The organism is Chitinibacter fontanus (assembly GCF_013423785.1).
GTDB lineage: Bacteria > Pseudomonadota > Gammaproteobacteria > Burkholderiales > Chitinibacteraceae > Chitinibacter > Chitinibacter fontanus.
Genome location: NZ_CP058952.1, coordinates 2,012,838 through 2,935,583, shown reverse-complemented (window position 1 = coordinate 2,935,583; position 922,746 = coordinate 2,012,838). Strand labels below are relative to the sequence as shown.

The following is a 922,746-nucleotide window of genomic DNA, read 5'->3' as shown; positions in this document are numbered from 1 at the left end:
AAAAAACACGAAATATAAAAAAATTTATCGTTACAATAACATTGATCTTATTAATCTTAATCTTGGGTTATTTGTGCAAGTTAGCACTGCTTCATACATCATTTTACAAATACGATACCCACAGCGATTACCAATATAATTTCCAATTTAGCAGAAAAGATAACTTGGAAATCGAAGATCACAGTATTAAATCCTTGCCATGGATACATGGAGCTACAAGCGCCTTCCTATCTGTTAAAATTAAATCCACGCTACTATCCAGAATATTCCCCCCCTGTATCACCATCCTAAGTGAATCCATACAAGATAAACAGTGCTTTGAATTTGGTGCCAGTGGAGTTCGTTACTTAAATCTATCTTCGTTTATTGGCCAGAGTAATCTACAATTTGAGGTTAACAATTTAACCCTGGACAATCAAAAAGTACAGTTGGCTCAAGATATCATTGGCGACTATACAACTAAAAATATTTTAATTTTGGCTCCCCATCCTGACGATGCAGAAATTGCAGCATATGGATTATATAGTAAAGCCAAAAATGCGTACGTAATCACCGTCACAGCTGGAGATGCGGGAGGAGAACTATATTCAGATCTTTTTGCGGAGCACGAACTGGCTGAGATCTATAAAGCAAAAGGAGAGTTACGAACTTGGAACAGCATCACGACCCCAATGCTAGCCGGTGTGAAGCCGCAGAACATGCTCAATCTCGGCTATTACGATGGAACATTAAAAATAATGCATAAGGAACCGAATGAGGTTGTTCACTCCTTACACAATAAAGAAATATTGATGAGTAACTATCGTAAATTCAATAATTCGGAATTGCTCACAAAGGGTGAAGCGACTGCGACTTGGGCAAATTTGATTAGCGACCTTCAAATCGTGCTGGATAAAACCCAACCAGATCTCATAGTTTCCCCCTATCCTGCTATTGACGCTCATGCTGATCATAAATTTACAACTGTGGCATTAATTGAGGCGCTGTCAAAATCAACTACTGCAGTTAAACCTAAACTTCTCTTGTACACTGCACATCTTCCTAATGCACCAAGTGAGACTTATCCATTTGGTGCAAAAGGAGATGGAGTAACTTTACCACCACTCGGCAAACAACTCTTCTTCCGTAAAATAATTTCAATCCCACTAGATGCTAACTTGCAGCGCAAGAAATATATTGCACTGGATTCGATGAGTGATTTAAGGCCTAGCGCAAGGAGGCAGAAAACCAGTAAATTAATATCACTTAACCTTAACCAGTTATTAAATGAGACAACGGGATCGGACTCAAGCTATTTTAGGCGTGCCGTTAGATCAAATGAGCTTTTTTTTGAGATTAATACAGAGGACGCACTTTCAGAAGTAACAAGAAAAAAAATATATGGGGATCTTGACTAACACAGTAATCGCCCTGCAGCGACTGAGCAGATTCCAATCAAATTGACCACGCAAATTGAACCAACTTAAACATTCAGTTGATTTTATCTTGCACACTAACTGTTTCTGTTTTGCATGAAAGCTCAGCAGTGCTTAATCCCAAATATTATTATAAGGGTTTTATTTCACTCAATTTGCATCACATTTAATTTGTGCATTAACTCTGCAATTCAATACACCACTTCCACCGCATATTCAATCTTCAGATGTTTAAAATATGATGTAATTCTATTCGGCCGCAATTGAAGTCGTTTCAATGCCGATTTTGACCACCTTTCCAATTCGTTCAACGACTTTGTTGTTTGGCCAGTGCGGATTTGTTGCATCTAGCTGCTCAATGCTAGTGAGGATTCAATCATGACGCACTGGCATGGAAAATTGATTTATTGCTGCCCGCTGAACGAATCATCCGAGCGTTAATCAAGTTCTCTAATGACGAGTTCAGCCCAAAGCCATCCGTTATGACAATGGTACAGAATAAATCAGCCAAAAGGTCAAAGACTGGGTGGAAAACTGGGCATACGACTGGAGTATATCCAGCTAAGGAATCCGCAAAAGAAAGCGTATGTGGTGAGCAACAATCACACGTTGCGATACGACTTACTGAATCACCGACCAATTTGAATCGGTCACTGACATGCAAGAGTTCGCCCCCAATAGGGCATGGAGTTGCAACACTGAGCGAGCAAATATGGCCTTTGAGAGTATTACCTAAAAACAAGAGTATGCATTAACTTCTTCTATTTGCAACCTCGCAAAAAACGCGGGGGTTGCCGTCAAATCCTTCTTCCGGCAACCCGAATGCGATTATACGAAAATACGACGTTACTCTCTAAAATATTAACTCTTTCAAAATATTAGAAGGATTTTTAAAAAACTAATCACGACCATATAAATCACGGGTAAATACTTTATCCTTGACATCATCAAGTTCATCAGACAAACGATTAGAAACAATAATATCGGACAATGCTTTGAATTCAGCCAAATCGGTATACACTTTGGAATTAAAAAACTCTGTTTCTTTCATCGCAGGCTCAAAAATAATGACTTCGATCCCTTTGGCTTTAAGCCGTTTCATAACCCCCTGAATCGCTGAAGCACGAAAATTATCAGAATCAGCTTTCATAACTAAGCGATAAATACCAACCACCCGTGGATCTTTACGCCAAATTTCTTTGGCAATAAAATCTTTACGCGTTGTATTAGAATCAACAATCGCACGGATAATATTATTAGGAACTTCCTGATAATTTGCTAAAAGTTGCTTAGTGTCCTTTGGTAAGCAATAGCCGCCATACCCAAATGAAGGATTATTATAATGATCGCCAATCCGTGGATCGAGCCCAACCCCTTCAATAATTTGTCGCGTATCCAGGCCATGACTAATTGCATAGCTATCGAGCTCATTAAAATAAGCTACTCGCATGGCTAGGTAGGTATTAGCAAATAATTTAATCGCCTCTGCTTCAGTGGATGCAGTATGCAAAACAGGAATGTAGCGCTTGATTGCCCCTTGCTGCAACAACTGAGCGAACTGAATTGCAGCAGGCGTCTGATCACCAACGACAATTCGCGAAGGATGCAAATTATCGTACAAAGCCTTCCCTTCTCGCAAAAACTCAGGAGAGAAAATAATATTTTGTGTGCCAAACTCTTTACGCATCCGCTCCGTGAAGCCAACCGGAATCGTAGATTTGATAATCATCGTTGCATTAGGTGCAAATTGCAATACATCACGAATCACGGATTCAACTGAGCAGGTATTAAAATAATTGGTTTCAACATCATAATCCGTCGGCGTAGCAATCACGACAAAATCAGCATCCGCGTAAGCATAAACCTTATCGGTACTAGCAATCAAATCAAGCCGCTTATTCGCTAGATAATACTCAATTTCGGTATCGATGATTGGGCTCTGCTTATTATTGATTAAATCAACCTTAACCTGATCAATATCCAAAGCAATCACTGTGTTATGCTGTGCCAATAAAATTGCATTAGAAAGCCCAACGTATCCCGTACCAGCTATTGTAATCTTCATTAAAGCACCCAGATGTAAAAAACATTAAACTATGAGATATTACAATTGACTAAATCAACAAAAACAAATACAACATTAAATAGACAATTAGCTATTGATAAATTCTGCTAGATTACCAATCAAATCAGCATTAGCATATTCAGTGAACCCATCACCAGACAGCAAAGAGTGACTACGATCTAAAAGCTCGATTAATTTAGCCTCATCCCATGCAACAAATATTGAAGCTTTCTTTTCTAACCAGCGTGCAGTTGCCAATTGATGCTCATTACGATGCTCACCTAAGGATGCTTTACGTGGGAAGATGATAATTGGCTTATGATATTTTAGCGCGGTTAAAACTGAGCCCATCCCTGCATGAGCTACGATAATGCGTGCATCTTTGAAATATTGGTTTGATAAATCAGGCGGTAAAAAATCGTGGCAATTTAAATAATCAAACATTGCATTGCTTGGACCAACCTGAGCGATAATTTTCTCACTTGGATTGATCTCAGCCCAATCATTGAGCACATTAATCATACGATCAAATGCCAATTGCGTGCCTACTGTAGCGAAAATCATAATACGCCCCCCAATAATGAGGACCCTCTGGTTTTGCTAAATGCTCCCACTGAGTCAGCCAAGCATGTGCGAAGCGCCCAGCTTGTTGGCCCGAACTAGAAAGTGTTTCTGAATTTGCAATGCTATCAATCCAAACTGTTTTAGCACCAAGTATGCGGCCAAACAATATTGCAGCAAAACCAGGTGCAGCTCCTGTTGTCACTACAACGTCGGGACGAACTTTAATCATTACCCACAGCACATCCAAAAACATACGGAGCAACTTAAATTTATTCCACATATTAGCATCAGTAACGACATGCAGAGGTGCATCAACTTCTTTTGCATAACCCGCGTTAGTACTCATAAACTCAACCAAACACCCCTCAAAAGCAGGTCGCAAGCGAAGTAATTGCACCCAATGCCCTCCACCGGACGCAACCGCTAAAACACGTTTTTTCTTACTCATTGAATACTCTTTGGCTTTGCGCCCAATTGACTATAAATACGACCTAAATCTGCTAGAACAACCTCCATAACAAATTCAGTATTAATTCGACCCAACGCAGACTGTATAATCCGATTTCGTAATGTAGAATCAGCAAATAATTTATCAATGGCCGCAGATAACCCGATTACATCGCCAGGTTCAATTAACAAACCATCGATACCATCACGACAAATATCTGGAATTCCACCTACTTTACTAGCAATTACAGGAACCCCTGCGCCATCGCTTCTAATATACACACTGGCAGCCCTTCAAAATAAGAAGGCAAAACAAAAATATCAGCGGTTCGCAATGCTAGCACTTTATCACCACCGGCAATCCAACCCGGCATTTCAATTTGCCTTTCAATACCCAATTCAATAGCCAAATCCCAAAACGGGTTTTGATCCCCATCACCAGCCAACACTAATTGTGCTAATGGGTATTTATCCACGATGCTTTTCCAAGATGCGATTAAATCATATACCCCCTTCTTCTCCCGTAAGCGCCCAAGAAATAAAACTCTGAATGGGATTGGGGTGGCTTCAAATTTTGAAGCCATAATTGGATTAGGCAAGGCGTAAACACGGCAATTAGGTTCAATAGTCAACACAGTCTCTTCCCAGCTACTTGTCAACACAATAACCTGATCAACCTGTCGTAAAATCCAACGAATATAGCGCTTCTGCCATGGTTTACATTCTCGATGATAAAACACAGGGAACTCACCACTGTGCAAATGAAATATTGTTTTTACCCCAAAAAAAAGAGCTAAACACAACAAGCCCGATTTTCGCCAAAAACTCGCACGAGAAGCCGAGTGGGCATGCACAACTGCAACTTGCCTTGTTACTAACCAAAAAAACAAAACTATATAGGCACGTAAAGCCATCAGAAGTTTGTTAATCAGTCGATCATTCTGATATGTTGCCAAAAAACGAATCGGCCATTTATCAAATAATCCACCGTCTTTATAACTTTTGATGACTGCGGTAATCCCTCCAAAGGCAGACCAATCAGTACCAATCATGACAATATGAGTCATCAATACCCCATTCCTAAGATCGACTATAATATCAATTAATGTTACGCATTAAATGTATTCACCGTTGAAACAAGCAAATTATAATATTCCAGCCCAATTTTTTGGACTGAAAAATCTTCAGCACGCTGTCGTTGCAATTTTGGATCAAAAGGATTATTGCTAAGTACCTCATCAATAGCCAACGCCATTGCTTCTGCATCTCCAACGGGCACTAATCTTCCAAATTGACCATTTTTGAGAATCTCAGCGGGACCTGAGTCACAATCAGTGCTGACAATTGGTAAGCCAAATGCCATTGCCTCAACGATGACATTTCCAAATCCTTCCCACGCAGATGAGAGCACGAAAAGATCGGCTTCTTGATAAAAAATTTCCGGGTTATTTGTATACTCAGAAAATGTCACGCGACCATTTAAATCATTAGCAGCAACAAAGTCAATTAGGAGTTGACTCTCTAACTTATCAGAAATCCCACCTAAAATAGTTAGCTTAGCATTTACAGTTTTTAATTTTTTAAATGCCATAAGCAAAGTCATGTAATCTTTTGCTTTGACAACACGACCCACTGCCAATATATTTGCTGTTTTTTTATCGTGTTTATACAATTGAACTTGCATACTTGCGTAACGTATCGGGTTATAAATTGCTCTAACCTTACTTTTCGACTTCATCAAACCAGATAATTCGAACTGAAGCCCTTTTGAGACGCAAACAACAGCATTTGCTAATAAATATAGATACGAAACAATAAAGTTAACAATTTGCCTTCTATGAAAACTACTTGCTTGAAAATGATGTTTGATAGAAGCGTGCTCACTAACAATAATTGGACACTTATGCTTGCTGAGTATTCGAGCAATCAGAACTGAACCGTTAGTATCAGGGTACGCAGACAGAACAATGTCTGGCTTGATGGACTCTAACACTTTTTTAAATGGAAGAATTGATTGAAGCGTACGATTAACATCAAGCGAAATCACTTGCAATCCTAAAGCCCGAGCATTAACATCATTTTCACCCGCTAAGCGGTCAACCACAAAAATAATTTCGCAATTGTGATGGCAATGTAGATATTCAGCGAGCGATAAAAATACACGCTCTGCACCACCGAAACCTAGCACCGAAATTCTAAAAATCACTTTAAGCGACATGCACAGCCCAATATAAATTTACTTTATTAATTTACGTTTTACATTAAAAATAAAATTAGACAACAATGGGAACATAAATATTCTTAACCTTCGAGCACCAACAGAAGTGTAGCGCCAAAACTTTAAACGCATAAATAACAAATCAGATTCAATTTTATTATCCAATTTTGAATAAGTATTAGTATTTTGCATACACCTGTGTAAAACATAAAAAACAGCTATTTTCAAAAGCTGCACATGGTGTTCCTTTCGATGCAACAATGTAATATAGAGATCTTGCAGTGGCTTAACGTAGGCCGCACTCATATTCATAGTCGCACCTAAAGCATTAATTCTATATGCATAAAGCGCATTTTTAATTTGAAATATATTTTCAGCCTTTTCATACAAGACATGCAACAAAATCAAATCCTCACAAAATCGGACACCAACAGGAAAGAAGTGACCATGCAATAAAGTCTTTTTAAAAAAACGAATAACTGGATACCAAATAGATGCAGCAAAAACATCCTCAAGCAGATCAACAGCAGGATGCATGCCAAAATTAGGATGAACATAATTTTCAACGGCAGATTCTATGTCCGCAACCTCAGAAAATGTTTTCCAGCCTATCTCAACAATATCAGGACTATTCATTGAGATCACAGACAAAACCGATGAGTAATACCCTGGTAGAATTAAATCATCGGCATCAACAAAACCTATATACTCGCCATGTGCATGTGCTATCCCCGTATTTCTTGCGACGCTAACGCCTTGATTTTCTTGTTCTAATAAAATCAATCGACCCATTAAAAGTTCTGAATTGAATTGAGCCTTAATTAAATCAACACTCTGATCTTTGCTTCCATCGTTCACTAAAACAATCTCAACATTTTCCGGTTTTTCAGACAATAATGAATCGACACACTGAACAATGTAGTTTTCAACATTATAAATTGGAACAATAATTGAGAGGGTAATTGGCATTACTTTGTACTCACGACATAAATAACAGATTGCCATGCCTTTTGAGGCATTATGAAAATATTTAATATTGACTTAACTGCGATAAAAAACACGTCACGAGTCGCCGGGAATATTCCATAGATAAAAAAATCCGCGATTGCGTACGAAATCACAGAGGACATCGCCGCTGCAACAATGCCAAACCGGGGTATTAAAGCAAAATTAAGTGACACGCTAGTGACTGCTACAACAACCGATTTAAATAATTCATATTTTGCCTGGCCACGCATAATGAGCAGTCGCGAGTATAAGGAGGCAGGGATTACAAATAGCCACACCCAAGCCAATACCCGCAAAGCTTCAGCACTCTCGGTAAATTTGGCGCCATACAAGAGAGCAATGATTTGCTCAGAGAAAATGGCTGTGATTAAGGCCACTGGAAACGCAAGCAGAAAAAAAATCGTGATCATGCCGCCAACCATTTGGGCAAATTCAACATGGTTCTCTAAACGCTGCGCCAAGGCGGCATAAAAAGTCATCGTAATAATTGGGCCAACAAAGTTAAACTGGATAATCAGCTTTGATGCTGCAGAATAAACCCCCGCTGCATGATTCGAGATTAAATGAGCAATAATTAAAACATCCGACTGCATGAAAATGGGAAAGATAGCTGCCGACAGGAGCGCTGGCGTTGCCTCTTTAACAGTTCGAAGCATTTGATGTGTATCAACTTGCCAATCACGCCAGCTGATTAAGCTTAATTTCTGATATTGCCAAAACAACATCGCACATTGGATCAGTGCTTGCAATGGCAAATAAGCAATTACCCATTCATAACTCCAGCCTAGGTAAATGGCCAAACCTAAATAAATGAGCGCACCGATGCGCGATACCATGGCCGATGCAGCAATTGCACGTGGCTGATTCGTTGCTTGAAAATACAGCTTCCCTAAAGTAGCCCGTGTAAATAAAGTAGTAAGAAGTACAAATAATACTATTATCACCATTTGCATTGATTCGAGCTTACCCATCCAGTACAAGCACAAAATCAAACACGCCGAATAAACTAGCCACCCCAAAAACTGCGCCATCATCACGCTGCCAATATATCGGCCATTATCACGGTCTTTAGCTAAATCACGTACGATAAAATGGTCTAGCCCCAATGTCGCCAAAAACATAAACAAGGCTGAAGTAGACTGCACTAAACTTAATTGTCCTAAATTTTCAGGACCAAAAAAACGAGCGACAAAAAAAACACTGACTAAACCAAAGAAAATCGTACTAAGATTTTCACTTGCATACCAAATGACATTACTAAGGTTTCTTTTTTTAGACATCGAAATCGACTGACATAATGTATATGTGGATTAAATATTCTTCTTAATTGCCGGCGTGGATAAATAGGCCGCCCAACCAAAACTCAACCATGCCATCCACGAAAATTTGGGATCTGTAATCACCGTTGAGCTAATAGTATTTAGTAACATATAAATTAAAATAGAAAACGCAGCTGCGCGGTGCGCTTTTGCATGTATCGTTGGTGTTTTAAGCTGATACGAATAGAGCAGAATTAAGCCAAAAATGAGCAGTAAAGCGTAAGCTGCAAATAGCCCCCCTTCGGCATAAATATTCGGCCAGTAGGTATCCATTAAAAACAAACCCTGCCGATACCAATAGTAATAGCGAGCAAAGCCCAAATCATCGTACAAAGACGGGTCAAACTTCATCGCCGCAACACCACCATAGGTTCCTAAACCTGCACCAAGTGGGAAATATTGCTGAGCGACTTCGTAGCCATGCACGGTCAGAGCAACACGATCTGTAAGCTGATACAGCGTACCCGTAATTCCCCACAATCTCAGTACTTCATCTAAATGCAATTTATCTGCTAATAAGTAAATTGTTAACCCTACTAAAATCAAGCCGAGTATTGAAAACAGCAGTTTTTGCCAAGTTGGTCGCTGCACATAAAGTAAAAAAAATATAACCACACTAATTATCAGTGCCATTAATTCATTTCTTTGCCCAGTACAAATCAAAACCAATCCAAAAGCAGCTATCCCATATATAAACACGATTTTTCTGTACCTGAGCCAACCAGCCAGTAAAAAGATGAATCCAACAGATGCCACTGCAGCTGTGTTCGAGCTTAATGTATAAAATCCACCGAGTCGTTTTATGAGCGGAATAAATGGATTACTTTCACCACCATAACTGTTATTTGAATAAGAGAAAAGGTTATTCAAAAGACTAGGCGCAAGAATTTGTAGCACTGTAAAAAAAAGCAGCACGAACGAAAACCCAAGCAAGACAATCCATACTTTGCTCTCTAATTTTCTATCCCAAACAATTGCAAAACCTGAAATGAACATCAACGGCCATTTCAAGTTATACCCAAATTGATACACCGCGGAAAACCACTCCGAACGACCATACAAACTTGACGCAAGCTGCAAGATCCACATCAAAATTAATATCAAAAAAGCAAAACATAATACTTTTGATTGCGAAATATACGGCCAGGCAGCAAATACAAAGCCTATCGCTGAAGTGTATAAAATCAGATCTGTAACATTCTGCAAGGCTAACGGGCTCATGCGCGCGAGCAATTGTGATATTACACTGCCAAAAAAAATTGCTAGTAAAAGCCAAGAGTAGCTACGTGAAAAAAACAATTCTTTATTTTTTAACACCAAAAAGAATACTACGGTGCCCGCTAACATAATAGCAGGAACCAAGAACATAACCGCCTTGAAAACGATGGCAATTGCAGAAAATACAGAACAAATTAGTGCCAAAACAAACATCATCGCCACAGGATAATTAATATGACTCCTGAATAAATCGATTTTTTGAATTAAAGCATGACCATGTTTTGTAAGATTAGCGTTCACCTTTTGCACCCAATACTCGCACTAATTTTAAATTAGCTATATCTTTCGTTGGTCCGGCAGCCATCACTATCCCCTTATGAAGTATTCTAAATGCTTCCGCCGAACTATCTCTATACGCGGGAGTATACACTCCGAATTTATATGCTGGTGCTAAGTTCTCATATATGTCGGCATTCGGAATTGTTTGCCCACTGTACTTCAAAACCAATTTATTATCCAAATAAAACTCCCAGTAGCCAGCACTTAACGCATCTGAATAATAATTTTTTTCCCATTTAGCTAATAATTTTACGGAATACCATTGCCCATAATTAATTTCAGTTTGAAAGGGTGAATTCACATAACTATATCGCGATACATGCTCTTCAATCGCCAATGTTAACTTTCCTGGTGTTGTAGAGCCATAAAGTGTTAAACCGATCGGTGGGGGACCATACTTACTTGCGTGCCATTGTGTAATCCACAATGGATTGCCAGGCTGTCTAGTATTCCCCATATAGTGTGTTGCTAATGTCTCTTCATTACTTACATTCACAAATGATGCAGCATTGAGCGGTGTATTAGTTGGTGAATATGTAAAGTTCTTTGGCACATAAAATGAAACCCAATATGCATAGTGGTTTTCTGGTTTTCTTTCCCACCATTTATCACGGCCCAACTCATTTCGCTCTGCTTTTCGATATTGATGCGTAAACTCAAATACAGGTTTATTACCTTTAACTGGGTCTACAACACGCTCTAAGGTGCCACTGTGCGTTTGAACGCCCATATTATCAGCTACATATTGCATCGTAACAGGCATGACTAAATCAAATACTGGATATGCATCCATGTTACTTCACTCCAAAGAAAATATTTTTCGCTTCCGGACTTAAACTTTTATAAAAATCATATGCAAATTCTTTCTGTATTCTGAATGAATTTTCATTATTTACATCGATTGTAGAAATGCGAAAAATCATACCATCCGGAATCATATCCTTGAAGCCATATTCAATCTGCTTCAATTTCTGTGCGAACTTATTCTCCACAATATCATTACCTACAGAAACCCAATAACTTAATGGTTCTTTTCTTTCACCCAGCTCGGTGACTAATTGGGTAACAGGAATATTGTGGCCATCCACTTTGAACTGTTCCGCCTGGCGTTTGACCACAGTAAAACCCTGAGCCGGATAACAGACTTCTGGACGATGCACATTGGCCGAATCTGATTGCTCCTTGCTATAAGCAATGGACAACATAACGACTTCACCGTGTGAATTTCTATATGTTTTAGATACTGTCTCGCTATAAATTTTATTTACGGTCGCTAATAACTCAGCCGGAACTTCAACGCTACTTCCATTTTTTTCTGCACGCCAGTCCCCAAAGTGTTCTGGGACAAGATCACCCAATTTGGTCTTTCTCGTTTCGTGCATATATTGTGTCGGTATTAAACACCAGGCACTTACAGCAGATAGAACCATAAGTAAAGTTAAAATCATCTGTAATTTTATTTTCATTTTCGAGCCTTCTTTTCTCGAAACATCAGACCAAGCACCTTATCAAGTGCGAACATACTTAGCAAAGCTATCGCAAACAAAGCAATACCCGCAAAATCATGAACAAAACCCTGCCCTGCCGCATCACCAAAATGATACGTAACTAAAATTAATGTCATTACTCGGATAATATTGGCAGCAAAGGCGATGGGGATAATCGCTAAAATCAATAAGGCATTGCGTAGCTTGCTACTGTGATCGGTGATATACACATACAAAGAACCCACTGCTAATAGGCTAAACATCGAATGCATGCCAGAGCATGCATCAGCCACGAGTAATTGATATTGCCCCACGGTAATCATTACGCCGCTACGCGCCACTGGATAGCCGACCGCATACAGCAATACTTCGGCAATGTGTGATACTTGCCCTTTTAATGCTCCAGTTAATGCATCCACTACTGAACCAGGTAGTGGTATCAAAAACAGCATAAATATAATCGCAAACCAAGCAATTGTAATCGCGCGCCAGCCTTTGCTAATCAGCAATAGCCCACACACTAATGGGATAAATGCCCCGATTTCAAACATCAAAATGGCTTGTGAGCGGCCAAGTACATAAAGTAATAGCGCCGGAATAATCAGCACATATGCAGCAGCTAGACTCGGCTTAGTTTCTAATTGAATGATTTGATCTTTCAGCTGCCAAAATAGCCAAATAACAATACCAAATATAATTGGGCCATGGGCTTGATCGTCACTTTGCCAAATGCCACTGGCTAATGTCATGATTGTTGGGATCGCCAAGGCCAACACACCGAACAAAATTAGTAGATTTTGCTGAAAAAAAACGGCCAAATTAAATTGGCCATTTTGATTAGCTAAATGCATATTCGCCATGGTTTATATATCCTGTGCGATAACGCAGCCTAAAATAGTTGAGTTTGCTGATTGCAATTGCTCTTTTGCTGTTTCTAACCCTTTAATCGGTGTTTGATTACGACTAGCAACCAGAATGCTACCTTTAACCCGTGATGCTACTAGTTGAGCGTCCACCGATAGCTGCAATGGCGATGTACTGTAAATGACTACGTCATACTCTTGTGCTAACTGCGCAACCGCATCACTAAATACATCGCGCGATAAAAGTTCTTGTGGATTTGGTGCTTTAGTACCCGCAGTCAAAATAGAAAGATCACGGAACTCACTAATTCGATGAACTGCATCAAGTTGGCTTCGGCCTGCCAGTACATCGCTAAGGCCTTTGCGGTTGTCTACTGCAAAATATTCATGCTGTTTTGGATTACGCAGATTGGCATCTACTAGCAATGTACGCTCGCCCAACTGCGAAAATACAACCGCCAGGTTGGCTGCTAACAGCTCTGATTGCTCATCAGCATCATACGATGTTAGTGCGACAGATTTATTGCCACCTTCGACCCAACGTAACAAGATCTGGCTGCGTAAACTGCGCAAAGCCTCCACTTGCGGATCAAATGGTGAGTATGCCGCCAAAAGCTTTTCACTAAAACGGCTTTGTCCTGATACTAGATATGGGTATTCAAACTGCTGCGCTAAAACATCCTGAATATCCTGTTCGGTGATCAAGCCGAGTTTAATCGCTGCTTCACCAAAACGCATACCTGTTTCTTTTTGTAGCAACAGTACTTTTTCAGCTTGGCTCGCACTGATCTTGCCACTATCGAGCAATTGCTGCCCTATATTGCCTTTTGCCATATGCCCCATTGGGTTTACATTTGCGTTCATGCTTTTGCTCCTGCAAAACGGCCAAATCTGCTGTTTTTGGTTGGTGGGGGTACAAGATCGGCGAGCACGCTTAAGCCAAGCATATTTTCAATATCCTCTTTTGAGCGCACACGGCGATCAATTAATTCGGCCAACATTGCAAAACCGACCGCCAACAAGCCGCCTACAAACACCGCTAAAACCATATTGAGCAATGTACGTGGACTGGAATGCTTGAGCGGGGCAACGGCTGATTTGATAATCGAGATATTGCTTTGGTCTGAGCGGCTTTCTAGCATGGTTTGACTAATACGCTGCAGAGCTTGATCGTAGCTACGCTGCGCATTATCGATGTTGCGTTGCAGTACATCGAGGGTTGAGCGTTCACTCTTGAGTTGCAATACTTTCTCTTTTTGGGCCTGGAGGGCAGCTTGTAATGAGGCTTGGCGTGAAGCCGAATTACCCGCCGCGCTGCTTAGGCCGCCGGCGTATTGGGACATCAATTCACCTAACTGTGCGCGAGTTGCGTTCAGCTCTGCCAATGCTTGTTGATTGTGTGGGTGATTAGGCCCATTCTTTTCAGACAATTCTTTGTATTTGGCTTCTTGAGTAGAAAGCTGCGCTTTGAGCTGCTGAATCAGTGGGTTATTAAGTACATCGGGGGCCACACTACCGCCACGGGCACGTGATTGAGCATCAAACGTTTGTGTCTGCGCGCCAACTAACTGGCTTGATAATTCATTCAGCCGCTGAGTTTCAATATCTAAGCGTTCATCGGAACCTACAATGCCTTTTTCTTGCTGATACTCTGATAATTTATTTTGTGCTTTTTCCAAATTAGCTTGCAAAGACTTTAGCTGCTCTTGGAAAAATGCGTTATTTTGTTGTGCCGCAGCAGCTTTAATTTCAACTGTGGTGCGAATATAAGCTTGGCTGAATGCATTGGCTAACGCAGCCGCAAAACCAGGATCTGTGGCAGTGTATTCCAAATTGATAACATTACTTTCGCGACTCGGTTTTACTTCTAGATTTTTAAGCAATGTTTCAGCAAACCAATTGCGAATATCGCCACGGCCTTGGGTTGCTTCTTGGAATTGTGCCTGTGCCTCAGGTAAACGCGTCAAGCCCAAAGTGTCGACCACTTTCAATGCCGCATTTTGGCTACTAATCATGTCAACCTGGGTTGCCATGAAGCTAGGTGCCATATAACCTGCAACAGGTTGTCCAGTGACAGGGTCGGCCGCCTTGATATCAATCGCAACTGTGGCTTCTGCGGTGTATTGCTTTGGTAAAATCAAGCTTACAACCAGCGTGGTCAGCAATACCGTTGCGAATACCGCAATGGCAATCCACTTTCTGGCTCGCAAAATATTTAGAAATTGTTCAAACGTCATGTTGGTTTCGCTCTAATTGATTAGCGCTCTACATTGACTCCCGCACCCGAGGTATAAGCTACAAACCCAACCCCAAAGGCACCTTTGTCAACATACCCATAGAAATATAAAAAATCTGGGCACAATAAATGCAGAGTTTAACTAATTGAACTCTGCATCAGTCTTTGGAAAGAAATTTTTAGAAAAAACTCTCTTCAACAAATATCGTATCGTTCTCACGAATTAGGTCGGTGAGCTTAGCTGGAACTTTTTCCAGTACCCCATCAGTGTTGACGCGGTGAATTTCCACACTGCGCTTCGATGCGCGTGGATTAAAGCCACCCGCCACTGCCAAGCCCTGCATCACAGTCATATTTGGCTCTAGCTTAAACGCACCAGGACGATTTACTTCACCATAAACATACATTTGCTTAGCGCGTGGTACGAAAACCGTATCACCGTTTTGAATCCGGATGATGCGTTTTTCTGGGTTTGAAAGTTGCGTTAATTTGCTAAGTAGATATTCGATCCGTTCCTCACCGCGCAGTACCACAACCGCATCGCCACCCGCACCACTGATGCCACCTGCTATAGCCAGCAGGTCAATCAAATCTGTGCTGCTGTCCAATGCATAGCGGCCCGGCTTATTCACTTCACCGAGAACGGCAACGCGTTGGCTTCGATATTGCACAATCAGCACATTAACGTTTGGCTTTTTGATAAATCCACCCGCGACCAGTTTTTTACTGATTAAGGCTTCTGCTTCGGTGTATCCAAGTCCGGCCAGTTTGACTTCACCAATGAGTGGGAAAGCCAAGCCACCTTCATTATTCAATTGCACTTCAGTGGTTAGATCGGGGTGATCGTAGACTTGGATTTTAACCACATCACCTGCGCCAAGAACGTATTCACCTTTTGGCGCAGCCAAACTGATGCCACTCAATAGCGCTAATGCACATAGCCACAAACAACCCATTAATTTGCGCATTATTTCAATCCTTTCAAACCAGCTTTCAAACTTTCATCTGTAGCAGACCCGGCCTGCGGAGCAGGCTTAGCTACAGCCACTTCCGAGGCAAAACGTTGCAAATACTCAACCTTGGCGGCCTCTCGTAGGGCTTTCATTTTGGCTTGCGCTTGTGTTTGAGCTTCATTGTTACTCAAATAACGCTTAATCAAAGGTTCCGCATCATGCGGTGAAATCGTTGCAGGCTGGGTAGCTTTTAGTTGCAGCAAAATCATTTTGTCGCCTTCTTGCAGCGCCATAATGTCACCGATATTCATCGCCGCAAATTTAGGCAGCATCGGCATAGGCAATTGTTCTGCGGTTCGCGCAGCATCACTAGTGCTGTATTTGATTTGCGCACCATCCAACGCCGACTTCACCAAGGCTGGTGTTGTGGCTGTATTTAAGGCATTTGCCAAAGCATCGTTGTAGGCAGATTTTTCAATCACAAAGGTGATAAATTCATAATTTTTACGCTCGGCAAATAATGCTGGGTTTTTGGCATAAAACTCATCAACTGCAGTTTTTGCAGGATCAGCAGGTTTGCCAATTACACGCTCTGCGGCAGCTTGTGCAAGAATTTGACGTTTGGCATTTTCAATGGCTTGCAAAACATTAGGCTCACGATCTAATTTCAGCTCAGCCGCTTTTTGCACTAGTAACTCTTGATCTACTAACTGATCTAATACTTGCTGTTTTTGCTCTGGCTGTGCATTTGGAATTTGGCCCAATACGAAATTGAGCTGATGCACGGTAATCTCACTATCATTGACCTTAGCCAACACTTGGCTGGGTGATTTTTTTTCTTCTTTGTCGCCACATGCTGTTAATGCAGACGCAATCAGAACCGAAAGGATCAGTGGTTTTAACTTCATTATTTCATCCTAATTAAAATGCATTCCGATCACGGAACATCATGGTTGCGGTTTTCCAAATAATTTTCAGGTCTAGCCACACGGTCCAGCTGCGTAGGTAATCCAGATCATACTCAACTCGACGCTGCATTTTTTCAAGCGTATCTGTTTCACCGCGGAAACCATTTACTTGCGCCCAGCCAGTAATTCCTGGACGGACCTTGTGCCGCATCATATAGCCGCGGATTAGCTTGCGATACTGTTCGTTGTGCGCATTAGCATGGGGTCGTGGCCCCACAATGCTCATCTTACCTTCGAGGACATTGATAAACTGCGGCAATTCATCCAATGAGGTCTTGCGAATAAAGCCACCAATTGGGGTTAGGCGCGCATCGTTGCGAGTTGCTTGGGTCACCTTATCGCCGTTTTCCATTACCGTCATTGAGCGAAATTTATATACCAAGACACTACGCCCATCTTCGCCATACCGCTTTTGTTTAAAAAATACCGGCCCTTTGGATGTTAATTTCACAGCAATCGCAACCGCCAGTAATATCGGCCAAATCAGCGCAAGTATGCACAGCGACAAAATAATATCGCTTGCGCGTTTGACTATGCCATTCATCCCAAGGAAGGGGCTTTCACAAATGGCAACTACCGGCATTCCGGCAACATTATCGAAGCGTGCATTAATCAAATCAAACACAAACAAATCGGGCACGAAGTAAATCGAAACGGTGCTGTCCTGCAATTCATTCAACAGCTCCACTACGCGTGGTTGAGCTGTCATTGGTAACGAGATATAGATCTGCTGAATATTGTTGTTTTTTACAAATTCAGCGACATCCTTTAAATTTCCTAGCAGCTTCTCTTGCCCCAGCTCAGGCAAGCGATCGGTCGTTCGATCATCAAAAAACCCGACAAAATCAAGCTTTAAGAACGGATGCATTCGCATATTCTGCGCTAATACTCGCCCGGGTTGATTGGCGCCGATAATAACCACTTTCTTTGCATCTGACCGAACATCTCCATCAGGGCGCAAAACCAGCCAGCGAAACAATGCATGGGTAAGCAGTAAAATTACTGGAGATGCTGCAAACCAGGTCAGAATGAACGGCGGATAGAAATAATCTGCAAAGCCAGACAAGCGCCCAAGTAACACTAGCGTTACAACGACGCAACCCCACTCTAGCGCAAAGCGCCCCACACCCAATAATGGCCGGGAATAACCTGGCACAAACAAAAAAACGCCATCCAGCATTAATGCAGTAAGCAAAAAGGCAAATGCCGCCAGCAATAACTCATGCCCATCTGCTGCAATTTCAAATGGTATGGTTAGTACGTAAAGCGTAGCGACAACCAAGATTGGGTCAAGAAACAACTTGAAAAAGCTCACCAATGGCGCTGCATTGGCAAATTCACGGAAACGATCACCAAGCAGGCTTGGTCTGTCCGCATAAGGCTCAAACCCAACTTCTGGGTCAACCCTAGTCAAGTTGATGTGATCATCTTGATGCAATTGTTAGGCCTTTTTTTTCTTACTAAAGAATAATCCAGCAAGACCCAGCGTCATTAGCGCATAGGTTTCTGGCTCGGGCACTGGAGGTGTAACCGGCGTAACCGGCGTAACTGGCTTAGGTGGCAATGGTAGAGTTACTTCTCCACTTGGCGGCAGCGCAAAAGCTTGAGCACTAGGAACACCACCTGCGGAGCCTGGCGATGGCTGAAAACTTCTTGAGCTACCAATTGGGCCTGATACGGGACTACCGCCCAAACCTTGAGTTACATTGGTAATTAATGCATCTACCTTAGAAACCCCGTTATCTTGCTCACCAGCACGCACAAAAATCACTGGCTCATCAAGCACGACTGGAGCCACTTCAAGCGCGGCATTTGATACCGCGGCCATGCTGAATAATGCAGAAGCGATTAGCAATTTCATCATCTGTATCCTTTAAAAATCGTAGCGGCCCGAGAGGCCAAACTGTGTGTCTTTATAATCTGCTTTGCCAATTTGATCATTGCGCTGCTCATACTTCGCAAATGGTTTAAGCGATAAATTACGCATGGCCTCAAATACCAAACTCAGACTAACGCTGTCGTACAACTCATCACGCAAAAGCAAACCTAAGGTCGTTTTCGTTTCACGTTGCCTATAACGGTATTCGGTATCCCAACGTACTTTATCGCTCATAGCCCAATTAGCTCCGATAAACGCGGTCCTATCCAAATCACGACCTGCTCCACTATTAAACTGATCGAAATTTTGGCCAATCCCGGCGCTCAATCGTGTTTTACCAGTAGCTTGCCACGTTACTGTTAAATCACCCTGTGGTGTGCTAGAGCTTTTTTGCCCACCAAAATTTGGCTTCCAACGGCTATAACCACCACTAGCCTGAACTTGCAGCTGTTGCGTCACTGGCCATAGGAATGCTAGCGATAAAGACTGCTCTTTATAACCACGAAGATCAGCCGGAATAATGCCGATATTCTTCAAATAATCATAATCTTGCCACTGATGTCGCAAAGTGATGCTGCTACCTTTGTCTGTCACATAGCGCAAACCCAGCCCATACGTCAGGCTACGTGCATCTTCAAATTGCCGCTCATCGTGATCTTCTCGCCTATACGCTGTATCGGCCACCAACAGCCAGTTTTTGCTAAGCAGCCAATTACCGCTCCAGCTCACGCCTTCTTGGCGCACCATATCAATCACATCTGGGCTGACTTCATCAAATGAGCTCATGCTCGAACTAGTGTTGGCGCTTAAATTGCCAAAAAACTGACTACCCGCCTGCCAATCCCAGCCTAGCCCCGCAGTCCATGCGGTGTGATTGAGCTCATCAAACTTGAAATATTGCTGACGACTCACATTTCCAAGTGCATAAAACGTTTGGCGCGACACAGGCACATCTATTCTGCCGCCGATTGCAGCTAATAGATTTGAATCTGCCTGCGTGCCATGACGCTTTGTTACTGTATTGTTTGCATTCTCTGCCAGCCGAAAAACATTATCGTCGTAACGATAAGCAAGCTCGGCATTGAGCTTGAGCGTGTCTTCCGCATCATAAGCACCCTGAACCACTGGCGCCAAAGTCAGCAACAGCAGACACAACCTTTTTAATTGCATTCAAAAACCCTAATATTGTTTTCGCAAGACTTACACGGCAAAACTTTACCATCTTTCAGCGGAAACGAGAATATCCTTTTTTACGCCATCGGCATTCTACCACTGCCTCAATTAAAATGTTGCTACAACAAAAAAGCAGCATATTCACAAATACTTATATATGGTTACTCCCATTTAATTGGCTCTGCCTCAATACTGACACCAAACTTTTGATTTATTTCGTCTTTTATTTTATTTTCCAGCCGTATGACATCATCTTGGATAGCGCCGCCATGATTAACCATCACCAGCGCTTGTCGCGCAAACATACCGACCACCCCTAACTCTCGGCCTTTCCACCCCGCCTGTTCAATCAACCAGCCCGCAGCAAGCTTGGTCGATTGCGCATCGACAGAGTACATAACCACTTCGGGATATTGCCGCTTAAGTGTTACAGCTTGTGTAGTCGGAATAATTGGATTTTTAAAATAGCTACCTGCATTACCAATTTCTGCCGGATCTGGCAATTTACGCTGCCGCACAGTAATCACAGCTTGAGCGACATTACTAGGCGTCTTTTCAAGCCCCAACTCAAGGAGCGCTTGCTCAATATCCCCGTAACTGGTTTTAACTTGATGATTCTTTGACAGGCGGAAAACCACCGAAATAATGCACCACACGCCTGCTTCTTCTTGCTTGAAAACACTATCGCGATATGAAAAACGGCAATCATGGTGAGCAAAAGTGTGTAATTCACCGGTCTTCAAATTAATGGCTTGCAGCTCATGAAATACATCTTTAATTTCGACGCCGTAGGCGCCGATATTTTGCACTGGCGATGCACCGACAGTACCAGGAATAAGGGAAAGATTCTCCAAACCACCCCAGCCCTGGCCCAAAGTCCATTGCACAAACTTATGCCAGTTTTCACCAGCACCCGCTCGCACGTACCAGGCCTTGTCATCTTCAGCAACCAGGTCTTTGCCCCGCAAGCTCACTTGCAATACAAGCCCATGCACTAAATCCGGTAATACCACATTGGAGCCACCACCCAGTATCCACCATGGCATCGTTCGTAATTGTGGATTGGCAATGCATTCTCGCAATTGTTCGAGCGATTCAATTACCACAAAGTACTCGGCCGCAGCAGTTAGGCCAAAAGTATTTAATTTAGTGAGAGAGTAATTGGTATGAATTTGGAGCATGGCGTCACACATTCAGACAAAAACGCCATTATCCCTTAGCAAGGAATTACTGGGGAGGAAAATATACTTCCGATACGTATTACTGCATAAATAAGGCTGTACTTTGATTAGATAAACATACCCCTAGGGACGATTACCCAAATGCCATCGGGCACAATACCATTTTGTCTCTTCCGGCCCAACCTCAACCAAGACGCTCCCAAATTTAGACAGCCAGCGTGGATAGGGGCCAGCTAGCGGGACGAAGTTAAACCCCATTCTTGATTCGATATTCTTTTTCACATCAGCCAGTGGCTTTTTGATTAACGCCCCCACCATCAATGCCCCAGAGCTGGGCACATTTACAAAAACCTCATCAGCAGGATTACCTGCCAATTCGGTTTTTTGCGCGTTAAACCATTCTGCTTCACCCCAAGTGCGGACAGGCTGCTGCAAATGCTGGCGAAAGTAGTTGCGCCAAAAATCAGTCGACCACTCGCTGCGGCAGGCCAAAGCGTTCTCAACTTTATCACCAAAATGGCTTGGCACTGCTGCCTGCGTGCAAGTCATAAAAAAAGCCACCGCAAAGCCGAGGAACAGCAGGATCTGTTTTCGACTCATTGGTGGCTCCTTACTCGTTGGCTTATTGCCAATGATGAACAATTAACCGCTATTACGCAAACCTGCAGCAACACCATTAATTGTCAGATGCACAGCATGACGCAGCTCTTCACTGTCATCACCGGCACGAATGCGTTTTAGTAGCTCAACTTGCAAATGATTGAGCGGGTCAAGATATGGCAAACGATTATCAAGGCTCCGCGCAAGCATTGGATTATCGCCTAGCAACTCTTCATGCCCAGTGATCGCCAATACAGCATCAACCGAACGCTGCCATTCATCTTTAATGCGGCCAAAAATGCGTTTTGCTACATCTTGGTCTTGTACCAACTCAGAATACCGCGCGGCAATTGCGATATCCGACTTCGCCAACACCATTTCCATATTCGAGATAGTGGTTTGGAAGAATGGCCACGTTGCATACAGATCCTGCAATGTTTTCAAGCCCTCTTCACCAGCTTCCGCCAAGTATTCACTAATTGCATTACCGAAACCATACCAACCGGGCAGCATCAGACGACATTGCGACCATGAAAACACCCAAGGAATCGCGCGCAGATCCGAAATACTGCTGGTATTGCGACGTGCAGATGGACGTGAACCGATATTCAGGTTTGGAATTTCCTTGATTGGTGTTGCTTCAAGGAAATAGGTAATAAAGTCTGGGGTTGCATACACCAAATCACGGTAGAAGCGATAAGCTGCATTCGATAGACGTTCCATCAAAGCGCGGCGGGCAGTCGGGTCTACCGCATATGGCAGCGGGAAACTTGCATCGAGCGTTGCGGCAACCAAAATCTCGAGATTGCGACGTCCCACTTCACGATCCGCATACTTGGCAGTGATCACTTCACCCTGCTCGGTAATGCGAATCTGACCATTTACGGAGCCAGCTGGTTGAGCCAAGATCGCATCATAAGCTGGACCACCACCGCGTCCCACCGTGCCTCCGCGGCCATGGAATAAGCGAAGTTTAACGCCAGCTTGTTTAAACACATCAACTAAGGTCAATTCAGCTTTATACAACTCCCAATTCGAAGTGAGGTAGCCACCGTCTTTATTGGAATCTGAATAGCCCAGCATTACTTCTTGCACATCACCGCGGCAGGTGAGCAATTGACGCCATTGCGGAATCGCAAACAAGGCCGTCATGATCTCACCGCTGGAACGCAAATCGCCCGTAGTTTCAAACAACGGAATAATGTTCACTTTGCTGCGCACGGTAGGTGCCAGAGACACCAAACCAACGTCGTTCAGCAATACAGCGACTTCCAACATATCGGAAACCGATGCACAGTTGGAAATAATATAGTTCGGTAATACGGCTTCGCCGTAGCGCGCTTGGATTTCTGCCGCTGCTTTCAGAATATCCAGCTCTTGCTGTACATCGGGGCTGTACGACACATCATGCGGACAAATCAGTGGACGTGGACTTGCCAACTCACGCAGCAACACCACACGGCGACTGTTTTCGTCCAGCGCCATATACTCTTCCAAACCTGCACGATTAAACAATTCGCTAATCATTTTTTCATGCAGACCGGCAAACTGGCGCATATCGATAGGCGCGAGATAAAAGCCAAATACCGACACAGCACGCTGCAAGCGACGCAGGCGACCACCAGCCAGCTTGGCTGCGCCATGCGCTTTCAGCGAGCGGGCGATAATGGCCAAATCAGCAGCCAATTGATCTGCATTTTCATAAGGCAGCGCGTGCGCCACATCATGCAACTGGTGGTGGAATGTACCAATCTGGATGGCTGTAGCAAAAATACGTGAAGCAATTGCAGTGACGGCCAAGCGATATGGCTCTTCGGTCTTACGCACGACATCGTCGGTAGCGGTCGCCGCCAAGGCCGACAAATCTTGGTCAACTTGCACCAAGCGAGTCGACATCGACAACTCGCTCTCTAACTTCAAACATTGCTGATAGTAATAGTCAAGCGCCACACCTGCTTGGCGAGATACGGCATAGCGCATTACGTCGGCAGTCACAAACGGATTGCCATCGCGATCACCACCGATCCAGCTACCTACCTGAATGAAATTAGGCAGAGTCACTTGCTCGCCAGTCATTTCAGTCAAGCGATCTTCGATATCCTGATAAAGCCGCGGAATTTCGTGCAAGAAAGTGTTACGGAAATACGTTGCACCATTTTCGATTTCGTCTTGAACAGTGAGTTTTACCGTGCGCACTTCGCGGGTTTGCCACAATGTGAGCATTACGCGCTCCATTGCCTCTTGATTGGCGGCGATTTCTTCCGGCGTCATCTGACTGCGATCACGTTGAGTCAGCAAATCGGCCAAAGCACGATGGCACTCAAGAATGGTTTTGCGCTTCACTTCGGTTGGGTGTGCGGTCATCACCGGTGCAATCAGCGTATCAGCTAACATTGCAAGGATTTCAGATGGCTTTACACTGCGATCGGTCAAGGTTTCAAGCACTGCAGAAATACTGCCACGTTGCGCTTTTGAGCCCGCGATTTTATGCGCACGGCGGCGGCGATTGTGGTGCAAATCCTCTGCTATATTGGACAGATGTGAAAAATAGCTAAACGCACGAACCAAAGCCATCGTCGTTGGCATATCTAGGGTAGATAATGAACGCGCCAGAGCTTTACCAGCATCAGGGTCATGAGCCTGCACATAGCGAACAGCAAGCTCACGAATTGATTCGATTTGCTCTGCGGTGGCCGAACCGGCCTGTTCGCGGATGGTGTCAGACAACAAGGCGGCGAGCAGATCCAAATCACGCTTGAGCGGTAGATCCTTTTCAGCAATAGGTTCGATCACAGACATGGCAATCCAATTTCGGCAAATTCAAGACAAAAAAATTTTGCGTATTCTAACAAAAACTCACGATCTCTGCCGCTGATTCATGCATAAACTTTTCTTGGAAATTTGATATGGCAATATATCCATTTTATTTGTGTAATGTTTTTGCCGAAAAGTCAGCCTCAGGTGATCCTTTAGTAATTTTCGATTTAGCCGATTGGCCAGATGAGCAAGTTTTGCAGACCTTGGCTTATCAAATCAATGGAAGCGAAGTCGTATTTCTGCATCGTTCCACTTCAGAAGTGCGGTTTTATCATCCGCAATTCAGCCTCCCCTTTTCAGGCAAAGGGCTTTTGGGCGCAGCAGCTCTTTTAGCCCAGCAGCAAACCGAAAATACCAAAATTCCACTGCATTGCTCCGCAGGAAACTTCGAATTAAGCAGACAGGGCGAATACCTAACGCTCAACACACCGGCGGGTAGGACCCGCCCCCCATCGCGTGGCCAAGTCGAACTGGCCTTTGCACTAGGTATTGAAAGCCATGAAGTACTTCCCCCTATCCAATTTGTAGATACCGGGCTTGAACAACTGATGGTTCAAGTGCGATCGCGACAAACCGTCCTGCAAGCCAAACCCCATCCCGCGCTTCTATCTGAGTATGCTGAAAGCCCGAAACAAATAGCACAAGCCGTAGTTTGGCAGCGTGAAGGTGACTTGATCACACTGCGCTGTTTTGCTGCAGACCATTTTTCGGTATATGAAGACTTTGCGGCAGGGGGAGCAGCGCTGAATATTGCTACCGCATATTTAGCAGCGGGCGGCCGATTACCATTAAATGTCAAGTTTGAACAAGGTCATACAATTGAGCGTTTAATCAGTCGCTTATCCCATTTGTATCTTCATATTGACTCTAAATTGGATCTTCACCTTAAAGGTAAAGTGCTGCTAATTGGCTCAGGTGAATTAAAAATATAAGACAATACTAATATTTAATTGTATCGTCTTAAAATCTTAAAGAAACATGAAGCAATTTGTACCTAGGGAGCAAAGTATGTCACTCAAAATTAAGGCTTGGGCCCTGTCAATTGGTGTATTGGTGGCCTTAATCCTCGTCATGTTCACTGGTCTGAATGTAATGCGCGATATGAGTGCAAAAGATAACCGCGCTCGTATCGAACAATTAATGACCAGCACTTATCTGAGTATTGTTCAGCTTGAAAACATGGCCGCCAGTGGCAAACTCAGCGAAGAGCAAGCCAAAGCAATCGCCACGCAAATCCTGCGTGAGAACAAATATCACAAATCAGAATACGTATACGTCACCGATGAGAAACTCAATTTTGTAGCAACCCCACTTGATCCACAGCTACATGGCACTAGCTTTAACGAATTTAAAGACGCCAAAGGTGGCAGTGTTGGCGCATTGGCAGTCGCAGCGCTGAATAAATCGGGTGGCGCACTAACTGAATATCCTTGGACATCAGAGCGCGAAGGCAAAGTAGTCGATTTATTATCTGTGGCCCAACGTACCCCACGCTGGGGCTGGATTGTGGGCAATGGTGTAAGTTTTGCGGAGGCCGATGCACGCTTCTGGGCGACCGCAAAATGGGAAGTTGTAATCTGTTTGGCAATTGCTGCAGTCGTGGCATTTTTGCTGCTTGGGACTGTGCGTAGCATTTTACGGGATTTGGGTGGTGAACCTGCCGAAGTATTGAAACTCGTACAAGCAGTAGCAGATGGTGATTTGCAAGACAAGCGTGAACAACATCAAGCCTCACAAAGCAGTATTTATGGATCGGTATTGCGTATGCGTAGTTCGTTACGCGAGGTGCTCACTCAACTATCACAGGCGGTAAATACATTGCATCACACCAGTGATGATATTGTGTCCCGCGCCCAGGACAGCAATCGCCTGATTGAAGCACAAGGCAATGCTGCTACGCGAATCGCACAAACCGCAGAAAGCTTTGCTGAACAAACCCGCTCCGCTGCAGATCAAGCGGCAACCGCTCGCCAGCAAAGTGAATCCGCCACCCAAATTTCAGCCAAAGGGCTTACGGTTATTTCTTCCGCTGTAACTCGCTTTGCCGATATTGAACAGGCAGTCGGTGACACACAAAGCAGCATTGATGACTTAGCACAACGGGTGGCGAGTATTTCTGCCGTAATCGCCGTGATTCGTGACGTCGCTGATCAAACCAACTTACTGGCATTAAACGCCGCTATTGAAGCTGCACGTGCTGGCGATATGGGGCGTGGGTTCGCGGTAGTAGCCGATGAAGTGCGCAAACTCGCGGAACGTACTAGCTCTGCCACCCAAGAAATCGGCCAGACTATCACCGCAGTCCAAGGTAGCGGCCAAAACGCCAAAAGTCGCATGGATGATATGTTTATCCAGTTGAAAGAAGGCATACGCCAAGCCAAGGAAGGCGGAGAAGCGGTTAAAGCGATCCGCCAAGAAACCGAGGCGACCTCAATCGTAGTTGGTGCGATCGGAAACGCTCTATCAGCGCAGGTTGGTGCAAGCTTGCAGATTCGCAATGATGTTGATGAAGTTGCACAGTCTTCAAGTGGAACCATGTCAGCCGCGCAAGGCACAGTTGGCGCGGCACATTCTATTAAATCGGTATCTACCCAGCTTGCGAGTTTGGTGCAAAAATTTAGGCTGTAACCCGATGAATCTCATCACAAAAAAGCCCGAATTATTCGGGCTTTTTTGCTGTCACATTATTCAGAAATTTTGGTAACTTCATCTGCTCGGCCAACTACTGCATCTGGCGGCAAAGCCATTGGGCGTAAAATCCAAGCTCGGGCAATCTCATAAAACACTGTTAGCAAAACTGGGCCAATGAAAACTCCTAACATGCCAAAGGCAATGGCACCGCCCAATACTCCGAACAGAATCAGAATAAATGGCAAATTACTGCCTTTACCAATCAACAACGGCTTGATCACATTATCAGCGGAACTCACAACCAAGAGCATCCACACTGCCAAAAAAATTGCCCAAGCAGTATCACCCTGATGGTACAACCACGCCGCAGCAGGCAAACCTAGCAAGACAGGCCCACCAGGCAGCAAGGCCATGATAAAGCTCGCAAACCCAAGAGAAAGCGCATTGGGCACCCCTGCAATCAAATACGCAATCCAAGACAGCAGCGCTTGTGCGATCGCGGTCCCTAAAAAGCCATACACAACGCCTTTGGTAGAGCCAACTGAGACAGCGAGCAATTCGGTGCTCCGCTCGCCAGCAACTCGCTCCATCAGCCCTCTTACCCAATCACGAATATGTTCGCCATCTTGATAGATAAAAAAGGCAATAAAAAGACTCATAAACATCAACACCATGCCACCACCAATTTCACTGGCGATAACAATCGCCCACTGTGTGGCGGGAGCAATCAGACCACGAATCATAGACATGGTTTTTGCGTCATGCGCAGCTAAGCCCGACCAAAACTCACTAATCGGCGCCCCTACCAAAGGTAGCTGTATTAACCAATCAGGCAACGATGGCCAACCCGACTCAAAACTGCTGCGAATTCCTGCAATAAATTCAACCCCCACATTCGCAAAATCACTCGCGGCATAAATGACCGGCAGTAAAAAAAACAAACACATCATGACCAGCAAAATCACCGCGGCAATGGCTCGCCTACCATTACATTTTTGCACCAACCAGATATATGGTTTCCAGGTACTCAGCACTAGAATGGCGGCCCACAAACTGGCGGCCAAAAAAGGTTTCATGATCGCATAAACAGTTAGCGACAATAAAAGCAAAGCCCCTAATGCAACCAGGGGCTCTATCAAATCGGAAGTTTTTAATTTCATGGCATGCTGTCGATAAGTTTACATAACAGCAAGGATAGCGGAAAAGCGAGCGTCCAACCTCACAAACGGATGACAATACAACAAAAAATGCATCATCCGCCTGCCGAACAGGATCAACGGCCTTGGCTTGCACTCATCTTGGCGCGATAAACCAGCAAGCCCATCATTTGTGAGATGTCTAAACGCACCTGAGCTGAGTCAACCCGCCCATAACGATCAGCCAGAGCTTCATGCACCTCACAAGCCAAATTAAACAACATTGCTTTTTCAGTCTCAGGTGCACGTCCGAGATATTGATTAATTTCATCAACAATCTGATCGGCTAATTCCTCAGGGTAAATCGCCTTTGCCGTTAAAATCCGATCTAAGAGGCGCACACCAATCACACCTAAACTTAATAATTGTATGGCCATATCAAGCTCCAAGCCGCATAAACCTTTAGTTCACTCTAGTGAGACGTCCTATCTTTAACAGTGCCATCCGTCTAACGGTAATGGGCATGTAAAAGTCCTTGCAATCGCCTATAAGGTGTTTTGTTTAGCGACATCGTCAGCTAAGTCGCCTACAGTCCACTGCTGCAATGCATCAATTAAGGAATGTGAACTATGTGTGGAATCGTTGGCGCAGTCTCTACCCGCAATGTGGTACCGATGTTGATTGAGGGCTTATCGCGCTTGGAATATCGCGGATATGACTCAAGTGGCATCGCGCTCATTAGCCAATCGGCTACTCAACCGTGTCTTGAACGCATTCGAGTTGCTGGCCGTGTAGCCGACTTAGCCCAAAAAGCCCAACACGCCAGTGGATTAATCGGGATTGCTCACACCCGCTGGGCTACACATGGCGCACCGACCGAAGCCAATGCTCACCCACATTTGGGTGGCGACAATGTCATGGTGGTGCATAACGGAATTATTGAAAATTTCGCCGAGCTAAAAGCCGAGCTAATTGAATGTGGCTTTGCTTTTAGCTCGGACACCGATACCGAAGTAATTGCCCATCTCATTGCCTACGAGTTGAGTAAAGCACCTGATTTTCTTAGTGCCGTGCAAGAAGCGATCCGCCAGCTAAAAGGTGCCTTCGCCATCGGAGTACTTAATATCAACTCCCCCCAGCAAGTTATTTGTGCACGTCAGGGTAGCCCATTAGTAATTGGTCTAGGTTTTCAAGAAAGTTTCTTCGCCTCGGATATTGCCGCCCTACTACCACTTACACAGAAAATGATTTACCTGGAAGAAGGTGATCTTGCCTTACTCAACGGTCAAGCCATTCAAATTTGGGATAGCAAAAACACACTCGTTGAACGCCCAATCCGTATGTTGGATGTTTGCAGCGATTCTGCCGAACTAGGGCCATATCGGCACTATATGCAGAAAGAAATTTTCGAGCAGCCGGTTGCGCTGGCCAATACGCTCAATCAAGCATTAGCAGCAGGCTTTGCACCAACGCTTTTTGGCGAAGATGCCGCCGCAATTTTCACCACCGCCACCGCCATCCGTATTATTGCTTGTGGCTCAAGCTACCACGCAGGCCTGGTTGCCAGATACTGGATAGAGGCATATACCGGTATGCCAGTCAGTGTGGACATTGCCAGCGAATACCGCTATAGCCAAGGTCTAGAACAACGTGGAACACTGATCATTGCGATCTCCCAATCTGGAGAAACCGCCGATTTACTCGCCGCGATTCGCAACGCCAAAGAGCGTGGAGAAGTCAAAATATTGGCGTTGTGCAATGTAGCGCATTCAACGCTGACTCGTGAAGCAGATCTCTCCCTGCTTACCCAAGCTGGCCTCGAAATCGGAGTAGCTTCAACCAAAGCCTTTACCACCCAACTGGCCGCACTTTATGTACTTGCTGGTAGTCTGGCAAACGCGCGGCAAACACTAAGCGAAGCACAGCTATTAGAATTAGCCAACTGGTTGCCACGCCTGCCGGCCATGATCAGTGCAGTTTTAAGCCAAGAAAGTGAAATGGAAAACTGGGCACAAGCACTCACCCACTTTGAACATGCTTTATACCTTGGCCGTAATACGCTTTTCCCAATCGCACTCGAAGGGGCGCTTAAGCTCAAGGAAATTGCCTATATTCATGCTGAAGGTTATGCAGCAGGCGAATTAAAACATGGGCCACTTGCGCTAGTAGATGAAGACATGCCAATCATCGTCTGCGCAGCAAATGACAGTTTATTTGAAAAATTGATGTCCAATTTGCGCGAGGTTGAAGCTCGCGGAGGCCAGATTTACTTAATCGCAGAACCTGGCTGCGAAGCGGCATTACCCTATGTAAAATCAGCGCTGATATTACCTATCAGTACTGGTCCACTGGCGCCAATTGTATTTTCAATACCTTTACAGCTACTGGCCTATCACACCGCACATCGCAAAGGCACCGACGTTGATAAGCCAAGAAATTTGGCCAAATCTGTGACTGTCGAATAAAAATTCAACGTGAAATATTTCATTATTTCAACCTATTAAAGTCGTGAATTGTTTAATAGAGTCGTGAAATTGAACCCAATAAAAATGCCCCTTGCAGCGAAGGGGCATTTTCTATGTCGTGAAAAAAGCTTACAAACCTACTTGATTGCAACCTAACTTCATATACCCTGCAAGTGATTCAGGATTGAAAAAGGCGGAAACATCAGTATTTCGACTGTTTAGACAACACATAGCAACGCAGAATGCGTTCTTGAAGTTTATACATCCGCTTGGAAAATTAGTCCAGACAAGCCGCAGGCTGTTGCTGTGGACTCATGCTGGAATAGTAATCTTACCCAATGTTCGTCCTTGTCATCGTAAGCGTTTTGACAAAACCAACACCCGCATTTCGCGCCAAACTTTCCAGTTGCTGCAGCGGTATACCAAATTGATCCGCAGACTCAGTCAATGATTGTTCTTCTAGATAAAATGCAGTAACAGCTTGATACAATTTGGGGTGCCAATGCCCAGCTACTAATGTATTTGAAGCATTTTCAAGTTCAGCTGGACTACTATTCTCAAGTACTGCCAGTGCTTGTTCTGTCGATTCAAACAACGTGCTAATTGCTATTAGATAGGCAAGCGTAGTTAACGTATCAACTTGGCAAAGCAAGATACCATCTATTGGCTTGAAAAACTCTCCAAAGGGCTTCTTCGCTAATCTTGGCAATAAAGGTTCAATCACTAGATCACTAAGTAAGTGCTGCTTCGCATCGCTCGTAAACGTTTGAAGACCTAAAGAGTTTGCTAGCTCAATCAGTTTGTTGTACTGGCAAACGGATTTTGATCTTCGATAAATAGAAATTGACTAGCGGCTTTGGCCGAATAACTCTGACAGAACCACAAAATAATGAAGGCCGCTACTGCTGGTTTGCGGCCTCATTTCATTGAAATTACAGAATCACAGTTAGACTATTGGCTTCTACCTGCTAAATACGCCATAGGACAACGCGGGCATAAATATTTAGGTTAGTTGCCAGAACGGCACTAATCTAGTTTTGCTTGGCACTAATTTGAGTTAGCTGCACCTTCAATTAATAAGGGTAAATTGGCGTTTGGTTCGCTAAATTGAGCCATTGACCGTTAGAGACTTGATTGTGTTTACCGAGCGCTAAGGCGTAGAACTCTTCCGGCAAGACTGGCAAGCCCAGCGCGGCAACCGAGTCGAGCGCCGTTTGCGAGACACTCATGCCATACATGGCAAATATCGCGCGTAAATCTTTGCCGATGATTTTGGAGCTGAGTACAAACAGCAGGTCAGGATTGCTGATGGTGTTATTGCTAAAACTGCCCATCGCATATTTGTCTTTACTATTGGCATCCCAAGCTTTGCTAACCAGTCGATCCCCTTTGGTGAGCAGCGTAAAGTAGTCCAGCGTGGCCTCCATGCTGGGGATGCTTTCCAGTGCGCGATACTTGCTGAACAAAAAGGCGAGCTGGAAATGCACCGCACGCATCGGGTCTTGTCCCTTATTCATATCCCACAGATTGGTTTGCATATCCAGTACTTTGGCATCACCCGTCATACCACTATTGCGGTTGGCGACGATGCGCTGATACAGGCCAGGGTGGTCGGTATTGTGGCCAGTGTCGATGCCCAGTGTTTTGAATTGGCGCATCATTTGAATGCTCGCCAGTACATTGTTATTACATTCAACAACGCAACCTTTGCCGTTGAAGGTAATGGTCATCACGCGTTGAACGGTATTGTGACCCAGCTCGTGGGCATGGCCCCAGCCTGTGCCACCAATGCCGGCAAAACCATCTGATGGATTACCCGAGCACAGGAAGCCACACTGCGCGATCCAGCCAATAAAGTGTTGTACGCCAGGCGCACGATGAATCGGCCCAGTGCAATCCCAACTAAACTGACTGCAGAGTGTTGAGACATTGTTGCTCAGCGGCATATTGTTGTAGCCGTTCGCGATATGGTTCGAATCAAACAGACTGCCTTTGACTTGATCGATAATCACTTTTTTCGGATCTGTATTACCGATGGCTTGTTTGGCGTAGTAAATCGTTTGCTGGATCTCACCACCGACGAATTTGGACGTTTGCCAGCCAAAGTCGGCACGGTTGAGCGCGGCAATCGCGTCGGCGATTTCGGCATCACTTTGTGGCTTGGTAAAGTCAAAGTGGGCATATTTGGCGGCGCCACGGATTTTCAGCGTCACGCTGCGTCCCGCGGTTGCACCACTGTAATTAAGAAATAGCGGGCCACCGAAAGGGGTGACAAAGACGCTTTCGCCACTGTCGGGTAAGGGAATCGGGAAAGACTGTGGCTCACGTGGACGTTTATAGCCTTCTTTCTCGTTATCTGTCAGCGGGTTGCCATAAGCTCGCACATAGCTAGTTTGTAAATTCAAACCGCTGGTACCGCCATCATCAACAACTTCGATATACACCGGTTGACCGGGAATCGCACCGCGACCAATTGCCGTTATCCCGGATGATTGGGCAATGGTGACTTCAATGGTTTCGCTAGCCGCACTCACGGGGATTGATTGGGCTGCCGCTGGCATGTAATCGCCTTGGCCAGTTGGGCTTACCATGGTGCTGCCTCGGTTATATGCCACCCATGAATCCGAAGCATAAGTGCGCAGAAACTTGGCTGGGTCTCGGCTGCGGAAGATGGTTCCATATTGAATGCTAGGTCGATATAGATCTGCCCAATTGATCAATAGCCGATGCAGTTCAGTGGTTGCGTTGGTAAGAATGTCAATACCGCGACGTTGCATCCATGCCATTTCATCTTGCAGCTGGGAAATAGCATTTGTAATGCCAACATTAGTATTGATGCTTGGATCAGGAGTATCCTTATCCATTAATATAAGCGCACTGACTAGCGCCCCCATTGAATCTGCTTTTTGGATTGAATCAGTGGCGGTCCTACTCGCACCGACCGAAACACCTGCTAAAGGTGCATAATAATTACCTGGGTAGCCCCCTAGCTCCATGCCTACGGCCTGCAACACCTTGCGACCGCCTGCTGAATCTCCCCAATTCGGGTGCATATAAATGATTGCTTTGCCACTCGCTTGATATTGACGCACCAATATTGCAAGGTCCGGATCATTTCTAACGGCTGAACCAAACACCAAAAGATCGGCTTCTTGCCAACAGCTATTATTTGCTGCGGTTAAATCACAGGTGATGCTTTCGGGCGCTTTGCCAAGTAAGGTGATGAATTTGCTTACTGTGGAAGCATCGTAGCCCGCTGTTGCGAACTTGATAGTTGCCGGCAATGGTCCGGTTGCTTTACCCGTCATGACCCAATTGAATGCCCGGGTGAACAAGGGTAAGTGCTGAGTTTCTCTAGATTGATTCGCCATCCAATTAAGCACATTAGCGCCATAGGCTAAGGCGCGGCCTTTACCATATGTGGAAATTGCTGCCATACCACTACCATCGTCCGCAACAATTAAGGGGATTGCTGACGTTGAATTTGATCGCTGAATTTCGATGCTATTTGTGGTGTGATTCAGCGTGAGATTAAGATCACTATCCCCATATATGTCGGATATAGCGGCAGATTGCGCCTGTTGGTAGCTTACCGCACGGGCAGTAGCCAAGCGAAGCGCTTGTTTTGCCAAGTCGATATTTGCAGGCGGAATATTGGGCGAGTCGGGCGGAGTTGTTGGTAAAGAATCAGGAGCATCGGTTGCGTTAGGAGCAAGAGTCACAATCGGATGACTTGTTGCCGTAGGAGCCAACGGGGAATTCGGTTGTGCAGTTGTAACCGGCTCATAACTTGCAACGGGCTTAACTGTTGCAACAGGTATGGCCGTCGCGGTGGGTTTGGTTGTGGAAACCGCTACAGGGGTTGGTAAAGCCACCATAACCGGCGGAGTTACTGAAGGTGCAGTGGTAGATACCCCTCCTTCGTGGCATAGACCCAGATCGTTCCAGTTTTTCCAATCTTTACGATGCTTCCAATACTTGATACTCAGAAAATTCGTACTAATTCGCTTCGGATTTTTATCTGTATTTGCTACTTTTGCTTGGTAGTTATGATTCCCGAGTGAAACCACATCCCCCTGTGAATATCGAGTCGACGACGACCATATTTCTTCGCATTTTGTAGTAATCACCGTTTGGGGGGGATTTGTAACAGAGATGGCTTCGCCAACCGTTTGCATCGACTTTGACGTCGACATAACTGTACCCGTTGTCGTGATGGACGAGTAATTCGGCATCTGTGTCGGTTGAGGCGTCACTTCCTTCGCTAGGCTAGAGTCTTGAAAGACCGCCCCAGATGCAACTGTTTTTGCTTGAATGTAAGTTGTATTTGCAATGCGCGAGGAGACTGGTAAACCCTTGGCGGATGGGGTGAATTGGGAGCCATGCACCTCAATCATCCTTGGGCGTGAATTATTGCTGATCGCGGATGCAGCGCCAACATCCTGCCAGAGCAAGCCCGATCGATTTGGGAGCCAGCTTGAATTAGCAATATGCGCTTTCAATGCTTTGTAATCACGTCCACCAAATGTCACTATGTCATTAGGTAGGTAGGCAGTTTCGCTTTGCCATAATGGGGCAGCGAGTATTTGATTCGAGATTAGGATTGTCCCAATCAAAAGAATAGAGTAACGATGGTATGAAGCCATTTGATATAGCCAATAAAGATAACAAATTAATTATTTTTCGAGTTGTAATAAGCGGGAGCGGATAGCCAATCTATTTTTTGAAAACTGGAAGCTCACAACTCGAAGAGTGATTACTCATAGAGCTTTTCTAGATATTTCACTATTGATAAATAGTGTTGGGCTTTTAACTGGCGAAAACATCAGAAAACACTAATATTGTTATTGTATTTGCTCTGCAGTGCGTTTTATATGACATAGGAGTACGATTCTATGACATTGGCACCCCGCCCCAGATTGATTAGCATCCTCCAGACGAGTTTCAACACTTCACCAATTAAGTCAACAGCCCTAGTCAGTCAGGACAATTACGAACTTGGTAACAATGTCCGCATTGCACGAACAGCAATGGCACGGGTGAAAAATAATAGAGGCCGCAACCTGATGGTTTGCGGCCTCTATTATTCAGGCATTGACTGCAACAGCTCGGCCTAGCGGGGCTTTGTTACCTAGCGCAATTGAAAAGCCTCTTGATGGAAATGGTGCTTTGGCATCCCCGCTTTGCGCAATTCCGCGAATAAATGGCTAGCAAAGGCTTGTGGGCCACAAAACCAAACACTTGGCCAATTTTCAGTATTGCTGCCCAAATGAAGGCTTTGCATCGACGCTCGCCCATCTCTTTCGCTCTGATGGATATGCAGGTTGATACTTGGCAAATTGGCGCAAAGCGCAGCAAGCTCTTGGCTGTAAATGGCTTCTTGCTCATTGCGTACACAGTAGTGCAATGTCACGCTAGGAGCTTGGTCTGGTGAATCTTTCATTTCATCTAGCCAAGCTAAAAATGGTGTAATCCCAATACCTGCGGCAATCCAAACCTGCCTTGCATCATTAGCGCGAGTGAAGCATCCATAAGGCCCTTCAATACTCACAACATCCCCTACTTTGACCGAGTACGGCAACCGGTGGGTATAGTCTCCCAATGCTTTGATTGAAAATCGTAATGTTTTTTGTGCATTAGCAGCGCTGGCGATGGTAAATGGGTGGGCACCTTCCCAGCCATTAAAGCGCAAAAAAGCAAATTGCCCGGCTTGATGCTTCCATTTGCCATCAGTTTTACACTCAAGCTCTAGCACATCTTTACCAGTATGTTCAATGGCAGTCACGATAGCTTGGTGGGTACGCTGGCGGCCAATCTGCCCGAATAATGAAATCAGCGCGCAAATGCTACCCACCGCTGCAGTGGCCGCAATCAGCCAGCCCATCGGTTGAGCCCAGTAAGTTTGTGGGGATAACACCAGCGCATGTAATGAGAGCACCACGAAAACCACTGCAAGGGCTTTGTGCAAATAGCGCCAAAATGAATATGGAAAGCGCTGCCATAGCGTCAGCACCAGCATGATGGCAAGCAGGTAAACCGACCATTCGCCCATATCTTTGACGGGGCTGCGCAGAAAATCAAACCATAATTGAGCATGTGCTACGCGTGGCGGGCGTTCAAAAAAATGTTTGAGCAGCCCACCCGATAGTTTGATGCCGTAGTGCAATATACCAAAGCTGATCGCCAAGATACCCGCCCATTTATGCACACGGTACATGCGGTCCAAACCACCAAAGGCTTGCTCCAACCAGACAGGTCGCACGGCTAATACCATAATCAAGCCCATCAATTCAAAGGATAAAATCCCGCTTAAATTGAGTGCCTCGCGGCGCAACCACCAAATATCCAGTGCAGCAGGCCAGCTGACCCACACCGTACTCGCCCAGGCCAGCAAAGTCAGTACGATCACTAGCAATAGCTTTTTCATGATCAACCTCATCTCAATCAGTTAGATGAGTCAATCTTGGCAGCCCACACTTAAGCCAGCATGAAGCTAGGTTGCGAACAGCTGGTAATTATTACCGCGCTAGTTCGCTTAGCTGCAGCGCGAAGCATTGCAGCGACCTAAGACGAAAAAGGTCGCTGCAATTTGCATCAAACATCTTCGGATGGCGTGCTGTGATGCACCCTTAGTTGCTCGGCAATGCGTTCGCGGGTCGCGGTATCAAGTGGGTAATCTACTTGGCTAAGCTCAGCAACATGAGTTTGCGCTAAGTAATGCCGAATTTGCTTTAATTGCCTGCGGTTGCGGCGGCAATTGTGGCAAATCGCCAGATGAAAGGTCACTGCGATGCGGCGAAATCGTCCTATTGCTTGCTCCGGCTCCAGCGTGAGCAAACGGCTTACTTCACGACAGGTCAGCATGGCGTCCTCCTTCGCTCAAACATAAGCGCAAACCCTGCCGAGCCCGATACAGCAGTTGATACAAGTTAGCGCTACTAATTCCTAACTGCGCACAAACCTGTTCCGCGGGCTCGTCGTTAAGCTCACGCAACCAGAATATTTGGGCCATCCGGCGCGGCAGGCGGGCCAGACATGCATCAATTTGCTGGCGGATTTGTTTGCTGTCGAGCAAACGAGCCGGATCTACCCATTCCACTGGTGGTACCGCCCAGTGCCCACTCTGATCAAATAAGTCATCCTCACTGACGGTGGTATGGTCTAAGCACTGCTCCATATCCAAGGGCGCGGTTTTTTGCTGTGCACGAAACAGATCAATAATTTTGAATTTTAAAATCCCAATCAACCAGGTACGTGGGCTTGACTCGCCGCCGTATCCTGCGGGGTTTTCAATCGCCGCGAGCAAAGTATTCTGCACCGCCTCTTCAGCCAAATGTGGGTCACGCAAGCGGCGTAAAGCAAAGCTATACAGTACGTCACCGTGCTCGGTTAGCCAATCGATCGCTTGTGTCATACCCCTACCTTTTCCTGCTGCATATTTAAGGATAGCCGACTACGGCTTGGCGCAATAATTGCTGGGTAAACAGTATATTCAGTGTGCTTTGAATATCGCAGGCTTCATCGATCTGCAGCGCATGATCAAGTGCTTCACCCACACAATGCCCTGCGCTTAAAGACTGCAAAAAAGTCCATTGCCCGAGGCTAATGACCTGCCATTGGCTTCGGCTGATCAATATCTGCTGCCCACCGCTAGCTAGCTGAGCTACTGTACCACCGGCGTGCATAGCCAGAATATCGGCAATGGGCCAGTGTGGAGATTGCACCAACTGCAAGCTCGGGTGAAAACGTAACTGCATACTCGCAAAGTCAGCGGCGGCCAACTGGGCCAACTCAAGCAAGCCCAGCGTGGCTTCATCCGGCGCTAAATACGCTCGCCAGCGCGCCCAATCCACCCTGGCAACATCGGCCAGATATGGCAAGTCAGCAGCAGGTGCGAACTGGCCGATAAAATCGGCAAAATCATCGCCCATCGCATGCAAATCAGCAGAGTTAGCTGGTGTCACATCAACGTACTCACGAGCCATAGCCGTAAAAAAATCCTCGCCCACCAACTGCGCTACATTGCTAAACACGCCCTGCAGCGCGGCAATGCGGTTAAGCCGGCAATTGGCGCGATAGTGGCGCATCCGCGCTGGAAAGTGCAAACCATCTTCAGCGGCCTGTGGGTCAAGCAATAAACTCGCAAACGCAGCAATACCCTGAGCGTAATTCATGCATACACCCCTGATGTATTGCTCAGTGATTTATTCACATACTGATCTAGGGAGCAATACTCTTCGAATAAGCTCGAAAAATCTGGCAGATTGGTATCGCGCTCTAACAACACTGGTTTTGCCCCCCAGCGTTGTAAGCTCGATTGCAACAAAGCCAGCACCTCGGTGCTGACCGGCGCACCGTGCGTATCAATGGCGGTGCCCTCAAACCATTCAAACCCAGCTACGTGGATTTCATACACCGAATTGCCCTCAATCCGCGCCAGTTCTTGCTCGGCATCGAGCCCCAGATTGAGGGCATTGACATAAAAATTATTCAAATCTACCAGCAAGCCACAACCAGTGCGACGCACTAGCTCTGCCATTAACTCGGCCTCTGACATTAGTTGACCGCTAAATCCAACATAGGATGACACGTTTTCCAGCAAAATCGGGCGCTGTAATACGTCTTGCACTTGCGCAATACGCTCAACCAAATGTTCGATCACCCCTGTCAGACGGGGAATCGGCAATAAATCATTAAAATATCGCTCGGCATGGCGATTCCAAGCCAGATGCTCTGACACCGCTGCCGGCTCAACCCGGGCAACTAATTGTTTTAGCTGAGCCAAATGTTGGGGGTTCAGCGGGCTTAGGCTACCAATACCTAGCCCAATACCATGCAAACTGACTGGATAATCCGCGCGCAGACGGCACAGCGCGGCCAGCGGCTCACCACCGCCAAAATAATTCTCACTATGGACTTCCCACCATGCTACGGCTGGGCGCTGCGCTAAGACCTCGACAACGTGGGGAGCGCGTAGACCAAGTCCAGTTGCGTTGGGTAAATTGCTAAGCATGGGGCTAATCACCAAAAAGAAATCAATGTGTGGCGAAACTGAGCTAGAGTTTCGCCACCCGGGGCCCAATTACATGGGTTTAAGCGTGCCTTTCATATCAACACAAGTACCCGACGCAACGTATTTCCATTCTTTGCCATGCATATCACTTTTGGCTTGCCCAGCGCAGGCGTGACCATTGGCCGCGCAATCGTTTTTACCGGCCATAGCGATGCCATAACATTTTTCTTTGTCGGCAGCGACCACGGTGCCTGAAACGCCAGCAGCCAGTACGGCGGTTAATGCGCTAGTGAGGATAAGTTGTTTGTTCATGATGCATGATCTCCAAAGTGGTTTAAGCGACACCGTCAGCGGTATCTGCAACTTAGTCGGGCCAAAGGGCAGGCTCTGACAAACAAAATGCAAAAACTGCCAAACAATTAAACAAGCCATTGATTTTTAATCAGATAAAACCAGCGCCGCGCTCACAAACCTAGCTCGCTCAGGCCAGGATGCTCATCAGGACGGCGGCCTTGGGGCCAGTGAAATAGCCGCTCATCTTCGCGAATCGGCAGGTCGTTAATGCTGGCAAAGCGGCGCTGCATCAGGCCATTGTGATCAAACTCCCAGTTTTCATTGCCGTAAGAGCGAAACCATTGCCCAGCGGCATCGTGCCATTCGTAGGCAAAACGCACGGCGATGCGGTTGCCGTCAAACGCCCACAGCTCTTTGATCAGCCGGTATTCATGTTCGCGCTGCCATTTACGGGTTAAAAATTCGACAATCTGCGCGCGGCCGCGCGGAAATTCGTGGCGATTACGCCAAACGCTATCCTCGGTGTAGACCAGAGAAACGCGCTCTGGGTCGCGCGAATTCCAACCGTCTTCGGCCAAGCGAACTTTTAAGGTGGCCGATTCCAAATCAAACGGCGGTAAAGGGGGACGAGCTGACATGGGTTTACTCCAAAAATGCGTTGAATGGATTGATTGCTTGATTAGGGCTAGGCAACTTTCCGCGTAATCCCGGGCATGGTCACATAGCCGGGCAGCGCCTCGATGCGCGCCAGCCACTGGCAAATAGCAGGGTATTGCGCCAGAGGCACTTTCCCTTCGAGGCTCAGCGCGATATACGGGTAGAGGGCAATGTCGGCAATCGTGATGTGAGGTGCAGCCAACCACGGTTGTGTGGCCAATGTGGTTTGCAAAACACCCAGTAATTGCTCGGTCAAGATTTCGGCCTCGGCCAGCGCGACATTACGACCCCATTTATGAAACAGCCGCAGCGCATTGGGCCCGCGCGTCACTTCATTGGCGGCGGTGGCGAGCCACGCCTGCACTTGCGCTTGCCCAACCGGATCATTCGGCAGCCAGAAATCAGCCTGCTCGGCGCCGTACTGGCGGGCGAGGTAAACCAGAATCGCCTGACTATCGCGCAGCACCACGTCGCCATCGACCAGCACCGGCACTTGGCCAAGTGGGTTTTTGGCCAGAAACTCGGCCGATTTATGCTCGCGCTCGACGCCATTCACGGCAATACTCTGATAGGGTATCTCCAGCAAAGACAGCATGAGTCTGACCTTATGGCAATTACCCGACAGGGCGAATTCATAGAGCTGGATCATGGTGCTTTCCTTTTTCAAATCAAAATCAATCGTTTTATAAATCCAGCTCTAGCCGTGCCGATTTCGCCCGCGAGACGCAAATGCACATTAGCCCGGCGCGCTCGCGCTCGTTAGCGTTCAGCGCGTGATCGCGATGCTCCACTTCGCCTGCCAGCACTTTCACCGCACAGGTGCCGCAATTGCCGACACCACAATCGAACAGTGTATCGACGCCCGCCGCTTGTACCGCCGCCAACACGGTTTGATCGGCGGCGATCGGGATCATCCGTTGCGAGCGGCGCAGCAGCACTTCAAAGGGCCGGTTGTCGCCATGAGCTGCGGCGGCAAAGCGCTCAAAATGGATACGCATTGGATCAATCTGTAATTGCGCGGCAGTATTGGCCACCGCATCAATCAATCCGCTAGGCCCACAAACATACACCTCGGTGGTATCGGCCATTTGGCTTAGTAGCTGTGGCAGATTCAGCCGCGCGCCTTCGGCGCTGAAATACACACTAATTTGCCCGGCCAGATCGCGCTGCAAGCGATCGCCATACGCCATCTCGCGGCGGCTGCGCGCAGCGTAGTGCAATTCAAATGTCCTCCCTTGCGCTTTGAGCTGTTGCGCCATCGCCTTGATCGGCGTAATACCAATGCCACCAGCAATCAGCAACACGGGCGCAGCGCTCTCGTTCAGCGCAAAATCGTTCTTCGGTGTGTTGCAATACAGCTTCATGCCCAGTTGATAATGCTGATGCACAAAGGCCGAGCCGCCCGTGCCGTCGTCCTGGCGCAGTACAGCGATTTCGTAAATATCACGGCGCGCGGGGTTGGAAGCGATGGAGTAATTGCGCACGCTCTGCTGGCCATTGGGCAGCTTCACTGGCACTTGCAGATGCGCGCCGGCTGTGACCGGCGGCAAGTCTTCGCCAGCCGGATGGCGCAGCTCGTATGCGCGCACCTGCGGCGTCAGCTGGCGCACGCCGCTGATGACTAATGCCAACTCACCGCTGCCCAAACGCTCAAGCGGCGCGGCGGCTAGCGGCTTGGCGCGCAGCGCGGCCAGCTCGCTCTGCAAAGGGGCGATCAGTTGCTCGATATCAGCATCGGTATATCGCGGCGTAATGTGCTGCGGGCAATTCCAATCCCACGCTTCAACCGTGATGACCATTGCGCGCTCGATGCGAGCGCGATAGGCCGGGCTTTCCAGCGCGGCGATCAGCGCTGGGTCATCAATTTCGTGCACGATGCGCACCCGGCCCCAGATTTTGAGCCGGCGGCGGTTGGGGTAATCCATCAGAATGATGGAGATTTTGTCGTTGGCATTCAGATTGCCCACCGACAAATACTGCACATTGCCGCGAAAATCGGCAAAGCCCAGCGTATGTTCGTCCAGCACTTTTAAAAACCCGGCCGGGCCGCCGCGATGTTGCACATAGGGCCAGCCGTTTTCGTTCACGGTGGCCATATAAAAGCTATCGCGCTCAGCGATAAACTCGGCCTCGCGCGGGGTGATTTCGCTGCGGCTATCCTCAGCCAGCTCAAAGCCCTGATTGCCCTCGCGGCTGTGATAGCGGGTTTGCGCCGCTTTGACACTGTCGGTAAAGGTGATGGCGGCAAAGGCGCGTGGCATGGGGAGCCTCCTGAGGCGTTCCAGTATGGGATGGCCTCAGTATGGCGCGCCGCCGCAGGCAAGAGAATCGCCATGGAGATGAATTGATTATTCCTTCAAATGCAATAATCACCACCAAGGCGCGGCAAAAACCACGTATTCTCATCACCACCAGCAGGTATTGGGCTGGCCGCCAGCTGCTAAGCGGCCTTCTGCCCGATACTGCGGTGGGTTTATAGGGTGCAGCTGGCTGCTGCAGGCTGCAGCAGCGCGCCGAGGAAGGATTTGCGCTGCTGTAAAAACGCCAGCAAGCGCTGCGGATAATCGGCCACCACCGCTTGCTGCACCGAAGGCCGCTGCGCCAGCGCGCGCCGCCAAGCTTCGATCTGCGGCCAAGGCGCCAGCGACAGATTCGCACGCAGCGGCGCTATCGCCTCAAAAGCATCGTAATAGCGAAACACCGGCGCAAACACCGCATCCACCAGCGTGAATTCGACCCCGGCAAAATACGGCCCGCCGCTCAGCGCGGCCTCAACTTGCGCCCATTTTTGCGCCAGCTGCTGGGCTTTGAGCTGCAAACTGGCTTCGTCCGGCGCCGAATACACCCCGGCGATGTCATTCAAAATCGCCGAGCCCAGCTCCATCCAGCCACGATGGCGGGCGCGCGCCAAAGGGTCAGCCGGGTGCAGCGGCGGCGCTTGGGTTTCATCCAGATATTCGCAAATCACCGCCGATTCAAAAATCGCCGCCTCGCCCACTTGCAATACTGGTACTTTGCCCAGCGGTGAAATGGCCAGAAACCAATCCGGCTTATTGGCCAGATCAATATTTTTGCGGGTAAATGGCACTCCTTTTTCCAGCAGCACTATCGCGGCGCGCTGCACATAGGGGCACAGCAAATGGCTGACCAAGGTAATAGGTTGCGACATATCGATTTCCTCCAGTAGGTAATATGCGCTAGTCTATGCTTGCTAATTTGCAATAAACATAAGCAGGATTGCACAGCATGCATGCAAAAACGCAATACCACCTTGGCGGTCAGGATCTGGAATTTTTGCTGGCGGTGAGCCGGGGCGGCACCTTGGCTGCGGCGGCCGAGCGGCTGGGTGTGGATGCCTCAACAGTTTTTCGCAGCATCCAGCGCATTGAAAAAGGGCTGGGGCAGCGATTATTCGAGCGCAGCAAAGCGGGCTATTTGCCCACCGAGCTGGCGCAAACTCTGGCCCAGCATGCCGAGCAAATGGAAATCGCGCTTGAATCAGCCCGCTCGGCGGCGCAACTGCAGCCCGAAGACGTGGCCGGCAGCGTGCGCATCACCACCACCGATTCGATTTTGCATGGGCTGGTGGCCCCCGAGCTGGATGCCCTCGCCCGCCTACACCCGCAGCTGAGTTTTGATCTGCATACCGGTAATGAGCTGGCCAACTTAACCCGACGCGATGCCGATATTGCGATTCGCGCCACGCGCAAACCGCCGCAACATCTGGTGGGCAAACATCTGGGCAGCATTAGCGTGGCGCTGTTTGCCGCACCGCACAGCCCGTGGGCCGATTTGGCCGCAGCTATCGCCCAGCAGGCACCGTGGATCGCGCCCGACGATGCCCTGCCCGATCATCCCACCGTGCTCTGGCGCAAAAAGCACTACCCGAAAATCACGCCGCGCTATCGGGTCAACAGCATTTTAACGGTAGTGGAATTGATTGAACGCGGCATGGGCGTGGGCATGGTGCCGCTGTTTCTGGCCGCCACGCGGCCCAATTTACGCCCACTTACTGGCGCGCTGGTCGAATGTGCCACCGATCTGTGGCTACTGACTCACCCCGAATCGCGCCACCTGCGCCGCGTGGCCACGGTTTTTAGCCATTTGGCGCAGCATATTCAATTGCGCTAAGCGCATCATCGAGTTAGCCCCCCTACGCAGGCCAAGCCTGCATGGCCAGATCGACCATCTTCAGTAAATCAGCCGTGCTGGCGCCATCAATAGCCTGCACCGACATGCCCTGAATCACCCCAGCATAAAACCCGGCCAGCGCCTGAGTATCTAGCTGCGCGGGTAACTCGCCGGCAGCCTGCCCTTGCTGCAGGCGCACCAGCATCATCGCGCGGGTGGTGCGACGGTGTTCGGCGGTCAGCTCGCCAATGGCTGCATTGGCCTCGGCGCAGCGCAGCACGCCGCTGGCGATCGGGCAGCCGGGCGGGTGTTCGGGGGCGGTAAATTGCACCGCCGCGCCGCGCAACATGGCCTCCAGCCCCTCCCGCGCGCTGGGGGCTGCGGCCAGCAAAGCGCCGATGCGCTCGTATTGCTGAGCCAAATACAGATCGATCGACTCACGATACAGCGCTGGTTTGGATTCAAACGCTGCATACAGGCTGGGCGCGTTGATACCGAGCGTACTGGTCAAGTCGTTCAACGACGTGCCTTCATAGCCTTTGGCCCAGAATAATTGCAGCGCTAATTCAAGCGCTTGTGTGCGATCAAACGCCCGTGGCCGCCCTCGCGTTTTTTTTATTTCCATATTGATCGCTACAAAATATGTTGACGACGTCATCTTAGCCTGATTATATTATTTATCGATCACTACATAAATAGGATTTAAAACGATGCAAGGCGTTCAAACCCAGCACAGCAGCCACTATCAGCTGCAGCGCAACAACAATACTTTTCAATTACAGCAGGTGCCCAGCCAACAACCAGCCTTAGCGGCTGATCAAGTGTTGATTCGGGTCGGCGCGATGAGCCTGAATTACCGCGATTTGCTGATTTTGCGTAATGCCGGTCAAGATACCGTCGATGGCCAGATTCCGCTCTCGGATGCGGCCGGCACGGTGATTGCAATCGGCAGCAAAGTGCAACGCTGGCAAGTCGGCGATCGGGTTGCGCCCAATTTTTTCCCGCAATGGCAGGATGGCAAATATCAGACCCAACATTATTCACACGGCGCGCTGGGCGGCGCGAATCTGGCTGGCGTACTTGCCGAGCATATCGTCGCCAGCGAAGACGCCATCGTGGCGATTCCAGCGCATTTGAGTTTGCAAGAAGCCGCGGCTTTGCCGTGCGCCGCGGTAACGGCTTGGCATGCGCTGTTTGAACGCGGCCAATTGCAAGCGGGTGAAACGGTATTGATTCAGGGCACTGGCGGTGTGGCGCTGTTTGCGCTGCAACTGGCCGCAGCGCAAGGCGCCAAGGTAATTATCACCTCATCATCCGATGAAAAACTAGCGCGCGCCAAAGCCTTGGGCGCTTGGGAAACCATCAACTACCGCGCGCAGCCGAATTGGGATGAAGTCGCGCTGGCCCTCACTGGCGGAATGGGGGTTGATCACATTTTGGAATTGGGCGGCCCGGAGACTTATGCGCGCTCGATCAACGCGCTAGCCTCAGGCGGACATATCCATCAAATCGGCGTGCTCACCGGCTTTGGCCCCACGCCCAATCTGTGGCCGCTACAATTTAAAAACGCCCATATCAACGGCATTTTGGTCGGCTCAGTCGCGCATTTTAATGCGCTCAATGCCTTCCTGAGCCAGCACCAAATCAGACCCGTGATCGATCAGGAATTTGCCTATGCGCAAGCCAGCGAGGCCTTCGACTACCTCGCAAGCGCACAGCACTTCGGCAAAATCGTGATCAACGTACAAGCTTAAACCCATAGGAATTTTCAAAATGACTCGCTTTCATACCCACACCATCGAAACAGCGCCAGAACACAGCCGCGCATTACTGAGCAACGCCAAAGCCAACTATGGTTTTGTGCCTAATTTATTCGCCAATATGGCCGAATCACCCGCCTTGCTGGAAGGCTATCTGACGCTCACGCAGATTTTTAATAAAACCGATCTGAGCGAAACCGAAAAGCAAATCATTATGATGACGGCCAATCGGCTCAATCGCTGCGACTACTGCATGGCCGCGCACACCACCATCGCTAAAGCCGCAGTACCTGCCGAGGTCATTACCGCGCTACGCGACAACACGCCAATTGCCAATACCAAGCTCGAAGCCTTGCGCCAATTTACCATCCAAGTTGTAGAAAACCGTGGCTGGCCTACGCAGCAAGAAATCGCCAAATTCATCAGCGCAGGTTATGGCCAGCAAACGGTGCTAGACGTCATTTTGGGGATTAGCTTAAAAATCCTCTCGAATTACACCACCAGCATGACCGATACCAAGCTAGACGACGTATTTAAAGCCGATCTCTGGCAGGCGGCCTAAAGAAAAAGGATAGCCATGCGGCATGCTGTGTGGCTATCCTTTGCTGAAACAAACCCAATCATGGGTAGCGCGGAGGCACATTGGAAACGCTTGATCAACTCAAAGGCCTAGGGCCCAAAAGCCGCGACATGCTGGCACAAATCGGCATCACCACCGCTGCACAACTGCGCGCAGCGGATGCGTTCGATATGTATGCGCAGCTGCAGCAAGTCATGCCGAATATCTCACTCAATATGCTGTACGCGCTGATTGGCGCGCAGGAAGATTTGCCGTGGCAGCAAATCAAACAAGAGCGCAAAACCGAAATCTTGCTGCGGCTTGATGATATGGATTTGGCACCAAGAAGAAAATAGTGATAGGTATATCGCTGAAAAATAATTATTTAAAACTCTATCGCAATATACCCATGAAATTACCCTTCATAACCACGCAAACTTCGATGCCACGCCCAGCCCGATTGTTCGTCACGGCTTAAGCCATTTTCGTTTCGTGCGTTTGCTCATACCCCCGCGGCAAATGGCCGAGCAAGTTTTCATATTGATTGATTAATTGGCGGTTTTTACGCCCCAGCTCGCCCTCCCCCAAGGCCGGTGCGCGGCTGGCATCAACTTCGTAATTATTGGCGCGGAAAATCTGCTCGAACTGCACATCGGCCAGATCATGCGCGTAGGGTCGCGTTTGCAACGATAAATCGGCAATGGCCTGAATTTGATTGCTGCGGCTAAAGCGCGCAAAGCCGCGAAAACGGAAAGTCTCATCCACATGCCGATCACTGTGCTCAATCAGCGCATCCATTAGCGCATACGGCAGCTCGTGCAAGCGCGCCGCAGGCAGCAACACGCACAACGCCAGTTGTTCAAATTCGGGAAAATCGCCTTCGAGCTGACGCGCCAGCGGCGCTGCACCTAACTGCACATCAATTAAAACGCGCCCAGCCGATAGCTCAAGCACTTGCACCAGCTCAATGGCGCGTTGGGCAAAGCGCAGCGACGCCAATTGATGCTGCACCGCCGCGGCGACATCCAGCGTGGCGACGCGATGATTGCCTGCTTGCAACTGATCGCGTTGCTGCGCCAGCAAGGGCAAATCATGATGATTACTAAACGCCGCGCTGGTTTTGCCATCGCGGCTACGCACCGTCAATAGCTCGCGCACCTCGTGCTCGCGCGCTTTTTTGATCGCCAGAAAAGCAGTTTGGATAATCTCGGAAGTCGGGGTATCGGCATCAATCCGCCATTTTCTGCCGTACACCAGCTTATGCACTCGTAGGGTATTGCTACGATCGTAATTCTCGCGCCCGATTAAGCCCACTTGCACATACACACCCTGCTCGTCCTGCCCGGCAAACAGCGGCGTATGCGCATCAAAATCGATCTGCGCGAGCAGCGCCGACACGCTCTCGACCGTATGCTGATAGCGCAAATAATGCTGCGCTACCCAGCGCTGGCCGTTACGCAAAGTCAGCGTGGGCGCCAAAGGCATCACCCGCTCGCCAAGGCCGTGCGGGGTAAGGTTTAGAGTATGTAGCGTCATCACAATAGCCATCCAGATCAATGACGTTATTGTGCTTGCTCACACCAAAAAGAAGAATCACCACAAAATACAATTGATTATTGCATTTTTCGCAATTTAGTGTGCCCGTGCCAGATCTCTAGCAACTCAACTCTGAAACAAAAATCAGGGGTATGGTGATACAGGCATTTGATCGATTAATTTATAGCCATATACCACATGATGTATCAGTGCTAAATAATTAATCAGATGGCCACTTCACACTGTATGTCGGTAAACACCGCCAGCACCGCGCGCAAGTTGGCGCATAGCTGCGGATCTCGCAAAATCGCCTCGGTCGTCGTCGTAGCGCCAATGACCGGCACGGTAATCGACGCCGATTCCAGCCATTGCGCCGACATCATCGTTAGCGTTTCTTTTAAGGCATCAAAAGCATGCTGCGCGCGCGGCGATGCATTCAGCGTGGCGACGGGTTTATTCACCAGCGCGGGGGTATTGACCAGCCAGTCGAGCAGATTTTTCATCACCCCACTCACACCATGCGCGTACTCGGGGCTAGCGATCAGCACACCATCAGCGGCGATAATCTGGTCGCGCAAGTCCGCCAACAGCGGCACCGATTCAATAACGAGATCGGGGTTAAACGGCGGCACTTGGGCAAGCTGCTCAAACAGTGTGACCCGAATCTCGTGCGGCGCAAGCGCTTTCACCGCTCGCAGCAAAGCCGTATTACACGACGCCGCACGCAAGCTGCCGGAAATGGCGATGAGATGGATTGATTGCGTCATGATGTGGGGTTCATTTTAGAAAGGTCAGTGGCTGTTTGCGACCCAAAGGAGCCATCCGAATTGCTCGAAAGCGGACACGCCCTCGGCTTCTCGACTAGCCCGCCCATGGTAGTTCTTTGATTAGGCTGTCTATGCTGTTCATGTCAGCAGCAGGAATCCAGCCACAACTGCCATCAGTATCCTCTACGCGATACCTCTCGCCAACAGAGTCGTAGAGCTTTACGCGCACAAATGCGCCTGGCTGAATCCACTTAGCGGGGCACTCTGCATCTTGCAATGAAAACGTTTTACCTACCACGCCAGCAGCTCCTACATCGTACGTAACGGCCTGTTCTTTAACAAGAGCGGTGCCCTCATTGTTAAGCCGATACCTATTCTCTTTCGCCCAGAACCCTTGCCAAGTGGAGACGCTGACTCGCCCGTTCCCCAGCGGTTGCGGAGCCTTGCAATCCGGTCCTGAATCGAAATTCAGGACCGGGAGAAGCTTGTGCCCCGCATACGCCAGCAGATGGTAGATACATGTACCTGCCTCTGGAGTTCCGAGGAGGAGTTGCCGCTGCGGGCGTTGGCGGTCAATGGAAACTACTCGGATGTCTGGCAAATCGGACTCCGCGGAGAAAAATTCAGTGGAATACTTCTCCGAGCCAATCTTCACGACAACTCGTGAGCGCCATTCTTCCCGAGCAGGGAAGGTCGCAACCTGAATAGCCTCCTGCTTTCCGTCTCCATCAATATCTACGCGCAAGCGGTACAACTCGCCAGCCAAGCCCGATATTGGTGCGACCGATAGAATCAATGCAATGACTGTCGTTCTGATTTGCATTTCAACACAGGATAAGCCTCATCCTTTAACAACGCGAAGGTTCATATAAACATCGTGCCACTATGCAAATTGGAAGGCAACTCCGAAGTTCCGGTTCTGGCCGACAACCGTCAGCTGACGGTTGATTGACATCCTGCGCGCAAGCTGACGCAAAAGTAAGATGACTGATGTGGCGGCAGAAGGACATCTGTGACCGCTAAGGCCGAACAACTCTGGCTTGAAGCAAGAGTAATGAAGGCCGCAACCTGATGATTAGCGGCCTTTCATTTTCCTAGCCCTTATATCAACACCTCGGCAAAGTGGTCAATCACGCTCATTTGTGAATGAGCCAAATTCAGTGCGCTACTACAAGTCACCGTTAAATTTTGTTTTGAGCTATTCTGAGTGATGTATATCCTCATCTGGAATCAAGCGGCTATGACCAATCGAGCAAGATATATTTATCGTTCTTTAGCGTATTACATTATTTTTGCTATGGCATGGATTTTTCTCTCGGATGACTTACTGCGTACCGTAGTTAGCCATGAGGCATTAATTTCTTTATCGACAACTAAAGGGATTTTTTTTGTATTTGTCTCCGCTGTTGGTTTTTTACTCACTTTGCGGGCAGTACCTGAGCTAGATGCGAGTAGCAATAAATTTAATGAAGATTCAATTTTTACCACAAAAAAATCCAAACGAACTTTAGCTTACCTATTCTCAATCCTAATTACCTTGATTGCTATTTACTTATACAACGAAATCTCTTCTGCTTTTGCCAATAAGTCACTATTCATTTTGCTAATGTTGCCAATTACTCTTAGTGCCTTAATTGGCGGGGTTGGACCTGGGCTACTATCTACACTCTGCGCGGCAGTTGGCTCATATTTCTTAATAAGATCACCTCAAGGCGCTTCTTACCCAGATGCATTTGAACAGTTAAAATGGCTTCTATTAATCATAAATGGTGTTGTTGTTAGTTTGATCAGTGAAGCGCTGCAGCGAACTTCTGAAAATTTAACTAAAAATAAGAGCTTGTTAAAATCGATAGCCGACAGTACATCCGATGCAATTTTTGTAAAAGATATAAAAGGACGGTACATTTTTGCTAATGAGGCAAGTGCTGATATTCTGAATACACCGATTAATAAACTAATTGGACTAACGGATGCAGATTTGTTTGATTTACAAACAGCTCAATTGCTGTCTGAATTAGATTCTGTGGTTGCTACAAAAGCGTCAGTTCAAACCCATGAAGAACATATAACTACTAAGCGTGGTAGCGAAATGATCTTTGGGGTGACCAAAGGCCCTATTTTTGATGATTTCGGTAAAGTCTGTGGCATCTTTGGGATTGCTCGAGATATAAGTGAGCAGAAACGTTCTGAGCAAGAGCTCATTAATAGAACAGCTGCACTTAATCAAGCACAGCAATTGGCCCATATCGGCAGCTGGGAGTGGAACTTAACTACAGGGCACCATTACTGGTCTGATGAAATTTACCGAATTTATGGCCGTGATCTTAGCTTACCACCCGCAATATACCCTGAAGTTAGTCAGTATTTTACTCATGATAGTTGGATCAAATTATCCGCCACCATAGAGCATGCATTGGCAACGGTTGAATCGTATGAGTGCGAAGCGCAGCTCTCGCGGGCTAGCGGTGAGCTCCGCTGGATATCGGCCCGGGGGGAGCCAGTGATTGCTTCCAATGGAGAAATCATCGCTTTTCACGGCACAGTTCAAGATATTACAGAGCAAAAACAGGCCCAACTATTACTCGAGCAACGTGAACAACAGTTAGAACGTGTGATCACGGGCTCAGATCAAGGGTATTGGGATTGGAACTTGTTAACCAACGAATTTAACGTCAGCTCTCGCTTTGAAACGATGCTCGGTTTTATGCCCGGAGAGCTTGATGTTCGAATCGAACGATGGTCTGAGATTGTTCATCCAGATGATCTAGTTGTGGCTCAAGAATCGATTAACCGCCATCTAAGTGGGCAGCAGACAAATCATGTCGCAGAAATTAGATGCAAAACCAAGCAAGGTAACTGGCTTTGGGTGCTTACAGCTGGTCGAGTAGTTTCATGGCATAACGATGGTACTCCTTGGATGATGTCAGGCACACACACTGATATTTCTACTCGTAAACATCATGAGCTGGCATTACTTGAGTCAAATGTCGTCTTTGAAAACAGTTATGAAGGCATCATGGTATTGGGGGCTAATCGACTAATCATCAAGGTCAACCCTGCATTTTCTAGGATAACTGGGTATAGCTCAGCAGAAGCCATTGGGCAATCTCCGCGATTATTGTCATCAGGTCAGCATGATGCATTGTTTTATCAAGAAATGTGGAACTCATTAAATAAGCAAGATTTCTGGCGTGGAGAAATCTGTAATCGGCATAAAAATGGCGAAATTTATATTGAATCTATCTCAATTTCAGTGGTGCGAGATTCACGTGCAGAGATTCAATACTATATAGGTATTTTTACCGATATTACGCAGCTTAAGGCACACCAAGCCGAGCTAGACCGGGTTGCCCATTATGACGTATTAACAGGACTACCAAATCGGCGACTTTTGTCAGATCGCCTGAAACGTTCCGTAAATCGTACGGAACGAAGTGGAAAATCCTGTGCAATTTGTTTTCTAGATCTTGATGGTTTTAAAGAAATAAACGATCGTTATGGACATGCAATTGGGGATCAGTTATTGGTTGGAATTGCCAATAATCTACAAGCAATTTTGCGTGTCGATGACACATTAGCACGAATGGGGGGCGATGAATTTGTATTGATTTTGTCTGAAATTGCTTCTGCAACAGAATGCAGTTTAATTCTTGATCGAGTACTAGTAGCCGTCAATAGCATTATACAAATTGCCGAAATAGAGGTCCGTACCACAGCTAGTATCGGTGTATGCATGTATCCTGAAGATCATGCCGATCCAGATACCCTATTGAGACATGCGGATCAGGCTATGTATCTGGCCAAAGATGCCGGTGGTAATCGCTATCAGATGTTTGATCCTGAGACGGAAAGACAATCACAAATTCATCGGAGGGCTCTCGAACTAATTGGTTTGGCACTGGCGCGTGATGAATTCGTGCTCCATTACCAACCGAAAGTAGATCTTTTAAGCGGTGAAGTCGTTGGTGCCGAAGCTTTAATTCGGTGGCAACACCCTGAACTGGGGTTGTTATTTCCCGGTGATTTTCTATCACATGTCTATGGCAGCAAGCTTGAGCAAGCCCTTGGTGAATGGGTTATTCATGCCGCGTTGAAGCAGGCCACTCAATGGGCTCAGTGTGGACTCAATGTAAAACTCAGTATCAATGTCAGTGCGAATCATCTGCTAAGAAGCGACTTTGCTGCGAACCTGCTAACCGCATTATCTAGTTACCCAGAAGTGCCTCGTTCAAGCTTTGAACTTGAAGTACTTGAAACGATGGCGATTGGGGATATGCAACAAGCGATTCAAACATTACAGCAATGCAAAGAGATGGGGGTGCGGTTCTCATTAGATGATTTTGGAACTGGTTATTCCTCTCTTACATATTTACGCAAATTGCCAATTGATACCTTAAAAATTGACCAAAGCTTTGTGCGGGACATGCTAACTGATCCAGATGATTTTGGAATTGTCCAAGGAGTTATTCAATTAGCTAAAGTCTTTAAACTTCAAGTAATTGCGGAAGGGGCAGAGACCGTGGAGCATATTGCCTTGCTGCGCCAATTAGGCTGTCATTTAGTGCAGGGATACGGGATTGCCAAGCCGATGCCTGCCAATATGTTCCCGATTTGGTGTAATGAATGGGAAAAACAGCGAGCTTAGCTGATTGTCTAACGCAGCAAACAACTTCGTACGGGGTGATTTGCTGGGGCATCGAAACAAAATTACTCCAGAGCTCGTAGGTCGAATAGAGGTATTCGTGCTGGAAGTACCTAGAAGATGGTCATACAAGGTATCAATACTGTAAGGCACGCATACAAGATGGGGGCGGACCGTCTCCGCTCTTGGCAGAAAACAGCCAGCAGCATTTCAATGATTGTAATGCTCTTAGGTGCCTGTTTCTGGGTCTCGTTCCTCCTTGCAGACAGCGGCTAGCTCGTCGGCCAAGCTTTGCCACTTTCGCCTGCATAGCACCAAAGGCTCGCACTGCGAGCCCCTTTCCTTCCTGTAGCTATTGCGACTTAGGCTTTAATTTGTTCCAGCAATTGCTGCAGCATTGCTTTTCCTACTACCCACTCGCCCAAATTGCTACTGCCATTGATATGCTCTGCGTCGCCAATACAGATAAATTGACTGTCCCAATCGCTGGCGCACTGCTTTGAAAACTCAATCTGTGCATAGGGATCATTTGCGCTGGCGATTAACATGCTTTTGAAATTAAGCGCCCTTCTCGGAAAATCGCTAAAACTCCGCGCCTCAACGGGAAAAACCTCAGCCATCGGATCAGGTGGCGCAACCAGTAGCGCGCCCTTGATCGGTAATGAGCTTGATGCGGCCCAGTGCGATACCAATAAACAGCCCAAACTATGCGCAACTAATATCGTATCGGGGCCGCTTTGCAGAATGGCTTCTTCTAAGCGCGCCATCCATTGTTGGCAATCCGGATTAGTCCAATCGTCTTGGATGACGCGGCTAAAATTTGGGCTCGATTGCTCCCATTGGGTCTGCCAATGGCTTTGATCTGAATCGCCAATCCCCGGCAAAATGAGGAAATTCATTTGTTCTCCACTTTCATTGTGCAATGAATGATTAACGTGTAGCCCGAGTGACTGTTTTGCCAACATCTGCCACTACAGTAGGTCAAGCATTGTAATGCGCTTGTACTCCGATCGTGTGCTGTTTTCCTGCTACTGCAATACATACTCACATAGGTATCTATCTGCGATCAAATTGGATATTGATCTTGATAAAGATACCCCTTAATTCAAAATCAACGTGCAAATCGATGTATTTGGCATTGCGGCAAAATTAGGCCAATTTCGCCTAATTATTTTGCAACGACGTCCAGATGTCATCCCAGTCCGCATCTTTGATCACGCCTTCGCGTTTAAGCGTGATTTCGCCGCTTTTGCCGATAACAAAGACCGTGGAATCGTTGTTCATGTCGCCAAAGCTATCCTGCTGAGCCAGATCGGGCCGCCACAGTAGCGGGAATTGCTCGTTTTTCGGTGTGGTGGCTCGCACTAGCTCGGCGTAGCTGCGAAAGAGTTCCGCCTTGCTGTCCAGCCCAACGCCGATCACGCCAAAATGGCTGGCTTTGTTCGCTTTATAAAATTCGCGGATCAGTTTGAAGTTGTACACACAGGTATTGCAACCAGCCTTAAAAAACACCAGCAATACGGTTTGATCTTTGCCGCGCACCTGAGCCAGATTCACGGCCTTGCCGCTAACGACGTCTTTACCCTGCAGCATGGGCGCTGAGTGGGCAGTTCCGTACAACAGGGCGCTACATACCAAGGCCAGCCAGATTTTTTGCATCTCAATTCCTTTTATTCAGTATGAGTTTGGCGAAACAGCAGGCGATCGAGCGCCCAGCGTTGCACCGGCACAGCAAGCAGCACCAGCAACATCAAGCCCCATTCGAGGTGATCTTGCAGCGCGGCGGGAATGTCTTTCAGGACGTGGTAGTAGGACAGCACGGCGAGCAAATTCAGCGCGAACAGGCCTAGGGCTGAAAGGCGGGTGAACAGCCCCAAAACGAGCAAGACCGGCAGCGCCAATTCGCCCACCGTGCCCGCCAGCGCGGCGAGCTGCGGCGACAGTAGCGGAACGTGGTATTCGTCGGTAAATAGCGCGATGGTGCTGCTCCAGTCGCTGATTTTGGTCAGGCCCGACAGAAAAAACACTTGGCCGATGTACAGCCGCAGCAGCAAATCGGCGAGTGGGGCAAGGGCATCGAGCGGTTTGGTGGCACTAAGCCGGGTAAGAATCGGCAACATGGTGAGTCTCTACACAGATTGGTTAGTGTTTAGTCGCTGCCAGCGTGTCGTTCTGACAGCGCAGGCGAAAAAAATCCCCTTTAGCGGTAACGGCAAAGGGGCAGAGGAAGAGAGACCGCGATGAATGACTACTGCGGCGTGAGCGAGCCTTGCAAATTCAGGCAAGTACCTTTGGCGACGAGTTTCCATTCTTTGCCATCACGGTCTTTTTTGGCCATGCCGGCGCAGGCGTGGCCGTTGGCGGCGCAATCGTTGCTCCCTGCTTTGGCAACACCAAAGCATTTTTCCTTCGTTGGGTCGGCTGCCAGCGTGGTTTGGCTGGCCAGTGTCAGCGCGGCGGCAACCGCGCTGGCTAAAATAATGTGCGTTGGGGTCATGCTGAACTCCAGAAGTAAAGCCAATCGGCGGTCGGATTTAGCCTTGCGCCAGCCATTGTGGCAACTGGCCAGATTGGTCGAGCGCGAGCAGATCGGTAAATCCGCCCACATGTTGCTCACCAATAAAAATCTGCGGTACCGAGCGGCGCGCGCTACGCGCGATCATCGTGGCAAATTCATCCGGATTTTGATCGACCAGAATCTTGTTCACCGCTAGCCCTTTGCGTGCCAGCAGGTTTTCGGCTTGCACACAAAATGGGCAGCTACGCGTGCTGTACATGGTAATCGTCGGCATGATTTATCCTTTGGTATATCGCTACAAGCTTTGCTTGATATGCGTTGTAGCGATATACCTTTTAGGTGTTGATGGGTTTACAGCTCTTTTGGCGCTTTATCTTTGATGCTTGGCCATTCCATATTGGCTTTTTTCAGATTACCCGCGACGTCTTCCAGCCATTTTTTCTGCACTTCTTTATTCACATTCAGGTACAGCTTGCCGCCGACGACTTTCCACACTTGCGGATCACCGTCGAGCTTTTTATCCAGCGCCACGCCCATCGCGCAGAAGCCACCAAACTGCGGCGCGTAATGCGCTGGGTTGGCATTGAATTTGTTCAGATTGGCTTTCGATGCGAAGTGGTAAGTCACGCCATCGTATTGCGCGCTGTAGGCGGCGTTACCGAGTGTCGGCGCTTTGGCGGTGAAGTAGGCGACCGGATCAAAACCTTTCAGGCCAACGCCTTGTTCGTCGATATTCACTGCGGCAGTCGATGCTTCGTCATACGCCATCGCAGTGCTGGGTAAAACGCCAATCATGGTTACTGCGGCGAGGATGGCGGAAGCTAAAACAGTGCGGCGCAAAGAGAAATTAGTCATGATGTTTTCCTGTTGAGTTTGGGGTGTTTCGCTGCGTTGCCAGCGAATGAATGCATTGTGCCCAAAGCCAAACAAAACAAGAATTACCACAAAACAGAATAAACTATTCCGTTTTTAACAATAATAGAACCGCAAAACACGCCGAACTAGCAATGGCAAAGGTCAATACAGATCAGTGAATTGGGGCAATAAAAAAGCCGCTACCCAATATAGGTAGCGGCGTATTGAGTGAATCGTGGCTTAGTTAAGTAGTGATTTGAATAGCATCGACTAATTGCTGCTCGTCAGGGCGTTCAAATTGCGCTTCCATCACGTCAAACATCGTCGTGGTCACCGTAAAAGCATAGGTTTCACCGCGTTGCTGATTGCGCTCGATCACCCGCTGGCGGCGAATGGCCAGCGGTGCATCGATAAAATGCCATTGCACTGGGCAATCACACTGCGCAGCCAAGCTCTGAAAGTGCAAGCGCTGACGGTGCTTTAGTAAGCCCAAATCCAGCACGGCTACACCGCCTAATTGCACGTGTTGGCGAACCATTGCCCAGATTTGATTTTCGCAGCGGCTCACCCGCGCCAGCACCCAGTTTAAATCGAGTGGCGTGGGCAAATCAGCGCCGTACAGCGTTTGCATCCAGGCATCAATAGAGAAGTACAAACCGCCCAGCTTGTTCGCCAATTGCTGTGCATACGCCGATTTGCCTGCGCCTTGCGGGCCAAATACAAAGTGAATATTCATGCGGCCCTCTCAAGTGCGAGCGCACGATGCAATGGCCTCGGCATCGGCGACAATCGCTTGCTGGCCAAGGCTGATCACCTTCCCGCCATGCTCGGCGACATACTGCGCGGCCGATTCGGTATCGCGAAACCAGAGCTTTAATTGCGCCGAACCGCTCGCCAGATATTGCTGCGCGGCGATGTCATCGGCGGGCATGTGCGCCAAAGCCGGACGCATCAGTTCCCAACTCGGAAAACCCGCTTCCACGGCCAATAGCAGTAAAAAGTGTTTGCGCTGTAATTGTGAGCGCGTGCGAAATAATTGCGGCAGCGGGGTTTGCCCCATCACGCCAGCTTGAAGCAGGCGGCGCAAAACCGGCAAGGCAATCGACGGTGAGGTAGATTCAACAGCGCGTTGCAAAAGGCGCGCTTGGCGTAAATAAAATTGAATTGAGCTAGGCTCTTGAGGAATAGACGGCATACCAACTCCAAATTTGGTAAGCATTCTCGCTATGGCTTACGGAGGGTATGCAAGCAAAGGGCTTGCGGGATTAAACTGGTGCTTGCACTTTCGCGAGTTGGGCGTCCAGTCAACCCAGCGCGTATGTTAATCAGTTTTGCGCGCAAAAGAAAGCCGCGTTTGTGCTTGAGCGCAACTCGGTTTGGATTGGGCACAAAATACCGTGGCAGGTATTGCTCTATGAGCACCTATAAATAATGCTTACATTTATATACCCATGTTTTATATTAAATAAAAAGCCGCGCCTCAAGTGGGCGCGGCTTTTTGATGGGTGACGAATGTGATGAATTAAGCCAAAGTTACTTTCGGGAAATCAATTTCCAAACGGCTGGCTTTGCCCAAAATATTCGTGAGCAAATTCATCCCGACGTGGGTGATGATCTCGACGATGTCGGCATCGCTAAAACCGGCGTTGCGCGCTTCGATTAGCTCGGCGGTGGTGATTTCGCCTTTATGCTCAGCCAGCGAGCGCGCCAGTTTCACAGCAATCGCGGCTTTGGCATCTTGGCTAGAGCCGGCGCGGTTGGCGGCGATTTCATCGCCATTCAAGCCAGCACCTTTACCTATGGCCGTGTGTGCTGACAGGCAGTATTCGCACGAGTTTTGCTGTGCCAAGGCCAAGGCGATACGCTCGCGGGTTTGCAGATCTAGGCTGCCTTCTTTAGCAATACCGTGCAGGCCGAGGAAGGCGCGCAGTGCAGCCGGTGAGTTGGCAAACACTTTCAAAAAGTTCGGCACAATACCCAGTTGGGCGTGGATCGCGTCAAACAAGGCTTGTTGTTCAGCGGTAGCAGTTTCAGTAGTGATGACGTTAATGCGGCTCATGGTGTTTTCCTTGTTTGGGTTACGTTGTTTCGCTCGGTATTGAGCGAATGAGTGCATTGTGCCGATCTCCACTTGAAAGAAGAATCCATATACCAGACAATAGATTGTTGCTAAAAATGGAATAAACCATGGATCGTTTTCATCAGATGAGCGTGTATGTGGCGGTGGCCGAAACCGAGAGCTTTGCCGCTGCGGCGCGCAAGCTGGCGATGTCGCCACCCGCAGTCACGCGCGCCGTGGCCGCGCTGGAAGAAGATTTAGGTGTGAAGTTACTGAACCGCACCACGCGCTATGTGCGCGTGACCGATGCTGGCCAGCGCTATCTGGACGATGCGCGGCGGATTCTGGCCGAGGTGCAAGAAGCCGACGAAGTGGCCGCCGGCATTAACGCCGAGCCACGCGGGCATCTCACCATCACCGCGCCGGTGCTGTTTGGCCAGCTGTATGTGATGCCGCAGGTCGTGAAATTTTTGCAGCGCTACCCGGATGTCGATGTATCGGCGATGTTTCTCGACCGGGTGGTGAATATGCTGGAAGAAGGTGTGGACGTGGGTATCCGCATCGGCGCCTTGCCAGACAGCACAATGCGGGCAATACGGGTGGGTCAAGTGCGGCGCGTGCTGTGTGCCTCGCCCGATTATCTGGCGCAATACGGCATCCCGCAAACGCCACAGGATTTGCTCAATCACCAAATCGTCGCCGCCAGCAGCATCAGCCCCACAGTGGAGTGGAAATTTGGCGACGATGAGCACAGCAAAGTCGTGCGCATCAAACCGCGCATTACCGTCACCAGCAACGACGGCGCGATTTCGGCGGTACGGAACGGCGGCGGGATTACGCGGCTGATGTCCTATCAGGTCGCGGAGCATTTACAGCGTGGCGAATTAAAAACGGTGCTCGGTGAGTTTGAAGCTAAACCACTGCCAATTCATATCGTTCACCGCGAAGGTCGCCACGGCTCGGCTAAAATTCGCGCCTTTGTCGATTTTATGGCGCAGGCACTGAAGGAAAATTCAGCTTTAAATTGAACTACGCCAAACTACACAAGCAGAAGGTGAGGATATGGCAACAAAAGCGACACGGTATTGGAAAACACGGATTGCTCTAGCGACAATATTTAAGCACAGTATGTCATTGTTCTGACTCATTTAGAGAACGGCGCAGCGATCGGCTAATTGCAAAGAGATTTTTATCCCCACCATGCATCCCTCCCAAGAAAACAGCAACATAACTAGCACCGTCAGTGATCACCGCCAGCGCGTGGCAGCCTTGCGTCGCGAGCGAACGCGCTCAATTTTACTGCGTGAGGCAGTTCAGGTTTTTGCTGAACAAGGGCTGGAAAACGCGGTCATTGGGCAAATTATTCAACGGGCAGGTGTTGCGCGAGGGACTTTTTATAATCATTTTTCCACCGATGAGGCTTTGTATATTGCCGTCGCCAGTGAAGTGAGTGATGAAATTCTGCGCTTAGTAGACCCATTTGTACTGCAAAAAACCGGGGCAGCTGCACGCGTCGCTTGTGGTCTGAATACAGTGCTTGCGCTGGCGCGGATACATCCAAAATTAGCGCGCTTCTTGGATCGTGGCGGGGTCAACGCCCTACGGCATGGCACCTTGGTCAATCAAATTGTGCCCCGCGACTTAATAGCAGGAATAGAAGATGGTAGTTTTGCTCCGCTATCGTTGCCACTGGCCATTGATTTATTGCTGGGGCCACTGCAAATGGCCTTTCACCAATTAGCACGGCAGGATCTGGGTATGAATTATGCTTTGGCACTTACCGCGGGAATTTTAAGGGCACTGGGAGTGCCAACTCTTGCATCACAAGAGTTGGCAACTACGGCAATCATCGTGCCGACTTTGCCCAGAACGAGCATTTTAAGCCTGCTAGCAGACTGATTACTTTACCTTAAGAGCAAGTACAGTCACTAGAACCGCAAGCCAATGCCTGCATATAAACCATCATTGGCCATATTGTAAGCAAAGTCGCCATCTGAATAGTCCATCTTCATATACCGATAGCCGATTTTTACTGTACTCGTATCTGAATATGCATACGATACCCCCGTCTGCACCTGCACCGCGTAATCCGAGCCTAAGCCAAAACCGCCTAAATCGAAACTAGCGTCAAGCTGCCACTTATCATTCAATGGTTGAATGACGCGCACACCCAAATAGGGGTCAAGCCAGCCCTTGTTTCCGGCACGATTAACGCGACCACTCAGACCTAACAGCTGTGCATCGATCTGAGTATTAACATCAATTTTGTTGTAGCGCAGGCCACCAATCACGTCTAAAGCTGTTTTTCCCGGCTCATCAAACACACGATAGGCTAGAGCAGCAGCAAGCATTGACTGCTTAATTCGGACATCCGCCGACAGATCCAGATTCGAACCGGGTAAACGGCTCGTCGCTGAATCAGATACCTTCATATACATCCCATCGAGCAGCACGGCCCAACGTTGCTTGCGAGCCTCAAAGGCTAACATCAGGCCAAAGTCCAAATTCTCCAGAATATCGGAAAACTGCATATCGACATTGGTAGTTGGCAGATTGCCAGCTGCCACTTGGCCATTCATTTTGGTAGCCCAAAGATAGGGGGTTAGCTCGTACTGCCATGCCTGCACTTGTTCGGCCTCTTCTGCCGCCCCCACTGGGCTACTAGACATACAAATCAATGCCAGTAGCGCAGTGGATGCGGCTAGTTTGCCCACAAACCCAGTACTTTGATTTTTTTTCATACTGTGACCTCAAAAAAGCGGCAGTTTGTAATTGCAATCACAAATCGATCCGATCAATTTGCCATTCAATTCCTTTGAAGTCTGGCATTTCACGCCCATCATCGGCGCCAAATTCAGCTTGAATCACCGCATTGAGCTTGGCATTCATCTGCAGCACCAACTCGGCATGCTGGCCTTTTTTGGGCGCCAAATTGTGCATTTCCTGCGGATCTTGCTGCAGATCGTACAGCTCAACATCGTTCCACTGATAAATCTCGTCCAGTGTTTGCGGCGTATTACGCTCTAACGGTGAGAAATAGCGGGTGAATTTGTAACGACCATCAAACACAGTACGTACACTACCCCGTTTTTTAAAATTAGGCTGATAGCCAGTGGCTTTGAGCGCGGTCATCGGGTCGGTTTTTTGCGCTACTGCTGCCGCAATTTGCCGGATCAACTCACTATCGTTAGTAGCCAAGCCACTATAGGTAAATAGCACGGACTCGCGAATCGCGTGCAAACCCGCTTTGCTTGGCTGCTTAAATAATGCCGAAATATCTTTGCCCGGCAGCTGGCGACCGGCGTATTCGGCAGCCTGTGGTCCAGTAACCCCAGCCATGCTCAGCAAGCTGGGCACAAGATCGATATGCCCGGTCAAGGCCTTACAGTGCTGCCCACCTTTGACCTGCGGATGCACAATATACAAAGGCAGGTGAATCACTTCCTGGTACGGCATCGGCCCTTTGCCACGCAAACCGTGTGCGCCACCCATTTCACCATGGTCGGACGTAAACACGATAATGGTGTTGTCATCCAGATTGAGTGCGGCCAGCTCGTCGAGCAAGATTCCCAACTGCTGGTCAACCATCTGCAGCGAGTTGTAGTAGAAATCATTAAACCGCTGCCAACGCTGCGGCTCGGCCGGAATCCGCCCCAGCGTATAGCCCCAGCAACGATCAAATTCGCCATGCGCTGCTGGGCGCCCTGCTGCATCAAACGGTTGCTGCCAATTACTCGGTAACTTGAACTGCCATTTACGCTGATAAGTAGCATGATCAGGTGCTCGCGCTGCATGCATCATCAACTGCCCATTATCTTGCACCTGTTCATCAGGCAAATCGGTATTGAAATACATAATGTCATGTGGGTTGACCAAGCTAACAAACAAAGCCCACGGTTTTTGTTCAGCATTCAGGCTTTGACCTTTGTCGCGTAGCCACGCCACTGCGCTACCCGCGATCATCTGGTCATGCTTATAGCCGCCCAGCGTATGCGCCAATACATCACCGGGCCAGACGAAATCGGAAAAGCCGTATTCATCCATTTCTTTGGTAAAGAGTTTGTCCGGCGTTTCCTGATCGAACTCTGCATTCAAATGCCATTTACCTTTGTAGGCGGTGTAATAGCCCGCTTTGCGCAGCATATGACCCACGGTTGGCACTTCAGTCGACAACGCTTTGACATATTTCATGTCGGCGTTTTCAAACATCTTGTTGTCGGCGGTTTGTAGGCCAGTCATCAGTACCGAGCGCGAGCTAGTACACATCACCGCTGGGCAATAATGATTGTGGAAAGTAATGCCCGCCTTTTGCAGCCGTTCATGCGCCGGCAATCGAAACCCGCGTGGCATATCTTTCAAGTAGCGCTCTTGATCGGTAAACACAAACAAAATATTCGGTTGCTGACCGCTGGCCGCCTTTTTTTTCAACGGTGCAGCTTGCGCCTGTTGTGCGGGCGATATACCCGGAACAGCATCAACAGCGGTAGCTGCAGCCACCGCGCTCGTTAAGGTCAAAAAACTGCGACGTGAGATTTCAGGTGTGCTGTTAGGGTTTTCTTTATTTGAGCTGCTCATCATGTTTCTCCAGGGTGTTCACTTCGCTTGTTAACGCGTGGCCAACAAGTCACTCTATGTGCGTCGATTGAAGTCAATATCATTATTATTAGTTTGCTAACTAAATAGCTTTTTCATAATGACACTTTGTTCAATCATCTACAACCTGATGAATTCAACACCCGACCTAAGGAGATTTTTTGCTACAACTTAGTCAAATAAGACAGTACTTACCTATGCACCCTCTGCTTTCATAATCGAACAACATGCCGACAAACCGCTAGCAGGCTCATCATTGGTTTGGGCGAGCAATTCCGGGCATTGCGCTAAATTGCCATCACAGCACTCTGCTGTTAAATAAGTAATCAGATCACGCATCAAGGCCAAATTGGCTCGATACCGCATATAGCGCCCTTCCTGCGCCACCATCAGCACACCAGAATGCACCATAGATTTAAGGTGAAACGATAAATTGCTCGCAGGCAGCGCCAGCGCTGCAGCAATTTCACCAGCCACAAGGCCAGCACTCCCCTGCCGCACCAGCAATCGATACACATCGAGCCGAACAGCAGAAGACAACGTTTCAAAAACACGGGTTGCAATCAATTTTTCCATTGGCCAACTATACAACAATTATTGAAATATTGAATTAGTATGATTACCATCTTGTCCTATCCAGTCAAACAGGCAATTGATGAAAGATTATTACAATGTGCTGTTCATCTGCACCGAAAATGCTGCTCGCAGCCAGATGGCTGAAGCCCTACTCAATCACATTGGCCGTGGGCGCTTTAAAGCCTATAGCGCTGGTAGCCAACCCAGCGGGCAAATTCACCCGATGGCACTAGCCGCACTAGCACATGCGCAGATTGACGCTCATGGTTTGTACAGCAAAAACTGGCATGAATTCACCAAGCCCACCGCCCCAGAAATGGATTTGGTCTTCACTCTGTGCGACCGTGCTGCCGGTGAAGTTTGCCCAGCTTGGCCAGGCATCCCGACCTTGGCTCATTGGAATATTGAACATCCCGGCTTGACGGGTGACGCAGAAGCACAACAGCACAGTTTTAATCACACCCTAGCCATTTTGCGACATCGGCTGGATCTACTGATTGCATTGCCATTTGAAAAACTCGATCAACTGGCACTGAAACAGCATCTCACTGACATCGGGCTTAGCCCACGCAAGGAAACACTATGAGTATTAAAGTCGGCATTAATGGTTTTGGCCGCATGGGTCGCCTCACACTACGCGCAGCGTGGGGTTGGCCGGAAATTGAATTTGTACAGATCAACGATCCGGCGGGCGATGCTGCCACTTTGGCGCATTTGCTCAATTTCGACTCGATTCACGGCCGCTTTGCACACGAAGCCAGTGCAGAGGGCGATGAGATCATCATTAGTAACTCACGTATCAAAACCACGCGCAACACTGCGATTGGCGATACCGACTGGTCTGGCTGTGATGTGGTGATCGAAGCCTCGGGCAAAATGCGCACCACGGCGCTGCTGCAAGCTTACCTCGACCAAGGCGTGAAACGGGTCGTTGTCACCGCGCCAGTTAAAGAGCCGGGCGTGCTCAATGTCGTGGTCGGCGTGAATCATCAGCTGTTCGACCCTGCGCTCCATCGCATCGTTACGGCGGCGAGCTGCACGACCAATTGCCTCGCGCCGGTGGTGAAAGTGATCCACGAGCAGCTCGGCATTCGCCATGGCAGCATGACGACGATTCACGATCTGACCAATACCCAAACCATCATCGACGCCCCGCACAAAGACCTGCGCCGCGCGCGTTCGTGCGGCACGAGTTTGATCCCGACTTCGACGGGCTCGGCCACCGCAATCACCGAAATTTTCCCCGAACTGAAAGGCCGCCTGAACGGCCATGCGGTACGCGTGCCACTGACCAACGCCTCGCTGACCGATTGCGTGTTCGAGCTCGAACGTGCGACCACGGTGGAAGAAGTCAACGGCCTACTGAAAGCCGCGTCGGAAACCTATTTGAAAGACATCTTGGGCTATGAAGAGCGCCCGCTGGTGTCGATCGACTACCGCGGCGACGCACGCTCAAGCATCATCGACGCGCTATCGACGATGGTGATCAACGGCACGCAGTTGAAACTGTACGCTTGGTATGACAATGAGTGGGGTTATGTGAACCGAACTGCCGAGTTGGTACGGCAGGTGGGATTGGCAGATCAGTAGCAAATTGATGGGTATATCCTCTTATCCCTTTTTAAATAAGGCTGGAGATGATATATCCATGGCCATTTGCGTCATAAGGCACGCCTCGTGGAGCGAAATCGCCCATCGATTAGGGTTCGAAAAGTCGCGATTAAGCTACGCTAATCGAAACTAATAGATTTGATTGCTCGTTGCATGAATCTAAGAAAACACAAAGGGAAATGAAATGAAAATTACCGTTGAAGCCAAAGTCGCAGCGCCGATCGAAACGGTGTGGCGCGCATGGATTACGCCCGCAGCGATTATGCAATGGAATGCAGCGTCGGATGATTGGCACACCACGTCGGCCAGTGTTGATTTGCAAGTGGGTGGCGCTTTTTCATCGCGTATGGAGGCCAAAGACGGCAGCATGGGGTTTGATTTTGCCGGTACGTACACCAAGATCGTTGAGCATGAATTAATCGAGTGCCAATTTGGTGATCGCAGTTTGCAGGTTGAATTTATCACCACTACTGATGGCGTGCTGGTGCGTGAGACCTTTGATGCGGAAAACGTGTTCCCTGCTGAGCAACAGCGTGCCGGTTGGCAAGCGATTCTCAATCGCTTTGCGAGTTATGTGGCTGCTGAGTTGGCGCACAATAATTAACCTGCGGTCATTGAAAATGAAACCATTCTATGAGTTGTTATCTCGATTGAGATTTTGGAATCGTATCGGAATGGTTTCATTGCTCTGTGTGCTACCAGCAACCCTGCTCAGTGCGCTTGTGTTGCCGAACATAGCGGCTGTCATTGAGTCGGACTTGATTGTCCTTATTGTGCCGACCGTTTTCTTTTCTTTTGTTGTTACTTATACCTACGCATACATTCAAATCAGAGCATTTAAGTGCCCTCGGTGTAAAAACTATTTCTCCCTGAAGCATCGATTTGCAACGTGCGGTGATGGCAGGTGTTGTGTTCATTGCGGATTGTCCGCATACGAAAAATAAAAACCAGATGATTGAGTATGCTCGCTAACTTCTCTCCTCAAATCCGCCAATACCTGATCATCACTGGCAACTACTGGGCCTTCACGCTGACTGATGGTGCTCTGCGGATGCTGATCGTGCTGCATTTTCATCAGCTCGGGTTTTCGCCGCTCAATATCGCTTTGTTATTCCTGTTTTACGAAGTGTTTGGTGTTGTCACTAATCTGGTAGGTGGCTGGCTCGGCGCGCGGATTGGCTTGAATAAAACGATGAATATCGGCCTTGGTTTGCAGGTGATTGCGCTGCTGGCGCTGACTGTGCCGAGCGCAATGCTGTCGGTGCCGTGGGTGATGGCGGCGCAGGCGCTGTCGGGGATCGCGAAAGATCTGAATAAAATGAGCGCGAAGAGCAGTGTAAAAGCGCTGATTCCAGCCGGTAGTGCCGCAGCCGAAGGCAAGCTGTATCAATGGGTGGCGCTGCTCACTGGCTCGAAAAACGCACTCAAAGGCGTGGGCTTTTTTCTTGGCGGCATCCTGCTCGCCAGCTTGGGTTTTGCGGGGGCGATGTGGGCGATGGCGCTGGTGCTGCTGGTGGTGTGGGTGGCTAGTTTGCTAAGTTTGAAGGCCGATTTGGGCAAGGCGAAAAATAAGCCCAAGTTTGGCGAGGTGTTTTCGACTAGCCGAGCAGTGAATGTGCTGTCGGCGGCACGGTTGTTTTTGTTCGGCGCGCGCGATGTGTGGTTTGTCGTGGCGCTGCCGGTGTTTATGGCGACGACTTTGGGCTGGGCGGATTGGGCGGTGGGCAGCTTCTTTGCTTGCTGGGTGATCGGCTACGGCATCGTGCAGTCGCTCGCACCGTACCTGACCGGCAAAAAAACCGGCAAAGTGCCCGATGGCCGTGCGGCGGTGGGCTGGGCTTTGCCTTTGTGCGTGTTAACTGCGGGTATTGCTCTGGGGATTAAATCTGATCTTAGTCTTGAGTTGATACTGGTGGGGGCTTGTTGCTGTTTGGCGTGTTGTTTGCTATTAATTCATCGTTGCACAGTTATTTGATTGTGAGTTACGCCAAGGAAGACGGCGCGTCGCTCGACGTGGGTTTTTATTATATGGCGAACGCGATGGGGCGGCTGATCGGCACGGTGTTGTCGGGCTGGGTGTTTCAAGTGGCGGGCTTGGCCGCGTGTTTGTGGATTTCCGTCCTATTTATTGCACTAGCTGCACTCATTTCACTGGGCTTGCCTCTGCATCGAAGCGCGGTCCGCACAAATCTCAGGTAATAAAAAACCGCAGCAGTGCTGCGGTTTTTTATGCCTTACTAATTTTGGTTTATTCTGCGGTCGCGAAATTGCCCAAAATGCGTAGCACTTCGGGTTTATCACGATGCTGATACAAAATCGTGCTATAGGTTTCAGGCAAATCCCAATGGCTGTGGATTGTCATCACATTGGTAATTTCGATGGTATTGGCTGCCCGCAATTCCTTGAGCGCAGCTGTGCCAAAGGCCGAACCATGACTCAATTGCAGCCATTCTGGGTTGTATTCCAATTGATAATGGGCATTGGCATCATCGGCGATCGCTTGGCGCAACGCGACCAATTCATCTCGATTACGTTTAAAACCAGTTGGTGTGCCCTGCTTTAGAAACAACACAATGGCTTCTACTTTATCTGGATCATTCTGAGCGACGGCATTGGCCGCTTCAACTGCACACAGCGCTAGCTCTTCCGGGAATGAAACGGCATTCGCATCAAAATGTTCAATTTCATAATCCAGCACCGCCAAGATCGCCGTGCGGGCAAACTTTGCATCAACCGTAACCCAATGTGTACCCATTACTGTCATGACTCCGCTCCTTGTAGTGGAATTCGTCCTTCAGTCTAGTGTGCCATGATTCACCAAGCATCACTATTGACTTGCGTCACCTGTACCGTCCACGACACTGCAACAAACACGCCGTAAGCGCTTTATTTTTAGCGGTTTTTCCATTGCGCATGACTGCAAGGTAAATAGTTGGCACTACAGCGAGCGCTTTTACGCTTGCCATCATGTAGTTCGCTGGCGCAAACTACAGCCAATGTTTAGTTATTTATTCATTTAGCTAAACATCATTTCAACCCCAAGGTGATCATGATGGCAGTGCTGGTTTTTTTTGATGAATCATTTCCCTCTGCAGGCGCACAACTTCCCCCCCTGCCTACTGAGCACAAACAATGCACTGCCGTGCAGCTAGCCAGCGCACTAGATTCACTCCCTAACCCTGCCGTATTGCTGCACCTGCATGGCCGTTATTTCCCGCGCACGGCGTGGCCTGCCCTGCAGCGCTTTCTGGCGCGCGGCGGGCATTTAGTCAGCTTGGGTGAACAGGCCTTTAGTGCGCCGGTGGATGAAGACGGCCACCGCCAGCCGCGTGCGGCGCTGTTTCGTCAGCTGGATATTCAGGAAATCCAAACCGTGGCGCTCGGTGCGGACTATCAGTTGGCCGCGGGCCACCCATTTAATTGGCTGAGCGAACATCTGGCGTGCTTTAACGCCGCCAATATCCGGCAAACCGATAGCTTTGTGCTGATGCCGACCAAACACAAAGATCAGCCGCAAGACTCCGGCTCGGCCGGGCCAATGGATGCGCGCATTTATAGCCTGCTGCAGTGCCAGCAAGCGCATCCACAGCTTGATTTAGCGGCGCAACACAGCGCCAGCCCGGTGGTAATGATCGAGCGTTTGCGCGGCGAGATGGCCGGGTCGCGGCAGATTTTTGTCAATCTAACGCCCAACGCCGCGTTTTGGCAGCACGGCGGGATGGCGATGCTGTTGCAACTGGCCCGCCATGCGCTGTGTGGTGTGACCGAATGGTGGCTCAAGCCCGATTTTGCCTGCTACGAGCCGGGCGAAATGGCCACGCTCACCTTGCAAGCCGAAGCACTGGGCGCGGCGCAAGCCGCCATATGGCAAGCCGACGTCACTGTGCACCACCATACTCAAGATGGGTATATCGCCAAAGCGATCTATCAAAATAGCGTTCAGCTTGATACCCATGGTGGCGGTATTCAATCGCTGCGCTTTACCCTACCCACGCCGATTCAAGCTGGCCGCTACAGCATCACGGTCGAGCTGAGCAATGACTTTGGCGACAGCCAAACTTTGCAGCAGGGCTTTTGGGGGCGTGATCAGGCTTTGCTCGCGCGCGGCAGCCAGCTGCGCGCCGGGCGCGATTATTTTGAACGCGATGGCGAGATCATGCCGATTGTTGGCATGACCTATATGGCCAGCGATGTGCATCGCAAATTTTTGCAGCTACCCAATGTGGCGCTGTGGCAGCAAGATATGGCCACGCTCAAAACGATGGGCGTGAACTACATTCGCACCGGCATCTGGAGCGCTTGGCGACAATTGATGTTTGTCGATGGCCACGCACAAGAAGCCTTGCTGCGCGCGATTGATGCCTTTATCCATACCGCCGCTAGCCTTGATCTGGAATGCTGCTTTACCTTTTTTGCCTTTACGCCCGAGGCTTGGGAAGGCCAAAACCCCTATCTCGACCCGCGTAGCCGCGCCGCGCAAAAGCGCTTTATTCGCAGCATTGTTGCACGCCATATCGACACCAAACGCGTGCACTGGGATTTGATCAACGAGCCTTCTCTGTTCGATCCGGCTCGCATTTTTGTCGGCCCGCGCAGCTTGGGCGATGCGGATGAAACCCGCGCTTTTGTCGCCTATCTGCAAGGCATTAACGCCGATATTCGCCACTGGCAATCCGCGTGGGATTTGAGCCCCAGCCAGCTGCCCGACTGGTCGGCCGTACGCGCACCGCAGCCCGACGACATTGGCATGAACACCACCGAAATCCGCCCCAAACAGCATGGCATTTGGCTCGATTACGCACTATTTACCCAAGCTGCCCATCGCGCATGGGCGGCCGATCTGGCCAGCAGCATCCGGCAAATCGCACCGCAAGCGATGGTGTGCGTCGGGCAGGATGAAGCGCTGGGGCAGCAGCGCCCTCACCCGTTTTTCTATGCCGATGTGGTGGATTACACTAGCGTGCATAGCTGGTGGCTGAACGACGCGCTGGCGTGGGATAGCCTGTTTAGCAAGACGCCACAGCGACCGAATCTGGTGCAAGAAACCGGCATTATGCACGTCGAGCGCGCCGATGGCCGCTCACGCCGCAGCGAGGCCGAGCTGATGCAGTTGCTCGAGCGCAAATATGCCTACGCCTACAGCTATGGCAATGCCGGCGCGGTGCACTGGATCTGGAATTGCAACTATCACATGGATAATCTGAACGAGTCGCATATTGGCGCCTGCCGCGCCGATGGCTCGCAAAAACCAGAAGCCGCGATCACCGCCGCCTTTGGTGATTTCTTTGCCAAGACAGGGGTATATCTGCAAGAGCGTTCTCTACCAGAGATTGCAGTCATATACCCATTTAATAATGATTACAGCAATCGCCGCAGCACGCTCGAGGCAACGCAAAATCTGGTGCGCCAATTCGGCTTTGAACTGGGCCACAATCTGCGCGCGGTCAGCGATCAGGATTTAAGCCATCTGCATGCCGCACCGCCCAAGCTGATTATTTGGCCTGCGCCGCAAAATATTGCGCCAGAGAGCTGGCAAGCACTGACCCAATTGCTGGCCGAGCAGCCGATCAACGTATTGCTGACTGGCCCGGCCACGCTGGATCAATATTTCCGCGCCTGCCCACGGCCAGAGCTTGCGCAAGCACAAACTCGCAATCTGAGCCGCGAAGAGCAAATCGACATCGCAGGGCAAAGCTATCGCGCCAGCTTTGGCGGCGAATGTATTGCGCGGCTCGATACCGGTTGCGGCGCGGCGGCCGAAGGCGTGCACGTACAGCGTATCGCAGTTGGGCGTGGGCAAATCATCTGGTGTCCATTGCCGCTGGAGCATAACGCGCGTCCCGAGCCATTACTGGCGCTGTACCAGCACGCACTGCAACTGGCCCAAGTCACGCCAGACTGGCAATGGCTGGGAGCGGCCCCGATCGGGGTGTTTTTACAAGCCCAGCATTTTGCCGCGCATACGCTATGGATTGCCGTCAATGAAAGCCAGCTTAGCCAAACCATTGCATGGCAAGACACGCGCACACAGCAGCGCTACCAAACTCAGTTACCCGCCGGCCGCGCCCGCCTGTGGCTGACCAACGTGCACGGCGCGGTTATTCATAGTCTGTGGCAACACCCAGTGGAGTGAATCGCATGAGTCTCAATCAACGCCCTGCCCGAGCGCAATTTAGCTCGCCCATCATCGAGGCCACACTGCGCCAGATTGCGGCGCAGATTAGCGATCCCGCGCTGCGCCAGCTGTGGCTTAATTGCTACCCCAATACGCTCGACACCACGGTGTTTTACCGTGAAGACGAACAAGGCCAGCCCGATACGTGGGTGATTACTGGCGACATCAATGCGCTGTGGCTGCGTGATAGCAGCGCGCAAGTCTGGCCCTACCTGCCGTTTGCCAGCCAAGATGCCGAGCTCGCTAAATTGATCGCAGGGCTGATCCGCCGGCAGGCGCGCTGTATTTTGCTCGATCCCTACGCCAACGCTTTTAGCTGGCCCAACGATTTTCCGCGCCCCAGGGCTGTGAGCAAAATCGACAGCGCACAAGCTGATCAAAGTGGCGAATGGCTGGGTGACCACACCACGATGTTGCCGGGTGCGCATGAGCGTAAATGGGAACTCGATTCGCTGTGTTACCCAATCCGCTTGGCGCACGGCTATTGGCAGGCCACGCAAGACGCCAGCGTTTTTGATGCCCACTGGCTGGCAGCGATGCGCTTGGCGGTCAGCACGATGCAGGCGCAGCAACGCAAACACGATGCCGGGCCGTATCGCTTTACCCGCACCACGCACTGGCAATCCGATACCTTGCCATGCAATGGCATGGGTAATCCGCTCAAGCCGGTGGGGCTGATTGCGTCGATGTTCCGCCCATCCGACGACGCCTGCATCTTGCCGTTTTTGGTGCCAAGTAATCTGTTTGCCGTGGTGAGCCTGCGCCAACTGGCGAGTTTACTGGACATTCATTTCCCGACCGCTCCGGCTACTGAGCACGACGATGGTACAACCTTGGCGCAGCGCTGCCGCGCACTGGCCGATGAAGTAGAAACAGCTTTGCACCAACACGCGCAAGTACAGCACCCCAAGTACGGCACGATCTGGTCGTATGAGGTGGATGGCTATGGCAATGCGCTGATGATGGATGACGCCAATGTACCTAGCTTGCTTTCGCTACCGTATCTCGATACAAGCCATAGCAATACTGAGGTCTACGCCAATACCCGTCGCTTTATTTTATCTAGCGACAACCCGTGGTTTTTCCACAGCGCCGATCAACAATTCGCCGGAGTCGGTAGCCCGCACACGCTGGCGCCGCGCATCTGGCCAATGAGCATCATTATGCAAGCGCTGACCAGCACCGATGCTGCTGAAATTTGCCGCTGTCTCGCGATGCTATGCGCCAGCGATGGCGGCACGGCGCTGATGCATGAGTCATTTCACCCCGATGCGCCCAGCGACTTTACCCGCGGCTGGTTTGCGTGGGCGAACACCTTGTTTGGCGAGCTGATTTTAAACATCGCTCAACAACACCCTACGCTGCTGGCCACGCCTGCGAAGGAGGCCGCATGAGCATTAGTTTACGTGAATTGGCTCAAGCCGCTGGCGTGTCGGTTGGCACCGCCTCGCGGGCGCTGAAACATCAGGCAGGCGTGTCAGAAGCAACGCGCCAGCAGGTGCTAGGGCTGGCGCAGAGCTTGGGCTACGATATTGCCCGGCTGCAAGCCAAACCGATTGAGCGGATTTTGTTTTTAATGCATGCCGATCACGCCACCGCCGCAGCCGCGCCGTTTTACGCCGAAGTGCGGTGCGGTGCAGAGATGGTCTGCGCCCAACAGGGTATTGAGCTAAAGCCTTTTAGTATCAATGCCTCCAGCTCAATACGCCGACAGGTATTACAGCAAGAGATTGATGCGATTTTGGTCGTCGGTTATATCGAGCCTGCCACACTGGCGGCGATTCAGGCGCTGGGCAAACCATTAACCATGGTCGATACCGCGGCACCGTTTGTGCCCAGCATCAACCCAGACAATCAGGCCGGTGCGCAGGCGATGACCGTACATTTAATCGCGAGCGGCCGCCAGCGTATCGCCTTTGTGTCGGGTTCGCTCGCGCATCACTCGATTCGGCTGCGCGAACGCGGCTATCGCATGGCGCTGTTTGCCGCGCAGCGTTTGGCCGACCCCGCGTTAGAAGTGCTGATCCCTGCTGGGCTGAGCTTACAGGCCGGGGTTGAACAGGCGCTGGATGAATTATTGAAGTTAGCAACGCCGCCCGATGCGATTGTCGCCTACAACGACTTGTGCGCACTGGAGATACTGGCGCAACTGCGCGCGCGTGGCGTGGCTGTGCCGCAGCAGATCGCGGTCGCCGGGTTTGACGATATTGCCGCCGCCGACGCATTGCAGCTCTCAACGATTGCCGTCGATAAAGCCGCGCTGGGTAGCGCTGGTATTACGCAATTGCTACAGCACGCCAGCCATCAAACTGTTCGCGATGAGCTGCACCCTATTGATCTGATTTTGCGCCACAGCACCGCCACAGAAGGAGCTAGCCATGCACTTGCCTGATTTCAAACAGCCCACCACCCTGCTCGATCATATCCGTCATACGCTGGGCTTTTACCACCCGCGCGCCATCGACGCGAGCGGCGGTTGTTATCACTTCTATCGCGACAACGGCACGGTGTATGACGCCAGCACCCGCCATTTGGTCAGCAGCACCCGCTTTGTTTTTAACTATGCAATGGCCTATCGGCAATTTGGCAATATGGAATATCTGGCGGCAGCTAAGCATGGTTTGGACTTTTTGCGCACAGCGCATCGCAATCCGCACACCGGCGGCTACGCATGGCAATTGCAATGGCAAAACGGCCAAGCGCAGATCGACGACGACACCAATCACTGCTACGGCCTCGCTTTTGTCTTGCTCGCTTATGCGCACGGCCTCATGGCTGGGGTGAGTGAGGCGAGCGATTGGCTAGAAGAAACCTGGCAAGTCATGGAAACACGCTTCTGGCAGCCCGAGTTTGGCCTGTATGCCGACGAGGCTAGCGCAGATTGGAGCCTAAAACCCTATCGCGGGCAAAACGCCAATATGCACGCCTGCGAAGCAATGTTGGCGGCATTTGAAGCGACGGGCGAGATGAAATACCTAGATCGTGCCGAACTACTGGCCGAGCATATTTGCAACCGCCAAGCGGCTTTAGCTGGCGGCCTGATCTGGGAGCATTACCACGCCGATTGGTCAGTGGATTGGGATTACAACCGCGATGATAAAACCAATATTTTCCGCCCTTGGGGTTTTCAGCCGGGTCATCTGACCGAATGGGCAAAATTACTGCTAATTCTGGAGCGCCATCGCCCCTTGCCTTGGCTGCTGCCGCGGGCTGAAGCACTGTTTACCACCGCGATGCAGCGCGCATGGGATACCGAACACGGCGGCTTGTATTACGGCTTTGCGCCCGACTTTAGTATTTGCGATAGCGATAAATATTTCTGGGTGCAAGCCGAAAGCCTCGCCGCCGCCGCCCTACTCGCGCAGCGCACCGGCCAGCCGACTTATTGGGATGATTATCAACGGCTGTGGGCGTATAGCTGGCAACATTTTGTTGATCATCAGCACGGAGGGTGGTGGCGGATCTTAACTGCTGACAATCGCAAATACAGTAATGAGAAAAGCCCAGCGGGCAAAGTGGATTACCACACGATGGGCGCTTGCTACGAAGTGCTCAATGTACTGGATCAATGAATTATTTGATTTTAATGAATCAGGGCATACTGGCGCCAAATCGATGCCATTATGCCCTAATAATTTTTTTAAAATTCAATTAAAAAACACATGACAAAAACATAAAGTAAATATTTACAAGCCAGCATTTAATACTTAACAAATTATTAATTAAAGTTCATGATTTACCCACACCATTTCTAAATCAAAACACAAAGTGGAGTCAAATCATGAAAATCAAACCAATTAGTTTTATCTGTGCAAGTTTATTTGCTGGCAGTAGTATTTCAGCCACAGCCGCAGTTCAGGTTGAGTTTTGGTCGCATGCATTAGGTGGCACTTATGATGCTTACCATCAGAAAATAGTCAATGATTTTAATGCATCACAAAAAGAAATTGAATTAGTTCACAAAGATCTCACGTGGGGCGGCATGAAACCTGCGATCGTTGCCGCGGTCGCAGAGGGCAAAGTACCTGGCTTGGTAATGGTGCCAGCCGAATGGATGAACGAAATGGCTCCTAAACTACTTACCCCAGTCACAAAAGAAATTGCACCATTTAAAAATCAATATACTGATGCCGCAATCCAAAACGCCAGCAAAAATGGTGAGATTTATGGTTTCCCTTCTTATCAAGTCACCGCAGTAATGGTTTACAACAAAGACATGCTGGCTAAGGCAGGGGTAAAGCCAGAATTTAATACCGTTGATGATGTATTTATTGCGGCGAAAAAAATAAAAGATAAAACAGGCAAACCGGGTTGGGCACCTAAATTGCAAGACGGTTTTCAAACCTGGTTTTTATTCCAAGGATTACCATTAGTCAAAGACAATAAAGCAGTATTTAATAGCCCAGCTCATATCGCTTTAGTGCAAAAATTTGCCGATGCTTATAAAGCAGGCATTATTGTCAAAGACACCAGCCTGACCTTTGATAAACAAATTGCTGGTTTTGCCAATAATAGTATCGGGATGTTTGCTGAAGGTGGCCATGCGGTTATCAAGATTAAAGATGCCAACCCACGCGCCTATGCTGCCGCTGGCGTAACCAGCTTCCCGCTCAATGATGCTAAAACCGCTTCATTTGGCGGCTGGAGCACAATGTATGTGGTACCGAAAGGCCAGAAAAATATGGCTGCGGTAGCCAAGGCGGCGCAATACATCACCAGCGATGCGGTACAGCTTGAGTTCTCGAAAGCGTCTAACACCTATGCATCCACTAAGAAAGCCAATGCAACACTGGCCAATGATCCGGTGATGAACGATCCGAATGATTTAGGCAAAGTTGCATTCAAAATGGGCGCACTCACCATTGATAAATCACGCCACTTCATGATCCGTGATGTGCCCGATGAAGCCATGATGCATAAATTGATGAACGATAAAATTGATGCCGCAATTCAAGGCCGCATTCCAGTCAAACAAGCGCTTGATGAAGCCGTTGCAGCTTGGAATAAACGGTTAGCGAAAAAATAAGTATTTGGGTTACGAGCAAAAGCGGGCGTCATGCCCGCTTTTGTCATTTCACCTACAACGCTTTCTTAGCAACAATAAAGAATGCATATTGAGCGTTTGAGGCTAAAAATAGAGCGTTCCGGCACAAACAGCTAATCAAGCACTTTGTATGATGACGGCTCACTTAGGAGAACCAGCCATGAAACAAATCGCACCTTTACTCATCAGCTTATTGTGCAGCTTTAGCGCGGTAGCAGCCGACTTCAAACTCACAAGCACTGACCTCATCGCCAATCAGCCCATGAATCAGCGCCAAGAATTTGCTGGTTTTGGCTGCAATGGTGGTAATCAATCTCCGCAATTGCAGTGGCAAAATGCACCGGCAGGGACGAAAAGCTTTGCCATTACGGTGTACGACCCTGACGCGCCAACAGGCAGCGGCTGGTGGCACTGGACAGTGGTAAATATCCCAGCGCAAATCACGTCAATTGCCGCCGGTACGGTGCCGCAGGGTGCACAACAAGGACGAACAGACTTTGGTACCGCAGCTTACGGTGGCGCATGCCCACCCGTTGGCGATAAGGCGCACCGTTATATTCATACGGTCTGGGCACTGGACGTGCCACAACTGCCACTCGATGCCAATGCCAGCGGCGCGCTAGTTGGCTATATGCTCAATCAGCATGCATTGGGTAAAGCCGAGCTGATTGCCACTTACCAACGCGCAAAATAAGCAGTGACTTGTTGCCGTCAGGCACCTAACTTGACGGCAAGCAGCTACCCGAGCCACTTTAGCAGCCGTATGATGATGCCTGCTTGACTTATTGGTCTATCTACATGAGCCAGATACAAATTCGCCAAATTCAGCAAAGTATGATTTACGCCAAATCCACTCAGCAACTCCGCCAAGTCAGCTGCTTGCAGCCCACCTTGATGCGAATTCGGCATGGTGAAAAACATATCTGGCTTAATGAACAAACCTATATCGCCCGCGCTGGCGATATTTTGATCGCCCCCGCAGGCCTGCAACTGACGCTGACCAATCAGCCTGATGTTCATGGCTACGCCTGTGAGGTGTTGACTATTGCACCAGGCCTGATCGAGCAATTTCGTCAAAACCATCCTGCTGCGGTGCAGACAGCGCTACAGCAAGCGCCCCGGCTGTGCGAGAAATTATCCGCGACCATGGCCCTGCTCTGGGATGAGCTATTTAATGCGATTGCCAACAATGAGCCCGTGGAACTAATCGAGCATCGCGCTGCTGGCTTATTGCTGGCGCTCACCTTATCTGGCTTTGCGACAGCACTGCTGAGCCATCGTGATGATACGGTGGCGCAGCGTGTGCAGATGCTGATTATGCTGGAGCCAGCGCGAGAATGGACGGTAGAGCTGATGGCCAAACAGCTCAATCTAGGCGCATCCACCTTGCGGCGGCAGTTACAACAGGAAGGCCAATCATTCCGTGAAATCTTGGAACGCATCAGACTCAATATCGGGCTTGGGCTGATCCAAACCTCCAAACACGCGATCGGCCAGATTGCCCAGCAGTGTGGATATCAATCGGCCTCACGATTTAGCGCTCGTTTTCAATTGCAATTTGGCATAAAACCGCTGCAATTGCGCGCCACAATCAACTAGTCAGTCGTGGCTATCAGCTTGGGTTGGCGAACTGATCCGCAGGCAGTTGCTGGCTTAAGCTCTGCTTTTGGCTCACTGCAGCTCCTAATAGGCCAAAACCCAGCACCGCCCCAGCGGCATCAACAAAGCGTGCGCTCATCCCCTGCGCATCCTCATCTATCTGCCATTCCCCTTGCGCCCCCATCGCGGGTGGTGCAAGCACAGCGGGGCACGCCGGAGTTTTCACCACAACAGGCATAGGAGGGTATTTCACGCTAGTGCTTGTACCAGCTAAGGTTGCAGCCAATGCCCTAGCCTGCTGCATAATCGGCATCACAAATGGCAGGCTTAAGCCAGCGACCTCGGCGCAATCGCCTAAGGCATAGATGTGTACCTGCGAGCTTTGCAATTGCCGATCAACCACCACGCCCCGATTCACCTGTAAACCCGCTGCTTGCGCCAATTGGGTCCGCGACCGCAAGCCCACTGCAGATAAAACCACGTCAGCACACATCATCGCACCATCACTCAAGGTCAATTGATAAGCATGCTTATGTTTATCGACAGACTGCGCTGCCACACCAAATCTGAACTCCACGCCTGCGGCACTCAGCCGCTGTGCGTAGTGTTTTCCAGCCTCAGCAGGTAACAGACGGGCTAAGGGCCAATGTGCGGGGTCTAACACGATCGGCTTCATTCCCAACGCCAATAAATCATTAGCAAATTCACAGCCAATTAAACCCGCGCCCAAAATAGCCACCGTCTTGGCGCCATGCAAGGCTTGGCTAAAGCGCACAAAATCGTCCAGATCGTTGACACTCAATACCTGATCGGCAGCATTACCCGCCAGCGGCAAGCGAATTGGATCGGCCCCCAGCGCCAACACTAAGTCTCGGTAAGCCAAAATAGTGTCATCGCACAAATGAATTTCTTTTAGCGCCGGATCAATACTGCGCACCTGAGTATGCGGAAAAATAGTCGCATCCAGTTCTGCCGCCATAGTCTCGGCCGATTTCATCAATAACTGAGCCGCTGATTTTTTATTGGCCAGCGCATTGGACAACATCGGCTTGGAATAAAACCCGGCATGATCCCGCGAGATCACCGTTAACGGCGTCGTGGTATCCAGCTTGCGTAATTCGCGTGCCAAGCTGTAGGCGGCCAAACCGCTACCGATAATGATGATGGGGGCAGTCATGAAAACTCCTTAATCAATGCCATGAACCGGCCACACTGCATGCAGCGAGCCGGGTCGCGCTTTATTCAATATCTGCAATTAGATTTCAATCATCTCGAAATCGGCCTTAGCGACACCACAGTCTGGGCAAGCCCAATCTTCGGGAATATCGGCCCAGGCCGTGCCGGGTGCGATGCCCTCTTCGGGCAAACCTGCTGCTTCGTCGTAAATAAAACCGCACACAATACATTGCCATGTTTTCATTGGATTACTCCTAAAGATTAAATATTGTTGAATTATTCAAACCGCTCATTGAGGCACGCTAGGCTATGCCGCAATTTGCCGCTTAGCCCGCCAATTTATCGAGCGCAGCCTGATAATGATTGGCGTGGCGCTCTTCGACTTTGGCGAGTGCAGCAAAGCGTTTAGCGGCTTTTTCCAAGACAGCTTTGAACATTTCGGCGTGCTCTTTCGATTCAACAATTTGTTCATCAATCTCGGCCACCGCATCGTGACGCCCTTCTTCTAGCGCAGCATGGCGAAAGCTGGGGTACATCTCGGTGTATTCGTAGGTTTCGCCTTCGATTGCAAATTGCAACGCTTTGGCCGGGGTCATTTTGTCTTTAGGGAATAAGAGATCAAGGTGTCCAAACGCGTGCATGACTTCTTGATCGACGGTGGCTTCAAAGGCTTCTGCGGTCGCAATATCGCCCATCTCACGACAGAGCTTGGCGAAATAGCGGTATTTGATATGTGCCATGGATTCGCCAGCGAACGCGGCTTCCAGGTTTTGGATAGTAACTGATCCAGCTTGATGAAATGGTGATGCCATAATTTAGCTCCTGTTAAATCAGTGCTTTAAGGGCTAGCGCCACAGCACTGGTGTCGATGAGCAAATCTTATGGCATCACATTAAATAGATCCAGTTAATTGTTTACATACATACGGTAGATTTTTACTATCAAACAATCTCGGCATCTTGCAGCCAAGTCACCTTGGGCATATTGGATTGCAATATCGCCGCGCGTAAAGCAGCAATCGCCGCAATGCGTGGGAAATTACGTCGCCAAGCCATCACGACACGCCGCGTCGGCGCAGGCTCGGCAAATGGGCGAATACTGAGCAAAGCATCATCAGCGGCACTCACCGAGGTAGCAGGCAGTACCGTTACCCCAATGCCACCGGCCACCATGTGGCGAATCGTGGTCAACGATGAGCCTTGCAGCGTGCGCTGCAAGCCACCACTACCAATACTTTCACGATTCAAATCTGGGCAGGTTTGCAATACCTGGTCGAGAAAGCAATTGCCTGGCGAGAGCAGCAGTACATTTTCTTCTGCCAATTGCTCGGCGGAAATTTCAGCAAATGCTTCCCAAGCATGCCCCCTAGGGGTAGCAACCACAAACCCTTCTTCATAAATAGCTTGCGTGGCAATACCACCCTCGTGAAATGGCTCCGCAACAATTGCCACATCAATCTCACCTTGCTTGAGCATTTCGGCCAAACGCGCGGTGTAGTTTTCTTCCAGCAGCAATTGCATTTGCGGCGCACGCTCGCGCAAGCGCGGAATTAGGTGCGGCAATAGATAAGGGCTAATGGTGTAAATCACCCCTAAGCGCAAACTACCAGCCAGCGGATCTTTGCCCTGCTCGGCTAATTGCTTCACCACTGAAACTTCTTCTAGCACTCGTTGAGCTTGTTCGACAATGCGCTCACCATTGGCCGTCAGTGTGACATCACCGGACGAGCGCTCAAACAGCGTGACGCCCAGCTCATCTTCGAGTTTTTTGACCGCCACCGACAAGGTCGGTTGTGATACAAAACAGCTATTAGCGGCACGGCCAAAGTGGCGCTCGCGCGCCACGGCAACGATATAGCGTAATTCGGTCAGGGTCATCGCCATTGATTCCTACGAATTTCAGACAACTGAAGGCGCAGCAAATACCATGTCATCGCGATCAAACCGAGGCTGGCCACCACAATCCAGATCGGCATCGTAATGCCGAGCAAGAGAAAATCAATATTTGCACAATCCCCCACTGGGCGAATCACCGCAGCAATCCAGCTCGGTAAGGCGTTTAAGTCAATCGGGAACGGCAGGCTAGAAGCGCAACTCACTGTAGGGTCTTTCGGGCCATATTGCATCCAAACATGGCGCAGGCCGGTAATGGCGCCAAAGCCCGCCCAAGCCGTGAGCAAAGCACCATAGACATACACCCCAGTTCGAGTGCGTGCGGGCCGCACCACTGCCAGCAGGGCAAACAGGCCAAAACCGATGATGGCGATACGCTCATACACGCACATCAAGCAAGGCATCAACCACTGATAAAATTGGTGGTACAGCGCAAAACCAATCATGCCGGCACACGCTACAAACAGCACGCCAAACCCGAGTCGCCAGCGTAGTAAATTCATGCCGGATCTCCGCGCAAATAGAAAAGAACTATTCTAACGCTTATTTAGAGTCGTTCGCAGCTAGAAAATCACGTAATTGTTGCTCTTTCTGCATTGCGTCGTGATAGCCCAAAGCAATCAATTTGCGCGAATACGGGCCACAAAAAAGTAAATAGCTCGCCAGCACCGAGCCTTGCCGGCGAAATGCGCCCAAACCACCCAGAAAAAATCGCATACCCAGTGAAAACTCACGGCGAAATGGTAAGGTCAGTTTTTCCAGTGCTTGTGATGGTGCAATGGTCAGCACTTCGACGGGCCGCAAATTAAGCTGGGCTTGTTCGCGCACTTCCGGTGCAATACAGGCAATGGTGCGATTGATCCGCGTAATACGCTCCAGATCGGTTTCTAGCGAATCCAGAAAAATACTATTCATCAACTGGCCGCTCACTTGCGCGAGAGTTGGGTAGGCGCTGCCATGCTGACGAGCCGGGTTTTCCGGTGCTTGTGGTGCCACCCCGATTACGAGCACTCGTCTGGCTCCCATGTGAATCGCAGGGCTCAGCGGGGCAATTTGCCGCACCGAGCCATCACCAAAATATTCACGATGAATATGCTCTGCGGGAAAAACCAGGGGTATCGCGCTGGAAGCCATTAGGTGCGAGATGTTGAGCTCGGTGCGTACCCCAATGCGTGAAGCGCGTTGCCAAGCCTCCACCTCCGGCGCCCCCTGAAAAAACGCCACGGATTGCCCAGAGCTATAACCCAGCGCAGAAATGGAAACTGCACGCAAAGCGCCTGAATCAATATTGCGCTGGATTTGCGTAAAATCGACGGTGCGCAACAAAAAATCACGCAGGGGTGAATTATCCAAAAATGAGCGCGGATTATGCTTACCCAAACCACCCAGCAACAAAGCTCCAAGCCAATGAGCCCCCGTTTTTAATAGGCAGCGCAGTGAGCCGTGGTAAATGTATTCCGGTTGCAGGTTTTGCCACATCCGCGCCAGCGAAAACACTGCATGGCGAAACTGCCCTGCCCCCATCGCCAAACCGGCAGCATTAATTGCCCCCGCCGAAGTACCACAAATAATAGGAAAAGGATTGGGCGCATGCTGAGGTAATAGTTTGGCGATCGCCAGCAAGACCCCTACTTGATACGCCGCCCGGGCGCCGCCACCGGATAAAATCAACGCCGTATCGGGTGCTGCATTAAAGGCTCTTTTCATGCTGGCTCCCCAGCCCACCTCAGGGACAGTGGGTTTATTACTTTCAAGCTAGCTGGCTATACTCGATTCATCAATCATGCAACGCAGCATTGACAATTCGATACACAAAACATCTTTTGTCATATTACAAGCCCATAGTCGAAAAACTTGCATTTCGGTATAATGCTTTTTTGGCGAAAAGGATTTAGCTCATGCGCATTGTGCAAAAAGCCCTCACGTTCGACGACGTTTTGCTCGTCCCAGCCCATTCAAACGTGATGCCACGCGATGTCTCGTTGGCAACCCAGTTCACGCGCGGTATCCGCCTGAACCTCCCCCTTGTATCTGCAGCGATGGATACCGTAACTGAAGCGCGCTTGGCCATTGCCATGGCGCAAGAAGGCGGCATCGGTATCATTCACAAAAACATGACCGGCGAGCGCCAAGCTCAGGAAGTAGCCAAAGTAAAACGCTACGAATCCGGCATTGTGAAAGACCCAGTTACCGTCGCGCCAAGCATGTTGGTGCGTGATGTCATCGCGCTGACTCGCCAGCACAAAATTTCCGGTCTGCCAGTGGTAGAAAACGATAGCGTAGTCGGTATCGTTACCAACCGTGACCTGCGCTTTGAAACGCGTCTGGATGTGCCTGTTTCTTCGATCATGACACCAAAAGATAAATTGGTGACCGTGAAAGAAGGCACCAGTATCGAAGACGCTCGCACGCTGATGCACGAACACCGCCTTGAGCGCGTATTGGTGGTGGATGACGCCTTCAAGCTCAAAGGCCTGATTACTGTTAAAGACATTATCAAAACCAGCGAACACCCACTGGCGGCGAAAGACGAGCAAGGTCGCTTGCGCGTTGGCGCTGCGGTTGGCGTAGGCGCTGGTACCGATGAGCGCGTCAAATTACTGGTAGAAGCTGGCGTTGACGTGATCGTAGTTGACACCGCCCACGGTCACAGCCAAGGCGTGCTTGATCGTGTGAAATGGGTTAAAACCAACTTCCCGCAAGTTCAGGTGATTGGTGGCAATATCGCCACAGCCGCTGCCGCATTGGCGCTGGTTGAAGCTGGCGCAGATGCCGTTAAAGTGGGTATTGGCCCAGGCTCGATTTGTACTACCCGTATCGTTGCTGGCGTAGGCGTACCGCAAATTTCTGCGGTGGCCAATGTAGCTGATGCACTGGCTGGCACTGGCGTGCCATTGATCGCTGACGGTGGTATCCGCTTCTCAGGTGATATCGCTAAAGCCATCGCTGCGGGTGCGCACATGGTAATGCTTGGCGGCTTGTTCGGTGGTACGGAAGAAGCACCGGGTGAAGTTGAGCTGTACCAAGGTCGCTCATACAAGAGCTACCGCGGCATGGGCTCGCTGGGTGCGATGGCAGGTGCAAACGGCTCATCCGACCGTTACTTCCAAGATAAAACCGCTGACGCGGATAAATTGGTACCGGAAGGTATCGAAGGCCGCGTACCGTACAAAGGCCCATTGACTGCGGTGATCCACCAATTGGTGGGCGGCCTGCGCTCATCAATGGGTTACCTCGGTTGCGCTACGATTGACGATGTTCACGCCAAAGCGGAATTCGTCCAAATCACTGCCGCCGGTATCCGTGAATCGCACGTTCACGACGTACAAATCACCAAAGAAGCGCCGAACTATCATCAGGACTAATCGTCTTGATCGCTTCGCCAAAAACCGCCTTTCGAGGCGGTTTTTTTATTGCCGGTATCGCCATCAAAGCCTGATTAAATAGACTCTAGCAGCATATACCCCACGTTAAAATCTTTCACCCCGCAACTAAAAAGCCACACGGATTAGTAATAAACTCGTCAACAAGCGTTTGCACTGACAAAAATACTGCGGCATAGTACGCCAAAGCTGACAACTTACCCACCATCAACTGACACGGAGAAATCCATGCGCAAATTGTCTGCACTACTACTTGCCTCTGCTATCGCAGCCAGTAGCCTCACCCCTGCATTTGCCCGCAATGAAGGCTCAGAAATTCTCCAAAGTGGCCTCGCGTCAATTATGCTATCTCCGCTGCTCTCGTTAGAAGGCAAACCAATCGAAGCATCAGGCGCACTCGGCGCTGGCAGCGCACTCACAGTCGTTGGCGTGAGCACAGTCACCACAGAAGCTATCGTCTTTACCGTAGAAAAAGCCAGCGACGGCAGCCGCTACATGATCAAACTAAGCGGCAAGGCAGCGCAAGAATTGGGACTGGCAATCGGTAGCTCGATCAAGGCTATCTCGGAAACGACCGGCTACGCACTAATAGCCTCAGGTAAATTGGTCGCGTTTATCCCCAATGAAATTGGTAATGCATTACTCGGCCAGAGCAAATTAAGTGCCAAATAAGGAGTAACAATGCGTCAAATCACACGTAGCTTCTGCCTAGCGCTAGCGTTAATTGCCAGCAGCAGCGCTTGGGCTGGCCGCACTTGCGAAGACAAAGCGCCCGATCCTGAAGTGTTTCGCAAAGCCATGGCGGCGGGTTATGCCAATATGCAGCAGCTAGACACCATCAAACCCAAAGTCGCGCTGATCGCACGCGTAGGGCAAGACTTATCGGAATACAAACTACGTTATTCGCACCTAGGCTACGTGTGGCAAGACCCGAGCCAAAATCAGCAATGGCGGGTGGTGCATTTACTGAATGAATGTGGTACCGCCAACTCTGACTTGTGGCGCGAAGGCTTAGCCAATTTCTTTATGGATGACCCATTTACCTACGATTCGCTGATTATCGTGCCGTCGAGCGCAGTGCAAGAGCGGCTGTATACGTTGCTACAAAATCGCAGTCAGCTCGAACAAATGCACGGCAGCTCCTACAATATGGTCGCCTACCCGTTTTCAACGCTACACCAAAACTCGAACCAGTGGGCGCTAGAAACGCTCGCGCGAGCCATGAGCAAAGACATTGAATTGCGCAACCGCGAACAAGCACAACAATGGCTCAAACTGGCGGGTTTTGACGGCACCGAACTCAAAATCAACACCTTCAAACGCTTGGGTGGCCGCATGTTCCGCGCCAATATTGCCTTTGACGATCACCCCACCGATCAGCGCATGGCAGGCAAAATCAAGACGATTACCGTCGACTCCATCGTCAACTTTATTACGCAAAATAACCCTGGGGCGCGGTATTATCCAGTCGATGCCAAACCCTTGCCTAAGCTGAATTGAGCCAATAAGGAGCACAGTGGCAATGAAACTCACCTTACTAATCTGCGCGCTTGGCACGGGCATCAGCCTAAATACTTGGGCTGAAATCCCCACCCACTGCACAGGCAATGAGTATGCAATTGTTAACGCATGGATGGGAAAAACCGTTGCCACCGAATCCGGCTACAAAAACACCCGGCAAGGCAAATTGCTCTCGCTATGCGCCGACCAGCCGCGCGAGCCATTTGGCCGAGTCAGTTACCGCTACGGCCTCCCTGGTCAAGTAGAAATGAACATCGACGCCACGAGCAAAGAGCCTTTTACCATCGCCAATTTCAGCACCAGCCCACACACAGGCATGGACGTGGTTGGCATTTATCGGGGCGAATTTAGCTACTATGTCGGCATCAACGGCGGCCAAGCCAGCGGCATTGAGCTAATGGTATTTAAGGGCGCGAAAAAAATCGTTGATCACTTTTCCGGCAATCAGGAAGGTGAGGATTTTCAACTTGGCGCGGCCGAGATTAATTTAAGCGGGAATAAAGCCCGCTCGGCAGTATTGAAAATGGGGAAATTGAAGCATTCGCTGTTTTAAGCAGCGAAGCTTATATATTTACAAGGCCTGTTAGCGCAGGCGGTGAACCAGCGTTCGAGCGCCAGACAAACAAGTCAGGTTTTATGCGGCTACGCCGTGACATTTGATGCGCGTTCCGCCGCGCAGGCAGGTTGAGGGCTTTGCTTCTCCAAAGCCCCCAACACCCCAAAGGAGCCCCCCCGCCTGCGGCCCTCCGGGCTTCCCTCAGTCGGTCGCGAGCCAAACGATAAGGCCATTTGTCTCACTCCACTCCCTCGGCGATGGGCGACAGGGGATTTCAAGCCCTAGCCCACAGAGAGCGAATAGAACAAGCATGGGTATATAGCCAAAGACCATATATAAATTAATCTACAGAGCAACACCTAGGCATGTATAGGCAAAAATCGTTGGGCGCATGGGATCCCCTGCATCAGCGCCGAGCGAGGAACAAGCGGCAAGGGAATTCGGCGGGCTCTGTTTTGTTAAAGCCCGCCGCCTTGCCGATTGTCCGCAGTCGAGGGAACGGGCGTAGCCCGCGAAGATGCCGGGGGCTGCTTTGGGGTGCAGGGGTATTTGCAGAAGCAAATACCCCTGCCCGTCTGCGTGGCGGAACGCGCATTGAAAACATCGCGCCAACGGCGCAAAAAACCACACAAAATGTAGGGCGGGTTAGCCACAGGCGTAACCCACCAATATGGCGATAAATCCAAGACAGCTAAGCTGCGGGTCACGAACCACCCAACATGGCTTTGTGGTAAGCTTTCCTGAAATCAAATCAGTGCTTAATCAACTATTACTCAGTGCGGGTTATCACCCGACCTGAATAGCTTCAAGTGGCGAACAGAATGTCATCATTAAAAGTAAATCAAATCAGAAGTAAACTGAAAAACATGTTTGAGCCATACTTAGATTTAAAAGACATAGCCGCACATGATTCAGAAAGAGAACAAAAAATATTAAGCCGCTGCTTAGCTGCATTTGCAATCTATTTATTATCAGGGGGTTCTGAGAAAGAAGCTGCTGAATCGGTTTGGGACGGCGTAGATGACAACGGAATTGACGCAGCCTTTTTTGATCCATCAGAAAAACGTGTAATTTTTGTCCAATCTAAGTGGATAAATAAAGGTTCAGGTGAACCAGAAGCTAAGGAATTAAGTACTTTTATTAAAGGAGTTCGAGATTCTATTGAGCAAGATTCAACCAACTTTCATACACGCCTACAGGGGCGTTTCAGCGATATTGCACTGCGCATTTCCACTCCGGGCACATCAGTTGAATTAGTAGTTATTTCTACTGGGGCCAGCACACTAGCAAAACACGGCTCGGCTGTGGTTGATGACTTTATAACGGAATTGAATGGTGATGACCCAGATGCTATAGCGAGCAAAACAATTATTGGACTTACTGAGGTCTACGCAGGCTTGGCCAATGATCTTTCGCAAAGCAATGTAGAAATAGATGCGACCATATTAGACTGGTCATACATTCCTTCACCCTTTCCAGCATACTTTGGGTTAATTGATGGCCTTTCTTTAAAATCATGGTGGATCAAACATGGAAAAAGCCTTGTTTCCTCAAACATCCGACATTCACTTGGCAGCACCGAAGTAAATAATGAAATAAAAAACTCTGCGATAACAGCACCACAAAAATTCTGGTATTTCAACAATGGAATTACCTTAGTTGCAACAGAGGCAGTAAAAGCACCAGCTGGCGCAGCGTCAAGATCTGCTGGTGTATTTTCCTTTAAGGGAGCATCGATTGTAAACGGAGCACAAACCGTTAGCTCATTAGCGAAGGTTAGCGAAGATGAACAACTAGGAAAAGTTAGGGTTCCAATTCGCATCATTCTATTAAAAGATGCCCCAGAAGGCTTTGGTAGCGAAGTAACTAGAACAAACAACCTTCAAAATAGAGTTGAACCACGAGACTTTGTTGCTCAGGATCTAGAGCAAAAACGAATTCGCCAAGAAATGGCAATTGAAGGTATTGATTACCAATTCGTCCGTTCTGACGACTCAACACCCACGGCAACTGCATGTGAGCTTGTAGAAGTAACCACCGCCTTAGCATGTGCGACAGGTGAATCTAGCCATGCCGTACAAATAAAAACCGGTATTGGTAGATTCTTTGCAGACCTCAAGAAACCACCATACAAAACCCTCTTTAATCCCACTACCAGCGGTGCAAAAGCTTTCAATGCAACGGTGCTACTCCGCGAAATTGAACGTTGGATTGATAAGAAGAAAGCCAACACTTCAAAAAAGAGTGGTGCTCCTTGGGGGTACTAGTCCACGGCAATCGGATTCTTGCTGCTGTGGTCTTTAAGAAGATTGGAATTGAAAAGCTTTCACAACCGATTTCAAGTTTTGAGAACTCAATAAATGCAACCGAAATTGCTAGCATTTGTGAGGATGTTCACGCGAACATGACGAAGACAATTGAGCTTTATTACTCTGGGAAGTTCCTTGCTGTCCTTTTCAAAAACCCAACAATGAGTAAAAACATATTTGATAAGGCTGCACAGTAGGCGATAGTTCCCAACGGCACTACACCACATCAACCACCACCCTCCGGCGTATTACCGCTCCGCGCCGAATACGCCCTACCCGTCACATACCGACCAATGTATACACACCCAGAGTAATGCAATCAATAGCTACAACCCAATACCCACAACAAAAAAAGACCGCCAAAGGCGGTCTTTTTTTGTCATCTCAAACTACAAATCCAATTACTCAATCACTGGCGGATTACGCAATTTGATGTGCAATTCGCGCAATTGCTTCTCATCCACCGCATTCGGTGCATTGGTCAACAGACACTGCGCACGTTGCGTTTTCGGGAAGGCGATGACGTCGCGGATTGATTCTGCGCCGGTCATCAAGGTTACCAAGCGATCCAGACCGAAAGCCAAGCCGCCGTGTGGAGGCGCGCCGAATTTCAGGTTGTCGAGCAGGAAGCCAAATTTGTTTTGCGCTTCTTCTTCGCCAATGCCTAGCGCGTCAAATACGGTTGATTGCACGTCAGCTTGGTGGATACGCACCGAGCCGCCGCCCATTTCCCAACCGTTCAAGACCATGTCGTAAGCGCGTGCTTTGCACTCGCCTGGGCTGGTTTTGAGCAATTCGAGGTGTTCCGCTTTTGGCGAAGTGAATGGGTGGTGGCAGGCGTTCCAGCGTTTGCCGTCTTCGTCGTATTCAAACATTGGGAAGTCAACCACCCACAATGGTTTCCACGATTTAGTGAAGTAACCGCCTGCTTCGCCGCGCTCGTGACCGATCTTGATGCGCAATGCGCCGATCGCTTCGTCAACGATTTTACGTTTGTCCGCACCAAAGAAGATGATGTCGCCGTTTTGCGCGCCAGTGCGCTCGATGATGGTTTTCAGCGCTTCAACCGACAGGAATTTCACGATTGGGGCTTTCAGGCCAGAGTCTTCGCCGTTGGTGATGTTGCTAACATCTTCCACTTTGATGTAGGCCAGACCTTTCGCGCCGTAGATGCCAACGAACTTGGTGTAGTCGTCGATGTCTTTACGGCTCATGACCGCGCCACCCGGTACGCGCAGACCGACTACGCGGCCGCCGTCCATGTCGGCTGCACCACGGAAGACTTTGAATTCTTCCGTTTTCATCAAGTCGGTGAGCTCGGTGAATTTCAAGTCAACGCGCAGATCGGGTTTGTCCGAGCCGTAGTAGAACATCGCGTCATCGTAAGCCATGCGCGGGAATTCGCCCAAGTCCACATTGATCGCTTCTTTGAAGACGTGGCGCGCCATTTCTTCGGTGATGCTCATGATTTCTTCTTCGTTCAGGAACGAAGTTTCAATATCGATCTGCGTGAATTCTGGCTGGCGGTCAGCGCGCAAGTCTTCATCACGGAAACATTTGGTGATTTGGTAGTAACGATCGAAACCGGCCACCATCAACAGCTGTTTGAACAGCTGTGGCGATTGTGGCAAGGCGAAGAATTGACCGTCATGTACGCGGCTTGGCACGAGGTAATCGCGCGCGCCTTCGGGCGTAGAGCGAGTCAGCATCGGTGTTTCGATGTCGATAAAGCCTTTGGTGTCGAGGAAGTTACGCACCAGCAATGCCACTTGGTAACGCAGACGCAGATTGCGTTGCATGGTTGGGCGACGCAGGTCGATCACGCGGTTAGTCAAACGCACATTTTCAGAGAGATTTTCATCGTCGATCTGGAACGGTGGCGTTTCGGCTTTATTCAGAATGATGATGTCTTTAGCCAATACTTCGATCTGGCCAGAGATCATTTTGCTATTGGTCGTGCCTTCTGGGCGCGCACGAACGATACCTTTGATTTCTAATACGTATTCGCTGCGTGAACCATCAGCAGTCGCGAATGCGTCTGGGGTATCTGGGTCAACGACGACTTGAACGATACCTTCGCGGTCACGCAAGTCGATAAAAATTACGCCACCGTGGTCACGACGACGATGAGCCCAACCTTGCAAAGTCACAGTCTGGCCGAGGTATTGCTCGTTAATCAGACCACAGTAATTAGTACGCATTCAATTTTCCTAAATGTATCAATCTAAAATCTAATCAATCATTGCTTGCAGCCTACGCTGCAGGGCTGTTTTCGCCTACTTTGAGGCTGCTTGCATCCGGGTAAGTAATGGCCTTGGCGGTCGGCATTACTACACCCATTGAAATTACATACTTGAGCGCTTCATCCACGCTCATATCCAGCTCTTTGACGTCGCTTTTGCGCGCCATAAACAAAAAGCCCGAAGTCGGGTTAGGCGTGGTGGGCACAAACACCGAAATCAACTCACCTTCGAGCTTCTCACCAATTTCCCCACCCGGTGTGCCGGTTTGAAAACCAACCGACCATGTTCCCTGATGCGGAAATTGCACCAACACCGCCTTGCGAAACGCTTGGCCTGAATCGGAAAACAGCGTATCGGAAACCTGCTTCACCCCATTGTAAATGGAGCGAACAATCGGGATCTGATTGAGTAAGCGCTGACCTAATTGCATCAGGCGACGGCCCAGCATATTCGTGGCGACCATGCCGGTGATAAACAGCACCAACACCGTCAAAATCACCCCAAAACCGGGAATATGATGCGCCCCATCCAGCACTGGAAAGGTCGTGGCTAAACCTTTGAGCAGCCAATAATCCGGACGAACTTCGTTGGGCAAAAATGCGCCCAGTTGATCCATAGTACCGATCAGCGTACTGAGTACCCACAGCGTGATTGCCATAGGAATCCAGATCAACAGACCGGTGAGCATGTAGCGCTTAAAGAAAGAGGTCACAACATTCCACAGAGTTAATGCCCGCACAGGCAAAAAAGGCGGTTCACCGCGCCAGCGCGCGGCTAGTTACCAGTGGCGGCAGGCTTGGTTTTAAAATCGGTCTGATACCAGCCATTTCCTTTCAATTGGAAACCGGCGGCAGTGACTTGTTTTTCGTATTTTTCAGTTTTGCAGACCGGACATTGCGTTAAAGCAGCGTCGGCCATTTTTTGCATGTGTTCATCGGAATGACCACAAGCAGAGCAACGATAAGCGTAGATAGGCATAAGTACTCCTTTCCAGAACACGGCATTATAACGGAGAACGGGGCGGAGAGTGAATGCGCTTATCGTGTTGCGCGGCCCATCAATGTATTACCGCCAGAGCAATCGCAGCAAACCAGATACCGACTAGGCGTATCCCTTCTTAAGGCATACCAAATATGAACAGAAGCGATATACCCATCAGCCGCGAAACATAAAATAGACCGCCCCTACCATGCATAATGCGGCGTATACGTAATTCCATGAGAATGGCTGCTTCATATACAGCACCGCAAAGGGAATAAACACACTCAGCGTAATGACTTCTTGCATAATTTTGAGCTGTGCCAAGCTGTATACTTGATACCCGATACGATTGGCCGGCACTTGCAACATATATTCAAAAAAAGCGATCCCCCAACTCATCAAAGCCATCAGCAACCACGGTTTACTGGCGCCATTTTTCAAATGAGCATACCAAGCAAAAGTCATAAATAAATTTGAGCAGATCAATAAAAGCACACTTGAAAGCGCTGGTGGGATGTTCATAAAGGCAAACACCGGTTTTTTTGCTAGAATCTGCGCAGTTTACCGTGACCACCCCAACCCTCGGAATACCAATGTCTGCATTACGCTCGATTATTGTTGCTCTACCTCTGCTTTTTTCCATGGCGGCCTTTGCCGGCGATAGTGAAGATATTCAACAATTGATTCGCGCCAAGCAATTTCCTCAGGCGCTAGATCGCGCTGAGAAAGCGCTGGTGAAAAGCCCTAAAGATGCACAATTACGCTTTTTACGCGGCATTGCGCTGAGCGAACTAGGCCGCACGGATGATGCGATCAAGACCTTTACGCAGATTTCCGAGGACTATCCGCAACTGCCCGAGCCTTACAATAATCTAGCGGTACTGTACGCCAATAAGGGCCAATTTGATAAAGCGCGTGGCGCTTTGCAGTTAGCGATTCAGACCAATCCAAGCTACGCCATCGCACACGAGAATATGGGTGATTTGTATGCCCGTCTTGCTTCGCAAGCTTATGACAAAGCTTTGCAGCTTGAAGGTGGTAATTCTCAGGTGCAAACCAAACTGAAACTTGTTGATTCTTTGTTTAGTCAGCAAGGGATTAAAGTCGCCGCCAAACCAGCAGCGACCAATGCGACAGTGGCGGTCAACCCGAAAGGTAGTATTACGCCGCAACCTACTTTAGCGGCAGTCACCACAAAACCGGTTGTGACAACGGCACCAACAAGCAAGCCAAGCGCAGCACCAACCGCCACGAGCGTCCCCAAAGCCAGCGCGACGCCAAAACCATCGGCAACGCCAAAAGCCACTGCGACACCGAAACCAACAGCAGCGCCAGACACCAGCAAATCGGAGAGCGCAGCTCGTCAGCAAGTGGTGGCGAGTGTAGAGAACTGGGCGAGCGCTTGGAGCCGTCAGAATGTGAATGGCTATATCAATAGTTATGCCAAGAGCTTTAAAGCACCAGGCGGTCGCGCAGCATGGGAAAAAGATCGCGAAGCAAAAATCAGCGCGCCCAAATCAATTGATGTCAATGTACGTGACATTAAAGTAGAAATGATCGACGAGAAAACGGCCAAAGTGCGCCTGCGTCAGGATTATAAATCTGACCGCCTCTCAAGCAGCACCGGCAAAACGCTGATTATGGAAAAAGCAGGCAACCGCTGGCTGATTCGTGAGGAACGGATTGGTGGTTAATCATGATGTTGCTGGTCTCTTTCACCCTGTCTGCGGTTAATTGAATGCTTAGAACAACACGTCGCGCCAAGCGTGCCATTTGCTTGGTGACGCTGCTGCTGCTCGCACCAGCGGCGCGCCCTTTGATGATTGATTCGCGCAGCCCGTATTTCACCTTAAGCTCGGATGAAGCGGGCTCGGCGGCCAAAGGTACGCCGGAGGAGCGCATTTTGGCGGCGCTCGATTTTATCCGTACCGGCAATATGGCCGATGCACGCGCCACCGTCGATGCGCTACTCGAAGAAAAGCCGAATTATCGGCTGGCCTACCTATTACGCGCCGATTTATATGCCATGCGCGCTATGCCACTCAATACAATTGGCGACGGAGCTACGCAGTTAGATCTAGCGCATCAACAAATGGCCGAACGACTTGCGGATCTGCGCAAAGAGGCACTAGTGCGGATGAACTACCGCAATATGCCAACGCCGCCCGATTTACTGCCAGCTAATATTTTGCAATTTACCCCGCAGCAAAAGTATGCGATTTTGGTCGATGCAGATACTTCACGGCTGTATATTTTCGCCAATGACAATGGCGTACCCAAAATGGTGAAAGACCATTACGTCACCGTTGGCAAATTAGGCGTCGGCAAATCAGTGGAAGGCGATCAGCGCACGCCAATTGGGGTGTATTTTGTCTATAAGCACCTACCCCGGCCACAGCTGGATAAAACCTATGGCCAGCTAGCTGACCTGTACGGCGTCGGGGCATGGCCGATTTCTTATCCAAACGAATTGGATAAAAGTAATCAGAAAACCGGCTCTGGCATCTGGTTGCACGGCAGCCCTGCGGCCACTTATGCCCGTGCGCCGCAAGCCTCGAATGGCTGCGTGGTGCTGACCAACGAAGAAATGCTCGATGTGGCGCAATATCTGCAAATTGGCACCACACCGGTCATTGTTACCCCCAAGGTGGAATGGCTAACCCGCGCCCAGTGGAAAGAACGCCACAGCACTGCAGCGTCAACACTGGGGCAATGGAAAAACGCCTGGGAATCGCTCAATACCGAGCAATACCTTAATTTTTACGGTAGCCAATTTATTAGTGGTGAAGGCCAGAACATTAACGCGTGGCGCCAGCAAAAAGCCCAAGTTAATGCGGGCAAAAAATGGGCCAAGGTTGAGCTAAAAGACCTATCTATTTTTGCGGTAACGGGTGGCACGCCACAGATGGTAGCTACTTTCGAGCAGGATTATCGTAGCGATAATTTAGAAAATAAGATGCGCAAACGGCTGTACTGGCAACCCGAAAATGGGCAGTGGAAAATCCGCTGGGAAGGCAACGCCATCAACTAGGTATTGCTTGCTAACCTTTTAGATAAAACAGCTAGCAAGCAATACCCCAATAAAAAAACCCGCCGCAGCGGGTTTTTTTATTGGGGTAAACTGCAGTGTAATTACAAAGTCAAACCACCAGTCACCTCAATGGCTGCACCATTAATATAGCTGGCATCATCCGAGGCCAGGAAGGCATACACACTCGCAATTTCAGATGGCTGGGCCAGACGTTTCATCGGCACTTTTTCTTCCATGCCCTGCAATACTTTTTCTGGCATGGCTTTTACCATTGGCGTTGCAACAAAGCCTGGGCACACCGCGTTGGCACGAATGCCTTTTTTACCCAATTCTTTGGCCCAAGTTTTCACAAAACCGATCACACCAAACTTAGTGGCTGCATAGTTAGTTTGGCCAAAATTGCCATACACGCCAACAACCGATGATGCATTCAAAATCACACCATAATTTTGTGCGATCATGGTATCTACTACTGCTTTGGTGCAGTTATATACGCCTTTCAGGTTGATATCGATAACGCGATCAAATTGATCATCGGTCATTTTATACAGCTGCGCATCTTGGGTAATCCCAGCATTGTTTACCAGAATATCCACCCGACCCCATTTTTCTTTCACTGCATCGACCATCGCCACAATCGTTTCTTGCTTAGTAACATCCACCACAAAACCAACTGCCTGCGCACCGCTCGCGGTCAAGCCGGCCACTACGGCATCTACCCCAGCTTGGTTCACGTCACAGACCACTACTTTTGCACCATCCGCAGCAAAACGAATTGCTGTTGCTTCACCAATACCACTGGCCGAACCGGTAATAATTGCAACTTTATCTTTGAGTTTCATGGTTTTCCCCTAGACAAAAAATAGACCCCGCCCATTGCGCGATTACTGTCTATCAGAATAAGCGCTGTGCTGCATTGCAGCAAGGAATAAAATGCCGACAAAAATTGATTAAACGCAAAAAAGCCAATCGGGCACGTTGTACCGGATTGGCTAATGAGTATGCAGAATCTTCGTTGCGGACAGATGTCGTCTTAGCGCTCTATGCCTTTGATCAGCGAGCGACAGTCCACTACTTGCAGATCATTATCGCGGGCAAAGGTCATGATAAATTCGAATACGCGCGGATCGATTTTTTCTAATTGCTTGTCCACCGCCACGCAGCGCACATTGTTATGCACCATTGGGCGCACAAACGGCGCATAAGATAATTTTTGATCAACACCGAATGTCGACAGAATACCAGACAAACGTTCCGCCCAATCACTGGGACGAAATTCACGACCAGAACTCGTGATTCCCTGAATGATAATTTCGTATGGATTGCAGATCATAAGGGGTGCCAAGCGTAAATAAATGAACGCGGTGAGCATTTACCGTCACCAATGCGGCGATTATAGCATTGCACGATGGTTTAAGGCTCACAAATGTAACAAGGGCTGACCTAGTACAAGTCACTATTGCCAATAGCTCCAAAAATGATCAGTACTTGCCAGAAATGGGTAAAACACTGAATAATGTTCGTTTTTTCAGCCGTTTGAGCCGTCACTTGAAAACACGGCTCGGGACCCAATCCGATGCGCCATTATTTGAAGTTCAGCGATTTTACTTTAGAAGAATATCAATACCTATTCGAACGTGCGGCAAAACTCAAAGCACGCTTGCGATCTGGTCAACTGTATCAGCCTTTGCCAGGCAAAGTGCTGGGTATGATTTTCGAGAAATCGTCTACCCGAACCCGCGTTTCGTTTGAAGCAGGCATGTTCCAGCTCGGCGGCCACGCAATGTTCCTTCAATCCAAAGATACGCAATTGGGTCGTGGCGAGCCAATCGAAGACGTCGCTAAAGTGATCAGCCGTATGGTGGATATCGTGATGGTGCGCACTTACGAGCAATCGATTATTGAACGCTTCGCGGAAAATTCACTGGTTCCCGTTATCAATGGCCTAACCAATGAATACCACCCATGCCAGATCATGGCTGATATCTTCACCTATGTAGAGCGTTTTGGCTCGATTGAAGGCAAAACGGTAGCATGGATTGGCGACTCAAATAATGTGTCACGCACATGGCTACAAGCGGCCAAAACATTCAATTTCAAGCTCAACCTAGCCTGTCCACCGGGCTATGAAATGACTGTATTGGATGGTGAAACCTACTCCAGCGATAACTTTGAAACCTTCCGTGATATTTACACTGCAGCGCGCGATGCCGACATCGTCACGACCGATGTTTCGACGTCAATGGGTTACGAGCGCGAAACGTTGCAACGCAAAAAAGACTTTTTGAACTACAAAGTTTCCGAAAAAGTCATGCTACAAGCCAAAGCAGAAGCGGTATTCATGCACTGCCTGCCAGCGCACCGCGGTGAGGAAGTCGATCCAGAGGTGATTGATGGCCCGCAGTCAGTAGTCTGGGAAGAAGCCGAAAACCGCATGCACGTACAAAAAGCGGTGATTGAATTCTTGTTATTGGGTCGGATTGACGACTAATCTCGCACTAGGAAATGCATAGGCCATGTTTGGCATCACCGATATTTGGGCGTATTTACTGGGTACAGTGCTGATCATCTTAGCACCGGGTCCTAACTCGCTCTTTGCCTTGACCACAGCGGCTACGCGTGGCCGTAAGGCGGGTTTTGCGGCGGCGGCGGGTATTGTGGTGGGTGATTTCATTTTAATGTTGGCGGCCGTGTTGGGCGTCGCCTCATTAATGAAAACCCACCCAGTTGCATTTGATGCGGTTCGCTATTTAGGTGCAGGGTATTTGCTCTGGATAGGTATTAAAGCTTTGCTAGCGCGCAATACCCCCTCGACCAGCCAAACTGAACCAAGCCGTGGCAACCCAGCCCACGCTTTTCGCTCTGCCTTGGGCATCTCGTTGATTAATGTAAAAGCCATTTTGTTTTTTATGGCTTTCTTCCCGCAATTTGTTGACCCCAACTACCCGCAGGTTTGGCATAGTTTTGCTGCCTTGGGGCTGATTGTGCAACTGGTTAGCATCAGCTACCTGACAACGCTCATTTTGGCTGGCAGTGCACTGTCGCGCCGTTTAGCGGGTGTAAGCTGGTTGAAAACATTACTAAATAAACTAATTGGGACACTTTTTGTGAGTTTTGGTTTGCGCTTAGCACTGGACTAAACCAGCCGCAAATAGCCCCTGCTATTGATTGTTATTTGAAGTACGTACTCGAGGATCTTTCATGTCTGATGTTAAAAAAGTAGTTCTGGCTTATTCCGGTGGTTTGGATACCTCGGTCATTCTGAAATGGCTGCAAGACACTTACCAATGCGAAGTAGTGACTTTCACCGCTGACTTGGGTCAAGGCGAAGAGCTGGAACCAGCGCGCCAAAAAGCACTTAAATTTGGCATCAAACCAGAAAACATCTACATCGACGACTTGCGTGAAGAGTTCGTGCGCGACTTCGTTTTCCCGATGTTCCGTGCTAACACGGTTTACGAAGGTGAATACCTGCTCGGCACCTCAATTGCTCGCCCATTGATCGCAAAACGACTGATCGACATCGCCCGCGAAACTGGCGCTGACACCATTAGCCACGGCGCGACTGGTAAAGGTAATGACCAAGTGCGTTTCGAGTTGGGTGCGTACGCTCTGATGCCAGAAGTAAAAGTGATTGCACCATGGCGCGAATGGGATCTACTGAGCCGCGAAAAACTAATGGCATACGCTGAAGCGAACGGCATCGAAGTCGACATGAAGCATAAAAACGGTGGCGCGCCCTACTCAATGGACGCCAACCTGCTGCATATTTCCTACGAAGGTCGCCACCTCGAAAATCCATCTGCTGAAGCTGAAGAAAGCATGTGGCGTTGGACGGTGAGCCCAGAGCAAGCACCGGATGCACCAGAATACCTCGATGTTGAATTTGAAAAAGGCGACATCGTTGCACTGAATGGCGTGCGTTTGTCACCTGCACAAGTTTTGACGCAGCTGAACCAATTGGGCGGCAAACACGGTATTGGTCGTCTAGACCTGGTAGAAAACCGCTATGTCGGTATGAAATCACGCGGTTGCTACGAGACCCCAGGCGGCACGATCATTCTGAAAGCGCACCGCGCAATTGAATCGATCACCCTCGATCGTGAAGTAGCGCATTTGAAAGATGATTTGATGCCACGCTACGCCAGCATGATTTACAACGGCTACTGGTGGGCGCCAGAGCGCAAAGTATTGCAAACGCTGATCGACGAAACCCAAAAAACCGTGAACGGCTGGGTACGCCTGAAGCTGTACAAAGGCAATGTGATCGTCGTGAGCCGCGACTCAAAAACCAATTCATTGTTCGACATGAATATCGCGACTTTTGATGATGATGGCGGCGCGTACAACCAAGTTGACGCTGGTGGCTTTATCAAACTGAACGCACTGCGCATGCGAATTGCGGGTCGTTTGAATAAATAATTTTCACGCAGGCTTGGTGAGCATGCCAAGCCCCTTACTGAAGTAGCGATATGTTAGAAGCCTTTATTCACATGGATGAAGAGACGTTTACCACGCTCTCGACCAGTATTTTATGTACCGGCTTAATTCTGTATATGGGCTTTATCATCTACAACCTGGCCAAAGAATCAAAAGCCGGTAAATACGGCACCCTCGTGCTGTTTTTTGCGCTGGGCTTTGGCATGGTGGGATTTATCGCCAAAACCATTTTGACTGAAGTACTCCAAAAATAAGGATAGCTTTGCAATGAGCCAATTTGATAATGTTTCGGTATTGAAACAAGGCAATGTGTACTTTGATGGCAAATGTGTGAGCCACACCGTTGTCTTTGCTGATGGCAGCAAAAAAACTGTGGGGGTAATCTTGCCTTCAACACTGACCTTTAACACCGGCGCGCCAGAAATCATGGAAGTGGTTGCAGGGGTATGCCGTGTTAAATTAGCAGGTGAAAGCACTGCAACTGAATACGGTGCAGGCGTATCTTTCAATGTACCAGGCAACTCTAGCTTTGAAATCGAAACCGTAGAGACTTTGCACTACGTTTGCCACTTCGGCTAATTGATTTTTCTATTGCAGTATTTTCAAAAGGCAGCGGTGCATCACCGCCTGCCTTTTTGTCATTTATTTTCCCGCAAGGAGTTCAAACATGCCTTCATTTGACATCACTTCAGAAACGGATATGGTTGCGCTCAAAAACGCCATTGATATTGCCGAAAAAACCATTATTAATCGCTATGATTTTAAAGGCACCAGCGCCAAGGTTGAGTTGAACGAAAAAGACAAATTAATCACCATCCACGGTGATTCTGAATTTCAGCTCGATCAAATCAAAGATATTGTCTTCCCTGCGCTGGAGAAAAAAGAGCCCGACAGTAGTAAACGTCTTGAGCAAGGCGATGTGCAAAAAGTATCGGGCAATAAAGCCAAGCAAGTGCTGACAATCAAAGACGGTATTGATCGCGAACTAGCCGCCAAAATTATCAAAGAAATTAAAGATGCTAAGCTCAAAGTGCAAACCGCCATTCAAGGTGATGAATTGCGCGTTAGCGGCAAAACCCGTGATGCATTGCAGGAAGTGATTGCGTTGGTACGCAGCAAAATCGATTTCCCGTTGCAGTTTCAAAACTTCCGCGACTAAGCTCACGAGTTTGGTAGCGATCAACTATAATTATTAGCAATTGCTACTAAACGTCGAGCCATGCGCTGGAATCTTAAATCTTCTTCTTTCAGCATCGTGTTGGCCCTGCTTGGCGGGCTAGGATTAGTATTCCTGCTCGCTTTTCAGGCCAGTAGCAATTATCGCGTTGCATTCGACTTAGCACGCAGCGATAACGCGCATAATGCAATCAAATTAGCCAATGAATTTAGCGGCATGATTCGCGAGGTTGATTTGTCGCTTGGCGATCTGGCTGAATATCCGAATATTGCTGCTGACGACGCAGATCGGGTGGTGCAGCGTTTTCAGACCCTGCAAAGACGGCTGCCACAAATTGATAATCTGGCAAGAATTAATGCCAGCGGGGTGTTAACGGCACAATTGCAGAACGCCCCCGATGCCAGCCTAGAACAAGATTATTTCGCCCTACTCGAGCAAGCAGCCCAGAGTGCAATTATTCATGACAGCAGCGCATCACATAAAGCCAATCTACTGATAGCACATCGTCTACCGAGTAGTGGTGAACTCGACGGCTTACTGGTTGCCCGACTGGATCAGCGACTGCTCACGCAAAAATTGAATGCTGCTGCACGCAATTCTGGCCAGCACATTTTTGTGATTGATAAGAACCTGCGCATACTGGCGCAATATCCTAGCGGCGGTACACTGCCTAATCTTTCCACACCAATACAGCACAAAATAAAGAACAACACCCAGCAAGAGCTCATTAGCGACGAAACCGCCGAATTACTGCTCAGCTTTCAGCCAATAACTAACAGCCCATTTTTTGTTGTCACCAGCAATAGCACCGAGTTTTATTTAGCGGAATGGAAAACCAGCATCGTTTATTATTTGCTGGCGGGGTTCTTGATGCTCATTCTGACAACGCTGATGGCCTACTATTTCTGGCGCTCACAGCGCTTAACTCGGAATCTGCGTGCGAAAGAATTGAAACTATCGGCCAGTGAAGCGCGTTTCCGGCAAATGATTGAAACCACTCCAGTCGGCCTGGTATTGGCCCGTATGCCAGATTTTTATATTACCTATATCAATCAACATGCAGCCAAGATGTTTGGTATGCCACAAGCAGCAGCGTTATCCAAACGGGCGCACGAGCTTTATTACGATCGAGTTGACTTCATCCATCACTCTAATGATGCATTAGCTGGGCAGTCGGTAAACAACGCGGAATGTATCTTGAAACACCGTGATGGGAACCCATTTTGGGCCAATGTATCGATGTCTGCGACTAAAGCCGCCGAGGGCACCACACTCGTGATTGGACTCAATGACATCACACAACGTAAGAAGCTGGAAGATGAGCTCAAACGACGCGCCACGACAGACAGCCTCAGCGGGCTGGCTAATCGTGCATACTTCATGGAATTAGCAAAACAGGAAATCGTCAGAGCAAAACGCTACCAGCACCCAGCATGTGTGCTGATGCTTGACATTGATTTTTTCAAGAAGGTCAATGATCGCTATGGCCATCAAACAGGTGACAGAGTAATTAAAACGATGGCTGATTTGTGCCGATCGTCTCTGCGAGATAATGACTTGCTCGCCAGAATTGGCGGTGAGGAATTTACCGCCTTCTTACCTGAAACCCCATTAGCTGAGGCGTTCGAAGTGGCAGAACGGTTGAGAAAAAATATTGAGCAGCATCGTCTTGAACTAGATGATGGGGGATTTATTCAATTTACCACGAGCATTGGACTCAGTGCGTTGCACCGTGATGATCCAAACGTCGAAGCGCCACTAAAACGTGCGGACGAAGCGCTTTACGTATCAAAACACAATGGCCGCAATCAAACGAGCTGTTATGAACAACTAAAAATGTAGCCTGCTACGCCTTACTACACAAATTTGACCCGCATCAAAACCTGTAAATGACAACCAGACTAAATTGGTTTCATCATTACAGGAGATGCATCATGGAAAACACACCTCTCAGCACTTTATTCTCATCGGAAATTGGTCTGCTCAGTGTCTTCACCATCGGATTTGTGATGTGTATGGCGGTCTATATTTATTTTTATGTTCGTAAACAAATCAAACACGACACGGAAGCCAACCAAGGCAAGGATTAATTATCCGCAAAAAAAAAGGCGCATCAAAATGCGCCTTTTATATTTGTTCAATTACATGCAATAAAGCTCGCTGTTATTTCAAATAGATAACAAAACTTTCTTTGCTCTCCCCTAGACGGCGCGCTTGAGCCAAGGCAGTCCAAGGTTGCTTTGGTACGTTGCTTGCCGCCCGGATGGCCATTGCACATTCGTTTGCAGGATCGGTCTCTAGCTTAGCAGTACCAAAGTAGGCAATTGCGCCAAGTGGTGCGCTAGGCAAACCAACTGCATCAATGCAGCCCGGTTGAATCTTACTAACTAAAATATGCACAGCATCTGCAACAGGACGGTATGTTTTCCCCGCATTAATCCAATCCTGAAATAGGCCAACGGTTACCGCCAGCACAAGAATAAGTCCACACCCCCAGTTAGTAAGTGCCTTACGCCCCATCGCGCGTCTACGCAGCAAAACGCCCCCCCAAAGTACAGTAGCAATGAACGCAAAAATAAACCCATACGGATCAACTGCAATACTTGCGGAGCTATAGCGGGAGAAATACTTAACCACTTGCGGTTGCTCGAAAAACAACATTCCCCAGATTAACCACAGTGTGACTGCACCAAGACCAAACGTTAGGATGGCAAATGAATTTAGTGCTGATGCTGCACCACGCCTTAGATCATCAACCCCTCGTGTAGCAATCAAACTAAACGCAATCAATAAGGGTAGTGCAATAGCTTCGCTGGTGTGGCCAGCAAAAAATACAAAGATGAATTGCGCGCTAGTAAACCAAAGCAATAAACTCCAGCGAGAATTGAACTGCAACTCAGCACGATTAATCCACAATGACCACATCGCTAGCGGCAATACAGGCCATGCAAACCAAGGCAATAAGCTAAGTAAATAACCAGGTTGCTGCAGCCACTGCACAGTTTGTGCACCACCATATGCCCCCCAAGCAAAGTTTCGCCACCAAGCTTGAAACAACACTGGCGATTGGCTCTGTAAGGCATAACCCCAGAGTGCAGCTAAAGGCAAAGCAATGATTATTGCAGTGACAATCGTTACCAGAGCAGTCGATTTTCGCCACTGCGGTAAAACCAAGATCCCCAGTGCAACCATTAGCCCCAATAGTGCATCTGCCCACGTAGCCCCCAGCAACATTACAAGTAAGCTTAAACCAAGTAATACACCTGCCCACAGAGGTTGGCGTAAAGACAGAGCAAGTGCATAGATCAACCACGCATTGGCTGCCACCAACAGCACCGCAGGTGCAATATGATGCCCCCATACCAACAACCCTAGTGAGCCAAGCAGTAGCACAACAGTCAGCCGACCAAAACGGTGCCCAAATATTTCACGGCCCGCTAATCCAGCCCCCCAAAACGCCATCCCCATCCACAGACCACTTGTTAGACGAGCAGCGTCATGCACAGCGATACCAAACCAGGTTAATGCATTAGCCAGGGAAGCCGCAATCCAGAAATATAATGGCGCAGTTTCAAAATAAGGCTGATCTGCTAAGTAAGGAACGACCCAGTTATTACTGCGCAAAAGACTTATCACTAAGGCTGCATTCTCATTTTCCTCAGGTTTCCAAGGATCATGTCCAACTAAACCTGGTAGCAACCAGAACAAGCAAAGTAGTACTAATAACCAAGGTTTGTCTTGCTCTTTAACTGGTGAATGAGCACTGGCAGACTTAGGAGTGTATGTGAGCATGAGTTATCTTCAGAACTTTTAACACCATTGTGGCATCACTAAAACAAAAAAGGCAGCCTATGGCTGCCTTTTTTAAATTCGCAATAAAAATTAACGTGCGAATTTTGCAAACTTATTGTTGAACTTCTCGATACGACCCGCAGTGTCAACGATTTTTTGTTTGCCAGTGTAGAATGGGTGACATTCTGAGCAAACCTCTACGTGCAGGGCTTTACCCAGAGTAGATGAGGTTTTGAATGAGCTACCGCATGAGCAAGTCACGTCGATTTCTACATAATTTGGGTGAGTATCTGGTTTCATAACTTTTCCTAAGTTGTCGGGCGCCGGGGTTTTGCCGACGCTACAAAAAGAGCATTATCGCTTATCAACAACGTCTCTGCAAGTTTAGCGACGCATTGAGTCGAAAAAATCTAAATTGGATTTCGTGGATTTGAGCTTATCCATCAAGAACTCCATCGCATCCAAATCATCCATCGGATAGAGCAATTTACGCAGCACCCAAATACGCTGCAACTGGTCTGACTTGATCAACAATTCTTCACGACGTGTACTTGATTTATTGATATTGATTGCAGGGAAGATCCGTTTTTCGGCCATACGACGATCCAATTGGATCTCGTTATTCCCTGTACCTTTGAATTCTTCGTAAATCACATCATCCATACGACTACCCGTATCGATCAATGCGGTTGCGATAATCGTCAGACTACCGCCTTCTTCAATATTACGCGCTGCTCCAAAAAAACGTTTGGGACGCTGCAAAGCATTGGCATCCACACCACCGGTTAAAACTTTACCCGACGCGGGGATCACAGTATTGTAGGCACGTGCTAAACGGGTAATCGAATCAAGCAAGATCACCACGTCTTTTTTATGCTCAACCAGACGCTTGGCTTTTTCGATAACCATCTCGGCCACTTGCACGTGACGCGTCGCCGGCTCATCAAAGGTCGAACTTAAAACTTCACCTTTCACCGAGCGCTGCATCTCGGTAACTTCTTCTGGGCGCTCATCGATCAGCAAGACAATCAGCACAACTTCAGGGTGGTTTGTAGTAATGGCATGCGCAATATGCTGCAGCATTACTGTTTTACCGGTTTTAGGTGGCGCAACCAGCAAGGCACGCTGCCCTTTACCGATTGGCGCCATCAGGTCAATCACGCGACCGGTAATATTCTCTTCCGCTTTGATATCGCGTTCGAGATTGAGGCGCTCGGTTGGAAACAGTGGCGTCAAGTTTTCAAACAGGATTTTATTCTTGGCCGCTTCCGGCGCCTCACCATTGACCTTGTCAACTTTCACTAAGGCAAAGTAACGCTCACCCTCTTTAGGAATGCGAATTTCGCCTTCGATCGTATCACCAGTATGCAAATTAAAGCGGCGAATTTGGCTTGGGCTGATGTAGATATCATCGGGCCCAGCCAAGTATGAGGTATCTGGGCTGCGCAAAAAGCCAAAGCCGTCAGGTAACACCTCGAGAGTACCTTCGCCAAAGATACTTTCCCCTTTTTTTGCACGGTTTTTGAGCAAAGCAAAAATAACGTCTTGCTTGCGCATGCGGCTAGCACCGTCAATCTCAGAAGCAATCGCCATATCGACGAGCTGAGAAACGTGCAGATGTTTTAATTCGGACAAATGCATAATGGATTACGCTTGATAGATAAGTAAAAGGGGAAAAGCGAAAGGATACAGCACGGGAAATGTAGCAACGATACCTAAGGTATCGTTGCTATAAAAATACTAGCAGCAGACTAAATCAAAACAAGGCAGGATGTCAAATATTACTATCTAAAAATGCAGTTAGCTGTGATTTTGACAATGCACCAACTTTTGTTGATTTCACTTCGCCATTCACAAACAGCATTAAGGTCGGGATGCCGCGAATGCCGAATTTAGGAGGCGTCGCTTGATTTTCGTCGATATTGAGTTTAGTGATTTTGAGACGACCTGCGTATTCCGTGGCCACTTCATCCAAAATTGGTGCAATCATCTTGCATGGGCCGCACCATTCAGCCCAATAATCAACAAGCACAGGACCAGCTGCTTGCAGTACTTCCGCATCAAAACTAGCGTCAGTTACGTGAACAATGTTTTCACTCATGTTTTATCTCCGAGGGTGGTATGTGCGTACTTAAGCCCAATGCTATCGAAAAATCGGCAATCACAAAAGCTCAATATAAAACATACATAAGGCCAAACCGAATAATTTCAAGCAAGGCTTCACACATACTCAATTTTTGCACTTAAATAACTTAGAAAGCAGCCTCAACGGCCTGCTCTAGACGATCGACTGCAACGATAACCATCCCCTCGATAGCTTGTTTAGGTTTATTCGCCTTGGGTACAATTGCATGGGTAAAACCGAGCTTGGCAGCCTCGCGCAATCTTTCCTGTCCACGCTGCACGGGTCTTACCTCCCCCGCCAAACCTACTTCGCCAAAAACAACCATTTTATTTGGCAATGCCCGATTCTTCAGTGACGACACAATCGCAATCAACATTGCCAAATCAGCAGCGGGCTCAACTATTCGTACACCGCCAACCGCGTTGATAAATACATCTTGGTCAAACGCGGCAATTCCTGCGTGTCGATGTAACACGGCAAGCAGCAAAGCTAAGCGATTTTGCTCAACCCCAACAGCAAGCCGTTTAACCTGCGCGGCATGCGCATCATCAACCAGCGCCTGCACTTCAACTAGCATTGGACGCGATCCCTCTTGAGTAACCATGACGCAAGACCCTGGCACCGGAGTGTCGTGTTGACTCAAGAACAATGCAGACGGATTGGCTACCTCGCGTAAACCTTTATCCGTCATGGCAAACACCCCCAACTCATTAACGGCCCCAAAGCGATTCTTGATAGCACGGATCAAGCGAAAACTCGAATGGGTATCTCCTTCAAAGTACAGTACGGCATCAACAATGTGCTCCAACACGCGCGGCCCGGCCAATGCCCCCTCTTTGGTAACATGCCCAACCAATAAAATCGAGGTGCCATGCCGCTTGGCAAAACGGGTCAATTGAGCTGAACATTCACGCACTTGAGCTACGCTACCAGGAGCACTGGTTAAAGCTTCGGTATAAATCGTTTGAATTGAATCAATTACAACGACTTTGGGTGACTCTTTTTCCAGCGCAAGCAAAATCTTTTCTAGGCTAATTTCTGGGTATAAACGAACTTTTGCCGCCGGAACCCCTAATCGTCGTGCCCGCAAAGCAATCTGCTGAGCAGACTCTTCACCGCTGACATAAAGCACAGCTAACGTCTCGGATAATTTAGCCAATGCCTGTAGCAATAAGGTTGATTTACCGATACCTGGATCTCCACCAATAAGCACAACACCGCCTGGCACCAATCCACCACCAAGTACACGGTCTAACTCTGCCAAATGGGTTGGAGTTCTAGGCAATTCCTCAGCCTCAACATCCGATAAATTCTTGATCGCGCCATCAGCAGCAAGACTTTGAAAGCGCCCCGTAGTCACTGCAGCCTGAGCTTGCTGCTCTTCCAGACTATTCCACTCACCACATTGCGGGCATTGCCCTTGCCATTTGGGAGACACACCACCACAAAGGCGACAAACAAATTGGTTTTTTGCTTTACTCATAGCTCACCACGAAAAACGGCTCGCAGTGCGAGCCGTTGGTTTAGCATCACTTACTCAAAATTAAATATATTTAAACAGACTCAAATCTTGCACCTGAGCAAATGACTTACGTGCAGCATCAAGAACCATCTGATTTTGCGCGAAATCACTAATCGCAGCGGCATAATCCAAGTCTTGTAGGCCAGAAAGCGTTTTTGCATACTGCAATTTCAAATCTTCAGTGGTGTCTTTCACTGAGTCAGTTTCGTTCATTCGCGCACCTAAGTACGCCTGAGTTGTCACCACATTACTTAGTGCGTTCGAAAGATCAGATAAAGCTGTATTCAGCTGATTTTGGAAAGATGCCTGCCCTTTGCCAGAACCATCGATCTGATAAGAGTTTAACGCGGTAGATAATTTACCCAAGGTGGTAAACAAATCAACATTAGTGCTAGGTTTAACTGAAAAATTATCAGCAGCACCCGGTGCCCCAGTTGGAATTTTTGTTGTGGGGTCAAGTGGGATCGGCGAGCCAGATACATTCATCTTAATCCCGTAATCCCACGCTGCGCCAGCAGGATCTGATGGCAAGCGTTTAAATTCAATATCTCCTCCCGAAGAGAATGTACGGGGGCCACTAGTATTTCCCGCGGTGGCAGCACCACTAATGAGTGAGACACCAGAGCTATCAATTAAATCATAAGTAATAATTGGGGCTTCAGGCTTAGTGGCATTAGGCTGCCAATAAAATTGCACCGAGAAATCACGCGGTGCGGGTGCCGCAGCCCATTTCTGTGGGTCAGTAACCTCCCCAGGGCTAACAATCCCAGAACCAACATTGGCTGAATTATAAGCAGTAACAAAGGTGCCATTACCGTTCTTGATCCGCTGAAATACATCCGCACCAGATTCTGAAATTGGAATTTGGCGACCATCTGATATTTGCACAATACGCTGACCATCATCACCAAAATAGCCAACGTTACCAAAGCTGGACTCGGTAAACGGCTTGGTATCGCCTTTAAATCCAGAGAATAAATAATTGCCCTGCCCATCCGTCGTATTTGCCAACGCGAGCAACTCTTGATAACGCCCTTTGAGCTCGGCTTCTTTCATCCGTTTTTCTTCAGGCCCTAAGGCCGGATTCCCAGCGCTCACCGCCAATTCCTGTACATTCTGAATGAGGCCGGTAACTTGATGCATGGTGCTCTCACTCAAGCGCATGAATGAATCTGCGGCACTGCTGTTGGTTGCATATTGCTCATTAATTGATTTAGCTTGGGCAATATCCAAAATACGCGCAGATGCAATTGGATCATCTGCTGGCGTCAAAATTTTTCGACCAGACGACAACTGACTTTGCAGCTTCGCTTGGTCTGCAATATGCCCCTGCAAATTGCTTGAACCAATATTAAATAAAGTGGTGGTAGCGATGCGCATATCCTGTACTCCTAAAACTGCCTAAATCAGCGGCCAATATTCATGATTTCTTGAAATGCACTTTGTGCAATTTGAATCACTTTACTTGCGGCTTGATAGGCTTGCTGGTAACGCAGCAGATTCGCGGCCTCTTCATCAAGATTGACGGCTGACACTGAGTCGCGACTACTTTCTGCATTTTCGAGTAATTTATTTTGGGCCTTACTCATAATGGTTGCCTCGTTGGTTTGCGTACCAATCGTGCTAACCATACGCCCATACGATTCTTGATAGGTGGCCGAACCACCTTCTAAAAGTCGAGTAGTCTGTAACTTGCCTAACGCCAAAGCATTACGGTTATCAGCCACGCCACCAATATTCGGTTTCACAGTAATGGTATCCCCAGTAGCAGGGGTGCCATCCATTTTCATGCTCCAACCATTGATTTGCAAAGTCATTCCCGCAGTATAGGTTTGTGCCGCAGAGGTAACCCCAGTCACTGTATCGGTATAGGTAAAACTTGTGGCACTCGTAAAATTAATCGTAACTTGATTTTTTAGCGCTGGATTTATCGCACTGTCGGTCGAGCTAATCGATGGAGTATCAACCGTATGCTGCACCACCTTAACCGAGCCGGTATTACTCGCCCCCAAACTAGAGACCACCGGCGCTGCAGCCGCAATTTCTTTGGGGTCTGTCGTGCGAACGGCCAAGCTGCCAATCATGCCTTCCAGTGGTTTGATCACAAAGCGATCGTTCGCATTCATCGCGCCAGAGTTTATGCGCAATGTCATGCCATCTTGGTTAATCCCCTGCGCCATTTGGGCCGCCGAATAAACCGTGCGTGCGCCATCACTCTGGCGATACATGGTGTAGTTAGTACCGTCATAACTTAATTCATAGTTACTAGCGGTCAATTGGCCCACATTCGAAATGTAACCACCCAACTGAGCATTACCTGTATTGCTGGTATTAAAGTTAATCTGGCTAATTGCAGGAGGGAACGAAAAGCCATTTTGATTTGGCAACACCGCCCCAGCAGGAGCTGCCGACAAAGTTAAACCGGTCACTGGATCGGTACTTCCCAGCGCAATAACCCCACTTGTGGCGTTATCGGATAACCGCTTGATGACGTACCCTGCCCCGCTTGGCGTAATCGAAAAATCACTATTTTCAGCGGTGCCATTCGGTGAGCTCACCCGAATATTAACACCAGGCGCAGTCCCAACATTCAAATCAACCACATTGCTGCGTTGGATATCAAATAGGTTTTTTCCCAAATTACCATTCAAATCCTGTCCGGCCTTGTGTTGCTGGTTAAACGTTTCAACCAAGCCTAGTGCAGTGCGCTCCAAACTATTTTGCGCCAAATCTAATGATTGATTACGATAATCAAGCAAAGCGCCTAATTGACCGCCAGAAAGCTGATTTTCCGGCAAAAAAATTGTTTGGTTATTTTGCTGATAACCCACAGTAATCCGTTCCGGATCAGCTGGGTTGGGCTGTGCTGTTAATTTATTCACAACGCCACCAACAACCAAGCCTTGGCCATTACCAATAAAGACATTAATACTGCCATCCGATAATGTCAGCGTATTAGCTTTTACTAGTTTATTGAGGTCTTTTACCAGCAAATCACGCTGATCTAATAAATCATTCGGCGGTTGCCCTGAAGACTGTGCAATAACAATTTTATTATTCAACTCAGCAATTTGTTCAGAATAGCCATTAATATTGCCGATGGTATTAGTAATCTCGCCATTCAGCGCACTTCTTTGCTCTTCCAAGCGCTGCGAGAAGACCTGAAAACGATTGACCAAAGTTTGTGCGCTGGCCAGCATAGCTTGGCGTGACGGTGGACTAGCTGGATTAGTCGCAACGTTTTGCACATTACTGAAAAAATCTTGCAATGCAGGTGACACCCCCGCAGTGGGGTCTGCCACGATATTATTAATTTCGGATAGATGCGACAGCCGCGTCGATTGATAGCTTGATTGGGTTTGCGCCACTTCAACCGCTTTGGTTAAAAAACGATCATACATCCGCGTGATTGAATCAACCTGCACGCCCAGACCATTAAAACCACTACCAGACAGCAATGGATATGGAGCACTTTGCGACAAGCGCTGGCGTGAAAAACCATCGGTATTCACATTCGAAATATTATGCCCGGTCGTCGTTAGCCCCAGACTTGCTGCATTTAAGCCTGATACGCCGATACCAAAAACGGATGATGCCATGATTTAACCCCTTGAATATATATCGGCTTTATGCGCTAACTCTTGAGAGACCTAATTGCTCTGCGACTCGATCGGCAACACGCGTTAATTTTTGTACATACTGCGGATCAGTGGCATAGCCTCCGGCCACCAAGGCTTTGGCAAAGCCAATCGCATCGCTACCTTGCGCTACCGCAGCGCCATAGCGGCGTTTAATTAAGCTGGCGTAATCAGCCATTGAATCGGCATACGAATCATAGGCGCGAAATTTCTCAATGCGCTTTTGTGCAATGCCATCAACGTATTCGGTGGTTAGGACATCAACGGTTTTACCTTGCCAGCCACTACCCGCTTTAATACCGAATAAATTGTGCGACTCAATCCCGTCGCTCGACTTGATACCTTTTTTACCCCAACCGGTTTCCAGCGCTGCGTGGGCAAGCAATAAATGCGGCGAAAGACCAAGATTGGCGGCAGTCGATTTTGCGGCATCGCCGAGCTTGCGCACAAAATCTGGCACCGCATCCAATTTAGCCTTGCTGTCGGCGGCAACACTCAACCCTTCTGCGGCAGGTTTTGCCGCTACTGCCGCTGCGTTAGCCACTAGCGGGCGTTTAATCGCGCCACGCACTTCGCTTAGCAAGGGTTGCTGCAACAGTGCTGGGTTATCCTGAATATTGAGCTGACGCACAATCAGCTTGGCAAAACCAATACCACCACTTTGAGCCCAATTTTGCGCTAGCTGCTGATCGCGCATCCCTTTAAAGGTTTGACTTGCTGCGCTTTGATCAAACTCATCAGTAGGCGCTGCCTTGCGCATTGCGCTGAGCATTTGCTGCAATAGCAGTGCTTCAAATTGCTGCGCGGCCCCTTGTGCTGCTGCGCCTTTATTATTCAGACTGCTCGCACGCAAACGATCCAAGCTGCGTGGATCAGCTGAAATACTTTGCGAATCAAGCGTGGCACGGGGCAACATGGCGATACTCCTGAAGAACTTGCCAGATTACAAGCAAGGAGTATGCCCAAAATAAAAGGCGCTCAAATCTGAGCGCCTTTTAAATACCTGATGGGGTATACCACTAAAAGCAAATCAATTTTTAAGCCAAATGCATATACCCATAGTTTGTTTGCCAAGCCATTAAATCACTTCCAATTCGGCATTCAAGGCACCGGCAATTTTCATTGCTTGCAAAATAGCCAACAAATCTTGCGGCGTAGCACCCACCGCATTGAGCGCCCGTACCACTTGATTGAGCGTAGCGGCCTTTGGCAAGCGCACCACTGGGCCTTTACCTACTTCAATATCAATATCCGCGTTTTGCACTTTAGCAGTTTGTCCATTGGCTAATGGTTTAGGCTGCTCGACTTTGTTATCCGCCAAAATAGTTACGGTTAAATTGCCGTGCGCAATCGCGCATGGATCAATCGTCACCGCCTGATTCATCACCACCGAACCAGTACGGGCATTAATAATCACCTTAGGCGAAGTTTCACCCGGCGTGACATTCACACCCTCAAGCTTGGCCAAGAAAGCAACGCGCTGATTTGGGTCGAGTGGCGCACGCACTTGAATCACCCGGCCATCCAGCGCGGCGGCCACTGGGCCAATTTGGCTATTGATGGCATTGACCACACGGCTGGCGGTGGAAAAATCAGTCTTGAGCAACTCCAATTGCACAAACTCGCCGTTGCCCAGCAAGGTCGGCACCGCACGTTCCACCGTGGCACCAGCAGGGATGCGCCCTGTTGCTAACTGATTGATTTGCGTACTCGAACCACCAGCAGATGCGCCCGCGCCAGCAACCACTAAATTACCCTGCGCCATGGCGTAAATTTGTCCATCGGCCCCCTTCAGAGGCGCCATTAACAATGTGCCACCCCGTAAGCTTTTTGCATTACCAATGGAAGACACCACGATATCAAGTGGCTGGCCTGGGCGAGCAAACGGCGGCAGCGTTGCTGTTACAGTCACTGCAGCGACATTTTTCAATTGCAAATTGCCGCCCGTTGGTACCTGAACCCCCATATTGGTGAGCATATTCACCACCGATTGCACGGTGAATGGCGTTTGCGTGGTCTGATCACCACTTCCATCAAGACCAACTACCAAGCCATAACCGACCAACTGGTTATTGCGCACGCCAGCAAAGCTAGCTAAATCCTTTAAGCGATCAGCATACACTGGCAAGGTATAGACACACAGGGCAATAGCCAAAATTAGTTTACGCATATACCCGCCCCATCAATTCAATTAAAACGGCCATACCGAGAGGAAAAACCGCTGCATCCAGCCCATCGTATTTGCATCGCTAATTGCGCCCTGCCCCACTTGCTCGATACGGGCATCGGCAACACGGGTAGAAGAAATCGTATTTCCAGCCTTGATGTCGTTAGGATTCACGACCCCGGTAAAGCGCAGGACATTGTTATACCCATTTACTACAACTTGTTTTTCACCACCAATCGATAAATTGCCGTTGGCAAAAACATCAATCACAGTCACCGCAATACTACCCTTGAAGGTGTTGGTGCTATTAGTCTCGCCTTTACCTGCAAATTTATTATTGGTACTTATATCGGCGGTGGCGTTAAATAGCTTCCCAAGCGCAGCTGGCATATACGGAATATCGGCCGAGCCGCTTAAAGTGAGCCCACCATCGCGATTCGTACTGCTATTGGCTTTATTAACTGCGGTTAGATTTTCTTCAATTGTCACAACCAAAATATCGCCAATACGGCGCGCCACCGGTTCTTCAAACAGCATTTTGGCGGTTGCCGCCTGAAAAATCGCGCCATTATTATTGCCAGTCAGCACGCTTGGCTGAGCGCGTGCGGAGGTTGGCTGAGTCACAATCGACTGTGGTGCCACACACGCAGTCAGACTAAGCAGCAAGAAACTCCAGCAAACTAAACGCAATTTTTTCATAGTCACCATCATGGCCAATTACATCTGCGACAATTTCGCCAGCATTTGATCGGTAGTTGTCACAGCTTTGGAGTTAAGCTCAAACGCACGCTGCGCCTGAATCATATTGATCAATTCTTCCGTTGCATTCACATTCGACGTTTCGGTATAACCTTGGTTAATCGCACCCAAACCGTTCGTGCCAGGCGTTCCCACTGTTGGCGCACCACTCGCAGAGGTTTCCAGATATAAGTTCCCACCGATTGATTCCAAGCCCGGTGGGTTAATAAAGGTGGCAGTCTGAATATTACCGACTTGAATCGGTGCTGCCGCGTTATTATTTACAATGGCCGACACCGTACCATCTTTGGCAAATGTGATACTGGTTGTGCCTTGTGGCACCTGAATTGCTGGCGACAACTCGTAACCGCTACTGGTTACGATCGTGCCTTGGCTATTGACCTGAAATGCACCATCACGCGTATAAGCAGTCGTACCATTAGGCAAAGCAATTTGGAAAAAGCCATCACCATTAATGGCTAAATCGAGCGGACCATCAGTTTTTTGCAGATTGCCGACCGAATGATTACGCACGGTGGCCACAATTTGCGTGCCAGTACCTACATACAGCCCGCTAGGTAATGAGGTTTGCTGACTCGTCGCACCGCCCGCCTGCCGCAAATTTTGATACATCAAATCTTCAAAAATCGCACGTTCGCGTTTATAGCCATTAGTGTTCACGTTGGCCAAATTGTGTGAAACCACATCGATATTAAACTGCATGGCATCCATGCCGGTTTTTGCAGTCCAAAGCGAACGCATCATGATGCTAAATCCTTGTTTTTATATGGCTTAACTATTTAATGAAAGCAGGGAGCTGGCCGAGCGGGAGTTTTGCTCTGCGGTCGTGAGCAATTTGATCTGCATATCAAAATGGCGCTGCGTTGAAATCATATTGACCAACTGCTCGACCGAATTGACGTTACTACCTTCTACGCCGCCACTGGCCAAACGCACTTCAGGATCCGCTTGCGCAGTTTCACCGTTACGTTGACGAAACAGGCCATCAAGTCCTTTTTCCATCTGCGCATCTGGCGGGTTAACCAATTTCAACCGCCCCACTTCCACCGTCTGAGTAGGATTGGCCATATCAATGGCCGTGACTGTGCCATCGGGCGCAATCGTTGCACGGTTGTTTTCAGGAATAGTGAGTGGACCACTTTCGCCTTGTACAATCTCGCCCGAATGGGTTTTTAGTAGGCCTGATGAATCAATCGCAAAGCTGCCATTTCGGGTATAAGCCTCACCACTGGAAGTCTGCACGGTCAGCCAACCGTTACCACGAATGGCAACATCCAAATCCCGTCCGGTTTGCTGGAAAATACCGGGGCTTAAATCTGCGGCTGCCGTTTGCTGCACAACATACGCCCGTGTACCCATGCCTGGACCGCCAAGCGCAGCAACCGCACGTGCCGATGCCAATTCAGCACGAAAGCCTGGTGTCGTTACATTTGCTAAATTGTTCGCAATCGTTGCCTGACGGGTTTCGCTGTTTTTAGCCCCCGACATCGCCACATAAATTAAACGATCCATACCTTAGTTATGACCTTTTATCAGCGCAGATTCACAATGGTTTGCATGATGGTGTCTTGCGCTTTCACCGTTTGAGCGTTGGCTTGATAATTGCGTTGCGCAGTAATCAAGTTCACCAGCTCAGAGGTCAAATCCACGTTGGAATCCTCAACCGCAGCGGCCTGCAAAAAGCCGGTATTGCCTTGCCCAGGGCCGTTTGTTAGGGGTTGGCCAGAGCCAAATGATTCAGCCCAACGGTTATCGCCCAAGGGTTGCAAGCCTTGTGGATTAGTAAACGTAGACAACACCACCTTAGCCACATTGCGGCTTTGACCATTGGAATAACGACCTTGCACTACCCCTTCTTTGCTCACCGAAATACCGGTTAAAACACCGTCGGTATAGCCATCTTGGGTCAAGGTATTCACATTGTATGGGCTACCAAATTGGGTCGATTTATCAAAATACATTTGGAAATTGAGCCCAGCCGAACCATTGTTCAGCGTTGCAGCAGTGACATTGAAAGTCGTTCCGCCAACGGGCAAACCCACCGGTTTACCATTGGCATCAAACGAGATGGTCGTACTTAACTTAGCCACTGCAGGCACTTGGGGACCTAAAGTACCATTAGCATTAACATCTTTACCATCCAGGCCATATTTAATATCCCAAGATCCAACCGTACCTCCTGCGGCGGGGTCTTGCTTGCGGAAATACATCGTCTGCGTATGCGCCACACCTAAAGAGTCAAATACGGTGGCCGACGTTGAATAATTATATGTGGTCGGGTCAGTGGACGAGAAAGCGGTACCGGCTGGAATCACTTTATCGGCCGCATTCAAATTCAAACCCAGATTCAAACCCGCGCCAGTAACCCCAGATGCGCCAGTTGCCCGTGCGCCGATATTGGAAAATTGCAGCTGAATAGGTTGTGGCGTTGAGCCTTCTAGGAAAATGCCGGTTCCTTGATCTACAGCCCAGCCGGTAAGAAATTGGCCGTTATTAACGATATAGCCATTCTTATCGAGCTGGAATTGGCCATTACGTGCATAGCTAATACTGCCAGTTGGATCTTGCATACGGAAAAAACCATTCCCGGTAATCGCAACATCCAGCGGATTATTCGTTGAGGTAGTATTACCCTGCGAAAACTGCTGGGCAATCGTCGTCACCTTGGCACCGATACCCGCAATATTTGAGGCGGTACCAAAGGTACTGGCATAAATATCGGCAAACTCTGCGCGCGACCCTTTGAAACCAACGGTATTCACGTTGGCGACATTATTACCAATTACGTCCAGATTTTTAGCTGCGGCGCCGAGACCACTTAAGCCTTGTTGGAAACCCATGATACGCTCCTTACCTTAACCGTTTGACTGCTGAATCTGGATAATGCCGCCAAAATTGGTTTTCTCACCATTGGCCAAATACACCCCAACACCATCGCTGCCAAATTCCACCGACTTAGCCACCTGCCAAGTCACCGTACTCAAAGCAATTTCCTTGCCATCTTTTTGTGCGGTTGCCGTTACCTTGTAATTACCAGCAGGAACTACAGTGCCATCGGCCTTCTTGCCATCCCAAGCGAGCTGCACCAAACCAGATTTAGCGGTCGTAACTGGCACTTTGGCTACTTCAGCGCCTTTGTCATCATAAATGGTCGCCATTGCATTGCTGGCACCATCTGGGATATTAAAACGCAAGTCGGCCGCTTTACTGCCATCAAAGCGGAAACCATTGCCGGGGCACAGGACTTCTTTGCCGATCAAGTTTGCCGCCTGCATCACTTGTGTACCCGCGTACAAACTGGTCATTTGCGCCATCGATGCATTGAGCTTTTCGATGCCGCTCACCGTATTAATTTGCGCGATCTGACTCGTGGTTTGCGCGTTATCCATCGGGTTCATTGGGTCTTGCGACTGCAATTGCTTAACCAACAACTTCATAAACCGATCTTGCTGCTCTTCAGTTTGCGTTTTAGTGGTGGTGGTTCGCGCGTTTAAAGAGCTGTAGTCAAATTGACCTGAAACTGGATTGGTTGCCATGGTGTATTACTCCTTAAACTTGACCGAGCGACAAGGTACGCAGCAGCAGCGTTTTGGCGGTATTCATCACATCAATATTGGTTTGGTACGAACGTGACGCGGAAATCATATTGGTCATTTCATCCACTACGTTGACATTAGGCATTGCCACGTAGCCATTCGCATCGGCAAATGGGCTTTTTGGATCAAACACTAATTTAGGAGGTGCCTGATCTTCGATTACACCAGCTACCTGCACGCCAACGGATTGCTTATTATTGGCCGTTAGCGGCTGCGCCTGAAACACCACTTGTTTCGCGCGATAAGGCTGACCATTTGAACTAGTCACCGATTCAGCATTCGCCAAATTACTTGCCACCGCATTCAGGCGCGCTGATTGCGCCCGCATGCCAGAAGCTGCTACATCAAAAACTCGGAACATCGACATCAGTTAATCCTTATTGGCCGGTCAGCGCGGTTTTCATCGATTCAATTCGCCGCTGCAAGAAGGTCACCGAAGCCTGATAACGAATGGCGTTATCGGTAAATTCTTTCATTTCGGTGTCCATTTCCACCGTATTGCCATCAATCGATGGTTGACGCTCATTACGGTATTTCAGTTCGGGAGCAAACAGATCAATCGTCAGTGATGGTTGCAAATGGCGAGCATTACTGGTGGCCAAAGTCGCCGTTTGCTGGCCTGCACGGGCGCTTTCATAGGCGGCTTTAAAATCGAAATCGCGGGCTTTGTAATTGGGCGTATCCGCATTGGCGATATTTGACGCCAAAATTTCCTGTCGATACGAGCGCATTTTCAGCGCAGTTTCCTGATTACGAAAATAGTCGTCGATTTTGCCCAGCATATCGCACTCCAAATGAATGCACAGATACAAGCACAATGTATGCCAGCAAGAAGAAACCGCTAGAGCCGCGGTTTTATTGACTTAGAGAGAGGGAAAACCGCTCAAAAGCGGCAAGGTTTGCCGCTTGAGTCGGCTGATCTGCCTGTGCAATCACTCAGACTAAAATGATGATGGGTATAGCTTTAAATACCAATAAATTTAAAGCCTAAGAGGCAATACCCTTAATACTTGAACGCCAAATCACTTGTTGGCTCGATTCTGCAGGTTGCAAGACTTGCTGCAACACAGCCAAAGCGGCGTCCGCGTTGGCCGCACCACACATAAACAGATCAATCGCTGCATAGCCATGCTCTGGCCACGTATGAATACTGATATGCGACTCGCGTAATAACAGCATACCGGTCACACCTTGCTCAGGACCAAAATGATGAAAATGGCGTTGCAGCACATGAGCCTGGCCAGCTTGGACTGCGGCCAGCATGGCGTTTTCAATCAAAGCAGGATCGGCCAATACCGTAGGTGTACAGCCTTGAAAGTCGGCAATTAAATGTCGACCAAGTGGCACGGGGTTAGTCATCGACAACTCTAGTAATGGCTCATGCTTCATTTATGCCCACCACCCGAACTCCAACCGCCAGAAGACGAACCGCTGCTCCAGCCACGACTACTCCCTGACGATGAACCTGAATTGCTGCATGACGATAAATTGAACAAGGTGCAAATCGTGATAATCGCGATGCAGTAAATTTTGTAAAAGCCGTTGCTCATTCGTCCGATTCGCTTTTATTAAGTGGCCAATGCAAAACATAGGCAGCCATACCAGTCCAGAACACGCCTTCCAACACATCATCGCCAAACAAGGCTAGAGGCAGGTTGATCGCCAGCAGAATCAGCGTATAACGCCAAGCCATACTTCGCTGATCGCCCGGTTCGGCATCTGATTTTAAGGTTTGCACATTGGTTTTATTAAACCATTGCTCGATTTGTCGGTTGGGAATTTTGCTCGCCAATGACCAAACGAGTTCAGCGCTATTTTTCTCTTTGCACAAGCGCTGTTGGCCTTGCTGATACTCCCATAACTGAACCCGATCGCCGACACTCACCCGCCAGTTAAACGCCCCCGCCGCGTATACGACTTTGGCGGTGTAACTGTCATACATTTTGCGAAAGCGTTGCCCTTGAAAATTGGCATGTGCATCGCTCCAACTCTCTGGCATTGCATTAAGCACCGCCACGCGCGACCAGCCATCTTTGGCTTCAACCAACCATTGAAAGCCCTGCTGCCAGTTATGTAGCAAGTATTCGGTCCAGTGCGAATCTTCATCATCGGTTTCGACCATTTCAATCAGGCCGATCACCGTCCATTTGGTGCCATCGATCATCGCGCTATCGCCGCAATCGAGCGTGGCATGATAGCGCTCGGCTTCGGTGTGCTTGGTCAGCACCAGCGCTTTGTCGCCCGAGCAATCCACTTCCGAACCACAGGCTGCACACACGATTTGCGTGGCAACTCCCGCACGGTATTGCAACTGATTGCCGCAACTAGGGCAATCGAGCACATTGGGCGTACCCTTGAGTCGTCCAGCGCTGCGCTGAATTTCCTCATCACTGCGCAGCAACTGCGCTTGCAGGTTTTTCAGCTCAACCGCTTCGCCGACATACAACTGCGGATTGGGTCTGGCTGCGTTTACATCGGAATAATCTATCGTTAGAAAACGCTCAGCGATACGACAATCAACTACTTTAGCAACATAACCATTACCCACCACAAACGGCAATTCACCTTGTCCACCCACACATTGTGCGCTGCGCTTATCGGTCACCACATAAGCCCGCCCACCATGTTCGTAGCGCATTTCGGGGGTTAAATATTCAAACTGTGGTGCATTAGCTGCCTCGCCGAGCGGCAGGGTAAACATATACTGCCCAGAGGTATCGCCCAGCCAGCCATATTTCCCATCATCAAACGAGACATACCACTCGTTCCACAATCCCGCATCGTAGCGCAACTGAATACGGCCAATCACGGTAAATGTGCGCCCAGCAAATAACCCTGACGTGCCGATCTGAATCGGCGAATAGTCTTCCAGCACCTTGCCGATTTTGCCAATGTCTTTGACCTCATCGGCGCTGCGTAGCACCGTAGACTGGCAATATTCGCAAACAGCAATCGCCGAAATCGTCGAGCGAAATAAAACCTCAGCGCCACACGAGGGGCAAGCGGTACGAAACATTAAAGGCTTTCCCAGCTAGGTAATTGTTTTTTGCGCGCAAAAGAGCGGATAGCCAGCGCTTGCAGCGCACTAAGAGTCAGAAAAAGCACGGAAAAACCAATGACTTTTTGAAACGAAATACCCGATGTCCACCCTACAATCACCAAGGGTAAAAGCGCTCCACAACTAGATAAGCCTTGAATCGTTTCCCCCATCAGTGTATTGAAATACTTTGGCTTTGTTTTTAAGCCTAATGCCCATTGCATCCTAAGAAACCAAGGCCACTGCACTAGATATCGCCAGCCCGTTTCTGAGGTTTTCGCTTGAAACACAGCTAAGGCCGCTATTTTCTTGCGCTCAAACTCAAGGTCGATCGCCATAATTATCCCCGCCCCGGCTGCCACTCGTCATACTCAGCCAATCCCTCGTACCCCAGCCAAGCCTTGCGATGCGAAGTCCAGATATGCATACCACCGCGAATCCCCGGATCATCTCGCAACGTGCCAACACGCACGATCAGGTTTTCCTGCCCCGCTTTTTTGCCATACAGATGCGTGCCGCACTCGCCGCAAAAATAGCGCGATTTGCCCGGTGATGATTCAAAAAATTTGAGCTTTTCCTGCCCAGCAACTACGCGAAAATGCGCGCGCTTAGCCCCCGCCACGCTATTAAACGGCGTACCCAGCACGCTGCGGCAGGTGTCGCAATTGCAATGAATCACTGGGGTAAAAAATTCATCGACTTCATATTGCACCTGACCGCAGGCGCAGGCTCCCTGTACGCTCATTGTTTATCCTTTTTATCTTTATTTGGATGACACACGCCAAAGCACTGCTTTACATCTCATACACATGACTTTTCGATTTATCACGCCTGGATTGAATGTAGGCAAATCAAGCTGTTGCTCGCCACCACATTTGACACAATGAGTTCGCTCCCCGTTGCAGGCTGTAGGGTGCCTTTGTCTATATTCGGATTCGGTCGGCAGCGCTAACCATTCTTGTTTCGTCCACGGCATAAATGGAAAGAAATAATTGAACAACAAAACTCCACCTACAATCGCCGCCATACCCAGCAGTAAAGTCATATTCAGCTCCATTTACGCCGCGAACAATTAACCAATCAACTTCTTCAATACTTCAGCTTTTGCACTGTCGTAATCGCCTTGGCTAATTAAGCCTTGATCTAGCAAGCCTTTCAGCTGGCCGAGTTTGGCTTGTGGGCTGTTTGGATCGGCGGCAGGTGCAGCGTTACCCTGCGTGGGTACTGGCTGCTGAGCGCCACTTGCCATTACACCTACGCCCATACCGCCATCCGCACCAATCACGACGCCTGTACCTGCTGGCGCAGCAACGCCGCCCAGCCCCAAGGCATTGGTCATCGCGCCGGCCATTACTTGGCCGACGCCCACCCCGGCGGCCATGCCGGCACCGATACCGGCAAGACCACCTTCATTTTGCGCTGCGAGCGGAATGGCGTTGGCGGCTTGGTATTGGGTATAGGTTTGCATATTGCCGATCATGCCCATCGTGATGCGCGTGTCGATGGCTTTTTGCAGTTCTTCAGGCAGGCTGATGTTTTCTACCGCGAAGTTATCGAGCTCAAGGCCGTATTTGGCAAACACCGGCGTCAGCGCTTCGCTGATTTTCTGGCTCATCAGGCCTTGATTGCCGGCCATATCGAGGAAAGGCACGCCAGCGCCACCCAAGGCGGAGGTCATCGTTGCGACGACGAGGTTGCGCAATTGCAGCTCTAAGTCGTCGCGGGTATAGACTTCACGCGTGCCGCTGATTTCGCTGAAGAATAATTTCGGGTCAACCAACTTATACGAATACACACCAAACGCGCGCATCCGCACCATACCAAAATCCGCATCGCGTATCGTGATCGGCTGCGGCGTACCCCATTTACGACCGAGCTGCAGACGCGTGCTAAAGAAATACACATCCGATTTAAACGGCGACTCGAACAGCTTGTCCCAGTTTTTCAGGTAAGTGAGCACGGGCAGCGTTTGCGTGGTGAGCTTATACATGCCCGCGCCAAACACATCGGCGACTTGGCCTTCATTAATAAACACCGCCGCTTGCGATTCGCGCACCGTGAGGCTGGCGCCGTACTGAATCTCGAAATCGGCCATCGGATAGCGATACGCCAACACACCATCGCTGTCTTCATTCCACTGCAGAATGTCGATAAATTGCTTTTTAATAAACGAACCGAGACTCATGATGTGCTCCATCTGCTAGGCAGAAAAAATGCTTAAAATAAACCGCTCAAAATATCCAAAATGACATCAAGGCCAAATTCCAAACCCCATTCCATCGCTTCTTCGAGTAACTCAGATCGCCATTGATCCTTATCATGCATATCCATAATCGACCCTCACACAGAATAAGGCTTTGCTTTATTTACGCGTGATGCGCCGGATTATGCTGACTGGCCATTTAGATTTGGGGAGGGATGGATTGGGATTGATTACTCGCAGGCCATCATCTTCTGGCTCGGCGTAAATCCTGCGCCCTAGCACAAACCCGTTGATGGCAAATTCCCCGCCCAAATTAATAACATTGCCGAACACAAAACCATCGACTTTAACCTTAGCGCCAGCTCGTATCGTGATTGAGCCAAATACAAAGCCATCCACTTTGCAGCTTTGCCCAGCTTTTACTTCTAAATCACCTAGATGGAAACCATCTATTTTTTGACGACTTTCAAATACCGACGACTGAAAAACCATTTTGATTCTCCAACAGGTAAATTAAGACAAACACCCTGCATTAATCACACCAACTGCCAACGATATACCTCCAGCCAGTACACCAACAGCTACGTTATTTTCTGCTATCTGCATGGGCATACCCTTAATGCATTTCACCGTAAATGCGTATGCCAGAATTTGCATCAGCCCAGCGAGTGCCCCCCAAATCAGGAAAAACTCCAACTGATTTAAATGCCATGCGCTGGAGGCTAACGCAAAGGAAAACCCGATTAATGCACCACCAAATGACAACGCTGCGGCCACATTGCCTTCGCGTATCAATTTGAGTTCGTCATATGGAGTGATCTTGCTGTACAGCATGGCAAACACCACCAACATGGCAATGCCGCTGGCAAGGTAGCTGAGGTAGCCAATTAATGGCGGTAGATAGCTGTCTAACATGCATATTCCTTACTGGGCTCAGGCATAATGCTGTCATTCTGAATCAATTCATCCGAAATATCCATGCGAGAAAAGCTGCTCATCCTTTCGGTTTTTATTGTGGCCTCCTGTGGGCTAGCGTATGAATTAATCGCCGGCGCCTTGGCTAGCTACCTGCTGGGCGACTCAATTTTGCAGTTTTCCTCGATTATTGGTTGCTATCTATTTGCCATGGGGGTGGGCTCACATCTATCCAAATATGTGTCGGATGAACGCACGCTGGATACCTTTATTGAAATTGAATTACTCGTAGGTTTGATTGGCGGGCTGTCTGCCACACTGCTGTTTATTGTGTTTGCTTGGGCCGCCGCGCCATTTCGTTCGGTGCTATATGCCTTAGTGTTTGTGACTGGCGTGCTAGTAGGAATGGAAATCCCGCTAGTAATGCGGATATTGAATCAACGCAAAAATGATTTTGCCGAATTAGTGAGCCGAGTGCTGACCTTTGACTATATGGGCGCTTTGGCTGTATCGCTAGTCTTTCCACTGGTACTGGCCCCCCATCTTGGATTGGCACGCTCGGCCTTATTATTTGGGCTGATCAATGTGGGCATTGCTCTGATGACCAGCAAAATTTTCCGCGCAGAGTTGCTCTACCCTCGGCAGCAATTATTGCGGGGGGCTGTGGCATTTATGCTACTGAGCGCGGGGATGTTAAGCGCTGACCACCTAACGCGCTGGAGTGAAAAAACGCTATATGGCGATGAAATCATTCACGCGCAAACCACGCCGTATCAGCGACTATTAATCACGCAGTGGAAAAACGATACACGCCTCTATATCAACGGTAATCTGCAATTCTCCAGTCGCGATGAATATCGATATCATGAAGCCTTGGTGCACCCAGTGCTGGAAAAACTGCCACAGGCTAAATCTGTGTTGGTGCTGGGCGGCGGCGATGGGCTGGCGGTGCGCGAGATTTTGAAATACCCGAATATCGAGCACATTACTTTGGTCGATCTCGACCCCGCAATGACCGATTTATTCACGCATAACGAAAGGCTGGTAGGGTTTAATCAACGCTCGCTGTCCAACCCGAAAGTCAAAGTCATCAATGCCGATGCCGCACAATGGATCGAGCAAAACCTGCAGGTTTTTGACGCGATCATCATCGACTTCCCTGATCCAAGTAATTTTGCGCTGGGCAAATTGTATTCAGTGCCGATGTATCGCTTGGTGAAAAAACACCTGAGTGCAAACGGCTTAATGGTGGTGCAATCCACCTCGCCACTACATGCCCCCCGCTCGTATTGGTGTATTAATGAGACATTAAAAGAGGTTGGGCTATATACCACCCCTTATCACGCATTCGTTCCTTCATTTGGCGAGTGGGGGTTCATTTTGGCGAGCCAGCAACCGGGCTATACGCCGCCGACGTCGTTCCGCGTGAAAACTAAGTTTTTGGATGCAGAAACCACGCGGCAAATGTTCTTTTTCCCGCCCGATATGCAGCCTGTCAAAGTTGAAGCCAATCGGCTTAACAACCAATCGCTGGTGCATTACTTCGAGCAAGATTGGTCGCAGGTCATTCGCTAATGTTTAGCCGTCGCCAATTTTTGCAAGCTAGTGCAGCGCTGGGTTTAAGCAGCGTACTACCTGCGTGTCGCGAGTTGAGCCATTTTGGCATTCCAATCATGGTGTATTTACCCGGAATGGAAGCTGGGCATAGGCTACGAGACCATACCCCCATAGCGCAGCCAAGCAGCACACGAAAAGTACGCGTGGCTATTTTAGGCTCGGGTGCAGCGGGTTTATTTGCTGCTTGGCGGCTGAGAAAATCGGGTCGATTTCAAAATCCAGACGATTTATTGGTCGTCACCGGCCCTGAGCGCTTTGGCAACGCCGCCGCAGGCAGCATGCAGGGCGTTGGCTATCCTCGTGGGGCACATTATTTACCGCTCCCCTCCCTCGCCTCGCGCCACGTGCGCGAATTGCTATTTGAAATGGGCGTCATCGAGGATAATCCGTACGGCGAAAAACCCAGTTATAACGAACAGGTACTGGTGCATTCACCGGAAGATCGGCTCTGGATCAATGGGCAATGGCAAGATGGTGTGGTGCCACACACGGGGATGCCGGCCGCAGATCAAGCACAGCACCAGCAGTTTTTTGCACATACACAGCAATTGCAGCACGCCACAGGCCACGATGGCCGCAAGGCATTTTGTATTCCGATCGCCCTTTCCAGCCGCGACCCGGCGTGGCTAGCGCTCGATCAAATCAGCTTTGCCACCTGGCTCAAGCAGCATGGCTACACCGCGCCAAGCTTATTGTGGTATCTCGACTATGCCTGCCGCGACGATTATGGCATCGGCCTGCAGGAAACTTCGGCTTGGGCGGGTCTGCACTATTTTGCCTCACGCGGTGGCGAAGCAAATAATGCGGCAACTGGCGCAGTCCTCACGTGGCCAACCGGACTTAACCCCCTGTTGCTACATCTGCAACAAGGCATCAAAACCATCGATGGCATCGCCGTCCACATGGCCGAACACGATAGCGAAGTGCATATTGATGTGGTACAGCAAGGGCAAACCACACGACTGATCGCCGAGCAGGTTATTTGCGCGATGCCGCTGCATGTCGCGGCTAAAATCACTGATCTACGACAATATGGCTTTGACCCCAGCCAGCATCAGGCCCCACATGCGGCATGGCAAATCAGCAATTTTCTGCTTAAACGCTTTCCTGATGAACCAGTCCATACTCCGCTCGCGTGGGATAACGTGGTGTACGGCAGCCATAGCCTGGGATTCGTCAATAGCACCCATCAACTCATCCGGGTAGCTAAACCCGCGGCGACAGTACTGAGCTGTTACCACGCGTATGCAGAGGAATCACCCAGCGCTGTGCGAGTACGATTGGAACACGCCAGTGCCGAGGCGCTGTATGAAGTTGCAATTGCAGATCTCGCCACCGTCTACGGTTGGGATAACCCACTGAAAGCACGGCATTATATTGAGCAGGTAGAAATCACCCTGCGCGGCCACGCAATGGCCAGCCCAACACCGGGATTTTTGAGCAATTCAGGAATAGCTGCACTGCAATCGCAGCAAGGACGTGTGCAATTTGCCCATAGTGATTTAAGTGGGCTTTCAGTATTTGAAGAAGCTAGTTGGTGGGGCGAGCAAGCGGCTCTCAAATTACTGCAACGCTAAATTATTAGCAGCATGTTGGGGTCAATAAAAAAGCCAGCCGAATCGGCTGGCTTTTTGTTATGGGCAGGTCAGATTATTTTTTGATCAGCCCGTTGTAAATCGTATCAACCAACTCGGCATCAGGTGTGTCTTGCGACAGCTCCCAAGCCATAATACCGCCGAGTTTTTTCTTCTTGGCAAATTCGATTTTATCTTTCAGCAATTGCACATCATCGAACACCCATACGTCTTTGCCATTCACTTTCCAAGCAGCGCGCGTTTTATCATCACGATACACGGTACCTGGTAGTTTTTTGATGTAAGAGTACGGTGCTGTACCTGCTTCAAGAGGGCCTTTAGCTTTTGCAATGGCGGGTTGATACAGACCATTATTTTCCATGCTGTTGACTGTCCAACCGTAACCATAGAATGGTACACCTAAGACAATCTTGCTCGATGGCACGCCACGACCTAGGTAATCATCAACGGTACTATCTACTGATACGCGATCTTTGGCTCCGCCAATCAAAGTGGCATGGTGACCGGTTGTCGCCGACCATGGGCCGGTAAAATCGTAGGTCATCAGATTGATCCAGTTCAGCGATGGCGCAATCTTATCCAGTTCGATTTTTTCCGATTTGCTCGCAGGAGCTGGAGCTGCAATCGTCAGCAAGAGGCCCGGCTTCACTGCGTCGATCTGTTTACGGAATTCAGCCAGCAGTGCAGTAAAGTTTTGCGTGTCTTCAGGGCGGACGATATTGCCATCATTACCTGCTGAGGCTGGATATTCCCAGTCGATATCAAAACCATCGAACACGCCCGCAGCCATACCAGGCACGACTTTGCCTGATTGATCTGGCACATTGCCTTTGATGTAGGCATCTACGCAAGACTTCACAAAAGCTTCGCGATTAGCAGGTAATGCCGCATCAGAGAAGTATTTAGACCACGTCCAGCCACCCAAGCTGATCACTACTTTCAGATTTGGATATTTTTTCTTTAGCTGTTTCAGTTGATTCCAGTGACCATACAAGCCGTTGTCACCTTTATCTTCTTGGCCATCCAGAGTGTGCTCTTTAGGTACTGGGTTCCAGTAATCATCGCTGGCAGCGCCAACACCGGCTTTATCAACCCCAACCACGCAGCGATTGTCTTTGACGTTACCAAACGCATACTCAAGTACCGTGATTTTGCCTGCGGCACCACTGGTATCCAGATTTTTGACGTAATAACCTTGGCCTTTACCCCATGCGGTAAAGTACATCACAGATTGTGGCGTAGTTGGCGCTGGAGCACCGCCCAACACAGGAGCAACCACTGCAGCCTTCGCATCTTCAGGTTGTGCCGCTTCCAAACTAACCAGTTTTAGGTTATCGATAAAGGCGTCTTTACCCTCGCCTTTAGCTGAATCCCACTGTTCCCACTTGATGTGAAAATCAAAGCGAGCTTTAAACTCCAGCTCATAGTGTTCCCATTTTTTGCTGTCTTTCAAGCGATTTGGGAAACCATTCGCAGTACTGGCAATCCAGTATTCCTTGCGGCCAGGCGTACCTTCATCAATCCCCAAGGTGCCACCGCAATTGCCGCCGCACATGCCTAGGTAGTCAAAAACAATTTTGTATTTGCCGGCAGGAAATTTGGTTTGGCTAAAGATGTCGCCAATATTGACTGGCTTGTTAAAACGCGCAGCTTTGTTCTCTGGGTTCAGTGGGTCTACTTCGATCGATGTATTCATCTTCGATGTAGCTTCCCCCCCTGACCTACCCATTTGCTCAAATCGGTATTGAAATCATCCTCGAACACTACGGTTTCTGCGTGCGCAAATGCAGAAGCCAGCAGCAATGGTAATAGTAATTTTTTCATTTTGACCATCCGCTCCATCGTAATTAAAACTTCGTAGAGAAGGGTAAATCAAGCCTGAAAAATAGACGAATATTTATGCCCAAGTGTCGGATTTGTAGCATGAGACATACTCGCTACATAGGGAGTTCATCGACACTTTTTCCGTTTAGGGCATTCAGTACAATCGCGCACTTCATTGAGCTTTTCTAAGCTTTGGCTCAAGGCACAGACCGAGCGGCGACATGCGACAAAGCGGACATTTTCTTCATTAGCCAATTCCCGATAAGCCTTCATCACGTTGTGGCTCAAAAAATCGGTAAACAAGATCAACAAATCAGCACCATTAAGACTAGGCGGTTTACGCTGATGGGCCACATTGCGTCCACTCACGTGTTTTTGTACCGATATCCCATGCTGAGCCAGCACTTGCGGAATATTGCCTAATACATCTGCCCCAACCAAATACGCATTCATTACCGCCACCTTGTAAGCTTTAAATAAGATGAGAATGATTATCATGCAAATGCGAATTATTATCAATACCATTGTATGAAGATTTGATGGCAAACAAATTCTTGCGGCAAAACAAAAAGTTTAGCTAAGGTTTTTCCCTGACTTGTCCTGCATCAAACAGCGCTCAGGCTAGATCGGGCTAAATGATTGCACTGTGCGAAGTGCACCAAAAGGCTTGCAGAGCCGACCTAAGCCGCGTCATTCAGCTTATTTATGAAGATGCTAATCACGCAGCTCTGGTGGCCCAAGTACTGACTTCCCAGTCCTTACATTGATTCTTGCCCTGCCCAGAAGGAAAGATAGCGATGCAGATCGTGATCCCGAAAGAGATACAGCCGGGGGAAACCCGGGTTGCCGCGTCACCCGATACGGTAAAAAAATTATGTCAGCAAGGCCATCAGGTATTGGTTGAACACAATGCTGGCCTCGCCGCCACGTGGTCAGATGCGCTGTATATCGAGGCAGGAGCACAAATTGCAGCTGATACTACCCAGCTGTATAGCCATGAAGCCCTTATTCTAAAAATAAACCAGCCCAATACCCAAGAAATCGACTTGTATAAACCCAAGTCAGCGCTGGTTGCGCAGATGAATATTCATCGCTTTGAATCGTTACCCGCCTTGGCTGCGAAAGCAATTGACACTTACGCACTAGAACTCATCCCACGTATTACTCGCGGCCAAAGCATGGATATTTTATCCAGTCAGGCCAATATTGCGGGCTACCGCGCGGTGCTACTCGCTACACAGTATTTCCCACGCTTTATGCCAATGTTTATGACCGCAGCCGGCTCGGTAAAACCTGCACGCGTATTGATTTTGGGCGCGGGTGTTGCGGGCTTGCAGGCAATTGCAACGGCCAAACGCCTTGGCGCAATTGTCGAAGTGTTTGACGTACGCCCCGCTACGCGCGAGCAGGTTGAATCACTGGGTGCGAAATTTATCGAAGTTGAGCTAAACGATGAAGAACGCGCCGCGTTCGAACACACCGGCGGCTACGCCAAAGAAATGTCGGATGACTACAAAGCCCGCCAAAGTGCGTTGATTGCACAGCAGGCCGCCAGTGCCGACATCATCATCACCACCGCACTGATTCCGGGCAAACCAGCTCCCGTGTTAATCACGCCAGAAACCGTCGCCGCCATGAAAGCAGGCTCCGTAATCATCGACCTAGCCGTGGCCGCAGGCGGCAATTGCCCACTCTCGCGTAGCGATGAAGTAGTGAAATCTGCCAACAGCGTCACCATCGTCGGCCACGCCAACGTACCGGTCTTGGTTGCCACCGATGCTTCGAGCATGTTTGCCCGCAATGTACTGACTTTCTTAGGCTTGCTGCTCAATAAGGAAGGTCAATACGCGCCGCAACTGGAAGATGAAATCATCAAAGCTACGCTCGTGACTCACGCTGGCAGCATCTACTTTGGCAGCGCGGCGGCCCCCAAAGCTGCACCAGCCAGCCCAGTCGCACAACCGGTTGCTGAACCAGTCCCAGCACCCGCTGCTGCCATTACTGAAACCGTTTAAGGAAGCATTATGTCGAGTTTATCTATCGCCGCTTCAGCGGTTGCCCAGCTCCCCGTTAGTGAACATGTGTCGAGCGATCCCTTTATTGCCAGCCTGACGATTTTTGTATTGGCGATTTTTGTGGGTTACCACGTGGTGTGGAATGTCACGCCAGCGCTGCACACGCCGCTGATGGCGGTCACCAACGCCATTTCCGGCATTATCGTCGTTGGCGCGATGTTGCAAGTCGTTGATATCAATGCGCAACAAATTACGCTGACCAGCGTACTGGGTGCGCTAGCGATTTTCCTTGCCAGTATCAATATTTTCGGCGGCTTTTTAGTCACCCAGCGCATGCTCGATATGTTTAAAGCCAAAAAAGGAGGCAAATAATCATGGCTAGCCTCACAGCCCTGCTTTACCTCGTCGCCGCCGTACTGTTTATTCTGTCACTGCGTGGTCTGTCGTCCCCCAAAACCGCTTTGCGCGGCAATCTGTATGGCATGGTCGGGATGGCGATTGCCGTTGCGACCACTTTTTTTGTTGCCAATAAACCCGTCGTCTGGCTGATCGTCGGCGCGATGGCTGCCGGCGCGATTGTGGGCGCTTACAAGGCGCGCACTGTCGCGATGACGGCTATGCCGGAATTGGTCGCCGCGATGCACTCGTTGGTTGGCTTGTCGGCGGTGTTGATTGCAGTTGCGGCCGTATTCCACACCGGTGTATCGCACACTGGCGCACAACAAATTGAGCTGTTTATCGGTGCATTCATCGGTGCAATTACCTTTACCGCTTCGGTGATTGCCTACGGCAAGCTATCGGGTAAATTTGGTGCGCGGGCGGTCAATTTTGGCGGCCAGCATTTGCTCAATCTGGTTTTAGCCTTGGCGATGGTTGGATTGGGATTCACGTATTACGCCACCGGCAGCCAAGCTGCTTTCCTCATGATGCTGGCGATTGCCTTGGTACTGGGCGTATTGTTGATTATCCCGATCGGTGGCGCCGATATGCCCGTGGTGGTGTCGATGCTGAACTCGTATTCAGGCTGGGCTGCGGCCGGGATCGGTTTTACGCTGGATAATCCAGTATTGATTATCGCCGGTGCCTGCGTGGGTGCTTCGGGTGCGATTCTGTCCTACATCATGTGTAAAGCGATGAACCGTTCAATCGTTTCAGTGCTGCTCGGTGGTTTCGGCGCTGAAGTCGCGGCCGGCGGCGCGAGCGATGGTAGCAAGAAAAACTATCGTTCCGGCTCGGCCGATGACGCGGCTTTCCTGATGGAAAACGCCGAAAAAGTCATCATCATCCCCGGCTATGGTTTGGCGGTATCGCGCGCGCAACATGCTTTGCAGGAGCTAACGGATTTGCTGACCGAGCGCGGTGTCGATGTACGGTATGCGATTCACCCCGTGGCGGGTCGCATGCCTGGCCATATGAACGTACTGCTGGCTGAAGCTGAAGTGCCGTACGAACGCGTCGTTGAGATGGAAGAAATCAATAGCGAGTTTTCCAGCGCCGATGTCGTGCTGGTGATTGGTGCGAATGACGTTGTGAACCCCGCGGCGAAGAACGACCCCAATAGCTCGATCTACGGCATGCCGATTTTGGATGCGTACAAAGCGCGCACCGTGATGGTGGTGAAACGCTCGATGAGTGCGGGCTACGCCGGTTTGGATAATGATCTGTTCTATATGGATAAAACCATGATGGTGTTTGGCGACGCGAAAAAAGTCGTCGAGGAAATGCTGCAAGCCGTACATTAGAAGAAGAAAAGTCACTCAGGGGACTTAGCCGCCGATTTGCTTGGCTGAATCGGCGGTTTTTTTTCTGCCTGGGCCACCAGAAAACCGTACGCAGGGCATTTAGCGCTGAAATTTCAGCGCTAAAGCGTTATCCTTGTGGATCTGAATGTTTCATCAAGATGAAGGTCGACGAATGAGCGAGCAACTCCCCGCAGCCACTGCCCAACCCTGCCCCAAATGTGGAGCCCCAGCCGAGCCACAAAAAGCTGGCTCCAATCGCTTTTGGGTGCAATGTAGTAAATTTGGCAAAAATGGCAATTGCAGCGCAATCAGCCAGCAAGGCAGCAATAAAAAAGAAGCCTTGGCAAACTGGAATAAATTGAAATAGGCAACAAGGGCAGGTATTGCCCTATAGCCCTTACAGGGCAATATTCACAAAGCCATACCCTCGTCATTTTCTACGGCAATGGATCGACGCAGATAAGTAGCAATACCCACCAGTAACAAAAATGCGCCTAGCGCACCCATTGGAGCCCACGGCATCCAGTCCAGTAAATTGCCACGCTGAACCATCGCATGTTGTGGCTGCTGGGGGTCATACAAAATATCTACGCTACTAGGCACTCCACCCGCGTATTCGCGACTGTTCCAATCAGTAAACTCAATTAACTGATCAGCAACCCGAAACTGCACCACAGCCTTAAACCAAGGCGCTTCACTCGAGCGCACAGGCGCAACAGCCACATAACGCACAATTTGCCCAGCAGTGCTCTGCCCCGCCATCAGTAAAGCGGATCGCTCAAACCCCGTGTGATATGCCACCACGAGCAGCAGAATGCCCACCCCCAATTGCAAATACATCACGATCCGCTGGTATGCTTGTCCAATACGGGCAATGCGGCCCGCAGTTGAGTTTTTTGCTCGCATGCGCATCTCCACTGAGTGTGCAGGCAGTGTGCCCCAAGCCATTGGGCTTGGCAAATCAGCGCAAACTGACATAAAAAAACCGCCCAAATGAATGGGCGGTTGCACTGTATCAAACACGAACTAAAGCGATTTACTGACAAGCACCAAGGTCAGCCCATACACCCCACTGCCCGGTCTGGCTTGGGTTTTCGTTCACAGTCCACCATTTCGACTGGTAGTTATGTTTGCCATACGAAACGATCGTACCGGCGATTGAATATGCAGTACTTGCTGACCATGCTGTTGCGCATGCGGTGATACCACCACTTGGTGTTGCAGTAGCTGCTGGCGTTGCAGTCGGCGCGACGGTTGGCGTTACACTTGGTTTAGGCGTCGCCGTAACGACTGGTGTCGCTGTCGGAGCAGGCGAAACAGTTGGCGCTGGCGTTGCACTCGGCGTAGCGCTAGCGGTGGCGATCGGTGTTGGTGTCGCAGTCGCTACTGGGCTAGGTGTTGGCGTGGTATTTGTAGTGGCTGCAGTACGCCAAACTTTACCGCTACCATCGGGGCCAGAGTTGGTCGCAGGATCATCGCCAACGGTATACCACATGGCCGTATAGTTCTGGCCGCCTTTAGATACGCAAGCGCCAGCCTGATACACCGAGGTTGCTTGCCATGCATTGCAGCTGCTGCCACCCACGGGCGTGGCTGTTGGTACCGGCGTAGGAATCGGCGCATTGCTGCCTGTACCATTATTAAGACCCAATGCTTTAATGCGACTCCACAACCAGCCACCGTCGTCGGCAACGTTATCGGTTCCTGCGATCGACGTGGTTGACCCACCACCCCAAATCACCGAAAACACATTCGCAGCTTTAAGCTGATTCAGATGCCCAGTCTGCCAGCAGCCAGTTTCGCTGCTTGGACATTTAAGGAAATCTTTTACCGTCACGGCTCCATTGAGCAGATACGAGCTATTGGTTGGCATGGCCAGATTGCCGTAATACGCCTGCAGATTGCTCGCCGCCGAGTCGACATTGGCATCGCCAAGGAAGTACGTCGCATCGCTGCTAGCATGATCAGCACGGGTATCAACATCGCCATTGACCTGCAAATGCCCGCCCGGAATTTGCCACAGCATCACGGGTTTATTACCCAACTGCTGCGATACTTGCTTAACGTACTCGGTGTACACGCCATATGTCGGCGCATTGTATAAATAGCCGCCTTGCAGGCCGTTTTGCGCCATTTTGGAGAAAACGTCCCGCTCCCACTTATCAAAGGCGATAAAGTCTGGGTTCATATTGGTTTCAGGGTTGCCGTAGACCTTCATTTGCAGCAAAAAATCTTTCACCGCTGTAGCATGTGGCGTAATCAGTGCAGCATTCTGGCTGGCTTGATGCAGCCAGCCATGCCCAGTTTGATCGCCAGCCCACACGTTGTAGTGCCAGCCATAGGGAATATCCGGGCCAAATTTACGCACCAGCCAATTGAGTGAGCGAATGTAGTTTGGCAGCGTCGTGCCGCCGGCCATGAATTCAGCTGGAATATCAGCCTTGTTAATCCCCAAATAATCAAATGCCTCGCTTAAACCGCTCGCCACAGGGACGGCATAATCAAATGGCGTTGGGCAATAGCCTGGCTGGCAGGATTTATGCATCTCACCCAAAAAATCTGGGTTGAGTAATAAAGTTGCAGGCACTGGATGCTTGGCATCTTTGTAACCTTGCAATTGCTTGAGCAAGCTAATCAAATTGATATAGTGGTTGCGCAGATAGTGTTTTTCACTGTCATTACTTAAATCGAGCTGAATCGTGTAATGGCTAGAGCTACCGTCAACGGTATAGAACACAATGGTCGGCATAAAGGTCTGGCCAGACAGATTGCTTTCCATTCCACGAATGTACTGCATCAGTTTGGCAACCTTAGTGTCGGTCGTGAGAATACTTTCACGGTCACCATCGCCGCCTTGACCGGCATATGTGAATAGCGAATCAACAGGACGCTGCTGCAATAACGGCAATTCAGACCCGCCGTTGATCACCCCGCCCATGGAAATCTTACTAGTAGACCAGCCAGGAACGGCGGCCAGTAATGGCGTAGCCAGTTGGCTGCTCAGTAAACAGCCCAGCACTGCAGTGCGCAGTATTTTATTGGTTTTGTGCATGTCTCATCCTTGAATTATTGGTTTTAGTTTGCTGGCCAATCAGCTGACGACTGGCTTTCAAATTGCGCTACATGCTAGATTTAAAGCCAAGATAAAAACCCGTTTTATCTATAAAAATCAAACATGTAAAACCATCATTCCGAGATCAAAAAAGGATGTCAAATTTATTGCACAGCACCAGCAGAGTGGTATTAGCCTCGGGTCTGTTTTGCGGTAAGCGCCCCTAGAACACAGCACCCAAAATGCATAATTGGTTGCTGCACATTTTTACGCCAATACCAGCCAACTAGGCTTTAACGACGACTCGATAGCATACTCCAGCAAGCACTGCTGCCGAGCAAATAGACAGCATAATGAAAGCATTAAATTAAGGAATTGGCACTATCACGACATGCGAGCACAAGCATCAAACTTCGTTGAGCATCGGCAACATGGGTATATCCGTAATGCCAACATCCACCCCCAATTGTTTCAGCAACGTGCCTACCTGACCACGGTGGTGCGTTTGATGATTAAACAAATGCTGTACCTGTACCCAGCGTGGAATCGTTTGGGTAAAACCATACATTTGGCTTGTCCATGTAATCGGCTCTTGCAACCATTCAAAAGTTAGCCCATCTGCCCAGTGCAATATCCGCTGATCCATGGCGATTCTGGCCTCATGCAACTGGGCAAAATCAGTAAATAATGGCTCACTTGCAGGTGAGCTCACTAATTTCTCGCCAGTAAATCGAGATAACCAAATTAAATCCCCCCACAAAATATGGTCTAAGGTGCGCTGAATCGAGCCAAAAAAAGCCCCCCGTTCAGCTTGCAACTGCTCTGCACTCAGTTGTGCTGCGGCCGCATAAACTTGCTGATTTTGCCACTGATTGTAAGCCGCCATCAGCTGCGGCATAGAGCCTTGAAACATTGCATTCCCTCCATCTTTTTGCGCTGGATTTGTCAGTTTTGGTGCTAAACCACAGCGATAAAGTGATACACAAAAATACCACTTTCCTAATTAAATCAAACTATTAGCCACTCAAACACCGCACATCAGCTTACATGATAATGATTATTAAATCTGCATATAATTCAGCGTGAAGTAAACAAAGCTGGAGTGCAAGATGAATCCAAAATCGCTAGAGCCACTTGAGTTGATCACGATCGAGGAACAAACCACGCAAGTGATGCAACAAGCTCAACCCCGTAGTTATTTGTATCAAACCGCTCGCCGTTTGCAGAGCATTATGCAGCTTGAACTGATTCGCCGTGGTTTATTCGAGCGGCAAATTGCTGCTTTGCGCAAAAATGCCACGCGCTAAGTAAAAGCACATAAAAAAAGCCATGCATACGCATGGCTTTTTTATTGAACTCATTTCACTGACAAAACAACACCACTTTGCCCAAATTACGATTCTGCGCCAGATATTCGTGCGCTTCCTGCGCTTGCGCCAAAGGGAAGCTGCGGTCTAGCGTCACTTTAAACTCGCCGTTCACCAAACTTGGCAATACATACTGAGCCACTGCGCGCGCCAATTCGGCTTTACGAGCTAACGGCAAGCTGCGTAGTGTCGAGCCCAGTACACGTTGACGCTTCATCAGCAACACGCCTAAATTCAGCGTGGCTTCCAGCCCGCCCAGCAAGCCAATCACAATCATCGTGCCGTCCAGATTAAGGCAGCGCTGATTGCCAGCCAGATAACTTGCACCGATGGTGTCCAGAATCAGGTCGGCGCCGCCTGCTGCTTTTACTTCAGTAGCAAAATCTTGCTGGCGATAATCGATGACTAAATCTGCGCCTAGCGCACGGCAAAATTCCTGTTTTTCACTGGAGCTGGTCGTCACAGCAACCCAAGCGCCGCGTGATTTAGCCAATTGAATAGCAGCAGCACCAACGCCGCTGGCACCGGCGTGAATCAGCACTCGCTGCCCAGCCTTTAATTGCCCTAGCTCGATTAAATTCAGCCACGCCGTTAGCCAGGCTTCCGGTAAACTTGCGGCAGCTTCACTACTCAGGGTATCTGGCTGTAACCAGCATAAATGTTGATCCAGCAGGCAATACTCAGCGTATGCACCACCCGCAACCAAGCCAAAGACTCGGTCACCAATCTGAAACTGCTCGACGGCAGCGCCGACTGCCACGATCTCGCCGGCAATTTCCAGACCCAAAATTGCTGATTCACCCGGCGGCGGCGGATATTTGCCCTGCGCCTGCACCAGATCAGCTCGATTCACCCCGGCGGCGGCCACTTTAACTAGTAATTGCCCCGGACCCACCTGCGGTTTGGGTTGCTCAGCCAGCACCAGCTGTTGATTAAGCGTCACAATAGCCTGCATATTTCCTCGCGAAGATAAGTTAAAGCCAATACAACATCATCAGCGGATTGCCCTGCAGATGCAAGTTGCCAACTCCCCGCAGCCCAGTACACGATTGAAAATACAGCCAATGAAAAAGGGGGCTAAGCCCCCCGTTTCAGATTCAAAGTTTCAGATTCAAGCTGCGCGAATCAATCAACCGTTGATTGACAAACCCATCTAGGCGGCCTCGGCCTGCGCTGCTGGCCGAAATTTGCGCGAAACGATGCCAATAGCAAAGCTACTTGCCGCCACAATAAGCATAACTGGCAGAGTGTTACCCAATACAAAATCCCAAGTCATCGAATAGCGGTACAAGGCAAAACCAGCGCACCACAAAGCCAAATTGCGCCAACAAACGGCTTGGCTGGTAACATCTGTTTTCAGCAAGAAGTAATCGGCACACATAATGGCAATCATCGGAGCGAACACCGAGCCAATTAGATACAGAAAAGCTTCAAAATTATTCACTGGGGCAAAAATAGCCAGCGCAGTGCCCAAGACTACGGCCACGATGCCAGCCCAGCGCTCGTTCAATTTTGGATTAATACTGGCAGCCGAAATACCCGCCGAGGCAGCATCCATAAAGGTGGTGGTTACCGTAGAAAACACCACAATCAAAATTGCCGCAACGCCTAAACCCGCCGCCGACATAATCGCCGCAATATCACCTGAGCCAGCATACAGCGTAGCACCCAAGCCGATAATGAACATCCAGCAACTGCCAATAAAATACGCCACGGTAGCCCAAGTCGTCCCCCAGCCTGCACGCTTAGCCGAACGGGTGTAATCGCTCACCAGCGGCAGCCACGACAATGGCATTGCTACCGCCAGCTCAACGGCGGCACCAAATGCCAGAGTCTGCCCGGCGTTGGGCGGCAAATGCACCGCTTGCGCGTTGAATACGACAAAGCTCAGCACAATAGTCAATAAAAACAGCAGCACCGCAGTTACTGACTGCAAGCGCGACATATTTTTAAGCTCTAATACAATCCACAGTGCTATCAAGACACCAATAATCAACGCCCACGCAGCAGTGCCCAGTTGCGGCACCAAAAATTGTGCGGCAGCCGCTCCTGAAGCCACCATAATGGCCGTCCAGCCAACCAGTTGCACCACATTCGCCAGCGAAAACAACATACTGCCGCGCTGCCCGAATGAGCGCTTGACTGTTTCCATGGCCGATTTACCGGTTTGGGCGCCGATGTAGCCAGCTAACCAAAACAGCACGCCCCCGATCAAGTGCCCCAATACAATCGCCAGCACGCCCTGCTCAAACCCCAAGGGTGCAATAAAAGAACCGGTTAAAATTTCGGCCAGCGAAACCGCAGCACCAAACCACAGCAGCGCCAAGGCTGGACCAGAAAGTGTAGAAGAGGAAGAATCTGCAAGCTTGCTCATAAAATCCCTATTGTTGTTATGGCCGGTCTGTTTGAATGCGAGCCGGCTCTGGTAAAACAGATCCCATCAAACGGCAAATGATGCCCAGATGAGACAACAGCCATCATACACTGCGTGCTCTAACCTGCCGTTGCTGATTGCAGCGCTTTGCATCTAGATCAAATTCACCCAATCTTTGCACTAAACAGAATTTGCCACATCGAGGCGCTTGCACATAAACAAGCTAAATTCATTTTCGCGATAATCAGCAAACGGGCCGCATTCGGCATAGCCGTGGCGCCGATATAACTGATGCGCGGGAATAAAATCGGGCGTCGTGCCCGTTTCCAGACTGATCCGCGCAATACCCCGCTCGCGCGCTTGGCGTTCGATCTCGCGCAAAATCGCCCCAGCCGCACCGCGCCGCAGGTAGCCCTGCGCGGTACGCATCGATTTAATTTCCGCATGTTGGGCATCGAGCTGCTTGAATGCACCACAAGCGAGCAGCTCGTCGCCGTCCCACGCTGTTAAAAAAGTAATTCCCGGCGCTTTCAGCGCAGTTAAATCGAGTGCAAACACGCACTCGGCTGGCGAGCTAGCGTACATCCCCGCCAAGTGTTCATTGAGTAAGTCTGCGACTTTGGGATGAGAAAGATCGTCGATGATAATGCGCATGGGTCGCTCCGCGAGGGGTAATCAGATCGCTAAAATCAGCAAAGTTCGTGCCTACCGACGTGGGCAGCAAGCGATGGTGGGCAGACAATGCCACTGGCGGCGGCTTAATCACAAAGCCTTTTTCAACGCCGCTTTTAAACCCGACCGACTCGTACACCGAATGCGCGGCGGTCAGCTGCTCGCCCGACAGCAGCATCACTTTGTAGCAATCCTTCTGCCACGCCAAGGAGAGCGCAAACTCCAGCACTTGGCGGCTCAGGCCACGACGGCGATAGGCGCTGGCGGTGATCACATGCTCGATGATGCCAAACGGTCTAGCGCCATTGGCGATGCTGCGATTAATACTCAAAGCACACGTCGCAGCCAGCACGCCATCGATCTCGGCCACGACAATCTGCGTGTTTGGATCAGCAATGATCTGCGCCCAACGTTCGATTGCCAAATCTTCGGGCAGCGTGGGGTCATGCGGGCGCAGCTCTTGGTACAAGCGCAGTACGTCGGCCAAGTCATCGTCAGTTGCGACTCTAATCATTGATTCAGAATCCAAAGCGAACCGCTTCCTATGCCTTGCTAACGGCATAATGACTCGATGCCCTTTTCAAAAAAAGAAAACTCTGCTTTCGCTACTTCAACAATATTGCTGAGCCTTTTCGGTGGTGTACTGGCAAATCTTTCAGCAAACGCTTTGAAATCTGGATTCTCTGAGCGAGCGTCATCAGGATAAGCAATCGCTTCAAGTGGGCCATGTCCACTTGCAAGAACCCAAAGATAATCAGAGAAATTTTGCGCTACAACACCCATTTCACCCTCTGAGCCAAAAAATACAATGGGTTGAGAGAGTAGGTCTTCGTTGTCCCGTATATGCCAAATTGCAGCAAGCCCACCCGTACCATCTTGGCCAAAAATCAGAAATTCAGCGCCAGATGCATCTGGACTTCCAGTCCATGCACGAAACCAGCTCTCGGTTTCAGCCACACTTAGAAAATCATCATATGGCTCAAAATCGATTCCTTCACCATCCGCATAATCGAATTCAAGCTTGTGAAGATCTCGCAAAATTTGTGGAAATGACCGTTGAATCAATTTAAGTTCCTCTCATTTATCACTAGTAATTCCAATCCACAGAATCAGGTACGAAATAATCAGCAACATTACTTATGTTTGCGTTAGAGCGATTGCTGCCACACTCACCCCGGCTGTACCCCCTCGTACCCCTCCACAATCACCAAATCAATCTCGCACGCGCCGTCGCGCAGGGCTTTGGCGTTTTGATACGGTACGGAATGGTAACAATCGAGTGCGGCTTGGTAAGTTGGGAATTCGACAATGGTATTGCGTGAGCGGGTATTGCCCTCTACGCACTGATATTGGCCAGCTCTAGCCAGATACTTGGCACCGTATTGCGCGAGCGCTGCGCCATTGGCGGCGACGTAGGCTTGAAAGGGTTCGAGATTACTTATGTCGAGGCGGACGATCCAATATCCTTTGGCCATGGTTTTGCTCTGATTGTATGTGAAAGCAAAACCTTAACACAAAGTAAGTTGCGACAGAGATCAGCTGCGTTTATGGCGCAAGGTATTCAGTGACCAGTTTGAACTGCCCGCCATCTTGCTGATAAATGTTTTGATCAAGCTGCTGCAATTGGCCATTGATCAAAGCGTATCGCATAAAGTAGTGGTTTTCTTGCTTAGCCGTTGCTGCATCCGCCCACTGAGGCCAAGCAACGAGCCGGACGTAGAACCAATCTGGCTCAACAAACATGACTATGCTGTCATCAATCTGCAACCATTTTCCACCGACCGCAATATGGCTCAACAAATCAAAGTGATTTTGCTGTGACTTCAATAGCAACATTTCAGTCGCCAAATTGGATCCGCCGCCACAAGCAGCGATGGTTGAAAAAACAATCCAGTACTCTTGTCGCTCTGCCACTGCTAAGGCAGGCGAGGTAGTCACTTCGCACGCTCTAAGGCGTTTCGGCACATTGGCTTTTGGTACATAGTTTTTTGCCACTAACTGAACACAAGCTTCAATAGATGCACAAGGCATAGCTTGTGCCATTGAACTTAAAAGCAGGAGGATTGCCAGCGCAAAGTGATACATCTTGCTAAGTCTCAATCACCCCAGCCTGCGCCTGCTCGACGCTTTGGTGCGCCAGCGCGAGGTATTCTTTCGATTGCATTTCGGTCATGCGGCTGGCGGTGCGGAAAAATTCGCTCGCTTGCAGGCCTTCCACGTAAACCTCTTCCACAGGCACATCAGCCGCGATGATCAGCTTAACGCGGTGGTCGTAAAACACGTCGACCAGCCACGTGAAGCGGCGCGCCAAATTACTTTGCTCGGGTTTGAGCTTAGGCAGGCCCGATAAAAACATGGTGTGATATTCCTGCGCCAAGGCCAGATAATCGGCCTGACCACGGCCATCGCCACACAGCACGGCAAAGTCGAACCAGATCGCGCCACCGGCACGGCGGCGCGCTTTGACTTTGCGCCCTTCGATGGTGACGTGTGAATCCTGATCATGACCAGTGCTCATTTTGGCAAACAGCTCGGCCATTTCGCGCTCGGTCTCGGCCGATTGCGGTTGCAAATAGGTACGCGCGGCGGTGAGCGTGCGCAGGCGGAAATCTTGCCCACCGTCGACGTTCAGTACGTCGAGTTTGGCTTTGAGTAGCTCAATCGTTGGTAGAAAGTTAGCGCGCTGCAAGCCGTTGGGGTACAGGCCATCGGGCGCATAGTTGGATGTCGTTACCAACACCACGCCGCGGTTAAATAGCTGCTCCATCAGCCGGCCCAGAATCATCGCATCAGCAATGTCGGAAACATGAAACTCGTCAAAACACAGCACACGCACGGCTTTGGCCCATTTATCGGCCACTTTAGCCAGCGGGTCATCACTGCCTTGCTGCGCGCGCAGCTCGCGATGCACTTCCTGCATAAAGTGGTGAAAATGCAGGCGTTTTTTGCGTTTGTATGGCAAGCCAGCGTAAAACGCATCCATCAAAAAACTCTTGCCACGCCCTACGCCGCCCCAGAAATACAAGCCGCGTGGTAAATCTGGTGTCGGCAGTAAAGTTTTGCCAAACAAGCGATTGCGCTTTTGCTTGAACACCACCAGTGCTTGCCACAAGCTTTCGAGTTTTTCAATCGCCGCAGCTTGCGATTGGTCCTCAATAAACCCCGTCTGAGTGGCTAATGAACGGTACCAGCTCAGTGGGCTAATACCAGATTGTGGTGGGGCAATAACGTGTTGAGACATGCAGTTTCTCGTAACTCACAATAAAGCAATTATAAAGCCAATAGATACAAAAAAGCCCTGCATTGCTGCAGGGCTTACTACTGCGCTAACGCGACCTTGCGTGGGCCGCACACTGGCAGAAGATTACAGCGCTTGCGCGTTGTTAGCCAGGTAATCAGCCACGCCAGCAGCGTCCGCTTTCATACCTTTTTTGCCTTTGTTCCAGCCAGCTGGGCAAACTTCGCCGTGCTCTTCGGTAAATTGCAGCGCATCAACGACACGCAACAATTCGTCGATATCACGACCCAATGGCAGATTGTTCACCACTTGGTGTTGTACCACGCCGTTTTTGTCGATCAGGAAGGTGCCGCGCAATGCTACACCGGCATCAGCCAATTCAACGTCGTAGGCTTTGCAAATTTCGTGCTTAACGTCAGCGACCAAAGTGTAACCAACTTGGCCGATACCACCTTTTTCAACTGGGGTGTTGCGCCATGCAGCGTGGGTGAATTGGCTGTCGATCGATACGCCAATCACTTCTACATTGCGTTTTTTGAACTCTTCCAGACGGTGATCAAACGCGATCAACTCTGAAGGGCAAACGAATGTAAAGTCGAGTGGGTAGAAGAAAATCGCAGTGTATTTGCCAGCAGTAGCGGCTTTCAGATTGAAGTTGTCTACAATCTCGCCAGAGCCAAGAACGGCTGCAGCAGTAAAGTCAGGGGCTTGCTTAGCAACGAGAACGGCCATATTCATACTCCTAGTGGGTTTTTAGACAAAACTTGCTCCACTCTAAAGATCAGGGCGAAGCGCGTCAAATCAAGAGTTTTCATCCACCTGATAGCTAATTTCTATTTGGCCGCAAATGTTGGCTAAAAACCTCGTTCATGGCACTAGGGAAAACTCCGTTTGCCTTTTTGCTTACAAATTGCCATGATCATTTCATTGCGAACTTTTCATGGGGAACTCCGATGCGCCATTTCAAACAGCTCGCAGCCTCGCTGTCCATCAGCCTACTCGCACTCAGCAGCCCCGGCATGGCTAGCGACAAAGTAATTACTATTCTGACGCAGCAAGATGTATTTAACGATTACCAAAAATTCATTGGCCAGCGCGACCCACTGACATTAAATAACTACGGTGGTACTGGTTCCCGGCGCGATGTCGTTGAATTGGTCTTGGTGCAACAAGCCCTAAAAGCCGGCGGCAATGAATTGCCAATCAAGATTGTTAAAGTCGATAACAGCAGTGACTCTTACAGCCGCTACATCAAGGAAATCACCACCGGTAGCGCCACAATGGGTGGCAATAGCGCTTGGCAAATTGATCTAAAACCACTGGCAGATAAAGTCTTTATTTCCGAGCCAGTGATTCGCAACGGTGAATTTGAAGCGGGCTTCTATACCACAGCTGACAATGTGGATGCGCGGCTAACCCGCACTTTGCCCGATTTACAAAAGCTCACCGCGGTGGTCGCCGAGAGCTGGAAGCCTGATGTCGCGACACTGGAAAGCCTGAAGTTTTCGAATTTACTCAAAACCCAGAGCTGGGACTCCATGGTCGGCATGCTGTTCAAAAAACGCGCCGATGTACTACTAGCCCCATTTCAACCCACGCCTGATTTATCCATGGATCTAGGGGGCAAGAAACTGGTTCCTGTGCAAAACGTCAAAGTGGGCTTGCAAGGCAGTCGACATTTTCTAGTGAGCAAAAGCGATCCGAACGGCGCTTTGGCGGCGAAGCAGCTGAACTTGGGCTTGGATAAATTGCGTGAAAAAGGCCTGATCGACAAAGCCTACCGTGATTCAGGTTTTTTCAATAACGCGACGAAAAACTGGAATCGACTCAATTAATTCTGCCAGCGAAACTTATCAATAAAAAAGCCGCACAATGCCAGTGCGGCTTTTTTATTGCTCACTAGAGGCAATTAATGCGCTTTGCCACCGAGCGGCAATACTTCACGTCCGTAGATTTCATTGAGCACTTGGGCCATCGCGGAATAAATCGCAGATGCGCCACAGATAATGCCCTCAACCCCTGCAATAGTCTTAATCGCAGCGCTGCCCGTAAAGTCACCAATCGCGAGCAGGAAGAACAGTACCGTTAAAGAGCCAAAAATAAACTGGGTAATGAAATTCATCCGCAAAGTGCCGATGAAGAGGAAGGCAGTGAAAATACCCCATACGAGTAAATACCAGGCCATTGCTTGTTCACTGGCTTTGGCAGCAATACCCAATTGAGGCATCACAATCAGCGCCACCAACGTCAGCCAGAACATGCCGTAGGACGTAAACGCGGTCATACCGAAGGTGTTATTTTTCTTCGATTCGAAAATCCCAGCGATTACTTGCGCAATCCCACCGTAGAAAATCCCCATCGCCAAAATCATGGCATTGAGTTCAAACAAACCCGCGTTATGCAAATTGAGCAAAACGGTGGTCATCCCAAAGCCCATCAGGCCCAGCGGCGCAGGATTGGCAGAGGTATCAGTGATGGTAAGTGTATTGGCAGCAGACATGTCGCGTCCTTGGCGAAACAGGAGAGGAGCGGCATTCTATACTGTGAAACCCCAATAAACACTTGGCTCTGATCAATATTTATTGCAGCAGCATGATATTTACGGCTCAGATCTGCCCTTTATCAAGCTTTGCAAGCTCTTAGGCAGAGCCAAGCCATGAAATTACCACCATTGCTGTCACGACTTCGCCGCGGTTCATCACAATTCATTTGGCTTGCGTCTTGTCTACTGACGCAAAAAAGCCCCACATAAAAACGCGAGTACGCTTTATATAGGGCGGAGAGAAAAATGACTGATCAGCAAACGCAATCACGTGGTGGCTATTGGCCGACTCGAATCGCTGCACCATTCGCTCCACGAGCCCGGATACAGTCGACCGCCAGATAAACCCGCTACTTCTAATGCCAGCAGATTATGGCAGGCCGTTACCCCACTGCCGCATTGATGCACAAGCTGTGCGGGGCTTAGGTCACCCAGCAATACCCCCCACTCTTGACGCAAAGTATCGGCAGCTTTGAAATAGCCATCTTGCAAGTTCAGCATAAAAAACCGATTTGCCGCCTCTGGGATATGCCCTCCAACCGGATCCAGCGTTTCGCCAATGCCGATAAAGCGCTCAGCGCTACGCGCGTCAACGACTTGGAATTCACCATTTTCCAAATTGGCCAGCACATCGTCGGCATTCACATGGCAAGCAGCGTTTAGCTGCACGTCAAAATTCACCGGCTTAATTGCGGCGATTTCGCTGAGCAACTCGCCGCCCACAGCTTGCCAAGCCGCCAACCCACCATCCAGCACTTGTACGCACTCTGCGCCCAGCCAGCGCAGCAACCACCACAATCTGGCAGCAAATGGGCCGCCGCTGCTATCGTATGCCACCACATGCGTATCGCGCGCGATGCCAAGGCCGCCCAGCTTAGTTGCTAAAGTGGCTGGATTGGGCAGTGGGTGGCGACCATTGCGGCCCGTTTTGGGCGCGGATAAATCCTCGTCCAAATGCAAAAATCGGGCACCCGGCAGGTGGCCAGCCAAATACGAAGCGCGGCCAGCATCAGCCTCGGCATTGCCCAATACATGGCGGCAATCGACAACTACGACCTTGCCTTGCGGCAAAATTGCTTTTAATTCTTCGGCGGAAATGAGGGGTTTCATTTGCGATCCTTCAGGGTATATGCTTAAACCTTGCTCATGATATTGAGTGCAGCCTGATACACCTCAGGGGTAGCTGCAGCAATCACGCGGCCACTACTCGTGCGGGTTAATGGCTCGCCTTGCCAGTCGGTCATAATGCCGCCAGCGGCAATCACCACTGGCGCCACCGCAGCAAAATCATGTAATTTCAAGCCTTCCTCAATAACCACATCGAGCCCACCAGTCGCCACCAAGGCATACTGATAGCCATCACCGCCATACACGGTAAAGCGGCCACCTTGTTGAAACTGCATAAATGCCTCACGACTAGCAGGGGCAAAATATTGTGGCCCAGTCGTGCCAATGCGCGCGCGTGATAGTTCGGTAATCTGACTCACCGTCACTGCTTGGTCGTTTAAAGTGCAACCTTGGCCCACGACCCCGATCCAGCGCTCGTTTGCGATCGGTTGATTCACCACGCCCAGCACGGGTACGCCGCGATACAGCAAACCAATCAAAGTCACAAATAAGGGGCGCCCGGTAATAAAAGCCTTGGTACCATCGACCGGATCAAGCACCCACACCCAGTCGGCATCATCGCGTTCAGCACCAAACTCTTCGCCAATAATGCCGTCTTGTGGGCGTTCCGCATTAATCAGTGCGCGCATCGCCAGCTCGGCCTCGCGGTCCGCTTGCGTGACGGGGCTGGCATCCGATTTATCATCAATGGTCAATCCACTGCGATAATAGGGACGAATCACCGCGGCGCTGGCATCGGCGAGTTTCTTGGCAAAGGCAATTTGTTCTGGGCTAACTAACACGAAATCACTCCACATAAAGGTGCATCCTATTTTACGGGCTTTTTATGACACTACCTATGTGATTAGTCTGGCTTGTACTTGGATGCGACGGCGTATCAAGAATTGTTTTTATTTGTATTTCTATTCAATTACTTGCTCTGAAATTATTCTTGATATTCCCGACTAAAAGAGTACACTTTTCTTAAAAATAACGGTCTTTGAATAAGGCCGTTTTTTATTCAACACAGATTGGCTAAGCCAACAGGAGAATACGATGCAAGGCGATAAAACAGTCATTGCAGCGCTTAATGGCATTTTGGCCAACGAGCTGATCGCAATTAACCAAACCTTTCTGCACGCCCGTATTTACAAGAACTGGGGCTTTAAACGCCTGAATGATCAGGTTTATCACGAATCAATCGATGCCATGAAACGCTCAGATAAATTGATCGAGCGCGTGCTGTTTTTGGAAGGGCTGCCTAATCTGCAAGACCTGGGCAAATTATTGATCGGCGAAGATGTTCAAGAAATGCTCGGCTGTGATTTACAGCTCTACACCGGTTTTTTAAGCAGCGTACGCAATGCCATCAAAACCTGTGAAACCGCCCAAGATTATGTCAGCCGCGATTTGCTGGCAGAAATCCTGGAAGACGAAGAAGAATATGTTGATTGGCTGGAAACTCAGCAAACACTGATCAAGGAAATGTCCTTGACCAATTACCTGCAATCACAAGCTTTCGGCGATTAAGCCGCCCGACTCAAGGAGCACCAATTATGCAAGGTAGCGCAAAAGTTCTCGCCGGGCTGTCAGAATTGCTGGCAGCCGAGTTAACCTCGGTAGATCAATATTTCGTGCATAGCCAGATGTATCACAACTGGGGCTATAGCAAACTTTACGAGCGCATCGATCATGAGCGCCAGGATGAAATTGGGCATTCCACTTTATTGATTGCGCGGATTTTATTTCTGGAAGGCATCCCGAATGTGGCCGCACGCACGCCATTGCGAGTGGGCAAAGATGTCAAAGAAATGCTCGAATTCGACTTGCAAACCGAATACGAAGTGGCTGCGGCATTGAAAAAAGTGATTGCCATCTGTGAAGCCGAGCAAGACTATGTCACCCGCGCAATGCTGATGACCTTGCTTGAAGACACCGAGCAAGACCACGCCCATTGGTTAGAGCAGCAACTTCATCTGATCAAAGCCATCGGATTGCCAAATTATCTGCAATCGCAAGCGTCCTAAGACGCAGGCAACGAGGTAGGCACGGCCAGCCTGTTGGGCAAGCCCAACCCTGACCGTAGTCCAAACAAAAAGCCCGAGTTAAACTCGGGCTTTTTGCATAGTCTGGATGGGTATACATCGCAATCAATCACGAGGCAATAAATCCAGTGGTATACCCCCAAAATTTAGGCGAAGGCTAAGTCTTCCAAATCGGCTAGCATCTGTGCTTCGTAGGTTTCCACCGCGTCTTTAAGCACTTGCTTAGCGCAGCTTGTACATTTGCCGCAGCAAGTGCCGGTTTGTGTGGTGCGTTGCAGTTGGATATAAGTACGCACGCCGTTTTGCTCTACGGCTTTGCGAATCGCTTTATCGCTAACGTTATTGCAGACACAGACAATCATAGTGAGAACCTAATTAATATCCGTTCTCATTATCTATAAATTTTTACTTGCTGACAACCCCAGCGTCACCCATACGACCAGCGGCGCTTTACAATGCTTATACCCATGTTTCAAAACAGGAATTATCATGTCCCGCATTCAAATCGAACGATCAATTGGCGCCGAACGACAAACTGAATTAGGCATTAGCGCTTGGCCGATCTGGGAGAAAAGTATCTCCAGCTTCCCTTGGCGCTATGATTGTGCTGAAACCTGCTACCTACTCGAAGGCGAAGTGATCGTCACCCCCGTCGATGGCGAAGCGGTCACCATTAGCGCCGGAGATTTAGCCACCTTTCCTGCCGGCATGCGCTGCACATGGCAAATTACCGCCCCGCTGAAAAAACATTACCAATTTGATTAAATCAACGAGGCGTTCAGATGAAAACTATCGGCCTGATTGGCGGCATGAGCTGGGAATCAACGATTCCTTATTACCGTGTGATTAATCAGTCAATCAAAGCACAGCTAGGCGGTTTGCACTCAGCCAAAATACTGTTACTTAGCGTTGACTTTGCCGAAATCGCCGCCCTACAAAGCGCGGGCGAATGGCACGTTGCGGGGGAGCAACTGGCGCAAGCGGCCAGAACGCTTCAATCTGCGGGCGCCGAATGTCTGGTCTTATGCACCAACACCATGCATAAGGTCGCCGATCAAATTACGGCGGCCACCGACCTACCGTTTTTACATATTGCCGACGTCACCGCGAGCCATATCAAACAGGCCAATCTCAGCAAAATTGGCCTACTTGGTACGCGTTTTACCATGGAGCAGGATTTTTATATCGACCGCTTAGTCGCCCAGCAGATTGAGGTCATCGTGCCAGAACTTAGCGATCGCTTGCGAGTGAATGAGATTATTTTCAACGAGCTGTGCCAAGGTCAGATTCATGAAGCTTCACGGCAAGTTTATCGCGAAGTGATGCACAAATTAGTGGCGCAAGGTGCGCAAGGGGTTATTTTGGGATGCACTGAAATTGCGCTACTGGTCAATGCGAGCGACGCTGCTGTACCGCTGTTTGATACCGCCGATTTACATGCCCAAGCTGTCGCCAATTTTGCGCTGAAATAGCCCCGCGAACGGGGCTATTCGTGCTTACACTACTTCAGCCACGCTTTGCACCAGATCCTCAATCGACAAGATTGGCAAGCGATGCCGCTGCGCAAAATCAATCAGATCTTGCCCGCGCATCATCGTGCCATCGGGCATCATCAATTCGCATAGCACCGCACTATCACCACAGTCGGCTCGCCGAGACAGCGCGAGCGCACCTTCGGTATGCCCGCGCCGTCCGTGCAACCCTGCCGGATTCTCCACGAGCGGAAAAACATGCCCGGGTCTGGCAAGGTCATCAGGTACTGCTGCGGGGTGTATGGCAGCAGAAATTGTTGCCAAACGATCAGCAGCAGATACCCCGGTAGTGACACCCAAGGCCGCTTCAATCGAAACCGTAAATGCGGTGCCATAGCGGCTTTGATTATCCGCGACCATCGCAGGTAATTGCAATTGCCTGGCCCGCTCGGCACTCAGACAAAGGCAAACGATGCCGCTGCATTCACGGATCAACATCGCCATCAGCGGCAAACTCAGCTGGCTAGCGGAACAAATCAAATCCGCTTCATTTTCACGGTCGATATCGTCCAGCAAAATTGCCGCCTCGCCTGCTTGAAATGCCGCGATGGCCTGCTCAACACGCTGCTGCGGGGTGGTGTTTTGGAAATACTGCTCAAACGTAGTTTTCATAGGAAACGCTCCTTGTTGGTTCAAGAAAGCGTTCAGGGCTATGCCTGCGTTGAAAACGCACGGCAGTACAGCGCCTCCGCCTTACGGCGAATCGCTGTATGTCTTCTTTCATCCGGACTATACCGTCGGCTCAGGCGTTTCACCTGATCTGCTGACCCCAAAAAAATATTGGGCGCTCGCGGGCTCATCAACTCACTAGGGTTAATTTACCGCCGGTGGGGAATTTCACCCCGCCCTGAAGACGCAAAATACAGATCTCTATCAATCTGCAAAAACCAGCTTAACATAAATGAAGCGGGCAATTGCGGGGCACCCTGCTCATACCGCGAGTAATGTAGTTCACAAAAAACAAAAGGGCTGCGCCTTCAACGCAACCCCCAAGAGCTTTAATACCAATTTGCGCAATTTAGCTGTAATTACAGCCCTTTTGGTGGCACATTTTTGATATCTGGCCAACGTACGTACGCTTGCTTAACGTAGCCATCCACATTAACCACCCAATCTTTGTAAGCGGGCTTCGCCGTCAGGAATAAATATCCATCCACAATTTTGTATGACAGTGGATCGGTATCAACCTTTTTCTCTTTGGCTACCCCCTGAGCACAGAAACCGCCAAAACGCGGCGCGTACTGGCCAGGATTGGCTTTGAACTTAGCTAGGTTTTCTTTATTGGCAAAGTAGTATGTAGCGCCTTCAAATGTGAATTTAATCTCTGCATCGCCCTGCACTGGCTTGCCAGAGAAATACGACATTGGGTCATAGCCACGTAAAGCTACGCCTTTATCGTCCACATTGACAGGTAGATTCGAGCTCGCATTAAACGCCAGTGCGACGGGGCTAGCCGACATAACAAGCAAGCATGAAGTCAGAGCTAAACCAGACATAGAACGCAAAAACATAACCAAATCCTTATATACGCAACAATTAAAAACCACAAAAGCTTACAACGATCATTAGGCCAGACGCTGTAAGATGTAGTCAATTTGGATTTGTTACATTTCGCAAGCTTAGCTTTACTACAACAGTATGACGTACCGAATTGGTATTAACCCCTATAAAGCAAAAAACCTCGCCAGTGGCGAGGTTTTTTATCACTCAATTAACCCAAGCTACTGCACTAAGGTGCAGACAGCCTTAATCGCGAGATGTAGCTTAGGGCAAGCTATCAACATGACTTAGCAAAATATAACCGCCACGCATACTCAGCCACCCTTGTGTCTCCCAGGCGCTTAACTGCTTATTCACGCTTTCACGGGTGGCGCCCACAAAATTGGCCAATTCTTGCTGTGTTAACTTCAGGTCAATACGTATGCCTTCACTCGTTTCATCACCATGGTTTTGTGCCAATTGTCGTAGTACTTTGGCCAACCGTTGCGGCAAGGGCAAAAATAAGGTGTCCTGCACCAGCTCATCGGCACTGCGCAAACGCTCACACAAGGTTTGAATCATTGAACGCATAACCAGTGGATGCGCATTCAAATATTGATCGACAGTAGCGCGTTGCAGCACCAGCAGCTCACAGTCTTCCAAGGCCTCAATCGTGGCCGTGCGTGGGCCACCATCGAGCATGGCCAGCTCGCCAAATACCTCGCCCGCCTCCAAAATGGCCAAAGTTAATTCGCGCCCTTCGGTATTGCTGCGCATCACTTTCAAACGGCCGTGAATCACCGCATACATTTCATCGCTGCGTTCACCTTGGGCGAGCACGACTTGCTTGGCCCTGACCAGGCGCGATTGTGCATGCTGTGCTAGCTCTGCCAGCGCCTCATAGCTTAGTTCGCAAAACAGGCTACTGCCCGAAAGTAATTTCGCTTTATCCATTTTCTTGCTCAATCTAAGGTAGCAATAACAGGGGTGTGGTCCGATGGACGCTCATGCTTGCGTGGTTCAACATCAATCACACAGGAGCTACAACGCGCCAGCAGTGCCGGCGACATCAAAATATGATCGATTCGCAAACCCGCATTTTTTTTGAATGAAAAGCCCCGATAATCCCACCAACTAAATGATTTCTCAGGTTGCTCAAAATGCCGGAATGCATCGCTCAAGCCCAAGGCAAGCATACGTGCAAAGGCCTCACGTTCCGGCGGTGATACTAATACACCACCCGCCCATTTTTTAATATCATGTACATCACGATCTTCGGGGGCAATGTTGTAATCACCGAGTAAAGCCAGCTGCGGATACTGCTGTAGCTGGGCTTGTAGCCACTGCAATAAAGCCTCAAGCCAAGCGAGTTTGTACGGATACTTATCTGACTCCAGATCTTGTCCATTGGGAATATATGCCCCAATGAGACGCACCCCATTAACGGTCGCAGTAATCAAGCGTTTTTGCGGATCATCAAATCCAGGGACATTGATCACCACATCTTCAATCGGTGCGCGGGCAATAATGGCTACGCCGTTATACGTTTTTTGCCCGGCAAAGGCGACGTGATAGCCCGCAGCCTCAATCTCGGCCTGTGGGAAAACCGGGTCATCCATTTTGGTTTCTTGCAAACACAGCGCAGTCACCTCAGGATTGGCCGCCATCCAATCGAGTACTTGCGGCAAGCGCACCTTCAGTGAATTAACATTCCAAGTTGCAATTTTCATGTAAAACCTAATCCAAAATAGAAAAACAAATATTAGCAAATACTACTTTAACCACTATTACAGATAGAGCCTATTAGTATATTCACCAAACCTATGTAGCTACTTAGCTGCTGCAACATACCCTTGCGTACTAATCCAGCATGCCAGCATTAATCAAACGCCGAGTGTAGTCAGACCGTGGTGCATCAAATAATTCCCCAACGCTGGCTTGCTCTTGAATCAGCCCATCTTTGAGCACTAAAACCCGGTGCGCCAATGCCCGCACGACTGCCATATCATGACTGACCAAAATATAACTGAGGCCACGTTGGCGCTGCAGATCAGCCAATAATTGCAGCACCTGCTGCTGCACCGTCGCATCTAGCGCTGAGGTGGGCTCATCCAGAATCAATATTTTGGGCTGCACAATCAAGGCGCGGGCAATCGCGATACGCTGTCTTTGCCCGCCTGAGAATTCATGCGGATAACGTCCCAGCATGTCCGCATTTAAACCCACCGCTTGCATCACCTCAATCACGCTTTGCTCGCGTTCGGTGGCACTCAGCTGTGGTTGATGCACCAATAGGCCTTCACCGACAATTTCACCGACGGTCATCCGCGGAGAGAGCGCAGAAAATGGGTCTTGGAACACAATTTGAATATCACGGCGAGCCAAGCGCAGGGCCGCGCCTTTGAGCTGGCTAAAGAGGCGCCCTCCCAACTGGATTTGCCCTGCCCCTCGCCCTGCTTGCAACAAGCGCAACAAAGCCAGCACCAGCGTGGTTTTACCGCTGCCAGATTCGCCCACCACAGCTAAGGTTTCACCCTGATGCAACTGTAAATCTAATGGGGACAATACTTCTTGCCAGTGATGCTGCCAGAAAAACCGTCCCGGCTGGGCATATTGGTGACTTAATCCGTGCGCCTGAAGGCATTGTGCCCCCTGCTCAGCCAACTCATCGGCAACACGCTGCGGCCGCGCGGCCAGCAATTGCTGCGTATAAGGATGTTGAGCATGGCTAAATAGCTGCAGAGTTGGGGCTGTTTCTACAATTTGCCCACGCTGCATCACCGCTACGCGATCAGCAAAATGACGCACCAGATTCAGATCATGCGAAATCAGCAAAACCGCCATCCCGCGCTCTTGCTGAATATCCGCCAACAAGCTCAGAATCTGGGCTTGTACCGTCATATCCAGTGCGGTGGTCGGCTCATCGGCAATCAATAATTCCGGCTCGCCAGCCAGCGCCATCGCGATCATAACCCGCTGTCGCTGGCCACCCGACAATTGATGCGGATAGCGGCGCAATTTAGCAACCGCATCGACGATACCCGTACGCTGTAATAGCTCTACCGCCCGTATCTGCTGTTGCTGCGGGCTATACCCCAGATGAAGCTGCAGTACCTCGCCAATCTGTTGCCCAATAGTTTGCAAGGGGTTAAGCGCGCTCATTGGCTCTTGAAAAATCATCGCCACCCGACGTCCACGAATAGTACGCAGCTGGGCGGGGCTGGCACGCAACAGGTCTAGCTGCTGCAATTGAATCGCTCCGGTGGCACACACCCGCTGATCCAGTTGCAAAATGGCGCGCGCCAACACGCTTTTACCTGAGCCCGACTCTCCGACCAAGGCCAGTTTTTCACCAGCGTATATTTGTAAATCCACCCCTCGCACTACCGGCTCGGCCCCCGGAAAACACAAGCTCAATTGTTCAATCCGGAGCAAAGCGGGGCTCATGTATCACTCCGTGCTTGGGTTGCAAAATCTGCGATCACATAGCGATTTCGGCCTGCTACTTTGGCTTGATACATTGCTTCATCCGCACTTTTCAACCAGCTAGCGGGTGAGCGCAAATCTGGCAACCAAGGTGCAATACCAATACTGCCACCGAGTGGCAACTGTTGCTGCTGATACCAGACCGGCTCGCTTAGTTTGGCCAAAATTTTATCGGCGACGGTGATGATTTCCGCCGGTTTGTTGAGCCCGCGCACCAAAATAACGAACTCATCGCCCCCTAGTCGGCACACCAGATCACCACGCCGCACCAACGCCTTAAAGCGTTGGGCAATTTCAATCAGCAAAGCATCGCCTGCCGCATGCCCGTATTGATCATTCACCGTTTTGAAAAAATCGAGGTCGATGAGAAATACCACGCTATTAGCGGCTTCAGATAAGGGGTTTTTCAGTGTTTGGCGCAACTGATTAATCAGGTGCAAGCGATTGGCCAAGCCAGTTAATGGATCCTCAAACGCCAACTTGCGCATTTTTTGATTGCGTTCGGCCATTTTTTCAGCATTTTCAGCCACCCGCTGGCGCATCACCAACATACGCTGCTGATTTTGCAATAAGTGCTGAGCAGTATTAATCCCCAGCACCGTCGCAAGCACCACCACTAATACGGCACTAACCGCAGGCAGAAATGTAAAGCTCGCACTCGCAATGATGGCGGTAATGAGCAGCAGATTTAATAAAGTGGCTGCAACATAGCGTAGCAAGGGTAAACCCGCCAACAGCAATAACATAGGTTGCAATACAAAGGGTAATACCAAACTAGAGGCGGGCAATTGTTCGCGCATCATCCATGCCCAAGCCGTCGTAAATAACGGCGGAATAAAGATCGCCAATACCGACGTACGCCATTCCCATTCCGAGTTACTGCGCCGCAATGCAAAGCTGGCATAAAAAAACACCGCAGCACTACCTAGCGGCAACAGCAATATTGGCCATACCATCCCGCCAGCATCTAGCCACAAGGCGCCGGATAATAATGACAAGCACGCCAAACCAAGCGCCAAACGTTGCCGCTGCCAGCGCCGCTCGCGTTTAATTCGCGCGGAGTGACGCTGCTGCACTGGGTCTAGCGGCTGTAGCAGCGATAATACTGTCGATGGTTCGGAAGTCGATGGCGACCACATGCTGTTCTACCCTTACGGCCTTTGCCTACGAGTGATGCCCAATTATCATGCAAATCGCTAGCACCTAGCAAAGCACAGTGTGAAAACTGCGCGGTATTTCACTGTTTTAGCACTACAACTTATTTTTATGTTCGCTGGCGGCAATATGCACTAGCTATAGTCAACCGGACCGCTTTGCCGTATGTTCCACCCATACTTTTGATTGGCCAACCATCATGACAGCCCCATTAGCTCACGCGCCCTATGCCCAACTCACCCCCGATTTGATCTTAACGGCGCTCGAACAGCTGGGTATTCGCACCTCCGGCCATTTACTAGCGCTCAATAGCTACGAAAATCGGGTCTATCAAATCGGGCTGGACGACGATCAGCAGTGGGGCAAATTCTTAGTCGCCAAGTTCTACCGCCCCGCGCGCTGGAGCGACCAACAAATCTTGGAAGAGCACACATTCAGTAAAGAACTAGCAGGGTATGAAGTTCCAGTTGTTGCACCCATTGAGCTTTCAGGCAATACCCTGCATAGCGAACAAGGTTTCCGCTTCGCGTTATTTCCACGTCGCGGTGGTCGCTCACCGGAGCTGGATCAGCGCGAAACCAGGGAATGGATCGGGCGTTTCCTCGGCCGGATTCATGCAGTGGGCCAGACTCAGTGTTTTAGCGAACGCCCTACTCTTGACATACAAAGCTATGGCCATGACTCGGTGGCATTTTTGCTTGGCCAGCAGTTTATTCCCAGCGATTTGCAAGCAGCCTATCAAAGCGTGACCGCGCAGGCCTTAGACGCGGTAGAGCATTGTTTTGCACGAGCAGGTAAAGTCGCCAATGTGCGGCTGCATGGTGATTGCCATGCCAGTAATATTTTGTGGACTGATGCTGGGCCGCATTTTGTTGATTTTGATGATGCCCGTAATGGCCCCGCTATTCAGGATTTGTGGATGCTGCTATCGGGGGAGAGGCACGAGCAACAAGCCCAGCTTAACGACATTTTGTACGGCTACGAAGATTTTATGGATTTTGACCCTAGCGAATTGCATTTGCTCGAAGCCTTACGAACTTTGCGCTTGCTGCATTACAGCGCGTGGCTGGCGCGCCGCTGGGATGACCCAGCCTTCCCTGCCGCTTTCCCTTGGTTTAATACGCCAATTTATTGGCAAAACCGCATTCTGGAATTGCGTGAACAAATTGCCTTAATTGCTGAGGGCCCACTGCAAAGCTCATCGGGCAATTTCTAGGCGGGCAGTTGCAAACATCCAGCAGTCAGCACGCCCCATTAAGTTTTACAAAAATTTCTTTGAATCGTCATCAAAAAATAACGTAAAAATGGATCTGTAAAGATTGGCATTTTGATCGGCCTCACTATATTGCAGTGGTAAGCCACCACTTTAATACCTTCGCCCAGCGTGGAGAGGAAACCGAAAAATGTCTATGCACTCACGCTACCGTCGGCTATCTATCCTGCTCAGCTGCTTCTTAATCGCCTGCGGAGGCGGCGGTGGAAGCGGAAGCACCAGCGCGGAATTGCAAACTCAGAGCAGCTCGCGGCAACTCAATTTGTGCGAGCAAATGCCTGCTCAAGCCAGCAGCCCGGTTCAGTTAGCGCCCAACGCTGGCAGAGCGAACCCCTATCAACGCAGCGGGAATCCAATTGCAGATTTAAACGGGTTTACCAATGGTATTCGCACAGAGCTAGGGCTTCCCACCTTGAGTATCAATGCCGAAATCAGTAACGCGGCGGCGGCACATTCAAGCTACATGGCCAGCAACAACATCCTGACGCATTACGAAACGGCGGGCCTACCCGGCTTTACCGCAGCTACACCGCATGAGCGGATTGACCTTAACTTCACACCAACGCTCAGCTACAGCGGTGAAATTGCCAGCTCGATGAGCGGGAATGGCAGCACTGCAGATAATGCCATTCGCGCCTTATTTGACGCGCCCTTGCATCGGATTGTGATGTTAAGCGAATACGAAAGCATGGGTAGCGGCTATGCTCGCAGCAGCACTGGGGTTGACTATGCCACGCAAGACTACGCCAACTACCAGCCTTCAATCGCTGATTTTGCTATCGTCGCCTACCCGTACGCCAACTCAACGCGCATTACTGCCGCTTGGGAAAACACCGAAACCCCAAACCCGATGGCTGATACTCCATTTAGCCGTGGCACGGTAGGCTATCCGATCACATTGCAGGGTAATTTTGGCAGCAAGTTAACTTTGGGGCAGTTTAAGGTTTATGCCAATTGCAGCAGTGAAGTTGCGCTGACCGTGCGCAGCCACGACAATGATCCTAGCATTGTGCAAGCCGAGAACGTTTTGCTAGCCGTACCCAATCAGGTTTTGAATCCCAACACGCGCTACACCGTATGGGTCACTGGCTACTATCTGAGTAGCTCGCAGTCGCTACAGCCATTTGATTTGCGCTGGAGTTTTAGTACCAACTAACGCAGAAAACAAAAAAGCCCTAGTCATTTGACTAGGGCTTTTTGCTAATTCTGGTGGGGGGAGAAGGATTCGAACCTTCGAAGGCTGAGCCGCCGGATTTACAGTCCGGACCCGTTGACCGCTGGGGTAATCCCCCCCTCAAGGCTGCGCATGTTACGGGATCGACTTTTTTTCGTCAAGCCCTTTGTGCGGTTTTTTCGCAAAAAATAATCCGCACGTTTTATTTCGCCCCGCCCAGCAAAGCCACCAGCGAGTCAAACCGTTGATAATATGACTTTTCTTGCGCCACTTTAGCTTCAGGGCTTAATTTGGTATTGAATGTCAGGCGGAATAAATCATGAAATAACTGCAAGTCCGTCACTTGCCGCAAACTACGATTATCTGCTTTCACAAAACCAGCCAACTGATCGGCATAGTACAAACGCTGCCGTGCCACCGCCGTATTTGCCCCAGTCTTGCCATAATTAATAAAAAACTGGCTAATTGCACTTTTTTGGGTTGCAGGCAGATCATTTCGCATTATCAAAGGATCGAAAGCAAACTTGGGCGACTCCCAAACAACGCGCATTTGCGAAAAATCACGTGGGTATTTTTCTTTGAGCTGCTCCAAGTCGAAACTATTGCTCACCGCCACATCGGCCTGACCTTGCGCCAATGCCACAAATGCCCCTTCGGCACTTAACTGCTGATATTGCTTGAAATAATTTTCCGGCAATACGTTGCGCTTGAAAAACAAGTGATAGTGCGGAATTAAATATTCAGCGGTTGCCCCGACCTTGCCACCCGCGTAACGCAATTGCTTAGGGTGATTGAGCAAATCATCGGCATTTTTAATCGGGCTGTTTTTTTTAACTAGCATCAGGCTGCGATAATCGTTGAGATTGCCAGTTTGAGTTAAACGGGCAAACACTTCGCTTTTTGCCGTTTCAACGGCATCGAGCGCCAGTTTGTTATCTACGCGGGCAATTTGCACTTGGTTCTTTTGCAATTTACGCAATAACTCTTCACGATCACTGATAACAACACCAGTTACTTTCTGCCCAGTAGCCTGCGCCAAATCGTTCAGTACGGGCTGCCAATCTTCCAAAGTCTGGTCCGAATTACGCGAGGTAAACAGTCCTACCGTGAGATCGGCATAACAGGGTGCCATCAGTAAAATCAAAATCAGCGCTAAAGATCGGTGTAACATCTGCCTATTCCACTCATGCAAATCAAGGTTGCATGATAAATTGCTGATGTGACGGTTTCGTTAAATGTTTGTAAGCATTAGGAGGCACTATGCCCTACATTAATATCCGCCTAGCTGGCGAACTCACGCGGGAACAAAAAAAGCAGATTGTTGAAGAAATGACCAGCACGATGGAACGTATCGCGGGCAAGCCGCGCGAATACGTGATTGTCAACTTTGACGAAACCCGAGAAGAAAACTGGGGCTGGGGTGGGCAATTACTCGACGAGCTATAAGTCGACGCACTGCCAAGCTAAGCCTATTACTGCAAAATACCCACGAAATAGGCTTAGCTCGTTACAGCTTACTGCGGCTGAACTTTGCCGATTTTGATGCTCATCAGCGGTGCGATTTGCTTTTCCAATACGTCGGCTAGCTGATTACCTGCTGCAGCCAGTTTCTTGGCCGCAGCCGGCTTCAGTGCTTGCTCAGAGGTGGGTAGAGCCGCTTCCAAAGCCTTGAGTGCAACATCGACCTGAGCCCATTTATCTTTATCTTCACGACTGAGCATAAAATCATCCAAACCAATCCCAGCTTGATTACCGGTTAATAAACCGCGAATGCCCGCCACATTAGCCCGCAAACCAACAACGGTCGCTCCGGCGCGCTGATCTTGCCAGCCACTTTGCGTTAAACCGACCTTTGCAGCACCGATCTCGCGTGCGCCCTCCACCAAGCGATTAAAATATTGCGTCTGATAGGTACGTGGATAGCTCAAATCATACGCCACCCCACGGTTTAAACCTTGCCAAGCACGCCGCAGTGTTTCAGTGTGATATGCCACCACCTGAGCTTGCCAACTTAGATAAGCACAAGCATCAGCTTGGCTTAAACGTTGCATACTCTTAGTGGGTTTATCCGTATAAAGCAATGATTCAATAGCTTTAAAGCCAATACCCCAAGCAGGCAATACCCGCGCCTCATACGCAGCCTGCCCATCCACCATCTCACCGGCAGGCCGCTGCTTAGCCAGCGTTAAAATTTGCTCAGGTGACTGTGCTGCGCCTTCCATTATTCGTCCTACTTCGGGTTCAGACGTCGGCCCCAATGGGGCAATTTCAATCGTGCGCCAAGCCGCCAGTGTATTTACATATTGCGCTTGCAAAGATGCAAAGCCACTCGCAACGGGTGCCGCACAGAATTTCCGGCTAGCCGCAGCCAAATCGGCACTGGCTTGTGCCAACTTGCTGTGAGCTGGCAGCAGAACCTCACTCAATTGTGAGCGAGTAAATTCCATATTGGAAATGGGTTTTAAGGCCATCGGGGTCGAAGCCGTTGCGGCCTCTTCAGCCTGAACCGTCGTGGCAAAACCAGTCACTAGCAAGGCTAACGACAGTTGGCGTAGGGCAAAAAACTTGCTCATAGGTGTTCGTCTCCGTTTTTATTCGCAATTGATAACACGCCCAACACAAAACGGGAAGTACAGGCTTGCTTTATATGCACTTTCCCGTAACATTGCCCGCCATTGCATATGATTTGGAACACAAGTAATGGCTTTTTATTTCCGCCCAGATGACGTCCCTGAATTAGCTGATTTAAGCCGCTGGGAACAACGTGTGCTATTGCGTGGCACCTTCCTGCGTGAACGGGCAATTTCTACAGTGGTACTTCTATTGGCTGTACTCGGTAGCGTGCAATTTGTGATCAATCCGCTGATTGAAAAGTTCCTGCCAACCGTGCGCACGGACAACATGATTTACGCTGCACTGCTGGTTGCTTGGTTGCTGTTGCTCATGAAAACCCGCGACATCATCTTAATGAACCAACTACGCCCAAAATTTGCCGCCAAACGCGCCGAGCAAAAAGCCGCTGAAATCGCCAAGCTTGAAGCCGAACGCGCCGCGCAAGCTGAGCAGCCTGCTGCTGAATAATCAGCTTAAATCGGTTAAAATACTCGGCTTCATTTGAGCTAGCCCTACTACACTGGATTACGCCACCATGCGCACCTCGCAATTATTCATTTCTACTTTAAAAGAAGCGCCTTCCGAGGCCGAACTGCTATCGCACAAGCTGATGCTGCGTGCTGGACTGATCAAACGTCTGGGCTCAGGCCTTTACACGTGGATGCCCTTGGGTCTGCGTATTTTGCGCAAAGTCGAAGCCGTTGTTCGCCAGGAAATGAACCGCGCGGGTGCGCAAGAATTGCTGATGCCAGCAGTACAACCCGCTGAATTGTGGCAAGAAACCGGCCGTTGGGATGTATTTGGCCCACAAATGCTAAAAATCACCGACCGCCACGAGCGTCAATTCTGCTTTGGTCCGACGCACGAAGAAGTCATCACCGACATCGCACGCTCGGAAATCAAGAGCTACAAGCAATTGCCGGTGAATTTCTACCAAGTCCAAACTAAATTCCGCGACGAAATCCGCCCGCGTTTTGGCGTGATGCGCGCGCGCGAATTTATGATGAAAGACGCGTATTCATTCCACGCTGATCTGGACTCGTTGAAAGCGACTTACGACGTGATGTACGGGGCATACTCCAAGGTGTTTACGCGCCTAGGCCTTAAATTCCGTGCGGTTGCAGCCGATACTGGCGCAATCGGTGGTGACGGCTCGCACGAATTCCACGTTTTGGCCGATGCGGGTGAAGACTTGCTCGCTTACTGCCCAACGTCTGAGTACGCAGCGAACGTTGAACTCGCTGAAGCCTTCGCTCCTGCGGCACCACGCGCCGCTGCTGCGCAAGCAATGACCGAAGTTGACACGCCAAAACAAACTGCGTGCGAAGATGTTGCGGCACTATTGGGCATCGGGATCGATCGCACTGTGAAAGCCATTGCTTTGGTAACGACGGCGGGTGAATTCGTGCTGGCGCTGTTGCGTGGCGACCATAATCTGAACGAAGTGAAAATCAGCAAAGTGGCAGGCATGAGCGACTTCCGCTTCGCGACTGATGAAGAAATTCGCAGCAATCTGAACTGCCCACCGGGCTTTATCGGCCCCGTTGGCATTAACGCGAACATTCGCGTAATTGCGGATCGCACCGTTGCCGCAATGAGCGACTTTGTCTGCGGCGCGAACAAACCGAAATTGCACCTGTCAGGCGTCAACTTTGGCCGTGACCTGCCAGAACCACACGTGGTGGCCGACATTCGCAACGTCGTGAATGGCGACGTGTGCCCAGATGGCAAAGGCGGCGTGCTCGAATTGTGTCGTGGTATCGAAGTGGGCCACATTTTCCAATTGCGCACTAAATATTCTGAAGCGATGAATTGCACGTTCCTGAACGAGCAAAACACACTGACGCCAATGGAAATGGGTTGCTACGGTATCGGCGTTTCGCGCATTGTCGGCGCAGCGATCGAGCAAAACCACGATGCACGCGGCATTATCTGGCCAGCGGCAATGGCACCATTCGCGGTGGCGATCGTTGCGGTCGGCTACCACAAATCTGAAGCCGTTAAAGCAGCTGCGGATCAAATGTACGCCGACTTCACGGCAGCAGGCATCGACGTCTTGCTCGACGATCGCAACGAGCGTCCAGGTTCGATGTTTGCCGATATGGAATTGATCGGTATCCCGCATCGCGTCACGATTGGCGATAAAGCCTTGGCGAACGGCGAAGTGGAATACGTGGCGCGACGTGCGGGTGAAATGCAGAAAATCGCGCTTGGCGAAGCACTGAGCTTTATTCAGCAACAAATCGCCTAAGCTGCAACCACGGGTATTTGCTTGCAAAGCACAATTTGAATCGCTTAGCGAGCAATACCCGGAAGAATTTAAAAAGTCCATTCTCGAATGGGCTTTTTTATTGCCGCGATAAAGTGCCGACGCTCACCTCCGAGCAGGCCAAATCGCTGTAAGGCATTGACCCTGCCGCAAGTAGCGGCCAAAATTACGGCTCAGTGCATACCCGCAATTTATACAAGTAGTTCAATATGTTGAAGTTTTTTGCCCCCGCCCTTCTTTGCCTAAGCCTAGTTAGCGCGAGCGCGCATGCAGGAGCGCAGCGTGAAGAATATCTATCGGATTCGGTCGCCAGCAGCCTGCGCCGCAGCATTGCTGATCGCATCGAACCCAGGTTGATGTTTGCCGATAAAGCGCAAGGCGAGGCATGGCTCAATGAGATGTCAGAGCGGCTAAAAACCCGTATCCCCGATGAGTTTGTACGGCGTAAATTGCTTACTTCAATTCACTATGAGGCCACTCGTGCGGGGCTTGATCCACAAATGGTGCTCGGGCTGATTCACATCGAAAGTCGCTTTAACCGCTATGCAATCAGCCCCGTGGGCGCGCGTGGCTTGATGCAAGTGATGCCATTTTGGCAGCGTTCCATCGGTAGCCCTGAGCAAAGCTTGTTCGATATGAACACCAACTTACGTTATGGCTGCTCAATTTTGCGCCATTATTTAGATATTGAGAACGGCGATCTATTTCGCGCTCTGGGCCGCTACAACGGTAGCCTAGGTAAAGCCGAATATCCGAATCTGGTCTATAGCGCATGGAAAGGCTATTACGACTGGAATGATGGCGTCGGCGAGAGAATTGCGCAGAAATAGCCATCGTGGGTATATTACCAAAGGCCAATTTTAAATTGAGTCAGATGGCAATACCCCATAGATTAACTCAATATAAAAAACCGACCATACAGGTCGGTTTTTTATATTCCGGTGCGGTTTGATTTTTAAGAGTGGCGGACTTCAGTTCTCATCGAGCCATCGCGGAAAACAGCGGCCCACGCTGAATATGACATCAAATACATCATTCCAATCCAAGGGCCAAAAATTGGCACCGCATAATAGCCCATCCTCAGTACCTCACTTGACATTTCAACACCTGTCATACCCTTCATTAAATTCCCCAGAGTGATTAAAAGCATCACCAGAGCAAGCGATGAGACAAACATGAGCATCAAAAGCATCAAGCATTGTGACCAATAACGACGTGCTGCACGCCAACTCAGTTTGGTGGCAGTCAACAACGATTGGTTCTGCAAAATAATCAAGCCATGTGCAAAGACAAAACCTATCGCAACAAAGGTTGTCCAGAGCATATTAAATGTTTGCTCCGCACCGGTTGGGGCTTCAGCCATATATAAGCCCATGGGTCGTCCAGCAATAAGATCGCAAATTGAATCCGAAAGCAGACTCAACCCGACCCACATGATGGCAAACCCGATTGCACGAATACATACTCTCGAAAAATGAACATCGTCCGCACCAAAATCGATGGTTTTTTTCATTTCAAAGCGCCACGCCAAGCCGACTACTAAAGAGGTCATTAGACTCCCGATAAGTGGCGAAAATATAGGAGAAAATCTAGCCAGTGAAGAATTAGCCACTAGCAAACCCATGATTGAGGTGAAAATACCAAGCAGCGAAAAAATAAGCGGAGCTTGCTTAAATGTATGCCATACGTGCCTGAACCATCTAAAGCCTGACTTTTCAGCAGTTTCAAATACTGGTGATTCATTGCTGATACGCACGGAACTACGAGTCAGGATTTCTGCGGCTAATTGCTTCGGTAAACCCAGCGCGGCGCAAAATTCAGCTTCACTGCGCCCATTTGCAATCGCTTCGGCGAAGTAATCTTGATACTCAGACGCAATATCCCGCACTTCAGCGGCGGGTAATTGGCGCAATGCGCGCTCTAACTGCGCGATAAATTCTTGTTGATTCATTTCGCGATTCCTTGCTGTATCACTTGTTCGACATCGCTGATAAATTCCAGCCATTCGCGCTGCATTTGTTGCAAAGCAGACCGCCCCAGTTCGGTCAGTTGATAATATTTGCGCGCCGGCCCACTACTTGATTGGCTCAAATAGGTGCTAACAAACTGCTCGGCCTCAAGCCGGCGCATCAGCGGGTAAATCGTGCCTTCGCTCATCTCCATCGTGCTCGATAAGGTGCTGACAATCTCATACGCATAACTATCTCCACGTGCGAGCACCGCCAACACACACATTTCCAACACGCCTTTTTTTAGTTGGGTTTTCATCCCGCCCCTTGCATGAGTAATACAAGCTATCGTGCAATACACAGTAGCAATCGGCAATAGTATAAGGAACAGCCTTTCAACACAACAACAAAACCTTTCAATCCATACAAACCAGTCAGAAAATGCCAGCTATACTAAATACTCAACCAAAACCCGAGGTTTATCATGCTATTACGTCAACTCTTCATCGCTGCCGCAGCAATGACGCTCAGCACTCCGATTTGGGCCGAAGGCAATGCGCCGGATAAAAGCCACGCAGAAAGCAAAGAGCAGCAAAAAACACCCGCCCAACGCCGTGCCGAGATAGATAAGGTAAGCCAACATTCATTGGCACAGATTTATAAAAAATACCCTGCCGCCAAAGCACAAATTGCCAAAGCAGCGGGTTATGCTGTGTTTAGAACAGGTGGGTTTACTGCGGTATTTTTAGGTGCAGGTGGCGGTGAAGGGGTTGCCGTTTCCAAGGGCAAAAAAACCTACATGACTATGGTGCAAGGTAAAGTGGGCCTTGGACTTGGCGCGAAAGAAACCCAAGAAGTCTTGGTATTTACCGAACAAACGGCGTTTGACAACTTCGTGAACAGTGGCTGGACTGCAGATGCGAATGCCACGGCCGCCGCCAAAGCCAGCGAAAAAGGTGTTGGCATAACGGGGGCAAAACAGGTAGCTCAAGGTATCTATGTCTATCAGCTCACGAAAACTGGACTTGTAGCCGAAGCAACAGTCGCAGGCTCGAAATATAGCGTAGATAAAGAGCTTAATAGCAAATAATCGCTACAGCGGCGCAAAACAACAAGGGGCCAAATTGGCCCCTTTATTTATTGCTTGGCTTTTGGGAGTGGATAACCGGCTTTACTCAGCTCAGCCTGCCACACTGGGCTATTCCATTCTTTAAGCACGTTTTTACCGATAATAAGTATCGGGGGACGCGCTTGCATGGTGCCAGCGGCATTAAAAAACCCAAGCATACTTTTTTCATTGCTGGGATCGGCGTTTTTAACCTCGTAACGTACATTGCGTTGATCCAAAATCGCCAAGGCTTGAGAACACGCCGGCTCGCAATTGGCGCTCACCCATAATACGATTTCATCTTCCGCTGCCACTTTGCTAGCTTTGCTTTGCGCCTGGCTGGCATTGCCGATGGTATTGGGGCGGATTTGGCGCTCTTTGGCTACGACTTGGGGTGGAGGCTGATCAGAGTAGTAAACCCGTCCATCCGCATCGCGCCATTGATAAACTTTGCCTGCGGTGGCAGTTGCGGCATATACCATTGCGAGCAGCAATAGTGCTTGTTTCTTCATCTAAAATCCTCCTCACTCCAGCTTACTAGTTTTTCACACAATTGCCAGCCTGTGATTAGCTAGCATCAGAGGATGTTTGAATCTGAACCTGAATCTGATCGATGTTTAAAATCAACAGCCAGTCTTGGCGTGACTGTGTACACATTGGTAACACCATCTTCGCCTGCCAAGCAGTATCGCCATTGGCAATAAAGCGGTAATTGTTTGGCCCCATTTCCATACCTTGCATCTGCCAGCTGCCCTCAACTCGCCCAGCTCGACCTTCAAGCTTCACTGTAAATGGCTTTGCCCCACTGATCCCTTCGTCGGCAATAATGCGATACTGAGTTTGCTCAATCGTAAACTGGCATCCCAATTGTAATTTGGGACAACTTAGATGCACCGTATTCTGCGCAGGTGTAGGCTGCAACAAAGACAACCATAACCCATCGCGCTGAGCCAGCACAACGAGCGCTCCTAGCAATAACAAAAAGATCAGTACATATTTGGAAATGAAGCGCTTTAGCATTGCCAAGCCGCTCGTAAAACGGCCACACCTTGCGCCCCATATGACTGTGCCAATGGCAAAGTCGCCACACTCTGCCCACCGATGGCAAAGCATGGGAAACTCCAGCCTTGCTTGAGTAAACAACCAAACTCATCCCAGCCGAGTGGGGGCTCATCTGGATGGCTAGCCGTGTTATTCACATGGCCAAGCACGGCGTAATCAAGACCCAGTGTTTGTACCTGCGCCAACTGCTGTTGGTCATGTGTCGAGGCACCAACCCAGTCAAACCCACGCGGTCGACTCGTGCAGGCCATGAGTTGCGTAGCACTTAAGTGAATACCATCCACTGGCAATTGTGAAGCCAATTCAAGGGAGCCATGCGCAATTAATTTGCCGCCATGCGGCCGTGGCAACTGTGTAATTTGCTGGCACAGCGCAGCATAACTATCAGCATCAAGTTGCGGCTCGCGCAACACAAACCATGCATCACTTTGCGCCCAATATTGCTTGATCTGGCTAACTAATGCCTCGTTATCCAGCAAGCCTGCAGGGGTAAACCTTAGCAACTGTGGCTGGCTAAGCCCTCGCAAAATCGGCCCATTGGCAGGCAAGATAGGCGACACTTGCAAATGCCCAGCTTGTTGCCACGCAAATTGCTGCCCTTCATGCGAGTGCATGGCCCCCTCCCAAGCGGTTACGCGGAAAAAATGCAACTCAACCAGCGCATGCGGGTAATCAAAACGTTGACATAGCCACGGCGTTGCGGCTGTAACATTAATACCCAACTCCTCTTGAAGTTCACGTTTTAATGCTTCCAGCGCGGATTCACCGGCTTCAAGCTTGCCACCCGGAAACTCCCAGTAGCCTGCGTATGGCTTCCCGGCAGGACGGCTCGCCATCAGAAACTGTCCATCAGGTTGCAGCAAAATGCCGGCCGCTACTCGCGTTATTTTTCGCATATTCATCGTTGATCGATTAGATGTTAATAGGAGGTTGATTTTTAGAATTTTTGATTAAAAATCAGGTTGGTACCACAGTGAAGCATGCATCGTGAAACGCAACCTACTGGAACTACAACATAGCCAGACCGCGCGAACTGTCGCCCAGTTAAACACGCTGATCAGTGAATCAAGCATGGTGTGCACCATTTTGGCTATTTCTCCACACAATACGGTGCGACAGCCCACACAAACAGCCAATTTCAATGCCCTTATTGTACATGAACACGACTGGTATCTATTACGTGGCGCCCCAATGACGGTATTGCATCAACTATTGCCCGAAATCACAACGGTACATCGTGTGTTTTTCATTGCCGAATTGATCAATGACCTCGCCAGCAGCAGCCTAGAAAATGCAGCAGATTGCCTTGTAAGCCTCCAACCATGCTTGTTGTGCAGTGAAAGTCGTGATCGTTTATACAGCCTCACTATGCCCTATCAAGGCTTTAGCGAAATCAAACTCAGTATCAGCTCACCACATTGATGAGCTACTTTGAATTTTATTTTCTTTTTTTACCGCCAGTGCTAGAGTGAATACGTTGCCTTAACATGGGGTTAGGGCAACACGTACGGTTGTGCCAACAGGCCGGTGCCACTGCGCCGGCGAGGCAGGAGACGACACTCCTGCAACGAGCTATCGCACCATGGGATAGCACCTGTCAGCAAAATCAGCGACGTAGATAGTGAAACCTTCAAGGAGTTCGCAATGCGATTTAACTTCATGGAAGGCTTAGCGAGTACGGTCAACGATGCGTTGATGAACTTGTTCCGGGCCTTTAAACACCCTATTAAATTGGATCACGACGACGCGAGGAATCTCGCACTTGAGATCGCTGAACCATTTCGGTAGGTGCGGCCAAAGCAAACTGAATGATTAAAACCACAACGGGGCTTATGCCCCGTTTAGTTTTTGTACTGCCCTCAATGCCGGAGCAAATCAAACTCTTGCGACGGCTCAGCAGGCGCCACAATAGGTAAACGCAACACAAACCAAACGCCCCCCGCTGGCCGATCACGAAGCTCAATCCCGCCGCCCAGCGTACCGGTCACCAGTGAATAAACCAGGTACAGCCCAAGCCCACTACCACCCTGGCCAAAACGCGTAGTGAAGAATGGATCGAACACTCGTTTTTTAATACTTTCAGCAATCCCAACACCAGTATCCCAATAGCTAAGTTCAATCTGTTCATCATTGATTTGCTGTGCACTGATATGGATCTCACCATTCGCATCCAAGCTAAACCCATGAATCAATGAATTATTAATAAAATTACTGATAATTTGCTCAAGAGAGCCAGGGTAGCTGTTGAGCTCAATATCGTCAGGCACTTCATTAAAGACATTCACTTTACGTTTTTTTAAACTCACAATTAGCGTCGCAACCGTTTCTTCAATCACCTGATGCAAATTAAATTGCCGCCGCTTACTCGATGCGGTATCGACTGCTACCTGCTTGAGGTTAGCGATCAAATTGCTCGCCCGCCGAGCATTCCGCTCGACTAATTCCGCAATCATGCTGGTTTCATCCAGATACTGTAACAAGATGGTTTTTTTCATTACCCCTGCATTGATGGTTTCCAGCAAATTGCGGTTTTTATCCAGCAAAGTGGTCGCAGCCGTTAGCGTGTTGCCCAGTGGGGTATTGAGTTCGTGGGCAAAACCAGCAACCAGATTGCCCAATGATGCGAGCTTTTCAGTTTCAATTAGGTGCTCCATCGCCTTTTGCAACTCAATGGTACGCTCAACAACCCTTGCTTCTAATTCATTATTATTTTGCTGAAGTTGCGCATTTAAGCGGGCGATATCCGCCTGAAAAATATGCCGCTCAATATTAGCTAACGCACGGGTGCCAATCATGGCGAGCTGATTCATATATTGAACTTCATCCGTGCTCCAGTTTTTGGTTTTTTCGGCATAGCCCACCTGTAAAACTCCATACAAACTCTCATTTAAACGCAGTGGAATCATCAATACAGATTGCAGCTTTTCAGGTAGAAGCAAGCGCTCATACAGCGACCATGTGTACTGATGGTGCTGTGCGTTATGGGCCACAATGGTTTCCCCACGTTGCAGACTTTGCAGCAAAGGTGGGTTAAAAGTCTCGATATTCACGTCCAGTTGCGGATGCACCTTTCTAAGCGCCTGCTGATCGGGTAGATACTCCCAATAGCTCGCACGAACTTGCCGGATAATCTGCCCAGCGGCATTGCACAGCATCGCGGCCAATTCGGCTAATGAGCAACGTTCCAGCAATGGATTATTCGCCAGCTCTAATAAAATACGACCAGAACTGGGGCGCAAGCCTGCCAAATCCTCCAACTCAGCCAACTGCTGGCGATGATCATGTGGGCTAATCTTGCTATTGAGCACGTTTGCCGCCCGAAAAGCCGCAAGGGTAAGTTCTGCATCGTGATTTTGTTCTGCCAATTGTGATTGCAACAGGCGTAACCGCATTTCAATATGTGCCGAACCCGAAGCGCTCGCGTAATCAATTCCATGCTGCACGTCCAGCAAAGCTTGGCTGATTTGATTTTGCACTTGGTAAATCTGTGCGCGAACACCATAGATATTGGCTAGCGCCCACATGTGGTGTGATTGCTCACAAATTTGTTGCGCTTGCCCAAGATGATCCAGCGCTTCAGTGATTTGCCCCTGCTCTAGCAAAAGCTGAGCAATGCGAAACAGCGTTTCGCCAATATCGTCCAGATGATTTAACTCACGCGCCAATGCCAATGACTCGTGGTACGTTTGCAGCGCGGCCTCAAATTGGCGCTCCTGAAATAAGTTAACTCCTAAATTGAGCAGGACATTGAGCAATAAAATGGGGTCATGCAAGTACACTGCCCGCTCTTGTGCTTGCTGCAGCAAGATCACGGCAGTGGCATGATCATCTAGGGCATCATAGATCTGGGCGATCCCCAGCTTAGCCCAAACCCAGCTCACCTGATCGTCAGCCAGAGTTGCCACTTCCAGACAATGCGCCCACGCTTGCATTGCTCGCCGATACTCGGCACGGGTATAGACCGCCCGCCCAATCACATTGAGCAAGCGTGCTTCATCATGAAAATGGTGGTAACTCTGCGCCAGCTGCAATGCTTCATACAGAATATTGATGCTTTCATCTGGATAGCCATGCTGATCAATCACTAATCCATACTGGATAGCAATCGCAATAAACGCAGCATCATCATGGGCGGCACGTGCAGCAGCAAAGCCGGCCTCGCAATAGGTAAACGCTTCATAACGGTCAGAGTTAGTCAGCTTGATAATTTTATCGAGCGTAGCTTGCAGTGGCGCGGAAATGGGGAGCTGGCTCATGCAAAATCATCTCGAAGGCGGGATGATTTCACTATAGCTACTACCCGCGCTTGTGCAAAACAACGGCCCAAACCTTATTGCCAGCTTAGATGGGTATTTGCATGAAAACCATACTCACAAATAAAAACAGCGATATACCACCCAAGGTATATCGCTGTTGGCATCAACAACTATGCAGTAATTAGCTGCGATATTCGGCGTTGATCTTCACATAGTCATACGAGAAATCGCAGCTCCATACCGTCGCCTTGTGTTCGCCACGATTAAGCTTGATATTGATCGCGATCTCAGCCTTGTTCATCACGGCCTGACCCTGCTCTTCGCGATAGTCTGGGTTGCGCCCGCCATTAATAGCGACCAGTACGTCATCCAAACGCACTTCGATGTTATCCACATCCAGATCGTTGATCCCTGCATAACCAATCGCAGCCAAGATGCGGCCCAAGTTTGGATCCGAAGCGAAAAACGCCGTTTTCACCAAAGGCGAGCGGCCAATTGCGTAGCCAACGGCTTTGCACTCGTCATAGCTTGCGCCACCTTCGACATTAATCGTGATGAATTTGGTCGCGCCTTCGCCATCGCGGACAATTGCTTGGGCAAGGAACTGCGATACCTGCAACACCGCCGCTTGCAGCGCAGCAAAGTCAGCGCTGTTGGCATCGACGATTTCATCGTTACCTGCTTGACCGGTCGCGATCAAGATAAAGCTGTCATTGGTGCTGGTATCACCATCGACGGTAATGCTGTTGAATGAGTGATCGGCGGCGTATTTGAGCATTTGCTGCAGCAATGGCTGGCTAATTGCCGCATCGGTCGCTACATAGCCCAGCATCGTTGCCATATTCGGGTGAATCATGCCCGAGCCTTTAGCGATACCGGTAATCGTCACGGTTTTGCCGCCGATTTGCACTTGAGTACTCGATGCTTTGGGCACGATATCAGTGGTCATAATGCTACTCGCCGCTTCAGCCCAATTGCTGGCCGAGAAATCAGCTTTCGCAGCTGGCAGAGCCGCAATAATTTTATCGGCCGGTAACGACTCCAAAATCACGCCCGTCGAAAATGGCAGCACCTGATTGGCCTCCACCCCCAACTCGACCGCCGTTGCGGCGCAAATTGCTTGCGCGCGCTGCATGCCATCAACGCCGGTACCGGCATTGGCATTACCAGTATTAATCACCAGAGCACGGATTTCATGACCTGCAGCCAGATACCCCTGACAAATACGAACCGGCGCTGCGCAAAAACGATTCAAGGTAAATACGCCAGCCACCCGTGCGCCCGGTGCAATGCGGAACAAAGTCGTGTCTTTGCGCCCTACTTTTTTGATACCCGCAGAAGCGATACCAATTTCTACGCCGGCAATCGGCAACAGAGCAGCAGGGTCCAGCGGGGCGATATTTACGGGCATGATGGCTCCAAACGAAATCTGAAAAATGCAGCAAAAGCGCATTGTAACTGATGCGCGATGACGATTTAAGGGCAAAAACTCAAAACATCCTGTTTCCAGCTCTGCACAATCGCCGTCCAGATAGTAAGCACTAGCCACAATTGAGCACAGTACACCGCAGCGGCATACTGCTGCGCTTTCTTGTGCCGGATCAAATCTGGCTGATCTGAGGCCGATTTTGGTATTTATCACACCAAATTGATTGCTCGATCATGGCACACTGAACATCTAATTATTCAGGTAAATCAATATGTCACGCGCAAACTGGGGCTCAAAACTGGGCTTTATTCTTGCCACTGCCGGCTCTGCCGTCGGCCTTGGCGCCATCTGGAAATTTCCGTATATGGCGGGGAAAAATGGCGGCGGCGCGTTTGTGGCCATTTATCTGGCTTGCGTCTTTACCGTCGGCATCGGCATGTTGCTGGCTGAAATGGCCATTGGCCGTGCCGCACAAAAATCGGCCACTACCGCGTATCGCGATCTGAAAGGGGGCCTGTGGCCGTGGGCGGGGCGACTGTCGGTATTGTGCTCGTTTGTGATTTTGTCGTTTTATTCCGTGGTAGGTGGCTGGACTTTTGCGTATCTGTATCAGTCGATCACCGGTGCGGCGATTACCAGCAATGTGACTGAGCTAAGTAATATTTTTAGCCAATTTATTGCCAACCCAAGCCTGGCGATTTTATACACCAGCTTATTTCTAGGCGTCACCATGCTGGTGGTGCTGGGCGGCGTGCAAAAAGGCATTGAGCGCTGGAGTAAAGTATTGATGCCGCTGCTCTTTGGCTTACTGATCTTGCTGATCGGCCGCTCCTTAACCTTGCCCGGGGCGATGGCAGGGGTGAGCTATTTCCTAACGCCCGATTTTTCGCAAGTGAATGCCTCGATGATTTTGGATGCGATGGGCTTGGCGCTGTTTTCGCTATCAGTTGGTTTGGGGCTGTTGATCGCGTATGGCTCATACGTCGCGCCCGATACCAATCTGGGCAAAACCTCAGTCTGGATTACCGTATTGGCCACCTTGGCCTGCTTATTGGCCGGTTTGCTGGTCTTGCCAGCCGTGTTTGCCTTTCATGTCGATCCAAGCGCCGGCCCCGGGCTGACCTTTATCACCATGCCAGCGATTTTTGCCCAAATGCCCATGGGACAATGGTTTGCGGTCGCCTTCTTCTTATTGCTGATTTTTGCGGCGCTCACTTCATCGGTTTCGATTTTGGAGCCTTTGGTCGCGTTTTTAATGGATGAATTTCATTTCGAGCGCAAAACCGCAACCTGGACCGCAGGGTTTAGCGTCTGGCTGCTGAGCATTCCAGCTGCGCTATCGTTTGGCGTGCTCAAAGATGTGCTGCTGTTTGGCAAAAACCCGTTTGATCTAATGGATTATGTCAGCAGCAATATCATGCTGCCTGCGGGTGGCCTGCTATCGGCGTTGTTTGTCGGCTGGGCCATTTGGCCGCGCATCACCCGCGATTTGCAGCTTGAGGGCTCGGCGCGCATTTTGCCCGCATTCCGTGTAATTTGCGCCTGGGTATCGCCGGTGCTCATTGGCGCGATCTGGTGGCACAGTCTGTAACATAATTACTGCGTTTGTCGTCCAATCTAGGCTGTATCAATCGGCCCAGATTGGGCACAATGCGTGCGTGAATACCGCTACTTACACCATTGAGCCACTTGGCTATTTGGCTACGCCATTTGCCGATAAGTTTGGCATACCGCGCCAGCCACGGTTAGCACCGCACGCCATTGGCACGCTCAAACTATTGCCGCCCTTTAACCGCGCCGAATGCGTGCGTGGTTTAAGCGATTTTTCGCACGTCTGGCTGCAATTTGTGTTTCACGAAGTCGCAGGTCAATGGTCACCCACGGTGCGCCCACCGCGCTTGGGTGGCAACACCAAAGTCGGTGTGTTTGCCAGCCGCAGTCCATTTCGCCCCAACTCGCTCGGCTTGTCTTTGGTCGAGCTCATCAAAATTGACGAGCAAGATGGCATCACACTGCACTTTGCTGGCGTCGATTTGGTCGATGGCACGCCGATTGTCGATATCAAACCGTATATTCCATTTGTCGAAAGCCTGCCCGATGCGCGCAGCGGCTTTGTCAGCGGCGCACCGGAGCAATTGCAGGTGGTGTTTTCAGCCGAGGCCGAACTGCAAATCAGCCACGCCGAAATACCCCATTTGCGCGAGCTAATAAGCGAGGTATTGGCTCAAGACCCACGCCCAGCCTACGCTAGCGACCCATACCGTATTTATGGTGTGCGCTTATACCACTTTGATGTGAAATGGCGATGTGATGGCGTTACCGCTTGGGTCGATTCGCTGACTCCGATTTACAAACCCGTAGCTCCTCCTGTTACCGAAGGTGAGTCATGATTAATCAATTCGCTTCAGCGACTAAATTTGGCGCATTGTGCGCCAGTGCCTTGCTCTTGAGTGCTTGCGTCACAACTGGCACTGCAAATCCTCCCAGCCCTAGCCCAGCACCGGTAGTCACCCCTGCCCCAGTCAAAATTGGTTTGGCCCTGGGCGGTGGCGCAGCCAAAGGCTTTGCCCATATCGGCGTGATCAAAATGCTCGAAGCCAATGGCATCAAAATTGATGTCGTCAGCGGCACCAGCGCGGGTAGCGTGGTCGGTAGCTTGTACGCCAGCGGCATGAACGCATTTACCTTGCAAGAACGCGCGGTGGCACTCGATGAGAGCCAGATTCGCGATGTGAATTTGCTCGGCGGCGGTCTGGTCAAAGGCCAAAAGCTGCAAGACTATGTCAACGCCCAAATCGGCAATAAACCATTTGAAAAACTCGCCAAACCCTTTGCCGCGGTCGCCACCAATCTGGACAACGGCAATCGAGTCGCCTTCAGCCGTGGCAATGTAGGCCAAGCAGTGCGCGCCTCCAGCAGTATTCCGGGCATTTTTATGCCCACCACGATTGGCAGTAATAAATTTGTCGATGGCGGCGTGGTAAGCCCAGTGCCGGTGGATGCAGCGCGCGAGCTGGGCGCGAATTTTGTCATTGCCGTGGATATTTCGGCCAAAGCCACTGGCAAATCATCGACTAGCACGCTGGGCATGATGAATCAGGCGATTGTGATCATGGGGCAAAAACTCGGTGAGCAAGAGCTAGCGCGTGCCGATATCGTGATCACGCCCAAAGTTGGCAAAATCGGCGCGGCTGATTTTGACCAGAAAAACGTCGCAATTTTAGAGGGCGAAAAAGCGGCGTTGGCCGCACTGCCGCTAATCCGCAAAAAACTGGCCGAGCGCCGCTAAGGGTATATGTCGCTAGATCAATCTCAATCGAATCCAGAGCAAGATACCCGCCGCTCCCATATCTGGGTCGACGCCGATGCCTGCCCGGTGGTGATCAAGGAAATCTTATTTCGCGCCGCCGAGCGCCTGCAGCTCCCCACCGTATTGGTCGCCAATCAATTGCTGCGCGTACCGCCGTCCAAAGTGATTCGCGCAGTGCAGGTGTCGCATGGTTTTGATGAGGCCGATCACTGGATTGTCGAGCAGGCGCAGCCGGGCGATCTGGTGATTACCGCCGATATTCCGCTGGCGGCGCGCACGGTGGAAAAAGGCGTCGCGGCGCTCAATCCGCGTGGCGAGTTTTACTCCGCGGAAAATATTCGCGAACGCCTGAATATGCGCGACTTTATGGAAGAGCTGCGCAGTACCGGCCTGCAAGCAGGAGGCCCAGCGCCATTTAGTCAGGCCGATCGGCAGGCATTTGGTAAAGCATTGGATCGATTTCTGGCCAAAATCAAACGTTAAAGCTGGCTGCAGATTGCAACGGTGAACTTTTGCCGCTACAGTGCCATCATTACAGAACGATTGTTCAATAGACTAATGATGCAAATGGGCCTAGGCCCATTTGTTTGAACTGATATGGACTTCGCCAAACTTCCCTCCCCACTGCAAGCCAAACTAGCCAAAATCGGTATTGCCCGACCTTTCGATCTGGTCTTGCATCTACCGATGCGCTACGAGGACGAAACGCATTTGTACGCGATTGCCGACGCGCCGCTGGGCGCGGGCGTGCTGATCGAGGGCGAAGTTTTATCGTGCGAAGTGAACTACAAGCCGCGCAAACAACTGGTCGCCCGCGTCAAAGACGCCAGCAGTTCGGTGATGGTGCGGCTGATGAATTTTTACCCCAGTCAGGCGCAGCAGCTTGCCGTCGGTAAACGCGTGCGCTTGTATGGCGAAATCCGCCGAGGCTATTTCGGCCCGGAAATGGTCCACCCCAAAATCCGCGTTGGCGGTGAGGTTAGCCTACAAGAAGCCCTGAGCCCGGTTTACCCGACCACCGCGGGACTTTCGCAAAACCAACTCGCGACGCTGATTGCCAAAGCACTCAAAGCCGAGCCGCTGCCCGACACGCTGCCAGCATCTTTACTGGACGAGCTAAATCTGCCCGACTTTGCCAGTAGCGTGAAATTGCTGCACACGCCAACGCCCGATATTCCACAAATCTTGCTCACTGCCCGCACGCATCCGGCGTGGCAGCGTTTGAAATTTGACGAGCTGCTGGCGCAGCAATTATCGCTGCGCTTGGCGCGCGCAGTACGTAGAGAAAAAACCGCGCCTCAAATCAAGCCCGATGGTCGCTTAGCTGCTCAACTGGTCGCTAATCTACCCTTTGGCCTCACAGGCGCGCAAAAGCGCGTACTGCTTGAAATTTGCCAAGATCTAACCCAAACACACCCGATGCAGCGCTTGCTGCAAGGCGATGTCGGTGCGGGTAAAACCATTGTTGCGGCCGTGGCTGCGTGCCATGCAATTGAAGCGGGCTTTCAGGTCGCAATGCTCGCGCCAACCGAAATTCTGGCCGAACAGCATTACCAAAAACTCAGCCAATGGCTGGCGCCGCTGGGCGTCAACGTGATCTGGCTGGCCGGTAGCCTAAAAACCAAAGCCAAACGCGAAGCCTTGGCTGCAGCAGCGGATGGCAGCGGGCAGCTGCTGGTGGGCACTCATGCGATTTTTCAGGCCAGCGTTGAGCTGAAAAATCTCGGGCTGGCGATTGTCGACGAACAACACCGCTTTGGTGTGGCGCAGCGGTTGGCGCTGCGCGAAAAAGGCGGCAGCCCGCATCAACTGATGATGTCAGCGACGCCGATTCCGCGCACGCTGGCGATGAGTTTTTACGCTGATTTGGATGTGAGCGTGATTGATGAATTGCCGCCGGGGCGCACACCGATTGTGACCAAGTTGATTTCAGACGCGCGCCGCGACGAGATTATTGAGCGCATCGCCGCCAAAGTCCTTGAAGGCAGGCAGGTGTATTGGGTGTGTCCGCTGATCGAAGAATCGGAAACGCTGCAATTGCAAACTGCCGTTGATACGCACGCGCAATTGAGCGAAGAGCTGGAAGGAATCCGCGTCGGCTTGCTGCATGGCCGAATGAAAGCCGATGAAAAAGCAGCCACCATGGCGGCGTTTTCGCGTAATGAAATTCAAGTGCTGGTCGCCACCACGGTGATCGAGGTGGGCGTCGATGTGCCCAACGCCAGCTTAATGGTGATCGAGCACGCCGAGCGCATGGGCTTGTCGCAATTACACCAGCTGCGCGGCCGCGTTGGCCGTGGCGCACACGCCAGTTTATGTATCTTGCTCTACACCGGCCCGCTGGGCGACACCGCCAAAGCACGGCTGAAAGTGATTTACGAGCACACCGATGGCTTTGAAATTGCGCGGCAAGATTTGCAAATTCGCGGCCCGGGCGAGCTGGCGGGGGTGAAGCAATCGGGCGTGCCAATGCTGCGCTTTGCCGATCTGGAGGCCGATGCGGACTTGCTGGAAGTCGCCCGCGAAACGGCCGAGCAAATTCTGGCGCACAATCCGCAACTGGCGCAGCCGCATCTGGATCGCTGGTTGCCAGGGCGCGAAGCCTTGCTGAAAGTGTGATCCGCCCAGCATTTCCCCGCATTTAGGCTACATTGGCAACAGATCAACCCTATTTGTGAAGGCGAACTTCCCCAATGCATCGGTTCTGGCTCTGGCTTATCTTTTCGCTGTTCTGCAGCAGCTGTATGGCCGCGGAGCGGGTATTACGGATTGCCATTGATTCGGCTTGGAATGCGCCACAAATAGTGTTTCAACATGACCAGCCGCACAGTGGCCTTTTTATTGAGCTATTCGAACAAATCGCCCGCAATAGTGATGCCAAAATCGCTTGGGTGATTTTACCCCGCAAGCGTCTCGTGGGCGCAGTGGAGAATAACGAGGCCGATCTACTCTGCCATTTGAATCCAAAGTGGCTCAATCTAAGCATCCCACCGGAGCGCTGGAGTGGCCTGTTCATTACGCAAGAAAACGTCATTATCCAAGCTGCGCAACACCCGCAACATGAAATCAATCTTGAGCAGGCCAGCTTTCTGAATCTGGGTACCGTGCTTGGCTATCATTACCCCAAATTAGCCGCGCAAATGCAGCGTGGTTTAATACGGCGCATAGATTCACCCAGCCAAGAGGTTTTGCTGAAAAATACTCAGAATGGCAAGCTGCAGCACAGTATTGCCAACCGCTTGAATGTGGAAGAGTTTAATCGCCGCAGCCCTAGCGGCCAGCAATTACGGATCGTTCAAACTGTGGATATTCAAGATACTTTTTGCCTGCTGGCACCACAACCCAATATCCCTGCGGCTCAACTCAAGGCGGCCATCGCACAGCTACATAGTGCCAAGCAGATTGATGCTATTCTGCATCGCTAACATGCACAACCCTAGGGTATATGCTCAGAACAAATACTGAATAATATCCAAAGGCAAATACCCCATGCCTTATTCTTTCTGCTGTGCCAAAGCGGCCGCTTCGCGCAATTTGTCTTTTTTGCTTTTGCGCTTACCCTTAATCCCGCCATGATCGTCGGCCACCAATACCGGAGCCGCCGCGCTGATCACTTCTTTAGGCTCAAAACCCGCAATTTGCTCCCGCTCGATTTTCAGCTTGAGCTGCTTTTCAATCACGCGAAAATGCGCAGCATAATCGGCGGTAATAAAACTCACCGCCTCACCGCGTTCGCCCGCCCTGCCGGTACGGCCAATGCGGTGCGTGTAATCGGTGCTAGAGCGCGGCAAGTCGTAATTCACCACCGCAGGCAATTGAGCAATATCGATGCCGCGCGCGGCCAAATCGGTGGCCACGACCACCTGAATGCGTGACGCTTTAATATCGCTAATCACCTGACTGCGCTTGCCCTGCTCAAAGCTGCCGTGAAACGCCTCAGCCTTGATGCCCGCACGTTTGAGTTTTTTCGCTACATGCTCGGCGGCGTATTGGGTGGCGACAAACACCAACACACGCTGCCAGCCTTGGCTTTGAAGCAAATGACGCAGCAATTGCGTGCGTGCACCTTCGTCTACCTCAATCGCACGTTGCCAAATATCCGGTGCCGCCACTGGCGTTGGGGCAATGTCGATACGCGCTGGCGACTGCAATAAATATTCGGCCAACGCTTGCACCGCAGGGGCAAAGGTCGCCGAGAAAAATAGATTTTGTCGCTGCACGGGCAACAAATTCAAAATGCGGTTCAGTTCATCGCTAAACCCCAGCTCAAACAAGCGATCGGCTTCATCGAGCACCAGATGCTTCACCTGCGCAATGCTCAATGCGCGCTGCTCGATCAAATCCAGCAAGCGCCCCGGCGTCGCCACCACGATATCAGCGCCGCCCCGCAGCGCCATCATTTGCGGATTAATCGACACCCCGCCGTACACGCAGGCGAGCTTAGGCAATTCGGGTAAATGCTTGGCCAGAGCGCGTATCGTCTCGCCTACCTGCGCAGCTAGCTCGCGCGTTGGCACCAAAATCAGGGTTTGCACCGCCTTTTGTTTGGGGCGCAAATCAGGGTCAAGGCTACCGAGTTGCGCGCGATACGCCTGATATTTCGCCAGTAAGGGCAGCACAAACGCCGCCGTTTTGCCCGAACCGGTTTGCGCGCAAGCACGCACATCTTGCCCAGCTAAAATAGCCGGAATCGCCGCCAACTGAATTGGCGTAGGCGCATGAAACTGCTGATCCTCGGTGGCACGAACCAGCTGATCAGATAAGCCAAGAGCGGAAAAAGACATAGCTACAACTATTAGAAATCAAACAAAGTGGCAGATCATGCCAAAGCCCAAGGCGAGTTGCTGCTTTACTTACTACGCACTCACCTTGAAAAGAGCTTGGATAGTACCACAGGCCACTTAGGGCTAATCGGCAGCGTGCCAACCGAGGTAGCTAGGCGGTTTACCAGTTGTAAGTGATCACAGCGGAGAGCTCGCTACTTTTCGTGGAGCCAGCCTCGGTTTTGAGCGGCAATTCGCCAATCAATTTCAAATTCACTTCCGGAGCCAGTTTGAAATAAAACATCGCGCCGCCAATCCAGTTATTTAGTGCATTATCGTCAGAACGCCCAGCCCGGCTAGTTGCACCCCCGGTGCGATACTCCAAAGTCAAACCACCATACATCGTGCGTTGTGAGCCATAGGTGGTAATGAGCTTGAAATTGTATTGCGTGTCTTGACTAAAACTAGTGCCACGATAGTCGTGATTTGTAGAAAACCAATTGAAGCTGGCCAAGCCTTCTAGCAGCCAATCGCCATGATTCCAGCCAATCTGACATTCCGGAATAAGCATCCAACGATTACCACCGGGATTACTCGCCCGCATGCCCTGATAGGAGCCAAGTGGCACTGAGATATGAAACTGGCAGCCACTACTAAACCCATCGTCGTCATAGCTGCGCAAGGCTTCACGACTTAAGGCCGGCATTCGATACAGTCCTAGCCCAAAGGCCAGCATTGGATCACCCATGCCAGTTTGATCGTCGCCTCGACGACGGCTATTTTTGAAATCCTGCTCGATACGATGATATGGAAGATTTAGCCCCGCGTAGGCTAGCTGCCCGGCCAGTGGAAAATATTGCACGTGCCGCACGGTGTATGACTGGCGGGTTTGGTATTCAATTTCGCGCGGACTACGCGGGGTTTCATTTTCTTGTACCCGGAAACGCAATGAAGTGCGCCGAGCATCTTCGGCGTTGACCGTAAACGAGCGTGGGTCAGTTGCATGCGCAAGCGCAATCTGGCCTAACAAGCCCAGCAAAACGAGAGAACGAAAACAAAATGCCATGAGTACCAACAAAATACAGCCAAAATGAGCTTGCCACTTTAACGCATTTAAATGACGAAACTGCGCTAGCGTGACAAGCAATTGCTTTTCAATTCACCAATTACATTACACCCCAAGGGTATACAAGCAAAACACAGATAATGATTGGCACTTAGCCACATACCCAAGCCTTAATTTCAAACAGAAAAACAACATTGCGCACTATACTGAAGGTTTGTGATGGCGTGCACAATGGCGACTTGGGCGGGCGAGGTTGGGATGGACAAAATCAATACTTGGCAGTGGATTTTGTTATTACTGGGGTTTCGCGCCCTATTAGAGTTTATTCCGCTACCTGATGTGCATGATTTATATGGGGTAATTCTAACCAGCACCGTGCTCATTCTGATCTGGCGTAAACTCAATTATCAAGAAGCATTGCTGCGCCCATTTATTGTCGGGGTACTCATTTATTGGTTCGGCTATATCTTTGATTACCTCGATGGTTTACTCAACGGCCAAGGCTACTGGGGAAAGTTTGCAGATACGGTGGACGATCTTTTATTTGCGATTGGTTTTTGCCTGATCGGCCTGACCTTTTTGCGAGTAATGAATAACCGCAATCACCTGATTGAACAACTCCACAACGAAAACGCTCGCAGCCGCGCACTACAACAATCGCTGTATCAACAGGCCTATACCGATGAGCTAACTGGTTTGGGCAATCGCCGCGCCCTGTTTGAATACCTAGCGCAAAAATTGCAAACCGGAGAAAGTGGCACGTTGCTTTACATTGACGTAAATAATTTCAAACCCGTCAATGATCAATTCGGACACGACGTGGGTGATCTGGTTCTGCAACGCTGCGCACGCAAGCTTAGCTATCAGGGGGCATTGGCGTTTCGTCTGGGTGGAGATGAATTTGTAGCTTTGCTCGAACAACAAAATCCACAGCAGTGGATTCGTGATTTAAGCGAACACGCACAACGCCTCTCAGCCGAATACGGCATTTCTTTCAGCGTTGGCATGGCGCATTTTTCCGCAGCGCACCCCGTTAGTACTGACGAATTACTCGCTCAAGCCGATCAGGCCATGTACAGCGAGAAAACCGCGGCCAAAACGCGCCAGCGTTAAGTATTTTCTGTTAAAAACCACGTAAAAATACCGCACAAGCCTTTGATTCCGCTATACTTCCGCCCCTTAAAGCTTCAACCTCGGAATACCCATGCTGCTGCCGCACCAACTCGAACTCCTCTCCCCTGCCAAAAACGCCGAAATCGGCCGCGAAGCCATTTTGCACGGTGCGGATGCAGTCTATATCGGGGGCCCGGGATTTGGTGCGCGCCACAATGCAGCGAACTCGATTGAAGATATTGCTGAACTAGTGAAATTTGCGCATCGCTACCATTCACGCATTTTCGTGACACTCAATACGATTTTGCATGACTCCGAGCTTGAACCCGCGCGCCAGCAGATTATTCAGCTCTACGAAGCCGGTGTTGACGCGCTCATCGTGCAAGACATGGGCGTACTTTCGCTCGATATTCCGCCGATTCAACTGCATGCCAGTACCCAGTGCGATATTCGCACACCAGAAAAAGCGGCATTTTTGGCCGATGTGGGTTTCTCGCAAGTTGTCCTTGCGCGCGAATTGGGCTTGGGTAAGGTCAAGCAAATCAGCGACTTCATGGGCGACAGAGCGACGATTGAATACTTTATTCACGGTGCACTGTGCGTCGCGTTTTCAGGCCAATGCAATATCAGCCACGCGCACACTGGCCGCAGCGCCAATCGTGGCGATTGCTCGCAAGCCTGTCGTTTGCCGTACACGCTGACCGATCAAAATGGTCGTGTGGTGGCGTTTGATAAACATCTGCTATCGATGAAAGACAACGATCAGACCAATAATCTGGAAGCGCTGATCGACGCGGGCGTGCGCTCGTTCAAGATCGAAGGCCGCTACAAAGACATGCAGTACGTCAAAAACATCACGGCGCATTACCGTTTGCTGCTCGACGAAATCATGGAAAGCCGCAGCGAATTTGCCCCAGCTTCGAGCGGCCGTAGTGATATTTTCTTCCGCCCAAATGTTGATAAATCGTTCCACCGCGGCCACACCGATTACTTTGCCACCGCGCGCAAAGAAGACATCGGCGCATTTGATTCGCCCAAATACGTCGGCGTGCCGCTGGGCACCGTCACCAAAGTGACCGACAAGTACTTTGAACTCGAAGTCGCCGATCAGAATGATGCGATGAGCAATGGCGACGGGCTGAACTTCATGAAAAAACGGGAAGTGATCGGCGTGCAAGCGAACACAGTGGAAGCGGCCAATAAAGCCGCCGGCATCTGGCGCGTGTTCCCGAATGAAATGATGAGTGAACTGGTCGGCCTCAAAGCCGGTACACCGATTCACCGCAACCGCGATCATGCGTGGGAGCAAGCGCTGACCAAAAAATCGGCCGAACGTAAAATCGGCGCTTGGCTGACCTTGAACGAAACCAGTTCAGGCCTCGCACTGACGATGACTGACGCAGACGGCTGTAGCGCGACGGCGCAAGTCGAGCTGCAGCTCGAAATCGCGCAAAACGCCGACAAAGCGTGGAGCACGCTACGCGACAATTTAGCCAAGCTCGGCAATACGATGTTCTACGCCGAAGACGTGGCGCTTAATTTATCGCAACCGTGGTTTGCACCCGCTTCGGTGATTAATGCGCTGCGTCGCGATGTCGTTGAAAAATTAGAAGCTGAGCGCGTTGCGGCATGGTATAGGCCTGAACGTAAAGCGCCTGTTGAGCCGCCAGCCCTATACCCTGATGAAACGCTATCATTCTTGGGTAATGTGTACAACGCCAAAGCGCGCGAGTTTTATGCCAAACACGGCGTTAAATTAATCGCTGCCGCGTATGAAGCGCACGAAGAAGCCGGTGAAGTGCCGCTGATGGTGACCAAGCATTGCCTGCGCTTTAGCTTTAATTTGTGCCCGAAACAGGCCAAAGGTGTGATTGGCGTGAAGGGCCAGATCAAGGCCGAATCGATGACGCTCAGCTCGGGCAGCGAGAGCTACCGCCTAGACTTTGACTGCAAACCGTGTGAGATGCACGTGGTTGGCAAAATGAAACCTCACATTTTAAAAGCCCCGCCACCAACAACCGCGAATGTACAAAAGATAGAGTTCTACCAAGCTAAACCTGATGGTTTTGCTCATTAAAATCAATAGTATTGCGACTGAATCGCGGTAAATCGGTTTTGTTTTTTCAATTTGGCAATTGCGCTATTGAGTGATTGTAAGGAAATGGAGCTTTTACGGCTTAAGGCGCAATAATTGTCATAACTACTGATACGCAGATAGTCGGGATTTAATTGCGCACGCATGGTGGGGTTGGATCGCAAATAAAGCCACTCAGCCTCGCTAATCAATAAATAATTATGCCGATTGGCAAGTAATTTGCGCAGATTTTGTGTTTCACTGAACCCGTCATCGCGGCGAAAAGCAGGCCCAAGCGTTTGCTCAAGTTCGGGATAGACATATCCTAGCACGGTGCCCAGGGGTTTCCCTTTCAGCTCGCCCAATGATTTGGGGGGCCGTGTATCGGCACGGGTGGCAATCACATCGTGGTTCCGAATGAGGGGTTGGCTCCACTGCACATCGGCGCTGAGCCATTTTGGCATGGTGTAGCAGTATAAATCTGCGCTGCCTGAAACCAACTCCTGCTCTAAACGCTTACGGGGCAAGACCTTAAATTGCGCTTGGCGATTTAGCTCGCTCGCCAGTGCCAGCGCGACATCTTTCAGAATACCCCGCTGCGGTTGGTCGTTTTTGACTTCCAGCATCGGCATACTGTTGCCGCTACTGAGCAAAAACACTGCGCGGGCTTGCGTCGTTGGCCATGCCATTGGCACGTAACTGAAGAGGCTTAACCCCAGTACCAGCCTCTGCATAGCTTTCATTTGGCCCCCTTTCGCTTGCCGATCAATCGCAAGCCAGAGCATATCTAAGCACAGTCCAGAGCAAAAGATAAGCAAATTGTAAGCTGTCGTAGGCTTATTGCATCAATGGGGGTTGAAGGATTTAACGCTGACGCCAAGGCGGCGGCTCATAAATCGCAATCAAGGCTTTTGCGCGCTCAACACCACCGGGGGTGCCGACTAAAATAGCTGGGGGCTGGCCATTCAAATCGGCATGCGGGCAAGTTAACCATTTCACTACAGTATCGAGATCACCCAATTTGCTCTCGGCATAATCGAGTAATGGAAGCCAAGCCAATAAAGAATGCGGCTCAAATTGCATAACCGCTTTCATATCGGCATAGAGGTCAGGCTGCTCGATCAATTCATGCTCAAGCAAACTTAGAAACTGCGGTATTCGATACATGAATCAGCCTCGCCTGAGGTATCTCGATTTAGTCAAAATGCAGAAAGCACTACAGCCCGATACCCAGCTTAGTATGTTGCCATTGCCGGATCAACCTGCTCTGCCCAAGCTGCGACGCCACCATCCAGATTAATCATATTTTCAAAGCCCTGCCGCTCAAGAAAGCCAGCCACCTGATAGCTGCGTACGCCATGGTGGCAAATCACGACATAAGTGGCATCTGGGTCTAGCCGCGCCTGATCTGCAGGAATATTACCCATCGGAATATGTTCGCTCCTGGGAATATGACACAAGGCAAACTCCCATGCCTCGCGAACATCCAGTAATTTCGGGGGAATCAAACTGCTGTCATCTAGCCATGTTTTCAGTTCGATGGCGCTAATGTGGTGCATCGGTCTACTACCTATTTTTATGATTTGCTGAGCTTTCATTTTACGTGCTCAGCACACGATTGATAGCTTTTTTCGAGCAAACTTATGCCTTGCCGCGACGTGAAAGCGGTAAAATCAGCCACCCCACCTACTATGGATGCCGTATGCAATCGTTTTATACGCTGTTTGCTTTGATTATTGGCCTGATCGTGCCACTTCAAGCCGCGGTCAATAACCAATTAAAGGCCGTAATTGGCGGTAGTACCCCGCTTGCGGCACTGGTGTCATTTGCAGTTGGCATGATTACCCTGATTCTGATGTCACTGATCACTGGGCAAAAATTTTCCGGCCTGCTCGCGCTGCCAAAAGCCGAACCGTGGATGCTGCTGGGCGGGATAATGGGTGCGATGTTTGTATTTGGTACGACCTTAATCGCGCCTAAGCTCGGTGCAGCCAGCATGATGGCGCTGATTATTGGTGGACAAGTTATTGCCTCCTTGCTGTTTGATAAATTTGGCTGGCTGGGCCTGCCTTTGCGCGAAATTAGCTGGCCAAGATTATTGGGCGCAGCCTTGATCGTGGTCGGCGTTTTGCTGGTCAATTTTGGCAATCAGTGGATCAATAAATCAACATGAGTCTCAACCCCGTGATTACCATCCTCGACATTCAGCCCGAGTTTATTGTGATCAATAAACCAGCGAATCTGGATTTTCACCACACTGCTGACCAGATCAGCCTGGTGGATTTGGTGCGTATTCAAACAGGCTTAACCGAGTTATTCACGGTACACCGGTTGGATAAAATGACCTCCGGCATCCTGCTCTTAGCACGCAGCAGCGAGTCGGCACGCTATTTTTCACAGTTGTTCGCCGAACATCGGATACAAAAATACTATCTGGCTTTAAGTGACAAAAAACCCAGCAAAAAACAGGGTTGGGTGAAAGGTGGCATGGAGAAAGGTCGCAATGGTAGCTGGAAACTAGTACGAGATGGGGGCCTGTCTGCGGTTACGCAGTTTTTTAGTTATGGCTTAGGCGAAGGTCAACGCCTGTTTGTACTTAAACCCTTAAGCGGCCGAACTCACCAACTGCGCGTCGCAATGAAAAGCTTGGGGAGCCCAATTTTAGGCGACGAGCGCTACGCTGGCACTGCTGCTGATCGAGGCTATTTGCACGCCTATGCCATCGAATTTATATTTGCCAACCAGCATTACCAATATATCGCGCCCCCTAATAGTGGTGATCTATTTCAAACTCCACAATTACTGAACACATTAACCCAGCTCGGTCATCCCTCCGAATTGGCATGGCCAAAATAACGTAAATAGAAGCCTGTTGAGTAGCTTAAATTAGAAAAATCTAACATATTGATATTTAAGCAGAAACGTAAATTTTGATTTAAATCAAACCAATAATGACAGGTGAATTTGATAGAAATTACATTTTTGTAATATTTATAAAATAGTGAAACAAAACTGCATCTGTGACAATCAGCACTAGTCAATTTCCCATGACCTTAGTTAGTATTGTGGCACGGCATATAGCCGTCGAAACCAATACGCTGTGCACCGGAATCGGCGACACACATAAGGATGGAGACTAGATTCATGTTCCAATTAAATCGTTGGATGTTGGCGGCTATTCCTGCTGCAATCTGTTCAGTGCAAGTAATGGCTGCAACCGCTTGGGATAGCAAAGCTGTCTATACCGGTGGCCAAGTCGTTAGCTATCAAGGCAATGATTACAAAGCTAAATGGTGGACACAAAATAATATTCCGGGCGCTGAGCAATGGGGCCCTTGGGAATTAGTTGGCGCTAGCAGCGGTGCAACCCCTGCCCCAACTGCCGTGGCTACCAGCGCGCCGACAACTGCGCCAACTGTAGCACCAAGCAGCAAACCGACCAGCGCCCCCACTGCGGCACCAACCAGCACGCCGACAATTGCGCCAACAACAGCACCTACTGCAGCACCTGCAGGCTGCAGCGCATGGGCTGAAGGCAGTACGTATAAGGCTGGAGACGTTGTTAGCTATAGCGGTGCGAGCTATACCGCCCTATCTGCGCACACTGCTTACGCCGGAGCCAACTGGAACCCAGCATCAACCCCGACCTTGTGGAAAGTAGGCGGCACTTGTAGCACTGGCGGCGTGACCCCAGCTCCAACCGCTAAACCTACGGCCACACCAATTATCACTGCAGCGCCAACAATTGTGCCGACTGCAGTGCCAAGCGCGACTCCAGTTGTTACAGTAAAACCAACGGCGACCCCAACAGCGAAACCGACCGCCACACCAGCTGTGACTGCTGGGCCGACTTCAACACCTGTAGTAACGGCAGTACCGACCGCTACGCCAAATAGCACAGTTGCGCCAACAGCGGCACCAACAACTGCACCAGCGTCGTACAAGCCACAAATCACTTACATCACCGCACCCGCAGGCTACCCAACGGATGCCCAGTTCACTGCAGCAGAGCAAGCGCTGTACAGCCAAGCTGGTTCTGACACCAAAACCATTGACCGTATCCGCGAAGCATTGCAAGTACGCCCAGATTCAGTGGTTGACGCAGTTACTGCTGGCGCCGCAGGCAATCCAGATAATGTGAAACGCGTTGAACGCGTGTTGCCAGAGTCGAAGTTTGATTACTTCTTCCCTGTGCGCAATGTGAAATACACGTATCTGAACTTGCTCAAAGGCGTAGCGAAATTCCCAGCGTATTGCCAGACCTACACTGATGGTCGTGATTCAGACCTGATCTGTAAAAAACTGCTGGCAACTTCGTTTGCTCACTTCGCGCAAGAAACTGGTGCTAACTGGCCGGCGCTGACACCTGCAACCGCACGTGGCTACGCAGACCAGAACAACGCCGTATTGGCCACAATGGAGCAAAACACCGCGATTCCAACCTTCCGCCAAGGCTTGTGGTTCCTGCGTGAACAAGGCATGGTCGAGGGCAGCGGCGTAGGTGGTTACCAAGATTGCTTTAACGGCGCAGGCGGCTCGATCTTCTCAATCTTCTACCCATGCGGTAAAAACGCGCAAGGTCAGTACTTCAGCTACTTTGGCCGCGGCTCTAAGCAATTGTCTTGGAACTACAACTTCGGGCCATTCAGCAAATCGATGTATGGCGATGTTAATGTCTTACTCGACAACCCTGGCTTGGTGGCGGACACATGGATGAACTTTGCTTCAGCCATCTGGTTCGCGGTTTACCCACAATCGCCAAAACCACCGATGACTTGGGTCGTAGATGGCACGTGGAAGCCAAATCAAGTTGACGTGGCCAATGGCATGTCACCTGGCTTTGGTGCTACCACTTACATCATTAATGGTGGCATCGAGTGCGGTAAGGGCTCTGAAGCATCGCAATCGCTGAACCGTATCGCGGCGTACAAAGAGTTCACGAAAGAGCTGGGCGTGGATATCACAGGCGAGCAACTCACTTGCGGTACATCGAAAGGCTTTACCGATGGCTCGGCTGCGGCGACTAAAACTTACCTAGATAAAGGGTGGAATTACAACCCGAATAATCCTGGTGGTGTGTCTTGGTCGTGCCAATTGGCGACTTACCAAACCCCATTTAGCTTAGCCAATACTGGCGATTACAAAGCTTGCGTGGATTACTTCTTCCGCGGCCAAGTTAAATTCAACGGCCAAGTGGTAGTGGATAACACCAAATAAGCAGTTACGGTTATCGCACCTCAGAACGGCAGCTTCGGCTGCCGTTTTTTATTAGTAGTGAGCATCAAATTGACTACACAAAATTGTGGGATAGATCACACCTCAGTGGCATCACTCTACAATTAGCTCCAACACCACCTACTTACTGAAGCTTGACGAACGAGCGCATCTATTAATGCTTACAAGGCATTCGAGTATTCATACTTTTAATGATACTAATGCCAGTTTGAACAACTTAGAAAAACGCTATCCATCTGATTTGACTACCATTTCCAATCCGGCAAAATACCGAATTGAATTAGTCCCAATTATAAAAAGGATGGAGAAGAGATGAGTAAATTACGGACCCGCTCTGCGGCCCTAATTTTGGCCTTGAGCATAGGCTCTGCTTTCGGCGCAACCTGGCAAGAAGGAAGCACCTATACCGCCGGCACCCAAGTCGATTATCAAGGTAAAACCTACGTAGCGCTTGTCACTCACACTGCGTATGTGGGCGCAAACTGGAACCCAGCGTCTACACCGACGCTGTGGAGTGTTACAACCAGCAGCACGCCAGCCCCAACCGCAGCTCCAAGCGCGACCCCGACGCCAACCAGCGCCCCAACCGCAACGCCAAAAGCAAGCGCTACTCCTGCTCCTACTGCGACACCAACGACATCCCCCTCCGCAGCTCCAACAGTTGCACCAACAGTGACGCCTGTAGCAACAGCAACACCAGCGACAAGCAGCTGTGCGGCACCAAGCTGGACGGCCAGCGTATATAGCGCAGGTTCAGTCGTTAGCTACAACGGGCATACTTGGAAAGCGCAGTGGTACGCTGCTGCATCGGATATGCCAAAGCAAGTGACCAATTCATGGGAATCTCCTTGGCTGGATCAAGGCACCTGCGCAGCCGGTGGCGTGACACCCGCTCCAACGGCAACCGTAACTCCAACAGCAACACCCACAATTAAACCAACCGCAACACCGATCGTTACAGCGGCTCCGACTGCGAGCCCAGTTGCAACCGCAAGCCCAGCGGCAACGGCCACTCCGGCGGCCACCGCAAGTCCAGCACCAGTAAGCGGCAATAAACCACAAATCATTTATGCTGCAGCCCCAGCGGGTTATCCAAGCGATGCTCAGCTCACTAGCTCAGAAAACGCTTTAATGAGTCAGGCAGGTACTGATACGCAAGCCATCGCACGTATTCGTGCCGCGTTGCGCGTACTGCCCGATACCCAAGTCGAAGCGGTTACCCCAGGCAACCCAGCCAACCCAGATAACGTCAAACGCGTTGAACGGATTATTTCGGTTAGCAAATTTGATAGTTTGTTCCCGGTTCGCAATGTGGCTTACTCATACACCAACTTGTTGCGTGCAGTCGCTAAATTCCCCGCTTATTGCGACAACTACACAGATGGCCGCAATGCCGATCAGATTTGTGCCAAATTGCTGGCGACTTCGTTTGCCCATTTCACGCAGGAAACCGGTGCCAGCTGGTCTACCCTCACCCCCGCTGGCGCGAAAGCTTACCCTGCCAATTACAATCCTATCCTCGATACGATGGAGCAAAACACAGTAATTCCAACATGGAATCAGGCGCTGTGGTATCTGCGTGAGATGGGTTATAACGAAGGCTCTGCTATTGGTGCCTACCAAGATTGCTTCACAGGTGCTGGCAGCTCGATCTTCTCAATCTTCTATGCTTGCGGACAGAACGCTCAGGGCAAAAATCTGGACTACTTTGGCCGTGGTAGCAAGCAATTGTCTTACAACTACAATTATGGCCCGTTCAGCAAGTCACTCTATGGCGACGCCAGCGTCCTACTCGACAATCCGGGTAAAGTTGCCGATACCTGGTTGAATTTTGCTTCAGCAGTCTGGTTTGCCGTTTACCCACAATCACCAAAACCACCAATGACGTGGGTGGTAGATGGCACTTGGGTTCCGAATGCGGTCGATATTGCTAACAATATGCAGCCGGGCTTTGGCTCCACCATTAACATCATCAACGGTGGCATTGAATGTGGTGGCGGCTCGGATGTTCAGCAAGCCAAAAACCGCATTGCTGCCTACAAGCAATTCACAACAGCACTGGGGGTCGATATCACTGGCGAGCAACTGAGCTGCGCAACTCAACGTGGTTTCCAGCCCGGCTCTGCCGCAGCGACGAAAACTTATCTGGATAAATCTTGGGGCTACAATGCCAACAATCCAGGTGGCGTATCGTGGGCGTGTCAGCTGGTTGATTACCAAATGCCATTTAGCCTAGCCACGCCAGGTGACTACAAAGCCTGCGTAGACTATATGTTCCGTGGCCAAGTGAAATTTAATGGTCAAATTGTGATCGATAACGCGAAATAAGCCAGCTTAGATCACTGCAACATCAGCAAAAACGGCAGCCTCGGCTGCCGTTTTTTCACGCTGCTCCACCTCTTTCTAAGAACCCATACTTGTTGACTGAATTTTCCATCTAATCAAGGTATCTATCTAGAATCAAATAAAATAAAAGCCTACAAGCATATACCCCAACAAGAAATACGAAAGACACGTTAGCATGGTGCAGATTGCCGATAGGTAGACATTACTTTATCAGTTAGAATCAGCCTACCGTCTACTTGGCCAGTAAGCTATGTTCGCTTTTTTTGAAAAACTGATTCATCCCTATCCCGATCAATTGCCACAACATCCCAAGCACTTTCTGCGCTTTGTATGGGGCTGCACACGTGGCATGCGTTGGTATATTGCTTTATTGGCCTTGTTTACTGCACTAACTGGTGCGTTTGAAGCGTTGCTCTACAGCATGCTGGGTAATGTCGTGGAATGGCTCAGCAAAACACCTCCTGCATTATTGTGGCAACACGAAAAGCACAATCTACTATTGCTGCTTGGCATTCTATTAGCCAGTCCGGTCCTGATTGCACTGCAAACCCTGATCAAGCATCAAACACTGGCGGGCAATTTCCCCATGCGGCTCCGCTGGCAGTTTCATCGCCAAATGCTGGGCCAGAGCATGAGTTTCTACCAAGATGAATTTGCCGGCAGAATCTCGGCCAAAGTGATGCAAACGGCCCTTGCCGTGCGTGATACGGTACTTACTACTTGCGATATTCTGGTGTTTGTCACCATCTATTTCGTCACGATGGCCTCGGTGGCGGGTGGTTTTGATTTGCGCTTAGTCGTGCCGTTTTTAGCTTGGCTGGTGCTATATATTTTAGCCATGGTGTATTTTGTGCCCCGCCTAAGCCGCGTTTCCCGCGCCCAAGCCGATGCGCGCTCGCTGATGACAGGTCGCATTACCGACGCCTACACCAATATCAGTACCGTGAAATTATTTTCACATACTCAGCGTGAAGCGGGTTTTGTCAAAGCCGCTATGCAAGAATTCATGCATACCGTTCATGGCCAAATGCGGCTGGTTAGCCTGTTTGAAATTGTGAACCATGTGCTTAGCATGCTGCTAATTGCCGCTACGGCAGGCGCCGTGCTGTATCTGTGGAGTATCTCGGAAGTCGGTCTAGGTGCAGTGGCAGCGGCTACTGCCATGTCACTGCGACTCAGTGGCATGTCGCACTGGATTATGTGGGAAATGGCCGGTTTATTTGAAAATATCGGCACCGTACAAGATGGCATTAATACGCTCGCTAAGCCATCAACCGTACTTGATACGCCAGATGCCAAGCCATTGCAAGTGCAACAAGGTTTGATTGAGTTTGATCAGGTTTGCTTCAACTATGGGCATGCCAATACAGGTAAAGCGGTAATCGATCAGTTACAGCTCACGATCGAGCCTGGTGAGAAGATTGGCTTGGTTGGGCGATCAGGCGCAGGCAAGTCCACCATTGTGAATTTACTGCTGCGTTTTTATGATCTGGAAAGCGGCCAAATTCGTATCGATGGCCAAGATATTGCGCAAGTCAGCCAAGACAGTTTGCGCCAGCAAATTGGCATGGTCACCCAAGATACCTCGCTGCTGCATCGCTCGGTACGGGATAATATTTTGTACGGCAAACCAGATGCCACTGAAGCCGAAATGATCCGGGCAGCCCAACGTGCAGAAGTACACGACTTTATCAGCCAACTGAATGATCCCAACGGGCGGGTTGGCTACGATGCACATGTCGGTGAGCGCGGCGTCAAACTCTCGGGCGGACAACGGCAGCGCATTGCCATTGCGCGGGTTATTTTGAAAGATGCGCCAATTTTATTATTGGATGAAGCCACAAGCGCGCTCGATTCGGAAGTAGAAGCCGCCATTCAGGCCAGCCTATATACGCTGATGGAAGGCAAAACCGTCGTCGCGATTGCACATCGGCTGTCAACCATTATGGCGATGGATAGATTGATCGTGCTCGATCAAGGCCACATCGTCGAACAAGGCACGCATGCCGAGCTGCTGGCGCAAGGCGGAATTTATGCGCGGCTATGGGCCCATCAGAGTGGTGGTTTTTTAGGCGAAGAAGACTAAGGTAGCGCTTAACCCAAATGGCCAAACCGAGACTTATTCGTCAAGCGATTTATGGGTGAACGTGTGGTGCATTTCGCTATACATTGCCATGTATACCGCTACATGCATTTTTAATACTAGCTCCTAGCGGCATACCCATTAATGTGTAACAGCAACCTCATCAACCGGGTTGAGCTCTAACCAATGTGTAATTTGGCTACAGGCCTCGGCCAGCAGCCGTTCGAGTTCCGATATCTGCGGTGTTAAATCTGTTTGCCCTTGATGCAAGGCTCGCTCTAATTGGGCAGCCACATGCATCACAGCAAGAGCTTCAACCTGCCCCGCCACTCCTTTGAGAGTATGCGCAAGCCGTTCTGCATCCGCCAATTGCCCGTTGCCAATCAGCACGCGCAATTGCTGTGCCGAGTCGGCAAACCGCTCGATAAAGCGCGGCAACATTTTTTTGAGCATTTTCATGCTGCCCATCCGCTGCAATGCGGTCAAAAAGTCGATACCCGCCCCAGGCAACAGCCCTCGTTCAGGCTCACTGGCCACAGCCTGCGGTGAACGGACGGCTTGCGGCCCTGTGGGCAGATAATTTTGTAGCACCTGCTTCAGTTTTTGCGCATCGATTGGTTTGCTCAGATGATCGTTCATGCCCGCTTGCAAACACAACTCCCGCTCACCTTCCATTGCATGCGCGGTTAAGGCAATAATGGGGAGCGCGTCAAACCCAGGCAACGCGCGAATGGCCCGCGTAGTATCACGACCATCCATTTCTGGCATTTGCACATCCATCAGCACCACATCAAAATGACTAGACATGACCGCAGCAATTGCTGCGTTGCCACTACTTACTGGTGTGACCTGCGCCCCCATATTGCTAAGCATCGTCAACCCAAGCTCAAGCAAGAGATCAGTGTCTTCCACCAGCAAAATGCGCAATCCTTGCAATGCCTCGCGTTCCGCCAAGGCTTGATTGCGAGCTAAATCGGCAGGTAAATCCAGTTTGAGCGTCTGGCTGACTACCGAGCGAATCAAACTTGGCACCAAAGGTTTGATGAGCAAAGGACAATCCCGCAAACTGCTATTTTGCGTGATTTCAACGTCATCCAAACCATAGCAGAGCAGAATCATCGGCAAACCAGTGGCATAAAGTTGCTGCATTTGTTCGCACAATTGCGCCTCTGAGCCATGGCACAGTTTTACTTCCAGCAGTAATAAGTCGATTTGATGTCCCGATTGCAGATACGCAGCCAGCTGAGCTGAGTTATTGAGCAATACACAGTCAAAACCCATAAATTGCAAATGCTGCGATAAATGTAGCGCATGATCTGGGCTGCTATCAGCGATTACTGCACGGCGCGGCACGACACAATCAATCCGATACTCTGCTTGTGCGTATTTTAGGAAAGACAACTCAAAACTAAATTCTGAACCAAAGCCGACTTCACTTTGCACGCGAATCTGTCCACCCATCAGCTGAATCAATTGCTGACTAATTGCCAACCCGAGGCCAGAGCCGCCAAAGCGGCGCGTCGTTGATGAATCTGCCTGACTAAATAAGCTAAATAGCCTTGACTGCGCTTCTTGGCTAATTCCGATGCCTGAATCTTCCACAACAAAGAGCAGGCCAATGTTTTGCTCATCTTCCCGCACACAGCGCACATGCAAATTCACATCACCCTGCTCGGTAAATTTGATCGCATTATTTAGCAAATTGAGCAGCACCTGACCCAAACGCAGCGCATCACCAACCACCCACGTTGGTACCTCTGGCGTAATTTCAAAACTAAGGCGCAAACCTTTCGCCTGCGCTTGAATCGCTACCGTACCTGCTAATTGGCTAAACAGCTGCATCAGATCAAATGGGCTGCTTTCGATCTGCAATTTATTCGCTTCAATTTTAGAAAAATCCAAGACATCATTCACCACGCCCAATAGCATCTGCGCCGCATTTTGTGCCCGGCCAATATACTGGCGTTGAATACCATTCAATTCGTGATCAGCAACCAAATTGGTGTAACCCAAAATGGCAGTCAGCGGGGTGCGTATTTCATGACTCATGTTGGCCAGAAATTCGCTTTTCATTTTCACTGCGGCTTGCGCTTCATCCCGCGCTAGGCGCAGCGCTTCGGTTTGTTCGCGCTGCTGCATTAACAAGGCGCGAAATTGCAATACACCTAATTCAATATCACTAACCTCATCGTGTCCTTGGACTTGTAAATCCTCACCTAATTGGCCTTGCGACAAGGAGCGCATTGAGCTCGCCAAGCGCTCTAAGCGATTACCTAGACTACGCGAGACATAAACCCAACCAACGAGCAGAGCAATCAAAATAGCCACAGAGGTGGCAATCATCATTAAATGAGTACTTTGCTTAATATCTGCGTCTAAGGTATTTACTTGGCCGCTTAAGTCACCTGACACGGATGAATTGAGGGCATGCGTGGTATCAAGCAATGCTCGAGTGACGTTGTGATTTTCTTTCGCCAAGCGGTCGAGTAGCTGCAACAGCATAATGCGTCGCTTGGTCAGCTCGATAATTTGCTTATGCTGCTGCTCCAGATCAACTAATGCGGCACGGCTATCAGCTTGGGCTTTTTTAAATAATGGATTATTAATTTGCTGAGTGATCACCAAGGCATTCTGATAAATACGCTGAAAGCTATCACTGTCCGTCTTCAGTGCAGCCTCGTTGGCTGACCACACCATTTTGCGCAGACTACTTGCAAGCTGATAGTAGCTGCTTTTGAGTTGCTCACTGGCGGTCAACGTTTGGACTTGAGTGTTCACCAGATTGACCACCGCATTGGTGGTATCCTGCGTGATCAGATCACCACTGCGATTCACTTCATCCTGATATTTACGCGTTAACCGGCTGGTGTCCCGATAAAAAGCCATCATTGCAGTTGATGCTTCACGCCCAACATTATTCATGGGTGAGCGTAAGACCTTGATCATTTTCATGCCTTCGGCACGAAACTCTGGCTCGGTTTGTGCGATGGCTTTTTCCAGCCGATCAATATTTTCACCACCCTTTCGACGAAAACCCTCTTCGCCCTCCGTGGCAATCAGCGTAATTAGACGAAAAGTCTCTGCGCGGATTTCGTTCATCCCCAAGCGCATGGCTTTTTCGTTCTCATTCATTCTGGCCCATTGCATTCCGGCCTGTGCTGACGTTTTGCCAGCTGCCAGCAATAAATCTTCTTTGGCATTATGTAATAAGGGGTCAATTTTCTTTTCAAACCCTAGTCGCATTTGTTCGACTTGCTGCACGATTTGCCGATTTTCTTTATCAATCGCAATCAAGTCGTGGACGATTTGATTAGTTTCCGCTGCTTGCTTGGTGATTTGAGCATATTGCGCAGCCAGCGCCTGATTTTCAGTGCTGTGCAATGATTCGAGTAGGCTTAAATGGGTGGGAGCTTGTTTAAGTAAAATATTAAGCTGGCGAAATGCATCTTCACGAGACATTTCATCATCTGCGCCCGACAGTAAATGCAAAGCTAACGCAACTTCAAGGGCATTTTTTTCCAGCCCGGCAATCGCTCGTGTTGCCGGATAGCTTTCATGGGAGATATTGGTATAAGTCTGATCAACCGAGCGAAAAACCCAGAGGGCGCCCAGACCGGCACATAGCGTAGTGGCTGCGACGATCAAAAACGCGATCCGCAATCTTAGCGTGATGGATTTCATCGCAACAAAGGGCATGAAAGCATCTCTTTTTCAGTTGGCGTAGTCACAATAGTCTTCTTGCAATTGGATATATCGACAAATCGGATCTAACACCTATGCAGTGTATTTATTAGCAATGCAGTAATACCACACTACCCTTTATATCTTTTCATTTATCTTACCAGACTCTTTACCAGCCTAATAAAGATGGTGATCACTGGTGAAGATTCGTGACTCCCTCACCACAACGCAACAAAAAATCATTGTAAAAACAGCTAATTCAATCTGCCAAGAATCGAGCTAAATCATAGCGTAGGCTTTGCCTTCGACCATCGTAAAAACCAAAAAGCCCACTCAAAAGTGGGCTTGTCACGACTTAGAAGCTATTGCGCCGGCAATCAGCTATGTAATACCAATGCGAGAACACGTCTATCCTCTGCCACCAATACATTAAAAGTACGGCACAAAGCACCTGTGCCCATCACATCCACCCCGATCAGTTTGGCGGACAAGGCAGCATAAAGCCGGGGGTGCGGAAACTGAATGGCACTTCCAGTTCCCAGCAAAATCAGTTCGGGCTGATACTCAAGCAACAGCTCAAAATCTTGCGCCTGTAAATCCGCAAATTGAGCTGGTCGCCAAGGATGCACCGCATCTGGCAATACAATCAAACTGCCAACGTAGTGCTGCTGATTGACGTCAACCGACTCCTGATCGTAAGCGGTAATTTGGTTCAAATGCTCAACTTTTGACTGATGCAGCTTCATGATGATCCCTAGTTTGGCGTTTTGCGTATTTTAAATCATTGCAAAAGCGCTGTGCTGTGCGTTTTGATACTTAATTGTTTGTTCCGAATAACGAATGTTTCGCTACAATACGGAGTTTCCCTGAAAAACCTTTGCGCGGACCACACCGATGGAAGCCATCCTTAAATCGAACAAACTACTCAATATCTGTTACGAAATTCGCGGCCCGATTCCGGAGCGAGCGCGGCAGATGGAAGAAGACGGTCACCGCATTATCAAGCTCAATATTGGCAACTTGGCGAGCTTCGGGTTTGATGCGCCAGAAGAAGTAGTGCAGGACGTCATTCGCAATCTATCGAATGCAGCTGGCTATGTGGATAGCAAAGGCTTATTTCAGGCACGTAAAGCAGTCATGCATTACACGCAGCAAAAAAACATTAAAGACGTTACCGTGGATGATATCTACATCGGCAATGGTGCATCCGAGTTGATCGTGTTGAGTATGCAAGCCTTGCTCAATAATGGCGACGAAGTACTAGTACCAATGCCAGATTATCCGCTGTGGACTGCGGCGGTGAGCTTAGCCGGTGGCAAACCGCGCCATTATCTATGTGACGAAGCCAATCACTGGTATCCGTCGATTGAAGACATGCGCGCCAAAATCACCGACAAAACGCGTGCGATTGTGGTTATCAACCCCAACAATCCAACCGGCGCCTTATATCCAGATGAATTACTGCTACAAATCGTCGATCTGGCTCGCGAATTTGGCCTGATTATTTATGCCGACGAAATCTACGACAAAGTGCTGTACGACGGTGTAACACACACATCGATTGCCTCGCTAGCTGATGATGTACTGTTTGTCACGTTTAACGGCCTATCGAAAAACTATCGCGCCTGTGGCTATCGCGCAGGCTGGATGATCGTATCGGGCAATAAAAAGCCAGCCAAAGACTATATCGAAGGCCTGAATATGCTGGCCACGATGCGATTGTGTGCCAATGTGCCGGCGCAATACGCGATCCAAACTGCGCTTGGCGGCTATCAGAGTATTAACGATCTGGTCTGCGAAGGTGGTCGTTTGGCCAAACAGCGCGATCTGGCGTATGAGATGCTCAGTAAAATCCCGGGGGTTAGCGTCGTCAAGCCCAAAGCAGCGCTGTATATGTTCCCACGCCTTGATCCGGCAATTTACCCTGTGAGCGACGATCAGCAATTAATGCTCGAGCTACTCACAGAAGAAAAAGTATTACTTGTGCAAGGCACTGGCTTTAACTGGCACCAACCCGATCATTTCCGCGTGGTATTCCTACCGAATATCGATGATCTAACTGAAGCCATCAATCGCGTCGCACGCTTCTTAGCAGGCTGGCGTAAACGCCATGCCACCGGTGAATTTGCCACCAAATAAATTGAGCATTGCAAGTTAAGTAACGAAAATTTGTAGTTAAAAATATCAATCAGGAAGATCAACATGAAAGCAATCAACGTAGGCCTATGTGGCGTGGGGACTGTAGGTGGCGGTACTGCCACCGTATTGAAGCGTAACGGCGAAGAAATCGCGCGTCGTGCAGGTCGTCCAATTGTGGTGACGATGGCCGCCAATCGTGATCTGGATCGCGCGCGTGAGCTCGTAGGTGAAGGCGTTGCCTTGACTGATAATGCGATGGATGTGGTGAACAACCCCGACATCGATATCGTCGTTGAATTGATCGGTGGCACGACCATCGCCAAAGACCTCGTTTTAGCTGCGATTGAAAACGGCAAACACGTTGTCACTGCCAACAAAAAACTGATCGCCGAATACGGCAATGAAATTTTCGCCAAAGCGCAGGAAAAAGGTGTGATCGTCGCGTTTGAAGCCGCAGTCGCTGGCGGCATCCCCGTAATCAAAGCGCTGCGTGAAGGCCTGACTGCGAACAAAATCGAATGGGTTGCTGGCATTATCAACGGCACATCCAACTTCATCCTGACCGAAATGCGCGACAAAGGCTCAGCCTTTGCCGATGTTTTGGCTGAAGCGCAACATCTGGGTTACGCCGAAGCAGATCCAACGTTCGACATCGAAGGCCACGATGCTGCGCACAAGCTCACCATCATGAGCGCGATTGCGTTTGGTATTCCGGTGCAATTCGACAAAGCCTATCTGGAAGGCATCAGCAAACTTGAAGCGGCCGACATTAAATACGCTGCCGAATTGGGCTATCGCATCAAATTGCTCGGCATGACTCGCCGCCGTCCTAATGGCATCGAATTGCGCGTATCACCCACGCTGATCCCCGCTTCACGCCTGATCGCGAATGTTGATGGCGTCATGAACTCGGTATTGGTCAAAGGCGACGCAGTCGGCGCCACGATGTACTACGGCCCAGGCGCTGGCGCTGAACCAACAGCGTCTTCAGTCATTGCCGACCTTGTTGACATCACTCGTCTGCACACCGCCGACCCAGAACATCGCGTTCCGCATCTGGCATTCCAGCCAACGGCAATGGCGAATCTGCCGATTCTGCCCATTACCGAAGTGGAAACCTGCTACTACCTGCGTCTGACTGTAAAAGATTTGCCAGGCGTGTTGGCCGATGTAACGACGATTCTTGCCGAAGGCCAGATTTCAGTCGATGCAATGCTGCAAAAACCCGCCGGTGATTCAGCCGAGATCGTGATCGTGACGCACACGGCAGTTGAGAAAAACGTCAATGCAGCGATTGCGAAAATTGAATTGCTGCAATCGACGATTGGCAAGGTCGTGAAGCTGCGTTTGGAACACCTGAACGGCTAAAAACCACGGCTGCAAGACGGGTTCCACTACGCGACCCCGCCCTACGCAGCCCAATACCCAAATGGGTATAAACACGCAGACCAATTAAATAAATATCTACGGGCCTATACCCATGAAATACATTTCTACCCGTGGCGGTGTTGCCGCCCAACAATTTAGCGATATTCTGCTTGGCGGCCTGATGGCTGATGGCGGCTTGTCGATTCCTGAATCGTACCCACAATTTTCAACTGAACAGCTCGCCGAGATGGCTAAGCTGAGCTACCCCGACCTTGCTTTCGCGGTGATTCGTCATTTCGTTGACGACATCCCTGCTGATGATCTGAAAGCGCTGATTGCCAAAACCTACACCGCTGCAGTCTATTGCAACGGCCGCAATCCAGCCGACGCAGATCAAATCACGCCGATCATCAAGCTCGACGACACCTTGGTGATTCAGGAATTGTCGAACGGCCCGACGCTGGCGTTCAAAGACATGGCGATGCAATTGCTCGGTAATCTGTTCGAGTACGTACTGGCCGCCAAAGGCGAGCAAGTGAATATCTTGGGCGCGACTTCAGGCGACACCGGCTCGGCAGCGGAATACGCAATGCGCGGCAAAAAAGGCGTGAATGTGTTCATGCTGAGCCCATTCGGCAAAATGAGCCCGTTCCAGCGTGCGCAAATGTTCAGCCTGCAAGACGAAAACATCTACAACTTGTCGGTGCACGGTTTCTTTGATGCCTGCCAGGACATCGTGAAAGACGTGAACAAAGACGCGGCTTACAAAGCCAAATACAAAATCGGTGCGGTGAACTCGATCAACTGGGGCCGTATCGTCGCGCAAGTCGTGTATTACTTCAAAGGCTATTTCGCCGCTGCGAAAAACGTCGGCGATGTGGTTGATTTCTGTGTACCGTCAGGCAATTTTGGCAATATCTGCGCTGGCCACATCGCGCGCCAGATGGGCTTGCCAATTGGTCAATTGGTCGTTGCCACCAATGAAAACGACGTACTCGACGAATTCTTCAAAACCGGCGGCTACCACCCACGCGGTCTGGATCGTACCTACGAGACATCCAGCCCATCGATGGACATTACCAAAGCGTCAAACTTGGAGCGCTTTGTATTCGATCTGGTCGGCCGCGATGCGAGCAAACTGGCCGCGATGTGGAAGTCAGTTGAAACCGGCGGCGGCTTTGAAATTAGCCCGACCGAGTTTGCGCAAATGCGTGATGAATATGGTTTTAAATCCGAGGCCAGCACGCACGAAGACCGCGTGGTAAACATTCGTGAAGTGTTTGAGAAATTCAGCGTGCAGATCGACCCGCACACCGCTGACGGCTACAAAGCTGCCAAGGCACACCGCCGCAACGACGTGGTGATGGTGATTATGGAAACCGCGCTGCCAGCCAAATTCGAAACCACGATGGTCGAAGCGCTGAACCAGCCACCAGCACGCCCAGCGGGTTTGGTTGGTCTGGAAGATTTGCCACAGCGTTTTGATGCAATCGAAGCAGATGCGGCTAAAGTAAAAGCTTATCTTGCAGAGCGTATCGCTCTGTAAATCAACAAAAACAAGCACCGCATGGCAATACCCAGTAAAAAGCCCGATTGCATAATCGGGCTTTTTACTGGGTACTATCTTTGCGTACTTATGACTATTGCGAGCCTTGGCGACTTTCAGCCAATATTTGTTTGAATTGCTCAATCGCCCCTGGCAAAGAACACGCCAAAATAATATTAAATCCCAGCAACAACCCAAAGGCCTTCCAGCGGGAGTCCAGATGCAAAATCCACACCTGATCAAGCAAATCCAGCCCGTATTCCATTAGCATATAAAACAGCAGCATCAATAACAGGGTGCGGAAAATGGCGAGAAAAGCTTTACGATAGCGAAACAATTATTAATCCATTGCTAAATCATTTGCGGATGCGAACCAGCACATCATTGCCGCAGCCTTGATATTCGACACTATCAAATGACATCATGCGAGCCATAGAGATACCACGCCCATGCGGATCAAAAGCGCGCTCAGGTGAGAACTCCAAAAACGGTTGCCAATCAAAACCGCTGCCTTGGTCTTTGATACGAATTTGCACCTCTTGCTCGGCGCTAGTAAAGCTAACGACAACCTTGCGGGTGTTATATCGAGGATCTAATAGGCGCGCTTCAACCTCATCCTGCCAGCGGCCCATTTGTAATAGCCGCGTTTTTTCTCCGTAGCTAATCGCCAAATTGCCATGCTCGACCGCATTGACCAGTAACTCCGACAAACCCAAGGCGACGCGCTGCGGATCTGGGCAAGCGCGGGACAACAAAAGCGTGAGCTGGCGAGCCTCATCTAAGGTGCGAAAATGAAATTGCCCATTGACCAGCAGCTTGTAGGAATCGGCGTGCTCAGAAATCTCGCGTTCCAGCTGGCTGCGCTCGGTGTGAAAACCCACCGCGGCAGCCACAATCGCCAGTAACATTTCACGCTGAAACGGCTTGATCAGATAGTAATACGCACCAGCAGCAAGTCCTTCCTGCACGTTTTCGGCGGCGCCTACTGCGGTTTGCATAATCACCGGAATATGCTGAAACTCGGGGTGCTGCTTGAGTTTAGCCAGCACTTGCATGCCGTCCATGCGCGGCATCATCCGGTCGAGCAAGATGGTGTCAAAGCCGATGCGATCAGCCTGCAGCACTTCCCACGCCTCTTCGCCATCCATCGCGGTAGCGGTTTCGTAGCCCGCATCATTCAGATGCTCGGACAAAATTTCTAGATTAAACGGTTCATCGTCAACAATCAGGACACGGCCAGTTTTGGTCGTTGGCGTCATATCTCGCTCATCCTCGATATTTATTTTGGTTTACTCAGCAATATACGCGTCTTGCGCCACACCTGACAATTCGCCATACAGCGCTGTGAATTCTTGTGCCAATTTATGCTTGGCATCGAGTGCAATCAGCGGCGCGGCCTTATCGTGCGATTCGCGCACTTTCACCGAGCTCGACAGCCGGGTTTTCAGCACCGGCAAATGCTGCGCTTCCAGCTCTTGCACCAAGCGCTGCGGCAAGCTGGCACGCGGCTGATATTGATTGACCACAATCCCTTCGATTTGCAACTCGGCATTATGATCCTGCCGGATTTCCTCCACGCGTGCGATCAACCCCAGTAGCGCATCACGTGAAAAAGTATCGCAATCAAACGGAATCAGGCAGCCGGTGGCGGCAATCAAGGCCGACAAGGTAAAGAAATTAAGCGCCGGCGGCGTATCGATATACACCTCGTCAAACTGGCCGGTCAGCTCAGCCAGCGTTTCGCGCAATTTGTAGATTTTGTAACGCGACTCTAGTTTAACTTGCAGCTCGGCAATCGCTGGGTGCGAGGGCATAATAAACAGATTGGGAAACGGCGTGGCATGAACAAACTCGGCGGGGCCTTTGGCATACAGCGAGAAATTAAGCACCTGCTCAAAAAAATCAGCCAGCGTCGGCGTGGCCTCACTCGCTGATGCACCCAGTAGGTAATGGCTGCTATTGCCCTGCGGGTCTAGATCTACGACCAATACCCGCTTGCCTTGCGCAGCAGCGACCGCCGCGAGATTAACCGTAATGGTTGACTTACCCACCCCACCCTTCTGATTAAACACCACACGACGCAACATACCGACCTCTGCCGTTTTCCCTGATTGACGACACTATAACAAGCTTTTGCTCACAACTCTTGTCAGTAAATCGCGAGTTAGCCACAAAACAACGTTTTAAATCATTTGCCTAACTCGCAATCGACCCAAATCAATCTCCCTGCTGCACGCAGGGTCTTGAAGAGCGTTAAAGCAGCCCCATTTATCCTCCATTGTCTGCAACCCACTTATTAGGGAAATAAAAACCATGAGTAAAGAAACCCTAGGCTTTCAGGCCGAAGTTAAACAACTACTGCAATTGATGATTCACTCTTTGTATTCCAACAAAGAGATTTTCCTGCGCGAGCTGGTCTCGAATGCGTCCGACGCGTGCGACAAGCTGCGCTTTGAAGCGATCAATAACGACAGCCTGTACGGCAACGATGCTGAACTCAAAATCCGCGTCTCTTTTGATAAAGACGCGAAAACCATCACGATCGCCGACAACGGTATCGGGATGAGCCGCGAAGAAGTGATCAAAAACATCGGAACGATCGCGCGCTCAGGTACTAAAGAATTCTTCAGCCAGCTCTCAGGCGACGCGCAAAAAGACGCGCATCTGATCGGTCAATTCGGCGTGGGTTTCTATTCGGCGTTTATCATTGCCGACAAAGTAACACTCACCACGCGTCGCGCGGGCGAAACTGGCGCAACGCAATGGGTGTCAGCAGGCGATGGCGAATTCACACTGGAAGATGTTGCTAAAGAAAGCCGCGGTACTGAAATCGTGCTGCACCTGAAAGAAGGCGAAGAAGAATTCCTCAGCGACTGGAAACTGCGTTCCATCATCCGTAAATATTCTGACCACATCACGCTACCGATCCTGATGCCAGCGCAAGCGGGCTACAATGAAGACGGCTCGATCAAACCGGCCGAAGGCGAAGAAACCGTTAACCAAGCCAACGCCTTGTGGACGCGCAGCAAATCAGAAATTACCGATGAGCAATACACCGAATTCTACAAACACGTTGCGCACGACTACGAAGCGCCATTGGCGTGGAGCCACGCTAAAGTCGAAGGCCGTCAGGAATACACCGAGCTCTTGTATGTACCGCAACGCGCGCCATTCGACTTGTACGACCGTGAGCGCCGTCATGGCGTGAAGCTCTACGTACGCCGTGTATTTATCATGGAAGACAGCGAAAAATTGCTGCCGCAATACCTGCGCTTTATCCGCGGCGTGATCGACTCGTCTGACCTGCCGCTGAACGTATCTCGCGAAATCTTGCAGCACAGCAAAGACATCGAGCAGATCAAATCCGGTTGCGTGAAAAAAGTCCTTGGCATGCTCGAAGGCTTGGCAAACTCGGAAGAAGCAGCAGATCAAGAGAAATACGCCACGTTCTGGCGCGAATTTGGCAAAGTGCTGAAAGAAGGCGTCGGCGAAGACTTCGCCAACAAAGAGCGCATTGCCGGTCTGTGCCGTTTTGCGTCAACGCACAATGATTCGGCCGAACAAACCGTATCGCTGAAAGACTATCTGGGCCGCATGAAAGAAGGCCAAGAGCAGATCTACTTCATCACTGCGGATTCATACGCCGCAGCGAAAAACAGCCCGCACCTCGAAGTCTTCCGCAAAAAAGGCATCGAAGTACTCTTGCTGAGCGACCGCGTTGATGAGTGGGCTTTCTCGGGTCTAACTGAATTCGAAGGTAAAAAACTGCAATCGGTTGCCAAGGGCGAGCTGGATCTGGAGCAATTTACCGACGAAGAAGAAAAGAAACAGCAAGAAGCTGCCGCGACCGAACTGAAAGACGTGCTGGAGCAAATGAAATCGGTACTCGGCGAATCGGTCAAAGACATTCGCGTGACGCATCGCCTGACCGACAGCCCAGCTTGCCTCGTGGTTGAAAACAACGACATGAGCGCGAACTTGGAGCGCTTGCTCAAATCAGCCGGCCAAGACGTGCAAGGTAGCAAACCAATCTTAGAAGTGAACCCGACGCACCCATTGGTCGGCAAACTGAAAGCCGAATCAGCGAGCGACAAGTTTGGTGACTGGACGCAATTGCTGTTTGACCAAGCGCTGCTGGCGGAAGGCGGCCAACTGGAAGATCCATCAGCGTTTGTTAAACGTCTGAATGGCTTGATGTTGGCACTGCATAACTAAGGGTATAGCGCCAAGCTCCTCGTTTAGTGAGTATCTGCAAGCAATACCCACAAAAACCGGCCTAAGGGCCGGTTTTTTATTGCTACGAAATATTGAGAAGCACCGACCATACGCCATAACTACCACTGCCAGGCTACTGGGGCTCAGTTATCAAATCTACTTTTCTGGTCTACGCTGAGTTTATTGCGGTTGAAACTAAGGAGTGAAGCATGAAACCTTGGGGCGTATTGATTTCAGCGTTGATGCTGGTTTTTTCCACCTATGCGGTTGCTCTCGATCCCCCCGCTGGTAAAGCCGTACTTACGCTCAGCGGGAAAATTAGCAATAAAAATCAGGGAAATCTGGCGGTACTCGATGCCAAACAACTGGATAAGTTACCCTGGGCTGAAATCAAAACCACCAACCCATGGTATCCGGGCGAAAGTGTCTTTCGCGGCCCATTGCTAAAAGATGTACTAGCCCTGGTCGGCGCAAGCGGTACGCAGTTGCAAATTAAAGCACTGAACGATTATGCCACCATGGTGCCACTTGAAGATGCGAGCAAGTATCGCCCGATATTGGCGCGTACCTTGAATGGCAAACTATTGATGCCGCGTGATAAAGGCCCACTGTTTTTGGTTTATCCGTACGACAGCAATAAAGCACTACAAAGCGAGCTATTTTATGGTCGTTCAGCTTGGCAAATTGCCACCATTGAGGTGCAATAATGCCGCGCAAGGATGATTAGACCATGCGCCAGCTATTAAATCGCTGGCGCCAAGCAGAGCGATCAATCCTGATCTCTGCGGCGATTTTTTTATTACTCACTTTCGTACTGATTGTGTTTTTTCAGTTACGGCAATTGAGCACCCTGCGCCAGTACGCGCCGGTTGGCGTGGATAATGCGGTGTGGCCCTACACGCAGTTGAGTATTGAATACCATCGCCTGCAAGCTCAGATTGACCGTACACTCCTCACGCAGGGTAATCCGGCGGAGCTTGAACGCTTGCAAACGCGGTATGACATGTTTGTCAGCCGTGTCGAAATCATCTTGCACGCAAAAACGGCTCTCCCCTTATCAAGCCAGCCAGCTAACCAGAAAACAGTGCAAGCCATCACTGAGCTAGTGAAATTCGGTGATGAGCGTCTTAATGGACAAACCATTCAAGACTACGATGCAATGTGGCTCAGATCGCTTCAGGCACGGCTGAATTTACTCGAAGAAGGCATCGGGCAGTTTTTGCTACAAGCAAATCTAGGTTCAGCTCACGAAGCCGATATCCGCTCGAAAACAGTGCAGCAACAAGCGCTGATTTCCACCCTGATTGCCGTTTTTCAGTTTATCTTGCTGATCGGGCTGATGATTATGATTTATCGCCAATATGCCTTAGCAAATAAGCGACAAATCGAATTAGAAGTCCTTAATCACACACTGGAACAAACCAGTCTGATGGCTCAGCAAACCAGCAATGCCAAAACCCAGTTTGTGACCAATATGAGCCACGAAATTCGCACCCCGATGAATGGCGTCGTCGGGATGCTCGATTTACTAGCAGATACCAGCTTAAACCCTCGCCAACGCGAATTAACCGACACGGCACGCAATTCTGCCCGCCACTTACTTGCCTTACTCAATGATATTTTAGATGTTGCCAAACTGGAGTCGGGCAAACTCACACTAGAAAACCAGCCCTATGATTTGGCACGCTTGCTCAATGAAGTGCAGCAGCTATTACTCGGCCAGGCACAAATCAAGCAAGTTGGATTACAACTGAATTTGCCGGATGATTTTCATCACTGGCAATTGGGGGATGAAGTCCGTGTACGGCAAGTCATGTTCAATTTAATTGGCAATGCCGTGAAATTTACGGAATGCGGACAAGTCGAGATTAGCCTAGAGGTTCAACCAGAGCATTTTCAAATTGCGGTGAAAGACAGCGGTATTGGTATGAGCGCCCAAACTTTATCGCAGTTATTTCAGCGCTTTAACCAAGGCGACACATCGACCACCCGCAAATATGGCGGCACAGGTTTAGGTCTGGAAATATCGCGCACATTGATGGAAATGATGGGAGGAGACATCAGCGTTGAAAGCACCTTGGGCCAAGGTTCGATCTTCACCGTTAATTTACCGCGTCATGATTGCGAGGCACCCGTTGCCACAAGCGCCGCTGCCGATCACGAACAGCTCTCTAGTCTCCGCATTTTAGCCGTGGATGATAATCCAATTAATTTGAAGGTGATTGGCGCCTTATTACAGAAACTGGGTCAACAGGTTTCTTTTGCCAATAATGGCGAAGAAGCCATCAATGCAGTACAGCAAGCGCAATTTGACCTGATATTAATGGATGGGCAAATGCCAGTCATGGATGGTGCGGAGGCCACTCGCCGGATTCGGCAATTGGGTGGCTCATTTACTCGTTTGCCTATTGTTGCACTAACTGCAGATGTGCTGAGCGAGGCTCGCGATCATTATTTAGCAGCGGGCATGAATGATTACTTAAGTAAACCAATCGACATGGCCGCCCTCAAACGCCTGCTCTATCTAGTAGGCCGCGGCGAGCCCTTAAGCCATCCCTAAGCCCAGATGGCATCTAGCATCATAATCACTCAATCACTCGCGCACTAATTTGGGCCAATTTTGCGGCCACCCATGGCATGTCAGGTCTTAAGCGCAGTTCTGCATTGCCACATTGCTGCTGCAATTCCCGCAAGGCAAGCCATTGCTGATGATCTGCCGCTACAGAACAGCGACTTAACAAATCATCAAGCAAACAGGAAAAAGCCCGCATTTCAATGGCCATTAACGCACTGCGATGTTCCGCTGGCATAAAAGATGCTGCGCCTAGATCACCCAACAAGCATTCGCCATCGACCCTATACAGAATATTATGCGCATATACGTCACCATGTATTAAGCCATGAGCATTGGTTTGCAATATTGCCGAGGCTATACCCTGCAAAATATTCAAAATCACGTGCAGTGTGAATTGCGTCTCAGGCGTAAAAATGTCGCGCGTACAGCTTGCCAAGCTAGGTGGCCCTGCAAGGATTTGATAGTCCTGATCGATGAGTCCCAGCACCAGCGCAGGCTTGCTTGCATCGTCAATCTGGGCAAGTACGGGGATTAAATTGGGGTGCGTGCCCGCGGCGATGCACGCATCCATTTCACAACGCGGCACACCGTCGCTGGTGACGGCCGATTTAAAGCGTTTGACCGCTACGCGTCGCCCTTGCTGCACGCCGTGTTCAAACCAATCTGCAGCAAAAATCTGCCCCGATGCGCCCTCGCCCAGCATATCGCCCAAGCGCAATTCGTTCCAACTCACCATTGGCACGGAGTACTTCGCCACCATCGCCGCTTCAACGCGATCGGCACACGGGTTACCCGCAAAGGCCAGCCACGCGAGTTTAGGCAAGTTGAGTAGGCATTCTGGGAGCGCTTCAAAGCGATTCGCGGCGATACGCACTAATTCGAGATTGTGGCAGTTGGCCAGCGTGGCAGGCAATTCGCTCAGTTGATTGCCCGCCAGCATCAGCTTTTGCAGCCGCGTAGCTTGACCTAATTGTTCCGGCAATTGCGTCAGTTGATTGTCGGTCAAAATCAGCCAACGCAATTGCACTGGCAAAGCAGCGGCAGGAACGTGGCTGATTTGATTGGCGCGAAAGCCCACCATTTCCAACTGCGCGCATTGCCCGAGCACGGCGGGCAGCTCGGTAAAGTGATTATCGGAGCAGAAAATGACCTTCAGCTTGTGCAGTCGTGGCAAATCGTCGGGCAAGCTGTTGAGCTGGTTGCCGGAAAGATTGAGGATTTCTAAGGTATCCGCCAGCTCAAAAATCTGGCGCGGAAATTCGCTGAGATTGGCCGACAAATCGAGGCGAGTGATACCGAGCAGCTGCCCGGTACACAGTTGTTCCAAAGTGTGCATGGGCAGCCCTGCGGTAATGAATGAAGTTCGGTGCGAATTACAGCGTGGCTAGTTTTTGCTCAATACTCGCTGCAATGCCCGTCGCATCAAGGCCACAGAGGGCTAGGATGGCTTTTTGCTCGCCATGTTCAACATAGCTATCCGGCAAGCCTAATTGCAGCACCGGTTTGCAAATGCCGTTCGCCATCATCGCTTCGATCACGGCACTACCCGCGCCACCCATAATCGCATTGTCTTCCACCGTCACGATCAGATCGTGACTTGCGGCCAGCGATGCCACTAGCTCAGTATCCAGCGGCTTGATAAAGCGCATATTGGCAACTGTGGCATTGAGCGCCTCAGCCGCTTTCAGAGCAGGCTCCAGCACCGTGCCAAAGGCCAAGATCGCGACTTTTTTGCCTTCGCTTGGCGCCGCTTCACGGCGAATTTCGCCCTTGCCCCAAGGCAGCGCGACCATATTGGCCTCAACCTTCGCACCCATACCGCTACCACGCGGGTAGCGTACACAGGCCGTGCCCGGGTATTGGTACGCGGTATACAGCATTTGTCGGCATTCGTTTTCGTCGCCCGGAGCCAAAATGGCCACATTCGGAATGCAGCGCAGATAAGACAAATCAAAGCTACCTGCGTGCGTTGGGCCATCGGCCCCAACTAAACCGGCGCGGTCAATAGCAAACGTGACATCGAGATTTTGTAGTGCAACGTCGTGGATGAGTTGGTCATACGCGCGTTGCAAAAATGTTGAATAAATCGCCACGACGGGTTTTAGCCCTTCACAGGCCAAACCACCGGCAAACGTCACTGCGTGTTGCTCGGCGATACCGACATCAAAATAGCGATCAGGATGCTCGGCATGAAAACGCACCATGCCGCTACCCTCGCGCATGGCTGGTGTAATGCCAATCAGCTTCTCATCGAGCTTGGCCATGTCACACAGCCAGTCGCCAAATACCTGCGTAAAACTTGGCTTGCCACCGCTCTTGCCCGCCGTCATACCGTCTTCAGGCGTAAAGGGGGTAACCGCGTGATACTTAACTGGGTCGGCCACTGCCAGCTTATACCCATTGCCTTTTTTGGTGACGACGTGCAAAAACTGCGGGCCGTGCAGCTCTTTAATATTAGATAATGTCGATACCAGCGTTTCCATATCGTGGCCGTCAATCGGGCCAATATAGTTAAAGCCAATTTCTTCAAACAAAGTGCCAGGGGTCAGAAAGCCCTTTACGCTTTCTTCACCCTTTTTCGCCAGCTCTTTGAGCGGCGGCATTGCATCGAGCACTTTGCCCGAAGCTTGGCGAATACCGTTATAAAATTTGCCCGACAACAGCTTGGCCAAATAATTATTAAACGCGCCCACATTCGGTGAGATCGACATTTCGTTGTCGTTCAAGATCACCAGCAGATCGGTTAAATCGCGATGGCCGGCGTTAAACAGTGCTTCAATCGCCTGCCCGGCCGTCATTGCGCCATCGCCAATCACGGCAATCGCTTTGCGCTTTTCGCCTTTCAAAAGCGCGGCTTCAGCCATACCGAGCGCAGCGCCAATTGAAGTCGACGAGTGGCCCACGCCAAAAGTGTCATATTCGGATTCATCGCGCTTGGGAAAACCAGCCAGACCGCCCTGTTGGCGCATCGTGTGCATGCGATGTTTACGGCCAGTCAGGATTTTGTGCGGGTAACTTTGATGCCCTACATCCCATACCAAACGATCGTGCGGCGTCTCAAACACATAGTGCAGCGCCACAGTCAGCTCAACCGCGCCCAAGTTGGAAGCAAAGTGGCCGCCAGTTTGGCTGACCGAGCCCAACAAAAACTGGCGCACTTCTTGCGCCACTTGCGGCAGATCTTTGCGATCAATTTTGCGCAGATCGTGCGGGCTATCAATCGAATCGAGTAAGGGATATTTCACAGGGCAATTCATTTCACTTCATCCCATCCACAGGGTATAAGCCTGAAGACAATATTAATACTTGCGATCAACAATATACCCAGCAAGGGCATGCAATAACTGGGCTTTTTCACCAAATGAAGCCAAGGCTGTAAACGCGGCTTGTTTCAACTCTTCAGCCTTCTGCTTCGCCCCCTTCATTCCAAGTAATGCCACATAGGTCGGTTTATTGTTTGCGGCATCTTTGCCCGCGGTTTTACCGAGGGTGGCCGAATCGGCTTCACAATCGAGAATATCATCAACCACCTGAAACGCCAGGCCAATACATTTGGCGTAATGATCCAAGTCAGTACGCTGCTCATCGCTGAGCGGCGTGCCACAATACGAGCCGAGCAACACGGCGGCGCGAATCAGCGCACCGGTTTTCAGAATGTGCATATGCTCTAGCTCAGGCAGGGTGAGCGCTTGCCCCACACTATATAAATCAATGCCTTGTCCGCCACACATACCCAGACTACCGGAAGCACGGGCCAGAATATTGACCATTTTCAATTGATCTTGTGGCTGATCTGCCAAAGTACTGGCTGTTAACACATCAAACGCCGCAGTTTGCAGCGCATCGCCCGCCAGCAAAGCAGTCGCTTCACCAAAGGCTATGTGAACGGTTGGCTTACCACGGCGCAATACGTCGTTGTCCATCGGTGGCATATCGTCGTGCACCAATGAATATGCGTGGATCATTTCCACGGCAGCGCCCACCGCTTGCAAGCGTTGCGGTTCGGCATCGACCAATTGCCCAGCCGCAAACACCAGCAAAGGACGCACGCGTTTACCGCCATCGAGCACGCTATACCGCATGGCATCATGCAGGCGCTCGGGAATATGGGTACTGGCTGGCAGATAGTGGCTCAAGGCACTTTCCATCTGAGCCTGCACTTGCCCCATCCAATCTTTAAATTGCAATGCAGTTGCTGTCATGCTTTATTACGCCCCTGTATCCGACATGGGTTTGAGCTCGCCCGCTTCCAGAATTTTAACTTGCTGTTCAGCGGCGGCCAGCTTGCTCTCGCAAAAACGTAGCAGCTCGGTACCACGCTGGTAAGCCGCCAGACTGGCCTCCAGCGGCATTTGCCCAGCTTCCATTTGGGCAATCAGCGCATCGAGCTCGGCCACGCCAGCTTCATAGCTTTCGGGCAACTGCGGTTTGCTCACTTTGGCCATTTGAATTCTCTATTTAATCAGACAATTAGCGCCACCCACATCAATCAGGCGGCAGCAGCTCGAATCTAAAGGTCGCTATTCTACCTCAGAGCACCAAATTTAGCCCTGCTCCAAACCCTAAGCGAGCCAAATTAGCGCTTTGCGCGACGTCAAGCGCCGACTAGGATATAAATATCTCAGAACAAAATTGAAGCCTACTTTCGATGAGCATATTGATCGGCGCCATTGCCACCCACGATGCCAGCGTAATTTTAAGCCACGCCATTAGTCAGCTCGGCCAACAGACTTACCATCTCAGCTACGGCTATGCACAAGGCCATCAAGTCACAATTGAACATCCCAACCGAGCCAGTGAGCTCAATGCCAGTGCTGCAGTTGGCTTGCTCGATTTGAGCCTTTATCCGCATAACAACAGCCCCATTGCATTTCGGGAGCGATTACTATTGGCTGTACTGGGCCATATTGAAAACTTAGCTCAATTAGTTAGCAAACTAGAAGCTCTGGGTTATGCGCAAAATCTGCAACGTAAAGAAGACGTTGTGGCCGCCTTAATCGATTGGCATAACCGTAAACATCGTAACCTGCGGCTCGCATTGCAATTAACTATGCAAGAGATCATCGGGTATTTCGCATGTTGTGTTGTTGAGGCGGAACAAGAAGATTGTTTGCTATGTGCCAGCAAAGGCCCGCTACTGTATATCGCTCAAACGCCCAATGGCTGCTACTTTTCCAATGAGCCCAATTTAATTCGTGAACATGCCGCATTATTAGTGCAGCTAGACAATTTGGAAATTGCCGAGCTAACTCCACATAAAGTCAGTTGCTATGGCGCCAATGCTGAACTCTTGCGTAAAGACCCCGTTCCGGCGCATATGGCTGGCCATTTTGCACATCACATGCTAGCCGACATCATGGGACAGCCATTAATCATGGCACAACTGATTAATCATTATCTTGATAATCAGTTGGCCCAATTTTTGAACCAGACCGGATCATCACATCGCTATCAGCGAGTATTAATGTTAGCTAGTGGCTCTAGCCATCATGCAACGGCCATTGCGCAATACTGGATCGAACAATTGGCAGGCATTCCCGTTAGAGTTGAATTTGCAAGTGAGTTTCGCTATCGGCAACAGACTCTCTTTGAACCAGACACCTTGGTTATTGCCGTATCTCAATCGGGTGAAACTGCAGATACGGTTGCAGCATTACGATTGGCGAAACAAATCGGCTATACAGAGACTTTACTGGTTTCTAATCAAAACACCAGCACCTTGGGTAAATTGTGCAAATATCACTTAGGGCAATTTGCAGGGAAAGAAATTGGCGCCACTTCAACCAAAACCTTCTCGACCCAATTGCTATGCCTCTATTTCGTCGCGCTAAAGTTAGCCGAGGGACGGCAACATTTTTCCAGCGCCGCCATTGCAGAACTCAATCAATTGCCCCGCGCAATAGCAGAAACGCTGCAATTGAGCCCCCAACTGAAATTATGGGCTCGCTCATTGGCACAGCTGGAAAATGTGTTTTTGATCGGGCGTAATATTCAATTACCTGTTGCCCTCGAGGCCGCACAGAAGATGAAAGAGGTTTGCTACCTGCATGCTGAAGGTTATCCGACTGGCGAAATCAAGCATGGCCCCGTGACCCTAATTAATCAAAATATCCCCGTACTGGCTTGCCTGCCATGGGATCAATATGCCGACAAAATGCTCGCTAATTTACAGGAGGTAAAAGCTCGGCAAGGTGAGATTTATCTGCTCAGCGACGTGGAGCTAAATTCCAGTGAGCATTTTCACTATATTAAAATGCCTCGCAAACTGCCGTTGTTAAACCCGATTTTATATAGCATAACCTTTCAGTTATTGAGCTACTTCACCGCACTTAGCCGCGGCAACAATATCGATACGCCGCGTAATTTGAGTAAAACGCTCGATAAAGAATAAAACACGCACCAATAAAAAACGCCGCAATCTGCGGCGTTTTTTATTGCATTAGCGCTAATTATTTCGATGAATTAATCATATACAGCGCTGCTGCCTTAAACTCTTCATCCGAGCCAGCGTAACCACCTTTAGGCGGCATTGCATTTAAACCTTTCACCCCAATGGCAATTGCAGCATCAACACCATCTTTCAAACGTGGAGCCCACGCCGCTTTATCACCAAATTTTGGTGCGCCAGCAGCACCCGAGCCATGACAGGCCACACAGGTAGAGCCATAAATTTCTTTACCTTTGGTGTTTGGATCAACCGCACCGCCAGCCGCAGCACCAGCGACAGGAGGCTCAGTAAATTTCGCACCACCCGCATTGGCCATATAGGCAACCGCGCGCTTAACTTCATCATCAGTCAAATCAGCTGCGCCGCCCTTAGCAGGCATCGCGTTAAAGCCACCCAGCGCGTGTTTAGTCAGCGTGTCAAAACCCTGAGCAATACGAGCGCCCCAAGCTCCAGCATCACCAAATTTAGGCGAACCGGCCAGACCAGCCCCGTGACAGGAGATACAAACACTTTCAAAAACACCTTTACCTGTACGTGAACCTGGCGCACCACCTTCAACGACTTTCACAACACCGACAGGCTGCAACCGTGCAGACACGGCTTCTGAGGTCATTGTCGAGCTAGTCAGATTAGTCGACATGCCAGATGTAAATAATTTAATCAGCAAATATACAACCAGTGGCACGCCAATCAAAGCTGCCAGAACCATACCAGCAACGCCCTTAGACGCAGTTGCGTTGGATCCGCTCATGCTGTCATCCCTTGTAGAAGTCGTTAATAATCGAGCTTATATAGCTTTTCTAGTGTGCAATTATACCGCTAATCCCCAGCACTACAAGCTCTAGCCTGCTAGACGCACAGTTCCAAAGCAGTTATTATCTGGCCTCTCTCGGCGTCCATAGCTCAGTTGGATAGAGTGTCAGTTTCCGAAGCTGAAGGTCGCAGGTTCGATTCCTGCTGGACGCGCCATATTTTAGATCAATGACTTACCGTCATGTTCATATCTGTTCATATCTCAAGCACATCCCTAGACATAACTCTCACCAGTTCTGCTAAACATTATTATGCAATTTTCGCACAGAAAATCTGTATTACTTCCGAATAGTCACCGAGGCTACTCAAAGTAGAATTTTGCTTGGTTTGACATAATTTTTGCGCTATCGCCATAACAAATAAAGGCAGCCAAAGCTGCCTTTATTCAATTGCACTCTACCCCAAACTAGAGCAAATCAGTATTCAACCCCACGCGGCAAGTCTTTTGCTTCAGCAATCCAGTTTGCCACTTGTGACTCGCTCGGCGTTGAGCCTGAGAGTTTTTTCTCTTCATTAGTTTTAGCCAATGCCTCGGCTAGGTTTGCAGCATTACGTCGAGCCAATTCTGCAACAGTATCCACTCCAGCCGCTTCGAGCAATTCGGCAAATTGGCCCGCCACCCCTTTAATGCGGAATAAATCAGCATGGTTTACCCATTTGAGAATGAGCTTGCCAGAAATACCAGTTGCTTCTGCTAATTCGTCGCGCCCTTTGGGGGTTTTGCCTTTTTCCAGCAAAGCCTCAACCGTGGCGATACCAGCATCTTTTAATTTTGCTGCATATGCTTCACCAACGCCTTCAATATCAACGATTGCAGTCATGCATTGCTCCTATCAGTTTAACGGTTTTACCACCCATTTAAGGCCATCATCATCTGGATGTGGCCCAATACTAAAGCCCAAATGTTTCATAAAGGCAAGCATGGTCTTATTACTACTGAGCACCTCGCCTTCAATTACTTTTAGATTCATATCACGCGCAGCATTAAATAGCGCATCCATCAATCTTACCCCAAGCCCCTTTCCTTGCCAGCGATCGTCAATCACAACCGCAAATTCACAACTATCGCGATCGGGGTTTGCGGTAAAACGCGCCACACCAATAATCATTTCACCACCGCCAGTTTCCACCGTGGCAACAATTGCCATTTCCCGCGTGTAATCGAGCTGAGTAAAGCGCGCAAGCAATGCCTGAGGCAAGGTTTTCAAGGTGCTCATAAAGCGGTTATAGCGGCTTTCATCAGAAAGATTACTCACAAAAGTCGCCACTAACTCTGCATCTTCTGGGCGAATTGGCCGCAAGGCCATGGGCATACCATTTTTAAGCTGCGTCACACTAGCCAGATGCGCCGGATAAGGGTGTATCGCCATATGGCTATACCGTCGTGCCTGCTCAGGAACGGGCGCGATAATGATTTTCGCATCGACGGCAACAACACCATTTTCATCAGCGACCAAAGGGTTAATGTCCATTTGCTGAATCTGCGGCAATTCGCACACCATTTCAGAAACACGCATCAACACCATTTTAACGGCAGCCATATCAACGGGCGGCTGATTACGAAATGCACCAAGCATTTTTTTGACACGTGTGCGGCGAATTAAGTTTTCTGCGAGGTATTCGTTCAGAGGCGGCAACGAGACTGCCACATCGTTAAATACCTCCACGGCAATACCACCAAAACCGAAAGTAATCACTGGACCAAAGGCGCGATCACGCGAGACACCAACCATCAACTCGCGGCCCGATTTTTTACCATGCATGGGCTGAATCACCAAACCACGAACGTGTTCCGAGCCGAGCCGGTCATGTGCACGAGCAAGCATTTTGTTCGACTCGGATGCGACTTGCACCAAACTATTGAGGTTGAGTACCACGCCGTCGATATCGGTTTTGTGCAGGATGCCTTCGGCATCGATTTTCAGCGCCACGGGCAAGCCCAAGCCCATGGCCGCAGTCACCGCGTCATCAGCGGTTTTAGCGCGCACCGTGAGGGTAACCGGAATATGGAAGGCACGCAGCAACGCTTTGGATTCGACTTCGTCGAGCACTTCGCGCCCGCTGGCTAAGACACCTTCAATAATCATGTGTGCCGTTTCAAAGTCGGGCTCTTCCATTTCGCCAATCGGTGCGGGCGTCTGTAGCAATAATTGTTGGTTGTACTGCCATGACGCCAGCGAGTAAAACACCTCTACGGCATTTTCAGGTGAACTAAAGTGCGCACACTGTGCTTTCGAGAGTAGTTTTCGGCTTCCTTCAACTTTTTTACCACCAATCCACGACAGTAAAATTGGCTTTTCAGTGGTTCGCCGCAAAGCAATCATTGCTTCTGCTGTAGCCATATCATCGGTGCCACTTTGTGGGGTGAACACCACCAGTACTCCGTCAATGTTGGGATCGTGCAATACGATCTCCGTCGCGATCTTGAAGCGTTCGGCACTAGCATCGCCCAAAATATCCACGGGGTTATGGTGCTGAGCTTGCGGCGGTAAGAAAGCGTCCAGCTTGGCAATCGTCTCGGCACTTAAGCGTGGCAATTGCACATGCAATTCATGAGCCCGATCGACCGCCATCATCCCAGCGCCTATCCCGTTGGTAATAATCGCCAGACGCCGCCCTTTGGTCTTATAGGAGCCATCCAAAACACGTGCGGCAGTAAATAATTGATTAATCGAGCGCAGACGCAATACCCCGGCGCGCTTGAGTGCAACATCGAATACGTCATCGCCACCGATTAGGCGTTCCGAGTGGGTACGCCCTATTCGATCATCATGATCAAATCGTCCAACCTTCAAGGCCAACACCGCTTTGGAGCGCGAAGCAGCTCGCAGCGCCGACATAAACAGGCGCGCATCTTTTAAATCCTCGATGTATAGCAAAATTGATTTGGTCTTCGGGTCGGCAACCAGATAATCAAGCACATCACCCACATCAATATCAGCGGCAGTGCCGAGTGATACAACCGACGAAAAACCCAAATCCTGTGATTCTGCCCAATCCAGAATCGCTGAGGTCACCGCCGAAGATTGCGACACCAAGGCCATGCTGCCATTTTTGACTTTGCCTTGATGATTACAGGCCAGTAATTTGCTAGGGGCACGAATAAAACCAAATGCAGTCGGCCCGAGAATACGCATGCCATATTGCCGCGCACGCGCGAGAATTTTATCGAGTAAGACTTTGCCTTTGGCGTCGGTGCCCACAAAGTCCCACGACATCACCATCACAAAACGAATGCCTTGCTTGCCGCAACCTTCGATTAACTCGGCCAGCGTTTTGCTAGGCGTGGTGAGAATAGCCAAATCCACTTTTTCCGTAACTTTGGCTATCGTTTTGACTGTTTCAAGCCCAAAAACGGTTTGATGGCGCAAATTAACCGGAAACACTTTGCCGGTATAACCCGAATCCACCAGGTTACGCATTACTTTTTCACCAACCGAGCCTGGTGTTTCAGAACCACCAATCACCGCAATAACGCGGGGATCAAATAGCGGGGCTAGATAATGTGGTTTCATTGGCTTAATCCAAATAATGCGGGCTTTTTAATTGTATATGCTGCCAGCAAAACACAATATATATTGCGATGCAAAATACATGAAAATGATTAGATAAAGTGATCTGACGCTATCAGTTTGGTGAGCTGGGCGTATATAATCGCGGGGTTTGTCAAACTAGACCCTCAGGATTAGAGCTCATGGACATCAGCAAAATTGCCGCAGGTAAAAACCTGCCGGAAGATTTCAACGTCATCATTGAAATTCCTGCCAATGCACCACCAGTAAAATACGAATTCGACAAAGAATCTGGCGCGATCATCGTTGACCGTTTCGTGGGTACTTCAATGTCTTACCCAATGAACTACGGTTTCGTGCCACACACCTTGTCACTGGATGGTGATCCTGTAGATGTGCTGGTTTACACCCCATTCCCATTAGCACCAGGTATGGTCATCAAATGCCGTGCAGTGGGTGTCTTGGGCATGGAAGACGAATCGGGCATGGACGCCAAAGTCATTGCCGTTCCTGTACCGAAAGTCTGTGCGATGTTCGCTCACATCGAAAAACTGGAAGACATTCCAGAATTGCTGCTCGCCCAAGTAAAACACTACTTCGAGCACTACAAAGACCTAGAAAAAGGCAAGTGGGTTAAAGTGACTGGCTGGGGCGACAAAGCCGCTGCCGAAGCTGAAATCATGACGAGCTACGAGCGAGCACAAAAAGCCTAAGCATTAAGGCTAAGCCATCCAAACCCGCCACGGCGGGTTTTTTTACGTCTTGGCATGATCTAACGCGGCATACTATGGCATGTATGGGCTATGAAGGCATATTAATAAATATCCGCAAGCACATACCCATTAAAACTATACAAACGGCATTCCTTCCTCAGCTAATTTGGTAGCCCTTCAGCTCAAACCTGCGCACCAAATTAACGCAAAGACCACGATCACACACCGCTCAACGCACCATAATCAAGCAAAGATATTCAACAGAGCACCAAACCGCCGACGAATATCTTCACTTCGCACCAGCTTTGAGCGCTGGCACGCTCTTTGCTAGTGCACATGCCATAAAAATGATCACACACGAGAGTACACATGGACGCTTTTCGCACCAGTACGGACGTACTGTTTATTTTATTGGGCGCGATTATGATTTTGGCAATGCATGCCGGCTTCGCATTTCTGGAGCTCGGTACTGTGCGCAAAAAAAATCAGGTGAATGCCCTAGTTAAGATCCTGACCGATTTTGCAGTATCAGCGATTGCCTACTTTTTTGTTGGCTATACCATTGCCTATGGCGTTCATATGCTTGTTCCGGTCAGCGAGCTCAATGCTGCCAGCGGCTATGGCATGGTGAAATTTTTCTTTTTACTGACGTTTGCGGCAGCTATTCCAGCGATTGTATCGGGCGGGATTGCAGAGCGCGCCAAATTTCATCCGCAATCAGCCGCTACATTCATTTTGGTTGGCCTGGTTTACCCCTTCTTTGAAGGGATGATGTGGAATAACAATTATGGTGTGCAGGATTTATTTAAAGCGTGGTTTGGCGCCACCTTCCATGACTTTGCGGGTTCGGTCGTTGTACATGCTGTTGGCGGCTGGATTGGCTTGGCTGCGGTGCTCCATCTTGGTGCGCGTCGTGGCCGCTACAGCAAAGAGGGTCGCGTTGCGGCACATCCACCTTCAAGCATCCCTTTTCTGGCCTTGGGCGCGTGGATTCTGATTGTTGGCTGGTTTGGTTTTAATGTGATGAGCGCACAAAAAATCGAAGGCATTTCCGGCTTGGTTGCGATGAATTCACTCATGGCCATGGTGGGCGGCACGCTAGTTGCAACGGTGATGGGTAAAAATGACCCGGGGTTTATCCACAACGGCCCTTTAGCTGGCTTGGTGGCAGTTTGTGCTGGCTCAGATATCATGCATCCACTTGGTGCGCTGGTCGTTGGTGGTGTAGCAGGCGGCATCTTTGTCTACCTGTTTACGGTCACCCAAAACAAATGGAAGATCGATGATGTACTAGGGGTCTGGCCACTACATGGCATTTGTGGCGCATGGGGCGGTATTGCTGCAGGCCTATTTGGCAGCAAAGCTTTGGGTGGCATAGGCGGAGTAAGTATTCTGGCACAACTCGTTGGGACGCTCTTAGGGGTGGTGATTGCTTTTGTCGGTGGCTATCTGGTTTATGGCCTACTCAAAAAAACGGTCGGTATCCGCCTCAGTGATGAAGAAGAATTCAATGGAGCCGATTTAAGCATCCACCAAATTTCAGCTAGCCCAGAGCGTGAGACCAACTGGTAAGCAAGTCCTTCCAATCAAAGCAAAGCCGTACCTTGATGAGGTGCGGCTTTTTAATTGATAACAGTAAAAAATGCCGCCGGATTAAACATCATTAATCAATGCATGCACACCGATAAATCACTGCGCAGCGCTTCACCTCCCGTATATACTTATGGACTTTCGTACCTCGTTGCATAAAGGTTTGTTCGTATGTTTGCACGTTTACACCCTGTATTGACTCTCGCATTTTGTGCCTGTCTTAGCCTGATGGGCTGCTCAGCCAGTGCTGAAAAGAACACCAATGCCAAAGCCGTACTTTGGAAAATCGAAAGCGCCAATACCAACCCCTCGTGGTTGTTAGCAACAGTGCAAACGCCGGAAGGTCACAGTGTTGAATTCAAGCCCGAGGTTGAGCCAGCGTTGCTCAATTCGCGCTTTATTGGCACCGAATACTACAGCGACATGAATTCTTCGATCCAACTCGCTCAGGCGATGGTCAGCAAGGATGCTCCACTTGCCAATGCATTAGGGGCTGAGCGCTACGCGAAAATCACACCGCTACTTGCCGCCCGCGGCTACCCAGCCAATGTATCGGCCAAACTGCACCCATGGGCGGCCACCATGTTGCTGTTCTCTCCGCGCCAGAGCAAAGAAAACGTGCCGATGGATGAGTACGTGTTCCAGTATGCGACCGAAACTAATAAGCCCTATTTTGCCCTCGAAAGCATAGAACAACAGCTCAACCCATTTCAGTCCATCCCCTTGGCGCGGCAACTGATCCTGATAGATGCCTTTATCGCCAATCAAGCCGCTCTAGAAGATGCCTATAAGAAAAACATGGCGGCTTATATCAAATCAGATCTCGAATCGATTGATCCATTGGCCCAATTTGAAACCATCGCCCTACCCAAAGCAGAACAAGCGTGGTTTAAAGAATGGCGCAAAAACCATAAAGCCAAACGCAATCAAGCGCTGGTCGAACGACTAAAAACTCCGTTAGGCAAAGGCGATGCGTTCTTTACTGTTAGTGCAGCACAAGTCAAAGGTAGCGATGGGCTCTTGGCGGCCTTGCGTGGCGCTGGCTACAAAGTGAGCGCGGTAAGTGCAGCGAGCAAAAAACCATGAAATACACCCAATTAGGCCGCTCTACGCTACAGGTTTCGCAGATTTGCTTAGGGACAATGACTTTTGGCGAACAAAATACTGAGTCGCAGGCCCACCAACAACTCGATTATGCCTTAGCACAGGGTATTAATTTCATCGATACCGCTGAAATGTATCCTGTTCCCGCCAAGGCGGGCACCCAAGGCGTAACCGAAAGCTATATTGGCACGTGGCTGCAACACCAATCCCGCGATAAGCTAGTCATTGCCAGCAAAGTGGCAGGCCCCAATCGTGGCATGGAATGGATTCGTGGTGGCCCACAATTAACACGCGAGCAAATCATCACTGCGTGTAATGCTTCTCTTCAGCGCTTGCAGACCGATTATCTCGATCTCTACCAAATTCACTGGCCTGCGCGACATGTACCGATGTTTGGACAAACTTATTATGAGCCCAGCCAAGAATACGCTAATGCGCCAAGCGTACAAGAGCAACTTTCAGCACTATCCGACTTGGTTCGTGCCGGCAAAGTGCGCTATATCGGGGTTTCTAATGAAACACCATGGGGCGTAGCTGAATTTATTAAAGTAGCGGAGCGCGAAAATCTCCCTACGATCCAAACGATTCAGAATGTTTACAACCTGATCAATCGAAATTTTGATCACGGACTCAGTGAAGCCTGCCATCGCGAACAAGTGAGTTTACTGGCGTATAGCCCGCTAGCATTTGGTTTATTGTCAGGTAAATATATCGACAATCCGCAAGCCTCAGGCCGGATGACTCAATTTGCTAATTTTGGTGTTCGCTACCTCAAACCGCATGTACCCGCTGCGATTAAGGCCTATCACGAGCTGGCTCACACACATGGCTTAAGCACCGCACAACTCGCCCTCGCGTGGCTGTATAGTCGCTGGTATGTCAGCAGCACTATCATTGGCGCAACTCAGATGGACCAGCTTGCAGAAAATATTGCAGCTCAAGAGATTCATTTAAGCGATGAGATCTTGCAACAAATCGAGGCAATCCATCGGCGCTGCACTAGCCCGGCTCAATAGGTATTTAAATTACCCTAAGTTTACAGCCCGCTAGCGCGGGCTTTTTCATATGTATGCCCGTAGAATGCAAGAAAACACTAGGCCACAAGGATATACCCAATAAAAATAAGAAGCGGCAGCCAGCCACGGCAATAAAAAAACCCGCCGTAGCGGGTTTTTTGAGACACTTAGATAATTAAGCACGAACACGTTTGAACGCGATACCTTCAGCATCAAACAACATGCTATGCGCTTCTGGGAATTTGATGCGTACTGAATCACCATATTTCAGGCCAGTCATATTTGATGGCAATTTCGCGCAAATGATTTCGTTAATACCTGGAATTTCAACGTAAGCCAATACGATATCACCCAAGTGCTCGGTCAAATCAACACGTGCTGGAATGCCTTCTGGATCATTGTCAGCGCACAATTGGATGTGCTCAGGACGAATACCCAAGGTCACTTTATCGCCTACTTTCGCAGTTGAAGCATTAACTGCCGCACGTACGCTAATGCCTTTTGGCAAACGAACAACCGCTGCATTTTGTTCTACGCCAACAACTTGCGCTTCAAAAATATTCATTTTTGGTGAGCCCAAGAAACCAGCTACGAACAAGTTTGATGGGTTTTCGTACATTTCCAGCGGCGTACCAACCTGCTGAATCACACCCGCATTGAATACCACGATACGGTCAGCCAAGGTCATCGCCTCAACCTGATCGTGCGTTACATACAGCATGGTGGTTTTCAATTCTTGGTGCAATTTAGACAATTCAACACGCATATTCATACGCAATGAAGCGTCCAAGTTAGACAATGGCTCGTCGAACAAGAATACTTTTGGATTACGTACGATTGAACGACCAATCGCAACACGCTGGCGCTGACCACCTGACAATGCTTTAGGTTTACGCTCTAGCAAATGAGTCATTTGCAATACTTCAGCGGCTTTTTTCACGCGCTGATCGATTTCGGCTTTCGGTGTACCAGCCAATTTCAGAGCGAAGGCCATGTTATCGTACACAGTCATGTGTGGGTACAGTGCGTAAGACTGGAACACCATCGCAATACCGCGTTTTGACGCGTGGATGTCATTCGACAATGTATCGCCAATGTACAACTCACCCGCTGTAATGTCTTCCAGACCGGCAATCATACGCATCAGCGTTGATTTACCGCAGCCAGATGGGCCTACGAATACAACGAATTCACCATCTTTGATCTCAAGATCCGCGCCTTTAATGACACATACATCTTTGGTGTAGTTCTTTTTGATGTTTTTAAGAGTTACGCTAGCCATTTTTAAATTTCCTTAATTCTCAAATTAGGTATGTAGTTACACCGATACATGGGCTACTGATTACTTAACAGCGCCATCCATGCCGGAGATAAAGAATCGTTGTGTGAAGGCAAAGAACACGAGTACTGGGATCACCGTCAAGACGATGGCAGCCATCAATGTATTTTGCGAGCCAGACAACGGGCCAGTTAAGTCGTTAAATACACCAACCGCCAATGGCTGCATGGTTTTTGCACGCATCACAATTGAAGACCAGATGTACTCATTCCATTGGTTAACCAAGGTGAAGATCGCCAACGCAGCGATTGAAGGCGTAGTTACTGGCAACATCACGCGCCACAGAATCTGCATTTCTGTCGCACCGTCAACACGGGCTGCGTCAATCAAATCTTGTGGAACCGCTTCAAACGCTTGCTTCATCAAGAAGATACCAAAAGCACCTGCGATACCTGGCAATACCACACCCAGATAGCTATTCATACCAATCAGCTTTTTCCACGTCGCAGCATCGCTACCAGTCAACGTTAATTGCAGCCAATCTGCAAAGTTACCCAGCTTTACGATGGTGATGTAGTTCGGTACCAAGGCAGTTTCTTGTGGCAGCATCAAGGTTGCAATAATGGCAACAAAGATGAAATTACGGCCAGCAAAACGCATCCGCGCTAATGGATAGGCCGCAAGAACTGAAATCACCACCGTACCCACTACGGCTAAGGTCGTAATGATCACAGAGTTTTTGAAATAAGTTGAAAATGGAATTTCAACGAATACACGCTCAAACCATACCAAGGTAGTACCAATACTGTAGGTACCATCACCGCCACTAACGTGCGGCACAAAACTTTGTGGGAACAAGTAGGCGTAAGAACCATCGCTCGACAAACCGAACGACACCGCCCACAACAGTGGAAACATCGTGAACAAACCGAACGCCATCAAGCTTGCATATTGCAGTGCCATCGTAACGAGGCGGTTCAATTCCTTACTCTTAAACATATTATTTTCTCCTAGTTGGCCGATTATTTATCGCCAAAGAAACGGAATTGGATAGCGGCCAAGATCATGCAGAAGAAGGTCACAACCAGACCAGCTGCAGCAGCAACGCCGAAGTCATAGTTGCGGAACGCTTGGTCATATACGTAGTAGAGCGCGGTATATGTCTCTGCTTTACCGTCTGTTAATACCAATACCTCTAGGAACACTTTCAACGCACCGATTGTTGAAAGCATGGTACACAGCAGAATGGTCGGTTTAACCATAGGAATTGTAATTTTCCAGAAACGCTCCCAAGCATTTGCACCGTCAAGGATCGCGGCTTCTTCCACCTCTGCAGGGATAGCTTGTAAGCCTGCGAGATACAGTACCATGTAGTAACCCAAACCTTTCCACAGCGTAAAAATCATGATCGAGTACATTGCGATATCTGGATCACCCAACCAATCGATATCAACAACTTTGTCTTGCGGGAAAATATGGAACAGATGAACGATGGTTGAAAGGAATGAGTTCAACATACCATCGTATTTGAATACGAACTGCCAAACGATACCGGCAATTGAAATTGCTGTAATAACTGGAATGTAGTAAACCGCACGGAAGAAGGTCATGCCAGGCATCTTGTTATTTACCAGCTTAGCAATCAACAGCGAAAGCAACTGGATAAATGGAACCACTAGCAAGAACAACAATGAATTTTTTACCGCTTGATGAAAAAGATCCTCTTCCCAAATGCGGCGGAAGTTATCAAAGTTATTCCACTCTACAGCTCCCCCTGCAATTTCATAATGATTAAAAGCCAAATAGGTGTTGAAACCCACGGGCCAAAATACAAAAACACCCATCAAGATCAAGGCGGGGGCCAAGAAGAAATAGGCCATAAAGTTGGAGTTTTTCACGTTTCGACTCTTCGGTGCGTTACAGACAAGGTAGATAATAACCCAATACTCAGCGTTTGTGACTTGATATTAACCAAACACGCACGCATTTACAGTGCCCGCATTATAACTTAGGCAATGCAAAAATTACATATTTGCATTACCCTTTTTGCGCAGCAAAACCTCACTTCGTTCCCAACAACACAACAGCAAAACCCTTACAAAATCAAACAGTTAAACTACAAAACTAAAATTTCAAATTAATATGAGCTTTATTATCAGATAGAAATTGCCAATTAGCCCACTACATAAATAATTAAATAATTATATTAGATCCAAAAAGCAAAAAGCGGTAAGTGCTATTCGCACTTACCGCTCTAATCTAACTAGCTAATATTATTTAGCAGACAGACGTTTGTTAGAATCAGCTACTGCTTCATCCAAAGCTTGTTTCACAGAAATACGGCCTTGCAAAGCAGCTTCGATTTTAGCGTCCATTGCTTTAGACAATGCGCCTTCATCAACGTTACCTGGCAAATCTTTCAGGAACAAGTGACGAGTTTTGTCGATAACCAAACCACCCATTTTGAATGCTTTTTTGCCTGGATCAGTCATGTCATTCAGAGCTGGGTCTTTAGCTGCAGCTGCATTTGCATTTTTAGTAGAAGCAAATGTGTAAGAAGCTTTAGCGAATTGCTCTTGAGCCCACTCACCAGTGATGAAGTTACCAACCACACCTACTGATTTCATGTCTTTCTGGCCTTTTGGAACTACGTACATAGTAGTCCAGCCGCCGAATGCCAACTTGCCGTTGTCACCCAATGGGAAAGTCGTTACGTCAGCAGCTTTGTAAGCAGCTGGGTTCGCGTCTTTAATTTTCTTAACTGCGTGGCCGCCTTCAGCGAACATAGCAACGCCGCCGTTTGCGAACATAGCGATTTGTTCGTCAAATGTCAGGTTAGTATCTTTAACGATAGTACCTGCTTTGTAAGCATCAGCAAATTTTTGAACCAAAGCTACGTGAGCTGGGCTGTTGTAAACAGCTTTGCCGTTTTGAATAACTGGCAGACCTTCAAACATGAACCAACCAGTGAAACCGTCTTGCAGTTTTGGCGCCCAACCTGGTTTACCAGTTGCAGCTTGGATTTTTTTCGCAGCAGCGAATACGTCGTCCAGAGTTTTGAATTCTGGTTTCACGCCAGCTTTAGCCAGCATGTCTTTGTTGTAAACCATTACGGCAGTAACTTGGTAAGAAGGGAAGCCGTAGATTTTGCCGTCAGTAGTCGCATTTGCCAAAGCAGCGCCAGTGAACTGAGCTTTATTGATGATGCTGTCAACTGGAGTCAACAGCTTAGGAGCCATTTCAACCATCCAGTTAGTTGGAACCAATGCCAAGCCTGGTACGTTACCTTCAGCAACTGCAGCAACGATAGCTGGCTTCATTGCGCCCCAGCCCAAATCTTTCTGAACAACTTCGATGTCTTTGTGTTCAGCGTTGAACTTGTCAACAACTTGCTTGTGGTATGCATCGTAAGTTGGAGCCAATGAATGAGACCAGAACTCAACTTTAGTTGCAGCTTGAGCAGACATGATTGATGCAGCGAATACTGCAGCACCAACGAGAACGGAACGCTTAAAGTTCATAACAACTCCTAACATGGACATGAGCAACACTGGGTCGCAAAAAAATACAGGATGTTTACAACTGCAAAACTACTTTAAAGCACAATAAATTTTCGAGTCAATATCTTTGTTAGATCTCATACAAATGCAGAAAGCACGTTCTAACTGTATGACTTGTTTGCGCCAGCTGACGCACTGCACTCTATCCAACTCCCTAAACGAGAAGCCACACAAAGTATGGAATTTGGTGCCGGATGTACCCTGACTCGTAAAACTACAGTGGCAAGATTACCGCAAATTAATGTGAGGGTGAACACAAGAAACGATGCAAATCCATCCATCGATAAGACCAAATCTCCGCGGCATAGATACCACTTGATGTTTACTAGCAAGGCGAAGCTTGGCCATATGTAGGCAAAAACCCGAATAGCGAAACTCAACTACATTTGGCAGAGCCCAAACTTTGTTTTTTCTTAGAAGAATCAGCGCAATAGCCTATCAAAGAGAAAAAATTTCGTAGGAAAAATGCCTTAATTGAATCGCCTCACCCACAAAAAGTACAAAAAAACCCTGACATTTTTACTGACAGCAACTGCAATCACAGCATCTACATACGAAAAATCGGCACAAATATTACATTTGCATTTGTGTGTTTTTGTATCATCAACGCAACATTTTGAAAAAAAAAGCGTGTCGGCCATGCCGATCACGCTTTTTGGTGTGCCGCTTCACAACAATTAACGATACAACTCCACCACAAAATCGTAGTAATCACTGCGAAACCAGGAATGTGTTAGCTCTATCGCACTACCATCTTCCAAATAACCCACGCGCGTTAGATGCAGCATAGCAGCGCCAACTTCAACGCCGGTTAGTTGAGCCAATTCAGCGGAGGCATTAACCGCCCCAATATTCTGTATTGCTCGTACAACAGTCAGGTTCGCATCACGCATGAAATCGTAGAGCGACTCGCCTATTTTTTCAGGATCAGGGACATAGTGATAAGGCAAAGACGTAATCTCGACCGCCATCACCACATCGTTAGCTAGGCGCAAACGTTCAAGATGGGCAACACGACTATTTGGACTTAAATTCAGGCGCAACAATTCTTCAGAACCAGCCAGACAAATCTCGCGCTTTAACCATTTTGACGCGGGCCTAAATCCACGTTGCTTGAGCATCTCAGATAGATTAGTTAAGCGAGTTAGTGGCTGCTCGAGTTTTGGTGTGATGTAGGTGCCAGAGCCTTGGCGGCGCAAAATGAGACCTTGCTCAAACAGCAGATCGAGCGCTTTTCGCGCGGTGACACGCGATATTCCTAGCACATCGCAAAAGGTACGCTCGGAAGGAAGGGGGTCATCTGCTTTCCAGAAACCTGCATGAATCGCAGCAGCCAGTTTGTGACCGAATTGCAAATACAAAGGCGTTGCACTGTCGTTATCCGGTTTTAACACCAATAGCTTATTTTGATTCTGCATTTCCCTTCCCCCTGCCTAGATCACAAATATTCGCGCGCAATCAAGATCAATGCACCGGCACATGAATCTTTTTGGGCTCGTGAAGTTGTAGCCAAAAAGTCGGCGGGTATATACGGGCGCAAAGCCTCTGACAGGCCACCACCACAGATTGCAATCGGCAAATCAGGTGCGGTCGCGCGCAAAGCGGCGGCGATATTAACAATTTCCTGCCCTGCATCAATCAGAAAACTACGAGCAACGGCATCCGTTTGACCAAACTCCATCACGATTGGAGAAAGTGAAGCGCATTCTGTCTGCTTCATTTTCCCCATCCAAGCAAAAACTTGCTCACGTGTATCACCAGTCACCGTTAGTAATTTGCGACCAAAATCAGTTAATGGCCGACGGCCATCCATAATGCGTTGCACATGATTAATTGCTTTTAAACCCAAATATGCACCAGAACCTTCGTCTGAGGTAGGGAATCCCCAGCCGCCAACCTCCAAGCGTTCACCGGTAGGTAGCCACGCCTCACCAATCGAGCCAGTACCAATCGCGATAATTGCACCATGCGCGCCGTTATGAGCACCGAGAAGGGTGGAATAGCCATCAGTCTCAACCACGATACGCGCAAAGCCTGGGTTTTTACTTTCAAACTCTTGGGCCCAAGCTTTGACTGTGACCCCTGAAAGACCAAAACCAACCGCACAACGCGCAAAGTCGGGCTGCTCAATACCAATTTTTTTAAAGGCTTCGATAATCGCTGCTGTGATATTGGCCCAAGCTTTATCGATGCCTTGGCCTAAAGCAGATGGACCAGACTCAGCACGCACTTTCTCAACGCCATCCATACCCGCAATTGTCACGCGAGTACCTGTACCGCCACCATCAACCCCAATCAAAAATTCGATTTGACTCATTTATTACTCCCTTTTAGCTTAAGGTTTGCATGTAACCCAGCTAGATATCAGCAAGCTTATGTTAGAAAAATCAGACCAGTTGATCCAAGCGTTGAATCGCACATCGGACCAAAGCAAGCAAAAATGCGGCGTTCATCTGCAAGATGCAAAATGTTACATTTCACAGCATCATACCAATTTAGAGATGCCAAGATAACGTGTCAATTGGGCAAGTATAAAAAAACGCCCAAATCTTTGGGCGTTTTGCTTTTTACCAAATTTGCGAAACCACTTTAAATTTTCTTTACATGCAGGCCGCACTCTTTGTTTTCTGGGTTTTCCCACCACCAGCGACCGGCACGCACATCTTCACCCATTGCGATCGGGCGCGTACAGGGCGCACAGCCAATGGATGGCACGTGTTGATCATGCAATTTGTTATATGGAATATTTTCAGCGCGGATATAAGCCCAAACTTCTTTTTCAGTCCATTCAATCAACGGATTGAATTTTTCCAGCCCATTACCAGCATCAAACTCTTGATAACCTAGATCTGTGCGCGTAGGTGATTGCTCGCGACGCAAACCTGTCACCCAAGCTTTTTTATCTTTTAGAGCACGTTGTAATGGTTCAATTTTGCGCACATGACAGCATGACTTACGCAATTCAACCGATTCGTAAAATGCATTGATACCATGCTGGTTGACGTATTGCTCAACTGCGGCAGTATTCGGGAAAAACACCTGAATCGGATGGCTTGGGTAGGCTTGCGCTACTTCCTGCATCAGCGTGTAGGTTTCAACCGGTAGACGCCCGGTATCCAGACTAAAAATATCAATACCCACTTTTTCTTTGGCCAAAAGATGCGTAATCACCATGTCTTCAGCACCGAAAGAATTGGCAAATACCGCAGGTGAGTACTCTGCCGCAATGCGGTGTAATAAAGCGATTGTTTCGCTTAATTTATGTTCAAAATCCATCATTTAACCTATCTCAGTTAGAACACCAGTTTCCAGCCAATAAAGACTAACATAGCAGCCAGGCAAGGTCTAAGCACCGTATCAGAAACTCGTCCCGAAAGATGGCTGCCTAGATAAATTCCAGGTAATGAACCTGCTAGCAAATAGCCTAGCAAGCTCCAATCCATATTGCCCATCCCTGCATGCCCCAAGCCTGCCACTAAGGTCAGTGGTACAGCGTGTGCGATCTCGGTGCCCACGAGGCGTTTCGTCTGCAACAATGGATAGAGGATAAACAATGCCACGGTGCCCAATGCACCAGCACCAATTGAGGTTAACGTAACAATCGCCCCAAGCAAAATACCTACGCACACAGTCATTAGATTCAGGCGTGGGCCCGCTGCATGAAATGCATCGCCAGCGTGTTTTTGCGCAACTGCAATCAATTGCTGTTTAAACACGATGGCCACCGCTGTAAACAGCAGCGCAACGCCTAGACCTTGTTTGATAATGCTGTTGAGCGCTTTGGTATCCGTGTGCAGATTATGCAAAACCAAAAGAGTGAGCGCCGCAGCTGGAACACTACCCAGCGCTAACCAGCCTGTAATTTTCCAGTCGATATTTTTATTTTTTTGATGTACATAGACGCCACCAGCTTTCGTAATTGCGGCATAGAGTAAATCAGTGCCCACGGCGGTAGCTGGATTGATACCGAAAAACAACAAAATCGGGGTCATCAGGGAACCACCACCCACCCCTGTCATTCCAACAATAAAACCGACGACTAGCCCTGCCACCACAAAGCCATACCATGCAACTTCCATGCTCTACCCTTTTAATTTTTACATTTGCATGCATGATAACTGCTGAAAATAGAACGCTTTATACTATTCTGTTATCATAATAGAAGCATTAGTTCTTTTGATGGGAGGGTGTGATGAAACTGCAGCAACTGCGTTATCTGGTCGAAGTCGCCAAACAAGGGTTGAATGTCTCCGAAGCGGCTGAAAAGCTGCATACATCACAACCGGGCATTTCCAAGCAAATCCGCCTGCTGGAGGACGAGCTAGGGGTGCAGATTTTTATCCGGAACGGCAAACGTGTAGTTGATATCACCGCTCCCGGGCGTGAAATTCTTCGAATTTCTGAGCGTATTCTAATGCAATCGCAAAATTTGAAGCGAATCGGTGAAGAATTTATTCAAGTAGAAAATGGTAGCCTGACTATCGCCACCACCCACACGCAAGCGCGGTATGCCTTGCCTAAGGTGATTCAAGCCTTTTTACAGCGTTACCCGAAAGTACGCTTGTCAATCAAACAAGGTAGCCCAACCCAGATTTCTGAAATGGTTGTCGATGGCAGTGCAGACTTGGCAATTGCCACCGAAGGGATTGATCACTATCCAGAGCTAGCGATGCTGAACTGCTATGACTGGAATCGCTGCATTATTGTGCCCAAATCGCACCCACTCACAACCTTAAATCGCCCTCTCACGATTCAAGACATTGCTGCTTGGCCACTCATTACCTACGATTTTGCGTTTACTGGCCGCTCGAAAATCAACCGCGCATTTGAAGAGCACAATCTAACGCCCAATGTAGTCCTCACCGCCATCGACTCCGACGTCATTAAAACCTACGTTGAACTTGGCCTCGGCATTGGTATTCTGGCTGGTATGGCCTACGAACCGGAACGCGATACCGCATTAACCGCTATTGATGCTGGCCACTTATTCGAGCCCTCTACCACTCATATCGGGATGCGCAAAGATGCCTACCTACGGGGTTATGCGTATGACTTTATTGCCTTGTTTGCACCTCACCTAACCCGAGCTGTAGTGCAAGACGCATTACTGTGCGAGGGAGAGGATGATTACGAATAATCTATGACGGGTATATGACTGTAGAGCTCTTGCTAAATGCTTTTCATTCATATACCCATAAAGATTACTTCAAGCCTTTTTGTTGTGCCCAGAAAATCCCGCTCACGGTTTTTGCATCGGTAATCGAGCCATCGATCACCCCTTCCACCAACTCGTCCATGCTCATGCTAATGCATTCTACAAACTCACCCGCATCGAGCTGGGCAACACCCGCTGTTAAATCCCGCGCCAGAAACAGCTTAATCTCTTCGTCTGTATAACTGATGATCGGGTGCAATACGCCGAGATATTCCCAACTTGCAGCGGAGTAGCCGGTTTCTTCCAGCAATTCGCGCTTAGCGCATTCGAGTGGATCTTCGCCGATTTCCAATTTACCAGCCGGAAACTCGATAAACACCCGATGTAATGGATAGCGATATTGACGCTCCATGAGCAGACGGCCATCGGGCAATTGCGGAATAATCATTACCGCACCAGGGTGCAAAATATACTCGCGCGTCGCCTCAGAGCCATCGGGCAAACGGATGGTGTCACGATTCACATGCAGTAAATTGCCATCAAAAACGCGGGCACTGCTGATGGGCTCTTCAAATAAATGACTATCCTGCTGGGGCTGAGTTTTGTTCATTATTCTTCTCAAATTTGGACTGATTAAACCAATAAAAACGGCAGCCCATGTAGGCTGCCGTGAGTTTACTGCAAAAAGTAAAATTAAAGTTTGACCGGGGTCGTGTGCCAAATTTTTTCGGCGTACTCGGCAATCGTGCGGTCAGACGAAAAATGCCCCATCCCTGCCACATTCAAAATTGCCTTTTTCGCCCATTCATCCGGCTTGGCGTACAAAGCATCGACCTTGTCTTGGGTAGCAATGTACGATTCATAGTCGGCCAAGAGCTGATAATGGTCGCCCCAATTGACCAGCACATCAAAAATCACGCGGTAGCGCTCTGGATCTTGCGGGCTAAAGAAACCATTGGCCAATTGATTAAGCACTTCACGCAATTCGCTATTGCCCTCGTAAATTGCACGCGGATTGTAGCCATTGCGGCGTAGCGCATTCACTTCCTCAGTGGTGTTGCCAAAGATGAAAATATTATCCGCGCCCACTGCGTCCAGCATTTCGACATTCGCACCATCAAGCGTACCAATCGTCAACGCGCCATTGAGGCCAAATTTCATATTGCCGGTACCTGAAGCCTCAGTCCCTGCGGTAGAAATTTGCTCGGATAAATCCGCCGCCGGAATAATGATCTCGGCCAAGCTCACGCTGTAGTTGGGGATAAACACCACTTTGAGCTTGTCACCCACGCGTGAATCATTATTGATTTTGATGCCCACATCATTAATCAGCTGAATCACCAGCTTGGCCATTTTGTAGGCCGAAGCCGCTTTACCGGCAAACACCACCACACGCGGCTGAATTTTGGCATCGGGGTCACGCAAAATGCGGTTGTAGCGCGTAATCACATGCAACACATTCAGCAGCTGGCGTTTGTATTCGTGAATGCGTTTCACCTGCACGTCAAACAGCGAGTCTGGGTTGATGACGCCACCTAAATTACGTGCAACATACTTGGCTAAACGCTCTTTATTTGCGTGTTTGGCTTCGCGGAAATCTTGCACGAATTTGGGAAAATCAATGTGTGATTTTAGCTCGGCCAATTCATTCAAACGCACACGCCAAGTCTGGCCGATTTCACGATCAATCAGATTCGACAATTGTGGGTTAGCCAGCGCCAACCATCGGCGTGGAGTCACGCCGTTGGTGACATTAGTAAAACGCTCAGGGAAGATTTTGGCTAAATCGGCAAAAATCGACTCGACCATCAAATCAGAATGCAACGCCGACACGCCATTAATTGTATGGCTCGCCACCACCGCCAAGTACGCCATCCGTACTTTACGATCACCGTGCTCTTCAATTAGTGATACCGAGCGTAATAAATCAGTATTACCCGGAAATTTGGCCGCCACTTCTTTGAGGAACATATCATTGATATCGAAAATGATCTTCAAATGGCGTGGTAGCAAATGCCCCAGCATATCGACCGGCCAGGTTTCCAGCGCCTCAGACATCAGCGTGTGGTTGGTGTAGCTAAACACCTTGCTGGTAATCGCCCAAGCCTCATCCCATTCGTAGCCCGCTTCGTCGAGCAACACGCGCATTAGTTCAGGGATCGCCAGTACCGGATGCGTGTCGTTCAAATGAATCGCCACTTTATCGGCCAGATGATCCAGATTATCGTGGGTCATGCGATAGCGGTGGATGATGTCTTGCACGCTGGCGGCAACAAAGAAATATTCTTGGCGCAAGCGCAGCTCTTTCCCGCTGTAGGTCGAGTCGTCCGGATACAAAACGCGTGAAACGTTTTCCGAGATATTTTTCTCGGCCACCGCCGAGAAATAATCGCCTTCGTTAAATTTGGAAAGATTAATTTCCCGCGTCGAGCGTGCCGTCCACAAGCGTAACGTATTAGTCGCCGTGGTATCAAAGCCAGGGATAATCACATCATGCGCCACGGCCAAGACATCATTTTGCGTATCGATCCAGCGGGTCTTCTTGCCATCGAGCTCTAAACGGCCACCAAAGCGCACGCGGTAGCATACTTCATCACGCGGAAAATCGAGAATATTGACCGAGCCCAACCAAGTATCCGGCACTTCAACCTGACGACCTTCGATAATGCGTTGCTTGAACATGCCAAATTGATAGCGAATCCCATACCCCATCCCCGGAATACCCAACGTTGCCATCGAGTCGAGGAAACATGCGGCCAAGCGACCCAAGCCACCATTACCCAGTGCGGCATCAGGCTCCATATGCACCAGATCATCGTAATCAATACCCATTTCATCCAGTGCAGCGCGTACTGTGCTTTCCATATCCAGCGCCAGCAAGGCATTGGATAAAGCGCGGCCAATCAGAAACTCCATCGAGAGGTAGTACACGCGCTTCACATCTTGCGAGTATTGCGCGCGGGTGGTTTGCATCCAGCGCTCGACCATCTGATCACGCACGGTTAGAAATGTCGCATCCAGCCAGTCTTTTGGCTGCGCGGCGATCGGATCTTTACCAATCGTATACATCAGTTTATTGGCGATGGCTTTTTTAATCGCCTGTACATCGTGGTGATCGGTTACATCGTATTGAAACGGCATACTCATCGAATGCACTCCAGGGTTTTAAATCTTGTTGAAGCGATTACGCACAGCAATCGCCTATTGTTCTAGATCTAAGCTTTGATAATCCAACACGGCAGCTCAGAAACAACCGAGAAACACGAATACAAGTCAAACTGTGCGCAGCAAACCAGCATATATTCACAGTACATGCGGATTTTCGCGCAGAGTTTGAGCCATGATCGTGCTTCGAAACCGTTGCCGCTAAGCGCCCAATGCGCGATATAACTGCATATACTGCTGCGCTGCAGCTTGCCAGCCAAAGTCGCAATTCATCGCGGTTTTACGTACCGCTTTCCATTCTTTCGGTCGCGCCCATAGCGCAAACATCCGACGGATACCCCGGGTGAGTTCTTCACCGGAGAATCCATCAAATATAGCTCCAGTCGCAATACCCTCTTGCAAATTTTCCAAACTACAATCGATAACCGTATCGGCCAGCCCGCCAACTCGCCGCACCAACGGCAGAGCCCCATATTTCAAGCCATAAAGCTGGGTGAGACCACAAGGCTCAAATCGGCTCGGCACCATAATCACATCGGCTGCGGCCATAATCTGATGCGAAAACACTTCGTCATAGCCAATTTTGACGGCGATTTGCGCTGGATTTTCAGCCGCCGCCACCCGGAAAGCGGCTTCCATTTGCGCATCGCCACTGCCCAGCAATACAAATTGCCCGCCACGCGAGGTAATTTCTGCCAAGCGCTCTAGCACCAAATGCAGGCCTTTTTGCTCGGTCAGCCGGCTCACCACCACAAACAGCGGCGCATCTGCGCTCTCTTGCAAGCCCAAGCTCTGCTGCAGCGCGGCTTTGCACTTGGCTTTGCCAGCGGGTTTATCTGCGGTGTAATTAGCTGCGATCAGCGCATCGGTAGCTGGATCCCAAATCGCCTCATCCACTCCATTCAGTACGCCCGACAGTGCCTCACCGCGATCACGCAACAAGCCATCCAAACCGCAACCTTGCTCATGGACGGTGATTTCATGCGCATAGCTAGGCGATACCGTCGTCACGCGATCAGCAAAATAAATGCCGGCCTTCATAAACGACAAGTGCCCATGAAATTCAACGCCATTCACGCTAAAGAAATGGGCTGGCAAATCGAGCGCAGCAAAGTCAGAAGGCGAAAACACGCCCTGATACGCCAGATTGTGAATCGTAAACACCGTGCGGGCAGGATGCCCTGCCGCGGCAATATAGGCTGGCGCTAAGCCTGCGTGCCAATCGTGCGCATGCACGACGCTGGGGCGCCAGAATGGATCAGCCCCTTCGGCCAAGCGCGCCGCCACCCAGCCTAACACCGCAAAACGCACATGGTTATCAGCATAAGGATGGTTATTGCCATCCTGATACGGATTACCGCCTCGCGCATACAGATGCGGCGCATCAATCACATACACGCCCACCCCTTGCGCCGTTTGCCCAAACAACACTTTGATCTGTCCAGCAAAGCTATTGAACGTGGCCACCTCACCACTGATTTGCAAACCAGCAAAAATCGCCGGAAAACCAGGCAATAGCACTCGAACATCTGCGCCTTGTTGCCCCAAAGCCTGTGGCAAAGCCCCGCTGACATCCGCCAACCCGCCGGTTTTGAGCAGCGGAAACATCTCGGCGCATACATGTAAAATCTGCATTGGCACTTCCTTTTTCTCGCATCAACGTTGATCTGATGTGGATTATTCAGTCACCAGATGACCCGCTGATGGCAGCGGACGATTATTTCAACTTGGCTAACATATCCTTAGTAATCAAGGTCACGCCGCCTTCCGAGCGGTAAAAGCGACGGGCGTCGTCTTCGGCGTTTTCACCGACAATCAGGTTTTCCGGAATCTCGCAGCCACGATCAATCACACAACGACGCAGGCGCGAGCCGCGGCCAATCGTCACCTGCGGCAAGATCACGGCTGAATCAATCGTGCAGAATGAATGCACGCGCACTTGTGAAAATAGCACCGAGTTGATCACCAGCGAGCCCGATACAATACAACCACCCGACACTAGAGAATTGAGCGTCATGCCATGGCTGCCATTGCGGTCTTGCACAAACTTAGCCGGTGGTAATTGCTCTTGCAGCGTCCAGATCGGCCAAGCTTCATCATAAACATCCAGCTCAGGCGTGACTGAGGCTAAATCAAGATTGGCTTCCCAGTACGCATCAACCGTACCGACATCACGCCAATAAGGTTGCGCGTTTTGATCTTCGAGCACGCACGACAAACCAAATGGGTGGGCAAAGGCTTTGCCTTCCGACACGGCTTTAGGAATCAAATCTTTACCAAAATCGTGTGATGAACCTTCAAGCTTGATGTCTTCTTCCAGCAGGCGCTCAAGATACGCCGTGTTGAAAATATAAATGCCCATCGAAGCCAAAGACACATCGTCTTTACCCGGCATTGCAGGGGGATCGGCAGGTTTTTCAACGAAAGCCGAAATCTTACGATCTTCGCTAATTGCCATCACACCAAATGCACTGGCCTCTTTGCGTGGCACTTCGATGCATGCCACGGTGACTTCGGCGCCGAGCAATACGTGATCGACCAGCATCCGCGAGTAATCCATCTTGTAGATATGATCACCCGCCAGCACCACGACGTAATCAGAGCGGTAAGTACGCAAAATATCCAAGTTTTGGTAAATCGCATCAGCCGTTCCGCGATACCAGTGCTCTTCATCAACACGCTGCTGTGCCGGTAGCACATCGACAAACTCGTTCATTTCATTGCGCAAAAACGACCAGCCACGTTGCAAGTGGCGCATCAGCGAATGTGATTTGTACTGCGTAATCACGCCAATGCGGCGAATACCCGAGTTAATACAATTAGAGAGCGCAAAATCGATAATCCGAAATTTACCGCCAAAATACACGCCGGGCTTGGCTCGATGATCGGTCAATGCTTTCAAACGCGAGCCACGTCCACCTGCCAGTACTAAAGCCACTGCACGGTTAGGTAATTGGCGGGCCAAGGTGGCTTTATCGATTAATTGAACTTCCATGATTCCTCTCCTGATTTTCTAGCCGTGGTCGGCTTTGCGCACTGCTAATTAGTCTTGTTGTAAATAGTTAGAATTAGGTCACAACAGTCGGCTGGGTACGCCCGCTACGCGTCGCAATTTGCGCCACTTCGCCTGCGATTTGGATCAAGTCGGCTAAAGCCGTTTGCGTTGCCACACCATGGCGGCTGGTATCAGCTTCAAATTTTTCCAAATACACGCGCAAAGTCGCGCCCTCAGTACCTGTGCCAGAAAGGCGGTACACCACGCGGCTACCGTCGGTAAAGATAATGCGAATACCTTGCTTCTCACTGCGTGAGCCATCCACCGAATCGTCATAGGCAAAATCATCGGCCAATGCCACGGTGTAGCTGCCAAAAGCTTGGCCAGCTAAACTCGCCAATTGGCTACGCAAATGCGTCATCAGACCATTGGCCGCTTCAATATCGAGCGCTTCGTAATCGTGGCGAGAATAGAAATGACGACCGTAAGTTTTCCAATGGGCTGTCACGATTTCTTCGACCGACTTGCCAGTGACCGCCAATAAATTCAGCCAGAACAGCACCGCCCAAACGCCGTCTTTTTCACGTACATGGCCAGAACCGGTGCCGTAGCTTTCTTCACCGCAGAGCGTCACTTTGCCCGCATCGAGCAAGTTGCCAAAAAACTTCCAGCCTGTTGGCGTCTCAAAGCACGGCAGACCGAGTTTTTTTGCCACCGCATCCACGGCGCACGAGGTTGGCATTGAGCGCGCCACACCTGCGATACCGCCCGCGTATCCTTTGACCAAAGTGGCATTGGCCGCCATCACCGCCAAGCTATCGGACGGCGTCACGATGAAGTTGCGGCCCAAAATCATATTGCGATCGGCATCGCCATCGCTGGCAGCGCCAAAATCGGGTGCGTCGGCAGCTGTTAAGTGCGCAACCAGATCGTCGGCATACACTGGGTTTGGATCGGGATGCAGGCCACCAAAATCTTCGAGCGGCACACCATTGACCACCGTGCCTTTGGGCGCGCCGAGCAGACCTTCGATAATGCGCGTTGCGTACGGGCCAGAAGCGGCGCACATTGCATCAAAACGCATGCGTTTGCCACTCGCAAACCAGGCGCGAATTGCAGCAAAATCAAACAGGCTTTCCATCAATTCGGCGTAATCGCTCACTGGATCAATCACCACCACCTGCATACCACCCAGCGTATATTCACCCAGCGCTTCAATATCAATATCTGCGGAGCTATACGTGTGATATTCGCTAATCGTCGTCGTACGCTGGTAAATCGCTTCGGTGATTTTCTCTGGCGCAGGGCCGCCGTTGGTGACGTTATATTTAATACCAAAGTCACCATCAGGACCGCCCGGATTGTGTGAAGCCGACAATACAATACCGCCCACTGCGCCATGCTTGCGAATCACGCAGCTCACCGCTGGCGTTGATAGCAATGCGCCTTGACCAACCAATACTTTGGCTACGCCGTTGGCTGCGGCCATTTTCAAAATGGTTTGTACTGCGGCGCGATTGTGGTAACGGCCATCGCCCCCCAGCACCAGCGTGCCACCTTTGAGCTCAGGCACGACATCAAAAATCGCCTGAACAAAGTTTTCTAAATAGCCAGCTTGTTGAAAAACGGTGACTTTCTTGCGCAAGCCCGATGTGCCGGGGCGCTGACCTGCAAAAGCCTGGGTTGCAACTGTGGTGATACTCATTACTTAACCTCAAATTGTGTTATGGCTGTAGTTCTAAAATCGTAATACTGCGTGCCGCAACGCGACAATCGCGGCCTGAAAAATCGGATTGTGTATCTCCCGTGCTGGCGAGCCGCATATTCCATGTGCCTTGCTCTAGCACGGGTAAATGAAAATGCACCTGATGCGCCGACGCATTCATCAGCACTAAAAACTGCTTGGATAACCACACCATCATTGCGCGACCACCATGATCTTCCCAATCGTGCGGCTGCATCGGGCTGGCGGATGGGTTGAGCCAAATCACATCAGTGATGCCTGCTGCATCGGGTTGGCTACTCCACCACTCATTTTGCATGAGCGCGCGGCATTCACGCCGGATCGCAATCAGCTCGGCAATGTAGTTGCAAAGTTCAGCGTGATCGTGGCTCCAATCGAGCCAAGTAATCGGGTTATTCTGGCAGTAGGCGTTGTTATTGCCTTGCTGGCTATGCGCCAATTCATCCCCCGCCAGCAACATCGGCGTGCCTTGGCTTAGCAATAAAGTTGCCAATAACGCTTTGCTAGCGCGCAGGCGCAGCAGGTTAATACCCTCGTCGGTCGACGGGCCTTCCAAGCCGCAATTCCAGCTCAGGTTATGCCCATGGCCATCGCGGTTGTGCTCTTTATTGGCGTGATTGTGTTTGTGGTTGTACGACACCAGATCACGCAGATTAAAACCATCGTGCGCGGTGATGAAATTAAGACTGGCCTCAGGGCGGCGACGCCCCGCTTGAAAGCGATCGCTGGATGCCGCAAAGCGCCGCGCAAACAGCGCACGTGTCACACCATCATGCAACCAAAACTTGCGCATCACATCGCGATACTGGTCATTCCACTCCACCCAGCCGGCAGGAAAATGCCCCAACTGATAGCCGCCAGTGCCGATATCCCATGGCTCGGCGATGAGTTTGACTTGGGATAGCAGCGGGTCTTGCGCCAAAGCAGAAAAGAACGGTGCAAAGTGGGTATAGCGCCCATCTAGTCGCCCCAAAATCGGCGCTAGATCAAAACGAAAACCATCAACATGACATTCATTCACCCAGTAGCGGAGGCTGTCCATCACCAGCTGCAATACGCGCGGATGGCTGATATTGAAAACATTGCCGCAACCCGTCCAGTTCTCGTATTGCTGCTGAGCATTGAGCACATAGTAAGTGGCATTATCAATACCGCGCCACGATAAGGTCGGGCCAAACTCGTCGGTTTCGGCCGTATGGTTAAACACCACATCCAGAATCACTTCGATCCCGGCTGCATGCAGCGCTTTAACCATGGCGCGAAATTCCGATAGCGGCGTTGTACCAGCGCGCCCCGACCAGTAAGTGGGCTCAGGAGCGAAAAAGCTCAGCGTGTTGTAGCCCCAGTAGTTTTCTAAACCCAATTTTTGCAAGCGCGGCTCGTCGGCGTGCAGATGCACGGGGAGCAATTCAATCGTAGAAATCCCAAGCTTTTGATAATGCGCCAGCATCACCGGATGCACCACGGCGGCGTAGCTGCCGCGTATGTCTTCGGGGATATCGGGGTGCAATTGCGTCAGGCCGCGCACATGCGCTTCATAAATCACCGTCTGCGCCCACGGTGTTTTCGGCGCGGCATCGGCACCCCAATCAAATGGCTCTAACACCACGATGGATTTTTGTGCCAGACGGGTATTATCTTGCAGACTAATCTGGCCAACATTCAGCGGATCATACCCCAAATGAGCATCATCACTCACATAGCGCCCCAGCACAGCTTTGGCGTAGGGATCAAGCAAGACTTTATGCGGGTTAAAGCGCTGCCCGCGCTCGGGTGCGTAATCGCCATACACCCGATAACCATACACCTGCCCGGGCTGCACATCGGCTAAATAGCCATGCCACACGCCATGCGTACATTCAGGCAAACTCAAGCGCGCCGTTTCGGTCTGGCCGCTAGCATCAAACAGACAAAGCTCAACCTGGCGGGCGTTTTCACTAAACAATGCAAAGTTAACGCCATCACCATCAAAGGTTGCACCCAACGGATAGGGGGTTCCCGCCGCAATCATCACTCGGCGCTCCAGCGCAGATACACGGCAGCTAATGGGGGTATCGTCATGCAGACCGAATCAGCTCTGGCATGGGCAGCAATACCCTCGCTTGCCAATTTGAGATTGCCGGTATTGCTGCCGCCGTAGTATTCCGAGTCCGAATTCAATACTTCGGTGTAAACCCCAGCGCGCGGTACGCCCAAACGATAGCCATGACGCGGCACCGGCGTGAAATTACTCACGACGATAATAAATTCATCTTCGGCTTCACCCTTGCGGATAAAGCTGAAAATCGAATTATCGGCGTCATCATGGCTAATCCATTCAAAACCACGATGATCAAAATCGATCTGATATAGCGCAGGCGAATCGCGATACACGCGGTTCAAATCGCGCACCAAATGCTGCACGCCGCGGTGCCAGCCATTTTCAGGATCATCGACCAGATGCCAATCAAGGCTGGTGTCGTGATTCCATTCACGCCCCTGCGCAAATTCGCAGCCCATGAACAACAATTTTTTGCCCGGATGCGCCCACATATAGGCGTAATAAGCGCGCAAATTAGCAAATTGCTGCCAGCAATCGCCCGGCATTTTCGCCAACATTGAGCCTTTGCCGTGCACCACTTCATCGTGCGAAATCGGCAGTACAAAATTCTCGCTAAATGCATACACCAAGCCAAAAGTCATATGGTGGTGATGGTATTTGCGATGCACCGGGTCTTGCTGCATATAGCGCAGCGTGTCGTTCATCCAGCCCATATTCCATTTGTAATGGAAACCCAGCCCGCCCATTGCTGGCGGACGCGACACCGATGGAAAAGCCGTGGATTCCTCAGCCAGCGTGATCGCTTCCGGCCGCTCAACGCCGACGACCTCATTCATCCGGCGCATAAAATCGATGGCTTCGAGATTTTCACGGCCACCAAACTGATTCGGAATCCACTCACCGTCTTTGCGTGAATAATCGCGATACAACATCGAAGCCACCGCATCGACACGCAGGCCATCAATGCCGTAGCGCTCGATCCAGTACAGCGCATTGCCGATCAGATAATTGCGCACTTCATTACGGCCGAAGTTGTAAATTAACGTGTTCCAATCCTGATGGAACCCTTCGCGCGGATCACTGTGCTCATACAGGTGAGAGCCATCAAATTGCGCCAAACCATGCGTATCCGTTGGAAAGTGCCCCGGCACCCAATCGAGAATCACACCAATGCCATTCTCGTGCGCAGTTTGCACCAAATGGCGAAAATCATCAGGGGTACCAAATCGGGACGTAGGCGCATAAAGGCCTAGCGGCTGATACCCCCATGATCCATCAAATGGATGCTCATTCACTGGCAGCAATTCGATATGGGTAAAGCCCATGTATTTCACATAATCGATCAGCTCCACCGCCAGCTCGCGGTAGCTCAACCAGCGATTCCCCTCTTCGGGGCGACGGCGCCAAGAAGCCAGATGTACTTCATAAATCGAAACTGGCGCATTGAGTGCATTCGCGTCTTTACGTGTTTGCGTGCCCTCAACCCAAGCGGGCAAACGCGCGACGCGCGATGCGGTGGCGGGCCGCATTTCAGCCGAAAAGCCATACGGGTCGGCCTTCAGTTGCAAGGCACCATGCTGATCAATAATTTCGTATTTATAGCCCTGCCCTTCGTGTACATTCGGCAGGAAAATTTCCCAAACGCCACATTCACGGCGCAAACGCATGACATGGCGGCGGCCATCCCAGTAATTGAAATCACCCACCACCGAAACACGGCGCGCATTCGGTGCCCACACCGCAAACGCCACGCCTTCTACACCATCAATGGTGCGAAAATGGGTACCGAGGCGCTCGTACGGTCGCAGCTGATTGCCTTCGCCAAGTAGCCACAAATCCATATCGCCAAGAACTGGCGGGAAACGGTAAGGGTCTTCGATATCGACCGTTTCACCATGCCAAGTCACCCGCAGGCGATAAGCAAAATGGTTTTTACGGCGCGGCACCACCACGGCAAAAAAACCGCGCTCATCAATACGCTCCAATTGCGCCAGCACCTTGCCAGTTTTCACTTCCAGCAAGCTGCATTCACTGGCAGCGGGCAACCATGCCCTTACTTGCAATTGGCCCTCATGCTGGTGCATGCCTAAAAATGAAAATGGATCTGCGTGTTGTCCTGCACAGACTGCGGCGATTTGTGCGGAATCGAGAGGAATCATTCAAGCCTCGTTGTGGGATTTGTTTTCTTGCGCAATTATTATTTATAGTCAAAGCTAATTAGCTTGCAGTGCACAAGAATCTTATTCGCATGGCTTACATTGACGCAAGCTATGTACGGAAAAACCCCAAGCAATTTGTAAATTGACACACATTCAGTGAGGAAACCTGAAGATGGCGAAGAAAAACCCCAACTGGTGGCGCGGCGCGGTGATCTATCAGGTATACCCCCGTAGTTTCCAAGATAGTAATGGTGATGGGGTTGGCGACTTGCCGGGTATCATCAGCAAGATCCCCTACCTTGCAGCGCTCAATATCGACGCAGTGTGGATTTCCCCTTTCTTCAAGTCACCGATGGCTGATTTTGGCTATGACGTCAGCGACTATCGCGACGTTGACCCTTTATTTGGCACGCTGGACGACTTTGATGTACTGCTCAAAGCCGCGCACAAAGCCAAGCTAAAAATCATCATTGATCAAGTGCTATCGCATACTTCAGACCAACATGCGTGGTTTAAAGAAAGCCGCAGCTCGCGCGACAATGCCAAAGCAGATTGGTACGTCTGGGCCGACCCCAAACCCGATGGCACACCACCGAATAATTGGCTATCGGTATTTGGCGGCAGCGCATGGCAATGGGACAGCCGCCGCTGCCAGTATTATTTGCATAATTTCCTGACTAGCCAGCCGGATCTGAACTTCCACAATAAAGCGGTACAAAAAGCCATCTTGGGCGAGGTGGAATTCTGGTTGAAACGCGGCGTGGATGGCTTCCGCTTTGACGCGTGCATTTTCCATTTTCACGATCAGCAATTGCGTAACAATCCCGCAGCCTTGGTCGCCGATACCAGCAGCGTGGCTGCCACCAATCCGTATGGCATGCAGCAGCATCTGTATGACAAATCGCAGCCCGAAAATATTAAATTTCTAAAAAAACTACGCAAATTATTAGATAAATATGACGCAGCCAGCGTCGGTGAAATTGGGGACGATGATTCACCCAGCCGGATGGCCGAATACACCGAGGGCGGCGATAAATTTCACCAAGCCTATAGCTTTGATTTGCTCACCGAAACCTTCACCGCGGCGCACATTCGCAAGCAAGTGCAAACCATGGAAGACAAATTCGCCCAGCTCGCCAAACCGGGCTGGATGTGCTGGTCGATCGGCAACCACGATGTCCCACGCGTGGCCACCCGCTGGGGGAAAAACCAAGGCGGGCCACAATTTGCCAAGCTAATGGTGGTGCTTCAAGGCAGCTTGCGCGGCTCATTCTGCATGTATCAGGGCGATGAGCTAGGTTTGAGCGAAGCCGAGATTCCATATGAATTACTGCAAGACCCGTACGGCAAAGCATTCTGGCCCGAGTTCAAAGGCCGCGATGGCTGCCGCACCCCAATGCCATGGGAAGCGGGTAAGCCACACGCAGGCTTTAGCAGCGCGACGCCGTGGCTACCCATACCGGCCGAACATGTCTTAGCCAGCGCCGATACGCAAGAAAAACCGCGCGACTCGATCCTGAACTTCACCCGTCGCTTTCTGGCCTGGCGCCGTAAACAAGAAATCTTGATCAAAGGTGACATTGAGTTTTTACCCGCAGCAGAGCCCGTACTGCTGTTTACCCGCAGCTTTGATGGCGACAAGGTTTTAATTGCCTTTAACTTGAGCGATCAAGCACAAACGATAGATCTGCCCAAACACTGGGACAAAATCACCGCAATGGATGGCCACGGCCTAATGGGCGGCGCGGTGAATAAAAAACAAATTGTGCTGCAACCGTGGGGCGGCTACTTTGGACAAAGCTAATTGCGTTTGATCGAAGTAAAGTTATTGCAAGCAACGGCATCACATCTTCTACCTACTAGTCATCGGAAGGCAGTACCCAGTACTGCCTTTTGCATTACCCACCCGATGTATCAACGCATAACCTTTTCCAGTAGAAGCCTACAACTACATACCCAAGCAAGTTAACACCAAATCTGCACACGACTTTCGGGTGGAACAGAAACCGAGTAAAATACTCAGTCTTTCCAGCCAGAACGAAGTTTGATCATGCTAGCCCGTTTGCGTGAAAATATCCGCGTGGTTTTTGACCGCGATCCCGCCGCCCGCTCGACACTGGAAGTTGTAACCTGTTACCCCGGTTTTCATGCCTTAACGCTGCACATGCTGGCGCACGGCCTATGGCTACGTGATTTCAAATTGCTAGCCCGCATGGTCTCGCACATCTCCCGCTTTCTCACCGGTATTGAAATTCACCCAGGCGCAACCATTGGTCGCCGGGTCTTTATCGATCACGGCATGGGCATTGTGATTGGTGAAACTGCTGAAATTGGCGATGATTGCACGCTGTATCATGGCGTGACGCTCGGCGGTACATCATGGAACCACGGCAAACGCCACCCAACGCTGGGCAAAGGCGTCATCATCGGCGCTGGCGCCAAGATTCTCGGCCCGATCACGCTACATGACGGGGCAAAAGTCGGCTCCAACGCGGTGGTCGTCAAAGACGTACCCGAAGGCGCGACAGCGATCGGCATCCCCGCACGGGTTTTGGCGGCGCAAATTGAACAAGCACGCGAAGAAAAAGCCGAGCAGCTGGGCTTTTCTGCCTATGGCGTTGGGGCGGATATGAATGATCCGATGGTCAAAGCCATTCACGGTCTGCTTGATCATTCAGTCACCACCGACAAACGCCTCGAAATGGTGCTCGCTCGTCTGGAAGCCCTCGGCGTTGATTGCGCCGAAGAGCGCGCAACGGCCGATAAGTTTGATCCGACTTACCTCAATAAAATTGTCGATTAAGCAGCAAAAAGCCCCTCGCAAATAGTTGACTGAACTAGTCGGGTTTTTACTTGACTAAAACACTAGGTTATTTTACGATTCGCCCTATGCTTTTCAACAAGGATGCACCATGCGCTTGACCACAAAAGGCCGCTTCGCCGTGACTGCGATGCTGGATTTGGCGCTACGCCAAGCCAATGGCCCTGTCACGCTGGCGGGCATTAGCGAGCGTCAGCATATTTCGCTCTCCTACCTCGAACAGCTGTTTGGTAAGCTGCGTCGCCGCGAACTCGTAGAAAGTGTACGTGGCCCGGGAGGCGGTTATTGCTTGGCGCGTGCCGCCTGTGAAATCACCGTAGCCGAAATTATCCAAGCAGTGGATGAGCCCATCGACGCAACGCAATGTGGCGGCCGCGAAAACTGTCGTGATGAGTCACGCTGTATGACCCACGACCTATGGACCGACCTCAATGCCACCATCCATGGCTTTTTATCTGAAGTGACGCTGGGCAGCCTGATCGAGAAGCAGCAGGAAAAAATCAAGCGCTGCGCCGACACGCTGAGCATTGTGAAAGATCAGCGTCCTTCATTACTAAACGCCCATTAATTTTATCGGCAAGCCATTTTTGTATTTGCCTATCGTTTCCGGAGCAACGTCTCATGACTCAGCAAAAACCAATCTATCTTGACTACTCAGCAACGACACCAGTTGATCCACGCGTTGCAGCCAAGATGATTCCTTACCTGACCGAAATGTTCGGCAATCCTGCTAGCCGTTCTCACCCATTTGGCTGGGAGTCGGAAGCGGCAGTCGAAGAAGCGCGTGAGGAAGTGGCCAAGCTGGTTAACTGTGATCCAAAAGAAATCGTCTTCACTTCAGGTGCAACTGAGTCAATCAACCTGGCACTTAAAGGCGCGGCGCACTTTTACCAAACTAAAGGCAAGCACATCATCACGGTAAAAACCGAGCACAAAGCCACGCTCGACACGGTGCGTGAACTGGAACGCGAAGGTTTTGAAGCGACGTACATGGACGTGCAAGAAAACGGCCTACTTGATCTGGAAGCACTGAAAGCGGCAATTCGCCCAGACACGATTTTGATCTCTGTAATGTCAGTAAATAACGAAATCGGCGTAATTCAAGACATCGCAACGATTGGCGAAATCTGCCGCGAACGTGGCATCGTGTTCCACGTTGATAGCGCACAAGCGACCGGCAAAATCGCCATTGATTTGGCGAACCTGAAAGTCGACTTGATGAGCTTCTCAGCGCACAAAACCTACGGCCCGAAAGGCATTGGCGCTTTGTACGTGCGCCGCAAACCGCGTATCCGTCTGGAAGCACAAATGCACGGCGGTGGTCATGAGCGTGGTTTCCGCTCAGGTACTTTGGCGACGCACCAAATCGTCGGTCTGGGCGAAGCGTTCAAGATTGCACGGGAAGATATGGTCGAAGAAAACAAACGCATCGGCGCGCTGCGTGATCGTTTGTGGAATGGCTTGAAAGAAATCGAAGAAGTACATTTGAACGGCGATATGGACAAACGCGTTCCGCACAATCTGAACGTCAGCTTCAATTACGTTGAAGGCGAATCGCTAATTATGGCGCTCAAAGACTTGGCGGTGTCATCAGGTTCAGCATGTACCTCAGCGTCGCTTGAGCCATCGTACGTGTTGCGCGCCTTGGGCCGCTCTGACGAATTGGCGCACAGCTCGATCCGTTTCACGATTGGCCGCTTTACCACTGAAGCGGAAATCGATTACGCGATTGAACTCATCAAAGGCAAGATCGACAAGCTGCGTGCACTGTCGCCGTTGTGGGATATGTACAAAGAGGGCATTGATATTTCGACCATCGAATGGGCTGCCCACTAAAAATTGACTGCGGCTCGTGACGCCATACGGCGTTGCGAAACCGCTTGTTTACAGCAGTAAACGGCGCGGCTCCGCGCCTTGTCTGGCATAACGATCCACGCCAATTTGCATGGACTTTTGCCAAGAAAAAAACGATCCACCCCTAAAGGTGGTTTGATTCTGGAAAGAATTTAAATATTCAAAAGTTTTCCAGCAAGGCACTTCAGGCGCAGACAGTACATCGAGTACGGCAAGCCGAAGTAACGCAGCTGGGGAACTTTTGATTTAGCTAAGAGGCACACGAAATGGCATATAGCGAACAAGTACTCGACCACTACGAAAACCCACGCAACGTTGGTGCGTTTGATAAAGGTGATGACACCGTTGGTACCGGCATGGTCGGCGCGCCAGCCTGTGGTGACGTGATGAAATTGCAGATCAAGGTCGGCGAAGACGGCTTGATTACCGACGCCAAATTTAAAACCTACGGCTGCGGCTCGGCAATTGCGTCATCTTCACTGGTGACTGAGTGGGTCAAAGGCAAATCATTGGACGAAGCTTTGGCGATCAAAAATACCCAAATCGCTGAAGAATTAGCTTTGCCACCGGTAAAAATCCACTGCTCGATCTTGGCTGAAGACGCGATCAAAGCAGCGGTTGAAGACTACAAGCAAAAGCACGGCAAATAATTCCCTAGGTATAGCGCCGCAGCCGATACGCAAGAATGGCTGTAGCAATATACCCCAATGGAGCAAGCAATGGCACTGACATTAAGTGAAGCGGCAGCCAATCACGTTGCTAATTTCATCAAAAAACGCGGCAAAGGCCTTGGTATTCGTCTGGCGGTTAAAACCTCAGGCTGTTCCGGCATGGCATATAAGCTCGAGTTTGTCGATGTGGAAAACGCAGACGATCTGGTGTTTGAAAGCTTTGGTACCAAAATTTATACCGACGCCAAATCGCTGGCGTATCTGGATGGCACCGAGCTGGATTACACCAAAGAAGGCCTCAACGAAGGCTTTAAATTCAACAACCCGAACGTGAAAAACGAATGTGGTTGTGGCGAGAGCTTTGGCGTTTAATTGTGGCCTGATGGCGCCCATGTGGTCGCGGCAAGTACTTGCCGCCCACCTTGGCTAGCCTTTCTAATTTGATTTTCACCTCCTGCGGCCACTCATGATCGACTTTAGCCAATCGCATTTCACCTTGTTCAGTTTGCCTAGCCAATTTGCGGTTGATGCCAAACAGCTCGACGCCCGCTATCGCGAGCTAGTCGCCTTGTATCATCCAGACAAATTTGCCACCGCGTCTGATGCCGAGCGCCGCGCGAGCCTACAGGCCGCCACGCACATTAACGAAGCGTATCAAACCCTGAAATCGGCGCTGCCACGGGCGCGCTATTTACTGCAATTGGCAGGCGTAGATACGCAAGAAGAAACCAATACGTCGATGCCGATGGATTTTCTGATGGCGCAAATGGAATGGCGTGAAAGCATTGGCGATGCAAAAGCAAGCAAAAACGTCGATGCGCTCGAAAACCTGGCGCGTGAAATGCGCGCAGAGATGCAAGCTTTAGAAGACAAACTCGCCACGCAAATCGACGCGCAGCAAGACTTTGCGAATGCGGCAATGAGCGTGCGAAAATTACGCTTTATGGAAAAGCTCGACCAAGAAATTGGCGATGCAATTGAGGCCGTTTTGTATTAAAAACCCATGCGGATATGGGGTGGGTTAGCCGCAATGCGGCATGCCCACGACTAAACTGTTGTATTTGTAGCAAGCTGGTAAACCTTGCTACATTTTCTAAGCAATAAGGGTATATCCCTGAATCTCTTTCCCCCAAAGCGCTTCAGGCATATACCTTAAAACATTTAATCGATTAGATTTTTAGGATTTAAGCCAATGGCTTTGTTGCAAATTGCCGAACCCGGCCTGTCAGCGGCCCCTCACCAACACCGCCTCGCGGTCGGTATCGATTTGGGTACGACCAACTCCTTGGTGGCTACCGTCAAAAGCGGTAGCGCAGTCTGCCTGCCTGATCACGATGGCCGCACACTGTTACCGTCGGTGGTGCATTACGGCAAGGATGAGCAATTACTCATTGGCCACGCCGCGCAAGCAAAGCAAAACGAAGACCCAAGCAATACCTTGGTGTCGGTCAAACGCTTTATGGGGCGCGGCATTAATGACATCGCCGATTTGGCGACGCCGTATCGCTTTGTTGACGAGCCGGGCATGCTCAAACTGGTGACGCGTGCAGGCGTGAAAAGCCCGGTTGAAGTCTCCAGCGAAATTTTAAAAACCCTCAAAACGCGTGCAGAAGAAAGCCTTGGCGGCGAGCTAGTTGGCGCAGTGATTACCGTACCCGCCTACTTCGACGACGCACAGCGCCAAGCGACCAAAGACGCGGCCAAACTCGCAGGTTTGAACGTCTTGCGCCTATTGAACGAGCCGACCGCGGCTGCGATTGCGTATGGCCTCGATAACGCAGCCGAAGGCACATATGTGATTTACGACTTGGGCGGCGGCACGTTTGATGTGTCGATTCTGGAGCTAACGCGCGGCGTGTTTGAAGTACGTGCGACTTCCGGCGATTCGCAACTGGGCGGCGACGATTTCGACCACCGTATTTACTGCTGGATTTTGGAGCAAGCCGATATTCATGGCCCGAATGCCAACGATCAGCGCCTGTTACTGACGCGTGCGCGTGAAGCGAAAGAGTCGCTCACCGACCGTGACACTACGCGCATCACCGCTGTGCTGTCCGATGGCGCGGTGATCGATTTGGAATTGACCGCCGAGCAATTCCACAAAATGACCGCGCACCAAATCAGCAAAACGCTGTTGCCAGTCAAAAAAGCGCTGCGCGATGCCAAATTGGCGATCGAAGACGTGAAAGGCGTCGTGCTCGTCGGCGGCGCAACGCGCATGCCCCACGTGCGCAAAGCCGTACGCGAATTATTTGGCCAAGAGCCACTGACCAACCTCGACCCCGATAAAGTCGTCGCGATTGGCGCTGCGATTCAGGCCAATGTGTTGGCCGGCAATAAGGGCGACGATGAATGGCTATTACTGGATGTGATTCCGCTCTCGCTCGGCCTCGAAACCATGGGTGGCTTGGTCGAAAAAGTCATTCCGCGCAATAGCACGATCCCAACCGCACGCGCGCAAGAATTTACAACGTTTAAAGACGGCCAAACCGCAATGGCGATTCATGTGCTGCAAGGCGAGCGTGAATTGGTCAGCGATTGTCGCAGCTTGGCGCGTTTTGAGTTGCGCGGTATTCCGCCTATGGTCGCTGGCGCGGCGCGGATTCGCGTGACTTTCCAAGTGGATGCCGATGGCCTGCTATCGGTTTCAGCGCGCGAGCAATCGACGGGGATTGAATCGAGCATTGCGGTGAAGCCATCGTATGGCCTATCAGACGACGAAATCAGCCGCATGCTGACCGAATCAATGACGCATGCGCAAATCGACGTACAGGCACGCAAACTTGCTGAGGCCCGCGTTGAAGCTGAAAGTATTGTCACTGCGGTATTGGTCGCACTCGATACCGATGGCGATCTGATTAACGCCGGCGAGCGCGCCAGTATTGATGCCGCGATTGCGGCCGTGCAAGCGGCAAGTGCCGCAGCGCAAGCCGATGCCATTATTGCCGCCACCGAACAGCTCAATGCCGCCACCGGCGAGTTTGCCAGCCGCCGGATGGATGCGGCCGTAAAACGCGGCCTGGCTGGCCACAAGATTTCCGATATTTAAGCGCGATTGATAAAAGAGATTAGCCATGACCCAAATTATTATTCTGCCGCATGCTTCGCTCTGCCCCGATGGCGCCGTGCTCGAAGTCGAACCGGGCACTACCATCTGTGATGCGCTGCTGGCCAATGACATCGAAATCGAACACGCCTGCGAAAAATCGTGCGCCTGTACCACTTGTCATGTGCTGGTACGCGAAGGTTTTAATAGTCTGAATGAAGCCGACGAGCTCGAAGAAGACCAGCTTGATAAAGCGTGGGGCCTAGAAGCCTGCTCGCGCCTGTCGTGTCAGGCCGAAGTGGCCGATACCGATTTGGTGGTTGAGCTACCAAAATACACCATCAATCACGCTCGTGAACATCATTAATCGGGTATAACCAGCTAGAACATAGCTCCACTTGCTCATCAAGCAATACATAGCAGGAGTATAAAGATGAAATGGACCGACACCCGCGATATCGCGATTGAATTAGCCGATAAATATCCCGACGTTGATCCAAAGACGATTCGCTTTACCGATTTGCGCGACTGGGTATTGGCGCTCGAAGGTTTTGACGATGATCCCAAGCATTGTGGCGAGAAAATCTTGGAAGCGATTCAAATGACTTGGATGGATGAAGCGGAATAACTGTATTCCGTTCTGCATCGAAATGGCATATTTTGTAACAGCGTGGGTACATACTCACGCTGTTTTTACATGTTATGGGCTAATATAGCCAATCTGATTGCATGCACTCAACTATGTCCACTTCATCTCCATCTTCTTTGCAACTGATTCGGCAAGCACGGCTGGATCTGGAGCAATTATTGCGCGACCCGCTGGCTGCGGAAAACTTCCCTGCCTCAGTGAATGCAATGGTTCAGATGATTCAGCTAGCCTGCCAGCAGTCGGCCGAAGTGGCTTTGGGTACCATTTTGCTTGAAATCGAAACGCCGTATCCGATTCGCCATGCGGTGGATGTGGCCATCGTGGCCGAATTAAGCCTGATCAATCTAGGGCAAAACACAATCCAGCGCGCCTCGGTGATTGCCGCCGCATTAACCATGAATATCGGCATGCATGCGCTAGAAAGCCTTTTGGCGGCGCAGGAAGGCCCGTTAAGCAACGAACAACGCGCACAAATGCAAGCTCACCCACAAATTGGTCGCGATCAACTGCGCATGCTGGGCGTGTCTGATATTCACTGGCTCGATTGTGTTGAACAACACCACGAAGCGCCTGATGGTAGCGGCTACCCACGCAAGCTGAAAGGCAGCGAGATTTTATTTGAAGCGCGGCTTTTGAGTCTGGCCGACCGCTATTGCGCCATGCTGTCCAACCGAGGCTACCGTCGGCGCCAACTGGCCGATGCCGCGATGTTTAGTGCGCTCAATAGTGATGCGGGCAGCTTAGATCAAAAATTGGCGCAGCTGTTTATTTCCACCCTGGGACTCTACCCCCCCGGCAGTGTCGTACATTTAATTAATGGTGAAACCGCGGTAGTCGTGCAGCGCGGCAAACTCGACAGTACGCCGCTGGTACTATCACTTTTTAATGAGAACGACCAACTCCTGCCAAAACCGGTACTGCGCAACAGCGCCGAATTTGATTGCTCGGTCATCAATCTGCTCGACAGCCGCATTATCGCGGGCCAGTTACCACTAGACCAAATTTGGGGAGATGTGGCTCGCGCCTAATCCGATAATCGGAATACGCCGCTGTTTGGTAGCAATAAAAAAGCGGCTTGCGCCGCTTTTTTATTGCCGATGCTCGCTTAGTTCACACCGCTGGCTTTACGGCCCATTCGATCTTTACGAAACTCTTCACGTTTAGCGCGCATTTGCTCATGTGCAGCCTTGCGTTCGGCTTCTGACAAAACACCATCTTTATTGGTATCCATTTTGTCAAAGCGCGTTTCCATATGCTTTAGAAAGTCTGCCTTGCTCACATCACCTTTAGGCATTCCTTCATGACCGGGGCCTTGGCCAGGCTCGGCCATCGCCAACGAAGCTGCGGTCAAAGCAGCCGTCATACACAACACTTTGAATGCACGAATCATGATTTTTTCTCCGATTGAGCGCACAGCGCGCTTGTATGCTATAACGCCTGACCCATTCCACTCGTTGACAAGGTGTCACCATGAATTTTGCCGAACAACTCGCCACACTGCCGACTGTTGAACATTTAAGCGCCATCGAATTACTCAACGGCGATGAAATTGTTGCGCGGATTGACAACAAGCCAGGACAAGCGGGTAGCGTGCGCGTGTATCACGCGCTGTATCAAGAATTTGGCGCTATCAGCGATATCGCAGCGCAAAAAGGTTTGCGCATCTACGCCGAACACACGCTGGATGCTGAAAAAAACCCTGGCAATCACCCCAATATTGATCGGCTATTTCCAATCGCCAATGGCGCGCCCCCACTGGCTGTGCGCTTGATCGCAGCAGAATAACGCCTTCGGCTGTCTCTTTAGCGGCGCGCTGTGGCAACCGCCCGCTGTGCCGCTAGCGCCATTTGTTACAATCAAGACATCAATCCAAGCACAGGGATACACAGAATGAGCCGTATCAATACACCCAAGGGTATTGCTATAGCCTCCATGCTAACCGCAGCATTGACGGCAATACCTACCAAGGCAGAAATTGATTTTGGCGCTCTGGATTCACTCTCGAATGGCTCCCCCACCAGCCCGGTGCCTAAAGGGCTGGTGCTTGGCGGCGTAGTGCTGGGTGGCAAAGCCCGCTACGCAGCGCAAGACAATTCGCATTACGTCATTCCAGGTGGAATATATTTTGGTGATCGCCTGATGTATTTGGGGGATCGCGCACGCTATTACGTTTACAAAGAAGGCGATCTGGCGGCGTATTTATATGGCCGGGTTCGTTTTGGCAACCTTGATCCTACTGAAACGCCCGCATTCGTAGGCATGCAAAAACGCAAATGGCAACTTGAAGGCGGAGTTGGTGCCAATCTAGTCACACCTTACGCGCTAATCACAGTACGCGCATCCAGCGATCTCACAGGCACCAGCAAGGGACAGGAAGCCTTGTTTTGGGCCGACTTTCCCATCGTCAAAGACAATTGGCTGATCATGCCGGGCGCTGGTGTGATGGTGCGTAGTGAAAATATGGCTAATTACTATTTCGGCGGCGTATCCAGTAGCGAAGCGACCGCCACTCGGCCGGCATGGAATACCGGCACTACGGTCTCGCCAATGGCGGCATTAATCGCCAGCTATCGCTTTAATAAAGACTGGATCGGCATGGCCGCAGTCAATTACGAGTTTTACGCTAGCGGGATTAAAAACAGCCCGCTGGTACAACACAATGGCGAGTTCTATGCGGGTCTTGGTCTGGGCTATCTCTGGTAGCTTGCGCGGGAAACGCCGGTTGTTTAGGCATTAAAAAAGGGCCTTACGGCCCTTTTTTATTGTTTACTCTTGAGTGAGCGGCGCGCGCTTAGGCAAGAATAACGCGGCAATTTGCGGAGCGCGTTTTGGTAGTTTCGGTAGATCACTAGGAAACGCAGGGATATCCATTGCATCGCGGGCAGCACGCGATGGCATACGATCACCCGTTGGCGCGCTTTCACGAACGCCTGCGTCGCGTTTGCCAAAACGATCGCGCTCACCACGGCCATTGCGGCTAGTACCGCGCTCACCACGATCTGAACCAATACGCTCGCGCGTCGATTCGCGCTCGTCAATAATCTGGATCGTACCTGGCGAGAAACCTGGCACCGGAATCAAGGGCAGGTCGCGCTTAAGCAAAGCTTTGATACCGTTGTAGGCTTTGTCTTCTTCAGGAGCGACCAGTGAAATCGCAATGCCTGTAGCGCCAGCACGCCCAGTACGGCCAATGCGATGCACGTAGTCTTCAGGATTGGTTGGCAACTCGAAATTCACCACAAATGGCAAATCGGTCACATCCAGACCACGCGCCGCCACATCGGTAGCGACCAAGACTTTGGTTTCACCCGCTTTGAATTTATTGAGTGCCTCGGTACGGGCTTTTTGATCGCGATCACCATGAATCGCCTCGCAATTAAAGCCAGCGCGTTTTAAATCGCGTGACACTTGCTCGGCGCCAATTTTGGTGCGGCAAAACACGATCACTTGGCTCATATCGTGCACGCGAATCAAATGGGCTAGCAAGGCACGTTTGCGGCCGGTTTCCACCGGATGCAGCTCTTGTTTGACGGATTCATTGGCCGAATTCTGGCGGGCGACTTCGATTTTGACCGGGTTATTCATAAACTCATTGCTGAGCTTGACGATTTCCGGTGCAAACGTGGCCGAGAACAGCAGCGTTTGTTTGCGATTGGTACACAGTTTGAAAATTTCGCGGATGTCGAGAATAAAGCCCATATCAAGCATGCGATCGGCTTCGTCGAGCACCAAAATCTCAACTTGCGATAAATTGATATTTTTTTGCTGAATATGATCGAGCAAGCGGCCAGGTGTGGCGACTAGTACTTCTACGCCATTACGCAAAGCTGGAATTTGCGCCTTGATATCGACGCCACCGTACACCACATGGCTACGCAGGCCAGTGTATTTACTATACGTTGCCACATTATCGTAGACCTGATCGACTAGTTCACGCGTTGGCGCCAAAATCAGCACGCGAATCGGGTGGCGCGCTGGCGATACGCTCGTGCTAGCGTGGCGGATAATTTTGGTCAGAATCGGCAAAGTAAACGCAGCGGTTTTGCCGGTACCGGTTTGTGCTGCACCTAATACATCTTGTCCGGTGAGGATAACCGGAATAGCTTGTGACTGGATCGCGGTCGGGGTTTCATAGCCCTGCTCGGCAACTGCCTTTTGAACTTCAGGCGCAAGGCCAAGCGTTGCAAACGTCATACCCATACCACTCCAATGTGCAATTTCAACTAAAGCGGCACTTTACACCAAGCACGCCGCGCTGGATACCGCCATGGAGGTTGAATTTACCCATACGGTCGGAGAAACCTTGGTTTTTCCCATATTTGGGAGATATTGAGGTGAATCAAGGCATTGCGAGCTCGAGCAGCTCACTCTGACAAGCTACTACTCGCTCGTTATGGAGTGCGGCCACACCCCTCACCCGTAGTGATGAGTCATGACAGAAAACCGCTTCGCGCTAACATCTGCGCACAGTCTGTGCAATTTTGCGTAAACTGGCGACCTAACACTCTGAACGGAGAATTCCCATGTACGAAACCGCCCGCGAATATCTGACCACAGTGCGCGACCTGCACCGTTTTGCCGTCAGCCGATTCAATGCCGCCGAGCTGTTTTATGGCCACGGCACCAGTGAAGCATGGGATGAAGCAGCGTATCTAATCTTGGCCACGCTGAAACTACCAATCGACCGACTGGAGCCGGTGTTCGATGCCCGCTTATTGCCAGAAGAAGTTGAGCTAGTACTCAATGTATTGCAAGAGCGGGTAGTTACCCGCAAACCGGCCTCTTACCTTACCAAAGAAGCATATCTGGGCGATTTCAAATTCTATGTGGACGAGCGCGTGATTGTGCCACGCTCATTCATCGCAGAAATCTTATTCAACGATGGCTTAGACCCTTGGATTGAGCACCCTGAGCTGATTCACAATGCACTTGATCTATGCACCGGCTCAGGCTGCTTGGCCATTTTGATGGCACATGCGTTCCCGGATGCTGCAATTGACGCGGTGGATTTGTCACCTGATGCACTGGATGTGGCCGAAATCAATGTGCTCGACTACAGCCTAGGCGATCGCATCGACCTGCTCGACTCGGATCTATTCGAAGCAGTGCAGGATATGAAATACGATTTGATTATTTCTAATCCACCGTATGTTGATGCCCATAGTGTTGAAGAATTGCCACCGGAGTACCTGCACGAACCAGTAATGGCGCTGGGTAGCGGTGAAGATGGGCTTGATATCACGCGTCAAATCTTGGCTCAAGCAAGCGCACATCTGAACCCACACGGGGTGTTGGTAGTTGAAATTGGTCATAACCGCGATGTGCTGGAAGAGCAATTCCCAACCTTGCCATTTGTATGGTTGCCGACAGAATCAGGAGATGGTTTTGTGTTCTTGCTCACTCGTGAAATGCTGGTTGAGGCTGGCTTGTAAGCATTAAGCTGGGTGTGGCCTACGGCCACACCTTATTCTACCTAGGGAAACCCCGTAGACCGTTAATCAGCCCAACAAACAATTTCTTTCTTATTCTGTATGTTTTAACCAATTTTTAACTCCACCTGCATTGCACAAGACCAAAGCTGAATTTATACTGACGCCAACTTAAATTCACGCCAAGAGCATTACATGCTGGAATTTCTGATCATTACCCTGATCGTGTTGGCCTGTTTACCATTTATCCCGTGGTCACGTTTTGGCAAAAAGAAATCGCTACTCGATGAACGCCTGCATCCGCTCACGACACAATCGGCAATCATGGATCATCAAGACAAGCACCTATAGGGTATTAGCGACTAGAGCTCATTAAAATTAGCGCCCAAACAAATACCCCTTAATTTTCTGAAATACCAAGCAGCACTTTACGCCCAGACGCGACGCTTGAGTTGAAGCGGCGTACAATACCGCTGCTTATGTCTAATCCTTCTGCATCCCACCCCCATTCTGCCTTGCATTACCTTGAGCACGTTTTTGGCTATCGTGCATTTCGTGGTATGCAGGAACAAATCGTTAATGCGCTGTGCGCAGGGCAAGATGCGCTGGTCTTAATGCCAACCGGCGGCGGCAAATCGCTGTGTTATCAAATTCCGGCCCTAGTACGTGATGGCTGCGCGATTGTGGTTTCCCCACTCATTGCCTTAATGCAAGATCAAGTCGAGGCCTTGCTGGAAATTGGCGTAGCGGCTGCATTTTTGAATTCGACCCTCGACGCCGATGCTGCACGGGATGTGGAACAGCGCTTGCTGAACGGCAAACTCAAACTACTGTACGTCGCGCCCGAGCGCTTAATGACGAGCCGTTTTCAAGCCCTGCTGCGCCAAGCGCATATTTCGTTGTTTGCAATTGACGAAGCACATTGCGTCTCGCAATGGGGGCATGATTTCAGGCCAGAATATCTGGCACTCTCGGTGCTGGCGGATGATTTCCCCGCAGTGCCCCGCATTGCACTGACCGCCACAGCCGATCACGCGACGCGTGCCGAAATGAAGCAGCGCTTGCGACTGGAAAACGCGCAGGAATTTGTCGCCAGCTTTGATCGCCCAAACCTGCGCTATACCATCGTCGAGAAAAAAACCGCCCGCGATCAACTGCTCACCTTTTTGCGCCGCGAGCATGAAGGCGATTCGGGCATCGTTTACTGTTTGTCACGTAAAAAAGTCGAAGACACCGCCGCTTGGTTGCGCACCAAGGAAATCAAAGCGCTGCCCTATCATGCAGGGCTCGATGCCAGTACCCGCGCCAAACACCAGCAAATATTTCTGCGTGAAGAAGGCGTGGTGATGGTAGCAACCATTGCTTTCGGGATGGGGATCAATAAGCCCGACGTACGTTTTGTCGCGCATCTGGATTTACCCAAAAGCATCGAAAACTACTATCAGGAAACCGGCCGCGCCGGGCGCGACGGGCTACCCGCGAATACCTGGCTCGCTTACGGCCTGAACGACGTAATGCTACTGGCCGAAATGATCGAGCAAGGCGGCAGCCCTGAGGAGCAAAAACATGTAGAACGCCGCAAGCTCGATGCGATGCTCGGCCTCGTAGAAGCCACCGAATGCCGCCGCACCGTGTTGCTGGGCTATTTTGGCGAGCAGACCATTCCGTGTGGCAATTGCGATAATTGCCTCAATCCGCCGCAATTGGTCGAAATGAGCCAAGCCGCGCAAAAAGCGCTGTCGTGCGTCTATCGCACCGGCAATCGTTTTGGTGTTGGGCATTTGGTCGACGTACTGCGTGGCAAAGTCAGCCCCAAAGTTAAAGAATACCTGCATGATAAAATCAGCACCTTTGGCATTGGCAAAGACATCGACGAAGCCAGCTGGCGTGCGGTGTTTCGCCAATTGCTTGCCAAAGGCGCATTGCAGCTCGCGCCCGAAGGGCATGGCGGGCTGCAGCTGACCGATACGGCGCGTCCCTATCTGAAAGGCGAAGTGCCCCTTTATCTGCGCGCCCGCACCGAAAAATTCAGCTATCGCGGCGATAAAGGCAGCGAATTTAGCAGCGAGGCCGATCAGGCGCTGTGGCAAGCCTTGCGCAAACTGCGTAAACAGCTCGCCGACGAAATCGAAGCGCCGGCCTACCATGTTTTTGGCGACGCGACACTCAAAGAAATGGTGCGCCTGCGCCCACTCGATCATTACGAACTCTCGCGCATCAGCGGCGTGGGTGATCGCAAGCTAGAAAAATACGGCGACGCCTTTTTGCGGGTATTGAACGAGAATTACCTTGGGCTTTAAGCTTTAATCCGCCGTTTGTGAACGACAGCTATTTCACAACACCTAGCTTCTGCAGTAAACTCTGCGAAATTTTCGACTGATTCATCATGCAATTACGCCGCTTCCAAACTGTTAGCCTAGTCTGCATCGCCCTCGTGGCGCTATGCATGCATTGGCTATTGCCGTTTGCGCATGCGGCGCAAATGCAAAGTAGTCAATCAGGACTCGATGGCCTCGTGCTGTGTAGTGTCGCTGCGGGCAAGCAAGCCACCAGTGCGCCAACACAGACCGCCGATACCGGCATGCTACCGTGTCCTATTTGTGTCAGCAGTGCAATTCAACATCTGGCGCCCCCCGTTGCGCCGTCGGTTTTACCTTCTGCTCGAGAGCACGCCAGCTCGTTCCGACTGGTGCGAAATGAAGGTTTTTTTATACCGACCGCCTCCTATACCCACCCCCAGAGTCACGCCCCACCTATTGAATAGAAACAGTCCTATCGCTATACCCTCTATATTCTATTTATTGGTCAATACCTATGCTTAAAAAATGCTTTATCAGCGCAGCGCTGCTGTGCCTGTCAGTGCTGTCTTTCGCTCACGAATACACCGTTGGAGAACTACAAATTAAACACCCTTGGGCGCGCGCTAGCGCCAGTGGCGCAAGCAATGCAGGGGCTTTTATGGTGATCAACAGCGCCAGCGATGATCAATTGGTTCAAGTCAGCGGCGAGATCGCCAACAAAGTTGAAATCCATGAAATGAAAATGGTCGATGGGGTAATGAAAATGCGCCAGATCAGCGCATTGCCGCTCGCCGCAGGCAGCGAGACCAAGCTTGCTCCCGGCACGTATCACATTATGTTAATGGGCTTAAAGCAGCCGCTGAAAGAAGGCGAAAAATTTCCACTGACGCTGACGTTTGCTAAAGCGGGCGTGGTCACCGTGCAGGTCAAGATCGAGGCGATGACCTATCAAGCCTCCTCAACTGCACACGCGGCTCACTAATAGTTCACAGGAAATACTGGCATGCGCATTACTCGAAAATACTTAGGTGCCGCATTATTCGTCGCTACATTATTTAGCGCCAATATGGCACTGGCTGATGATACTTCAGACATCATCCATAGCCTGAAAGCAACTTGGGATAAAGCCGACAACCCTCTTGCAGTCAAACCTGTCGTGATTGTTGAACAATATGCGATTGCTGGCTGGCAACAAGGCGGGCGCGGTGGTCGTGCCATATTGCAGAAATCTAGCCACGGCTGGCAAGCACAACTATGTGCGGGCGAAATCACAACTCACTTGCTATTGCAGGCTGGGGTGCCGGCAAATCATGCTAAACGCCTGCTGACAGATTTAAACGTGGCTGAAAAAGCCATGACATCCAAAGAAGTTGCCCAGATGTCGAGCTTTGAGGGCGTGATCAAAATGGATCAACACAGCCATCATCCCGCCAGCTCAAGCAGTGAGCACGCATCTCACCATTAAGCAATTTGACCATAGAAAAAGCCCTGATTACTTACCGCAATCAGGGCTTTGAATATTTTGCAGATTAAATCTTAAACCGCGCTAGCCAGCGCCGCCGCATCCAGTAGGCGCTGTACCTTGCTGATTTTGCGTAGCAAGGTTGATTCGTCACACACACCCGTTTGAGCGATCTGACGTATATCGCTGAACACCTCAAAGAATGAGAGCCGCAGGCGTATACCCGCATCGAAATCCGATTTATTCAGGTAATTACCCAGCAGTTTTAAATCTGGCCGTACGGTATCGAGCTGCACCAGATCAAGCTCGCAGTGGCTAAAGCGCACCATGCCCGGATCAATCACGCCGCACAGTCGGTGCGAATCAGGATCAACCAAGAAATTGGCCGCATGCGCATCACCATGGATAATGCTGCTGGTCTGACGATTTGACAGCGGCAACTGGTTAAATTTACCGGCCAATTCGATCAAATCTTCGCGCAGCGGTTTGCTGATCCATTGCGCCGCTGCAGCGCCATTGAGCCACGCCACACGGGCGTGCAGATCGGCCTGATAAGCTTCGGCAAACTGGCTATACCACTGCCCGGCCTCATCCTGAAAACCTTTTTCGCAACTAATCGCATGCAGGCCACGCAGCCAGTCGACAAAATCATCGGCAAAGCGATCGACCTCAATTGGCGACTCTAGCTCATGACTAGCGGGCGCGCCGTGAATGTAGGTCAGGATTAGCGCTTCGCCCGGTTGCCCCGGCTGATGCACCGCAATGACTTCAGGCAGCGCCAAACCATGCACGTATTGACGCAATTGATTGAGCGCCTGCGCTTCACGCTGCGCTTGATGAGGCTGGCGATAGCATTTGAGCACTGCGCGCAAACGACCTACTTGCACCAAATACACATCCGCCTGAAAGCCGGTAATTTTTTCTACGGAAGTCGCGTTTCCGCCCAGATAAGACTGGCACAAGCGCTCTACCTGCCCTTGCTCAAGAATAAACATGGCTCACCTCACATCAATATTAGCGCTGAGGATGCGCCTAGCAGGCCATAGATGTTTTGCGCTGGCACAAATCTCGCACAAATAATTGCGGTAATTAGTGCCACGCACCATTTTCGTGTTGGCAGCGCAACAGTTCATCGCTTTTTCGATGCAGCCCAATTAATCGGCTTGCAACATTAACAGTGGCGTGGTCCGTGCCAACACCATTAAACGCCGCCCTACCGTCAGCGCCGTTAGTAGCATGCCTGCTACAGCCGAATACAGCGGCAGCGCCCAATTTATCAGCCACGGCAAATTAAACACGCTGTAGGCCACATACCAAGCGCCCAGCGCCGCCACCAAGCCCGCCATCAGCCCAGCGACTGCGCCGAGGAACAAGCTCTCTAGCCACCAGATTTGCGCAATCCGGCGCGCGCCCGCACCCAAGGCGCGCAGCAAAGCTGCCTCGCGCCGTCTCTCAGCTTCATTCGTATCGAGCGCCGCCAGCAACACCGTCAAACCGGCCAGCACACACATCACAAACACCAGCCGCAACGCCGCTGAAGCTAGGCTAATCACCGATTCGACCTGCGCCAACACCTGCCCCACATCAATCACCGTCACATTGGGTAGCGCGTGAACCAAATTGGGAATCAGCTGCGCTTGTGTTTTGGGCAAATGAAAACTACTGATCGCACTGCTAGGCTGCTCGCGCATCATCACTTCAGAGCCAATCACAAAGAAATTAGCGCGAAACGAGCCCCAATTCACCTTGCGTAAATTGACCACCGGCGCGCTAAGGGGCACTCCGGCAATCTCAAACGTCAGCACATCGCCGATTTTAATGCCCAGCTGCTCGGCCAGCTCAGCTTCCACCGACCAGCCAGGCCGATTTTGATCTAAGGGCGGGCCTTGTACGCGCTGATTATCAGCGCGCTCGTCTTCACCCCACGATAGATTAAACTCGCGCTCAGACAGCCGCCGCGCACGTGGCTCGGAGTAGCTATCGGGCTTGACCGGCAGCTGATTATGCAGCACCCAGCGGCCACGAATCATCGGCTGCACTTTGGGCTGCGGCAATCCAGCAGCAACAAACAGCTGGCTAAATTGCGCCTGCTGCTCTGGCTGAATATTCACTGCAAAATGATTAGGAGCATTGGCGGGTACTTGCGCGCGCCACGCGGTCAGTAAATCGTTTTGCACCACGGTCAATAGCCACAAACCACACAGCCCCAAGGTCAGCGCCACCAGTTGTGCCAGCAGCAAGCCGGGTTGGCGCAGCATTTGGCGCAAAGCAATTTTGGGGCTGCCGCGTTTGAGGTAACGTTGCAACACCTGCAACACTCCATACGACAAAGCGGCGACCAAGACCAGCGCCAGCAAAATACCCCCACCAACTATTGCCGCTAACTTAATATCCTGAGCTACCTGCAACAATATACCCGCCATGGCGACGAGGGTAATGCCATACTGCCAAACCCATTGGACGTTCACGCTCATATCGCGGCGTAATACCCGCAGCGGCGGGGTTTTGACCAAACTGAGCAGCACTGGCCCAGCTGAGCCGAGCAACAAGACCAAGCCCAGCAAACTCGCCCAAGCCCACGGCCACAATGTGGCGGCGGGCAGGGGTGCCGGCAATTGCGCCGCAATCAGCCACACCAGCAGCGTTTGCGCCAACCACGCCAGTGCACCGCCCAATGCAGCGGCAAAACCAGCCAGCAATAACAACTGGCTAAGCAAAATCGCCCGCACTTTGCGCTGACTCGCCCCCAGCGTGCGCAGCAAGGCCACCGTGTCAAAATGCCGCAGCGCAAAACGTCGCGCGGCCAACACAATTGCGACGGCAGCCAGCACGCCAGCCAATAGAGCGGCTAAACGTAAAAACCGCTCGGCGCGATCAATCGCCTGCTTAAGCTCGGGGCGGGATTCGCGCACATTTTCAAGGCTCTCGCCGCGCCCCAGCTTGGGTTTCATGCTCGCCTGCCACTGCGCGACCTTGGCTTCGTCACCGGCCACCATCAGCCGGTATTTAACGCGGCTACCAAAGCCGAGCAAACCACTGGCGGCCAAATCGCTGTCACTCATCAACAGCCGCGCTTGCAGACTGGAAAAATCAAACGCCGCATCGGGCTCGCGCTCAATAATGCCGCGTACGGTCAGATTGAGCTGGCCCACTTGTATCGTCTGCCCAAGCTTGACGCCCAGCATGGCTTGCAAGCGGGCATCGATCAGCGCATCGCCACTGCGCAGCGTTGCATTTTGTGCGGGCGGCAGCAGAGCCAGTTTGCCGCGCAAGGGATAGCTGGCGCTGGCGGCTTTCACCGAAGCCAGACTCGTCTGCTCGCCAAAGCTCACCATCGATGGAAAAGTAGTCGTCGTCGCGGTTTGCAAGCCGAATTGCTGCGCCAGTTGCGCCGCAGTGGGGGCAATAGCGTGATCAGACACCAGCACGGCATCGGCGGCCTGCAATTGATTGGCCTGCCCGAGCAGCAAGCGCTGCACACGCTCGGTGAGCATACCCACTGCGGTCAACGAGGCAATCGCAATCACCAAGGCCAGCAGCAGCGTTTTGTATTCACCCGCCGCCATGCTGCGACTGAATAAGCGCCAGTGGAGGCGCAATGGTGCCCAATGCATCGCAAGCTTGCTCATCATCACACCGCCGTTGCGAGTTGCTCGCGTTCTTCAGGCGCCAGCCATTCGGTGATCTGCCCAGCTTGCAGCCGCAAGCGATGCGAGCAACGTGCAGCCAGCGTTTCGTCGTGCGTCACCAGCACCAGCGTGGTACCCATTTCGCGATTTAGATCGAATAACAAATCGGCCACCACCGCGCCGGTGGCGCTATCGAGGCTACCAGTGGGCTCATCGGCAAATAGCACCGCCGGTTTGGGTGCAAACGCCCGCGCGAGCGCCACGCGCTGCTGCTCGCCACCAGAGAGTTGGCGCGGTAAGTGATCAAGCCGATGCGACAGACCTACTCGCTCCAGCCAATATTGCGCTCGCTGCTCGGCATCAGGCGCGCCTGCGAGCTCTAATGGCAGCATCACGTTTTCCAGCGCATTGAGTTCGGGTAGCAATTGAAACGACTGAAACACAAAGCCCGCCAACTCGCCGCGAACTTTGGCTCGCCCATCCTCGTCCAACGCTTGCAGCGCCTGGCCTTGCAGCCTAATTTCGCCTTGGCTTGGCAAATCCAGTCCCGCCAGCAGCGCCAGCAAGCTCGATTTGCCCGAGCCCGAGCGACCAACAATCGCTAAACTGGCGCCAGCTGGTACACTGAAATCAATATCATGCAAAATTGTAAGTGCTTGTGCGTCGGTGGCAATGTGCTTGTGGACATTACGCACCTCAATCAAGCCAGGAGTTAGATCGGACATGTTCAAACGTATCCTTATCAGTATCGGTAGCGCCTTGGCTATGCACGCGGTGCAAGCGGCCGAGCCGGTTATTTTGGTGTTTGGCGACAGCCTGTCGGCCGGCTATGGTATTGCGGCCGAACAGGCATGGCCCAAATTACTGGAAAAAGAGCTGGCGCGGCAGGGTAAAAAGTTTCGTGTCGTCAATGCCAGCGTCTCAGGTGAGACGACAGCCGGAGGGCTAACAAGGTTCCCCGCCAGCCTCAAACAACATCAACCGCAATGGGTCATTTTAGCCTTGGGCGCTAATGACGGCTTGCGCGGCCTGCCAGTAGCGGGGATCAAAAACAATCTGGCCACGATGATTAGTCAGGCACAAAAAAGTGGCGCCAAAGTACATTTGATAGGAATGCAGATGCCGCCTAATTATGGCGCGAGCTATACCCAGCAATTTGCTGCGGTGTATCCCGCACTGGCCAAACAATACCAGCTCAGCTTAAGTCCATTCCTGCTGGCACCGATCATCGATCAGGATCGATATTTCCAAGCGGATCAGCTACATCCAACTGCCTCAGCCCAAGCACTGCTGCTGAAATACATCCAGCAGCAATTCAAACCATAATTCAATGGGTATATCTTTTTAGACCAATGCAGAAATGGTCGTTATTGATATACCCTAAAATAAAACGCCACAATGTGCTTGTGGCGTTTTATTTTATTGCGGTAGCGCCTGCAAAGGCTGCACCAGCTTCACAACCCGGCTTACCCCAGAGACCGAAGCGGCAATATTGGCCGCTTTATCGGCCAGAGCCGGTGGGCTCATTCCCAATAGATATACAACGGTGCGGTCAGTAATCACTTGAATATGCACCGCAGCCAGATCACCACCAGAAGCGAGCAAGGCACTCTTTACCCGTGTGGTGAGTTGCGCGTCATTAAAACGCTCGCCCGTGGTAGATAGCGCACCAACATACAAATCGTTGTATACCCGTTTGGTATCGGCAAACGAGCGAGCAAACTGCTCAGCCTTTGCCTTACTTGCCGCATCTGGAACTTCACCGGTTAACAGCACTTGGCCATTGAAGGTATTGACCGATACATGCACTTTCTCGTGCCATTCATCGCGAATTTTGGCGTCAATATTGGCCCCCAACTCGGTATCTTTTTTGATACTCGCCGTGGGGCGCGGATCCGATCCAAACCAAGCTCCCACTGCCACGCCGCCAACCACAACCAGTGGCACGCAAGCGGACAAACCCAAGCTGGCGGCCAGTAAAGCGGTACTAAGTAAACGCTTCATCAATCGCCCCCTAGCAACATAAAGTCAACCGCATCACACAAGGCGTGAATTGCGGTGATATGCACTTCCTGAATGCGGGCAGTACGCGGATGTGGCACACAGATATTGACATCATCACCAGTCATCAGATCGGCAATTTGCCCGCCATCGCGGCCCGTAAAGGCAATCACCGTCATTTGGCGATCGTGTGCAGCGTGAATTGCTGAAATCACATTGGCCGAGTTACCCGAAGTCGAAATCGCCACCAAAATATCGCCAGCGCGGCCCAGCGCATGCACTTGCTTGGAAAAAACCAAGTCAAAGTCATAATCATTGGCAATCGCTGTCAATGCAGACGAGTCAGTTGTCAGTGCAATCGCCGGCAAACCTGGACGCTCACGTTCAAAGCGGCCTACCATTTCGGCGGCAAAATGCTGCGCGTCGGCAGCCGAGCCACCATTACCACATGCCAAAATTTTGCCATCGGCAATTAACGTCTGAACAACTTTTTCGGCGGCCAGCGCGATTGCTGGACTGAGCACTTCTACTGCAGCCATTTTAGCGGCAATACTTTCCTCAAAGTGCTGCTGAACACGTTGAATCAAATCCATGTGGTTATCCTTCTTTTTAAAATAATTGCCTCAACTCCCAGCCTGCACGGCTAGGCACTGATGCAGTTTTTTAGCCAACTGATAGTCTGGCCATCAAAACAAATCGCATCAAATCGGCACGCAGGTGGTGATTTGATGCCTTGTAAATACAGCTGGGCACTCGCCCAAAGTTTGGCCTGCTTGGCTGGGGTGATGCTGGCGGCCGCGCCGCCAAACCGATTCGAATGTCGTAGCCGAACCTCAACAAAAACCAAGGTCGCACCATCTTGCGCGATCAAATCAATCTCACCGTGTTTGCAAGCCCAGTTTTTGGCCACAATACGTAAGCCGTGCTGCAATAAATACTGCGCAGCACGTTGTTCGGCGTCAGCGCCTTTATCATTCACGAGGTGTTTCCGTGCGGCCCATGGTGCGCACTGTCATTTCACGAGCCACAACATTATCAGGGCCAAGGCTGAGAGTACCGGTTAAACCTTCCAGCCGTTCCACAGTACCCCCTTTGGCTAAGATGGCGGCGATTTGCCAAGCATCAACCCCCAGCGCAAATAATCGTTCTAAATCGTTGGAAGTGGATCGAGTACGGTTATAAAGCTCGTAACCTTCTTGGTTGGGATTAGCCAGCCATGGCATGTCTAAATATTTAATGCCGGTCAAATCAACCAGCATTGTGGTCGGCAAGCGGCCAGGGTTGACCTGACTGGTCGCATAGACCGCGCGTTCATTTCCTAAGAATGGTCGAATAATCCGGGCTGCTTTGGCATCCATGGCCAGAAATATGGCGTCAGTTACAGCCTCAGCAAGCTGTGCTTTCAGCGCAGGCGCATCACGTTTGGGATTCGCGATGGTAACAATCACAGGCTCAGCCCCTGTTAGTGCACGCCAGCTCGCGACAAAACTAGGAGTTAAACGCTGGCCAGTTGAATCCGCAGTTTGTAGCACAATTGGCTGTTGCACGCCCTCCAGCTTCATCAGTTGTGCGGCAGCAATTGCATCACCTTCAATACCTAAGCCAAAACTATAAAGCTTACTTTGCGCCAAAGTGGTTTGATCAAAGCCGTTCAGCGCCAACACCGGCACAGTTAATTCGGTGCTATCGGCCAGATAATTTAACGCCGACTTGGTCAATGGCCCGATCACGGCTGACGCACCACCTGCTACGGCTTTTTTATACTGAGCCTGAATATCTTCTTCTTTATCCGTCGTATCAAAAACCCGCACCAAAGGAATATCTGCATCGCCATGCACACGCTCTGCAGCCAGCACACCGGTGCGAATATTATCAACCGCAGGCTTAAATGCCTTGGCGTTGCCCGGCAAAAGCAAGGCAATATAACCTTTTGGTTCCGGACTTTGCGTCTCCTCTGCCTGTGCAAGAGTGGCCGAGCAGGCCAGCGCCCCGTATAGTAGAGTGCTTAGCCCCATCATCTGGGCTGCACTGATCGATTTGTTCAGTGCCCATTTTGCCAAAGTAGCAGTGCTGCGAGGGGTTACTCGCCAGCCAAGGAGATTTTTCACGTGCATAAGCCTGATATTCCTGTCAGCAAGTCTGCATTATATGTGGTTGCCACGCCAATCGGTAATCTCGGTGATATTACCGAGCGCGCGCTGGCCGTTCTAAGCCAAGCAGATGTGATCGCAGCCGAAGACACACGGGTTACTGGGCAATTGCTCAAGCACTTTGGCATTAGCACTCCAATGATTTCCGTGCGCGAACACAATGAACGCGCCATGGCGGAAAAAATTATTGCTCGTTTAGCCGCGGGCGACACCGTAGCACAGGTGTCAGACGCTGGCACTCCCGCTGTTTCAGACCCCGGCGCAGTATTGGCCGCCGCAGTACACGCCGCTGGTTTTCAGGTGATCCCAGTTCCTGGCGCCTCAGCATTAACCAGCGCCCTATCAGCCAGCGGGTTTAGCTGCGCACATAGCTTGTTTTATGGCTTTTTGCCGCCCAAAAGCAAGCAGCGTCGCGATGAATTAGCCAAATTAAGCCAATTACCTTACCTCACCGTATTCTATGAAGCCCCGCACCGTATCGCTGAATGTGTGGCCGACATGGCCGCGGTGTTTGGCGACGAGCGTGAGGCAGTATTAGCGCGCGAGTTGACCAAAACCTTTGAAACCATTCGCCGTGCACCACTGGCCGAATTGGCGCAGTGGATCGCCAATGATAGCAATCAACAACGCGGCGAAGCAGTGATCGTGGTTAATGCCGCCGCGCCAGCTGAAAAAGCCGAAGGCAGCAGCTATGACAGCCTATTGACACCATTAGTTGCGGAATTACCGCTAAAACAAGCGGTTGCGCTAGCACAAGCGATCTCTGGCGCCCCACGCAATGCACTCTACGAGCGCGCACTGGCGCTTAAAAAAGCCGAATAGCGAAAAATATCGCAGAAAACACTTGCCAAACCGCGACTACATCTCTAATATGCGTGCTCTACACAGCACCTGCCCAGGTGGCGAAATGGTAGACGCAGGGGACTCAAAATCCCCCGCCGCAAGGTGTGTCGGTTCGAGTCCGACCCTGGGCACCATATGCCAAAAACCCGTTAAACTTCAAGAGTTTAACGGGTTTTTTCATTTCCACCCCCAACCTCATCATTCAAGCCAAACTTTTTGCTGTACACAGGTTCGTACACAGTTTGTCTCGCAGTGCCTCACCCCGCCGCACATGTTCTTCATCCATCGACCCCACCCATTTTTATTTTTTTCGCATCAAAAAATATTTTGATTGAAGGGCACACAAAGCCGTCATCACGCCCGCCCCACCCTCCTATACTTTTTCACGCGTCGTTTGACGCAACCGGATACCTGCGAGCAACCCAATCGTCGGCCGAGGAATACATGCAAAACAGAGGGCACATGACCGGATCATCCTTTGGGGTCATGGAAACAAGTAATGAACACCACAGATTCACTGTTACGCCTGCCAGAAGTTCTGGCCATCATTCCCGTCTCGCGGGCAACTTGGTATGCGGGCATCAAAACTGGCCGTTTTCCGGCTCAAGTTAAACTCGGCCTGCGCATCGCCGCGTGGCGGCGTAGTGACATCGAGTCTCTTCTCTCATCATTGAATACTCATTCGGGCATGCTGAAATAATTCAATTCTCACGCGTCGCTTCATCAACAGCAAAGGCATGAACGAGGAGCATGCCTTTGCTAATCCCTCAGGAGCAAGTCGATGTCACATACCGAAGCTAGCCGGATGATTGCCAATCTTAATTGCTTTCGCTTATAGTCTGCCCGCCACTGCCAATTCAGTGGTCGAGCGTGAGAACTCGGGAGATTTAGGCGCACCAGCGCTGCAATTCGTTTTGATGACGTTTTGCGGTGCGGTGCGAGCATTGCTACGCCTATGGGCGGGCTATGCGGGCAGCCATGTGCTGGCCGGTTCCTATATCCCGGTATTCTCACCCCGTATAGTCCCGCCCCCCCCTCCGTGAGAAGAGGGTTTCGGGATTTTTTATCTGATATAGGTCACCGCAATATGTCCAGCACATTACTTCAACATTTACCGTGTTTATCCCCAGAACTGGCAAGAAGCATCAAGCGACTGCCGTCAATTGAAATGCAGACTCAAGCTTTTTTTCTACAAGCCAAGCAAATAGGCGCCCAGTACCAGTCAATCAATCTGCAGTGGAATGGCTTTCGAGTACGACTAAGCTACTGGCGACATCAGCACGCTGAGTACACGCAGCACAACTTAGCGATTGACGATGCGTATGTCCCTTATCAATACCGCCACCGTGGCTGGTTTAGTCAATATCGCTATTTTTGCGCGAACTTAACTCGCCCCCTCGTTCACATTACTTACGAATAAGCCATTTCGGAGCAAAGGCATGGCGAGTACATGCCTTTGCTTGATATGCGCTTGAGCAATTCATAAAACAGTTTCACAGAGAGTGTCCAGTGTCCTAGCTGGCTCAGTATAAATACTCATGCGAGTCATATAAGGCAATGTCGGAACGGCGAGTTCTCCCAATCTAAATTTCAGACCCAGTTTTTTAGTTTCAGCGAACAACTTGAGTACCTGCCCGCGCACCCCACTAAATTGTGGCATGGCAGCCAGGGCCACCAATTCTGTATTCAGACCATCTCTATCACGCTGTCGGATAAGCTGGACGATAAATGCTTCGTGCTCTTTGTAGCGCTGCGGTGCAATTCGCCACGTCCATGTCGTGTCGCGAACTTGCTTGATGCGTTTTTCTGTATGCAGCAACTCATAGTGCTTGAAACGCAAATGCTGGCCGGCCAGACGCGAATCGTAAATCGTACCGATGTCTATCTGCTCAGGGTCGATTAAACCACCTTTCCCTGCTGTACCCACAAGTACCCAGAGCAGCTCACCATGACTCAGTTCGCACACGACAAGGTGCGTAGACGCTAAACCTTTTGCTTTGTCATAGGCTCGCCCTGGCGCATCTCGCGCAATCCGAAATGCATTCAATTTGACAACCAGACGATGCAATTTTGGCCGTGCGACAACCCCACTTATCCAGTAGTAATGGCCAGATTGCATATACAACTGCAGCAGCTGCATTGCTGCGGTCAGGTTTTTTGGGATTTTGATATTGAAAGCGGCAAGCATGGCGCTACACACAGAATTAGATTCTTTGTATAGCGCTAAACCCAATGGAGGTGCATGCGATTAGAAAGGGGCTCTGTGAATAAATGAACTGGGAATTTAGAAGCAAAAAATCAAATTTCCACGCAACGATCCGCAATGCGGCGCTATACCGAGCGTGGACAAACCAAAAGGAATCTGTAGCGAAGGATGCGCCAACATCATCGAACACTGTTCGACGAGGGGCGCGCCAACGCCCATCGTCAGTCATCTCCAGCCGTGCTGGAATCTGCTTGCCAGCAGAGAGTCTTGTAGCGCGTAGTGCTCGTAATGGAGCTTGCTGCGTGCAAGAGGGAGGCAATGGACTAATCCCGAATCATCGATTCGGAGTAACCCCATTGCTTTATCTCGTGAATAGCCGAGCAACACTCGGCGTGCCGGTGCGAACACGAAACGGACTCAGGGAGCAAATGCCCTGATATTCCTGTTCATATGAAAAGTGAGTGCGAGTCTCACCCAATTAGCCGCGAGAAAATCGCGGAAGTTGTGCCATCCAGGAGGGCTGCGTTACCGCATATCGTGAGGTATGCCTCGGTGCGACAAGACAAGTGTCTTGGACGCATCGGCCGAGCGTGTCAGTGACCATGAGTAGCGACATGGAAGCTGCAAGCTGGACTGAGAGCTTAACCCTGTAAACGGGCCGTATGGGTCCAAGATGGAAAGTGCAGAAGCTATATAGGGCCAACAGTGCCTGCAAATTGGTGGAAGCATCACGGAGCAACAATAACTTAAGGAGTAAGGGAGACGCTTTTCCCGGTTCGGTTCCCTGAAACGAGGTTTCAGCCCTTTGTTATTGCCGTAATGTGAGCCAGTAGCGTTCCTGCATGAACGTAAGATGTGAACTAAGTGGTGCGAAATGCTCTTGGAGGTCCGAATTGGGTGGCACCAATTCGGAACGGAAGTAACGACTCCGCCAATCCCGAAAGAGTATGAGCGGGTCTTTTCGGCCATGATGCCTGATCGAAAGTCAGGAAGAGCTGTGAAGACGACAAGACGCAAAGATGATGCAATGAACGGTGGAATGGCGATGTGCGTTGGCGCGCACATCGCATGGGGAAATCAGTTTGGCGACTGAAATCCTCCAGACGCTTTAATCGAGCGAAATACTCAATTGCGCTGACTGTGTCAGCCATCAAAAAGGAACATGATTTAGGGCAGAAACGAGGGGCATGCTTAACACAAAGGCCATACGGCATGCCAATTAACGCAGAGGCAATCACTCACTCGGCCCCCTTCTATGAAGGGGGCTGTTTGGGTTGCACATGGCAACCCAAAAATATCGATTGTTAGCCTCTAGTACAATACACGAGCAACAATGAGCATTTTTATGCCGATTAAAGCGAAAAATTGTCATTAAAGGCATAATAATGCCGCTAAAAGCTAAAATAATACTCTTACGCAGACATCAACAACATGATTTTGGCGTTACCGACGCTGAAGCAACGTGACAAAAACCCGAAAACCCAAAAGAACGCACTGCAACAAACAGCACATTTCTGCCTTTTATGTAACAATTCAAGCTTAAGAGGCACAATACAGCCCATTAATTTAAATGGGCTACGCAAGCCTTTGGCGCAGCCAACCAAGGATCAGCTCAAATGCAATTGACCTCGTATGAAATCGAAGCCGAGCTTGGAGAGAAAATCAAAAGGCTCAGAATTAGCCGGAACCTAGACCAAAAGACCGTTGCAGACCGATCTGGGATTAGCGTCCGAGCTTTGCGAAATTTGGAATGTGGCAACGGCTCGTCGCTACACACACTGGTTGTCGTGCTACGAACACTCGGCCGCGAAAAATGGTTCGATACTATCGCGCCCGTAGCAACTATTGATCCCCTGATGCTTACGCGAGAAGCTAAGCCGAGACAGAGGGCTAGCAAGCCAAGAAAACCGAAAAGCATAGCCTAATACAATGGCCGCAACCTGATGTGTTGCGGCCATTCAGACCTTGCACTCGACATCGGCACCTCGGCCAAAGCAGACTAAACCGGCTACGAAATTAGGGGCGATTCAATGTCATCACAGAATTATTTTGAGTACATTGAATTATTGATTTCTTTATTTAAATTAAAAACCCAGCGATTGTAATTAGGATGAATATTTGGAACGCCGTTTTCCACTTCATAATTCATATTAATGCTATCGACATAATTAATTTGATAGCCTTTCATGTCATACACAACCGCAATAGTAACCACATGTTTACCATTGCCCTTATTGTATTGAAGTGTAACCTTCCCTTCTTCACTCCCTATCACCATCCAACCGAATCGATTACCCGCTGACACAATATTCGATTTGATTTGCTCAGCACTCATGCCTGAACCCATTTTTTCAGTAAAAATTACGCGCGGGGGTTGTTCCATTGGCATTTGTCTCGCTTGAACTTGCAGACTAAACATTAGCGCTAAAATCAGTACAATCACTTTTTTCATCAATACAAACTCCATTCATCTAACGATTAAAAAGAACAAACTTAATACTAACTTGGAACACTACATGCATACAAATTCAATTCATGCCATAATTGTCTAGCTATAAATTTATGTATTTTTCACACTGCACAGATGGCTTTACCCGCAATGCGCACAGCACTTTGGTCAATCCAACTCAATATTTCGCGCACTAGGCATTGGCACAACGATAACGATACTACCCCGCGCCTTGATTTTATCCCTGCATTGCAACGCCGCCGTTTATCTGCTCTAGCGCGTATTAACCTAGAGTTGGCTCATCAAATCAATCCTGAAAATACACCAATACGATGCATATTTGCCTCGAGACATGGGGAAATACAACAAACTGTAGAGATGCTCAAAACCTTGGCGCATGGTGAGCTCATATCTCCCGCAATGTTTAGTCATTCGGTGCACAATGCAGCGCAAGGACTTTGGAGTATTCTGGCACAACAGAAAGATGAGTGTAGCGCAATCAGCGCCGGCCTAGACACATTGCCATTGGCCTTCGTTGAGGTTGCTGGCATGCTCTGTGACGCTCCAGAGCCTCAGGTCTTGCTGATGTACTCAGACGAAGCAGTCCCTGAGGTATTGAGCCCTGATGATTTGGAAACAAAACAACGCTTTGCCCTTTCCTGCATGATTGATACGGGTACAGCCAATCTGCAGTTAAGTGCAATCGCAAAATCTAGCGACCATCCCTCCAACCCAAGACATGATTTTTTCAGCTGGTGGCAATCTAGCCAGTCCCAATTAATCACGACTGGAAATGATTGTGATTGGGAATGGACCAAATTATGACTTGGCAACTGAAACTGAACTGGGTTCGACGCCTAGTGGGTACAGCAATTGCATTTAGCAGCTTTGGTATTGGTGGCTCTTTATTGGGTTTATTTTTCCCGTTGATGAATATGGCAACGCCGATTACGCGCCGCCAACAGCAAGCTAGGAAAATCATTCATTGGGTTTTTTACCAATTTTTATGCTGGATGCGCTTTTTGGGGATTATGCAATGGCAGATCGAAGGCCAGCATTTGCTCGGCCGGCCCGGCCAGCTGGTGATTGCCAACCATCCTTCATTGCTTGATGTCGTGTTTATGATGGCGCACATCAATGAGCCTAACTGCGTCGTCAAAGGCAGCCTGTGGCGCAACCCGTGCATGGTCGGCCCAGTGACGGCGGCAGGATTTATCCCGAATCACAGCAGCGAGCAAATGGTGCTCGACGGGGTGAACGCACTGCAAAACGGCGATTGCCTGATTATTTTTCCCGAAGGCACACGCACCACGCCCGGGCAAAGCCTGCAATTTCACCGTGGCGCAGCGACGATCGCGATCAAAGGCGCGCGGGTATTAACGCCAGTGCTCATCACCGTTAGCCCAACGACTTTGACCAAGAACGAGAAGTGGTACAAAATTCCGCCGCGCCGATTCGTCATGACATTAAAGGTCCTCGACGATATCGATTTAAGTCATTATCGCCAAGCCCATAGCGACCCCATTGCCGCTCGCCGCCTTAATAGCGACCTCACCGCACTTTACACTCAGGAATTAAACCGTGGACAACACGCTGATCAACGAAATTAAATTATTTGTTATTGAGACGCTGAATCTTGAAGACATTACGGTCGACGATATTGATACCGAAAGCCCCTTATTTAATGAAGGCTTAGGCCTTGATTCTATCGATGCGCTTGAATTAGGCGTTGGCCTACAAAAACGCTACGGCATTAAATTGCAAAGCGATTCGGCCGAAAATCGCCAGCATTTCGCATCAATTCGCAGTTTGGCTGAATTTGTCAGCGCGCAGCGCCAATAAAAAATAATAGAGAGAGAAACATGGATAAAACGGCGATTCACAGTGAAGTAGTCCGCATTATTGCCGAGCTATTTGAAATCGACCCAGCCCGCATCACCCCCGACGCGCAGCTCTACACCGATCTAGAAATCGACAGCATCGATGCCGTTGATATGGCGGCCGAATTAAAATCTTTAGTCGGCAAAAAAATCAGCCCTGAAGACTTTAAACAAGTGCGCACGGTGCAAGACGTCGTCGACGCAGTTTACAAATTACAGCAAGCCTAAATGAAAGCGGCACTGGCGCTGATCGGGGCGCTCTTGGCGCTGGCCTACCCTGCGCTGGTGTATTTTTCACTCGGACATGCAAGCACCGATGCCTTTGCCGCGCTGCTGCTAATGTTGGCAATTATGCGTGGTCTGAGCGCTTATCGCCAGCCAGGTATAGCGCTGCAAGTCGCTATTATTCTTGCGTTGGCAGGCATACTGTACATCCAAAAACAGGCCGACTTGCTGCGCTATTATCCGGTGCTAATTAATTTGGCGATGCTCGGCGTTTTTGCCAGCAGCCTATGGCGCGGGCAAAGCCTGATAGAACGCTTAGCGCGCCTGACCGAGCCCGACTTACCTGACAGTGGAGTCGTTTACACGCGGCGAGTCACGCAAGTGTGGTGCGGATTTTTCATCGTCAACGGCAGTATCGCGCTGTGGACGGCGCTGTATGCCAGTTGGGAAGATTGGACTTTATACAATGGCCTGATTGCCTATGTCTTGATGGGTTTACTGATGGCTGGCGAATGGATACTACGGCAGCGTATTCGCAAGAAGCAAATATGAATAAATGGCTAGATAGCAATACCCCTGCTTACGATTTTGCATTTCAACAAGATCGGCTTATTTCCAGCACCGAGTTTGCCGCGCAAGTGGCCGCTTTGGCGCACACTTTGGCCGCGCACGACGAAAACGCCATCTGCCTGTTTTGTCGCGACGCATACTGGTTTGCTGTCGCGCTGTTTGCAGCCTGGCAAACCGGCAAAATCGTGCACTTACCGGGCGATGAAACTCGCGTGCACGCTACGCCGTGTACGCTGCGCCTGTCGGACGACGAAGACTTTGGCCTGAACATCAGTGATCTGATTGTTGCCGCGCCCGCTGGGCATCAATACCTGCTGCAAGAAATCAATAGCACGGCGTGCCAGTTATATATTTACACCTCAGGTTCAAGCGGTGAGCCCAAAGCAATCCGCAAAAGCTATGCGCAATTGCTTGCTGAAGTGCAAGCACTGGAAAGTCTATTCGGCGCGCAAGTCGCTGATTCGGTGATTTTAAGCACGGTGAGCCAGCAGCATTTGTATGGTCTGCTGTTTCGCGTGTTGTGGCCGATTGCAGTCGGGCGGGTGTTTGCCGCCGAGACGGCGTTTTTCCCCGAGCATTTATTTGCGCTCAGCCTAGCGCACGCCAAAGTGAGTTGGGTCGCTAGCCCAGCACACTACAAGCGCATGGGCGAACACCTTGCTTGGCATGAAGTTGCACCACATTTAGCGGCCCTATTTTCATCTGCAGGCGTACTCGGCGCTGAAGTGGCGCGTGAAATCAGCCAGCGCAGCGCGCTACCGATTCAGGAAATATTTGGTTCATCCGAAACCGGCGGCGTGGCATGGCGCACGCAAGGCGCTCAATCGGCTGCTTGGCAAGCCTTGCCCGACGTCGCTTTGCGCGTCAATCAGGACGGCGCGCTGGAAATTTGCTCGGCGCATTTACCCGATACGCAATGGCATACGATGGACGACGCGGCCAATTTAGCCAGCGACGGCAGCTTTACCCTGCTGGGGCGGCTCGACCGGATTGTGAAAATCGAAGAAAAACGCATCGCCTTGGTTGGCGTCGAGCAAGCCTTAGCCCATTTACCCGAGGTGGACGATGCTGCGGTATTTGCCGCCAATGAGCAAGGTCGCCAGAGTTTGAATGCGGTGTTAGTGCTTAATCTGGCAGGCAACGCCCTCCTTGCTCAACTGGGTAAAACCGCGTTCATCAAACTATTGAAAAAACAGCTCACCGGGCAAATTGAAACCTTGGCGTTGCCGCGCCGCTGGCGTTTTGTTGCAGCCTTACCGATGAATGCGCAAGGCAAAACCACGCAGGCCGCACTCAGCGCGCTATTTATGCCCGCGGTGCTGCTACCGCAAATCGTCGCCGAGCAAGTCAACGGCGCACAATGCCAATTGCAGCTGCACGTTAAAGCCGACATTGCCTATTTTGCTGGCCATTTCCCGGGCACGCCGATTTTGCCGGGCGTAACGCAAATTCACTGGGCGGCGCAATTGGCGCGCCAGTATTTTGCGATTACGGGCCAATTTCAGCGCATGGACGTGATCAAATTCCAACAAATTATCCAGCCGGGCGCTGAATTAAGTTTGCAACTGGATTGGGATGAAACGCGGCAGCGCCTGAGCTTTGCGTATACCTCAAGCCAAGGCGCGCACTCGTCGGGACGTTTGGTGTTTGCCGCATGAGTCAATTCAAGCCTTGCATCGTCATTCCGGTTTACAACCACGAGCACGCGATTGGAGCGGTGCTCGAATCGCTGCGTGAATTTAAACTACCCTGCTTGCTGATCGACGACGGTAGCCACGCCGCGTGTCAAAGCGTGCTTGAACAATTAGCCCAGCAACACGCCGACTGGGTCAGCCTAAAACGCTTGGCGGTCAATCAAGGCAAAGGCGGCGCAGTCAGCGCCGGTTTATTCTGGGCAAAATCATTAGGGTATAGCCACGCAACTCAGATTGATGCTGACGGTCAACACCATACCCCAGATCTACCGCAATTTATTCGCGCAGCACAAACTCAGCCTGCTACGCTGATTGCCGGTCAGCCGGTTTACGACGAGTCGGTACCCAAAGGTCGGCTGTATGGGCGCTACGCCACGCATATCTGGGTGTGGATTAACACGCTATCGTTCGCAATTAAAGACTCGATGTGCGGCTTTCGCGTCTATCCGCTGGCGGCAACGTGTGCGCTGCTTGAGCGCGAAAAGCTTGGCAGCCGTATGGATTTTGACGTTGAAGTGATGGTGCGGCTGTATTGGTCGGGCATGCGGATTCTTCAATTGCCGACCCCGGTACAATACCCGCTCGATGGCGTATCGCATTTCGCCGTCTGGCGCGACAATGTGTTGATTTCCCGCATGCATGCCAAATTGTTTTTCGGCATGCTCTGGCGCAGCCCACGCCTGATCGCACGGTGGTTTCAGCGATGAATCCAAGCCAGCCAAGCACAGCGTGGAGTGTGCAAAAAGAACGCGGCGGCCAAATCGCGTATTGGGGCATGAAATTGATGCTGCACGCCTATGCACTCGGCGGTCGCCCCTTGTTTGCGCTGATTTTATACCCGGTGCTGGCGTGGTTTTTTATTTTTGGCCGACTTGCGCGGCAAGCCTCGCAGCAATACCTACAGAAGCTAGCGCAGTTCGCGCCACAACTTCATCTGCGAGCAACTTACTGGCTAAGCTGGCGGCATTTTTTAAGCTTTGCCGACACCATACTCGACAAATTTCATGCATGGTCGAACGACATCGATCACGCTCAAGTCCATTGCCTTGGCCGCGAAATGATGCTCGAACGGCTGACTCAAGGCCAAGGCGGCATTATGCTCACCGCGCATTTGGGCAATACCGAAGCGATGCAGGCGCTGTCAAAAGCCAATGAAAGCCTGCGTTTAAACATACTGGTACACACCCAACACGCCGAGCAATTTAACCGAATTTTGGCCGCGCGCGCGCAAACGCGAACAATTCGGCTAATTCAGGTTGAAGACATTAACGCAGCACTGGCCGCCGAACTTTCTGAGCGCGTCGAACGTGGCGAATGGCTGGTTATTGCCGCCGATCGCGTTCCAGTTCACAGCACAAATACGACCGCGACCGCTCGCACGCTAGACGTTAATTTTCTCGGCCAGCCAGCGCGCTTACCTCTGGGGCCGCACTTGCTCGCGCTGATGATGCAATGCCCGCTGGTGCTGGCCGTGTGCCTCAAACAAAGCGACGGTCTGCACCTGTATTTTGAAACTTTAAGCGAGCCTGAAATCGTCCCGCGCCAGCAGCGCGAGGCGTGGTTAAATCAATCTGCGCAACGCTACGCCGATCGACTCACCCATTATTGCCAGCTTGCCCCGTTGCAGTGGTTTAACTTTTACCCTTTCTGGAGCGAGCATGAATAAGATCGCCACACCGATAGAATTTGGCGCGCAGCGCCTGAGCATCGAAGACATCCTCGCGATTGCCAACGGCAGCGGCGCGCAACTCTCTGCCGACCCCGCGTTTCGCCGCCGCGTTCATGCCGGCAGCCAGTTTTTAGACAATCTGCTCGCCGAGCATGGCGAAATTTATGGCGTGACCACGGGCTACGGCGATTCGTGCACCGTTGGTATTCCGCAAAACTTGGTCGCTGAACTGCCCAAGCACCTCTACACCTATCACGGTTGCGGTCTGGGCGCGTTTTTCGACGCCTACACTGGCCGCGCCATTTTAGCTGCGCGGCTGCTCTCACTGGCGCAAGGCTATTCGGGCGTGCGCTGGGTTTTGCTCGAACAACTGGCAACCTTAATCAACCAGAATTTAGTGCCAGTGATTCCCGAAGAAGGCTCGGTCGGCGCGAGTGGCGATTTAACGCCACTTTCATACGTGGCCGCCGTATTGGCCGGTGAGCGCCAAATTTACAAGGATGGCACACCATACCCCACGAGTGATGCTTTTGCCGCTCTCAATATCGCGCCGCTGACGCTCGCGCCGAAAGAAGGCTTGGCCTTGATGAACGGCACCGCGGTAATGACGGGTTTGGCGTGCATTGCGTACAGTCGCGCTGAATACCTCGTTAAACTGTGCGCGCGCCTTACTGCACTGGCCTCATTGGCAACCGACGGCAATAGCTATCACTTTGACGCCAAGCTGTTCTCGGTTAAACCGCATCCGGGGCAAAATGAAGTAGCGGCGTGGATACACGATGATTTACTCGCAGGCGAAGCGCCGCGTGAAGGCTTGCGCCTGCAAGATCGCTACTCGATCCGCTGCGCGCCGCACGTGATCGGTGTGCTCGCCGACGCGCTACCGATGCTGCGATCATTCATCGAAAACGAGCTCAATAGCGCGAACGATAATCCGATCATCGACGGCGAAGGCGAACACGTGCTGCACGGCGGGCATTTCTACGGCGGGCATATCGCGTTTGCGATGGACAGCCTGAAAAACTGCGTCGCCAATCTGGCCGACCTGATGGACCGCCAGCTCGCGCTGATGGTCGATACTCGCTACAACCACGGTTTGCCGAGTAATTTATCCGGCGCCAGCGGCGAACGTCGCGCGATCAACCACGGCTTTAAAGCGGTGCAAATCGGTGCGTCGTCGTGGGCCGCCGAAGCGCTGAAACTGACGATGCCAGCCAGTGTATTTAGCCGCTCGACCGAATGCCACAACCAAGACAAAGTCAGCATGGGCACGATTGCCGCACGCGACGCGCTGCGCGTATTGCAACTGACCGAGCAAGTCGTCGCCGCGCATGCGCTCGCTGCAGTGCAAGGCGTTGAGCTCAGAATGGCGCAGGGCGAACTCAAAGCGTCGCAATTATCCAGCGGCGTTGGTGCGCTCATCACAGAAGTGCGCGCAATTTCAGCGCATTTATTGGAAGATCGCGCGCTCGACACCGATTTACGCGCGACGATCGCGGCGATTCAAGCGCAAAACTTCAGCGTGCCTGGTGGCAAAGCATGAGCGCAAACCTCACGCACAGCATTGAAGTCACGCCAGCCTTTCACGATATCGACCTGATGGAAGTCGTCTGGCACGGGCATTATGTGAAATATTTCGAGCTGGCGCGCTGCGCGCTTTTGCAGCGCTTTGATTATGATTACCCGGGCATGCGCGCGTCAGGCTATGCGTGGCCGGTAATTGACTTGAATATTCGCTATTCGCGCCCTGCTACTTACGGGCAAAAATTGCGCGTGAGCGCCAGCATCGTCGAGTGGGAAAACCGCTTAAAAATCAGCTACCGCATTCACGACGTTGCGAGCGGTGATTTACTCACCAAGGGCCACACCGTACAAGTGGCGGTCAATATGCAAACACGCGAAATGTGCTACGTCTCGCCCGCAGTGCTGTTTGAAAAACTGGGGCTACAACCATGAATCGACTGTCAACGAATAAAGTGTTTTCCCTCGTCCGTATTGGACTGCTCATCACGCTGCTGCTCACCAGCAGCGCCAAGGCCGCGCTGCTCGACGACGTTAAAGCGCGGGTGACGCTTAAAGACGCGCAACGCGGTGAATTTCGCCAAGAAAAACGCATCGCCAATTTAAACAAACCACTCATTTCAAGCGGTGAATTTGTCTACCTCAAAGACAAAGGTCTGCTGTGGCAAATTGCCAAACCCTACGCATCCGACGCGGTGATTACCAGCGAGACACTGATTCAACGCGTCAAAGGTAAAACCATCGCCCGTGTCGACGCAAAAACCCAGCCCGGCTATGGCGCAGTGTCGCGGATTTTTATGGCTTTGGTCGGCAATGATTGGGCGGTGCTCGAGCGCGATTTTACGATTAGCGGCAAAGTTGACGGGAAAAACTGGCAACTCGAACTCACGCCCAAAGGCGGCCTATTTGCCAGCTTTGCCAACAGCCTGACGCTCAGCGGTGCAGCGACGCTCAAGCAGCTCGATATCGCCGAAAAAAATGGCGATAGCACGCACTACACCTTCAGCAATGTCACCCCCGCCGGCACGCTCAGCGCCGACGAAGAACGTAAATTTATACTGCAATAATGTTAGGTATATCGCAAAAAGCCTTATTTAGAATATGGTGCGTGGCAATACTTATCATGAGTATTTTGCTCGCCAACTTATTCCTACGTGGTTTGCCAGTACAAACCAATTTGATGGCGCTGTTGCCAAGCGGCGAAAGCGATCCGGTCGCGCAACGTGCGGTGCGACAGCTTGAGCAGCAAATTGGCGAGCGCCATGTGCTACTGATCGGTGCCAGCACCGCGCCTGCGGCGATTGCCGCTGCCGATCAAGCCGCTGCGCAACTGCTGCAATCTGGCGCGTTTAGCCGCGTGACGCTGCGCCAGCCGCGCGGCGATGCTTTTGCAAGCGCCAAGGCCTTGCGTTACGCGCTGGCCAAGCCTGAAACGATAGCGCTACTCAAACACGGCGAGCTTGAGCAGTTTTTGCAAGATCAAGCCGCGCAACTGTATGGCCCGCTGGGCAGCTTGCGCGCAGCCCTATTAAGCCAAGACCCGCTATTTTTGGCCGGCGATTTAATCAGCCGTCGGCTCGCCGAGGGCATTGATTTTGACCCCAGCAGCGGCGTGGTGTTACTACACGGCGAAAACAAAGTCTGGGCGCTGATCGAAGCCAAAAGCAAAACCAAAGCCTTCGATGATAGTGGGAACGATGGCGGCAATGATGAAGGCAACAACGCCCAATCTGGCCCTGCCCCAACCGCACGTGCGATCAAGGCCGCACTGAGCTTTGCCAAACACACCCCCGGCGTCGATGCGCTGGCCGCCGGCGTGGCGCTGCATACCGATCTTGCGAGCAAAACCGCCAAAGCAGAAATCAACCGCATCGGGATAGGCTCGTGGCTTGGCGCGGTGCTCTTGATGTGGCTGGCGTTTCGCCGCGTCAGCGCAATCTTGTTTTGCCTGATTCCCCTGCTGGTCGCCACTGGCGTTGCGATTTTGGCCACGAGCTCTGTGTTTGGCAGCATTCATGTGCTCACCTTGGTGTTTGGCGCGAGCCTCATTGGCGTCGCGATTGATTATGGCACGCATTGCTTTGCCGATAGCTTGGGGGCGGATCGCAACTGGTCGATCGCTCATGCCGTGCAGCAACTCCGTCCAGCGCTGTTTTATGGCGTTGCAACCAGCGTGACGGGTTACTTGGCCTTGGCGATTGCACCGTTTCCGGGCTTGCGCGAAATCGCGGTTTTTTCATCGACCGGCTTGATCGCCGCCTACCTCACCGTAGTGATGGCGTTTCCGGTTTTACTCAAACACTACCAGCCCAACACCAAGGGTATGCGCTTAACCGAATCGATTATTAAGCTCTACGCACAAATACCCAGCAAAAAATATCTAGTTCTGCTGCTGATTCCAGCGCTATACGGCTTAAGCCAGCTGCGCGCCAACGACGATTTGCATAGTTTTTATACTGTTGATCCTGAGTTGGGCCAGATGGAGCAACGCATTAAAGCGCTGTTTCCGCACGCGCCCGAAAATCAATTTTTCCTCGTCGAAGGACGCGATGCCGAACAGGTTTTACAGCGTGAAAACGCGCTCCTTGCGCAGCTTAATCCGCTTTTAGCGCAACAAAAAGTCAGCTCGGTGCGCGCGATCTCGCAACAATTGCCTGATATGGCGACGCAAACTCGCAATATCGCCACCCTGCAACACGCGCTCGCTGCGCCGCAATACAGCGCGTGGCTACGCGAGTTGGGCTTGAGCGAAACGGCGATCAACGCCGATCGCGCGGCTTTGGCGGCGGCAAAAACGATTGATGTGCAAAGCTGGTTAGAACGTGATTTAGGCCGTGGCGATGCGCTGCTGTGGCTGGGTAAAACCGAGCGTGGCTACGCCTCGCTGGTGTTGCTGTCGAACATTAAAGACAAAAACGCTTTGGCGCAGATTCGCGTCGACGGCGTGCGCTTTGTCGATCGGGTCGATGATTTATCCGATTTAATGGCACGTTACCGTAATCTGGCGCTCGCGCTCACTGCGGCATCTTTACTGGCAATGCTCATGCTGATGGTGCCACGCCACGGCTGGCGCGGCGCAACGCTGATTATTGTGCCGTCGGTTTTAGCCTCGCTCGGCGCGCTGGCGCTGTTTGGCCTAATGGGTATAGCACTGAATCTCTTTTCAGCCTTTGCTTTGCTGATCGTACTGGCACTGGGTATTGATTACGCGATTTTCTTTCGCGAATCGGGAGAAGAAAGTCACTGCGCGATGCTGGGCGTCATGCTCGATTCGAGTACGACACTGCTGTCATTTGGGCTCCTAGCGATGTCCAGCCTTCCCGCCGCGCAATCGTTTGGCTTGATGGTGTTATTTGGCATTAGCCTTGCTTTTATTTTCGCCCCCTTAGCCCGCGTCCAATCATTAAGCACACAGCACCAGCAAACAATATGATCCATCATTTACGCAGCTTATTGCTCATCCTACTGTGCTCGCTTTTATTCGCATGCACCAGTTTCACACCTTTCGTGCAGCAGGCACCAATGCTTGAAGTCAGCGCTTTTGGCCCCTTGGCGCAAAGTGAATTGCTCACCCTAACGGCTGGCGAGCACGTCGTGGCGTTTACGGCGCGGGTTGAAAGCGATGGCGAGACTTTGCGCGTGGTTGCAATCACCCCCACCGGGCAAAGGCTGTTTAGCATTACCCGCCAAGGCAATCAGCTCATCACCGAGCCCGGCCCACTGTGGCCAGCGCAAATGCCCTTGGCGGCAGTGTGGCGCGATTTTGAGATGACGCATGCGCGCGCAAACGCCCAACTCGGCGCCGATTGGCGACGTATTGAGCAAAACGGTGGCGAAGAATGGTGGTTTCGCCAGCAAAGGCAGGCGCAGATCGTGCGCGAAGACGGTAAAATCACGCTCATCCGCCCTGAGTACCAGCTAAGCATCGAGGTATTGCCCGAGTGAGCGCCTATTTAAATCATCTGGGGCTGATATCCCCCTTGGGTATCGGTCTTGACGGCAACATCACGGCCCTACTGTCGGGCCAGCGCGGACTGACACCCGCCGACGCAGCGCTGATTGAACGCCCAACGTGGGTCGGCCAAGCCAAGGGCGAACTGCCGCAGCTGCCGCCCGCACTGGCGCACTATCACAGCCGAAACAATCAACAGCTGTACGCTGCAGCCTTGCAAATCGACGCGCCGATACAGGCCGCGCTAGCGCAATACGGCGCAGCGCGCGTGGCGATTGTATTGGGAACCAGTACGTCGGGGATTGCCGAAAGCGAGAGCGCGCTGGCGCAGCTCGAACAAGGTTTGCCCACTCAGCCCAACTACAGCTACCAGCGTCATGAAATGGGCGATCCGGCGCGATTTTTGGCCGAGCTTTATCAGATCAAAGGCCCGGCTTATACGATTTCGACCGCGTGTTCGAGCAGCGCACGTGCACTGATCACCGCGCGGCGCTTATTGAAAATGAACTTGGTCGACGTCGTGCTATGCGGCGGCGTAGATAGCTTGTGCCGATTGACCTTGAATGGTTTTGCCGCGCTCGAATCGGTCAGTGCTGCGCCGTGCAATCCGTTTCGCGCAGCGCGGGACGGCATCAATATCGGCGAGGCGGCCGCGCTGTTCATCATGAGTCACAACATCGGCCCAGTACGCCTCGCTGGCTACGGCGCGAGCTGCGACGCGCATCATATTTCCGCCCCGCACCCGCAAGGCCGCGGTGCCAGTGCTGCGATGCAAGCGGCTTTAGTCGATGCGCAACTAAGCCCCGCGCAGATTTCGTACTTAAATTTACACGGCACCGCCACACCGCTGAACGACGCGATGGAAAGCCAAGCCGTTGTAGATACATTTGGAGCGTATTTGCCGCCAAGCAGCTCTAGCAAAGCGCTAACCGGACATACCCTAGGTGCTGCTGGCGCACTTGAAGCGGCTTTTTGTTATTTATTACTGCAAAAGCAATTCAATCCAATGCAGCATTTGCCGCCGCAAATCGGCGATGGTGACTTTGATACGAGTTTGCCCGCTCTGCATTGGCCGCAGGCTGGGCAAAGCTACCCGCTCAAGACTGCGATGAGTAATTCTTTTGCGTTTGGCGGCAATAATGTCAGCCTGATTTTCCAAGGAGTTGAACCATGAGCCGCTACACTCCCGCCGAAGTTTTACCGCACGCCGCGCCGATGATTTTACTCGATGAAATCATCGAATTTGACGAACAAAACCTCACTGCGGCCTTAACCGTACCGTGTGATCATTTTTTTAACGATGCGGCGCTCAACGGCGACGTGCCTGCGTATGTGGCGATTGAATACATGGCGCAAGCGGTCGCAGCGCTCAGTGGTTGCCGCGCGCACGTGCGTGGCGAAGCGCCCAAAATCGGCTTTTTACTCGGCACCCGCGCTTTTGAGAGCAATGTCGCCAGCTTTAAACCAGGCACGCACTTAACCGTCAAGTGCAGCGAAGTGATTCAAGGCGACAACGGCATGGGTGTGTTTGAAACAACGGTCACGGGGCGACACAGCGACGGCAGCGAGATCGTACTCAGCGCCCGCATCAACGGCTTTCAGCCGCCTAACCCAGAGGGATTTTTAGCAGCATGAACGACACAATTTTAATTACTGGCGCGAGCGGTGGCCTAGGCCAAGCGATGGCGCGCAAACTGGCGCAAGACGGTTTTGATTTGATTTTGCACTATCGCAGCAATGAGGCGAGCGTGCGCCAGCTGCAAGCTGAAATCACCGAGCTGGGACGGCAAGCGCGGCTGATTTGCTTTGACGTTAGTGATCGCGCGCAAACCCGCGCGGCGATCGAAGCGGATATTGAAGCACACGGCGCACCGTATGGCGTGGTGATCAACGCCGGCATTACGCGCGACACGGCTTTTCCAGCCATGTCTGACGACGATTGGGATTTGGTGCTCGGGACAAATTTGGATGGATTTTATAATGTCGTTCATCCGCTCTCGATGCCGATGATCCGCCGCCGCAAAGCCGGTCGCATCGTCGCGATTGCGTCGGTCTCGGGCCTGATTGGCAACCGTGGGCAAGTCAATTACAGCGCCGCCAAAGCTGGCTTGATCGGCGCGTGCAAAGCGCTAGCGCTTGAATTGGCCAGCCGCAAAATCACCGTCAATTGCGTCGCGCCGGGTCTGATTGAAACCGAAATGGTCGACGATTTACCCGCGCTGGAAGAAATCAAAAAAATGATTCCAATGGCTCGCATGGGCCGCCCCGAGGAAGTGGCCGCCGCAGTGAGCTACTTGATGAGTGAAGGCGCGGCGTATACGACACGACAAGTGATTTCGGTGAACGGCGGGCTGTGTTAAAGCCGCGAACAGCTCTGATTGATCATCGCGCGGTAATGACCCCTCGCGCTCAGGTAAAATACCCTGCATAAAACAAAGCCACATTAAGCAAATATGAAACGTGTTGTTGTCACCGGAATGGCCGGCATTACTTCTTTGGGTTCGGATTGGGCTACGATTGCGAATGCCATGCGTGCGGGCCAAACTGGCATTCGCCGTATTGACGAGTGGGCGCAGTATCGCGACCTCAATACGCATTTGGCTGGCCCCGTACCTGATTTTGCGCTGCCCGCGCACTACACTCGCAAGCACACGCGCTCGATGGGCCGCGTTGCGCAGATGGCCGTGTACGCCACCGAATGCGCGCTAGCAGATGCGGGCTTACTGAATAATCCACAAATTCAGGATGGGCGAATGGGCGTCGCGTATGGCTCGTCGACCGGCAGTACCGAGGCGATTCAGGCGTTTGGCTATTCGCTGATTGAAAAAGACGTGAATGGCCTGAATGCCAATTCGTATTTGCGTATGATGAGCCACACGGCAGCGGTGAATATCGGCGTTTATTTTGGTTTGAAAGGCCGCGTTATTCCGACTTCGAGCGCGTGCACCTCAGGCAGCCAAGGTATTGGCTACGCGTATGAAGCCATTAAATATGGCCAGCAAAAACTGATGGTGGCAGGCGGTGCAGAAGAATTGTGCCCGACCGAAGCGATGGTGTTTGATACGCTGTATGCGACCAGCACCAAGAACGATACGCCGCACACCACGCCGCGCCCATTCGATAAAGACCGTGACGGTTTAGTGATCGGCGAAGGCGCTGGCACGCTGATTTTGGAAGAACTCGAACACGCCCAAGCGCGCGGCGCGCATATTTATGCCGAGATCGTCGGATTTGCCTGCAATTCGGACGGCGCACACGTGACCCGCCCAGAAAGTGCAACGATGGAAATCGCGATGCGCCTTGCGCTCGACAACGCCGATTTAAGCGCAAGTGACATTGGCTACGTCAACGCGCACGGCACAGCAACCGATCAAGGCGATATTGCTGAGAGTCAGGCAACACATCGCGTGTTTGGCGCCAAAATGCCTGTGAGCTCACTCAAAGGCTATTTTGGTCATACGCTCGGCGCTTGTGGCGCGCTAGAAGCGTGGATGAGCATTGAAATGCTCAATGGCGGCTGGTTTGCGGGCAATGTGAATCTCGACTCGCTCGACCCAGCTTGTGGCGCATTGGATTATCTGCCATTAGCTGGGCGTGAAATGCAATGCGAGTATGTGATGAGCAATAATTTCGCCTTTGGCGGCATCAATACTTCGCTGATTTTCCAGCGCTGGGCACAAACCGCGGCCTAGGCAAGCCTCAAAAACTGGCGCTTTATGTTTTAAGCGCCGGTTTTGTGAAATTGCAGCAAAGTATGCGAAATTCCCAAACCATCCCAACTTTGGCCCAGCACTAAACCTGCTTGCTCTGCGCAGGCAATATACTCAGTAGCACGATAAATTTTGCTGTTCCCGCTGGCCATGCAGGTGAAATAAGGCGAAGTATTGATCAGGCAATAGGCTGCAATATCAAATTGCTGTCTATCCCAAAACGTATCCAGAATATACAGCTTGCCGCCCGTGGGCAGCGCTTCGGCGGCTTTGCTTAATATTCGGCCAATATTGTCTAGCGAAAAACACGATAAAAACTGGCTCATCCAGATGACATCGTGCCCTTTTGGAAACGCCAGATCTGCCGAAAGTAAATCGCGCGGAGCTAAGGATACGCGGCCTAATAAGCCTGCAGCCGATAAATTGGCCTGCGCAACATTCAGCTGAATGGGTAAATCAACTAATGTGAGCTCAACGTCTGGATTAAAATCCAAGCACTGTTTCGCCCATTTACCAGTATTTGCCCCAATATCCATCAAGCGCTGCGGCGCTGATTTAAAGACTTTAGGCAAGGCTTCAGGAAAAGCTGAATCGGAATAATAATGGTCAAATTCAAACCATGATGTTTTGGCTGGCTCCGGTAAATCCGATAAACCTTGATAAATAGTTTGCCATGGCCCTAAATGCGCCAAACCCAAGGGTTGCTCGGCATCAAGGCATTTTTCTAAATCAAACAAACCTTGCCAGCATACATCGTGAACATAATTAAAATTAACCTGCGTGAGCTTATCATTGACCAGCATATAGCCGGTTTTTTCGAGCTGCCAGCAATCGTTCACTGACGCGACCACCCCTGCAGATAAGCAACTTTCAAGTAATACATTCAGTGCATAAGCGCTCATTTGATGCTTCGCCATCAATTGCTCACAACTCAACGCCCCTTGCGCTAGGCTGGCTAGCAAGCCTTTTTGCCAAGCAATTCGTACACACTGAAAGACCACAGGGCCGAAAGCAATTTTTTGCGCTTCGTATCTTGCCTGAAAAGCGGTCAAATCAGGGGCGAATCGTTTATTCATGATACTGAGCTGCTTCTTAAAATGAATCAATTGCGTCAATTATCTTACAAATTCGCTAATCAGATAATAGCGGGCACAAAAAAGCACTATGTATTTTTAAGAAGTTGTTCAATTATGGCGTTATCCTTAGTAATTTCAGTCTAAGCATCGAACGAGATTCTAGATACGTGATGCTGATTCAACCATATGGCAAGCACGCGAAAAGTCTTGTGCATTCACTAAACTTTCGGATTAAGTCTGAATTTCTACATGTCAGGCTTCTGCTTAGGCCGAGAAGCTGAAGTCCACAGGCGAGTATCTTGAGGCTGTAATCCTTAACTAAACGGACACTGAAAACACAGTTAGCATTGGATCAATTGGTGATGAACGGGGCTTTGTTGGACAAATCAGTTTGAGGATGAACTACCCCAAACCCCAGACAGATTTATCCCGCACGCACCGTCGTCGGGGAGCCCAATTGCGTAAAGCGGTTTAGGATCGCTGCACGTACTTGCAACTCAGCAACCTGACAATCAAAGTCCCGCGCCATCACGCGCTCTCCCAATAGTTTAAAGCAACACATTTTAGTTTCCACCAAGCTGCGCCAGTGATAGCTCGACCACTTTTTCCATATCCTCCGACCCAAGCGTTTGGTCGCTCGCAAAATCTCATTTCTAGCTCGCGCACCCACCGTATTTTCCTTTCGGAATTGTGCGTTCTTTTGCATGGGAATGATGGCAGTCGCTCCGCGAGCTGCAATGGCGTTGTGGCATTCCTTGCTGTCGTAAGCGCCGTCACCGTAAATCGCTGCTATCTCTTCAGACTCGGGGATCTGCTTCATACAGTTCTGGCAACATGGGCGCATCGCCTGTCTTGTTGTCAGTGACTTCAATCACATGAATTTCAAGGGTTTCGGCATCAATGCCGAGGTGAACTTTGCGCCATTGACGCCGATATTCAGCGCCATGTTTCTTGGTTTTTCATTCACCTTTACCGAGCATTTTGATCCTGTGCTATCGACGAGTAAATGCAGTCCCCCCTGACTTTGACGGGCAGGAATCGTGACTTTCAGCGTTTTTTATCGACGAGAGATCGTGCTCGAATCAGGAACGTTCCAATCTAAGTTGGCGAGCCGAAGTAGGCTTTCAACCATGCCGGTTGCTTGGCGCAATGCGAGGCCAAACAGGCATTTGATGGTGAGGCAGAATTGAATGGCAGCGTCGCTAAAAGTGGGGTTTCGTCCGCGCTTGCCAGTGGGCTCAGCAGCCCATTTCAGCATTGGATCAAGCCAAATCATTAATGCGCCACGCGATTTCAAAGCTGCGTGATAGCTTGGCCAGTTGGTGGTTTTGTACTTGTTGGACGCCGGTTTGCTCATGTAGCTATTCTACCAGCGGCACTACGCCGCGGATTTGTGCAACAAAGCCGCAACAAAGCCTACTAAATACATATATTTTTATATTAATCAAAAAAAACAGCAATAAACAAAACTTTAAAATTTATTATTAAAAATATATTAAAACATAATTTCATGACGCTTAAAATAAAACTAGAAATACTAGTTTACAATACCTAATCGGGGCAATAAAAATCCACCAAAGACGAAAAGCAAACATCAATGAAAACAGAATGTTTACCACCAGTAAAAAAGCCAGATATAGGCCGAAATATAATAAAAATGTACAACATTCCCACACCCAGAAGCTAGACAAATACAGCTTCACCAAAAACAGAAAATCATAACCCAGTTAAGAAATCAATTTTATAATTTAAAATATCAAGCAACCATTAAATGGAATCCATATAAATCATGATTTTCATTAATAACATTGATGGCACTATTTTTAAAAATAAAAACTATGTCTTATTTACTTCACCAACCATAATAGAATTAACATCAGGAAAATTAAGAGTTTTTGATTTATGTTCATCAAAAAACATGAGCCATGGAGAATGGATGTTTGTAAAAGCCGACACCTATTTATGGATAGAATTCGACTGCCACAACACTGAATTCAAAGCCAGATCAATAAGTTTCACAATTAATCCAGAATCAACAAGCAAAGAATGCTGCTTAGAAAAATATCTCACGCACAAACCAAGGTCTGAAGTTAAGCATTTTTACGATTTGATTTTCGAAATAAAAGAAAACAGCATCAACTTCGGAACATCAACAGAATTATTCTTAATAAAATCATTTTACGCAGAATTAAATAGAAACGGCCTACTTTCGGGATTGTTTCACAACAACACAATAAGACTATACCAGAGAATAAAGCACCTAATAGCCAAGAATCCTACTACTGATCATTCGTTAATCTCAGCATCGCATGAGTTTTCAATCACCACAACAAACTTAATAAAAAACCTTTCAAACGAAGGCTCAATCTTTTCTCATATATTAGATTCGGTTAGGTTGTTCTTTGTAATAAAGTTCCTTCTAGATGGAAAATCAATTGAATATGCATCAATACACTCAGGGTTCAATGACACTCAATTAATGTCAAGGAAATTTACCGATTTTTATGGGGAAAATCCTTTTTGCCATATAAGATCCTTAAAGGCCAAGCATGGCGATAATTACGGATATCAGATTGTTATCTAGTATAAAAAGAAAATGACTAAACCTGAAGATAATGTATTTTGCTACAAATGCGCAAAATGGGTTTCATTAAACTCAACAAAATCAATATTTGATGCAAAAAATCGTCAGCGTCACATATGTCTAACATGCGATTCGAAATGCATACGAAAATCGATAAAAACCCAAACATAAGCTTACATGCTTTATTGCGCCATCCATACTCCGCAATCAGGAAAATTGCCATAGACGTAAAAAATATTAAAGTCAAAAAATCAACATAACAACCTATTCAAAAAACAACATAACCACAAAGACCAAAAAATAAAATGCGGTCAATCATATTAGACACAGAAAAAAGAAAGCTTGTAGAAATAGATACAAAAAAACCAGAAAAGAAAGATGAAGAGTTGATTGTTAGAATAGTAGCCGTATCTAGCAACAATATTGACTTTAATGATCTTTACCATTCGAAAACGAACAATTTCAGAAATTATTTGCGCCCGGGTTGGGATGCAGTGGGGGTTGTAGAATCAAAAGGGACAAAAACAGATCGATTTGAGGTTGGGGATTTCGTATGGTATGCAGGGACAATATATAGACCCGGATGCTATTCCGAACTACAAGCAGTTCACCATTCACTTGCGGGTCATTTACCAATGAAAATGGGGCCAAAATCAGCAGCAGCACTTCCTTTAACAATAATATCTGCATATACAATTATGTCGTATATGAAAAACATCATAAATAACAAATTTAGGAAACAGAACAACATTCTAATTTTAGGTGGAGACTCTTATATTGGACACTGCCTTATTCAGCTGATTAAAAACTCGATAGAATTAGATATTTTCATATTAGCAACATGCAACACAAGCAGGAATGCATTATGGATTCAAAATCTTGGACTTTGTCAAACAGTAAGTAAAGATGTCACAGATTTGAAATATATAACCTCATCACTACTGAATGAAGACATAGTAATTGACCTTAGAAACAAGGAAAATCCGTTGAATGAAAGAATATTATTTAGCAACATGCGATTTAACGATATTTTTTTAATTGAGGCAGACCACCCTGGATCCGAGATAAAAATAATTAAGATGTACAGAAATAACTCCGGACTCGAGTCTGTTGTTTTAAAAAAAATAACTCCATTAGCATATGACTTCTTAAAATCAAGCGGCATAACTGCTGGGGAAATACTGAACTACACATCAAAATTAATTGACTCTAGCATGTTTTTCAGTACGATTTCAGTTGATGGAGGAATCTTATCTGCTGCAAATCTAAACAACTTAAAAGAAAAAGATTTAATTTCTTCAAAAAAATTTGTTTTTAGTGCCTTTGATCATCACTAACAAATACAAGTTATTTTTGATTAATTTAATGAGACAGGTAAATCTTTACCTTGCTGGCTTTGGTAAATTTGAAATCGCACTTGTCCATATATTCTTTAATTAATTATTTATTGTGATTAGATACTATATTTTCGTACTAAAGTACGGGGAGATTTACCATGCAGTGGTTGATGAGTTTAAAAATCAAAATACGTCTACAAATTTTGAGCTTTATAGCCCTTGGCGGGATGGCAATCCTGTGTGAGCTGCAATTAAGTACCCAACACCAAAATTTGCTCGACAGCCGTAAAGCCCAAGTTCGCAATCAGGTCGAAACCGCGGCAGCCATTGTGCAGCATTTTCGCGCGCAAAGTGTGCAAGGCAAAATGTCAGATAGCGTTGCCCAGCAAGCCGCCGTGGCTGCGCTGCGCAATGTCCGCTACAACAAAAGCGACTATTTTTTCATCTTCAACACCAAGCAGGTTTACGTACTACAACCGACCAAGCCTGAAATAGAAGGCCAATATAAAGGTGATCAACAAGACACTCAGGGCAAATATATTATTCGGGAAATGAGCAAAGTCGCCCTCGCTGGCGGCGGATTTGTCGATTATTACTTCCCCAAAGCTGGCTCTAGCACGCCGGAACCCAAGCTCTCGTACGCCAAGTTAATCGAAGGCTGGGACTGGATTTTAGGCTCAGGGGTATACATTGATGACATCGACCATGAATTTGAACGCAATTTTTGGCTTGGACTGTTGCAACTAGGGGTAATGGCGCTATTACTGAGTTTGCTGGCTTGGCAAATTACGCTCAGCATTGTGCGCCAGCTCGGTGGTGAGCCACAGGATGCCATCTGTATTATGCGCCGCATCGCCGATGGCGACCTGCAAGCCGATGTGGGGCAGGCCGCCCCCGGCAGCATGCTGGCCAACCTAGGAGAAATGACGCAAGGACTGCGCCAAATCATTCGCCAGATTCGCGCCGACGCTGAAAACTTGGGGACTCAAGCCAGCCAGATTGCCGGCTCCAGCAAAGAAATCTCACAAGCCGCCCAGCGCCAAGCCGATGCCACCACCTCGATGGCGGCGGCGATGGAAGAGCTAACAGTGAGCATCAACCATATTTCGGATAGCTCGCAGATTACACGGCAAACCTCGCAGCAGGCCAGCGAGCTGGCTAGCGCCGGTGTCGTACAAGTTACTGATGCCAGCACCACCATGCAGCAAATTGCCAGCACCGTATCGGATGCCACGGTGCAAATTCGCCAACTCGATAGCAAAGCACGCGAGATTTCCGGCATTGCCGCTGTGATCAAAGATATTGCAGGACAAACTAATCTATTGGCGCTCAACGCGGCGATTGAAGCGGCCCGCGCGGGCGAGCAAGGCCGCGGCTTTGCAGTGGTGGCCGATGAAGTGCGCAAGCTGGCTGAGCGCACTTCGCACGCCACCGTCGATATCGAACAGATGCTGACCGCAGTGCAAAATGACACACTCAGTATCGTCAATGTGATGGAAGGTGCGCTGCCACAGGTAGAACAAGGCGTACTGCTCAGCCAGCATGTGACTCAATCGTTGGAGCGCATTTGTGCTGGGGCGCAAAGCACCTTAAGCCACCTGAACGAAGTGGCTGATGCCACCCGGGAGCAAGGAATGGCCAGTAATAATATTGCCTCGCGTGTGGAGGATATTTCCCAAATGGTTGAGGAAACCAGCACCTCGATTGGGCATAGTGCCGAAAATGCGGCACAAGTGGATCATATTGCGCGCGGCTTAACGCAGCAGCTTAATCACTTCAAAACCTGAGGGCTTTGTTGCCCACAGGAATCATAACTTAGTGATTTTGCCTCCCAAAAATTTTCATGGCGACGGGAGCATTTCCTTCTATAGCAGCAAGCCTTCAGCCATACCAGTTGCGTGGTGCAATGCGATGCTGAATGCGCTCTTGGTAATGAAGCAAAACGGAATGATAGCGTCGCAAAAATGGGAGCTTCGTAAACCGGTAAGCCCAACGCGCCATTCCGTGGTTGGATCGAAACAGAACGTTGATGCATGCACCATGCGATTTCCACGCTATGTGATAGCTTGCATGTTGGTGGTTTTTTAGTGGATGGAGGCTGGTTTGTTCATGCTGCTACTTTCATAGCAACGACAAACCGCTGATCCATACCCTATTTATAAACTATTTCCCATGAAGCTCACGTATAAATTAATTATTTCCAATCCGGATACAGTTAGGTCCATCAAAATAAAGCTCTCACTAATTGTAACCCTTCGGTCAAAACAGTAATTTAGATATATTTAGTCTGAACTTCATTATGCCATCTTATAACTTTTCTGGGGCTACACCTATGGAGCCATTCATTCTAATTTCAACATGCATTATTCACCCCAACAAATATGAATTAGCCAGCGAAGCAGTAGTGAGTTTATCGGTTTTGATGCCAAATGAGCCAGGATGTATGCAGTATTTTATATATCAAAATGTGGATGATTTTAATAATTTAACTATTTTTGAAGAATGGTGTGATTTTCATTCATACATGTTATCAAGAGCATCTCTACGTTATCAGGAACTCGCCCAGCTGCTACATAAAAATATCGACTCTTTCTCGGTTAAACTAAAAAGAATAAATTCATCTGAAATTAATGGCCAAACAATACCGACGACTCTGAAACAAATAGACGACATTGTTTAGTTATTTAAATAGCCACCAATTTCCATTTGAAGGTGATCGCGAAATGACCGACCAAATTCATTGCCAAGTTTCTCAGCTGTGATCAAATTGATCGGTGCTTCTTCACCCGACCAATCGGGCAAAATTTGCACAAGAGTACCTTTCTTTAAATCATCCACTACGTCTAGATGAGATTTGTAAGCAATTCCTCGGCCTTGCCGTGCCCACTCTTTCACGACACAGCCGTCATTGGAAATAAACTCTGGATTTATAGTGACAGTGATTTTTTCTTCACCCTTTGAAAAAGACCAATTTTGTTGAGCTTTTCCTTTGATGTAATAGCTCAAGCAGGAGAATTTATTAAGTTCATTGGGATGAGTCACTTCGCCAATTGACCTTAGATATTCAGGAGACGCGCAAAGAATTCGTCGATTGCCAGGCATGATAGGAAGAGCGATTAAGCCAGAATCAGGAAGTAGACCACATCTAATAGCCAGATCCACTCTTGTTTGATAAAAGTCAACAATCTCATCCGTGAAGAATATTTCAAACTGGATTTGTTTATTCTCGTTTTGGTAAGTATCCAGAAACGAAAGTAATACGCTACGGCCCAGATCGGATGGCATTGTAATCCGTATCTTTTTCTTTATCTTGCTGTTTTTTGCAGTGATCTTATCGATGCCCTCCTCTAGTAGTTCTAAAGCCCTTTTGCTGTAATCGATAAAAATTTCTCCGCTTCCTGATAATCGAACATTACGTGTGGAGCGTACAAGTAAATTTACACCAAGCTCATCCTCTAGGCGTTTTATAGCCATGCTAACAGCCGCAGGCGAGAGATTCATCTCATTTGCTGCATCTGATAAATTTAATGTCTCGCTTACTTTGATAAGTAACTTCAAATCCTTAAGATTTTTCATTTTTCCTCAAAAGTGTTTTAAGCAAAGATGCTTGATATGAAATTGAGTATTGAAAATAATAGCACAACAAACATTAAAGAAAATTAACAATTGTTATTTTATGTTTCACCTTAAAACTAAAAAATATGGCAATGGAATTTTATGACATTAGCAATTGTATCAACCATAGTTCTAAAAGCTAACTCTTACCATCCAATTAAGAAAGCGTTAAAATCCATGGACTCTATTATTAAAAATGAGTATGGATGTTTGAAATTTGAGGTTCATGAGTATGGTGAGTCATGCCCGGTAATTGTCACCTTAGAAGTTTGGAAAAACAAAGATCAATTGAGAAAATATTTAAAGTCTGACTCATTTTTCTCAATTAAAAAATGCCTTAGCCCTCATGTTGAAGATATAAGCTTCAAGGCACTGGATTGTGAGCTTTAATTCACTTTAACTATTTCCATTTTTTATAATTTACTTAATTTTTAAATACGCCAAGCCTAGGAAGTAATGAATGGCAGCCAAAATTTAATATGCCCAATCATCGCAGGGAGATACCATGGATTTTCTTGAAGTAGAGAGGTACTTCTACAGCTTTCTGCATTCAATAATTTGCATTGTCGTAATTTGTTTTATATTTGTTTTTTCTACTAGGATAATTTCAGAACGGGACAAAATAGAATTAATCAACAGAATAGACTGGTCAGAGATAAGTGGTGTTTTTCAGCGTGCAAATGTAAGAATTTTATACTTGGCAGCACTTATTTCAAGTGAAAAAAATCAGGAAGATGATTCTGCTCACATCTACGCCTCAATAGAGGGTGATACCGCAAAAGAAAAAGCTAACTTCTTAGCACTTAAGAGCTTTTTCCCAAAAGGAAAATATTTGCATGAATATATTACTGAGCCAGATTCCATATCAGATGAACGATCGCAAAAATCACCAAAATTTAGTAATGACTCAGATTGTTATGTTGGCTCAGGGAGAATTTCTTTTTTAAAGAAAGGTGATTCATGCGGCAATGATTATTTTATGAAGATAAGTCTCCCTGTATCTTATAAATCCTCATCTCATAATGGTAATAGGCTAGGCGAACTTGGTGTCACTGTAAAAAATAGATTTTATGAAGCAGACTTACAAACCGAATGGAAAGGATTGTTGGGCCATCAGTTCGCCACTAATACTAGCATTAGCTTTTGGGACTTTGAAAAAAAACGATGGGATATCTTATGGTCAAACAATACCATAACAATGGCAGGTGAAAAACTATTTGTACGGACTTACGTAAAAACTGAGAAATTGATTGCCTGGGCTGCCAGTGATTTTATTGGCGATGCTATTGCTTTTATTTTAGCTTTGACTTTAATTTATATTTTTTTTAGGTTAGGACGAAGAAACATTAATTTAAAAACAATGGTTGACTATGATCATTTAACCGGCGCCTTAAGTAGATATCGAATTGAACAAATATGCAACATCGTTATTGACTTCAGTAAAAAAAACAATGTCAATTTATGCATAATAGCAATCGACATTGATCATTTCAAAAAAATTAATGACTCATACGGCCATGCAGTCGGTGATCGAGTATTGCATGAATTTTCTTCCATTGTTATTGGAAGCATTCATAATGGAGATTACTTTGCAAGAGTTGGTGGGGAAGAATTTATATTAGTAATCAAAGGAAACTCCATCGATGGAGAACGTATAGCTCTGCGCCTTAAAGAGTCTCTCAATCGTTATGATTGGAGTACGATTGGCGTGCTTAATGGTGGCGTAACAGCGAGTTATGGATGCACCAATTTGCATGAAAACGACGACTACCATTCACTCAAGGAAAGAGCTGACTCATTGCTTTATTTCGCAAAAAATTCTGGACGAAACTGCATAAAAACTTCGCAGATTTGATCATACTTAATGTATATTACGTAAATCATACCCGATGCTTCTTATTAAAATTGATTTTTGGCCTAGAAGAGGAATAGACTTTAAGGGATTTATTTCTGCTCTTGTATTTTATTTAGATCTATTAGACGTGATTAACTGGAGCATTTATCTCGACGAACTTAGGTACGGCCGAATAGTAGTAATAATTAACCAAAAATTCAGCGATGACGAAGGAAGCACAAAAAATAATAAAATCACACTATTGCTTAAATTTATTCTGAGATTTTCATTTTTTGATATTTCGGTATTGAGAGGAATCAGAAAGGACTTGCCGTGAATCGTATATTTGTAGCTCTTTGGTTTTTAATTTTGATAATGTATTGCATAGTCACCCCTCAGATACTAGTCCATTTTCTTAAAGATTTTCCACTTGTCAATTGGATTGACTATTTTATGTAGGTGCTAAACTTTAACTTGAATGCTTGAATTCATCGAAAGATTACTGTGTACCAAGTTCTGATAATCAGTGTCGTCTTATTTTTCACATCCTGCATTTGATTAATTTCACAATCTACTCATCCCATCTTCAATTCGATTATAATCCATCAGATACTAATGACATACAAATATGTCGCAATTCTACTAATATTATTTCACTATTTGTCTGTACGGCTTGCAAAATTAAGAGGATATATGCAAAAAAAATCGCTTAGAAGCTTTCAGTGATGGCGTTCTTGCCATCATTATTACTATTATGGTGTTGGAAATTAAAGTGCCACACGGTGAGAATTTTGAGACACTACGACCTTTATTACCTGTTTTCATATGTTACGTTTTAAGTTTTGTTTATGTAGGCATTTACTGGAACAACCATCACCATATGCTTCATGCTGCTCGAAAAGTTGATAGTAGAGTGTTATGGGCTAATCTTCACTTGCTGTTTTGGTTGTCACTATTGCCTTTTGCCACAGGATGGATGGGTGAAAACCATTTTGCTAAATTGCCAGTTGTACTCTATGGTTGTGTGCTACTAATGGCGGCCATTGCTTACTGGATTTTGGTGCGGGCATTTATCCATGCAGATGGGCCAGATTCCGTCCTCGCAAAAGCCATTGGGGTGGATCGGAAAGGCAACTGGTCAATCATCCTCTACGTCTTTGCTATCCCGTTAGCCTTTTATCAAGAGCTGTTCGCTGGAGCTCTTTATATTACTGTCGCGATTCTGTGGCTTATTCCGGATCAAAGGATTGAAAGGACGTTATCATAAGATGAATTCACCGCCCTGCTTCGCCTAGGTAATTTCTAATTTAAATACCTGCTAAAGTTTAAAAAGCTTTTACAAAGACTAGCAATGAATAAGGCCGCAACTGCATATTTAGCGGCCCTATTTTTAGCCGTCAGCATTGACACTTCTACTAAAGCAACGATTTTTATAACTTTGTTTAGCGGCCTAGTTCAGTATTCCGCAACAGCTTTGGTTATATTGGTGCGTAATATGCAAAGTATTAATGAGAATACATGCAAGCAGTTTATGCAGCCCAGCAAGCTACTCCTTGATCTGTAAAATACGCCAATCGAATCAGCGCGTAACATCAATTACAACACGTCCGCGCACTTTGCCAGCTAGCAGATCTTTAGCCACGTGAATCACCTCGGACAAGCTGATTTCTGTAACGATGGCATCAAGATTAACTCCGTTAATGTCTTGGGCCAACCTTTTCCAAGCTGCTTCGCGAATAGCCAACGGGGCCATTACGCTATCTATGCCGTAGAGCGTAATTCCTCGAAGGATAAACGGAGCCACAGATGCAGGGAAATCTAACCCTTGCGCCAGCCCGCAAGCGGCAACAGCACCGCCATAGCGGGTCATGGCGCAGGCATTTGCAAGAGTATGGCTGCCGACCGAATCAATCACCGCGCTCCAGCGCTCTTTGCCTAAGGCTTTGCCGGGCGCAGACAGTTCGGCACGATCAATCACTTCCGCTGCGCCTAGCGATTTGAGATATTCGGCGTCCGCCATCCGCCCGGTTGAGGCCACAACGCTGTAACCCTGAATGGCCAGCAAGGCTACGGCGAAACTGCCAACCCCGCCGTTGGCACCTGTCACCAGCACTGGGCCACTTTCTGGGCGTATTCCATGTTTTTCCAGCGCAATTACACACAGCATCGCGGTATAGCCCGCCGTCCCTATCGACATAGCTTGGCGAGCTGTGAGTCTATCGGGCAAAGCCACTAACCAATCGCCTTTTACTTTGGCCCGTTCAGCTAAACCACCGCAGTGAGTTTCCCCAACGCCCCAGCCGTTCAATAAAACCCGGTCACCAGCCTGCCAGCGCGGGTGCAGACTCTCGCTCACAACGCCAGCAAAATCAATTCCGGCCACCATCGGAAAGCGCCGCACTACTGGTGATTTGCCAGTAATTGCCAAGCCATCTTTGTAGTTAAGCGTGGACCATTCGATACGGACAGTCACATCACCTTCCTGTAGCACACCTTCATCAATCTCTTGGTATGCCGCACGGTACCCATTGTCATCCTTGCTGATCAAAATGCCTTTAAACATGCCTGTCTCCTTCTGAATAAATTAGACCAATAAACTATAAATAATTAAAAAAATTATGCGGGGGGTAGCGCCTGCATGAATAAATCCAAAAAAGCCTTCATTGGCCCGCAACTTCGAACCAGACGCGCGCGCAGAACTGCCCCTTCCCAGCCGATCCAGAAAACATGTGCCAACGCAGCGCAATCGGCTTCTTTGTCTAAATCGCCTGAGGCAATCGCCTCTTGCAGGCATTGTTCCAACCGATGCTCCCAGTCACAAAAAATATCTTCTAATCGCTGGCGTAAATTCGGGCTAAGACAACTGACTTCTTGCCCGAGATTGCCGACCAGACATCCACGCGTGAAATCATGGCGCTCGACCCCCGCGCAAGCTTCGTCAACAAACGCTGAAATGCGTGCCAACGGTGCCAGCTCTTGATTTTGGAAGTGACTATTTAACTTGCGGGCAAAATAGTCGGCATAGGCCTCAACCGCTGCGTCAACAAAAGCGTCTTTGCTTGCGAAGTAATGATAAAAAGATCCTTTGGGTACCTGGACTCGCTTGAGTACATCATCGATCACCGTAGCGCTCACGCCATATTGCGTGAGCAGTTCAACGCCACATCGAATCAGCAAAGCCTTGGTATCAGCATAATCAAGGCCATTGTGCGCTGGGCGGCCGCGTGGACGCCGTGGAAGATCGGAAATCGTAGTCATGCACAAATATTAGACCGATTAACTATAAATAACAACGGTCAATTTTTTAAAAAAAACACAAAAATTATGGTCTGTTACTCATCAGGGAGATGTCATTGGGAGCCGATATGCTGAACGGCTGTTTTGGCCGAATTGTCGACACTTCATCAAGCAACACAAATGCCTGCAAACCATCTGGTAGCAGACCTTAACAACTTTACGCCTCTGCTATTTAGAGCTAGTCACCAAGAAAGCATACATGTCTTCGAGGGCCTTTCGTTTTTCTTCGGCAAAGTCGTACATGTTGTAATGGCGCGCTTCCACTCCGTGCAAATTATGCGACTGAAGATGGTTGCGGATTTCGGCATTGACTTGCAGTTTGCTCAGCAAGGTCGTCACGCCAGAGCGAACCCGCTTGAGAGTGAAAGCAGGAATTTGCTCTCCGACGATGTTTTGCGCCCAAGTATTGACGGTTCTGGTGCTCAAGGGGCGACCAGGCGTAACTGATAGCGCGTATTCACCTTGCACTTGAAGCTCTTTCAGCGCTGCCAAAGCAGCAGGAATCAAAGGCACGACAATGGGCCTTACCGAGCCAGTGCGTCCTTTGCTATCCCACAGCACCAACATGTCTTCGTGCACGTCACAGTTTTTCAGGCGCACCAGCTGCTCAAGCCGCTGCCCACCCAACAGCAGATGCAGGCGCAGAAATGCAGTCTGCGCCCCTGCCTTGGAGATCACTTGCCAGTATTTGCGCATGTCGTCAGGCAACAGTGCATTTTTGTCGACGCCAGTATCTTTGGGCTTAACGCCTTCAATATCGGAAACTGGGTTCTGTTTGATTGCGAAGACTTTAAATTCTTCTGCCACGGTGGGGTTGTGATCCGCATTTTTAGCCATGGCATAGGCAGCGTGCAGGTAGGCTTTCAATTTGCGTGCGGTGTTGTATTTTTCCGCCGACCAGATATCACGAAGTACCGTGACGACCTGTTCTGAGCTCACTCGATTCGCCTGAGTATTAGCAATCTCCGGAAAGACCGCTGCCACATTCTTGGCAAACAGATTGCGGGCTTGCTTCGCTGTTTCATGATTGCGTGTGGCCAATGAATCAACATACAGCATGTACAGTTTTTCTAAGGAATGACCTGCCGCAGCATTTTCTTTGGCGAGTGCTTGTTCTTGCAGCTGTTGTTGCGCAATAACGGTCTCGTAGCCCCCATCAGACAGGGCGGCATAGTGCTTTTCAGCCATGCTCTCAGCCGCCATACGGGCAGCCCTGAGCGAGTAACCATTTGGCGTCGGCGATTTACTCAATGGAGGCGCTGAGGAGTCATACAGGCCAATTTGATAGGCTGGCGACTTGGAACCAATAGTCACCCGCCAATAAAACACGACACTACCCTTCCCTGTTTTGCGCAGCACCAAAGTCCCATAAGGGGCAATCGACTCGAGTTTAAGGAATTTGCGAGGCTGTAGCTTCGCAATCACTTCGCTAATGGACACATTGGTTTTCATCTCGGGCTCCACACAAAGGGCAATCACACTCAGAATGCTGTACACAGGATTGTACACAGTTATTTCAAAGATGCCATTAGACAACCCCAGACCCTAAAAGACCATAAACCCTTATAAATAAATGTTTTTATCCATTTTCATCGTCCAACAAAATACGCAAAAATCCAATTACAAGGGACTCAAAATCCCCCGCCGCAAGGTGTGTCGGTTCGAGTCCGACCCTGGGCACCAAACACTTCGGTGTTGATCAGATAACCCGCACAGCGTTAAGCCTGCGGGTTTTTTGTTGCCCGTCTAAAATACACCGGTATGGCATATGCATGTACGCCATACCTTGTCTAGGCTAACAGCGAATACCTCTCATGTTTTGAGCGACTCGATCAGCGCCATTTCGTCTTCACTAAAACCCGCCTCCAACCGCGCCAAATGATTGAATGTGCCACGAAACACTGGCGCATCATATTCACGCAATAGTGCAACAAAGGTCGCAATCGGTTCGAGACCGCGTTGCTCACAGCACCAGTGATACCAGTGATTGCCAATGCGTACATGACCGATTTCATCACGCAAAATAATGTCGAGAATCTCACAAGCACGTAGATCTTTGACCGTAGCTAGCTTTTCGCGGATCGGCGGCACCGCATCGAGCCCACGCGCCTCTAGGATTCGCGGCACCAAAGCCATGCGCACCATCACATCGGCGTCAGTACGCACCGCCATCTCCCACAAGCTGTTGTGCGCGTCAAAATCACCGTAATCAAAACCTAAACTATTTAAATGTGCGCGCAATAAATTAAAGTGGTAAGCCTCTTCTACCGCGACACGCAACCAGTCGGCGTAATACTGCGCGGGCATCTCTCGGAAACGATAAATCGCATCAAGCGCCAGATTGATTGCGTTAAATTCTATGTGCGCAAACGCATGCAATAAGGCTGCGCGGTTTTCGACTGCGCGCAAATTGCTCCTACGCGGCACTTGTGCTGGCGGCACCAGAGCGGGTTTCTGCGGCCGGCCTGGGCTTTCGACCTTGTTTATCGGCAGCTGGTCGATATTGGCAGATACGGCGGTCAAATCGATCTGCTCTAGTAATGCGATTTTGTGATTTGGATCGGTCGCCATCAGGGCGGCAAAAGCAGCAGCAAACACGGCTTATCTCATTATTGAAGTGAGCGAAGTATTCATTGCCATACCGCAACTGGCAAGCACAAAACCCATTAACACTGCGCCAGATTAAGTGCGCAAAATACCCGCCAGTGTATTTGTCGCAACTGCAAACACTCCATACCTTTCAAGGCTATACCCCTCCGAACTTTTACCTAGCACGAAGCGGGAGGGGTTTTATTCACTCTCAGCCTGCAATACATCAAACAAGCCAATATATTGCATTGCACAATAAACCCCAAAGAGCTAGGATCAATACATCTCGCATCGCAGCAAACCCTGTGCGGGTGAACTGCGATGCCTCCACTTTGATGATCGTGATGAGGCAGTAAAATGACCCAAGCTCTTGCAGGAAAATACGCGTTGATCGTTGGCATGGCCAATGCCAATTCAATTGCCTATGGCGTCGCTAAAGCGCTCAAAGAACAAGGTGTACAGCTCGCCATTACCTACCAGACCGACCGCACCAAAGACTTTATCGCCCCGCTGCTGGAAGAGCTTGAGCCTGCCATTGTGCTCAAATGCAATGTGCAGGAAGAAGGCGATCTGGAAGCAGTTTTTGCGCAAATCCAGAAAACTTGGGGTCGCCTTGATATCGGCGTACATTCAATTGCCTTTGCCCTCAAAGACGACCTGCACGGACGCGTAGTCGATAGCTCGGCTGCTGGTTTTGCACTGGCGATGGATGTCTCTTGCCACTCGTTTATTCGCATGGCCAAGCTGGCCGAACCGTTGATGAATAATGGCGGCACGCTGCTGACCATGAGCTATTTGGGTGCGGAAAAAGTGGTCCAAAACTATGGCGTCATGGGCCCAGTCAAAGCGGCACTTGAAGCCAGCGTGCGCTATCTGGCCAACGAGCTGGGTAGCAAAAAAATCCGTGTGCACGCCGTCTCACCCGGCCCGATTATGACGCGAGCCGCCAGCGGGATTCCTGAATTTAACGCCCTGCTATCTCAAGCATCGCAACACGCCCCTATGCGCGAACTGGTTGATATTGATGATGTGGGCGCCGCGGCAGCCTTCCTGTGTTCGGAAGGGGCCAAACGCCTCACAGGTTCAACATTTTATGTGGATGGCGGCATGAATATTATCGCCTGATCCTCTCACGCCGACTCGATCCAGCCGTAGGCTAGCCCCGCGGCGGTGGCCGGCAAATTATTGCCAAAGGAAGCATCATGAGCGTCGAAAATCTGTTGTTTGCTGATCTGAGCATAGGCCAGCAATATCACCGACAACATCTGGTACGTCGTAGCGATATTGATATGCTGGGTATGATGGCGGGAAAGAAGGAAATCGAGGGCGTGATTAAGGTACCCGCCACCGGTATTTTTCTGTTTCTCACTGCCACCGCAATTAATTCCTTTCCCGGCCCCGGCTCATTAATTCGCGAACACGGTTTGCAAGCACATGGCTGGATTGAACAAGACGATATTTTGTCGCTCACCCTAACGGTCAGCAGCAAACACGAAGAGAGCAATATTGTTATTCTGGATGCCACGTGCGAGAACCAGCATGGTGAGCAGCTATGTAGCGGGCCAATTCATGTCATCGCCCCAAGCTGTAGCCAGCGCAGCGAATATGCCGAAGCGCCACAATTTACGCTGCGTGCACATCATGTGTTCGCTAATCTGCGCGCCAAAACCGATTTATTGCCCCCCGTACCCACCGCCGTTGTACACCCCTGTGATCGCGACTCGCTGCTGGGCGCAATGCAAGCTGCGCAAGAAAATTTGATTATCCCAATTTTGGTCGGCCCGGAAGCCAAAATTCGCGCGTTAGCACAAACGGAAGGTATTTCAATCACCGGTGTGCGCATCGTGGGGGCTGAGCACAGCCACAATTCAGCGCAAAAAGCGGTAGAACTATGCCGCAACGGTGAAGCGCAAGCGCTCATGAAAGGCAGCCTGCACACCGATGAGATGATGTCGGAGGTGATGTGCTCGGCCACCGGCCTGCGCACCGCACGGCGCATCAGCCATGTCTTTGTGATGGATGTCCCCGCTTATGAGCGCGCACTACTGGTGACTGATGCGGCGATCAACATCGCACCAGGCTTGGCCGCCAAGGCCGACATCACACAAAATGCGATCGATCTGGCGCATATTCTGGGCATACCCTGCCCCAAAGTCGCACTACTATCCGCGGTAGAAACCGTCACGGACAAAATGCCATCAACAATGGATGCGGCATTACTGTGCAAAATGGCTGATCGTGGACAAATCCATGGTGCAATTTTGGACGGCCCGCTAGCCTTTGATAACGCAATCTCAATGGCTGCCGCCAAGACCAAAAAAATCAACTCACCCGTCGCTGGGCAAGCCGATATCTTGGTCGTTCCCGATATCGAAGCGGGCAATATGCTCGCCAAGCAAATGAGTTACTTTGCCGCCGCCGACTCGGCCGGCATTGTACTCGGCGCACGCGTGCCAATTGTGCTAACCAGCCGTGCGGATGACGTCAAAACCCGTCTGGCCTCTGCCGCCGTGATGGTGCTGGTGGCCCATGCCATCAAATAGGTGTCAACATTGACGCATGCAATAAAGCCTCGCAACTGCGAGGCTTTATTTTTAGTACAAATAATCTTGTTCCAGCTTGCGCGCAAGCACGCCCGCAAGCTCCTAGGCTGGACGTTTAGGCACCCAGACCAAGGCGTCGCCCGATAACACCACTACATCCCGCACCCAGCATTCAGTGATTAGTTTGGCGCGCTGCTTATCAGGAAACAACTCAACAATCCGCGCACGGGCACTGACCGTTTCACCAATGTGTACCGGATGCACAAAGCGGATATTTTGCGCCATATAAATACAACCCGGGCCTGGCAAGTGCATCCCGATGACGGTCGATAAAAAACTCGCCGTTAGCATACCGTGCACAATACGCTCGCCAAAGCGGGTTTGATGTGCAAATTCGGCATCAATATGCATTGGATTATTATCGCCAGTTAAGCCAGCGAACAGAACGACATCCGTTTCGGTCAGAGTTTTGCGATATTCTGCGGTTTGGTCGACTTTCAAATCTTCAAAATAAAACGCCATGCTAAGTCTCCAGATAGAGGTTGGCAGTACATTTCAAACAGAAAGTGAGGCTTGAGCTTTAGCCAAGATTAGGCTGTGAGGTCATCCCAGCATACCATGCTGCACAGCACAAAACCAGTGAATTGCAGGGAATAAAAAAGGCCACCTTCGCTTGGGTGACCTTTGCGCAAACAAGCCAGGGTATTGCCTCAAGAATCAGAAACAACAATACCTAGCAAGCAATACCATCAATTATTCAACCGAGAAAACCTTGGTTGTTTGCTGGTTCTGCAAAGCATAGATAGTCAAGCTACCCGGCTTTTCCGGCCCCATTCCCGGAGAATTGGCGGGCATGCCAGGCAGCGCAATTCCTACAATATCGGGCTGTTGCTTGAGCAGCTTGTGAATCGCTGCGACTGGTACATGCCCCTCAACGGTATATTGGCGCCCATTTGCGGCCGTAACACGCATGGTGTGGCAACTAGCTAGTTTATCCGCGCCATAGCGTTGCTTTACGGCACTCATATCATTGCTATTGATTGTTTTAACCGCAAAACCATTTTGCCCAAGATATTTTGCATAGGCTTCACAACAACCACAATTGGGATCTTTATACACCGTTGCGGCAAGCGCGGCCCAGCCTGACTGGCTAAGCACTGCCAACAGCAAAGCGAACGAGATTTTTTTCATCGCACTCTCCTTAGTGGTGTTGGCTATGATTGGCGGCCGGCTTAGCCGGCGCTTGCAGGTCAAATTGTGCTTGCTCACTGCGACCATCTGGGAAGGTTAGCTTCACTTCGAGCTGTGCATTTTTGCTTGGCTTGCGGCTTAATTGAGCACGGAGCTGATTCGGGGCCAGTGGCGTGAAGGTCACCTCCTGTTTTTGTGTGCCATCCAGTACGGTGACGGTGCCCTTGACGTCCTTACTCGGTTTAGGCGTACCCGCATGATCACTCAAATACAAATTCACCTGCTGGCCTTTGCTTACCAACTCGAAATGGTACCACCCCACCATTTTCAGCTGTCCACCATGGGGGGCCACCATCGCGGCCATCTCGGCTTCGGAATGAGCGTAGCTAAATGATGCAGTGAGCAGCATCAGTGAAATCAATAGTTTTTGCATGGAAAATACTCCTCAATTGCCAGTAATTAAAACATGATCAGCATGGCGTATCTATCAACGCCATTACTGCAGTGGGCAAAGCGCGCAGCTCATGCCCAATCAGTATGCAATCGAGGGGGTTTATCCAGTGGTACAAGTATAACCTCCGCTATCGCGGGCGGTAATGTACCGACTTTTACAGCAACAAAATGCCACCTCGCTGCAGCGGGGACATTGAGCATTGCCCATGGCGCGGCAAGTTGGCATATATCTGTGCACAGTGGGCTATTGCAGCGCATATCAGATTCAGCGCAGCAAGCTTTTACCTCTACGCAATGCGCGGCCTTCTTGCTGGCTAACGAGGCGCAGCGCTGCTGCGGCCAAACCGAACTTTGCTGTGCTTGCACCGCCATACTACTGCCCAGCATTAGCAGCACCAGCACGCTAAATAGCCAACGCAGACTTGCATGACGTAATAAGTGCATCGTCCGAATGAATGTCATTAATTTCATTAAAAGAAGTAAAACCAGCCACTTAACACCAGCGATAAAATCAGCGATGTCAGCACCCCGTTCAATCCCATCGCCAACCCAGCAAATGCTCCAGTTGTTTCAGACATTTGCAAAGCGCGAGAGGTTCCCACCCCGTGTGCAGCAATCCCCATAGCAAAACCTTGCGCAATTTCATTATCAACACGAAGTAATTGAAACAAAGGCACTGCTAATACGGCACCACAAATCCCAGTCAAGATCACAAATCCTGCCGCTAGCGACACATTCCCACCTGCATGCTGGGCCAAGGCCATTGCAATCGGGGTCGTCACTGATTTTGGCGCGATTGAAATCAAACTCGTCGGCGATAAACCGAGTGCGTGTCCGATCAATAAACCAGACAAAATCCCGAGCAGTGAGCCAACCAATAAAGCAATTAACAACGGAGCGAGGTATTCACGAACCCGCTGCAAATTGGCATACAAAGGGATTGCCAAAGCCACCGTAGCTGGGCCCAGCAATAAATGAATTGGCATCGCCCCCGCAAAATAAGTACCGTAGGATACTTGGGTGTAGTGCAACAATGTAATCAGCATGATCACACTCAGTAATACCGGATGCAGTACTGGCTGCAATTTCGGAAAACGCCCCGCCGCCAGATAAATCCCTTCGCTGATCACATAGGCGCCAAGGGTTAGCAGCAACCAGATAATTGGAATTTGCGTCAATGGCTGCCAAACAGTCTGCCAAGTCATGGCTGTACCTCCTGTGAGCGCGCTTGATTTTTTGCCGCTTGTCGCTTTAACAAGAACTGCAAAACCCACGCCGTCACCGCCATGGTGATCAGGGTAGAAAACACCATCGTCAATATCAAAGCCAAACCTTGACTACCAATTTTGTCGCTCAAGGTCATTAAACCTACGCCAGCGGGAATAAATAGCAGTGCTAAGTAACGCAATAAATGCGTGGCAAAGTGAGTAACTCGGGCATCAAAACCTTGGCGCCATAAAGCCAACAGCAACAATAGCAGCATGCCCATTACCGAGCCGGGCACCGGCAGATGCGCCAAACGCGACAGCGCTTCGCCCGCAAATAATGCTGCAAAAATGATGGTCACCCCATATAACATGGCTATATACCTCGGCTAAAACGCCTGATGAACTCAATGTCCGCACAGAGAAAAGCGGCCCGCCATTCATCTGTAGTTGCTTTAAAAAACCAAAAATTCGATTAACTTTCAAGAAAGCATTCGTCAAAAAGGTGTCATTTATGCACAGGCCCAGCATTGGCTCCGCGCCCTACGACTGGCTATATGAGCTGCCCGATAGCGAGCTGGAAACGCTAGAGCAAGGTTTACATGAATTAATCACGCAGCGGCCAAGCGCGTTTTCAACCTTCAAAGCCCATTCGATGCGCGAAGCTATCGAATGTATCCTGTTTGATCGGCAGCAAGCGCGTCGGCAATCGGCATAACATGCCGGTTGCGTAATTCATATTGTACGCAAAGCAAAGCCCGATGATTTCATCGGGCTTTGGTATTTTTGGTACTTTCCGGGGTTTAAAGCTGGGTTAGTTCAATTTTACCAAGGCTGCGCCCGAGGAAGCGCTCACCAATGGTTTGAAATTTCACCGGCAAATCAGTCACCACAAAACGATATTCCGGCATGCTGTGCGCGGGATTAGCTAAACCACTGCTTTGCAATATTTCGGCCGTTTGATCGGCGATCGACAAAGCCGAATCGACCAGCTGCATACGATTACCGCACACATCCAGCAATAAAGGCTTAATCAGTGGGTAATGCGTGCAACCAAGCACGAGGGTATCGATCGACTCCACAAACACCGGCTTCAAATATTCCTGCGCGGTAAGCCGCGTCACGGCATGCTCTAACCAGCCCTCTTCCACCAGCGGCACAAACAACGGGCAGGCTTGCGAATAAACACGGGTGGCCGGATTGAGCTGATGAATTGCGCGCGCATAGGCATTTGAATTAATCGTTGTTGGCGTGCCAATCACGCCGATGCCGCCGGTTTTGGTATGCGCCACGGCGTTTTTTGCGCCCGCTTCAATCACATCGAGAACCGGCACTTTGGCACTAGCGCGCACTTTATCCGCCGCCACCGCGGCCATCGTATTGCAGGCAATAATCAGCATTTTAACGTCTTGTTGCTGCAAAAAATCTGCAATTTGCTGTGTGTAATGCTCAATCGTCGCCACCGATTTCACACCATACGGCACGCGTGCGGTATCACCAAAATAGATGATATTTTCAAACGGTAGCCTATCCATCAAAGCCCGTACGACGGTCAGGCCACCGACGCCCGAATCAAAAACCCCAATCGGGTGCGAAGGCAAAGAGGCTGGAGAAATACGGGAAGCAGACATACACGCAGGGTCGCTAGAAGTAGGCAGAAAAACGCAATTCTACCCTGCGCACCGCGCGCTAGATAGGGCGCGGCGGGAGCAAAAAGGATCCCTGCTTGATATTTTTAGAATTATTTTGGCCCTTCTTGACACAGCGCATCAGCACGATTGATCGCTGCGGCAAAGCTAGGTAGCAAATTATCAATCTGAACGGTACTGGCAACCCCGGAACGATTTAGTTTTGCAGCCACCGCGCTATTGGCCTCGCACAAGATCACCACCACACCGCGTTTTTGCAGTGCGGCGATCACTTCGTCTAATGTTTGCAAGCCGGTCATATCCATAAACGGCACACGTTGCAGGCGGATAATCAGCACTTTGGGGTCGGTGTGCGTATCGTGCAATACACGCTGGAAATTCTCTACCGCGCCAAAGAAAAACGGCCCTTCAATTGCATACACCAGCACACCTTTCGGTAGCTCCACCATGCCTTGGCTGAGTAGGTCCATGGCCAGCTCTTTCTCATCTTGCGGGCAAACTTCGACCGACATCGACATGCGGCGCAGGAAATGCATCGTTGCCAATATCACACCGATATTCACCGCCACCACCAAATCAGCAAACACCGTCAGCACAAAGGTAATCAGCAACACCGCCACATCGGCGCGCGGGGCGTGCGTGGCCATATACCAGAAATGCTTCACTTCGCTCATATTCCACGCCACGACAAACAAAATTGCCGCCAATACGGCCAGTGGAATGCTCGCTGCCAGCGGCGCGAGAAACAGCAAAATCAGCAACAGCACCAGCGAGTGCACCACCGAGGACAACGGGCTGGTACCGCCATTGCGGATATTGGTCGCGGTGCGGGCAATCGCCCCGGTGGCGGCAAAGCCACCAAAGAGCGGAATCACCATATTGGCCAAGCCCTGCCCGATCAGCTCCTGATTTGAGTCATGCCGCGTACCCGCCATGCCATCGGCGACCACCGCCGACAATAGCGATTCAATCGCGCCGAGCATCGCAATCGTAAACGCCGGGCCGATCAGCTCGATCACCCGCGCCATCGTAATATCGGGCCAGGCGAAGCTGGGCAAGCCTTGCGGAATACCGCCAAAGGCCGAGCCGATGGTCGCCACACCAGCAAACTGGCCAAAATATTGAATCAGCGTCACCACCAGCATCGCCACCAAGGGGCCGGGCAGTTTATTTAGATACGGTACTTTGGGGGTGATTAACAGCAGACTCAGCCCCAAGGCCGCCAGCGCAGTGGTGGCCAGATGCAAACTTGGCAGGCTGTGCAGCATTAACCATAGTTTTTCGTGAAAATGCGTCGCCGCAGGGCTGGGAATACCAAAAAAAGCGGGCCATTGGCCGGTCCAGATAATCACGCCAATGCCCGCGGTAAAACCCACAATCACCGGCGCGGGGATAAACTTGATTACCCCGCCCAGCTTGGCCAGCCCCATCAGCAGCAAAATCACACCGGCCATCATTGTGGCGATTTCCAGCCCGACAATGCCATGCTGCGCAGTAATCGCCGCCAAAATCACAATAAATGCGCCGGTTGGCCCGGCGATTTGCAAGCGGCTACCGCCGCACAGGCCAACGACGATCCCGGCGATCAGCGCGGTATAAATCCCCTGCTCGGGTTTGGCCCCGCTGGCTATCGCAAACGCCATCGCCAACGGCAGCGCGACCACGCCCACCACGACTCCGGCGATTAAATTGGGTAAGATGTGCTGACGGCTAAATAATCCTGCCCGCTTAGCTTCAATTGCTGCGATCATAGTGTTGGGCCAACTTTAAGAGAGCGTCTTCAACATGATCAGTTTAGACCTCCCTGCCAATTAAACTTTGACCAAACTAGGATTTTTGTGACTTCAAGTAACACCAATTTTTTTAGCGACAGCTTTGCCGCACTGCTGCGCGAAACCGAGTCCGGTAAACCTTTTGTTTACGATGAAGGCGATGAAGTCTCGCTAATGTTTGATCTGGCCACAGTCCAGAGTCGGATGAAACGTGCCAAGCCCAATGATCTAATGCTTGGGTATACACGTGCAATGCTTGGCAGTGTTTTGATACAGGAACATACCCAGCAAATTGGCATGATTGGCATGGGTGGTGGATCGCTGGCCAAGTATTGTCATCACTACCTACCCAGTAGCCAGATTAGCGTGGCCGAGATCGATCAGCGCGTGATTGATTTGGGCCATCACTTCCAGATTCCATTTGATAGCCCGCGCCTGCGGGTGCATTGTGCCGATGGCGCTGATTGGCTCAAAATCTGCACCCAAGCTTTTGATGTGCTGATGATCGACGCCTACGGCCCGCAAGGCATGCCGGACAATATCGCCAGCAATGCGTTTTTTGATCTGTGCCGCACGCGGCTTAGCCCCCAAGGCATACTGGTCGTCAATCTATGGGGCAGTGATAAGCGTTTCGAGAGCTATTACCAGCGTATTCGCACCATTTTCGACGATACCGCGCTAGCCATCGGTGCCGATGGCTGCGCCAACCGGATTGTGTATGGCTTTAATAATTCGCGACTACCTGCGCAAAAAACCTTGCAGCACTATTGTCGCCTGCGTGCCGATCAGCACAGCATTGATTTGATGAATTTGGGTCAACGTCTATCGCGCGCGCTGCGCGCCGCCGATGGGCTGGAGCCCTTAACCCCTAAACGCAGTACCTAAGCCGAGATTGCCATGGCCTTCAGCCCGATCCAACTGGAATTACTGCATGTCCCCGCCCAGCATTCAACGCAAAGCCCCCCAATCCTGCTGCTGCACGGCGCATTTGCCGGCGCGTGGTGCTGGCAACAAGTGCAGCAAGATCTGGCCGCTGCGGGTTGGGAAAGCTACGCGCTGAGCCTGCGCGGCCACGGCCACAGCGAAGGCGCGCTGATGCTTGCCAGCGCCACGATCAATGATTATCTGGCCGATGTCGAAGCCACCCTCGCCACGATAGGCGAGCCATGTATTCTGATCGGGCATTCCTTGGGCGGCTATCTGGCACAACAAATTGCCGAGCGCCACACCATCGCTGGCCTCGCACTGATCGCCAGCATTCCACCGTATGGCTTATCGGGCTCGCTCAGCTATATGTCGGCGCTACACCCCAATTTGCTAATGGGGCTGCAAAGCTTTGCACTGGGCCATACCAGCAAGCCCGAATCGGCGCTACTACAACATCTGCTGTTCGCCAAAAACACGCCAATGAGCGTAGTTGACGATTTCGCCCAGCACGCACAGCTTGAATCCATGACGGCGCTATCCGAGCTATGGATGCCGCAATGGTGGAAAAACCTACCCCGCTTTCCAAAGTTTCCGGTGCTGGTACTTGGCGCAGGCGACGACAGCATCATCCCGTTTAGCGATGTACAAATCACCGCGCAAGCATGGGGAGTCAGCCCAATCATGCTGCCCGAAGCCGGTCACGCGATGATGTGCGATCGCACCCAACCACAACTGAGCGCAGCTTTGCTAGCTTGGCTGGATAAAATATAACCGTAGGGTATTGCCACAGAGCCAATATAAAAAATTAGCTTGATAGCAATACCCCATCAATCACTATCCAGCGCCACTTCATTCAAAGCCGGATCACCGACAATCGCGTCACGCGGATCATCAAAGGCGCTAATCCGAATTCCGGCGTTTTGTAATGCCGTGCGGATCGCTTGAGCTTGAGCGATGGCGGCAGGATTGTCGCCGTGCAGACAGAGCGAATCTACCCGCTGGCTGAGCGCTAGGGCTTGCACCACCACGTCGTCAATCTGTTCCAACACCGCACCGGGCTGATCACGCGGCATCAAGCTACCATCGGGCAAATAAGCGCGATCAGCAAAGCCTTCTTCGATCACTGTCAAACCTGCATTACGCCCTGCCAGCACCAGCTCGCTACCAGCCAGCCCCATTAGCGCTAGATCGGGGTCGATTTCGCGGATTAGTTGCGCGATTTGGCGCGCCAGTTCGGGATCGCGTGCGGCGTCGTTATACAGCGCGCCGTGTGGTTTAACGTAGGCCACCGACACGCCCTCTTCGATACTCACGGCTTTGATCGCCCACAATTGCGCGGTGAGGCTAAACACCAGCTGGCTGGGCGTCAGCGTCATGCTTTTGCGACCAAAGCCTTCGCGGTCGGGGTAGCTCGGATGCGCGCCAATGCGTACATGGTGCTGATGCGCCAAACGCACGGTGGCGCGGATGCTATCAACATCGCCGGCGTGACCACCACAGGCAATATTGGCCGAGCTAATCAGCGGCATGAGCTGCGCATCCAAGGGATAGCCTTCGCCCAGATCAGCATTTAAATCGAGATGAGTTTTCATGACACCATTGTAAGTGAGACAACCGCGCTTGCGCACTGCATTTAGACCTCTTCTATTTATGTTGGCTCGATTTATGCATGTTTGCAGTGCGCGGCCAGCGTAGCTGCCACACGTTTGAACCATGCTTGCTGCAAGGCCAAGGCATCGAGCGCAGTCGGCTGATCAACCGGCAGCAGATACACGCTCTCACCCGCGCGCAATTGCCCCAGTCGCCACAAATCAGCCTGAATAATTTGCGCAATCACCGGATAGCCACCAGTCACTTGCGCATCGCTGAGCAAAATAATCGGCTGACCACCACGCGGCAATTGCACCGTACCGGCCATTACTGCATGCGAGGCCATCTCTAGGGGTATCTCCATCTGAAGCATACTACCAGATAGCTTCAAGCCCATACGGTTACTCTGTATATCGATTTTCCAGCTTTGATTGCAAAACAACTTTTGCGCCTCACCACCCAATTGCTCCCACTGCGGGCCGGCAATAAAGCGCAACACTTCGCCGCGCTCGGGCATCGCAATCGCGCACTGCGGACGCGATTTATCCCGCCGCCGTGCGGCGAGTTGGTCGCCTTTGATCAAAGCACGTCCCGCCATGCCGCCCAAACCGGCCGCCAAGAGCGTCGAGCGGCTGCCCCATAATTCAGGCACCTCAATGCCACCGGGCAAGGTTAGATAGCTGCGCGCGCCATACAAAGGCGTGCCCAAACTCAACACCTGCCCTTTCACCCCGCGATAAACTGCATTGGGCAATAGGCGACGGCCATCCAGCCGCGCATCGCAATCGGCGCCCGCCAGTGCAAACGAGCTGGTGTGGGCAAAACGGGCGCGAAAACCGCCCAGCGTGATTTCCAATGCCGCCGCATCATGCGGATTGCCCAGCAGCAAATTCACCACTTGCAAAGCAAAACCATCCGCCGCGCCACCAACCGGCAGCCCCCAGCTGGCACCTTGTGGCCGCCCCAAGTCTTGCACCGTGGTTTGCACACCGGCTTTTTCTACTTGCAAAATTAATGGATGAGGGGCTTTCATACTCGCTCCTGGGGTACAAAGCGCACACAATCACCCGCCCGCAAGCGGCAGGGCTGGCTGGCGTGGCGATCAAATAATGCAAAATCAGTCCGCCCAATCAGCTGCCACCCTCCGGGCTAGCACACGGATAAATACCAGTTTGCGCGCCCCCAATCCCCACCGAGCCCGCGGGCACGCTCAAACGCGGCTCAGCGTGCCGTGGCGTCGCAATCGATGCTGGCAAACCGGCCAAATACGGAAAACCAGGCAAAAACCCAATGCACAGCACGTCATAGCTTGGCGTGGCATGCGCCTCGATCACCTGCTGCGGCGTCATGCCCGCTTGCTCGGCCACAGAGGCCAAATCAGGCCCGGCTTCGCCACCGTATTGCACCGGAATCTCGACGCAGGTCGGTGCAAATGCGTCGAGCTGATTGGCGGCCAGTTCCCATTGTTGCTGTAACCAGCTCAAGGCTGCTTCGGCTGATTGTTGTAGTGGATTAAAGCGTACGGTGAGATTGCCAACCCCCAAGATCAATTGATACAGCGCTTGACCAGTCTGGCGTGTTTCAAACGCGCGCACCATCGCAATCAACCGCGGCTGCGCACTAAGGTCTGCCTGAAGCACTAAGGCGGTTTCACCCAAGGGATAAATCATCAATGGCTGCATGCACAATCACTCTTCAAAGCCTACCAATTTATTCAAAATGCGCCATACTAGAAGCCGATTTCACAGGGTAAATGCTTTCGCTTACATGGCTTCAGAAGACACGGCTGTATTCATCTCACCCGATCAATTACAAATTGGGCTATTCATCCAACTAGATTTACATTGGATGGATCACCCATTTCCTTTCGGCAGTTTCAAGGTTAAATCTGACGAGCAGATTAATACGCTTAAAAAACTGGGTTTAAAGCAGATTCGCTACATTCCTGAAAAAAGTGATTGTGCGCCTAATGCTGCACCGATCGCCAGTCTTCCAGTCGTGGAAAATGAAACAGCAGCGCTTGAAATTGATCCGGTGATTGCGGCCGAACTTGAGGCAAAACGCCTGCGACAAGCCGAACAACAGCGCCGCAAAGCTCAGCTAGCCGAATGCACCAAAGCATTTAGCCAAGCAGCAGTGGTCGTGCGCAAACTAAATAAAGAAGTGCACAGCAACCCGCGTGAAAGCATCGCGGCCGCCGAGCAGCTAATTGGCACCATGCTCGACTCACTGCTAACCGACAATGACATTGCGATTCATTTAATGAATGAAAAAGCGATGGGTGATGATCTATATTTTCATACACTCAACACCACGGTGCTAGCGCTGTTGTTAGCCAAAGAAATGAAACAAGAACGCGCGACCATTGAGCGCTTGGGGCTGGCCTCTTTACTGCATGATATTGGTAAGGTTGAAGTACCTGATCGTATTTTATTAAAAACCGACACCCTAAACCGCGCCGAAAAGACCTTGCTAGAACAACACTGCCAATGGGGAGTTGATGCCGCAAAACGCGCCAACTTGCCCGCAGAGGTATTGAGCATCATCGCGCAGCATCACGAATTTTGCGATGGCACCGGCTACCCGAAACAACTTAAGCTGGAACAAATCGACCCGTTAGCGCGTATTTTGGTGGTCGCCAATACCTACGATAACTATTGCAATAAAATCAATCCGGGCGATTCACTCACCCCGCATGAAGGACTGGCACTGATGTTTTCGCATCAGAAAGCCAAATTTGACCCCGCGCCGATGAATGTACTAATTCGCAGTCTGGGGGTTTACCCACCAGGGACACTCGTACAGTTATCGAACGAGCATTATGGTCTCGTCGTGGCGGTGAACTCGTCGCGCCCGCTTAAACCACAAGTCTTAGTGCATGATCCGGCCATCGGACGTGAAGAAGCAATGGTGCTTGATTTGGAAAGGCATCCCGACTTGAATATCAGCAAGGCTCTCAAAGCCAGCCAGTTGCCACGGCCAGTGCTAGCCTATCTAAATCCTCGCAAACGGATGACGTACTATTTTAGCCCAAGCGAAAATTGCGCATGATCCCCACCCATTTGCTCAGTGACTTTTGTGCCACTGCCATCCTCGTCGTCGACCCAACGACCGAAACCATTGTGGCGGCCAACCCCGCTTGCGAAAGCTTACTAGGCTATCGGCAAAGCCAACTAATTGGTATGCCCATTTCGACGATTGAAGTGGGTCTACAGGATGTGTTTTTCTGGGAGGACGTCCGCAGTGCGGGTGCCCAGGAAATCTCGCAAGTTGAAAGTGAATATCGACATCAAAACGGGCACTTTGTTTATGTCAACAAAACCGTTCGCTTGGTCAAACAGGACGCGCAAACGCTGTGCGTAATCTCAGCTCACGATATCAGCGCCAGCAAACGGCTGGAAGATGAAAGTGCTCGCACCAGCGCTCTATTGGCGGCCACACTCGAATCCACGATCGACGGTATTCTGGTCACCAATCTAGACGGACACATTATTAATTACAATCACCGCATGACCACCATGTGGCCATGGCGGCACGAAGGAGAGCAAACCTTCCATCATCAGCTCGCCGACTTCAAAGACCTATTGGAAGATCGCGCTAGTTTTGAACGTTGGGTCACCGCCCTTTTTCACGACCCCTATATTGACGAGCAAAAAACCTTCACCCTGCGCGATGGCAAGGTATTTGAAGTGAGCAGCTGCCCGCTGCAATATCGTGACGCACCGATTGGTCGCTTATTTTGCATCCATGATATTTCCGCGCTAAAAGCCAGCGAGGCTGCTCTGCGTGAGGCTCGCGATCAAGCGCAGCAAGCCAATAAAGCCAAATCAGATTTTCTGGCACACATGAGCCATGAGCTGCGCACTCCGCTCAATGCCATTCTTGGGTTTGCACAAGTAATCGAAGCCGATGGTCAAGGCGACAATCAAATTCTGGGCGGCTATATCCACAAAGCAGGTCAGCATTTGCTTGATTTAATCAATGAGGTGCTCGATCTGGCCAGTATTGAAGCCGGTAAATTGGCGTTACGGCTTGAATCTGTTGATGTCAGCGCATGTATTCATGATTGCGTCGAGCTAACCCAAGTACTCGCCAAAGAAAAAGGCATCGCACTGCATCTGAGCCCCCCTACTATCCCCTGTTTTATCTGGGCGGATGCTCGTCGGCTCAAACAGATGCTACTGAATTTGATCTCCAATGCCATTAAATACAATCGAGCAGATGGCTCGGTTAGCATTTCGACGCAACGCGTCCCCAATGGTAGCTGGCGCATCAAAGTGGAAGACACCGGCTTGGGCATTGCCGAAGCCGATCAGCAACGTCTATTTACCGCCTTTAACCGGGTAGGTAATAGCCAAACTAGCGTGGAAGGCACTGGGATCGGGCTGGCGTTTACCAAAAAACTAGCCCAAATGATGCAAGGCACGGTGGGGATGAGCAGCGAGCTTGCGGTAGGTAGCTGCTTCTGGATTGAATTACCGGCTGCGGTTGCCCCAGATTTAAGCCCGAATATTGTGCCAATTGCGCAGGATGAAAGCTCACGTACGGTGCTGTATATCGAAGACGATTTGCTATCGCAAAAACTAATGCAAAATATTCTGGCCAAACAACGGCCGAACTACCATTTCTTTACCGCTCAAACTGGTCAAGAAGGCATTGCCTTAGCAATGCAGATTGCACCTGATTTGATTTTGCTTGATCAGCAATTGCCGGATGCCACCGGATCGATGATTTTTGAACAATTGCAACAACACGAACGCACCCGTCATACCCCGTGCATAGCGTTGTCTGGCAATACCCTCCCCGAGCAAATCAACGATGCACTCCGGTTGGGGTTTAGCGCGTATTTGAGCAAACCATTGCAAATTAGCCAGGCCTTGCTGACTATCGACCAGATTATCTCGCAGAAGCGCGACGCAATATACAGCAAGGTATAGCCCGCAATTCCTTGCTTGAAAAAGCCCAGCTAAATATACCCGCCATTCTTTAAGGCCCACGCCACATGCTCACGCACCAATTCACTCGGGTCTTGCTGGCGCGCCAATAAAGCGGCGCCAATCGCAGGATTTGGCGCGGCATTGCCCAAACCAATCGCCAGATTGCTCAGCCATTTGGCATAACCAATCCGATAAATCGGGCTACCCGCCATTTTTTGCATGAAATCTGCCTCACTCCAGGCAAAGAGTTCAAGCAAAGTCACATTATCGAGGCCGTGCCGAATCGCAAAATCAGTCTCCGGGCTTTGCGCAGCAAAACGGTTCCATGGACAAACCAGCTGGCAATCATCACAGCCATACACCCGATTGCCGATGGCCTTACGAAACTCAAGCGGAATCGCGCCTTTTAACTCAATCGTCAGATAGGAAATACAGCGGCGGGCATCGACCTGATATGGCGCAACAATTGCCTGTGTTGGGCAGGCATCGATACAAGCGGTACATTTGCCGCAATGCTCAGCAGGAAGCGGCAAATCAGCGGGGAGTGGTAAGTCAGTAAAAATTTCGCCCAGAAAATAAAACGATCCAAACTCACGATTAAGCAATAGCGAATGTTTCCCGCGCCAACCTAAACCTGCTTGTTTTGCAAGCTCCACTTCCAGCACCGGTGCCGAATCGACAAAAACGCGATGCCCATACTCACCCACAGCGACGGCGATCTGATCCGCCAATTGCTGCAGACGATTGCGCAAAACTTTGTGATAATCACGCCCTAAGGCATAACGTGAGATATACGCCTTAGATGTATCGGCCAGAACTGCATCTGGAGCTTGCCCTCCCGACAGATACGGCATAAAAATACTGATCACTGACACAGTATTTGGTACTAATTCCGCTGGTCGGGCACGTTTTGGCCCGTGCCTTGCCATATAATCCATTTCGCCATGAAAGCCCTTGGCCAACCAAGCGTTTAGGCCACTTTCGGCGTGGCTCAAATCAATGCCGGTAATTGCCGCACGTGCAAAACCCAAAGCTTGCGCCCAAGTTTTAATTGACTGTGCTAATTGTGGATAATCCGGTGCGGGGCGAGAGCCTGTGTGCGTCATGTATATCAATTTTAACCGCGGAAGATTGCGTCAATGCAGCCCAATGATAACGCCTTTTCAGTTTTTTTAAGCGACGAAGACGCCACGATCGCATTCGGGGCGCAATTAGCAAAAGCCATTCAACCCGGGCTTACTGTGTTTCTAGATGGCAATCTGGGCGCAGGAAAAACCACCCTGACTCGCGGCGTGTTGCGTGGGCTGGGTTTTACCGGACGAGTGAAAAGCCCCACATATACCTTGGTTGAACCTTATACTGTTTCTAGCTTATACTTTTATCACTTTGATTTATATCGGTTTAATGACCCTAGCGAATGGGAAGATGCAGGGTTTCGCGATTACTTCAACCCCAACTCAGTTTGCCTGATTGAATGGGCAGAAAAAGCACAAGGGCAGCTGCCACGCGCAGACTGGCTCATTGAATTAGCCCCCGAGCATGAGGGGCGCCGTTTGCAACTTAGCGCATTGACTCCTTTAGGTTTGGCATGTCAGAACACTCTAAAATCGCTCAGCATTTAATCGCCACCGCACCATCAAAACTCGGGCGACGCGATGTGTTGCGCGGGTTGGCGGGGACGCTATTGCTATCGGTTACCCCAGTGGGTTTAGCCGCAACGAGCGCCAGCGTGGTCGCCGTACGTGTTTGGCCTGCGAATGCCTATACCCGAGTCACCATCGAGTCGAGTGCTCCGCTAACCTTTAAACAATTTTCACTCAAAGATCCGGACCGCCTAGTCGTTGATCTGGAGGGCATTGATTTAAATAATGAATTGCAAAGCCTCGCCGGTAAAGTGGGTGACAATGACCCGTACATCAAGCTGCTGCGCGCCGCACGCAATAAGCCGGGCGTAGTACGACTGGTGTTGGATTTAAAAGCCGCAGTGAAACCCCAGATTTTTACGCTAGATCCTATCGCCGAATACAAGCACCGCTTGGTGATCGACCTGTACCCTGCGGTGCAAACCGATGAATTGCTCGCATTCCTCAATGACAACTCACAGCTAAAAATGGATGTGGTTCCCCCCGCCGTACCGGCAGAGAAAACCGCCAGCCAAGCAAGCAATGTCAAACCTGCCGAGGCCAAAGCCAGCGATCCAAACAAAAAACCAACCGAGAATAAACCCACCGAAACAGTGGATCGCAGCAAACTTAAAGTTGATCGCTTAATCACCGTGGTGCTCGACCCAGGTCACGGAGGAGAAGACCCTGGCGCGGTTGGCCCGGGCGGGAATCACGAAAAAGCGGTGGTCTTGCAAATAGCCAAACGCTTGCGTGATTTACTACAAAGCGAACCCAACTTCCGCGTAGTCATGACGCGCGATGCTGATTTCTTTGTTCCGCTGGGCGTGCGAGTGCGCAAAGCGCGTGCGGTGCAGGCCGATCTGTTTGTCTCCATTCACGCAGATGCCTTTGTTCGCCCCGATGCCAATGGCAGCTCGGTATTCGCACTATCGGAAGGTGGTGCTTCCAGCACGGCTGCGCGCTGGCTGGCGCAAACGCAAAATGATGCCGATCTAATTGGCGGAGTAAAGGTAAAAGGCGGCGAGGATTTACGTAAAACCCTGCTCGATCTAACCACCACAGCCACCATTAACGATAGCTTGAAGTTAGGCAAAGCCATGCTGGGGGAACTGGGAAGTATTAACCGCTTGCATAAACCGAATGTCGAGCAAGCCAGTTTTGCCGTTTTGAAAGCACCCGATATTCCGTCAATCTTGGTGGAAACGGCTTTTATTTCCAACCCCGATGAAGAACGCAAGCTGATCGATGACGACTATCAGCAAAAAATGGCGCAAGCCTTATTCAAAGGTATTAAGCGCTATTTTGCCAAAAATCCACCACTGGCCCGCACTCGCATTGCGCAAAACCCCTGATTTATAATTTAACCCCAACGGCTTTACCAATCGCATCAAGCAGGCGGGCTGGAGTAAATGGCTTGACCACAAATCCGCTCGCCCCAAGGCTCAGTGCCTCGCGCACACGCTCCCCCGTGGCTTCACCACTCACCATAATCACCTTGGGCTGTGGGGTGAGTTTGAGTAATTGCGGCAGTAACTCTAGACCATCTGATTCGGGCAAATGAATATCAAGCAAGACCACGGTGGGCGTGTGATCCATACACATTTTCAAGCCCTCGTGCGCGTGCCCCACCTCGCCAATGACTTCAAAGGCAAGCTGGCGCAACAAAGCTCCCATTAAATTACGGATAATCGCGTCATCATCGATAATTATGCAGCTGATTTTCTTGGTACCCATCAAATATCACCCTAGATCTCAAGAATCACAGGTCGACTGATATACTGACGACCTCACTTGTTTCATATTAGACCAAACTCAACCAATGCCACGTATTCAGTTGCTTTCCGATCACTTAGTGAACCAAATTGCCGCAGGCGAAGTGGTCGAGCGCCCCGCTTCGGCGTTAAAAGAGTTACTTGAAAATAGTCTGGATGCGGGCAGTAAAAACTTGCAGATCGAATTGCAAGCCGGTGGCACAAAACTACTCAAAGTCATCGACGACGGCTGCGGCATTGCCAAAGACGATTTGGAATTAGCACTGCACCGCCACGCCACCAGTAAAATCGCCAGCATGGAAGATTTGGCGCGCGTCGGTACACTGGGCTTTCGTGGCGAGGGTTTAGCGTCGATTGCTTCCGTTTCGCGCTTAAGCTTAACCAGTAGATTTAACGATAATGGACAAATCTCGCAGTACGCGTGGCGTGTTGAAGCTGATCATGGCCGCATGCTTGACCCAGAGCCAGCCGCACTCGCAGCGGGTACCACGATTGAAGTGCACGAGCTGTATCACCAAGTACCAGCGCGCAAAAAGTTTCTGAAATCCGACGCGACCGAATACGCGCATTGCGCTGCGATGATCGAGCGTTTGGCGCTGGCCAACCCGCAAGTGCAGTTCACCGTCATCCACAATGGCCGCGCGCAAAATCGCTGGCAAGCGGGCGATTTGAATAAACGCGCTGCGGCAATTATCGGCGAAGAATTTGTCAAAACTGGGATTCCGGTTGACGAGGGCTTTGGCAATCTCAGATTGTATGGCATCGCCGGTTCGCCGACCTTGGGCAAATCGAGCCGTGACGCACAGTTTTTCTTTGTAAATGGGCGCTTTGTGCGCGATAAAGTCGTCCAACACGCGCTGCGCGAGGCGTATCGCGATGTGCTGCATCACAATATGCACGCAGCGTTTTGCTTATTTTTGGAGCTCGATCCTGAAGGTGTCGACGTCAATGTCCACCCGACCAAAATCGAAGTGCGCTTTCGAGAAAGCCAAGCGATCTACCGTTTTCTGATCACCAGCCTCTCAAAAGCACTTGCCAAAACCACCGCCGGCGCTGCAACGCAAGATACCCCACAAAGTATCGACCCAGAAACCGGTGAAGTATTAAGCTCTGCGGCCATACCCCAAGGCGAACTCAAACCACAAGACTATGCACAGATGGCCTATCGCCATCAGCAAGCAATGCCCTTGCCAATGGCTAACGAACCGTTCGCCAGCTATGGATCAAGCTCGAACGAACCATTCTCCGGCACTGGAAAATACTCAAGCGAGGCGAATTCCAGTCATGGATCGGAATCAACTCAGCAGCGCAGTCACTTCAGCTACCGCGACAACGCGCCCTCGTCTGCTGCACCGATGGCGTTTTACGACACGCAATTTGGCGATCTACGCCGCGATACCCCAGCCAGTACTGGCACGCAGCCAGCTTGGATGAAGCAACTCGAAGCCATACGCCCAGTGCCAAGCCGTTCAGCCAATGATTATTTACCCGCCGGCAGCGCCAGCAACACCGCGCTGCCCGAAGCCGACGACGCGGCGATTCCGCCGCTGGGCTTTGCTTTGGCGCAGCTGCACGGCGTGTATATTTTGAGCCAAGTGGCTGACGGCCTGATTGTCGTCGACATGCACGCGGCGCACGAACGTGTGGTGTACGAAAAACTCAAAACCGCGCTCGATCTGCAAGCCATGCCAATGCAGCCCTTGCTGATCCCGCATGTCTTCGCCGCCGACAAGCTCGACGTCGCCACTGTTGAAGATCACGCCGAAGAGTTGGTTGGCTTAGGTTTGGAAATTTCAGTCTCATCGCCAACGCAATTGGCGGTGCGCGCGGTGCCGATGCTGCTGCAAAACAGCAATCCGGTGGAGCTCGCGCAAGCGATGCTGCGCGATATTCGCCAAGTCGGCGTTTCGCAAGTGCTGTCCGGTCGGCGCAATGAATTACTCGCAACGATGGCCTGCCACGGCTCGGTGCGCGCCAATCGCCAATTGACGATCCCCGAAATGAACGCGCTGCTGCGCGAAATGGAAGTCACCGAACGAAGCGGCCAATGCAATCACGGCCGTCCTACGTGGTTTCGCTTGAGCATGAATGATTTGGATAAACTCTTTATGCGGGGGCAATAAAATGACAAAGCATTCACTACCTCCCGCCATCTTCATCATGGGCCCGACCGCCAGCGGCAAAACCGCCGCAGCGATGCATTTGCTCGAATCGGGCTTACCCGTTGAACTGATTTCGGTCGACTCAGCCTTGGTGTTTCGCGATATGGATGTTGGCACAGCCAAACCCACGCGCGAAGAATTGCAGCGTGCGCCACATCATTTAATCGATATTATTGACCCAACCGAAGTCTATTCGGCCGCGCAATTTCGCACCGACGCCCGTGCGCTGATGGATGACATCACCGCGCGCGGTAAAGTACCAGTGCTGGTCGGTGGCACGATGTTGTATTTCAATACACTAGAACAAGGCATTCATGATTTGCCAGAAGCAGATGCGGCGCTGCGCGAGCAAATCCATACCGATGCGCTGAAATTAGGCTGGCCCGCGATGCACGAACGCCTCGTGGCGCTCGACCCGATCACCGCCGCGCGCCTGTCACCCAATGACTCGCAACGGATCGAGCGCGCGATTGAGATTTGCATTCTGGCTGGCAGGCCGATGTCGGCGATTTTAGCCGAACCAACACAAGACACGCTGCAATATAATTTGCTCAAAATTGCACTCTTGCCTAGCGATCGGGCGGTACTTCATCAGCGCATTGAAACGCGCTACGACACGATGCTCAGCGGCGGTTTGGTTGAAGAAGTAAAAATGCTGCGAGAAAAATATCCGCTCAATCTTGATCTACCATCAATGCGCTGCGTGGGCTATCGCCAGACTTGGGAATATCTCGATGGCGAAATCGACCTAAAAACCAGTAGAGAAAAAGGTATCGCGGCGACACGGCAATTGGCCAAACGGCAAATGACCTGGCTCAGGGGGATGGAAAATCTGACTACACTGGATTGCTTATCGAAAGACCTAACCCAAGTTGTGAGCAATCGGTGTGTAACTCAGATCACAACAAAATAACATACCTGATGCACTACAGTAATAATACAGAAAGAATTGGTGTTTTCCCTGATATGATATAAGGGCGCCGCTAAGCGCTTTTTATACTCATAATTCATAGGAAAACAAATGAAACTCAAACATTTGGCACTGGCATTCGCTTCTGCATTCACGTTTGGTTCCGCTCAAGCTGCATTTATCCCTGTTGGAGTTCAGAATGACCTGTCATTCACACAGGTTACTGGCAATTGGGGTTGGACATTAGCCTATAGCAATAGCTATAGCAGCACGGATTCAATTGATAATTTGTTCGCCAATGTAAAAGCAGGGCAATGGGTTATGATTGGAGCTCGAAAGCATGGCACTGATGTTATTGATGTTGCAGCTGCTGCCAAAATAGAAGATGTAAAAACATTTACCAGTTTGAATACTACCCATTCAGCAAATGGCAGCGAATGGTACTACAATAATTACTCAATCGGTTTTGCTGGTTTGGGACAAACAATTAGCCAAAACCAAGCAGATACAAACGGATCGAATGAACGCAGCCGCCTAAGTTGGCACACAGTTGGGGCTGGCGGCCCCAATCAAGTGCCAACAGCTCTAAATTATGGGGGCTGGCGTAGTGGCAATAACCTAAATCTTAATGGTTCAAATGCATTTGACCGCGTTATTTTTACAGCTAACGTAGCCCCTGTCCCAGAACCAGAAACCTATGCTTTGATGGGCATGGGATTGGTTGGTTTGTTGGCTGCACGTCGTCGTAAAGCAAAACAAGCTTAATTTGCTATCGCAGCAAAGACAAAACGGCACCTCGGTGCCGTTTTTTTATTGCACCGATTGAAGTTTTATTTCGCTAACGGCCAAAAAGCCGGGTCGTGCAGTAAATTGCCAATGCCGTTAATCACAAACTGCCCGCCAATGCAAATTAACATAAAGCCCATGATGCGCGAGATGGCGCTAATGCCATCTTCGCCGAGCAAACGGTACAGCTTGGTCGAAGCGCGTAGCGTGAGCCATGAAATATACGCCACCAGCAAGATGTCGATCACGACCATCAGATAACCAGCCAGACTGGTAAGACTTTTTGGAAATGGATGCTAGATGACATCGCGCGCGCCCGCGATTAAACCGGGACCAGAGAGCAAAGGCATAGCCAGCAATGTAGCAAATAACCGCACTACTGCAGTCTGATCGCGCCGTATTGCACCAAACTATGGCATACATTTAGACACAATACAGTCCGAAAGCTTGGTCGACAAAATCAAAACGCTACGTGAGAAATACACACTAAATTTTGTATGCCTGCAATGCACTGCGCTGGCTATCAACAGGCTTGGGAATATCTCGACGGCGAAATCGATCAAAAACCAGCTGAGAAAAAGTAATTGACACGACGTAGCGATTTGGCAAACGAAAAATGGCCTAGCTACGAGTGATGGAAAGCTCATATGCATTCAACGGGCTTAACACTTGAGCACTTCCAAAAAATTAAACACAAATTGAAAGTTACACAACTTTACAATAATTTAAAAATATACAAACAAACCCTTCAATTAATCTTTAATAAAATTACCATAAATTAATATAACAACAATCTGTGTACACACATCAACACAAACCAAACCAATTTGTCGCTTACACGCAAGATTAGAACTAGAATTCGTTCGCCATTAAGGCTTAACAGCTCTTTTTTTTGATTATTGTAGTTTTATATTGCAATAATTATTTTATAAAACTGCAATCATTCTAAAGATCAGCAAAGCTTCACGACCGAAATAGCACAAAACATTCTCTAACCAAATCCACTCAATGAGATATTAATGAATAAAACACTTATTGCTCTAGTTCTTGCCACGGTTTCAACACTTTCACACGCAGCAGTGTTTGATGGAAAAACAGCACAGTTCCAATACTACACCCGTAGCCTAAACAACCCAATTGGCGCTCCAACAGAATTAAGTTCAAACAAAACTATAAATTTTCAAAATGCATTTAATATCAGCTTAAATAAAAACAACATTATTATTAATTTCTTAACAACCAATAGATTTAACAGCAGCGGCACCTTCGGTGGATTTAAAATCTCAGACACAAAGAATCAGTTCAATGATTTTAAATCATTCACCGTACTATCAAACAATGGTATGACTCAACTAACAAACAACAACCTGAGTTTTGATGGTGACAACTTATTTGTCAATTGGAGAGGCTTATCGTTCACTAACGGTGGTACTGTGGAGTTGAGTGTGACTACAGTCGCTCCAGTCCCAGAACCAGAAACCTATGCTTTGATGGGCATGGGTTTGGTAGGTTTGTTGGCTGCACGTCGTCGTAAAGTTAAACAAGCTTAATTTCGTATCGGTTTAAATAAAAAACGGCACCACGGTGCCGTTTTTTATTGCGTCAATTTCAAATTTACTTCGCTAATGGCCAAAAAACTGGGTCGTGCAGTAGATTGCCAATGCCGTTAATCACAAATTGGACGCCAATGCAGATCAGCAAAAAGCCCATAATCCGCGAGATGGCATTAATGCCGTCTTCGCCGAGGACGCGATACAGCTTGGTTGAGGCGCGTAGCGTTAGCCATGAAATATACGCTACCAGCAAGATGCCAATCACCACAGTCAGATAACCCAGCCACACCGGCAAAGCGGTTTGCGTATGCACGCCCGACGACATCGAAATCACCACCGCAATCGAGCCGGGGCCGGATAGTGATGGCATCGCCAGTGGGGTAAACGAAATATCACGTTTGCTGCTATTGGGCGCATTGCTCGCATCGTGCGGCTCGCCAAACAGCATATCAAAACCAAAATAGCTCACGATTAAGCCCCCGGCGATGCGCAAGCCGGGAATCGAAATATTGAAAAAATCCATAATCAGCGCGCCAGCCAGCAGGAAAGTGACCAAAATCCCTGCCATATAAATACACGCACGTTTCACCTGGTTGTCGCGCTCTGCTGCGGATAAATGCGCCGCCATCCCTGGCAAAATCGATACGGTGATCAGCGGATTGGTAATCGGTAGCAAGGCCGAAATGGTTGCCAGCACGGTGGCAAATATTTCAAAAATGATTTTTTCCATGGGTATGGCTTTACAAGACTCAGAATAGAATGACTACAGCGCAATACATACAGAAACAGTACTAGCAATCTGGCTACACACGTGGCGAGTTCACAGCACAAATGTCGGCGTTGATGCATCTGCATTGCATGCTCAGTATACGCCGATTGCATGTGTCTTAATGGGTAATCCTGCCGCTAGAATAGGGGCTACAGCTCATGATGTGTCGATTAGCTATCCTGATCATGGGTATTTTTGAGAAAATCAAACATCGTTTTCTGCAAATTTGGCTCATTCTCCAACGCTTCAATCACCTTGGCCAAACTGGTGAGCTCGGCGTAGTCTTGCCGAATGTGCGGATATACAAAATCATAGTCACGAAAAAACATTGTCCAGAGCGGGAATCTCCGCTGCATCAACACTTCTTCGCTAATGAGCTCCACATTTTCATGGCGCGTATCTTGCATAATCCGCTGAAAAACCATGCGGATCATATCCGGCTGGCCTTCAATGTATTGCAGAAAATAGCCTTCTTGATACAGCAATAAACCACTCACATCGTTGTGCGCATTGCGCACCTGACACTCTCGCATCAATTGCATGCGCATATCTTCAGTTAGCTTGCGTTTGGAATGGCTGATATAGGTTAGGCCTAGAAACATCATGAAACTCCCGAATATTTCTAGTTTTAGCCCAATTCATCGCAAAACACAGCAATTCCTGTCGCGCGGACGGTCCCCATAAAAAAGCCGCATCATATTGATGCGGCTTTTTAAGTTGCGGTACGTAGATTTATGCGCCCAACGCCTTCAGGGTCTGGTCACGCACAGCTTCAACGGCTTGCGTGCCGTCGATTTTGATGTATTTTGGCGCTTTTTCGTCGCCAGACGCGGCCATTTTGCCGTAGAAGCCCACCAATACTTCGGTTTGCTCGTGGTAAACGCCCAAGCGTTTCAGTACCACTTCTTCTTTGTCGTCGTCACGCTGGATCAGGTCTTCACCGGTTTCGTCGTCTTTACCTTCCACTTTTGGTGGATTGTATTTCACGTGGTAAGTGCGACCTGAAGCCACATGCACACGGCGGCCGGCCATACGATCAACGATGGCGGCATCCGGTACGTCGATTTCCACCACGTAGTCGATATCCACGCCGGCAGCGATCATCGCTTCAGCTTGTGGAATCGTGCGTGGGAAGCCGTCAAACAGGAAGCCATTGGCCGCGTCGGGCTGCGCAATGCGCTCTTTCACCAAGCCGATGATGATGTCATCGCGCACCAAACCGCCCGCATCCATAATCGCCTTGGCTTCTAGGCCCAGTGGCGTGCCGGCTTTCACCGCGGCGCGCAGCATGTCGCCCGTCGAAATTTGTGGAATATTGAATTTTTCGCGGATATAGTTAGCTTGAGTGCCTTTACCAGCGCCTGGTGCGCCCAGAAGAATTAATCGCATTGCTCTGTTCCCCATCGTGTCATAAAAAATAAGTTTAAAACCCAAAGTTCCCCTGCTTGGCGACCTAGCCTTGCCTGAATACTTTTGTCTATCTACTTAAAACTGTGATCTGCTGCTGTTTTAGTTGTTTTTTACTTCATCACGCCTGCGCAAATACGGCACGCACTCGTGCTAAATCTTCGGGCGTATCGACACCTGCGGCGGGCGCTTGGGCCGCGCGGTAAACGCCGATTTTATAGCCATGCCAGAGCACCCGTAGCTGCTCAAGCATTTCAATGTCTTCTAATTTGGATGCAGCTAGCTGCGCGTAGGCGCGCAAAAATCCAGCCCTATAAGCGTATATGCCGATATGCCTTTGTGCATCTAGTTCAGCGGGCAATACCCAGTCTTCATCGCTATTGTCATCGGCAAAAGAATCACGATCCCACGGAATCGGCGCGCGGCTAAAATACATCGCCTCAGCAGCGGCATTGCAGACCACTTTAACCACATTAGGATTAAAAAAATCTTCGGCGTTATCAATAGAGTGGCTGGCAGTTGCCATCGCCAGCGCCGGATTGGCCACCAGTTGCGCCGCCACCGCGTTAATCAGCGCCGGATCAATCAGCGGTTCATCACCTTGCACATTCACCACAATCGCGTCATCGCTCAATGCCATGCGATCAACCATTTCCGCTAAGCGATCAGTGCCCGACGGGTGATCGGCGCGGGTCAGCATGCAGGCGTAATCCGCCGCGACCACCGCGTCTTGCACCGCCATATCATCGGTAGCAACGACGACCATTTCAGCGTCAGATTTGAGTGCTTGCTCAATCACACGCACGACCATTGGTTTGCCCGCAATATCGGCCAGCGGTTTATTCGGTAAACGGGTCGATTTAAGGCGGGCGGGGATAATGGCGATGAAGCTCATGGACGGCAATCTCTGTGCTGGGCGAGTGGAATTAAACTTCTTCGTCAGCGGCCAATTGGCGCGCTTCGCTTTCCAGCATCACAGGGATGCCATCTTTAATGCCAAAAGCGATCCGATCAGCTTTACACACTAACTCTTGCGCTTCTTTTTTGAACACCAAGGGGCCTTTGCAAACTGGGCAGACTAAAATCTCAAGCAATTTGGCGTCCATGATTTACCTTTTCTCTTTCAATGCTTTCAAATGAATATCGATGCGCTGCGCCAAGTCAGGGGAAATCACCGCTTGGACCGGCAAAACCCAGATTCTACCACCCCATACGTGCTCAGTGTCAGCCGAGCGGAGTAGCGCAGCAATTTTCACCGCGTCTTTTTCTGTGACAATGATCTCGCCCGTGGCGGGCAAATCGGCCAGCGTAAACGCATGATGATCAGGGAAAACATGCTCGATGTAGCTAAAACTTAGGCCTAATAGCGTGTTGAAAAAGCGTTGTGGATTACCGATGCCAACCACCGCGTGCAATGGCGCAGCAAAATCAGCCGCAGTGCGAGTGTCGTTACGATCATCCAGCCGATAGCAGCGCTCGGCCAGTAGCTGCATTTGATGGCGAGACACATACTCACCACCGTATTGCTTCGCAGGTAAATTATTATCTAACTCAGCGGGCAATACCCCATTAATCACCACCGCATTCACCGTAGCTAGCCGCGCCACACCTTCACGCAATGGTCCTGCAGGCAAACGCAAGCCATTACCCACCCCGCGCGTTGCATCGACGACACAAATCTCAAAATCACGCGCCAGCGCATAGTGTTGCAAACCATCGTCACACAGCAGCAGATTCACCCCCGGATAAGCCGCCAGCAACACCTTACCCGCCTCTGCACGGCGACGCGCGACAAAGACCGGCACATCCAGATCAGCGAGCGAGCGGCGCATCAACAGCGGCTCATCGCCCACATCGCGAGGCAAACTATCCAAAGCCACTGCACGCACCGCACCGTCATCATCAGCACGGCCATAACCACGCGAAATAATCCCCACCCGCCAACCGAGCGCACTCAAACCACGCGCCAATGCAATCGTCAGCGGCGTCTTGCCGGTACCACCCGCCGTGATATTACCCACCACAATGACCGGCACCGGCAATCGGGTGGATTTTTTAATCCCGAGTTTGAATAGCGCGGCATTGAGCGTAGCCAGCGCGGCAAACAGCAAGGAGAGCGGCCACAACAGCAGCGCCCCCAGCGAGAGCGAGCGACGATACCAGAGGCGATGGATCAGGGATTCGAGGTTCATAAATAATGTAAGGAGTATTCGCCGCGCAGCGGCAATACGCCGGAAGGTTAAGATCAATAATGGCGCAATACCTACGGCGATTGCGTTTATTCAGCAACGATTGTATGGCCTGCTCACGCAGGCGGTAAACCGGCGGTTTCGCCCGCCGGACGAGTTAGGGGTTGGTCTTGCCCAACCCCTAACAACCCCTGCGCGCCCGATCGACGCGAAACCCCGTCCGTCCGGCAATTGGCAAGGCGCCGCAAAACTCGCTGCGCGCTACCGTCGCGCAGCTCAAACAGGTTGCGGCTTAAAACCTTGCCAATCACCTCCCGAACGGTGCGTCTCCACGGGCAATCTGTACTAATTAGCACAGGGGTATATCAATCAAAGCAATAATTGAACTAGCTTTCAGAGCAACACCACTGCATGTATATGCGGTAATCGTCGGGCTGCGCCATCTCCCCTGCAGCAGCGCCGAGCGAGGAACAGGCGGGGCGGGAATTCGGTTGCGCCTGTTTTGTTAAGCGCAATCGCCGCCTCGACTGTCCGCAGCGAGGGCATCGGCGTAGCCGACGCAGATGCGGGGTCGCCTTTCTTTGCTGACTTTCTTTGGCGAAGCAAAGAAAGTCAGTGCCGCGGCGCACAGCCGCTAATCTCGGCTTATCAGTTCAACTCACCTAGGGCTGCTCTATCGCCTAACCTACGAAACTAAAGCTACCTGATGATAGTGGCCAAACAAATAAACTCCGCATCTACATCCGACTTTTCAAGAAGAAAAATCATTTCATTTGGAGGTATTTTCTCACTAAATCGAACTTCACTATAATTTCCATTTGCATCCCAAGACGTGGCGTATAAAAGCTTCGATGAATAGGTTCCGCACTCGTATTCATAGCGAGCATCATAACCATGTATCTGGATTGGGTCTAAAACAGTTCTTTTTACCCAAGCTCTTAGTTTGCCTCCGCTCATTTTCTTAATGCTATATGGCATTAATTCGGACTTTAAATGCTCATTTTGGAAAATAACCGCCGCAGTTTTTAACTCCCCTGCGATTGTTTCAGCTGCAATGAAAATTTGAATCAACAATACCGCGATTACAACTCTCAATACTAGACCCTTGTTAAATTCAATTGTCGAAACAAAAACGGCGCCTAAGCGCCGTTTTTGAAATCAATCCAATTACTTCCCTGTAGTCTGCGTCGCAAACGTCAACTTGCCATATCCGGCAGTTCTCGCCGCTTCCATTACATTGACCACCGACTGATGGCTGGTTTGCGCATCGGCATTGATGACAATCATCGGGTCGGCATTGTTGCCTGCGGCACGACGTAGCAGCACTGCAAATTCGTCTGGGCTGGCAAACGCAGTAGTGTCGCCGTTAATCGCGTATTGCCCATTGGCTGAAATGCCAACTTGAATAGTCTGCGGTTGCTCGACTTGCTTTTCCGCATCGGCCGTTGGCAGATTGATTTTGAGCTCGGCGAATTTGGAATACGTCGTCGTCGCCATCAGAAAAATCAAAATCACCAGCAAGACGTCGATCAACGGGATAAAGTTGATTTCGGGTTCGACGCGCGCGCGTCCTTTACGAAATTTCATATTTTCTAACCTCAACAGGCCTCAAGAACGGAGCGAGAAGCCTAAAGACAAGGTTGAAAGCGACGAAAAACCGGAATTTACATGTGGTAAATGAGGATTTTGAGCCGCTTTCCGCCTGCAAATTAAATCCAGTCTGCAGTATTTGGGCTTCGCAGCCCGTTCCCAGTGAATTAGTGGTGGCGCTCGCCGTGAACAACCTCTACGAGCTTGATCGCCTGCTGTTCCATTTCAACCACAAAGTCATCCACTTTGCTGGCAAAGTAGCGATAGAACATTAGCGCAGGTACCGCCACCATAATACCGAAAGCGGTGTTGTACAGCGCGATCGAGATACCATGGGCCAACGCAGCCGGGTTGCCGCCACCGCTCGGTGCTTGCGAGCCGAAAATTTCAATCATCCCGATGACGGTACCAAATAAACCTAATAATGGCGTCACCGCGGCCAGAGTACCAAGGGTAGAAAGGTAACGATTCAGATCGTGCGCGACAGCGCTACCAGTTTCTTCGATCGACTCTTTCATGATTTCGCGTGAGCTTTTCACGTTCTTTAAACCGGCCGCCAAAACTCGGCCTAATGGGCTGGAAACCGCCAGTTTATTGAGCGTTTCAGCATTAACCCCTTGCGCACGGTATTCTTGTACCACCTTGGCAAGCAAACCCGTTGGCAACACCTGGGATTTACGCAAAGAGAGCAAACGCTCGATGATGATAGTCACAGTGGCAACAGAGGCGGCGATAATCAGCCAAATCGGCCAGCCAGCAGCCTGAATGATGGCGTACATAGTGGTTTAAACCTTAGATGAAAAGTGGATCTGAAGTCTTGCGCGAAAACCGCGTAACTTTAGCCGCTATTTACCGCTTCGGGAAGAGGTTATCATTACAGCGCCCAAGCGCAGCCAAGCTATTTTGCCATCGTTTGCGGTGGCTTGTCGTACAAATCCGCAGGCGGCTCAACAACAGTGTGCACAGAACAAAAAGTGGCTTAAGCAGCAGATCTAATTATGTTTTTTTGTTTACTCACACTTCCTGTGGATAACTTTGTGAGCAAGTGCGTAAAACTGCGCTAAAAGCGGCATAAATGCTGCATATAATCAGCTTTTCACTGCTTATAGCAAAAATATATTATCTATAAAAATCAGCAACTTAAATCGTATTTATTAACTACAAGATTCAATTTACCCTGCAAAGGGCTTAGAAACTGGATTTTGTGGATTACTCAAGGTGTTTTCGGCGTGAATCTTGATTTGTCAAGTCCCTCAAAAGCTGTAGTGTCTGTCACACAACTGAATCGTGACGTGCGAATGTTGCTAGAAACCGGCTTCCCTAGCTTGTGGGTTGCGGGGGAAATTTCTAACTTTAAGCGTTATGATTCAGGCCATTGCTACTTCAGTTTGAAAGATGCGAATGCACAAGTGCGTTGCGTCATGTTTCGCGGCCGAGCAGCCCTACTCGACTTTGCTCCGCGCGAAGGATTGCAAGTAGAAGTGCGTGCGGTGGTGTCGCTCTACGAGGCGCGCGGGGATTTTCAGCTAACTATTGAGGCGATGCGTATGGCGGGTCAAGGCGCTTTATTTGAGCGCTTTGAGGCATTGAAAAAGCAATTGGCCGCCGAAGGGCTATTTGCGAATGAGCGTAAACAAGCGCTACCGCACTTTCCGCGTCGAATTGGGATTGTGACATCCCCTGCTGCTGCGGCACTGCGCGATGTCCTGACGACGCTAGCGCGCCGGATGCCCAATATTGAGATCATTCTCTATCCCACAGCCGTGCAAGGCGCTGATGCGGCCAAGCAGATTGCGCGCGCGATTGCGCAGGCCGCCAGCCGCAATGAAGTAGATACACTGATTATTTGCCGCGGTGGTGGCAGCCTAGAAGATTTGTGGTCCTTTAATGAAGAAATCGTTGCACGCGCGATTGCTGCTTGCCCAATTCCGACGGTGAGCGGGGTTGGGCACGAGACTGATTTTACAATGGCCGATTTTGTTTCCGACGTTCGAGCGCCAACGCCAACTGCAGCGGCCGAACTGGTCAGCCCAAATCGGGCAGAATTGCTACAGCGTCTAAGCCAACTTAAGCAGCGCCAACTGCGCGTTTTGCAATATCAGCTTCAACAACGGATGCAGCAACTTGATCAGTTGGCGCGACGCCTCATTCATCCGGGGCAACGACTGAGCCAGCAAAAAACTGACCTCCACAATCAAGCACGCCGCTTACAACAGGCCATGCGCTTTAGCCAGCAGCAGCGCACGCAGGCGCTGGCACGGCAAGCATTGCAGCTCAGCTACGCACGCCCCAATCCGACACTGATTCGCCCCGTTTTGCAGCAAAAACAGCAACGTTTACAGCGTGCAATCCAGCGTATGCTTGAGCAGCGCCAGCAATATTTGAAGCAAGCACAGTTGCAACTCATGCCATGGGACCCACAACAAGTCCTGTCACGCGGCTATGCTTTAGTCAGCCGCCCCAACGGTCAAATTGTGCGCAGCGCACTGGCCGTACGTGCTGGGGATGCCCTGCAAGTGCGCTTTGCCGATGAGCAGATTAGCGTGGAAGTACGGCAAGGAATTATTCAACAACCCGAGCTAGAGCTATAACATCAGCAATACTCCCAATGGGTGTAGGGTTGTAGATCAGCTTTAATGATGATTACCAATCAATACCCTACGGGAGATGGCATCAATGCACGATCGTGAATGGCTCAATCAGGCAATCCAGACCATCGAGGCTGACTACAATCGCTCGGCGGATACACACTTGATACCCGTGCATCTACCCGCCTACCCGAACATTGATTTTTATCTGAAAGACGAATCGAGTCACCCAACAGGCAGCTTAAAGCACCGCTTGGCGCGTTCGCTGTTTATGTATGCGCTGGCCAATGGTTGGCTACATCAGAAAAGTACGGTGATCGAAGCCTCTAGCGGCTCGACTGCGGTGTCCGAAGCCTATTTTGCTCGCCTGCTTAATTTGCCATTTATTGCCGTGATGCCGGCCAGCACCAGCCCCGAGAAAATTGCCGCCATCGAATTCTATGGTGGACGCTGTCATTTTGTGGCAAACCCCGGCCAAATCAGCGCTGAATCACAACGCTTGGCACAAGAAACCGGCGGCCATTTTATGGATCAATTTACCTATGCCGAACGCGCTACCGATTGGCGCGCCAACAATAATATCGCAGAGTCGATCTTTAGCCAGATGGCGCTCGAGCGCTTTCCGATCCCGAAATGGATCGTAGCCAGTTGCGGTACAGGTGGTACTAGCGCGACACTGGGGCGCTATGTGCGCTATCGCCGACTCGGCAGTGGTATTGCCTGCGTCGACCCGGAAAACTCAGTGTTCTTCGATGCCTACCAGCACCGGCGGCAAGATTTAACGCTAGATAAGGGCTCGCGCATCGAAGGCATCGGCCGGCCTCGTGTTGAAGCATCGTTTATTCCATCGGTAATCGATCGGATGTTGCAAATCCCCGACACCCTCAGCTTGGCTGCCACGCACTGGCTAAGCAAGAAAATTGGCAAAAAAGTCGGTGGCTCAACCGGTTGCAACTGGATTGGTGTTATGCAATTAGCCCAAGAAATGCATCAACGTGGTGAAGCCGGCAGCATTGTGACTTTGCTCTGTGATAGTGGGGAGCGCTATGCTCAAACCTATTTTTGTCCCGATTGGCTGACTAAAAATGACTTTGATCTTAGCGATGCTGGTTGGCAAATAATCGACTGTTGCGAGCACGGAAAAGCACTCCCTAAGCTCAAACAAAATTAGCACCAGCCCAACTGGCATTAACGAAACATTAATTGTGATACCAGTTATTTACTTTCTTTCTCCCTGAGCGCATGCTTCGTTTGCGTCCAACCTTACAAAGAGAAGGTGCGCACAACACCTAGCAAAAGGTGAGCACCAGATCTGAGGTAGCGATTATGGGCGCAATACAAATCAACGGAGAATGGAAGAGATGAATAAACTCACCAAAACGATCATCGCGGGTTCGCTCGTGATGATTGGCGGCCAAGTCATGGCTGCAGATTGCGCAGCACCATGGTCTGCCACCACCACCTATAGCGCTACTGGCACCACCGTGAGCCAAAACGGCCACAATTACACCAATAAATGGTGGACACTCAACGAAGATCCAAGCAAAGCTGGCGCGTGGGGCGTTTGGGCTGATGCAGGCATTTGCGGAACAGGTACAACGACTCCAGCACCAACCGCCGTAGTGACTGCCGCACCAACCGCGACTCCAGTTGTAACTGCGGTTCCAACCACCGCGCCGACCACAGCTCCCACCGCAAAACCAACGGCGACTCCAGTGGTGACTACACCACCAGCGGGCACATGTGCCGTATGGGCCGAAGGCGCCAGCTATAAAACCGGCGATGTCGTGAGCTACAACGGCGTAAGCTACACCGCCCTGAGCGCGCATACCGCCTTTGTGGGTGCGGGCTGGACTCCAGCAACCACACCAACTCTGTGGAAAGTAGGCGGTAGCTGCGGCGTTGTGCCGACGGCAGCCCCAACGGTAGCACCGACCACCGCACCAACTACAGCACCAACCGCCACGCCGAAGCCAACTGCAGCACCGACCGTAGCGCCGACAACCGCACCTACGACGGCCCCAACTACAGCACCGACAGCGACGCCAAAACCGACCACTGTACCCACAGTGGTTCCAACCACGGCACCAACAGCAGCCCCAACGGTAGCGCCAACCACTGCACCAACTACGGCGCCAACGGCAGCACCAACTCCAGTTGGCCCAACCCCGACACCAGCACCGGTGGGTAGCCGTGAAGTCGGTTCTTACTTCACGCAATGGGGTGTGTACGACAGCGCCTTCTTTGCCAAAGCGGTGCAAGATAGCGGCGCAGCGGCCAAGCTGACTTTCATCAACTACGCGTTTGGCAATATCTACAAACAAGCCGATGGCACCATCAAGTGTGATAGCGGCATTAATAAAGCCAACGATGGCAATACCGCCGGCGATGGTGGCGATGCCTGGGCTGATTACCAGATGGATTACGCGGCCAAAGACTCAGTCGATGGCGTTGCCGATACGTGGGAAAGCACGCTTAAAGGTAACTTTAACCAGCTGAAAAAACTGAAAGCCAAAAACCCGAACCTGAAGATCTTTATTTCTCTGGGTGGCTGGACTTGGTCGCGTTACTTCTCCACCGCAGCATCAACCGATGCCAACCGTAAAGCGCTGGTGGCTTCGTGTATCGATGTTTACCTCAAAGGTAATCTGAAAAAATCGGGCGGCGACCCGGCTGGTGGTGCTGGCGTGGCCAAAGGTATCTTCGACGGTATCGATATCGATTGGGAATACCCAGGCGTACAAGGGATTGGCAATAACGTGGTGGATGCGGTCAACGACAAGCACAACCTCACCTTGCTGATGGCCGAGTTCCGCAAACAGCTGGATGAATACGGCGCGAGCCAAGGTGGCAAGAAATTCTACCTCACCGCCGCCATTGGCGCGGGTAGCGAGAAAATCGACCAAACCGAGCCAGCGCAATACAGCAAATCGATGGATTGGGTGAATGTCATGACCTATGACTTCCACGGTGATTGGGATGACACCACCAACTTCCATTCACACCTGTATCCAGATCCAGCCGATCCAACCGTCGGCATCGCCCGCACCTACAACATCGACGATGCGCTGACCAAACTGATGGCCAATGGCATGCCAGCCGATAAAATCGTGCTGGGTATTCCGTACTATGGTCGCGGCTTTGGCGGGGTAGCGAGCACCAATGATGGTCTGTATCAGAAGAAAACGCGCGCTGCGGGTAAAGTCGGCGTACAAACCGAAGCCGGTTATGGTGATTACAAAGCGCTGAAAGATGTGGCTGGGGTCCGCAAATACCACCCAGTGACCAAACAGCTGTACTTGTACACCACCACGGGCGACTGGTGGAGCTATGACGACGTGCAAACCATCCGCCTGAAAAACGACTACCTGAAGGCCAAAGGTCTGCGTGGTAACTTCAGCTGGGCGCTCGATGGTGACGACGCCAATGCAACGTTAACCAAAACCATGGCTGAAATTAAGTAAATTTACAAGGCTTCGAGGTACCGAAGCTTTTCTCAAACCCCGCAGAATCTGCGGGGTTTTTTATTGGCCGACAAAGCTAGGGGTATACAAGCCAAGCACCAGCCCCAAAATAAAAAGGGCAACATACCCGAATAGGTATATTGCCCAAGCTGCTTTTACCATGACAGCATCCTGAAACGCTGCACTGGTATTAACTGGCTGCGTCTGCCCCCTTCTCAACCTGAGCGTAGCGCTCAGTTGGGCTAGACGAAAAGTGAAACACTACCGCATTGGCAAACATCGGATCAAAACCTTTCTCGATCATGATCTCCACGATCGATTGCGCCTGACAGCCGCGCTGCAGGTTTTCAATAATCCAATCCTGCCATTCGGGAGTTATTTGGGTAAAACCGCTCATTTAAATACGCCTCTCCATCCATTATCTTGCGGATCGCCATTGCACTTCATTGAGCTGCCAAGAATAGTACAGGGCTAGTTCGCCTCGTCGCCCTACTGATTAGTAATACTGGGTCGCGAGCACGTTGTAAGGTATTACCATTATTCATGTGAAAAGCCAGCTTGTCACTCTTTCTTACATGCCATCCGGCAGATTCGTCATGAACGTCACAAGCCTGAAAACAAATTGGGTTGATCACTGTTCGTGGCCGCATGATCGTGCTAAGTCAAACAAGACACATCGCCCAATCGCCAAGCTGTTGATTAGCCGCTAAAACTGTACCAGACGGCTGTCACGCAAACGCCAACATCGGCCGCGCGCTGTGATAGAATCTCGCCTTTGATCGACTTAAGACCTACGGACGGGTTGGCATTATGGAACTTTCTGCACTGACCGCGCTTTCGCCGCTAGACGGCCGCTATGAAAAACAACTGGCCGATTTGCGCGCCCATTTCAGTGAATACGCCCTGATTAAAAATCGCGTGACGGTAGAAGTGGCTTGGCTTAAAGCTTTGGCCAGCGAAGCTGCACTAGAAGAAATCAAACCATTCTCGGCAGCAACCATTGCCGAACTCGATGCCGTAGTTGCGCAGTTTAGTACCGAGCACGCGTTGGAAGTGAAAACCATCGAGCGCACCACCAATCACGACGTAAAAGCGGTTGAATACTGGCTGAAAGAACGTCTGTCGGGCAACGCAGAAGTCTCTGCTGCCAGCGAATTCATTCACTTCGCTTGTACATCCGAAGACATCAACAATCTGTCGCACGCATTGATGCTCAAAGGTGCGCGTGAAGGCGTGATGTTGCCAAAATTGGCTGAAATCATCACCAAGCTCAAAGAGCTAGCGCACGAATTGGCTGACGCGCCAATGATGAGCCGTACGCACGGCCAACCTGCAACTCCAACCACGATGGGTAAAGAAATGGCCAACGTGGCATTCCGTCTGGAGCGCCAACTGAGCCGCATCGCCAATGTTGAATTGCTCGGAAAAATCAACGGCGCGGTGGGTAACTATAACGCCCACCTCTCTGCTTACCCTGAACTCGATTGGGAAGGCTTCTGCCGCCGCTTTGTAGAAAGCCTCGGCATTACTTTTAACCCTTACACGATCCAGATCGAGCCACACGATTACATGAGCGAGTTGTACGACGACTTCGCCCGTGCGAACACGATTTTGATCGATATGAACCGAGACATCTGGGGCTACATTTCTTTAGGCTTCTTCAAGCAAAAAGTGAACAAAAACGAAGTGGGCAGCTCAACAATGCCGCACAAAGTGAACCCGATCGACTTCGAAAACTCCGAAGGTAACTTGGGTATTGCCAACGCAGTGTTGTTCCACTTGAGCCAAAAGCTGCCAGTATCACGTTGGCAGCGTGACCTGACCGACTCAACCGTATTACGCAATATGGGTGTGGGTTTGGGTTACTCATTGCTCGGCTACGTTGCAGCACTGAAAGGCTTGAACAAACTGATGGCCAATCGCGACGCCATGATGTTCGATCTGAACAATAACTGGGAAGTATTGGCCGAGCCGATCCAAACCGTAATGCGTCGCTATGGCGTGCCTAATCCGTACGAGCAATTGAAAGAATTGACGCGCGGCAAAACTGGCATCAGCAAAGAAGCACTGGCCGTATTTATTGATGGGCTCGAAATTCCACAAGACGCAAAAGATCGCCTCAAAGCACTGACGCCAAGCTCTTACCTTGGCACCGCTGAGGAACTTGCCCGTCGGATCTAAGTCTGATCCAAATAATCACAGGCGCTGCGGCGCCTGTTTTTATATCCTTCGGATATAATCTCAGTGATGGTAGACGTCAATCATTTTTAGGGGTTCACGGTGAATCGTAAAGTAATTGCAGGTAGTGCACTCAGTTTGCTCGTGTTGAGCGCAGGCTATTTGGGTGGCAGCTATTATGCCGGGCAAGCAGTCGAAACCACGATGCTCAAACAGCACGACTGGATCAGCAAACTGCCTTACTTTATCGTGAAGTCTCATCAATATCAGCGCGGCTGGCTTAGCTCGACTGAAACGACCACTTTGCAGGTTAACCCTGAACTGTATCGTTTCCTGCTCGAGAAAGAAGGTGAAAAGCTGCAGATGTTCGAGGTGACTTACACCAACCACGTTCAGCATGGCCCACTGCCCCTACTTGGCCAATTTAACCCTCTACCCTACAAAGCAGTAGTTCGTACCGAGTTTAAATATTCAGAAGATACCCAAAAATTCTTGGCAAAATTCTTTGGGGAACAAAAACCTATCTCCATCGAAAACCGCATTGCCTTCAATGATGATGGCGTAATGAAAATTACGGTACCCAGTTTTGATTATGAAGAAGCACTATCCGGTGTGAAGGCAAAATGGCAAGGATTAGATGCAACCCTTGATTATGGTGGCGATTTCAATCGAGTTAAATTTGATGCCACCATCCCAGGCTTATCGGGTGAAGCCAAAAATAAAGGCTCTTTTGCCCTTAAAGGTTTGAGCATCAACTTAAATCAAAGTAAAGGTGCCAATGGCATCATGATTGGCAGCAATATCGCCAAAGTGGCGCAATTTGACTTAAACATGCTCGAAGGTAATCCGCTCAAATTGCAGTTAGAAAATCTGATGTATCAAGGTAAAGTGAGCGAAGCGGGCGAATTTATTAACGGCAGTGCTCAACTGGATTTGAGCAAACTACTTCTGAACGATAAGCCTTACGGTCCAGCAGTCTTGATTGCTGAGGCCAATCATTTACATGGCAAAACACTGGCTAAAATCAGTGATGAAGTCACCTTGCTACAAAAACAAAAACTTACCCGTGATCAACTGACAGAGGCACTGACCAAATTAGCCAAAATTCATGGCTTACCACTTCTAAAGAACGATCCCGAGTTTGCAATCAAAAAACTCGAGGTGAAATTACCCAATGGGCAGATTCATTTTTCTGGCTCAGTCGGCTTAAAAGGTTTTGTTGAGGCCGATCTGGACAAACCCGTTGATTTAGTGAAAAAGCTCGATGCCAAAGCTGATTTTGCAATCCCACGCAAAGTAGTGGAAACCTTGGTGATGTGGCAAGCGCGCAATATGTTCAGCGGCTCGAACGGTGATGCTGGGGATGTTAACCACGCCGATATTGACTTCTTGGCTGCCCAATTTGTTGAAGGACAGATCAACAAGTTGGCCGATCAGAATCTAATTCGCGTCAATGGCGAACTGTTATCCGCCAAAGCCTCACTGAAAGGCGGCAAGTTTATTCTCAATGATATTGCCGTCCCGCTGCCTTGGGAGCAACAAGCAGAATAAGGCACTGTAGATACCTGCTGGACAAACAAAAAGGGGCTAAACGCCCCTTTTTGACTAATTAAAACCGCAACTTACTGTGCTCGGCGGCGACGAGCTGCCAGCAATCCTAACAACCCCATTCCTATCAAGGCATATGTTTCTGGCTCAGGCACGGGCGCTACGTTCTTTGCATTAATCGTGTATGAAGCACCACTTCCTGCCGAGCCAATTACTTGATAGTAATACTCACCAGAACCTAACTGATCAAATGCGCTCAAATCGGCTTTATCACCAGCCTTGAACGTTAGTACTGGCCCTTGATCACCTTTCTTAAACAAGCCGACAGAGCTAAATTCTAAGTTTTTAAAGGTGATCGAAGAATCAAAGCCCCATTTTTGGGCAGGCTTGGCAGAACCAGAGCCAGATCCACCATTACCTCCGCCATTGTGGTTGCTCGCAGCAAAAGTGAAGTTGAGCTGGTGGTTAAATTCGCCCGCTGCAACATTGATTGTGCGAGTAATTTGCTGACCCACATTCAAATAACCCAGATCAATAACTTCGACGACTGCGGCACTAGCATTCACCGAAGCAAAGCAAACAACCGCAGCAATAGGAGCAAACAATTTCATATGAATTAATCCTCAAATAGTTTGGCCGAACAAGCATCAGTAAAAGCTTAGATCCGGCATGAATATATCACCGACATAATACTTACCATATGAGTAATACACAAACAGGGTTTGCTTATATTGCAGAAAGAAATGACAAATAAATAAAGCCCGCAATTTGCGGGCTTTATTTATCTTAAACCAGCAGATTATTTAGCTTTACGACGACGTGCAGCTAATAACCCAACAAGACCCAGCCCCATCAAAGCGTAAGTTTCTGGCTCTGGTACTGGAGCAACATTCGCACTAGATGACAATGTGTAAGAGCCACCCAATGAACCATTGGTTACGCCTGAAACTTTGTAAAAGTAAGAACCGCTACCAAGACTTGAGAAGCTTTTTGCTTTTAGATCACCGAGAGCAAAACTACCGACAGATGTCGAACCAGCTTGTACATTGCCATTATTATCAACAGCACCTTTGTATAGGGTTACTGCGGCACTTTCCAGGCTAACAAAAGTAGGGATTGTAACTGACGTCAGCAAACCAGAAATATTTGAGGTAGCTGATAACGAAAAATTGAAGTAGTCAGTAAAAGAGCCATTCACTAAAGCAGACTTAGACTCCAAAGGACCATGTTGGCCCCATGAATATACTTGAGCTTGAGCTGATACAGCCGCAACAGAGAGTACTACACTTGCAATCAGAGTTTGAACCAATTTCATTTTAAAACTCCAGTGGTTTATGTGATAAGGCCATTATTGTAAGCACCTGAGTAATTAGGCACTTAGTGAGCTTATTATTCGGGTTGAATATTACAGACGGGTTCAGCTAAAAACAAACAGGGAGTACTAATATAGCCAGCCGTTCGTCGGTAGAAATGCAATATTCATATTGCAGTATTTTTGCTAGTCAAAAGAAAAAACCCGCAAAAGCGGGTTTTTTCTTTTGACTGATTTAGCAGTTTAGGCTGATTTGCGACGGCGAGCGGCAAAAAGTCCAACCAAACCTAAGCCCATTAATGCATAAGTTTCTGGCTCTGGAACTGGAGCAACCGTATTTAATGTGATATCCGCTTTACCCACACCACCAGTAAAATGAACAGCGTAGTCAAAGCTCTGGTTTTTCTTGGCTGTAAATTGATAAGTACTAGCCCAATTGCCGTTAGCGAGCTGAGTAAATGAATGATTAGTCCAACCTCCTGCAACGCTCACCTGAGCTTGCATTGACCCCAATTGCAAACTGCTACCTTGGCTGGGTGTGAAGACGGCACTAAAAATGTAATCTCCAGCTTTTTCAAACTTAAACTTATCTTTACTAGTAGTTGATGTAAATGTGGAGGCTTTGTTCGTTACATTCGCATCGTCAGAAAAGTAGTACAGCTTATCTTTTGGCAAAAAGATAGTTTTTGCTTGGGCTCCAACGGCAACACTCAATAATGCGGCAGTCAAAAACAGATTGATGATCTTCATGTTGTAGTCTCAAAGTATGTAGTTTTGAAAACAAATTATTGTGTGAGATATTTCACACCACGCTTTTATGACGGGATCTTAACAACAACTAGACAGGATCTCAAACAGCACACGCTAATATTGCCTACCGTTTGTCATAAATATTAAACCATTGATTGGTTTAATATTTTTGTAACTTTATAAAAACCAAAAAGCTCGGCAATGCCGAGCTTTTAAAGTCAGAACAGATACTAAACAGCTGTTTAGCTCAATTTACGGCGCCGTGCAGCTAAAAGCCCGAGTATACCCATCCCCATCAAAGCATAAGTTTCAGGCTCAGGCACCGGCGCAACCGTTGTAGCAAGCTGCCCGTTCCATGCCCCTTTAGAAACAAAATTAATATTAAACAGATACTTACCAGCTTTAGTGGCTTCAAATGAAATTAAACCACTGTCAAATGAATTGGCACCATGACTAGCTGTATTTGCGGAAAAATTAAATATTTTTCTGTAATCGCTAGTCGCCAGATTCCAGTTAACCGCAGTGATATTTGTAATGATGGACTCATTTACAGTCTTTGGAATCAACTTGAAGTTAAACGTGTATTTCCCAGGCCCAGCTATATCAAACTCCTGCACCGAGCGATCTGAAAAATAGTTATTCCATACCCCTATCGAATGAACATCAACAACAGCGGCTTGGGTTACACCTGCAGCGAGTAAGCTAAGGGCTGCAACAATCTGAATCATACGCATTTCAAAAATCTCCATAAGTAAATAATAAACTTCTAAAGCATTGATTTACTACGTATTTTTATTGTTGCGTCAATTAAGCCATCAAATTATGACATTGTAAAGTATGTTTTGTGTAAGAATTTATATTTAGGGTTACAGCGGCCTGGCACGCATCAGATCAGCGAGATTAATTACCCACACAAGCCTGAGTGCATAGAGATACACAGGCTGGTATATGAACGCACATCAATCAAAATAAGGCAAAATTGAATATACCTACCAACTAGCGCATAAATAAGCAGTTTTGCACATTGATTGAAGTTTGGGCGGAGATCTGCGTCAGCGTTGTTTGGCGCAATAGCGCAAGGGTTTCTGCAATACGTGGCAATTGAGCGGGCTCATTACGCTCTGCAGGTGGGCCAGCTAACCAGGCTGGAGGAATATCTGGGGCATCCGTTTCAAGCACGATCTGCTCCAGTGGGATTGATTGAGCTAAACGACGAATTCGCTGTGAACCGCTATATGTCATGGCGCCACCAAAACCAAGGCAAAACCCTAGCTTGATGAACTCGTCGGCTTGCTGCTCACTACCATTAAACGCGTGAGCAATGCCGCCTTTTACTCGCCACTTTCGCAAATACTTCAGCACTTGATCTTGGCTACGACGGATGTGCACAATTACTGGCAGGTCAAAATCGCGCGCAAGTCGTAATTGCGCTTCAAAAAAGAAAATTTGCCGGGCTGCATCAAGCTGCGGGAGATAAAAATCTAAACCAATTTCACCAACCGCAATAATATTGCCCAGCTCAAGTGCCTGCCGCAATTGGGTCAGATGCAATTCTTGATGCTGTGCTTCATAAATTGGATGCATACCAAGTGCAATATCCGCACCATAACGTTGCTGCATAGAGATCGTTTTTGAAAACGTCTGTGCCGTCACGGCAGGAACCAACCATCGCGTAACCCCCACTGATCGGGAGCGCGCAATAACTTCGTCACGATCGGCATCAAATTCAGTCGCATCCAAATGACAGTGACTATCAATGAAACTAATTGGCAGATTTATGCTCATAGTGTAAATCGCGGCAAACAACGCTATACATAGAAATATTATTAATATTGTAATCCCTAACAGGGTAAGGGCAGTTTATGGATTTATTGAGTGCATTATGGGTGGGTTATCCACTTTGGGTATGGCTGATGTTTTTTGCCTTGGTGATTGGCTTACTGGCCTTTGACCTTGGCGTACTACACAAGGATCAGCATGAAATCACAGTCAGTGAAAGCCTGAAGCTATCCGCATTTTATATTTTCATGGGCCTGGCATTCGGTGCTTGGTTGTGGTGGTATCGCGGGGCAACGGCAGGGATGGAGTACATCACTGGTTATTTGATCGAAAAATCACTGTCGATGGACAATGTTTTTGTGATCGCGCTGATTTTCAGCAGCCTAGGCGTGCCACGCATGTATCAGCACCGCGTGCTGTTTTGGGGGATTTTAGGCGTAATCCTGATGCGCGCAGTCATGATTGGTCTGGGCGCCGTTTTAGTCGCTAAATATCAGGGCGTTTTAGTGTTGTTTGGTGCATTCCTGATCTTCACTGGCGTCAAAATGCTGATTGCCGATGATGAACACGGAAAAATTGAAGACAATAAATTCTATCAATGGCTACGCAAACACATGCGTTTCACCCCTACCCTGCACAATGAAAAGTTTTGGGTACGAGGCGAAGATCACGGCTTGGCCAAAGGCTGGTGGGCAACCCCGCTTTTTTTAACCTTGATTTTGGTAGAAACGGCAGATTTGGTCTTTGCGGTCGATAGCATCCCGGCAATTTTTGCGATTACGCAGGATCCATTTATTGTTTACACCTCGAATATTTTTGCAATTCTAGGTTTGCGTGCACTGTACTTTGCATTGGCAGCTATGGTTCATCGCTTCCATTACCTGAAATATGCGCTGTCAGTGGTGTTGGTGTTTATTGGGGTCAAAGTTGGCTTGGTTTACTTTAACCACGAAGGCTTCACTGATTTCAAAATTCCAACCGCAGTATCTCTTGGCGTGACATTTGGACTATTGCTAGCTGGTGTTCTCTACTCCCTATGGAAAACTCGTGGCGAAACCGCGAACACTGAAACACACTAAGCATTGCTCAAGCAATAAAAAAGCCCACCTAGGTGGGCTTTTTTATTACTGCGTACTTATTTGTCGACCGGCTTATTATCATCTTCAAACTCAATATCATTGACAGCGAAGTCTAACTTTTCGACATCCGATTTATCTTCTTGTTCTGACGTCCGATTTGACAGTGGAGGAACAATCAAATTGTTATCCAGCACGTCCTCAGTCGCAGGTAAGACGGGAGCCCGCTGCTCGACAGGTTTGGCTGCTTGAAACATCTCAATCAAATTGATTTGTTCTGCACTATCAGCCTGTGGAGACTGCGACGAAGAACTGCTGAGATTCACAATTGCCAACTCAAGTGGCGTATCTGCAGATGGTGCCACGGTATGAGTTGGTATCGATTCTTCACGAGCGAATAGCTCATGCTCGGGCGCCAATTTAAAACCAATACTGCGAACCAACTCCCAATCGTCGGCAGCAGGCGCCGGCTCCTGAGCACGAAAACGATGTGCTAACTGAATATAATCGGATTTCATACCCTGTTGCCGATACACCCTAAATAGCATTAACCAACGCTCCACGTCCTGCGGATCAGCCTCAACCAGTTGCTGCAGCAACTCAATCGCCCGCAAGGTATCGCCATGAGCCAAGAAAAACTGCGCTTGTTCTAGGCTACTCGACTCACCATCCGTCACCTCGATTGCCGAATTAGGATGTTGCAACAAGGAAAATTGCGTAGCCCCCTGCCGCTGCGCGGCAACAGCAGGCGCAAATGCATTTACACTTAGCCCAAGATTAGCATTCGTGTATGAATCATCTTCGGCACGACGCCGTACCCACCACCAAACCCCACCGCCCAACAAGCCTAACAGACCAAGCGCTGGCCATTGCCAAGCAAACTGTGACTGTACCGTAGTACGCACAGGTGTTGACGCTGCAGCAACTACTGGTACTTGCGTAGCAGCTGGTGCGCTGCTGGGGATCGCAGCCACGGATTTAGCTAAATTGCCCGACTCGAGCTGCAATTGCTTGGAGTTTTGTGCCAACCGAGTGTCTAACGCATCGATTTCAGCTTGTAGCTTTTTTCTGAGATCACTTAACTCAGCAACTTTAGCTTCCAACTCTTTCACGTAGGCGTCAGCATTCACTTTGGCGTTAGTTTGTGGCAGGGTTCGCTCAGCACCTTCGAGCCTTAATTGACCATGCTCAGGAGATAAATTTGCTGCATTTTGAGCGGCTGGAAAATTTTCAGCTGCTGGGGACAGCTTTGCTTTGGGACGAGGTGGCAATACGATTGGCGAGCCTGCGGCAATGATGTCTTCAGGCCCAATGCCTGGGTTACTGCGCTGCAACTTTTCAAGATAGCGCGCAAACTGAGCAGAGGATGGTGAGTAATATCGCTGTGCAATTTGCGGCAGAGTGGTGTCTTTTTGCACGATGCTTGCCTTGCCAGCTGGGGCGGGCTCACGCGCTTTGGGCGCAACTAGTTTGAAATCTCGGCTAGACACGACCGGGGTTTCGACCACAGGAGCGGGGTCAAGGAAAACGGTAAAATCGCGCGTTAAATTGATATTCTCGCATTCCACATGCAAAGCAAACCCGATAATGGGTTCATCCGCAGGTTTTTGCGAGGTGACTCTGATGACCCCAGAGCTACCATCACCACTGGGTACAATTTGCAGGTTTGCAGGCCCCAGATAAGTTGAATCACTCTCGCTTGGGCGTAATTGATTGCAGTCTTCAAGCAGCCTTTCATCCCCATTGAGCCGATATGGTATCTCCGCCTTAAATCGCTGCCCAATGTGGGACTTGATCTGCAGCTCACCGATCGTCATTGCTTGCGCTGAAAAACTGATCATCGACAAGACAGCGGCAATGGGCGCTAGCGCAAATGGCAAGATATTATTTTTCATTTCAACCCCTCATCAGCAAATCTGATTTTCATTTGTTTTTAGCTGACTCAGCGCAAAAGCCAAAGCTCAAGTGAAGACAAATTTGTTTGAGTGGTTTGCCGCAGGCAAAATTTGGCGAAAAAAAACCACCGCAGCAATCGATGCGCGGTGGCAATAAGGTTGATAGCAATGTAATGCAAACTAGGTAAAGCTATTATGGGTATAACCCCGTAAAGCCTATCAAAATTGATCTACGAAGCAATACCCTACTAATCTTTAACCATCCATGAGTGAAGTGCCGCCAATATAATCAAACAGGCGGCCACGCCACCGGTGATAACTTCCGGAATATGAAAGCGCGCAGCCAACAGCATCACGGCCGACAAAGCACCAATGGCCCAGAATGCGCCATGCTCAAGATATTTAAATGCATTGAGCGTGCCTTTCTCCACTAACATCAAGGTGAAGCTGCGCACGAACATTGCCCCAATTCCAAGCCCAATGGCAATAAGGAAAATATTTTTCGTCAATGCAAAGGCGCCTAATACACCATCAAACGAGAAGGATGCATCGAGAATTTCCAGATAAATAAACCCTGCGATCCCTGTTTTTGCCGCAGCCCCCCCATCGCCGATCAAATCCCCCAAACCGTCGACAAGTACAAACACCACCACGCCCCAAATCCCTGCCACCAAAAAGCGCATTGCTTCCGCTTGCGGCATGGTAGCGGCTATTACTAACAGCAGCACTAAACTAATAAGCACAGCTGCCATTTCTAACTTACCTAACTTCGCTAAGGCTTTTTCCATCGGCGCTAACCAATGCGTTTCTTTTTCGTAATCAATAAAGAAGTTTAAAAAAACCAGTAGCAAAAATGCCCCGCCAAATGCCGTCACCTCGATATGAGCAGACGTCAATATCGCGGCATAGCGATCGGGATTGATAATCGCCAGTGACAAAACATCATGGGGTGGCCACACACCGGTATTGCAGTATTGCCATAAGGCCATTGGGCCAGGCATAGGCGCCATGCCCGCGATCACCGCGACAATAATCAGTGGAAATACAACGCGCATGCCAAATACGGCAATCAGCATGCCCCACAGCAGAAAACGCTGACGCCATTTTTCATCCCAATGCCGCAGTACCGACGCATTGACCACCGCATTGTCGAAACTCAAGCTGGTTTCTAACAAGGCCAGATTGAACGCAATCCACAACCCAGCCCAACCGCCAATCGCCCAAGCACCCGCCAAGCCACACAGGGTGACGATTAATGAAGAATAAAAATACCGCATGCTGCGAATTGATCCTTTCTGAAACACCGAAGCTGTACTTTTCCGGCCAACTCAGCATTATGCCGCAATCGAGTGAGAGCTTTTGTATCAAGGTGCGCACAAAATTCTGCGTTACATCAGAGCCCGTAGCGGTTGCAAGCAAAAGCACTTGGTCGGCTCGGGCAGAGCGCCTATACTCTTGCATATTCTGACGCGCCCCGCTTGGCCGCATATTGCCCGCAGGGCGTCATTTTCACTCACCTTTGGAGCGATCATCGAATGAGCAATCCTTACCTCGCACTCGTGCAAGCGCATAACGAGCTATTACAAAAAAAAGATGCACCTTTGTTTAGCGATTTAAGCACCCTAGGCAAAGCTGCAGCCCCTACTGTGGCTGCAGATGCGCCTGTTGCGATGATTTTTGCCCCGCACCCTGACGATGAATGCATTATTGGTGCCCTGCCGCTACGCTTGGGCCGTGAAGCGGGCTTTAAAGTAATCAACGTTGCGGTAACGCAAGGCTCTGGCCTTAAACGCCAGCCAGAGCGCTGGGTCGAAGTATCTAATGCCTGTGCATATCTGGGCTGGGGCTTGCTGGAAACTATCCCTGGCGGGCTGATGTCTGTGACTACTAAAACGCGTGATGAAGATCCTGCGGCATGGGCAGAAAAAGTAGCTGTCATCGCCAAAATCATCAGCGAACACAAACCAAGCGTTGTAGTTTGCCCGCACAATAATGATTACCACTCGGCTCACATTGGCACGCATTACTTAGTTGTTGATGCGCTTAAAGCAGCCAATCACAGCTGCACCATCGTGCAGAGCGAATTCTGGCGTCAAATGGATGCTCCGAATGCACTGATCGCGACCAATGAGCAAGATACGGCAGACCTGATCGCGGCCTTGGCGTGCCACGTTGAAGAAGTACGTCGCAATCCTTACCACCTGCGTCTGCCAGGTTGGATGGCGGATAATGTGCGCCGTGGCGCGGAAGTTTGCGGCGGGCAAGGTGCAGCGGCACCAACGTTCTCATTTGGTACGATTTATCATATCGGTCAATTTGACGGCAGCCAGTTAGTAGCCAACGCTAAAAAATATACCATCAGCGAAAGCGACGATATCAAAGCCATTCTCGCTTAAGTTTCCCAATGGGCAATAAAAAAGCCAAGCCGATTCAGGCTTGGCTTTTTTATTGCCACTAAATATTAGTTTATTACCAAATACCAATCTATTACTTACTTGAATAATTCAACTTGCTTTAGAGAAGAGAAATAATATACTTGGGGCGAACTTCCATACTAGGGAAAACCCTATGCTTGAAAAAATTAGCATACTACTAGCGGCTATTGCGGCCAGCACTGCGTTTGCCATGATGGTATCTATGCAGCCGCGGTCGATTCCGCGCCATACCAGCATAAGCCCCACGATTGTCTGCTGGCCCGATGAAGATGCCCGCACCTGCTGGCGACGCGCAGAATACCGGGTAGGGCAGTAATTTATTATGCCAATAGCTCGATCGCGGTTGCTGTACGCAGTTGTGCGCGGATCAATTTAGCCATATCCAGATCATAAGCAGGGTATGGGCTGGCAAGCAATTGAGCCAAATCACTTTGGTCATGTACCTCACCGAGGTATACCCACTGATCAAAGACATGCATTACTTGTGCCCACTCGGGACCTTCTAATATTCCAACTGCCCCAGCATACGGCCATTGCGCTAGCTTGTGTTTCGCCAGCGCAGCCAATAAACGTGCATGGTGCATACTCAGCGGTTCGCGCCCCACGCAAGCGCCACGACATTCCCCTTGAGCCAACGCAGCACAAGCCTGACCCAGAGTGCTCTTCTTGGGCTTTTCCAACCCTAAAACCACGCGGCATAAAGCCTGCCCTTTAATAATGCGGTTCAGTACGTTTTGTGCCTCACGTGCCCCACGAAATGGCCCAAATAAATCACCTTTGGCTTGCGCGATTTCACTCAGAGGCCGTAATTTGGGCTGCAGGGTTGCGGCTTGCTTAACCGCGCCCAACTCAGGCAACACAATTTCCCATACAGATTGAGTTTGATCGATCTTTTGCCGTACCGCAGGGTTAAAGCGCGGACGTAACTCGCTCAGCAAGCGGCGTTCAAGCAAAGCAGAGCCGAGATCCCCCGAGGTTTCGATCCAGTCAATCCGGCGCAGCGCTGCAGCCAACGATGCCCCCTGCCCTTCTTCTGCTTTTTTGCCAAAATGCTGCAATACACGGCGGCGCAGATTGCTATTGCTACCGACAAACAGCGCTTCGTCATGCTCGCCATAAAAAATATACACGCCAGCGGTATCGGGCAAATCGTCAATGATTTTCTCGTCGATTTGCGGCGGCAAGGCGGGCGGACGAATCAGCTCATCAATCGCCTGCTGCACACGCTCAGCACCCAAATCGTTTACCGCTGCGTTTAGAAACTGGTAAATCAGCTCAGCATCGGTCAGCGCACGATGGCGCTCGCCATGATATTCCAAGCCATGCCGCGCAATCAGCGCATCAAGGCTGTGTTTGAATTCATCCGGATACAGTTTGCGCGAGAGCTGCACGGTGCACAGTACTTTGGCGCGAAAAGTCATGCCAAGGCGCTTAAATTCATTGCGCAAAAAGGTGTAATCAAAGCGCGCATTGTGTGCAACAAACACGCGATCTTGTAGTTTTTCCAGCACCTGATCGGCGAGCTGCGCAAAGGTCGGCGCATCGGCCACCATCGCGTTATCAATACCAGTTAATTCCTGAATAAACGGGGGTATTACCTGGCAAGGATTAACCAAGTTACTCCAGGTGGCAATACCCTCCCCCTCGGCATTGACATGCACCAAACCAATTTCGGTAATCCGATCACTCGCCGGCTTGGCGCCGGTGGTTTCCAGATCGAGCAGCACCAGCGGCGCAGGGTAAAACGGATAGCTCATACCAAACTCAGCACTTACTTAGTAAAACGGAAGCACTGATGAATGCGCTTATTACGGAAGTCTTCCGGAATCGATTGCGCGGTCAGGTTTTCGCAACGACCGACAAACATCGGGTCCAGCTCGAAGCTGCGCAGATTATTCGAGAAATACAGTACGCCGCCGGGCGCGAGCATGCTCATACACGACTCAATCAAATACGCATGATCGCGCTGCACATCGAGTACGCCGAGCATTTTTTTCGAGTTGGAAAAGCTTGGCGGGTCCATCACGATCAAATCGTATTTTTGCGGGCTGCAGGTCGCCTCGCGCAAAAACTCAAATACATCGGCACGCACGCGCTGATGCTTGGCTGGATCCATACCATTTAGCGCAAAGTTGCGACCCGCCCATTCCAAATAGGTATTCGATAAATCCACCGTCAGCGAGCTTGCAGCGCCACCGGCGGCCGCGTACACACTGAACGCACCGGTATAGCTAAATAGATTGAGGAAACGCTTACCAGCAGCTTCGCCCATCACGCGTTTGCGCGTATTGCGATGGTCGAGAAACAGGCCGGTATCGAGATAGGCGTCGAGATTAACTTCGAATTTGAGGCCGTTTTCTTCAACGACAAAAAATTCGCCCGATTCTTCGTTTTTCTCGTACTGAGTCAGGCCTTTCATCCGCTTGCGGATTTTCAGCGATACATGCTCAATCGGCAGGCCGAGTACGTCGGCAGTCGCAGCGTGAATTTCGTCGATCCATGCCGAATAGTCTTCATCCGACTCCATCCAGCCGGTATCGTATTCCTGCAAATGCACGCGATCGCCATAGATATCAACGATCATCGGAAATTCGGGCACATCTCGCTCGTAAATGCGATAGCACTGCAAACCCTGACGACGCGCCCATTTGCCCCAGTGGCGGGCGTTTTTGGCAAGGCGATTGCGATAGCTGGTGAGATCCATGGAATTCAACTTTGACTGGTGTAGACGTACAAAGACCGCAGTGTATCAAACCCTGCGGCCTTCTCTGTGAGCTTTTAGTACAAAAATAATGCCAAATTGTCCAAACGGTTAATTACGATTCAACCACTACAGGTTGCACCAAACCCGCAGCCAACTTGGCGCGATCCCGCGCCACATCGGTATCACTGCCGGCAGCCAGCGCTACGCCCATACGACGACGTTCAAAGGCTTCAGGCTTGCCAAACAGGCGTAAATCACTGCGCGGCACAGCTAAGGCAGCGGCAACGCCATCGAAGGCGATACCAGCTTCTTCCATGCCACCATAAATCACGGCACTGGCAGCTGGTTCGCGCTGGCTCACATCGACTGGCAAACCCAAAATCGCGCGGGCATGCAGCTCGAACTCAGAGAAATACTGGCTCATCAAAGTCACCAAGCCAGTGTCGTGCGGGCGTGGGCTGACTTCCGAGAACCACACATCGTCACCTTTAACAAACAGCTCAACGCCAAACAGACCACGTCCGCCCAATGCGCCGGTGACTTTACGGGCAATCTCTTGCGCGCGCTCCAGCGCTTTTGGATTCATCCGTTGCGGTTGCCAGCTTTCGACGTAATCGCCCTTTACCTGTAAATGGCCTACGGGCGCGCAGAATGAAGTTTTGATATCGCCATCTTCGCCGAGCGAGCGCACCGTGAGTAGCGTGATTTCGTATTCAAAATCAACAAAGCCTTCGACAATCACGCGACCATGATCGACGCGACTACCAGCTGCTGCGTAGTTCCAAGCAGCCTCCACATCAGTTGCCGACTTCAACAACGACTGACCTTTGCCTGATGATGACATCACCGGTTTCACCAAGCATGGAAAACCGATTTCAACCGTCGCAGCTTGCAACTCAGCCAATGAGTTAGCAAACCGATAGGCCGATGTTGGCAAGCCTAACTCTTCGGCGGCCAGACGGCGGATGCCTTCGCGGTTCATCGTCAGTTGCGTTGCGCGCGCAGTGGGAATCACCGTGGCCAAGCCATCAGCCTCAATGCGCACTAGTTCATCAGTAGCGATCGCTTCGATTTCCGGCACGATGAAATGGGGGCGCTCCGCCTCGACCAGTGCGCGCAAAGCTTTTGCATCGCTCATATCGATCACATGGCTGCGGTGCGACACCTGCATCCCAGGGGCGTTATCATAACGATCAACACCAATGACTTCGACACCTAAGCGCTGTAGCGCGATAATCACTTCTTTACCCAATTCGCCGCATCCGAGCAGCATCACTTTCACAGCAGATTGACTAAGCGGCGTTCCAATTCTCACGACTGCATCCTTTCAATTCTTGGTTCAACATTCATTGGCTTGCACTTTAATAGTGCCGTGCAACGATGGTGCGGTTATTTTGCGACAGTTTTATGGCCATGCAATAAGCGCATAAACACCGGGTCTGGCACATACTGTTTCACCACCCCTTCCCATCCCTGTGGCCCAACCAAGCCTTTGACCATGGTTGAGCTAATTTCGGCAATTTCTCGCGGCGGCATTAAGAAAATAGTATCGATATGGGGCGCTAAATCCGCATTGACGTAGCGCATTTTGCGTTCGAATTCGTAATCTGCGGCTTCCCGAATCCCGCGCAGAATAAACTGAGCCCCTTGCTCACGGGCATAATCGACTAAAAAGCGGTTTTCAAACACTTCCACGCGCAAATTGGGCATTTGGCTGGTCGTTTCACGCAGCATGGCCACGCGCTCATCAAGCGAAAAGGTGTATTTTTTATCCGGATTTTCACCGATTGCGACGATCATCTCGTCAAATAACTTCACGCCATGCTCGATCATCCATAGATGACCTTTGGTTACAGGATCAAAACTACCTGCGTAAACGCCACGCCGCATCGCAAATTCTCCGCCAAATTCAGCGAACACTATACCACCAGCCAACATTAATTTAAGATGAGGCGCATCAATTCACATGCAAAGGGGAGAGTGCATCGTGTTAAAAAAACTCATCATCGCTGCTAGCCTCGCGCTAGTCTCACAGGCTTACGCGGATATCACGATTGGCCAATCGGTACCCACCACTGGTCTAGCTGCCGAAACAGGTAAAGCAATGGCCTTGGGCGCGTCGATTTATTTCAATCAGGTAAATGGCCGCGGCGGGGTGAATGGTGAATTGATCAATCACGTAGTCCGTGACGATGCAGGCAATCCACAAACCACGGTAAAAAATGCCCAAGATTTTATTGAAAAAGAAAATGCAACGGCGCTGATTTCGTTTTACGGCACCGATAATATTGCGGCGCTCATCAAATCTAAAGTGCTCGATACCAATAGCGTACCACTGGTGGGTGTGCACACAGGGGCCGACTCACTGCGTAACCCTGGCAGCCCTTATATTTTCCATACCCGCGCCAGCTACACCCAAGAAATCGATCGTCTGGTGAAATTGCTTAATGAAAACTTGGGCGTGACAAAGTTTGGCGTATTGGCGCAACAAGGTGGTTTTGGCGATGCTGGCGTAACCGCCCTTAAAGCCTCATTGGCAAAAAAACAGCTAAAAATTGCGGGTGAAGCCTGGTACGACGGCAAAACTGGCGATAGCAGCAAAGCGGCAGCAGAGCTGGCTAAAATCAACCCTGAAGCTGTAATTCTGGTTGCGGTCACCAAACCAGCGGCGACATTCGTGCAGGAATATAAAAACCATGGTGGCACTTCACAAATTTATGCACTCTCTGCAGTGCAATTTGAAGAAGTTGGCAAACAAATCGGTAAGAAAACCGCCCATGGCTTAGGTATCAGTCAGGTTATGCCTTACCCGTACAACACTCGCGCGCGTGTTGTGCAAGAATTCCAAGACGACGTGTATGCGGAATTGGGGTCTGGTTCTTCGGGTAAAAAAGAATCGCTGGCGGCCATCGCGAAATACCCAAGCTACGCCATGCTAGAGGGCTATATTGCCGCGCGTATTGTTGTTGAGGGGATAAAACGCGCTGGCAAAGCACCAAGTCGGGCCGCCGTTTATAACGCGCTAACCACACTGAATCGATTTGACCTCGGCGGTTTTGTGGTGGACTACAACGCCACCAAACGTGCTGGTTCAAATTTTGGTGAGCTAACCATGATTTCCCCTACCGGTGCGCTAACCCGCTAAACACAAATAGCTTGGAATGCAAAAAAGGCCATTCATTGAATGGCCTTTTTATTGGTATACATACAGAGCCCTTGCTATATATGAACCCTGTAAATATACCCCATCAAGTAGCAAAGAAATCCTTTACTTTATCCATGAACGATTTAGCACGTGGATTGTGTTTATCCGAATCGCCCTGACTGATTTCTTCAAACTCTTTCAAAAGCTCTTTCTGACGGCCTGTGAGCTTCACTGGTGTTTCGACCACCACATGACACATCAAATCACCGGTAATTGCGCTGCGCACGCCTTTGATACCTTTGCTGCGCAAACGGAACACTTGACCGGTTTGTGTCTCAGGTGGAATCGTAATCCGCGCTTTGCCAGACAAAGTCGGAATCTCAATCTCGCCACCCAAAGCCGCCACAGTAAAGCTAATCGGCATTTCGCAATGCAGATCATTGCCTTCACGCTCAAACACCGCGTGTTTCTTGATGTGCGTAACGACGTACAGATCGCCTGGAGGGCCGCCATTCACGCCAGCCTCACCTTCGCCCGATAGACGAATCCGATCGCCCTCGTCCACACCTGCAGGTATTTTCACTGCAAGCGTTTTGTGAGTGGCTACGCGGCCAGTGCCCGAGCATTTACGGCATGGGTCAGGTATGTACTTGCCTGTACCATGGCAGGTCGGACACGTTTGCTGAATGCTGAAAAAACCTTGCGCCACACGCACTTGGCCGTGACCATTACATGTATGGCAGGTTTTCGCCTCCGTACCTGGCTTAGCGCCAGTACCGTTACAGCTATCACACTCGTCATGCGATGGAATCTTGATTTGCTTCTCAACACCACGCGCCGCTTCTTCCAGCGTGATTTCCATGTTGTAACGCAAGTCAGCGCCACGGTACACATTGCTTCGACCACCACGGCCACCGCCACCACCAAAGATATCGCCAAAGATATCGGCAAAATCGCCAAAACCACCGCCACCAAAGCCACCGCCGCCCATACCAGCTTGCGGGTCAACACCAGCATGGCCGTATTGATCGTAAGCTGAGCGCTTCTGACCATCCGACAAAATTTCGTAGGCTTCTTTGGCTTCTTTAAATTTTTCTTCGGCATCTTTCGCATCCGGATTGCGATCCGGATGGTATTTCATCGCCAGCTTGCGATATGCCTTTTTGATTTCTTCATCTGAGGCGTCGCGATTAACGCCCAGAATATCGTAAAAATCTTTTTTTGCCATGATGCTTTTCCATGAGACAAAAAGGCACAGCCGCCCGCAATGCAAGCGCTGTGCCTAATGGTTATGCCAAATTACTTATCTTTAACTTCGGTAAATTCAGCATCAACTACGTTGCCGTCATCCTTAGCGTCGCTACCTGCAGCTTGTGCGCCAGCTTCTGGTGCCGCTTGCTCCGCGTACATTTTCTCAGCAACTTTGTGGCTTGCTTTCATCAGCGCTTCAGTTTTGGCTTCGATCGCTTCTTTGTCGTCGCCTTTTACCACGCCTTCCAGCTCAGCAATTGCGGCTTCGATTTCAACTTTCTCATCCGCCGTTACTTTGTCGCCCGCGTCAGTCAACATTTTCTTCACTTGGTGGATCATCGCTTCACCGGAGTTGCGAGCAGTCACCAATTCGTGCAGTTTTTTGTCTTCTTCGGCGTTCAATTCAGCGTCTTTCACCATTGCTTCGATTTCAGCTTCAGACAAACCTGAAGAAGCTTGGATCGTGATTTTCGCTTCTTTACCTGATGCTTTGTCTTTCGCGCCAACGTGCAAGATACCGTTCGCGTCGATGTCGAAAGTCACTTCAATTTGTGGCACGCCACGTGGTGCTGGTGGAATGTCGCCCAAGTTAAATTGACCCAGCGATTTATTCGCCGACGCTTTCTCACGCTCACCTTGCAACACGTGAATCGTTACCGCGCTTTGGTTATCATCAGCAGTCGAGAACGTTTGTGACGCTTTGGTTGGGATCGTGGTGTTTTTCTGGATCAGCTTAGTCATGATGCCGCCCAAAGTTTCGATACCCAAAGACAATGGCGTTACGTCCAGCAGCAAGATATCTTTACGATCGCCGCCCAATACCGAGCCTTGCAATGCAGCACCAACAGCCACCGCTTCGTCAGGGTTCACGTCACGACGTGGATCTTTACCAAAGAAGTCTTTTACCGCATCCATTACTTTAGGCATACGAGTCTGACCGCCGACCAAGATCACGTCGTCGATGTCAGAAGCTTTCAAGCCTGCGTCTTTCAATGCAATCTTGCATGGCTCGATTGAGCGAGCGATCAAGTCATCCACCAAAGACTCGAATTTCGCGCGAGTAATCTTCATTACCAAGTGTTTTGGACCGGTTGCATCCATGGTCACGTATGGCAAGTTGATTTCAGTTTGCGCGCTCGATGACAATTCGATCTTCGCTTTCTCAGCCGCTTCTTTCAGACGTTGCAATGCCATTACGTCGTTTTTCAGATCAATGCCTTGCTCTTTCTTAAACTCGGCAATAATGTAATCCATCAGACGTTGGTCGAAATCTTCACCGCCGAGGAATGTATCGCCGTTAGTAGCCAATACTTCGAATGCTGTTGAGCCATCAACGTCAGCGATGTCGATAATCGAAATATCGAACGTACCGCCACCCAAGTCGTAAACGGCGATTTTACGGTCGCCCTTAGCGACTTTGTCCATACCGAACGCCATTGCCGCTGCAGTTGGCTCGTTGATGATACGTTTTACGTCCAGACCCGCGATACGGCCCGCGTCTTTAGTCGCTTGGCGTTGGCTGTCGTTAAAGTAAGCAGGAACGGTAATCACCGCTTCAGTCACTTCTTCACCGAGGTAGTCTTCGGCGGTTTTTTTCATTTTGCGCAGGATCTCAGCAGAGATTTGCGGTGGCGCCATTTTTTTGTCGCGCACAGAAACCCAAGCGTCGCCGTTGTCGGCTTGTACGATGCTAAATGGCATTGAATCGATATCTTTCTTCACTTCTTTGTCTTCGAAGCGGCGACCGATCAAACGCTTAACAGCGTACAAAGTATTTTTCGGGTTAGTTACAGCCTGACGTTTCGCAGGCGCGCCAACCAAAATCTCACCATCTTCTTGGTAAGCGATAATCGACGGCGTAGTACGCGCGCCTTCTGCATTTTCAATTACTTTAGGTTGACCGTTCTCGATAACAGCTACACAGCTATTGGTTGTACCCAAGTCAATACCGATAATTTTGCCCATTTTATTTTCCTTCATCTCTAGTGCCTGCCACCTTGAATTGTTCAAGTTTTAAAGGCGGCAGTGTTTACAAATAACCATAACTACTAAGTGGGGATACCATTTATATTTTCAAGAGCTCAATCACACAAAAGTCATTGCAAGCTATTGAAAACGTGCAGCTTATTTGGCCGCCGCAACAACTACCATGGCCGGACGAATAGTACGACCAGAAAGCTCATACCCTTTTTGCATCACTTGCACCACGGTATTGGCGTCTTCCTCGCTTGGCACCGTAGAAATCGCTTGATGCTTATTAGGATCGAGCTTTTCGCCCATGGGGTTAATTTCACGCAATTCGAACTTTTCGAACACGGTAACCAACTGTTTGGCGGTCAAATCGACGCCCATTTTCAAGCCTTCAAAATTGCCCGATTGATCCAGCAGCGCCATGTCCATCGCGTCTTTCACTGAAATGATTTCACGTGCGAATTTTTCAACTGCAAATTTGCGGGCTTTTTCATTTTCTTCTAGCGCACGGCGACGAGCATTTTCTGCTTCAGCCCGTACATACAGAATATCTTGGCGAGCTTTTTCCAGATCCGCCAAGGCCTGCGTCAGTAGCTCATCGGTAGTCGGGGCAGCAACTTCAGCGCCCTCTTGCTCAACCGCTTGGTTTGCCAATTCTTCTTGAGTTTCTGGGTTTACTTCTTGATTCATGATGTCCTCCAACTGCGAATGAGCGATAGATGGGGATAAGCCACACCATTTCAAGGGCTTTTCTGCTGAAAAAGCAGCAGCGCTAAGTAATTATCCCAATGTGTAGTAAATTTTTTTCGACTACAATTTATTGTGCATCGCAATAATTGTTGCAATGCAAAATTTTCCTGCTTCAATAAAAACAGCTAGTTATTCTTGATTCGCCCGCTTTGAGAGATCACAGGGAGTATGCCATGAGTACCGCAACTGAACGCATCGCCGCACTTGAGCTTGATTGGAAAACCAACCCCCGCTGGGCAGGAGTTAAACGCCCGTATTCAGCAGCCGACGTTGAACGTCTACGTGGTAATTTATTGCAGGAATATACGATAGCGAAACATGGCGCGAATAAGCTGTGGAAACTCATGCATGAGCAATCTTATGTGCATGCTTTGGGCGCACTCACTGGTAATCAGGCAATGCAGCAAGTGAAAGCTGGCTTAAAAGCCATTTACCTCTCTGGCTGGCAAGTGGCGGCAGATGCCAATTTGGCGGGTGAAATGTACCCCGATCAATCGCTGTACCCGGCCAACTCCGTGCCGCAAGTTGTGCGCCGCATTAATAATACGCTGGCACGCGCTGACCAGATTCATCACGCCGAAGGCGACGATAGCATTGACTGGTTTGCACCAATCGTGGCCGATGCCGAAGCGGGCTTCGGTGGCGTTCTGAATGCGTTCGAGTTAATGAAAGCCATGATTGAAGCAGGTGCCGCTGGCGTGCACTTTGAAGACCAGCTCGCTTCGGTCAAGAAATGCGGCCACATGGGCGGCAAAGTATTAGTGCCAACGCGCGAAGCCGTGGAAAAACTGGTTGCAGCCCGTTTGGCGGCTGATGTGATGGGCGTGCCGACTATTATCGTCGCCCGCACCGATGCGGAAGCCGCCGATTTACTGACCAGTGATGTCGATGACAATGACAAAGCATTTTGCACTGGCGAGCGTACTGTGGAAGGTTTCTACAAGACGTATCCCGGTCTAGAGCAAGCTATCTCTCGCGGCCTGGCCTATGCCCCCTATGCTGATCTGGTGTGGTGTGAAACCGGTAAGCCCGATCTGGAATATGCACGCAAATTTGCCGAAGCGATTCACGCAAAATTCCCCGGTAAAATGCTGGCCTACAATTGTTCGCCATCATTCAACTGGAAGAAAAATTTGGATGATGCAACCATCGCCAAATTCCAGAAAGAGCTCGGCGCACTCGGCTACAAATTCCAGTTCATTACCTTAGCTGGTTTCCACGCCCTGAACTACGGTATGTTCAATCTGGCACATGGCTACGCACGCGAAGGCATGACCGCCTTTGTCGAGCTGCAACAGGCCGAATTTGCGGCGGCAGATCGTGGCTTTACTGCAGTGAAACATCAGCGCGAAGTCGGAACCGGCTACTTTGATCAGATTACACAAGTGATCCAACAAGGCCAGTCATCGACCACCGCGCTCAAAGGCTCTACCGAAGCCGAGCAGTTCCACTGATCAAGCGAGGGGGCAGCGCTTATGCTGCGATACCCTTCCCTGTTTTGTTAGCGAAAAATACACAGCCTAGCCCTGCTAGGCTGCAGGTACATGAAGGGAGCACACGATATGTCAACGACATTGGCAGGTATCCGCGTCAAAGGCCATATCAGCGCCGAGTTCGGGAAGATACTCTCCCCTGATGCACTCGCCTTTCTGGCAGAGCTACACCGATTATTCGAGCCGCGCCGCCGTGAATTAATGGCTGCCCGCCTAGCTCGACAAGTGTTGCTCGATCAAGGCGTCAAACCCGACTTTCTGCCGACGACGGCACACATTCGTCACGGCGAATGGAAAATCAGCACGCTACCAGAAGATTTGCAAGATCGCCGCGTCGAAATCACTGGCCCAGTTGAGCGCAAAATGATGATCAATGCGCTTAATTCAGGCGCCAAATCATTTATGGCCGATTTTGAAGATTCCAATACCCCGACCTGGGAAAACCAGATCGAGGGGCAAATTAACGTCTACGATGCCTATCGCCGCACGATTAGCTACACCAGCCCGGAAGGTAAAGAATACGCACTCAATAAAGAAATTGCCACGCTACTTACTCGCCCGCGTGGCTGGCACTTGATGGAAAAACACGTCGAAGTCGACGGCGAAATCATGTCTGGTTCGTTGTTTGATTTCGGCTTAGTGGTGTTTCACAACCTACAATATCGGCTTAGCCTCGGAAGCTCCTGCTACTTTTATCTGCCTAAAATGGAATCACATCTGGAAGCGCGCTTGTGGAATGATGTGTTCACGTGGGCCGAGGCCGAGCTGAAAGCACCGCATGGCTGCATCAAAGGCACAGTGCTGATTGAGACGATTCTGGCAGCCTTTGAGATGGATGAAATCCTGTACGAATTGCGCGAGCATTCTGCCGGATTGAACGCTGGGCGCTGGGATTATATCTTTAGCTGCATCAAAAAATTCCGCAGCAACGATGATTTCTGTTTGGCTGATCGCGGCAAAATCACCATGACAGTGCCATTTATGCGCGCCTATTCATTATTGCTACTCAAAACATGCCACCAGCGCGGAGCTCCGGCAATGGGCGGTATGTCGGCCTATATCCCCGTCAAAACTGACCCCGAAGCGAACGAGCGAGCCATGGCGCAAGTCCGTGCCGACAAAGAACGTGATGCCGGCGATGGCTATGATGGCGGCTGGGTGGCACACCCTGGTCTAGTACCTATTGCCAAGGCAGCTTGGGATTCTGTTTTAGGGCTATACCCCAATCAAATTCATAAGCAAAGGCTGGATGTGCAAGTTATGGCTAGTGATTTATTAGATTTCCAGCCGGAAGCGCCCATCACCGAAGTGGGTGTGCGCGGCAATATTTCAGTCGGGGTGCAATATCTGGCCTCATGGCTGGCTGGCATGGGGTGCGTTCCCATCCATAACCTGATGGAAGACGCCGCCACCGCCGAAATTAGCCGCTCGCAAATCTGGCAATGGATACGCTCGCACAAAGGCGTGCTCGACGATGGTCGCAAAGTAACCCGCGAACTTTTTGAGCAATTACTGGCAGAAGAAGTGGCAAAGATCGAGCAGCAAGGGCGTTATAGCGCAACGCTGAAAGAAGCCGCCCGCATGTTTGAGCAAATCACCACCAGTGATGACTTTGTCGAGTTCTTAACCTTACCGGGCTATCATCGACTGGCATGAGATTAAATAACTTCATTAAAAAACCGCAGGGCAAAGCTCTGCGGTTTTTTGTTCGATGTAACGCTTAATTATGACCAAATGTGCCTAACATTTTGTCCAACCATTTTGATGCCGTTAACCGTTGAGACATCGTCCCTTTGTAGAGCATTTCTTCTAATAACTTGAAGGCTTCTTTGCGCTGCCCCGCATCAATCAATTGCGCCACTTCCTGTAAAGCGGGATCGTCAGATTTAAAGCTGAGTTTTGGATCACGCTGCAAAGTGGAAAATAAGTTAGGAGCTGGTTTAATCTCCAGATCATCCACACTTTGCACTGCATCAATCTGAATTTCATCATCACCATTAAGCGAACGCAGCTCAATGGCCTCTTCCACAGCATGCTCATCCTGCGAGGCCACATCACTCTGACTGTAATAAATCAGCTCAGGTTCAGATTCGACTGGCTCTAGTTCAATATCTGGTTTACCTGCCAATTCCTCCGCCAGCAATGCATCAGTGTCATCGAGCATTTGACCCGGCATATCCAAACCAGCACCAGCGTGCAAAGCAGAAGCAAAAGCTAAGTCATCCTGATTATTCGTAAAGCCCACATCAAGCGCGGCGCCCGATTCTGCCTGACTCTCGATCGATTGATACAATGGGTTGGCTGGATCAATAGTTCGACCTAGTTCCTGCACATTTTGCCACAGGCCATCACTGGCAAATTGCAAACGGAAAGCCACTGCTTTTTCTTGAAATGCCTCAGGCATATTATTGCGCTGAAAGATTTCAAACAGTTTCATCCACAAGGCAAGCGCTGCTGGCATTTGCGCGATTTCATGATTGAGTAGATTAATAGCTTGCGGAACCAAACCGTGATCTAGTAATAGTTGTGCCTCTTCCGTTACATTGCCCGGCGAAACCACATCCATGTCAGAGTTATGCCAATCCTCATTACTGTGTTCACGATGAATCGGGGTACCAATTTCATTGCTGTCTAAGCCACCGAGAGTCACCCCTTGACCACGAATGTGAGGCTCAACTCCGGTGCGGGTACCCGCACTCAGATAGGCCGTAGATGGTGAAATAACGGTGTACAGCTCATCTTGCGAAGGCTCACTCTGCCAACGCCGCCAAGCCAAAAAGCCAATCGGAATCAGCAAAAAACCCAGCAAAGGCCAAAAGTCTAGCCAGCTTCGTTGGCTTTCTAACTGTGTACTACCATCATCATTAGCTGCAGCGGGGCCTGATTGCGTACGAGCCAGCTTTTTCTCCAGCTCGTTAATCTGGTATTTAAGCTGCAACATTTGGGCAGCCTGATCATCAGATTCGAGCGAGAGCAAACGCTCACGCAATTGCAGTGCCTGATCAGGTGTCAGCGTATTATTTTTTGAGGTATCTAAGGTAGCTTCAGACAGACGTAAACGAAATTCACCTGCCCCGCTAGATTCAGGCTGCGAGGACGACTCTGGTTTCGTTACTGGCAAGTCGGGAAGTTCGGCACCTAGAGTTAAACGCGGCAGTGCCTCTAGGTTTTTGGGGGCTACCGGTAAACGATCAACCCGTGCTATTGGCGCAGGAGCGACTTTCTCTGTTTTGCTAGCTGGCATGGGTAACAAAATACGCCAATCACCACCTAATTTAGCATTGGTATTCTGCGGCAAATCTGGGTTGATATCATAAATGGCCTCGACCATGGCCTGCTGCCGAGTTTTATCCCCCGGATAATAGCTGGCAGCGATGCGGGCTACTGAATCTCCCTCTTCGCTTAACCAAACCGTACCTAAGGCAGGTAATTTGCGGCGAGTCGAGCCACCTTTGCTTGCAACGGCTCCATTTGTAGCGGGCAAGACAATATTGGGCCTATATTCTGGTGGATCGAGCAAGATTCGATAATCACGCTGAAATACCCGCTCCTCTTCACCCGGGCACTTCACACGAATTCCAAGTGTAACTACGGGCTCATTAGCGGCTTCATCACCCTTAACAAGCAAGCGACCACCACCGACTTCATACTGATAAGTTAGTCGGGCACGACGCAACACTCCATTCGCATTCTCATCCTGCGGGGACACTAGGCGAAAACAATTGGCAGACAAATCCTCGTCTTCAGCCGCAGCCACGGTAATGGAGGCACTAAAACGCTCCCCCAACGCGGATCGCACCTGAATTTCCCCCAGCATCGCGGCGCTGGCAACACCAAAGCAGCCAGCACCAGCGAGGGCGAGCAAGAGCGAGCTGAGTTTGAAATTAAACGAAGGAGTTATTTTCATAAACAAAATGCTGCTTCGACCTTGCACCTAGACAATATCCAAATGATCGAGCCCAGCCAGTACATCCCGTTTTTTTGCATCCGCACTATTGAGCTTAATTTGCAGACGCAAATCATTTACCGAGTCAGCATTGCGTAAAGCATCTTCATAGGTAATTCGATCTTGCTCGAACAAATCAAACAAGGATTGGTCAAAAGTTTGCATCCCTAATTCACGCGATTTTTTCATGATTTCTTTGATTTCATGAACTTCGCCTTTGAAAATCAGCTCAGAAATCAGCGGCGAATTGAGCATCACCTCAACGGCTGCCACTCGCCCCTTACCCGAGGCATGAGGCACCAAGCGCTGTGAGACAAAAGCTTTCAAGTTTAAGGATAAGTCCATCAACAACTGCTGCCGACGCTCTTCCGGGAAGAAGTTGATAATCCGGTCCAGCGCCTGATTGGATGAGTTTGCATGCAAGGTAGCCATACATAAATGGCCCGTTTCAGCAAAGGCAATCGCATAATCCATCGTTTCACGGTCGCGAATCTCACCAATCAAAATCACATCGGGCGCTTGGCGCAAAGTATTCTTCAGCGCTGCCATCCATGAATCAGTATCCACCCCGACTTCACGTTGCGTGATAATCGAATTTTTATGTTCGTGCACATATTCAATTGGGTCTTCAATCGTAATGATATGGTCGTATGCATTTTCGTTACGATGGCCAATCATGGCTGCCAGCGAGGTCGATTTACCCGAACCGGTACCGCCTACGAAAATCACCAAGCCACGCTTGGTCATAGCAATGTCTTCCAGTACAGGGGGCAAATTTAACTCGGCCAGCTTCGGGATTTCCGAGTTGATGGTTCGCAACACCATACCCACGCGGCCCTGTTGCATAAATGCATTCACCCGGAAGCGCCCCATATTGCCCGGACTAATGGCAAAGTTACATTCTTTATTAGCTTCAAAGTCTTCCGATTGACGATCATTCATAATCGCCCGCGCCAACTCTTTGGTATGTTGTGCCGTCAATAATTGGTTGGACACAGGCGTCACACGCCCATCAATTTTCATTGCTGGTGGAAAATCCACCGTAATAAATAAATCCGAAGCATTCTTTCCACGCATATGGCGCAGTAAATCATGCATAAACTTCGCGGCTTGTTCTTTTTCCATTCTTCAACCTTCCTGCTAGCGGCTTAACCTTTGAAGTTATCCGGAATTGCGGCTTTATTGCGCGCCTCGGCTACAGACACAATATTGCGTTGCACTAGATTTTGCAGACATTGGTCCAGCGTTTGCATCCCATGCGCTGACCCTGTCTGAATCGCCGAGTACATTTGGGCAATTTTATTTTCCCGAATCAGGTTTCGAATTGCAGGGATGCCAATCATGATTTCATGCGCAGCCACCCGACCGGTGCCATCTTTGGTTTTCAGTAGCGTCTGTGAAATTACCGCGCGTAAAGACTCCGACAACATTGCACGCACCATTTCTTTTTCTGCGGCAGGGAATACGTCCACTACCCGGTCAATGGTTTTGGCTGCGGAACTTGTGTGCAGTGTACCGAATACCAAGTGCCCCGTTTCAGCAGCGGTCAATGCTAAGCGAATCGTTTCCAGATCGCGCATCTCACCCACCAGAATAACGTCTGGGTCTTCCCGCAATGCACTGCGCAGCGCATTGGAGAAAGATAAGGTATGTGGCCCGACTTCACGCTGATTCACCAAGCATTTTTTAGACTGGTGTACAAATTCGATCGGGTCTTCCACGGTCAGAATATGACCATATTCATTGTCGTTGATGAAGTTAATCATCGCCGCCAAAGTAGTCGATTTACCTGAACCTGTTGGCCCGGTAACCAGAACCAAACCACGTGGGTTCATGGCGATATCCTGAAACACACGCGGACAGCCTAGTTCTTCCAAGGTCAGAACTTTTGATGGAATCGTCCGAAAAACCGCACCAGCCCCTCGGTTTTGCACAAAAGCATTCACCCGGAACCGCGCCAGATTAGGGATTTCGAAAGAGAAATCGCACTCTAGGGTGTCCTCGTACACTTTGCGCTGACCATCATTCATGATGTCATACACCATGTCATGGACATCTTTATGATCCATTGCAGGCAAGTTAATGCGACGTACATCACCATGAACGCGAATCATCGGTGGCAATCCTGCCGACAGATGCAAATCGGATGCCTTATTCTTGACCGAAAACGCTAAGAGTTCCGAGATTTCCATTTATAATTCTTCCTCTCATTCACGAATCAGGTCTGCGGCGCCGTCATTGGCGGGTTCGTGAGCATCCTGACAAAGATCTGTTCATTATGGCAACGTTATTTGAAGCATGGCAAGGCGTACAAGGCAGGATAGACGCTGCATGCACAGCCTGTGCAAGAAATCCGGCAGAAATCAGCTTACTGGCAGTGAGTAAAACGTTCCCTGCATCAGCAGTAAGAGAATTATACATGTTGGGGCAACGTCACTTTGGCGAGAATTATGCCCAAGAATTAAGTCAGAAATATGCTGAGCTGGCAGACTGCACCGAGCTGCACTGGCACTTCATTGGCCCCTTGCAGAGTAATAAAACCAAACAAGTTGCCGAATGTGCTGACTGGGTACATGCAATTGACCGCAGCAAAATTGCCGAGCGCCTCAATCAACAACGCCCGGAACATTTGCCCTTACTCAATGTCTGCCTTCAGGTAAATGTCTCTGGTGAAGAGAGTAAGTCTGGGGTATCACCAGCGCAATTATTCGAGCTAGCCGCCGCAGTCACACAGCTACCTCGGCTAAAGCTGCGCGGCCTAATGTGCATCCCTGAGGCAACGGATGATGAAGTAAAGCTCGCCAAACAGTTTCAATTACTGAAACAATGTCAGGCTAAGCTGATTCAAGCAGGTTTTACCATGGACACCTTATCAATGGGCATGTCCGCAGATTTAGAATTAGCCATCGCAAATGGCTCAACTTTGGTTCGTGTGGGCAGTGCTATTTTTGGCGCCCGCCACTATTCACAGCAGGAAAAGCAATGATCATTACCTTTATCGGTGGCGGCAATATGGCCACAGCCATGATTGGTGGCATGCTGGCACAAGGTTTTAGCGGCAATGAAATTCACGTGGTCGAGCCTGATGCAGCCAAACGCCAAGCGCTTACCCAACAATACGGTATCGGTACATCCGCACCTAGCGAAGCGCTTCCCGCCAGTACAGCCATTTTATTTGCCGTTAAGCCCCAACAATTCAAAGCCGTCACCGCCGAGGTGCTACCGCAACTGGGCAATGCACTCGTCATCTCGATTGCCGCGGGTATTCGCATCGATACCCTATCTAAGTTTCTGGCTGGACATCAGAGAATCATTCGTGTGATGCCCAATACCCCCGCCTTAGTGCAAGCGGGCATTTCCGGCGTATTCGCTAATGAATCGGTGACCGCTGAAGATCGTGCGCTAACACAACGCATCCTCGCATCGATCGGCGAACAAGTATGGGTTGAAGACGAAGCGCAGATCGATGGCATTACAGCCATTTCTGGCAGTGGCCCCGCTTATATTTTCTATTTTATGGAAGCACTGCAAGCGGCCGCACGAGCCCAGGGTTTTGCTCCCGATGTGGCTCATCAACTGGCTTACCAGACCTTCGCCGGCGCCGTAAAGCTCGCCCTCAGTAGCGAGGATGATGCTGGCACGCTGCAGCAAAAAGTCACCTCAAAAGGCGGCACCACCGAACGTGCGATCAAGGCACTGGAGACCAGTCAGGTACGCTCGACAATTATTGCGGCCGCATCGGCAGCAGCGGCTCGTTCGCGTGAGCTGGGTGAAGAACTGGGCCGTGACATTGAGCCGTAATCAATTGAGTAGCAAACCTTTGAGAGGTGGCGCATGTTAACCAGCGTTCTGGATTTCCTAATCCGCAATTTGCTTGAATTTCTGATTTTGTTGCTACTGGCGCGGTTTTATTTACAAGCCGCCAAGGTATCTTTTCGACATCCACTCGGGCAGTTTGTATTAGCACTCACCAATTGGCTGGTTTTACCGGTACGCAAACTGATCCCGCCATTCAAAAGCTACGATAGTACTAGCTTGCTATTGGCATGGATCACCGCGCTGGGCATGCACTCACTGCTACTGGCCATTACCCCTTGGCCGTTTGATTTTTCTTCTGGTGCGTCGATGGTCGCTTTAGCACTCACGGCAACGCTGGAATTAATCAAAATGTCTTTATATTTATTGTTTGCCGCTGTTATTGGGCAAGCAGTAATGAGCTGGATCGCGCCCTACAATCCATTGATGCCCACACTAACCGGGCTGACTGCACCATTTTTGCGGCCGATTCAAAAGATTATCCCCCCAATTGGCGGGGTAGATATTTCACCATTGTTATTGATTTTGCTGATTCAATTGATACTCGGGGTGGTCATTGCTCAGTTAGAACCCATCATTTTGCAAAGCGTCAAAGTGATTGGCTAGCGCATGAGCGCATGGTTTAGCATCGCAGGGGATGAGATAACACTGCGCTTGCATATTCAACCCGGTGCCAAAAAAACCGAATGCGCGGGGCTGTATGGTGATGCGCTCAAAATTCGCCTCGCAGCCCCACCGGTGGATGGCAAGGCCAATCAAAATCTTATTGTCTGGCTAGCCGATTTTTTTGGCGTACCACAACGGCAGGTGAAAATAAAAAGCGGCGAAACCAATCGCCGCAAAGTCATCACCGTAACTGGCAGTACCGTATTGCCTGCCACACTGCTAATTTGCTAAGTTACTGGCCTATACGCTGCTGGGTATGATCAGTGCCGTGCTCTGCGGCTGGGTCAACACGGCGATACTCGCCATCAATAACGCCATCTTGCGGCGGCATACCGCCCGTCGAACCGACTGTTGGTGCTGACTTTCCCCATGGCAGGAGTAAAATCACCGCAATCACATCACCGATCAAGCCCGGAATGATCAATAGCACAGCTGCAATATAATAACGGGCAACGCTAAACAAACTATGCAAGCCCAAACGTCCCGTGCGAATATCATTCATTAATGTTAAGCCAATACCCAGCCGTTGATGCCGCAGCATCAACAGGCCAAGGCCAAAGCTGCAGAGCACATATAGCAAAGTGGCAAATGTACCGATCGTGCCTGATAACCAAACCAGTGACATGATCTCGAGAAACGGATATGCCAATAAACTGGCAAAAACTAAATACGGCATGAATACTCCTCAACAAGCGCTCGTAGTATGGTGCAATTGCCCCGATGAAACCAGTGCCGCTAAGCTGGCACAAGGGATTATTACCGCTCGGCTAGCTGCTTGTGTGAACCAAATGGGCGCGGTAAAGTCTACTTACCACTGGAATGATGGAATCGAAACGGCAACGGAAGTTCCTTTGCAGATCAAAACCAGCCAAGCTGCCTACCCTGCACTTGAGGCATGGCTGTTGGCAAATCATCCTTATGATGTACCCGAAATAATTGCGCTGCCGATTTTGCTTGGCGCGCCCAGTTACCTGCAATGGATTGCGCAGGAAACACGCAATTTTGAACAAGGCCAGACCGAATGATGTCGCGTTGTATTACTTGCTTGCTCATGTGCTTTTTTTCAATGCTGGCATGGGCAAATCAGGATTTTTTACCACCAGACCAAGCCTTCAAGCCTACGCTGGTGCAAATTGATGATAATACAATCGAGGCACGCTTTACGATTGCGCCTGGCTATTACCTGTACCGAGATCGTATATCAGCGACAGCAACCGGGCTAACGCTCAACACCCAGATGCCCAGCGGAGAAATAAAAAACGATCCAAGCTTCGGTAAGGTCGCCGTATTTCATAACCAGTTAATTGTTCGTTTAAGCAGCTCACAACCGATTGCCAAACAACAGGCGATTACCTTGAAGTTTCAGGGCTGTGCCGAAGCGGGCATTTGTTACCCCCCGCAAACGCAAACCCTGAAGATAGGGGAAAGCAAAAGCCCGGCGCTTAAACAACTTTTTGGCAGTTCAAGCAACCCAACCACCCCCGACCAGCAGTTTTTCGGGGGTAGTTTTTTTGGTACCCTCGGTATCTTTTTTATTGCCGGCATTGGTCTTGCCCTCACGGCCTGCATGTATCCATTGATCCCAATTGTCTCGGGCATCGTGATCGGACAGCAAGCTGCCAAACGCTGGCATGCGTTCAGCCTAACCTTGGTGTATGTACAAGGAATGGCCATTTCCTACACAATCATTGGGGTCGCAGCCGCCGCAACCGGTACGCTTTTAGTCGTCGCGCTGCAGCAACCTTGGGTAATTGCGTTGTTTGCGCTGTTCTTCGTGGCCATGGCTTTATCCATGTTTGGTTTGTTTAATGTGCAACTACCTAATTCATTGCAAAGCAAGTTAAATGAAGCAAGCATGAAATTGCCGGGTGGAAAATGGACTTCGGTCTTAGTTATGGGCTTATTGTCCGCCTTGATTATCGGCCCCTGCATTGCTCCGCCGTTGGCGGCTGCCTTGGCCTATATTGGCCAGACCGGCGATTTAATATTGGGTGGAGCGGCACTCTATAGCATGGCGCTGGGCTTGGGATTGCCGCTATTGGCGATTGGCGCTTTTGGCTCGACCGTGCTACCACGCCTATCCGGTCGGATCATGAAAGCAGTGAAAATTGTTTTTGGAGTGGTATTGCTCGCTATGGCAATCTGGGTTTCGCGTCCACTATGGGAACCCTACCTGGGTATGCAAGCAGAGCATGCCTTGCAATTTAAAACGGTTCGCAGTACCAGTGAACTGGATGCGGCCTTAATACAAGCCAAAGGCCGCCCAGTAATGATCGATTTTTACGCCGACTGGTGCGTAAGCTGTATTGAGTTTGAACGTGAAACACTAAGCCAGCAGCCAGTGCAAGCGGCACTGAGCCAATACCAGTTAATTCGAGTCGATGTAACTGACAATAATGCAGCTTCTGCTGCGCTATTGGCCAGATACCAGCTCTATGGGCCACCTGCACTGATTTTTTACACGCCAAGTGGTCAGGAAATCCAACAGCGAGTCATCGGCTTTCAAGCGGCAAAACCATTTTTAGCAACGCTAGCAGCTCATAAAGCCCTGATCTGCGCCAATCAAGTTTGCTAATTTGGCCCACATAGGACCTTACCTTATGAAAAAATGGCTACTTATCCTTGCCTTGTGCTCAACAGCCGCTAGCACGTGGGCTGCAGATCCATTCTGGGCTCAGAGTTTTCCGGATCTGACGGGTAAGGCGCAAGCAACTAAGCAATGGCAAGGCAAAATGCTGATCGTCAATTATTGGGCAACCTGGTGTGGTCCATGTCGGATTGAAATGCCGGAAATGGTTGCGCTACAAAAACAATATGCTAGCAAAGTGCAATTTATTGGCATTGCAATTGACGAACCTAGCCCCACCAGCCAATTTGTCAAACAAATTGGCGTCAATTACCCGATCCTAATTGGCAGTAATAGCGCAATGGATTTAATGCGCAGCCAGGGCAATAATTTGGGGGGATTACCCTTCACCGTATTCTTTGATGCCAAAGGCAAACTGGTGGGGAAACACATAGGAAAAATCAGCAAGGCCGAGCTCGACGCGCAGATAAAAAAATACGCCCCTTAGGGCGTATTTTTTAAATGCCACAATGCACGAAGTTGAAAGCTAAAAGCCACAGAACACATCGCGCATCATCGCCACCACCACCAGTGTGCGAATATCACCCACGCGGTAGTAAACCCGATTTGCATCCTTGCGAGTCCGCAACACACCCTTCTCGCGCATCAAAGCTAAATGCTGTGAAATATTCGACTGTGTGGTACCAACTCGTTCCACAATATCTTGTACGCTCACCTCTTGATCAGCCAAAACACATAAGATTTTCAGGCGTAAAGGGTGAGACATTGCTTTCATCGCCCGTGACGCTTGGTCGATGTGCTCATCATCCATCTCTTCAATTGATTCAATCATATTGATTTCTTTTATTTATTTTTTGGCTGTAGGCTTGAGCCGAATCAGCATTATGCCAAATTGCGACGATCTAACATCAGCTTGAGTTAGAATACTAACCGTGTTTGAAATCTATTCGCAACCGCAGACTGCAAATATTTTTAGGCAGCTCACCGCGAATCACCATAGGACTTTGTCATGCCACAACAAATCACTCCCGTACTACTTTTAATTCTTGACGGCTTTGGCTACCGCACCGGTGGCGATGACAATGCCATTTTGCATGCTCGCAAACATCATTTTGACCGCTTATTTAGCCAATATCCATTTACTACCATTAATGCTTCTGAACAATTCGTTGGGCTGCCAGCGGGTCAGTTTGGCAACTCAGAAGTGGGCCACCTGAACATTGGCGCAGGCCGTATTGTGCAACAGGATATTAGCCGGATTGACTGTGATGTGGCCGATAAAACGATTGGTGAAAACCCCATTTTCAAGCAAGCGATCGACGGCGTAAAAGCAAATGGCAAAGCGCTGCACATCATGGGCTTAATGTCCGATGGTGGCGTGCATTGCCATGAAAACCACGTATTTGGTTTAATCGAAGCTGCAGCAAAAGCAGGTGTCAGCGACATCCGTGTCCATGCCTTCCTCGATGGTCGTGATACGCCACCGCGCAGCGCTGAGCTCTACCTGCAACGCCTGCAAACTGTGTGTGATGCAAATCATGCGAAAATCGTCGGCATTGTGGGTCGTTACTGGGCCATGGATCGTGACACTCGCTGGGAGCGCGTTGAGCCAGCGTACAAACTGATCGTTGACGGTGTTGGCCTGTATGCCGCTGCAACGGCACTTGATGGCTTGAAAGACGCTTACGCGCGTGACGAGAACGATGAGTTTGTCTCAGCCACTGTGATCGGTACACCAACCCGCATGGAAGATGGCGATGCAGTCATCTTTATGAATTTCCGCGCCGACCGCGCACGCCAATTGACTACCGCGCTAACAGCGGCTGATTTTAATGGCTTTGAGCACCCACAACGTCAGCCGAAATTTGGCTACTTCTGCACCGCAACCGACTACGGTTCAGCCTACAGCCATCCAGTGGCCTACACCAAAGCAAAAGTGAAAAACGGCTTTGGTGAATACATCGCTGGCTTGGGTCTAAAACAACTGCGGATTGCCGAAACTGAAAAATACCCGCACGTAACCTATTTCTTGTCGGGCGGTGAAGAAAAAGAATTCGCTGGTGAAGATCGTATCTTGGTGCCATCGCCAAAAGTAGCGACCTATGATCTAAAGCCAGAAATGTCTGCGGCTGAAGTGACCGAAAAAATGATTGAGGCTATCAATAGCAAGCAATACGCCGCGATCATTTGTAACTACGCCAATGGCGATATGGTGGGCCATAGCGGTATTTTTGATGCCGCAGTCAAAGCAGTTGAAGCACTCGACGAATGCGTCGGCAAAGTGGTTGCCGCACAATTGGCTATCGGCGGTGAAGTCTTGATCACAGCCGACCACGGCAATTGTGAAATGATGTTCGATAAAAACTCTGGCCAACCACACACTCAACACACTACTGACTTGGTGCCATTCTGCTATATCGGCCGCCCAGCCCGCCTCTCACCTGGTGGGGCACTCAAAGATATCGCGCCATCGTTACTGGCGATGATGGGTTTAAACCAGCCAGCAGAAATGACCGGACAATCGCTGATCAATTTTCTGTAAATAGTATGAATTGGGTTTAGTGAATGCAGCGAATCAAGTAGAGTTATGCCATCTAACCGTATTTCGAGTTAATGCTGTGCATGTACGTCTACTTGTTTCGCTGATTATCACCAGCTTCAGCGCTGCCCATCCCGCACTCGCAGCCCCGGCTGCGAGTAAAGCGGTCAGTGTCAACGTGAAAGAAAAAGAAGCCAAACAAGCAGAGCTCAAAGATCTGCGTGGCCAAATCCAGCAATTACAGAAAGACCTTTCCGCCAACGAATCATCACGCAGTGAAGCGGCAGACGCACTAAAAGACTCAGAGCAATCCATTTCCGAAGCTAATCGGGTGCTTAGCGAACTCGCGCATGAGCGAGCCTTGACAGCCAACGAATTGGCCAAACTGGAAGCCGATATTGCGCGTACCCGCGTCAATATTCGCGCCAGCCAAAACCGCTTAGCCGCATTACTCAAAAATCGCTATAAATTAGGGCAACTCGAAGCGTGGCGCCTGCTCCTTAATCAGAAAGACCCCAACCAAGTCTCGCGAGACTTAACCTACTACAAACATCTCGCGCGTTCGCAACAACTACTGGCCACGCAGCTTGAAACACAGCTCAGTGAGCTCAATCAACTGTCAGAAGAAATCCAGCAAAAAAATGCTGAATTACAAGAAATTGCCCGCAATAAACAACGGCAGCGGGAACAATTAGTAAGCGAACAGCAAGAGAAAAAAGCGGTAGTTACCCAGCTTTCCAAAGAAATTGCGTCTCAGCGTAATCAAATTCAGAAGCTAGCGGCAGATGAGAAGCGTTTAACCCAACTCACTGAGCGACTTAATGCGCTGATCAAAAAACAGGAAGCAGAACAAGCACGCCAACTCGAACTGCAACGACAAGCAGCCAAAAAACGTGCCGAGCAACAAGCGAAAGCCAAAGCAGAACGAGCCGCCCGCCAAGCCAAGCTGGAGCAGCAGGCCAAAGCGGCTGGCCGGCCAGCTCCAACGGCCGAGCCTGAGCCAAAAGAGGAAGCCCCTAGTGTCAATAACAAGCTACCAGATCCCGCATTGGCAGGTGCCAATTTTGCATCACTGAAAGGCAAACTAAGCTTACCTGTTAAAGGCACTATTAGCGGCAAATTTGGTGCACCACGCGGTGAAGGTGGCACTTGGAAGGGTGTAATGATTCAGGCCAACAATGGCCAATCAGTGCATGCCATTGCCAGTGGCCGTGTTGTATTTGCCGATTGGTTACGCGGATTTGGTAACCTGATGATCATTGATCATGGAGGCGGCTATATGAGCCTGTATGGCGCCAATGAAAGCGTTCTCAAACGTGTTGGTGATAACGTCAAGCCAGGCGATGTGATTGCCACTGTCGGCAATAGCGGTGGCATGGCAGAATCTGGCGTATACTTTGAAATCAGACAGAATAGTCGCCCACTCGACCCCTTGCAGTGGGCCAAATAACAAGCACAAACAGGAAAACTCTGGATGTCCAACAAGCCTTACAGCCGCTGGCAAAAAATTAGTCTCTTGGCTGCAGGCGCCGGTCTCGGCGCCGTACTGAGTCTGTCATTTAATGCCACAGCGGACAAAGAAGCCAGCAGCAACCCGCTCCCCATTGATGAATTGCGCGCTTTTTCAACCGTTTTTGGTTTAATCAAGCAAAGTTACGTCGAGCCTGTTGAAGATAAAAAACTCATCAATGAAGCAATCAAAGGCATGGTTTCAGGCCTTGATCCTCATTCGAGCTATCTGGATGAAAACGATTTCAAAGATCTAAAAGCCAACACACAGGGTGAGTTCGGCGGCTTGGGGCTTGAAGTCAATATGGAAGATGGTCTGGTTCGAATTGTATCCCCGATCGAAGACACCCCTGCTTATCGCGCCGGCATCAAAACTGGCGACTACATCGTTAAAATTGACGACCTTCAGGTACAAGGCATTTCCCTGAATGAGGCCGTGTCTAAAATGCGCGGCAAAGCAGGCACGTCGGTCACCTTAACCATTTTGCGCAAAGGTGAATCAAAGCCCTTAGTACTGACACTAAAACGAGCCATCATCAAAACACAAAGTGTGAAATCTAAGCTCGCAGAGCCTGGTTATGGCTACATTCGTATCACACAGTTCCAAGAAAAAACCACCGAAAGTCTGGCTCAGGCTATCGATGCCTTGTACAAAGAAAACAAAGCGCCCCTGAAGGGTTTGGTGCTCGATTTACGCAATGACCCAGGTGGCTTGCTCGATGGTGCAGTAGGTGTTTCTGCCGCATTTTTGCCTAAAGATGCACTCGTGGTCTACACCGAAGGCCGCACTGCTGACGCGAAAATCAAATTAACTGCTAGCCCACAGTATTACCAGCGGGACTCAGGCAAAGATTACTTCAAAGCCACCCCTAAAGACGTGAAATCAGTACCGTTAGTGGTGCTGGTCAATGGTGGCTCTGCATCGGCATCTGAGATTGTCGCTGGGGCATTGCAAGACCATAAACGTGCACTGGTTGTCGGCACCCAAACTTTTGGTAAGGGCTCGGTACAAACCATTCTGCCAATTGATGCGAAAAGTGCTTTGAAATTAACTACAGCCCGCTATTTCACACCGAATGGTCGTTCGATTCAGGCTAAAGGCATTACGCCAGATATCATCGCTGAAGAAGCAACACTCAACGGTAAAGAAGATACTGGCCTACGCTTGCGGGAAGCCGATCTGGGACGTCACCTTGATAATCCGACTGACAAAGATGCGGGCAAAGCAACTCCAAGCCCTAGCGAAGCACCTAAAGTCACCAGCAAACCGAGTGTGAAAGCAGCAAGTACCGCCGAAAGCGAAGAAAATCCTCGCGAATTGGCATCCAAATCCGACTATCAATTGCAGCAAGCGTTGAATGTATTGAAAGTTCAGCAACTACTACTCAACAAACCGGCTACAAAATAAACGCCTAAGCTGATTGAGCTAATAAATACCCCTCAGTTGGAAACATCCACTGAGGGGTATTTCTTTGAAGCTCAGATTGAATAACACCTGCAAGGAAATACCCCATCACCACATCAGCTAACCATCCGAGCGATTTTTTTCTAGCTACAAATATCCGAAAGCAGCTGCATAAAACCCGAAAAAGGTTTAATCTAAAACTACGATAAGACTTATCGAAGGGGCTGCCATGAAACCACATCATGACGATATCAAGCATCGCGATATTGTATTTAGTGCGCTACCACTCGAGCAGGCGAGCCAAGCGGCGCGACTACTCAATCGGATCCCCGGCGTGGAAAGCCAAGTTTTTGCCAGCCAAAACCGCATTGCGGTGCAATATCATATTGATCAGCACACGCTGTTAGAACTAGAAACACGGCTGCAAGAAGCGGGCTTTCATCTGGATAACAGCATCATGCAGAAAATTAAACGTGCGCTGGTGCATTATTGCGAAGAAGTCCACTACGACAACCGCACTATCCCAGAGCACAATATCAAAAGCCGCGACGTTTATGTCCGTGTCTGGGAAAACCACCCGCATGGCGATCACGACGATACACCTGAAGAGTTACGGCGCTATCTTTAAGCAATCACCAGATACCCTATAGCCTTGATATGGCTTAAGCCAAGCACAGCCCTGATTGTTATAATCAGGGCTTCTACTTTTGTAGTGGCCCTCGCATCATGACAGCTTGCCCAACCCGCAGTGCCCATATCGAACTGGATGACGCAAAATTATTGCGTTATAGCCGCCATATTTTGCTGGATGAACTGGGCATCGAAGGGCAAGAAAAAATCAGTGCCGCGCATGTACTCATTGTTGGCGCAGGAGGCCTCGGCTCTCCCCTGTCGCTGTATCTGGCCAGCGCGGGCATCGGCACCTTAACCATCATTGATGACGATGAAGTTGATCTGACTAATTTACAACGTCAGATCGTCCATACCCAAGCACGCGTAGGCAGTAATAAGGCTGAATCGGCCAAAGCAACCTTGAGCGCACTCAATCCTGATATCACGATTAATGCCATTGGCGAGCGCGCCAACGATGCTCGCCTGCTCGATCTCATGCAAGCGGCCGATGTCGTTGTCGATTGTTGCGACAATTTTGAAACTCGCCATGCAGTCAATCGTGCGAGTGTACTGGCCCAAAAGCCTTTGGTTTCCGGTGCAGCGGTGCGATTTGATGGCCAAATCACCACCTTCGATCCTCGACAGCATGGAGCGCCGTGCTATCACTGTTTATTTGGCGATGAAGGCGAAGCGAACGATAGCCCCTGCGCAACCTTCGGCGTTTTTGCACCACTCGTGGGCATTATTGGTGCCGCGCAGGCTGCGGAGACATTGAAAGTGATTACCGGATGTGGCGACATTTTATTGGGTCGCTTACAGCTTTATGATGCGCGCAGTGCACGTTGGCGCGAAATGCGGTACAAAAAAGACCCCGCTTGCCCGGTGTGTAGCAAACAGGCGCAGGCATGAACGACAAACATCGGCGCCCTTCAATGCAGGATGTGGCCAATTTAGTCGGCACATCCAAAATGACCATCAGCCGTTATTTGCGCGCTCCGGAGCTAGTTGCGCCTGCCACGGCAGCACGTATTGCCGAAGTAATGACACAACTAGGCTACATTCCTAGCCGTGTTCCCGAAATGCTGGCTAACGATCGTAGCCGCGCCATCGGCGTATTACTTCCATCGATGTCCAATCAAGTATTTGCAGCCGTCGCGCAAGGTATTGAAGAGGTTACCCTACCATCAGGTTATCACGTGATGTACGGGCATTACGGCTACGACGCCGAACGCGAAGCCGAGCAGATTGAACAATTGTTGTCATTTCATATCGATGGGCTAATTTTGGCCGAATCGTTACACACCGAGCGGGCACTAAAAATGCTGGCTGTTGCGGCGATTCCGGTGGTTGAAATCATGGATTTACCCGCTACGCCGATTGATCAGGCGGTAGGCTTGGACCACACTGCAGCCGCCGCCGCAATGGTGAACGCGATGTTGGCGCGTGGCAAACGGCAGATTGTGTATCTCGCAGCCCGGCTTGATCATCGAACCCGCATGCGTGAAATCGGCTATCGGCAAGCGATGAGTGCTGCAGGCTTAAGCAGCCATGTAATCCACACCAATGCCCCTTCCACTTTCAGCCTAGGGGGCGAGCTATTAAAGCAAGCACAAGCGCAAGTGCCACAATTGGATGGCGTGTTTTGCACCAATGACGATATTGCCGCAGGTGCGCTGCTCGCGGCCCAAGCCCAAGGTTTAGCCGTACCAGCCAAGATCAGTATTGCAGGTTTTAACCATCTCGATATTGGACTCGCCCTGCAACCCCAGTTGGCCAGCGTGATTACCCCGCGCCACGAAATTGGCCGATGCGCTGCATTACGTTTGATCGCCCGCATAAACGGTGAAACATTTACCACCCCAAGCCAAGACCTTGGGTTTGAGTTATTTTTGGGCAGCAGTATTTAAGTTCATCTCACCCAACAGATATACCCAATACGGTATGTCGCTATAAACATTCACTGAATTAATCTTAAACAATATACCTCTAAATTTAAATTCTCAGACTAAACCCCAGCATAATCCCAAGCTGATTTAAATCAAAAATGTAGCAAAAGTGATTGCCACTACAAAGTAAAATGGCGCAAAATGTTACGCATAACATGTTACCTGTAACATTTCGAATGGAGTCGAATATGCAAGCAGCAAAATCTAAAATTTATGTCCTGATGGGCGTCTCGGGCTGCGGCAAATCCGCAGTAGCTACACATTTGGCACAGGCGCTGAATGCAGCGCTACTCGATGGCGATTTTCTTCATCCGCGCGCCAATATCGAAAAAATGGCATCCGGGCAGCCACTCAATGATGATGACCGTGCACCGTGGCTAGCCGCACTCAACGATGCCGCTTTTGCCATGCAACGCACCAATTCGGTCTCGCTGATTGTGTGCTCTGCGCTTAAAAAAGCCTACCGTGATCGACTACGTCTCGGTAATCCGAATCTATCGTTTTTATTTTTAGATGGTGAATATGATCTAATCGCCGAGCGTTTGCGCGCTCGACAAGGGCATTTTCAAAAAGCGGGCATGCTCGACTCGCAGTTTGCAACGCTTGAGCGCCCTGATGCCAGCGAAATAGATGTTGTACGGATTGATATTTCGCGGCCATTGCCCGAAGTCGTCGCTGCAGCCAAAGTAGCTATTGAGTCGGAGGAGTAAGCGCATGGATACCTTTACACTCATTTTCACCGCGCTAGGCTCGGTACTATTGCTACTGTTCTTGGTGATGAAAGCGCGGCTGCATGCTTTTGTTGCGCTGATGTTGGTGTCGATTGGCGCGGGGATTTTCTCTGGCATGCCAGTCGATAAAATCGCCGACACGATGCAAAAAGGGATGGGCGGAACGCTGGGCTTTTTGGCCATCGTCGTCGCCCTCGGGGCCATGTTTGGCAAAATCCTGCATGAAACCGGCGCACTCGACCAGATCGCTGTGAAATTACTGGAAAAATTCGGCCATAGCCGCGCCAATTATGCGCTAGGGATTGCCGGTCTGATTTGTACCCTACCTCTATTTTTTGATGTGGCGATTGTGCTGCTGATCGGCGTCGTATTTGCAGTTGCCCGTCGTACCGGTGGCAATGTGATCAAACTTGCGATTCCACTATTTGCCGGTGTCGCCGCCTCGGCCGCATTTTTATTACCCGGCCCTACCGCGATGCTACTCGCCTCACAGATGAAAGCGGACTTTGGCTGGATGATTGTGCTCGGTTTAGCCGCGGCCATCCCCGGCATGCTGCTAGCTGGCCCGATCTTTGGCAATTTTATTAGCAAGCACGTCACCCTCGCCTTGCCAGCCGATGTGAGTGAGCCGAGTTTAGGTAAGGGTCAGATGCCGTCATTTGGCTTCAGTATCTGCCTAGTGCTCTTTCCACTGCTGCTGGTTGGTCTGAAAACCATCGTGGCACGTTTTGTGGATAACGAGAGCGCGCTATACCCATGGTTGCAATTGATTGGTCACCCATTCACGGCCATTTTGGCAGCCTGCTTGTTAGCGATTTATGGTCTGGCCTTACGGCGTGGCATGAGCCGTGAGAAAGTGATGGAAGTCTGCAGCGCAGCCATCCAACCCGCCGGGATTATTTTGTTGGTTACAGGGGCTGGCGGGGTCTTCAAGCAAGTATTAGTCGATTCCGGCGTCGGCCCTGCGCTGGGCAATGCATTGATTGGTGCAGGTTTGCCTATTGCACTGGCTTGCTTTGTACTGGCGGCTGCGGTGCGGGTAATTCAAGGCTCGGCGACGGTAGCTTGCTTAACCACCGTAGGTTTGGTGCTGCCGGTGGTTGAACTGGCTGGCTACTCAGGCGCGCAGCTAGCTGCATTGTCGATTTGCATTGCCGGCGGCTCAATTGTGCTCAGTCACGTCAACGACTCAGGCTTTTGGCTATTCGGTAAATTTACCGGCGCCAACGAGGCGCAAACGCTAAAAACCTGGTCTGTGATGGAAACCATTCTCGGCACAACAGGGGCTGGCGTCGGCATGCTGGCATTTAGCTTGATGTAAATTGCACGCCATTAAAAAACGCCAGTCCTAACTGGCGTTTTTTATAGATTGCTTACCACGACCGCTTAAAAAAGTTCGATCTCACCATCGCTAATAGCGGGCGTAGCGAGGCGGACATTACCGGCTAATTCAATCGCTTCGCTGATTGAGACCCCTTTCAAAATCGCATCAAACAGCATTTTTTCCTGCTCCATCGTGTATTGCGAGCGGATGCGTTCCTGCAATTTAAGCCATTCATTCGGGATGAATAGTGCCTGGCGATCTGAAACCAATTCAGCCAGTGCGCTGACCGTGCCACAGACATGATCCAAGCGCTGCGATAGCCGATCAAAAAATTGAAACGCCATCACGGATTTGATGTTTTGTTCATTCATTTCCGCCACTCGGGTTTCAATATTTAATTCTGCCGGTAATTGCTGCCCCACTTCCAATAAGGCTTCTTTTAAAGCCTCAATATGACTGGCCGTCGCCGAAAAAGAATTGGCCAGCGTATTCAATGAAATACTACTGTCTTCCATAGCATGCCGAATTTGCGCGACCACAATACCCAACATCAGGATGGTTTCCTGCACCTGACTCCAGTTAAGATCAGGGTTGAGCGCCGCAGAGCCACCTTTAGGAATATCCACCATCATCACCGCCTTGCAATCCGATGAGTTATTTATAGAACTCAAAGTTCAAACATGCTAACGCTGGATGTCAACTAACTCTGGGTTTGCAGTATTAATTGCTGGGATATCTGGGAATCAGCTTGCAGCTGCCAAGTTTGTATCGTATCGCTAGCCACAGCAAGTAAGCTATTGTCATCCAACTGCCAAATTTGCACCTGCCAGCTACTGGCATCATCGACGACTAAACGCCACAGCCCTTCACTAGCTATCAATTGAAAGCGAGACAAGCCACCGACAATCCCGGTTCCTTGCGCCTTGAGTAGTGCTTCCTTGGCAACCCACAGCATATAAAACTGCTTGATTTGTTCTGGTGACGGCAAACTTAGTAGCATTTGCACTTCTGCAGCAGAAAAGTAATTTTTGGCAATCGCTAGCAGGTTTTTTCGTGGCCGAATTGTTTCAATATCTACCCCTACGCGCCCTATACCCAGTGCTGCAGCAGCCCACAGCTGAGTATGGCTCCAGGACAAACCATCTGCTGCTAACCAATTTACCGCTTGGGGGCGTCCGCTGGGCTGAGTGCATAAATTAGCTTGTACCCCCATCTGCTGCAATAAATCAATGGCCAAATAGCGGGCGGCACTAAATTGTAAGGCACGCTCTGGATGCGCTATTTGCAATAACCGAGCACGCTGTGCCTGATCCAGATAAAGGTCAATGGCAGGTAATGTCGTACTAGGCGGCAGCGACATGACACGCAAACTAGCCATTGCTTGCACTCCTTTAGCCATAAAAAAAGCGACCGCATGGTCGCTTTTCATTCAGCCCGATTAGCTTAAACCGAGAATGAAGATCCGCAGCCGCAAGTTGATTGCGCATTGGGGTTTTTGATCGTGAATTGAGAGCCTTCCAAGCTTTCTACATAATCAATTTCTGCACCAACCAAATACTGATAGCTCATTGGGTCTACCAGTAAAGTAACTCCGTTTTTAGTGATCGGCGTGTCGTCTTCATTCACAATTTCGTCAAAGGTAAAACCATACTGGAAGCCAGAACAACCGCCGCCAGTCACAAATACGCGCAGTTTCAGATCTGGGTTGCCTTCCTCGGCGATCAGCTCGCTCACCTTTGCTGCTGCATTGTCGGTGAAAATAAACGGCATTGGCATGTCGGTCTCGGTGGTCATTACAGCTCCGAAATTAATAGTTGACTAAAACACTATGGATTATCCGCTTCTGCAGCAGCAAGGTCAATCGACAGCTTGCCCGGCGCAGACAAATTTACGCTTTTTTTGGCTCAGTACGCGGCACATCTGCGGGAGAAACTTCTTCACGCTTCCCATTATGAACATGCACGAGGTGGCCCTCGATAACAGCGCCTGGGTGCATTTCCAGCGTTTTGTACGCCAGATCACCAACAATACGCGATTTTGCTTGCAGTTCTACATAATGACTTACTTCAATCGGGCCACGGATCTCACCATTCAAAATCAAGTGGCTGCATTGCACTTTACCTTCGATACGGGCTTTTTCACTAATCACCAAGGTACCGTTTTTTTCATCAGCCATGCTCACATTACCGAGAATAACGCCATCTACGCGCAAGCCACCAGCAAATTGCACATCGCCGGTTAAAGTAGTGCCATGCCCAATCAGGCTATCAATTTTGGTGCTGCCTTTTTTCTTGCTAAACATACTGTCTCCTTAGATTTTTTTCTGGCAACTGGCCTGTACTTGATTACCCTGTTCACCAAAGAACTGCACATCCATAAGCAAATTACTTGCTCCAGCAGGTGGTGCCAACTCACCTTCCAACTTGGCATAGTGCTTGGCTTTGACGGGGATTAGCGGATCAATACCGAGGCTAATTCTTCCCTTCTTACCCGCCTCTACAAATTGCAAATTCACTTGCAGCCGTCCCAAGAGCTCATCCGTGCGATTCATTCCTTGCACCAGCAACAAGCGATAGCGATATTTTCCAGGCTCAAGCAATTGCAGATCACAGGCCACAAAATTGGCAATGCGAGAGCGATCATTACTCTGCAGCAAGGATTCAAAAAAAGACACTGTCTCGCGCATCGCCGATATATCCTGCTGCGCCTGATTTTGTTGGCGCACCAGAGTATCGCGTTCTGACTTTAAAATGGTCACTTGCTGCGCCAACAACGCAGCATGCGCACTCAATGAGGCAATCTGTGCTTGTGATTTCTGCGCTGCCGAATATTGCTCAGATTGAACGAGGGCCTGAGAGGCAAGCAACTGCCGCTGCCCCTGCCAGTATCCCACTACAAGCATTGATAACAATAGCATAGCAAGCAATACCCACCGAATCAGCTTGCGGCGCCAGGTATCCTGCGGACGAAGAGCCAAAGGGGCGGCAGTCAGCCGCGCCCGATGGGCTCGATATAAACGCTTAATGGGCATGCCGGATTACGGCAACAAAGGCACAACATCCAGACCGTGTTGCTCTGGCAAACCGAACATCAGATTCATTACCTGCACCGACTGGCCAGAAGCGCCCTTCACCAAATTGTCTTCCACCACCAAAATCACCAGTAAATCTCCATTACCTGGGCGGTGAACAGCAATCCGCGCAGTATTGCTACCGCGTACTGAACGCGTTTCTGGGCATGAGCCAGCCGGCATTACATCGACAAAGACTTCGTTAGCAAAACGCTCTTCAAATAGTTTCTGAATGTCGGTATTTTTGCCTTCTTCGGTCAAACGTGCATAAATTGTTGAGTGAATACCACGAATCATCGGCGTCAAATGTGGAACAAAGGTCAGCTGCACCGGCGCACCGTGGATCTCACTCAAGCCTTGCATGATTTCAGGCGAATGGCGATGGCCTTTTACGCCATACGCTTTGAAGTTGTCTGCACTTTCGGCAAATAGCGTACCCACTTCGGCTTTGCGGCCAGCGCCCGATACACCCGATTTGCAATCGGCGATCAAACCCGTGGTTTCAATTAGTTTTTTGCCATTTTCCAACAGCGGCAACAAACCCAATTGCACCGATGTTGGATAGCAACCTGCCATGCCGATCAGGCGGGCTTGCTGGATCGCGGCACGATTCACCTCGGGCAAGCCATATACGGCCTCAGCCAGCAGATCGGTACAGCTATGCTCCATCGCATACCATTTGGCAAACTCAGCCGGATCTTTCAAGCGAAAATCGGCGGCCAAGTCGATGACCTTCACACCGGCATCGAGCAATTCACGCGCCTGCGCCATCGCTACGCCGTGGGGGGTGGCAAAGAACACCACGTCGCATTCGGTGAGCTTGGCTTCCTCAGGGGTAGAGAAGGCAATATCGACACGGCCACGCAAGCTAGGGAACATCTCCGCGACTTTCATACCAGCTTCTTTACGCGAAGTAACAGCACGCAGCTCTACATCGGGGTGACGCGACAACAGTCGCAACAATTCAACACCGGTGTATCCCGTACCGCCAACAATCCCTACTTTGATCATGCCTTTATCCTCAGTAAATGTCAGCATGATCATAAATCAAAATGCGCAAGCTAGGCAGATTTAGCCGTAAAAAAGAGCGCTAAATCGCCCTTTGCTATGATGCCAGACAATAAAAAAGCCACCCCGAAGGATGGCTTTTCTGTAGAACTCGAAAAACGAATTAACGTTTTGAGAACTGTTTGCGACGACGCGCGCCACGCAGACCGACTTTCTTACGCTCAACTTCACGAGCGTCACGAGTAACCAGACCTGCTGATTTCAATGCTGGCTTCAGAGCTGCATCGAATTCGATCAAAGCACGAGTAATACCGTGACGAACCGCACCAGCTTGGCCAGATTCACCGCCGCCTACTACGTTTACCATGATATCGAAAGCTTCGAGGTTGCTTGTGATTTCCAGTGGCTGACGAACGATCATACGGCCAGTTTCGCGAGCGAAATACTGATCCAGATCTTTACCGTTTACCACGATATTGCCAGTACCTTTGGTGATGAACACACGAGCAACTGAGCTCTTGCGACGACCGGTACCGTAGTTGTATTTACCTACCATGATGCAATTCCTTTAGTTCGCGATTGCTTAGATTGCAAGCGATTTAGGTTCTTGCGCAGCATGCGGATGTTCGCTGCCGGCATAAACTTTCATCTTCTTGATCATTGCGTAGCCCAATGGGCCTTTTGGTAGCATGCCTTTAACAGCAAACTCCAAAGCACGGCCTGGGAATTTATTTTGCATTTCAGTGAAGGTACGCTCGTAAATACCACCTGGGTGACCCGTGTGACGGTAGTATTTTTTCGATGTAGCTTTATCGCCAGTAACGCGGAGCTTGTCTGCGTTTACCACAACGATGTAGTCGCCAGTATCGACGTGCGGGGTGTATTCAGCTTTATGTTTGCCACGCAGGCGTTTGGCGATCTCGGCAGCGAGACGGCCCAGCACTAAGTCTGTGGCGTCCACAACGAACCACTCGCGCTTCACCTCGTGCGGCTTGGCAGAAAAGGTTTTCATGACTGCTAGTCCACGTTTTTGATTTTGAGAAAGTCGAGAATTCTAACGAAGAAGTGAACCCCCTGTCAAAGAGTTTATGCAATCAGTGTGCATAAGCCTGCTTGGAGTGCTTCTTAGGGTAAAAAAAACGCAATCTAGGGTAGCCCAGATTGCGCGAAATCCACCAAAAATGGAGGATGGAGGAGACGACACCAAGCAGGCTTGATGTCAGAAGCGATTATCTATGACATGCCCGTGTAAGGCAAGCAGATTTGGTGCAACGCGATAAACGGCCGCACCAAAATAAAACACCCTATTGAAATGGGCGTTGGCAGGCTTTTCCCGCTAAAATAGGTCACTTAAAGAGTTCAATGCGGCGTAAGGCCAAAAGGAGAAACAGGTGAAAGTTCGTGTCAAATGGGTAGAAGAAGTAAGTTTTCTTGCGACATCTGAATCCGGCCACGCCGTTTTGATGGATGGCCCTCCAAGTGGCGGTGGCCGCAACCTAGGGCCACGCCCGATGGAAATGTTATTGATGGGCATGACGGGTTGTTCAACTTACGATGTGATTCATATTTTGAAAAAAGGTCGTGCAGATGTGCGCGACTGCGTCGTGGAAGTGGATGCCGAACGCGCTGAAACCGACCCGAAAGTATTTACTAAAATCCATCTGCATTTCATTGTGACGGGCAAAGCGCTCAAGCCAGAGGTGGTTGAACGGGCGATTAAATTATCCGCCGAGAAATACTGCTCAGCATCGATCATGCTTGGTCAAGTTGTACCGATTAGCCACGACTTTGAAGTGCGCGAAGCCGATTAAAAATTCATTATTCTTAATTTCCGGCAACAAAAAGGGCTCACCAATGAGCCCTTTTTAAATGTATATTACCCTGCTTCAATAAAATTAATGGCTACAGGCAAATACCCCCCCCATCAAGCATCTTGCTGATACAGCCAAGCATAGGGCAAGCCAATTACCAAAGCACCCCCAACAATATTGCCCAGTGTTGCGGGCAACAAATTGTGCAATAGAAAATCACCCCAGCTCGCGTCAAGTCCAGCAAGCATTGCAGCGGGAATAAAGAACATATTCGCAATACTGTGTTCCATGCCCAGCGCCACAAAGGCCATCACCGGCAGCCAGATCGCAAACATTCGACCTAGCGTGTCTTTTGCTGAATAGGCTTGCCAAGCAGCAACACAGACTAAAATATTTGCCAACATCCCCTTAAAGAACGTGGTGACAAATGGGTTTTCTAGCTTGTGATGCGCCACGTTTAATAAATATAAAGTCGCAGGTTCATTAGGCTTAAATAGCCCAGTCATATAGGCAAAAGCCCAAGCTGTAAACAAAGCACCAATAAAATTGCCACCATAGGAAAGCAGCCAAACCCTAGCTACAGTCCCAGCGCTAATTTTGCGCCGTTGTAATGGCACCATTTGCGTTGCGCAATTGGAAGTAAATAAATCCACCCCGGTCAGCACCACTGCAATAAAACCCAAGGGAAACACCGCACCAAAGACAAACTTCAGCAAGCCCGGGTTACTGGCCTGCAAACCGGGTGAACCACCAGCGATCACTAAAGCTAACAGACCACCCAGAGAGATGAACATGCCACCGATGATGGCCATCACCAGCAAGCGATTAATGGGTAGTGCCACTTTATCGAGCGCACTATGCTCAACGTAATCCACAATTCCCGCAGGAGCTAACATGTTTGACATCTCGCCACACCTACTTATTTATTATTCATACGGGCTTTATATCGTTTTCGCTGGTACAAACATAGTCAGAAATTCACACGGCATACCTCTTTTTTGCCATGCTCTGATTTAACTCAAATCCGATAGCTCAAATGGGTCATCACTTTCGATGTTAGCGTCATCAACTGCTTCACTGGCGCAGGCAGTGGCGCTGCCCCGAGCGCAATAGCCTGCTCAGCGTGACTCGTTTCATCAATCGCCATCTGCGTCACAATGGCACGGCTTTTCGCGTCTTGCTCTGGCAGCAGTTCTAAATGGCTTTCCAAGTGCGCAGTCACTTGGCGCTCGGTTTCGGCCAGAAAGCCCAAATTCCATTTATCACCCACCACACCCGCAGTCACGCCCATGGCAAACGAGCCGGCGTACCACAGCGGATTGAGTAAGCTGCGATGGCTGCCCAATTCATCCAAACGCTGGCGCGTCCACGCCAAATGCTCGACTTCTTCGGCGGCCGCTTGTTTAAGGGCGTCGCGCGCGGCAGGATCACGGGCTATTAGCGCCTGACCTTGATACAAAGCTTGCGCGCACACTTCGCCGCAATGATTTACCCGCATCAAACCCGCGGCATGGGTCTTTTCCGCGTCATTCATCTCAGCTTCGGCCAGCTCACGATCTGGATGTGGGCGGATGCTGGCAGCTGGCGCAGCTAAAGTGCGCAGCACCGTATCGAATTCGCCAATAACTTGATCAAGTGTGGGTAATTTGAACATAAGAGAGCTCCATCAGACACACAATTCTACACCGCTGCCGTGGTATGATTCGTTGATATTTTTCATTCCGTCATCAAACAGCAGGAAGATCAATGAAACGCTTTGTTCTTGCCACCACACTGGCCATGTCAAGCATGATTAGTTTTGCAGCTACTGCAACTGCTACCCCAGCAGCCGCCACCACTAATCCGCAAGTTGAAATGATCACCTCCAAAGGTAAAGTCGTTATCGAGCTTTACCCTGAAGCAGCTCCAAAAACTGTAGCCAATTTTTTGCAGTACGTGAAAAGCAAACATTATGATGGCACTATTTTTCACCGTGTCATTAAAGATTTTGTTGTACAAGGTGGTGGTTTCACGCCTGAAATGGAGCAAAAGCCAACTAAAGCTGCCATTGAAAATGAAGCCAAGATGGCATTTGAGAAAGGTCTGAAAAATGATCGCGGCATGGTGGCTATGGCGCGCACTGGCGCTCCTCACTCCGCCACCAGTCAGTTTTATATAAATCTGGTGAACAACGATTCACTGAACTACCCTTCTTTTGATAAATGGGGCTATGCCGTTTTTGCCAAGGTAGTGAGCGGCATGGAAGTTGTTGATCAGATTGCCAAAGCACCTACTGTGCCCGGCGATCAGCCTGCCGAAAATATCATCCTACTCAGCGCCAAAGAGCTACCAGCCAAGGCGGATAAGGCAGCGACAAAAACTGCTTCAAAAGCGAGCAAGGCCAGCAAATAATTCAGTAGTGAAATCAATTAAATACACAGGAGAAAATCTCGATGTCTAAAGTAAAGCTCAGCACCAGCAAGGGTGATATTGTTCTGGAATTGAATGCCGAAAAAGCCCCTATTACCGTTGAAAACTTCCTGCAATACGTTAATGACGGTCACTATGACGGTACGATTTTTCACCGCGTGATTGATGGTTTTATGATTCAGGGCGGCGGTTTTGAGCCGGGCATGAAAGAGAAAAAAGACAAACGTCCAAGCATTCAGAACGAAGCGGACAATGGCTTGAAAAACGACATCTACACCATTGCGATGGCGCGCACACCTGATCCACATTCAGCGTCTGCACAATTCTTTATCAATGCAGCAGATAACGACTTCCTGAACTTCCGCAGCAAAACAGCACAAGGCTGGGGCTATGCGGTATTTGGTGCTGTGGTTGAAGGCCAAGACATCGTTGATGCGATCGAAAAAGTTAAAACCGGTAGCAATGGCTTTCATCAAGACGTGCCGAAAGACGACGTATTGATTATTAAAGCCGAAGTACTCGCTTAAGCTCATTCGCCGGCAGAACCTTCAATCTAAAGCACGGAGTTACTCCGTGCTTTTTTACTATGCCCCGACCCATGACTAGCCCTACGTTACTGATCTCTGACCTGCATCTCTCGCCTGCCGATCCTGCTACGCTCAGGGCATTCTTTACGTTTCTATACCAGCGGGCTCAACACGCTTCAGCACTTTATATTCTCGGCGATTTATTCGAATATTGGCTGGGTGACGATCAACTGGACGATCCGTTTTATGCCAAGATCGCCAACGCGCTGGCGGCATTGCGTCAGCATGGAGTCTCAGTCTATTTCATGCCCGGCAATCGCGATTTTTTACCCGGCCCGCGCTTTGCACAAGCAGCAGGCTTAAGCATTATCCCCGATCCAAGCATCATACAAATTGATGGTCTGCGAGTACTACTAGCACATGGTGATGCTTTTTGTACTGATGACATCGGCTACCAGCGTTATCGCAAACTCGCACGCAATCGACTTGTGCAATGGATTTGGCTCAATTTACCCCGCCGTATTCGCAATCGGGAAGCAGAAAAACTGCGCAATAAATCCAAAGCCATGAATCAACGCAAAGCGATGCAAATCATGGATGTTAATGCCGGCGCAATTCAAACCGCACTCCGAAAATACAATACCCCGGTATTGATCCACGGCCATACCCACAAGCCAGACATACACGAATACCCCGAAGGAATCCGCTACGTTTTGCCTGATTGGCATCAGGGGCAAGGCGGCTACGCGGCGATCTTGCAAGGCAAAATCCAACTATATCGTCAGCTTGAAGAAGGGCTAAGTCAACCCAGCAACATTCAGACTGACGATTGCTAAGTATTTAATATTTAAATAGTTTTAATTTTGTAAGGATTGACTACCGGCTGTCAGCTTTGCTTGAACTCGACAATACAGCGTCATATATTAGCAATCGCTAATGTATTTACTACTCCACACCTACAGGAGAGTTTAAGATGCGCCCAGCCCTGCTCTTTGTCTCAGCCATTCTGCCCCTTGCATTTAATCAATCGATTTATGCTGATGAGTTAGTCACGCAGACACTCGATCTACAACCCGAAGATATTTCCAACAATAAAACGCTGCCAACCGAGCTCAAAAATGGGTACAACTGGTGGCAAAGCAAGGTCAAACTCAACACCGCCTATTTAATGGGCGCACGCGGAGCGGGCGTCAATGTGGCAGTGGTTGATACTGGTGTTGATCTGAATAACACCAAATTCAAAGGGCGTATCTTAGCCGGCTACAACGCCTTTGCACCCGGTGCACTAGCCATGGATGACAATGGCCATGGCACGCATGTTGCAGGTATTATCGGTGCCGCTGCCGATGGCAATTTGATGGTAGGCGCAGCACCTGAAGTCAAAATTATTCCTGTCAAAGTGCTCAATGCAGCAGGCTCAGGTAATGAAGCGACCTTTAATGCCGGGATGAATTTTGCTTCAAAATCAAACGCCAAAATTTTAAGCATGAGCTTGGGGGCCAGCGGCCCATTTGGGCAAGCTGGGCTGCAACAAGCTGTCAATGCCGGCAAATTGGTAGTGATTGCGGCCGGCAATAGCGGGCTGGCCAATCCAGCTTGGCCTGCACGTTACGCCAAAGAGGCATGGGCCAAAGGGCAAGTGATTGCAGTCGGCGCGGTCGATGCCAATAACACCATTGCTTCTTTCTCCAACCGAGCTGGCGACACACGTAATTTCTACGTGGTAGCACCCGGGGTGAATATCGCCTCAACTTATCCGGGTAATCGATTTGCCTATATGTCGGGCACATCGATGGCCGCACCAGTCGTATCGGGTGTAGCCGCAGATATTTACAGCCGCTGGATGTACCTCACAGCCAATCAGGTCGCCACCATTATTTTCCGCACCGCAGATCATTTGGGTACATCCGCAGTGGGTACCCCTGATGCCGTCTACGGCTGGGGCTTAGTCAATGCCGATCGTGCCTTACAGCCAGTCGGCGCGCCCAAAGTGGCGGTGTATAACGCGGGCTACTACGCATTGGCACCGTTAGCGCTGAAAACCAATGCCCTGATTCAAAGCAAAGCTTTTTCGGGGATTGCTTTAACGGCGACCGACGATATTGGTCGTGCCTACGACTACGATTTTGCCGGGGTTACCGATCAGCACTCACAAACCGATTTGGATCACCTGTTTGGTAAAATGGACCGTGATCTCGCTTTGGTTGAGCGCAAAAACAGCCAAACCAGCTTGCAATACAGCATTGCAAATGATGGCGAAAAGACGGGCGTTCATGCATTTAATTTGATTCAAAATTTGTCGAACCAATGGCAAATTGCCACGGGGAACCAAGGCCTGGTTGAACGCTTTATTGGTGGCAGTGCCAATGCCGAAAATCTCCCCTTCACCACGCAGTTTTCTAACCCCTACTTTACCCTTAGTGATGACCGCCTCAGCTATGTTGGCCTAGGTTATCAGCTTGGTAATACCCAAGCGATGCGTTTTGCCTTAATCAATAACTTTGATATTGCCGCCAATGCCACGCAATACCATGCGCAAAACCAACAAAACGGCTGGGTCGCTGAATATCAGCAAGATATTGGCAAAATGCAGTTGAAATTAACTGTCGGGCAACTAAACGAATCCGGCGGGATGCTAGGCACTTACTCACGCAACTCAGGCGCCCTCGATTTTGGCCACAGCCAAACCTTATTTGGTGGCGTATCAAGTTTGATTGCACTGGGCAAAAACACGCATCTACTGGGGCAGTTTAACTTGGGGCGCAGCACATCTGACGGATCGGGTCTGATTGGCAGCACCCAAACCAATACAAACAACTGGAGCTTAGGTTTGTATCAGCAAAAAGTGATCGCCGACAACGATAGTTTGGGCTTGGCCGTTAGCCAGCCGATGCGGGTTAGCTCAGGGAAAATGAATTTACTGCTGCCACAGGTAGATCGTGAAACTGGCAACTCAAGCTATCAGAACCTTGCGATTGATCTGGCGTCACCTGCCACTGAAACAGATCTGGAATTGGCCTATTCCAATAAAATCAGCAATGGTGCTCGCCTAAGGTTTAATGCAGTTTACCGCCATAACGCCGATAACCAACTCGGCGATAAAACTCAGGTGGGTGTGCGTTACCAGCAATCATTCTAAATTCACCCCGCCACCCAGCAAGCCCAGGGTTGTCGCCAACACGCTGGGCTTGCTGCTTATAGCTCGATCTACTCGGTCGCTGATAGCAGCAAAACAGAATCGGATTTATGGTTTAAGATCACTGCATTGCTGATCGCCAAAATCCCTATGCGCCTGCCTTATTTGCCCCGCCCACTCTTATTTTTCATCCTTGGCTTAGTCACCCCAGTGGTCTTGCTGGCCATTGTCCGGGTCAAAAAACTGCCCGAGCTGTCGGTGTGGCATACGCATGTGCCAGTGGGTGATTACCGTGCTGAGCGCACTGATATTCAGCGGTTTTCGCAATATCAACAATTGGAAAAACAACTACTGGTCGATGTTGAAAGCCAGATTATTGCCCACACCAGCGCCGATCAGCAGCGATTAATTAATCGCTATGCCAAGACCTCGCTCACCAACCCGCTCAATTACCCGCAAAACTGGAATTTAAGCTACCTGTTGCCGGGCAAAGCTGGCGGCGAGGCTGTCTTGTTGGTGCATGGGCTATCGGATTCGCCCTACAGCTTGCGAGCCTTGGCGCTCCAACTACACGCAGCCGGTTACACCGTGCTCGGGCTGCGCTTACCTGGGCACGGCACGGCACCAGCCGCGCTGACCCAGTTTAAATGGCAAGATGCCGCGGGTGCTGTCCGCTTGGCAATGCGCGAATTGGCGCAAACACACCAGCGGATTCATGTCGTCGGCTATTCCACTGGCGCTACACTGGCATGTGAATATCAGCTAGCCCGCATGGGTGGTGAGCCATTGCCGGCAATTCGCAGCATGACGCTGATTTCACCCGCGATTGCGGTCACCTCTGCGGCCAAATACGCCAAATGGGTCAGCTATCTCGCGCCGATCAGCGGTGTAGGTGCCGCCGCATGGAGCGAGCTGGCGCCAGAATATAACCCGTACAAATACAATTCATTTCCGTTTAACGCGGCGGTGCAGATGCGCGAATTTACCCTATATCTGCACCAACAATTGCTTGCACGCGCGCCGCTGAACGACTGGCCTCCGACCAATGTGTTTCTCAGCGCCGTGGACAACACGGTGGTGGCCGAACCTGTGGTGACGCTATTGATGTCGCAGCTAAAGCCCAATCGCCATCAGCTGATGCTGTTTGACCTGAATCGCTACGCCGAATACTCACCATTACTCAATCCGCGCGCTGCCGACTGGGCACTGAAATTGGCCGACTCGCACCAGCCCCGCCCGTATCGGCTGCAGTTTGTGACTAATCGCCAGCAAAACCAAGGTTCAGTAGTGAGTATTGAAGACACCCCGGCGGGCGCGATGCAGGCTACGATTCACCCCACGAATTACCAATGGCCCAACGGGATTTTTGCGCTGTCGCATATCGCGCTGCCATTTTCCCCGCAAGACCCATTATTTGGCGATCCGGCACAGCAAGCGAATGATCACACGCTCAAGCTCAATCAAAGCCTGATTGGCGAGCGCGGGCTACTGCAAATCAGCGGCAATGAAATCTTGCGCCTGCGTTATAACCCGTTTTACGCGTTACAAGAGCAAGAAATCCTGCAATTTATCGCTCAGAGTCACTAAGGCGCCAAATCTACCTTCACCCACACCGTAAATCGGCTTTGATTCGATTGCTGGTCAACGCCGGCAATCCGACGGCGATCGTTCGAGCCCTCACTGCGCGTCTCACCAATCGGTAGCCATTCGCCGAGACGGCCTTCTAGCTCGCTATAGGTTTCATGTGCGTTTACGCTACCGTCGCGATTAAAACTGCTGCTTTGTGGCGCCAATTTTAAACTAACGCGCCCATCGCCCAATAAAGCCGGAGCGACATAAAAGCCAGTACCTGCCGCTTGCCAAGCACCACCGTGTTGCACAATCGTATACCCTGGCCGGTATATAAAACTGAGCTGCGGAATAAAGCGCTGCTGCCCCAGCATAATCATTGCATTACTACCTTCGAGTGTGCGCAAGCTTTGCCTACTGCTGACCTCGGACTGCTTTTGCTGCTGACTTAGCTCTAGCCCCAAATGGGCGGCACTGCCTTGATTACTGATCACGACCCCACCATTAACGTCTACTGCCTGTTGCTGGCTTTGTTGCATCGCACGTTGCTCGACCGTAATCGTTACACTGCGCTGTACGGTATCCAGTTGCTCGGCCAAGGCACGAATTTGCCGAAAGCTGGCCTCATCAGGCGCGTTAACTATAATCTGCCCCGAAAACGCTTTGATCGATGCCGTGGGAAACGCCGCCTGCAGGGCTGGGGCTAATTGGCTAGCCAGCTTATGGCGCGGCGCAAAGCTATCGACCACTTCCGCCTGAGCCTGCATTAAGATACCCAGATAGAGTATAAGCCCCCAAACTACATTAATAGATTTAGACACACTCATACCCCTTAAAATGTAAAAAAACGACAGCATGCTCATCGCGTGGCATTCTGCGCCAAGCAGCGTATTTAGCAAGCAGCTCAGCGCACAAGAGCTAGACTGAAATATCATACCGCGCAGAGTCTGTGCCATGCCTCGTCCCCCGTTACCGCATGCTAGCCCCGCGTTTAGTCATGCACATGCGCTCACCATCAGCGAAATTACGACCCGGCTCAATGTGAACACCGCCAGCGGGTTAGATTCCGCTGCGGTCAATCTGCATCGTAATACTTTCGGCAGCAACACGCTGGCACAAACGGCCAGCCGCAGTGGCTGGTTGGTCTTTCTTAGCCAATTTCGCAGTGCACTGATTTTGGTATTAATCGGGGCAGCTCTACTTTCGGCCAGTATCGGTAATTACAAAGATGCCGTCATTATTTTGAGTGTGGTGCTCATCAATGCCTTGGTGAGTTTTTATCAGGAATACCGCGCAGAACAAAGTTTGTCTGCGCTCAAGGCCATGTTACCCCCACAAACGCAGGTGCGGCGTCAAGGCAAGCTGCAGACACTTGAAGCGAGTGCGCTAGTTCCGGGTGACATTGTGCTGCTGGAGGCGGGGGATCGCGTCCCCGCCGATGGACGATTGATATTGGCCGCCAGCTTGGAAATTGACGAGTCCTCCCTGACTGGGGAATCACTCCCCTGCGCCAAACAGGTCGGCTCCGCACTTGCGGCCAATACCCCGCTGGCCGAGCGTCACAACATGGCTTATATGAATACCTTGGTGACGCGCGGGCGTGCAGAACTGCTAATCACAGCCACTGGCGCGCATACTGAAATGGGGCAAATATCCGCCTTATTAGCCAGTACCAGCGAAGCTGCCACGCCACTGCAACTACAACTAGATGTCTTGGGCAAGAAACTAGGGCTGATCGCCATCATCATGGTGCTGCTATTGGCAGGGCTGGAATGGCTACGCGGCGAAGCCTTGGCGCAAATTATGCTCAATGCAATCGCGCTGGGCGTGGCGGCCATACCCGAAGGCTTGCCCGTCGTTGTGACCGTTACTTTGGCGCTAGGCATGCATCAAATGGCCAAACAGCATGCCATTGTTAAACGACTGGCCAGCGTTGAAACGCTAGGCTGCACCACAGTCATTTGCTCGGATAAAACCGGCACGCTCACGCTCAATCAAATGACGGCCAAGATGGTGTACTTCCAGCAACGCTGGTTTGATATCAGCGGCGAAGGTTATCACCGCAGTGGTGATATCAGCGCACGGGATCAGCAAGCATTACCTGACTTTGCGCCGCTCTGCGCGCCATTAGTGGCCTGCAATGACAGCCGCTTGCTGCAGGATCAAATTATTGGCGACCCAATGGAGGCGGCATTATTGGTTTTGGCGCATAAATTGGGCAGCGAATCGGCAATCGCCAGCCGCCATACCGAAATCCCCTTTGATAGCGCACATAAATACATGGCCACTTTTCACCGAGTGGGAGACACACTGCATATTTTCGTTAAGGGTGCACCGGAGGTTTTGCTGGCACTCAGTAGCCACAGCTTGCATCCCGCAGGGTTAAGCACCATGAGCGAAACAGAACGACAGCACATCTTAGCGGCCTACACCCAAATGGCCGAGCAAGGCTTACGTGGCTTATTGATCGCCAGCCGCCAAATTTCAGCCAGCCAATTTGCTGCGGCCCCCTCGCTGCACCAACATATCAATGAGCTGACCTTTGTAGCGCTGCTCGGTTTACAAGACCCACCACGCCCAGAAGCCCGTACCGCGATTGCTCACTGCCAGCAAGCCGGGATTGCCGTCAAAATGATCACCGGAGATCATCAGGCTACAGGCATGGCCATTGCACAGCAGCTAGGGCTGGCTGGCCGCAGTATCACTGGCACCGAGCTGGAATTACTTAGTGAAACGCAACTGGCGGAGCAGATTGAGCAAATCGTTGTTTTTGCCCGAGTCTCACCCGCACATAAGGTCAAAATTGTGACCGCACTGCAAGCCAATCAGCATGTGGTTGCCATGACCGGCGATGGCGTTAACGATGCACCTGCCCTCAAAACGGCTGATATCGGCATCGCCATGGGCAAACAAGGCAGCGCAGTAGCTAAGGAAGCGGCCACCATGGTGCTGACGGATGACAATTTCGCCACCATTGTCAGCGCGGTACAACAGGGGCGTACTTTGTACGAAAACATCCTGAAGTTTGTGCGTTTTCAGCTTTCAACCACCATCGGCGCAGTGCTCACGGTATTTGCCGCCCCGCTACTGGGTTTACCCGCACCGTTTACCCCAATTCAAATTTTATGGATTGCCATCATCATGGATGGCCCACCGGCCATTTCACTGGCGCTCGACCCAGCACGCGCCGACATTATGGTACAAACCCCACGCAGCCGTGACGCGGCAGTACTCAGCACCAGCCGCCTGACCCGTATTGTGGCCTGCGGCGGCACGATGATGGTGGGTACTTTGGGCTTGCTCGCATGGTCACTCACACAAGGCAGCGCGGAGCGCGCAGCTACGATGGCATTTACCACCTTTGTGTTATTTCAGTTTTTCAATGTATTTAATGCGCGCAATGAGCAATCAAGTGCTTTTAACCCGCATTTTTTCAGCAATCGGATGCTGTGGTTATCACTCAGCGGCGTACTGGCATTGCAGATCATCGCCGTTCATTGGCCACCCGCACAGGCGCTGTTTGCCACCCACGGCATGAACTGGAGCGACTGGCCAATCTGTATCGCCATTGCATCGAGTATTTGGCTACTAGAAGAAGCAAGGAAATATCTCTATCCTTTTTTTCATAGGTATCTTGCCAGAAGTATTACCTAGTTTAACTCTCCAGCCAATACCACGGCACTGCATATCAAGCCTAGCAAGGCGTGGATAATAGCCAGCCCGGCCACGTGATCGATTTTCGCACTAGCTGGCAAGCAACCAGCTTTCTGACGCAAGCGCTCAAAATTTACGTGAACACCGATCACAATCTGGGTGCTTGGGAAGAAATCGATGTAGTTCAATTACAAGGCGTAGCACCGCTACCCGAACCAGAAACCTATGCTTTAATGGGTTTAGGTTTATTAGCCTTAGCAATGCGCCGTCGCAAACAAGCCGTGTGATCTAAACACGCGAGCCAAATAAAAGCCCGGTTAAACCGGGCTTTTATTTGGTTGCATTACTCGTTCATTGGTAGCAACAAGGCCACTGCTTGCGCCTCAACCGCATTGCCCTCACCCACTGGGCCGAGCTTTTCGTAAGTTTTGGCTTTGACATTCACACAACTTGGATCAATCGCTAAATCGGCGGCGATATTAGCGACCATGGCCGGAATATGTGGCGCCATTTTGGGCTGCTGAATCAAAATCGACGCATCCACATTCCCCACTCGCCAGCCCGCAATCCGAACGCGATCCACCGCTTCTCGCAGCAGCACGCGGCTATCGGCGCCTTTAAACTCGAGCGCAGTATCCGGAAAATGCCGCCCAATATCGCCCAAACCCGCGCCACCGAGCACGGCATCGGTAATGGCGTGCAGCAAAGCATCGGCATCCGAATGACCGAGCAAGCCTTTTTCATAGGGTATATGCACCCCACCCAGTATTAACGGGCGCTCTGTCACCATACGGTGCACATCCCAGCCTTGGCCGATTCGAAAAGGTAATGCCATACAATGTCCTTCAATCAATAATATATTGGTCAAGTCACCTAAATCTTATTAGTACTTGATGAGGAATATACTCATTCATTTTTTTGCTTGGCGTTTTCCAGTCTTTCCATTGATTCGTCTGCCTTGCCAACAAAATATTTAAACAACATGATAAATGGCAGCAAAACAATAAAACCAAAGAATATAAAACCCGCATAGACGGGTGCCGCCATTAATGAATAACCTGAATTTGAAATCAACACACCAAAAAAAGGAATTAATATCGATAAAACGATAGCGATTAACAAATACTTCCAGACTGCTCCAGCTGATTTGTTAACAGTGGCAAGCTTTTCTTGTTTTTCAAGTAGCTCATCAGATTGTTTGCTTTGTGTATTATCCGTTGTATTCATACCCACCCTTTTATAGCCAGTATTTAGTGTGCCAAGCTGGCACGTCACGCACTTTTTTCACCCATCGGCAAAAAATTAAGCAATACCAAACGAAGTGTTTGTAACAACGCAGCCGATAGCAGAATGCAAGGATAATTGCGTACAGCTAGAAATGCTATCGTTCAACTCTCAATAAAAGCCCAGCCAGCGTCAAATCCTGCGGATAAGTCACTTTCAAATTCCACGGGCTGCCCATGATGAGTTTTGGTGATTTACCCAAGCGCTCAAGCGCACTCGCTTCGTCGGTAATGTCGGCTACATGTTCTGGCAAAGCGTCTTGTAATGCAGCGAGAAGCTCGCCACGGCGGAACATTTGCGGGGTTTGCGCTTGCCACAGGCCATCGCGCGGCGTGGTGCGCGCAATGCGTTGCTCCGGCGCAGCGACCTTGAGGGTATCTGCCACCGGCACAGCCAGAATACCGCCTACCGCGTCATACTCCAACTCAGTAATCATGCCATCGACTTGTGCGCTAGTCAGGCAAGGGCGCGCAGCGTCGTGCACCAGCACCCAAGACTCATCGGCCGCGTCGATTGCCGCGAGGCCATTCATCACCGATTCGGCGCGACTCGCTCCGCCGACGCACAGTACTTGCAGGCGCTCCAGACTGCCCAACAAAGCCGCCCAATCATAGCTACCCCACCATTCGTCTTCGGGCGAGACCACGACGACAACCTGATCAATCTGCGCCGCACCGAGCAAGGCACGCAGCGTATGTGCAATCAGCGGCTGGCCAAGTAAATCGAGGTATTGCTTGGGCGTGGCGCTGGCCATCCGGCTACCGCTACCGGCGGCGGGAACGAGGGCGATTTTTTTCATAAGCGTTTTCGTAATAAGCCAGCGAACAAGGCTATCAAATCTGGAGTTGATTTTGGACTATGAATAATTTTGCGTTTTTTTAAACGCTTCAATAGCCGTGCCTTGGTGAAAAATCATTTGCCAATTTTCGGCTTCCAATTTCCAAATCGAACTGCGAACTGCACAGTTTGCTAACTGGTCATCGTCGAGCAATTTGGCAGACTTATAACGCAGCAACACCAGCTCAGGGCTAAAGACTTGTAACTCATAGTCTTGCGACCAAACTCGGTAAGGCGTTTCAACCTTGAGAGCCTCAATGATGTTAGCTCGATCAAATTGCAGCCCTGTGCGCCCTATTTCGACAAAATTGGCATGTAATAACTGACACAGTTGTTCATGGTCTTGCCGTATCTGCGTGCCATGCAATCTCACTTCCGCAGTTCGCAATTGATCGAGCAAATTGGCCGTTTGCATTTACTCTTCCGGATACGCCACGTAAACGTCGCGGATAATCACGTCGCTACGCGCGGTGAGCCATGCGGCGATCAGGTCGGCTACGGGTTGATCTTCGATTGCGGCGACGCCGTATTGGCGCACCACCAGCCATTTTGGCGCTTCGCTGGCGACGTTGAAGTCAAAATCAGCGATCGGCAGTTTCGCATCGGCTGCCACTTTAAACAGGGTATCTTGCGCAGATTCATCGGGCACTTCGGCTTCAATCACATACGTAGCTGCAGTATGTTGATAAATGCGTTCCAGCACTTCGTACACTGGGTAGCTCACACCATCGAGTTCACGCGCGCCGCGCGGTACGCCGTCGAGTAGCAGAATATCGCCGTGGCCGATTTCCAGATCGGGCAGCGGCACGCCATGGATGCGCGCTCGCGCCGGGTCTAGCCGCTCGCCCCAGATTACTTCTTGCTGCTTACCGATGCGAATCCGAATCGCGACGCGCTCGCTGCTGGTGCTGAGCGCAGCCAATTGCTCGGCGCTAAAGGTCTGATCAAACTTGGCCCATGCTTGCGCCGCCGTCGCCCAATCTTGATTGGCGGTGGCGGCAATGCCTAGATTCCACCATGCGGCCTCGTCGTCAGGCTTGATTTCGAGCGCACGTGCGTTGTGCTGCTGCGCCTTGGGCCAGTTGCTGGGCTCGCTGTTTTTATACAGCAGCGCCAGATCGTAATGCGTTTGCGCGTCTTGCTCGTCGATCGCCAGCGCGGCGAGGAAATGTTGTTCGGCCTGCGCTAGCTCGCCCTCTTCCCAAGCGGCGTGCGCGGCGGTTTTTAATTCGGTGGTATTCATGCAAACACTCATGATGTTAAGCCTCAGGTGCGGCAGGTTTAGGTTCTAAAGTACGCCACAGGCAATCGGCTTTATTGATTTTATCGAGTTCATCCAGATAGGCGTGGTGCAGCGCCAAATCCTCAGCACTAGGCTGGGTAATCATCAGCGGCGCGCGCATGCTACGGCGAGCCGCGTTGGCGGCAGCTTCTTCTTTGGTTGGTTCAAAATCGATCAGCAGGCTGTCTTGCCCGCGCGTCATCGCCATATAGACTTCGGCGAGCAACTCGCAGTCGATCAGGGCGCCGTGCAAAGTACGGCCAGAGCGATCGACTTCGTAACGGTCACACAAGGCATCAAGGCTATTGCGCTTGCCCGGCCACAGGTCTTTGGCCATTTTTAGCGTGTCGGTCACGCGCTCGACGTAATCTTCGATTTTGCCGCGCCCGAGCAGGCCTAGCTCCATATTCAGGTAGCCGACGTCAAACGGCGCATTATGAATAATCAGCTCGCTGCCACGAACAAACTCCAGAAACTCATCAACGATGGCGGCAAATTTGGGCTTGTCGGCCAGAAACTGCGTGGTCAGTCCGTGCACGTTCAACGCGCCCTCTTCCGAATCGCGCCCGGGATTGATATAGCGGTGCAAGTGTCGATCTGGGGCCGAGAGCTTGCGATCAATCATTTCAACCGCAGCAATCTCCAAAATACGGTTGCCGTCTTCCACGCGCAAACCGGTGGTTTCGGTATCGAGAAAAATCAGTCTTTGAGCCATGGTGAAACCGCTGCCTAACATCGAATAGGCCGCTATTGTAAAGGATGCCGCGCCTTACTACATGTTTTAGCGCAGCGTTTTAGCCCAATGGCGCTGATTCATGCCCTACAGCTAGTCGTTTAGCAAATGCGCGGCAGCTGCTCGCCATTGAGCCAATCCACCATCCGCCGCCCGCCAAATGCGGTTTCCATCTGCACAAAGGCGTGTTCATCGGCGATCACCTCGCCGATGATCGCCGCATCGCGCCCCAACGGGTGGCTGCGCATCGCGGCCAGCAGCGCGTCGGCATCGGCAGCGGCGCAATAGGCGACTAGTTTGCCTTCATTGGCCACATACAGCGGATCGAGCCCCAGCAATTCACAAGCAGCGGCGACTTCGCTGCGCACCGGAATGGCGGCCTCTCGAATCACCATGCCATGGCCGCTGGCGTGGGCAAATTCATTCAGCACGGCGGCAAGCCCGCCGCGCGTGGGGTCGCGCAGCGCGTGCAGCGTGGGCACGGATTCCAGCATCGCCACCACCAGCGTATGCAGGGCCGCGGTATCGGATTGAATGGTGGTCTCGAAAGTCAGGTTTTCGCGTTGCGACATAATCGCCACGCCATGATCGCCCAACATACCCGACACCAGTATCTTGTCGCCCACCTTAATATTTGATGCTTTTAGGTCAATACCCTCAGGCATCACCCCTACGCCAGTGGTGGTGATAAACACCCCGTCGCCCTTGCCTGCCTCCACCACCTTGGTGTCACCCGTGACAATCGGCACCCCGGCCTCGCGCGCCGCCGCCGCCATCGAGGCCACAATGCGCTGTAGATCGGCCAGCGGAAAACCTTCTTCCAGAATAAACCCGGCGGATAAATACAGCGGCCGCGCGCCCATCATCGCCACATCATTGATCGTGCCATGCACCGCAAGGCAACCGATGTCGCCACCGGCGAAAAATAGCGGCGACACCACATGGCTATCAGTGGCCATCACTAGCCGGCCATGGGCTGGCGGCAGCACCGCGCCATCACCCTGCTCGGCCAGAATATCATTGGCAAAATGGCGCGCAAACAGCTCATCAATCAACTGCGCCATCGCCCGGCCACCGCTGCCATGGCTCATATCAACGCGGCCGTTTTTCAAATCGAGGGGGCGGGTGTAGGTTTTCATGGTGGGCCTGCTGAGTGATTCATTGGAGTGTTGGGTAGGTTGAGCAAGGCGATACTCATCCTACGAGCTCGTCTCACCTATTCCAGTGTGGAATGAAAATAAACTCAATATCTGATCTTTCATTTAGAGCTTGCATCGCCTTACAAATCTTCGTCTTGATAATGTCTGGATTCAATTTACAATCATCACCCAATTTAAGAACTACAACATAATCAGGCTTTGCATCCTCTGGCACCAGCCAATGTTCCAAATGTCTCTGGGCGCAATAACGCCGCTCCAATATTTCAAAATAATATTTCTCGTTCTGATTTCTATTTAAAAGCACAAAAAGGCTTGGAACAGTTGGATCAAGATAATCTCGCCCTACGAAAAGCAAGCATTCAGAAGATTCAGCATCAACAACCCACATCTCGCGGTACGAAGCAATATGCAAGCGATACTGCTCTTTCACCATGGGCAATTCATCTTCCGGAATACGTAATAACTCAAAAGCCATATAAGCCACCAACCAATTTCGATAGCAATCGAAGATCTACTCAAGCAAAGTTCACTTGCCTAGTTTTTCCAGCAAAACACCAAAATCTACTTCATCCTCAGAAAAGCAATAATCATCTTTCGCTGTTTTGATATGCAAATATTGTTTTGCATCGGGCTGGCGCTTCTTTTTGCGTAGCCAAGTCGATACCACACCGGCAAGCAACAAACCAAATGGGCTACCGATGTAGTGATTACCCTGTTGCTCAAGCCGGATCGCGCGCTCTTTGGCTGATTCGTAATCCACCCAATGCTGCTTGATGTCACTACGTTTGAATTGAAGATTACCAATTTGAATGACTTCATCCTGCATTGCGATTCCTCTCAATGGCGATTTCGTGCGACCCAATGCCTAACGCGACTGGGCTTTACGGTGCGACCTGTGCATTTGCAATCATGCATGATGCGAAAAATTGACGACCTAAGTTTAGAGCCTCTTCATCTGACGTTGTTGCTAGCATCGCATCAGTGAATTTTCTAGCGTCCGCCATAGGCATTGAAGGTGGATTTTTAGCCAAGATTGCATACACCCTTTCTTTTGTTGCATTAATATCTTTTAGTATTTTGACCATCATAGGAAACTGCGAGTTATTGAAACAAATTTTCGCAACCTGCTTAAATTTTGCTTCAAACTCTTGGTTTTCTGTAGCAAGACAATTACCAAATTTACTTAGCGCAACACTTTCAGGACTGTGGGTATTACGCCAAATCTCTTCCTCATTCGCCAATTGAGCATCTAAAAGCTCGACGCCCGATTTTTGAAAAGCATAGTCATGTGCCTGCTCATCATTTTTTCGCGTCAGCCCTACAATCATCATGATTGCGAGTTTATTCAACCCACGATCAGTACAAAATTTCACAGGATTGTCTGTTGCGCTAACCATCAATTTTTCTAAGCGCAAAAAATCCTCCGCGCCAGTATCTGCGTGCGCCAAGCAAGAAATAAAAAACAAAAATAGCGCAAATATAAGTTTTTTCAATTTAACCACCTAAAAAAGATAAAATATACGCAAGATATATATGATATTTTCTAATGCTTTTTATACAGGCTTGCTTGTTTATCACCCCCCCCCCCTAAACCGCCCATAAGTATAATGCGCCGCGCACGCCCCCTCCGACGAAACCATGCACGCACCTAGCGGGTGATCCGGCGTGCAGACGGTGCCGAAGACTTTGCAATCGGCTGGGCGCTTGTGCCCGCGCAAAATCGCGGCGCATTCGCAGGCTTTGTGGTCGGGGACTTGCGCGTAGCCGACCTGATAGCGCAGCTCGGCGTCGAATTGGGCGAACTCGGGGCGGATTTTCAGCGCACTAAGTGGCACTTCGCCAAGCCCACGCCAGTCGAACCTATCGCGCAATTCAAAGACCTGCTCGCACAAGCCTTGCGCCTTGCGGTTGCCATCGCGCCTAACGGCGCGGGTGAATTCGTTTTCGACCTCGGCGCGGCCAGTGTTGATTTGCTGGATTAGCATCAAGATCGCCTGCATCACGTCCAGCGGCTCAAAGCCGGCGATCACCACCGGGCGCTGGTAGCGCGCCACAAAGCCTTCGTATTGCCCCGAGCCGATCACGGTGCTGACATGAGCGGGGCCGACAAAACCATCAATCGCCACCGCGGCGGGGTCTTGTTGCGATTCCATGATGTGCACCATCGCCGCCGGGGTGAGCACGTGATTGCACAGCACGCTGAAATTCGCCAGCTGCAGCCGCTGCGCCTGCAGGATGATGGCGGCGGTGGGGGGCGTGGTGGTTTCGAAGCCAATCGCGAAAAACACCACCGCGCGGCTGGGGTTGTCTTGCGCGATGCGCAGCGCATCGGCACTGGAATAGACCATGCGAATATCCGCGCCCTGCGCCTTGGCCTTCAGTAGCGATAGCCCACCGCTGGCTGGGACGCGCAGCGTGTCGGCGTAGGTACAGAGAATGACATCGTGCTGGGTGGCCAACGCAATCGCGCTATCAATGCGGCCAATCGGCAGCACGCACACCGGGCAGCCCGGGCCGTGGATCAGCCGCACATTAGCGGGCAACAAATCTTGCAGGCCATAGCGCGAAATCGCGTGCGTATGCCCGCCGCAAAACTCCATCAGCCGGTATTCGCGCGTGGGGTTGACGGTAGCGGCAATGGTCTTGGCCAGCCCGCGGGCCAGCTCGCCATCGCGAAATTCAGCAATGTATTTCATGCGCGCCTCACTGATACGGGACTGGGTTGGCGGGGTCGAGCTGTGCCATTTGCGCAAACAGCGCCAGCGTTTGCTCGGCCTCGGTGGGGTCGAGCTTGCCGATGGCAAAGCCGACATGGACGATCAGATAGTCGCCGACCGCGACCTCATCGACCAAGGCAATCGAGATCACCTTGTGCACGCCGCCCAATTCAATACGCGCCTGATCACCGTCAAGCAGCTCGGCAACGCGCGCGGGGATAGCCAGACACATAAAAGCTCCTTGCTGAAAGCTGTGCTTTGATGATTGAAGCACGGCCAGCTTGCAGGAAGTTTGATCCACATTCAATCGATGCAATAAGCGCTTAGAATTGCAACACCATAGCCATGCTGGTGAGCTGATCCAGTGGCAATTAATCCAAATTGCGTTGTGCGACCCACAGCTGCCCCAGTGCCAAACCACCATCGCCGCACGGCACCATCTGATTGGTATACAGCCGCAACCCGCGCTTGGCCAACGCAGCGCGAAGCCCGCGCACTAGCACTTGGTTAAACAGGCAGCCGCCACCTGCGACAACGGTGCGAATACCCTGCCGTTCGGCCGTGAGGCCCAGCCATTGCGCCAAGGCCTCGATCAAAACTGCATGAAATAATGCCGCCCCGTACGCGGCATCCGCGCAATCGGCTAATCGCGCTAACAAAGGCAGCAGATCAAGCTGGGTCAGCCCAGCCATCATTTGCTGCAATTTAAATAAATGAGACTCTTGCGAAGACAGCCGCATCGGCCCATATTGCGCGGCCAAGCCTTCGAGCTGCATCGCGGCCTGAGCCTCAAAACTCATCACCGTCGACACGCCCAGCAAACCGGCGGCGGCATCAAAATAGCGCCCCATGCTGCTGGTCTGCTGCGGATTGCGTGCTAATAACTGCACCAGCATGCCTGCACCAGCTTGCCCAGCAAAGCGCGTCGCAATTTCATCGCCCCGCCCCAATTGCGCCAACACGGCAGCCGCCATCCGCCATGGTTCGCGCGCAGCTTTATCGCCGCCGGGCATCGCCAATGGGCGCAAATGCCCCAGCCTTTGATAATGGGCATCATCAAGCAACAGTAGCTCGCCGCCCCACGCGCTATGCGCATTGGCACTCAATGAATCGTGAACTTCGCCCAAACCAATTCCATCCAGCGCCAAGCCCAATACCGGCCCTTCAAGCTGATGTTCGGCCATTACCGCCGCCAGATGGGCGTGATGGTGCTGCACCGCCAGCGTCGGTATTTGCCACTCTGCCGCCAAGCGCTGTGCCAGTTGCGTGCTAAAGAAATCAGGGTGCAGATCATGCGCAATCAGCCGCGGCTGCACTTGCAATAAATGCATCAAATGCTCTGTCGCCGCCTGTAGGGCGCGGCAATTGGCAACGCGATCTAGGTCACCAATGTACTGCGACAAAAAGGCCTGATCGCCTAGCGGGTCAGAGCGGCTTAGACACAAGGCACTATTAAAAAACCCACCCAGCGCCAAAATCGGCTCGGTGTTTTTCGCCAAGCGAATGGCCTGCGGCGTATAGCCACGCGCGCGGCGAATCATCTGCGGCGCACCGCCGGTATCAAGCTGCATGACGCTGTCGTCGCAGCGAATCACAATATCGCGGTTATGTAATAAATACGCGTCGGCAATGCCAGCCAACTGGCTCATCGCCTGCGCGTTTTCAATCACCAATGGCTCGCCATGCGAATTGGCGCTGGTCATCATCAGCATCAAGGCTTGTGGCTGTTGCAACCAGTCCAACCCCGCCGGGCGGCCTGCAGCTTCGTGAAATAGCAAATACTGAATAGGCGTATAGGGCAGCAATGCACCGATGGTATTGACCTGTGGGGCAATACCCTTCAGAAGATCATCGGCACCTGCTTGTTTTGACAACAACACAATCGGCCGCGCAGCGGATTCTAGCCATTGCTGCTCAGCATCACTGATCTGCGCCAACTCGGCCAGTGACGCCACATTGGCCACCATCACCGCGAGTGGTTTTTCTTCGCGCTGTTTGCGCTCACGCAGCCGCGCTACTGCGGCTGGGTTACGCGCATCACACACCAGATGAAAACCGCCCAAGCCTTTGATGGCGACAATCTGCCCAGTCTTGAGCAACGCCAGTGTTTGCGCAATTGCATCGCCCGTAATGCTGCCGCCTGCGGCATCAAGCAACTGCAGCGCAGGCCCGCAATCAGCGCACGCATTGGGCTCGGCATGAAAGCGCCGATGCGCGGGGTCGCGATATTCGTGTAAACACGGGGCACATTGGGCAAAACAGGCCATGCTAGTATTAGCGCGGTCATACGGCAGCCGCGACACCAAGGTGTAGCGCGGGCCGCAATCGGTGCAATTGATAAAGGCATAGCGATAGCGGCGATTGCTCGGGTCAAATAATTCGGCCAAACACTCGGGGCAAATGGTCGTATCGGCGCCAATGCTGGCCGCGTGCTGCGGGCTGGCTTCGCTGTGCAAAATATCAAATGTACTAAACGGCGTATCGGCATTGACTGCAGCAACGTCGATCGAATCAATCTGCGCCAACGGCGGTGCATCTTGGCGCAAGCGCTGCGCAAATTGCGTGAGTAACTCGGGTGCGCCATCGACTTCAATCGTCACCCCTTGCCCATCGTTGCGCGCCCAGCCTTTGAGCTGCAAGCCGTGTGCCAAGCGATACACAAAGGGGCGAAACCCCACCCCCTGTACCAGACCGCGCACCACGATGCGCTGGCGCTGCGTTGACATTTAAGCCTGCACAATCTGTGCTTGGCGGCAACCCGCTTGCAGCCAAGCCAGCCATTGATCCATGCCTTCACCCGATTTGGTCGATAAGCAAATCACCGGCAAATTGGGGCGCACTTGCCGCGCCATGCGGATCGCAGCTTCAACATCAAAATCCAGATATGGCAGCAAATCGATTTTGCTTAAGATCATCAGATCGGCGGCGCGGAACATATCGGGGTATTTCAGCGGTTTATCTTCGCCCTCAGTTACCGACAGAATGGCGACCTTATGCGCCTCGCCCAAATCAAAAGCCGCCGGGCAAACCAAATTACCGACGTTTTCGATCAGCAGCAGGCTGTTGTCGCGCAAGGCCTGCTCGGCATGGAGCGTTGCCAGTGCGCCCGCCACCATATGCGCATCCAAATGACAGCCTTTACCAGTATTGATTTGCACCGCCGGAGCGCCTGTGGCGCGAATCCGCTCGGCATCATTGGCGGTTTGCTGATCGCCTTCAATCACCGCCACCGCAGTGCGCTGCTGCCACTGCCGGATAGTTTCGACCAGCAGCGTGGTTTTGCCCGAGCCGGGGCTGGATACCAGATTGAGCGCAAAAATGCCTTGCGCCGCCAGCTGGGCGCGATTTTGCGCGGCCAAGCCATCGTTGCTGGCCAGAATATCGTGCTCAAGCCGCAGCGTGCGTTCGGGGTCAACCTCGGGCGCATGAGCTGCGCCCAATGGCCCGACCGCAGCACGCTCGACGTGCCCAGCCACGCGGTAACGCGGGCCACTGGGCAGTGTTGCAGCAGCCCGTTTGCGCCGCACCGGGCTAATTCCATTGATCGTTACGTCACCATGTCCGCAGCCGCAGGTGGTACACATCATTTAGCTCCTTGCATCAAGGAAACATCATTTAGCAATGGGGTATATTCGTAAATACAATGTCTATATTGATCTGTAAAAATATACCCATCAAGCTACAGTAATTTCCAATACCTGCATTTCCTCTCCCGCAATCACCTGCAGCTCAAAACCGCCGCAGTGCGGGCAGGGAAAACCAATCTGGTTTAATTCAACATCCAGCTGGCAACTGGCGCAATGCGCCCGCCCCGGAGTTTGTTCTATTTCAAATTGCGCCTCGGCTAAGAGCGTCTGGCGTGCGGCCAGAGTGCAGCAAAATTGCAGCGTATCGGCATCTACATGCGCCAGTGCACCAATCGCCAAGCGCACCCGGCTGACCCGCTGCGCTTTAGCACGCTGCGCAGCCGATTCAACAATACGAATCACATTCTCGGCCAGACTCAACTCATGCATAGCGCCTCTACCCCACACGCCCAACGATGGTTACAGGCTAGCAGCAATTTATAGCTTCACTGTTGAGGCAAATCAGTGTGTCGCAAGCAGGCGCAAGTACAGCACCAGCAGTTGCAAAATTGCGACAACCACTGCGCCGGCACCTTAGCAAGGCAATTTTCCCACGCTAGCTGGCATTTTATTTAGCCTTTGTGCTCATAAAAACCCGCGGCAACTGCGCACTGTTTGCCGACCAAATCCCCCCTCATCATCCCTCCCTTCTCGAAAACCAGATTGTTTGACATCGCACAACGTCTATCACTTTCGTAGTAATAGAATTTTTTACTACAAAAGCTGATTTCTGGCTAAGTACCGAAATCAACGCAACAACAGCGGAAGAGTATAAGCATTTGAAATAATAGGATTATTGCAATTGGTGCGACTCAATACCAATTGCAAACCATCCCGATGGTCGCGCCCGTAGCCCAGCTTGACGCTACAGGTTTTGCCTAGCTTTTCCGACAGCAAGAATCATTTTTTTCAGCCATGTCTCTGCGTAAAGGCTAGTGCACTTATGAAAGCGATGAACTACAAGGCGTGCGTATGTAACCTGTGCGGTACCGGGTGCGGGCAGTTTCTTAAAACCGATGGCCAAAAGGTCTTTGGTGTTGCACCACTGATCGCCCACCCAGTCAGCAAGGGCAAGCTCTGTATCCGCGGCTGGCATTCGAATGAATTGCTCAGCACCAACGAGCGCATCACGACCCCACTGATTCGCGAGCAAGGCCAGCTTCGCCCGGCTAGCTACGAGGAAGCCATTGCTTTGGTTGCTGAGCGCCTGACGCAATTGAATGGTGAAGCAGGAGAAATTGGGATTCTGGCTTCCGCCAGATCGTCCAATGAAGATAACTTCACACTGGCACGTTTAGCGCACGAGGTTTTTAACACCCGCATTCAAGGTATCGGCGCTGAGGCCGGGCATCGCAAAAGTATGGCCTCGCTTGAACATGCGTTTGGCTACCCGGGTGCGCATGGCAGCCTGACCAGCATCGATAAAGCCGATTATATTCTGGTAGTCGGCACCGATATCACCCGCCAGAACCCAATTATTGGCGGCAATATCCATGCCGCTCAGCGCCGCGGCGCGCGGGTGGTTACGCTATCGAGCTCGCGCACGCAAATCGCCAAGCTATCCACCAAGCATTATCAACAAAAACCTGGCACCAAAGGCCTGCTAGTGAATGCCTTGGCGAAAGCCTTGCTGGCGATTCGTACGGTTAATCATGATCGGCGTGCCAATATTGATTTGCTACCGGGCTACGCCGAATACGTGGCTTCGCTGCGCAGTATTTCCTCAGTGGCATTAGAGCGTGCCAGTGGTATCCGCTATGAGGAAATCGAGGAAGAGGCCAAACACCTTGAGCAAGCTAAATCGATTGTTATTCTGTTCTCTAGCGGCATTTCCGGGCTGGATCGCCCTACGATTGATGCCATTACCAATCTGGCGTTGCTCACCGACCGGATGGACAATGAAAACTCTGCCGTGATTCCGGTGGCTGGTATTAGCAATTTGCAAGGCAGCTTTGATATGGGCGTGTCGGGTGAATTAGGTAATAGCGTGTTCAAAGCGCTGGCGACACCCGATTCCCCCATCAAGGCCTTGTTTGCCATTGATCACGACGACGGCATTATTCGCGATAAGGCACGCATCGCCGAGCTGGATTTTGTGGTGTATTCCTGTGCCTACAAAAATGCCTTTATGGAACTAGCCGACGTGGTGTTTCCGCTACCGGCCTACAACGAAACCGATGGTACCTATACCGCGGCGGATAAACGGGTACAGATCACCCATAAAAATGTCGATAACCCGCACGGCGTCTTGGCTGGCTGGGCTCTGTTTCAGAAAATCGCCAAAACCATGGGGCATGATTGGCAGTATAACGATACAGCCAGCGTATTTAATGATTTAGCTAAACATACCCCAGGCTATCATGACTTAAGCCATGCACAACTCAGCAAAGGCTTTGGTCAGCACTGGAACCCCAAAGCATTTGCTGGCTATCGTCAGCGCAAATTTAACGCCATCAATATCGAATACTGGGAATCGCCCACCACCGCTGAATTCCCATTCGCGCTCATGATCGGCAAGGCGCAGCACTACTGGCATCAGAATAATTTGATGCGCAAAACCATCGTGCCACGCCGCGAATACGACCAAACGCTATGGCTCTACCCACACGGCTATATCGAGATATCCCCCGATGATGCGACGCGCCTGAAAGTCAAAGATAAATGGCTGGTGAATGTGCATTCCAGCATTGGCACGCACATGAAGATTGCGGTGAAGATTTCGCCGGATGTGCAAAACGGCACCGCCTATATCCCTTACTTCATCAAAAACATGATTTCCGATTTTCTACTGCCGTATGAGAACGCCTACGCCGCCGGTGAAGAAAGCGTGGTTCCGATCAAAATCCAAGAAGCATGAGCAGCGAGGCTAAGCACAGATGTCCATGTATATTTTATCCTCACACGAGATCAAGCAACTGGCCCAAGAGCTGCAGGCTTCGCATGAAGTGTATGGCCCGCAGGTTGACCCACAAACTCAGCAGGTGTTTTTTGATCAGCTAACTGATGTCGCCGCGCTCAATCTGGAAGCGCCGATTCCGTCGATGCCGGTAAAAGAAATTCTGTTCCCGCAAATGGAGCGAATTTTGAAATACCGCTATGACAGCGAAGCCCAAAGTGTGACGATGTCCAAACAATACTTTGAAAAACCGAAGGTCTTGTTCGGCTTACGTCCCTGTGATTTATCCGGCATTTTGGTGCTGGATCGCTTTTTCCTCGGGCAAGAATTTGTTGATGATGTGTATCTGGCACATCGCCGTCAATGCCTGCTGATCAGCAATACCTGCCTCAACCCCTTCCCACAATGTTTCTGCGTCTGTACGCACTCAGGCCCGGATGCCGATGAAGGTTTTGATCTGGATCTGACCAAACTGCAAGACGGTTATCTGGTTAAAGTGGGGAGCGAGAAAGGCCAGGCGCTGGCGGATGCCCATCAATGGCAACTAGCCAGCCCCGCTCAGCTTAGTGAGCAAAAAGCCGTCGTCGATCACTGCATTGATCTATTCCCCGAAATGGCCACCGACAATAAAGCGTGGATTTCCCGCGTAATGAATCGCATCACCACCGGTTTTGTAAAGCAGGAAACCTGGGAATATATCGGCGATCAATGCTTGGAATGCGGAGCCTGCTCTTTCGTTTGCCCAACCTGTAGCTGCTTCAATATTGAAGACACACAAACGGCATGCGGCGAGTGCGAACGGCTGCGCATGCGCGATTCGTGCTCGTTTGAAGGCTATGCCCGCATGGCTGGCGACCATAACCCGCGTCAGCCGGTGGAAGACCGACGCAATAAGCGTTTTTTCTGCAAGCTGTCTTACCCGCAATCGAAAAAATACCTGCGCCCCGGCTGTGTGGGCTGTGGCCGCTGCCAGTGGGTGTGCCCTGGCGATATTGGCCTGCCCAATGTTGTGCAATACATCCGCCGCGAAATCACCGGAGGGCAAAACTGATGGCCAATTGTCACGGCAATCACGAGCATGGCAACTGTAAAACCACCGGCCTGTGCCCGATTGTGACCTTCCCCGAGGTGGTGAATATCGACGAGATTCGCGACGAAATTCCCGAGGTAAAGACGTTTTATCTGTCTTTCACGAATAAAGACGTCGAGCGCGAGTTCCGCATCAAATCGGGCCAATTCATTATGTGCACGGTGTTTGGCGCCGGTGAATTTGCCGTGTCGCTACCGCCCAGCCCGGAAAACGATCGCTTTCATATTTCGGTGCGCGCCGTCGGGAAGGTAACTAACGCGCTACACGCGCTCAAACCCGGCGACAAACTCGGCGTGCGCGGGCCATTTGGCAATGGCTTTCCGTTTGAAGACATTAAAGGCAAAAACATCATTTACGTGGCCGGAGGCATTGGCCTGATTCCGCTGCGCAGCTCGATCGTGCATGCGCTGCAACACCGCGAAGATTTCGGCCGCATCATCCTTTTGTATGGCGCGCGCAGCAGCCAAGATCTGATGTACCAGCCGGATATTCGCGAGTGGCAGCAAAACGCTGGCTTCGAGACTTTCATCACCATCGACCGTCCCGAAGAAGGCTGGACGGGCGAAGTGGGCTATGTGAATCAGCTGATCGAAAAAGCCAAGGTGCCGGTCGATAACAGCGTGGCCTTTGTCTGCGGCCCGCCGGTGATGTTTAACAGCGTGATTGGCGAATTTTTAAAACGGGGTATGAGCGAAGACGCGATCATCTCGACGCTGGAGCGGCTGATGAAATGCGGCATTGGCAAATGCCAGCATTGCGCAGTAGGCCGCACGCTCGTCTGCACCGATGGGCCGGTTTATACCTATCGGCAAATCAAAACGCTGGGTGAACAGATATGAGCTTTACCCACGATTTGGCCCAAATTTTTAGCCGCCCCACGCAGATTGTGGGCATCGGCAACCCGCTGCGTAGCGACGATGGCGTGGGCTGCTATATCGCCGACACCTTGGCCCAGCAGTTACCCTCCGGCAGCCCGCATGCGGCGCTGAATGTCGAAGACGTGATCGAAAACCATGTGTTTGCGCTGGCCTCAGGCCCAGCCGAGCACATCTTACTGGTGGATGCGATTAGCGGCAGCGGGCAAACACCCGGCTCGCTGGTTTTGGGCAAGCTGCGCGAGCTGGAAACCGGCGGCGGCTATTCGACCCACAAGCTGGCGCTATCAATGGCCGCGCAATTACTCGAACAACAGGGCAAGCAGGTTTACCTGCTAGGCATCAGCGCCCACAACATCGACTTTGGCTTGCAGATGGAGCCAGCCATACAGGACAGCGCGGCGACAGTGATTGATCTGCTGTGCCAGCACGCCGGAAGGAGCCACTAAGATGGACACCACGATCTATCCGCATTTACAAACCGGCCTGGCGATCTTGCTGGGTGCGGGCCTGATTACCCCACTAATCGCCAGCAAACGCCAACTGGCAGGCATCGTTAACCTACTGGCCGTGGTGCTGGCCGGGCTGTTTTTCGCCAGCAGCGCTATCAATGTTCTGAGCGGCCCGGGCGCGCCGGCCAGCTTTGATCTGCAGCTGGCTGGGCTCACGATCCCGCTGCTGGTGGATGGATTTTCGGCGGTGTTTTTGCTGCTGATCGCGGTGATTGCCAGCGTGGTGGCGCTGTACTGCATTGGCTATATGCAGATGGACCATTACCGCCATTACAGCCTGCGCGGCTTTTATTTCTGCTACCCCGTGTTTATCGCCGGCATGATCGCGCTGGTGACGGTGGATGACCTGAGCACCGGGTTTACCATCGCCTGGCAGCTGATGACGCTGACCTCATTCTGGCTAATCCGCTTTGATCATCACGACCCGGTGATTGTGCGCAGCGCCAATAAATACCTGCTGCTGATGCAGCTGGCGTGGGCGACGGTGCTAACGGCGGGGCTGCTGGTTCCGGGCTGCGGCTGGGGTACGCCACTACATCAAATCGCCGAGCAGTTGGGCACGCTCGATGTCGGCCTGCGTACCTTGCTACTGGCGCTCACCTTCCTCGGCTTTGGCATGAAAGCGGGTATGTTTCCGCTGGGCCAGCTGTGGCTGCCCGATGCGCACTCGGTAGCGCCGTCACCGATTAGCGCGCTGCTGTCAGGTGTGATGCTCAAAACCGGCATCTACGGCCTGATCCGCACCCTGTTCTGGATGACGCCAGAGAGCATGCCCGCGCACGAGTTGCAGTACTGGGGGCTGGCGGTGGCGGTGATTGGTGTGGTGACTCTGTTTATCGGCACCTCGCAATCGCTGAAACAAGTCGATGCCAAGCGCCTGAATGCGTATAGCTCCATCGGCCAGATCGGCTACATCATTCTGGCGATCGGTGCAGCGCGCTATTACCTCGGCCCCAATGCCGCGCTGCATGCACTGGCGCTGCTGGCCATTTTGGGCGCGTTTTTGCATGTACTGAATCACGCCATTTTCAAAAGCTTGTTGTTCCTGTGTGTGGGTAGTGTGCAATACACCACCGGCACCAAAGATCTGGACAAGCTCGGCGGCCTGTTTGCGCTGATGCCGATCACTGCCATTATCGCCGGCATCGCCGCGATTGCCGTTTCGGGCGTGCCGGCCTTTTCGGGCTTTACCAGCAAGTGGGCCATCGTGGCAGCCACGTTGCTGTCGGGCAAAGCGGCTGGCATTTTTGTAATCTTCGGCGTGATTGCATTGGTAACCAGCGCGATGACGTTGGCCACTTACGTGAAGCTCTACGGCATGACCTTTACCTCGGTGGGGGTCGAGTGGAATGAAAAAACCAAGGTCCACGAAGTCAGCCAATTGATGCTAGCCCCTAAATTGATTTTGGCTGCCGTGTGTCTGGTACAAGGCTTCTTCCCTTACTTGTTTGTGCAACTGTTTGGGCGCGTGCTGGCGACTTCGGAAGGAGTGCTAACCCACACGCTGGGCACACCTGCAGTGCTCGCCTCCCTGTCGCAACACTATGCAGGCGTAAGCTTTGCTGCAACCAATGGTTCAGCCGTTGCCTTCTCGCTACCGCTAGTCATGATAGCCATGCTGGTGGTGGCGCTGCTCGCCGCACTGTGGCTACGCCGTGCTGGTGGCGCAGAAGAGCGCACAGCACCAGTATGGCTGTGCGGATACCAAACCCTAAATAATGCCAATCGTTACTTGAGCAGTCATATCTTTGACGCCTTTAAAAAGTTCATGAAATGGACTGGCGGCAATGTGCGCGGCGCCTGATTTTCCGGAGTTACCACCATGTCGATAAGAAAAGAACTGGAAGCCAAACTGATTGCCCGCCTGCGTGATGATGTGGTGTGCGTCGAAAAAACCGATGAGCGCACCATCTACATCGATGTAAAGCGCGCCGGTTTTCGTGAAGCAAGCCAGATCATCACCAACGCAGGCGCCCGCTATCTGTGCAGCATCGGTTATGACAACATCGAGCGTGACGGCACGCTAGCAATGGTGCATACCTATGCACTGGACGATAGCAACCGTTTTGTCTGCTGCCGTGCGTCTGCTCCTGTTGATGACCCGGTACTCGAATCCATTACGCCCGACCTGCCTTCTGCCGGCTGGTCGGAACGCGAAGTCACCGATTTGCTGGGCTTGCGCTTTGCTGGCCACCCCAAACCCAAAAAATTAGTGCTGGCCGATGATTGGCCAGAGGGCATCTACCCACTGCGTAAAGATGTTCCGCATGATTTCGTTCCGCAAGGCGCCGAGGATGTCGCGTATCAACTCGATGAAGCACCTCCCGGCACCAAGATCGTGCCAGTTGGCCCCTTTCACCCGAGCTTGCACGAGCCCGAACACTTTGCCGTGTATGTCGATGGTGAAACCATCAAGGGCTGTGACTATCGCGGCTTTATGACGCATCGCGGTATCGAGAAGCTGTGCCAGACTCAGGTGAGCTACAACGAAGTGCCATTTATTGCCGAACGCATCTGCGGTATTTGCGGCTCGGTGCATGCCACCGCGTTTTCGCAGGCAGTGGAATCGGCCGCGGGGCTGATTATTCCGCGCCGCGCCGAATTTATCCGCACCATGATGCTCGAAATCGAACGCATCCACTCCAACTTGCTATGGCTAGGCGTGGCGGGCCATTTGATTGGTTTTGATACGGTGTTTATGCAGGCGTGGCGCGTGCGCGAACAGATCATGTGGTTGTGTGAACGACTCACCGGCAATCGCAAAACCTACGGCATGATTTTAGTTGGCGGTGTGCGTCGTGACATTACGCCAGAAATTGCACAAGACATTCTGGATGTGATCAAAAAAATCGAAGACGAGCTGATGGTTATTTATCGCGCGATTGAAAAAGACACGTCCATCCATAAACGCACCAAAGGCGTCGGTACGATCACCAAGCAGCAGGCCATCGACTGGAATTTGATCGGCCCCGTGGCGCGTGCGCGCGGTGTCGATATTGATGCCCGTCGCGATCACCCCTATGCCGCTTACGACGAGATGAAATTTGAAGTACCGGTACTCGATGGCTGCGACGTTTGGTCCACATTAGTAATCCGGGTTGTCGAGACCTTCGAGGCGATCAAGATCATCCGCCAGTGCCTGGACAAGATGCCGGGCGGCGAAATATTTGTTGAAATGAAGGACAAAATCCCAGCGCAGCGACATGCAATTACCGTGGTCGAAGCACCACGCGGTGAATCGGTGCACTACGTTGTTACCGGTGAGGATAACCGCCCCGAACGCTGGCGGGTTCGCGCTCCGACCTTTACCAACCTACAGGCCGTGCCATTGATGTTGTTGGATGAGCAATTTGCTGACTTCCCCATCATCATGGGCAGTATTGACCCATGCTTTTCTTGCACTGATCGTGTGGCGGTAGTTGATCTGCAATCAGGCAAATCCAGCTCGGTTTCCAAAGCGGAGCTTGATGCGATGTCGAGAAAATATCTGCAACAGGTGAAAAAATGAGCTCATTCACTGAAATCACTATTGGCATTGCTCAGGTCTTTGGCAATCTGCTGCTGTTTCTGGCCGTTGCGCCTTTTTTGGATGGCGTGGTGCGGCGCGTTATGGCGCGGGTACAAAGCCGGCAAGGGCCTCCACTGGCGCAGTCGTACTATGACGTACTCAAATTACTGGGCAAGGAAAACATTGATTCATCAGGAATCCTACCATTTCGGTTAGCGCCGCTGGTGGCGTTTGCATCCATCCTATGTGTGATTGCGATCCTTCCCGTCGCAGGCCATGCCACAGCCTTGACGCCCTATGCCGACGCAATCTCGCTGGTTTATCTGCTGACCCTCGGCGGTGTGGCCGTGTTGCTAGGCGCGTTTGCTAGCAAAAATATCTACGCACTGATCGGCGCCAGCCGTGAAATGACCACGATGATTATGGTGGAGCCAATTTTATTTATGGTGCTGCTGCTGGGCGTACTGAAAACTGGCAGCCTCGATCTGAACGCTGTTATTTATGGCACGCCAATGGCCTCTTTTGGCCTGCCTGGCGTGATTATGATTGCGGTGAGCTTGTTTGGCCTGCAAGCCTTTGTAGCACGCCAGCCGTTTGACATCGCTGAGGCCGAGCAAGAGCTGCTGGGAGGCCCGTTTATCGAGTACAGCGGCCCCAACTATGCGCTATTTAAGTACTACATGATGCTCAAGCAGATGTTTTATGCCTACTTGCCAATCGCCATGTTCGTTCCATTGCTAGGCTCAGGTTTCTATCTAATCGATCTGGCTTTGCAGTTAGTGCTGACCGCCGTGGTATTCCTGCTGATCGGGCTTTTATCCGCCACCCACCCACGCTACCGGATCGATCAAGCGATTCGCTACTTCGGCGTGCTGTTTCTGATTGCGCTGGCAGCTATTGCCGCCGCCATCGTCTTCTAAGGGAGATCATCATGTGGCTAACCAGCAAAATCAAACAGCTTCTGATGGTAATGAAACCGGGGGTCGTAACGCTTGACTACCCAAATGAGCGCCCACCCGTACCTGCTAATTTGCGGGGGCAACCGGTGTTTGATCACCAGAAATGCATTGGCTGCGGCGGCTGTTCCGATCACTGCCCTTCGCGCTGCATTTTGGTCCGCGATGTGTGCCAGGAATTACGGGTGATGTTGTATGACGGCTCACGCTGCACTTATTGCGGGCGCTGTGCCGACATCTGCCCAGAGCAGGCCATCACGATGAGTAATAGCTTTGAAATCGCGTGCGATGATAAAGACGATATCACCACGCGCATGGAGCTATTTATGATGAGCTGCCAGCGCTGTGGTCGCTGCTACGAGATGGAAAAAACCAATGCCATTGATCGCATCAATCTAAAAGGCTTCCGCTACGACAACCTTGAGCAGCGGGCTCTGATCCGTAAAACCAGCGAGACCTTCTCGACAGAGCTACTCAAAGAATCCGACAACTACCAGCGCCCAAGCAAAAAATAGGAGCCGAACATGCTTAAAAATCTCTGCAAGCGGATGTTCAAAAAATCCATCTGGGTTTATCACTGCAACACCGGCGCATGTAACGGCTGCGACATTGAAATTTTGAATATTCTTACACCGTTTTACGATGTCGAGCGTTTTGGAATCAAGCTGGTGGCCTCACCTCGCCATGCCGATGCCATGCTGATTTCTGGTGCTGTCACCCGTCCTACGTTGCCACTGGTCAAACGGGCCTATGAAGCCATCCCAAACCCCAAGCTAGTCTTTGCGATTGGCTCGTGCGCCACAGGTGGTGGGGCTTGGTTTGATACCTATAACGTCACTGGTGGCGTGGATAAAGTACTAGGGGTGAATTACTACATCCCGGGTTGCCCGCCGCGCCCAGAAGCGATTTTGTACGGCGTCGCCCTTGCTCTGGGCTTAGTTGATAAGCAGGCCGCGCCAGTTGAACTCAAACAAATGGAGTTCCCGATCGATATGTATGAGCGCAACGAGGCGTGGGAAAAACGCAATGTGATTTACGAGCTACTGAAGTAATCCGAGGCCGATACCATGAGCAAAAAAATTCTGCTGATCGACAATGATGTCTCGCTCTGTGAACAACTTTCCACGCAATTAGCCGCCCACGGCTATGCCGTCATTTGCGCACATTCAGCCGTCGAGGGGCGAAAGCTGGCGCTAACCGAAAAGCCCGACGCGATTGTGACCGAAGCCATGCTGGAAACGGATACCGCTGGTTTCGAGTTGGTCTACCAACTCCGCGATGAACGTGCGGACTCGCGCTACGCCAGCATACGCTCAACCCCGATTTTATTACTCACGGGGATTGATCAAGCCACGCATTTTCGTTTTTCTCTGAATGAAAAACAGAGTTACCTACCTAAAATCAGCGGCATGCTCAGCAAACCAGTACAACTTGAAAACTTACAGGAAAAATTGCAGCAAATGCTCTGATTAAATTATGCCGCAACAAATACGGCGGAAACGAGCATGCTCATTTGCAAATGATAGGGAGTTCGCATGAAACACAAATATCTAATCGCACCATTGGCTTTGCTACCCATGTTTGCATTCGCACACCCACAAGGTCACGCAGATAGTCTATTACTGGGCTTTAGCCACCCTTGGGTAGGCATGGATCATTTGCTGGCCATGCTTGCAGTGGGTATGCTGGCAGCGGCACAAGCCGATTTAAAAACCAAAGTCATATTGATGCTATGTTTTTTATTGAGCCTAATTGCAGGGGTATATGCCCCAGTGCCAGTTAATTTGTTGACTAGTGTCGAATACATAGTAGCCCTATCTGTTGGCCTACTCGGGTTATCACTGCTAATCACCCCGCGTCTGCCTAGCGCCATTTGCAATTTTGTAGTTATTGCTAGTGGCTTGTTGCATGGCATCGTCCACGGCGCAGAAATTCCGAATAACTCACAATCAGATTCATTCGTAGTTGGCATGCTGCTCGCATCGATCGTGCTACATCTCGGTGGGTTTATTTGGTTTTCATGGGGAGTAAAACGCGCATTACCTTACTTCCGTTTCGCCTGCGCCGCTTGCTTGAGTGTGAGTAGTGCGATACTCATGCTCCACATCTAACCTGTTCGACCACCGAAATATCACCACATTTTGCTTTTTTTGGCATAGAAATGGCTTTGTTGCACAAATCAGCGGCTTCGCGCCGCTGATAGAATTGTTGTATGAGCAAACCTTTACCTAGCAGTTACAAAACCAACAACTGGCCAAAGTATCACGCGGCGTAAAAGTCACGTGGCGCATTGATGATTTGGCTCGATCCAACACTGAAATGGGCTGCGGAGCCCACAGGTAAACGTGGAAGAAACCCCACTTTCAGCGATGCCGCCATCCAGTTCTGCCTCACTATCAAATGCCTATCGGCCTCGCATTGCGCCAAGCCACCGGCATGATGGAAAGCATGCTTCGGCTCGCCAACTTAGATTGGATCGTCCCTGATTCGAGTAAAATTTCTCGTCGACACACTCAAAGTCATTATTCCTGCACGCCAAAGCCAAGGTGGATTGCATTTATAGGTCGATAGCACCAGCATCAAAATGCTGGGCGAAGGCGAATGGAAAACCTTAAATTAGTCCCAACTCTTTACGGATATTAAATCAGATTCTTTTTGCTCAACCCAAATAGAACTACTCTCGGTAATCTCTTTTTTCCAAAAAGGGGCATCGGTTTTCAAGAAGTCCATGATGTATTGACTAGATTCATAGGCCGATTTGCGATGTGGGCTCGAGGTTATTAGCAATACGATATTGTCATTTCGCGTCAACATTCCAATGCGATGAATTAAGGTAATGCTTGATAAATCCCAGCGGGCATGTGCGCGTGAGCATAGATCCGAAAGTACTTTTTCAGTCATTCCAGAGTAATGCTCCAAGAATATCGAATTAGCATGGGACGCAGGGGCTATATCTCGGACTTTCCCAATAAAAATCACAATTGCACCAACATCCCCCTGTTTTTTTGCATACTCAAGTTCAACATCAACATTGAAGTCTGCTTCTTGAATTAGCACTCTATCCATATCGCTATCCACCTGTGACTGGGGGGAAAATCGCCACTTCTGCACCAACCGGAATCAGATCGTCGAGTTGCGCCATTTCTTGATTAATGGCAACTCGAAATACCCTTGCCCCTCCGAGCTCCGCTTGCCACGCGCCGCCGCGCGCTACCAGTTGCGCAATTAAATCCCGCACCGTGGCTGGCTGTGCGTCCAAAATTTCTGATTGGCAGGCAAAGACTTCGCGCAACCGCGCGAAATACAAAATCGTTAACATTAACCCTCCAAGGCTGTAAGGGGCAAAAATTGCACTGTATCGCCGCGCTGCACAGTTGTGCCAGCTGGCACATCAACCAAACCCTCCGCCCAAGCCATCGACGTTAAAACGCCGGAGCCTTGATGTGGAAAGAGACTCACTTGCCCACTAGCGCTGACGCGCGCGCGAAAAAACTCGCGGCGATCACCAGCTTTAGACAGCTCAAAATCTGCCTGCAGCGGCAAACGTTGCGGCTCAAGCTGTGTCGCACCTTGGCGCGCAAGAATAAATGGTCGTACCAACAATAAATACGTAACCAATGCCGAAACCGGATTGCCTGGAAGGCCGATAAAATCCGCGCCACCAATGCGGCCATAGGCAAAAGGCTTGCCGGGCTTGATGGCGATTTTCCAGAGATTCAATTCACCGAGGTATTGTGCTGCAGCCTTTACGTGATCTTCCTCACCGACAGATACCCCTCCAGTGGTGATCAAAATATCACATTGTGCCACCGCCTCGGACAAGGCGTTCACTGTGGCATCGAATTGATCGGGAATGACTCCCAAATCCAATAACTCACAACCGAGCGCCTGCAACTGGGCAAACAAGGTATAGCGATTTGAGTTATAAATTTTGCCAACGGGTAACGGCAATCCTGGCTCGATTAGCTCATCGCCAGTACTAAATAGCCCCACGCGTAATGGCGCGAAAACCATCAACTGAGCAATCCCCAACGATGCGGCCAGACCAATCATCGCTGGGTTTAAACGCTGCCCCGCACTCAACACCACCTGTCCATGGCGGACATCTTCACCGGCGCGACGAATATTGGCCCCCAGTTTAACTGGATATGCCAGTTGCACTCGATCGCCAACAACGCTGCAATTTTCCTGCATCACAACTGCATTGGCGCCAAAAGGGATTGGGGCACCTGTAAAAATACGTGCTGCCTCGCCGGTCGCTAAGGCTTGCCCAACAGTTCCAGCGGTAATGCGTTGGGTAATTTGATATGAATTCACATCCAGATCACCATTGGGAATATGCAAGGCATACCCATCCATCGCACTGTTATCAAAGCCGGGGACATCCAGCGGCGCGATTACATCATGGGCTAAAATGCGGCCCAAAGCCTGCTTTAAATCCACCTGCTCGGTAAGCTGGGCGCGACGCGCTTGCGCCAGTAATTGCGCCAATGCGGCAGCAAAATCAAGCATGTTTTTTTTCCTGAAAATAATCGATGATAAAGTGCGCCACCGTGGCGCTGTCGTTCAAATCGAGTACGCGCAATGTGGTGGCTGGCAGTTGTTGCGGGCTGTCAGTGGCGATCGCAACGGTATGCGGGTCACTGCACAACGGTTTGCCGGTGCTGGCACGCCAAACTTCGATTTTAGCCACTGCCTCGTGTTTAAACCCTTCTAATAACACTATGTCAGCGGGACTCAATCGTGCCAGTTGCTCAGCCAGTGACGGCATGGTGGCATCGGGTAAATCGCGCATAATCGCCATTTGATATGGCGATATCACCATCACCTCAGCAGCGCCGGCCTTACGAAACTGAGCAGAATCTTTGTGCGGCGGTTCAAGTTCCAACGCATGATGCGAATGCTTAATTACATTGACCGACCAGCCATAAGCATTGAAATGTAGCAATAGCGCCTTGACCAAAGAGGTTTTTCCGCTACCGGAAAAGCCCGAAATTGCCATCACTCTTTGCATGGGCAAAGTCGCTCCAGTACTAAAAAAGGAAGGAAAAAGAAAAACCAATCCTACTTGGTTAGCCGCCAGTTTGCGACATAAAGCGGATTAATTTGGCAGGCTGCTCGTTGAACTCGTGACGCTCTGGTTTAAGCTCAATGGCCGACAAGATTGCAGCTTCCAACTCAGCATCCGATGCGCCGCCGCGCAGCAAAGGCCGAAACTCAAAGCTGCTTTCCTGCCCCAAACACATATATAAAGTGCCATCGACGGTGAGCCGCACCCGATTGCAGCTGGCGCAAAAATGTTGCGATAAGGGTGTGATAAAACCAATGCGGCCATTACCGGAGGGCGTTTTCCAATAGCGTGCTGGCCCCCCCCCAAGCTCGAGAGCCTCAGGAACTAACTGGTAGCGCGCCACAAGGCGTTCACGTACGGCACCAAGATCGAGGAATTGGGCGCTGCGCCCAGTATCGCCCATCGGCATGGCCTCAATTAGCCGCAGTATATAGCCATTGTTGAGGGCAAAATCAGCCATGGCATCAATTTCAGACTCATTGATGCCTTTCATGGCCACCATATTGAGCTTAATTGGACTGAGTTCAACTGCACGCGCGGCCTCCAACCCGGCCATCACTTGGTCAAAAGCGTCGCTGCCCGTGATTTGATGCAAACACTGCCGGTCAAGACTGTCGAGGCTGACATTGATGCGCGTCACGCCTGCAGCCTTCAAACCTTTAGCGTATTTGGCAAGCTGAGTAGCGTTGGTTGATAACGACAAATCGTTAAGACCCAAACCATTAAGACGACTAGCCAGCTCAGTCACATTGCGGCGCAATAGTGGTTCGCCACCAGTTAGCCGTACTCGCTTAACTCCGAGCCTAACAAATGCAGCCACAATGCGCTCGATCTCAGCAAAAGTTAGCCAGTGGCTGGGCTCTTCAAAGTTTTTAAAGCGTGCAGGCAGGCAATAGCTACAGCGCAAATCGCAACGATCTGTGACCGAAAGCCTCAAGTAATCAATGGCTCTACCAAAACGATCTTGCAACATTCCTAATATCGACTCATTGAGAAGCATAAACCTGGGTAAATCCCCTTGAATACTAGAGTTGGCTAGTTTCAAGGGGGCTAAAGGACATCTCACACGCTAACTATGGCCAATCGCAGCGAATTTCAAGCCAAACAAATAGGCAAGACACCACTGCTCCACAAAAATGGAAGCGCTTATTCGATACCCGCCATATCTTCGGCGACTATAGAGGCTGTATTGCTGGCGCCACTCCGAGGCGGGTGCATCACATCAGGACTCACCGCTTTGTCTACATCTCCAATATGCTGGTTAATATTTGGCAAATGGTGCGCAATCCCTTTATGGCAATCAATACAGGTCATTCCACTACTTAAGCCTTTCTGGTGCGCGTTAGCAGAGCGACGATTCTGCTCCATATAGTCAAAATATTCATAGTTATGGCAATTACGGCACTCTTGCGAGTTATTGGCCTTCATCCGTTTCCATTCATGCTGCGCTAATTCAATCCGCTTATCGAGGAATTTTTCTCGGGTATTAATAGAGCCAGTGAGCTTACCCCAAACCTCTTTGGAAGCTTGGATTTTCCGAATCATTTTCGGGCCCCACTCATGCGGCACATGACAATCAGGACAGGTCGCACGAACCCCAGAGCGATTGGTGTAATGTACTGTTTCCTGATATTCAGGAAATACATTGTCAGCCATCTCGTGGCAGCTTAAACAGAATTGCTCCTTATTCGTCATTTCCAAGGCGGTATTAAACCCACCCCAGAAAATAATCCCAAGCACAAACATACCAATTAAGCCCCAAAAACCAAGCCTTACGGCTCGGACCTTTTCCCATTTTGTCTTCATCCAAATCCACATGGTTCAGATCCTTATTTAACCAAACCATCGGCCGGTTTGAAGTTATTACCAATCAACGGTTTCGCATCTGTTTGCGGAACGTGGCATTGCGTACAGAAGTAGCGGCGTGGTGAAATATTTGTTAATTCCTTACCTTCCCGCGTTTTGAAATGAGTAACTGATACCCGTGGAGCACCAGAATCAGCTGCTCGATCCCAGCTATGGCAATCTAGGCATTTATTAAATTCTTTGGTGATTAAATAACCCTTCGTAGTATGAGGAATCACTGGTGGCTGCTGAACAAATTGCCTCTGCTGAGCTACTTTGTCGCGTTCATAGCGATAATTTTCCGAAGGCACATCCCCTTTAACTGCCTCGGTACCGCGCAGAGACTTTAATTCCTCGGCACTAACTGCACCGATTGAGCTTAATACTAAAGCGAATACCATACCCCACAGACAGGCCAGTTTTCTCATTTTTATCTCCTATTTGATTTCAATGTTTGAAGGTGAAATGTATTCAACCCTTGTATTAAATCGGTGGGTTATTTTAAAAACCTGTTCATCGCAAACCTCAATACAGCGACCACAATTAGTGCACTCGCCTGAAATGATCACTGGACTTCCCTCTCCTTTCAGTGCGGGACGAATCACTTGCGGCTCGGGACACACCTTAAAGCAATCCATGCAATCGTCGCAGGCTGGCCTGCGAGCAGCACTTACCTTGAGCAAAGAGAATCGTCCAAGCAGGCTATAAAATGCTCCGACAGGGCACCAATGCCCACACCAACCGCGATGCACAAGCAACATGTCGTACGCAAAAATTGCCAAAGCCAACAACCACGCTAACCCCATTCCGAACAACAGCCCACGTGTCAATCCAGTTACCGGATTAACCCACTCCCAAACCACGGTGTGAGTAAAGGCCGACAACAACAGCACTAGCGCAAGCACGTAATAACGCGTATTGCGTTGTACTTGTGCCCCACCCTTTAGTTGCAAGGTATTACGACACCAACGGGCAAAATCAGTCAGTACATTTACTGGGCATACCCAACTGCAAAATACTCGGCCGCCCACCAATACATAAAAACCAAGGACCAAAACAACACCAACCCACGACTCAAATAAGGGCCGATGCCCTGCCAGTAAGCTTTGTATCATCACCAATGGATCACTTAATGGCAGCCACCCAAAACTCAAACTCGAAGCCAAAGAGCCCTTGACCCACCAAACACCAGCAAGTGGTCCCAGTAAGAACAGCGTCAAGATGGTTAACTGACTAATCCGTCGTGCCAGCAACCAGCGATGGCTGAATAGCCATTTCATCTTGCTGGCTCTGCTTCAGGCGGAAGATTGACCTCAACCGCAGGCAAATCACCGAGTAATGAACCACCAGCTTTTGCTTTTTCGTCCCACCCCCTGCGGTAATGCTGCGCCGACTGAGCCTTACCAATGGATAATGGCAACACTCGAATTGCAGCTTCTGGCAATACACAGGATTTTTCACACTTTCCACAACCAGTACAGAATTGTGAATGTACGGTCGGCAACAACATTGCATGCCGATCAGATCGCGGGTTATGTACATTTTCCAAAGTAATTGCCTGATCAATTACTGGACAGACCCGATAGCACACATCGCAACGCAAACCTAAAAAATTCAGGCAATTTTCTTGATCCTGAAGTACAGCAATACCCATTTTTGCCTGATTAACATCCTTCAACGCATGATCGAGAGCTCCCGTTGGGCAAGCCTTTACACATGGAAGGTCTTCGCACATTTCGCAAGGCACTTGGCGCGCGGTGAAATATGGCGTTCCCCAACCAATACCTTCCCCTAAGGAAGCTAACTTTAAAGTGTCATAAGGACAGTCGCGCACGCACAAACCACAATGCACACAGGCCTGTTGAAATAAATCCTCGATTAATGCACCGGGCGGACGTAGCGCTTGCGCTGGTAATGCACTCGCCTGCTGGCTAGCCAAAATGGTTAAGCCGCTCCCCAGCAATACAGCACCACCACAGGCTGCTGCACTGTCTTTGAAAAATTGCCGGCGATTGATCGTAGCTTTCATAATTAGGGGTATAAGCCCAAAGGCCTTTCTGAATTTAACCTTCAGGCTTATACATCCATTAGACCTTGCTTACCTTTACCGCACATTTCTTGAAGTCAGTCTGCTTGGAGATCGGGCAGGTGGCATCAAGCGTTAATTTATTCACTAGACGCCCCTCGTCAAAAAACGGGATAAAGATCAAGCCTTTTGGAGGCTTGTTCCGACCACGTGTTTCAAGACGAGCAGTGATTTCACCCCGGCGGGACTTAACCTTGACAACCATGCCACGTTGTAACCCACGCTCTTTAGCGGCATCAGGATGCATAAACACCATTGCCTCAGGTACGGCCTTATGTAGCTCAGGCACACGGCGCGTCATCGTGCCGGTATGCCAGTGTTCTAATACGCGACCAGTACACAGCCACATGTCGTATTCTTTATCCGGCACTTCTGGTGCAGGCTGATACGGTAGCGCGAAAATATTGGCCTTGCCGTCCTTGTTACCATAGAAGCGGACGCCTTCGCCTTTTTTGACATAAGTGTCATAGCCTTCGCGATAACGCCATTTGGTTTCTTTGCCATTGACCACAGGCCAGCGCAAACCGCGCACCTGATGATACATATCGTACGGGGCCAGATCATGGCCATGCCCACGACCAAATTCAGCGTACTCTTCAAACAAGCCTTTCTGAACGTAGAAACCAAATGCTTTCGCTTCTAGGTTTTCAAAACCTTTTTGTAGTTGGTCGTTTTTGAATTTATTGACTTTGCCGTTGGCGTACAACACATCAAAAAGGGTTTTACCTTTGTAGTTCGGTTTTTTAGCGATCAATTCAGCCGGCCAAACTTCATCCACTTTGAAGCGTTTTGAGAATTCAATCAGTTGCCACAAATCAGACTTTGCTTCGCCCGGCGCATTCACCTGCTGGCGCCATACTTGAGTACGACGCTCGGCATTACCAAAGCCCCCCTCTTTTTCTACCCACATGGCTGTGGGTAGTACCAGATCGGCAGCCAGAGTCGATACTGTTGGGTATGGGTCAGATACCACGACAAAAACTTCTGGCCGACGCCAGCCTGCGTATAGCTCCTGATTAATATTCGGGCCAGCTTGCATATTGTTGTTGGCCATTTGCCAATATACTTTCACCTTGCCATCTTTGATGGCACGTGCCATTGCTACAGCGTGTAGGCCGATTTTGTCCGGAATCGTGCCATCAGGTAGTTGCCAGATTTCTTCGGCGTGATGACGATGTTCGGGGTTGGTAACGACCATATCAGCAGGTAAGCGATGCGCAAATGTACCCACTTCACGCGCCGTACCACAGGCAGAGGGTTGGCCAGTCAGTGAAAATGGGCTATTCCCTGGTTCTGCAATTTTGCCTACTAATAAATGGATGTTGTAAATCATATTGTTCGCCCAAGTACCACGGGTGTGCTGGTTAAAGCCCATGGTCCAGAACGAAGTGACTTTAATTTTTGGGTCGGCGTACATTTCAGCCAATTGGGTCAGTTTTTCTACCGACACACCGGAAAGCTTGCTGACTTTTTCTGCGCTGTATTCAGATACATACTTTGCAAATTCATCAAACGTGATCTCTTTGGCTTCAGTTGGCATAGTTTTGGGTTTGCCATCCGCGCCGGGGTAACCATTAGCTTTAGCGTTTACTTCCAGCGGATTATTGGGGCGCAAGCCGTAGCCAATATCAGTTTCACCGAGTTTGAAATTGACGTGTTTTTTAACGAAGTCTTTGTTAACGCGCCCCGTACTGATGATGTGGTGACAAATGAAATTCATCATCGCCAGATCAGTTTGTGGCGTAAACACCGCGCCCAGATCGGCTAGCTCGAAAGAGCGATGCTCATAGGTTGATAGCACAGCAACCTTGACGTGCTTATTAGACAAACGGCGGTCGGTAATGCGGCTCCATAGAATCGGGTGCATTTCGGCCATATTTGAGCCCCACAGCACAAAAGCATCAGCCGCTTCAATATCGTCATAACAGCCCATCGGCTCGTCCATGCCGAAAGTGCGCATAAAGCCAGTAACGGCAGAGGCCATGCAGTGACGCGCATTTGGATCGAGGTTATTACTGCGAAAACCCGCCTTCATCAGCTTGCTGGCGGCGTAGCCTTCGTGAATCGTCCATTGACCCGAACCAAACATCGCGATCGACGTTGGGCCAGTGGTTTTAAGTGCTTCTTTCCACTTTTGCTCCATGATGCCAAATGCTTCATCCCAGCTCACCGGCGTGAATTCACCATTTTTATCGTATTTGCCATCTTTCTTGCGCAGCAAAGGCTGAGTGAGGCGGTCTTCGCCATACATGATTTTGGAAAGGAAGTAGCCTTTGATGCAATTTAGTCCGCGATTGACTGGAGCATCGGGATCACCTTGCGTAGCAACTACACGACCATTTTGGGTTCCCACCAGCACGGCACAGCCAGTACCACAGAAACGACAAGGCGCTTTATCCCAACGTACAGAGTTATCGCCACCTTTCGCTACTGGCGCGGCTACTTTTTTAGGCGCAGCTTCCACCAAGGGGATACCAACACTGGCGGCGGCAGCGCTCACTGCTGTGGCCTTGATAAATTCACGACGATCAAAACTCATAGGATAAACCTCCCAGACACTCATTTGCTAAATTGGCGCAGCCCAATTACCGTTCGCTGCTAATCAAGAATTCGGACTAAAAACTAACTCATCATCACAATATTCATACGCTAACGTCGTCGAGATAATGCCATCCAAGCATTGAATCTCGACCAAAGCATCACTGGTCCGATACCCTGCCACATCTTCCACTGTCACAATAATTCGCCCTTCGTGCTCTTGATGTACTTCGAGCCCAGGGATCGTGATCAAACTTGCTTTAACTTCATCGACTCGCTCCGCCGCGACCCTAACCACCAGACTATAAATATTCATTTGAATTGATAACCCTATCGATGCTGTATGCTGATTGCCTGAACTGGGCAAGGCGCGATGCAAGCACCGCAACCGGTGCAAGACTCAGGATCAAGATGCGGCTGCGCGACCTGTCCTATTTGCAATCTAAAATTAATCGCAGCCGGCTCACACGATTCTCCGCAAACCCGACAGTCAACGCCTTGCTGGGCAATGCATGCCGAACTAATACTGATTGCTTGTGTCCATGTTTGAGGTGCGTTTAATGCGCCTGCAGTACAGGCGCTGCGGCAAAAGCCGCAAAATGTGCATTCACCTGCTTGAAAATCGACCTCGGGAAACCCACCATCTCCCTTGTGCAAGATTTGCGTCGGGCACACCTTCAAACAGTCACCACAACGGGTACATTGGTCCGTAAACCCTGTTACGGCCCAAGGCGGATAAAAATGAGCAACCTCGTCTAGCTTGGGTTTACGTCCAAACAAGATACTTCGTCTAGACAAATCGATACCCATAACGTCTCCTTGTATCCTTCACAAGATAGGCGTTCATACCCATTCTCACAATTACACCTAAGGGGTATGAATTACCGCTGCTACTCACTCAGAGGTATATAGTGAGTGGGCAGGTCACTGGAAAATACGGCTTTGCTATAAAGCGTTTTTTGTTCACTCTCGCTGGGGGCAATATTGTTGATTCGCCCGTTTTTTGCGCCAAGTTCAATCGTGGTGCGCCTGTCACTCGCATTATTATTACTTGTTACACCCAGTATTCTTAGCTTGCTGATTAGTAGCTGGATTGCCAATACCTCCTCTGGCGGGGCGGAGGCGATTAATATTGCGGGCTCTTTGCGTAAACAAGCCTATCTGATCACAGCCACGGCGCTAGCTCCTGCCGACCCGCTTCCAGGCACACACCCCAAATTAGATGACGTTGTGCTCGAGTTTGAACGACGGATGTATCATCCTAGTCTGCAAAATATGATTCCGCGTGAACTTAATAACCCGATTCGAATTCATTTCAATCAAATAGAATCACGCTGGAAAAACGAGATTCGCCCTAGTCTTGAACGTGATGATTCTCTGTACGCCAGCATACTATTGCCAAGCACTCATCAATATGTGAGCCAGATTGATCAATTTGTAAGCGAGCTGGAACGTGCGCACGAAAACAAGCTGCAAAGTCTGATTCGTTTTCAGTGGATTTCTTTATTGATCGTACTAGGGGTATTTACCACAACCCTATTATGGGCATACCGTAAACTAACATACCCCATATTTAAAATGGCACAAGTCGCCAACCAGGTTCAAGCTGGTGAATACCATGTGCGCGTTGAAACCCCTGCCAGTGGCGAGATTGAAATTCTCAAAACGGCGCTAAACCAAATGCTCGACGAACTCGAAACCAGCTATAGCGAACTAGAATCCCGAGTCGCCGAAAAAACCGCCGCGCTCGAGCAAAACCAAACCGCCCTGCAATTGCGTTATCGCATCAAAGCTTTACTGGCTGATCACGAGCCTGATCAGGCGATTTTTGATGCCGTTTTGAAGGTACTGGGCGAATTTATTCCACTACAAAATGCTGCGGTGTGCCTCACCGAAACCAACCCACGCACGATTCCGGTTAAATCTGCCTTTAAACTGGCGAACAACCAGCAAGAAGGCATCCGTTTGGGTTGTCTGGAGCAAGATTGCGCCAGCTGTGTAGAACACAGTGCCGATCAACCCAAACCGACGCATAAAGAGCTGGTTTTCCCGCTACTCGATAGCGGCATTACCTACGGCATTATGCCGCTGACGCTACCCGATGGCGTTACGCTGGCACCATGGCAAATCCAAGTATTAGAAGACGTGAGCCGCAACCTCGGCGCTGCGCTCGCGGGTTCGCGGCGTAAACAATCCTTGCACCGCTTGGCCTTATTTGAAGAACGCTCGGTGATTGCGCGCGAATTGCACGATTCGCTCGCGCAAGCGCTATCGTATTTAAAAATCCAAGTTTTGCGCCTGCAAAGCCAGATCAACGAAAAGCCTGACGATGCGCAAGCCACGCTGCAAGAGCTACGCGAAGGGCTGAACGCCGCGTATCGCCAATTACGCGAATTACTCACCACTTTCCGCCTACAAATCAATCAAGGTGGCTTAAGTAGCGCGCTCGAAGCCACAGTGAAAGAGTTTTCCGAACGCACCGGCATCGCAATACAACTGGCCAACCACCTGCTCGGGGTTGAACTGGCCGCCGAAGAAGAAATTCACGTCTTGCAAATCGTGCGCGAAGCGCTCGCCAATGTGCACCACCACGCCAAAGCAAGCAGCGCCAATGTGCATTTAGCATGGATTGGCAACGAAATCGTCGTCAGCATCTGCGACGATGGACAAGGTCTCGGCCCCAACCCAGAACGCGCGCAACACTATGGCTTATCCATCATGCGCGACCGCGCACGCAGTCTGGGGGGCAGCGTGAGCCTGCAAGCCAATCAGCCGCAAGGCACACAAGTGTTGCTGCGTTTTATTCCCAGCACGCCTTTTTCTAACCAAGCTTCCAGCGCTAGCGACACGACGGCGCAACAAACCCATCAGGAAAACTAAATGACGAACGACCAATATCGCATTGTCGTCATCGACGATCACCCGCTGTTTCGCAAAGGCGTCGTGCAACTACTTGGCCTCAACCCGCAATTTACCGTCGTCGGCGAAGCCGCTGGCGGCATGGACGGCGTGAAAGTCGTCGCCGAACTGCAACCCGATCTGGTGATTCTGGATCTGAACATGAAAGACATGGACGGGATTGCGACGCTAAAAGAAATCAAACAGCTCGATCTGGATAGCAAGGTGGTGATGCTCACGGTATCGGACGAAAGCCGCGATCTGGTTAATGCCGTGCGCGCCGGCGCCGATGGCTATTTACTCAAAGACATGGAACCCGAAGACATCATCGCGCGCCTATCGGAGGCGCTCGACGGGCAAATGGCGATCCCCGAACGCTTGGGCCGCGCGCTCGCCGTTGCGCTGCGCGAAGACGACACTACCGATCGCAACCAGCAAATCGCCCACTTGACCGAGCGCGAGCAAGAAATCCTGCAATGTCTGGCGCAAGGGCTATCAAACAAGCTGGTTGGCCGCGAACTCGGCATTGCGGAAGGCACCGTGAAAGTCCACGTTAAAAGCCTGCTGCGCAAACTGAACTTCCGCTCACGGCTCGAAGCCGCGGTGTGGGCAGTGGAAAATGGCATAAAAGACTAAACGAACCCCGTCTATTTGGCCGTTTACCGCTATTTATTGGCTTTTTGAGCCTCAGCCAACTCGTGTAACACGTTCTGTGCTTCTTCACTTGAGCTGTTGCGCAAAATGGCTTGCCCTGCTGGGCCGAGGCGGGCCAAAACCTCGGCGGTGGTCATGCGTTTGACGAGATCTGGATCGTTTAGCAATTGAGCCAAAATTGGCAAGTCACGCGGGGTGACTGCCGAATACAGGCTGTCGATCGTATACATATTCATTCCGCGCGATAAATGCGCGTAGCCTACATTCAGATTAATCACCCATTCCAACTGCGTTTTACGCATCGGCGTGGGCAAACCAGCAAACCATTGCGGAAAATGCATGGGGATAGTCAACACCAGCACCCCCGCCCAAAGCCATTTATTGTGCAAAAAACGCATCCTATTCCTCCATACGCGCCTAACGCCCACCATCCAAGCGCAGTGCGTTGATTCCTATCGCAGTATGAAACGCATCCAAATTAGCCGAGTTATTTTTTGTAACCAGCGCCCAAAGCGTGGAAAATCAGTGAGATGCATCACCTAAGCACCATGGGCTGATTGAATAGCGCCAAAAGAAAACATATCGTTTCCACAGCGCTTAAGCCCGCTTCAAAAAAGGCTTGGCCACGCAATCGGGAGCTCAAGCACCGAATAGATTATGTGAATGCGGCAACGCGGCGATGAACGCTTAATTGATTGAGCAACTCTATGGAGGATTGTCAGTGCACACCCAAATCGCAGCCATCGGCTATGTCAGCGCCATTCGAGCACACACCGAAGATGATTTTTGGGGTGGCGAGCAAGCGTGCATTACCCTCAGCGCAGGATTCACACCCGAGGCCTTGCAAGGGCTTGAGACGTTTTCGCACGTCGAAGTGCTGTTTATCTTCCATGAAGTCGCCGCCAACAAAATCACCACCACCGCCCGCCACCCCCGCAACAACCCCGACTGGCCCAAAGTCGGCATTTTTGCGCAACGCGGTAAAAATCGCCCCAACCGCATCGGCAGCACCATTTGCCGCATCAGCCGAGTTGAGGGCTCCAAGCTATACGTTACCGAGCTCGATGCGATTGATGGCACACCCGTGATCGATATTAAACCCGTCATGGCCGAGTTTTTACCGCGCCAAGAAGTGCTTCAACCGCAGTGGTCACATGAGCTAATGCGGGAATATTGGTTACAAAAATAGTCTGATGGCCTGCTGCGAGCACGATAAACCGACATTCGAGCGCTATGGGTGCTTTACACCCTAATGAGTAATCAGGGTATATCCACCAAAGGCCATTAAAGATTAATCTTTAGAGCAACACATGGGCATGTATGTATCGTAGATGGCATGCTGCGCAGGCACTAAACCGGCGTTCGAGCGCCGGATGACGTGACGGAGCTTGGCGGCTTGCCTCGCCAATCGCCGTCCGAAGGCGCGGCTCAAACGGGCTTTGCGCTCTAAACTGCGACAGGGGTATATCTACCAAAGCAAGAATTAGAATAACCTTCAGTGCAACACATAGGCGTGTATACGCCACGATGGTTAATCGGGGGCTTGATATCCCGTGTAGCGAAAACCGAGGTGAGGAGCGAGACCTAGGCTCGCGACGAGGTGAGGCTTGGCGCGGAGCGCTTTTCGCCCGGGGCGCCTTTGGGGTGCAGGGGGCTTTGGCGAAGCAAAGCCCCCTGCCTGTCTGCGCGGCGGAACGCGCAACAAAAAACAATGTGCCGTAGGCACTGAAAATCATTACAATCTTTGAAATGGAATTGACTGCAATCGGCCAGAAGCGTAAGTTCATGCAACCAGAGCAATCCGGAATGAAAAATATAATTGTCGTTAAATCCCCAGTTTTCTTTATGGTTGGAGTACTGGCCTTAGCGATTTATTCGTACTCTTATTTCACGACTATAGAGTTCAATTCACCTTATGGAATTGCGAAGAATATTCTTGGTGGTGCTGTGCTAGGTTTAACAACAATTTCCGTCGTATTACTTTCGAGAGTTATAAAGTTCGGCGATAGTACTATTGATGAGTATTTATTCTTTGGCCTCGTGTTACGAAAAAAATATCATTTAAGTTCATTAAAATCTATTGATTCGAATCCATCGATTTCAAGCAAACTGCCCAAGTTACTCATTACTTTTGAAGACGGCAGTATTTGCATCTATGAATTTCAAACAGGCTTTCGTGAGGCAACGCTGTTCTTCCAAAAGTCATACCCTGACTTCATTTTATAATGATGAAATAGAAGGTCTGCATTGGGTCCAGGCTGTGTAAAAACGCCAACTCCGACGAGGCTTATTTTGCCTAACCAATTTGAATCACGCTCGCGTTGCTCGAAGTAAACGTAAAACTTCATGAATAACACCGCTAAAAACAGCAAATAATAGGCCTTTTAGCCCTTCATTGCCGCCAACATTGCTTGATTTCCCATTATTTTCATTACTCGCTTCATGTTATACGCGAGTATGTGCAAGCTCATCTCTGTACTGACGTGCTTCAAGGTCTTCATTAGGAAATGCGTTGCCCCCATCCAGGCTTTTAGCGTCCCAAAGGGATGCTCGACGGTCTGCCGTCGAACACGCATTGCATCTGGTTGCAATTCCAGCCGCTGCTGCGCTTTTTCCAGTATGGCCTCATGCTCCCAGCGACTGACGCGCCGGTAATCACTCGGTGTACATTTGGTTTTGAGCGGGCAACGTGGGCAGTCAGAACTCCAATACCGGCTCATATAGCGCCCAGCTTCCAAGCTCACAAAACGATGAATGAGTCGGCTATTGCCTGGGCAGACATATTCATCGCGAACTGGGTCATAGTGGAATTCATCTTTGCCAAAGCGCCCATCTGCTTTAGCGCCTGAGGTTTGCGGCTTCGGCACCAACACCGTAATGCCCGCTTGTTCGCACGCCAGTATTTCATCACCGTTGTAATAACCTCGGTCTGCGACCACCTCTAGTGTTTCTTGTGCGAGGACTGCTTTGGCTTGTTGGGCCATATTGGCCAGCTGCGTACGGTCATGCCCTTGATTAGTGACCTGATGCGCAATAATTAAATGGTGCTTGGCATCGACAACGGTTTGCACGTTATAACCCACAACACCACTGCCACGGCCGCTGGTCGCCATAGAACGGGCATCTGGGTCGGTGAGTGAAATCTGTTTGTCTGGCGTCTTGGCGAGTTGAGCCTCGACCTCATCCAAGCGGGCCATCTGCGACTTCAGTCGTGCCAGCTTGTCCTTCAAGCGCGCGACCTTGGCTTCTGCAATATCGGGCTGTTGCCGGTCTGCAATTTCCATCTCCCGCAGGTAACTAGCAATATTGGCTTCGATTTGCTCGCGTTGCTTAGCGAGTTTGTTGTTGGTGTAGTTGCGGTCGCGATGATTAACGGCTTTGAACTTGCTGCCATCAATTGCCACAATGGCGTTACTAAATAAACTGAGTTGTCGACATAGCTGAACAAACTGCCCGCAGACCTTACAAATCGCAGGCCCATTATCTTTGCGGAAATTGGCGATGGTTTTAAAGTCAGGCATTAAGCGAGCAGTGAGCCAAATCAGCTCCAGATTCCGGTGGGCTTCACGTTCCAGGCGACGGCTGGATTGGATTCGGTTGAGGTAACCGTAGATATACAGCTTGAGCATCGTGCTGGGATGGTAGGCTGGGCGGCCAGTGGCTTCTGGCTCTACCCCATCGAAACCGAGTGCCTTTAAATCTAGGTATTCTACGAACTGGTCAACAACTCGGACGGGGTTGTCCGCGCTGACATAATCTTCCAAGCATTCAGGCAACAGCAATGTTTGGGTTCTGCTTTCACCTGCAATGAATCTGGGCATAGAATCATCCTTGGCGGGGAGTTCCAAGAATTATACCGGTCGAGTGTTGAAGCGTTTTTACACAGCCTGGGTCGCATGCAGCGGCTCAAGATGACAATAAAGCTCCTTATAAATTATTGAGTATTCAACTGTGAAATCAAGTAAATTATTTCGCGTGCTTTTGATGGTGGTGGCTATGTTGAATATCAATAGTAATGCTTATTCGCTTTGTCTTGACCCAGATACAAATATCTCAGGTTATAAAAAATCACTATCTAAAGAGGTTTCCGAACATGATTCAATAATCATTGGGGAGGTAATTGGCAACAATCCTCTGCAAGTAGATGGAAGTGACCCAGAAGGCGTAACTGCTATGATTTATACAGTTAAAGCAATCAAGCCTTTAAAGGGAAACACACCAAGAATATTTCGAGTACAAGTGGAAAATGACTCAAGTCGATACCCTATGAAAAAAGGGGAAAAACACATACTGTTTTTGTTGTCGGAAGACGAGCATTATTTAGTCGATTCTTGTGGAAATTCAACACCTTTGCCAGATGGTGATAAGGTTGTAAAGCAAGTGCAAAAGTTACTTGCCAATAAAGTGCATCACCATCCATAGGCTGCTTTGGGTTGAATACAGCCCCAAACTACAACAAAGCTACCAAAGAAAAAGCCGAATCTTAGATTCGGCTTTTTCTTTGGTATTGGAGCATAACCTAGGCAAAATATGGCCTGTGGCCAAATACCTTAACGATTTAACGAGCAGCATCACGGCTGATGCACACTTGCTGGTTTCGACGCGGCCTTCTGCGCGTCTTCTTTCACCATCCGAATTTCCTCAGCCAGCCATTTTTCGTCTTCCGAGCCCGGCTCAAGGAGCGCGAGGAGTTTGTTCCACCATGTGATTGTCGCGTCAAAGTCGCCGCGTTGGAGTGCGGCGCTGCCGGCAAGCATCAGCGCGTCGGGTTCGCTGGCGTTGAGTTCCAAGGCTTTGGCGAGTAGCTGTGTTGGTCGACCAGCGAAGCTGTTGTCGCGTGCCGCGAGCGAGCCGGCAAAGCGCGCCATTTCTCCGGGGTCTTTTTGGACTAAGGGCCACGCTTTTTCGTAGGCTTTGACCGCTTCGTCGTAGCGTGTCAGCGTGCGGTAGCTGCGCGCCAGCATCAGCCAGCCCTCGGCGTTATCGGGCTCGAGCGCCATTTTGGCTTCCAAGCTTTTGACCATGCCTTCGATTTTGGCTGCATCCATCGCCGCGGGTTGCGCGGCTTGGCGACTCATGGGGTTGAGTGCGGCGGGATTACCGAGTTGCAGATACATTAATCCGGCCAGCAAAGGCAGGCCGATCGCGATCAGTGCGACGGTGACTTTCTGGCTGCGCGTGGGCTGCGCGGCATCGGGCGCTTGCGCGTTGGCGCGCCCTACTTCGGCGATTAAACGCGCTTCGGCTTCGGCCAAACTGGCGGCGTAGGCCGCTTCACTGAGCCGACCGGTCGCGACGTCGGCTTGCAATTCGGCGACGATGCTGTCGTGCAATTGGTAGCGCGCGCGGCGCAAATCGTCTTGCTCGTTGCGGCGGCGAAACATCGGGTACAGCAACACCAGCAAACACAGCACAATCAGCGCCGCGCACCATAGGGCAAAGGTATTCATGATTCATTCTCGCTAAATTCTCGGCGCAATTGGGCTAGCTCGGCGGCATCAGGCTCTGCAATAGGTATTGCTTTGGGTGTTTTTCTCAATATGCCCCGCATAAACATACCCACCGCCAGTATCAATAAGGCTAGCGGGCCTAGCCACAGCAACAAGGTTTTGCCCGACCATGGCGGACGGTAGGTGACGAAATCGCCGTAGCGATCGGTCAGGTAGCTGACGATTTGCGGATTACTTTTGCCGCTGCGAATTTGCTCGCGCACTTCGCGGCGCAAGTCTTCGGCCAGCGGCGCGCGCGAGCTGGCGAGGCTTTCGTTTTGGCACACCAGACAGCGCAATTCGCTCGACAGCAACATCAGCCGCTCTTCGACTGCTTCGTCACTCAATGTATTACTCAGAGCAGATTCGGCGGAGGCTGAAGCAGCCGTATTGGCGTGCAAACTCATCAGCAGCAACCCCATCACGGCCAGTAGTTTGAATACGCTCATCATTGCGCCCCCGCTACCCGCGCCGATTGCAAGGCGGGTATGATTTTGTCTTTGAACACTTCATCCGTCACTGGGCCGGTGTGTTTGAGGCGAATAATGCCTTTGCCGTCAATAACAAAGGTTTCTGGCACACCGTACACGCCAAAGTCGATCCCAACGCGGCCGTCGCGATCGGCCAGCACTTGCGAATACGGGTTGCCGCGACCCGCGAGCCATTTTTTGGCATCGTCATCGGCGTCTTTGTACGCCAAGCCGACCAGCGGCGCGCCGAGTTTGTCTTTCCACGCATTCAGTACCGGATGCTCAACCACGCAGGCGGTGCACCACGAAGCCCAAACGTTTAGCACCCAAGGCTGACCGTTGAGCGAGGCAGTCGAAAACTGCCCAGAGTTATCGAGGCGATCAAGCGTAAATACCGGCGCAGGCTTACCAATCAGCGGCGATGGAATATCGCGCGGGTTTAAGCGCAAACCATACGAGAGCAAGGCGGCGAGCGCGACGAAAATAATCAGCGGTACAAAGCGTTTCATTGCGCGCCCTCCGCGGTGCTGGCGGTAGTCTTTTTGCCCCAGCGTGACAGACGATAGCGACGATCCGACAGCGCCAACACGCCACCCAGCGCCATTAAGATGCATCCGTACCAAATCCAGCCCACCAGCGGTTTGTAATGCGCGCGGATCACCCATGCGCCGGTAAACGGATTGGCGTCGAGCGGCTCGCCGAGCGAGACGTAAACATCGTACGTGGTCGTATGGTGAATCGCTGCTTCGGTCATTGGCATCGCGCTAGAGAAATACTGGCGTTTTTCTGGGCGCAGCACTTTAACTTCTGCGCCATTTTTCAGCAGCGTTAGCGTGCCTTTGAGCGCGGCGTAATTGGCTTGGCGCTCGGGGGTGATGCCGTCAAAACGAATCTGGTAATCGGCCACAGCGAGGCTTTGGCCATGCACCATTTTCACGTCAAACTCATGCTCATAGCTCGACACGACCGTGACGCCAGCGACAAAGACCGCGACGCCCAAATGCGCCAGATGCATGCCGCTAAACGCCGCAGGCAAGGCCCAAAATGCTGCCCACAGCGATTGGCCTTTGCGCAGATTCAAACGAATCCGCCCCAACCAATCGAGCAGCGCTGTTAAAGCTACCCAGAACGCAATACCCAGCGCGAGCGCAACGCCCCAACGCCATTGATTACTCCACAAGAACGGCGAAGCAATCCCAAAACCAATCGAGGCCACGGCAGGCCAGCGCAGGCTGGCGAAGATGTCATGTGGCGCGTGTTGTTTCCAGCGCATCGTGCCGGCCATCCCGATCAAGATCAGCATCGGCAACATCAGCGGTACAAATACCGAGTTAAAGTACGGCGGGCCAACCGATAGTTTGCCCATGCCGAGTGCGTCGATCAGCAGCGGATATAAAGTGCCGAGCATCACCGTCGCGCAGGCGACGGTAAACAGCACATTATTCAATAGCAGCAGCATTTCGCGCGAACACCATGTGAACGCACCACCGCCTTCCATCGCGAAGCCACCATCCATCAGTCGGGCGCGCCACGCGTACAGCGCCAGCGAGGTGCCGATCACGATGCTGAGCAAAATCAGAATAAACATCCCGCGTGTTGGATCGGTGGCAAAGGCATGGACCGACGTCAACACGCCTGAGCGAACCAAGAAGGTACCTAGTAATGAGAGTGAGAACGTCGCAATTGCCAACAACACCGTCCAGTGCTTAAACGCATTGCGTTTTTCGGCCACCGCCAGCGAGTGAATCAGCGCAGTTCCCGCCAGCCACGGCATAAATGACGCGTTTTCGACCGGATCCCAAAACCACCAGCCGCCCCAACCCAGCTCGTAATACGCCCACGCGCTACCGAGCATAATTCCCAGTGTTAGCGAAACCCACGCGGCGGCAGTCCACGGGCGAGACCAGCGCGCCCACGCAGCATCGAGTCGCCCAGTGAGCAAGGCGGCAACGGCAAAAGCAAACGCGACCGAAAAGCCGACGTAACCCATATACAGCAGCGGCGGGTGAAACACGAGGCCCGGATCTTGCAGCAAAGGATTCAGATCCTTGCCCTCTAAGGCCGCGGGCAACAGGCGCTCGAACGGGCTGGAGGTCAAAATCACAAATAGATGCAACCCGAGCGAAACCAAACCCAGTACGCCAAGCACCAAGGCGCGGATTGTTAATGGCAAACTACGCCCAATTAATGCAACCGCAGCGCTCCAGCCAGCCAGCATCCACAACCACAGCAGTAGCGAGCCTTCGTGCCCGCCCCACACGGCGGCGAATTTATAAATATCGGGCAGCAGGCGATTCGATTGCTTGGCGACATACAGCAGCGAGAAGTCGTTTTGTAAAAACGCGACGGAGAGCAGCGCAAACGAAGTCGTCAGCAAGGCCAGTTGCAACACCGCAGCGGGACGGGTGATGCGCATCAGCGCCTGATTGCGCCCATTTTGCCCGATCAGCCCGCCGATAATGCCGCTCGCGCCCATGATCAAGGCCACTAGCGTCGATAAAATTAAACTAAATAAACCCAGTTCACCAATCATGACTGACCCTTGCTATTCATCTTTACTTCCTTGATCGCAAGCGAGGGGTTTGCTCCCGTGCTTGCTGAATATATTCGCCTGCGACTACTGCGCAGCCTTCTTCTCGGCGGCACGCTGGTGCGCCTTGTTGACCGCTTCTTGCGCCTCAGGCGGCATATAGTTTTCGTCGTGCTTGGCCAAGACTTCGGTCGCAGTAAACACCGCGCCATCCCAACTACCTTGCGCAACGACGCCTTTGCCTTCTTTGAATAAATCGGGCAGCAGGCCTTTGTATTTCACCGTAATGGTTTTGTCGGTGTCGGTTACAGCAAATTGCATCGTGACCCCGTCACTTTCGCGCAGCAAGGAATTGGCAGCGACCATGCCACCGATGCGAAACGCGCGCCCTTGTGGCGCTTCACCAGCAATAATCTGCGTTGGGCTGTAGAAAAACACCAGATTTTCACGAAACGCGTTCACAACAAAGAAAGTTACCAAAGCCAAAGTCAGCAGCGCACCGCCGACCCACAGCATCCGTTTACGGCGCGGCGTCATTGGGCGGCTCCTTGCTCGGCGCGCATTTTGCTCAGCATGTGCGCGCGGCGAATTTGGGCGATGGTTTTTGCGCGCGCTTGGTGCAGCAATACCCCTTCAAGGCATAAGCCGATGGCACACACAATAAATGACCACCAGACATATACCCCGTAGCCACCCATCGCAAAAAACTCGGCCCAACTATTCCAATACAGTCCCCAATCCATTATTCAGCCTTTATTGTGTTGGCAATTTCGGGTAATTCTTGCACCCAGCGATTTGTTGATTCGCGCTGCAAAATCAGCAGGCGAACGCGGCGCAAGCAGGTGGCAATCGAATACATCCACGCCGCCAAACTCATCAGCAACATCGCGAGCAGCATCATCGCCGCCATGCTGCTGCCCTTGGTCGAGACCGACGCGCCTTGGTGCAGCGTATTCCACCAGTACACCGAGAAATAAATCACCGGCACATTAAACACGCCCACCAGCGCCAAAATTGATCCGGCTTGGTCGCTGCGCTCAGGGTCGTCAATGCTGCGCGTTAAGGCGATAAAACCCAGATACAAAAAGAACAGCAGCAACATCGACGTGAGCCGCGCGTCCCACACCCACCATGTGCCCCACATTGGCTTGCCCCACAGCGCGCCCGTCACCAAGGACATCAGCGCCATCCACGCGCCAGTGGGGGCGAGTGCCTGCGCCATCAGCGCCGACAGCCGCGTTTTCCATACGATATGGATCACCGACCAGAACGCCATCACGATGTAAATAAACATCGCCATCCAGCTTGTCGGTACGTGCAAAAAGATAATCCGGTAGCCTTCGCCTTGCTGCGCGTCGCCCGGCGCGACGGCCATGCCAAGCCACAAGCCTATCAGTGCCAGCAGTGCTGCCAAGCCGGTGAACCAAGGTATCGCCTTGCCCGCCAGCGGGTAAAACGTGCTCGGAGCGGCAAAGTGAAATAAATGCCAGCGTGAAGAAGGCGTTTGCTTATCCATATCTCTCATCTATTCAATCGCGAGTCGCAGGGCCTGCGCTGCCAGCCATGGCGCCAAGAAAATCGCCGCGCACGCCAATGCCGCGAGCAGCGACAATTCGGCCATGCCTGACTGCCCCGCCGCCACCGCAGCGACCGCGCCGCTACCAAAAATCAACACCGGCGCCAGCAATGGCAACACCAATAAAGCCAACAACACTTCGCCTTGGCGTAGGCCCAAAGTCAGTGCCGCGCCCACGCCGCCCAGCGTGGTAATAATCGGGGTGCCGACCAGCAAACTCGCCAACAGCATTAGCCATTGCTCGCTCGGCAGACCATATTGAATCCCCAGCAGCGGTGCGGCCAGCGCCAGTGGAATGCTGGTGGAGAGCCAATGCGCCATCATTTTTCCAGCCACCATGACGCCACTAGGGAATGGGGTGAGTAGTAATAATTCAAGCGATCCGTCTTGCCAATCGCCATGAAACAATCGCGGCAGTGCCAATAAATTGGCCAATAAGGCGGCAACCCACAGTACACCGGGGCCGATTCTTAGTAAGCCTGCTGGCTCAGGCCCGACGGCAAGTGGAAAAAGGGTAGCAACGAGGGCAAAAAACATTAAGCCCACCAGCACATCACCGCGCTGGCGCCATGACAGCAATAAATCACGCGCGACAATGCTACAAAAAAAACGCACTAAACCCATGCAGACTCCACACAAGGGGTTAGCGTCACAATCTGAGCATCTGCAATTGATCGGGGGAGATTTTGATGCGAGCTCAGCACTGCAATGCCGCCTTGTTGCAAATGTTCTGCAATCCAATCGCCCAGTTCGTGTTGGCCAGCCACATCTAGCGCCACTAAGGGTTCATCCATTAGCCAGATAGGGCGTGAAAAAGCCATAAAACGTGCCAAGGCCGCGCGCCGTTTTTGTCCTTGTGAGAGCCGACGTACCGGACTATCGATGCAGTACTCTAAACCTACGCGCACTAAAGTATTTAGGGCACGCTCCTCGCTCAAAATGACATTATGCATCTGAGCATACTGCAATAGGTTTTCCAGCGGGCTGAGTTGATCCTTCAACGCATCGCGATGCCCAAGGTAGTGTAATTGGGCGCGAAAATCATCCCCCCAATCCGCAGGGGATCGAGCTAGCCATGTCACGCTACCTTGTTGTATGGGGCGCAAACCAGCCAGCGTTTTGATTAAGGTTGTTTTGCCAACGCCATTGGGCCCCTGAATATGCAAACAGCATCCACGCGAAATAGCGAGTGTGAGCGGCATAAATAATGCTTTTCCAGCGCGACCAATCGATAGCTGTTGCAGCTCAAGCAAAACGAAAATCCTTTTTTACCGATGATAAATTTTATCGAATCTAGTAATTATATTTTAGGGTATTAACGGCTACCCCATTCGAGGTAGTATGAGTACCCACCAAAATATATACAATCAACGCCCATTTCAGACACAATTTTATGTGTCACGCACTGACTAGCCTGCTAGACAAGTCAGCAATTCTATTTTTCATACTAAGAATAATTCTGCATGCATTTCAAAGCGTTACTTCCTGCGGTTGCTGCATCAAATCAAAAAGATATTACTCTCGGGGTACTGGGTGCATTTCTTGGGCTTTTTGCTACCGAATGGGCGTGCCAATATTTATTGGGAATTCGTCCGCATTGGTTAATTGCACCAATGGGCGCCTCTGCCGTTTTGCTATTTGCTGCACCAGCCAGCCCTCTAGCACAACCATGGTCAATGCTAATTGGCAATTTGCTATCCGCGTTTGTGGGGGTGTGCTGCGCGAAGCTAATTGGAAATATCGCGCTGGCATCGGCGTTAGCTGTTTCGATTGCAATCGCGCTAATGCTACTCACGCGCAGCCTGCACCCACCCGGCGGCGCAGTTGCACTTACCGCGGTAATTGGAGGGCCAGCTATCAGTAGCCTAGGTTTTGAGTATGTTCTGGTACCAGTTGCAATTAATTCGATCGTCTTATTATTACTGGCTATCGCTTACGGTCAGTTAAGTGGTAAACGATACCCAAACTTTGCGGCTTCTACCTCATCGCATCGCACCCGTGACCCAGAACCCAGTCAGCGCCTGCAGTTAGATGCTAGCGATGTAACTTTTGCCGTCGCCCAACAACCCCATCTGCTGGATATCAGTCAGCAAGATCTGCAACAAGTGTTACGAGATGCGCAACTACACGCGCTTAAGCAGCAGATTGAAACAGTAAGATGTCGGGACATTATGTCGCAGGATGTCATTACCATTTCCGCACAAGACACTGGCGCCGTGGCTTGGCACAAATTATCGACCCATCGCATCAAAGCCTTACCCGTCATTGACGCCCAATCTGCTTTGCTTGGCATCATTACTTTGCATGATTTAATGATTGACCCTCTTACAGGTCAGCCTCGGGCTGCTAGCACTGCACAACGATTAGTGAGTGAGCTCATGACCACCGCTGTAACGACGGCCCAACCAGAGCAATCAATCCTTGATTTAGTGCCTTTATTTTCTGATGGCGGACTGCACCATTTACCGATTGTCGATCAATCTGGCTTAGTCGGCATCATGACTCAATCTGATATGGTCGCAGCTTTGTTCCAATGGGCGATTCGCGCTCAACATACCCAAGCAGAAACGCGAACCAAGGTCTAAGTACGTTTACCCATGATTCCCATCCACCCTAGCCTGCCAATACATCGGTAAATATACCTTCACCCATAAGATGATAGCCAATACAGCCAACAAAGCGGCAGCAAGATACAAACCATTTTGCCACGCTGGAATTAGCTCACCGAGTACGCGCGCTGCGGCCACACCATGCATCAACCAATATGTGGACCAAGCCAGTCCACCCGCCACTAAGGGACGACCCGAGTGGCCTAAGGTTACACGGGTCACAAAGGCCAACAGCATGGTGCAAAAAAAGCCCAATGTCAGTGCATGTAAAGGAGCAAAACCCAGCCCCCCCTGCCCCACCAATTGCATACCATCGCTTAGCGCCCACAACAATATCCCGATGCCTGCCCATGCAAAGGCCAGATGCAACATCGCTAGTAGCTTCACCGACCAAGCGGCCACCAGTTGCCAGCGCCAACTGGTGTAAATCAGCAGCACAGCCAATACCACACTAAATACAAAGGTATTGATATGTAAGCAGCGTAGTATGGCGACCACCCAGCAACACCCAGCCAGGGTATACAAGAGCCATAAAGGTCGCCACGCCGTATAAGCGCTAAGAACACTTTGGCTAAAAAATGGAATCATCCGATGGCTTACGGTTAAAAACACAGGAAGCAGTAAACCCCAAACCCCTATCTCAATCGCCCATAACCAAGCATTGTTCTGCTGCCCAAGCAACCAATACAACGCCGCCAGCATACCCAATGCGCCCAAGCTAAATGCCACACCGATACAATGGGCGTGTGCTTTGTCGAGCACATTACTGTTATAAATCGCTTGCCACCAAATCAATGCAGCACAACTCCACGCCAATACATGCAAGCCAATGCCAGCTCCCATCAACAGCACACTCCAGCGCCCAGCCAAGCAAAATAGCGAACCGACAGCGAAGCACAGCAAGACCATAGCATAGTGCAATAAACGCGGGCTATTCACACTCAACCAACGCGGGCCCGCTGTGTAAATAAACCCCAACATGAATAAGGGGAAAAAGCCATACACCATCACATAGCCATGCCAGAACATGGCCGGAATAACTGTCACCAGCGGCTGTGCGGCATGCCGGCTTAATAATTCCAGCCCCCATAACAACAAGCTGCCCAGTAGTAATAGCGCGCCCAGACTAAACCCCAATCGATGCGGCGCACTACTTAATATTTTTAAGGGGTTTTGCATTTGAAATTCTCCATTCCATCGGTACAAGCGCACTACTCACTCGAACAATCAGCCCTGCACTCATTCACACTACATCCCGACGCAGTAAACGTGGGAGCGTCATGCGTCCCTGCTAAGCCTGCACCTACTCAATCTTTCCCTCAATGCGCCAACTGTGTTTGCAAACTCGCAAGTAAGCGCAAATCTGGCTCAGCCGACAAGGTATCGCTGGCGCTCAGTACTTGCCCTTGCTGATCGAGCACGACAAAACGGGTGTTGTGGTTAATTTCACCCATGGCGCCGCGGCGATATTTCACACCCAGCGTGGCGGCTAACTGGCGGGTGTGGAAATCGTTATCACTGACGACAAGGCGATACACTCGGCCATCCATCTCGTGCATTTGGGCTAGCGCAGCCAAGCTTTTCGCATTATCGACACCGGGATTCAGACTCACCAACACCGCCTGCACTGCGCCGCGCTGCGCTGCAGGTAGTTGTGTAATCGTCCGTTTGACGTTCTCCAACACGATGGGGCAGGAAATATTGCAATCGCCATAAAACATCGTAATGAGTGTCGCTTTCTTGCCCGCCTGCCCCAGCTTGAATGGCTGATTGCTTTGATCGGTTAAAGGCACAGCCAGTTGAAACAAGGATTCGCCACTGACAGCCGCTGCCGCACTGGCAGTATGCTGATGTTCTTCGCACGCCCAGTTGGTGCTGATGCTGCCAAACAGCAGCACGGCAAATATCGCTTTGATGTTCATTTTTTATCCTTTCAATACGACTTTATTGTGCGGGTTTAGCACAGCGAAAACCCAAGCTGCCGACGCTGTCTTGCCCGTTGAGCGCAGCCAACAAGGCGATGCGCATCAGTACCGCGTAGTTTTCTTTGTCGCCCAAGCTCAACGAGGCCGCGCCACAGGTTTCAAATACTTTTTGCTCACCCTGCGCACGGCTATCAACGGTGACAAACAGCCCATTAAAATCATCGACCCATTCCCAGATCAGCTGATGCAGATCGTAAACGCCGTAAATATTGGCCGGATGCAGCCCGACATCAGGAAGGCGCTCGACGCTGGGTTTTTCGTACCAGCCCAAAATTTGCGCCCGCCACGCTGGATCATTGCGCGCGTCTTTGCGGCTTGCATCGGCCGCGGCGGCAAATTCCCATTGCGTCCAGCTCGGCAGACTCGCGCCTTCACTGGCGCAGTAGGCACTGGCAGCAAACCAGCTCACATTCGTCACTGGCGCATTCGGAGCATGCGGCGCAAAATCGCTCGCACTGTGCCACTGGCTCAAATAAGCACTCGTCGCGTACAGCGTTGCCGCTTTACCGCGCTGCCATTCGGGGTTGGCGAGAACAAAGCGTAAAAACTCGGCATTGGTTACGGGTTTGCTGCGCAGTTGGTATGCCGCAACCGGCACGGTCTCGCCATCCATCGGCAAGGCCGTGCGCAATGTGCCGCCAGCGATCGGAACGTAGTCGGCTGCGTGGAGACACCCTAGTACGAACGCAAAACAGGCGACAGCGGTTTTCATTTTGCGGCCCGCAGTTTTTTCACTTGCTCGGGTTTAAACGCCGCTTTACCACCATTGAGCGCGACGCTGACGTAATTGAGTACGTCGCTCATTTCCTGATCGCTTAAGTTTTGCGGCGGCATGGCGGAATTAAATTTCTGCCCGTTGACGGTTACTTCCCCAGTTAAACCATGCTCCAGAATTTTCACCACGGCGGCGGCTTGTGCTTTTTTAAAGTAATCCGATTGCTTCAGCGGAGGAAAAGCGCCCGGTAAACCCGCCCCATCGACCATATGGCACGAGGCACAGGTTTGCTGAAACACGGTTTTACCCGCCTCAAGTTCATTGGCAAACGCCGTAGCGGCAATCAGTGATAGCAATAGACAGATAGAGAAACGCATTTTGATGCTCCTTATGGTGTATATGGCCACAGCTAATTGACCTAGCCTGCTACAGCCATATACCCCGATGATTAGTGTTCAGCCTTTGCTGTTGCCGCTTTGCTGTAAATCTCTGGGTGCTCTTCGCCACTGACGCTCATAATGCCGATCGCACCTTTATGGAAAGCACGGCTGAGCGCGTGATCAACCAGCGTTAGATTGCCCGGCACCTTGGGCACAAACTCTACGATGGTCGAGCCGCCCGGTGGCACGGTCGTGGTTTGCACTTGTTCTTGGTATTTCAGGCCGCCTTCGTGGTAGACCTTGTCAAAGATCGCACCAATCACGTGGAAATTGGAAGCCACATTCGGCCCGCCCGAGCCAAAATACAGCCGCACTTTGTCGCCCACATTGGCGGTCAGCGCGTTTTTGCCGGTCAGCGAATTGCTTGCGCCGTTAAACAAGATGTAGCTCGCGTTTTCATCAATCGAGCGTTGCATATCAAACGGTTGCAGCCCGCCCGCACCAAACGCACCCGGCGTATAGAAATCGCCCTGCATCACGTAATACTCTTTATCGACCGGCGCCATGCCCGCTTCGGGTTCAACCAGAATCATGCCGTACATGCCGTTGGCGATATGCATCGCGACGGGTGCGGTCGCGCAGTGATACACATACAGACCCGGGTTCAGTGCTTTGAAGGTAAACGTTGCATCTTTGCCCGGCGCAATCAGTGTTTGCGGTGCCCCGCCACCGGGGCCGGAAACCGCGTGCAGATCGATGTTATGCGGCACTTTGCTGGTCGGCAGATTTTTCAGATGCAGCTCAACCGTATCGCCTTGGCGCACGCGTATCATTTTACCCGGCACGGTACCGCCAAAGGTCCAGAACATGTATTTGGTACCCGGTGTGATTTCACGGATCACTTCTTCGGTGGTCAGATTGACTATCACTTTGGCTGGCGTTTTACGCGCAATCGGTGCTGGCACCATGGGCGGTGCAGTCAATTCGGCTGTTTCGACTGGCAAATCTGCGGCGGCATCAGCCCATGCACTCATCGCAGCCAAACTACCGATGGCCAGCAGCAAACTCGACAGCAAGGCCCGATTGAAGCGGGGTTGAAACTGTAATTTCGACATCACATCCTCTCCTGTTAACACGCTTGTGTGATGTTATGTTGTAACTAATATACATATTAAACATTGACTAAAATCAATATGTATTTAATATACACATTAAGCACATTCAGCCCCAATATCACCCTGTTACGACCCAATGAAAACGGCGCTTAAAGCGCCGTTAGGTTTTGAAATACTTGATGTTTTTTTACATCAACATCACTTTATTGCCCACTGCAGCCACACCCGCCGCTGCCACACCCTTCACTGGCGGCTGCTTCAGCTACTTTCAGTGGCACAATTGCAAAATCAATCACCACCGCCTCCATATCACGTTGCACATAGCGCGCAACAACTTGCCCTTGATAACGCTGCTCGATCTGCGCCAACAGTGGCAAGGGGTCGTGATCGTTCACAAAACGCATGGTTTCGCCTTCAGTCAGCGATTCGAGTGCGCCGAAGATCGCCGCATGACGAAAACGTTTCGCAACACCACGTGCATCAAAACCATACACGCCATCCAGAGTTACATGAGAGCTGGCACAAGAAGACATAACATTTCCTTTCTAAGGGTATAGAACTGCATGCATTGATAAATAAAGCATGCAGGCCTATACCTATTTAAACTTAAGCTTGATTTTTGGCCAATTGACCATCAACGACGGGCACTGTTTTGCTGCTGTCTTTGCCTAGCAAACGTAATGCAAAGACCGCCAAATACAACACACCCACCGCAAACACGATGTCACCGGGTACACGCAACCACACCAGCGTTTCCATCACGGATGAGTGGATGATTTCAGCTGAGCGTGCATACCACAGACCATGCTCAACACTCGCCGCAGCCTGATAAATACCCGCCGGCAACAAGGACATAAACACCATCATAAAGAGGCCTATATTCATGCTCCAGAAAGCAGGTTTGAGCAGGCCATCATTCCACTTCGCTGCAGGTGCAAGACCACGCAGACAGAACAGCATCAGACCAATCCCCAGCATGCCGTACACCCCGAACAGTGCAGCATGACCATGGGCAGCGGTCATATTCAGACCTTGCACGTAGTACAGTGCGATCGGTGGATTAATTGCAAAGCCGAGCAGACCGGCACCGACGGTGTTCCAGAAACCCACCGCGACAAAGCACATGATCGACCAGCGATATTTCTCAACCCATGGCGCAGCTTGGGTGTGGCGATAAGTGTGATACGCCTCAGCCGCAATCAGCGCCAGTGGCACCACTTCGAGCGCAGAGAACATCGCGCCAACCGCAATCACCGAAGTCGGTGAACCGGTGAAATACAGGTGATGCAAAGTACCCAGAATACCGCCGAACAGAAAGACGATGGTCTCCAGCACAATCGCGCGGTTCGCAGAAGCAGTGCGGATCAAACCCAGACGGCTCAGTAGCAAGGCAATTACGGCGGTGGCGAATACTTCAAAGAAACCTTCCACCCACAGGTGAACCAACCACCAGCGCCAGTATTCGATCATCGCGTAGTGAGTTTTTTGCCCCCATACCAGTGACGAGGCGTAGAACAGACCAATACAGACCGCAGAAATAAACACCATCGCGATCAAGCCTTGAGACTCAGATGGTTTACGCAGCGCAGGCCACAGACCACGACCCAGCAAAGTAGCCCAAATCAGCAGACCAATAAACAGCAGAATCTGCCACACACGCCCCATGCTGGTGTATTCCAGCCCCTGATTACCGAGCCAGAAGCTGTAATTGCTACCCAAGCGTTGCATTGTGCCGATCCAGCCACACGCAATCGAGCCGACCACAATCAATAGCAAGGCATAAAACAGCGCATCGGTGCCCAGCTTCTGGAATTTCGGCTCTTTACCGCCCAATACAGGCGCCAAGAACAAGCCCGTCGCCAACCATGCCGTTGCAATCCACAACACGCCTAGCTGGGTATGAATCGTACGACTCACAGTAAACGGCAAGGCTTCAGCCAGCGGAATACCAAAGAAGCTTCCGCCCTCTACCTGATAGTGCGCGGAGATAATCCCCATCCCGACTTGAGCCAGCAAGAGGCCGATCACGACATAGAAATACTTGAACGTGCCCTTCATTGACGGTGTCAGTTGCAGCGAAATCAGCGGATCTTTATCGGGACAGACAGTCGGCTCTTCCTCGCGCTGCATATTGTGAAACAACACCATCGCCGCAATACCGCCAATCAGCAAAATAATGCTGGCGATCGACCATAAGCTCGTGCCCGTCGTGGGCGTGTTTTGCACCAATGGTTCGTGCGGCCAGTTGCTGGTGTACGAAATATGGTTTTCACCTGGGCGATTGGTTGCTGCCGCCCATGCTGACCAGAAGAAGAACGCGGGTAGCGCTTTCAGATCATCAGCATCTTTGATCGAGCCAGCGATCATCGCATATTGCTCGCGCAACTTGTCTTGCGCCGGATCAGTACCAAACAGACTTTCGTAGTGCTGCGCAACTTGTTGCATCGCCAGCGCACGATCAGCCTGAATGGTCACCGTATCTTTGGCTGCATCGTAGGTATTGCTGCGCATCACCGACACCACGCGCACATCAATCGGCGCCTGCTCTTCGCGGCTTAATTGCGCGTAGTCTTTTTTAAACTGCTGTTGCGCCCAGATATTGCGTAGTGCGAGCACCTCGCGATGCAGCCAGTCAGCTGACCAATCAGGCGCCACGTAGCTACCATGCCCCCAAACGGAACCCATTTGCTGGCCGCCCGCAGAGAGCCAAGCTTCCTGACCACGCTGAATTTGTTCGGCGGTATATAAGACCTGACCGCTACTGCTGACGATTTGTTGTGGAATGGGGGGTTTGTCGAGATAGATTTCCCTGCCTATCCAGCCTAAGGCGGCAAAAGACAGGAAAAACACAATCGCAAGCCAGCGCCAAAGCGTGCGCGTTTTTTGCATGATAGTTCTCCGTTGAGGGTGAAATGAGGTGTCAAGGCCGATAAGTTACATATTACATGCAACTTTTATAAACATGCAAACAGAATACATGTTAAAGCCTGTTTATGGCGCACGGTTTACTGCAGACTGCATCAGCAACGGAATTCATACATCAAGAAAAACCACGCAACATAATGGGTATATCGCTATAGGTCGATTTGAAATTGAACTATAGCGATATACCCAGCAGCGTATTTTTGAGAAGATATTTCAGGGACGCAAACCGGGCGGGTGAAGTTCGATGGTAAAGATGGCGCCCAACTCAACCGGATTGCTGACCAGATCAGCCAGCGTATAACGATCGAGTACGGCGTACAGCGCCTGCAACGCTTCGTTCAAAATAAATTTGAGTCGACAGACGCTGGCGATATTGCAGCTATTATGCTCGCGATCAAAACACTCGACGATCGGGCTATCTTCTTCACTCAGCCTCACTAAAGCGCCGATATTGATCGCCGCAGGCGGGCGCGATAGCAGCATGCCGCCGCCCTTGCCGCGCATCGTATCGATGAAACCCTGCCGCGACAGAAAATTAACAACCTTCATCAAATGATTATCCGAAATGCCATACGCTTGGGCGATTTCACTGCGTGTCACCACGCCGCCGTCTTTCATCGCCACATAAATGAGCGTTCGCAAGCAGTAATCGGTAAAGACATTTAGGCGCATAGACTGGTATCCTCTGAAAATACGCATTTTTAATGCATATTACCTCAAAATAGGTAGCGTGCAATCAGAGTTTGCGCCAATCAGGAATCTACCTCCAAAGGCAATACCTGACCGAGATCAAACCAGCAGCCCAAAAAGCTGCTTAGGCTGTATTTAATGACCGCAAGGAGAGACCACGATGAGCATTACCAGCGCCCTATTACAGCAGCATCGCCACTGCGATGAATTTCTCGCTCAAGCCGAACGCGCCGCACGCGCCGCGCAATGGCATGATTGCATCGCGGCCAGCCAACTATTTTGCCAAACCACCGAAGCGCATTTTGCACTCGAAGAAGAATCGCTGTTTCCCGCTTTTGAGCAAGTCACTGGCATGCGCAACGGCCCGACCGAAGTCATGCGCGGCGAGCACGCGCAGGCACGCGATTTGATGCAAGGCCTGCAAGAAGCCGCCAACAATCACGATGCCGATGACTTTATCGGCTGTGCCGAGACGCTGCTGATTTTATTGCAACAACATAATATGAAAGAGGAAAACATCCTCTACCCGATGTGTGATCGCAGTATTCCTGAATTTGCCGAGCAACTTGCGTAAACCATGGCCGATCTCCAGCTAGATTTGCGCGGCTTAGCGCCCCCCGAACCGATGGAGCGCATTTTGCAATGGCTGGATGCGGCCAGCGCAGGTGAAACGCTGCTGGCGCATCTGCCCCACACCCCTTACCCGCTGTACGATCATTTACGCCTGCGTCGCTGCCACTGGGAATGTGCCGAGCAAGCGGATGGCTCGGCGCTACTTTGTGTGCAGCGGGATTAGGCGATGTTCCAGCCTGAATTTAGCCTGCCTGTTGCGCTACCGCTGCGGTTCTTTCGCACTGCGCCGCTGTGGTTAGCCCTCGCTGCGCTGGCGGCCTTCGGTCTTGAGGCTGGTGAATGGCCGCAGCGCTACTCACCCGCGCTATTGGCCATTACGCATCTGCTGATGCTCGGGTTTATTGGCAATATCATGGTAGGCGCCTTACTGCAGGTCTGCGCCGTATTAACGGGGATCAGAGCACAACACCCCGAGCGCTGGGGCTGGATGCTGTGGCTTGGATTACAAACGGGTACAGCACTACTCGCGCTGGGTTTATGGCAAATGCAAACACATTATCTGCAAACCGCAGCCGTATTATTACTGCTCAGCTTAGGTGCCTTGGCGGTTTGGCTACTGACTATGCTCTGGCGTAGTCGCCAAGCCAGCGCCCTCGTTTACCCCATCGCAGGCTTGGCGCTCACCGTATTGAGTGGCGCCTTGCTAGTCGGCGTGCTGAGCGTCGCTTGGCCTGCTCTGCCACTGGCTGATCTGCTGCGCGCGCATATCACCTTGGGCAGTATGGCGTGGATTTTTGCGCTGATTATCGTCGTTGGATTAACCGTAATTCCAATGTTCTTGGTGGCCCCCAGCTGGCCTGCGCGGATCAGCCGCTATCTACCGGCGGGGCTGGCCATCGCCGTGCTCGGTGCAGTCATCAACGCCCAATTACTCGTTTTGCTGCTGATGCCAGCGCTGATCTGGTTGATTGCACTCTACCGTTTACTGCACCAAAGCCAGCGCCGCGCAGACCCTGCCCGCTATTTATGGGCGTGGGGCGGGTTTAATTTAATCGTTTGCACGGCTTTAGTGCCATGGCTCGATGGGCTCTCAACGAGTTGGCCAGCGCAAGAGGGAATCCCCGTGCTGCTTGCGCTGCACTTTATCGTGGCCGGCTTACTGCCGATTTTCACAGCAATGCAAGCCAAGATTATCCCGTTTTTGCTGTGGATGGATTACCGCTTGCAAGTACTCAGCGGCGGACAGTTGCGGCATATGGGGCAGTTGTGGCCAGAAAAACACTTAAAACGCTTAAGTTATCTAGTTTATCTGCTGGGTATTAGCCTATTGCCATTGTATCTATTCGCTTTCAAAGCAATACCCGCACTAATCATGATCTTCGCGGCCGCATTAAGCTATTGCCTTGAACGCGCAATTGTCCATAAAAAACGGGCTTGTGTGAGTTGATCATTTTCTGAGTAACTGACTCACGCAGGGAGAAAAAGCAGCAGGTACGTTGAGGCTTTGTTGCTCAAATCAGCTTGAAGACGAATTACCCCAAACCCAAGACGGATTTTAAAGCAGCGCATTTTGGTTTCTACCAAGCTACGCCGATGATAGCCTGAGCACTTTTCCCTGATGGATCGACCCAAGTATTGGGTCGCACGTAAAATCGCATTTTGAGCTCGTGCACCCGCGATATTTTCTTTCCGGAACTGTGCATTCTTCCGCATGGGAATGATTGTAGCCGCTCCATGGACCGCAATGGCATTGTGGCATTCCTTGGTGTCATAAGCGCCATCACCCTTAATCACTGCGATCTCTTCAAACGCCAGTATCTGATTCATCAACTCAGGCTACATCGGCGCATCACCTGCCTTGTTATCAATGACTTCTATCGCACGAATTTCAAGGGTTTCGGCATCAATGCCGAGATGAGCTTTGCGGGATTGTCGCGATGCTCATGGTAAAGCTCCACGAGAGTTGTTCGTTGGTACTCTGAGTCTGGCACCGTGAATCGCCCCAGGTTTCCTGGGCACCTAAAGAGCCTCAAAATGAGGTAACTAGGAGGTCTTGTGAGCAAGTCAAAACGCTATATCGAAGAGTTCAAAATCGAAGCCCGTTAAGCAGGTGACCGAGCGCAATTATCCGTTAGCAGAGATCGTCGAACGACTTGATGTTTCTTTCCACAGTATTTATAGCCGGATCAAATCTTACGCCAATCTTGCGAATATTTCAGGCCAAGCCAAATTTCAGCAAGATGAGATCCGGCAACTTAAAGCCGAGCTACACCACGTCACCGAAGAGCAAGATATTTTAAACTGGCCACCGCGTACTTTGCCAAATTGTCCGGGTAAGGTACGCCTATATTCGCGGTCACCGAGCCCAATCGGGTCTGGGTCATCGACATTATGTATATTCATACGCATGAAGGTTGGCTGTATCTGGCCGCCGTCTTGGATTTGTTCTCACGGAAAGTGGTGGGCTGGTCAATGGGCGCACGCATGGATAGCGAATTGGCTATCAAAGCACTATTGATGGCTGTTTGGTGGCGTAAACCGGATCAAGAAGTGTTGGTACATTCTGACCAAGGGAGCCAATTTAGCAGCTACGAGTGGCAAGATTTGCTGTGCGCACCAAATTTGAAGCCAAGCATGAGTCGACGCGGCAATTGCCATGACCACGCGGTAGCATAGCTTCTTCCAATTATTGAAGCAAGAACGAATCAAGCGGCAAACCTACCGAGACAGTGAAGAAGCCAGCCGTGATGTCTTCAATTACATTGAGATGTTTTACAACCCCAAGCGTCGGCACAGTTTCAATAATGGGCTATCGCCAGTAGAGTATGAAAAGAAGCATTTCGAACGGCTCGGAAGTGTCTATAAAACACGGAGCGATTCAGACAGCTTTATTGCTGCAATCTTATTGAAAACCAATATTACCGCGACCAAAAAGCCAATGATCTAAATCATTGGCTTTTTGATTGATGCACTAATCACTCAGCGACAATCTTTCGCGCGCGTATTCCAGTACGCTACATCAAATGTCGGCTCGCTATCGCTGCTTTCAACGGCTGGCACGCGAACATCCAGCACGCGCAAACATTCGCGCCAAGCTGCTTGTACGCCCAAATCGCCATCCGCTGGGATCGCTGAAATTTGCCCCAGACCATTGGAGAGTTGCACTTGCCCCTCGCGCCAAATCAACTGGCGCCCCGCAGCGAGCGAGCTGCCACTGCTCAACGCACTGGCCAGCAGCCAATGCTGCTCGCCCTGAGTCAAGCTTAAGCGCGTTTGCGGCCCTAGCGGGTGGGCCTGACGTAGCAACTGAACCTGAACGCGTTGACGGGGTAAGTGCAGCGGTGCGGCGAGCCCCCGAATGTCTATCGTTTGCCCCTGCACCTTCACGCGAGCCTGATCGCCCGTTTGCTTCACACTGCCCTGCCCTTCGAGGGTCTGCCCCAGCGCCAGCGTAGTCTCAATCTGCAACGGTGCCGCAGGTGCTTGTGCAGCCAGAGCGAGTCCCGCCACCAGCAGCGTGGCCTTAGTCAAATTGTGCATAAGGTGAGGCCTTTTTTAATTCATGGAAAAACTCGGCATGCGGTGCATCTTCAACCGAATGCTCGAACTTGTCATGCATAAAAGCGCGTGATTTTTTGGCAATTTGCCGCTCATTGCTCTCGGTACTGCGCAACATCGCTGCACCTGCGCTACCTTGGCTGGTGCGGGCAAAGCGCAAAGCAATATTGCCCCAATCATCATAATCCTGCAGATACCCGAGCGCACCGTCGCCATTGACGTCGAGTGCATACGTTGCAGTATTGAGGGCGCGACTATTATTCCAGTCGGCATAAATACCGGCGTCGACACCTCGACCAATGCTCAGTGCTTCATTCAGTGCATTTTCGTTCATCCGTTCGCTGCTGCCGTCGGAATAATCAATGCGATAAGTTGCGCTACATGCGCTGCCTTCCAATGCACAACTGCTCAAGCTGTAATAGCCTTTGTTCAGATAATAGCGCTGAACAGGGCCAATACTGCCGGCACGATCACCCAGCCCTTGCAACTGATACAGGTAATTCATAATGCTGTAGTAGTTGGGCTTGTAATTGGTGTTCTCAAACCCGCCATGACGCAGGCCGAGGTTATGCCCCAACTCGTGCATGATCGTACCCGCCTGGTAGTTGATCAGACGATAACGATTGCTGGCGGTACTGCTGTTCAAGCCCCATTTACCCAGCGAAACAATGAAATCATTGCCCCCGATTTCGGCCACGCCGGACGAACCCGAGCTACCGTCCAGATTGCGGCTGCTGGCCATCAGCAGGTAGTGGAAAATCTGACGGCGGCGGATATCCATGCTGCCAGCCTTGTAATCGGCGATACCGCTGCAGCCACTGACGGGTGCTAAATCGGCACACGCCGCAAACGCCACCGTTTTGCCGCCGCCCAGATTGAAGTTGACGGGGCTAAAGCTGGCCGAATAGAGATTACCAACGTCAAACAAGACGTCGATATTCCGGCGCGCAAAGGCATCAACCACCGCCTGCAAGGCTTCGCGCTGAGGTTTAACGCCTTCGTCGGTGCTTTGCATGCTATCGAGCTGGATCAAGACACTGGGTCGCCCAGCGCGCACGCCCATGGCATAGAGATCAAGCCCGGCATAAGTGCCGCCCGCGACTTTGGCCGTGCTGGGGATGCCATCGCCATCGTCATCGGTCGCCCCCGCAGGAACATCATTGCGCCCACCGGGGGTCGAGAACGCGACATTCTGCCAATCTGCAGCAGTATTGCTATCCGCGCTTTGTAAATAAGGGCGTACCAGTGCATACCCATAGTTATTACTTAAGGCTGCCGCATTGCTACCGCTCCATTGCCCCGCACTCAAAGGCTGATCACTGCTGCTACCAAAGCGGACGAAATCAGCCGTAACGCCATTTCGAACTAATTCGATCGCGCCACTATTGCTGGTCCAGCGCGGATAATTGCTACTTTGGCCCAGATAAATAATCTGGTTGGTATTGAGTTGCCCGGCTGCGCCCGTTTTGGCCGCCAGCACCAGCAATCCTTCATTAGCCAAAGTGCCACTGCCCACGGCAAATTCGCTGATCACATTGCTATTATTGCGAACACGAACTTTCAGCTCGGCCAGATTGACGCTGCTCCCACTCGCATTGCGAATTTCAAACCAGCTGCCTGTGCCATTCGGATCACTCGCCACCTCATTAATGACCAGCCCCAGCACCGGCGCAGCGCTCGCTTGCGGTGTCGGAGCAATGCTTGGAGTGGGGCTGGCCGTCGGCTTCACGGTCGGTGCGGCGCTCGGTGTAGCCGTTGGCACCGCACTCGGCGCTGGGGTCGCGCTTGGTTTGGGCGTCGGGCTGGCCGTAGGTTTTACCGTCGGTGTAGCGCTCGGTGTAGCAGTTGGCACCGCACTCGGTGTTGGGGTCGCACTTGGTTTGGGCGTCGGGCTGGCAGTGGGTTTTACCGTCGGCGTGGCGCTCGGCGTAGCCACAGGGCTTGGTGTCGGTTTAACAGTGGGCGTCGCCGTCACTGCAGGGCTCGCCTGTGGCGTTGCAGTGGGTGCTGGGGTATTGCTAACAGGTGTTGCGGTGGCAGAGCTTGCTGCACATACCCCCAGATCGAGCCATACGCCCCATTGCCCGGTGGTGCTAGGAATTTCACCCTTGGTCCACCACTTGGCTTGGTAATTACGACCGTTGTAGTTGACTTGATTACCCGCCACATAGATCGCACTACTACTCCATACGGCGGGACACGCGCTGGTGCCTGCACTCACGCCGGCATTCGTTGCTGGGCTGCTGCTCGTCGCTGCCGCACTGACTGGCAGCCATAAAGCAGCCGCCTGTTTTGGATTCCAACCCGCGCCGACGAGTGCCTCATGGCTAACTCTGGCCTGATAGCGTTGCCCTTGAAAAGTCACCTCAGCACCCGCTCGATAATGCTGCCCTTCTTGCCATGGGCTCGCGGCCCATAACGAGCTGCTGAGTACGACCATCCCAAGCAGACTCATTGCATGCTTTGGTAATTTATTTTTGCGCACTTTGTCTCTCTCTTATTTTTGTAAGCTAGGGATATTACTACATGATGACGACGGCATTAACATGCACCGATACTCGGTGCATTGTCAAAATACACCAGAGGTAGTTAGTACCCAATTCTGCTAGAAACCGACGTTCAAGTAGCAGATAGCAGCGAGTTTGGAGCGAGAAGGTAGCACGCCATCGACGTGGTAGCTTATTTAATGCCTAGTATTCGTGCGGAGCTCCCTAAGCAAATTCATAATTTTTCACGGCGCAGACACCACAACTTTGCAGGTTAAATTTAATCTTTCAAATTCTAACAACCTCCCTTTGGATTGAATCAAGCACCAGACAGGGTTATGGGCTGTCCTGAGGGAGCACTGAATTCACCCTATAAATTAGCAAACAAATCGGCTTGTACTGTTAATGCCGAAACAGATTCTGGTCGTTTTCGCCGCGAACCAGAATCACGACGACTTCCATGCTTCTGATATACGGCTTTTGATAATTCATCCATCTGAGGTTGTGCGCGCCGCCAATCACTGATCCGCTGTTTGGCCAGTTGCATTGAGCGGGCCCAATCCACCACCGGCCACGGATAATCGCGCCCCAGCATGCAGCCCGCTTCGCGCTGTATGCCTTCGGGCATCAGCCAGGGCTCGAAAATGCACCAATCGGGCACTCGCCGCAGTGCCGGTAACCAATGCCGCACAAATGCGCCGCGCGGATCATGCTCTTGCGCTTGCTTGATCGGGTTGTAAATGCGCAGCGTGTTAATGCCGGTGACGCCCGATTGCATTTGCACCTGCGGGTAATGAATGCCCGGCTCGTAATCCAAAAACAGCCGCGCCAGATGCGCCGCCGGCTGCGGCCAATGCAGCCAGAGGTTGTTGCTGGCAAAACTCACCAGCATGGCGCGCATGCGAAAATTGATCCAGCCAGTGTGCCGCAGCATCGCCATGCAGGCATCGATCAAGGGATAGCCCGTTTCGCCAGCGGCCCACGCCTGAAAATACGCGGGGTTAAATTGACTTTCCCGCAGGCCCAAATAGGCCGGATTTTGCGCAAATTGCTCAAGCTCAGGCTCAGATTCGAGCTTTTGCATAAAGTGGCAATGCCAGTGCAAGCGGCTTTCAAAGCTGCGCAGCGATTGCGTCCAGCGCGTTGGGCTGGGCGCTTCGGCTTTCAGTTGCGCCGCCCGCCGCCGCGTGGCCTGCACCACTTCACGCAGCGACAGGCAGCCAAAACTTAAATATGGCGATAAGCGCGAACAGGCCGATACAGCCTTCAGCGGGCTGGAAATCCCGCCGCGATATTGCCCGCCCCGCTCCAGCAAAAATGCCTGTAATGTGTTCACCGCCGCGCGGCGCCCGCCAGCCAGGCGCGCCGCAAAATCCTGGCCCTGCGCCGGCGTATCGGCCCAGAAATCGCCCGCCGCGCCCTCCTCACCAACAGGCCAGCTGGGCCAAGCCGCCAGTGCCGCATCTTGCGCCCATTTCAGTTTGGGCGCGGGGCTGGCCGCCATCCGCCCCTGCCAGTGGCGCTGCCAGTGATCACGATTAGCCAGCCGGCGCACAACCCCATTTTGCGGCCATTCTTGCCAAGGCACACCAGCCGCGCGACACCACGCGGCCACCGCCCGATCGCGAGCAAAGCTGGCGAGATTGCCGGTTTCTTCGTGCGAATACAGCCCAGCCAACGCCACCTGCTGCTGCAAAGCCTGTAAGGCCGGCACCACCTCGCCGGGATACACATACAGCCGCAAGCCAGCTCGCGCCAAATCATGCGCCAGTTCCGCCAAACATTCACGGGTAAACGCCCAATGCCCGGCGCTGTAATCGGGCTGCGCCTGCAGACTAGGCTCGCGGCAATACAGCACCACCACCGGCCCACGCTGACTGGCTTCCCATAATGGCCAATGATCGTGCAAGCGAAGATCTTTTTTTAGCCAAACCACATGAACTGGCATATTCATTACTGTATGCCCCCTCAACCTATCAGCGTAACCATCATTAAAGACCAGACCCGAATAAAAACCGCCTATGAATACCACAAAGCACAAAACAGTACCAATCGGTATCAATAGTACATTTGCATCACGCTGCAAAGCCGTCGTTCAGAATGCACAGCTTGATGATCGCGAATAAAGGCGTACTTTACCCAGACAACTTGGCAAAGTACGCGACGGCCTTTTTGAAAATATCTCACTCCTCGGTGACCCAGCGTAGTTCGGCTTTAAGTTGCCGAATCTCATCTTGCTGAAGATCAGTGTGAGCTGAAACAGGCACAGGATTTGCGTAAGGTTTGATCCAGCTATAAATACTGTGGCAAGAAACATCAAGTCGTTCGGCGGCCTCTGCGACGGGATAATTACGCTTGGTCACCTGTTTGACTGCTTCGATTTTGAATCACTTTAGTGTAGCGTTTTGACTTGCTCACAAGACCTCCAAATTACCTCATGTTGAGGCTCTTTAGGTGTCAAGGAAACCTGGGACGATTCACTCAGCTCAGTATCAGTGGCTTTATTACTATGTCAAATAAATGTGCTTATTCAAAAAAGCTTAATGAACCACTAGCCTTCGCAAAAGCCACTTGTACCGCCGTATCACTACGATTAGCCCACCGGATTAAATTGAGCTGCTGAGCTTGGTCGATATTCAACTGACCATTAAGCAAAGCTGATAGCGTCGCTTCGCTACTAATTAATACCACCCCGTCGGTTTTGGGGGTGATATGCGATTGCATCAACACGTTGCCACCCAAAACATCAAATCGAGTCCAAAGCTGCGAGTCAAATAAATACACGCTGAAATTGTTATCTAACTGTGCCAACTGCAGACGCCGACGTAACTGTTCCAACCAGCCAGTCACACGGGCCAAGCCTTCTGCCGCGACTAATGCTTTAGGCTCTGTGAGTTGCTTGCTCTCGACTGCTCGCTTCGTTGCCAGCGCCACCGATAAACTTCCTGGGTAGCCTTGAACAAAAGGATTGTTGACTTGCCCATCATAGCCGCAAGCATAAGCTAAATGTAGCGGAGCCAGTAAAGAACAGCCGACGATCAAGGCTGAAAATTTCATCATTATTGACCTAATAAAACGCCGATTAAACGACGTAAAAGCCCGAGCTGGATTGCTCGGGCTTATTTTTAAACCGCGCAAAACCGCGGCATTACAACCCAGACGGTTTAAGGCGTTACGATATTGAACCAGAATTTATAGGTATCAAGCATGCCCATAAAGTCTTCAAACGCTGCTGCATCACCATCTATTTTCACTTTGCCACCGGCAACGGCTTTTTCAAGCGTCGTAGCTCCCAGCTGAATATCGTCCAGCGTGGTTTTGCTCATCGTAATCGTGGCATCTGGTTTGGCTGCCTGTTTGCGGGTGTGGTTCAAAACAGCATTTTCAACGTACAAAGTGTGTTTCTCTTTGATGTCGGTGAAGTTGATGTTCAGCGCCAGTTTTTTGCCTGCTGCTTTCTCAGGCAAAATACGTACTGCGAGGTAATCAAACAGCATGTCGGGTTTCATCGCACGGATGGTATCTGGGCTGGCAGTTTGCGTACCACCAGTACTTGGTACGCCATTGCGCAACTCATACGCACCTTGCAAATACACACCACGCCATGGGCCAGATTCAGCTTGGTAACCGAGCTGCTCTAAAGCATCCGCCAGCAGTTCTTTCGCTGCAGTATTGTTTGGGTTAGCAAACACAGCATGTTTCAAGACTTCAGCTACCCAGCGGTATTCACCTTTGTCGAAAGAAGCTTGGGCTTTTTTAAGCAATTCTTCTTCGCCACCCATGAATTCAACGTATTTAGGGCCAACCATTTCTGGTGGCAAGTTATTAAGATTTGATGGATTGCCGTTGTACCAACCCATATAACGCTGATAAACCGCACGGCTGTTATGACGCAAAGTGCCATAGTAGCCACGGTTAGGCCAGAAGTTGTTCAGTTCTGGTGGCAAAGTGATGGTTTCAGAAATCTCTTCACCAGTCAGACCTTGGTTCATCAAACGCACAGATTGGTCATGCGTGTATTTGTACAAATCGCGTTGTTTTTTGAAGTAATCAACGATGTTGTCGTTACCCCAACGTGGCCAGTGGTGGCTCTGGAATTTAACGTCAACTTTGCCGCCCCAAGTCTCAATGGTTTCATTTAGGTAAGATGCCCATTTGAGCGCATCACGGACTTGCGCGCCGCGCAGTGTCAGGATGTTGTGCATTGTGTTGGTTGCATTTTCCGCCATCCACAGTGCTTTGTGTTGTGGGAAATAGGTATTCATTTCCGCTGGCGCTTCGGTGCCAGGCGTCATTTGGAACACCATTTTCACGCCATCAACGTCCACTTCTTGACCGGTTTTGGTCACAGTAATGTTTGGCAATACCAAAGTAGGTGAGCCTGTTGAGGTCGTTTGACCCAAGCCACCATTGACACCACCACGCTCATTACGTGGCAACAAAGCGCCATACATGTAAATCGCGCGACGACCCATTGCATTACCGGCAATCACGTTCTCAGACACTGCGTGTTCTGTGAAGTGCTCTGGCGCGATTACTTTTACTTTGCCTGATTTGAAATCGGCTTCTGAAGCCAGTCCACGCACGCCACCGTAATGGTCTACGTGGCTATGGCTGTAAACCACGCCAACTACTGGGCGCTTACCCAAAGTTTTGTTAATGAAATCCAGTGCCGCTTTAGCAGTTTCTGGAGAAATCAGCGGGTCAAAAACGATCCAGCCGGTTTTACCTTCGATAAACGTGATGTTTGAAAGGTCAAAACCTCGGATTTGGTAAATTTTGTCGCTGACTTTGTACAAGCCATATTGCATATTAAGCTGGGCATTGCGCCACAAGCTTGGATTCACGCTGTCCGGTGCTGGCGCGTCCAAAGTAATGTATTTTTTGTAGGCTTCCAAATCCCAAACCACATCGCCTTTGGCATTTTTGATGGTCAAGGTTTCTGGTTTAGCGATAAAGCCTTTGGCCGCATCGGCAAAGTCTTGTTTGTCGCTGAATGGTAGGTCTTTCAATACTTGTTGGTTTGCTGCTTTTGTAAATTCAGTCGCTGGTTTTGATTCGGTCGCGGCAAAGGTGGCAGTGCTGCCGATCAGCGCGATCAAGGTTACTAGGTGTTTTAGTTTGCTCATGTGTCATTCCCGTAGATTAATAATTTTATATTCAGTGCTTTAGATTTTTTGTCACTGAGCCACCCAAAAAAACGGACATAAATTACAAACAAACTATACTTTAGCAAGCGCAAAACAACAATTACCAACAATAAAATTTCATAATTCTTTCACAAAATAAATAAAATGATTTTATACGAACTTCAATGCAACATTGCGGCCATACTCTCATCGTCTGGCAAGATTTGATGCTTAATAAAAAAGCCAAATGTACATTTGGCTTTTTAGAAAACTAACTCTCGCATCACAAGTGGCAAAGCAACAAGATCAAGTTAGAGCGAGTTTGGCTCTGTAGCTCAAGCTTTACTCAGGAAAATGCCCTCCCAACGCCTGATGCAAGTTAATCCGATTATTCAGGCGCTCACTTTGTACACGCAGCAAATTCGCTTGCGAATTAGCGAGACTCAGTTGCTGCTGGAGTAATTGATAAGCATCTGCCTTCCCCACTTTTTGCTGCACTTGGGCAAAGCCTAGCGATTTTTCTAATTGCACGTTTTGACTATCTACTGCTTTTTGACGCTGAAGCAAACTACGCTCAGCCGCCAGTGCACCCTCTACCTCGTTAAATGCTGTGAGAGCTGTTTTGCTGTATTGCGCAATCGCTTCCTGCTGTTTAGCTGTTTTTGCTTCGATTTGAGCTTCAAGCACACCACCGGTAAAAATGGGAGCTAACAATTGCCCAGTCATCGCCCAAAGCGGATTTTTCAAGCTAGGATCAAGCACGATGATTGAATCTTCAATGTACGCAAACCCAGCACTGAGCTTCAATGATGGCAAGCGGGCACGTTGAGCCGCTTCAACATCCTGAAATGCCGCGCGAAAACGTTGCTCTGCGGCTAAAACATCTGGACGACGCGTCATTAACTCGGCGGGAATACCCGCAGGTAGCTCAGAACTGGCAAGTGGTAAAACGGATGTTGTTACAACTTCCGCAGCCGGATAGCGCCCCAGTAAAACCTCCAAACTTCGCCGGGCTTGATTCAGACTTTGCTCATTACTGGCCACTTGATTGCGATAAACCGCCACGGTGGCTTCATTGAGGGCAACGTCTTGAGCTGTATTCCGTCCAACTTTATGACCCGTTTGAATTAACTTTACTTGTTGCTCGGCCATCCGTTGCATTTGCTGCGCTAACTCTAGTTGCTGAGTCGCCTCGATGATTGAGATCCACGAGCGCGTTACAGCAGCAGCTATCGCTTGGCGACTGTATTGCAAATCAAGCTCACTAGCCTGAAAACGCGCGCCAGCAGCAGCCTCTTCAGACTTGAGACGCCCCCACAAATCAATTTCCCAAGCCGCCACCAAACCGATACCCGTAGTACTCATGCTGGATGTCGGAATCGCAGAATCCCCGGCCTGCGCGCCAATTGCCAAGCTAGGCAGCAAAGGGCCACCAGCGGCTTTGAGCGCGGCACGTGATTGCTCGATGCGCGATGCCGCAATACGCAGATCAGTATTATAGAGCCAGGCTTCTGCAATCAAGCTCTTGAGCACGGCATCTGGCGTAAAGCCTAAGGCCTTGACATCAAATTGCCCCGGCGTTTGTTCATGCCGCCATTGCACAGGAACACTAGCCTGACCCAGCGCCAATGGCATCAATTCGTGCTGACTCGGTGGGGTGCTCACTGCGCACCCCAACAAAACCCCTGCCCCCAGCAACACCGAAAGTAATGTGTGTGCTTTCAACATTCACCCTCCTTAGTGCAGCTTAAGCACAAGGTAATTCATCAACGATTGTGCACGTATCATCACCATCCGCAACAAATGCAGCGGCGCGAGCTTTTCGGTATATACCGCACCACCACCTCGTGACCCCATTGGGATAAATGGCAGGGCTGTCCCTTCTTTGGCAATCGGGATTAGTTTCACCGCATACTTTTGTGGAAGTGGAGCATGTGCCATTTCAACAGGGGCATTTGGAACGGCACCTGATTGCATAATTTGTCCTTGGCCATTTGCCCAGACAATTGAATCTACTTTGGCATACAACAAATCGCCCGGTAGTGTTTTCAAAGCAATTTCAGCCTTATCGCCAGGCTTAACATAACGCAATTCATTTTGCTCAAAGAAAGCCAGAATCCGTTGTTCATGCTCAACAAAACTCATCGCAGGTTTAAATGGCATCGACACCAAATAATTACCCGGACGTACCGCAACATTGATGGCATAGCCATCTGCCGGAGCACGAATCACCGTAGAATCCAAATCATACTGAGCCGCTTCTAGCTGCGCTTTAATTTGCGCAACACTGGCCAAATCAGGTCCTACAACGCCTTCGAGCTTAGTCATTACCCGCGCTTCAGCCGTCTTGGCACTGGCGACAGCCGACTCGGCCTTTTTCACTTCGGTGCTAAAGCTCTCAACATCGTATTGATTGCCAGCGCCCGCCTTAGCCAGTTCCGTGGCTTGTGCCAGACGTTTTTTCATCAAATCCAAATGTGCTTGCGCAGCGATCGTATTACTTTTCGCGCTATCCAAATCCTGCCAGAGCGTTTTGGCAGATGCTGTTGCATCGGCTAATTTGGCTTGCAATTCTTTCACTCGAAGCCGATATGGCGTACTGTCTATTTCTAAAAGTACATCACCTTTTTTTATCAGTGTGTTGCCTTCAACGGCTACCCGAGTTACGGTACCTTGTACTCGCGGTACAATTTCTGCCACAAAGTTAATGACCCGCACGTCACTCGATGATGGCGTTACCACATTGATCGTCAAAATAATCGTGGCAGCCAACACCAGCGCCCCTGTAGCGGCACCCACCTGAGTTTTAATATTCCATGGAAACCATTTTAATTTAATAAACACCAGCCAAATCAGCGCGCAGTAACCACCAATAATCATCTCAAGCATGGCTTTTCTCCTCCGCGGCTGGCGCAACGCTACTCGATTGCTTGCTGATAATGAGTTCGCGTTTATTGACTAAGCCGTCGAGCCGTTCTTTGAGTAACATGATTTCATCATCAACGATGGCCAAATCGAGTGGTTTGCTACCATGCTCACCGTCCGGCTTTAAGAAAAAATCATCATGTTTATCGGTGCCATAGGCCATTTTATAAGTGACAGGTTTGGTAAACGCCCATAGCCATGCAATCGGCCACAACAAACCGCCAAAAACCAAAGACAATAAACACAAAACTTGAATCGAATCTTTTTGTGGGTGATGCTTCTTTTCAGCAATCACTTCGGGCAAGACGTGTAATTTCCAGAAAATATAAATAGCCACCAGTGGTACCACAGCAATCACCACCCAGACCATTACATCGGCAATTTTCTCTTCCATGCCGGGCGCAAAGGCACACGCATAACTTGGTAACACCGTTGTTATCAACGCAGACAGTGCGACTGCGCACCTACTATTTAATTTCATATTATCTCCCAGACAAATTTTGACAAATACGATCAAAGCTATGTCAAAAATAAAGAAAAACGCCATCTAAAATAGCATAACTTAGCTGAATATACCTTGACATTTCCTGATGTCGCCCTAGCGCTTAGTTATTTTTGAATGGCCGCCAACAATCTGGTTGCGGGCTTTCATCTTTTTGATCGGCACTAGTACTGCTCGGCCTTAGTCGCCACTTGACTACGAATCTTGGACTGTCGACCGAGGGTCGATTCAGAGCATACCATTTGCAATGGAGCGACGCTGGTTGTCAATCGTACGATTCAAGCCAACCACAATGACATTGTGGTGGCGGCTATTGATGGCGACATTACAGTGAAGCGGCTGTTCCAACGTGGCAAATATTTAGCTTTGGTGGCACAGAATTCAGACTACTCACTGATTGTGTTCGGTGATGAGCATGAGTTATCGGTATGGGGCGTGGTCATTGCGTGGAAGTGCACCCAGAGTGATTGCACTAATCGATGTAAATAACTTATGTATGAGCTGCCAGCGGTTGTTTGAGCCCCAGCGGGAAGGCAAGCCCATGGCGTGTGTCAAATAACGATGGCGATGTGATTTCACGTTCAGCAAAGGTCAAAGCACTGTGCGTAAAGATGGGTGGGGCTTGGCATCAACTGCGTGAGTTTGCCAAAGAAATCTTTGATAGCCTATAGCAGTAACTATGCTTTATAAGCTGATATGAATGATCACGTGATACAGGTGCTTGGGATGCATTTCTTACCTAGCCCGGAGTGAGAATTTGTTAACGTCACTAAGACTTAGTCACAAGCACACTGAATTACTATTCTTGATTGGCTACCCCGTAAGTACAAACAGATGCGTACGATGAAGGTGGAAATTGTCAGGAAAGAACGACGACACTGCTGACGGAATAATTGCACTTTGTACGACAAGGGTTCATTAACGTACAAAGAAGTGTATTAGTAGCCAAGAGTTTTGTATGGTACGTAGACAAAAATAGAACCCGAAAAAGAAAGGGCTTATAATCTGACGATCATAAGCCCTTGATTTTATTGGTCGGAATAGCGGGATTCGAACTCGCGACCCCTTGCACCCCATGCAAGTGCGCTACCAGGCTGCGCCATATTCCGAGAGACTGCATTTTAACAGAGCTTACATTGCACCTCAAGATGCCACACCGACTTTTCTAGTGCTGCTACCCCTTGCACCCCATGCAAACTACTTAATTTTCCAGCCACGCCAACAAGTCTTCCAACTCGTGACGCACTTCGGTCAAGCTGACTTCACCGGTATCAAAATGGCCCACGTCGGCCAAATGTGCACCCAATTGATTACGCGCCCCGCTGATGGTGAAACCTTGCTCGTACAACAGCGAACGAATCCGGCGCACCAGCAGCACTTCGTGATGCTGGTAGTAGCGCCGATTACCACGGCGCTTAACCGGTTTTAACTGCGTAAACTCTTGTTCCCAATAGCGCAGAACATGAGGTTTGACACCGCACAAATCGCTGACTTCACCGATGGTGAAGTAGCGCTTTGCGGGTATCGACGGTAATTCATTGGTTGGAATAACGCTGCTGGAGTTTTGCATAGTGAACTTCAACCATACCTTTTAGTTTTTGGCTGGCGTGGAAAGTCACCACGCGACGCGCTGAAATAGGAATCTCTTCACCGGTTTTAGGATTACGACCAGGGCGCTGTGGTTTGTCGCGCAACTGGAAATTGCCAAAACCTGACAACTTCACCGTATCGCCTTCAGCCAAAGCACTACGAATTTCATCAAAAAACGCTTCCACCATATCTTTGGCTTCGCGTTTATTCAAACCCACCTTATCAAATAACATATCGGCCAAATCAGCCTTGGTTAAGGTCAAAGTACTCGCTTCGTACTGCATTATGTTCTCAAGATCGCGCCGCATGTTTCTGCCTTCTTAATCAATGCTGTAATCGCAGCATCAACTTCTTCATCTGTTAAAGTTTTGTGAGTATCTTGCAATAACACTTTGAATGCAAGGCTCTTTTTACCTTCTGGCAATCCTTTACCACGGTAAACATCGAACACATCAATGTTTGCCACAATAGCCTGTTTGGCACTTGCAAAAGCGGTTTTGAGTTGATCAACCGTCACGCTCTCATCCATCAGCAAGGCCAAATCACGGCGTACTGGCTGAAATTTTGACACCACGCCAGCGCTCAATTTCTGCACTTGAGTCAGTGCCGTAACATCCAATTCAAACACCACCGGTGCATTTTGCAGGCTGTATTTTTGTACCCACTGGGGATGCAACTCACCCAAGATACCGATCACCTGGCCATCAAGCACCACTTCAGCCGAGCGGCCTGGGTGCAACGCAGGATGTGCTGCACGGCGGAACTCTGCCACGCGTGGCGCAAGTAAGGCTTCAACGTCAGCTTTTACGTCAAAGAAATCCACGCGTTCTTTGCCCGCGCCCCACTGCTCAGCCACACGACCACCCCAAGCAAGGGCGGCGATTTTCTCAGGTTGCTGCTCAGCATTCAAGCCATTAAACACACGCGCCACTTCAAACAAGCGCACGCGGTCTTGCTTGCGGTTTTGATTATGCTGCAAGGCTGAAATCAAGCCACCGAGCAAGGTTGAGCGCATTACGCTCATTTGGCTGGCGATCGGGTTAATCAACTTGATCGGTGCATTATTCGCAGCGAAATCAGCTTCCCATTGCGCTTCAACGAAGGCGTAGGAAATTGCTTCCTGATAATCGCGACCGGCGATGATTTGTTTCAGTACATTTTTGCTACGCAAATGACCGGGCTGCGGCAGCATTGCGCTGCGCGCATTGCTTGGCTGTACTGGAATATTGTCGTAACCAAATACGCGCGCCACTTCTTCGATCAGATCTTCTTCGATCTCAATATCGAAGCGATAAGACGGTGGCGTTACGGTGATCACGTCACCCGCCAGTTCGCTATCCAGACCCAAACCTTGCAATAGAGCAACGATCTCAGCTGCTGGCAGGCTAATCCCCAGAACTTTCGCCACGCGTGATACGCGCAGTGCCACTGGTTGTCGTGCTGGCAGCTCGGCCAACGCTTCAGTCACCGGGCCAGCCTGACCGCCGCAGATTTCGATAATCAGCGCAGTTGCACGCTCAAGCGCTTCACGCACATTGCCGAAGTCAACACCACGCTCAAAGCGGTGGCTCGAATCAGATGAGAAGCCAAAGCGACGACCTTTACCGGCAATCACGTTCGGTGCAAAGAAGGCTGACTCAAGGAAAATATCGGTACAACCCGCTTCAACGCTCGATTCAGCGCCGCCCATAATCCCTGCCAGTGCGACAGGTTTTACATCGTCAGCAATCACCAACAAATCGTCAGTGAGTTCCAGCTCTTTTTCGTTCAGCAGTTTGATCTTCTCGCCCGCTTTAGCGAAACGCACATTGATGTCGCCCTGCAATTTCGCCAAATCAAAGGCGTGCATCGGCTGACCAAGCTCGAGCAACACGTAATTGGTCACGTCCACAATCGCCGAGATTGAACGTACACCACAACGCTCTAGACGTTGCTTCATCCAATCAGGGGTATGTGCCGCTTGATTAACACCAACAATGGCTCTACCCGCATACCGTGGGCAGGCATCACCTGCTTGCAAGTTAACCGCGCGAGTTTGACTCGCTGTAACCGCCACCGCAGGCGTTGCAACGACTTGCTGTTCGGTTTTAGTTAGCGCAGCCACTTCACGCGATAAACCACGGATCGACAAGCAATCGCAGCGATTTGGCGTGAGCTTCAGTGTCATTAAGCGATCATCTAGATTCAGATATTCGCGAATCGGCATGCCAACTGGCGCATCGCTTGGCAAAATCAATAGGCCTGATGATTCTTCAGCCAAGCCAATTTCTTGCTCGGCGCACAACATGCCCATCGATTCAACGCCACGAACTTTAGCTTTCTTGATTTTAAAGTCGCCCGGCAACACTGCGCCGACGCGCGCGCACGGTACTTTAATACCAACCGCAACATTGGCAGCGCCGCAGACGATTTGCAGTGGCTCAGCTTCGCCAACATTGACGCTACATACATTGAGACGATCAGCGTCGGGGTGCTTAGTCACACTCAGCACTTCCGCGACATACACCTCGGTAAATTCAGGTGCTGCAGGTTCATTCTCTTCAACTTCCAAGCCTGCCATCGTCAACAGATGAGCCAACTCGTCAGAATTGATCGCAGGATTTACCCAGCTACGCAACCACTGTTCAGAAAATTTCATAATTACCGGCTCGGCTTATTTGAATTGAGACAAGAAAGACACATCGTTTTCGAAGAATTGACGCAGATCGTTCACGCCGTAATACAGCATCGCAAAACGATCCAAGCCAATACCGAAAGCAAAGCCAGTGTATTTTTCAGCGTCAATATTGACGTTTTTCAGCACGTTCGGGTGCACCATGCCGCAACCACCGACTTCCATCCAGCCTTTTGACCATTTCACGTCGATTTCAGCCGATGGCTCGGTGAACGGGAAGAAAGATGGGCGGAAACGCACTTCAAGATCATCACGCTCGAAGAAGCGTCGCAGGAAGTCGACAATCACTGACTTCAGATCAGCAAATGACACATTCTCATCGACCCACAGACCTTCCATTTGGTGGAACATCGGGGAGTGAGTGGCATCCGAATCGACGCGGAATACACGCCCTGGCGCGACGATCTTGATCGGCGGCTCGTTGTTCAGCATGTACCGCACTTGAATCGGCGATGTGTGTGTCCGCAATACCAGTGGCTCGCCGTCATTTTCAACGTAGAACGTGTCCTGCATCGCACGCGCAGGGTGATTCTTCGGAATATTTAGCGCTTCGAAATTATGAAAATCATTTTCGATTTCTGGGCCATCAGCCACTGCAAAACCCATGCTGGCAAACAGCGTCTCGATGCGCTGCTGCACCAATGTTACTGGATGCAGACCGCCTTTCGCAGTACCGCGACCAGGCAAGCTGATATCTAATGCTTCGGCGGCCAATTGAGCGGCGAGCTTTTGGGCAGCAATCGAATCGCGCTTGGCATTGAGAGCAGCGTCGAAAGCTTGTTTGGCTTGATTTACCGTAGCTCCGAACGATTTTTTCTCTTCCGGTGGCAAACTCGCCAGTTGTTTCATCAGTTGGGTAATTTCGCCCTGCTTACCGACGTAATGGGCTTTAACATTTTCTAGCTCTACCGGATCATTGGTCGCATCTAATGCGGCCAAACCGGCTTCAAGTAACGTTTGCAGGTTCGCAACCATGGTTTTGCGCCCGATCTAAGTGAAATATAAGGGAAAATATTTAAGCAAACCAACTACCAAGCAATGAATTGCTTGGCAATTGTGTTGACGAAATACTTTCAACTGCTACGAAAATTTGAATAAAAAAGGGAGGCTAAGCCTCCCTTCTCATCAGCAGAACCGATTAGGCAGCGAGACTAGCTTTAGCTTTTTCAACAAAAGCAGCAAAAGCTGGTTTGTCGAATACGGCCAAGTCAGCCAACACTTTACGGTCAACCACGATGCCAGCCTTTTTCAGGCCATTCATGAAGCGGCTGTACGCCAGACCGCACTCACGTGAAGCGGCGTTAATACGCGCGATCCACAATTGACGGAATTGACGTTTTTTCTGACGACGGTCACGGTACGCGTATTGACCGGCTTTCATCACCGCTTGTTTAGCGATGCGATAGACGTTCTTACGACGACCACGATAGCCCTTAGCGAGGGCTAAAACTTTCTTATGACGAGCACGAGCGGTTACACCACGTTTAACGCGAGGCATGTTTCTTCTCCTTGGTTAAGCGTAAGGCAACATTGCACGAACGTGACCCATATTGGTCGCATCGACCATAGAGGTACCGCGCAATTGACGCTTGGTTTTAGTGGTTTTCTTGGTCAAGATGTGACGTTTGAACGCATGGCTGCGTTTAACACCACCACCGCCAAGCACTTTGAAGCGCTTTTTCGCGCTGCTCTTGGTTTTCATCTTTGGCATTGCATTGCTCCGATGAGCTATTAGATCAGGCGACAGGCGTCTAATAAAAATTAGAACTTAATACCCGCCACCCCGCTTTTGTTACGACTGTTAGCTCTGCCTCTCAGCAGGCCTTATACAGACACAGTCGCCAGTCTGTTATTTTTTCTTCGGTGCCAACATCATGACCATCTGACGACCTTCGAGCCTTGGATATTGCTCAACAACCGCCAACTCGGCCAAATCTGCCTCAACGCGTTTGAGCTGCGCCATACCAATTTCTTGGTGAGCCATCTCACGACCACGGAAACGCAAGGTGAATTTGCATTTATCGCCATCATTCAGGAAACGAATCGCACCACGCAATTTAACTTGGTAGTCATTTTCGTCTGTACCTGGGCGCAGCTTAATTTCTTTAACCTGTACCTGCTTTTGCTTGAGCTTGGCAGCGTGCTTCTTTTTGGCCTCTTCGTAACGGAATTTGCCGAAATCCATCAACCGGCAAACTGGTGGCTGTGCATTTGGTGCGATCTCAACAAGATCGACATCTGCATCTTCAGCCATTTGAAGAGCTTGATTGAGCGATACAATACCGAGTTGATCGCCATCCACACCTTGTAAACGAATTTCGCGCGCGGTGATCTCACCATTGATCCGCGGGCCTTTATCTTGAGCAGCTATTGTCATTACTCCAAGTCATTCAAAAACAAAACCGTGCATCGGCAAGCGTTAGACTTTCGGCAATTCTGACTGGATCAGCGCAACTAAGGCTTCCACTGTCATTTGACCTAGGTCTTCACCGCTGCGATTTCGCACGGCCACCAAACCTGCATCACGTTCTTTGTCACCGATAATTAATTGATACGGCAAACGTTGCAAGCTATGTTCGCGGATTTTATAGGTTATTTTCTCATTTCTCAAGTCGGCAATTGCACGAAGTCCGCTTTGATTGAGACGAGCGGTCACATTTTGTGCATATTCGCGTTGAGATTCAGAAATATTCATCACCACCAACTGCACCGGCGCGAGCCAAACAGGGAATGCACCAGCAAAGTTTTCGATCAAAATACCGATAAAACGCTCGAGCGAGCCCAACACAGCACGGTGCAACATAATCGGGCGGTGTTTAGCATTGTCTTCTCCGACATACTCGGCACCCAGACGTTCTGGCAGGTTCGGGTCAATTTGCAAAGTGCCACATTGCCACAGACGCCCTAAGCAATCTTTGAGCGTAAATTCGATTTTCGGGCCATAGAACGCGCCCTCACCCGGTAGATACTCAAACTCCAAGCCTTGTGACTGCAAAGCGGCTGCCAACGCAGCTTCCGCTTTATCCCAGCTCTCTTCAGTGCCCACGCGTTTTTCTGGACGAGTTGATAGCTTGACCAAAATCTCGCTAAAGCCAAAGTCAGCGTAAACTTCTTTGAGCAAATCAATGAAGGCTGCAGCTTCTTGCTGTACTTGATCTTCAGTACAGAAGATATGCGCATCATCTTGCACAAAGCCACGCACGCGCATAATGCCGTGCAGAGAGCCCGATGGTTCATTACGGTGACATGAGCCAAACTCCGCGTAGCGCAGCGGCAAATCGCGGTAAGAACGCAGACCTTGATTAAACACCTGAATATGACCAGGGCAATTCATCGGTTTTACCGCGTAATCGCGTTTTTCCGATTCAGTCGTAAACATATTGTCGTGGTAATTTTCCCAGTGACCGGATTTTTCCCACAAAGTACGATCCATCACCATCGGAGTACGGATTTCGTCGTAACCGTGTTGATTGAGTTTCCGACGCATGTACTGCTCAATCGTTTGCCACAGCGTCCAGCCCTTTGGATGCCAGAACACCATGCCCGGCGCTTCATCTTGCATGTGGAATAAATCGAGCTGTTTACCGATTTTACGGTGATCGCGTTTTTCTGCTTCTTCGAGCATGTGCAGGTATTGCGCCAAGTCTTCTTTCTTGGCCCAAGCCGTGCCGTAAATGCGCGTCAGCATTTCATTCTTGCTGTCGCCACGCCAGTAAGCGCCTGCCACTTTCATCAATTTGAAGACTTTCAGTTTGCCAGTCGATGGTACGTGTGGGCCACGACAGAGATCGGTAAAGTCGCCTTCACGGTACAGACTCAAAGTTTGGTCAGCAGGAATTGATTCAATGATTTCGGCCTTATAGACTTCACCGATACTCTTAAAGTACTCAACCGCTGCATCGCGCGACAATTCATAGCGCTCTACAGGAATATCTTGCCTAGCCAGCTCCTGCATTTTTTTTTCGATCAACACCAAATCTTCAGGTGTGAACGGGCGCTCGTACGAAAAGTCGTAGTAAAAGCCGTTTTCAATTGCTGGGCCGATGGTGACTTGAGCGGTAGGAAATAGTTGTTTTACAGCATAGGCAAGCAAGTGGGCAGTTGAGTGCCGGATAACCTCTAGACCGTCAGCATCCTTATCGGTGATGATAGCAAGGTTCACATCGCGATCAATCAAGTAGCTGGTATCAACCAACTGACCATCGATTTTACCGGCTAGCGCAGCACGCGCTAGCCCTGCGCCGATACTTGCAGCAACGTCAGCAATTGTGACCGCAGCTTCGAATTGACGTTGCGAACCATCAGGAAGAGTAACTACTGGCATTATTTCCGCCTTTACAAGTATCGGTATGCACCGAATACATCAGTTAAATTGGACAAAAAAAAAGTGCGGGCTTAGCCGCACTTATTAGAATCAGACTGTGAACGGCGACTTAACCTAAATAAGTAATAGTCTTGGTGCTCGTTCGTTGCATTTCTGATTCCTCTATATTGGTAGGCACGATTGGACTCGAACCAACGACCCCCACCATGTCAAGGTGGTGCTCTAACCAGCTGAGCTACGTGCCTAAAGAAGCGCAATCATAAACGGCTTACACCGCTTTGGCAAGCAAGTTAGTCTATAACAATCAAGCCATAAAAGCACTTAAAGCCCAGATTTTCGCCAGAAATATCGCCATACAAAACCTGGCCAAGCCAGAACAGTAAACAGCGCTAATGTGCTGGCGTAGAACTGCCAGTTTTGCTCATGCACAGGGCTTAACTGAGCCTCTAGCAAGCGCGCAATAAAACCGATCAATACGAAATATAATGCCAGCTCCAATAGACGCCAGACAAAATGTTTAGAAACGGATTTAGGCTGCCACACGAACAGCACTTTTTCAGAGAAAAAAGGCAAATTGGCGGACAAAGCCGCCAAAGTGCCAATTAAGAGCAAATTTTGCATTTAATTCGACTTAATGAATACCCGGAATGATCGAGCGCTGTACCGCATCGATCAACACTGTCATTAATGAGTTTGGCATCAAACCTAACACCAACAACAGCAGACAGTTAATCGATAAGATAACTTTAGCATCAAGGCTAGCTTCGAGCGACGCAGTTGTCTCAGCATCGTCAAAGTACATGACTTTTACTACCCGTAGGTAATAGAAAGCACCGATCAATGAGAATGCCACGGCGACCACAGCCAGCCAGACCATTTGCATATTCACGATTTCTTTCAAGACCGATAATTTGGCAAAAAAGCCAAGAAATACCGGTATACCAGCCATCGAGAACAAAGTGAAGAGCATCATCAGTGCAAACCATGGACTGCGCTGATTGAGGCCTTTAAGGTCAGTAATCTGATCTGCTTCGAAGCCTTCACGAGACAACAGCATCAAGACACCAAAACCCGCTGCGCCCATCAATACATAGCTGATCACATAGAAGAATGAAGCTGCATATCCATTTGGTGTAGCTACCAACAAGCCGAGCAAGACAAAGCCCATGTGTGAAATGGTCGAATAACCGAACATCCGCTTGATATTAGTTTGCGCAATCGCAGTAATATTACCTAGGCCAATCGACAACACAGCCAAGATCATCAGCATGCCACGCCAATCAGGCGCAAAACCCTCAAGGGCTTGAGCCAAAATGCGCAACGTGAATACAAACACCGCAACCTTTGGTGCTGTTGAAATCAACTGGGTCATAGGTGTTGGTGCACCTTGATACACATCCGGCACCCACATATGGAATGGAACTGCACCAAATTTGAATCCCAAACCGGTAACGACAAAAACCAAACCAAACACAACTAGCAGGTTATTTACATTACCTTGCTTGATTGCATGGGCAATCGCAAAAATATCCAAGCTGCCGGTAGCACCGTACAGCATTGACATACCGTACAGCAACATCCCTGAAGCCAATGCACCAAGTACAAAATATTTCATTGCCGCTTCAGTTGAAGCGAATGACTCACGGTTTAGAGCAACCATGGCATAGATAGACAAGGACATTAATTCCAAACCTACGTACAGCGTTAGGAAATTAACGGCCGATGCCATCACCATCATCCCTAGCAGGGAAAATAGTGCCAATGTGAACAACTCACCACGGTATAGCTTGCGCGCCTTTGCGTACGAACGTCCGTAGATCAACACCAAGGCGACGCCCAAAATCATACCAAGCTTGGCGTAATCTGAAAGTGCATCCGCCAGAAATGAGTTACTAAAACCTACGCGCGCTTCTGGCTGATGGCCGCTAACTACGAGTGCAGCAGTCACCCCCAACGTGAGCAAAGTTAATACGTAGGTAATGCCTCGTTTTGCATCACTGATAAATAAATCAATCAGCAGAATGGCACATACAGCGCAGAGCAAAAAGATCTCTGGCGTTGCCACCCATGGATTAAGACTGGTCCAGGTCATGGTTCTAGCCTACTTTTATAGTCGATTATTAGTGGAGCTTGGATTGTGAAACATGCCAGATCAGGTCATTTACTGACTGGTGCATCACATCAGTAAATGGTTTCGGGAACAAACCCATACCCAATACTGCTATGGCCAAAATAGCCAAAACCAAGAATTCACGTGCGTTGACATCTTTCAACTCAGCAACGTTGTCGTTTGCAACGTCGCCAAAAATCACGCGTTTATACATCCACAAGGTATATGCCGCACCGAAGATCAATGTGGTCGCAGCAGCTACGGCGTACCAGAAGTTCACCTGAACCGCGCCGAGTACGACCATAAATTCACCTGCAAAACCTGATGTTGCTGGTAAACCAGAATTGGCCATGGCGAACAACATCATAAATGCAGCAAAAATAGGCATTTTGTTAGCAACACCACCGTAATCGGCAATTTTGCGACTATGCACGCGGTCATACATCACACCGATACAGAAGAACATCGCGGCCGAAACAAAGCCGTGTGAAATCATCTGAACCAGCGCGCCTTCAACAGCCCAAGCATTCAGTTGGTTACCACTCACGCCACCGAACATAAAGAAGCCCAGCGTCACAAAACCCATGTGAGAGATTGATGAATAAGCCACCAGCTTTTTCATATCGGTTTGCACTAAAGCAACCATACCGATGTATACGACTGCAACGAGGGACAATGCAACGAATACCCACGCATACTCCCTAGAGGCATCCGGAGCAATTGGCAAGGCAAATCGCAAGAAACCGTACGCGCCGAGTTTCAGCGTAATCGCCGCCAATACCATCGAACCACCAGTAGGTGCTTCAACGTGGGCGTCTGGCAACCAAGTGTGAACGGGCCACATAGGGACTTTCACCGCAAAGGCAAAAAAGAACGCTACCAGCAACAACGTTTGCGCCGCCATACCCAAAGGCAGGCGATGGTATTCAGCTATTTCGAAGCTGCCACCAGTTTGGTAGTACAGATAGATAAATGCCACCAAAGTCAGCAATGAACCCATCAATGTGTACAGAAAGAACTTCACTGATGCGTACACACGGTTTGGACCACCCCACACACCAATAATCAGGTACATTGGGATCAACATGGCTTCGAAGAATACGTAGAACAGAATCGCATCTAGTGCAACGAACGCACCATTGATCAAGCCTGACATGATCAAGAATGCAGCCATGTATTGCGCTACACGTTTTTCAATCACTTGCCAGCCAGCCAATACCACCATCAAAGTGGTAAAGCTGTTCAATATCACAAAGAACATCGACAAGCCGTCAACGCCCAAGTGATAGTTGATATTCAAGCTTTGAATCCAAGGTTTCAGCTCTTCGAACTGCATACCACCATGGAATGTATCGAAGCCGGTGTAAAGCGGAATCGTTACAAGGAAAGAGGCCAAAGCGCCTAGAAGCGCCAGCCAGCGCGCAGCAGGAGCATTTTTATCGCTTCCTGTTGCGAGCACGACCAAGCCCGCCAAGATTGGCAGCCAGATCGCAAGGCTGAGGAGATTACCCGTCATAGTTAACCTACTTGTTAATAATTAAATCCGGCAATCAGTGAACCCACTGATTACTGCGCTTGCAGTAAAGAATTCGCCAACAAAGTCAGCAACAACAACACACCGACTATCATGGCAAACGCGTAATGATAGATATAGCCACTTTGAATACGACGAGTCAGATTGGAGAACAATCCAACCAATTTAGCCGTTCCATTCACAACTAAACCATCAATCAGCAGGGTATCACCCACTTTCCACAACACTGTACCTAGGGCACGGCCACCAGCGGCAAAACCGTTGATGTACAGGTGATCCATGTAGTATTTCTCTTCCAACAATTTTTTCACACCAATTGAAGTAAAGAAGCGATCCAAAGCGGCTGGAATTTCTGGCTTAACCATATAGAAGAAGTAAGCACTTGCCACACCCGCAACGGCCAACCAGAACGGCAGAGTAACGAAGGCATGCATACCCATGTGGTACCAGTCTTCTGCATGCTCACCGACAGCTTCCATCGCGCCATGGAGTTCATGATTAACAAAAATCACGTCTTTGAAGAAATCGCCAACCAGCATTGGGGTCATTGCCCAAGCACCGATAAATACTGAAGGAATGGCCAACAGTACCAATGGCAGCGTGACTACCCATGGTGACTCATGCGGTTTGTCGTTCGGGCCCAAGCCATGGTGGTGATCATGATCATCATGCGCGTCATGAGCATGGTGATGATCTTTCTTCTGCATCCATTGCTCTTTACCATGAAATACCAAGAAGTACATACGGAATGAGTAGAACGCAGTGACAAAAACACCAGCGATTACAGCGAATTGAGCAAAACCAGCGCCAGGCAATTTAGACGCTTCTACGGCCAAGATAATTGAATCTTTAGAGTAGAAACCCGACAGGAACGGCGTACCGATCAGTGCTAACGAGCCTAGCAGTGAGGTAATCCAAGTAAACGGCATGTATTTACGCAAGCCACCCATATTGCGGATATCTTGGTCGTGGTGCATACCCATGATGACAGAACCCGCAGCAAGGAACAGCAGGGCTTTAAAGAACGCATGCGTCATCAGGTGGAACACCGCGACTGAGTACGCAGACGCACCCAGCGCAACAGTCATATAACCCAATTGTGACAGGGTGGAATAAGCAACCACACGTTTAATGTCGTTTTGAATAATGCCCAAGAAGCCCATGAACAGCGCAGTAATCGAACCAATCACCAGCACAAAGTTCAAAGCAGTTTCTGACAATTCGAACATCGGAGACATACGCGATACCATAAAGATACCGGCTGTAACCATCGTTGCAGCGTGAATCAACGCAGAAATCGGCGTTGGGCCTTCCATCGAATCTGGCAGCCAAACATGCAATGGAAATTGCGCCGATTTACCCATCGCACCAATGAACAGCAAGATGCAGGTCGTCGTCATCAAAGACCAAGAAGTGCCTGGGATAATGCTAATCGTTGCATGCTCAAGTTCTGGCAATTTCGCGAAAACTTGGGCGTAGTCCAGCGTACCGAAGTGCGCCAATACCAAACCAATACCAAGCAGGAAACCAAAGTCACCCACACGGTTAACTAAGAACGCTTTCAAGTTGGCGAACGTCGCGGTTGGGCGCTTGAACCAGAAGCCGATCAACAGATAAGACACTAAACCCACTGCTTCCCAGCCAAAGAACAACTGAACAAAGTTGTTACTCATCACAAGCATCAACATTGAGAAGGTAAACAGTGAGATATAGCTGAAGAAACGTTGATAGCCTGGATCTTCATGCATGTAGCCGATAGTGTATACGTGCACCATCAACGATACAAAAGTCACTACACACATCATCATGGCAGTCAGATTGTCGACCAAAAAGCCAACATTCAGATCCACACCGTTGACGGTGAGCCAGGTATAAACCGTGCCATTGAACGATTCGCCACCATTGAGCAAATAGTTCAGTACGTAAGCTGATAAGCCAAATGCCGTTGCAACCCCTGCGATAGTAACGCAATGAGCTGCACGACGACCGATTAGCCAACCAAACAGGCCAGCAATCAGCGCGCCGGCTAGCGGCGCAAGCGGGATCAGCAGATAAATCGATTTCATGTCCATTGGTATTCTTGTCCGATTTAATGTTGTCCGGTTTAACCCTTCAGACTATCCAGATCTTCAACGTTGATCGACCGTAAATTACGGAACAGAACAACCAAGATCGCCAAGCCAATTGCTGATTCAGCAGCGGCAACGGTCAGGATAAAGAAGACGAAAATCTGACCCGCGGTATCGCCCAAGAACTGCGAAAACGCGATGAAATTCATGTTCACCGACAAAAGCATCAACTCAATTGCCATCAGCAATACGATCAGATTTTTTCGGTTCATGAAAATGCCAAATACACTGACGGCAAACATAATGGCGCCAAGTACGAGGTAATGTGTAAGCGTTAGCACTGTCATCCCCTATTATGCCGCAGGCTTATCTTCGGCAACCGATGCATCATCAGCGACGAATTTAGGCTCTGATTTCATTTTCACCATGCGCACACGATCCTCACGCTTAATACGGATTTGCTCACCCGGATTAATGTATTTCGTGTTTTTACGTTTACGCAGCGTCAACGCAATAGCGGCAACCATACCAACCAGCAGCAGTACTGCTGATAACTGGAACGGCAGGAAATACTGGGTATAAATCAATTTGCCCAATACTTCGGCTGAAGCAGTGTTAAACGATGGCTCAACCACATTATCGATTTTGGCGTAGCGATGCGTCAGAATCAGCACCATCTCAGCCAACATGATCACGGCAACAGTGCCGGCCACTGGTAAAAACTTCCAGAAGCTCTTACGCAGCGCTTCAAAGTTGATATCCAACATCATGACTACGAATAGGAACAGTACCATCACTGCACCGACGTAAATCACAATCAACGATACTGCCAAGAATTCCGCCTTCATCAGCATCCAAAGTACGGCGCTATTAAAGAACGAAAGTACCAAGTACAACACGGCATGAACTGGATTTTTTGCTGTGATCACACGGAATGCAGCAAACACCAGTACGGCGGCAAATACATAAAAAATCGCTAAACTCATATCCATAGCTCGGAACCCTTAGCGGTATTTAGCATCAGCGGCTTTACGCTCAGCGATTTCTTTTTCGTATTTATCACCCACCGCCAATAGCATTGGCTTGGTGTAATACAAATCGCCACGTTTTTCACCGTGATATTCATAAATATGTGTTTCAACAATGGCATCGACTGGACAGGCTTCTTCACAGAAACCACAGAAAATGCACTTTGTCAGGTCGATATCATAGCGGCTAGTACGACGCGTTTTGTCATCTTCACGCGCTTCTGATTCGATCGTAATCGCCATTGCTGGGCAAACTGCTTCACACAATTTACAAGCAATACAACGCTCTTCACCGTTGGCATAACGACGTTGCGCATGCAGACCACGAAAACGTGGGCTGTACGGCGTTTTTTCGTCCGGGAACTGCACGGTGATCTTGCGCTGAAAGAAGTGGCGGCCAGTAAGCTTTAGGCCGAGCACCAACTCCCACAGCAAGAAGGTTTTAAAGAAATACGAAATTTTTTCCACGGTCTCTGTCCTTTTCTTCTTACCAGATCGACCAAGGGGTCTGCATCCAAGCACCGACCACGATAATCCATACCAAGGTAACAGGAATGAAAATCTTCCAGCCCAGACGCATCAGTTGATCGTAGCGATAACGTGGGAAAGTAGCGCGGAACCACAAAAAGCAGAACAGCAAGAATGCTACTTTCAATACCCACCACAGTGGGCTTGCAGCGCCGAGTACCGGAATAGACGCAGGGAACGGAGACAACCAGCCGCCCAAGAACATCACCGATGCCATTGCCGAAATCAAGATCATATTGGCGTATTCAGCCAAGAAGAACAGCGCGAAACTCATACCCGAGTATTCAACCATGTGACCGGCAACGATCTCAGACTCACCTTCGGTTACGTCAAATGGTGCGCGGTTGGTTTCAGCCACGCCAGCAATGAAGTAAACAACGAACAGTGGCAGCAGTGGAATCAAGTTCCAAGACAAGATTGAACCGCCCATCGCACCAGCAGCCTGTTGCTCAACGATTTTCGTTAAGTTCAAGCTGCCCGACACCATGATCACGCCAACGAGCGCAAAGCCCATGGCTAACTCGTACGAGATCACCTGAGCAGCTGCACGCATACCACCCAAGAAAGCGTATTTCGAGTTAGACGCCCAACCAGCCAAGATCACGCCGTAAACGCCCATGGAAGTAATGGCCATCACGTAGAGCAAACCTACGTTCACATCAGCCAATACATACCCGGGGTAAAAAGGTACAACCGCCCACGCAGCTAGCGCAGGGACCAATACCATCACAGGCGCCAAGAAGAATAATTTCTTGTCTGCCGCTGAAGGTGCAATGATCTCTTTAAGCAAGAGTTTTACGCCGTCAGCGATCGGTTGCAGCAGACCAAACGGACCAACCCGGTTCGGGCCGATACGGATCTGCATATAACCAATTACTTTACGCTCAGCCAATGTCAGGTAGGCAACCGCCCCCATAATTGGCGCCACGATCAGAACGATCTTCAGCAAAGTCCAAACCAGGAATGCCACTTGATGTGCAGTTTCTGCGCTCAAGTACCCAGCGAGGATGTTTTGTAGAAATTCCATTATCTACCCCCTTATCCTTTGAGTACTTCAACAGCACCCACCATCTCGCCCAAATCGCGAGTCAGTGGATGAGAAGTTGCAACACGTACCACGTCGTCCAGCAAACCAGCGTCCAGTTTCACTGTCAGCTCAGCACTACCCTGCCCTTGTTTCACAATGGCTTTAGCACCTTCAACAAGACCGAGCTTAGCAATGGTTGCAGCATTCAGGCGAACAGTCGTTGCCAGAGCCGCATCAGCAGTAGCTTGCAGGCTTGGAGCACGACGAACGATCGCATCGCCTTGGTACACAGGTACTTCACCCAAACGAACCAGACCTTGAGCTGATTTAGCAGAAACTGCCACAGCAGAAGCCAACGTATTGTTCAAGCGAGCTGCGGTATCACCAGCGAGTGCTTCATCGCGGATTTCTTCAGACGAGTTGTAGTCAAAGCCGTTAAAGCCCAAGACATTACCCAAGACACGGAATACTTTCCAAGCTGGACGCGTTTCACCCAATGGGCGCACGACACCATTAAAGCTTTGCGCTTTACCTTCCATATTCACAAACGTGCCTGACGTTTCAGTGAATGGAGAGATTGGCAGCAAGACATCTGCGTAATCCATCGCACAGCTTTGGAACGCTGACATCACGACAACCATTTCAGCTTGTTTTGCCGCAGCCAAAGCTTGCGCGCCGTTGTGCGCGTCGTATTCAGGCTCAACACCAACGAATACATAAGCTTTTTTGCCAGCTGCGAAAACATTACCGCCCACATCAGCGCCGATCAATTCAGCACCCACGCTATTGGCAGCAACCGCAGGAACGCCCAACTTAGCACCAGTCAAGGCAGCAAATGCCGCAGCGGCAGCGTAGATTTCAGCGTACCGCTCCGATGTTTGTGCAATATTGCCCAGCAATACGGCTGCTTTTGCTTTGCCTTCGAAGCTAGTAGCAATTGCGCGTGCAGCATCGCTAACTTCAACGTTAGCCAAATCGATGCAAGCAGGAGCAGCAACTGATTTGAGTTCAACTACGGCTTTAACAACTTGCAGCAAGCCTTCTACCAATTGGTCTGGGCGAACTACAACTTCACCCGCCAACTTGGTCAGCAGATCATCAGCATGAACATTAACCAATGACAAGGCCATGCCTTTTTTCACTGACTGACGTAGACGTTGAGCCAACAATGGTTGCTCTTTACGTACAGTTGAGCCAACAATCAGCACCGCTTCATTCTGTGACAACTCTTCTAGCGACTGGCCTAGCCATTTCGCGCCTTGAGTTTTTACTGAGAAATCAGCGTTGCGAGCAAAGGCTTGAACGGCATCAACACCCAAGCCTGCCATCAACTTGCGCAGCGTGAACAATTCTTCAACGGTGCTGTTTGCTGAAGCAACTGCAGCAACACTGTCTTTACCGTGCTCTGCAACAACCTGTTTCAGGCCATTCGCCACGTATTCCAGCGCAGTTTGCCAATCAGCTTGTTGCCATACGCCGCCTTGCTTGATCATTGGCGTGGTCAAACGTTCTTGGCTGTTCAAAGCTTCGTATGAGTAACGATCGCGGTCAGATAACCAGCATTCGTTAATCGCTTCGTTTTCCAGTGGCAACACTCGCATTACTTTGTTGTTCTTAACTTGAACAACCAAGTTAGAACCCAAGCCATCGTGCGCACCCACTGATTTACGGCGCGACAATTCCCAAGTACGTGCAGTGTAACGGAATGGCTTGCTGGTTAAAGCGCCAACCGGACACAGATCAATCACATTACCCGAGATTTCTGAATTAACCGTTTTGCCAATGAATGGCATCACTTCGGTAAATTCGCCGCGGTTAGCCATACCCAGCTCTTGGAAACCTGCGATTTCTTCAGTGAAGCGAACACAACGGCTGCAATGGATACAGCGCGTCATGTCGGTAGAAATCAGCGGACCAAGGTCTTTATTGGCAACAACACGCTTCTCTTCAGCGTATACAGAGCCTGATTGGCCATAACCGACGGCCAAATCTTGCAATTGACATTCACCACCCTGATCGCAAATTGGGCAATCAAGTGGGTGGTTGATCAGCAGAAACTCCATAACCCCTTTCTGAGCGGTAACCGCTTGATCAGAATGGGTAAATACTTTCATACCATCCGTTACAGGTGTTGCACAGGCCGGTAAAGGCTTAGGTGCTTTTTCAACCTGAACAAGGCACATACGGCAGTTTGCGGCAATTGATAGTTTTTTGTGATAGCAAAAATGAGGGATATGCACACCAATTGAATTGGCTGCGTCCATCACAGTGCTACCACCAGGGACTGTCAATTTTTTACCGTCGATTTCGATTTCCAGCATGCTCGACTCGATTCAAAGGCAATAATTCAAAAGAAAACTCGACTAATACAGCGCGAAATTACAGACCTTTCGCTTTTTGTGCTTTATTGATCAAATCTTCGAATTCATGGCGGAAGTGTTTCAACATTCCACGCACAGGGAACACAGCAGCATCACCCAAGGCACAAATTGTGCGACCAGCGATATTGTCACCAACGCGTGACAACAAATCGAGGTCTTCTGGGCAACCTTCGCCTTTTGCGATGCGGTGTACTACACGATACAACCAGCCTGTTCCTTCACGACATGGGGTACATTGACCGCATGATTCTTCATGATAGAAATAGGATAAGCGCTCTAGCGCGCTGACCATACAAACTGTTTCATCCATCACAATTACCGCACCAGAGCCCAACATCGAGCCAGCTTTAGCAATTGAGTCGTAATCCATCGTGCATTGCATCATCACATCAGCCGGCAATACTGGTGCAGATGAGCCACCAGGAATCACTGCTTTAAGTTTTTTGCCGTCGCGCATACCGCCGCACATCTCTAACAATTCAGAGAATGGCGTGCCCAATGGAATTTCGTAGTTACCTGGACGATTGACGTGGCCTGAAACCGAGAACAATTTAGTACCGCCATTGTTTGGCTTACCCAGTTCAAGGAATTTCTGACCGCCTTCACGAATAATGTATGGCACCGAAGCGAACGTTTCAGTGTTATTAATCGTGGTTGGCTTGCCGTACAAACCGTAAGACGCAGGGAATGGAGGTTTAAAGCGCGGCTGGCCTTTTTTACCTTCCAAAGATTCGAGCAGAGCCGTTTCCTCTCCACAGATATAAGCACCATAACCATGGTGGCCATGCAGTTGGAAACAGAAATCTGAACCTAAAATATTGTCCCCCAAGAAACCCGCTGCGCGAGCTTCTTCGAGCGCTTCTTCGAAGCGTTGATATGCCTCAAAGACTTCACCGTGGATGTAGTTGTAACCTACGGTAATGCCCATGGCGTAACCGCCAATAATCATGCCCTCAATCAAGGCATGTGGGTTATAAACCATAATGTCTAGGTCTTTAAATGTACCTGGTTCACCTTCATCGGTATTACAAACCAAGTACTTTTGCCCTGGAAAACTGCGGGGCATAAAAGACCATTTCAAACCGGTAGGGAAACCTGCACCGCCACGACCGCGCAAGCTCGATGTTTTCATCTCGGCGATGATGTCATCTTGGGTAATTTTGTCGTTGATGATCTTTTTCAGAGCCGCATAACCACCGCGCTTAACGTATTCTTCTAAGCGCCAGCAGTTTGGATCTTCAAAATTCACGCCTTCAAAAACGACGCCTTTTACATAGACGGTCATTATTCAAGCTCCGCCAGTTTTTTATCGATTGCTTCTGGCGTCATGTGATTACACATGCTGTGGTTATTGACCAGCATTACTGGTGCATAACCACAGGCCCCCATACACTCTCCTTCTTTGAGAGTGAATTTGCCGTCAGCGGTCGTTTCATTAAAATCGATACCCAACTTCTGCTTTAAATAATCCGCAGTTGTGTAACCGCCAGACAAAGCACAGGGCAGATTAGTACATACAGTTAGCTTGTATTTACCTACAGGCTTTATGTCGTACATGTTGTAGAACGTCGCTACTTCGTACGCCATCATCGGTGCAATGCCGAGGTAGTTAGCGATGAACTCAATCAATTCATTCGTCAAATAGCGTTTTTCAGTTTGCGCGATACGCAAAGCCCCCATTACTGCAGAACGTGCTTGATCTGCTGGATACTTTGCCACTTCACGATCGATTAACGCCAAAGACTCAGCAGAAAGAAGATTGGTAGTAATCATTAGCGGTCAATCTCCCCGAATACAATATCCTGCGTACCGATAATCGCTACAACGTCCGAAATCATATGGCCACGAGCCATTTCGTCGAGCGCAGATAGATGCACATAACCAGGCGCACGGATCTTCAAACGATATGGCTTATTTGCACCATCCGAAATCATGTAGATACCAAACTCACCCTTCGGATGTTCCACTGCAGCATAAGCCTCACCTTCTGGCACGTGCATACCTTCAGTGAACAATTTGAAGTGGTGAATCAGCTCTTCCATGTTTTCTTTCATCGCTTCACGCGATGGAGGAGCAACTTTATGATTATCGGTAATCACTGGGCCAGGATTTGCTTTAAGCCAAGCAACACATTGCTTGATGATGCGGTTTGATTGACGCATCTCTTCAACGCGAACCAAGTAACGATCGTAGCAATCACCTGTTTTGCCAACTGGAATATCAAAATCCAATTGATCATAAACTTCATAAGGCTGAGTTTTACGCAAATCCCACTCAACGCCAGAGCCACGCAACATCGCACCAGTAAAACCAATGGCTTTTGCGCGCTCACCGTCAACCACACCAATACCTACGGTACGTTGTTTCCAGATACGGTTATCTGTTAGCAGCGTTTCGTACTCATCAATGTAAGTGGGGAAGCGATTGGTAAAATCATCAATAAAGTCGAGCAAACTACCTTGGCGGTTTTTATTCAGATCTTTAATCGCAGCAGCATTACGTACTTTCGATGCTTGATATTGCGGCATTTCATCCGGCAGATCGCGATATACGCCACCTGGACGGTAGTAGGCTGCATGCATACGAGCGCCAGAAACGGCCTCGTAGCAATCCATCAAGTCTTCACGCTCACGGAATGCGTACAGGAAGATCGTCATCGCGCCACAGTCCAGACCGTGCGCACCAATCCACATCAAGTGATTCAATACACGTGTAATTTCATCGAACATCACACGAATATACTGAGCACGAATTGGCACTTCCAATCCGAGCAATTTTTCGATCGCCATGCAGTAGGCGTGCTCGTTTGACATCATAGATACGTAGTCAAGACGATCCATGTATGGCAATGATTGAATGTACGTTTTATGTTCAGCCAACTTTTCAGTCGCGCGGTGCAATAAACCGATATGTGGATCTGCACGCTCAACCACCTCACCATCCAACTCCAAAACCAGACGCAATACGCCGTGCGCAGCAGGGTGTTGTGGACCGAAGTTTAAGGTGTAATTACGGATTTCAGCAGCCACCGTAGTTCTCCTCGCGGATAATGCGCGGTGTAATTTCACGCGGATCGATGGTCACAGGCTGGTAAACGACACGCGCTTGTTCAGCGTCGTAGCGCATTTCAACATAACCAGACAATGGGAAGTCTTTGCGGAATGGGTGACCAACAAAACCGTAGTCAGTCAAAATGCGGCGCAGATCAGGGTGACCCTGGAATACGATACCAAACAAATCGAACGCCTCGCGCTCAAACCAGTTAATCGCAGGCCATACATCCACCACAGAATTGATCACGGGGAATGCATCATCCGCACAGAATACGCGGACACGCAGGCGCACATTGTGCTTATAAGAAAGCAAATGGTAGACCACCGCAAAACGCGGCCCTTCCCACGCACCATCTTTATATTCGCTATAGTCAACACCACAGGCGTCAACCAATTGCTCAAAGTGCAGACCAGCGTCGTCGCGCAATTGCAGCGCAACTTCGGACCAAACCGCCGCAGGCACTTCGATTGTTACTTCGCCCAACGCATTTTTCAGCGAAGCAATTTTTGCCTCACCCAGAACAGTGCGCAAGCTTTCAATCAGTGTTTCTAGCTTATTTGCCATGGCTCACCTCAAGAACGCGCGATAGAGTTGGTACGTTTGATCTTGTTTTGCAACTGAATCAAACCATACAACAGCGCTTCAGCCGTCGGAGGACAGCCCGGCACATAAATATCAATCGGAACAATACGATCACAGCCGCGAACTACCGAGTAAGAGTAGTGGTAGTAACCACCACCGTTCGCACAGGAGCCCATTGAGATCGCCCAACGCGGCTCAGGCATCTGATCGTAAACTTTGCGCAACGCTGGCGCCATTTTGTTACAGAGTGTACCTGCAACAATCATCAAATCGGATTGACGTGGAGACGGACGAAATACGATACCGAAACGATCCAAATCGTAACGCGCCGCACCCGCATGCATCATCTCCACCGCACAACAGGCCAGACCAAACGTCATTGGCCACAAAGAACCAGTGCGCGTCCAGTTAACAACTGCATCAACCGTTGTCGTGACAAAACCTTTTTCGAGACTTTGAGCTTCCATTTATCTCACTCCCACTCCAGTGCACCCTTCATCCATTCGTAGACGAAGCCGACCACCAGAATGGCCAGGAATATCATCATCGATACAAAGCCGAACATACCCAATTCTTTGAGCACAACAGCCCAAGGAACCAAAAACGCGACTTCCAAATCGAACAGAATAAACAAAATCGCCACCAAGTAATAACGCACATCAAACTGCATGCGCGCATCCTCGAATGCTTCAAAGCCGCACTCATAAGGTGATAATTTTGCCGAATCTGGCCGAACCGTTCCCAAGACCTTACCGATCCCAGCACCGAGCAATAGCGGCAAAACGCCAACTACCAAACCGACAACCAGGAAAAGCAGGATGGGGAAATAGTCTTGCAGCATGAAAATCCCCAGTTCAGAAGTAATACAAAAAGACAGAATAGCAGTTATTTATACTGCTTTTTTTATATAAATAGCCGAGCCACTACCGTAACTCAGCTAAGTATTGTGTGCGACAGCTCTTGCAAGCCATCTAGCCAAACAACCCCAATAGATTGCTTAGTCAGGAATTTTTTGACCCGCAGCAGCTGAAGCCGCCGCAGGAGCAGAGGCGGTAACGCCAGACATTACACCAAGATCATGCTTGCTTGATTTTGGTGCAGTGAGCAACACCAAGGCCATGCAAGTCACAAAAAATACCGTTGCAGAAACACCAGTTGAGCGGCTCAAAAAATTTGCCGAGCCAGAAGATCCAAAAACACTACCGGCCGAACCGCTACCAAATGCAGCGCCCATATCAGCGCCCTTCCCGTGCTGCATCAACACTAAGACAATCACCGCCAAAGCAGAAATCACATTAACAATCAGCACTAAACTAGTAATAAAATCCATTTTTTCTCATTCCTATGGCGGCGTGAATTGTACCAATCAGCGCGCCGCTTGGCAAATTCCAACAAACTCAAAAGCCGAAAGCGCTGCACCGCCCACTAAAACACCATCGACATAATCCACCGCTAAAATTTCTGCGGCATTACCAGACTTCACGCTACCACCATATAAAACCTTAACCCGGTCATCGAGCTTCTCTTTAATCAGAGCATGCATTGGTGAAATTTGCTCACCTGAAGCCACCACACCACTACCAACAGCCCATGACGGCTCATACGCTACGGCAAACAAACCCATTGGCAAACCACGCAACACCTCAAGCTGGGCGGCCACTACTTTTTCTGCATTTCCCTGCCGACGCTCTTCAGCCGACTCACCGACGCAATAAACCCCAAACAACCCGGCATCCAAGGCAGAGCGCAATTTAACGCCAGCTTGCTCGGTCGTCTCCCCAAATAAACGCCGACGCTCTGAGTGACCGATGATCACCATTTCACACCCCACATCAGCCAACATGCCCGATGAAATTTCACCGGTATATGGCCCAATATGGTATTGGCTAACGTCTTGCGCGCCACACTGCACATGGGTATGCTGCAAAATCTGCTTAGCTAACATGATATAAGGCGCTGGTACACACACACCTACGTTGGCAGCGAGCCTCGCCTGGGCAACCTCACCCAACACAGACTTAATCTGCCCGATACTGCCGTGCAGTTTCCAATTCCCAATTACCATTTGCTTCGCCATGCAAACACTCCCTTGGCAAACATAGGGCGTGATGGTAACAACCCCACTCCCCCACCGTCAAACCTTGTTTTTTCAAGCCATTGTCCGCTTGCGCCGATTTGTAATAATTCAGAAACATTTCTCCACTATGATGCACTCCATCGAATCAACACATCATTGAAGTTCTGGAGATTAATTAGCATGACTTTAGCTCGTAAACTCATTATTAGTGCCGGCTTGGTAGCAGGTCTCTTTACTCACGCCATTGCTGCCGACATCACTGGCGCTGGCGCAACCTTCCCATACCCACTGTATGCAAAATGGGCTGAGCAATATAAAGCGAAAACTGGTACCGGCTTGAACTACCAATCAATCGGTTCAGGCGGTGGCATTAAACAGATTCAGGCCAAAACTGTTGATTTCGGTGCATCAGACATGCCTCTCAAACCAGAAGAGCTGGACAAAGCTGGCTTGATGCAATTTCCAACAGTAGTTGGCGGCGTAGTTCCTGTTGTAAACATTCCTGGCATCCCTGCTGGCCAATTGAAATTGACGCCACAAGTATTGACCGACATCTATCTTGGCAAAATCAAACGCTGGAATGATCCAGCTGTAGCCGCCATCAATGGTGGCGTAGCGCTACCAGACCAAGCTATTACTGTGGTTCGCCGCTCTGACGGCTCTGGCACTACTTTTGTATTTACCGACTACTTATCAAAAGTATCAGGCGAATGGAAAGAGAAAGTTGGTGCTAACACTTCTGTTCAGTGGCCAACTGGTGTGGGCGGCAAGGGTAACGAGGGTGTAGCTAACTACGTTCAGCGCATCAAAGGCTCTATCGGTTACGTTGAGTTTGCTTATGCCAAACAAAATAAACTGACCCACACTCAATTGCAAAACAAGGAAGGCGTATTTGTACAACCTTCTGAGGAAGCATTTATCGCATCACAAGCTGGCGCGGATTGGAAATCTGCTCCTGGCATGTACTTGATTACGACCAATGCTGCAGGCAAAGGCTCTTGGCCAATCGCAAACCCAACCTTCATCCTGATGCACAAAAAACAGGATAAACCAGCTCAAGCATTGGAAGTATTGAAATTCTTTGACTGGGCATACGGTGCCGATGCTGACAAAACAGCTCTGGATCTTGACTACATTCCAATGCCAGACAGTGTTGTCAATATGATCAAGGCGAACTGGAAAGCGCAAATTTCAGACGGTAGCAAACCAGTTTGGAAATAATCGCTTACAATTCGCAGCCTCGGCTGTGAATGCAACACCCAATCGCAACTCATAGGTGCGGTTGGGTGTTTGTTTGTGTATGAAGGTTTGGAGAGTTCGATGTCTTCTCAAAATGAGCGCATGAAAATTCAGCGCCTACAAGATGCGCTGTTTGTGAACAGCACGCGTTTTTTTGCCGCGCTAGTGTTGTTTACGCTCACCGCGATTATTGTTTCCCTGCTCTACGGCGCAATGCCCAGCATTAAAGCATTTGGCCTGAGCTTTATCACCTCCCACGAGTGGAACCCAGTTACCGAGCAGTTTGGCGCCTGGCCTTCGATTCGCGGCACACTGCTGTCGGCCTTTATTGCCCTGGTCGTTGCCGTACCAATTAGTTTTGGCATCGCCATTTTCCTGACCGAGCTATCGCCAATCTGGTTGCGCCGCCCCTTAGGTATTGCCATTGAACTACTCGCGGGGATTCCCTCGATTGTTTATGGGATGTGGGGTTTATTTGTATTCGCACCTTATTTTGCTGACAACATCCAACCTTGGATGATGGAAAAAAGCGCAGACATTCCGTTGCTAGCTGATTTATTTACTGGCGCCCCAATGGGTATCGGCATGTTTACTGCCGGACTGATTTTGTCGATTATGGTTATTCCATTTGTGGCATCAGTGATGCGTGACGTATTTGAAATCGTGCCAGCCATGCTCAAAGAGTCGGCCTACGGTCTCGGCTCTACACGCTGGGAAGTAATCTGGAATATTGTTGTGCCCTACACCAAAAACGGGATTATCGGCGGCATTATGTTGGGCCTTGGTCGCGCGCTAGGCGAAACCATGGCGATCACATTTGTGATTGGTAACTCTCAACAAATTTCAAACTCGTTGTTCGACCCTGCGACGACAATTTCAGCAACACTCGCCAATGAATTTACCGAAGCACACGGTGAGCTATACACATCTTCGCTCATTGAACTTGGCTTGTTACTGTTCTTTATCACCTTCGTGGTTTTGGTTCTGTCCAAATTGTTACTGATGCGCCTTGAATCTGGCGAAGGCACCCATTCTTAAGTGAGCAATACGATGAGTAATTTATACAAGCGTCGATTAGTGGCCAATAAAATCAGCCAGGTGTTGTCTTACGCAGCAATGGCATTTGGCTTGTTTTGGCTGGGCTGGATTTTGCATACCTTGTTTGCCAACGGTCTACCTGGCATCACACTGGCTACTTTCACCCAAGCGACCCCCGCACCGGGCAGTCATGGTGGCTTGGCCAATGCGATCCTAGGCTCATTACAAATGACCTTGGTTGCCGTGCTAATCGGCACCCCGATTGGCATTCTGGCAGGCACATATCTAGCCGAATTTGGCAATCGGGGCTGGCTTGGCCCGGCAACCCGCTTCATTAACGATATTTTGCTATCAGCTCCATCAATTGTGATTGGCTTATTCGTATTTGAAGTATACGTCGCTCAAGTTGAACACTTTTCTGGCTGGGCAGGCTCTTTAGCATTATCAATTTTGGTAATTCCAGTCGTGCTGCGGACGACCGAAAACATGCTACGCCTTGTGCCTACCGCAATGCGCGAAGCGGCCTACGCCTTGGGTGCGCCACAATGGAAAATGGTGATGTTCGTTACCCTACGAGCAGCCAAAACCGGCGTAGCAACGGGCATTTTGCTGGCAGTTGCACGTATTCTGGGTGAGACTGCGCCACTGCTATTTACCGCATTGAATAACCAATTCTTCTCAAATATGAATCAGCCAATGGCGAACTTACCAGTGGTGATTTTCCAATTTGCGATGAGTCCGTATGAAGATTGGCACACCCTCGCGTGGGCAGGTGCATTGTTGATTGGCTTGTTTGTACTGGGCCTGAATATTATTGCTCGCGTCATGTTACGCCAGCCAAAACAACACTAATTTGATTTGGAATATTTGATTATGACTTCTGCACATAAAGCGACGTTGGCCGTAAAAAACCTAAACTTCTACTACGGCAATTTTCACGCGCTCAAAAACATCAATCTTGATATTCGTGAAGGCAAAGTAACCGCATTCATCGGACCTTCAGGCTGCGGTAAATCGACCCTCCTGCGCACTTTTAACCGTATGTATGATCTCTACCCTAAGCTGCGCGCCGAAGGTGAGATTTTACTGAATGGCGAAAACATCCTGCGCCCAGGTATTGATCTGAATATGTTACGCGCGAAAGTAGGCATGGTATTTCAGAAACCAACCCCTTTCCCAATGTCAATTTATGACAACGTGGCTTTTGGCGTTAAGCTGTATGAAAACCTGAGCAAGTCTGAAATGGACGACCGCATTGAGTGGGCCCTAACCAAAGCTGCATTGTGGAACGAAGTAAAAGATAAGCTGAAACAATCGGGCTTAGGTTTATCTGGCGGTCAGCAACAACGTTTGTGTATCGCACGTGCCGTTGCGGTGAAACCTGAAGTGTTGCTGCTGGACGAGCCAACTTCGGCATTAGACCCAATCTCGACCGCTCACGTTGAAGAATTGGTACATGAACTGAAAAAAGACTACACCATCGCCATCGTGACGCACAATATGCAGCAAGCGGCGCGTATTTCTGATTACACGGCCTATATGTATTTGGGCGAGATGATAGAAATGGGTGAAACCGACACGATCTTCACATCGCCCACAGTCAAAGCGACCGAAGACTACATCACAGGTAAATTTGGTTAAGCATTTTTACCCAAATAAAAAGGACTGCGATTATGCAGTCCTTTTTTATTACCGCACTAGGTATTTAACTGCAGCTCAAATAACATCTTAGCTACAGGAAAATACCCCATTAGGCATCATGTAATGCAGCCTCAGCACTCACGACTGCTGCAATTTGATCCGCCCACTCGCGCGCCTGAATTGGATTAACATGCTCAACCATGACTCGAACCACAGGTTCGGTACCCGATGGACGTAACAGCACACGACCATCGGCACCCATCGCAACTTCAGCCTCGGCCACTTTTGCTTGAATTGCTTGCGATCCGTGGCAATCAAAGCCTTTGGCAATCCGTACATTTTTCAGCACTTGTTTTGATAACTGCAAATCTTTGCAAAAGCCTGCCAATGTTTGCCCACTTTCTTTCAGGGCTTGCATTACCTGCAATGCTGAAACAATACCATCACCAGTTGTGTGCTTATCAAGGCAGAGCAAATGACCTGAGCCCTCTCCACCGACTAGCCAGCCTTTAGCTTGTAGTTGCTCCAAAACATAACGATCGCCGACTTTAGCGCGCACAAAACCAATACCTTTGTGTTTGAGCGCATTTTCAACCCCCAGATTCGTCATTAAGGTGCCAACAACGCCTTCACCTAATGTGCCTTTTTGTTGCCGGTGTACAGCCAAGACATACAGCAACTGATCACCATCCACAATCGTGCCATCGCGATCAACCATAATCAGCCGATCACCATCACCATCAAGCGCAATACCAAAATGCGCCCCTTCCGACAGCACTTTTAACCGCAAAGTTTCTGGATGAGTCGCACCAACTTCTTCATTAATATTAAAACCGTTTGGCTGCACGCCAACAGTCACCACTTCGGCCCCCAGTTCATGAAAGACATGGGGTGCGATGTGGTAGGTTGCTCCATGCGCGCAATCGATCACTAACTTTAAGCCGCGTAAATCGAGATCATTCGGGAATGTAGATTTACAAAATTCGATATAGCGCCCTGCTGCATCATTGATGCGCCACGAACGACCAATTTGCTTGGAGGCAACGCATGGCTGTACTTCATCAATCGCAGCTTCAATCGCCAGCTCAACATCATCAGGGAGCTTTTTTCCGCCCGAGCCAAAAAACTTGATGCCATTATCGTGGTACGGATTATGTGATGCAGAAATCACCACCCCTGCAGAAAGCCGTAATGCTCGCGTGAGATAGGCGATCCCAGGCGTAGGCAGAGGGCCAGTCAGATGGCAATCAACCCCAGCCGCATTAAACCCCGCTTGCAGAGCGGCTTCAAGCATATAGCCTGAAACTCGGGTGTCTTTACCGATAAGCACCCCCGGGTGTTCTTGCATGCCTTTTTTAGCCGCTTCCGCAACTAAAACACGACCAGCTGCGTAACCTAATTTCATCGCAAAATCGGGTGTAATTGGAAACTCACCCACCAATCCGCGTACGCCATCCGTACCAAAATATTTCCGCGCCATCGCATCCTACCTATATCAATTTTCAGCTTATTTTAACCCGCGCCAAACCTTTAACGCATCCACTGTTTCCCTTACATCATGCACCCGCACAATCTGTGCCCCTGCTTGTGCAGCCATTAGTGCCGCAGTGACGCTAGGCACTACTCGTTCAGCAATATCCCTACCCGTCAATTCACCCAACATTCTCTTGCGTGAAACACCAACTAACATAGGAAAATCCAACTCTCGCAAGATTGGACCAATTGCACGAAATAAATCCGTGTTATGTGCCAAATTCTTACCAAAACCAAAACCCAGATCAACCAAGAGGCGATCTGCAGCAACCCCAGCTTGTTGCGCTACCTCTAGGCGTTGACCCAAATATTCGCGAACTTCCGCGACCACATCAGCATATTGTGGATCTGTTTGCATTGTTTGCGGATTACCTTGCTTATGCATCAAACAGATTGCGACCTCCGTTCGTGCTACCGCCTCAATCGCCCCTGGGGCTTCCAAACCCGCAATATCATTGATCATGTCAGCACCGGCATCTAAGGCCGCCAACATCACCTCTGTTTTGCATGTGTCAATCGATAACGGCACGTTAAATGTGGCTGCAGCCTTAATTACCGGCAACACGCGACGTAGCTCCTCTTCCACAGGCACCCGCGCGGCCCCTGGACGAGTTGACTCACCGCCAATATCAATAATATCCGCACCATCAGCGCACAGCTGCTCGATACGGCGCAGCGCAGCACTAGAATTTAAGAATGCCCCACCATCAGAAAAAGAATCCGGCGTGACATTCACAATGCCCATCACTAAAGTTTGATGCAGCGGCAGCTTAAACCTACCACATTGCAAAATTAAGTTCATGTACTTACCCGAAAACAATAAAGGCGGCCAAAGCCGCCTTTATTAGATTTAGTAAACAAATTATGCTTCAGCTGCTGGCGCATCTGTTGCCTCAGCACCACCACTCGGGGTATCAGTGTGCACTGGAGCTGGCTTACGAATCGGAGGCAGCTCTTTAGGTGGACGAGGTGTACGGCCAGCCATAATATCAAGCACCTGATCACGGTCAATTGTTTCCCAATCCATCAGAGCCTGAGTCATCACTTCAACTTTGTCACGATTTTCACTCAGAATCTTAACCGCTAAGGCGTATTGCTCATCGATGATACGGCGGATTTCAGAGTCAACTTGCTGCATAGTCGATTCAGATACGTTCTTGTGTGTCGTTACCGACCGACCCAAGAAGACCTCGCCATCATTTTCGGCGTAGACCATCGGCCCCATTTTCTCGGTCATGCCGTAGCGAGTAACCATATCACGCGCCATCGCAGTAGCACGCTCGAAGTCATTTGATGCGCCAGTCGAAATTCGATTGATGAACAAATCTTCCGCCACCCGGCCACCAAACAAGATCGCCAACTCATTGAGCATTTGATCTTTGTAATGCGAGAAACGATCACGCTCTGGTAGCTGCCAAGTCAAACCAAGAGCACGGCCACGAGGCATGATGGTCACTTTATGCACCGGATCAGTACCTTCTAGCATTTCAGCTACAACAGCATGCCCGGATTCATGGTAGGCCGTCGCACGACGCTCTTCCTCGGTCATTACCATGCTACGGCGCTCTGGGCCCATGTAGATCTTGTCTTTCGCCGATTCGAAATCAGCCATATCGACGAGGCGTTTGTTGCGACGAGCAGCAAACAACGCAGCTTCATTGACCAAGTTTGCCAAATCAGCGCCCGACATACCCGGTGTACCACGTGCCAGCACTGAAGCATCAACATCATTAGCGATCGGCACTTTGCGCATATGGACGCCAAGAATCTGTTCACGACCGCGAATATCCGGCAGAGACACCACTACTTGACGATCGAACCGCCCCGGACGCATCAAAGCGGGGTCCAGCACGTCAGGGCGGTTAGTTGCAGCAATCACGATAATGCCCGAATTGCCCTCAAAACCATCCATCTCAACCAACATTTGGTTCAATGTTTGTTCGCGCTCGTCGTTACCACCGCCCATACCGGCACCGCGCTGACGCCCCACCGCATCAATCTCATCAATAAAGATAATACAAGGCGCGTTTTTCTTCGCGTTTTCAAACATATCGCGCACACGCGCAGCGCCGACACCAACGAACATTTCTACGAAATCAGAACCTGAAATCGAGAAGAACGGGACTTTGGCTTCACCGGCAATCGCTTTGGCCAACAAAGTTTTACCAGTACCTGGTGAGCCCACCATCAAAATACCGCGCGGCATACGGCCACCCAAACTTTGGTATTTACTTGGGTCACGCAGGTAATCGACGATTTCGGACACTTCTTCTTTTGCTTCATCGCAGCCTGCGACATCTGCAAAAGTCACCGCATTATTGCTTTCGTCGAGCATTTTGGCTTTAGATTTACCAAAGCTAAAGGCTCCACCTTTGCCGCCGCCCTGCATCTGGCGCATGAAGAAAATCCACACCCCGATCAAGAGCAGCATTGGCCCCCAGTTCATCAGGAAGCTCATCAACAAGCTAGGCTCTGCCTCTGGCTTGGCTGCAAACTTCACATTGTGCTTGATCAGCGTATCGACCATACGGAAGTCAAACGGCGCCAAAGTTGCGTAATTACTGCCATCAGCTTTTTTACCGCGAATCCATTGCCCACGTAATGGATTACCTTCAATTTCAGCACTCGCAATCCGTCCCTGCTCCACTTCCACCATAAATTGGGAATAGGGAATTTGCGAGGCAGAGTCTTGACTCTTGGAGAACTGGTTAAAAATCGTCATCAGCACTAGGCCAACGATTAACCAAATGGCGACATTCTTGCCGAGATTGTTCACGGCTTTACTCCTGTATTTCCCGAACGCGGGAATGACAAATATATTTTACTCGGTTCAAGCGATTGGTTAAGCCTTTTTTTGCTTACCCAAGAGATAGACTTCCGAGCTGCGATCACGAGATGCTTTAGGTTTTCGAGAGACAACGGTGGCAAAAGTTTCACGCATTGCCTTCATATATTCTTGAAAACCACTTCCTTGAAACACTTTGACTAAAAAATGTCCACCCGGTTTGAGTTGCTCTTGGGCAAACTCCAGCGCCAACTCGCATAAATACATACTGCGAGCCTGATCTGTGACTGTATTACCACTCATATTGGGGGCCATATCACAAATTACAAGATCGACTTGTCGACCATTGAGCAATGCGTTAAAGCGATTGAGTACTTCTTCTTCGCGAAAATCACCTTGTACAAACTCCACATCGCGAATTGGATCCATTTCCAGAATATCAAGCGCGAACACTCGGCCATTCTTGCCAACCTTTTTCATTGCAACTTGGCACCAGCTGCCAGGGGCGGCCCCTAGGTCGGCCACCCACAAGCCGAGCTTGAGTAATTTATCTTTTTCATCAATTTCTAGCAGCTTATATGCGGCACGAGCACGATAACCTTCCTTTTTGGCCATTTGCACATACTGATCATTGACATGCTCGTGTAGCCAAGCACTACTGGAATTGATACCTGCCATCGGTTACACTACCCTGTTAGTTAAGAAGATTTTCAAGGATTCAATCATTATGTTAGAACTTACGCCGGATCAATGCCGTCATTTGCGCAGCTTGGCGCATCACCTAAATCCGGTGGTTATGATTGGGAATAATGGCCTTACCGACGCTGTGATGCGTGAAATTGCGGTCAATCTAGACGCGCATGAGTTAATCAAAATCCGTGTTCTTGGCGATGATCGTGAAGCTCGCGCTCAGTTTATGCAGCAAATTTGCGCCGATCTAGGTGCCGCGCCGGTGCAGATGCTAGGTAAATTACTGCTGATCTACCGCCCAAGCAATACTGAAAAACCTAAAATCATGCTACCTAAAAAGAAGAAAGCAGCTTAATAACAATAAGAGCCGCTACTTCACAATCTAAGGGCGCACTAAGCGCCCTTTTTTATTGCTGCAATTGATTAGTCATGACGCCAAATATAAATCAAACCTAGCACACTTTGTAGTAAATATATCAGGCTAGAAATCGTGTGCCACTGCGCCAAACCACCGCCAAACATTCCTTCCGCCGCATTGCTCACAGCAGGTTTGATTTCGGCAATCAATGGAAAAATGGCAAATTGATTGATCAGTGTGCATAGCAACATACCAACGATTAGCCATAATTTGGCGCCTTGAAATGCGCGCGCGCCTTCGTTCCATATCCACCAAATGAGCAGAAATACTCCTGCCACAATGCCTATCCAACCAATGGCATGAAACAATTTTCCTGCCACCATCCCTGCCACAGCTTTATCCAGATTACTGAACAGTGCCGGTGCAACAACCACCCCGATAATCCACATGCCACCAATCCATAGTGTGGTCAGCAGATTCTTGATTCCATTACCCATAAGATGTATCAAGGCAAAGCTCAGCTCAGTCAAAGCCTAGCCGGCAATACCCCCTCCCAATCTAAGATTCATGCAACCATGGCAGACTACTCCGCGCCGAGGTGCGCTGAACGTAATTAAATGTATTTCACTTCTAGAACTTCATACTCCCGAATACCACCCGGTGCCTGCACATCAGCAACATCACCTTCGTATTTGCCAATCAAGGCACGTGCAATTGGGCTAGAAACAGAAATTTTACCTTGCTTGATGTCGGCTTCATCATCGCCCACGATCTGATAGGTCACTTCAGCTTCAGTTTCCAAGTCTTGCAGCACGACAGTTGCGGCAAACACAATGCGGCCTTCTGCAGTATCGGCCATTTCTTTTGGATCGATGATTTGGCTGTTGCTTAATTTGCCTTCCAGCTCAGCAATGCGACCTTCGACAAAGCCTTGCTTTTCTTTGGCTGCATCGTATTCAGCGTTTTCAGATAAATCGCCATGGCTACGCGCCTCAGCAATCGCTGCAATCACAGCTGGGCGCTCTACGCTTTTCAAATGAGCCAATTCGGCTTTCAACAATTCTGCACCAACGACGGTCAGAGGTACTTTAATCATTTCTTTCTCCCAGCCCTATTTCTAGCGCTGCTAAAAATAATAGCCGCCCCATCACAGGGGCGGCTTTTTATCCGATATCAATCCGTAAAATATCAGTTATTGAGCTGCTGATGCAAGCCCTGCAGATCATAGACATCCAACTCTTTCATATCACGCAAACCAATGCAGGCGGCTTTCGCGCCGGCGATAGTCGTGAACACTGGCAGCTTGGCCTTCAGTGCTTCGTGACGAATCGAGTAGCTGTCTTGAATCGCTTGGCGACGCTCGTCCACCGTGTTAAAGATCATGCCGATTTCGCCATTCACAATCATATCAACGATATGTGGACGACCTTCGGTCACTTTATTAACCGCAGTGACTGCAACGCCAGCAGCATCAATCGCTGCAGCAGTGCCTTTGGTGGCCAATACTTTAAAGCCGAGCGATGCCAATACTTGCGCACATTCAATCGCTTGCGCCTTATCGCCTTCGCGCACAGAAATAAACACATTTCCGTTGGTCGGCAACACCGTACCGGCAGCCATTTGCGACTTCACAAATGCTTCGGCAAAAGTCGCCCCCACACCCATCACTTCACCGGTCGACTTCATTTCCGGGCCCAGAATCGAATCAACGCCCGGGAATTTAGCGAATGGGAATACTGCTTCTTTTACTGAGTAGTACGGCGGAATCACTTCTGACGTTACACCTTGCTGAACCAAAGTTTGGCCAACCATACAACGCGCAGCCACTTTGGCCAATGGCACGCTCGTGGCTTTCGACACATACGGTACGGTACGTGACGCACGTGGATTCACTTCCAACACGTAAACTTTGGCATCCGCGCCTTTCCCTTGAATCGCAAACTGCACGTTCATCAAACCAACCACGTTCAGGCCTTTAGCCATCAACACGGTTTGACGACGCAATTCGTCTTGCAACTCTTTGCTCAATGAGTACGGTGGCAGTGAACACGCTGAGTCACCTGAGTGAACACCGGCTTGCTCGATGTGCTCCATGATCCCGCCAATGATCACGTCGGTACCGTCAGAAACCGCATCCACATCGACTTCGATCGCGTCGTTCAAGAAGCGATCGAGCAATACTGGCGAATCATTCGACACTTTCACCGCTTCGCGCATATAACGCTCAAGGTCTTTGTCTGAATGAACGATTTCCATCGCACGACCACCCAATACGTAAGAAGGACGCACCACCAATGGGTAGCCCAGCTCACGCGCCAAGTGCAATGCATCTTGCTCATTACGCGCAGTCGCATTTGGCGGCTGGCGCAATGCCAAGTCTTGCAACAATTTCTGGAAGCGTTCACGGTCTTCTGCCGCATCAATCATGTCTGGCGTCGTACCAATAATAGGCACGCCGTTGGCTTCCAAAGCGCGCGCCAGTTTCAATGGTGTTTGGCCACCGTACTGCACAATCACGCCGATTGGTTTTTCAATTGCCACGATTTCCAGTACGTCTTCGAGCGTCAATGGCTCGAAGTACAGACGATCGGAAGTGTCGTAATCAGTCGAAACGGTTTCTGGGTTGCAATTGACCATGATGGTTTCATAACCATCATCGCGCAGCGCCATCGCCGCGTGAACGCAGCAGTAGTCAAACTCGATACCCTGACCGATACGGTTTGGGCCACCGCCCAAGATCATGACTTTTTTCTTGTCCGTGGGCGCCGCTTCGCATTCTTCTTCGTAAGTCGAATACATATAGGCGGTATTGCTCGCAAACTCAGCAGCGCAGGTATCTACACGCTTATACACTGGACGAATCGATAAAGCATGACGCGCTTTGCGAACTGCATTTTGATCGCAACCAAGCAATGTACCTAAGCGACGATCCGAGAAACCTTTGCGTTTGAGTTTGCGGAATTCTTCTTTGCTCAAGCTATCAACGCTACGGCCACGCAGTGATGCTTCATCGTTCAAGATGTCTTCGATCAACACCAAGAACCATGGGTCGATCTTAGAAATATTGTGAATCTCGTCGCGGCTCAAGCCAACACGGAATGCATCAGCCACATACCACAGACGCTCAGGGCCTGGATTGGCAATTTCTGATTCGATTTTGGTACGATCTGAACAGATTTCGTCAAAGCCTGACATGCCAGTTTCAAGGCCGCGCAGTGCTTTTTGCAACGATTCCTGCTGCGTGCGACCAATTGCCATCACCTCACCCACCGACTTCATTTGCGTCGTCAGGCGGTCATTGGCTTGCGGGAACTTCTCGAACGCAAAGCGAGGAATCTTGGTCACTACGTAGTCGATCGATGGCTCGAACGACGCTGGCGTTTTGCCGCCAGTAATTTCGTTTTTCAGCTCGTCCAGCGTGTAACCCACCGCCAATTTGGCGGCGATTTTCGCAATAGGGAAGCCCGTTGCTTTAGATGCCAAAGCAGAAGAACGTGATACACGCGGGTTCATCTCAATGACGATCAAACGACCATCTTTTGGATTCACCGAGAATTGCACGTTTGAACCACCGGTATCTACACCAATCTCGCGCAGTACGGCGATCGATGCGTTACGCATGATTTGGTATTCTTTGTCGGTCAGCGTTTGCGCTGGTGCCACGGTGATCGAGTCACCGGTATGCACACCCATTGGGTCCAAGTTTTCGATCGAGCACACGATAATGCAGTTGTCGTTACGGTCACGCACGACTTCCATTTCGTACTCTTTCCAGCCGAGCAGCGATTCTTCGATCAGCAATTCGTTGGTTGGCGACAAGTCCAGACCACGGGTACAGATCTCGATGAACTCTTGCATATTGTAGGCGATACCACCGCCCGAGCCGCCCATTGTGAACGATGGACGAATAATAGTCGGGAAGCCCACTTGCGTTTGCACCGCGAGCGCTTCTTCCAGGCTGTGAGCAATGCCAGAGCGTGCCGAACCCAAGCCGATTTTATCCATCGCAGCTTTAAATTTTTGACGATCTTCGGCTTTATCAATCGCTTCTGGCGTCGCGCCGATCAATTCAACATTGAATTTATCCAGCACACCATTGCGCCACAAATCGAGCGCGCAGTTCAGTGCAGTCTGGCCACCCATTGTTGGCAAGATCGCATCTGGGCGCTCTTTGGCAATGATTTTCTCTACCACTTGCCAAGTAATCGGCTCGATGTAGGTCACATCGGCCATATTTGGGTCAGTCATTATGGTGGCAGGATTGCTGTTCACCAGAATGACTTTGTAACCCTCTTCACGCAGCGCTTTACACGCTTGGGCGCCAGAGTAGTCAAACTCGCACGCTTGGCCGATCACGATCGGGCCAGCGCCAATAATCAGAATGCTTTTTAGGTCGGTACGCTTTGGCATGGTGTTCGTCCTTAGTGTTTCTTCTCAATTACGGTCTTGACGCCATCATCAGCGGGCTTTGATCCAGACGGGTGTGTCAGATAAAAATAGCCTGCCGCAATTGCCACAAGAAACACGCAGAAAAAGATCAGTTTCAGAATGCGGGTCATGAAAAAGTAGCCTAACGCTGCCAGCACCAGCGCCCCCCAGCCTATCGGCTGAGCGGCGAAAAAATTGCCAGTCTGTGCGAGCAGGCCATCCATGACTTAACCTTTTCGAGCGGTCATTGCATCAATAAATTTATCAAACAAGTACGCCACATCATGCGGACCAGGGCTCGCCTCAGGGTGGCCTTGGAACGAGAACGCGGGTTTATCCGTCAACGCGATACCTTGCACCGTACCGTCAAACAATGAGCGGTGAGTCACACGCACATTGGCCGGCAAACTGGTTTCATCCACTTGGAAGCCATGATTCTGGCTCGTGATCATCACGTGTTTGGTATCGAGATCTTGCACCGGGTGGTTGGCACCGTGGTGACCAAACTTCATCTTGCTAGTTTTACCGCCAGCGGCCAAACCAAGCAATTGATGACCCAAGCAAATACCAAAGATCGGCAAGCTAGTTGCCAGCAACTCTTGAATCGCCTTGATTGCGTAATCGCATGGTTCAGGATCACCAGGGCCGTTCGACAAGAACACGCCATCTGGGTTCAGCGCCAAGACTTCGGCTGCTGGTGTTTGCGCTGGTACGACAGTTAGTTTGCAGCCACGCTCAGCGAGCATGCGCAAGATGTTGTGCTTCACACCAAAGTCGTAAGCAACTACATGGAATTTTGGATTGCTTTGCACGGTGTAACCGACGCCCAATTTCCACTCAGCGGTCGTCCACTCAAAAGGCTTCTCGCAAGAAACCACTTTGGCCAGATCTTGGCCAGCCATTGAGCCAAATGACTTGGCTTTCTCAACGGCAGCAGCGGCATCGATATTGTGGCCGCTGACGATACAGCCTGGCTGCGCACCTTTTTCACGCAAGATGCGGGTGAGTTTACGGGTATCGATATCCGCAATAGCCACCACGCCGTTTTGCTTGAGATACTCTCCCAAGCTCATCGTTGAGCGGAAGTTAGAATGCAGCAATGGTAGATCACGAATAATCAGGCCTTCGGCAAACACGCCGCGGCTTTCAGCATCTTCGGCATTCACGCCGTAGTTGCCAATATGTGGGTAAGTCAGAGTAACAATCTGTTTGGCATACGATGGGTCAGTCAAAATCTCTTGGTAACCCGTCATCGAAGTGTTAAATACCACTTCACCAAGGGTTTCACCGTCTGCGCCGATGGAAATACCGTGGAACAGGGTGCCGTCGGCAAGTGCCAACAAGGCTGGAGTGGGGCTGGTGTGGACACTGGCGGCTCCAGGGCATTGCGCCCAATAAGTCAAAATCCGGGAGGTAGGCGTAGAAAAACGGGATTAGGTTGCCCCACCCCGTTTCACGCATACAAAATTGGCCGAATTCTACCGCAAAAGGCCTTACCCATCAATGCCAAAGCCGTAACATGTCAGCAGAAACTTTTGTTATTACAGCAAACTTTCTATTTTCTCAGCCAAAGTTTCGGGCATCGTGGTAGGAGCAAAACGCGCCACCACATGCCCTTGCCGATCGAGCAGAAACTTGGTGAAATTCCATTTAATGGCTTTTGTTCCCAAGCACCCTGCTTGGGCACGCTTTAGATAGCGAAACAATGGATGCGCGCGGCGCCCGTTGACATTGGTTTTGGCAAACAACGGAAACTGCACGGCAAACTGCTGCTGGCAAAACGTAGCAATCTCATCGCCATCAGCTGGCTCCTGCCAAGCAAATTGATTGCATGGAAAAGCCAAAATAGTAAAGCCACGAGTGTGATATTGCTGATAGAGCATTTGCAATCCGGCATATTGCGGAGTAAAACCACAGCGGCTGGCGACATTAACCACCAAGATTACTTGCCCACGGTACGCGGCCATACTAGTAGGTTCACCCGTAATGGTGAGCAAGGCAATCTCGTCCAAGGCCGACATCATTAGTTTTCCAGCAAATTTGATCGCTTATTCTATCGATTTACGACTTAAACATGAAACCTGCTAGTGGATATGCTTTTGGCCCCCGTGCCAGCACGCAAGTGGCCATTGCCGCCGTCAGTAGTGCTATGGCACGCGGCGGCATTACTCAGGCAGGCAAGGTGTTTTTGTTTTTATCGACTCATTTTCACCAGCAAATTGATGATTGCCTGCGTGCAGTTGTCGTCATTAGTGGCAGCATGGATGTGGTGGGAGCCAGCGCTGCTGGCGTCTTTAGCGAACAAGAGTGGTCACTCGACTCTCCGGCCGCCGCGGCCTTGGTACTGCCAGCGAACTACCCCACCCAACAAAGAAACTCCCACCTCGCCCTTGCCGCACCGAATGCGATCAATCAATTTTGGCTCAACGATGGCGCTATTAAGTTTGGCGCTATCGCAGGCGACGCAACCGGCCAAGGGCATTACGCGCTTTGGCAGGCGGCACAACAACGCTTTAGTTATATTCAGATCCCGCTAGAAGCACGCAGCATCATTGTTTCGGAAGGCACTCAAATTTTGGGGCCGCTACATACCATTACCCAAAGTCAGGGGTTGATGCTAGAAACACTAGATCATCATCCAGCACTAGCCACTCTGGGGCCACATCTAGCACGTTTTCCGCAAGAAACCTTGCTAGCGCAAATCTACCCGAGCACACCGAGCAGCCAGCCAAGCTGGGTACCCGTGATAGGCACCGACCTTGAGCGAGGCAGCATTATGCTGGCACATGAATTACCACTTGGCGCTGGTTTACGCTGGGGGCACTTTAATGCCAAGACGGCGAGCCATGAACTCGCCCAACAAATCATCCTCAGTTTGGCGGGCAAAACACAACCCAAATGGGCTTTGGCATTTTCCAGCCATCGGCGTGCCATTGCGGGAGATGGGATTAGTGAACCCGACTGGAATGTATTGCGCGCCACGCTGCCGGATGTGCCATTTGCTGGTTTTTATGGCAACGGACAAATTATTCCCCGCACCACAGGGCAAGGGCTAATCGACAAGGCCAACCGCATCGTCGACAATAGCGTTCTTTTGGCTTTATTTGATTGATCAATCATGCTGTTTAATCCAAGTCGTGACCAAGCGCGCCGCTTTTTTATCACTAGCTGGCAAAAGCATCAGCAAGGCCTAGCCTTGGCGGATCTGGAAGCCATTGTGATCGACGTGCTAATCGCCCACCCTGAATACCATCAATATCTAAGTGAAGAATACATTGATCGGGATTGGCCACCCGAGCATGGCGATAGCAATCCTTTTTTACACATCAGCCTGCATTTGGCCATTGCCGAACAGTTGTCAATTGATCAGCCAGCCGGAGTGCGTCAGCTGTACACTCAACTGCACGCTCAATATGGTGACGCGCATAAAGCGTTGCACGATATGCTCGAATGTCTGGGCGAAATGATCTGGCAAGCTCAGCGCCATAACACCGCGCCCGATCCCAATATTTATCTGAATGGATTACGGGCACGAGTCAAACTCAGCCGCTAAACTTAGCCCACGTATTGCTCACCAAGCCATAGCTAAACTGACTTGGCAAGCAATACCCCTGACTTCACTTTTTATCATCCTTGGTTGCATTTTCTATTTCACGAATTCTGGCCTCAATCCCTGATTGCAAATAAAAATCAGGGTTAGGCTGGCGCAAGGCCAGATTGAATTGCTCCAAGGCTGAGGTATATTCTTTCAAGCGTAAGTAATATTCACCCTGCATCTGATACTGCTGCACCAACTTACCCTGCTTGGCATACAATCTAGCCGCCCGCTGATAGAGCTGTGCATCGCTTGCGTACAGCGACAAGGCATCATCCAAGCCTGCCTTGGCTTGCGCAAACTGCCCTGCCTCGATCTGCGCATCAATCAGACCGTACAGCAAAGCGCGACTCGCCGGATAACGCAGACTCGCATCGCCAAGCAGCTTGACCGCCTCCACGTTATTCCCTTGCGCAAGGCGAATACTGCCAGCCAGGTACTCCAGCGCCGGATGCGATTTTTTGCCACCGCCAAAAACCTCTTTCGCCTTTTGCAGTGCCGACCAAGCCTGCTCGTATTCACGATTGAGGAAATAAGCCAAAGCCAAACCATAACGTTGCGCCGCTTCACTGGCATAACGCTTCTCAGCAATGGTTTTTTGGTAATAAGTAATGGCCTCACGTCCACCTAATTGCAAAGTCCGACATTTTTCCCGTACAAATAAAAACTCGGCCGAATCTGGCACTTGCCGATAGGTGGTTTCGCCCAAACGATTTTGCGCATCCGATATCCGCTTCATGGTCACTGGGTGCGTGCGCAGATATTCCGGGGCATTATTTTCGACAATGCGGTTGTAGTTTTGCAAACGCTCAAAAAACACGGCCATCGCCGCTGGATCATAGCCAGATTTTTGCAAGGTTTGCATGCCAATTCGATCAGCTTCTTGTTCAAATGAATACGTAAAGTCGAGCTGGCGCTGAATCGAGGCTCCAGTGGTAACCGCAATAGCCGCTGCTGCCGCATCCCCCCGCCCCATACTGCCAGCCACAATAGCGGCGGCAATACCAGCCAAACTCACCCAGGGACTAGCCTTCATCCCCTCAATCAGGCGCGCAATATGATTTTGTGTCACGTGCGCAATTTCATGCGCCAGTACACTGGCCACTTCAGATTCGTGTTGGGCTTGCACGATCAAGCCTGTATGCCCCCCCACAAAACCACCAGGAACAGCAAAGGCATTAACGGAGGAATCTAATAATGGAAAAAAGGTAAATTGGGGCTCGTAGACCTCCGCAGCATCGGTTAATCGATTTCCCATGGAGGCTAGAAATGCAATGATTTCCGGGTCTTCCACCATGCTGCCACTGCGACGAATTTGTCGCATGGCCGATTCACCAATTTCTCGTTCTTGTTGCTTACTCAACCCCTGTTGTGACACATCCCCCAAATCGGGTAATTTTTCCGCATATGCAGGCGGTAGCATCAGCAATAAAACCAAACTGGCCGAAATGATGTTTAGCTTCAAACGATACCTCCACCTAGTATATAAATACCAACGTTACTTAGATTAGCAGCCAGACAATTACCCCGTAACGAGCAATTTTACCAAGCGACAGGTATAACAATACGCTAGCTTGTGGCCAGCGCAACCACCCCGCCAATGCACACAACGCATCACCCAGCACCGGCACCCAAGAAAACAGCAAGCTCGCAGGCCCCAGACGCTGCGCCCAGGTCAAATAGCGCTGCAGCCGAGTCAATTGTGGGGCAGTAGAGAGCGCTCGCCCCATCCAAACAGTAATCATGCCACCCATAATATTGCCAATGGAGACGGTTAACCATGCCATAGGCCATAGCTGCGGCTGAAAATGCAGCGCGGCGGCAAACACCACTTCCGAATTACCTGGCAACAATGTTGCCGAGCTTAAGGCCGAAACCCATAAACCTGCCAACCAAACAAATGTTTCCACTAATCAGCAAACTCAAAACCTTGGCCCGCATGCGCACTAATGGCGGCCGCCAAATCGGCAAAAAACTCACCTTCACCCCGAGTATTGCGCCATACCCCATCTTGCTGGCGATAATGATAGCCGCCCGATTTAGCCGCAATCCATAATTCCTGATTCGGCGTATGTCGATTCACAATGACTTTACTGCCATCTTCAAATTCAATTTCCAACACATTGCCCGCACGCAATGGATCAACATCAAAGTCAACCTCATCGAGCGCGTGTTCAATCTGCGCGAAAATTGCGTCACTCGCGGTTAAGAATTCAGATTCCGTCATTGCCCTATCCTGTCATGTTAAACTGCAATTTTGCCACTGTTTGTTAATTCTATGCGTGCGCTAACTGCATTTATCTGCCTTGCTTCACTACTGACGGCCTGTGGCTTCAAAGGCCCACTGTACTTGCCTAAACCCACTGCACCAGCTCAGGTCAAAGCCTCAGCGGCCAGCAGCAGCGCGAACCAATAAAAAAGCGGCCCAAGGCCGCTTTTTTGCTGAACACCACGCCAATCAGAAGCGTTCAGGCAGTTTTTGCACGATGATGATGCGCTTATTTTCAAGGCGAATATAACCACCGAACACCAGCTCTTTCAAAATGCGTGCGATCATTTCGCGCGATGAGCCCACACGATCAGCAATCGCTTGCTGAGTCAAAGGCTGGCTAACCATTTCGACGCCATCTTCAACAATCAGCATTGACTCAAACAGCGCACGTACGCGGCCATACACATCAAGCAGCGCCAAGTTTTTCATCGTGGTCGATAAGTGACGCACCATTGCGGCCAAGTTTTGCACGACCAAATCTTTAACGTGCGGCTCGCGCTCCATTGCTTCACGGAACTCTTGCTTAGTAAACATCAGGAAACTGGAATCTTCTTCACACTGACATGACCAGCCGCGTGGCTCATGGTCGATCAATGAAATCTCGCCAATCGCATCACCGGGCTCAACCACCATAAACACAAACTCTTTGCCTTGATTATCGCTAGCAAAACAGCGTGCACGACCTTCGATCAGCACATACATTGACTCCGCGGGATCACCCTCACGGAATAAAAACGTGCCTTTAGGCATATTACGCTTCAGGCCCGTATTCAGAATATATTCCAGCTGGTCATCTGGGAAACCCTGCAACAAGGGAATAGCTTTTAGCATTTCCAACATAAATACACCTTTAATTGATCAAATTAATTGGGTTTCAAGCCGACTTAAAAATGTTCGGGGAGCTTTTTCAAAATCAAAATACGTCGGCGGCCAGTCTGAACATAACCACCAGCCACCAGTTCTTTCATCACTTTGGCAATCATTTCGCGCGATGCGCCCACCCGATCCGCCAAATCCTGCTGCGTGAGCTGATCTTCGATCAAGCCACCTTCTTCGGTAGGAACCGCCAAAGCTTCAAACACTTTGCGAATTCGGCCATAAACATCTTTCAGCGCCAAATCACTAACAGTTTTGGTTAGATGGCGAATCAAATTAGTCGCAGTAATCAACATATGGTCTTTCAACTGCGGGTGCTGCGATAGCAGTTGCAGAAAGTTAGCCCGTGACAAGGCCATAAAAACACAGTCTTCTTCCGCTTCCGCACTCACTGTACGTACTTCATCGGCAAACAGCGCCAGCTCACCAAAACAAACTCCGGCATCTGCAACGCCATAGACAAACTCACGGCCCGCGTCATTATTGTGAAAAATCCGCATGCGCCCTTCCAGCAATACCAGTAGATGATCAACTGGCTCGCCTTCGTTAAAAATCAGCATGCCTTTGGCAAAATGCCGACGCGTTGCAACGGTTTCCAGTTGCAGCAAATCTTCATGCGGCAAACTGGCAAATAATTCAACTTTTGCTAAAACGGCTTCTGCGCCCATGACTATTCTCTAGTTAGTGTTTTGCCGTTTCTTTACTGGGTTTCTCGCTGGCCGCCGCAGATGCTACGGCAGAAGCAGCGCTCTCGCCCTCTTCTTTTGGCGCCTCTGCGGGAGACAAGGTGCCGGTGGTGACGTCAGGTGGCGGTGGCACAATATCCATTTTCTTGCTTTGCATGTATTCGTTCATTTCTTTCCAGCCGGCGAAAATATCGGCTTTTGGAACTTTCGAATTGCGTCTAAAGCAATCTTCCAGAGCACGCCCGCTATGCCGACATGCGGCTCCAATGGCTTTACCGTTCGCTTTGGGCTTATTGAGCAGCTCCATCACCTGGTCACAACCACTCAGCGTCAAAGCCAACGGCAGTAGCAATAGCAGGGTTCTGAGCGCTTTCACATGCACACCTTCAAACAAGAAATCAAGGTAAATTGTAAGACAAAAAACCCGTTAAGTCGCAACAACCTAACGGGCTTTTGATCAATTACGACAAACTAGCACTTAAATTTGCTGAATACCTGCCAACAGCCAGCGAGGATCACCCTCAATTGGGCGCACAAAGTGCCAGATTTCTTTGAAGGGCACCGCAGGAGAATTCAGGCTCTCGCTCACACGACCACTAAATTCAACACTGGCCACCATACGGCCACCTTCATTTACGGCCTCGATGATTTGCAAATTCAGCTCAGGGAACTCAGCGACATCCTGATTGCTGCCAATTTCATCTTTAAGTTGCATAAACAACTCAGGCGTCATATAGCGGCGCATTTCTTCCGCTTGATCTGGCGAGTTAAGCGCTTGCATATGCAAAAAGCTAGCACGTGCCTGACGGAGAAAAGCAGCCGCCTCAGTGCCATCTGGCAAACGGCTAATCGGCGTGGCAGGAGCTGAGTAAGTGCCACCAGCTCCTTGCCCGATGCGGAATCCGCCACTCAAATCTTGTGGCTGTGGCGCTGACTCAAATGCCATCGGTTGTTGTGGTACAGGGCTCATTGCTGGTGTCGCACCAGCATAGTGATTAGCCTGTGCCACAGGGCGGGTATTACGGCGACGAAGCAACATTACGCCACCAGCAGTCAACGCCCCCAACAGCAACAAGGTGCCCCATGGAATACCACCATCACCCTGCGCAGTACCTGATGCATTGTGATTGCCCAGCATATAACCCAACAAGCCACCGGCCGCTAAGCCCCCCAATACGCCCCCCATCATGCCCATGCCACTTTTCTTTTGCTGCACGGGTACTGGTGCCATCGGCGCAGGTTGCTGAGGTGCAGCCTGGCGTTGCGGAGCAGGCGCGGCTTGACGCTGCATCCCGGCAGATCGGCCACCGCCGACACGTTTGGCCTCCGCAATGTGACTAGCAAACAATGTCGTGCTCATTAATACGACCATCAAAGTTTGACTAAAACGAGCCATAAAGTATTTATCCTGTCATTCGGGATGAGTTGATCAATGCCCTATTAGTATGGGCGAGGAGCAACAAGTTCAATCAAGCTGCAAAAATATCTGAATATCATGCAACAAAAAATAAGGGTATAGCGAGCGAAACCAGCTCTACCATACCCTACATTTAAATACATAGTACGTGTATTGAGATTTTAGCTACCGCGATGCCCACGCTCAATCGTGACACCAACGCGCCCAACGTCTTGCAAGATATTCAGTTTGGTCACCGACACCTTGATCCAAGGTGCGCCAAAATCATGGAGCAGAATGTGGGCGATATGCTCGGCCAAGGCCTCGATCAGCAAAAAATGCTTTTCGGCCATTACCGCGCGCAAATGCTTAACGACTTTGTCGTAGTCGATGGTATCGACCAAATCATCGCTCACACAGGCGCGTGCCGACGGCAGGCCGATTTCCAAGTCCAGCTCTACCGCCTGCGACTGGGTGCGCTCCCAGTCATACCAGCCAATCACCGTATCGGCGCGCACTTGCTGCAAATAAATAATGTCCATATTCGGATCGCCCTACCGCCGCCGCTACGCAGAACGCTTTGAGCAGGTGGCGGATTAGCTTAGAATCAAAAGCTCATGATTGTAGTGGAATTTGGGATGAACCTCACCTTAGTATTTTTCATCATCGCCGCCTATTTGATTGGGTCTTTATCTTTCGCCGTCATCGTTAGCCGTGTTATGGGTCTGGCCGATCCGCGCAGTTACGGCTCGAACAATCCCGGCGCGACTAATGTCTTGCGCTCAGGCAATAAAAAAGCCGCCGCCCTCACTCTATTGGGCGATGCACTCAAAGGCTGGGTCGCCGTTTTTGCCGCGCAGCAGTTTGCCCCCATCGCAGGCGTTAGTGCGGGCCTGCCATTCGATCAACTCATCGCAGCCGTGGCCTTAGCAGTCACCATTGGGCATATGTGGCCGGTGTTTTTTCAATTTAAAGGCGGCAAAGGTGTTGCGACTGCGGCCGGCATCTTGTTGGCATTGAATGGCTGGCTGGGTTTGGCAACCTTGGGGATCTGGCTGTTTGTGGCCAAAGGGCTCAAAATTTCTTCGCTCTCGGCCATTTGTGCTGCCATCGCTGCGCCGTTTTTATGCTGGCTATTTTTACCCGTCCCCGCCTACCTTGCCGCGGTCATTGCAATTAGCCTATTGCTGATTGTGCGTCATAAGCAAAACATCCTTGGTCTGCTCAGTGGTAAGGAAGGAAAAATCGGGGACAAAGCTTAGCTGAGTTGCACATTGTTTGTTATGTGGTGATGGAAACTCGTGCGGCATGCCAGCGACCAACAACAGGCAAAAGAATTAGCATTAGCTAATGAAAGTTTTTCGCAAAATTCATGTCATCACATACGCTTTCAGGGATAAAATACTACCCGTAAAAATAAAACACTAAGGGATAGCAATGAAAACAACTCACAAAATTTTAGCCTCTGCCTTACTCGCACTCAGTCTTACCCCTGCACACGCCGCATTCCAAAGTTATGTAGGCACTGATGTTACCTACAAAATTGACTGGAGCCAGAGCTGGCTCAGCGGACTGAGCGCCAGCCTGAATGGCAACACTCTGATGTTCACTAAAAGCGATGGCAGCAGCATTGCCAGCCAGAGTTCTTCAGGTAATGGCGATTTGACCAAAAATACAAAACCGGTCGATTTATATAGCTGGTTCACCGTTGAAGCGAACAAGGGTAAGCAGATTAGCGATATCCATGCGGAGCAAATTAGCGATATCAAACTTAACACTGCTGCAGGCAAGCAAAACTTAAACCCTGCCAACCCTTTCATATCTGCCGCGGTGAGCACCACGGTTGGGGTGCTGACGCCCGGCAATGGCTCAGGCTGGCAATGGGTGGGGTATAGCACGCTTACCGATAACAAATCGCTGCAATTTGCTCAAGTTGGAAATAAAGCTGTGCCTTTGTATTCTTCAATGAGCTTTGGCGATTCATTGATTGAAAACGGCGCGGTTATCCCACAAAGCCCGTGGCTCAACTTATCCTTCGATACTTATTTCTACGTTAACGGCCATAACTATGCCAACCTACCAAACACATTCGCCAACGTGGCTTTAAATGGTTTGGGTGTGACCGTTGATACCATCGCGGCTCCGGTTCCAGAACCAGAAACTTATGCGTTAATGGGTTTGGGCTTGCTAGGCTTGATTGCAGCTCGTCGTCGCAAAGTACACAACTAAGTCATTTGCCCCCCGAATAAAAAAACCGAGCAGCTAGCTCGGTTTTTTTATTCGGGCACTGAAAAATCAATTAGCTTGCCTGTTTGGTGTGATCCCGCACAATGCGCGCTTTTTCCCGCTGCCATTCGCGCTCTTTCTCGGTCTGGCGTTTATCGTGCTGCTTTTTACCTTTGGCCACGCCGATTTCGAGCTTAATATAGCCACGGGTGAAATGCATATTCACTGGAACAATCGTATACCCAGCGCGATCAACCTTCATCGCCAATTTTTCAATTTCGCGCTGTTTGAGCAGCAGTTTGCGAGTACGCACTACGTCCGGCAAGACATGTGACGAGGCATTAATCAGCGGTGAAATATGGCAGCCAAACAGCCAAAAATCGCCATTTTTATAAATCACGTATGATTCTTTGAGCTGAACACGGCCGGCGCGGATCGATTTGACTTCCCAGCCTTCAAGAACAATCCCCGCTTCGAGACGTTCTTCAATAAAATATTCGTGAAACGCCTTACGGTTGTCGGCGATAACCATGCCGTATCATCCTGTACTGCAAAAAGAAAGAATTCTAGCACTCCCAAGGCCCCACTGACCATGAAACGTATTTTTTGCCTGTATACCGGTGGCACAATAGGCTGCACAGATAGTCCTAATGGGCTAACCCCTCAGCAGGGTATCTTGATCAAGCCTATTGATGAATTGGCACAGCTGCATATACCCAGTGTAAAGATTGAATATTCAGAATATCCGGTCGCGCTCGATTCTTCGGCAATGACTCCAGAGCACTGGCGGCAAATCGCGCAAGATATCGCCGAGCGCATGGATCAATTTGATGGCTTTATCGTGCTACATGGCACCGATACAATGGCGTGGACTGGCGCGGCACTGCATTGGCAACTGGCCCATTTGGCCAAGCCGGTCATCCTCACTGGCGCGCAGCGCCCATGGGTACATAACGGTAGCGATGGGCCAGCTAATTTTCAGCTGGCGCTACAGGCTGCATCCAGCGAACAGGGTGGCGTACAGCTGGCGTTTGGCGGACTCGTCTTGCCCGCCTACTGCGTCAAAAAACTGGACGCTGATGCTGACACCGCGTATGGCGCACCTAACGCGCCGTTAGCCGCTCCGAGCAACTCACATCAGCCGTTTACACTGCACGCGCTCAATGCAGATCGGGCGATTTTGGCGCTAAAACTGTATCCAGGCTGCGAAACGGCCATTGCCGCGATGATCAATAGCCAAGCATGGCATGGCATCGTGATCGAGAGCTATGGCAGCGGTAATTTGCCGCAGCATCCGGCGTTGATTACTGCCTTAGCCCAACAAGCGCGCGGTGGCACCATTATCATTAATTGCACCCAATGTATCGCCGGAGAAGTGCGTCAAGGGCTGTATGCCGCAGGCGATATTTTTAACACGCTAGGCGCTTGGCCAGCGGGTCGGCGCAGCGTCGAAGCGGCTGGCACTTGGCTGTATACCCATTTAGGGCGGCAAGCGCCCGAAGTTTTACGCCAACAGTGGCAATCGGTCGCCAGTCTGTGATATAGTCGCGCCCTGTTGTGATTGAGGTGCAAACCAAACATCGCAACGCCACGATACGCTGATGCAGATCAGCGGCTTCGACGGCGGGTCTCCCCGCATAGCTAGAAGGTGAACTTGGTCAGGTCCGGAAGGAAGCAGCCACAGCTTTTGATGCTAGTGCCGGGGGTCGGGCTCGCCACCTCCTCCCCAAAATTCATTGCAATTGCTATTACCTAACGAGCTACTCTCTAGTTGCTGAACAGGTATATTCCGCCATGCAAAGACATAATTCGCTTACAGCCATATACCCCGCAAATACCATCAACCATATCGGCCAAACTCTCTTTTGGCATCAATGACAGCACCGATTTTCTCACACTAACACTCTGCAATAATTTTGCGCCACATCAAAGCACGCAAGGCGTTCAAGGCGCACTATACGTTTCGCAAGCTGATGCTTCGTGTATCTCCAGTGGTCATTGAGCGCCGATCTTTTGATCGGCGTTTTTTTTCGTCCGCTTTCTTGTCACACGCCCTGCCCCCCTGCATAATCGCCGCACTTAAAGTGGCGCAACTCAAGTGAATATCATCCTGAGTCAGACCGTACAATCACAATGCGGCAACGCCTCAAGCAGGGAAAAACCACTTTGATTCAAAAAATATTCTGGGGCTAACCGCATGAAATTTATCTTTGACCTTTTTCCGATCCTGCTTTTCTTTGGTGCTTATAGCTATACCGATGATATTTATATCGCAACAGGCGTCACCATCGCCGCCACGATTGGCCAAGTGATTTATAGCTGGGTACGACACCGCCATGTGGACAATATGCTGTGGATCAGCTTGGTGCTGATTACTGTCATGGGCGGCATGACTATCATTTTTCACAATAAACAGTTCATCATGTGGAAACCCACGGTGCTGTATTGGCTGTTTAGCGTAGTGCTAGTTGGCGCATGGCACCTCAAGCAGAATAACTTAATCGAAAAACTGATGGGCGCATCGCTTGAACTACCCCGCCCGATCTGGACCAAATTGATGTACGCCTGGGCCTTGTTTTTCTTGCTGATGGGCGCACTTAATATCTATGTGTTTCACAACTTTTCAGAAGCGCTTTGGGTCAAATTCAAAGTATTTGGTACTTTGGTACTGACATTGGGCTTCGTTGTAGCGCAAAGTGTCTACCTGTCGAAACATATGCAACCCGAACAGCAGGACAAACCTGCTGATTCTGAATAATTTTTAAGGATAAATGATGCCTTTATATGCGATTATCGGCACCGACAAACCGGACTCACTGACGGATCGCTTGGCGGTGCGTCCAGCGCATCTAGAGCGTATGGAAGTACTAAAAAATGAAGGTCGCTTGATTTTAGCAGGCCCGTTTCCTGCGATTGATAGCGTTGATCCGGGTCCGGCGGGTTTTAGTGGTAGCCTGATTGTGGCCGAATTTGACAGCCTTTCAGCGGCGCAAAGCTGGGCTAGTGAAGACCCTTACAGTACGAATGGCATTTTTACCGAAGTCGTGGTAAAACCCTTTCGTCATGTTTTACCTTAAGAGTCTGGTATCATGAACATCGCCGACGAAATCCGCAGCCGTTTGGCTGCACTAGAGTTTGAAAGTATTGAGCTTTTTGACGATAGCGCAGCGCATCTTGGTCACGCTGGCGCAGCCAGTGGCGGTGGGCATTTTGAATTAACGATTGTATCGAACGCGTTTATTGGAAAAAAGTCACTGGAGCGCCACCGTATGGTCTACCAGCCCTTATCTGATCTGATTCCGCATCGTATACATGCACTGAGTATCCGAGCTTTAACGCCGGATGAATTTTGATGTTGGCTATTTTGAACGAAGGAAATCGCATGTTTAAAGCAAACCGTTTGGCTCTGGCCATTGCTGCTGCTAGCTTGTCAGCTAGTGTTTTTGCTGCTCCGGCAGGTACTGTGGCCACCGTCAATGGCGTCGCTATTCCACAAGCTAAATCTGACGCATTCGTCAACGATTTGGCACAACGCGGCCAAAAAGACTCACCAGAGTTGCGCGCGAAAATCAAAGATGAACTGATCAAAAACGAAGTGGTTTACCAAGAAGCCATCAAAAAAGGCATGGATAAAAATCCAGAAGCGATGGCACAACTGGATATGCTGAAACAGCGCGTTGTGATTGGTGCTTTCATTAATCAGTACGTAAAAGCTAATCCAATCACCGACGCTGAATTGCGCAAAGAATACGACAAAATCAAAGTGAACTTCGGCGGCAAAGAATACAAAGCGCGCCACATTTTGGTTGCTACAGAAGCTGAAGCACAAGCCATCATCGCCGACCTAAAAAAAGGCAAAAAATTTGATGAGCTAGCTAAAGCAAAATCAATGGACAAAGGTTCAGGCTCACAAGGTGGCGATCTAGGCTGGGCAAATCCAAAGAACTTCGTACCTGAATTTGGTGGCGCATTGGAAAAACTGCCAAAAGGCAAAATTTCTGACCCTGTAAAAACTCAGTATGGTTTCCATGTAATCAAACTTGATGATGTGCGTGAAGCTAAAGGCCCATCGTACGAAGAAGTGAAACCTCAACTTGAGCAACAAGTTCAAGGCCAACGTATTCAGAAGATGGTTGATGACTTGGTGAAAACCGCCAAGATTCAGTAAACATTTATCGTGCCAGTCCGGCTTAGTGCGGCAGGCGAAAAAAAACCGGATCATTGATCCGGTTTTTTTATCACTGGCTGTTGGCTTATTTTTTAGCTGGCGCACTAGCCGCAACGGCTTTGGTCGCTTTAGCATCAGGCTTAGCAGTAGCTGCGGTCTTGGCATCGGCAGGTTTTGCTGATGCTTTTGGTGCTGCAGCTGGCACTGCCGCACTGGTTTTACCAGTTACAGTGACATCAGCTTTAATTTTTGCAAAGGTACCTTCTTTGATACCTGGTACTTTCATAATATCTTCTGGCGTTTTAAAGGCGCCATTTTTGGTACGATACTCAACAATGTCTTTGGCTTTTTCTGGGCCAATGCCTTTGAGTGCTTCCAATTCAGTTGCCGTAGCTGTATTAATATTTACTGCAGCAAATGCAGAAGCCGCCAATGCTAAGCTAGCAAACAAAGTCATGAGTAGTTTTTTCAACATTGCATTCCCCTAATTAGTTTTGAGATATTTGATACGTAAGCACTTACGCTCGATCACTATAGCATTCACAGCAAATAAAACCAGACTGAGTCAGTTGTTATTAAGGATTTGTCATGATCACCCCTGGGCAAACAGTACAACATTATGAGAACTTCCCGGTTGGCTCTTTACTACTACCAAAAGCATTCCGTCGCCCGATTGCCATCGTGTACCACATTGCACGTTATGCCGACGATTTAGCTGACGAGGGAGATGCCACCCAGGCAGAGCGCATTGCCGCACTGAATGAATGCAGCAATGAAATAGCGCGCATTGCCAACGGCACGCCACCAATAACCGCTCGCTTTCAGGCATTGGTTCCAATTGCACAGCAATATCAGATTCCATTGCAATTATTCGAAGATCTATTTTCGGCGTTTCGCCAAGATGTCGTAAAAACACGTTACGCCAATTTTGGCGAAGTGATTGATTATTGCCGCCGTTCGGCCAACCCAGTTGGACGCATCTTGCTGCATATTTTTGGCTATACCGATGCCAAAATGCTCGCACAATCGGATGGCATTTGCACCGCCTTGCAACTCGTGAATTTTTGGCAAGATGTCGCCATCGACCTAAAGAAAGATCGCATTTACCTGCCACAAGACGAGTTGGAAAAATATGGGGTCAATGAAGCCCAATTATTTGCTGGCCATAGCAACCCTGCGTTCAGTCGCCTAATGGCTTTTCAGTGCAATCGTACCCGCAAAATGCTGCGAGCAGGATCACCACTCGGTCGCGCACTACCAGGCCGCATCGGGCTTGAGATTCGTACCATCGTGCTCTCTGCCGATCGAATCCTCACTAAATTGCAACAAGTCAATTACGATGTCTACTCCGCTCGCCCCACGCTGGGCACATTGGATTGGCCAATTATCTTATATCAAGCCATCAAAGCTGGTTTTGCATCCACCCCCACTCAAACAGGTTGTCACTAAGCAGCATGAAAGTCACACAAACCCAACAACGTGCTTTACTTCGAATATTCACCGCAAAAACTTGGCCACAACGGCTGGGTGCATTACTCATCGTCGGGCTTGCCCTCTGGAGCTATCTCAAGCCTAGCCCACCGACATCGGGCGAATTACAACGCGGGATGCAGTTAAGTGCCCAAGTGGTAGGTGTGGCTGATGGTGACACGATCACGGTACTCAGCGATGATCGAAAACAATATAAATTGCGCCTCGCTTTCATCGATGCTCCCGAAAAAGCAATGCCATTTGGTCAAGTTGCCAAGCAAGCGCTATCTGATCTGATCTACCGGCAAACCGTTACAGCCTCCATCATTGATGTCGACCGCTACGGACGTGGTGTTGCCGTGATTGAGCACAATCAACGCGATATCAACCTTCAGCAGGTCACGGCGGGACTGGCTTGGCATTACACCCAATATACCAAAGGCCAGAGTTCGACTGATTTTGAACGTTATGAATCTGCACAGACTCAAGCAAAATCACAAAAGACTGGCTTATGGGCCGATCAGCACCCAACGCCGCCATGGGACTGGCGCAAAGCGAACCGCAATAACTAGGGAATTGAGTGATGAAAATCAGAATCGTGGTACTGAGCAGCCTGTTAATCATCACACTGGCGATCACCGCCGTATTTGTGATCCAGCAAGAACGCGAACGAGACGGTCATTGGCCTTGGCCATTGAATGGCCAAATCATCAACAACAGCAATCTAATAATTACGGTATGGGACGATGATCATGGCAATTACACGCTAGGCGCGCAACAACGCAGCAGCAAGGCATTAGATATTGATCATGCGCTAGAACCAAGCACCGGTCGCTGGTGCAAATTAGGAGCGCATACGCTGATTGTGAATCCGGATGGGCGCTTTGCCAATTGCAGCTGCTACTCGCTTAGCAAAGGCCGCCCCTGCATTCAGTTTTAATGCGCCATTTCGCCACCCAATAAAAAACCACGCCCAAGGGCGTGGTTTTTTATTCAATTGCAGCAGCTTATACGCGACGGAAAACCAGCGTACCGTTGGTGCCACCAAAACCGAAGCTATTGGAAATAGCCACGTTAATTTTCATATCACGTGCAGTATTGGCGCAGTAGTCCAAATCACAACCCGCTTCAATGTCTTGTTCAAACAAATTGATAGTAGGAGGCGACACTTGGTTATGTAAGGCCAAGATCGAATAAATCGCCTCAACACCACCCGCACCACCCAACAAGTGGCCAGTCATTGATTTGGTTGAATTCACCACGACTTTCTTCGCATGATCACCCAAAGCGATCTTCAGTGCGTTAGTTTCGTTGGCATCACCCAATGGCGTTGACGTACCGTGGGCATTCACATAATCAACAGCATCAGCGTTCAGACCAGCATCACGTAGAGCATTCAAGACTCCACGCGCAGGGCCATCAGCATTTGGCGCAGTGATGTGATGCGCGTCAGAACTCATACCAAAGCCTACCAGCTCTGCGTAGATTTTCGCGCCACGTTTTTTAGCGTGTTCATATTCTTCCAGTACCAAGACACCAGCACCTTCGCCCATTACAAAGCCATCACGGCCTTTATCCCATGGACGAGACGAGGTAGCAGGATCATCATTGCGTGTCGACAGTGCTTTCATTGCCGCAAAGCCGCCAATCCCCAATTTAGAGATCGCGCCTTCCGCACCACCCGCCACCATAATATCCGCGTCGCCGTACTGAATCATACGCGCCGAGTCACCGATACAATGCGCACCGGTGGTACACGCCGAAACGATACCATACGATGGACCTTGGTAGCCCTTGATGATCGATACGTGACCAGCAATCAGGTTTACCAAAGAACCAGGAATAAAGAAAGGGCCAATTTTACGTGGTCCACCATGAACCACGTCGACGCCAGTATTTTCGATCAGCGGCAAACCACCGATCCCCGAGCCAATGTTCACGCCAACGCGTGTTTTATCGAGACCCGCAATATCATCAAGGCCAGCATCTGCCACCGCTTGCAACGCCGCAGCAATACCATAATGAATGAATACATCCATACGGCGGGCATCTTTCGGGCTGATATACTGACCAATATCGAAATCTTTAACTTCACCTGCAATTTGACAAGCCAGATCGCTGGCATCAAATCGGGTGATCTTACCAATACCAGACTTGCCAGCAAGCAGGTTGGCCCAGCCAGTGGCAACATCATTGCCGACGGGGGAAACTTGACCCAAACCGGTAACAACTACTCTGCGTTTAGACACGTGGGGGTACTCCGCTTCAAAACCGGCGTCTAGCCGGCAGCGCTTCAAACAATTGTTTTAGCAGCGCCAGATAAAATAAAACCCCCGCTACAGCAAGCCATAGCGGAGGTCTGGAATCACCGAGATTACTTGTTCAGGTGAGCGTTAACGTAGTCAACTGCTTGTTGAACGGTAGTGATTTTTTCAGCGTCCTCGTCAGGGATTTCGCACTCGAATTCTTCTTCGAGAGCCATAACGAGTTCAACGGTGTCGAGTGAGTCGGCGCCGAGGTCGTTAACAAACGAAGAGTCAATCTTAACGTCAGTTTCTGGCACGCCCAGTTGCTCAGCAACAATCTTCTTCACGCGCTGTTCGATGTTTTCCATGGATTTAGTTCCCAAGCCTTTTTTAGCTTAATTTCTGAAAAGTGCGTTCGCATTCTACCAAAAAATTGGTCCTGCAAACAGTTACATGATGCAATAAAGCGCAAATTTACTATTTTTTGAGTAATTTTGCTACCGCCCAGACAGATTTTTATCACACCTTATCCGGCAATATCGCAACTTGGTCGCGATTTTACCCGATTAATTCATAAACATCCCACCATTTACATGGATGGTGTTGCCTGTGATGTACGCCGCTTTATCCGAAGCCAAAAAGCCCACGGCATCTGCGATATCTTGTGGATCACCCAAACGACCCAAGGCAATATTGGCCACCAAATGTGCCTTTTGCTCGTCCGGCAGACCTTTGGTCATATCGGTATCGATAAAGCCAGGTGCTACGGCATTCACCGTAACACCACGGCTGCCGATTTCTTTGGCCAACGATTTGGTAAAGCCAAACAAGGCTGCTTTGGCTGCCGAATAGTTGGTTTGACCAGCGTTACCCGTAGCACCAACGACTGAGGCAATATTAATAATCCGACCCCAACGCGCTTTCATCATATTGCGCATCACAGCTTTAGATAATTTGTACACGGGCTTCAGATTGGTATCCATAATGGCATCCCATTCTTCGTCCTTCATGCGCATTAAGAGGTTATCACGCGTGATGCCGGCGTTATTGACTAAAATCGCAATCGCGCCAAATTCTTTCTCGATTTGCGCCACGATCGCGTCACACGCGCCGTCTTCAGTCACATTCAAACGCAAACCCGCACCAGTGGCGCCTGCGGTTTTCAGATAATCGCCAATTGCAGCAGCGCCACTATCACTGGTGGCCGTGCCAATCACCGTTGCGCCCATGCTCGCCAATTCCAGTGCAATCGCTTGGCCAATCCCGCGTGATGCCCCAGTTACTAGCGCTACTTTACCTTGCAAACTCATACCTACCTCTCACTGAGATAAACAGGGTATACACCCAGAGAACGCATACAGCATTATCCACAAGCATATACCTCAATTAATACAAATGAATTAAAGCGCCGCTTTCAATGTTTCCAACGAAGCGCTATCAACCAAGGCCACAGATGGCAAATCGGCCGCAATCCGTTTATTCAAACCGACCAATACTTTGCCCGGACCGCATTCGGCCATCACAGTCACGCCATCGGCGACCATTTTTTGCACGGTTTCTACCCAGCGCACTGGCTGGTAAAGCTGGCGCACCAGCGCATCACGCACCGCAGCAGCGTCGCTGTATGCAGCGACATCAGCGTTATGCAGTACTGGTACTTTTGGCGCGTTAATTTCGATCGTGGCCAATTTGGCGGCTAATTTCTCTGCCGCAGGCTTCATCAGATCGCAATGCGATGGCACAGACACCGGCAGCAATAAGGCGCGTTTGGCACCGCGTGCTTTACAAGCCTCGCAGGCGCGCTCAACTGCGGCTTTCGTACCGGCAATCACCACTTGGCCCGGCGAATTAAAGTTCACCGCCTGCACCACTTCACCTTGCGCAGCTTCAGCACACGCAGCAATGATTTCTTCGTCAGCCAAATTCAAAATCGCCGCCATCGCACCCGTGCCCGCTGGCACGGCTTCTTGCATCGCTTCAGCACGCAGGCGCACCAAGGCCAACGCATCGCCAAAGCTAATCGCTTCGGCGGCCACCAGTGCCGTGTATTCACCCAAACTATGCCCAGCCATCACGGCCGGCATTTGGCCACCATTAGCCAAATAAGCACGCCATGCAGCCACGCCGGCCGCCAACATCACCGGCTGGGTATTGACCGTCGCGTTCAGCTCTTCAGCCGGACCTTCATTGATCATCGCCCACAAATCTTGACCCAATACACTGGATGCCTCGTCAAAAGTGGCTTTCACCACGGCGGAATCCGCCCAGCCATTCATCATGCCAATTGATTGTGAGCCTTGGCCCGGAAATACAAATGCTAACGACATTGCCAACTCCTTGTTAAGCGTGCGCCCTGAGCAGGCCCACATTCAAACAAATGTTTCAATACAGTAAAAACGGCGCATTGTGCGCCGTTTTGATTCAATCTCTTAAAACTTCGCGAGGATGGAGCCCCAAGCAAAACCGCCGCCAATTCCTTCCATCAGAATGGTTTGGCCACGCTGAATCTTACCCGACTTCACACCATGATCAAGCGCCAATGGAATCGATGCCGCCGAGGTATTACCCTGCTCGCCCAAAGTCACGATCACATTATCCATCGACATGCCCAAATGCTTGGCAGTCGACTCAATAATGCGCACATTGGCTTGATGTGGCACCAGCCAATCGATGTCGGTTTTTTCCAGACCGGCTTCGGCCAGCGTTTCTTCGGCAATATCAGCCAGCGCACGTACGGCAAACTTGAAGACCGCATTGCCTTCCATATAAATCCACGGCTCACCGTCGAGCACACCTTGTTTTGGGCGCGCAGCGGTTTTCAAAATGCCATTGTAGCGGCCATCCGCTTTGAGCTTGGTCGCCAAAATGCCCGGCTCTTCTGACGCGGTCAACACTACCGCACCAGCACCATCGCCAAACAAAATGCACGTGCCACGATCTTGCCAATTGATCAGGTTAGAGAGCTTTTCCGCACCAACTACCACCGCACATTTAGCAGCACCGCTTTTGATCATCGCATTGGCGGTAGTGAGTGCATACACAAACCCCGCGCACACCGCTTGCACATCAAAGGCAGGAAAACCATGCACGCCCAGCTTGTTTTGCAATAAACAGGCGGTCGACGGAAAAATATTATCGGGCGTCGTGGTGGCCACAATCAGTAAATCAACGTCTTCTTTGGCCACGCCCGCGCTTTCTAGCGCGCGCTCAACCGCAATCAGCGCCAAATCGGAAGTTAACTGCTCTTCAGACGCGATATGACGCGAAGAAATACCGGTGCGAGTCACAATCCATTCATGACTGGTATCGACGGTTTGAGCCAACTCATGGTTGCTTAAAATACGCTCTGGCAAATAAGAGCCAGTACCTGCAATACGAGAATAAATCACAACCCACTCCTTAGCCTGATCAACAATCTGCGCCTAGCGCATTCAATCAGGCGGACTGTTCCATTGCCGATTTTTCACCGGCATCTGTGGCTTCAAAATGCCGCAACTCATGCTGCACTTGATCGGTAATACGCTGAATCAGGCTGGAGCGAGCTTCCTCAACGGCCTGAGCCAACGCCCAGTAAAACGCAACTTCGTCTGCTCCGCCATGGCTTTTTACCACGATACCGCGCAAACCCAAGAACGACGCACCATTAAACCGGCGCGGATCCAATTTATGCTTAAAGCTTTTTAACACTGGCATTGCCACCAGCGCCAACAGCTTGGTAAACCAGTTACGCGTAAATTCAGCCTTTAAAAAAGTACTGAACATCTGCGCTACACCTTCTGAGGCCTTCAGTGTGATATTGCCGGTAAAGCCGTCACACGCCACTACATCGACCGTGCCTTTGTAGATATCATTACCTTCAACATTACCGACAAAATTCAGCCGCGTCTGACGCACCAGCTCTGCTGCCGCTTTAACGACCTCATTGCCTTTAATCTCTTCAGAACCCACATTCAGCAAGCCCACGGTAGGTGCATCTTTTTGCTTTAAGGCCCCAAACATCGCCGAGCCCATGATCGCAAACTGCGTCAGCTGCAGCGGCGTTGAGTCAACGTTAGCGCCTAAATCCAGCATCAAAGTTTGCCCCTTCATCGTCGGCATCAAACTAGCGATAGCCGGACGATCGATCCCAGGGATAGTTTTGAGCACAAAACGCGCCGTTGCCATCAAGGCGCCGGTATTGCCGGCCGATACGCACGCATTGGCCTCACCCGATTTAACGAGATTAATCGCCACGCGCATTGAAGAATCTTTTTTATTCTTCATCGCCAATTGCGGCGACTCATCCATCGCTACCACTTCGGAAGCGGCATGAATGCGTAAACGCGGGCCTGTTTGTGCCTGATGCGCTTTGAGTTCAGCCTCAATCGCATCCACCAGACCAACCAGCACGATATTCACATCGGGGTTATCGCGCAAAAAACGCAGGGCTGCTGGCACGGTCACATGAGCGCCGTGATCGCCACCCATGGCATCAACTGCAACGGTAATATCCATCTGAAATCCTAAAACGACGAACGGCGCAAGCGAGGGGTCTCACTTGCGCCGCAAGGCTAAGCAAAGCTTAGAGTGGCATTAAAGCGCGAATTACTCGCCTTTAGCCTTGATCACACGACGGCCTTTGTAAAAGCCGTTTGGAGAAATGTGGTGCGGGCGATGAACTTCACCAGTCGCAGCATCTACAGACAAAGCTGGTGCAGACAGGAAGTCGTGAGCGCGGTGCATGCCACGTTTCGAAGGTGATTTTTTATTCTGTTGAACTGCCATGTTAAAACTCCTTAATACTCAGTTGTCATTCCGCTTTCCTGGTTTTCAACTGAGCCAGGACTGCAAACGGATTAGGTTTATCGCTCGCCAATTTGGCTAGCGCTTCGTCGCCACCACATACTTCATGCGTCAGCGCTACGGGTAAAGCGAGCAAAATCTCATCTTCAACCAGTGCTTCAATATCCAGCTCCGGATCGATCAAAATACCTTCGAGGTCTTCGTCGAGCGCTTCGGCTTCGTCGATTTGTGTCTCGTCGGCAAATTGGGTCAACACGGTTTCACTGTGGAGCTGCCAAGGCGCGCCCAAGAGGCAACGCTGACACACCAGCTGCAGAGTACCCGTTACTTCTAAATAAAGCCAAGGGCGCTGCAGGCGATCTACGCCACTTTCGATATGCCAGAATACTTCACCTGACGTATCAGCCAACTGATCGGCAAGCCGGGAAAGTTGGGCAAGCGGTATAGAACCCTTAAGTTCTCTAGCTTCCTGCGCAAATTCCGCGCTATGTATCACAGTCATATTGGCTGCCGCGTAGAACCGGAAACCGCGCATGATATAATCTGCGACCTATGTCTGTCAAATGCGCGCGGTGCGCGGTAACTATTAAATTCTTATGAAAAAACAAGCCTCTCTGCCAAGCGATAAAAAAATACGTCTCGTGCTGGCCTCCACCTCGCCTTATCGCAAGGAATTACTGGAACGCTTAGGGCTAGAGTTCACCGTTGCCGCGCCAAATTTGGACGAAACCGCGCTTGCGGGCGAGAGCGCAGCACAAACCAGCGAGCGCCTCGCGATTGCTAAAGCGCGCGTACTGGCAGATCAATTTCCCAATAGTTTGATCATCGGCTCTGACCAAGTGGCGTTACTCAATGGTGAACAACTGGGCAAACCGGGTACACACGATAGAGCAGTCAAGCAATTACAAGCAATGCGCGGCCAAACCATCGCATTTCATACTGCGTTGGCACTGTACAACACCGCCAGTGACACGCATCAAAGTATCGTCGATGTGACCCGTGTAACGATGCGCAATTATACCGATGAACAAATCGAAACCTATTTACAGCGTGAGCAGCCGTACAACTGCGCGGGCAGCGCCAAGACTGAAGGCCTTGGCATTGTGATGATTGCCGCCATCGAAGGACGCGACCCAGCAGCCATTATTGGCTTGCCACTGATCGAGCTGGTTACCATGCTCAACAATGAAGGGATAGCTATTTTGTAATCAGCGCAACTGCATCGAGAGTATATCAATGCAGACCAATTTAATTATCATCGCTGGGCATATACCTAGCACCGTATCTAGATCGAGGTTGGCATGGCAGGCACTTTATATTTAATTCCCGTTCCGATGGGTGGCGACACGCTGAGCAATATTTTGCCAGCTGATGTGATCGACATCGCCAAACAGCTGACGCATTTTGTCGTTGAAAATGCCAAAACCACGCGCGCGCACCTGAAAATGCTTGGCACGCCGCACGAATTGCGCAGCTTGTGGATGCAAGAATTATCCGAGCACACTAAAGATCACGAAGTCTCGGCACTACTCAAGCCGCTGCTCGAAGGCCACGATGTGGGTTTAATGAGCGAAGCGGGCTGTCCCGGCGTGGCCGACCCGGGGGCGCGCTTGGTACAACTTGCACATCAGCGCGGCATCAAAGTCGCTCCGCTGGTTGGCCCATCATCTTTGCTATTGGCCTTGATGGGCTCGGGTGCAAATGGGCAAAAATTCCGTTTCAATGGTTACCTGCCCTCCGATACCGCCGGACGCTTACAAGCCTTGCGCCAACTGGAAGCGAGCTCAGCCAAAGAAAATCAAGCCGAAATCTTTATTGAAACCCCGTACCGTAATCTGGCACTGTTTCAAGCCCTGCGCGATGGGCTTAAAGGCAGCACTCGGCTCACGGTCGCCTGCGACATGACCTTGCCAGAACAGGAAATCTTGACGCTGGAAGCTGCACAGTGGAAAAAACGCGCAGAGCCTGATATCAATAAACGCCCAACGGTGTTTATTATCCAAGCCTAACCAAGGTATCTGCCTATAGATAAGCCCCCCTCAGGCAGATACCCAAGCAAGCCCGCAACACAAAATTCATTCAGCTGGCTTTTCGCCCACCAGCAATCAGCCGATAATGGCTGTTCTTTGGCGCTTTTGGAGCTTCAGATGAAAGTCACAGTACAGCAGCTACCCCCTACTCGCGTTGCCTATCTGCACCAGGTTGGCCCTTACGATGACAGCATTGGTCGTTTGTGGCAGCAATTTATGGGGCAACTTCAGGCTTTGCAACTACCGTTTCTGCAACATTTCGGCATTTCCTACGACAACCCACTGCAAACCCCACCTGAGCAATGTCGCTACGCCACCGCGACTGAAGTGGGGGCTGATTTTGTCGCTAGTGGCGAAATGCAGACGATGGAGATGCCCGGAGGCTTATATGCCTGTGCCGAATTTACTGGCTTACCTGATGATTGCCGCGCGGTTTGGCAAAACCTGCTCACCGAATGGTTGCCCAATAGTGATTATGTGTTTGATTGTGAACGTGCGGGCTTTGAGCACTATTTACCGACCGATTGTTTTGATCAGCAAACAGGGGCATTTTCTTGCCGACTGTGTGCACCAGTCAAAGTGCGCCAATAAGTACCTCTAGCCAAGCAGCGGCAGTCATATCTAATTGACCTACTGGGTATGACTGTATAGCCCTTTATATAGCAGCGCCACCAAGCTATACCCTAAAAAAATCATCTATGGCAATACTAACAATGCCATTCCCATACGCATTCGGTATCGTGCACGCCTTTACAAAATTAGATTAAATATGGCGATGCACATCAAACATCCTCGCGCCATAGCGGCGCTTTTCGCTTGCGCTATTACGCTGCTACTTTTGCTCCTGAACTACCCGCGACTGGCTCCGGTTGATTTGGCACTGGGGCAATGGGCTTACGCACACAGCGCATTCGGCATTCAACTAAGTATTTTACTCGGCCAACTCGGCGGCGGCGTGGGCAGCCTAATCATTGCAACAAGCCTGGCACTGATTCTGTATTTCCGTTTGCAAGACCGCATTGCAGCGGGCTTGATTGTGGGCGGCGTAGCACTGAGCTGGATACTGAATGCAATTTGCAAAGGGCTCCTTGGCCGTCCACGCCCCGAATTTGAGCATCTGGTTCACACCACGGGTAATTCGCTGCCGAGCGGACATGCGATGGCGGCACTCACTTTGGGCGTGCTAGTCTGGCTTATTTTCAGCCGCCATTTTCCAGCATCTCGTCGCGTGGGCCTGCTACTGGCGCTCACGTGGGTCGTACTCAGCGGGGCGGCTCGTTTGGTGCTGGGCGTGCATTATTTCAGCGATATTTTGGCGGGCTATTTAATGGCCAGCATTGTGGTGATTACGCTCGGGCTGATCTACAGCCAACTTAGCTCGCCCACAGCGGCAATGTCTCGCCCATAAGGCGTTTGGGGCGATCCGCAAAGCGTACGCCCACGCCTAACAATCGTACGGGCTTGGCGCCGCGCTGCCAGGCTTGGCTGAGCAGCGTTTCAAAAATGGCCGGCTCGGGTGATGGGCAAATACATTCCATCGTCGTTTGCGTAAAGTCGTGAAACTTGATTTTGACAAAGGCTTTATGGGGGGTATCTTGCTGCGATCGGCTCTGACGCTGAGCAAAATCAGCATACAGTGATGGCAGCTTGGCCATACAGGCTGCTAGGTCAGGCAAATCTTGATTGTAGGTATGTTCGACGGACAGTGATTTGCGCTTCTCGCTGCGCGCCACCGGCCGCTCGTCCACGCCGCGGCTTTGCCAATACAAGGATTCGCCCAAGCGCCCCAATACACGCAGCAAATCGGCATGTGACCACGCCTGCACATCACCGCAAGTATTGAGACCCAGCTTGGCTAGCTTACCCGCGGTTACTTTACCGATACCCCATAATTTGCCCACAGGCAAGCTTGGCATAAACGCGGCGACCTCGTCCGGCGTAATCACAAACTGCCCATTCGGTTTGCGCCAATCGCTGGCAATTTTGGCCAGCAATTTATTGGGCGCAATGCCGGCGCTGGCGGTAATCCCCACCTCTGCCTCAATGCGTGCGCGAATTTCCTGCGCCATTAAGGTAGCACTACCGTGACAATGTGGTAGATCTGTGACGTCGAGATAGGCTTCGTCGAGCGATAGCGGCTCGATGCGCTCGGTGTAATCGGCAAAAATGGCATGTACGCGGCGCGACGCATCGCGGTAACGCTCAAACGAATGCGGCAGCAACACCAAATTGGGGCACTGGCGTAGCGCCCATTTGGTCGGCATCGCGGAGTGAATGCCAAATTTGCGCGCCGGATAATTACACGTTGAAATCACGCCGCGCTGATCGGGCGCGCCACCAATCGCAATCGGTACATCACGCAGCTCGGGGCGATCGCGCATTTCTACCGCCGCGTAAAAGCAATCGCAGTCGATATGAATAATTTTGCGCACCACTCCCCTCCCCAATCACGGCAAAAACAAAGTGTACGTTCGTTCTACTTAACATGCAAGTGCAGCTGCCGTCTGTAAGTAAGAAGCCACGATTGAGCTACTCTGGCGCGCCGCCTCGGGCTAGATTGAGAATCCACCAGCAGACATATCACAATACCCCTTGGTGTATATGGAGCAAGATCATGACTATCAATCGCTTCATGAAGATACTCATCATAGGTTTATTTTTGGGTAGCCACTTCAGCTGGGCCAACCCCAATTGCAGCAAAAAAATCAGCGTAGCATTTTACGAGTTTGGCCTGCTTTATCATCAAGATGAAGGCATTGATCGCGCGGTGATTGATGAATTGGCACAACGAAGCCAATGCCAATTTACGATGGCGACACTGCCCCGAGCGCAAATCTGGTTGGAGCTGAGCAGTGGACAAACCATGCTCAGCGTATCAGCCATTAAAACACCAGAACGCGACATTTTTGCCTATTTCAGCGTGCCATATATCCGCCTCAAAAATATGGCGGTACTTCCCAAGGCCATTGCCGAAAAATACCCGAACTTTAATGCCTTTCTAGCCAGCCCGACGCTGCGCTGGGGAGTGGTCGCTTCATATCGGCACGGCGAAGTACAAGACGCGCTGATCAATCAACTCCGCGCACAAAGCCGAGTCGATGAGGCCAAAGACAGCGAGCAATTATTTCAATGGCTACGCGATGGTCAGATTCAAGGCGCGTTTGCGCAACCCACCGCCTATAACTTTTACTTCCGACGATTGCAATTTAATCAGCAAGCGGTCGCACGTGACTGGGCCCCCAGTGATCGTGGCGTAGAGGCAAGACTGGTTTTCTCCAAAAAACACTTTAGCGCCGCAGAAGTTCAGCAATGGAATAACTTGCTGCTGGCAATGCGACAAGATGGCACTCTGCAGCGCATTTTGGCGCGCTACCTGCCACAGAGTGAACTCAAACGCAGCTTGATTCAAGAATCAACCGCTGATCAGGCCAACAGCGAAAATCAAGCTAAATAATTGTTATTGCGGCACTTTTACGCTGATTTTCTCCGCCATTACGCCGATAATTATCTATATGGTTGTTTCGTGGAGGTGTCATGATGAATACGATGATTAGCAGTCTTGGCGTGAATGTCAGTAGCAGCAGCTCACTTAGCCTGCGCAGCAGCACCACACCAGCCCCCACGCGCAGCAATCCGAATGAGCCGGCCGCCAGTCAGGAAAAAGTTGATATCAGTGGCAAGGCCGATGAGGCCCTAACCTACACCAATCCAAAAAACACGCGCATCGTGCCACCCGACCTGGAAACCCTGCTAGCCGAGTCGCAAAAAAAGGCCGAAGGCCTGATTAATCTGGTGCGTAATCTGGTGCAAGAGCAAGGGCTAGATTTCAAACTGGTCGCCAGCGGCCAGCAAAAACTCACCGCCGACCCTGCCACTATTGACGCAGCCAAAGCAGCCATCAGCGACGATGGCGAATTTGGCGTGAAAAAAGTCGCCGAACGAATTTTAAGCTTTGCCAAATTTGCCATCGGCAATGATCCGGCGCAGCTCGATAAGATTCGCAATGCGGTACAGCAAGGTTTTGACTCGGCCAAAGAAGCACTCGGTGGGGCGCTGCCAGAAATCAGCCAGCAAACCTACGATGCCATCATGGGCGAATTTGATCGCTGGCAGAAAGAAGGCATCCCCACTGGCGATACCGTAACTCTAGCGCCAAGCCAGCCCAAAGCGGAAACTGGCAAGGTATAGCGCTACAGGTCTTTATTAATCGCAGCTACCGAGCAATACCCAAAACAAAAAGACCGCCTCGGCGGTCTTTTTATGTTTTATGTTGGTTTATAAAATCAAACCAAATTCACTTCAATATTATCGATCAGGCGTGTCGTCCCAATACGGGCGGCGATCAGGATCACCAGATGTTTGTCGGTACTGGCCGCCGGTTTGAGCGTCAGTGCATTGCGGGTTTCGACGTAATCAACCTCCAGCCAGCCGCGCACGCGCAGATCGGTGACGGTTTCAATCGCCAGCTTGGAATAATCGCGCTCACCGTTTTCGATGGCTTTTTTCATCCGGCTCAAATGGAAAAACAGCCGCGGCGCCTCCGCGCGCTGCGCTTCATTTAAAAAGCCATTGCGTGATGACAGCGCCAAACCATCGCTCGCACGGCCGGTATCAACCGGCACAATGCGAATCGGCACATTCAGGTCGGCAACCATGCCCTGAATCACCGCGAGCTGCTGGTAGTCTTTTTTACCAAAGCAAGCTACGTCAGCTTCGACGATATTGAATAATTTGGTCACCACCGTGGCCACACCGCGGAAATGCCCCGGACGGAATGCGCCGCAGAGCTCTTCAGCAATCGCCGGTGGGTTGACTTGATATTGCTGAATCACATTCGGATACAGCTCTTTTTCATCCGGAGCGAAAATCACATCCACGCCACCGTGAGCGGCAATGATGTCAGCATCGCTTTGCAAGGTGCGCGGATAGCGGTCAAAGTCTTCACCTTGGCCAAATTGCAAGCGATTAACAAAGATACTTACCACGGTATGTGCTGCCTCGGCTTTTGCAGCATGAATCAGCGACATATGCCCCGCGTGCAAATTGCCCATCGTCGGCACAAAAGCCACAGTGCCAACGGTTTTGCGCCATTCGCGCAACTCGGAAATGGTATGGATGATTTTCATTATGCGGTCTTTTTAATACCAATAGGCCAGCGCCACCCATCACAAATCGGGCGGCCCACAAGCTAGATCAAATCAGAATGAATGTTCTTCGGTAGGGAAGCTCAGTGCTTTCACTGACTTCACATAGGCTTCAACAGCCCCTTGGATGCTGGTAACGCCACCACCCATGAAGTTTTTCACAAAACGCGCCTTCTTACCTGGATACACGCCCAGCATATCGTGCAGCACCAGCACTTGGCCATCGACTTGTACGCCAGCTCCGATGCCGATGGTCGGCACCCATAGCGACTCGGTCACTTCAGCAGCAACACTGGCAGGTACCATTTCCATCAACACCATCGCCGCGCCAGCTGCCTGCAACGCCAACGCATCGCGCTTCAGAATATCGGCCTCGGTTTCAGTTTTGCCTTGTACTTTGTAGCCACCATAGACATGCACCGATTGCGGTTGTAGCCCAATATGCGCACAGACTGGAATCCCGCGTTGCACCAGAAAATCGACGGTATCGACCATCACTGCGCCGCCTTCGATTTTGACCATTTCAGCGCCCGCCGCCATCAAGCGCGCAGCATTTTCATAGGCCTGAATATGCGAGGCCTGATAGCTGGCAAACGGCAAATCGGCCAGCACCAGCGCTTTTTGCGTACCGCGCACGACGGCTTTGGTGTGGTACACCATATCGTCCACCGTCACCGGTAGCGTGGTGCTGTGACCTTGAATCACATTACCCAGCGAGTCGCCAACCAGCAGAATATCCACCCCTGCCTCATCAAGCAGAGTGGCAAAACTGGCATCGTAACAGGTCAGCATGGCGATTTTGGCGCCATCCTGCTTCATTTTCTTAAGCGTTGAAAGAGTCGTTTTCATGATGGGTAATCAAGCCGTCTTTAAAATGCGCACTCGTGGTGCAATGCAAAAATTAAACCAGTGTTGAGATGCTAAAGCAGTAGACCATTAAAATCGACTGTTTTTATCATAAATTGGCAATATTGAACGATCACATAGCAAGCAGTGCACGGCAGCAAGCAGCAAGTCAATCGAGAACCCAGCTAGGCTTCGATGCGATAGAGTTCCTGATCAATGACATCGGCAATAAACTGTGTCGCCGCACCACGCCCCGGAATCTGCGCATCGGGGGCTATCTCTAGCAAAGGCAATAAGACAAAGGCGCGCTGATGCATACGCGGATGGGGTATTTGTAGCTGTGGCAATTCGATGATTTCGTCGCCATACAGCACCACATCCAAATCCAGCGTGCGCGGTGCATTTTTAAAGCTGCGCTCACGCCCTTGCTGCAATTCCAACGCCAGCAAAGCAGCCAGTAGATCAGGTGCGCTTAATTCGGTATTCACCGCACAAACCGCATTCACAAAATCTGGCTGATCGGCGTAGCCCACTGGCGCACTGGCATAAAACGACGAACTAGCCAGCAATTGAGTGCGCGGCAGCTCGGCGATCAGGCGCAACGCATCGCGCAGCTGCGCGCTTGGGTCACCCAGATTGGCCCCCAAGGCAATGTAGGCTATCGTCATTATTCGCTTTTCGCTGCCGCTGATTTGGCTGATACCGGTTTACGGTGGCGCGAGCGTTTGCGGCGTTTGGATTTATCCACCTCACCGCCCTTGCCGGCAGCAATCGCATCACTGATTAGCACTTCACGCGTGCTGTCATCGCAAGCCTGAAATTGCGTCCACCAGTCAGCCAGCTCTTTTTCCACCAAGCCGCATTCAGCACGCAGCAGCAGAAAATCATACGCAGCGCGGAAACGCGGCTGCTCGATCAAGCGGAATGGTTTTTGTCCGGCACGCATTTCAAAGCGCGGCTGCAAGAGCCAGATTTCTTTCATCGCCGCACTATAGCGATTCGGAATCGCCAAGCGTTTGGTGACTTTGGCTTCCACATCATTCATCGCCTCAACCAAAGCAGGTACTTTATGCTCGCCAGCGGCGATTTTCTTTTGCCAATTGGCTTCGACTTCATGCCACAACAAAGCAGCAAACAAAAAACCTGCCGATACCGGCTTGTCATCGGCCAAACGCTGATCAGTATTGAGCAGCGCTTGCTTGAGAAACGCGGTGGTTTCTTTCTGGCTCATCAATTTATCGAGCAGCGGAAACAGCGGGCGATGCAGGCCATAGGCGCGCAAAGCTTGCAGACAATCCCACGCTTTGCCCGACAGCAAGAGCTTCATCATTTCATCAAACAGGCGCGCCGATGGAATATTTTCCAGCAAGGCGGCATGCTCTTTAATCGGCTTGGCCGTATCGCTGGCGATTTGCAAACCGAGCTTGGCCGACAAACGCGTAGCGCGCAACATGCGTACCGGGTCTTCGTGATAACGTTTGACCGGGTCGCCAATCATTACCAATTGTTGTTTTTCCAGATCTTCGGCACCGTGGTGAAAATCAATGATTTCATCACTATTTGGGTCGTAATACAGCGCATTCACGGTGAAATCACGGCGCGATGCGTCTTCTTCCAAAGTGCCATACACGTTATCGCGGATAATGCGCCCGCTGGCATCGGTCGGCGAATCGGCGCTGCCACGGAAAGTGGTCACCTCGATAATTTCTTCACCGCCACGATCATAAAATGGCACATGCACAATGCGGAAACGGCGGCCGATAATGCGCGAGCGGTGAAATACATGGCGCACTTGCTCAGGGGTGGCGCTGGTGGCCACGTCAAAATCTTTTGGCGATTTGCCTAACAGTAAATCACGCACCGCACCGCCCACGATATATGCCTCGTAGCCTGCGTCCTGCAAACGATCGCAGACTTTCAAGGCGCCCGAATGCAGTTGATCACGACGAATGCCATAGTGTTTGGCGTGCAAAATACGCTTGCCGGGGCGACGCAATACTTTGCCTATCAGTTTACGAATCATGAGTTTTATCGAAATAACGATGCGAAACCCTGCATTATACTAGGGTATCTTGACGTTGGGTTTGTCAATCGCATCGGCGCCCAATTTTGCCATAAACGCTCTAGTACGCTCGACGCCCGCGCAGGCTTTGCTGTAACCGTACAAATACCCGCCGACTGTATTTAGCGCCAAGGCTTTCTCGCGCTATGATCAAACCCCATACCCAATGCGAATGAGATACTTATGCCAAATCTGCAGTATCAATTATTGAATGTGTTTGTCACTGAAAACATCTGGTCGGGTAACCCGCTGGCGGTATTTAAGCTTGCAGAACCGATTAGCGACGAAACCATGCGTCGGCTTGGGCAGCAAATGAACTTGTCGGAAATCACCTTTGTGCAAGACAGCGCAGTTGCCGATGCTCAGGTCCGAATTTTCACCCCAAGTTACGAAATGCCTTTTGCAGGTCACCCTACGTTGGGTACCGCCTTTGCTGTGGCAGAGGGGCGTCAACAAGTTAGTTTGGCCATGAAGGCGGGCATCATCCCAGTCGCCGTGGACGGCGCACAAGTCACTTTGACCGCGAACGCACCAAGCTACCGTGCGGCGCCAGCCAGTACCGAGCTGGCGGCTGCGTTGAATATTAACGCCGAACAAATCGTGGGAACACCTCGGTTCGTCAATACGGGTAGCGAGCAATTAGTGATTCCACTCGATAGCCCGGCCAGTGTTGCAGCCTGTAGCCTGAATCTGGCGCAATTTGAACGCGTTGCTTGTAATCAGGAAGGACGCTCGGGCGCACTTGTCTGGGCGCGTGCGGGTGACACCATCATTGCCCGTTATTTTTGGTCACAACACGGGCAAGCCGCCGAGGACTTTGGCACCGGCTCGGCCTGCGCTAATTTGGGTGGTTGGTTACTGGCAGAAAATACGCAGCTACCGCTACAGTTGCAGATGGAGCAAGGGCATGCCATTGACCGTATTGCTCGCCTTACATTGACCATCAATACCGACCAGCAGATACAGGTAGGGGGTAAGGTAAAGCAAATTGGTGGCGGCCATTTTAATCTGCCTAGCGCTTAAGCTGCTTCGACCTGCAAGACTTGCTGCCATAAAGCTGGCCAGCAGGCATCGGCGGCTTCGGTCGATGTTTGCTGCGCCCACTGCAGTGCCGCATTCAGGTACGCATACTCTGGGCTTTTTTCTGCCCCCCACAAAAATAGCCGCCGGACAATCAGGTGCGGTACGCCCCAACTAGCCAGTAAAATCGCCGAACGTTGGCTGTAATAGGCCAAATCCATACCGGACGTGCCGCCAGCCAGCAAACAGAAAAAAGCCGCCCAATCGGCACTGAGCGCCTGATGCGGATCCAAACCTTGCTCGCGGCAAACCAGTTGCAGAAAATAGCTTGCACGCCACCGCTCGAACCCTACCTGGGTATCATCGGTGTAATCAACTCCTATCTGCCCCATGGCTGCATACCCTAGGCTTCGAACTAGCTCAGGCCCCAAACGGAGCAAGCCATGACTGATTTGCTCACAAGAGATGGCACCACATTCCGGTTGATTCAATTCAGCCAACAGCAAGGCACACAGCTTGGGATTGAGCTGCCACACCCCAGCCAAACTCGGTATATCCAGCTCTGGAGCTTGCAGCACGCGATGAATTGCAGCTTGCTGGCAAAGTGGAAACGGCCAGGCATGCGGTGAATCCCAGCATGGGAAATCAATCGTAGCAAATTGCCGCTGCAACTCGCGCCGGAACTGACTGGGGGTACAGGCAAACCAATTGCTAAATGCTCTTTCAAACGCACTGCGCTCGGTAAAACCGAGCTCCTGTGCCAAGACCTCCAAGCGTTGATGGCCCGATAACAAACGCCGCACGGCTTGTGAGCGCTTTAGCTCCAATTGAATTCGACTAAATGAGGTCTGCTCGGCGGCTAGCTGGCGCCGATACTGGGGCACGGTCAGATGCAAAGCACTTGCCACATCCGGCAGCTCGGCACAGGTGAGGCGCTGCTTTTGTAGAAGATAACGACAGGTCTGCTGCGCTAGGGTGTCATTAGCGAGCACGGTATCCAGAAAGCTAGCAAAGTGTGCACGCAAATTAGTAAATAAGGGCGGGTTGGCATTCGGTAACTGCACCTGCCATAGAGCAGCAGGCCAGCTCAGTACAAAGCTGTCCTCACCCCAACTGATCTGCGGCCCAAGATAAGCTTCTAACTCACGCGAGCCTCTATCTGCAGTCATCAAACCTGCGGCCAGTGGATATACCGCACTGCCTTGCAAATAATGCACCACTTTGACCAGCCAACAACTAATGGCTTCGTAGCGCAACAACATGCCCAGTCGCTCAGCATGCACCAGCGGGTACACTCGTAAATGCCATGCCTGTGCATCAGCGATTAATTCAATACTGCCATCTGGAAACAGCATCGGCCCCAAGCGCACTAACTCGGTAATGGCCTGACCAACGGTATGGGCGCTCCGTAAAAAATACACCAGGCCATCGCCCGCGCCCATGTCCAGCTGCATGGCCAGCCATGCCATTGCATGCCAGTCACCTTGCTCATAGAGAAACTCATTCAACTGCAGTGCCAATTCTGGACACTGAGTGCGTGACTCTGCGGGGTCGACCCGACTCAAGCCAAAGCGCTGTTCCATCTCAGATAGCAGTGCTGCCTGCTGAGCGTAGCGCTGATACAACGGTTGCAAATGGCGTAGCTCAGGGGCATGCATCCCCTTAAAGATGGACTAGCTCGGGTAAAGGAACGTGTGAAGTTCGACATAGTATTTTCTAATGTCATATTTTTGCGCACCCAGATCATATCAGCATTTGCTTATCAACTTTAGAATTCGCCACTTCTAGCGATCCGCTGACTGAACACGATCTCAATTTATGTCATTAAAAATAAAAGCGCAGTTTCTTATTCTCACCCTGGCATTGCTCAGCGGCTGTGGTGGCGGCGGTGGGGGCGGTAATGGCAATCCCTCAACCGACAGCAATCAGGGCAACAACGGCTCCAACACAGGGGGAAGCACGCAGCCTCCGCCCAAATTAGAGCAAGTTGATAACACAGGACTCAATAGCCCAAGCAGCAACACAGGTGCAGGCAGCACCAGCCCACTGATTTTGGCGCTCAAATCGGGTGATCCAAGCGGATTGAGCAGTGCCGATCGCCCGACATTACTCAAGCTTGCAACCGATTTAGCTGCGCGTTATCAGCAACAGCAAAATGCGGCAATTGCGGATATTTTTGGCGAAAATACACTCAATCTGAGCTTGAATCACAGTACCAATAGCAGCGAAATCGGCGTTGGTTTTCGCACCATCGCCACCCCCTTGCTCACCGCAGATGATGGCAGTGGCATGGCAGCGATTGCTCAGTATGGCAAAGGCCGCGGCTTAGCCTATGGCGCAGATGTACTGAGCTGGATAGCCAATCAATCCCGTGAAACCCAGCACACAGCACTCTTTACCCGAGCTTTTAATTGGGTGCTAACAAGCAAAGCTGCGGGCCCATTAGCAAGCACAGTCAAATTCGCCACCGCTGCGTATAGTGCAAGCGACGTAAGCAAAATGATCGCCAAGCAAGGTAAAACCGCACAGAGCATCAGCTGTGACATCACAGCAAGTGCTAACACCTGCTGGCAAGACGCAGATTTGCTGGTGTTTGGCAGTGGCAGCAAAGACGACCCTGCGCTAACCGAGTTAGTGCGCAAATACATGGAAAACGGCAAGGCGGTGATCTACATGCACCTAGGCTGGGGCGATTCAGCGGGTGGCCGCAAAGTACTGGCAGGTATGGGCATGACGCTGGGTGGCTATCCCGGCAACTACTTTGCCCCTGCCGCGGGAGTTTCGATTGGCAATACGCGCACTATTGCCGACAATATCAAACGCAGCGATCAAATGACAGCCTTGGTCAGTACACTCAATTTCATGGCGCAAGAGCAACCTGCACTTGCATTAAGCCAAGACAGCAGCCCGACCAACCCGATCACCCAAGTTCATAATGAACTCGCGTCCATGCAAGGCAATGGGATCAATATTTTTGCCGATGCTCGCACCGATTTGTATCGTTTGCTGGTGCTGTGGGCGGATATGTATCGCCCAGACATACAGTACGGAAAAATCAATCGTGATACGGCTCCGGGCACCTTCTTGCGCACCTTTGCTTCCGACTCTTGGCTGGCATTTAATCGTAGTACGACCAAGGTAGCCAGCACCGGTCAGGGTGATTACATGCCTGCTGTGGCGCAAAGTCTGCCAGTGAGCAGCAGCGCAGAAACCATTGAAGTCACCATCGCCCAAAGCGGTGGCATTACCGCAATTGGCCGCGCCGCCGTGCCCGGTAAACCGGTGTATATCGAGGTCGTTGACGCTGCGGGAGCAAGTAATCTCAAAGTGCAAACCAGTTATGTGCGTGCTTATGGCAACCCACTGACTGACGATGTGAAAGAAGGCTATAAACGCCCTCGCCGCCCACAATCTTTTGCCATTCCATTGCAAACAGGCACGGAAAATACATTTGTCACCCCATTTGGCGGGCCGCTATACCTGAACTATAGCGGTGCCACGGCCGGTAAATCGATCACCTTACGGATTCGTGGTAGCGCCAAATATGCGCACTTTGACTTTACCAAACCACAGTCACAAGCCGAGATTGACGAAGCAGTGGCAGCGATGAAACGCAAAGACTTTGGCTGGCAAACCGCCAAATTAGTCGGTGGCGAGATCCAGCAAACCATTACCTATGCCAATAGCGCTATGGGTAATAAAACGCCCGAGCAGTACATCGTGGGTGAAATCAAAGAGCTGCTGTTTGACTCAAACCACATCGCCAATGGCTACAACAATATGCCGCTGAGCAGCAATGTTGCGACACTGTGTACCCAATTTGGCTGGGATTGCAGCGGCCCGATTCACCGCGCACCAGGCGTCCAGCATTTTGTAGGCTGGATTGCCGCCTGTGGTTTCCTCTGCTCTGGTAATCCATCTGATGGTTTTGCCGGAGTGGGTGGTACTGGCTGGGGGCATGCACATGAACTCGGGCACAACACGGTACAACGCGTAATGCACATCGAGTTCAATGGCAAAGGCTGCGTCGTGGAGTGTGATAACAATATTCTGGCCAGCGCGCATATGCTGCGCCAATACGCTTTGCGTGGCATCGATACGGGTCACGCAACCGATCACCCGGGCTTATATCAGGATGTATTGAGTAACCGCAGTAGTGGTTTAAGCGGCGCGGCTAAAGTACTCGATATGCAAACCCGCTTATGGGATATGGCCAATGGGCAAGATCCAATGCGGGCGGTGCACTTCCAGCTTGGCTTCTTGTTTAGTAAATACCGTGCAGGCGAGGCCAAACCGAGTATGCAAAGCACGCTGGATTACTTCACGCTGCTGACCAAAGCCGATCGGCTTGTTGCGCAAGCGTGGGATGCCAATAACAAAGGTAAGTATGGCATGGCACGATTTGCGGATAATAAGATCAGCAACCCCGATCTATTATTCGTACTCAGCTCGAAAATCATTGGCAAAGATTTGCGCAATATCTTCGCAATGTATGGCATTACCCTCTCGGATAATGCGCTCAACTCGGTGAGCGATTTAAACCTGCCAATGGCACCAGAGCAGTTTTATGCTCTGGCAGCAGGCAAACATAATCAACTGGCCACAGGTCAGTGGCTAGACCTTGCGGCCAGCACACCAAGTTATCCATTCTAAATAGCACCAGCAACAGCGGGCCCACAGCAATGTGGGCCTTTTTATTTGCGGCGCGCAAGAGCAAACAATTACATCGTTTTTGCTGGAACAATTCATCGTTTGCGCAGTCTTTTAACACGGTTTGCCCGTATAATGAGCGGCACTAAAAACTTACCTTTCTTTTCAGCAAAGATCTCCATCATGCCTCGCCAAATTTTGAAAAGTAGTATTCTTGCCACTGCGCTGGTCGCGGTCTTTTCTAGCTCAATTGCTCAAGCTTTTGTGCCCCCAGTTCCTGAAATCGCGGCCAAATCATATTACTTATATGACAAGCAAAGTGGTCAAGTATTGGCCGCGCGTGACCCAGACATGAAAGTTGAACCCGCATCATTAACCAAGTTAATGACGGCATACATCACTTTCAAAATGGTGAAGCAAGGTAAATTAAAGCTTGATCAAACGCTTTTAGTTTCTGAAAAAGGCTGGAAAACCGAAGGTTCACGCATGTATCTGGACCCGAAAGTACCCGCAACAGTGGATGACCTGATCAAAGGCATGATTGTGCAGTCGGGCAACGATGCCTGCGTTACTTTAGCGGAAGCAATTGCTGGTAGCGAAGAAGTTTTCGCTCAAATGATGAATGCCGAAGGGAAACGTTTAGGCCTGCATGATTCACACTTCACAAATAGCACTGGCCTACCCGATCCGGCATTGCATGTCACTACCAGCGACTTGGCTCGTTTAGCGACGGCGATCATCAATGACTTCCCTGATTTTTATCACATCTATTCGATCAAGGAATTCAAATACAACAATATCAGCCAGCCCAATCGTAACCTGCTGCTATACCGCGACCCATTCGTTGATGGCATGAAAACCGGCCACACAGAAAGCGCGGGGTTCAATTTGGTTGCATCGACTCACCGCGACAACCGTCGCTTGATTTCAGTGGTCGTTGGCACGGCCAGCCCGGAAGTACGCGCGGCAGAGTCTTCCAAATTGCTCAATTGGGGTACGCAATTCTTTGAAACGCCCAAGCTCTACACAGCCCAACAAGCCGTTCAGCAAGTCCCCGTCTGGAAAGGTAAGGAATCGCAAATTGGGGTTGGCTTTTTGACTGATCAATTTATCACCGTGCCAAAAGGTGATGCAGCCAAGCTCAAAATCGACTTGACCACGCAACAACCACTAATTGCGCCGATCAAGGTAGGTCAGCAAGTTGGCACGATGAAAATCTCATTGGATGGCAAGGTGCTCAGTGAACGCGCCGTCGTCGCAGTAGCGGCGGTTGAAGAAGCCAGTATTTTTGGCCGTGCCTGGGATACGATCCGTCTGTGGTGGAAAGGCCTGTTTGGCTAAGCCCTACTCTGCTACAACAAAAAGCCCAGCAATTCGCTGGGCTTTTTGTTGGGCGCTTTAGACTTAATTTGGCAATGGTAAGATAGGATGCGTGCCTTGCTTGGCTGCGATCGCCGCCTCATAAAAGAACACCCCATTAATATCTTTACCGAATACATATGGCTTTTTCAACTGGGCGAAATTGGCCAGCATGGCCTGATCACTAGGTGCATTAATAAAACCTTGCTTAAGGCCCGCCGCTTTTAAAGCCCCCTCGGGTGAATTAGCATCAATAGTAACGGGTTGCTCGCCAGTATCCCAATAACGACTGACCTGCCCGCCCAACGGCGATAACTTGACGCCATACAGTTGTGGGCCCAATTGCGACTGCAAATGCCAGCCCATGGTGTGAATGGCCTGTTTGGTGTCGGGGTTGGTACCCGCAACCGCAGCTATACCGTGCGATGAATTAGTCCAGATAATGACCTTCTTGTCTTTCAATGGCTGATTAAGTAACCACTGAACATTGTCGGCCATCGCAGTATCGCGATAATCATAGTTTTTATCATCACGATGCTGCTGGCGAATCACGTTGGCAGAAATACCGCGCACCTGTCGGCACCACCAGCCAGCATCGGACCGCATTGCATTGCCAGTTGCAGCATCCTTACACAACTCGTTTTCCAATTGCGCTGACAGCTTGCTAAATTGAGCCAAATCCGCACCTTGGCTATTGAGTGAAATTGCTTTTTTCGCTACCTCTACATAGGCCGGCCATGCGGCATCGCTAAGCGCGGGGGAATTACGCTGTTGCAGATAGCTTTCTAAAGCCGGAATCAATTCATTAATCGACGTAGTGCCTGCCAATGGAATATCGAAGCCATATAATTGCAGGGGGTGAGCTGAACTACGCACGCTATCGGCGTATTGCAGCACTTTGCGACTAGCATCGGTTTGCGAGTACATATAAAACACTCGCCCCGGGGCCAGCTCAGTCAGGCTTGCGTCTTTTTCCATGGCACTGCGCCACATGGCCTCAACGTCAAACATGGCACTTTCGATCAGCAAGGCATCAAAGCCTTTATCCTGATGCAGATACTGTACCAGCCGATTCATCAACTCAAAGGCGTTAGCGTCGGCGTAGCTATCTTCGTTGAGCATCACTACGCGCGCATCGCCAATTGCCTCACCAAATGCCGCCAGATCCTGCCGATCAGCGGCTTGTCCGGCATCCAGTGCAGTCAGCGGTTTGGCATTAGTTTTGAGCCAGTCTTGCGCCGCGCTCAGCGCCGCCTGCACCGACGTAGCTTTGTCGCTTGCAGTTTGAGTCGTTTCTGTTTTCTCACCACACCCTACCAAGGCCAAGCCCAGCATCATCCCCAGTGCATATCGACGCATCACAATTCCCAAGTTAGCTGATTAAAAATGCCAGCATAAAGCAAATTATTAATTTGCATGCCGCGAAAATTACAAAAGATATAATCATAGCGAACAACTGTTAGCTGTTTCACTGTGATAAATCAGCATTCATTCAAATCAGTTGGCATACCAGCAACAAAACTCATACGGTATAGCGGTATCACCCTGCAGCAAAAATCAAACCGAGCCTACAGAGCAATACCCGTCAAATCATCCAACTAGCCAAAAGTGTTTTCTGGCTAAGCAAAAAACCCAGCGCAACGATGCACAACATCGCACTCGCCAGAAAACCAACCCGGAACGTCGTTTTCTGCGTTTTATGCCGCAAGGTTTGCTGCGCCAGCCAAGCGCCAGGCCAGCCGCCACACAAGCTCACCAGATGCAAATTCGCCTCGGGTACGCGCCAACCACCGTTGGCGGCCTGACGTTTATCCAGCCAATACATCGCAAATACCAGCGCACTGCTAGCCGCGCTAATCGCCAACAACAGCCAGCGCGCTGACGAGCTCAACACCATCAGCAAAAACAGCGGCAACAGGCCATACATCAAATAATCGATCAGGTCTTTTTTCGCGCCACTCGCGGCCGCAGGCTTGCCACCTTTTTTCGGGGCGACATTCACCGCTTGCACGCGCCCCTTGGCGTCGCTGCCTTGCTCAAACCACACCATATCGCCCGCTTTCGGGCGGAAATAGCCCGCGCGTTTCAAGGTGCTGATATGTACAAACACCCGCTCGCCCGCTTCTGACTGAAGAAACCCAAAGCCTTTTGAGCCATTCCACTGTACCAACTTACCCTGCTTCATTGCCTGTCCTTAAGTGCTAAACCAAAAGTCTTCACGCATCGTTGCTTCGCCTTGCTTGAAAACTTTTGTCCAATTACTTACCAAGAAAAAGGGGCGACAAGCCTGTCGCCCCTGTGGTGATGATTATTCCTACTCGATCAATTAGTGCATCAAGCCGAATACACGACCTTGCCTTTCACAATGGTTTTTGCCACTTTGCCAATCATTTCATGGCCGATAAATGGCGTGTTTTTGCCCTGTGATTTCAATTTTTCCGGAATCACATACCAGTTGGCTTGCGGGTTGAACAACACCAGATCGGCGCGGTTGCCTACCGCTAAACCGGCTTCAAAACCGAGCGCTTTGGCTGGGGTTGAGCTGATTTTCGCTAAGGCTTGTGGCAAAGCGACTTGATTGGCGCGCGCCCATGCCAACGTTAATGGCAGCAACAACTCCAAGCCCGTTGCACCGCGTTCAGCCTGTGCAAACGGCAGCAATTTGCCATCGTCATCCACGGGAGCGTGATCCGAGCAAATCATATCCACCGTGCCATCGTTCAGCGCGGCCACAATCGCGTCGCGATCGGCCACTGAGCGCAGTGGCGGGTCAAAACGATACTGGCTGTCAAAGAAGCCAATATCCAGATCGACCAAATGAATGTGGTTGATGCTCACATCGCAAGTGAGTTTCAAGCCTTCGCGTTTCGCAGCGCGAATCAGCTCCAGCCCAGCCGCGCTCGACACCCGCGCCAGATGCACTTTACAACCGGTAGCGCGCATCAATTGCGTGATTTGCGCAATCGCAATCGTTTCGGCCACCACTGGAATACCGGTCAGGCCAAGACGCGAAGCATACGGGCCATCGTGCGCCACGCCGTCGTTCACCAAAGAGGCTTCTTCCGGACGCAGGCGCAGCTCGAAACCGTAGTTTGCTGCGTACAGCATCGCGCGGTACAGCACTTGCAAATCGGCAATCGGCACATCGCCTTGCGAGAACGCCACGCAGCCGGCTTCATGCAGCTGAGCCATCTCGGTAATCTCAACGCCTTTTAAGCCGCGGGTTAAAGCACCAACTGGATAAACCCGCGCCAGATCAAGTGTTTTACTGCGCTGGCGCAGCATCGTCACCAAGCCGACCTCATCGAGCACCGGATCGGTATCGGGCGTACACACAACGCTTGAAATCCCACCTGCCACCGCAGCAGCCATTTCGGACGCCAAGGTGGCTTTGTATTCTTGACCCGGCTCGCGCAGACGCGCAGCAAAATCAACCAAGCCTGGTGCTACGACCAAGCCCGTTGCATCAATGACTTCATCGGCCACAAAACCCGCTGGCGCGTTAGCGACAGCAACAATCTTGCCATCAGCGAGAAATAAATCAGCCTTGTTTTCTGTGCCTGCCAATGGATCAACCAGCAGACCGTTTTTAATATGGATATTCTTCGTCATGTCTGGGTTTCCTTAGAGCAAGCCTTTCTGATTCGCTGTGACGATGCTCAATACCGCCATCCGTACCGCGATACCGAAAGTCACCTGCGGCAAGATCACCGCCTGATCACCATCGGCTACCGCCGAATCAATCTCAACGCCACGGTTCATCGGGCCTGGGTGCATCACAATCGCATCCGGTTTAGCCAGTGCGAGTTTTTCTGGCGTCAGGCCGTAATATTTGAAGAATTCTTGCGTGCTTGGCAGATAAGCCCCTGCCATGCGCTCATTTTGCAAGCGCAACATTGCAACCACGTCGACGTCTTTCAAGCCTTCGGCCATATCGTGATACACATGCACGCCCAGCTGCTCAACACCCGTTGGCAACAAGGTTTTCGGCGCAATCACGCGAATATCGGGGCAACCCAAAGTCGACAGCGCATGGATTTGCGAGCGCGCCACACGGCTGTGCAGTACATCGCCGACAATCGCAATGCGCAGATTGGTGAAGTCGCCTTTGTAATGGCGGATCGTAAACATATCGAGCATCGCCTGCGTCGGGTGCGCGTGGCGGCCGTCACCAGCGTTCACCACCGCGATGCCGGGCTTCACATGCTTGGCAATCAAATGCGCCGCGCCCGACTCCGAATGGCGCACGACAAACAAGTTCGCGCCCATCGCTTCGAGGTTATGTACGGTATCGAGCAGCGTTTCGCCCTTGGCTGTGCTGGACGCTTGAATATTCAAGCTCGACACATCGGCCGACAAGCGCTTGGCGGCAATTTCAAACGTCGTGCGCGTGCGCGTCGAGTTTTCGAAAAACAGGTTGAACACCGATGTACCGGCCAGATCGGCAAACTTCTGGTTCACCAGCTCGCCACCCGAGACAAACTCGGCGGCTTTATCCAAGATTTGATGCAAAATTCGGCGCGGCAGGCCTTCGGTCGTCAACAGGTGAATCAGCTCACCTTGGGCATTTAACTGCGGGTTATACATAGCATCCTCGCTGCGGATTACATCACATCATTACCGATCAAAACTCGCTTTGACCCCAATATCTACCGGGTATTGCCTTACAGCCAATATTGAATAAAGACTACAAAGCAATACCCCTTATTCGGTTATTACCCCTACCCCATCAAAGTAGGACTGCAAAATCTGCATTGCCGCCACCTGATCAAGCGCGGTTTTTTGTTTGCGACCGCGCACGCCAACTTCATTTAAAGCCTGCGTCGCACCGGCGCTCGACAGCCGCTCATCGACCAAATGCACCGGCAAATTAAATCGCCCCGTAAGGCGATTAGCAAATTTACGCGCAAGGCGCGATATTTCATGTTCTTGCCCGTTTAAATAGGCTGGCAAACCCACAACCAGCGCACTGGGCTGCCATTCGCGAATTAGCGCCTCAATGCGGGCGAACTTTTTGTCATTTTCTTCAAACGCAATCGTTTCCAGCGGATGCGCAATCCCCAACTCAGTCGAGCCCATCGCCACACCGATGCGCACTTCACCAAAATCAAAACCTAAAATCGTGCTCATGCCAGCCCACTTTTATTAGAAGAAAACGCCAAGAAGAAGCGTAGCGAGCCGCCAGTTAGCAAGGAGCCAGTAGCGCAGCAACCGGAATGGACACAGTGTCCATGAGGATTGCGAGCAACGCACGACAAAGTCTAGCGCTGGCGCAGTAGCAAAGCGCCCCAATTTCATGCGTGACCTGCGTCTTTCGATAGCATCGCCACATCAATACCGAGCAGCGCCAAAGCCGCCTCATAACGCTCGTCCGACGGCACTTCAAACAGGATTTTCATATCATCCATCGGCACCGTCAGCCATGAATTTTCGGCGATTTCTTTTTCCAGCTGACCCGCCTCCCAACCTGCAAAGCCCAGCGCCACCAGCATCTGCTCCGGCCCACCGCCTTCGCCAACAGCGGTGAGAATATCGCGCGAGGTCGTCAAACCCAGCTCATCGCTCACCGGCAACGAGGCCTGCCAGCTACCAAGCGGGCAATGCAGAATAAAGCCACGATCAGTCTGCACCGGGCCACCAAAATGCACCGGCAAATCGACCACGTCTGGGCGATGCAGCTCTAACTCGATCTGCTCGAACAGTGTTTGCAAATTCATCCCCAGCGGGCGATTCAAGATCACCCCCATCGCCCCGGCTGCTGTGTGCTCGCAAATCAAAATCAGCGAACGCGCAAAAATCGGGTCGGTCAAACTGGGCATCGCCACCAGAAAGTGACGCGAGAGATTCATTTCAGCGGTATTTTCCATAGCCATGATTATCGCACAAGGGATCAATTTCGCCTGCACCTTGTCAGGTGCTAAGCAAAAATTTCATTCATCCCCTTCATATGCAAAACCTGAACCAAGACTCGAAGACACAAACGCCAATGCCCAGCAGTCCTCAGATGCGCTACCATTCGGTATTGACTTAAAAGATAGAGAACACCATGACCACCACCGCGATTGTTTGGTTGCGCCGAGATTTGCGTATTTTTGATAATGCAGCGCTGTATACCGCGCTGAAAAATGCCGATCAGGTGGTGCTGGCTTTTGTGTTTGATACAACGATTTTGGCTGACTTGCCCAAGCAAGATCGGCGGGTTGAGTTTATTTGGGAAGCGCTGAAAGACATTAAAACCGCGCTGCGCCAGTACAACACCGATATCGTGATTCGCCACGGCGATCCACTCGTTGAAATCCCCGCCTTGGCCGAGCAGTACAATGCCAGCGCGGTGTACTGCAATCGTGATTACGAACCTGCAGCGATTCAACGTGATGGGTATGTGGCTGAGGCACTTAAACAGCAAGGCCGCTACTTCAATACCTACAAAGACCAAGTCATTTTTGAGCAAGATGAAGTACTCACGCAATCGGGTACGATGTATAGCGTTTTTTCGCCATACAAGCGCGCATGGCTCAATAAGCTTGACGGTAAGGCAATGAAATCTTGGCCGGTGAATAAATTTATTCACAAACTAATGCCAATGAAGATGCAGTATTTTCCGTCGCTCAAAGAGCTGGGTTTTGCCAAAACCAATTTATCGGAGTTAAAAATCCCACTCGGCATGGCTGGGGCAGAAAAGCTGTTTGAAGATTTTAAAAACCGTATCGACGATTACAAAGAAGCGCGTGATTTTCCAGCGGTAAAAGGCGTATCGTATCTATCGGTACATTTGCGCTTTGGTACGGTGTCGATCCGTGAGCTGGTCAATTACGCCTATCACCATGGCGGTGCAGGTGCAGAAACTTGGCTGTCTGAGCTGATATGGCGCGAGTTTTATCAGCAAATTTTGTGGCATCGCCCCGATGTGGTCGAACATGCGTTTAAGCCTGAATACGATGCACTCCCCTTTCCGAATCACCCTGAATTATTCGCGGCATGGTGTCGCGGCGAAACCGGCTACCCATTGGTCGACGCGGCAATGCGCCAACTGAATCAAACGGGGTATATGCACAATCGTCTGCGGATGGTCGTCGCCAGTTTCTTAGTCAAAGACTTGCTGATTGATTGGCGCTGGGGGGAGAAATACTTTGCCGAACACCTGCTCGACTTTGATCTTGCAGCCAATAATGGCGGCTGGCAATGGGCAGCGTCAACTGGCTGTGATGCACAACCCTACTTCCGCATTTTCAATCCGGTATCGCAATCCGAAAAGTTCGATCCGCAAGGTAAATTTATTCGCCGCTATTGCCCGGAGCTGGCTGATTTGCCCGATGCAGCCATTCACGCCCCCTGGGAGGCCAAGGCCAGCACGCGTCGTTCGGCTAACTTCCTGCAAGACACCGATTATTTCCCACCGATTGTTGATCACGCCGAACAGCGTGAGGCGGCGCTAGCGCTATTTAAAGCGGCAAAAGGGTAAATATCGAACTCCTCAAGTCGAGGCCATTTCACCCGCTGAGTGCGATGAAATGGCCTAAGATTAAGTCTATAGTGCGATCGCGCTCATCACGGACTTCGACTTATGCCTGAACTTATTGCCCTCATCGCACCACAGAATGTTTTACCCGCATTAACAGAACACCTTGGCGCACTTGGCACACAAGAAAACCAAGCATCAATATTGTTCGACAGTATGGATGGCATTCAACTGGAGCGGTTGACTCTGGAGCAGCCCGTTCAAAAAATTGCCCCCGGTGCCAATAGTCGCTGGGTTCTGAGCAGTGTTGGTACTACTCAGCAATTTCCCCCCTATTTGCATCAAAATCGTCTGGTAATTGCAGCGCTAGGCAGTTGTCACAACCATCAGGAACTGGCTCGGGAATACCGACTTGATAGCCATTGCCCTCTCAATCTGCTCCTAGCCACACTGCTACACCCACAATTGCAGCAAGGCATCAGCCTGAGCGATGCTTTAATCCAAACGAGCAAACTACTACGTGGAGATTTAGCGCTAATTTGCCAAGATACCCACGAGCCGCAGCACTGGTACGCTTGTAATCTGGGGTTGCCATTATCGATCGGAATGGAATCTGGTCTGCGCCAAATCTGTACCACTAGCACCCACTTGGCACAGCAGGTGGCCAACCCTATCCACCAAATCAAGCTAGGCGAAGTCATTCAATTCGGTTTAAGTGCACCTGCTCGCTGTAATTTCCGGCAAGCGCCTGAAACGCTGATATTAAGCCCTAATAAAGGGCAGCAAGTGCCGCACCATATGCTGGAAGAGATTGAAAGCCAGCCGCTGATTCTTTCTGCACTAGTTGATCGTTATTTTACCGATCGCACATTTCCATCCCCACTTTTGGCAAAACTAAGCGGGATCTGCAGCATCAATTTAGTGGCCAGCGGTTCAAGTTATCACGCAGCGCTCATCGCTAGTTACTGGTTTGAATCTCTTGCAGGCCTCAAGACTCAGGTAGATATTGCCAGCGAATATCGATATCGCGATATTCGCCCTGATAACAAAGAATTACTAATTGCGATCTCACAATCAGGCGAAACCACAGATACCGTTGAAGCCGTACGGCATGCTCAAGCGGCAGGGCATCCGTATTGCTTAGCACTGTGTAATGCCCCCCACAGTACTTTGGTCAGCATCTCAGACTTCACACTGCTAACACACAGCGGCACCGAATTATCGGTAAGTTCTACCAAATCATTTACGGCACAGTTGTTAGTGCTATTTCAATTAGCAGTTAAGATCGGGCAAATTCGTAATCATCTTGGCAGCGAACGCATCGCAGCTTGTCATGCTGAGATGCAAAGCCTGGGAGCGAAGGTACATGCCACACTGGAGCACAGCAAAGAACTACGCCGCTGGGCTGGGCAACTACACAATTATGAAAATTTATTTGTGATTGGCCGGCACGCCATGTACCCCGTGGCTCTGGAAGGCGCGTTTAAATTTAAAGAAGTTGCTTACCAATATGCAACAGGGTTCGCCGCTGGTGAATTGAAACACGGGCCTATCACCTTAATTAACGCCAACCTGCCAGTGATTGCATGCCTGCCTTGGAATCAGCATGCCGAGCGTATGCTGAGTAACCTGCATGAAATTCGAGCCAATCAAGGCGAGTTGTTTGTGCTATGTGATGGCGCCCTCGCTTCCAGCGATAAATTCAGCGTCATCCGCCTACCCGCCGGCTTGCTCGAGCTCGCCCCAATTTGCTACATCGCAGCATTGCAACTGCTGGCCTATCATTGCGCTGTGTTGCGCGGCAACACCATTGATAGCCATCGCTTATTGAGTAAAGCGCAAACCCGCGATGATCGACGGGTAGCCTTAGCAGATATTCAATAGGGGTAATTGGCTTAACCTTAAACTGCAGAATGGCATGTGACAAATACCCACCCCACCTTCATTCTGAATCCCTTTCCCCATTTCTCGCACACAGCAAAAAGCCCAGCTATTTCTAGCTGGGCTTTCTACTTACTTAGGGTAGTCTGGCAATGTCCTACTTTCACACGGGCAATCCGCACTATCATCGGCGCTGAGGCGTTTCACTGTCCTGTTCGGGATGGGAAGGAGTGGGACCACCTCGCTATGGTCACCAGACAAAACTGGGTGAGTTAGCTGTACTTGATGCACAACCACTCGAAATCAATAGAAGAAGTAATCTTGTTTCTCTTCACCAAACAATTTCTTTGGGTCAACTGTATCACGTCATATCAACGCGTCTCAGGTTATAGGATCAAGCCTCACGGGCAATTAGTATCGGTTAGCTTAACGCATTACTGCGCTTCCACACCCGACCTATCAACGTCCTGGTCTCGAACGATCCTTTAGAGGTCTTATAGACCTAGGGAAGTCTCATCTTGAGGCTAGTTTCGCGCTTAGATGCTTTCAGCGCTTATCTATTCCCGACTTAGCTACCCGGCAATGCCACTGGCGTGACAACCGGTACACCAGAGGTCAGTCCACTCCGGTCCTCTCGTACTAGGAGCAGCCCCCCTCAAACTTCCAACGCCCACTGCAGATAGGGACCAAACTGTCTCACGACGTTTTGAACCCAGCTCACGTACCACTTTAAATGGCGAACAGCCATACCCTTGGGACCGGCTACAGCCCCAGGATGTGATGAGCCGACATCGAGGTGCCAAACTCCGCCGTCGATGTGAACTCTTGGGCGGAATCAGCCTGTTATCCCCGGAGTACCTTTTATCCGTTGAGCGATGGCCCTTCCATTCAGAACCACCGGATCACTATGTCCTGCTTTCGCACCTGCTCGACTTGTCGGTCTCGCAGTTAAGCCGCCTTTTGCCATTACACTATCAGTACGATGTCCGACCGTACCTAGGCGACCTTCGAGCTCCTCCGTTACAATTTGGGAGGAGACCGCCCCAGTCAAACTGCCTACCATGCACGGTCCCCGATCCAGATAATGGACCTAGGTTAGAACCTCAAAGGGGTCAGGGTGGTATTTCAAGGACGGCTCCACAGAAACTGGCGTTCCTGCTTCAAAGCCTCCCACCTATCCTACACAAACCACTTCAAAGTCCAATGCAAAGCTACAGTAAAGGTTCACGGGGTCTTTCCGTCTAGCAGCGGGGAGATTGCATCTTCACAAACACTTCAACTTCGCTGAGTCTCGGGAGGAGACAGTAGGGCCATCGTTACGCCATTCGTGCGGGTCGGAACTTACCCGACAAGGAATTTCGCTACCTTAGGACCGTTATAGTTACGGCCGCCGTTTACTGGGACTTCAATCAAGAGCTTGCACCCCATCATTTAATCTTCCAGCACCGGGCAGGCGTCACACCGTATACATCCACTTTCGTGTTAGCACAGTGCTGTGTTTTTGATAAACAGTCGCAGCCCTCATTTCTCTGCGGCCTCATTGGGCTCCGGTTGTACACCTTCACCTACTAGAGGCACACCTTCTCCCGAAGTTACGGTGTCAATTTGCCGAGTTCCTTCTCCCGAGTTCTCTCAAGCACCTTAGAATACTCTTCCTACCCACCTGTGTCGGTTTGCGGTACGGTTCGATATTAGCTGAAGCTTAGTGGCTTTTCTTGGAAGCAGGGTATCGCTCACTTCGTCTACAAGTAGACTCGTCATCATGCCTCAGTGTTAAAGTAGCCCGGATTTGCCTAAGCTACACACCTACACACTTAAACCAACTCTTCCAACCGTTGGCTGAGGTAACCTTCTCCGTCCCCACATCGCACTAATACCAAGTACAGGAATATTAACCTGTTTCCCATCGACTACGCATTTCTGCCTCGCCTTAGGGGCCGACTCACCCTGCGCCGATGAACGTTGCGCAGGAAACCTTGGGCTTTCGGTGAGGGGGCTTTTCACCCCCTTTATCGCTACTCATGTCAGCATTCGCACTTCTGATACCTCCAGCATCCTTCTCAAGACACCTTCACAGGCTTACAGAACGCTCCTCTACCATATGTACATCGTACATATCCGCGTCTTCGGTTATCAATTTGAGCCCCGTTACATCTTCCGCGCAGGACGACTCGACCAGTGAGCTATTACGCTTTCTTTAAATGATGGCTGCTTCTAAGCCAACATCCTGGCTGTCTATGCCTTCCCACCTCGTTTTCCACTTAATTGATCATTTGGGACCTTAGACGGCGGTCTGGGTTGTTTCCCTCTTGTCCCAGGACGTTAGCACCCCAGGACTGTCTCCCATGCTCGCACTTGACGGTATTCAGAGTTTGCCATGGTTTGGTAAGTCGCGATGACCCCCTAGCCATAACAGTGCTTTACCCCCGTCAGTGATACATGAGGCACTACCTAAATAGTTTTCGAGGAGAACCAGCTATTTCCAAGTTTGTTTAGCCTTTCACCCCTATCCACAGCTCATCCCCTAACTTTGCAACGTTAGTGGGTTCGGACCTCCAGTGCGTGTTACCGCACCTTCATCCTGGCCATGGATAGATCACTTGGTTTCGGGTCTACGCCCAGCAACTGTGCGCCCTATTCGGACTCGGTTTCCCTACGCCTCCCCTATTTGGTTAAGCTTGCTACTGAACGTAAGTCGCTGACCCATTATACAAAAGGTACGCAGTCACGGAACAAGTCCGCTCCCACTGTTTGTATGCATCCGGTTTCAGGTTCTATTTCACTCCCCTCCCGGGGTTCTTTTCGCCTTTCCCTCACGGTACTGGTTCACTATCGGTCGATGATGAGTATTTAGCCTTGGAGGATGGTCCCCCCATCTTCAAACAGGATTTCTCGTGTCCCGCCCTACTTCTCGTACGCTTAGTACCACAATTGTGCTTTCATATACGGGGCTATCACCCACTATGGCCGGACTTTCCATTCCGTTCTATTAACACGACTGCTATCACGTACAGGCTCTTCCCATTTCGCTCGCCACTACTTTGGGAATCTCGGTTGATTTCTTTTCCTGCGGTTACTTAGATGTTTCAGTTCACCGCGTTCGCTTCACATGACCTATGTATTCAGTCAAGGATGACCCAAAAGGGCCGGGTTTCCCCATTCGGAAATCGTGGGATCAAAGCACTTTGCCAGCTCCCCCACGCTTATCGCAGGCTATCACGTCCTTCGTCGCCTATCATCGCCAAGGCATCCACCAGATGCACTTATTCGCTTGATCCTATAACCTCAAACACGTTTTACCGTGATCTCGGTTTAGAGTATCGGTATTTACGACTTGTTGAATAGTTTCTCAGGCTATTCAACGGCTAGTCTTTCGACTAGCAGATACAATCAACCCAATTTTTTTACTGTTCACATCAGTTTTACCTGATGCTCACATTGTTTAATTAGGAGATATTACTTCTTCTATTTTGTTAAAGAACGATACAGATGTCTTGCGACATTCCGATTTAAGAAACCAGAACAAAATCAATTACCCGAATCAAACGATTCGTCAATTGACTGAATTCTGAACTCTTGTGATTGGTGGAGGATGACGGGATCGAACCGACGACCCCCTGCTTGCAAAGCAGGTGCTCTCCCAACTGAGCTAATCCCCCAATCTGGCATTACTAAGCTGTTTCCACTTACAGGTAAGTGGTGGGTCAAGCTGGAATCGAACCAGCGACCCCCGCCTTATCAAGACGGTGCTCTAACCGACTGAGCTACTGACCCAGCTTTCCAACCGAGTAGTGTTCAAGTTCCCTTGAGCACTGTCTCTGTATCTTCAAAATCTACAGCCGATGAGTGTGAGTACTTGACCCGCAGGTCTTTCTCTTGAAAGGAGGTGATCCAGCCGCAGGTTCCCCTACGGCTACCTTGTTACGACTTCACCCCAGTCATGAATCCCACCGTGGTAAGCGGCCTCCTTGCGGTTAGCCTACCTACTTCTGGTGAAACCCACTCCCATGGTGTGACGGGCGGTGTGTACAAGGCCCGGGAACGTATTCACCGCGACATGCTGATCCGCGATTACTAGCGATTCCGACTTCATGCACTCGAGTTGCAGAGTGCAATCCGGACTACGATCGGTTTTGTGAGATTGGCACCCCCTCGCGGGTTAGCGACCCTCTGTACCGACCATTGTATGACGTGTGAAGCCCTGGTCATAAGGGCCATGAGGACTTGACGTCATCCCCACCTTCCTCCGGTTTGTCACCGGCAGTCCCACTAAAGTGCTCAACTGAATGGTAGCAACTAGTGGCAAGGGTTGCGCTCGTTGCGGGACTTAACCCAACATCTCACGACACGAGCTGACGACAGCCATGCAGCACCTGTGTTACGGTTCCCGAAGGCACTCCTCTATCTCTAAAGGATTCCGTACATGTCAAGACCAGGTAAGGTTTTTCGCGTTGCATCGAATTAATCCACATCATCCACCGCTTGTGCGGGCCCCCGTCAATTCCTTTGAGTTTTAGTCTTGCGACCGTACTCCCCAGGCGGTCAACTTCACGCGTTAGCTGCGTTACTAAGCTCCGAAAAGCCCAACAACTAGTTGACATCGTTTAGGGCGTGGACTACCAGGGTATCTAATCCTGTTTGCTCCCCACGCTTTCGTGCATGAGTGTCAGTATCAGCCCAGGGGGTTGCCTTCGCCATCGGTGTTCCTCCACATCTCTACGCATTTCACTGCTACACGTGGAATTCCACCCCCCTCTGCCGTACTCTAGTTAGCCAGTTCACAATGCAATTCCCAAGTTGAGCTCGGGGATTTCACATCGTGCTTAACAAACCACCTGCGCACGCTTTACGCCCAGTAATTCCGATTAACGCTTGGACCCTACGTATTACCGCGGCTGCTGGCACGTAGTTAGCCGGTCCTTATTCTTCAGGTACTCTCAAGAGCGATGGATATTAGCCACCACCTTTTGCTCCCTGACAAAAGCGCTTTACAACCCGAAGGCCTTCTTCACGCACGCGGCATTGCTGGATCAGGCTTGCGCCCATTGTCCAAGATTCCCCACTGCTGCCTCCCGTAGGAGTCTGGACCGTGTCTCAGTTCCAGTGTGGCGGATCGTCCTCTAAGACCCGCTACTGATCGTCGCCTTGGTGAGCCTTTACCTCACCAACTAGCTAATCAGCCATCGGCCGCTCCAATAACAAGAGGTCTTGCGATCCCCCTCTTTCCCCCGTAGGGCGTATGCGGTATTAGCTATCCTTTCGGATAGTTATCCCCCATTACTGGGTACGTTCCGATGTATTACTCACCCGTTCGCCACTCGCCACCAGACCGAAGTCCGTGCTGCCGTTCGACTTGCATGTGTAAAGCATGCCGCCAGCGTTCAATCTGAGCCAGGATCAAACTCTTTCGTTTAATCGCTATGCTATTTTTACTACTTGGCTTGTACTTCAATACTCAAAGAAAGAAACGAGAAAAACTTAAAAAGTTCGTCTTGTTTATTTCCTATCATCTGAGTGCAAGCACTTGTTTCGACTTACGAATCAAGCACTCACACTCATCGGCTGTATATTGTTAAAGATCGTTGCTGGCATCGCTTCGTTTCGTTGCGTCATCAGCAGAGAGGCCGAACTATACCCACCAGCCTGAAACACGTCAACACCTATCGACGAAGAAAAGCGAACAAAGGCGCTAAGTGGTTGATCGGAAAGGAAACGAAAATCGAAATATTTTGGCAAACAACGCCAAATGCAAACGCACAGCACCAGTGTAGCAACCAACAAAACACGCAAAAACTCAGAAAAACCGGTCCAAACCGCCAACAGCAAGAAGAAACAACCTGAATTGAACGCTCAAACCGAGCAAAAACCGAACTAAAAAGCACAAAGCCCGCTGGCGCGGGCTGAGTTTTCTGAATAAATCGGGATAAACCGGTACTTGATTAGCGCTTGGCCGAAGGAATCAGTGCGTTCAAGCTACCCATTAACATTGCAGCTCGGCTGGCGTGCTCTTTTTTGATTTCAGCCGTTGGTGCGTATTTTTCGGATAAGCGCCCACTGAAGTGCACATCACCAACTGACATTTCATCCAAAAAACGACTCGGACGAGTGATTTGCCATTCACCGGCACGACGACGCTTGCTGCAATAGGTAATCGTCAGGCTACGTTGTGCGCGGGTGATGCCCACATACATTAAGCGGCGCTCTTCTTCCACCATGCCTGATTCGATCGAGTTTTGGTGAGGCAAGATATCTTCTTCGCAACCAATTAAGAATACGTGTGGGTACTCTAGGCCTTTACTAGCGTGCAAAGTGGAGAGCCGCACCGCGTCGACTTCTTCTTCATCGCGGCCTTCGAGCATCGTGATAATCGCAATCGTCTGCACGATCTCAATCAGGTTTTTGCCATCCTCTTCGCCTTTCTTATTCACCCAGCCTGCCAGATCGAGAATGCTTTTCCATTTATTCTCGGCCGGTTTTTGTTCTTCGGTTTCGTACAGCCAGGCTTCGTAATCAATTGCACCCAATAGCTCTTGCAATAATTGCCCTGCCGGTTCGCGTTCGGCACGCGCTTGCAATTTGCCAATAAAATTACAGAAGATATGTAGCATCTCATTTTGCGCCGGCTGGATTTGGTGAATAAACCCCTCCTCGTATACCGCTGCAAATAAGGATATCTGCCTGCTAGCGGCATATGCCCCTAGCTTTTCTAAGGTGACATTACCGATACCGCGTTTTGGCGTGGTAACCGCGCGAATAAACGCCGGATCGTCGTTCTCGTTCGCGATCAAACGCAGGTAAGCCAAGATGTCTTTAATCTCGGCGCGATCAAAAAAGCTCTCGCCCGCCGCCATCACATACGGGATTTTGTCGTTGCGTAGCTGCGCCTCAACAATTCGGGCCTGAAAATTGCCGCGATATAAAATCGCGTAATCTTTATATGTAGTGCGATTGAGCAGCATATGCTGGCGCAAACGGTCGGCCACGCATTTGGCTTCGTCTTCGTCGCTCTTGGTTTCGACCACCTTGATCAAATCACCCTCGCCCAAATCCGACCACAGTTTTTTCTCGAACAATTTCGGGTTATTACCGATCACCGAGTTGGCGCAGCGTAAGATGCGCGCGACCGAGCGATAGTTTTGCTCGAGCTTAATCACTTCCAGCTTTGGGAAGTCAGTTTTCAGCAGATTTAGGTTTTCTACGTTCGCGCCGCGCCAGGCGTAAATACTCTGGTCGTCGTCGCCCACTGCAGTGAAATAGCCGGTGATGTCGGTGAGTAGCTTCACCAATTGATACTGCGTGGTGTTGGTGTCTTGATATTCGTCGATCAGCAAATAGCGCAGCTTATTGCGCCATTTCTTTAATACTTCTTCATTGTCTTCAAATAAATCAACCGGTAGACGAATCAGATCGTCAAAATCCACCGCCTGATAGGCAAACAGCGTGTCTTGGTAGGCGCGGTAAATTTTGGCCAGCTGCAATTCGCCCTCAGACGTCGCCATCGCCATCGCCTTATCGGGCGATATGCGGTCATTTTTCAGCATTGAAATATGGCTGGCCGTTTGGCGAATTAGCGCCTTGTCCGTGGTGACCAACTGATCGGCAATGATTTTATTGGCATCGGCTGAGTCCAGAATCGAGAATTTGGGCTTGTAGCCCAAGTGCGGCGCTTCTTCGCGCAGGATTTTCATGCCCAGACTGTGAAAGGTCGATACCGTTAGTCCGCGCAATCGGTCAGGCGGTAGTAACGTGGCCACCCGCTCTTGCATCTCGCGCGCGGCTTTATTGGTAAAGGTAATCGCCGCAATATTGCGCGCATCCATGCCTGCCGTTTCAATTAGATACGCAATTTTCTGCGTAATGACACGCGTTTTGCCCGAGCCAGCACCAGCCAGCACCAAACAAGGGCCAGATAAATACTGTACGGCAGCGCGCTGGGGGGCATTGAGTAGATGCAACATCGGCAGGAATAATCGCTAAAACCAGAAGGCGCAAATGGTATCACGTCACCAAACTGCAACGCAGGTCGGCTGACACTTGGCGGGTAGTAAGAATTAGATTACAACCTAAATTATCGACTTGCCTTAGTTGTTGGATGATGACCGATTCTTCTTTACTACCCGTGCGCAAGCAAGAGTTACAAATTGGCGTGCCACTGGCCCACCCGATTTATGATGGGCAAGGCATCTTGCTGCTGCGCGAAGGGCAAATCATCCAAAATGAAAAGCAGCTCGCCACCATTAGCGAGCAAGGCTTATTTCGTAATCCGCTGTGGCAGGCCACGGCAGCGGCCAGCCCGACGCGACCGAAAGCTACCCGCATCATACCTAGCGACACACCCGCGGCGCCTACCCCAAAAAAAGTCGCCAAACCACCTAAGCATTTTGCTCAAATCAAACTACCGCCCAATTCCACTTTGCACGTGCAATCGCTGGGCGACCCGCTCAAGCCCAAATCATCGATCAAACTGATCGGTTGGTTGGAAAAAACTGGCGTACTAATTAGCACGCTCAATCAACAAGGAGCGATTTTGCCGTTTCGTGAAGGCGAAACGCTGCAACTCAAAACCATCGCCGGTAAAGACGTGATTACGTTTCAGGGCACGGTCGAAAAGGTCTGCTTTACGCCGTTTCCGTATTTGCATTTAAGCTGGCCGGAGCGGCTAGATATTCACCAGCTGCGCAATAGTTTTCGCGTCAATGTCAATTTGATCGTCAGTATTAGCGGTGACGGGCTAAAACAGACACCCGCCAAGATCACCAACCTATCGGCCAGCGGCGCCATGCTGGAGGGCGGCAACCTTAAACTGGAATCGCAGCAGCAGATTCAGATCGCACTGCGACTGCCAGCGGCCGGTGAAGAACATACGATGACCATCGCCGCCACCGTACGTAATTGCCATATCGATCCACCAGCGGTAACGATGCAATATGGCATTGAATTTGAGCCTCTTGGCGTGGCCGAACGACTAGTGCTTGAGCATTTTATTTTCCACTCATTACTCGAACAGTAGACGTATACACCGCAAGGCCTTTACTAGCATAGGCCAGTACTTGATACCCTAACGTCCCGGCGGTGGGGTGAGCTGTTTACTGCGGTAATCGCACACATCGTTAACCACACAACGCCAGCATTCGGGCTTGCGCGCTTTGCAGATATAACGCCCATGCAAAATCAACCAATGGTGGGCGTTGAGCATAAATTCCTTCGGCGTAACCTTAAGCAGTTTATCTTCCACCGCCCGCACATCCTTCCCCGGTGCAAGCCCTGTACGATTACCAAGACGGAAGATATGCGTATCCACCGCAATCGTCGGCACGCCAAACGCAGTATTGAGTACCACATTCGCCGTTTTTCGCCCCACGCCAGGCAGCGCCTCAAGGCTTTCGCGATCACGCGGCACTTCGCCGCCGTGTCGCTCGATCAGTATCCGACAGGTTTCTAGCAAATGCTTGGCTTTGCTGCGATACAAACCAATGGTATTGATATAGGACTCAAGCCCTTCCTTCCCTAGCGCCAATATCCCCTGGGGGGTATTGGCCACTGGGAATAAAATCTTAGTTGCCTTATTCACGCCCACATCGGTGGCCTGCGCCGACAACAACACCGCAGTCAGTAATTCAAACGGCGTGGTGTAGTTCAGCTCGGTGGTCGGATTTGGGTCTAGCTCGGCCAAACGGGCATAAAAGGTGTAGCGGGTTTGTTTATTCATAGTAATCACAGCGGCGGCAATCAGAACGCCACTATCGCATCAAGCAAAATGTGCTGCAAGCCGCTAAGCCTACTGTGCCAACCCGCGCCGCCCCAAGTAATCACGCACAAACTGCCAAGCAATTCGCCCGCTGCGCGCGCCACGGGTATGCGCCCAGAGCAAGGCTTCGCGCTGCACCTCAGCATCCCACGGCGCAGGGCCCAGTACCGCCAGCCAGTGCGCTACTGCGCGCAGGTATTCATCCTGACTAAAACTACTAAACGACAGCCAGATGCCAAAGCGCTCGGACAAGGCGATTTTTTCTTCCACTGCCTCGGCAAAATGAATTTCGCCGCCTTCATAGCGGGTCGCGGCGTTTTCGCTGAAATACTCGGGTACCAAGTGCCGCCGGTTGGACGTGGCATAAATCAGCACATTGGCCGACGGGCCGGCAATCGAGCCATCCAGCACCGTTTTCAGCCCCTGATAGCCGTGATCACCCTCTTCAAACGACAAATCATCGCAAAAAATCAGAAACTGCTCGGGCCGCCCAGATACCAGCTCCACAATCTCGGGCAGATCATATAAATGGGTTTTCTCCACCTCAATCAATTTCAGCCCATCGGCGCGGCAGGCCTGCCACACCGCCTTCACCAAGGATGATTTACCGGTGCCGCGCGCGCCGGTGAGCAGCACATTATTGGCCGGCAAGCCGGCCACAAACTGGCGGGTATTGGTGAGCAGGCACTGCTTTTGCGCCTCAACATTCTTTAAATCATCCAGCGCCACTTGATGCGGCTGGCGCACCGGCTGCAAATAGCCGCCACCCATACGCGAACGCCAGCGCCAGGCCGACGCTTGCCAATCCGTCTCGGCACTACTCGCCTGCCCCTGCTGCCATTGCAGCAATGCCGCCTCGCCCAGCGCGACTAGGCGCTGCAATTGCAATTCCAACTCATTGGCCACGCTGAATGCCTCGGAAAAATAATAGCTAAGTTTAGCAGCTTCGTCCCCTTGTCGTGGCAAGGCAATCAGTGAACTCTACAACGAAACCTTTCCCGAAAATGACTTATTTGTGACTTATGTTACATATTATTTTGAATAAAAATGAAATATCGGTTAAAAAGTCGATCTATTGCCACCAGAGAATTGTCATGAATAAGCCAAAATTACTTGCACTTGCATTTGTTGCATTGAACTTAACTTCAGCAGCCCAAGCGGCCTTGTTAATCCCAAACCACAATAGTGACGTAGTTTTGACCGCACTTGGGGATGACTTCTCAACTTCCGCGCTCAATCTTAATTTCAATTTCAGCTTCTTTGGCAGCCAATTTAGCCAAACCTATATGGGCAGCAATGGCTACCTCACCTTTGGAAACAACTCAACAACCTATTCAAACGGCAGCAGCGCGTCACCAAACAATGGCAAAGCAATTTCTGCCTTGTTTGACGACTTACACGTCTACCACCCAGGAACACTACGCTACAACAACACACGTACGGCCGAGTTTTCAGCCACATGGGACAATATTGGTCAGCATAATCGCGGCACAGATAACGCAGCCAGCTTCCAAGTTGCCGTCTTTGGCAAAGGCAACCGCTTTGGGTATGCCGATGGCACGATTGCTGTTAGCTACGGCAACATCGATACTAAACTAGTTCAAGATGCTACCGCAGGGATCGCCAAAGACTCCACCACTACAATTGCTTGGAACCAAGGTAATAATGCTTACTTAGACTCTGGTGCCAAAGTCCAAGCGGCGCTAGCAGGCAAAACGTTCTACTATGTGCCAACTGGCAATAGCTACACGGTTTCTAATGTCGCCCCAGTACCAGAGCCTGAAACTTATGCCTTGATGGGAATGGGTCTGATCGGTTTACTGGCTGCCCGTCGTCGTCGCGGCCAATAAGCAAATCCATATACAGAAAAGGCGACCTTTGGGTCGCCTTTTTAATTTACGCGCCTCTGCTTAACGAGGTTTGTACTGCCCTGGGGCATAAGCGCGGCTAATCTCGGGTGAGCGCAGCGCCAGATGTTTGGTCGCTCGCCCATTGGTGCGCGCCCGCCATAGCCGAAAACTGCCGCCCTTAAGCTCGGCGCGCATCAGCCGGATAAGCTGCGGCTGGTTGAGGCCATACAAACGCTCAATCGCCTCAAACGGCGTGCGATCTTCCCACGCCATCTCAATAATTCGTGACAGATCACTAGGGCTGAAAGCATGCGCCATCAAGGCACCTCCACATCAAAGATGCGGCAATTTTGTCCATGCAGAGTGGCAAACGTCAAGCATCTACAGCTCACCCATTTCTGCGCACCATTTGCAACAAAATCCCCGCGAAAACCACGCGCGCAATACAACCTATCCAATTGACTAGGCAAAACGCACATACAGCTTTACCCTAAGTAGCATCCCTCGATTGGAATGGAAACATCGCAATGCCAAGCCGTGCCAATACTCGAATTTTACTACTCGACGCCACATTCACGGCACTTAGCTTGGGGGCTTTAGGCTACTACAGCTGGCTGGGCGATTTTTATTCGGCTAGCTTATGCCTGATATTACTAACGATTGCTGGCCGCCATCTGCTAAACGATTGGCAATCATTGCAAATCACCCCAATTAAACTCAGCCTGCGCACCACACGGCGAAGCTGGCGTATCGATACCATTACCTTATGCCTGCTATTGATCGCCACCTTGAACAGTTTGTTGCGCGGCGATCCTCTAATGCTGCCTCTGTTGACTATCGCTGGAGCAATCCTCACCGCTCGTCATTGGCTTAATGGATTCCACTCTCTACACAAACCACGCCATCTCGCAGACAACATGCCATCACCCTTTGGCGAGCTGGAAGCCGAAACTATCAACGGGCAACCACGCTGAACTCAACTGACACACCGAACATTTACAATAAATGAAATTTTATAGAAAATATAAAGGTAGGGAGCCCTCCCCAACTAAGTGCGGAGCGTCAAATGTTTGGCATCAAACCATTGGCTGTAGGATTTATCATATTGGCATCAAGCCAAGTGCAAGCAGCATTAACCACTTTTGAAGGTCAAAACGTCGTTTACCAGATCAATCTGGCGGCAGCCTGGATTAAAAATCTGGATATTGTAATTGAAGGCAACAATTTAAAATTCAACGGGAAAAATCAGCAGCCAATTATGAGCGATAGGCAGATTGGCAATGGCTCTTCCGCCTCCAGCCTCGAAACACTGGATGGCGATATCAAAGTACAAGCAAAAACAGGCTATCAATTAAGCGCAGCCACCGCATTCATGGCCACTAAAAAAGATGCTGAAGGCATCGGAAATCGGTACGCATTTACCCGCAACTGGGCATGGATGAGTACGTCCTTTTCTGCAGCAACAGGCGAGGTTTTAGGTACTAGCGATCATGTAATCAGCTTATTTCGCAATAACCAGCCACAAAATCCGAGCAATATTGTTGGGCCTTTCACACCTAAAGTTTCTGATACCAGAACGACATTCAGTGGTTTTACCAACCAAGCACTTGATACGCCATTTAACATTAATTTCTTCGTTGAAAATCTTGCAGCAGTAGTAGGTACTGATCCATCAGTCCCTTCCTATGCATATACAACAACCAATGCCCTTGGTATTGATCTGCAAGTCGCTCCCGTACCAGAACCAGAAACCTATGCTCTGATGGGAATGGGTCTGCTCGGCTTAGTGGCGGCACACCGCAGAAAATTCAAAGCATAAATCCGGCAGTCAACAGATCAAAAAGCGATCGAAATAGTCGCTTTTGACCGTTTGTACAACGATATCAAGCCTGCTGCGCAGTCGGTAAACCGGCGGTTTCACCCACCGGACGAATCAGGGACAATCTTGCCTTGCCCCTGATAACCCTAACGCGCCCGATCGACGCGAAACCCCGTTTGAAAAAGCCACAGCGAGGCGCCGCAAAACTCGCTGTGCGCTAGCGTCGCGCAGCTCAAACAGGTTGCGGCTTAAAACCTCGCCATGACTTTTTAAAGCGGCGCGGCTCCACGGGCAATTTATGCTAACTAGAAATGGGGTATATCAACCAGAATCAAATCTAGATTGATATATAGAGCAACACGTAGGCATGTATATACAACAATCGTTGGGCACATGGTCTCCCCTGCGGCTGCGCCGAGCGAGGAACAAGCGGCAAGGGAATTCGGCGGGCTCTGTTTTGTTAAAGCCCGCCGCCCTGCCGATTGTCCGCAGTCGAGGGCATCGGCGCAGCCGACGCAGATGCCGGGGGCTGCTTTGGGGTGGAGGGGTATTTGCAGAAGCAAATACCCCTGCCCGTCTGCGCGGCGGAACGCGCATTGAAAACATCGCGCCAACGGCGCAAATACTCCAACTCAAGCACATTCAATACCAATCAGTTAAACTCACACACTGAACTCATTCTGACTTTCAAGCCATGCCCCAACTTTCAGCTTTCTTAATCACTATACTCATTTGCATTAGCGGTGCAACGCTCGCGGGAACCAAACAACTGGCAACTTTTAGCGCAGAACAGCAACTTGAATTAGAAAAGCTAAAGAATGAGCTTTCCAGTAAACAGCAAGAAAATAGTGCAAAAATTGATCTTTTGCAGCAAAGCATTACCGCAAAAAAAGAATACGACAAAGATGTGCTGGAAGGACCAAGAAAATCAATTGATTGGTGGCTAACGGGTCTGACCTTGATTTTGGCTGGGGCAGCATTTTTTGTTTGGCGCACTAAAGAGAAAATCGAAAGTGAATGGAAAGAGCAAAAGGCAGAAATCACCTCGGCAAGTAATAAAGCGATTGCCGAGCTTGATAAAGCGCGCGCAGGACTTGAGCGCGAACTGCGTGATTCGCTTAAGCAATCACGTAGCAAAATTCAAGAGTTGCACCAAGCCGTTTTATATGCGCGACAAATGAGTGACCGAATTTCGGATGTCCATGATGAAGTAAAAGCAATGGTCGTATCATCTGAAGCTAGCCCCGATGAAAAGCAACAAGCGCAAAACTTCAATGAAGCACTGGGTAACACATCCCCACAAGCTGTTCTAATCAGCCATGCGATGGAATTAGAGAGAAAGGCTAAATGGGCAGAAGCAGCAGAAATTTGGAGAGTGCTAACCAAATTAAATGCGGATAACTATCAATTTTGGTTTAATTTGGGCTATTCATTGAATCTTTCCAATGCCCCCCTCCTTTCAGTACTCGAAGCATATGACCACAGCTTTAAAATAAACCCTAAAGAGCCAATGACCTTAAACAATTTGGCTAATACACTAATTCAACTGGCAAAAGAATCATACAACGAAGAAAAATGGAATTATTTCTATCAAGCAGAAGAAAAATTTATCAAAGCCATAGAACTAGAGCCACAACATCATTTTTTCAATGAAAACTACGGGGCACTTCTTTTAGAAATGGCTGCAGCAGCTTCGGGCGAAGATAGAGAAAAATACTTAGTACAAGCAGAAGAAAAACTTAGTGAGCCATGCAATGCAAGTGAAAACTACAAATATAATTTAGCTTGCTTAAGAACAATGCAAGGAAAAATAAATGAAACAAAGAGTCTACTCGAAGAAGCACTTGCTGATGGCAATTTACCTAGCCGAGAAACTCTAGCATCTGATGCAACCCTAACTAACATACAAGAACTAGATTGGTTTAAAAAAATTCTTGCTAGCCTTCCAAATGAAATTACATAGCCACATAAAAAAGCGACCTTCCGGTCGCTTTTTTGTTAATCAATCCAATTACATCTCTTCCAACACCGCAATCCCCAACAAACTCAAGCCCGCCTTCATCGTCCGCGCCGTCAATGCCGCAATCGCCAAACGACTATCACGCACTGCGCCCTCAGACGACAGGATCGGGCACGCTTCATAGAAACGTGAGAATTGCTGCGCCAAATTAAACAAGTAGCCGCACAGTTGATGCGGCTGGCAGGTGTCCGAAACCGACGCGATGATTTCGTCGAACTGCGCCAGTTGCAGCGCGAGTTGTTTTTCGGCTGGCTCGGTGATGACGATTTCGGCGGCGGCGTTGTAGTCGCCGACTTTACGGAATACCGACGCCACGCGCGTGTAGCTGTATTGCAGGTACGGCGCAGTGTTGCCTTCGAAGGCGAGCATTGTGTCCCAGTTGAAGATGTAATCGCTGGTGCGGTTTTTCGATAGATCGGCGTATTTCACCGCGCCAATGCCGACCGCTTGCGCGATACTGCGGCGGGTATCTTCTGCTAGATCAGGGTTTTTGCTACTCACCAGCGCATACGCCCGCTCTACCGCTTCGTCGAGCAATTCAACCAGTTTCACCGTGTCGCCCGAGCGGGTTTTGAACGGCTTGCCGTCTTCGCCCATCATCGTGCCAAACGCCACATGTTCGAGCGCCATATCGGCAGGCGCGAAACCAGCTTTGCGGCTCAGCGTAAACAATTGCTGGAAGTGCAGGCTTTGCCGCGCATCCACCACGTACACGACGCGTTTCAAATCCAGTGTGCGGTGGCGATAGCGGATCGCGGCCAAGTCGGTCGTCGCGTACAAATAGCCGCCGTCTTTTTTCTGGATAATCATCGCTTGTGGCTCGCCTTCCGGATTTTTGAATTCCGGCAGGAACACCACTTGCGCACCTTGGCTCTCTTCGAGCAAACCTGCAGCCTTCAAGTCCGATACCACAACGGGCAAGTCGTCGTTGTAGGCTGACTCGCCACGCACGGCAGCAAGGTCAAGGCCGACGCCGAGTTTGTCGTACACCGCTTGGCAATGATGCATTGAGACTTCAACAAACTGCTTCCACAGCGCGAGCACTTCAGGGTCACCACCTTGCAACTTCACCACATAATTACGCGCGGTATCGGCAAACGCGGCGTCTTCGTCAAAACGCACTTTGGATTTGCGGTAGAAGTTTTCCAGATCGGCCAATTCCAAATCAGCGTCGCCCGATTGACGCGTTTCAACCAGATACGCCACCAACATACCAAACTGCGTGCCCCAATCGCCAACGTGGTTGCAACGCTGTACGTCGTGGCCTGCGAATGACAACACACGGGCAATCGCGTCGCCAATGATGGTTGAGCGCAAATGGCCCACGTGCATTTCTTTGGCTAAATTGGGCGATGAATATTCAACCATTACCTTTTGCGGCGCTGGCTTGTTGATGCCCAAGGCTTCGTCATTGCGCGCGGCTTCAAGGCGCTGCGCTAGGAAAGCTGGCGCGAGATGAATATTGATAAAACCGGGGCCAGCGATTTCAACTTTGTCGGCGATGCCAGCCAGATCGAGTGCAGCAACGACTTTGGCCGCCAGCTCGCGGGGATTGGTTTTGGCGGCTTTAGCAGCGCCCATTACGCCATTGGCTTGAAAATCGCCAAATTCAGGTTTGCTGGATGCCTGAATCACAGCAGGTGCACCCACGGCACCAGCGGCAGCGAGCGCGGCTTCAACGCGTTGCGCCAAGAGTTGAGAAATGGTCAAAGATGCAGTGGTTTGGGTCATAAGAGCGCCTAAAGCTGAGTCGGTGCTTGGATGCGGAAAAACGTCGCATCGAGCCAAAGACGCTATTGTACCCGCTTGCGCGCTAAGCTCAAAAACCCGCCTGAAAAAGCCGCGTCGCGATTTGCTAGGGCTGTAAAGTAAATATGCCATTATCAAGCCCTTGCCTTTTTATCACGCCAAATCAGGGCTGAACGAATACAATTGGTTTGAGTCGTATTAAGGCATACCTTGCATTGTTTGACACCAACGACTGCCAACACAATTACAACCATTTAAAAGGAGCCACGATGCATCATGACACCCCGCTGCTAACCACCTTAGTGCTGGGCCTGGGACTGGCTTATTTATTCGGCATGCTCGCGCAACGCTGCCGGATGCCGCCGCTAATTGGCTATCTGTTCGCTGGGATTGTGGTTGGGCCATTTACCCCGGGGCCGATGGCCAATCAAGCGCTAGCCACCGAGCTGGCCGAGGTAGGTGTAATTTTGCTGATGTTTGGCGTAGGGCTACATTTTTCACTGAAAGACCTGATGAGCGTAAAACGCATCGCAATTCCGGGCGCAGTGATTCAGATTACGATTGCGACGCTGCTCGGGATGGGCTTGGCATGGCTAATGGGCTGGCCGTGGGGCAATGGGCTGGTGTTTGGTTTGTCGCTGTCGGTAGCCAGCACCGTGGTGCTGCTTAAAGCACTGCAAAAATACGAGCTGGAACAAACCGACGAAGGCCGCATTGCAATTGGCTGGCTGATTGTTGAAGACTTGGCCATGGTGCTGATTCTGGTATTGTTGCCCGCGCTGGCCGGCTTGCTGGGCGGCCATAATCCGTATGACACGGGCGATCACAGCTTGTGGAAATTGCTCGGCGTGACTTTGGCCAAAGTCGCCGCCTTTGTGGCCTTTATGCTGATTATTGGTCGCCGTGTTATCCCGTGGGTGCTGGAAAAAACCGTCTGGACGGGCAGCCGTGAGTTATTCCGCCTTGGCGTGCTGGCGATTGCGCTGGGTGTGGCCTATGGCGCTTCGCATCTGTTTGGCGTGTCGTTTGCGCTGGGTGCTTTTTTTGCGGGCATGGTACTGGCCGAATCGGAATTTAGCCACCGCGCAGCCGAGGAATCGTTGCCATTGCGCGATGCGTTTGCGGTACTGTTTTTTGTCTCGGTCGGCATGTTATTTGACCCAAAAATCATCATTGAACAGCCATTGGCCTTGCTCGGTACGGTGCTGGTAATTGTGGTGGGTAAATCGCTGGCGGCGTGGGCGATTGTGCGTGCTTATGGTTACAGCCACCGCGTGGCGGGCACGATCTCGGCGAGCCTCGCACAAATTGGCGAGTTCTCATTTATTTTGGCCACAGTAGGCATGTCGCTGGGGCTACTAAATCGCGATGCCAATGCGTTGATTATTGCCGGTGCGTTAATCTCGATTTTATTTAATCCACCGCTATTTTCGATTCTGGATCGTGCAATGAAAAAACGGGGTATCGCCAGCGAGAACAATGCATAAAAGATTTTGATAGATATACCCCCCAATAAAAAAAGCGCCCGAAGGCGCTTTTTTTATTGGGGCAGCTAGGCTTATTTCACCAAAGCTTTCGCACGCGCTGCTACGTTTTCAGCCGTGAAGCCGAAGTGTTTGAACAGCAATGGCGCAGGAGCTGATTCACCGAAGGTGTCGATACCAACTACATCACCTTCGAGGCCAACATATTTGCGCCAGAAGTCAGTTGTTGCCGCTTCCACTGCCAAGCGTGGTACGCCTGCTGGCAATACTGAAGCTTTGTACGCTGCATCTTGCTTGTCGAACACGTTGGTGCTTGGCATAGACACGACGCGAGCCGCTACGCCGTCAGCAGCCAAGGCTTCAGCTGCTTTCACTGCTACATCTACTTCAGAACCAGTAGCAATCAACACCACTTGTGGCTGAGCTGCATCGCGCAGTACATAAGCACCACGTTTGATGTTAGCGATTTGCTCTTCAGTGCGAGTCTGGAACGTCAGGTTTTGACGGCTGAAGATCAATGAAGAAGGCGTCGTGCGCTGTTCAATTGCATCAGCCCAAGCGACCACTGACTCAACGGTATCCGCTGGACGCCATACATTCATGTTCGGGATGCAACGCAGGGTTTGCAATTGCTCAACTGGCTGGTGCGTTGGGCCATCTTCACCCAGACCAATCGAATCGTGCGTGTAAACGAAGATATTGTTCGTTTTCATCAACGCAGCCATACGCAATGCATTTAGCGCGTATTCGCAGAACATCAGGAACGTGCCGCCGAATGGACGGAAGCCGCCGTGCAGTACCAGACCATTCATGATGTGGCTCATACCGAATTCGCGTACACCGTAGCTGATGTGGTTACCGCTGATTTGGCCGTTTTCTACTTTCAGGCTGCTAGAGCCTTTCCAGTTGGTCAAGTTAGAGCCAGTCAAGTCAGCCGAACCGCCGAGCATTTCTGGCAAGTTTGGTGCGAAGGCTTGAATCGCGTTTTGGCTGGCTTTACGCGTAGCGATGGTTTCTGCTTTGGCATTCACTTCAGCAACGGCAGTTTTCACCAGATCTTGCCAGTTTGCAGGCAATTCGCCTTTCATACGGCGGGTAAATTCAGCCGCTTCCGCTGGGTATTGCGCAGCGTATTTAGCAAACAGGCTGTTCCACTCAGCTTCTGCAGCAGCACCAGCAGCTTTTTTATCCCAACCAGCGTAAACGTCCGCAGGAATTTCAAATGGTGCGTGTGGCCAGCCGATGGCTTCACGAGTAGCAGCAATTTCTGCTTCGCCCAATGGCGCGCCGTGGCAATCGTGGCTAGCGGCTTTGTTTGGTGAGCCTTTACCGATGATCGTTTTGCAGCAGATCAGCGTAGGTTTGCTAGTTTGCGCTTTAGCAGCAGCAATGGCAGCATTCAATGCATCCACGTCATGGCCATCAACACCAGCAATTACGTGCCAGCCGTATGATTCGAAACGTTTTGGCGTGTCATCAGTGAACCAGCCTTCAACGTGGCCATCGATAGAAATACCGTTGTCGTCCCAGAAGGCGATCAGTTTGTTCAGGCCCCAAGTGCCAGCCAACGAACACGCTTCGTGTGAAATACCTTCCATCAAACAACCGTCGCCCAAGAACACATAAGTGTGGTGGTCAACGATGTCCAAACCTGGCTTATTGAACTGAGCGGCCAGCAGTTTTTCTGCCAAGGCAAAGCCCACGGCATTGGTGATACCTTGACCCAATGGGCCAGTCGTCGTTTCTACACCTGGAGTGTAGTGAACTTCTGGGTGACCTGGAGTTTTTGAATGGAATTGACGGAAGTTTTTGATGTCATCCATTGATACATCATAACCAGTGAGATGTAGCAGCGCGTATTGCAGCATAGAGCCGTGGCCGTTAGATTGCACAAAGCGATCGCGGTTAGCCCAAGCTGGGTTTTGTGGGTTAAAGCGCATATTGTTGCCCCACAACGCCAGACCAATTTCAGCCATCCCCATCGGTGCGCCTGGGTGACCTGAATTGGCTTTTTGCACAGCGTCCATCGCCAGTGCGCGGATTGCATTTGCTAAGTCAGTACGCGTTGCTGCCATCACTGTATTCCTTATTGTGTGAAAACGAATTCCTTGCTCAGCCACAGTTTGTCTGAAAACCGTGCTCAAACCAAGGTAAAAAATGGGTGCTGCATTATCGCCGAGCCTAAGCCCAATGGCATAGAGGCGAGATAAAAAAACTACACGCCAGCATTGTAGGATGCTGGCGTGTCATTGATGTTGCTTAAAAACAAACATTCATTGCCTAGGCAAGACGCTTATTCCAAGACATAAGTTCCGGGTGCTGCGCACAGTTTGGCGTGTTTACGGCTCGATAACTTCGGTTTGACTTGATTACCCGAATAAGGACGTAGCCACTCCACCCAATTAGGCCACCATGAGCCGGCCACTTGTTGTTTGCCTTGCAACCAAGCGTCGGCATCTTGGCCTGCGGTGGGAATACCTTGCCAGTAGCTGCGTTTACATTTTGGCCCGGGCGGGTTGATGATGCCAATAATGTGGCCCGAGGTCGATAAGGTAAATTGCACTGGCCCAGAGACCCGATTCACCAAAGTGAAGGTTTGCTTCCAAGGCGCAATATGGTCTTCTTCGGCGCTGACCATATAAATCGGCTGGCTAATCTGCGCCAAATCAATCGGCTGCCCCGCTAGGTGAAGCGCATCGGGCTGCACCAATTTATTGGACCAATACAAATCACGCAAATAGCTGCGGTGCATTTTTTTGGGCATCCGCGTGGTATCCATATTCCAATACAACACATCAAACGCCATCGGTGTTTCACCCAGCAGATAATTACTAGCCCAGTAATTCCAGATCAGGCTATTGCTGCGCAGCAAGCGAAAGCTCGCAGCCATCTCTTTACCATCCAGATAGCCTTTCTTATCCATGATGTTATCAATGAAATCGAGGCCATCTTGATCAATAAACACTTCAATATCACCCGGCCGGGCAAAATCGGTCAATGTGGTCAGCAAGGTAGCGGACTCAACCGGTACATCGGCTAGCACGCCAGCCGCCTTAGCACGATTAGCCCAAGCCAGATAAGTGCTCACTAAAGTGCCGCCAATGCAATAACCCAGCAGATTGACCTTCGGGCTACCCGAAATTTCGCGCGCTACTTCAATAATCTGCGCGACCCCATCGGTCAGGTAATCATCAAGGCTAACATCGGCCATGCTGCTATCGGGGTTTTTCCAGCTAGTCACAAACACCGAGAAGCCTTGGTCAACCAGATATTTGATAATGCTTTTCTGCGGATTGAGATCAAGCACGTAATATTTATTGATCCACGGCGACACCAGCACCAGCGGCACCTTATGCACCGTGGGGGTATTGGCCTCATAATGAATCACTTCAAGCAGTTTACCGCGATACACCACGGCACCTTCCGTAGTGGCCAGATTTTCGCCAACGGTAAACGCATCCAGATCGGTCATCGCAATATCGCCATTGGCCATATCACGCATGAAGTTGTCCAGGCCCTTAACCAGGCTCACACCCTTACTTTCCAATGCCGTGGCCAGCGCAGTTGGATTAGTCAGCAGGAAATTAGTCGGCGCCAGCGCATTAAGCACTTGTCGCAACCAAAAGGCAGAAATGCTGCGTTCTTGTTCATTCAAACCAGGCGTGGCATACAGATTATTTTGCAACCAGCGGGTGTTGAGTAAGTACCATTCTTTCAGGCTGTCCCAAAATGGTGAATCACACCAGATAGGGTCAACAAAGCGGGGATCATCGGGGTGCGGCACAATCACATCGGTATCCGGCTCACCCCAATAGCGCCGCAAGGTAAAACCCTGCAGCCGTACTAGATCATTGGCGTAGCTGGTATAAGCCTGATAGAGCTGGTCTGGGTGCTGTAGCCAGGCCTTTTGTGCTTTTAGCGTGGTTTCCCCTAAGCCAAAGGGATCGAATGTCTGACGCAATTGATGCTGTAACTGCTCAAAACGCTGTTGTTGCTCGGCATAAAACTGAGAAAAAATCGTTTCTGGCATGATCGTGCTCCCCGCAGGCGATATCTCTCAATCTACGCTGCAGTGCAGCATTTTTCAATGCACTTTTGCGAAATTATGCGCCTCGCCTTGCGTGCACGCTCAAAATGCCGCCACAGCTTAGCGGTTTTGCTGCCCAGCTATAGCGCGCGCCAGTTCTAGCCGCTCAACGGTCCCCACATCAAGCCACAAACCTGAGTGCACTGACGCGCTGACTTGCCCCTGCGCCATGGCAGCGCGCAGCAAAGGTGCCAATTTGGCAGGCTGCTCGGGTAGAGTATTGGCAAACAAGGCCGGATGATAAAGACCGATACCGCTGAAAGTGTATTTGATCGCCCCTTCCGACTGCGCCTTGCCGTTGCACAGTGCAAAATCCCCATCCGGGTGTTGCGGCGGATTGGGAACCAAAATCAAATGAGCCAAGATACCTTCGCCTAACGATTGCAAAGTGGCTTGCCCAAAATCGATATCGGTAAAAACATCGCCATTTACAACCAGAAACGGCGCATTACCCAGCAGCGGCAAAGCAGTGGCGATGCCACCGGCGGTTTCCAGCGCGCTGGTTTCGGCGGAGTATTGAATCTGCGCACCATAGGCCACCCCGTCTTGCAAAGCATCTTCGATCTGTTGACCTAGCCATGCGTGGTTGATCACGATCTGATCAATGCCCGACGCGACAAGATGCCGGAGATGCCAGCCAATCAAGGGCGTACCTGCAACATCAAGCAAGGGTTTGGGGGTGAAATCAGTGAGCGGGCGCATCCGCTCGCCCCGGCCAGCGGCCAGAATCATGGCTTTCATGCTTATATCCAGAACATTTGGCTGAGGCGCTTAATCGGCGCAGCCACGACTTAAAATCACCGTCACTTCGGCACAGGATTGGCGCAACGCTTTCCACGGGCGGTACTCGGGCGAATCGTACCAAGCGCGAAATTGAGCTTCGCTGGGAAATTCGTGCACCACCATCAAATTACTGGCAAGCGTACCTTCGAGCACCTCGCCCGCATCGCCTTTAACCAGAAAGCGCCCACCATATTGGGCAATCGAGGCCGCATGTCCAGCAACATATTCGGCAAATCGTGCTGAATCGTTGATTTTAAGGATATTTACGATGCAATATACTTTGGACATGCGGCGCCTCCGAGCATTTGGAACTAGTTAGAAACTAAACCCTGTTTCCACCGGCGTGCCGTGCAAATTGAGCAACAAACGCCCCAGTGGGGTTAGCTCGCGGTAGCGCAGACAAACTTGACGCACATACTCAAACACGCGAGGTTGATCGGCCAGATAGCGATCTTTGCCATCACGGTAATTAAGCCGCGCAAACAGGCCCAAGATTTTGATATGGCGCTGCAAACCCGCCCACTCGAAGGCGCGATAAAAGTCAGAAAAGTCTTCGTGCACAGGCAGGCCGGCATCGCGTGCCATTTCCCAGTAACGTATCACCAAATCCAGCACAAAGGCCTCGTTCCACGTTACATAAGCGTCGCGTAGCAACGACACTAAATCGTAAGCAATCGGCCCTTTCACAGCATCTTGAAAATCAATCACACGCAACTGATCATCTTTGACCATCAAATTGCGTGAATGGTAATCGCGATGCATGAAAACGGTAGGCTGTTGCAACACTTCCAGCGTAATCAGCGCACATGAGCGCTCCCAGATCGCCAACTCTTTATCGGCCAACTCGGTATTAAATTGTTTGCCAAAATACCATTCACGACAGATATCGAGCTCGCGCTGAATAAACGCGCCGTCAAATACAGGCAGCCCCTCATCGAGGGTATGTGCTTGTAGCTGAACCAGGTCATGGATTGCACGCAGATACCATGCTTTGGCATTCTCTTCGTTCAATACACTCGCCAGCGTGGCATCGCCCAAGTCTTCCAATGCCACCAGCCCCAAACTCAAATCCTGCCCCAGCAGCGCAGGCACTGCAGCACCTGCACCAGCCAATTGCGCCTGACGCGCTAAAAATGGCTGCGCATCAAAGCTGGCGGGGTCAAAGTCCATCACAATTAAACTACGATCACTCCAGCTGGCACGCCAATACTGGCGCACACTGGCATCCGCCGCTGCGAGGACGAGGGAAAGCGGAGCTGTACCTTGCTCAGCTTGCAACCAGTTGGTAATTTGTTCTTGTCGGTTCATAGGAAGAATTACTCTCAAATCTGCTAATATCACGCAATTCTACCAGTTAGCTGAACAAGGCCACATGCGGGTGCATCATTCACCACCATTTCACCTCACTATTTTAAAGCTCTCGCTAGCTGCGCTGCCGTGTTTTCTGGCCGCTCACAGCATGGCTCAAAGCCCTGCCGCTACGCCCGAGCCACCTATTTTCATCGAATCGGATCAAGCCAATGTGCAAGAAGGGGATTACACCGAGGCCAAAGGCAACGTCATCATTAATCGCGACGCGGTCGAGATTAAAGCGGACTGGGTGAAATACCAGCAACAGACCGATATGGTGCATGCCGGTGATAAGGTCACGATGGAAAAAGACGGCGATACCCTCACCGGTAAGCGCTTAGATATTGCAGTGACAGCGCGCGAAGGCGAACTGGAAGATGCAACCTACTTGATGGGCCAAGGCATGGCACGCGGGGAAGCGGTCAAAGTGTTGTTTGAGGGTAAAGACAAATACCGCATTCAAACGGGCTCAATGACGACCTGCACACCCGAGCAAAATGCTTGGTTTATGCATGCCAAAGAAATGCAGCTGGACTATACGCAAAACTATGGGCAAGCCTGGCACGGCTGGTTGGAGTTTCAATCTGTACCAGTATTTTATTACCCATGGATCGATTTCCCGCTCGATGGCAGCCGTAAAACCGGCTTTCTAATGCCGAACTTTAATTACAGCAATACCAATGGCTTTGAGTTCACCCAGCCGTTTTATTGGAATATTGCGCCCAATTACGATGCCACGATTTTCCCAAGCTACTTCAGCAAACGCGGGCTGATGCTGGGCGGCGAATTTCGCTATCTCCAGCCTGAATTTAGAGGTCAAGTGAAGCTTGAAGGCATTAACGATAGCATGACCGATGATCGGCGCTATAGCGTGCTATTTCAGCACAGCCAGCAATTGGCAGACCGACTGCGACTGGACTTGAACTACCAGCGAGTTTCTGACGATTACTACTTTAGCGATTTTGGTGATCGTCTAGCGGTTGCTTCGCAGGTGAATCTGCCGCAGGAAGCGGTGCTGTCTTATAGCGGCAGCAACTGGTCTACGTATCTCCGCGCGCAACAATATCAAACGCTGCAAACTAGTAGCACGTTAGTCGAAGAGCCGTATAAACGCCTGCCTCAATGGTATGGCAGCTATACTCCAAATCTTGGCGGCGGTACGCAAACCAGCGTCACAGCAGAAGTAACTCGCTTTGGCCATGACATCAAAACACAAGGCGACCGCAGCTGGATTTATCCAACAGTGAGCCTGCCTCTAGCCAATCAGTACAGCTTTATTACGCCCAAAATTGGCGTGCATGCGACGCACTATCGAAGTGAAACTGGGACTGGGCAAGACTTAGGTAGCGAAGACCGCGTATTACCGATCGCCAGCGTACACACCGGCTTATTCTTTGAACGCGAAGGCAGTTTATTTGGCAGCAATATTGTTCAAACTTTGGAACCACAACTGTATTATTTGTACGTACCATTCAAAGATCAGTCGCACCTGCCAAACTATGACAGTGGTGAAACCGATCTGTCTTGGTCATCGCTGTTTTCCGAAAACAAATATTCCGGCAACGATCGCATTAATGATGCCAACGAAATTACTTTAGCACTCAGCAGCCGAGTGTTTGATGATGATAACGGGGTAGAACGCTTTTACGCGGGCTTAGGACAACGCATTTACTTATCGTCTCCTAAGGTTGGCATTAGTACGACCAATAGCACTAATGATGTGAAATCATCGGATTTATTGCTAATGCTGGGTGGAACACTGCCGTATGACATTCGTGCAAGCTATACCCTGCAACAAGATTTGCGCAACGACCGCACGGTACGCGCGGATCTGAATTTCAATTGGTCACAAAGTGATTTTAAATCGCTAAATCTGCGTTATAGCGTGAACCGGATTAGCAAAACCGAGCAGCTGGATGCCAGCGGTCAGTGGCCACTGGGCGGCGGTTGGTATGGTGTAGCCCGCTACAACTACTCGCTCAAAGATAATCAATCGCTAGAGGCACTAGCAGGGCTTGAATATAATGCCGGATGTTGGGCATTGCGCTTGGCAACCCAACGTTATATCCGCACAGATCAAAAATACAAATTAAACTACTTCCTCTTATTGGAACTTGGTGGTTTGGCAGGGATAGGGATGAACCCAATCTCAGTATTGCGTCAATCCATTCCCGGCTACGCCGACACTTACTCTTCGCCCAAACTGCGTTAATAGGCATCGTATGACATTTAGTCTGATATCAGGTAAAAAACTCAGCGCCGTATTATTGGCAGCGCTTCTGAGCCACGTCGCATTGGCCGAGGTGGTCACCGTTGATCGTGTCGTTGCGGTAGTCAATCGCAATGCAATCACTCAAGTAGAGCTTGATCATAAAGTGGCAACGATCAAAGCTAACCTTGAGCGCCAGAAAATCAAACTCCCTCCTGACGAGGTACTGCAACAGCAAGTGCTGGATCGGATGATTCTTGATCAGGTGCAAGTGCAATACGCCGATAAAATCGGGCTACGGGTTGATGATAAACAGCTAGAAATGGCAATCAATAATCTGGCCGAACAAAACCAGCTCTCAGTGCCAGAGTTTCGCAAACGCTTGGAAAGCACTGGCGTGACTTGGCGCCAATTTCGCGATGATATCCGCCAAGAAATTCTACTTGGCCGCCTGAAAGAGCGTGAAGTTGACAGCAAAGTGGTGGTGACAGAATCGGAGATCGATGACTATCTGAAAGTCTCGGCCGGCAAGGCCAAGATGGAATATGATTTGGCGCAAATCCAGATCAACATTCCAGAAAATGCAAGCCCAGAACAAATTGCGGCTAAACGAGCGCGTATTCAGGCTGCTCGCCAAGAAATCGAGGGCGGCAAATCATTTGCTACCGTAGCGGCAAGTTACTCAAACGACCCGAATGCCACCAAAGGCGGTACCTTAGGTTGGCGTCCGGCGGGCTCTTTGCCACCAGCCTTCACGGCCTTGCTCGATAAGCTTCAGCCTGGTGAATACACCGATATTGTTCGTACCCCGGTTGCCTTCCATATTTTCAAATTGGTCGACAAGCGCAGTCAGGAAGAGCGTGTCATCGTCAAACAGACTCATGCACGACATATTCTGATCCGCAGCAATGAAGTCATCTCCACCACCGATGCGCGCCAGAAATTACTCCAAATGCGCGAGCGCATTGTTGCCGGGCAAGATTTTGCTGTGATGGCCAAATCATTCTCTGATGACACCAGCGCAAGCAAAGGTGGCGACTTGGGCTGGCTCAATCCTGGTGAAACAGTACCCGCGTTTGAAGAAGCAATGAATGCGCTAGCGCCCAATGAAATTAGCATGCCAGTGCAATCGCCATTTGGCTTTCACCTGATTCAGGTGCTTGAACGCCGCGATCAGGACGTCACCCAAGAACAGGCACGCTTTAAAATCCGCAAAGAATTGGGTCAGCGCAAAGCGGAAGAGCAATACGAAGACTGGCTGCGCCAATTACGTGATCGCGCACGCGTTGTCACCCGACTGAAGGACGAGTAATGTCACAGCAAGCACTGGCGATCACCACAGGAGAGCCAGCAGGTATCGGCCCAGAGATCACATTGCAGATGGCTCTAGGACAAATACCCTGCCCGATCGTCATTCTGGCAGATCGTCAGCTGCTATTCGCTCGGGCGGCACAACTGGGCTTGGATGTCGGCCGCGTCGCAGCGTGGCCCGACTACGACCCAACTCAGCCAGCCCTGGTTTCGATACTGCACATTGCGCTTGCCACTCCGAGCATCGCCGGCCAACTGGAGCCGCGTAATGCCAGCTATGTGCTCGCACTGCTTGATCGTGCGACCCAAGGCTGTGTAAACGGTGAATTTGCCGCGATGGTGACCGCACCAATCCACAAAGGCGTGATTAACGAAGGCATTCACGGTGATGGCAAGGGGTATTTCTCTGGACACACCGAATACCTTGCCGAGCAGACCAATACTCCGCAAGTCGTAATGATGCTCGCCGGTGAATATGGCAATCAACAGCAGATGCGCGTGGCGCTGGCCACGACACACCTGCCATTGAAAGATGTGCCCGCCGCATTAAATGCTGCATCACTCACCACTACTTTGCGTATTTTGGATGCTGATTTACGCAGCAAATTTGGTATTGCTGCGCCGCGCATTATTGTCGCGGGTCTCAATCCGCATGCTGGCGAATCCGGTCATATGGGGCGTGAAGAAATCGATGTGATTATTCCGGTGCTAGAGCAATTGCGCACCGAAGGCCTGCATTTGATCGGCCCACTCCCTGCCGATACGCTGTTTAATCCGCCCATCCTGGCGCAAGGTGACGCAGTGCTGGCGATGTACCATGATCAAGGTCTGCCGGTGCTTAAATTCGCAACCTTTGGCGCGGGCATTAATATCACGCTGGGTTTGCCGATTATTCGCACCTCGGTCGATCATGGCACCGCACTGGATCTGGCAGGCACAGGCAAGGCCGATATCGGCAGCCTGATCGCGGCGACCCAGCTTGCGGCACAATTATCAACTCATTCATTTGCATAGCCTGGCTACGACAGCGTGCCGTCACCAACGCACCGCTGCAAATCCAAGCACTGCCCATTAGGACAACATGGCACATATTCCACGCAAACGTTTTGGCCAAAACTTTTTGCAAGACCAAGGCGTGATCGCCAGCATTATCAACGCCGTTGACCCACACAAAGAAGACGCGATTGTCGAGATTGGCCCCGGCCTAGCCGCCTTAACCATTCCACTGATGGCGCGCGTACCACAACTGCATGTGGTGGAAATCGACCGCGATATCGTCGCACATTTGTCGGCGCGTTATACCCCAGAGCAGCTCGTGATTCACAATTGCGACGCGCTGATGTTTGATTTTGGCGCTTTGGCGCGCGAGATTGCGCCGGGTGGTCGGATTAAGCTGGTCGGCAACCTGCCCTACAACATCTCCACACCGCTGCTGTTCCATCTGGCCAGCTTTGGCGATGTGATTTACGACATGCATTTTATGCTGCAAAAAGAAGTGGTCGATCGCATGGTGGCCGAACCGGGCACGACCGATTACGGCCGCTTGTCCATCATGCTGCAATACCGCTACCTAATGGATCACATCATTGATGTGCCACCAGAAAGTTTCGATCCGCCGCCCAAAGTCGATTCAGCCGTGGTGCGTATGGTGCCTTATGATGTGTTGCCACACCCCGCCAAAGACGAAGAACATCTTCGCAATCTGGTACAAACAGCGTTTGCACAGCGCCGTAAAACCATCCGCAATAATCTGAAAGGCATCGCCAATGATGAAGTCTTGGCAGCAGTCGGCATCGAGCCGAGCATGCGGCCAGAGAATGTTAGCGTGGCACAATATGTCGCGCTATCAAACGCACTGAAAAACTAGGGTTTTCCCCGCTAGGCTTAGCCCCCAGAAGATTGCAGAATCAAAGGCTTGATTGATGAATACGAACACCAGCATGATCCGCTTCCAGCAAGTTAATAAATGGTATGGCCCCCACCACCATGTACTTAAAAACCTCAATTTTGAAGTTAAGCAGGGTGAAGTGGTTGTTGTGTGCGGCCCGTCGGGCTCGGGCAAATCCACGCTGATTCGTACCATTAATCAGCTTGAAGCGATTAATGACGGTGAAATCTGGGTCGATGGTATTCAGGCGAACAACCCCAAAACCGACATCAATAAACTGCGCGAAGAAGTAGGTTTTGTCTTTCAGCACTTCAACCTTTACCCGCATTTATCGGTACTGGATAACATCACGCTCGCGCCGATTCAGGTCAAGAAACAATCCGTTGAAGAGGCCAATAAAAAGGCGCTCGAATTACTCGAGCGCGTTGGCCTTGCCCATAAAAAAGAGGCTTACCCAAGTAATCTATCCGGTGGCCAGCAGCAACGGGTGGCGATTGCACGTGGTTTGGCGATGAACCCTCGCGTCATGCTGTTTGATGAGCCGACCAGCGCACTCGACCCGGAAATGATCGGCGAAGTGCTGGAGGTGATGAAGTCGCTAGCTGAGTCGGGCATGACCATGATGGTGGTCACGCATGAAATGGGCTTTGCGCGTGAAGTGGCTGATCGGGTGATTTTCCTCGATCACGGCGAAATTCTGGAAGACACCACGCCAGAAGCGTTCTTCACCGCGCCAAAAACCGAACGGGCGCAACAGTTCTTGCGCCAGATTCTGGCCCCGATGCATCAATAATACCCCCTCAGCGTATACACCCTAAAGCCAATCATTTGATTGGCTTTTTTAATATACCCATCACTCGAAAAGCATTCAGCGCCCATCTGATTTTGAACTAAAATCAAACAAAATTGCGGGAGTCCTTATGCAGATGCCATCCTTCATTGTGGCCATGCTACTTAGTTCGTTCGCCATAGCGAGCGAGCAGATCGTCATCTATTCACAATATGACTATCCCCCCTTCTGGTACCCCGATGGCAGAGGATTAAGTCAGGACCTGGCCAAAGCGCTCACCGAACATAGCAAAGGGCTGTATCGCTTTGAAGTGCAAATCCTGCCTCGCAAACGATTAGATAAACTACTGGAGGAGCCCAACTGGCAGGGCTTGATACCCTGGGTTTCCCCTGTCTGGTTTAGGGACGAAAGTAAATCTCGCTATGTTTGGACTAGCCCGCTGATGCAGGATGCGGATTTGGTTATTAGCAGTCACAGCGTGCAGTTTGATACCCCGGAAAGCCTGCAAGGGCTGACGCTAGGCGGGATTTTAGGGCATCGCTATGCGGAATTTGAAGCACTCATTAATGCAGGAAAAATACTGCGCGATGATGCGCCAAACCAAGAAATGAATTTTAAAAAGCTACAGGCAAAGCGCGTCGATTTTCTCTTTGCACCCCACAGCAGCTGGATTGAACTAAAGCTCAACAACCCTGCTACAGTTCAAGGCTTGCTCAGTGCCAACAAACCACGCAATCGCTACGAACGGCTAGTGCTGATCAGCCCTAACAATCCCGCCCTAAGCAAATATGTGGTTAAAACTGTAGATCAACTGAGCAAAGATCCAGTTTGGCAGGCAAAAATCCACCCGTATAACTACCAAAGCAAATAACTGCATACCTTACCAGCAGATACCCTACCCTAATAGCATTATAGTTTTCCGGTAAGCCCCAGACGCATCCACAGCTCAGCCACCCCGCAAGGAACTGGCTGGCTGAAATAGAAGCCTTGCATATAATTCACGCCCAAGCCTTGCAAAAAGCGGACGGTTTCCAGACTTTCAACGCCTTCAATCACCAGATCCAGCTGCAATCCTTGCGCCATTTGCGCAATGGCTTGCATCACCCGCCGCCCCTCATCAGTGTGGAGTCGCTGCGAGAATGACACATCGACTTTGAGCATTTTGGCCGGCATTTCATGTAGCTGGGATAGCGATGAGTAGCCGGTGCCAAAATCATCAATCGCCAGCACGAAACCCGCATCGCTAAGCTGGCGTAAATGGCGCATTTGCCGCGCATAATCGGTCAATGCCACGCTTTCAGTGACTTCAACGATCACATCACTGGGGCGCAATTTAAATTGACTGAGGCGCTCCACCAAGCTGGTAACAAAAGTGGGCAGATACAACTGGCTACGCGAGACATTAATCATCAGCTTTTGGCTTAGGCCCGAATCGCGCCAGTCGCGCAATTTGGCAAACGATTGCAGCATGATCTGCTCGGATAATTCCTGAATCAGGCCGACTTTCTCAGCCATTGGAATAAACAACTCAGGGCTGATCCAACCACTCTTATCGTCCATCCAACGTGCCAATGCTTCAACTGCAATAATCTCGCCAGTGCGGGCATTTACGATCGGCTGATAAAAAACTTGCAGCCCGCCATGCCGGATCGCGCTCGAAAGCCGCGATTGAATCGCAACATGCTCACGACCCAGCGCCTTGAGATGGACAATATCGCTGTAGAAACACACGCTATTACGCCCTGCATGCTTGGCGTGGTACATCGTATGGTCAGCCGCGGAGAGTAGCTCCTCGCCACTTTCTGCGTTATCAGGGTAAATGGCAAAGCCAACCGAAATGGTCGGCTGGGTTTCCATACCATTGATGATCATGCTCTGGCGAGCAGCCAAACGCAGCTGCTCGGCAATCCCCGCCAACTGCTTTTGGCTTTCAACATCGGGGACCAGCGCCACAAACTCATCACCGCCCCAGCGCGCCAGTAGGGCATTTTCTGGCAAGGCATCGCGTAAGCGTTGCGAGAGAAGCACCAGCAAATCATCGCCGGTTTTATGGCCAAAGGCATCGTTGATTTGTTTAAAATGATCCAAATCGACAAAGCCCAGCCCCACTTTGCGATGCTCACGCGCGGCCTCATCGATAGCACGATGAATCTCGTTATCCAGCAACAAACGATTTGGCAGATGCGTTAAGCCATCGTAGAGCGCCATATGCGTGATGTTTTGCTCATTTAAATGCGCCACCGTGACATCACGGAGCACGCCACGCAATGCCGTCGCTCGCTCATCAGGGCCAAAATGAGTAATCAGGCGCAGCTCAACCCAGATAAAATCGCCATCCGCACGCAAAAAGCGAAAACGCTCGCTGGTCGCGGTTTTGGATTTGAGTTGTTTCTCGATCAACTGGGTAACACGGGATAAATCCTCTGGAAATACCCAAGAACAAAGTGAGCGGCCTAAATCTTGCGTCATCGACCGCGGCTCAATACCACGCAACTGTGCCCATGCGCCGGTGGCCTCGATCAAACTACCGTTTGGCAATAAATCAACGATCGCCTCTTCAAGCAAATTCAGGGTTTCGAGCATGGTTTTCTTGCGCGCGGCATCATGCATCAAAGCCGAAACATCCTGCAACAACACCACGGCACTGCGCTTTTGCTCATCACCTAAGGGCTGAACTCGTACCAGCAGGCAAATATCGAGCTGGGAGAGCACGCAATTAAATTGCTTGCTCACCTGCCCTGACAAAATACTGGGTAGGTAACGAATCAATTCATGCGCCAATTCATATGGCAAAACAGCGGCCATTGGCCGATCTAGCAAGGTTTCGGCGGCCGGCAAGGCAGGATGACCCGACCAGACATGACGAATCACACCATGTTCATCCAGTTCAAACACCATATCCTGAGTTGCGCCGACCAACGCACGCAGGCGCTGCTGATTGGCCATGGCTTCAGCTTCTAGCTTGGCTTTACCCAGTGATTGCGCTACATGATTAGACAGCATAGCCAGCAAACGCAGCTCAATCGAATCGCGCGCACGACTATCATCATCATTCAAAAAGGCCAAAAACCCGAATAACTCACCGCGTTGCAGCAGTGGAATACACAGCAACTGCCGTATCCCCACCTGAGCCAGCAACATCTGCTCGGCTAACGGCAATTCCAGCAGTGATTTATTCAATACCATACCCACAGCAAGGGTATCTGCCAGTAGGGAATACTGGTCATAATCCAGTGACAAAAACGGGGTGGGGGTATATTCCAGCAAATGGAAATCGGCATCTCGCCATGCGGCCACTAATTTTGCCGATCGTCCTTGCTCATCGTTTAAATACAAACCAGTCATACTACTGCGCGAAGCAATGCCCAGCACTTGCAGCATTTCGACTAGGTACTCAGGGTTATCCGGATGCGCAAGAATGCTCACCACATTATCAAATGCGTTGAAATAGGTATGGTAGGTACCCAGCGCTTGCTGTTCAGAGCTGGCCAAACCAGAAAAAGCAATTGAATCAGACAACAAGAAGAAACCCTCGAGTCAAAATTTGGTCAGTTTTCGCTTAATGCAAACGTAAAACGGGAATTCATTCGAATTCCCGTTTTACTGGTCAAAACATTTTATTCTTTTGCTGGCGGTGGAATCAGCACTTCGCTGTAACCGCACTCTTTTTGTGGGCATACCTTTTCAGTACCGCGACGCTTAGTCACTTTGATCGTCATAATCGGCCATTTACATTGCGGGCAAGCCTCCGCCACTGGCGGATTCCACGTTGCATATTTGCAATCCGGATAGGTATTGCACGAATAGAACATTTTGCCATAGCGGCTCTTACGCTCGATCAGGCTACCTTTATGGCATTCCGGACATTCGATACCGGTGTCTTTGGGTTTTTCCAATGGCTCGATATGCTTGCACTTCGGATAATTGGAACAGCCAATAAACTTACCATAACGCCCCACCTTAATGTGCAAGGCTGATTCACATTTCGGGCAAGTACGATCGGGCACCACTTCGGGCTCGAGCGGCGCAGCGTTCGGATCATCGCCAATATTGCGCGTGTAATCACACTCAGGGTACGAGCTACAGCTAATAAAACGCCCACGACGACCCAAACGAATCGAAAGTTTATGCTTGCCACATTTCGGGCAATCTTCATCCATCGCTTCGTGCGTTACTTCGGCACGCGATAAAGCCTGCTTTTCTTCACACTGCTTATGGAATTTCTTCCAGAACTCGTCCAGTACCGGCACCCACTCACGCGAGCCAGTCGAGATCTCGTCGAGCTTGTCTTCCAACTTGGCGGTGAAGTTGTAATCCACGTATTGCGTGAAGTGCTCGGTGAGGAATTTATTCACCACTTCGCCAGTATCGGTCGGCGTGAAGCGCTTTTTGTCCAAGATCACATATTCGCGATCTTTCAGCGTATAAATAATCGATGCATACGTTGAAGGGCGGCCAATGCCGAATTCTTCGAGCGATTTGACCAAGCTCGCCTCAGTAAAGCGCGGAGGTGGTTGCGTGAAATGCTGCTCACCGAAGATCTTTTCGACCGGCAGCACATCGCCTTCAGTCAAGACCGGCAGACGCGCTTCGTCTTCATCATCCTCGACGTCATCTGCGTCTTCCTGATAAACGGCGATAAAGCCTGGGAATACCAAGGTCTGGCCAGTGGCGCGGAACAGGTTTTCTGCCGTCCCCACCGCAATATCAACCGCCACGGTATCAAACTTAGCGGGTGTCATCTGGCACGACAGCGTACGTTTCCAGATCATTTGGTAGAGCTTAAATTGCTCAGGCGACAGAAATGTTTTGACCGATTCTGGCGTGCGCAAGATAGAGGTCGGGCGAATCGCCTCGTGGGCTTCTTGCGCGTTTTTGGCTTTATTTTTGTAGGTAATCGGCGCGTTAGGCAGATATTCTTTATCAAAATTCGCCGAAATATAGTCGCGAATCTCGGCCAGCGCATCGTTCGACAAGGCCACCGAGTCGGTACGCATATAGGTGATCAAACCGACGGTTTCACCGCCTAGATTCACCCCTTCGTACAGCGATTGCGCCGTGCGCATCGCACGATCGGTGGTAAAGCCTAGTTTACGCACCGATTCCTGTTGCAATGTCGAAGTTGTAAATGGCGCAGTTGGGCTACGCGATTTCTTTTTCTTCTCAACCGCATGTACAACGGCATCTTTGCCTGCCAAGCCATTCAGAATCGTGGTTTGCTCAGCTTCATTCGGAATATCAAACTGGTCGAGTTTTTTACCTTGCCAAGTGGTGAGCTTGGCAGCCACTTTGCTACGGCCTTTTTTGGTATCGAGATGAATCGTCCAATATTCTTGCGCATTAAACGCGCGGATTTCGTTCTCGCGCTCACAAATCAGGCGCAGCGCCGGGCTTTGTACGCGACCAGCCGACAAGCCGGTACGCACTTTGCGCCACAGTAGCGGCGACAGATTGAAACCAACCAGATAATCGAGCGCGCTGCGTGCTTGCTGCGCATTGACCAGATTGAAATCCAAATCACGTGGATTGGCGACCGCATTGAGTACCGCCGACTCGGTAATCTCGTGGAACACCACGCGTTTAAACTGCTTTTCTGGTTTCAGCAGTTTTTTAGCTTTTAGGATTTCCAGAATATGCCAAGAAATTGCTTCACCTTCGCGGTCCGGATCGGATGCAAGGTAAACGTTATCCGCCTGCTCAACGGCATCGCAAATCGCATCGACGTGCTTTTTATTCTTGTCGATCACCTGATACTTCATTTTGAAGTCATTTTCAGGATCAACCGAACCATTTTTACGGACTAAACCGCGCACGTGACCGTAGGAAGCCAAGATCTGGAAATCTTTGCCTAAGTATTTTTGCAGCGTCTTCGCCTTCGACGGCGACTCTACGATTAAGAGATTTGCGGGCATGGTTCCCCGTTATTTAGATTCAATAGTTTTAATGGTCTTTGTGCCCAATGGTGGCGCTTTAAATTAATGCAGCGCAGCACCATCACGGCCAAAGAGGAGGTCTTCGATCAGGAGATTAGACAATGCGTCACGCTTTTGCCAAATCACCATCAATACAATCAGTTTAATTCGCTCGGCACTCACCTCGCCCTCAGGCTCACGCCAAACTCGATCGAGCACCAATTCACGTTCACCGGCAGTCAAAATTTTGGCTGCATCAAGTGAAAACAAAAATTGGGCGGCTTCATCGCTAAATCGGGCCAGCTCCATCGGTTGCAAACTACGCAATACACCTGAGTGTGAATCCAACGCACGATAAGGCGTGACATCAATCTGTTTTAATTCACCCAGCCACGCTAGCGCATCATGAATATCTTCGCCTTCGAATCCGGCCAACGACAGTTTTTTTGCCAATTGCGACACATCCGGCAGGCCATCGGCGTTGTAAAACTGCTCAAAAAGGTAGGCCAGCACTTCTAGCATAATCAGCTTCTCACAGCCCCTGCGAGCCTTTGGTAACGATTACCCGGCAAGCAAGACAACTGCCCTTCTAATTCCAAACCCAACAGAATCGCGCACAGCGCCTCGCTAGTCAAGCCAGTTAGCTCAATCAATGCGTCAAAATTGATTGGATCCCAGCCCATTTTGCTCAAGACAGGGTCATTGGAATGATTTTCTACTACTTCAGAATGGGCTGGTTTTTTGGTTAGATTAGGGAGTGAAAACAGACTCAGTGGTGCGGCAAGTTCATCAAAAATATCGGCCCCAGACTCAACCAATTTGGCACCATTCTTAATCAAATGATGACATCCTTTTGCCAGAGGAGAATGAATCGAGCCCGGAATAGCAAACACTTCGCGCCCCAACTCAACCGCCTGACGAGCGGTTATTAATGACCCACTCCCCAAAGCAGCTTCAACCACCAAACAACCCAGACCCAATGCTGCAATCATTCGATTACGCCGTGGAAAATGCTCAGCTTTGGGCGGAGAACCTAAAGCTAATTCAGACAGAATCAAACCATTATTAGCCAATTCATGTGCCAGCGTGCGATTTGTAGCTGGGTACACTCGATCTAAGCCCGTTCCAACAATCGCGATACTTGAGCCTGTATTTGCCAAACCGCCACGATGCGCAGCCGCATCTATACCACTAGCTAAACCACTAATAATGGTGATCGCGTGTAAAGATAAATGCTGCGCAAAAGCTTCCGCGTTTTGTATGCCCTGTGCACTGGCATTACGACTTCCAACGATGCTAATTGCTGGCCGATCCAACAAAGCTAGATTCCCCATGGCATACAGCAATGGGGGAGCATCGGGCAGATCAAGTAGTTTCTTGGGATAACGGTCATCCGCCAGAGTCAAAATGGCACAATCAGTTCGCTTTACCCATTCGATTGCAGCACTTAGTTGTGGCAGATCACGCTGCTGATTGGCGTGGATTTCAACCGCAAGCGGCCGTGGCACGTATTGCACCAAAACATCCAATGGTGCCGCCAAAATAGCAGCGGGCTCCCCAAGAGCCCGCAATAACTGGATCTGTCCCCGCGGGCCTAAGCCATTGACTAAGCTCAGGCGTAACCACGGGATCAACTCATCCATATCCAGCAAGGATTACTCCGTTGCTGCCGCTTGTGCGTTGACTAGATCCCCCGTATTCACTGGCATCGTGCTATCTAACACCAAGCCGTATGAAATATTCGGGAATACACGATAAATAAACAAGTTTGCGTTTTTGATTGGCGGAGTCATGCGATCTGGCTCTGACTTCTCTTCTTTTTTAACCATTCGCGGCGCTTTATAGGTAAAGAACACAGTACCGACATCCACACCATCGAGCGCACCTTTATTGATCACGACCGTCATCAAAGAGCCTACGTCACTTACACCACCATACGTCGAGGCGACTTTCCCTTCGATCGCCTGTTGCGGCAGGTGAGGAGCATAGTTGAGGAAAGTTTTTTCTGGCGATTTAACCATGCGATCGCCAATTTGGATCTCGCGGAATGATGTAGCCACCTGCAATGTTTGCACGTCTCCAACTTTACGCACCACCACATCGCCCAAGTAAATCACTTCCATACCTAATGACTCTTTTGGGTTGTCCGGGTTCATAATTTCTTTACCCTGACGGAATACTTGGTAGGTTTCACCTGCCTCAATATCAGTCAAACCAACCGCATAGATTTGATCATTGGTGGTATACATCACTCGATCATCTGGACCGGCTGCAATGCGTGGTGCCGCTTTAAAGCTAGCCATATCCATAATCAAAGGCTTGTAAAGGAAAGGCTCAATCGACGTCATTGCAATACTTGGCGTAGCATCACCTTCTAGGCTACTAATACGAACCCGCGGGCTTAACTTACCGTTACCGCCCCGTCCATCCGCTTTGGCATTTTTCAGTAGACGCAAACAAGGCTTGCCATTGCAATTACCGAGTACAATTACGTCACCGGGATAGATCCAGTGCGGATTTTTAATTTCTGCCTTATTGAGCTGCCAAATTTCCGGCCAGCGCCACGGCTGCTTCAAAAACTTACCCGAAATGCCCCATAGCGTATCGCCTTTTACTACCGTGTAACTTTCCGGTGCATTGTCCGCGAGCTTGAGTTCATCCGCGAATGCCGCGCCAGTCATGAAACCAGCGGCCAAAAGAAAGGATATAATTGATTTACGCATAGTGTGAGCCCAGTTCTCGCCGTAAGTGCAGCAAGTAAATTTTCGATTTGGATAGGTCCAGTGGATAATATGCAGCCCTATTCAAATTTCTATATGATGAATTAAGCTTAAGCAATAATTAACCGATTCTGCATCACAAACTTTTGGTCTAGCAAGCAAAGATGGCAATTCTTAATATTTTGCACTACCCCGACGAGCGTTTGCACACAGTTGCACAGCCGATTACCCATTTTGATGCGGCTTTACAACGCCAAATCAACGATATGGCTGAAACCATGTACGCAGCGCCCGGTATTGGCCTAGCCGCGACCCAAGTCGATTTTCATTATCGCTTGGTCGTGATTGATATTTCCGAAAACAAAGACGACTTGCTCGTACTGATCAACCCGGAAATTATAGAACGCGATGGCATCACAACCTATGAAGAAGGTTGCTTGTCAGTGCCCGGCATTTATGAAGAAGTTGAGCGCGCAGAACGCATTAAAGTCAAAGCCCTCGACGCACAAGGCCAGGCATTTGAATTTGATGCAGATGGCTTACTAGCCATTTGCGTGCAGCATGAAATCGATCACTTGGATGGCAAGGTTTTTGTTGAAAAACTGTCACGCCTCAAGCTCAATCGCATCGTACAAAAGCTCAAAAAACGCAAAGCAATGTAAATCCCTGCCGGCGATTAGCCTGCGACTTTTGATCGACAACGAGTGTCATTGAACTTATGAAAATAATCTTTGCCGGTACGCCCGATTTTGCTGCCAGCGCACTGCAAGCTTTAATTGATGCAGGCCATGAAATAGTCTTAGTGTTAACTCAGCCAGATCGCCCAAGTGGGCGCGGCATGAAGCTCACGGCCTCTGCAGTGAAAGAAGTCGCCATTGCCAACCAGATTCCAGTGTATCAACCAGAGAAGCTACGTACGGCTGAGCAGCAAGCGCCACTACAGGGTATTGAGGCAGACGTCATGGTGGTTGCTGCCTATGGCATCATACTCCCGCAAGCGGTGCTTAATTTGCCACGTTTGGGCTGCCTAAATATTCATGCCTCGCTACTGCCACGCTGGCGTGGTGCAGCGCCGATTCAGCGCGCTATCTTGGCCGGGGATGCCGAAACGGGCATTACGATTATGCAAATGGATGCCGGCCTCGATACCGGCGACATGCTGTCGATTCACCGCACCGCCATTGAAGCCACCGATAACGCGACTAGTCTGCACGACAAATTAGCCGTTCAAGGCGCGCAAGCCATCGTCGCTGCGCTGGCTGATCTACCGCACTTACAAGCCCATCGTCAGACTCAGCCCGAGCAAGGCGTCACTTACGCCGAAAAGCTCAAAAAAGAAGAAGCACAGATCGACTGGCAGCAAGACGCCAAGCAACTGGATCGCATGATCCGTGCCTTTAACCCCTTCCCCAGCGCACAAACCAGCTTGCAAGGCGTGGCAATCAAAATCTGGCAAGCCAGTGCGTGCGACAGGCAAGGCCAAGCAGGTCAGATTCTAGCGTTAGAAAAAGAAGCCATAGTGGTGGCCTGCGGCCACGGCGCGCTGCGGATTACTGAATTACAAAAAGCCGGTGGCAAACGACTGGGTGCGCAGGCATTTTTGGCCGGTAATGAATTAAGCGTTGGTCAATTTTTCGGCCAGTAAGCAATACAATCAAGAAGGGTATATTGATCAAAAGCAGATCATTATTAAGCCTTATCAACATACCCAAGCAACCGGATGTCTGAATGTTACTCACGCAAACCCTCGCCTGTGAAACCGTTTTTGCGGTGCTCTCAGGCCAAAATCTGACCGAAGCCCTGAGTACCACTTGGCGCCAAAATCCAAATATTACGCCCCAGCAACGCGGTGCGGTGCAAGACATCGCCTACGGCACCTTGCGTCATTTAGGCCTATTGGAAGCGCTGCTCAATACGTTAGCCAGTAAACCGCTGAAAGAGCTAGAGCTCAAAGTGCTGCTGCTCACCACGCTGTATCAATTGCAATTCACGCGTGCGGGCGCGCATGCGGTGGTTGATCACGCAGTCAATGTGGCGGCCAAGATTGGTCAGGGTAAAGGCAAAGGGCTGGTTAATGCAGTATTACGCAGCTTTTTGCGCCAAAAAGATGAGCTAGTGGCTGCCGCGCAAAAAAATGAACGCGCCAAGTTCAACCACCCGAAATGGTGGATGACCGAAATGAAAAACGCCTACCCCAAGCAGTGGCAGCAAATTTTGCAGGCGAATAATCAGCACCCGCCAATGACGCTGCGTGTAAATCGCCGCCATAGCAATGCCGAGCAATACCTAGCGCTCTTGAGCGAGCGTGGCATTGCCGCTCGTCGCCTCAGTGACTTTAGCATTCAGCTCGAAAAAGCCCAGTCGGTCGATGCCTTACCGCATTTCTTTGATGGTTGGGTGTCGGTACAAGACTGGGGTGCACAAGCCGCTGCGCATTTACTTGATGTCAAAGATGGCATGCGGGTACTGGATGCGTGCGCCGCTCCGGGTGGCAAAAGTGGTCATCTACTGGAGCTGGCGGATATCGCACTCACCGCGATTGATGCCGATTCAGGCCGTCTCAAGCGCGTCGATGACAATCTGGCGCGGCTCAATTTACGCGCAACCGTAATGACTGCCGATGCTAGCAACCCAGCAGCTTGGTGGGATGGCCAGCAGTTTGATCGCATTCTGGCTGACGTACCTTGCTCGGCCACCGGTGTCGCACGCCGCCATCCAGATATCAAATGGCTGCGCCGCCCCGAAGACTTTGCTGAATTCTCCCGTCAACAAGAAAAAATGCTAGATCAGCTTTGGCCACTCGTAGCGTCAGGCGGCAAACTACTGTACGCTACGTGCTCGGTGTTTCCGGCAGAAAACCGACTATCCGCCGAAGCCTTTGCCCGCCGTCACCCCGATGCACGGCGTGAGGCGCTAAGTTCCGAGCATATTCCAGCTGACTTAATTGACGGCCAGCTATTACCGAATTCTGAGCATGATGGTTTCTTTTACGCACTATTTACCAAAGCCATTTAAATTCATGGCTTTAAGCGGTTGGCGCCTAATAGGCGCCTGCGTGCTATTGCTTATTGCATTGCAATGCCATGCCGCTCAAATAAAAAGCGTAAAGGCCGAAGCCGAAGTGACGCCACAGCAAGTTGAGCTCTTCGCCAAATACAATGTCATACTCAACAGCGATTTAGAAGAAGCACTACGAAACGGACTAACCCTACCATTCATTTATGAGTTCAAGCTCACCAAGCCCAGAATCTACGCTTGGTATCGCCAAGTAGCAGAAGGCTTTGGCCCCAATGCCCACCTCACCCTGAAACTCAGCTATCAGCCACTAACCAAACAATATCGAGTTGCAACCACCAGTGTAACTCGGCACTTTAACAGCCTAGAAGAAGCACTTTCTGCACTTGGGCAGCTAAAAAACTGGTCAGTGCTAGAAAACAGCAATATCGACGCTGAGGATTTTGCTGGACGAATTCGCCTGCGCCTAGATGGCTCGCAATTGCCAAAAGCCTATCAACTAAGCAATCTTGGTAATGCCAATTGGCAATTAGAATCAAGCTGGACAGATCTGCTGTTACGTAAGCCCGTAGATACGGAGGCCACGCAGTGAAACGTTGGCTACTTGTGATTGGCTGCTTGGCCACGGTATTGCTGTTTTTGCTGGCGTCGGTATCTGGTAATACCTCGCATTTTTCCAACTATTACGGCTTGGTGCTGGGCTTAAATATCGCACTATTGCTTGGTATGGCGGCACTGGTTGGCACTCGCCTAACTCGGCTGATTAAACGAGTAAAACGTAAAGTATTTGGTTCGCGACTCACATTACGCATGGTTCTGATGTTTGCATTGGTCGCGGTGCTACCCGGTGCGCTGGTTTACACCTTATCGGTACAGTTTTTAAACCGCTCAATCGAGGCCTGGTTCGACGTTCGGGTCGACAATGCGCTCGATCGCGGCTTAAATCTAGGCCGCAATGCGATTGATTTTCAGCTTGATGAATTGGAACGCAAAGCAAGTGTTATTGCCTGGGATGTGCACGACAATTCTGCCAGCTCATTACTACCTAGGCTTTCCAAGTTGCGCGAACAAACTGGCGTACAGGAAGTCACGCTATTTGATGACAATAACCAGCTTTATGCGCACATTGGCAATGAAAATGCGACCTTAATCCCGCAACTACCCACCCGAGAGCTAGTTCGTGAAGCGCTACGCGGTGGCTATAAGGGGATTGAAAAATCGGACGCCAATGCGCTGATGATGCGCGTTATTGTCCCGATGCCGGACGGCGACTTTGGTCATCGGACTAGATTGCTGCAGCTAATGCAACCTGTACCCGCACAATTGGCACAAGATGCCGAGCTAGTGGAGCAGGTACGCAGTGACTACAAACAGCTTGCCCAGTCTCGACAAGGGCTTAAAATTATTTACAGCCTGACCTTAACGATTGCCCTGACCATTGCGCTATTGGGAGCCCTAGCCTTAGCCATCTATCTCTCCGACAAACTTGCCGCCCCACTTGGTGTATTGGCCGCAGGGACACGCGCAGTTGCACAGGGCGACTTCACCCAGCAGCATCCGGTTATTAGCCGCGACGAGTTGGGAATATTGACGCACTCGTTTAACCGCATGACGCGCCAGCTTGCTGATGCACGCGACAAGCTGGAAGAAAATCAGGCCGAGCAAGCCGAAGCCAAAGCGTATGTGGAGGCGATCTTAGGCTCGCTGTCTGCCGGAGTATTGTCATTTGATGAAGAATGGCAATTGCAGTCAGCCAATCAAAGTGCCTTGCGCATCTTGGGGCTCGACCCAGACCGGATCATGGGGCAGCCACTTTCACGCTGGAACGAAAGCTACCCTGCGCTCACCGCTTTTGCCGCTCACACCATTCATGGCTTTTTATCGGAAGATGAAGTCTGGCAGCGTCAAATTGATCTCGCCGATGAAAAACGCGTCCTACTGGTACGCGGAACCCGCCTAACTCAAATCATTAATGATGCGGAAGACCTGCACGGCTACGTACTGGTATTCGATGATATTACCGAGCTGCTTTCTGCTCAGCGGGATGCCGCCTGGGGCGAAGTGGCGCGCCGTTTAGCGCACGAAATTAAAAATCCGCTGACGCCAATTCAACTTTCCGCCGAACGGATGGAAATCAAATTAGCCGACAAGCTCGATCAAGCCGGCGCGGAGTTTCTCACCCGTAATACCCAAACCATTATCAAGCAGGTTGCGGCACTCAAACAGATGGTCGATGCCTTCCGTGATTATGCCCGCAAACCTTCTGGCAAAAAGAAACCGCTCGATTTTATGGAGCTGGTCAAAGAGGTATTGGTGCTCTACGAAGCAGCCCCAGTACTGCGCGAATTTAGGGTGCACGATTCACTCATGGTCAATGGCGATGCAACCCATTTACGCCAAGTTATTCACAACCTACTGCAGAATGCGCAAGACGCAATTGCAGAGGCCGAAGAAAAACAGATTTGCCTTATTCTCGAAAAAGACGAAAAATGGGCGCGTCTTTACATCGAAGATAGCGGCAAAGGCTTCCCAGCCGATCTGCTCCCGCGTGTTTTTGAGCCGTATGTCACCTCAAAAACCAAAGGAACTGGCTTGGGTTTGGCCATTGTGAAAAAAATTATTGAAGAACATCACGGGCGAGTTCAGGTGGGCAATGCCACAGGCGCTTACGTTCGGATCGAGTTGCCGCTCTGGGAGGAAACAATAAGTGGTTAATCAAGAAATTTTGATCGTTGATGATGAAGTTGGCATTCGCGAACTTTTATCCGAGATCTTACTGGATGAAGGGTATAGCGTTGCACTAGCTGAAAATGCTGAGGCTGCACGCCAATACCGTAACCAAGCCGAGCCTAAGCTCGTGCTACTCGACATCTGGATGCCAGATACCGATGGCGTAACCCTGCTCAAAGAATGGGCACGCAATGGTCAACTAACAATGCCAGTCGTCATGATGTCTGGCCACGCTACCGTTGATACGGCCGTGGAAGCAACCCGCATCGGTGCACTCGACTTTTTAGAAAAGCCTATTGGCCTGCAAAAGTTGTTGGCCGCGGTTAAACGTGCTTTTGCCCAACCTGCTAACACGGTAAAGCCGACGCAGGGCCTGCAGAGCCTCGGCAATAGCAGCACCATCAATGGGCTGCGTGAGGCACTTGACCAAGTTGCAAGTCAGTCCCTGCCTTTAATCTTAACTGGTGAACCTGGCGCTGGTTTTGAAGCGTGTGCTCGTCACCTCACCCGCGCGGGTGGTGGCTTTGTCGCACCAAACTCGAATGAAGAATTGGCTTTGCCACCGCAAGATATGCTTAATCGCGCTGCGGGCGGCACAATTTTTGTACGGGATATCGCATGGCTCGATCGCAAGGCTCAAACCGGCTTGCTCAATCTGATCCCTAAGTTGGAAAAGCATAAAATTCGTTTGGTAACGGCATCTACACGTCCGCTTGATCAACTGACAGGTCAAATCGAGCCAGAATTACTGCGCCAGTTGACACAAATCATCGTGCCAGTACCTGCGCTGCGCGATCATGCTGAAGATATTCCAGCGCTGGCTGAAAACCTGCTGTCGCAAACCGTTGCAGCCAACAAGCTAGGCGTGCGGCGCTTTTCGAAATCAGCGCTGCAATTACTTAGCCAACAAGATTGGCCTGGCAATATCGATCAGCTGGCGAATGTCGTGAAAAGCTTGGCATTAACTGGTCGTGATGGTGATATTGATATTTTGCCAGTGAGCCGTCTGCTCGCGCAGCTCTCGCCCGAATCGCAAGTGGCTACCACCGAGATTCAACAAGCGATGCCGTTGCCCCAGATTGATCTTGATTTGCCACTGCGCGAAGCACGTGATCAGTTTGAGCGCTTTTATCTGGAGCGTCAGATCGAGCTATCAAATGGCAATATGAGCCGAGTAGCCGAGCGCATTGGCTTAGAGCGGACCCATTTGTATCGAAAACTGAAGCAACTGGGGATTCAAATGCCCCGTAAATTACGCAACCTTGAAGAAGCGTAATAAAACCTAAGCAACGCCGACGAGCCCTCCCCTCGTCGGCGTTGTGCATCATTGCCCTTGATTTAACGCTGGAGTGTAAATTGCCCAATATCCTGATCCTCGGCGCAGGCCGGGTTGGCACTTCGGTGGCCGAGCAACTAGTCCACGAAAACTACAACGTCACCATCGTGGATGAGAACCCGCATAATTTACAGCCTTTAGCCGATAAGCTCGATCTGCGCACCTTAGTCGGTTATGCCGCGAATCCGACCACTCTCACCAATGCTGGAGCCGCTGACGCAGACCTACTGCTGGCCGTCACCCCGTCGGACGAACTTAATATGGTGGCGTGTAAAATAGCTCACACACTATTTAATGTGCCAACTCGGCTGGGACGGATACGTGATCAGGATTTACTGGCCCGCCCTGAGCTATTTAATACCGATGGCTTTGCCATTGACCACATTATTACCCCCGCTCAAATTGTCACCGATTTACTCAAGCGGCTAGTGGAAACACCAGAAGCCTTGCAAGTACTCGATTTTGGCCATGGCCGCGCCAAAATGGTGGCCGTCCGGGTTGAAGCTGGCGCACATATGGATGGCAAAGATCTAGCCACGCTGGCGCAGTATTTAGACAAAATTGATTGCCGCGTGGTGTCGATTTATCGCAAAAACAAACGTATTCAACCAGATGGCAGCACCATTCTTAGCGTAGGCGACGAGGTGTTCTTCCTGGCCGCACGTAAAGACATTCGCGCTGTCATCGGTCAATTGCGTGCCACCGAACGCGCCATCAAACGCATCACGATTTGCGGCGGTGGCAATGTGGGCTACCGTTTAGCCAAAGCACTGGAAAACGACTACCAAGTCAAAATCATTGAAGTGAATCGCGAACGAGCACAATGGCTGGCTGAGCAGTTACCGGCATGCCTCATTCTGCGTGGTGAAGCCACCGATGAAAACTTGCTCGACAATGAGCAGGTTGATCGCTGTGATTTATTTTTGGCGCTAACGTCCGACGATGAAGACAACATTATGTCGTCCTTGCTGGCCAAACAAATGGGCGCACGTAAAGTGGTCGCGATTATCAATCGCTCACGATACGTAGACCTACTGCAAGGCGGCAAAATCGATGTCGCCATTTCACCAGCGCAAGCTACCATCGGGGCATTGCTGGCTCATGTGCGCCAAGGCGATATTGTGGCCGTACATAGCCTACGCCGTGGCGAGGCCGAAGCCATCGAGTTAATTGCGCATGGAGATAGAAGTAACTCCCGCGTTGTCGGTCGCAAGGTCGAAGAAATCAAGCTCCCGCAAGGCGCCAATCTGGCTGCGCTGATTCGCGGTGAAAAAGTGATCATGGCGCACCACGACACCGTGATTGAAAATGAAGACCACGTCATCGTTTTTATTGATAACAAGCGCCACATTCGTGAAATCGAGCAATTGTTTGCTGTGAAAATCGGGTTCTTCTAATGACGCTGTCACAACGCCTGCTGCCCACGGTCAATGTACTGGCCCGTGTATCAGCCCTGTTCTCGCTCTCTATCATCGTGCCGATTGGCGTAGCCTGGTTCAATAACGACGCGGGTTTGTGGCCATTTGTTGACGCGTTAACTGGCTTGCTGATCGTCAGCCTGAGCACGATTGCACTCACCCACAAATACAAGCGTGAAATGCGCTCGCGTGATGGTTTCGTATTGGTCGTTGGGGTCTGGAGCTTGCTACCCGCCGTTGCCGCAGTCCCCCTGCTGCTGTTTAACCCGCAAACCAGTTTTACCGATGCCTACTTTGAAACCATGTCGGCGCTGACCACTACCGGTGCCACGGTATTCACTGGGCTAGATCACTTACCACCCTCGATTAATCTATGGCGACACCTGCTGAACTGGCTAGGGGGTATGGGTATCATCGTATTGGCTGTAGCCATTTTGCCGCTATTAGGTGTAGGGGGTATGCAGTTATTCAAAGCTGAAACACCTGGCCCGATTAAAGATAGCAAACTCACTCCGCGCATCCATGAAACAGCACGCAATTTATGGCTAATCTACGCAGGGCTTACTCTGGTCTGCACTCTACTGCTGAAATATCTGGGCGGCGTGAGCTGGCTAGATGCGGTATGTCATGCCTTTGCCGCCATGTGTCTGGGCGGCTTTTCTACGCACGATGCCAGCGTAGGGTACTTTAATTCGCCCGTTGTCGAAGGCATTCTGATTGTATTTATGGTGCTGGCCGCCACCAATTTTGCCACCCATTATTTTGCGCTGTCAGGTCGTAAATTGTCGGTTTACCTGAAGGACAGTGAGTTCAAAGCCATGCTGCTGCTGCTAATAACCAGCATCTTGGCCTGCGCGGGCTATTTGTACTGGCAAAACACCTACCCCGCCTATTTAACAGCTGTACGTCATGTGGCATTTAATCTGGTGTCTTTAGCGACTGATAGCGGCTTTGCTAGCGTCGATTTTGCCCAATGGCCTATTTTTGTCCCACTGGTGATGCTGTTCCTCTCATGTATCACTGCCTGCGCTGGCTCGACGGGCGGCGGGATTAAGATGATTCGCACCATCATTCAGGTGCGAGAAGTAACACGTCAAATGTCGAGCTTGCTGCATCCACAAGGCGTACATCCACTGCGCGTCAATGGGCAGATTGTGCCCAACTCGGTGCTGTTCTCGGTAATGGGCTTTGTGTTTATCTATTTTGCCAGCATCGTCGGGCTGACCTTCGTGCTGCTACTATCGGGGCTAGATTTTCTCAGCAGTTTTTCGGCCATTATCGCTTGCATCAACAATGCAGGCCCAGGCTTGGGTGTCGTTGGCCCCGCCAGTAATTATGGCGTACTGACCGACTTCCAAACTTGGGTATGCAGTTTCACCATGTTACTTGGTCGTTTGGAAATTTTTTCGGTGCTGATCTTATTTACCAGCGCGTTCTGGCGTAACTAAGGGTATACATCTGTAGCCATTACTAATAAATAGCCAAGACCACATACCCATCATAACTAGCCAAATCCCTAATATGGCCAGTCCGCCAAAATCTGTAAGCTATGCAGATGGATACAATGCTGACTGGTTTTTTATTGTCAATTTCACTATGCCTTGATATTGGCATTGTGAATGTGGCAATTATTGACGTAACACTCAAATATGGCCGCAAAGCGGGTTTGTGGATGGGCCTTGGCTCATGTTTTGGCGATTTGTTTTACGCGCTGCTCGCGATTGCTGGCATGAGCTTTTTGCTGCAGTTTGTCTGGGTACAATGGCTAACCTGGCTCGGTGGCGGCTCACTATTGCTGTGGCTGGCGTTCAAAATGGCGCGCGAAGCGCTGCGTGATGCGACCCAAACCGAAACCACTCACCCCGCGCTCCCCAGCCGCCGGCATTTATTTGGTCGCGGCTTAACGCTGGCAATGGCCTCGCCAACTTCGATTTTGTGGTTTGCTGCCGTTGGCGGCACACTGATTGCACAAGCCACCGATGGCAGTTGGCTCAGCACAGTTGATTTCCTGATCGGTTTTTTCGCTGGCGGCGTGGCGTGGACATTGTTTATCGCATTGGGCGCACATCACGGTGGCCAAACGATGGGCACACGTTTTAAACAGGGCTGCCATATTGTCTCGGCGCTGCTGTATATCTATTTTGCCTTTATCGTCATCCGCAATGGCTATCTGGCCTTGCTCAACTGATCCACATGAAAAAACCCAGCACTTTGGCTGGGTTTGACTTGCGACGATTGACCGCGCTCAATCGGCCATTTCGGTTTTACCCCGGCCACTGTTTTTTGCACGGTACAGCGCTTCATCGGCGCGTAGCACCATGGCACGGCCATTTTCATCGTTACGTAGTTGAGCAATCCCCGCAGAGAAGCGCACTTCAATCCGTTGCGCATGGTGCATATACGGCGTGCGGCCAGTCACTAGGCGCAAGCGGTCAATCACGTAAGCTGCACCTTTGCTATCGGTATCGACCAGCAAAATCAGGAATTCTTCCCCGCCGTAACGCACTAAAATATCTGATTCGCGCAGCACCGCCTTGGTCAAATTGGCCATGTGCACCAAAACCTGATCGCCCACCAGATGGGTAAAACGGTCATTAATCGCTTTAAATTCATCCAAATCAATAATCACCGCAGTCAGGCGCGCATCATTGCGCTGCGCCCGTTTAACTTCGCGCATCAACAAATGATCTAGCCCTTGGCGGTTCAGTGCACCGGTCAGTGCATCTTGCTCAAGCACTTTGCGGTTAAACGCGAGGTCTTCTTCAATATGGCGAATCGAATCACGGATAGTCTGCAGATCAGAGTGCGAGGTGGTTACAGTCGAATGAACATTGTGCGTGGTACTAATCACCACATTCAATAAATCTTCCAGCGTCGCATGGGTTTCTTCGGGTGGTACCGATTGGCTGGCGTGGGCCTCACGCACGGCTTGCAAACTGCCAAGGCTGTCTTGCATCACCGCAGTGGAACCCGATAAATTGCTCAGCAACCCCTCGGTCACTTCGCCCATATCGTGGGCCGCGTCGTCAAGTTTATACAGCACCTGCCAGGCCAGCTGCATTTCTGTCGCGGTTTTGCTTTCCGGTGCTTTGATGGTGACAATCGCGTTATAAAATTGCGCGTAATTCTCGGGAGTTGGCGGTAATCCACGTTCGGATAAGCGTTTGAGCGCGATACGGGCAATTTCAACCGGATTGACCGGTGTTGCTGAAGACATCTGAAAGCTACCTAAGCAAAAGCTAATACAAGAAAATCGATTGTAAGTGTTGGCGCAGACTACGCCAAGCAAGTTCGCTACAATGATGCACCTTTTTATTCAAAATCAATATTGCTGATTGCGCCAAGATGGGCTCGCACTCAGCAACCAGGATCGATCGATTATGCATATTCACATTTTGGGTATTTGTGGCACCTTCATGGGCGGCATTGCCGCGCTGGCGCGCGAGGCGGGCCACAAAGTCACTGGTTGCGATGCGAATGTGTATCCGCCGATGTCGACCCAATTAGAAAGTTTGGGCATCGAATTAATCGAAGGTTTTGGCGCCGAGCAACTCGAACTCAAACCCGACCTATTTGTCATCGGCAATGTCGTCAAGCGGGGTATGCCGCTGATGGAAGCGATTTTAAACGCCGGGCTACCCTATACCTCGGGGCCGCAATGGCTAGGGGAACATCTACTGCGTGATAAATGGGTATTGGCTGTCGCTGGCACGCACGGCAAAACCACCACCACCTCGATGCTGGCATGGATCTTGGAAGACGCGGGTTTAGCGCCCGGCTTTCTGGTGGGCGGCATTCCAGAAAACTTCGGTGTTTCGGCGCGCGCACCGGGTACGCCACGGCAAGATGCGGCCAGCACCTCGCCTTTTTTTGTGATTGAAGCTGACGAATACGACACCGCATTTTTCGACAAACGGAGCAAATTTGTCCATTACCGTCCACGCACGGCGATTTTGAACAATCTGGAATTCGATCACGCCGACATTTTTGCCGATCTCTCGGCTATCGAAACGCAGTTTCACCACTTGGTACGCACCATCCCCGGCCAAGGCCGCGTGATCGTCAACGGCAAAGAAGACAGCCTGCAGCGCGTGCTCGAACGCGGTTGCTGGTCCGAAGTCGAACAGTTTGCTAACTCCGCCAGCAACAACGGCTGGGCGTTAGGCGAAATCTATTCCGATGGTTTTGACGTGCTATTTAATGGCGAGCAACAAGGTCGTCTGGTTTGGAACCTGATGGGCGAGCACAATGCCCATAACGCACTGGCCGCGATTGCCGCCGCCCGCCACGTGGGCGTGACGCCGCACGTGGCAATCGAGGCGCTGGGTCGCTTTGAAAATGTAAAACGCCGGATGGAAGTAAAAGGCATCGTCAACGACATCACCGTGTACGATGATTTTGCCCATCACCCAACAGCGATTACCACCACCATCGCAGGGCTACGCGCCAAAGTCGGCAAGCAGCGAATTTTAGCCGTGCTGGAGCCGCGCTCAAATACGATGAAGCTAGGCACAATGAAAGCAGCGTTACCCGAGAGCCTCAGCGACGCTGATCGCGTCTTCTGCTACGGCGCAAATTTAGGCTGGGATACCGCCGAAGCGCTCGCGCCGCTGGGTAGCAAGGCACAGAGCTTTACTGAGCTAGATGCGCTGATCGCCGCCATCGTGGCCGAGGCGCACGCTGGCGATCAAATTCTGGTGATGAGTAACGGTGGTTTTGGTGGCATTCACGGCAAGCTATTAGCACAACTTGGCAATGTATAAGCCCAAAAGCCAAATAATCAAATGCATTAAAAGCAATACCGCCACATAGTATCTGCGACAGCGATAACCGTTAAGGTCGTCGCTGTTGCTGTTGGCTAGCTTCAGCGTTTGGACAAGCGCTCTGCCCACTCAAGCAGTTGAATAAACCGTGGACATCGCGCCCCATCTGTTGCCCTGCCTGCTGCAGTTGACCTAATAAGCCTGACTCACTGTGCGCAGCGGCAGTTGTAGTCACCTGCTCGGGGTGCTGCTCAGCTTGGCTCATTTTCACTTGTCGTAATGGTGGCGCAGTCAATTCTGGACTGCTTTGCCCCTCTTCCGACTCGGGGGGCTGCGCATACGCTTGTGCATCCCCCATTTTGGCAAGCAATTGATTACGTTGCTGTTGCTCTGCAGCCAATTGTGCATCGCCTAATTGCGGCGCATGTTCAGCCAAAGGCGCAGATTGCGCGAATTCAATTTCCGCCACCGGGCTGCGCGGCCATAAACCCCAGACCAAAACTGCACTGAGCACGATACTCGTAGCAATTTGCCCTCGCGGCGGCAAAGCGCGAAAACGGAGCCAACCTCGGGTCGCTGCGGCATTCACCCGCGGGCTGAGCTGTTGATATAGCGATTGCGCCTTGGCCCAGATCACCGGCGTCCAGCGCTGTAACCCTCGTGCGAGCACTTGCAAGCCACGCCACAGCCAGCGACCTAAACAACGAGCGGCTCGTAAACCATGTCGGCCCAGCCAAGCCAGCAATACCCCAGTCTGCGCCACCCACGGCCACAGCGGTGAATTGCTGCTTGGCGTCGCAGCCGTTGCGCCACTTTGTGTATCAAAGGCCTGCGTCGGGTCTTCCGGCGCACGCGATTGGCGCTGGGGGTCGGTTTCTCCGCCCAGCAAGGCGGCCAGTGCGGCATCGAGGCTGGCATAGCGCTGATCGGCCGATTTGGCCAAACAGCGCATCACCAGATCAGACAGCGCACGCGGCACTTCTGGGCGTACTTCATGCGGAGCGGGCGGATTGAAATGCAATACCTGATAGACGATATTCATCGTCGTTTCGCCATCAAATGGCGCTTTACCAGTCAAGCATTGGTAGAGCACCACACCAGCCGAATACAAATCAGCTCGGCCATCGAGCTTTTTACCGGCCAATTGTTCGGGCGACATATAACGAGGCGATCCCAGTACTGTACCGGTACGGGTTAGATCGCTTGCGGGCAACTGGGCAATACCAAAATCGGTGATTTTCAGCCGCCCTTCTTTGGTGAGCATCAGATTAGCCGGCTTGATATCGCGGTGAATCACTTTATGCCGATGAGCGTGTCCAAGTGCGGCAAACATCTGGCGTGCAATACTAATCACTTGGCGGATCGACAATGCACCACGCTTTTCCAGCCAGTCTTTTAGCGTAATACCCTGCACCAACTCCATTGCCAAATACGGTTTGCCACGCCATTCGCCACAGTCGTATACCGTGATAATGCCGGGGTGATTGAGCCGCGCAGCCGAGCGCGCTTCTTGCAATAGTCGGGCGGCATAGTCGGCCGCTTCGTTTTCGGCCAGATTCACTTGCAACAGTTTGAGCGCTACATCGCGCTCCAGCCGCTCATCATGCGCACGGAACACCACGCCCATCGCGCCTTGTCCTAGGCGGGATTGCAGTTGGTAATGCGCGATTTTTGGCTGGCTCATGGCAAAAAGTATCGGTGAATCAATCGCTTTGCATTGTACCGCGCCAGCCAAGCAACGCGCAGCAACAATCCCTCTATCGTGATCTTGCGCACAGACTTTTTGCGCATTATTCAAGCCAAGCGGCTCGACCAGAGCGCAAATACGCTCAGGCGCAGCCTAGGCTAGATTCTGGGGTAAAATAGTGTTTTTCTCTTCGTGTGAATTGCAGCCATGAAAATCGCCCTCGCCCAGATCAACCCGATTGTTGGTGACCTTGCCGGTAATACCGAGCTGATTTTGGCTGCCGCCCGCGAAGCACATGCCGCTGGGGCCGATATTTTGCTGACCCCAGAGCTGGCGCTAACCGGCTACCCACCCGAAGATTTACTGCTGCGCCCAGCGTTTTTGCAGCAGTGCAAACAGGCGATCGGCCGCTTCATCGATGAAGTAGACGGCATTACCTTGATCGTCGGCCACCCGAGCGGCGTGGCGGGCGATGAAGTATTCAACTCAGCCAGTGTGATCTGCGACGGTAATCTGCTGGGACGCTACGATAAATTACTACTGCCCAATAATGCGGTGTTCGACGAAGTTCGCTACTTTACACCGGGCTTTGCGCCACTGGTGTTTGAGCAAGATGGCGTGCAAATCGGCATCGCGATTTGTGAAGACATCTGGGACACCGAGCCAGCCGCCGCCGCACGCGATGAAGGCGCAGAGCTGTTACTGGTACTGAACGCCTCGCCGTTCCATCAAGCCAAACAGGAAACGCGCCGCGAGGTGGCACGCCAGCGCGTTGAAGAAAATGGCATTCCACTGGTGTATTGCAACTTGGTTGGCGGGCAAGACGAGCTGGTGTTTGATGGCCATTCGTTTGCCTTAAACAAATCTGGCGAGTTGGTGCTGCAAGTGCCCGCCTACCAAAACCAAATCGCCTACTGTGAGTATATCGACGGAGACATTGCCCGATCTGACGTTGCAGCCGATACCCCAATAGTAGAAAGCATTTACGGCGCGCTGGTGCAAGGCGTGAAAGACTACATCGGCAAAAACCGCTTCCCCGGCATATTACTTGGCCTATCCGGCGGGATTGATTCGGCGCTGACTTTGGCGATTGCCGTGGATGCGCTCGGCGCCGAGCGTTGCCACGCGGTGATGATGCCCTCGCGCTACACCGCCGATATTTCGGTGACCGATTCGCGCGCAATGATCGACATTTTGGGCTGCAAATATTCCGAAATCGAAATTTGGCCGATGTATGAAAGCATGATGGCCGGCCTAGCTGATGAATTCGCGGGTCGTGAAATGGATACCACCGAAGAAAATCTGCAAAGCCGTATCCGGGGTATGCTCTTGATGTCCTTATCCAATAAGACCGGAAAATTGGTTTTGACGACAGGTAATAAGTCGGAAATGACGACGGGCTACGCGACGCTATACGGCGATATGGCGGGCGGCTTTGCGGTGCTGAAAGACGTGGCCAAAACCATGGTCTATCGCCTGTCGAACTGGCGCAACGAACAAGCCATTGCCAACGGCCAGCCTGCGCCAATCCCTGAGCGCATCATTACCCGCCCACCGTCGGCCGAGCTGCGCCCCGATCAGAAAGACCAAGACAGTCTGCCTGAATACGAGATACTCGACGCGATTTTGGCGGCCTATGTGGAAGAAAACCTCAGCATCGCCGACATCATCGCGCGTGGCTACGCCGAGGCCGATGTGAATAAAGTGGTGCGGCTACTGAAAATCAACGAATACAAACGTCGCCAAGCACCGGTGGGCCCGCGCATTACCGAGCGCTCATTTGGTAAAGACTGGCGCATGCCGATTACGCAGCGTTTTACGCTTTAATCTTGGTGTTTTGTTACAAACGGCAGCCTGATCGACTGCCGTTTTTTAACTTTACCCCCCCTGCAAATAACTAAAATTTCCTTTAGAAACAGAGTCGTTGACCATTCAAGGCAAAATTAATTACTTATCCAAGCACTCGCAGTAACAAAAACGTAATCTTACACTGTTACCTTACAGTACTTATCGCCACACCGAAACTTTGGCATGCCACCCTCAAGTCATATCGAGCAATTGTATCCCCAAGTGCTAAATATCATTCAGGAGTCGAAACTGAGCCCCTTATTTCAGCCGATCGCTGCGCTGAAAGAAGGCCAGCCCTACGGCTTCGAAGGCTTGATTCGTGGCCCGGCAGATCACCCGCTGCATGCACCATTACAACTATTTCAAGCGGCAGAGCGCTGTGGCTTATTGGCTGAGCTCGATATCGCCTGCCGCAAGATCATTATTCAGGCCTTTGCCAACAGTGGGCTGCCCGGGCATTTGTTTTTGAATGTTTGCCCGACGAGCTTTACCCAGCCCAGCTTTCGGCCGGGGGCGACCTTGGAATACCTCAAATCCGTCGGGCTTACGCCGCAGCGCATTGTAATCGAGCTGACCGAAACACAAGCCATTACCGATTACGGGCTACTGGCCGATGCGATTCGGCATTACCGTCTGATGGGCTTTAAAATTGCACTGGATGATTTGGGCGAGGGTTTTTCCGGGCTGCGTTTGTGGTCCGAGTTACGCCCTGATTTTGTCAAAATTGATAAATACTTTATCAATGGCATTCATTTGGATGCGCAAAAGCGCCAGTTTGTGCGCTCAATTCAACAAATTGCGCTCAATACGCACACGCGAGTGATTGCCGAAGGCATTGAAAATACCGCCGAGCTCGATACTGTGCGCCGTATTGGCATTCAATATGCCCAAGGCTATCTGCTTGGACGCCCCGCGCGTCAACCGGCGACCCAGCTTGATATTCCACCACTGGAGCGCAGTTACAATGCGCAACCACTGCACGCAACTGCGATGTCTTTGCTGCAAGAAGTACGCCCGCTGTCGCCCAATGATTCCCACGACGATGTATGGCAACGCTTTAATGCGCAGCCCGACCTTAACGCCATCCCCGTGGTAGATAATGAACGGCCGATAGGTCTGATTAAACGCAATGCCATGCTTGAATTACTGGCTCGTCCATTTAGCCGTGAGCTATATGGTGCGCGTAGCTGCGCGCTTCACATGGATCAGGAGCCACTGATCGTCGAACAATCCATCAGTCTGACCGAGCTGGCACGCTTGATGACGGCGTGTGAGCGGCGACAGCTCGACGATGGCTTCATTATTACCGAACAAGGTTGCTATCTGGGTATTGGCACCGGGCGGGAGTTTATCCGCACCATGACCGAGTTACAGCTCAACGCTGCACGTCATGCGAACCCACTCACCGGCTTGCCTGGTAATGTGCCGATACAAGAGGCGATGAGTCAGCTATTGGCAGAACAGGAAGACTTTACCGTCGTGTACGCTGATTTAGATTATTTCAAACCGTACAATGATATTTATGGCTATGCCCGTGGGGATGAGCTACTGAAATGCTTAGGGCAATTACTGCAAAATCACTTCGACCCGGCGTGCGATTTTGTTGGACATGTTGGCGGCGATGATTTTATTTTAGTCCTGCGTAGTAGTGACTGGCAGCAGCGCTGCGAACAATTGCTGGCAGAATTTCAGCAAGAGATTCGCCATTTTTTCAACCCCGACGATATCGCAGCGGGCAGTTATCTGGCGCCCAACCGGCAAGGCGAATTGCAACGTCACCCGCTGGTTTCGCTATCATTGGGCGCAGCGCAAATCATTGCCAAATGGTATGAATCCCACCATGAAGTCGCCAGTATCGCCAGTACGGCGAAAAGTATGGCTAAACGCGAAAATGGCAACGCGCTATTTATCGAACGTCGCCAGCAAAAACCCAATGACCTGCATACACTAGGCAGGTATAACGCCAAAGAGCAGAATCAAATTTCGCTTTAGCCTTATACCCATCAATCCAACACAGATAAATCCCAGCCAAGATCAAGCTCTTCATCGGCCAATTGCAGTAGCGGTTTCAGATTATGCAACAAGGCCTTCAGATGTGGCCGTAGCTCCTCAACTCCGCCTTTGTGCAACATCACCAGCGCTTCGGAAATAAGCGGCGTTGGTGTTTGGGTCGTAGCCGGATCGGTCATAAACACATGATTGCTCATCGGATTGGCGTACAAGCGATCCTGCAGAATCGACATCATGCGCTCGGCAGAATGCACATCATCATGCCAGGAATTGGCCACCGCAATCGAGGCGGTGACGCGCAGCTGTTCACTGCGAAAATTAACCCGTGCGTTAGCGATCGTTTGACGTAAACGCTCTGCCACCACACGAGCCTCAATCAGTGGCGTAGCCGGCGAAACGACCGCAAACATCGAATCATTTAGCCGGGCCAGCGTATCCTCTTTGCGCAATTTGGCTTCGAGCAATTTAGCCAATAAACCCAGCAATTGCCCATGAACCCGATCGCCCAATTTGTGTTGCAAGGTTTGCCCGTGGTTGATTTCCAACAGCATAACCGTTACTTCGCTATTGTGTCGCAACGCAAAGGCCAGCGCCTGTTCAAGTTGTAAATTGAGTAAATGCGGGCTGCCTACGCCGGTAACAGCATCAGTGGTTGACGTTTGAATTTGCACTGAACGTGACTCGGCCAATTCACGGCGTGTCTCAGCCAGCTCTAGATTCGCTTTGACCCGCGCCAACATTTCGGTACGATCGGTGGATTTGGTGACAAAATCATTCGCGCCGCATTCAACACAGCGCAGTTTGGTGGCTTCGTCTTCTTCACCGGAAATAATAATCACAGGCAGGAAATTGAGCCTAGCTTCACCCGAAGCACGTACTCGCGCCAATAAACCCAGGCCATCGAGCTCAGGCATGGTTAAGTCTGATAGCAATAAACTAATCGAATCATCGCTCATCAGACGCCGCCAGCCCGCCTCGCCATCAGCCTCTTCGATCAAATCATAAAATTCGGACAAATGCTTTTTAATCGTGGCACGCACAATGCGCGAATCATCCACCACTAAAACTTTAGGTCGATTTGCTAATTCAGTGCTGTCGCTCATGGTATTAATCTGTACGTTTAAGCATTACCACTAGCCTAGCATAAGCTGCTATTAAACGTGTGAATCTGCCGCAGAATTGCGCAATAGCACTAGACAGTCTGGCCGTGGCGTGTAATAAATAAGCATCGCTGCTGCATCAACCTTGCAAGGTCAGACCGATGGCTAGCTCATACCGTTTACAAATTGGCTTATCGCCCCTTGCCCCGCAAGAGGCGGAAATTGCGCTGGCCACCATCCGCCGCATCTGGTGCATGCCATCATGGGTACGCAAACAACCACTTGGCGACGGCGTGTTGCTGCTCGAGCTACGACACGAAGCTGCTCTGAAGGCCGGAGAAAGCGCCGATTGGTTTGTTGAGCGCATCGCGGCCGCATTGTGGCAAGACATTGGCCGTTTTGTACGCATCGTCATCGACATTGCCCCACACGAAGCGCCCGATGGCCGTGTATTTATTCTCGAAGAAGCCGCCTACTGGCGCATCATGGAAAGCTTTCGCCTATCCCATCCGCATTAATTTGAAGCACTCGAAGACCAATGCGCCTCAATTTCTACGAAACAACCTGTGCTCTCTGAAATGCCCTCTCGCGCAGCGAGGCCCCCTCTCAAGGAGAGGGCGGGGGGTGTGGGTATAGAACATAAGGCGGCAATGCCCTACGAACTTTAAGGGCTCGGCTTTGCCGAGCCCCATTTGAAGCGTGATCAACAACAAAACCGCCGCCAACAAAAAAGCCCACTCGAAAGTGGGCTTTTCCGCGATTCGGGCAAAAACTTAAGCCATTGCTTTGATAGCAGCAGCCAGGCGGCTCTTATGACGAGCAGCTTTGTTTTTGTGGTAAATCTTTTTGTCAGCGATACGATCGATAGTGCTAACCGCTTGCTGGTAAACAGTAGCTGCAGCAGCTTTATCGCCAGCAGCGATCGCTTTCAGTACCTTTTTAACTGCAGTGCGGAACTCTGAACGCTGAGCGCCATTGTGTTCACGTGCTGCGGTAGCTTGACGAGCGCGTTTGCGTGCTTGTGCTGTATTTGCCATGTTGTAATGCTCCTAGTAGGTGTAACGGGTCTACTGCTTGGCCGGAGACACGGACTTTCGGCAGCACACACAACCCTAGAAAGCCGACGATTTTATTCGTTCTTCACGGGCAACGCAAGAGCGGCGTATCATTCGGCCACAGCAAAAAGAATGAGGGCAGCATGAATCTTTTAAAAGCGGTGGCGGCAGTCAGCTCGATGACATTAGTTTCGCGCGTTTTGGGCTTTGCGCGTGATGCGATTATGGCGCGCATTTTTGGTGCTGGCATGGCAACCGATGCATTCAACGTGGCCTTCCGCCTACCCAATTTATTGCGACGTATCTTCGCCGAGGGCGCATTTAGCCAAGCTTTCGTGCCGATACTGGCAGAATATAAGAACAAACAGGGCGATGAAGCGGCGCGTGAATTTATTGCCGATGTCTCGGGGATGCTCACACTGATTCTGGCTATTGTGACAGCACTGGGCGTCATTGCTGCGCCTTGGGTCATCTGGGCGACGGCGGGTGGTTTTGCCAAAAACCCTGATAAATTTGCCCTTACCGTTGATCTGCTGCGCGTTACTTTTCCTTATATTTTGCTGATCTCACTCTCCTCACTGGCTGGGGCGGTGCTCAATACCTGGAATAAATTCTCGGTTCCTGCCTTTGTCCCTACCCTACTAAATGTCTCATTCATTATTTTTGCACTCTTTTTAACCCCATATTTTGATCCGCCGATCATGGCCATGGCCGTTGCAGTAGTCGTTGGTGGCATTGCGCAATTGGCCTATCAACTGCCGCATTTGCGTAAAATCGGCATGCTGACCCGACCGAAGCTCAATTTCCATGATGCGGGCGTGTGGCGAGTGATGCGACAAATGGGACCTGCCATTTTGGGAGTATCGGTTAGCCAAGTTTCGCTCATTATTAACACCATTTTTGCGTCGTATTTAGTTTCTGGCTCGGTGTCATGGATGTACTACGCAGATCGGTTGATGGAGTTTCCAACAGGTTTGCTCGGTGTCGCTTTGGGCACCATTTTATTGCCTTCACTTTCGAAAACCTACGCCAGCAATGACACTGCCGAATACTCGCGACTGCTAGATTGGGGTTTACGCCTAGCCTTGCTGCTGGCGATTCCTTCTGCAGTCGCCCTGGCGATGATTGCCGAACCGCTGACGGTAGCGATGTTTCAATACGGTAAATTCAGCGCGCACGACGCGGCGATGACACAACAAGCACTGAGCGCCTACGCAGTGGGTTTAGTTGGACTGATTTTGATTAAAATTTTAGCGCCCGGCTTTTACGCGCGGCAAAACATCAAAACACCGGTCAAAATTGCGCTGTTTACCCTGACGGTAACCCAATTATTTAACTTGGTGCTGGTTGGCCCACTGCACCATGCGGGTCTAGCCTTGGCAATTAGCCTAGGGGCACTAACCAATGCAGGTTTGCTGTTTTACAACCTGCGCAAAAAAGATTTTTTCACCCCCCAAGCAGGCTGGAATAGCTTCTTAATCAAACTATTCATTGCAGTGACCGTAATGGCCGCCGCACTATTTGGCGTACAGCAGTGCATGCCAGCGTGGTCAGAGGGCGTGATGGTGATGCGCTTACTGCGCTTGGCGGGCCTCGTGACGGTTGGGATTGTGGCTTACTTTGCCACGCTAGGCATTCTCGGCTTTCGGCCGCGCGACTTTTCTCGTCGTAGCAGCTAAACCCCAAAATCCACACCCGTACGCGGGTGTGGATTTTTTTACTTGCCAACTAGACGACTGGTCTAATACAATTCAACCCACTCATTACTCACTAGGACATCACCATGAACGACACACTGAAACTAATGCACGAACATCGCAGCATTCGCAGCTATCAAACTAAAGCAGTGGATACTGCAACGCTGGATGCCATTTTGGATGCGGCCTATCGCGGCCCAACCTCGATCAATGGCCAACAAGTATCACTGGTTGTCACGCAAGACCCAACTCGCCGCGCCCAAATTGCCCAGATCGCCGGTGGCCAACCTTGGATTGCGCAAGCCCCGGTGTTTATTACGGTAGTGATCGATTTTTATAAAACTGCCCAAGCAGTTGCAAAAGCAGGTAAAGAGCAAGTCATTCACCAAAGCGTCGAAGGTTTTGCAGTTGGCGCCGTAGATGCCGGTATTGCACTGGGTAATTTAATGACCGCCGCGCGCGCGGCGGGCTTGGGTGTAGTACCTATTGGGGGTATCCGTCGCAGCCCACAAGCCATGATTGATCTGTTGCAATTACCCGCCAACACCTTCCCGATTGCGGGCGTGGCGCTCGGCTACGTGGAGAACGACAGTCCACTCAAACCGCGCCTGCCACGCGCAAGCTTTGTGCATCACGAAAGCTACCAAAGCGCCGATATACCACAGCACATTGACACTTACGACCAAGAGTTAGTGCAATTCTGGCAGGCGATTGGCCGCGACGATGGCAAAAACTGGTCTGATAATACCGCCCAGTTCTACCAAAACATTTACTTTCCAGAAGTCGCGCCCACCGCAATACGGCAAGGTTTCAAATTTGACGCTTAACTAAAGCATTTTCGGGCGCAGTTAAATTACTGCGCCTGATACCACCTAACGTATAAGCCGCAATAGCAGTAAAATCAATCACTTCAAAGCAATACCCGCAGTTAAAATTATCATCCACCGCAACTTGACCCACGACAATTCCTTCCAGACACGGACTACAGCGTAAGGTGCGCAGTCGTGCTAAAATCGACGCCGATCTTTTCTCACCACCGCGGCAACCGCACGTACTGGCCTTTGCCCGGAAACATTTCATTGATGGAGCATAGGATGACATCCTCGATTTTCGCCGCCGTAGAAATGGCACCTCGCGACCCAATTCTGGGCCTGAACGAAGCGTTTAATGCCGACACTCGTAGCACCAAAGTAAATTTGGGCGTAGGCGTTTACTACAACGACGAAGGCAAAATTCCTTTGCTCGCTGCGGTGAAAGAAGCGGAAAAAGTACGTTTGGCTGCGCAGCCACCCCGCGGCTACCAAGCCATTGAAGGCAATCCAGCTTACAACGCGGGTGTGCAAAACCTGTTGTTCGGTGCTGAAAGTGAATTGACTGCTGCGGGTCGCGTTGTCACTGCTCAAGCACTGGGCGGCACTGGCGCTTTGCGTATTGGTGGCGACTTCCTGTACCGCCTGAACCCAAATGCAACCGTTTACATCAGCAACCCAAGCTGGGAAAACCACCGCGCGATTTTTGAAGCTGCAGGCTTCAAAGTCGGCGACTATCCATACTACGACGCAGCGACACGCGGTGTTGATTTTGCAGCAATGAAAGCCTTCTTGTTGGGTCTGGAAGCTGGCTCGATCATCATCTTGCACGCTTGCTGCCACAACCCAACTGGCGCGGACATGTCTGACGCACAATGGGGCGAAGTGGTTGAAGTATGTCGCGAGCGCGGTTTGGTGCCATTCCTTGATATGGCTTACCAAGGTTTTGCTGAAGGCATCGACGCTGACTCAGTGGCGGTTAAAGCTTTCGCAGCTTCTGGCCTGCAATTCTTTATCTCTAGCTCATTCTCGAAAAGCTTCTCTTTGTACGGCGAGCGCGTAGGTGCTTTGTCGATCATTACTTCAAGCAAAGAAGAATCTGGCCGCGTATTGAGCCAACTGAAACGCGTCATCCGCACCAACTACTCTAACCCACCGATTCACGGTGGCGCGGTCGTTGCAGCAGTACTGGCAAGCCCAGAATTGCGCGCAATGTGGGAAGAAGAACTCGGTGGCATGCGCGTACGTATCCGCGCAATGCGCTCAGGTTTGGTAGAAAAACTGGCTGCGCGCGGCGTGGCGCAAGACTTCTCATTCGTAACGCAACAGCGCGGCATGTTCTCGTACACAGGCCTGACTGCCGAGCAAGTTGAAAAACTGCGCGCAGAGTACGGCATCTACGCCGTATCAACTGGCCGCATTTGTTTGGCTGCGTTAAACATCAACAACATCGATTACGTTGCTGACTCGATCGCTAAAGTATTGTAATTAGCGTTTCGCCAATAAAAAAGCCTGCTCAAAGCAGGCTTTTTTATTGCTATTTGATCCAAATTTTCATCCAAGGGGCAGCAAATAAGGCGCTAGATCAACCTCATCGATTTGCTCTACCCGCATAAAACGCTGGGCATATTCAATATGCAAGCCCTCACGCAAGAATAAGCGGAATAAGTCGGGGTCAATGTGCTGATCTTTGGCCATAAAACCCATGATTTTGATGGCCTCGGACAACGTCTTACCTTTCTTATACGGGCGATCGACCGCTGTGAGCGCCTCAAAAATATCGGCAATCGCCATCATTCTGGCTGGCCAGCTCATTTGCTCACGCGTCAGACGTTTCGGGTAGCCAGAACCATCCATCTTCTCATGATGGCCGCCAGCAATCTCAGGCACCTGTTGTAGGTGACGTGGGAAAGGCAATTTTTCCAGCATAATAATGGTCTGGATAATGTGCTCATTAATTTTAAAGCGCTCCTCTTCTGAGAGGGTACCGCGCGCCACGCTAAGGTTATAAAGCTCTCCACGGTTATACAGGTGCTCTGGCACCTTGACTTTAAAGCCCCACGGATTATTGTCCGCCAATTTATCCCGCTCGGAACGTAGCAAAATATGCTCCGGTTTATCAGCAAGCAATGCTTCCTGCACGGGCAAGACGGGCTCTGGGCTACGTTGTTTGCGCTCCTTTTCTTCATGAGCAATGCCAATACGATCTGACAAAGTTCGCATCCAAGTCCGCGTCGCGATTTGCTGCAGCCGAGCTATTTTCTCTGGCGCCATAAATTCACCACCTTCATTGCAGGTAGCGACAAAAACAAACTCATCATCCAATTGGGCCAACTCGCCGGCTAATTGCGCTTGGGCAACTGCAGGCTCGGCTCCTGAGGCAATCGCTTGCCAGCAGTTAATTTCGGCGTCACGCTTTAGCACCTCAAAACGCATGCGTACCTCATGAATCCGGTCGTACAGCGTTTCCAATTTAGTGGCTTTATCGACGACATATTCCGGGGTCGTCACCTTGCCACAATCATGCAGCCAAGCTGCGATGTGCAGCTCTTCCCACTGATCTTCACTCAAGCGAAACTCAGCCAGCGGGCCATCCAACTGCCGTTCAGCTGCGCGCGCCAACATCTTGGTCAACTCCGGCACACGCTGACAATGCCCCCCGGTATAGGGGCTTTTTGAATCAATCGCGCCAGCTATTAATTGAATAAAGGCTTCAAGCAATACTTTCTGTTCATTAATCAAACGCTGGCTATCGACCGCCACGGCAGCGGTGGCGGCGATTGTTTGTACGAAAGCCAACAAATCAGCACTTGGCTTTTTATTTTCATCAATCGCAAGGGCCAAAGCACCGACCAGTGCACCATCCCGATTGCGCAATGGCAAAGTCAATTGGGTCAGCGGCTCAGTCACCGCAGGCAATAAGGGAAAATTATGTGCAAACTCATCAACTGACACAGTGCGAAGAACCACATCATCGCGCAGCGCACGCGCAACAATATGTTCGCCATCAAGCGGGATTAATGGCGGATCTGAATCAGGCTCCTGCGCTTGGCTACGCCAGAAATATTGTGCAGACTGCAGTCGCTGACCATCGGCATGGGTAATATAAATCACCCCACCTTCTGCCCGACTTACTTGTCCCAACTCATCCAGAATTCGCGCCAGCAAACGGCTGAAGTTTTTTTCGGCCGCCAAGGCCTGCGATAGCTCCATAAAGCGCGAGATGGTGCTTTTCATCCCGCCAATTCCAGCTGCCAGTCTGGCAATTTCCAGAATATTGCTACGCACCCGCACTGGTTCATCAAATTGAAATTGCTCAATTTTTTGCACTTCATCGGTCAGCGAATTAATTGGCCGTGACGCCTTGTGCGACAACCAAACCGCCAAAATGACACCTACACAGATCAGCGCACTTAGTACCAACATGCTCTGGTTGCGCTCGGCAATTGCCGCACTGAGTAATTCACGGTGCGGCGCAGCCATGAGTAATTTAAATTGCAAACCACTATGCAAATTGATCGTTGCAACCCGCCCCTCCCAAGGCTCCCCTCCTTCGGCGGCAAAAGTACTCGCATTCCCAGCCTTTCCCTGCGGCAAACCCAGCAAGATTTTCAATACCGGCGAATCAAACGTCGCCAATTTAGGCAGATATTGTTGCCCATCCGCTTCGGTAACCAGCTCGGGAGAGCCATATTGACTCGCGACAACTCGCTCCTGAGCATTGACCAAAGCCAATCGGGTGCTTGGCGTAATACGATGCTTGAGTAGAAATTGATTCAAGCGCCCCAACTGGATATCACTGCCCACAACCCCACGCTGATTATCGGTTTGCTGTGAAAAGGTCACCCCCAATAAACCATCTGATGAGAAATAGTAAGGACTGCTGAGTAGCAATTCTCCAGGCTGATTTTTAGCCTTATACCAGTCCCTAACACGTGGGTCATAGCGATAATCAGCCACCACGCGATGTTCAAGTAACTGCAAAGCTTCGTCGTAAAACAAGAACTCACCACGCAGTTGCTCATGTGGGTAAGTAATACTTTGCACAATCCAACGTGTCTGCGCTGGGGGCTTAAAACGCTGCGCCACTTTTGGGTTATCTAAGTAGCGCCGCACCAGAAAGAAATCACCCGTATCGTAGCCAATATACAACGAGGAAATAATGGGGTCATACTTCAAGGCCGTAGTAACAAACTCAAGACTATCTAAACGGTCATCCAGTGTTTTAGCATTCATCAACCGCTGCTGGGATAGTAGCTGCACCGTACGTGCACCACTGAGATAAATCGCCTCGACTTCATCACTAGCGGATTTAACCGCCAACTCAAACTGCTGATCAGCCGACTGCTTCAAGATTAATCCAGTGGCGCGATACTGATTCCAGCCACTAATCACGGCAAAGCCAATCAGCAGTGCAATGAATAAATAGGAAATATGGATATAAAAGGGTACTTTACCGCCACTGGATTCACGCATCATGTCACCCTCATCCATTCATCATTACAAAGGTATATGCCTAAAAACAAATCTGGATATTGCTTTGACCAACATACCTAGTTATTTTTTCGACTTCTGCAAACACTCTCGCCACTTGTTTGCTGTCGTATTGGCTCCGCCATCTACTACACAATCCCCCGCCTTCAAACGAACATAATCAAGCCCCGCATCACCGGTGCTAGTCGGCTCGGCATGGCCTTGGGATGGCACAGCATGGTTACTAGGAGATGCTTCCGACTTCTCTGTTTTACGCTCAAGATCCGCGACTTTTTCTTCCAACTCAGTCACATGATCTTTTTTGGCACGCAAATCAATCTTTAGCTCCTGAATTTCCTTCGCTAACTCATCCTGCTTCTCAACCGATGCCGACAAAGTGGTTTTCAGGCGTTCGATTTGCTCAAGATAGAATTTTTTCTCGAAATTGCGCTTACTCATGCCAAGCACCACACCTGCCATGAAGAAAATAACAATCAAGACAACCGCACCAACTGCGATTAAATGCAGGCGATAGCGCTGTAAAAAACTGGGCGCAGCTACAGGGCTGGCGGCATGAGACTCGGAAACAGAGGAAGTGGCAACATCATCCGACATGCAAAACTCCACTAATAAAGGTATTTATTAATATCATTTAGCATAATCGCGACAGCAGCAAACCAACAAGAAGATTAAATTTGCTGTGGAAAAGAAAAAAGGCTAGCTTGGTAGCTAGCCTTTTTATTTGGCTCCCCGACCTGGGCTCGAACCAGGGACACACGGATTAACAGTCCGTTGCTCTACCGACTGAGCTATCGGGGAATTGATCTTTACAATCAACTCATTTAACTTGGCAGTTTGGGGCCAAATTAAATCGGTATTTTTGGCTCCCCGACCTGGGCTCGAACCAGGGACACACGGATTAACAGTCCGTTGCTCTACCGACTGAGCTATCGGGGAATCGGTATGGGGCGTATAATAGTCACCCCGAGCGCTGCAGTCAAGAAAAACCGTATAAATTTATCGACGAAAACGAAATCCATGTCTAAAAATATCCTGATCGGCTTAGTAGTCACGGGTGGCCTCATCGCTGGAGCCCCATTGATTTTCCCATACAGTTTTTTCAAAACTGATGTGGAATCAACACTTTCCAAGCTGACAAACACCAAAGCACAGATCGGCAGCATTCACTTTAACTACTCCCCAGTGCCGCAATTTACGCTGGCACAAGTTGTACTTGATTCTGCCGAGACTGCGGCAATCGAGCGCATCGAGATCCCTGTGAGTACGCATAATCTACTTAATTGGGGGCAATCTCTCCGCGATATCACGCTTGATCAGGCTCAGTTCTCACGTCAATTCGCGCTCGATATACCAAATAAGTTACAACCTAGAGCAGATAGCAAACTTAAAATTAGCCGGATTAATCTTTCGCAAGCCAGCGTCAAGCTCGAAACCAGTACCGTCGGGCCAGTCAATGGGCAATTGCGCTTCAAAGCCGACGGGAGTATTGATGATTTATTAATCACGGCAGACGAAGGCCGCGCGGAGTTACAGGTACAACCCGCTGAGGCGGGCACTTTCAAAGTGCAATTTAACGCCAAAGGGTGGACCCTACCACTAGGCTACCCGGTGCAATTTGAATACCTCAAATTGATTGGGCTCGCCAATGCCGAGGGAATCGATATTGCGGACATCCGTGCGGACTTATACAGCGGCTTAGTCACCGGCAATGCGCAATTAAAATGGAGTCAAGGATGGAGTTTATCTGGACAATTGTTTGGTAAAAACATTCAGGCCGAGCCCTTAATCAAAGTGTTTAGCCACATCACACGCACCAGTGGTCGTATGAATGCAGATGCTGTATTTAAATACACATCAGCCGATTATGCCTCGCTCTTTAAACAGCCTCAGATCAATGGTCGGTTTGTGGTTCAAGATGGCATGCTCAGTAATTTTGATCTAGTTACGCCGCTAAAATCACAAAGCCCAACGGTACAAAGTCGAGGTGGCCAAACTAACTTCAACACCCTTTCGGGCGGAATCACGATTGCCAACAAGGTAGTGCAGTTGCGCAGCCTGTCACTGGATGCGGGTAAATTTCGCTCACGTGGTGAAATTGTGATTCGTGACAATGCCATAGTTGGCAATGTAGCTTCACAGCTCGCGGCTGGCGCGGTTACCGTGAGCAATCAGTTACGCGTCACCGGCACACTCAACGCACCAGAACTGCGTAGCGGTGGCGCGTACCGTCCCGGCGGAGAGGCACCAACGCTACAAGAATCCCCGCCCGCAGAACCTAGCACTGAAACTGCAAAAGAATAAGCCCCACGCCCCGCCAGTCGGGGCGTGATAACATTCAGCCTATCCTCATTAGCTAACAGGAAGCCTCAATATGCATTGGCTCGCGTCACTTGGTGCAGTATTTTCTGAAACTAGCCCAGCCACAGTCATCTCTTTTGGCAATCCCAGCGCTGAGCTGCAAGCCTATGCAGAACAAGCCGTCATTTGCCCACTAACTCAATTTGGCTTGATTCGATTCAGTGGCGAAGAAAGCCAAGCCTTCTTGCAAGGGCAATTATCAAGTGATATTCGTGCGCTACAGCACGATCAGATTCAATTTTCTAGCTACTCAACCCCTAAAGGGCGTATGCAGGCTAGCTTTTATGTTGTGCGTCGTGGAGATGACTATCTATTGCAGGTCGCCAGCGAAATTCAGCCCGCAATTCAAAAGCGTCTTTCCATGTTTATCTTGCGAACCAAAACCAAAGCCAGCGATGCAAATACCGAGTTAAGCCTATTAGGACTCGCAGGCAAGCATGCCAGCGCCATCATGCAGCAGGTATTTGGCCAAGTTCCAGCAGCTATGCAGGTGATTACGACAAATAATATTCAGCTCATTGGCTTGCCAAACGAACACTACCAAATTTTGCTTGAGCAAACCCAAGCAGCAACAATTTGGGAGCAGATTGTCACTGCGGGGGCCAAACCAGCTGGGGAAGCCGTCTGGCGCCTGAGTGAAATTCAAGCAGGGGCCCCATGGATCACCGCAGCAACGCAAGAAGAGTTTGTGCCGCAAATGGCCAATCTGGAGCTCATTGGCGGCGTGAGCTTTACCAAAGGCTGCTATCCCGGCCAAGAAATCGTGGCGCGCACCCAATACTTAGGCAAACTCAAGCGCCGCACGTATCGCATGCATGTTGACAGCCTAAGCGCAGCGGCAGGGCAAGAGGTGTATAGCCCCGAAATGAATGGCCAGCCTAGTGGCAAAATCATGCTGGCGGCTCCGGCCCCGCAAGGTGGCATGGAAGTTTTGGTTGTGGCGCAAATCAGTAGCCTGGAGCATGGCTTGCATTTGGGTGATTTAAATGGCCCATTGCTGCACAACTTAGCACTACCCTATGCCATGAATTGATTTTTAAGCTTATAATCGCTCGATTGTTGATATTCGAGGACTGTGCCCCATGGGGTTTCTCGCAAATAAAAAGATTTTGATTACTGGCCTTTTGTCTGATCGCTCAATTGCCTACGGTATTGCGCAAGCCTGTCATCGTGAGGGCGCAGAGCTTGCGTTCACCTATGTCAGCGAAGACTTGAAGGATCGCGTAGTTAAACTTGCTGGGCATTTCAATTCCAGCATTGTGTTGCCATGTGATGTGGCTAGCGATGAGCAAATTGGTGATTTGTTTGTTGAGCTGGAAAAACACTGGCCAACGTTTGATGGCTTAGTACACTCAATTGGTTTTGCACCACGTGACGCGCTAAAAGGGGATTACCTTGATGCGGTAACGCGTGAAAACTTTGCGATTGCCCATGACATCAGCTCATACAGCTTTGCCGCACTGGCCAAAGCAGCGCGCCCTATGTTGAACGAGCGCGCATCACTGGTCACAATGTCATATTTGGGCGCTGAACGTGCGATTCCAAACTACAACGTGATGGGCTTGGCAAAAGCCAGCCTGGAAGCGAATGTACGTTACATGGCCGCTTCTTTGGGCACTAGCAAAGAAATCCGTGTTAACGGCGTTTCTGCTGGCCCGATCAAAACTTTGGCGGCAGCAGGCATTGCGAACTTTGGTAAGTTGCTCAAAGGCGCAGCGGATGCTACGCCAGCCAAACGTAACGTGACCCAAGAAGAAGTGGGCAATGTGACTGCATTCTTGCTGTCAGATCTAGCCTCAGGCATGACCGGTGAGATCTTGCATGTAGATGTGGGTTTCTTTATTGGTGCAGGCGCTCTGGCGAGCGAATAAGCCACCACACACCTAAAAAGGCCCGCGCTGCGGGCTTTTTTATGGCCAGCCCATCTGTGATGGCACTTTTGTGCCAAAGTACTTTATCCAGTCATCAATCAATCGCGCGCGAAAGCAGTCAAATATAGCTCGGCCAGATATACTATTGCTGCAGCGTCACCCCTCTCTATTTGTATTCATAGGTCAGTCACTATGTGCCAATTGCTCGGCATGAATTGCAATACCCCAACGGATATCATTTTTTCCTTCGAAGGTTTTCGTCGTCGCGGCGGGCTAACTGACGAGCACTCGGATGGCTGGGGAATTGCTTTTTTTGAAGGGGAAGGCTGCCGCTTGTTTCTGGATTACCTGCCCTCAATCTCCAGCCCAGTGGCGGATCTGGTCCGCGCATACCCCATCAAAAGCAAAAATGTAATTGCCCATATCCGCAAAGCGACGCAAGGGCAAATTAATCTGGCCAATACCCATCCATTTGGGCGCGAGTTGTGGGGGCAGTACTGGATATTTGCGCACAATGGTAATTTGACCCAACTACCCACATTAAACAACGCCCGCTTTCAGCCTGTAGGCAGCACCGATAGCGAACAGGCCTTCTGCTGGTTATTAGACCAATTGGCGCAACAGTTTACGCAAGCACCAAGTTTGCCTGAGCTACGCAATGCATTGCACACGCTAAGCACTCAGTTGGCGCAGGGCGGTACTTTCAATTTTCTGCTTTCGAATGGTCAGGCCCTATTTGCGCATTGCAGCACTAAGCTACATTACCTAGTGCGGCAGGCCCCATTCTGCCAGGCTCATTTGAGCGACACTGACCTGGCAGTCGATTTTGCCAAAGAAACCACCCCCAATGATCGCGTTGCCATGATCGCCACCGAGCCTCTCACGGATAATGAAAATTGGATTGCGATGCAGCAAGGGGAGTTGCTGATGTTTATTGATGGAGCGCCTCAATAACAGGGGTATACATCCCAAAGCCAAGCCCAGAAAAGGCTGCAAAACAATACCCTAAACAGAAAATTGATGTAGGTTTAATAAAGCAAAGACGTGGTCGTCAAAATACTCGCCCTTCTCATCAAGCTGACGGAGCATCGGCGCAATGCGCTCTAGGGTAAGTTGATTATGTGAAAAACGATCTCGCACCGTCTTTAAACTTTGCGCACGCGAAGCAAGCTGAGCACGACGCGCTTCCATCTCTTTGCGTTCACGACGATGGCCACCAACGGATAAATTTAACCAAATGATCAGCGGAATCGCCAACCACCAGATTTCCATAATCAGGCTGGCAATCGCCCCCATCGACAGCAACAAATACCAAACCTGATCAATATGCTCTAGTTCGGGTAAAACCACTGATAAAGTTGGCCAACGGCGCTTGAGCATTGCACGGATCCGCTCATCATCAGTCGCGTCGCGCTTCTTACGTGCCAGTGCCGCATCGAGCGCAAGGCTGATATACCACTGCGTCACAACCCGACAATGCAACCAGTCTTGCTCTAGATACTGGCGCATTTTTTCATGCAATTGAGTCCGAAACTCTTCGCTCGACAATGGTGGAACCGAATCATCATATGGGTCTTTAATGGCATGCTGTACCGTTAGAGGGTAGCCCGCCACATCAATCAACTGCTGCCGCCGAGCATTCATTAAATCGGCAGGAATACTCAGATCAGGGTCATCAAGCCGAATATATTGCTGAATTAGCTGATCTAGCGGCTCAAATGGGGGATGAGTACCCGGATGGGTGCGCATTTCTTTGCGAATACGCTCAACCTCGGCCAGAACCGCACGCCCAGTCGGCGCAGCTTCCGGCACCCAGGGCATACGCACCAGTGTTTCGGCCTTATATAAGGATTCGTCAAAATGGCGATAATAGGCTTCGTAATAGCCCGCCATTTCCTTATCGTCGCGATCAATATCACCCGACAGCAAGGGCTTGGTTGGAGGTGCGCGGCGCAAATCAGTAGCAAGCCGATTGGCCAAACTTTCCAGCTCTGGCGCAACGCCGGCTCGCGCAAAGATGGGATCAAGCTCATGTCGCTTGCTCCGCCAATCTTCCAGCGTTTTCCAGATACTCCAATCAGCCACACTACTTCTCCTTTAAGGCCGCTATTTTACCGTTTCAGCAGCCAAAAAGGAGAAGTAATCCGGTTGGTTGTGGGAAATGCACACGAATCAAGATGATTTGCGTTTTTTCTTACCCGCAGGGGCAACAGCAGCTTCAATGCGGTCGCACAGATGCCGCAAGACCTCCAAGCGCGCAGCGTATTTATTGTTCGCACCAATTAAATGCCATGGCGCAATCGCCGTGCTGGTGCGCTCGATCAAATCGCTACCGGCCTCGATATAGGCATCCCATTTTTCCCGGTTACGCCAATCTTCATCCGTAATCTTAAAGCGTTTATATTCAATAGCCTCACGCTCTTTAAAACGGCGTAATTGCTCTTCATTGCTAATCGCCAGCCAGAACTTCACCACAATCACGTGTGCACTGCTAATTTGTGCTTCAAAATCATTAATTTCACCATACGCACGCATCCAATCGGCTCGACTGGCAAAATTTTCTACCCGTTCGACCAATACCCGACCATACCAAGAACGATCAAATAAGGTAATTTGCCCATGCGGTGGCAAATGCCGCCAAAAACGCCACAAATAGGGTTGCGCCCGCTCTTCTTCGGTCGGCGCAGCAATCGGAATCGTACGGTATTGCCGCGCATCCAGTGCAGCGGTAATCCGCCGAATCGCCCCACCTTTGCCAGCGGCATCCATGCCTTCAAAGACACATACAACAGAGTGCTTTTTAAAATCAGGATGGCGGGTTAATCCATTAAGCCGCCCCTGCAGTACTTCTAACTGCTCAAGATATTCCGCTTTACTTAGCGTTGAATCGAGCGGCAATTTATCCAGCAATCTCACACCATCAATCGATGGCATTAATGGGGCAACATCGACACGTTTCTGCCGTACAGAGCTGCGCTCCAGATGGTGACTAATCGCCTCGACAATATGTGTACCTACCGTAATATCACGATAACGCTCATCGGTACTTTCAATTACGCGCCACGGCGCATCCGCCAGATTAGTACGCTGCAACAAATCTTCCTGCGAGGTCATCACTTCATCGTAATGATCAGCAAACCACGTATCCGATTCATCAAACCGCCACGAAGTACGCGGGTCGTTAGCATATTTTTTCAGCCGTTTTCTGAGTTGCTCCTTTGGCAAATGCAGCCAAAATTTCAGAATCAATGCACCTTCATCCGAGAGCATTTTTTCCAGCCGAATAATTTTGGATAATTCATGTTCGTAATGCACAGAATCGGGCTGCGATGTCAGCTGATCCCACATCGGGCCGCTATACCAGCCGCCAAATAAAATCGCCATTTTTCCTTTGGGCGGTAGCACACGCCAATAACGCCAATACGGCGGCCGAGCGCGTTCCTCATCATTGGGCGCGGCAAACGCGTGAGTAGCAATATGGCGTGGGTCCATCCACTCGAGCAATAAATTAGCGACTTGCCCACGACCAGCGGTTGGTACACCGCCCAACAAAATGATGACAGGAAAGTCGCCACGCTCTTTGAGCTGATACTGAATGCTAAGTAATTTTTGCCGCAATTGATCGGCTGCTAGCTTGTACTGCTCTTTATCTAAGGCATGACCCAACTCAGCGGCGGCAAACATGTGAAATCCCTCAATAATCAATTTGTTGTTAATGGTGGTCGTTGCCAGAGGCAAGTAGATCCACGTGTAAATTAGACGCCTTCAAATAAAAAGCGCGCAATATTGATCTGCCATTTTTCGGGGTTTTCATGCCCAACAATTTTATCAGCGCCTCCCTTCCCCATAGGGCGGGAGAGATCGATGATTTGCGGCGTAATATAGGTATTTGATTTGGTACTGAAAATCGCTTTAACAATCGGCTGCAACATGGCTGCTTCGTTTTGTTCGATCACCACAGCCAAGCGACCGGACTCCAACCGAACCAAGGTACCAACCGGATAAATACCAATGGTGCGCATAAAGGCTTGCACCAGCTCGGGATTAAAATGAAACTTGCTCCATTCCCACAATTTGCGTAGCCCTTCTGGGGCGGGCATACCTTTGTGGTAACAGCGATCTGAGGTAATCGCATCATATACATCGACCACCGCAGCCATTTGCGCCATCCGGCTAATTTGCTCACCAGGCAATTTATGCGGGTAGCCCGTACCATCCATGCGCTCGTGGTGGTGCAGGGTAATATCGAGGGGGATATCTTCCAAACCGTCGATTTCCCGCAAAATTTGCCAGCCTTCTTCGGGGTGCGTTCGCATGATGGCAAACTCAGCCTCGGTGAGGCGACCTGGTTTATTCAAAATTTCATTCGGTACCTTCATTTTGCCGGTATCGTGCAGCAACCCACCTACCCCAGCCAAGCGAATTAGCTCTTTATCTAAGCCGAGGGACTGCGCAAAAGTCACCATTAGCGTACAGACGCTGACCGAATGCAAAAAGGTATATTCGTCTTTATCTTTAATACCGCTAAGGCCCACCAGAGCACCGCTATTGCGCAGTACCGAATCAGTAATGTCTTCCACCACTTGCGCCACGCCTTCGAGCTCAATGGCCTGCCCTAGCCGCACATCGCGCATCACCATACGCACGGCATTGGTCGCTTGCCCGTGAATCTTGCGGGCGCGCCCCATTTCTTCGGCAAAAGACACCTTAATGATGGGCGAAGGTTCTTCAGCAATTTTGATCAGTTGCGCATCCAACTCGGCATTCACTTCCTCGACCGTTGGCGCATCCGGCATATCAAGGCCACGCTCGGTGTCGATATATACCTCACGCACGCCAGTGGCCATAATTTGGGCGATCGCGGCGTCGTCCGTAATCACAAACTGATTCCGCACAAACGGATGATTCATCCAGTCGACGTTTAAATCATGGATAAACATTCCGACACGAATAGCCTCAGAGGGGATTTTTTTGATCATATTGGCGTGTGGCAGTTTTTTTAATAGTGTAGATCACCAGACTATGCGGTGCAGATCGATTCAGCACTTATCTTGATACCCTGCAAGGTATTGGCGCCTAGATCAAACCCAGCAATACTCACATAAACATACATCTGTAGCTGGTGATCTCAACTGCAAAGCCTGACAACAAATCACAATAATACGCCAAATTTTTGACATGAAACCAACAAAAATAATCTGTATTATAACTTTCTTGTCGTAGGCAAACGTCATAGTTGCCATTTCAATCGCGATTTTCTGGAGCACACTAAGATGAGTTTATTTGATACCTTGGCCTCACAAGTATTAGGCAGCAGCGAACAAGGCAGTGCTTTGTCTGGCTTACTCGAGTCGCAGGGCGGAGTGGCTGGTTTGATTGATAAATTCCAAAATGGCGGCTTAGGTGAAATTGCCCAATCTTGGGTGTCTACTGGCGGTAATCTGCCGATCTCGGCCGAGCAGATTCAAGCCGTGCTGGGCCACGAAACAGTAGCCAATGTTGCAGCACAATTTGGCGTTGATCCTGAGCAGGCAGCCAATACTTTAAGCTCTTTATTACCACAGCTTGTGGATGGCCTCACCCCTAATGGTGAGCTACCAGCCAATGGCAACGGCGATCTACTCAGTGCGGGTCTTGATTTGCTCAAAGGCAAACTATTTGGCTAATACCCTTTAGAGTATTGCCACAGAGCTAAGCTAGAAAGAGAGCTACAAAGTAATACCCAATAAAAAAGCCGATCAACTGATCGGCTTTTTTCACTAACAGGACACAATTAGAAATACAGGGTAACTGGGCCTTTATTAATAAATTCCACCCAGCCACGCGGTACTGGATAACCACTAATCACGGGGAAATAAGCAACAAACAATACGGTCGCCAGCGCCACAATCCCCCACGGCAGCCAACGCGCCCAGCTACGATTTGGGTTATCTAGCTGCAAACGCTGCAGGCCCCACACCAGCGCCAGAATAATAAAGGGAACAGAAGCAAAGAAATGGTAGATAAACACCAGTTTGCGTGGAATCAGTGCCCATGGCAAAAATTGTGTTAAGCCGACGGCCACAATAAAGCCCAGCGCAAAAATCTGGCTTGGTGTTACCGCAAAGCGCTGTAGCGCTGCTTTCGAGCTGGCCATGGTGAGACGCCAGCCAATCGCGATGAGGAAAGCCAGCGTACCCAAATACCAGGTGACCGGATTACCAAAAGCGCTGATCGATGAAACTTTCAATGGCCCAGTCCACTCCGCCCCTGAGTAGTACCACATCGGTTTCACCATGGTTGGCCATTCGTACCACATAGAACTAAACGGGTGAGTCGCTTTGAGCTGACTATGGTATTGATACATGCCCGTTTGATTGGCAAACATACCAGCCAAACCCTGCCCAGTCGCCTTCATTAACGGGATATACGCGGCAGTGTAAATCAGCGCCGGTATCACAATAAACGCTAGCACCGACCACAGCACGCTTTGCACCACCCAATCGCTATAGCCGCGCTGGCCTGGCAATTGTGCAGGCAGGCCTTGCGCCACCTTAGCTTGACGCCAGAGGTTCCAGCAATACAAGCCCGCCAAACCTACGCCGTGATACAACACAATCCACTTGCTGGCGGCGCCAAGCCCAAACATCGTGCCACACAACAGCAATGATTTAATATCGGTGCGCCAATTTTGCGTGGCTGGCTCTTGTTGCATCCAGCGCAGCATCCAGTACGAACTTGCCAGAATAAAGAACACCCCGTAGGTATCAATCGTGGCAATCCGCGTTTGCGTGAAGTGCATAAAATCAACGGCCAGCAAGGCGGTAGCCAATAGGGCAAAGTTTTCCGAGCGGAAAATTCGGCGCGATAAGCCAAAGAACACGGGCAACATCGCAATCCCAAACATGACGCCCATAAAGCGCCAGCCAAACGGATTCATGCCAAAAATCGCCACCCCGATCGCGATAATAATTTTTCCCAGCGGAGGGTGGGTATTTTCGGTGGCATCGATGCCCTGCAAGATTTCCCACGCACTGCGCGCATGATAAACCTCGTCAAAATACATGCCGTTATACGCGGTTGATAATGCGACAACCTTGTTTTGTTCGTCGATAAGTGCGGCTGCATCATTGGGGCCACTGCTTAGCGTAGGCACCAGCAACGCATCCTGCGCGCCACGTACTGCAATTTCGTTCATTTGCAGCGAGCCAGTACTGAGGCCAATTTTGAAATAACGCGCTGGCAGATTAATCGCCAGATCACGCCAACGAAACTCTGAGAAGCGATTGTTAATCACAATGCCTTTGCTGGCAGTCCAGTTCTGACCGTCTGCCGACCATTGCAATGCGTATTCCCCCTCACCTAAACCATGGTGATATTGCAACTTAGTCACTGATTGCACCGCGCCTAAATCAAACACCGCCCAATCGCCTGCGGCAGGAGGGTTCCAGAATTTCTGCGGCGCTTGGGTGTTACCAAGATAAGTAAACGCAGCCATACTGTACACGGCACAAATCATTGCCAGCGCAACCCAGGCGCGGCGTGATACGGCTTGCAAGGGTGCTTCGACGGGTGTCGCCAGGACGGCAGGAGCAAGCAGCGGCTCGTCCATCGTCACCGCAGTACTTGCGGCAGGAACAGCCAGCTGCTGGCGATTGCCCCTTAGGAAAATATCGTAGCCCACCCGCAAAGTTTGAATCAGCAACGCCACATTGGCGAGCGAGCCTAACAACATAAATATATTGTCATTAGGTACACCCGTGCTGTTGAGGCGGGTCAGAATATCCAAGGTCACTAAGGTATTGATAAACGTGGTCAGGCTCGCACCGATGGCCAGCCACAACACGCGGCGATCAGCGATCACCATAAACGCAGTCAGGCCGACAAAGGCGGCGGGGAATAAATACCGCTCGTGCATTTTGGGGCCAAGCACAAAAAACAATACATAGATGGCAAAGGCACCAAACAGATAGCGCCCTTCCCCTTTGCCCTTCACTACCCCCAACAGCACTGCCGCCAAGGCAGACAAAGTAAATAACCACGCCCATTTACCGACTGCCAGCCCTAAGAACAGCGTTTCATTGGGAAGCCAATTGCCATTGAATAAGGCATACAGATTAAATGCATTGATGGTCAGGTAGTCATAACTAGCCAAAGTGCCGCCATACAGGCTGAAAATCCACAATGGCTCGCGCGAAATCGTGAACGGTAAAGACAGTACGGCAAAAGTACCGATTGCCGCAGCAATGGCTTTAAACTGCAGTGGTAAATCACGCAAACTTAACAGCGCAATGAGTGCAATGGGGCCAACTAGCAATGCTTGCGGCTTAAACAGCACCGCAACCGCATACAATGCGGCCGCCAGCACGACTCGACGACGCTCAAGCTGCAAAAATGCCGCGGCCAAAATAAGCGTAAAGATGCTATCGACTTGCCCCCAGAAGGCCGAGGTGACAATTGCCAAGGGATTCAGTAGCCATAAAATGGCGGCAATTAAGGCCAATGGGCGCGTCACACTTGAGTTGCGCCCCACCCAAAGTAAAAAGACCGCACCGGCAATGTCCGCCAGCATGGCTGGTAGTTTCAAGACCGCTAAAAAGCTCGGTGAATCATATGCAAGATGAAACCAATTGGCAGCCCCGCCAACCAGCCACAACACGGTGATATAACCCGGAGGGTAGTCGGCGAAGTAACCCGGACGATAAAAGCCAGCAAAACCACGCTGATACATGTCCAGCGCCCACGCGCTAAATGTTCCAATATCGTAAGAATGGCCGCGATAACTGCCGGCCCAATAGATTTTGAGCAAGAATACCAGCAGCACTAAAGCCAGCGCGGGCCAGGTTTTGCTAATTGGTGCGATGCCATCAAGCACAGCACCAAAACGCTGCAATACCCCGCCGCGAGCCCGCAGCAGGAAAGCCACCAAACCCAAATAGGCAATGGTTACCAGACACATCACGGTATTCGCACTAAGACCAGAGCCCGATGATGCCACCACAGGCGCCGCTGCCGCAGCGGCTGGTGGGGGGGTAAAACTAATCACTTTTGCGCCAGCGCCTGGCTCAGCGGCAGTGACGCTAACATCATCAAACCACGCCGTTCCTGTCGCTAAACTGCCGTAAAACCCCAAGCGCAACGCCACTTTGACTTCTGTTTGTTCTGGGCCGGTTTTACCCCACGCAACCAATTCTTGCCAGTCATTATCGCCTTTTAAATCTTGCGAATAATCCATGGCATCTACAATGCTTAAATTGGCGCCGACCTTCGCATCTGCAGGAATACCAGCCGTTTTAACCCAAGCGGAAACACGGTACCAAGTATCGGGTTTTACCTTGATTAATTGAGTGAGCTTGCCATCATCCCCCTGCCCCAGGGCAATTTTCACCGATGCTTTGCCGCTGTGAAAAACCGTTTCATCCCGCACCGCCACACTCTGTGGCTCGCCTTGAGTCCAATGATCAAAAGTCCAACCAGCCGCGCCCCCCGATGGGCTGGTTTCTTCTACACCTGCATTGCGGGCGAGCTCCTCGGCAACCGCTGGTTGCAATAAGAGCATTAGGCAGCACCAGCAAGCCAGCAGCAGTGTGTGCCAATTAAATCGCATTGCAGTCATCGACATGATTTCAAACTCAAAACACTGGGGGAAGCTCGCACTATAACGACTCCGCAACCTTACGCCTAGTTCCTGACATCACATCTACCTAGCGCAAGTGCAACATGCATTCGGTGAATTCAAAGCTAAAATTCTTACAAATTCAATGCCAATGCGGCCTGCCAGACAAATCGCACCGCACCATTTTTACAGCTATATCAGCATCGGCTAAAGCGTTTATTTTCCTAGCTTTGTGGCAAATTTGCCTCAGTGATTTTGCACCTGCAATACCGTTTAGCGAGAGCTAGTGCACAAAGCATTCAGCATGGGGTTTTCAACCCTAGCGCGATGATGTAAGGTTGAGCCCAGTCGCAAAATGTAGTCGCGAAAAAACCATAACAAAACAGGCCAAGTGTCTGGCGCCGTTAGAGCGCATGGAGGATGAGACAATGCAGCAACTCCTATCTGTAGTGATCCCCTGCTACAACGAAGAGGAAGTCATTGGTGAAACGCTCAAGCGTTTGCGCGATTTTCGCGCTACGGTGACAGACTTAGATGTGGAATTCATTTTTGTCGATGATGGCAGTAAAGATCGCACGCGCGAATTACTAACTGCGGCACAGCAAGCTAACCCAGAAATCCGCGTCGTTGGCTTTGCTCGTAATTTTGGTCACCAAACTGCCGTCACCGCCGGTATTGATGCCGCTAGCGGCGATGCAGTGGTACTGATCGACGCCGATTTGCAAGACCCACCCGAAGTCATTAGCGAAATGATCGCCTTGTGGCGCAATGGCTACCACGTCGTTTACGGTACTCGTGTGGATCGCCCCGGCGAATCAGCGTTCAAACTGGTAACTGCCCGCGCTTTTTATCGCGTACTCAATCGCCTATCTGACGTACCCATTCCGCTCGACACGGGCGACTTCCGCCTGATGGATCGCAAAGTAGTAAATGTGCTCAAAGGCATGCCAGAGCGTGATCGCTTTATCCGTGGCATGGTGAGCTGGGTGGGCTTCCGCCAGGTTGCACTCCCTTATCGTCGCGCCGAACGTTTTGCCGGTGAAAGCAAATATCCGCTGCGCAAAATGGTACGTTTCGCTACCGATGGCATTATGTCATTTTCGACCAAACCACTACGTTTGGCAGTAACGCTCGGTCTGATCTCGTCCTTTTTTGCCTTACTGGGCATTATCAATACCTTGGTCGTCCGTTTAACCACTGAGCACTGGGTGCCCGGTTGGGCTGAAATCATGGTAGCCATCTTATTCCTCGGTGGCGTGCAATTACTTTGTATTGGGATTTTGGGCGAATACGTTGGTCGCACCTACAACGAAATCAAGCGCCGACCACTCTATGTGGTACAAGACCGGCTTGGTTTTCCAGACGATCAGCAATAAATATTTAACCCAGCGCAGATTTCGCGCTGGGTTATTTTTTATGCAATACCCAGCTGGGTATTAACCTAAAACGCCAACTGATATTGACCTAAAAACCAATACCCTCGAAGAGTGCAGCATGCCCCCGTCGAAAGCCCTGCTGCGGAAAATCATTCCGCAGAGCATCTATTTGTGTTTTGCCGGTATTTTTTCAGTTTTCCTAGTGCTTGCTTGTTTTGTCGACGCATTCTGGAAAAGTGACACTTGGTTTTCCCGTGGCGATCTGGAAATGTTGGGTCCACAAAACCCATTGTGGCAATTAACTGGTATTGCCCTGTGGTTCTTGCTGTTATACGGTATCTGGCGCGGCGCACGTCGCCTTGAAACTAGCCGGCATCTGCGGCTGATTATTTTGGCACTGTTTGTGCTGCTCTTTGCTGTGATCAATGCATTTATCTGGCTGTTTCCAGTCCATGCCTACGATGATGCACTAGTCATACGCATCGTGGTTGATGATTTACTCCACGGTAATTTCATCGCATTCTTTGATACGATGAGCTTGGAAAATAAAGCCAAAAACTATCTGTATCTGTTTCCGCTGCAGGTGCCATTCACACTGTATACCTTCGCCATTCACAGTTTGATCGGCGACAGTTATACCTATACCCGCATTATTAATACCACGATTATCACCGCCTGCAGTTATACGATTTACCAAATCTACCTGCTGTGGCAGCGCAAAACGCATGATTTGTTTGCCGCATTTATTTGCGTAAGCTTTCTGCCATTTATTCTGCTGGGGGCATGGGTTTACAACGATTTCCCGGCTATTTTCCTCAGCTGCATCGCGATTTATTTTTTCACGCTCTGGCAGCAACAAGGCGGCAGACTGCCCATTATTTTGTGCTTGCTTGCCTTGGCATTTGCCAATTTATTTCGCCCCATCGGGCTGCTACTCACGCTTAGTTTTGGCTTGATTATCGTGTTGCGCTGGTTGAAAAATGGCCAATTCAAATCAGCCCTTTGGATCATTGTTGGCTTATTTATCGCGATCCAGTTACCCCATAAGCTGGTTAATGCCGCTTTAGCGCAGGCTGGCATTCCCACTTACAGCGGCTGGAGTACCACAGCACCCGCCCCCAAATGGATGTGGCTCAATATTGGCTATGACTACAAACGGCTTGGCGTGTGGTCGTATAACGAAGCCTACGCCACCTTTGTTAGCGAAGCGCCTATTAATGAAGAAGCAGTCAATACGCTCTTCAAGCAAGAAATCGCTAAAAAATGGCATGAAATTGGCCTAAGCGGCACGCTAAATCATTGGGCCAAAAAGACCTTTTGGCAATGGACAGAAGGCACTTATCAAGCTGTTTACTATGGGATTGGCGACCCGGCTCGCCCCGATTATTTCGCCTACCCGACATGGGCCAGCCAATACGCTCATGGGCCGCATGGAGAAGCTTTCCGCTACACCATTCGCAGGATGACGCAGTTGCAGAACTGGTTGTATTTGTTTACCGCCTGCAGTGTCGTGGCACTTGCATTGAGGCGCTTAAGCAAAGATGAACAGGCAGATTCATTAGATGAAACGGTGCTGCTCTTGGCCTGCTATACCCTGCTGGTATTTGGCATGTATATGCTGTGGGAATCAAAATCACGCTACCTCCTATCGAGCACGATTCCACTACTGCTGCTCGCCAGCTATGGACTACCGCAAATATTCACCCGTTTTGACGCCCTGCTAGCGCGATGGCCACATAATCCGCAGCTAGCTACTGTACTACCCGCAAATACCGTGATGCCCGCCGAAGAAGCAAATAACTAACCGGCACACAGGATGGAGAGACCTCAATGACACACAAGCACGGCCACTTTGATTATTTGGATGGCGTACGCGGTATCGCCGCTTTTTCTGTCACGCTCCATCATTTCTTTTATGCCTTTTTACCGGCGCTAATTTGGGGGGCTGCGGGCAATAAGGGGCTAATTTTTCCGCAGTTTGAAATGGCGGTCGCACAAACGCCGTTGAATTTATTGTGGAGCGGCGATTTTGCGGTGATGGTGTTTTTTGTAATGAGCGCCTTTGTGCTCACCTATCGTTTTTTCCGCGATCAGCACGACCCAAACTTTAGCCGTGTTAGCTTTTTAACGTCGGCAACGCTACGCCGTTACCCGCGTTTGGTACTACCGATTTTTGCCGCCTCGCTACTGGTGCTTGTGGTGATAAAAATGGGGGGCTTATTTCATCAGGCGGCAGCTCAATTTTCGCTATCTTTTGAATGGTTGGCTCTGCAATGGGATACCCCCAAGGCCAGTTTGCTGGATGTACTGCGCAATAGCTTTTTGGAAGTACCCTTTAAGCCCGAACCACGCTACAACAATGTGCTGTGGACAATCTGCATCGAGTTTTATGGCTCGCTGCTCGCCTTTGCAATGGTTGCCACACTAGGCCGTCAAAGTTGGCGTGCCTGGGCCTACCTTGCCCTGGGTTGGTATTTTGGCAACTCGCCCTATCTGTGCTTTGTGATGGGCGTCGCGCTGGCTGATTTTATCTACGCCCCCAGCGCGGCCAAAGCGTGCGCTTTCTTGAGCCGCCCTGCTACGTATTGGACTTTCGCCATCGCTGGCCTCTATTTGGGTAGCTTTCCCAAGGGCATCGACACTAGCCAGAACTTCTGGTTTAGCTGGCTATATTGGCTCGATGGCGGCGCAATGCCCAATGCGCAGTGGACGCACAATTGGGGTGCGCTATTTTTGCTGATCGCCGTGTTGCACGCGCCAAGCTGGCAAAGCAATTTGTCACGTCAACCGTGGCGCTGGTTGGGACGAATTTCGTTTTCGATGTATTTGATGCACGGCCTGTTTTTGGGCTCGATTTGCTCATGGCTGATCGTTAAGCTCGTACCGAGCATTGGCTACGCCGCAGCGTTTTTCATTACTTTGGCAGTGTACTTGTTCGCGATGTTCGGCTCTTCGCACCTCTTTGCCAGGTATATCGATGAAATCAGCGTCAAATTTAGCCGCCAGGCCTATACGTGGCTAGTTGGCAATAAACTGGATGCACTCGTGCCACGCTGGACTGCGCGCTGGCGCAACAGCTTGTTTGTGCGCCAAAGCTGGGCTTATTTGCTGTTTGCCATTGTCTTGCTGTATGTCCTACTCTACGCAGCTCTTAAACAATCGTGGTTTTCGCACAGCGGCTGGGACTCCTATATTTTACAGGCGCAAGCATGGTGGCAAGGCCGCACGATGCTGGCGCATGATTATCCTTATCTAGAATTGGCCATCTTCCACGGTCAGTATTATGTGAGTTTCCCGCCGATCCCGACGATTCCGCAATTTTTATTGTTCCCGTTTTTTGGGGAAGGCACGCCGAATCACTTTTTGAATTCCTGCTACACCATTTTAAGCTTTGCTCTACTGACGTACTGGTTTAACCCCGAGCTAAAACCCAAGGGCTTAGCCATTCCCTTAGCCGCTGTATTTGGCAGCAATCTGTTGGCGATTTCGCTCAATGGCGGGGTGTGGTTTCAAGCGCAGGTACTCGCGTATTTATTCACTACCGTGGCATTTTTCTTCGCAGTAAAGAGTGCCCAGCGCCCATGGGCGATGCATTTGGCTGCATTGAGTCTGGCGCTAGCCGTAGGCTGCCGCCCTTTTCAGTTGGTGTACTTTCCAGCCTTACTCTGGATTCTTGCTTATCACTTGGGTCACGTTGGCACTCAGCCACCCAAGGCTAAAACCAGCAATGGCCAAGAACAAGCCGAGCCACTGCAGCAGTTTTTACTCTTCCCACTACTGATTGGTGGGGCGCTGGCTTGGTATAACTGGCTGCGTTTTGGGAACCCGCTGGAATTTGGGCATAACTACCTGCCGGAATTCCAACGGGCAACGGAAGGACAATTTAGTTTGTCGTATATTCCACAAAATTTTATGCAAAGTTTGCGTCTGCCTAGTTTCACAGCGGAAGGCGGTTTAACGTTCCCGCGCACCGACGGGGTGATGTTTTTCTTGGTCAACCCGGTATTTTTGATCTTGGCACGTAAACTGGGCCAGCTCAAACGCGAGTTTTGGCAAGTCAACGGCTTGCTGTTCGGCGCCATTCTGTTACACATGCTATCCACTTGGAGCCATCGCACCATGGGCGGCTGGCAGTTTGGTAACCGCTATTTTGTCGATATGATTCCAGCGGTCGTGCTGTTGCTGTGGCTCAATCGCTGTAAATTTGACGGCAAAGACCTGATGCTGGCGCTATTCGGTATTGGGATCAATGTGTATGGTGCCCTGTGGTTGTATTTAAACTGGCCTTAAGAAAGAAAACCAATGCCTAAATTATTCAAACAGTTTCTCACCTTTGCGGCGGTTGGTCTGTGCGGCACAGGAATCCAATATTTGGTGCTATGGCTAGGTGTGACCTGGCACGGCAATAGTGCAGCGGTTAGCGCTTCGGCGATTGGCTATTTACTCGGCTCGGTGGCCAATTACTTGCTGAATTACTTTTTCACTTTTAAAGACCAGCATGGCCAAAAATCGCACCGCGAAGCGGCTGCCAAGTTTTATACCATTGCCGGTCTAGGCTGGCTGCTCAATACCGGCTTGATGTTCTTGCTGGTCAACTATTTGCGCATCACCCACTGGCCCGCTCAATTAATCACCACTGGGATTGGTTTGCTTTGGAATTTTGCTGGCAGCCGCTGGTGGGCCTTCAAGCACACAACACCACGTCCGCAAGCCGAATAAGAAAGGAATCACGATGTTATTTGCTGTAATTTATTTTGCCCTGCATCTGACCGCCTGGGGCTATGCAGCCCAAAAACTGTTTGCGGAGCATCCACAGTGGGTTCGCTTGGGCTCGGGTGGCGTGCTGGCCACAGTGGCATTGATGTGGGCACCAGTACCATTTGCTTTCTTTTGGCAATTTGGCTCACTCAGTCACGGGCTAGGATTGGCATTATCGTGTGGCTTAGCGGGCAGTATTTACGCCTTTGCGACGCCACTTCGCTGCAATACGGCTCTGAATTATCAGATGCGGCCCAAAACGCTGCTGTATCTGGGTTTGCCGCTGTTTTTACTAATGGCCTATCTGCTACACACGCATCTGATTTTGCCCACAGCAAATGGCTACGATGTTGGCCAATCGACGTTCGGCGATTTACAAATGCATATGGGCATGGTGACCTCGCTGGCGCGCCAGCAAGTATTCCCGCCTGATTACAGCATTTTGCCGGGGCATCGCCTGAGCTATCCGTTTTTGGTCAATCTCGTTTCGTCATCGCTGTATCAGATGGGTTTCTCGCTGCGTTGGGCGCTACTGCTGCCCTCGCTGCTGATGTGTGCAATGATTGTGTTCAGCTTTATCCTGCTCGCGTTTGAGGTGAGCAAAGACAAACGCGCGACGCAACTTGCAATGCTGCTGTTTTTCTTTAACGGCGGCTTGGGCTTTATTTATTTTTTTGGCTGGCACGAATACACCTTCACGCAAATTCTGACCGAGTTCTACAAAACGCCGACCAATTACAACGAGATGAATATCCGCTGGTCGAACGTGATCGCCGATATGATTATCCCGCAGCGCACGACAATGGCGGGTTGGTCAGTTGCGCTGTTTGCGCTGTGGGCGCTGCTGCGCTTCACCCGAATCGGTAGCCGCGCAGACAAACGTGGCTGGGGTATGCTAGCAGGAGCCTTGGTAGGATTGCTGCCAATGATCCATACCCACTCATTTATGGCGATTGGCCTGATTTCACTCGGCTGGCTCGGGGTGGATTTAGTTTTGCGCCGTAAAGCTTTCGTACAAGTCATCATCGATTGGTGCTGGTACGGCCTGCCTGCAATTGCGCTGGCGATTGGCCAGTTGGTGTACTGGACTTTCCCACAGGCGACCGCTGGCGGTGGATTTGTCCATTTCCACCTGAACTGGGTCAACAAGCTCGAAATCGACCCCTACTTCTGGTTCTACCTGAAGAATATGGGCGTCGTGTACGTGGGCTGGCTGATGGGTTTGGCGCTACTGGCGCGCAGCACATGGCGCGAAAAACTGGCAGCCGCGGCCGACGCAGGTGAAGGCCACTTACTCGATCAAAACTTGGCGCTGTTGCAACTGGGTCCGCTGGCGATTTACATCGTCGCCGAGCTCGTGATTTTCCAGCCCAATTTATACGACAACAACAAGCTGTTTTACATCTGGTATGTGTTCGCCACGATCACCGCCGCGTGCGTGATCATCAGCGCCTATCGCGTGTTGAAAGCACGCCAGCGTTATTTGGCGGCGGCCAATTTACTAGTGTTTAGCATCGCGATTGGCTGCGTTGCTGGCGTGCTGACCTTGGCGCGTGAATGGGTCTCGACCTACACCGCGTACAACCCCGCGCACGTCGCTGCGGCGCAGTTTATTGATCAGAATACGCCGACTGACGCGATGTTTGTCACCGCCGACAATCACAACAACACCGTCGCGGCACTCACCGGCCGCAATATCGTCGTCGGCACGGATACCTACTTATTCTTCCACGGCCTCAACACCGCGCAGCGCCACGAAGACGTGAAAAAAATCTATCAAAGCCCAGCCGAGCGGCCCGCGCTGATCGCCCAACACAAGGTCGATTACATCTACGTCAGCGATTTCGAGCGCAACAGCTACCCCGAGATGGCAAGCCTGTTTGGTCAATATCCGGTGATTTTTGATAATGGGCAGGTGCAGGTGCTGGCGGTATCGGCACGAGCGCAGGCGTATCGGAAGTAATTTGCCATCCAATAAAAAGGCCGCAATAGCGGCCTTTTTATTGTGTTAACGGATAAGACATTTGAATATCTAGCAGCCCACCCGCCAAATACCCACTCATGTATTAGCCTTAACCTCAATGTTAGATTCTTCTTCCGCCATATACCCTACCATCTTGGCTTTCAACCTCGCCCAGCAGCCCTTCACCCCATATTGCAGTAATGGTCGCTCGAAGCAGTAGGTGATCAGGCTGGCGACGATGATGGATGCGATGAACGCAACAAAGAACATCGTCCAGCGCCAAGTGGGGTCGTCGGTGGGCGTTGGCGTTGCGGCGCTCCACCAGCCGTGTTCTTTGATGACACGGGCGATCACTTGGTGCCAGATGTACAGGTTGTACGAAATCAGCGATAAAAAGGTCAGCGCGCGATTGGCGAGGATGGTGCGGAAGATTTCATGCGCGTAGGTCGCCGCCACCGTCAATACGATCAGCACAAAGCAGAAAAACAGCCGATGTTGCGATTGCCAGATTGGGTAGGAATCAGGCTCAAAGCGGATTTGGTATAGATCGTTAAACAGCAGCAGCATCGTTAGCAGCGTGAGCGCAACGATGACGCCCATGCCCGACTTTACTGCGTTGAGCACACTCTGGCCTTGTTCTCGCACCCATACCAACAAATACGCCGTCAACATGCCGCCAGCAAATAGGTCAAGAAAACCCGGCAATTGATTATTCAGATTGGTAAATTCACCGATCGGCAAGGTGCGCGTCCAGTGGCGATAAATCAAGGCCACCGCGCACATCAGCGCAAAAACCAGCCACGGCTTACGCCGGAAACCCCATGCCAGCAGCGGGAAAATCACATAAAACTGCACTTCAACGCCCAGCGACCAAAATACACCATTGATACTGCCGTGGGTGTCCGGAAACAGATTATGGACAAAGCCCAAGTGCATCAGAATGTCGGTCCAATAGCCACGTTGCCCGCTGGTCGGGTACATGTCGGGCAGTAGCACCAGCAGCAAAATCATTGCCAGCCAGTACGACGGTAAAATCTTGATTGCGCGGCGGTAGGTGTAGTGGGCAATGCTCGGCAAGCTGCCTTTGCCCAGCATCACTTTGGCGTGCGGATAGGCTAGACAAAATGCACTTAAAAAGAAAAATAATTCAACACCGAGCGCGCCAGCGTACTGAATCATTTCAAAATTGATCGCTCCGCCCGTCAACGGCACAGGGATCACCCACCAAGTTATTTGCCAGTAGTGAAACAGCACGACCAGCAAAATTGCCAAGCCGCGCAGGCCATCGACAATTGCAATATGCTGCGCCGCACTCGTCGGCGCGTGCGGGTTTTCTAGGATGGGCGAGCTCATTATGCGGCACCCTTCACGTCATCTTTAGAGCCATCTTTGGAGATGACATTTCTGCGCATCAGTACCATGGCCAAGCCCATTCCGATCACCGACAGCACCAGCGTTGACCCAACCAGCATCAGCCATGGCGCGGCTTTGCCTTGTGCGGCGGGGCTCAATGCCGCGGTGACGTTCTCGGTTTTAGCTTGCGAGCGCGGCATTTCGAGTACTTTGGCACCAGCTGGGATCTCAGCAACTTTTTCTAAGCTCACCGCATCAAACCACGCCTCACCCTGGTTTTCATTGCCAAAATGGCCTAAGCCGAGCAGCAGCTGAATTTCTTTCGCATCATTCGATTTGATATACACCTGACGCAATTGCCAGTTACCATCGGAGCGTACTGTCTCGCTCACGTCGTACACCCCTTCGACACCAATCACAGCAGCCAACTTGTCGGGATTAGCACCACGTGCTTTGACCTTGGCTTGGAATAAATACGTTTGATTAGGCTCTACTGCTATGGTTTTATTCACGCGCACATGATTGGGTTTATTACTGCTTAAATGCAGCACCTGCTGACCATCGGCAGCACTGACGACCTCAACCGTGGCGGTCGAGATATTGGGCTGCCACGCGGTTAAGGTCCAATCACTAGGTAGCGCCGTGCCGCTCTCGAATGATTCATTCACCAGCGCTTGATTGGTTGATGATTGCGCCTCTTGGGCGTGGGCGGCTGACAGCGCCACGCTTAGGCTAACAGCCAATACGGTTTGACGTAACATTTTCACACTCCATCCATGGTGGCTCTAACGGCCTTGCGGGTAGCACGCTGATCTATTTGTATTAGTTCGTCAATGTACCAAAGCCGCGTAGACTAAGCACCAACCTTGTCAGACTTGATGTAGACAGGTATCAGGTATAATCGGCCAAATGCAATGTCGATCACACTGCGGCGCCTGCTGCACCGCCCCTTCCATCTCCAGCCCGATTCCCGGCATGCCCAACGGCAAGCCCGCGGGCGTGCCTTGCGTGCAGCTCGATGAAGCATTGCGCTGCAAAATCTTCAATCATCCCGACCGCCCTGCCGTGTGCGCGGGGCTGCAACCGAATATTGAAATGTGCGGGGAAACTAGGACTCAGGCGATGTTTTATTTGGCAGAACTTGAGAATGCGACTGCACCAAAGACCTTTAAGTAGCCAAAAGGCGCATCATGATTATGAAAACAAAATTAACCCGCGTTTTTCTAAAATGTCTAGCGTTAATTAGCTTTGTGTTTACGTTGCTATCGGGGTACCTGCTGCTTTATCAATATACTCAGGGGGAGCATGTGTTCTTTCGAGTTTGTCGCTCGAATAGTGCGGATTGCTTCGCTTTTGACTCCACAATTGTGACGACGATTTGCATTGGATCTTTTTTATTGAGCATGGGTTTATTTTTTTCAACAGTGAAGAAATAAATTCCAACTTTCTGCAAAAAAACCAATTTGGTATTGCCCGATCAGAGAGGAATACAAGCAATGGAACACCTGCTGCGCGACATGCAAACCAGCAAAACCGACCACGACTCGCTCACTAAGCTAACAGCATTAGTTGATGCGCTGCGCCCAAGTAAGGCAGACGATCATGTGACGGCGGTGAATAATGCGCGGGCTTTGTGTTATTTGCTGGAGCAACATCCTGAGTATCGCGCCGCTTTGCGCTGTGAATTTTTTTCATTGCTCGATAATACTCGGCAGGTGAACCTATATACCGAAACCGGCATCTTGCTTAATGAGAGCTTTATGACGGCGGTAAAACGTCGCATTGGTGCCAAACTGTTACCCCCCACGATCAACGAAGCACACTTCAGCGATTTATTGGGGGTAATCTTCCACAAGCGAAGTGATTACTTATGGCTAGAGGCAATCCCCCACGAGGTATGGTATGAAATTGGCCATGCCCTACACATGGAAGAAGTCGCCCCCAACGAGCTCCCGCCACATATTCGCCTGCAGCAACTTGAAGCGATCCAAGTCTTATCATGCCGTATTTCGGCGATTGGCCTTGAGCCGGAGGTCATCCGTAACCACCCGGATGTAGAGCGGTTTGAATCGCCCTTTGTTCGACTCAATGCCGAAGTCCTCAATTACATCGAGAAATATCGGCATGATCTGACCACTCGTACTAAGCCCGAGGAAGACCACAGCCATTTGCTGGTTTTGTTAGAGCAATGTGAAGTCATCATGGGCAAGGTGTGGAAATATGCGTCGAAAAACGGCGCCTCGGTCAGCCTGACCTACCACCTGCTGCGCTTAAAACAGCATATTGACCGGATGAAATTGCTGTTTGAATTAGTCGACCCGAGTGCGCCACAAGGCGAAGCACTGATTCGGTTGTTTTTATCTCTGGTCAAGGCTGAAAACCGCAAAAATAGTGTCGGCGATGTTTTCCGTGAAAACACCGAATTGCTGGCGCTACAAATTACTGAACATGCCAGCCATACCGGCGAGCATTACACCAGCGAATCTCGGCGTGAATGGCTAGACATGTTTCGCTCTGCGGCTGGCGCGGGCATCGTGGTCGGCTTTATGGCGCTGATCAAAATTCTGGTGGCGAAGGCACATTTGCCCCTGCTGCTAGAAGCTATGGCATTTAGCCTAAATTACGCGATTGGTTTTATGCTCATCCACCTGATGCATTGCACGATTGCGACCAAACAACCGGCCATGACTGCAGCACGGATTGCTGCAGCCTTGCCCGCACCGGGCAGTAAAAACCTCGAAGGGTATAGCAATCTGGTCGAACTGATCGTTAAAGTAGTTCGTACCCAATTTATTGCGATTTTGGGTAACGTCTTGCTCGCCATGCCAGTGGCACTGGGGATCGCTTGGCTGTGGTGGGATCGCTTGGGCGAGCACGTGGTTGGCCCCGAAAAGGCCACCCACTTAATGCATGATTTACTTCCAATTTCCGGCATGGGGATTCCACATGCAGCCATTGCAGGTGTCTGCCTATTTCTGGCAGGGCTGATTTCGGGTTATTACGACAATAAAGCGCTGTATAACAAAATCCCTGAACGTATCGCCGCCTTGCCCATTTTACGCAAAACAATCGGTGACTACCGCAGCCAAAAAGTGGGCGAATACATCGAGCATAATTTGGGGGCGCTAGCCGGGAATTTCTATTTTGGCTTTATGCTTGGCTGCATTGGCACCATAGGGATTTTACTGGGTCTGCCCATTGATATTCGCCACATTACCTTTTCTGCCGCCAATTTCTCGTACGCACTAGCAGCCAATGATTTCTATTTGCCTCTGTGGAGCGTGATTTGGGGTTTGACTGGTATTGCACTGATCGGTGCGACCAATTTGATTACCAGTTTTGTACTAGCGCTATGGGTAGCACTACGCTCCCGTAAACGTCGTCTGGCTGAACTGCGACCAATTATTGGCCTGCTCTGGGCGCGTTTTTGCTTGCGCCCAATCGATTTTATTATTGCCCCTAAAGTGATTCCCGAGAAAACCAATGACTGACTCTGCGCTGATTGCACCCGAAACTCTAAACCAGATTTGTGATGCCCTCGCAGGGCCGGGCTGGATCGTTTTGCCCAATTTTTTAAGCGCCGCGACAGTGGGTGAGCTGCACCAATTGGCGCAGCAGCGCCGAGATCAATTTAACCGAGCCGGGGTCGGCCGCGAAGCGGGTCATCAGGTTCGCAATGATATTCGTGGCGACTCGGTACTGTGGGTTGAGCACGATGATGCGGCCATGCTCAACGCCAATGCGCGTATGGCGGCCTTACAGCAACAGCTTAATCGTGACCTTTACCTAGGCCTCATCGAGCTGGAATGGCATTTTGCTAGCTATCCTGCCGGCGCGTTTTATCAACGCCACCTCGACCAGCACCGTGAGCAAGACACTCGAGTGGTTACCGTGGTGCAGTATCTCAACCCAAGCTGGGAAGCTAGCGATGGTGGGCAATTGCGTATTTATCTAGATGATGCGCAATCAGTAGATATCACTCCCTACGGCGGCACCCTAGTCGTATTTATGTCGAATCGTTTTGAGCATGAGGTATTACCAGCCACCCGCGAGCGGGTATCACTCACCGGTTGGTATCGCCGCCGCAGCCTGTAGCACGCAGCTGCCGATTAAATATGCACTAAGGCACAGAATAATCGGCTCACACAGCGTAAACTGCGCTGCGACTCGCTTTAGTTTGTATAAGGATCTGTCATGCGCGTAACAACTATCTTGCTTTCCGCTATATTGACCAGCAGCATGTTGCTCACAGGCTGCATCACAGCTGACTCAGCCAATGTATACAAAAAAGGTGAATTAAAGCAGTTAGCCAGCGCACGAGCAGGTGTAATTGAAAATCTGCGTGATGTGCAGATGGACGATAGCAGTACCGGTGTTGGCTCTATCGCTGGCGCCGTCATTGGCGGGGTGGCGGCTTCGTCCAACATAGGCAAAGGCACCGGCGCCGTCATCAGCGGGGTGCTGGGCTCGATACTCGGTGGCATGCTGGGTAATAAAGTAGAAACCAGCATTACCCGCAAACCAGCCAAAGAGTTAACCATTCTGATGCAGGATAACGGGCAGCGTGTAGTGGTGGTACAGGATGCGGATGTTAATTTCGTCGTAGGTCAACATGTGGATGTCATCACCGATGGGCATACCGCGCGCGTTGTACCTACGGCCAACAAACCCGCAACCAAGGCCGGAACCTCACTTTAAAAGGTTAGGCGTATTGCTCTGTAGCTTAATTAAATAGCAACCTGCAGAGCAATACCCATCAATACCCCAAGCGCTGACAAATCGTAGAAACGGCAGCTGCTGAATTGAGGGTATAAAAATGCAAGCCAGGCGCCCCCGCGTCAAGTAAGCGATCGGCCAGCTCGGTCACCACATCCAAACCAAAAGCACGAATCGAAGCACTGTCATCACCAAAACCCTGCAAGCGCAAACGTAGCCAGCGTGGAATTTCTGCACCGCACATATCCGAAAAACGCTGTAACTGGCTGTAGTTTTGAATCGGCATAATGCCAGGCACAATCGGTATTTGCACACCGCGCGCCTGCGCTTCATCCACAAAACGGAAATAAGCATCCGCATTGAAAAAATACTGCGTAATCGCCGAGTCGGCCCCGGCACGCACCTTGCGCACAAAATGCGCTAAATCTGCTTCAGCGCTCACCGATTGCGGATGAAACTCGGGATAAGCTGCTACTTCGATATGAAACCAATCACCAAACTCGCTACGCAAAAAGCTGACTAATTCATTGGCATGACGAAACTCGCCAAGATCAACCATACCCGATGGAATATCCCCGCGTAGCGCCACAATATGCCGAATACCATGGTCTTTGTATTGCTGCACAATGGCGCGAATGCTATCGCGCGTCGCCCCAATACAGGACAAATGCGGCGCAGCAGCGAACCCGGCTTCACGAATGGCGAGTACCGCACGTAACGTTCCTTCTTGTGTGGTGCCCCCGGCTCCAAAAGTCACCGAAAAAAACTCGGGTTTAAATTGCGCTAATTGCTGGCGAGCTGCCGCCAATTTTGCGGCCCCTTCTGGTGTTTTAGGCGGGAAAAATTCGAAACTAATTGGGCGTAGTGCGGACTTCATCAGGCATAACTTTCGTTGATTTAATGCATGAATATTACCGCACAAAAAACATTAAAATCATGAATTATTCTCATAAAACACAATAATACTTTTCACACCAGTAAGCATAAATTCTTTTTCGCAACAAGGGTTTGCAGCACAATTGTTTTTGTAAGCTATTTGTCTTACTATCGAAACGCTGAGCAAATCAGCAACAATGAAGCGGCCATAGACCGCCGCGCCTAAAACAAATTGGTTGGAGACAAAAGATGACTCAACGCACCATGATGCGCCGTACCCGTATTGCAGCCGTAATCGGTGGACTGCTACTTGCAGCCAGCGTGAGCGCAGCAACTTGGCAAGAAGGCAACACTTATTCTGCAGGCACTACCGTTGATTACAACGGCAAAACCTACACCGCACTGGTTACTCACACTGCCTACGTGGGCGCTAACTGGAATCCGGCTAGCACGCCTACGCTGTGGAAAGAAACCGGCACTAGCAGCAGCACTCCAACACCGACAACTGCTCCAACCACAGCCCCAACAGCTACGCCAGTCAGCACCAATGCGCCAACAGCCACTCCAGTTATCACAGCAAAACCAACTACAGCGCCAACGACAGCACCGACAGCTACTCCCGTTTCTGGCGTACCAGCTTGGAGCAGCAGTGCCGTTTACAATGGTGGCGAACGAGTTAGCTACAATGGCGGTGTGTATGAAGCGAAATGGTGGACTCAAAACAATGTTCCGGGCGCGGATCAATGGGGTCCATGGAAACTAATCAGCGGCACAGTGGCAACGCCAACACCGACTGCAGTACCAACCCCAACTAGCGTACCAACTGCATCACCAGTTCCAACCGTATCCCCAGTACCGACTGCCACACCAGTTGTGACCGCCACACCAACTCCAGCGCCAACGGCAACACCGTGCGCAAGCAACTGCCCAACCTTGCCAAAACACGCTGTGGTTGGCTACTGGCACAATTTTGATAATGGTTCAGGCGTGATTCGCCTCAAAGACGTGCCTGATGAGTATGACATCATCAATGTATCATTTGCTGAAGGTGACCCTTGGACCAAAGGCAAAGCGGTCTTCACTTTGGATAAATTGTTTAACGAGGCGGATTTCCTTGCCGACATAAAACTCAAACAAGCTGCGGGCAAAAAAGTCCAAGTTTCCCTGGGCGGTGCTAACGGTGTGATCGTGCTCGATAGTGCTGCAGCACGTGATGCATTCATTGCATCAATGGGTGACATCATTGCCAAATATGGTTTTGACGGTATCGACATCGACATCGAAAACAACTTATCAATTGGTGCGGGCGAAGACTTCCGTAACCCAACCACGCCACAAGTTGTGAACCTGGTAGCAGGCGTTAAAGCACTGAAACAGCGCTTTGGCGGCAGCTTCAGTGTGACCATGGCACCAGAAGTGGCTTATGTGCAAGGTGGCTACGGCGTGGCGGGCGGCATCTGGGGTGGCTACCTTGGCATCATTCACGGCTTGCGCAACGAATTGACTATGCTGCACGTACAGCACTACAACACAGGCGGCATTTCAGGCAAGGATGACAAAACCTACAACCAAGGCACTATCGACTTCCAGGTTGCAATGACTGATATGCTGCTGACGGGTTTCAATGTGGGCCGTGATGCTAACAAATTCTTCCCACCACTGCGTCCAGACCAAGTTGGTATTGGCTTGCCATCAACAGCTGCTGCCGCCCCATCTGGCGGTTATCTGTCAGTAGCGGACACGCAAAAAGCGCTTGATTGCCTGATGAAACTGCAAAACTGCGGCTCGTACAAACCGCTAGTAGCGCAGCCTGATCTGCGTGGCGTGATGACATGGTCGATTAACTGGGATAAAACCAGCGGCTATAGTTTTGCCAAAGGCCACAAAGCGTACCTGAATACTTATCCAAAATAAGTAGCTAAATACGGTAATTCAAACAAAAGCCCCTGCATGCAGGGGCTTTTTACTGCATACACATATCGCAGCTCGGTTACTGCTTAACCATCCGTGATGGTGCTGAGTATTTAGCATACAAATTTGCCGTCGTATAACTGACCACGACTAGCACCACCTGAATGAGCGCCAAATAGCGCCCAACCCCTTGCTCGGCATAAGCGCGCATAATTCCTTCCAGCAACCATAACAATACAAACATCGTGTACCACTGAAAGGTATAGCGTTTACCATGCAATAAGCCACGCAGAGGCAACAACATAATCAAAGCCTTGGCCGCCAGCCACGAGCCACCAGGGTATAGCGGTGAAAGCCACAGTTCCCATAGCATAGTGAGCAATACCATCAGTAAAACAGAGGCAACGGTAATCCATTGCCATAAAGGTAAATGTTTAGCCGTCAAAGTCATCACTGTGCCTCACGCAATTGCAACGCAATCTGCGCCAATCGCTTTCCCTGCGCCAGACAAAGCTGGCGTTCTGCCTCAGAAATAGCCTGAGTCGAATCAGTACCAGCCCAATGGCTTGGGCCATAAGGCGTGCCACCAGTGGTAGTCGAGAGTAAAGCGGCTTCCGAATAAGGAGTCCCCACAATCACCATGCCATGATGTAACAAGGGCAACATCATGGTGAGCAAAGTAGATTCATTGCCGCCGTGTAAAGTACCCGAGCTGGTAAACACAGAGGCAGGTTTACCAATTAATGTGCCGTCTAACCACTGTGCGATGGTTGAATCCCAAAAATACTTCATCGGCGCAGCCATATTGCCAAATCGAGTAGGGCTACCCAGTGCTAAACCGGCACACTCGCGCAAATCACTAAGCTCAACATAGGGCGCACCGGCATCAGGAATTGCACTTTCAATCGCTTCACAGACGGTTGAGATGCGCGGTACAGTCCGCAAGCGTGCTCCAACCCCTGCAACTGATTCTGCACCACGGGCAATTAGCTGGGCCATCTGGCGTGTTGCGCCATGCGTGGAGTAATACAACACCAATATTTCTGTCATCACCAGGCTCACTCAAAGTTTGCGGTATTATAAAGGGATTCAAGCTTAATCATGCGATCATGTCGGATACCTCTTCCCTGCCGCTTTGGCGCCGTGTCATTGGTTTTTCCCGTTTTGTTGGGCGTAGGCTCTATGCTGATCGCTGCCTTGAAACAGCAGGCAGTTTAACGTACACCACCCTGCTTGCCGTGGTACCGCTATTCACCATCGCATTAACGGTCATTTCTGCCTTTCCCATGTTCAGTGGAATCAGCAGCAAGTTTCGTGGGTTTATCATTACTAATTTAGTGCCGGATGCGGCAGGAAAAGTGGTTGGCGTTTATATGCGGCAATTTGCCGACAATGCAGACCGACTTACCGCTTTTGGCATGATTGGTTTGCTCGCAACCGCAATTTTGCTGATGATGACTATTGAAAAGTCAGTCAATAACATTTGGCGGGTACGCCGCCAGCGCAAGCTACTTTCCAGAACTCTCACATATTGGGCCACTCTCACTCTTGCGCCACTTTTGATTGGCCTAAGCCTTTCACTAACCAACTGGTTATCGAATCAGGCTGGTGATTTGACTGGTTTTGGCATCGATTTTATTAAAATCGGCCCGATGATGCTGGTGATTGGTACTTTGAGCTTGCTCTATCTGGCATTGCCAAATTGCTTTGTACCACGGCAGCATGCCCTTACTGCGGCACTCATCACGGGGGTATTTCTCGAGTTAATGAAATGGTTATTTGCGCTGTATTTAAAACAGTTTGGCACCTACAAACTGGTATATGGCGCATTTGCCAGCTTTCCTATTTTCCTACTGTGGCTCTATGTTTGCTGGGTTATTGTGCTCGGTGGCGCAGTTATATCGGCCACATTGTCGTATTGGCACAATGATGGATGGCAGTGGGATGATCACCATGGCACCCGCTTTGAGCAAGCCATGCGCATTCTGAGCGAATTAGCGCTCGCTCATCGAGAGTCTTATATTCTGCATATCAATGAACTACGCAAGCGCGTAGGTTTGGGGGTCGATGCTACGCAATATTTATTAGATCAGATGGCAGAACGTGGCTGGGTTGAGTCAAACCGTGATGGGGAATGGTTTTTAGCGGGCAGTTCAAACAATATTATGCTCAATCAAGTATTTGAGCTAATAGTAAGCCCCTTAAGTAGCGATGAAAAAAGCGGCCTAGCGCCCCATATGGAGCAAGCCAAGGCCGCTTTAGCAATCAGTTTGGCAGATTATTTGACCACTTCACATCCTGCTGATAGCGCCGCATCGATGGCCGTTTCTGGCAACTCACCAATATAAGCCTGACCGAGCTGTCGCAGAAGGATAAACTTAATGCGGCCAGCATCAACTTTTTTATCCTGCGCCATCAGGGCTTTGTATTGTTCAGCACCTAGATTGGGCGATATAACAGGTAAACGCGCTTTTTCTAGTAATTTGATTACACGCTGCACATCTTCTGCAGATAAATGATCTAATGCTGCAGATGCATAGGCCGCTAAAACCATACCTGCCGCTACCGCCTCGCCGTGCAGCCACGCTCCGTAGCCTAATCCCGCTTCGATTGCATGCCCAAATGTATGCCCAAGATTTAACAATGCACGCTGGCCAGTTTCTTTTTCATCGGCGGCTACGATTCTGGCTTTATTTTCACAACAGCGTCGAATAGCTTCAGCCAACAACGTTTCATCCCGCGCCATTAATGCATCAATGTGTGTTTCGAGCCATTGCAGGAATTCTAGATCATCAATCAGACCGTATTTAATCACTTCAGCCATTCCGGCGGAGAATTCACGGTCAGGTAGCGTTTTTAATGTATCCAAGTCTGCAAGCACTAATTTGGGCTGATAAAACGCCCCAATCATGTTTTTGCCTAGAGGATGATTAATCGCAGTTTTCCCGCCTACTGATGAATCCACTTGTGCAAGCAAGGTGGTCGGAATTTGAATAAATGGCACACCACGCTGGTAAATAGCAGCAGCAAAACCCGTCATATCCCCAATAACGCCGCCACCTAGTGCAATAAGTGTGGTTTTGCGTTCAGCTCGCTCAGTGAGCAGCGCATCCATAATTAAATTGAGGGATTCCCAAGTTTTAAATTGTTCTCCATCAGGCAATACAATTTCCTGACAGCTAATCCCTTGCGCCTGCAATGCAAAAACTAGTTGAGATAAATACAGCGGAGCTACAGTGGTATTGGTAACTATCGCAACCCGCGGTTGGCGCAAATGCTGACCTATTGCAGTTGCTGTCGCGAGCAAATTTTTACCAATCAAAATATCGTAAGGTGCGTGATCGATATCAACGCGAACCACATGGGTGTTCATGTTTTACGTTCCAGTTCTTTAAGGAGCAGTTGCAGCAGTGAATTAACGCTTTGTTGACTTGTATCCATAACAAGATCAGCCACTTCACGGTAAAGTGGATCGCGAATGGCAAACAATTCACTCAAACGTGCCTTCGGATCTGCCGTTTGTAGCAGCGGGCGGTTCTTATCATGGCAAGTCCGCTGATATAGCTCTTCAGGCGTCGCACACAGATAGATCACATAGCCATGACGGCGAAGTGCTGCACGATTGAGCGGATTTAGTACCGCACCACCACCTGTAGCTAATACGATATTTTTCAGCTGCGTTAACTCTGTAATAGCCTCTGCCTCGCGCTGCCGAAAACCGTTCTCGCCCTCAAGTTCAAAAATGGTTGGAATGCGTGCACCAGTTTTCGCCTCAATTTCATGATCAGAATCATAAAATGTTTTACCCGCGGCTTTTGCTAAAGCACGACCGACCGTCGTTTTGCCGGCTCCCATTAGGCCGACTAAAAAAAAATTGCCTGGCATTTTCATACCAGGCATTTTACTTGAATCTACGCAGCTTAGCGATGCTAGCTCACCAAGCTTTAACAATTAGCGCAATGTAAGATCAGACTGTAACACGCGTGGTGTTAAGAAGATAAGTAACTCACGTTTAGCTTTTGCTGTAGAACGGTTTTTAAACAAATTGCCCATTACAGGAATATCACCAAGCAATGGCACCTGAGTAACTGTATTCGTTGTATCTTCGATATAAATACCACCAATCACCACAGTGCCACCATTCTCAACCAAGACCTTGGTTTTAATTTGTTTTGTGTTAATTGCTGGCCCACTTAAGGTGTTTTCACCACGGCTGTCTTTGTTAACAGCCACATCCATAAACACATTACCGTCAGGAGTAATCTGTGGAGTCACTTTCAAGGACAAAGTCGCTTTTTTGAATGAAACTGAAGTAGCACCATTTTGTGATGATTCAGAATATGGAATCTCTTGACCATCTTCAATCACCGCCTCAACTTGGTCTGCAGTTACCAACCGTGGACTTGAGACAATTTTACCCTTGCCATCTTGTTCCAAGGCCGACAGTTCTAGACCAAGAAGACCATCAGAGCCTGCCAAGAGCATGGCAATCGATCCTGGATTGAAACCACCAATAGCCGCTGCGGGCAAATTAACAGAAGGGGTATTTCCCGACAATGCTGGTCCAGGGTATGTATCTGCTTTTGGTAAGCCAGTGACAGGGTCAGTAACTGCAATCGGGTAATTTTTAGTTGTTAGGCCACCGCTAGCTCCAGCCAAGTCGCCTCGTCCATTATAGATCCCGTGGAATTTAACACCCAAATTGCGGCTAAAGCCATCTTCAGCTTCAACAATCCGTGCCTCAATCATAACTTGGCGTACAGGAATGTCAGTTTTTGCGATCAGTTCACGAATTTGTTCCAGCTTAGATGGTATATCCTGAACAATAACTTGATTGGTCCGTGGAACAATTACAGCACTACCACGAGGAGAGAGTAACTTTTGTTTCTCATCAGTAAGTACCAATTTCATATCATCTGCTTTGGTATATTTCAAAGCAAAGTACTCAGTACGAGTAGGCTCCAACTCAGCAATTTGCTTTTTAGATTCAAGCTCTTGCTTTTCCTTAGATGCCAATTCATCTCGTGGAGCAATCCACATTACATTACCTGATTTGCGCTGATCCAGACCTTTAGCTTGCAAAATAATATCCAAGGCTTGATCCCAAGGCACATCTTTCAAACGCAAAGTGAGGGCACCATTCACTGTATCGCTAGTAATAATATTAAGCCCAGTGAATTCTGCAATCACTTGTAATACCGTACGAATCTCTACACTCTGAAAATTGAGTGACAGTTTTTCACCTTTGTAATTAGGCTTTGACTGTACAGTTTTTGTTTTCTCGCTAGCGTCTCGGACCTCAACCACGAAGCGATTTTCGGTCTGATAAGCTGAATACTCCCAGTTGCCTTTTGGCTCGATCAGCATTTTTACTGAGTCACCTTGGCTGAAGGTATCGACTTTTTGAATTGGCGTACCAAAATCCGAAACATCTAAACTCCGTTCAAGATTTTTGGCCAAGGCAACTTTTGAAAATTCGACTAATAATTTTTTACCTTGCTGGCGAATATCAATACCAACATTTGAACTTGATAAATCAATAACCACTTTGCCTTCACCGGAGGTACCGCGCCGAAAATCAATATCTTGAATCCCCTCACGTTTGCCAGATGGCTTTGCCTCTGCAAATTTTGCATTACTTGCAACAGGTACAGCACCTTTAGCCGTTGACATGGCGGCAGCCCCATCGACAGTCACCAGTAATGCGTTATTTTCAATTTTAGTTTCATAAGAAGCTGGTTTTTGCAAGTTAAAAACCAAGCGTGTTCGGCCAGTTCCTTCTGCAACATTTATTAGACGGAGAGCTGCGCCATTCACTTGGACTGAATTTTTTCCAGCCTGATTTGTCGTGTTGGCAAAATCAAATGCAATTCTTGGCGGGGTATTAACTGCAAAGCTAGTCGGCGTTGGTGGTACACCATTAAAACTGATTTTCACCACCTGCTTCTCGGCACTAACATTACTAACATCAATCGCTGTAATGCTAGAGCTATCAACAGCCAACGCAAAGGGGGTTAGCAAGAGAAACACTGCTTGTGAGGCCAAGGTCATTATTGTCTTCATTTTCATTTCTTTTGCTCCGCATCATCTAAGCTAAGAGTCGTTGTCCGCTCAACCCAATCACCACCACTGTCTTCTACAATTTCTTTGAGGGTGATCTCTGTCTCTGAAACGCTGGTAACCATACCGAAGTCTTGCCCCATATAGCTACCAACCTTAACTCGGTAAAGATTGCCATCAGGAGCCTTTACTAAGGCCTGAATTATTTTCCCTTGCTGAAGCGTTCCAACCATTCTTAGCTTCTCAAGATCGTAGTTTTCAAGAACTTCTTTAACACGGTTCGTATTGGGTGCAATTCCGCTACCGCCAGCTTTCTTCGCCAATTCCATTTTACTTGGCCTAAAAGGATCCGGTAACACAAATGCATCATAAGTGAACGGCTGGTAAGGCTTCACCTCAGGCAAAGGCTCGACACGGCCACGCAAGCCTTCAGATTGTTCATTCATCCAAGCCTTTAGATCACTATTTTTTTCACTTAAACACCCCGTTAATGCTAAGGATGTCAAGCTCAGCAAGATCCATCTTTTCATTATTTATCTCCGGATAGAATCATTACTGTCTTTTCTTCTTGCGAGCCTCAAGCTCAGCCTGCCGAATGGCTTGTTGCTCAGCTTCGTCAAGCGCGCGATACGTTTTGATCGTAGCTTCCATATTAAGCAAGGCTGGATCTTTAGGCACGGAGAGCTTTATATCACTTAAGGTAACGATACGAGATAGCTGAGCTACGTCGCTCACGAATGCAGAAAGATCATGATAAGAACCAGTCACTTTAATCTGAATTGGCATTTCAGCAAATTCAGCTGTTTTTAGTTCACTACCAGGTTTGAACAACTCAAACAATAGACCACGACCAACTCCAGCCTGATTAATTTCGGTCAGCAATGTTTCCATTTCAGATTTATTGGGTAATTGCTTTAACAAGGCACCAAACGACTGCTGAATCTCGAGCAGCTGTTGCCGATAAGCCTCGAGATTAATGGCTTTCTTCTTTTTATCCAAAAATTCCTGTTTTAGCTGCTCTTCTTTTTGAGCTCCAACATCCAATTCGTCGAACTGAGGTTGCCAAAAATAAAAAACTCCTGCCGCCACAACTGCAGCCATGACTATAACCATAGCCCCCAGTTGAACGACTATCGGCCAATTACCAGCGTCTTTAGGATCTAGATTCTTCAGCTCATCAAATGTAATTGCCATTTTTATTTCCCCTGTTTCGCAACATTTGACGCATCAGAAACAGCTCGAGTTACCTTGATATTCAAGGTAAAATCCGACAGTCGTTGATTACCAACACTAGCAGCTTTTGCCTCAATCAATAGTGGCTGCTCGAATATCGGAGAATCGTTCAAATTTCGCATCAGGGTGGAAACACGCGCATTTGATTGAGCGAATCCATTTAAAACTAGCAAATCATCAGTCTGTTTTACGTCTTTGAGATAAACGCCTTCAGGAACTTGCCTAGTTAGTTGATCAAGCAAATGAACAACTTCCGTTCTATTTGACTGCAGGCGTTCGACAATCTGTTTGCGATCAAGCAATGCTTGTTTCTCAGCCTTTAACTTCTCGATCTCGGCTATTTCCTTATCCAGTTTTGCGTTTTCTGCAGCTAAAAATTCATTACGTTCATTTTGAGATTCGATACGCGCAGAAAGTAATAAATATCCAGCAATCACAATGCCACATGCGGTCAAGAACGAAAACGACAACATGCCAACGAACCGGCGCTGACGTGCGATTCTTTTCTCTTGCCGATGAGGCAATAAGTTAATTCTTATCATACTGGGTCAAACCTCCGCATAGCCAATCCGCACGCAATCAATAGCGAAGGCGCATCAAGTTGTATTTGCTTCCCACGCACCTTCCCAGTAGACATACTAAAGAAAGGGTTAGCCCTCATAGTGCTAGCAACCTGAGTGCGACTAGAAACCACTTCATCCAAACCGTGAATTACACTGCAGCCACCTGCCAGCAAAATATGATCTACAGTAGTGTAGTTGCTCGATGTATAGAAAAATTGCAGTGACCGTGAGATTTCAAGCGCCAATGTATCCATAAATGGTTGCAATACATCTGGCTCATAATTATCCGGCAAACCACCTTGGCGCTTGGCCTGCTCAGCTTCCTCAGATGACATATTAAATTTACGCTGAATTTCTTGTGTCAATTGATTCCCAGCGTAGGCTTGATCGCGGCTGTAAATTGACTGCCCATCCTTAAAAATATTCATGTGCATCGCAGTTGCACCAATATCAACAACTGCCACAATCTGATTTTCGCCAGCATTAGGCAGTTGCGGCCGCATTAACTCAAATGCTGCCTGAGTTGCGTAGGACTCCACATCTAGCACCGAGGCTTTTAGACCTGCTTCCTCGATCGCAGCAACACGCTCTTCAACTTTGCTTTTTTTTGCTGCTGCAATCAAAACCTCTTCCTCATCTGGATTATTAGCGGCAAAACCTAGCACCTGAAAATCCAAATTCACCTCATCCAATGAAAATGGGATGTACTGATTTGCTTCTGTTTCAACTTGCATCTCAAGGTCGCGCTCATTCATCCCAGCAGCCACCAAAATCTTTTTGGTAATTACTGCAGATGCGGGTAGTGCAATTGCAACATTCTTAATCTTGCTACCAAGCTGCTTCCAAGCACGCTGCACTGCTTCTGCAACAGCATCCGGATTGGTAATATTACTATCGGTAACCGCATCCTTGGGTAGTGGCTCAATTACATAGCGATCCAAGCTAAAATTGCGCCCCGTCTGGCTCAGCTCAACCATTTTTACAGCGGAAGCGCTGATGTCCACTCCGATCAGTGGTGGTGCTGATGGCTTTAAAAAATCGAGGTTCAACGCAATAGCCCCCTTATATGTAATTCGAAAAATGCTATCAGCGTACACATTACAGTGTAAAGAAAGGCTTTTAGCCACATCGCTTTTTGCAACAAAGCGCCAATCCAAGTACATTAATACCTTAGCTTGAACTTTATAAACAAACGATCGCAACTGCAATGACAAAAAAAATCTTTTTAATCTGCTTCACAATCTTTGCATGCTTAACTCTGGTTGCGATTTGTCTGTCTGGCCTAGCAATCGCGGTCACCTACCCCAAGCTACCATCTCTCGAAGCGTTAACAGATTACAAGCCCAAAGTGCCATTAAGAGTATTTACTGCCGACAAGGTATTGATCGGTGAGTTTGGTGAAGAACGCCGTGCCTTTACACCAATTGATAAAGTGCCCAAGCAGATGATCAACGCTCTTTTGGCAGCAGAGGATGAGCGCTTTTATGAGCACGGTGGGATTGATTATCTCGGTGTTCTTCGTGCGATTGGCGGGAATTTAATCTCTGGGCACGCCCGGTCTGGCGCAAGCACCATCACAATGCAAGTTGCCAGGAATTTTTATTTATCAAATGAAAAGACCTTTAGTCGGAAATTTAATGAAGCATTATTGTCGTTTAAGATTGAGCACAACCTCTCAAAAGATCAAATTTTAGAACTATATATTAATCAAATTTACTTAGGCCAAAGAGCCTACGGCTTCGCTTCGGCGGCACAAATTTATTATGGAAAATCGATTGATAAATTAAGCATTGCTGAGATGGCAATGTTAGCGGGCCTTCCCAAAGCGCCATCTGCTTACAATCCAGTGGTAAATCCGAAGCGTGCAAAATTGCGGCAAATGTATGTTCTACGTCGCATGCACGAACTTAAAACAATTACAGACACAGAATACACACAGGCTCAAACAGAGCAGCTCACAGTCAACAAGTCTGCACTACAATTCCCCGTACATGCTGAATATGTTGCAGAGATGGTACGTCAGATGATGTTTGAGCGTTACAAAGACGCTATTTACACCGAGGGCTATCAAGTTTATACAACGATTGACAGCAAAACTCAGCAAGCTGCCTATGACGCACTGCGTGGCGGCTTGATTGACTATGACACACGCCATGGCTATCGCGGCCCAGAGGGGTTTATTGATCCTAATTTACTCGTTGCAGGTGAAGAAGAGCAACTTGATGAGGCGCTTAGCAACATCAAAGATACCGATGATTTGCGCACTGCTGTTGTTATCGCAGCAGACACAAAAAGCGTAACAGCTTACATCAAAGGCGAAGAAAAAATCACGATTCAAGGCAATGGATTGCGCTTCGCCCGCAGTGCTTTATCAGACAAGAACGCACCTGCAACACGCATCCGCCCCGGGGCTGTTATACGCATCAGAGCAACTGATCAAGGCTGGACAATTAGTCAACTTCCTCAAGTAGAAGGCGCATTGGTCGCTCTCAATCCGGAGCAAGGCGCAATTCAAGCATTAGTTGGCGGATTTGATTACAACCGCAACAACTTTAATCACGTTACACAAGCCTGGAGGCAACCGGGCTCCAGCTTCAAGCCATTCATCTATTCAGCAGCCCTTGAGCGCGGTGTAACCCCCTCTACACTGATCAACGATGCACCTTTGGTGATCGACCCACAAACGGTAAATGGGCAAAAATGGGAGCCCAAAAACTATGATGGAACATACTCTGGAATGACAACGGTGCGTAAGGCGCTAACCCTTTCCAAGAATCTAGTCTCTATCCGAATCCTACAGGCCATCGGCACTGATTATGCGCAGCAACATATTACGCGCTTTGGTTTTTCACCAAAAAATCATCCAGCCTACCTCACAATGGCACTTGGAGCTGGTAGCGTTACGCCGCTTCAAATGGCGGAAGGCTACGCAGTATTTGCCAATAATGGTTATCGGGTTCGCTCATATTTCATCGATCGTATTGAAGACCCCCATGGCAAAATCATTGCTAAAACGCAACCTGAAATCGCCGGCAAGAATGCCCCTCGCACACTTGATCCTCGCAATGCATTCATCATGACAAGCATGATGGAGGATGTTATCAAAATGGGAACGGCCACCAAAGCCAAAGTACTCGGACGTAATGACTTGGCAGGTAAAACAGGAACAACTAACGATGCATTTGATGCATGGTTTGCCGGCTTCAATCCGAACCTAGTCGCAATAACTTGGATTGGTTTTGACCAACCTCGCTCATTAGGAGCCCGGGAAACTGGTGGAGCCGCAGCCCTACCTGTCTGGGTCAAATTCATGTCTACCGCACTCAATAATATTCCAGAGAACAGCAAAACCATACCTGAAGGTGTGACCAGCAAAACTATAGAAACAGAAAAAGGTGTTCAAACCGAATATTATTTACAAGAATACCCAAATACAAATAGCGAACTTGGACTAGGAGGCGGTGGCGGTCAGGAGGACTCAAGTGGCACACAACCGCTTGGCGAAATTAAAGAATTACTATTCTGAGCCCAGATCATGCAACGACGTGATTTTTTCCGCCAACCTATTCCTGCAAGCATTTCTGCACAATGCTATGTGCCAACAGCCAATCGTAGCGACGAGTCTGCCATTCCAATCGTTGACATTAGTTATGGCGGACTGGGACTACTGGGCATCCATCCTGATTTTGAACTAGACAGCGGGCAGCTACTGCGCGGCTGCCGAGTCGAACTTGGCTCACTAGGCATTATCCATTGCGACTTATTAATAGGATCTCAATCTGCAGTCACACTTAAAAATGGCATTGCCACAGTTCGTACTAGCTGCAAATTTCAGCACCTCACCTCGAACGCAAAAAACCTTCTTCAGCGATTTATTTTTCTGCTAGAGCAGCAGTCACTAAATTCTAAATAGAACGTATATCAAGATTCTTAACACCCCTTGTAAGCATCTTAAGCCACTCCTCTCGATCGATTCGAGCCCATCAACGGGTAGCCTTAGCAGATATTCAATAGGGGTAATTGGCTTAACCTTAAACTGCAGAATGGCATGTGACAAATACCCACCCCACCTTCATTCTGAATCCCTTTCCCCATTTCTCGCACACAGCAAAAAGCCCAGCTATTTCTAGCTGGGCTTTCTACTTACTTAGGGTAGTCTGGCAATGTCCTACTTTCACACGGGCAATCCGCACTATCATCGGCGCTGAGGCGTTTCACTGTCCTGTTCGGGATGGGAAGGAGTGGGACCACCTCGCTATGGTCACCAGACAAAACTGGGTGAGTTAGCTGTACTTGATGCACAACCACTCGAAATCAATAGAAGAAGTAATCTTGTTTCTCTTCACCAAACAATTTCTTTGGGTCAACTGTATCACGTCATATCAACGCGTCTCAGGTTATAGGATCAAGCCTCACGGGCAATTAGTATCGGTTAGCTTAACGCATTACTGCGCTTCCACACCCGACCTATCAACGTCCTGGTCTCGAACGATCCTTTAGAGGTCTTATAGACCTAGGGAAGTCTCATCTTGAGGCTAGTTTCGCGCTTAGATGCTTTCAGCGCTTATCTATTCCCGACTTAGCTACCCGGCAATGCCACTGGCGTGACAACCGGTACACCAGAGGTCAGTCCACTCCGGTCCTCTCGTACTAGGAGCAGCCCCCCTCAAACTTCCAACGCCCACTGCAGATAGGGACCAAACTGTCTCACGACGTTTTGAACCCAGCTCACGTACCACTTTAAATGGCGAACAGCCATACCCTTGGGACCGGCTACAGCCCCAGGATGTGATGAGCCGACATCGAGGTGCCAAACTCCGCCGTCGATGTGAACTCTTGGGCGGAATCAGCCTGTTATCCCCGGAGTACCTTTTATCCGTTGAGCGATGGCCCTTCCATTCAGAACCACCGGATCACTATGTCCTGCTTTCGCACCTGCTCGACTTGTCGGTCTCGCAGTTAAGCCGCCTTTTGCCATTACACTATCAGTACGATGTCCGACCGTACCTAGGCGACCTTCGAGCTCCTCCGTTACAATTTGGGAGGAGACCGCCCCAGTCAAACTGCCTACCATGCACGGTCCCCGATCCAGATAATGGACCTAGGTTAGAACCTCAAAGGGGTCAGGGTGGTATTTCAAGGACGGCTCCACAGAAACTGGCGTTCCTGCTTCAAAGCCTCCCACCTATCCTACACAAACCACTTCAAAGTCCAATGCAAAGCTACAGTAAAGGTTCACGGGGTCTTTCCGTCTAGCAGCGGGGAGATTGCATCTTCACAAACACTTCAACTTCGCTGAGTCTCGGGAGGAGACAGTAGGGCCATCGTTACGCCATTCGTGCGGGTCGGAACTTACCCGACAAGGAATTTCGCTACCTTAGGACCGTTATAGTTACGGCCGCCGTTTACTGGGACTTCAATCAAGAGCTTGCACCCCATCATTTAATCTTCCAGCACCGGGCAGGCGTCACACCGTATACATCCACTTTCGTGTTAGCACAGTGCTGTGTTTTTGATAAACAGTCGCAGCCCTCATTTCTCTGCGGCCTCATTGGGCTCCGGTTGTACACCTTCACCTACTAGAGGCACACCTTCTCCCGAAGTTACGGTGTCAATTTGCCGAGTTCCTTCTCCCGAGTTCTCTCAAGCACCTTAGAATACTCTTCCTACCCACCTGTGTCGGTTTGCGGTACGGTTCGATATTAGCTGAAGCTTAGTGGCTTTTCTTGGAAGCAGGGTATCGCTCACTTCGTCTACAAGTAGACTCGTCATCATGCCTCAGTGTTAAAGTAGCCCGGATTTGCCTAAGCTACACACCTACACACTTAAACCAACTCTTCCAACCGTTGGCTGAGGTAACCTTCTCCGTCCCCACATCGCACTAATACCAAGTACAGGAATATTAACCTGTTTCCCATCGACTACGCATTTCTGCCTCGCCTTAGGGGCCGACTCACCCTGCGCCGATGAACGTTGCGCAGGAAACCTTGGGCTTTCGGTGAGGGGGCTTTTCACCCCCTTTATCGCTACTCATGTCAGCATTCGCACTTCTGATACCTCCAGCATCCTTCTCAAGACACCTTCACAGGCTTACAGAACGCTCCTCTACCATATGTACATCGTACATATCCGCGTCTTCGGTTATCAATTTGAGCCCCGTTACATCTTCCGCGCAGGACGACTCGACCAGTGAGCTATTACGCTTTCTTTAAATGATGGCTGCTTCTAAGCCAACATCCTGGCTGTCTATGCCTTCCCACCTCGTTTTCCACTTAATTGATCATTTGGGACCTTAGACGGCGGTCTGGGTTGTTTCCCTCTTGTCCCAGGACGTTAGCACCCCAGGACTGTCTCCCATGCTCGCACTTGACGGTATTCAGAGTTTGCCATGGTTTGGTAAGTCGCGATGACCCCCTAGCCATAACAGTGCTTTACCCCCGTCAGTGATACATGAGGCACTACCTAAATAGTTTTCGAGGAGAACCAGCTATTTCCAAGTTTGTTTAGCCTTTCACCCCTATCCACAGCTCATCCCCTAACTTTGCAACGTTAGTGGGTTCGGACCTCCAGTGCGTGTTACCGCACCTTCATCCTGGCCATGGATAGATCACTTGGTTTCGGGTCTACGCCCAGCAACTGTGCGCCCTATTCGGACTCGGTTTCCCTACGCCTCCCCTATTTGGTTAAGCTTGCTACTGAACGTAAGTCGCTGACCCATTATACAAAAGGTACGCAGTCACGGAACAAGTCCGCTCCCACTGTTTGTATGCATCCGGTTTCAGGTTCTATTTCACTCCCCTCCCGGGGTTCTTTTCGCCTTTCCCTCACGGTACTGGTTCACTATCGGTCGATGATGAGTATTTAGCCTTGGAGGATGGTCCCCCCATCTTCAAACAGGATTTCTCGTGTCCCGCCCTACTTCTCGTACGCTTAGTACCACAATTGTGCTTTCATATACGGGGCTATCACCCACTATGGCCGGACTTTCCATTCCGTTCTATTAACACGACTGCTATCACGTACAGGCTCTTCCCATTTCGCTCGCCACTACTTTGGGAATCTCGGTTGATTTCTTTTCCTGCGGTTACTTAGATGTTTCAGTTCACCGCGTTCGCTTCACATGACCTATGTATTCAGTCAAGGATGACCCAAAAGGGCCGGGTTTCCCCATTCGGAAATCGTGGGATCAAAGCACTTTGCCAGCTCCCCCACGCTTATCGCAGGCTATCACGTCCTTCGTCGCCTATCATCGCCAAGGCATCCACCAGATGCACTTATTCGCTTGATCCTATAACCTCAAACACGTTTTACCGTGATCTCGGTTTAGAGTATCGGTATTTACGACTTGTTGAATAGTTTCTCAGGCTATTCAACGGCTAGTCTTTCGACTAGCAGATACAATCAACCCAATTTTTTTACTGTTCACATCAGTTTTACCTGATGCTCACATTGTTTAATTAGGAGATATTACTTCTTCTATTTTGTTAAAGAACGATACAGATGTCTTGCGACATTCCGATTTAAGAAACCAGAACAAAATCAATTACCCGAATCAAACGATTCGTCAATTGACTGAATTCTGAACTCTTGTGATTGGTGGAGGATGACGGGATCGAACCGACGACCCCCTGCTTGCAAAGCAGGTGCTCTCCCAACTGAGCTAATCCCCCAATCTGGCATTACTAAGCTGTTTCCACTTACAGGTAAGTGGTGGGTCAAGCTGGAATCGAACCAGCGACCCCCGCCTTATCAAGACGGTGCTCTAACCGACTGAGCTACTGACCCAGCTTTCCAACCGAGTAGTGTTCAAGTTCCCTTGAGCACTGTCTCTGTATCTTCAAAATCTACAGCCGATGAGTGTGAGTACTTGACCCGCAGGTCTTTCTCTTGAAAGGAGGTGATCCAGCCGCAGGTTCCCCTACGGCTACCTTGTTACGACTTCACCCCAGTCATGAATCCCACCGTGGTAAGCGGCCTCCTTGCGGTTAGCCTACCTACTTCTGGTGAAACCCACTCCCATGGTGTGACGGGCGGTGTGTACAAGGCCCGGGAACGTATTCACCGCGACATGCTGATCCGCGATTACTAGCGATTCCGACTTCATGCACTCGAGTTGCAGAGTGCAATCCGGACTACGATCGGTTTTGTGAGATTGGCACCCCCTCGCGGGTTAGCGACCCTCTGTACCGACCATTGTATGACGTGTGAAGCCCTGGTCATAAGGGCCATGAGGACTTGACGTCATCCCCACCTTCCTCCGGTTTGTCACCGGCAGTCCCACTAAAGTGCTCAACTGAATGGTAGCAACTAGTGGCAAGGGTTGCGCTCGTTGCGGGACTTAACCCAACATCTCACGACACGAGCTGACGACAGCCATGCAGCACCTGTGTTACGGTTCCCGAAGGCACTCCTCTATCTCTAAAGGATTCCGTACATGTCAAGACCAGGTAAGGTTTTTCGCGTTGCATCGAATTAATCCACATCATCCACCGCTTGTGCGGGCCCCCGTCAATTCCTTTGAGTTTTAGTCTTGCGACCGTACTCCCCAGGCGGTCAACTTCACGCGTTAGCTGCGTTACTAAGCTCCGAAAAGCCCAACAACTAGTTGACATCGTTTAGGGCGTGGACTACCAGGGTATCTAATCCTGTTTGCTCCCCACGCTTTCGTGCATGAGTGTCAGTATCAGCCCAGGGGGTTGCCTTCGCCATCGGTGTTCCTCCACATCTCTACGCATTTCACTGCTACACGTGGAATTCCACCCCCCTCTGCCGTACTCTAGTTAGCCAGTTCACAATGCAATTCCCAAGTTGAGCTCGGGGATTTCACATCGTGCTTAACAAACCACCTGCGCACGCTTTACGCCCAGTAATTCCGATTAACGCTTGGACCCTACGTATTACCGCGGCTGCTGGCACGTAGTTAGCCGGTCCTTATTCTTCAGGTACTCTCAAGAGCGATGGATATTAGCCACCACCTTTTGCTCCCTGACAAAAGCGCTTTACAACCCGAAGGCCTTCTTCACGCACGCGGCATTGCTGGATCAGGCTTGCGCCCATTGTCCAAGATTCCCCACTGCTGCCTCCCGTAGGAGTCTGGACCGTGTCTCAGTTCCAGTGTGGCGGATCGTCCTCTAAGACCCGCTACTGATCGTCGCCTTGGTGAGCCTTTACCTCACCAACTAGCTAATCAGCCATCGGCCGCTCCAATAACAAGAGGTCTTGCGATCCCCCTCTTTCCCCCGTAGGGCGTATGCGGTATTAGCTATCCTTTCGGATAGTTATCCCCCATTACTGGGTACGTTCCGATGTATTACTCACCCGTTCGCCACTCGCCACCAGACCGAAGTCCGTGCTGCCGTTCGACTTGCATGTGTAAAGCATGCCGCCAGCGTTCAATCTGAGCCAGGATCAAACTCTTTCGTTTAATCGCTATGCTATTTTTACTACTTGGCTTGTACTTCAATACTCAAAGAAAGAAACGAGAAAAACTTAAAAAGTTCGTCTTGTTTATTTCCTATCATCTGAGTGCAAGCACTTGTTTCGACTTACGAATCAAGCACTCACACTCATCGGCTGTATATTGTTAAAGATCGTTGCTGGCATCGCTTCGTTTCGTTGCGTCATCAGCAGAGAGGCCGAACTATACCCACCAGCCTGAAACACGTCAACACCTATCGACGAAGAAAAGCGAACAAAGGCGCTAAGTGGTTGATCGGAAAGGAAACGAAAATCGAAATATTTTGGCAAACAACGCCAAATGCAAACGCACAGCACCAGTGTAGCAACCAACAAAACTCGCAAAAACTCAGAAAAACCGGCCAAAACCGCAGGCAATAAGAAGAAACAACCTGAATCGAACGCTCAAACCGCGCAAAAACCACCCCGAAAAGCACTCAGCCCGCTGGCGCGGGCTGAGTTTTTGTACTTTATATTTGATCTGCTCAATCTTTGGCTGGCTTATCTCGATTACCACCCGCGATCATCTTGTATTCAAACAAACGACATTCGAGCGGACCATTAAATAGCACCGTGCGTTTTGATGCTTTCAAACGCATGTATTTGGGCATATCCAAATCTGCGGTCAGGAAATAAGCATTCCAGCCCGCAAACCGCTGCTTCAATACCGTTGCCCATTGCGGATACAAACTCGCCAGATGTTCTTTCTCATCCATCCGCGCGCCATACGGCGGGTTACACACCCACACGCCCGACTCTACTGGCGGCTTAGCGTCGAGGACATTCAATTGCTTCAATTGAATCGCCCCCTCCAGACCTGCCGCAGCGATATTGGCTTTGGCGTGGATCAGCACCGTACTAGACACATCGGAACCTGAAATCAGATTATTACTACTGGTTTCTTTCGCTTTCGCTTCCGCACGGACGGTCTGCCAGAAATTGTTGTCAAACATGCGCATTTGCTGGAAAGCGAACGAACGACGAATACCTGGTGCGATATTGCGTGCAATCATCGCCGCTTCAATCAGAAAAGTACCCGAGCCGCACATCGGATCGTAAAACGCCTGATCGGGAGTCCAACCGCTGAGCGACAAAATCCCTGCGGCCAGATTTTCACGTACTGGAGCATCGCCCGTTTCCACACGATAACCGCGCTTAAACAGCGCCTCGCCCGAGGTGTCCAGATATAGCGTTGCCATTTTGTCGGACAAATACAGATGAATCCGCATATCCGGCTCTTTGGTATCGACGCTCGGGCGATTACCACACTTCAAACGAAAGCGATCACATACACCGTCTTTGACTTTCAACGCAATAAAATCGAGGCTGCGCAGCGGTGAACGTACTGCAGTCACAGTCACCTTGATGGTGTTTTCCACCGCGAAAATATCCGCCCATTCGGTATCGCGCGCCATACGGAAAATATCGTCTTCGGTGCGGTATGGTTTTTCGACCAACTTCCACAAAATGCGACTGGCGACGCGCGAATACAGATTCGCCTTGTACATCACTGTCCATGGGCCAGCGAAAGCGACGCCACCGTCAGTGACTTTGACCTTCTTAGCGCCCTGCGCCAACAATTCCTGTTCCAAAATCGGCTCGAGGCCACGTGGACATGGGGCGAAAAATTCAAATATTTGCAGCACAGGCTTCTTCTTTATAAAAACTATACGGTTGTGACCACTGTACCCGCATCGAGCATTTTCTGCTCGGTACGGCGGCGGGTTTGCATGATCAATGGCGCCCAAGTTTCGCCTGGACGTTTTTTACGCGTCGTTAGCGTCAGCTCGGACGGACCATACACATTGGTGTTATGCGTCAATGGTGTGGTGATCAGGTATTGCGCTTGTGTTGCCTTCAGGAAAGCGCCGACTCGGTCAATATTAAAAATATCCAAGTGGGCAAATGGCTCGTCGATAAACACAAAGCCCGATGGATTGTTTTCATCCATCATCAAACCAATCAACAGAATCAGCGACTTCATTACCTGCTGACCACCCGATGCCTCACCATCGTTCAAGCCCATCATGCCTTTCTGGTCAAAATTGAAACGCGCAGTCAGACCCGCTTGCGCCAGCACCACGTCGTCGTTTTCCAGATGCGGCATATCAAGCTCAACGTCGATACCGGCCAGATCGCCAAGGCCTTTAATATTGCGGCCATACGCACGCACTGTCGCACGCAGCTTATTGATGTAGGCTGCACGCGCCTCTTCGGTCAACTGACCAGTGCGCTCCACTTCTTTACGGTGGCCTTGGGATTCATCTTCCAGCGCATCGTAATCGGCAACCAATTTATCGCGGCGCTGGATGATGGTTTCGTCTTTTTCCCAATGCGCCTGCGTCAGCTGCTCTTGCTGGCGCTCGATGATGTGACGCACCTCGGTGACGCTGCGATATTCTTCTTTGAGTTGCGCCAATACATTCGGCAACAACCAAGCTGGAAGCGCTTTTTCTTTCAGCACGCGGATCGCGCCGAGCTGGCGACTAATCTCGTTGCGCTGGCGGGTGATCTGCGCTTGCAATTCTTCCACTGCACGACGGAATTGATCGCGCTCGATTTCGATTTTCTGAGCGGCCAGTCGCAACTCAGAGCGACTTTCACGCGAGCCTTCGAGCGAAGCTTGTGCAGCAGCGAGCTCCGCCCCCAGACGCTGCACTTCGGCTTGCTCTGCCGGGAAGCGCTCTGCCGCAGCGGCAAACTCGGCCTGACGCGCAGCCAGTTGCAGCACTGCTTGCATACCCATCAACTGCACGGTGATCGATTGAATATCGCGTTGTACGCTGGCGAAGTCGGTTTCCTGATCCAAAATCTGATCATTCAAGGCTTTCAAGCGCACCGCAATATCATTCAAACGTGAATGACGCGCGGCCTCACCAAAAGCATACTCACGGGTATCGACCCCAATGAAACGCGCACCGCGGCGTTCACGGTAATACCCCTCTTTGGTAATCCAGTCACTACTAATGCGGCTACCCGCTTCTACCGATTTCACGCGCTGAATGCCATTGAGCTGACGGCTCAGCCATGCTGGCACCGGGGCTTTGAAATCGATAATTTCCAGAATCGAGCCCAAATTGGCGCGTGGCGCTGGCTCGCGCTCGGACACAATAAAGTGGCGATAGCGCAAACGCTCGCCCACTTCCCAGGCACGTTGCTTATCCGCTTCGCGTTGCAGCAAGATCAAGTGACGTGATGGTGCCAGCAAAGCCTCGACCGCATCCTGCCAAGCGGGGTCTTTGACTTCACAAATTTCGGTCAACAGCTGATGCGGAATCCCCGCCTCATCGAGCGCGGCGCGCATCTGGCGCACAAATTCGGGCGACGGCGCTTTACCGGCTTGCAGCGCAAATTGTGCCTCAGACAATTGCTGGCGCTCGTCGCGTGCATTTTTCAGCGCGAGCTTTTTCTCGGTCTCGAGTACTTTCAGATCCGCCAAGCGATCGTTCAGGCCAATCGCATCCGCGCCATGCTCGCGCTCAGCGAGTTCACGTAGCTTTTCGCCTTCGCGAATCACCCGTTCGGTATCGCGCGCGGCATCACGTACTTCCTGAAACTTGGCAAACATCGCATCGTAATCGGCCTTGCTTTGCTGCTCGCCATTGAGCGTTTGATTCGCCGCCAATTGCGCCACCGCCAAACGTTTGTCGAGCTGAACCAGATCGCTACGCTTATGCCAAAGATTGCGACGATTTTGCTTAAATTGCACGATGTAATTGCGCAAAGTGTCTTGCGCCTCGGCGACTTGCAACGCGGGAATTACTTCATTTTCGAGACGAACTGTATCCGTACCAAGTGAGCACCATTCCAGATAGGAGCTGGCGCGCAAACGGAAACGCTCAACATCTAAGCCCAATTGCGACAATTGCTGCTGCATTTTGTCGAGCTCGCCTTCGGCTTCACGCAGGCGCACTTTGGCTTCTTGGTAGTGATCCAAGACTTCCTTGTCCCCAAACACTTGGAAAACCAAATCAAGCAATGCCTTAGGGGAGTATTCGCACAGCTTATCCGTATCACCTTGCTCCAAGGCCAATACCTCGGCAATTGCTGGCGTCAAACCGGCTTGCTCCAGACGGCGGCGATAATCACCAACGCCGAGCCACTGTAAAGTCGTTTCGGTTTGGCCATCAAGCTGCGCATCACCTTCGGCAATCGCGTACTGGCGCACCCAATCACCGCCCTGCTTTTTAATCCGGCAAAACAGCGTGACGGTTTCAGACGAGAGCGGGAAGAACAAATACGGAAAAAATCCACCGCCACTGCGGCGTGGATTACTCACCACGGCACGCAACCAAGCTATGTTTTCTTTGTTATTGCGCACATAGCGTTTGTAATCACGGCGGCCCGAACATTTGAGCGCCAGAATCGTGCGCAGCGCATCGAGCAGCGTGGTTTTTCCCGAGCCATTCGGCCCCACCACAGTAACGATTTGCGCATCGAGTGGCACAGAAATACGCTGCCAGAAATCCCAGTGCACCATTTCCAAAGTTTTAATCTGGAACATTTTGACTTCCCTTTTGTGCTTGCTGCCATTCGCTGGCCAACAAACCATAAATCACTTGATCTTGCGCCTGACTGCCGATCACAAAATGCTCGCGCATCACACCTTCGCGCACGAAACCGACGCGTTCGGCCAAAGCTTGCGACGGTAAATTCAGCGCCGAAATTGTCGCACCCAAGCCGCGATACCCTGCGGCAAACAATTGTGAAACCCACAAGCGCAAGGCTTGCGTTGCCAAACCTCGGCCTTGATATTGCGGCAGCAATGAATACGACACTTCGGTGTATTGCATCATCGACGAGCGCTGATTTGCACCGACCATGCCAATCGCTTGACCATCTAGCTCGACGATCATCATCAGCTCAGCCAGCCCTTGGCAGTCGAGCAGCTTGGCCACAGCAACGATGCGCGCCTGCATTGCGGGCAGATCGAGTTTCACGAGCGGCATGTATTTGAGCGCAGCCGGGTCTGAACGCAATTGCAATAAGAACTCAGCATCTTGCACAGTTGCTTGACGCAGAATCATGCATCAATCTCGGCGGTAGCAATTTGCGTGCCCGACAATTTCAAAATATCTGCCAATGCGCCATTAATAATACGCGGCGCGAGTTTGGCGTAGTCGATCATCAAGTCGAGCATCGGGCCTTCATAAATCATCCGGTTACGACGTACGACAAAACCAAGCTTCGAGAGTTGACCGAGATTGGTTGTGAAGCGCATTTTGCCGCCGAGCACTTTGCCAAAGTCAGCATACAGCGCGTCTTCTGACACGCCTTGTGCAACACCTTCGCCGTGCTCGATCGGCTTTTCCGCGCCAAATAAATCGCCCTGCTCTTCGTTACCCGCTTCAACGCGCGCAATTTGGCGTTCACGTTTCGGCAAAATAATCAGCGCCCACACTACGACGAGCAAGGCGATGCCATCGCGCGGCAAGCCCATATTATTGGACAGCCAATTTTCGCCCTCGCCAAACACCCACTCTTCCATATGCGGCTGTAGCGCTACGGCAATATGCTCGGCATAGGGATTTTCCAGCAATTGCAGGCCACACTCAGCCAAACGATGTTCGAGCGACTCACGAAATGCTTCGTCAATCAAGGCGCGGCGCGCGAGTGGGTCTTTGCGCAACACAAAACGTTGCGCCAACAGACGCGCAACCAAAATATTCAGGGCTTGATCCATGTTCTATCAGCCTTTTTTCAGCATGGTATTCAGTGGCGAGAGTCGGCCATGACTAATACTCGCGACCTCGGGGTGATCGGGTTCAAATAATTCAGCGCTGGCCTCAAGCCGCAGCGGAATTTTAACAATATCGGCGACCACACTTTTTTCTAGCGCGGCCTCGGCATCGCCCAGCAAAGACAGCAAAGACAGTCGGTACGCGGTTTCGTTGTAGGTTGGCGCGATGACTGCAGCAGGCAAATCGCCCCCCAAACCATCAGCAACGAGACGATTCAAATCTTCGTACAAGGATTCGGCCAGCAATAAACGTTCGGCCTCGACTTCACCAACCACTTGCGCCGCTGCACCGGCCGGCATTTCGCTGACAATATTAATCGGGCGCTCGCGCTCGCAAATTTCAAATTCGGCCACGTCGAGCAAAATATCCGACACAACAAAATGCGGTTCAGGATGAAACAAAATCAGATCGCGACCAAGACCGGCCAATTTTTCCTGCGTTTGCTGGCGCAACCAATCGGCGACATTGGTCGTCGACAAACCCGACTGCCCCAAATGCACGCGCTGCGACGCCAATTCGGACAACCGACGGTGGAACACCGAGGTTAATCGCAGCATCCGCGCTTGCGCCAAAGCAATCGATTGCGCAATTTGATAAACACGTTGATCGGTGGCTTCGTCGGTCAACACCGTGCGAATCACGTCGGTGCCTTTTTCGACCCATTGCCAGACTTTTTCGAGCTTCTCGCGCGCGGCGCGGATTTGGAATTCGGATTGCGATTCGAGTGCGGCTTCAAAATCGGCGTATAGCTCGTTCAAGCGAGCCAATAAATTGAGCATTACTTCGTTAGAAACCTGGCCCAGCGATTGACCTGCCGCCACCTGCGAGGTTAGATAGCCGAGCTCGGCATCGCCCTCGGCAAATTGCATCATCGTGCCCATTGCGGCCAAAGCGACGCGCCCCGCTTCGGACATCGCATACAGCTGCTCGTCGCTATCCCACACCAGCAAGCCGTTATCGCGCAAGCGTTTGAGTACGGTATCGAGCTTGACCTGATTAATGTAGGCAAAATGCGACTGCAAATCAGCCGGCGACCAGCGCGGCGCATCGGCACGCGCGCCAATTTCGCGCAGCACGATCAGACGAACAAAAACCTCGTCTTCGCCACCGCGAAACAGCGTAATAAACGCATCAATATAGGTACGCGCGCGCAGCAATTCCGCCATTTGTGGCAGTTCGTGCGGCACAAAACCGGGCTGAAAAAAATCGGAGAATAAGTTTTCGTCTTGCATGGAGATGACAAAAATCGGGAAGCAGCAAGACTAAAGGCAAATGAGGCGAAAAACAATGCCTTTAGCAGGAAGTGACACAACAGCGCAAACTAGGTATTTCTACCTCTGGGCTTAGCCCAGATACAGCAATGGGTATTTATCGCCAACCATTATTTAATATGGCTCACCGACAAATACCCACCCAAGCATTACTCGATATCACCATCTGCGGCAATCGCTGCAGCACGCGCAGCCAACAAGGCTTCTTGCTCCGCCGCCAAACGTGCAGCCGCATCTTCTTCCTGCTGCTTGGCCAATTTCTTGGCTTGCTCAAGATAATCGGCAATCGCGTAGGTCAAATCGCGACAACCTTCACCGGTCAGACCGGCAATCACAAAATAGCGTGGTTTCGCTGGATCGAACGGCGCGTATTCATCATACTCACCCGCTTCCCAGCCATAGGCTTTCAGGAAAGCCTGCACGCGCTCTTCGCGCTCATCTTCCGGAATCATGTCGACTTTATTGAGCACCAACCAGCGCGGCTTGTTGTAAAGCTCTTCGTCGTACTTGCGCAGCTCTTCGACAATCGCATTAGCTTCAGCCACCGGATCAACTTCTTCGTCAAACGGCGCCAAATCAACGAGGTGCAGCAAAATACCGGTACGCTGCAAGTGCTTCAGGAAACGATGACCCAAACCTGCACCATCAGCAGCACCTTCGATCAAACCCGGTACGTCGGCAATCACAAAGCTGCGGTTTTCGTCGATGCGCACTACGCCCAGATTCGGGTGCAAGGTGGTAAACGGATAATCCGCCACTTTCGGCTTGGCCGCAGAGACTGCGCGAATAAACGTTGATTTACCGGCATTCGGCATGCCGAGCAAACCGATGTCGGCCAGCACTTTCAATTCCAATTTCAATTCACGACGCTCGCCCTCAGCACCCGGCGTAGTTTGACGCGGCGCGCGGTTGGTCGACGATTTGAAATGCAAATTACCAAAGCCGCCTTGGCCACCTTTGGCAATTGGCAAACGCTCGCCGTTTTTGGTCAAATCGGCGATCAGCTCGCCCGTTTCAGCATCGGTAATGGTCGTGCCAATCGGCATACGCAATTCGATATCATCGCCGCCTTTGCCGTAGCAATCCGCGCCGCGACCGCCTTCGCCGTCTTTGGCTTTGTATTTGCGCACAAAACGGTAATCCACCAGTGTGTTGATGTCTTCATCCGCAATGGCCCACACCGTACCGCCTTTACCGCCGTCGCCACCATCCGGGCCGCCGCGCGGTACGAATTTTTCGCGGCGCATACTAGCCGAGCCATTACCACCCTTGCCGCCGATTACTTCAATTCTTGCTTCATCAATAAACTTCATAACTCTCTCCTACCGCACAGGGTATCGCCCCGCAAACCAAGGGATTTACCACATACCAACCTATACACTGGCATGTATCTGGAAAATCACCTAGCCAGACTGCAAAACCCACAGACCCAACGAAAAAACGTAGCGAGCAGCGCGAAGACAAGGCTTAAAAAGACGAAAAACCGGAATTTACATAAAGTAAATGAGGATTTTGAGTCGTTTTAAAACGCAGTATTCGTGATTCGCAGCAGTTTTCCCATTCAGACAAAGAAAAAAAGCCCCATCACTAGGATAGGGCTTTCAAAGCAAACTAACAAAGAAGCTTAAGCTTCTTCGCCAGTGTAAGGCAGTACAGTTACAGTCCGACGCTTCAGAGCGCCTTTCACTGCAAATTGTACATAGCCATCAACTTTAGCGAACAGGGTGTGATCTTTGCCCATACCTACATTGTCACCAGCGTGGAATTCAGTACCACGTTGACGAACAATAATAGAACCAGCAGGAATCAATTCACCACCGTAAACTTTGATACCCAAGCGTTTGGCTTCTGAATCGCGACCGTTACGCGAACTACCACCAGCTTTCTTATGTGCCATGGTTCAGCTCCTTAATTACTTAACGATTTCGTCAATGCGAATTTCAGTGTAGTTCTGGCGATGGCCAGCACGACGCATGTAGTGTTTACGACGGCGCATTTTGAAAATGCGAACCTTCTCACCACGACCTTGAGAAATAACTGTAGCTTTGATGGAAGCGCCGGCAACCACTGGGGCACCAATCACAACCGCATCACCGTCTGCCACCATCAATACTTCATTCAGTACGATTTGGCTGTCGATGTCTGCAGATATCTGTTCTACTTTAAGTTTTTCGCCGATAGCAACTTTGTACTGCTTGCCACCAGTTTTTACGACTGCATACATAACAAGCTCCTAAGAGTTTGACCCAACGTGCCGCGGACTATTCACACCGGCACGCATCCCCAAAATTGGGAATCGAGCATGTTAAAGCTATGCTTTAATAAAGTCAAGGACTTAACTGCAAGCACCCACAGAAAAACAGCGCAAAACGGGCGAAGCTATGCATCTTCTGCTAAAATCATGCGATTATCAGTTAACCAGCTAGTGCGCAGCTCCTACAGCGCCAAGCCTTAACCCAAAGGGTAAACACAGCGTGTCGATGCAGTTTGTAAAGTCGGTCGTAGATGCCGACATGGCCATCATGGACAACGTCATTCGTGACCGCCTCTACTCCGATGTTGTTTTGGTGCGCCAAGTGGCCGAGTATATTGTAGCCTCCGGCGGCAAACGTCTGCGCCCGATGATTACCCTACTTTCAGCCCAAGCACTTGGCTACCAAGGCCAGCACCACCACGAACTGGCGGCAGTAATCGAATTTATTCACACTGCAACACTACTGCACGATGATGTCGTGGATGAATCAAGTCTACGCCGTGGCCGCGACACTGCCAACGCCCTATTTGGCAACGCCGCCAGCGTACTGGTCGGCGACTTTTTATACAGCCGCGCCTTTCAAATGATGGTGAATTGCGGCTCAATGCGGATCATGGAAGTACTGTCAGACGCCACCAACATCATTGCAGAAGGCGAAGTATTGCAGCTGATGAATATTGGCAATATCGACATCGATGAAGCCGATTATTTAAAAGTGATCCGCTACAAAACAGCCAAGCTATTCGAAGCCGCGTCACGCCTTGGCGCGATCCTAGCCAACCAAGACGCCAGCACCGAAGACGCACTCGCCCGCTACGGCATGCATCTAGGCACCGCCTTCCAAATTATTGACGACGTACTTGATTACTCAGGCAAACAAGAAGAAATCGGCAAATCACTGGGCGACGATCTCGCCGAAGGCAAGCCAACCCTGCCATTAATTTATGTAATGCGCCACGGCCAAGCCGATGCGGCCGCCACCGTTAAAGACGCACTTGAGCACGCCAAGCGAGAAAATTTTAGCGCCGTACTCAATGCCGTACAGCAATCCGGCGCGCTTGAATACGCACGCAATGTCGCGCAAAAAGAAGCCCAACTCGCCAAAGAATGTCTCGTTCAACTACCTGATTCGCCACATACCCAAGCGCTACTTGCACTGGCTGACCTAGCCATTGATCGCAACAGCTAATCTAGCATCACCCCAATAAAAAACCCCGACTTCTTGCGAAGACGGGGTTTTTTATTTCAGCGACAAGCACCGATGCCGGGCAATTAAGCAGCAGGAGCAGCCACTTTGCGCGCTGGCAATTTTTCCTTGATGCGTGCAGATTTACCTGAACGATCACGGAGGTAGTACAGTTTAGCGCGACGAACGTCACCACGGCGTTTAACTTCAACCGAAGCCACCAATGGAGAGTAAGTCTGGAATGTACGCTCAACGCCAGTACCAGAAGAAATTTTGCGAACGATGAAGTTGCTGTTCAGACCGCGGTTACGCTTAGCGATAACTACGCCTTCGTAAGCCTGCAGACGTTCACGATTACCCTCTTTCACTTTTACCGATACGACAACAGTGTCGCCTGGCGCAAATTCTGGCAGGGTTTTACCCAAACGGGCGATTTCTTCTTGCTCGAGTTGTTGAATCAAGTTCATTTTAATGCTCCATATGAGGCTTGTACCTTCTGCCGCAATCACTCTTGCGGTAGCGCCGAATATTCAGTTTTAAATTCAGCCAGAAGACGAGCCTCTTCTTTAGATAACTGGCGTGTTTGCAGCAAATCCGGACGACGCACCCAAGTGCGCCCCAGCGACTGCTTCAAACGCCAGCGCCTTATTGCGGCATGGTTCCCCGACAACAAAACCTCAGGCACCACCATATCGCGATAAACTTCGGGACGGGTGTAATGCGGACAATCCAGCAACCCATCCACAAACGAATCTTCCACCGCACTGGCCGCAGTATTTAATACCCCAGGCAACAGACGGGACACGGCATCAATTACGATCATCGCGGGCAATTCGCCACCCGACAACACATAATCACCCACCGAGATTTCCTCATCGACGTGCGAGGCAATCACCCGCTCGTCCACCCCCTCATAACGCCCACACAACAGAACCAGAGCCGGCTTTTGCGCCAACTCAGCCACCTTCAGATGTGTTAACGGCGCACCCTGAGGGGACAAATACACCGTATAAGGCTGCAAGCCAGACGCCAATTGACGTTGCTTGCAATACCCAAGCGCAGCATCCAGCGGCGCAGGCAACATCACCATCCCCGGACCACCACCAAACGGCCGATCATCAACACGATGATAATTGTCCCTAGTGAAGTCACGCGGATTACAAGTCTCCACCCCAATCAAGCCCAACTCTACCGCCCGGCGCGTAACACCGTGCGCAGTAATGGCGCCAAACATCTCGGGAAACAAGGTCACCACATCAAACTGCATACCACGCTGTGGATTTTTTAGTTCAGACATTGATACGGCCCGGATTAAAAATCCAGCCCCCAATCCACGCGCATCACACGCACATCAAGATCAACATCCAACACGACGTGCCCCACAAAAGGCACCAAACGCTCTTCATCACCGTCCTTAACGACAATCACATCGTTAGCGCCAGTCTCGAACAGCTTATCAATAACACCAAGGCGTTCACCCTGCGTATTCACTACCGCCAGACCAATCAAATCAGCCCAGTAGTATTCACCCTCTTCCGGCTCAGGCATTTCGCTGCGCGGCACTGCGATCTCGCAACCTTTTAAAGCAAAGGCAGCATCCCGATCGTTAACCCCTTGCAGCTTGGCACCGAGCTTTTTCGGCTGAACATGTGCATCCGCAACCTGATACGACTTCCACTGACCATTTTTACCCAACCACCATGTTTTGTAGTCAAGCAAACTATCAGCGTATTGCGTATCAGCAATTAAACTAACCCAACCCTGAATACCAAAAGCCCCGCTAATGTAACCCATCACCACCAGATCATCCGGCACGGCACCCTGAGCTTCCACTGACGAGGCTTTAAGATTTTTCACCACGGAAAAATTAGGCCGCTTTTTGCTGTTTGATCAAACGAGCTACGGTATCAGAAGGCTGTGCACCAACACCCAACCAGTAGTTCAGACGATCAGCAACAAAGCGCAACTCTTCAGCAGCACCAGCAGCTTGTGGATTGTAGAAGCCAACGCGCTCGATGAAACGACCATCGCGGCGGTTGCGAGAATCAGTCACTACAACGTTGTAGAACGGGCGATCTTTTGAGCCACCGCGAGCAAGACGAATCACGACCATAATAAAACCCAATATTGGTAAATAAAAATAAGCTCGCAATCATGCCAGAATTTACCAGCAGCTGCAAGACCAAATACAAAACCATCGCACGAACGGCGATTACATCCCCGGCATTAAGCCCTTGAGCCCGCGCATCATTTTCATCATGCCGCCACCCGAGAACTGCTTCATCATCTTCTGCGTTTGCTCAAACTGCTTGAGCAAACGATTCACTTCCTGCACCGACACCCCGGCTCCCGCAGCAATCCGGCGCTTACGACTCGCCTTGAGCAACTCAGGCTTGCGGCGCTCCAATGGGGTCATCGAATTAATAATCCCTTCAATCCGTGTTACCGCCTTATCCGTCACCTGACTATCGGCCATCGCACTCAATTGCCCCGGCAGCTTATCCATCAATGCCGCCATGCCGCCCATTTTTTTCATTTGCTGAATCTGGGTTTTAAAGTCTTCCAGATCAAATCCTTTGCCAGATTTGACCTTTTTCATCATCTTCAGCGCTTCGGCTTCATCAACCGAATTTTGCACATCTTCGATCAGCGACAATACATCGCCCATGCCGAGCACACGGCTTGCCATACGGTCTGGATGGAACGGCTCAAGGCCAGTCAGTTTCTCACCGGTACCCAAAAATTTAATCGGCTTACCCGTAATATGCCGCACCGACAACGCCGCACCGCCACGTGAGTCACCGTCCATCTTGGTCAACACCACACCAGTTAGTGGCAGCGCTTCATTAAAGGCCTGCGCAGTATTCACCGCGTCCTGCCCCTGCATTGCATCGACAACAAACAGCGTCTCAACCGGATTAACCGAAGCATGCAGAGACTTGATCTCCTGCATCATTGCTTCGTCAATCGCCAAACGACCGGCCGTATCGACAATCAGCACATCAAAGAAATGACGTTTGGCATAATCAATCGCCGCATTGGCAATATCAACCGGCTTTTGCGTCACATCGGACGGATACCACTCCACCTGCAACTGACCCGCCAAGGTTTTGAGCTGCTCAATCGCAGCTGGGCGATATACGTCAGTTGAAACCAGCAATACTTTTTTCTTTTGCGTCTCTTTTAGCAGCTTGGCCAACTTACCCGAGGTCGTGGTCTTACCCGCCCCCTGCAAGCCCGCCATCAAAATCACTGCCGGCGGCTGCGCGGCCAGATTGAGCGCATCATTTTGCGCCCCCATCAGCTTGGTTAACTCTTCATAAACCACACCGATCACCGCCTGACCCGGTGTTAAGCTACCTACAACTTCTTTACCCTCGGCTCGCACCTTTACGTCGGCAATAAATTGCTTCACCGCCGGCAAGGCCACATCTGCCTCAAGCAATGCCATACGCACTTCGCGTAGCGCATCTTTAATATTGTCTTCAGTCAGACGCGAATGACCACGCAAGGTTTTAACGACGCCGCCCAAGCGGCCAGACAAGTTTTCAAACATGCAACGATTCCTTGAACAACAGATGCCGCAGCGGCACCCGCTCTGTTAGACTTAACTACTTTCTATTTTACCTCAATTGCCGTGCTGACTTTGCTTGCGCTGCTCTCTTTATTTGTTTACCTACTTCTCGGCTGGCACTTCTGCCAAACCCGACTAGCAGGAAAACACGCTCTCAATTCAAATATAAGCCTTGCCGCGCTCGGCATTGGCCTAACTGCACACGGCATAGTCATTGCCAACACACTACTGCAATCACCCACATTCTTTGGCGCAGCGGAAGCACTTTCACTAACCGCATGGCTGGCCATATTGATTTATTGCCTTGGCAGAATTCGCTGGAACCTTGATGGTTTAGAACCACCACTCTTCGCTTTTTCGGCCGCATTTATGGCATTGGCGCTAGCGCTCCCACAGGGACATCTGATTTCTTATGCGCAATCCGGCCTTTCACGTGTGCACTTTATGCTCGCCATGTTTGCACAAAGTTTCTTATTCATCGCCGCTGGGCTGGCAGTGCTCATGCGCCTAACCGATAGCACGCTACATCACCACGCAAGAAAATTACTTGCTCGCAAACTCCCCCCGCTACTAACCCTCGAAAAGCTCTTGTTCGGCACCATTACAACTGGCTTTACATTACTCACTATCGCCCTCATTGCTGGCGCTCTATTAAATCAGCAAGCCCATGGCATCGTGGTCCAGTGGTCGCACAAAACCGTATTTGGCCTCAGCTCATGGCTACTATTTGGCGGCTTACTGCTAGGCAATCACATCAAAGGCTGGCGCGGCCGATTTGCCGCCAACTGGACCCTTGTTGCTTTTGCCGTGCTATTCCTAGGATATATAGGGACACGTATTGTGCTAGAGGCCTTTCTAAGCAAGGGCTAGACAGCAATACCCAAAGAAAGAACCAACTAACCACGGCACAGCGACGCACCCTCAAATCTGAACAGGCCATTTTGACGCGTCGTAAGCAACACATATCCATGAAATGCGATGCCAATTCCGCGCAATCAATCTTCATCTGCTAGACTAGAAAAGATATTTTATTGATATAACGCCGCTCATAGACCAATAATTCATGGCGTTTGATACTATCAATAATCCAACTGGAGTGATTTTTTTGTTATGAGCACCCCGCAAATTTCCGGCCTCGCCCGTTTGTTGGTCCAACACGGACGACTAAGCGAAACCGACGCTGAAGCGTTGCAGTCGGCCGCCCTTAGCAATAAAACCACTTTCATTGAGCAGCTAACCCAAAGCAAGAAACTGACTGCACGCGAAGTTGCGGAGTTTTCCGCGCAAACATTTGGCTACCCGCTACTCGACCTTGATCGAATTGATTCCAGCTACTTACCTCAAGGTCTGCTAGACAACAACGTCATGCGCATGCAGCGCCTCGTGCCATTATTTAAGCGTGGCACCAAGCTATTCATTGGTCTTTCCGACATCACCAACCTTGAAGCGGTTGAAAAAGTCCGGTTTCAAACCAACTCACAAGTTGAACCCATTATTGTCGAAGACAATAAACTAATTGTCCTGCTCAATAAAACCATTGAGGCAACTGGTGCCAGCCTCAAAGACATGGTGATCGACGAAGCTGACCTTGCCCTAGAAGGCGGCGAACAAGAACCGAGTGCCGCGGAAACCCAAATGGGCCAAGATATTGACGATGCACCTGTCGTCAAATATCTGCAAAAGATGCTGATGGATGCCATCAACACCGGCGCCTCAGATATCCACTTTGAGCCTTATGAGAAATTTTATCGCATCCGCTTTAGGGTCGACGGCGTATTACGCGAGATTGCCCAACCCCCGCTGGCGATCAAAGAAAAAATCTCATCGCGGATTAAAGTAATTTCTAAGTTGGATATTTCAGAGAAACGCATCCCTCAAGATGGTCGTATGAAGTTAGTGCTATCCAAATCGCGGGCAATCGACTTCCGGGTTTCCACACTTCCCACCATGCATGGTGAGAAGATTGTAATGCGTATTTTGGATCCATCATCTGCGACACTCGGCATTGATGCTCTCGGCTACGACCCAGACCAAAAAGCCATTATTCTTGACGCTATTCAGCGCCCTTATGGGATGGTTCTAGTTACCGGACCAACAGGCTCGGGTAAAACCGTATCTCTGTATACTTGCTTAAATTTACTAAATAAGCCCGATATTAATATCTCCACAGCGGAAGATCCCTGTGAGATCAACTTACCTGGCATCAACCAAGTCAATGTCAACGACAAAGCAGGGCTGACCTTCTCTGCCGCACTGAAGGCCTTCTTACGGCAAGATCCAGATATTATCATGGTAGGTGAGATCCGTGATTTGGAAACTGCCGACATTGCAATTAAGGCCGCCCAAACTGGGCACATGGTTTTTTCAACCCTACACACGAACGATGCGCCAACAACGTTAACCCGGATGCTCAATATGGGCATTCAACCGTTTAATATTGCTTCGTCAGTTATTTTGATTACCGCCCAGCGCCTAGCTCGTCGTCTATGTAGCTGCAAAAAACATGTTGAAATTCCACCTCAAGCAATGCTTGATGCTGGTTTTACTCAGGAAGATCTCGATGGAACCTGGGAACCCTATGGTCCGACTGGCTGCGATTTGTGCAAAGGTACGGGCTACAAAGGACGGGTAGGCATTTACCAAGTCATGCCGATTACCGACGAAATCAATCGACTTATTATGAACCACGGCAATGCAATTGATATTGCCGATCAAGCCCGTCGCGAAGGGGTACTCAGCCTACGCGAGGCGGGCCTTCGCAAAGTCAAACAAGGCCTAACCTCACTAGAAGAGGTAATGGCAGTAACAAATATCTAGCAAGGGGTAGCAAGATGGCCGTAAAAACAAAAAGTCCAGCAGCCAAAGAGTTCGCCTTTCGCTGGGAAGGAAAAGACCGTACTAATAAGATCGTAAAAGGTGAAATGCGTGCGAGCGGCGAAAATGTTGTGAAAAGCACCTTACGCCGTCAAGGCATTAATGTCACCAGCGTTAAAAAAGTTCGCCTTGGCGCAGGCAGAAAGATCTCCGACCAAGATATCACCATGTTTACTCGACAGCTGGCGACCATGCTGAAATCAGGCGTACCACTACTGACTGCTTTTGATATCGTCGCAAAAGGTCACAGCAACCCGTCGGTAACGAAACTATTGCTAGAAATTAAAACAGACATCGAAACAGGCTCTTCACTTACACAAGCCTTCAGAAAACACCCAAATCAGTTTGATAACCTATATTGCAACCTAGTACAGGCCGGTGAACAAGCAGGTATTTTGGATGCCCTACTGGCTCGTCTGGCTACCTACAAAGAAAAAATTCTCGCCGTTAAAAAGAAAATCAAATCAGCGATGTTCTACCCAACAGCGGTGATTGTGGCCGCTTTTGTGATCACTGCTGTCATTATGATCTTCGTAATCCCAGCCTTTAAAGAGCTATTCTCAAGCTTTGGAGCGGATCTACCCGGCCCAACCCTACTGGTTATGGCCATTTCGGACTTTTTCGTTACCTACTGGTATATTATTTTCGGCGGGATTTTTGGTGGCATCTATTTATTCCTGCAAGCATGGAAGAAATCAGAAAAGCTGCAATTTTTCATGGATCGTTTACTGCTCAAGCTGCCGATATTTGGTGAGATTGTGCGCAACGCCACTATTGCACGCTGGACACGCACCTTAGCGACGATGTTTGCAGCAGGTGTTCCGCTGGTGGAATCACTCGAATCAGTAGGTGGGGCCGCAGGTAATATCATCTACAAGCAAGCAACCCAAAAGATTCAATCTGAAGTCAGTACTGGTACCAATTTAACAACCGCCATGCAGAACACGAATGTGTTTCCAAATATGGTTTTGCAAATGGTCTCCATTGGTGAGGAATCAGGTTCGCTTGATAGCATGCTGGGCAAGGTAGCGGACTACTTCGAAGAAGAAGTCGACAATGCGGTTGAAGCGCTCTCTAGCCTGATGGAACCCGTCATTATGGTCGTACTAGGGACCCTAATCGGAGGTTTGGTCATCGCCATGTACCTTCCCATCTTCAAAATGGGGGCCGCGGTGGGCGGTTAATCATAAAAAGTTACTACTTAAATCGAATTTAAAGGCCGCCTCTGCTTCATGATGGAATTACTTGCAACTAACTATGGCGTCGTCGGCATTTGCGCGGTACTTGGCCTAATGGTGGGCAGTTTTTTGAATGTTGTTATTCATCGACTGCCGATCATGATCGAACGAAACTTTCGCACCGAATGTCAATTATTAGACCAAAACGAAAACAGCCCATCAATTTCACCTACTACTGAACACACCTATAACCTAGCCACACCACGCTCTGCATGCCCACAATGCGGGCATCAAATTAGTGCACTTGAAAATATCCCCTTGGTGAGCTGGATGGTACTCGGGGGCAAATGTAGCCAATGTAAGAGCTCGATCAGCATACGCTACCCTTTAGTGGAGCTAGTATGCAGCTTGATATCTGCAGGTCTGGCTTGGCATTTTGGCTTCAGTATCGCCTTACTCGGTGCACTACTTTTAAGCTGGTCGCTGATTGCCCTAATTCTGATTGATGCAGACACCTATTTGCTACCTGATGACATTACTCTACCACTAGTCTGGCTAGGCTTGTTATTTAACCTCCAAGGCACCTTCACCACAATAGACAGCGCAGTATATGGTGCAATCGCAGGCTACATGAGCCTTTGGAGCATATACTGGCTTTTTAAACTAATAACAGGCAAAGAAGGCATGGGGTATGGAGATTTCAAACTGCTTGCTGCCTTAGGGGCCTGGCTGGGTATAGCAATGCTACCGGCGATTATCTTACTTTCTTCACTCAGTGGAGCCATAATTGGCATCGCCATGATCTGTGGTGCTAAGCATGGCTGGAATAAACCCCTTCCTTTCGGCCCTTATTTAGGTATCGCAGGCTTTCTGGCATTAATCTGGGGCAAAGATATATCCCAAATGCTTTACGGGATTTAAGCGCAATGATTATTGGCCTAACAGGTGGGATTGGATCTGGTAAAAGCACAGTAGCAGAAATATTCGCCCAAAAACAAATCCATATTGTTGATGCTGATGCAATCAGCCATCAACTCACACAAGCAGGCCAACCTGCACTGCAGCAGATTAGTATGCACTTCGGTCCTGCTGTGATCAACCCGGACGGAAATTTAAATCGCAGTTGGCTGCGCGATTATATTCATAACACGCCAACTGCGCGCACCCAGCTAGAACAGATTCTACATCCACTGATTGCCACTGAATGCGCCACACAACTGCGCCACACACCTCAAGCGACCTATCAACTACTAATGGTGCCTTTGCTAATTGAGCACCAGATCTTCAAGCAAATGTGCGATAAGATCATTGTGGTTGAATCCAATTTAGAATTGCGCATTGCACGAGTGATGCAACGTAATCAAATTAATCGTGAAACTGTCGTAGCAATCATAAATAATCAAGCTAGTGATGAAGTTCGGCGCCAAGAAGCCGACTTCTTGATTTACAATAACGACACTTTGGAATCACTAGGCTCGCAAGTTGATCACATAGATCGGGTCTTACGTGAACAAAGTAATAGATCTGCGCAAGCAACACCGCTATTTTGATTTTCTCTATTAGGCCTTTGCATTGTGATTAGCTATGAATTCCCGATAAATGAGCGCATCCGGACTTTGCTTCGTCTGGAAGAGCTGTATGTGCGGACATCAAAACTAGCTAATCGTGATGATGCACTCGATCATCACATGGCCTTACTAGGCATTTTTGAAATTATGGAAGTAGCAAGTCGAGCAGATCTGAAATCCGACTTGCTACAAGAATTAGAACGTCAACGCCAGACTCTAGCTGGCTTGCGTAACAATCCACATATTTCTGAAGATGCACTCGATTTAGTGCTTACCGAAATTGAAACTACGCACACTCGGCTATTGGAAATGACGGGAAAATTCGGTCAGTACTTGCGTGAAAATGAATGGTTAATGGCCATCAAACAGCGCGTATCAATTCCGGGTGGCGTGTGCGAATTTGATCTACCGTCCTACCATTATTGGCGAAAACAAGCTGCAGAACGTCGCAGAGCGGATCTCGAGCGTTGGCTCACACCGCTCATGCCAATTAAACACGGCTTGGACATTGTCCTTAAGTTGTTACGCGATTCTGCTAAAAGCAACCATTACACCGCCAAACAAGGCAGTTTTCAGCAGATGTCTGGCGGTAAGGTGGTCCAGCTATTAAAGGTATCTCTACCAAACGATTTACCCGCAGTGCCAGAGCTATCGGCCAATCGCTATGCAATTAATATCCGCTTCATTGTGCCATCGACTAGTGGCGAACGCGCAAAAGTGGTCGAAGCAGACATTGACTTTACCTTGAGCTATTGCAATCTATGAGTCAATTGAACTCACCAACCATGGTAAAGTGCCCGACCTGTGGAACACTCAGCGCCTATCTTTCAAGTAACCAATATCGACCATTTTGCAGTGCTCGCTGCAAATTAATTGACCTAGGCGAGTGGGCTAACGATAACTACCGCATTCCAGATACACAATCAGCACCAACCCCTGAAGACAATCTGCAATAATTGCAAACATACCCTACCGTGGTAATACCACACAACATACGTTTAAAATAACGTACAGCTGTATACATATCAAACCAACTTTAGCTAAGCAATCTCTCGTACAGAAAGCCGCCTGACACAAGATCATCACAAAGCCGTCATCGCATAGTCATACTATCCACGTAACTTAAGAATCCTCTCATGGAGGATTCTTTATGTATCTAGATAGCAATCATGGTTTCAATGCACGTCGTAAAAAACTCACTGTTACCTTAGCGAGCAATCCAGATCAAATCCGTGCCGCACAAGCCTTACGCTACAAAGTATTTGCAGAGGAAATGCAAGCAAAACTCAATTGCAAGGAGCCAGGGATAGATCAAGATTTGTTTGATGCATACTGTGAGCATTTAGTCGCACTAGATGAAGAAAGCGGTGAAGTAGTTGGCACCTATCGCATCCTGCCGCCACATCAAGCACGCAAAGTTGGCAGCTACTATTCTGATACCGAATTTGATTTAACCCGCTTGCAGCACATTCGCAGCCAACTAGTTGAGCTGGGACGTACCTGCGTACACCCAAACTACCGCAGCGGCGCAACGATTGCACTGCTCTGGAATGGCTTAACTCAATACATGCTGAAGAATAATTACCAATATATGATGGGATGTGCCTCAGTATCACTCAACGATGGCGGACACAGCGCGGCAAGCTTGTACCGAAAAATTTCCACCGAATCGATGGCCCCAATTGAATGGCGCGTCTTCCCGCGTTGCCCATTACCAATTAATGCGCTTGACTCAAAAGTCGAAATTGAAACACCAGCCTTAATTAAAGGTTATTTGCGTGCCGGAGCCGTCGTTTGCGGTGAACCAGCATGGGATCCAGACTTTAATACTGCCGATTTCTTGATGCTACTCCCGACACAATTTATCAACAAACGGTACTCGAGTCATTTTGCGCGCTAACCATTGCCAGCAACAGTCGGTTAAAATACGGTATAGAAATCACGAGCCGATGTTAATGAGAGTATTCATTCGAGCAATCCGCTTATTAAATCATCTATGTATCGGCTTGTTTATGATCACGTTTGTTTTGCCGAACAAAAATAATAGTGATAAAGCACAAGTCATTAACAGCTGGTCTAAACAACTAGCACGAATCTTCAACATCTCCGTGGTTGTACACGGTAAGCCTCCATGTTTAGCACCGCAAAACCAGATGTTTTTGTCAAACCATATATCATGGTTTGATATATTCGCACTTTATACCGTATTTAACTCGAGGTTTATTGCAAAGTCGGACATTCAATCTTGGCCCGTGATTAACAAGCTTTGCGCAGGTGCAGGCACCTTTTTCATCCAACGTGAAAAGATTAAAGATACCAAACGCGTGAGTGACTCAATCACGACTGCACTAAAAAACGGTGACAGCGTGACATTTTTCCCTGAAGGCACCACAACCGACGGCACTTATCTAAAGCCGATGAAAACCTCACTGATCCAATCCATTGTCGATAGCCAGGGCAGGATTCAACCAATCTACCTAAACTACCGTGAACGTAATGGTAAACATAGTGCGGCCGCCGCCTATATTGATGACATCACAATGGGACAATCACTACACACCCTATTGAGCAGTGATGGAATTGAAGTACACCTGCACTTCTTAGCGTCAATTGATGCCAGCCAACATGATAGGAGCTCTATCAGCAGTGCAATTAAGGCATCATTGCATGAAGCACATGTCAATTTCCATCAATCTTCTGATAAGCACGCTTTGCCGGAACACTAATAATCTGCTTAGACTCAACACAATACGCCGTCAACGCGCCGCCCCAAATGCAACCTGTATCCAATGCAATATACCGCGGGGTAACTTTTAAGCCTAACGCCGACCAATGACCAAAGACGATTGTCTGCTGAACTTGATGATCTGAAGAATCAAACCAAGGAATGAAACCGTCTGGTGCATTACTGATTTCGCCTTTATATTTAAAATCCAAGCAATTTCCGTCACAAAAACGCATACGTGTGAATGCATTGATTGTGAACCGGAATTTTTCAAACTCACTGAGCTCTTTACTCCATTCAGTAGGCTTATTGCCAAACATATGTGTAAACCACAGATTACGTTCAGCGCCAGAGTATTGCAGACGTGCACGCTCAGCCAAACAAACAGCCTTGCTTAACTTCCACCCCGGCGCGATTCCCGCGTGTGCAATTACCAAATTATCAACTACCCGTACCAATGGCTGCTCAATGAGCCAATTTAATAACACAGTAGCATCATCAGCCGACAGCACCTCTTCTAGCGTATCGCCCTGTTTGACGACAGCGTAGCCAAGCCAGCAAGCCAGTAAGAACAGATCATGATTGCCAAGTACAGTAAAAGCGCAATGCTGGTGGGAATAAATCCAGCGTAACACCATCAGCGATGATGGGCCACGATTTACTAAATCACCGACAAAGAAAATTTGATCGGAGGCGGGCTGAAAATCAACCACTCTGAGCAGCTCTTCTAGCTCATCGAAGCACCCCTGTACATCACCAACAATATAAGTGGCCATAAATATCCCAAATAATGCAGACAAAAAAAAACCGACCATAGGTCGGTTTTTCTATACGCAGATGGATTACTCTGCAGCTTCAACTTCTTCAGGACGATCAACAAGCTCAACGTATGCCATTGGCGCATTGTCACCTACACGGAAGCCACATTTTAGGATACGCAAATAACCGCCATTGCGAGCAGCATAACGTGGACCCAAAACATCAAACAACTTAACTACGATGTCACGATCACGTGTACGAGAAAAAGCCAAACGGCGATTAGCCAAAGATGGTTTTTTACCCAATGTGATCAGTGGCTCTGCTACGCGGCGTAGTTCTTTAGCCTTTGGCAGAGTAGTTTTAATAACTTCATGCTTCAACAAGGAGTTAGCCAAGTTGCGAAGCATCGCAAGACGATGACTCGACGTGCGATTTAATTTACGATTAGAAAGACGATGACGCATTTGTCAATTCCTTTGCTAGTACCAGCTTAAGGCTTATCTAAGCCAGCCGGTGGCCAGTTTTCAAGGCGCATGCCAAGGCTAAGCCCTTTCGAAGCCAGCACTTCTTTGATCTCATTAAGTGATTTGCGACCTAAGTTTGGAGCTTTCAAAAGCTCAGTCTCAGTACGCTGAATCAGATCACCAATGTAATAAATGTTTTCCGCTTTCAAGCAGTTAGCAGAACGTACAGTTAATTCAAGATCATCCACTGGACGCAGTAGGATAGGATCAATCGTAACTTGTGGTTCAATAACTTTCTCTTCTTGCGTACCTTCCAAATCAGCAAAAACACCGAGTTGGTCGATCAACATACGTGCAGCTTGACGAACAGCTTCATCAGGCTCGATCACGCCATTGGTCTCAATGTCAATAATTAGACGATCAAGATCAGTACGTTGCTCTACACGGGCACTTTCTACTTGATAACTAACACGGAGAATCGGACTGAATGAAGCATCCAGAATAATCGTCCCAATAGAACGACCCTCATCTTTGTTCACACGTGAAGGAGCAGGCTGATAGCCACGTCCTTTTTCAACGGTGATATCCATGCTGAGCTTACCACCAGCAGACAGATGTGCAATCACATGATCCGGATTAATTACCTCAACATCATGTGGCAACTGAATGTCGGAAGCCTTGACGACACCCTCACCCTCTTTTGAGAGAGTGAGAGTGACTGAGTCCCGACCATGCAGCTTCAGCACAACGCCTTTCAGGTTTAACAGGATATCGACAACGTCTTCCTGCACGCCATCCAACGCGGAATATTCGTGCACCACTCCGTCAATTTTGACTTCAGTAGGGGCATAACCCGACATTGAAGACAATAAAATTCGGCGCAGTGCATTACCGAGAGTATGGCCATAACCGCGCTCAAACGGCTCCATAACGACTTTCGCGTGAGCTTGAGCCAGAGCTTGCACATCGATGATGCGCGGTTTGAGCAACTCGTTTGCATTGATTTGCATAAGTCAGTATCCCTTGCCAACCGGTTCAGGTTATTACTTGGAGTAGAATTCAACTACTAACGATTCATTAATATCGCTAGACAGATCTGAACGCTCTGGCATGTTTTTAAACACACCTTCCATTTTCTTAGAATCAACCTGTACCCAGCTTGGGAAGCCAATGCCTTCAGCTAAGCTCAAAGCTTCCTGAATACGTACTTGCTTCTTAGCTTTCTCACGTACAGCAACAACGTCACCAGCTTTCACTTGGAAAGAAGGGATGTTAACAACGTTGCCATTAACGGTGATCGCCTTGTGGGAAACGAGTTGACGAGATTCGGAACGAGTAGAACCGTATCCCATACGATATACAACGTTATCAAGACGCGACTCGAGCAATTTCAACAGGTTTTCACCAGTTGAACCTTTGCGACGAGCTGCTTCTTCAAAATAACGACGGAACTGACGTTCCAAAACGCCGTAAATGCGACGGATCTTTTGCTTTTCACGCAAATGAACGCCGTAGTCTGACAGACGCGTATTCTTCTTAGCGCCATGCTGGCCTGGGGCTTGTTCCAGCTTGCACTTGCTGTCGAGCGAACGACGTGCGCTTTTCAAGAACAGATCCGTGCCTTCGCGGCGTGCAAGTTTGCACTTGGGTCCAATATAACGAGCCATTTCTTACTCCGGAATTAGATACGACGCTTTTTCGCAGGACGGCAGCCGTTGTGCGGAACAGGCGTCACATCCGAGATGCTGGTGATCTTGAAGCCCAGTGCGTTCAAAGCGCGCACTGAAGACTCACGACCAGGGCCCGGACCCTTGATGCGTACTTCTAGGTTTTTAACACCATATTCTTGGGCAACTTTACCAGCCGCTTCTGCCGCAACCTGTGCAGCAAAAGGTGTACTTTTACGAGAGCCCTTGAAACCAGCACCGCCCGAGGTAGCCCAAGATAAAGCATTGCCTTGGCGATCAGTGATGGTAATGATCGTGTTATTGAAAGAAGCGTGAACGTGCACGATCCCTTCAGACACGCTCTTTTTGACTTTCTTACGTACACGAGCTGTGTTTGCTTTAGCCATAATTTATGTCCTTAATTACTTCTTGCCAGCGATAGACTTACGTGGACCCTTGCGAGTACGCGCATTTGTCTTAGTACGCTGACCGCGAACTGGCAGGCCTTTGCGGTGACGGAAACCACGATAGCAACCAAGGTCCATCAGACGCTTGATGCTCATAGTAACCTCACGACGCAGATCACCTTCAATAGTGAATTTGCCTACTTCGTCACGTAGTTTTTCAAGTTCAACATCACTGAGATCTTTTACTTTCTTGCTTGGCTCAATTGCAGTACTAGCACAAATCGCTTTAGCGCGAGTTTGACCAATACCGTAAATGGCCTGAAGACCGATCACAGTATGCTGATGATTAGGTATGTTAACCCCAGCAATACGGGCCATACTTCTTACCCCAGGTTAAAAAGTGGTGGATTTTAACACCAATAGCCGATTGACTCAATCAGCCTTGACGCTGCTTGTGCCGTGGGTCAGTACAAATTACACGCACAACACGGTTGCGACGAATAATTTTGCAGTTACGGCAGATTTTCTTGACCGATGCTTGAACTCTCATGGTCTATCCTTTGAGAACAAAGTAAAATCCCAGCCAACAAAAACATTGACTGGAATACGTTGCGACTACTGTTTTCGATGAATGCACCAAAAAACCAGCGCACCCGACTCCAGTAAAGTCCACGACTATAACACGCGAACCAAAACAAAGAAAGAAAAAACAGCAACCACACGTCAGTTAAAAGAAAAGACCTTAAAACCACTAAGATCTTTCCTATCAATACGCAACTCTAACAAGACTACATTAGCGAGAATTACGAACCTTTAAAATTAGCTTTCTTAAGCAAGCTATCATACTGGTGTGATAACACATACGACTGCATTTGAGCCATAAAGTCCATAGTAACCACAACCAAAATTAGTAGTGAAGTACCGCCAAAATAGAATGGCACATTCCACTTGAGAATCAAAAACTCTGGAATCAAACAAATAAATGCAATATATACAGCACCAATGAGTGTTAGCTTCATAATGAGTTTTTCAATGTACTTTGCCGTATGGTCACCAGGCCTATAACCGGGAACCATTGCACCACTTTTCTTCAAATTCTCTGCCGTCTCACGAGGGTTAAACACAAGCGCAGTATAAAAATAGCAGAAGAAGATAATTGCTGCAGCATAACAAAGCACATATAAAGGCTGTCCAGGGTGAAGCTTGTCACCAATTGATTTTAGCCATGAAAAATGTTCACTATTTCCTGTCCAAGACAATACAGTAGCAGGAAATAAAATTATGGATGAAGCAAAGATAGGTGGAATAACACCAGCCATATTTAGCTTCAAAGGTAAGTGCGAGCTTTGAGCCTGCATAAGTCGATTACCGACTTGGCGCTTAGCATATTGAATCGGCACCTTACGTTGACCGCGTTCAACAAAAACAACCGCAGCGGTTAGCAATACAACACCAACAAAAAGAAACAGAACGAGCAAAATAGGCAATGCGCCTTGATTTGTAAGGGATAAAGTTTTTGCAATTGCCGAAGGTACACCAGAAGCAATACCTGCACAAATGATAATAGAAATCCCGTTACCAATACCACGCTCGGTGATTTGTTCACCAAGCCACATCAAAAACATTGTACCAGTAACCAATGAAACCATGGTAACCGCCACAAACAACCACTGATCCATAACAACCAGATTTGGCTGCTTAAACAGCATTATTGCAATGCCAAAACTTTGGGCAGAAGCCAGCAAGACGGTGAAGTAACGCGTGTATTGAGTTAATTTACGACGCCCAGCCTCACCTTCTTTTTTTAGCTGCTTAAGATTAGGCAGAACTTCACCTGCCAACTGAATGATAATCGATGCCGATATATATGGCATGATACCAATAGCAAACACGGTAAAGCGCGACAAAGCCCCACCTGAGAACATGTTAAACATATTCAACAGGCCTGTTTGAGAAGATTGAAAGAGATTTGCCAATTCAACCGGATTAATACCAGGAACTGGAATATGCGCACCAATACGGTAGACAATCAATGCACCTACAACAAACCAAATACGTTTCTTCAGATCAGCAAACTTGCTTACTGAGCCAGCCAATGCGGGATTTGCCACGTTCTGCCTTAACCTTTAAAAATTACGCGCCTACTGAACCACCAGCAGCTTCAATTGCAGCCTTAGCACCCTTAGTAGCCAAAACACCTTTCAGTGTTACAGCCTTTTCAATAGCACCAGACAGAACAACCTTGCAGCTAATAGAATGCTGAGAAATCAAGCCAGCCTGAATCAGGCTCAACATATCAATTTCGGTGATAGGCAAAGCTTGCAACTCAGACAAAGTAACTTCAGCATTTTTACCTTGCGCCAAAGATTTGAAACCACGTTTTGGCAAGCGACGTTGCAAAGGCATCTGACCGCCTTCAAAACCCACTTTATGAAAACCACCAGCACGTGACTTCTGACCTTTGTGACCACGGCCACAAGTTTTACCCAAACCTGAGCCAATACCACGACCAACACGCTTGCTAGAGTGCTTGGCACCCACGCCAGGAGTTAAAGTATTAAGTTCCATCTTAACCCTCAACTTTCAGCAGGTAGCTGATCTTGTTAACCATGCCGCGATTTTCTGGGGTATCGATCACAACAGATGAACTGTTTGTTTTACGTAAACCCAGACCACGCGCGCAGGCTTTATGTGATTCAAGACGACCAATTAGGCTTTTTACCAAAGTCACCTTAATTGTTTTAACGTCGCTCATTGCGCACCCCCAAGAATTTCTTCAACTGACTTGCCACGTTTAGCAGCAATTTCAGCAGGTGTGTGCAATTTAGACAAACCGTCCAAAGTAGCACGCACAATATTGTATGGGTTAGTTGAACCATGGCACTTAGCTGTGATGTTGTGGATACCCATCACTTCAAATACTGCACGCATTGGGCCACCAGCAATAATACCAGTACCTTCAGGAGCTGGCTGCATGAATACAGTAGTTGCACCATGTTTACCAAACACTGTATGTTGAACAGTGCCATTACGCAAACTAACTTTAACCATCTTGCGACGAGCTTCTTCCATCGCTTTTTGTACGGCTACAGGTACTTCTTTTGACTTACCCTTACCCATACCAACGCCACCATCACCATCACCTACAACAGTGAGTGCAGCAAAACCAAGGATACGACCGCCCTTAACGACTTTAGTAACGCGATTAACGCTTACCATCTTCTCCCGAAGGCCGTCCTGACGATCTTCCATTTCGTTCTTAGCCATTATTTGAACTCCAAACTCAATTAGAAGACGAGGCCAGCTTCACGAGCCGCATCAGCCAACGCCTTAACGCGGCCGTGGTATTGGAAACCTGAGCGATCGAAAGCTACATTTTGTACACCAGCTGCTTTTGCTTTTTCAGCAATCAGCTTGCCAACTGCTACTGCACTTGCAACATTGCCGCCGTTCTTAACCTCTGAACGCAATGCCGCCTCAAGTGTATTAGCTGAAGCCAAAACTTTACTGCCAGTCTCATCAATGATCTGAGCGTAAATATGGCTATTGGTACGATGCACAGACAAGCGCACGACCTTGAGCTCCGCAATCTTGGCACGGGTTTTACGTGCACGGCGAAGTCTGCTTTGATTCTTATCCATAATTCAGCCTCGATTACTTCTTCTTGGTTTCTTTGATAACAACCACTTCGTCAGCATAACGTACACCCTTACCTTTATATGGCTCAGGAGAACGATACGCGCGAATTTCAGCTGCTACTTGACCAAGAAGCTGTTTATCGGCGCCCTTCAATAGAATCTCAGTCTGAGATGGAGTCTCACACTTAATTCCTGCGGGCATTTGATGTGCAACTGGGTGAGAAAAACCCAACGACAGATTTAGCACATCACCTTGAGCTTGAGCACGGTAACCAACACCAACCAGTGTCAACTTACGCTCAAAACCTTTATTCACACCAGCAACCATATTGTTCACAAGTGCACGCAACGTACCAGACATTGAACGTGCAAACTTGCTATTGCCATTAGCAGCAAAAACGACAGAGCCGTCTTTAACTTCTACCGCAACATCAGCCACTACTGGATGAGTCAAAGTACCTTGAGGACCTTTAACTTCGATTTTGCCTTCACCGAGTTTAACCTCGACACCAGCAGGGATTGCAACCGGATTTTTAGCTACGCGAGACATTGTGACACCTCATCAAGCAACGATGCACAGCAACTCGCCACCAATACCATTGGCGCGCGCTTTGCGGTCGGTCATCACACCCTTGGAAGTGGACAAAATTGCCACGCCAAGACCATTCATCACACTTGGGATGTCGCCAGTGCTGCGATAATCACGCAAACCTGGCTTTGAAATACGGTCAAGGCGCTCAATAACTGGGCGACCGGCGTAGTACTTCAATTCAATCGTCAGCACTGGCTTAACATCACCAGTAACCAAGAACGATTCAACATAACCTTCTTCGTGCAATACTTTAGCAATTGCCACCTTCAATTTTGAAGAAGGCATTACAACCGATGCTTTATCAGCACGCTGCGCATTGCGAATACGAGTCAGCATATCGGCGATAGGATCATGCATTGCCATGTTATTTTTCTCCTATTACCAGCTTGCTTTAACAAGACCCGGGATTTCGCCTTTGAAAGCGAGATCGCGCAACTTGCTACGGCCAAGACCAAACTTACGGTAAACACCACGTGAACGACCAGTCAATTTGCAACGATTGTGCAAACGTACAGGTGAAGAATTACGTGGCAACTGCTGGAGTTTCAAACGAGCTTGGAATTGTTCTTCCTCACTCGCATTTTGATCATTAATGATGACCAAGAGCTTTTCACGCTTTGCAGCATATTTTGCAACTACTGCTGCGCGCTTAGCTTCACGATTAATCAGTGCAAGTTTTGCCATGATCGCCTCAATTCTTGAACGGAAACTTAAAGGCTGCGAGTAAAGCACGAGCTTCTTCGTCAGTCTTAGCAGTTGTCGTAATGGTAATATTCATGCCGCGCAATGCATCAATCTTGTCGTATTCGATCTCAGGAAAGATGATTTGCTCTTTAACACCCATGTTGAAATTGCCACGACCATCAAAAGATTTGCCGCCAACACCACGGAAGTCACGAACACGCGGAAGTGCAATTGTTACCAAGCGATCCAAGAATTCATACATGCGCTCACGACGCAAAGTCACCTTGCAACCTACAGGATAACCGTCACGAATTTTGAAACCTGCAATCGATTTTTTTGACTTAGTTACCACTGGTTTTTGACCTGCAATTTTTTGCATATCACCAACAGCAAACTCCATCACTTTCTTATCAGCAACTGCTTCGCCCACACCCATATTGATAGTAATTTTCTCAATACGTGGAACTTGCATAGCAGACTTGTAGCCAAATTGTTTTACCAATTCAGGAACGATCTTGCTTTCATATACTTCTTGAAAACGAGCCATTGTAATTCCCCTTAGGCGCCCACTACTTCGCCGCTAGACTTAAACACGCGTACTTTCTTGCCGTCTTCTTGAACTTTGAAGCCAACACGATCCGCCTTACCAGTCGAAGCATTGAAAATAGCAACATTAGATACGTGAACTGGCATAGTCAGCTCAACAATACCACCCTGAACACCGCGCATTGGATTAGGCTTCTGGTGTTTTTTAACCACATTAACACCTTCAACAACGACCCGATCAGTCGCCGGTAACGCACGCACAACAGTACCGCGCTTACCCTTATCTTTACCAGTGAGAACTACAACTTCATCGCCTTTACGAATCTTATTCATACCCGATTCCTCTTATAAAACTTCAGGCGCAAGCGATACAATCTTCATAAAACGCTCAGTACGCAATTCACGCGTAACTGGCCCGAAGATACGAGTACCGATTGGCTCGAGTTTTGCATTAAGAAGAACCGCAGCATTACCGTCGAATTTAATCAACGCTCCGTCTGCACGGCGCACACCTTTTGCAGTACGAACAACAACGGCATTGTATACATCACCTTTCTTGACGCGACCACGAGGAGCCGCATCCTTGATGCTCACCTTAATGATGTCACCAACTGATGCATAACGACGCTTAGAGCCACCCAACACTTTAATGCACATAACTGAACGTGCACCAGTATTGTCCGCAACCTCTAGCTTTGATTGCATTTGAATCATTTAGAACAAACCTCCAACTTAATCCACCTAAATTAGCCTGGTTCAACCAGGTGCCCGGATGAACCGAGCCAATAGTGGCCAGTTTTGGATCCCGATGGGAAAAACGCATACCAAAAAACAATTGGTACGCAATGAAAAAGGGCATTCTACACAAGTTAGAATGCCCTGACAAGCTAGACGTTAACTAATTTTAGATAACGCGTGCTTTTTCTACTAGACCAGTCACAGCCCAAGATTTAGTCTTCGACAGTGGACGGCACTCTTCAATCGTCACAACATCGCCTTCGCCATATTGATTAGATTCATCATGCGCATGGTACTTTTTAGATTGACGAACCATCTTGCCATACAGCGGATGTTTTACCAAACGCTCAACCAAAACAGTTACAGTCTTATCCATCTTGTTGCTAACCACTCGACCAGTCAGCGTACGCTTGAGTTTAGCTTCGCTCATATTAGGCAGCCTTCTGAGTGAGAACGGTAAGAACACGCGCAATATCTTTGCGCACACGCTTTAGTTCGCTTGTATTAGCCAATTGGCCCGTCGCATGCTGCATGCGAAGGCTAAACTTGGCTTTCAGCAGCGCCGTCAATTCGCTTTTCAGCTCTTCAACGGATTTCTGTTGCAGTTCAGTCGCTTTCATCATTGCCCCACTTGGCGAGAAACCATGGTCACAGCAAAAGGCAGCTTAGCAGAAGCCAAACGGAAGGCTTCGCGTGCAATCTCTTCTGATACACCATTCAATTCATACAAAACTTTACCAGGCTGAATTTCTGCCACATAGTAGTCAGGAGAACCCTTCCCCCCACCCATACGCACTTCAGCAGGTTTAGTCGAAATTGGTTTGTCCGGGAAAACACGAATCCAAACACGGCCACCACGCTTTATGTAGCGCGTAATAGCACGACGAGCAGATTCAATTTGGCGCGCAGTCAAGCGACCGCGGCTAGTTGCTTTCAGACCAAACTCGCCGAATGCAACTGTGTTACCGCGTGTAGCGATACCGGTATTGCGGCCCTTTTGGACCTTACGGAATTTGAGTCTAGTTGGCTGCAGCATTACGTGGCCCCTTACGTGGTTTCTTCTGAGTTTCTACCGGCTCAGCAGCTGATTTCTCACCTGGCTTAACATCGCCTTTGTAAACCCAAACTTTTACACCGATAATGCCGTAGGTAGTCTTAGCTTCCGAAGTCGCATAATCGATATCAGCGCGAAGAGTATGCAAAGGCACACGACCTTCACGATACCATTCAGTACGAGCAATCTCGATACCATTCAGACGGCCAGAAGACATAATCTTGATACCTTGAGCACCAAGACGCATTGCATTTTGCATTGCACGCTTCATCGCACGGCGGAACATAACACGCTTTTCTAGCTGAGAAGTAATGCTATCAGCAATGATCTGCGCATCTATTTCAGGCTTACGCACTTCTTCGATATTTACATGAACCGGTACGTTCAAGATTTTTTGCAACTGAGCCTTCAACTGCTCAATATCTTCGCCTTTTTTACCAATCACCACGCCTGGACGTGCTGAGTAAATAGTAACTTTAGCATTTTTTGCTGGTCGCTCAATTACTACGCGGCTAACAGCAGCACCCGCAAGTTTCTTTTTCAGGAAATCGCGAACCTCGATGTCTTCATTCAACATCTTGGCAAAATTTGTGCTGTTAGCGTACCAACGAGATGACCAGTTTTTTGTTACAGGTAAACGAAAACCTGTTGGATGAATTTTCTGACCCATGAGTCGCTCCTTAATCGCCAACAGTGAGAGTAATGTGGCAAGTTTGCTTCTCGATACGATTACCACGGCCTTTAGCGCGCGCAGAAAAACGTTTCAAAGAAGGACCTTTGTCCACATAAATCGTTTTCACTTTGAGTGTGTCGATATCGGCACCTTCATTGTGCTCGGCATTGGCGATAGCCGACTCAAGAACCTTCTTAATTAACACCGCACCCTTTTTAGGGCAGAAGGCCAGAATATTCAGCGCCTGCTCAACGGGCTTGCCACGAACGAGGTCTGCGACAAGACGCGCTTTTTGAGCTGAGAGGCGAGTGTTGCTTAGTACAGCAGATACTTGCATTTCTTCACCTTATCGCTTGGATTTTTTGTCCGCGGCATGACCTTTAAATGTGCGAGTCAAAGCGAACTCACCCAATTTGTGGCCTACCATGTTTTCATTCACATACACAGGAATGTGCTGTTTGCCGTTATGCACAGCAATAGTCAAGCCAACAAAATCTGGCAAGATAGTAGAACGACGCGACCAAGTTTTCACTGGACGCTTATCGTTGTTCGCACGAGTTGTTTCAACTTTTTTCAACAAGTGCAGATCAACGAATGGACCTTTTTTCACGGAACGTGCCATGCTGCATTACCCCTTGTTCGCGAAACGACGACGCACAATCATATTGTCCGTACGCTTGTTACGACGAGTACGGTAGCCCTTAGTAGGTTGACCCCACGGACTAACAGGCACACGACCTTCACCCGTACGACCCTCACCACCACCATGCGGGTGATCTACAGGGTTCATTGCCGTACCGCGAACCGTAGGACGAATACCTAACCAACGTTTAGCACCGGCTTTACCATATGAACGCAGGCTATGCTCACCATTACCAACCTCACCAATGGTTGCGCGGCAGTCTACGTGCACCTTGCGGATTTCACCAGAACGCAAACGCAACTGGGCATAAGCACCTTCACGCGCCAACAACTGAACACTAGTACCAGCCGAACGAGCGATCTGAGCACCTTTACCAGGTTGCAATTCGATACAATGGATAGTAGAACCCACTGGGATATTGCGGATAGGTAAAGTGTTACCCACTTTAATCGGAGCATCTGAACCTGATACTACAGTCATACCAGCAGACAAGCCCTTAGGAGCAATAATATAGCTACGCTCACCATCGGCATAACACAACAAAGCAATGTTAGCCGTACGATTAGGGTCGTACTCTAGACGCTCAACTTTAGCAACGATGCCGTCTTTATTACGACGGAAATCGATCAAACGATAATGTTGCTTATGACCACCACCAATGTGGCGAGTCGTAATGTGACCATTATTGTTACGGCCGCCTGTTTTAGACTTTTTCACCAACAAAGGAGCGTAAGGCGCACCTTTGTGGAGGTCCGGACTAACAACTTTAACAACCGCGCGGCGACCTGGGGATGTCGGTTTTACTTTAACCAAAGCCATTTCTCAGTCTCCTTATTGCGCAGAAGCCAAGTCAATTTCCTGACCGGCAACCAAGCTAACGTAGGCTTTCTTCCAGTCTTTACGACGACCAGCTGTGCGGCCGAAACGTTTTGACTTACCTTTAACGTTAATTGTTGTTACAGCATCTACTTTTACTTTGAACAACAGTTCAACCGCAGCTTTAATCTCAGCTTTAGTAGCATCAGTAGATACGCGAAATACAACCTGCTCTGATTTTTCGGCCAGCATTGTGCTCTTTTCAGAAACAACTGGCGCCAAAATCACTTGCAACAGGCGATTTTCTGCGAATTTGATCATGCGAACATCTCCTCAAACGCCTGAAGAGCCTCACGAGTCAAGACCACTTTCTTGAAACGCACCAAGCTAACTGGATCTGCTTGCGCTGGCTCAAGCACGAGCACGTGCGGCAGGTTGCGCGAAGCCAGATACAGATTCTCATCCAACTCTTTAGTAACGATCAGCACATTATCCAACTGCATTTCGGCCAATTTTTGGGCGAAAGCTTTGGTTTTTGGGGCATCGAGCACAAAAGAATCAACCACAACCAAACGATCTTCACGCACCAACTGCGACAAAATTGTCGCAATACCAGCACGGTACATTTTGCGGTTAACTTTCTGAGAGAAGTTCTCATCAGGGCTATTTGGGAATGTTTTACCACCACCACGCCAAAGCGGAGAAGAAGACATACCAGCACGGGCACGGCCAGTACCTTTTTGACGCCAAGGCTTTTTAGTCGTGTGCTTTACATCGGTACGATCTTTTTGCGCACGGTTACCACTACGAGCATTTGCAAAATAAGCAGTAACAACCTGATGCACCAATGCTTCGTTGAACTCACGACCAAAAAGTGAATCTGACGCAGCCACAACTGCCTGCGCCTCACCTTTGAGATTTACAGATTTAAGTTCCATTACGCACCCACCTTCACGCCTGGACGAACGATAACTTGATTGCCCTTAGAACCTGGAACACCACCCTTGACAAGCAACAGTTGGCGCTCTGCATCAACACGGACGATTTCAAGATTCTGCACAGTGCGCTTTTCGTTACCATGCTGACCGGCCATGCGCTTACCTGGAAATACACGACCAGGATCTTGAGCCATACCGATCGAACCAGCTGAACGATGCGAAACAGAGTTACCGTGAGAAGCACGATTAGAACTAAAATGATGGCGCTTAATTACACCAGCAAAACCTTTACCTTGAGTAGTCCCTGTCACGTCAACAATCTGACCGACACTAAATAACTCAACAGAAAGGGCATCACCAGCTTTCAAGCCAGCAATTTTATCTGCAGCAAGACGAAACTCCACCAGAGCCTCACCCGCCTCAACACCAGCAGCAGCAAAATGACCTGCCTCTGCCTTATTTACACGACTAGCTTTCTTAGCACCGAAAGTAACTTGAACAGCTGAATAGCCGTCAACTTCCTGTGTTTTGATTTGCGTGACGCGATTTGCAGCCATGTCAAGCACAGTCACAGGGATAGACAAACCATCCTCTGCAAAAATGCGTGTCATGCCGACTTTGCGACCTACAAGACCTAAGCTCATAGTTATTCCCTTTATCAAGGGCCAGTTACGATTGACTGGCTATGACCATTAAAAAATAAAACGGACTTACCATTGCGAAATGGCAAGTCCGCGATACTAACACATAATTTCTTTTAACTGCAAGCACTTAGCTTGCAAAAAATTAGTTTAGTTTGATTTCGACATCAACACCAGCTGGCAAATCAAGCTTCATCAACGCATCAACAGTTTTGTCAGTAGGATCGACGATATCCATCATGCGCAAATGTGTGCGAATTTCAAACTGATCACGAGAAGTTTTGTATACGTGCGGAGAACGCAAGATATCAAAACGCTCGATTTTAGTTGGCAAAGGAACCGGACCCTTCACAACTGCACCAGTACGTTTTGCAGTTTCTACAATTTCTTGAGCCGAACGGTCAATCAATGAGTAGTCAAATGCTTTCAAACGAATACGGATTTTTTGGTTTTGCATTTTCAAGTCCCTATTATTCGATGACTTTAGCAACAACACCAGCACCTACCGTACGACCGCCTTCACGAATCGCAAAGCGCAAACCTTGCTCCATCGCGATCGGGCAGATCAACGTTACAGTGATAGATACGTTATCGCCTGGCATCACCATTTCTGTACCTTCTGGCAACGCGATCGCACCAGTTACGTCCGTAGTACGGAAGTAGAACTGTGGACGGTAGTTACTGAAGAATGGGGTATGACGACCACCCTCTTCTTTCGACAGAACGTAGATTTCTGACGTGAATTTAGTGTGTGGCGTGATTGAACCTGGCTTAGCCAATACCTGACCACGCTGAACGTCTTCACGCTTAGTACCACGCAACAACGCACCAATGTTGTCACCAGCTTGACCTTGGTCCAACAACTTACGGAACATCTCAACGCCAGTACAAGTAGTCTTAACGGTTGGCACGATACCAACGATTTCGATCTCTTCACCTACCTTGATGATACCGCGCTCTACACGACCAGTTACTACAGTACCGCGACCAGAAATTGAGAATACGTCCTCAACTGGCATCAGGAATGTACCGTCAACTGCACGCTCTGGCAGAGGAATGTAGGTATCCAACGCTTCAGCCAAGCGGAAAATTGCTGGCTCGCCGTATTCGCCTTGATCACCTTCCAGTGCAGCACGAGCTGAACCAGTAATGATTGGAGTGTCATCACCTGGGAAGTCATATTTAGACAACAGGTCACGAACTTCCATTTCAACCAATTCGAGCAACTCAGCATCATCTACCAAGTCAGCTTTGTTCATGAATACGATGATGTATGGAACGCCAACCTGACGAGACAACAGGATGTGCTCGCGAGTTTGTGGCATTGGACCATCAGCAGCAGATACCACCAATACCGCGCCATCCATCTGCGCAGCACCGGTAATCATGTTTTTAACGTAATCCGCGTGACCTGGGCAATCTACGTGCGCGTAGTGACGAGTTTCAGTTTCGTATTCTACGTGCGCAGTGTTAATGGTAATACCACGTGCCTTTTCTTCAGGCGCGCTATCGATTTGTGAGTAATCTTTAGCTTCACCACCGAACTTGCGTGACAAGATCGTGGTGATTGCTGCTGTCAGGGTAGTTTTACCGTGGTCAACGTGACCGATTGTACCAACGTTAACGTGCGGCTTGGTCCGCGTAAACTTTTCTTTAGCCATTTCTTAAATATCCTTTAAATTATTTTTTAGCCATGATTGCATCAGCAATATGCTTAGGCGCGATTGAGTAGTGTTTGAACTCCATTGAGTACGTTGCACGGCCTTGCGACATAGAACGCAACGTAGTTGAGTAACCAAACATTTCAGACAAAGGCACTTCCGCTTTAACCATCTTGCCACCAGCAGGATTATCATCCATACCTTGCAAGATACCGCGACGTGAAGAGATATCACCCATGATATCACCCATGTATTCCTCTGGAGTTTCAATCTCCACCGCCATCATTGGCTCGAGAATTACCGGACCCGCACGACGCATCGCTTCTTTAAACGCAATAGAACCAGCCAACTCAAACGCAATCTGCGAAGAGTCAACATCATGGTACGAACCAAACGTCAGACGAACTTTAACATCAACAACCGGGAAACCAGCCAACACACCTGACTTGAGTGTATTTTGAATACCCTTGTCAACAGACGGAATAAATTCACGAGGAATTACACCACCCTTGATTTCGTCGTGGAAGCTATAGCCATTACCCTCACCTGCCGGCTCAATAGTGATCGTACAATCACCATACTGACCTTTACCACCAGACTGTTTAGCGTGCTTACCTTGTACATCAGCCGCAATTTGCGTAATAGTTTCACGATAAGCTACTTGTGGAGCGCCCACATTTGCCTCAACGCCAAACTCACGCTTCATACGATCAACCAAGATCTCAAGGTGCAGCTCACCCATACCAGACATAATTGTCTGACCAGTCTCTTCGTCAGTGCGCACGCGGAATGAAGGATCTTCCTTCGCCAAGCGCCCCAAAGCCAAACCCATTTTCTCTTGGTCAGCTTTAGTTTTTGGCTCCACAGCAACGTGAATAACCGGCTCAGGGAACACCATACGCTCCAAGATAATCGCGTTATCTGGATCGCACAAAGTCTCACCTGTGGTCACATCTTTCAAACCGATGGCTGCAGCAATATCACCAGCACGCACTTCTTCGATCTCTTTACGATCATTAGCGTGCATCTGTACGATACGACCGATACGCTCTTTTTTGCCCTTAACTGAGTTAAGTACTGAATCACCAGAATTCAGAACACCCGAGTAAACACGGAAGAACGTCAACTGACCTACATAAGGGTCATTCATCAGTTTGAATGCCAATGCTGAGAACGGCGCAGCATCAGAAGCTGGGCGTGAAGCCTCTTGCTCACGATCGTCCACACCTTTAACATCGTCAATATCCAGCGGCGATGGCAAGAACTCAATTACAGCATCCAACATACGCTGAACGCCCTTGTTCTTAAATGCCGAACCACACAGAACAGGCTGAATCTCACAAGCCAAGGTACGAGTACGCAATGCACCAATAATCTCTTCTTCTGACAACTCGCCAGTTTCGAGATATTTGTTCATCAACTCTTCAGAAGCTTCGGCCGCAGACTCGACCATCTTCTCACGCCACTCTTCAGCAACTGAAACCAAATCTGCAGGGATATCGCCGTATTCAAACTTCATACCTTGCGATGCGTCATCCCAGATGATCGCTTTCATTTTCAGCAGATCAACAACGCCTTCGAATTTGTCTTCAGCGCCAATAGGCACCACTACAGGCACCGGATTAGCTTTCAGACGAATCTTCATCTGCTCAACTGCTCGGAAGAAGTTGGCGCCTGAGCGGTCCATCTTATTCACAAATGCCAATCGAGGTACGTTGTATTTATTAGCCTGACGCCATACAGTTTCTGACTGAGGCTGAACACCGCCCACAGCACAATAAACCATACAAGCACCATCCAGCACGCGCATTGAGCGCTCAACTTCAATAGTGAAGTCAACGTGGCCTGGAGTATCAATAATGTTTACCAAGTGCTCCTGAAACTGCATACCCATACCTTTCCAGTATGTAGTCGTTGCAGCAGAAGTAATGGTAATACCACGCTCTTGCTCTTGCTCCATCCAGTCCATAGTGGCAGCGCCATCATGAACCTCACCAATTTTGTGATTAACACCGGTGTAGAACAAAATACGTTCAGTCGTAGTAGTCTTACCTGCATCAATGTGAGCGGAAATACCGATATTACGGTAGCGCTCAATAGGGGTCTTACGTGCCACGGCTCAGTCCTTATTAGGAATACGCAATTAGAAACGGAAGTGAGCAAACGCTTTGTTTGCATCAGCCATACGATGTACTTCATCGCGTTTTTTCATCGCGCCACCGCGACCTTCAGCAGCGTCCAGAAGCTCACCAGCCAAACGCAGATCCATTGATTTTTCACCACGTTTACGAGCCGCTTCACGGACCCAACGCATCGCCAATGCCAGACGACGGCTAGGACGTACTTCTACTGGTACTTGGTAGTTAGCACCACCGACACGACGGCTCTTCACTTCGACAGCTGGCTTAACATTGCCAATTGCCGTGTTGAAAACTTCAACTGCATCTTTACCTGTCTTTTTCTCGATCTGGGCAAGTGCACCATAAACGATACGCTCTGCTACGGCTTTTTTACCGTCGAGCATAACGACGTTCATGAATTTCGCGAGTTCTGTACTGCCGAATTTTGGATCCGGCAAGACGTCGCGTTTTGGGACTTCTCTGCGTCTTGGCATAATTTACTTCCTTAATGTGACATTCAGTTGGGGGCTAACCCCTGGGACGCCCATTGGGGCGGCCACTTACTTGACAGCTTTTGCTCTGCGCTGCCGCACAGACTGCACCAATTACGCCTTAGGACGTTTAGCACCGTACTTAGAGCGAGCTTGCTTACGATTTTTAACGCCAGCCAAGTCAAGTGAGCCGCGTACGCAGTGATAGCGAACACCTGGCAAATCCTTAACACGACCGCCGCGCAACAACACAACACTGTGCTCTTGCAGATTATGACCTTCACCACCGATGTACGAAATCACTTCGAAACCGTTGGTTAGGCGAACTTTACAAACTTTACGCAATGCAGAGTTTGGTTTTTTTGGAGTAGTTGTATATACACGAGTACATACACCACGTTTTTGCGGGCAAGCTTCCAAAGCTGGTACTTTGCTCTTGAAAGTTTCCGCAACACGGCCTTTACGGACGAGTTGGTTGATAGTTGGCATTGTTTTAACATCCTACCACGTTAAAAAAAACCTCCCTGAACGCCAGGGTGGCTATAAGTTTCCAGAATGGAAACACTGCGGGAAGCGATTAATTTCGCTTCCCGCAGCAAAAGACTTTGAATTATAAGGAATTCACTGTTAACGAGTCAATGGAAACCGACAGAAGTCGGTTCCAAACTTATTACTCAGCAACTTCGCCGGATGATTCAGCCATCACTTCAGCTGCAACTTCTGCAAATGGCAGTAAAGATTCAACTTTACTCTGCAGGCGTTTGCGATTTTTGTGATATGCCAAACCGGTACCCGCAGGAATCAAGCGCCCTACGATCACGTTTTCTTTCAGACCACGCAGATCATCGACTTTACCCATGATGGCCGCTTCAGTCAGCACTCGAGTCGTCTCCTGGAACGAGGCAGCAGAAATGAATGAGTCGGTCGACAATGACGCCTTAGTAATACCCAGCAAGATGTTGTCATACTTCGCCAACTCCTTGCCTTCTGCCGCCAACTTGTCATTCGCAATCAACACTTCGGCACGCTCAACCTGCTCACCCAAGATGAAATCAGAATCGCCCGAATCTGAAATCACAACGCGGCGCAACATCTGACGCACAATTACTTCAATGTGTTTGTCATTAATCTTCACACCCTGCAAGCGATACACCTCTTGCACTTCATGAACGATATAACGCGCCAGAGCTTCAATACCTTGCAAGCGCAAGATATCGTGCGGATCAATCGGGCCATCAACAATCGTTTCACCACGATTCACAACCTGACCATCATGCACCATCACATGCTTATCTTTAGAGATCAGATATTCGTGCGCAACACCTTCAAGATCAGTCAGCACCAGACGTTGCTTACCTTTGGTATCTTTACCAAAGCTCGCCGTACCCGTCACTTCAGCCAACATACCGGCGTCTTTTGGCGAGCGAGCCTCGAACAACTCAGCAACGCGTGGCAGACCACCGGTAATATCGCGGGTCTTAGCTGATTCCTGTGGAATACGAGCCAGCACATCACCCACGCCAACTTGCTGACCATCTTTCACAGTAATGATCGAACCCACTTGGAACGAAATTGTGACTGGCGTATCGGTACCCGCCAATTTCATTTCATTACCAAATTCATCAATCAATTTCACTAATGGACGCAGGCCCTTGCTTGAAGTCACTTTCGCTTTAGAGGCAATAACTACCAGCGTAGACAAGCCAGTTACATCATCGACTTGCTTAACAACCGTCATGCCTTCTTCAACGTTTTCAAACTTCACGGTACCAGAGTACTCGGTGATGATTGGACGCGAGTGAGGATCCCACGTGCCCAATACCGTACCAGCCTTGATTACGTCGCCATCTTTTACTGTCAGCGTAGCACCGTAAGGCACTTTGTGCGTTTCGCGTTCGCGACCGTTGTCATCCAGAATCAATACTTCAGCCGAACGTGCAATCACTACAGGCTCGCCCTTCGCATTGGTTACATAGCGCATATTAGAGCTATACGCGATATTACCGCTTGACTTGGCTTCAACCTGATTGGCCGCCGCAGCTCGAGATGCTGCACCACCAATGTGGAACGTACGCATCGTCAACTGAGTACCTGGCTCACCGATCGACTGTGCTGCGATAACACCCACAGCCTCACCGCTATTAACCAGATGACCACGACCCAAATCGCGACCATAACACTTAGCACATAGACCATAGCGTGTTTCGCATGACAGTGGAGTACGTACCACCACTTCGTCCACGCCACGCAATTCGATTTCATCAACCGCATCTTCGTTCAGCAGATAACCCGCTTCAAACAATGTTTCTTGTGAAGATGGATCAATTACATCTTTAGCAACTACTCGACCCAAGATACGCTCACGCAAGGCTTCAACTACGTCACCACCTTGAACAACGGCTTTCATTGCCACGCCATTCTTCGTGCCGCAATCATCTTCGATCACAACCAAATCTTGCGTTACATCGACCAGACGACGAGTCAGGTAACCCGAGTTCGCTGTCTTCAATGCGGTATCCGCCAGACCTTTACGTGCACCGTGCGTTGAAATGAAGTACTGCAGTACCGTCAGACCTTCACGGAAGTTGGTCGTAATCGGCATCTCAATAATCGAGCCATCAGGCTTAGCCATCAGACCACGCATACCTGCCAGCTGACGAATCTGTGCGGCAGAACCACGGGCACCTGAGTCAGCCATCATGTAAATCGAGTTGAACGACTCTTGTTCATCCTGCTTGCCATTAGCGTCAAGCACTGGCTCTTTACCCAGCTGGTCCATCATCGCCTTAGCGATTTGATCACCGGCACGACCCCAGATATCGACTACTTTATTGTAGCGCTCACCCTGAGTTACCAGACCTGAGCTGTACTGCTGCTCGATCTCTTTCACTTCAGATTGCGCGGCGGCCAGCAATTCAACTTTCTTCGCAGGAACCAACATATCATCGACACAAATCGAGATACCGCCACGCGTAGAGTATGAGAAACCGGTGTACATCAATTGATCGGCAAACACGACCGTATCTTTCAGACCGCAACGGCGGAAAGACGCATTGATCAGCTTACCAATTTCTTTTTTCTTCAATGACTTGTCAATATGCGAGAAGTCCAAGCCTTTTGGCAGGATTTCAGACAAGATCGCACGGCCAACCGTAGTATCACGGCGAACCATCTTGCTTTCCCATTCGCCCGATTCATTTTTGAACCATTCTTTCAGGCGAATTGAAACACGAGTCTGCAATGTCACGTCTTTGTTCGCATAAGCACGCAAAGCTTCAGACACGTTAGAGAAGATAGTCAGACGCTGACCATCGTCATTCAAACGCTCGCCTTTAGCGTACTTCGCTTCGCGGGTCATGTAGTACAGACCCAATACGATATCCTGCGATGGAACAATAATTGGCTCACCATTGGCTGGTGCCAATACGTTGTTAGACGCCAACATCAACGTACGCGCTTCCATTTGCGCTTCGAGCGACAATGGAACGTGAACCGCCATCTGGTCACCGTCAAAGTCGGCATTGAATGCAGCACAAACCAACGGATGCAGCTGGATCGCTTTACCTTCGATCAGGGTCGGTTCAAACGCTTGAATACCCAAACGGTGCAGCGTTGGCGCACGGTTCAACAGTACTGGATGCTCGCGGATTACATCTTCCAAGATATCCCAAACTACAGGCTCTTGGCTTTCCACCATTTTCTTCGCAGCTTTAATTGTCGTTGCCAGACCCATCACTTCCAATTTATGGAAAATGAATGGCTTGAACAATTCGAGCGCCATCAACTTTGGCAAACCGCACTGATGCAGACGCAAAGTAGGACCTACGGTAATTACCGAACGACCTGAGTAGTCAACACGTTTACCCAGCAAGTTCTGACGGAAACGACCGCCCTTACCTTTGATCATGTCAGCCAGCGATTTCAGCGGACGCTTGTTCGCGCCAGTCATCGCTTTACCGCGACGGCCGTTATCGAGCAAGGAGTCAACCGACTCTTGCAACATACGCTTTTCGTTGCGCACGATAATTTCGGGCGCGCGCAATTCAAGCAGACGTTTCAGACGGTTATTACGGTTAATGACGCGGCGATACAGATCATTCAGATCGGAAGTCGCGAAACGACCACCATCCAGTGGCACCAATGGGCGCAACTCGGGTGGCAATACTGGCAACACTTCCAGAATCATCCACTCAGGCTTGATGCCTGAACGCTCAAATGCTTCAAGTACTTTCAAGCGTTTAGCGATTTTCTTGATCTTAGTTTCTGAACCGGTGCTATCGAGTTCAGCGCGCAGACGGCTGATCTCTTGATCAACGTCCATCGACTTGAGCAATTCACGTACCGCTTCGGCACCCATCATCGCAACAAATTCGTCGCCGTATTCTTCAACTTTAGAGAAGTAATCTTCTTCAGTCAGCAATTGACCACGTTGTAGCGGGGTCATGCCTGGCTCGATCACGATGAACGCTTCGAAATACAATACGCGTTCGATATCGCGCAAAGCGATATCCAATACCATACCCAAACGAGATGGCAGTGATTTCAAGAACCAGATGTGCGCAACTGGGCTAGCCAGCTCAATGTGGCCCATGCGTTCGCGACGGACTTTTGACAAAGTCACCTCAACGCCACATTTTTCACAAATTACGCCACGGTGTTTCAGACGTTTGTACTTACCACACAAGCATTCATAATCTTTGATCGGGCCAAAGATGCGAGCACAAAACAGACCGTCACGCTCAGGCTTGAACGTACGGTAGTTGATGGTTTCTGGCTTCTTCACTTCGCCAAAAGACCAAGAACGGATTTTCTCAGGCGATGCGAGCCCGATTTTAATCGCGTCAAATTCTTCGTCTTGTGCGACTTGCTTGAAGAGTTCGAGTAAGCCTTTCATTCCAATATTCTCCAGTGAGGGCAATCAGGGTATTGGCTACAAGACCAGATCAAATCTGGTCTGCAGCCCTATACCTCACAGCAATCAATAGGTTTCCAGATCGATATCAATACCGAGCGAACGGATTTCCTTAACCAATACATTGAATGATTCTGGCATGCCAGCATCAATGCGGTGATCACCCTTCACAATGTTTTCGTATACTTTGGTACGACCATTTACGTCGTCGGACTTCACAGTCAACATCTCTTGCAAGGTGTACGCTGCGCCGTAAGCTTCGAGTGCCCAAACCTCCATCTCACCGAAACGCTGACCACCGAACTGAGCTTTACCGCCCAATGGCTGTTGCGTTACCAGAGAGTATGGACCTGTCGAACGCGCATGCATCTTGTCATCCACCAAGTGGTGCAGTTTCAAGTAATGCATCACACCCACAGTGACCTTACGCTCAAACGGCTCACCCGTGCGGCCATCAAATAGCTGCATCTGCGTTTTGCTTGAGTTAAATGACAACTGCTGAGTACGCGGATCCGCATCTGGGTAAGCCAGATCAAGCATTTCGCGAATTTCGCTTTCTTTGGCACCGTCAAATACGGGGCTCGCAAAAGTCATACCTGTGCTCAAGCCTTGAGCCAGCTGCAATACTTCTGCGTCGTCCAAGCTAGCAATGTCTTCCGATTTGCCATTGGTGTTATAGATCTTTTCGAGGTAAGCGCGTACTTCAGCGGTGTTTTGTTGTTCACGCAACATCGCGTTAATGCGTTGACCAATACCTTTCGCAGCCCAACCCAAATGCACTTCCAGAATCTGACCAATATTCATACGTGATGGAACGCCCAATGGGTTCAACACGATGTCCACTGGCGTACCGTCGGCCATATGTGGCAAGTCTTCAACTGGCAGGATCTTAGAAACCACACCCTTGTTACCGTGACGACCGGCCATCTTATCACCTGGCTGCAGACGACGTTTCACCGCAACATAGACTTTGACCATTTTGATCACGCCTGGTGGCAATTCGTCACCTTGCGTCAATTTACGTTTTTTATCTTCAAAACGTAATTCAAACTCAGCTTTAGTCTGAGCGATCAGGTCTTTATTCGCCTCGAGCTGACGAGCACTTTCTTCATCAGACAAGCGGATATCAAACCAGTCATGCTTGCTTGGCAAATCTGCCAAGTATTCAGCAGTAACCGTAGCGCCTTTGGCCAGTTTTTTCGGGCCGCCGTTGGCTACTTTGCCAACCAACATGTCTTCAATACGCTTGAACAAGTCAGCTTCAACGATACGCAACTGGTCATTCAAGTCTTGGCGGTAACGACGCAATTGCTCTTCGATAATCGCCTGAGCACGTTTATCACGCTCAATCCCTTCGCGGGTAAATACTTGAACGTCGATCACCGTGCCGGTCATGCCTGATGGCACGCGCAGTGACGTGTCTTTCACGTCAGACGCTTTTTCACCGAAGATTGCACGCAGCAGTTTTTCTTCTGGCGTGAGTTGAGTTTCGCCTTTAGGCGTTACTTTACCTACCAGAACATCACCAGCTTCAACTTCAGCACCGATGTAAACCACACCAGCATCATCCAAACGGCCGAGCATACGCTCTGACAAGTTTGAAATATCGCGGGTAATTTCTTCTGGGCCCAGTTTGGTGTCACGTGCCATCACGTTCAATTCTTCGATATGGATCGAAGTGTAACGATCATCTGCAATGACCTTCTCGGAGATCAGAATCGAATCCTCGAAGTTGTAACCATTCCAAGGCATGAAGGCGATGGTCATGTTTTGACCAAGCGCCAATTCACCAAGATCAGTTGACGCGCCGTCAGCAACCACATCACCTTTAGCCAGCAAATCGCCTTTCTTCACGATTGGGCGCTGGTTAGTGTTGGTGTTCTGGTTAGAACGCGTGAATTTAACCAAGTTGTAGATATCTACACCGGCTTCACCAGCAATTACTTCGTCATTGTTAACACGAACTACGATACGAGTTGCATCAACGTAATCAACCACACCACCACGCAAAGCAGTTACTGCTGTACCTGAGTCAGTCGCACACGTGCGCTCGATACCGGTACCCACGAATGGTTTTTCTGCGCGCAAGCAAGGTACTGCCTGACGCTGCATGTTGGCGCCCATCAATGCACGGTTGGCGTCATCGTGCTCCAAGAATGGAATCAATGAAGCGGCAACTGAGACGATCTGGCTTGGTGCAACGTCCATGAACTGAACGCGATCTGGCGTAGCAACGATGGTCTCGCCTGCTTCGCGGCAAGTGACCAATTCATCAATCAGGTTATTTTCATCATCGGTCTGCGCATTGGCCTGAGCGATAACGTATTTGCCTTCTTGGATAGCTGACAGATACTCAATTTCAGCAGTTACTTTGCCATCAACCACTTTGCGGTATGGTGTCTCAAGGAAACCATACTCATTGGTGCGTGCGTAGCAAGACAGTGAGTTGATCAAACCAATGTTTGGACCCTCTGGTGTCTCGATCGGACAAACACGACCGTAGTGCGTTGGATGTACGTCACGAACCTCAAAGCCCGCGCGCTCACGAGTCAAACCGCCTGGACCCAAGGCTGAAACACGACGTTTGTGCGTGATTTCAGACAATGGATTGGTTTGATCCATAAACTGCGACAATTGTGATGAGCCGAAGAACTCTTTCACTGCAGCCGACACTGGTTTTGCATTGATCAGATCATGCGGCATCAGATTGTCTGATTCAGCTTGTGACAGACGCTCTTTCACTGCACGCTCAACACGCACCAAACCCGCACGGAATTGGTTCTCAGCCAACTCACCCACTGAACGTACGCGACGATTGCCCAAGTGGTCGATATCGTCCACTTCGCCACGACTATTGCGCAATTCGAGCAAGATGCCGATTACGGCAATAATGTCTTCCGTCGACAAGATGCCAGGGCCAGTAATGCCCTTGCCACCTACGCGCTCGTAGAAACGTCGCTGCCAACCTGGTGCTTTTTCATCAAGACGATCTGGGTAAGCACGGCTGTTAAATTTCATGCGGCCGACCGCCGACAGATCGTAACGATCTTCAGAGAAGAACAGACCGTTGAACAGAGCTTGAACCGCGTCTTCTGTTGGTGGCTCACCTGGACGCATCATGCGATAAATCGCAACGCGGGCTTGCCATTGATCTTGCGTATCATCAGTGCGCAAAGTCGAAGAAATAAAGCCGCCTTGGTCAAGGTCATTGATGTACAAGGTAGTGATTTCTTTCACTTCATTGGCATCAAGTTTAACCAGCAAATCTTCGGTTATTTCGTCATTGGCTTTAGCAACAACTTCACCCGTTTCTGGGCTAATAACGTCTTTCGCTAAAACGCGGCCATACGTGTAATCAAGCGGAACTTGAACGCGCGTCATGCCGGCATTGTTGATATCGCGGATCGTTTTGGCAGTAATGCGCTTATCTTTTTGCGCCAAAACTTTGCCATCTTCAGCAACGATATCAAACTTCGCAACTTCACCGCGCAGGCGGTCAGACTGCAACTCCCAGAACACACCGTCTTCAGTCAGGAAGAAGGTATCAGTGTCAAAGAATTCAGCCAGAATCTGTTCAGGCGTATACCCCAGCGCTTTGAGCAAAATCGATACAGGCATTTTGCGACGACGGTCAATACGGAAGAACAACAAATCTTTCGGATCAAATTCAAAATCCAACCATGAACCGCGGTAAGGAATAATACGAGCAGAGAACAGTAGTTTCCCTGAACTATGAGTTTTACCCTTGTCATGTTCAAAGAACACACCCGGAGAGCGGTGCAACTGAGACACAATTACGCGCTCGGTACCGTTAATTACGAACGAGCCGTTACGAGTCATCAACGGGATTTCACCGAAGTACACGTCCTGCTCTTTCACCTCTTTGATCGTTGGTTTCGAGGATTCACGATCCATAATCACCAGACGAACACGAGCGCGCAAAGGTGCGGCAAACGTGATACCACGCTGCTGACACTCTTTAACGTCAAAGGCAGGTTCGCCCAACGAGTAATGCACAAACTCTAGGCGTGCATATTCATTGTGCGAAACAATCGGGAAAATTGAGTTGAACGCTGCCTGCAAGCCAATTTCGCGGCGCGCCTCAATAGGCACACCTAGCTGCAGATATTCGGAATAAGAGTCGATCTGAGTAGCCAACAGAAACGGCACTTCAAGGACACTTGCCCGCTTCGCAAAACTCTTGCGAATGCGTTTCTTCTCAGTGAACGAGTATTTCATACTCATAAACTCTCCATGGGTGGGGCGCAATGGACAAACCGCAAAACGCCCGCTAACAATTAGTTGTGAGCGGTTTCTGGTTTGTCTGCTGCAAATTCTAGACCTATCTTACAAATCACTTTGTAAGCAAGCCGCAGTATACAAACGCAAAAGGGCAGACGGATTGCTCCGTCTGCCTGTACTACTTAGCTAGCTAAAGATTACTTAACTTCAGCAGTTGCACCAGCTTCGATCAATTTCTTAGCGATTGCATCAGCGTCAGCTTTAGAAACGCCTTCTTTAACTGGTTTTGGTGCGCCGTCAACCAAGTCTTTAGCTTCTTTCAAGCCCAGACCAGTTACTTCACGAACAACTTTAATCACGCCAACTTTCTGAGCGCCAGCGCCAGTCAAGATAACGTCGAATTCAGTTTTCTCTTCAGCAGCAGCAGCAGCGCCGCCAGCAGCTGGGCCCGCAACTGCAACAGCAGCAGCAGAAACACCAAATTTTTCTTCGAATGCTTTTACCAAGTCATTCAGTTCCAGAACAGTCAAAGCACCTACTGCGTCAAGGATATCTTCTTTAGATACGGCCATTTGTTAATACTCCTGAAAATCTTATCTGATTAATACAATTTAGATACGAAAAATTAAGCTTCTGTCGCTTCTGCTGGAGCCGCTTCGGCTGCAGGAGCGGCTGAGCCCTCGCCTTTCTTCTCTGCCAGAGCTGCCAGGCCGCGGACAAAGCCAGCAACCGGAGCTTGCATAACGTAGAGAAGTTTCGAGAGCAATTCTTCGCGGCTTGGTACTGATGCCAAGGCAGCAACTGCTGCAGCATCCATAACTTTGCCATCGTAAGAACCCGCTTTCAGAACGATTTTGTCGTCTTTTTTCGAGAATGTGTGCAGCAACTTAGCAGCAGCAACTGGGTCTTCGGAAATACCGTACACCAAAGGACCAACCATTTGGTCAGCCAATTCGGCAAACGGAGTTCCTTGTACCGCACGACGTGCCAACGTGTTTTTCAAAACACGCAGGTACACGCCTGACTCACGCGCTTGTTTGCGCAGTTCAGTCATGCTGGAAACCTCGATACCACGATATTCAGCGATCACGATGCTTTGAGCATTTGCAACTACTGCTGCAATCTCAGCCACTACCGCTTTTTTGTCGTCAAGATTTAGACTCAAGGTCAACCTCCATTAGTTAAGTTCAGCATGTTTTCACATGCCACCCAATCAAACGGCGACCAATATTCAGGAGACTTTTACCAAACATGGGTGTTTAGTGAGAAGCCTGCATTGGGAGCACCGTCTGCGTAGGCTGGTGTTTGGGCACCTTGATTAAGCCAGCATTATGCGCTGGCACCTACGGTCTTTGACTATCTGTAGCATCAATCAAATTGATGCTACAGCCCAAAGTCAGATTACAGGACGGACGAAGTGTCTACGCGAACACCCAAGCCCATCGTGCTTGATACTGCGATTTTCTTGAAGTACACGCCTTTTGAGCTTGCTGGTTTTGCTTTTTGCAAAGCATCAACCAGAGCAGCCAAGTTCTCGCGCAGATCAGCAGCTTCAAAAGAAGCACGACCCAGAGTAGCGTGAACGATACCACCTTTGTCAGTACGGTATTGAACCTGACCAGCTTTAGCATTTTTAACCGCTTCAGCAACGTTAGGCGTTACAGTACCTACTTTCGGGTTTGGCATCAGGCCACGTGGACCCAAGATTTGACCCAATTGACCAACAATACGCATAGCATCTGGAGACGCGATCACCACGTCGAAATCCATATTGCCTGCTTTTACTTGTTCAGCCAGATCTTCAAAACCAACTACGTCTGCACCAGCAGCTTTAGCAGCTTCAGCATTAGCACCTTGAGTAAATACAGCAACGCGTACTGATTTACCGGTACCTTTAGGCAACACAACAGCGCCACGTACTACTTGATCAGATTTACGTGGATCAATACCCAAATTGAACGAAACATCGATAGATTCGTTGAATTTGGCAGTTGCTGCACCTTTTACCAAAGCGATAGCTTCGTCGATTGCATACAATTTGTTGCTGTCAACAGTTGCACGCAATGCTGCAAGACGTTTAGAAACCTTAGCCATTTACACGCCCTCCACTTCGATACCAATCGAACGAGCTGAACCAGCAATCGTACGAACAGCAGCATCCAAATCGCCACCAGTCAAATCAGCTTGCTTGGTTTTAACGATTTCTTCGAGTTGAGCGCGAGTCACTTTACCAACCTTGTCGGTATGTGGACGTGGCGAACCTTTAGTAATGCCAGCAGCTTTTTTCAGCAAAATAGTTGCTGGAGGCGACTTCATTACAAAAGTAAATGATTTATCTGCAAACGCAGTAATTACCACCGGAATTGGCAAACCTGGCTCAACGCCTTGAGTTGCAGCGTTAAACGCTTTACAAAATTCCATGATATTCAAACCACGTTGACCCAAAGCTGGACCAATTGGAGGCGATGGATTTGCTTTACCAGCTGGCACTTGCAGCTTGATGTAGCCAATAATTTTTTTTGCCACAGTACTACTCCTTAAAATGGGTCAAACGCCAGCTAATAGACCAGCTCCCCTACCAATTACGCCAATCCAACCTGCATTGACGCATCAACACGCAGATTAGGTTTTTTCAACCTGCGAGAATTCCAAATCAACTGGTGTAGCACGACCAAAAATCGAAACCGTAACCTTCAGACGATTTTTATCGTAATCCACATCCTGAACCGTAGCCGTAAAGTCAGCAAAAGGCCCATCCGTAACCCGCAGAGTCTCACCCACTTCAAATAGGATTTTATGACGCGGCTTATCAGCACCGTCCTGCACCTGCTGCATCATACGCTCGACTTCCTTAACAGGAATCGGCATTGGCTTAGTACCTGAACCACCAATAAAACCAGTAACTTTTGGCGTACTTTTCACCAAGTGCCAGCTATCGTCAGTCATATCCATTTCTACAAACACATAGCCAGGATAGAATTTGCGCTCGGTTAAAGCTTTGCGACCCGCTTTTACTTCCATCACTTCTTCGACCGGAACCAAGATCTGTCCAAACAGATGCCCCATTTCCAATCGATCAATCTTTTCGATCAACGCTTTTTGCACACTCTTTTCAAAACCTGAGTACGCATGAACTACATACCAACGCATTGCCATGCTCGATTCCCCGACTGATTAACCGCGACCAAGCACGATATCGTAAAACAACCAAGCCAAGCCAGAATCAACCACCCACATAAATAGGGCCAATACAGCTACAAACAAGAACACAACGCCAGTTACTTGCCAGGTCTCTTTCTTGCTTGGCCAAACCACTTTCTGCGCCTCTTTCACTGAATCACGCGCATAATCAACAAAAGCGCGCCCCGTCTCGCTAAACCACATCACTACACCCGCAGCAACAAGCCCAGCAACTACAGAGAGAGACCCAACAAAAGACTGCCCAGCAGGCACCAAATAAAAACCAGCAACACCTAAGGCAACCAACGCCAGTGCTGCCATTACTTTCAGTCGTTCTATGCTTTGCATTACGTTTCCGGCGACCCATAAAACAAAGCCGCCCCAAATTAGATTTGGAACGGCTCCGCTGATAATGTGGCAGGCGAGGAGGGCTTCGAACCCGCAACCCCCGGTTTTGGAGACCGGTACTCTACCAATTGAGCTACTCGCCTGGGGAGAGACCAAAACTATAGCTTAGTTTTGGTCACTTTGCAACAATTTTATTCAATTACCTTAGCAACAACACCAGCACCTACCGTACGACCGCCTTCACGAATCGCAAAGCGCAAGCCTTGCTCCATCGCGATCGGGCAGATCAACGTTACAGTGATAGATACGTTATCGCCTGGCATCACCATTTCTGTACCTTCTGGCAACGCGATCGCACCAGTTACGTCCGTAGTACGGAAGTAGAACTGTGGACGGTAGTTACTGAAGAATGGGGTATGACGACCACCCTCTTCTTTCGACAGAACGTAGATTTCTGACGTGAATTTAGTGTGTGGCGTGATTGAACCTGGCTTAGCCAATACCTGACCACGCTGAACGTCTTCACGCTTAGTACCACGCAACAACGCACCAATGTTGTCACCAGCTTGACCTTGGTCCAACAACTTACGGAACATCTCAACGCCAGTACAAGTAGTCTTAACGGTTGGCACGATACCAACGATTTCGATCTCTTCACCTACCTTGATGATACCGCGCTCTACACGACCAGTTACTACAGTACCGCGACCAGAAATTGAGAATACGTCCTCAACTGGCATCAGGAATGTACCGTCAACTGCACGCTCTGGCAGAGGAATGTAGGTATCCAACGCTTCAGCCAAGCGGAAAATTGCTGGCTCGCCGTATTCGCCTTGATCACCTTCCAGTGCAGCACGAGCTGAACCAGTAATGATTGGAGTGTCATCACCTGGGAAGTCATATTTAGACAACAGGTCACGAACTTCCATTTCAACCAATTCGAGCAACTCAGCATCATCTACCAAGTCAGCTTTGTTCATGAATACGATGATGTATGGAACGCCAACCTGACGAGACAACAGGATGTGCTCGCGAGTTTGTGGCATTGGACCATCAGCAGCAGATACCACCAATACCGCGCCATCCATCTGCGCAGCACCGGTAATCATGTTTTTAACGTAATCCGCGTGACCTGGGCAATCTACGTGCGCGTAGTGACGAGTTTCAGTTTCGTATTCTACGTGCGCAGTGTTAATGGTAATACCACGTGCCTTTTCTTCAGGCGCGCTATCGATTTGTGAGTAATCTTTAGCTTCACCACCGAACTTGCGTGACAAGATCGTGGTGATTGCTGCTGTCAGGGTAGTTTTACCGTGGTCAACGTGACCGATTGTACCAACGTTAACGTGCGGCTTGGTCCGCGTAAACTTTTCCTTAGCCATCGCTTTATTTCCTTCTCGAGAACTTGAAATAACAGAATAATGACACTACGAATTGGTGCTGATGGGGGGAATTGAACCCCCGACCTCTCCCTTACCAAGGGAGTGCTCTACCCCTGAGCTACATCAGCATTTGTTCTGGAGCGGGTGAAGGGAATCGAACCCTCGTCGTAAGCTTGGAAGGCTTCTGCTCTACCATTGAGCTACACCCGCGCTTAGTACTTAAAATTCGTTTCTACCAAAACCCGCAACGCATGGGCATTTGGTGGGGGGAGAAGGATTCGAACCTTCGAAGGCTGAGCCGCCGGATTTACAGTCCGGACCCGTTGACCGCTGGGGTAATCCCCCCCTTTAGAGACCCGCATTATGGAGATGATGACCTATGTCGTCAAATACTTTCATAATGCAAAGCCATTTTTTTCTGTAAACGCTTATTTCAAAAAGAAAATTAGCCCCCTAATTCGGCGCGATTATCTTTCGAAGCCCATGCAAACAGCACCAAACCAGCCAAAATCATTGGCAAACTCAATAACTGCCCCATCGATAGATTCATAGCCAATAAGCCCAAGTAATCATCCGGCTCACGGGCAAACTCAGCCACAAAGCGGAAACAGCCGTACCCCAGCAAGAATAAGCCCGATACTTGCCCAGTTTGTCTCGGCTTACTTGAATAAAGCCAAAGAATCACAAACAAGGCCATGCCTTCAAGGGCAAATTGATACAGTTGCGACGGATGACGCGGCAAACCGTCATGCGCCTGCGGAAATACCATCGCCCAAGGCATAGTTGCATCGGTTACCCGCCCCCAGAGCTCGCCATTGATAAAGTTACCAATTCGACCTGCCGCTAACCCCACTGGCACTAGTGGTGCAATAAAATCAGTAACCTGGAAAAAACTTCGGTTTGTTTTACGACCAAAGCAATACATTGCAACCAACACCCCCAGGAAGCCGCCATGAAACGCCATGCCACCTTCCCACACTTTGATGATATCGAACGGGTTTGCCAAATAAAATGACGGCTTATAGAACAACACATAACCCAAGCGACCACCGAGAATCACCCCCAATACGCCATAAAACAGCAGGTCATCCATCTCCTCTGTACGCCAGCCCGCAGGATTCCCTCTCCGAATGCGCCAGCGTCCCATCATCAAGAAAAACACAAAGCCAATCAAATACATCAAACCATACCAGTGCAGGCCAAACGATCCGATATGTATTGCAACAGGGTCAAACTGCGGGTGAACTAACATGGCAATTTACTTTCTGATATCAAAGGTGGCTGCGATTATATCTGGCAAACGCCCTATTTTCCTGCCCTAAGTACAAATAACAATTTACAAGCCATTCCTCACATGAAACCCAAGGCTAACTTTTTTCGCTACAATTGCGGGTCAAGTTTCCGCCACTTAGAGAAAACATCATGCCTGTATATCGTTCTCGCACCACCACCCACGGTCGCAACATGGCCGGCGCCCGCGCTTTATGGCGCGCCACCGGCATGAAAGATGGTGATTTTGACAAACCCATCATTGCGATTTGTAATTCATTCACACAATTCGTACCTGGGCATGTGCATTTGCAAAATCTAGGGCAGTTGGTTGCGCGCGAAGTTGAAAAAGCAGGCGGCGTTGCCAAAGAATTCAATACCATTGCCGTTGACGATGGCATTGCCATGGGCCATGGCGGCATGCTTTATAGCCTACCGAGTCGCGACCTAATTGCTGATTCAGTTGAATACATGGTCAACGCTCATTGTGCCGATGCAATTGTCTGCATTTCAAATTGCGACAAAATTACGCCAGGAATGTTGATGGCCTCACTGCGCCTGAACATCCCGGTGATTTTTGTTTCGGGCGGCCCTATGGAAGCGGGCAAAGTCAATTGGCAAGGTGAAACTCGCAAACTTGATCTGGTTGATGCCATGGTTGAAGCCGCCAATCCGCATGTATCGGACGAAGAAGTGGCCGCCGTAGAGCGTAGCGCCTGCCCGACCTGTGGCTCGTGCTCCGGCATGTTTACTGCCAACTCAATGAACTGCCTCACCGAAGCGCTCGGCCTATCATTGCCAGGCAATGGCTCCCTCCTAGCCACGCACGGTGATCGCAAGCAGCTCTTCCTGCAGGCCGGGCGCACCATTGTTGAGCTTGCGAAACGCTATTACGAACAAGATGACGCCTCTGTTTTACCGCGAAACATCGCCACGTTCGAAGCATTTGAAAACGCAATCGCACTCGATATCGCCATGGGCGGCTCAACCAATACTGTGCTGCACCTGCTAGCCGCGGCCAACGAAGCCGGCGTGAACTTCACCATGAAGGATATCGACCGCATGAGCCGCAAAGTGCCATGCCTGTCAAAAGTGGCCCCTGCCACGCAAAAATATCACATGGAAGACGTACATCGCGCAGGTGGCGTTATCGGCATTCTGGCAGAACTTGATCGTGCCGGCCTCATTCACCGCAACGTACCAACCGTGCACGCCAAAACACTCGGTGAAGGCATCGATCAGTGGGACATTGTCAAGAACACACCCGATAGTCTTGCTCATTTACTGTACCGCGCCGCACCAGGCGGCGTTGCAACGACGATCGCATTCAGCCAAAGTATGCGCTGGCCAGAGCTTGACCTTGATCGGGAAAATGGCTGCATTCGCAGTAAAGAGCATGCTTATTCGCAAGACGGTGGCATTGCCGTGCTGTACGGCAATATCGCTGAACGCGGTTGTATCGTGAAAACCGCTGGCGTCGATGACTCCATCCTGAAATTCACTGGTCGTGTACGCATCTTTGAAAGCCAAGACGACGCGGTAGCCGGCATTCTGGACGACCAGATTGTCGCAGGCGACGTGGTATTGATTCGTTACGAAGGCCCTAAAGGTGGCCCAGGCATGCAAGAGATGCTCTACCCTACGTCTTACCTGAAATCAAAAGGCTTGGGCAAAGCCTGCGCACTCCTCACCGACGGTCGTTTCTCGGGAGGCACTTCCGGCCTATCTATTGGCCACGTGTCACCAGAAGCCGCCGAAGGTGGTGCGATTGGTTTGGCACACGAAGGCGACACGCTAGAAATCGACATTCCAAACCGAACTATCAATCTACTGGTCAGCGACGAAGAACTCGCTGCACGTCGCGTAGCAATGAACGCCAAAGGCAAAGCCGCGTGGAAGCCAGTTGATCGTCAACGCTTTGTGAGCGCAGCATTACGCGCCTATGCCGCCATGACCACATCAGCTGACACTGGTGCGGTACGCGATGTATCGCAGGTCGAGCCAAAAGACTAATCACATTCAGACTTTGCCACACAAAAAGCGACCCTTGGGTCGCTTTTTTGTTGATGTATTACCATAGAAACCAATTAATCAAATAACTAGGAGACAATACCCCGTCCACGTCTATATTCGACGCAAATTTACAGCAATAAAAAAACCCAGCCTAAGCTGGGTTCTGAGCATCAGAGTCTGTAGTAAATTACAGAGGCTGAATGTTTGAAGCTTGTTGGCCTTTAGGGCCGTTAGTCACTTCAAAGCTAACTTTCTGGCCTTCTTGCAGTGATTTGAAACCGCTAGAAGTGATTGCTGAGAAGTGGGCAAACAAGTCTTCGCCACCTTGATCAGGAGTAATGAAACCGAAGCCTTTTGCGTCGTTGAACCACTTAACTGTACCAGTTGCCATCTTTAATTTACCTTAAACTATAAAATTGAGCAGTCGCTCAAGAACTACATCATACACAAGTATCTTCCCGCAGCCCCGCAAAAATTCACTTTATTTTGGCTTTTATTCAAGGCAAAAACAAAAACCCTAATAAACAAAGGACTTTCAGCGATTAAATAACTGCCAGACGGTCATTATTTGTATGATTATTTTTCGAAAAAATATTTTTTACAGCAAAAAAGACTGAAATTCATCCATCCAGCGCGTCAATTTCAAGGCATGACAATGCCATTAATCAGCTAGCACTCAGCTTTGGCAGCCAGCGGTCGATATCATCCTCAAGCCCAATCGGAGATGCCGATCATGCCTGTACTTTCCACCCTACCCGCTCTATCCAGCCGCGACTGGTTTAACCCCAGCAGCACTAGCCCGAGCGAACGCATCAACAAAACACCTCAAAACACCAACAGCCAGCCGAGCAAAATCGAACAACGGGTCACGCAGCTAGGTAAAAACACGCTCGATCTTGCGCAAAATCTGCTCGGCAGCTTCGCCAGCCAGCTACTGGGAGATAGTGCCAAAGGGATGCAGGTGAGCTTTAGCGATGTTGAGTTGAGTGCTAGCAGCGAAGCTAACATGAGCCTATCGCAACGCAGCAGTGGCACCAGCAGCTCGCAGTCGGCAAGTTTTAACCTAAATGATCGCAGTAGTTTTGTCGGTAAAGGCACCATCACCACCGCCGACGGACAACGTTTTGAATTCGAACTTGAGGTCAGTTACGAGTCGCGACAATCCGCCACTTACACACAGCAAACCACCCAAACGAATTCAATACCACCCCAGCAGCGCGATAAGCCAAACACATCGCCGCAGACCGACGGCACAAAACTCAATTATCAGGGGATTGCGGCTGATTTATTGCAAAGCCTTAGTGCCGAGCCAATTCGCCTCCCCTTCAAAAACAATAGCGATGAGACAACACCCCGTGAAGGTGATCTGGCACTAAAATTACTTAATCTCGCAGGCGGAGACCGCTACTTAAACTGGTTTGGCGCAACGGAACCGACAGTTGATCAAACTGCCTAGCTTCCGCCCAATAAACAATAAGCCATCCCGAAGGATGGCTTATTGATCAGCTAGATCACCGCACGGCTATTTACTAATCGCCGCTGTCGCGATCAGATCGTCCAATAGCAGCAAAATTGCTTCGCCACTCATATCAAAAGGGTTGAACTCACTACGCGCAGAGTATTTCAGTAGTACGCCATTATTTACTTTGCTCATGTTAACCTGCCCCATCGTCCAATCCGCAAAGTGACGCTCGCTAATTTCTTCAAAGTGAATCAGCTCGACCTTTTCATGGCGAGGATCGCGCACAATCACATTGTAGAGCGACGAAACCGCGGAGCGGCTGCCTTCCAATACTTGTACAAACATACCCGCGCTATAGCACAGCACCCCAGTCACGCCGATAGCAGGGTTATTCTGGCGCGAACTACGCAGCAAAGCATCGAGCAACTCTGCATTTACCTCACCAGCAGCCCGACTGGCGTAAATCAAACGTACAAGCATGACAACCCTCTTAGCGTTTATTGTTAATGAGCGACAAAAACTCGAGGCGCAAATGCGTGTCTTTCAAAAAGATTCCGCGCATCACGCTATTAATCATTTTTGAGTCCGAATCCTTCACGCCACGCCAATGCATGCAGAAATGATCCGCCTCCATCACGATAGCTAGACCATCTGGATTTACTTTGCTTTGCAGCAAATCAGCCATTTGCGTAACGGCCTCTTCCTGAATCTGCGGGCGCGACATCACCCATTCAGCCAAGCGCGCATATTTTGACAGACCAATCAAATTGGAATGTTGATTTGGCAGAATACCAATCCACAATTTACCGATAATTGGGCAGAAATGATGCGAGCACGCGCTGCGCACCGTAATCGGCCCAACAATCATCAACTCATTGAGATGCTCAACATTTGGAAACTCGGTCACTGCAGGTTGTGCGACATAGCGGCCACGGAACACTTCATTGAGGTACATTTTGGCCACGCGGCGCGCCGTATCTTGAGTGTTGTGATCGTTATCGGTATCAATCACTAGGCTCTGCAATACACCGACCATTTTTTCCTGCACTTCATCGAGTAACTCGGCCATTTCGCCATCCTCGATAAAGTCTGCAATATTGTCATTAGCATGGAAACGGCGCTGCGCCTGATGCAGACGATAGCGAATGCGTTGCGATACAGGGCTTTTTACCGGAACAGTCGAATCAGATTCACTCACAATTAAATCCTTGGATGAACACAGCGCACTACAAGAAAGGTACGGCTGACGAGAAAAGATGATCAAGCTACTGATCAGTAGCGTACCATAAACGCCGCCGTTTGCTGAGGTTAATCGACTTTGCAGACACAAACGGCAATAAAAAAGCCCGCTCAAAGAGCGGGCTTCAAAATTCGTGGTGGCCAATCGCGGAATCGAACCACGGACACGCGGATTTTCAATCCGCTGCTCTACCAACTGAGCTAATTGGCCACTTTCTCACCGACGCAGGTCAGCGAGAAGCGGAATTAAACACCAGCTAGCCGGCCGCGTCAAACATTTCTGCCTACTTTCGGGCATCAATTGCTTAGTTATATGATTTTATTGAGTTAAAATTTAAGAACGTTTCCCTCCCGCCACAGTCCAATTCGTTCACTCAAGACAAAAGGGAAGCACACAGATGGATGCAATTTGGTGGTTCATCAGTATTGGGCTCATGCTACTTGGAGTAGCTGGAGTAATACTGCCACTCTTGCCTTCTACCCCACTGATCTTTGCCGGGATGTTAACTCTGGCGTGGCAGCAGGATTTTCAAACGGTCAGTGGCTACACCCTATTGGTGTTGGCTGCATTAGCCGTCTTAGCAAGCACACTGGATTACATCGCCGGTGCGTTTGGAGCCAAAATCGCCGGTGCTAGCAAACCTGCTATTTGGGGCGCAACGATAGGCGCTTTGGTTGGCATACTGGCTGGGCCATTTGGACTGATTTTGGGTCCCTTATTGGGCGCTGCAGCTGGGGAATATTACACCACGGGAGAAAGCTTGCGCGCAGGCAAAGTTGGCCTCGCTAGCTGGATAGGAATGCTAGTAGGAACGATAGCAAAGGTTGCGATTGTCTTTATGATGTTGGGTATATTCTGGCTGGCCTACTGGTTATAAACTAGACTGTATATGGCCACACAATAGTTGAAACAATGAATGTGGCTATATACCTCCTATCAAACTGCATCAATCCAGCGTCTAGACCAAAAAAACCATCCTAAACCACAACCGAGCACGCCCATCAGAGCTAGCACAGCAAAATAGCCCCAGCGCCAATGCAGCTCGGGCATGAATTCAAAATTCATCCCGTAGATTCCAGCGATCAGCGTTAATGGACTAAAAATAATCGTAAACACCGTTAACGTCCGCATCTGAGTATTCATGGTTTGTGACTGCAGCGCTAAGTAAATATCCTGCAAACCAGAGACCGCCTCGCGCAACGCTTCCACACTTTCAATCAATTGCACCGTATGGTCATATGCATCGCGCAAATACAACTGGGTTTCGTCTTTAAAGAAATCGGCATCGTCCCGCTGCAATACGTTAATTACCTCACGTAACGGCCATAAGCCCCGCTTAAGTGCCTGCAATGATCGACGTAAATGCTGCACCTCCTGCATCTGATCTGGGTTGAGCTGCTCGATAATTTCATCCTCGAGTTCATCAACACGCTCACCGATCTGCTCCAACACTGCAAAATACCGATCGACAATTTTATCTAGTAGCGCATAGACCAAATAATCAGTGCCAAACTTGCGTAGCTGGGACTCGCCATTGCGTAGGGACTCGCGAATGCCAGCAAACGTGCCAGTTGGTTTTTCCTGAAACGTTAGCAAAAAGTTTCGCCCCACCACCAAACTAATCTGCTCGGAATCAACCGAACCAAACTCATCCAGAAACATCAAGCGGGCAGTGATGAACAAGTATCCGGGATAAGTTTCAACTTTGGGTCTTTGCTGGGTGTTGAGAATATCTTCCAGCACCAGCGGATGCAGATGAAATCGCTTACCGATTAATTTAAGCTGCGCCAGGTCTTCAAGGCCGTGCAGATTCAGCCAATAATTGCTATAGGTCGGTTTAAAATCTCGCCCTTGCTCCAGAGCAGTGAATTTCGTTTCCAGAAAATCACCGTCATCTTGGCCAAACTCAATCAAGGTCGCCAGAGTTGGCAAAGGATCAGTAGCCCCAACGTACTGCAAGGAGCCAGGCGCTAGTCCCGCTTTGCTTGATTTTAGATGCGCTTTTATTCGGCGGCGATGGCCTGCACTTGTAGCGTCACGCCGATGTTTTGCCATGCAATCGTTTCCTCATTAAGCGCAAACGCAGTCAGCGGATGCGATGCCAACCAAGCCGCATCCAGCGTTAATGTATAGCCTTCTGTTTGGCGGATTAAATCTATCTCAGGCGGCGTTTCATCGAGCCGCGAGCGATAAAACAGTACCGCCAAGCGCAGCGCCAAAATGGCATCCCACTCGGCAGGCAGAATAGTTTCGGCAGCCAGCTTGGTTAAGCTACCGGCATGCGCGAGCACTAACCGAGCTAGCCAAATTTGCTCGCGGCGCGAAAAGCCGGGCATATCAGCGTGCTGCAAAATATAGGCGGAATGTTTGTGATAGCTAGCATGGGCAATCGAGCGCCCTACTTCATGTAAATTTGCCGCCATATTCAAATGGCGCGCCAACACCGCATCCTCCGGTACTGCTTCACCACGCAGGGTTTCAAACAGTTGCATCGCCAGAGCAGTAACGCGATTGGCTTGCAAACCATCGACATGATAACGGCGCTGGAAGAAATCAACTGTACGGTCACGCACATCATATTGCGTTTGGCGCTGCATCAAATCATATAAAACACCATCGCGCAGCGCGCCATAGGTGATATTCATACGCTCAATACCCAGCATATCAAAAGCAGCTTGCATGATGGCAAAGCCGCCGGCGACAACAGCACGTCGGTCATCGCGTAAGCCATTGAGCTGTAATTTATCAACATGCCCAGCGGCTAGCATTTTTTCGCGCAAGGCGGCCATGCCTGCCCGAGTGATACCCAGGGGGATAAGTCGTTCAACTCCAGTATATCCGCCAGCGAGCGGGCAGTACCCGAGGTGCCAATGGCTCGTTGCCATTCACTGGTGTGAAAATCCGGCACCAGTGGCAAGAACGCCCCACGCGCCGCCAACTCTGCAGTTTCCAGCCGTTCGCGGGTAATTACGCCATCGGGAAAATAGCGCATGCTCCAGCCGACACAACCGAGCTGCAAGCTTTCGGTACGGAAGGACCGGTACTGACTGCCAATGATTAATTCGGTTGAGCCACCACCAATATCCACCACCAAACGACGTTCACGTGTACTTGGTAAGCTGTGGGCGGCACCGATATAAATCAGCCGCGCTTCTTCGCGCCCGGCAATAATCTCAATTGGAAACCCTAAGGCTGCCTCGGCTAAGGGCAAGAATTGCGCTGAATTTCTTGCCACACGGAAAGTATTGGTTGCCACGGCCCGCACACACTGCGGCGGCAAGCCAGCCAAGCGCTCACCAAAACGCGCCAGCGCTGCAACCAATTCAGCGATCGCCGCCTCGCTCAAGCGCCCTTGCGCATCCAGTCCAGCCCCCAGTCGCACGGTTTCTTTCAGCGAATCGAGCGGGAACAACGAGCCTTCAACCACCCGCGCCACTTGCAGGCGAAAACTATTCGAACCTAGATCAACGGCGGCGATGATCGAGTTATCGCTCATTAAAAATACAGCTCCAAAATCCAAAACAGATTATTCAGTGTAGGTGCGTCAATTTACCGTAATCTGCCCAAAAAAAACACGAAAAAAATGGGGCACGTGAATTTGCCCCATTTTTTACTGCACCGTGATTTAGCTAGATTTAGCCTTTGGCAATCGCATCCACTTCAGCTTGTGATTTATGACGTACATCACGGCCTTTCACGAGGTATACCACGTGCTCGGCTACGTTAACGGCCAAATCGCCGATTCGTTCGGTTGCCTTAGCAATCCATAAGATGTCTAGCGTCAAAGAAATCGAACGCGGGTCTTCCATCATCACGGTAATCAATTGACGTTGCAGCGCACGATATTCCTGATCGAGTTGCTCATCTGCAGCAATTACTTCAGCTGCGGAAGCCGAGTCCAAACGCGCAAACGCATCTAGTGCACGGGTCAGCATATCCAGCGCCAAGGTCGCGATATGGTTAACCTCTTGGAATTTAGGCACTTGCATCTTGCCGCTATCAAAAATCGATTTGGCGCGCAGGCAAATTTTATGCGCTTTATCGCCGATACTTTCCAAGTCTTCGACCGATTTGATCACCGTCATCACTAGGCGTAAATCGGATGCCGCAGGCTGACGACGCGCGATCATATGCACGCACATATCGTCCAGTTCCAAATGCATGGCATTGACTTTCTGCTCTTGGGCAATCACTTGGTTAATGATGCTCATGTCGCCCGAAGCCAGTGCCTTCATCGATAAGCGCACTTGCTCTTCAACTAAGCCAGCCATCGCCATGACTTGGGTACGAATCGCGTTCAGATCCGCATCAAACTGCGTAGAAATGTGTTCCGAGAAATGTTCAGCCATGCGCAATAACTCCAATGTAATTAGTAGCGCACCTTAGCAGCTAAATATTACAAGCATGTTTCATCTTGCAAATTTATCCTAGGGTGCGCCATTTTCAGCATTGTAGAGGCTTCGCCTTTATTTGATGGTTTTTACGCCAGCCGCAGTGCCCAGTAACAACACATCGGCGCGGCGATGAGCAAAGATCCCATTAGTCACCACACCCACGATTTGATTGAGTTTGGTTTCCAGCTCACCAGCTTGAGTAATGCTCAAGCCATGCACGTCGATAATGATATTACCGTTGTCGGTAACAACGCCTTCGCGATACGCAGGATGACCACCTAATTTCACAATTTCACGCGCGACATAAGAGCGCGCCATTGGAATCACTTCAACTGGTAGCGGGAAAGCCCCCAGCACATCGACCAATTTAGATTCATCAGCAATACAAATAAATTGCTCAGCAACCGCTGCAACGATTTTCTCGCGAGTGAGCGCAGCGCCACCGCCTTTAATCATCTGCAGTTGGTGATTGATTTCGTCGGCACCATCCACATACACCGGCAACTCATCAATGGTATTGAGTTCATACACCGGGATACCGTGTGATTTTAGCCGTGCAACACTAGCCTCGGATGAGGAAACCGCGCCTTTAATGCGGCCTTTAATCTCTGCCAGGGCATCAATAAAGTAATTCGCCGTGGAGCCTGTGCCCACACCAACAATGCAATCATCAGGAATATAAGCAATGGCCGCGCGGCCAACCGCTTCTTTCAGTTCATTTTGAGTCATGGCAGCTCCTAGGTAAGCGCAAATTATATATCGCCACCACGCATTGCGTAGCTTCAGCGTATGCCTGTCATTGTGAAACGATCGTGTTTACCACAACTTGCCGCGCATCAAATCCACTCTGATTTCTTTGTCGACAAGAAATGAAGATACCCCTGCATGTATACCACTACTAACCAGTGTTGCCCTTCCCTAGCGCGTGATACTCATCCTTCCTAAAAGTGCACGCCCAAGACAAGCCTGAACTGTTGCTATTCCTCGGCCTAGGCGCTGGCTATACTAGGGCGCCCTTCTTATTGAGCAAGTACATGAATTCAGGCCTCGTTTCGGCTGTTTTGGCCTATTTAATCTGGGGCTTATTTCCGCTCTATTTCAAGACTATTCAATTTATGCCTGCAGGCGAAATTGTTTTGCACCGCATTGTGTGGGCGCTAACTTTCTTGCTGGCGATTCTGTTCTGGCGCAAACAGTGGGCGTGGTTGCGCCAACTAAATCGCAAACTGATTGCAGGCTTTACCTTAAGCGCGGTGTTGCTATCCATTAACTGGCTAGTCTATATCTGGGCTGCCAATTCAGGCCGCGTCGTGGATGCCAGCTTGGGTTATTTCATCAATCCGCTAATTAACGTACTGCTGGGCGTACTGATTCTGCAAGAACGTCTGCGTGTGCGTCAGTGGTTGTGTATTGCCGTGGCGGGAGCCGGCGTCGCGTGGCTAACGCTAGCCGCCGGACAATTACCGTGGGTGGCCTTAACGGTGGCGACTACATTTGGTATTTATGGCCTGCTGCGCAAAACTGCAAGTTTAGGCGCGCTAGAAGGTTTAACGCTGGAAACAGCTTTACTGTTCCCAATAGCAGTCGTCGGAATGATTATTCTTTGTCTTACCCATTCAGGGCACTTTAACCAAGCAACTGGCAGTATGCAGCTGAGCGTTATGCTAGCAGGGCCAATTACGGCCATACCCCTGCTGTTATTTGCAGGGGCAGCCCGAAAAATCAGTATGACGCAACTTGGTCTACTGCAATACCTAGCCCCGACCGTGCAATTGTTGTTGGCAATCTGGCTCTGGCACGAGCCCTTTGGGCACGACCGAATGATTGGCTTTGGCCTAATTTGGTTGGCCTTGCTGTTATTTAGTGCTGATAGTATTTGGCACCGCCAGCGCACGACACAGGCTTAGAGCTGCGCTAAATAAGCTTGAATCCCATCGAGCAGCATTTGCACCGCAATGGCAGTCAAGATTAAACCCATCAGGCGCTCAAAGGCTGTCGTTACATGCTCACCCAAAACCTGGCTGATCTTCTCCGAAAATGCCAAGGTTAAAGCACACACCAACATCGTCAAAGCCAAAGCGCCGACCCAGAGCCAGATCCGTTCTGGATCGCGCGATACCAAGAGCAATACGGTAGCCAACGCCGATGGGCCCGCCAGTAATGGGATCGCCAGCGGCACAATGTAGGGCTCACCTTGCTGCGCATCGCCAAATACGCCATCCGGATGAGGAAACACCATGCGCAAGGCGATCAAAAATAGAATCACCCCGCCCGCAATGCCCAACGAGGTTTGCGACAGATGCATCACTTCAAGAAACTGCCGCCCGAACACCATAAACAACAGCAGCACAGCAAATGCTACGCTGACTTCACGAATGATCATGCGCCAGCGCCGCTCTTTGGGCACCTGCTTCATCAGTGAAACAAACAAGGGAATGCCGCCCAGTGGATCGGTCACGAGCAGCAAAAGAATAAAAGCAGAGAGAAAAGTTGGGCTATCCATACGCGCAGTGTAGCGCGTCCATGCGAGAGCAATAAATACGGGAATACGCCCAGTGCAACAATCTAACTAGCAAACTGGGCTTGTAATACCCGGATTCGACTGCGAGCCATCAATTGCTGAATGCGGCTCATATGCGCAGCGGGCACCTGTAAACTCTCGGGCTGCTCATTATCAAGCACCAGATTGTAGTGCGGCAGGGTTTTGGCGATTTGCCCTTGCAGCTCATACCAGCTGATTAGCGCTCGGCTTGCGCGTTGTATTAATAGCCGCATACTACCGGCGCTGGCGAGCTGATGTGCTTTTTCGAGCACTTCCCCGGTATTACTTTCCTGCAGTTGCAGCAGGGTTTCACCCAATGCAGTGAGGGCATGTGCTTTGCCCCATAAGTTATCATTCTGATCACTTAGCAGATATGCAGTTTCCAGCTCAAGCTTAGCCTGTGCATAATGCCCTTGCGCAGCATGTACTAAACCACGGTAATAGACGACCTCAGCGGACCAAATTTTATTACTAATCGTGGTTTCTAATAATTTTTCCGCTTCGGCCACACACTGCAAGGTATAGTTGTAGCGCCCCAAGCGATATGCATCACTGGCCACATTCAATAGCGCCTCACCTTTACGTTCATCATGATTTAAACGCCGCGCCATTTCCAATGCCAGTTCATTAAATGACAGCGCAGCCTGATAATCGCCAAAACCAATATAAACTTGCCCCACCCCTAAGTAGACCCGGGTGCACAAATCACGATCATTAATTTTGCGAGCTATGATCAAGGCCGATGACCAGCAATCTAAAGCTTTTAGTGGCTCGCCACTCAGCAAATGCGACATACCAAGCAGGATACGAGCCTCGGTTTCATCATGTGGGCATCCAGCCTGTTTAAAGCCTTCGATCGCCGAAGAGAATGCCATCTGAGCTTTGTGGTGTTCGCTAATGTGCTGCCAAGCGTGACCTAAGATGACACACGCCAATGCAGTTAGATGCACATCCCCTTTGGCGGTTTTTAGTAATTCCAGAGCGACCATGGGCGATGGCGGAGAGCCACAGCAGGCTTGCTTGGCAATTGTTTCAAATTCAAGCTTTAATTGCTCCTTTTCGGTCATTACGCCTCCCCATCCCAGCAAATTTGTTTAGTTTCTTGACGCTGAGCCAGAAAGAGCGCCAAATTTGCGCGTAATTGAAAAACGTCCCTCGCCTCGTTGGCGATGAAATAGGCGCCACCAGCACTCACGCTCAAGGGCTCTGGCAAATAAGCTTGCTCAATTTTGGCGATTTTGTCCTGCACTGCAGCAACGATGCCCTCAACGCTAGCGCGTTCATGTTTGAGCAAAATCAGCTCGAAAGACCCCGTACCCGAGGTCACTAAGATGGCATCATCTGGGCACTGCGCTTGCAGAATCTGGCCAATCTGAATGTACATCAGCAGCGCGGCATCTTTACCAAGCACTTCGCTAATGCTGGCAAACAAATTGATCCCGATGCTAAGTAAACACAGCGCGGTTCCTTGCTGGGCCTGTTGGTGCAAATCGTCCCAGCGCATTGCCAGATAGCGCGAGTTATATAGCCCCGTAATTTCATCCCGAAAACCGGCAGTTTCCAGCTGTTTCACATGCTGATGCTGGGCAGCATTTTTTTCGCGCAACATTTCAATTTCAATATCGCTCGTAATTTGCTGCAGCTTATATTCCACCATCGCTAAACGGCGTGGTTTGGATTTTTTAGTGTGTTTTGGGGTTGGCAGTTGCAATGCCTGCTTAAAATAACGTGCGGCGTCCTCGTCCCGACCCAGCATCTGGCAGGCATGACCCAATTGAATACACATCGGGCGCGACTGATCTTTTAATAACGGCAAGTGACGGTTAGCTACATCAATAGCTACTTTTAGCCGCTCAGCCCTGACCTTTGGCAAACGCGCATACACTTTAAGCAAATCCAAGCTACATTGCGCCACGGCCAATGCATCATCTTGATACAGCTGAATCGCTGACTCCAGCGCATTTGCCGACGCTTCATCCTGCCCTAGGGCACTATAAATTTGGCTCAGTAACTCTTGCAAAATAGGGCAGCACAATAAATCGGCAAACTGACAGGCTCGCTGCAAAGCCTGTTGAGCCAAAGCGGCTTGATCCAAGGCAAGCAAATCAAGACAAAGCTGCATTTCTAACCAGCTACGCAAATAGGCATCAGACCCCATTAACCCATACGCATGTTGATGCAGGCTTAAGGCGCGCTCGGCCTGCCCGGCAGCGCGAAAATAGCCACCCAGCACCACCCAATATGGCAACTCTTCGGGAATGTTAGTGCTTTGACTTAAACCATCAAGCCACGTTTTCAAGGCATTACTCACCAAGCCTTGTCGTAGCAATTGCTGCCCTTGTTTGATTTGTTGCTGCTGATTCACGTTCGCACCCTTGTGCATAAAAAAAGCCCCGCAAGCGGGGCTTTTTTTACTTTTACTGGATTACCACTCGCCCAAGTAAGCAAGTATACCCTCAGCAGCGTTACGACCTTCATAAACTGCACGCACAACGAGATCTGCGCCACGAACTTGGTCGCCACCGGCGAAAATTTTCGGGTTAGAAGTCTGGTGTTTGAACGTTTGCTTCTCAGCTGCAATCGTGCGACCCCAGTCGTCAGTTTTTACGCCTTGCGCGTCAAACCATGATTCTGGCTCTACCGAGAAACCAAAGGCCACGATTACGTGATCGCACTCGATCACACGCTCAGAACCGGCTACCAATTCTGGACGGCGACGACCTTTCTCATCCGGTGCGCCCAATTGAGTAGAAACCAGCGTCAGCGCCAGGCTGCCATCAGTATTCTTTTCAATTTTAACTGGCTGGCTGTTCCACGCGAATTCGACGCCTTCTTCTTTGGCATTGGCTACTTCACGTTTTGAGCCCGGCATGTTTTCTTCGTCACGGCGGTAAGCACAGATTACGCTGGCTGCGCCTTGGCGAATTGAAGTGCGGTTGCAATCCATCGCAGTATCGCCACCACCGAGTACCACCACGCGCTTGCCTTGCATTGAAACGAAAGCTTCACCTTCCAATGTCCCCATGCTGTTACGCACGTTGTTCACCAAGAATGGCAAGGCTTCGAGCACGCCTGGCAGCTCTTCGCCAGCAATACCGCCTTTCATATACTTGTACGCGCCCATGCCCATGAATACGGCATCGTAATCAGCCAGCAGGGTTTCGATGGTAACGTCTTTACCGATTTCAGTTTTCAGACGGAATTCAACACCCATTTCTTCCATGATCTTACGACGGGTCGCGATCACTTCTTTTTCGAGTTTGAATTCTGGAATACCAAAAGTCAGCAAGCCGCCGATTTCTTCGTAGCGATCAAACACCACGGGCGTAACACCGTTGCGTACCAAGATATCCGCGCAACCCAAACCAGCTGGGCCAGCGCCGATCACGGCTACTTTTTTCCCCGTCGGAATCACGCCAGACATATCTGGACGCCAGCCCGCTTTGAAGGCTTCATCGGTAATGTATTTTTCAACCGAACCAATCGATACGGCACCCGCATCCACTTGGTTCAGCGTACACGCGCCTTCACACAGACGATCTTGCGGGCAAACACGGCCGCAAATTTCTGGCAATGAGTTGGTTTTGTGGCTCAGCTCAGCCGCTTCAAACAATTTGCCTTCGTCAACCAGCTTGAGCCAGTGTGGAATGTGGTTGTGCACCGGGCACTCCCACGAGCAATAGGGGTTACCACAGGACAGGCAACGACCAGCTTGCTCGCCAGACGTTACTTTATCCAATGGGCTGTAGATTTCTTTAAATACAAATTTGCGCTTTTCAACGGCAACTTTTTCGCCCGGATTGCGCGGTACATTCAGAAACTGAAACACGTCTGACATGGGTATAAACCTCAATGCGAATCAGATAGTGGCTTACGGGCATATACCCTGCACATCCAAATCAATACTTATTCTGTTGTGGGCAGCTATGCTACCCACAACCTCATACACTTAGTCTTTCAACAAGGCATCGAGCTTGGCGACTTTTGGTTTCACCAACCAGAAGTAATCCACTGCTTCGTCAAAGTTCGCCAGCAGCTCAGCCGCTTTGCTAGAACCAGTCAAATCAGCGTGCGCTTTGATCTTGTCTTTCAAGAATGCACGGATCGCGCCGTAGGCTTCGCCATTGATCAGATTGGTGTCAATCAGCTCATTGTTGTAGCGATACGCGAATTTTTGCGTTGGATCGTAAACCAGCGCAAAACCACCGGTCATACCAGCGCCGAAGTTGTAACCGGTTTCACCCAGTACCACCACGCAGCCGCCAGTCATGTATTCACAACCGTGATCGCCCACGCCTTCAACAATCGCTGTCGCACCTGAGTTACGCACCGCGAAACGCTCACCAGCCATACCTGCAGCGTACAGCTCACCGCCAGTCGCACCGTACAGACATGTGTTGCCCACAATCGTTGCTTCGTGTGAAGCAAACTCACTACCTTTTGGTGGGTAGATTACGACTTTACCGCCGTTCATCCCTTTACCCACGTAGTCATTCGCGTCACCGGCCAGCTCGATCGTCAGACCTTTGGCATTCCACACGCCCAAAGATTGACCTGCAGAGCCGTTCAATTTGATGTGCAATGAACCATCTGGCAGACCCGCAGCACCGTGTGCTTTGGCGATCTCACCTGACAGACGTGCACCGATCGAGCGGTGGATATTGCGTACATCGTATTCAAAGCTTTGTTTTGTACCTGCTTGAATACCTGCCAATGCATCGCGAACCATTTCTTCGGCCAACTCGCCTTTATCGAACGATGGGTTGCTCGCTTCAACACAGAAGCGTGGTACTGAATCTGGCGTCGTACCTTGGCTGAGCAAGGCGCTCATCGCGAGTTTTTTCTGCTTCTCAGTCGCACCTTCGATCAGACCCAAGAGTTCAGTGCGACCTACCAAGTCTTCAAACTTGCGAATACCCAAGCTTGCCATCAATTCACGCGTTTCTTGCGCGATGAAGGTAAAGTAGTTCACGACCATTTCTGGCAAGCCAATGAAGTACTTGCTACGCAGTTTGATCTCTTGCGTTGCCACACCGGTTGCGCAGTTGTTCAAGTGGCAAATCCGCAGGAATTTACAACCCAAAGCGACCATCGGGCCAGTACCGAAGCCGAAGCTCTCAGCACCCATGATCGCGGCTTTCACCACGTCCATACCGGTTTTCAGACCACCGTCGGCTTGCACGCGAACACGGCCACGCAGACCATTCGCACGCAAGACTTGCTGCGCTTCCGTCAGACCCAATTCGAACGGCGAACCTGCGTATTTCACAGACGCCAATGGTGAAGCAGCAGTACCACCGTCATAACCAGAAATCGTGATCAAGTCAGCGTAGGCTTTCGCTACACCGGCCGCAATCGTACCGACGCCAGGTTCGGCAACCAACTTGACCGAAACCAGGGCAGCAGGGTTGACCTGTTTCAAGTCAAAAATCAGCTGCGCCAAGTCTTCGATCGAGTAAATATCGTGGTGCGGTGGTGGAGAAATCAGGCTGATACCTGGTTTGCTGTGACGCAGTTTCGCGATCAATGGCGATACTTTATCGCCTGGCAGCTGACCACCTTCACCCGGTTTCGCGCCTTGGGCTACTTTAATCTGCAGCACTTCAGCGTTCACCAAGTAGTGCGGCGTTACGCCGAAACGACCTGAAGCCACCTGCTTGATTTTTGACATTTTCGGAGTGCCGTAGCGAGCTTCATCCTCACCACCTTCACCCGAGTTCGAGCGTGCGCCCAAACGGTGCATACCTTCAGCCAAGGCTTCGTGCGCTTCTGGGCTCAATGCGCCGAGCGACATACCGGCAGAGTCAAAACGCTTCACGATGCTTTCGAGCGGCTCAACTTCGTCAATCGAAATTGATTTCGCTGGATCGATTTGCAGCGCCATCAAGTCGCGCAACATCGCCACAGGGCGTTTGTTTACCAGATCAGCGTATTGTTTGTACGCTTTGTAATCGCCGTTTTGGACTGCCTTTTGTAGCGCCATCACCACGTCTGGGTTGTAGGCGTGGTATTCCTCGCCGAACACATATTTCAGCAAACCACCTTGCGCCAATGGGCGCATTGGGTTGAATGCCAGCTTGTTCAACTTAGCTTGATCTTCTTGGAAATCGACGAAGTTCGCACCAGAAATGCGCGAAACGGTGCCCGTTAAGCACAGATCAATCACTTCTTCGCCAATACCAACGCCTTCGAACAACTGTGAGCCGCGGTATGAAGCAACGGTCGAAATACCCATCTTCGACAAGATCTTCATCAGACCTTTGTTGATGCCTTTGCGGAAGTTATTCGCCGCTTTTTCCAACGTTGACTCGATTTGACCCATATCGATCAATTCTTTGATCGTTTGGTAAGCGAGGTACGGTACAACCGCAGTCGCGCCGTAGCCGATCAAGCACGCAAAGTGGTGTGGATCGCGGGTGGTTGCGGTTTCAACGATGATATTGGTTTTGCAACGCAAGCCTGCGTTGATCAAACCGTGGTGAACTGCGCCAACCGCAAACAATGCTGGAATCGGCAAGCGGCCTTTAGCAATATTTTTGTCTGACAGTACGACAATCACGGTACCGTCGTTTTTCACACTCGCCAACACGTCGGCAGTCAGTTTTTCAATCGCCGCTTTCAAAGAAGTCGTCGCAGCATCAAAACAGATTTCGAAACGCGCTGATTTGAAGTCTGGATCAGACTGGCCAACGATCGCGTCGAATTTATCGGTCGACAATACTGGCGAAGTCACTTCCAAACGTTTAGCGTGGCTTGGGCCGTCTTCAAACAGATTACGTTCTGGACCGAAGCAGGTGTTCAGCGACATGACAATCGCTTCACGGATCGGGTCGATCGGCGGGTTGGTTACCTGTGCAAACTGCTGACGCAGGTAGTCAAATGGCGAACGCACTTTCTCGCTCAATACGGCCATTGGGGTGTCATCACCCATCGAGCCAATTGCTTCCTGACCGTCAGCGGCCAAGACACGCAAGATTTGGTCGCGCTCTTCAAACGTCAACTGGAATTGTTTTTGGTAGGTCAATAGAGTTGCCTTATCCATTTCTTCCAGTGGTTTGTTGTCTTCGGCCATTTCCAAGTGCGTCGCATGCTCTTTGAGCCATGCGCGGTAAGGCTGCGCCGATTTCAGGTTGTTATCGATGGTTTCAGTATCGATAAACTCGCCAGTTTTCAGGTTAACAGCAACGATTTGACCTGGTTTTACGCGGCCTTTTTTCGCTACGTCTTCTGGTTTGTAACCCCAAACGCCGATTTCCGATGCAATCGTGATGTGGCGATCTTTGGTAATTACATAACGCGCTGGACGCAGGCCGTTACGGTCGAGCGCACAACCGGCGTAGTCGCCAGCCGCCCAAACGATACCGGCGGGGCCATCCCATGGCTCCATGTGCAGTGAGTTGTATTCGTAGAATGCGCGCAAGTCGCGATCATTGCTATCCACGTTTTGCCAAGCTGGTGGTACCAACAGGCGGAAAGCGCGGAAGACATCAACGCCGCCAAGCACGAGACTTTCGAGCATATTGTCCAGACTCATCGAGTCTGAACCATTAGTTTGTACGATAGGGCGGATCGCATCCATGTCGAGCTTATCGCTATCCATGATTGCTTCACGCGCTTTAGCCCACGCGCGGTTACCCGTCAGCGTATTGATCTCGCCATTGTGGGCGAGGAAACGGAATGGCTGCGCCAGTTTCCATTGCGGCCAAGTATTGGTCGAGAAACGTTGGTGGTAAACCGCCAAACTTGAAGCGAAACGCTCGTCTTTCAAGTCGAGGTAGAACACGGGCAGGTTTTCAGGCGTTACCAAGCCTTTGTATGACATCACGTACGGGTTCAACGTCGGGATGTAGAAATCTTTGTCGCTAGCGTTGGCTTTTTCAGCCAAGCGACGCGCTTGATAGAGTTTGCGGGCAAATTCCAGCTCAGCCAAACCTGCTGGTGCATTAACGAAAATTTGCTTAATTGATGGCAGTGAGGCCATCGCAGCTTCGCCGAGCGCATCCAGATTCACAGGAACGTCACGCACGCCTGCCACAATCAGGCCTTGGCCTTCTACGGCAGCGACCAAGTTGGCGATTGATTTTGCACAGGTATCTTTATTCAAGCCAGCAAATACGAGGCCTGCAGTAAATTGCTCAGCCAGGGTATAGCCATTATCTGCGGCTACGGCTTGCAAGAAACCAGTCGGCTTGCGGAACAAAAGACCACAGCCATCACCTGACTTGCCATCGGCAGCAACCGCACCGCGGTGTGTCAAACAGGCCAGAGAATTAATCGCAGTCGATACCAGCCAATGCGACGGTTTATCATCCATCTGCGCGATCAAACCGAAGCCGCAGCTATCTTGCTCGAACTGCGGGCGGTACAACGTGCCTTCTAACCAGCTTTGTCTATCCATCACAACGGAACCCTTAAAAGCCAAAAAACAAACCCACTAGGGATTGACCCTAGTCAAGCGAAAGGGCTTGATTCTAGCTTTTAAGGGTGCTAAACGCAACCCAAGAGAGTTGTAACTGGACAATCGGGAAAATCCCTGAAGCTACAAAATTACCCAGCCAACCCATCTGTAAGGCCGTGCTAATTTGGCGTTCAAGAACGTTATTTCGCAAGCATTCATTAACGATGTTTAAGACCGCACCTCACACGTAACCAATACAATCACACCGGATGTCACAAGGGGATACGCATGCGACAAGACGAGCAACATTTGCGGTTTTTGGCAGAACACTTACTCAACTCCGGAGTCAGTGACATCGGCGAGCGCGAGCGCAATGCCCTAATGCGCATTTCGCGCCGATTACAGGCTAATCGCGCCAGTGATCACATTCCGGTTGAAGGCGTTACTTTTGGCGAGCGCCTTGCTGATCGTGTCGCTGAATTTGGTGGCTCGTGGACATTCATTAGCCTCTTTGGCTCTTTTTTAATTGGCTGGGCCGTCTTGAATACCGATGTACTACGAACCCACGCCTTTGACCCCTACCCTTATGTATTTCTCAACCTAATTCTGTCGATGCTTGCCGCAATACAGGCCCCGATCATTATGATGTCGCAAAACCGCCAAGCGGCTCGTGATCGCTTAACCATGATTCGCGACTTTGAGGTGAACCTTAAAGCCGAAGCGGCCGTGCAAGCCCTCAATCAGCGGGTGGAGCACCTGACTTGGAATATTTTGGCGGATTTGAATGAAGTAAAAAATCAGCTGAAAGCACAAAGCACCAAGCCAGAGCCGGAAAATTCGGCGCAATAAAAAACCCGCTCTTCGTGATTTACGAAAGCGGGTTTGAGCAGGACATTCCAAGTTTAGGCTTAGCGCTTTTTCGCCGCTTCGCTGCGCTCAATGGCAATTGCAATCAGATAATGCACCAAATCCCGGTCGTGCCCAATCACCTCAACGCAGGCCTGACGCAGGCGATCAACCAGAAACTTTTCTGGCGAATCGATGACGCGCTTGAAACGATTGTATTTGAATTTTGAATCGCCAACGATTTCTTCCAACTGCGCCAAACGCTCAGGCTGATTATTGCGCAAACGGTACAGCTTACTTTTGGCCGCCACTTTACGGTCGTGATTCGGACGCAAGATAACGTGCCAGTCTGCGGGTACTTCGGTTTTTACTTGCTCGGTCATCTTAAATCCTTCGTCATCCAGCCAATTCAATCCTCGATTATACGGCTAATTGCCCACCGACATTCAGAAACTCAGCCCCCGATCCACAAAAGGCTGTATCACAAACACTGGAAGAATTTACAACGCTAGACGGCTACAAAATCACGGTCGTAGAATAGCGTCAGGTTGATTACACCCGCCGCTTGCCCCGTTTCGGGAAGGTGAAGTAATCGCAATACTCAATTCTGAATCCTTGTTTCCCCGAGCGTTTCAGCAATGCAAGCACTGACCAATCGACGCTCGCATCACACAAGGATCTACCATGCGTAGCTATCTCGACGCCAAACTCATGGCGAAAACTCTGCGCGACGCCCTCGCGCAGAAAAACATCTCCCTCAGCCACAGCGAAACTTTAGAAATCATCGCGCAGCAATTTGGTTTTGCCGATTGGAATATTTTGGCGGCAAAAATCAACACTACCAACACCGTATCACCGGAAACAGATCTTCCTGCTGGCTGGACAATATGGGGTAATGCCGTCCAGTGCTACGACATGGGGATTGACTCCGCATTGATTCATAAGGGGCAGAAAGCAGCAATAATCCGCCGCAATAATGAACCCCTTCCCAGCGAAGTAGGGCAAGGCGGATTCGGTACACTGATGCAAACTTTTTCAGCCTTGGATTGGCGCAATAAGAAAATCGAGTTAAGGGCGGATCTGAAATCAGAAGCTGCAGACGCGGTGCAAATGTGGATGCGCATTGACGGCCCAGTAGGCTTGTTACGATTCGATAATATGGATTTTCGTCGAATCAAGGGCAACCAAGACTGGACCCCTGCGCGAATTGTTTTGGCTATTCCCGATAATGCTGTCACGGTTAATTTTGGTTTTTTCGTGATGGGAGATGGTACAGGCTGGGCCAGTGGCTTTAGTATCAATGAAGCGAATACTAACGAACCAGAAACCACAGGGATGGGTTACGAAGGTATTTTGGCCAAGCCCCAAAATCTCGACTTCGCGAATTAACCTCACATTACATCAAAAGAATAAGCCAGCTTTCGCTGGCTTATTTTTTTAGGTATTCCTTTGCAAATCTTTTAAATAAAGACTTGCATTAACATACCCCATTAACGCGGCAAGGTACTACTACCCATCAAGAACGCATCCACTTCACGCGCAGCTTGGCGGCCTTCGCGGATCGCCCACACCACTAGCGACTGACCACGGCGCACGTCACCGGCGGCGAAGACTTTGTCGACACTGGTTTGGTAACAACCCACGCCGTCCGTTGTCGCCTTGGCATTGCCACGCGCGTCTTTTTCAACGCCAAAGCTATCGAGCAGGCTCGCCACTGGATTGGTAAAGCCCATCGCCAAGAACACCAAATCGGCTTTCAGCTCGAACTCGCTGCCCGCAACTGGGGTAGGTTTACCGTCCACCCAATCCAAACGCACCAGTTTCACTGCTTTGAGCACGCCATTTTCGCCGACGAATTCTTGCGTTTGCACGGCGAAATCGCGTTCAACGCCCTCTTCGTGGCTGCTCGACGTACGCAGCTTCACTGGCCAGTACGGCCAAACGATGGATTTGTTTTCCTGCTCGGGCGGCATTGGCATTAGCTCAAGCTGAGTCACGCTCGCTGCGCCATGGCGGTTGCTGGTACCAACGCAATCGCTGCCGGTATCGCCGCCACCAATTACGACCACATGCTTGTCCTTGGCATTGATCGGGTTAGCTGCGCCACCGACGTTTTGCTTGTTTTGCGCGATCAGCAATTCCAACGCGAAATGCACGCCTTTGAGCTCACGCCCTGGCACTGGCAAATCGCGCGGCACTTCGGCGCCACCGGCCAAAATCACCGCATCGAAAGCTGCTTCAAGCTCAGCTGGCGTAACAACGGTTTTCGCATCATTCACGATACCTTTGGGTATATCTGCAGAACCAATTACAGTATTGGTTTTGAAGGCAATACCCTCAAACTGCATTTGCTCCAAACGGCGATCAATCACTTCGGCTTCGAGTTTGAAATCAGGAATCCCATAACGCAGCAGGCCACCCGCCGCATCGTTTTTCTCGAATACGGTCACCGAGTGACCCACGCGAGCAAGCTGCTGTGCAGCAGCCAGCCCCGCTGGACCCGAGCCAACAATGGCAACCTTCTTGCCCGTTTTGACTTTGGCTGGCTGTGGCATAACCCAGCCGTTTTCCCACGCTTTATCGATAATCGCGCGCTCGATGGATTTAATGCCAACCGGATCAGCATTAATACCCAGCGTACAGGCCGCTTCACACGGCGCAGGGCACACGCGGCCAGTAAACTCGGGGAAGTTATTGGTCGAATGCAATACAGTTAGCGCGTTTTGCCAATCTTGCTGGTACACCAGATCGTTAAAATCAGGGATCACATTATTGACTGGGCAGCCGTTATTGCAGAATGGAATACCGCAATCCATGCAGCGCGCACCTTGCAATTTCGCAGCCGCATCGTCGAGCGCAGGCACAAATTCGCGGTAGTGTTTCAGGCGTTGCGCAACGGGCTCGTAGCTGTCTTTGACGCGTTCAATTTCTAGAAAACCTGTTGGCTTACCCATTATGCGATCTCCTTCTGCGCTGCGGCGTTCACGGTATTTGCTGCAGCCATTTCCTTCAATGCACGGCGATATTCGTTCGGGAATACTTTGACGAAAGCGGCGCGGCTTGCTGGCCAACCTGCCAGAATCTCGGCGGCGCGGACGCTGCCGGTTAAGGCCGCGTGTTTTTCGATCAAGGCTTTCAGTTGCACTTCATCCGCCACGCCATTGTGGAATGGTTGCTCTTGGGTTTCGCTCGCCACAACCTGCTCCAGCGCCACTTGCGCCATATTGCAGCGACCCGCAAATAGACCTTCTGGATCGTAAACGTATGCAATACCACCTGACATACCTGCAGCGAAGTTGCGTCCCGTGTTGCCCAGCACCACGACAGTGCCACCGGTCATGTATTCACAACCATGGTCACCTAGGCCTTCCACGACCGCTGTCGCACCTGAGTTTCGCACCGCGAAACGCTCGCCGCCGACACCAGCAAAGAACGCTTCACCCGCGATCGCGCCAAACAGCACGGTATTGCCAACAATGATGTTTTCCCACGTTTTACCGACAAAGCTCGCATTGGGGCGAATCACAATTCGGCCACCCGACAAGCCTTTACCGACGTAATCGTTGCCTTCGCCAGTCAGCGTAATCGTGATACCCCGGGCGAGGAATGCCCCGAAGCTCTGACCTGCCGTGCCTTGCAGCGCGATACGTAGCGTATCTTCCGGCAAACCAGCATGGCCATAACGACGCGCCACTTCACCGGACAGCATCGCACCCACGGTACGGTTGATGTTTTTCACTGGCTGGCTGATTTGCGTTACTTCACCACGCTCCAGCGCTGGCGCAGCTTGTTTGATCAGCTCTTGGTCTAGTGCTTTATTCAGGCCGTGGTCTTGCACTTCAGCATGCAGGCGAGCCACCTCAGCCGGTGCGCTTGGCTGGTAGAAAATCTTGCTAAAATCGAGGCCCTTGGCTTTCCAGTGCTCAACACCAGCTTGTTTGTCGAGCAGATCAGAGCGGCCAATCAGATCGTCAAACTTGCGAATCCCCATTTGCGCCATGATTTGGCGCGCTTCTTCGGCCACAAAGAAGAAGTAATTCACCACATGCTCAGGCTGACCTGAGAAGCGCTGACGCAACACTGGATCTTGTGTCGCCACGCCGACTGGGCAGGTATTGAGGTGACACTTGCGCATCATGATACAACCCTCAACCACCAGCGGCGCAGTCGCAAAGCCAAACTCATCGGCACCGAGCAGTGCGCCAATCACGACGTCTCGACCGGTTTTCATTTGGCCATCAACCTGCACGCGAATCCGGCCGCGTAGCTTATTCAGCACCAGCGTTTGCTGGGTTTCAGCCAAACCGAGTTCCCACGGCCCGCCAGCGTGTTTGATCGACGATTGTGGCGAAGCGCCTGTACCGCCATCATGACCCGCAATCACCAAGTGATCAGCTTTAGCCTTGGAAACACCTGCGGCCACCGTGCCCACACCGACTTCGGCAACCAGCTTGACCGAAATTGAGGCAACAGGGTTGACGTTTTTCAAGTCGTGAATCAGCTGCGCCAAGTCTTCGATCGAGTAAATATCGTGATGTGGCGGCGGCGAAATCAGGCCAACACCCGGTACAGAGTGACGCAATTTACCGATGTATTCGGAAACCTTATGACCAGGCAATTGACCGCCTTCACCCGGTTTTGCACCTTGCGCCATCTTGATCTGGATTTGATCGGCATTAACTAGGTATTCAGTCGTCACCCCAAAGCGACCTGAAGCAACCTGCTTAATCGCTGAGCGCAGGCTATCGCCCTCTTTAAACGTATAGTCGCGCTCAATGCGGTTTTTACCGATCACTTCCGACAATGTTTGACCTGCTTGCAGCGGTTTAAAACGAGTCGCGTCTTCACCACCTTCACCAGTATTCGATTTGCCGCCAATGCGGTTCATCGCAATCGCCAGCGTTGAATGTGCTTCGGTAGAAATCGAACCAAGCGACATCGCGCCAGTGGCAAAGCGTTTCACAATGTCAGCAGCTGATTCAACTTCTTCCAGCGGCACTGGCGCGCCAGCCGATTTAATCTCAAACAAGCCACGCAAAGTCAGGTGACGTTTGCTCTGATCGTTAATCAGCGCGGCGTATTCTTTGTACGTTGAGTACGAATTGCTGCGCGTTGCGTGTTGCAGCTTGGCAATCGAATCTGGCGTCCACAAATGATCTTCGCCGCGCGTACGGAAGGCATATTCACCACCTGCGTCGAGCATATTGGCCAGCACTGGGTCGCTACCAAACGCTGCGGTATGCAAACGCACCGCTTCTTCGGCCACTTCAAACAGGCCGATACCCTCGACATTGCTCGCTGTGCCGGTGAAGTATTTCTTCACGAAGGCTTTTTGTAGACCGATCGCCTCGAAAATCTGCGCGCCGGTGTAGGACATATACGTCGAAATACCCATCTTCGACATCACTTTGAGCAAGCCTTTGCCGACGCCTTTGATGAAGTTTTTCTGGTATTTGCTCGCCAGTTCAGCATCCCCGTCGGCCAAATCAGCCAAGGTCGCGAGCGTCAGGTATGGGTACACCGCTTCTGCACCGTAGCCGCCGAGTAAGGCAAAGTGGTGCGTTTCACGCGCCGAGCCAGTTTCAACCACCAAACCGGTGCTAGTACGCAGGCCGCGTTTCACCAGATGCTGATGCACCGCAGAAGTCGCCAGCAGCGCAGGGATCGCCACGTGTTCAGCGTCCATTTTGCGATCTGACACTATCAGGATATTTGCGCCGGATTTCACGGCATCTTCTGCTTCAGCCACGAGCGAGGCCAAACGCGCTTCAACGCCGTTTTTGCCCCACGCCGCTGGGTAACAAATATCGAGTTCGTGCGAGTAGAACTTACCGCTGGTGTATTGGCCGATATTGCGGATTTTTTCGAACTGCTTAGTGCTTAAAATTGGCTGCGCCACTTCCAGACGAATTGGTGGGTTGATATCGGTCGTGCCGAGCAGGTTCGGTTTCGGGCCGATGAAGGACACCAGCGACATCACCATATCTTCGCGAATCGGGTCGATTGGCGGATTGGTCACCTGCGCGAACAACTGCTTAAAGTAGTTGTATAGCGGCTTGTCTTTGCGCGACAGCACGGTCAACGACGCGTCGTTGCCCATCGAGCCGGTGGGCTCTTCGCCACTCTTGGCCATTGGCTCAAGAATAAATTTGATGTCTTCTTGCGTGTAGCCAAACGCTTGCTGCAAATCGAGCAAATTACTTGCTGGTTGCGCGCTAGCGACATCTTCAGATTCGATATCGTCGAGCTTAACGCGAATTTTCTCAATCCATTCGCGGTAGGGCTTAGCATTCGAGAGGCTGTCTTTCAGCTCTTTGTCGTCAATAATCCGGCCTTGTTCCAAGTCGATCAGGAACATTTTGCCCGGTTGTAGGCGCCATTTTTTATTGATGCGATCTTCTGAAATGGGCAATACGCCAGATTCAGATGCCATCACGACCAGATCGTCGTTCGTGACGAGATAACGTGCTGGACGCAGGCCATTACGGTCGAGCGTCGCGCCGATCTGGCGACCATCGGTGAACGCCACGGCGGCTGGGCCATCCCATGGCTCCATCATTGCAGCGTGGTATTCGTAGAAGGCGCGACGTTTTTCGTCCATTTCGCCGTTCTTTTCCCACGCTTCAGGGATCATCATCATCATCGCTTGCGCGAGTGAATAACCTCCCATCACCAACAATTCGAGCGCATTATCAAATGATGCCGAGTCAGACTGATTTGGATAAATCAGCGGCCAGATTTTATCGATATCTTTGCCGAGCACAGGCGAGCTAATCGCTTTCTCACGGGCACGAATCCAGTTCACATTGCCGCGCAGTGTATTGATCTCGCCGTTGTGTGCGATATAGCGGAATGGATGCGCCAAATCCCAAGTTGGGAACGTATTGGTCGAGAAGCGTTGATGCACCAAGGCCAGCGCAGAGATACAGGCAGGGTCTTGCAGATCGAGGTAGTACTCACCCACTTGATCAGCGAGCAGCAAGCCTTTGTAGTTCAGCGTACGTGCCGAGCAAGACGGAATGTAATACTCGCCGCCGTGTTTGAGTTTCAGTGCGCGAATCGCGTGCGAAGCGCGTTTGCGGATAATGTAGAGTTTGCGCTCTAGCGCATCGGTAACGAGTACATCGTTACCGCGACCAATAAACAACTGACGAATCACTGGCTCAGTGGCTTTAATCAGCGGTGACATCGGCATTTCGCGATTCACCGGCACATCGCGCCAGCCTAAAACGACTTGCTTTTCCGCACGGGCCGCGCGCTCGATTTCTTCTTCACAGGCAGCACGGGCGGCAGGCTCTTGCGGCAGAAAACACATCGCCACGCCATAGTCGCCGACGGGCGGCAAGACAATACCCTGGGTGAGCATTTCTCTGCGCAGCAACGCATCAGGGATCTGGATTAAGATACCTGCACCATCGCCCGCCAATGCGTCAGCACCAACGGCGCCACGGTGATCGATGTTTTTTAGAATTTGTAAGCCTTGCTCGATAATGCTATGGCTTTTTTGACCTTTGATATGGGCTACAAAGCCCACACCACAGGCATCGTGTTCGTTCGCCGGGTCATACATGCCCTGCGCGTCTGGTCGCTGTTCTAACATCCGCTCGTTTCCTCTCTGCAGTCACTATGCACATCCTCGGTAGACGTGCCACTCGCAACACTATCGTCAGTAGAAAAGCAGTTTGCCAGAAAGTTGGGAAGTCAATTAGGGAAATTCACGAAAATTTAATCCAAGTCAGAGCCAATTTGCAGGAAAAGCGGCTCTGCCAGATCAATTCAGCGGATAAAAATGGCGCTCATGTCGTATAAATCATCAACACCAAGATCAGATTGCGCGTAGCTTAGACCAGCCAGTCGCGATGCGGCAGAAAATCGCTGTACAACGCTGCCTCAGGGCTACCTGCTTCGGGGTGATAATCATAGCGCCAGTTAGCCACCGGGGGCATCGACATCAGGATAGATTCGGTACGCCCGCCCGATTGCAGACCAAACAGTGTTCCGCGGTCCCACACCAGATTAAATTCGACGTAACGGCCACGGCGGTAAGCCTGCCAATCGCGTTCGCGCTCGCCGTATTCACAATCGCGCCGACGCTCAACAATCGGCGTATAGGCTTTTAAAAATGCATCGCCCACCGACTGCATCATCGCGAGCGAGCCATCAAAACCCAACTCAGAAAAATCGTCAAAGAAAATACCGCCCACACCCCGTGCTTCATTGCGATGCTTGAGGAAGAAATATTTATCGCACCAATCTTTGAATTTCGGGTACAGCTCGTCACCAAACGGCTCGAGTGCGTCTTTGCAGCTTTGATGGAAATGTTTCGCATCTTCTACGTGACCGTAATATGGGGTTAAATCCATACCACCACCAAACCAAAACACCGGTTCAGCATCACTGCCTTCAGCAGGCTTGGCGATGAAAAAGCGCACATTCATATGCACGGTTGGGATATAGGGATTGCGCGGGTGCAGCACCAGTGACACCCCCATCGCTTCCCACGCGCGGCCCGCCAATTCAGGGCGATGCGCGCTGGCCGATGGCGGCAGTTGTGCACCCATCACATGCGAGAAATTCACTCCACCACGCTCAAATAGATTGCCGCCTTCGATTAAACGACTAATCCCACCGCCGCCTTCGGGGCGATTCCAGCTATCGGTGCGAAAGCACTGGCCATCCAGATTTTCCAGCGTGGCCACAATGTTTTGCTGCAAGGTCAGCAAATAGTCTTTCACGGCAGTGATATTCATAGCGTCATCCTAGGCAACAAGCAAAGTGGCTGCATCATACCTGCCGCCTCGTTTGCGCTCCAGCCTTGTGCTGTTGTACAAAAAAATGAAGCCCCGTATCGCTCGCAAATCAAACCCCGATTTAGCCCGCATCACCATACCATGCTTAGTATTTTGAATACCCCTTCTTTCTGATTGCCTATTTTTTAGTCAGACGGTACAATCCGCGCCTTCCCTGATTTCCCTGTGAATAGCGCCCGATAAATCGGCCCGAAAGATGCTTCTTTCCTGACGTTTTGTTGTGCACCCCGACTATGCAAATTGGCCCCTATCAGCTCAAAAATAATCTGATCGTCGCGCCGATGGCGGGGGTGACAGATAAGCCATTTCGCCAGCTTTGCAAAAAGTTTGGCGCGGGTCATGCTGTTTCGGAAATGATCACCAGCGATCAATCACTGCGTGCGGCAAAAAAATCACTCAATCGCGCCAATTTTGACGGCGAACTCGCGCCGATTTCGGCGCAAATTGCGGGCTCTGATCCCGCTGCGCTCGCTGAAGCCGCGCGCTACCAAGTCGCCAATGGCGCGCAGATTATCGACATCAATATGGGCTGCCCAGTCAAAAAGGTCTGCAATAAGCTCGCCGGCTCGGCGCTATTGCAAGATGAAAAGCTGGTGGGCGAAATTCTCGACGCTGTAGTCGATGCGGTTGAAGTCCCCGTTACACTCAAAACGCGGCTTGGCTTTGCCAATGGCGCTGAAAATATCATCCGTGTCGCCCAACGTGCCGAGCAAGCTGGCATTGCCGCGCTGGCGATTCATGGCCGCACACGCGAAGACATGTACAACGGCAACGCGCGCTATGAGCTCATTCGCGCCGTCAAAAATACAATTTCAATTCCGGTGATCGCCAACGGCGACATCGATAGCCCGCAAAAAGCGGCGCATGTCCTCAGCACCACCGGTGCAGACGCCATTATGATCGGCCGCGCAGCGCAAGGCCGCCCGTGGATTTTCCGCGAAATTTCGCACTACCTTGCCACGGGTGAAGAACTCCCCGCGCCGCAAGTCACTGAAATTCGCGATGTACTCCTTGGGCACTTAGACGATTTATATGCCTTTTACGGTGAATACTCGGGCTGTCGCATCGCCCGCAAGCATATCGCTTGGTACACCAAAGGCCTACACGGCAGTAATGAATTTCGGCAGGCGATGTATGCCGAGGACAGCACCGCGGGGCAAGCGGCTTTTACCCGCCAGTTTTTTGACCATTTGCTGCAGTTTGGTGACCGATTGCAATACAACTCAGATTTGCAACATCAAGGCGCGCTCAACGCGCAATAAAAACAAAAATAGGAAGTTTTATGAATGCATCCACCGATGTGATTGCAATCGCGATTAAAGAATCGCTGGCGCAATACTTCAACGATCTTGATGGCGAACCACCTAGCGCCCTGTACGACATGGTACTAGGCCGCATGGAAAAGCCATTATTGATCGAAGTACTGGAACGGGTTGGGGGTAATCAAACCCAAGCCGCAGAAATGCTGGGCATTAACCGCAATACCCTGCGCAAAAAATTACAGACCTACGATTTACTTTAATTAGTAAATCGCCTTTTTTAAGTAGTTTGATCTTTTTAGGAAAGACGATGAGCAAAATCACTCGTGCGCTAATTAGCGTATCTGACAAAACTGGTGTTCTTGAATTTGCCCAAGCGCTGGCTGCGCAAGGCGTTGAAATTCTCTCAACGGGCGGTACCGCTAAATTGTTCGCCGACAACGGCGTTCCGGTAATCGAAGTGGCAGATTACACTGGCTTTCCTGAAATGCTCGACGGCCGCGTAAAAACGCTGCACCCAAAAATCCACGGCGGCATCTTGGGCCGTCGCGATTTGGACAGCCACGTTGACACGATGAAAGAGCACGGCATCGGCAATATCGATTTGGTGTGCGTGAACTTGTACCCATTCGAAGCGACCATCGCCAAGCCAAACTGCAGCTACGAAGATGCAATCGAAAACATCGACATCGGCGGCCCAGCGATGGTGCGCTCAGCTGCGAAAAACCACGCTCACGTCGCCATCGTCACTGACGCAGCCGACTACAGCGATTTGATCGCTGAAATGCAAGCCAACGACGGTGCTCTGACTTTGGCAACGCGCAAAAACTTGGCGAAAAAAGCCTTCAGCCACACTGCGGCTTACGATGGCGCGATTTCTAACTACCTAACTGCTTTGACTGCCGACGGCGAAAAAGCGGCTTACCCAACCCGCCTGAACTTGCAGTTCGAAAAAGTGCAAGACATGCGTTACGGCGAAAACCCACACCAATCGGCTGCGTTCTACCGCGACCTTGACCCAGCAGCGGGCAGCTTGGCGAACTACAAGCAATACCAAGGCAAAGAGCTGTCATACAACAACATCGCCGACTCGGATGCCGCGTGGGAATGCGTGAAGCAATTTGAAGAGCCAGCCTGTGTAATCGTAAAACACGCCAACCCATGTGGCGTGGCAGTTGCGAAAGATTTGTATACCGCGTATCGCACCGCCTTCACCACCGACACCACCAGCGCTTTCGGCGGCATTATTGCGTTTAACAAGGTTGTTGACGTTGACACACTTGAAGCTGTTTCGGCGCAGTTCCTCGAAGTACTGATTGCGCCGGGCTACACACCAGAAGCGCTGGCACTCGTGGCGAAAAAACAAAACGTGCGCGTACTCGAAGTGGCCATCGAAAGCGGCGAAAACCGTTTCGATCTGAAACGTGTTGGCGGTGGTTTGCTGGTACAAACCCCAGACGTTCACGCTTTGACTTTGGCCGACTTGAAAGTCGTGACCAAACTGCACCCGAACGATCAGCAATTGAAAGACCTGCTGTTCGCGTGGAACGTGGCGAAATTCGTTAAATCAAACGCGATTGTATTCTGCGGTAAAGGCCAAACGCTCGGCATTGGCGCGGGCCAAATGAGCCGTGTGGATTCAACCAAAATCGCCGCGATTAAAGCTCGCAGCGCGGGTCTGGAATTGCGCGGTTCAGTCGCGGCATCAGACGCCTTCTTCCCGTTCCGTGACGGCGTGGATGTGATCGCAGAAAACGGTGTATCGGCGATTATCCAGCCAGGTGGCTCATTGCGTGATGAAGAAGTAATTGCGGCAGCAGATGAACACGGCATTGCGATGGTGATGACGGGCATTCGTCACTTCCGTCACTAAACACACGGCTGCGATGCGTCTGGACATCGTCATCTGATCGCTCGTGTACTTGATGTACACATCGCAATCCGATGCCTTGCCCATCCGACTCTCGCTCGCTAATTGATTTGCTGTTATGTGCATTCTTGGCTGCGCGCCGCGCTGGCTTTGTCGCCATGCCACTCACTCAGCAATAGCACTGCATGGAGCCCGATTCGTCGGGCTTCATATTTCACCCCGTGTCAGTTTTTACTTTGTGTCACCTGTTTCAAATGCGCCCTGTAGTAAAATAGGCGTGCCGTCATAGATGAAACCCTTAAAAACTAGATGTATATCGCTACAGCGTAATTTCAAATTGCCCTGCATCGATATACCTTTAATGGAAACTATGTATGTTCAAAAAAATGTATGCACTGTTGGCACTATGTGCCACGCTTGCCCTGCCTGCTCAAGCCGTTGATTGTGACAGTTGGGTATGGGGCTTTGATGCCGCCTGTTCGCACATCAAAGGGACGTGGAATGAAGGGACCGGCGGTCTGTATTTAACTGGCTACGCCTGGCATAACCGTTCTAAATATGATGCCGACAAAATCGATAATTTCAATGAATTTGCTTATGGTGGTGGCTTGGGCTATCACCGCCCTACCGGCAACAAAAACGAAGAAATGATCTATACCATCGCGTTTGCTGACTCACACGAAGAGCCGCAAATTCACGCCGGTTATGCCTATATGTGGTATTGGGATGTCGTGGGCCCATTACGCGCGGGCGCTGGCTGGACGGGCGGGGTGTTCTTCCGCAATGCTGATTTTAATTACATGCCGATGCCATTTGTATTGCCCATGCTGGGCTTTAAGTACGATAAAACCAATTTTTATGCCACCTATATCCCTGGCGGCCGTAATAACGGCAATGTGCTGTTTCTGTTTTCCCGTTTTGATTATTAATCGTGTGCCACTGGCTTAAGCCACGACCCCGCTTTTCTGATTTGGAGTGATCGATATGAATATTTTAGTCATTGGCTCAGGTGGCCGCGAACATGCTTTGGCCTGGAAACTGGCACAATCACCACGTGCAGCCAAAGTATTCGTCGCACCAGGTAATGCGGGTACCGCACTCGACAAAAACCTCACTAACGTCAATATCACTGACATTCCTGCTTTGGTTGAATTTGCCAAGACCGAAAACATCGCGCTGACCGTCGTTGGCCCTGAAGCACCATTATCACAAGGTGTAGTAGATGCGTTCCGCGCTGCGGGTCTGAAAATCTTCGGTCCAACGCAAGCCGGCGCACAACTTGAATCATCGAAAGACTTTGCCAAAGCGTTTATGAAACGCCACGGCATTCCAACGGCCGATTACGAAACCTTTGCCGATGCAGCCAAAGCGCACGCCTACATCGACGCCAAAGGCGCGCCGATTGTGATCAAAGCCGATGGCTTGGCGGCGGGTAAAGGCGTCGTTGTGGCAATGACCTTGACCGAAGCGCATGACGCGGTTGATGCGATGTTGTCCGATAACAAGCTCGGCGACGCTGGTGCGCGCGTGGTGATTGAAGAATTTCTGACCGGCGAAGAAGCCAGTTTCATCGTCATGGTCGACGGTAAAAACGTGTTGGCGATGGCCTCTAGCCAAGACCACAAACGCTTACTTGATGCTGACGAAGGCCCGAACACCGGGGGTATGGGCGCGTACAGCCCAGCACCAGTGGTTACGCCAGAGATACATGCCAGAGCATTGCGTGAAGTCATTATCCCGACCGTGCAAGGTATGGCCAAAGACGGCATCACTTACACCGGCTTTTTATACGCCGGCTTGATGGTCTCGGAAGACGGCTCACTGAAAACACTGGAATTTAACTGCCGTTTTGGCGACCCAGAAACCCAGCCGATTATGCTGCGTCTGAAATCTGATTTCGTCACGCTGATCGAACACGGCGTGAACGGCACGCTTGATCAAGTGGAATGCGAATGGGATCGTCGCGTAGCACTAGGCATTGTACTGGCGGCAGCTAATTACCCAGAAACCCCACGCAAAGGCGACGTGATTACTGGCCTGCCGGGCGAACTGGAAGACGGTCATGTATTCCACGCGGGCACGGCACTGAATGCAGATGGCCAGCCAGTTACCAGCGGCGGCCGCGTACTGTGTGTGACGGCATTTGGCGATAGCTATAAAATCGCCCAAAAACGAGCATATGAGATTCTGGATGGCATCCATTTTGATGGTATGCAATACCGGAGCGATATCGCGTGGCGTGCCATTAATCGCAAATAACATCGCAGCTCAGGGTAAATTCAAACAAGCGGCTTCGGCCGCTTTTTTTATATGGCCCCGCCAAGTGATCAAATTAAAGATTGTTAATCCAGATCAAATGGGTAATAAATAGGATTGATTTTCACTACCGCGAGGGGGATGATTTGCAGACTTAATGCAAATCAGTCTCGTTAATCATGAATTTAGCTCAAACGCCTCTCGGCCAAATGGTACGAGTCAATGCTCTTCATCTACCAGCAGAATTAGCACAACGCCTCGCCGCCTTGGGCTTACGTCTAGAAAGTGAAGTCACGGTACTACGCCGTGGCTGGCTTGGTGGGCCTTTGCAATTGCGCGTAGGCGGCACCGAGCTAATGCTACGCCGCGATGCAGCCCAAGGTATTGAAGTGACCGTATTACCCAGCATGGCACTTAACGAATCGAGCGTGGCTGAGGTTGCGGCATGAAACGTATCGCCTTGGTTGGCATGCCTAATACCGGCAAATCTACATTATTCAATCGTCTGACGGGTGGCACGACGCGGGTTGCCAATTGGCCGGGACTCACCGTTGAGCTGGCATCGAGCCGCATTTTGCTTGGCGCCAATATGGTTCAGGTGTTTGACCTACCCGGTATCTATGATCTGACCGGTGGCGCCGAAGATGAGCAAGTCGCACAACGCTTTTTAAGCGAGGCCAAACTTGATGCCGTCGTATTGGTACTCAATGCCTGCCAACTTGATCGCCAATTGGCTTTGGCATTACAGTTAAAAGCACTGGGCGCACCGTTAGTGTTATGCCTGAATATGCTCGACGAAGCCAAACGTGCAGGCATTAGCGTGGATGTGGCCGCACTCAGCGAAGCTTTAGCGGCCCCCGTACAATTAGTCAGTGCCAAATACGGCCAAGGGCTCCCTGAATGTAAAAAAGCGATTGAGGGTATATTCAGCCAAAGCGCGCATCAAATGGACTTTGGCAATATACCTGAGGCATCAACCCTACATCAGCAAGAAAAACACTTATTCCAGCGCTGCGTACACCAGCCCCCAACCCTCACCGAAGGCGCAACCGCCCGGCTTGATCGACTGGTACTCCATCCGTGGTTGGGTTTACCGCTATTTATCCTGATGATGTTAGCGCTATTTCAACTGACCTATGCCATCGGTACACCATTGCAGGATTACCTTGAAGCGGGCTTGGGTTGGCTAAAAGAAAGCGTACTGGTTCCCGCGACGGCGGCACTCCCCTCATTCTGGCAAGGCATTATTGTGAGCGGCCTATTTGATGGGGTAACTACGGTACTCACCTTTGCGCCTATCATTTTCTTATTTTTCTGCCTGATGGCAGTCATTGAAGACTCCGGCTATTTTGCCCGCGCCGCATTTATGATGGATGGCGTGATGAGCCGAATGGGCTTGGATGGCCGTGGCTTTGTGATGCTGATGATGGGCTTTGGCTGCAATGTTCCTGCGATTATGGGCACCCGCGTCATTCGGGATCACAAAGCACGTCTGCTCACAATGCTGACGATTCCATTTTCGCTCTGCTCCGCGCGATTGCAGATTTTCCTATTCCTGAGCGGCGCATTGTTTAGCCCCACGCAAGCACCTTGGGTGGTCTTGTCATTGTATCTGGCAAGTATTCTGATCGCCATGCTGACCGCAGTGCTGTTCAAATCAAAATTCAAATCCAATGAGCCGTTTGCGCTGGAGCTGCCACCGTATCGCCTCCCCTTGCTCAATCATATTTGGCGCCGCGGCTGGGGGGAAGCACGCGACTTTCTACGGCTAGCCACCACCATGATCGTGGTGGGCGTGGTATTAGTTTGGCTACTCACCAATTACCCCAACCCAGAGCATAGCTACGCCGAGGTGATTTCAAACTTTTTGGCACCGGTTTTGAACCCAATCGGGATTGAATCGACTTTGTCGATTGCTCTGATCTTCGGTTTTGTTGCCAAAGAAGTGGTTTTGGGGGCGCTATCAGTCATTACTGGGCACGAAGGCCAAGCGTTGGCAAGCCAGCTGGCACACACGCTTGATCCAGTTTCTGCGTACAGCTTTATGTTGTTTTCGCTGATTTACATCCCTTGCGTGTCGGCCATTGCCGCCATCAAGAAAGAATCTAAATCCAATTTGTATACTGCGTTTTCGATGACTTGGTCACTGGGTTTGGCGTGGATGGTGTCGTTCATCTTTTATCAATCAGCTCGTTTACTCGGTTTTTAACCTGCATAAATGCAAAAAGCCTCCAGCCATGACTGGGGGCTTTTCTTTGCCAAGAGCAATTTCAAACTTATTCGGCAATCAGCTCAGGCTGTGCGAGATGATGGCTATTGAGCACTTCTTCATAAAAATGCGCCATCGCGGTTTGAAAATAAGGCAGTAACCACAAAAAGCCGATCCCCAGTGTCAGCAGTGCCAGCAGTGACCACGCCAAAAAACGAAGCCCAAGACAAAACAGCTGCCAGCGATGGCCGTACATCAGCTCTTTACTACGGCCAATGGCCTGCAGCGTGTGCAATTGCGGCTCATCGTGCATCACATAAAATGTCAGCGAATAGGAAAGTGCCGCCAAAACCCCCGGAATAATCAGCAGCAGACTCCACAGCAACACTAACAAACCCACCAAAATATAGGTCAGCATTGCATTGAGAAACTGCTGAAATGCCTGACCAAACACCGCGGAATCAAAACGCTGCTCACGCACACCGCCCAAATAGAAAAAAGCAAAGCCTAATGCAATTGGCCCGCCAAGAATCAATGAAAATGCCAAATTCAAGGCTTCCGATTGCCCCGACATCGCGACAATCACTAAGTACACCAAGGTTACGATCACCGGCACCTTCCAATTATTGCGTAAACTTTCCCGTGCCCGCGTCATAATTTCTTTATTACTTGCCAAGATACTCACTGCCATATTGGTTCTCCCTTTAGCACCAGAACAGGGTAAAAATCGATCAATTTTTGACTTTAATCGCAATGGCGTAAGATGTCATACTAAAGAAAGCATTTGTAAATTTGACGCTGCACTTCACTACCCAGCGGAGCACTGGGAGGATTCACCAAGCAATTCAGGGGTGCATGTGCAACAATTCTAAGAGTCATTCAAGTAGGAACTGCAACGATGCCTTCACCTTCATTACCTCGTATTGTGATCGTCGGCGGTGGCGCTGGCGGCTTGGAACTTGCCACCAAGTTGGGCCGCGAGCTGGGCGGCAAAAAGCGCGCGCAAATTATTCTGGTTGATGGCTCGCCAACCCACATCTGGAAGCCATTACTGCATGAGGTGGCGACTGGCGCGCTCAATACAGGGGAAGATGAAGTCAATTATTTTGGCCACGCCTATCGCAATGGCTACCAATTTGAATTTGGCTGGATGCAAGGCGTTGATCGGGCGCGTAAAACCATCACATTAGCCGCGGTACGCGATGCACAGGGCGAAATACTGACGGGCGAGCGCGAAATTGCATATGACACTTTGGTGCTGGCACTGGGCGCGATTGCCAATGATTTTGGCACCCCAGGTGCGCAAGCGCATTGTATGTTTCTGAATACCCCAACCGATGCTGAAAAATTGCGCCGCAAGATTTTGGATTTATCGTTTGCGGTAGGGGCAACCGGTCACGGAGCCAGCAAGCTCACCATCGGCATTGTTGGCGGTGGCGCAACCGGTGTAGAGCTGGCTGCCGAAATCGATCATACCATTCGTGAAATGCATAATTACGGTGCCAATCTAAGCCCTGCCCAACTGGAAATCACCATTATTGAAGGCGCGCCAAGGATCTTATCGGGAGCTCCTGAATCGCTATCCCAATACGCCACAGAAGCACTGGCCCAGCGTGGGATTATGGTTGCGTGCAATAGCCGCGTTGCCGCCGTCACCGAAACCGGTTTTCAACTGGGCGACGGCCAACAGCTTGATGCCATGATTCGCGTGTGGGCTGCTGGTGTCAAAGCGGCGGATTGGCTCTCGACCCTAGGCTTGGCCACCAATCGTAACAATCAAATTGAGGTCACTACTTGCCTGCAAACGCAAACAGACCCGAGTGTCTTTGCCATAGGCGATTGCGCGGCAGCCCCTAATGGCGAGGGCGGCCCACAACTCGCTGCGACCGCCCAAGTGGCGCATCAACAAGCCAGCTGGCTTGCCGATGCGTTGATCAAGAAACTCAATGGGCGTGAAATCACCCCCTTTGTATTTAAGCCGCAAGGCATGATGGTTTCGCTGGGCAAACACACCGCGGTTGGCAGCTTGGCGGCCATTGTTGGTCCACAGCGCAATTATTATGTGGAAGGTCGTGGTGCCAAACTGATTTATGCTTCGCTTTATCGGCTACATCAGGCCGCTGTCCACGGCTGGGTGCTGGCTGGACTCTTATGGATTGGCGACAAATTGCGCCGCGTCGCCAGACCCACTTTGAAACTGCACTAATCCCAAAGAGCTAGTAGGTCAGACTTTACCGCGACACTCCGCACCTGCATGCACTTTTCAGGTTAAAATAGCGCTCTTTTGCGTTCAATTTGCTTTGCCAAAGGGAAAGCAAATTCAATCTTGCTGCGGTTATTTAGCGAAATGAATCTTGTCGTCTTAGGGCTTAACTACCAGACTGCGCCAGTCGCAGTACGGGAGCGGCTTGCCTTTAATCCTGACGAGATGAATTCCGCACTGGCAGAATTAGTCGGTCTGAAAGGGGTATTTGAAGCGGCGATTGTCTCCACCTGTAATCGCACCGAGCTGTATTGTCACGCCCGCGATCTAGATGCTGTCAAGTATTGGCTGGCAGAAAACAGGCAGCAAGACCTGCAAAGTATTACTCCCCACCTGTATGCATATCAAGGAACTGAAGCGGCACGCCATGCCTATCGAGTTGCCTGTGGTTTGGATTCCATGGTGGTGGGAGAAACTCAGATTCTGGGCCAGCTCAAAGACGCCGAACGTGCAGCTCGGGATGCGGGCACGATGGGTACGTTACTCAATGGCGTTTTCCAACGGGCCTTCTCAACGGCCAAGGATGTGCGCACGCAAACCAAAATCGGTGCGGCATCAGTTTCAATGGCAGCAGCCTCAGTTCGTTTAGCCGAGCGCATTTTCCCGACGATTGCCGAATGCAAAGTATTATTCATCGGCGCAGGCGAGATGATTGAGCTCTGCGCCACCCATTTTGCGGCGCAGTCTCCCTGTAAGATGGCGGTGGCCAATCGCACATTGGAACGGGGGCAACAGTTGGCCAATGAGCTCGGCGGGGAAGCGATGCTACTCACCGACTTACCCGAGCGGATTCACGAATTTGACGTGGTTGTCACCTCAACTGCCGCACCTTTACCGATTGTGGGGAAAGGGATGATCGAGCGAGCCATCAAGCAGCGCCGCCATCGCCCCATGTTTATTGTTGATCTAGCCGTACCGCGCGACGTAGAAAGCGAAGTGGGTGAATTGGCCGATGCCTACCTTTATACGGTGGATGATTTAGCGCAGGTGGTACAACAAGGCATGGCCTCGCGTAGTGCGGAGGTCACCAGCGCCGAAGCCATGGTCAATGAGAAGGTGAAAGAATTCAATACGTGGCTTGCCAGCCGGGCCATGGTGCCAACCATTCGTGATCTGCGTGATCATGCCGACCGGATTGTGCGCGGCGAAGTGCAGCGTGCCCAGAAAAAACTCGCCAATGGCCAAGACCCGCAATTGGTCATCGAGCAACTAGCCCAGCAGATGAGTAATAAATTTCTGCACGCCCCACTCTCTGCGCTCAATACCGCGCAAGCCGATGAACAAGAAGCGCTGGTCAATCTAGTACGCCGCCTGTACCGACTACAAGATATTCATTAGCGGCGCCCGCCGACTGCTGTTTACCCCATTCGCACTATTTAGCAACTTTGCTTGATTGAAGTTGATTGCCTTTGGCAATCACTGATCTGGAAAAACCATGAAACCCTCAATTATCGCCAAACTGGCACAATTAGCCGATCGACTGGAAGAAGTGGGTGGCTTGCTGGCTTCGGAAGAAGCTACGCGCGATATGGATCAATATCGCAAACTTAATCGTGAATTTAGCGAATTAACCCCTGTTGTCGAGCTATGGCACGAATTTAATCGCATTAATGCCGATCTGGCCGATGCCGAAGAAATGCTGTCTGACCCTGAAATGGCCGATATGGCCGCGGAGGAAATCAAAGACGGTAAAGTACGGCTTGAGCAACTCGATCTGGATCTGCAAAAAGCCTTGCTGCCAAAAGATCAAAACGACGAGCGCAATATCTTTCTGGAGATTCGTGCCGGTACCGGTGGCGATGAGTCGGCCCTGTTTGCCGCTGATTTATTCCGCATGTACAGCCGCTACGCCGAACGCAATCGCTGGCAAGTGGAAATCATGTCGGCCAATGAGTCCGATCTGGGCGGCTACAAAGAGATCATCGCGCGCATTGTCGGCTTGGGCGCGTATTCCAAGCTGAAATTCGAATCGGGCGGCCACCGGGTACAACGTGTTCCTGCCACCGAAACGCAGGGCCGGATTCACACCTCAGCATGTACCGTGGCAGTGATGCCGGAAGCGGATGAGCTGGAAGAAGTGAATATCAACCCCGCTGATTTGCGGATTGATACCTTCCGCGCCAGCGGCGCTGGTGGTCAGCACATTAATAAAACCGACTCTGCGGTACGCGTCGTGCACATTCCAACCGGCATTATCGTGGAATGTCAGGATGACCGCTCGCAACACAAAAACAAGGCGCGTGCTTTAGCGGTTCTATCGGCGCGCATTAAAGATGCTCAACTGCGCGAGATTCAAAGCAAAGAAGCGGCTGAGCGTAAATCGCTGATTGGCTCGGGTGATCGCTCCGAGCGCATCCGTACCTACAACTTCCCGCAAGGGCGAATGACCGATCACCGGATTAATCTTACACTCTACAAGCTCGATTACATCATGGACGGCGATTTGACTGAGCTAACGCAAGCCTTGATTAATGAGCACCAAACCGAATTACTCGCACAACTAGGTGACGCCTAAGATGCTAGGTATCTATCCATAAGCTACTATTAGCCTAGTAAAAATAAATATACCCCTGCCTAAGTTACAATTTAGCAGGGGTCTTTTTATTTAAAAAAGCACCATACTCGCGCCGCAAATAGGCACTCACCGCCAGTGCGCCCCAAGACTCATACTGCTCCAATGCCAAATTGAGCATCTGCCGCGCGTGATGAAACTGCTGCAGGCCTAATAAAAACCGCCCGTAGTACAAAGCGGCCAAGCCGTATTCATGGTGATGCTGATGTTCACGTGCCGACTCGATCGCGCTCAGATAAAAATGCTGCGCAGCTTCATCATCCTGCTCTGCCTTTGCCCACTCGGCCTGTAGCAATGCCGATTTGCAGGCAAATAAGCTCGGGTTCTGCTCCGCCCAGCGCTGATGCCGGGCAATTGCTTTTTGCATTTTTCGCCGTGCCCACCAACTGCGTTTAAGCGGTACCACGCAGGCACTTAATGCGGACAAATGCTCAAACAAGGCTGCAATTACCGTTCCTTTTGCAGATTGCGCATATTGACTCGCCTGCTCCAAGGCTGCTTTGCTGGCCTCTGGCGCGCAGCAGAAAGTGGCCAGATAGGCCTGACTCAGATAAAAATTAAATACATTGATCGCATCGTTTCGCTCGATCAGCTCGCCAAGCGTACTTTGCTGGATAAATGCACCTAAACCTTCCCAGGGCGGCAAATTGCTCAGATGGACTGCATTATGCAAAAACTGACGGAACGCACCCGACATCGGTAATAAATGCTGTTGCCGGGTATGCCGCAAATCTTCATCGATTTTGGCGGCTTCTTTCTCTAAATGCAGCAAAGGGCTGCCATTTAAAATGGAATGCCCCAGATAAAACATATTGGCATAGCCGGCAAATTCAAAATCGCCATGCAGGTAAGCGTTATGTTGCCAGCGCCAAACCTCCGGCAAGAGCTGCTGTAAATTACAGCGCCAAGGCTGAATAAATCCCAAATCCAGAATAGGCACGCGGTGGCGCTGCCGATCGTTGGGATAGGTCTGCGCCAAAACATGGGCCTGTTGCGCCACTTCAAAAGCCGCATCTAGCCTGCCCACCGCACTGAGCAATAAGGCAGCACCCATTTTCGCGCCTGATGTGGCAGGGCTAAAACCGTGGCGATGCGTTAAGCTTAACTGCTTCAGTGTTAATGCTGCCAGCAAGCGCGGCCGAGAGAATAGGCAGGGGCCAAATAAATCGGCCAGCGTCTCTTGTGCGGCATTAATTTGCACTGACTCACAGCTTTGCAACCTAGCTTTGCGGGTGTACCGATAAAACAACCATTGCAAGAACACATAGGCCAACTGCCAGCGATCACCTCGCATAGCGATAGGCACGTTTAAAGCGTCGAGGGCAATTTCTGCAGCCACAAACGCCCGTTGATAATCGGATGCAAGTAGCGCCAAACGCAAATGGGTGGCCGCTAATAAGTACACCACGCGCTGACTGGCTTGCTCGGGCACGCTGCGCTGCAAAGCATGCAAGTCGGTAAGCTGGGTTGATTCCTGCAGGGTGGCGCACCACGCGGCAACAATACGCTCGCTTAACTCGGGGTACTCGCGCCAGACTGTTTCACCCAGCAGCGCCAGTAATTGCTCCAAAATTTGCCCGGCATGCAAAGGGCTGCCCTGTTGAAAAACTTGCGTGGCGATTTGCAACGATTGCTCGGCAAATTTCACCCGTTCTGCCAGCGAAAAAATCGCGCCCGCTTGCTGTGCATGGCGTAAGGCCTGCAACGCAAAATTGGGAAACTTCATCATGCGTTGCGCTAAGCGCGCGTGTAATTCGGCCTCGGTTTGAAATTCAAAGGTATGCTGCGCCAAGCGTAATAAATGCGGATGCACAAAGCGCCAAATATCGCCCGAGATAACCTCGACCAGCCCTTGCTGCTGGGCCAGCAATAAATGCTCTTGCACTGCGCTGATGGGCAAATAATCATGCAATAGCCGCGCATCAAACTCCATGCCGATCAAGCTGGCGCTTTGCAAAATTTCGACCCCGGTTTCGGGCAAGGCACTCAACTGTTCCCGGAAAAAGGACTCGGCCTCGGGGGTACGCAATTGCAATGAAATCTGTTGCAGCCGTTGAGGCCATTGTTCTTCGGGTACATTACCCAGCAAGTCATGTGCGGCAAGGCTATCGAGTAAAAAGCGGCACAGTTGCAGATTGCCCTGACACGTTTGCTGCAAAAAAGGCGCAATTTCTGCCGCTAGCCGGGGGTTGAGCTGCTGATCTTCGATCAGCCAGTTGACGGTATCGCGTACGCTAAAGGGCGCCAGCGGGAATAACTGGCAATGCGCTTGCGTTTTCCAGCGTACAACGGCGTTATGTTGCTCATTTCGCACGCATAGCAACAGCATCAAATATGGCGTAACGCGATGCTCGATCAAATAATCCAGAATCGCCAACGCATCCTGATCCAACAAATCAACATCGTCGATAATCCACACCAGTGGTTTGAGTTGCTGACTGGCATAAGCCAGCAATTGCCCTACCAGCAGTTGCAAATGTCGCGCTAACGATAAATCCACTTCGGTCGCTTCATGAACAATCAAACCAAGGCGGCGCGATAAATCAAACAATGCGTCTTGCCCGCTCAGACTGGGGTCGCTCAAATGTTTGCTTAATGGCTGGCTCAACTGACTGAGGCCCAATAACAAACTATCGAGTGGATTACTCCAATTGAGCGATTCAATCCGACTCTCAATCAGCATCCCGCCACGCTGGCGCACAAACGGCAGCAAATCATGTGCTTGCTGGGTTTTACCCGACCCAGGCTCCCCCATCAACACCGCCACTTTGCAACCACCCGCAGAGGTTTCAGCCAGCGCAAAGCGCAGCTCATTGCTCACCATACGGCGATCTAGCGTAGGTATTTGCGATGAATTAGACGGAGCCTCAGTGGTGAAAACAGCAAACGGGGATGCGGATGGCAAAATGGTACGGTCTCAAATAATTTTTCCGATTGTGGCTGATTTAAGGTGATATTTCTATGTTCTAAGCCAAAAGCAGCATAAACACGACGCCCAAACCCGCAGAGTGGAAACACCTTTGATATAATTACCGGTTTTGGCCTTGGCGCAACGGTTGATAATGGCGATGAACGTTTTTTACGAGGAAGATGGCAGCTTTAAAGTCGCCAGTATCAATGATGAGCAAGCAGCCAGCATGCAGGTCGAGGACGCGCGTGGTAAACGCAGCAAAATCAAAACCGCTAATGTGCTACTGCGCTTTGATCGCATCAGCCTCGACGATTTTTTCAAATCGGCCCAGAGTCTCGCCGCCGAAGTCGATGTTAATTTCCTGTGGGAATGCTGCGGGCAAGATGAATTTGGCTTTGCCGAAATCGCAGCCGAATACTTTGGCGCCAACCCCAGCCTAACCCAGCAAGCCGCCGCTGCGATCGCGCTACATACCGCGCCCATGTATTTTTATCGCAAAGGCAAAGGTCGCTATAAAGCCGCGCCCGAAGAAAACCTGAAAGCGGCGATTGCCGGGCTAGAGCGCAAAGCACGTGAAGCCGAGCAAATGGCCGCATGGGAAGCCGATCTTTTAGCAGGTATCTTGCCGCAAGCCTTGCAGGAAAAGATCTCCAGACTAATACATCGCCCTGATAAAAACAGCCTCGAATACAAAGCACTAGCGCAAGCGGCTGAAAGTGCGCAAACCTCAACGCTGCGCTTGCTAGAAAAAGTGGGCGCAATTCCCGATGTGGCGCAATATCATCTCGACGGCTTTTTGGCTGAGCATTTCCCCAAAAGTCGCGGTTTTCCAGCCACCGAGCCAGTGTTTGCGCCTGAAGATTTACCCGTTGCCGACGTACAAGCGTTCTCGATTGACGACGCAACCACAACCGAAATTGATGACGCGTTCAGCTTGAAAAAATTGCCGAACGGCAACTGGCAAGTCGGTATTCACATCGCCGCACCAGTACTCGGTATTTTGCCAGGCTCTACGCTCGATCAAGTCGTACTTGATCGCCTGTCGACCGTATATTTCCCCGGCGACAAAATCACCATGCTGCCGGATGACGCCGTCGAAGTATTCACGCTGCAAGAAGGCGCGGCGCGCCCTGCGGTGTCGATGTATCTGGAAGTTTCACTTGGCTATGACATCATCAGCCACCACTCGGTGATCGAGCGCGTGCCCGTGGTGGCCAATCTGCGCCACCATGACATTGAACCCTATTTCAATGAAGAAACCGTCGGCAAGGAGGGTGAAGACTACCCGTGGAAAGCCGAGCTGACGCTGCTGTGGAATTTGGCGGGTGCGCTCGAAGGCCGTCGCGGCAAAGCCGATCAGCCGCAGCAACAACGCCTGGATTACAGTTTCTATATCGACCGCATTGAGGGCCAGCCAGAGCGCGTGCGCATTGTGCCGCGCAAACGCGGCGCGCCAATGGATAAGCTGGTCGCCGAGCTGATGATTTTGGTCAACAGCCTGTGGGGAGCGAATCTACGCGATGCGCAAATCGCTGGCATTTACCGCTCGCAAGGCGGTGGTCGCGTCAAGCTATCAACGCAACCGACAGCCCATGCTGGCCTTGGCGTTGATTGCTATATGTGGTCGAGCTCGCCGCTGCGCCGCGCGGTCGATTTCATCAATCAGCAACAACTGGTTGCGATGATTCGTAATGAAAAACCGCGCTATCAGAAAAATGACGCCGAGCTATTCACCGCGATTTCGTCATTTGATGCCGCCTATGCCGCTTATGCTGACTTTCAGGACAAAATGGAGCGCTATTGGTGCATCCGTTATCTAGAACAAGAGAATATGCGTGAATTCACCGCGCAAGTGATCAAGGAAAATCTGGTGCGCGTAGATGGCATGCCTCTGGTCTTGCGTGTGGGCGGCCTGCCTGAACTACCGGCAGGCATGACAGTCTCACTCCAATTGATCAAGGTTGATTACCTCGAGCTGGCCGTCGAAGCTCGAATCGCCACCATTTAAAATGTAATGTAGGTCGGGTTAGCGCAACCCGACATTCAGCAGGCCAGCCTGCGATGAAGGACCGCCCCATGCAGCCAAACCGCCGTCTTAATGAATTTTTACCGTTGAAATTTGCCAACGGCCAGGAAATTAAGCAGTTTTCAAAGCCCTGCGTCGCGTGCGGCACAATGCTGCACGCTAAAGATATGCATGGCGTGGCGCGCTTGGTCGAAGACCATATTGCGATTGCCGCCAAAGCCCATTGTCATGCATGTGGCGCAGATTTTGGCGTAGCTTGCGTTATTAACTCGCAAAAACAAGTCAAACGCGTGGTCTTACCGCGCTTCTTGTTTAGCCTGTATCTGCGCAACTTACCTTTACAAAACCGTGAAACTGCACCGCAGGCCCAAGTACGCCACCTGCCGCTACCGGAAGAGCGCGATGCACGGGAAGACGCAGCCGCACTTGCCCGTATGATGCCGCCAGTAAGCGGTGTTCAACCCAAAGAAATCGTTCGCGCCGAAGAAACACTGGGCCGCTTTCAGGAAAAACCGATTCCTGCCTGGTTGATACTTGATGGTGCGCGCTTTGAATTTGACCGTATTGCGCCAGATGCACGAATTAAAGAAGGTGAATATTTACTAGACGGTTGTTTGATTTATCGCGCCAGTTAGCGCACTTTAAGCTTGGCTTTTTGATTCAAAGTCTTATAATCGCGCCTATCTTTTGGGTCAGGCCCCGCGCGGGAGAACACCATGCAACGTAATATGCTCAAATCTAAACTGCATCGCGTGACAGCAACGCATGCTGAACTGCACTACGAAGGCTCATGTGCGATTGATGAAAATTTGCTCGAAGCGGCCAATATTCGCGAATACGAAGCGATCGACATCTGGAACATCAATAATGGTGCGCGTTTTTCAACTTACGCGATCAAAGGCCAGCGCGGCTCAGGCATTATTTCAGTGAATGGTTCTGCGGCACGTCATGCGCAAGTGGGCGATTTATTGATTATCGCGACCTTTGCTGACTACAGCGAAGAAGAGTTGAAGAACCACAAGCCTTCACTGGTGTATGTTGATAGCAACAATCAGATTACTCACAGCAAAAATGCGATCGCAACCCAAGAACTGTGACCTATCTACCGCTTATCGAAAAACCCGCTTTCTAGCGGGTTTTTTATTGCTTAAACAAAACGAAAGACGAATTCAAACAATTGATTTAATGCTAAATTTTTTGCTTGCGAATTAACCCAACTCAGCCCATGGAGTGAAGCACTTAACTCCGGATTTGCCCACACATCATACTTTCCTAATATTTCTGCTACATTCGCGCTCTACCATGACAACAGCATCGAACTTACGGTGCCAATAAAAAGCTCTGGAGGAGCAATGCATTTCCTAAAACGCTTTAGCCTAATGAGCGCCATTGTTGCTCAAGCTACCCTTATCAGCCCCGCCATTGCTGCCAGCGAATGGAATAGCAGCACCATTTATGCGGAACCTGGCACCGTCGTTAGCTACCAAGGTAATCAATACCAAAACAATTGGTGGACTCGGGGTGAAATTCCAGGACAAACCGGCCCATGGGGTGTTTGGACTAAAGTAGGCAGTGCGAGTAGCACAGCGCCAAGCGCAAAGCCAACAGTGACACCAAGCAACACCGCGACCAGTAAACCAAACAATACAGCGCCCAGCATTACGACCACCCCGCTCGTGAGCAGCGCACCAAATTCAGTTGCGGCTTGGGATGCCAACACCACCTACGCCAACAAAGGCCAGCTGGTAAGTTATCAGGGGCAGGTATATCGCAATGAGTGGTGGACCAAGGGTGATAATCCAGTGCAAGCGGGAGCTTATGGCGTTTGGCGCATCGTCGGTTCAGCCCTGCCCACGAATGCTCCAACTACTGCGCCCACCAACACGCCACTCATCACCCCGAGCGCAACCCCCACCGTCAAACCGATCGCTACCCCGACAGTAGTGCCCACGGTGAAGCCCATTGTGACACCAACGGCTACCTCAACGGTTAAACCAACCGCCGCGCCAACGGCCACACCGACTGCTAGCCCAGCCCCAACGGCAACGCCGACCGTAGCGCCAACTGCAACGCCCAAACCAAGCCCAACGCCGGTCAGCGGTCTGATTCCTGCCCGCAGCCTCACGCTTGAGCAGCCCGGTGATGTCGGCAGCCTGCGTGCTGCGCAGCTGCGCAGCTTTAATCACACCCCGTTCCAGTCGACCGGTTATTGGGTACAGCCCGGTGATGTTTTGGTGGTGAATTATGTCTACAGTGGCAGCGCGCCGAATAAACAGCCAGAAATCTGGCTGCACAATATCGACGACGACACCTGGAATTACGACACCGCCCAGAAGATCAAACTGAATGTGGGTAGTAACACCATCGTGTCTCAAGTCAAAGCTGCCGTGTACGTGGCCGCCTTTAATACCCCGACCAATGGCGAGCTGAAGGTTGAGCTGGTCTCAGGTGGGCGCGTGATGCCACGCTTTGTGCTGGGCCAGCACACTGCCGAGCAATGGCAGCAAATGCTGCTGCAATACGGCGATGCGCCGTATGCCGAGCTGGTCAGCCGCCGCATGATGCTCACCGCCAGTATGGGCAAGATCTTGCGCCATGTGGATGACCCCGTGGCACTAATGACGCTGTGGGATGAAATCGTACGCCTAGAAGACGAGCAATACGGCATCAAACCCGGCCAAGCCTGGCCGCACAATCCAACGCCGCATCGCTTCCACTTTGTCGAGCTGGCCCCCTACGATGGCTGGATGTATTCATGGCAATACCGGATGGCCACCGCCAGCGATGATGGCGCGATTGGCACCGTGCTTAATAGCAAAAAGCTGAAAACCGATGGCTGGGGCCCATGGCATGAGCTGGGCCACCAATATCAGATGAGTACATTCACCTGGGCCGACCAGACCGAAGTAACCGTGAATCTGTCATCGGCCTATGTGCAGCGCGCGCTGGGCCAACCATCGCGCTATGAAACCCAAGGCACCTGGACCAAAACCTTTGCCTACCTGAATCAAGCCACACGTGATTTTGCGACGCAGAGCGATCTGTTTGTGCGCGCCACCATGTTCTGGCAGCTGGATCTGGCCTTTGGGCGTGATTTTTACGCCAAGCTGGGCACCAACTACCGCAATATGCCCGCCGCACAGCGCCCAAGCGGTGATGAAGCCGAGAAACAAACCTTTATCATCGAAACCAGCCGCGTCGCTGGCTACGATCTCACACCGTTCTTTACCCAGTGGGGCATTGCGGTCAGTGCCGACACGCAGACCAAACTGCGCGGCATGGCCCTCAAAACCCTGACCGACCCGATCTGGCTGAACCGCGATAGCAAAGTGCTGTACCAACCACGTTAAGGGTATCTGCCTTTAAGATACTAACAGCCTAATAAAGAGGCCAATACCCAACTGGGTATTGGCCTCTTTTCATTTTGTCTTGCCGTAGCATGCGCACAGAACTAGAGCAATTGATCCGTTTTAGCTGCCAATTCAAAGTCCAAGCGATGTAAACCACGGATTTTATGTGACCACCAATTCACCTGCAGACGCCCCCACCCCAGCAGCAATGCAGGGTGATGCCCCGCCTCCTCCGCCAGTGCCGCAACGCGATCACACATCGCCCATGCCTGAGCAAAATTACTAAACTCATACACCCGCTGCAATTGCAACACGCCATCAATGACCACCGGCGTCCAATCCGGAATCACGCGAATTAACTCGGCCAGCTCAGCATCGCTCACCTGCGGTGCACCCGCTCGACAAGCTTCACATTTTTGCTCTAATTGGGTCTGCGGCATGATTAATTCCTTTTTCCTTGAAAGCGCCGTATGGCGGCATGAACGGTAGCGGTTTGAATCGCTACCGTATCACTGATTGGTTCTGCATAGCCGCCGCCCATGGTCAGCGCAAGCGGAATACCAAATCGCAAACATGCATCGAGCACCATTTCATCACGTGCCAGTAAACCAGCCATACTCAACTGCAATTTGCCTAAACGATCACCAGCATAGGCGTCAGCTCCCGCCAGATAAATCACAAGATCAGGTTGAGCCAAACTAAATAGCTGTGGCAGCGCGCCGGCCAATTGCGTCAAGTAAGTTGCATCATCACAGCCATCGGCCAGCTCAATATCCCAATCACTGCACTGCTTATCAAACGGATAGTTATTTGCGCCATGCATTGAAAAGGTAAACAAACTTGGCTCATTAGCCAATATGCTGGCGGTGCCATTACCCTGATGTACATCCAGATCAATCACTAGCGCTCGCTGAATCAACCCTTCGGCCTGCAATAGCTTAAGTGCCACAGCGCTATCATTAAACACACAAAAGCCACTGCCATGATCAGCAAACGCATGATGCGTACCGCCAGCCAGACTAACACCACAACCTTGCGCTAACGCAGCTCGACAGGCGGCAATCGTCGCCCCCGTCGAAGCTCTGGAGCGCTGCAATAACTGAGCTGACCATGGCAAGCCCAGCACTCTTTGCTCAGCAGGGCTTAATGCACCGGTCCGCAATTTGTCTAAATAGCCCTGAGTATGGGCTACGCCTAATTCCTCATCGTTCGCACAAGGGGTATCGACGACCAGGTCTTGTGCAAATTGGGCTACCCGTTGATACAGCATGGGGTATTTACCCGTGGGGAAACGGTGCCCCTCAGGTAAAGGTAATGGAAACTGATCAGAACGATAGATTTTCATGCGGATAAAGCCTGCTCAACGAGCCTGTATCATACGTGATTTAAGTGGATTTAACGGCCTTGCCCTATATCGCGCTTCACGGTAAAAAGTGCTTGTTATTACATGCTTAGTCAGCGATAAAGCAAAATCGGGTAGACACATCGATTGGGGCATCCCATGTTCTCCAACATCCATCCTCGCGCTAATCGGCTCAGTTGGCTACTGCAAAGCTGGCTTACCCTCTGCATACTGGCTATCCATCGCGTGAGTTATGCCGAGTTCCGTCCGAGTAGTGAGCTGCCTCCAATTCGAGTTTTAACTTCGGAATTTCCACCCTACAACTACGATGAAGGCGACGGCAAAATTAGCGGCCTTGCCACTGAAGTTGTGCAGGCTGTATTGGCAGAACTACGGCTGCGTGCGGTACCAGAAAGCTTGCCTTGGGCGCGCAGCTATATGCTGACCCAACAAGAGCCGAACATACTGCTGCATTCAATTACCCGCAGCAAAGAGCGCGAAACCTTGTTTAAATGGGTTGGTGTAATTGCCCCTGCGGATTACAGCTTGTGGGCCTTAGCCGAGCGCACAGATGTACGCCCTAACACCTTAGCAGAGCTAAAAAATTACCGGATCGGCACAACCAATAATGACGTGGTTGAGCAATATCTGCGGCGCCAGCAAATCCCGAACCTTGACAGCGTTTCCGGTCAGGGCGCGTATGAGCACAATATCCAGAAATTACTCGCCAACCGGATTGATCTATGGGGCGTAGCCACATTACCGGGCCTGTATTTTCTGCGCCGCCAAGGCATGGAAGGCCGTATCGTGAAGGTCTATGCGCTCAAAGAGCTGCCTAATGACGGGATGTATATGGCATTTGGCAATAAAACCGATGATGCCGTCGTCGAGCAATTTCGGGGGGCGCTAGACAGCATCAAACGACAAGGCATTTACCAGAAGCTACTCAGTAAATATGGTTTAACGGCCAGCCGTTAAACCATTAGCACGGCAGATTCAACTGCTGACAAGGCTGGCAAACCATACTTAGCACGCGCCATTGTACAGCGCTCATCACCAACGCTGACTTCACGACAAGTACTGGCCCGCAATGGGTAAATTGCGCAGCTGGCGGCTTCACCCACTTTGCCCTGCAGTGCTGTGCAATGCGGCTGGGGCTGATTAGTACCACGCATCGCAACCAGAAATGGGCTAACAGGCTCAACCAAGGCCTGCGGCACCGACCCGCCGGGTACCGCATCACTTTCACCAAAATAGAAAGACACTCGAAAACTGGCGCAACACGCGCCGCAGCTTAAGCAAGCATGACTCATGATGGAAAAACAGATCAATTTACCGCGCAGAATTTTAAATAAAATCCCGCCAGCGGCAAACTGGCAGCATGCCGCGCCTGCAGAATCATCACACCGTCTGCATATAGACGACTAATTGCGCCAGTGCCGCTGACCAGCCAGCAGTAAACCCCATCGCCTCATGTTGCGCCCGCCCAGCCGTATCGCGATGCCGAACAATCGCGGTATAGCGGGTGCCAATCGGGCTTGGGCTAAGTTCAATACTGGCAGTGAAAGGGAAATCGCCGCAGCTACTGTCAGCAAATGACGGGTTGGGCCGAAAATCGGCTAACAGCGCATTGGTCCAGACTAAGCGCCGGTTGGGCAGCAGCTCCAGATAGCAACCTAGCCCAGAAAAATGCTGCGCTGGCTCAGGGCCTTGCATTTCTGTATGAAATAGCCCTCCAACCCGCAGATCAATATGGCATTCGGTAGTTTGCCAAGGTGCCGGGGTAAACCAGTGGACAAGATGCTCTGGCTTAGTCCAGGCCGCCCAGATAGCCTCTGGCGGTAAGGGAACATCTTGCACCAGCATCAAATCAAGGGAGGGATCAAATGATGCGTTATCCATGAGCAAACTCCTACGACTAAAACTATGTTTTAGCAGCGCCAGTCACTCTGGGCAAAGTTGCTGTCTACGGCTCTAACTTAACGATAACGAATCCTGCAGCATATTGAATGTCAACTTGGCGCATTGTTAGCCAATTAAGGGCTGTCAAATACTTTCATCAAATCTTCAACACTAAAACACATGGCGACATCCCTGATTAACCTATTTCGTGGGCTTGCGATAAGATGGTTCATTCCTTCTGCACAGGTATCACCATGAAAACCCTCAAAGCCAAAATTCGGCTGGTTCTGATCCTGCTTACCTCATTGGCCGTGGTCACATTCTGTATTTTCAGCTACTTCGAAACGCGCACCATCGCCATGAATGCCATTGATGGCAAACTGACGGCCGCGGCTAACGGTTATCGCTTTATTGTGTCTGAAGAGTTGCATAATCAGCTCACCCCGCGTGACAGTACCGATTTAAAACAAATACGCGCACTCAGCGTTAAACTTACACGCTTTGCCGAATCGCTGGGTCTGCCCTATGTGTATAGCTTTGTGATGAAAGATGGTAAGCCGCATTACGTACTCTCATCGCTCTCACCGGAAGAAGAGCGTGATGCGACTGCCGAGCAATATCTTAAAGTCTATGAAACCCCCAATGCCGAGCTACTGACGGCACTGCGTGAAGGTCGCCCAACGTGGGCGGAATATAGCAGTAGCTATGGCAATTTCCGTTCAATTTACCTGCCGTTCCGCACTGCCAATGGCACCACGATTGTTGCAGTTGCCGATGCAGATCTGGCTGCGGTACAAAGCACTTTAAATACGCTGCTGTTTAAAGAAGCAGGCGCCGGGCTGGTACTGATTCTGATTGCGGTGATTGCCTCCTTCTGGCTAGGAAATGTGGTGGTTCGCCCGCTGGAACGGTTGTTAGCCGCCATGCGTCAACTCACGAGCGGCGAAGCTGATCTGACTATTCGTCTGGACGATCGCCAACAAGATGAAACCGGACGCATTGCAGGGGCGTTTAATCAATTCATTACTGAACTGCATCAGCAAATCCGTACGGTAGAAACCGAAAGCACTCGCCTCAATCAGGGGGTGCAAGCGATTGAACGCGTTGTTGATCAACTGGCACGCGAATCTCGTTCGCAAGCTGATCTGGTATCCGAAACAGCAGCAACCATTGAAGAAGTCACCGTGAGCATTTCTCACATTGCCGATAGCACTAATCAGGTCGAGCGCGCAGTCAGCCATGCAGATGAAGGCGCTCGCAACAGCGCGCAGGCCATGAGCACCATGCAGCAGCGGACTGATTCCATGGGCAATACTTTGCATGCTTTGGCAGAATCAATTAGCCGCTTGGATCACGAATCCAAGCAAATCAACAACATCACCAATGTGATTAAAGATATTGCCAACCAAACCAATCTGCTGGCGCTCAACGCCGCGATTGAAGCCGCTCGCGCAGGCGAACAAGGGCGAGGCTTTGCGGTGGTGGCCGATGAAGTGCGCAGCCTAGCCGAGCGTACCGCGCAGGCCACGGTAGAAATCGAGCGCTTACTAGGTACCATTTGCGACGAAACCGCGCACGCAGTTGAACGCACCACCGCCACCGCTGATGGAGCCGAGGCTAGCCGCCAGATGGTGAGTGACGTCAACACGCGTATTGCAGCGATGCAGCATGAAATGCAGGGAGTGCTAACGCAAATTAACGAAATTTCATCTGCCACCCGTGAGCAATCGCTGGCGACCGAGCAAATCGCTCAGGTGTCTGAGCGCATCAGCCAACAGGTCAACACCACTGATCAAGCGTTACAGCAAACCCGCCAGACGCTGGCCGGAATCAACCAGATGGCAAGTTCCTTGCATGGAGTGGTGCGACGCTTCCGTTTGTAATCACTGAAACACTACCAAGTAAAGACCGCCCAATTGGGCGGTTTTTTTGCAATTAATTTAAAGTCGGTAGCAAATCAAACTGGTGAATTACACACTACTGCCAGCTTATTTCCCACCGGATCTCGCACATAAGCCGCATACCAATGTGGACCGTACTCACGCGGCCCCGGCGCACCTTCATCCTGCCCGCCGTGTGCCATCGCAGCCGCGTAGAATTGCTCGACTTGCTCATGCGTCTGAGCAGGAAAAGCCAGCATCGTGCCATTACCTGCCGTCGCAGGTTGACCATCAAACGGCGTAGCCACCCACACCACCAATCCCTCGCCGCTGCCACCTTGTGAATATGCTTTCCAACCCGGGAACGTCATATGCGACCCCCAACCCACAGTCGCCAATATGGCATCATAAAAAGCGCATGACAACGTATGATCATTTGCCCCCAGTGTCACATAACTTTGCATACCTGATCCTTTTGCATTGTGAAAGTAAGCAAATAGCAGCCTAACACAAAAGAACGATTGTTCTATCAAAATTTACGCAGGATCTAAATGGGGGTGTGAATGATCGGTACGCGCAGCCTAGAGCGCCCCAGTGAAATGTTGCACTAGCAAACTGCTACTCGCTACGCTCACCCATACCAACAAACCCAACACCAATGGGCGCCAGCCAGTGTTGCGTAGCCGCGCAACATCGGTCGACAAGCCAATTGCAGTCAGTGCGCCAATAATCAACAGCGGTGCAATTGTCCGGATTGGATCAATCAGCGCAGCGGGTAGCACTTCACTGGCAGCCGAAGCCAGTACGAAAAACACAATAAACCAAGGCACGCTAATCCGTAGCTTGCTGCCCGGCTGCTGGCGGCGCTGGTATACCATCGCGATAATCAGCGTGATTGGCACAATCATCATTGCCCGCGTCAGCTTCACAATCGTCGCATGATTCCCCGCGGCTTCACTCCACGCATAACCTGCCGCCACCACCGATGAAGTATCATTAATTGCCGTACCCGCCCACAAACCAAAGCCAATATCGCTCATATTGAGCCAGCTACCAATCAGCGGAAACAACAAGACCGCCACAATATTGAACAGAAAAATTGTCGATAACGCATAGGCCGTATCGTGCTCATCGGGCTTGAGCGCTGGCGTAATGGCCGCAATCGCAGAACCACCGCAAATCGCCGTACCTGCGCCAATCAGCACATTGAGTTTATTCGGGATTTTGAGCAAGCGCCCCAAAATCAGCGCCGTACCAAAGGCCACCGATAGGGTCACCGCAGTGACTTCCAGCGATTGCATTCCAGTCTTGGCTACTTGCTGGATTGGCAGGCAAAAGCCCATCGCCACAATCGAATACTGCAGCAATTGCTTACCAGCAAATTGAATGCCGGGCATACACTGAGCACTAGGCTTAAATGCCGGGCGAGCCAGCAAACCCAGCAACATCCCCATCACTGCACCACCCACCAGTGGGAACACCTCACCCAAAACCCACGCCGGTATCGACAAGGACCCGACCAGCAATAAGCCGGGCAGTAATGGATGGTTAATCGACAGTTTCATGATGGGCTCCTTGTACTTTGATACGGCAAGGATAAATTGCCCAATCCATCATGAATAACGGATAATATCTATCAAACCCATCGTCACAACCGATCAATTACGCCATGTTAAAACTCACGCTGCGCGAATTAGAAATCTTTGTCGCCATTTGCCAAGCCAGTGCCGTCGGCGCTGCGGGGCAAAAATTGGGGCTATCGCAATCAGCGACGAGCGGCGCGCTGTCCGAGTTGGAACGCCGACTGGGCGTGCAATTATTTGATCGCGTGGGCCGCGGTGTCGTGCTAAACGAGCAAGGTCGCTATTTGCTGCCCAAAGCCATGGATATGTTGCAGCAAGCACAGGAACTGGAAGCCAACTTTATCAATGGCGTTACTGGCCGCTTGCGTGTTGCCGCCAGCCTTACCATCGGAAACTATGTCATGCCGCGCCTACTGGAGCGCTGGCTGGCACTGGCGCCACAGGCTCAAATTGAGTTGGAAATCGTCAACTCACGCACCGTCTTGCGCCGCCTGCTCGACTGTCGTGCCGATCTGGGTTTTATTGAAGCCCCCTACAGCGACCCGCAACTGGTCACCGAACGCTGGCTCAATGATGAGCTTATCGTTTACACCCGCGCCGATCATCCACTGGTGGGCCAACCCACTGATCTGACCGCACTAGCGCGCAGCCCGTGGATATTGCGCGAACCCGGCTCTGGCGTGCGCCGCATGTTGGAAAGCATGTTGCTACCCCATCTGGGCAGCATCAATGTCTTACTGGAACTAGGTAGTGGTGAAGCCATTCGGGAAGCCGTGCGCGGCGGCCTAGGCATCGCCTGTGCCTCGCGCCGCGCCATCGCCCGCGAGCTGGCCAGCGGCGAATTTGCCATCTTGCCCACGCCGGGACTGAATTTAATGCGCCAATTTCATCTAGTCTGGCACGCCGAACGCCGCCTCGGCGGCAGTGCCGACCAACTGCGCTCGCTATGTCATCAATTACTAGCCGAAGAGCAAGCGGGGATACCAACATCAAGCAACAGCGCGACTGAAAAACTTTAACTCACACCTCAGCCCAGTAAGCGATGGAGAAACAATGAAACAGAGCTTTATTTTCGGAATGTTATTCCTGTACACGACGGCTTTCGCACAGGAACAATTAGATTGCAGCAAACCTGACTGCACTTATTGCGAGATCAACTGCGGCTGGCTACACCTCGAAAAACTCGACAAAAAGTTAAATCAGCAATACCAAAAAACCAAACGCGCGCTGACTGAATCACAGCAGCAATCACTCATTAATCAGCAAAGAAAATGGATAAAAGAGCGTGATGAAACCTGCTGGCCCAAGCTGCCAGAAGAAGAAATGCTCACCGCTAATTACAAGCTAGAAGCCATAGAATGCCTGAGCAACCAAACTAGCGACCGCACCGAGCAACTCAAACATTGGAAGCCAGAGAATAATTAAGCGTAGTGGCGCCAAGCAGCCAAAGCTCGTTGATTGAATATTGTGGACTGAAAAACCAGCCATTGTGGACCACAGCAATGGCTTGGCGGCTGCGCCGGAGGAGCACGGCATAACCACGCTTAGCGGTTTACCACCTTAGCAAAAGCGGCACCCTCGGGCTGACATCTAGTGCAGAAAAACTGATTACACAACACGAAAGAGCTTCCTTGCTCCTACATTTACAAGACATATAGCTTTCTGCAAAATAACAAATGCAACTAAACTATATTCAGGATAATCGTATGAAATTTGCCCGCACCCTAAGCACAACACTGCTACTCGCGCTCGCAGCCCCCTGCTACGCTAATTTAGATGCAGACCTCACCATTGCAGCCGATAATTATTGCACCGAAAAAAAGCCGAAAGACCTAGCAAGCGTCAATGCACTGCTAAAAAAAGGTGCTAACCCGCATAAAATCAACTCGACCGGAATGACCGCAGTCGACGTTGCAGCCTATCGCCGCTGCCCGCAATTACTCGAAATACTGTTAGAGAATCCCAAGCTAAAAATCGATGATATTGGCTCATTTGGAATGTCGCCCTTTCTGTTTACATTGGCTAACTACAAAGACAGCCCCGATGATAAACGCATGGTCGATCTCTATCTGAAGGCTGGCGTCAATGTAAACCAGTTCGACCCGACTCAAACCCAAACACCACTGATGCTCGTCAGTGGCATGAACCTCACCCCGCCACGCCCTGAGGTGATCGCCAAACTACTCAAAGCAGGCGCCAATGCCAAACTTAAAACGCCAAATGGCTACACCCCACTCAATACAGGCACCCTTGATTTACAAAGCTTACAACTACTTATTAACGCAGGTGCCGACGCTACCGCGGCCTCAACAATCGACGGAATAACCCCTTTGCATGTGGTTTGTCAGCGAGATAACGATTCAAGCGAGAAACCCGATCCGCAAGCAGCTGCACGGGTCAAATTGCTAATGGATCACGGCGCAAACATCAACGCTCTGCGCATCGACACCAAGGAAAGTGTGCTGATGCAAAATATAAAATTCGGTAATGTCGATTGCGTCGATGCACTCTTCAAAGCCGGTGCCAATCCAGCACTAAAAAACATCGCTGGCAAAACCGTCAAAGATGCAATCAAAACCCAAGGCATTTACTCGCCAGAGATGATTCAAGTCATTAAGCGGAACCTTAAATAAGCCACAGACGCATAGCAGCCAATGCCGGTTGATTGAATTTTGTGGGCAGTACAAATCTGCATTTTTTGATTCACGATGGCATGTGCCAGCTGCGCAGGCGGTACACCGGCGGTTTCGCCCGCCGGACTACGCGGCTCCTCGGCGATCAGCACCAACTAACGCAGGGGTATAGTCAGTAAAGCAAATATCGACAAAGCCTTCAGAACAATACAGCCACCAGTATTTACCACACTAGTGAGGTTAGGGCTTGGCTTCCCGTGTAGCGAAAACCGCAGCAAGGTGGGAGACAAACAGCCTTTTGTTTGGCTCACGACGCTGCAAGGCATGACGGAGCTTGGCAACTTGTTGCCTTAGCGTAGGCCGTGGCCTAAGGCTAACAGCGCGGAGCTCTTTTCGCCCGGGGCGCCTTTCTTTGCTGACTTTCTTTGGCGAAGCAAAGAAAGTCAGTGCCGCGGCGCACAGCCGCCAATGCCCGTTGATTGTTGTTGCAGAGAAAGAAAAACCGCCAGAATGATCCTGCTATTTTGTACATCCAATTACGCGGGATTGTCTCCGATTTCTCTACCTTTAATCGGAGCTACGAAGTCTAAAAACCCATTTCAGCCATCGCATAAACTCAATACGTTGCGCATATATAACTCCATAAACGACCAGTATCCCTGAGGTGGCTTTCAATAACTTGAAATTAGGTTCGGTAGAGAGAAAATTATGGAGAATGAGAACTGAGGCCGAAATCAGAATAATACCAGCGGTTATGGCCAATATTTTGCAATGTTGACGTGCAGCTTCCGCATAAAAACGATCTTCAAAACCTTGCGCAGTCAAAGCGCAATAAATCAATAACGTGGCAAGTAAACAATAAAAAGCAAATATACTATGGCCTGTTTTATAGGCTCCGTAGCTCATAAAAACACATACTACTGTTGCGACGAGGCGAATTAATTTAGTACCAGTTCTTAGTGGCCCACTGAGTTCAGCTTGCTTAATTTCACTCTTGGTTAATAAAACGGGAATCACAATCACGGCAATTGGTATAAGTACAAATGCGAGCAAGATAATAATTCCGAACAACATTTTTTGTTCCTGATTAATAGCGTATGCATTTCATGCAAAATTCAAAGTTTTACAGAGCGTGGGGCTGAATTGATAGCTCCTTAGTCTTCAGCAACTTTGTGATAGCTAAAAGACAAAGGCGGATTATGCTTCCGCATAACCCGCCTTAAATATCAACCTACTTTTTTCTTCAACAACTCCAACGCCATCCCCGGATTGGCTTTGCCGCCTGAGCCTTTCATCACTTGGCCGACCAAGGCATTGAGCGCCTTCTCTTTCCCGCTGCGATATTCCTCAATCGCTTTCGGATTGGCCGCCAGTACCGCGTCAACAATCGCTTCAATCGCGCCGGTGTCGGTTTCTTGTTTCAGACCATCGCGCTCGATAATCACATCAGCCGCATCGCCGCTGTCCCACATTTTTTTCAAAACGTCTTTGGCGGTTTTGTTGTTGATGGTGTTGTCCGAAATGCGCTTGATCAAGCCGGCCAGCGCTTCGGCATTCACTGGGCTATCGACGATGGTTTTCTCTTCGCGATTCAGCGTGGCGGAGATGTCGCCCATGATCCAGTTGGCGGCCAGTTTGGCATCGGCACCGGCTGCGACGGTAGCTTCGAAGAATGCGGCCAGCTCTTTGCTGGCGGTGAGCGTGCGGGCGTCGTAGGCAGATAGGCCATACTGCTCGGCGAAGCGCGCTTGCATCGCGACGGGTAGCTCTGGCAATTCGCGCTGTACGCGCTCCACCCATTCCTCGCTGATTACCAGTGGCGGCAAGTCTGGATCGGGGAAGTAGCGGTAGTCGTGCGCGTCTTCTTTGCTGCGCATCATGCGGGTTTCGCCGCTGTCTGGGTCGAACAGAATCGTGGCTTGCTGGATTTTGCGGCCGGATTCGATTTCGTCGATCTGCCATTGCACTTCGTACTTGATAGCCTGCTCAATGAATTTGAACGAGTTCAGGTTTTTGATCTCGCGGCGCGTGCCGAACTCGGCTTGGCCTTCGGGGCGCACCGACACGTTCACGTCGCAACGGAAGCTGCCTTCCTGCATATTGCCGTCGCAAATGCCGATCCAGGTTACCAATGAATACAAGGCTTTGGCATAGGCCACCGCTTCGGCGGCCGAGCGCATTTCTGGCTCGGAAACGATTTCGAGCAGCGGCGTACCGGCGCGGTTCAGGTCAATGCCGGATGCGCCGTGGAAGTCTTCGTGCACCGATTTACCGGCATCTTCTTCTAGATGCGCGCGGGTCAGGTTGATGACTTTCTCGTACGGGTCACCCTTGGCAGGCTGCACCTGAATGGTGAGCTGGCCGCCTTCCACCACTGGCAGCTCGAACTGGCTGATTTGGTAGCCCTTCGGCAAATCAGGGTAGAAGTAATTTTTACGCGCAAAGATTGATTTGCGGTTTACTTTGGCGCCAATGGCCAAGCCAAACTGAATGGCTTTTTCGACCGCCGCACGGTTCATCACCGGCAGCGCGCCGGGTAGCGCAATATCAACGACCGCAGTTTGCGTGTTTGGCGCCGCGCCAAACGCGGTGCTGGCGGCGGAGAAAATTTTAGATTTGGTGGTGAGCTGGGTATGTACCTCAAGCCCGATGACAACTTCCCATTTCATGGTTTTGTCTCTCTTGTCTTTTAAATTGCGCCGTCAGACTGACGGCGATACCAATATGGATATTCTTCAGTAAAACCCAGTTGCGCGTACAAGGCACAAGCAGCGTGATTGGCGGCGACGACCTGCAACACCGCTTTAGTCGCGCCCTGCTGCTGCGACCAAGCCAGCAAATGCGACACCAAACGACGGGCATAGCCTTGGCGGCGTTGCTCAGCAAGGGTTACCACGTCATACAGTAGTACGGTATTAAATTGCAGCACTGCTAATGCACAAGCCACTGCCTTGCCATCGTGGAACAAAGTGGCAAATTGCGTCGGGCAGGCATAGCTCGATAGCATTTGCCATGCAGTGGCCTGATGTGACTCAGGCACATGATTGAGCTCAGCAAAACGGCTAAACCAGTCTGCGCTCACCTTGTCGCTACTCTGTACGGCCACATCAAGGGCAAAATCACCCGCTTGCAGTGAGCGGCTTTGCACTGAGCAGTAATCAATCAAGTCGTAACCACGCTCAAGTAAAACATCATCGAGCGCTTGCGCTGCTGGTGATAGCTTAAACAGCGCGGGCAAGCCCTGCTGCTGATAGCGTTGCTCGCAATACGCGACTTTTTGCAGCATAGGTAAATCACCTTGCCACATCGGTGTGACCGAATTTGCTCGCTTGGTATAGCCCGCAGCAAAGCGCAGCACCCAGCCATCGAGATACTCGTTGGCAAGGGCTGGCCACGCACTGCTAGTTAGAGTTTCCAAATGAGCAACGTCGCGCAACTGCATGGTTTTACAGGCTCGGGCTACGCGTATGCCAATCGGTGGCTTGCTGATATTGGTGTGCAACGCCAAGCATTTTGGCCTCGCTAAAGTAATTACCAATAATTTGCAGGCCGATTGGGTGGCCGTTAGATGCGAAGCCGACTGGTACGCTCATGCCGGGCAAGCCCGCTAAGTTAACGCCCAGCGTGTAGATATCTTCCAGATACACAGCGATTGGATCAGCGTTTTTCTCGCCGACATTCCAAGCGGTACTTGGCGTGACCGGCCCCATGATCACATCGCACTGGGCAAACGCAGCTTGGAAATCATTGGCGATCAGGCGGCGAACTTTTTGCGCCTTAATATAGTAGGCATCGTAGTAGCCGTGGCTGAGTACATAGGCTCCAGTCAAAATACGGCGTTTGACTTCGGCACCAAAGCCTTCGGCGCGCGTTTGCTCGTACATATCGTCTAGATTGCCGGTTTTGGCGGTGCGATGGCCGTAACGTACGCCGTCAAAACGCGACAAGTTACTTGACGCTTCTGCTGGTGCAATCACGTAGTACGATGGAATTGCCAGCTTGGTATTGGGCAAGCTGATATCGACAATTGTCGCCCCCAGAGCTTTGTATTGCTCAATCGCAGCATTGATCGCTGTGGCGACTTCAGGATTCAGCCCATCAGCAAAATACTCGCGTGGCAAACCGATTTTCAGTCCAGCGAGTGGCGTCGCCAGATCACGCGTGTAGTCTTCTTTAGCGTGCTCAAGGCTGGTTGAGTCGCGCTCATCAAAGCCTGCCATTACGTTGAGCATCAGCGCACAATCTTCGGCAGTGTGCGCCATCGGGCCGCCTTGATCCAAGGAGCTCGCATACGCCACCATGCCATAACGGCTGACAATGCCGTAGGTTGGTTTGATACCAGTAATACCGCAGAACGCCGCCGGTTGGCGAATCGAGCCGCCAGTATCGGTGCCGGTAGCTACCGCCGTAAAACCTGCCGCCACCGCAGCGGCTGAGCCACCTGATGAACCGCCAGGAACGGCTTTGGTATCCCACGGGTTTTTCACCGCGCCGTAAAAGCTGTTTTCATTGGCCGAACCCATCGCGAATTCGTCCATATTGGCACGCGCCACCACAATGAAACCAGCGGCATCGCAGTTTTCCGCGACTTGTGATGAATACGGGGCGATAAAATTATCCAGCATTTTGCTGCCGCAGCTGGTTTTCCAGCCTTCGTGGCAGAAGATGTCTTTATGAATCAGCGGCACACCGAGCATAGGGCGGGTGTCGCCTGCGGCACGCGCGGCATCGGCCGCTGCTGCGGCAGCCAAGGCTTGCTCGCCATTAATTGTGACCAAAGCATTTAGTTTGGCATTGTGCGCGGCGATTTGCGCCAAACATTCGGTAACCAAGGCAACCGAAGTCGTTTGGCCTGCGGCCAGCGCGTCAATCTGTTGTTTTAAAGTTTGCATATCGCTTTGAAAGATAGGCGGGAATCACCCTCACACCGTATCCCTCACTCCTTATCAAATCACTCGATTACTTTCGGTACCAGATACAGCCCGTTTTCCACGCTCGGTGCAACGGCTTGGAAGGCATCGCGACGATTTGGGGCTGTGGCAACATCTTCACGCAGACGCAACATGACGTCCTGCGCATGGGCCATCGGCTCAATACCTTCGGTATCCACGGCGCGCATTTCTTCGATCAGCGCAAAAAGTTGATTCAATTGGGACTGGCTAGCAGTCACCTCATCGTCGCTTACCGCAATGCGGGCCAAGCGAGCAATGCGGCGTACATCGTCCTGTGACAAAGACATGGTCGTATTTACCCCGTAAAACCTTCAATAACGTCAACACAATAGGGTATCATATTGGGTTTGATTCTCCCACCCGAGAACTAAATGGGTTGGAATCAAGACAAAGCTTGGCCTGCACGCGATGAGCGACATACCGCAATGCAGCATTAAGCCCCCAATTTCAGGGTATTGATTGGCAAAAAATCGCTGTTTGATACCGCTTTATACCGCTTTAGACACGTGAGATTCGCAATGTTTGGACTTCTTTCCGGCTACTTTGCCAACGATATCGCCATCGACTTGGGCACTGCCAATACTTTGATTTACATGCAAGGCAAGGGCATCGTGTTGGACGAGCCATCTGTGGTTGCCATTCAACAAGAAGGCGGCCCATCGGGCAAAAAAACAATTTTGGCGGTCGGTGCAGAAGCAAAAAAAATGTTGGGCCGCACACCAGGTAATATCACCGCAGTACGCCCGATGAAAGATGGTGTAATCGCCGACTTCACCATCACCGAGCAAATGCTCAAGCAGTTCATCAAGAAAGTTAACCCAAGCCGGATGTTCTCTTCCCCTCCCCGTATCGTGATTTGTGTTCCTTGCGGCTCTACGCAAGTTGAGCGCCGTGCTATCCGTGAATCGGCCCTCGGTGCTGGCGCACGCAAAGTGGAACTGATTGAAGAGCCAATGGCGGCGGCGATTGGTGCTGGCTTGCCGGTGGAAGAAGCAACCGGCTCAATGGTGGTGGATATTGGTGGCGGCACGACTGAAGTGGGCGTCATTTCATTGGGCGGTATCGTGTACGCCAGCAGCGTGCGCGTGGGCGGCGATAAATTTGATGAGGCCATCATCAACTATATCCGTCGTAACTACGGCATGTTGATTGGTGAAACGACGGCCGAAGAAATCAAAAAACGCATCGGCTCGGCCTTCCCTGGCGCAGAAGTACGTGAGATGGAAGTAAAAGGTCGCAATCTGGCGGAAGGTATTCCTCGCTCGTTCACCATTTCAAGCAATGAAATTCTGGAAGCATTGACCGACCCACTAAACCAGATCGTGTCGGCTGTAAAACAAGCGCTGGAACAAACACCGCCTGAGCTGGGTGCCGATATTGCTGAAAAAGGCATGGTGCTGACTGGTGGTGGCGCCTTGTTGCGCGATCTGGATCGCTTGTTGATGGAAGAAACCGGCCTGCCAGTGATTGTGGGCGAAGACCCACTCACATGCGTCGTGCGCGGCTCCGGCAAAGCATTAGAGAAGCTCGATAAGGGCGGCATCGGCATCTTCACCAACGACTGAGATTTAATCGGGTATACCAACAAAGGCCATACATAGTATGGCCTTTTGGCACATACCCCATGCCATTATGCAAGCCACTCAACCTACGTTCTTTAAGCAGGGCCCCAAACCACTGACTCGGGTGTTGATTTTTTCAACCCTCTCAGTGGCTTTGATCGTTGGCGATGCTTACAACCATTTGCTTGGCCGCGTGCGTGAGCAGATTTCGATCGCTCTGTATCCATTGCAATGGCTGGCGACTGCGCCAACCAATGCGGTGATCGAAGCGAGTAGCTTTTTGCAACGCCAAAGTGAGCTAATTTCTGAAAATCGGCAGCTAAATGATGCGCGTTTGATTGCCCAAGGGCAGGAAATGCGCCTGAAAGCGCTGGAAAAAGAAAACGCCCATTTGCGTGCCCTGCGCGTTGCCAGCGAAAACAATCCGCGCCAAAGTCAGCTCACGCAGATTTTATATAATGGGCGTGACCCGTTTGGTGCCAAACTCATCGTCGATCTGGGACAACGCTCGGGTGTAACCGAGGGGCAAATTGCGCTCGATGCCAGCGGTGTAGTCGGCCAAGTGATCCGCGTACAGCCAATGACCAGCGAAGTGCGCTTAATTTCTGATCGCGATCACATGGTACCGGTCGTGGTTGGCCGCAATCAGTTGCGAACAGTGGTGTACGGTGCTGGCCGCCAAAACCCACTGGAAGTGCGCAATATGGCACCGAATGTCGATATTCAAGTTGGGGATGTACTGCTGACCTCAGGGATTGATGGCGTTTATCCGGCAGGGCTACCCGTAGCGAAAGTGACCAAGGTTGAGCGCTCGGCGGGTACCGCCTTTGCGCGCATTCAATGCCAGACGCTGGCAGCAATTGATCAGCATCGCTTCTTGTTACTGCTCAATGCGCCAGCCCCGCTGCCTCCCTATCCAGAAGCCACTCCGGCCCCGAAAGCAAAGGGACACTGATGCCGATTAGTCGCCAAATGCTACGCCCTGTAGGGGGCGGTTTTATTTTCTTCTCATTTGTGATCGCGCTCTTGATCAATTTGCTGCCATGGCAAATTACGGCAATTAGTTTTGCGCCTGATTTTGTTGCGCTGCTGATCATTTACTGGACACTAAACCAACCGCGCCGCTTCGGAATTGCTTGGGCATTTTTACTTGGGATTCTGATGGATGTTGCCGACGGCAATGTACTAGGCCAACACGCGTTAGCGTATACCGTGATCACCTATCTGGCATTATCCCGCCAGCGCCAGCTGGCCGTGTTTCCATTCTGGCAACAAGCACTGGTTGCGCTAGCACTACTACTACTCTCGCAATCGATTATGCTGGCTATCCGGCTACTAATGGGCGCCAGCTTTATTGGCTGGGGCTATTTTGCCGGTAGTTTGCTGGCGGCATTTTTGTGGCCACCACTGTCAAATCTGATGATTATGTATCAACGCAAGGATGTACCGGACGAGCTATGAAGGTATTTGACTTGCCCTTTCACGCAAAGGCCGCGCAATGAACGGCCGCGTCGTGATGAATCAGCACAACGAGCGCAATGCATTCCAAATTCGCCTCGCGGTTGCTGCACTGTTTATTCTGACCCTATTTGGGGTACTGGTTGGGCGCTTTGTCTGGCTGCAAATTTTGCAGCACGATCGCTATATGACGCTGGCCGAACAAAACCGGATTTCCTTGGTGCCGATTACACCATCACGCGGCATTATTCGTGACCGCAATGGCGTGGTGCTGGCGCACAACTTCTCGGCCTACACTTTGGAAATTACGCCGTCCAAGGTCGGCAATCTGGAAGACACCATTAATCGGCTCAAAGGCATCGTCGACATCACCCCCAAAGATCGTCGCCGCTTTAAAAAGCTGCAGGAAGAAACCAAAGATTTTGAAACGCTGCCGATTCGCACCAAGCTCAGCGACGAGGAAGTCGCGCGCTTTGCCGCACAAAGCTATCGCTTTCCTGGTGTCGAGATCAAAGCCCGCTTGTTTCGACAGTATCCACAAGGCGAATCGGCCAGCCATTTGATCGGCTACATTGGCCGGATTAATGACAAAGACCTCAAAGGTCTGGATGAAGATGGCCGGCTGGCCAATTACCGAGGCACCGATCACATCGGTAAACTTGGCCTCGAACAAAGCTATGAAGATCAACTACATGGCGTAACTGGCTTTGAGCAGGTGGAGATTGATTCAGGCGGCCGCGCAGTCCGCACCCTGAAGCGCACACCACCCCAATCGGGCAAAGACTTAACGCTGTCGGTCGATATCAAGTTACAACAAATGGTGGAGCAACAATTTGCGGCCCGCCGCGGCTCTTTGGTGGCGATCGATCCGCGATCCGGTGGTATTTTGGCGCTCGTCTCGCAACCAGGCTTTGACCCTAATTTATTTGTGGATGGCATCGACCCGCAAAGCTGGACCGAGCTGAACGAATCCATCGACAAGCCCTTACTCAATCGCGCGATACGCGGTGAATACCCGCCAGGCTCGACTTTCAAGCCATTTATGGCGATCGCTGCGTTAGAGCTCAATACCCCGATTGTGCATCAAACCATCTCTGACCCCGGCTATTTCATCTATGGCGGGCATCGGTTTAATGACTCGAAAAAAGGGGGTTATGGCTCAATGAGCTTTGACCGCTCGATTGCGCTGTCATCCGATACCTACTTCTACCAGATGGCTGTGCAAATGGGGATTGATAACATTGCCAAAGCCATGTCGGAACTGGATTTTGGCAAAACCACAGGTTCGGATTTACCCGGTGAGCGCCCTGGCATCTTGCCAAGCCCGGAATGGAAGAAACAACGCTTTAAAAAACCCGCGCAGCAAAAATGGTATTCGGGCGAAACCGTGTCAATCGGTATTGGTCAAGGTTACAACGCCTACACCCCAATGCAAATGGCGCATGCCACCGCCACGCTGGCCAATCGTGGCGTGATGTTCAAACCCCATGCAGTGCAATCCATTACTGACCCAGCTACAGGTAAAACCACCCCGGTAGAGCCCAAGCCAGTCAAAACGATGGATTGGAAACCCGAAAACATCGAACGGGTGATTCGCGGCATGGAAGGCGTAATGACGGTCGGTACAGGTGCTAGTGTATTTAAAAATGCTCCTTACGTTTCGGCCGGTAAAACGGGTACCGCGCAGGTCTATAGCCTGAAAGGCGCCAAATATAACGCCAATGCAATTAAAGAGCGGCTACGCGACCACTCATGGTTTATTGCCTTTGCCCCTGCCGACAAACCAACAATTGCACTAGCGGTCATTGTGGAAAATGGCGGTTTTGGTGCACAAGCAGCCGCCCCAATTGCCCGCAAGGTGCTCGATTATTATCTCACCGGCAAATTGCCGAGCGATCCAGCCATCGCCAGCAATGCCTCATCGGCCGCTTCGGCGCCAGTTAGCGAGGAGACGCCACGTGATTAAACATATTTGGGAGCGGATTAAAAAGCCAATTGATCCGTGGTTGCTGTTGTTTATTGTATTGCTGTTTATTGTTTCGTCATTTGTTTTGTATTCCGCCTCAAACCGTGATCTGGAACGGGTACTTGATAAAGTAACCTTCATGGGAATTGCGCTGTTTATTATGTGGTGCATCGCCAATATTCAACCGCGCATCTTAATGCAACTGGCCCTGCCTGCTTATGCGGTGGGCGTTATCTTGCTGATTGCCGTTGAGCTATTTGGTGTTACGAGCCATGGTGCGACCCGCTGGCTCAATATCGGCATTACCCGTATCCAGCCTTCTGAGCTCATGCGTCTAGCACTGCCTTTAATGCTGGCTTGGTATTTCCATCATTTTGAGTCCACGCTCAATTGGCGGCACTTTATTGTTGCGGCTTTGATTATGGTGGTGCCAGTGGTGCTGATCTTGAAGCAGCCCGACTTGGGTACATCACTATTGATTGCATCATCAGGCTTTTATGTGCTGTTTTTTGCCGGCCTATCATGGCGTTTTATCGGCCTGATGTCGGGCGCCATCGCTGCCTTTGCCTATGTGGTGACACACTGGAATATGTGCATTAATGTCTTACATGAATACCAGTGCCGCCGCATTGCCACGATGCTGGACCCAATGGAAGACCCGCTCGGCGCGGGCTACCACATCATTCAAGGTACGATTGCGATTGGCTCTGGCGGCTGGTTCGGCAAAGGCTGGCTGGCAGGTACGCAAACCCATTTGGATTTCATCCCCGAGCGCACAACCGACTTTATCTTTGCCGTCTATGGTGAAGAATTTGGTTTGGTCGGTAATTGCATCTTGCTGATTTTGTACCTGCTGGTTATTTTCCGCGGCTTGATGATTTCCAATAGCGCCAATACTTTATTTGGGCGCTTGCTGGCGGGCGCAATTGCGATGAACTTTTTCACCTATGCGCTCGTCAATATGGGCATGGTGTCGGGGATGTTGCCCGTGGTGGGCGTACCCTTGCCGCTGATTTCCTACGGTGGTACGTCGATGGTGTCGATTTTGGCGACGTTTGGCTTATTAATGAGTATTCAGCGTGATCGCTCGTTAATGAAGGGTTAGGCATGAAATTAAGTACAAAGTGTATATTGACTGGGGCATTGCTGATCAGCGCCTGCAGCACAACACCCCCACCCAGTATACCAAGCAAACCTGCACCACAGCCTGTCACCACGCCAGCGAGCACGACCAGTACAACGCCATCGCCCTATAGCTGCAGCTATGCCCCTAAAGCAGGCAATGGCGCATTCTATAAAGATGATGGTCCAATGAGCGACCTACCCGCAAATCTGGATTATGTTGCCGAGCCAACACCGCGCTGGGAGCCGCTGCATAAATGGGCCAATCGCCCCTACAGTGTGCTGGGTTTATCATTTACCCCGCTTGATGCACCTGGTCAGCTCACCGAGCAAGGCATCGCGAGCTGGTATGGCCGCAAATTTCACGGGCAAAAAACCAGCACCGGCGAAGTGTACGATATGTTCCAAATGACTGCCGCGCACCCAACTTTGCCGCTTCCGAGCTATGCGCGAGTAACTAATGTTAAGAATGGCCGTAGCGTCATTGTTCGTGTCAATGACCGGGGACCATTTCACAAAGGGCGGGTGATGGACTTATCGTTTCTGGCCGCCTGCCGTCTAGGCTATGCCACAGGCGGCAGCGCCGAGGTCAAAGTTGAGAGCCTGCTTCCTAGCGACGCCCCAAGCCAGATCATTAGTGCTGCGGCCCAGCCCATCCCCACTCGCGCACCAAGCAGCGCTACAGCACCGCGTGCGATCCCAGTTTCAGATCAAGCGGGGGCTATTTTTGTGCAACTTGGGGCGTTCAGCTCGGCGCAAAATGCCGATAATTTCAAAGCGCATCTGGCACGGGAATTGGAGCAAGATGCAGACAAACTCAATATTCATACGGCCAATAATTTGTATCGCGTGCGCCTCGGCCCCTATGCCAGCCGCGACCAAGCACTCAGTGCCATTAGCCGAATTACAGGTGAGAAAAATCTGCAGGCAGTGATTAGCCGCTAACAGGCTGACACTTATCCCGCACAAAATTGACAGCTTGATTTCATTTTTCACGGGCAATAGCATAATATCGCAATAGCAATGCTGCTTTTTACCTTTTCCTATTGCCAGGGCGACTATGACTTTTCAAGAATCAATTCAAGTTTGCTTCAAAAAATATGCGGATTTCAATGGCCGCGCCTCTCGTTCTGAATACTGGTGGTTTGCGTTATTTGCTTTTTTGGTCAGCATTTTGCTCAGCGCCAGTGGTGCAGGACTAATCTCTGGCTTGTTCTCATTGGCCACTTTGGTACCTAGCTTGGCCGTTGGGGTACGTCGCTTGCATGACTTAGGCAAAAGCGGCTGGTTTTTGCTAATCGCGCTGATCCCACTGATTGGGGCGCTAATCCTGATTTACTGGTTTATTCAACCAAGCACCGATAGCAATCAATTTGGCGAGCCGGCCGAAGGCTAAGCTAGCCGTGCTAACAAAAAGCCACCCGATGGGTGGCTTTTTTATGCGCTTATAGGATGAAGTCGGTTGTAATAGATAGGCGGTGATTCATACGGCACAGCTACATCATTAAACATGCCGTATAGCTTCAAAACGCTTTATTTTCAAAAGCTAGGTGCATATACCCTAACGCAAACCAGGGTGATCTCGCTGTGGTTTGTCCAGCCAATAGCCCTGTACCTGATCAACGCCAAAATCGACCAGCATCTTGAAAATGGCTTCATTTTCAACAAATTCGGCAATCGTCGTTTTACCCAAATCGTGCGCAATACTGACCATCCCGCGCACAAATACTTGGCTATCCCGATCGTTCTGCAAATCGCGAATAAATAAACCATCAATTTTCAGTACATCGGCTTTCAATTGTTTGAGATAGGCAAAAGACGCAAAACCAACCCCGAAATCATCTAGACACACTACACAACCCGTGCTGCGCAGCGCATCAATAAAGCGTTGTGCATCGGTCATATCCGATACGGCAGAAGTCTCGGTTAGCTCTACTAGCAGGCGTTGTGGGCACACATGATGCTTGTGCAGCAAGTCATGGATGTATTTGGGAAGATCGGGGTCATCAAATGAACGGCCAGATACATTCACGGCAATCGATGGGCAATCGGGATAATTAGCCAATTGGCGAATCACCTGCGCAATGACCCAACGATCCAAATCCAGAATCTTGCCGGTTTTTTCCGCATGCGGAATAAAGTGGTTCGGCATAATGACGCCGCCGGGCGAATTAGCATCTTTCATCCGCACCAGCGCTTCCAGATGCGCCAGCGATTTATCATGACAGTGGTAAATGCCCTGAAAATGTAGCTCGAAACCATCATGTTCCAACGCATCAATAATCCGCTCTTTCCAAGACAGGCGGCTTAATTCATTGCGCGAATGATCAGCATCGGGTCGATACAAGCGCCAAGTTCCTTTACCGGCCGCTTTAGCCTGATACATGGCCGAATCGGCATGTGCCACCAGATCCTCAGCATTCTCGGCATGCTGCGGATACAAAGCGACACCTACCGAGGTGCTCGGCCGCATCTGATGCGAGCCAGCCATAAATTGAATCTGAGAAATCGAGCTCACAATCCGGTCCGCTAATTTACTCACTTCAAATTCGCCGCACTCAGGCAAGAGCACAGCAAATTCATCGCCACCGAGGCGCGACAAGACTTCATGCCGACGCACCTGTTTACCAATTTCGCGTGCAATCGCCTTGAGCAACTCATCGCCCACTGCATGGCCAAAACTATCATTCACATGCTTGAATTCATCCAGGTCAAAGAACACCAGCGCCATTGATTGTTGGCGGCGATCGGCTTCAGACACCATACGTTCGAGCTCTTGCTGGAAACGATGGCGGTTATACAAGCCAGTCAATGCGTCGCGTTCAGCCAGATTAACCATATGCTCAGCCAGCGCCCGTTGCTGAGTAACATCTTCGTACACCCACATGCGGCCATTGGTATTACCTTTCGGGTCGAGTACGCGATAGCAGTTTTGCGTTACGATCCTGCCGTCATTCATTGTTACCTCGCCAAATTCGACGCGGTCTTCCATCAAGGACAATTCTTCCAAATAAATCGACAAAATATCGCCGATGGCTGGGCGATTATCGGCTTGTTGTAACACTTGGCCAATCGGTCGATGGCTGCTTAAATCAGCACTGGAAATACCCCACAACTCACAGAATGCGGGGTTAAAAAACACCACTCGGTTGTCATTATCTAAAAACAATACGCCAAAGCGCATCGCCGCCAGTAATGCCAACATCCGTGCCCGTTCGGACTCGGCGCGTTGTAAGTAGCTTTGCCCCAACGATTGAATCTGGCGTAACTCAACCACGGCTTTGCGCAAGGCCAGACGGTCATCTTTCATATCGCTGTTGTCGCGCAGGCTGGCGCGCAAACCCAAATACTGCCCTTGAGCATCGATCAGCGGCATCCAGCTCGCGGAGGCCCAAAATAAAGAGCCATCCCGGCGCACCGCCCGGAATTCATAATCTTGTTGCACTGCCCGTTCGGCCAATGCCTGCTTAAGTGCAGATTCAAACCGAGAGCGCTCTTCCGGTGTCGCGAGGGTGAGCGGAAAATCGGACAACAGCTGGCACTCATTGACCGAATAGCCGGTAATCCGCTCGACCGAGGCATTCACCCAAATGAGCTTGCCTTCCGGGTCCAACCACAGCTCTGCGCTATAGGTATGGTCAGCAATTGCGTGAAACTTGGCCTCTGATTGCGACAACGCCAGCACCCGATCACGAATCACCCGCGCCATTTCATTAAAACGGCGAGTAATTTGCGATACTTCGTCGTAGCCGGTAGGTTCGGCCATGGCTTCAAAATGCCCCTGGCTCGCGGTTTCTGCCGCACTGATGATGCGGTAAAGGTGGCGCGTGAGCCAAACTCCTAATACGGACATCAGCACTATCGTCACCAGCAGCCCAGTTCCTAAACCCAACGCACTTTGCCAAATTAGGCGCTTCGCGGCCTCAAACATAATGCTATTGGACAGGCCAAAACGCAGCTCGCCTAAAGCCTCGCCGCCTTGCTCAATGCGAGTAGCCGCATGAATCAATACTGGGTCGGTATCGGCAACTACCTGCAGCGAGGTGAGCGGCGGCAAAGCTTGCGCCACATCCCAGCCACGGGCCGCGATAATTTGTTGTTTGGGGTCAAGCAGGATCAGGTAATCGATCCCTTCGGTCGAGCGAATGCCATCCAGCAAATCACTGGCTTTGGCGAGATCACCACTGGCAAGAGGCGTGGTAAAGGCAGCACTGAGAAGGCGGGATAATTCTTGCACCCGCACCTCGGTAACATGCTGCACCATCTCGCTCCAGATGCGCGAGGTATTAAATAGCAATACCACCAGCAGCAGCGACTGCACCAGCACGCTGGCAGCAATTAATCGGGCTCGCAGCGAAGAAAAAAGGAGGTTACTTTTCATAGCGTCGAGCTTACTATTTCTTGACCTATCTGCACTAGCAAAATACAGAAAAAGAGGCAAAACCACATCGTCAAAACAAACGATAGCTCAACCCCAGTGGCAATCTAGCGTGCTAACGGCTTAATAAAGACTTTCGAGCGGCGCTGATAGTTGTACAGCTGTTTTTTCTCGATCGGCAATACTTCAACCGTGGCCTGCGTAAAACCACGTTCAACAAACCAGTGGCTGGTACGCGTTGTCAGTGCAAACAGTTTTTCCATACCCAATCCACGCGCCTGCTGCTCAACGTGACGCAGCAAATCGGCACCGCGATCTTCATCACGATAGTCAGGATGAATCACCAAGCAAGCAAGCTCGGCCATTTTGCTATCGGCAAACGGGTGAATTGCCACAATGCCGATAATTTTGCCGTCATGTTCCAATACTGAGTACCGGTGTACCTCGCGCTCCAAGAGTTCACGACCGCGTTTGACCAATACCCCCTGATCTTCCAGTGGCTCGATCAGCGCCAGCATCCCGCCGATGTCATCAATCGTCGCGTGGCGCAACGTTTCCAACGAGGCGCGCGAGATCATTGTCCCGATGCCATCGTGGGTAAAGAGCTCCATCAGCAAGCTCCCATCGACATGGTGCGTCACCAGATGCGCCCGCTTTACGCCATAACGTACCGCGCGAATCGCACAGGGCAAATACAGCTGCACGTCTTCGTTCACATTGGGGTGATCAGCCAGAAATTGCTCGGCCTCCACCGCAGTCAGCTCGGTTTGCAACTCACCCGCTTCATCGACCACGCCTTGCGAGCCAAACATAAACAACAATTTATCGGCTTTGAGCGCGATCGCGGCGCTAGTGGCAACGTCTTCAAGCGTTAAGTTAAAAATCTCACCGGTGGGCGAATAGCCGATGGTCGACAGCAACACCATTTCACCATCATCAAGCCGATAGTTAATCGCTGTGGTATCGATTTTGCGCACTTCGCCGGTATATTGCAGATCAATACCATCACGCACCCCCATCGGTTGCGCGGTAACAAAATTACCTGCTGACACACGAATATCGGCATTCGCCATTGGTGAATTGGCCAACCCCATCGACAACCAGGACTCGATTTCAACCCGCACATGACCTGCAGCCTGAATCACGCATTCGAGCGCCTGTTGATCTGTGACCCGCACCCCATTGTGATACTGCGGCTCGAGATGACGTTCGGCCATACGCGCCTCAATTTGTGGACGAGCACCATGCACCACGATGAGACGCACACCGAGACTCGTCAGCAAATTAATATCATGTGTTAGCGTGGCAAACTTGCCATCACGCACCACTTCGCCACCAAGCGCAATTACAAAGGTACGGCCACGAAAAGCGTGAATATATGGCGCAGCCTGACGGAACCACTGAACAAAATCTTGCATTAAAGCGCCTCTAGGGCCAAAGGTTAAATGAGGGTATATTGCCCAAGCCTATTTATTTAATAATCTACAAGGCAATACCCATCAATATGCACCATGCCCACTCACCACCGTGCGGATGGTTTTGCAGACAATTGCAATGTCATACCACAAATTCCAATTCTTCACGTACCACGCATCGAGCGCAACCCGTTCGGCATAGCTGGTGTCATTACGTCCAGATACTTGCCATAAGCCAGTGAGGCCAGGGCGGGCTTCGAGATAAAAATCCACTTTATCACCGTAACGTTCCAATTCGGCGTCAATAATCGGTCGCGGGCCGACCAAGCTCATTTCACCTTTAATCACATTCCACAGCTGTGGAATCTCATCGAGACTGGTTTTGCGTAAAAAAGCGCCAATTTTGGTAATCCGTGGATCGTTGCGCAGCTTGAAGTCCAGATCCCATTCGGCCTTCGCAACGGGGTCACTAGCCAGCAGTTTTTCGAGTACTTCCTGACTATTGTGCACCATGGTGCGAAATTTCCAGCATTTGAACGGCACGCCATTCATACCAACGCGGACATGACCAAAAAACACCGCACCAGGACCGCCTTCTTTTTTGATTCGCAAGACAACATAGGCCAGCAGCGGCGATAGCAACAGCAAACCAACACTAGCGCCAAACAGGTCAAACGCACGCTTGAGCAGAATCAGCGGTTTAACCATCAGGTTATTGCGTACACGTAGTAGCAGCACTTCATGGCTAAAAAAGTGGTGCGGCACCACGCCAAACAGCGGCAGGCCAGCAATCGGCGGAATAATGTGAATATCTTTGTAACGCAGCGACAGTTGCTCGACCTGATTTTGCAATTGGCGCAGCTCTTCTTCATCAACGGCAATCACGACATGCGGGCGGCCATTGTCCGTCAGCCATTGCAATAATTCCTCGCGCGCCAATCGAACGACAGGTAAAGATTGTTGACCAAATACCAATTCAGCGGGAGCTTGGTCATCAATCGACACAAAAGCCTGCACTTCAAAACCCAGCTGCCGCTCTGAAGTCATCGCGCGATAGGCGTCTTGCGCATTGATACCCGCGCCAATGATCACCGTTGGCAATTGCCAAATCCGCCGCTTCAACAATAAAGCCTTCATAGCGGAACGGGCATAAGGCAATAGAATCAGCGCCATACCCCACGACACAGGCCATAGGAAACGTGAAATCGTAAACTTGCCCAACAACACCAACATGCCATTGAGTAGCGCCGCTAACAGCAGGGCACGCAAAACCTCAAGCAATTCATCCCAAAATGGCAGGCGCAAGCTGTAATGCCCTCGCCACCAGAAGTTTGCCACCGTAATGATGGCTAAACCGAGAAATGCCAATCCCTGTTGACGACCTTCCCATACCCACCAAAGCTCCATACTGGCGCCGATGCGGTGATAGCGAAAAATCCATAGCAGCAACATTGCCAAGCCAAAAGATACGCCCAGCGCCAAAAAATCGGCCAGCGCTAGCCATGGTTTCGCTCGCTCTGGTTGCAAATGCTTGTTTTGTATATTTACCGAAGCCACAACTTATCCAGTTTATTAATACTTGCCAATATTTAATTATGCGATGCCATACGCCGCATATAACTCATCCATCATTCGATCCAATGAATAATGCGCTTGAGCAAAGGCTTTGGCCTGAGCACCCAGTCGTAGCCGTAGATCAGCATCATTGACCAATTGGCCAATGCGCTGGACAAACTCGGCCGCGCTTTCTGCCAGATAGCCATTTTCGCCATTTTTGACCAGATCTCGATTACCAACGACATTAGTGGCAATCACCGGTAAACCAGCCGCCATCGCTTCGATCACCGCCACCGGCAATCCTTCCCAGCGGCTGGTTTGAATATAGATATCAAGGCTGGCCAGCTGCTGCAAGGCAAAGCTGCGATCGCACCAGCCGCTCACCGATACCCCGGCATCTTTCAGCGCTGCCTCTCCACTCTCATCTCCGCCACCAACCCAGATAAACTCAAGCAGTAAATCACGGCATTGTGCGGCAATTTCGGCAAAAAGCTCGGGATTACGCGCCAAAGTCACGCGTCCAACCGTACCAATTCGCAACACGCCTGATGGTAATTCCCCCCCAGTCGCAGCAGGAATCGCCGCCAAATCCACCGCATTGTTCACCACTTTCACATTCGGTGAAAGATGTTGACGGATTTCTTCACCTTCAGAAGGAGAGCAGGCGATAAAAGTCACCGGCACGCCAGCCAGTATTTTCTCAATCCCGAGAAAAATACTGTTTTTCAAGCGCCCTTCTGCTCGCTGCAAAAATGACAGGCCATGGGGCGAGAAAAACCAGCGTGGGCCGCCGTGCCCCGCCCAAGCCAAGCTGACCAAGCGCCCAACCGCGCCAGCTTTGCTCGAATGCAAATGCACCACATCGGGCTGCAAGTCTTTAATCCAGCGATACAACGCGCGCCCCGCGCGAAAATCATTAATCGGATTAATCGCACGCTGCATCGGCAGATGAATGCATTTCACCGCAGCAGCAAACAATTGCGGCCAGTTCTCCGGCGTTTCTTCGCGCACCGAATGGATAATCGTCACTCGATGACCATCGGCACTTTGCCGATTGGCCATCGCCGACACCATCGATAGCGTACCAGCGCCAAAAGATTCCACCACGTGCAGGATGTGTTTCATGCTTTGTTCCCGCGTAATTTGGATTTGAGTTTAAACGCCAGCTCATACGGCAGCGCCAGTAGCGCCACCGTTCTGGCCATGCCAGCCATGGCCGCTGGTGAACCATCAAAATATTTGCGCTGCAGTTTCAATCGTGATTTGAGCTGCACTTTTCGCTTGCCAAGGGAAATACCATTCGGGTCCAACTCATAGCGGATCAGCACCTCGGGCAAATTAGCCACCTTGAACTGCCGCGCCATCGCCCAGAACATCGCATAGTCTTCGGCCGCAGGCGCATCGAGCGGATACATCCCCACCGCATCAGCAGCAGACAGTTTAAACATCACACTTGGATGAATATACGCCGAGTTTTTCTTCATAAACGCCAAAATGTCGGCGTGTTCAGTCGGGTGGCGCAATACAAATTGCTCGACGCCCTGCTGATCGACAAAGCTCGCCGCGCCTCCGAGCAATACCACATCAGGGTATTGCTCCATAAATTTTAACTGACGAGCGATACGATCAGATACGTTGCAATCACCACAATCAAGCCGTGCAATCCATTTGTAGCCGCGTGCCTTGGCCCAAGCCAAACCAGCATTAAGCGCGCCTTCAATACCTTTGTTTTGCGGTAAATTCAAAATACGTAAAGTGCCTTGCCCCTTAAACGCCGCCTGCGCAGCCGCTGTATCAATAATCTTACGCACACTACCGTCGTCAACCACCAGCACATCGCACGGCTCGTCACCGCCAATGCTCGCCAATGATTTACTCAAACCTTCCGGATTATTGTAATGAGGGATCAGCAGCAACACCGGCTGAGCAGCCTTGTCTTTGTTTAATTCCATTTTCCAATCCCTAAGCCCCGTTTCAAGGCGCGTGTGACCGACAAGGGCAACACATACGACACGCTAGCCTTGGCCAGTTTGATTGCCGAGTTGGCTCGCCAATCAAAATGCCGCGCCAACAATTTCAGCCGCATCGCCTGCTGTTGCCGCCGGCGGCTCATCGAAATGCCTGCGTCGTTATATTCACTTTTGGTTAAAACTTCAGGCAAATTCGCCGTTTGGTAGCGTTTCACAAACTCCCAAAAATAGGCAAAATCTTCCGCGGCCTTGCAATCGAGCGGATAGAGGCCAATTTCGCGCACGCCTGCCACGCGGAACATCACCGTGGGGTGGGTAAAGGCATTGTCGTCGTGCATTTGGCGCACAATTTGCTGGTGTGTCTGCGGCTGGTGAATGGTGAAGCAATCACGCTGACTCCCATCGGGCAAACATTCAAAAAAAGTAACTGCCGAGCCGAGCAAATAAACCGCCGGATTTGCGTCAAGATAGCTGACCTGTTTCGCAAAACGATCTACCGCGACCACATCATCACAATCGAGTCGCGCTACATAGTCGTACCCAGCGGCTAAAACCGCCTCTAACCCAGTATTGAGTGCATATTCAATGCCGCAATTGGCGGGCAGGTACAAGAAGTGTAGAGCCCCCTGCGCCTTAAACACTGCACGCACTTCATCTTCGTTGATTGTCACCCGCGTGCTGCCATCGTCGACGATATAGACGTCAATTTGCTCAACCTCACCAATCGAGGCCAGCGAGGCACACAAACCGGTGGGGTTATTAAAATGCGGGATTAATAGTGCCGTGCGATTCATAGAGACTCGGTAGAAAGCGGTTTGCGGGCCAATAACTGCGCCCATTGTTGCAAAATTTGCGCCTGAGAATAATGTGCGGCGCGTTGCTGCAGGAAATTTTGCAGTAACTGCCGCTGGCCTTGCTGGCGCACAATCAGTTGAGCCAAGGCTTCACCGGTCGCCTCAGGTACAACAAAATCATCGCGCCGCGCGCCAAACAACTCATATACCCCACCGGCGTTTGTACTGGCAACCATTAATCCAATTGGCATAGATTCCAATACTACCAAAGGACATCCCTCAAACCCTGAGGTCAGCAACAAAACATCGGCATTGGCCAGATATTCGCTAACGTTGTCACGCCGACCGGCAAAGTGCACTTGCGAGCTCAAGCGGCGCTCGTGTACAGCGCCTTTCAAATCGGCTTCCAGCGGGCCATCGCCTACGATGGTTAATTGCGCAGCAAAGCCATGCAAATTGAGTGCCACCAAGGTATCGAGCCAAAGCTGCGGCTGTTTTTCTTCGGCAATCCGTCCCACAAATAGCAGGCGCAGCGGCGTAGTATCCTCGCGCTCGATCCGTGGCAATAGCGCTTGCTGCGCATCAACAAAATTGGGCAACACTTGCCAGCTATCAGACGGCGCCCGCTCCAGCCAGCGCGCCATTGAGATGCGCGCGTGCTCAGAAACAAACACCAACTCTTTCAGGCGACGATAAACAAACTGGCAGGCTCGACGATGCACCACATTCATGCGGGCAAAGGCGTCTAGTTCGTAAAATGGGCCATGCACCCAACCCAGCACCCGCTTACCCAAACCCAAACTGGCAGCATACGCCATGTACAGCGGAAGCAAAAATGTACCAGCAATCACCACATCATGCTCGCGCACCACTTGCCGAGCTGCACGCCAGCCGGTCAACCAAGTCTGTGGTTTTAAAGGCTGCCACTGGCTAGATAAGTCAACAACCTTGATGTTTTTAATGCGCGAGGCCCAGAGATTGCGCGAGCCACCCAACAAGACCAACGTCACCTCGAACCCCTGAGCGGCCAGGCCTTCACCGACCAACACTGCGCAGCGCTCCACGCCCCCTAAGCCGAGATCGCGAAGGAAAATAGCTATTTTTTGCGGCGCGCTCATGGTTTGATCTTCTGCCAAACAAAATCAGACATTGCCAAGCGCAGGCTTTGCTTGAGCACTTTTTTACGCTCAGCCTTAGGTGGCGGCATTTGCAAGGCCAGCTTCAATACCCGTGAAAAATCAAGCAGGTTCACCCCATGACTACGCTGTAAAGTATCCAGCCAGATTTCGCCCAATGCGCCCCGGCTTTCCGGACGCAGCGCCAGTAATTGACTAAAAAAATCGACCATCCACAACCATTCGGCGTGATTCAAAATCCGGCTTGGCTCGGCCAGCTTGGCAAATTCGGCTGCCAGCGGCTGCAGAGCCACAGGCAAGGCAGTGCGGGCATATTGCTCACGTACGCGCTGCGCAGTAATCAGCAAAGCGGCTTTTTTAGCCTGCGTCACCTGTCCGGGATGAGTGCGGTAATGCAGCAGTACCTCTGGGATATTGGCAAAACGTGCGCTGGTGGTCGCGGCAATTTGACACCACAATGCGTAATCTTCTGCGTGCGGTGCATCATCGGGATAAGGATGAGCCTTGAGCAAGGCCGCGCGCGCCAAGATTGATGGGTGGGCAATGGGCGTATTAAACAGCAGCGCCAAGCGAACTTCAGCATCGGTCTCCGGCGTGTGCCACTCGCCACGACGATCGCCGATAAAGCCAACCCAGCTACCGCAGATATCCACCTGATTCATCTGGCAATAGTCAAGCTGCTTGACCAAACGATCGGGCGCGCAAATATCGTCGGCATCGATCCGTGCAATCCACTCCCCACTTGCTGCGGCAATGCCTTCATTCAGGCTAGCGATCAGGCCACGATTTTCACGACTAATAATCTTAAAGCGAGTATCTTGCTGCGCAGCTGTCTGCAAGATGCTGAGCGTGGTATCGCTGGAGCCATCGTCAATCGCGACACACTCCCAGTGCGTATAGGTCTGCAGACCAATTGAATCAAGTGTTTGCTGCAAATACTGCCCAGCATTAAAGCAAGGCAATACAAATGAGACTAGAGCTGAACTCACGACGCTTCTCCTTGCGCAATGCGAGCATCTTCTTGAGCAATTTGTCGCCGAACATCACGGCACACTTGGCGGGCGCGCCAGGCAAAAGCAGCCACAATAAAGGCTTCAACAATCAGCACCGATTGCGCCGCACGCAGGCCTGCCTCAGTCGATCCCGGCACCAAGAAACACATCAGCGCCACATTGAGCACGCCAGCCACGACCAAGACCCGACTAAAATAACGCTCTTGGCCAAACACCAGCAAGGTTTGCTGACCAAACACCAATGACACCGCGCCAAGCAAAATCACTGGCGCAAACCAATACAAAATCAGTTGCGAATCGGCCAGCGCCAAAAACGCGCGCGACAGACCAAAATCGGCACCAAACAGCGCCACGCTAATTGGCGTAAACAGCGGCACAAACAGCGCCAGCGCCAGCGTCATTATTAAACCGATGCCGCCTTGAATCAGCAAGGCCTTACGAATTAGGGCCAGCGCACCGGCTTTATTGCTGACGGCCAATTGCGCGATGCGGGGATACATAGCCTGAATCAGCGGGCCAATCAGCCCTTGGGCGATATATACCAACTTGCTAGCGGCGGCAAACAGACCGACCTGTACCGGCGCAGCAAACATCCCGAGCAACACCGTCGTCGAGGTGGTATACAGGCTAGTTGAAATCGCCGACAAGAAAAATGGCCAACTGGCGCGGAGCGCATCGCGCAATTCGCCTAGCTGGATAGCCACCCATTGCGGCCGCGCAATACCCCAGCCACTACACCACCAGACGACTCCCGCCAGAATCTGCGGCATCGCCTGCAAAATCACCGCCAACACAATATCTTGGGGGCCGTTCACCCAATGAAGCAAAAGACCTAGCATCAAAGCGCGCGCAAACACCATTAGCCCTGATGCGAGCTGCAGTTTTTCAAAACCTTGGAAATACCATAGTGGGAATAGCACCGAGCTGGCGATATAGAGCTGGCTCCATAAAAACACCTCGCTGTGCGTGCGCCAGGTATCCAAGCTAAAGGTCAGCACCAGCAAAATCAGGCTAGAGGCCACCATTAGCAACACTTTGGCCCACGTCACCCGCCAGAAAATTCGCGCGGCTGCCTGCGGGTCATCACGTACCTGCGCGACATCGCGCACCGCTGATAAATTAAAACCGAAATCGGTGAGCAGCACGCCATACTGGATACAGGCAAAGGCAAAGTTCATCACCCCAAAGCCTGCACTACCAAGCTGTACCAGTAAAAACGGGAAAGTTACAAACGAGACGACGTAATTGAGGCCCTGTACCAAATACAGCGCAAAAATATTCGTCCGCAAACGCGCATCAACCACACATTACCCCAAAGCTGCTCGCACCCGCGAGTAGCTGCGTATTTTACGCTTTTCAAATCAATTGCCTGTAACAGTGTTCGACAAGGGGCGGCAGAGGCTAGTCAGGGTATGCTAACAATTCACCCGGCTTGCGGTGAATGGGCGCAGGGGCATCCTGGCCATTAACCCAATGGGTTTTTTTGCGTGGGGTTTGCAAAACCCCATTGTAGTAACGAGCCTCGGGCACAAGCTCATCACGGGCCGGCAAATTGCGATCGGGAGCATCAACTTGGGCGCCTTTTGCCCGCTGAGCGGGGGTAAAAAATAATGTTCCCCATTGATCTGCTTGCGCGAGCTGGGATAGCAATAGCAAGATCACAATACTCATTTTCATGGTTTGAGCTCCCGCTGAGCAGCGATGGTTAGCCAATCATAGCGACAATCCACCGCGATTCCTCCCCCTTGACTATCGTTAGCGCGCTTGAAATGGCAGTCACGCGAAATGGCCTGCCCGGGCTGTTGCGATAACCAAGCGGCAAAGCGCGATAAATCCCCTTCATCACGGGCACGCCACTGTATTTTCATTTCACTGGCATACATGGCCAGCCCTTGAGCTGGCACTGCACCTTCCTTAATCCGCTGCGGGGCAAATGCATAATCAATAGCCCACGTTGGCTGCTGCTGACTTAACTGCGCCAAACTCTCAATCCAATCAAGGCGATGCTCTTGCCCGATTACGCCAATACGCTGCAAATGCCGATATTGCTGCTGGTATTGCTGCACTGCCAGCCATTGCTGTTGTGCTTGCTCAGCAGACCGACTTAGCTCGGCCACTTGCTGAGTCTGCACCTCAAGCTCTCGCCGACTGAAATACACAAACAATTCCACCACCACCAGCAACAAGCCCGCAGCTAACAAAGATCCGCAAAACCAGATCAGTTGACTGCGGATTAAACGCCAATCCGATCGATCAAACTCGCGCCATTTCATGGGGTCACCTCCACGGGCAAGCTTGCTGGCGCAAGCAGAACCAATTCGATCACGAAATCCGGTTGTTGATTATTGGCCGAACTATTGTGGTTTACTTGCTGGCTAGGCAGTTTAATTGCGGATTCTGAACGAATATCAATCGGCCACTGTTTCACCACTAGCTGCGCTTGGGGCCAAGCTTTAAGGGCCGCAATTAGCTTATTCACCTCTGCAAGGGCGGCGCGATAGGCTTGCCGATCTTGCACCCGGCCCGCAATCACCAGACGCTGCGCCAACCAAGGCGTGCCCACTTCAGCAGATGGGCTGGCAGCATCACCCGGACTACCCGTTTCATCCTGCGACGCTGCACCAGCCTGCCAATGAATTTCATCAATCGATAAACTTGGAAAACCTTGTAATACATGACTGAGCCGTCGCAAGGTAGGCTCTACCTGTGGCGCGGCCGCCAAGTGTTGCTGGTAAAATTGTGCGCTAACTTGCAGTTTATCTGGCTCACTCGCCGCAGCTTGATGTAGTAAGGTGGCAAATTGGCGCTGCTGCTGTAATGCTTGCTGCTGTTTTTTATCACCTAAGCTAATTTTTTCTTGTACTTCAACACCTTCAGAATACGAATGACCTGCCAGTATTGCCGCCAAAATCAATACAAACACTGATGAGCAAGCCAAACCCCGCCCAAGTATATGCAGCGAATGATATTTCATCGCCTCAGCAGGCGCGTAGTGATTGGGTAAGGAAAATTTCACCAGCATCGCCACCAGTACGTCATGCCAACTCTGGCATCCCGACGGCAATTTAAGCCGGTTCGCTAAATCGGCCATATCAGTTTGAATACTAAAATCGACCAGCCCAGCATCTTCCCCCATGGCGCGCAGTATTTCGTGGCGCTGCTCGGCCAGCGTTGTATCAAATAAAGCCAGAATCGTCAGCGGCTCCTCGCGCCCCATCAGGCGTAAAGTACTTAGGTACTGCCGGGCGCGGATAATTTCAGCGGCAATCAGCTCGGCTTGGGTGGGCATATCATGCTGCGCATGAAACGTTGCCAAACGCGAAAAACGTAATCCTTCGGGCGTGAAATAACTTTGGCGCAACTGCCCCGGCGAATTACAAGACATCATCAATAAATGCGGCGTATTCAGTTTAAGGCGCGCCATGATTTCCTGCGTTAACAGCGCTACCGAATACACGCCAAACATAATCGCCTTGGCGGCCATTAATTCAGCCAGAATCTGATCCAACAACTCACGGCTGGTTAGCGCGGATAACTGCAAAACATCCTGCCCGCCACGCTTTCCCTTAATTTGCACCTTAGCCCGTCGATAGGGGGTGGTACGAAATAATTGATTGAGCTTGCGCTCACACAGCACTTTTTGATCACGGCCAGTGAGATGGGGCACGGATTCATGCTGCAGATCTTCTTCGACCAAGTCCGTCAAAATGCAGTAGCTATAGTCCGTTTGCCTGCTCAACCAGTCACGAAAATCAGCACGCCCCTCTTCCCCGTGCGGGAAAAACGCCAATGGCAATGCCCCTGTCGTACTCCAGCGATAGGCTGATAAAGCATCCTGATTTAAAAACAAAACGATTTTTTTCATCGTAAGTGGCTAATCGTATCGAAAATTGGCCCTAGTACCGAAGACATAATCCACGCCAAAATCAAGCCCAATACTACGGTCATCGTAGGCTCAACTAGGGCTTGCACTCGCTCAATGGCTTCTTTGATATCGCGATCATAAAAATACGAGACATTGAGCAAAGCATGATCAAGCTGTCCAGTTCCCTCCCCCACGCGCAGCATGCGCAGCACCAATGGGGGGAATAAACCTGCACGTTCAAAGCTCGCAGTCACCCCTAAACCTTCGCGAATCTGGTTTTCCACCCGTTGCAAAGCCTGCGCCACCATCAGATTATTCACAATGCCTTGAGTAATCCGAATGCAATCCAAAATTGGAATGCCCGCGCCGTAAAGCAGGGCGAAAAAATTGGCAAAGCGGGCCAAGATGATTTTGTGCAAAATAGGACCTATGGCAGGCAAGCGCAGTATCCAGCCATCAAAGCGCAAGCGAAATTGCGCATCGACTTTGATGCGCCAGCGAATAAAGAATACGCTCGCAATCGGTAGCGCGATCAATGCCCACCAGAAATGGGTAAAAAACTCCGAAATCCACAATAGAATTTGCGTATTAAGCGGAATCTGCTGCTTCATCGACTTAATAAACTCAACCAATTGCGGCACCAAATACACCATCAAAAAACACACCACCCCAAAAACCAGCACTGCGACAAACGCGGGGTACATCACCACCCGCTTGGTTTGGGCGATTAACTCGTCCTGCCATTTAATAGAATCAGTGAGATTTTTAAATACCGCTGGTAATTCACCACTGGCCTCGCCAGCGCGGATCAAGTTGATAAATACCGGATCAAAAATAGTAGGATGCGCAGCCAAGGCTTGCGAGAGCTGATGACCGCCTTCGATATCCTCAATCACATTGGCGATAATTTCGCGAAAATGCGGGTGATCTAAGCTATCACGCAGATCAGCCAGCCCTTCAAGCAAAGGCACGCCTGCACGCGTTAATTGCTCCATATGAAAACACAAGGTAATTAAATCGCGGCGGGTCACTTTGCGTCGCCCCAGCCAGTCGGCCTGCCCACCTTTGGCATGAATAAGCATTAAACCAATACGGCCAAGGCGTAGCTCAAGATCTGCTAAATTGGCGGCCTCCATTTGGCCTTGCTGAATAAGGCCCTGCTCATTTGCAGCACGATAGCGATAGCGCATAATCAGCTCACCCTATCGGTCAAATCGACCACCCGAGCAATTTCATCGAGTGATGTTTCACCAGCAACCACTCGACGGCAAGCATCATCAGCGATCGGCTGAAACCCTTTACTCATCGCAAGCTGCTTGATTTCGCGCATAGAGGCGCGTCGTGCAATCAATTCATCGAGATCGCCATCGATCTTCAGCAACTCCATCACCGTGGTACGCCCCCTGTAACCTTGCTGCTCGCATTTGGGGCAACCCACCGCGCGGTAGATTTTTTGCTGGGAAGATTCAAGCCTAAGCAGCCGCCGCTCAAACTCATCAGGCAAATAGTCTTCTTTGCAAAACGGACACAAGGTTCTCACCAAGCGTTGCGCCACCATGCCAATAATATTGCCTGACAGTACATCGGGTAGCACGCCAATATCCAATAAACGTGGCAACACCCCGATGGCAGAATTGGTATGCAAGGTGGAATACACTTGATGCCCCGTCATCGCCGCACGAAACGCCATTTCAGCGGTATCCCGATCGCGAATCTCACCGATCAAAATAACATCCGGATCCTGCCGCATCATCGAGCGGATCCCATTGGCAAAATCCATTTTGCTGATTTCACTGACCGAGGTTTGCCGAATCAAAGGCAGCGGATATTCAACTGGGTCTTCCAGCGTCATGATATTCACATCAACGGAATTGATATGATTCAGAATCGAATACAGCGTTGTGGTTTTACCGGAGCCTGTCGGGCCAGTAACCAAAATAATGCCTTCGGGGCGAGCAATCATCAGGCGCAGTAAGTCCAGATTACTTTCAGACAACCCCAAGCCTTCGAGCGGCACCAAGCCTTTTTGCCGGTCTAAAATCCGCAAAACAATGTTTTCGCCCCAGGTAGTCGGCTGGGCGGATACCCGAAAATCTAAACTGCGCCCCGACAGGGTGAGCGAAATTCGACCATCTTGTGGAGCACGTGTCTCAGCAATATTCATGGTAGCGAGCACTTTGAGCCGCACCACCATCGCCGGCCAATAGGTCTTATGTAACGCGCGAATTTGTCGCAAGACACCATCGATCCGGTAACGAATGCGCACAAATGACTGCTCTGGCTCAAAGTGAATATCCGATGCACCGCGTGTCACCGCGTCGGCAAGTAAGGCATCAATCAGACGAACGACCGGCTGACTGTATTCCGCCTCGGCCTGCGCCAGACTGGTGTAATCAATTTCACCGGTTTCGATTTCATGCAAAATGCCATCAATCGACAATTCAAAGCCATAGTACTGGTCAATCGCCCGCACAATATCTGATTCGGCCGCCAGCAATGATTCAATCAGGTATTTGTCTTTGGTTTGTAAGCGTAGCTGATCTAGAGCCACTAAATTATTCGGGTTGGCCATCGCCACAGTCAGGCGCTGGGTTTGCTGATTCAAACCAATCGGCAGCACCAGCAAGCGCTTGGCCAAGTCTTTTGGGATTAGCCGTATTGCTTGTAAATCAGCGATCACTCGCCCCAGATCAACACTATCGTGCCCCAGATTTTCTGATAAGGCCTCACGCAGCACATTTTCTGAGACAAAACCGAGCGAGACCATTAGTTTGCCCAGCGGGGTACCTGAACGGCGCTGCTCCAATAAGGCAATCCGCAGTTGGTCGTCTGTAATCAGACCCTTTTCGACCAGTAGTGCACCAAGGGGGAGCTTATTTTTAGCGGGCGCGGTCATATTTAGAAGCCCGCCAAACGCAATTGAGCCAATCGGGATTCCGCCGCAGCACGGTCAAACGTTGCCTGCTTGCGCAGGGCCAAATCGAGGGCTTTCTGATAAAACTCGGCAGCAAGGCGTTGCTGTTGCAAATGGTCAAGGCTAATGGCCAAATTGAACGCTAAATCAGGGTTGTCCGGCTGCGTACTCCAAGCTTGAAAAAACTGCGCCTGCGCTTCCTGCCAGCGGGAACGACTTGCATAATACTGCCCCAGCACCAACGGGCTAGTTGCCAAAGCGCCTTCCTGCTCTTGCGATTGCTGCAAACGCGCCACTTGCTCCGCATTGATTTGCTCGGGATTGAGCGCTAATTTGGCTTGTTGTGCAGCTTGATCTTGTGGGTTTAGCCCCAGCAAATAATCATAAATACCTGCCGCTTGAGCTGATTGCCCACGTTGCACATAAATCACGGCCAAACCAAGCAAGGCATCACGCTGACGTGGCTCATTATTGAGAATTTTGCGGTACAAAACTTCAGCTTTTACCCAATCTCCTTGTTGATATGCCTCCCAGGCTTGCTGCAGTGGGTTGAGGTTATCAACTGGCGTACGGATAAAGCGGACCTCATCCCCAGGCGCAGACGGGGGCTGACTCAGGCGCGGTAGTGGCGTAGGGTTTGCTAACGCCCCCCCAATACCCTGAATAGTATCTTGCTGTGCCTCTTTTATTTTATCGCCTTCAGCTACATACCCTTCGCCAATGGGGAGAGGTGTGTTTTTTAATGCAGAATCGATTGCACTTTGTTCAGACACCTCGACGGGGCTAGCTGCACTTGCAGGCAAGGAGCGCGCACTCGGCAATGGCGTGCTCGATGCCTGAGTTAGCTGCTGATATTCCCAAGTAAACCAAATCACTAGCCCCAATAGTAATAAGCCGCCCCCCAATAGCAACCATGGCCATAAACTGCGTTCTGTCTTGCGCTTATAATCTAGGATTGGGCTGGTAGTCCGACTACTTGCGACAGGGTTTGCTGCAGATGGCACCTGCGCAGTATTTGCTAAGGGTAATGGCTCGCTAGCCACTGATAATTCGGCAACTGGCTCGACATGCTCGGAGTCGACGGGGGGCTCAATACCGACTTCGGCATCTAGCGCTGTCGTCATGCTAGTTTCTGCCCTCTCCGGCTCATCAAGAGCTGATAGACTCAAGGGCGAAGCAGCCTCTTGCACAGCCGCTGATTCAGGAGCCAGATCCATCGGCTCACTTGCCAAGACTAACTCAGCCTGTGTTTCTGGCAGCGGCTCGAACACCCATGCCTCGGCGGGTAGCACGTCAGGGACGATCTCATCGACGTTGGCTGGCGTAATTTGCGCACTATCGTCAGCATCTTCAGCCTGAGTAGCTAGGGCAGCACGGCGACGTTTCTCCTCTTCCGCCTTTTTTAGCGCATTCAGTAATGCACTCATGGTGCCACCTTAGCTGGCAGCGGCACGCTACCACTTTGAAATGCAGAAAGCTGATGATCCTCGGGCACATTAAAATAATCACCAGCAGGCATAAATTGCTTATAGGCTGACTGCTCGCCATTCACACCGTTTTCATGCACGATAATTGGGCGCAAAAAGACGACTAGCTCAATTTTACTGACCTTGTCATCTCGATAACTAAACGCATCACCCAGCCACGGCACGCGCGATAAGCCTGGCACTCCTTGTCGAGAATTGGTTTGCTTATCTTGAATTAGCCCCCCCAACACGGCAGCCTGGCCACTAGAAATTTTCAGCGTGGAATCAAACTCCCGTACCTGCAAGACCGGAATCAAGCTTTGCACTGGCTTATTGGAGTTTTGCGAAATCAGCGCCACCGCCGGATCTTCAACATAACTACTGATATTGGTGATCGTTGGACGTACATTCATAGAGATCGAGCCACCTTCGGAAATCTGTGGCGTTACTTGCATCACCAGCCCGACGGGGACCGTATGCAAGGTAGAGGTGTAGGTGCGCCCAGTAACTACCCCGTCGGTATTTTTGTCTTCCTCTAATTCCAGTGTGAAATAAACCTGCTCTTCAACCACCTTCATCACTGCCGTTTGATTATTTAGCGCAATTATTTTGGGGCTAGATAAAACGCGGGTTCGACCAAATTGCTCAAGCATTTTGATGGTGGCGGTAAAGTTGCCGCTGGTATAAGTCAATGCACTCACAGGAGCTGCGCTCAGATTCGCCCCCAGCAAGCTTTGCCCCAAACTCCAACCGCTACCCGAGGCAATTTTTGACCAGTCCACACCCGCCTGATACTGGTCCCCCAGTGCCACTTCGACAATCGTTGCCTCAATCATCACCTGACGTTGCGCCGAAGATTGAACGGCTGCGAGAAACTCAGCCACTTTCAGTTGTTCTTTATGCGAGGCCCTAACCGTAACCGTGCCACTCTCGGGGTTTAAAATAACCAAATTTGGCAGCTTTCCAGCAGAAGCTACCGCAGGCTGCACCGGTGCAGGCGCACTTTCCTGTTTCGTTTTTTCAGTCTGGGCGACGGTCTTTTCTACTTTGGCTAAGCCATCTACCATTGCGATCGCACTTTTCGGATCAGTTGATTTATTACTGACCGATTGACTAATTTGCTGGGCCAATGCGGCGGTAACGGGCTGAGTGGCCGAGCTAGCGGCGGTTGAGCCGCCCTCTTTAACCCCTAACATTTCTTTTAAATTAGCTTCGAGCCGTTTCCAAAACTGATTGAGATTTTCACTTTCAATACTGGTACTGGAACTGTTGGCACTGGAGTTACTGCCTGTTTGTGCCCCAGTCGAAACCGAATTAAGAATCGTGACGCTGGCTTTCATATTCCGAGACAAATTGAAATAATCAAGCCGATAGGTTTTCAAATACGGTTGATCAGGCGTAATTGTGAGCACGTCATTCTCAAGACTCCAGCGAATATCAACTTGCTTGGCGATTCGATCCAGAATTTGAGGCAGTGTTTGTTTGATTGCATTTAAGGTGACAACCCCTTGTACGTCGGGATGCACATCCACATTGATTTTGGCATCCCGCGCCAGCGCAAACAGCAAACTATTCACGGGAAGCTGACTCACCACGACACTGTAGGTTTCCAGTTTTGGACTTGCGCTGGGCTTTGGCAGATAGGGAATTTGGGCTACCGGCTTGGGAATCTGTGCATCTGCGGATGCCGAACCATCGAGGTGACGCCCCTCTGGGTTGGGCAAACCACTTTGAGTGGCACATGCACTTAATGCAGACGCAATCAGAATTGGTAGTAGCGGCGGTTTCATACACATCAACTAGAAGGAAACGTGATTTCATTCTAGATAAGCATGTGGGTTTTTCCAGCGCCGCCCCGCATAACAACGAAATTTCAGTGTAAGTGCACACTCAGCCAAACAATAACCATATACCCATCAAGGTATTTGTATTCAGAGCTTAATTGACAAGGCAAAAATAGCCATACCCCAAGATCACCCCAAATTCACTACGACAAATGCGTAATATTTCACTGATGAATCATGCAATTTGCTTTAAAATCAGCGCTGCATCGCAACATGCCAATGGCACTTTATCAGTTTGCTTAACCTTTAGAGCTTCACTAAAACCCTCGCATGCCACTTATAGAATTTCAAAATGTCAGCTTCGCTTACGGCGAAACCCCGGTTTTGCGCGATATATCGCTGCAAATCGAAGCGGGTCAGCTCGTCGCCATCATGGGTGGGTCTGGTTCAGGCAAGACGACATTGCTTAAGTTGATTGGCGGACAAATTCGCGCCCACAGCGGTAAGGTTCTAGTCGATGGCGTGGACGTTGGGGCACTGAGTGAAACGGCGCTGTATCAACTACGTCGTAAGCTAGGCATGTTGTTTCAATTTGGTGCTTTGTTCACCGATCTGTCCGTGTTTGACAATGTGGCATTCCCATTGCGTGAGCGCACCGATTTACCTGAAAGCATGATTCGTGACCTAGTCCTGATGAAACTACATGCGGTAGGGTTGCGAGGCGCGGCACATGCCATGCCACAAGAATTATCCGGCGGAATGGCGCGCCGCGTCGCCTTGGCGCGTGCGATCGCGCTTGACCCGCAAGTGATGCTGTACGACGAACCATTTACTGGCCTAGACCCAATTTCACTGGCCACCGTCGGCAAATTAATTCGTGAACTCAATGACGCACTAGGTACGGCTTCGATTGTGGTCACTCACGATGTTGCCGAATCGCTAGCCATCGTGGACCGTGTCTATTTTCTGGCCGATGGCCAACTTGTCGCCCAAGGCAGCCCTGCTGAAGTGAGGGCATCACAACATCCTTTTGTGCAGCAATTTATCAATGCGCAAGCTGATGGCCCGCTGCCATTTCACAAGCCGGCGCCAGCCTATGCGGCAGATTTAGGGCTACAGGGAGGGGTTGAATGAATTTTATCGTTGAATCGATTGCGCGCTTTGGACGGCCATTTACCAATAGCCTGATCAAATTAGGCTTCGCTTGTCGATTCCTACTCGCTATTGTGCGCCATTCAACGACGGCCATCATGCGCCCACAGTTAACGCTGCGCGAAATCTGGTTTGCCGGGGTGCTATCGGTATTAATCATTTCCGTATCTGGCTTGTTTGTTGGCATGGTGCTTGCGCTGCAGGGTTACGACACATTGCAGCGCTTTGGGGCTTCCAGCTCACTAGGGATTTTGGTTGCGCTCTCTCTGGTGCGTGAACTTGGCCCTGTAGTTGCCGGATTATTATTTGCCAGCCGGGCAGGCAGTGCCATCACGGCCGAAATTGGTTTAATGAAAACCACAGAGCAACTGGCCGCAATGGAAATGATGGCCGTCAATCCGATTGCCCGCGTAGTCGCACCCAAGTTCTGGGGTGGGGTTATTTCGATGCCCTTGCTGGCTGCGATCTTTAGCGCCATGGGTATTTTTGGCGGATATTTAATTGGCGTGCAGCTGATTGGGCTCGATGAAGGTAGTTTCTGGTCCCAAATGCAGGGATCGGTAGATTTCCGGCTCGACGTGATGAACGGGGTGATCAAAAGTATATTTTTTGGTTTTGCCGTATCGCTGATCGCGGTATTTGAAGGGTATGATTCGCCCCCCACCGCTGAGGGCATCTCCAGTGCCACCACCCGCACCGTAGTAACCAGTGCGCTGGTGATTTTGGCTCTGGATTTTATTTTGACTGCTTTTATGTTTCGGGGAGTTTAAATGAAACGCGGCATGATTGATTTTTGGGTCGGGCTATTTGCCCTTGCAGGCATTGCGGCCTTGTTATTTTTGGCGCTCAAGGTAAGCAGCCAAGGCAGCTTACCTGCAGGCAGCACCTATCAGCTCACGGCCAATTTTGAAAACATTGGTGGTTTAAAAGTTCGCGCACCGATCAAAAGCGCCGGCGTTGTTGTTGGTCGGGTGAGTGATATTTCACTCGATCCGGAGCGTTTTGTCGCCAAAGTCACCATGGATATGGATAGCCGCTACCATTTTAGCCGTGATAGCTCGGCGGAAATTCTGACTTCAGGGCTGCTAGGCGAACAATATATTGGAATTACCTCAGGGGCGGATGAAAAGGTACTCACCCAAGGCAATACCTTCAAAATCACTTCTTCAGCAATTGTGCTGGAGCAGCTAATTAGTCGTTTCCTGTTTAGTCAGGCGGATAAAGAGAAAGAAAAGGAACAACAATAAATGCTTAAGACCATACGCAACTTGATTACTGCCACATGTATTGCCTTGATGGCGAGCCACGCCGTGGCCAGCGAAGCACCAGAGCAAATCATCCGCTCGGCCAGTAAAGATGTGCTGGATATCATCAAGAAAAATGATAAAGACCCCAGCAAAACCCGTGATCTGGTTGATGCGCGCTTATCACCGATGGCCGATTACAAACGCATGACCGCATTGGCCACAGGCCAATATTGGAAAAGCGCCACCCCAGCGCAGCAAGATGCACTCACCACTGAGTTTCGCACCATGATGGTTCGCACCTATCTTGGCGCGCTGACCTTGTATAAAAATGCACAAATTAATATCAAGGGCACCCGTGCCGGTAATGATGCCGACGAGCAAAATGTGCGTACCGAAGTCACACTGCCCGGCCAAAAGCCGATTCCACTCGATTTTAGTTTTGAAAAACAGGGCAGTGATTGGAAGGTGTACGATATCAGCGTTGATGGCATCAGCTTTATCAACAACCACCGCAATCAATTTGGTTCGGTCATCCGTAAAGACGGTATTGATGGGCTGATTAAACTACTGTCATCGCGCAATAATGCAGCAAAACAAGGCAAATAAATGTCGTTGACGTATCAAGCTCCAGCACAATTAAGCAGCCAACACAGTGGGCAATTATTGGGTGTGCTGGATACCATGTTGCAGCAAGACGATACGCTGGTTGATTTCTCTCAGCTTCTTGAGCTGGACTCCAGCACTGTCGCCTTGCTGCTGGAATGGCAACGTCGGGCGCAACGAGCGCAGCGCAAGCTCACGTTCATCGCACTGCCCGAGACCTTAAAACAGCTGATTCAAGTCTATGGCGTGCAAGATCTCTTGCAAATCAAGCCTTAAGCGACACACAATATAGTACTTCAACTCGATTTTGCGCCTTGTTGCGCCTGGTTCTTTATGCGTCGTCTCATCTCCTTGCTGGCAGTCGTCTGTACTGCATGCGCCACTCCGCAGAATAATTACGACCCTTTGGAATCCGTCAATCGGCCGATTTATTCCTTTAACACCGCGCTCGATACACATGTCGTGCGGCCAGTGGCGGTCGCCTATAGCGAATACATTCCGCCGCCATTGCGCTCGGCGGTGAGTAATTTCTTTGGCAACCTAGACGATTTATTCGGTGTACCTGCCGCCCTTTTGCAAGCCAAAGGCACCAAAGCAGCCAAGAGCGGCAGCCGTGTACTCGTTAACAGCACTTTAGGTCTGGGCGGTTTGATCGATTGGGCTAGTGATATGCCTATCGAGAAGCAAGACGAAGATTTTGGCCAAGTACTAGGCGCTTGGGGCGTACCCAGCGGCCCTTACTTAATGGTTCCGTTTTATGGCCCGCTGACTTTGCGTGATTCGAGCGATAAATTGGTCCGCCTAAGCTGGGGGCCAATTGATTACATCGACCCACTTGCGGGTCAAATTGCTTATTACGGCCTGTACCTTACCGATTTGCGCGCAAGTTTATTGCCTTATGATGCCGCTTTGCAGGATCAACTAGACCCCTACGCCTTTGTTCGTGACACCTATCTGCAACGGCGCTGGTTTAAAGTCTACGATGGCAATCCGCCACATCCATTACCGCTGGGTGAACCAGAACCTGCTTTAGATGCCGAAAAACATAGTAGTGCACCCGTAACAGCAGTGGCCTCAGGCCCCATATCGGCCGAGGTAGTTCAGTGAAAGCCATTGAATTTAACGCTGTAGGTAAAGATTTCGGTCAATTCACCGCACTCAAAGAAGTGAGCTTTGCCGTCGAGCAAGGTGATTTCTTTGCATTGCTTGGCCCTAATGGGGCTGGCAAAACAACCCTGATTTCTATTTTGGCCGGTTTAACCAAAGCCACCCGCGGCAGTACGCGAGTAATGGGCTTGGATGTGCAACAAGACTACCGCGCAGCGCGCCGAGCTGTAGGCATCGTACCGCAGGAATTGGTGTTTGATCCGTTTTTTAATGTCCGCGAAGCCTTGGTATTTCAGTCGGGTTACTTCGGCATCAAGCACAATGATGCGTGGATTGATGAAATCTTGCACAATCTTGGCCTTACCGAAAAAGCGCATACAAATATGCGCGCTTTATCTGGGGGTATGAAGCGGCGTGTCATGGTCGCTCAAGCCTTGGTACATAAACCCCCAGTTATTGTCTTGGATGAACCGACGGCGGGTGTTGATGTTGAGCTACGCCAGACGCTGTGGGCCTTTGTCAAAAACCTCAATGAAAACGGTCACACAATTGTGCTGACGACGCATTATTTGGAAGAAGCTGAAACGCTGTGCAATCGCATCGCGATGCTCAAACGTGGCGAGCTGATTGCGCTGGAAGACAAAGACACCATGATGCAGCGTGGCGCTGCGCGCAGTGTCATTCTCAAGCTTAAACCAGCGCAACTCCCTGCCAGCCTGCAATCCTTACTAATTAAACAGCACGAAGGCCGCTTTGAGCTCAAGTTAGCCGATTGCAACGGGCTAGAAGCTATCTTGGCTGCGCTGCGCGCCGAGCAAATCACGCTCAAAGATCTGGAAATTACCCAGCCTGATCTAGAAGAAATTTTCGTACAAATGATGCACGCCTAAGCCTTGCTGCTGGAATCACTATGACCGGTTTTTACACCCTATTTCGTAAAGAAGTACTGCGCTTCTGGCGCGTGGCATTTCAGACAGTTGCAGCTCCAGTACTCACCGCACTGATGTATTTGCTGATTTTTGCCCATGTGCTTGATGCGCATGTGCAGCCCTACCCGGGCGTACGCTATACCGCGTTTTTGATTCCGGGTTTGATGATGATGAGCATGCTGCAAAACGCGTTTGCCAACACCAGCTCCAGCCTGATTCAATCCAAAATTACCGGCAATATCGTGTATATCCTGCTGCCGCCACTATCGCATTTTGAATTTTTCAGCGCCTATACCTTGGCAGGTGCCGCCCGTGGCTTTGTAGTAGGCATCGGAGTATTGCTTACAACACTATTTTTCTCAGTGCCGCCATTCAAATACCCCCTATGGATTTTCGTATTCGGCTTGCTTGGCTGCAGCTTGATGGCGATTTTGGGGCTGATTGCCGGGATTTGGGCGGAGAAATTCGATCAACTGGCCGCGTTTCAAAATTTTCTGATTATGCCGCTGACGTTTCTGTCCGGCGTGTTTTACTCGATTCACAGCCTGCCGCCGTTCTGGCAAACCGTGTCGCATTTCAATCCGGTGTTCTACATGATTGATGGGTTTCGTTATGGATTTTTTGGCGTCAGTGATGTGAATCCTTGGCATTCAGTAGCAGTCGTCGGATTTACTTTAGCAATCCTCACCTTAATTACGCTGACCTTGATAAAATCGGGCTACAAAATTCGCCGCTGATGGCAAAATTCAGCAAAATCGAAAGCTGGCCGCTTGCGCAGCGGCCCTAAACCATCGTACCCAAGAGCAATAATGACGCCAGAACTCGTACAAAGCCTGATCGCCCAGATCATCCCCTGTCAGCACATTGAAGTCGAAGGCGACGGCCATCACTTCTATGCCACCATCGTTTCGACGCATTTTGATGGGCTGAAATTGCTGGCCCGCCATCGTCTGATCAATGATGGCCTGAAATCTTATCTAGATTCTGGCGAGCTGCATGCGCTATCGATGCGTGCCACACTCACACCAGCCGAATGGGCTGCACGCCAGCAATGAGCGAACGAGATCCGCGCTTTGATTTAGGCAGCATCGCCAAAAATAAAGCCATCATCGAACAAGCCAAAGTCGACGCCAATAAGCGCGAAGGGAAATCGGGCGGCCCGCTGATGGCCTTGGTCAATTTACCGTGGCTGATCGCCGCAGGCGCGTGGGTCTGGTGGGAATATTTTCGTTAAGCCGCACTAGCGGCAGAATTTCAGTCATTTAAAGAATATCGTCGCCCAATCGGCGGCAATCAGTGTGCAAAAGGTCAAACATGGACAAACTTAAAATCATCGGTGGCAACCCAATCGCAGGCGAAATCACCATTTCAGGCGCAAAAAACGCCGCGCTGCCGATCTTGTGTGCGTCATTGCTGACCGCTGAAACGCTGCATCTGACCAATGTACCGCAATTGGCCGACGTAAAAACCACGCAAAAACTGCTGCAAGGCATGGGCATGCGCGTGATGACTGATAACGTCCACGAATACGAACTGACCGCCAACAACATCACCAGCACCATCGCGCCGTACGAACTGGTAAAAACCATGCGTGCGTCGATCTTGGTGCTTGGCCCAACACTGGCGCGTTTTGGCGAAGCGCAAGTATCCCTGCCTGGCGGCTGCGCGATTGGCGCGCGCCCAATTGATCAGCACATCAAAGGCCTGCAAGCGATGGGCGCCGAGATCGTGATTGAACACGGCTATGTCAAAGCCACAGGCAAACTGAAAGGCTGCCGTTTCCGCTCGGACATGATCACCGTGACCGGCACTGAAAACTTGCTGATGGCGGCGACTTTGGCCGAAGGCACTACGATTCTGGAAAACGCCGCGCGCGAGCCAGAAGTGGTTGATCTGGCTGAATGTCTGATCAAAATGGGCGCGAAAATCAGCGGCCACGGCACCGATACAATCACGATTGAAGGCGTGAAAGAGCTACACGGCGCAAGCCACGCGATTGTCGCTGACCGCATTGAAACCGGCACATTCCTCGTTGCAGCCGCTGCAGCGCAAGGCAAAGTACTGCTGAAAAATACGCGTGCTGACATCTTGGGCGCCGTGCTCGACAAACTGACCGAAGCTGGTGCCTACATCGAAACCGGTGACACGTGGATTTCGCTGGATATGAAACAGCGCCCGAAAGCCGTGGATATCCGCACGCTCGAATACCCAGCCTTCCCAACCGATATGCAAGCGCAGTTTACGCTCTTGAATTCCATTGCCGAAGGCACTGGTGTGATTACCGAAACGATTTTTGAAAACCGCTTTATGCACGTGCCAGAGTTGGCGCGCATGGGCGCGAAGATCAAGGTCGATGGTCATAGCGCGATTGTCACTGGCGTGGAAAAACTATCAGGCGCGACCGTGATGGCCACCGATTTGCGCGCATCAGCATCGCTGGTCATCGCCGGCATGATCGCCGAAGGCGAAACCATTGTTGATCGTATTTACCATTTGGATCGTGGCTACGAACACATCGAGACCAAACTCGCGGGTGTCGGCGTCAATATTGAGCGGATCAGCTAATGTTTATCCTCAACCCCAAACCCGCTTACCAAGAAGAGCAGGACAATAAGCCCAAACCGCCCAAGGAGCACGAAAAGTTTTTTGCCGTGCTCGCGCACCTTGCGGGTTTATTTTGGCTGCCGATCTTACCGGCGCCGATTGTGGCGATTGCGTTGCCATTTATCGTGCTGCAATTTGCCCGTGTGCATTCGGATTTTGTCGAGCAACATGCGCGTGAAGCCTGCAATTTTCAGATGTTGATGGGCTGCTTTTATATTTTCGCCCTCGTTGCCACTTATTTCCTGAACACCACCTTCCTGCTTTGGTGGGTGGGTGTTGGAGCATCATTATTTAGCATGTGGCAAGGCGGGCGCGCGATTAATGGCTGGCAGGCCAAATACCCCGCCAAGTTGAATATATTTAAATAATAGGTATTGCCCTAAAGGCCAATACAAAAAAGACATACAGGCAGATACCCCATGATTACTATCGCCCTTTCCAAAGGACGTATTTTCGAAGAGACACTTCCACTGCTCGCCGCAGCAGGCATCGTGCCGGCCGAAGCGCCAGAGAGCACGCGCAAGCTGATCATTGGCACGAATCAGCCCGATGTCCAGCTGATTATCGTGCGTGCGTCTGATGTGCCAACTTATGTGCAATATGGTGCAGCCGATTTGGGCGTGGCGGGTAAAGACGTGTTGCTCGAACACGGTGGTCAAGGCTTGTATCAGCCACTCGATTTGGAAATCGCTAAATGCGCGCTAATGGTCGCCACGCAAAACGGTTTTGATTACGAAGGCGCAGTCAAACAAGGCGCGCGGATGCGCATTGCGACCAAGTACACAGAGCAGGCCAAAGAGCACTTTGCCGCCAAAGGCGTGCACGTTGACCTGATCAAGCTGTATGGCTCGATGGAGCTGGCGCCACTGGTGGGTTTGGCCGACGCGATTGTCGACTTGGTATCAACTGGTGGCACACTCAAAGCCAATAATCTGGTCGCAGTGGAACATATCCGTGATATCTCCAGCCGACTGGTCGTGAATCAATCATCGCTCAAACTCAAGCATGAACGCCTGCAACCGATGCTAGATGCCTTTGCCGCCACGGTCGCCAACCGTCACGCCTAATGTCATTGCAAATCATCAACTGGCGGCCAATTCCGCTGTATACACTACTGTTGATGTTCGCCTGGCCGTGGCTGATCAAATGGGAGATTGTGGATAACAGTGGCGATACACTGTATTGGTTTATCGCCGCAACCTATCTCAATTATTTGTCCTTTATTTTCAGCATTGCTTACGGCCAGCGGATGCAAGCTGGCCTGCATCCGGCGCAGGCGGTTTGGCTATTTATGCTGAGCAATATCTTGCTAATCCTCACCTTTGCCACCGGCTGGCAGGTGTTTGATGTTTATGGCACCAGCGCTGGCTGCACCAACAACAGCAATTTTCTGGATTCGCTGTATTTCTCCACCACCATCTTTGCCACGGTGGGCTTTGGCGACTTTCTTCCCTGCAACGCTCACGGCAAGGCCTTATTTATTGCTGAATCGATCATTGGCTCGACGCATTTTGGTATTTTCATCACGCTAATATTCAGCCGCGTCATTTTTCCAAATCAATCAGAGGAAACAAACACATGATTATTCGCTTCTTTGGGATTTTGATTGGATTATTTCTTTTGCTTGGTGGTGGGCTTTTAGCTTATCCAGCCTTCGTTGGGCAAGGGGATCTAAAAACCGCTTTAGTTGCTTGCGGAGCATTAGTTCCTGCCTTAGCTATGCTGGGCTACGGCTTTGGGGGACAAAAATTCCTGCGCCGCTATTTCCCTAAGTTGGCTGAAAAAAATCTTTGGAAGATCAATCGCACAATCCATTTCTGTGATGACCCGCATTTCAGCCCTGCTTTTCGAGGTATTACCATTTATTGAAACTGGAAATGAATGTTTTAGCTCAAACAATTGAACATGCCCTTATGATTGCGCGTAAGCTGTAAAGGCCAACTGGCATCCAACCCACTAGGGGAACACCATGGCCAAAGGTCAGGTACGTAGCAACAAAGAAGCTAAAAAACCCAAACAAGAAAAGAAACTCTCAACCCCCGCCTCTACATTCGGCAATGCCGCAGCGCAGGCCAATGCACAAATGAACGAAGCCAAAAAGTCAAAGTAAGCTCACGGGGCATATCGCCCCGTAACTGGCGACATACCTACAACACAGCCAAGAGCAAATGTCAGCAATTGTTAAGCAATAGCAATTTGGGAGTAACATCGGGTTTTACCTTATTCCTACTGAAGCAATGGACACCACATTCCGCTTGGTACTGACTGGCAAGCTATTACCCGGAGTTGCCGCCGAACACGCCACCGCCGCACTGGCAAAACTAATGCGCTTGGAAATCGATCGGGCTGAAATGCTACTGCAGCAAGCGCCAACCGTAGTCAAAAAAGCCCTGCCTGGTCACCAGCTTGATACCTATCTGCAGCTATTTCACAAAGTTGGGGTTGAGGTCACCGCCGAAGCGCTGCAAACTCCTCCACCCGCACAGCCGTCTCTGAGCTTGGAACCCATCGCGACTCCGGCCACCACTGCGCCACTGAGCCTGCTCGCGGATGAACCTGCGGCGATTGCACCTATCGCCGATACCAGCGCCCAGATTACCTGCCCGCAATGCCAACGCGTACAGCCCAAGCGCACACTCTGCCTTGGCTGCGGCGCTGATATGCCACGGATGTTAGCCGCACAATCGGCCAGCAGCACCAGTGCTTTGCCACCGATTGATGCACAAAGCGCACCGGCAGCAGCACCAAGCCAGCGACGCTCTCGTATGCGCCAAGAATACGAAACCCCTGCATTCTGGTCACTCAGTACCGAGGGTCGGCTGGGGAGAATGCGCTATTTCTGCAACGGCCTGTTATCGATTTTGCCAGTTCTGGGCATGCTGCTGTTCGGCCTGCTAATCAGCAAGGGTGAAATGACGTTGCCGGTGGTCATTTTATTTTTAGGGGCTATCGTCTGGTGCTTGGTGCAAAACTATCGAATGATGGTATTTCGCTTACACGATCTAAATAAGCCAACCAAGTACGCAGGCTGGATTATTTTTGGTCAAATGCTGATCAATGCAGCCACTCGCTCTAGCACCTCGACCACCGTCATTATCATTGGCAGCATGATTTCATTGTTTGTCTATGGCGCACTGGCATTTGTACAAGGCGATGATGGCGAGAATGACTATGGCTTACCCGCCGCACCACCCAATATCTTTCATTACTTGGCGAGTCTGATCTGCGGGATCGCACTGATCGGTACAATTATCCAAACCACTTTAATGGACAGCCCAAAAGCTGCACCACGCACGCCAGCAGAAGCGGCGCAAACGCTCACCGACAGCGAAGTGGATCAATTAATTGCGCAAGTCGAGCAGCAAAGCGGCGAGAAAATGACGCGTGAAGAAGCCAGAGCACGGATTCAACAGCATATCGAGCAACAACAAGCCACCAGCCAGTCTGAGTAATTATGCAACAGCAAACCGATGCCACCTACGGGTGGCATTTTTATCGCTTTACATTATACATTTATATATATTATTATAAAGCATATCAAATAACAGCATAGGGATACCCAATGAGTACCGTACAAAAATTACTGATTGTCGGTGGCGTGGCGGGTGGCGCTTCAGCGGCGGCACGGGGGCGCCGTTTAAATGAAGCGGCGCAAATTATTGTGTTCGAGCGCGGCCCCTATGTGTCGTTTGCCAATTGCGGCTTGCCCTATCATTTGGGCGGGGAAATCGCTGAGCGTGAATCCTTATTACTACACACGCCCGAATCACTCACGGCGCGCTTCGGGTTGGATGTGCGCGTCAATAGCGAAGTGCTCAGCATTGATCGCCAAGCTAAAACCATTCGCGTCCACAATCGGCAAACTGGTGAAACCTATGACGAAAGCTACGACGCGCTGATCCTCGCGCCGGGTGCTGCACCGATTCGCCCGCCACTGCCGGGGCTGGATAATCCACGCGTATTCACGCTGCGCACCGTGCCCGATCTCGATCGACTAATGAATGCAATGACCAGCACGGTCAAACACGTGACCGTCGTTGGCGCAGGGTTTATCGGGCTGGAAACGGTTGAAGCGCTGCGTCATCGCGGGCTGGCCGCCAGCCTGATTGAGCGTGCACCGCAGGTGTTAACTCCGCTCGATGCTGAAATGACCACACCGCTAGCCGCGACGCTGCAAGCTCATGGCGTTGAATTACTGTTAGGCGAAAGCCTGCTCAGCGTCGTTGATGGCGAACAACTAACTCTCCAGCTGGAATCAGGCCATCAACTCAGCACTGACTTGGTGGTATTGGCGATTGGGGTGAAACCGGAAAACCAATTGGCGCGCGAAGCTGGCTTAGAAATCGGCACAACTGGCGGGGTATTGGTCAATAGCCATCAGCAGACAAGCGATACAAGCATATACGCCGTAGGGGATGCCGTTGAAGTTCTGCACACTGTGAATGGCAAATCTGTCTTGTTGCCACTGGCAGGCCCCGCCAATCGTCAAGGCCGCATTGCAGCCGATACAATTTTTGGCCGCGCAGCCAGCTATCGTGGCAGCCAAGGCACAGCCATTTGCAAGGTGTTTGATCTAACCGCCGCCAGCACCGGACTCAATGAGCGTAGCCTGCAAGCGGCCGAAATACCGTACCAAAAGCTCTATCTGCATGGGAATGATCACGCCAGCTACTACCCCGGCGCAACGATGATCAGCCTGAAAGTCTTGTTTGACCCCGCCAGCGGTAAATTACTCGGCGCGCAGGCGGTGGGCGAGAAAGGCGTAGATAAACGCATCGATGTGCTCGCCGTGGCCTTGCAAGCTGGCATGACAATCGATGATCTGGCCGAAATGGAGCTCAGCTACGCGCCACCCTATGGTGCAGCCAAAGACCCGCTCAATCTGGTTGGCATGGCGGCGCAAAATCTGCAATCCGGTTTGCTTGCGCTAATCAACCCCGAACAATTGGCGAACGAGCTAGGTCATGTGCAATTGATCGATGTACGCGAGCCGGAAGAAATCGCCAGCGGTCAAATTGCTGGGGCACGGAATATCCCGCTGAGCCAATTGCGCGAGCTTAGCCAGTTGCTCGACACCAGCAAACCGGTGGTGGTGTACTGCATGGTGGGCCTGCGTGGTTATATCGCCCAACGACATTTAAGCCAATTGGGCTTTCAGGTGCGCAGCCTGAACGGAGGCTACAAAACCTGGCAAATGTGGAACATGAGCCAACATCAAAGGGTATAGCCCGAAAAAGCAATCTGAATCTGGCTTAAATAAACATACCCAATAAAACCCGGCTCTTGCATGGGTTTTATTGGGTAGCGTGACCACACAATTCTGCGGCAGTGAATGACTACTCCACCGTGCTCCAGCCTTTATCCGGATTAAAATTCGTCAATTTTTTAACGGCATCAGCGGTGCCCTTACCTAAATTACGCTGATAAATCACCCCTTCCTGATTGGTGATAAAGCTCATCACGCCCGACTTGCCATAGCTAGCTGGCCAAGCCAGAACTGCAAACCCGCCAAACATTTTTCCGCTTTCGACATAGCTATACGCGCCCCCCTTCGCTGCAGGACCTTGTGCTTGGAGAATTTTGAAAAAATAGCCATGATAAGGTGCTGATTGATTGTGATACCCCTCGGCAGCGGCGGCAGCAAAAAAAGCCCCCATTGGGCTAGCCGCTGCCCCTTCTTGCTCAGGCCAATACAAACCATCTTTTCGCTCTGGCGAGCTAACAATGCGATCGGCGTAATGCAGCAGTGATGAGCCATCCGCCTGCATCAGGTAATACTCCTGCTGCGCAGTAAGTACGGTTTTCAGTGCTTCAATTGCACTGAGCTCATTCATGCCAATGCGCCGGGTGAGTAATTCCGCACGGCCCGTCGTGCCAGCAAAAACCCAGCCTCCCTTATCGCGAATCAGCGGAATTGCAAACGGGTATTGTTGCTCCCCCAATTCCAGCACTTGCTTCGATTGACTGACAACGCGCCATTGATGCCCTGCGCGATAGCTTTGTGCATAGGTTGCGTAGCGATTTTGATCATCAATCGGGTCTCCCGATACAATCAAATCACGATTGCGAGAGCCAAATATTTTTTCCAGTGCGCTGGGGTCTTTTTGCTCTAGCGCTTGCAACAGCGCTTCGCCCGCCGCCTCAGGCGTTTTAAATAACTGCCCCGCGAAAGCCGAAGACATCAAGGTTGCACCAAGCACCGCCACTAGCGTTTTCAAAACTGAATCATGCATTGCTCTACTCCTTATTTACCGTGACCAGAGACACGTACCGGGCGGGAAACGCTGCGCTGTGAACTAGCTCCGCGATCGCGAGCACTGCGCGCAAGCTGACTGTGATCTGGCTGACTAAATGCACTATCACGGTGCGTTGCTGATGGCGCAATTGGGTTCGCAACTGGCTTGGCTTTTTTACCTGATTTCGCAGAGCCGTTTGATTGATTGTCGCGATGCTCAGGTTTGGCGGCGGCTTTATTTTGCAATTGTTGGCTTAACTCCGCACGATCCAAATCCTTAAGCTGCCCTTGCATATCAGCACGATCAATCGTCCCCAAATCAGCGCGTGTTTGATCAGCCTTGCCACGAAATGCTTCGCGACTTTGCTCTCGATGATTGGTTTGCGGCCGATACTGCTCGCGCGTGGTTTTATCGCGGTATTCCACCCCGCGCCGATGATCCACGTTATGAGTCCAGTTGGTGTTGTTAATGGTGGTGCGATTAAAGCTGTTGTAATGGTTAACATTGATATTGACGTGACCATGATGCCAGTCGCAATCGCCCCATAAAGCCGCGCCAACCATTACTCCAACGGTAAATGAAAATGCACTTGCTGCATAAGCATAGCTAGGTGGATACCAATAATAAGGTACATAGCTAGGGTATGGCCACGGGCCATACACCACCGTTGGGTTATAGACAGGTACATAGACAACTTCGGTTTGAGGCTCAATGCGAATGACGGTCGTGGGAGTAGATTCGACAATCACTTTCTGCTCTTTGCTGTCTTTCAAATTGCCTTCAGCTTTGGCTTTTGCACGCAAGCGCTGTGTCGCATCCATAACGTCTTTTTGCTGCGCCAAAAATGCATCGCCCAATTTTTGGGTCCAGTCAATTTTGTCATTGAGCATCGCCAATACATCGGGAAACGCCGCTAGCGATTTAACGCTGGCATCCCACGGCTGTTTGAGTAGCGCATCTTCAAGCGCTTTATCCTTCAGACTAGAATTGGCTTTGCGCCAACGCGCAGCCTGCACCACTTCTAACGGATAAGTTGACGCCATCAAGACTTGCGCCAACAACGCATCGGGATACAACGCAATTGGCGCTACTAATTGCTCAATTTCCTGCTGACTAAAGACATTACTCGCGGCAGTTTCAGCCGCCAGCACATTGGAACTTAACAGCAAGCCAGGTGAACCCAGCAGCGCTGCTGAAACGAACAAAGATTGCATTAAACGCGACATTGCGGCTCCTTATCTTGTCCAGACCTGATCCATAAAGCATGGCAAGCTTGGTCTAGATCTACGATGTAATTAAAGCGCTTCTACCGATCAACTATTCACATCGATTCTAGTCGCCAACCGCAAGTTTTCCTGCTTTTCTTTCTGAAACTTGACAATTCCGCGGCAAAAATCGCACAAATCACCGTGTGATTTGACTTTGGCCACAGCCGCGCAAGGCTCAAGTGCAGGTATAATCGCGCTATAGAAAATTACTTTGGGTCTGTGCCATGCTCCGCCGTTTAGATTCCACTTCTGCTGATTTCCAAACCGAACTCACTGCCCTGCTGGCATTTGAAACCTCGCAAGACCCGCAAGTAGATCAACGCGTTGCGGCGATTTTGGCCGACGTTAAAACCCGTGGCGATGCAGCCCTGGTGGAGTACACCAACAAATTTGATGGTACGGCAGCCAGCTCAATGGCCGATCTGGAGTTGACACAAACCGAGCTCAAAGCCGCTTTCGAGCGCCTACCGGCCGATCAAGCCGCGGCACTGCAAGCGGCCGCCGCCCGCGTGCGCAGCTATCACGAAAAACAGAAAATGAGCTCGTGGAGCTACGAAGATGAAGACGGCACGCTGCTTGGCCAGCAAGTCACTGCGCTCGATCGCGTCGGTATTTATGTACCCGGCGGCAAAGCAGCGTATCCATCTTCCGTATTGATGAATGCAATTCCGGCGCACGTTGCGGGTGTCGCCGAGATCATCATGGTCGTGCCAACGCCGAAGGGCGAGCGCAATGATTTGGTTCTTGCCGCGGCGTACGTCGCTGGCGTTTCACGTGCATTTACCGTTGGCGGCGCACAAGCCGTTGGCGCGCTGGCGTATGGCACGCAAACTGTACCGCAAGTCGATAAAATCACTGGCCCCGGCAATGCCTACGTGGCCTCGGCCAAACGCGCCGTATTTGGCGTGGTAGGTATTGATATGGTCGCTGGCCCGTCGGAGATTTTGGTGCTGGCCGATGGCACAACCAATCCAGATTGGGTGGCGATGGATTTATTTAGCCAAGCCGAGCACGATGAAATCGCCCAATCAATTTTGCTGTGTCCAGATGCAGGGTATGTTGATGCAGTCTATGCCAGTATTGAGAAATTAATCGATACCCAGCCACGTAAAGAGATTATCGCTGCTTCACTCAAAAATCGCGGCGCACTGATTGTGGTAAAAGATCTCGACGAAGCCTGTGAAATCTGCAATTACATCGCGCCAGAGCACATGGAATTGTCGGTTGAAAACCCAGAAGCGCTACTACCCAAAATCCGCCACGCTGGTGCCATTTTCATGGGTAAATTCACGTCTGAATCATTGGGCGACTACTGTGCGGGCCCGAACCATGTGTTGCCAACCGCACGCAGCGCACGCTTCTCTAGCCCGCTGGGTGTGTATGACTTCCAAAAGCGTTCTAGCCTGATCAAGGTCTCTGAAGTCGGCGCGCAGAAACTCGGCCAAATTGCTTCGGTATTGGCACACGGTGAAGGCCTGACAGCACACGCCAATGCGGCTGAATTACGTTTGAAATAATTTTTTGCTGCGTCATTAAAAAAGCTGCCTTGGCAGCTTTTTTAATCGGCACGAACTGTAGCCTGCATTCAAACAGCAAAATACCGCTGATGGTATACCTCTATGCAGCCTTTTTTTCATAGGCCACAAGAATATACCCACAGAGATTAATTCAGTAATTGATCAAGAGCTGCTAGCTCTAATGAGGCTTTTGGCAGTAAATCACAGTGCAATTGAATGTATAAAAAGTTGGCTTGGTGCTCGTAATCCTCTGCCGCCCCTTTCTTGCCCAGCGCGGCACTATAGCGTTGAGCCTGTCTGAGCAACCGTACTTGCAAATGCGGCATCCTATCCTCTTGTGCGATTTGCAGCCCTCGCTTTACCACTTCCATCGCTTGCGTGTAATTGGCTTGTTTAGCCAGCAGCTCAGCCCACTCACCTAGTAAATTGACTTCCAGCCAGTGATAGGGCGTGGTGGCGACAATCAACAACCCTTCTTCAAGGCACAATTGTGCCTGCTCGAGTTGATTCTCTGCCAAGGCTATTTGCGCTAAGCGATACTGACTTTCAGCCGCGTGATGCGGCAAGCCTTGCTGCTCGCAAATATGCAGCGTTTCTTCCAATAATGCTCGGGCCTGAGAAAATTGCGCCAGCTTTTGCAAATTGACTGCCCAATTGATCTTGGCCATAGTAATCAAATACGGGTCTTGGCTGGCAAGTAATAAATCATGTGCGGCTTGGTGCATTCGCACGGCCAGTTGATTTTCGTCGGACACATCACAAATCCGCCCCAAACCAATCAATGCTAAGGCACGTGTTTTATTTAAACTGGCCTGATGCCCGCATAGCAACGCGCATTGCTGCCAATATTGCAAGGCCTGCGGGTAATGCGACAAAGAGTAATGGCAACAACCTAGTTGTTCCAAAATGGCGGGCATTTGCTGAAAATACCGAAACTCTTGTGCATAGGCCATGGCCTCGGTTAGCACCGTGATGGCCCCGGGCAAATCACCCAGCTGGTCTTCAATTAACGATAATTGCTGCGCAGCACGGATGAAGGTAATGGTATCAAATGCTGCACGCGCCTCATCTAGCAGCGTCAGGCATTGCGCACGAGCCTGCACGGGCTCGGTGAAAATTTTGGCATGAATTGCATCCAGCAGATGCTGCCTTAGGGTTGACGGTTGGTCTGGCATCGCGGTCCTCTCATGCTTTGTTTGTAGTACACCCGCGTTCTAAGTTCCCCCCGTTTGGCGAGAGCCAGACCAATCTTTGTACGCAATGACCTATGTCAAAATCTGCGTAACCCAATCACTACCTTAGCTGCCGATCCATAAATACATTGGCCTGTTTAATCCGACCATCGGCACTTAAACCAACACTATTAACACCTTGGGCCAGTTGCGCCCCCTGCGCATCAAGCAGTCGCCAAGCAAACAAGGCCTGATCATTTACTTGATTAGGCTTACCGCTTAACTCCAGTTTCATCCCCGGAAATTGTTGCTGGAGTTTGGCCAAATAATCGGTGTAGGCCGCAATGCCACGATACACGCCATCCGGGGTATTAAATACAAATTGGCTATCGAGCACCTGTGACCATTGCTCAAGGCTCACTTCGGCATTTGCCAAATTATGCAAGGCAAAGAATTGTGTGAGCGTCGCGTCAAGCCCGCGTGGTCCAACACCCACAGCTGCAGCGTTCAATTTTGCAGGGATACCTAACAGTTGATCAACCGTAGTAAATTGATAGCCTTGCTGGCGCAAAGCAGGGATTAAGGTTTTCACAGCCATAATGGTAGGCACCCGCCCACGCCCGCCCGAGTCATGCATTAATACAATCGCCTCAGGGTGAATATACTGTTGAATCACCGCCTCGATTTTTGCACTGGCCACTTCATCCAGTGCGTGCTGCCAGGTATAAAACCAGTCCGCGCTATCTACCGACCATAAAATAGCCGCCATATTTTTGGCTTGGAGTGACTTCACCTGATTGTCGTTGAGAAAACCATAGGGTGGCCGCATTAATGCAGGCTGAAAACCCACGACTTTTTGGAAGGCCTGCTGGGTTTTCAATATTTGATAATCCCACCACGCACCCCCCTCTTCCATTTTGCTCAGATTGGGGTGACTAAAACTGTGGTTGGCCAAGGTATGGCCTTCAGCAAGAGCACGCTTTACGATCTCAGGGTACTGCAGCACATTCTGACCTTGCCAGAAAAAAGTCGCTTTAACATTTTGCTGCTTTAAGACATCGAGCAATGCGGGGGTATCGGCACTGGGGCCATCGTCAAAGGTAAACGCAATTTGTTTACGCTCCCCCAGCCCTTCCATAAAGAACGTGCGCGGAAACAGCTGCGCCTGGCGCTCAAGCTCCACTGCCGCAACCTGCCCACGATTTTCCACCACCGGGGTGCGTAAGCGGGCAGGAGACTGCGCTGACACAATACCCGTAACGAGTATTGCGACAAATCCAACTGTTAAATTGACCTTGCTAAACATACCCATCACCTCACTGTACAGGAAAATAGAACGCACCCAGCCGGATGCACATACCAAAAATGTACCAATCGTTCGGTAAATAATCCCGCGTTGATGCGTAGCTGTCAAGGCATACTGCCCAATTCTTCGGGTAAACTTGCACACAGCAAAGGAGATCGCAGTGGCCATTCAAAAAGAACAACTCATCGAGCAGCTTCGGCGTGTGTTTCATACCTATGGCTATGATGGCACATCACTGAGCCTGATCAGCCAGGCCACCGGCTTAGGTAAAGGTAGCTTGTACCATCACTTCCCAAATGGAAAGCAAGAAATGGCCAGTGCCGTCTTGCAAGCCGAAGGTATTTGGTTTCAAGCCGGCCTTAATTTACTGCGCCAAGAAGGCGAGCCCAACATGCGATTGGCGCAATTTATTCAATTTATCGCACTCACTGAACAAGACAAACTCGAGGCTAGCACGCTCGATATCTATACGATGGGCAATGCCCGCAGCTTATTTGGCGCGGATATGGGACTGGCCGTACAAGAATGGATTGCCGCACTGAACAAACTGATGCAAGACGCCGGCATTGCGCCCGCCGTGGCCCAGCATCGTGCAATTAGCACCATTGCCAAATTAGAAGGAGCGCGCATGCTATGTCGTTGCTTGGATGACTGGCAGATTTTTGAGCAATTATTACAGGAACTACCACAAGATTTACTTAACTAAATCACTGCAAATGCGTACTACCTCATTAATAGCCCCAATACTGAATTGAAACTGACATCACAAACCAAATAAAACCACCAAAAACAGTGAAACTCCCAATTGCCAAGTAAAGTTGCACTGTTCTAGCCCCAATCGACAATTTTCTTGCGCCAATCGTGGCATTTCAGATCATCAGAGCTTCCCGCCAACGCGAATCTATTGGAAAATGCAGTATTGATCGGCAAGTGCTGAGCTGTTTACGAGAATCATCGATGCGCCAAGTTACTGTTACTCGCAATACGCTAGAAACCCAAATCACCATCACGCTCAACCTAGACGGCACCGGCGTGAGCAAATTCGACACCGGAGTGCCTTTTTTCGAGCACATGCTCGACCAAGTGGCGCGTCACGGCCTGTTTGATATTGAAATCAAAGCCGTCGGCGATTTGCATATTGATGCCCACCATACGGTAGAAGACGTGGGGATTACCTTGGGACAGGCTTTTGCCAAAGCAGTTGGCGATAAAAAAGGCATTGTGCGTTACGGTCACAGCTATGTGCCGCTTGATGAGGCATTAAGCCGCGTGGTAGTTGACCTCTCTGGTCGCCCCTGTCTGGAATACGATTGCGAATATACCCGCGCGATGATCGGTGGCTTTGATGTCGATTTGTTTGGTGAATTTTTCCGTGGTTTTGTTAATCACGCCGCGATCAGCCTACATATCGACAACCTGAAAGGCAAAAACGCCCACCACCAAGCCGAAACCATTTTCAAAGCATTGGGGCGCGCACTGCGCATGGCGGTTGAACTCGATCCACGGATGGCTGGCATTACACCGTCAACCAAAGGCACGCTGGTAGGTTGAGATGAGCCAAAAACAAACCATCGCTATTGTCGATTACGGCATGGGCAACCTGCATTCGGTGACCAAAGCTTTTGAGCTGGTCGCCGGTGACGATGCCACCATTATTCTGACCGCCGACCCAGCTGTCGTCGCTAGTGCCGACAAGGTGGTATTCCCCGGCCAAGGCGCGATGCCCGATTGCATGCGCGAGCTAAACGAAAGCGGTCTTAAACAAGCCGTACTCGATGCAGCAGCCAGCAAACCTTTTTTGGGTATTTGCGTTGGTGCGCAGTTACTGTTTGAACACAGCGAAGAAGGCGACATGGATTGCCTGGGCGTATTCAAAGGCAAAGTAGTGAAATTCAAGCCTGAAAATATGCACGACAGCGTGGGTCAAAAGCTCAAAGTGCCGCACATGGGCTGGAACGAGATGTTCATCAAGCGTGAACACCCATTGTGGGCGGGCATCAGCGAAGCGGAGCGGTTTTACTTTGTGCATAGTTACCACTTCGCGCCAGCCAGTGATGCAGATACCATCATCGAATCAGCCTATCCAACTCGCTTTGCGGTGGCGGTCGCGCGCGACAATATTTTTGCAATTCAATGCCACCCCGAAAAAAGCCACACGCCGGGTCTGCAATTATTGAAAAATTTCGTACACTGGAAGCTATAGCATTTGTGACAAGATGGTGAAATACCGTTTAATAACAAACTGCTAGTTTTAATTTAACCCCCTCACTATATGCTTTTAAATCATGCTGATTATTCCTGCAATTGATCTTAAAGATGGCCAATGTGTTCGTTTGCGCCAAGGCGAAATGACCGACGCAACCGTATTTTCTGATGACCCAGCTAGCTTTGTTTCGCACTGGCTAGGCCAAGGCGCACGCCGTATGCATCTGGTTGACCTCAATGGTGCATTTGCGGGCAAACCCAAAAACCTGAGTGCCGTTAAGCAGATTTTAAAAGCCATCAATGGTGAAGTCCCTGTGCAATTAGGCGGCGGTATTCGTTCACTCGAAACCATCGAGATGTACCTCGATGCCGGCATTGATTACGTGATTATCGGTACTGCAGCAATCAAGCAGCCGGGCTTTTTGCACGAAGCATGCGATGCGTTCCCAGGCCAGATCATTGTCGGTCTGGATGCCAAAGACGGCATGGTAGCCACCGATGGGTGGGCGAAAATTACCGACCACGAAGTAATCGACTTGGCCAAACGTTTTGAAGGCTATGGCGTAGAAAGCGTGATTTACACCGATATCGGCCGTGATGGCATGCTCTCTGGCGTGAATATCGAAGCGACTGTTAAACTGGCGCAAGCGCTGACTATTCCGGTGATTGCATCTGGTGGCCTAACTAATCTGGATGACGTACGTAAATTGTGCGAAGTCGCTGATGAAGGCATCGAAGGTGTAATTACGGGACGCGCGATCTACGAAGGCACTATCGACTTTGCCAAAGCCCAAGAGCTGGCTGACGAACTCTGCGAATAATATGAGCGAAGACGACGGCAACAAACCTGATTGGCTTGATTGGGCCACTGAAGAGCGGCATATTGGCCAGCTACTTCGTGACACCAATCCAGTCTGGTTTGCCGAAGTCTGCCAAATTTTGTTCGACACCGACCCGATGATGATTCGTCTGGTCGGAGAACCGGAAGGTTATGCGCCCGAGGTGGGCAGTATTATGCGCAGCTTGCCGCAGTGCATGAATGTCGATGATGTGCAGCAACTCATCTTCAATGTATTCACCCAGTGGTTTACCCCCGAATTTGCAGGTGGCCGTAGTCAATACGCCGAGACCGCACAAGCCGTGTGGGCCAGCTGGAAAGCCCAACAGCAAGAATAGTAGCGAGCACTCAATCTGCCTCGCTCGGAAAAAATATGCCATTAGCTAAACGTATTATCCCCTGCCTAGATGTCACCGCTGGACGCGTGGTGAAAGGTGTTAATTTTCTTGAATTGCGTGATGCGGGCGATCCGGTTGAGATTGCCAAACGCTATAACGATCAGGGTGCAGATGAACTCACCTTTCTCGACATCACCGCATCTAGCGACGATCGGGATCTGATTTTACATGTGATCGAGGCTGTGGCATCGCAAGTTTTCATTCCACTCACCGTCGGCGGCGGTGTCCGCAAAGCCGATGATGTGCGTCGCTTACTCAATGCCGGCGCCGATAAAGTCAGCATCAATACTACTGCCGTATCGAACCCCGAAGTGGTTGAGCAAGCCGCCAGCCGTTTTGGCAGCCAAGCCATTGTCGTGGCGATTGATGCCAAAGCGACCGATGCGACCAATAGCCGCTGGGAAGTGTTCACTCACGGCGGCCGTCGTGCTACGGGGCTGGATGCCGTGGAGTGGGCGCTGAAAATGCAGCAACTGGGCGCAGGTGAAATTTTGCTCACCAGCATGGATCGAGACGGCACCAAAATCGGCTTTAATTTGCCACTAACCCGCGCAGTTTCTGATGCAGTAGATATTCCAGTGATTGCTTCGGGTGGTGTCGGCAATTTGCAGCATCTGGTCGATGGTGTTAAACAAGGTCACGCCGATGCGGTATTGGCGGCCAGTATTTTCCACTTCGGCGAGTATTCGGTGCGGCAAGCCAAAGAAGCCATGCATGCAGCAGGAATTGAGGTCCGCTTTTAAACTCTGAGCCCTACTAAATCATGAAAAAAATTGCTGGATTATGCTGCCTGTTGCTAATGCATAGCGCTATGGCCTGTGAAATCAGTACCCAAACCCCTGCCAATGTATCGATGGAAGTCGACAATATGCGCCATGGTTTAAAAAACGAACTGACTTTGTTTTTAACGGTTAAATCCGCTGTCGATACCGAATTCAAACGCCCCCCCAATGTCGTTGATGCACAAGGTCGCGTCAGCGAGCCGATCAAAATGGAAGGCGCTCTGGGTAAAGTGAACGCCAAAGAAGTGCGGCAATGGGTCGTGTATTACACCCCAGTCGCAGACTTCACCGCAGAAAAGGTCGTGCTGCAATGAACTGGTTAGATGAAATTAAATATGACGCAGCAGGCTTGGTGCCTGTAATTGCCCAAGATGAACAAACTGGCCGCGTCATGATGTTTGCCTACGCCAACCGTGATGCCATTGCACTCACACACGAGAAAGGTACGGCACATTACTGGACTCGTTCACGCCAAAAACTATGGCATAAAGGCGAAGAGTCGGGCCATTTCCAGCATGTATCAGCCATTCAGCTCGATTGTGACGGCGACGTACTCATTTACAAGATCCGCCAAGAGGGTGGTATTGCTTGTCATACCGGACGAGAAAGCTGCTTCTTTCGCACCTTAGTCGATGGACAATGGCAGGTGAGTGAAGCCGTACTCAAAGACCCAAGCGCAATTTACGCACATCGCCACGAATAAGTCTGGGCTAGACATCAACTTGTCACCCTAATGCAATATAATTTGACCGATATTTTTTGGAGCAGTCTATGATTTCCGCAGAAATTCTGGAGCGTTTGTCGCAAACACTTGCTGAGCGCCGTCAAGCTGACCCAAGCTCATCGTATGTGGCCAAACTGTATAGCAAAGGCCAAGAAGCCATTCTCAAAAAAGTAGGCGAAGAAGCCGTAGAAACCATTATGGCTGCCAAAGATGGCGATAAATTGCATCTAGTGCGCGAAGTAGCTGATTTGTGGTTTCATACCCTAGTACTACTCGCACACGAAGGCCTGAGCAGTGAAGACGTATTAGCTGAACTAGCTCGACGCGAAGGCATTTCCGGCATCGAAGAAAAAGCGGCCCGCAAACCAGCCTAAGGAGTTTTTGCATGAGCGACTGTATTTTTTGCAAAATCGTGCGCGGAGAAATCCCAGCTAACAAGGTTTATGAAGACAGTGAGGTGATTGCCTTTAAAGACATTCGCCCCGCGGCACCGGTGCATTTGCTACTAATCCCTAAACGTCATATCGAATCGATGTTGACTACCACCAAAGAGGATGAAGCTTTGCTCGGTAAAATGTTAGCATTAACACCTGTTCTGGCTCGCGAGCAAGGCTTAGGTGCTGGCTACAAAACGGCTATTAATACAGGCTTGGCTGGCGGGCAGGAAGTATTCCATTTGCATTTACATGTAATGGGTACCCCTCAATAGTAATTGATTCTAGCCCAGATCAAACATGATCTAGGTAGATATACCCCTAAAGAGAGTAAGTCATGGGTTCATTTAGCATTTGGCACTGGTTAATTGTACTGGCCATCGTAGTGCTGGTTTTTGGTACTAAAAAATTGGGTAGTGTAGGCAAAGACCTTGGCGCAGCAATCAAAGGCTTTAAAGATGGCGTCAAAGGCGAAGATGACAGCACGCACAAATCGGATGCGACACGAGTCATCGACGTGGTCGAAAAAGACAAGAAATAAGCCGTGTTTGACGTTAGCCTAGGCGAGCTACTGGTTATTGGTGCCGTCACACTGGTGGTCGTTGGCCCAGAAAAAATGCCGAAGGTGGCTCGCACCGCGGGGATGCTGTTTGGGCGTCTGCAGCGTTTTGCCAACAATGTCAAAGCCGATTTGCACCGCGAAATGCAAGCCAGCGAGCTGGCGCAAATTCAGCAGGAAATTGAAGCTGAAGCAGCGCAAATCAAGCAAACAATTCATCAACCGCTTGCGCAAGCACAAGCTGCACTAGCGGAACTGGATAGCTCTTCAACGCGAGTGGAGCCAAGCCTAGTAGAAGAGCCAATGGTATCGACGCGGGCCCAAAACGTAGTAACAGCCCCCGAAACCGGCTTGCAAGCAACACCTGAAATCAGACCTGAGCCTCCTCGAAAATCACGCGAGAAGAAGGTTGTTGCAGAACCAGAAGCCATCAGCGCTACCGAAATTAATGAAAATCAGCTCGATTTATTTGCTGACCTTGACGAGGTTAGCCACACACCACATGCATCGGATCGACGCTAAATCATGAGTGAGCTCAGTGACAATCTGCAGCCTTTGATCAGTCATCTGGTTGAACTACGCACGCGACTAGTTCGTGGTGCTCTGGTATTTATCATCGGCTTTTTGATTGCGTTTGCTTTCTCGGCTAAGCTCTACGATATATTGGTAGCGCCTCTGGCGGCGGTATTGCCAGGCCAGAAATTGGTCACCATCGGCATCGCCTCGCCGTTTCTGGTGCAGGTCAAGATTGCGGCACTTGTCGCATTTGTCGCCACACTGCCGCACACCTTGTACCAAATCTGGGCGTTTGTAGCTCCGGGGCTTTATGCACACGAGAAACGTCTGATCGCACCACTGGTCATCGCCTCCACACTACTGTTCTTGCTCGGTATGGGTTTTGCCTATTTCTTAGTGTTTGGCGTGGTATTTAAATTTATCGCCTCAGTCATCCCACACAGCATGCAATGGTTGCCTGATTCGGGCGAATACCTTGATTTCGCGATGGGCATGTTTGTCGCTTTTGGTGTGACATTTGAAGTGCCTATTGTGGTGATTATTATGGTGCGCATGGGCTTTGTTAGTATTGCGAAGCTCCGCGAAATACGTTCTTACGTTATTGTGGGAGCCTTTGTGATTGCAGCCATTGTGACGCCACCTGATGTATTATCCCAGTGCCTGCTGGCCATTCCCTTATGGCTATTGTATGAGGCTGGTGTTCTGATTGCGTCATGGCTGTATCAGCCAGTGGGCAATGAGCAGCAATAATCCTGACCTGAGTTTAATCATGCCTTTCCAACTTCGCCTCTACCAAGGCCTGCTCTTTTTATTGGCCGCCGTTCCATGCGGGATTCCATTTCGCTGGGACCCCAATCCGGTATTTCCATCTGAGTTAGCTGCATTTTTCTTCTGTGTACTGATCACACTAGCCGGCGTGCTTGTACCGAGCGATCCACGAGAGAAAGCCAATCCACCATGGTTGACCGTGATGTGGATTGCCTTTGCCGCCATGATTGGCGTGCAGACCATCTTGCTACCGCATGGCTATGCCACAGAAAGGCTGTATCCGGTTATTTATGCACTGGGTGCAGCAGGTGCAGGCTGGTCATTAGCGCGAGCCATGCGCGTGTATGGCACGCAGCAACTCATCAATATGTTTGCCTGGGGTTTATTGGCTGGTGCGATTTTTAATTCCGGCCTTGCAGTACCTCAGATTGTGCAGCTGATTCAGGAAGGCCCACGCCTGATTTTTGGCAATATTGGCCAGAAAAATATGTATGGTCACTATCTGGCTTGGGGCTTGGCCAGCGCAGCCTATTTGGTGACACAAAAAGATGAAATGAATAAGTGGCTGTTCTATACGGTAGCAGCCTGGTTAGCCTTATCACTGGCCTTCTGTGGTTCACGCTCGCCATTACTCTATGCTTTGGCTTGGTTACCGCTCGGTGCATTTATCTGGTGGCGTGGAGCCGAAACATTACGTGAATTAGGTAAGTCGCTAACCATCGCAGCCGTACTGATTATTGCGATGCAGTTTCTTGCCCCCTTCGTTAATGAGCTCCTGCAAGCCTTACTGAAGGCTAAAAATGAAGTACCAACTGGCTTAGATCGCCTCGACTCTAATGGCTCACGCCGCATTGTTGAGTGGCACAAGGCCTGGATTACATTCCTACAAAACCCGTGGATCGGCACAGGCTGGGGTAGCTATGCGGTGCATAGCAATGCATTGCAAGTGCGCCCAGAGTTTGCCGTGGTATCAGAAAGTGTGCTGTTTACCCATGCTCACAATTCGGTACTCAATCTGCTAGCTGAAACTGGTGTTTTTGCGACGGGAATAATTTTGGCAGGCATCGCCTATGCGTACATCAACGTACTGCGCGCCTGGCGTAACCCGGTGGTGATGTATGCCGCAGCTTTAGCCACAGTCTCATTGCTCCACAGTATGGTGGAATATCCACTGTGGTATTTCCATTTCCTTGGCCCATTTGCCCTGATTTTGATCTTTATGCAGGATGGTGAAGCACGGCTTGGCATTCGTGCCGCATGGGCGCGGATGTCTTGGGCTTTATGGGGCGGCGTCGCTTTGGCACTCGCTATTACGGGTGGACAAATTTATCTGAAAATTTATCCCATCATGGATCCTGCGAACGATCAAAAACTCAATGCAGATCGTATCGCGCGACTTGAAGCCATGCGCAACAATCCTTTAATTGATTATTATGCCGAGCATGCCTTGTCCAATTACATTGTGGCAAGTAGTAGTGAAATGGATTGGAAGCTGGCCATCTTACGCAAACAAAATGCTATTCGCCCTTACCCAGGGCAGATGACCGATCAAGCCGTGATGGAAGCCATCAAAGGCAATCAGGCGATTGCGCACCAACTGATTCGCCGCGCCGCCTATGCCTACCCAGAAAGCTTTGACTATTTCTACCAAACGCTGGATGGTTTCAAAGAGCCTCAAGTGCGTGCGCTAATCAAGGATGTCGACGAGGCTCGCGACTTTTTCAACGCGAAACTCGACTTCAAAATTAAGCGCCCAGTTTTGGCTGATGAAATCGTGCCGGCAGCCGCATCCAGCGCATCGGCAATCCACTAAATAAAGCCCCTTGCGGGGCTTTTTTCATAGCGTTCGGTTATTTCCATGAAAAAAGCAGTTTCTCCACTCCCCCCAATCGATGGTCTAGCTCCCAGCTGTGTCGCACTAACACCCGGCCCGTGGACAACAGTGCTGGAGTTTCTGGAGCAAAAATTCCCATTTCTGGAGCCGGGGATTTTGGCCGAACGACTAGCCAATGGAGAGATTTATGACGATCGCGGGCAATCCATTCCGGCGGACTCCAAATATCAAGCGGGATGTTACCTGTGGTACTACCGTGCAGTGCGTGAGGAAATGCGTGTTCCATTTGAATTGGAAGTACTCTATCGGGATGAGCGCATTGTCGTCATCGATAAACCCCATTTTCTATCAGCGATTCCGGCAGGGCGTTTTGTTAAAGAAACCGTGCTGGTGCGCCTGCGCGTTCTGCTGGGGCAACAAGATATTGCGCCGGTGCATCGACTAGATCGCGAGACCGCAGGTGTGATGATGCTCTGCCTTGATAAAGACAGTCGCAGCGCGTATCAGCAATTGTTCGAAAGCCGCAATGTACAAAAAACTTACGAAGCCATCGCGCCATATCGCGCCGATCTAACGCTGCCGCTGGTGCACCGCTCGCGCTTGGCTCATGAATCTGGCAAATTTTTCTCGATGTCTGAAGTACCGGGCGAGCCCAATAGTGAAACTCGCATTAGCTTGCTGGAAACACGGGGCTCATGGGCCAAATATCAACTCGAACCACACACCGGCAAAAAGCATCAACTGCGCGCGCATTTAGCGGCACTCCAGATTCCGATTGTGAATGATCCGTGGTATCCGGTAGTACTCGATGATAAAGGCGATGATTTTAGTCAGCCTTTGCAATTGTTGGCGCGCAGCTTGCAATTTGTTGATCCATTTACTGGCGAGTTGCGAGTTTTTCGCTCTCAGCGCGAACTGAGCTGGCCAAGCGAAGCATAAATTGAATGTAACTATGTCACTGGAATACGCGGCAAAACTACAACGACGCCAGCATGGCAAACGCATACAGTAATGGCCATGGAGTTCGCCTTGAACACGCACTCCACTCCAAGCAGTTCAGCCCGCCTTTGCGGGCTATTTTTTTAGGTATATCGCTTAGAGACATATCCAAATTGACCAAAAATAAAATACACCCACAGGGTATTTAAGATCAGCAATGGTAGTTTGTCGCAATACCTACTCAGAAAACTACAACGACAGCATATGAGCAGCTGCCTAAAATCGGGTTTATGGAATACGCCTGAACACGCATTCCCAACCAAGAGATTTGAGCCCGCTTTGGCGGGCTATTTTTTTAAGCACTAGGCATGTATATCAGCGAGTGGCAGGCCAATAAGGCAGTTTGGGCTTATCCCCATCAGATATGGCATTGGACAGAGCTAAATAGCACGGGCGTAGATAAAAAACTCGCGATTACCATCACCGCCGGCAATCGGGCTGGCAAAATAATCGAGCACCGCAAAACCCGCATCCGCTGCGGCGGCGCGAATTTTAGTTTCGACCTGCGGATAGAGCGTCTCATCACGAACGATACCGCCGCGCGCCAGCGCTTGCGGGCCCAGTTCGAATTGCGGTTTCACCAAAAACAGCAGTAAACCATCGACCGAGAGCACCGAGCGCAAGGCCGGCAGCACCAGTGTTAGTGAAATAAACGATACATCGCCGACGATCACCTCAATCCTTGCGTCTTGCGGCTCGTCGATCAAGGCTGGCGCAATCACCTCGGGCGTTAAATTTCGCGCATTCACGCCCTCAAACTGCGTAACACGAGAATCAGATAGCAAGCGCGGATGTAATTGATCGTGCCCGACCTCAACGCCTATCACCCGGCGCGCGCCCGCTTGCAGCAGGCAATCGGTAAACCCACCGGTCGAAATGCCAACATCCAGCGCCAGCATGCCGCTCACATCAAGCCGAGCACTGGCCAGCGCGCCAGCCAGCTTCAACCCGCCACGCGAGACATAGCGATCAACCTCATCAGGGGTAATCGTAATCTCGGCTTGCGCATCGAGCTTGAAAGCCGCTTTGCTAATCGGCTTGCCATCAGCAAACACTCGCCCCGCCGCAATCATCGTTTGCGCTTGCGTGCGTGATGCGGCGTAGCCCTGCTCGACCAGAAATAAATCAGCGCGTTGCAAACTCATGGCGGCTCAAATTAGATAAATGATTCATCGCTGCGCAAATAGCGCCATTGCCCGCGCGGCAAATCGCCGAGCAGAATACGGCCAATGCGAATGCGCTGCAGGCCCACTACTTGCAGGCCAACCAACTCGCACATGCGGCGGATTTGACGCTTTTTACCTTCGCGCAGGATAAAACGCAGCTGGTCTTTGTTTTGCCACCAGACGCGCGCAGGCTTGAGTGCCTCGCCATCGAGCGACAGACCGTGATTAAGTAGACGCAGCCCATCGGCCTTCAGATGGCCGGACACGCGTACTAGATATTCTTTTTCGACTTGCGAGTTTTCGCCGATCAGCGTTTTGGCCACGACGCCGTCTTGCGTCAACACCAGCAAGCCGACCGAATCAATATCCAAGCGCCCAGCTGGCGCGAGGCCCTGAAAATGCACCGGAGAGAAACGAATCCCGCTGGTGTCACCTTCCCAGTGATTTTCCGGCTGCACCAACACCACGGCAGGCTCGTAGCCGTCTTCGGCTTGGCCAGAGACATAGCCCACCGGCTTATTGATCAGAATAGTGACGCGATTGTCCTGAATCTGCTTGGCAATCGGGTCGAGCTCAACAGTTTGCGTGGGCAGCACTTTGGTTCCCAGCACATTGACGATTTCGCCATCGACACGCACCCAGCCTTTAGCGATGTATTCGTCAGCTTCACGACGTGAGCACAGCCCCAGTTGAGCAAGGCGTTTTGATAAGCGCAGCGGCTCTAGCTCGCTAGCGGGTTGATCGTGTTGATCTGACATGATTTTTCTACGTTTGAAGCCGACAATCTGTCATTTTACTGGTTTAATCGCGGTCATAGAATATGTTTTCCGACTGGTTTTCAGACCAGCGAACTTATCTGGCCAGTAGGCTGTCTGAACCAGCAGCGTTTCGCAAGTAGCAAACTAAGTCGCTCTCACCCCATTTAATAGGATTTTCTGTGGAACACTATCTCGCTCTTAAACACCTGCATATGACTTTGGCGCTGCTCTCTGGTGCGTTTTTTGTATTTCGCGGCGGCCTCATGCTGCGTGGTTCCAGCTGGCTACAGCACAAGATCTGCAAAATTGCGCCACATATTATTGATACCGCCCTGCTGGTTTCAGCGATTTATCTGGCCATCACTCTGCAATTGAGCCCGGGCAACTCACCGTGGATCGCTGCCAAGATTGCCGCTTTGCTGCTGTATATCGTGCTGGGAACCATCGCAATTAAGCGTGGTAAGACGCTCAAAATTCGTGCGATTGCGCTGGTGGCGGCGTTAGTGACTTATGGCTATATCATCGCAGTAGCGTTAAGTAAAAATCCGCTACCTTGGTTGGGCTAAAACAAAAGGGCTGCCAATGCAGCCCTTAAACAATTCACCCCCGATGCGGTGCCAATTAAATCAGCGGGGAATCCGAGATGGCTGGCGCGGCGGTCGTCCAGTGCCCCGATTTACCACCAATTTTCTCGATCAATCTCACATCAGTCATGACCATGCCCTTATCCACGGCTTTACACATATCGTAGATCGTCAACAAGCCCACTTGCACCGCAGTCAGCGCTTCCATTTCAATGCCCGTGCGACCAAAGGTTTCGCAGGTGACTGCGCAGCGTACCGTTGATTTAACGCGATCAATCGAGAATTCTACATTCACTGCTGTCAGCGGTAAGGGGTGGCATAGCGGAATCAGATCGCTGGTTTTCTTGGCGGCCATAATCGCGGCAATACGGGCAATACCAAGTACATCGCCTTTTTTATGATTACCTTCTTCGATCAGGCGCAGCGTATCGGGCAGCATGCGGATATCACCTTGCGCGGTGGCGATACGTTTGGTTTCGGCTTTATCGCCAACGTTCACCATATGCGCCAACCCCTGAGCATTAAAATGCGTTAACTCTCCCGCAACAGGAATCGCTTCCGCACCCGCTAAACGATTTGCTAATTGGTTTAAGTCTTCTGGCGTATTCAGATTTTGAAAATGCCCCTGCGCAAAGGTAACGAACACAGCACCTAAATTTTGCAACCATTCGCCAAGCCGATTTTCTCCCTTGGCCAAGGCATCGACCAAGGCAGGTAAAACCGCACGGTTTAACATGCATACAGCCCAATGAGTTTGGCCGTCAGCAGTGCGCGCTACAACTGCAGGCGCACCGGAGGCATTGAGCGCAGCACGAAATTGCAGCAACAAATCGTGGGGCAAAAATGGCACATCACACGGCAATACCAGCATCCATTCTGCAGGGCTGGCCATCATAGCCGCATGGATACCAGCCATTGGGCCTAATTGGTTAGGATATACATCCCGCAATACGGCATGACCAAAACTAGCATAATCAGGCAGATTGCGATTGGCGGAAATCAACACATGATCAACAGGGATGGACTGCTTATTCAGCGATTCTAATACCCAAGCCACCATCGGCTTGCCTGATAATTCGATCAAACCCTTATCACGCCCCGCCATCCGGCGTGCTTCGCCGCCCGCCAACACCACCGCGTCCAACGTCATTTTCTCTTTCCCTGCGTTGTTGCGCCTCTTGGTCAGTCGGTTTGGCGTCCACCCAATATGCTTGTGTGGTACTGACTTATTGCTGCCAGAATGGCGCTTAATTTTTTAAGTAGCCGATAATATAAGCGTTTGCTTCATAAGCAGCAATGCGATGTGCACTGGCACGCAAAACCAGCACAATTTGCACACGGGCACAGCTTTGATGATGGCGCATACATCGTATGAATGTGCACCATTTAGCTGGTGAATGGTGAACCGCACTTATACCAAACTGCACTTTATCGTTGAATGGGGCTTTGGGCTCTAACTTTAGACAAACCAAGGCATGGTTTTGCAGAAAATTTCGTAGTCACCCGCTCGCTCTACCCAAGCGGGCTTTGCAAGCAGGGCACCCCAGCGCCAATCGCCCATATACCAAGCAAGGTATTTATATGTAATCCATATTTAATAAAACACCCAGCGCAATACCCCTACTTAACTCTGTTCTTTGCTGCAATCCGGCACAAATGACATTCACCCCGTGACAGCAAAAGCCCGAATTGTATATGCTTGCAGTTACTGTCATAAAATGCTGGATATTCGCTATGCTACGCCGTTGGATGCCCATTTTTGCTGCCCTATTTTTCTTGCTTTTCGCCTGCACTAGCTGGGCACTTGATCTGCCTGCGGAGCAAGTGGCGCAGCAAGAGGGGCACAGCGCCACAATTAATAATCGCACTGTCATGGTTTTTCGCAGTCCGATATTTACTTATACCCCGCAAGATCGAGCACTGGGGGCAGAACAACGTATCAAGCGAATGCTACCCGAGCTCAAGGAAGGGCGGGTCGATAGCGTACTGGTCAGCTCCCCAGAAACTGCGATTAGCGTCACGATAGATGGCCAGCAGGCCTTTTTAGTACTGCAAGGCGATGTGAACTCACTCGCGGGTGACACGCTGGAGAGCACGGCCAATAAAGCCAAGCATCAGTTGCGCATGCTAATTATTGAGAGCCGCGAACTGCATGACCCACGCCGTCTGATTCATTCTGCTGCCTATGCCTTATTAGCCACGCTGATTTTTGGTCTGATCGTCTATGCGCTCTCCAAGTCGCGGGTATTCCTACTGAAAGTTGGTCGACGCTACGTAAGCCGCCCCATTGCTCATTTGGCACAAAAAACAACTGGCGTGAGCTTTTCGCTACTCAACCGCATTTTGCGTTGGATTATCAATACCATCACTAGCATCATTGGCCTGCTACTGCTCTACACATGGACAAGCCTAGTCTTTGGCTTATTCCCGTTCACTCGAGCGTGGAGCGAGCGTTTAAATGAATCGATTTTTACCTTTTTCGGGAATGTCGGTAGCGGAATTTTGCATGCGATTCCTGGCTTTCTAGTGATTATTTTTATTGTGGTATGCGCGCGCTATATGTCGCGCTTCCTACATTTTGTATTTGGTCGCATCGAGCGCGGCGAATTGCATCTTTCATGGTTTGACCGAGAAACCGCGAGCACTACGCGTAAAATCATGTCGTTCCTCGTCTGGCTGCTGGCGATTGCCATGATTTACCCTTATCTGCCCGGTGCTGATACCGAGGCGTTCAAAGGTTTGTCAGTCATGGTCGGTTTAATGGTTTCGCTCGGCGCGTCCAGCGTTGTTGGGCAATTTGCCAGTGGCCTTATTCTGATTTATGCCAAATCACTCAAACAAGGTGAATACGTACAAATCGGCGACACTGAAGGTACGGTGATCCACATCGGACTATTTGCTACTAAGATTCACACCAATTTGCGCGAAGAAATTAGTATTCCCAATTCGGTATTGGTGGGGCAAAGCGTCAAAAACTTCTCGCGTTTAGCATCAGGTGGCGGTGTTATCACTCAGGTCGGCGTCACAATTGGCTACGATACACCGTGGCGGCAAGTTGAGGCCATGCTAATTGAAGCGGCCGAACAAACCCGCGGAGTACGGCATAATCCGCGGCCTATCGTTTATCAAACCGCGCTTTCTGATTATTACGTCGAATATTTTTTGCGTATCGCAGTCGATGAGCCACGCCGTCGCCTAGAAATCATGAGTGAGTTGCACGCCAAGATTCAAGATGTCTTCAATACTTATGGTGTTCAAATTATGTCACCACACTACCGAGCAGATCCGGCGGTGGAAAAAGTCATCCCCCCCGAACACTGGTACCCTGCCCCAGCCAAAGCAGATGATTTGCCACAAGGGTCTTAAATTAGCATCAGTAAATCGCGATATTGCTGTGCGAATGCCTCAATTGCTCGTTGATGAGTACGATCAAATTGCAATTGAGGCTGATGCTCCACATCACGCAGCACCAGCGGCTCCTGCCATACAAGTCCGAGTGCATTGGCAGTCAGCAACATGGGGTACCATAAGTTCTCAGCTGAAACTGCGGTACCTCCATCATATTCAAGCCCTTGACCAGCCATACTAACCACCAGTTGCAATGATTTCCCCCGCAAAGCACACCGAGAGCCATACGCCCAATCACGCTCGAACACATCATCTTGCCAACGCTTGAGCATCGCGGGGCAGCCATGCCAATACAGCGGAAACTGCCAAATAATACGTTCAGCTTTTACACATGCCTGCTGCTCCGCCAAAACATCGATCTGCCCATCTGGGTACATAGCCTCCAGATGATGAATCTTAACCTGAGGCAGCTCTGCAATTTCGTCCAGCAATTGCCGATGCGTCTGTGAAGTTGCCAAATGGGGGTGGGAAAAAATAATCAAATTTTTCATCACAATCCTCCTTGCCGTGATCGATCTTGTCAGTATGGTTGTCGCCTGACAGATTTACTTCCTATAAAGAATGAGATCGACGGATAAGAGGTTTTAGTATGTCGGAGGCTGTGAGCGGGGTAAGTGCCTTGCGCCAATCCGTGTTGATTCATGAAGAAGTCAAAGTGGTGATTCGAAACTGCTTTGAAATTAATTTAATGGGACTCAACGCGATTTTACTGGCTAAAAAATCGGGGGAGTCTGCCCGTGGCTTTGGCGTGATATCCAGTGAACTACGACTACTCAGTATTGAGCTACAAAGTGCGATGCAGCATCTGAGCCAGCTCACTCAAGAACTACTCGCAGCCGCCACTCAAAGACTACAAGCAGAACGCCGCTTGGCGCGCCTAGCTGACGCATCCAGTCACTCAGAACAAATACGCCAGATTCTCTCCCCTGCCATGCATCAAGCACACAGTCGCCTCGCTCAATTAGTATCAGCCAATCGCTTTGAAGAGTGCCTAGACGATGCCAATCGCGCCTGTACCTTTGGCTTGGTACTCGCACGTTCAGCAAGGATCGAATCGGCCTACAGCGGCAATATGCGTAGCGTATTGGCAGAATTATCCGAAACCTTTGCCCTGAAAATCGAAGCTATCTTGCCACGTTTAGCTGCTCTTCAACGCATCACTCACTCCCTAAACTAGGCACTATGAAAAAAGCACAATTAATCGCCAGTACTGGTGAGCATCGTTGGTACGCCATTTCACGCGACCCTTCTCGCCCCAATTACCTGATTGATACCAATGAATATGTAGTAACTACTGGCGAAGATAGTCTGCTATGTGACCCCGGTGGTGCGGAAGTATTTCCGGCGGTATTTGCCGCACTGTCTGAAGTGATTGATCCTCGCACTGTGCATCGCATTTTTTCATCGCACCAAGACCCTGATGTGATTTCCTCACTCGGGCTGTGGAATGACTTTAATCCAACTATCAAATGCCATGTTTCAGGCTTATGGGCCGGATTTATTCCGCACTTTGGCTGTGGCGCTGACACCTTAGTTTCGATCCCAGACGAAGGAAGTGAGCTTTCATTAGGTGCAGCTACTTTGCAGATTATTCCAGCGCATTACCTGCACTCGTCCGGGAATTTCCACGTTTATGATCCAAGCTGTAAATTATTGTTTACTGGCGACATTGGTGCCGCCTTACTTCCCCCGGGCATGGATCAACTCTTTGTGGAAAATTTTGACAGCCATATCCGTTTTGCCGAGGGTTTTCACAAACGCTGGATGGGGTCGAACACGGCAAAGAAAAACTGGATTAACCGTGTTCGCCAACTCGACATCGAGCTACTCTGCCCACAACATGGTTCGATCTACCGAGGTGAGGATGTGAAACGCTTTATCGACTGGTTTGACGAATTACAAGTCGGCTGCGGTTGATATTGCTAAAATAGCCCCCACCTCCACGAATAACCCTTCTAACGCCGCGGGAAATGCGGCGTTTTTAATAGTCCAACAGGAAAACTCTCATGGCCATTATCGTAAACGGCGTTGAAATTACCGAAGAACAAATTGCTGGCGAACAAGGCAACCATGCCCAAGCGCCAAGCGCTCGTGACGCCGCAATCCAAGAGTTGATCTTGCGCGAACTATTGCAACAAAAAGCCAAAGCCGCCGGTATTGAAGCGGAAACCGCCGAAGAAGCCATCGGCATTTTGCTGGAAAAAGATGTGCAAGTGCCAGAAGCCGATGATGCAGCTTGCCAAGCCTTTTACGACAACAATCCAGAAAGCTTTGTGCGCGGCGAATCTGCCGTAGCTAGCCACATTCTGTTCCCATTGGGGGAAGGTCTGGCTGCCAGCCTAGCCAAATCAAAAGCGGAAGGCGTATTGGCTGAAGTGCAAGCTAATCCTGAGCGCTTTGCTGCGTTGGCCAGCGAACACTCAACTTGCCCATCAGGCAAACAAGGCGGCAATCTCGGTCAATTTGGCCGTGGTCAGATGGTGCCTGAATTTGAAGCTGCCGTATTTAGCACCGAAGCCGGTCAAATCACCCCAGCCTTGGTAGAAACTCAATTTGGCTACCACATCATTCAGGTTAACGAGCGTTCAAACGGTGATAAAGTAAGCTTTGAAGAGGTAAAAGAGCGCCTGCAAGCCTTCTTGACCGACATGGCTGGCCGCAAATTAATGCATGACTATCTGGCAAAACTGGTTTCAGAAGCCAAAATCGAAGGCTATTCATTGCCTGCTATGGCCTAATTACCATTAGGAACCGTACTTGCAAAGCCGGGCTTGATGCCCGGCTTTATTTTTGCTGCAAACTAGCCCAAGTTTGTGCGCGTAACTCACTTAATTGCGGCATCTGCGTTCGACCTAAAGCAGGCGTAACCTCTAAATCACTCCATTGCTGAGCAAGTGACATGGCACCTAACTGAGCGGCAATGCTTTTGGCGCTATGGGCGTTCCGAATAGCGGTATCGAGATCGGAATCATCAAGCGCCTGTATAAAAGCGTGCTCCAGATCCAGTAAGCGGGAAAACCCCGTTTCGGCCAATGCAGCAAAGCGCTCTACACTAAAGCCCAACTGGGCTTGCGCCCGTGCAAAATCATTGGCCACAGGCAAAGAATCTGTCTCCGCTAAAGCAAGAGCATCCGCTCTAAAGCCCAATAACTCCAACAGTTCTTGTGCCTGATATGGTTTGCTGAGATAGCCATTTACCTTCGCAAATTGCGGGTGCTGACGCAACTCATACTCAGGAGAAGCTGATACGAGATAAATCGGCTGCTGAAACCCTTTACTGCGCAAAGCTGCTGCAGTATTGAGTCCATCCAAACCAGGCATTTGATAATCCATCAAAACCTGAGCAATTTCAGGATGAGTCTCCAGCATCGCAATGGCGGTAAATCCATCCTCTGCTGCCAGCGTTTTCGCACCCGCATCCTGCAATATTTCGCAGAGCAAATCACGATTTACGGCCTGATCCTCTACCACCAAAATAGTATTTCCTACCACAGACGGGAGTACAGGGTTTCGCATAACCTCCTGTTGGAGCTCACCCGCTGGAGCCTGTTTAGCCATCACATGCACGGTAAACTCGCTCCCCGTACCTGCGCGACTATGGGCCTCAATATCACCGCCCATTAGACGAGCAAAATCACGACTCAGCGCTAAACCCAACCCAGTACCGCCAATATGTCTTCCACTTGCGGTTTGCTCAAAGGGGTGAAACAAATGGTTCAATTCGTGCTCAGCAATCCCACAACCACTATCACTGACGCTGGCATATAGCCAGCATGAATCCCCGCTACCCGAATGGTACAGCGCAACTTTGATAAACCCTTGCGCGGTAAATTTCATGCTATTACCGATCAGATTAATCAATATTTGCCGTAATTTTCCCGCATCAAGCAACAGACTTGCTGGTAAATCAGCAGCCAATTCAATCTCGAACTGCAATTGTTTTTCCTGCGCCATCAACGCAAACATGCTTTCCAGCTCTAATTTCAATTGCGCCAAACTCAGTATTTCCGGCATCAACTCCAGCTTGCCGCTATCTGATTTGGATAAATCCAGCACGTGGTTCAGTAAACTCAGCAAATGCTGCCCAGAGTGCGCAATATGGCTCAGATGGTTTTTTTGTTGAATGGTCAACTGGCTGTTTTGCCGCAGCCGTTCGGTGTAGCCCAGAATCGAGGTCAGTGGGGTACGAATTTCATGGCTAATATGGGCCAGAAACCGGCTTTTCGTCGCAGTTGCCGCATCCGCAGCCAGCCTTGCCTCTTCCAATGAAGCATTTAGCTCAACCAGTGAACGCCTTTGCTTTTCCCGCTGCCACAACACCCACAAACCCAAGCTGGCCGATATCAGCAACAGCACCACCTGTAACACGGACAGTGCCACCCGAAAGTAACCCAAGCTATTTAGCCGGTTTTTTTTCAGCTCGGTATGCTTGGCATATTGTTCCCGAGCACTTTGAGTGAGTAGATCAACATGCTCTTGCTGATGCGCGAGTCGCTGTTGCAATTGGCTCCATTGCACCGAGTCCAACTTAGCGGCTTGCAGTGTTTGATCCGACTCCGTAATCAATTGCTGCAAAGGCTGCAATAACTGATGGCGCTGAGCACTGTCGGGAAACAACGCCTGAGTCGATCCTTGCTCGATGCCCGTGATCCGGCTGTAGAAAATATCGAGTCGCAACTGAGTGCTCTCGATGTCTTTGGCATTCACCGCTTCGCGCAAGCGCTGAAATTCACTGCTGAGCTGGAAAAATTGCCAGAGTTGATTGTCCATTCCCTGCTCGGTTTGGTGGGTCAACTCAGCTTGTTGTTGCTGCTCAAAATAAAAAATCAGGCCAAAGTTGAGCAACAGCACCGTGCTAATAGCCAACACGATGAGCAAGAAACGACGACTCATAGTTATTCCAGCGTAATTTGCTTCAACTGCCATGCGCAGCGGCGGAAGTAATCGGTTTTACGCAGCTCTTCGTGACGATCAAATGGATACATCACAAATAAGGGGCCTTTTTCCCGTACTGACATCGTTTTGCCATTCAAACGGCTGGCGATAATCACATCGTACTTTTCAGCATCGCCCATCGGCACTTCGATCACATAATCGTTTAATGCTTGCAGCTTCATCAGCTTGCCCTTAGCACCAGCCAGCTTTAGTACATCGCGCAATAATGGGCCTTCAAAGGTTTGCGGCTCGGGGTACCATGGAATCTGAACCGTCATTTTCTTCTGCGGGAGTTTATCGAGTTCGGTCAAACTGAAAGTTTCTGTGGATTTAACTTGACCAGTGATCGTTAAAATAGTCGGTGCAGTGCTCGCTTCAGCAGCACTCACGAGCTGAGCCATCAGTAAACCCAGCAATAATACGCAGGCACGCAGCATCTATTTCTCCTTTAAAATCATAATGAATCTCAATTGTATAGCGAATTTGCCACAGTCCAAGTAACAGATTATCGAATCAGCGATCAAGCCCAGACAACCTCGGGTCGGCCAGCACACAAAACCGACTATCACCATAAAAATACCCGACGGTATATCATCAGATGCTAATTCTATCCTGACTTACAGCCCTATACCTACACTAGTGGTTTCTCCGCATCGCGAGCCCGATAAGCCAGGGCTATGCTGTAAACATCACACACTGAGGCACCAGCATGCGAGTCATCATCATTGGCGCGGGCGTTATCGGCGTAAGCAGCGCTTATTACCTGCAACGAGCAGGTTGCCAGGTTACTGTGCTCGAGCACCATCCCGCCCCGGCGCAAGAAACCAGTTTTGCCAATGCAGGCCAAATTTCCCCCGGCTATGCCGCACCTTGGGCGGCCCCCGGTATTCCGCTCAAAGCCATGAAATGGCTGATGCAAGAACATGGCCCATTGCGGGTACGCCCCACCGGCGATCCATTTCAGTGGCAATGGATGGCGCAGATGCTCAGCAATTGCACCATCGAAGCCTATGCTCGAAATAAAAACCGCATGGTACCCTTGGCCGAATACAGCCGGGATCAGCTCAAGTTGCTAAGGGCACAAACCGGCATCGAATATGAAGGCCGTACGCTGGGCACTCTCCAGATTTTTCGCCAGCTAAAACAACTGGAAAATGGCCGTCGTGATGCAGAGCTACTGGCACAAATGGGCGTAGCACATGAATTACTCGATGCAACTGAAATTGCCCGCGTCGAGCCGGCCTTAGCGCACATGGCCGCCCAGTTGGTCGGTGCTTTGCGCTTACCTAACGACGAAACAGGCGATTGCCATTGCTTTACCCAAGCACTCGCTCAGCTAGCCAGCAGCCTAGGAGTTACCTTCCGCTATGGTGTGGATGTGAAGGGACTGGTACTGCATCTAGGCAAGGTCTCACATGTGCAATTAGCCGATGAACAACTCGAAGCAGAGCAGGTTATTCTGGCGGCAGGCTGTACATCGCGACAATTGGGGAAAATGGTGGGGCTCAATCTGCCAGTCTACCCAGTTAAAGGCTACTCAATTACCGTCCCGATAACCAATCCACAGGCTGCACCTCGCTCTACGGTCATGGATGAAAGCTATAAAATTGCACTTACCCGCTTTGATCAACGCTTGCGAGTGGGAGGGATGGCCGAAGTTGCCGGCTACAACAAAACCATCGACCCCAAACGCATTGCAACGCTCAAAATGGTAGCGAATGATCTTTTTCCATCTGCCGGTAATCTGGCACAGGCCAGCGAATGGACGGGGTTGCGCCCGATGACCCCCGATGGCACGCCACTAATAGGCGCAACGCCAATCGGTAATTTATGGCTCAACACCGGGCATGGTACGCTGGGCTGGACCATGGCCTGTGGCTCGGCCAAACTGCTCGCAGATCTGATTACAGGTCAAACCACCGAGATTGCCAGTGCGGCCTACGGCATCTCGCGCTACGGGCAATAGTTCCACGGCAATATTCACGGCTGTGACTTTGTTGGCACAGCCTGAATATGCAAAACGGATACACTAAACGCTCACCGATGTAGCAACAGCACTGCTACGGTTTTTTCATCGAGCTCCTCGTTCAGTCAATTGATTTAGCAACCTATTTCCTCAGAGGAGCAATACTCGGAGCGCTCAACGTATGTCTCACTCCGCTTCGCAACGGCACACTTTCAGTATGCCGGTGCTCATACCGAGCCTGGTGCTCATTGTGGCCTTAATTGCCTTTTCAACCCTGATGCCGCAAGTCGCCGAACGCAATTTCGTGGCAGCTCAAAGCTGGATCACCCAGCATTTTTCCTGGCTCTATGTCCTCGCCGTATCCGGCTTTTTTCTATTTTTGGTTGGCCTAGCCATCAGCGATTACGGCAAAATTCGTTTAGGCGCCGATGATGCCGAGCCTGAATTTAGCCTCGGTAGCTGGCTTGCCATGTTGTTTGCCGCCGGAATGGGAATCGGGCTGATGTATTACGGCGTGGGCGAGCCGCTGCAACACTACGTCAACCCGCCGCTAGCCCAAGGGCAAACACTGGCCGGCGCCAGCGAAGCCATGACCAGCACTTTCTTGCACTGGGGCTTTCATGCTTGGGCGATCTATGGCTTGGTTGGCCTAGTACTGGCGTATTTTGGCTTTCGTTATAACCTTCCCCTCACGCTCAGCTCTGGCCTTTACCCACTCTTGCGGGAACGTATTAACGGCCCAGTTGGCCATACCGTCAATGTATTTGCCCTATGTTGTACCTTGTTTGGCCTTGCCCCTTCTGTGGGCTTGGGCTCGGTGCAATTAGCCGCAGGGATACAGCGCCTTACTGGCTGGGATACCAGTGGCTTGGCCGTACAACTGGCCTTGATTGCCACCGTTATTATTTTGGCCGGTATTTCTGCCGCCACCGGTATTGGTAAAGGGGTGCGCCGCCTTTCCGAGCTCAACCTGTTCTTGGCGGTCGTCTTGCTGGTGTTTGTATTATTTACCGGCCCAACTTTATTTCTGCTAGGTGCATTTGGTGACAATCTGGGCAATTATTTCAGCCAGTTTTTCACCCTAACCTTCCGCAGTTTTACCTACACCCCCACCCAAAGTGAGGGCTGGCTCAGTGGCTGGACAATTTTGTACTGGGCTTGGTGGATTTCTTGGTCGCCGTTTGTGGGCCTGTTTATTGCGCGGATCTCGCGCGGCCGCACCATCCGTGAATTCATTACCGGTGTGATTATTATCCCCAGTGTTTTCACTTTCTTGTGGATGACGGTATTTGGCAATACCGTGATTTGGCTGGATATGAATGTAGCGAACGGGGCACTGGCAGCTACCGCTGGCAATGTCGATGCCTTGCTGTTTAAGTTTTTCGATTATTTGCCATTCTCTGGCGTGGCCTCAGTCATATCAATGCTGCTGATTCTGGTGTTCTTTGTCACCTCAGCCGATTCAGGAGCCTTGATGCTCGACAGCTTATCATCCACAGATCCAGATAAATCCCCAATTTGGCAGCGCTTATTCTGGGCGGTTCTACTGGGCTTAACATCGGCCACACTACTCAGTGCTGGGGGCCAAAAAGCGCTGATGACAATGACCTTGATTGCCGCGCTACCGTTTAGCATTGTGATGATTTTGCTGGCCTTTTCACTCTGGCGTGGCCTCGTGGCCGATCAGCGCCATTCACAGCAAAAGTTTACTCCGGCCAGCAGTTTCTGGAGTGGTCAGCACTGGAAACAGCGCCTTGAGCAAATTTTGCATCAGCCTAGCGCTGACGATGTTGCGCACTTTATCCGCGATACGGTGACACCAGCGCTGCATGAAGTCGCACTAGAAATGCAACAGCGAGGCTGCAAAGTCACCGTTAGCACTCATGAAGATGGGGGTATTTTGCTATGTGTACCGCAACCCAATCTGCGTGACTTTATTTATGGGGTACGCGCGCAAGCTCGCCCTGTAGCTAGTTTTGCACTGCGTGATACCAATCTACCTGCTAGCGAGCGCCAACAAACCTTTGAGCCCGTTACCTTCTTTGCCGATGGCCGTCGTGGCTACGACATTGAATACATGCGTACCGAGGAATTGATTGCCGATGTATTGCGGCAATACGAGAGGTATTTATCGCTAAGCCAGAGCGAGAATACCCACCTGATCAATACCACCCCGGAGCATGGGTCAGGCGCGGCTTAATCACAGCACCGCTGCCAGCGCCAGCAGGACAGCGGTGCCGCCGAACACCGACCACCTAGCAAGCTAAAAGTACAACAAACCCCAAGGCCATCGCGAATGCGGTGGCCTTTTTTTGCGCCGTCATCAACACAAATCGGGGTAAAATCAGCAATATCTTTATCAACCGCGCTGACCTGCCCCACAAGAGCAACGGCCCAGCACCGCCACGGGATTTCTCATGCACACCAATCGCCCTTTCCCAACGACCCGCCTACGCCGGATGCGCCGTGATGACTTTTCCCGTCGCCTGATGCGCGAAAACACCCTGACCGCCGCCGATCTAATCTTGCCGGTATTTGTGCTCGATGGCTGTAATCGGGTGGAAGACATCGCCTCGATGCCGGGCGTGCAACGCATGAGTATGGATAAACTGTTTGCCGTAGCCGAAGAAGCCGTCAAACTCGGTATTCCCGCCTTGGCGCTGTTTCCGGTGATTGAACCGCAGCTGAAAACGCTCGATGCGCGCGAAGCGTGGAATCAACGTGGCTTAGTACCGCGTACTGTTGAAGCGCTAAAGTTTCGTTTTCCTGAGCTTGGCATTATCACCGACGTGGCGCTCGACCCATACACCACACACGGGCAAGACGGCATTATTGATGACAATGGCTATGTGCTGAACGAAGAAACCATCGCTGCACTGGTCAAACAAGCTGCCAGCCACGCCGCTGCGGGCGCCGATATTGTCGCGCCATCCGATATGATGGACGGCCGCGTCGCCGCGATTCGCGCCGCACTCGATCGTGACAACCACATTCACACCCGCATCCTCGCTTATTCAGCTAAATACGCGAGCGCCTTTTACGGCCCGTTCCGCGATGCCGTTGGCTCGAGCGCCAATTTGGGCAAGGGCAATAAATATACTTACCAAATGGATCCAGCCAATAGCAATGAAGCATTGCACGAAGTCGGCCTCGACTTGGCTGAAGGCGCAGATATGGTGATGGTGAAACCCGGCATGCCTTACCTGGATATCGTGCGCCGTGTGAAAGACGAATTCGCCGCGCCGACGTTCGTTTATCAAGTCTCTGGCGAATACGCGATGCTGAAAGCTGCATCGCAAAACGGCTGGCTCAATGAAGAAGCTGTTGTCATGGAAAGCCTGCTGGCCTTCAAACGCGCCGGTGCTGATGCGATTTTGACTTACTACGCGATTGAAGCAGCGAAGTGGTTGACAAAGTAATCCGCATTACTCAAATCGCGCCTCCAAAATCAGCTTTGATTTTGGGGCTCGAGTGCCTATTCCTGCTCCCCGCTGTGACACTGTTGGCGTATGCTCTCTTTGGTATGTGGGGTGCCGTCATCTCATTTGTGCTTCATGCCCTGCTCTTGTATGTCGCGCGAAATCATCGCTATCACTTAGCAAACCCCATCACCATCAGTATTGATGACGATGCCGTTTGGTCCAGCATTGGTCATGCCACGCTATGGCAGATCGAGAAAAAGGACATTGAATCGGTCGAAAAAATTGAATTGACTAGTTTTTTCCGGTTGCAAAATGAAATGCTTATCTTGCACACCAAAAATAATGGTTCTTTTTCAATTTCAAGTTCCGATTACTATGATCCGCCCATATTTCAAACGCTGAATACCGCGCTTTCATGCAGAAAAGTAAGCTCCGTTGCTCCGGTTAGCTCAGCGTCATCGGACGCATGTCATCGCCTGCAAATTTAATCACACCGATGCCTCGAATTCGTTTTATTCTTTCGGAGCAAGAAGGCCTGCATCGTAGACGAAGGGTATATGGTTATAAGACATGTAAAATAAAAGCCTCAACAATATACCCAGCCAAGTAACAATTTACGCTATAAGCGGCTGCCCGTGCGGTGTTACTATGCCCTCATCTTCCACTCCGCTCCTGCCCGCCGAATATTCTAATCGCCCTCTCAGCTCGCTAACTCTTTAGCGCCTTGGCAGATCGAACAGCGTCCCACGCCCGCATTTGCACCCAAGGCTATATGTCTACCCCAATACTTGGCTATGCCATCAAACACCAGCACGTTGCCGTCGCCGGTGGTGCTGACCTGCACGTTCGCTCTTTACTGGATAAACAGCAGTTTTACGACCCACTCGGTGAAGCCGAAGCGGCAGGGATTTCGGAGGCGTGCTGGTCATTATTTGGGCAAGTCTGGCCGTCAGCGCAAAAAATGGCCGATCTGATGCAAGATTACGCGCTGGACGAGCGGCGGGTGCTGGAAATTGGCTGCGGGTTAGCCTTGGCCAGTATGGTGATTCACCGTCGCCACGGCGATATCACGGCCAGTGATTGCCACCCGCTGACCGAAATTTTCTTGAATGAAAATACCCAGCTTAATGCAATGCCTGATTTGAAATATGCCACCGGCAACTGGGGGCGCAGCAATCCAGAATTGGGGCTGTTTGATCTGATTATTGGCAGCGATGTGCTGTATGAGCGCGATCAGCCGCTGGCGCTGGCCGAATTTATCGAGTTACACGCCGCGCCGGTGTGTGAAGTGCTAATTATCGACCCCAATCGCGGAAATCGCAGTGCATTTAACCGACAAATGCGCGAGCGCGGCTTTGTACAAAGTGAGACCTTGATCACAGCGCCACTGCATGATGGCAGCGCCTACCGTGGGCGCTTATTGCGCTACCTTCGCTCGGCAACGCTGGATAGATAAGAAGCACCAACGACCATACCCGCATGGGTATATGTCTAATTACATTGAAATTAATGCTTTCTATGGAATTACCCATCATAAAAAATACAGATCAAGCACAAACACAGCAATGACATCACTCGTAAATAGTGATTTTGCATATCAGGGAAATCCTCAGCCACCTGTCATCGAATCGTAATTGACGCCAAATGCAAGCCCCAATACAGTGCACGCATGTCTCGGCTTTATCAATTCTTTGCAATTACTTTTTTTAGCGCGCTGCTGAGCGCTCCGCTACAAGCACATGGCCCAAGCGTGAGCATCACACTTGCTAATGGCGAATGGCCCCCATTTTTGGGCGAACAACTCCCCAATTATGGCTTGGGTAGTCAGGTGGTTAGCCGTGCTTTTGCCCTGCGCGGGGTGCAAGTCAATTATGTTTTTTTGCCGTGGAAACGCGCGCTGGAGGAATCCCGCCGTGGCCGTTATGCCGGAACTTTGCTGTGGTCGCTGAATGCCGATCGCAAAAATAGCTTTTTGGTTAGTGATCCGGTGTATCGCAGCAAAACCGTATTAATGCAGCACAGTAATCAGCCACTTAGTTGGCAAACCTTAGCCGATTTAAAAGGGAAAACCTTAGGGGTCACCAATGGCTATAGCTATGGTGAGCAGTGGGAAGCACTGGCAAAAGCGGGTGTATTTCGCACCGATGTTGGCAATACCGATCTGCAAAACCTCGCCAAGCTGTTATCACAGCGCATTGATGGTTTTCCTTGTGAAGCCATCGTCTGCCAGTATCTAATCGCCCAGCACTTTCCACCGATCACCCGACAGATACTGACCATGAGCATCAATCATGTGCATGAAGAAAACATGCATTTGCTACTGAATAAATCGCTACCTAATGGCAACTGGTTAATGACGCAATTTAATCTGGGGCTTTCACAATTGCAACGCACTGGCGAGCTGGCCAAATTAATACGCAATGAGCCGGTGCCCATTCCGATCGGACTGGCCCACTAATCAGGCATCGCACCAGCGCGCATAGGTCGCGGCTTGGCCATGACACACTCCGGCCTCATCGATCAAATTCCAGACGGTGACATCTTCAATCCAAAACCGGCGGCCTGATTTGGCAATGCGTAGCCCACGATAGCCGCTGGCAAACCCTTGGCGACTCACGCTCTCGAGCAATTGCTGTCGCTCGGCGCGATTCGGGGCTTCTGCCGACAAACGCGAAGGCAGGCCGATCAATTCGTCATGGCTGTATTCAAAGCATCGCTGAGCGGTACGATTGGCAAAAATAAAGCGCGGGTCGGCGCTGGCTTCATGAGCCAGCACACAGAACGGAGCCGTTTCCGCCAGCCACTGAGCCGCCTGCTCGATATCCCAACTAGGATCAACGAGCTCACGCCCTACTAGGCGCCGATAGCTGGCCAGCATCAGCGTTACAAGTTCGATTTGCGTCATTGTGCAGCACACAGGTCAAGAGAGTTGTCATTATACCGCGAGCGCGGCTTGACTTTGCCATCGCGGCTAGGCAGATTAAAGATTCCTATTTGCCAGCCCCAATATCATGAAAATCGCCCATATTGCGCTGTGGACGCCCGATTTAAGCCGCAGTAGTGCGTTCTATCAGCAGTACTTTGGTGCCACAGTTTCAGTACCGTATCACAACAATACCAAAGGCTTTAGCTCGGTATTCATCAGCTTTGCCGATGGCGCGCGCATTGAGCTCATGCACAGCACTCAACTGGAACCCGTCAGCCTACCCCGCGGCGTGCAGCGCATGGGGCTGACTCATTTAGGGCTGGATGTGGGCTCCACCGAAGCGGTCGATGCGCTAACCGAACGTTTACGGCAGGATGGCTATGAGATCGTGGGCGAGCCACGTCGTACTGGGGATGGCTTTTATGAATCGATTGTTCTCGACCCCGATGGCAATCGGCTTGAGATCACAGGATAAACATATGGCGTATTGGTTAATGAAGTCCGAGCCGGATGATGTCTCGATCGACGATCTGGCCGCACGTCATACGGTAGGGTGGTATGGCGTTAGAAACTATCAAGCACGCAATATGATGCGAGATACCCAGCAAATTGGCGACGGCGTTTTGTTTTATCACTCGTCATGCGCAGAGCCGGGCATTGCAGGAATTGCCGAAGTAGCCAGCCACGCTTATCCAGACCCGACACAATTTGACCCGCAGTCCAAATATTACGATGCCAAATCCACGCCCGAAAATCCGCGCTGGATGCAAGTGGATGTGCGCTTTGTGCGCAAAACACGATTGCTGTCGCTGGCGCAAATGCGCCAATATCCCGAACTAGCGCAGATGCAGGTACTACAAAAAGGCTCGCGACTTTCAATCACCCCGGTCAGCGCAGAGCATTGGGCTTTTATTCAAGGATTACTGGCATGATAACGATTATTTTGGCCTGCCTGTCCGTTGGCCTGATTGCGGGCTTTTTGGCTGGCTTACTGGGGGTAGGTGGCGGGCTAGTGATTGTACCGGCCTTATTGGCGGTGTTTCAGTTCGCAGGCATCGCACCGGAGCTACATCAACATTTGGCCCTAGCCACCAGTCTGGCAACCATTGCCTTCACCGGTTTTGCCAGTGTACGAGCCCACCATGCCAAAGGTGCCGTACGCTGGGACGTGGTACGGCAAATTACCCCAGGCATTTTGCTAGGCACGTTTGTAGGGGCACAAATTGCAGGCTTGATTTCCACGCGGGGCTTACAGTGGATTTTCGTAGCATTTGCCTATTTTGTTGCCGCGCAAATGCTGCTGGATTTCAAACCCAAAGCATCCCGGCAATTGCCCAAAATGGGCAGCATGCTTGGTATGGGTGGCGTAATTGGTATGGTATCGAGCTGGGTTGGGATTGGCGGTGGCTCTTTATCGGTGCCATTCATGAGCGCCTGCAATGTACCTGTCAAAACTGCCATCGGTACTTCCTCCGCCATTGGCGTGCCAATTGCACTAGCTGGTACCGCAGGTTACATCTATAGTGGCATGGGTATAGCTTCATTACCTGCTTATACTCTTGGTTATGTGTATATACCCGCCCTAGCTGGTATTGTTATTGCCAGCTTTCCAATGGCCAAATTAGGGGCGGCAGCGGCACACCGCTTGCCAGTGCCTATTCTGAAAAAATGTTTTGCGGCTTTGCTGATTTTGCTGGCCAGCAAAATGCTTTGGACCTTGCTGTGAAAATCTGGTTATTTACACTACTGCTGTTTACCTCTCGCTGTTGGGCTATTGAACCCATGACTGTCGAGTGCCAGCAGGCGTTTGCGGCGCTCAAAACACACATCGACCAGCGCAGCGCTTCCATAACGCAGGCAGAGCTAGAATCAAGCGTCGCCGCTGACCAAATTCGCTTCGCTTGCGATGGTAGCCCTGCAGCATATCAACATTCGGTGCGCCAAATCGCCCAGCGATTTATTGCGCCACCCAGCGTGGCAAAGCCGGATTTAAGCGATACTGCCGCCGACTTAGTCACACTAGCCATGATCATTGCGCTGATTACTACGGGCAGCAACGGCATTTCTTTTACTAGCGCTGACGGATCTTTGTCGATTATCGCCCACTAAGGAGTTGCCCAATGCTCAAACGGCTATGTCTGATGCTCGCTTGCTTACCATTGTTTAGCCACGCTGGCGAAACCCGCTTTGTGCAACAACTGCCATTACCCGACAATCACAGCATCATTCAGGTTGCCGAAGGTGATAATGAGCCCCGCAGCATTGGCAGCTATAGCATCCGACTATATGGCGGCAGCAATCCCAATTTCCCCTTTGATGATTTTCTAGCAGGGCAAATTTATCCACGCGATGGCAGTGTTGAGCGCGTGCTCAATACCGATGCAGATGGCGATGGAATCGGCGAAGTTGTCGTGGTGATGCGTAGTGCTGGCAGCGGCGGCTACCTGAATGTGGATCTATTTAGCTGGCAACACCAACAACTCAAACGCATTTTACGCCTGACGGATTTACCCCCCAAAGCCGATCCATTGGCTGAGGTTAAGCGGATGATTCGCAAACGATGACTTCACGGATTGCCCCCGCTTATTTGCTTCTGATCGCGGTCTGGTCTACCACCGCGCTGGGCATCAAATGGGGAGTAACTGGGCTACCATTCACGCTGGCATTGCTGACACGCTTTGGCCTAGCAGCTGCTTTGGCCGTCATTCTGCTGCGTTGGCGTGGTCATAGATTACACAAGGATTGGGCACATCGCCGCGCCTATTTAATCGCAGGAATTGCGACCGCTTTCTCAATGCTTTGTTCATTTTGGGCGGCGCAGTTTATCAGCTCCGGTTTAATTGCCGTACTCTATGGCCTCGCACCACTTGCCACGGGCCTGTTTGCCGCACGCTGGTTAGCAATGCCCTTACGCGGCATTGAATGGCTGGCAATTGGCGTTAGTTTACTGGGCTTATTCGTTATTTTTGGACAAAACCTGAATTTGAGCCCCGGCGGCTTGCCCGGCATGCTGGCATTACTAGCGGGCATGGCCTTGCAATCGGCCGCCGCCGTACTGCTAAAACGCTATGCCAGCACGCAATCGGCAATGAACGTCAATACAGGGGCGCTGTGCGTAGCCGCGTTCTTGACAGCGCTTTTCTGGCTCATGAGCGGCGCTCCTATGCCTCAGCAACTTCCTCTTCGAGCCTTGGCCGCTTTGGTTTATCTAGCTAGCATTGGCTCGGTGCTGGCATTTAGTTTGTACTACTGGCTGATTCGGGAATGTCGCCCGCTAAGCGTCGCCTTGATTTCACTAATTACCCCTGCCACATCATTATGGCTAGGTCATTGGCTCAATCATGAAGTCTTAGCCGCAACTGAATTATGGGGAACGGGTTTGATTATGCTGGGCTTGGTGATTCATAGCCTCAAGCCACGACTTTGATCCCGATACCTAGGTAGGTATCAACCGCTACACATCTGCAGAATGGATTCAGGTAGCCATACTGCCACTCGTCACGGATTAGCGATTATTTTCTTTACTTTTAAGCACTTGCAGTTTAATGCCCATACTGTGTTGTTTTCGCCAATGATGTAGTTCGCTGATTGTCACTACATCTCGCTTGCCCTATATATAAGCGACCTGCGCACCAAAGAGACAACCGTATGGACCAAATCATTTACACCAAAACCCCTACCGGCGCACAAGAGCTGCAAACGCGCAGCGGTGCCATCGGCCAAAAAGAACGCCAGTTGCTGTTTATGATTGATGGCCAGCGCAGCTCGGCCATGTTGGTCGCCATGCTCCCGGGTCAAGAAGTTTTACTGAATCTAAAAAAATTGGCTGAAGCAGGGCTTATCGCACGTAGCACTAGCAAACAGTCTCTGGAGCAAATTCAGTTTTCCGGCCCAACGACAATTGCACCCCCACCTCCGCGCAGTAATTCCGCCCAACTCAACGCGGCACGCAAAGTGATTCTGAGCGTCACCCAAGAATACCTCGGACAAAACTGGGAAGAAAAAATCAGTGTAATGCTCAATGCCGTACGCAATAGCGAAGACTTAAAGCCGATCGTCGATGAATGGGCCAACGCCCTACGCCGCTCCGGTCACCGTGGCGCAGCTTATAACGGTGAAAAAGCCATTGAAGAACTATTTAAGGTGTAATTGACACTCATAGCAAAAAGCGGGGCCTAGCCCCGCTTTTTTATTGCAATAAATTCAAGCGCATAGACATTTGCTTACTTAGAGGCGGCATTAATCAGTACCGGCCGAGCAATTAAGCAATGCATAGTTTTATTCTGCATAAGCACTCAACCCTATCTTGCCTTTAACTCACACGAGCACTGCGCTCGAGTCTGACAATATCTGCCAACCCAAAAACTTACAGCCAAACAATTAAGTTGATTGTAAAAAACAGACAATCCACTCTATCGTCTTTCTTTAAAAATCGAGTAAACTTATGATATATTGACAAAAACTTAAAAATAACCGCCATGCCAAAAACAGAAACTGAAAACGGTTTTACGCTGATTGAATTGCTGATTGTTGTAGCCATCATCAGCATCCTCGCATCAATTGCCCTGCCTGCTTACAACTCCTATGTAAGAAAAAGCAAAGCTAAAGCCGCAGCGGCTGATCTCACCTCGTTAGCCATGAACTTTGAAAACGCATATCAAAAAACGTTGAGCTATCCAACAGACACGACGACCTCTACAGCCACAACCAAAAGCAAAATGACCAACTGGCAACCGTCGTTGGACAATACCAATTTCGAATACAGCATCACAACTGCCACAGCCAGCACTTATGAATTGACCGCAACAGGTCAAGGTTCACTAAGTGGCTGCGATCTAAAACTGAAGCACGACAATACTCGAAGCGCTACCAGCACCTGCGGATTTACAAAATGGTAAATAAACTCGCGCAGCAAGGCTTTACTCTGGTTGAGCTAATCTTCACGCTTGCAATTATGTCTATTTTGCTGGCCCTAGCCGTACCGCTCAGTAGTCGCTGGTCGGATGATGCCCAAGTGCGCAAGGCCAAAGCGACCATGGAGCGCGGCTATCAGCAAGCCAAAGCTATCGCACTACGCAATCCAACAGGGCAGACTGATACCACCATCGCGTCAGCAAGTATGGTTATCGCAAATAATATTTTACTGGTTTGTAATGGACAACCGGACGATTGTGATGCCGCGTCAGCGAAATGGCAGGAAGCATTGCCTGGAAAAACTTTCATCGTCACCGGCAGCACATGCTCAGCAAATGCAGCACTTGAAATTGGCATCAACAGCCGCGGGCTACGCAATGATGCTACTAGCTATAAAGTATGCCAAGGAAACTCCTATGAAACTGTCGAGTTATAAATCTCAACAGGGCGATGCCTTGCTAGAAAGCTTAATAGGCATTGTGCTGGCTGCGGTAATCGGCCTAGGCTTGACTTATGTCGCATCTAGAACCTTAGCGGCTCAACGCATCGCAAATACTCATGGCATGGCTGTGAGTAGTTTGCGTCAAACAATCCAAACGGTTGGCCTCAATGCTTTGTGCGGTGGGACTGCATCCAAAATCACCATAAATACCACCGATTACGCGTTAAATACCAGCTGCACCGCGGCGACCGCAATTACTGTCACAGCTAACGCCGAAACAGTAACAATTCCTGCCGCGGCAGCTCCCACCACCAGTTTTACCGTCAAAACACAAGAAAGTGCAGCTGCCAAAAGCTTATTTGGTGGTAACGGTGAAATTGTAATTTCGCAATAGTCTTATAAACACTGGATCGCGAATGATAAAGAACCAATTCGGCAGCACCTTGGTTAGTTTAATGGTTGGAGTAGCAATCTCGTTGATTGTGGTTGTTGGGATGATGTCGATGTATAAGAACACTGTCAAAATCAGTGCTCATGCCTCGCAAGATGCCATGCTCAACTCTCGCCGCACTGCTAGCTTTCTAACCGCGGGAATCAACCTACAGTCCGCTGGTTTTGGTATTGAAACCCCAAACAGTAGTGATGAGATCAAAGTTATTACTACTGCGGCATTATCTGCTGATAACAAATTGACCGGCACACTGAGTACCACAACCACACGAACTGGCAACGCCATCGTCTGGCGCAGCTTAGATACGGGGGTATCCAAATGCAGCGGGCTCTTGTCGCCCGCAGAAGGCGGATTATTACTGTTGAATGCGGCGGACTGCGCGAATGCCTCTGAGTGGAATACCCTTACTTGGACCACTACTCAAATTATGAGTGCAGCGCACTCGAAAACCACTGCAGATGTTACTAGCACCGAAATTGATGATGCAGTGTTAATTACTGTCAAAACCCAAAATTGCACCCCACTTGGGATCAGTGCAGTGAATGGCAATGTACTTGTCGAATTAAAGGTCAAAAACAGTAACAACCTAGACTCAAGTCAGAGTACCTGCCTTGCAAATTTTGTAGCTCCATAAAGAGGCCCTGTGCGAATGTACTTATTTCAAAAGCAGCGTGGAGTAGCCACCATTCTGATCTTGCTTCTGAGCGGACTATCGCTAACTGCCGCCGTTGTGGGAACAGCCTATTACGTGCGCAGCACGCAAGAAGTCCAACTATCTGAGCACGCATTAACGCAAGCACAGATCAAGACATGGACAGGAGCTCAAGTTGTTCAGCAATATTTAATTACCATGACACCACAGCAACTCAGAAATCTTGGTGCCGCAGTCCAAACAGCCGAGACAGCAACGCCAGCAGGCTTAGCAATGACATTCGGTGGCGTCGATGGCATTAGCGCGAGAGCCATGCAGGTTGACTTTGATCCAGTCAAAACTACCGATCCAATACGCCTGCGAGTGCAAATCACAGGAACCACGGCGGCGGGCTCCAAAGCAGAATCACGCTCCACACTGGATATTGTATATAACGTACAAACTGGGACAGATGCGGTACCCCCGGTAGAGCCCGTAACCCCTCCCAAACGTGGCGTGGTCATGTTTAAAAAGGGCCTAAATATTAGCGGGGACATCAAGTTATTCGAAGGAGACACCAAAGATTTAGAAGTAATTGTAGATGGGGATGTATCCACTTCTGGATCAATGAGTGGTGTGGATATTATCAAGTCTTCGGGCAATATAACTATTGGCAGTACCGGTAGTTATGAATTTCTCCATGCCAATGGCTGGATTAATGTCAGTAATAGTGCAGTGATCAAAGAAATGTGGTCCGCAAAATATGCAGAGTATCCAAGTAGTGCCGAAATTAATATGAGCAATGGGAATGCCCAAGCAAATATTATAAAAACCAATGGTAACGTATCAATTAAATCTAGCGCCCACATGGGAGCTGTTTATGCCGATGGGAAATTATCATGGAGTGGTGATCCACATGTCGACTCAGGCCAAGTGGGTAGTGTCGAAAAAGCAGTTACTCCAAATGTTAAAGTAACAATCGACCCGAGTTACAAGGCAAAAGTACCTTTGGTAAGCATGAATCCTGATCAATCGTTTGATGCTTATGCTTATAAATCAATTGCTAACTATGTATTTGAAGTGGATGCTAATGGATATCGCAAAGTTACAATCAGGAATGTAGCTGGAATTGACAATGGAACCTATTTTTTAGGCAATTACAGCCAAAATTGGAATAACGATCAAGCAGATTATCTTTGCCTTGAGCTTGATAGCAGTTCAAACATCAATAAACCAATGTGCAAAAACCCGACCGTCTTCTCCGGAGCAAAAACCATTTGCAAAAGTGGTGCTACTCGTAATGAATCAGCCTGTTTCTCTTATGCCGCCAACACAAAAACTTGGAATATTAGCGATAATGGCAATGCTCAAATTGCTCCTGGCGTAGCTTGGTTTGAAGGTAATTTAAATGTAAAAGGAGATAAAGGCTTTTATAACTCATTCATTGTAACTGGTAATGTAAGTACATCCGGAAATGTAATTACCTATGCACCCAATTTTGCAGGCTATCAGGGCGGCACCTACGATATTGATCCGGATCCAGCTAGGATAAATAACTACACATTCACAGGCACATGCGTAAATAGCATATTCCCAAGCCTTTATCCTAAGCAATTTTGCGAAGTGAATGGCGTAAAGGTCTCTGCAGATAATTACCAAAGTGAAGTCGATGGTGGCATCGGGAATTTTGCCTATCTCGCTGGTAGCTTTAAAAATGGCTCTTACCAAGGTGGTGATATTAACTTGGGCGCATCCAATTATAATTTTGGTAGTGTTTGGGCTGGCAACTTATATGGCAATGGCGGCAATACTAATGTATTCGGCTATATCACAGCGCTTGCTTTGGGTGACACAGGCACAACCAATAAAATCGCTGGTGGTACCACAATTAACCTCCAAAAATTACCAACTACATACACTCCTGGAAAAACATTGGGTGGCGAAAAAGGGACACCAGGTACACCTGCCAAACCAGGCACTCCCAATACAGCTAAAGTAAAATGGTCTCGTTATATGTAAATCGATGCCATATCAGCAGCACAAAAGAGCCACAATCGTTTGTGGCTCTTTTTTATATTAGTCGAGCCAACCGATTCACCCCTTCCTCAATCAACTCAAGAGAGCTATGGCTGAAGTTGAGTCGTAAAGTACAAGTTTGCTGTGGCTTGGCAGGATAAAATGGATCTCCGGGCATTATTGCCAGCCCTAGCGCTAGGGCTTTTTGCATTAAATAGTGCGTATCACAGTCCCGTTTCAATTCCAACCAGAAAAACAAACCACCTGCGGGCTTATGCCAATACGCCTTTTCTGCCAACTGCTCAGTGAGCACCTGATGCATCAGATCGCGTTTTTCGCGATAAATTGGTAGTAAATCAGCAATGTGTTTATCCAACGTACCATTTGCTAAAACGTGGGTCACAATTGCCTGACTCAAACGATTGCTATGTAAATCTGCTGCTTGCTTTAGCCGCGTTAGCGGCACAATCAAATCTGGGTGTGCGATCAGGTAGCCCAATCGTAGCCCAGGTGCTAAGGTTTTAGAAAATGAGCCCTGATAGACCCAAGGTACTGATTGCAAATGTGAAACCAAGGGCGCAGGGGCTGGGCCATCAAATGCAAGATCCCGATATGGGTCATCCTCAAAAACTGGCATTCTACGCAGATCAAAGGCTTGTGCTAGCAGTTGCCGCTGCTCTGTGCTGTAACAACGGCCAGTAGGGTTTTGGAAAGTTGGAATTAAATACGCAAAATCTGCTTGGCTAGCCTCAATATCAGTTGGGCTTAACCAATCTGCTTGGCTGCTCTCAAAACTTGCCCCAAATAAATCAAAGACCTGCAATGCAGCCAGATAAGTTGGCGATTCACACAGAATTTTCGTCGTCTCTTCTACCCATAATTTGGCGACTAAATCGATTCCTTGTTGCGAGCCATTTAGAATCAGCACTTGATCAGGACGACATGCCAAACCAAGCCGATTCGCACGCTGTGCCACTAAATCTCGTAAAACCGATTCACCTTCAGAGGCGCCGTATTGCCAGATGGATGCGGGCAGTTTTAGCTCGGATAGCTCCGGCTGAAATAATGTTTCAGCCGCAGGTAACCCACCAGCAAAAGAAATTACCCCAGGAGCTTGTGCTGCAGCTAAAATTTCCCTAACTAGCGATGGCTTAAGACGATCTATTCGCTTGGCAAACATAGACTGCTCCATATAGGTCAACAATATAGACCTATATTACCTTAGCAAAGGAATACGTCAATATGATTGACCTTACCACTCATCAGCCAGCAGCATCTCACCCCCATACTGAATATGAGCTCAATTGTGCATTAGAGCTACTGTTCTATGGCTATAAAGGCTTCACGGCACAGCCGGATGCGATACTTGCGCAACGTGGCTTGGCACGCGTACACCATCGAATTTTGTATTTCGTGGGCCGACAGGGCGGATTATCGGTAAATCAACTCTTGGCCAAGTTAGGAGTGAGTAAACAAGCACTGAATGCACCGCTGCGCCAACTGCAGGAAGCTAACCTAATTTGCGCAACACCCTCTGAAATTGATAAACGAGTGAAATGCTTAGCACTTACCGACGAGGGTATTGCTCTGGAAGAATCACTATCTGGGGCTCAGCGCCTGATACTTGACCGAGTATTTGCAGAATGCGGCCCCACAGCGGAAACCGGGTTCAAACAGGTATTAGGTGTATTGGCTAAATTAACCCAAGCAGGATGAGTCAGCCGCAGCGAGTATCCATCATTACTCCAACCATTGCTTTACTGCTGACAAGAGCTTCTCGGTTGCCCCACGATGAGCTTGACTAAATGTAATGCCTGCCTGCCCCATAGCGCGCAGCCGCGGAGTATCGCCCAGTATGGCCAAAGCTTCTTGGCATACGGAGGCAGCATCAGCACCTTGCCAAGCAGCACCAGCTGCGATTGCTTCAGCAGACGCCTGCGCAAAGTTGAATGTGGAAGGTCCAAGCATCACCGGGCAGCCGCAGGCGGCCGCTTCAATTAGGTTTTGGCTGCCAAATTTGAGCAAAGACCCACCCATAATGGTGACATCTGCCACACTGTACCAGGCAACCATCTCCCCCATGCTATCGCCAAGGATTACTTGTGCAGAGGTTGGTTCACCTTCCCATTGGCTGCGACGGACATAATCTAAACCCTGAGCATTGAGTAATGCAGCTACAGTATCGAAGCGCTGTGGATGACGCGGGACAATAATGAGCAATGTATCAGCCGATAGTGAGCCCAGCGCCTGCAACACCAAGACCTCTTCACCATCGCGACTGGAAGCCAATAGAATAATTTTGCGCGCCAACGTATTTTTCCACGCTTGGCCCCGCGCCATCAACAATGGGTCAAGCTGATTGTCAAACTTTACGTTTCCCATTACTTGAACATTAACAGCGCCCATTTGCTGCAAACGCTCAGCATCAGCAGCCGATTGCGCCAATACCGCCGCAAATTTAGGCATCACTGCGCGAAATAAAGGCGCCACCTTTAAGTAACCTGCCAGCGATTTTTGCGACATACGGGCATTAGCGAGCACCAGCGGCACCCCAGCACATTGGCAGTGCTCGATGCAATTAGGCCAAATTTCTGTATCGACAATTAAACCAAGACGCGGCTGAAACGCCGCGAGAAAACGCGCGATGGCGCTAGGATAGTCATAGGGTAAAAACACTACTCTGGCATTGATACCAGATGTCGAGCCAAATAACTCATGCGCAGTCGCACGCCCTGTGGGGGTCATGCAACTAAGTAAAATAGGCGCATCAGGGTAGCGTTGGTGTAATGCCTGCACCACTGGCTGTGAGGCGCGCATTTCCCCAACCGAGACGGCATGCACCCAAATTGGTCGGGTATCTACACACAAGTCTTTCCTGATAATATTTTGCGGATAATACCCCAGCCGCTCAGCCCAATGCAGCCGATATGCCGGCTGCTTACGCGCGCGTTTGAGCAGATACAGCCAGATCAGCGGAAACGCCAACCACAGCGCAAAACGATAAATCCAGCGAGCCATTTAGTTTTGCCAACCCGCTTGCACGGCTTGCCAAACAGCATCGACCGTGGGCGCAGCTCCGCGTTGACCTAGATTTACAGCATAGCTGCTGGCGCGAACCCCAGTCAGAGCCGGATCAGAAGCACAAAAAATAGCCACTGTTGGTACAGCCACCGCCGCCGCCAGATGCACCAGCCCAGTATCCACCCCAACGACTATTTTACTTTGGGCCAGCAAAGCGGCTGCGGCAGTCAGACTTAATTTGGGGGCAACAATCGCAGCTGGAAGTGCGGCAGCCAAGCGCTGCGCCCGCTCTCGCTCAGCCTCGCCCCCCCAAGGGAAAATCGGCCGCACACCCATCGCAAGCATTCGCTGACCTAAAATAATCCAATTGGCTTCTGGCCATTCTTTATCCGCGCGGCTAGTGGCGGTAAGGAAAACGGCGTAAGGCGAATCAGGCAGCCAATCTAATGCTAGCTGGGGCACACTTAGCCCGTAATCAATATCACCTTGCAGCGAATAACCCAAAGCAGCGGCACTTAATTGGCGATTACGTTCAATCGCATGCAGGGTTTTGCTCACCGCATATTTACGCCCATAAGCCAAACTGGCCAAGGGTTCACGAATCGAATGCCGATCAAAGCCCGCCACCGGGCCGCAGGTGAGTTTGGCAACGGCGGCACTTTTGATTAAGCCTTGTGCATCCAAAATCAAATCGTAGCGACAAGCCCGCAGATCAGTTTTAAAGTGCCGCCACTGCGCCTGAGTCGATTCAGCCAAGAGAGATTTGCGCCAACGCCGTAATGCAATTGGGATCACCCGGCGTACCGCGGGGTGCAACTTGGGAAGCTCGGCAAAACCCTCTTCCACCACCCAATCAATTGCCACCTCTGGATAAGCCCTTGCCAAATCAGTGATCGCAGGCCATTGATGGATCACATCCCCCATCGATGACATGCGGATAATCAGAATGTTGCGGATCGATAATTTACTTTTCATTGAGCTATTCTAACAGGCAATTTAGGTGGGCGAAAAAGGCACCATGTAAAATCAGGTTAAGCACGCGCGGTGAATTTTATCTCCCAATCATCTTGCCCCACTAATATTAAGACCATCGACCTAGGGTTATTGATTATGCCGCCAACCAATGACACGGGCAGCAGTTTTTCTGCTGCCTGCTACGATAAATGATAGACCTACCGATTTCGAGTCCAATATGTTGATTATTCTTGGCGTGCTATTACTGCTGACGATTATCTGGCAGTGGCAACAAATTCGACAACTACGCGTGCAATTACTCAATAGTGGGCTCACCGATCAACTCACTGGGTTATATCACCGCCATCACTTGATGACGCTCGCTGAACACGAAATAAATCGTGCCCAGCGTAGCAATATAAAGGTATCCGCCCTAATTATTGACCTAGATTACTGTGCCAAAATCAATCACCAATTTGGCCACTACGCTGGCGACTTAGCACTTCAGCATCTAGCAAAATTTGCCAATGAATCGATACGTGATTTTGATCTGGCAGGGCGTTTTTCTGGCGAAGAAATTGTATTAATTCTCCCCAACACAGATGAAGCCGGCGCCTTGGTGGTGGCTGAGCGGCTGCGCGCTAAGGTCAAACAGCATCCACTTGTGCTAAGCCAGCACAAAGAAACGATCTCAGTGTCCGTCACTATCGGGATAGCAACCCTGCAAACCGAAACCGAAACAATCGAAGATCTGCTATTGGCTGCCGATACCGCGCTGCAATGCGCCATGCAACAAGGCATTGATCGCGTGCATGTATTTCAGCCAAGCAGTTAGCGGCTCACATTACGGCAAAATTCCATTTGCCCTCCTTCGTCCTTACCGCTAAAGTCGGGGCATTGTTTCCTACCCGTACCGACCATGCCAAGCCCACAAACAGCGTTGTCCGAGATTGCTCGCGAACGTCAATCACAACTCACCAAACCTGCAGGCAGTTTAGGTTTTCTGGAAGACCTCGCCATCTGGTTTGCCGCTCGACTACCCGCCCCCACGCCAACTCGCCTTAAACCGATGCTGGCTATTTTTGCTGCCGATCATGGTGTAGCCGCCGAAGGTGTCTCGGCGTTCCCAGCCGAAGTCACCGCACAAATGGTGATTAATTTTATGAATGGTGGCGCGGCCATTAATGTACTCGCACGACAGCATCAGATTTCGCTATCGGTAATCGATGTGGGTGTGGCTACCGACTATCCAGTCCCTGCCCAAAACAGCGCGCGACTGTATCGCACGCCGATTGCTAAAGGTACGGCCAATTTGCGGCGACAAGCCGCGATGAGCGAAGCAGAATGCAGCAAAGCTTGGCAAGTCGGCCACGCGACCGCATTTGAAGCCGCCAAAGCGGGCAAAACACTGCTGATTGGCGGCGAAATGGGCATTGCCAATACCACCGCCGCTGCGGCACTGATTTGCGCGCTAACAGGGTATCAACCCGCAGACATTGTAGGGCATGGCACAGGGATCGATACCCAAGCCAAAGAGTTAAAAATTCAAGTCGTGCAAGACGCACTACAGCGCGCGCAAGCGGCGGGCGCGCACAGTGCGCAAGATTGGTTGCGCGAAGTGGGTGGCTTGGAAATCGCCGCTCTGGCGGGCTTTTATGCCGGAGCCGCTGAAGCGGGCGTGCCCGCGCTGCTCGATGGCTTTATCACCACCGCAGCGGCGCTGGTTGCAGTCAAAGACAACCCTGCGGTGGCCGAATGGCTGCTGGCCAGCCATGTATCGCAAGAACAAGGCCATCGCTTAGCTCTATCGGCGCTAGGTCTTACCCCGATGCTAGATTTGGGGTTGCGGCTGGGCGAAGCCAGCGGCGCGGCTTTGTGCGTGCCGCTACTGCAAAGCGCACTGGCCCTACATGGTGAAATGGCGACTTTTGCCGAAGCTGGCGTCGCCGCCGCTAAAATGGTGTAACAATGGCCTGCCGCCTCACTCTGATACGACATGGCGAAGCCCAAGGCGCGAGTGAGGCCGTTTTCGGCCAAACTAATCCGCCACTCTCGGCCTTGGGACAAGTACAACTGCAAACACGCTGGCGCATGCTGTCGGCGCAGCCGGTCGATGCCATTGCCAGCTCAACCCTGGCGCGCTGCGCCGATTTTGCGCTCGACTGCGCACAGCAATTACAAGTGCCACTGCACCTCGATCATGGCTTCCAGGAAATACACCTGGGATGTATCGATGGCAAACCCAAGGCAGAATGGACCCCTGAAGACCATACCCATTGGGATAACTGGCAGGGCAATCCACGTCAACATCCTTTACCCAATGGTGAAGGTTGGGATGAGTTTCAAAAGCGGGTAATCGCAGCACTTGACGGCTGGTTTGCCCAAGGCGAAGCCGAACACCGCGTGCTGATTGCTCATCAGGGCACCATCAAGGTGATTTTGCTGGCAGTGTTTAATTTGCCTGCCGAGCGCCACCAGCAGTTTTGGCTCTCAACCGCCGGTGCAGTTACCCTATGGTGGGACGAACACTACCCCCCATGCTGCTGGAGCTATCGAATACTTTGGCGGCCGACTGATGCGTGCTCTGTTCGATTGGCGTCTGCCGGTACTGGCCATTCAATTTTTAACCCGTTTGCCGACCCCGCAAATCAAGCAGTTTGAGCCGCGCCTATTGGCGCAATCGCTTGGCTGGTTCCCTGCCGTTGGCCTGCTGATCGGCAGCTTGTTGCTGATCCCAGCGTACACGCTAGCGCACGAGCCATGGCTGGCTGCGATCTTAACGCTGCTACTGTGGGTTTGGGTGACCGGCGGTTTACATCTGGATGGGCTAGCCGATTTATCTGATGGACTCGGTGCCGCGCATCGCGACCCTGCGCGTTTTCTGGCGGTATTAAAAGACCCGCATCTAGGTAGCTTTGGCGTCTTAAGCTTGATTTTGCAATTGGCGCTCAAATTGATTCTGCTGATGATCTGCATTCGCCAGCAGTCTTGGGCAGCCTTGGTGTTGATCCCAGCGTGGGCGCGTAGCGGCGTCTATTGTTGGCAAACCTTGCCTGCACTCGCGCCCGGCATGGCCGAGCAATTTGGCTGGCAAAAAACGCCTTGTCTGGGCTGGCTATGGTGGCTAGCGCTGACGGGGCTCTCGGCTTGGCTCAGCCCTTGGTTGTGCGGCGCATTGCTGGTGATTGTGGGCTATCGCTATTGGCTAAAACAAAAATTGGGCGGCGTCACTGGCGATTGCTTAGGCGCCGGCATTGAAGTGAGCGAAAGCGCCCTGCTGTTGCTACTGGCCTTGACTGCTAGTCTGTAAGCGCTAACTGCGCACGCAGCTGGACGTAGCACGGCTACTGTGGCGATAATCGCGGTTTATCTTGACTGAGTCTGTACCATGAAAATTATCCGCGTATTGGAAGTCTGGGAAAAAGGCATGGAAGGTGGCTTTGTCGGAACGCTGCCACTGAGCAATGAGCTGCCGCTGGATTTTTTGTATAGCCTGTTTGCTGCCGAGCAGGATAAACCCGATCCAGAGATGAAACTCTCTTATCTACTGGATGAAGCTCGCTTGGAAGCGCTGCAACCTTTTGTTGAGCAAGCGGTTGATTTTAGCCAATTCGACTATATTCTGAGCGCGCATGGCGTGCCAGATTATGAATAGACCCCACCGGGCAGATAGGTATCCCCCTACAGGGCAATACCTTCAAGGCCAACAAAGCAATACCCATTAATCCGGATAAAACTTGAGCGCCACTGAGTTAATGCAGTAGCGCTCGCCTGTGGGCTCAGGGCCATCAGGAAACACATGCCCCAAATGCGCGTCGCAACGAGCGCAGCGTACTTCCTCGCGGATCATGCCGTGGCTTAAATCGCGGTGGCGCTCGATACTGCCCGGCTCGGCCTCTTGCCAAAAACTCGGCCAGCCGCAGCCCGCATCAAACTTGGTACCCGATTTAAACAGCAGGCTGTCGCAGCAAATACAGTGATAATCGCCCGCCGCTGTCACGCGATACAGCTCGCCCGAAAATGGGCGCTCCGTGCCCGCCTGACGGGTCACTCGAAAGGCTTCGTGGCTAAGTTGTAACTTCCACTCGGTATCGGTTTTGCGAATTTTGTCCATCTGTCTACCCTACCATTAGCGATAACGAATTCGGCTTAATTCTAACCGCAACGCCACTTCAATTTGATTTAAAGATTTTTGGAAAACCCGTGTGAGTTTGCGCTCTGCTTGCCGCTGAAACAAACTAAGTTGCTGGGCGTGGGCATACTCCAAATGCACTAATGCCCCTTCATAGTCACCTTGTTGGACGCACAGCTTTTCTAATAACTGGTGCGCTTCTTGCCCCATTGCAAAGCCACGAATTTGCTCACCTAACTGCAAACACAATTCCAGCGATCTGCGCGCTTCATCCAGCCGTTGCTGCCGTAGATAAATGCGTCCCAAAATCAAAGCCACAAAAGAGCGACACCACAAGCCACCTAATTGCTGCGCCAAAACTCTAGCCAGTTGTAAATGTTCGTGCGCGGCATCGACTCGATCCAGATCAAGGTCAATCAAGCCCGAATAGATATGAAATTCAGCCTGAGTTTCCAAGTGTGGACGCGCTTTTAATTTGTGCTTCAAGCGCTCAAGCAAACTTTCCATTTCTGCATACAACTGTTGGCGGTAACACGTTGCAATCACCGCCAGCAGACAATCGGTACTAAGCGCCACATCATCAACGCTTTCAGCTAGCGCCAAGGCGCGCTGCTGATATTCGAGTGAGACATCAAGCTGACCAAACACCAGACATACTTGCGCCACACCAGAATAACCGCGGATAAATGCCCGACTATCCTCAGCTTCGATCGCGGTTTGCAGCGCCTGTAGCCACACATCCAGTGCGCGCATATACTCGCCCTGCAATAACTGGCTTTGTGCCTGCCAATGCAAAGTTTGCGCCAATAAGGACCAATTGCGCAGCTGGCGTGCGATCAGGCCTGCTTCTCGAAAATCACGGAAGGCCGCAGCTGGCTGCTCGCCCAAATCAATCAAATATTCGCCACGGTACAGTAGTGCAAACGCCTGACCTTGCGAATAGCCCATTTTCTGCGCCTGCCTAATCGCTAGGGTCATCGGCTCAGGGTCTTTATTTTCCAACATCCATTTTTTGATGTCGGGCAGTTTGCGATCAAACTCTTCCGAGGTCATTGCGATGACTCCACGCGATTACGACCACGCTTCTTCGCTTGATACAAAGCTTGATCTGCATGCTCAAGCAACTCATCCGCATTGAGTTCATCACCTAACTCGGCAACACCGATGCTACACGTTGCCTGCAGTTCCGGATGAAATTCCACCCAATTGTAGGCGGCTACACGCGCACGAATTCGCTCAGCGACTTCTACAGCAGTGGCACCAACGGCTCCGGGTAGCAATAAAACAAACTCTTCACCGCCAAAACGCGCAATCAGATCACCACCGCGACAAGACTGCAATAAAATCATGGCCGTGATGCGAATAACTTCATCACCAATTGCATGACCATACGTGTCATTTACGCGCTTGAAGTGATCTAGATCGACCATGAGCACTGACAATGGTCGCTGATCATCCCTGCAGCGTTGATATAACACTGGCATTTCCTGATCCAGCAATCGGCGATTGCCAACTCCAGTGAGCGGATCTTGCAGCGAAGCATGCAACAGACTTTGCAGCAATTGGGAATCGGCAGAGCTTTGCTGGCGCAGCATAACGTTTTCCTGCCTGGTTTGCAGGACCATTAGTTGCGTATCCAATTCGCGAATACGACGCTCTAAAGCGGTATTGAGTTTGTCTTTAGCCAATTGCTGCGCATTTTGAATCGCCAATTCATGATATTTGCGGCGATTTTCCCACGCCATTTGGTGGTTCTGGGTTATTTGCCCCAGCTCAGCCATCTGCGAATACACGCGCAACAATAAAGTTAGCGAGCCAAACGAGGCAATTTTATGCTCCGCCAAGGCCAGATATTCTGCTGCTTGCGTATATTCTTGGAGTGCAACATAAACCTTGCCCAAGTTGAGCAAATTGAGCGACTGGCTCCACAGATAAGTCGTTTGTTGATTGATTGCCCAGGCTTGGTGTAACCAATGTTTGGCCTCTTCCAACCTGCCAAGCGCCAACAGTGCCTCACCACGGTAGCTATACCAGTCGGCCAACCAAGATTGGTGCCGCGTCTGATAAAACGCTGCTTCGCCTTTTTTTGACAAAGAAAGAACCAATTCAAATTGCCCGAGAGTATTTAAATCAGCGGCAACATGCAGGTAACTTTCAGTGAGTAGTTCTAAATCGCCGGTGTTTTGCGCAAATTCCAATGCAATTTCATGCCAGCGTAGTGCATCGCCTGCTTGCTGGTGGGCAAAATAAACATTACCCACGCCTAAGCAAGCCTCAATATACAAATCAACGGCGGCGATACTCACCGCAATTTTCAGGCAGTTGCACCAACTTTTGAGCGCGGGGCCATATTCACTGGCCGAAAAATATAAGCGCCCGCGAGCGAGCTCAAAATCACCGTTCAGACGCGGTGATTTGATTTTCCGGTCGAGAATTTCTAGCCGCGCGATTGCCGCATGCCCAGCCGTTAAGTTACCCAAAGCCCAGTAACTACGAGCTAATAGCAACTGAGCCTGAGCTTCTTGTTCTGCATCACCCAATTGTAGGGCGAGTGCCACAGCCTCAAGCATAAAATCTATGGTCTTGGCACAATCGGGCACAAACCATTCACGCCCTTGCGCGATTAGCTGTGCTAATTGTTTAGATTGTGCGTCCGAAACTGACATATAAAATCAAAAGTGTAGGGGGAAATTAACTATAGCCAGTTTATTGAGCTGTAAAAACTAAAACCCTGTAAAACAGGGTTTTAGTTGGTTTTTAGCGTGACTATCAGTTAGCTGGCTAAGCCCCATCCGCGATGAACTTACGAATCATGCCAAGCAGCTCATCCTCTTGATAAGGCTTGCCTAAATAGGCATTCACACCCAGATCAAAAGCATATTTCTTATGCTTATCGGCGGTACGCGAAGTAATCATAATAATCGGGATATTGCGCGTATCTTCAGCCACCCGCACATTACGCGTCAACTCGAAACCATCCATCCTTGGCATCTCAATATCAACCAACATCACGGCTGGCTTCACATCGTGCAATTGCTGCAAAGCATCAACACCGTCTTTGGCCGTCACGACTTGGAAACCTTCACGCGCCAACAATCGACCGGTAATTTTGCGCACCGTCAATGAATCATCGACCACCATAACAACCGGCGCAGTAGCCAACTGCTCTGGCATTGTTGGTTGCGGTGCCTGTGCAGGCTGGTCCACTTGCATACGTACCGATGAAGTAATTTGCGCAGACTGCGCCAGCAGTGCAAGCGGATTCATAATCAGTACAATTTCACCGGTACCCAATACGGTAGCCCCAACCACACCAGGAATACGCGCGAGCTGAGGTCCGATGGGCTTAACCACTACCTCTTGGTTTTTCACCAATTGATCCAAGTGCAAGGCGATGCGTTCTGCCCCCGAGCGCAGTAACACTACAGTTGAATAGCGCTTTTGCTCAGGCACTGCTTCGATATCACCTAATAGCCGCGGTAAGTATGCAAAGCGATAGCGTTGACCTAGCCATTCTTGATATTGATTTTTATATAAATCGACCAAGGCCTCCTGTTTCAACTCCTGCACCTGCTCAACCATCACAGAAGGAATCGCAATCAGTCGCTCTCCTCCTTTAACCAGCAAAACTTGCGCCACTGCTAACGTTAAAGGCAGATGGATGGTGAATGTAGTGCCTTGCCCAGCAACTGTTGCGACATCAATTTTGCCACCCAAATTACTCACTTCATTTTTCACCACGTCCATACCGATACCCCGGCCAGACAATTGGGTCACCGTGGTGGCAGTAGAGAAGCCAGGCTCGAAAATCAGTTGGCAAATATCGGCATCGGATATACCTTGATCGGCAGTGATAATGCCTTTTTCAATGGCTTTCTGACGAATACGAACCACATCCAAACCACGACCATCATCTTTGAGTAGCAGCACCAACTCATTGCCTTCTTGGCGAACCTCGATCTGAATCTCACCAAACTCTGGCTTGCCACTTGCTTGACGCGCGGCACTGTCTTCCAAGCCATGGTCGATCGCATTACGCAACATATGCTCAAAGGGCGAAATCATTTTATCGAGTACGCCACGATCAATATCGACGCGGCCGCCTTTTACCTCAAGATTGACCTTTTTACCGACTTCTTTACCTGCTTGGCGAGTTAGACGATACAAGCGCTCAGAAACACTTGAAAATGGCACCATCCGAACGCGCATCAAGCTCTGTTGCAGCTCTTTGGTCATTCGTGATTGCGCGAGCAACGCGGCCGATGATTCATCCAAATTTTTCAACAAATGTTGTTGTACGGTTGCCACGTCATTAACCGACTCGGCCATAAAGCGCGTCACTTCCTGCAAACGGCTAAAGCGGTCAAATTCAAGCGGATCAAACTCGCGGTGCATATCTTGCACTTCTTTTTCACGCGCCTGCATTTGCGATTCGGCCTGAATTTCCAGCTCACGCAACTGGGCACGCAAACGCGCCACGTTTTCAGTCAAATCGACCAGTGATGATTTGAGCGCGACCATTTCTGATTCGATGCGAGTGCGGGAAATAGCCACCTCACCAGCCTGATTGACCAATTGATCAATTAATTCCGATTTCACCCGAATAACAGTCTTGTTATCTGGGTCGGCGGCAGCAAGAAGCTTAGGCAATACAGGTGCTGCAGTGGCCTGGATCTGCTCTACCTCCGCACCACTAACAACCTTAGGCTGATTCAGTTCGGCAAACAACGCCAGTAACACATCGTAATCGGCCTCCAGACGAGGACCAAGCGTTGGGTCTGTTGCTTGGCTTTCGATCAGGCGCGACTCCATGATGTGGGCAGCCTCACCCATGCGCATTGCACCGCTCATTCGAGCGCTACCTTTGACAGTGTGAAGCGTGCGTTTCAAGCGCTTGAATACAGTCTCTGGATCATCGCCTTGTACGAGACTGCGGACATCTTCGCCGATCAAGGGCAATAACTCTTCCGACTCCTCGATAAAGATCGGTAAAAGCTGCTCATCAATATCATCATTCAGTGTTGAATCAAGTTCAACTTGTGGCTGTGCAACCTCTCGGGCTTCTTCAACTGCCAACAACTGAGTAATCGGTGACGACTCGGCGTGTAGGGATAAGTCAGCTGGCTCAGTACCCGATTCAGACAGAATGGAAAGTAACGCTTCTGCTTCTGCTTCTGCTTCTGCTTCTGCTTCTGCTTCTGCTTCTGCTTCTGCTTCTGCTTCTGCTTCTGCTTCTGCTTCTGCTTCTGCTTCTGCTTCTGCTTCTGCTTCTGCTTCTGCTTCTGCTTCTGCTTCTGCTTCTGCTTCTGCTTCTGCTTCTGCTTCTGCTTCTGCTTCTGCTTCTGCTTCTGCTTCTGCTTCTGCTTCTGCTTCTGCTTCTGCTTCTGCTTCTGCTTCTGCTTCTGCTTCTGCTTCTGCTTCTGCTTCTGCTTCTGCTTCTGCTTCTGCTTCTGCTTCTGCTTCTGCTTCTGCTTCTGCTTCTGCTTCTGCTTCTGCTTCTGCTTCTGCTTCTGCTTCTGCTTCTGCTTGCAATTGTGTTGTCACTTCCACATCTAAATCTAGCGATATTTCTTCTAATTGCTGTGTTAAATCAAGCAATGTTTCTGGGCTGATTGATGAGTCACCGCTCTGAGTATGGGATGCTAGAATCTCTTCATCACCAAGTTCGTCATCAATAGACAAAGTTAACTCAGCGTCTAACAACTGCAGTGCAGCAAATTTGGCAATCAAATCTGGGGCACTAATCGGCTCTTGCTGCTGCAAGATTTGCTGCAGCATTGCATCCAGCGCATTAACAGCGTCCGCAAATAAGCCAACGTGAGCGGACGAGGTAAGGCCCAACTGCTGCAATGCGTGCTCAACTGAATAGGCCAACTCACCTTGTGGAATAAAACCAGCAGTTGATGCGATGCCACCAAATGTGTGCGCCGCCAAAATAAACTGTGGCTCTACTGTTGCTGTTTCAGCTAAAACAGCAACACCATGCTGCATCGCAGATAAATGTTTCTGAGCTTCATCACAGAAAATGCCAAACAGAACAGGAGATACTCGGACAAAGCCGATTTGTAAATCGGCATTATCATCTGGGGATGCGTCAAGACTCAGCTCTGCAGCAGGCTCTGGCACTACTGAGGCTTCTTCTGCGAGAGGCTCACTCTCCGCATCGAGCCGTAATGAGGCGGCTTCAGCCTCAATGGCACTAGCTTCGACCGCAACTTGTCCATGCAACTGGAGCTGCTCAACCCAATCGACAAACGAGGAATGGGTTTGCTCCAACAGGGATAACAAACGAGGTGTGGCGGGCTTTTCAAGCTGCAACCACTTGTTCATCACTTGCTCGATTGACCATGCGACCTCACCAAGTTGGAATAGACCAACCATGCGACCACTACCTTTTAAGGTATGGAAACTACGACGGATCGTGGTTATTGCTTCGTGTTGCAATGGGTCGCGTTTGAGTAGCTCAAGATTCTCAGCTATTGCAGCAAGAACTTCTACAGCTTCCTCAAGGTAAACTTCCAAGAGTTCAGCATCCATTGCGGCCTCTGAGACTGGCAATGGTTTATTCTCGGAGATCTCTGGTACAAGGTTGGCTTTTGGAGTCTCAACCAAACCTTGTGCCTCCGGTTCAGCCTCCAAAGCTTCTGCGACGACCTCAGGTGCGACAGCCTGCTGCTGTGGCAATTCACCCTTGAGACGATCCAAAATGATGCTCAGCGGAGAATCATTATCACGCCCTTGGGACAAATCGTTCACATAAAAGCCAAGCGCAGAAAGCGCTTCGGCAAGCTCTTCCAGATGGCTTTGAACGGGCGCTTCTTCTGCCTCAATATATCCAGAAATTCGCAGCAAACACTCATGACACAAATCTACGGCAACCGAGCGGTCTAGCATCATCAATGCACCTTGAACTTGGTGCAGCATAGGCTCAATTTGATTCAAACCTGCACGCTGATTAGCATCTCGGAAATAGGTATCGAGAATTTCTTCAATACCAGCCAGATTGGTTCGCATTTCATTGGCCAACTGCCCCAGCAACATCCGCTCTTGTGCCTCTCGACTTACTTCATCGAGCTGAGGTAATTCCAAATTTGCGGCAGGGTCTGCCAAGCGAGCCAGAAGGGCATTAACCTGATCAACAAAATCATCTGCCTGATTTGGGTAGATGAGCAACGCATTGTCTGCCAACAGCAGGCCAGTCGCCACTTCCAGTGCTAATCCGTCCACTGTAGTTGAACTTTCCAAGCTATCGGATAATCCGGCCCACAGCGCGGCCAAACCTACGATTTCAAGAGTTTCTGACTTTGCTGCGATCTGCTTTAAATTTTGTCGTACTGTCGCTAGCTTGTCGTGATTACCACTCGCAACGCGTGACCATAGATCTTTTGCGTGGGCAATTTCATCACGCAGAGAGCGAGCCAATTGCTGACTAGCGAGCGTTTCAGCAGAAATGACATCATGGGCATCTGGAATCAGATCGGACAGCTCAAATTGATTTGCCAGACCCTTTGCTAGGGCACTGTCCGAATCCATCCGTGCCAAAATATACAGCAGGTCCCGAAAAAGGCGCTCTGCAACTTTAGTAGAGCCATCAGCCAACCGGCGAATTTGTAAATTCAAACGCAATAATAATTGCTTGGTCTCAATGTCGAGATAGGCACGATTGCTGCCTAGGCCATCAACCACAGCTGCGGCAGTCCACCAGAAAGTACGGGGCACACTGGCGCTTTGCGCTTTAGCAAGATCAGCTAGCGCGGCAGCCATAACAGGCGTAACTGCATTTTGCCCCTTAAGCCAACGCAATAGCCCACTTTCATAGCGAGTGCGTTGCTGCTTGATCTGCAGGCTTAATGCATCACCACTCAGTGGTTTGCTTGGCAAGCCAACAGGCAAATCAAGCATTAACTGTGGGTAGAATAACTCTGAACCGGAAACGCTAACATTCCGCGCCTGAGCAACATCTCTAAATGTAGGTAACAGGCTCAAGGGAATATTGGGCATCCCTGCCATTAAGCGATGTAAATACTGCATAACATCGCCAAGGGCTCGTTGCGCAATACTCACGCTAGAGGGCTCAACCTCACCGCGCTCAATAGCAAAAATGAGCTGTTCAACTTCTTCACAAAAGCGTGCAACACCAGTTAGCTCAACTAAATCGAGGGCGCCAAAAGCCTGATGCAAATAGTTAGCGGCAAATTTCAAATTTGCCGCATCCGCTGATGATAGATACAGTGCCAGCGCTTCGGTTGCCTTTGTCAGAGTGCTTTCAATTTCAGCATTCACCCACAACAAAGAGCTTTTATCAAATTCAGTATGCATGCTCATGGCAGAATCCCATGAAAGAAGGGCTGAGCCGAATGCCCAGCCCTTAGGATAGAAAAATTAAGACAGCTTAAAGCCGGAAACGGAGGATTTCAGTTCGGCGGCAAGACCGGTCAACTCACCCACTGCAGCTGCCGATTTTTTCGTGCCCTCAGTGGTTTGTTCAGTAATCGCCAAAATGTCACGCATCGTACTTGTTACTTTGGTCGCTAACGCAGTTTGATCTTCAGTTTCATTCGCAATTGATTCAATCAAACGAGCCAATTCGCGAGATACCTTACCAATTTCTGCCAACGCTGTACCTGCTGCATCTGACAGTTTGGCACCCTCAACTACCCCTTGGGTTGAGATTTCCATGGCGGCTACCGCATCATGCGTATCGGCCTGAATCGTTTTAACAATTGCACCAATTTGCTTAGTTGCCTCGCCAGAACGTTCCGCAAGGCGCTGAACCTCTTCGGCAACCACCGAGAAGCCTCGGCCCGCTTCACCAGCCGCAGCCGCTTGAATCGCAGCATTCAAAGCCAGCACGTTAGTCTGTTCGGTAATGTCAGAGATCAACTCAACGATCTCACCAATCTCTTGCGATGATTCACCCAGACGTTTAATCCGTTTCGCCGTTTCCTGAATCTGCTCGCGAATCTCACCCATACCCTTAATTTGGTTATTAACAGCCTCTGCCCCCTGCTCAGCTACAGTCAGAGATGCCTGCGCTACCTGCGCCGATTCAGCTGCAGTACTTGATACACCCTGAATCGAATGCACAATCTGTTCAACGTTATGGTTAGTAGTTTCAATTTCTTCTGATTGTTTTTGCGCAGCAAATAGCAGCTGCTCAGAAATAGTTTGGGCTTCAGTTGTTGCCGAGTTTACTTTTTCAGTTGCACGGTTGATACCCGTAATCAACGAGCGCAACTCTTCAATCGTAAAGTTAATAGAGTCCGCAATCGCCCCAGTTAGATCTTCCGTAACCGATGCTCGAATCGTCAAATCGCCGTCTGCCAAATCCCCCATTTCATTCAACAAGCGCAAAATCGCATCCTGATTTTTGCGGTTCTCACTTTCCGAAGCCAGACGACGTTTCACAGACTCCTGGTTAAAGACCTTCACCAGCAATAACAGCGAGCCGAGGGAAATTACGATCAAGACCACTTCCAAGGCACTAACAATAAAGCCGCCGACCTTATTTTGATACTGGTTTGCCAGCTCAATAGAATCGCTGAGCAATTTATCTGAGTCGCGCACAATAGCTTGGTTAGCCAAGCGAGTATTCACAAGAGGCTGCATGTTTTTCGAGAAAGAGGCCACCACCACCTCAAAATCTTTGAACAGTACATTAATTTGTTCGAGTTTCTCAGCCAACGCAGACGTCTGAACAGCACGCAATTGCAACTCTGCGTTACCCTCAGAAAAACCCTTCACAATTTCATTAAAGGTTGAAACATCTTTACCTAGCAAAAACACAACTTCAGGGTTAATCAACTCTGAGGCCAGCATTGCATTGGCATTTTTAGACATACGCTGCGATAGCATCGACAGCTGGTTGGCATAATCAAGCTCACGCGCATTAGCACCAGCATCACTCAACATTGATGTTAATTGCTGTGTTTGCTCGAGCAGTTTGGCATCATTGGTATTGATACCATCAACACTTTTACCAATCGTAATCAGCTGTGGCTTTTGCTTTAAAATGGTGTCTACCGTAGGGCGGCTTGGGTTAGGTCGATACGACGCGTTCCACGTTTCATTCAGCTTTTCGAGCTGCTCAGAACCTGAAACTTGAAACAAGCTAAAAATGCTTCGACTATCCGTGAGTTCTTTCAAATTTTCGTCAAACTTTTGGTAAGCTTCTTCCAAAATCTGGAAAGAATCTGCATTACCCTGAACAGACTGATTGGATGCCCGCGCTAAACGCTGTGAAAGCATCTGCATCTCTGTAGCAATCGCTTGATGCTTGGCGTTGTTTTCTGCAGCTTGAAACGACAAAAAGGCAGTCAATGCAAACACCAACAAACTGGCAATCATGACTACCAATAAAATTGCCATTTGCTGGCGTGGCGCCATATGACCAATCACTGGCAATGGTTTTAGTGCTTTAGCATCCCCACCTTCTGGAAGACGCATTTTATCCAAGATCCATGTAGTTCTAGAGGGATCAAAAGACTGCTTTTTATCCGCAGTTTTGCCCGCCTGATCACTACCTGAAAACAGACCTTTTATTTTATCCACCACTCCCATTGCAACCTCCCAAACCACATCAAGTTGTGATCTATGTTTTTATGCGATACCTGTTTGCAAGAAGCTGGGTTGACTCACCAGCTCAGCGACATTTAATGTTTTCCAACTTTGCCCTGCAGCATCCTGATAAACCTCACCCAACCACGGCTGACGTGCAGGATCGGCATCCTGCAAAGTCAAATCGGCCAAGTGCTTCAACCCAAGCATCCGGTTCACCAAAACTGCTGCGTGCGGCAAATGGCGTGGCTGCAGCAAAACCAAACGTGACATACTGGTAAATCCGCCGTGTTGCAAACCAAAAAACGCCGGCAGATCAGAAACACTAACCAAATTACCGCGAATATTGGCAACACCTTTGAACCACGCAAAACCAAGCGGAACCGGAGCAACTACTGGCACAGGCATTACCTCAGCCACATCGCCCAAATCAACCAACCAATTTTCAGTGCCGATCATAATCCCCAAGCGGGCATCTACCTGAGCCACTGCAGCTGCACTCTGCAGGCGGTTCATCACCCCCTGCTGATACTCTCGCAAACTAATGCGTTTAGCCATTTGCAACCCCAGTTATGTTATAGGTTGGCAATTTTGTTGAGCAATTCTTGTGAATCAACTGGCTTTACTACGTACTCAACTGCACCTTGACGCTTAGCCCAAACCATATCGGTTTCTTGGTTTTTTGACGTACACATAATGATTGGGATGTGCTTTGTAGCTTCGTCGCGACTGATCGTGCGGGTAGCTTGAAAGCCGTTCATACCTGGCATTACCACATCCATCAAGATCAAGTCCGGCATCAACTCTTTCGTCTTCAAAACAGCCTCTTCACCGGACTCCAGCGTCATAATTTGAAAGCCATTTTTGGTCAATAATTCGCCCAAAAAATGCCGCTCTGTCGGAGAGTCATCAACAATCAGAATTTTTTTGATCGCCATAATGCTTTACATTCCATAAATGTGAGAATTTCAAACCAAACCGGCGTGCAAGCGCACAGCGGCTAGTAAACTATCTTTTGTAAATGGTTTGGTCAGATATTCATCTGATCCAACCATCCTCCCCCGCGCACGGTCAAACAGTCCATCTTTTGATGAGAGCATAACCACTGGAGTGGCCTTAAAGCGCGGGTTTTTCTTAATTAATGAGCAGGTCTGATAACCATCCAAGCGTGGCATCATGACATCGACAAAGATCACATTAGGGTGGTGGTCTGCTATCTTAGCCAATGCATCAAATCCATCCTCGGCCAAAATAACCTCACAGCCTGCCTGCCCCAAAAAAATCTCAGCGCTGCGACGGATCGTATTGCTATCGTCAATCACCATCACCTTAACGCCTGACAAATTGGACATGTGACTCCCCCGAATTGGACCACCCAGCAACATCAATTGCCGCTGGCAACAACGATAACACACCAAAACCAAAGTGGATGCTATCTGAATTAGTTTTATATTGAGGGGAAAATCATATTCTGCAGTCTTGGATTAGAGCAAGATTAATCCAGCAACCGTAGAAAAAAAGAAACCCCAGTCGAAGTTGGCTTGACTGGGGCCATATAGATTGCTTCTTTTCAGAAGCCCCGCTCAGGGAGGAAAAGCGGGAGGTGCAGGGGCGCACCTACAGATTAAGATAGTCGTCCTGACTTATTTCGCAAGGAGAATCATTCTCCGTCCATCGGTTCGCTTGCAGCAAGTTGCTGCATGATCTCCTCGAACCAGCCACCAACAACTTGTTCCACCTCAGTAACGCCTTGCTTTTTAGAGCTAGAGAACAGCTGCACTGTAATTTGCGGATTACCTTTAAATTCATCCTTCACCGAGCGCAAAGCCTGTACTTTTTCTTGATTATTCAATTTATCAGATTTAGTGAGTACACAATGCACGGGCTTGCCAGTTGGTAAAAAGAAATCCAGCATCACACGATCTAGATCCGTCAACGGACGACGACTGTCCATGATCAGCACAAGGCCAATTAGATTCGGACGAGTTTCAAGGTATTTACCAAGCAGGCCCTGCCAGTGTTTACGTACCGCTTCTGGGACCGCGGCATAGCCGTAGCCGGGCAAATCAACCAATCGACGCGACTGGCCAAAATCAAAATAATTGATGTGTTGGGTACGACCAGGCGTTTTAGAGACAAAAGCTAAACGAGTATGATTTGCTAAAGTGTTAATTGCACTGGATTTACCCGCATTCGAGCGGCCAGCAAATGCGACCTCAATGCCTTCATTGGGCAGAGCTTTTAAATCATTGACAGTAGTAAGGAATGTTAGGCCTTGAAATAGGGACATCTGTGAGCGCCATAGTGGTTTGTATCGGGGTCTTGCTATAGAATACCAGCATTTGATAGACCATCGTCGGCAGACTACGGGTTAATGCCCACAAAAAACGACCGACGTACGCTTAATTACGGGAGCGGATTTATGCGCAGCATGACTGTGGCGGTAAAGCTAGCAGCACTTTTGATGATGGCACCAGCTGTTTTTGCCGCTGGCGCTAAGGGTGACCCTGCCAAGGGCAAATTAATTGTCGATCAAGTCTGCGCAGCCTGTCATGGCGCCGACGGCAATAGTGTTGTAAGTGCCAACCCTAGCCTTGCTGGCCAACACCCCGAGTATATCGTCAAACAATTAACTGAATTCAAATCACAAAAACGCAAAAATCCTGTGATGTTAGGTATGGCGACACCATTATCACCAGCAGATATGGCCAATGTTGCAGCTTACTTCAGCCAACAAACACCGAAAGCGAAAGGCGCGTCGAATAAAGAGCTGATCGAAGCGGGCAAGAAAATTTATCGCGGTGGTGTAGCCAGCAAGAACGTACCAGCCTGTATGGCCTGTCACGGCCCTGCGGGTGCCGGCATTCCTGGCCAATATCCACGTTTGTCTAGCCAGCACGCTGCTTACACAACAGCGCAATTGACTGCATTCCGGGTTGGCGAGCGTGCTAACAACCAAGTAATGTCTGAAATCGCGGCAAAATTGTCTGATCAGGAAATCAAAGCGGTTTCTGAGTACATTCAAGCAATTCATTAATTCTTTGATAGGAACTGTTTGCTCTCGCAGCAGACCAAGAGGGGTCGCGATTTAGCGCCCCTTTTTTTTGTTATGACCCAAAATACTCGTCACCTCTCATTTTCGCGCGCGCTTTTTGAACTACTGTCATCCATGCGCTTTGCCATTAGCTTGCTCACCATTTTGGCCATTGCCTCAATTATTGGCACGGTATTAAAGCAAAATGAGCCATACGTGAACTATCGCGTCGAGTTTGGCGACTTTTGGTTTGGCATTTTCGAGCCCATCGGCCTATTTGATGTGTACCACTCCAGCTGGTTTTTACTCATTCTGGCCTTTTTGGTGCTCTCAACTAGCTTATGTATTTGGCGCCATTTCCCCGGAGTCGTACGGGACATCAAAAGCTACCGAGAAAAAGCGAGCACTAATTCTTTACGCTTGATGAGTCATCAAGTTGAAACAAACACCGTTTTAACGCCAGCGGCAGTCGAGCAACACCTCACCGAGCAAGGCTATCGGTTCAAATCTCGTACCGACGGCGAAACTTTAGTGATTGCCGCCAAAAAAGGCAGCTGGCAAAAATTGGGTTATTTATTCGCCCATGCGGCGATTGTTGTAATTTGTATTGGCGGCTTGATGGATGGCAATTTACCGCTGAAGTTACTAGAAGCCACTGGCAAAAAAACACCAGAAACACGCGATATCCCACAAAGCCAGATCCCGCCAAGCTCGCGTCTAGAAAGCAATAACCTGTCATTTCGTGGGAATGTCACGCTTTCTGAAGGCGGCAGCGCATCAGTGGTGTTTCTAAACGCGGGGCAAGGCTATTTTGTGCAAGAGCTTCCCTTCGTTCTCAAGCTAAAGAAATTTCATATTGAACATTATTCAACTGGCATGCCCAAATTGTTTGCCAGTGACATCGATGTACTCGATCTCAATAGCGGCAAAGTAATTCAAAGCGGCACCGTAAAGGTGAATCACCCGCTAATCGTTGATGGCATAGCCATTTATCAGGCGAGTTTTGGTGACGGAGGCTCAGGGCTAGATTTCGTGCAATGGGATCTAAGCACGGGCAAAACACAGCCACTGGCAGCTCGCTCGCAAACCAGCCTTCCACTAATGCTAGGACAAGAGCAATACCAGCTTGAAATTGGTGATTTGCGCCCATTTAACATTGAAAATTTTGATAAAGCGCCAAGCAATACCTCGACAATGGCCGTGGATAAATTGCAGGAAGCAATGGCCAGCGCCCAAGCGGTACGTAGCGATAAAAATGTACGCAATCTGGGGCCTATGGTTCAATTCAAGCTGCGCGACAATACCGGGCAAGCAGTTGAATATCAGAACTATATGGCGCCATTCTTCGAGAATAATGCAGCCTACTTCATGACAGGTATGCGCAGGGAAGTCTCTGCACCATTTAGCTTTGTTCGGATACCCCTGGATAAAGATATGCAGATCAATACTTTCATGCGTCTACGCAAGGTGATTCTTGATCCAAACCTGCATCCAGAAATCGCCCGTCGCACCGCAGCGAAAGCACAAGCGGGAGGCGGGGTTTCGGCGCAAAGTCAGGCACAATTTGCTGAAGTCACCCGCAATGTACTGACGCAATTTGCGAGTGGTGGCCTGCCCGCAATTGATCGCTTTTTAACTGAGAAAGTCCCTGAAGATAAGCGCGCGGCTGTCGCCCAAACCTATCTCAAAATTTTACAAGGTGCGATGATTGACGCGATGGACGTCGCGCAAGGCCAAGTGGGCTTACCCACCATAGCAGTTAACGAGGCACAATATCGCTTCTTGATGGATAGCTTAGTCGCCACCAGCCAGTTATTTGACTATGGCGCCCCGACTTTGCTGCAACTAAATGGGTTTACTGAAGTCAAAGCCAGCGGCTTTCAGCTAACACGCTCACCAGGTAAAAATGTGGTTTATCTGGGCTCGCTACTGCTGATTCTGGGTGTATTTTGCATGTTTTATATTCGTGAAAATCGCCTCTGGATACGCCTAAGCCCGCAAGGGACTTTAGTCGCGATGAGCAGCAACCGTAAAACACCTGAGCTAGATAAAGAATTTGCGCTACATACCAGCGCCCTTCTCAACCGCAACAAAGAGTAATTTGTGATGACCTCTCTCTTGCAAGCGCGCCGCTGGCCAGACTACGCTTTTGCAGCGCTCATTCTGATGACTGCTGCGATGACATGGCGGCTATATAGCAATTACCTTGATTATTACGAGCAAGGCATCCTACTCGGCTCTGCCGCTGGTTTGATTTGGCTTGGCTGGTTTTGGGCTCCTTTACGCTGGTTCTTCCCTGTTTGCGGCGCAGTGGCGCTAGCAGCAATCGCACTGTACCAAGGTGAATTAGCGCGTGGTCAAACTGCCTTCTGGCTCAAATATGTCTTAGCCAGTCAATCTGCCGTCATGTGGATGTGCGTGCTGTTTTTCCTATCCATGCTGATGTATTGGGTCGGTATGTTCAAACGCTCGGCAACCGCTTTGGGTATCGCGAGTGGGCTGGCTTGGGCGGGTGCAGCAATGGCCATGATTTCCAAACTAGTTCGCTGGTATGAAAGCTATCTGATTGGCTCTGATGTAGGGCATATTCCGGTATCGAATCTGTATGAAGTATTTATTTTGTTCTGCTTGATAACGACGCTGATGTATCTGTACTACGAAGCAAAATTCTCAGCCAAAGCGATGGGGGCATTTGTACTCCCCATTATCTGCGCTGCGGTTGGCTTCATTATTTGGTACACATTTGATCGACAAGCTCATGAAATTCAACCGCTGATTCCGGCACTGCAATCGTGGTGGATGAAGATTCACGTACCCGCCAATTTTGTTGGCTACGGCGCTTTTGCGCTATCGGCCATGCTTGGTGTGGCACAGCTGATGGTGGCCAAAGGTTGGCTGGTAAACCGATTACCTAGCTACGACACACTGGGCGAGGTGATGTACAAAGCAATTGCGGTCGGCTTCTTGTTTTTCACCATTGCCACGGTACTCGGGGCGATGTGGGCTGCTGATGCTTGGGGCGGGTACTGGAGCTGGGATCCGAAAGAAACTTGGGCTTTGATTGTGTGGCTTAACTACGCAGCATGGTTGCATATCCGACTGGTCAAAGGCTGGCGTGGCAATGTACTGGCATGGTGGGCTGTAATTGGCTTACTAGTAACCACTTTTGCTTTCATTGGCGTCAATATGTTCTTATCTGGCTTGCACTCCTACGGCGGCCTTTAAACCCTCTCCGCAGCGTTCAACAGCGCAAACAGGTGATGCAGCCCACGCAAGGCAACATCACCTGTTTCTAATATACAACACACTATCGAACGCTCAAACACACGTTTTATTCAATAAATCAGTGGCAAACATTGCCTGCCTTAGATTTGCTTCGTTCCGACACTTGCACATCATCAGTGCGTAACATTTTGATATGTTCAACTTGAGTGCTGCGCTTTACCATAGTCTTTTATTTTTGCAGTCGCGCATGAAAGGTTTCAGGTAATCGCATGGATAACGGTACAGTCTTCTTCCGCACTGATTTGGGTAACCATGAATTACAAACCCGCACTCCTGGTTTTCCCATTAAGCAACGCCAATTACTATTCCTGATTGATGGACAAAAGCGCATCGCAGATTTAGTCGCCTTCAACCCAGATATTGAAGACCTGAAACTACGCCTAGTAAAGCTGCAGGAACAAGGTCTGATCGGCATGCAGGGTGCGCCTTCACATACACCGTTACCAACCATTTTCGACCCTACCATCCAGCCTGCAGCAGAACCAGCGCCCAAAGCTGTGGGCGGCAAGCAATTACCGTCGGCCAAAGCACTGCAAAACGTACGCCGCATCATTACAATGACCGACCAGACTTATCTCGGCAATAAGCTGGAATACATGCTGCTCGACGTGTTTGACGTGATGAAAACCGCTGATGACCTGCAATTTTGTATCGACCGCTGGCAAAAGGCATTGCGTGAAGCGGGGCTGGGCGAAATGGCCGATGCCTATATGTGGCAAGTGCGTAGCGCGTTGAGCGACTAAATGTTCAACGCGGCGTAATGAGTGTCGCAAGCAGCTTAGCTTCTAACAGCGTCCAATCGGGCGCTGTTTCACTTTCTACAATCACTTCAAAGCGACTGTCGCGGCGATAGGCGCTCGGCGCTGCGCCCACCATACCCTCCACCCAGTCAAAGCGATACCAATCGCGCTCGGTTTGAAACACGCCTTTGGCCCGGCTCAATCCACTGAGCCCCAACTCGCTCGGCTGGCTCAATACCTCAAACAGCGCCGCCACTTTTGAACTGGAAAACAGCGTGTCTGGCGCAAAGATCCAACCACAGCTGTGCGAGCCTAAACTCGATTGTTGTTTACGCATCGGCCAAGCGGCAGGCTGAATTGGCTCAATCTCCGCACTGGTTTTACGGCGCGGCATCAGTCGGTGGGAATGCGTCTGAGCAATCGACTCGGGCGCATCAGACCAGCGCTCGGGGTGTAATTCCAGATCGAGTAACTCGGCAGCAAAAATGCCTTGTCGCGTGTGCGCCACCGCCAGCTTGGGTGGGAATTGTGCGGCGGCCATTTTTTCGGCGGCAGCAATTTGCTCTGCGTCGGCCAGATCGCATTTATTCAAAATCAGCACATCGGCCAGCTGCAGTTGATCGCGCCAGGTTTCGTGTGTGGTGTAGCGACTATCGTTCAAATGGCGCGGGTCAAGCAAGGTAATGATC

884 protein-coding genes, 16 tRNA genes, 6 rRNA genes, 1 other RNA gene, 12 pseudogenes and 1 riboswitch (2 of these 920 running past the window's edge) are annotated in these 922,746 nt (G+C 50.3%); of the genes and pseudogenes, 389 read left to right on the top strand and 530 right to left on the bottom strand.

Features of this window, described 5'->3' with window-relative positions:
- A protein-coding gene (locus HZU75_RS14050) for a PIG-L family deacetylase (RefSeq protein ID WP_180306637.1) crosses the window boundary here: on the top strand, positions 1-1,397 show its 3' portion. The gene continues 4 nt to the left of window position 1, outside the view; only the last 1,397 of its 1,401 coding nucleotides appear in the window; its start codon lies beyond the left edge, outside the window; the stop codon is at positions 1,395-1,397.
- A gap of 916 nt (positions 1,398-2,313) precedes the next feature.
- Here the strand turns inward: HZU75_RS14050 and HZU75_RS14045 are convergent.
- From HZU75_RS14045 to ppc, 21 genes and pseudogenes are all read right to left on the bottom strand, one after another.
- Entirely contained in the window at positions 2,314-3,480 is a 1,167-nt protein-coding gene (locus tag HZU75_RS14045; protein ID WP_180306636.1) for a nucleotide sugar dehydrogenase, read from the bottom strand.
- 87 nt (positions 3,481-3,567) lie between these two features.
- Positions 3,568-4,044 (bottom strand): glycosyltransferase, encoded by a 477-nt coding sequence (locus tag HZU75_RS14040; protein ID WP_180306635.1) that lies wholly within the window; start codon positions 4,042-4,044, stop codon positions 3,568-3,570.
- Complete coding sequence (locus tag HZU75_RS14035; protein WP_180306634.1) at positions 4,007-4,492, bottom strand: glycosyltransferase family protein; 486 nt, start codon at positions 4,490-4,492, stop codon at positions 4,007-4,009. Before HZU75_RS14035 ends, HZU75_RS14040 begins: the two co-directional genes overlap by 38 nt.
- Positions 4,489-5,405 (bottom strand): annotated as a pseudogene (locus HZU75_RS17810) (glycosyltransferase family 4 protein). Before HZU75_RS17810 ends, HZU75_RS14035 begins: the two are co-directional and overlap by 4 nt.
- A gap of 194 nt (positions 5,406-5,599) precedes the next feature.
- Entirely contained in the window at positions 5,600-6,709 is a 1,110-nt protein-coding gene (locus HZU75_RS14020) for a glycosyltransferase (RefSeq protein WP_180306631.1), read from the bottom strand.
- A gap of 18 nt (positions 6,710-6,727) precedes the next feature.
- Positions 6,728-7,678: a glycosyltransferase gene (locus HZU75_RS14015; protein ID WP_180306630.1), complete on the bottom strand. Its 951-nt coding sequence runs from the start codon at positions 7,676-7,678 to the stop codon at positions 6,728-6,730.
- Positions 7,678-8,997: a flippase gene (locus HZU75_RS14010; RefSeq protein WP_180306629.1), complete on the bottom strand. Its 1,320-nt coding sequence runs from the start codon at positions 8,995-8,997 to the stop codon at positions 7,678-7,680. The genes HZU75_RS14015 and HZU75_RS14010 overlap by 1 nt, the downstream gene beginning before the upstream one ends.
- Before the next feature lie 30 nt (positions 8,998-9,027).
- On the bottom strand, positions 9,028-10,554 hold the full coding sequence (locus tag HZU75_RS14005) for an O-antigen ligase family protein (RefSeq protein WP_180306628.1): 1,527 nt from the start codon (positions 10,552-10,554) through the stop codon (positions 9,028-9,030).
- Complete coding sequence (locus HZU75_RS14000; protein WP_180306627.1) at positions 10,544-11,386, bottom strand: heparin lyase I family protein; 843 nt, start codon at positions 11,384-11,386, stop codon at positions 10,544-10,546. The genes HZU75_RS14005 and HZU75_RS14000 overlap by 11 nt, the downstream gene beginning before the upstream one ends.
- A 1-nt stretch (position 11,387) precedes the next feature.
- Positions 11,388-12,059 carry an exosortase-associated protein EpsI, B-type gene (epsI, locus tag HZU75_RS13995; RefSeq protein WP_180306626.1) on the bottom strand — a complete coding sequence of 224 codons (672 nt, stop codon included), beginning with the start codon at positions 12,057-12,059 and terminating at the stop codon, positions 11,388-11,390.
- On the bottom strand, positions 12,056-12,940 hold the full coding sequence (gene xrtB / locus HZU75_RS13990; RefSeq protein WP_228028076.1) for an exosortase B: 885 nt from the start codon (positions 12,938-12,940) through the stop codon (positions 12,056-12,058). Before xrtB ends, epsI begins: the two co-directional genes overlap by 4 nt.
- A gap of 3 nt (positions 12,941-12,943) precedes the next feature.
- A complete protein-coding gene (gene epsG / locus HZU75_RS13985) occupies positions 12,944-13,807 on the bottom strand; it encodes a chain length determinant protein tyrosine kinase EpsG (protein WP_180306625.1) in 864 nt (287 codons plus the stop codon).
- Positions 13,804-15,180, bottom strand: a complete 1,377-nt coding sequence (gene epsF, locus HZU75_RS13980; protein ID WP_180306624.1) for a chain length determinant protein EpsF — start codon at positions 15,178-15,180, stop codon at positions 13,804-13,806. The genes epsG and epsF overlap by 4 nt, the downstream gene beginning before the upstream one ends.
- Positions 15,181-15,358: 178 nt before the next feature.
- Positions 15,359-16,147: an SLBB domain-containing protein gene (locus HZU75_RS13975; protein WP_180306623.1), complete on the bottom strand. Its 789-nt coding sequence runs from the start codon at positions 16,145-16,147 to the stop codon at positions 15,359-15,361.
- Positions 16,147-17,040: an EpsD family peptidyl-prolyl cis-trans isomerase gene (locus HZU75_RS13970; protein ID WP_180306622.1), complete on the bottom strand. Its 894-nt coding sequence runs from the start codon at positions 17,038-17,040 to the stop codon at positions 16,147-16,149. Before HZU75_RS13970 ends, HZU75_RS13975 begins: the two co-directional genes overlap by 1 nt.
- A 13-nt stretch (positions 17,041-17,053) precedes the next feature.
- Positions 17,054-18,538 (bottom strand): undecaprenyl-phosphate glucose phosphotransferase, encoded by a 1,485-nt coding sequence (locus HZU75_RS13965; RefSeq protein ID WP_228028075.1) that lies wholly within the window; start codon positions 18,536-18,538, stop codon positions 17,054-17,056.
- 3 nt (positions 18,539-18,541) lie between these two features.
- On the bottom strand, positions 18,542-18,964 hold the full coding sequence (locus tag HZU75_RS13960) for a PEP-CTERM sorting domain-containing protein (RefSeq protein ID WP_180306621.1): 423 nt from the start codon (positions 18,962-18,964) through the stop codon (positions 18,542-18,544).
- Between the two features lie 9 nt (positions 18,965-18,973).
- Positions 18,974-20,149 (bottom strand): outer membrane beta-barrel protein, encoded by a 1,176-nt coding sequence (locus HZU75_RS13955; protein ID WP_180306620.1) that lies wholly within the window; start codon positions 20,147-20,149, stop codon positions 18,974-18,976.
- A 164-nt stretch (positions 20,150-20,313) separates the two neighbouring features.
- Entirely contained in the window at positions 20,314-21,333 is a 1,020-nt protein-coding gene (gene murB, locus HZU75_RS13950) for a UDP-N-acetylmuramate dehydrogenase (protein ID WP_228028074.1), read from the bottom strand.
- Positions 21,334-21,456: 123 nt separating this feature from the next.
- On the bottom strand, positions 21,457-21,933 hold the full coding sequence (locus HZU75_RS13945) for a hypothetical protein (protein ID WP_180306618.1): 477 nt from the start codon (positions 21,931-21,933) through the stop codon (positions 21,457-21,459).
- 42 nt (positions 21,934-21,975) lie between these two features.
- Entirely contained in the window at positions 21,976-24,732 is a 2,757-nt protein-coding gene (ppc, locus tag HZU75_RS13940) for a phosphoenolpyruvate carboxylase (protein WP_180306617.1), read from the bottom strand.
- Between the two features lie 107 nt (positions 24,733-24,839).
- Here ppc and HZU75_RS13935 point away from each other — a divergent pair, with 107 nt between their 5' ends.
- Positions 24,840-25,682, top strand: a complete 843-nt coding sequence (locus HZU75_RS13935; protein WP_180306616.1) for a PhzF family phenazine biosynthesis protein — start codon at positions 24,840-24,842, stop codon at positions 25,680-25,682.
- Between the two features lie 76 nt (positions 25,683-25,758).
- A complete protein-coding gene (locus HZU75_RS13930; RefSeq protein ID WP_180306615.1) occupies positions 25,759-27,378 on the top strand; it encodes a methyl-accepting chemotaxis protein in 1,620 nt (539 codons plus the stop codon).
- Positions 27,379-27,434: 56 nt separating this feature from the next.
- On the opposite strand, the gene HZU75_RS13925 is transcribed toward HZU75_RS13930, so the two are convergent.
- Together HZU75_RS13925 and HZU75_RS13920 are read right to left on the bottom strand one after the other, a co-directional pair.
- Positions 27,435-28,541, bottom strand: coding sequence for an AI-2E family transporter (locus HZU75_RS13925; RefSeq protein WP_180306614.1), 1,107 nt, complete (start codon positions 28,539-28,541; stop codon positions 27,435-27,437).
- A gap of 113 nt (positions 28,542-28,654) precedes the next feature.
- Positions 28,655-28,954 (bottom strand): hypothetical protein, encoded by a 300-nt coding sequence (locus HZU75_RS13920; protein ID WP_180306613.1) that lies wholly within the window; start codon positions 28,952-28,954, stop codon positions 28,655-28,657.
- A 192-nt stretch (positions 28,955-29,146) separates the two neighbouring features.
- On the opposite strand from HZU75_RS13920, the gene glmS reads away from it, so the two are divergent.
- Positions 29,147-30,982: a glutamine--fructose-6-phosphate transaminase (isomerizing) gene (glmS, locus tag HZU75_RS13915; protein WP_180306612.1), complete on the top strand. Its 1,836-nt coding sequence runs from the start codon at positions 29,147-29,149 to the stop codon at positions 30,980-30,982.
- 331 nt (positions 30,983-31,313) lie between these two features.
- Here the strand turns inward: glmS and HZU75_RS13910 are convergent, their stop codons facing one another.
- The 11 genes from HZU75_RS13910 to HZU75_RS13860 all read right to left on the bottom strand — a co-directional run bounded on the left by HZU75_RS13910 (position 31,314) and on the right by HZU75_RS13860 (position 43,207).
- A complete protein-coding gene (locus HZU75_RS13910) occupies positions 31,314-31,706 on the bottom strand; it encodes a hypothetical protein (RefSeq protein WP_180306611.1) in 393 nt (130 codons plus the stop codon).
- 349 nt (positions 31,707-32,055) lie between these two features.
- A complete protein-coding gene (locus tag HZU75_RS13905; RefSeq protein ID WP_373279613.1) occupies positions 32,056-35,628 on the bottom strand; it encodes an ImpA family metalloprotease in 3,573 nt (1,190 codons plus the stop codon).
- A 485-nt stretch (positions 35,629-36,113) separates the two neighbouring features.
- Positions 36,114-37,409 (bottom strand): ferredoxin reductase family protein, encoded by a 1,296-nt coding sequence (locus tag HZU75_RS13900; RefSeq protein WP_180306609.1) that lies wholly within the window; start codon positions 37,407-37,409, stop codon positions 36,114-36,116.
- Positions 37,410-37,576: 167 nt separating this feature from the next.
- Entirely contained in the window at positions 37,577-37,846 is a 270-nt protein-coding gene (locus HZU75_RS13895; RefSeq protein WP_180306608.1) for an anti-sigma factor family protein, read from the bottom strand.
- Positions 37,830-38,396, bottom strand: a complete 567-nt coding sequence (locus HZU75_RS13890; RefSeq protein ID WP_180306607.1) for a sigma-70 family RNA polymerase sigma factor — start codon at positions 38,394-38,396, stop codon at positions 37,830-37,832. Before HZU75_RS13890 ends, HZU75_RS13895 begins: the two co-directional genes overlap by 17 nt.
- Positions 38,397-38,421: 25 nt before the next feature.
- Positions 38,422-39,156 (bottom strand): HvfC/BufC N-terminal domain-containing protein, encoded by a 735-nt coding sequence (locus HZU75_RS13885; RefSeq protein ID WP_180306606.1) that lies wholly within the window; start codon positions 39,154-39,156, stop codon positions 38,422-38,424.
- Complete coding sequence (gene bufB / locus HZU75_RS13880) at positions 39,153-39,995, bottom strand: MNIO family bufferin maturase (RefSeq protein WP_180306605.1); 843 nt, start codon at positions 39,993-39,995, stop codon at positions 39,153-39,155. Before bufB ends, HZU75_RS13885 begins: the two co-directional genes overlap by 4 nt.
- Positions 39,996-40,064: 69 nt before the next feature.
- Complete coding sequence (locus tag HZU75_RS13875; RefSeq protein WP_180306604.1) at positions 40,065-40,307, bottom strand: BufA1 family periplasmic bufferin-type metallophore; 243 nt, start codon at positions 40,305-40,307, stop codon at positions 40,065-40,067.
- Positions 40,308-40,459: 152 nt separating this feature from the next.
- A complete protein-coding gene (locus HZU75_RS13870) occupies positions 40,460-40,927 on the bottom strand; it encodes a nuclear transport factor 2 family protein (protein WP_180306603.1) in 468 nt (155 codons plus the stop codon).
- A 47-nt stretch (positions 40,928-40,974) separates the two neighbouring features.
- Positions 40,975-41,595 (bottom strand): glutathione S-transferase family protein, encoded by a 621-nt coding sequence (locus HZU75_RS13865; protein WP_180306602.1) that lies wholly within the window; start codon positions 41,593-41,595, stop codon positions 40,975-40,977.
- A gap of 34 nt (positions 41,596-41,629) precedes the next feature.
- A complete protein-coding gene (locus tag HZU75_RS13860; RefSeq protein WP_180306601.1) occupies positions 41,630-43,207 on the bottom strand; it encodes a 2Fe-2S iron-sulfur cluster-binding protein in 1,578 nt (525 codons plus the stop codon).
- Between the two features lie 41 nt (positions 43,208-43,248).
- Here HZU75_RS13860 and HZU75_RS13855 point away from each other — a divergent pair, with 41 nt between their 5' ends.
- Complete coding sequence (locus tag HZU75_RS13855) at positions 43,249-43,425, top strand: hypothetical protein (RefSeq protein ID WP_180306600.1); 177 nt, start codon at positions 43,249-43,251, stop codon at positions 43,423-43,425.
- Here the strand turns inward: HZU75_RS13855 and HZU75_RS13850 are convergent.
- On the bottom strand, positions 43,420-44,115 hold the full coding sequence (locus tag HZU75_RS13850; RefSeq protein ID WP_180306599.1) for a glutathione S-transferase family protein: 696 nt from the start codon (positions 44,113-44,115) through the stop codon (positions 43,420-43,422). The genes HZU75_RS13855 and HZU75_RS13850 overlap by 6 nt on opposite strands.
- A gap of 77 nt (positions 44,116-44,192) precedes the next feature.
- Here HZU75_RS13850 and HZU75_RS13845 point away from each other — a divergent pair, with 77 nt between their 5' ends.
- Positions 44,193-45,077 (top strand): LysR family transcriptional regulator, encoded by an 885-nt coding sequence (locus HZU75_RS13845; protein WP_180306598.1) that lies wholly within the window; start codon positions 44,193-44,195, stop codon positions 45,075-45,077.
- 22 nt (positions 45,078-45,099) lie between these two features.
- Here the strand turns inward: HZU75_RS13845 and HZU75_RS13840 are convergent, their stop codons facing one another.
- Positions 45,100-45,735, bottom strand: a complete 636-nt coding sequence (locus HZU75_RS13840; RefSeq protein WP_228028073.1) for a TetR/AcrR family transcriptional regulator — start codon at positions 45,733-45,735, stop codon at positions 45,100-45,102.
- 52 nt (positions 45,736-45,787) lie between these two features.
- Here HZU75_RS13840 and HZU75_RS13835 point away from each other — a divergent pair, with 52 nt between their 5' ends.
- The 3 genes from HZU75_RS13835 (at position 45,788) to HZU75_RS13825 (ending at position 47,752) form a co-directional block, all read left to right on the top strand.
- Positions 45,788-46,831 carry a zinc-dependent alcohol dehydrogenase family protein gene (locus HZU75_RS13835; RefSeq protein ID WP_180306597.1) on the top strand — a complete coding sequence of 348 codons (1,044 nt, stop codon included), beginning with the start codon at positions 45,788-45,790 and terminating at the stop codon, positions 46,829-46,831.
- Positions 46,832-46,850: 19 nt separating this feature from the next.
- Positions 46,851-47,399 carry a carboxymuconolactone decarboxylase family protein gene (locus HZU75_RS13830; RefSeq protein WP_180306596.1) on the top strand — a complete coding sequence of 183 codons (549 nt, stop codon included), beginning with the start codon at positions 46,851-46,853 and terminating at the stop codon, positions 47,397-47,399.
- A gap of 80 nt (positions 47,400-47,479) precedes the next feature.
- Positions 47,480-47,752: a TfoX/Sxy family DNA transformation protein gene (locus HZU75_RS13825; RefSeq protein WP_228028072.1), complete on the top strand. Its 273-nt coding sequence runs from the start codon at positions 47,480-47,482 to the stop codon at positions 47,750-47,752.
- 118 nt (positions 47,753-47,870) lie between these two features.
- Here the strand turns inward: HZU75_RS13825 and HZU75_RS13820 are convergent, their stop codons facing one another.
- The 3 genes from HZU75_RS13820 to HZU75_RS13810 form a co-directional block, all read right to left on the bottom strand.
- Entirely contained in the window at positions 47,871-48,932 is a 1,062-nt protein-coding gene (locus HZU75_RS13820) for a hypothetical protein (RefSeq protein WP_180306595.1), read from the bottom strand.
- A gap of 224 nt (positions 48,933-49,156) precedes the next feature.
- Complete coding sequence (locus HZU75_RS13815; protein WP_180306594.1) at positions 49,157-49,699, bottom strand: NADPH-dependent FMN reductase; 543 nt, start codon at positions 49,697-49,699, stop codon at positions 49,157-49,159.
- A gap of 94 nt (positions 49,700-49,793) precedes the next feature.
- Positions 49,794-50,522, bottom strand: a complete 729-nt coding sequence (locus HZU75_RS13810) for a hypothetical protein (protein ID WP_180306593.1) — start codon at positions 50,520-50,522, stop codon at positions 49,794-49,796.
- Positions 50,523-50,909: 387 nt separating this feature from the next.
- Between HZU75_RS13810 and HZU75_RS13805 the strand changes: the two genes are divergently transcribed.
- Positions 50,910-54,344 (top strand): EAL domain-containing protein, encoded by a 3,435-nt coding sequence (locus HZU75_RS13805; RefSeq protein WP_228028279.1) that lies wholly within the window; start codon positions 50,910-50,912, stop codon positions 54,342-54,344.
- A gap of 359 nt (positions 54,345-54,703) precedes the next feature.
- On the opposite strand, the gene HZU75_RS13800 is transcribed toward HZU75_RS13805, so the two are convergent.
- The 9 genes from HZU75_RS13800 to HZU75_RS13760 all read right to left on the bottom strand — a co-directional run bounded on the left by HZU75_RS13800 (position 54,704) and on the right by HZU75_RS13760 (position 59,773).
- The gene (locus HZU75_RS13800) at positions 54,704-55,240 is read right to left on the bottom strand and encodes an RBBP9/YdeN family alpha/beta hydrolase (protein WP_180306591.1); all 537 of its coding nucleotides are present in this window, start codon (positions 55,238-55,240) and stop codon (positions 54,704-54,706) included.
- Between the two features lie 265 nt (positions 55,241-55,505).
- Complete coding sequence (locus HZU75_RS13795; RefSeq protein ID WP_180306590.1) at positions 55,506-56,000, bottom strand: peroxiredoxin family protein; 495 nt, start codon at positions 55,998-56,000, stop codon at positions 55,506-55,508.
- Between the two features lie 11 nt (positions 56,001-56,011).
- Entirely contained in the window at positions 56,012-56,461 is a 450-nt protein-coding gene (locus HZU75_RS13790) for a DoxX family protein (RefSeq protein WP_180306589.1), read from the bottom strand.
- 128 nt (positions 56,462-56,589) lie between these two features.
- The gene (locus tag HZU75_RS13785) at positions 56,590-56,838 is read right to left on the bottom strand and encodes a BufA1 family periplasmic bufferin-type metallophore (RefSeq protein WP_180306588.1); all 249 of its coding nucleotides are present in this window, start codon (positions 56,836-56,838) and stop codon (positions 56,590-56,592) included.
- A 37-nt stretch (positions 56,839-56,875) separates the two neighbouring features.
- Positions 56,876-57,133 carry a glutaredoxin 3 gene (grxC, locus tag HZU75_RS13780; protein WP_180306587.1) on the bottom strand — a complete coding sequence of 86 codons (258 nt, stop codon included), beginning with the start codon at positions 57,131-57,133 and terminating at the stop codon, positions 56,876-56,878.
- A gap of 77 nt (positions 57,134-57,210) precedes the next feature.
- On the bottom strand, positions 57,211-57,714 hold the full coding sequence (locus HZU75_RS13775) for a YHS domain-containing (seleno)protein (RefSeq protein ID WP_180306586.1): 504 nt from the start codon (positions 57,712-57,714) through the stop codon (positions 57,211-57,213).
- Between the two features lie 244 nt (positions 57,715-57,958).
- Positions 57,959-58,450, bottom strand: a complete 492-nt coding sequence (locus HZU75_RS13770) for a P-loop nucleotide/nucleoside kinase family protein (RefSeq protein ID WP_180306585.1) — start codon at positions 58,448-58,450, stop codon at positions 57,959-57,961.
- Positions 58,451-58,459: 9 nt separating this feature from the next.
- The gene (locus tag HZU75_RS13765) at positions 58,460-58,909 is read right to left on the bottom strand and encodes a hypothetical protein (protein ID WP_180306584.1); all 450 of its coding nucleotides are present in this window, start codon (positions 58,907-58,909) and stop codon (positions 58,460-58,462) included.
- Positions 58,910-59,236: 327 nt separating this feature from the next.
- On the bottom strand, positions 59,237-59,773 hold the full coding sequence (locus tag HZU75_RS13760; protein ID WP_180306583.1) for a carboxymuconolactone decarboxylase family protein: 537 nt from the start codon (positions 59,771-59,773) through the stop codon (positions 59,237-59,239).
- Between the two features lie 128 nt (positions 59,774-59,901).
- Here HZU75_RS13760 and HZU75_RS13755 point away from each other — a divergent pair, with 128 nt between their 5' ends.
- On the top strand, positions 59,902-60,801 hold the full coding sequence (locus HZU75_RS13755; protein ID WP_180306582.1) for a LysR family transcriptional regulator: 900 nt from the start codon (positions 59,902-59,904) through the stop codon (positions 60,799-60,801).
- A 172-nt stretch (positions 60,802-60,973) separates the two neighbouring features.
- Complete coding sequence (locus HZU75_RS13750) at positions 60,974-61,672, top strand: TetR/AcrR family transcriptional regulator (protein ID WP_180306581.1); 699 nt, start codon at positions 60,974-60,976, stop codon at positions 61,670-61,672.
- 29 nt (positions 61,673-61,701) lie between these two features.
- On the opposite strand, the gene HZU75_RS13745 is transcribed toward HZU75_RS13750, so the two are convergent.
- The 3 genes from HZU75_RS13745 to HZU75_RS13735 all read right to left on the bottom strand — a co-directional run bounded on the left by HZU75_RS13745 (position 61,702) and on the right by HZU75_RS13735 (position 64,942).
- Positions 61,702-62,514, bottom strand: coding sequence for a porin family protein (locus tag HZU75_RS13745; protein WP_228028071.1), 813 nt, complete (start codon positions 62,512-62,514; stop codon positions 61,702-61,704).
- 37 nt (positions 62,515-62,551) lie between these two features.
- Entirely contained in the window at positions 62,552-64,351 is a 1,800-nt protein-coding gene (locus HZU75_RS13740) for a sulfatase family protein (protein WP_228028070.1), read from the bottom strand.
- Between the two features lie 210 nt (positions 64,352-64,561).
- A complete protein-coding gene (locus HZU75_RS13735) occupies positions 64,562-64,942 on the bottom strand; it encodes an ArsR/SmtB family transcription factor (RefSeq protein ID WP_180306580.1) in 381 nt (126 codons plus the stop codon).
- 79 nt (positions 64,943-65,021) lie between these two features.
- On the opposite strand from HZU75_RS13735, the gene HZU75_RS13730 reads away from it, so the two are divergent.
- The 5 genes from HZU75_RS13730 (at position 65,022) to HZU75_RS17475 (ending at position 68,752) form a co-directional block, all read left to right on the top strand.
- Positions 65,022-65,528: an arsenate reductase ArsC gene (locus tag HZU75_RS13730; protein WP_180306579.1), complete on the top strand. Its 507-nt coding sequence runs from the start codon at positions 65,022-65,024 to the stop codon at positions 65,526-65,528.
- A complete protein-coding gene (locus tag HZU75_RS13725) occupies positions 65,525-66,532 on the top strand; it encodes an ArsJ-associated glyceraldehyde-3-phosphate dehydrogenase (RefSeq protein WP_180306578.1) in 1,008 nt (335 codons plus the stop codon). Before HZU75_RS13730 ends, HZU75_RS13725 begins: the two co-directional genes overlap by 4 nt.
- A gap of 205 nt (positions 66,533-66,737) precedes the next feature.
- On the top strand, positions 66,738-67,157 hold the full coding sequence (locus HZU75_RS13720) for an SRPBCC family protein (RefSeq protein ID WP_180306577.1): 420 nt from the start codon (positions 66,738-66,740) through the stop codon (positions 67,155-67,157).
- 357 nt (positions 67,158-67,514) lie between these two features.
- Positions 67,515-68,528, top strand: a complete 1,014-nt coding sequence (gene arsJ / locus HZU75_RS13715; protein ID WP_228028069.1) for an organoarsenical effux MFS transporter ArsJ — start codon at positions 67,515-67,517, stop codon at positions 68,526-68,528.
- Positions 68,525-68,752 carry a hypothetical protein gene (locus HZU75_RS17475; RefSeq protein ID WP_228028068.1) on the top strand — a complete coding sequence of 76 codons (228 nt, stop codon included), beginning with the start codon at positions 68,525-68,527 and terminating at the stop codon, positions 68,750-68,752. Before arsJ ends, HZU75_RS17475 begins: the two co-directional genes overlap by 4 nt.
- Before the next feature lie 49 nt (positions 68,753-68,801).
- Here the strand turns inward: HZU75_RS17475 and HZU75_RS13710 are convergent, their stop codons facing one another.
- Positions 68,802-69,317, bottom strand: a complete 516-nt coding sequence (locus tag HZU75_RS13710; RefSeq protein WP_180306576.1) for a hypothetical protein — start codon at positions 69,315-69,317, stop codon at positions 68,802-68,804.
- A 285-nt stretch (positions 69,318-69,602) separates the two neighbouring features.
- On the opposite strand from HZU75_RS13710, the gene HZU75_RS13705 reads away from it, so the two are divergent.
- The 7 genes from HZU75_RS13705 to HZU75_RS13675 all read left to right on the top strand — a co-directional run bounded on the left by HZU75_RS13705 (position 69,603) and on the right by HZU75_RS13675 (position 79,371).
- Positions 69,603-72,686 carry a glycoside hydrolase 5 family protein gene (locus HZU75_RS13705; RefSeq protein WP_180306575.1) on the top strand — a complete coding sequence of 1,028 codons (3,084 nt, stop codon included), beginning with the start codon at positions 69,603-69,605 and terminating at the stop codon, positions 72,684-72,686.
- 5 nt (positions 72,687-72,691) lie between these two features.
- A complete protein-coding gene (locus HZU75_RS13700; protein WP_180306574.1) occupies positions 72,692-74,122 on the top strand; it encodes a glycoside hydrolase family 125 protein in 1,431 nt (476 codons plus the stop codon).
- Positions 74,119-75,120: a LacI family DNA-binding transcriptional regulator gene (locus tag HZU75_RS13695; protein ID WP_180306573.1), complete on the top strand. Its 1,002-nt coding sequence runs from the start codon at positions 74,119-74,121 to the stop codon at positions 75,118-75,120. The genes HZU75_RS13700 and HZU75_RS13695 overlap by 4 nt, the downstream gene beginning before the upstream one ends.
- On the top strand, positions 75,107-76,300 hold the full coding sequence (locus HZU75_RS13690) for an AGE family epimerase/isomerase (RefSeq protein ID WP_180306572.1): 1,194 nt from the start codon (positions 75,107-75,109) through the stop codon (positions 76,298-76,300). The genes HZU75_RS13695 and HZU75_RS13690 overlap by 14 nt, the downstream gene beginning before the upstream one ends.
- A gap of 209 nt (positions 76,301-76,509) precedes the next feature.
- Positions 76,510-77,754 (top strand): ABC transporter substrate-binding protein, encoded by a 1,245-nt coding sequence (locus HZU75_RS13685; RefSeq protein WP_180306571.1) that lies wholly within the window; start codon positions 76,510-76,512, stop codon positions 77,752-77,754.
- 178 nt (positions 77,755-77,932) lie between these two features.
- On the top strand, positions 77,933-78,466 hold the full coding sequence (locus HZU75_RS13680; protein WP_180306570.1) for a YbhB/YbcL family Raf kinase inhibitor-like protein: 534 nt from the start codon (positions 77,933-77,935) through the stop codon (positions 78,464-78,466).
- A gap of 104 nt (positions 78,467-78,570) precedes the next feature.
- On the top strand, positions 78,571-79,371 hold the full coding sequence (locus HZU75_RS13675) for an AraC family transcriptional regulator (RefSeq protein ID WP_180306569.1): 801 nt from the start codon (positions 78,571-78,573) through the stop codon (positions 79,369-79,371).
- 13 nt (positions 79,372-79,384) lie between these two features.
- On the opposite strand, the gene HZU75_RS13670 is transcribed toward HZU75_RS13675, so the two are convergent.
- The 6 genes from HZU75_RS13670 to HZU75_RS13645 all read right to left on the bottom strand — a co-directional run bounded on the left by HZU75_RS13670 (position 79,385) and on the right by HZU75_RS13645 (position 84,146).
- Entirely contained in the window at positions 79,385-80,548 is a 1,164-nt protein-coding gene (locus tag HZU75_RS13670; protein ID WP_180306568.1) for an NAD(P)/FAD-dependent oxidoreductase, read from the bottom strand.
- 78 nt (positions 80,549-80,626) lie between these two features.
- The gene (locus HZU75_RS13665; RefSeq protein ID WP_180306567.1) at positions 80,627-80,791 is read right to left on the bottom strand and encodes a rubredoxin; all 165 of its coding nucleotides are present in this window, start codon (positions 80,789-80,791) and stop codon (positions 80,627-80,629) included.
- An 82-nt stretch (positions 80,792-80,873) separates the two neighbouring features.
- A complete protein-coding gene (locus HZU75_RS13660) occupies positions 80,874-81,359 on the bottom strand; it encodes a rubrerythrin family protein (RefSeq protein ID WP_180306566.1) in 486 nt (161 codons plus the stop codon).
- Positions 81,360-81,488: 129 nt separating this feature from the next.
- Positions 81,489-82,424, bottom strand: a complete 936-nt coding sequence (locus tag HZU75_RS13655; protein WP_180306565.1) for a hydrogen peroxide-inducible genes activator — start codon at positions 82,422-82,424, stop codon at positions 81,489-81,491.
- Positions 82,421-82,942 carry a disulfide bond formation protein B gene (locus HZU75_RS13650; protein ID WP_180306564.1) on the bottom strand — a complete coding sequence of 174 codons (522 nt, stop codon included), beginning with the start codon at positions 82,940-82,942 and terminating at the stop codon, positions 82,421-82,423. The genes HZU75_RS13655 and HZU75_RS13650 overlap by 4 nt, the downstream gene beginning before the upstream one ends.
- Before the next feature lie 40 nt (positions 82,943-82,982).
- Complete coding sequence (locus HZU75_RS13645) at positions 82,983-84,146, bottom strand: patatin-like phospholipase family protein (RefSeq protein ID WP_180306563.1); 1,164 nt, start codon at positions 84,144-84,146, stop codon at positions 82,983-82,985.
- Positions 84,147-84,337: 191 nt separating this feature from the next.
- Here HZU75_RS13645 and guaB point away from each other — a divergent pair, with 191 nt between their 5' ends.
- From guaB to HZU75_RS13620, 5 genes are all read left to right on the top strand, one after another.
- The gene (gene guaB / locus HZU75_RS13640; protein WP_180306562.1) at positions 84,338-85,804 is read left to right on the top strand and encodes an IMP dehydrogenase; all 1,467 of its coding nucleotides are present in this window, start codon (positions 84,338-84,340) and stop codon (positions 85,802-85,804) included.
- 246 nt (positions 85,805-86,050) lie between these two features.
- Positions 86,051-86,494, top strand: coding sequence for a hypothetical protein (locus HZU75_RS13635; RefSeq protein ID WP_180306561.1), 444 nt, complete (start codon positions 86,051-86,053; stop codon positions 86,492-86,494).
- A gap of 9 nt (positions 86,495-86,503) precedes the next feature.
- On the top strand, positions 86,504-87,322 hold the full coding sequence (locus tag HZU75_RS13630; protein ID WP_180306560.1) for a DUF2145 domain-containing protein: 819 nt from the start codon (positions 86,504-86,506) through the stop codon (positions 87,320-87,322).
- A 22-nt stretch (positions 87,323-87,344) separates the two neighbouring features.
- Positions 87,345-87,896, top strand: a complete 552-nt coding sequence (locus HZU75_RS13625) for a hypothetical protein (RefSeq protein ID WP_180306559.1) — start codon at positions 87,345-87,347, stop codon at positions 87,894-87,896.
- 824 nt (positions 87,897-88,720) lie between these two features.
- Entirely contained in the window at positions 88,721-90,166 is a 1,446-nt protein-coding gene (locus HZU75_RS13620; protein ID WP_180306558.1) for an AIPR family protein, read from the top strand.
- Positions 90,167-90,609: 443 nt separating this feature from the next.
- On the opposite strand, the gene aspS is transcribed toward HZU75_RS13620, so the two are convergent.
- The 4 genes from aspS to HZU75_RS13600 form a co-directional block, all read right to left on the bottom strand.
- Positions 90,610-92,409, bottom strand: a complete 1,800-nt coding sequence (gene aspS, locus HZU75_RS13615) for an aspartate--tRNA ligase (protein WP_180306557.1) — start codon at positions 92,407-92,409, stop codon at positions 90,610-90,612.
- A 52-nt stretch (positions 92,410-92,461) separates the two neighbouring features.
- The gene (locus tag HZU75_RS13610) at positions 92,462-93,109 is read right to left on the bottom strand and encodes a DUF502 domain-containing protein (RefSeq protein WP_228028067.1); all 648 of its coding nucleotides are present in this window, start codon (positions 93,107-93,109) and stop codon (positions 92,462-92,464) included.
- A gap of 116 nt (positions 93,110-93,225) precedes the next feature.
- Entirely contained in the window at positions 93,226-93,429 is a 204-nt protein-coding gene (locus HZU75_RS13605) for an FmdB family zinc ribbon protein (protein WP_180306556.1), read from the bottom strand.
- A gap of 177 nt (positions 93,430-93,606) precedes the next feature.
- Entirely contained in the window at positions 93,607-93,954 is a 348-nt protein-coding gene (locus tag HZU75_RS13600; protein ID WP_180306555.1) for a DMT family protein, read from the bottom strand.
- Positions 93,955-94,025: 71 nt separating this feature from the next.
- Between HZU75_RS13600 and HZU75_RS13595 the strand changes: the two genes are divergently transcribed.
- Positions 94,026-95,126 (top strand): L,D-transpeptidase Cds6 family protein, encoded by a 1,101-nt coding sequence (locus HZU75_RS13595; RefSeq protein ID WP_228028066.1) that lies wholly within the window; start codon positions 94,026-94,028, stop codon positions 95,124-95,126.
- Between the two features lie 44 nt (positions 95,127-95,170).
- Positions 95,171-96,463: a L,D-transpeptidase family protein gene (locus tag HZU75_RS13590; RefSeq protein WP_180306554.1), complete on the top strand. Its 1,293-nt coding sequence runs from the start codon at positions 95,171-95,173 to the stop codon at positions 96,461-96,463.
- Between the two features lie 101 nt (positions 96,464-96,564).
- Here the strand turns inward: HZU75_RS13590 and fabG (HZU75_RS13585) are convergent, their stop codons facing one another.
- Positions 96,565-97,305 carry a 3-oxoacyl-ACP reductase FabG gene (gene fabG / locus HZU75_RS13585; RefSeq protein ID WP_180306553.1) on the bottom strand — a complete coding sequence of 247 codons (741 nt, stop codon included), beginning with the start codon at positions 97,303-97,305 and terminating at the stop codon, positions 96,565-96,567.
- 191 nt (positions 97,306-97,496) lie between these two features.
- The gene (locus HZU75_RS13580) at positions 97,497-97,796 is read right to left on the bottom strand and encodes a DUF3579 domain-containing protein (protein WP_180306552.1); all 300 of its coding nucleotides are present in this window, start codon (positions 97,794-97,796) and stop codon (positions 97,497-97,499) included.
- Positions 97,797-98,039: 243 nt separating this feature from the next.
- Between HZU75_RS13580 and argF the strand changes: the two genes are divergently transcribed.
- The 8 genes from argF to HZU75_RS13540 all read left to right on the top strand — a co-directional run bounded on the left by argF (position 98,040) and on the right by HZU75_RS13540 (position 104,170).
- Positions 98,040-98,954 carry an ornithine carbamoyltransferase gene (gene argF / locus HZU75_RS13575; protein WP_180306551.1) on the top strand — a complete coding sequence of 305 codons (915 nt, stop codon included), beginning with the start codon at positions 98,040-98,042 and terminating at the stop codon, positions 98,952-98,954.
- Between the two features lie 25 nt (positions 98,955-98,979).
- Entirely contained in the window at positions 98,980-99,603 is a 624-nt protein-coding gene (gene leuE / locus HZU75_RS13570; protein ID WP_180306550.1) for a leucine efflux protein LeuE, read from the top strand.
- A 61-nt stretch (positions 99,604-99,664) separates the two neighbouring features.
- Entirely contained in the window at positions 99,665-100,885 is a 1,221-nt protein-coding gene (locus HZU75_RS13565) for an argininosuccinate synthase (protein WP_179358199.1), read from the top strand.
- Between the two features lie 50 nt (positions 100,886-100,935).
- Entirely contained in the window at positions 100,936-101,157 is a 222-nt protein-coding gene (locus HZU75_RS13560; RefSeq protein WP_228028065.1) for a DUF2788 domain-containing protein, read from the top strand.
- Positions 101,158-101,170: 13 nt separating this feature from the next.
- On the top strand, positions 101,171-101,482 hold the full coding sequence (gene ppnP / locus HZU75_RS13555) for a pyrimidine/purine nucleoside phosphorylase (protein WP_180306549.1): 312 nt from the start codon (positions 101,171-101,173) through the stop codon (positions 101,480-101,482).
- Between the two features lie 88 nt (positions 101,483-101,570).
- Entirely contained in the window at positions 101,571-102,062 is a 492-nt protein-coding gene (locus HZU75_RS13550; RefSeq protein WP_157314128.1) for a YajQ family cyclic di-GMP-binding protein, read from the top strand.
- A gap of 60 nt (positions 102,063-102,122) precedes the next feature.
- A complete protein-coding gene (locus HZU75_RS13545) occupies positions 102,123-103,922 on the top strand; it encodes a diguanylate cyclase (protein ID WP_180306548.1) in 1,800 nt (599 codons plus the stop codon).
- Positions 103,923-104,014: 92 nt separating this feature from the next.
- Positions 104,015-104,170: a DUF3149 domain-containing protein gene (locus HZU75_RS13540; RefSeq protein ID WP_180306547.1), complete on the top strand. Its 156-nt coding sequence runs from the start codon at positions 104,015-104,017 to the stop codon at positions 104,168-104,170.
- Between the two features lie 73 nt (positions 104,171-104,243).
- Here the strand turns inward: HZU75_RS13540 and HZU75_RS13535 are convergent, their stop codons facing one another.
- The 24 genes from HZU75_RS13535 to HZU75_RS13420 form a co-directional block, all read right to left on the bottom strand.
- Positions 104,244-105,872 carry an ArnT family glycosyltransferase gene (locus HZU75_RS13535; protein ID WP_180306546.1) on the bottom strand — a complete coding sequence of 543 codons (1,629 nt, stop codon included), beginning with the start codon at positions 105,870-105,872 and terminating at the stop codon, positions 104,244-104,246.
- Between the two features lie 90 nt (positions 105,873-105,962).
- On the bottom strand, positions 105,963-106,172 hold the full coding sequence (gene rpmE, locus HZU75_RS13530) for a 50S ribosomal protein L31 (protein ID WP_180306545.1): 210 nt from the start codon (positions 106,170-106,172) through the stop codon (positions 105,963-105,965).
- Between the two features lie 84 nt (positions 106,173-106,256).
- Entirely contained in the window at positions 106,257-107,513 is a 1,257-nt protein-coding gene (rho, locus tag HZU75_RS13525) for a transcription termination factor Rho (protein ID WP_180306544.1), read from the bottom strand.
- 133 nt (positions 107,514-107,646) lie between these two features.
- Positions 107,647-107,973 carry a thioredoxin TrxA gene (gene trxA, locus HZU75_RS13520; protein WP_180306543.1) on the bottom strand — a complete coding sequence of 109 codons (327 nt, stop codon included), beginning with the start codon at positions 107,971-107,973 and terminating at the stop codon, positions 107,647-107,649.
- A gap of 151 nt (positions 107,974-108,124) precedes the next feature.
- Positions 108,125-109,480 (bottom strand): DNA repair protein RadA, encoded by a 1,356-nt coding sequence (gene radA, locus HZU75_RS13515; protein ID WP_180306542.1) that lies wholly within the window; start codon positions 109,478-109,480, stop codon positions 108,125-108,127.
- A 60-nt stretch (positions 109,481-109,540) separates the two neighbouring features.
- Positions 109,541-110,899: a flagellar hook-associated protein FlgL gene (gene flgL, locus HZU75_RS13510; RefSeq protein WP_180306541.1), complete on the bottom strand. Its 1,359-nt coding sequence runs from the start codon at positions 110,897-110,899 to the stop codon at positions 109,541-109,543.
- Between the two features lie 26 nt (positions 110,900-110,925).
- Complete coding sequence (flgK, locus tag HZU75_RS13505) at positions 110,926-113,118, bottom strand: flagellar hook-associated protein FlgK (protein WP_180306540.1); 2,193 nt, start codon at positions 113,116-113,118, stop codon at positions 110,926-110,928.
- A 28-nt stretch (positions 113,119-113,146) separates the two neighbouring features.
- Positions 113,147-114,073, bottom strand: a complete 927-nt coding sequence (flgJ, locus tag HZU75_RS13500) for a flagellar assembly peptidoglycan hydrolase FlgJ (protein ID WP_180306539.1) — start codon at positions 114,071-114,073, stop codon at positions 113,147-113,149.
- A 162-nt stretch (positions 114,074-114,235) separates the two neighbouring features.
- Complete coding sequence (locus HZU75_RS13495) at positions 114,236-115,327, bottom strand: flagellar basal body P-ring protein FlgI (RefSeq protein ID WP_180306538.1); 1,092 nt, start codon at positions 115,325-115,327, stop codon at positions 114,236-114,238.
- A gap of 21 nt (positions 115,328-115,348) precedes the next feature.
- Positions 115,349-116,023, bottom strand: a complete 675-nt coding sequence (locus tag HZU75_RS13490; protein WP_180306537.1) for a flagellar basal body L-ring protein FlgH — start codon at positions 116,021-116,023, stop codon at positions 115,349-115,351.
- 18 nt (positions 116,024-116,041) lie between these two features.
- The gene (gene flgG / locus HZU75_RS13485) at positions 116,042-116,827 is read right to left on the bottom strand and encodes a flagellar basal-body rod protein FlgG (RefSeq protein ID WP_180306536.1); all 786 of its coding nucleotides are present in this window, start codon (positions 116,825-116,827) and stop codon (positions 116,042-116,044) included.
- A gap of 27 nt (positions 116,828-116,854) precedes the next feature.
- Positions 116,855-117,595 (bottom strand): flagellar basal-body rod protein FlgF, encoded by a 741-nt coding sequence (gene flgF, locus HZU75_RS13480; protein ID WP_180306535.1) that lies wholly within the window; start codon positions 117,593-117,595, stop codon positions 116,855-116,857.
- A 20-nt stretch (positions 117,596-117,615) separates the two neighbouring features.
- On the bottom strand, positions 117,616-118,923 hold the full coding sequence (gene flgE, locus HZU75_RS13475) for a flagellar hook protein FlgE (RefSeq protein WP_180306534.1): 1,308 nt from the start codon (positions 118,921-118,923) through the stop codon (positions 117,616-117,618).
- Between the two features lie 15 nt (positions 118,924-118,938).
- Positions 118,939-119,619 (bottom strand): flagellar hook assembly protein FlgD, encoded by a 681-nt coding sequence (locus HZU75_RS13470; RefSeq protein WP_180306533.1) that lies wholly within the window; start codon positions 119,617-119,619, stop codon positions 118,939-118,941.
- A gap of 13 nt (positions 119,620-119,632) precedes the next feature.
- Entirely contained in the window at positions 119,633-120,046 is a 414-nt protein-coding gene (flgC, locus tag HZU75_RS13465) for a flagellar basal body rod protein FlgC (RefSeq protein WP_180306532.1), read from the bottom strand.
- A gap of 10 nt (positions 120,047-120,056) precedes the next feature.
- A complete protein-coding gene (gene flgB, locus HZU75_RS13460; RefSeq protein ID WP_180306531.1) occupies positions 120,057-120,461 on the bottom strand; it encodes a flagellar basal body rod protein FlgB in 405 nt (134 codons plus the stop codon).
- Positions 120,462-120,666: 205 nt separating this feature from the next.
- Entirely contained in the window at positions 120,667-121,068 is a 402-nt protein-coding gene (gene speD, locus HZU75_RS13455) for an adenosylmethionine decarboxylase (RefSeq protein ID WP_228028064.1), read from the bottom strand.
- 157 nt (positions 121,069-121,225) lie between these two features.
- Complete coding sequence (locus HZU75_RS13450; protein WP_180306530.1) at positions 121,226-122,695, bottom strand: DUF4178 domain-containing protein; 1,470 nt, start codon at positions 122,693-122,695, stop codon at positions 121,226-121,228.
- A complete protein-coding gene (locus tag HZU75_RS13445; protein ID WP_180306529.1) occupies positions 122,695-123,054 on the bottom strand; it encodes a DUF6404 family protein in 360 nt (119 codons plus the stop codon). Before HZU75_RS13445 ends, HZU75_RS13450 begins: the two co-directional genes overlap by 1 nt.
- A 2-nt stretch (positions 123,055-123,056) precedes the next feature.
- Positions 123,057-123,461 carry a GFA family protein gene (locus HZU75_RS13440; RefSeq protein ID WP_180306528.1) on the bottom strand — a complete coding sequence of 135 codons (405 nt, stop codon included), beginning with the start codon at positions 123,459-123,461 and terminating at the stop codon, positions 123,057-123,059.
- An 18-nt stretch (positions 123,462-123,479) separates the two neighbouring features.
- Positions 123,480-123,761: a hypothetical protein gene (locus HZU75_RS13435; protein WP_180306527.1), complete on the bottom strand. Its 282-nt coding sequence runs from the start codon at positions 123,759-123,761 to the stop codon at positions 123,480-123,482.
- 27 nt (positions 123,762-123,788) lie between these two features.
- Entirely contained in the window at positions 123,789-124,901 is a 1,113-nt protein-coding gene (locus HZU75_RS13430) for an SPFH domain-containing protein (RefSeq protein WP_180306526.1), read from the bottom strand.
- Positions 124,902-125,078: 177 nt separating this feature from the next.
- Positions 125,079-125,411: a hypothetical protein gene (locus tag HZU75_RS13425; protein WP_180306525.1), complete on the bottom strand. Its 333-nt coding sequence runs from the start codon at positions 125,409-125,411 to the stop codon at positions 125,079-125,081.
- A gap of 21 nt (positions 125,412-125,432) precedes the next feature.
- On the bottom strand, positions 125,433-125,834 hold the full coding sequence (locus HZU75_RS13420; protein ID WP_180306524.1) for a DUF350 domain-containing protein: 402 nt from the start codon (positions 125,832-125,834) through the stop codon (positions 125,433-125,435).
- Positions 125,835-125,897: 63 nt separating this feature from the next.
- On the opposite strand from HZU75_RS13420, the gene HZU75_RS13415 reads away from it, so the two are divergent.
- Together HZU75_RS13415 and HZU75_RS13410 are read left to right on the top strand one after the other, a co-directional pair.
- The gene (locus HZU75_RS13415) at positions 125,898-127,409 is read left to right on the top strand and encodes a polyamine aminopropyltransferase (protein WP_180306523.1); all 1,512 of its coding nucleotides are present in this window, start codon (positions 125,898-125,900) and stop codon (positions 127,407-127,409) included.
- The gene (locus HZU75_RS13410; RefSeq protein WP_180306522.1) at positions 127,409-129,028 is read left to right on the top strand and encodes an NAD(P)-binding protein; all 1,620 of its coding nucleotides are present in this window, start codon (positions 127,409-127,411) and stop codon (positions 129,026-129,028) included. The genes HZU75_RS13415 and HZU75_RS13410 overlap by 1 nt, the downstream gene beginning before the upstream one ends.
- Before the next feature lie 73 nt (positions 129,029-129,101).
- Here HZU75_RS13410 and HZU75_RS13405 read toward each other — a convergent pair whose 3' ends face one another.
- From HZU75_RS13405 to HZU75_RS13400, 3 genes are all read right to left on the bottom strand, one after another.
- A complete protein-coding gene (locus HZU75_RS13405; RefSeq protein ID WP_180306521.1) occupies positions 129,102-130,742 on the bottom strand; it encodes a glycoside hydrolase family 18 protein in 1,641 nt (546 codons plus the stop codon).
- Complete coding sequence (locus HZU75_RS17575; protein WP_265575730.1) at positions 130,739-130,870, bottom strand: hypothetical protein; 132 nt, start codon at positions 130,868-130,870, stop codon at positions 130,739-130,741. Before HZU75_RS17575 ends, HZU75_RS13405 begins: the two co-directional genes overlap by 4 nt.
- Positions 130,871-130,996: 126 nt before the next feature.
- Positions 130,997-131,323 carry a DUF2325 domain-containing protein gene (locus tag HZU75_RS13400; protein ID WP_180306520.1) on the bottom strand — a complete coding sequence of 109 codons (327 nt, stop codon included), beginning with the start codon at positions 131,321-131,323 and terminating at the stop codon, positions 130,997-130,999.
- A gap of 344 nt (positions 131,324-131,667) precedes the next feature.
- On the opposite strand from HZU75_RS13400, the gene HZU75_RS13395 reads away from it, so the two are divergent.
- From HZU75_RS13395 to HZU75_RS13380, 4 genes are all read left to right on the top strand, one after another.
- The gene (locus HZU75_RS13395) at positions 131,668-132,885 is read left to right on the top strand and encodes a Re/Si-specific NAD(P)(+) transhydrogenase subunit alpha (RefSeq protein ID WP_180306519.1); all 1,218 of its coding nucleotides are present in this window, start codon (positions 131,668-131,670) and stop codon (positions 132,883-132,885) included.
- A gap of 9 nt (positions 132,886-132,894) precedes the next feature.
- Positions 132,895-133,257 (top strand): proton-translocating transhydrogenase family protein, encoded by a 363-nt coding sequence (locus tag HZU75_RS13390; RefSeq protein WP_180306518.1) that lies wholly within the window; start codon positions 132,895-132,897, stop codon positions 133,255-133,257.
- 2 nt (positions 133,258-133,259) lie between these two features.
- Complete coding sequence (locus tag HZU75_RS13385) at positions 133,260-134,627, top strand: NAD(P)(+) transhydrogenase (Re/Si-specific) subunit beta (RefSeq protein ID WP_180306517.1); 1,368 nt, start codon at positions 133,260-133,262, stop codon at positions 134,625-134,627.
- Positions 134,628-134,772: 145 nt separating this feature from the next.
- Positions 134,773-134,994 carry a Lar family restriction alleviation protein gene (locus HZU75_RS13380; protein WP_228028063.1) on the top strand — a complete coding sequence of 74 codons (222 nt, stop codon included), beginning with the start codon at positions 134,773-134,775 and terminating at the stop codon, positions 134,992-134,994.
- 44 nt (positions 134,995-135,038) lie between these two features.
- On the opposite strand, the gene HZU75_RS13375 is transcribed toward HZU75_RS13380, so the two are convergent.
- The 3 genes from HZU75_RS13375 to HZU75_RS13365 form a co-directional block, all read right to left on the bottom strand.
- Positions 135,039-135,533 (bottom strand): DUF3592 domain-containing protein, encoded by a 495-nt coding sequence (locus HZU75_RS13375; RefSeq protein ID WP_180306516.1) that lies wholly within the window; start codon positions 135,531-135,533, stop codon positions 135,039-135,041.
- A gap of 130 nt (positions 135,534-135,663) precedes the next feature.
- Positions 135,664-137,679 (bottom strand): hypothetical protein, encoded by a 2,016-nt coding sequence (locus tag HZU75_RS13370; protein WP_180306515.1) that lies wholly within the window; start codon positions 137,677-137,679, stop codon positions 135,664-135,666.
- 406 nt (positions 137,680-138,085) lie between these two features.
- Positions 138,086-138,592, bottom strand: coding sequence for a DinB family protein (locus HZU75_RS13365; RefSeq protein WP_180306514.1), 507 nt, complete (start codon positions 138,590-138,592; stop codon positions 138,086-138,088).
- A 196-nt stretch (positions 138,593-138,788) separates the two neighbouring features.
- Here HZU75_RS13365 and HZU75_RS13360 point away from each other — a divergent pair, with 196 nt between their 5' ends.
- Complete coding sequence (locus HZU75_RS13360) at positions 138,789-138,986, top strand: hypothetical protein (RefSeq protein WP_180306513.1); 198 nt, start codon at positions 138,789-138,791, stop codon at positions 138,984-138,986.
- A 55-nt stretch (positions 138,987-139,041) separates the two neighbouring features.
- Here the strand turns inward: HZU75_RS13360 and HZU75_RS13355 are convergent, their stop codons facing one another.
- The 9 genes from HZU75_RS13355 to HZU75_RS13315 form a co-directional block, all read right to left on the bottom strand.
- A complete protein-coding gene (locus HZU75_RS13355; RefSeq protein WP_228028062.1) occupies positions 139,042-139,989 on the bottom strand; it encodes an NAD(P)H-quinone oxidoreductase in 948 nt (315 codons plus the stop codon).
- A gap of 210 nt (positions 139,990-140,199) precedes the next feature.
- The gene (gene cytX, locus HZU75_RS13350) at positions 140,200-141,420 is read right to left on the bottom strand and encodes a putative hydroxymethylpyrimidine transporter CytX (RefSeq protein WP_180306511.1); all 1,221 of its coding nucleotides are present in this window, start codon (positions 141,418-141,420) and stop codon (positions 140,200-140,202) included.
- Positions 141,421-141,600: 180 nt separating this feature from the next.
- Entirely contained in the window at positions 141,601-142,074 is a 474-nt protein-coding gene (locus HZU75_RS13345) for a GNAT family N-acetyltransferase (RefSeq protein WP_180306510.1), read from the bottom strand.
- A complete protein-coding gene (locus HZU75_RS13340; RefSeq protein WP_180306509.1) occupies positions 142,019-142,606 on the bottom strand; it encodes a GNAT family N-acetyltransferase in 588 nt (195 codons plus the stop codon). Before HZU75_RS13340 ends, HZU75_RS13345 begins: the two co-directional genes overlap by 56 nt.
- Before the next feature lie 38 nt (positions 142,607-142,644).
- The gene (locus HZU75_RS13335; RefSeq protein ID WP_228028061.1) at positions 142,645-143,157 is read right to left on the bottom strand and encodes an SMI1/KNR4 family protein; all 513 of its coding nucleotides are present in this window, start codon (positions 143,155-143,157) and stop codon (positions 142,645-142,647) included.
- A 104-nt stretch (positions 143,158-143,261) separates the two neighbouring features.
- The gene (locus tag HZU75_RS13330) at positions 143,262-143,567 is read right to left on the bottom strand and encodes a DUF1330 domain-containing protein (RefSeq protein ID WP_180306508.1); all 306 of its coding nucleotides are present in this window, start codon (positions 143,565-143,567) and stop codon (positions 143,262-143,264) included.
- 70 nt (positions 143,568-143,637) lie between these two features.
- The gene (locus tag HZU75_RS13325; RefSeq protein WP_180306507.1) at positions 143,638-144,123 is read right to left on the bottom strand and encodes a hypothetical protein; all 486 of its coding nucleotides are present in this window, start codon (positions 144,121-144,123) and stop codon (positions 143,638-143,640) included.
- Between the two features lie 58 nt (positions 144,124-144,181).
- Entirely contained in the window at positions 144,182-145,333 is a 1,152-nt protein-coding gene (zapE, locus tag HZU75_RS13320) for a cell division protein ZapE (protein ID WP_180306506.1), read from the bottom strand.
- Between the two features lie 123 nt (positions 145,334-145,456).
- The gene (locus tag HZU75_RS13315) at positions 145,457-146,062 is read right to left on the bottom strand and encodes a peroxiredoxin (protein ID WP_180306505.1); all 606 of its coding nucleotides are present in this window, start codon (positions 146,060-146,062) and stop codon (positions 145,457-145,459) included.
- Between the two features lie 221 nt (positions 146,063-146,283).
- On the opposite strand from HZU75_RS13315, the gene HZU75_RS13310 reads away from it, so the two are divergent.
- Complete coding sequence (locus tag HZU75_RS13310) at positions 146,284-147,165, top strand: hypothetical protein (protein WP_180306504.1); 882 nt, start codon at positions 146,284-146,286, stop codon at positions 147,163-147,165.
- 74 nt (positions 147,166-147,239) lie between these two features.
- Here the strand turns inward: HZU75_RS13310 and HZU75_RS13305 are convergent, their stop codons facing one another.
- From HZU75_RS13305 to hisN, 3 genes are all read right to left on the bottom strand, one after another.
- Positions 147,240-147,830 (bottom strand): acetate uptake transporter, encoded by a 591-nt coding sequence (locus HZU75_RS13305; protein ID WP_180306503.1) that lies wholly within the window; start codon positions 147,828-147,830, stop codon positions 147,240-147,242.
- Between the two features lie 309 nt (positions 147,831-148,139).
- Positions 148,140-148,982: a sulfurtransferase gene (locus HZU75_RS13300; protein ID WP_180306502.1), complete on the bottom strand. Its 843-nt coding sequence runs from the start codon at positions 148,980-148,982 to the stop codon at positions 148,140-148,142.
- Positions 148,983-149,005: 23 nt separating this feature from the next.
- Positions 149,006-149,797, bottom strand: coding sequence for a histidinol-phosphatase (hisN, locus tag HZU75_RS13295; RefSeq protein ID WP_180306501.1), 792 nt, complete (start codon positions 149,795-149,797; stop codon positions 149,006-149,008).
- A 238-nt stretch (positions 149,798-150,035) separates the two neighbouring features.
- Here hisN and bfr (HZU75_RS13290) point away from each other — a divergent pair, with 238 nt between their 5' ends.
- Both bfr (HZU75_RS13290) and bfr (HZU75_RS13285) read left to right on the top strand, forming a co-directional pair.
- Entirely contained in the window at positions 150,036-150,509 is a 474-nt protein-coding gene (gene bfr, locus HZU75_RS13290; RefSeq protein ID WP_180306500.1) for a bacterioferritin, read from the top strand.
- Positions 150,510-150,535: 26 nt separating this feature from the next.
- Entirely contained in the window at positions 150,536-151,006 is a 471-nt protein-coding gene (gene bfr, locus HZU75_RS13285; protein WP_180306499.1) for a bacterioferritin, read from the top strand.
- A 164-nt stretch (positions 151,007-151,170) separates the two neighbouring features.
- Here bfr (HZU75_RS13285) and HZU75_RS13280 read toward each other — a convergent pair whose 3' ends face one another.
- A complete protein-coding gene (locus HZU75_RS13280; RefSeq protein ID WP_180306498.1) occupies positions 151,171-151,386 on the bottom strand; it encodes a (2Fe-2S)-binding protein in 216 nt (71 codons plus the stop codon).
- Positions 151,387-151,513: 127 nt separating this feature from the next.
- Between HZU75_RS13280 and HZU75_RS13275 the strand changes: the two genes are divergently transcribed.
- Together HZU75_RS13275 and HZU75_RS13270 are read left to right on the top strand one after the other, a co-directional pair.
- On the top strand, positions 151,514-151,789 hold the full coding sequence (locus HZU75_RS13275; RefSeq protein ID WP_180306497.1) for a cupin domain-containing protein: 276 nt from the start codon (positions 151,514-151,516) through the stop codon (positions 151,787-151,789).
- A 17-nt stretch (positions 151,790-151,806) separates the two neighbouring features.
- A complete protein-coding gene (locus HZU75_RS13270) occupies positions 151,807-152,496 on the top strand; it encodes an aspartate/glutamate racemase family protein (RefSeq protein WP_180306496.1) in 690 nt (229 codons plus the stop codon).
- Positions 152,497-152,520: 24 nt separating this feature from the next.
- Here HZU75_RS13270 and ribB read toward each other — a convergent pair whose 3' ends face one another.
- The 6 genes from ribB to HZU75_RS13240 all read right to left on the bottom strand — a co-directional run bounded on the left by ribB (position 152,521) and on the right by HZU75_RS13240 (position 158,660).
- On the bottom strand, positions 152,521-153,168 hold the full coding sequence (gene ribB, locus HZU75_RS13265; RefSeq protein ID WP_180306495.1) for a 3,4-dihydroxy-2-butanone-4-phosphate synthase: 648 nt from the start codon (positions 153,166-153,168) through the stop codon (positions 152,521-152,523).
- Between the two features lie 96 nt (positions 153,169-153,264).
- A riboswitch (FMN riboswitch) is annotated at positions 153,265-153,415 on the bottom strand.
- Positions 153,416-153,584: 169 nt separating this feature from the next.
- On the bottom strand, positions 153,585-154,067 hold the full coding sequence (locus HZU75_RS13260) for a YHS domain-containing (seleno)protein (RefSeq protein ID WP_180306494.1): 483 nt from the start codon (positions 154,065-154,067) through the stop codon (positions 153,585-153,587).
- Between the two features lie 253 nt (positions 154,068-154,320).
- Positions 154,321-154,989, bottom strand: coding sequence for a Crp/Fnr family transcriptional regulator (locus tag HZU75_RS13255; protein WP_180306493.1), 669 nt, complete (start codon positions 154,987-154,989; stop codon positions 154,321-154,323).
- 8 nt (positions 154,990-154,997) lie between these two features.
- A complete protein-coding gene (gene xth / locus HZU75_RS13250; RefSeq protein WP_180306492.1) occupies positions 154,998-155,765 on the bottom strand; it encodes an exodeoxyribonuclease III in 768 nt (255 codons plus the stop codon).
- Positions 155,766-155,895: 130 nt separating this feature from the next.
- Positions 155,896-157,482: an ABC transporter ATP-binding protein gene (locus HZU75_RS13245; protein WP_180306491.1), complete on the bottom strand. Its 1,587-nt coding sequence runs from the start codon at positions 157,480-157,482 to the stop codon at positions 155,896-155,898.
- The gene (locus HZU75_RS13240) at positions 157,479-158,660 is read right to left on the bottom strand and encodes a GGDEF domain-containing protein (RefSeq protein WP_180306490.1); all 1,182 of its coding nucleotides are present in this window, start codon (positions 158,658-158,660) and stop codon (positions 157,479-157,481) included. Before HZU75_RS13240 ends, HZU75_RS13245 begins: the two co-directional genes overlap by 4 nt.
- Before the next feature lie 215 nt (positions 158,661-158,875).
- Here HZU75_RS13240 and HZU75_RS13235 point away from each other — a divergent pair, with 215 nt between their 5' ends.
- Both HZU75_RS13235 and HZU75_RS13230 read left to right on the top strand, forming a co-directional pair.
- Positions 158,876-159,892, top strand: a complete 1,017-nt coding sequence (locus tag HZU75_RS13235) for a serine/threonine protein kinase (protein WP_180306489.1) — start codon at positions 158,876-158,878, stop codon at positions 159,890-159,892.
- A gap of 187 nt (positions 159,893-160,079) precedes the next feature.
- Positions 160,080-161,105 (top strand): CAP domain-containing protein, encoded by a 1,026-nt coding sequence (locus HZU75_RS13230; RefSeq protein WP_180306488.1) that lies wholly within the window; start codon positions 160,080-160,082, stop codon positions 161,103-161,105.
- 51 nt (positions 161,106-161,156) lie between these two features.
- On the opposite strand, the gene HZU75_RS13225 is transcribed toward HZU75_RS13230, so the two are convergent.
- A tRNA-Tyr gene (locus HZU75_RS13225) sits at positions 161,157-161,242 on the bottom strand.
- A gap of 83 nt (positions 161,243-161,325) precedes the next feature.
- Positions 161,326-162,294, bottom strand: a complete 969-nt coding sequence (gene phnD / locus HZU75_RS13220; protein WP_180306487.1) for a phosphate/phosphite/phosphonate ABC transporter substrate-binding protein — start codon at positions 162,292-162,294, stop codon at positions 161,326-161,328.
- An 89-nt stretch (positions 162,295-162,383) separates the two neighbouring features.
- Between phnD and HZU75_RS13215 the strand changes: the two genes are divergently transcribed.
- Entirely contained in the window at positions 162,384-162,569 is a 186-nt protein-coding gene (locus HZU75_RS13215; RefSeq protein WP_180306486.1) for a tautomerase family protein, read from the top strand.
- 68 nt (positions 162,570-162,637) lie between these two features.
- Here the strand turns inward: HZU75_RS13215 and HZU75_RS13210 are convergent, their stop codons facing one another.
- Positions 162,638-163,696: an imelysin family protein gene (locus HZU75_RS13210; protein ID WP_180306485.1), complete on the bottom strand. Its 1,059-nt coding sequence runs from the start codon at positions 163,694-163,696 to the stop codon at positions 162,638-162,640.
- Between the two features lie 127 nt (positions 163,697-163,823).
- Between HZU75_RS13210 and HZU75_RS13205 the strand changes: the two genes are divergently transcribed.
- From HZU75_RS13205 to HZU75_RS13195, 3 genes are all read left to right on the top strand, one after another.
- Positions 163,824-164,204: a hypothetical protein gene (locus HZU75_RS13205; RefSeq protein WP_180306484.1), complete on the top strand. Its 381-nt coding sequence runs from the start codon at positions 163,824-163,826 to the stop codon at positions 164,202-164,204.
- Between the two features lie 67 nt (positions 164,205-164,271).
- On the top strand, positions 164,272-165,987 hold the full coding sequence (locus HZU75_RS13200; RefSeq protein ID WP_180306483.1) for a proline--tRNA ligase: 1,716 nt from the start codon (positions 164,272-164,274) through the stop codon (positions 165,985-165,987).
- Positions 165,988-166,214: 227 nt separating this feature from the next.
- Entirely contained in the window at positions 166,215-166,835 is a 621-nt protein-coding gene (locus HZU75_RS13195; protein ID WP_180306482.1) for a lytic transglycosylase domain-containing protein, read from the top strand.
- 125 nt (positions 166,836-166,960) lie between these two features.
- Here HZU75_RS13195 and HZU75_RS13190 read toward each other — a convergent pair whose 3' ends face one another.
- Together HZU75_RS13190 and HZU75_RS13185 are read right to left on the bottom strand one after the other, a co-directional pair.
- A complete protein-coding gene (locus HZU75_RS13190) occupies positions 166,961-167,956 on the bottom strand; it encodes an HAAS signaling domain-containing protein (protein WP_180306481.1) in 996 nt (331 codons plus the stop codon).
- A complete protein-coding gene (locus HZU75_RS13185; protein ID WP_180306480.1) occupies positions 167,953-168,273 on the bottom strand; it encodes a PadR family transcriptional regulator in 321 nt (106 codons plus the stop codon). Before HZU75_RS13185 ends, HZU75_RS13190 begins: the two co-directional genes overlap by 4 nt.
- 165 nt (positions 168,274-168,438) lie before the next feature.
- Between HZU75_RS13185 and HZU75_RS13180 the strand changes: the two genes are divergently transcribed.
- On the top strand, positions 168,439-169,044 hold the full coding sequence (locus HZU75_RS13180; protein WP_180306479.1) for a YSC84-related protein: 606 nt from the start codon (positions 168,439-168,441) through the stop codon (positions 169,042-169,044).
- Between the two features lie 47 nt (positions 169,045-169,091).
- On the opposite strand, the gene HZU75_RS13175 is transcribed toward HZU75_RS13180, so the two are convergent.
- The 3 genes from HZU75_RS13175 to HZU75_RS13165 are packed head-to-tail and all read right to left on the bottom strand — an operon-like array spanning position 169,092 to position 171,026.
- Positions 169,092-169,574, bottom strand: a complete 483-nt coding sequence (locus tag HZU75_RS13175) for a DUF4124 domain-containing protein (protein ID WP_180306478.1) — start codon at positions 169,572-169,574, stop codon at positions 169,092-169,094.
- Between the two features lie 55 nt (positions 169,575-169,629).
- Complete coding sequence (locus HZU75_RS13170) at positions 169,630-170,082, bottom strand: hypothetical protein (RefSeq protein WP_180306477.1); 453 nt, start codon at positions 170,080-170,082, stop codon at positions 169,630-169,632.
- Positions 170,076-171,026, bottom strand: coding sequence for a Nudix family hydrolase (locus tag HZU75_RS13165; RefSeq protein ID WP_308419420.1), 951 nt, complete (start codon positions 171,024-171,026; stop codon positions 170,076-170,078). Before HZU75_RS13165 ends, HZU75_RS13170 begins: the two co-directional genes overlap by 7 nt.
- An 85-nt stretch (positions 171,027-171,111) precedes the next feature.
- On the opposite strand from HZU75_RS13165, the gene HZU75_RS13160 reads away from it, so the two are divergent.
- Both HZU75_RS13160 and HZU75_RS13155 read left to right on the top strand, forming a co-directional pair.
- Positions 171,112-171,546, top strand: coding sequence for a hypothetical protein (locus HZU75_RS13160; protein WP_180306476.1), 435 nt, complete (start codon positions 171,112-171,114; stop codon positions 171,544-171,546).
- Positions 171,547-171,768: 222 nt separating this feature from the next.
- Positions 171,769-171,912, top strand: a complete 144-nt coding sequence (locus HZU75_RS13155) for a hypothetical protein (RefSeq protein WP_180306475.1) — start codon at positions 171,769-171,771, stop codon at positions 171,910-171,912.
- Positions 171,913-171,983: 71 nt separating this feature from the next.
- Here the strand turns inward: HZU75_RS13155 and HZU75_RS13150 are convergent, their stop codons facing one another.
- A complete protein-coding gene (locus HZU75_RS13150) occupies positions 171,984-174,380 on the bottom strand; it encodes an ATP-binding protein (RefSeq protein WP_180306474.1) in 2,397 nt (798 codons plus the stop codon).
- Between the two features lie 181 nt (positions 174,381-174,561).
- Positions 174,562-175,791 carry a bifunctional glutamate N-acetyltransferase/amino-acid acetyltransferase ArgJ gene (gene argJ, locus HZU75_RS13145; protein ID WP_180306473.1) on the bottom strand — a complete coding sequence of 410 codons (1,230 nt, stop codon included), beginning with the start codon at positions 175,789-175,791 and terminating at the stop codon, positions 174,562-174,564.
- 289 nt (positions 175,792-176,080) lie between these two features.
- On the opposite strand from argJ, the gene HZU75_RS13140 reads away from it, so the two are divergent.
- From HZU75_RS13140 to HZU75_RS13115, 6 genes are all read left to right on the top strand, one after another.
- Entirely contained in the window at positions 176,081-177,400 is a 1,320-nt protein-coding gene (locus tag HZU75_RS13140) for a sodium-dependent transporter (protein ID WP_180306472.1), read from the top strand.
- A gap of 67 nt (positions 177,401-177,467) precedes the next feature.
- A complete protein-coding gene (tsaA, locus tag HZU75_RS13135) occupies positions 177,468-178,199 on the top strand; it encodes a tRNA (N6-threonylcarbamoyladenosine(37)-N6)-methyltransferase TrmO (RefSeq protein ID WP_180306471.1) in 732 nt (243 codons plus the stop codon).
- Positions 178,196-179,098: a patatin-like phospholipase family protein gene (locus HZU75_RS13130; RefSeq protein ID WP_180306470.1), complete on the top strand. Its 903-nt coding sequence runs from the start codon at positions 178,196-178,198 to the stop codon at positions 179,096-179,098. Before tsaA ends, HZU75_RS13130 begins: the two co-directional genes overlap by 4 nt.
- 6 nt (positions 179,099-179,104) lie before the next feature.
- Positions 179,105-179,602, top strand: a complete 498-nt coding sequence (locus HZU75_RS13125; protein ID WP_180306469.1) for a YaiI/YqxD family protein — start codon at positions 179,105-179,107, stop codon at positions 179,600-179,602.
- 114 nt (positions 179,603-179,716) lie between these two features.
- Positions 179,717-181,738: an ATP-dependent DNA helicase RecG gene (gene recG / locus HZU75_RS13120; protein WP_180306468.1), complete on the top strand. Its 2,022-nt coding sequence runs from the start codon at positions 179,717-179,719 to the stop codon at positions 181,736-181,738.
- A 125-nt stretch (positions 181,739-181,863) separates the two neighbouring features.
- Complete coding sequence (locus tag HZU75_RS13115; RefSeq protein WP_180306467.1) at positions 181,864-182,544, top strand: substrate-binding periplasmic protein; 681 nt, start codon at positions 181,864-181,866, stop codon at positions 182,542-182,544.
- A 69-nt stretch (positions 182,545-182,613) separates the two neighbouring features.
- On the opposite strand, the gene HZU75_RS13110 is transcribed toward HZU75_RS13115, so the two are convergent.
- Both HZU75_RS13110 and HZU75_RS13105 read right to left on the bottom strand, forming a co-directional pair.
- A complete protein-coding gene (locus tag HZU75_RS13110; protein ID WP_180306466.1) occupies positions 182,614-183,903 on the bottom strand; it encodes a DEAD/DEAH box helicase in 1,290 nt (429 codons plus the stop codon).
- A gap of 160 nt (positions 183,904-184,063) precedes the next feature.
- Positions 184,064-184,948, bottom strand: coding sequence for a transporter (locus HZU75_RS13105; protein ID WP_180306465.1), 885 nt, complete (start codon positions 184,946-184,948; stop codon positions 184,064-184,066).
- A gap of 231 nt (positions 184,949-185,179) precedes the next feature.
- Here HZU75_RS13105 and HZU75_RS13100 point away from each other — a divergent pair, with 231 nt between their 5' ends.
- Together HZU75_RS13100 and HZU75_RS13095 are read left to right on the top strand one after the other, a co-directional pair.
- Positions 185,180-186,061, top strand: coding sequence for a GGDEF domain-containing protein (locus tag HZU75_RS13100; protein WP_180306464.1), 882 nt, complete (start codon positions 185,180-185,182; stop codon positions 186,059-186,061).
- 91 nt (positions 186,062-186,152) lie between these two features.
- The gene (locus HZU75_RS13095; protein ID WP_180306463.1) at positions 186,153-188,138 is read left to right on the top strand and encodes a peptidase U32 family protein; all 1,986 of its coding nucleotides are present in this window, start codon (positions 186,153-186,155) and stop codon (positions 188,136-188,138) included.
- 2 nt (positions 188,139-188,140) lie between these two features.
- Here the strand turns inward: HZU75_RS13095 and HZU75_RS13090 are convergent, their stop codons facing one another.
- The 3 genes from HZU75_RS13090 to HZU75_RS13080 form a co-directional block, all read right to left on the bottom strand.
- Positions 188,141-188,878: a substrate-binding periplasmic protein gene (locus tag HZU75_RS13090; RefSeq protein WP_180306462.1), complete on the bottom strand. Its 738-nt coding sequence runs from the start codon at positions 188,876-188,878 to the stop codon at positions 188,141-188,143.
- Positions 188,879-188,999: 121 nt separating this feature from the next.
- Positions 189,000-189,302, bottom strand: coding sequence for a hypothetical protein (locus tag HZU75_RS13085; RefSeq protein WP_180306461.1), 303 nt, complete (start codon positions 189,300-189,302; stop codon positions 189,000-189,002).
- 68 nt (positions 189,303-189,370) lie between these two features.
- A complete protein-coding gene (locus tag HZU75_RS13080; protein WP_180306460.1) occupies positions 189,371-189,694 on the bottom strand; it encodes a rhodanese-like domain-containing protein in 324 nt (107 codons plus the stop codon).
- Positions 189,695-189,837: 143 nt separating this feature from the next.
- Here HZU75_RS13080 and HZU75_RS13075 point away from each other — a divergent pair, with 143 nt between their 5' ends.
- The 5 genes from HZU75_RS13075 (at position 189,838) to HZU75_RS13055 (ending at position 197,802) form a co-directional block, all read left to right on the top strand.
- On the top strand, positions 189,838-190,308 hold the full coding sequence (locus tag HZU75_RS13075) for a DMT family transporter (RefSeq protein WP_180306459.1): 471 nt from the start codon (positions 189,838-189,840) through the stop codon (positions 190,306-190,308).
- The gene (locus HZU75_RS13070; RefSeq protein WP_228028060.1) at positions 190,305-190,991 is read left to right on the top strand and encodes a TIGR01621 family pseudouridine synthase; all 687 of its coding nucleotides are present in this window, start codon (positions 190,305-190,307) and stop codon (positions 190,989-190,991) included. Before HZU75_RS13075 ends, HZU75_RS13070 begins: the two co-directional genes overlap by 4 nt.
- A 288-nt stretch (positions 190,992-191,279) precedes the next feature.
- Positions 191,280-193,352, top strand: coding sequence for a glycoside hydrolase family 19 protein (locus HZU75_RS13065; RefSeq protein ID WP_308419419.1), 2,073 nt, complete (start codon positions 191,280-191,282; stop codon positions 193,350-193,352).
- Between the two features lie 330 nt (positions 193,353-193,682).
- Positions 193,683-195,698 (top strand): glycoside hydrolase family 19 protein, encoded by a 2,016-nt coding sequence (locus HZU75_RS13060; RefSeq protein WP_228028059.1) that lies wholly within the window; start codon positions 193,683-193,685, stop codon positions 195,696-195,698.
- Between the two features lie 268 nt (positions 195,699-195,966).
- Positions 195,967-197,802: an ABC transporter ATP-binding protein gene (locus HZU75_RS13055; RefSeq protein ID WP_180306458.1), complete on the top strand. Its 1,836-nt coding sequence runs from the start codon at positions 195,967-195,969 to the stop codon at positions 197,800-197,802.
- A 138-nt stretch (positions 197,803-197,940) separates the two neighbouring features.
- On the opposite strand, the gene HZU75_RS13050 is transcribed toward HZU75_RS13055, so the two are convergent.
- Both HZU75_RS13050 and HZU75_RS13045 read right to left on the bottom strand, forming a co-directional pair.
- A complete protein-coding gene (locus tag HZU75_RS13050; RefSeq protein ID WP_180306457.1) occupies positions 197,941-201,495 on the bottom strand; it encodes a response regulator in 3,555 nt (1,184 codons plus the stop codon).
- A 362-nt stretch (positions 201,496-201,857) separates the two neighbouring features.
- Positions 201,858-202,226 (bottom strand): Mth938-like domain-containing protein, encoded by a 369-nt coding sequence (locus HZU75_RS13045; RefSeq protein WP_180306456.1) that lies wholly within the window; start codon positions 202,224-202,226, stop codon positions 201,858-201,860.
- Between the two features lie 148 nt (positions 202,227-202,374).
- Here HZU75_RS13045 and HZU75_RS13040 point away from each other — a divergent pair, with 148 nt between their 5' ends.
- The 3 genes from HZU75_RS13040 to thrC all read left to right on the top strand — a co-directional run bounded on the left by HZU75_RS13040 (position 202,375) and on the right by thrC (position 206,533).
- On the top strand, positions 202,375-203,619 hold the full coding sequence (locus HZU75_RS13040) for a pyridoxal phosphate-dependent aminotransferase (protein ID WP_180306455.1): 1,245 nt from the start codon (positions 202,375-202,377) through the stop codon (positions 203,617-203,619).
- A 63-nt stretch (positions 203,620-203,682) separates the two neighbouring features.
- Positions 203,683-204,987, top strand: a complete 1,305-nt coding sequence (locus tag HZU75_RS13035) for a homoserine dehydrogenase (protein ID WP_180306454.1) — start codon at positions 203,683-203,685, stop codon at positions 204,985-204,987.
- 112 nt (positions 204,988-205,099) lie between these two features.
- Entirely contained in the window at positions 205,100-206,533 is a 1,434-nt protein-coding gene (thrC, locus tag HZU75_RS13030; protein ID WP_180306453.1) for a threonine synthase, read from the top strand.
- 94 nt (positions 206,534-206,627) lie between these two features.
- On the opposite strand, the gene HZU75_RS13025 is transcribed toward thrC, so the two are convergent.
- From HZU75_RS13025 to HZU75_RS13015, 3 genes are read right to left on the bottom strand one after another with little or no spacing between them, the layout of a single operon-like run.
- Positions 206,628-206,870 carry a hypothetical protein gene (locus HZU75_RS13025; protein ID WP_180306452.1) on the bottom strand — a complete coding sequence of 81 codons (243 nt, stop codon included), beginning with the start codon at positions 206,868-206,870 and terminating at the stop codon, positions 206,628-206,630.
- Between the two features lie 19 nt (positions 206,871-206,889).
- A complete protein-coding gene (locus HZU75_RS13020; protein ID WP_180306451.1) occupies positions 206,890-207,792 on the bottom strand; it encodes a response regulator in 903 nt (300 codons plus the stop codon).
- A 30-nt stretch (positions 207,793-207,822) separates the two neighbouring features.
- Positions 207,823-208,620 (bottom strand): ParA family protein, encoded by a 798-nt coding sequence (locus HZU75_RS13015; protein ID WP_228028058.1) that lies wholly within the window; start codon positions 208,618-208,620, stop codon positions 207,823-207,825.
- Positions 208,621-208,846: 226 nt separating this feature from the next.
- On the opposite strand from HZU75_RS13015, the gene htpG reads away from it, so the two are divergent.
- The 3 genes from htpG (at position 208,847) to HZU75_RS13000 (ending at position 213,308) form a co-directional block, all read left to right on the top strand.
- A complete protein-coding gene (htpG, locus tag HZU75_RS13010; protein WP_180306450.1) occupies positions 208,847-210,748 on the top strand; it encodes a molecular chaperone HtpG in 1,902 nt (633 codons plus the stop codon).
- A gap of 209 nt (positions 210,749-210,957) precedes the next feature.
- On the top strand, positions 210,958-211,455 hold the full coding sequence (locus HZU75_RS13005; RefSeq protein ID WP_180306449.1) for a putative pterin-binding protein: 498 nt from the start codon (positions 210,958-210,960) through the stop codon (positions 211,453-211,455).
- Positions 211,456-211,478: 23 nt separating this feature from the next.
- The gene (locus HZU75_RS13000; protein ID WP_180306448.1) at positions 211,479-213,308 is read left to right on the top strand and encodes a hybrid sensor histidine kinase/response regulator; all 1,830 of its coding nucleotides are present in this window, start codon (positions 211,479-211,481) and stop codon (positions 213,306-213,308) included.
- Positions 213,309-213,333: 25 nt separating this feature from the next.
- Here the strand turns inward: HZU75_RS13000 and HZU75_RS12995 are convergent, their stop codons facing one another.
- The 4 genes from HZU75_RS12995 to HZU75_RS12980 are packed head-to-tail and all read right to left on the bottom strand — an operon-like array spanning position 213,334 to position 217,768.
- Positions 213,334-214,659 (bottom strand): leucine-rich repeat-containing protein kinase family protein, encoded by a 1,326-nt coding sequence (locus HZU75_RS12995; RefSeq protein ID WP_180306447.1) that lies wholly within the window; start codon positions 214,657-214,659, stop codon positions 213,334-213,336.
- 37 nt (positions 214,660-214,696) lie between these two features.
- On the bottom strand, positions 214,697-216,580 hold the full coding sequence (dxs, locus tag HZU75_RS12990) for a 1-deoxy-D-xylulose-5-phosphate synthase (RefSeq protein WP_180306446.1): 1,884 nt from the start codon (positions 216,578-216,580) through the stop codon (positions 214,697-214,699).
- 42 nt (positions 216,581-216,622) lie between these two features.
- Positions 216,623-217,525, bottom strand: coding sequence for a polyprenyl synthetase family protein (locus HZU75_RS12985; RefSeq protein WP_180306445.1), 903 nt, complete (start codon positions 217,523-217,525; stop codon positions 216,623-216,625).
- 6 nt (positions 217,526-217,531) lie between these two features.
- Positions 217,532-217,768, bottom strand: a complete 237-nt coding sequence (locus HZU75_RS12980; protein WP_180306444.1) for an exodeoxyribonuclease VII small subunit — start codon at positions 217,766-217,768, stop codon at positions 217,532-217,534.
- Between the two features lie 203 nt (positions 217,769-217,971).
- Here HZU75_RS12980 and HZU75_RS12975 point away from each other — a divergent pair, with 203 nt between their 5' ends.
- Positions 217,972-219,714, top strand: coding sequence for an isomerizing glutamine--fructose-6-phosphate transaminase (locus HZU75_RS12975; protein ID WP_180306443.1), 1,743 nt, complete (start codon positions 217,972-217,974; stop codon positions 219,712-219,714).
- Positions 219,715-219,772: 58 nt separating this feature from the next.
- On the opposite strand, the gene HZU75_RS12970 is transcribed toward HZU75_RS12975, so the two are convergent.
- Positions 219,773-220,522: a c-type cytochrome gene (locus HZU75_RS12970; protein WP_180306442.1), complete on the bottom strand. Its 750-nt coding sequence runs from the start codon at positions 220,520-220,522 to the stop codon at positions 219,773-219,775.
- Between the two features lie 141 nt (positions 220,523-220,663).
- Between HZU75_RS12970 and HZU75_RS12965 the strand changes: the two genes are divergently transcribed.
- A tRNA-Arg gene (locus HZU75_RS12965) sits at positions 220,664-220,740 on the top strand.
- 260 nt (positions 220,741-221,000) lie between these two features.
- Here HZU75_RS12965 and HZU75_RS12960 read toward each other — a convergent pair.
- Positions 221,001-221,405 carry a DUF4332 domain-containing protein gene (locus HZU75_RS12960; RefSeq protein WP_180306441.1) on the bottom strand — a complete coding sequence of 135 codons (405 nt, stop codon included), beginning with the start codon at positions 221,403-221,405 and terminating at the stop codon, positions 221,001-221,003.
- A gap of 12 nt (positions 221,406-221,417) precedes the next feature.
- Positions 221,418-224,099 (bottom strand): bifunctional acetate--CoA ligase family protein/GNAT family N-acetyltransferase, encoded by a 2,682-nt coding sequence (locus tag HZU75_RS12955; protein WP_180306440.1) that lies wholly within the window; start codon positions 224,097-224,099, stop codon positions 221,418-221,420.
- A 179-nt stretch (positions 224,100-224,278) separates the two neighbouring features.
- Here HZU75_RS12955 and ppa point away from each other — a divergent pair, with 179 nt between their 5' ends.
- The 4 genes from ppa (at position 224,279) to HZU75_RS12935 (ending at position 228,519) form a co-directional block, all read left to right on the top strand.
- A complete protein-coding gene (gene ppa, locus HZU75_RS12950; RefSeq protein WP_028449269.1) occupies positions 224,279-224,809 on the top strand; it encodes an inorganic diphosphatase in 531 nt (176 codons plus the stop codon).
- Positions 224,810-225,178: 369 nt separating this feature from the next.
- Entirely contained in the window at positions 225,179-226,381 is a 1,203-nt protein-coding gene (locus HZU75_RS12945) for an ammonium transporter (RefSeq protein WP_180306439.1), read from the top strand.
- Positions 226,382-226,570: 189 nt separating this feature from the next.
- Positions 226,571-227,485 (top strand): TraB/GumN family protein, encoded by a 915-nt coding sequence (locus HZU75_RS12940; protein WP_180306438.1) that lies wholly within the window; start codon positions 226,571-226,573, stop codon positions 227,483-227,485.
- Entirely contained in the window at positions 227,482-228,519 is a 1,038-nt protein-coding gene (locus HZU75_RS12935; RefSeq protein ID WP_180306437.1) for an NADP(H)-dependent aldo-keto reductase, read from the top strand. The genes HZU75_RS12940 and HZU75_RS12935 overlap by 4 nt, the downstream gene beginning before the upstream one ends.
- 175 nt (positions 228,520-228,694) lie before the next feature.
- On the opposite strand, the gene HZU75_RS12930 is transcribed toward HZU75_RS12935, so the two are convergent.
- From HZU75_RS12930 to HZU75_RS12895, 8 genes are all read right to left on the bottom strand, one after another.
- A complete protein-coding gene (locus tag HZU75_RS12930; protein WP_180306436.1) occupies positions 228,695-229,801 on the bottom strand; it encodes an ABC transporter ATP-binding protein in 1,107 nt (368 codons plus the stop codon).
- Positions 229,802-229,861: 60 nt separating this feature from the next.
- On the bottom strand, positions 229,862-230,797 hold the full coding sequence (locus tag HZU75_RS12925) for a carbohydrate ABC transporter permease (protein ID WP_180306435.1): 936 nt from the start codon (positions 230,795-230,797) through the stop codon (positions 229,862-229,864).
- A 23-nt stretch (positions 230,798-230,820) separates the two neighbouring features.
- Positions 230,821-231,696 carry a carbohydrate ABC transporter permease gene (locus tag HZU75_RS12920; protein ID WP_228028057.1) on the bottom strand — a complete coding sequence of 292 codons (876 nt, stop codon included), beginning with the start codon at positions 231,694-231,696 and terminating at the stop codon, positions 230,821-230,823.
- Between the two features lie 375 nt (positions 231,697-232,071).
- On the bottom strand, positions 232,072-233,319 hold the full coding sequence (locus HZU75_RS12915; protein WP_180306434.1) for an ABC transporter substrate-binding protein: 1,248 nt from the start codon (positions 233,317-233,319) through the stop codon (positions 232,072-232,074).
- Between the two features lie 716 nt (positions 233,320-234,035).
- Entirely contained in the window at positions 234,036-234,776 is a 741-nt protein-coding gene (locus HZU75_RS12910) for a GntR family transcriptional regulator (RefSeq protein ID WP_180306433.1), read from the bottom strand.
- 20 nt (positions 234,777-234,796) lie between these two features.
- The gene (locus HZU75_RS12905) at positions 234,797-235,675 is read right to left on the bottom strand and encodes a glucosamine kinase nucleotide-binding domain-containing protein (RefSeq protein WP_180306432.1); all 879 of its coding nucleotides are present in this window, start codon (positions 235,673-235,675) and stop codon (positions 234,797-234,799) included.
- Between the two features lie 272 nt (positions 235,676-235,947).
- The gene (locus HZU75_RS12900) at positions 235,948-236,634 is read right to left on the bottom strand and encodes a phosphoadenylyl-sulfate reductase (protein ID WP_180308830.1); all 687 of its coding nucleotides are present in this window, start codon (positions 236,632-236,634) and stop codon (positions 235,948-235,950) included.
- A 17-nt stretch (positions 236,635-236,651) separates the two neighbouring features.
- Positions 236,652-237,437 carry a sulfite exporter TauE/SafE family protein gene (locus tag HZU75_RS12895; RefSeq protein WP_180306431.1) on the bottom strand — a complete coding sequence of 262 codons (786 nt, stop codon included), beginning with the start codon at positions 237,435-237,437 and terminating at the stop codon, positions 236,652-236,654.
- 113 nt (positions 237,438-237,550) lie between these two features.
- On the opposite strand from HZU75_RS12895, the gene cysB reads away from it, so the two are divergent.
- Positions 237,551-238,495 (top strand): HTH-type transcriptional regulator CysB, encoded by a 945-nt coding sequence (cysB, locus tag HZU75_RS12890; protein WP_180306430.1) that lies wholly within the window; start codon positions 237,551-237,553, stop codon positions 238,493-238,495.
- Between the two features lie 64 nt (positions 238,496-238,559).
- Here the strand turns inward: cysB and HZU75_RS12885 are convergent, their stop codons facing one another.
- The 7 genes and pseudogenes from HZU75_RS12885 to glgB all read right to left on the bottom strand — a co-directional run.
- On the bottom strand, positions 238,560-239,123 hold the full coding sequence (locus HZU75_RS12885; protein ID WP_180306429.1) for an NUDIX domain-containing protein: 564 nt from the start codon (positions 239,121-239,123) through the stop codon (positions 238,560-238,562).
- An 83-nt stretch (positions 239,124-239,206) separates the two neighbouring features.
- Entirely contained in the window at positions 239,207-241,660 is a 2,454-nt protein-coding gene (gene glgP, locus HZU75_RS12880) for a glycogen/starch/alpha-glucan family phosphorylase (RefSeq protein ID WP_180306428.1), read from the bottom strand.
- A gap of 219 nt (positions 241,661-241,879) precedes the next feature.
- The gene (gene glgA, locus HZU75_RS12875; protein ID WP_180306427.1) at positions 241,880-243,313 is read right to left on the bottom strand and encodes a glycogen synthase GlgA; all 1,434 of its coding nucleotides are present in this window, start codon (positions 243,311-243,313) and stop codon (positions 241,880-241,882) included.
- An 82-nt stretch (positions 243,314-243,395) separates the two neighbouring features.
- The gene (glgC, locus tag HZU75_RS12870; protein ID WP_180306426.1) at positions 243,396-244,673 is read right to left on the bottom strand and encodes a glucose-1-phosphate adenylyltransferase; all 1,278 of its coding nucleotides are present in this window, start codon (positions 244,671-244,673) and stop codon (positions 243,396-243,398) included.
- 73 nt (positions 244,674-244,746) lie between these two features.
- Positions 244,747-246,378 (bottom strand): alpha-D-glucose phosphate-specific phosphoglucomutase, encoded by a 1,632-nt coding sequence (locus HZU75_RS12865; RefSeq protein WP_180306425.1) that lies wholly within the window; start codon positions 246,376-246,378, stop codon positions 244,747-244,749.
- A gap of 19 nt (positions 246,379-246,397) precedes the next feature.
- Complete coding sequence (glgX, locus tag HZU75_RS12860; RefSeq protein ID WP_180306424.1) at positions 246,398-248,428, bottom strand: glycogen debranching protein GlgX; 2,031 nt, start codon at positions 248,426-248,428, stop codon at positions 246,398-246,400.
- Positions 248,428-250,608, bottom strand: a pseudogene (gene glgB / locus HZU75_RS12855) (1,4-alpha-glucan branching protein GlgB); the annotation flags it as partial. The pseudogene glgB and the gene glgX, both read right to left, overlap by 1 nt.
- A 181-nt stretch (positions 250,609-250,789) precedes the next feature.
- Between glgB and HZU75_RS12850 the strand changes: the two are divergent.
- The 11 genes from HZU75_RS12850 to HZU75_RS12800 all read left to right on the top strand — a co-directional run bounded on the left by HZU75_RS12850 (position 250,790) and on the right by HZU75_RS12800 (position 260,686).
- Positions 250,790-252,421: an alpha-glucosidase family protein gene (locus HZU75_RS12850; RefSeq protein ID WP_180306422.1), complete on the top strand. Its 1,632-nt coding sequence runs from the start codon at positions 250,790-250,792 to the stop codon at positions 252,419-252,421.
- A gap of 246 nt (positions 252,422-252,667) precedes the next feature.
- The gene (cysE, locus tag HZU75_RS12845; RefSeq protein ID WP_180306421.1) at positions 252,668-253,420 is read left to right on the top strand and encodes a serine O-acetyltransferase; all 753 of its coding nucleotides are present in this window, start codon (positions 252,668-252,670) and stop codon (positions 253,418-253,420) included.
- A gap of 109 nt (positions 253,421-253,529) precedes the next feature.
- On the top strand, positions 253,530-254,006 hold the full coding sequence (gene iscR, locus HZU75_RS12840) for a Fe-S cluster assembly transcriptional regulator IscR (RefSeq protein WP_180306420.1): 477 nt from the start codon (positions 253,530-253,532) through the stop codon (positions 254,004-254,006).
- Positions 254,007-254,059: 53 nt separating this feature from the next.
- Positions 254,060-255,274 (top strand): IscS subfamily cysteine desulfurase, encoded by a 1,215-nt coding sequence (locus HZU75_RS12835; RefSeq protein ID WP_180306419.1) that lies wholly within the window; start codon positions 254,060-254,062, stop codon positions 255,272-255,274.
- 284 nt (positions 255,275-255,558) lie between these two features.
- Positions 255,559-255,942 carry a Fe-S cluster assembly scaffold IscU gene (gene iscU / locus HZU75_RS12830; protein WP_180306418.1) on the top strand — a complete coding sequence of 128 codons (384 nt, stop codon included), beginning with the start codon at positions 255,559-255,561 and terminating at the stop codon, positions 255,940-255,942.
- 69 nt (positions 255,943-256,011) lie between these two features.
- The gene (gene iscA / locus HZU75_RS12825) at positions 256,012-256,335 is read left to right on the top strand and encodes an iron-sulfur cluster assembly protein IscA (RefSeq protein WP_180306417.1); all 324 of its coding nucleotides are present in this window, start codon (positions 256,012-256,014) and stop codon (positions 256,333-256,335) included.
- Positions 256,336-256,429: 94 nt separating this feature from the next.
- The gene (hscB, locus tag HZU75_RS12820; protein ID WP_180306416.1) at positions 256,430-256,960 is read left to right on the top strand and encodes a Fe-S protein assembly co-chaperone HscB; all 531 of its coding nucleotides are present in this window, start codon (positions 256,430-256,432) and stop codon (positions 256,958-256,960) included.
- A gap of 195 nt (positions 256,961-257,155) precedes the next feature.
- On the top strand, positions 257,156-259,012 hold the full coding sequence (gene hscA, locus HZU75_RS12815) for a Fe-S protein assembly chaperone HscA (RefSeq protein ID WP_180306415.1): 1,857 nt from the start codon (positions 257,156-257,158) through the stop codon (positions 259,010-259,012).
- A gap of 25 nt (positions 259,013-259,037) precedes the next feature.
- Positions 259,038-259,376 carry an ISC system 2Fe-2S type ferredoxin gene (fdx, locus tag HZU75_RS12810; protein WP_180306414.1) on the top strand — a complete coding sequence of 113 codons (339 nt, stop codon included), beginning with the start codon at positions 259,038-259,040 and terminating at the stop codon, positions 259,374-259,376.
- A 66-nt stretch (positions 259,377-259,442) separates the two neighbouring features.
- Entirely contained in the window at positions 259,443-259,637 is a 195-nt protein-coding gene (gene iscX, locus HZU75_RS12805; protein ID WP_180306413.1) for a Fe-S cluster assembly protein IscX, read from the top strand.
- Between the two features lie 113 nt (positions 259,638-259,750).
- Positions 259,751-260,686, top strand: coding sequence for an HD-GYP domain-containing protein (locus HZU75_RS12800; RefSeq protein WP_180306412.1), 936 nt, complete (start codon positions 259,751-259,753; stop codon positions 260,684-260,686).
- Positions 260,687-260,763: 77 nt separating this feature from the next.
- Here the strand turns inward: HZU75_RS12800 and HZU75_RS12795 are convergent, their stop codons facing one another.
- Positions 260,764-261,048: a hypothetical protein gene (locus tag HZU75_RS12795; protein WP_180306411.1), complete on the bottom strand. Its 285-nt coding sequence runs from the start codon at positions 261,046-261,048 to the stop codon at positions 260,764-260,766.
- An 80-nt stretch (positions 261,049-261,128) separates the two neighbouring features.
- Here HZU75_RS12795 and HZU75_RS12790 point away from each other — a divergent pair, with 80 nt between their 5' ends.
- Both HZU75_RS12790 and HZU75_RS12785 read left to right on the top strand, forming a co-directional pair.
- Positions 261,129-261,443 carry a DUF2322 family protein gene (locus HZU75_RS12790; RefSeq protein WP_180306410.1) on the top strand — a complete coding sequence of 105 codons (315 nt, stop codon included), beginning with the start codon at positions 261,129-261,131 and terminating at the stop codon, positions 261,441-261,443.
- A 105-nt stretch (positions 261,444-261,548) separates the two neighbouring features.
- Positions 261,549-262,361: a MipA/OmpV family protein gene (locus HZU75_RS12785; protein ID WP_180306409.1), complete on the top strand. Its 813-nt coding sequence runs from the start codon at positions 261,549-261,551 to the stop codon at positions 262,359-262,361.
- 63 nt (positions 262,362-262,424) lie between these two features.
- On the opposite strand, the gene HZU75_RS12780 is transcribed toward HZU75_RS12785, so the two are convergent.
- On the bottom strand, positions 262,425-263,852 hold the full coding sequence (locus HZU75_RS12780) for a DEAD/DEAH box helicase (RefSeq protein ID WP_180306408.1): 1,428 nt from the start codon (positions 263,850-263,852) through the stop codon (positions 262,425-262,427).
- Positions 263,853-264,181: 329 nt separating this feature from the next.
- Here HZU75_RS12780 and prmB point away from each other — a divergent pair, with 329 nt between their 5' ends.
- The 6 genes from prmB to HZU75_RS12750 all read left to right on the top strand — a co-directional run bounded on the left by prmB (position 264,182) and on the right by HZU75_RS12750 (position 268,852).
- A complete protein-coding gene (prmB, locus tag HZU75_RS12775) occupies positions 264,182-265,090 on the top strand; it encodes a 50S ribosomal protein L3 N(5)-glutamine methyltransferase (protein WP_180306407.1) in 909 nt (302 codons plus the stop codon).
- A 192-nt stretch (positions 265,091-265,282) separates the two neighbouring features.
- Complete coding sequence (locus HZU75_RS12770; RefSeq protein ID WP_180306406.1) at positions 265,283-265,438, top strand: hypothetical protein; 156 nt, start codon at positions 265,283-265,285, stop codon at positions 265,436-265,438.
- 128 nt (positions 265,439-265,566) lie between these two features.
- Positions 265,567-267,387: a DNA helicase RecQ gene (gene recQ / locus HZU75_RS12765; RefSeq protein WP_180306405.1), complete on the top strand. Its 1,821-nt coding sequence runs from the start codon at positions 265,567-265,569 to the stop codon at positions 267,385-267,387.
- 86 nt (positions 267,388-267,473) lie between these two features.
- The gene (locus HZU75_RS12760; RefSeq protein ID WP_180306404.1) at positions 267,474-267,851 is read left to right on the top strand and encodes a DUF2946 family protein; all 378 of its coding nucleotides are present in this window, start codon (positions 267,474-267,476) and stop codon (positions 267,849-267,851) included.
- A gap of 50 nt (positions 267,852-267,901) precedes the next feature.
- Positions 267,902-268,369, top strand: coding sequence for a copper chaperone PCu(A)C (locus HZU75_RS12755; protein ID WP_180306403.1), 468 nt, complete (start codon positions 267,902-267,904; stop codon positions 268,367-268,369).
- 21 nt (positions 268,370-268,390) lie between these two features.
- Positions 268,391-268,852, top strand: coding sequence for a copper uptake system-associated protein (locus tag HZU75_RS12750; RefSeq protein ID WP_180306402.1), 462 nt, complete (start codon positions 268,391-268,393; stop codon positions 268,850-268,852).
- Between the two features lie 71 nt (positions 268,853-268,923).
- Here the strand turns inward: HZU75_RS12750 and HZU75_RS12745 are convergent, their stop codons facing one another.
- From HZU75_RS12745 to HZU75_RS12735, 3 genes are all read right to left on the bottom strand, one after another.
- Positions 268,924-269,844, bottom strand: a complete 921-nt coding sequence (locus HZU75_RS12745) for a phosphotransferase family protein (protein WP_180306401.1) — start codon at positions 269,842-269,844, stop codon at positions 268,924-268,926.
- A 159-nt stretch (positions 269,845-270,003) separates the two neighbouring features.
- Positions 270,004-272,481, bottom strand: a complete 2,478-nt coding sequence (locus HZU75_RS12740; protein ID WP_180306400.1) for an ABC transporter permease — start codon at positions 272,479-272,481, stop codon at positions 270,004-270,006.
- On the bottom strand, positions 272,481-273,203 hold the full coding sequence (locus HZU75_RS12735) for an ABC transporter ATP-binding protein (RefSeq protein ID WP_180306399.1): 723 nt from the start codon (positions 273,201-273,203) through the stop codon (positions 272,481-272,483). Before HZU75_RS12735 ends, HZU75_RS12740 begins: the two co-directional genes overlap by 1 nt.
- On the opposite strand from HZU75_RS12735, the gene HZU75_RS12730 reads away from it, so the two are divergent.
- Positions 273,202-273,804 (top strand): arylesterase, encoded by a 603-nt coding sequence (locus tag HZU75_RS12730; protein ID WP_180306398.1) that lies wholly within the window; start codon positions 273,202-273,204, stop codon positions 273,802-273,804. The genes HZU75_RS12735 and HZU75_RS12730 overlap by 2 nt on opposite strands.
- A gap of 93 nt (positions 273,805-273,897) precedes the next feature.
- Here HZU75_RS12730 and HZU75_RS12725 read toward each other — a convergent pair whose 3' ends face one another.
- The 4 genes from HZU75_RS12725 to HZU75_RS12710 are packed head-to-tail and all read right to left on the bottom strand — an operon-like array spanning position 273,898 to position 276,587.
- Positions 273,898-274,482 (bottom strand): BON domain-containing protein, encoded by a 585-nt coding sequence (locus HZU75_RS12725; RefSeq protein ID WP_180306397.1) that lies wholly within the window; start codon positions 274,480-274,482, stop codon positions 273,898-273,900.
- A complete protein-coding gene (locus HZU75_RS12720) occupies positions 274,482-275,072 on the bottom strand; it encodes a phosphoheptose isomerase (RefSeq protein WP_180306396.1) in 591 nt (196 codons plus the stop codon). Before HZU75_RS12720 ends, HZU75_RS12725 begins: the two co-directional genes overlap by 1 nt.
- A 50-nt stretch (positions 275,073-275,122) precedes the next feature.
- Positions 275,123-275,458, bottom strand: coding sequence for a YraN family protein (locus tag HZU75_RS12715; RefSeq protein WP_180306395.1), 336 nt, complete (start codon positions 275,456-275,458; stop codon positions 275,123-275,125).
- A complete protein-coding gene (locus tag HZU75_RS12710) occupies positions 275,451-276,587 on the bottom strand; it encodes a penicillin-binding protein activator (RefSeq protein ID WP_180306394.1) in 1,137 nt (378 codons plus the stop codon). Before HZU75_RS12710 ends, HZU75_RS12715 begins: the two co-directional genes overlap by 8 nt.
- On the opposite strand from HZU75_RS12710, the gene rsmI reads away from it, so the two are divergent.
- From rsmI to HZU75_RS12695, 3 genes are all read left to right on the top strand, one after another.
- Complete coding sequence (rsmI, locus tag HZU75_RS12705; RefSeq protein ID WP_228028056.1) at positions 276,588-277,451, top strand: 16S rRNA (cytidine(1402)-2'-O)-methyltransferase; 864 nt, start codon at positions 276,588-276,590, stop codon at positions 277,449-277,451.
- 71 nt (positions 277,452-277,522) lie between these two features.
- Positions 277,523-277,606 (top strand) — tRNA-Leu (locus HZU75_RS12700).
- A 365-nt stretch (positions 277,607-277,971) separates the two neighbouring features.
- Positions 277,972-278,172 carry a helix-turn-helix transcriptional regulator gene (locus HZU75_RS12695; RefSeq protein WP_228028055.1) on the top strand — a complete coding sequence of 67 codons (201 nt, stop codon included), beginning with the start codon at positions 277,972-277,974 and terminating at the stop codon, positions 278,170-278,172.
- A gap of 780 nt (positions 278,173-278,952) precedes the next feature.
- On the opposite strand, the gene HZU75_RS12690 is transcribed toward HZU75_RS12695, so the two are convergent.
- Entirely contained in the window at positions 278,953-279,660 is a 708-nt protein-coding gene (locus tag HZU75_RS12690; RefSeq protein ID WP_180306393.1) for a hypothetical protein, read from the bottom strand.
- Between the two features lie 1,634 nt (positions 279,661-281,294).
- On the opposite strand from HZU75_RS12690, the gene HZU75_RS17805 reads away from it, so the two are divergent.
- Entirely contained in the window at positions 281,295-281,603 is a 309-nt protein-coding gene (locus HZU75_RS17805; RefSeq protein ID WP_228028054.1) for a helix-turn-helix domain-containing protein, read from the top strand.
- Between the two features lie 119 nt (positions 281,604-281,722).
- On the opposite strand, the gene HZU75_RS12680 is transcribed toward HZU75_RS17805, so the two are convergent.
- On the bottom strand, positions 281,723-282,130 hold the full coding sequence (locus HZU75_RS12680; protein WP_180306392.1) for a hypothetical protein: 408 nt from the start codon (positions 282,128-282,130) through the stop codon (positions 281,723-281,725).
- Positions 282,131-282,277: 147 nt separating this feature from the next.
- Here HZU75_RS12680 and HZU75_RS12675 point away from each other — a divergent pair, with 147 nt between their 5' ends.
- The 17 genes from HZU75_RS12675 to HZU75_RS12595 all read left to right on the top strand — a co-directional run bounded on the left by HZU75_RS12675 (position 282,278) and on the right by HZU75_RS12595 (position 297,330).
- Positions 282,278-282,952, top strand: coding sequence for a beta-ketoacyl synthase chain length factor (locus HZU75_RS12675; protein WP_180306391.1), 675 nt, complete (start codon positions 282,278-282,280; stop codon positions 282,950-282,952).
- Complete coding sequence (locus tag HZU75_RS12670) at positions 282,949-283,737, top strand: lysophospholipid acyltransferase family protein (protein ID WP_228028053.1); 789 nt, start codon at positions 282,949-282,951, stop codon at positions 283,735-283,737. The genes HZU75_RS12675 and HZU75_RS12670 overlap by 4 nt, the downstream gene beginning before the upstream one ends.
- Positions 283,709-283,969 carry a phosphopantetheine-binding protein gene (locus tag HZU75_RS12665; RefSeq protein ID WP_180306389.1) on the top strand — a complete coding sequence of 87 codons (261 nt, stop codon included), beginning with the start codon at positions 283,709-283,711 and terminating at the stop codon, positions 283,967-283,969. Before HZU75_RS12670 ends, HZU75_RS12665 begins: the two co-directional genes overlap by 29 nt.
- Positions 283,970-283,989: 20 nt before the next feature.
- On the top strand, positions 283,990-284,235 hold the full coding sequence (locus HZU75_RS12660; RefSeq protein ID WP_180306388.1) for an acyl carrier protein: 246 nt from the start codon (positions 283,990-283,992) through the stop codon (positions 284,233-284,235).
- Positions 284,236-284,784, top strand: a complete 549-nt coding sequence (locus tag HZU75_RS12655; protein WP_180306387.1) for a COG4648 family protein — start codon at positions 284,236-284,238, stop codon at positions 284,782-284,784.
- The gene (locus tag HZU75_RS12650) at positions 284,745-286,460 is read left to right on the top strand and encodes an ApeI family dehydratase (RefSeq protein WP_180306386.1); all 1,716 of its coding nucleotides are present in this window, start codon (positions 284,745-284,747) and stop codon (positions 286,458-286,460) included. The genes HZU75_RS12655 and HZU75_RS12650 overlap by 40 nt, the downstream gene beginning before the upstream one ends.
- Positions 286,457-287,203: a glycosyltransferase family 2 protein gene (locus HZU75_RS12645; RefSeq protein WP_180306385.1), complete on the top strand. Its 747-nt coding sequence runs from the start codon at positions 286,457-286,459 to the stop codon at positions 287,201-287,203. Before HZU75_RS12650 ends, HZU75_RS12645 begins: the two co-directional genes overlap by 4 nt.
- Positions 287,200-288,162, top strand: a complete 963-nt coding sequence (locus HZU75_RS12640) for a lysophospholipid acyltransferase family protein (RefSeq protein ID WP_180306384.1) — start codon at positions 287,200-287,202, stop codon at positions 288,160-288,162. The genes HZU75_RS12645 and HZU75_RS12640 overlap by 4 nt, the downstream gene beginning before the upstream one ends.
- On the top strand, positions 288,155-289,708 hold the full coding sequence (locus HZU75_RS12635) for an HAL/PAL/TAL family ammonia-lyase (RefSeq protein ID WP_180306383.1): 1,554 nt from the start codon (positions 288,155-288,157) through the stop codon (positions 289,706-289,708). Before HZU75_RS12640 ends, HZU75_RS12635 begins: the two co-directional genes overlap by 8 nt.
- Positions 289,705-290,121, top strand: coding sequence for an acyl-CoA thioesterase (locus HZU75_RS12630; protein ID WP_180306382.1), 417 nt, complete (start codon positions 289,705-289,707; stop codon positions 290,119-290,121). Before HZU75_RS12635 ends, HZU75_RS12630 begins: the two co-directional genes overlap by 4 nt.
- On the top strand, positions 290,118-290,753 hold the full coding sequence (locus HZU75_RS12625; RefSeq protein ID WP_180306381.1) for an outer membrane lipoprotein carrier protein LolA: 636 nt from the start codon (positions 290,118-290,120) through the stop codon (positions 290,751-290,753). The genes HZU75_RS12630 and HZU75_RS12625 overlap by 4 nt, the downstream gene beginning before the upstream one ends.
- A gap of 56 nt (positions 290,754-290,809) precedes the next feature.
- Positions 290,810-293,119, top strand: a complete 2,310-nt coding sequence (locus tag HZU75_RS12620; protein WP_180306380.1) for an MMPL family transporter — start codon at positions 290,810-290,812, stop codon at positions 293,117-293,119.
- 89 nt (positions 293,120-293,208) lie between these two features.
- Entirely contained in the window at positions 293,209-293,631 is a 423-nt protein-coding gene (locus HZU75_RS12615; protein WP_180306379.1) for a DUF3261 domain-containing protein, read from the top strand.
- Positions 293,628-294,812 (top strand): beta-ketoacyl-[acyl-carrier-protein] synthase family protein, encoded by a 1,185-nt coding sequence (locus tag HZU75_RS12610; protein ID WP_180306378.1) that lies wholly within the window; start codon positions 293,628-293,630, stop codon positions 294,810-294,812. The genes HZU75_RS12615 and HZU75_RS12610 overlap by 4 nt, the downstream gene beginning before the upstream one ends.
- Positions 294,809-295,273, top strand: a complete 465-nt coding sequence (locus HZU75_RS12605) for a hotdog family protein (protein WP_180306377.1) — start codon at positions 294,809-294,811, stop codon at positions 295,271-295,273. Before HZU75_RS12610 ends, HZU75_RS12605 begins: the two co-directional genes overlap by 4 nt.
- Positions 295,270-295,998 carry a 3-oxoacyl-ACP reductase FabG gene (fabG, locus tag HZU75_RS12600; RefSeq protein WP_180306376.1) on the top strand — a complete coding sequence of 243 codons (729 nt, stop codon included), beginning with the start codon at positions 295,270-295,272 and terminating at the stop codon, positions 295,996-295,998. Before HZU75_RS12605 ends, fabG (HZU75_RS12600) begins: the two co-directional genes overlap by 4 nt.
- A gap of 93 nt (positions 295,999-296,091) precedes the next feature.
- A complete protein-coding gene (locus HZU75_RS12595) occupies positions 296,092-297,330 on the top strand; it encodes a beta-ketoacyl-ACP synthase (RefSeq protein ID WP_180306375.1) in 1,239 nt (412 codons plus the stop codon).
- Positions 297,331-297,359: 29 nt separating this feature from the next.
- Here HZU75_RS12595 and HZU75_RS12590 read toward each other — a convergent pair whose 3' ends face one another.
- Together HZU75_RS12590 and HZU75_RS12585 are read right to left on the bottom strand one after the other, a co-directional pair.
- Positions 297,360-298,424 carry a class I SAM-dependent methyltransferase gene (locus tag HZU75_RS12590; RefSeq protein WP_180306374.1) on the bottom strand — a complete coding sequence of 355 codons (1,065 nt, stop codon included), beginning with the start codon at positions 298,422-298,424 and terminating at the stop codon, positions 297,360-297,362.
- Between the two features lie 424 nt (positions 298,425-298,848).
- Positions 298,849-299,781: pseudogene (locus HZU75_RS12585) on the bottom strand (IS5 family transposase).
- A 432-nt stretch (positions 299,782-300,213) separates the two neighbouring features.
- Between HZU75_RS12585 and HZU75_RS12580 the strand changes: the two are divergent.
- The 4 genes from HZU75_RS12580 to HZU75_RS12565 all read left to right on the top strand — a co-directional run bounded on the left by HZU75_RS12580 (position 300,214) and on the right by HZU75_RS12565 (position 305,025).
- Entirely contained in the window at positions 300,214-301,008 is a 795-nt protein-coding gene (locus HZU75_RS12580; protein ID WP_180306373.1) for a helix-turn-helix transcriptional regulator, read from the top strand.
- Between the two features lie 305 nt (positions 301,009-301,313).
- A complete protein-coding gene (locus tag HZU75_RS12575) occupies positions 301,314-302,345 on the top strand; it encodes an alcohol dehydrogenase catalytic domain-containing protein (protein WP_180306372.1) in 1,032 nt (343 codons plus the stop codon).
- Positions 302,346-302,515: 170 nt separating this feature from the next.
- Positions 302,516-304,132: a methyl-accepting chemotaxis protein gene (locus tag HZU75_RS12570; RefSeq protein WP_180306371.1), complete on the top strand. Its 1,617-nt coding sequence runs from the start codon at positions 302,516-302,518 to the stop codon at positions 304,130-304,132.
- 512 nt (positions 304,133-304,644) lie between these two features.
- Positions 304,645-305,025 carry a putative quinol monooxygenase gene (locus HZU75_RS12565; protein WP_180306370.1) on the top strand — a complete coding sequence of 127 codons (381 nt, stop codon included), beginning with the start codon at positions 304,645-304,647 and terminating at the stop codon, positions 305,023-305,025.
- On the opposite strand, the gene HZU75_RS12560 is transcribed toward HZU75_RS12565, so the two are convergent.
- Positions 305,022-305,921, bottom strand: coding sequence for a LysR family transcriptional regulator (locus HZU75_RS12560; RefSeq protein WP_180306369.1), 900 nt, complete (start codon positions 305,919-305,921; stop codon positions 305,022-305,024). The two genes, HZU75_RS12565 and HZU75_RS12560, sit on opposite strands and share 4 nt — an antisense overlap.
- Before the next feature lie 141 nt (positions 305,922-306,062).
- Between HZU75_RS12560 and HZU75_RS12555 the strand changes: the two genes are divergently transcribed.
- The 3 genes from HZU75_RS12555 (at position 306,063) to HZU75_RS12545 (ending at position 309,061) form a co-directional block, all read left to right on the top strand.
- Positions 306,063-306,350 carry an antibiotic biosynthesis monooxygenase gene (locus HZU75_RS12555; RefSeq protein ID WP_180306368.1) on the top strand — a complete coding sequence of 96 codons (288 nt, stop codon included), beginning with the start codon at positions 306,063-306,065 and terminating at the stop codon, positions 306,348-306,350.
- 115 nt (positions 306,351-306,465) lie between these two features.
- Positions 306,466-307,815: a GGDEF domain-containing protein gene (locus HZU75_RS12550; RefSeq protein WP_180306367.1), complete on the top strand. Its 1,350-nt coding sequence runs from the start codon at positions 306,466-306,468 to the stop codon at positions 307,813-307,815.
- A 670-nt stretch (positions 307,816-308,485) separates the two neighbouring features.
- On the top strand, positions 308,486-309,061 hold the full coding sequence (locus HZU75_RS12545) for a TMEM175 family protein (RefSeq protein WP_180308827.1): 576 nt from the start codon (positions 308,486-308,488) through the stop codon (positions 309,059-309,061).
- A 312-nt stretch (positions 309,062-309,373) separates the two neighbouring features.
- Here the strand turns inward: HZU75_RS12545 and acuI are convergent, their stop codons facing one another.
- From acuI to HZU75_RS12525, 4 genes are all read right to left on the bottom strand, one after another.
- Positions 309,374-310,357 carry an acrylyl-CoA reductase (NADPH) gene (acuI, locus tag HZU75_RS12540; RefSeq protein ID WP_180306366.1) on the bottom strand — a complete coding sequence of 328 codons (984 nt, stop codon included), beginning with the start codon at positions 310,355-310,357 and terminating at the stop codon, positions 309,374-309,376.
- A 53-nt stretch (positions 310,358-310,410) separates the two neighbouring features.
- A complete protein-coding gene (gene acuR / locus HZU75_RS12535; protein WP_180306365.1) occupies positions 310,411-311,052 on the bottom strand; it encodes an acrylate utilization transcriptional regulator AcuR in 642 nt (213 codons plus the stop codon).
- A 207-nt stretch (positions 311,053-311,259) separates the two neighbouring features.
- Positions 311,260-312,543 (bottom strand): tyrosine-type recombinase/integrase, encoded by a 1,284-nt coding sequence (locus HZU75_RS12530; protein WP_180306364.1) that lies wholly within the window; start codon positions 312,541-312,543, stop codon positions 311,260-311,262.
- A gap of 360 nt (positions 312,544-312,903) precedes the next feature.
- Positions 312,904-313,662, bottom strand: coding sequence for a ferritin-like domain-containing protein (locus HZU75_RS12525; RefSeq protein ID WP_180308826.1), 759 nt, complete (start codon positions 313,660-313,662; stop codon positions 312,904-312,906).
- 375 nt (positions 313,663-314,037) lie between these two features.
- On the opposite strand from HZU75_RS12525, the gene fabI reads away from it, so the two are divergent.
- Both fabI and HZU75_RS12515 read left to right on the top strand, forming a co-directional pair.
- Complete coding sequence (gene fabI, locus HZU75_RS12520) at positions 314,038-314,805, top strand: enoyl-ACP reductase FabI (RefSeq protein WP_180306363.1); 768 nt, start codon at positions 314,038-314,040, stop codon at positions 314,803-314,805.
- A 77-nt stretch (positions 314,806-314,882) separates the two neighbouring features.
- Positions 314,883-316,223: a bifunctional enoyl-CoA hydratase/phosphate acetyltransferase gene (locus HZU75_RS12515; protein ID WP_180306362.1), complete on the top strand. Its 1,341-nt coding sequence runs from the start codon at positions 314,883-314,885 to the stop codon at positions 316,221-316,223.
- Between the two features lie 102 nt (positions 316,224-316,325).
- Here the strand turns inward: HZU75_RS12515 and HZU75_RS12510 are convergent, their stop codons facing one another.
- The 5 genes from HZU75_RS12510 to HZU75_RS12490 all read right to left on the bottom strand — a co-directional run bounded on the left by HZU75_RS12510 (position 316,326) and on the right by HZU75_RS12490 (position 319,446).
- Positions 316,326-316,745, bottom strand: coding sequence for a MaoC family dehydratase (locus tag HZU75_RS12510; RefSeq protein ID WP_180306361.1), 420 nt, complete (start codon positions 316,743-316,745; stop codon positions 316,326-316,328).
- Between the two features lie 231 nt (positions 316,746-316,976).
- Positions 316,977-317,414 carry a DUF411 domain-containing protein gene (locus HZU75_RS12505; protein WP_180306360.1) on the bottom strand — a complete coding sequence of 146 codons (438 nt, stop codon included), beginning with the start codon at positions 317,412-317,414 and terminating at the stop codon, positions 316,977-316,979.
- 10 nt (positions 317,415-317,424) lie between these two features.
- Complete coding sequence (locus HZU75_RS12500) at positions 317,425-317,847, bottom strand: hypothetical protein (protein ID WP_180306359.1); 423 nt, start codon at positions 317,845-317,847, stop codon at positions 317,425-317,427.
- 490 nt (positions 317,848-318,337) lie between these two features.
- On the bottom strand, positions 318,338-319,072 hold the full coding sequence (locus HZU75_RS12495; protein ID WP_180306358.1) for an LrgB family protein: 735 nt from the start codon (positions 319,070-319,072) through the stop codon (positions 318,338-318,340).
- Entirely contained in the window at positions 319,069-319,446 is a 378-nt protein-coding gene (locus HZU75_RS12490; RefSeq protein WP_180306357.1) for a CidA/LrgA family protein, read from the bottom strand. Before HZU75_RS12490 ends, HZU75_RS12495 begins: the two co-directional genes overlap by 4 nt.
- Before the next feature lie 140 nt (positions 319,447-319,586).
- Here HZU75_RS12490 and HZU75_RS12485 point away from each other — a divergent pair, with 140 nt between their 5' ends.
- Positions 319,587-319,790: a hypothetical protein gene (locus HZU75_RS12485; protein WP_180306356.1), complete on the top strand. Its 204-nt coding sequence runs from the start codon at positions 319,587-319,589 to the stop codon at positions 319,788-319,790.
- 85 nt (positions 319,791-319,875) lie between these two features.
- Here the strand turns inward: HZU75_RS12485 and murI are convergent, their stop codons facing one another.
- Together murI and HZU75_RS12475 are read right to left on the bottom strand one after the other, a co-directional pair.
- Entirely contained in the window at positions 319,876-320,703 is an 828-nt protein-coding gene (gene murI, locus HZU75_RS12480) for a glutamate racemase (protein ID WP_180306355.1), read from the bottom strand.
- Between the two features lie 110 nt (positions 320,704-320,813).
- Positions 320,814-322,472, bottom strand: a complete 1,659-nt coding sequence (locus HZU75_RS12475; protein ID WP_180306354.1) for a SulP family inorganic anion transporter — start codon at positions 322,470-322,472, stop codon at positions 320,814-320,816.
- Between the two features lie 87 nt (positions 322,473-322,559).
- On the opposite strand from HZU75_RS12475, the gene HZU75_RS12470 reads away from it, so the two are divergent.
- Both HZU75_RS12470 and HZU75_RS12465 read left to right on the top strand, forming a co-directional pair.
- Positions 322,560-323,378, top strand: a complete 819-nt coding sequence (locus tag HZU75_RS12470; protein ID WP_180306353.1) for a fused MFS/spermidine synthase — start codon at positions 322,560-322,562, stop codon at positions 323,376-323,378.
- Positions 323,379-323,390: 12 nt separating this feature from the next.
- The gene (locus HZU75_RS12465) at positions 323,391-324,191 is read left to right on the top strand and encodes an alpha/beta hydrolase (RefSeq protein WP_180306352.1); all 801 of its coding nucleotides are present in this window, start codon (positions 323,391-323,393) and stop codon (positions 324,189-324,191) included.
- A 56-nt stretch (positions 324,192-324,247) separates the two neighbouring features.
- On the opposite strand, the gene pxpA is transcribed toward HZU75_RS12465, so the two are convergent.
- The 3 genes and pseudogenes from pxpA to pxpB form a co-directional block, all read right to left on the bottom strand.
- Positions 324,248-325,012, bottom strand: a complete 765-nt coding sequence (gene pxpA, locus HZU75_RS12460; protein WP_180306351.1) for a 5-oxoprolinase subunit PxpA — start codon at positions 325,010-325,012, stop codon at positions 324,248-324,250.
- Between the two features lie 71 nt (positions 325,013-325,083).
- A complete protein-coding gene (locus tag HZU75_RS12455) occupies positions 325,084-326,043 on the bottom strand; it encodes a 5-oxoprolinase subunit C family protein (protein ID WP_180306350.1) in 960 nt (319 codons plus the stop codon).
- Positions 326,040-326,680: pseudogene (gene pxpB / locus HZU75_RS12450) on the bottom strand (5-oxoprolinase subunit PxpB). Before pxpB ends, HZU75_RS12455 begins: the two are co-directional and overlap by 4 nt.
- A gap of 97 nt (positions 326,681-326,777) precedes the next feature.
- On the opposite strand from pxpB, the gene HZU75_RS12445 reads away from it, so the two are divergent.
- Positions 326,778-328,061, top strand: a complete 1,284-nt coding sequence (locus tag HZU75_RS12445; RefSeq protein ID WP_180306349.1) for an HD-GYP domain-containing protein — start codon at positions 326,778-326,780, stop codon at positions 328,059-328,061.
- The gene (locus HZU75_RS12440; RefSeq protein WP_180306348.1) at positions 328,058-329,947 is read left to right on the top strand and encodes a PAS domain-containing hybrid sensor histidine kinase/response regulator; all 1,890 of its coding nucleotides are present in this window, start codon (positions 328,058-328,060) and stop codon (positions 329,945-329,947) included. Before HZU75_RS12445 ends, HZU75_RS12440 begins: the two co-directional genes overlap by 4 nt.
- Positions 329,948-329,976: 29 nt before the next feature.
- On the opposite strand, the gene queG is transcribed toward HZU75_RS12440, so the two are convergent.
- A complete protein-coding gene (queG, locus tag HZU75_RS12435) occupies positions 329,977-331,053 on the bottom strand; it encodes a tRNA epoxyqueuosine(34) reductase QueG (protein WP_180306347.1) in 1,077 nt (358 codons plus the stop codon).
- Between the two features lie 33 nt (positions 331,054-331,086).
- Here queG and tsaE point away from each other — a divergent pair, with 33 nt between their 5' ends.
- Positions 331,087-331,569, top strand: coding sequence for a tRNA (adenosine(37)-N6)-threonylcarbamoyltransferase complex ATPase subunit type 1 TsaE (gene tsaE / locus HZU75_RS12430; RefSeq protein ID WP_180306346.1), 483 nt, complete (start codon positions 331,087-331,089; stop codon positions 331,567-331,569).
- Positions 331,536-332,924, top strand: coding sequence for an N-acetylmuramoyl-L-alanine amidase (locus HZU75_RS12425; RefSeq protein ID WP_308419417.1), 1,389 nt, complete (start codon positions 331,536-331,538; stop codon positions 332,922-332,924). The genes tsaE and HZU75_RS12425 overlap by 34 nt, the downstream gene beginning before the upstream one ends.
- Position 332,925: 1 nt before the next feature.
- Here the strand turns inward: HZU75_RS12425 and HZU75_RS12420 are convergent, their stop codons facing one another.
- On the bottom strand, positions 332,926-333,306 hold the full coding sequence (locus HZU75_RS12420) for a response regulator (protein WP_180306345.1): 381 nt from the start codon (positions 333,304-333,306) through the stop codon (positions 332,926-332,928).
- Positions 333,307-333,391: 85 nt separating this feature from the next.
- Between HZU75_RS12420 and mutL the strand changes: the two genes are divergently transcribed.
- From mutL to HZU75_RS12405, 3 genes are all read left to right on the top strand, one after another.
- Positions 333,392-335,467 (top strand): DNA mismatch repair endonuclease MutL, encoded by a 2,076-nt coding sequence (gene mutL, locus HZU75_RS12415; RefSeq protein ID WP_180306344.1) that lies wholly within the window; start codon positions 333,392-333,394, stop codon positions 335,465-335,467.
- A gap of 1 nt (position 335,468) precedes the next feature.
- On the top strand, positions 335,469-336,419 hold the full coding sequence (gene miaA, locus HZU75_RS12410; RefSeq protein ID WP_180306343.1) for a tRNA (adenosine(37)-N6)-dimethylallyltransferase MiaA: 951 nt from the start codon (positions 335,469-335,471) through the stop codon (positions 336,417-336,419).
- A gap of 108 nt (positions 336,420-336,527) precedes the next feature.
- Positions 336,528-337,181 (top strand): PEP-CTERM sorting domain-containing protein, encoded by a 654-nt coding sequence (locus HZU75_RS12405; RefSeq protein WP_180306342.1) that lies wholly within the window; start codon positions 336,528-336,530, stop codon positions 337,179-337,181.
- Between the two features lie 65 nt (positions 337,182-337,246).
- Here the strand turns inward: HZU75_RS12405 and HZU75_RS12400 are convergent, their stop codons facing one another.
- Positions 337,247-337,471 carry a MarC family protein gene (locus HZU75_RS12400; RefSeq protein WP_265575746.1) on the bottom strand — a complete coding sequence of 75 codons (225 nt, stop codon included), beginning with the start codon at positions 337,469-337,471 and terminating at the stop codon, positions 337,247-337,249.
- Between the two features lie 1,182 nt (positions 337,472-338,653).
- On the opposite strand from HZU75_RS12400, the pseudogene HZU75_RS17800 reads away from it, so the two are divergent.
- A pseudogene (locus tag HZU75_RS17800) lies at positions 338,654-338,752 on the top strand (PEP-CTERM sorting domain-containing protein); the annotation flags it as partial.
- A 64-nt stretch (positions 338,753-338,816) separates the two neighbouring features.
- On the opposite strand, the gene HZU75_RS12390 reads toward HZU75_RS17800, so the two are convergent.
- From HZU75_RS12390 to HZU75_RS12350, 9 genes are all read right to left on the bottom strand, one after another.
- On the bottom strand, positions 338,817-339,485 hold the full coding sequence (locus HZU75_RS12390) for a MarC family NAAT transporter (protein ID WP_180306340.1): 669 nt from the start codon (positions 339,483-339,485) through the stop codon (positions 338,817-338,819).
- Positions 339,486-339,694: 209 nt separating this feature from the next.
- Positions 339,695-340,129, bottom strand: a complete 435-nt coding sequence (locus tag HZU75_RS12385; protein WP_180306339.1) for a BLUF domain-containing protein — start codon at positions 340,127-340,129, stop codon at positions 339,695-339,697.
- Positions 340,130-340,256: 127 nt separating this feature from the next.
- On the bottom strand, positions 340,257-340,913 hold the full coding sequence (adk, locus tag HZU75_RS12380; protein WP_180306338.1) for an adenylate kinase: 657 nt from the start codon (positions 340,911-340,913) through the stop codon (positions 340,257-340,259).
- A gap of 139 nt (positions 340,914-341,052) precedes the next feature.
- Complete coding sequence (gene kdsB, locus HZU75_RS12375) at positions 341,053-341,826, bottom strand: 3-deoxy-manno-octulosonate cytidylyltransferase (RefSeq protein ID WP_180306337.1); 774 nt, start codon at positions 341,824-341,826, stop codon at positions 341,053-341,055.
- Between the two features lie 31 nt (positions 341,827-341,857).
- Positions 341,858-342,037 carry a Trm112 family protein gene (locus tag HZU75_RS12370; RefSeq protein ID WP_180306336.1) on the bottom strand — a complete coding sequence of 60 codons (180 nt, stop codon included), beginning with the start codon at positions 342,035-342,037 and terminating at the stop codon, positions 341,858-341,860.
- A 3-nt stretch (positions 342,038-342,040) separates the two neighbouring features.
- On the bottom strand, positions 342,041-343,123 hold the full coding sequence (gene lpxK, locus HZU75_RS12365) for a tetraacyldisaccharide 4'-kinase (RefSeq protein ID WP_180306335.1): 1,083 nt from the start codon (positions 343,121-343,123) through the stop codon (positions 342,041-342,043).
- A 696-nt stretch (positions 343,124-343,819) separates the two neighbouring features.
- Positions 343,820-344,215, bottom strand: a complete 396-nt coding sequence (locus HZU75_RS12360) for a hypothetical protein (RefSeq protein ID WP_180306334.1) — start codon at positions 344,213-344,215, stop codon at positions 343,820-343,822.
- 72 nt (positions 344,216-344,287) lie between these two features.
- Positions 344,288-344,707, bottom strand: a complete 420-nt coding sequence (locus tag HZU75_RS12355) for an ExbD/TolR family protein (protein WP_180306333.1) — start codon at positions 344,705-344,707, stop codon at positions 344,288-344,290.
- 170 nt (positions 344,708-344,877) lie between these two features.
- Entirely contained in the window at positions 344,878-345,489 is a 612-nt protein-coding gene (locus HZU75_RS12350; protein WP_180306332.1) for a MotA/TolQ/ExbB proton channel family protein, read from the bottom strand.
- A 486-nt stretch (positions 345,490-345,975) separates the two neighbouring features.
- Here HZU75_RS12350 and xseA point away from each other — a divergent pair, with 486 nt between their 5' ends.
- From xseA to HZU75_RS12335, 3 genes are all read left to right on the top strand, one after another.
- Entirely contained in the window at positions 345,976-347,301 is a 1,326-nt protein-coding gene (xseA, locus tag HZU75_RS12345) for an exodeoxyribonuclease VII large subunit (RefSeq protein ID WP_228028051.1), read from the top strand.
- An 85-nt stretch (positions 347,302-347,386) separates the two neighbouring features.
- On the top strand, positions 347,387-348,469 hold the full coding sequence (locus tag HZU75_RS12340) for a PLP-dependent cysteine synthase family protein (RefSeq protein ID WP_180306330.1): 1,083 nt from the start codon (positions 347,387-347,389) through the stop codon (positions 348,467-348,469).
- Between the two features lie 190 nt (positions 348,470-348,659).
- Positions 348,660-350,762, top strand: coding sequence for a glycosyl hydrolase family 18 protein (locus tag HZU75_RS12335; RefSeq protein WP_228028050.1), 2,103 nt, complete (start codon positions 348,660-348,662; stop codon positions 350,760-350,762).
- Between the two features lie 190 nt (positions 350,763-350,952).
- Here the strand turns inward: HZU75_RS12335 and HZU75_RS12330 are convergent, their stop codons facing one another.
- Positions 350,953-351,159: a hypothetical protein gene (locus HZU75_RS12330; RefSeq protein WP_180306329.1), complete on the bottom strand. Its 207-nt coding sequence runs from the start codon at positions 351,157-351,159 to the stop codon at positions 350,953-350,955.
- Positions 351,160-351,572: 413 nt separating this feature from the next.
- On the opposite strand from HZU75_RS12330, the gene purB reads away from it, so the two are divergent.
- Both purB and HZU75_RS12320 read left to right on the top strand, forming a co-directional pair.
- Positions 351,573-352,943: an adenylosuccinate lyase gene (purB, locus tag HZU75_RS12325; RefSeq protein ID WP_180306328.1), complete on the top strand. Its 1,371-nt coding sequence runs from the start codon at positions 351,573-351,575 to the stop codon at positions 352,941-352,943.
- Positions 352,944-353,042: 99 nt separating this feature from the next.
- Positions 353,043-354,491 (top strand): YdgA family protein, encoded by a 1,449-nt coding sequence (locus HZU75_RS12320; RefSeq protein ID WP_180306327.1) that lies wholly within the window; start codon positions 353,043-353,045, stop codon positions 354,489-354,491.
- Between the two features lie 71 nt (positions 354,492-354,562).
- Here HZU75_RS12320 and HZU75_RS12315 read toward each other — a convergent pair.
- The 5 genes and pseudogenes from HZU75_RS12315 to HZU75_RS12295 form a co-directional block, all read right to left on the bottom strand.
- A pseudogene (locus HZU75_RS12315) lies at positions 354,563-355,066 on the bottom strand (FxDxF family PEP-CTERM protein); the annotation flags it as partial.
- 221 nt (positions 355,067-355,287) lie between these two features.
- Positions 355,288-355,770, bottom strand: a pseudogene (locus HZU75_RS12310) (FxDxF family PEP-CTERM protein); the annotation flags it as partial.
- 273 nt (positions 355,771-356,043) lie between these two features.
- Positions 356,044-356,133 (bottom strand): annotated as a pseudogene (locus tag HZU75_RS17795) (PEP-CTERM sorting domain-containing protein); the annotation flags it as partial.
- Between the two features lie 659 nt (positions 356,134-356,792).
- Positions 356,793-356,885 (bottom strand): annotated as a pseudogene (locus tag HZU75_RS17790) (PEP-CTERM sorting domain-containing protein); the annotation flags it as partial.
- Positions 356,886-357,546: 661 nt separating this feature from the next.
- Entirely contained in the window at positions 357,547-358,335 is a 789-nt protein-coding gene (locus HZU75_RS12295; protein WP_180306323.1) for a TatD family hydrolase, read from the bottom strand.
- A gap of 77 nt (positions 358,336-358,412) precedes the next feature.
- Here HZU75_RS12295 and HZU75_RS12290 point away from each other — a divergent pair, with 77 nt between their 5' ends.
- Entirely contained in the window at positions 358,413-359,408 is a 996-nt protein-coding gene (locus tag HZU75_RS12290; RefSeq protein ID WP_180306322.1) for a TerC family protein, read from the top strand.
- Between the two features lie 56 nt (positions 359,409-359,464).
- Here HZU75_RS12290 and HZU75_RS12285 read toward each other — a convergent pair whose 3' ends face one another.
- Both HZU75_RS12285 and HZU75_RS12280 read right to left on the bottom strand, forming a co-directional pair.
- The gene (locus HZU75_RS12285) at positions 359,465-361,300 is read right to left on the bottom strand and encodes a type IV pilus assembly protein FimV (protein WP_180306321.1); all 1,836 of its coding nucleotides are present in this window, start codon (positions 361,298-361,300) and stop codon (positions 359,465-359,467) included.
- A 248-nt stretch (positions 361,301-361,548) separates the two neighbouring features.
- Positions 361,549-362,577 carry a DUF475 domain-containing protein gene (locus HZU75_RS12280; protein WP_228028048.1) on the bottom strand — a complete coding sequence of 343 codons (1,029 nt, stop codon included), beginning with the start codon at positions 362,575-362,577 and terminating at the stop codon, positions 361,549-361,551.
- Between the two features lie 258 nt (positions 362,578-362,835).
- Here HZU75_RS12280 and HZU75_RS12275 point away from each other — a divergent pair, with 258 nt between their 5' ends.
- A complete protein-coding gene (locus HZU75_RS12275) occupies positions 362,836-363,696 on the top strand; it encodes a PIG-L deacetylase family protein (protein WP_180306320.1) in 861 nt (286 codons plus the stop codon).
- A 172-nt stretch (positions 363,697-363,868) separates the two neighbouring features.
- Positions 363,869-364,051, top strand: coding sequence for a hypothetical protein (locus HZU75_RS12270; protein WP_180306319.1), 183 nt, complete (start codon positions 363,869-363,871; stop codon positions 364,049-364,051).
- 4 nt (positions 364,052-364,055) lie between these two features.
- Here HZU75_RS12270 and HZU75_RS12265 read toward each other — a convergent pair whose 3' ends face one another.
- The 4 genes from HZU75_RS12265 to coaD all read right to left on the bottom strand — a co-directional run bounded on the left by HZU75_RS12265 (position 364,056) and on the right by coaD (position 368,329).
- Positions 364,056-365,492 (bottom strand): exonuclease domain-containing protein, encoded by a 1,437-nt coding sequence (locus HZU75_RS12265; RefSeq protein ID WP_180306318.1) that lies wholly within the window; start codon positions 365,490-365,492, stop codon positions 364,056-364,058.
- A 14-nt stretch (positions 365,493-365,506) separates the two neighbouring features.
- Positions 365,507-366,439: a class I SAM-dependent methyltransferase gene (locus HZU75_RS12260; protein ID WP_180306317.1), complete on the bottom strand. Its 933-nt coding sequence runs from the start codon at positions 366,437-366,439 to the stop codon at positions 365,507-365,509.
- A 112-nt stretch (positions 366,440-366,551) separates the two neighbouring features.
- A complete protein-coding gene (gene purT, locus HZU75_RS12255) occupies positions 366,552-367,754 on the bottom strand; it encodes a formate-dependent phosphoribosylglycinamide formyltransferase (protein ID WP_180306316.1) in 1,203 nt (400 codons plus the stop codon).
- A 74-nt stretch (positions 367,755-367,828) separates the two neighbouring features.
- Entirely contained in the window at positions 367,829-368,329 is a 501-nt protein-coding gene (gene coaD, locus HZU75_RS12250) for a pantetheine-phosphate adenylyltransferase (RefSeq protein ID WP_180308822.1), read from the bottom strand.
- A gap of 97 nt (positions 368,330-368,426) precedes the next feature.
- Here coaD and HZU75_RS12245 point away from each other — a divergent pair, with 97 nt between their 5' ends.
- On the top strand, positions 368,427-369,584 hold the full coding sequence (locus HZU75_RS12245; RefSeq protein WP_180306315.1) for an ABC transporter substrate-binding protein: 1,158 nt from the start codon (positions 368,427-368,429) through the stop codon (positions 369,582-369,584).
- Positions 369,585-369,687: 103 nt separating this feature from the next.
- Here the strand turns inward: HZU75_RS12245 and dnaJ are convergent, their stop codons facing one another.
- The 3 genes from dnaJ to grpE all read right to left on the bottom strand — a co-directional run bounded on the left by dnaJ (position 369,688) and on the right by grpE (position 373,508).
- The gene (gene dnaJ / locus HZU75_RS12240; protein ID WP_180306314.1) at positions 369,688-370,812 is read right to left on the bottom strand and encodes a molecular chaperone DnaJ; all 1,125 of its coding nucleotides are present in this window, start codon (positions 370,810-370,812) and stop codon (positions 369,688-369,690) included.
- 71 nt (positions 370,813-370,883) lie between these two features.
- Entirely contained in the window at positions 370,884-372,800 is a 1,917-nt protein-coding gene (dnaK, locus tag HZU75_RS12235) for a molecular chaperone DnaK (RefSeq protein WP_180306313.1), read from the bottom strand.
- A gap of 159 nt (positions 372,801-372,959) precedes the next feature.
- Positions 372,960-373,508, bottom strand: a complete 549-nt coding sequence (gene grpE / locus HZU75_RS12230; RefSeq protein WP_228028275.1) for a nucleotide exchange factor GrpE — start codon at positions 373,506-373,508, stop codon at positions 372,960-372,962.
- A gap of 221 nt (positions 373,509-373,729) precedes the next feature.
- On the opposite strand from grpE, the gene aceA reads away from it, so the two are divergent.
- Positions 373,730-375,010 (top strand): isocitrate lyase, encoded by a 1,281-nt coding sequence (aceA, locus tag HZU75_RS12225; RefSeq protein ID WP_180306311.1) that lies wholly within the window; start codon positions 373,730-373,732, stop codon positions 375,008-375,010.
- A 108-nt stretch (positions 375,011-375,118) separates the two neighbouring features.
- A complete protein-coding gene (aceB, locus tag HZU75_RS12220; protein ID WP_180306310.1) occupies positions 375,119-376,705 on the top strand; it encodes a malate synthase A in 1,587 nt (528 codons plus the stop codon).
- Between the two features lie 64 nt (positions 376,706-376,769).
- Here the strand turns inward: aceB and HZU75_RS12215 are convergent, their stop codons facing one another.
- Genes HZU75_RS12215 through HZU75_RS12205 form a run of 3 tightly spaced genes read right to left on the bottom strand, consistent with a single transcriptional unit; the run spans position 376,770 to position 381,187 of the window.
- On the bottom strand, positions 376,770-378,956 hold the full coding sequence (locus HZU75_RS12215; protein ID WP_180306309.1) for a type IV pilus assembly protein FimV: 2,187 nt from the start codon (positions 378,954-378,956) through the stop codon (positions 376,770-376,772).
- A 27-nt stretch (positions 378,957-378,983) separates the two neighbouring features.
- Entirely contained in the window at positions 378,984-380,120 is a 1,137-nt protein-coding gene (locus tag HZU75_RS12210; protein ID WP_180306308.1) for a PilT/PilU family type 4a pilus ATPase, read from the bottom strand.
- A gap of 23 nt (positions 380,121-380,143) precedes the next feature.
- The gene (locus HZU75_RS12205) at positions 380,144-381,187 is read right to left on the bottom strand and encodes a type IV pilus twitching motility protein PilT (RefSeq protein WP_180306307.1); all 1,044 of its coding nucleotides are present in this window, start codon (positions 381,185-381,187) and stop codon (positions 380,144-380,146) included.
- Between the two features lie 86 nt (positions 381,188-381,273).
- Here HZU75_RS12205 and HZU75_RS12200 point away from each other — a divergent pair, with 86 nt between their 5' ends.
- Genes HZU75_RS12200 through HZU75_RS12185 form a run of 4 tightly spaced genes read left to right on the top strand, consistent with a single transcriptional unit; the run spans position 381,274 to position 383,708 of the window.
- Complete coding sequence (locus HZU75_RS12200; protein WP_180306306.1) at positions 381,274-381,981, top strand: YggS family pyridoxal phosphate-dependent enzyme; 708 nt, start codon at positions 381,274-381,276, stop codon at positions 381,979-381,981.
- The gene (proC, locus tag HZU75_RS12195) at positions 381,978-382,796 is read left to right on the top strand and encodes a pyrroline-5-carboxylate reductase (protein WP_180306305.1); all 819 of its coding nucleotides are present in this window, start codon (positions 381,978-381,980) and stop codon (positions 382,794-382,796) included. The genes HZU75_RS12200 and proC overlap by 4 nt, the downstream gene beginning before the upstream one ends.
- Before the next feature lie 33 nt (positions 382,797-382,829).
- Positions 382,830-383,417 (top strand): YggT family protein, encoded by a 588-nt coding sequence (locus tag HZU75_RS12190; RefSeq protein ID WP_180306304.1) that lies wholly within the window; start codon positions 382,830-382,832, stop codon positions 383,415-383,417.
- Positions 383,418-383,420: 3 nt separating this feature from the next.
- Positions 383,421-383,708, top strand: coding sequence for a DUF167 domain-containing protein (locus tag HZU75_RS12185; protein ID WP_180306303.1), 288 nt, complete (start codon positions 383,421-383,423; stop codon positions 383,706-383,708).
- 1 nt (position 383,709) lies between these two features.
- Here HZU75_RS12185 and HZU75_RS12180 read toward each other — a convergent pair whose 3' ends face one another.
- Positions 383,710-384,153, bottom strand: a complete 444-nt coding sequence (locus tag HZU75_RS12180) for an FxsA family protein (protein WP_180306302.1) — start codon at positions 384,151-384,153, stop codon at positions 383,710-383,712.
- On the opposite strand from HZU75_RS12180, the gene cutA reads away from it, so the two are divergent.
- The 3 genes from cutA to HZU75_RS12165 are packed head-to-tail and all read left to right on the top strand — an operon-like array spanning position 384,152 to position 386,551.
- Positions 384,152-384,502, top strand: coding sequence for a divalent-cation tolerance protein CutA (gene cutA, locus HZU75_RS12175; RefSeq protein ID WP_180306301.1), 351 nt, complete (start codon positions 384,152-384,154; stop codon positions 384,500-384,502). The genes HZU75_RS12180 and cutA overlap by 2 nt on opposite strands.
- Entirely contained in the window at positions 384,499-386,052 is a 1,554-nt protein-coding gene (dsbD, locus tag HZU75_RS12170) for a protein-disulfide reductase DsbD (RefSeq protein WP_308419414.1), read from the top strand. The genes cutA and dsbD overlap by 4 nt, the downstream gene beginning before the upstream one ends.
- Positions 386,053-386,077: 25 nt before the next feature.
- A complete protein-coding gene (locus tag HZU75_RS12165; RefSeq protein ID WP_180306299.1) occupies positions 386,078-386,551 on the top strand; it encodes a TlpA family protein disulfide reductase in 474 nt (157 codons plus the stop codon).
- A gap of 39 nt (positions 386,552-386,590) precedes the next feature.
- Here the strand turns inward: HZU75_RS12165 and HZU75_RS12160 are convergent, their stop codons facing one another.
- Positions 386,591-386,896, bottom strand: a complete 306-nt coding sequence (locus HZU75_RS12160) for an ArsR/SmtB family transcription factor (RefSeq protein ID WP_228028047.1) — start codon at positions 386,894-386,896, stop codon at positions 386,591-386,593.
- A 177-nt stretch (positions 386,897-387,073) separates the two neighbouring features.
- Here HZU75_RS12160 and gpmI point away from each other — a divergent pair, with 177 nt between their 5' ends.
- The 8 genes from gpmI to gntU all read left to right on the top strand — a co-directional run bounded on the left by gpmI (position 387,074) and on the right by gntU (position 396,127).
- Entirely contained in the window at positions 387,074-388,606 is a 1,533-nt protein-coding gene (gene gpmI / locus HZU75_RS12155; protein WP_180306298.1) for a 2,3-bisphosphoglycerate-independent phosphoglycerate mutase, read from the top strand.
- A gap of 19 nt (positions 388,607-388,625) precedes the next feature.
- Entirely contained in the window at positions 388,626-390,053 is a 1,428-nt protein-coding gene (locus HZU75_RS12150; RefSeq protein ID WP_180306297.1) for a peptidoglycan DD-metalloendopeptidase family protein, read from the top strand.
- A gap of 24 nt (positions 390,054-390,077) precedes the next feature.
- Positions 390,078-391,520, top strand: a complete 1,443-nt coding sequence (locus HZU75_RS12145) for a S41 family peptidase (RefSeq protein ID WP_180306296.1) — start codon at positions 390,078-390,080, stop codon at positions 391,518-391,520.
- A 226-nt stretch (positions 391,521-391,746) separates the two neighbouring features.
- A complete protein-coding gene (locus HZU75_RS12140) occupies positions 391,747-392,145 on the top strand; it encodes a hypothetical protein (RefSeq protein ID WP_180306295.1) in 399 nt (132 codons plus the stop codon).
- Between the two features lie 98 nt (positions 392,146-392,243).
- The gene (locus HZU75_RS12135) at positions 392,244-393,038 is read left to right on the top strand and encodes a HesA/MoeB/ThiF family protein (protein WP_228028046.1); all 795 of its coding nucleotides are present in this window, start codon (positions 392,244-392,246) and stop codon (positions 393,036-393,038) included.
- Complete coding sequence (locus tag HZU75_RS12130; RefSeq protein ID WP_180306294.1) at positions 393,035-394,036, top strand: substrate-binding domain-containing protein; 1,002 nt, start codon at positions 393,035-393,037, stop codon at positions 394,034-394,036. The genes HZU75_RS12135 and HZU75_RS12130 overlap by 4 nt, the downstream gene beginning before the upstream one ends.
- A 227-nt stretch (positions 394,037-394,263) precedes the next feature.
- The gene (gene gntK, locus HZU75_RS12125) at positions 394,264-394,785 is read left to right on the top strand and encodes a gluconokinase (RefSeq protein WP_180306293.1); all 522 of its coding nucleotides are present in this window, start codon (positions 394,264-394,266) and stop codon (positions 394,783-394,785) included.
- Positions 394,786-394,789: 4 nt separating this feature from the next.
- Entirely contained in the window at positions 394,790-396,127 is a 1,338-nt protein-coding gene (gntU, locus tag HZU75_RS12120; protein ID WP_180306292.1) for a gluconate transporter, read from the top strand.
- Positions 396,128-396,192: 65 nt separating this feature from the next.
- Here gntU and HZU75_RS12115 read toward each other — a convergent pair whose 3' ends face one another.
- The 8 genes from HZU75_RS12115 to rplM all read right to left on the bottom strand — a co-directional run bounded on the left by HZU75_RS12115 (position 396,193) and on the right by rplM (position 401,220).
- Positions 396,193-396,762, bottom strand: a complete 570-nt coding sequence (locus tag HZU75_RS12115) for a hypothetical protein (protein ID WP_180306291.1) — start codon at positions 396,760-396,762, stop codon at positions 396,193-396,195.
- A gap of 68 nt (positions 396,763-396,830) precedes the next feature.
- Positions 396,831-397,508, bottom strand: coding sequence for a 4'-phosphopantetheinyl transferase family protein (locus HZU75_RS12110; protein WP_180306290.1), 678 nt, complete (start codon positions 397,506-397,508; stop codon positions 396,831-396,833).
- 65 nt (positions 397,509-397,573) lie between these two features.
- A complete protein-coding gene (gene erpA, locus HZU75_RS12105) occupies positions 397,574-397,924 on the bottom strand; it encodes an iron-sulfur cluster insertion protein ErpA (RefSeq protein ID WP_180306289.1) in 351 nt (116 codons plus the stop codon).
- Positions 397,925-398,018: 94 nt separating this feature from the next.
- Positions 398,019-398,432: a bactofilin family protein gene (locus HZU75_RS12100; RefSeq protein ID WP_180306288.1), complete on the bottom strand. Its 414-nt coding sequence runs from the start codon at positions 398,430-398,432 to the stop codon at positions 398,019-398,021.
- A gap of 9 nt (positions 398,433-398,441) precedes the next feature.
- Positions 398,442-398,996 carry a DUF6776 family protein gene (locus tag HZU75_RS12095; protein WP_180306287.1) on the bottom strand — a complete coding sequence of 185 codons (555 nt, stop codon included), beginning with the start codon at positions 398,994-398,996 and terminating at the stop codon, positions 398,442-398,444.
- 171 nt (positions 398,997-399,167) lie between these two features.
- Positions 399,168-400,211 (bottom strand): N-acetyl-gamma-glutamyl-phosphate reductase, encoded by a 1,044-nt coding sequence (argC, locus tag HZU75_RS12090; protein WP_180308820.1) that lies wholly within the window; start codon positions 400,209-400,211, stop codon positions 399,168-399,170.
- 160 nt (positions 400,212-400,371) lie between these two features.
- Positions 400,372-400,764, bottom strand: a complete 393-nt coding sequence (gene rpsI, locus HZU75_RS12085) for a 30S ribosomal protein S9 (protein WP_157669697.1) — start codon at positions 400,762-400,764, stop codon at positions 400,372-400,374.
- Between the two features lie 27 nt (positions 400,765-400,791).
- A complete protein-coding gene (gene rplM, locus HZU75_RS12080; protein ID WP_157669698.1) occupies positions 400,792-401,220 on the bottom strand; it encodes a 50S ribosomal protein L13 in 429 nt (142 codons plus the stop codon).
- A gap of 379 nt (positions 401,221-401,599) precedes the next feature.
- On the opposite strand from rplM, the gene HZU75_RS12075 reads away from it, so the two are divergent.
- Positions 401,600-402,019, top strand: a complete 420-nt coding sequence (locus tag HZU75_RS12075; RefSeq protein WP_180306286.1) for an OsmC family protein — start codon at positions 401,600-401,602, stop codon at positions 402,017-402,019.
- Between the two features lie 113 nt (positions 402,020-402,132).
- Here HZU75_RS12075 and HZU75_RS12070 read toward each other — a convergent pair whose 3' ends face one another.
- Together HZU75_RS12070 and coq7 are read right to left on the bottom strand one after the other, a co-directional pair.
- On the bottom strand, positions 402,133-402,924 hold the full coding sequence (locus tag HZU75_RS12070; protein WP_228028045.1) for a formate/nitrite transporter family protein: 792 nt from the start codon (positions 402,922-402,924) through the stop codon (positions 402,133-402,135).
- A gap of 113 nt (positions 402,925-403,037) precedes the next feature.
- Entirely contained in the window at positions 403,038-403,673 is a 636-nt protein-coding gene (gene coq7, locus HZU75_RS12065) for a 2-polyprenyl-3-methyl-6-methoxy-1,4-benzoquinone monooxygenase (RefSeq protein WP_180306285.1), read from the bottom strand.
- Between the two features lie 134 nt (positions 403,674-403,807).
- On the opposite strand from coq7, the gene HZU75_RS12060 reads away from it, so the two are divergent.
- The 5 genes from HZU75_RS12060 (at position 403,808) to HZU75_RS12040 (ending at position 409,678) form a co-directional block, all read left to right on the top strand.
- Positions 403,808-404,410: a peptidylprolyl isomerase gene (locus HZU75_RS12060; protein WP_228028272.1), complete on the top strand. Its 603-nt coding sequence runs from the start codon at positions 403,808-403,810 to the stop codon at positions 404,408-404,410.
- A gap of 41 nt (positions 404,411-404,451) precedes the next feature.
- Positions 404,452-404,955: a peptidylprolyl isomerase gene (locus HZU75_RS12055; protein WP_180306284.1), complete on the top strand. Its 504-nt coding sequence runs from the start codon at positions 404,452-404,454 to the stop codon at positions 404,953-404,955.
- A gap of 71 nt (positions 404,956-405,026) precedes the next feature.
- Positions 405,027-405,791 carry a UDP-2,3-diacylglucosamine diphosphatase gene (locus HZU75_RS12050; RefSeq protein WP_180306283.1) on the top strand — a complete coding sequence of 255 codons (765 nt, stop codon included), beginning with the start codon at positions 405,027-405,029 and terminating at the stop codon, positions 405,789-405,791.
- A 137-nt stretch (positions 405,792-405,928) separates the two neighbouring features.
- Positions 405,929-408,094: a S8 family peptidase gene (locus HZU75_RS12045; protein WP_180306282.1), complete on the top strand. Its 2,166-nt coding sequence runs from the start codon at positions 405,929-405,931 to the stop codon at positions 408,092-408,094.
- Positions 408,095-408,220: 126 nt separating this feature from the next.
- Positions 408,221-409,678 carry an alpha/beta hydrolase gene (locus HZU75_RS12040; RefSeq protein ID WP_180306281.1) on the top strand — a complete coding sequence of 486 codons (1,458 nt, stop codon included), beginning with the start codon at positions 408,221-408,223 and terminating at the stop codon, positions 409,676-409,678.
- Here the strand turns inward: HZU75_RS12040 and HZU75_RS12035 are convergent.
- Positions 409,675-410,481 carry a hypothetical protein gene (locus HZU75_RS12035; RefSeq protein ID WP_180306280.1) on the bottom strand — a complete coding sequence of 269 codons (807 nt, stop codon included), beginning with the start codon at positions 410,479-410,481 and terminating at the stop codon, positions 409,675-409,677. The two genes, HZU75_RS12040 and HZU75_RS12035, sit on opposite strands and share 4 nt — an antisense overlap.
- A 133-nt stretch (positions 410,482-410,614) precedes the next feature.
- On the opposite strand from HZU75_RS12035, the gene HZU75_RS12030 reads away from it, so the two are divergent.
- Complete coding sequence (locus tag HZU75_RS12030) at positions 410,615-413,314, top strand: cation-translocating P-type ATPase (RefSeq protein ID WP_180306279.1); 2,700 nt, start codon at positions 410,615-410,617, stop codon at positions 413,312-413,314.
- Positions 413,315-413,364: 50 nt separating this feature from the next.
- A complete protein-coding gene (locus tag HZU75_RS12025) occupies positions 413,365-413,601 on the top strand; it encodes a PEP-CTERM sorting domain-containing protein (RefSeq protein WP_180306278.1) in 237 nt (78 codons plus the stop codon).
- Between the two features lie 56 nt (positions 413,602-413,657).
- Here the strand turns inward: HZU75_RS12025 and ispF are convergent, their stop codons facing one another.
- The 15 genes from ispF to hypA form a co-directional block, all read right to left on the bottom strand.
- Positions 413,658-414,149: a 2-C-methyl-D-erythritol 2,4-cyclodiphosphate synthase gene (ispF, locus tag HZU75_RS12020; protein ID WP_180306277.1), complete on the bottom strand. Its 492-nt coding sequence runs from the start codon at positions 414,147-414,149 to the stop codon at positions 413,658-413,660.
- Between the two features lie 71 nt (positions 414,150-414,220).
- A complete protein-coding gene (locus HZU75_RS12015) occupies positions 414,221-414,541 on the bottom strand; it encodes a hypothetical protein (protein WP_180306276.1) in 321 nt (106 codons plus the stop codon).
- 154 nt (positions 414,542-414,695) lie between these two features.
- Positions 414,696-415,397, bottom strand: coding sequence for a 2-C-methyl-D-erythritol 4-phosphate cytidylyltransferase (ispD, locus tag HZU75_RS12010; RefSeq protein WP_180306275.1), 702 nt, complete (start codon positions 415,395-415,397; stop codon positions 414,696-414,698).
- A gap of 57 nt (positions 415,398-415,454) precedes the next feature.
- Positions 415,455-415,850, bottom strand: coding sequence for a nuclear transport factor 2 family protein (locus tag HZU75_RS12005; protein ID WP_180306274.1), 396 nt, complete (start codon positions 415,848-415,850; stop codon positions 415,455-415,457).
- Positions 415,851-416,678, bottom strand: coding sequence for a hypothetical protein (locus HZU75_RS12000; RefSeq protein ID WP_180306273.1), 828 nt, complete (start codon positions 416,676-416,678; stop codon positions 415,851-415,853).
- Between the two features lie 16 nt (positions 416,679-416,694).
- The gene (gene dnaQ / locus HZU75_RS11995) at positions 416,695-417,432 is read right to left on the bottom strand and encodes a DNA polymerase III subunit epsilon (protein ID WP_180306272.1); all 738 of its coding nucleotides are present in this window, start codon (positions 417,430-417,432) and stop codon (positions 416,695-416,697) included.
- 119 nt (positions 417,433-417,551) lie between these two features.
- The gene (gene hypE / locus HZU75_RS11990) at positions 417,552-418,589 is read right to left on the bottom strand and encodes a hydrogenase expression/formation protein HypE (RefSeq protein ID WP_180306271.1); all 1,038 of its coding nucleotides are present in this window, start codon (positions 418,587-418,589) and stop codon (positions 417,552-417,554) included.
- Between the two features lie 73 nt (positions 418,590-418,662).
- Positions 418,663-419,085 (bottom strand): hypothetical protein, encoded by a 423-nt coding sequence (locus HZU75_RS11985; protein WP_180306270.1) that lies wholly within the window; start codon positions 419,083-419,085, stop codon positions 418,663-418,665.
- 51 nt (positions 419,086-419,136) lie between these two features.
- Positions 419,137-419,436, bottom strand: coding sequence for a hypothetical protein (locus HZU75_RS11980; protein WP_180306269.1), 300 nt, complete (start codon positions 419,434-419,436; stop codon positions 419,137-419,139).
- 55 nt (positions 419,437-419,491) lie between these two features.
- Positions 419,492-420,103 (bottom strand): hypothetical protein, encoded by a 612-nt coding sequence (locus tag HZU75_RS11975; protein WP_180306268.1) that lies wholly within the window; start codon positions 420,101-420,103, stop codon positions 419,492-419,494.
- Between the two features lie 81 nt (positions 420,104-420,184).
- The gene (hypD, locus tag HZU75_RS11970; protein WP_180306267.1) at positions 420,185-421,306 is read right to left on the bottom strand and encodes a hydrogenase formation protein HypD; all 1,122 of its coding nucleotides are present in this window, start codon (positions 421,304-421,306) and stop codon (positions 420,185-420,187) included.
- A gap of 7 nt (positions 421,307-421,313) precedes the next feature.
- Positions 421,314-421,559 (bottom strand): HypC/HybG/HupF family hydrogenase formation chaperone, encoded by a 246-nt coding sequence (locus tag HZU75_RS11965; protein WP_180306266.1) that lies wholly within the window; start codon positions 421,557-421,559, stop codon positions 421,314-421,316.
- Between the two features lie 139 nt (positions 421,560-421,698).
- Positions 421,699-424,053 (bottom strand): carbamoyltransferase HypF, encoded by a 2,355-nt coding sequence (gene hypF, locus HZU75_RS11960; RefSeq protein WP_180306265.1) that lies wholly within the window; start codon positions 424,051-424,053, stop codon positions 421,699-421,701.
- Entirely contained in the window at positions 424,054-424,914 is an 861-nt protein-coding gene (gene hypB, locus HZU75_RS11955) for a hydrogenase nickel incorporation protein HypB (protein WP_265575728.1), read from the bottom strand.
- 87 nt (positions 424,915-425,001) lie between these two features.
- The gene (gene hypA / locus HZU75_RS11950) at positions 425,002-425,343 is read right to left on the bottom strand and encodes a hydrogenase maturation nickel metallochaperone HypA (RefSeq protein WP_180306264.1); all 342 of its coding nucleotides are present in this window, start codon (positions 425,341-425,343) and stop codon (positions 425,002-425,004) included.
- Between the two features lie 553 nt (positions 425,344-425,896).
- Here hypA and HZU75_RS11945 point away from each other — a divergent pair.
- The 12 genes and pseudogenes from HZU75_RS11945 to HZU75_RS17455 form a co-directional block, all read left to right on the top strand.
- Positions 425,897-427,810: a molybdopterin oxidoreductase family protein gene (locus HZU75_RS11945; protein WP_228028044.1), complete on the top strand. Its 1,914-nt coding sequence runs from the start codon at positions 425,897-425,899 to the stop codon at positions 427,808-427,810.
- Between the two features lie 25 nt (positions 427,811-427,835).
- Complete coding sequence (locus tag HZU75_RS11940) at positions 427,836-428,900, top strand: 4Fe-4S dicluster domain-containing protein (RefSeq protein ID WP_180306263.1); 1,065 nt, start codon at positions 427,836-427,838, stop codon at positions 428,898-428,900.
- Entirely contained in the window at positions 428,900-429,778 is an 879-nt protein-coding gene (locus tag HZU75_RS11935) for an FAD/NAD(P)-binding protein (RefSeq protein WP_180306262.1), read from the top strand. Before HZU75_RS11940 ends, HZU75_RS11935 begins: the two co-directional genes overlap by 1 nt.
- The gene (locus tag HZU75_RS11930; protein ID WP_180306261.1) at positions 429,775-430,263 is read left to right on the top strand and encodes a hydrogenase maturation protease; all 489 of its coding nucleotides are present in this window, start codon (positions 429,775-429,777) and stop codon (positions 430,261-430,263) included. The genes HZU75_RS11935 and HZU75_RS11930 overlap by 4 nt, the downstream gene beginning before the upstream one ends.
- Position 430,264: 1 nt before the next feature.
- Positions 430,265-432,130, top strand: a complete 1,866-nt coding sequence (locus HZU75_RS11925) for a proton-conducting transporter transmembrane domain-containing protein (protein ID WP_180306260.1) — start codon at positions 430,265-430,267, stop codon at positions 432,128-432,130.
- 18 nt (positions 432,131-432,148) lie between these two features.
- On the top strand, positions 432,149-433,834 hold the full coding sequence (locus HZU75_RS11920) for a hydrogenase large subunit (protein WP_228028043.1): 1,686 nt from the start codon (positions 432,149-432,151) through the stop codon (positions 433,832-433,834).
- Positions 433,831-434,754 (top strand): respiratory chain complex I subunit 1 family protein, encoded by a 924-nt coding sequence (locus HZU75_RS11915; RefSeq protein ID WP_180306259.1) that lies wholly within the window; start codon positions 433,831-433,833, stop codon positions 434,752-434,754. The genes HZU75_RS11920 and HZU75_RS11915 overlap by 4 nt, the downstream gene beginning before the upstream one ends.
- Positions 434,755-434,765: 11 nt before the next feature.
- On the top strand, positions 434,766-435,305 hold the full coding sequence (locus HZU75_RS11910; RefSeq protein ID WP_180306258.1) for a 4Fe-4S binding protein: 540 nt from the start codon (positions 434,766-434,768) through the stop codon (positions 435,303-435,305).
- Positions 435,306-435,314: 9 nt separating this feature from the next.
- Entirely contained in the window at positions 435,315-435,842 is a 528-nt protein-coding gene (locus HZU75_RS11905; RefSeq protein WP_180306257.1) for an NADH-quinone oxidoreductase subunit B family protein, read from the top strand.
- A gap of 15 nt (positions 435,843-435,857) precedes the next feature.
- A complete protein-coding gene (locus HZU75_RS11900) occupies positions 435,858-436,259 on the top strand; it encodes a response regulator transcription factor (protein WP_180306256.1) in 402 nt (133 codons plus the stop codon).
- A 66-nt stretch (positions 436,260-436,325) separates the two neighbouring features.
- Positions 436,326-436,901: a HupE/UreJ family protein gene (locus tag HZU75_RS11895; RefSeq protein WP_180306255.1), complete on the top strand. Its 576-nt coding sequence runs from the start codon at positions 436,326-436,328 to the stop codon at positions 436,899-436,901.
- A 101-nt stretch (positions 436,902-437,002) separates the two neighbouring features.
- Positions 437,003-437,350, top strand: a pseudogene (locus HZU75_RS17455) (transposase); the annotation flags it as partial.
- A 56-nt stretch (positions 437,351-437,406) separates the two neighbouring features.
- Here HZU75_RS17455 and HZU75_RS11880 read toward each other — a convergent pair.
- The 12 genes from HZU75_RS11880 to napF all read right to left on the bottom strand — a co-directional run bounded on the left by HZU75_RS11880 (position 437,407) and on the right by napF (position 447,140).
- Complete coding sequence (locus HZU75_RS11880; protein WP_180306252.1) at positions 437,407-437,856, bottom strand: molybdenum cofactor biosynthesis protein MoaE; 450 nt, start codon at positions 437,854-437,856, stop codon at positions 437,407-437,409.
- Between the two features lie 4 nt (positions 437,857-437,860).
- Positions 437,861-438,109, bottom strand: a complete 249-nt coding sequence (locus HZU75_RS11875) for a MoaD/ThiS family protein (protein WP_180306251.1) — start codon at positions 438,107-438,109, stop codon at positions 437,861-437,863.
- Positions 438,109-439,302: a molybdopterin molybdotransferase MoeA gene (locus tag HZU75_RS11870; RefSeq protein WP_180306250.1), complete on the bottom strand. Its 1,194-nt coding sequence runs from the start codon at positions 439,300-439,302 to the stop codon at positions 438,109-438,111. Before HZU75_RS11870 ends, HZU75_RS11875 begins: the two co-directional genes overlap by 1 nt.
- Positions 439,295-439,804, bottom strand: coding sequence for a molybdopterin-guanine dinucleotide biosynthesis protein B (mobB, locus tag HZU75_RS11865; protein WP_180306249.1), 510 nt, complete (start codon positions 439,802-439,804; stop codon positions 439,295-439,297). The genes HZU75_RS11870 and mobB overlap by 8 nt, the downstream gene beginning before the upstream one ends.
- 58 nt (positions 439,805-439,862) lie before the next feature.
- A complete protein-coding gene (moaA, locus tag HZU75_RS11860) occupies positions 439,863-440,834 on the bottom strand; it encodes a GTP 3',8-cyclase MoaA (protein ID WP_180306248.1) in 972 nt (323 codons plus the stop codon).
- A 173-nt stretch (positions 440,835-441,007) separates the two neighbouring features.
- Complete coding sequence (locus HZU75_RS11855) at positions 441,008-441,679, bottom strand: NapC/NirT family cytochrome c (protein WP_180306247.1); 672 nt, start codon at positions 441,677-441,679, stop codon at positions 441,008-441,010.
- An 11-nt stretch (positions 441,680-441,690) separates the two neighbouring features.
- Positions 441,691-442,134, bottom strand: a complete 444-nt coding sequence (locus HZU75_RS11850) for a nitrate reductase cytochrome c-type subunit (RefSeq protein ID WP_180306246.1) — start codon at positions 442,132-442,134, stop codon at positions 441,691-441,693.
- A gap of 9 nt (positions 442,135-442,143) precedes the next feature.
- Positions 442,144-442,986, bottom strand: coding sequence for a quinol dehydrogenase ferredoxin subunit NapH (gene napH / locus HZU75_RS11845; protein WP_180306245.1), 843 nt, complete (start codon positions 442,984-442,986; stop codon positions 442,144-442,146).
- Entirely contained in the window at positions 442,983-443,735 is a 753-nt protein-coding gene (napG, locus tag HZU75_RS11840) for a ferredoxin-type protein NapG (protein WP_180306244.1), read from the bottom strand. Before napG ends, napH begins: the two co-directional genes overlap by 4 nt.
- Before the next feature lie 58 nt (positions 443,736-443,793).
- Positions 443,794-446,331: a nitrate reductase catalytic subunit NapA gene (napA, locus tag HZU75_RS11835; RefSeq protein ID WP_180306243.1), complete on the bottom strand. Its 2,538-nt coding sequence runs from the start codon at positions 446,329-446,331 to the stop codon at positions 443,794-443,796.
- 63 nt (positions 446,332-446,394) lie between these two features.
- On the bottom strand, positions 446,395-446,646 hold the full coding sequence (locus HZU75_RS11830) for a chaperone NapD (RefSeq protein ID WP_180306242.1): 252 nt from the start codon (positions 446,644-446,646) through the stop codon (positions 446,395-446,397).
- Between the two features lie 14 nt (positions 446,647-446,660).
- Positions 446,661-447,140, bottom strand: coding sequence for a ferredoxin-type protein NapF (gene napF / locus HZU75_RS17785; protein ID WP_180306241.1), 480 nt, complete (start codon positions 447,138-447,140; stop codon positions 446,661-446,663).
- Positions 447,141-447,314: 174 nt separating this feature from the next.
- On the opposite strand from napF, the gene HZU75_RS11820 reads away from it, so the two are divergent.
- Complete coding sequence (locus tag HZU75_RS11820) at positions 447,315-449,210, top strand: histidine kinase (protein ID WP_180306240.1); 1,896 nt, start codon at positions 447,315-447,317, stop codon at positions 449,208-449,210.
- Positions 449,211-449,864, top strand: a complete 654-nt coding sequence (narL, locus tag HZU75_RS11815) for a two-component system response regulator NarL (protein ID WP_180306239.1) — start codon at positions 449,211-449,213, stop codon at positions 449,862-449,864. It begins immediately after the preceding gene.
- Positions 449,865-449,893: 29 nt separating this feature from the next.
- On the opposite strand, the gene HZU75_RS11810 is transcribed toward narL, so the two are convergent.
- Positions 449,894-450,280, bottom strand: a complete 387-nt coding sequence (locus tag HZU75_RS11810) for a hypothetical protein (RefSeq protein WP_180306238.1) — start codon at positions 450,278-450,280, stop codon at positions 449,894-449,896.
- Positions 450,281-450,603: 323 nt separating this feature from the next.
- Here HZU75_RS11810 and HZU75_RS11805 point away from each other — a divergent pair, with 323 nt between their 5' ends.
- Positions 450,604-451,071, top strand: coding sequence for an SAM-dependent methyltransferase (locus HZU75_RS11805; protein ID WP_228028042.1), 468 nt, complete (start codon positions 450,604-450,606; stop codon positions 451,069-451,071).
- A 560-nt stretch (positions 451,072-451,631) separates the two neighbouring features.
- Positions 451,632-452,108 (top strand): hypothetical protein, encoded by a 477-nt coding sequence (locus HZU75_RS11800; protein ID WP_180306237.1) that lies wholly within the window; start codon positions 451,632-451,634, stop codon positions 452,106-452,108.
- A gap of 158 nt (positions 452,109-452,266) precedes the next feature.
- Here HZU75_RS11800 and HZU75_RS11795 read toward each other — a convergent pair whose 3' ends face one another.
- Positions 452,267-453,703, bottom strand: coding sequence for an IS1182 family transposase (locus HZU75_RS11795; protein WP_180306236.1), 1,437 nt, complete (start codon positions 453,701-453,703; stop codon positions 452,267-452,269).
- Positions 453,704-453,833: 130 nt separating this feature from the next.
- On the opposite strand from HZU75_RS11795, the gene HZU75_RS11790 reads away from it, so the two are divergent.
- Positions 453,834-454,304: a hypothetical protein gene (locus HZU75_RS11790; protein ID WP_180306235.1), complete on the top strand. Its 471-nt coding sequence runs from the start codon at positions 453,834-453,836 to the stop codon at positions 454,302-454,304.
- 149 nt (positions 454,305-454,453) lie between these two features.
- Here the strand turns inward: HZU75_RS11790 and ccmI are convergent, their stop codons facing one another.
- From ccmI to ccmA, 9 genes are all read right to left on the bottom strand, one after another.
- Entirely contained in the window at positions 454,454-455,332 is an 879-nt protein-coding gene (gene ccmI, locus HZU75_RS11785; RefSeq protein ID WP_180306234.1) for a c-type cytochrome biogenesis protein CcmI, read from the bottom strand.
- Positions 455,329-455,823 (bottom strand): cytochrome c-type biogenesis protein, encoded by a 495-nt coding sequence (locus tag HZU75_RS11780; protein ID WP_228028041.1) that lies wholly within the window; start codon positions 455,821-455,823, stop codon positions 455,329-455,331. The genes ccmI and HZU75_RS11780 overlap by 4 nt, the downstream gene beginning before the upstream one ends.
- Entirely contained in the window at positions 455,820-456,350 is a 531-nt protein-coding gene (locus HZU75_RS11775) for a DsbE family thiol:disulfide interchange protein (RefSeq protein WP_180306233.1), read from the bottom strand. Before HZU75_RS11775 ends, HZU75_RS11780 begins: the two co-directional genes overlap by 4 nt.
- Positions 456,347-458,374, bottom strand: a complete 2,028-nt coding sequence (locus HZU75_RS11770) for a heme lyase CcmF/NrfE family subunit (protein WP_180306232.1) — start codon at positions 458,372-458,374, stop codon at positions 456,347-456,349. Before HZU75_RS11770 ends, HZU75_RS11775 begins: the two co-directional genes overlap by 4 nt.
- 84 nt (positions 458,375-458,458) lie before the next feature.
- Entirely contained in the window at positions 458,459-458,908 is a 450-nt protein-coding gene (gene ccmE / locus HZU75_RS11765; protein WP_180306231.1) for a cytochrome c maturation protein CcmE, read from the bottom strand.
- On the bottom strand, positions 458,905-459,114 hold the full coding sequence (gene ccmD, locus HZU75_RS11760; protein ID WP_180306230.1) for a heme exporter protein CcmD: 210 nt from the start codon (positions 459,112-459,114) through the stop codon (positions 458,905-458,907). Before ccmD ends, ccmE begins: the two co-directional genes overlap by 4 nt.
- Positions 459,114-459,887: a heme ABC transporter permease CcmC gene (gene ccmC / locus HZU75_RS11755; protein ID WP_228028040.1), complete on the bottom strand. Its 774-nt coding sequence runs from the start codon at positions 459,885-459,887 to the stop codon at positions 459,114-459,116. Before ccmC ends, ccmD begins: the two co-directional genes overlap by 1 nt.
- A gap of 9 nt (positions 459,888-459,896) precedes the next feature.
- Positions 459,897-460,571 carry a heme exporter protein CcmB gene (gene ccmB, locus HZU75_RS11750; protein WP_180306228.1) on the bottom strand — a complete coding sequence of 225 codons (675 nt, stop codon included), beginning with the start codon at positions 460,569-460,571 and terminating at the stop codon, positions 459,897-459,899.
- Positions 460,562-461,200, bottom strand: coding sequence for a cytochrome c biogenesis heme-transporting ATPase CcmA (ccmA, locus tag HZU75_RS11745; RefSeq protein WP_180306227.1), 639 nt, complete (start codon positions 461,198-461,200; stop codon positions 460,562-460,564). The genes ccmB and ccmA overlap by 10 nt, the downstream gene beginning before the upstream one ends.
- Before the next feature lie 210 nt (positions 461,201-461,410).
- Between ccmA and HZU75_RS11740 the strand changes: the two genes are divergently transcribed.
- Positions 461,411-462,532, top strand: a complete 1,122-nt coding sequence (locus HZU75_RS11740) for an HPP family protein (RefSeq protein WP_180306226.1) — start codon at positions 461,411-461,413, stop codon at positions 462,530-462,532.
- A 6-nt stretch (positions 462,533-462,538) separates the two neighbouring features.
- Here HZU75_RS11740 and HZU75_RS11735 read toward each other — a convergent pair whose 3' ends face one another.
- The 8 genes from HZU75_RS11735 to HZU75_RS11700 all read right to left on the bottom strand — a co-directional run bounded on the left by HZU75_RS11735 (position 462,539) and on the right by HZU75_RS11700 (position 470,348).
- Positions 462,539-463,735 carry an NnrS family protein gene (locus HZU75_RS11735; RefSeq protein ID WP_180306225.1) on the bottom strand — a complete coding sequence of 399 codons (1,197 nt, stop codon included), beginning with the start codon at positions 463,733-463,735 and terminating at the stop codon, positions 462,539-462,541.
- A gap of 140 nt (positions 463,736-463,875) precedes the next feature.
- A complete protein-coding gene (locus tag HZU75_RS11730) occupies positions 463,876-464,478 on the bottom strand; it encodes an SCO family protein (protein ID WP_180306224.1) in 603 nt (200 codons plus the stop codon).
- A gap of 22 nt (positions 464,479-464,500) precedes the next feature.
- On the bottom strand, positions 464,501-465,253 hold the full coding sequence (locus HZU75_RS11725; RefSeq protein WP_180306223.1) for a formylglycine-generating enzyme family protein: 753 nt from the start codon (positions 465,251-465,253) through the stop codon (positions 464,501-464,503).
- Positions 465,250-465,633 (bottom strand): c-type cytochrome, encoded by a 384-nt coding sequence (locus HZU75_RS11720; RefSeq protein WP_180306222.1) that lies wholly within the window; start codon positions 465,631-465,633, stop codon positions 465,250-465,252. The genes HZU75_RS11725 and HZU75_RS11720 overlap by 4 nt, the downstream gene beginning before the upstream one ends.
- A gap of 71 nt (positions 465,634-465,704) precedes the next feature.
- Complete coding sequence (gene nirK, locus HZU75_RS11715) at positions 465,705-466,751, bottom strand: copper-containing nitrite reductase (RefSeq protein ID WP_180306221.1); 1,047 nt, start codon at positions 466,749-466,751, stop codon at positions 465,705-465,707.
- 203 nt (positions 466,752-466,954) lie between these two features.
- Positions 466,955-467,284 (bottom strand): DUF2249 domain-containing protein, encoded by a 330-nt coding sequence (locus HZU75_RS11710; RefSeq protein WP_180306220.1) that lies wholly within the window; start codon positions 467,282-467,284, stop codon positions 466,955-466,957.
- Between the two features lie 73 nt (positions 467,285-467,357).
- Entirely contained in the window at positions 467,358-469,640 is a 2,283-nt protein-coding gene (locus tag HZU75_RS11705; RefSeq protein ID WP_180306219.1) for a nitric-oxide reductase large subunit, read from the bottom strand.
- Positions 469,641-469,889: 249 nt separating this feature from the next.
- Complete coding sequence (locus HZU75_RS11700) at positions 469,890-470,348, bottom strand: RrF2 family transcriptional regulator (protein ID WP_180306218.1); 459 nt, start codon at positions 470,346-470,348, stop codon at positions 469,890-469,892.
- 178 nt (positions 470,349-470,526) lie between these two features.
- Here HZU75_RS11700 and HZU75_RS11695 point away from each other — a divergent pair, with 178 nt between their 5' ends.
- From HZU75_RS11695 to HZU75_RS11685, 3 genes are read left to right on the top strand one after another with little or no spacing between them, the layout of a single operon-like run.
- On the top strand, positions 470,527-470,940 hold the full coding sequence (locus tag HZU75_RS11695) for a hemerythrin domain-containing protein (RefSeq protein WP_180306217.1): 414 nt from the start codon (positions 470,527-470,529) through the stop codon (positions 470,938-470,940).
- 3 nt (positions 470,941-470,943) lie between these two features.
- Positions 470,944-471,162, top strand: coding sequence for a DUF2249 domain-containing protein (locus HZU75_RS11690; protein WP_180306216.1), 219 nt, complete (start codon positions 470,944-470,946; stop codon positions 471,160-471,162).
- 3 nt (positions 471,163-471,165) lie between these two features.
- Positions 471,166-472,386 (top strand): hypothetical protein, encoded by a 1,221-nt coding sequence (locus HZU75_RS11685; protein WP_180306215.1) that lies wholly within the window; start codon positions 471,166-471,168, stop codon positions 472,384-472,386.
- 20 nt (positions 472,387-472,406) lie between these two features.
- On the opposite strand, the pseudogene HZU75_RS11680 reads toward HZU75_RS11685, so the two are convergent.
- A pseudogene (locus HZU75_RS11680) lies at positions 472,407-472,874 on the bottom strand (transposase); the annotation flags it as partial.
- A gap of 120 nt (positions 472,875-472,994) precedes the next feature.
- Here HZU75_RS11680 and HZU75_RS11675 point away from each other — a divergent pair.
- Positions 472,995-473,799 (top strand): annotated as a pseudogene (locus tag HZU75_RS11675) (IS3 family transposase); the annotation flags it as partial.
- Between the two features lie 119 nt (positions 473,800-473,918).
- On the opposite strand, the gene HZU75_RS11670 reads toward HZU75_RS11675, so the two are convergent.
- The 9 genes from HZU75_RS11670 to HZU75_RS11630 form a co-directional block, all read right to left on the bottom strand.
- Positions 473,919-474,479, bottom strand: coding sequence for a hypothetical protein (locus tag HZU75_RS11670; protein ID WP_180306213.1), 561 nt, complete (start codon positions 474,477-474,479; stop codon positions 473,919-473,921).
- Complete coding sequence (locus tag HZU75_RS11665) at positions 474,463-476,982, bottom strand: carbohydrate-binding protein (RefSeq protein ID WP_180306212.1); 2,520 nt, start codon at positions 476,980-476,982, stop codon at positions 474,463-474,465. Before HZU75_RS11665 ends, HZU75_RS11670 begins: the two co-directional genes overlap by 17 nt.
- Before the next feature lie 371 nt (positions 476,983-477,353).
- Positions 477,354-478,937, bottom strand: a complete 1,584-nt coding sequence (locus HZU75_RS11660) for a cryptochrome/deoxyribodipyrimidine photo-lyase family protein (protein ID WP_228028039.1) — start codon at positions 478,935-478,937, stop codon at positions 477,354-477,356.
- A 229-nt stretch (positions 478,938-479,166) separates the two neighbouring features.
- Positions 479,167-479,364 (bottom strand): transposase, encoded by a 198-nt coding sequence (locus tag HZU75_RS17780; RefSeq protein WP_373279649.1) that lies wholly within the window; start codon positions 479,362-479,364, stop codon positions 479,167-479,169.
- Between the two features lie 145 nt (positions 479,365-479,509).
- Positions 479,510-480,043, bottom strand: coding sequence for a hypothetical protein (locus tag HZU75_RS11650; protein WP_180306210.1), 534 nt, complete (start codon positions 480,041-480,043; stop codon positions 479,510-479,512).
- Positions 480,044-480,147: 104 nt separating this feature from the next.
- Positions 480,148-482,112, bottom strand: coding sequence for an alkyl/aryl-sulfatase (locus tag HZU75_RS11645; RefSeq protein WP_180306209.1), 1,965 nt, complete (start codon positions 482,110-482,112; stop codon positions 480,148-480,150).
- A 342-nt stretch (positions 482,113-482,454) separates the two neighbouring features.
- Positions 482,455-483,840 carry a TolC family protein gene (locus HZU75_RS11640; protein WP_180306208.1) on the bottom strand — a complete coding sequence of 462 codons (1,386 nt, stop codon included), beginning with the start codon at positions 483,838-483,840 and terminating at the stop codon, positions 482,455-482,457.
- 9 nt (positions 483,841-483,849) lie between these two features.
- Positions 483,850-485,001 (bottom strand): HlyD family secretion protein, encoded by a 1,152-nt coding sequence (locus HZU75_RS11635; RefSeq protein ID WP_180306207.1) that lies wholly within the window; start codon positions 484,999-485,001, stop codon positions 483,850-483,852.
- Positions 484,994-485,518 carry a DUF3302 domain-containing protein gene (locus tag HZU75_RS11630; RefSeq protein WP_228028038.1) on the bottom strand — a complete coding sequence of 175 codons (525 nt, stop codon included), beginning with the start codon at positions 485,516-485,518 and terminating at the stop codon, positions 484,994-484,996. Before HZU75_RS11630 ends, HZU75_RS11635 begins: the two co-directional genes overlap by 8 nt.
- A gap of 225 nt (positions 485,519-485,743) precedes the next feature.
- On the opposite strand from HZU75_RS11630, the gene HZU75_RS17775 reads away from it, so the two are divergent.
- Positions 485,744-486,028 carry a LexA family protein gene (locus HZU75_RS17775; RefSeq protein WP_180306206.1) on the top strand — a complete coding sequence of 95 codons (285 nt, stop codon included), beginning with the start codon at positions 485,744-485,746 and terminating at the stop codon, positions 486,026-486,028.
- 543 nt (positions 486,029-486,571) lie between these two features.
- Here HZU75_RS17775 and HZU75_RS11620 read toward each other — a convergent pair.
- From HZU75_RS11620 to tpiA, 27 genes are all read right to left on the bottom strand, one after another.
- Positions 486,572-486,648 (bottom strand) — tRNA-Pro (locus HZU75_RS11620).
- 92 nt (positions 486,649-486,740) lie between these two features.
- Positions 486,741-487,109, bottom strand: a complete 369-nt coding sequence (locus tag HZU75_RS11615; protein ID WP_180306205.1) for a MerR family transcriptional regulator — start codon at positions 487,107-487,109, stop codon at positions 486,741-486,743.
- Positions 487,075-487,392, bottom strand: a complete 318-nt coding sequence (locus HZU75_RS11610) for an integration host factor subunit alpha (protein ID WP_157314195.1) — start codon at positions 487,390-487,392, stop codon at positions 487,075-487,077. Before HZU75_RS11610 ends, HZU75_RS11615 begins: the two co-directional genes overlap by 35 nt.
- 20 nt (positions 487,393-487,412) lie before the next feature.
- The gene (pheT, locus tag HZU75_RS11605; protein WP_180306203.1) at positions 487,413-489,767 is read right to left on the bottom strand and encodes a phenylalanine--tRNA ligase subunit beta; all 2,355 of its coding nucleotides are present in this window, start codon (positions 489,765-489,767) and stop codon (positions 487,413-487,415) included.
- 15 nt (positions 489,768-489,782) lie between these two features.
- Complete coding sequence (gene pheS / locus HZU75_RS11600; RefSeq protein WP_180306202.1) at positions 489,783-490,778, bottom strand: phenylalanine--tRNA ligase subunit alpha; 996 nt, start codon at positions 490,776-490,778, stop codon at positions 489,783-489,785.
- A 163-nt stretch (positions 490,779-490,941) separates the two neighbouring features.
- Positions 490,942-491,301, bottom strand: a complete 360-nt coding sequence (gene rplT, locus HZU75_RS11595) for a 50S ribosomal protein L20 (protein WP_180306201.1) — start codon at positions 491,299-491,301, stop codon at positions 490,942-490,944.
- 15 nt (positions 491,302-491,316) lie between these two features.
- Positions 491,317-491,514, bottom strand: coding sequence for a 50S ribosomal protein L35 (gene rpmI / locus HZU75_RS11590; RefSeq protein WP_180306200.1), 198 nt, complete (start codon positions 491,512-491,514; stop codon positions 491,317-491,319).
- A gap of 138 nt (positions 491,515-491,652) precedes the next feature.
- On the bottom strand, positions 491,653-492,180 hold the full coding sequence (gene infC / locus HZU75_RS11585; protein ID WP_157314100.1) for a translation initiation factor IF-3: 528 nt from the start codon (positions 492,178-492,180) through the stop codon (positions 491,653-491,655).
- A 42-nt stretch (positions 492,181-492,222) separates the two neighbouring features.
- Positions 492,223-494,127: a threonine--tRNA ligase gene (gene thrS / locus HZU75_RS11580; protein ID WP_180306199.1), complete on the bottom strand. Its 1,905-nt coding sequence runs from the start codon at positions 494,125-494,127 to the stop codon at positions 492,223-492,225.
- Positions 494,128-494,295: 168 nt separating this feature from the next.
- A tRNA-Val gene (locus HZU75_RS11575) sits at positions 494,296-494,372 on the bottom strand.
- Positions 494,373-494,448: 76 nt separating this feature from the next.
- On the bottom strand, positions 494,449-494,748 hold the full coding sequence (locus HZU75_RS11570) for a DUF2818 family protein (RefSeq protein ID WP_180306198.1): 300 nt from the start codon (positions 494,746-494,748) through the stop codon (positions 494,449-494,451).
- A 10-nt stretch (positions 494,749-494,758) separates the two neighbouring features.
- Entirely contained in the window at positions 494,759-496,219 is a 1,461-nt protein-coding gene (gene nuoN / locus HZU75_RS11565) for an NADH-quinone oxidoreductase subunit NuoN (protein WP_180306197.1), read from the bottom strand.
- Positions 496,220-496,247: 28 nt separating this feature from the next.
- Entirely contained in the window at positions 496,248-497,753 is a 1,506-nt protein-coding gene (locus tag HZU75_RS11560; RefSeq protein ID WP_180306196.1) for an NADH-quinone oxidoreductase subunit M, read from the bottom strand.
- Between the two features lie 50 nt (positions 497,754-497,803).
- Positions 497,804-499,843 carry an NADH-quinone oxidoreductase subunit L gene (gene nuoL, locus HZU75_RS11555; protein WP_180306195.1) on the bottom strand — a complete coding sequence of 680 codons (2,040 nt, stop codon included), beginning with the start codon at positions 499,841-499,843 and terminating at the stop codon, positions 497,804-497,806.
- Between the two features lie 32 nt (positions 499,844-499,875).
- Entirely contained in the window at positions 499,876-500,181 is a 306-nt protein-coding gene (nuoK, locus tag HZU75_RS11550; RefSeq protein ID WP_157314106.1) for an NADH-quinone oxidoreductase subunit NuoK, read from the bottom strand.
- 12 nt (positions 500,182-500,193) lie between these two features.
- A complete protein-coding gene (locus HZU75_RS11545; protein ID WP_180306194.1) occupies positions 500,194-500,832 on the bottom strand; it encodes an NADH-quinone oxidoreductase subunit J in 639 nt (212 codons plus the stop codon).
- 12 nt (positions 500,833-500,844) lie between these two features.
- A complete protein-coding gene (nuoI, locus tag HZU75_RS11540; protein WP_157314108.1) occupies positions 500,845-501,336 on the bottom strand; it encodes an NADH-quinone oxidoreductase subunit NuoI in 492 nt (163 codons plus the stop codon).
- A gap of 19 nt (positions 501,337-501,355) precedes the next feature.
- Positions 501,356-502,426 (bottom strand): NADH-quinone oxidoreductase subunit NuoH, encoded by a 1,071-nt coding sequence (nuoH, locus tag HZU75_RS11535; RefSeq protein WP_373279648.1) that lies wholly within the window; start codon positions 502,424-502,426, stop codon positions 501,356-501,358.
- Between the two features lie 8 nt (positions 502,427-502,434).
- On the bottom strand, positions 502,435-504,744 hold the full coding sequence (nuoG, locus tag HZU75_RS11530; protein ID WP_180306192.1) for an NADH-quinone oxidoreductase subunit NuoG: 2,310 nt from the start codon (positions 504,742-504,744) through the stop codon (positions 502,435-502,437).
- 58 nt (positions 504,745-504,802) lie between these two features.
- Complete coding sequence (gene nuoF / locus HZU75_RS11525) at positions 504,803-506,089, bottom strand: NADH-quinone oxidoreductase subunit NuoF (protein WP_180306191.1); 1,287 nt, start codon at positions 506,087-506,089, stop codon at positions 504,803-504,805.
- On the bottom strand, positions 506,089-506,577 hold the full coding sequence (gene nuoE, locus HZU75_RS11520) for an NADH-quinone oxidoreductase subunit NuoE (protein WP_180306190.1): 489 nt from the start codon (positions 506,575-506,577) through the stop codon (positions 506,089-506,091). The genes nuoF and nuoE overlap by 1 nt, the downstream gene beginning before the upstream one ends.
- Positions 506,577-507,833, bottom strand: coding sequence for an NADH-quinone oxidoreductase subunit D (locus HZU75_RS11515; RefSeq protein WP_180306189.1), 1,257 nt, complete (start codon positions 507,831-507,833; stop codon positions 506,577-506,579). The genes nuoE and HZU75_RS11515 overlap by 1 nt, the downstream gene beginning before the upstream one ends.
- Complete coding sequence (locus HZU75_RS11510; protein ID WP_180306188.1) at positions 507,823-508,422, bottom strand: NADH-quinone oxidoreductase subunit C; 600 nt, start codon at positions 508,420-508,422, stop codon at positions 507,823-507,825. The genes HZU75_RS11515 and HZU75_RS11510 overlap by 11 nt, the downstream gene beginning before the upstream one ends.
- Positions 508,423-508,430: 8 nt before the next feature.
- Positions 508,431-508,907 (bottom strand): NuoB/complex I 20 kDa subunit family protein, encoded by a 477-nt coding sequence (locus tag HZU75_RS11505; protein ID WP_157314115.1) that lies wholly within the window; start codon positions 508,905-508,907, stop codon positions 508,431-508,433.
- A 5-nt stretch (positions 508,908-508,912) separates the two neighbouring features.
- Positions 508,913-509,281: an NADH-quinone oxidoreductase subunit A gene (ndhC, locus tag HZU75_RS11500; RefSeq protein WP_180306187.1), complete on the bottom strand. Its 369-nt coding sequence runs from the start codon at positions 509,279-509,281 to the stop codon at positions 508,913-508,915.
- A 156-nt stretch (positions 509,282-509,437) separates the two neighbouring features.
- On the bottom strand, positions 509,438-509,770 hold the full coding sequence (gene secG / locus HZU75_RS11495; protein WP_180306186.1) for a preprotein translocase subunit SecG: 333 nt from the start codon (positions 509,768-509,770) through the stop codon (positions 509,438-509,440).
- A gap of 36 nt (positions 509,771-509,806) precedes the next feature.
- Positions 509,807-510,517 (bottom strand): triose-phosphate isomerase, encoded by a 711-nt coding sequence (gene tpiA, locus HZU75_RS11490; RefSeq protein ID WP_180306185.1) that lies wholly within the window; start codon positions 510,515-510,517, stop codon positions 509,807-509,809.
- Positions 510,518-510,529: 12 nt separating this feature from the next.
- Between tpiA and pstS the strand changes: the two genes are divergently transcribed.
- The 4 genes from pstS to pstB all read left to right on the top strand — a co-directional run bounded on the left by pstS (position 510,530) and on the right by pstB (position 514,435).
- Positions 510,530-511,738 (top strand): phosphate ABC transporter substrate-binding protein PstS, encoded by a 1,209-nt coding sequence (pstS, locus tag HZU75_RS11485; protein WP_228028037.1) that lies wholly within the window; start codon positions 510,530-510,532, stop codon positions 511,736-511,738.
- Positions 511,739-511,837: 99 nt separating this feature from the next.
- Positions 511,838-512,794 carry a phosphate ABC transporter permease subunit PstC gene (pstC, locus tag HZU75_RS11480; protein WP_180306184.1) on the top strand — a complete coding sequence of 319 codons (957 nt, stop codon included), beginning with the start codon at positions 511,838-511,840 and terminating at the stop codon, positions 512,792-512,794.
- Positions 512,795-512,806: 12 nt separating this feature from the next.
- Positions 512,807-513,646 carry a phosphate ABC transporter permease PstA gene (gene pstA, locus HZU75_RS11475; protein ID WP_180306183.1) on the top strand — a complete coding sequence of 280 codons (840 nt, stop codon included), beginning with the start codon at positions 512,807-512,809 and terminating at the stop codon, positions 513,644-513,646.
- Positions 513,647-513,667: 21 nt separating this feature from the next.
- Positions 513,668-514,435, top strand: a complete 768-nt coding sequence (gene pstB / locus HZU75_RS11470; protein WP_180306182.1) for a phosphate ABC transporter ATP-binding protein PstB — start codon at positions 513,668-513,670, stop codon at positions 514,433-514,435.
- 109 nt (positions 514,436-514,544) lie between these two features.
- Here the strand turns inward: pstB and glmM are convergent, their stop codons facing one another.
- The 4 genes from glmM to rlmE form a co-directional block, all read right to left on the bottom strand.
- Positions 514,545-515,915, bottom strand: a complete 1,371-nt coding sequence (gene glmM, locus HZU75_RS11465) for a phosphoglucosamine mutase (RefSeq protein WP_180306181.1) — start codon at positions 515,913-515,915, stop codon at positions 514,545-514,547.
- A 27-nt stretch (positions 515,916-515,942) separates the two neighbouring features.
- Entirely contained in the window at positions 515,943-516,770 is an 828-nt protein-coding gene (gene folP, locus HZU75_RS11460) for a dihydropteroate synthase (protein ID WP_180306180.1), read from the bottom strand.
- Between the two features lie 60 nt (positions 516,771-516,830).
- Positions 516,831-518,744, bottom strand: coding sequence for an ATP-dependent zinc metalloprotease FtsH (gene ftsH / locus HZU75_RS11455; protein ID WP_180306179.1), 1,914 nt, complete (start codon positions 518,742-518,744; stop codon positions 516,831-516,833).
- 66 nt (positions 518,745-518,810) lie between these two features.
- Positions 518,811-519,431: a 23S rRNA (uridine(2552)-2'-O)-methyltransferase RlmE gene (gene rlmE / locus HZU75_RS11450; RefSeq protein WP_180306178.1), complete on the bottom strand. Its 621-nt coding sequence runs from the start codon at positions 519,429-519,431 to the stop codon at positions 518,811-518,813.
- Positions 519,432-519,477: 46 nt separating this feature from the next.
- Between rlmE and yhbY the strand changes: the two genes are divergently transcribed.
- Complete coding sequence (yhbY, locus tag HZU75_RS11445; protein WP_228028269.1) at positions 519,478-519,798, top strand: ribosome assembly RNA-binding protein YhbY; 321 nt, start codon at positions 519,478-519,480, stop codon at positions 519,796-519,798.
- A gap of 68 nt (positions 519,799-519,866) precedes the next feature.
- Here the strand turns inward: yhbY and HZU75_RS11440 are convergent, their stop codons facing one another.
- From HZU75_RS11440 to HZU75_RS11415, 6 genes are all read right to left on the bottom strand, one after another.
- A complete protein-coding gene (locus tag HZU75_RS11440; RefSeq protein ID WP_180306176.1) occupies positions 519,867-520,298 on the bottom strand; it encodes a DUF4149 domain-containing protein in 432 nt (143 codons plus the stop codon).
- A 116-nt stretch (positions 520,299-520,414) separates the two neighbouring features.
- Positions 520,415-520,897 carry a transcription elongation factor GreA gene (gene greA, locus HZU75_RS11435; RefSeq protein WP_180306175.1) on the bottom strand — a complete coding sequence of 161 codons (483 nt, stop codon included), beginning with the start codon at positions 520,895-520,897 and terminating at the stop codon, positions 520,415-520,417.
- Between the two features lie 92 nt (positions 520,898-520,989).
- Entirely contained in the window at positions 520,990-524,211 is a 3,222-nt protein-coding gene (gene carB, locus HZU75_RS11430; protein WP_180306174.1) for a carbamoyl-phosphate synthase large subunit, read from the bottom strand.
- Positions 524,212-524,222: 11 nt separating this feature from the next.
- Entirely contained in the window at positions 524,223-524,453 is a 231-nt protein-coding gene (locus HZU75_RS11425) for a hypothetical protein (RefSeq protein ID WP_180306173.1), read from the bottom strand.
- Positions 524,454-524,456: 3 nt separating this feature from the next.
- Complete coding sequence (gene carA / locus HZU75_RS11420; protein ID WP_265575727.1) at positions 524,457-525,569, bottom strand: glutamine-hydrolyzing carbamoyl-phosphate synthase small subunit; 1,113 nt, start codon at positions 525,567-525,569, stop codon at positions 524,457-524,459.
- Positions 525,570-525,770: 201 nt separating this feature from the next.
- The gene (locus tag HZU75_RS11415; protein ID WP_444542035.1) at positions 525,771-526,253 is read right to left on the bottom strand and encodes a glutathione peroxidase; all 483 of its coding nucleotides are present in this window, start codon (positions 526,251-526,253) and stop codon (positions 525,771-525,773) included.
- A gap of 50 nt (positions 526,254-526,303) precedes the next feature.
- Between HZU75_RS11415 and HZU75_RS11410 the strand changes: the two genes are divergently transcribed.
- Together HZU75_RS11410 and HZU75_RS11405 are read left to right on the top strand one after the other, a co-directional pair.
- Positions 526,304-527,341 (top strand): FIST domain-containing protein, encoded by a 1,038-nt coding sequence (locus HZU75_RS11410; protein ID WP_180306171.1) that lies wholly within the window; start codon positions 526,304-526,306, stop codon positions 527,339-527,341.
- 6 nt (positions 527,342-527,347) lie between these two features.
- Complete coding sequence (locus tag HZU75_RS11405; protein ID WP_180306170.1) at positions 527,348-527,782, top strand: DUF1841 family protein; 435 nt, start codon at positions 527,348-527,350, stop codon at positions 527,780-527,782.
- A 64-nt stretch (positions 527,783-527,846) separates the two neighbouring features.
- On the opposite strand, the gene HZU75_RS11400 is transcribed toward HZU75_RS11405, so the two are convergent.
- Genes HZU75_RS11400 through cyaY form a run of 3 tightly spaced genes read right to left on the bottom strand, consistent with a single transcriptional unit; the run spans position 527,847 to position 530,051 of the window.
- Positions 527,847-529,289 (bottom strand): M48 family metalloprotease, encoded by a 1,443-nt coding sequence (locus tag HZU75_RS11400; protein ID WP_180306169.1) that lies wholly within the window; start codon positions 529,287-529,289, stop codon positions 527,847-527,849.
- 37 nt (positions 529,290-529,326) lie between these two features.
- Positions 529,327-529,734, bottom strand: a complete 408-nt coding sequence (locus HZU75_RS11395; protein WP_180306168.1) for a YqaA family protein — start codon at positions 529,732-529,734, stop codon at positions 529,327-529,329.
- The gene (cyaY, locus tag HZU75_RS11390) at positions 529,734-530,051 is read right to left on the bottom strand and encodes an iron donor protein CyaY (RefSeq protein ID WP_180306167.1); all 318 of its coding nucleotides are present in this window, start codon (positions 530,049-530,051) and stop codon (positions 529,734-529,736) included. Before cyaY ends, HZU75_RS11395 begins: the two co-directional genes overlap by 1 nt.
- A gap of 51 nt (positions 530,052-530,102) precedes the next feature.
- On the opposite strand from cyaY, the gene lptM reads away from it, so the two are divergent.
- A complete protein-coding gene (gene lptM / locus HZU75_RS17770) occupies positions 530,103-530,240 on the top strand; it encodes an LPS translocon maturation chaperone LptM (RefSeq protein WP_228028036.1) in 138 nt (45 codons plus the stop codon).
- Between the two features lie 42 nt (positions 530,241-530,282).
- On the opposite strand, the gene HZU75_RS11380 is transcribed toward lptM, so the two are convergent.
- The 5 genes from HZU75_RS11380 to HZU75_RS11360 all read right to left on the bottom strand — a co-directional run bounded on the left by HZU75_RS11380 (position 530,283) and on the right by HZU75_RS11360 (position 533,596).
- A complete protein-coding gene (locus HZU75_RS11380) occupies positions 530,283-530,936 on the bottom strand; it encodes a Crp/Fnr family transcriptional regulator (RefSeq protein WP_180306165.1) in 654 nt (217 codons plus the stop codon).
- A 44-nt stretch (positions 530,937-530,980) separates the two neighbouring features.
- On the bottom strand, positions 530,981-531,640 hold the full coding sequence (locus HZU75_RS11375) for a Crp/Fnr family transcriptional regulator (RefSeq protein ID WP_180306164.1): 660 nt from the start codon (positions 531,638-531,640) through the stop codon (positions 530,981-530,983).
- A gap of 13 nt (positions 531,641-531,653) precedes the next feature.
- Positions 531,654-532,034, bottom strand: a complete 381-nt coding sequence (locus HZU75_RS11370; RefSeq protein ID WP_180306163.1) for a hypothetical protein — start codon at positions 532,032-532,034, stop codon at positions 531,654-531,656.
- Positions 532,035-532,136: 102 nt separating this feature from the next.
- Positions 532,137-533,054, bottom strand: a complete 918-nt coding sequence (locus tag HZU75_RS11365) for a Tim44 domain-containing protein (RefSeq protein ID WP_180306162.1) — start codon at positions 533,052-533,054, stop codon at positions 532,137-532,139.
- Positions 533,055-533,236: 182 nt separating this feature from the next.
- A complete protein-coding gene (locus tag HZU75_RS11360) occupies positions 533,237-533,596 on the bottom strand; it encodes a dihydroneopterin aldolase (RefSeq protein ID WP_180306161.1) in 360 nt (119 codons plus the stop codon).
- Between the two features lie 96 nt (positions 533,597-533,692).
- Between HZU75_RS11360 and plsY the strand changes: the two genes are divergently transcribed.
- Together plsY and HZU75_RS17440 are read left to right on the top strand one after the other, a co-directional pair.
- On the top strand, positions 533,693-534,316 hold the full coding sequence (gene plsY, locus HZU75_RS11355; protein WP_180306160.1) for a glycerol-3-phosphate 1-O-acyltransferase PlsY: 624 nt from the start codon (positions 533,693-533,695) through the stop codon (positions 534,314-534,316).
- 175 nt (positions 534,317-534,491) lie between these two features.
- On the top strand, positions 534,492-535,283 hold the full coding sequence (locus HZU75_RS17440) for a PEP-CTERM sorting domain-containing protein (RefSeq protein ID WP_228028035.1): 792 nt from the start codon (positions 534,492-534,494) through the stop codon (positions 535,281-535,283).
- 70 nt (positions 535,284-535,353) lie between these two features.
- Here the strand turns inward: HZU75_RS17440 and smpB are convergent, their stop codons facing one another.
- Positions 535,354-535,812 carry an SsrA-binding protein SmpB gene (gene smpB / locus HZU75_RS11345; RefSeq protein WP_157670298.1) on the bottom strand — a complete coding sequence of 153 codons (459 nt, stop codon included), beginning with the start codon at positions 535,810-535,812 and terminating at the stop codon, positions 535,354-535,356.
- 60 nt (positions 535,813-535,872) lie between these two features.
- Here smpB and HZU75_RS11340 point away from each other — a divergent pair, with 60 nt between their 5' ends.
- The 6 genes from HZU75_RS11340 to HZU75_RS11315 all read left to right on the top strand — a co-directional run bounded on the left by HZU75_RS11340 (position 535,873) and on the right by HZU75_RS11315 (position 539,448).
- The gene (locus HZU75_RS11340) at positions 535,873-536,820 is read left to right on the top strand and encodes an asparaginase (RefSeq protein WP_180306159.1); all 948 of its coding nucleotides are present in this window, start codon (positions 535,873-535,875) and stop codon (positions 536,818-536,820) included.
- A gap of 82 nt (positions 536,821-536,902) precedes the next feature.
- Positions 536,903-537,000: signal recognition particle sRNA small type (ffs, locus tag HZU75_RS11335), an RNA gene on the top strand.
- Between the two features lie 477 nt (positions 537,001-537,477).
- Positions 537,478-538,038: a septation protein A gene (locus HZU75_RS11330; protein ID WP_180306158.1), complete on the top strand. Its 561-nt coding sequence runs from the start codon at positions 537,478-537,480 to the stop codon at positions 538,036-538,038.
- A 16-nt stretch (positions 538,039-538,054) separates the two neighbouring features.
- Positions 538,055-538,357 (top strand): YciI family protein, encoded by a 303-nt coding sequence (locus tag HZU75_RS11325; RefSeq protein ID WP_180308807.1) that lies wholly within the window; start codon positions 538,055-538,057, stop codon positions 538,355-538,357.
- A gap of 12 nt (positions 538,358-538,369) precedes the next feature.
- Positions 538,370-538,633, top strand: coding sequence for a BolA family protein (locus HZU75_RS11320; RefSeq protein WP_180306157.1), 264 nt, complete (start codon positions 538,370-538,372; stop codon positions 538,631-538,633).
- A gap of 29 nt (positions 538,634-538,662) precedes the next feature.
- Complete coding sequence (locus HZU75_RS11315; RefSeq protein ID WP_180306156.1) at positions 538,663-539,448, top strand: peptidylprolyl isomerase; 786 nt, start codon at positions 538,663-538,665, stop codon at positions 539,446-539,448.
- 85 nt (positions 539,449-539,533) lie between these two features.
- On the opposite strand, the gene HZU75_RS11310 is transcribed toward HZU75_RS11315, so the two are convergent.
- Positions 539,534-539,923 (bottom strand): ComEA family DNA-binding protein, encoded by a 390-nt coding sequence (locus HZU75_RS11310; protein WP_180306155.1) that lies wholly within the window; start codon positions 539,921-539,923, stop codon positions 539,534-539,536.
- A gap of 113 nt (positions 539,924-540,036) precedes the next feature.
- Here HZU75_RS11310 and hpnC point away from each other — a divergent pair, with 113 nt between their 5' ends.
- From hpnC to HZU75_RS11295, 3 genes are read left to right on the top strand one after another with little or no spacing between them, the layout of a single operon-like run.
- Entirely contained in the window at positions 540,037-540,897 is an 861-nt protein-coding gene (gene hpnC, locus HZU75_RS11305) for a squalene synthase HpnC (protein WP_180306154.1), read from the top strand.
- A 5-nt stretch (positions 540,898-540,902) separates the two neighbouring features.
- A complete protein-coding gene (locus HZU75_RS11300) occupies positions 540,903-541,490 on the top strand; it encodes a thermonuclease family protein (RefSeq protein ID WP_228028034.1) in 588 nt (195 codons plus the stop codon).
- Between the two features lie 11 nt (positions 541,491-541,501).
- Positions 541,502-541,858 carry a hypothetical protein gene (locus tag HZU75_RS11295; protein ID WP_180306153.1) on the top strand — a complete coding sequence of 119 codons (357 nt, stop codon included), beginning with the start codon at positions 541,502-541,504 and terminating at the stop codon, positions 541,856-541,858.
- 67 nt (positions 541,859-541,925) lie between these two features.
- Here HZU75_RS11295 and fabF read toward each other — a convergent pair whose 3' ends face one another.
- The 8 genes from fabF to HZU75_RS11255 form a co-directional block, all read right to left on the bottom strand.
- A complete protein-coding gene (fabF, locus tag HZU75_RS11290; RefSeq protein WP_180306152.1) occupies positions 541,926-543,167 on the bottom strand; it encodes a beta-ketoacyl-ACP synthase II in 1,242 nt (413 codons plus the stop codon).
- Between the two features lie 125 nt (positions 543,168-543,292).
- On the bottom strand, positions 543,293-543,532 hold the full coding sequence (gene acpP, locus HZU75_RS11285) for an acyl carrier protein (RefSeq protein WP_028449818.1): 240 nt from the start codon (positions 543,530-543,532) through the stop codon (positions 543,293-543,295).
- Between the two features lie 198 nt (positions 543,533-543,730).
- Positions 543,731-544,474, bottom strand: a complete 744-nt coding sequence (gene fabG / locus HZU75_RS11280; protein ID WP_180306151.1) for a 3-oxoacyl-ACP reductase FabG — start codon at positions 544,472-544,474, stop codon at positions 543,731-543,733.
- A 90-nt stretch (positions 544,475-544,564) separates the two neighbouring features.
- Complete coding sequence (gene fabD, locus HZU75_RS11275) at positions 544,565-545,491, bottom strand: ACP S-malonyltransferase (RefSeq protein ID WP_180306150.1); 927 nt, start codon at positions 545,489-545,491, stop codon at positions 544,565-544,567.
- 102 nt (positions 545,492-545,593) lie between these two features.
- A complete protein-coding gene (locus HZU75_RS11270) occupies positions 545,594-546,553 on the bottom strand; it encodes a beta-ketoacyl-ACP synthase III (RefSeq protein ID WP_308419413.1) in 960 nt (319 codons plus the stop codon).
- A 46-nt stretch (positions 546,554-546,599) separates the two neighbouring features.
- A complete protein-coding gene (gene plsX / locus HZU75_RS11265) occupies positions 546,600-547,658 on the bottom strand; it encodes a phosphate acyltransferase PlsX (protein ID WP_180306149.1) in 1,059 nt (352 codons plus the stop codon).
- A gap of 90 nt (positions 547,659-547,748) precedes the next feature.
- On the bottom strand, positions 547,749-547,928 hold the full coding sequence (gene rpmF / locus HZU75_RS11260; protein ID WP_157670101.1) for a 50S ribosomal protein L32: 180 nt from the start codon (positions 547,926-547,928) through the stop codon (positions 547,749-547,751).
- A gap of 25 nt (positions 547,929-547,953) precedes the next feature.
- Positions 547,954-548,481, bottom strand: a complete 528-nt coding sequence (locus HZU75_RS11255; RefSeq protein WP_180306148.1) for a YceD family protein — start codon at positions 548,479-548,481, stop codon at positions 547,954-547,956.
- 61 nt (positions 548,482-548,542) lie between these two features.
- Between HZU75_RS11255 and HZU75_RS11250 the strand changes: the two genes are divergently transcribed.
- The 4 genes from HZU75_RS11250 (at position 548,543) to HZU75_RS11235 (ending at position 551,384) form a co-directional block, all read left to right on the top strand.
- Complete coding sequence (locus tag HZU75_RS11250) at positions 548,543-549,154, top strand: Maf family protein (protein ID WP_180306147.1); 612 nt, start codon at positions 548,543-548,545, stop codon at positions 549,152-549,154.
- Positions 549,155-549,247: 93 nt separating this feature from the next.
- Positions 549,248-549,955, top strand: coding sequence for an SAM-dependent methyltransferase (locus HZU75_RS11245; protein WP_180306146.1), 708 nt, complete (start codon positions 549,248-549,250; stop codon positions 549,953-549,955).
- A gap of 138 nt (positions 549,956-550,093) precedes the next feature.
- A complete protein-coding gene (locus HZU75_RS11240; protein WP_180306145.1) occupies positions 550,094-550,567 on the top strand; it encodes an AraC family transcriptional regulator in 474 nt (157 codons plus the stop codon).
- A gap of 247 nt (positions 550,568-550,814) precedes the next feature.
- Positions 550,815-551,384, top strand: coding sequence for a phosphatase PAP2 family protein (locus HZU75_RS11235; protein ID WP_180306144.1), 570 nt, complete (start codon positions 550,815-550,817; stop codon positions 551,382-551,384).
- Here the strand turns inward: HZU75_RS11235 and dinB are convergent.
- Positions 551,350-552,408, bottom strand: coding sequence for a DNA polymerase IV (dinB, locus tag HZU75_RS11230; protein WP_180306143.1), 1,059 nt, complete (start codon positions 552,406-552,408; stop codon positions 551,350-551,352). The two genes, HZU75_RS11235 and dinB, sit on opposite strands and share 35 nt — an antisense overlap.
- Before the next feature lie 182 nt (positions 552,409-552,590).
- Here dinB and HZU75_RS11225 point away from each other — a divergent pair, with 182 nt between their 5' ends.
- Both HZU75_RS11225 and HZU75_RS11220 read left to right on the top strand, forming a co-directional pair.
- Positions 552,591-553,430, top strand: a complete 840-nt coding sequence (locus HZU75_RS11225; RefSeq protein ID WP_180306142.1) for a substrate-binding periplasmic protein — start codon at positions 552,591-552,593, stop codon at positions 553,428-553,430.
- 80 nt (positions 553,431-553,510) lie between these two features.
- Complete coding sequence (locus HZU75_RS11220; RefSeq protein WP_180306141.1) at positions 553,511-554,164, top strand: hypothetical protein; 654 nt, start codon at positions 553,511-553,513, stop codon at positions 554,162-554,164.
- A gap of 95 nt (positions 554,165-554,259) precedes the next feature.
- Here HZU75_RS11220 and panC read toward each other — a convergent pair whose 3' ends face one another.
- The 4 genes from panC to pcnB all read right to left on the bottom strand — a co-directional run bounded on the left by panC (position 554,260) and on the right by pcnB (position 557,989).
- A complete protein-coding gene (panC, locus tag HZU75_RS11215) occupies positions 554,260-555,102 on the bottom strand; it encodes a pantoate--beta-alanine ligase (RefSeq protein WP_180306140.1) in 843 nt (280 codons plus the stop codon).
- A 72-nt stretch (positions 555,103-555,174) separates the two neighbouring features.
- The gene (gene panB, locus HZU75_RS11210; protein ID WP_180306139.1) at positions 555,175-555,969 is read right to left on the bottom strand and encodes a 3-methyl-2-oxobutanoate hydroxymethyltransferase; all 795 of its coding nucleotides are present in this window, start codon (positions 555,967-555,969) and stop codon (positions 555,175-555,177) included.
- Positions 555,970-556,151: 182 nt separating this feature from the next.
- Positions 556,152-556,634 (bottom strand): 2-amino-4-hydroxy-6-hydroxymethyldihydropteridine diphosphokinase, encoded by a 483-nt coding sequence (folK, locus tag HZU75_RS11205; protein WP_180306138.1) that lies wholly within the window; start codon positions 556,632-556,634, stop codon positions 556,152-556,154.
- On the bottom strand, positions 556,634-557,989 hold the full coding sequence (gene pcnB / locus HZU75_RS11200; RefSeq protein ID WP_180306137.1) for a polynucleotide adenylyltransferase PcnB: 1,356 nt from the start codon (positions 557,987-557,989) through the stop codon (positions 556,634-556,636). The genes folK and pcnB overlap by 1 nt, the downstream gene beginning before the upstream one ends.
- 222 nt (positions 557,990-558,211) lie before the next feature.
- Between pcnB and HZU75_RS11195 the strand changes: the two genes are divergently transcribed.
- Positions 558,212-559,051, top strand: coding sequence for a PhzF family phenazine biosynthesis protein (locus tag HZU75_RS11195; RefSeq protein ID WP_180306136.1), 840 nt, complete (start codon positions 558,212-558,214; stop codon positions 559,049-559,051).
- Here HZU75_RS11195 and HZU75_RS11190 read toward each other — a convergent pair.
- Positions 559,048-560,706: a helix-turn-helix domain-containing protein gene (locus HZU75_RS11190; RefSeq protein ID WP_180306135.1), complete on the bottom strand. Its 1,659-nt coding sequence runs from the start codon at positions 560,704-560,706 to the stop codon at positions 559,048-559,050. The genes HZU75_RS11195 and HZU75_RS11190 overlap by 4 nt on opposite strands.
- A 160-nt stretch (positions 560,707-560,866) precedes the next feature.
- On the opposite strand from HZU75_RS11190, the gene HZU75_RS11185 reads away from it, so the two are divergent.
- Together HZU75_RS11185 and HZU75_RS11180 are read left to right on the top strand one after the other, a co-directional pair.
- On the top strand, positions 560,867-563,701 hold the full coding sequence (locus HZU75_RS11185) for an ImpA family metalloprotease (protein ID WP_180306134.1): 2,835 nt from the start codon (positions 560,867-560,869) through the stop codon (positions 563,699-563,701).
- A gap of 180 nt (positions 563,702-563,881) precedes the next feature.
- Positions 563,882-565,039 (top strand): D-alanyl-D-alanine carboxypeptidase family protein, encoded by a 1,158-nt coding sequence (locus HZU75_RS11180; protein WP_180306133.1) that lies wholly within the window; start codon positions 563,882-563,884, stop codon positions 565,037-565,039.
- A 63-nt stretch (positions 565,040-565,102) separates the two neighbouring features.
- Here the strand turns inward: HZU75_RS11180 and HZU75_RS11175 are convergent, their stop codons facing one another.
- The 6 genes from HZU75_RS11175 to HZU75_RS11150 all read right to left on the bottom strand — a co-directional run bounded on the left by HZU75_RS11175 (position 565,103) and on the right by HZU75_RS11150 (position 570,930).
- Positions 565,103-566,416, bottom strand: coding sequence for an erythromycin esterase family protein (locus HZU75_RS11175; RefSeq protein WP_180306132.1), 1,314 nt, complete (start codon positions 566,414-566,416; stop codon positions 565,103-565,105).
- A gap of 226 nt (positions 566,417-566,642) precedes the next feature.
- Entirely contained in the window at positions 566,643-567,242 is a 600-nt protein-coding gene (locus HZU75_RS11170; protein ID WP_180306131.1) for a DUF1294 domain-containing protein, read from the bottom strand.
- 149 nt (positions 567,243-567,391) lie between these two features.
- Positions 567,392-568,669 (bottom strand): dihydroorotase, encoded by a 1,278-nt coding sequence (locus HZU75_RS11165; protein ID WP_180306130.1) that lies wholly within the window; start codon positions 568,667-568,669, stop codon positions 567,392-567,394.
- 12 nt (positions 568,670-568,681) lie between these two features.
- Positions 568,682-569,644, bottom strand: a complete 963-nt coding sequence (locus HZU75_RS11160) for an aspartate carbamoyltransferase catalytic subunit (protein WP_180306129.1) — start codon at positions 569,642-569,644, stop codon at positions 568,682-568,684.
- Positions 569,645-569,761: 117 nt separating this feature from the next.
- The gene (ruvX, locus tag HZU75_RS11155) at positions 569,762-570,187 is read right to left on the bottom strand and encodes a Holliday junction resolvase RuvX (RefSeq protein ID WP_180306128.1); all 426 of its coding nucleotides are present in this window, start codon (positions 570,185-570,187) and stop codon (positions 569,762-569,764) included.
- A gap of 164 nt (positions 570,188-570,351) precedes the next feature.
- Positions 570,352-570,930, bottom strand: a complete 579-nt coding sequence (locus tag HZU75_RS11150; protein WP_228028033.1) for a YqgE/AlgH family protein — start codon at positions 570,928-570,930, stop codon at positions 570,352-570,354.
- A gap of 173 nt (positions 570,931-571,103) precedes the next feature.
- Between HZU75_RS11150 and HZU75_RS11145 the strand changes: the two genes are divergently transcribed.
- Together HZU75_RS11145 and HZU75_RS11140 are read left to right on the top strand one after the other, a co-directional pair.
- Entirely contained in the window at positions 571,104-572,519 is a 1,416-nt protein-coding gene (locus tag HZU75_RS11145; protein WP_180306127.1) for a cryptochrome/photolyase family protein, read from the top strand.
- A gap of 102 nt (positions 572,520-572,621) precedes the next feature.
- A complete protein-coding gene (locus HZU75_RS11140) occupies positions 572,622-574,400 on the top strand; it encodes an SIS domain-containing protein (RefSeq protein WP_180306126.1) in 1,779 nt (592 codons plus the stop codon).
- A gap of 141 nt (positions 574,401-574,541) precedes the next feature.
- On the opposite strand, the gene rrf (HZU75_RS11135) is transcribed toward HZU75_RS11140, so the two are convergent.
- The 6 genes from rrf (HZU75_RS11135) to HZU75_RS11110 form a co-directional block, all read right to left on the bottom strand.
- Positions 574,542-574,655, bottom strand: a 5S ribosomal RNA gene (gene rrf / locus HZU75_RS11135).
- 132 nt (positions 574,656-574,787) lie between these two features.
- A 23S ribosomal RNA gene (locus HZU75_RS11130) occupies positions 574,788-577,674 on the bottom strand.
- Between the two features lie 306 nt (positions 577,675-577,980).
- A tRNA-Ala gene (locus tag HZU75_RS11125) sits at positions 577,981-578,056 on the bottom strand.
- 38 nt (positions 578,057-578,094) lie between these two features.
- Positions 578,095-578,171 (bottom strand) — tRNA-Ile (locus tag HZU75_RS11120).
- 105 nt (positions 578,172-578,276) lie between these two features.
- Positions 578,277-579,810, bottom strand: a 16S ribosomal RNA gene (locus HZU75_RS11115).
- Together the 16S, 23S and 5S rRNA genes with 2 tRNA genes alongside form the textbook arrangement of a ribosomal RNA operon.
- Positions 579,811-580,336: 526 nt before the next feature.
- Entirely contained in the window at positions 580,337-582,355 is a 2,019-nt protein-coding gene (locus HZU75_RS11110; RefSeq protein WP_180306125.1) for a UvrD-helicase domain-containing protein, read from the bottom strand.
- Between the two features lie 134 nt (positions 582,356-582,489).
- On the opposite strand from HZU75_RS11110, the gene HZU75_RS11105 reads away from it, so the two are divergent.
- The gene (locus HZU75_RS11105) at positions 582,490-583,407 is read left to right on the top strand and encodes a flagellar brake protein (RefSeq protein ID WP_180306124.1); all 918 of its coding nucleotides are present in this window, start codon (positions 582,490-582,492) and stop codon (positions 583,405-583,407) included.
- Between the two features lie 48 nt (positions 583,408-583,455).
- Here the strand turns inward: HZU75_RS11105 and nth are convergent, their stop codons facing one another.
- Positions 583,456-584,106 carry an endonuclease III gene (gene nth / locus HZU75_RS11100; protein ID WP_180306123.1) on the bottom strand — a complete coding sequence of 217 codons (651 nt, stop codon included), beginning with the start codon at positions 584,104-584,106 and terminating at the stop codon, positions 583,456-583,458.
- A gap of 69 nt (positions 584,107-584,175) precedes the next feature.
- Complete coding sequence (locus HZU75_RS11095; protein ID WP_228028032.1) at positions 584,176-585,111, bottom strand: ATP-binding protein; 936 nt, start codon at positions 585,109-585,111, stop codon at positions 584,176-584,178.
- Between the two features lie 128 nt (positions 585,112-585,239).
- On the opposite strand from HZU75_RS11095, the gene HZU75_RS11090 reads away from it, so the two are divergent.
- Positions 585,240-585,995 (top strand): NIDO-like domain-containing protein, encoded by a 756-nt coding sequence (locus tag HZU75_RS11090; protein WP_180306122.1) that lies wholly within the window; start codon positions 585,240-585,242, stop codon positions 585,993-585,995.
- Between the two features lie 60 nt (positions 585,996-586,055).
- On the opposite strand, the gene HZU75_RS11085 is transcribed toward HZU75_RS11090, so the two are convergent.
- On the bottom strand, positions 586,056-586,313 hold the full coding sequence (locus HZU75_RS11085; RefSeq protein ID WP_180306121.1) for a TIGR03643 family protein: 258 nt from the start codon (positions 586,311-586,313) through the stop codon (positions 586,056-586,058).
- 209 nt (positions 586,314-586,522) lie between these two features.
- Between HZU75_RS11085 and HZU75_RS11080 the strand changes: the two genes are divergently transcribed.
- From HZU75_RS11080 to HZU75_RS11070, 3 genes are all read left to right on the top strand, one after another.
- Positions 586,523-586,969, top strand: a complete 447-nt coding sequence (locus HZU75_RS11080) for a hypothetical protein (protein WP_180306120.1) — start codon at positions 586,523-586,525, stop codon at positions 586,967-586,969.
- A gap of 92 nt (positions 586,970-587,061) precedes the next feature.
- Complete coding sequence (locus HZU75_RS11075; protein WP_228028031.1) at positions 587,062-587,814, top strand: PEP-CTERM sorting domain-containing protein; 753 nt, start codon at positions 587,062-587,064, stop codon at positions 587,812-587,814.
- 694 nt (positions 587,815-588,508) lie between these two features.
- The gene (locus HZU75_RS11070; protein ID WP_180306119.1) at positions 588,509-589,777 is read left to right on the top strand and encodes a hypothetical protein; all 1,269 of its coding nucleotides are present in this window, start codon (positions 588,509-588,511) and stop codon (positions 589,775-589,777) included.
- Between the two features lie 48 nt (positions 589,778-589,825).
- On the opposite strand, the gene argS is transcribed toward HZU75_RS11070, so the two are convergent.
- On the bottom strand, positions 589,826-591,544 hold the full coding sequence (gene argS / locus HZU75_RS11065) for an arginine--tRNA ligase (protein WP_180308801.1): 1,719 nt from the start codon (positions 591,542-591,544) through the stop codon (positions 589,826-589,828).
- Between the two features lie 308 nt (positions 591,545-591,852).
- On the opposite strand from argS, the gene HZU75_RS11060 reads away from it, so the two are divergent.
- On the top strand, positions 591,853-593,070 hold the full coding sequence (locus tag HZU75_RS11060; protein ID WP_180306118.1) for a cation:proton antiporter domain-containing protein: 1,218 nt from the start codon (positions 591,853-591,855) through the stop codon (positions 593,068-593,070).
- Between the two features lie 71 nt (positions 593,071-593,141).
- Here HZU75_RS11060 and tkt read toward each other — a convergent pair whose 3' ends face one another.
- The 5 genes from tkt to HZU75_RS11035 all read right to left on the bottom strand — a co-directional run bounded on the left by tkt (position 593,142) and on the right by HZU75_RS11035 (position 599,245).
- On the bottom strand, positions 593,142-595,142 hold the full coding sequence (gene tkt / locus HZU75_RS11055) for a transketolase (protein WP_180306117.1): 2,001 nt from the start codon (positions 595,140-595,142) through the stop codon (positions 593,142-593,144).
- Between the two features lie 218 nt (positions 595,143-595,360).
- On the bottom strand, positions 595,361-597,097 hold the full coding sequence (locus HZU75_RS11050) for a PHA/PHB synthase family protein (protein WP_180306116.1): 1,737 nt from the start codon (positions 597,095-597,097) through the stop codon (positions 595,361-595,363).
- Positions 597,098-597,214: 117 nt separating this feature from the next.
- Positions 597,215-597,895, bottom strand: a complete 681-nt coding sequence (murU, locus tag HZU75_RS11045) for an N-acetylmuramate alpha-1-phosphate uridylyltransferase MurU (protein ID WP_180306115.1) — start codon at positions 597,893-597,895, stop codon at positions 597,215-597,217.
- Positions 597,896-597,925: 30 nt separating this feature from the next.
- Positions 597,926-598,225, bottom strand: a complete 300-nt coding sequence (locus tag HZU75_RS11040) for a DUF1330 domain-containing protein (RefSeq protein WP_180306114.1) — start codon at positions 598,223-598,225, stop codon at positions 597,926-597,928.
- Between the two features lie 27 nt (positions 598,226-598,252).
- Positions 598,253-599,245: an aminoglycoside phosphotransferase family protein gene (locus HZU75_RS11035; RefSeq protein ID WP_180306113.1), complete on the bottom strand. Its 993-nt coding sequence runs from the start codon at positions 599,243-599,245 to the stop codon at positions 598,253-598,255.
- Positions 599,246-599,396: 151 nt separating this feature from the next.
- Between HZU75_RS11035 and HZU75_RS11030 the strand changes: the two genes are divergently transcribed.
- From HZU75_RS11030 to HZU75_RS11005, 6 genes are all read left to right on the top strand, one after another.
- Positions 599,397-601,499 (top strand): LPS-assembly protein LptD, encoded by a 2,103-nt coding sequence (locus HZU75_RS11030; RefSeq protein ID WP_180306112.1) that lies wholly within the window; start codon positions 599,397-599,399, stop codon positions 601,497-601,499.
- Between the two features lie 10 nt (positions 601,500-601,509).
- Complete coding sequence (locus HZU75_RS11025; RefSeq protein ID WP_180306111.1) at positions 601,510-602,808, top strand: peptidylprolyl isomerase; 1,299 nt, start codon at positions 601,510-601,512, stop codon at positions 602,806-602,808.
- Complete coding sequence (gene pdxA / locus HZU75_RS11020) at positions 602,808-603,821, top strand: 4-hydroxythreonine-4-phosphate dehydrogenase PdxA (RefSeq protein WP_180306110.1); 1,014 nt, start codon at positions 602,808-602,810, stop codon at positions 603,819-603,821. Before HZU75_RS11025 ends, pdxA begins: the two co-directional genes overlap by 1 nt.
- 67 nt (positions 603,822-603,888) lie before the next feature.
- Positions 603,889-604,674: a 16S rRNA (adenine(1518)-N(6)/adenine(1519)-N(6))-dimethyltransferase RsmA gene (gene rsmA, locus HZU75_RS11015; protein ID WP_180306109.1), complete on the top strand. Its 786-nt coding sequence runs from the start codon at positions 603,889-603,891 to the stop codon at positions 604,672-604,674.
- Positions 604,675-604,747: 73 nt separating this feature from the next.
- On the top strand, positions 604,748-605,488 hold the full coding sequence (locus HZU75_RS11010; RefSeq protein WP_180308800.1) for an amino acid ABC transporter ATP-binding protein: 741 nt from the start codon (positions 604,748-604,750) through the stop codon (positions 605,486-605,488).
- Between the two features lie 127 nt (positions 605,489-605,615).
- Positions 605,616-606,356: a substrate-binding periplasmic protein gene (locus HZU75_RS11005; RefSeq protein WP_180306108.1), complete on the top strand. Its 741-nt coding sequence runs from the start codon at positions 605,616-605,618 to the stop codon at positions 606,354-606,356.
- A gap of 38 nt (positions 606,357-606,394) precedes the next feature.
- Here HZU75_RS11005 and HZU75_RS11000 read toward each other — a convergent pair whose 3' ends face one another.
- The 5 genes from HZU75_RS11000 to HZU75_RS10980 form a co-directional block, all read right to left on the bottom strand.
- The gene (locus HZU75_RS11000) at positions 606,395-609,004 is read right to left on the bottom strand and encodes a bifunctional diguanylate cyclase/phosphodiesterase (RefSeq protein ID WP_180306107.1); all 2,610 of its coding nucleotides are present in this window, start codon (positions 609,002-609,004) and stop codon (positions 606,395-606,397) included.
- 98 nt (positions 609,005-609,102) lie between these two features.
- Complete coding sequence (topA, locus tag HZU75_RS10995; protein WP_180306106.1) at positions 609,103-611,397, bottom strand: type I DNA topoisomerase; 2,295 nt, start codon at positions 611,395-611,397, stop codon at positions 609,103-609,105.
- A 63-nt stretch (positions 611,398-611,460) separates the two neighbouring features.
- Entirely contained in the window at positions 611,461-611,919 is a 459-nt protein-coding gene (locus HZU75_RS10990) for a DUF494 family protein (protein ID WP_180306105.1), read from the bottom strand.
- Positions 611,920-611,921: 2 nt separating this feature from the next.
- Entirely contained in the window at positions 611,922-613,040 is a 1,119-nt protein-coding gene (gene dprA / locus HZU75_RS10985) for a DNA-processing protein DprA (protein ID WP_180308799.1), read from the bottom strand.
- A gap of 12 nt (positions 613,041-613,052) precedes the next feature.
- Positions 613,053-614,120 carry a LysM peptidoglycan-binding domain-containing protein gene (locus tag HZU75_RS10980; RefSeq protein WP_180306104.1) on the bottom strand — a complete coding sequence of 356 codons (1,068 nt, stop codon included), beginning with the start codon at positions 614,118-614,120 and terminating at the stop codon, positions 613,053-613,055.
- Positions 614,121-614,281: 161 nt separating this feature from the next.
- Between HZU75_RS10980 and def the strand changes: the two genes are divergently transcribed.
- The 9 genes from def (at position 614,282) to HZU75_RS10935 (ending at position 624,804) form a co-directional block, all read left to right on the top strand.
- Positions 614,282-614,779, top strand: a complete 498-nt coding sequence (gene def, locus HZU75_RS10975) for a peptide deformylase (RefSeq protein ID WP_180306103.1) — start codon at positions 614,282-614,284, stop codon at positions 614,777-614,779.
- A 56-nt stretch (positions 614,780-614,835) separates the two neighbouring features.
- Positions 614,836-615,762 carry a methionyl-tRNA formyltransferase gene (fmt, locus tag HZU75_RS10970; protein WP_180306102.1) on the top strand — a complete coding sequence of 309 codons (927 nt, stop codon included), beginning with the start codon at positions 614,836-614,838 and terminating at the stop codon, positions 615,760-615,762.
- Between the two features lie 83 nt (positions 615,763-615,845).
- A complete protein-coding gene (gene rsmB, locus HZU75_RS10965) occupies positions 615,846-617,132 on the top strand; it encodes a 16S rRNA (cytosine(967)-C(5))-methyltransferase RsmB (protein WP_180306101.1) in 1,287 nt (428 codons plus the stop codon).
- Between the two features lie 40 nt (positions 617,133-617,172).
- Entirely contained in the window at positions 617,173-617,724 is a 552-nt protein-coding gene (locus HZU75_RS10960; RefSeq protein WP_180306100.1) for a DUF4390 domain-containing protein, read from the top strand.
- Positions 617,721-619,847: a sensor histidine kinase gene (locus HZU75_RS10955; RefSeq protein ID WP_180306099.1), complete on the top strand. Its 2,127-nt coding sequence runs from the start codon at positions 617,721-617,723 to the stop codon at positions 619,845-619,847. Before HZU75_RS10960 ends, HZU75_RS10955 begins: the two co-directional genes overlap by 4 nt.
- On the top strand, positions 619,840-621,138 hold the full coding sequence (locus HZU75_RS10950) for a sigma-54-dependent transcriptional regulator (RefSeq protein ID WP_180306098.1): 1,299 nt from the start codon (positions 619,840-619,842) through the stop codon (positions 621,136-621,138). Before HZU75_RS10955 ends, HZU75_RS10950 begins: the two co-directional genes overlap by 8 nt.
- Before the next feature lie 80 nt (positions 621,139-621,218).
- Positions 621,219-622,595, top strand: coding sequence for a Trk system potassium transporter TrkA (gene trkA / locus HZU75_RS10945; RefSeq protein WP_180306097.1), 1,377 nt, complete (start codon positions 621,219-621,221; stop codon positions 622,593-622,595).
- Complete coding sequence (locus HZU75_RS10940) at positions 622,595-624,064, top strand: TrkH family potassium uptake protein (protein ID WP_180306096.1); 1,470 nt, start codon at positions 622,595-622,597, stop codon at positions 624,062-624,064. Before trkA ends, HZU75_RS10940 begins: the two co-directional genes overlap by 1 nt.
- A gap of 107 nt (positions 624,065-624,171) precedes the next feature.
- Positions 624,172-624,804 carry a LysE family translocator gene (locus HZU75_RS10935; protein WP_228028029.1) on the top strand — a complete coding sequence of 211 codons (633 nt, stop codon included), beginning with the start codon at positions 624,172-624,174 and terminating at the stop codon, positions 624,802-624,804.
- Between the two features lie 57 nt (positions 624,805-624,861).
- On the opposite strand, the gene HZU75_RS10930 is transcribed toward HZU75_RS10935, so the two are convergent.
- Positions 624,862-625,833 (bottom strand): GGDEF domain-containing protein, encoded by a 972-nt coding sequence (locus tag HZU75_RS10930; RefSeq protein WP_180306094.1) that lies wholly within the window; start codon positions 625,831-625,833, stop codon positions 624,862-624,864.
- Between the two features lie 163 nt (positions 625,834-625,996).
- Between HZU75_RS10930 and mpl the strand changes: the two genes are divergently transcribed.
- Positions 625,997-627,379 carry a UDP-N-acetylmuramate:L-alanyl-gamma-D-glutamyl-meso-diaminopimelate ligase gene (mpl, locus tag HZU75_RS10925; protein ID WP_180306093.1) on the top strand — a complete coding sequence of 461 codons (1,383 nt, stop codon included), beginning with the start codon at positions 625,997-625,999 and terminating at the stop codon, positions 627,377-627,379.
- A 70-nt stretch (positions 627,380-627,449) separates the two neighbouring features.
- Here mpl and HZU75_RS10920 read toward each other — a convergent pair whose 3' ends face one another.
- On the bottom strand, positions 627,450-629,177 hold the full coding sequence (locus HZU75_RS10920; protein WP_180306092.1) for a serine/threonine-protein kinase: 1,728 nt from the start codon (positions 629,175-629,177) through the stop codon (positions 627,450-627,452).
- 96 nt (positions 629,178-629,273) lie between these two features.
- On the opposite strand from HZU75_RS10920, the gene HZU75_RS10915 reads away from it, so the two are divergent.
- Together HZU75_RS10915 and HZU75_RS10910 are read left to right on the top strand one after the other, a co-directional pair.
- The gene (locus tag HZU75_RS10915; RefSeq protein ID WP_180306091.1) at positions 629,274-630,893 is read left to right on the top strand and encodes an NAD+ synthase; all 1,620 of its coding nucleotides are present in this window, start codon (positions 629,274-629,276) and stop codon (positions 630,891-630,893) included.
- A 204-nt stretch (positions 630,894-631,097) separates the two neighbouring features.
- Positions 631,098-632,906: a GGDEF domain-containing protein gene (locus tag HZU75_RS10910; protein ID WP_180306090.1), complete on the top strand. Its 1,809-nt coding sequence runs from the start codon at positions 631,098-631,100 to the stop codon at positions 632,904-632,906.
- A gap of 11 nt (positions 632,907-632,917) precedes the next feature.
- On the opposite strand, the gene HZU75_RS10905 is transcribed toward HZU75_RS10910, so the two are convergent.
- Positions 632,918-634,027: a GGDEF domain-containing response regulator gene (locus HZU75_RS10905; RefSeq protein ID WP_180306089.1), complete on the bottom strand. Its 1,110-nt coding sequence runs from the start codon at positions 634,025-634,027 to the stop codon at positions 632,918-632,920.
- A gap of 158 nt (positions 634,028-634,185) precedes the next feature.
- On the opposite strand from HZU75_RS10905, the gene HZU75_RS10900 reads away from it, so the two are divergent.
- Positions 634,186-634,542, top strand: coding sequence for a hypothetical protein (locus HZU75_RS10900; RefSeq protein WP_180306088.1), 357 nt, complete (start codon positions 634,186-634,188; stop codon positions 634,540-634,542).
- Positions 634,543-634,797: 255 nt separating this feature from the next.
- Here HZU75_RS10900 and rpsT read toward each other — a convergent pair whose 3' ends face one another.
- Entirely contained in the window at positions 634,798-635,061 is a 264-nt protein-coding gene (gene rpsT / locus HZU75_RS10895) for a 30S ribosomal protein S20 (RefSeq protein WP_180306087.1), read from the bottom strand.
- 161 nt (positions 635,062-635,222) lie between these two features.
- Between rpsT and murJ the strand changes: the two genes are divergently transcribed.
- Positions 635,223-636,758 (top strand): murein biosynthesis integral membrane protein MurJ, encoded by a 1,536-nt coding sequence (murJ, locus tag HZU75_RS10890; RefSeq protein ID WP_180306086.1) that lies wholly within the window; start codon positions 635,223-635,225, stop codon positions 636,756-636,758.
- 104 nt (positions 636,759-636,862) lie between these two features.
- The gene (locus HZU75_RS10885) at positions 636,863-637,603 is read left to right on the top strand and encodes an NADPH-dependent oxidoreductase (RefSeq protein WP_180306085.1); all 741 of its coding nucleotides are present in this window, start codon (positions 636,863-636,865) and stop codon (positions 637,601-637,603) included.
- Here HZU75_RS10885 and HZU75_RS10880 read toward each other — a convergent pair.
- Positions 637,587-637,736: a hypothetical protein gene (locus HZU75_RS10880; RefSeq protein ID WP_180306084.1), complete on the bottom strand. Its 150-nt coding sequence runs from the start codon at positions 637,734-637,736 to the stop codon at positions 637,587-637,589. The two genes, HZU75_RS10885 and HZU75_RS10880, sit on opposite strands and share 17 nt — an antisense overlap.
- Positions 637,737-637,870: 134 nt before the next feature.
- On the opposite strand from HZU75_RS10880, the gene HZU75_RS10875 reads away from it, so the two are divergent.
- Positions 637,871-639,073: an amino acid aminotransferase gene (locus tag HZU75_RS10875; RefSeq protein ID WP_180306083.1), complete on the top strand. Its 1,203-nt coding sequence runs from the start codon at positions 637,871-637,873 to the stop codon at positions 639,071-639,073.
- Positions 639,074-639,139: 66 nt separating this feature from the next.
- On the opposite strand, the gene HZU75_RS10870 is transcribed toward HZU75_RS10875, so the two are convergent.
- The 4 genes from HZU75_RS10870 to HZU75_RS10855 all read right to left on the bottom strand — a co-directional run bounded on the left by HZU75_RS10870 (position 639,140) and on the right by HZU75_RS10855 (position 643,015).
- The gene (locus HZU75_RS10870) at positions 639,140-642,064 is read right to left on the bottom strand and encodes an HD domain-containing phosphohydrolase (RefSeq protein ID WP_180306082.1); all 2,925 of its coding nucleotides are present in this window, start codon (positions 642,062-642,064) and stop codon (positions 639,140-639,142) included.
- A gap of 78 nt (positions 642,065-642,142) precedes the next feature.
- Positions 642,143-642,673 (bottom strand): PilN family protein, encoded by a 531-nt coding sequence (locus HZU75_RS10865; protein ID WP_180306081.1) that lies wholly within the window; start codon positions 642,671-642,673, stop codon positions 642,143-642,145.
- A 128-nt stretch (positions 642,674-642,801) separates the two neighbouring features.
- Positions 642,802-642,877: transfer RNA gene (locus tag HZU75_RS10860), tRNA-Asn, on the bottom strand.
- Between the two features lie 62 nt (positions 642,878-642,939).
- Positions 642,940-643,015 (bottom strand) — tRNA-Asn (locus HZU75_RS10855).
- Positions 643,016-643,096: 81 nt separating this feature from the next.
- Here HZU75_RS10855 and HZU75_RS10850 point away from each other — a divergent pair.
- The 4 genes from HZU75_RS10850 to HZU75_RS10835 all read left to right on the top strand — a co-directional run bounded on the left by HZU75_RS10850 (position 643,097) and on the right by HZU75_RS10835 (position 647,262).
- Entirely contained in the window at positions 643,097-644,380 is a 1,284-nt protein-coding gene (locus tag HZU75_RS10850; RefSeq protein WP_180306080.1) for an AsmA family protein, read from the top strand.
- Between the two features lie 70 nt (positions 644,381-644,450).
- A complete protein-coding gene (ygfZ, locus tag HZU75_RS10845; protein WP_180306079.1) occupies positions 644,451-645,470 on the top strand; it encodes a CAF17-like 4Fe-4S cluster assembly/insertion protein YgfZ in 1,020 nt (339 codons plus the stop codon).
- Between the two features lie 49 nt (positions 645,471-645,519).
- Positions 645,520-646,308, top strand: a complete 789-nt coding sequence (locus tag HZU75_RS10840; protein ID WP_180306078.1) for an enoyl-ACP reductase FabI — start codon at positions 645,520-645,522, stop codon at positions 646,306-646,308.
- A 192-nt stretch (positions 646,309-646,500) separates the two neighbouring features.
- A complete protein-coding gene (locus HZU75_RS10835; protein ID WP_180306077.1) occupies positions 646,501-647,262 on the top strand; it encodes a class II glutamine amidotransferase in 762 nt (253 codons plus the stop codon).
- A gap of 51 nt (positions 647,263-647,313) precedes the next feature.
- On the opposite strand, the gene HZU75_RS10830 is transcribed toward HZU75_RS10835, so the two are convergent.
- From HZU75_RS10830 to HZU75_RS10820, 3 genes are all read right to left on the bottom strand, one after another.
- Entirely contained in the window at positions 647,314-648,393 is a 1,080-nt protein-coding gene (locus HZU75_RS10830) for a hypothetical protein (protein ID WP_180306076.1), read from the bottom strand.
- An 87-nt stretch (positions 648,394-648,480) separates the two neighbouring features.
- Complete coding sequence (gene pap / locus HZU75_RS10825) at positions 648,481-649,992, bottom strand: polyphosphate:AMP phosphotransferase (protein WP_180306075.1); 1,512 nt, start codon at positions 649,990-649,992, stop codon at positions 648,481-648,483.
- 71 nt (positions 649,993-650,063) lie between these two features.
- Positions 650,064-651,287: an HD-GYP domain-containing protein gene (locus HZU75_RS10820; protein WP_180306074.1), complete on the bottom strand. Its 1,224-nt coding sequence runs from the start codon at positions 651,285-651,287 to the stop codon at positions 650,064-650,066.
- 294 nt (positions 651,288-651,581) lie between these two features.
- Between HZU75_RS10820 and HZU75_RS10815 the strand changes: the two genes are divergently transcribed.
- Positions 651,582-651,974, top strand: coding sequence for a YidB family protein (locus tag HZU75_RS10815; protein ID WP_180306073.1), 393 nt, complete (start codon positions 651,582-651,584; stop codon positions 651,972-651,974).
- A 107-nt stretch (positions 651,975-652,081) separates the two neighbouring features.
- On the opposite strand, the gene HZU75_RS10810 is transcribed toward HZU75_RS10815, so the two are convergent.
- On the bottom strand, positions 652,082-655,846 hold the full coding sequence (locus HZU75_RS10810; protein ID WP_180306072.1) for a phospholipid carrier-dependent glycosyltransferase: 3,765 nt from the start codon (positions 655,844-655,846) through the stop codon (positions 652,082-652,084).
- A gap of 485 nt (positions 655,847-656,331) precedes the next feature.
- Here HZU75_RS10810 and HZU75_RS10805 point away from each other — a divergent pair, with 485 nt between their 5' ends.
- The 5 genes from HZU75_RS10805 (at position 656,332) to HZU75_RS10785 (ending at position 664,000) form a co-directional block, all read left to right on the top strand.
- Positions 656,332-657,279: a glycosyltransferase family 2 protein gene (locus HZU75_RS10805; RefSeq protein WP_180306071.1), complete on the top strand. Its 948-nt coding sequence runs from the start codon at positions 656,332-656,334 to the stop codon at positions 657,277-657,279.
- Between the two features lie 118 nt (positions 657,280-657,397).
- On the top strand, positions 657,398-659,083 hold the full coding sequence (locus tag HZU75_RS10800; RefSeq protein ID WP_180306070.1) for a glycosyltransferase family protein: 1,686 nt from the start codon (positions 657,398-657,400) through the stop codon (positions 659,081-659,083).
- A 26-nt stretch (positions 659,084-659,109) separates the two neighbouring features.
- The gene (locus HZU75_RS10795) at positions 659,110-661,569 is read left to right on the top strand and encodes an acyltransferase family protein (protein WP_180306069.1); all 2,460 of its coding nucleotides are present in this window, start codon (positions 659,110-659,112) and stop codon (positions 661,567-661,569) included.
- Positions 661,570-661,581: 12 nt separating this feature from the next.
- Positions 661,582-661,998, top strand: coding sequence for a GtrA family protein (locus HZU75_RS10790; RefSeq protein ID WP_180306068.1), 417 nt, complete (start codon positions 661,582-661,584; stop codon positions 661,996-661,998).
- A 13-nt stretch (positions 661,999-662,011) separates the two neighbouring features.
- Positions 662,012-664,000 carry a hypothetical protein gene (locus HZU75_RS10785; RefSeq protein WP_180306067.1) on the top strand — a complete coding sequence of 663 codons (1,989 nt, stop codon included), beginning with the start codon at positions 662,012-662,014 and terminating at the stop codon, positions 663,998-664,000.
- 96 nt (positions 664,001-664,096) lie between these two features.
- Here HZU75_RS10785 and HZU75_RS10780 read toward each other — a convergent pair whose 3' ends face one another.
- Together HZU75_RS10780 and HZU75_RS10775 are read right to left on the bottom strand one after the other, a co-directional pair.
- Entirely contained in the window at positions 664,097-665,353 is a 1,257-nt protein-coding gene (locus HZU75_RS10780) for an acyltransferase family protein (RefSeq protein WP_180306066.1), read from the bottom strand.
- Positions 665,353-666,114 carry a carbohydrate binding domain-containing protein gene (locus HZU75_RS10775; protein WP_180306065.1) on the bottom strand — a complete coding sequence of 254 codons (762 nt, stop codon included), beginning with the start codon at positions 666,112-666,114 and terminating at the stop codon, positions 665,353-665,355. Before HZU75_RS10775 ends, HZU75_RS10780 begins: the two co-directional genes overlap by 1 nt.
- A 148-nt stretch (positions 666,115-666,262) precedes the next feature.
- On the opposite strand from HZU75_RS10775, the gene HZU75_RS10770 reads away from it, so the two are divergent.
- From HZU75_RS10770 to HZU75_RS10755, 4 genes are all read left to right on the top strand, one after another.
- Positions 666,263-666,529 (top strand): YkgJ family cysteine cluster protein, encoded by a 267-nt coding sequence (locus HZU75_RS10770; protein WP_180306064.1) that lies wholly within the window; start codon positions 666,263-666,265, stop codon positions 666,527-666,529.
- Positions 666,530-666,849: 320 nt separating this feature from the next.
- The gene (locus HZU75_RS10765) at positions 666,850-668,844 is read left to right on the top strand and encodes a site-specific recombinase (RefSeq protein ID WP_180306063.1); all 1,995 of its coding nucleotides are present in this window, start codon (positions 666,850-666,852) and stop codon (positions 668,842-668,844) included.
- Positions 668,837-669,448 (top strand): 2OG-Fe(II) oxygenase, encoded by a 612-nt coding sequence (locus HZU75_RS10760; protein WP_180306062.1) that lies wholly within the window; start codon positions 668,837-668,839, stop codon positions 669,446-669,448. The genes HZU75_RS10765 and HZU75_RS10760 overlap by 8 nt, the downstream gene beginning before the upstream one ends.
- A 99-nt stretch (positions 669,449-669,547) precedes the next feature.
- On the top strand, positions 669,548-670,051 hold the full coding sequence (locus HZU75_RS10755; RefSeq protein ID WP_228028028.1) for an outer membrane lipoprotein: 504 nt from the start codon (positions 669,548-669,550) through the stop codon (positions 670,049-670,051).
- A 58-nt stretch (positions 670,052-670,109) separates the two neighbouring features.
- Here the strand turns inward: HZU75_RS10755 and metF are convergent, their stop codons facing one another.
- A complete protein-coding gene (metF, locus tag HZU75_RS10750; protein WP_180306061.1) occupies positions 670,110-670,946 on the bottom strand; it encodes a methylenetetrahydrofolate reductase [NAD(P)H] in 837 nt (278 codons plus the stop codon).
- A gap of 248 nt (positions 670,947-671,194) precedes the next feature.
- Here metF and HZU75_RS10745 point away from each other — a divergent pair, with 248 nt between their 5' ends.
- Positions 671,195-672,859, top strand: a complete 1,665-nt coding sequence (locus HZU75_RS10745) for a chitinase (RefSeq protein WP_228028027.1) — start codon at positions 671,195-671,197, stop codon at positions 672,857-672,859.
- Between the two features lie 76 nt (positions 672,860-672,935).
- Here HZU75_RS10745 and HZU75_RS10740 read toward each other — a convergent pair whose 3' ends face one another.
- Entirely contained in the window at positions 672,936-673,307 is a 372-nt protein-coding gene (locus HZU75_RS10740) for a DUF2069 domain-containing protein (RefSeq protein ID WP_180306060.1), read from the bottom strand.
- Positions 673,307-673,906, bottom strand: a complete 600-nt coding sequence (wrbA, locus tag HZU75_RS10735) for an NAD(P)H:quinone oxidoreductase (protein WP_180306059.1) — start codon at positions 673,904-673,906, stop codon at positions 673,307-673,309. Before wrbA ends, HZU75_RS10740 begins: the two co-directional genes overlap by 1 nt.
- A gap of 59 nt (positions 673,907-673,965) precedes the next feature.
- On the opposite strand from wrbA, the gene HZU75_RS10730 reads away from it, so the two are divergent.
- On the top strand, positions 673,966-675,204 hold the full coding sequence (locus HZU75_RS10730; protein ID WP_180306058.1) for a YihY family inner membrane protein: 1,239 nt from the start codon (positions 673,966-673,968) through the stop codon (positions 675,202-675,204).
- Here HZU75_RS10730 and aroB read toward each other — a convergent pair.
- The 7 genes from aroB to HZU75_RS10695 are packed head-to-tail and all read right to left on the bottom strand — an operon-like array spanning position 675,135 to position 681,761.
- A complete protein-coding gene (gene aroB, locus HZU75_RS10725; protein ID WP_180306057.1) occupies positions 675,135-676,229 on the bottom strand; it encodes a 3-dehydroquinate synthase in 1,095 nt (364 codons plus the stop codon). The genes HZU75_RS10730 and aroB overlap by 70 nt on opposite strands.
- Positions 676,226-676,756, bottom strand: coding sequence for a shikimate kinase (locus HZU75_RS10720; protein WP_180306056.1), 531 nt, complete (start codon positions 676,754-676,756; stop codon positions 676,226-676,228). Before HZU75_RS10720 ends, aroB begins: the two co-directional genes overlap by 4 nt.
- Positions 676,757-676,807: 51 nt before the next feature.
- Positions 676,808-678,925, bottom strand: coding sequence for a type IV pilus secretin PilQ (locus HZU75_RS10715; RefSeq protein WP_180306055.1), 2,118 nt, complete (start codon positions 678,923-678,925; stop codon positions 676,808-676,810).
- Positions 678,922-679,446 carry a pilus assembly protein PilP gene (locus tag HZU75_RS10710; protein ID WP_180306054.1) on the bottom strand — a complete coding sequence of 175 codons (525 nt, stop codon included), beginning with the start codon at positions 679,444-679,446 and terminating at the stop codon, positions 678,922-678,924. The genes HZU75_RS10715 and HZU75_RS10710 overlap by 4 nt, the downstream gene beginning before the upstream one ends.
- A gap of 22 nt (positions 679,447-679,468) precedes the next feature.
- On the bottom strand, positions 679,469-680,110 hold the full coding sequence (locus HZU75_RS10705) for a type IV pilus inner membrane component PilO (protein ID WP_228028026.1): 642 nt from the start codon (positions 680,108-680,110) through the stop codon (positions 679,469-679,471).
- A 2-nt stretch (positions 680,111-680,112) separates the two neighbouring features.
- Entirely contained in the window at positions 680,113-680,691 is a 579-nt protein-coding gene (locus HZU75_RS10700) for a PilN domain-containing protein (RefSeq protein WP_180306053.1), read from the bottom strand.
- Complete coding sequence (locus HZU75_RS10695; protein WP_228028025.1) at positions 680,688-681,761, bottom strand: pilus assembly protein PilM; 1,074 nt, start codon at positions 681,759-681,761, stop codon at positions 680,688-680,690. The genes HZU75_RS10700 and HZU75_RS10695 overlap by 4 nt, the downstream gene beginning before the upstream one ends.
- Positions 681,762-681,919: 158 nt before the next feature.
- Between HZU75_RS10695 and HZU75_RS10690 the strand changes: the two genes are divergently transcribed.
- Both HZU75_RS10690 and HZU75_RS17765 read left to right on the top strand, forming a co-directional pair.
- Positions 681,920-684,238 carry a penicillin-binding protein 1A gene (locus HZU75_RS10690; RefSeq protein ID WP_180306051.1) on the top strand — a complete coding sequence of 773 codons (2,319 nt, stop codon included), beginning with the start codon at positions 681,920-681,922 and terminating at the stop codon, positions 684,236-684,238.
- A gap of 9 nt (positions 684,239-684,247) precedes the next feature.
- A complete protein-coding gene (locus HZU75_RS17765; protein WP_180306050.1) occupies positions 684,248-684,625 on the top strand; it encodes a PilZ domain-containing protein in 378 nt (125 codons plus the stop codon).
- 242 nt (positions 684,626-684,867) lie between these two features.
- Here HZU75_RS17765 and rrf (HZU75_RS10680) read toward each other — a convergent pair.
- The 13 genes from rrf (HZU75_RS10680) to rplU form a co-directional block, all read right to left on the bottom strand.
- Positions 684,868-684,981 (bottom strand): 5S ribosomal RNA (gene rrf / locus HZU75_RS10680).
- A gap of 132 nt (positions 684,982-685,113) precedes the next feature.
- A 23S ribosomal RNA gene (locus HZU75_RS10675) occupies positions 685,114-688,000 on the bottom strand.
- 306 nt (positions 688,001-688,306) lie between these two features.
- Positions 688,307-688,382: transfer RNA gene (locus HZU75_RS10670), tRNA-Ala, on the bottom strand.
- 38 nt (positions 688,383-688,420) lie between these two features.
- Positions 688,421-688,497 (bottom strand) — tRNA-Ile (locus HZU75_RS10665).
- Positions 688,498-688,602: 105 nt separating this feature from the next.
- Positions 688,603-690,136 (bottom strand): 16S ribosomal RNA (locus HZU75_RS10660).
- A gap of 517 nt (positions 690,137-690,653) precedes the next feature.
- Complete coding sequence (locus tag HZU75_RS10655) at positions 690,654-691,814, bottom strand: THUMP domain-containing class I SAM-dependent RNA methyltransferase (protein WP_373279609.1); 1,161 nt, start codon at positions 691,812-691,814, stop codon at positions 690,654-690,656.
- 20 nt (positions 691,815-691,834) lie between these two features.
- Positions 691,835-694,672: an ATP-binding protein gene (locus tag HZU75_RS10650; RefSeq protein ID WP_180306049.1), complete on the bottom strand. Its 2,838-nt coding sequence runs from the start codon at positions 694,670-694,672 to the stop codon at positions 691,835-691,837.
- A complete protein-coding gene (locus HZU75_RS10645; RefSeq protein ID WP_180306048.1) occupies positions 694,659-695,195 on the bottom strand; it encodes a GNAT family N-acetyltransferase in 537 nt (178 codons plus the stop codon). Before HZU75_RS10645 ends, HZU75_RS10650 begins: the two co-directional genes overlap by 14 nt.
- A complete protein-coding gene (locus HZU75_RS10640; RefSeq protein ID WP_180306047.1) occupies positions 695,192-695,851 on the bottom strand; it encodes a hypothetical protein in 660 nt (219 codons plus the stop codon). Before HZU75_RS10640 ends, HZU75_RS10645 begins: the two co-directional genes overlap by 4 nt.
- Before the next feature lie 6 nt (positions 695,852-695,857).
- Positions 695,858-697,141 carry a hypothetical protein gene (locus HZU75_RS10635; protein WP_180306046.1) on the bottom strand — a complete coding sequence of 428 codons (1,284 nt, stop codon included), beginning with the start codon at positions 697,139-697,141 and terminating at the stop codon, positions 695,858-695,860.
- 188 nt (positions 697,142-697,329) lie between these two features.
- On the bottom strand, positions 697,330-698,493 hold the full coding sequence (gene obgE, locus HZU75_RS10630) for a GTPase ObgE (RefSeq protein ID WP_180306045.1): 1,164 nt from the start codon (positions 698,491-698,493) through the stop codon (positions 697,330-697,332).
- A 311-nt stretch (positions 698,494-698,804) separates the two neighbouring features.
- Positions 698,805-699,077: a 50S ribosomal protein L27 gene (gene rpmA / locus HZU75_RS10625; RefSeq protein ID WP_028448431.1), complete on the bottom strand. Its 273-nt coding sequence runs from the start codon at positions 699,075-699,077 to the stop codon at positions 698,805-698,807.
- A gap of 15 nt (positions 699,078-699,092) precedes the next feature.
- Positions 699,093-699,404, bottom strand: a complete 312-nt coding sequence (gene rplU / locus HZU75_RS10620) for a 50S ribosomal protein L21 (RefSeq protein WP_157670803.1) — start codon at positions 699,402-699,404, stop codon at positions 699,093-699,095.
- Between the two features lie 256 nt (positions 699,405-699,660).
- Here rplU and HZU75_RS10615 point away from each other — a divergent pair, with 256 nt between their 5' ends.
- Positions 699,661-700,623: a polyprenyl synthetase family protein gene (locus HZU75_RS10615; RefSeq protein WP_228028267.1), complete on the top strand. Its 963-nt coding sequence runs from the start codon at positions 699,661-699,663 to the stop codon at positions 700,621-700,623.
- An 83-nt stretch (positions 700,624-700,706) separates the two neighbouring features.
- Here HZU75_RS10615 and rplS read toward each other — a convergent pair whose 3' ends face one another.
- The 5 genes from rplS to ffh all read right to left on the bottom strand — a co-directional run bounded on the left by rplS (position 700,707) and on the right by ffh (position 704,176).
- Positions 700,707-701,087 carry a 50S ribosomal protein L19 gene (rplS, locus tag HZU75_RS10610; protein ID WP_180306044.1) on the bottom strand — a complete coding sequence of 127 codons (381 nt, stop codon included), beginning with the start codon at positions 701,085-701,087 and terminating at the stop codon, positions 700,707-700,709.
- 38 nt (positions 701,088-701,125) lie between these two features.
- Positions 701,126-701,887 (bottom strand): tRNA (guanosine(37)-N1)-methyltransferase TrmD, encoded by a 762-nt coding sequence (trmD, locus tag HZU75_RS10605; RefSeq protein WP_180308793.1) that lies wholly within the window; start codon positions 701,885-701,887, stop codon positions 701,126-701,128.
- A gap of 44 nt (positions 701,888-701,931) precedes the next feature.
- On the bottom strand, positions 701,932-702,477 hold the full coding sequence (gene rimM, locus HZU75_RS10600) for a ribosome maturation factor RimM (RefSeq protein ID WP_308419411.1): 546 nt from the start codon (positions 702,475-702,477) through the stop codon (positions 701,932-701,934).
- Positions 702,478-702,487: 10 nt separating this feature from the next.
- Entirely contained in the window at positions 702,488-702,733 is a 246-nt protein-coding gene (gene rpsP / locus HZU75_RS10595) for a 30S ribosomal protein S16 (protein WP_157670806.1), read from the bottom strand.
- A gap of 99 nt (positions 702,734-702,832) precedes the next feature.
- A complete protein-coding gene (gene ffh, locus HZU75_RS10590) occupies positions 702,833-704,176 on the bottom strand; it encodes a signal recognition particle protein (RefSeq protein ID WP_180306043.1) in 1,344 nt (447 codons plus the stop codon).
- Positions 704,177-704,257: 81 nt separating this feature from the next.
- Here ffh and HZU75_RS10585 point away from each other — a divergent pair, with 81 nt between their 5' ends.
- The 9 genes from HZU75_RS10585 to HZU75_RS10545 all read left to right on the top strand — a co-directional run bounded on the left by HZU75_RS10585 (position 704,258) and on the right by HZU75_RS10545 (position 712,540).
- A complete protein-coding gene (locus HZU75_RS10585) occupies positions 704,258-705,064 on the top strand; it encodes a cytochrome C assembly family protein (protein WP_180306042.1) in 807 nt (268 codons plus the stop codon).
- 240 nt (positions 705,065-705,304) lie between these two features.
- Complete coding sequence (pilB, locus tag HZU75_RS10580) at positions 705,305-707,011, top strand: type IV-A pilus assembly ATPase PilB (RefSeq protein ID WP_180306041.1); 1,707 nt, start codon at positions 705,305-705,307, stop codon at positions 707,009-707,011.
- A 14-nt stretch (positions 707,012-707,025) separates the two neighbouring features.
- A complete protein-coding gene (locus HZU75_RS10575; protein ID WP_180306040.1) occupies positions 707,026-708,252 on the top strand; it encodes a type II secretion system F family protein in 1,227 nt (408 codons plus the stop codon).
- 48 nt (positions 708,253-708,300) lie between these two features.
- Positions 708,301-709,167 carry a prepilin peptidase gene (locus tag HZU75_RS10570; RefSeq protein WP_180306039.1) on the top strand — a complete coding sequence of 289 codons (867 nt, stop codon included), beginning with the start codon at positions 708,301-708,303 and terminating at the stop codon, positions 709,165-709,167.
- Positions 709,168-709,172: 5 nt separating this feature from the next.
- On the top strand, positions 709,173-709,796 hold the full coding sequence (gene coaE / locus HZU75_RS10565; RefSeq protein ID WP_180306038.1) for a dephospho-CoA kinase: 624 nt from the start codon (positions 709,173-709,175) through the stop codon (positions 709,794-709,796).
- Between the two features lie 24 nt (positions 709,797-709,820).
- Entirely contained in the window at positions 709,821-710,579 is a 759-nt protein-coding gene (zapD, locus tag HZU75_RS10560; RefSeq protein WP_180306037.1) for a cell division protein ZapD, read from the top strand.
- Positions 710,576-710,770: a DNA gyrase inhibitor YacG gene (locus HZU75_RS10555; RefSeq protein ID WP_228028024.1), complete on the top strand. Its 195-nt coding sequence runs from the start codon at positions 710,576-710,578 to the stop codon at positions 710,768-710,770. The genes zapD and HZU75_RS10555 overlap by 4 nt, the downstream gene beginning before the upstream one ends.
- Positions 710,771-710,964: 194 nt before the next feature.
- Positions 710,965-711,714 carry a GNAT family N-acetyltransferase gene (locus HZU75_RS10550; RefSeq protein ID WP_180306036.1) on the top strand — a complete coding sequence of 250 codons (750 nt, stop codon included), beginning with the start codon at positions 710,965-710,967 and terminating at the stop codon, positions 711,712-711,714.
- Between the two features lie 55 nt (positions 711,715-711,769).
- The gene (locus HZU75_RS10545) at positions 711,770-712,540 is read left to right on the top strand and encodes a lysophospholipid acyltransferase family protein (protein WP_228028023.1); all 771 of its coding nucleotides are present in this window, start codon (positions 711,770-711,772) and stop codon (positions 712,538-712,540) included.
- Here HZU75_RS10545 and HZU75_RS10540 read toward each other — a convergent pair.
- The 47 genes from HZU75_RS10540 to lgt all read right to left on the bottom strand — a co-directional run bounded on the left by HZU75_RS10540 (position 712,494) and on the right by lgt (position 746,387).
- Positions 712,494-713,315 carry a symmetrical bis(5'-nucleosyl)-tetraphosphatase gene (locus HZU75_RS10540; protein ID WP_180306034.1) on the bottom strand — a complete coding sequence of 274 codons (822 nt, stop codon included), beginning with the start codon at positions 713,313-713,315 and terminating at the stop codon, positions 712,494-712,496. The genes HZU75_RS10545 and HZU75_RS10540 overlap by 47 nt on opposite strands.
- Before the next feature lie 66 nt (positions 713,316-713,381).
- Positions 713,382-713,762, bottom strand: a complete 381-nt coding sequence (gene rplQ, locus HZU75_RS10535) for a 50S ribosomal protein L17 (RefSeq protein WP_180306033.1) — start codon at positions 713,760-713,762, stop codon at positions 713,382-713,384.
- 26 nt (positions 713,763-713,788) lie between these two features.
- Positions 713,789-714,772, bottom strand: coding sequence for a DNA-directed RNA polymerase subunit alpha (locus HZU75_RS10530; RefSeq protein ID WP_180306032.1), 984 nt, complete (start codon positions 714,770-714,772; stop codon positions 713,789-713,791).
- 33 nt (positions 714,773-714,805) lie between these two features.
- Positions 714,806-715,429, bottom strand: coding sequence for a 30S ribosomal protein S4 (rpsD, locus tag HZU75_RS10525; RefSeq protein ID WP_157670820.1), 624 nt, complete (start codon positions 715,427-715,429; stop codon positions 714,806-714,808).
- A 14-nt stretch (positions 715,430-715,443) separates the two neighbouring features.
- Positions 715,444-715,836 carry a 30S ribosomal protein S11 gene (gene rpsK, locus HZU75_RS10520; RefSeq protein WP_028448413.1) on the bottom strand — a complete coding sequence of 131 codons (393 nt, stop codon included), beginning with the start codon at positions 715,834-715,836 and terminating at the stop codon, positions 715,444-715,446.
- Positions 715,837-715,851: 15 nt separating this feature from the next.
- The gene (gene rpsM, locus HZU75_RS10515; protein WP_180306031.1) at positions 715,852-716,214 is read right to left on the bottom strand and encodes a 30S ribosomal protein S13; all 363 of its coding nucleotides are present in this window, start codon (positions 716,212-716,214) and stop codon (positions 715,852-715,854) included.
- A gap of 58 nt (positions 716,215-716,272) precedes the next feature.
- Positions 716,273-716,386, bottom strand: coding sequence for a 50S ribosomal protein L36 (gene rpmJ / locus HZU75_RS10510; RefSeq protein ID WP_018748524.1), 114 nt, complete (start codon positions 716,384-716,386; stop codon positions 716,273-716,275).
- Positions 716,387-716,639: 253 nt separating this feature from the next.
- Positions 716,640-717,947, bottom strand: coding sequence for a preprotein translocase subunit SecY (gene secY / locus HZU75_RS10505; protein ID WP_180306030.1), 1,308 nt, complete (start codon positions 717,945-717,947; stop codon positions 716,640-716,642).
- A gap of 22 nt (positions 717,948-717,969) precedes the next feature.
- Positions 717,970-718,404 carry a 50S ribosomal protein L15 gene (rplO, locus tag HZU75_RS10500; protein ID WP_180306029.1) on the bottom strand — a complete coding sequence of 145 codons (435 nt, stop codon included), beginning with the start codon at positions 718,402-718,404 and terminating at the stop codon, positions 717,970-717,972.
- Position 718,405: 1 nt separating this feature from the next.
- Positions 718,406-718,591, bottom strand: a complete 186-nt coding sequence (gene rpmD, locus HZU75_RS10495; RefSeq protein ID WP_180306028.1) for a 50S ribosomal protein L30 — start codon at positions 718,589-718,591, stop codon at positions 718,406-718,408.
- Positions 718,588-719,103, bottom strand: a complete 516-nt coding sequence (gene rpsE / locus HZU75_RS10490) for a 30S ribosomal protein S5 (protein ID WP_179355202.1) — start codon at positions 719,101-719,103, stop codon at positions 718,588-718,590. Before rpsE ends, rpmD begins: the two co-directional genes overlap by 4 nt.
- 20 nt (positions 719,104-719,123) lie before the next feature.
- Positions 719,124-719,477 (bottom strand): 50S ribosomal protein L18, encoded by a 354-nt coding sequence (rplR, locus tag HZU75_RS10485; RefSeq protein WP_157670828.1) that lies wholly within the window; start codon positions 719,475-719,477, stop codon positions 719,124-719,126.
- Positions 719,478-719,490: 13 nt separating this feature from the next.
- Entirely contained in the window at positions 719,491-720,024 is a 534-nt protein-coding gene (rplF, locus tag HZU75_RS10480) for a 50S ribosomal protein L6 (RefSeq protein ID WP_180306027.1), read from the bottom strand.
- A gap of 12 nt (positions 720,025-720,036) precedes the next feature.
- A complete protein-coding gene (gene rpsH, locus HZU75_RS10475) occupies positions 720,037-720,429 on the bottom strand; it encodes a 30S ribosomal protein S8 (RefSeq protein ID WP_180306026.1) in 393 nt (130 codons plus the stop codon).
- Between the two features lie 15 nt (positions 720,430-720,444).
- On the bottom strand, positions 720,445-720,750 hold the full coding sequence (rpsN, locus tag HZU75_RS10470; protein ID WP_180306025.1) for a 30S ribosomal protein S14: 306 nt from the start codon (positions 720,748-720,750) through the stop codon (positions 720,445-720,447).
- Positions 720,751-720,757: 7 nt separating this feature from the next.
- Complete coding sequence (rplE, locus tag HZU75_RS10465; RefSeq protein ID WP_157670832.1) at positions 720,758-721,297, bottom strand: 50S ribosomal protein L5; 540 nt, start codon at positions 721,295-721,297, stop codon at positions 720,758-720,760.
- Positions 721,298-721,308: 11 nt separating this feature from the next.
- Complete coding sequence (gene rplX / locus HZU75_RS10460; protein ID WP_180306024.1) at positions 721,309-721,629, bottom strand: 50S ribosomal protein L24; 321 nt, start codon at positions 721,627-721,629, stop codon at positions 721,309-721,311.
- Between the two features lie 12 nt (positions 721,630-721,641).
- Positions 721,642-722,010, bottom strand: a complete 369-nt coding sequence (gene rplN / locus HZU75_RS10455) for a 50S ribosomal protein L14 (RefSeq protein WP_157670834.1) — start codon at positions 722,008-722,010, stop codon at positions 721,642-721,644.
- A gap of 190 nt (positions 722,011-722,200) precedes the next feature.
- Positions 722,201-722,464: a 30S ribosomal protein S17 gene (rpsQ, locus tag HZU75_RS10450; RefSeq protein WP_180306023.1), complete on the bottom strand. Its 264-nt coding sequence runs from the start codon at positions 722,462-722,464 to the stop codon at positions 722,201-722,203.
- Position 722,465: 1 nt separating this feature from the next.
- Entirely contained in the window at positions 722,466-722,654 is a 189-nt protein-coding gene (rpmC, locus tag HZU75_RS10445) for a 50S ribosomal protein L29 (RefSeq protein WP_180308790.1), read from the bottom strand.
- The gene (rplP, locus tag HZU75_RS10440) at positions 722,654-723,070 is read right to left on the bottom strand and encodes a 50S ribosomal protein L16 (RefSeq protein WP_180306022.1); all 417 of its coding nucleotides are present in this window, start codon (positions 723,068-723,070) and stop codon (positions 722,654-722,656) included. The genes rpmC and rplP overlap by 1 nt, the downstream gene beginning before the upstream one ends.
- Positions 723,054-723,758: a 30S ribosomal protein S3 gene (gene rpsC, locus HZU75_RS10435; protein ID WP_180306021.1), complete on the bottom strand. Its 705-nt coding sequence runs from the start codon at positions 723,756-723,758 to the stop codon at positions 723,054-723,056. The genes rplP and rpsC overlap by 17 nt, the downstream gene beginning before the upstream one ends.
- A 10-nt stretch (positions 723,759-723,768) precedes the next feature.
- Entirely contained in the window at positions 723,769-724,098 is a 330-nt protein-coding gene (rplV, locus tag HZU75_RS10430) for a 50S ribosomal protein L22 (protein WP_157670838.1), read from the bottom strand.
- Between the two features lie 9 nt (positions 724,099-724,107).
- Positions 724,108-724,383: a 30S ribosomal protein S19 gene (gene rpsS, locus HZU75_RS10425; protein ID WP_157670839.1), complete on the bottom strand. Its 276-nt coding sequence runs from the start codon at positions 724,381-724,383 to the stop codon at positions 724,108-724,110.
- Positions 724,384-724,389: 6 nt separating this feature from the next.
- Positions 724,390-725,223, bottom strand: coding sequence for a 50S ribosomal protein L2 (gene rplB / locus HZU75_RS10420; protein WP_180306020.1), 834 nt, complete (start codon positions 725,221-725,223; stop codon positions 724,390-724,392).
- A 12-nt stretch (positions 725,224-725,235) separates the two neighbouring features.
- Positions 725,236-725,538 carry a 50S ribosomal protein L23 gene (rplW, locus tag HZU75_RS10415; protein ID WP_218871426.1) on the bottom strand — a complete coding sequence of 101 codons (303 nt, stop codon included), beginning with the start codon at positions 725,536-725,538 and terminating at the stop codon, positions 725,236-725,238.
- On the bottom strand, positions 725,538-726,158 hold the full coding sequence (rplD, locus tag HZU75_RS10410; RefSeq protein ID WP_180306019.1) for a 50S ribosomal protein L4: 621 nt from the start codon (positions 726,156-726,158) through the stop codon (positions 725,538-725,540). The genes rplW and rplD overlap by 1 nt, the downstream gene beginning before the upstream one ends.
- Positions 726,158-726,802 carry a 50S ribosomal protein L3 gene (gene rplC, locus HZU75_RS10405; RefSeq protein ID WP_180306018.1) on the bottom strand — a complete coding sequence of 215 codons (645 nt, stop codon included), beginning with the start codon at positions 726,800-726,802 and terminating at the stop codon, positions 726,158-726,160. The genes rplD and rplC overlap by 1 nt, the downstream gene beginning before the upstream one ends.
- A 142-nt stretch (positions 726,803-726,944) precedes the next feature.
- Complete coding sequence (gene rpsJ / locus HZU75_RS10400; RefSeq protein WP_157670844.1) at positions 726,945-727,256, bottom strand: 30S ribosomal protein S10; 312 nt, start codon at positions 727,254-727,256, stop codon at positions 726,945-726,947.
- A 13-nt stretch (positions 727,257-727,269) separates the two neighbouring features.
- On the bottom strand, positions 727,270-728,460 hold the full coding sequence (tuf, locus tag HZU75_RS10395; RefSeq protein ID WP_180306008.1) for an elongation factor Tu: 1,191 nt from the start codon (positions 728,458-728,460) through the stop codon (positions 727,270-727,272).
- Between the two features lie 19 nt (positions 728,461-728,479).
- Positions 728,480-730,576: an elongation factor G gene (gene fusA / locus HZU75_RS10390; protein ID WP_180306017.1), complete on the bottom strand. Its 2,097-nt coding sequence runs from the start codon at positions 730,574-730,576 to the stop codon at positions 728,480-728,482.
- A gap of 27 nt (positions 730,577-730,603) precedes the next feature.
- The gene (gene rpsG, locus HZU75_RS10385) at positions 730,604-731,074 is read right to left on the bottom strand and encodes a 30S ribosomal protein S7 (protein ID WP_180306016.1); all 471 of its coding nucleotides are present in this window, start codon (positions 731,072-731,074) and stop codon (positions 730,604-730,606) included.
- Positions 731,075-731,185: 111 nt separating this feature from the next.
- Positions 731,186-731,560 carry a 30S ribosomal protein S12 gene (rpsL, locus tag HZU75_RS10380; protein ID WP_180306015.1) on the bottom strand — a complete coding sequence of 125 codons (375 nt, stop codon included), beginning with the start codon at positions 731,558-731,560 and terminating at the stop codon, positions 731,186-731,188.
- Positions 731,561-731,741: 181 nt separating this feature from the next.
- Positions 731,742-735,965 (bottom strand): DNA-directed RNA polymerase subunit beta', encoded by a 4,224-nt coding sequence (rpoC, locus tag HZU75_RS10375; protein ID WP_180306014.1) that lies wholly within the window; start codon positions 735,963-735,965, stop codon positions 731,742-731,744.
- An 84-nt stretch (positions 735,966-736,049) separates the two neighbouring features.
- The gene (gene rpoB / locus HZU75_RS10370; RefSeq protein WP_180308789.1) at positions 736,050-740,222 is read right to left on the bottom strand and encodes a DNA-directed RNA polymerase subunit beta; all 4,173 of its coding nucleotides are present in this window, start codon (positions 740,220-740,222) and stop codon (positions 736,050-736,052) included.
- Between the two features lie 200 nt (positions 740,223-740,422).
- Positions 740,423-740,797: a 50S ribosomal protein L7/L12 gene (rplL, locus tag HZU75_RS10365; protein WP_157671002.1), complete on the bottom strand. Its 375-nt coding sequence runs from the start codon at positions 740,795-740,797 to the stop codon at positions 740,423-740,425.
- Between the two features lie 53 nt (positions 740,798-740,850).
- A complete protein-coding gene (rplJ, locus tag HZU75_RS10360) occupies positions 740,851-741,390 on the bottom strand; it encodes a 50S ribosomal protein L10 (RefSeq protein ID WP_180306013.1) in 540 nt (179 codons plus the stop codon).
- Positions 741,391-741,626: 236 nt separating this feature from the next.
- Entirely contained in the window at positions 741,627-742,319 is a 693-nt protein-coding gene (rplA, locus tag HZU75_RS10355; protein WP_180306012.1) for a 50S ribosomal protein L1, read from the bottom strand.
- Positions 742,320-742,751, bottom strand: coding sequence for a 50S ribosomal protein L11 (gene rplK, locus HZU75_RS10350; protein ID WP_180306011.1), 432 nt, complete (start codon positions 742,749-742,751; stop codon positions 742,320-742,322).
- Between the two features lie 96 nt (positions 742,752-742,847).
- Positions 742,848-743,381 (bottom strand): transcription termination/antitermination protein NusG, encoded by a 534-nt coding sequence (nusG, locus tag HZU75_RS10345; protein WP_180306010.1) that lies wholly within the window; start codon positions 743,379-743,381, stop codon positions 742,848-742,850.
- A gap of 18 nt (positions 743,382-743,399) precedes the next feature.
- Complete coding sequence (secE, locus tag HZU75_RS10340) at positions 743,400-743,753, bottom strand: preprotein translocase subunit SecE (protein ID WP_180306009.1); 354 nt, start codon at positions 743,751-743,753, stop codon at positions 743,400-743,402.
- Positions 743,754-743,820: 67 nt separating this feature from the next.
- Positions 743,821-743,896: transfer RNA gene (locus HZU75_RS10335), tRNA-Trp, on the bottom strand.
- 48 nt (positions 743,897-743,944) lie between these two features.
- A complete protein-coding gene (gene tuf / locus HZU75_RS10330) occupies positions 743,945-745,135 on the bottom strand; it encodes an elongation factor Tu (protein WP_180306008.1) in 1,191 nt (396 codons plus the stop codon).
- Between the two features lie 53 nt (positions 745,136-745,188).
- Positions 745,189-745,263: transfer RNA gene (locus tag HZU75_RS10325), tRNA-Thr, on the bottom strand.
- Positions 745,264-745,271: 8 nt separating this feature from the next.
- Positions 745,272-745,345 (bottom strand) — tRNA-Gly (locus HZU75_RS10320).
- A gap of 50 nt (positions 745,346-745,395) precedes the next feature.
- A tRNA-Tyr gene (locus HZU75_RS10315) sits at positions 745,396-745,481 on the bottom strand.
- A gap of 99 nt (positions 745,482-745,580) precedes the next feature.
- Positions 745,581-746,387: a prolipoprotein diacylglyceryl transferase gene (gene lgt, locus HZU75_RS10310; protein ID WP_180306007.1), complete on the bottom strand. Its 807-nt coding sequence runs from the start codon at positions 746,385-746,387 to the stop codon at positions 745,581-745,583.
- A gap of 170 nt (positions 746,388-746,557) precedes the next feature.
- On the opposite strand from lgt, the gene ilvD reads away from it, so the two are divergent.
- On the top strand, positions 746,558-748,417 hold the full coding sequence (ilvD, locus tag HZU75_RS10305) for a dihydroxy-acid dehydratase (RefSeq protein ID WP_180306006.1): 1,860 nt from the start codon (positions 746,558-746,560) through the stop codon (positions 748,415-748,417).
- 187 nt (positions 748,418-748,604) lie between these two features.
- On the opposite strand, the gene HZU75_RS10300 is transcribed toward ilvD, so the two are convergent.
- Positions 748,605-748,808: a cold-shock protein gene (locus HZU75_RS10300; RefSeq protein WP_179355228.1), complete on the bottom strand. Its 204-nt coding sequence runs from the start codon at positions 748,806-748,808 to the stop codon at positions 748,605-748,607.
- 342 nt (positions 748,809-749,150) lie between these two features.
- Between HZU75_RS10300 and HZU75_RS10295 the strand changes: the two genes are divergently transcribed.
- On the top strand, positions 749,151-749,873 hold the full coding sequence (locus tag HZU75_RS10295) for a hypothetical protein (RefSeq protein WP_180306005.1): 723 nt from the start codon (positions 749,151-749,153) through the stop codon (positions 749,871-749,873).
- A 66-nt stretch (positions 749,874-749,939) separates the two neighbouring features.
- On the opposite strand, the gene HZU75_RS10290 is transcribed toward HZU75_RS10295, so the two are convergent.
- The 3 genes from HZU75_RS10290 to HZU75_RS10280 form a co-directional block, all read right to left on the bottom strand.
- Positions 749,940-750,359: a BLUF domain-containing protein gene (locus tag HZU75_RS10290; RefSeq protein ID WP_180306004.1), complete on the bottom strand. Its 420-nt coding sequence runs from the start codon at positions 750,357-750,359 to the stop codon at positions 749,940-749,942.
- Between the two features lie 10 nt (positions 750,360-750,369).
- Positions 750,370-751,077: a GTP cyclohydrolase I gene (folE, locus tag HZU75_RS10285; protein ID WP_180306003.1), complete on the bottom strand. Its 708-nt coding sequence runs from the start codon at positions 751,075-751,077 to the stop codon at positions 750,370-750,372.
- A 176-nt stretch (positions 751,078-751,253) separates the two neighbouring features.
- Positions 751,254-751,329, bottom strand: a tRNA-Phe gene (locus HZU75_RS10280).
- A 187-nt stretch (positions 751,330-751,516) separates the two neighbouring features.
- On the opposite strand from HZU75_RS10280, the gene HZU75_RS10275 reads away from it, so the two are divergent.
- Positions 751,517-751,996, top strand: coding sequence for a DUF456 domain-containing protein (locus HZU75_RS10275; protein ID WP_180306002.1), 480 nt, complete (start codon positions 751,517-751,519; stop codon positions 751,994-751,996).
- A gap of 59 nt (positions 751,997-752,055) precedes the next feature.
- On the opposite strand, the gene corA is transcribed toward HZU75_RS10275, so the two are convergent.
- The 5 genes from corA to rpiA all read right to left on the bottom strand — a co-directional run bounded on the left by corA (position 752,056) and on the right by rpiA (position 756,242).
- Entirely contained in the window at positions 752,056-753,174 is a 1,119-nt protein-coding gene (gene corA, locus HZU75_RS10270; RefSeq protein WP_180306001.1) for a magnesium/cobalt transporter CorA, read from the bottom strand.
- The gene (locus HZU75_RS17660; protein WP_308419410.1) at positions 753,123-753,908 is read right to left on the bottom strand and encodes a Ppx/GppA phosphatase family protein; all 786 of its coding nucleotides are present in this window, start codon (positions 753,906-753,908) and stop codon (positions 753,123-753,125) included. The genes corA and HZU75_RS17660 overlap by 52 nt, the downstream gene beginning before the upstream one ends.
- Entirely contained in the window at positions 753,881-754,615 is a 735-nt protein-coding gene (locus HZU75_RS17655) for a Ppx/GppA phosphatase family protein (RefSeq protein ID WP_308419409.1), read from the bottom strand. The genes HZU75_RS17660 and HZU75_RS17655 overlap by 28 nt, the downstream gene beginning before the upstream one ends.
- A gap of 139 nt (positions 754,616-754,754) precedes the next feature.
- Positions 754,755-755,468 (bottom strand): phosphate signaling complex protein PhoU, encoded by a 714-nt coding sequence (gene phoU, locus HZU75_RS10260; protein WP_180306000.1) that lies wholly within the window; start codon positions 755,466-755,468, stop codon positions 754,755-754,757.
- 117 nt (positions 755,469-755,585) lie between these two features.
- On the bottom strand, positions 755,586-756,242 hold the full coding sequence (rpiA, locus tag HZU75_RS10255) for a ribose-5-phosphate isomerase RpiA (RefSeq protein ID WP_180305999.1): 657 nt from the start codon (positions 756,240-756,242) through the stop codon (positions 755,586-755,588).
- A 305-nt stretch (positions 756,243-756,547) separates the two neighbouring features.
- Between rpiA and rarD the strand changes: the two genes are divergently transcribed.
- Positions 756,548-757,420, top strand: coding sequence for an EamA family transporter RarD (gene rarD / locus HZU75_RS10250; RefSeq protein ID WP_180305998.1), 873 nt, complete (start codon positions 756,548-756,550; stop codon positions 757,418-757,420).
- Here rarD and HZU75_RS10245 read toward each other — a convergent pair.
- The 5 genes from HZU75_RS10245 to gltB (HZU75_RS10225) form a co-directional block, all read right to left on the bottom strand.
- Positions 757,417-758,016 (bottom strand): MarC family protein, encoded by a 600-nt coding sequence (locus tag HZU75_RS10245; RefSeq protein ID WP_180305997.1) that lies wholly within the window; start codon positions 758,014-758,016, stop codon positions 757,417-757,419. The two genes, rarD and HZU75_RS10245, sit on opposite strands and share 4 nt — an antisense overlap.
- 62 nt (positions 758,017-758,078) lie before the next feature.
- Complete coding sequence (locus tag HZU75_RS10240; RefSeq protein ID WP_180305996.1) at positions 758,079-759,122, bottom strand: tetratricopeptide repeat protein; 1,044 nt, start codon at positions 759,120-759,122, stop codon at positions 758,079-758,081.
- Positions 759,122-760,420 carry a tetratricopeptide repeat-containing diguanylate cyclase gene (locus HZU75_RS10235; protein WP_180305995.1) on the bottom strand — a complete coding sequence of 433 codons (1,299 nt, stop codon included), beginning with the start codon at positions 760,418-760,420 and terminating at the stop codon, positions 759,122-759,124. Before HZU75_RS10235 ends, HZU75_RS10240 begins: the two co-directional genes overlap by 1 nt.
- A 60-nt stretch (positions 760,421-760,480) precedes the next feature.
- Entirely contained in the window at positions 760,481-761,893 is a 1,413-nt protein-coding gene (locus HZU75_RS10230; RefSeq protein ID WP_180305994.1) for a glutamate synthase small subunit GltD family protein, read from the bottom strand.
- A 111-nt stretch (positions 761,894-762,004) separates the two neighbouring features.
- A complete protein-coding gene (gltB, locus tag HZU75_RS10225) occupies positions 762,005-766,453 on the bottom strand; it encodes a glutamate synthase large subunit (RefSeq protein WP_180305993.1) in 4,449 nt (1,482 codons plus the stop codon).
- 288 nt (positions 766,454-766,741) lie between these two features.
- On the opposite strand from gltB (HZU75_RS10225), the gene HZU75_RS10220 reads away from it, so the two are divergent.
- Positions 766,742-767,302, top strand: coding sequence for a DUF1003 domain-containing protein (locus HZU75_RS10220; protein WP_180305992.1), 561 nt, complete (start codon positions 766,742-766,744; stop codon positions 767,300-767,302).
- Between the two features lie 59 nt (positions 767,303-767,361).
- Here HZU75_RS10220 and HZU75_RS10215 read toward each other — a convergent pair whose 3' ends face one another.
- The gene (locus HZU75_RS10215; protein WP_180305991.1) at positions 767,362-767,682 is read right to left on the bottom strand and encodes a hypothetical protein; all 321 of its coding nucleotides are present in this window, start codon (positions 767,680-767,682) and stop codon (positions 767,362-767,364) included.
- 301 nt (positions 767,683-767,983) lie between these two features.
- On the opposite strand from HZU75_RS10215, the gene HZU75_RS10210 reads away from it, so the two are divergent.
- Complete coding sequence (locus HZU75_RS10210; protein ID WP_228028022.1) at positions 767,984-768,688, top strand: glyoxalase superfamily protein; 705 nt, start codon at positions 767,984-767,986, stop codon at positions 768,686-768,688.
- A 101-nt stretch (positions 768,689-768,789) separates the two neighbouring features.
- Here HZU75_RS10210 and HZU75_RS10205 read toward each other — a convergent pair whose 3' ends face one another.
- From HZU75_RS10205 to hemF, 3 genes are all read right to left on the bottom strand, one after another.
- A complete protein-coding gene (locus HZU75_RS10205) occupies positions 768,790-770,253 on the bottom strand; it encodes a glutamate synthase subunit beta (protein WP_180305989.1) in 1,464 nt (487 codons plus the stop codon).
- Positions 770,253-774,899 (bottom strand): glutamate synthase large subunit, encoded by a 4,647-nt coding sequence (gene gltB, locus HZU75_RS10200; protein ID WP_180305988.1) that lies wholly within the window; start codon positions 774,897-774,899, stop codon positions 770,253-770,255. Before gltB (HZU75_RS10200) ends, HZU75_RS10205 begins: the two co-directional genes overlap by 1 nt.
- Before the next feature lie 241 nt (positions 774,900-775,140).
- The gene (gene hemF, locus HZU75_RS10195; RefSeq protein WP_180305987.1) at positions 775,141-776,049 is read right to left on the bottom strand and encodes an oxygen-dependent coproporphyrinogen oxidase; all 909 of its coding nucleotides are present in this window, start codon (positions 776,047-776,049) and stop codon (positions 775,141-775,143) included.
- Positions 776,050-776,342: 293 nt separating this feature from the next.
- Between hemF and dusB the strand changes: the two genes are divergently transcribed.
- The 7 genes from dusB (at position 776,343) to feoB (ending at position 783,703) form a co-directional block, all read left to right on the top strand.
- A complete protein-coding gene (dusB, locus tag HZU75_RS10190) occupies positions 776,343-777,371 on the top strand; it encodes a tRNA dihydrouridine synthase DusB (protein WP_180305986.1) in 1,029 nt (342 codons plus the stop codon).
- Between the two features lie 20 nt (positions 777,372-777,391).
- On the top strand, positions 777,392-777,631 hold the full coding sequence (locus HZU75_RS10185; RefSeq protein ID WP_180305985.1) for a helix-turn-helix domain-containing protein: 240 nt from the start codon (positions 777,392-777,394) through the stop codon (positions 777,629-777,631).
- Between the two features lie 47 nt (positions 777,632-777,678).
- Positions 777,679-779,241: a bifunctional phosphoribosylaminoimidazolecarboxamide formyltransferase/IMP cyclohydrolase gene (gene purH / locus HZU75_RS10180; protein ID WP_180305984.1), complete on the top strand. Its 1,563-nt coding sequence runs from the start codon at positions 777,679-777,681 to the stop codon at positions 779,239-779,241.
- A gap of 371 nt (positions 779,242-779,612) precedes the next feature.
- Positions 779,613-780,167, top strand: coding sequence for a lipid IV(A) palmitoyltransferase PagP (gene pagP, locus HZU75_RS10175; protein WP_180305983.1), 555 nt, complete (start codon positions 779,613-779,615; stop codon positions 780,165-780,167).
- Positions 780,168-780,222: 55 nt separating this feature from the next.
- A complete protein-coding gene (purD, locus tag HZU75_RS10170; protein WP_180305982.1) occupies positions 780,223-781,497 on the top strand; it encodes a phosphoribosylamine--glycine ligase in 1,275 nt (424 codons plus the stop codon).
- 176 nt (positions 781,498-781,673) lie between these two features.
- On the top strand, positions 781,674-781,943 hold the full coding sequence (locus HZU75_RS10165; protein ID WP_180305981.1) for a FeoA family protein: 270 nt from the start codon (positions 781,674-781,676) through the stop codon (positions 781,941-781,943).
- The gene (feoB, locus tag HZU75_RS10160) at positions 781,940-783,703 is read left to right on the top strand and encodes a ferrous iron transport protein B (RefSeq protein WP_180305980.1); all 1,764 of its coding nucleotides are present in this window, start codon (positions 781,940-781,942) and stop codon (positions 783,701-783,703) included. The genes HZU75_RS10165 and feoB overlap by 4 nt, the downstream gene beginning before the upstream one ends.
- 67 nt (positions 783,704-783,770) lie before the next feature.
- Here the strand turns inward: feoB and HZU75_RS10155 are convergent, their stop codons facing one another.
- On the bottom strand, positions 783,771-784,394 hold the full coding sequence (locus tag HZU75_RS10155) for a DUF975 family protein (protein ID WP_180305979.1): 624 nt from the start codon (positions 784,392-784,394) through the stop codon (positions 783,771-783,773).
- Positions 784,395-784,601: 207 nt separating this feature from the next.
- On the opposite strand from HZU75_RS10155, the gene HZU75_RS10150 reads away from it, so the two are divergent.
- The 3 genes from HZU75_RS10150 to prfA all read left to right on the top strand — a co-directional run bounded on the left by HZU75_RS10150 (position 784,602) and on the right by prfA (position 788,481).
- Complete coding sequence (locus HZU75_RS10150) at positions 784,602-785,909, top strand: NAD(P)/FAD-dependent oxidoreductase (RefSeq protein WP_180305978.1); 1,308 nt, start codon at positions 784,602-784,604, stop codon at positions 785,907-785,909.
- A gap of 141 nt (positions 785,910-786,050) precedes the next feature.
- Positions 786,051-787,304 (top strand): glutamyl-tRNA reductase, encoded by a 1,254-nt coding sequence (hemA, locus tag HZU75_RS10145; RefSeq protein WP_180305977.1) that lies wholly within the window; start codon positions 786,051-786,053, stop codon positions 787,302-787,304.
- A gap of 97 nt (positions 787,305-787,401) precedes the next feature.
- The gene (prfA, locus tag HZU75_RS10140; RefSeq protein ID WP_180305976.1) at positions 787,402-788,481 is read left to right on the top strand and encodes a peptide chain release factor 1; all 1,080 of its coding nucleotides are present in this window, start codon (positions 787,402-787,404) and stop codon (positions 788,479-788,481) included.
- A 64-nt stretch (positions 788,482-788,545) separates the two neighbouring features.
- Here prfA and HZU75_RS10135 read toward each other — a convergent pair whose 3' ends face one another.
- Positions 788,546-791,362, bottom strand: coding sequence for an AAA family ATPase (locus HZU75_RS10135; protein WP_180305975.1), 2,817 nt, complete (start codon positions 791,360-791,362; stop codon positions 788,546-788,548).
- Between the two features lie 244 nt (positions 791,363-791,606).
- Between HZU75_RS10135 and HZU75_RS10130 the strand changes: the two genes are divergently transcribed.
- The 4 genes from HZU75_RS10130 to HZU75_RS10115 all read left to right on the top strand — a co-directional run bounded on the left by HZU75_RS10130 (position 791,607) and on the right by HZU75_RS10115 (position 796,825).
- Entirely contained in the window at positions 791,607-793,457 is a 1,851-nt protein-coding gene (locus HZU75_RS10130; protein ID WP_180305974.1) for a ribonuclease catalytic domain-containing protein, read from the top strand.
- A gap of 68 nt (positions 793,458-793,525) precedes the next feature.
- On the top strand, positions 793,526-794,110 hold the full coding sequence (locus tag HZU75_RS10125; protein WP_180305973.1) for a hypothetical protein: 585 nt from the start codon (positions 793,526-793,528) through the stop codon (positions 794,108-794,110).
- 81 nt (positions 794,111-794,191) lie between these two features.
- Positions 794,192-794,572 carry an aspartate 1-decarboxylase gene (gene panD / locus HZU75_RS10120; protein ID WP_180305972.1) on the top strand — a complete coding sequence of 127 codons (381 nt, stop codon included), beginning with the start codon at positions 794,192-794,194 and terminating at the stop codon, positions 794,570-794,572.
- A 255-nt stretch (positions 794,573-794,827) separates the two neighbouring features.
- Positions 794,828-796,825: a M60 family metallopeptidase gene (locus tag HZU75_RS10115; protein WP_180305971.1), complete on the top strand. Its 1,998-nt coding sequence runs from the start codon at positions 794,828-794,830 to the stop codon at positions 796,823-796,825.
- 101 nt (positions 796,826-796,926) lie between these two features.
- Here the strand turns inward: HZU75_RS10115 and HZU75_RS10110 are convergent, their stop codons facing one another.
- Both HZU75_RS10110 and HZU75_RS10105 read right to left on the bottom strand, forming a co-directional pair.
- Positions 796,927-797,265 (bottom strand): 4a-hydroxytetrahydrobiopterin dehydratase, encoded by a 339-nt coding sequence (locus HZU75_RS10110; protein WP_180305970.1) that lies wholly within the window; start codon positions 797,263-797,265, stop codon positions 796,927-796,929.
- A 2-nt stretch (positions 797,266-797,267) separates the two neighbouring features.
- Positions 797,268-798,170, bottom strand: a complete 903-nt coding sequence (locus tag HZU75_RS10105; protein WP_180305969.1) for a histone deacetylase family protein — start codon at positions 798,168-798,170, stop codon at positions 797,268-797,270.
- A 156-nt stretch (positions 798,171-798,326) separates the two neighbouring features.
- Here HZU75_RS10105 and HZU75_RS10100 point away from each other — a divergent pair, with 156 nt between their 5' ends.
- Complete coding sequence (locus tag HZU75_RS10100) at positions 798,327-799,145, top strand: substrate-binding periplasmic protein (RefSeq protein ID WP_180305968.1); 819 nt, start codon at positions 798,327-798,329, stop codon at positions 799,143-799,145.
- Here HZU75_RS10100 and HZU75_RS10095 read toward each other — a convergent pair.
- Positions 799,142-799,480 carry a YkgJ family cysteine cluster protein gene (locus HZU75_RS10095; protein ID WP_180305967.1) on the bottom strand — a complete coding sequence of 113 codons (339 nt, stop codon included), beginning with the start codon at positions 799,478-799,480 and terminating at the stop codon, positions 799,142-799,144. The two genes, HZU75_RS10100 and HZU75_RS10095, sit on opposite strands and share 4 nt — an antisense overlap.
- An 88-nt stretch (positions 799,481-799,568) precedes the next feature.
- Positions 799,569-800,069, bottom strand: a complete 501-nt coding sequence (locus tag HZU75_RS10090) for an SRPBCC domain-containing protein (protein ID WP_180305966.1) — start codon at positions 800,067-800,069, stop codon at positions 799,569-799,571.
- Positions 800,070-800,323: 254 nt separating this feature from the next.
- Here HZU75_RS10090 and HZU75_RS10085 point away from each other — a divergent pair, with 254 nt between their 5' ends.
- A complete protein-coding gene (locus tag HZU75_RS10085) occupies positions 800,324-801,952 on the top strand; it encodes a methyl-accepting chemotaxis protein (protein WP_180305965.1) in 1,629 nt (542 codons plus the stop codon).
- A 74-nt stretch (positions 801,953-802,026) separates the two neighbouring features.
- Here HZU75_RS10085 and HZU75_RS10080 read toward each other — a convergent pair whose 3' ends face one another.
- Together HZU75_RS10080 and HZU75_RS10075 are read right to left on the bottom strand one after the other, a co-directional pair.
- Complete coding sequence (locus HZU75_RS10080; RefSeq protein ID WP_180305964.1) at positions 802,027-802,413, bottom strand: VOC family protein; 387 nt, start codon at positions 802,411-802,413, stop codon at positions 802,027-802,029.
- 117 nt (positions 802,414-802,530) lie between these two features.
- The gene (locus HZU75_RS10075) at positions 802,531-803,514 is read right to left on the bottom strand and encodes a YeiH family protein (RefSeq protein ID WP_180305963.1); all 984 of its coding nucleotides are present in this window, start codon (positions 803,512-803,514) and stop codon (positions 802,531-802,533) included.
- 104 nt (positions 803,515-803,618) lie between these two features.
- Here HZU75_RS10075 and HZU75_RS10070 point away from each other — a divergent pair, with 104 nt between their 5' ends.
- The 3 genes from HZU75_RS10070 (at position 803,619) to HZU75_RS10060 (ending at position 806,165) form a co-directional block, all read left to right on the top strand.
- Positions 803,619-804,551 carry a LysR family transcriptional regulator gene (locus tag HZU75_RS10070; RefSeq protein WP_180305962.1) on the top strand — a complete coding sequence of 311 codons (933 nt, stop codon included), beginning with the start codon at positions 803,619-803,621 and terminating at the stop codon, positions 804,549-804,551.
- A 34-nt stretch (positions 804,552-804,585) separates the two neighbouring features.
- Complete coding sequence (locus tag HZU75_RS10065; RefSeq protein WP_180305961.1) at positions 804,586-804,957, top strand: lysozyme inhibitor LprI family protein; 372 nt, start codon at positions 804,586-804,588, stop codon at positions 804,955-804,957.
- A gap of 281 nt (positions 804,958-805,238) precedes the next feature.
- The gene (locus tag HZU75_RS10060; protein WP_180305960.1) at positions 805,239-806,165 is read left to right on the top strand and encodes an ankyrin repeat domain-containing protein; all 927 of its coding nucleotides are present in this window, start codon (positions 805,239-805,241) and stop codon (positions 806,163-806,165) included.
- A gap of 567 nt (positions 806,166-806,732) precedes the next feature.
- On the opposite strand, the gene HZU75_RS10055 is transcribed toward HZU75_RS10060, so the two are convergent.
- The 5 genes from HZU75_RS10055 to gatC all read right to left on the bottom strand — a co-directional run bounded on the left by HZU75_RS10055 (position 806,733) and on the right by gatC (position 811,404).
- The gene (locus HZU75_RS10055) at positions 806,733-807,239 is read right to left on the bottom strand and encodes a hypothetical protein (protein ID WP_180305959.1); all 507 of its coding nucleotides are present in this window, start codon (positions 807,237-807,239) and stop codon (positions 806,733-806,735) included.
- A gap of 152 nt (positions 807,240-807,391) precedes the next feature.
- Positions 807,392-808,834, bottom strand: a complete 1,443-nt coding sequence (gatB, locus tag HZU75_RS10050; protein ID WP_180305958.1) for an Asp-tRNA(Asn)/Glu-tRNA(Gln) amidotransferase subunit GatB — start codon at positions 808,832-808,834, stop codon at positions 807,392-807,394.
- Positions 808,835-808,854: 20 nt separating this feature from the next.
- Positions 808,855-809,607: a GNAT family N-acetyltransferase gene (locus HZU75_RS10045; RefSeq protein ID WP_180305957.1), complete on the bottom strand. Its 753-nt coding sequence runs from the start codon at positions 809,605-809,607 to the stop codon at positions 808,855-808,857.
- Positions 809,608-809,611: 4 nt separating this feature from the next.
- Positions 809,612-811,057 carry an Asp-tRNA(Asn)/Glu-tRNA(Gln) amidotransferase subunit GatA gene (gene gatA, locus HZU75_RS10040; RefSeq protein WP_180305956.1) on the bottom strand — a complete coding sequence of 482 codons (1,446 nt, stop codon included), beginning with the start codon at positions 811,055-811,057 and terminating at the stop codon, positions 809,612-809,614.
- 59 nt (positions 811,058-811,116) lie between these two features.
- Complete coding sequence (gene gatC / locus HZU75_RS10035) at positions 811,117-811,404, bottom strand: Asp-tRNA(Asn)/Glu-tRNA(Gln) amidotransferase subunit GatC (protein WP_180305955.1); 288 nt, start codon at positions 811,402-811,404, stop codon at positions 811,117-811,119.
- Positions 811,405-811,635: 231 nt separating this feature from the next.
- Between gatC and HZU75_RS10030 the strand changes: the two genes are divergently transcribed.
- The 7 genes from HZU75_RS10030 (at position 811,636) to HZU75_RS10000 (ending at position 818,621) form a co-directional block, all read left to right on the top strand.
- Entirely contained in the window at positions 811,636-812,682 is a 1,047-nt protein-coding gene (locus HZU75_RS10030; protein ID WP_180305954.1) for a rod shape-determining protein, read from the top strand.
- A gap of 37 nt (positions 812,683-812,719) precedes the next feature.
- A complete protein-coding gene (gene mreC, locus HZU75_RS10025; protein WP_180305953.1) occupies positions 812,720-813,634 on the top strand; it encodes a rod shape-determining protein MreC in 915 nt (304 codons plus the stop codon).
- Positions 813,634-814,140, top strand: a complete 507-nt coding sequence (mreD, locus tag HZU75_RS10020; protein WP_180305952.1) for a rod shape-determining protein MreD — start codon at positions 813,634-813,636, stop codon at positions 814,138-814,140. The genes mreC and mreD overlap by 1 nt, the downstream gene beginning before the upstream one ends.
- A 37-nt stretch (positions 814,141-814,177) precedes the next feature.
- Complete coding sequence (gene mrdA, locus HZU75_RS10015) at positions 814,178-816,103, top strand: penicillin-binding protein 2 (RefSeq protein WP_228028021.1); 1,926 nt, start codon at positions 814,178-814,180, stop codon at positions 816,101-816,103.
- Positions 816,051-817,208: a rod shape-determining protein RodA gene (rodA, locus tag HZU75_RS10010; protein WP_180305951.1), complete on the top strand. Its 1,158-nt coding sequence runs from the start codon at positions 816,051-816,053 to the stop codon at positions 817,206-817,208. Before mrdA ends, rodA begins: the two co-directional genes overlap by 53 nt.
- 2 nt (positions 817,209-817,210) lie before the next feature.
- Positions 817,211-818,170 (top strand): septal ring lytic transglycosylase RlpA family protein, encoded by a 960-nt coding sequence (locus HZU75_RS10005; protein WP_180305950.1) that lies wholly within the window; start codon positions 817,211-817,213, stop codon positions 818,168-818,170.
- 115 nt (positions 818,171-818,285) lie between these two features.
- Positions 818,286-818,621 carry a DUF805 domain-containing protein gene (locus tag HZU75_RS10000; RefSeq protein ID WP_180305949.1) on the top strand — a complete coding sequence of 112 codons (336 nt, stop codon included), beginning with the start codon at positions 818,286-818,288 and terminating at the stop codon, positions 818,619-818,621.
- Positions 818,622-818,786: 165 nt separating this feature from the next.
- Here HZU75_RS10000 and HZU75_RS09995 read toward each other — a convergent pair whose 3' ends face one another.
- The 16 genes from HZU75_RS09995 to HZU75_RS09920 all read right to left on the bottom strand — a co-directional run bounded on the left by HZU75_RS09995 (position 818,787) and on the right by HZU75_RS09920 (position 839,523).
- Positions 818,787-821,606, bottom strand: coding sequence for a bifunctional diguanylate cyclase/phosphodiesterase (locus HZU75_RS09995; protein WP_180305948.1), 2,820 nt, complete (start codon positions 821,604-821,606; stop codon positions 818,787-818,789).
- A gap of 104 nt (positions 821,607-821,710) precedes the next feature.
- Entirely contained in the window at positions 821,711-823,021 is a 1,311-nt protein-coding gene (gene argA / locus HZU75_RS09990) for an amino-acid N-acetyltransferase (protein WP_180305947.1), read from the bottom strand.
- Positions 823,022-823,102: 81 nt separating this feature from the next.
- Complete coding sequence (wbaP, locus tag HZU75_RS09985; protein WP_180305946.1) at positions 823,103-824,575, bottom strand: undecaprenyl-phosphate galactose phosphotransferase WbaP; 1,473 nt, start codon at positions 824,573-824,575, stop codon at positions 823,103-823,105.
- A 36-nt stretch (positions 824,576-824,611) separates the two neighbouring features.
- The gene (locus HZU75_RS09980) at positions 824,612-825,700 is read right to left on the bottom strand and encodes a glycosyltransferase (RefSeq protein WP_180305945.1); all 1,089 of its coding nucleotides are present in this window, start codon (positions 825,698-825,700) and stop codon (positions 824,612-824,614) included.
- Positions 825,697-826,527, bottom strand: coding sequence for a glycosyltransferase (locus tag HZU75_RS09975; RefSeq protein ID WP_180305944.1), 831 nt, complete (start codon positions 826,525-826,527; stop codon positions 825,697-825,699). The genes HZU75_RS09980 and HZU75_RS09975 overlap by 4 nt, the downstream gene beginning before the upstream one ends.
- A complete protein-coding gene (locus HZU75_RS09970; RefSeq protein WP_180305943.1) occupies positions 826,518-827,339 on the bottom strand; it encodes a glycosyltransferase in 822 nt (273 codons plus the stop codon). Before HZU75_RS09970 ends, HZU75_RS09975 begins: the two co-directional genes overlap by 10 nt.
- Entirely contained in the window at positions 827,336-828,457 is a 1,122-nt protein-coding gene (locus HZU75_RS09965; RefSeq protein WP_180305942.1) for a glycosyltransferase, read from the bottom strand. The genes HZU75_RS09970 and HZU75_RS09965 overlap by 4 nt, the downstream gene beginning before the upstream one ends.
- Positions 828,454-829,464: a glycosyltransferase family 2 protein gene (locus HZU75_RS09960; protein WP_180305941.1), complete on the bottom strand. Its 1,011-nt coding sequence runs from the start codon at positions 829,462-829,464 to the stop codon at positions 828,454-828,456. The genes HZU75_RS09965 and HZU75_RS09960 overlap by 4 nt, the downstream gene beginning before the upstream one ends.
- Positions 829,461-830,792, bottom strand: coding sequence for an oligosaccharide flippase family protein (locus HZU75_RS09955; protein WP_180305940.1), 1,332 nt, complete (start codon positions 830,790-830,792; stop codon positions 829,461-829,463). The genes HZU75_RS09960 and HZU75_RS09955 overlap by 4 nt, the downstream gene beginning before the upstream one ends.
- 97 nt (positions 830,793-830,889) lie before the next feature.
- Complete coding sequence (locus tag HZU75_RS09950; RefSeq protein ID WP_180305939.1) at positions 830,890-831,165, bottom strand: hypothetical protein; 276 nt, start codon at positions 831,163-831,165, stop codon at positions 830,890-830,892.
- Positions 831,162-831,761, bottom strand: coding sequence for a hypothetical protein (locus HZU75_RS09945; RefSeq protein WP_180305938.1), 600 nt, complete (start codon positions 831,759-831,761; stop codon positions 831,162-831,164). The genes HZU75_RS09950 and HZU75_RS09945 overlap by 4 nt, the downstream gene beginning before the upstream one ends.
- The gene (locus HZU75_RS09940; protein ID WP_180305937.1) at positions 831,758-833,353 is read right to left on the bottom strand and encodes a hypothetical protein; all 1,596 of its coding nucleotides are present in this window, start codon (positions 833,351-833,353) and stop codon (positions 831,758-831,760) included. The genes HZU75_RS09945 and HZU75_RS09940 overlap by 4 nt, the downstream gene beginning before the upstream one ends.
- Positions 833,350-834,543, bottom strand: a complete 1,194-nt coding sequence (locus HZU75_RS09935) for a type II secretion system F family protein (protein WP_228028019.1) — start codon at positions 834,541-834,543, stop codon at positions 833,350-833,352. Before HZU75_RS09935 ends, HZU75_RS09940 begins: the two co-directional genes overlap by 4 nt.
- 2 nt (positions 834,544-834,545) lie before the next feature.
- Complete coding sequence (locus tag HZU75_RS09930; protein ID WP_180305936.1) at positions 834,546-836,249, bottom strand: GspE/PulE family protein; 1,704 nt, start codon at positions 836,247-836,249, stop codon at positions 834,546-834,548.
- Between the two features lie 2 nt (positions 836,250-836,251).
- A complete protein-coding gene (locus tag HZU75_RS09925; protein WP_180305935.1) occupies positions 836,252-837,694 on the bottom strand; it encodes a tetratricopeptide repeat protein in 1,443 nt (480 codons plus the stop codon).
- Positions 837,691-839,523 (bottom strand): type II secretion system protein GspD, encoded by a 1,833-nt coding sequence (locus HZU75_RS09920; protein WP_180305934.1) that lies wholly within the window; start codon positions 839,521-839,523, stop codon positions 837,691-837,693. The genes HZU75_RS09925 and HZU75_RS09920 overlap by 4 nt, the downstream gene beginning before the upstream one ends.
- Before the next feature lie 324 nt (positions 839,524-839,847).
- Between HZU75_RS09920 and HZU75_RS09915 the strand changes: the two genes are divergently transcribed.
- From HZU75_RS09915 to HZU75_RS09830, 18 genes are all read left to right on the top strand, one after another.
- Positions 839,848-840,651: an ABC transporter ATP-binding protein gene (locus HZU75_RS09915; protein WP_180305933.1), complete on the top strand. Its 804-nt coding sequence runs from the start codon at positions 839,848-839,850 to the stop codon at positions 840,649-840,651.
- Entirely contained in the window at positions 840,648-841,439 is a 792-nt protein-coding gene (mlaE, locus tag HZU75_RS09910; protein ID WP_180305932.1) for a lipid asymmetry maintenance ABC transporter permease subunit MlaE, read from the top strand. Before HZU75_RS09915 ends, mlaE begins: the two co-directional genes overlap by 4 nt.
- Positions 841,440-841,916: an outer membrane lipid asymmetry maintenance protein MlaD gene (gene mlaD, locus HZU75_RS09905; RefSeq protein WP_180305931.1), complete on the top strand. Its 477-nt coding sequence runs from the start codon at positions 841,440-841,442 to the stop codon at positions 841,914-841,916. It begins immediately after the preceding gene.
- Positions 841,917-842,522, top strand: coding sequence for an MlaC/ttg2D family ABC transporter substrate-binding protein (locus tag HZU75_RS09900; protein ID WP_228028018.1), 606 nt, complete (start codon positions 841,917-841,919; stop codon positions 842,520-842,522).
- Complete coding sequence (locus HZU75_RS09895) at positions 842,523-842,795, top strand: STAS domain-containing protein (RefSeq protein WP_180305930.1); 273 nt, start codon at positions 842,523-842,525, stop codon at positions 842,793-842,795.
- 57 nt (positions 842,796-842,852) lie between these two features.
- Positions 842,853-843,626 (top strand): MlaA family lipoprotein, encoded by a 774-nt coding sequence (locus HZU75_RS09890; protein WP_180305929.1) that lies wholly within the window; start codon positions 842,853-842,855, stop codon positions 843,624-843,626.
- Positions 843,623-844,516, top strand: coding sequence for an ABC transporter ATP-binding protein (locus tag HZU75_RS09885; protein ID WP_180305928.1), 894 nt, complete (start codon positions 843,623-843,625; stop codon positions 844,514-844,516). Before HZU75_RS09890 ends, HZU75_RS09885 begins: the two co-directional genes overlap by 4 nt.
- Positions 844,517-844,536: 20 nt before the next feature.
- Positions 844,537-845,292: an ABC transporter permease gene (locus tag HZU75_RS09880; RefSeq protein WP_180305927.1), complete on the top strand. Its 756-nt coding sequence runs from the start codon at positions 844,537-844,539 to the stop codon at positions 845,290-845,292.
- 69 nt (positions 845,293-845,361) lie between these two features.
- Positions 845,362-845,610: a BolA family protein gene (locus tag HZU75_RS09875; protein ID WP_444542041.1), complete on the top strand. Its 249-nt coding sequence runs from the start codon at positions 845,362-845,364 to the stop codon at positions 845,608-845,610.
- On the top strand, positions 845,607-845,789 hold the full coding sequence (locus HZU75_RS09870; RefSeq protein ID WP_180305925.1) for a hypothetical protein: 183 nt from the start codon (positions 845,607-845,609) through the stop codon (positions 845,787-845,789). The genes HZU75_RS09875 and HZU75_RS09870 overlap by 4 nt, the downstream gene beginning before the upstream one ends.
- 80 nt (positions 845,790-845,869) lie before the next feature.
- Complete coding sequence (gene murA / locus HZU75_RS09865) at positions 845,870-847,120, top strand: UDP-N-acetylglucosamine 1-carboxyvinyltransferase (protein ID WP_180305924.1); 1,251 nt, start codon at positions 845,870-845,872, stop codon at positions 847,118-847,120.
- Positions 847,120-847,527, top strand: coding sequence for a DUF4870 domain-containing protein (locus tag HZU75_RS09860; protein WP_180305923.1), 408 nt, complete (start codon positions 847,120-847,122; stop codon positions 847,525-847,527). Before murA ends, HZU75_RS09860 begins: the two co-directional genes overlap by 1 nt.
- Before the next feature lie 51 nt (positions 847,528-847,578).
- The gene (gene hisG / locus HZU75_RS09855; protein WP_180305922.1) at positions 847,579-848,226 is read left to right on the top strand and encodes an ATP phosphoribosyltransferase; all 648 of its coding nucleotides are present in this window, start codon (positions 847,579-847,581) and stop codon (positions 848,224-848,226) included.
- Positions 848,226-848,741 (top strand): potassium channel family protein, encoded by a 516-nt coding sequence (locus HZU75_RS09850; protein ID WP_180305921.1) that lies wholly within the window; start codon positions 848,226-848,228, stop codon positions 848,739-848,741. The genes hisG and HZU75_RS09850 overlap by 1 nt, the downstream gene beginning before the upstream one ends.
- A complete protein-coding gene (locus HZU75_RS09845; protein ID WP_180305920.1) occupies positions 848,738-849,028 on the top strand; it encodes a hypothetical protein in 291 nt (96 codons plus the stop codon). Before HZU75_RS09850 ends, HZU75_RS09845 begins: the two co-directional genes overlap by 4 nt.
- 100 nt (positions 849,029-849,128) lie before the next feature.
- Entirely contained in the window at positions 849,129-849,269 is a 141-nt protein-coding gene (locus HZU75_RS09840) for a hypothetical protein (protein ID WP_180305919.1), read from the top strand.
- Positions 849,270-849,396: 127 nt separating this feature from the next.
- Positions 849,397-850,611 (top strand): DUF805 domain-containing protein, encoded by a 1,215-nt coding sequence (locus HZU75_RS09835; protein ID WP_180305918.1) that lies wholly within the window; start codon positions 849,397-849,399, stop codon positions 850,609-850,611.
- A gap of 110 nt (positions 850,612-850,721) precedes the next feature.
- Positions 850,722-852,386 (top strand): FAD-dependent oxidoreductase, encoded by a 1,665-nt coding sequence (locus tag HZU75_RS09830; RefSeq protein WP_180305917.1) that lies wholly within the window; start codon positions 850,722-850,724, stop codon positions 852,384-852,386.
- Positions 852,387-852,495: 109 nt separating this feature from the next.
- Here HZU75_RS09830 and HZU75_RS09825 read toward each other — a convergent pair whose 3' ends face one another.
- The gene (locus HZU75_RS09825; RefSeq protein WP_180305916.1) at positions 852,496-853,392 is read right to left on the bottom strand and encodes a DUF2950 domain-containing protein; all 897 of its coding nucleotides are present in this window, start codon (positions 853,390-853,392) and stop codon (positions 852,496-852,498) included.
- 11 nt (positions 853,393-853,403) lie between these two features.
- A complete protein-coding gene (locus tag HZU75_RS09820) occupies positions 853,404-854,621 on the bottom strand; it encodes a DUF3300 domain-containing protein (RefSeq protein ID WP_228028017.1) in 1,218 nt (405 codons plus the stop codon).
- 266 nt (positions 854,622-854,887) lie between these two features.
- Between HZU75_RS09820 and hisD the strand changes: the two genes are divergently transcribed.
- Positions 854,888-856,180: a histidinol dehydrogenase gene (hisD, locus tag HZU75_RS09815; RefSeq protein WP_180305915.1), complete on the top strand. Its 1,293-nt coding sequence runs from the start codon at positions 854,888-854,890 to the stop codon at positions 856,178-856,180.
- A gap of 146 nt (positions 856,181-856,326) precedes the next feature.
- Here hisD and HZU75_RS09810 read toward each other — a convergent pair whose 3' ends face one another.
- Both HZU75_RS09810 and HZU75_RS09805 read right to left on the bottom strand, forming a co-directional pair.
- Entirely contained in the window at positions 856,327-857,355 is a 1,029-nt protein-coding gene (locus HZU75_RS09810; RefSeq protein ID WP_180305914.1) for an ATP-binding protein, read from the bottom strand.
- Positions 857,356-857,473: 118 nt separating this feature from the next.
- Positions 857,474-858,766 carry a polysaccharide deacetylase family protein gene (locus tag HZU75_RS09805; RefSeq protein ID WP_180305913.1) on the bottom strand — a complete coding sequence of 431 codons (1,293 nt, stop codon included), beginning with the start codon at positions 858,764-858,766 and terminating at the stop codon, positions 857,474-857,476.
- Positions 858,767-858,818: 52 nt separating this feature from the next.
- On the opposite strand from HZU75_RS09805, the gene HZU75_RS09800 reads away from it, so the two are divergent.
- The 15 genes from HZU75_RS09800 (at position 858,819) to HZU75_RS09730 (ending at position 868,655) form a co-directional block, all read left to right on the top strand.
- Positions 858,819-859,364, top strand: coding sequence for a TetR/AcrR family transcriptional regulator (locus HZU75_RS09800; protein WP_228028016.1), 546 nt, complete (start codon positions 858,819-858,821; stop codon positions 859,362-859,364).
- A gap of 251 nt (positions 859,365-859,615) precedes the next feature.
- Positions 859,616-860,209: an imidazoleglycerol-phosphate dehydratase HisB gene (hisB, locus tag HZU75_RS09795; RefSeq protein ID WP_179355330.1), complete on the top strand. Its 594-nt coding sequence runs from the start codon at positions 859,616-859,618 to the stop codon at positions 860,207-860,209.
- Between the two features lies 1 nt (position 860,210).
- Entirely contained in the window at positions 860,211-860,861 is a 651-nt protein-coding gene (hisH, locus tag HZU75_RS09790) for an imidazole glycerol phosphate synthase subunit HisH (protein ID WP_180305912.1), read from the top strand.
- An 82-nt stretch (positions 860,862-860,943) separates the two neighbouring features.
- Positions 860,944-861,684 (top strand): 1-(5-phosphoribosyl)-5-[(5-phosphoribosylamino)methylideneamino]imidazole-4-carboxamide isomerase, encoded by a 741-nt coding sequence (gene hisA / locus HZU75_RS09785; protein WP_180305911.1) that lies wholly within the window; start codon positions 860,944-860,946, stop codon positions 861,682-861,684.
- A gap of 1 nt (position 861,685) precedes the next feature.
- Complete coding sequence (locus HZU75_RS09780) at positions 861,686-862,039, top strand: hypothetical protein (protein WP_180305910.1); 354 nt, start codon at positions 861,686-861,688, stop codon at positions 862,037-862,039.
- A 35-nt stretch (positions 862,040-862,074) separates the two neighbouring features.
- Entirely contained in the window at positions 862,075-862,842 is a 768-nt protein-coding gene (gene hisF / locus HZU75_RS09775; protein WP_180305909.1) for an imidazole glycerol phosphate synthase subunit HisF, read from the top strand.
- Between the two features lie 68 nt (positions 862,843-862,910).
- Positions 862,911-863,195, top strand: coding sequence for a hypothetical protein (locus HZU75_RS09770; protein WP_180305908.1), 285 nt, complete (start codon positions 862,911-862,913; stop codon positions 863,193-863,195).
- Complete coding sequence (gene hisI / locus HZU75_RS09765) at positions 863,192-863,584, top strand: phosphoribosyl-AMP cyclohydrolase (protein WP_180305907.1); 393 nt, start codon at positions 863,192-863,194, stop codon at positions 863,582-863,584. The genes HZU75_RS09770 and hisI overlap by 4 nt, the downstream gene beginning before the upstream one ends.
- Positions 863,585-863,652: 68 nt before the next feature.
- Positions 863,653-863,979 (top strand): phosphoribosyl-ATP diphosphatase, encoded by a 327-nt coding sequence (locus HZU75_RS09760; protein ID WP_180305906.1) that lies wholly within the window; start codon positions 863,653-863,655, stop codon positions 863,977-863,979.
- Positions 863,980-863,990: 11 nt separating this feature from the next.
- A complete protein-coding gene (locus HZU75_RS09755; RefSeq protein WP_180305905.1) occupies positions 863,991-864,314 on the top strand; it encodes a histidine triad nucleotide-binding protein in 324 nt (107 codons plus the stop codon).
- Between the two features lie 62 nt (positions 864,315-864,376).
- On the top strand, positions 864,377-864,580 hold the full coding sequence (gene tatA, locus HZU75_RS09750) for a Sec-independent protein translocase subunit TatA (RefSeq protein WP_180305904.1): 204 nt from the start codon (positions 864,377-864,379) through the stop codon (positions 864,578-864,580).
- A 3-nt stretch (positions 864,581-864,583) separates the two neighbouring features.
- On the top strand, positions 864,584-865,120 hold the full coding sequence (gene tatB, locus HZU75_RS09745; protein WP_180305903.1) for a Sec-independent protein translocase protein TatB: 537 nt from the start codon (positions 864,584-864,586) through the stop codon (positions 865,118-865,120).
- 3 nt (positions 865,121-865,123) lie between these two features.
- Positions 865,124-865,864: a twin-arginine translocase subunit TatC gene (gene tatC / locus HZU75_RS09740; protein ID WP_180305902.1), complete on the top strand. Its 741-nt coding sequence runs from the start codon at positions 865,124-865,126 to the stop codon at positions 865,862-865,864.
- A 19-nt stretch (positions 865,865-865,883) separates the two neighbouring features.
- Entirely contained in the window at positions 865,884-867,695 is a 1,812-nt protein-coding gene (locus HZU75_RS09735) for a PglL family O-oligosaccharyltransferase (RefSeq protein ID WP_180305901.1), read from the top strand.
- A 45-nt stretch (positions 867,696-867,740) separates the two neighbouring features.
- Positions 867,741-868,655 (top strand): pseudouridine synthase, encoded by a 915-nt coding sequence (locus tag HZU75_RS09730; protein ID WP_180305900.1) that lies wholly within the window; start codon positions 867,741-867,743, stop codon positions 868,653-868,655.
- Between the two features lie 440 nt (positions 868,656-869,095).
- Here HZU75_RS09730 and HZU75_RS09725 read toward each other — a convergent pair whose 3' ends face one another.
- Positions 869,096-869,860, bottom strand: coding sequence for a TlyA family RNA methyltransferase (locus HZU75_RS09725; protein ID WP_228028015.1), 765 nt, complete (start codon positions 869,858-869,860; stop codon positions 869,096-869,098).
- 11 nt (positions 869,861-869,871) lie between these two features.
- On the bottom strand, positions 869,872-870,639 hold the full coding sequence (locus tag HZU75_RS09720) for a pseudouridine synthase (protein ID WP_180305899.1): 768 nt from the start codon (positions 870,637-870,639) through the stop codon (positions 869,872-869,874).
- Positions 870,640-870,818: 179 nt separating this feature from the next.
- On the opposite strand from HZU75_RS09720, the gene HZU75_RS09715 reads away from it, so the two are divergent.
- Positions 870,819-871,205 (top strand): SirB2 family protein, encoded by a 387-nt coding sequence (locus HZU75_RS09715; RefSeq protein ID WP_180305898.1) that lies wholly within the window; start codon positions 870,819-870,821, stop codon positions 871,203-871,205.
- A gap of 55 nt (positions 871,206-871,260) precedes the next feature.
- On the opposite strand, the gene moaC is transcribed toward HZU75_RS09715, so the two are convergent.
- A complete protein-coding gene (gene moaC, locus HZU75_RS17850; protein WP_180305897.1) occupies positions 871,261-872,373 on the bottom strand; it encodes a cyclic pyranopterin monophosphate synthase MoaC in 1,113 nt (370 codons plus the stop codon).
- 584 nt (positions 872,374-872,957) lie between these two features.
- On the opposite strand from moaC, the gene HZU75_RS09705 reads away from it, so the two are divergent.
- Entirely contained in the window at positions 872,958-874,589 is a 1,632-nt protein-coding gene (locus tag HZU75_RS09705) for a mechanosensitive ion channel family protein (protein WP_180305896.1), read from the top strand.
- On the opposite strand, the gene HZU75_RS09700 is transcribed toward HZU75_RS09705, so the two are convergent.
- Positions 874,586-875,122 (bottom strand): NAD(P)H-dependent oxidoreductase, encoded by a 537-nt coding sequence (locus tag HZU75_RS09700; RefSeq protein WP_180305895.1) that lies wholly within the window; start codon positions 875,120-875,122, stop codon positions 874,586-874,588. The genes HZU75_RS09705 and HZU75_RS09700 overlap by 4 nt on opposite strands.
- A 98-nt stretch (positions 875,123-875,220) precedes the next feature.
- Between HZU75_RS09700 and HZU75_RS09695 the strand changes: the two genes are divergently transcribed.
- From HZU75_RS09695 to HZU75_RS09685, 3 genes are all read left to right on the top strand, one after another.
- Complete coding sequence (locus tag HZU75_RS09695) at positions 875,221-875,808, top strand: methyl-accepting chemotaxis protein (RefSeq protein WP_180305894.1); 588 nt, start codon at positions 875,221-875,223, stop codon at positions 875,806-875,808.
- Positions 875,809-875,813: 5 nt separating this feature from the next.
- Positions 875,814-876,548, top strand: coding sequence for an oxygen-binding di-iron domain-containing protein (locus HZU75_RS09690; RefSeq protein WP_180305893.1), 735 nt, complete (start codon positions 875,814-875,816; stop codon positions 876,546-876,548).
- An 89-nt stretch (positions 876,549-876,637) separates the two neighbouring features.
- Positions 876,638-877,369 (top strand): peptidylprolyl isomerase, encoded by a 732-nt coding sequence (locus HZU75_RS09685; protein WP_180305892.1) that lies wholly within the window; start codon positions 876,638-876,640, stop codon positions 877,367-877,369.
- Positions 877,370-877,415: 46 nt separating this feature from the next.
- Here HZU75_RS09685 and HZU75_RS09680 read toward each other — a convergent pair whose 3' ends face one another.
- Together HZU75_RS09680 and HZU75_RS09675 are read right to left on the bottom strand one after the other, a co-directional pair.
- The gene (locus HZU75_RS09680) at positions 877,416-879,524 is read right to left on the bottom strand and encodes a hybrid sensor histidine kinase/response regulator (protein WP_180305891.1); all 2,109 of its coding nucleotides are present in this window, start codon (positions 879,522-879,524) and stop codon (positions 877,416-877,418) included.
- A 2-nt stretch (positions 879,525-879,526) separates the two neighbouring features.
- Positions 879,527-880,003 carry a putative pterin-binding protein gene (locus tag HZU75_RS09675; RefSeq protein WP_180305890.1) on the bottom strand — a complete coding sequence of 159 codons (477 nt, stop codon included), beginning with the start codon at positions 880,001-880,003 and terminating at the stop codon, positions 879,527-879,529.
- Between the two features lie 272 nt (positions 880,004-880,275).
- Between HZU75_RS09675 and HZU75_RS09670 the strand changes: the two genes are divergently transcribed.
- From HZU75_RS09670 to HZU75_RS09645, 6 genes are all read left to right on the top strand, one after another.
- On the top strand, positions 880,276-881,532 hold the full coding sequence (locus HZU75_RS09670; RefSeq protein ID WP_180305889.1) for a D-amino acid dehydrogenase: 1,257 nt from the start codon (positions 880,276-880,278) through the stop codon (positions 881,530-881,532).
- 181 nt (positions 881,533-881,713) lie between these two features.
- Positions 881,714-883,732, top strand: coding sequence for a BCCT family transporter (locus HZU75_RS09665; RefSeq protein WP_180305888.1), 2,019 nt, complete (start codon positions 881,714-881,716; stop codon positions 883,730-883,732).
- Between the two features lie 217 nt (positions 883,733-883,949).
- Positions 883,950-884,951, top strand: coding sequence for a porphobilinogen synthase (gene hemB / locus HZU75_RS09660; RefSeq protein WP_180305887.1), 1,002 nt, complete (start codon positions 883,950-883,952; stop codon positions 884,949-884,951).
- Positions 884,936-885,442, top strand: a complete 507-nt coding sequence (locus HZU75_RS09655) for a hypothetical protein (protein WP_180305886.1) — start codon at positions 884,936-884,938, stop codon at positions 885,440-885,442. The genes hemB and HZU75_RS09655 overlap by 16 nt, the downstream gene beginning before the upstream one ends.
- A gap of 284 nt (positions 885,443-885,726) precedes the next feature.
- Positions 885,727-886,410, top strand: a complete 684-nt coding sequence (locus HZU75_RS09650) for a class I SAM-dependent methyltransferase (protein ID WP_180305885.1) — start codon at positions 885,727-885,729, stop codon at positions 886,408-886,410.
- Positions 886,411-886,623: 213 nt separating this feature from the next.
- Complete coding sequence (locus tag HZU75_RS09645) at positions 886,624-887,412, top strand: substrate-binding periplasmic protein (RefSeq protein ID WP_180305884.1); 789 nt, start codon at positions 886,624-886,626, stop codon at positions 887,410-887,412.
- Here HZU75_RS09645 and HZU75_RS09640 read toward each other — a convergent pair whose 3' ends face one another.
- Positions 887,413-887,859, bottom strand: a complete 447-nt coding sequence (locus HZU75_RS09640; protein WP_180305883.1) for an MEKHLA domain-containing protein — start codon at positions 887,857-887,859, stop codon at positions 887,413-887,415.
- Positions 887,860-887,965: 106 nt separating this feature from the next.
- On the opposite strand from HZU75_RS09640, the gene HZU75_RS09635 reads away from it, so the two are divergent.
- From HZU75_RS09635 to HZU75_RS09580, 12 genes are all read left to right on the top strand, one after another.
- On the top strand, positions 887,966-888,355 hold the full coding sequence (locus tag HZU75_RS09635; RefSeq protein ID WP_180305882.1) for a VOC family protein: 390 nt from the start codon (positions 887,966-887,968) through the stop codon (positions 888,353-888,355).
- Between the two features lie 4 nt (positions 888,356-888,359).
- A complete protein-coding gene (locus HZU75_RS09630; RefSeq protein WP_180305881.1) occupies positions 888,360-888,812 on the top strand; it encodes an EVE domain-containing protein in 453 nt (150 codons plus the stop codon).
- A complete protein-coding gene (locus tag HZU75_RS09625) occupies positions 888,809-889,606 on the top strand; it encodes a sulfite exporter TauE/SafE family protein (protein ID WP_180305880.1) in 798 nt (265 codons plus the stop codon). Before HZU75_RS09630 ends, HZU75_RS09625 begins: the two co-directional genes overlap by 4 nt.
- The gene (locus HZU75_RS09620) at positions 889,603-889,989 is read left to right on the top strand and encodes a hypothetical protein (RefSeq protein WP_180305879.1); all 387 of its coding nucleotides are present in this window, start codon (positions 889,603-889,605) and stop codon (positions 889,987-889,989) included. Before HZU75_RS09625 ends, HZU75_RS09620 begins: the two co-directional genes overlap by 4 nt.
- An 11-nt stretch (positions 889,990-890,000) precedes the next feature.
- Positions 890,001-890,444 carry a PliI family lysozyme inhibitor of I-type lysozyme gene (locus HZU75_RS09615; RefSeq protein WP_180305878.1) on the top strand — a complete coding sequence of 148 codons (444 nt, stop codon included), beginning with the start codon at positions 890,001-890,003 and terminating at the stop codon, positions 890,442-890,444.
- The gene (locus tag HZU75_RS09610; RefSeq protein ID WP_180305877.1) at positions 890,441-891,307 is read left to right on the top strand and encodes a DMT family transporter; all 867 of its coding nucleotides are present in this window, start codon (positions 890,441-890,443) and stop codon (positions 891,305-891,307) included. Before HZU75_RS09615 ends, HZU75_RS09610 begins: the two co-directional genes overlap by 4 nt.
- Before the next feature lie 221 nt (positions 891,308-891,528).
- A complete protein-coding gene (locus HZU75_RS09605) occupies positions 891,529-892,029 on the top strand; it encodes a hypothetical protein (RefSeq protein WP_180305876.1) in 501 nt (166 codons plus the stop codon).
- 329 nt (positions 892,030-892,358) lie between these two features.
- Entirely contained in the window at positions 892,359-892,778 is a 420-nt protein-coding gene (locus HZU75_RS17420; RefSeq protein ID WP_180305875.1) for a type IV pilin protein, read from the top strand.
- Positions 892,772-893,230, top strand: coding sequence for a prepilin-type N-terminal cleavage/methylation domain-containing protein (locus HZU75_RS09595; protein WP_180305874.1), 459 nt, complete (start codon positions 892,772-892,774; stop codon positions 893,228-893,230). Before HZU75_RS17420 ends, HZU75_RS09595 begins: the two co-directional genes overlap by 7 nt.
- Entirely contained in the window at positions 893,211-893,630 is a 420-nt protein-coding gene (locus tag HZU75_RS09590) for a hypothetical protein (protein WP_180305873.1), read from the top strand. Before HZU75_RS09595 ends, HZU75_RS09590 begins: the two co-directional genes overlap by 20 nt.
- A 22-nt stretch (positions 893,631-893,652) precedes the next feature.
- Positions 893,653-894,321, top strand: a complete 669-nt coding sequence (locus HZU75_RS09585) for a PilW family protein (RefSeq protein ID WP_180305872.1) — start codon at positions 893,653-893,655, stop codon at positions 894,319-894,321.
- A 15-nt stretch (positions 894,322-894,336) separates the two neighbouring features.
- Positions 894,337-896,337, top strand: coding sequence for a hypothetical protein (locus HZU75_RS09580; RefSeq protein WP_180305871.1), 2,001 nt, complete (start codon positions 894,337-894,339; stop codon positions 896,335-896,337).
- A 52-nt stretch (positions 896,338-896,389) separates the two neighbouring features.
- Here HZU75_RS09580 and HZU75_RS09575 read toward each other — a convergent pair whose 3' ends face one another.
- Positions 896,390-897,514: an aminotransferase-like domain-containing protein gene (locus tag HZU75_RS09575; protein ID WP_180305870.1), complete on the bottom strand. Its 1,125-nt coding sequence runs from the start codon at positions 897,512-897,514 to the stop codon at positions 896,390-896,392.
- A gap of 62 nt (positions 897,515-897,576) precedes the next feature.
- Here HZU75_RS09575 and HZU75_RS09570 point away from each other — a divergent pair, with 62 nt between their 5' ends.
- Positions 897,577-898,050, top strand: coding sequence for a MarR family winged helix-turn-helix transcriptional regulator (locus tag HZU75_RS09570; RefSeq protein WP_180305869.1), 474 nt, complete (start codon positions 897,577-897,579; stop codon positions 898,048-898,050).
- 24 nt (positions 898,051-898,074) lie between these two features.
- Here HZU75_RS09570 and waaA read toward each other — a convergent pair whose 3' ends face one another.
- Both waaA and waaC read right to left on the bottom strand, forming a co-directional pair.
- Complete coding sequence (waaA, locus tag HZU75_RS09565) at positions 898,075-899,352, bottom strand: lipid IV(A) 3-deoxy-D-manno-octulosonic acid transferase (protein ID WP_180305868.1); 1,278 nt, start codon at positions 899,350-899,352, stop codon at positions 898,075-898,077.
- Complete coding sequence (waaC, locus tag HZU75_RS09560; protein ID WP_180305867.1) at positions 899,353-900,330, bottom strand: lipopolysaccharide heptosyltransferase I; 978 nt, start codon at positions 900,328-900,330, stop codon at positions 899,353-899,355.
- A gap of 217 nt (positions 900,331-900,547) precedes the next feature.
- On the opposite strand from waaC, the gene HZU75_RS09555 reads away from it, so the two are divergent.
- The 5 genes from HZU75_RS09555 (at position 900,548) to HZU75_RS09535 (ending at position 903,964) form a co-directional block, all read left to right on the top strand.
- Positions 900,548-901,144 (top strand): GGDEF domain-containing protein, encoded by a 597-nt coding sequence (locus HZU75_RS09555; protein ID WP_180305866.1) that lies wholly within the window; start codon positions 900,548-900,550, stop codon positions 901,142-901,144.
- A gap of 84 nt (positions 901,145-901,228) precedes the next feature.
- A complete protein-coding gene (gene cobT, locus HZU75_RS09550; protein ID WP_180305865.1) occupies positions 901,229-902,275 on the top strand; it encodes a nicotinate-nucleotide--dimethylbenzimidazole phosphoribosyltransferase in 1,047 nt (348 codons plus the stop codon).
- A gap of 2 nt (positions 902,276-902,277) precedes the next feature.
- Complete coding sequence (locus HZU75_RS09545) at positions 902,278-902,970, top strand: histidine phosphatase family protein (RefSeq protein ID WP_180305864.1); 693 nt, start codon at positions 902,278-902,280, stop codon at positions 902,968-902,970.
- On the top strand, positions 902,885-903,619 hold the full coding sequence (cobS, locus tag HZU75_RS09540) for an adenosylcobinamide-GDP ribazoletransferase (RefSeq protein WP_180305863.1): 735 nt from the start codon (positions 902,885-902,887) through the stop codon (positions 903,617-903,619). The genes HZU75_RS09545 and cobS overlap by 86 nt, the downstream gene beginning before the upstream one ends.
- 78 nt (positions 903,620-903,697) lie before the next feature.
- On the top strand, positions 903,698-903,964 hold the full coding sequence (locus HZU75_RS09535; RefSeq protein ID WP_180305862.1) for a DUF7683 domain-containing protein: 267 nt from the start codon (positions 903,698-903,700) through the stop codon (positions 903,962-903,964).
- A 66-nt stretch (positions 903,965-904,030) separates the two neighbouring features.
- Here HZU75_RS09535 and msrB read toward each other — a convergent pair whose 3' ends face one another.
- The 9 genes from msrB to yihA form a co-directional block, all read right to left on the bottom strand.
- Positions 904,031-904,423: a peptide-methionine (R)-S-oxide reductase MsrB gene (gene msrB / locus HZU75_RS09530; RefSeq protein ID WP_180305861.1), complete on the bottom strand. Its 393-nt coding sequence runs from the start codon at positions 904,421-904,423 to the stop codon at positions 904,031-904,033.
- Between the two features lie 15 nt (positions 904,424-904,438).
- Complete coding sequence (locus tag HZU75_RS09525; RefSeq protein WP_180305860.1) at positions 904,439-905,494, bottom strand: tetratricopeptide repeat protein; 1,056 nt, start codon at positions 905,492-905,494, stop codon at positions 904,439-904,441.
- Positions 905,491-907,107, bottom strand: coding sequence for a GGDEF domain-containing protein (locus tag HZU75_RS09520; protein ID WP_180305859.1), 1,617 nt, complete (start codon positions 907,105-907,107; stop codon positions 905,491-905,493). The genes HZU75_RS09525 and HZU75_RS09520 overlap by 4 nt, the downstream gene beginning before the upstream one ends.
- A gap of 115 nt (positions 907,108-907,222) precedes the next feature.
- Positions 907,223-912,766 carry a hybrid sensor histidine kinase/response regulator gene (locus HZU75_RS09515; RefSeq protein WP_180305858.1) on the bottom strand — a complete coding sequence of 1,848 codons (5,544 nt, stop codon included), beginning with the start codon at positions 912,764-912,766 and terminating at the stop codon, positions 907,223-907,225.
- Between the two features lie 57 nt (positions 912,767-912,823).
- Positions 912,824-915,001 carry a methyl-accepting chemotaxis protein gene (locus tag HZU75_RS09510; RefSeq protein WP_180305857.1) on the bottom strand — a complete coding sequence of 726 codons (2,178 nt, stop codon included), beginning with the start codon at positions 914,999-915,001 and terminating at the stop codon, positions 912,824-912,826.
- Between the two features lie 39 nt (positions 915,002-915,040).
- Positions 915,041-915,556, bottom strand: a complete 516-nt coding sequence (locus tag HZU75_RS09505) for a chemotaxis protein CheW (protein ID WP_180305856.1) — start codon at positions 915,554-915,556, stop codon at positions 915,041-915,043.
- 17 nt (positions 915,557-915,573) lie between these two features.
- Positions 915,574-915,936 carry a response regulator gene (locus tag HZU75_RS09500; RefSeq protein ID WP_180305855.1) on the bottom strand — a complete coding sequence of 121 codons (363 nt, stop codon included), beginning with the start codon at positions 915,934-915,936 and terminating at the stop codon, positions 915,574-915,576.
- A gap of 30 nt (positions 915,937-915,966) precedes the next feature.
- Complete coding sequence (gene pilG / locus HZU75_RS09495) at positions 915,967-916,350, bottom strand: twitching motility response regulator PilG (RefSeq protein ID WP_180305854.1); 384 nt, start codon at positions 916,348-916,350, stop codon at positions 915,967-915,969.
- 308 nt (positions 916,351-916,658) lie between these two features.
- Positions 916,659-917,288: a ribosome biogenesis GTP-binding protein YihA/YsxC gene (gene yihA, locus HZU75_RS09490; RefSeq protein ID WP_180305853.1), complete on the bottom strand. Its 630-nt coding sequence runs from the start codon at positions 917,286-917,288 to the stop codon at positions 916,659-916,661.
- A 132-nt stretch (positions 917,289-917,420) separates the two neighbouring features.
- On the opposite strand from yihA, the gene HZU75_RS09485 reads away from it, so the two are divergent.
- The 4 genes from HZU75_RS09485 (at position 917,421) to HZU75_RS09470 (ending at position 922,060) form a co-directional block, all read left to right on the top strand.
- Positions 917,421-918,035 carry a c-type cytochrome gene (locus tag HZU75_RS09485; protein ID WP_180305852.1) on the top strand — a complete coding sequence of 205 codons (615 nt, stop codon included), beginning with the start codon at positions 917,421-917,423 and terminating at the stop codon, positions 918,033-918,035.
- A gap of 132 nt (positions 918,036-918,167) precedes the next feature.
- Positions 918,168-920,132, top strand: a complete 1,965-nt coding sequence (locus HZU75_RS09480) for a cytochrome c biogenesis protein ResB (RefSeq protein ID WP_228028014.1) — start codon at positions 918,168-918,170, stop codon at positions 920,130-920,132.
- A 6-nt stretch (positions 920,133-920,138) separates the two neighbouring features.
- Positions 920,139-921,257 (top strand): c-type cytochrome biogenesis protein CcsB, encoded by a 1,119-nt coding sequence (ccsB, locus tag HZU75_RS09475; RefSeq protein ID WP_180308782.1) that lies wholly within the window; start codon positions 920,139-920,141, stop codon positions 921,255-921,257.
- A 269-nt stretch (positions 921,258-921,526) separates the two neighbouring features.
- Complete coding sequence (locus tag HZU75_RS09470; protein WP_180305850.1) at positions 921,527-922,060, top strand: hypothetical protein; 534 nt, start codon at positions 921,527-921,529, stop codon at positions 922,058-922,060.
- A gap of 4 nt (positions 922,061-922,064) precedes the next feature.
- On the opposite strand, the gene HZU75_RS09465 is transcribed toward HZU75_RS09470, so the two are convergent.
- Positions 922,065-922,746 carry the 3' portion of a CobW family GTP-binding protein gene (locus HZU75_RS09465; protein WP_180305849.1) on the bottom strand. 374 nt of this gene lie beyond the right edge of the window, so the window shows 682 of its 1,056 coding nt (coding positions 375-1,056); its start codon lies off the right edge, out of view; it ends in the stop codon at positions 922,065-922,067.

Coding starts and splice junctions, on each gene's coding strand:
- HZU75_RS10085 (WP_180305965.1), top strand. CDS start 800,324: ATGAAAACCCTCAAAGCCAAAATTCGGCTGGTTCTGATCCTGCTTACC.
- HZU75_RS13840 (WP_228028073.1), bottom strand. CDS start 45,735: ATGACGTCGTCAACATATTTTGTAGCGATCAATATGGAAATAAAAAAA.
- HZU75_RS12140 (WP_180306295.1), top strand. CDS start 391,747: ATGAAACCACATCATGACGATATCAAGCATCGCGATATTGTATTTAGT.
- mlaD (WP_180305931.1), top strand. CDS start 841,440: ATGAAACGCGGCATGATTGATTTTTGGGTCGGGCTATTTGCCCTTGCA.
- HZU75_RS13230 (WP_180306488.1), top strand. CDS start 160,080: ATGTCTATGCACTCACGCTACCGTCGGCTATCTATCCTGCTCAGCTGC.
- HZU75_RS09835 (WP_180305918.1), top strand. CDS start 849,397: ATGGACACCACATTCCGCTTGGTACTGACTGGCAAGCTATTACCCGGA.
- HZU75_RS12390 (WP_180306340.1), bottom strand. CDS start 339,485: ATGGAAAAAATCATTTTTGAAATATTTGCCACCGTGCTGGCAACCATT.
- HZU75_RS12295 (WP_180306323.1), bottom strand. CDS start 358,335: ATGAGCATAAATCTGCCAATTAGTTTCATTGATAGTCACTGTCATTTG.
- coq7 (WP_180306285.1), bottom strand. CDS start 403,673: ATGTTCAAATTACCCACACTTGATCAAGTTATTGGCGAATTCGATACG.
- HZU75_RS12145 (WP_180306296.1), top strand. CDS start 390,078: ATGTCCAACAAGCCTTACAGCCGCTGGCAAAAAATTAGTCTCTTGGCT.
- hisA (WP_180305911.1), top strand. CDS start 860,944: ATGCTGATTATTCCTGCAATTGATCTTAAAGATGGCCAATGTGTTCGT.
- HZU75_RS10545 (WP_228028023.1), top strand. CDS start 711,770: ATGAGAGTATTCATTCGAGCAATCCGCTTATTAAATCATCTATGTATC.
- HZU75_RS12215 (WP_180306309.1), bottom strand. CDS start 378,956: ATGAAAATAACTCCTTCGTTTAATTTCAAACTCAGCTCGCTCTTGCTC.
- HZU75_RS12465 (WP_180306352.1), top strand. CDS start 323,391: ATGGCCTTCAGCCCGATCCAACTGGAATTACTGCATGTCCCCGCCCAG.
- HZU75_RS12730 (WP_180306398.1), top strand. CDS start 273,202: ATGTTCAAACGTATCCTTATCAGTATCGGTAGCGCCTTGGCTATGCAC.
- HZU75_RS11010 (WP_180308800.1), top strand. CDS start 604,748: ATGATCCGCTTCCAGCAAGTTAATAAATGGTATGGCCCCCACCACCAT.
- HZU75_RS13175 (WP_180306478.1), bottom strand. CDS start 169,574: ATGAAGAAACAAGCACTATTGCTGCTCGCAATGGTATATGCCGCAACT.
- HZU75_RS13005 (WP_180306449.1), top strand. CDS start 210,958: ATGAAACCTTGGGGCGTATTGATTTCAGCGTTGATGCTGGTTTTTTCC.
- HZU75_RS12285 (WP_180306321.1), bottom strand. CDS start 361,300: ATGAAAAATAATATCTTGCCATTTGCGCTAGCGCCCATTGCCGCTGTC.
- HZU75_RS09860 (WP_180305923.1), top strand. CDS start 847,120: ATGTTTATCCTCAACCCCAAACCCGCTTACCAAGAAGAGCAGGACAAT.
- coaE (WP_180306038.1), top strand. CDS start 709,173: ATGATTATTGGCCTAACAGGTGGGATTGGATCTGGTAAAAGCACAGTA.
- HZU75_RS10570 (WP_180306039.1), top strand. CDS start 708,301: ATGATGGAATTACTTGCAACTAACTATGGCGTCGTCGGCATTTGCGCG.
- HZU75_RS13900 (WP_180306609.1), bottom strand. CDS start 37,409: ATGAAAAAGCTATTGCTAGTGATCGTACTGACTTTGCTGGCCTGGGCG.
- HZU75_RS12790 (WP_180306410.1), top strand. CDS start 261,129: ATGAATTTTGCCGAACAACTCGCCACACTGCCGACTGTTGAACATTTA.
- HZU75_RS09830 (WP_180305917.1), top strand. CDS start 850,722: ATGAGTACCGTACAAAAATTACTGATTGTCGGTGGCGTGGCGGGTGGC.
- flgC (WP_180306532.1), bottom strand. CDS start 120,046: ATGTCGATGTTCCGAGTTTTTGATGTAGCAGCTTCTGGCATGCGGGCG.
- dnaK (WP_180306313.1), bottom strand. CDS start 372,800: ATGGGCAAAATTATCGGTATTGACTTGGGTACAACCAATAGCTGTGTA.
- rpmC (WP_180308790.1), bottom strand. CDS start 722,654: ATGAAAGCGACTGAACTGCAACAGAAATCCGTTGAAGAGCTGAAAAGC.
- HZU75_RS11710 (WP_180306220.1), bottom strand. CDS start 467,284: ATGTCTTCTTGTGCCAGCTCTCATGTAACTCTGGATGGCGTGTATGGT.
- lptM (WP_228028036.1), top strand. CDS start 530,103: ATGCGTGCGCTAACTGCATTTATCTGCCTTGCTTCACTACTGACGGCC.
- pheS (WP_180306202.1), bottom strand. CDS start 490,778: ATGGTTGCGAACCTGCAAACGTTACTTGAAGCCGGTTTGGCCGCATTA.
- HZU75_RS13890 (WP_180306607.1), bottom strand. CDS start 38,396: ATGACACAAGCGATCGATTGGCTAACCGAGCACGGTGACGTACTGTAT.
- dprA (WP_180308799.1), bottom strand. CDS start 613,040: ATGGATGAGTTGATCCCGTGGTTACGCCTGAGCTTAGTCAATGGCTTA.
- metF (WP_180306061.1), bottom strand. CDS start 670,946: ATGAAGTCCGCACTACGCCCAATTAGTTTCGAATTTTTCCCGCCTAAA.
- HZU75_RS09525 (WP_180305860.1), bottom strand. CDS start 905,494: ATGACCTCGGAAGAGTTTGATCGCAAACTGCCCGACATCAAAAAATGG.
- HZU75_RS10615 (WP_228028267.1), top strand. CDS start 699,661: ATGCAGTTTGTAAAGTCGGTCGTAGATGCCGACATGGCCATCATGGAC.
- rplO (WP_180306029.1), bottom strand. CDS start 718,404: ATGGAACTTAATACTTTAACTCCTGGCGTGGGTGCCAAGCACTCTAGC.
- HZU75_RS12505 (WP_180306360.1), bottom strand. CDS start 317,414: ATGAAAAAAATCTCGTTCGCTTTGCTGTTGGCAGTGCTTAGCCAGTCA.
- cytX (WP_180306511.1), bottom strand. CDS start 141,420: ATGAGCAAGCTTGCAGATTCTTCCTCTTCTACACTTTCTGGTCCAGCC.
- rpsL (WP_180306015.1), bottom strand. CDS start 731,560: ATGCCAACTATCAACCAACTCGTCCGTAAAGGCCGTGTTGCGGAAACT.
- HZU75_RS11175 (WP_180306132.1), bottom strand. CDS start 566,416: ATGCGTCGATATGCACTGGGGATGATGCTGGGCTTGGCCTTGGTAGGG.
- HZU75_RS10800 (WP_180306070.1), top strand. CDS start 657,398: ATGCCCCCGTCGAAAGCCCTGCTGCGGAAAATCATTCCGCAGAGCATC.
- HZU75_RS13560 (WP_228028065.1), top strand. CDS start 100,936: ATGTTAGAAGCCTTTATTCACATGGATGAAGAGACGTTTACCACGCTC.
- HZU75_RS13340 (WP_180306509.1), bottom strand. CDS start 142,606: ATGATTAGAGTCGCAACTGACGATGACTTGGCCGACGTACTGCGCTTG.
- HZU75_RS13595 (WP_228028066.1), top strand. CDS start 94,026: ATGTCTGCATTACGCTCGATTATTGTTGCTCTACCTCTGCTTTTTTCC.
- HZU75_RS11850 (WP_180306246.1), bottom strand. CDS start 442,134: ATGAGAAAACTGGCCTGTCTGTGGGGTATGGTATTCGCTTTAGTATTA.
- HZU75_RS13695 (WP_180306573.1), top strand. CDS start 74,119: ATGAGCATTAGTTTACGTGAATTGGCTCAAGCCGCTGGCGTGTCGGTT.
- HZU75_RS13845 (WP_180306598.1), top strand. CDS start 44,193: ATGCATGCAAAAACGCAATACCACCTTGGCGGTCAGGATCTGGAATTT.
- HZU75_RS11635 (WP_180306207.1), bottom strand. CDS start 485,001: ATGCTTGAGATGATTATTGGTGGTTACTGCGCGCTGATTTGGCTGGTG.
- mpl (WP_180306093.1), top strand. CDS start 625,997: ATGCATATTCACATTTTGGGTATTTGTGGCACCTTCATGGGCGGCATT.
- HZU75_RS11830 (WP_180306242.1), bottom strand. CDS start 446,646: ATGAATATTTATAGTCTGGTGGTTAGGGTCGCGGCGGAGCGAGTCGAT.
- mrdA (WP_228028021.1), top strand. CDS start 814,178: ATGAACGGCCGCGTCGTGATGAATCAGCACAACGAGCGCAATGCATTC.
- HZU75_RS13735 (WP_180306580.1), bottom strand. CDS start 64,942: ATGGAAAAATTGATTGCAACCCGTGTTTTTGAAACGTTGTCTTCTGCT.
- HZU75_RS11315 (WP_180306156.1), top strand. CDS start 538,663: ATGTTTAAAGCAAACCGTTTGGCTCTGGCCATTGCTGCTGCTAGCTTG.
- HZU75_RS13800 (WP_180306591.1), bottom strand. CDS start 55,240: ATGAATTTCCTCATTTTGCCGGGGATTGGCGATTCAGATCAAAGCCAT.
- HZU75_RS13855 (WP_180306600.1), top strand. CDS start 43,249: ATGGCGCGCCGCCGCAGGCAAGAGAATCGCCATGGAGATGAATTGATT.
- HZU75_RS13170 (WP_180306477.1), bottom strand. CDS start 170,082: ATGCTAAAGCGCTTCATTTCCAAATATGTACTGATCTTTTTGTTATTG.
- HZU75_RS13095 (WP_180306463.1), top strand. CDS start 186,153: ATGCTGCTGCCGCACCAACTCGAACTCCTCTCCCCTGCCAAAAACGCC.
- rplM (WP_157669698.1), bottom strand. CDS start 401,220: ATGAAAACCTTTTCTGCCAAGCCGCACGAGGTGAAGCGCGAGTGGTTC.
- HZU75_RS10980 (WP_180306104.1), bottom strand. CDS start 614,120: ATGCGTAAATCAATTATATCCTTTCTTTTGGCCGCTGGTTTCATGACT.
- HZU75_RS09695 (WP_180305894.1), top strand. CDS start 875,221: ATGTCGGAGGCTGTGAGCGGGGTAAGTGCCTTGCGCCAATCCGTGTTG.
- HZU75_RS10745 (WP_228028027.1), top strand. CDS start 671,195: ATGACTCAACGCACCATGATGCGCCGTACCCGTATTGCAGCCGTAATC.
- HZU75_RS12565 (WP_180306370.1), top strand. CDS start 304,645: ATGCCATCTTATAACTTTTCTGGGGCTACACCTATGGAGCCATTCATT.
- HZU75_RS09820 (WP_228028017.1), bottom strand. CDS start 854,621: ATGTCGCGTTTAATGCAATCTTTGTTCGTTTCAGCAGCGCTGCTGGGT.
- HZU75_RS10550 (WP_180306036.1), top strand. CDS start 710,965: ATGTATCTAGATAGCAATCATGGTTTCAATGCACGTCGTAAAAAACTC.
- dsbD (WP_308419414.1), top strand. CDS start 384,499: ATGATGTCGCGTTGTATTACTTGCTTGCTCATGTGCTTTTTTTCAATG.
- HZU75_RS17765 (WP_180306050.1), top strand. CDS start 684,248: ATGCAACGACGTGATTTTTTCCGCCAACCTATTCCTGCAAGCATTTCT.
- HZU75_RS11925 (WP_180306260.1), top strand. CDS start 430,265: ATGGACACCACGATCTATCCGCATTTACAAACCGGCCTGGCGATCTTG.
- HZU75_RS11195 (WP_180306136.1), top strand. CDS start 558,212: ATGCCAAATCTGCAGTATCAATTATTGAATGTGTTTGTCACTGAAAAC.
- mlaE (WP_180305932.1), top strand. CDS start 840,648: ATGAATTTTATCGTTGAATCGATTGCGCGCTTTGGACGGCCATTTACC.
- dusB (WP_180305986.1), top strand. CDS start 776,343: ATGCAAATTGGCCCCTATCAGCTCAAAAATAATCTGATCGTCGCGCCG.
- HZU75_RS13740 (WP_228028070.1), bottom strand. CDS start 64,351: ATGATGAGCAGCTCAAATAAAGAAAACCCTAACAGCACACCTGAAATC.
- HZU75_RS13630 (WP_180306560.1), top strand. CDS start 86,504: ATGCGTCAAATCACACGTAGCTTCTGCCTAGCGCTAGCGTTAATTGCC.
- HZU75_RS10080 (WP_180305964.1), bottom strand. CDS start 802,413: ATGCAAAGTTATGTGACACTGGGGGCAAATGATCATACGTTGTCATGC.
- HZU75_RS12795 (WP_180306411.1), bottom strand. CDS start 261,048: ATGATTCGTGCATTCAAAGTGTTGTGTATGACGGCTGCTTTGACCGCA.
- HZU75_RS12260 (WP_180306317.1), bottom strand. CDS start 366,439: ATGGATCTCACCAGCTATCGCAATCGCCTTGCCAAAAACGCCCGCCAC.
- rpmD (WP_180306028.1), bottom strand. CDS start 718,591: ATGAGCGACGTTAAAACAATTAAGGTGACTTTGGTAAAAAGCCTAATT.
- htpG (WP_180306450.1), top strand. CDS start 208,847: ATGAGTAAAGAAACCCTAGGCTTTCAGGCCGAAGTTAAACAACTACTG.
- HZU75_RS11690 (WP_180306216.1), top strand. CDS start 470,944: ATGGCCGATCTCCAGCTAGATTTGCGCGGCTTAGCGCCCCCCGAACCG.
- argA (WP_180305947.1), bottom strand. CDS start 823,021: ATGCAAGATTTTGTTCAGTGGTTCCGTCAGGCTGCGCCATATATTCAC.
- pheT (WP_180306203.1), bottom strand. CDS start 489,767: ATGAAATTTTCTGAACAGTGGTTGCGTAGCTGGGTAAATCCTGCGATC.
- HZU75_RS10720 (WP_180306056.1), bottom strand. CDS start 676,756: ATGCCTGGTATGAAAATGCCAGGCAATTTTTTTTTAGTCGGCCTAATG.
- HZU75_RS12045 (WP_180306282.1), top strand. CDS start 405,929: ATGCGCCCAGCCCTGCTCTTTGTCTCAGCCATTCTGCCCCTTGCATTT.
- HZU75_RS12980 (WP_180306444.1), bottom strand. CDS start 217,768: ATGGCCAAAGTGAGCAAACCGCAGTTGCCCGAAAGCTATGAAGCTGGC.
- HZU75_RS12580 (WP_180306373.1), top strand. CDS start 300,214: ATGATTTTCATTAATAACATTGATGGCACTATTTTTAAAAATAAAAAC.
- HZU75_RS13645 (WP_180306563.1), bottom strand. CDS start 84,146: ATGAAAAGAGCCTTTAATGCAGCACCCGATACGGCGTTGATTTTATCC.
- HZU75_RS10805 (WP_180306071.1), top strand. CDS start 656,332: ATGCAGCAACTCCTATCTGTAGTGATCCCCTGCTACAACGAAGAGGAA.
- HZU75_RS11185 (WP_180306134.1), top strand. CDS start 560,867: ATGTCATTAAAAATAAAAGCGCAGTTTCTTATTCTCACCCTGGCATTG.
- HZU75_RS13760 (WP_180306583.1), bottom strand. CDS start 59,773: ATGAGCCGCATTAACGTCATCACTACTGAAACTGCTACCGCTGAACAA.
- HZU75_RS11705 (WP_180306219.1), bottom strand. CDS start 469,640: ATGCAAAAAACGCGCACGCTTTGGCGCTGGCTTGCGATTGTGTTTTTC.
- rpsN (WP_180306025.1), bottom strand. CDS start 720,750: ATGGCAAAACTTGCACTGATTAATCGTGAAGCTAAGCGCGCAGCAGTA.
- HZU75_RS09725 (WP_228028015.1), bottom strand. CDS start 869,860: ATGAGTTTGCAACGCGCTGATTTATTTCTGGTCGAGCAGGGCTACGCC.
- HZU75_RS09505 (WP_180305856.1), bottom strand. CDS start 915,556: ATGGCTAAACGCATTAGTTTGCGAGAGTATCAGCAGGGGGTGATGAAC.
- HZU75_RS10810 (WP_180306072.1), bottom strand. CDS start 655,846: ATGCTCTTATTGCAACCAGCGGTTGCCGAGGAGCTCGCCCGCAATGCA.
- HZU75_RS12930 (WP_180306436.1), bottom strand. CDS start 229,801: ATGGCTAGCGTAACTCTTAAAAACATCAAAAAGAACTACACCAAAGAT.
- trmD (WP_180308793.1), bottom strand. CDS start 701,887: ATGCAGTTTGATGTGGTGACCTTGTTTCCCGAGATGTTTGGCGCCATT.
- HZU75_RS10640 (WP_180306047.1), bottom strand. CDS start 695,851: ATGGATCAAGCCCTGAATATTTTGGTTGCGCGTCTGTTGGCGCAACGT.
- HZU75_RS13305 (WP_180306503.1), bottom strand. CDS start 147,830: ATGTCTGCTGCCAATACACTTACCATCACTGATACCTCTGCCAATCCT.
- HZU75_RS13420 (WP_180306524.1), bottom strand. CDS start 125,834: ATGTTAGACAGCTATCTACCGCCATTAATTGGCTACCTCAGCTACCTT.
- HZU75_RS13805 (WP_228028279.1), top strand. CDS start 50,910: ATGTATATCCTCATCTGGAATCAAGCGGCTATGACCAATCGAGCAAGA.
- glgP (WP_180306428.1), bottom strand. CDS start 241,660: ATGAGTATGCCGTTTCAATACGATGTAACCGATCACCACGATGTACAG.
- HZU75_RS10150 (WP_180305978.1), top strand. CDS start 784,602: ATGCCTTCACCTTCATTACCTCGTATTGTGATCGTCGGCGGTGGCGCT.
- HZU75_RS12910 (WP_180306433.1), bottom strand. CDS start 234,776: ATGCAGAATCAAAATAAGCTATTGGTGTTAAAACCGGATAACGACAGT.
- HZU75_RS13190 (WP_180306481.1), bottom strand. CDS start 167,956: ATGAATCAACAAGAATTTATCGCGCAGTTAGAGCGCGCATTGCGCCAA.
- HZU75_RS13770 (WP_180306585.1), bottom strand. CDS start 58,450: ATGAATATTCACTTTGTATTTGGCCCGCAAGGCGCAGGCAAATCGGCG.
- HZU75_RS13315 (WP_180306505.1), bottom strand. CDS start 146,062: ATGGCCGTTCTCGTTGCTAAGCAAGCCCCTGACTTTACTGCTGCAGCC.
- coaD (WP_180308822.1), bottom strand. CDS start 368,329: ATGCGGCGTGGCGTTTACGCAGGTAGTTTTGATCCTGTAACCAAAGGT.
- HZU75_RS11440 (WP_180306176.1), bottom strand. CDS start 520,298: ATGGGTAATGGAATCAAGAATCTGCTGACCACACTATGGATTGGTGGC.
- HZU75_RS10780 (WP_180306066.1), bottom strand. CDS start 665,353: ATGAGCTCGCCCATCCTAGAAAACCCGCACGCGCCGACGAGTGCGGCG.
- HZU75_RS13790 (WP_180306589.1), bottom strand. CDS start 56,461: ATGTTGCCGATTCTTACCCGGCTTAGTGCCACCAAACCGCTCGATGCC.
- HZU75_RS10205 (WP_180305989.1), bottom strand. CDS start 770,253: ATGGGTAAGCCAACAGGTTTTCTAGAAATTGAACGCGTCAAAGACAGC.
- HZU75_RS12270 (WP_180306319.1), top strand. CDS start 363,869: ATGCTTGAAAAAATTAGCATACTACTAGCGGCTATTGCGGCCAGCACT.
- rplC (WP_180306018.1), bottom strand. CDS start 726,802: ATGAGCTTAGGTCTTGTAGGTCGCAAAGTCGGCATGACACGCATTTTT.
- mobB (WP_180306249.1), bottom strand. CDS start 439,804: ATGCAAAGAGTGATGGCAATTTCGGGCTTTTCCGGTAGCGGAAAAACC.
- HZU75_RS13245 (WP_180306491.1), bottom strand. CDS start 157,482: ATGAGCCCCGCTTTGCTCCGGATTGAACAATTGAGCTTGTGTTTTCCG.
- HZU75_RS13765 (WP_180306584.1), bottom strand. CDS start 58,909: ATGCCGTCTATTCCTCAAGAGCCTAGCTCAATTCAATTTTATTTACGC.
- HZU75_RS12070 (WP_228028045.1), bottom strand. CDS start 402,924: ATGTCAAACATGTTAGCTCCTGCGGGAATTGTGGATTACGTTGAGCAT.
- HZU75_RS10935 (WP_228028029.1), top strand. CDS start 624,172: ATGGATACAATGCTGACTGGTTTTTTATTGTCAATTTCACTATGCCTT.
- HZU75_RS10795 (WP_180306069.1), top strand. CDS start 659,110: ATGACACACAAGCACGGCCACTTTGATTATTTGGATGGCGTACGCGGT.
- iscA (WP_180306417.1), top strand. CDS start 256,012: ATGGCACTGACATTAAGTGAAGCGGCAGCCAATCACGTTGCTAATTTC.
- HZU75_RS12555 (WP_180306368.1), top strand. CDS start 306,063: ATGACATTAGCAATTGTATCAACCATAGTTCTAAAAGCTAACTCTTAC.
- HZU75_RS12210 (WP_180306308.1), bottom strand. CDS start 380,120: ATGGAAAAAGAACAAGCCGCGAAGTTTATGCATGATTTACTGCGCCAT.
- HZU75_RS12485 (WP_180306356.1), top strand. CDS start 319,587: ATGCACAGGCCCAGCATTGGCTCCGCGCCCTACGACTGGCTATATGAG.
- HZU75_RS12455 (WP_180306350.1), bottom strand. CDS start 326,043: ATGAAAGCCCCTCATCCATTAATTTTGCAAGTAGAAAAAGCCGGTGTG.
- HZU75_RS09780 (WP_180305910.1), top strand. CDS start 861,686: ATGAGCGAAGACGACGGCAACAAACCTGATTGGCTTGATTGGGCCACT.
- HZU75_RS13540 (WP_180306547.1), top strand. CDS start 104,015: ATGGAAAACACACCTCTCAGCACTTTATTCTCATCGGAAATTGGTCTG.
- HZU75_RS10210 (WP_228028022.1), top strand. CDS start 767,984: ATGCGTAGCTATCTCGACGCCAAACTCATGGCGAAAACTCTGCGCGAC.
- HZU75_RS13785 (WP_180306588.1), bottom strand. CDS start 56,838: ATGACCCCAACGCACATTATTTTAGCCAGCGCGGTTGCCGCCGCGCTG.
- HZU75_RS13280 (WP_180306498.1), bottom strand. CDS start 151,386: ATGATTGTCTGTGTCTGCAATAACGTTAGCGATAAAGCGATTCGCAAA.
- HZU75_RS13975 (WP_180306623.1), bottom strand. CDS start 16,147: ATGCGCAAATTAATGGGTTGTTTGTGGCTATGTGCATTAGCGCTATTG.
- gatB (WP_180305958.1), bottom strand. CDS start 808,834: ATGAAATGGGAAGTTGTCATCGGGCTTGAGGTACATACCCAGCTCACC.
- rsmA (WP_180306109.1), top strand. CDS start 603,889: ATGGCACATATTCCACGCAAACGTTTTGGCCAAAACTTTTTGCAAGAC.
- HZU75_RS09995 (WP_180305948.1), bottom strand. CDS start 821,606: ATGAAAAGTAACCTCCTTTTTTCTTCGCTGCGAGCCCGATTAATTGCT.
- epsI (WP_180306626.1), bottom strand. CDS start 12,059: ATGAAAATAAAATTACAGATGATTTTAACTTTACTTATGGTTCTATCT.
- HZU75_RS09700 (WP_180305895.1), bottom strand. CDS start 875,122: ATGAAAAATTTGATTATTTTTTCCCACCCCCATTTGGCAACTTCACAG.
- HZU75_RS13650 (WP_180306564.1), bottom strand. CDS start 82,942: ATGAATTTACTACGCTGGCGACTCGGGTTTGGCGTGCTGTTTGTAGCG.
- HZU75_RS12030 (WP_180306279.1), top strand. CDS start 410,615: ATGCCTCGTCCCCCGTTACCGCATGCTAGCCCCGCGTTTAGTCATGCA.
- HZU75_RS12515 (WP_180306362.1), top strand. CDS start 314,883: ATGAGCGTCGAAAATCTGTTGTTTGCTGATCTGAGCATAGGCCAGCAA.
- HZU75_RS09545 (WP_180305864.1), top strand. CDS start 902,278: ATGGCCTGCCGCCTCACTCTGATACGACATGGCGAAGCCCAAGGCGCG.
- HZU75_RS09685 (WP_180305892.1), top strand. CDS start 876,638: ATGGCCATTATCGTAAACGGCGTTGAAATTACCGAAGAACAAATTGCT.
- HZU75_RS10790 (WP_180306068.1), top strand. CDS start 661,582: ATGCCTAAATTATTCAAACAGTTTCTCACCTTTGCGGCGGTTGGTCTG.
- panD (WP_180305972.1), top strand. CDS start 794,192: ATGCAACGTAATATGCTCAAATCTAAACTGCATCGCGTGACAGCAACG.
- HZU75_RS13070 (WP_228028060.1), top strand. CDS start 190,305: ATGAGTCTCAACCCCGTGATTACCATCCTCGACATTCAGCCCGAGTTT.
- hscB (WP_180306416.1), top strand. CDS start 256,430: ATGATCGACTTTAGCCAATCGCATTTCACCTTGTTCAGTTTGCCTAGC.
- HZU75_RS13865 (WP_180306602.1), bottom strand. CDS start 41,595: ATGATCCAGCTCTATGAATTCGCCCTGTCGGGTAATTGCCATAAGGTC.
- purH (WP_180305984.1), top strand. CDS start 777,679: ATGAGCAAAATCACTCGTGCGCTAATTAGCGTATCTGACAAAACTGGT.
- HZU75_RS10030 (WP_180305954.1), top strand. CDS start 811,636: ATGTTTGGACTTCTTTCCGGCTACTTTGCCAACGATATCGCCATCGAC.
- bfr (WP_180306500.1), top strand. CDS start 150,036: ATGCAAGGCGATAAAACAGTCATTGCAGCGCTTAATGGCATTTTGGCC.
- HZU75_RS17655 (WP_308419409.1), bottom strand. CDS start 754,615: ATGAGCGATAACTCGATCATCGCCGCCGTTGATCTAGGTTCGAATAGT.
- bufB (WP_180306605.1), bottom strand. CDS start 39,995: ATGCTTAGCAATTTACCCAACGCAACTGGACTTGGTCTACGCGCTCCC.
- HZU75_RS13610 (WP_228028067.1), bottom strand. CDS start 93,109: ATGGCAATCACGCTGTGGGTACTCAGTACGCTGATCGGTACTATGGAT.
- HZU75_RS13750 (WP_180306581.1), top strand. CDS start 60,974: ATGCATCCCTCCCAAGAAAACAGCAACATAACTAGCACCGTCAGTGAT.
- glgC (WP_180306426.1), bottom strand. CDS start 244,673: ATGGAAGTTCAATTAATCGATAAAGCCACCTTGGCCCGCCAATTACCT.
- HZU75_RS13565 (WP_179358199.1), top strand. CDS start 99,665: ATGTCTGATGTTAAAAAAGTAGTTCTGGCTTATTCCGGTGGTTTGGAT.
- HZU75_RS13375 (WP_180306516.1), bottom strand. CDS start 135,533: ATGCGAGCAAAAAACTCAACTGCGGGCCGCATTGCCCGTATTGGACAA.
- HZU75_RS13360 (WP_180306513.1), top strand. CDS start 138,789: ATGAATCCAAAATCGCTAGAGCCACTTGAGTTGATCACGATCGAGGAA.
- HZU75_RS09580 (WP_180305871.1), top strand. CDS start 894,337: ATGTACTTATTTCAAAAGCAGCGTGGAGTAGCCACCATTCTGATCTTG.
- HZU75_RS13110 (WP_180306466.1), bottom strand. CDS start 183,903: ATGTCTTTTTCCGCTCTTGGCTTATCTGATCAGCTGGTTCGTGCCACC.
- HZU75_RS10245 (WP_180305997.1), bottom strand. CDS start 758,016: ATGGATAGCCCAACTTTTCTCTCTGCTTTTATTCTTTTGCTGCTCGTG.
- HZU75_RS10775 (WP_180306065.1), bottom strand. CDS start 666,114: ATGTTACGTCAAACCGTATTGGCTGTTAGCCTAAGCGTGGCGCTGTCA.
- flgJ (WP_180306539.1), bottom strand. CDS start 114,073: ATGTTGCCCCGTGCCACGCTTGATTCGCAAAGTATTTCAGCTGATCCA.
- HZU75_RS13620 (WP_180306558.1), top strand. CDS start 88,721: ATGTCATCATTAAAAGTAAATCAAATCAGAAGTAAACTGAAAAACATG.
- HZU75_RS12725 (WP_180306397.1), bottom strand. CDS start 274,482: ATGAAGCGTTTACTTAGTACCGCTTTACTGGCCGCCAGCTTGGGTTTG.
- HZU75_RS13690 (WP_180306572.1), top strand. CDS start 75,107: ATGCACTTGCCTGATTTCAAACAGCCCACCACCCTGCTCGATCATATC.
- HZU75_RS10820 (WP_180306074.1), bottom strand. CDS start 651,287: ATGATCAAAAAAATCCCCTCTGAGGCTATTCGTGTCGGAATGTTTATC.
- aceB (WP_180306310.1), top strand. CDS start 375,119: ATGTCAACGACATTGGCAGGTATCCGCGTCAAAGGCCATATCAGCGCC.
- HZU75_RS09825 (WP_180305916.1), bottom strand. CDS start 853,392: ATGCATGATTCAGTTTTGAAAACGCTAGTGGCGGTGCTTGGTGCAACC.
- thrC (WP_180306453.1), top strand. CDS start 205,100: ATGAAATACATTTCTACCCGTGGCGGTGTTGCCGCCCAACAATTTAGC.
- HZU75_RS12800 (WP_180306412.1), top strand. CDS start 259,751: ATGTCCACTTCATCTCCATCTTCTTTGCAACTGATTCGGCAAGCACGG.
- HZU75_RS09880 (WP_180305927.1), top strand. CDS start 844,537: ATGACCGGTTTTTACACCCTATTTCGTAAAGAAGTACTGCGCTTCTGG.
- msrB (WP_180305861.1), bottom strand. CDS start 904,423: ATGGACAAAATTCGCAAAACCGATACCGAGTGGAAGTTACAACTTAGC.
- hypA (WP_180306264.1), bottom strand. CDS start 425,343: ATGCATGAGTTGAGTCTGGCCGAGAATGTGATTCGTATTGTTGAATCG.
- HZU75_RS13720 (WP_180306577.1), top strand. CDS start 66,738: ATGAAAATTACCGTTGAAGCCAAAGTCGCAGCGCCGATCGAAACGGTG.
- rpsS (WP_157670839.1), bottom strand. CDS start 724,383: ATGGCACGTTCCGTGAAAAAAGGTCCATTCGTTGATCTGCACTTGTTG.
- rpoC (WP_180306014.1), bottom strand. CDS start 735,965: ATGAAAGGCTTACTCGAACTCTTCAAGCAAGTCGCACAAGACGAAGAA.
- HZU75_RS12885 (WP_180306429.1), bottom strand. CDS start 239,123: ATGAACAAAACTCAGCCCCAGCAGGATAGTCATTTATTTGAAGAGCCC.
- nuoL (WP_180306195.1), bottom strand. CDS start 499,843: ATGGACATGAAATCGATTTATCTGCTGATCCCGCTTGCGCCGCTAGCC.
- HZU75_RS12350 (WP_180306332.1), bottom strand. CDS start 345,489: ATGTACGCCATCATTCAGGCTGCTGGCTGGCCGATTTGGCTGATTATC.
- HZU75_RS11735 (WP_180306225.1), bottom strand. CDS start 463,735: ATGCAAAACCCCTTAAAAATATTAAGTAGTGCGCCGCATCGATTGGGG.
- pstB (WP_180306182.1), top strand. CDS start 513,668: ATGACTTCTGCACATAAAGCGACGTTGGCCGTAAAAAACCTAAACTTC.
- HZU75_RS13925 (WP_180306614.1), bottom strand. CDS start 28,541: ATGAAATTAAAAACTTCCGATTTGATAGAGCCCCTGGTTGCATTAGGG.
- HZU75_RS13470 (WP_180306533.1), bottom strand. CDS start 119,619: ATGGCAACCAATCCAGTTTCAGGTCAATTTGACTACAGCTCTTTAAAC.
- HZU75_RS10770 (WP_180306064.1), top strand. CDS start 666,263: ATGCAATGTCGATCACACTGCGGCGCCTGCTGCACCGCCCCTTCCATC.
- HZU75_RS13440 (WP_180306528.1), bottom strand. CDS start 123,461: ATGAGCGTACAGGGAGCCTGCGCCTGCGGTCAGGTGCAATATGAAGTC.
- HZU75_RS12735 (WP_180306399.1), bottom strand. CDS start 273,203: ATGTCCGATCTAACTCCTGGCTTGATTGAGGTGCGTAATGTCCACAAG.
- HZU75_RS09670 (WP_180305889.1), top strand. CDS start 880,276: ATGCGAGTCATCATCATTGGCGCGGGCGTTATCGGCGTAAGCAGCGCT.
- HZU75_RS13015 (WP_228028058.1), bottom strand. CDS start 208,620: ATGTTGCGTCGTGTGGTGTTTAATCAGAAGGGTGGGGTGGGTAAGTCA.
- hisG (WP_180305922.1), top strand. CDS start 847,579: ATGATTACTATCGCCCTTTCCAAAGGACGTATTTTCGAAGAGACACTT.
- HZU75_RS09920 (WP_180305934.1), bottom strand. CDS start 839,523: ATGAAACCGCCGCTACTACCAATTCTGATTGCGTCTGCATTAAGTGCA.
- mreC (WP_180305953.1), top strand. CDS start 812,720: ATGGCCTTTTGGCACATACCCCATGCCATTATGCAAGCCACTCAACCT.
- HZU75_RS11085 (WP_180306121.1), bottom strand. CDS start 586,313: ATGGCGCATGCTTTCAGCCCTAGTGATCTGTCACGAATTATTGAGATG.
- HZU75_RS09680 (WP_180305891.1), bottom strand. CDS start 879,524: ATGAGTCGTCGTTTCTTGCTCATCGTGTTGGCTATTAGCACGGTGCTG.
- HZU75_RS13490 (WP_180306537.1), bottom strand. CDS start 116,023: ATGAAAAAATTGCGTTTAGTTTGCTGGAGTTTCTTGCTGCTTAGTCTG.
- HZU75_RS09810 (WP_180305914.1), bottom strand. CDS start 857,355: ATGCCAGACCAACCGTCAACCCTAAGGCAGCATCTGCTGGATGCAATT.
- HZU75_RS13370 (WP_180306515.1), bottom strand. CDS start 137,679: ATGCACAAAACCAATAAAATACTGCGCACTGCAGTGCTGGGCTGTTTA.
- HZU75_RS10115 (WP_180305971.1), top strand. CDS start 794,828: ATGCATTTCCTAAAACGCTTTAGCCTAATGAGCGCCATTGTTGCTCAA.
- HZU75_RS13445 (WP_180306529.1), bottom strand. CDS start 123,054: ATGGCGATCGACCTTGAGTTTGAGCGCAAGAAAATAGCGGCCTTAGCT.
- HZU75_RS11780 (WP_228028041.1), bottom strand. CDS start 455,823: ATGATGAGCGTATTCAAACTACTGGCCGTGATGGGGTTGCTGCTGATG.
- gatA (WP_180305956.1), bottom strand. CDS start 811,057: ATGCAAACTTTAAAACAACAGATTGACGCGCTGGCCGCAGGCCAAACG.
- pilG (WP_180305854.1), bottom strand. CDS start 916,350: ATGTCCAATTTGTCAGGCGTTAAGGTGATGGTGATTGACGATAGCAAT.
- def (WP_180306103.1), top strand. CDS start 614,282: ATGGCAATTCTTAATATTTTGCACTACCCCGACGAGCGTTTGCACACA.
- fabI (WP_180306363.1), top strand. CDS start 314,038: ATGACCCAAGCTCTTGCAGGAAAATACGCGTTGATCGTTGGCATGGCC.
- HZU75_RS13235 (WP_180306489.1), top strand. CDS start 158,876: ATGACAGCCCCATTAGCTCACGCGCCCTATGCCCAACTCACCCCCGAT.
- HZU75_RS11340 (WP_180306159.1), top strand. CDS start 535,873: ATGAAACGTATTTTTTGCCTGTATACCGGTGGCACAATAGGCTGCACA.
- HZU75_RS09650 (WP_180305885.1), top strand. CDS start 885,727: ATGTCTACCCCAATACTTGGCTATGCCATCAAACACCAGCACGTTGCC.
- rpmE (WP_180306545.1), bottom strand. CDS start 106,172: ATGAAACCAGATACTCACCCAAATTATGTAGAAATCGACGTGACTTGC.
- HZU75_RS12335 (WP_228028050.1), top strand. CDS start 348,660: ATGAATAAACTCACCAAAACGATCATCGCGGGTTCGCTCGTGATGATT.
- HZU75_RS13150 (WP_180306474.1), bottom strand. CDS start 174,380: ATGAGCCAGCTCCCCATTTCCGCGCCACTGCAAGCTACGCTCGATAAA.
- HZU75_RS13000 (WP_180306448.1), top strand. CDS start 211,479: ATGCGCCAGCTATTAAATCGCTGGCGCCAAGCAGAGCGATCAATCCTG.
- iscX (WP_180306413.1), top strand. CDS start 259,443: ATGAAATGGACCGACACCCGCGATATCGCGATTGAATTAGCCGATAAA.
- HZU75_RS09970 (WP_180305943.1), bottom strand. CDS start 827,339: ATGAATCGCACGGCACTATTAATCCCGCATTTTAATAACCCCACCGGT.
- HZU75_RS13970 (WP_180306622.1), bottom strand. CDS start 17,040: ATGAAGTTAAAACCACTGATCCTTTCGGTTCTGATTGCGTCTGCATTA.
- HZU75_RS12985 (WP_180306445.1), bottom strand. CDS start 217,525: ATGACAGCAACTGCATTGCAATTTAAAGATTGGATGGGGCAAGTGCAG.
- HZU75_RS09965 (WP_180305942.1), bottom strand. CDS start 828,457: ATGAGCGCGCCGCAAAAAATAGCTATTTTCCTTCGCGATCTCGGCTTA.
- HZU75_RS10125 (WP_180305973.1), top strand. CDS start 793,526: ATGCAGCCAAACCGCCGTCTTAATGAATTTTTACCGTTGAAATTTGCC.
- HZU75_RS09675 (WP_180305890.1), bottom strand. CDS start 880,003: ATGCTGCGTGCCTGCGTATTATTGCTGGGTTTACTGATGGCTCAGCTC.
- HZU75_RS12160 (WP_228028047.1), bottom strand. CDS start 386,896: ATGATTGAATCAATTGAAGAGATGGATGATGAGCACATCGACCAAGCG.
- HZU75_RS11910 (WP_180306258.1), top strand. CDS start 434,766: ATGTGGCTAACCAGCAAAATCAAACAGCTTCTGATGGTAATGAAACCG.
- HZU75_RS11025 (WP_180306111.1), top strand. CDS start 601,510: ATGACATTTAGTCTGATATCAGGTAAAAAACTCAGCGCCGTATTATTG.
- rplR (WP_157670828.1), bottom strand. CDS start 719,477: ATGGATAAGAATCAAAGCAGACTTCGCCGTGCACGTAAAACCCGTGCC.
- HZU75_RS09480 (WP_228028014.1), top strand. CDS start 918,168: ATGCGCTTTGCCATTAGCTTGCTCACCATTTTGGCCATTGCCTCAATT.
- HZU75_RS11150 (WP_228028033.1), bottom strand. CDS start 570,930: ATGGCTATGGAAAATACCGCTGAAATGAATCTCTCGCGTCACTTTCTG.
- prmB (WP_180306407.1), top strand. CDS start 264,182: ATGTACGAAACCGCCCGCGAATATCTGACCACAGTGCGCGACCTGCAC.
- HZU75_RS12640 (WP_180306384.1), top strand. CDS start 287,200: ATGAATCCAAGCCAGCCAAGCACAGCGTGGAGTGTGCAAAAAGAACGC.
- HZU75_RS09930 (WP_180305936.1), bottom strand. CDS start 836,249: ATGACCGCGCCCGCTAAAAATAAGCTCCCCCTTGGTGCACTACTGGTC.
- HZU75_RS13870 (WP_180306603.1), bottom strand. CDS start 40,927: ATGTCAGCTCGTCCCCCTTTACCGCCGTTTGATTTGGAATCGGCCACC.
- HZU75_RS09645 (WP_180305884.1), top strand. CDS start 886,624: ATGTCTCGGCTTTATCAATTCTTTGCAATTACTTTTTTTAGCGCGCTG.
- HZU75_RS11660 (WP_228028039.1), bottom strand. CDS start 478,937: ATGAATATGCCAGTTCATGTGGTTTGGCTAAAAAAAGATCTTCGCTTG.
- HZU75_RS12935 (WP_180306437.1), top strand. CDS start 227,482: ATGAAATACACCCAATTAGGCCGCTCTACGCTACAGGTTTCGCAGATT.
- HZU75_RS12055 (WP_180306284.1), top strand. CDS start 404,452: ATGTCTAAAGTAAAGCTCAGCACCAGCAAGGGTGATATTGTTCTGGAA.
- HZU75_RS17420 (WP_180305875.1), top strand. CDS start 892,359: ATGCCAAAAACAGAAACTGAAAACGGTTTTACGCTGATTGAATTGCTG.
- HZU75_RS11250 (WP_180306147.1), top strand. CDS start 548,543: ATGAAAAAACAAGCCTCTCTGCCAAGCGATAAAAAAATACGTCTCGTG.
- HZU75_RS13680 (WP_180306570.1), top strand. CDS start 77,933: ATGAAACAAATCGCACCTTTACTCATCAGCTTATTGTGCAGCTTTAGC.
- HZU75_RS09520 (WP_180305859.1), bottom strand. CDS start 907,107: ATGTCAGTTTCGGACGCACAATCTAAACAATTAGCACAGCTAATCGCG.
- ilvD (WP_180306006.1), top strand. CDS start 746,558: ATGCCTGTATATCGTTCTCGCACCACCACCCACGGTCGCAACATGGCC.
- rplS (WP_180306044.1), bottom strand. CDS start 701,087: ATGAACTTGATTCAACAACTCGAGCAAGAAGAAATCGCCCGTTTGGGT.
- HZU75_RS13960 (WP_180306621.1), bottom strand. CDS start 18,964: ATGATGAAATTGCTAATCGCTTCTGCATTATTCAGCATGGCCGCGGTA.
- HZU75_RS12445 (WP_180306349.1), top strand. CDS start 326,778: ATGGCTTCAGAAGACACGGCTGTATTCATCTCACCCGATCAATTACAA.
- arsJ (WP_228028069.1), top strand. CDS start 67,515: ATGCTCGCTAACTTCTCTCCTCAAATCCGCCAATACCTGATCATCACT.
- HZU75_RS13820 (WP_180306595.1), bottom strand. CDS start 48,932: ATGACGCTACATACTCTAAACCTTACCCCGCACGGCCTTGGCGAGCGG.
- moaA (WP_180306248.1), bottom strand. CDS start 440,834: ATGTTGCAAGATCGTTTTGGTAGAGCCATTGATTACTTGAGGCTTTCG.
- HZU75_RS12780 (WP_180306408.1), bottom strand. CDS start 263,852: ATGACGTTTGCAACGCTTGGCCTTGCGCCTGAAGTTCAAAAGGCAGTT.
- hypD (WP_180306267.1), bottom strand. CDS start 421,306: ATGAAATACATTGCTGAATTTCGCGATGGCGAGCTGGCCCGCGGGCTG.
- HZU75_RS10275 (WP_180306002.1), top strand. CDS start 751,517: ATGGATGCAATTTGGTGGTTCATCAGTATTGGGCTCATGCTACTTGGA.
- HZU75_RS13920 (WP_180306613.1), bottom strand. CDS start 28,954: ATGGCCATACAATTATTAAGTTTAGGTGTGATTGGTGTGCGCCTCTTA.
- HZU75_RS12655 (WP_180306387.1), top strand. CDS start 284,236: ATGAAAGCGGCACTGGCGCTGATCGGGGCGCTCTTGGCGCTGGCCTAC.
- HZU75_RS12115 (WP_180306291.1), bottom strand. CDS start 396,762: ATGATGGTGGATATTCCTAAAGGTGGCTCTGCGGCGCTCAACCCTGAT.
- HZU75_RS10755 (WP_228028028.1), top strand. CDS start 669,548: ATGCGCGTAACAACTATCTTGCTTTCCGCTATATTGACCAGCAGCATG.
- HZU75_RS10300 (WP_179355228.1), bottom strand. CDS start 748,808: ATGGCAACTGGTACAGTTAAGTGGTTCAACGACGCAAAAGGCTTCGGT.
- HZU75_RS12835 (WP_180306419.1), top strand. CDS start 254,060: ATGACTCAGCAAAAACCAATCTATCTTGACTACTCAGCAACGACACCA.
- prfA (WP_180305976.1), top strand. CDS start 787,402: ATGAAACCCTCAATTATCGCCAAACTGGCACAATTAGCCGATCGACTG.
- HZU75_RS13875 (WP_180306604.1), bottom strand. CDS start 40,307: ATGAACAAACAACTTATCCTCACTAGCGCATTAACCGCCGTACTGGCT.
- rpsG (WP_180306016.1), bottom strand. CDS start 731,074: ATGCCAAGACGCAGAGAAGTCCCAAAACGCGACGTCTTGCCGGATCCA.
- HZU75_RS09605 (WP_180305876.1), top strand. CDS start 891,529: ATGGACCAAATCATTTACACCAAAACCCCTACCGGCGCACAAGAGCTG.
- rpmJ (WP_018748524.1), bottom strand. CDS start 716,386: ATGAGAGTTCAAGCATCGGTCAAGAAAATCTGCCGTAACTGCAAAATT.
- tpiA (WP_180306185.1), bottom strand. CDS start 510,517: ATGGCGAAGCAAATGGTAATTGGGAATTGGAAACTGCACGGCAGTATC.
- HZU75_RS10990 (WP_180306105.1), bottom strand. CDS start 611,919: ATGCTAGAAGTGCTGGCCTACCTTTTTGAGCAGTTTTACAACGCCGAT.
- HZU75_RS11080 (WP_180306120.1), top strand. CDS start 586,523: ATGCCAAGCCGTGCCAATACTCGAATTTTACTACTCGACGCCACATTC.
- HZU75_RS11075 (WP_228028031.1), top strand. CDS start 587,062: ATGTTTGGCATCAAACCATTGGCTGTAGGATTTATCATATTGGCATCA.
- ffh (WP_180306043.1), bottom strand. CDS start 704,176: ATGTTTGAAAACTTGTCTGGCCGCTTGGGCGGCGTCGTTAAAACCTTG.
- HZU75_RS14045 (WP_180306636.1), bottom strand. CDS start 3,480: ATGAAGATTACAATAGCTGGTACGGGATACGTTGGGCTTTCTAATGCA.
- HZU75_RS09850 (WP_180305921.1), top strand. CDS start 848,226: ATGTCATTGCAAATCATCAACTGGCGGCCAATTCCGCTGTATACACTA.
- rplU (WP_157670803.1), bottom strand. CDS start 699,404: ATGTATGCAGTCGTAAAAACTGGTGGCAAGCAGTACAAAGTTGCTATC.
- speD (WP_228028064.1), bottom strand. CDS start 121,068: ATGAAGCATGAGCCATTACTAGAGTTGTCGATGACTAACCCCGTGCCA.
- HZU75_RS13935 (WP_180306616.1), top strand. CDS start 24,840: ATGGCAATATATCCATTTTATTTGTGTAATGTTTTTGCCGAAAAGTCA.
- HZU75_RS10295 (WP_180306005.1), top strand. CDS start 749,151: ATGCCTGTACTTTCCACCCTACCCGCTCTATCCAGCCGCGACTGGTTT.
- HZU75_RS11320 (WP_180306157.1), top strand. CDS start 538,370: ATGAACATCGCCGACGAAATCCGCAGCCGTTTGGCTGCACTAGAGTTT.
- HZU75_RS12975 (WP_180306443.1), top strand. CDS start 217,972: ATGAGCATATTGATCGGCGCCATTGCCACCCACGATGCCAGCGTAATT.
- HZU75_RS10690 (WP_180306051.1), top strand. CDS start 681,920: ATGACAAAAAAAATCTTTTTAATCTGCTTCACAATCTTTGCATGCTTA.
- cyaY (WP_180306167.1), bottom strand. CDS start 530,051: ATGACGGAATCTGAATTCTTAACCGCGAGTGACGCAATTTTCGCGCAG.
- pap (WP_180306075.1), bottom strand. CDS start 649,992: ATGTTTGCCGCCGCTGAGTTGGGTCATGCCTTAGATAAAGAGCAGTAC.
- rpmI (WP_180306200.1), bottom strand. CDS start 491,514: ATGCCAAAGATGAAAACCAAGAGCAGCGCGAAAAAGCGCTTCAAAGTG.
- rsmB (WP_180306101.1), top strand. CDS start 615,846: ATGTTACTCACGCAAACCCTCGCCTGTGAAACCGTTTTTGCGGTGCTC.
- HZU75_RS11720 (WP_180306222.1), bottom strand. CDS start 465,633: ATGCGTTTCTCTATCTGTCTATTGCTATCACTGATTGCCGCTACGGCG.
- rplV (WP_157670838.1), bottom strand. CDS start 724,098: ATGCAAGTATCTGCTGTACTAAGCAACACTCGCCTCTCAGCTCAAAAA.
- HZU75_RS11240 (WP_180306145.1), top strand. CDS start 550,094: ATGAAAGTCACAGTACAGCAGCTACCCCCTACTCGCGTTGCCTATCTG.
- nuoF (WP_180306191.1), bottom strand. CDS start 506,089: ATGACCGTCTATGTAAAAGGCGTCGTTTTTGAAGGCGTGAATTTTGAA.
- ccsB (WP_180308782.1), top strand. CDS start 920,139: ATGACCTCTCTCTTGCAAGCGCGCCGCTGGCCAGACTACGCTTTTGCA.
- hisD (WP_180305915.1), top strand. CDS start 854,888: ATGCTCCGCCGTTTAGATTCCACTTCTGCTGATTTCCAAACCGAACTC.
- HZU75_RS11945 (WP_228028044.1), top strand. CDS start 425,897: ATGAAAGCGATGAACTACAAGGCGTGCGTATGTAACCTGTGCGGTACC.
- rarD (WP_180305998.1), top strand. CDS start 756,548: ATGAATTCAGGCCTCGTTTCGGCTGTTTTGGCCTATTTAATCTGGGGC.
- HZU75_RS10730 (WP_180306058.1), top strand. CDS start 673,966: ATGTCGGATACCTCTTCCCTGCCGCTTTGGCGCCGTGTCATTGGTTTT.
- HZU75_RS17660 (WP_308419410.1), bottom strand. CDS start 753,908: ATGGCCGCCTTGCGCGAAAAAATGCTAGCCGCTGGGCATGTTGATAAA.
- gatC (WP_180305955.1), bottom strand. CDS start 811,404: ATGTCTTTGTCACAGGACGATGTACGCCGCATTGCTCGCTTGGCCCGC.
- HZU75_RS09895 (WP_180305930.1), top strand. CDS start 842,523: ATGTCGTTGACGTATCAAGCTCCAGCACAATTAAGCAGCCAACACAGT.
- HZU75_RS11035 (WP_180306113.1), bottom strand. CDS start 599,245: ATGAACCGACAAGAACAAATTACCAACTGGTTGCAAGCTGAGCAAGGT.
- murI (WP_180306355.1), bottom strand. CDS start 320,703: ATGTCTGCTTCCCGTATTTCTCCAGCCTCTTTGCCTTCGCACCCGATT.
- HZU75_RS11090 (WP_180306122.1), top strand. CDS start 585,240: ATGAATAAGCCAAAATTACTTGCACTTGCATTTGTTGCATTGAACTTA.
- HZU75_RS12005 (WP_180306274.1), bottom strand. CDS start 415,850: ATGCAAACGGCCAATTTGCTCGATCAATTGCGAACTGCGGAAGTGAGA.
- gpmI (WP_180306298.1), top strand. CDS start 387,074: ATGCCACAACAAATCACTCCCGTACTACTTTTAATTCTTGACGGCTTT.
- adk (WP_180306338.1), bottom strand. CDS start 340,913: ATGCGATTAATTCTTCTGGGCGCACCAGGCGCTGGTAAAGGCACTCAA.
- fabD (WP_180306150.1), bottom strand. CDS start 545,491: ATGTCGTTAGCATTTGTATTTCCGGGCCAAGGCTCACAATCAATTGGC.
- miaA (WP_180306343.1), top strand. CDS start 335,469: ATGACAAAGCATTCACTACCTCCCGCCATCTTCATCATGGGCCCGACC.
- HZU75_RS13795 (WP_180306590.1), bottom strand. CDS start 56,000: ATGCAAAAAATCTGGCTGGCCTTGGTATGTAGCGCCCTGTTGTACGGA.
- HZU75_RS10185 (WP_180305985.1), top strand. CDS start 777,392: ATGAATGCATCCACCGATGTGATTGCAATCGCGATTAAAGAATCGCTG.
- corA (WP_180306001.1), bottom strand. CDS start 753,174: ATGGCAAAACATCGGCGTGACGCTACAAGTGCAGGCCATCGCCGCCGA.
- HZU75_RS12645 (WP_180306385.1), top strand. CDS start 286,457: ATGAGTCAATTCAAGCCTTGCATCGTCATTCCGGTTTACAACCACGAG.
- panB (WP_180306139.1), bottom strand. CDS start 555,969: ATGAAAACGACTCTTTCAACGCTTAAGAAAATGAAGCAGGATGGCGCC.
- ccmI (WP_180306234.1), bottom strand. CDS start 455,332: ATGAATACCTTTGCCCTATGGTGCGCGGCGCTGATTGTGCTGTGTTTG.
- HZU75_RS17805 (WP_228028054.1), top strand. CDS start 281,295: ATGCAATTGACCTCGTATGAAATCGAAGCCGAGCTTGGAGAGAAAATC.
- HZU75_RS11695 (WP_180306217.1), top strand. CDS start 470,527: ATGAGCATTACCAGCGCCCTATTACAGCAGCATCGCCACTGCGATGAA.
- HZU75_RS13180 (WP_180306479.1), top strand. CDS start 168,439: ATGCTATTACGTCAACTCTTCATCGCTGCCGCAGCAATGACGCTCAGC.
- HZU75_RS13020 (WP_180306451.1), bottom strand. CDS start 207,792: ATGACGCCAACGACCAAAACTGGCCGTGTCCTGATTGTTGACGATGAA.
- rplE (WP_157670832.1), bottom strand. CDS start 721,297: ATGGCTCGTTTTCAAGAAGTATATGAAAGCAAGATCGTTCCTGAATTG.
- HZU75_RS12760 (WP_180306404.1), top strand. CDS start 267,474: ATGCAATTACGCCGCTTCCAAACTGTTAGCCTAGTCTGCATCGCCCTC.
- HZU75_RS12425 (WP_308419417.1), top strand. CDS start 331,536: ATGTCAGAACACTCTAAAATCGCTCAGCATTTAATCGCCACCGCACCA.
- HZU75_RS12900 (WP_180308830.1), bottom strand. CDS start 236,634: ATGGATTTTGAACATAAATTAAGCGAAACAATCGCTTTATTACACCGC.
- folP (WP_180306180.1), bottom strand. CDS start 516,770: ATGAACTTAATTTTGCAATGTGGTAGGTTTAAGCTGCCGCTGCATCAA.
- HZU75_RS12575 (WP_180306372.1), top strand. CDS start 301,314: ATGCGGTCAATCATATTAGACACAGAAAAAAGAAAGCTTGTAGAAATA.
- HZU75_RS17575 (WP_265575730.1), bottom strand. CDS start 130,870: ATGAAAAAATTACTATTACCATTGCTGCTGGCTTCTGCATTTGCGCAC.
- proC (WP_180306305.1), top strand. CDS start 381,978: ATGATCATTACCTTTATCGGTGGCGGCAATATGGCCACAGCCATGATT.
- rodA (WP_180305951.1), top strand. CDS start 816,051: ATGCCTCATCGGCCGCTTCGGCGCCAGTTAGCGAGGAGACGCCACGTG.
- HZU75_RS17440 (WP_228028035.1), top strand. CDS start 534,492: ATGAAAACAACTCACAAAATTTTAGCCTCTGCCTTACTCGCACTCAGT.
- HZU75_RS09470 (WP_180305850.1), top strand. CDS start 921,527: ATGGATAACGGTACAGTCTTCTTCCGCACTGATTTGGGTAACCATGAA.
- HZU75_RS13050 (WP_180306457.1), bottom strand. CDS start 201,495: ATGCCCTTTGTTGCGATGAAATCCATCACGCTAAGATTGCGGATCGCG.
- HZU75_RS10090 (WP_180305966.1), bottom strand. CDS start 800,069: ATGGATAACGCATCATTTGATCCCTCCCTTGATTTGATGCTGGTGCAA.
- HZU75_RS10000 (WP_180305949.1), top strand. CDS start 818,286: ATGACTTTTCAAGAATCAATTCAAGTTTGCTTCAAAAAATATGCGGAT.
- HZU75_RS09975 (WP_180305944.1), bottom strand. CDS start 826,527: ATGGAATTAAACAAAGACAAGGCTGCTCAGCCGGTGTTGCTGCTGATC.
- smpB (WP_157670298.1), bottom strand. CDS start 535,812: ATGGTTATCGCCGACAACCGTAAGGCGTTTCACGAATATTTTATTGAA.
- HZU75_RS12605 (WP_180306377.1), top strand. CDS start 294,809: ATGAGCCGCTACACTCCCGCCGAAGTTTTACCGCACGCCGCGCCGATG.
- HZU75_RS13710 (WP_180306576.1), bottom strand. CDS start 69,317: ATGACAGTAATGGGTACACATTGGGTTACGGTTGATGCAAAGTTTGCC.
- HZU75_RS10900 (WP_180306088.1), top strand. CDS start 634,186: ATGGCTAGCTCATACCGTTTACAAATTGGCTTATCGCCCCTTGCCCCG.
- rpsK (WP_028448413.1), bottom strand. CDS start 715,836: ATGGCTAAAGCAAACACAGCTCGTGTACGTAAGAAAGTCAAAAAGAGC.
- ccmB (WP_180306228.1), bottom strand. CDS start 460,571: ATGGGTTTAGTGCGTTTTTTTTGTAGCATTGTCGCGCGTGATTTATTG.
- HZU75_RS11325 (WP_180308807.1), top strand. CDS start 538,055: ATGCCTTTATATGCGATTATCGGCACCGACAAACCGGACTCACTGACG.
- HZU75_RS12420 (WP_180306345.1), bottom strand. CDS start 333,306: ATGGGTACCAAGAAAATCAGCTGCATAATTATCGATGATGACGCGATT.
- nuoN (WP_180306197.1), bottom strand. CDS start 496,219: ATGACCTGGACCAGTCTTAATCCATGGGTGGCAACGCCAGAGATCTTT.
- hisH (WP_180305912.1), top strand. CDS start 860,211: ATGAGCCAAAAACAAACCATCGCTATTGTCGATTACGGCATGGGCAAC.
- HZU75_RS12995 (WP_180306447.1), bottom strand. CDS start 214,659: ATGCACACTTTGGAACAACTGTGTACCGGGCAGCTGCTCGGTATCACT.
- HZU75_RS12525 (WP_180308826.1), bottom strand. CDS start 313,662: ATGGCGACCGATCCAAATCACAAAATCGCATTACTAGAGCAGATCGAT.
- HZU75_RS13660 (WP_180306566.1), bottom strand. CDS start 81,359: ATGGCATCACCATTTCATCAAGCTGGATCAGTTACTATCCAAAACCTG.
- HZU75_RS12755 (WP_180306403.1), top strand. CDS start 267,902: ATGCTTAAAAAATGCTTTATCAGCGCAGCGCTGCTGTGCCTGTCAGTG.
- hscA (WP_180306415.1), top strand. CDS start 257,156: ATGGCTTTGTTGCAAATTGCCGAACCCGGCCTGTCAGCGGCCCCTCAC.
- rplP (WP_180306022.1), bottom strand. CDS start 723,070: ATGCTGCAGCCAACTAGACTCAAATTCCGTAAGGTCCAAAAGGGCCGC.
- napG (WP_180306244.1), bottom strand. CDS start 443,735: ATGAAAGCTACGATCAATCGCCGGCAATTTTTCAAAGACAGTGCAGCA.
- HZU75_RS11425 (WP_180306173.1), bottom strand. CDS start 524,453: ATGGATGGCCTGCTCGCACAGACTGGCAATTTTTTCGCCGCTCAGCCG.
- flgF (WP_180306535.1), bottom strand. CDS start 117,595: ATGGATCGTTTAATTTATGTGGCGATGTCGGGGGCTAAAAACAGCGAA.
- HZU75_RS12015 (WP_180306276.1), bottom strand. CDS start 414,541: ATGAATACAACGGATAATACACAAAGCAAACAATCTGATGAGCTACTT.
- HZU75_RS11940 (WP_180306263.1), top strand. CDS start 427,836: ATGTATATTTTATCCTCACACGAGATCAAGCAACTGGCCCAAGAGCTG.
- HZU75_RS09535 (WP_180305862.1), top strand. CDS start 903,698: ATGAAAATTATCCGCGTATTGGAAGTCTGGGAAAAAGGCATGGAAGGT.
- HZU75_RS10930 (WP_180306094.1), bottom strand. CDS start 625,833: ATGTCTTCAGCAACACCGGTCAATCCGGTTGAAATTGCCCGTATCGCG.
- HZU75_RS12740 (WP_180306400.1), bottom strand. CDS start 272,481: ATGATGAGCAAGCTTGCGATGCATTGGGCACCATTGCGCCTCCACTGG.
- HZU75_RS12915 (WP_180306434.1), bottom strand. CDS start 233,319: ATGAACTTTAAGCGTTCCGTTCTCGTTGGTGCTGCAGTATTCGCTGCA.
- hemF (WP_180305987.1), bottom strand. CDS start 776,049: ATGAATATCACTGCCGTGAAAGACTATTTGCTGACCTTGCAGCAAAAC.
- HZU75_RS13745 (WP_228028071.1), bottom strand. CDS start 62,514: ATGAAAAAAAATCAAAGTACTGGGTTTGTGGGCAAACTAGCCGCATCC.
- HZU75_RS11295 (WP_180306153.1), top strand. CDS start 541,502: ATGAAAATCAGAATCGTGGTACTGAGCAGCCTGTTAATCATCACACTG.
- rpsI (WP_157669697.1), bottom strand. CDS start 400,764: ATGGTAGGTAAATACAACTACGGTACCGGTCGTCGCAAGAGCTCAGTT.
- phoU (WP_180306000.1), bottom strand. CDS start 755,468: ATGGCTGAACATTTCTCGGAACACATTTCTACGCAGTTTGATGCGGAT.
- HZU75_RS13345 (WP_180306510.1), bottom strand. CDS start 142,074: ATGCGCATTATCATCGACGATCTTTCTCATCCCAAAGTCGCAGACTTA.
- HZU75_RS09555 (WP_180305866.1), top strand. CDS start 900,548: ATGTTGATTATTCTTGGCGTGCTATTACTGCTGACGATTATCTGGCAG.
- dxs (WP_180306446.1), bottom strand. CDS start 216,580: ATGAATTGCCCTGTGAAATATCCCTTACTCGATTCGATTGATAGCCCG.
- HZU75_RS10075 (WP_180305963.1), bottom strand. CDS start 803,514: ATGAAACTGTCGATTAACCATCCATTACTGCCCGGCTTATTGCTGGTC.
- HZU75_RS11985 (WP_180306270.1), bottom strand. CDS start 419,085: ATGGCTTTTGAGTTATTACGTATTCCGGAAGATGAATTGCCCATGGTG.
- HZU75_RS11165 (WP_180306130.1), bottom strand. CDS start 568,669: ATGACGAAGAATATCCATATTAAAAACGGTCTGCTGGTTGATCCATTG.
- HZU75_RS09945 (WP_180305938.1), bottom strand. CDS start 831,761: ATGAAATGGCGCGAGTTTGATCGATCGGATTGGCGTTTAATCCGCAGT.
- HZU75_RS12625 (WP_180306381.1), top strand. CDS start 290,118: ATGAATCGACTGTCAACGAATAAAGTGTTTTCCCTCGTCCGTATTGGA.
- HZU75_RS11005 (WP_180306108.1), top strand. CDS start 605,616: ATGCAGATGCCATCCTTCATTGTGGCCATGCTACTTAGTTCGTTCGCC.
- HZU75_RS13410 (WP_180306522.1), top strand. CDS start 127,409: ATGTTTAGCCGTCGCCAATTTTTGCAAGCTAGTGCAGCGCTGGGTTTA.
- HZU75_RS11220 (WP_180306141.1), top strand. CDS start 553,511: ATGATGAATACGATGATTAGCAGTCTTGGCGTGAATGTCAGTAGCAGC.
- HZU75_RS12690 (WP_180306393.1), bottom strand. CDS start 279,660: ATGCTTGCCGCTTTCAATATCAAAATCCCAAAAAACCTGACCGCAGCA.
- HZU75_RS12000 (WP_180306273.1), bottom strand. CDS start 416,678: ATGAATACCACCGAATTAAAAACCGCCGCGCACGCCGCTTGGGAAGAG.
- HZU75_RS13130 (WP_180306470.1), top strand. CDS start 178,196: ATGATTAATCAATTCGCTTCAGCGACTAAATTTGGCGCATTGTGCGCC.
- HZU75_RS10215 (WP_180305991.1), bottom strand. CDS start 767,682: ATGACCGAGCAAGTAAAAACCGAAGTACCCGCAGACTGGCACGTTATC.
- argC (WP_180308820.1), bottom strand. CDS start 400,211: ATGATCAAAGTAGGGATTGTTGGCGGTACGGGATACACCGGTGTTGAA.
- glmS (WP_180306612.1), top strand. CDS start 29,147: ATGTGTGGAATCGTTGGCGCAGTCTCTACCCGCAATGTGGTACCGATG.
- trxA (WP_180306543.1), bottom strand. CDS start 107,973: ATGAGTGAAAACATTGTTCACGTAACTGACGCTAGTTTTGATGCGGAA.
- HZU75_RS11160 (WP_180306129.1), bottom strand. CDS start 569,644: ATGTATAACCCGCAGTTAAATGCCCAAGGTGAGCTGATTCACCTGTTG.
- HZU75_RS12050 (WP_180306283.1), top strand. CDS start 405,027: ATGACTAGCCCTACGTTACTGATCTCTGACCTGCATCTCTCGCCTGCC.
- ccmD (WP_180306230.1), bottom strand. CDS start 459,114: ATGGATTGGGGACTGTATTGGAATAGTTGGGCCGAGTTTTTTGCGATG.
- HZU75_RS11615 (WP_180306205.1), bottom strand. CDS start 487,109: ATGCAAAACTCCAGCAGCGTTATTCCAACCAATGAATTACCGTCGATA.
- nusG (WP_180306010.1), bottom strand. CDS start 743,381: ATGGCAATGCGTTGGTATGTAGTTCATGCGTACTCAGGTTTTGAAAAG.
- cobT (WP_180305865.1), top strand. CDS start 901,229: ATGCCAAGCCCACAAACAGCGTTGTCCGAGATTGCTCGCGAACGTCAA.
- rplQ (WP_180306033.1), bottom strand. CDS start 713,762: ATGCGTCATCGTCTTTCTAATCGTAAATTAAATCGCACGTCGAGTCAT.
- HZU75_RS12495 (WP_180306358.1), bottom strand. CDS start 319,072: ATGACTTGGCAGACTGTTTGGCAGCCATTGACGCAAATTCCAATTATC.
- HZU75_RS12675 (WP_180306391.1), top strand. CDS start 282,278: ATGCGCACAGCACTTTGGTCAATCCAACTCAATATTTCGCGCACTAGG.
- grxC (WP_180306587.1), bottom strand. CDS start 57,133: ATGCCGACGATTACCATGTACAGCACGCGTAGCTGCCCATTTTGTGTG.
- epsF (WP_180306624.1), bottom strand. CDS start 15,180: ATGACGTTTGAACAATTTCTAAATATTTTGCGAGCCAGAAAGTGGATT.
- HZU75_RS11810 (WP_180306238.1), bottom strand. CDS start 450,280: ATGCGTTTTTTGCACAATAAATGGCTTTGGGCGGGGGTGCTGGTGTTG.
- ruvX (WP_180306128.1), bottom strand. CDS start 570,187: ATGAGCACGATTTTAGGTTTTGATTTTGGTGAAGTGCGCATCGGTGTG.
- HZU75_RS12500 (WP_180306359.1), bottom strand. CDS start 317,847: ATGCAAAAACTATTGATTTCACTGATGCTGCTCACTGCATCATTTAGC.
- HZU75_RS12680 (WP_180306392.1), bottom strand. CDS start 282,130: ATGAAAAAAGTGATTGTACTGATTTTAGCGCTAATGTTTAGTCTGCAA.
- HZU75_RS12905 (WP_180306432.1), bottom strand. CDS start 235,675: ATGAGTCAAATCGAATTTTTGATTGGGGTTGATGGTGGCGGTACAGGT.
- HZU75_RS10165 (WP_180305981.1), top strand. CDS start 781,674: ATGAATTTAGCTCAAACGCCTCTCGGCCAAATGGTACGAGTCAATGCT.
- HZU75_RS10575 (WP_180306040.1), top strand. CDS start 707,026: ATGGCCGTAAAAACAAAAAGTCCAGCAGCCAAAGAGTTCGCCTTTCGC.
- HZU75_RS11105 (WP_180306124.1), top strand. CDS start 582,490: ATGATGACCGATTCTTCTTTACTACCCGTGCGCAAGCAAGAGTTACAA.
- xrtB (WP_228028076.1), bottom strand. CDS start 12,940: ATGGCGAATATGCATTTAGCTAATCAAAATGGCCAATTTAATTTGGCC.
- HZU75_RS12200 (WP_180306306.1), top strand. CDS start 381,274: ATGGCAACGTTATTTGAAGCATGGCAAGGCGTACAAGGCAGGATAGAC.
- hemB (WP_180305887.1), top strand. CDS start 883,950: ATGCACACCAATCGCCCTTTCCCAACGACCCGCCTACGCCGGATGCGC.
- rpsD (WP_157670820.1), bottom strand. CDS start 715,429: ATGGCTCGTTATATTGGACCCAAGTGCAAACTTGCACGCCGCGAAGGC.
- HZU75_RS12370 (WP_180306336.1), bottom strand. CDS start 342,037: ATGGACGCCAAATTGCTTGAGATTTTAGTCTGCCCAGTTTGCAAAGGC.
- ccmE (WP_180306231.1), bottom strand. CDS start 458,908: ATGACGCCGCGCCGTAAACGGATGCTGTGGGTCGGCGGTGCGCTGCTG.
- HZU75_RS12960 (WP_180306441.1), bottom strand. CDS start 221,405: ATGACTGCAATCGTTGATATTGAAGGCGTTGGTGAAGCATATGCAGCA.
- erpA (WP_180306289.1), bottom strand. CDS start 397,924: ATGACCACCGAGACCGACATGCCAATGCCGTTTATTTTCACCGACAAT.
- HZU75_RS10840 (WP_180306078.1), top strand. CDS start 645,520: ATGGGGTTTCTCGCAAATAAAAAGATTTTGATTACTGGCCTTTTGTCT.
- HZU75_RS09690 (WP_180305893.1), top strand. CDS start 875,814: ATGAAAAAAGCACAATTAATCGCCAGTACTGGTGAGCATCGTTGGTAC.
- HZU75_RS12865 (WP_180306425.1), bottom strand. CDS start 246,378: ATGAGTATCACCACAGTTGCAACCCAGGCTTTTGCAGGTCAGCGCCCC.
- HZU75_RS10740 (WP_180306060.1), bottom strand. CDS start 673,307: ATGACTTTGACGGCTAAACATTTACCTTTATGGCAATGGATTACCGTT.
- HZU75_RS10635 (WP_180306046.1), bottom strand. CDS start 697,141: ATGCAAGACGAAAACTTATTCTCCGATTTTTTTCAGCCCGGTTTTGTG.
- HZU75_RS11650 (WP_180306210.1), bottom strand. CDS start 480,043: ATGATGAAATTTTCAGCCTTGATCGTCGGCTGTTCTTTACTGGCTCCG.
- HZU75_RS13045 (WP_180306456.1), bottom strand. CDS start 202,226: ATGAAGCTGCATCAGTCAAAAGTTGAGCATTTGAACCAAATTACCGCT.
- HZU75_RS12695 (WP_228028055.1), top strand. CDS start 277,972: ATGAACACCACAGATTCACTGTTACGCCTGCCAGAAGTTCTGGCCATC.
- HZU75_RS10130 (WP_180305974.1), top strand. CDS start 791,607: ATGAACGTTTTTTACGAGGAAGATGGCAGCTTTAAAGTCGCCAGTATC.
- HZU75_RS12570 (WP_180306371.1), top strand. CDS start 302,516: ATGAGTTTAAAAATCAAAATACGTCTACAAATTTTGAGCTTTATAGCC.
- HZU75_RS12745 (WP_180306401.1), bottom strand. CDS start 269,844: ATGTTTATTCTTGAGCAAGGGCAGGTAGAGCGCTTGTGCCAGTCTTAT.
- moaC (WP_180305897.1), bottom strand. CDS start 872,373: ATGACGTTGGACGCGGTGGTGTTGGCGGGCGGCGAAGCACGCCGGATG.
- HZU75_RS13395 (WP_180306519.1), top strand. CDS start 131,668: ATGCAGATCGTGATCCCGAAAGAGATACAGCCGGGGGAAACCCGGGTT.
- HZU75_RS14040 (WP_180306635.1), bottom strand. CDS start 4,044: ATGATTTTCGCTACAGTAGGCACGCAATTGGCATTTGATCGTATGATT.
- HZU75_RS09585 (WP_180305872.1), top strand. CDS start 893,653: ATGATAAAGAACCAATTCGGCAGCACCTTGGTTAGTTTAATGGTTGGA.
- HZU75_RS11245 (WP_180306146.1), top strand. CDS start 549,248: ATGGCAGGCACTTTATATTTAATTCCCGTTCCGATGGGTGGCGACACG.
- HZU75_RS14015 (WP_180306630.1), bottom strand. CDS start 7,678: ATGCCAATTACCCTCTCAATTATTGTTCCAATTTATAATGTTGAAAAC.
- HZU75_RS12290 (WP_180306322.1), top strand. CDS start 358,413: ATGGATTTATTGAGTGCATTATGGGTGGGTTATCCACTTTGGGTATGG.
- HZU75_RS12275 (WP_180306320.1), top strand. CDS start 362,836: ATGAGCAATCCTTACCTCGCACTCGTGCAAGCGCATAACGAGCTATTA.
- tuf (WP_180306008.1), bottom strand. CDS start 745,135: ATGGCTAAGGAAAAGTTTACGCGGACCAAGCCGCACGTTAACGTTGGT.
- HZU75_RS09755 (WP_180305905.1), top strand. CDS start 863,991: ATGAGCGACTGTATTTTTTGCAAAATCGTGCGCGGAGAAATCCCAGCT.
- glgA (WP_180306427.1), bottom strand. CDS start 243,313: ATGCAGATTTTACATGTATGCGCCGAGATGTTTCCGCTGCTCAAAACC.
- HZU75_RS11505 (WP_157314115.1), bottom strand. CDS start 508,907: ATGGAAGCTCAAAGTCTCGAAAAAGGTTTTGTCACGACAACGGTTGAT.
- HZU75_RS13605 (WP_180306556.1), bottom strand. CDS start 93,429: ATGCCTATCTACGCTTATCGTTGCTCTGCTTGTGGTCATTCCGATGAA.
- HZU75_RS09940 (WP_180305937.1), bottom strand. CDS start 833,353: ATGAAAAAAATCGTTTTGTTTTTAAATCAGGATGCTTTATCAGCCTAT.
- HZU75_RS12180 (WP_180306302.1), bottom strand. CDS start 384,153: ATGCCGTATTTAGTTTTTGCCAGTTTATTGGCATATCCGTTTCTCGAG.
- HZU75_RS11685 (WP_180306215.1), top strand. CDS start 471,166: ATGTTCCAGCCTGAATTTAGCCTGCCTGTTGCGCTACCGCTGCGGTTC.
- rpmA (WP_028448431.1), bottom strand. CDS start 699,077: ATGGCACATAAGAAAGCTGGTGGTAGTTCGCGTAACGGTCGCGATTCA.
- HZU75_RS13365 (WP_180306514.1), bottom strand. CDS start 138,592: ATGTTTCAAGGCTCTATGCCGCAGCTGATGGCGGCTTACAATCAGTGG.
- rpsE (WP_179355202.1), bottom strand. CDS start 719,103: ATGGCTAAGAACGAAATGGAAGATCGTCAGGACGGCCTTCGGGAGAAG.
- rplA (WP_180306012.1), bottom strand. CDS start 742,319: ATGGCTAAGGTTTCTAAACGTCTTGCAGCATTGCGTGCAACTGTTGAC.
- HZU75_RS13090 (WP_180306462.1), bottom strand. CDS start 188,878: ATGAAAGCTATGCAGAGGCTGGTACTGGGGTTAAGCCTCTTCAGTTAC.
- iscU (WP_180306418.1), top strand. CDS start 255,559: ATGGCATATAGCGAACAAGTACTCGACCACTACGAAAACCCACGCAAC.
- recQ (WP_180306405.1), top strand. CDS start 265,567: ATGTCTAATCCTTCTGCATCCCACCCCCATTCTGCCTTGCATTACCTT.
- fabG (WP_180306553.1), bottom strand. CDS start 97,305: ATGAAACTCAAAGATAAAGTTGCAATTATTACCGGTTCGGCCAGTGGT.
- HZU75_RS10700 (WP_180306053.1), bottom strand. CDS start 680,691: ATGATAAGAATTAACTTATTGCCTCATCGGCAAGAGAAAAGAATCGCA.
- HZU75_RS13405 (WP_180306521.1), bottom strand. CDS start 130,742: ATGAATACATCGATCGAAGTAGACCCACTGAACCCAGAGAACAAAGCT.
- gntK (WP_180306293.1), top strand. CDS start 394,264: ATGCAAGCAGCAAAATCTAAAATTTATGTCCTGATGGGCGTCTCGGGC.
- HZU75_RS13635 (WP_180306561.1), top strand. CDS start 86,051: ATGCGCAAATTGTCTGCACTACTACTTGCCTCTGCTATCGCAGCCAGT.
- HZU75_RS13945 (WP_180306618.1), bottom strand. CDS start 21,933: ATGAGTCGAAAACAGATCCTGCTGTTCCTCGGCTTTGCGGTGGCTTTT.
- zapE (WP_180306506.1), bottom strand. CDS start 145,333: ATGTCTCAACACGTTATTGCCCCACCACAATCTGGTATTAGCCCACTG.
- nth (WP_180306123.1), bottom strand. CDS start 584,106: ATGAATAAACAAACCCGCTACACCTTTTATGCCCGTTTGGCCGAGCTA.
- HZU75_RS09925 (WP_180305935.1), bottom strand. CDS start 837,694: ATGAGTGCATTACTGAATGCGCTAAAAAAGGCGGAAGAGGAGAAACGT.
- HZU75_RS13260 (WP_180306494.1), bottom strand. CDS start 154,067: ATGTTTTTGCGTTCTATGTCTGGTTTAGCTCTGACTTCATGCTTGCTT.
- acpP (WP_028449818.1), bottom strand. CDS start 543,532: ATGGAAAACATCGAACAGCGCGTGAAGAAGATTGTTGCTGAGCAACTG.
- HZU75_RS10785 (WP_180306067.1), top strand. CDS start 662,012: ATGTTATTTGCTGTAATTTATTTTGCCCTGCATCTGACCGCCTGGGGC.
- tatA (WP_180305904.1), top strand. CDS start 864,377: ATGGGTTCATTTAGCATTTGGCACTGGTTAATTGTACTGGCCATCGTA.
- hisI (WP_180305907.1), top strand. CDS start 863,192: ATGAACTGGTTAGATGAAATTAAATATGACGCAGCAGGCTTGGTGCCT.
- acuI (WP_180306366.1), bottom strand. CDS start 310,357: ATGTTTAAAGGCATTTTGATCAGCAAGGATGACAATGGGTACCGTGCG.
- HZU75_RS10815 (WP_180306073.1), top strand. CDS start 651,582: ATGAGTTTATTTGATACCTTGGCCTCACAAGTATTAGGCAGCAGCGAA.
- HZU75_RS10715 (WP_180306055.1), bottom strand. CDS start 678,925: ATGAAAATGAAGACAATAATGACCTTGGCCTCACAAGCAGTGTTTCTC.
- HZU75_RS13325 (WP_180306507.1), bottom strand. CDS start 144,123: ATGCCTTGTGCATCTATTGAAGCTTGTGTTCAGTTAGTGGCAAAAAAC.
- pilB (WP_180306041.1), top strand. CDS start 705,305: ATGAGCACCCCGCAAATTTCCGGCCTCGCCCGTTTGTTGGTCCAACAC.
- tkt (WP_180306117.1), bottom strand. CDS start 595,142: ATGGCAGCAACGCGTACTGACTTAGCAAATGCAATCCGCGCACTGGCG.
- HZU75_RS11365 (WP_180306162.1), bottom strand. CDS start 533,054: ATGGCTCGTTTTAGTCAAACTTTGATGGTCGTATTAATGAGCACGACA.
- HZU75_RS13240 (WP_180306490.1), bottom strand. CDS start 158,660: ATGTGGTCGCCATCGACTTCCGAACCATCGACAGTATTATCGCTGCTA.
- HZU75_RS10875 (WP_180306083.1), top strand. CDS start 637,871: ATGACATCCTCGATTTTCGCCGCCGTAGAAATGGCACCTCGCGACCCA.
- HZU75_RS12895 (WP_180306431.1), bottom strand. CDS start 237,437: ATGGAAGTTGCATGGTATGGCTTTGTGGTGGCAGGGCTAGTCGTCGGT.
- pdxA (WP_180306110.1), top strand. CDS start 602,808: ATGTCACAGCAAGCACTGGCGATCACCACAGGAGAGCCAGCAGGTATC.
- HZU75_RS13775 (WP_180306586.1), bottom strand. CDS start 57,714: ATGACTAATTTCTCTTTGCGCCGCACTGTTTTAGCTTCCGCCATCCTC.
- HZU75_RS11140 (WP_180306126.1), top strand. CDS start 572,622: ATGCCTGAACTTATTGCCCTCATCGCACCACAGAATGTTTTACCCGCA.
- HZU75_RS13955 (WP_180306620.1), bottom strand. CDS start 20,149: ATGCAATTAAAAAGGTTGTGTCTGCTGTTGCTGACTTTGGCGCCAGTG.
- HZU75_RS09630 (WP_180305881.1), top strand. CDS start 888,360: ATGGCGTATTGGTTAATGAAGTCCGAGCCGGATGATGTCTCGATCGAC.
- HZU75_RS11900 (WP_180306256.1), top strand. CDS start 435,858: ATGAGCAAAAAAATTCTGCTGATCGACAATGATGTCTCGCTCTGTGAA.
- HZU75_RS13300 (WP_180306502.1), bottom strand. CDS start 148,982: ATGAAACCCCTCATTTCCGCCGAAGAATTAAAAGCAATTTTGCCGCAA.
- HZU75_RS13625 (WP_180306559.1), top strand. CDS start 87,345: ATGAAACTCACCTTACTAATCTGCGCGCTTGGCACGGGCATCAGCCTA.
- fabG (WP_180306151.1), bottom strand. CDS start 544,474: ATGAGTTTGCAAGGTAAAGTAGCGCTAGTAACTGGGGCATCACGCGGG.
- HZU75_RS09570 (WP_180305869.1), top strand. CDS start 897,577: ATGATTGACCTTACCACTCATCAGCCAGCAGCATCTCACCCCCATACT.
- HZU75_RS13055 (WP_180306458.1), top strand. CDS start 195,967: ATGTTCGCTTTTTTTGAAAAACTGATTCATCCCTATCCCGATCAATTG.
- HZU75_RS09770 (WP_180305908.1), top strand. CDS start 862,911: ATGGCCTGTGAAATCAGTACCCAAACCCCTGCCAATGTATCGATGGAA.
- HZU75_RS10005 (WP_180305950.1), top strand. CDS start 817,211: ATGAAATTAAGTACAAAGTGTATATTGACTGGGGCATTGCTGATCAGC.
- HZU75_RS12060 (WP_228028272.1), top strand. CDS start 403,808: ATGATTAGTTTTGCAGCTACTGCAACTGCTACCCCAGCAGCCGCCACC.
- folK (WP_180306138.1), bottom strand. CDS start 556,634: ATGACGATAGCCTACATTGCCTTGGGGGCCAATCTGGGTGACCCAAGC.
- recG (WP_180306468.1), top strand. CDS start 179,717: ATGGACTTCGCCAAACTTCCCTCCCCACTGCAAGCCAAACTAGCCAAA.
- HZU75_RS11225 (WP_180306142.1), top strand. CDS start 552,591: ATGACTATCAATCGCTTCATGAAGATACTCATCATAGGTTTATTTTTG.
- gltB (WP_180305993.1), bottom strand. CDS start 766,453: ATGGATAGACAAAGCTGGTTAGAAGGCACGTTGTACCGCCCGCAGTTC.
- HZU75_RS14000 (WP_180306627.1), bottom strand. CDS start 11,386: ATGGATGCATATCCAGTATTTGATTTAGTCATGCCTGTTACGATGCAA.
- HZU75_RS10540 (WP_180306034.1), bottom strand. CDS start 713,315: ATGGCCACTTATATTGTTGGTGATGTACAGGGGTGCTTCGATGAGCTA.
- aroB (WP_180306057.1), bottom strand. CDS start 676,229: ATGAACACCCATGTGGTTCGCGTTGATATCGATCACGCACCTTACGAT.
- HZU75_RS13065 (WP_308419419.1), top strand. CDS start 191,280: ATGTTCCAATTAAATCGTTGGATGTTGGCGGCTATTCCTGCTGCAATC.
- murU (WP_180306115.1), bottom strand. CDS start 597,895: ATGAAAGCCATGATTCTGGCCGCTGGCCGGGGCGAGCGGATGCGCCCG.
- HZU75_RS09635 (WP_180305882.1), top strand. CDS start 887,966: ATGAAAATCGCCCATATTGCGCTGTGGACGCCCGATTTAAGCCGCAGT.
- flgK (WP_180306540.1), bottom strand. CDS start 113,118: ATGGCATCATCCGTTTTTGGTATCGGCGTATCAGGCTTAAATGCAGCA.
- nuoG (WP_180306192.1), bottom strand. CDS start 504,744: ATGCTGGAAATCGAAATCGACGGTAAAAAATTGACAGTCCCTGGTGGT.
- yihA (WP_180305853.1), bottom strand. CDS start 917,288: ATGTCCCTATTTCAAGGCCTAACATTCCTTACTACTGTCAATGATTTA.
- hypB (WP_265575728.1), bottom strand. CDS start 424,914: ATGATGTGTACCACCTGCGGCTGCGGACATGGTGACGTAACGATCAAT.
- mreD (WP_180305952.1), top strand. CDS start 813,634: ATGCCGATTAGTCGCCAAATGCTACGCCCTGTAGGGGGCGGTTTTATT.
- HZU75_RS14010 (WP_180306629.1), bottom strand. CDS start 8,997: ATGTCTAAAAAAAGAAACCTTAGTAATGTCATTTGGTATGCAAGTGAA.
- HZU75_RS11740 (WP_180306226.1), top strand. CDS start 461,411: ATGCATTTCAAAGCGTTACTTCCTGCGGTTGCTGCATCAAATCAAAAA.
- HZU75_RS11870 (WP_180306250.1), bottom strand. CDS start 439,302: ATGCTTGATTTTGCTGCCGCATTGGCGCAATTACTGGCGCAAGCGCGT.
- HZU75_RS10155 (WP_180305979.1), bottom strand. CDS start 784,394: ATGGCAGTGAGTATCTTGGCAAGTAATAAAGAAATTATGACGCGGGCA.
- HZU75_RS13425 (WP_180306525.1), bottom strand. CDS start 125,411: ATGGTTTTTCAGTCGTCGGTATTTGAAAGTCGTCAAAAAATAGATGGT.
- rplX (WP_180306024.1), bottom strand. CDS start 721,629: ATGAATAAGATTCGTAAAGGCGATGAAGTTGTAGTTCTCACTGGTAAA.
- iscR (WP_180306420.1), top strand. CDS start 253,530: ATGCGCTTGACCACAAAAGGCCGCTTCGCCGTGACTGCGATGCTGGAT.
- HZU75_RS12940 (WP_180306438.1), top strand. CDS start 226,571: ATGTTTGCACGTTTACACCCTGTATTGACTCTCGCATTTTGTGCCTGT.
- HZU75_RS11980 (WP_180306269.1), bottom strand. CDS start 419,436: ATGCAGGATGAAGTCATTCAAATTGGTAATCTTCAATTCAAACGTAGT.
- argJ (WP_180306473.1), bottom strand. CDS start 175,791: ATGCCCGTAAATATCGCCCCGCTGGACCCTGCTGCTCTGTTGCCGATT.
- HZU75_RS12595 (WP_180306375.1), top strand. CDS start 296,092: ATGAAACGTGTTGTTGTCACCGGAATGGCCGGCATTACTTCTTTGGGT.
- cysE (WP_180306421.1), top strand. CDS start 252,668: ATGCTAGCCCGTTTGCGTGAAAATATCCGCGTGGTTTTTGACCGCGAT.
- HZU75_RS13435 (WP_180306527.1), bottom strand. CDS start 123,761: ATGACTTTACTGCTGGGTATGGCGGCGATTGTAGGTGGAGTTTTGTTG.
- HZU75_RS10555 (WP_228028024.1), top strand. CDS start 710,576: ATGAGTCAATTGAACTCACCAACCATGGTAAAGTGCCCGACCTGTGGA.
- HZU75_RS12405 (WP_180306342.1), top strand. CDS start 336,528: ATGAAACTCAAACATTTGGCACTGGCATTCGCTTCTGCATTCACGTTT.
- HZU75_RS13725 (WP_180306578.1), top strand. CDS start 65,525: ATGAGTATTAAAGTCGGCATTAATGGTTTTGGCCGCATGGGTCGCCTC.
- aceA (WP_180306311.1), top strand. CDS start 373,730: ATGAGTACCGCAACTGAACGCATCGCCGCACTTGAGCTTGATTGGAAA.
- HZU75_RS11895 (WP_180306255.1), top strand. CDS start 436,326: ATGAAACACAAATATCTAATCGCACCATTGGCTTTGCTACCCATGTTT.
- pstC (WP_180306184.1), top strand. CDS start 511,838: ATGTCTTCTCAAAATGAGCGCATGAAAATTCAGCGCCTACAAGATGCG.
- HZU75_RS12945 (WP_180306439.1), top strand. CDS start 225,179: ATGGACGCTTTTCGCACCAGTACGGACGTACTGTTTATTTTATTGGGC.
- dnaQ (WP_180306272.1), bottom strand. CDS start 417,432: ATGGCTCAAAGACTGATTTTTCTCGATACCGAAACCACCGGTTTGCGC.
- HZU75_RS12265 (WP_180306318.1), bottom strand. CDS start 365,492: ATGAGCTATCCGTTTTACCCTGCGCCGCTGGTGCTGCTCGATCTGGAA.
- cobS (WP_180305863.1), top strand. CDS start 902,885: ATGCGTGCTCTGTTCGATTGGCGTCTGCCGGTACTGGCCATTCAATTT.
- HZU75_RS10760 (WP_180306062.1), top strand. CDS start 668,837: ATGACTGACTCTGCGCTGATTGCACCCGAAACTCTAAACCAGATTTGT.
- HZU75_RS10850 (WP_180306080.1), top strand. CDS start 643,097: ATGTCTAAAAATATCCTGATCGGCTTAGTAGTCACGGGTGGCCTCATC.
- pstA (WP_180306183.1), top strand. CDS start 512,807: ATGAGTAATTTATACAAGCGTCGATTAGTGGCCAATAAAATCAGCCAG.
- HZU75_RS13185 (WP_180306480.1), bottom strand. CDS start 168,273: ATGAAAACCCAACTAAAAAAAGGCGTGTTGGAAATGTGTGTGTTGGCG.
- rho (WP_180306544.1), bottom strand. CDS start 107,513: ATGCATTTGTCCGAATTAAAACATCTGCACGTTTCTCAGCTCGTCGAT.
- HZU75_RS11645 (WP_180306209.1), bottom strand. CDS start 482,112: ATGAGCAAACTAAAACACCTAGTAACCTTGATCGCGCTGATCGGCAGC.
- HZU75_RS13415 (WP_180306523.1), top strand. CDS start 125,898: ATGCGAGAAAAGCTGCTCATCCTTTCGGTTTTTATTGTGGCCTCCTGT.
- HZU75_RS13255 (WP_180306493.1), bottom strand. CDS start 154,989: ATGGATAAAGCGAAATTACTTTCGGGCAGTAGCCTGTTTTGCGAACTA.
- HZU75_RS09615 (WP_180305878.1), top strand. CDS start 890,001: ATGCTCAAACGGCTATGTCTGATGCTCGCTTGCTTACCATTGTTTAGC.
- HZU75_RS11560 (WP_180306196.1), bottom strand. CDS start 497,753: ATGACGGGTAATCTCCTCAGCCTTGCGATCTGGCTGCCAATCTTGGCG.
- flgG (WP_180306536.1), bottom strand. CDS start 116,827: ATGATGCGTTCGCTTTGGACTGCAAAAACCGGCATGGATGCCATGCAG.
- HZU75_RS11670 (WP_180306213.1), bottom strand. CDS start 474,479: ATGCACAATTTGACTAAGGCCACGCTGCTGGTGGCGGGACTCGCTCTG.
- HZU75_RS11930 (WP_180306261.1), top strand. CDS start 429,775: ATGAGCTTTACCCACGATTTGGCCCAAATTTTTAGCCGCCCCACGCAG.
- gltB (WP_180305988.1), bottom strand. CDS start 774,899: ATGTTAGAACAGCGACCAGACGCGCAGGGCATGTATGACCCGGCGAAC.
- flgB (WP_180306531.1), bottom strand. CDS start 120,461: ATGCTGGGCAAAATCGACGACTATTTTCGTAATCAGGAAACTGCGCTG.
- waaA (WP_180305868.1), bottom strand. CDS start 899,352: ATGGCTCGCTGGATTTATCGTTTTGCGCTGTGGTTGGCGTTTCCGCTG.
- HZU75_RS11190 (WP_180306135.1), bottom strand. CDS start 560,706: ATGCATGCCCCTGAGCTACGCCATTTGCAACCGTTGTATCAGCGCTAC.
- HZU75_RS13580 (WP_180306552.1), bottom strand. CDS start 97,796: ATGATCTGCAATCCATACGAAATTATCATTCAGGGAATCACGAGTTCT.
- HZU75_RS11375 (WP_180306164.1), bottom strand. CDS start 531,640: ATGGGCGCAGAAGCCGTTTTAGCAAAAGTTGAATTATTTGCCAGTTTG.
- guaB (WP_180306562.1), top strand. CDS start 84,338: ATGCGCATTGTGCAAAAAGCCCTCACGTTCGACGACGTTTTGCTCGTC.
- HZU75_RS12635 (WP_180306383.1), top strand. CDS start 288,155: ATGAATAAGATCGCCACACCGATAGAATTTGGCGCGCAGCGCCTGAGC.
- HZU75_RS11915 (WP_180306259.1), top strand. CDS start 433,831: ATGAGCTCATTCACTGAAATCACTATTGGCATTGCTCAGGTCTTTGGC.
- HZU75_RS09705 (WP_180305896.1), top strand. CDS start 872,958: ATGCTACGCCGTTGGATGCCCATTTTTGCTGCCCTATTTTTCTTGCTT.
- HZU75_RS12355 (WP_180306333.1), bottom strand. CDS start 344,707: ATGAAATTTCGTAAAGGACGCGCGCGCGTCGAACCCGAAATCAACTTT.
- HZU75_RS11775 (WP_180306233.1), bottom strand. CDS start 456,350: ATGAAACGCTTTGTACCGCTGATTATTTTCGTCGCGCTCGCCGCCTTG.
- HZU75_RS11920 (WP_228028043.1), top strand. CDS start 432,149: ATGTCGATAAGAAAAGAACTGGAAGCCAAACTGATTGCCCGCCTGCGT.
- HZU75_RS13105 (WP_180306465.1), bottom strand. CDS start 184,948: ATGGCATTTTGTTTTCGTTCTCTCGTTTTGCTGGGCTTGTTAGGCCAG.
- rplF (WP_180306027.1), bottom strand. CDS start 720,024: ATGTCTCGCGTAGCTAAAAATCCGGTTGCAATCCCTGCTGGTGTCGAG.
- rpsP (WP_157670806.1), bottom strand. CDS start 702,733: ATGGTCGTGATTCGTCTTGCTCGCGGTGGCTCAAAAGATCGCCCGTTC.
- HZU75_RS12770 (WP_180306406.1), top strand. CDS start 265,283: ATGCTGGAATTTCTGATCATTACCCTGATCGTGTTGGCCTGTTTACCA.
- HZU75_RS13400 (WP_180306520.1), bottom strand. CDS start 131,323: ATGAATGCGTATTTGGTTGGGGCAGATGTATTAGGCAATATTCCGCAA.
- HZU75_RS11570 (WP_180306198.1), bottom strand. CDS start 494,748: ATGCAAAATTTGCTCTTAATTGGCACTTTGGCGGCTTTGTCCGCCAAT.
- HZU75_RS13550 (WP_157314128.1), top strand. CDS start 101,571: ATGCCTTCATTTGACATCACTTCAGAAACGGATATGGTTGCGCTCAAA.
- HZU75_RS11795 (WP_180306236.1), bottom strand. CDS start 453,703: ATGCCCAGATTCATTGCAGGTGAAAGCAGAACCCAAACATTGCTGTTG.
- HZU75_RS14035 (WP_180306634.1), bottom strand. CDS start 4,492: ATGAGTAAGAAAAAACGTGTTTTAGCGGTTGCGTCCGGTGGAGGGCAT.
- HZU75_RS12970 (WP_180306442.1), bottom strand. CDS start 220,522: ATGAGCGGATCCAACGCAACTGCGTCTAAGGGCGTTGCTGGTATGGTT.
- HZU75_RS13385 (WP_180306517.1), top strand. CDS start 133,260: ATGGCTAGCCTCACAGCCCTGCTTTACCTCGTCGCCGCCGTACTGTTT.
- HZU75_RS10110 (WP_180305970.1), bottom strand. CDS start 797,265: ATGCCGCAGACCCAATTAGAGCAAAAATGTGAAGCTTGTCGAGCGGGT.
- HZU75_RS13115 (WP_180306467.1), top strand. CDS start 181,864: ATGGCCGCGGAGCGGGTATTACGGATTGCCATTGATTCGGCTTGGAAT.
- HZU75_RS10915 (WP_180306091.1), top strand. CDS start 629,274: ATGAAAATCGCCCTCGCCCAGATCAACCCGATTGTTGGTGACCTTGCC.
- topA (WP_180306106.1), bottom strand. CDS start 611,397: ATGCCCGCAAATCTCTTAATCGTAGAGTCGCCGTCGAAGGCGAAGACG.
- hisB (WP_179355330.1), top strand. CDS start 859,616: ATGCGCCAAGTTACTGTTACTCGCAATACGCTAGAAACCCAAATCACC.
- HZU75_RS09575 (WP_180305870.1), bottom strand. CDS start 897,514: ATGTTTGCCAAGCGAATAGATCGTCTTAAGCCATCGCTAGTTAGGGAA.
- tatC (WP_180305902.1), top strand. CDS start 865,124: ATGAGTGAGCTCAGTGACAATCTGCAGCCTTTGATCAGTCATCTGGTT.
- HZU75_RS09515 (WP_180305858.1), bottom strand. CDS start 912,766: ATGAGCATGCATACTGAATTTGATAAAAGCTCTTTGTTGTGGGTGAAT.
- HZU75_RS10290 (WP_180306004.1), bottom strand. CDS start 750,359: ATGCTTGTACGTTTGATTTACGCCAGTCGGGCTGCTGGTGAGGTAAAT.
- panC (WP_180306140.1), bottom strand. CDS start 555,102: ATGAAAATCATCCATACCATTTCCGAGTTGCGCGAATGGCGCAAAACC.
- HZU75_RS11180 (WP_180306133.1), top strand. CDS start 563,882: ATGCCTCGCCAAATTTTGAAAAGTAGTATTCTTGCCACTGCGCTGGTC.
- HZU75_RS09950 (WP_180305939.1), bottom strand. CDS start 831,165: ATGAAAATGAGTATTGTGATCTTGCTATTGCTATCCCAGCTCGCGCAA.
- HZU75_RS11410 (WP_180306171.1), top strand. CDS start 526,304: ATGAAACCTGCTAGTGGATATGCTTTTGGCCCCCGTGCCAGCACGCAA.
- HZU75_RS09900 (WP_228028018.1), top strand. CDS start 841,917: ATGCTTAAGACCATACGCAACTTGATTACTGCCACATGTATTGCCTTG.
- ribB (WP_180306495.1), bottom strand. CDS start 153,168: ATGAAAACTACGTTTGAGCAGTATTTCCAAAACACCACCCCGCAGCAG.
- HZU75_RS09610 (WP_180305877.1), top strand. CDS start 890,441: ATGACTTCACGGATTGCCCCCGCTTATTTGCTTCTGATCGCGGTCTGG.
- HZU75_RS13665 (WP_180306567.1), bottom strand. CDS start 80,791: ATGAAAACATGGCAATGTATTGTGTGCGGTTTTATTTACGACGAAGCA.
- HZU75_RS10070 (WP_180305962.1), top strand. CDS start 803,619: ATGTTAAAACTCACGCTGCGCGAATTAGAAATCTTTGTCGCCATTTGC.
- HZU75_RS12650 (WP_180306386.1), top strand. CDS start 284,745: ATGGATACTACGGCAGCGTATTCGCAAGAAGCAAATATGAATAAATGG.
- hisF (WP_180305909.1), top strand. CDS start 862,075: ATGCCATTAGCTAAACGTATTATCCCCTGCCTAGATGTCACCGCTGGA.
- secE (WP_180306009.1), bottom strand. CDS start 743,753: ATGCAAAGCATAGAACGACTGAAAGTAATGGCAGCACTGGCGTTGGTT.
- bfr (WP_180306499.1), top strand. CDS start 150,536: ATGCAAGGTAGCGCAAAAGTTCTCGCCGGGCTGTCAGAATTGCTGGCA.
- HZU75_RS11030 (WP_180306112.1), top strand. CDS start 599,397: ATGGCTCAAAGCCCTGCCGCTACGCCCGAGCCACCTATTTTCATCGAA.
- HZU75_RS11935 (WP_180306262.1), top strand. CDS start 428,900: ATGGCCAATTGTCACGGCAATCACGAGCATGGCAACTGTAAAACCACC.
- flgE (WP_180306534.1), bottom strand. CDS start 118,923: ATGGGTTTCCAACAAGGCTTAAGTGGTCTCGGCGCCGCAGCTAAAAAT.
- HZU75_RS13080 (WP_180306460.1), bottom strand. CDS start 189,694: ATGCACCACATTAGCGCCATCGAACTGAAAACATGGCTAGATGACAGC.
- HZU75_RS09595 (WP_180305874.1), top strand. CDS start 892,772: ATGGTAAATAAACTCGCGCAGCAAGGCTTTACTCTGGTTGAGCTAATC.
- aspS (WP_180306557.1), bottom strand. CDS start 92,409: ATGCGTACTAATTACTGTGGTCTGATTAACGAGCAATACCTCGGCCAG.
- pxpA (WP_180306351.1), bottom strand. CDS start 325,012: ATGAAAACTCATCTCGATTTAAATGCTGATCTGGGCGAAGGCTATCCC.
- HZU75_RS10055 (WP_180305959.1), bottom strand. CDS start 807,239: ATGTTGTTCGGAATTATTATCTTGCTCGCATTTGTACTTATACCAATT.
- nirK (WP_180306221.1), bottom strand. CDS start 466,751: ATGTCGAAATTACAGTTTCAACCCCGCTTCAATCGGGCCTTGCTGTCG.
- HZU75_RS13495 (WP_180306538.1), bottom strand. CDS start 115,327: ATGCGTAAACTAATTTTGGCTATTGCCCTGTGTGTCTATACCTTGCCA.
- rpsH (WP_180306026.1), bottom strand. CDS start 720,429: ATGGCAATGCATGATCCTATCGCCGATATGCTGACTCGTATTCGCAAT.
- fabG (WP_180306376.1), top strand. CDS start 295,270: ATGAACGACACAATTTTAATTACTGGCGCGAGCGGTGGCCTAGGCCAA.
- purD (WP_180305982.1), top strand. CDS start 780,223: ATGAATATTTTAGTCATTGGCTCAGGTGGCCGCGAACATGCTTTGGCC.
- HZU75_RS13165 (WP_308419420.1), bottom strand. CDS start 171,026: ATGAATATGCGAAAAATAACGCGAGTAGCGGCCGGCATTTTGCTGCAA.
- HZU75_RS10645 (WP_180306048.1), bottom strand. CDS start 695,195: ATGATTCTGCGTCAAGCAACTGTGCAAGATGCTGAGTTCTTATTGCAA.
- HZU75_RS10095 (WP_180305967.1), bottom strand. CDS start 799,480: ATGAGTCATGCTTGCTTAAGCTGCGGCGCGTGTTGCGCCAGTTTTCGA.
- HZU75_RS12130 (WP_180306294.1), top strand. CDS start 393,035: ATGAACGACAAACATCGGCGCCCTTCAATGCAGGATGTGGCCAATTTA.
- HZU75_RS11255 (WP_180306148.1), bottom strand. CDS start 548,481: ATGCGCGGTTTCCGGTTCTACGCGGCAGCCAATATGACTGTGATACAT.
- rplB (WP_180306020.1), bottom strand. CDS start 725,223: ATGGCTTTGGTTAAAGTAAAACCGACATCCCCAGGTCGCCGCGCGGTT.
- rpmF (WP_157670101.1), bottom strand. CDS start 547,928: ATGGCAGTTCAACAGAATAAAAAATCACCTTCGAAACGTGGCATGCAC.
- HZU75_RS12440 (WP_180306348.1), top strand. CDS start 328,058: ATGATCCCCACCCATTTGCTCAGTGACTTTTGTGCCACTGCCATCCTC.
- HZU75_RS13215 (WP_180306486.1), top strand. CDS start 162,384: ATGCCCTACATTAATATCCGCCTAGCTGGCGAACTCACGCGGGAACAA.
- HZU75_RS12385 (WP_180306339.1), bottom strand. CDS start 340,129: ATGATGTTTCTAGGCCTAACCTATATCAGCCATTCCAAACGCAAGCTA.
- HZU75_RS09665 (WP_180305888.1), top strand. CDS start 881,714: ATGTCTCACTCCGCTTCGCAACGGCACACTTTCAGTATGCCGGTGCTC.
- flgL (WP_180306541.1), bottom strand. CDS start 110,899: ATGCGCATCGCTACCACCACTTTATTTAATATTGGTTCAAGCAATTTG.
- HZU75_RS13895 (WP_180306608.1), bottom strand. CDS start 37,846: ATGCTGACCTGTCGTGAAGTAAGCCGTTTGCTCACGCTGGAGCCGGAG.
- kdsB (WP_180306337.1), bottom strand. CDS start 341,826: ATGAGCTTCATCGCCATTATCCCCGCCCGCCTTAAATCGACCCGTTTA.
- HZU75_RS14020 (WP_180306631.1), bottom strand. CDS start 6,709: ATGTCGCTTAAAGTGATTTTTAGAATTTCGGTGCTAGGTTTCGGTGGT.
- HZU75_RS09500 (WP_180305855.1), bottom strand. CDS start 915,936: ATGGCGATCAAAAAAATTCTGATTGTTGATGACTCTCCGACAGAGCGG.
- HZU75_RS13535 (WP_180306546.1), bottom strand. CDS start 105,872: ATGCTCACATACACTCCTAAGTCTGCCAGTGCTCATTCACCAGTTAAA.
- HZU75_RS09590 (WP_180305873.1), top strand. CDS start 893,211: ATGAAACTGTCGAGTTATAAATCTCAACAGGGCGATGCCTTGCTAGAA.
- HZU75_RS09840 (WP_180305919.1), top strand. CDS start 849,129: ATGGCCAAAGGTCAGGTACGTAGCAACAAAGAAGCTAAAAAACCCAAA.
- HZU75_RS11300 (WP_228028034.1), top strand. CDS start 540,903: ATGAAAGTCACACAAACCCAACAACGTGCTTTACTTCGAATATTCACC.
- HZU75_RS12750 (WP_180306402.1), top strand. CDS start 268,391: ATGCGCATTACTCGAAAATACTTAGGTGCCGCATTATTCGTCGCTACA.
- HZU75_RS11880 (WP_180306252.1), bottom strand. CDS start 437,856: ATGGATAGAGTGCTAATTCAAGAAGCAGACTTCAATGTTGATGTTGAA.
- HZU75_RS12205 (WP_180306307.1), bottom strand. CDS start 381,187: ATGGAAATCTCGGAACTCTTAGCGTTTTCGGTCAAGAATAAGGCATCC.
- HZU75_RS09625 (WP_180305880.1), top strand. CDS start 888,809: ATGATAACGATTATTTTGGCCTGCCTGTCCGTTGGCCTGATTGCGGGC.
- HZU75_RS11170 (WP_180306131.1), bottom strand. CDS start 567,242: ATGAAGCAGGGTAAGTTGGTACAGTGGAATGGCTCAAAAGGCTTTGGG.
- wrbA (WP_180306059.1), bottom strand. CDS start 673,906: ATGACAGAAATATTGGTGTTGTATTACTCCACGCATGGCGCAACACGC.
- HZU75_RS13210 (WP_180306485.1), bottom strand. CDS start 163,696: ATGAGCAAGTTTTTTGCCCTACGCCAACTGTCGTTAGCCTTGCTAGTG.
- HZU75_RS13685 (WP_180306571.1), top strand. CDS start 76,510: ATGAAAATCAAACCAATTAGTTTTATCTGTGCAAGTTTATTTGCTGGC.
- HZU75_RS13035 (WP_180306454.1), top strand. CDS start 203,683: ATGAAAGCAATCAACGTAGGCCTATGTGGCGTGGGGACTGTAGGTGGC.
- HZU75_RS13885 (WP_180306606.1), bottom strand. CDS start 39,156: ATGAATTACGCTCAGGGTATTGCTGCGTTTGCGAGTTTATTGCTTGAC.
- HZU75_RS13380 (WP_228028063.1), top strand. CDS start 134,773: ATGTTTCATCAAGATGAAGGTCGACGAATGAGCGAGCAACTCCCCGCA.
- lpxK (WP_180306335.1), bottom strand. CDS start 343,123: ATGAACCTCGAATCCCTGATCCATCGCCTCTGGTATCGTCGCTCGCTC.
- HZU75_RS12670 (WP_228028053.1), top strand. CDS start 282,949: ATGACTTGGCAACTGAAACTGAACTGGGTTCGACGCCTAGTGGGTACA.
- mutL (WP_180306344.1), top strand. CDS start 333,392: ATGCCACGTATTCAGTTGCTTTCCGATCACTTAGTGAACCAAATTGCC.
- HZU75_RS13330 (WP_180306508.1), bottom strand. CDS start 143,567: ATGGCCAAAGGATATTGGATCGTCCGCCTCGACATAAGTAATCTCGAA.
- HZU75_RS11855 (WP_180306247.1), bottom strand. CDS start 441,679: ATGTGGATTTGGATGAAGACAAAATGGGAAAAGGTCCGAGCCGTAAGG.
- HZU75_RS11730 (WP_180306224.1), bottom strand. CDS start 464,478: ATGAACATCAAAGCGATATTTGCCGTGCTGCTGTTTGGCAGCATCAGC.
- HZU75_RS12510 (WP_180306361.1), bottom strand. CDS start 316,745: ATGGCGTTTTATTTTGAAGATTTGAAAGTCGACCAAACCGCAGAATAT.
- lgt (WP_180306007.1), bottom strand. CDS start 746,387: ATGTTAGTTCACCCGCAGTTTGACCCTGTTGCAATACATATCGGATCG.
- rplN (WP_157670834.1), bottom strand. CDS start 722,010: ATGATTCAAATGCAATCAAAGCTAGAGGTTGCGGACAATACTGGTGCA.
- HZU75_RS13545 (WP_180306548.1), top strand. CDS start 102,123: ATGCGCTGGAATCTTAAATCTTCTTCTTTCAGCATCGTGTTGGCCCTG.
- purB (WP_180306328.1), top strand. CDS start 351,573: ATGGAACTTTCTGCACTGACCGCGCTTTCGCCGCTAGACGGCCGCTAT.
- HZU75_RS11700 (WP_180306218.1), bottom strand. CDS start 470,348: ATGCGCCTAAATGTCTTTACCGATTACTGCTTGCGAACGCTCATTTAT.
- HZU75_RS13275 (WP_180306497.1), top strand. CDS start 151,514: ATGTCCCGCATTCAAATCGAACGATCAATTGGCGCCGAACGACAAACT.
- hypE (WP_180306271.1), bottom strand. CDS start 418,589: ATGAAAACCTACACCCGCCCCCTCGATTTGAAAAACGGCCGCGTTGAT.
- ygfZ (WP_180306079.1), top strand. CDS start 644,451: ATGCATTGGCTCGCGTCACTTGGTGCAGTATTTTCTGAAACTAGCCCA.
- rpsQ (WP_180306023.1), bottom strand. CDS start 722,464: ATGAGCGAAGCTAAACTCAAGCGTACGCTGACTGGTCGAGTGGTTAGC.
- hpnC (WP_180306154.1), top strand. CDS start 540,037: ATGATCACCCCTGGGCAAACAGTACAACATTATGAGAACTTCCCGGTT.
- pcnB (WP_180306137.1), bottom strand. CDS start 557,989: ATGATTCGTAAACTGATAGGCAAAGTATTGCGTCGCCCCGGCAAGCGT.
- HZU75_RS11040 (WP_180306114.1), bottom strand. CDS start 598,225: ATGTCCAAAGTATATTGCATCGTAAATATCCTTAAAATCAACGATTCA.
- HZU75_RS13835 (WP_180306597.1), top strand. CDS start 45,788: ATGCAAGGCGTTCAAACCCAGCACAGCAGCCACTATCAGCTGCAGCGC.
- plsY (WP_180306160.1), top strand. CDS start 533,693: ATGAACCTCACCTTAGTATTTTTCATCATCGCCGCCTATTTGATTGGG.
- HZU75_RS13700 (WP_180306574.1), top strand. CDS start 72,692: ATGAGTCTCAATCAACGCCCTGCCCGAGCGCAATTTAGCTCGCCCATC.
- nuoE (WP_180306190.1), bottom strand. CDS start 506,577: ATGATTACTACCAATCTTCTTTCTGCTGAGTCTTTGGCGTTAATCGAT.
- murA (WP_180305924.1), top strand. CDS start 845,870: ATGGACAAACTTAAAATCATCGGTGGCAACCCAATCGCAGGCGAAATC.
- HZU75_RS10885 (WP_180306085.1), top strand. CDS start 636,863: ATGAACGACACACTGAAACTAATGCACGAACATCGCAGCATTCGCAGC.
- HZU75_RS11310 (WP_180306155.1), bottom strand. CDS start 539,923: ATGTTGAAAAAACTACTCATGACTTTGTTTGCTAGCTTAGCATTGGCG.
- HZU75_RS10065 (WP_180305961.1), top strand. CDS start 804,586: ATGAAACAGAGCTTTATTTTCGGAATGTTATTCCTGTACACGACGGCT.
- argF (WP_180306551.1), top strand. CDS start 98,040: ATGCGCCATTATTTGAAGTTCAGCGATTTTACTTTAGAAGAATATCAA.
- HZU75_RS11770 (WP_180306232.1), bottom strand. CDS start 458,374: ATGATTGGTGAACTGGGTTTATTTAGTTTAATTTTATCGACGCTAGTG.
- HZU75_RS09760 (WP_180305906.1), top strand. CDS start 863,653: ATGATTTCCGCAGAAATTCTGGAGCGTTTGTCGCAAACACTTGCTGAG.
- HZU75_RS11110 (WP_180306125.1), bottom strand. CDS start 582,355: ATGTTGCATCTACTCAATGCCCCCCAGCGCGCTGCCGTACAGTATTTA.
- HZU75_RS13755 (WP_180306582.1), top strand. CDS start 59,902: ATGGATCGTTTTCATCAGATGAGCGTGTATGTGGCGGTGGCCGAAACC.
- HZU75_RS10705 (WP_228028026.1), bottom strand. CDS start 680,110: ATGGCAATTACATTTGATGAGCTGAAGAATCTAGATCCTAAAGACGCT.
- HZU75_RS12530 (WP_180306364.1), bottom strand. CDS start 312,543: ATGAAAACCAATGTGTCCATTAGCGAAGTGATTGCGAAGCTACAGCCT.
- thrS (WP_180306199.1), bottom strand. CDS start 494,127: ATGCCAGTAGTTACTCTTCCTGATGGTTCGCAACGTCAATTCGAAGCT.
- HZU75_RS10650 (WP_180306049.1), bottom strand. CDS start 694,672: ATGTTCCAGATTAAAACTTTGGAAATGGTGCACTGGGATTTCTGGCAG.
- gntU (WP_180306292.1), top strand. CDS start 394,790: ATGGATACCTTTACACTCATTTTCACCGCGCTAGGCTCGGTACTATTG.
- HZU75_RS13705 (WP_180306575.1), top strand. CDS start 69,603: ATGATGGCAGTGCTGGTTTTTTTTGATGAATCATTTCCCTCTGCAGGC.
- cysB (WP_180306430.1), top strand. CDS start 237,551: ATGAAACTGCAGCAACTGCGTTATCTGGTCGAAGTCGCCAAACAAGGG.
- ppa (WP_028449269.1), top strand. CDS start 224,279: ATGGACATCAGCAAAATTGCCGCAGGTAAAAACCTGCCGGAAGATTTC.
- HZU75_RS12660 (WP_180306388.1), top strand. CDS start 283,990: ATGGATAAAACGGCGATTCACAGTGAAGTAGTCCGCATTATTGCCGAG.
- tsaE (WP_180306346.1), top strand. CDS start 331,087: ATGCAGCCCAATGATAACGCCTTTTCAGTTTTTTTAAGCGACGAAGAC.
- HZU75_RS09935 (WP_228028019.1), bottom strand. CDS start 834,543: ATGCGCTATCGCTATCGTGCTGCAAATGAGCAGGGCCTTATTCAGCAA.
- HZU75_RS13730 (WP_180306579.1), top strand. CDS start 65,022: ATGAAAGATTATTACAATGTGCTGTTCATCTGCACCGAAAATGCTGCT.
- HZU75_RS12330 (WP_180306329.1), bottom strand. CDS start 351,159: ATGAGCGGTTTTACCCAAATAACTCCCGAATGGCAGGATTGGATTATT.
- HZU75_RS10105 (WP_180305969.1), bottom strand. CDS start 798,170: ATGAAAATCTATCGTTCTGATCAGTTTCCATTACCTTTACCTGAGGGG.
- HZU75_RS12630 (WP_180306382.1), top strand. CDS start 289,705: ATGAGCGCAAACCTCACGCACAGCATTGAAGTCACGCCAGCCTTTCAC.
- cutA (WP_180306301.1), top strand. CDS start 384,152: ATGAATACTCCTCAACAAGCGCTCGTAGTATGGTGCAATTGCCCCGAT.
- HZU75_RS11070 (WP_180306119.1), top strand. CDS start 588,509: ATGCCCCAACTTTCAGCTTTCTTAATCACTATACTCATTTGCATTAGC.
- HZU75_RS12165 (WP_180306299.1), top strand. CDS start 386,078: ATGAAAAAATGGCTACTTATCCTTGCCTTGTGCTCAACAGCCGCTAGC.
- plsX (WP_180306149.1), bottom strand. CDS start 547,658: ATGGATATTACCGTTGCAGTTGATGCCATGGGTGGCGATCACGGCGCT.
- HZU75_RS09870 (WP_180305925.1), top strand. CDS start 845,607: ATGAGCGAACGAGATCCGCGCTTTGATTTAGGCAGCATCGCCAAAAAT.
- glmM (WP_180306181.1), bottom strand. CDS start 515,915: ATGGCGCGGAAATATTTTGGTACGGATGGCGTACGCGGATTGGTGGGT.
- epsG (WP_180306625.1), bottom strand. CDS start 13,807: ATGAACGCAAATGTAAACCCAATGGGGCATATGGCAAAAGGCAATATA.
- HZU75_RS09980 (WP_180305945.1), bottom strand. CDS start 825,700: ATGAAACACATCCTGCACGTGGTGGAATCTTTTGGCGCTGGTACGCTA.
- HZU75_RS13310 (WP_180306504.1), top strand. CDS start 146,284: ATGCGCCATTTCAAACAGCTCGCAGCCTCGCTGTCCATCAGCCTACTC.
- napA (WP_180306243.1), bottom strand. CDS start 446,331: ATGAGTTTTGATCGTCGTGAATTTATCAAGGCCACAGCAGTGAGCGCT.
- HZU75_RS13430 (WP_180306526.1), bottom strand. CDS start 124,901: ATGAGTCTCGGTTCGTTTATTAAAAAGCAATTTATCGACATTCTGCAG.
- HZU75_RS13905 (WP_373279613.1), bottom strand. CDS start 35,628: ATGGCTTCATACCATCGTTACTCTATTCTTTTGATTGGGACAATCCTA.
- HZU75_RS10530 (WP_180306032.1), bottom strand. CDS start 714,772: ATGCAAATCAATGCAAACGAGTTGCTCAAACCGCGCATCATCGATGTG.
- HZU75_RS12490 (WP_180306357.1), bottom strand. CDS start 319,446: ATGTTATATGGGGTGACCATCATTTTTGCAGCATTATTTGCGGGCGAA.
- HZU75_RS13075 (WP_180306459.1), top strand. CDS start 189,838: ATGCAATCGTTTTATACGCTGTTTGCTTTGATTATTGGCCTGATCGTG.
- HZU75_RS09730 (WP_180305900.1), top strand. CDS start 867,741: ATGAAAAAAGCAGTTTCTCCACTCCCCCCAATCGATGGTCTAGCTCCC.
- HZU75_RS13060 (WP_228028059.1), top strand. CDS start 193,683: ATGAGTAAATTACGGACCCGCTCTGCGGCCCTAATTTTGGCCTTGAGC.
- HZU75_RS11905 (WP_180306257.1), top strand. CDS start 435,315: ATGCTTAAAAATCTCTGCAAGCGGATGTTCAAAAAATCCATCTGGGTT.
- HZU75_RS13860 (WP_180306601.1), bottom strand. CDS start 43,207: ATGCCACGCGCCTTTGCCGCCATCACCTTTACCGACAGTGTCAAAGCG.
- xth (WP_180306492.1), bottom strand. CDS start 155,765: ATGAAAATTGCAACTTGGAATGTTAATTCACTGAAGGTGCGCTTGCCG.
- HZU75_RS13590 (WP_180306554.1), top strand. CDS start 95,171: ATGCTTAGAACAACACGTCGCGCCAAGCGTGCCATTTGCTTGGTGACG.
- HZU75_RS13600 (WP_180306555.1), bottom strand. CDS start 93,954: ATGAACATCCCACCAGCGCTTTCAAGTGTGCTTTTATTGATCTGCTCA.
- obgE (WP_180306045.1), bottom strand. CDS start 698,493: ATGAAGTTTATTGATGAAGCAAGAATTGAAGTAATCGGCGGCAAGGGT.
- ispD (WP_180306275.1), bottom strand. CDS start 415,397: ATGAAAAAAATCGCCCTCGTTCCCGCCGCCGGTAGCGGTAGCCGGATG.
- rplT (WP_180306201.1), bottom strand. CDS start 491,301: ATGCCTCGCGTTAAACGTGGTGTAACCGCTCGTGCTCGTCATAAGAAA.
- HZU75_RS10710 (WP_180306054.1), bottom strand. CDS start 679,446: ATGAAAAGATGGATCTTGCTGAGCTTGACATCCTTAGCATTAACGGGG.
- secG (WP_180306186.1), bottom strand. CDS start 509,770: ATGGATTTTATTACTAGTTTAGTGCTGATTGTTAATGTGATTTCTGCT.
- HZU75_RS09735 (WP_180305901.1), top strand. CDS start 865,884: ATGCCTTTCCAACTTCGCCTCTACCAAGGCCTGCTCTTTTTATTGGCC.
- HZU75_RS12185 (WP_180306303.1), top strand. CDS start 383,421: ATGAGCGCATGGTTTAGCATCGCAGGGGATGAGATAACACTGCGCTTG.
- HZU75_RS13670 (WP_180306568.1), bottom strand. CDS start 80,548: ATGACTGCCCCCATCATCATTATCGGTAGCGGTTTGGCCGCCTACAGC.
- HZU75_RS11800 (WP_180306237.1), top strand. CDS start 451,632: ATGGAATTGACTGCAATCGGCCAGAAGCGTAAGTTCATGCAACCAGAG.
- HZU75_RS09890 (WP_180305929.1), top strand. CDS start 842,853: ATGCGTCGTCTCATCTCCTTGCTGGCAGTCGTCTGTACTGCATGCGCC.
- HZU75_RS13155 (WP_180306475.1), top strand. CDS start 171,769: ATGCGATTTAACTTCATGGAAGGCTTAGCGAGTACGGTCAACGATGCG.
- HZU75_RS12615 (WP_180306379.1), top strand. CDS start 293,209: ATGCTTGAAGTCAGCGCTTTTGGCCCCTTGGCGCAAAGTGAATTGCTC.
- radA (WP_180306542.1), bottom strand. CDS start 109,480: ATGAGTAAAGCAAAAAACCAATTTGTTTGTCGCCTTTGTGGTGGTGTG.
- murB (WP_228028074.1), bottom strand. CDS start 21,333: ATGCTCCAAATTCATACCAATTACTCTCTCACTAAATTAAATACTTTT.
- rpsM (WP_180306031.1), bottom strand. CDS start 716,214: ATGGCCCGTATTGCTGGGGTTAACATACCTAATCATCAGCATACTGTG.
- leuE (WP_180306550.1), top strand. CDS start 98,980: ATGTTTGGCATCACCGATATTTGGGCGTATTTACTGGGTACAGTGCTG.
- carB (WP_180306174.1), bottom strand. CDS start 524,211: ATGCCAAAGCGTACCGACCTAAAAAGCATTCTGATTATTGGCGCTGGC.
- HZU75_RS12340 (WP_180306330.1), top strand. CDS start 347,387: ATGCACGATCGTGAATGGCTCAATCAGGCAATCCAGACCATCGAGGCT.
- hemA (WP_180305977.1), top strand. CDS start 786,051: ATGAATCTTGTCGTCTTAGGGCTTAACTACCAGACTGCGCCAGTCGCA.
- fmt (WP_180306102.1), top strand. CDS start 614,836: ATGAAAATAATCTTTGCCGGTACGCCCGATTTTGCTGCCAGCGCACTG.
- HZU75_RS13810 (WP_180306593.1), bottom strand. CDS start 50,522: ATGCAAATCAGAACGACAGTCATTGCATTGATTCTATCGGTCGCACCA.
- HZU75_RS10905 (WP_180306089.1), bottom strand. CDS start 634,027: ATGAGCGACAGCACTGAATTAGCAAATCGACCTAAAGTTTTAGTGGTG.
- rpoB (WP_180308789.1), bottom strand. CDS start 740,222: ATGAAATACTCGTTCACTGAGAAGAAACGCATTCGCAAGAGTTTTGCG.
- ispF (WP_180306277.1), bottom strand. CDS start 414,149: ATGGCATTACCTTTTCGAATCGGCCAAGGCTGGGATGTGCACCGTATG.
- rpsJ (WP_157670844.1), bottom strand. CDS start 727,256: ATGCAAAACCAAAAAATCCGTATTCGTTTGAAAGCATTTGACTACTCA.
- HZU75_RS09915 (WP_180305933.1), top strand. CDS start 839,848: ATGCCACTTATAGAATTTCAAAATGTCAGCTTCGCTTACGGCGAAACC.
- HZU75_RS12475 (WP_180306354.1), bottom strand. CDS start 322,472: ATGATCGCAGCAATTGAAGCTAAGCGGGCAGGATTATTTAGCCGTCAG.
- HZU75_RS13140 (WP_180306472.1), top strand. CDS start 176,081: ATGTCACGCGCAAACTGGGGCTCAAAACTGGGCTTTATTCTTGCCACT.
- acuR (WP_180306365.1), bottom strand. CDS start 311,052: ATGACTACGATTTCCGATCTTCCACGGCGTCCACGCGGCCGCCCAGCG.
- HZU75_RS12925 (WP_180306435.1), bottom strand. CDS start 230,797: ATGTTTAAGAGTAAGGAATTGAACCGCCTCGTTACGATGGCACTGCAA.
- glgX (WP_180306424.1), bottom strand. CDS start 248,428: ATGATTGCGGCGGGAACCCCCTATCCGTTGGGTGCAACCTTTGATGGT.
- HZU75_RS13675 (WP_180306569.1), top strand. CDS start 78,571: ATGAGCCAGATACAAATTCGCCAAATTCAGCAAAGTATGATTTACGCC.
- infC (WP_157314100.1), bottom strand. CDS start 492,180: ATGACAATAGCTGCTCAAGATAAAGGCCCGCGGATCAATGGTGAGATC.
- HZU75_RS10940 (WP_180306096.1), top strand. CDS start 622,595: ATGACGCTGTCACAACGCCTGCTGCCCACGGTCAATGTACTGGCCCGT.
- HZU75_RS11050 (WP_180306116.1), bottom strand. CDS start 597,097: ATGCCAGAAACGATTTTTTCTCAGTTTTATGCCGAGCAACAACAGCGT.
- rpsC (WP_180306021.1), bottom strand. CDS start 723,758: ATGGGTCAGAAAATTCATCCAACAGGTTTTCGTTTACCTGTAACAAAA.
- ccmC (WP_228028040.1), bottom strand. CDS start 459,887: ATGGATAAGCAAACGCCTTCTTCACGCTGGCATTTATTTCACTTTGCC.
- HZU75_RS13200 (WP_180306483.1), top strand. CDS start 164,272: ATGCGCACCTCGCAATTATTCATTTCTACTTTAAAAGAAGCGCCTTCC.
- rpsT (WP_180306087.1), bottom strand. CDS start 635,061: ATGGCAAATACAGCACAAGCACGCAAACGCGCTCGTCAAGCTACCGCA.
- HZU75_RS12280 (WP_228028048.1), bottom strand. CDS start 362,577: ATGCGGTATTTTTATTCTTCATTAATCGTCACCCTGTGTGGCTTGGCG.
- napF (WP_180306241.1), bottom strand. CDS start 447,140: ATGGGTATCGATTTGTCTAGACGAAGTATCTTGTTTGGACGTAAACCC.
- HZU75_RS13850 (WP_180306599.1), bottom strand. CDS start 44,115: ATGTCGCAACCTATTACCTTGGTCAGCCATTTGCTGTGCCCCTATGTG.
- HZU75_RS12550 (WP_180306367.1), top strand. CDS start 306,466: ATGGATTTTCTTGAAGTAGAGAGGTACTTCTACAGCTTTCTGCATTCA.
- HZU75_RS13125 (WP_180306469.1), top strand. CDS start 179,105: ATGTCGCTAGATCAATCTCAATCGAATCCAGAGCAAGATACCCGCCGC.
- HZU75_RS11965 (WP_180306266.1), bottom strand. CDS start 421,559: ATGTGTCTGGCTATCCCCGCGCGCGTTGCCGAGCTGCTTGACGGTGAT.
- HZU75_RS11630 (WP_228028038.1), bottom strand. CDS start 485,518: ATGAAATTAAATAGTAGGTGCGCAGTCGCACTGTCTGCGTTGATAACA.
- HZU75_RS13450 (WP_180306530.1), bottom strand. CDS start 122,695: ATGTTTCGTACCGCTTGCCCCTCGTGTGGCGCTGAGGTTTTATTTCGC.
- HZU75_RS12135 (WP_228028046.1), top strand. CDS start 392,244: ATGACAGCTTGCCCAACCCGCAGTGCCCATATCGAACTGGATGACGCA.
- rplL (WP_157671002.1), bottom strand. CDS start 740,797: ATGGCCGTATCTAAAGAAGATATCCTTGACGCAGTAGGTGCTTTGACT.
- HZU75_RS10045 (WP_180305957.1), bottom strand. CDS start 809,607: ATGCAGTTGCGCGACGTTGCTCATTTGGAAACTCTAACTAGCAGTGCG.
- HZU75_RS13815 (WP_180306594.1), bottom strand. CDS start 49,699: ATGACGCAATCAATCCATCTCATCGCCATTTCCGGCAGCTTGCGTGCG.
- HZU75_RS10870 (WP_180306082.1), bottom strand. CDS start 642,064: ATGATGCGTGAATCCAGTGGCGGTAAAGTACCCTTTTATATCCATATT.
- fdx (WP_180306414.1), top strand. CDS start 259,038: ATGACCCAAATTATTATTCTGCCGCATGCTTCGCTCTGCCCCGATGGC.
- HZU75_RS13830 (WP_180306596.1), top strand. CDS start 46,851: ATGACTCGCTTTCATACCCACACCATCGAAACAGCGCCAGAACACAGC.
- HZU75_RS13930 (WP_180306615.1), top strand. CDS start 25,759: ATGTCACTCAAAATTAAGGCTTGGGCCCTGTCAATTGGTGTATTGGTG.
- hypF (WP_180306265.1), bottom strand. CDS start 424,053: ATGTCAACGCAGCGCCAGCGCATCGTGGTGCGCGGTCTGGTACAGGGG.
- greA (WP_180306175.1), bottom strand. CDS start 520,897: ATGATTAAAGTACCTCTGACCGTCGTTGGTGCAGAATTGTTGAAAGCC.
- rplD (WP_180306019.1), bottom strand. CDS start 726,158: ATGGAACTTAAATCTGTAAATCTCAAAGGTGAGGCGCAGGCAGTTGTG.
- HZU75_RS12955 (WP_180306440.1), bottom strand. CDS start 224,099: ATGAAACCACATTATCTAGCCCCGCTATTTGATCCCCGCGTTATTGCG.
- HZU75_RS12785 (WP_180306409.1), top strand. CDS start 261,549: ATGAGCCGTATCAATACACCCAAGGGTATTGCTATAGCCTCCATGCTA.
- HZU75_RS10865 (WP_180306081.1), bottom strand. CDS start 642,673: ATGTCGGATGATGTTGCCACTTCCTCTGTTTCCGAGTCTCATGCCGCC.
- HZU75_RS11405 (WP_180306170.1), top strand. CDS start 527,348: ATGCTGTTTAATCCAAGTCGTGACCAAGCGCGCCGCTTTTTTATCACT.
- HZU75_RS12100 (WP_180306288.1), bottom strand. CDS start 398,432: ATGTTTAGCAAGAAAAAAGGCAGCACCAAAATTGATAGCCTGATTGGG.
- HZU75_RS11330 (WP_180306158.1), top strand. CDS start 537,478: ATGAAATTTATCTTTGACCTTTTTCCGATCCTGCTTTTCTTTGGTGCT.
- HZU75_RS13040 (WP_180306455.1), top strand. CDS start 202,375: ATGGAAGCCATCCTTAAATCGAACAAACTACTCAATATCTGTTACGAA.
- HZU75_RS12590 (WP_180306374.1), bottom strand. CDS start 298,424: ATGAATAAACGATTCGCCCCTGATTTGACCGCTTTTCAGGCAAGATAC.
- HZU75_RS13085 (WP_180306461.1), bottom strand. CDS start 189,302: ATGTATCGAATACCGCAGTTTCTAAGTTTGCTTGAGCATGAATTGATC.
- HZU75_RS10135 (WP_180305975.1), bottom strand. CDS start 791,362: ATGGTGAGCAATGAGCTGCGCTTTGCGCTGGCTGAAACCTCTGCGGGT.
- HZU75_RS11725 (WP_180306223.1), bottom strand. CDS start 465,253: ATGAAAACCGCTGTCGCCTGTTTTGCGTTCGTACTAGGGTGTCTCCAC.
- HZU75_RS12850 (WP_180306422.1), top strand. CDS start 250,790: ATGGCGAAGAAAAACCCCAACTGGTGGCGCGGCGCGGTGATCTATCAG.
- HZU75_RS11875 (WP_180306251.1), bottom strand. CDS start 438,109: ATGTTAACGATTTTGTATTTCGCGCGGTTGCGCGAAGTCTTTGCCTGC.
- HZU75_RS11415 (WP_444542035.1), bottom strand. CDS start 526,253: ATGATGTCGGCCTTGGACGAGATTGCCTTGCTCACCATTACGGGTGAA.
- HZU75_RS12190 (WP_180306304.1), top strand. CDS start 382,830: ATGTTAACCAGCGTTCTGGATTTCCTAATCCGCAATTTGCTTGAATTT.
- HZU75_RS13655 (WP_180306565.1), bottom strand. CDS start 82,424: ATGACCCTGACCGAATTACGCTATATCGTTGCCGTGGCGCGCGAGCGC.
- HZU75_RS09485 (WP_180305852.1), top strand. CDS start 917,421: ATGCGCAGCATGACTGTGGCGGTAAAGCTAGCAGCACTTTTGATGATG.
- HZU75_RS12560 (WP_180306369.1), bottom strand. CDS start 305,921: ATGAAAAATCTTAAGGATTTGAAGTTACTTATCAAAGTAAGCGAGACA.
- HZU75_RS10910 (WP_180306090.1), top strand. CDS start 631,098: ATGCCACCCTCAAGTCATATCGAGCAATTGTATCCCCAAGTGCTAAAT.
- HZU75_RS10100 (WP_180305968.1), top strand. CDS start 798,327: ATGTTCTCCAACATCCATCCTCGCGCTAATCGGCTCAGTTGGCTACTG.
- HZU75_RS12620 (WP_180306380.1), top strand. CDS start 290,810: ATGAGTATTTTGCTCGCCAACTTATTCCTACGTGGTTTGCCAGTACAA.
- HZU75_RS13390 (WP_180306518.1), top strand. CDS start 132,895: ATGTCGAGTTTATCTATCGCCGCTTCAGCGGTTGCCCAGCTCCCCGTT.
- murJ (WP_180306086.1), top strand. CDS start 635,223: ATGAATCTTTTAAAAGCGGTGGCGGCAGTCAGCTCGATGACATTAGTT.
- HZU75_RS09640 (WP_180305883.1), bottom strand. CDS start 887,859: ATGACGCAAATCGAACTTGTAACGCTGATGCTGGCCAGCTATCGGCGC.
- HZU75_RS12720 (WP_180306396.1), bottom strand. CDS start 275,072: ATGGATTTGATTCAACGTGTTCAGCAGCACTTTGAGGAAAGTATTGCC.
- ppc (WP_180306617.1), bottom strand. CDS start 24,732: ATGTCTGTGATCGAACCTATTGCTGAAAAGGATCTACCGCTCAAGCGT.
- narL (WP_180306239.1), top strand. CDS start 449,211: ATGACGAACGACCAATATCGCATTGTCGTCATCGACGATCACCCGCTG.
- HZU75_RS10060 (WP_180305960.1), top strand. CDS start 805,239: ATGAAATTTGCCCGCACCCTAAGCACAACACTGCTACTCGCGCTCGCA.
- HZU75_RS12110 (WP_180306290.1), bottom strand. CDS start 397,508: ATGGCTAGTTTGCGTGTCATGTCGCTGCCGCCTAGTACGACATTACCT.
- HZU75_RS13195 (WP_180306482.1), top strand. CDS start 166,215: ATGTTGAAGTTTTTTGCCCCCGCCCTTCTTTGCCTAAGCCTAGTTAGC.
- hisN (WP_180306501.1), bottom strand. CDS start 149,797: ATGTGGAGTGATTTCGTGTTAGTTAGCCCAGAACAAATTGCCTTTGCC.
- HZU75_RS10240 (WP_180305996.1), bottom strand. CDS start 759,122: ATGACCGAAAAGGAGCAATTAAAGCTTGAATTTGAAACAATTGCCAAG.
- napH (WP_180306245.1), bottom strand. CDS start 442,986: ATGAAATGGCTATTCAGCCATCGCTGGTTGCTGGCACGACGGATTAGT.
- HZU75_RS11545 (WP_180306194.1), bottom strand. CDS start 500,832: ATGGATATGAGTTTAGCGATTTTTTATGTATTTGCCGCCGTACTGGTG.
- HZU75_RS10765 (WP_180306063.1), top strand. CDS start 666,850: ATGGAACACCTGCTGCGCGACATGCAAACCAGCAAAACCGACCACGAC.
- ndhC (WP_180306187.1), bottom strand. CDS start 509,281: ATGCTGCAAGACTATTTCCCCATCCTGCTTTTCCTGGTTGTCGGTTTG.
- queG (WP_180306347.1), bottom strand. CDS start 331,053: ATGACGCACACAGGCTCTCGCCCCGCACCGGATTATCCACAATTAGCA.
- HZU75_RS11060 (WP_180306118.1), top strand. CDS start 591,853: ATGCATCATGACACCCCGCTGCTAACCACCTTAGTGCTGGGCCTGGGA.
- dnaJ (WP_180306314.1), bottom strand. CDS start 370,812: ATGGCAAAAAAAGATTTTTACGATATTCTGGGCGTTAATCGCGACGCC.
- HZU75_RS10220 (WP_180305992.1), top strand. CDS start 766,742: ATGCGACAAGACGAGCAACATTTGCGGTTTTTGGCAGAACACTTACTC.
- HZU75_RS13270 (WP_180306496.1), top strand. CDS start 151,807: ATGAAAACTATCGGCCTGATTGGCGGCATGAGCTGGGAATCAACGATT.
- HZU75_RS11360 (WP_180306161.1), bottom strand. CDS start 533,596: ATGGACATTATTTATTTGCAGCAAGTGCGCGCCGATACGGTGATTGGC.
- waaC (WP_180305867.1), bottom strand. CDS start 900,330: ATGAAAAGTAAATTATCGATCCGCAACATTCTGATTATCCGCATGTCA.
- tuf (WP_180306008.1), bottom strand. CDS start 728,460: ATGGCTAAAGAAAAGTTTACGCGGACCAAGCCGCACGTTAACGTTGGT.
- HZU75_RS10230 (WP_180305994.1), bottom strand. CDS start 761,893: ATGTCAGACGTGTTTCAGTTTCTGAATGTACCGCGCAATCCGGGCGAA.
- HZU75_RS13100 (WP_180306464.1), top strand. CDS start 185,180: ATGGCGACTTGGGCGGGCGAGGTTGGGATGGACAAAATCAATACTTGG.
- HZU75_RS11145 (WP_180306127.1), top strand. CDS start 571,104: ATGACCACCACCGCGATTGTTTGGTTGCGCCGAGATTTGCGTATTTTT.
- HZU75_RS10835 (WP_180306077.1), top strand. CDS start 646,501: ATGTGCCAATTGCTCGGCATGAATTGCAATACCCCAACGGATATCATT.
- HZU75_RS11380 (WP_180306165.1), bottom strand. CDS start 530,936: ATGTTGGAAATGCTAAAAGCTATTCCCTTGTTGCAGGGTTTCCCAGAT.
- HZU75_RS09510 (WP_180305857.1), bottom strand. CDS start 915,001: ATGGGAGTGGTGGATAAAATAAAAGGTCTGTTTTCAGGTAGTGATCAG.
- feoB (WP_180305980.1), top strand. CDS start 781,940: ATGAAACGTATCGCCTTGGTTGGCATGCCTAATACCGGCAAATCTACA.
- HZU75_RS09845 (WP_180305920.1), top strand. CDS start 848,738: ATGATTATTCGCTTCTTTGGGATTTTGATTGGATTATTTCTTTTGCTT.
- ppnP (WP_180306549.1), top strand. CDS start 101,171: ATGAGCCAATTTGATAATGTTTCGGTATTGAAACAAGGCAATGTGTAC.
- rlmE (WP_180306178.1), bottom strand. CDS start 519,431: ATGGCAGGTATCAATTCCAGTAGTGCTTGGCTACACGAGCATGTCAAT.
- HZU75_RS13205 (WP_180306484.1), top strand. CDS start 163,824: ATGGCTTTTTATTTCCGCCCAGATGACGTCCCTGAATTAGCTGATTTA.
- HZU75_RS11640 (WP_180306208.1), bottom strand. CDS start 483,840: ATGTTGAAAGCACACACATTACTTTCGGTGTTGCTGGGGGCAGGGGTT.
- pagP (WP_180305983.1), top strand. CDS start 779,613: ATGTTCAAAAAAATGTATGCACTGTTGGCACTATGTGCCACGCTTGCC.
- rpiA (WP_180305999.1), bottom strand. CDS start 756,242: ATGACTCAAAATGAACTGAAAGAAGCGGTTGGCCGCGCGGCCATTGCT.
- HZU75_RS11510 (WP_180306188.1), bottom strand. CDS start 508,422: ATGGCAAATAAGCTAGAAACACTGATTGAAAGCTTGCGCACTGTTCTG.
- phnD (WP_180306487.1), bottom strand. CDS start 162,294: ATGTTACACCGATCTTTAGCGCTGATTTTGATTTTACTGATGGCACCC.
- HZU75_RS09720 (WP_180305899.1), bottom strand. CDS start 870,639: ATGTCAGATCAACACGATCAACCCGCTAGCGAGCTAGAGCCGCTGCGC.